The sequence below is a fragment of the Pseudomonas fluorescens genome, from assembly GCF_040448305.1.
GTDB classification, from domain to species: Bacteria; Pseudomonadota; Gammaproteobacteria; order Pseudomonadales; family Pseudomonadaceae; genus Aquipseudomonas; species Aquipseudomonas fluorescens_BH.
In genome coordinates this window covers 517,799-1,440,544 of sequence record NZ_CP148752.1, presented here as the reverse complement: position 1 = coordinate 1,440,544, position 922,746 = coordinate 517,799, and the positions used below count along the sequence as shown (strand labels likewise).

Here is a 922,746-nt window from a genome sequence, read left to right as displayed (position 1 = left end):
GTTCAAGCGCTTCAACTATCGCCACGTCAGCTCCCTGGCCGAACATGAGTACGGGCAGATGCACTTCCACATCAACGACGTGCTGCACAGCGATCGCCAGTGCTACCTCCACGCGGCGAAAAAAATCGACGTGCCGGTGCTGTTCCTCAACGGCGAATGGGACGAATACACCGCCGCCGACGACGCCCGATTGTTCGCCGGCCACGTGCAACACAGCACGTTCAGCACCCTTCAGGCCACCGGCCACTTTCTCGACATGGAGCACAAAGCCGCCTGCCGAGACAGCCGCAACGCACTGATGGGCTTCCTGAAACCAGCGCAACACGAAAGCCGACCGCGTTACCACAACGTCCAGGAACACCATGCATTGGCAAGCTGAAGTAGCGTCATCGCGAGCAAGCCCCGCCCTGCTGCGTTAAACGCATTCTGCAGGCGCGAGGCTTGCCCGCGATCGACCGTCATGCGGTCCGGGCTTTTTGTCACATCTGCGTTAAACCCGCTCCACGTAAAGAAAAACTTCAAATCCGCGGCCGTATCTGGTACAAAGTCACCGCTCTGAGCGGGTGTCGTATAATGGCATTACTCCAGCTTCCCAAGCTGATAACGAGGGTTCGATTCCCTTCACCCGCTCCAATCGAATTTTGATCTCACGTCAGGGTGGTTTTGACGGGGGATGTAGAGACAGAAAAAACCGGCCTTGATGGCCGGTTTTTTTGTGTCCGCAATTTGATGGCGTCGGATTTGTGGATAGCTTGGTCGGTCACTTTCCGGTGATCGGTGAGTACATTCTTTCGCGGCTGTAGCGACTACTCTGAAAACTATTAACGTTTTTCTCCAAAAATACGAATTCAGTATCAAATTTCATCCAGCATTAGTATTTTTCCACCAGCGAAATTATCGTTTCGCCACAATACGGACGTTCTGTTAACGCTTTTCCTGTCTCCATAAAGGATTTCGTCAATGCAAGTCGGTTTCCAGACCCTCGCGAACCGTTACAACATCGCATTGGCACAGCCTCTGCGCGTACAGTCGATGATTGGCACCGTACGTGTCAGCCGTGAAAGCGCCGGAAACGTGGAGAACAGGTATCCGCCACGCTACCGCCCTGCAGACGATTTCGCAGGGCATTTCGAGTTCGGTCTCAAATACGAAGAGATTCATCTCGAGTTCTTTGCTCGCCTGTTTGCGGCCATAGGCCCGCAACCTGTTGAAGACTGGTGTCGACGAGAGCCTTTTGGCCAGTATGCCCGTCGCACAGGATTCCTCTACGAATGGCTGACAGGAGAACGTCTGGAGGTGCCTGATGTGACCAATGGCGCCTATGTTGATGTACTTTCACCACAAAATTACCTGACTCGTCGCGAGTCGTTGCGAACGCGACGCTGGCGAATCAATAACAATCTGCCGGGAACACCCGACTTCTGCCCCTTGGTTCGTCGTACCGAGCCAGTGCGGGAGGCCTTGCAATTCGATCTGCGTGCGGCATTGGATGAGTTGGATCAAGCCTTTGGTTCCGACATCCTGATGCGAACGGCCAGTTGGCTGACGTTCAAGGAATCGCGCGCGAGCTTTCTCATCGAAAAGGAAGCCGACCAGGCCGATCGCATCCAGCGGTTTGCGCATGTCATTGCCCAGCACTGCGGCCATATAGATGCCCCATTGAGCAACGACACCCTTCGATCCCTGCAAGCCGGCATTCTGGGCCACGATGCCATCGGACTAGGCTTGCGACGCTCCCCTGTCTTCGTGGGACAAGCCACAATGCGCGAAGACATCGTGCATTACATTGCCCCGCACTTTGAAGAACTTACCCCGCTACTGGAAGGCCTCAACGAATTCGAGGTCGCAACGCGTGGTGCCGAGTCAGTGGCACGTGCCGCGGTGCTTGCATTCGGCTTCGTGTACATCCATCCCATGCGTGACGGCAACGGCCGGATTCATCGCTTCCTGATCAACGACACCTTGATCCGGGACAAGGCAGTGCCCGACGGAGTGATTCTGCCCGTGTCAGCCACGATCACCAGTTCTATCGATTTCAGGGCCGGCTACGATCGTACGCTTGAAGTATTCTCACGACCGTTCATGCGCCGTTACGCGGCAGCCTATCGGTTTGGCGAACTGGTGACCTACGAGGACGGGACGCTTAGCAATTTCAACTTCGATGAATACGTAGACGCAAGCTTTGCCTGGCGGTACCCAGACCTGACCGAGCACGTTCTCTACACCGCACGCGTTGTCGAACATACGATTCGTACGGAGATGGCAGATGAGGCCAGAGTACTGGTGATCTTTCAGCGAGCGCAGGAACAACTCAAAGAAGTGATCGAAATGCCGGATCAGGATGCCAATCGCATCATCCGCTCGATCAAGGAAAACGGTTGGAAGGTCTCCGGTAAGCTGAAAAAAGGGTACCCAATACTTGAAGATGAGCGCACGGCGCAACGTGTTGTGGATGCAGTGCATTCTGCGTTTGAGGATCGATTGATGGGGGCCGGTGAAGAGTGATCTCCGGTAGAACTGGATAGCGTACATCTGCAGCTCAGGAGAAAGCGGGTCCGGGTGACCGGTTTTTTTGTGCGCGGGATCTGGTGATGCGCCTGCCAACGCTAGCGTTAATGCCCTACTTTTAAGGGCCCAGCAGGGATCAACGCTAGAAAAAGCAACGTCCTACACGACACTGGGAAATGTCCGTAGACTTGCGCATTGCTGTGCCTTTGTCATGAGACCTATAGTCCGACCGCGCCCAAATGGCGTATCGGGTTTGGCGACTCGATGGCAAAGCATAGAAACCTCCGAGTTATCTCGGAGCGTTTCTGAACGCACTTGGCTACCTGTTTATGGTGGCTGTGCGTGGGAGACCTATGGGTCTGCCGGTTTGCCTTGTCCCGGTTCGCCAACCTGCGTACAGCTGCCACCCTTTGTTTGGCGACACTGAGTGGTAGTTCACCTCAATTCAAGGAATCACTCATGAAAGAGTTCATGGCTTTAACCAGCAACGCCGACGATCTACCCTCGCTGTTCGTCAACACTACCCAACCCCTGCACTCCCTGCTCAGCACCGCCAGCTACAGAATTCGCGCCGTGACGCAGCTTCTTGAAAACCTCGCGATGCGCGGGGACCTGACCTCTGACTCAGTTGTACTCAGTGACTTTGCGTTGCTGTGCTGTGTGCCCTTGCGTGACGGTTGCGATGTACTGGATGTGATCGCTCGCCGAATGGACGCAGAACCGTCCTGACGTCAAATCGGCCAAACGCGGCCAGTTAAGAGATAGCGTGGTCGATAGTGGCGAGGGAGCTTGTCACCACCCAGACGCTCATATCTTTTGCGTATAGATCACCGCAAGCGAGTAAAGAAGCCGTAGAGCTGCGTTGAGCCCGGCAATTGATCCCTTATTCTCCCGGCTCACCCTTCGCCCCGAGATCAACATGCACAATTCAGAGTTGGGAATCATGATCATTTCATTGATCGGGTTGTTCGGCTTTGCCTCGTTTGCCTTTGAGTACTTGAGTGCCCGGCGCTCAAAAAAGAACAAGCCACAGTAATTTTTCCAAGCGGTAAAAAAGGGACAGTCGACGCTCATCAACTGTCCCTTTTTCGCGTCAGCGGGTCGCGACGATAAACAGTCGCGGAAACGGCAGCAGCACGGACCCATCGGCCAAGGCCGGATACGCCCGCTCAATAGCAGCCTGATACTGCTTCAGATACTGAGCCCGCTCCGCCTCATCCAGCGGATCGAGAAACGGCCGCAAGCCACTGCCCCTGAACCACTCCACCACGCCAGACGCGCCACCTGCCAGCGGATGGTGGTAAGTGGTGCGCCACACATCGACGCGGGTGCAACAGGCTTTGAGTATCGAATAGTAGCCACTGGCATCGGCCATTTCCGTCCGTTGCCCAGCGGCGCCCGCCAGTTTGCCGACCCATGGGCCATCAGCGGCGACTTCACGCATCAAACGGTGCGAGTGTTCATTCAGGTTGTCAGGCATCTGGACGGCCAGGCTGCCACCCGGCGCCAGTTTGCTAATGAGCGAGGGTAGCAACGTGGCGTGATCGGGCAGCCACTGCAACACCGCGTTGGCGAAAATCACATCGAACGGGCCGCTGTCATTCCAGGTGTCGATGTCAGCAACATCGAACTGCACCTGCGGCAAGCGCTTGCGAGCGGCATCGATCATGTCACTGGAACTGTCCAGCCCACGCACCCTGGCATCGGCAAAACGCTCCACCAGCAACTCGGTAGAGTTGCCGGGCCCACAACCGATATCGATGGCCGAACGCACGTCCCCGGCGGGGATGGCCGCCAGCAGGTCACGGGCGGGACGGGTGCGTTCATCTTCAAAAGCGACGTATTGTTTGGCGGACCAACTCATTGCGTTCTCCTGTCGGTGTGTTGTCCTCGGGCCGCTACGATACCGCGGCGAGCACCGCTAAATGTTTCAGAGAATCACCCTTTCGGTCACGTCGAATTTTCATTCACAACCCCAAGCCACATCTGGATCAGTGCGGAAAAGAAAAACGGCGCGTGAGTGAAGTCCCGCGCCGTTTGTGTTCAAACCTTCAGGTCAACGACTGGCCTGCAACGCCTTGGCCATTTGCAGATGATTTTGCAATTTGGGCAGGGTTTCTTCGGCGAACGCCTTGATTTCCGGCACGTCGGTGGTCTGCGCTTCCTGCTGCAACTGATCGATGGCTTCCTGGGTGGTCTTCACCTGACTGGCGGCATAGGCCTCATCGAAAGTCGCCCCATCCATGACTTGTGGCATCAAGGCTTTGGCCTTTTCGACAATTTCTTCGCGCGGGGCGACCGGTAAATCCAGTTTCCTGGCGATTTTCGCCAGGTGCTGGTTCGCAGTGGTGCGGTCATTGATGACAATAATGGTGTAGTCCTTGACCTCTTTGGACTCGGCTTTCTGGTGCGCCAGACGACTCGCTTCGATATCGGCGATCCCTTTTGCCGAGGCCTCGTCGATGAATTCGGCGGGCGACTGGGCAAAGGTGCTGCTGGCAAACAGGCCCAGTAACGTGGCAAAACTGGCATTACATAATCGGGTGGCCATCCGGTTCATGGTCGCGCCCTCCTTGAAAAGTTCAAACGGGAGCTTTCGCCCCCGCCTCTCAATCAAAACCACCTGCATCCTTTAGCGGGATTTCTGACCGCCCTTGCGACCCATGTCGGGTTTCGCCGGGTCTTTATCGACGGTCGTAGTGGTGGTTTTCCCACCCTTGCGACCGGCTTCAGAGGCCTTCGTTCGATCGTTAGTGAAGTTTCCCGAGTTCGAGTTTCTTGAATTAGGCATGATTCTCTTCCTCTTGGTGATGATCGCGGCGAGCTGTAGCCCCCATAGAATCTGAAGTTGCGCGTCCCAAAAGGTTTAGAAAATTACGTGGATACCACGACGAACGGTGCCCGGGTTTTCAGACCAGTCGCAGGTGATGCTCGCGTTTGGCGCAGTACATTGCCTCGTCGGCATGCCGGAACAATTGCTTCTCTTCGGTGCCGTGATCGGGGTATCGGGCGACGCCGATACTTGGCTGGATGTTCACGCTGTGCCCGTCCAGGCGCAGGGGCTGGACCAGGACCTGACGGATTTTCTCGACCACGATGTCGGTATCGCCCGCAGCGCGAATGCTGTGCAGCAACACCACGAACTCATCGCCGCCGATGCGTGCCACGGTGTCGGTTTCCCGCACACAGCCCTTGAGCCGGTTGGCCACCGCTTGCAGCAGCATGTCGCCGACCGCGTGGCCATGGGTGTCATTGACGTGCTTGAAGCGGTCGAGGTCGACGTACAACAGCGCCATGCGCCCGCGGTTCTCCCGGGCCACTTGCAGTGATGCCTTGAGCCGGTCGCGCAGCAGTTCACGGTTGGGTAACTGGGTCAGTTGGTCGTACTGGGCCATGTATTGCAGGCGGGCATGCAGTTGCTTGCGCTCGATAGCGGTTGCGACCTGGGCGCAGACGTATTGCAGCAGTTCCATGTCTTGCTCGGTGTAGTGCTCGCCGCCCGGAATGCTTTTGACGATCAACGCGCCGATGGTGCCGTTTTGCGAGTTCAGCGGCACACCCAGCCAACACGGAGCGTTCTGCTCGGTCAACAGCACTTCGAAGCCGGCAGGAGGTGTGCACTGGTCCGGGGTCAACAGGATCGGCTGTCCCGTGCGAATCACCTCGGTGCACAAGCGCCCGGTCATGGTTCCGGGCTGTTCGGGCCGTGGCTCGTGGTCATCGACGTGATAAGGGAAATTCAGCTGCGCGCAGTGCTCGTCGTACAGCGCCACGGAAAAATTCAGTGCTGGCAGCCATTCGCCGATGATCATGTGGATGCGTTTGAACAACGCCAGCAGATCCTCTGCCGCATGGGCCGCCTCGGAAATCGCATACAACGCTGCCTGCCGGGATTCGGCCTGCTTGCGTTCGGTGATGTCGCGGGCTACCGCGATGCGCAACTGATCGTCCTCGGACCAACGCGCCGACCAGAGGATGTGCACCACGCGGCCATCCTTGCGCAAGTAACGGTTTTCGAAGTTGAGCTTGGGTTCGCCGCCCATGATTTCCCGGGCGGCGTCGAGGGTGCGCTGGCGATCGGCCGGGTGCACCATGTCGATCATCGGCTGGCCGATCATCTCATCGGCGCTGTAGCCGAAAATGCGCTCGCACGCCGCACTGACAAAGACGAAGCGGCCCTGTTTATCCACCGCACAGACGGCGTCCAGCAACAGATCGATATAGCTCGCCAGCGGCGCGGAGTTTCGGTTTTCCATGGTTCAGCGTGGGTGTCCTGATAATGCAGCGCTTATCAATCATCCCTGCCCTGTCGGCCTTGCATCCTTGTGATCATATTCAAGCCTTGCTCGGCATCAGCCCCGGCAACGCATGGACCAGCGCGTTGATGGCGAAACCGATGAACATCACCCCGCACAACCGGGTGATTGCCAGTTCATGACGCTGGTACAAGCTGCGCACTCGCCGCGCACCGACAACGCCAATGAGAATAGCGTAGGCGAGCAACCCGCCGACGAAACTCAGGGCGATCAGCGTCGGCAGCATTGACCAGTTGAGCAGTTCCGCGCGGCTCGACAACAGCGCCGTGAACGTCGCCACCGCCACCGGATAAGCCTTGGGATTGGTCAAACCAAACAGAATGCCGTGCCAGAACGGCTGCCGCGCCGGGCCCTGCGGCGCATCAGCGCTGCTGCGCCGGGCGCGCACCGCACGCCAGCCGAGCCAGAACAGGTACAGGCCGCTGAGCACACCGAGCACGTCGAACGCGGTACTGCCGATCTCCCGCGCACCGACAATCGCGATCAGCGCCGTACTGCACCAGATCACATCACCGAGCAAATGCCCGCACAGAAACCCCGCCCCGGCCCGTCGCCCATGGGCCGCGCCAATGCCGAACACCGCCAGCACACCCGGCCCCGGGGTGATGCCGTAGATAAAACCCGAGGCAAGCACGGCCATTAGCAACGATGGGGTCATGGGAAGCCCTTTTGAACGGTTTGGTGAATGGTCGCCAGTCTATATCAGGTCATTGCCTGTCGACTGAAACATCTCGACAGACGAACGGGCTGGCCCCGCCTCACTGATGACGGTGTAGTATGTTGTATTACAAACCACTACATCGAGACCACCATGTCAGTTATGTCCCTGCGCATACCAGACGAAATCGCCGATACCCTCGCGAGTCTTTCCAAAGCAACGGGCCGCAGCAAATCATTTCTGGCCGTGGATGCGCTGCGTGAATACCTGGCCCGTGAAGCGTGGCAAATCGAGGAAATTCAGAAAGCCTTGAAAGAAGCCGATGAAGGTGACTTCGCGACACAAGAAGAAGTGAACGCAATGGCTGACAAGTGGACGGCGAATGCGCGTTGAGTGGTTGCGTACGGCGTTAAAGAATCTGGATGACGAAGCCGCGTACATCGCCATCGAAAATCCAGAAGCTGCAGCAGATTTTGTCCAGGCGATTCTCGCCAGTGTTGATCACCTTGCCCGATTTCCAGCGACGGGTCGTGAAGGACGCTTACCCGGTACCCGGGAATGGGTCATGCCTGATCGGCCCTATTTGATTCCCTACCGGGTTCGCCAAGGTCGGCTTCAGGTACTACGAATTTTTCATACGCGTCGCCTGCCACCGTCCAATTGGTAAAGGCCATTTTAGAAAAACCTCTAGCGTTCGATCCCCTCCCCAATCCTGCGATTCAACCAGTTCAACGCCTGATCCCCACCCCGCCGTTTATGCCACGACAACACAAAGGTGAACGACGGAATGTGAAACGGCGGTGGCACGACAACCAATGAGGACTCATCGATATCGCGTAAGCCGCGCGACGCAACGGTGAGGATCAGGTCGGTGCCGCTGATGAATTCCGGGGCCACGCGCCAGTGCGGCAGGCTGATGGCGACACGCCGGCGTTCGCGCATGGCAGTAAGCGCGCGCTCGATCTCCGGGGTGCCGCTGCCGCGCATCTCCAGCAGGACGTGAGGGCGATCCAGATAAGTGGGCAGGTCGAGCACACCATCGGCGGGCAGGGTTTTGCGGTCCACCAGGCAGGCATAGTGCTCTTCGAACAGCGGCGTGCTGCGCAATTCGTTGGGCATTTCCGGGAACACACCGGCGGCGACATCAATGTCACCGTTGAGCACCCCTTCGAGCATGCTTTCACGGCTGCCATGACTGATTTGCAGGTCAATGCCCGGCGCTTCGCGGCGCAACGTCCGGATCAGTCCCGGCAAGACAATGGCGGCGCCGTAGTCGGACATCGCCAGGCGGAAGGTGCGCCGGGTGGTCGCGGGATCGAAGGCGTTCGGCGCCAGCAGCGCTTGCACCTGGGCCAGGGCTTCGGCCAGCGGCGCCACCAGTTCCAGCGCTCGCGGAGTTGGTACAAGGCCGGCACCAGCGCGCACCAGCAGCGGATCGCCGAGCAGGTCACGCAATCGCGCCAGCGCATGACTGACCGCTGGCTGGCTCAAGTGCAGACGCTCGGCCGCCCGGGTCACGTGTTGCTCGCTGAGCAAGGCGTCGAGCATCACCAGCAAGTTGAGGTCGATACGTCGAAGATCATTCATCTGCTGCATGTTCTAGATAACAAAACGGAATTTAAATCTGCGCGACGAATACCCTACAGTCCAGCAAAACCTGTTGGAGATCGATCATGAGTACGTTGCATTGGGCCGGTCTGATGGGGCTGGCGATGATCGCCGGGGCAGTGGTGCCGTTTCAGAGTGCGATCAACGTCAACCTCGGGCGCGGGTTGGGTCATCCGTTGTGGGCGACGCTCGCCTCGTTGCTGGTGAGCGTTATCGTGCTATTGCCGATCATCGTTGCGATGCGTTTGCCGTTGCCGTCACTGGCATTCATCAGCAAGGCGCCGCTTTGGATGTGGGCCGGTGGCGCTTTTGGGGTGATCTTTATTTCCCTGGCATTGGTGCTGCTGCCCAAGCTGGGTGCCGCGGGGTTCATGGCATTGGCGCTGGCGGGGCAAGTGGTGGCGTCGTTATTGCTGGATCACTACGGCTGGTTTGGGTTGGTGGAGCGACAGGTCACCTTGCCCAAGGTGTTTGGGGTGGCGCTGTTGATGGCGGGGGTGGTGTTGATTCAGTTTTTTGATGCACCGGCCAAGGGGTTGGCGACGGCGGGTTGAGGGGAAAACCGACAGTCAGATGTCGGCTGTCGGTCAGTCATCGCGAGCAGGCTCGCTCCCACATTGGATCTGTGATCGACACAAATTCCCCTGTGGGAGCGAGCCTGCTCGCGAAAGCGATTTATCTGACACCGCAGCAATCAAGCCTTGTCCAAAGTCCGCAACTTCTGCGGCAACCCCCACAGCAACAGCGCCACCGCAATCAGCGCACACACACCAATGACATACAGCGCCGGTGTGGTGCTGCCGGTCAGGTCCTTGATCCGGCCGACCATCACCGGGCTGACGATGCCGCCGAACTGGCCCAGGGTGTTGATCACCGCGATCCCACCGGCAGCGCCCGCGCCAGCACCGGCCAGCAGTTTCGGCGGCAGGGTCCAGAAGCTCGGGATGGAGGCGATGATCCCGGCACCGAGCAGGCCCAACGCGACAATCAGGAAGGTCGTGTGGTTGGCGAAGATCCCCGCGCAAAAGAACCCTACCGCACCAACCGCCACCAGACCGGCGACAAACTTGCGTCGCTCGCCAGTAGCATCGGACAGGCGTCCGATCACCACCATGCTGATGGCACCGCAGATATAAGGGATGGCTGTCAGCAAGCCGATCATCACCGGACTCTCGGTCCCTGCGCTGCGGATCAGTTGCGGCGCCCAGAAATTCAAGCCGTAGGACGCCACCTGAATCAGGAAATAGATCAGGCCCAAGGTCAGGAAGCCCGGAATCCGCAGCGCGGCGAGCAGCGAGCCACCGCTCTTGTGCGGCTCATGCTGGGCGATGCGGCTGGCCAGCAGGGTCTTCTCCGAGGACGTCAGCCAATGGGCGTCTTCGATGCGGTCCTTGAGCAAAGTCAGCACCAGCAAACCGAGGCCGATGCACGGCACGCCACCGAGCAGGAACAGCCAGTGCCAGCCACGCATTTGCAGCACACCGTCGAGGTGTTGCAGCACCAGGCCCGAGAACGGCGCGCCCACCAGGCCGGCGAACGCCGACGCCAGGAACAGCATCGAGGTGATGCGCCCGCGATAGTGCTGCGGGAACCACAGGGTCAGGTAATACAGCACGCCCGGGGCAAAACCCGCCTCCATCGCACCGATCACGAAGCGCAGCACATAGAACTGCCATTCGCTGTTGACGAACACCATGGCCGCCGTGGCCAGGCCCCAGGACATCATGATCCGGGCGATCCAGCGCCGGGCGCCGACCTTGTACAGCATCATGTTACTCGGCACTTCGAAAATCACATAGCCGACCACGAACAACCCGGCACCGAGGCCGTAAGCGGTGTCGCTCAGGCTCAGGTCGGCCTGCAGTTGAAACTTGGCGAAGCTGATGTTGATGCGGTCGAAAAAGGCGAACAGGTAGCAGACCATGATCAGCGGCATCAGACGCCAGGCGACTTTGCTGACCAGGGCTTTTTCTTCGTCGTGGCTAACGGCCGGGCTCGCGCCGGCCTCCAGTGCATTAAGGCTCATTGCGTTTCTCCAGGCGGACTTCCCGTGGGTGTCCGATTGTTTTTGTTGTCTGGTTGAGTAGCTCAGCGGTAGTGCTTTTACTGTGGGAGCGAGCTTGCTCGCGATGACTGAGTCACATCCAACATTGATGTTGACTGACCCACCGCTATCGCGAGCAAGCTCGCTCCCACAGGGTTCCGTGTTTGGTCAGGAAGGTACGGGATGCAGATCGCAATTGCGTCCAGCCTTGGCCAGTTGCCCCGGTACTTCATGGCCGAGCAGCTCCGGCAGTCCTCGGGACAGTTTCAGTAGCAGCGGCAAATCGATGCCGGTATGAATGCCGACTTCATCGCACAGGTTCACCAGATCCTCGGTGCAGATGTTTCCCGAGGCCCCCGGTGCAAACGGGCAACCACCGAGCCCGCCGAGTGCGGCGTCGAAGCGGCGGGCACCGGCCTCGTAAGCGGCCAGTACGTTGCATAAACCAAGGCCACGGGTGTTGTGAAAATGCAGGGTCAGGTCCGCTGGCGACACCCGCTGCAACACCCGCCGCACCAGCCGGTCGACCTGACGCGGATTGGCCATGCCCGTGGTGTCGGCCAGGGTGATGCCCTGGATGCCGAGTTCCTGATAGGCCTCGACGATTTGCACCACGCGGTCCTCATCGATCTTGCCTTCGAACGGGCAGCCGAAGGTGGTGGCGATGCTGGCGTTGAGTTGCACGGGACTGTCGCCAACGAACTGCACAATCTCGCCGAACGCGGCCAATGAATCTTCACAGCGCATGCGCATGTTCGCCAGGTTGTGGGTCTGGCTGGCGGACATCACCAGGTTCAGCTCATCGGCACGGCATGCCAGCGCCCGTTGCGCGCCTTTGAGGTTGGGGATCAACGCGACGTAGATCACCCCCGGTTGCCGGGTGATGCCCTTGAACACCAGCTCGCCATCGCGCAGTGCCGGAATGGCCTTGGGCGACACGAACGAACCGGCTTCGATGCGGCTGAATCCGGCCTGCGACAATTGATCGATCAGAGCAATCTTGTCGTGGGTTTCAACCCAGGTCGGCTCGATTTGCAAACCGTCGCGCGGGGACACTTCCTGCACGATCAGGCTGTCGGAATAATCGCTGATCATTGCACCACTCCTTCGACTTTCAGGCGTTCGATGTCCATCGCGGTCAGGCCCAGTTGCGCGAGGATGCCGTCGGTGTGCTGCCCCAAACCGGGGCCGGACCAGTTCACGCCGCCGGGGGTTTCCGAGAGTTTCGGCACGATGCCCGGCATCTTCACCGTGGCACCACCGGGCAGCTCGGCACTGAGCAGCATGTCCCGCGCCTGATAGTGCGGATCGGCGACGATGTCGGCCACCGAGTAGATGCGCCCGGCCGGGACTTCGGCGGCTTCCAGGGCGATCAGTACCTCGTCGATGGGCAGGCTGCTGGTCCAGTGGGTGATGGCGGCGTCGAGCAGATTACTCTTGGCTGCACGCCCGTCGTTGTGGGCGAACTCAGGAGCCTCCGTCAGATCGGCGCGGCCGATGGTTTGCATCAGACGCTTGTAGATCGGATCGCTGTTGCCGGCAATCACCACGTAGGCGCCGTCGGCGGTCAGGTAAGTGTTGGACGGCGCGATGCCCGGCAAGGCGCCACCGCTGCGTTCACGCACATGACCAAGCATGTCGTATTCCGGCACCAGGCTTTCCATGACGTTGAACACGCTTTCGGCCAGGGACACATCAACGATTTGCCCGCCGCCCTGCCCGGTCTTGACTCTTAGCAGCGACATCAGCGCGCCGATCACCGCGTGCAGCGACGCCAGGGAATCGCCGAGGCTCACGCCGACCCGCGCCGGTGGCGAACCGGGGGTGCCGGTGGTGTAGCGAATCCCGCCCATGGCTTCGCCTATGGCACCGAAACCCGGGCGATCACGGTACGGACCGGTCTGGCCGTAACCGGAAATCCGCACCAGCGTCAGGTTGGGATTGAGCGCGTGCAACACGTCCCAACCCAGGCCGAGTTTCTCCAGGGCGCCGGGGCGCAGATTCTCGATCAGCACATCGGCGCTGGTCGCCAGTTGCTTGACCAGTTCGATGCCTTCCGGGGATTTGAGGTTCAGCGCCAGGGACTTCTTGTTGCGCGATTGCAGGTACCACCACAGCGAGGTGCCTTCGTGCAGCTTGCGCCATTTGCGCAGGGGATCGCCCTGGCCCATGGCTTCGATCTTGATCACCTCGGCGCCGAACTCGGCCAGCATGCGCGCCGCAAACGGCGCGGCGATCAGCGTGCCGATCTCGATCACTTTGATCGCACTCAAGGGGGCAGTCATCGCGGGGTACCTCTTGTTCTTGGAATATGTGCCAAGGCTAGAGGACAGGGGGCTCGGGAATCCAACCTTCAGTTGGCAACGGGCGTTCGCGAAATGCGAACGCTCTGGAAGCTTGTTGCGACCTCAGGTCAGTCATCGCGAGCAAGCTCGCTCCCACAGGGATCTTCAGCGCACCACAGAGCCATTGTGGGAGCGAGCTTGCTCGCGATGAGGCCGGCCCAATCAACACAACAAGATCAGGTACCCCCTCGCAAATGCTCAAACAACATCCGGCTCACCGGCGACAATAACGCCTCATCGCGCACCACCAGAATCAACGCCCGATCCGACCACTCGTCCGTCAACGGCACCGCGTGCAACCCCAGCGCCCGGCCAAACAGTTCATAGGCGCGCTGCGGAAGGATGCCAATCCCCATGTTGGCCTGGACCATGCGGCACATGGCATCGAACCCTGGCACATGAATGCGCACCCGCAACACCTTGCCGGCCTCACGGGCTGCGGCGTGGGTACGCATGTTGATCGAACTGGCCGCATGCAACCCAACGTAATCACTGCCCAGCGTATCGGCGAACGCCACGCTCGACCGGCTCGCCAATGGATGGTGCGGCGGCATCAACACCACCAGTTTGTCCTGGCGATACAGCACGCTGTGCAGGCCCTTGATGTCACTGTCGATGGAACAGATCCCGAGGTCGGCCACCCCGTCGAGCACGCCCTGAATCACCCCGGCGCTGGGGCGTTCTTCGAGGTCGGTCTTGACCTGTGGGTGACGCTCGGAAAAATCCCGCAGGTCCTCGGGCAAAAACTGAATGATCGCCGACAGGTTGGCGAGCATCCGCACATAGCCGCGCACACCGTGGCTGTGCTCGCCCAGTTCAAGCCCCATTTTCTCGACGTTGAACAACATCTGCCGGGCATGGTGCAGCAGGGTTTCACCGGCCGGCGTCAGGGACATGCCCTTGGCCTGGCGCACGAACAGGCTGATGCCCAGCGCCTCCTCCAGCTCCATCAAGCGCTTGCTCGCCGCCGAGACTGCAATCGCTTCGCGCGAGGCGGCACGGGTCAGTGTGCCTTCTTCATGCACGGCGACGAACAGTTGCAGGGTGATCAGGTCGAGACGGCGGATCAGGCTTTTTTGCAGCATCGGGTACTCGGCGAAGTCGGCTCAGGCGAAACCGCAGCATAGCGTTCTTCGCCCGCGTCGTGCCGTGGTCCGGGCACCGGTCGTGATAAAGTCGCCGCCCACAGACCTTTTGCCGTGAGACGAAGACCGCAATGACCGATTTCCAGGATGTCGATGCTCAACTTGAAGACTGGAACGCCTTGCGCAGCACCACTTCGTTCAGTGGTTTGCTGGTGGGCAACGGCGCCAGTCGCGCGGTGTGGGACGATTTCGGCTACGAGTCGCTGTTCGAAAACGCCCGCACCGTTGAAGAAAAACCCCTGAGCCCGTCCGAGCTGAGTGTGTTCGATGCGATGCAGACCCGCAGTTTCGAGCAGGTACTGAGCGCCTTGAAAACCACCAGCCGGGTCAACAAGGCCCTGGCGGTCAGCTCCGCCGCCCCGCGCAATCGCTACTACGCGATCAAGGAAGCGCTGATCAACACCGTGCATGCGGTGCATATCCCGTGGCGGCTGGTGGTGCCCTCGACACTGGTTACCATCAATCAGGAACTGGCCAGTTACCGCACGGTGTTCACCACCAATTACGACTTGCTCAACTACTGGGCGGTGCAACACCAGCCTGAGGCGATCACCGATCTGTTTCAGGGCGCCGAGCCCGGTTTCGACCTGAGCGACACGGCCACCGATAAAACCCGTTTGCTGTACCTGCACGGCGGTCTGCATCTGGTGCGCAACCAGGACGGTACGGCGCGCAAGCTGATGTCGACCGAGGGCACGTTGCTGGGCAGTTTCGCCATCAACAACACGATCAAGACCCTCGACGACGTGCCGCTGTTCGTCAACGAAGGGCCGAGTGCGGACAAGCTCAAGACCATTCGCAGTTCGGACTACCTGTCGTTCTGCTACGAGCAACTACTCGGTCACGGCCAGGCGCTGTGCATCTTCGGCCATGCGTTGGGGGAGCAGGACAGCCACATCATCCACGCCTTGCGCCTGGCGAAACCGCAGGTGCTGGCGATCTCGATTTACCCGCGCAGCAAGGCCTTCATCCAGCATCAGAAGCGGCATTACGCGAAGGTGTTTGAGGGGACGGGGGTTGAGTTGCGGTTTTTTGACTCCAAGAGCCATGCGTTGGGTGGCACGAAGTTATCTGTTCCAGTCGAAGTTTAGTACTGGCCGATCTGACGCTTTCGCGAGCAAGCCCGCTCCCACAGGTGACCGAGTTCCTTCAGATAAAATGCGGTCGAATGTGGGAGCGAGCTTGCTCCCACAGGGATTTGTGTTGGCTTTGAAAGCTGTACTCAAAGCACCGGCAACGTCTTGTCCTTGACCACCTTGGACGAGCCGTTGGCCTTCACGCTGGCAATGCCTTTCTCCATGGCGGCATCAGAGGAATAGGCCTCGCTGCTGCCGATGATCTCGTGGTTGCCTGCCTTGAGGTTGAAATACGGGTGGCCATCCTTGGTGGTTTTCTTCTCGTAACGCTCATCCAGCGGGCTGTTGGCCTGGACCGAGGCGATGCCTTTGTCGGCGGCGGCGTGGGTGGTGTACAGCTCGCTGGTCAGAATGGTCTCGGCGTTGGCCGCCTTGAGGACAAACCTGAACTGGCCATTGCTGCTTTTGCTCACTTCATACCATCCGGACATGCTCTTTCTCCTTGGCGATTGAGAGGTTGTGCGCTTCACAGTAAAGACCAGCCTGGTGTTTCTGTCGCCTGTACCGGCCCCATCGCGGGCAAGCCCGCTCCCACAGGTTCAGCGTAATCCCTGTGGGAGCGGGCTTGCTCCGGGCGGCGTTCCGACGAACGGGTAGACGCAGTTTTGACTACTTCACCACTGCCCGCACCACCGACAATTCCGGCGCCGACGTCCGCCGCTGGCTCAGGTACCGCGTACAACTCACCCGCAGAAACGACGCGAAATTGACCACCTCGCCGCGATAGTCCATCACCTCTTCATACAGCTTGGCGATCAACTGATTGGTGGTCATGCCATCGACCTCGGCGATTTCGCTGAGGATGTCCCAGAATTGATTCTCCAGCCGCAGGGTGGTGACCACCCCGCAGATGCGCAGCGAGCGGGAGCGCGATTCGTAGAGAATCGGGTCGGCTTTGACGTACAGCTCGCACATGGACCTATCCCTCGTTACAGCGTGATTTTGGTGCCCAGCAACTCCAGGAAACCGGCCAGCCAGTTCGGGTGCGCAGGCCAGGCCGGCGCCGTGGCCAGATTGCCCTGGACATGGCCGTCCGTCACCGGAATATCGATATACGTACCGCCCGCCAGTCGCACTTCCGGAGCACAGGCCGGATAGGCGCTGCATTCACGACCTTCGAGAACACCCGCGGCCGCCAGCAACTGCGCACCATGGCACACGGCAGCGATCGGCTTGCCGGCCTTGTCGAATGCGCGCACCAGTTCCAGGACTTTTTCGTTCAGGCGCAGGTACTCCGGCGCACGGCCGCCCGGAATCAGCACGGCGTCATAATCGGCTGCGTCGACCTTGGCGAAATCGAAGTTCAGGGCAAACAGGTGACCGGGTTTTTCACTGTAGGTCTGGTCGCCCTCGAAGTCATGGATCGCCGTGCGCACGGTCTGGCCGGCGGCTTTGTCCGGGCAAACGGCGTGTACCGTGTGGCCGACCATCTGCAGCGCCTGGAACGGCACCATCACTTCATAGTCTTCGACGTAATCACCAACCAGCATCAGAATTTTTTTCGCAGCCATGGGGAGGACTCCTCTGGAAGTGGGCTTGCAGGAGTATTCAAGGTAGTCCCATTGCGCAGGTGTGGGTAATAACCAGCTACTACCGTGTAATCGTTCTTCGCGAGCAGGCTCGCTCCCACAAGGACGACACAATCCCTGTGGGAGCGAGCCTGCTCGCGAAGAGGCCCGCAAACTGTACGGATAAGTCTGTGCCTAGCTGTAACAGCGGACAACCCACGGTTTATGGCTATATGAAGCCCTACCCCATTTCCCAATATTCCGGTTGCCATCATGTCCTCGCGCGAAAACACCGGCATGGCCCTGGGCCTGCTCGGCGTTGTGATTTTCAGCCTCACCCTGCCCTTCACGCGGATCGTCGTGCAGGAACTCCACCCGCTGCTCAACGGCCTGGGCCGGGCATTGTTTGCGGCGGTTCCGGCGGCGTTGCTGTTGCTGTGGCGCCGGGAAAAATGGCCAACCTGGAAACAGGTAAAAGGCCTGACGCTGGTGATGGCCGGGGTGATCCTCGGTTTCCCGGTATTGTCGGCCTGGGCCATGCAAACCTTGCCGGCGTCCCACGGTGCGCTGGTCAACGGTTTACAGCCGCTGTGCGTGGCGCTGTACGCCGCGTGGTTGTCCCATGAACGGCCTTCGAAAGCCTTCTGGGCCTGCGCCGCATTGGGCAGTGCGTTGGTGCTCGGTTATGCACTGATCAGCGGTGCCGGCAGTATCCAGGCCGGTGACTTGCTGATGCTCGGCGCCATTGCAGTGGGCGGATTGGGCTACGCCGAGGGAGGCCGACTGGCCAGGGAGATGGGCGGCTGGCAGGTGATCTGCTGGGCGCTGGTGCTGTCGACGCCGCTGCTGATCGGCCCGGTGGTGTATCTGGCGCTGCAGCATCAGGGCGAGATTTCCGCCAAGACCTGGTGGGCCTTCGGTTATGTCTCGCTATTTTCACAGTTCATCGGCTTCTTCGCCTGGTACGCCGGGCTGGCCATGGGCGGCATTGCCCGGGTCAGTCAGATCCAGTTGCTGCAGATCTTCTTCACCATCGCCTTCTCGGCGCTGTTCTTCGGTGAACATGTGGAGCCGATTACCTGGCTGTTTGCGGGCGGGGTGATCGTGACGGTGATGCTGGGACGCAAGACAGCGATCAAACCAAGTGTGGGAGCGAGCCTGCTCGCGAAGGGGTCGTCACATCCAACATAGGTGTTGAATGTCGGTCCGCAATCGCGAGCAAGCTCGCTCCCACAGAGGGTCAGCTCAAATAACCGTCAGCGCGCAGCAACGTTTCCAGGCAATGCTCGCTGATGCGATAGAAATCCTTCAGCTCCTGAATCTTCGCCAGCAACTGGGCCGGGTCCACCGGCTCGGCGCGTTTGACCGCCAGGATCATCTTGTTCTTGTTGGTGTGGTCCAGTGAGATGAACTCGAACACCTTGGTCTCATAGCCACAGGCTTCGAGGAATAACGCGCGCAAACTGTCGGTGACCATCTCCGCCTGCTGGCCCAGGTGCAAGCCGTATTGCAGCATCGGCTTGAGCAGTGCCGGGCTCTGGATTTGCAGGCGGATCTGTTTGTGGCAGCACGGCGAGCACATGATGATCGCCGCGCCGGAACGGATGCCGGTGTGGATCGCATAGTCGGTGGCGATGTCGCAGGCATGCAGGGCGATCATCACGTCCAGCTCGCTCGGCGCCACGCTGCGCACGTCACCGCACTTGAACACCAGGCCGGGGTGTTCAAGCCTGGCAGCCGCGGTGTTGCACAGGGTGACCATGTCTTCACGCAGTTCGACACCGGTCACTTCGCCTTCGGCCTTCAAGGTGTTGCGCAGGTAATCGTGGATGGCGAAGGTCAGGTAGCCCTTGCCCGAACCGAAGTCCGCCACACGCACCGGTTTGTCCAGCGCCAGGGGTGACGACGTCAGCGCATGGCTGAACACTTCGATGAACTTGTTGATCTGCTTCCACTTGCGCGACATCGCCGGGATCAGTTCATGCTGCTTGTTGGTCACACCCAGGTCGGCGAGAAACGGCCGGCTCAGGTCAAGAAAACGGTTTTTCTCACGGTTATGCTCGGCCGATGGCACTTCGCGCAATTGCTGAGGTTGGCTCTTGAACAGTGATGACTTGCCCTTTTTGCTGTATTCGAGCTGGGCTTCGTCAGTCAACGACAACAAATGCGCATTTTTGAACGACGCCGGCAGCAGCCCGGCAATACTCGCCACGCCGTCGGCCAGCGGCAGGTTCTTGGTGATATCGCGGGTCTTGTAGCGGTAGACAAAAGACAGGCAAGGCTGCGCCTTGACCGTCACCGGTTTGATGATGATTCGCTGCAGGTCCGTTTCATCGCCCACGTACTTGGCCAGCACCAGTTTGATGAACGCATTGTGCTCGAGGCTGGTTTGCAGCAGGTCGATGAACTGAGCGTGATGATCCGGCGCGAGGCTGGCGGGAGTGGCGGTGACGGACATGGAAAAACGGCCTCAGGCGATGCAAATCGGAGAATGCCGGTATTTTAAGGGGGACGAGGACTTTGGGCACGGGGTTATTTTGCGGCAGGTCCCAGTCATGCAGCCCAGGACCTCAATACAAGCGTTGAAACCTCAGGGTTCCACCAGGCGAAGCCTGCGGTTATTCGGTGAGTTAATGATGTGTTTGACGATCAGCCCCACTGGCACTGCCCAGGTCAGGCCATTGGCAGGGTCAGTCACCACGGCGACCGTTTCGGAACTGGCATCGATGTCCAGGCGCCGCCGGTCGTTGCACGACTTGAGTACGCCATAGGCACGGCTGACCAGCCTTTCCGCCAGGTGCATCGGCACATCCATATTCTGCAGATGCTTCACCGCTCGACAAAACAGGATCTGATCATCGATCCCCCCTTCACTTTCATGACGCCCCAGAAACGCCTGGGCTATCGCCAATAGCTCCTCATTCAGACCTGCATTTTCATCGGTAATCTTCATGCTCACGTCTCCTGCGGCACTTCTGTCGTGGCAGGACTGACTGCAACGGGCCGGGCGGCACGACGCAAATCGGGCCCGGCACAAGGCAAGCGCACGGCCGGATTGGGCATGCCACTGGGCGAAAGTTCATGGGTCATTTCAAATTCGGCACGAACGGACCAGCCGCAAGCTTCCGACGTGCATTGCAGATACGCCACCCGCAGGAAAATATGCCGGCCTTCGCTGGTGCGGATGCGCATCCTGCTCAAGCAGTGCGGGCACACCATTTTATAAGTACTCATGCTCGATTCCCGACGGTCATTGGGTGGCAATCAACCTGATCAAACGCAATACTGCTTGAGGCGTTCATCGTGGCGCTGCGGACTTGCGAACAGAGTCTGCCAGACATAAGGAAGTGCATCGGGCAGATGCGTAATGGGTTCGAGCCATGCTCGTAGGAAATCACCCTGATACCATTAAGAAGTTTCGACATCGTATTCTTCTGACTCATCTTTGATGATTGATTACTTATTATGAAAAAAAATACTCATTACGCACAAATTAGGCACTCAAAAAGCATATGTCAAAAGGAAGAGGCTCAAATTGCGTAGCAAAAAATCACAAGCCGTTTTGGCTCGACTAAAGCAAGTTACTGGCACAAAAACCGATGCTTCTTTATCTTCCGCGCTACAGATCAGCCCGCAGACACTTAGTAGCTGGAAAGGCCGCGATAGCACGCCATACTCATTATGCGTAGAAATCGCACAAGCGCGGGGAATCTCCCTTGACTGGTTGCTGCTGGGTGAAGGGCCGGTCCTGAGACAAACAGTTACTGATTCTTCGGAGGCTGATCAGGCAAGCACAACACGGGAAGACACCATTCTCGCGCTCTGGCGGTTGCTCGACGAAGCTGATCGCTGCGCCATACAAAACGCACTCGAGGAAAAGCAACGACTGCGTGATATGGAACTCAGACTTTCCGAAATGGCCTCTATTCTTGCAACACTTAAAACCTCAACTGAAACTTGATGACATATGTCATCAGAAGTTTCATTGCTTCAAGACGTGCCACGGGCAACAGGTATAAATGCGCTGATAACACGCCAGCCTGTACCCACACCAGGGCAAGCCTTTGACGAACCATCATTTTCGCCCTCTCAGGTGTCGAATGATTTCGCCGATACCGGCGCTATCGATCCATTGCATGAGCTTGATGCTGATAGGAATAACGACCAGTGCGCAAAGAAAGGCTGTCACGCCTCCTGTCAGAAAAGGCGCCAGCGGATGTGCGACAGGTGTAAAGAGGTAACCGACTCCTGCAGACAGCAACCAGGAACCAATGCGCTGCCAGGCCTTGAAGTCAGTGCGAGTGGTCGTGACCAGCCACGCTCCGAGCATTGCACCGAACAGTGCCTCGCCATCAACGACTGGCAGCGTTGCAATCCCCATTCCCAACATGAGCCCACTGATACCGTTGTAGGTCGAATCAGTCAGGCTCATGCGCACCTCGCGCAACGACCGAGTCCACGATGATCGCTCCCGACTCGATGGCCTTGAGCAAGGCGGAACTGCGCGAACTGACAGCGAACTTTCGGCGAATATTGGCGAAGTGAAAATTGACGGTAGATTCCGCGCAATTCTCGATCCTGGCGATTTCCCAGGAAGTCTTGCCCTTGAAACACCACATCAGGATTTGAGTTTCTTTCGCCGTCAGCTTCGCCGTTGGCGTACTTCCCTCTCCGTCAGGAACTACCCGTGCCAAAGAGTCATTCGATTGTTGGGTTGACATAAGAATCCCTCTTCGCGGGAACGCCCGTCGCTGGGCGTCCACTGATTAGAGAGAAATACTGATGGCAAGGCCGAACCCGGACAATTAACGGGAGTTGTAGCGACGCGCGCTACATAACGCGATGAAAAGTCTTAGCCGAGCACCACCAACCGGTTCGGCAATTCATTGCGCACATGGGTCACCGGCACATGCACCTTGAGCAGCTCGCCACAGGCTTCGACGCAGCTGACAAACCCTTGCAGCGTCTGCCCCTGCTTTACCTGCTGAGTGAACGTGGCGACGATCGCGTCCCAGTTCTTGTTGTCCAGGCGACTGGAAATCCCTTCATCCACCAGGATCTCCACGTAACGCTCAGCTTCGGAAACGAAAATCAGCACGCCGGTGCTGCCCTCGGTGTGGTGCAGGTTCTGCTCCAGAAACTGCCGGCGCGCCAGGTTCGAGGCACGCCAGTGGCGCACCGAGCGCGGGATCAGATGGGTGGTGACTTTCGGCAGACGGAACACCAGGCACAGCACGATGAAGATGGCCCATTGCACCAGCAGCAGGCTGTGCAGGGTCAGCCAACCTGTGAAGTAATGCACGATGCCCGGTACCAGCAGCGCCAGCAGACTGGCCCACAGCAACGGGATGTACGCATAGTCGTCGGCGCGGGCCGCGAGTACGGTCACCAGTTCTGCGTCGGTCTCGCGCTCGACCCGGGCAATGGCCTCGGCCACTTTGCGTTGTTCGTGTTCAGTCAGTAATGCCATGTCGTGAAGTGCCTGCTCGTTTTTATTATCACCAGCCGCCGGACGAACCGCCCCCGCCGAAACTGCCCCCGCCGCCGCTGAAGCCTCCCCCTCCACCGCCGCCGCCAAACCCACCACCGCCAAAGCCGCCCCCGGATCCACCGGAGCCGCCCCGGCCGGAGGGAAGGATACCGAGCATCTGGGACACAAAAACAGTCAGGATGAACAACATCACCAAAAACACGAACAAACCGGGATGTCGCGCGATGAAATCGTCCCCCGGATCACCTCTGGATTCATACGCCGTGGAGGGTTCGTCCAAGGGATTGCCGCCCAGCACCACCAGCATTGCTGCCACGCCGTCACTGATGCCTTTACTGAAATTGCCGGTCTTGAACGCCGGGGTGATGACCTGGTTGATGATCACCGAACTCTGGGCATCGGTCAGGCGATCCTCCAGGCCGTAACCGACTTCGATACGCAACCGGCGCTCGTCCCGGGCGATGATCAGCAAGGCGCCGTTGTTCTTGTCCTTCTGCCCGATGCCCCAGTGGCGGCCGAGTTGGTAACCGAAGTCGGCGATGTCGGTGCCTTGCAAATCCGGCAAAGTCACGACCACAAGCTGCTCGCCGGTGGCTTGCTCATGGGCCTGAAGTTGTTGGGTGAGCTGCTGGCGCACCGATGGCTCGATCATCTGCGCGTTGTCGACCACCCGCCCGGTCAGCGCCGGGAAGCTCAGCTCGGCCTGGGCCGTGATCGCCACCACCCACAACAACAGCAGCAGGCCTGTTTTCAGGACGCGCATTGGCAACCTCTTGCGTGGTGACGCCGATGACCGCTGTTCAGAATTTGACCTCTGGGGCCTTTTCCGACCCCGGTGTGGCTTCGAAGGTCTCGCGCACCGGCAGGTCGCTGTACATCACGGTGTGCCACAGGCGACCGGGGAACGTGCGGATCTCGGTGTTGTACTTCTGCACCGCGAGGATGAAATCGCGCCGGGCCACGCTGATGCGGTTCTCGGTGCCTTCCAGTTGCGACTGCAAGGCGAGAAAGTTCTGGTTGGCCTTCAGGTCCGGATACCGCTCGGAGACCACCATCAATCGGCTCAAGGCGCCGCTGAGCTGGTCCTGGGCCTGTTGGTACTGCTTGAGCTTTTCCGGGTTGTCGAGGGTCGAGGCATCCACCTGGATCGACGTGGCCTTGGCCCGGGCCTCGATGACGGCGGTCAGGGTTTCCTTCTCGTGGGCCGCATAGCCCTTGACGGTTTCCACCAGGTTGGGAATCAGGTCGGCGCGCCGCTGATACTGGTTCTGCACCTGGCCCCAGGCGGCCTTGGCCTGTTCATCGAGGGTGGGGATGTTGTTGATGCCGCAGGCGGTCAGCAACGTAGCCAGCACCAGCAGCGTGGCGACCTGCAGGCGCGAACGGTAGGTTGGACTTACATTCATCAGGCTGACGCTCCCTTGTACATTTCATGAAAAAACCGACCGTGAAACCTACTGAGCCGGCTCTTGGGGCATAATCGCCCGCGCCTCTGGATTGCAACGGGCCGATGGGCTAAAAAGAGGCCCTGCGCGAAAACGCATCCGCCATCTGGCTGTGGTTTTTCGGCTCTGGTCTTTTGAGCCGGCACCCGAACAACAATAGACGCTCCCTAAATTTTGGCTGGCCGGCGTGTGCATCGCCGTTTGGGCCCTTGAGAAAACTATTCATGAAGAAGCTGTGTTTGCTGGGCCTGTTCGTCAGCCTGGCCAGTCATAACGTATTGGCCGCCACGACGCCCGCACCCCTGGAGAACAAGGAAGCCTTCGTCAGCAACCTGATGAAGCAAATGACCCTCGATGAGAAAATCGGCCAGCTGCGCCTGATCAGCATCGGCCCGGAAATGCCGCGCGAAATGATCCGCAAGGAAATCGCGGCAGGCAACATCGGCGGTACGTTCAACTCGATCACCCGCCCGGAAAACCGCCCGATGCAGGACGCGGCCATGCGCAGCCGCCTGAAGATCCCGATGTTCTTCGCCTACGACGTGATCCACGGCCACCGCACCATTTTCCCGATCCCGCTGGCCCTGGCCTCGAGCTGGGACATGGACGCCATCGGCCTGTCCGGGCGCATTGCCGCCAAGGAAGCCGCGGCTGACAGCCTCGACATCACCTTCGCGCCGATGGTCGACATCTCCCGCGACCCGCGCTGGGGCCGCACCTCCGAAGGCTTCGGCGAAGACACCTACCTGGTGTCGCGCATTGCCGGCGTGATGGTCAAGGCGTTCCAGGGCACGGGGGCGAACGCAGCCGACAGCATCATGGCCAGCGTCAAGCACTTCGCCCTGTACGGCGCGGTCGAAGGTGGCCGCGACTACAACGTGGTCGACATGAGCCCGATCAAGATGTACCAGGACTACCTGCCACCGTACCGCGCCGCCATCGATGCCGGCGCTGGCGGGGTCATGGTCGCGCTGAACTCGATCAACGGCGTGCCGGCCACCGCCAACACCTGGCTGATGAACGACCTGCTGCGCAAGGAGTGGGGCTTCAAGGGCCTGGCGGTCAGCGACCACGGGGCGATTTTCGAGTTGATCAAGCACGGCGTCGCCGCCGACGGTCGCGAAGCGGCGAAGCTGGCGATCAAGGCCGGTATCCACATGAGCATGAACGACACCCTGTACGGCAAAGAGCTGCCAGGGCTGCTGAAGGCCGGCGAGATCCAGCAGAGCGACATCGACAACGCCGTGCGTGCGGTACTGGGCGCCAAGTACGACATGGGTCTGTTCAAGGACCCGTACCTGCGCATCGGCAAGGCCGAGGATGATCCGGTCGACACCTACGCCGACAGCCGCCTGCACCGTGCCGAGGCCCGTGATGTGGCGCGTCGCAGCATGGTGCTGCTGAAAAACCGCAACGAAACCCTGCCACTGAAGAAAACCGCGAAAATCGCCCTGGTCGGGCCGCTGGCCAAGGCACCCATCGACATGATGGGCAGCTGGGCGGCCGCCGGTAAGCCGGCACAATCTGTGACCCTGTTCGATGGCATGACCAACGCCCTGGGTGACAAATCGACTCTGATCTACGCCCGTGGCGCCAACATCACCAGCGACAAGAACATCCTCGGCTACCTGAACTTCCTCAACTTCGACGCCCCGGAAGTGGTGGATGACCCGCGTCCGGCGAATGTGCTGATCGACGAAGCGGTGAAAGCGGCCAAGGATGCTGATGTGGTCGTTGCCGCCGTCGGCGAATCCCGTGGCATGTCCCACGAATCGTCGAGCCGCACCGACTTGAACATCCCGGAAAACCAGCGCGAGCTGATCCGTGCCCTGAAAGCCACCGGCAAACCGCTGGTACTGGTGTTGATGAACGGCCGTCCACTGACGATCCTCGAAGAGAAGGAACAGGCTGACGCGATCCTGGAAACCTGGTTCACCGGCACCGAGGGCGGCAACGCCATCGCCGACGTGCTGTTCGGCGACTACAACCCGTCGGGCAAACTGCCGATCAGCATCCCGCGCTCGGTAGGCCAGATTCCGACCTACTACAACCACCTGACCATTGGCCGGCCGTTCACTCCGGGCAAGCCGGGCAACTACACCTCGCAGTACTTCGATGACACTACAGGTCCCCTGTACCCGTTCGGCTATGGCCTGAGCTACACCGAGTTCAGCCTGAGCGACATGGCCCTGTCGTCGACCACACTGAACAAGACCGGCAAGCTCGACGCCAGCGTCACGGTGAAAAACACCGGCAAGCGCGACGGCGAAACCGTGGTGCAGTTGTACATCCAGGACGTGGCAGGCTCGATGATCCGCCCGATCAAGGAACTGAAGAACTTCCAGAAAGTAATGGTCAAGGCTGGCGAGCAGAAAGCCGTGCACTTCACCATCACTGAGGACGACCTGAAGTTCTACAACACCCAGCTCAAGTACGCGGCGGAGCCGGGCAAGTTCAACGTGCAGATCGGCCTGGATTCAGAGGACGTGACGCAGCAGAGTTTTGAGTTGCTGTAATCCCGTTACACCGCAGTAACCCTGTGGGAGCGAGCCTGCTCGCGAAGACGGTGTGCCAGTCAACGATGACGTCGACTGGCAGACCGCATTCGCGAGCAGGCTCGCTCCCACAGTGGTTTCAGGGTGTTTGAAAGTTTGCGTTCAACCCCGTCGATCCAGCAGATTCACCACCAGCCGATCCACCCATCCCCACACTCGCTGTTTGACCCGCCGCCACAGTGGCCGACGCTTCCATTCTTCCAGACTGACTTGCTCACTCAACCCGAAGTCCCGTTCGAAACTCGCGGCTACCGCTCGGGTCAATCCGGGGTCCAGTGCTTCCAGGTTGGCTTCCAGGTTGAAGCGCAGGTTCCAGTGATCGAAGTTGCACGAGCCGATGCTCACCCAGTCATCGATCAGGACCATTTTCAGGTGCAGGAAACACGGCTGGTATTCGTAAATCGTCACCCCGGCCCTGAGCAGTCGCGGGTAGTAGCGATGGCCGGCATAGCGCACGGATGGGTGATCGGTACGGGGGCCGGTCAGCAGCAACCGCACATCGACGCCCCGGGCAGCCGCCCGGCGCAGGGAGCGACGGACTTTCCAGGTCGGCAAAAAGTACGGCGTGGCCAGCCAGATCCGTCGCTGACCGCTGTTCAGGGCTCGCACCAGCGACTGCAGAATGTCCCGGTGTTGACGGGCGTCGGCATACGCTACCCGCCCCATGCCCTCGCCTATCGACGGCACCCGTGGCAGGCGCGGCAAACCGAAATGCGAGGCCGATCGCCAGGCACGTCGATGGCGGTTGGCAATCCACTGACGATCGAACAGCAGTTGCCAGTCGAGCACCAGTGGGCCGGTGATTTCCACCATCACTTCGTGCCATTCGCTGACGTCTTCGCCCGGTGTCCAGAACTCATCAGTGACACCGGTGCCGCCGACCACGGCCAGGCTCTGGTCCACCAGTAACAGCTTGCGGTGATCGCGGTAGAAGTTGCCGACCCAGCGCCGCCAGCTCAGCCGGTTGTAGAAACGCAGTTCCACCCCGGCAGCCATCAGCCGCTGGCGCAAGGTCAGGGTAAAAGCGAGGCTGCCGTAATCATCGAACAGGCAGCGTACCCGCACACCGCGCTCGGCGGCCTGCACCAAGGCCTGAACCATGGCTTCGGCGCAAGCGCCCGCCTCCACCAGGTACAGCTCCAGTTCGACCTGTTCTTCAGCCCGGGCAATCGCCACCAGCATGCGCGGGAAAAACTGCGGACCATCGACCAGCAGTTCGAAGTGGTTGCCTTCACGCCATGGAAAAATCGCTCCGGCCATGTCAGCGTGCCGTGAAAATCAGCACCGCACTCACCGGTACTGAAAGACTGATCGCCGACAAACCGGCCAGTTTGCGCAACGAATCCAGGCCGGGAGCCAAATCGAAATCTTCGGCGTTGATCACCAGCGGTTCGAGGGTCACCACCTGAAAGCGTCGATCATCGAGACGGGTCGCCAGCAGTTCGGCGTGGTACTCGTGTTGCTTGCCGTGCAGGTCGACAGTCAGCGGCAGGCGCAACTCCAGCTGTGCGCCGGGAGCGAGGTCGTTGATCGGGCGCAGATCGATTTTCGTGGTGATCAAGGCGTCGGGAAACCGGTCGATCTGGAACAGTTCCTTGCGCATGCGCTCATCGCGCAACGGGATGCCGCTGTTGATCGACTCCAGTTCGACTTCGACCTGCGCCAGCCCCTCGGGGTCGACCTTGCCGTGCAACACCAGAAAGCGCTGCACTTCAGAGACATTGGCATTCTTGGTGCTGACGAACGACAGGCGTGAGGATTCGCCATCCAGGTACCAATCGGCGCGGGCCGACAACGCGGCGCCGGCCAGCAGCAGGAACGTGAGGGTTTGGAAGGTGGAGCGCTTGAACATAGAGACTCGTGGGGCAGATAAACCTGTGCTGAACCTTAACTGGCCTTCAGCGCATTGCAAGCCGTCTATTACTCCAAACCTGCCTTTGTGGCGAGGGAGCTTGCTCCCGTTCGGCTGCGAAGCAGACGCAAAGCCAGCCTCCCCGGTGTATCGGACTTACTTGGTTGCAGCTTTCAGCACTGCTTCGCAGCGCAACGGGGGCAAGCCCCCTCGCCACAAAAGCCTTGTCCTCACCCACGAATCTATTCGTGTTCAAGGCTGCAAGCGACAGCCCTGGTGCTCGCCGATCCACACCGCGCTGTTGCTGCGCCCCATGCCACTGACCGTGACGCGCTTGCCGGCCGGGTCATCGATAAAGCCGCTGGCGGGCAGCCACTGTTTCACATAACCCTGGCAGTACTCGGCGTCGTTGTTCATCACGTAGCGGCACGAACAGTATTCCTTGGCGGTGTAGGCGCTGATGATGTCGGGGAACGCCAACAGCGCCACCCGCTCGTGCCAGACCCAGCCGAGCAAGGCGATCAGCAGGATCAGCAACAGGGAACTGACTGGTCGACGGCGAATGAAACTGCTCATGGCTGCACCTTCCCGGCAAAGGCCTTGAGCGCAAACTGGAGCAACTCGTTGTGCCGGTAACTGCCGTCGCGGTCATCGCCATAGCGCACGATCACCAGTTGTTCACTGGGGATCACGTACATCGCCTGGCCCCAATGGCCCAACGCGGCGAAGGTATCGGCGGGGGCATCGGGCCAGGGTCGTGCGGCGCCCTCTACGGCTCGATTGAGCCACCACTGACCGCCGGGGACGGCATCGTCTTGATCGGCGTGATAGTGAGCGAACGGCTCGCGGTTGAACGCCACCCAGTCCTTGGGCAGCAGTTGCTTGTCTGCCCAGCGACCCTCGCGGGCCATCAACAGACCGACCCGGGCCAGATCCCGTGCGGTGAGGTAGGCATAGGACGAAGCAACGAAAGTGCCCGTGGCATCGGTTTCCCAAACGGCATGGCGAATGCCCAGCGGTTCGAAAAGTGCAGTCCACGGATAGTCGGGATAGCGGCTGGGACCGACGATGGTTTTTAATGCGGCGGACAACAGGTTGCTGTCACCGCTGGAGTAGCGAAATGCCTGGCCGGGCGCTGCGTACTCCGCATGGGCCGCGGTGAACGCGGCCATGTCGTGGTGACCGCGGGTGTAGAGCATGACCACCACCGAAGACTTCAGCGGTGCGTATTCATAGTCCTCTTGCCAATCCAGGCCCGAGGCCCAGTGCAGTAGGTCGGCCATGGTCATGTCGGGGTATTTTTGCAGGGGCGGATAAAACTTCGCCACAGGGTCGCCGAGTTTGAACAGCCCTTCGCCGTAGGCCACACCGAGGACCGTAGCCATCAGGCTCTTGCTGATCGACCAGGTCAGGTGCGGCGTCTCGGCCGTCGTCGGACCGGCGTAGCGTTCGTAGATCAACTGGCCGTCGCGGATCACCAACAAGGCATCGGTGCGGATGCCCTGACGAGTAGTGTCATCGCGGGATGGAAAGGCGTAGGCCTCCAAGGCTTGAAGCGCTGGGCCAGCGGGCGTCGGGGCGGTCGACCATTGCTCGGCGGGCCAGTTTTCGGCCCGGGCCGTGAGGCTGAGCAACAGCAGGAAAATCAGGGACAAGCCTTTGGGCATGGCGGGGGCTCGGAGATTGAACCTGCTGAGCCTAGTCGAGGTTGATGACAGTTCCTGGATTTGTGTTGCTGTTGAGGCCGTCTTCGCGAGCAGGCTCGCTCCCACAGGGGAATGCATTTCAAATGTGGGAGCGAGCCTGCTCGCGAAGGGGCCAGTCAATCCAGCGAAGATCCGGAAAGTGCCTTGGCCAACCTCTTCCCCCGAGCCCCCGCCGCCAACTCCATCACCGCCTGATCCCGCTGCCACATCGTCGCCCACTCTGGAGGCCCTCCAGCCAGCGCCTCATTCACCTCAGCCTTGAGCCCATCGAACTGTGCAAACAACCCGCCAAGCAACACATGCCCGGCCGGATGGGTCGGTGGCTGGCGGCTGGTTTCCGCGCACCCCGCCAATACCCCCAGCAACCGAAGTTGCAAGCCTTGCGGCCAATCGCATTCCTGACCGACGCCATACAACCACGCCGTCATGGCGCTCAGCACATAAATGTCTTCCAGCGTGCGGAACGGTTTGACATACGCATCCCAACCATCCCCCGCCAGCAATTCGCACAGCGCGTTATCCAGAAACAAACGGCCATGGCTGATGTCCGGCATCAACGGGATCGGCGCCAGTTTTTCCACCCGCACACCCGGCTCATCGCGATAGATCACCGCCAGGCTCAAGCGTGGATCGGCGCCGGGATCCTCGCTGCGCGCCGCCACCAGCAGCCAGTCGGCGGCATGACCGGCGGTGACGAAATCCTTGCGTCCGCTCAGGCGCAAACCGCTCAGTCGGGTTTGCATGTCGGCCGGGCGCAGGCTGCGCTGTTCGGTGGCACACAGCGCGCCCAGGCTCAGTGGCGCGCTCGGCCAGAGCATGCGCAAGGCCGCCTGATACCCCACCAGGAACGCCAGCCCCGGCGTCGCCATCAACCGCCCGCCAAGCACCGCCAATTCAAACGGCGCGACCGTGCCCAACTGCTGCAACAAAGTCGCGAAACCTTCGGCCAGATCCGGGTTGGCGGGCAAGCGATCACGGCGGTTCAACAGGGTTTGCCAGGGCATAAGAGGCTCCTCGAGGGCTGTCATATAAGCATCACCAAAGCTTAATGGCGATGACACCGGGGCTACATAGCCTGACTTTGCACAACACGGCTAGACAAAGAAAGTCGATTCGCTGTAGCCCAAAGACGGGTGAGCAGCCCGCACGGAGATTCGTCATGACTCAGATCGCCCGCATCAGCGACACCGGCAACGAACGCCGCCTGCAAGCCGAACGCCTGGTGGGTGCCGAGGCTTTGCAGGAAGCCCAGGCCTTGCGCTTCAACGTGTTCAGCGGCGAATTCAACGCCAGACTCAAGGGTGCTGAACTGGGTCTGGACATGGACGACTACGACGTTCACTGCGCCCACATCGGCGTGCGTGACTTGAATACCGGCCGTCTGGTGGCAACCACCCGTTTGCTCGATCACACGGCGGCCAGCAGCCTGGGCAAGTTCTACAGCGAAGAAGAATTCAGCCTCCACGGCCTGGTGCACCTGCAAGGCCCGATCCTGGAAATCGGTCGCACCTGCGTCGACCCGGCCTACCGCAATGGCGGCACCATCGCCGTGCTCTGGGGCGAACTGGCGGAAGTCCTGAACCAGGGCGGCTACAGCTACCTGATGGGGTGCGCGAGCATTCCGATGCAGGATGGCGGCGTGCAGGCCCACGCGATCATGCAGCGTCTGCGCGAACGCTACCTGTGCACCGAACATCTGCGCGCCGAGCCGAAAAACCCTCTGCCAAGCCTGGACATCCCGTCGAACGTGATTGCCGAAATGCCACCGCTGCTCAAGGCCTACATGCGCCTGGGCGCGAAGATCTGCGGCGAGCCATGCTGGGACGAAGACTTCCAGGTCGCCGATGTGTTCATCCTGCTCAAACGCGACGAACTCTGCCCGCGTTACGCCAAACACTTCAAGGCGGCTGTGTAATGAGCCGGTTGCGGGTGTACGCGCGAATCGCGCGAGTGCTGGTGGTGGTGACGCTGGGCCTGGGCATGGCCAGCGTGTTCGGGGTGTTCGAGCGCCTGGGCATGGCCCATTCGATGGCGCGCCGTCAGCGCTGGTCGCGGTTTTTCATGGCCCGCCTGAGCAACGCCCTGCCCTTTGATGTGACCGTGCACGGCGAGCTGCCGAAGACGCCGATGCTCTGGGTCAGCAACCACGTGTCCTGGACCGACATCCCGCTGCTGGGCATGCTCACGCCGCTGTCGTTCCTGTCCAAGGCCGAAGTGCGCACCTGGCCAGTAGCGGGTTGGTTGGCGGCCAAGGCCGGCAGCCTGTTTATCCGCCGTGGTTCGGGTGACAGCCAGTTGATCCGCAAGCAGATGACCCGTCACCTGGAACAGGCACACCCCCTGCTGATGTTCCCGGAAGGCACCACCACCGATGGCCGTTCGCTGCGTACTTTCCATGGCCGCCTGCTATCCGCCGCCATCGATTCCGAAGTGGCCATGCAGCCGGTGGCGATACGTTATGTGCGTGACGGCGAACCTTGCGCGCTGGCGCCGTTCATTGGCGACGATGACTTGCTGTCGCATCTGATGCGGTTGTTTGCCAATGACCGTGGCGGTGTGGAGATTCATCTGCTCAAGCCGATCGCTTGCGAAGGTCGGGAGCGCGCGGCATTGGCGTTCGAGGCGCAGCAGGCGGTGCAGAAGGTGTTGTTTGGTGCTGTCGTTGAACCTCAGCGGGCACCGATGCGCCCTGCCATTGCGGCATAAAAACACCCCCCTGTAGGAGCGAGCCTGCTCGCGATAGCGGATTAACATTCAACGATGATGCTGAATGACAGACCGCAATCGCGAGCAGGCTCGCTCCTACAGTGGTTTTATGCTGTTGGATAGTTCCGGGCAAAATCCTGTAGCTGCGGATAGAACAACCGAAAGTCCTCGCTCAACGGTTCATACAACCGCCGCAACTCCTGCATCGCCGCCGCCAGCTCTTCCGGCCGGGTCAGGCGTCGCGAGATCCCGCGCAATACCTGCTCCAGCACTTCGAACTCCTGATACGACCCCAACCAGTCATTGGCCACCATGTACGGCGCAATCTTCGCCAGCCGCTCCGGCAGTTGTCGTTCGCTGGACAGCACGCGGTACACGTCTGAAGTGAACAGCTCCAGCGGTCGATCGGCGTACAGCGTCCAGTCACGAGCCAGGCAATGGTCGAAAAACACGTCGAGCACGATCCCCGCGTAGCGACGCCGGGTCAGGGAAAAACGCGACAGCGCGACGTCCACCTGCGGATGGCGATCGGTGAACACGTCGATGCTGCGGTGCAACTGGATAGCCCCCTCGATTTCCGGTGCGAACTGCCCTTGCAGCCGTCCCTTGACGAAATCGCCATACAGACTGCCGAGCAATTGGCCGGGACGCTGGCCACCGAGGTGAAGATGTGCGAGATAGTTCATGGGCGCAGCTTAGCACTGCCCTCTTGTCTTGTTACACTCAACATATCGTTATAACTCGATATACCGAAATGTGAGCTGGTCAGAGCCAAATCATATTTGTATATCGCGAAATACCGATTTAAAGTTCGCCTCATCGCGATATAGCGTTTTAAACATCACGAGCCCACATCATGACCATTAATCTCGACGAAATAATAAAAGCCCTGGCACACCCAGTACGGCGAGAAATCCTGCACTGGCTCAAGGACCCGACCGTCGAATTTCCCGACCAGTCCCACAGTAACGAGCACGGCGTTTGCGCCGGGCAGATCGATCAACGTTGCGGCCTGTCGCAGTCCACGGTGTCCGCACACCTGGCGACCCTGCAACGCGCCGGCCTGATCAGCAGCCGCAAAGTCGGCCAGTGGCATTTTTTCAAACGCAACGAGGAAACCATTCAGGAGTTCCTCAAAACCTTCAGTAAAGAGCTCTGACCCTGTGGGGGCGTTCTCAATTGGTTTTCACACAGCACCGGGAAAACCAATTGAGAACGCCCCCCACGTCAGTCGGCCGACAAGGAATTAAACAATGCCCCTCTCGCTACTCATCCTGGCCTTGAGCGCCTTCGCCATCGGCACCACCGAGTTCGTCATCATGGGCCTGCTGCCCAACGTGGCGGCTGACCTCGGTGTATCGATTCCCGGTGCCGGCTGGCTGGTGACCGGTTACGCCCTGGGCGTGGCCATCGGCGCGCCGTTCATGGCGCTGGCCACCGCCAGACTGCCGCGCAAGGCAGCCCTGGTGGCGTTGATGGGCATCTTCATTGTCGGCAACGTGCTCTGCGCAGTGGCCGGCGACTACAACGTGCTGATGTTCGCCCGTGTGGTCACCGCCCTGTGCCATGGCGCCTTCTTCGGTATCGGTTCAGTGGTAGCCGCCGGCCTGGTGCCTGCGAACAAACGCGCTTCGGCCGTGGCCCTGATGTTCACCGGCCTGACCCTGGCCAACGTACTCGGCGTACCGCTGGGCACCGCCCTCGGTCAGGAAGCCGGCTGGCGTTCGACCTTCTGGGCCGTGACCGCGATCGGTGTGATCGCGCTGATTGGCTTGATCCGCTTCCTGCCGGCCAAGCGTGATGAAGAAAAACTCGACATGCGCGCCGAACTGGCCGCGCTCAAGGGCGGCGGCATCTGGCTGTCCCTGAGCATGACCGCGCTGTTCGCCGCCTCAGTGTTCACCCTGTTCACCTACGTCGCGCCACTGCTGGGCGAAGTCACCGGCGTCTCGCCCCGTGGCGTGACCTGGACCCTGATGCTCATCGGCCTGGGCCTGACGGTCGGCAACATCATCGGCGGCAAGCTGGCCGACAAAGGCATGGCCGCGACGCTGATCGGCGTGTTCATCACCATGGCCGTGGTGTCCACCGTGCTGACCTGGACCAGCGTCGCGCTGATTCCGACCGAAATCACCCTGTTCCTCTGGGCCACCGCGTGCTTCGCCGCCGTGCCGGCGCTGCAAGTGAACGTGGTGACCTTCGGCAAGGCCGCACCGAACCTGGTGTCGACCCTGAACATCGGCGCTTTCAACATCGGCAACGCCCTGGGTGCCTGGGTCGGCGGCAGCGTGATTGCCCACGGCTTCGGCCTGACCAGCGTGCCCCTCGCGGCAGCCGTACTGGCGGTACTCGCCCTGCTGGTGACCCTGATTACTTTCCGTCAGAGCGGCAATCCCGATCTGGCCCCAGCTACCAACTGATCAACCATTACCTCACGAGGGTTGCTTTAAATGACGACTATTTTCGATCCGATCAAACTGGGCGACCTCGAGTTGGCCAACCGCATCATCATGGCGCCACTGACCCGCTGCCGCGCCGACGAAGGTCGCGTGCCCAACGCGCTGATGGCCGAGTACTACGTGCAACGTGCCTCCGCCGGCCTGATCCTCAGCGAAGCCACCTCGGTGACGCCGATGGGCGTCGGCTACCCGGACACCCCGGGCATCTGGTCCAACGATCAGGTGCGTGGCTGGTCCAACGTGACCAAGGCTATCCATGGCGCGGGCGGCAAGATCTTCCTGCAACTGTGGCATGTGGGTCGCATTTCCCACGGTTTGTACCTGAACGATGAAGCCCCGGTCGCCCCGAGCGCCATCCAGCCCAAGGGTCACGTCAGCCTGGTGCGTCCGCTGGCCGACTTCCCGGTGCCGCGCGCCCTGGAAACCGCTGAAATCGCCGACATCATCGACGCTTACCGCGTCGGTGCCGAAAACGCCAAGGCCGCTGGCTTCGACGGTGTGGAAATCCATGCCGCCAACGGTTACCTGCTCGACCAGTTCCTGCAAAGCAGCACCAACCAGCGCACCGACAACTACGGCGGCTCCCAGGAAAACCGTGCCCGCCTGCTGCTGGAAGTGACTGACGCGGCGATCGAAATCTGGGGTGCCGGTCGTGTGGGCGTGCACCTGTCGCCACGCGCCGACTTGCATGACATGGGCGACGACAACCTGGCCGAGACCTTCACCTACGTCGCTCGCGAACTGGGCAAGCGTGGCATTGCCTTCATCTGCTCGCGGGAGAAAGAAGGTGCCGACAGCCTCGGCCCACAACTCAAGGAAGCCTTCGGCGGCCCTTACATTGCCAACGAGCGTTTCACCAAAGACAGCGCCAACGCGTTGCTCGCCAGCGGCAAGGCCGATGCAGTCGCCTTCGGCGTACCTTTCATTGCCAACCCTGACCTGCCAGCACGCTTGCAGGCTGACGCGCCGCTGAACGACGCGCGTCCGGAACTGTTCTACGCCAAGGGCCCGGTCGGTTACATCGACTACCCGACGCTGTAATCAGTAACGGCTGAAACGCAAAAGCCCCGACTCGAAAGAGCCGGGGCTTTTTAGTATCTGGACGCATTAACACTATCCACTGTAGGAGCGAGCCTGCTCGCGATGAGGGCGGTACATTCAACATTGATGTAACTGACCCACCGCCATCGCGAGCAGGCTCGCTCCTACAGGGGAAATATGTGGGCTTCTCAAAGACTCGACACAAATTCCCTACAAATTACTGAGCTTGCTACCTGTCAACCTGCCGAGTGTAAGTATATAAAAGCACCCCATTGTCGAAGGGCGCGTGAAGAACTGTTCATCTTCGGCTTCAACGGTTGACACACAAGACGCCGATTACGCATTTTGCTTTATTTGCGCAGGCTGGGGCTAAAGCGCAACAGATCCAGCCCGGTATCGACCCAACGCTCGGCTTCGGCGTGCAATTCAAAACTGTCAGGGGTCAGCAACCACTGGTACAGGATGCCATCAATATAAGCATGCAAGCTGATCGCTGCGCGGGCGGTGTCGAGGTTTTCCGGCAACTGGCCACGATTCACGGCATTACTCAGGGCCAGGCCGATCCGCACATTGCATTCGAGGCTGGCTGACACCCGTTGTTGGCGCAGGTCGCACATTTCATCGGTGAATTCGCACTTATGAAAAAGAATCTCGTTAATGCGTCGGGTTTTCGGGTCCAGCGCAATCTGATGAAACAAATGAATCAAAAGTTTGCGCATGCAGCCCAGGGGATCGAGTTCGTCTTCGCTCTCGCTGGCCTTGGCCATTTCTTCCAGCGGCTCATGCAGGGTGTCGAGCATGGCCTGCACCAGATCCGCCTTGTTGCTGAAATGCCAGTAAATGGCCCCGCGAGTGACGCCGGCCAGGGTCGCGATGTCCGCCAGGGTCGTGCGCGCCACGCCTCGCTCGTAAAAGGCCTTTTCGGCCGCCACGAGTATTTGCGCGCGGGTTTCCTGGGCTTCCTCTTTGGTACGACGGACCATGGCAGTACAACCTCAATCAGGGTGCTTCAGCGATGCCTGAACATCAGCTGAATAAAAGTGGGGCGAACGTTCTGGGGGTTCGTCCCCGGCCTACAATTTCAACCTTTCAACGGCTTGTGTAACGACGGTGATACGCAGCTTGGGTCTTTACAAACAACCATGTACGTAAGTATATTCCTTAGCAAGCTACTTATCCACTCGGCAAACAAATTTCAACCTTCCACCTTTCTGGTGCGCTCCTTGCGCGCCTGACCCGAGGATTTTCATGCAATTCAAGCCAGCTGTTACCGCTCTGGTCGCCGCCGTCGCCCTGGCATCGCTACTCAGCGGATGCAAAAAGGAAGAGGCAGCACCGGTCGCCCCACCCCCTCAGGTCGGCGTCGTGACTCTGCAACCGCAAGCTTTCACCCTGACATCCGATCTGCCCGGCCGTACCAGTGCGTTCCGCATTGCCGAAGTCCGCCCGCAGGTCAACGGCATCATTCTCAAGCGCCTGTTCAAGGAAGGCAGTGACGTCAAGGCTGGCCAGCAGCTCTATCAGATCGACCCGTCGATCTATGAAGCAACGCTCGCCAGCGCCGAAGCCAACCTGCGTTCGACCAAGTCGATTTCCGACCGCTACAAGCAACTGGTCGACGAACAAGCCGTAAGCCGTCAGGAATACGACACTGCCGTGGCCAACCGCCTGCAATCGGAAGCCGCGTTGCAAACTGCACAGATCAACGTGCGCTACACCAAGGTCTATGCCCCGCTGACCGGCCGCATCGGCCGCTCCTCGGTGACTGAAGGCGCGCTGGTCAGCAATGCCCAGGTCGACGCGATGGCGGTGATCCAGCAAATCGACCCGATCTACGTCGACGTGACGCAGTCCTCGGTCGAGCTGTTGCAACTGCGCCGTGAGCTGGAAAGCGGTCGCCTGCAAAAAGCCGGTGATAACGCAGCCTCGGTCAAGCTGACCCTCGAAGACGGCAGCGAGTACAAGCTGGACGGCAAGCTGGAGTTCTCCGAAATCTCGGTTGACCAGACCACCGGTTCCGTCACCCTGCGCGCCATTTTCCCGAACCCTGATCACACCCTGCTGCCAGGCATGTTCGTGCACGCCAAGTTGCTGGCCGGTGTGAACAGCGCGGCGATCCTGGCCCCGCAGCAAGGTGTGACCCGCGACCTCAAAGGGACGCCGACCGCACTGGTTGTCGGCCCGGACAACAAGGTCGAACTGCGTCAACTCAAGGCCAACCGCACCGTCGGTAACCAATGGCTGATCGAAGATGGTCTGAAGGCCGGCGATCGCCTGATCACCGAAGGTCTGCAATTCGTCAAACCTGGCGTCGAAGTCAAGGCCAGTGAAGCGACCAACGTAGCCGCAAAGAACCCGGCCCCCGCCCAGGCAGCTAATAAAGCCTCCGGCGGCAAAGGGGAGTAAACCATGTCGAAATTTTTTATCGACCGTCCGATTTTCGCCTGGGTAATTGCCCTGGTGATCATGTTGGTCGGGGCACTATCGATCCTCCGGTTGCCGATCAACCAGTACCCGAGCATTGCACCTCCAGCGATCGCCATCTCCGTGGCCTACCCGGGTGCTTCGGCACAAACGGTTCAGGACACCGTGGTTCAGGTGATCGAGCAACAGCTCAACGGTATCGACAACCTGCGTTATGTCTCGTCGGAAAGTAACTCCGACGGCACCATGACCATTACCGCGACCTTCGAGCAAGGCACCAACTCCGACACCGCGCAGGTTCAGGTCCAGAACAAGCTGAACCTGGCCACCCCGCTGCTGCCGCAAGAAGTGCAACAGCAAGGTATCCGCGTCACAAAGGCGGTGAAGAACTTCCTGTTGGTGATCGGCGTGGTGTCGCGTGACGGCAGCATGACCAAGGACGACCTGTCCAACTACATCGTGTCGAACATGCAGGACCCGATCTCGCGGACCGCCGGTGTCGGCGACTTCCAGGTGTTCGGTTCCCAGTACGCCATGCGTATCTGGCTCGACCCGGCCAAGTTGAACAACTACAACCTGACCCCGATCGACGTCAAAACCGCCATCGCTGCGCAAAACGTCCAGGTGTCGTCCGGCCAGCTCGGCGGCCTGCCTGCCCTGCCCGACACCCAGTTGAACGCGACGATCATCGGCAAGACCCGCCTGCAGACCGCGGAGCAATTCGACAAGATCCTGCTCAAGGTCAACAAGGACGGTTCCCAGGTTCGCCTCAAAGATGTCGCCGAAGTTGGTCTGGGTGGCGAGAACTACAGCATCAACGCCCAGTTCAACGGCGCCCCGGCTTCCGGTCTGGCGGTGAAACTGGCCACCGGTGCCAACGCTCTCGATACCGCCAAGGCCCTGCGCACGACCATCGACAGCCTCAAGCCGTTCTTCCCTGAAGGGATGGAAGTGGTGTTCCCGTATGACACCACTCCGGTAGTAACGGAATCGATCAAGGGCGTGGTTCACACCCTGGTCGAAGCGGTCGCGCTGGTGTTCCTGGTGATGTTCCTGTTCCTGCAGAACTTCCGCGCCACCATCATCACCACGATGACCGTGCCGGTGGTATTGCTCGGTACGTTCGGCATCCTCGCGGCCGCCGGCTTCAGCATCAACACCCTGACCATGTTCGGCATGGTGCTGGCCATCGGCTTGCTGGTGGACGACGCCATCGTCGTGGTGGAAAACGTCGAACGGGTGATGAGCGAAGAAGGCCTGTCACCCAAGGAAGCCACCAAGAAGTCCATGGGCCAGATCCAGGGCGCACTGGTCGGTATCGCCCTGGTGCTGTCGGCGGTTCTGCTGCCAATGGCGTTCTTCAGCGGTTCCACCGGTGTGATCTACAAGCAGTTCTCGATCACCATCGTCTCGGCCATGGCCCTGTCGGTACTGGTCGCGCTGATCTTCACCCCGGCGCTTTGCGCCACCATGCTCAAGCCGATCCCGAAAGGCGAGCACGGCGTACCCAAGCGCGGTTTCTTTGGCTGGTTCAACCGCAATTTCGACCGCGGCGTTCGCAGCTACGAACGCGGTGTCGGCAATATCCTGCAGCGCAAGATCCCGTATCTGCTAGCGTACCTGCTGATCGTGGTTGGCATGATCTGGCTGTTCACCCGCATTCCAACGGCGTTCCTGCCGGAAGAAGACCAGGGTGTACTGTTCGCCCAGGTGCAGACCCCGGCCGGCTCGACGTCCCAGCGCACCCAGGTGGTCGTCGACGAAATGCGCGAATTCCTGCTGCGTCCGGGCAAGGATGGCGGCGAAGGCGACGCGGTGAACTCGGTGTTTACCGTGACCGGCTTCAACTTCGCCGGTCGTGGCCAAAGTTCGGGTATGGCGTTCATCATGCTGCGTCCGTGGGACGAACGTAACGCCGACAACAACGTGTTCAAGGTGGCGGCCCGTGCCCAGCAGCACTTCTTCACCTTCCGCGATGCCATGGTGTTCGCCTTCGCACCACCGGCGGTACTGGAACTGGGTAACGCCACCGGTTTCGACGTGTTCCTGCAGGACCGTGCCGGTATCGGCCATGAAAAACTGATGGAAGCGCGCAACCAGTTCCTCGGCATGGCCGCACAAAGCAAGATTCTGGCTCAGGTGCGTCCGAACGGCCTGAACGACGAACCGCAATACCAGCTGGAAATCGATGACGAGAAGGCCAGTGCCCTGGGCATTACCATCGCCGACATCAACAACACCCTGTCGATTGCCCTGGGCAGTAGCTACGTCAACGACTTCATCGACCGTGGTCGGGTGAAGAAGGTTTACGTGCAAGGCCAGCCAGGCGCTCGAATGGGCCCTGAAGACCTGCAGAAGTGGTACGTGCGCAATAGCGTCGGCACCATGGTTCCGTTCTCCGCATTCGCCAAGGGCGAGTGGATTTACGGTTCGCCGAAACTGGCCCGTTACAACGGCGTGGAAGCGATGGAAATCCTCGGTGCCCCGGCGCCAGGCTATTCCACCGGTGAAGCCATGCTCGAAGTCGAAGCCATCGCCAAGAAACTGCCGGCCGGTGTCGGTATTTCCTGGACCGGCCTGTCGTACGAAGAACGTCTGTCCGGTTCGCAAGCGCCAGCGCTGTACGCCCTGTCGCTGCTGATGGTGTTCCTGTGTCTGGCGGCGTTGTATGAAAGCTGGTCGATTCCGATCGCGGTGATGTTGGTGGTACCGCTGGGGATCATCGGTGCACTGATGGCCACCAGCCTGCGTGGTTTGTCCAACGACGTGTACTTCCAGGTAGGCTTGTTGACGACTATCGGTCTGGCGGCGAAAAACGCCATTCTGATTGTCGAATTTGCCAAGGAACTGCATGAACAAGGGCGTAGCCTGCGCGATGCGGCGATCGAGGCGTCCCGCATGCGTCTGCGACCGATCATCATGACCTCGCTCGCCTTCGTCCTCGGTGTGGTACCACTGGCGATATCCACCGGTGCAGGTTCGGGTAGCCAACATGCAATCGGTACCGGCGTGATCGGCGGTATGATCACGGCCACTGTGCTGGCGATCTTCTGGGTCCCGCTGTTCTTCGTCACCGTGTCGTCCATTGGCCAGCGTAAAATCGCCGACCAGGATGATGCTACTGAAACTCCTAAAGAGGCTGGCTAATGAGCAAGTCGCTACTCTCCCTGGCAGTCGCCGCCTTTGTGCTCGGTGGCTGCTCGCTGATACCTGATTATCAGCAGCCCGAAGCGCCGGTAGCGGGCCAGTACCCGCAGGGCCTGGCGTACTCGCCGGCCCAGGCACCGGCGCAAGCGGCTGCCGAGCAGGGCTGGAAGCAGTTTTTCCATGACCCGGCGCTGCAACAGCTGATCCAGGTGGCCCTGGAAAACAACCGTGACCTGCGTGTCGCGGCCCTGAACATCGATGCGTTTGCGGCTCAGTACCGCATCTCCCGTGCCGATCTGTTCCCGGCCGTCTCGGCCAACGGCACCGGCAGCCGTCAGCGGCTTCCGGCTGACGCTTCACAGACCGGCGAAGCCGGCATCACCAGTTCCTACTCGGCAACTGTTGGCATCAGCGCCTACGAACTCGACCTGTTCGGTCGGGTTCGCAGCCTGAACGAAGAAGCGTTGCAGAAGTACTTCGCCACTGAAGAAGGCCGCCGCAGCACGCAGATCAGCCTGGTGGCCAGTGTGGCCAATGCCTACCTGACCTGGCAGGCCGACAAGGAACTGTACAAGCTGACCCAGGACACCCTGGCCGCCTTCGAGGAGAGCTACAAGCTCACCGCCCGCAGCAACGAAGTCGGGGTCGCCTCGGCCCTGGACCTGGCGCAGTCGCGCACCTCGGTGGAAAACGCCCGTGCGCAACTGGCCAAGTACACCCGCCAGGTCGCCCAGGACGAGAACAGCCTGGTGCTGCTGCTCGGCACCGGTATCCCGGCCAACCTGCAAGCGGCCAAACCGCTTGACGACGACCTGCTGAGCGACGTTCCGCCTGGCCTGCCGTCGGACCTGCTGCATCGTCGTCCGGACATCCTTCAGGCCGAGTACAACCTGAAGGCTGCCAACGCCAACATCGGCGCGGCGCGGGCGGCGTTCTTCCCGAGCATCAGCCTCACGGCCAATGCGGGCACCCTGAGTCCGGACCTGTCCGGTCTGTTCAAGGGTGGTTCGGGCACCTGGTTGTTCCAGCCGCAGATCAACCTGCCGATCTTCAACGCCGGCAGCCTGCGCGCCAGTCTGGATTACTCGAAAATCCAGAAAGACATCGGCGTGGCGAACTACGAGAAGTCCATTCAAACGGCCTTCCAGGAAGTCGCCGACGGCCTGGCCGCCCGCCAGACCTACGTCCAGCAGTTGCAGGCACAGAAAGATTTCGTCAGTGCCAACCAGGACTACTACCGCCTGGCCGAGCGTCGCTACCGCATCGGTGTCGACAGCAACCTGACCTTCCTCGACGCCCAGCGTCAGCTGTTCAGTGCGCAACAGGTGCTGATCACAGACCGTCTGGCGCAACTGATCAGCCAGGTCAACCTGTACAAGGCCCTGGGTGGTGGCTGGAACGAACAGACGGCGAAGAACGAGCCATTGAAAGAAGAAGCGCCGAAGATGAAGTATTTCTGATAGTGCAGTGAAAACACGAAGCCCACCGATTGGTGGGCTTTTTGTTGGCTTCCTGAAAAGTTGTCTCGTCAGTTATGGCCCCATCGCGAGCAAGCTCGCTCCCACAGGTAACCGAGTTCTTACAGATAGAATGCAGTCGAATGTGGGAGCGAGCCTGCTCGCGATAAGGCCAGTGCAGTCAACACAAAACCCCAATCAATGTTACGTTCGATAATCGCCCAAAACCCGCTTTTTACGATTGAACCATCCAGTACATTCCCCGCACCATCCGAACCACAAAACCAATAACAACAGGTTCGACACCATGCCCCTGCGCCCTGCCCTCTCCGGCTGACCTGCTTCGTTTTGTGCTGATTTCGAATATTCGTCTGCAACCCCGGGTTGCGGCATCACCCCGCTTCATCCCCAAGAATTAGAGAGACCCGAGCTCATGACGTCTTCCACCGCGCAGTATTTCGTTCCCAGCCTGATCGCCGCCGCCCTGGCCAGTGCCGCCCTGCCCGCCTACGCCGAAGAGTCGGGTTTTGTCGAAGGGGCCAAGGTCAACCTGAACCTGCGCAACTTCTACATCAACCGCAACTTCACCAACCCGACCAAAGCCCAGGGCAAGGCTGAAGAGTGGACGCAGAGTTTCATCCTCGACGCCAAGTCCGGCTTCACCCAGGGCACCGTCGGGTTCGGCATGGATGTGCTCGGTTTGTATTCGGTGAAGCTCGACGGCGGCAAAGGCACCGGCGGTACGCAACTGCTGCCGCTGGATCATGACGGTCGCCCGGCGGATAACTTCGGGCGCACCAACGTCGCGTTCAAGGCCAAGCTGTCGCAGACCGAAGTGAAAGTCGGCGAGTGGATGCCGGTGCTGCCAATCCTGCGTTCGGACGACGGTCGTTCGCTGCCGCAAACCTTCCGTGGCGGCCAGATCACCTCGAAGGAAATCAATGGCCTGACGCTCTACGGCGGCCAGTTCCGCCAGAACAGCCCACGGGACGACAGCAGCATGAACGACATGTCGATGACCGGCAAAGCCGCGTTCACCTCCGACCGTTTCAACTTCCAGGGCGGCGAGTACGTGTTCAACGACAAGCGCACCCAGGTCGGTCTGTGGAACGCCGAGCTCAAGGACATCTACAGCCAGCAATTCATCAACCTGACCCACAACCAGCCGATCGGCGACTGGACCCTGGGCGCCAACCTGGGTTTCTTCTACGGCAAGGATGACGGCAGCGCCCGGGCCGGCGAGTTGGACAACAAGACCATGTACGGCTTGTTTTCGGCCAAGCACGGCGGCAACACGTTCTACGTCGGCCTGCAAAAACTCACTGGTGACAATGCCTGGATGCGGGTCAACGGCACCAGCGGCGGCACCCTGGCCAACGACAGCTACAACTCCAGCTACGACAATGCCCGGGAGAAATCCTGGCAAGTGCGCCACGACTACAACTTCGCCGCCGTGGGCGTACCGGGCTTGACCCTGATGAACCGCTACATCAGCGGTGACAATGTGCACACCGGCACTATCACCGACGGCAAGGAATGGGGACGGGAATCGGAACTGGGCTACACCGTGCAGAGCGGTGCGCTGAAAGACCTGAACCTGAAATGGCGCAACTCGACCATGCGCCGGGATTACAGCAATAACGAGTTCGATGAGAACCGGTTGATCATCAGCTATCCGATCAGCCTGTTGTAACTCTCACCACCGCCATCGCGAGCAAGCTCGCTCCCACATTGGTCCGCGTTCGCCTTAGCGACTCGGTCAACTGTGGGAGCGAGCTTGCTCGCGATGAGGTCAGTACAGGCACCGCCAATCGCTGGAGTTACCCCCGCGACTCAACCCCCAACTCATCCCACACTGACTCGGCCAGGTGGAACGTCGCATTGGCCGCCGGAATCCCGCAGTAGATTGCGCTCTGCATGATCACTTCCTTGATCTCGCCACGGCTGACGCCGTTGTTGGCGGCGGCGCGCAAGTGCAGTTTGAGTTCGCCCTCGCGGTTCATGCCGATCAGCATGGCGATGGTGATCAGGCTGCGGGTATGACGCGGCAGGCCCGGGCGGGTCCAGATGTCGCCCCAGGCGTGGCGGGTGATCATCTCCTGAAACTCCGAGTTGAACTCGGTCAGGGCGTTCAGGCTGCGGTCGACGTGGGCGTCGCCAAGGACCGCGCGACGGACTTCCATGCCCTCGTCGTAACGTTGTTTCTCATCCACTGCAATACCCTCAATCAGCCGACAGAAACGCCAGCACGCGCTCGCTGAACGCATTGCCAGCCTGGACGTTGGACAAATGCGCTGCGTAGAACTCGGCGTATTCGGCCCCGCGCACATGCTCTTGAATGAAATGCCCACCGGACGGTGGCGTCACCGCATCTTCGCTACCGGCAATCACCAGCAACGGCACCTTGATCGCAGACAACTGTTCACGGAAATCGGCATCGCGCACCGCCGCGCAGTTGGCCGCATAACCTTCGGGCGAAGTAGCCGCGAGCATGTCGGTAATCTGCTTGGCTGCCGCCGGGTTGGCTTCGGAGAAGTCCGGGGTGAACCAGCGGGCAATCGACGCATCGCGCAGGGCAACCATGGCCGCCTGACCATCACGCAGCACCGTTTCGATGCGCGGGTTCCACACCGACGGATCGCCGATTTTCGCTGCGGTGTTGCACACGATCAGCTTGTTCAGGCGCTCACCGGCATTGATGCCCAGCCACTGGCCGATCAACCCGCCCATGGACAATCCGCAGAAATGCGCGCGTTCGATGTGCAACGCATCCAGCAGCGCCAGCACGTCGCGGCCCAGTTGCTCGATGCTGTACGGGCCAGGCGTCACCAGCGATTGGCCGTGACCACGGGTGTCGAAACGCAGCACGCGAAAATGCTCGGTGAACGCAGGGATCTGCGCGTCCCACATGTGCAGGTCCGTGCCCAGGGAGTTGGACAGCACCAGCACCGGCGCATCGACCGGTCCATCGAGTTGGTAATGCAGTTCGCCCTCGGCGAGTTGTACAAAAGCCACAGCAAGTCTCCTTCAGGCAGTCAATGCAGAATGTTCAGCCACCGCCCTCTCGACCCAGGTTTTGGCCTGACCGAGATAGTGGGCGGGGTCCAGCAGATGATCGAGTTCAGCCGCCGACAGTTCGGCGGTCACTTGCGGTTCGTCGCCGAGGACTGCACGCAGGTGACGTTGTTCGGCCACGGCGCGTTTGCAGCATTGTTCGAGCAGATGGTGCGCAGTATCGCGCCCAACCCGTTGCGCGAGGACGATGCTCACCGCTTCGGCGAGCACCAGGCCCTGGGTCAAATCGAGGTTGCGCGCCATGCGCTCGGCATCCACTTCCAGTCCTTGGGCAATCAACAGCGCTTGCTGCAGGCTGCCGGACACCAGGCAGCAAATTTCCGGCAGGGTTTCCCACTCGGCATGCCACAGGCCGAGGCTGCGTTCGTGTTCCTGGGGCATAGCGCTGAACAGCGTAGAGAGCAAACCGGGTACGCGAGTCGCCGCGCCGATCAACACCGCCGCGCCCACCGGATTGCGTTTGTGCGGCATGGTCGAGGAACCGCCCTTGCCCGGCGCCGAGGGTTCGAACACTTCGGCGGCCTCGGTTTGCATCAACAGGCTGATATCGCGCCCGAGTTTGCCGAGGCTGCCGGCGATCAGGCCGAGCACGGCGCCGAACTCCACCACGCGATCACGCTGGGTATGCCATGGCTGATCGGGCAAGGTCAGTTGCAGTTCTTCAGCCAGCGCCTGGGCAATCGGCATGGCCTGTTCGCCAAGGGCTGCAAGGGTTCCGGACGCACCGCCGAATTGCAGCACCAGCAGGCGCGGCTTGAGTTCGGCCAAGCGTTGGCGATTGCGGGTCACCGCCCCCAGCCAGCCGGCGATTTTCATGCCGAGGGTGACCGGCGTCGCATGCTGCAGCCAGGTGCGTCCGGCCAATGGCGTGGTCGCGTAGCGCCGGGCCTGGGACGCGAGGGTCTGCCCCAGTTGTGCCAGGTCGCTCTCGATCAGTTCCAGTGCGCGGCGCAGTTGCAGCACCAGGCCGCTGTCCATCACGTCCTGGCTGGTCGCGCCCAGATGCACATAGCGTTCGGCTTCGGTGGCAGCGATCTGTTTGCCCAGCGCCTTGACCAACGGAATCGCCGAGTTACCGGCCGTGGCAATCGCCTCGCCCAACGCCGCAAAGTCGTAAAGCCCGGCGCTGCAAGCCGCTTCAATCGGCGCGACAGCACTCGACGGAATCATCCCGACCCGCGCTTCGGCCCGGGCCAGTGCCGCTTCGAAATCGAGCATGGCCTGGACCCGGCCCTGATCGCAGAACACCTCACGCATATCGCGGGTAGTGAAATAGGCATCGAACAATTGATTGCCCGGTCGCTGGTTCATAAACAATTCCTGAAGGCGCGGGCCTTTGCAGCCCACGCGTGAAGATCAAAGGTCTTGCTGCAGATACTTCGCCTGTTTCGGCAGGCGCAGGCTGAACAGGAACGCCACCGCCATCATCACCGTGACGTACCAGTAGAAGGAGTTTTCCATGCCCACGGCCTTGAGACTCAAGGCCACATACTCCGCCGAGCCACCGAAGATCGCATTCGCCACCGCATACGCCAGGCCAACGCCCAAGGCACGTACTTGCGGCGGGAACATTTCGGCTTTTACCAAACCGCTGATCGAGGTGTAGAAACTGACGATCACCAGCGCCAGGGTAATCAACACAAAGGCCAGGAACGGACTTGTCACGCTTTTCAGGCTCAACAGGATCGGCACAGTGAACAGCGTGCCGAGGGCGCCGAACCAGAGCATCGAGTTACGCCGGCCGATCCTGTCGGAGAGCATGCCGAAAATCGGTTGCATGCACATATAGAGGAACAGCGCGCCGGTCATGATGTAGCTGGCGGTCTTGGCCGGCATGCCGGCGGTGTTCACCAGGTACTTCTGCATGTAAGTGGTGAAGGTGTAGAAAATCAGCGAGCCACCGGCGGTGTATCCGAGCACGGTGATGAACGCGGCTTTATGGTCGCGAAACAACGCGCGGATACTGCCGGCGTCCTTGTTTTCGCGCATTTCCTTGCTGGTGGTTTCTTTCAGCGAACGACGCAGATACAGCGAAACCAGCGCCGCCATGGCACCCACCACGAAGGGAATCCGCCAGCCGTAGGCACGCAGGTCATCTTCGGTGAGGAACTGTTGCAGGATCACCACCAGCGACACCGCGAGCAACTGGCCGCCGATCAGGGTCACGTACTGGAACGAGGCGAAGAAACCGCGCTGGCCCTTGAGCGCCACTTCACTCATATAGGTCGCGGTAGTGCCGTACTCGCCGCCCACCGACAAGCCTTGCAGCAAACGGGCGAACAGCAACAGGATCGGCGCCCAGACCCCGATGCTGTTGTAGGTCGGCAGGCAGGCGATCAGCAGCGAGCCGAAACACATCATCAGAATCGAGATCAACATCGAATTCTTGCGTCCGTGCTTGTCCGCCAAGCGCCCGAAAATCCAGCCACCAATCGGCCGCATCAGGAACCCGGCGGCGAACACGCCAGCAGTGTTGACCAGCTGCACGGTGGGGTTATCAGACGGAAAAAACGCCGGTGCGAAATAGATCGCACAGAAGGCGTAGACGTAGAAGTCGAACCATTCGACCAGGTTGCCGGACGAGGCACCGACAATGGCGAAGATCCGCTTGCTGCGTTCTTCGCTCGTATAAAGGGCTATAGGCGCTGCGGGTGTTGTCATTATTTTTTCACTCAATGGGGACAGAGAGAGTCTAGACACACTTTGCAACACTCCCGTTCCGCAGATACATCAGCAATACATTTCCCCTGTGGGAGCGAGCCTGCTCGCGAAGGCGTCGTATCAGTCGATATCAATGTTGTCTGATACACCGCTTTCGCGAGCAGGCTCGCTCCCACAGTTTTTTGCGGTCTTCAGTTAATAGTCGAAGAACACCGTCTCGGCATCGGTGCCCTGCAGAATCACGTTCCACTGGTACACGCCCGACGCATCCTGCTTGGCCAGCAGCGTACTGCGGCGCTCGGCCGGCACGCACTCCAGCAACGGATCATTCACGTTCGCCGCCTCGCCATCAAAGTAAATCCGCGTCAGCAAGTGCTTGACCAGGCCACGGGCAAACACCAGCACCACCAGGTGCGGTGCCTGGGTCGTGCCTTTGAGCCCCTCGACCGTGCCCGGCTTGATGGTGGTGAAACGGAAACGCCCTTCGGCATCCACCGGCACCCGGCCAAAACCTTCGAAGTTCGCGTCCAGGGGTTTGTCCTGGTCGTCTTCCGGGTGATCGTACTTGCCAGCGGCGTTGGCCTGCCAGACTTCCAGCATCGCGTCGTTGACGATGTCGCCATTGCCGTCGACCACTTGCCCGGTGATCGCCACGCGCTCGCCCAGGGTTTGTTCGACGGTCAGGTTTTCGCGGTTCAGCCAGGTCAGGCCGATGTGGTAGTACGGCCCGACGGTGTGGGACGTGGTCGCAGTCAGCGTCATCTTATTTCTCCATCGGCGTGGCGTCGCGGCCGCGCAAAACGATGTCCCAGCGATAACCGAGGGCATAGGAAGGGATGGTTTTTTCCAGATCGAACGTGGCGATCAAGCGCTCTTTGGCACTGGTATCGGGCACGCAGTTGTAGATCGGGTCGTACGCCAGCAACGGGTCGCCCGGGAAATACATCTGCGTCACGAGGCGCGTCAGGATGCTCGGCCCGAACAGCGAGAAATGGATATGCGCCGGGCGCCAGGCGTTGTGGTGGTTGCCCCACGGATAGGCGCCGGGCTTGATGGTCTGGAACTGATACCAGCCATCGGCGTCGGTCACGGTGCGGCCGGTGCCGGTGAAGTTCGGGTCCAGCGGTGCGTCGTGCAGGTCCCGGGCATGGGCGTAGCGACCGGCGGCGTTGGCCTGCCAGATCTCCACCAGAATCCCCGGCACCGGCAGACCGTTTTCATCCAGCACGCGGCCGTGGATGATGATGCGCTCACCCTGTGGCTGCCCCTCGTGCTGGGCGGTCAGGTCGCTGTCCTTTTCGTTGACGCGCTCGGCGCCGATGGTCGGACCGGTAATTTCCGACAACGAATGAGGCAGGAACACCAACGGTTTCGACGGCGAGCGCAGGTTGGTGGATTGATAGGCCGGGTGCAGGTATTCCGGCTGAGTGCCCGCCTGCGGGCGACGGTAACCAGGCTTGTCAGTCATGAAGCATTCCTCAGTTCTTATAAGTCTTCAGAGCGCGTCAGACGCGCTCGATCGCCAGGGCCAGACCCTGACCGACACCGACGCACATGGTCGCCAGACCTTTCTTGCCAGCGGTTTTTTCCAACTGATGCAACGCGGTCAACACCAGCCGCGCGCCGCTCATGCCCAACGGATGACCCAAGGCAATCGCGCCACCGTTCGGGTTGACCTGGGCCGCGTCGTCCGCGATTCCCAGTTCACGCAGCACCGCCAAACCTTGGCTGGCGAAGGCTTCGTTGAGTTCGATCACGTCGAAATCGCTGACCGCCACACCGAGGCGTTCGATCAGTTTACGCACCGCCGGCACCGGGCCAATGCCCATCACCCGCGGGGCGACACCGGCGCTGGCCATGCCCAGCACTTTGGCGCGGGCAGTCAGGCCGTGTTTCTTCACCGCTTCGGCCGAGGCCAGGATCAACGCGGCGGCGCCGTCGTTCACACCCGAAGCATTGCCGGCGGTTACGGTTTTGTCGGGGCCGTTGACCGGTTTGAGCTTGGTCAGGGCTTCCAGGGTGGTGTCGGCGCGAGGATGCTCGTCCTGGCTGACCACGGTTTCACCCTTCTTGTGGGCTATGCGCACTTCAACGATTTCTTCGGCGAAGAACCCGGCAGCTTGCGCGGCGGCCGTGCGTTGTTGACTGCGCAGGGCGAACGCGTCCTGATCGGCGCGGGACACCTTGTAATCGTCGGCCACGTTGTCCGCGGTCTGCGGCATCGCATCCACACCGTACTGGGCTTTCATCAACGGGTTGATGAAACGCCAGCCGATGGTGGTGTCTTCGAGCTTCATGTTGCGCGAAAACGCGGCATCGGCCTTGCCCATCACGAACGGTGCGCGGGACATCGACTCGACGCCACCGGCAATCGCCAGCTCCATCTCGCCGCTGGCGATAGCGCGGAACGCGGTGCCGATGGCATCCATGCCCGAAGCGCAGAGGCGGTTGAGGGTCACGCCGGGAATGGTTTCCGGCAGGCCGGCCAGCAACAGTGCCATACGCGCGACGTTGCGGTTGTCTTCACCGGCCTGGTTGGCGCAGCCGAGGAACACCTCGTCCACGGCGTTCCAGTCCACCGATGGGTTGCGCTCCATCAAGGCCTTGATTGGCACGGCAGCCAGGTCGTCGGCACGCACCGACGACAGGCCACCGCCGAAACGGCCGATGGGGGTACGAATCGCGTCGCAGATATAAACGTCACGCATCACGCTTCTCCGGGGGCTTGGCCGTGTGCCGCGGCGGTGCGGGCTTCGAGGTCGCGCAGCGCGGTCAGTTCGACTTCAGTCGGTTCAGCAGTTTGCTCGACATGGTCGGCAAAGCGAATCGCCCAACCGGTGGCAGTAACCACTTGCTCGCGGGTCACGCCCGGGTGCAGTGCGGTGACCACGAATTCGTGGGTGCCTTCCTCCGGTTCCATGATGCACAGGTCGGTGATGATCCCCACCGGACCGGCGCCTGGCAGGCCGAGACGCTTGCGCGAATCGCCGCCCTCGCCGTGGCCGACCGAGGTAATGAAATCGAGTTTATCGACAAAGGAGCGCGACGACTGCTTGAGGATGATCAACACGCTCTTGGCGGAACCGGCAATCTCCGGTGCGCCACCGGCACCCGGCAGACGGACTTTCGGCGCGTGGTAATCACCGACCACAGTGGTGTTGATATTGCCGAAACGGTCGACCTGCGCCGCGCCGAGGAAGCCGACGTCAATGCGCCCGCCCTGCAGCCAGTAACGGAAAATCTCGCCGGTCGGGACCACGGTGTCGGCGGTTTCCGCCAACTCACCGTCACCGATCGACAGCGGCAATACGCTTGGCTTGGCACCGATCGGGCCCGATTCGTAGATCAGGACGACATCAGGCGAGGAAGTCAGGCGCGCCAGGTTGGCCGCTTTCGACGGCAGGCCGATACCGACGAAGCACACCGAGCCATTCTTCAGACGGCGAGCGGCGGCGACGGTCATCATTTCATTGGTGGTGTAAGTCATTACTTCGCCTCCGAAGCGGCGGCCAGTTTGGCCTGGAACTCGCTGAAGTCAGCGCTGCCGTGGATGTATTCGTTGATCCACGCGGTGAAGGTTTCACGGTCGCGGGCAATCGGGTCCCAGGCCTGGTAGAAGCGGTTGTCGCGCTCGTTGTAACCATGGGCGTAGGACGGATGCGCGCCGCCAGGTACGTGGCAAACCGCGCTCAAGGCCCAGGTTGGCAATACACAGGAGTTCATCGGCGCATTGAGGTCGTCGACGATTTCCTCAACGGTGACGATGCAGCGTTTGGCGGCCAGTGCAGCTTCTTTCTGCACGCCGAGGATGCCCCAGAGCAGCACGTTGCCCTTGCGGTCGGCTTTCTGCGCGTGAATCACGGTAATGTCCGGACGCACCGAAGGCACGGCGGCCAACACTTCGCCGGTGAACGGGCAAGTGACGGATTTGATCAGCGGGTTGACCTTCGGCAAGTCGGAACCGGCGTAGGCACGCAGTACCGCGAATGGCAGGCCGGAAGCGCCAGCGACGTAGGCATTGGCCAGGTCGGCATGGCTGTGTTCTTCGATTTCCAGTGCATGCGGCCACTGTTTCTCCACAGCATCACGCAGGCGATGCAGGGAGCCGACACCCGGGTTACCACCCCAGGAGAAAATCAGCTTGCGGGCACAACCGGCACCGATCAACTGGTCGTAGATCAGGTCAGGGGTCATCCGCACCAAGGTCAGGTCTTTCTTGCCCTGGCGAATGATTTCGTGACCCGCCGCCGTCGGGATCAGGTGAGTAAAGCCTTCGAGCGCGACCGTATCGCCGTCGTTTACGAATTGCTTCACCGCGTCGTGCAGCGAAAGGATTTCAGCCATTGGGGCAGGCTCCCGTTTATTGTTAACCGACAGTGGAAGAAGGCGCCGATGCGCAGCGCCGGAATGACTGAAGATTAAGCCCGTGCAAAACGCCAAACAATCCGATAATCGACTAAGCGTTCGATTATCGAACATATTGTTGCTTGGCTACCGATCCCCAAAAGCTTCGCGAGCAGGCTCGCTCCCACAGAGGAATGCGATCACCGGTGGGAGCGAGCCTGCTCGCGAAGAGGCCCGCACATTCACTAAGGAATCTGGCTGGTGGCCTCAGGTCGCATCCGCATGACTGACCATGCCCTTGATCACCACCGCCGTGGTTGCCAGCGCCGCCGGAATCACCAGCGCCGTCAGCACTTGCTCGAAGTTCCAGCCCAGCCCAAGCAATGTCGCGCCCATCCACGCCCCGAGGATGGCGCCGAAACGGCCGATCCCGAGCATCCATGACACACCGGTAGCACGCCCTTGAGTGGGATAGAACCGCGCCGCCAGTGACGGCATTGCCGATTGCGCACCGTTGACACACATCCCGGCCACCAGCACCAGGGTCGCCAGGATTGTGATGTTGCCCAGGCTCTGCCCTACCGCGTAGGCAAACACCCCGGCCAGCAAGTAGAAAGTGCCGATGACCTTGTGCGGATTGAACCGGTCCATTGCCCAGCCCACGCCCACCGCACTCAGCACGCCACCAAACTGGAACAGCGCGCCGATGAAGGCGGCTTGCTCCATGCTCGCGCCACTGTCACGCATCAGGGTCGGCAGCCAACTGGTCAGCAGATAAACGATCACCAGGCCCATGAAGTAGGTCAGCCACAACAACAAAGTGCCGGTGCTGTAGGTGCCGGAGAAGATCACCGCAAACACATTGCGCGCCTTCACGGTCTTCTGTTCCGGCACGCTGAAACTGGATGCCTGGGCCACCACTGTCGGGTCAATCGGCGCCAGTGCCTTGCGCACTTTGTCCGTACCGCGGTTGCGCACCACCAGGTAACGCGCCGACTCCGGCAGCCAGAACAGCAAAACGACGGCGAGGATCAGCGGCAGAACTCCACCGATCAATAGCAGGCTGTGCCAGCCAAAGGCCGGAATGAGCTTGGCCGAGATAAATCCGCCGCCGGCCATGCCGAGGTTGAAACCGCAGAACATGCTGGTCACCAGCAGGGACTTCTTGCGCTCCGGGGTGTACTCCGACAGCAGCGTGGTGGCGTTCGGCATGCCGGCGCCGAGCCCCAGGCCGGTCAGGAAGCGCAACACCAGCAACTGATCGACATTGCTGCTGTAGGCCGAGGCCAGGCTGAAGGCGCCGAACAACAGCACCGCACCGACCAGTACGACTTTTCGCCCGAAGCGGTCAGCCAACGGGCCCGAGCCCAGTGCGCCGAAGACCATGCCGATCAGCGCCGCACTCATCACCGGACCAAGGCTGGCGCGGTCGATACCCCAGTCCTGGGACAGGGCCGGGGCGATGAAACCCATGGCTGCGGTGTCGAGGCCATCGAGGAAGACAATCAGGAAACACAGGATCACCACGCGCCACTGGTAGCGCGAAATGGGTTGGGCATTGATGAAGGACTGCACGTCGAGGCAGTTACCTACAGCAGACTGGGGCTGGTTCATTATTTTTATTCCACGGATCGCAGTCGAACGGTGTCAGCAGACGCTGACGAAGCCGCGACAGTAATGATCCGCAGGAAACAGCGTCAATTCGATAAACGCAACTCTGTGCGTTTATCGAACAGCTTAGGCAAACAGCTGGGCACTGAGGTCGCGGCTGGCGCTCAACAAACCGGGCAGGAAACGCTGTTCAAGTTCATTGCGGCTGACCCGCCCCGCATGGGTGCTGACGTTGAGGGCCGCAACTACCTGCCCGGAAGCGTCGTACACCGGGACGGCAATCGAACGCAGCCCTTGCTCGAGTTCCTGGTCGACGATGCACCAGCCTTGCAGTCGTACTTCTTGCAGGCATTCGAGCAATGCCTCGGGGGTGTGAATCGTGCGGCTGGTCTTGGCTTGCAATTCGGCGTGGTCGAGGTATTCGCCCAGCGACGTGTCATCCAGCGCGGCCAGCAGAATCCGCCCCATCGACGTGCAATAGGCCGGCAAGCGCCCGCCCACCGACAGGTCCACCGAAATCAGCCGCTGCGTGGTCGCAGAGCGGGCGATGTACAAAATGTCATCACCTTCCAGCGTGGCCATGTTGCAGGCCTCGTGCAGTTGCTCGCTCATGCGGTCCAGGTAAGGTTGGGCGGAAACCGCCAGTGGCGTCGATGACACGTAGGCATGGCCGAGGGTCAGCACTTTGGGTAGCAACGAATAGGTGCGGCCGTCGGTGGTGGCGTAGCCGAGTTTGATCAGGGTGTGCAGGCAACGGCGCACGGCGGCGCGGGGAATTTCCGTGCGGTGGCTGATCTGGGCGATGGTCAGGTGCCGCTTGCGCTCCTGGAACGCTTGCACCACGGCCAGGCCACGGGCCAGGGACGTCATGAAATCCGGGTCGCCGGTCAGTGCCTGGATCCGTTTGGCCGGTGAAGCAACGATGGGCGGAGCTACTGAAGCGAAGGAATTGCGCATTTGATCGTTCATACAAGGTCCTTTTACCCACTCGGATCAGCGACTATTACAAAGGGCCAGCGCCTGACGCTCAAGCCCGGCCTGCCAACTCCGTGCGATTATCGAACGCTCGACCGATAATCGCAATCCACCGGATAAATCGCCCGATCCGCCGGTGTCCGGATTTTCGCTGACTCGCGACCCTCATGTTTACCTCGACTCGACACAGGACTTAATGGGGCAATCCAATTACCGTAACTTGCCCGACTTAATGGTGTCAGAAAGGCACCGCAGCGATGTGGTATCCGTCGACGTTCTAGTTAATCGCAAAGTATCGAGCAACAAAACGGTCACACACCAGGATCCACTTTTAACTCTTTGGAGATAGTGTTCTTCAAATCGGCCGCTATAATACAATTCAGTAGCGCTTCGGTTTTTTACTTGCCGAACCCGCTGCCCGGCAATGCGATGTTCCATCGCCGTTGCCCGTTGCAAGCGCCAGATCCGCATTGCACAGCCTTGCCAGTGCGCTTGCTGAAACAGGAAACTGAAGCTACGTCAGCTGTTTATCTCTGGTGCCGTGGCCGCCTGTGACATGGAAGTATTGATCACGTCGTTGCCAAAAAACGATGCCTTGACGGGCATTGCCCATTCGACGAACGTGATCGATCGATTTGATGCAGCGCGTTTTCACCAGAATTTATCCCAACTCAAACAGGTAGCACTGTGACGAAAGACGAACTGCGCGCGGAACTAGAGCGCCAGGAACAACGTTACAAGGAAGTTTACGGCGGAGAAGTCACCACTTACGCCGCTCAACCCGAACCGGAACGCAAACCCTGGCGTAAACGCGCCACCGTTCAGGATCAGGTTTTCCAGCAAGAACTTCAAAAAATGGAAAAGGAACTCAAAGCCGAAGAGCCGTGACTGCTTTGGCCTGATCCTTACAAAGGCCTGCCTCTGCACCCGTTAAAAGCGGGATGTATTGATGTTGCCTTGCGTGCCCGCTATGAGCGGGCAGCGGCCATTACCGTCGTTGAATCAGGCAGATTTCCGGTATCTGACCTATTTCTCAGATTTTTCGCACAACCGTTCAAGCCCCTCTTACCGGGTCGTGAAGGTTTTGTGACAGCGTATTTTTTCAATAAAATCAATAACTTAAAAAACTCAGCAAAACCCTGGGTTTTCCGGTGCTGCGGCAAAGAAATTCGTTGAAGAATGTTACCGATGAGCAGCTAGTGCATTGATTAGCAGTCTTTTCTGGCATAATCGCGCCCCCTTATGACCGGGTCAGAAAACCTTCATGATCGATTTATTCAGCGGACTGGATGCTTGGGTGCTTGTGAGCCTCTTGCTCGCCCTGGCCTTTGTCCTCGCATTCGAGTTCATCAACGGCTTTCATGACACCGCTAACGCGGTGGCGACCGTTATCTACACCAAAGCCATGCCGCCTCATCTGGCGGTGTTCTTCTCCGGTGTGTTCAACTTCCTCGGCGTGCTGCTGGGCGGGGTCGGCGTGGCGTATGCCATCGTCCACCTGCTGCCGGTAGAACTGCTGATCAATGTGAACACCGGTCACGGACTGGCCATGGTGTTCTCGTTGCTAGCCGCCGCCATTACCTGGAACCTGGGCACCTGGTACTTCGGTATTCCCGCGTCCAGTTCCCACACGCTGATCGGTTCGATCCTCGGTGTGGGCCTGGCGAACGCCTTGATCAACGACATACCGTTGGCCGATGGCGTGAACTGGCAGAAGGCGATCGATATCGCCATGTCGCTTGTGTTCTCGCCGATGGCCGGTTTCCTGATCGCCGCGCTGATCCTGATCGGCCTTAAATGGTGGCGCCCGCTGTCGAAGATGCACAAGACGCCGGAACAGCGCCGCAAGATCGACGACAAGAAACACCCGCCGTTCTGGAATCGCCTGGTACTGGTGATCTCGGCCATGGCCGTGAGTTTCGTGCACGGTTCCAACGATGGCCAGAAAGGTATCGGCCTGATCATGCTGGTCCTGATCGGTATCGTGCCGGCGCAGTTCGTCCTCGACCTGAACAGCACGACCTACCAGATCGAGCGGACTCGCGACGCCACGTTGCACCTGAGCCAGTTCTACCAGCGTAATTCCGAAACACTGGGCGAGTTCCTGGCCCTGGGCAAGAGCCTGGATGGCGATCTGCCGGAGAAATTCCGTTGCAACCCGCAACAGACCGAACCGACCATCACCGCCCTGCTCGGCACCCTCAAGGGTGTAGCCGACTACCACTCGCTGCCGTCGGAAAGCCGCATCGAAGTACGTCGCTACCTGCTCTGCCTGGACGACACGGCGAAGAAAGTCAGCAAGCTGCCAACGCTCGCCCCCCGTGAAAAGGCTGACCTGGACAAGCTGCGCAAGGACCTGACCACCACCACCGAATACGCTCCGTTCTGGGTGATCCTGGCGGTTGCACTGGCCTTGGGCCTGGGCACCATGGTCGGCTGGAAGCGCGTGGTACTGACCATTGGCGAGAAGATCGGCAAGCAAGGCATGACCTACTCCCAAGGCATGTCGGCGCAGATCACCACCGCCAGCCTGATCGGCATGGCGAACATCTTCAGCCTGCCGGTTTCCACCACCCACGTGCTGTCCTCGGGCGTGGCGGGCACCATGGTCGCCAACAAAAGCGGCCTGCAGAGCGGCACCGTCAGAACCATCCTGCTGGCCTGGGTATTGACCCTGCCAGCCACCGTGACCCTGTCGGCCGGGTTGTTCTGGCTGGCATCTAAGGCACTTGGCAGCTGATAAGCAGCCAAACCAGAAAAGGCGCGCTCCGCAAGGAACGCGCCTTTTTTATTGCTGCCATCTACCAAACACTTAAGTCTCCTGTGGGAGCGAGCCCGCTCGCGAAAGCGGTATTTCAGTTGGCATTGATGTTGAATGTCACACAGCATTCGCGAGCAGGCTCGCTCCCACAGTGGCTCTATGCACTCCGGTAGATTTTCAAAGGCAAAAAAAAGGGCAACCGAAGTTGCCCAAAATGCCTTGCGTGCTCATTACATCCAGAAAGAACTACGGTTATTTCCGCTTGTGCGAATCCTTCCAGATAAAAAGTCCGAACCCTGCAAAAAATACAAACATGAGGCTGACAGTCAGCACTCCGGCGATCACCACGTTGTCGAAAAACATGACGCGTCTCCTGTACTTGCCCTGTTGCGATAGGGCTAAGTTAACCAAACGGGCAGGAGAGAATATTGACCGGGATCAATGTCGCCCGAGACTGGGCAAGAGGAAGGGAAAAATTTGACCCGCATCAATGAATGCGGGGGATTTCAGCGCTTTTTCGGTTTGTTTTTCGGCTTTTTCCCGGACTTGCCCAACGGCATGGCCTGCTCGAACGCCTGGCGAACTTCATTGAGTCGCTTGTCATTGAGGTCATGAACACGCTTGGCGCGTTCAGCATTGAGGTCAATCAGTTTGTCGTCTTGGCTCATGGCGGTCAGTGCATCGCTTGAAATGAGTTTAAGCCGTCGTAGCGTTCGGCAACCCTGCGCCAATAATGCGGCCTGACGGCCGCGCTGACCAGCCTGTGCTCAAATCTCGATATCGACCCACAGCCCCTGCCGCGGCTGATCTTCCATCAGCGGCGCCACCGGCACGGTGTTGTCGGCATTGAGTTCATCCCCGGGAATCGCCAGGTGAGCCTCGGGATCATTGTCGGCTTCACGGCGGCGTCGTTCCTGCTCCTGCCTGCGGCGCTGCTCCTCGCGCAGCACCAGCCCGTCCTCTTCAGGATTGCGCTTTTGCAGGTCGATGGTGCTTTCACTGGAGCTTTCCTGCACCGGCACCACCGGTGGAATGTCCGGACGCTGGCGGATCGGGTCGGTCTGTGAAGTGATCGGCACGGCACTCAGGGGGAGCATCGGTGGCAGCATGGTTTTCAGTCTCCTGTCAGCAGGCTGTCGGCTGCGGGGATGGCGTCTTGAGCCATCGGTCGCAAACTGTGACTCATTTGGCACTCATTAGTGCACCGGGCGGCGCGTCATGCACAGGTGGGCTAACGTATGACTGTGAGTTTTTCTGAGAGTCCTTTGGCCCTGAAGCCCTCATTCCGTTAAGATAGCCCGCTTTTTCAGGTGGGAGTCAGGCAGCATGGCGCAGCAGTATCAACCGGGGCAACGCTGGATCAGTGACAGCGAAGCCGAGCTGGGTTTAGGCACCGTTCTGGCACAGGACGGCCGCTTGTTGACCGTGCTCTATCCGGCCACTGGCGACACTCGCCAGTACGCGCTAAGGAATGCGCCCCTCACCCGTGTGCGGTTTTCGCCGGGTGACTCCATCACTCACTTCGAAGGCTGGAAGCTGACCGTCCGCGAAGTCGATGACGTTGATGGCCTGCTGGTTTACCACGGCCTCAACGGGCATAACGAAGTGGTCACCCTGCCGGAAACCCAACTGTCGAACTTCATTCAGTTCCGCCTGGCCAGCGACCGTCTGTTCGCCGGCCAGATCGACCCGCTGGCCTGGTTCTCCCTGCGTTATCACACACTGGAACACACCAGCCGTCAGTTGCAGTCCTCTCTGTGGGGCCTGGGCGGCGTGCGTGCGCAACCCATCGCGCACCAGTTGCACATTGCCCGCGAAGTCGCCGACCGCATCGCGCCACGGGTTCTGCTGGCCGACGAAGTGGGCCTGGGCAAAACCATCGAAGCCGGCCTGGTGATCCATCGCCAATTGCTTTCGGGCCGCGCCAACCGCGTGCTGATCCTGGTTCCGGAAAACCTGCAGCACCAGTGGCTGGTAGAGATGCGCCGCCGCTTCAACCTGCAGGTCGCACTGTTCGACGAAGAACGCTTCATCGAAAGCGATGCCAGCAACCCCTTCGAAGACACCCAACTCGCGCTGGTCGCGCTTGAGTGGCTGGTGGACGACGAGAAAGCCCAGGACGCGCTGTTCGCGGCAGGCTGGGACTTGCTGGTGGTCGACGAAGCTCACCACCTGGTATGGCACGAAGATCAGGTCAGCCCTGAGTATTCCCTGGTCGAGCAACTCGCCGAAACCATTCCCGGCGTGCTGCTGTTGACCGCCACCCCGGAACAACTGGGCCAGGACAGCCACTTCGCCCGTCTGCGTCTGCTCGACCCGAACCGCTTCCACGACCTGCAGGCCTTCCGTGCCGAGAGCGAAAACTATCGCCCGGTGGCTGAAGCCGTTCAGGAGTTGCTGGACAAGGGACGCCTGTCGCCGCAAGCCCACAAGACCATCCACGGATTCCTCGGCAACGAAGGCGAAGCCCTGCTGGCCGCCGTCAACGATGGCGACACCGAAGCCAGCGCGCGCCTCGTGCGTGAATTACTCGACCGCCACGGCACCGGCCGCGTGCTGTTCCGTAACACCCGCGCCGCCGTGCAGGGTTTCCCGGAGCGTAAGCTGCACCCGTACCCACTGCCATGCCCGGACGAATACCTCGAACTGCCGTTGGGCGATCACGCCGAACTGTACCCGGAAGTCAGCTTCCAGGCCCAACCGGACGCCAGCGAAGAAGAACGCTGGTGGAAGTTCGACCCACGCGTCGAGTGGCTGATCGATCAACTGAAGATGCTCAAGCGCACCAAAGTGCTGGTGATCTGCGCCCACGCCGAAACCGCCATGGACCTGGAAGACGCCCTGCGCGTGCGTTCCGGCATCCCGGCCACGGTGTTCCACGAGGGCATGAACATCCTCGAGCGTGACCGCGCCGCCGCCTACTTCGCCGACGAAGAATTTGGTGCGCAGGTGTTGATCTGCTCGGAAATCGGCAGTGAAGGTCGCAACTTCCAGTTCTCCCATCACCTGGTGCTGTTCGACCTGCCGTCCCACCCGGACCTGCTGGAACAACGTATCGGTCGTCTGGACCGGATTGGCCAGAAGCACATCATCGAACTGCATGTGCCGTACCTGGAAACCAGCCCGCAAGAGCGCCTGTTCCAGTGGTACCACGAAGCGCTGAACGCATTCCTCAACACCTGCCCGACCGGCAACGCCTTGCAGCACCAGTTCGGCCCGCGCCTGCTGCCGCTGCTCGAAGAGGCTGACGATGGCGAGTGGCAAGCGCTGATCGACGAAGCCCGCACCGAACGTGAGCGTCTGGAAGCCGAGCTGCACACCGGTCGCGACCGTCTGCTGGAGCTCAACTCCGGCGGCGCGGGCGAAGGCGATGCGCTGGTGGAAGATATCCTTGAGCAAGACGACCAGTTCGCCCTGCCGATCTACATGGAAACCCTGTTCGACGCCTTCGGCATCGACAGCGAAGACCATTCGGAAAACGCGCTGATCCTCAAGCCGAGCGAAAAAATGCTCGACGCCAGTTTCCCGCTGGGCGACGACGAAGGCGTGACCATCACTTACGACCGTAACCAGGCGCTGTCTCGCGAAGACATGCAGTTCATCACCTGGGAGCACCCGATGGTCCAGGGCGGCATGGATCTGGTGCTGTCCGGCTCCATGGGCAACACCGCCGTGGCGCTGATCAAGAACAAGGCGCTGAAGCCGGGCACCGTGTTGCTGGAACTGTTGTATGTCAGTGAAGTGGTTGCCCCACGCTCACTGCAACTGGGGCGCTACCTGCCACCGGCCGCCCTGCGCTGCCTGCTCGATACCAACGGCAACGACCTGTCGGCCCGCGTGTCGTTCGAAACCTTGAACGATCAGCTCGAAAGCGTGCCGCGTGCCAGCGCCAACAAGTTCATCCAGGCCCAGCGTGACCAACTGACGCCACGGATCAATGCCGGTGAAGCGAAGATCCTGCCGCGCCACACTGAGCGTGTCGCCGAGGCGCAGCGCCGCCTGGCCGCCGATACCGAGGAAGAACTGGCGCGCCTTACCGCGTTGCAAGCGGTCAACCCGACCGTGCGCGACAGTGAACTGGTAGCCCTGCGCAATCAACGCGAACAAGGCCTGGCCATGCTCGACAAGGCTGCGCTGCGACTGGAAGCGATTCGGGTGTTGGTGGCGGGTTAACAACCCTCCCCCACCGCTATAAAAAGAAGGCCCGCAGTGATGCGGGCCTTTTTTGTTTACTTCAATTTCAGTAGTGCTGCTGATGGCCTCATCGCGAGCAAGCTCGCTCCCACAGGTTTAGTGTTGACCACATAACCTGTGAACAACACTAACCACTGTGGGAGCGAGCTTGCTCGCGATGGCGGTTAGGCAGTCACTGCAGAACTATCAGGCTCAACAACCACCACCAACCCTTCCTTCATCCGCTTGGCATCGCGCACGAAACACCGCGAAGCCAGGAACAGAAACACTACGGTGAACAACAGCGCCACCGGAATCAGGTACATCGCGTCATGCAGGCCGACCGCTTTAAACGCCTCAGTCATCTGTTGCGCACCCGCCGCGAGCATCGCCGTGTGGGCAAAGTGATCTGACAAGGCCCCGACCACCACCGGCCCCAGGCCACCGCCCAACAGGTACAGCCCGGCAAAGAACAGCGCCATCGCCGTTGCCCGCAACCGCGGCTCGACCACATCCTGAATCGCCGTGTACACGCAGGTATAGAAGTTGTAGGCGAACAACCAACCCAGGCTAAACGCCGCAACAAACACACCGATCTCGATTCGCCCGGAATGCAGCGCCCACGCGGTGCAGACCGTCGAAATCACCAGGCTGAAGGCCGCAAACAACAGCCGCCCGTTGGCGACCCGTTGGTGAATCTTGTCTGCGATCCAGCCACCGAGGGTCAGGCCGACCAACCCGGTCACGCCAACAATAACCCCGGTGGCGACCGCCGCTTCTTGCAACGGCATCAGGAAATACCGTTGCAGCATCGGCACCAGAAACGAGTTGCAGGCATAGGTGGCGAAGTTGAAACACAGGCCGGCCATCACCAGCCACAGGAAGGTCGGCACGGCCAACACACGACGGATCGGCCGATCGATCTTTTCCTGCGAAACCTGAACGCTCTCCGCGGCGCCGCGCTTCGGTTCCTTGATGAAAAACATGAAGATCGCCAGGATCAGCCCGGGCACCGCGGCGATAAAGAACGGCGCTCGCCAGCTATCGAAGGCCTTGACCATCGCGCCGATGGTGAAGAACGCCAGCAACAGTCCCAATGGCAGCCCCAGCATGAAGATCCCCATGGCCCGCGCCCGGCGGTGAGCCGGAAACAAGTCGCCGATCAGCGAGTTGGCGGCTGGCGCGTAACTGGCCTCGCCGATGCCGACGCCCATGCGCACGATCAGGAAGCTCCAGAAACTGCCCACCATGCCGTTGACGGCGGTCAACCCGCTCCACACCGCCAATCCCCAACCCATCAGCTTGCTGCGCGAGCCGGTATCGGCCATGCGCCCCAGCGGCAAGCCGGCAATGGCGTAGACGATGGTGAATGCCGTCCCGATGATCCCCAACTGGAAATCACTGAGGTGCCACTCCATGCGAATGGGCTCGATGATGATGGCCGGGATGGTGCGGTCGAAAAAATTGAACAGGTTGGCCAGGAACAACAGGAACAGGATGCGCCAGGCATTGGCCGCTTGGGTCGAGTTCTGCATGGGTCCGTCTCTTTTATTGTTTTTGGGGCGTCACTGCCCCCGGACTTTGCAATCTAGACACGGCGGCCGCACCTGTCTTTCATTATTCGCCAGGCTGATACCTGCCCATGGCGCACAGCCTGCTCCCACAGGATCGCAGCTTTCGCAGGGCGGGTATTTCGCAGCCCGTCCGGTCGATGAAAAATACCTTTGAGCCCCCCTTCCCAAGCCGTTGGCGAAGCCTAGAATAGCGGCCTTGTTTCCCCCCTGTGTCTCCACTCCTCCTTAGATAATCGCCCATGTCCGAAGCCAGTCCGTGTCTGAATTGCGGTGCCTGCTGTTCTCATTTTCGCGTGTCATTTTTCTGGGGTGAATGCGCCTCGTCCGGAGGGACGGTACCCGATGAGCTTGTCGAACAGATCAGCCCCAGTCGGGTCGCGATGCTCGGCACCGGCTGCAAACCCGTGCGTTGCACCAGCCTGGTGGGAGACGTGGGCAGTACGGTGCAGTGCTCGATTTACGAAAAACGCTCCAGCACCTGCCGGGAATTCGAGGCTTCCTGGGTCGATGGCCTGGCCAATCCCGATTGCGACGCGGCCCGTGCCGCTTTCGGCTTGCCGGCCTTGCAACCCGCCTTCGAGACGCCTCAGAAGCAAATCGCCTGAGTAATAGCGCCAATCGATGACTTCGGCACCGGCGACTCATCCCTGCTGAGCCGGCCGGTGCCACTGGCCGAGTTGCATCCGGTGCTGAACGAAATCAACCAGCGCCAGCACGCCTACACCGTCACGACGCTGAGCCTGGCTCACGGTACATCTGCACTAATGTAGACGGGTCCTTTTCAAGGAAACCCTGACTCCCATGCAGGCGCATCAATTGCGCGGCCAGACCGCTGATCGGTGTCGCCGAGCCTTGTTCACGGGAAAACTTCACCGCTGTGTCCAGATCCTTGAGCAACGTGCGTACGTGCCACTTGACCGGCTCGAATCGGTTTTCCGCCATCTGCGGGGCGAGGATCTGCAACGGCTTCGAATCGGCAAAGCCGCCGGCCAGCGCTTCGGCGATCAGGCTGGCATCAACCCCGGAACGCTCCGCCAGCGCGACCACTTCGGCAATCACCAATGCATTGCAAGCGACGATCATCTGATTGCACGCCTTGGTCACCTGCCCTGCCCCGACGCCGCCCATGTGTGTCACACGCTGCCCCAGGTTCAACAGCACAGGCCGGACCCGCTCCAGATCCTGTACGTCACCGCCGACCATGATCGCCAGGCTTCCAGCTTCGGCACCGACCACGCCACCGGATACCGGCGTGTCGAGCCAACCCATGCCGGTTTTACCAGCAAGTTCTGCGGCCATTTCCCGCGTGGCATTGGGCTCCAGGCTGGAGAAATCCACCAGCAGCTGGCCTTTTTTTGCTCCCTCCACAATGCCTGCAGGACCAAACACCACCTCGCGTACCACCGACGTATCCGCCAGGCACAGCATCACCACGTCAGCGTGCTGACACAGTTCGGCCGGGCTGGCGACCTGGCGCGCGCCCGCCTCCACCAGCGGCTTGCACTTGTCCGGATTGCGATTCCATACCGCCAGCGGATAACCCGCGGCCAGCAGGCGCCGGCACATCGGCAGCCCCATCAGGCCGATCCCGGCAAACCCTAGCGAAGGTAGCGTTGACATCATTTTGCCTCTTCTTGATTAAAGATCACCGAATATTGGCCGATTCATCATGACTTAGGAAAGGATTCCCCCCCGAGCAATGCTCAGGCCAGAGACCAAGGCATGGTCCAGGTACGCGCTGAAAAAAGACGCGATTGTATTCCGTGACGGTTCGACGACAGCGAGTCGGCCAACCAATCAGCCCAGGTAGATGGCGAACCATGACTTCTAAAAACAACCCGGCCACTGCGGTAAACGATCTGACGTTGAGCCCCGCGGCCAACAGCCCGTCATCACCGAAGCCATTGATCCAATCCCGTCCGTTGGCGACCCAGCAATACCTGTACTTCACCGAAACCAACACCGACCGCATCCTCGACAACCTCGACGGCCTGCGCGACATGGTGTTCCCGCGCGCACCACACCTGGAAGGCGACAGCGAACAGCACAGCGATCAGGAATTCCCGTCGGTATGCCTGATCGGCCTGGGCCGCTGCGGCTCGAACATTGCGCTGGACGTGGCGGAGCTGGTGTACAACGCCCGCAAGTTCTACCTCAACGAATTCAACAACGAAGATCGCCTGTCGCCGGACAAGCGTTTTGCCGAAAAGGGCTACAGCCCGGCCCAGTGGATCCGCAACAACCTGCGCCTGGGCCAGAACAAAAACACCAAGCCGGTGTTTCTGGTCGAGCCGCTGGTGATGCTCGGCGACCTGGACAAGGACATCGCCGGACGCATCCGCTTCTCGCGCAAGGGCGAAAAAAGCGGCTTCCTGCGCGACTACAGCAAGATGAAAATCATGGACCTGTCGGAAGTCCACGCCGGTGGCGCCGGCAACGCGCCGATCCTCGGCCAGTACCTGGCCAAGATCATCCTGAACAAGGACACCCAGCGTTTCTCCAGCCCTGACTGGAAAATGATTCACTCGTACCTGATCGACAGCTGCGGCATCAAGGCCAACCAGTCGCGCCTGTACTTCTCGATCTTCAGTGCTGGCGGCGGTACCGGTTCGGGCATGGCCTCGGAGTTCGGCCTGGCCCAGCAGCACTCGTACATGAACAAGACGTTCGACACCAAACCGATGGACGAGCACGACAGCAAGAGCGGCCACTCCTTCGTCTTCGAACCGATCTTCACCAGTGGCATCTGCGTACTGCCGAACATTTCCGATCACCGCAGTGAAATGTCCGAGGCGTTGCACATCAACGCCGGCCGCCTGCTGTGCAAATACCTGTCGGAAGAGTGGGACTTCTCCTACAACTTCGCCAACGAAGACAGCAGCGAAGCCAGCGTCATGGGCCGCATCCGCCCATGGAACGCGATGATGCTGATCTCCAACGACATCATGCGTTACGCCGAAGAGAACGATGACGGTAATATCCAGAACATTGATGTCAATGCCATGGAAAAGCATGCCAACCAATACATCTCGCAGCAGATCTTCAACATTCTGACGGCCCAGGCGGTGACCACCGACTACGACCAGAACTATTTCCGTCGCGCCGGCATCGACATCGGCGAAACCATCCGCCTGGACGCCAACGACCTGTTCATGAGCCTGGCTGGCCCGGTGGCGATTGCCTACGCCGAGTCCGTGGTGCCGGAAACCCCAGCGCCGAGCAGCGACAAATTCAAGGTGTTCGAGAAAGAGCCGCAGCGCCTGAACATCGACGACCTGTTCTTCCGTTCGATCGACCTGCCGCACTTCAACAAGGTCACCCAGGCCATCGAAGGCATCAGCCTGTTGCCGATCGAATCCAAGCGCTATCGCGCGTCGCTGGAGCAGTACAAGAACTCGGGTTACGACGCGGCGGCCCTGCACGACCTGCACTTCTTCAAGAATTGCTCGTCGGTGGTGTCGATCGTTTCGTTGCCGAAGGACTACAAGCTGTCCTACATGGACCTGAACCGGTTGAAGACCCACCTCAACAGCCTGTTCCCCAACACCACGCTCAAGCGCTACGCGCTGGTGATCGGTGCCTCGGCCAACCTGTCGCTGACCACCCTGATCGCCAAGAGTCCGTGCCTGTCGGACGACTTCCTGACGCTGATCGTGGCGTTCATCAAGCGCTGCTTTGCGAAGTCGGCATACCGTTTCGACGAGACCCTGGACAACTCGATCCTGGACTTCATCGTCCAGGAGGAATTCGACGAAGGCCGCATCGACGACTTGCTCAACGAATTCGAGAACCCGGCGAAGATCCTCGATACCAACTGGTACGCGATCAAGCCGATGTACGAGAAGAAGTACCGTGAGCTGATCAACGACAAGGAAAAATTTGTCTCGATCAACGACATCCGCCTGTCGCGCGATTGTGTGAAGAAATCGATCAAGTACCTGCGCGAGATCTACCGTCACCGCATTGGCAAGACCAAGGTTATTTCGCTGAATAACCATACGGGCAAGACCGCCCACTAAGCGTCGCTCCCATTCGCGAGCAAGCCCGCTCCCACATTCGACTGCATTCCTTCTGGAAGAACACGGTTAAATGTGGGAGCGGGCTTGCTCCGGGCGGCGATCCGACGAAGGCGGCCCCACAATCACCGCAATTCAACATCCAGAAACAATTGAGCAGACGTTCAGTTGCTCTCTCAACTGTTCCCGTTACGTTTACGTCACCGTGAAGCTGTGGCCTTTCTCTACGGCAACCTGCCATCACGCTACTCGGCTACACACTTTTCCTGCGCAAAGGAACGCACCAATCAGGTGCAACCATTAAGCTTGCGTCCTTTCCTGGACCAGAATCCACGGCGAAACAACCACTGCCCACAACTGCGGATCACGCTCGAAAAGATCCAGCGCCCGTGTTTCAGACAGCTTGGCGAGCTTGTCAGCGGCCAGCCAGGCAGCCACTTTCTCCCCTTCATCCTGGGCCACGGCCTCGGCGGCGGCGATCAAATCCAGGCCGGGATCGACCCACAATAGGGCACCCTTGGCGAAGAACGGCTCCAGCTCTTTCCATGTAATAGATGCGGTTTCACCAAGCAGCTTGGCATAGAGGGTGCTAGGTTCTTGATTCATGGGACTGTCCGGAAAAGAAATCGACGCGAATGATAACGTCGGTGGCCTGGCAGAAAAACCCGGATGCAATTGAGTGACCGAAATGAAAAGCGCAGGAAAGCCAGGGAATGCACTGAATCCGGCTATAAGCCCCTCAACACCCCGCCGCAATTCTGTCTTTTACTTTCAATAAAGCGACACTTGCAGGTTTTGTCCCCCGGCGCCGCCTTCCCAGGCTGACAATCGGCGCTCTACACTGTACCGGTACAGTTGCCGAGGGGCTTTTCCGGGGAATGTCGCAGATATCTGACCCGGTTCTGCTGCTTTCGGCGCCAGGACTATAAAAACTACAACAGTAAGAGTGGAGCACTATGACTAAGGCTACTAAGCAGATTTCCAAACTGTTTGCCGCTATGGTTCTGGCCGGGGTTGCCAGCCATTCGTTCGCAGCTGACACCATCAAGATCGGCATCGCCGGCCCTAAAACCGGCCCTGTAGCCCAATACGGCGACATGCAGTTCAGTGGCGCCAAAATGGCCATCGAACAGATCAACGCCAAAGGCGGCGTAGACGGCAAGCAACTCGTAGCCGTTGAATACGATGACGCCTGTGATCCAAAACAAGCGGTAGCGGTCGCGAACAAGGTCGTCAACGACGGCGTCAAGTTCGTAGTCGGTCACCTGTGCTCCAGCTCCACTCAACCGGCTTCGGACATCTACGAAGACGAAGGCGTGATCATGATCACCCCGGCTGCCACCAGCCCGGACATCACCGCCCGTGGTTACAAAATGGTATTCCGCACCATCGGTCTGGACAGCGCCCAAGGCCCTGCCGCCGGTAACTACATCGCCGATTTCGTAAAGCCGAAAATCGTTGCCGTCCTGCACGACAAACAGCAATACGGTGAAGGCATCGCCAGCGCCGTGAAGAAAACCCTGGAAGGCAAAGGCGTCAAGGTTGCCGTGTTCGAAGGCATCAACGCCGGCGACAAGGACTTCTCGTCGATGATCGCCAAGCTCAAGCAAGCCAACGTCGACTTCGTCTACTACGGCGGCTACCACCCGGAGCTGGGTCTGATCCTGCGTCAATCCCAGGAAAAAGGCCTGAAAGCCAAGTTCATGGGTCCGGAAGGCGTGGGTAACGACTCCATTTCGCAGATCGCCAAGGACGCTTCCGAAGGCCTGCTGGTGACCCTGCCGAAATCCTTCGACCAGGATCCGGCCAACGTTGCCCTGGCTGATGCGTTCAAAGCCAAGAAAGAAGATCCAAGCGGTCCGTTCGTGTTCCCGGCCTACTCGGCTGTGACCGTGATCGCCGACGGCATCAAGGCTGCCAAGTCCGAAGACACTGCCAAAGTGGCTGAAGCCATCCACGCCGGCACCTTCAAGACGCCTACCGGCGACCTGAGCTTCGACGAGAAAGGCGACCTGAAAGACTTCAAATTCGTGGTTTACGAGTGGCACTTCGGCAAACCAAAAACTGAAGCCAAGCCTCAGTAAGGCGTTGCCTGACTGACTGCCAATAAAGCCCACGGCGTGCCGTGGGCTTTATTTTACGAACGTATTGGGCCGCGCTGGCGTGATCCGCCAGTCTCCCCACCTGAAAATCTCAAAACCGTCATCAGCGGTTCGCTGGCAAACCCCGAATTCGAAGTGGATGCAGATCCACGGGGCTCGGGCGGGAAAATGACTCCACCAGTGAAATGCGTATCAGGTTTTTAGGAGCGCTGTAATGCCTGACATCTATCACTTCTTCCAACAGCTGGTTAATGGTCTGACCATTGGCAGCACGTATGCCCTGATCGCCATCGGCTATACGATGGTTTACGGCATCATTGGAATGATCAACTTCGCCCACGGCGAGGTATACATGATTGGCTCCTACGTGGCGTTCATCGCCATCGCCGGGCTGGCCATGCTGGGACTCGACAGTGTTCCGCTGTTGATGACCGCCGCTTTCCTGGCGACCATCGTCGTCACCAGTGCCTACGGTTACAGCATCGAACGGATCGCCTACCGCCCCCTGCGCGGCAGCAACCGTCTGATCCCGCTGATTTCCGCCATCGGCATGTCGATCTTCCTGCAGAACACCGTTCTGCTGGCGCAAGACTCCAAGGACAAATCCATCTCCAACCTGATTCCGGGCAACTTTGCCTTTGGGCCAGGTGGTGCACATGAAGTGCTGATTTCCTACATGCAAATCGTGGTGTTCGTGGTGACCTTTGTCGCCATGCTCGGCCTGACGCTGTTCATCTCCCGTTCTCGCCTGGGTCGCGCCTGCCGCGCCTGTGCCGAAGACATCAAGATGGCCAACCTGCTGGGTATCAACACCAACAACATCATTGCCCTGACCTTCGTCGTCGGTGCCGCACTGGCGGCCATCGCGGCCGTGTTGCTGAGCATGCAATACGGCGTGATCAACCCGAACGCCGGTTTCCTGGTCGGCCTCAAGGCCTTCACCGCCGCGGTACTGGGTGGTATCGGCAGCATCCCCGGCGCCATGCTCGGCGGGATCGTGCTGGGGGTGGCGGAAGCCTTTGGTGCCGATATTTTCGGCGACCAGTACAAGGACGTCGTGGCGTTCGGTCTATTGGTTCTGGTGTTGTTGTTCCGGCCAACCGGCCTGTTGGGCCGTCCGGAGGTTGAGAAAGTATGACTAGGAATCTTAAACAGGCATTGTTCAGTGCCTTGCTGGTGTGGGCCGTCGCCTACCCGGTACTGGGTCTGAAGTTGACCATCGTCGGCATCAACCTCGAAGTTCATGGCACCAGCGACGCCACCCTGATCACCATCGCCGTGTGCTCGGTGCTGATGTTCCTGCGCGTACTGTTCGACCAGCAAATCAGCTCGGCCTGGCGTTCCTCGCCGAGCATGCCGCTGATTCCGGCCAAGGCCAGCAACTTCCTGACCCTGCCGACCACCCAGCGCTGGATCATCATCGCGCTGATCGCCGGCGCGCTGGTCTGGCCGTTCTTCGGTTCCCGCGGGGCGGTGGATATCGCGACGCTGGTGTTGATCTACGTGATGCTCGGCCTCGGCCTGAACATCGTGGTCGGCCTGGCCGGTCTGCTCGACCTCGGTTACGTCGGCTTCTATGCCGTCGGCGCCTACAGTTATGCCCTGCTGTCGCATTACTACGGCCTGAGCTTCTGGATCTGCCTGCCGATCGCCGGGATGATGGCGGCCACTTTCGGCTTCCTGCTCGGTTTCCCGGTACTGCGCCTGCGCGGTGACTACCTGGCGATCGTGACCCTGGGCTTCGGTGAAATCATCCGTCTGTTCCTGCGTAACCTGACCGACATCACCGGCGGCCCGAACGGCATCAGCAACATCGAGAAGCCGACGTTCTTCGGCCTGACCTTCGAACGTAAAGCCGCTGAAGGCCTGCAGACGTTCCACGAGTACTTCGGCCTGGAATACAACTCGATCAACAAGGTGATTTTCCTTTACCTGGTCGCATTGTTCCTGGCGCTGTTCGCACTGTTCGTCATCAATCGCTTGCTGCGCATGCCCCTGGGTCGTGCCTGGGAAGCGCTGCGTGAAGATGAAATCGCCTGCCGTGCGTTGGGTCTGAACCCGACGATCATCAAGCTTTCAGCCTTCACCCTGGGCGCCTGCTTCGCCGGTTTCGCCGGCAGTTTCTTCGCTGCGCGTCAGGGCCTGGTGACACCGGAGTCCTTCACCTTCATCGAGTCGGCGACCATCCTCGCCATCGTTGTGTTGGGTGGCATGGGCTCGCAACTGGGTGTCGTGCTCGCCGCCACAGTGATGATCCTGTTGCCGGAAATGATGCGTGAGTTCAGTGAGTACCGCATGTTGATGTTCGGCGCCTTGATGGTGCTGATGATGATCTGGCGTCCTCAAGGTCTGCTGCCCATGCAACGCCCTCACATGGAGCTGCGCAAATGAGCCGCGAGATCCTGAAAGTAGAAAATTTGAGCATGCGCTTCGGCGGCTTGCTGGCGGTCAATGGCGTAGCCCTGAGCGTGAAGGAAAAACAGGTCGTGGCACTGATCGGCCCCAACGGCGCCGGCAAGACCACCGTGTTCAACTGCCTGACCGGCTTCTACAAGCCGAGCGGCGGCAGCATCCTGCTCGATGGCGAATCGATTGAGGGCCTGCCCGGCCACAAGATCGCCCTCAAGGGCGTGGTGCGTACCTTCCAGAACGTGCGGCTGTTCAAGGACATGACCGCGGTCGAGAACCTCTTGATCGCCCAGCACCGTCACCTGAACACCAACTTCCTGTCCGGCCTGTTCAAGACCCCGGCGTTCCGCAAAAGCGAACGCGAGGCCATGGACTTTGCCGAGTTCTGGCTGGAAAAGGTCAACCTCAAGGAGTTCGCCAACCGTCCGGCCGGCACCCTGGCCTACGGTCAGCAACGTCGCCTGGAAATCGCCCGCTGCATGATGACCCGCCCGCGGATCCTCATGCTCGACGAACCGGCCGCCGGCCTGAACCCGAAGGAAACCGAAGACCTCAAGGCGCTGATCAGCGTGCTGCGTGAAGAGCACAACGTGACGGTGCTGCTGATCGAACACGACATGAAACTGGTCATGAGCATTTCCGACCACATCGTCGTGATCAACCAGGGCACGCCCCTGGCCAACGGTACGCCGGAACAGATCCGCGACAATCCTGAAGTGATCAAAGCCTACCTGGGGGAAGCGTAAATGCTGCAGTTCGAAAACGTTTCCACCTTCTACGGCAAGATCCAGGCCCTGCACAGCGTCAACGTCGAAGTCCGCCAGGGCGAAATCGTGACCCTGATCGGTGCCAACGGTGCCGGCAAGTCCACGCTGCTGATGACGCTTTGCGGTTCGCCGCGCGCCCACAGCGGCAGCATCCGCTACATGGGTGAGGAACTGGTCGGCCAGGACTCCTCGCAGATCATGCGCAAGAGCATTGCCGTGGTACCGGAAGGTCGCCGGGTGTTTTCCCGCCTGACCGTGGAAGAAAACCTGTCCATGGGTGGCTTCTTCACCGCCAAGGGCGATTATCAGGAACAGATGGACAAGGTTCTCGGACTTTTCCCACGCCTGAAAGAACGCTTCAGCCAGCGTGGCGGCACCATGTCCGGCGGCGAACAGCAAATGCTCGCCATCGGCCGTGCGCTGATGAGCAAGCCCAAGCTGCTGCTGCTTGACGAGCCTTCCCTGGGCCTGGCACCGATCATCATCCAGCAGATATTCGACATCATCGAACAGCTGCGCAAGGACGGTGTGACCGTGTTCCTGGTCGAGCAGAACGCCAACCAGGCGCTGAAGATCGCTGACCGAGCCTACGTTCTGGAGAACGGCCGGGTGGTGATGCAAGGCACCGGTGAAGCACTGCTGACCGACCCGAAAGTGCGCGAAGCGTACCTCGGTGGTTGAGCCATTGCGGTAAACAAAAAAACGGCCTTTGCGGGCCGTTTTTTTATATCTGCCACAACCTCGCTAACAATGAAGATCCATTGTGGGAGCGAGCCTGCTCGCGAAAGCGGTGTGTCTGCCAACAAAGATGTTGAATGATAAACCGTCTTCGCGAGCAGGCTCGCTCCCACAGGGTCTATACGGTGTCAGATGCTTTTGTCACAGCCGATCCAACGCCTCCCCACTACGCTTGAACCACCCGATCAAATAATCCGCCAGTACCTGCGTACGCTTGGGCAAACCGCCCTGATACGGATGCACCAGGTACATCGGCATGCTGCGGGTCTGATAGTCGCGCAGCAGCCATCGCAAACGCCCGTCGGCCAGTTCTGTTGGCAAACAGTAGGACGGCAGGCGCGCAATACCGGCGCCGACCAGTGCGGCTTTCTTCAACAGGTTGTAGTGGTTGCTGGCGAACGGCCCCGACACCCGCACCCGCAACAACTCGTGCTGCTGGTGATACAGCCATTCTTCGCGACCGCTGTAATGGCTGTTGAGCAGGCAGCGATGCTCGGCCAGCGCCTGGGGTGTTTGCGGTTCACCATATTGCTCCAGATAGGCCGGGCTGGCACAGGTCAGCTCTTGCCACGCCAGCAGTGGGCGCGCCACCAGTCGCTGGTCAATGGCCACGTCGGAACGAATTGCCAGATCGAAGCCGTCGCGAGACAGTTCGCGGTAGCTGTTGTTGAGCTCCAGTTCGATCTGTACCTGGGGATACTTGGCGGAGAACTCCAGCAACAGGCCATCGAAGAAGGTTTCCCCGAGCGACACCGGTACCGTCATCCGCACCGGGCCGGCCATGTCGTCCTTCAGACGCGCCAGGGCCTGGCGCGCCCGCTCGACTTGCACCACCAGCGCCTGGGCCTGTGGCAACAACGCAGCACCGGCCGCGGTCAGGCTCAAGCGGCGGGTGGTACGTTGCAACAACACCACGGAAAACTGCGCTTCCAACTGGCTGATGCGCTTGGACAGCTGGCCTTTGCTGCAACCGAGCTGCTGCGCCGCCAGGGTGAAACTTCCCGCTTCGATCAGTACGGCGAACGCGGCCAGGTCATCCATCTCGCTCATGGATTGTTTCCATTTGAAAACCAAAGGTTGCCTATTAGTGCGCTTATCTGAAGAAAAAACCACCCTAAACTGATACCTCGTTCAACCCACAACGAGGATCAGCCTCCATGAAAATTCTTTTGATCGGCGCAAACGGCACCATCGGTTCGGCAGTCGACAAGGAACTGTCGCAACGCCACGAAATCATCCGCATCGGCCGCACCAGCGGCGACTTTCAGGTGGACATCAGTGACAGCGCCTCGATTCGCAAACTGTTCGGGCAGACCGGCAAATTCGATGCACTGGTGTGTGCCGCTGGCAACGTGACCTTCGCACCGCTCAACGAAATGACCGAAGAGAGCTTTGCCCTGGGCCTGAAAGACAAGCTCATGGGCCAGGTCAATTTGCTGCTGATCGGCCGCGAGTTCGCCAATGACCGCGCATCGTTCACCTTCACCACCGGCGTGCTCAGTCACGATCCGATCTACAGCGGTGCCTCGGCAGCACTGGTCAACGGTGCACTGGACAGCTTCGTCCGGGCCGCCGCCATCGAACTGCCGCGCGGCTTGCGCGTGAACTCGATCAGCCCGAACGTCCTCGTCGAAGCCATGGGCAAATACGCGCCGTACTTCCGTGGCTTCAAGCCGGTTCCCGCGGCAGATGTGGCTTTGGCCTACGCCAAAAGCGTGGAAGGCCTGCAAACAGGTCAGACCTTTCACATCTGAAGATAAAAAATCGCAACCTGCATCAGCGCCAATACAACGTGGAGACGATAACGAGTTGTGATGAACGGTCAGGCTGAGTAACGTGGCGACACTTGTCAGGAGACCCCAAGATGCGTGTTGCCCGTTCCTTAGTCCTCGTTGCCCTGCTTCCGCTGTTCGCCGCTTGCCAGTTGTTCGAGGGTGAGCGGCAGAATGCCTCCCATGTCGGCCAGACACGCATGCAAGGCCAGTTGACCGCGGCGGAGGGCAAACTGCTGTTCCAGCCGTGCAACCAGGCAAACCGCTACGTGGTCAACGACACGGGCGGTACCAGCGTTCTGCAGCAGGCCGCAAACCTGGCGGACAAGCAGGGCAAGCTGTTTGCCGACGTGCGCGGGCGGGTTGTGGCAGGCAGCGGTGGTGACGGCCGGCTCGATCTGGAGCAGTTGTACCGCGTCGAGCGCTCGAGCAACGCGTGCGAGGATCCGAATTTCAAGCTGCTGATCCTGCGCGCCGCCGGCCACACTCCGCAGTGGAGCGTGAAAGTCAGCGGCAAAGGCATGGTCCTCGACCGGGCTGGCCAGCCGCCGTTGGCCGTGCCTTACGTCGAGGAGCAACTGGGCGATGGCCGTTTCAACCTCAGCACCGAAGCCAACAACCAGCACATCGAACTGTGGGTTGCGCCGCAACGTTGCGTCGACAGCAGCACCGGCAGCATCCAGCACATGAGCGCCGAACTGCGCATCGACGGTCAGGTACAGCGCGGCTGCGGGTATTTCGGCGGATCGCGCGACGACTGATCGTTTAAGCCTCACGGGCCTGCGCCTTTGAGGCTTATAATCGCGGGCTTCAAACGCCCTGGCGCAGTTGTGCGCCCCGCGAACCGGATCCCGCCATGTTACGAATCACCGAACTCAAGTTGCCGATCGACCATCCCGAAGAAGACCTGCGCCCTGCCATCGTGCAGCGCTTAGGGCTTGCCAGCGATGACCTGCTCGATTTCACCTTGTTCAAGCGCAGCTACGATGCGCGCAAAAAGTCCTCCGAACTGTGCTTCATCTACACCATCGACCTTGAAGTTCGCGATGAGGCGGCGGTGCTGCACAAGTTCGCCGATGACCGTAACGTCAGCGTGGCGCCGGATGTCAGCTACAAAGCGGTAGGCCAGGCGCCGGTCGATTTGAGTGCGCGTCCGATCGTCGTCGGCTTCGGTCCGTGCGGGATTTTCGCCGGGCTGCTGCTGGCGCAAATGGGCTTCAAGCCGATCATCCTCGAACGCGGCACCGAAGTACGCCAGCGCACCAAGGACACCTGGGGCCTGTGGCGCAAAAGCGTGCTCAACCCGGAATCCAACGTGCAGTTCGGTGAAGGCGGCGCGGGGACATTCTCCGACGGCAAGCTCTACAGCCAGATCAAGGACCCGAAATTCCTCGGCCGTAAAGTCCTGCACGAATTCGTCAAGGCCGGTGCCCCGGAAGAAATCCTCTACGTCAGCAAGCCGCACATCGGTACGTTCCGCCTGACCGGCGTGGTGGAAAACATGCGTGAGCAGATTCGCGCCCTGGGTGGTGAAGTGCGCTTCCAGCAGCGTGTCACCGACGTATTGATCGAGGACGGCCAACTGGTCGGCGTCGAGCTCAACGGCGGCGAGCAGATCCACTCCAGACACGTGATCCTCGCCCTCGGCCACAGTGCCCGCGACACCTTCCGCATGCTCCACGGCCGTGGCGTGTTCATGGAGGCCAAGCCGTTCTCGGTGGGTTTCCGCATCGAACACCCACAGTCGCTGATCGACCGTGCGCGCCTGGGCAAGTACGCCGGCCACCCGAAACTGGGCGCCGCCGACTACAAACTGGTGCACCACGCCAAGAACGGCCGCTCGGTCTACAGCTTCTGCATGTGCCCGGGCGGCACCGTGGTGGCCGCGACTTCCGAGCCGAACCGCGTGGTTACCAATGGCATGAGCCAGTACTCGCGTAACGAGCGCAATGCCAACTCCGGCATCGTCGTCGGCATCACCCCGGAAGTCGATTATCCGGGCGGCCCGCTGGCCGGTATCGAGTTGCAGGAACGCCTGGAATCCCACGCATTCGTGCTGGGCGGCAGTAACTACGAAGCCCCGGCGCAACTGGTCGGCGATTTTATCGCGGGCAAACCGTCCACCGAACTGGGCAGCGTCGAGCCGTCCTACAAGCCGGGCGTTGCCCTGGGTGATCTGGCGCTGGCGCTGCCGGCGTTCGCCATCGAAGCGATTCGCGAAGCCCTGCCGGCGTTCGAGAAGCAGATTCGTGGTTACTCGCTGCACGACGCGGTGTTGACCGGGATCGAGACCCGCACCTCCTCGCCGCTGCGCATTACCCGTAACGAGTCGTTGCAGAGCATGAACGTGAAGGGCTTGTTCCCGGCCGGTGAAGGTGCCGGTTATGCGGGCGGGATTCTGTCGGCGGGTGTTGACGGGATTCGCATTGCCGAGGCTGTGGCTCGGGATATCCTCGGTATCGAGGCCTGATACACACCATCTGAAACAATACAAAACCCTGTGGGAGCGAGCCTGCTCGCGATAGCGGTAAATCAGTCAGCATATGTGTTGAATGTTATGCCGCCATCGTCGGAACGCCGCCCGGAGCAGGCTCGCTCCCACATTAGTACTCAGTGTCTGAAAAATCTCAGATATTGGCGCGCAGTACCGACGCCGGCAACGGCTCACCCCGCTCCACCGTCGCCGCCACCGCAGCCATCAAACCACTCAGCTCATACCCCTGAGCCTTGAGCCAGTCCTGATCGTAATAGGTCGTGGCATAGCGCTCGCCGCTGTCACACAGAATCGCCACCATCGACCCCGTCTCCCCCGCCGCCTTCATGTGCTGGGCGGCCATCAGTGCGCCGATCAGGTTGGTCCCGCTCGACCCGCCCACATGCCGTCCCAGACGCTCCGCCAGGTAGTGCATGGCCGCCAGTGACAAGGCATCCGGCACCTTGACCATCGCGTCGATCACTTTGGGCAGAAACGACGCTTCCACGCGCGGCCGGCCAATGCCTTCGATCCGCGAGCCGTGGTCCAGTCGCAGGCTGGCATCGCCGGTCTGGTAGTAATCGAAGAACACCGAACGCTCGGCATCGGCACACAGCACGCGGGTGCCATGCTGGCGATAACGCACGTATCGGCCCAGGGTGGCCGTGGTGCCGCCGGTACCGGGGCTGGAAATCAGCCAGCTCGGCTCGGGGTGCTGCTCGAAACGCATCTGCTGAAAGATCGACTCGGCAATGTTGTTGTTTGCCCGCCAGTCGGTGGCGCGCTCGGCGTAGGTGAACTGGTCAATGAAGTGCCCGTCGTGTTCGCGAGCCAGACGCTCGGACTCGGCGTAGATCTGGGTCGGATCGTCTACCAGGTGGCTTTGGCCACCATAGAAGGCAATTTGCGCGATCTTTTCCTTGGACGTGGTCGCTGGCATCACCGCAATGAATGGCAAGCCCAGCATGCGCGCGAAGTACGCTTCGGAAATCGCCGTCGAACCGCTGGAGGCTTCAATGACCGGCGCGCCGGGTTTGAGCCAGCCGTTACACAGCGCATAAAGGAACAGCGAACGGGCCAGACGGTGCTTGAGACTGCCCGTGGGGTGGCTGGATTCATCCTTGAAGTACAACTCGATGCCCGGAAAACCTGGCAGCGGCAAGGGGATCAAGTGGGTGTCGGCGCTGCGCTGGAAATCGGCTTCGATGATCCGGATCGCTTCGCGGGACCACTGTCGATTGTCGCTCATGATGGTTTTCTCGTTGAATCGGGCAGGAGTCGGCCTTTAACAAGGCTCATCCAACAAGCTTAGGAAAAAACCTGCATCCAGCACAGGTACAGCTGAGATCCAATACGCCCGGCAACTGCTAGGCTCAGGTCGGTGCTGGCGGATCACTCTGTAACGACATATAACAAAAAAGAATATAACTTTTGTTTTAACAACTAACAGTACTTGTTAGGGTGTAACACCTTTTGAATTCACAGATGGAGAGCGACCTTGCCTCTGCGTAGCACTTTCACGCGTTTCTTTCAGTTGGAAGCTGCCAGCGGTCTGTTACTGATCGCCGCTGCCGTTCTGGCTCTGATTATCAACAACTCGCCGCTGTCGTGGCTGTACAACGGCCTGCTGGACACCCCCGTGGTGGCGCAGATCGGCGCGCTGAAAATCGCCAAGCCGTTGCTGCTGTGGATCAACGACGGCCTGATGGCGCTGTTCTTCCTGCTGATCGGCCTGGAAGTGAAGCGCGAAGTCCTCGACGGCCAGTTGTCCAAACCGTCGCAAATCGTCCTGCCCGGTGCCGCAGCCATTGGTGGCATGGTGGTGCCCGCGCTGATCTACTGGTACCTCAATCGCGACACGCCACCGGCCCTAAACGGCTGGGCAATCCCGACCGCCACCGACATCGCCTTCGCCCTTGGCGTGCTGGCGCTGCTGGGCAAACGGGTTCCGGTATCGCTGAAACTGTTCCTGATGACCCTGGCGATCATCGACGACCTCGGCGCGATCATCATCATTGCGATCTTCTATTCCGGCGCGTTGTCGACCCTGTCCCTGGCGCTGGCCGCGACCTGTATTGCGGCGCTGATCGGGATGAACCGGCTTGGCGTGGTCAAGCTCGGGCCGTACATGATCATTGGCTTGATCCTCTGGGTCTGCGTGCTCAAGAGCGGTGTCCACGCAACGCTGGCCGGCGTGACCCTGGCATTCTGCATTCCGCTGCGCACGAAAAATGCCGAGCCTTCGCCATTGCTGACCCTGGAACACGCCCTGCATCCGTGGGTCGCCTACGGCATCCTGCCGCTGTTCGCCTTTGCCAATGCCGGCCTGTCCCTGAGCGGTGTCACCGTCGAAAGCTTCACTCACCACGTCCCCATGGGCATCGCCATCGGGCTGCTGCTGGGCAAGACTGTCGGAGTCTTCGGCCTGACCTGGCTGGCCGTGAAAACCGGTATCGCCGCCCTGCCCCAAGGCGCCAATTGGGGCCAGATACTGGGCGTGGCGATTCTCTGCGGCATTGGTTTCACGATGAGTCTGTTTGTCGGCTCGCTGGCCTTTGAGCCGGGCGTGAGTGATTTCGCCGGGATGGACCGCATGGGGATCTTGACCGGTTCGATTCTGGCCGCGCTGATCGGTTATGTGGTGACGGCGATGGCGAGCCGCAAGAGCATCGCGCTGGCCTCCTGATAAACCGCGATAACGCCTGGCGCCAATCAGGACTCGCCTGAGCTGAAAAACAAAAAACCCGATCAGTCACCTGATCGGGTTTTTTGTTTATCCGGTGTTTGCGCTTAGTGCGAAACGCGGCTGGTGCCACCCACACTGGAGATGCGCACACGCTCGCCAACACGGAACACTTCGTTCGGCTGAACTTCCTGAACGTAGGCGCGCATGCTGCCATCGTCTTCGCGTACGGTGATTTCCACGCCCTGGGTGCGGGTCAGGCCTTCTTCAGCGGCCGAACCGAGCAGACCGCCGGCCACGGCACCAATGACGGCAGCGACGACGCTGCCTTTGCCGCCACCAATGGTGCTGCCGCCAACGCCGCCGACCACTGCGCCTGCAGCGCCGCCGATCGGGGTTTTGGTGCCTTCGATTTTCACCGGACGCAATGCTTCGATGGTGCCCATGCGAACCGTCTGCACCCGACGCGCCTCGTCACGGGAATAGGAGTCACCGGTCAGGCTCGATTGGCAACCAGTGAGCAACATCGCCATCGTGGAAAAGGAAGCAACCAGCAGAACAGACTTACGCATAGCATCAACTCCAAAAAAACAGATATCCATTAAACTCCGCAGCTTGACGCCTGTCACGGCACAGCCCGGGTAAAATTGGTTTGATTCAGGCTCCGTTAAGGCGCCTCCACGAACTCACACAGTAGCGGCAAATTCGCAAAGCTGCCCCACTGGCCAAGGATTTCAATGGACTACTTTATCATCGTCGTCACGACTGTTGCCGGTTTGTACTTCCACTGGTGGCTGTACGTACGGATCAAACGCTGGATGGACCGCGACCTGGCGCTAGCGCTGGCGGGCAAGGACGAGCAGAAAAAAGCCTTCATGCTCGAACAATTGGCGAGTGCTCAGGCGCAGAAGATCAAGCGTCGAGACCTGCCGAAGTGGCTGGAGGCCGCTGCGGCAGGCTATCCCGGTCGGTAGACTGCTCAGGGTGCCAGACGTTCAAGAATCCAGTCGGCGCCCTGCTGGCGGTAATTGAGGCGGTCGTGCAGGCGGCTTGGGCGGCCCTGCCAGAATTCGATGCGGTCCGGCAGCAGGCGATAACCGCCCCAGTGTTCCGGGCAATGCGGCTGGGTGTCGGTGAAACGTTGCTCGGTATCCTTGAGCAGCGCTTCGAGCTCGCTACGATCGGCGATCACCTGGCTCTGCGGCGACGCCCAGGCTCCCAGGCGGCTGCCCAGCGGACGGACCTGATAATAGGCGTCGGATTCCTCAGGCGTGACCTTCACCACCCGCCCTTCAATACGCACTTGGCGCTCCAGCGCCGGCCAGAAAAACGTCATGGCCGCGAACGGATTCGCGGCCAGATGCTGGCCCTTGGCGCTTTCGTAGTTGGTGAAAAAGGTGAAGCCCAGTTCGTCCAGGCCCTTGAGCAACAGAATGCGACAGTGCGGCCGACCGTCCTGGTCAACGGTGGCCAGGGTCATGGCGTTGGCTTCCACCGGCACCTGTTCGGTTTTCACCGCGTCGGCGAACCACTGGTGGAACAGCGCAAACGGCTCGGCCGGGGCTTGTACCTCGGTCAGGCCATCACGGGTGTAGTCACGACGCATATCAGCCAGGCCCTGGGTCATGGCGCATTCCTTTTGGTTAACGAATCACTGCTTTGCAGTATCGGTGGCGGCGACTTTCTTGTCAGCCGTGGAGGCTTTGGCTGGCGTGGTTTTCTTCACCGGCGTTGCAGTTTTCGCAGGTGCTTTCTTGGCCGGAGATTTTTTCGCCGCGGCTTTTTTCGTCGCTGGAACAGCAGCCTTTTTAGTCGCCGGGGCCGGTGTCACAGGCTTGGCTACCGGTTTGGCGTCAGCGGCAGCGACCAAGGCCACAGGCGCCGGAGCCGGCATGTTGTACTTGCTCAGCAGCGCGACCATGGTGTTTTGCGGGGTCACCAGCAGTTCCACACGACGGTTCAGTGCACGCCCTTGCACGCTGTCGTTGGCTGCACGCGGCGCATCACCGCCCAGGCCGCGCAGCATCAAGCGATCACGCTGCAAACCGCTGAGACGGAAAATCGCCGCAACGGACTGGGCACGCTCCTGGCTCAGTTTGACGTTGGCAGGCGCAGCGCCGGACGTATCGCTGTGGCCGAGGATCAACACAGCAGTCTTTGGATCGGCTTCAAGGATTTTCGCAACGCGGGTAAACGGACCGAGCGTAACCGGCAGCAGCATGGCCGGACGATCAGGGTTGAACGAGCCTTCGACCGGCGCAGTCACCACCAGCACGTTTTCGCGGCGCTCGAGTTGCATGTTGCTGCCCTTGACCGCCTCGCGCAGTCGCGGTTCGTAATCGTCAAGCCAGGCCTGGGTGACTTTCGGGTCTGGCATCGGCACAACCTTGGCGGTGCTCTGCTCGCTACCGCCGAACGGCCACCACCACTTGCTGGCGCTATCGGCTTCGGCCTTGGCCACCGCAACGGGTTTGACTACCGGTTTAACCTCCGACTTGGCCACGGGCTTGCCGGCACTGTCGGCGGAACCGAACGGCCAGTACCAGTGGCTGCCGCTTTCAGTCTTGGCGACAGGTGCCGTCGCGTCTTTCTGTGGAGTCTGTGCGCAACCGGTAATAGCGAAGCACAGGGCCAAGGCGAGGGTTTTATTGGATGACATTGGATATCCACAAAAATGAAGTCAAAAAAATCAGGCCACATTGGCCGGTAGAAGCAGATGTTTTGAAACTGGAAAGGCTAACGGGTTCCAACCCTGGAACTCGATAGTCGTTTTTACAGACAAGTGGCCAGAACCCGCACCAGCTTTTGCGCGCGCGGGTCCATCAAGACGTACGGCCCCAGGGTATTTGTCACAAATCCGAAAGCTACATCGTGCTCCGGGTCGGCAAAACCGATGGAGCCGCCGGCACCCGGATGACCAAACGCCCGCGGGCCAAGGCCGAAGGTGGCATTGGCAACGTCCGGTTGATCGAGCATGCAGCCCAGGCCGAAACGGGTCCGGGTCAGTAAGGTCTTGTCCTCGCCGAGGCTGTGCTCGCGAGTCAATTCATCGAGCATTTCGCTTTCCAGCAAGCTGCCGTCGAGCAGGCCGGCGTAGAACCCGGCCAGGCTGCGGGCGTTGCCATGGCCATTGGCGGCCGGTTGTTGCATGCGTCGCCACTCGGGTTTGTTGGTGCTGGTCATGATCGACGGCGGGTTAGTGAACGCCCGGGTCGTCATGGCCGTTGGCTCGCGCATGGTCACTTGCAGCAGGCGCTGGGCGGCGGCATCGCCGACATTGCCCTTGCCCCGCGCAATGTGGGCCACGCGATGGAACTCTTCGTCGGCCAGGCCGACATGGAAGTCCAGGCCCAACGGTTTGGCGACCCGCGCGACGATGGATTCACCCGGCCCACGACCGTCGGCACGGCGCAGCAATTCGCCGACCAGCCAGCCATAGGTGATCGCCGCGTAACCGTGGCCTTCGCCCAGTGTCCACCACGGTGTTTCGGCGGCCAGGGCGTCGACCATGGTTTGCCAGTCGTAAAGGGCTTCGGGGGCCAGCAGCTCGCGCAATGCCGGAAGACCGGCCTGATGGCAAAGCAGTTGGCGCAGGGTGACGGACGCTTTGCCGGCAGCGGCAAATTCGGGCCAGTAGCGCGCAACCGGGGCATCCAGTTGCAGCTTGCCTTCGGCCACCAGTTGCAGCGCGGTGACGGCGGTAAAGGTCTTGGTGCAGGAGAACAGGTTGGCGATGGTATCGCTGTGCCAGGCCTCGGCCCCGTCCTTGTCGGCAGTGCCGGCCCACAGATCGACGACGGTTTCGCCGCCGACCTGGATGCACAACGCTGCGCCACGCTCCTGGGGATCGTCGAACAGCGCCGCGAACGCCTCTCGCACCGCTTCGAACTTAAGCTCGTAATGACCCTGAATCTGCACCCGCAACTCCCCGGATTAACGCTCTACAAAGTGGTCGGCATTGTTCCAGCCCTTGAGGGTTTTGGGAACAGGGTTGGGCTGGATGGTTGCCTTGCCACCAAGCTTTTGTGGCGAGGGGTTTCAGGGATTAATGGCCTTTGCCGGAATGCCCACCGGCGCCCTTCCCCGGCCCCTTGCCAGCCTCGGCCTTGCGGCCGCCCTCGGCGTCGTGGCTGGCTTTGTCGGCGGCGGCCGCAGCCTTCTCGGCCTCTTTGCCCAGTTGCTCGACTGTCGCCAGGTTGCTCTTGCGCACGCTGTCGACAAAACCCTGGAACGGCAGATCAGTGATGCCTACCAACCCGAAGTGACCGTTTTCACCGTCAAGCAAGCGCCCGGTGACCGGTTGATCGAGGTACTGGAACCAATGCACGCCGACAATCGACGGCTCGCTCAATGCCTGTTTGAGGAAGTTGGCGTACGCCGGACCGCGGTCCTCTTCCTTCGCCAATGGCGTGACGCCGCCCCAGAACGGGCCACGATCAGCCGAGCCGAAATTGAACTCGGTGATCAACACCGGTTTATCGAGACTGCGCAGTTTGGCGAAGTCGTAACCATCCTGGGGTTGCAGGGTGTACATGTTGAAGCTCAACACGTCGCAGTACTGGGCGCAGGACTCCACGGCTTCCGGCGTGCTGATCGCGAATCGGCCGCCGAGCAGCAACTGGTTCGGCGCGTGCCACTTGAGTGAGTCGGAGATGGTCTTGAAGTAAGTGTCGGCAAAGACCTTCTGGAAGTATTTGAAGTCGGCTTCGATTTCCGGATGCTCGGCGCTCGGCAACGGCGGTACGAACCCCGGATCTTCCATCAACTCCCAGGCTGGCAGATCAATGCCCCAGGCTTTCGACAGGCCGGCCTGATTGCGGTACTTGTCACGCAGCTGCTTGAGGAATGCGCGCTTGGCCGGCACGTCGGTGGTCATTTTCAAGGTGCCGTAGGCCAAGGCATAACGAGCTTTCGGGTCGTCGCCGGGACCGGTCCAGGCCAGTTCGTTGTCGGCGTAGTAACCGATCAGCCATGGATCGTCACGATGGTCGCGGGCAGCAATCGCCACTGCACGCTCGGTGGCCATGGCGAAACGCGGGTCGAACGGGTCGGGCATGCCGCCCCACCAGTCGGTGCCGGTGCTGATGCTGGCGTAGTCGCCGACGATCGACAGCGGCAAGGTGTAAGGCACGCGATCGGCATTGCCCAGTACGGGGGCGCTCCAGTTGCCAATGGTGTTGAAGCCCCAGGCCTGCAAGCGATCAAGGGAGTGACTGGCCCAGCGCTGCTCGTCGAACGCGGCTTTGCAGGGTTCTACAGGTGTTGGCGTTGCTGCTTTTGCCTCAGTTTTGGCCGCTTCGGCGACACCGGATTCGGCAGTCGCAGGCACGACCGGTTGCTCGGCAGCTTTTTCCGCCGTTGCTTCAACCGCATCGGCCTTGCTGTCGCTCCTCGAGTCACAAGGGTTGCCATGAAGGCGCTGCAAGTTGGCGCCGTAGAAATCGTACCAGCGACCTGCACTGTACCCACGCCCCTGATCGGCGCCGTTGCCGCCACGGTTGTCGCCTTCGCCGTAGTGGCTGGCGAGTGCGTCATCTGCTTTGGGCAGGGATTCGAACATCCATTCGCGACCGGCAACGTAGGTCTGGTTGACATCCGGAGCCACGGTATTGACCCCCAGGGAATAAAACGGGTGCCCCTCGGGCGTCACCAGATACCAGCGACCGTCACGTTTTTCGGTTCGGAAAAAACCACTGGCCTTGAACGACGGGCCTTTGGCTAACCCGCCGAACTTATCCAGAGAAGACTTCTGACGTTCGGCCAGCCAGGTTTTCAGTTGCTGCTGCTCCTTGCTGGCGGCGCTTTTCAATTGTTCGTCACTGCTTACTTTTTCCGGCCACTTGTCCCGGGTCGACTGGCCGTAAGCATCCACCAACCCGCCATACACGGCTTGGGTGACCGACTCGCCGTCCTGCACACCAAAACGCTCCAGCAGGATGCTTTGTGCGGCTTTGGGCTGGTCCATCGACAAGCTCACCGATACCACCTGGCTGCGATCCAGTTCACCAGCGCTGCTGGCCACAAACACACGCTGCCCCTCAACGGTCATCGGCATCGGCGGACCAGCCTTCATGCCCTGGCTCAGCGGTGATGTCGCTTGCAAAGGCACCAACAGGGTTTGCGCAGGCCCCGCCGGCAGATCGACGCGGCTGACCAGTGTCTTGCCGTCGTTGCTCTGGATGGTCACGTACAGGGTCAAGGCCCAGTTCATCGCGCTCTGGATCCGCAGGCTCATGACGCCCGACTGCGACCAGTCCCAGGAACCTGTTTGCGGGGTCAGGCGCAAAGTCGGCCGGGCAACCGGGTTGAACGTCACCCGGCGCAGCACTTCGCCCTCGGGGGTTTGCTCGGCGTTGGATTGCGGCAGGCTGGCGTCCTGAGTCGCCACCTGGACCACGTCGGCGGGGCGCACAAAGTTGAACAGCGTCTGCTGGCTGGCGGGGGCGGCCAACAGCGGTGTTGCGAACAGCAGGGCAAAAACAGCAGGCAACGAACGGCAAATCATGAGAACGAAATTCTCCCTAACGACCTTCAGTGGGCCAGTGGAAAAGCGATGGCAGAGAGATAGACAACGCGGTGGGCAAAACTGCCCACCGGTGCTTCAGGAAATTTCTCGACGGAACGGCGGTAACGCGTTGAGGATGGCTTTGCCATAGCGCTGGGTCACCAGGCGCCGGTCGAGCAAGGTGATGGTGCCGCGGTCTTCTTCGGTGCGCAGCAAGCGACCGCAGGCCTGGACCAGCTTCAGCGAGGCGTCCGGCACGGAGATTTCCATGAACGGATTGCCGCCCCGGGCTTCGATCCATTCGGCCAGCGCCGCTTCGACCGGATCATCGGGCACCGAGAATGGAATCTTGGCAATGACCACGTGCTCGCAATAGGCACCGGGCAAGTCGACCCCTTCGGCGAAGCTCGCCAGGCCGAACAACACGCTGGAATCCCCGCCATCGACTCGCGCCTTGTGCTTGTTGAGGGTTTCCTGTTTCGACAGGTTGCCCTGGATGAACACTTGCTTGCGCCAGTCGCGGTCGAGGCCGTCGAACACGTCCTGCATCTGTTTACGCGAGGAAAACAGCACCAGCGTGCCCCGCGAGCCTTCGACCAATTCAGGCAAGTCACGAATGATCGCGGCGGTATGCGCCGCTGCATCACGGGGATCGGCGTTCAGGTTCGGCACCCGCAACACACCGGCGTCAGCGTGATGGAAGGGGCTCGGCACCACCGCTGTCACAGCTTTTTTAGGCAGGCCGGCGCGCATGCGAAAGCGGTCGAAGGTGCCGAGGGCCGTCAAGGTCGCCGACGTCACCAGGCAGCCATACGCCACGTTCCACAGATTGCGGCGAAGCATTTCCGCCGCAAGGATCGGGCTTGCGTTGACCTCGATGTCGAACAGCGAACCGCTTTCGGCCAGGGTCAGCCAGCGGGCCATGGGCGGGTTGTCTTCCGGGTCTTCGACGGTGAAGGCGGTCCACAACTCCCAGTTGCCGGAGGAACGCGACAACAGGCTGCCGAACAGCGGATACCACTCTTCGGCCTGGTTGCTGGCGATGCCAATGTTGACCTCGCCGTCCATGCCTTCCTTGAGCAGTTCGGTCAGGCGGGTGAACAGATCGGTCAGCCGTGCGAAGCCTTTTTTCAGTTCGATGCCCATTTCACGCATGTGCTCGGGAATCACCCCGCCGACGAATCGGTGACGCGGGCGCTCGCGGCCTTCGACGTCTTCGCCGGGTTTGAAATCGGCAATCTGCTCGCACGCGGTGAACATGAACTGCTGCTGGGTCTTGATCTCCCGCGCCAGCTCCGGCACCTGCTCGATCAACTTGCCCAGGTCCCCCGGCAGCGGGTGCTGGGCCAGCAGTTTGGTGAGGTTCTTGGCGGTGGTTTCCAGCCAGTCGGCGGTGGAGCGCAGGCGCGTGTAATGGGCGAAGTGGCCGATGGCCTTGTCCGGCAGGTGATGGCCTTCGTCGAACACGTAGATGGTATCGCGCGGATCGGGCAGAACCGCGCCGCCGCCCAAGGCCAGGTCGGCCAGCACCATGTCGTGGTTGGTGACGATCACGTCGACCTTGCCCATGCCTTCGCGGGCCTTGTAGAAGGCGCACTGGCCGAAGTTCGGGCAATGACGGTTGGTGCACTGGCTGTGGTCGGTGGTCAGGCGCGCCCAGTCGGCGTCTTCCAGGGCGGTTGACCAACTGTCGCGGTCGCCGTCCCACTTATTGCCGGCGAGTTTTTCGATCATGCTGGTGAACAGCTTCTGGCTGGCCTCGTCGACCTCGATCTTGAAGCCTTCCTCTTCGAACAGCTGCGCGGTGGCGGTTTGCGCGTGACCTTCCTGCAACAGCATGTCGAGCTTGGACAGGCACATGTAGCGCCCGCGCCCCTTGGCCAGGGCGAAGCTGAAATTCAGCCCGCTGTTGCGCATCAAGTCGGGCAAGTCCTTGTAGACGATCTGCTCTTGCAGGGCCACGGTCGCGGTGGCGATCACCAGGCGCTTGCCGGCAGCCTTGGCGGTCGGGATCGCGGCCAGGCTGTAAGCCACGGTCTTGCCAGTACCAGTGCCGGCTTCCACCGCAACTATCGCGGGGTCGCCACTGCGCCGGCCTTCGTCGTCGGTGTCGATATCACCCAGGACCTTGGCAACTTCGGCGATCATCAGGCGTTGGCCGTAGCGCGGCTTGAGGCTTTTGGCTTCGAGAAAACGCGAGTAGGCGCCCTGGATCGTGGTTTTGAGTTCAGTGCTGATCATGGATTGTCGGGCGCAAAAAACGCTGGATAAATTTTCAGTGGTTCGGTTCGGCCGCTATCATACCCCGCTAATTAATCCCGCGCAGAACGGAGTAACCCAATGACACCTTTTAGCCTCATTTATAGCCTGCATGTACTGGCGGCCCTGGTCTGGGTCGGCGGCATGTTTTTCGCCTGGATGGTCCTGCGCCCCGCCGCGATCAAGGCACTTGAAGGCCCAGCCCGGCTGAAGTTATGGATAGAAGTGTTTCAAGGTTTTTTCCGCTGGGTCTGGGTGGCGGTGGTGCTGTTGCCGGTCAGCGGTGTGGGCATGCTGCACATGCATTTCAATGGTTTTGAAGCCGCGCCGCGTTATGTGCAGGTGATGATGGGCCTGTATGTGGTGATGACCGCGCTGTTTATCCGCATTCAGGCGCTGATGCTGCCGGAACTGCGCACCGCGGTGGCCGAGCAGGATTGGCCAGCCGGGGCCGCGATACTGGGGCGGATCCGCCGGTTGGTGGGAATCAATCTGCTGGTGGGGTTGGCGGTGGTGGCGATTGCTGCGGCTCGGCCGATGTTTTGAAGCAAATGTAGCCGGAGGGGCTCTCGGTGATGCTTACATCCGCTGCACTGTCACCGAACCCGCCGCGCCTTCTGGACCAGGCTGACCATCGGCCCCGGGTTTACCGCTCTTGCCGCCATCGGTCTTGTAAACCAGGCAGCCCTTGGCTTTGCCACCCGCGCCCGGTTTGCCGCCTGGGCCAGCCAGGCCACCGGCACCGCCAGCCACCTGAACCTTGATCCGGTCTGCCGGGAAGTCGTGCGGCACTGCCAGTTTGACCAGCGCCCCCGGTGCTCCCGGTTGACCATTGCTGCCATCACTACCATCGGCACCGCGCCCCGCCTGACCCCAGGTGCAGCCCGGTTCCTGGCCGTTGGCCCCATCAAGACCAACGAACCCCGGCGCACCCGCACCACCGCGAGCATCAACGATCAATTGCGCTGCGTTCATTGTCTTGATCTGCAAATCAAGGTTGCGCCCGGATCGAGCAGCCTTCTGGTAAGTCCCGGGGGCGCCACGGGAGGTGATCTGGCTGCCTTCGGACAAATCAGCGCGACGGACCTTCAGAGCCAGCGCCTGTTCCCCCGGCACGATGGCGATGCGCGCTTCACGCCCCAGATGCAATTCACCCACGGTGACTTCGGTGACGTTCGAAGGAATCAGCAAGGTGCCGTAATCGGCCACTTCCAGGCGTTCCAGTTGCAGGGTGCTGGCGGTGTTGGGCAAGCGCATTAGCGAGTTGGGTTCGACACTCACCACCTGTGCGCTGGCCAATGGGCTGATGAGTGCGGCGAGCAGACAGAGTTTACGCATGGGAAGCCTTCGAAGCGGTGGGGGCTGGAATGGTTTGCAGGTGGAATACGCCAAAAATGACGATCCTCAGGCGGTCAAGCCAGGGATGTGCACGACCTCGAAGGCTGCGATAGCACAGCAACGCTTCCAGAAGATGAATGCCCCCCAACAGGCCGCCGGCCATGTTGACCAACGGGTGCAGCGGAAAGACGAACGGTGTGAGCAGATTGACCAGCACTACCGACCAGAACAGCAAGGTCAGTAACCGCCCCAGCCCCCATAAGACTTTCATACGCGCCCCCAATGAGAATTATTGTTTGCGCGCACAGTAACGGCTTCCACGCGGGATAAGCCAGAGGGCAACGGAAAAATCTTCATGGAGGCCGCCAAACGGCCGTCGCAGCGCTCACAACTGTCGCCCGACGGCTCTATCTCTTGGCTCAGCGGTTTATATGCAGGTCCACGCGACGGTTTTTCGCACGGCCTTCTTCTGTTTCGTTGTCGGCAATCGGTTGGCTTTCGCCCTTGCCTTCACTGGTGACTTTGTTCGGCGCCACACCCTGGCTCAACAGGTATTCCGCCACGCTGCTGGCACGCCGCTCCGACAAGGCCTGGTTATAGGCATCCGAACCGACGCTGTCGGTATGACCGACCACCTTGATGCTGACCACATCGGCATCCTCGAACTTGCTCATCAACGCATCCAGTTGACTCTTCGCCGTCGGGGTCAGCTCGGATTGATTGAAGACAAACAGTACATCGCTCAGAGTAATGACTTCGGATTGCGCAGGTTCGGCCTGGACGCTGTCCGGATACTGCGGCACCAGGCAACCGCGATGGTCGACCGGGGTATTGGCAGGGGTTTCAGGGCAACGGTCGCGTCGGTCGAAAACGCCGTCGCCGTCTTCGTCGCCATCCAGGGCATAGCAGATCAAGCCGCCGGACAAGATACCGAGCGCCGCCCCACCCGCGGCCCAACCGCCACTCTCGATTGCGCCCAGACCACCACCGACCAGGCCGCCGATGAGGCTGCAAATTGGCCAGGTGCGTTGATTGAGGGGGGCAGTGCCATCGCTGTGGGTCGCGCAACCGGTCAACAGGCTGCCAATTAGCAGAACCGGCAAGACGGTCCTTGTGAGAACGATCATATTGAAAGCTCCTGTGTACCGGCCAATACCGGTTACACAGGAGTAAAGACCCGCATCCGCGACTGCACAAGGCGCGGATGCGAGGGGGCTTAACGCTGGATTTTGATTTCGGTACGACGGTTCTGTGCACGACCGTCAGCGGTTTTGTTGTCAGCAACCGGCTGGCTTTCACCGGCACCGACAACCGACACGAAGTTGCTGCGAGGTACGCCTTGCTCGATGAGGTATTCAACCACCGAGTGGGCGCGTTTATCCGAGAGTTTCTGGTTGTAGGTGTCGCTGCCAACGCTGTCGGTATGGCCGGTTACGGTCAGTTGAGCAGTCGGGGCTTCGGCTTTCAGGCGAGTGGCAATCTTGTCGAGTACCTGTTTGTCGGACGAGGTAAGTGTGGCTTTATCAAACTGGAAGTGAACATCGCGGATGACGATGGTTTCCTCCTGGACCACAACCACCTCTTCGACCACAGGCGCTGGTGGTGGGCAACCGTTGGCATCGACCTGAACACCTTTAGGCGTGCCAGGGCACTTGTCGCGACTATCCAGTACACCATCGCCGTCTTCGTCGCCATCACCGTGCACCCAGCAATAAGCCGCTGCCGTACCGCCGACGAGTAGAGCACCATACCCTGCCCATGCCGAGCTTTCGGTCGCACCGAGGCCCGCCCCCACAACGCCACCAACCGCCGCACAGGTCGGCCAGTCGGTTTTCTGCAAACCTGCGCAACCAGTCAAGACACTGGTTAGCAGAACCAAGGGTAATGCTGTCCGAACTATGCTCATCTAGTTTTCTCCTGAGGGATCGGCTTAGAACCGATTCAGGTAGTAAAGACCCGAGTTTTAAACTCCGCCAGCAATAGGCCACGCTGTTTAGTCGCGTATTAACGGTAGCTTGGCGCTTTTGTCACCAGGGCGCTCTAGGCCCAAACGTTCGGGCAGGCTAGTCTTGGCAGATCTGATTGAGGATCTTCGATGATTGCAGGTATTTCTTCACGCACGCCACAACAGGCACTGGCCGCGTTACTCGACCGATATGCCCCCGCGCGCCTGTTGTTGATCGGCGCCAGCGAGTTCCCGGCACTGGAAGCTTTCAAACTCGCCCACCCGGAAAGCTGCGTCGCTTTCGCTGCCCCCGGACCGTTGCCCGCCGAGCTGGCGGCCCGCCGTTTCGACCTGGCCCTGGTGGTCGATTGCCTGGAGCATTTGCCCAAGCGCGACGGCCTGAACCTGCTGGGCGGCATCCGCAACCTCAACGCCAGCCGCATCGCGGTGCTGGCGGATCTGCCGGCCTGTGGCTGGCAGGAAACGGACTTTTTCTCCCTGGCCCTGCAAGCCAGTGAACGCTTTCAACGGGACGAACAGGTCCTGACCCTGTTCACCTACGATCTGCTTGAATACAAACAAGTCCCCGACTGGCTCAATTCGCGCTTCTGGGCCAATCCGGAAAACTTCGGGAAATACTGGTGGTGATGCAATGAGTACATCCATTTGCCCATGCGGCAGCGGCACCCTGCTCGACGCCTGCTGCGGTCACTACCATGCCGGACACCCGGCACCATGTGCGGAAGCCTTGATGCGCTCGCGCTACAGCGCCTATGTGCTGGGGTTGATCGACTATCTGGTGGCCACCACTCTGCCCGCCCAACAGGCCGGCCTCGACCGTCAATCGATTAGCGACTGGAGCACGCAAAGCACATGGCTGGGCCTTGAGGTGGAAAGCTCCGAAGTGCTGGGCGGCCAGCCTGAACACGCTTTCGTGACCTTCACTGCGCGCTGGCACGACAGCAATGGCGAACACAGTCATCGAGAGCGCTCATCGTTCGTACAGAACACCGGGCGCTGGTATTTCATCGACCCCACCGTGCAACTCAAACTCGGGCGCAATGACGCCTGCCCGTGTGCCAGTGGGCAGAAGTTCAAAAAGTGTTGTGCGGGATACTTCAGCAGTTAGGGCATGCATAGACTGCCCGCCATGCAGGAGCTGTCGAAGGCTGCGATCCTTTGGGTCTAGACTAGGGCTCAAGGGAGAAACACCACGATGATCCTCCGCCGCTGCGCACTCTGCCTGCTCACGCTGTTCCTGACACTGGGACTCGGTGGCTGTGCATCGTGGTTCGGCGACGACTTGCCGGACCCCGAGGTCCATCTGGTGAAGATCGAGGTGGTCAGCGCCAAACTGCTGGAACAGAAATTCCTCCTGCACTTTCGCATCGACAACCCCAACGACAGCGACCTGACGGTGCGCAGTCTGGAGTACCGCGTTCACCTGGGTGACATACTGCTGGCCGACGGCGAGTACGAACACTGGTTCACCATCGGCCCCAGGCACAGCGCTTACTTAAAGGTGCCAATCCGCACCAACCTGTGGTCCAAGGTCCGTGAAATGGCCAAACTGCTGAAAAAATCCGATCAGCCCATTCCCTATCGTCTGGAAGGTGAACTGGAAACCGGTATATTCATCGCCCACTACGTGCACCTGACGCGCAATGGCGTGATAATCGCCGCCGATTTAATTCCGGAGCAACACCGATGACCCAGCAACCCCATGTCCACGGCCCTGACTGCAACCACGATCATGATCATGACCATCACCACCATGATCACGACCACGGCCATGTCCACGGTCCGAACTGCGGCCACGCTCACCAGGAACCGGTGCGCAACGCCCTGAAAGACGTCGGCCGCAACGATCCGTGCCCATGCGGCAACGGCAAGAAATTCAAGAAGTGCCACGGCGCTTGATGCTTCGGGCGAAGGCTTGCTTCGCCTGTTGAATCGCCTTCGCGAGCAGGCTCGCTCCCACATTTAAACTGCGCCAGACAACTGTCCTGTGAATGCAGATCCCTTGTGGGAGCGAGCCTGCTCGCGATTGCATTATCACATTCAACATAGAGGTCGACAGACCTGACGCCATCGTCGGAACGCCGCCCGGAGCAAGCTCGCTCCCACAGGCACTTAGTCGGCTGACAGAATTTGTGCACTGCTGACCACCGTCGCATACTCACCATGCAAATTCCCCAGCGACATCGCATGCACCTCTTCGGCGCTATGGGCATGGCCGAAAAAATCAGCCTTGTCGAAGGTAAAGCACGCATCCTCGGCCACCCACGTATCAAACCCCAGGTTGCCCGCGGTACGCGCCGTGGATTCCACCGAGTTGTGCGTCGCGACACCCACGATGATCAACTGCCCGATTCCCGCCTCGCGCAACTGCGCCTCCAGCCCGGTTGAACAAAACGCATCCGGCACCTGCTTCTGGATCAAGCGTTCACCGGCCATTGGCTGAAACCGTTCCTGAAACTCCACCCCCGACTGCTGCGGCCAGAACACTGAGTCTTCCGAGCGGGACAGGTGCTGCACATGGATCACCGGCCGGGCGGTGCGCCGCCAATGGCTGAGCAACTCCAGCATGCGCTCTTCAGCCTGAGGGTTATTCCTGCGGCCGAGCCTGGGGTGAAGGATGCCTTTTTGTTGATCGATGATGATCAGTGCCGCGTTTGCCTTGAGCTCCATGCCGACTTTTCTCCAGGATTGTTGAGCGTGTCGCACTTCAACATCCCCCATTGCGACTGGCAAGACTGCGATCTTTCCGGTTTATCAGACAAATCCTGAAATAACCTTGTACCCCGCTTGCGCGGCCACCTCCCGCTCACTAACGTAGCGCCTTTATTTCGCGCCGCCTCTACCCCCGCAGGAGCTTTGCCATGGCCTCGCCAGCCCTTACTCATTTTCTACCCCGGTTCGGCGTTGCCGCAGCAGTGGCCGGTGTCTTGAGCCTGACCGGTTGTCAGAACTTCAACGCCCAGGACACCCTCCCGCCAACCTCCGGCGTACAACCGCTCAAGGGCCTGGCGCAGAGCGTTTCGGTGCGTCGCAATGCCATGGGCATGTCGCTGATCGAAAGCAACAGCTTCCACGACGCGCTGTTCACCCTCGGATACGTGCATGCCAGCGACCGCATCACGCAGATGGCCACCCAGCGCCTGCTGGCCCAGGGCCGTTTGGCCGAGATGCACGGCGCCGAACTGCTGGATGCCGACCGTTACATGCGGGCGGTCAACCTGAAGAAAAGTGCAGGCGAGTTGTACAAGGCTTCTTCGCCGCGCCTCAAGCGTTTCTTCGAAGTCTATGCGCGCGGGGTCAACGCCTACCTGTTCCGCTACCGCGACAAACTGCCGGCGGATCTGGCAGCCACCGGCTACAAGCCTGAGTACTGGCAGCCGGAAGATTCGGCGCTGATTTTCTGCCTGTTGAACTTCAGCCAGTCGACCAACCTGCCGGAAGAAATTTCCTCGCTGGTACTGGCCCAGACCGTTACCACCGACAAACTGGCGTGGCTGACGCCGTCGGCTCCCGACGAAAAACTGCCGGCCGCCGAAAGCGAAAAACTGCAAGGCCTCAAACTCAACGGGCAAGTACCGGGGCTGGCCGAACTCAGTAAGGCCACTGGCCAACTGTCGGACCTCAACCTGCTGGGCGCCACCTCGTCGAACAACTGGGCCATCGCCCCGCAACGCAGCCGCAGTGGCAAAAGCCTGCTGGCCAGTGACAGTCACGGCCCGCTGGGCGTGCCTTCGCTGTTCAGCTACGTGCAGATTCGCACGCCGAAATATCAGGCGTCCGGCGTGACCATCGCGGGCCTGCCGATGGTGCTTGGCGGCTTCAACGGCAAGGTGGCGTGGAGCATGACGTCCGTGATGGGCGACAACCAGGACCTGTTCCTGGAGAAGATCAAGCGCCAGGGCAGCGGGCTTACCTACGAAAACGCCGGGAAGTGGCAGCCGGCGATCGTGCGCAACGAAACCTATTTCGTCAAAGGCCAGCGGTCGATTCGCGAAGCGGTGTACGAAACCCGCCATGGCCCGCTGCTCAACAGCGCCCAGGGCACCACGCTGGCCAATGGTTTCGGCCTGGCCTTGCAGACGCCGAACTTCACCGACGACAAGACCCTGGACGCGTTCTTCGACCTGTCCCGCGCCCAGACCGTCGAGAAAGCTTCGGATGCCAGCCGCGAAATCCGCGCCATTGCGCTGAACCTGGTGTTCGCCGATGCCAGCCACATCGGCTGGCAAGTCACCGGTCGTTACCCGAACCGCCGAGAAGGCGAAGGCCTGCTGCCCTCGCCGGGCTGGGAAGGTAGATACGATTGGGACGGTTACGCCGACCCGATGCTGCACCCGTACGACCAGGACCCGGCCCAGGGCTGGCTCGGCACCGCCAACCAGCGGGTCATTCCCCATGGCTACGGCATGCAGTTGTCCAACTCCTGGGCAGCTCCGGAGCGTGGCGAGCGCCTGGCCGAACTGGCCGGCGCAGGCAAACACGACAGCCGCAGCCTGATCGCCATGCAATACGACCAGACCACCACTTTCGCTGCCAAGCTGAAGAAAATGTTCGAAGCGCCGGGCATGGCCCAGCCGCTCAAACAAGCCATGGACGCCTTGCCGGCGGCCGATCGCGCCAAGGCACACGAAGCCTACAGCCGCTTGATGGCGTTCGACGGCAAGCTCGGCCCGACCTCCACCGATGCGGCTATCTACGAACTGTTCCTGCAGGAAAGCACCCGGCAGATCTTCCTCGACGAACTGGGCACGCAAAGCAGCCCGGCGTGGAAAGCCTTTGTCGCCGACGGCAAGCTGTCCTACGCGGCCCAGGCCGATCATTTACTCGGGCGTGAGGACAGCCCGTTCTGGGATGACGTGCGCACCGCACAGAAAGAAGACAAACCGGCGATCCTCGCTCGCAGCCTCGCCGCCGCGATCAGTGCCGGCGACAGCCAGTTGGGCGGCGATCACAAAGCCTGGCAGTGGGGCAAACTGCATCGCTATGAATGGAAAAACAGCAGCGGCCAGACCGTACGCGGACCGCTGCCGGCCGGTGGCGATCACACCACGCTCAACACCGCCGCCTTCGCCTGGGGCCAGGACTTCAACACCACGCTGGCGCCAGCGATGCGCTTTTTCGTCGACTTCGGCCAGTCCGAACCGCTGATGGCGCAGAACGGCACCGGTCAATCCGGCAACCCGGCCAGCCCGAATTACCTCAACAGCATCGAACCGTGGCTCAAGGGCCAGTACATGAGCCTGCCGATGCAGCCGCAGAACTTCGACAACGCCTATGGCAAGGCGCGGTTGACGCTGACTCCAGGAAAGTAACCCAGCCCTTTACTCGCTCGCGATGGCGCAAGGACAAGTCGACGAGGTAGAGAGCCTGGTGACCCTGCTCAGTCAAACCGTTTTTTGTGGCGAGATGATTTGGTGCACCCATTTCCCTGCGCCCGTTTTCGTGCATAAATCTGTCTCCGGCCATTTCCAAGCACCTTTTAAAACGCTTGTTCGGCACTCTGGTTCGGAAATTGCTACTTTCAACAGGTCTTACGCTTTCCAGTAACAATAATTCTGCGCCACAAGCGCTCATATTGGTTTTTAGGGATTGAATAATGAAAAAAGCATTGCTGACCCTTTCTGCACTGGCGTTGTGCATGGCTGCTGGCTCCGCCATGGCGAAGGAGTACAAAGAACTGCGTTTCGGCGTTGACCCTTCCTACGCACCGTTCGAGTCGAAAGCGGCCGATGGCAGCCTGGTAGGCTTTGACATCGATCTGGGGAACGCGATCTGCGCCGAGCTGAAGGTCAAGTGCAAGTGGGTCGAAAGTGACTTCGATGGCATGATTCCGGGCCTGAAAGCCAATAAATTCGACGGTGTGATCTCGTCGATGACCGTTACCCCGGCCCGTGAAAAAGTCATCGACTTCTCCAGCGAGTTGTTCTCCGGTCCAACCGCCTACGTGTTCAAGAAAGGCTCCGGCCTGACCGAGGACGTCGCTTCGCTGAAGGGCAAAACCGTAGGCTACGAGCAAGGCACCATCCAGGAAGCCTACGCCAAAGCCGTTCTCGACAAGGCCGGCGTGAAAACCCAGGCCTATCAGAATCAGGATCAGGTGTATTCCGACCTGACTTCCGGCCGTCTCGACGCAGCGATCCAAGACATGCTGCAAGCCGAACTGGGCTTCTTGAAGTCACCAAAAGGTGAAGGCTACGAAGTCAGCAAGCCCGTCGACAGCGAACTGCTGCCTGCCAAAACAGCGGTCGGTATTAAGAAAGGTAACACCGAGCTGAAAGCACTTTTGGATAAAGGTATCAAAGCGTTACACGATGATGGCACCTACGCCACCATTCAGAAGAAACACTTTGGCGATCTGAATCTGTACAGCGGCAAATAATGCCCGGCGCCCATCTCTCGATGGGCGCTTTTTTCATCCGATCAGGTTGCTGATTTATGTTCGAAACCTTATTAGAAAATCTGGGGCTCTCTGCCTTCAGCCTCAAGGGCTTCGGTCCGCTGCTGATGCAAGGCACCTGGATGACGATCCAGTTGTCGGCGTTGTCGCTGTTGCTGGCCGTGTTGCTCGGGCTGCTCGGCGCCAGTGCCAAGTTGTCAAAAGTCAAACTGATGCGCGTGCCTGCCCAGCTCTACACCACACTCATTCGCGGCGTTCCGGACCTGGTCCTGATGCTGCTGATCTTCTACAGCCTGCAAACCTGGCTGACCTCGTTTACCGATTACATGGAATGGGAATACATCGAGATCAACCCGTTCAGCGCCGGGGTCATCACCCTTGGCTTCATCTACGGTGCGTATTTCACTGAAACCTTCCGTGGCGCGATTCTCTCGGTCCCAAGGGGTCAGGTCGAAGCGGCCACCGCCTATGGTCTCAAGCGCGGCCAGCGTTTCTGGATCGTGGTGTTCCCGCAGATGATGCGTTATGCCCTGCCGGGTATCGGTAACAACTGGATGGTGATGCTCAAGGCCACGGCCCTGGTGTCGATCATCGGCCTCGCCGACCTGGTCAAGGCTGCCCAGGACGCCGGTAAAAGTACCTATCAGCTGTTTTATTTCCTGGTGCTTGCCGCGCTGATCTACCTGGTGATCACCAGCGCGTCCAACGTCATCCTGCGCTGGCTCGAACGTCGTTACTCCGCCGGGACCCGGGAGGCCGTACGATGATCGAACTCCTGCAGGAATACTGGAAACCCTTCCTCTATAGCGACGGCAGCAACATCACCGGCCTGGCCATGACCATGTGGCTGCTCAGCGCGTCGATCTTCATCGGTTTCATCGTGTCGATCCCGCTGTCCATCGCCCGTGTATCGCCGCACTTCTACATCCGTTGGCCGGTGCAGTTCTATACCTACCTGTTCCGTGGTACGCCGCTCTATATCCAGCTGCTGATCTGTTACACCGGGATCTACAGCCTGGCCGCCATTCGGGCCCAGCCAGTACTGGACGCATTCTTTCGCGATGCGATGAACTGCACGATCCTGGCATTCGCCCTGAACACCTGCGCCTACACCACGGAGATCTTCGCCGGGGCCATTCGCAGCATGAACCACGGTGAAGTCGAAGCGGCCAAGGCTTACGGCCTGACCGGCTGGAAGCTGTATGCCTACGTGATCATGCCATCGGCATTGCGTCGCTCGTTGCCGTACTACAGCAACGAAGTGATTCTGATGCTGCACTCGACCACCGTGGCCTTCACCGCGACCATCCCGGACGTACTCAAAGTTGCTCGGGACGCCAACTCGGCGACCTTCCTGACCTTCCAGTCGTTCGGCATCGCCGCGCTGATCTACCTGACCGTCACTTTTGCGCTGGTCGGTCTGTTCCGCCTCGCCGAACGCCGATGGCTGGCCTTCCTCGGGCCGACCCACTAGCACTCAACCTGCTTCAGGAAACAACAGATGCGCCACCTGAAACATGACCTGCTGGCCCCGCTGCCGGGGACCGCACGACAGATCCACAGTTTTCACTTCGGCCCTCAACCGGCCAACGGCAAGATCTACATCCAGGCCTCCCTGCACGCCGACGAAATGCCCGGCATGCTGGTGGCCTGGCACCTCAAGCAGCGCCTGGCGGAGCTGGAAGCCGCCGGACGCCTGCGCAGCGAAATCGTGCTGGTGCCCATCGCCAACCCGGTGGGCCTGGAACAGGTGCTGATGGATGTGCCGCTGGGCCGCTACGAGCTGGAAAGCGGCCAGAACTTCAACCGCTGGTTCGTCGACCTCAGTGAGGAAGTCGGCAACGTGATAGAGGGCAAGCTCGGTGACGATCCGCAGCACAACCTGCAACTTATCCGCAGCAGCCTGCGCGATGCGCTGGCCCGGCAGAGCGCCGCCACCCAATTGCAATCCCAGCGCCTGACCCTGCAACGGTTGGCCTGCGACGCCGATATGGTGCTCGACCTGCATTGCGATTTCGAAGCGGTCGCTCACCTCTACACCACGCCGGATGCCTGGCCGCAGGTCGAGCCGCTGGCCCGTTATATCGGCGCCGAAGCCAGCCTGCTGGCAACCGATTCCGGCGGTCAGTCGTTCGACGAATGCTTCACCCTGCTCTGGTGGCAGTTGAAGGAGCGCTTCGGCGAGCACTTCGACATTCCGCCGGGCAGTTTTTCGGTGACCGTCGAATTGCGCGGTCAGGGCGACGTCAATCACCCGCTGGCGAGCCTCGATTGCCAGGCACTGATCGATTACCTGATCCATTTCGGCGCGATCGCCGGCGAACCCGCGCCCATGCCTGACCTGCCCTATCCGGCGACACCGCTGGCCGGTGTAGAACCGGTGGCCACGCCCGTCGGCGGCCTGCTGGTGTTCACCGCGCGGCCGGGCCAGTACCTGGAAGCCGGGCAACTGATCGCCGAGATCATTGATCCGATCAACGATCGCGTCACCCCCGTTCACTGCTCCGCCGCCGGGTTGATGTACGCCCGTTCGCTGCGCCGCATGGCCACTGCCGGCATGGTGATCGCCCACGTCGCGGGCACCGAAGCCTATCGCAGCGGCTATCTACTTTCGCCTTGAGGATGCACGCCCCATGTACAAATTGACCATCGAAGGCCTGCATAAAAGCTACGGCGACCATGAAGTTCTCAAAGGTGTTTCGCTCAAGGCCAAGACCGGCGACGTCATCAGCCTGATCGGCGCCAGCGGCTCGGGTAAAAGCACCTTTCTGCGCTGCATCAACTTCCTGGAACAACCCAACGACGGCGCCATGAGCCTCGACGGGCAGAACATCCGCATGATCAAGGATCGTCACGGCATGCACGTGGCCGACGCCGATGAACTGCAGCGGATTCGCACCCGCCTGGCCATGGTGTTCCAGCACTTCAACCTGTGGAGCCACATGACGGTGCTGGAAAACATCACCATGGCCCCGCGCCGGGTGCTGGGCTGCGACAGGAAAGAAGCCGAGGACCGCGCCCGGCGCTACCTCGACAAGGTGGGGCTGGCGTCCCGTGTGGCGGACCAATACCCGGCCTTCCTGTCCGGCGGTCAGCAACAGCGGGTAGCGATTGCCCGCGCACTGGCCATGGAGCCGGAAGTCATGTTGTTCGACGAACCGACCTCGGCGCTGGACCCGGAACTGGTGGGTGAAGTGCTCAAGGTGATCCAGGGCCTGGCCGAAGAAGGCCGGACCATGATCATGGTGACCCATGAAATGAGCTTCGCCCGCAAAGTGTCGAGCCAGGTGCTGTTTCTGCACCAGGGCCTGGTTGAGGAAGAAGGCGCGCCGGAAGAGGTGCTGGGCAATCCGAAAAGCGAGCGGTTGAAGCAGTTCCTGAGTGGCAACCTGAAATAGCCGCCGGGAGGAGAAGTGGAAGCCGGGTTGCCGGCTTCCAACATCAGTCAACCGCTATGCCGCCGCCTCGTTTTCCAGCCTGAAACTGCCATTTTCCACTTGCAGACCATTAGCGTCCGTCCCACTGAAGCGCCCGGCAAACTGCGCGTCACCTCCCACCGTCAACTCGAGCGTTCCTGGGTAAAGCTCTGCCTCCGAGTTGCCGATCACATGGATGACCATGGGAGATCCCTCGTTGAGCCCCAGGCTGAAGCTGCCACTCTGGATGCTCATCGGCAAGTACACGTAGAACGCAGTCCCCTGACCGTTATCCGCCTCAATGCAATGAATGTCTGACCGCTGATAGAAATCGAGTCCATCCGTTACGCGAAACTGCATGGAGCCGTCTGTCGTGATTACATCGGCACTCAAATGTCCCGATCGATTTGCGCTCATCTGAATGTTCCTTTTCATATTCGAAGTTAACTGCCTGACGCCCTCTGCTAACGGCCCAAGGGCACGCAGCTCCTGAATAGAACCACAGCCGTGCCCGTCAGTTGGTTTCCACGACAGACACAGTTACTTCCGAATATGTGCAGGCTGATTGATTGCACGCCTGCTTGCTGAAGACGACAACCGCAGTTCACCGGCCATGGGTAGCGGAAATCGAAAATCAGACAACAGGCGCAGGCGGCGGCTCATCCGGCAGCGTAGGCTCGCCCGGTTCATTAGGCTGTTCGTTCGGGGTATCAGGATCAGGCTGGCCGGGGATACCCCCTGCCATGCTGACGGGCGGATGTGCCAACAAGGACCAGGCCAGAATGCCAACCTGATTGGGTTCAAGCCTTGCCAGTTCGGCACTGATTCGCGGATCGATCTTCATTCGGCACTCCTGAGCGATGACCCGACCCGCCTTGCGCGGATCGGAACAGTACACCCCATAGAGTGTACGCCCGCTCAGGAATTCCCGGCATTTGCCGGACGGTTGACTCAGGTGCGCGGCAGGGTCACGCCACGCTGGCCCTGATACTTGCCACCACGGTCCTTGTAGGACACTTCACATTCTTCGTCAGACTCAAGGAACAGCATCTGCGCCACGCCTTCGTTCGCGTAGATTTTCGCCGGCAGATTGGTAGTGTTGGAGAACTCCAGGGTCACGTGACCTTCCCACTCAGGCTCGAGCGGCGTGACGTTGACGATGATGCCGCAGCGCGCGTAGGTGCTTTTACCCAGGCAAATGGTCAATACATTACGCGGAATGCGGAAATATTCGACGGTGCTGGCCAGGGCGAAGGAGTTCGGCGGAATGATGCACACGTCGCTGTGGATGTCGACGAAGCTGCCGGCATCGAAGTTCTTCGGGTCGACGATGGCCGAATTGATGTTGGTGAACACCTTGAAATGATTGGTGCAACGCACATCGTAGCCGTAGCTCGACACCCCGTAGGAGATCACACGGCTATCGTCGCTGCCGCGCATCTGGCGCTCGACGAAAGGCTCGATCATGCCGTGTTCCTGCGCCATGCGGCGAATCCACTTGTCCGATTTGATGCTCATGGCGGGTGTCCTGAATAGCGAGGTCGAAAAATTCTGTCCGGCATCTTACCGGTCGCGCCGCCGGGTTCAAAGTCCGCGGTGCAATTCTCGCCGAACAGGCTGGAATTACCTGCGCTGGCGACGAACCGTCACACCGCCGATCCTTAAAACAGAGAAACCTTCGCAAGAAGCATTGGCACGTTCAGGAAAAAGGGTTAAGGTGGCGTCACTGTGCTGCTTGTGTCACTGAGAATCTCTACACGATATGTTGAATTTCGATCCAACCATCTACAAGAATTTTTCCTGCTCTTTGCACTCAGTCTCGGCCAGGGTTCTTCCTGAGTCGCAGTTATCTTTGTTCAAGGAGTTACACCATGTCTAATCGCCAAACCGGTACCGTTAAGTGGTTCAACGATGAAAAAGGCTTCGGCTTCATCACTCCACAATCCGGTGACGACCTGTTCGTTCACTTCAAAGCTATCCAATCCGACGGCTTCAAAAGCCTGAAAGAAGGCCAACAGGTTTCTTTCATCGCTACCCGCGGTCAGAAAGGCATGCAAGCTGAAGAAGTTCAAGTTATCTAACTTGTACTTGCTTTAGTAAAAAGCCTCGCCCTCAACAGCGGGGCTTTTTTGTGGGCGAGTGTTTTGTCCACGCAAAAAAAGATCGCCGCCTTCGACAGCTCCTGCAGTATCAACCCGGGAGCTGTCGAAGGCGGCGATCTTTTGATGCTCTTACCAGGTCACGCCAAACCCTGCGGTGTAGCGTGTCTTGTCCAGATCCGAATCGTCGGTGCCGCTGATGATGTCGCGCTCCGCCTTCAGGTTCAGGGAAGCCCAGTCAGTCACCTTGTAGCGCAACCCCATCTCGGCATCGAGTGCGTAGTCGGCCACACCCGACAGCGGCTTGCCGACCTCACCATTGGTGAAGAACTCGACACGCTTGCCAACCAGGTAGCGGTTGTAGTCCCACTTCATGGCCAGGGCGTAGAAATTGTCCTTGCTGCCATCGGAGAATTCATAGTCCGTGCGGTTGATCAGCGAGCCAAGGGAGAACGCCCCGAGTTCGTTATCCCAGAACTGATAGCCGGGACCGGTACCGACGGTGCGTTGCCGGGAAAGGTCTTCGACCTTGTCGCGCTTGTAGACCAGGCGCCCCTGCCAAAACCATTGGTCGGTCAGGAATCGGTCGATGGAGTACTCCGCCCGCCAGTTGTCCGTGGTCACCACTTCGTCCTGGAACTCACGGTTGTATTCACCTTCAGCGGTGTGCCGCCAGCGACCGTGTCGCGCACTGGTCTTGAAATCGATGCCGTAGTCATCGGTGTCGTTTTCCGCCCGCTGGTAATCCAGCGCGACATCGACGTTGCCTTTCCACACCAGATCCTCGACCACCGGTTTTGGCTTGAGAATCTGCTGGATGCTTGCCAGCTCGACCGTCTTCGGTACCTCGCCGTTGGCCAACGTGACCTTGCCGGCGTCCGCCGCTTTCAGCGACTTGGCTCTCTCGCCACTGTAGGCATCCTGCTTGACCAGCAACTCCTGATCACTGTCCAGGGTCTTGACCTGCTTCCAGTCGATCGTCACCGCACCGGCGTACTCGGTCTGGATCAGCAGCTTGCCGCCATCGAACAGCGTGATCTTGCCGCTCAGTTTGTCACCGTTCTTCAACCACACGGTATCGGCCAGCAAGGGAGAGGATGCGCCAAAGACGGCGAGACACAGCAGGGATCTGGACAACATAAACAAAATACAGGCTCAGGCTTGCGAGAAAAGTCGGCATTATCCGTAGGAACAAGGCGCTGACAAGGACTGACCCGACTATTTCTGTTGAGTTCATTTCTCAACTTCCTGCGCAGGAATTACTCTACAGATGGTAAAGCAAACCTCTTCAGGACTGACGGACGTGACCGATCCAACCGATGAATCCGAGAGCGCAGCGCAAATCCGACGCACGGCGCTGTATTTGACACTCGCCCAAGTACCGGAGGGCAAAGTCGTCAGCTACGGCCAACTGGCCGAGCTTGCAGGACTGGGTCGCGCCGCCCGCTGGGTAGGCCGCACCCTCAGTCAGTTGCCGAGCGACAGCAAATTGCCCTGGCATCGCGTTCTGGGTGCAAACGGGCGTATCAGCCTGCCGGTGGGCAGTCCTTCGGGTGATGAGCAGCGCGCACGATTACGCATGGAAGGCATCAGTATCCTGAATAATCGTGTTGATATTCAGCGCCATGGCTGGCGTCCGGTAGAGCACAGCGGTTAGAGTGCGCGCTTTGTTTCCGTATTTCTTGAGGCAGACTCCAGCCCATGCCCCGTAAAACCTGGCGCGCCGCGCTCGCCGCTTATGCCAGCCCTTCGACACTCGTGCTGTTGCTGCTTGGTTTCGCCGCCGGCCTGCCCTACATGCTGGTGTTTTCGACGCTTTCGGTCTGGCTGCGTGAAGCCGGCGTGGCGCGTGAAACCATTGGCTATGCAAGCCTGATTGGCCTGGCGTATGCCTTCAAATGGGTCTGGTCACCCTTGCTTGACCAATGGCGACTGCCATTGCTCGGCAAGCTCGGTCGACGACGATCCTGGCTCGTGCTGTCCCAGGCACTGGTCATCCTTGGCCTGATCGGGATGGGTTTCTGCGACCCGCAAAAGCATTTGTCCTGGCTGATCGCCATTGCCGTCGTCGTCGCTTTCGCATCAGCGACGCAGGACATCGCGGTAGACGCCTATCGCCTGGAAATCGCCGAAGACAACCGCCAGGCCGCACTCGCCGCCAGTTACATGTCCGGTTACCGGGTCGCTGCGCTGCTGGCTACTGCAGGCGCGCTGTACTTCGCCGAAGGCTTTGGCTCCACCGGCTTCAACTACAAGCATTCGGCCTGGGCCGGCACTTACATCCTGTTCGGAGTGCTGATGGTCCCGGCACTGCTGACCTCCATGTTCATGCGCGAACCACCGGTGCCATTGCGCACGCAACTGCAGGCCGGTCGTTACAGCTTCGTGCATCAATTGGCGTCGGTCTTCGTGCTGATCGTGTTGCTGGTTTCGGTACCGGCGATGTTCACCCAGTTCTACAACACCGACTTCGCCAGCGTGCTGTTCCAGGGCGTGAGCCTGCTTGACCTGCTGCTCGAAGACCGCGCCTTCCTGCGCGCGATCCTCTACACCACCCTCACCGCCCTGTGCCTTTCGGCCATGGGCCGCCGTGGCCTGGCGCCAGTGCTGACGCCGGTAAACGACTTCATCCTGCGATACCGCTGGCAAGCGCTGCTGCTGCTCGGCTTGATCGCCACCTATCGGATGTCCGATACGGTCATGGGTGTGATGGCCAACGTGTTCTACATCGACCAGGGCTTCACCAAGGACCAGATCGCCAGCGTCAGTAAAATCTTCGGCCTGATCATGACACTGGTCGGCGCCGGCATGGGCGGCCTGCTGATCGTGCGTTTCGGTATCCTGCCGATCCTGTTCATCGGCGGTATCGCATCCGCGGCGACCAACATCCTGTTCCTGATGCTCGCCGACATGGGCCCCAACCTGAACATGCTGGTGCTGACCATCTCCCTGGACAACTTCAGTTCAGGCCTGGCGACCTCGGCCTTCGTGGCCTACCTGTCGAGCCTGACCAACCTCAAGTTCTCCGCCACCCAATACGCCCTGCTCAGCTCGATCATGCTGTTGCTGCCACGCCTGATCGGCGGCTACTCCGGGGTCATGGTGGAAAAATTCGGTTACCACGACTTCTTCCTGATTACCGCCCTGCTGGGCGTCCCGACCCTGCTGTTGATCGCCTTGCACTGGTTCCAGGAGAACCGCCGCGCAGGCCCGACACCGACACCGGAACCGGTGCAGACCCCGGTCGCCGAAGAATCGTAGGCTCTTTACGCAGGAAGAATCGCAGAGGGCCGAGTAAATCGCGCCCTCCTGCCACACCACCGACCGCATGCCTGTACGCCAGCGGAACTCGCCCGTACAATGCTCCGTCATTTCTCGTCATCAGCAATCGATAACGGCCAACCATGCGCACCAGTCAATTTTTGCTCGCCACACAAAAAGAAACGCCTTCCGACGCGGTCGTGATCAGCCACCAGCTGATGCTGCGCGCCGGCATGATCCGCAAACTCGCCTCGGGCCTGTACACCTGGCTGCCGATGGGCTTGCGGGTAATGCGCAAGGTCGAAGCCGTCGTTCGTGAAGAAATGAACGCCGCCGGCTCTCTCGAAGTGTTGATGCCGAGCACGCAACCGGCTGAGCTGTGGCAGGAATCCGGGCGCTGGGAAGAGTACGGCCCTGAATTGCTGCGCTTCAAGGATCGCCACGGTCGCGACTTCTGCGCAGGCCCGACCCACGAAGAAGTCATCACCGATCTGATGCGCAACGAGTTGAGCAGCTACAAGCAGCTGCCGATCAACCTGTACCAGATCCAGACCAAATTCCGTGACGAAATCCGCCCACGCTTCGGCTTGATGCGCGGCCGCGAATTCATCATGAAGGACGCCTACTCGTTCCACGCTGACCAGGCTTCGCTGCAGGTCACCTACGACCGCATGCACCAGGCTTACTGCAACGTGTTCACTCGCCTGGGCCTGAAGTTCCGCCCTGTTGAAGCCGACAACGGCTCCATCGGCGGCGCCGGTTCCCATGAGTTCCACGTGCTGGCCGAGTCCGGTGAAGACGATATCGTTTTCAGCAACGGCTCCGACTACGCCGCCAACATCGAAAAAGCCGAAGCTGTGCCGCGCGAAACCTCGCGCGCCGCTGCGACCGAAGAGCTGCGCCTGGTCGACACGCCGAACGCCAAGACCATCGCGCAACTGGTTGAAGGCTTCAACCTGCCGATCGAGAAGACCATCAAGACCCTCGTGGTGCACGCAGAAGAGAAAGGCAAGCTGATTGCCCTGATCATCCGTGGCGACCATGAGCTGAACGAAATCAAGGCCGCCAACCAGCCAGGCGTTGCCAGCCCTCTGGTCATGGCTTCGGAAAGCGAGCTGCGCGACGCCATTGGTGCCGGTGCCGGTTCCCTCGGCCCGCTGAACCTGCCGCTGCCGATCATCATCGACCGCTCGGTCGAGCTGATGAGCGACTTCGGCATCGGTGCCAACATCGATGACAAACACTACTTCGGCGTGAACTGGGAACGCGACCTGCCTGTTCCGACCGTTGCCGACCTGCGCAACGTCGTAGCCGGCGACCCGAGCCCGGACGGCAAGGGCACCCTGGAAATCAAGCGCGGCATCGAAGTCGGGCACATCTTCCAGCTGGGCAACAAGTACAGCAAAGCGATGAAGTGCGAAGTGCTGGGCGAGAACGGCAAGCCGGTCACCCTGGAAATGGGTTGCTACGGCATCGGTGTGTCCCGCGTGGTGGCGGCTGCCATCGAGCAGAACAACGACGAAAACGGGATCATCTGGAGCGACACCCTCGCGCCGTTCCAGATTGCCCTGGTGCCACTGCGCTACGAAACCGAACAGGTTCGTGAAGCCACCGACAAGCTGTACGCGGAACTCACCGCTGCCGGCTTCGAAGTGCTGCTGGACGACCGCGACAAGAAAACCAGCCCGGGCATCAAGTTCGCGGACATGGAGCTGATCGGCATTCCACACCGGATCGTGGTCAGCGACCGCGGCCTGGCCGAAGGCAACCTGGAATACAAGAGCCGTACCGAGGCCGACGCACAAGCGCTGCCGGTCGCCGACGTGCTGTCGTTCCTTCAGGCCCGCATCCGCCGCTGATACCAGATATAGAGACGTCATGTTCAAGCGAAACACCTTAGGCCTCGGTGGTGCCGCCTTGTGCGGCGCACTGCTGGTCAGCGGCTGTGCCAACCACATGTCGCAACGCAGCGAGCAAGAGGAGCGGATCGAGCGCAAATTGCTCGATCACAGCCTGCAGATCGATGTCGGTGAGCCCAAGGTGCTTGAGCTGCCGCAACGGCGGGTGAAAATTCTCGAGCAGAAGACTTTCGAAGTCACCGAGTACGAAGTCACGCGTCATTACGATCGCTATACGCCGTACCAACCCTGGCGGGAGATTTACGAAATCCCACTGGGCGCGGTAGCCGTGGTGGCGGGTGTCGGTGCCAACGTGGTCAATGTGTTCGCCCTCGGCAATCTGCCGGACAGCGTGACCAAGGACTGGCTGAGCTACGGTTTCGCCGGGCTCAACCCGTTCATGAACGTGCAGTCCCACGGCCGCGCGCAGCAAAACCTGGCCGCAATTGGTGAGGTCCAGCGCGACAAACGCACGGAGTACTCAAGCCTGCCCTGGAGCGAGCGCCCGGTCGAGGTCAAGGCCGGCAAGGAAACCTTCGAACTGACCACCGACAAAAACGGCGTATTGCGCCTGAATCTGTTGGACAACCCGTTCGCCGAACATGACATCAATCATCTGAGCCGGTTGCTGATCCGTGTTGAGGATGCCAAGGGCAACGTGCACAACGATTCCACCCTGGCCATCAGCAGCAACTTACGCAGCAAGCTCTATGAAGCCCACGGGTTGATTTATGACGATCTCGAAGGCGACGAAGTCAATCAGTGGGTCCACCGGGTCAAACGCCTGTCGGAGCTGGGTCTTGAAGAAGAAGCCAGCGAACTGGAACAGAGCCTGATCGAACTGACGCGCAATGATCCCGAATTGCAAACGGAATTCCTGAAGTCGCTGGCCCAGAATGGCGAGCGACTGGTGGCGAATCCGGGGCTGAACTAAAAGCCAAAAGCTTCGCGAGCAGGCTCGCTCCCACACTGGATTTGTGAACACCTCAAATCCCCTGTGGGAGCGAGCTTGCTCGCGATGGCGCCCTCACATTCACCACCCAACTACCGCTCAAACAACTCCATCTGCTCGAACCCGCCCCGCAAGTCTTCCAGCCGCACGCCGACCCCCAACAACCGCACCGGTTTACCGCCGCGATTGAAAGCCTGGGTCAGCATCAACTGATAACTCCCCAGATCCCGCCCTGCCCCGGCCTGCTCCAATGTAGTCTGGGTGAAGTCGTGGAACTTCACTTTGACGAATGGCTTGCCCGGACGATAACTGCTGTCGATTCGCGCCATACGGCCAGCCAGGGTCTCCAACAACTCGGGCAATTTATCCAGGCAGCTCTTGAGGTCCGGCAGGTCAACGTCGTAGGTATTTTCAACACTGATCGACTGACGACGACTGTCGTTGTGCACCACACGGTCATCGATCCCACGGGCCAGGCTCCAGAGTCGCTCGCCAAAGCTGCCGAATTCACGCACCAGCGCCAACTTGTCCCACTCGCGCAACTGCAGGCAATCGGTGATACCCAGCCTGCCGAGCTTGTCAGCGGTGACTTTGCCGACCCCGTGCAATTTGCTCACGGGCAAACCGCTGACAAAGTCCTCGACCTGGTCCGGAGTAATGACGAACAGGCCATTGGGCTTTTTCCAGTCACTGGCGATCTTGGCCAGAAACTTGTTCGGCGCCACGCCCGCCGACACGGTGATATGCAACTGGTTGGAGACCCGGCGCCGGATGTCCTGGGCGATGCGCGTTGCGCTACCACCGAAATGCGCACTGTCCGACACATCGAGGTACGCCTCATCGAGCGAGAGCGGCTCGATGATCTCGGTGTAATCGCGAAAGATCGTGTGAATTTCCCTGGACGCTTCTCTATAGGCATCCATGCGTGGCTTGACGATGGTCAAGTCCGGGCACAGCTTCAAGGCATGCCCGGAGGACATCGCCGAACGCACCCCATACGCTCGCGCCTCATAATTGCAGGTGGCGATCACCCCGCGCCGGTCCGCCGACCCACCTACCGCCAGTGGCTTACCGGCCAGGCGTGGGTCGTCGCGCATCTCGATGGCTGCATAGAAGCAGTCACAATCGACGTGGATGATCTTGCGTTGGGTCATAGCAAAGCCGTGTTCATGGCAAAGAAAAGGCGTCATGGCGTGCCGGACAAACAGTATCTCACTGACACCTGTATATAGCACCAGTAGTCTGAATGTTCTTTTCCATTCGTAGGAAGAGTCGATTGTGAATTTATTTTTTCAATCGAAAAATTACTTCCAATAGACGCGCAGGCCTTGTCCTACCTGCCTCACAGACCGGTCGACCACCCCTTTTGAACGCTAACCAATTGAACAGGAAGAGGTTTTATCGGAATTGGAGGTTGACACCCGAGCGCATCTCTATAGAATGAGCCACACAGACGCGGGATGGAGCAGTCTGGTAGCTCGTCGGGCTCATAACCCGAAGGTCGTCGGTTCAAATCCGGCTCCCGCAACCAAACATCAAAAAAGGCTACTCGAAAGAGTGGCCTTTTTTGTGCGCGCTCGTTTTGTAGCACCGAACGCCAAACAAGACCTGGACACTCAACGAAACCGAAACCGGAAATCGTTCTGATTCCGAAACTTAGGCCATTCATGCGACCGCTTGCCGCGATTCAACATTTATTTGACCTGCTTCAGGATTAACGGTTGACACCCCGGCGTATCTCTATAGAATGCCGCCACACAGACGCGGGATGGAGCAGTCTGGTAGCTCGTCGGGCTCATAACCCGAAGGTCGTCGGTTCAAATCCGGCTCCCGCAACCAAACATCAAAAAAGGCTACTCGAAAGAGTGGCCTTTTTTGTATCTGTTGAAAAAGTCCTTTCGCAACAATGACCTGCCACTGTGTAGCAAGCCGTTAGGGGAGCCCCCATGCGCCAGGGTCAGACTATGCTCTATTGCACGCTGAAGCCTTCACGACTGATGACGCGCCGTCTCCATTGCCCGGTGATAGGCGTTGATATTTGTGATTATTTTTTTCTACAGGGATTGGTAACTTGGCTGGATACCTCCATCCTGTCGCGCACAATCCAAGAGGTGATTGATGCGCGCCAACTCGTCTGATTCACAAGACACTGTCACAGCAACACAACCGATCAATGCCGAGCGCCTGCGCCTGCTTGATCGATTGAGCAAATACCGTCAACCCATTGGCCTGGCGGTCACCCTGCTGTTGTTCGCGATCGCGCTGATTGCCTGTCACCACCTGTTGAGCGAACTCGACCTTTACGCGCTGCACGACTCGATCCTCGAAGTTCCGAAACCCGCCTTGATGGGCGCACTGGCCGCAACCGTGGTGGGCTTCATCATTCTGCTCGGCTACGAATGGTCCGCCAGCCGCTATGCCGGGGTGAGCCTGGCACCGCGCGAGTTGGCGCTGGGTGGTTTCACGGCCTTTGCCATCGGCAACGCCATTGGTCTTTCAATGTTGTCGGGCGGTTCGGTCCGCTATCGCCTCTATGCCCGTCATGGCCTGGGAGCGGCTGAAGTCGCCCGCATGACGTTGTTCGCCAGCCTCTCGCTGGGTTGCGCCCTGCCGCCGCTGGCCGCCCTGGCGACGCTCAGCGACCTGCCAGCCGCCTCCGTCGCCCTGGGGCTCTCCGAGACGTTGCTGGGCGTGGTGGCGAGCGCCGTGCTCGTGCTGTTTGCGATGCTGGCCATCGGCATCTACCGTCGTCGGCTGCCGGAACAGCCTTACCCGGACAACCTGCTGGTCAGGGTCGGTCGCCGCACCTTGCGTCTACCCGGGCGTCGCCTGACGTTCCTGCAATTGATCATCACCGCCCTCGACGTAGCAGCCGCCGCGACCGTGCTCTATCTGCTGCTGCCGGAAGCACCACCCTTCGGTGCGTTCCTGTTGGTTTACCTGTTGGCTCTGGCCGCCGGTGTGCTCAGCCATGTGCCGGGCGGCGTCGGGGTGTTCGAGGCGATTTTGCTGGCGGCGTTTTCCGACACCCTCGGCGCTGCGCCACTGGCGGCCGCCCTGCTGCTCTATCGCTTGATCTACGTGGTCCTGCCCTTGCTGGTGGCCTGCCTGCTATTGCTGATCAACGAAGGCCAGCGCCTGTTCCAGACACGCCAGACGTTGCGCGCGGCCTCAGGCCTGGCGGCCCCGATACTGGCACTGCTGGTATTCCTGTCCGGTGTTGTCCTGCTGTTCTCCGGCGCCACCCCGGAAATCGATACCCGCCTGGAACACATCGGTTTCCTGATCCCCCATCGACTGGTCGATGCTTCGCACTTTGGCGCCAGCCTGGTCGGCGTTCTTTGCCTGTTGCTGGCCCAGGGGTTGCGTCGCCGGCTGTCGGCCGCGTGGATGCTGACCACCATTCTGTTGCTGGTCGGTGCCCTGCTCTCACTGCTCAAAGGCTTCGACTGGGAAGAAGCCAGCCTGATGGTGCTGACGGCGAGTCTGCTCGGGGTATTCCGCCGCTCGTTCTATCGCCCCAGCCGCCTGACTGAAGTACCGTTCTCGCCGCTGTACCTGGTGGCCAGCCTGTGCGTGCTCGGTGCATCGATCTGGCTGCTGCTGTTCGCCTATCAGGACGTTCCGTACAGCCACCAACTCTGGTGGCAGTTCACCCTCGACGCCGATGCCCCTCGCGGCCTGCGTTCGCTGCTCGGTGCCGCTGTGCTGCTGGTGGTGGTATCGCTGACCTGGCTGCTGCGCACCGCGCGGCCGGTCATTCACCTGCCGACGCCCGACGAACTGGAGCGCGCCAGCAAGATCCTCATGGCATCGGCCCAACCGGATGGCGGCCTGGCCCTGACCGGTGACAAGGCGCTGCTGTTTCACCCCAATGACGAAGCCTTCCTGATGTACGCCCGTCGCGGTCGCAGCCTGGTGGCGTTGTATGACCCGATCGGCCCTGGCCAGCAACGGGCGGAAATGATCTGGCAGTTCCGCGACCTGTGCGACATCCACCACGCCCGTCCCGTGTTCTATCAAGTGCGCGCAGAGAACCTGCCGTACTACATGGACATCGGCCTGACTGCGATCAAGCTCGGTGAAGAAGCCCGGGTCGACCTCAAGCGTTTTGATCTCGAAGCCAAGGGCAAAGAGATGAAGGACCTGCGCTACACCTGGAACCGTGGCACCCGTGACGGCCTGTCCCTGGAAATCCATGAACCGGGCCACGCGCCGATGGATGAACTCAAGGTGATTTCCGATGCCTGGCTGACCGGCAAGAACGTCCGGGAGAAAGGCTTCTCGCTGGGCCGCTTCAGCGATGAGTACCTCAAGCATTTTCGCATCGCGGTGATTCGTTTCGAAGGACGCCCGGTGGCGTTCGCCAACCTGCTCGAGACCTTCGGCCATGACCTGGCCAGCCTCGACCTGATGCGCGCGCATCCGGACGCCCCGAAGCTGACCATGGAGTTCATGATGGTCGGCCTGATTCAACATTATAAAAACCATGGATACGCGCGTTTCAGCCTGGGCATGGTGCCGTTGTCGGGGTTGCAACCCCGCCGCGGCGCACCTTTGACCCAGCGCCTGGGCTCGATGGTATTCCGCCGTGGTGAGCAGCTGTACAACTTCCAGGGCTTGCGCCGCTTCAAAGACAAGTTCCAGCCTGATTGGGAACCCCGTTATATGGCCGTGCCCGCCGGACTTGATCCGCTGGTTGCGCTGGCCGACACTGCCGCCCTGATCGCGGGCGGCTTGACCGGATTGGTGAAACGCTGATGATTCAACGCTCCTTGCGGTATGTATTGGGTACGCTGGTGATAGTGGCCCTGATTTTCGGTGGCGGTTACTGGTACCTGAAACGCCCGGCACCGGAACCGACCCTCGAATTGCTGACTCCAGCCGATGGTGCGGCGATGGCCCGTGTCATCCCCGGCACCTCGCCGCGCGCCCAGGTGCTGGTGGCGGTCAACGAAGACCAGAAACTCAGCGACAAGCAATTGATGACCCTGAGCCGCAGTGCTTCGGCGCAGATTGTCCAGGTGATCCTGCCCAAGGACTGCCTGCTGCAAAGCCGCGCCCTGCAATCGGGCCTGCGGGAACTGAAAGGCCCGGCGACGCTGGTCAGCGGCATCGGCCCTGGCGCCGTGCTGGCCTGGCGCTGGTTGTCCGAGCAGAAGGATGACAAGGCCCAGGCCGTCTCGGTCGACCTGGCACTGGAGAAACCCGGCGGCTGCACTCACCTGCTGCCGAAAAGCGCCGCCCATGGCCACTGGCTAGTGGCGTGGAACGACAACCCGGACGACACCAGTGCCGGCTTCGTGCGTGATCAACCGAACGCCGAAACCAGCATCAGCGACTACGACATCAACCTGCCGCAAGTGCTGAACAACGAACTGCGCAAGATCCTCGTCGGCGGCGACAAAGCTGCTGGAGGCCTGCAGATCCCGGTGGTCGAAGTGCCAGCGGGTCAGGCCAGCGACACCGTGACCCTGTTCCTGTCCGGTGACGGCGGCTGGCGCGACCTCGACCGCGACGTGGCGGGCGAGATGGCCAAGATCGGCTACCCGGTGGTCGGCATCGACACCCTGCGCTACTACTGGCAGCACAAGAGCCCGGAGCAAAGCGCGCTGGACCTGGCCGAATTGATGCAACACTACCGGCAGCAATGGGGCACCAAGCGCTTCATCCTGACCGGTTACTCGTTCGGCGCCGACGTACTGCCGGCGATCTACAACCGTCTGGCCGAGTCGGAGCAGCAACGCGTCGACGCCATTATCCTCCTGGCCTTCGCCCGCACCGGCAGCTTCGAGATCGAAGTCGAAGGCTGGCTCGGCAACGCCGGCAAGGAAGCCGCCACCGGCCCGGAAATGGCCAAGCTGCCAGCCGCCAAAGTGGTGTGCATCTACGGCGAAGAAGAAACCGACGAGAGTGGCTGCACCGACAAGACGGCGGTGGGCGAAGCCATCAAGCTGCCTGGCGGCCACCACTTCGACGAGAACTACCCGGCGCTGGCCAAGCGTCTGGTGGATGTGATCGAGAAGCGGCAGGCGAAGGAAACGGCTGCTCAGGAATGATCCGGACCCACTGAACAAAAGCCCTCGCTACTTCACGGTAGCGGGGGCTTTTTCATTCTTGCGTGCACCACACATCCCCTGTGGGAGCGAGCCTGCTCGCGATAGCAGTCTTTCAGGCACCTTAAATGCTGAATGTCAGTCCGCCTTCGCGAGCAGGCTCGCTCCCACAAGGGATCGCCACCGGCCTCAGAATTTGCATTGAGCACAAAAAAGCCCCCGCTGCCGCAATGGCAACGGGGGCTTTTTGTGGGTCGCTTACATCTCCACCTGCGTCCCCAACTCAATCACCCGGTTCAGCGGCAGATTGAAGAAACGCAAATTGCCGTTGGCGTTCTGCAACATGAACGCAAACAGCGCCTCACGCCAACGGGACATGCCTTCGAGCTTGGAGGCGATGACCGTTTCGCGGCTGAGGAAGTACGTGGTGCGCATCGGGCTGAAGTCCAGTTCATCGAGATGACACAGCTTCAGCGCTTTCGGTACGTCCGGCTCGTCGGTAAAGCCGAAGTGCAGGATCACCCGGAAGAAACCTTCGCCATAGGCATCGACCTCGAACCGTCGTGTTGGCGGCACCCGCGGGATGTCTTCGTACACCACCGTCAGCAGAACCACTTGCTCGTGCAGTACCTGGTTATGCAGCAGGTTGTGCAACAGCGCGTGGGGTACGGCATCCGGCCGCGCCGTCAGGAACACGGCAGTGCCCTGAACTCGATGGGGTGGTTGTACGGCAATGCTGCTGATGAAGATCGGCAGCGGCAATCCACCCTCATCGATACGTTCGACCAGCAACTGCTTGCCGCGTTTCCAGGTGGTCATCAGCACAAACAGCGCGAAACCGGCGATGACCGGGAATGCACCGCCCTGAACGATTTTCGGCACGTTGGCGGCGAAGTACACACCGTCTACCAACAGGAAACCCAACAGGATCGGCACCACAAGGACCGGAGGCCACTTCCACAGCAGCAGGATCACCGCGGACACCAGAATGCTGGTCATCAGCATGGTCCCGGTCACCGCCACACCGTAGGCCGAGGCCAGGGCTCCGGAGGATTCGAAGCCCAGCACCAGCAGCACCACGCCGACCATCAGCGCCCAGTTCACCGCGCCGATGTAGATCTGGCCCTGTTCGGCGCTGGAGGTGTGCTGGATGTGCATGCGCGGAATGTACCCAAGCTGGATCGCCTGACGGGTCAGGGAGAACGCACCGGAAATCACCGCTTGCGAGGCAATCACCGTCGCCAGGGTCGACAGCCCCACCAGCGGGATCAACGCCCAACTTGGCGCCAACAGATAGAAGGGGTTGCGGGCAGCTTCCGGGTCGCCCAGCAGCAAAGCACCCTGGCCAAAATAATTCAGCACCAGCGCCGGCAGCACGAGGATGAACCAGGCACGAGCGATTGGCTTGCGGCCGAAGTGGCCCATGTCCGCGTACAGCGCCTCGGCACCGGTCAGCGCGAGCACCACGGCGCCGAGAATCGACACACCCATGCCCGGATGGACCACGAAGAAACGTACACCCCACACAGGGTTCATCGCTTGCAGGACTTCCGGATGCTGGCTGATGCCATAGACGCCCAACGCACCCAGCACGAGGAACCAGGTGACCATGATCGGCCCGAACAGAATGCCGATGCGCGCCGTGCCGTGACGCTGGATCAGAAACAGCGCGACCAGCACCACCACCGACAGCGGCACGACCCAATGGTCGATACCTTCGAAGGCCAGCCCCAGGCCTTCAATCGCCGACAGCACGGAAATCGCCGGGGTAATCATGCTGTCGCCATAGAATAACGCCGCGCCGATCAGTCCGCAGACCACCAGCAACGTACGCAATTTGGCGTGCCCCGCCGCCGCCCGCCGGGCCAGTGCGGTCAAGGCCATGATCCCGCCTTCCCCCTGGTTGTCGGCGCGCAGCACAAACATCATGTACTTGATCGACACGACCCAGATCAGCGACCAGAAAATGAGTGCCAGGATCCCCAGCACACCGTCATGGTTGACCGGCACGCCATAGCCGCCGGAAAACACTTCCTTGAGGGTGTACAACGGACTGGTGCCGATATCGCCATAAACAACCCCGACTGCCGCGACCAGCATGCCAATTGGCTTCACCGCCGAATGTTCGGCACCGGCAGCCTGACTACTTGCCTGACCCATCCACCACTCCTGATTCTCAGACCCGGGCTTCTTTGAAAGAAGCACTATGCTTTGTCGTGCAGCATGCGCTGTTTTACTTCACGTTACAGACGTTTTGTTGACAGTAAAAAATCAGTAAAGCGTAACGGCGCGAAGCATAGCGCAGCACTCGTCGTATTTCCCTGCATAAAGCTGGTCAAGTGAACGACTCATCGCTAGAATTGCGCACTTTTTGATCAGAGGCGCAGTTCAAGCGCCCGTCCGTCGGTTTTGCCCTGCCCGGCAAGCGGCGTCACAAAATACCGAGGTTAGACATGTCCACCACTCCTGCGCCGGCCAATCCAAAGGTTGGCTTCGTATCCCTGGGTTGTCCCAAAGCACTGGTCGACTCCGAGCGCATCCTTACCCAGCTGCGCATGGAAGGCTATGACGTCGTGTCCACCTATCAGGACGCCGATGTTGTAGTGGTCAATACCTGCGGCTTCATCGATTCGGCCAAGGCCGAGTCCCTGGAAGTGATCGGCGAAGCCATCAAGGAAAACGGCAAGGTCATCGTGACCGGCTGCATGGGCGTCGAAGAAGGCAACATTCGCAACGTACACCCGAGTGTGCTGGCCGTGACCGGTCCGCAGCAGTACGAGCAAGTGGTCAACGCCGTGCACGAAGTCGTGCCGCCACGCAAGGACCACAACCCGCTGATCGACCTGGTGCCGCCACAAGGCATCAAGCTGACCCCGCGCCACTACGCCTACCTGAAGATTTCCGAAGGCTGCAACCACAGCTGCAGCTTCTGCATCATCCCGTCGATGCGCGGCAAACTGGTCAGCCGTCCGGTGGGCGACGTGCTCGACGAGGCCCAGCGCCTGGTCAAGTCCGGCGTCAAAGAGCTGTTGGTGATCTCCCAGGACACCAGCGCCTATGGCGTCGACGTAAAATACCGCACCGGTTTCTGGAACGGCGCGCCGGTGAAAACCCGCATGACCGAACTCTGCGAAGCCCTGAGCACCCTCGGCGTCTGGGTTCGTCTGCACTACGTTTACCCGTACCCGCACGTTGACGAGCTGATCCCGCTGATGGCCGCTGGCAAGATCCTGCCGTACCTGGACATCCCGTTCCAGCACGCCAGCCCGAAAGTGCTGAAGTCGATGAAACGCCCGGCCTTCGAAGACAAGACCCTGGCACGGATCAAGAACTGGCGCGAAATCTGCCCGGACCTGATCATCCGTTCGACCTTCATCGTCGGCTTCCCCGGCGAGACCGAAGAAGACTTTCAGTACCTGCTGAACTGGCTGACCGAAGCCCAGCTCGACCGCGTCGGCTGCTTCCAGTACTCGCCGGTAGAAGGCGCGCCGGCCAATGACCTGGACCTGGAAGTCGTCCCGGACGACGTCAAGCAAGACCGTTGGGAGCGCTTCATGGCGCACCAGCAGGCCATCAGCTCGGCGCGCCTGCAAATGCGCATCGGCCGTGAGATCGAAGTGCTGGTCGATGAAGTCGACGAGCAAGGCGCGGTGGGCCGCTGCTTCTTCGATGCCCCGGAAATCGACGGCAACGTATTCATCGACAACGGCAGCAACCTCAAGCCGGGCGACAAGGTCTGGTGCAAAGTGACCGACGCCGACGAATACGATCTGTGGGCTGAACAGATCTAACGTAAAAAATACGAAAAGCCCCGCTCTCTTGACGAGATGCGGGGCTTTTTTACGGCTATTGTTTGAGGTTGAAAGGATTCCTATCAACCACTGCAAAAGGGGCAGACGGGCATGCGTCAGCATTCGGTCATCCACACGCCGAAACTCGGCGACTACGAAGAACTGACCCGGGTCTGGGAGGCCTCGGTACGTGCCACCCACGACTTTCTGCCAGACAGCTACATCGAACTGCTGAAAAACCTGGTGCTGACCCGCTACCTCGACTCGGTGATGCTGATCTGCACCAAGGATTCGAACCAACGCATCACCGGGTTCGCCGGTGTCGCGGCCGGCAAGATCGAAATGCTCTTCATCGACCCCGACCATCGCGGCCAGGGCTTGGGCAAGAAGTTGTTGCGCTATGCGCTGGAACACCTGAACGCCGACGAACTGGACGTCAACGAACAAAACCCGCAAGCCCTCGGCTTTTACTTCAAGCAGGGCTTCGAGGTCATCGGTCGCTCGGAAGTCGATGGCATGGGGCAGCCGTATCCGTTGTTGCACATGCGTATGCGCCAGAACCACAAACTTTCACATCACGGCTGACACAACACAGATCAAATGTGGGAGCGGGCTTGCTCCGGGCGGCGTTCCGACGAAGGCGGTGTGCCAGCCAACATACATGTTGAGGCTGATGGCCCTTTCGCGAGCAAGCCCGCTCCCACAAAAAGCCTCACGGCGTAAATGGAACCGGGATTAACCGGCGCCAGGCAGGTACAATGCCCACCCCCTTTTTGTTACGGCCCTGACATGACTGACCCGATTCGTCTCTCCAAACGCCTCATCGAACTCGTCGGCTGTTCCCGTCGGGAGGCTGAGCTGTTCATCGAGGGCGGCTGGGTCACCGTCGACGGTGTGGTCATCGACGAGCCGCAATTCAAGGTCGACACCCAGAAAGTCGAGCTTGATCCCGAAGCCAAGGCCACCGCTCCGGAACCGGTGACCCTGCTGCTCAATGTGCCCGCCGGCATGGACGCAGACACCGCCATGGCCACCCTCGGCGCCGAAACCCTGAGCGAAGAACACCGCTACGGCAAGCGACCGTTGCGCGGGCACTTCCTGCGCCTGACCGCCAGCACCGACCTGCAGGCCAACGCCAGCGGTCTGCTGGTGTTCACCCAGGACTGGAAAATCCTGCGCAAACTCACCGCCGACTCCAACAAGATCGAACAAGAGTATGTGGTCGAGGTTGAAGGCGAGATGGTGGCTCACGGCCTGAACCGCCTGAACCACGGCCTGACCTACAAGGGCAAGGAGTTGCCGGCGGTCAAGGCCAGCTGGCAGAACGAGAACCGCCTGCGCTTTGCCATGAAGAACCCGCAACCGGGCATCATCGCCCTGCTCTGCCAGGCGGTCGGCCTCAAGGTCATCGCCATCCGTCGCATCCGCATCGGCGGCGTGTCCATCGGCAAAGTGCCGCTGGGGCAATGGCGCTACCTGTCCGGCAAAGAGAAGTTCTAAGACTTTTCTCGCCGCCACACATTTCGGCGCCGCGCCTGGCCGCGACGCCCACAGCTGAATATCAGGACTGCACACATGATTCATAACGACGTACTGCGCAGCGTGCGCTACATGCTCGACATCAGCGACAAGAAAGTCATCGAGATCATCAAGCTCGGCGGCATGAACGTGACCCTGCCCGACCTGCTGACCTACCTCGACAAGAAAGAGGAAGACGAGGAAGGTTTCGTACGCTGCCCGGACGAAGTCATGGCGCACTTCCTCGACGGCCTGGTGATCTTCAAGCGCGGCAAGGACGAAAGCCGTCCGCCGCAGCCGATCGAAGTGCCGGTGACCAACAACATCATCCTGAAAAAACTGCGGGTGGCGTTCGAGCTCAAAGAAGACGACATGCACGCGATCCTCAAGGCTGCCGAGTTCCCGGTGTCCAAGCCTGAACTGAGCGCACTGTTCCGCAAATTCGGCCACACCAACTATCGCCCTTGCGGTGACCAGCTGCTGCGCAACTTCCTCAAGGGCCTGACCCTGCGCGTTCGCCCGCAATAAACGCCCGCTGGCCTTGAACTGCACGCATGCAGTTCAAGGCCGGGCCATATGGCCCCTCATTCCGCGCAAAAATAGTGGCTCCGCTTCTGGCGGCTGACGACTAGGGTGTAAAGACCTCAGTTCTCAGGATTCGCCATGCACCCCTACTTTTCCCTGCAAGGCCGCACCGCCCTGGTGACCGGCGGCACCCGTGGTATCGGCAAGATGATCGCCAAGGCCTACGTCGAGGCGGGCGCCACCGTGTACGTCTGCGCCCGCGACGTCGAAGCCTGCCAGCAAACCGCTGACGAACTCGGTGCACTTGGCCGCTGCCGCGCCATCGCGGCGAACCTCGCCACCGAAGAGGGCGTCCTGCAACTGGCCACCCGCCTGGGCGAGCAGATCACTCATCTGGACATTCTGGTGAACAATGCCGGCACCACTTGGGGCGCGCCACTTGAAAGCTACCCGATCAAGGGCTGGGAGAAGGTCATGCAGCTCAACGTGACCTCCGTGTTCAACTGCATCCAGCAATTCCTGCCCCTGCTGCGCAAGGCCGGTTCCGAAGCGAATCCGGCGCGGATCATCAACATTGGATCGGTGGCCGGGATTTCCTCCTTCGGCGAGCAGGCGTATGCCTACGGACCGAGCAAGGCTGCATTGCACCAACTGTCGAGGATTCTGGCGCGCGAACTGGTCAGCCAGCACATTAACGTCAATGTGATCGCCCCGGGGCGCTTTCCGAGCAAGATGACCCAGCACATTGGCAATGATGAACAGGCGCTGGCGCAGGATACGGCGTTGATCCCGATGAAGCGTTGGGGCCGCGAGGAAGAGATGGCGGCGCTGGCGATCAGTCTGGCAAGTACCGCGGGTGCCTACATGACCGGGAATATCATTCCGCTGGATGGCGGGTTCAGCCTCTAGATCAGCGGTGCGGCCATCGCGAGCAGGCTCGCTCCCACAGGGGATTTGTGGTGGACAGGAAACAGATGAGCACCCCCGAATCAATGTGGGAGCGAGCCTGCTCGCGATGACGGACTGATAGGCGCCACCGGGCCAGAGGCCGTGTGGGTTATCATGCCTGCCTTAATCCCGCCTCGACCCCAAACCATGACCTACAGCGTTTCCCCCATCGGCTTCGTGCGCTCCTGCTTCAAGGAAAAATTCGCCATTCCGCGCCAACCGCAACTGGCCCCGGCCGCCCGTGGCGTGCTGGAACTGGTGGCACCGTTCGATCAAGGGGACGCGGTGCAGGGCCTGGAGCAGGTCAGCCACGTGTGGCTGCTGTTCCTGTTCCACCAGGCACTGGAAGAAAAGCCTCGCTTGAAGGTCCGCCCTCCTCGCCTCGGCGGCAACAAGTCCATGGGCGTGTTCGCCACCCGCGCCACCCACCGCCCCAATGGCATCGGGCAGTCGGTGGTGAAACTGGACAAGGTCGAAGCCGGCCGGCTTTGGATCTCGGGCATCGATCTGCTGGATGGCACGCCGATTCTCGATATCAAACCCTACGTGCCCTACGCCGACATCATCGACACCGCCGCCAACAGCATCGCCAGCGCTGCGCCGCAGTTGATCCCCGTGCAGTGGACAGACACAGCGCTGCAACAGGCTCACGAGCATGCCCAGCGCCTTGCAGAGCCTTTGGTTGAGTTGATCGAGCAATGCCTGGCGCAAGATCCACGCCCGGCCTATCAAACGCCTGCACCCGAGCGGGAGTACGGCGCGCAGTTCTGGGATGTCGATGTGCGCTGGCACTATCCGACACCAGAGCTGATCCGCATCCTGGAAGTCATTCCCGCAATAAGCTGAACGACAGAAACAACTGCGGGAAAGCAGAGCCGTTGAGCGGCTGCTTACTTCTCGACGAACGCACGCTCGATCAGGTAATCACCTGGTTCGCGCATCCGCGGCGAAACCTTCAGGCCGAAGCTGTTCAGCACTTCGCTGGTCTCGTCGAGCATGCTCGGGCTGCCGCACAGCATGGCGCGGTCGTCCTGCGGGTTGATCGGTGGCAGACCGATGTCGCTGAACAGCTTGCCGCTGCGCATCAGGTCGGTCAGGCGACCTTCGTTCTCGAACGGCTCACGGGTCACGGTCGGGTAGTAGATCAGCTTGTCACGCAGCGAGTCGCCGAAGAATTCGTTCTGCGGCAGGTGCTCGGTGATGAACTCGCGGTAAGCGACTTCGTTGACGTAACGCACGCCGTGGCACAGGATCACTTTTTCGAAACGCTCGTAGGTTTCCGGGTCCTGGATGACGCTCATGAACGGCGCCAGGCCGGTACCGGTGCTGAGCAGGTACAAATGTTTGCCAGGCTTCAGGTCATCCAGTACCAGCGTGCCGGTAGGCTTCTTGCTGATGATGATCTCGTCGCCTTCCTTCAGATGCTGCAACTGCGAAGTCAGCGGACCATCAGGCACCTTGATGCTGAAGAACTCGAGATGCTCTTCCCAGTTCGGGCTGGCAATCGAGTAAGCGCGCATAAGCGGGCGGCCGTTGGGCTGTTGCAGGCCGATCATCACGAACTGACCGTTCTCGAAGCGCAGGCCCGGATCACGGGTGCACTTGAAGCTGAACAGAGTGTCGTTCCAGTGGTGAACACTGAGGACACGCTCGTGGTTCATGTTGCTCATGTACGTGGGACTCCTGGAGATTAGGTCTGCGCTAGCTCATTAGGACAAGCGCTGCGGCGCGCAATTGCATCGCATTCTAATAGCGACGACAATATCTGTTAACTGGATTATTAAGATAAGGGTTATCGGTTATATCGATATGCGATTTACTCTTCGTCAACTACAAGTCTTCGTCGCCGTCGCCCAGCAGGAAAGCGTATCCCGTGCTGCGGGCCTGCTCAACCTCTCGCAATCGGCGGCGAGCACCTCGATCACCGAACTGGAGCGCCAGTGCAGCTGCCAGTTGTTCGACCGTGCCGGCAAACGGTTGAGCCTGAACGCCCTCGGTAAACAACTGTTGCCGCAAGCGGTCGCCCTGCTGGACCAGGCCAAGGAAATCGAGGACCTGCTCAATGGAAAGTCCGGTTTCGGCTCGCTGGCCGTGGGCGCGACCCTGACCATCGGCAATTACCTGGCCACGTTGTTGATCGGCAGCTTCATGCAGCGCCACCCGGAAAGCCAGGTGAAGCTGCATGTGCAGAACACTGCCAATATCGTGCAACAAGTGGCCCACTATGAAATTGATCTGGGTCTAATCGAAGGCGACTGCAGCCACCCGGACATCGAAGTGCAAAGCTGGGTCGAGGACGAACTGGTGGTGTTTTGCGCCCCTCAGCATCCGTTGGCCAAGCGCGGCACGGCCACCATGGACGAGTTGAGCCACGAAGCCTGGATCTTGCGCGAACAGGGCTCAGGCACGCGGCTGACCTTCGATCAAGCCATGCGCCATCACCGCACCTCGTTAAACATCCGCCTCGAGCTTGAGCACACCGAAGCGATCAAACGCGCGGTGGAATCAGGTTTGGGGATCGGCTGCATTTCCAGGCTGGCTTTGCGCGACGCATTCCGCCGCGGCAGCCTGGTGCCTGTCGAAACGCCGGATCTGGATCTGGCGCGACAGTTCTATTTCATCTGGCATAAACAGAAATATCAGACCTCGGCGATGCGCGAGTTCCTCGATCTGTGCCGCGCCTTCACCGCCGGGGTCCAGCGCAGCGACGAGATCGTGCTGCCGACGATCGCCTAGAGCAGAATCACCGCCCACACCAGGGCAATCATGCTCAATGCCACGGCCTGGGCGGCACTGCCCATGTCCTTGGCATTCTTGGACAGCGGGTGCCGCTCAAGGGAAATGCGGTCGATGGCCGCTTCCACGGCCGAGTTGAGCAACTCGACGATCAACGCCAACAGGCATACCGCGATCAACAACGCCCGTTCGACCCGACTGACATTCAGGAAGAACGACAAAGGAATCAGGATGACGTTGAGCAACACCAATTGCCGAAAGGCGGCTTCACCGGTGAAGGCTGCACGCAGACCGTCCAGCGAATAACCGGAAGCATTGAGAATACGTTTCAGGCCGGTCTGGCCTTTGAAAGGTGACATAGAGTGGGCAACTGGCAAAAAAGAAGTGGGAAAGCTAGTTCAACCAAAGTCAAAAAAGCGTGAATTTGCCAGCCTTCAATGGCTGGAAATTGACTCAAGTTGTTGCAGGAGCAGCGCGGCCTGGGTCCGGGTCCGCACATTCAGTTTACGGAAAATCGCGGTCACGTGCGCCTTGATAGTTGCCTCGGAAACGCTGAGCTCGTAGGCGATCTGCTTGTTCAGCAAGCCTTCGCAGACCATGGTCAGCACCCGAAATTGCTGCGGCGTCAGACTGGCAAGGCCTTCGCTGGCCGCCTTGGCCTCATCCGAGACGCTGACCGCTTCGAACGCCTGCGGCGGCCAGAACACGTCGCCATCGAGAACCGCACTCACGGCCTTCTGAATCACACTCAAGTCGCTGGATTTGGGAATGAAGCCACTGGCGCCGAACTCACGAGACTTGACCATGATGGTCGGCTCTTCCTGGGCCGAGACCATGACCACCGGAATCTGCGGGTACTGCCCGCGCAGCAGGACCAGCCCGGAAAAACCGTAGGCCCCCGGCATGTTCAGGTCCAGCAGTACCAGATCCCAATCGGACTTTTCCGTCAGGCGCACTTCCAGTTCGGCGATGCTCGCCACTTCCACCAGGCGGACATCCGGGCCAAGGCCCAGGGTCAGCGCTTGATGCAAGGCACTACGAAAAAGTGGGTGGTCATCGGCAATCAGGATTTCGTATGTGGCCATTTTTCAAATGATCCTGTTTTTCATGGGACGCCCGATGCATTCGGACCTCGCCAAAGCAAGTCAAGACACAGCCACGGAGCTGCATTGACAAGGCACGCTCAACGCAAAAAACGGCGTTGAAAATTACGGCCGCACCCTAATCGGCGCCAAGCATGCCCAGCGAAACCGGGGTGGTCAAGCAGCATGGCCGGTACACTTTATTGCAGTATGCGCGACAATCAGTCCATCAATGGGACGACCGACCGGACATAGGGCATCAACTCGGCGTGCGCCGGGGTCGAAACGTTCATGTCCAACTGGTGTTTGGCGTCGAGGTAATGCTGGCTGAACACATCAAAGTAGGCATCCAGCGCCGATGCTGCGGCGACATCGCCTGCAAGGTCGAGGCACAGCGCCGCCACTTCCGCCGTACACAGATGCTCGCTGCGGGTCGAGCGGCGCAACCGGTAGCGGGAGAGTTTCTCTGGCAGCAGGCTGAGGATCGGCAGTCGGTCGAAATAGGGGCTCTTGCGAAAGATCTTTCGTGCTTCGGTCCAGGTCGCATCCAACAGAATGAACAACGGGCGCTTCGTGCCATCGACGTCCACGCTGTTTGTCACGCGCTCGGGCTCGACGTACTCACCCGGAAACACCAGGTAAGGCTGCCATTGCGGGTCGGACAACAGCGCCAGCAACATCGGATCGATCTCGGTACGGGACCAGATGAAGGCATGGTTGTCAGGCACCACGTCGGCGATCAGCCAACCGGTGTTGCTCGGTTTGAACACTTCCTTGTTGGTCATGATCAGGCACACGCCAGAGCGGGTAGCGACCTGCGGACGCCATGCGCACAGGCAATGGCTCTCGATCACCCGGCAGTCACGGCAGCGCGGCGCGCGCCAGCCGCGGGCCTGAATCGGCTTGATGCCCTCCTCCTCGCGCTGATCGCGCAAGCGGGCTACGGCGTTCAAGGCAAAGCGCGCTGGGGTATGACTCATGGCGGGCAATGCCCACAGAGAAGGGAAATCGACACGAAAAACACTCGACAGGGTAAAAAGTGCCAGCAGTTTACCAGAGCGCCCGGCGCAAGCCTGTACCGTCCAGCCTGCCTCCCCTATAATTCGCCGCCACTGAACGCACAGTCACGTGACGGGTCCAACCCCCCATCACTGAACCAGGAGAGTTTCATGCTGCGCCTTATCGTTCCTACCGCGGCCATTTTGCTGGCGTCGTCCTTCAACGCTCAGGCTGCGTCCTTGAAAGACACGGAACTGAGCAAAATGCTGCAAAACGTCGCCACCCAGAGCAGCGTCGGCACTCCACGAGCGATCAACGAAGACATACTCGATCAAGGCTACACCGTTGAAGGCAAACAGCTGATCAACCATCTGAGCGTGCAGAGCAGCCACGCCGACAAGATGCGTGCAGACCCGAAAGCCGTGTACTTCCAGTTGGGAGCTTCTGTCTGCAGGAACGAAGGGTTTCGCAAGCTGATGGCCAAGGGTGCGATCATGCGTTACGACTTCACCGAGGTGAAGACCAACCGCCCGGTCGGCTCCGCGAGCTTCCAGGAATCGGATTGCCTGCAACCGGCGAAGAAGAAAAAGTAATCACCGGGTATTGGCGCGTCGTTGTTCATCTTCGGCGCGCAACTCCGCCAGCAGCGCCTGCAAGTAATGCGAACGACGTTCGCCACCGCGCAAACGTCGGCAGCACTCCTCTTCGAGACTTAACTGATGGGTCTCGGCTGATGCCTTCAGCAATCGATACAGTTGCGTATCGATTTCCAGAACGACTCTGGTCATGGTTTCCCGCCTCCCTGCACTTCACTCATGTTTGAGCGATAAATCCTTGAACCGCTTGTACCGTGCGCCCTGCCGTTGACGCAAAGCTGTCGTGTGACACCTGTAACTTAGTAAATCAGAGTGCCGCACATGCGACGTACGTTCAGACGAGCGGTGAAAGCACCTTGCAAATCGTCAATAAGCGGTTGCCAGGAAAGACTTTGTGGCGCAATGATCAAGACAGCGCAATTCACTGTGAAGGTCTAGATTTCAGGGTATCCACGTTCACTTTTTCAGGCTGGGAAGGGGCTGGCCGTCGCTTGTCGTGTTGTGCGAACGTTTCTTTCATCCAAGGGAAAACAGAGCCTGTTTGGATGATCCGATACCTTTCGGGTCAAGTAGATCGCCCAGGCATGGGCCTGGGCAGACAGCGACACATGAAGTGTCGTGGCACCGACGTACGTTGTCGGGCCGAGGGTTCTGTGCAGAAGGAGAAGTTGAATGCCTTACCAACCGAATGACCTCCTGAGCCGTCATTTTGAAGAAAGCGGCCATGACCTCATCAGCAAGGTCGAAGAACAGCTCAAGCTGATTTCACCCAACAGCCCGAACACCCCGATCTACCGCGACATGATCCTGACCGTGCTGCGCATGGCCCAGGAAGACCACAACCGCTGGAATGCCAAAATCACCCTGCAAGCCCTGCGCGAACTGGAACAGGCTTTCCGCGTACTCGAACAATTCAAGGGGCGGCGCAAGGTCACTGTTTTCGGCTCGGCCCGTACCCCCATGGAACATCCGCTCTACAGCATGGCCCGGGAACTCGGCGCCGCTCTGACGCGCTCGGACATGATGGTCATTACCGGCGCCGGTGGCGGCATCATGGCCGCCGCCCATGAGGGCGCCGGCCTGACACACAGCCTGGGTTTCAACATCACCCTGCCCTTCGAACAGCATGCCAACCCTACTGTCGACGGCACGACCAACCTGCTGCCCTTCCACTTTTTCTTCACCCGCAAGCTGTTCTTCGTCAAGGAAGCCGACGCCCTGGTGCTGTGCCCGGGTGGCTTCGGTACGCTGGATGAAGCGCTGGAAGTGCTGACGTTGATCCAGACCGGCAAGAGTCCATTGGTGCCCGTGGTACTGCTCGACGCGCCGGGCGGCAAATTCTGGCAAGGCGCACTGGACTTCATTCACCAGCAGCTGGAGGAAAACCACTACATCCTGCCCACTGACATGAAGCTGGTAAAACTGGTCTACAGCGTCGAAGAAGCGGTGGAGCACATCAACCAGTTCTACAGCAACTTCCACTCCAGTCGCTGGCTCAAGCATCAGTTCCTGATGCGCATGAATCACACACTCAGCGACCACGCACTCGAACACATGCAGGAGGCTTTCGCCGACCTGTGCCTGAGTGATCATTTCCATCAGCACACTTACAACACCGAGGAACACAACGAAGCCGAATTCAGCCATCTGGCGCGGCTGGTCTTCAACTTCAACGCCCGCAATCATGGCCGCCTGCGCGAGCTTGTGGACTACATCAACCTGCCGGAAAACTGGGCACAATCAAAACCCCAGGTACAACAACGCACCCGGGAGCCGTCAAAGGTTTCGTGAGGCATAAAAAAACGGCCCGCTATCGAAATAGCGGGCCGTTTCAGTTCAATCGTCCATCCCTCGACCGCTGAACAGGCGGTTGATCATTTCCATGGAGTATCCCCGATACGCCAGGAACCTGCCTTGTTTGGCTCGGTCCCGGGCGTCTGCCGGCAATTGCCCGGAGAACTTGCGCCGCCAGGTATCGATCAATTGCTCCTGCCAGTCGATTCCGCTCTCACGCAGGGCGAGTTCAATATCGGTGCGCTGCAGGCCACGCTGGCCCAACTCTTCACGAATGCGTAAAGGGCCATAACCGGAACGGGCGCGGTAGGAAACGAAACTTTCGAGGTAACGGGTTTCGGACAACAACCCCTCTTCCGTCAACCGGTCGAGTGCTGTTTCGATCATTTCGGGGATGGCGCCGCGCTGACGCAGTTTACGCGTCAGCTCGACACGACCGTGCTCGCGCCGTGCGAGCAGGTCCATTGCGGATCGCCGCACCGCGACGAGTGTATCGAGTACGGCGGTCATTGCTTCGATCAGATATCAGCGTCAGCCAGATCGTCTTCGGTCTCTTTGACCGCAGAAGCTTTGGCGTCTGCTACCGACGAAGGGGACAGCAGCTTGTCACGCAGTTGCTTCTCCAGCTTTGTCGCGACGTCCGGGTTGTCTGCCAGGAACTTGGCCGAGTTGGCCTTGCCCTGACCGATCTTGGTGCCTTCATAGGCATACCAGGCACCGGACTTCTCAACGAAACCGTGCAGAACACCCAAGTCGATCATCTCACCGTTGAGGTAGATGCCCTTGCCGTAAAGAATCTGGAACTCGGCCTGGCGGAACGGCGAAGCTACCTTGTTCTTCACAACCTTGACGCGGGTTTCGCTACCGACGACTTCATCACCATCTTTCACCGCGCCGGTACGACGGATGTCCAGACGAACCGATGCGTAGAACTTCAGTGCGTTACCACCGGTGGTGGTTTCCGGGCTACCGAACATCACGCCGATTTTCATGCGGATCTGGTTGATGAAGATCACCAGGCAGTTGGCGTTTTTGATGTTACCGGTGATTTTACGCAGCGCCTGGGACATCAGACGGGCTTGCAGGCCCACGTGCATGTCACCCATTTCGCCTTCGATTTCAGCCTTTGGCACCAGGGCGGCCACGGAGTCGACGATGATCACGTCAACCGCGTTGGAGCGCACCAGCATGTCGGTGATTTCCAGGGCCTGCTCGCCGGTGTCCGGCTGGGAAACCAGCAGGTCGTCGACGTTGACGCCCAGCTTGCCGGCGTACTCAGGGTCAAGGGCGTGTTCGGCGTCGACGAATGCGCAAGTCGCGCCGGCTTTTTGAGCCTGGGCGATCACGGACAAGGTCAGCGTGGTTTTACCGGAAGATTCAGGACCGTAGATTTCAACAATACGGCCTTTTGGCAGACCGCCGATGCCGAGAGCAATGTCCAGACCCAGAGAGCCAGTGGAGATGGCCGGGATCGCCTGACGGTCCTGATCGCCCATACGCATTACGGCACCCTTGCCGAATTGACGTTCGATCTGACCCAGGGCCGCAGCCAAGGCTTTCTTCTTGTTGTCGTCCATTAAAGTCCTCACGTAATCAATAAGGCCTGACGGCCAACACCTGTATAAGTAGCCAGTATTATTCCACAGCGATTCCGGATCGCCTACCCCTGATTTGAGATTTCTGCCGCGGCATACCGCAGCAGCCCCTCTAGCGCGGCCTTCACCGTTTGTCGGCGGACGTCGTCGCGATTACCCGGGAAGTGCTGCCGCTCGCAGAACACCTGATCTCCGACGCCCCAGGCCAGCCACACCGTGCCAACCGGCTTGTTCGCCGTTCCACCATCCGGACCGGCGATGCCACTGACCGCCACGGAGAAATACGCGCTGTTTTTCTTCTGCGCCCCCCGGACCATGGCCTCGACCACCTCGCGGCTGACCGCGCCCACGGTGGTGAACAACTCCACCGGGACATCCAGTTGCAGGGTTTTCTGCCGGTTGGAGTAGGTGACATAACCGGCCTCGAACCAGGCCGAACTCCCGGGGATACGGGTGATTGCCTCGGCGATGCCTCCGCCGGTGCAGGACTCCGCCGTGGTGACGTGGGCATTGAGAACCTGCAGGCGTCTGCCGAGTTCGGCGGCGAGTTGGGTGATTTCGTTCACGGTCATCTCCTGATCGGGCGGGATGAGGTTAACCGTACACGAGCAGACCGCACTTGCAAGCTACAGGACCGATCAAAATGTAAGGAATCAGAGGCTCTGGAAAAGGCCTGTCGGGGAATCAATCTTCCACGTCACCGGACGGAGCATGACCGATACCCATGCGCTTGGCCGCCCAACGCTCATACAGCCCTAAAACGACGTCTGTCCCGGCCATCGCCGTTAAACAACCACCCGCACAAGCTGCCCAAATGGAAACATTGGCGGCGTGCAGCAGCATGATGACCGAGGCGCCGCAGATCATGCTGGAGCCAGACCGCAGGCTCAGGCGCCGGATAAGGGGCCAGCCACGAACGCCCTCTTTATCGGCACGCCACATTTCACCGGTAACGCCACCGAGTACTGGCAGGCTGATGACCAGCCAAAGAGGCATGTCAAGCAACGCATATTGCTCAGCGGTCATTTCATGCCTCCTTGAGTGAACGGTCATTCCGTATTCTTGAATAGATAGGCAAATAGATTATGCATCAATGCATATTCAGTCAATGCATTAACGCATCAAAAAGATGAACCAATGTTTTCAGCACACGAAAAAAACCCGCTCGGGAAGTGCGGGTTTTATCTGAACGCAGGGGTGTTAGCGGGCGTACATACCCCACCAGAAGACATGACCGAGGATAACAATCGGCTCCTCCTGGATTTCCTGAAAGGTGTAATCTTCGTCCGGATGCTCGTCGCGATTGAAGCTGCGCAAGCGAATCCCGGTCGGCAGGCGATACAGCTGTTTCACCCGCAATTGGCCGTTGTGATTGATTGCATAAAGGTCGCCGTCAACGATATCGCCAATGCCGCACTTGCCGGCATTGACCCCGACCGTGGCGCCATCGCGCAGTACCGGCAACATGCTGTTGCCCCGCACTGTCACGCATTTGGCCTGGTCGAACTGCACGCCGTTATGGCGCAGGCTTCGTTTGCCGAAGCGCAGGCTAGAGCGTTCGCTCTCCTCGATGACGAATCTTCCTGATCCCGCGGCCAATTCAACCTCGCGAAGAAAGGGGACCGACACCTCGTCGTCATCGACAGGGGTATCGTCGTCCCACAGACTTATATCCTTGAGTTCCGAATGCACAGGAGCGCGCCCGGCATTAGCGGCAGACGCGACGTCCGCGCGACCTCGCAACTGGTCGGTGCTCACGGAAAAATAGTCGGCAATTTTCGAAATGTGCCTATCCGAAGGATCGACGATTTTCCCGCTGAGAATGCGCGAGAGCGTGGATTGAGGCACGCCGGTGCGACGGTGAAGCTCCGTGGGGGAGATCCCGTGCTGATCGAGCAATGCTCTTAATACGGTAGATACGTTGCGTTTTTGCATAATGCGCATAGTGCTTGCTCTTCCCGAAGAAGACAATGCCGATTTGCATAACCCATGCATATCCAGATTTTAAATGGCAAAGGAGTCACCCGGCCGTGATGCCTGCGTCGGGTAGACCGCCCATGGTAACCTTGCGCCCATCGCGGAAAAGCCCGGCCGTTGCCCCGCTTTTGCCCCATCTCTTTCAACGAGCTTCCTGACAATCCGATGAATAAAGCCGTCTCCGACCTGTCCTCCCACACCCCGATGATGCAGCAGTACTGGCGCCTGAAAAACCAGCACCCGGACCAGCTGATGTTCTACCGCATGGGCGACTTCTACGAGATCTTCTATGAAGACGCGAAGAAGGCCGCCAAGTTGCTGGACATCACCCTGACGGCCCGAGGGCAATCGGCTGGCCAGGCGATTCCGATGTGCGGGATTCCATACCACGCCGCCGAGGGTTACCTGGCAAAGCTGGTGAAGCTTGGCGAATCGGTGGTGATCTGCGAGCAGGTCGGCGACCCGGCCACCAGCAAAGGGCCGGTGGAGCGGCAGGTGGTGCGCATCATCACGCCGGGGACGGTGAGTGACGAGGCGCTGCTCGACGAGCGTCGGGACAACCTGATCGCCGCCGTCCTGGGCGATGAGCGCCTGTTCGGCCTGGCGGTGCTGGACATCACCAGCGGCAACTTCAGCGTGCTGGAAATCAAGGGTTGGGAAAACCTGCTGGCGGAGTTGGAGCGGGTCAACCCGGTAGAACTGCTGATTCCGGATGACTGGCCCAAGGACTTGCCGGCGGAAAAACGCCGTGGTGTGCGTCGTCGTGCGCCGTGGGATTTCGAGCGCGATTCGGCGCTCAAAAGCCTGTGCCAGCAATTCTCGACCCAGGATCTCAAAGGCTTTGGCTGCGAAAACCTGACCCTGGCCATCGGCGCCGCCGGTTGCCTGCTGGCCTACGCTAAAGAAACCCAGCGCACCGCCCTGCCTCATTTGCGCAGCCTGCGTCATGAGCGCCTGGACGACACCGTGGTGCTCGATGGCGCCAGCCGTCGTAACCTGGAGCTCGACACCAACCTGGCCGGCGGCCGCGACAACACCCTGCAATCGGTGGTGGACCGCTGCCAAACTGCCATGGGCAGCCGCCTGCTGACTCGCTGGCTGAATCGCCCGTTGCGCGATTTGACGGTGCTGTTGGCGCGTCAGACCTCGATTACCTGCCTGCTCGACGGTTACCGCTTCGAAAGGCTGCAACCGCAGCTCAAGGAAATCGGTGACATCGAACGGATTCTTGCGCGGATCGGCCTGCGCAATGCCCGCCCCCGCGACCTCGCCCGTTTGCGTGACGCCCTCGGCGCACTGCCCGAACTGCAAGTGGCAATGACGGAGCTCGAAGCCCCGCACCTCCAGCAACTCGCCACCATCACCAGCACCTACCCGGAACTGGCGGCCCTTCTGGAAAAAGCCATCATCGACAATCCGCCCGCAGTCATTCGTGACGGCGGCGTGCTGAAAACCGGCTACGACAGCGAACTCGACGATCTGCAGTCGCTCAGCGAAAACGCCGGGCAATTCCTGATCGACCTCGAGGCACGGGAAAAGGCCCGCACCGGCCTGTCGCACCTGAAGGTCGGTTACAACCGCATCCACGGTTATTTCATCGAGCTGCCAAGCAAGCAGGCGGAATCGGCACCGGCCGACTACATTCGCCGCCAGACGCTCAAAGGCGCCGAGCGTTTCATTACGCCGGAACTCAAGGCGTTCGAAGACAAGGCACTGTCAGCCAAGAGCCGCGCTCTGGCCCGCGAGAAGATGCTGTACGAAGCGCTGCTCGAAGACCTGATCAGCCAGCTGCCACCGCTGCAGGACACCGCCGGTGCTCTGGCCGAGCTGGACGTCTTGAGCAACCTGGCCGAACGCGCGCTGAACCTCGACCTGAACTGCCCGCGCTTCGTCAGTGAACCGTGCATGCGCATCACCCAGGGTCGCCACCCGGTGGTCGAACAAGTGCTGACCACACCGTTCGTGGCCAACGACCTGAGCCTGGACGATAACACCCGCATGCTGGTGATCACCGGTCCGAACATGGGCGGTAAATCCACCTACATGCGTCAGACCGCCTTGATCGTGCTCCTGGCACACATCGGCAGCTTCGTACCGGCAGCCAGTTGCGAATTGTCGCTGGTCGACCGCATCTTCACCCGGATCGGCTCCAGTGATGACCTGGCCGGCGGGCGCTCGACCTTCATGGTGGAAATGAGCGAAACCGCGAACATCCTGCACAACGCCACCGAGCGCAGCCTGGTGCTGATGGACGAAGTCGGACGCGGCACCAGCACCTTCGACGGTCTGTCCCTGGCATGGGCGGCGGCCGAGCGCCTGGCGCATCTGCGTGCCTACACGCTGTTCGCCACCCACTACTTTGAACTGACCGTCCTGCCGGAAGCCCAGCCGCTGGTGGCCAACGTGCATCTCAATGCCACCGAGCACAACGAGCGCATCGTGTTCCTGCACCACGTGCTGCCCGGGCCGGCCAGCCAGAGTTATGGCCTGGCCGTTGCGCAGCTGGCAGGCGTACCGAGCGAGGTCATCACCCGTGCTCGCGAGCATTTGAGCCGCCTGGAAGACACCGCCCTGCCCCATGAAACACCGGCACCGGCCAAAGGCAAACCGGCCGCACCGCTGCAAAGCGACCTGTTTGCCAGCCTGCCGCACCCGGTGCTGGATGACCTGGCCAAGCTCGATCTGGACGACATGACGCCACGTCGTGCTCTCGAAATGCTCTATACACTAAAGACACGGATCTAACGCAGCGGCTTGCAAGCTGTTAGAATCTCGCGCGGTTTGGGATGCTGCTGGCTAATAGCCTGGCCAGCAGACTATCGCTCCCGAACCTGGCGACCCCTACGAGAAGGGGCGCAGCAAGCCGCGCCTGAGGAGAAAATTAGAAATGACCTTCGTCGTCACCGACAACTGCATCAAGTGCAAGTACACCGACTGCGTAGAAGTCTGTCCGGTGGACTGCTTTTACGAAGGCCCGAATTTCCTGGTGATTCACCCGGATGAGTGCATCGATTGCGCGCTGTGCGAACCTGAATGCCCTGCCGTGGCTATCTTCTCCGAGGATGAGGTTCCGGCCGGCATGGAAAACTTCATCGAGCTGAACGCTGAGTTGGCCGATATCTGGCCAAACATCACCGAGAAGAAAGATTCGATGCCCGACGCTGAAGAGTGGGATGGCAAGAAAGGCAAGATCGCAGACCTCGAACGCTGATTACCCCCGCGTTCGCGAAAAAGGCCCCACAAGGGCCTTTTTGCTTTTCTGCAGGCAAAAAAAAGGGGCGGTTTGACCCGCCCACATTTTTTCCCTATTCCCTGTGTTCCTTTTCATCGTCCTGATGAATCGCGTCCTGCGATATCCATTTCCCTCATCCATGAAGGACGTGTCTGTCCGTCGACACAACCTGAATACTAGACCTTTCCCCGACTGGATCAATCGCCCTTTGGCGCGAAACCCAACTGTCACACGTCATTAATAATAAAAAATATCTATATAAATCAAAAATATAGAGACAATCGGCGCTCAGCATGGACGACTGCCAGAGTGTAAAAATAACGAACACTTACGCAAGAGTAAGCCAAGGCTTACAGCAGGAAACCAAAATCCCGAGGGGATTCGGCCTCCTGGCCAGGCAATAAAAAACCCCGAGCCAGTCGGGGTTTTTCATGCCATCGCAGTGAGCGCCTTATTGGAACAGCGACTCGCTCGACAGACCATTTTTTTCCAGGATCTCGCGCAGTCGCTTCAAGCCTTCCACCTGAATCTGTCTGACTCGTTCCCGGGTCAGGCCGATTTCCAGGCCTACGTCTTCAAGGGTGCTGCTTTCATGACCGCGCAGGCCGAAGCGGCGTACAACCACTTCGCGTTGCTTGTCGGTCAGTTCCGAGAGCCATTGATCGATGCTCTGGGACAGGTCGTCGTCCTGCAACAGTTCACATGGATCGGTTGGACGGTCGTCAGTCAGGGTATCCAGTAGGGTTTTATCCGAATCCGGACCCAGCGAGACGTCGACCGAAGAAACCCGTTCGTTAAGGCCGAGCATACGCTTGACCTCTCCCACCGGTTTTTCCAGCAGGTTGGCGATTTCTTCGGGAGAGGGTTCATGGTCGAGTTTTTGCGTCAGCTCCCGCGCAGCCCGCAGGTACACATTCAGCTCTTTGACCACATGGATCGGTAGCCGGATGGTCCGGGTCTGATTCATGATTGCGCGTTCGATGGTCTGGCGAATCCACCAGGTCGCATAGGTCGAGAAGCGGAAACCGCGTTCCGGATCGAACTTCTCCACCGCCCGGATCAAGCCGAGGTTGCCCTCTTCGATCAGGTCCAGCAGCGACAGCCCACGATTGACGTAACGCCGGGCGATTTTCACCACCAGCCGCAGGTTACTTTCAATCATGCGTTTACGCCCGGCAGGATCGCCACTTTGCGACAGGCGCGCAAAATGAACTTCTTCTTCGGGTGACAGCAGGGGGGAGAAACCAATTTCATTGAGATACAGCTGCGTGGCATCAAGTGCCCGCGTGTAGTCAATGTACTTGTGTTGTTTCAACGATGCGGAGTGTTTGGATTTGGCACGAACGGAAGGTGGAGCCGCCCCTTCATCATTCGACATCGAATCCGTATCGATGCTGCTCTCCATCAGGAGAACCTCATCGTCGATGTCAAACTCCGGCACTTCTTTACTGAGAGCCATTGTTATAGTCCTTTGGTGAGTTCGACCTCAAGCTCAAGCGGCGCCTTCATCCCTGGCAACGCTGGAGCCTGTCCCCTCTACGCGACGGAACAGGCTGGTAAGCGATCAACGACGTGGCAGGAATTGCAGCGGATCTACAGGTTTACCCTGGCGGCGAATTTCAAAATGCAGTTTCACCCGGTCTGTACCCGTTGACCCCATTTCGGCAATTGTCTGTCCGACTTTGACCTGCTGCCCCTCCCGAACCAACAGCCTGCGGTTATGTCCGTAGGCACTGACGTAAGTTTCGCTGTGTTTGATGATCACTAATTCGCCGTAGCCCCTTAAGCCACTCCCGGCGTACACCACCGTCCCATCAGACGCAGCTAAAACAGGCTGTCCCAAATCTCCGGCGATATCAATTCCTTTATTCAAACTACCGTTTGAAGAGAATTTCCCGATCAGAATGCCATTAGATGGCCATCCCCAGCCCGTCGGGGCTGGCCCGGGAGGGGGCAACGGAGCGGGTGCTGGCTTATTGGCGACGGACGGTAAAACCGTCGTTGTGCTGGTGGTCGCACCGTTTACCGGACGACGGATGACCGTGGTTTTACTCGACGACGAAGGTGTTGAACTGGACGAGCTGACCACCGCCGTCGACGTTGAATCGGTACGACCATCAAAGCGAATCGTCTGACCTGGACGGATGGTGTAAGGCGCAGCAATGTTGTTACGCGCAGCCAGGGCCTTGTAGTCCCAGCCGTAACGGAAGGCGATGGAGAACAGGGTGTCCTTGGGCCGAACGACGTATTGTCCGGTGGTTACGGCTGGACGCTGGGCCGCGGCATTGTTGCGGTCCAGGACACGAACATCGCTGGATTTGTTGCTGGAACAACCGACCAGCAAGGTGCTCAAGACAAGGCCAGTCACCAGGCGCTGAAAGCTCGTTTTACTCATACGCTGCGCAATGACTGTGAGACTCACCCGCCGCTCCCTCTGTGGTGGCTGAAAATGTGAAATACCGGAGTCCGGCAATGAACTGTCGCAAGTATAACGAGCCGTGCACGCTTTACCTTTAATGTGGCGAATCGGTGTCGCGCACACGTTTGCTGCCTGACGATGAATCCCGTTCAACCGAACGATGCCGCTGTAAGACAAAGGCAATCGAAGAGAATTCAGCGTGTCGAAACAAATGCTCAGGCCAGTGGCCCATTGAGCAATGGCACGAAGCGCACCGCCCCCAGAACATGCCTGGAAAAACCTTGTTCCTCGCGGATGATCAGCATCAATTGCTGGACTTCGCCGGCCCCGACAGGGATCACCATCCGGCCTCCCGGTGCCAACTGATCAAGCAGAGCCTGGGGCACATCGGTGGCCACTGCGGTGACGATAATCCCGTTGTACGGCGCCAGTGCCGGCCAGCCTTCCCAGCCGTCGCCCCAGCGGAACACCACGTTGCGCAGGTTCAGCTCGACCAGACGTTCCTTTGCCCGATCCTGCAGAACCTTGATGCGCTCGACCGAGAACACACGCTCGACCAGTTGCGACAGTACCGCCGTCTGATAACCCGACCCGGTGCCGATCTCCAGCACCTTGTCGAGGGGACCGGCTTCCAGCAGCAGCTCGCTCATGCGCGCCACCATATAAGGCTGGGAGATGGTCTGGTTGTTACCAATCGGCAGTGCCGTGTCTTCATAGGCACGGTGCGCCAGCGCTTCGTCGACGAACAGGTGGCGCGGGGTCCGGCGAATGACCTCCAGCACCCTGGCGTTGGAGATACCTTCTTCGTACAGGCGCTGGATCAGCCGCTCCCGGGTTCGCTGGGAGGTCATGCCGATGCCGCGACGCAGCATATCGTCTTGTTCGCGACCCATCAGCGCAGCCCCTCCAGCCAGCCGTCCAGACTTCTGAAGGCATCATTGAAGGTGCGATCCAGTTGCAGCGGCGTGATCGAAACATAACCCTGCATCACTGCATGGAAATCGGTACCCGGGCCACCGTCTTCGGCATCCCCGGCCGCAGCGATCCAGTAACCGGACTTGCCCCGCGGATCCACCACTTTCATCGGTGCCGCGGCCCGGGCGCGATGGCCCAGGCGGGTCAGCTGGATACCGCGGATGCGGTCCAGCGGCAAATTGGGAATGTTCACGTTCAGTACCGTACGCGGTGGCAGATCCAGGTCAGCATGGGCTTCAACCAGTTTGCGCGCGAAATAGGCAGCTGTGGGAAGGTTATCTACCTGGCGTGAGACCAGCGAAAAGGCAAACGAGGGGTGTTTCAGGAAACGCCCCTCGAGGGCCGCCGCCACCGTGCCGGAATACAGGACATCGTCCCCCAGGTTCGCGCCCAGGTTGATCCCTGAAACCACCATGTCCGCTTCGCGCTCCAGCAGGCCGTTGAGGCCCAGGTGCACACAATCGGTGGGCGTGCCGTTGAGGCTGATAAAGCCGTTGGCCAGGGTTTGCGGGTGCAACGGACGGTCGAGCGTCAGCGAACTGCTGGCGCCGCTTTTGTCCTGGTCCGGGGCGATAACCACGCATTCGGTGTAATCCGCCAGCGCAGCATAAAGCGCGGCGAGACCGGGTGCGGTTACCCCATCGTCGTTAGAAATCAGAATACGCATGGGCTGTCCGTCTGCCCCACCGGCACCAGATCAACAAGCTCACGCACCAATACGGTGGCGAAGCATCCGGCCGGCAGGATGAATTCCAGTTGCAGAATGTCAGGCTCGGGATAATGCCACGTCAGCCCGCCAATGGGCAGCCGCAGGATGCGACGTTCGTGGCTCATACCGGCGTTGATCAACCAGTCACGCAAATCCGCTTCGCGTGCGGCGATGGCCTGCTCCAGTTCATGGACAACGCCCGTGGCCGGCGAGTCACCTTCGCCCCACTGCGGACCGGTCGGGTGCAGATCGAGAATCGCCAGGCGCGGGTCACTGCACTCGGCTTCGCCTGCCGGGAAAAAGCTGCGGCTGTCGGTGAACGCCAGCAGATCGCCCACCTGGGCACGCTGCCAGGTGCCATCGGCGACACGCGCGGCCAGCACCTGATTGAACAGAAAACTGCGCGCCGTGGAGAGCAGACGCGAGCGCACGTTGCGCTGCTCCGGCAAGGCCTTGCGCGCGGCCCAGGCGCGAGCATCGACGACGTTGCCGCCATCATGGCCGAAACGCTGGGCGCCGAAATAATTGGGGATGCCTTGTTTGGCAATCAGTTGCAGACGCTCTTCAAGCGCGGCCTTGTCGCCGACGAATTGCGTCAGGCGCAACGTAAAACCGTTGGCCGAGTGGGCACCGCGTTGCAATTTGCGTTTGTGGCGGGCGGTCTTGAGGATCTTCAGCGTATCGTTTTGCGCGGCCGACAGATCAGGGTCGGCCTTGCCCGGCAATTGCACGCTGAACCACTGGCGAGTCAACGCCTGACGGTCCTTGAGCCCGGCATAACTGACGGTGCGCAAAGGCACGCCGGCAGCCTTGGCAATCCGCCGCGCCGCTTCTTCTGTGTTCAAACCACGTTTTTCCACCCAGATCCACAGGTGTTCGCCTTCGCCACTGAGGGGAATGTCGAGGACTTCGTCGACCTGGAAATCTTCCGCAATGGCTTTCAGTACCGCTGTACCGAGGGGCTCACCATAGGCCCGCGGGCCGAGCAGTTGCAGTTCGTTCATGCGCGCAGCAACAAGGCAACGGAGTGCACGGCAATGCCTTCTTCGCGACCGACAAAGCCGAGCTTTTCGGTGGTGGTAGCTTTCACGTTCACTTGATCCAACTCTACTTGAAGATCCGCGGCAATCAGCGCGCGCATCGATTCGATATGCGGGGCCATTTTCGGCGCTTGGGCGACGATGGTGTTATCGACGTTGCCGACTTTCCAGCCTTTGGCATGGACCAGTGTGACGACGTGACGCAACAGCGCACGGCTGTCGGCGCCCTTGAACTGCGGGTCGGTATCCGGGAAATGCTTGCCGATGTCGCCCAGCGCCGCGGCGCCGAGCAAGGCATCGCTCAAGGCGTGCAAGAGGACGTCACCGTCAGAGTGAGCGAGCAGCCCGAAGCTGTGTGCAATGCGCACGCCGCCCAGAGTGATGAAATCGCCTTCAGCGAAACGGTGCACATCATAGCCGTGGCCAATACGCATAAAAAAACGCCCCGATTTTTGTCAGGGCGTGATTCTACCTGCATTAGGCACCTAGAGCATGCGCGTGATGCCGTAAGTGCTCATCGATGAAACTGGCGATGAAGAAATAGCTGTGGTCATAGCCCGGTTGCAGGCGCAACGTCAGCGGGTGACCCGCCAGTTTGGCCGCCTGCTGCAGGGCTTCCGGCTTGAGCTGGTTGGCGAGGAAATCGTCGCGATCACCCTGGTCGACCAACAGCGGCAACTTTTCATCGGCCTCGGCAATCAACGCGCAGGCATCCCATTCGCGCCATTTCGAACGGTCCTCTCCCAGATAGCGGGAAAACGCTTTCTGCCCCCACGGGCAATCCATCGGATTGTTGATCGGCGAGAACGCCGACACCGACAGATAGCGCCCCGGATTGCGCAATGCGCAGACCAGCGCACCATGGCCGCCCATGGAATGGCCACTGATACCGCGCTTGTCCGACGCCGGGAAATGGGCTTCGACCAATGTCGGCAATTCCTGCACGACATAGTCATGCATCCGATAGTGGCGCGACCAAGGCTCCTGGGTGGCATTCAGGTAAAACCCGGCGCCGAGGCCGAAGTCCCAGGCGCCATCCGGATCGCCCGGCACATCAGGACCGCGAGGGCTGGTGTCCGGTGCGACGATGATCAACCCCAACTCGGCGGCCATGCGCATGGCACCAGCCTTTTGCATGAAGTTCTCGTCGGTGCAGGTCAGGCCGGACAACCAGTACAACACCGGCAGCTTGCCACCCTGCTCCGCCTGCGGCGGCAGGTAGACGGCGAACACCATGTCGCAGCCGAGCACTTCCGAGCGATGGCGATAGCGTTTGTGCCAGCCGCCGAAGCTTTTCTGGCAGGAGATATTTTCCAGGCTCATGGCGGACCTCAGAAATGGATGACGGAGCGGATGCTTTTTCCTTCATGCATCAGGTCAAACGCCTTGTTGATATCTTCCAGGCCCATGGTGTGGGTGATGAAGGTATCCAGCGGAATCTCACCGGTCTCGGCCATCTCCACATAGCTCGGCAACTCGGTACGGCCACGCACGCCGCCGAACGCCGAACCCCGCCAGACGCGGCCGGTGACCAACTGGAACGGACGGGTCGAGATTTCCTGACCGGCACCGGCAACGCCGATGATGACCGACTCGCCCCAGCCCTTGTGGCAGCACTCCAGCGCCGCGCGCATCAGTTGCACGTTGCCGATGCACTCGAAGGAAAAATCCACGCCGCCATCGGTCATGTCGACGATAACTTCCTGGATCGGACGATCGAAGTCTTTCGGGTTCACGCAGTCGGTTGCGCCCAACTGTTTGGCGATTTCGAATTTCGCCGGGTTGATGTCGATGGCGATGATGCGGGCAGCCTTGGCTTTGACAGCGCCAATGACAGCCGACAGACCGATGCCGCCGAGGCCGAAAATGGCCACGGTGTCACCCGGCTTCACCTTGGCGGTGTTGAGTACCGCGCCGATGCCGGTGGTGACACCGCAACCCAGCAGGCAGACCTTTTCCAGTGGCGCTTCCTTGGCGATTTTCGCCACGGAAATCTCCGGAAGCACGGTGTACTCGGAGAAGGTGGAAGTACCCATGTAGTGGAAAATCGTTTCGCCCTTGTAGGAAAAACGCGAAGTACCGTCGGGCATCAAGCCTTTGCCCTGGGTCGCGCGAATCGCCTGGCAGAGGTTGGTTTTACCCGACAGGCAGAATTTGCACTGACGGCATTCCGGGGTGTACAGCGGGATCACATGATCGCCCACCGCAACGGAGGTCACGCCCTCGCCAATGGCCTCGACAATCGCGCCACCTTCATGACCGAGAATCGACGGGAAGATGCCTTCCGGATCTGCGCCGGACAACGTGTAGGCATCGGTATGGCAAACACCGGAGGCCACCACGCGCAGCAATACTTCACCGGCCTTGGGCATGGCGACATCGACTTCAACGATTTCGAGGGGCTTCTTGGCCTCGAAGGCAACGGCGGCGCGCGACTTGATCATGGTGATTCTCCGGTGAATTTAAACGAGACAGGGAGTGTAATACATGGCTCAACGATGAATAATCGATGCAAATGCAAAATATTATTGCTGCACAGGGATAATCATTGATGTCCGAAAATCGCTGGGAAGGGATCGACGAGTTTGTCGCGGTTGCCGAATGCAGCCAGTTCACCGCTGCTGCGCAACGCCTGGGGGTTTCTTCTTCCCATATCAGTCGACAAATTGTACGCCTGGAAGAGCGTTTGCAGACTCGTTTGCTCTACCGCAGTACCCGTCGGGTCACGCTGACCGAGGCCGGGCAAACCTTCCTGCAACATTGCCAGCGTTTGCAGGATGGTCGCGAAGAAGCGCTGCGCGCGGTCGGCGACCTGACCAGCGAACCCAAGGGCATGCTGCGTATGACCTGCGCCGTGGCTTACGGCGAACGGTTCATCGTGCCGCTGGTGACCCGCTTCATGGGGCTGTATCCGCAACTGCGCATCGACATCGAACTGAGCAATCGCCAGCTTGACCTCGTGCACGAAGGCCTGGATCTGGCGATTCGCCTCGGGCGCTTGCAGGATTCACGGCTAGTCGCCACCCGCCTCGCGCCGCGGCGTATGTTTCTCTGTGCATCGCCTTCCTACCTTGAACGCTACGGTCGCCCGCACAGCCTGTCGGAGCTGAGCCGCCACAACTGCCTAATCGGCAGTTCGGACCTCTGGCAACTGGAACAGAACGGGAGGGAGTTTTCGCAGAGGGTGCAGGGAAACTGGCGCTGCAACAGTGGGCAAGCGGTGCTGGATGCTGCGCTACAAGGTGTAGGGCTGTGTCAGTTGCCGGACTATTACGTGCTGGAGCATTTGAATAGCGGTGCGTTGATTTCGTTGCTGGAGGCGCATCAACCGCCGAATACCGCCGTTTGGGCGTTGTATCCGCAGCAAAGGCATTTGTCGCCGAAGGTGCGCAAGCTGGTGGATTTTTTAAAAGAGGGATTAGCTGAAAGGCCGGAATACCGAAGCTAGCTGGCGTGTCAACAAGTTGCCGGTTGTCTGTACTACCCCAATCGCGAGCAGGCTCGCTCCCACAGGGTTTGCCGGCGCTCACAAGATTTGTGTTCGCCACCGCCCAATGTGGGAGCGAGCCTGCTCGCGATTGGGGGCAGCACAAAACCAATGTCAATCAGTGACGATTGGCCCAACGCTGTCTCAACCATTCAAGGTCTTCAGGACGCGTAACCTTGAGGTTGTCGGACCGCCCTTCGATCAGGCGCGGTGCCGAACCGGCCCACTCCATCGCCGAGGCTTCGTCGGTAATAACGGCATCGGCCACCAGACTGTCAGCCAAAGCCCGATGCAGCGCCCCAAGGCGAAACATCTGCGGCGTGTAGGCCTGCCAGATCACGCTGCGATCCACGGTTTCGACCACGCGACCGTGTTTGTCGACCCGCTTGAGCGTATCCCGCGCCGGAACCGCCAGCAATCCGCCGACAGGATCGTCAGCCAGCTCAGCCAGCAGCTTGTCCAGATCGTCACGACTGAGGTTCGGCCGTGCGGCATCGTGAACCAGTACCCAATCCTCATCGTCGGCGCCCTGCGCATGCAAGTGCAGCAACGCATTGAGCACCGACCCGGAACGTTCGGCGCCGCCCTCGACCCGGGCAATACGCGGATCACTGGCACACGCCAGGTTCGGCCAATAAGGATCATCTACAGCAAGACTGACCACCAACCCTTTCAGGCATGGATGATCAAGGAAACAGCCAAGGCTGTGTTCGAGAATAGTGCGCCCGCCCAGTTGCAGGTACTGCTTGGGACGGTCCGCGGCCATACGGGCACCGACGCCCGCGGCAGGAATCACGGCCCAGAAGGCCGGTAACGAATTAATCATTGGGCCAACTGGTAAAGGGTTTCACCGTCCTTGACCATGCCCAACTCATGGCGAGCCCGTTCTTCAACGGTCTCCATGCCCTTTTTCAATTCACTGACTTCGGCGTCCATCACCCGATTGCGTTCCAGCAATGCCTGGTTCTCAGCCTGCTGATCCGCAATCTGCTGAGTCAACTCGGCCACTTGCGCCAGGCTGCCATTACCCACCCACAGGCGGTACTGCAGGCCAGCCAGCAGCAGGAGCAAGACGAGGAACAACCAATTGGGACTGCGCATCGAATATCAGGTATCCAGTGAAAAAAGACAGCCATGCCAAAACGTGAAGCTTCTGATAGCACGAAGCCTGGAAGAACCAGGCTTGTGCATATAAGGCATCAGATTAGTGGCAAAAACGTCGCTATAGCGATTTTTTCGACACAATCCGGTGTCTTTTTACCAGTTACCGCTTAACCGCGGAACTCGCTGCGACCGTTGTACTTGGCTTTGCCGTTCAACTGCTCTTCGATACGCAGCAGTTGGTTGTACTTGGAAACGCGGTCGGAACGGCACAGGGAGCCGGTCTTGATCTGGCCAGCCGAGGTGCCCACGGCCAGGTCGGCAATGGTCGAGTCTTCGGTTTCGCCGGAGCGGTGCGAGATCACGGCAGTGTAACCAGCAGCCTTGGCCATCTGGATGGCTTCCAGGGTTTCGGTCAGGGTACCGATCTGGTTGAACTTGATCAGGATCGAGTTGGCGATCTTCTTGTCGATGCCTTCTTTCAGGATCTTGGTGTTGGTCACGAACAGGTCGTCGCCTACCAGTTGGGTCTTCTCGCCGATCTTGTCGGTGAGGATCTTCCAGCCAGCCCAGTCGGACTCGTCCAGGCCATCTTCGATGGAGATGATCGGGTAACGCTCGGTCAGACCTTTCAGGTAATCAGCGAAACCTTCAGCGGTGAACACCTGGCCTTCGCCGGACAGGTTGTACTTGCCGTCTTCGTAGAATTCGCTGGCCGCGCAGTCCAGGGCCAGGGTCACGTCGGTGCCCAGCTTGTAACCGGCGTTGGCCACGGCTTCGGAGATCACTTTCAAAGCGTCTTCGTTGGACGCCAGGTTCGGTGCGAAACCACCTTCGTCACCCACGGCAGTGCTCAGGCCACGGGCCTTCAGTACAGCCTTGAGGTGGTGGAAAATCTCGGTGCCCATGCGCAGACCTTCCGAGAAAGACTTGGCGCCAACCGGCTGGACCATGAATTCCTGGATGTCGACGTTGTTATCGGCGTGCTCGCCGCCGTTGATGATGTTCATCATCGGAACCGGCATCGAGTAGACACCCGGGGTGCCGTTCAGGTTGGCGATATGAGCGTACAGCGGCAGGTCCTGGTCCTGTGCTGCTGCCTTGGCCGCGGCCAGGGAAACGGCGAGGATCGCGTTGGCGCCCAGGGAACCTTTGTTTTCAGTACCGTCGAGCTTGATCATTGCCAGATCGAGCGCTTTCTGGTCGCTTGGGTCCATGCCTTTCAACAGGTCGCGGATCGGACCGTTGATGTTGGCTACGGCCTTCAGGACGCCCTTGCCCAGGTAACGGCTCTTGTCGCCATCACGCAGCTCGAGCGCTTCACGCGAGCCAGTGGAAGCACCGGACGGCGCGCAGGCACTGCCGATGATGCCGTTGTCGAGAAGCACGTCCGCTTCCACGGTGGGATTGCCACGGGAGTCGAGAACTTCACGACCTTTGATGTCGACGATTTTAGCCATTGTTGTAAACACTCCAAAGTTGACGAAAACGACGCAGCTGTAGGAAATCTTTGATCGTCGGCAAGTGGGTGCAGCGGGCAGTCTTGCAGACGACAAGGCTCAGGCCCGAGGGCCCGAGCGTTAAATCGTGCGGTACTTTACCGGAGAATTGAGGATTACGCGGTTTCTACCGTCGGAAAACTCTTCACCAGTTCGTCCAAAGCCTTGAGCTGGGCCAGGAATGGCTCCAGTTTGTCCAGGCGCAAGGCGCAAGGACCGTCGCATTTGGCGTTGTCCGGATCCGGGTGAGCTTCGAGGAACAAGCCAGCCAGGGACTGGCTCATGCCGGCTTTTGCCAGATCGAGGACCTGGGCGCGACGACCGCCGGCGGAATCGGAGCGACCACCAGGCATTTGCAGCGCGTGGGTCACGTCGAAGAACACCGGGTATTCGAACTGCTTCATGATGCCGAAGCCGAGCATGTCGACGACCAGGTTGTTGTAGCCGAAGCTCGAACCACGTTCGCAGAGGATCAACTGATCGTTACCCGCTTCCACGCACTTGTTCAGGATGTGCTTCATTTCCTGAGGGGCGAGGAACTGGGCTTTCTTGATGTTGATCACAGCGCCCGTTTTGGCCATCGCGACCACGAGGTCGGTCTGGCGCGACAGGAAGGCTGGCAACTGGATGATGTCGCAGACTTCAGCGACGACCGCGGCCTGATCAGGCTCGTGGACGTCGGTGATGATCGGCACGCCGAAGGCTTGCTTGATGTCCTGGAAGATGCGCATGCCTTCTTCCAGGCCAGGACCACGATAGGAGGTCACAGAAGAGCGGTTGGCCTTGTCGAAACTGGCCTTGAACACGTAAGGGATACCGAGCTTTTCGGTGACCTTCACATACTCTTCGCAAACCTGCATGGCCATGTCACGACTTTCCAGCACGTTCATGCCGCCGAACAGCACCATGGGTTTGTCGTTGGCAATCTCGATGTCGCCGACGCGGATGATCTTCTGTGCCATCGGGGTTACGCCTTCTTCTGGTGTTGAACCAACGCTGCCTTGACGAAACCGCTGAACAGCGGGTGACCGTCGCGTGGCGTCGAGGTGAACTCAGGGTGGAACTGGCAAGCGACGAACCATGGGTGATCCGGAGCTTCAACCACTTCAACCAGTGCGCCATCACCGGAACGACCGGAGATTTTCAAACCGGCTTCCATGATTTGCGGCAGCAGGTTGTTGTTCACTTCGTAGCGATGACGATGACGCTCGACAATCACGTCCTTGCCGTAGCAACCGTGTACCAGGGAACCCGGCTCCAGCAGGCAATCCTGCGCACCCAGGCGCATGGTGCCGCCCAGATCGGAGGTTTCGGTACGGGTTTCGACAGCGCCGGTGGCATCTTCCCACTCGGTGATCAGGCCCACGACCGGGTGACCGCTTGCACGATCGAACTCGGTGGAGTTGGCGTCTTTCCAGCCCATCACGTTACGTGCGAACTCGATAACGGCCACTTGCATGCCCAGGCAGATACCCAGGTATGGAACCTTGTTTTCGCGAGCGTATTGAACGGCAGTGATCTTGCCTTCAACGCCACGCAGACCGAAGCCGCCAGGTACCAGGATGGCATCGACGCCTTCCAGCAGCGCGGTGCCCTGGTTCTCGATGTCTTCGGAATCGATGTAGCGCAGGTTGACCTTGGTACGGTTGCTGATGCCGGCGTGACTCATCGCTTCGATCAGCGACTTGTAGGCGTCCAGCAGTTCCATGTACTTGCCGACCATGGCGATGGTGACTTCGTGCTCAGGATTGAGCTTGGCGTCGACCACGGCTTCCCACTCGGACAGATCGGCACCGCCGCATTGCAGGCCGAAACGCTCGACGACGAAATCGTCCAGGCCCTGGGAGTGCAAGATGCCCGGGATCTTGTAGATGGTGTCGGCGTCTTCCAGCGCGATCACCGCACGTTCTTCAACGTTGGTGAACTGCGCGATCTTGCGACGCGACGACACATCGATCGGGTGGTCGGAGCGGCAGACCAGCACGTCTGGTTGCAGGCCGATGGAACGCAGTTCCTTCACCGAGTGCTGGGTTGGCTTGGTCTTGGTTTCGCCGGCAGTGGCGATGTACGGCACCAGTGTCAGGTGCATCAGCATCGCGCGTTTGGCGCCGACTTCGAAACGCAGCTGGCGGATGGCCTCGAGGAACGGTTGCGACTCGATGTCACCCACGGTGCCACCGATCTCGACCATTGCCACGTCAGCGTCACCGGCACCCTTGATGATGCGGCGCTTGATTTCGTCGGTGATGTGCGGGATCACCTGGATGGTTGCACCCAGGTAGTCACCACGGCGCTCCTTGCGCAGGACGTGTTCGTAGACACGGCCAGTGGTGAAGTTGTTGTTCTGGGTCATGGTCGTGCGGATGAACCGCTCGTAGTGGCCCAGGTCCAGGTCGGTCTCGGCGCCGTCGTGAGTGACGAACACTTCACCGTGCTGGAACGGGCTCATGGTGCCCGGGTCGACGTTGATGTACGGGTCCAGCTTCAGCATGGTGACCTTAAGTCCCCGCGCCTCCAGGATGGCCGCCAATGATGCCGATGCAATGCCTTTCCCCAATGAAGAAACAACACCGCCCGTGACGAATATGTAGCGCGTCATGAAAAACCCTAGAAGTCTGCGTTAAAGCGGTCCGAGCCGCCGGGGAAAGCGAAGGAAGGCCGAAGCCCCCGATCACCTGCATTAATCACAGTGCACCTTTCGAAAAAACCGCCGCGTTGGGACAGACCGGAAAATGAAACACCGGTTCGTTGCTCGCTACACATTTTTTGGAATCGCCCAGCAAAGACTGCTTGGTAATCGGCAACTCCTGCAATTCAGGCGAATCCACAGAAGTTGTATCAAGAAGGGAGCGTAGTCTACCGGAAAGCCCCTTTCAGCTCAAACCTTGATCTTCGTTCAGTGGCTGCCAATGCAAATGCCAGTCGCCGAGCGCACCACCATCGAGCCCTTTGAGGTTCGCTACCGCCAGCAATTGCCCGTCTTTGTAGAGCAGCGGCAATCTGCCGCGTACGAAGGACGGTACAGCGCTTTCATTGAGCAAACGTTTCAGGTCCCGATGGCCGCGGCCTGGCAATGCCATGACCTCTCCCCCTTCACGATAGCGGATATGCAGCGGGCCATCGAGGATTTGGCCGGTGACACTCAGTACACCGTTATCCGGCAATATCAGCGGCGATGCTGGACTTTGCCACGCTCCAGCAGAAGGCACAGTGCGCAGCCAGCAACCGGACAGCCACCAGATGCGTCCGCCTGCACGGTGCAGTTCGCCATCGGCCAGCCGCCACACCGGGCAGGCATCGCCGGTAGCGTCGCGCAAATCCTCCCAACCCGACCAATGGTCAGTGTCCGGCAGGCGGGTGAGCGGTTCGAGCCAATGACTCAAGGCATTGCGCTGCCGGGCATCAGACAATTGCGCAAGCGGCGCCAGTTCAAGGGATCGCAAGCCCAGCCAGGCAAACTCACTGGCAGAGCTGGCCTCACGCAAATCCATGTCCGCCAGTTCTTCGAGCAGCCCCTGCGCTTCAGTCAAATGCGCCGCGCTGCGGGCCATGGTTGCCACCGCTTGCGGCCAGCGCTGGATCAGCACGGGCATGACTTGATGCCGCAGGTAATTGCGCGAGTACTGCCGATCCTGGTTCGAGGGATCTTCGATCCAGCCCAAGCCATGTGCACTGGCATAAGCCTCCAGTTCAGCCCGCGTGACATCAAGCAATGGCCGCAGCAGATGCCCCTTGCCCAACGGGCGCTGACGCGGCATCCCGGACAATCCGCGCACGCCCGCTCCGCGCAACAAGCGAAACAACAGGGTTTCCGCCTGATCGTCGCGGTGCTGGGCAGTCAGCAGCACTTCGTTGGCCTGAACGGTTTCAGTGAAGGCGTGATACCGCGCATCCCGAGCTGCACGTTCAAGGCTCGCGCCCGGTTGCACCTGCACGCGAACCACTTGCAGCGGAACGCCCAGCGCAGCGCACACGGCACGACAATGTTCCGGCCACGCATCGGCCACGGCTTGAAGGCCATGATGGACATGGATGGCGTTGAGCGCCGGCAGGGATTCGGTTTTTGCGAGGTGTGCAAGAAGGTGCAGCAGGACGGTAGAGTCCAGGCCGCCGGAGAAGGCGATGTGCCAGGTCGCAGCATTGCGCCACGAGACCAGGTTCTGCAGGAGTCTGGCTGACAGATCAACATTGGACCGACTCATATCCGCCACCTTGCGCAAATCAAATGTGGGAGCGAGCTTGCTCGCGATTGCGATCTAACATTCAACATATCTGTTGGCAGTTACACCGCTATCGCGAGCAAGCTCGCTCCCACAGGGGTATTGCGTGGTCGATTACAGACCGTAGCTCATCAGTCGATCGTAGCGGCGCTTGAGCAGCGCATCGTTATCGAACTTCTTCAGCATCGCCAGTTGCGAGCGCAGCTCGGCGCGGATCGATGCGGCTGCGGTGGCCGGGTCGCGGTGCGCGCCGCCCAGTGGCTCGCCAATCACCTTGTCCACGATGCCCAGACCTTTGAGGCGCTCGGCGGTGATGCCCATCGCTTCTGCGGCATCCGGTGCCTTCTCGGCGGTTTTCCACAGAATCGAAGCACAACCTTCCGGCGAGATCACCGCGTAGGTCGAGTATTGCAGCATGTTCAACTGATCGCAGACACCGATCGCCAATGCACCACCGGAACCACCCTCACCGATCACGGTGGCGATGATTGGGGTTTTCAGGCGGGCCATGACACGCAGGTTCCAGGCAATCGCTTCGCTCTGGTTACGCTCTTCAGCGTCGATGCCAGGGTAAGCGCCCGGGGTGTCGATGAAGGTCAGGATCGGCATTTTGAAACGTTCGGCCATTTCCATCAGGCGGCAAGCCTTGCGGTAGCCTTCCGGACGCGGCATGCCGAAGTTGCGGCGAACCTTCTCGCGCACTTCACGGCCTTTCTGGTGACCGATGATCATCACCGGCTTGTCGTCCAGACGGGCAATACCGCCAACGATGGCAGCGTCGTCGGAGAAGTGACGGTCACCGTGCAGTTCGTCGAACTCGGTGAAGATGTGTTCGATGTAGTCCAGGGTATACGGACGTTTCGGGTGACGCGCCAGACGTGCGATCTGCCAGCTGGTCAGCTTGCCGAAAATGTCTTCGGTCAGCGTTTTGCTCTTGTCCTGCAGGCGGGAGATCTCATCGCCGATATTCAGCGAATTGTCATTACCGACCAAGCGCAACTCTTCGATCTTGGCTTGCAGGTCGGCGATCGGCTGTTCGAAATCTAGAAAATTCGGGTTCATAGGCGTCCGTCTTGGGTCGAGTCCCAAGGGTTCTTGGGCCGGCCGGTTGTCTATTCGCGCCCTACCTTAAGGGACAGGCGCGTTGAGGTCGAGATTAAAAATTCAGGTCAAGGTCAGGGCAATCTGATAGCACTGACCGTCAACGGTATTGGAGGAAGACGTTGTCTCGCCCGAACTGGTCACGCAGGGCTTGAATCAACGCATCCGCCGGATCGATTCGCCAGCCTTCGCCGAACTGCAACAAGGCCTTCGCATCGGGGCTGGTGTAGTCCATGGTGATCGGGCACGCGCCGCGGTGACGCTTCAACAGTTCACCCAGCCAGCGTAGCTGATCGCCCTTGAGGTCCTTGGCATGCAACTTCAGGCGCAGGCTCTCGGCCAGGTTGGTGCGCGCATCCTCCATGCTCATCACCCGCTTGACCCGCAACTTCAGGCCACCGGAGAAGTCGTCGTTGCTGACCTCGCCTTCGACCACCACCATCGCGTCGGTCTGCAACAACGACTGCGCGGAATGGAACGCCTCGGAAAACAGTGAGGCCTCGATCCGTCCGGAGCGGTCGTCGAGGGTGATAAACCCCATCTTGTCGCCCTTTTTGTTCTTCATCACCCGCAAGGCGATGATCATCCCGGCAACGGTCTGGGTATCGCGCGCCGGCTTCAGGTCGATGATGCGCTGACGGGCGAAGCGACGGATTTCACCTTCGTATTCGTCGATCGGGTGACCGGTCAGGTACAGGCCGAGGGTATCTTTTTCCCCTTTCAGGCGCTCCTTGAGGGTCAGCTCCTTGGCCTTGCGGTGATTGGCGTAGACGTCGGCGTCCTCTTCGACAAACAGACCGCCAAACAGGTCGGAGTGACCGCTGTCCTGGGTGCGCGCGGTCTGTTCGGCCGCCTTGATCGCTTCTTCCATGGCCGTCAGCAGCACCGCGCGATTGCGGTCGATGTTGGCCTGGTAGGCTTTCTGCTCATCGTGGAAATACGGCCCGAGGCGATCCAGGGCACCGCTGCGGATCAAACCGTCGAGGGTGCGCTTGTTGATACGCTTGAGGTCGACCCGGGCGCAGAAATCGAACAGGTCCTTGAACGGACCGGTCAGACGCGCTTCGGTGATCGCCTCGACCGGGCCTTCGCCCACGCCCTTGATGGCACCGAGGCCGTAAATGATCCGGCCTTCGTCGTTCACCGTGAACTTGAATTCGGAGGTGTTTACGTCCGGCGCGTCGAGACGCAGCTTCATGGTCCGCACTTCTTCGATCAAGGTCACGACCTTGTCGGTGTTGTGCATATCCGCCGAGAGTACCGCGGCCATGAACGGCGCCGGGTAGTGCGCCTTCAGCCACGCGGTCTGGTACGACACCAGGCCATAGGCGGCGGAGTGGGATTTGTTGAAGCCGTAACCGGCGAATTTTTCTACCAGGTCGAAGATGTTACCGGCGAGGTCCGCATCGATGTTGTTGGTGGCGCAACCTTCAATGAAGCCACCACGCTGCTTGGCCATTTCCTCGGGTTTTTTCTTACCCATGGCTCGACGCAGCATGTCCGCACCACCGAGGGTGTAACCGGCCATGACCTGGGCAATCTGCATCACCTGTTCCTGATACAGGATGATGCCGTAAGTCGGTGCCAGTACCGGCTTGAGGCCTTCGTACTGGTAGTCCGAGTGCGGATACGCCAGCTCGGCGCGGCCGTGCTTACGGTTGATGAAGTCGTCCACCATGCCCGATTGCAGCGGGCCCGGACGGAACAGTGCCACCAGTGCGATCAAGTCTTCCAGGCAGTCGGGCTTGAGCTTTTTGATCAGCTCCTTCATGCCCCGGGATTCGAGCTGGAACACGGCCGTGGTTTCGGCTTTTTGCAGCAAGGTGTAGGTCGGCTTGTCATCCAGCGGGATGAACGCGATATCCAGCGGTGGTTCGTTGACCTTGGCGCGGTCACGGTTGATGGTTTTCAGCGCCCAGTCGATGATCGTCAGGGTCCGCAGACCCAGGAAGTCAAACTTCACAAGGCCAGCCGCCTCGACGTCATCCTTGTCGAACTGGGTTACCAGGCCATCACCGGCTTCGTCGCAATAGATCGGCGAGAAGTCGGTCAGCTTGGTCGGCGCGATCACCACACCACCGGCGTGCTTGCCGACGTTACGCACAACGCCTTCGAGCTTGCGGGCCATCTCCCAGATTTCCGCGGCCTCTTCATCGACCTTGATGAAGTCGCGCAGGATCTCTTCCTGCTCGTAGGCCTTTTCCAGGGTCATGCCGACTTCGAACGGAATCATCTTCGACAGACGATCCGCCAGGCCATAGGACTTGCCTTGCACCCGCGCCACGTCGCGGACCACGGCCTTTGCCGCCATGGAACCGAAGGTGATGATCTGGCTTACCGCGTTGCGGCCGTACTTCTCGGCTACGTAGTCGATTACCCGGTCACGACCGTCCATGCAGAAGTCGACGTCGAAGTCGGGCATGGATACCCGTTCCGGGTTGAGGAATCGTTCGAACAGCAGGTCATATTCCAGCGGATCGAGGTCGGTGATCTTCTGTACGTAGGCCACCAGCGATCCGGCACCCGATCCACGGCCAGGGCCCACGGGTACACCGTTGCTCTTGGCCCACTGGATAAAGTCCATCACGATCAGGAAGTAACCGGGGAACCCCATCTGGATGATGATATCCAGCTCGAAATTCAACCGGTCGACATAGACCTGACGCTTGGCCTCGTAGTCTTCGGTGGTGTCTTTGGGCAGCAGTACACTAAGCCGCTCCTCCAGACCGTCGAAGGACACCTTGCGGAAGTACTCGTCGATGGTCATGCCATCGGGGATCGGGAAGTTGGGCAGGAAGTGCGTGCCCAGCTTCACTTCGATGTTGCAGCGCTTGGCAATCTCGACGGTGTTTTCCAGCGCCTCGGGAATGTCGCTGAACAGCTCGGCCATTTCCTCGGCGCTTTTGAGGTACTGCTGGTCGCTGTAATTCTTCGAACGCCGCGGATCGTCGAGGGCGCGGCCCTCGCCGATGCAAACGCGGGTTTCGTGGGCGGCGAAGTCTTCCTGCTTGATGAAGCGCACATCGTTGGTCGCCACCAGCGGCGCACCGAGCTTCTCGGCCAGGGCCACGGCGCCGTGCAGTTGTTCTTCATCGTTGGGGCGGTTGGTGCGCTGGATTTCCAGATAGAAACGATCCGGAAACACTTCCATCCATTCGCGGGCCAGGGTTTCGGCCTCGGCGGAGTTTCCGCTGAGCATGGCCTGGCCGATCTCGCCTTCCTTGGCCGCCGACAGCATGATCAAGCCCGAGTTGGCTTCAGCAACCCATTCGCGTTCGATGATGACCGCACCATTGCGCTGACCGTCGATGAAGCCGCGTGAAATCAGTTCGGTAAGGTTTCGATAGCCTTCGGCGTTCATCACCAGCAGGCTGATCCGGCTCAGCGGGTTGTCCGGATCCTTGTTCGACAGCCACAGGTCGGCACCGCAGATCGGCTTGATCCCGGCACCCATGGCGTTTTTATAGAATTTGACCAGGGAACACATGTTGTTCTGGTCGGTGACCGCTACGGCAGGCATGTTCATGCCGACCAGGGTCTTGACCAGCGGTTTGATCCGCACCAGACCGTCGACCAGGGAGTATTCAGTGTGCAGGCGTAGGTGAACGAATGAAGCCGGCATAGTGATCCTGCGTTAAGTCATGAAAACAACAAGGCCCGGATTGTACCGGGCCTTGGTAAAAAAAATCAGCCTTGCGACTAGCTCTCTATAACGATTTCCAACGCTTCATACGCCATCCGGACTGGAGCAAACGAACGTCGGTGAATAGGCGTAGGCCCCAAACGTGCGAGGGCTTCCAGATGAACGGGTGTCGGGTAGCCTTTATGCCCGCCGATGCCGTAACCCGGATAGATCAATTCGAAAGCGGCCATTTCACGATCACGGCTGACCTTGGCCAGAATCGATGCGGCGGCGATGGCTGGAACCTTGCTATCACCCTTGACCACGGCCTCGGAGCGCATCGGCAGCTTCGGGCAGCGGTTGCCGTCGATCATCGCCAGCTTCGGCTGGACATGCAGCCCGGCGACCGCGCGCTGCATGGCCAGCATGGTGGCGTGCAGGATATTCAGCTCGTCGATTTCTTCGACTTCGGCGCGCGCGATGCACCAGCTCAGGGCTTTTTCGCAGATTTCGTCGTAGAGCTTTTCGCGGCGGGCTTCGGTGAGTTTCTTCGAGTCGTTCAGGCCAAGGATCGGGCGGTTCGGATCAAGGATCACTGCCGCCGTCACTACCGCACCACAGAGCGGGCCGCGACCGACTTCATCGACGCCGGCAACCAACTCTTCGATTTCAGCGACCAAGGTAAAATCCAGCCCCATCTGCATATTCGTTTTACTCATTTTACTTGGCCGATCAGGTTCAGCACTGCGTCAGCAGCCTGGTTGGAGGCATCCAGACGCAGGGTCCGGTGAATCTCGTCAAAACCGCGGGTCTGCTCTTCCCCACCCTCGATCAGCGGTGACAAGGTCTGGGCCAGCGCTTCGACCGTGGCATCGTCCTGCAACAACTCGGGCACCAACAGACGCTGGGCCAACAGGTTCGGCAACGAGATGTAGGGGCTTTTCACCATGCGCTTGAGAATCCAGAACGTCAGCGGCGCCAGGCGATAGGCGACCACCATCGGTCGCTTGTACAGCAGCGCTTCAAGCGTTGCAGTGCCGGAGGCAATCAACACCGCATCGCTCGCGGCCAGGGCCAGATGGGATTTGCCATCGAGCAAGGTCAGTGGCAAATCGCGACCGGCCAGCAATGCTTCGATCTGGGTCCGGCGTTGAGGACTGGCGCAAGGCATGACAAATCGCACACCCGGACGCATTGCCCGCAGGCGCTGCGCTGTATCGAGAAACAAAGCACCGAGCCGGCCAACTTCACCGCCACGGCTGCCAGGCATCAACGCCACCAGCGGCCCGTCGGGCAAACCGAGTTCGGCCCGCGCAGCAGCACGATCGGCTTCGAGTGGAATGGCATCGGCCAGGGTATGGCCGACGAACCGCACCGGCACGCCTTTCTCTTCGTAGAATCTGGCTTCGAACGGGAACAGCGTGAGCATCAGGTCGCAGCCTTCGCGAATCTTCAGCACGCGTTTCTGCCGCCAGGCCCAGACCGACGGGCTGACGTAATGCACGGTCTTGATCCCGGCCTGGCGCAGCTTAAGTTCGATATTGAGGTTGAAGTCCGGTGCGTCGATACCGATGAACACATCGGGTTTCGCCTCGATCAGGTCGGCGACCAGTTTTTTGCGCCGAGCCAGCAACTCGCGCAACCGGCCCAGCACTTCCACCAGGCCCATGACGGACAGACGCTCCATCGGGAAATACGAGGTCAGGCCTTCAGCCTGCATCAACGGACCACCGACACCGATGAACTCGACAGCAGGGTGACGAGCCTTGAGCGCGCGCATGAGACCCGCACCCAGAATGTCACCGGAAGCCTCACCCGCTACCAGCGCAATACGCAGATTGGCCATGATTAGCGGGTGATGCCGCGGGTCGAAGACTGGATGGAGTCGCGGAACACCGCTACTTCCGGGAACTGCGCAGAAGGCTCGGCCAGTTCGACGAGCGCCTGTTCCACGGTCAGGCCCTGGCGGTACACCACCTTGTAGGCACGACGTAGCGCGTGGATCGCATCTTCGCTGAAACCCCGACGGCGCATGCCCTCGAAGTTCATGCTACGGGCTTCGGCAGGGTTACCGAACACCGTGACATACGCAGGAACATCCTTGCCGATCGCCGTACCCATGCCTGAAAAGCTGTGGGCACCAATGTGGCAATACTGGTGAACCAGGGTAAAACCGGAGAGGATTGCCCAGTCTTCCACATGCACATGGCCCGCCAGAGCGGTGTTGTTCACCAGGATGCAGTGGTTGCCGATAACGCTGTCGTGGCCGATGTGGGCATACGCCATGATCAGGTTGTGATCGCCCAGGGTCGTTTCCGAACGATCCTGGATGGTGCCACGGTGAATCGTCACGCCTTCACGGATGACGTTGTGATCACCAATCACCAGGCGGGTTTCCTCGCCCTTGTACTTCAGGTCAGGCGTGTCTTCACCCACCGAGGAAAACTGGTAGATGCGATTGTGCTTACCGATTCGGGTCGGGCCCTTGAGAATCACGTGCGGCCCGATGACTGTCCCCTCGCCGATTTCCACACCTGCGCCGACGATCGACCATGGGCCGACCTCGACGCCGTCAGCCAGAACGGCTGTCGGATCGATGATTGCGCGAGGGTCAATCAAACTCATAGTTTGCGTTCCGCACAGATGATTTCAGCCGAGCAGACCGGCTTGCCATCGACCGAAGCCTGGCATTCGAATTTCCAGATCTGACGCTTGCAGCTGATGAACTTGGCTTCAAGGATCAGCTGATCACCCGGCAATACCGGCTGGCGGAAGCGCAGCTTGTCGGAACCGACGAAGTAATAGAGGGTGCCGTCGGCCGGTTTCACGTCGAGCATTTTGAAACCAAGGATCCCGGCAGCCTGAGCCATTGCCTCAATGATCAATACGCCCGGCATGATTGGATGCGCAGGGAAGTGACCATTGAAGAACGGTTCGTTGATGCTGACATTCTTGTAGGCACGAATGCGCTTGCCTTCAACATCCAGCTCCACTACCCGGTCCACCAGCAGGAACGGGTAACGGTGAGGCAGGTATTCGCGAATCTCGTTGATGTCCATCATTTCGGGGGGAAGCCTATGTAAAGATTGGGAGCGCGCGACTGACGCGCACTCCTCTAGCAAATCAAGGAGGCAGTCTAGCGGCTGTGCACACTTGATATGGAAATGGTATCAGCCATCTGATGAAGCATTACCGTCAGGGGTCACTTCCCCTGCCTGCTTTTCCAGCTGTCGCAGACGTCGCGCGATGTCATCGAGCTGACGAATACGTGCCGCGCTTTTGCGCCACTCGGCTGCCGGCTGCATGGCCGTACCGGAAGAATAGGCGCCTGGCTCGGTAATCGAGTGGGTCACCATGGTCATCCCGGTAATGAAAACGTTGTCACAAATGTCGATGTGTCCCACCAGCCCTACACCACCGGCGAGCATGCAATGCTTGCCGATTTTGGTACTGCCGGAGATCCCGACACACGCCGCCATGGCGGTGTGATCGCCCACCTGAACGTTGTGGGCAATCTGAATCTGGTTATCGAGCTTCACGCCGTTACCGATGACCGTATCGGCCAACGCACCGCGATCTATAGCCGTGTTCACGCCGATTTCAACATCATCGCCGATCAGCACACCACCGATCTGGGCGATTTTCTGCCAGATACCTTTTTCATTGGCAAAGCCGAAGCCTTCACCGCCGAGCACTGCACCCGACTGAATGACAACCCGTTTGCCGACGCGGACGTCGTGATACAAGGTCACCCGCGGTGCGAGCCAGCCACCCTCACCCACCACGCTGCGAGCGCCAATGAAGCAATGCGCGCCGACAGTCGTACCGGCTGCAACCTGCGCACCGCTTTCGATCACCACAAAAGCGCCGATACTCGCCGCTGGATCGACAACCGCATCCGCCGCGATCACCGCCGTCGGATGAATCCCGGCTGCCGCCTTGGGCTTGGGATCGAACAGGTGAGAAACACGCGCGTAGGCTGCGTACGGATCCGGCACCACCAGCACATCCCCGCAATGACCCTCGGCGTCAGCGGCCTTGAGCAACAGGGCTGCAGCCTGACTGCCTGCCAGGTACTTGCGGTATTGGGGGTTTGCGAGAAAGCTCAACTGAGCTGGGCCAGCCTCCTGCAAGGTGGCTAGCCCAGTAATTGCTTTCTCGGGGTCGCCACGTAGCGTGGCGCCGAGGAACTCGGCCAGCTGGCCGAGCTTAATGGTCACGGTCATGGGTTACTTCAGCTGATTCATGCGCTCGATAACCTGGCGAGTGATGTCGTACTGAGGCTTGACATCAATCACTGCGCCACGCTCGAAGACCAGGTCAAAAGCACCTTTCTTGATGACTTCTTCCACAGCGCTGTCCAGTTTCGGCTTGAGCTGCTTCAGCATTTCACGGTCGGCAACGGCTTTGGCTTCGTTCAGCTCCTTGGACTGGAACTGGAAGTCACGGGCCTTTTGCTTGAATTCAAGCTCCAGACGCTCGCGCTCGCCCTGCTGCATTTTGTCGCCACCGGCCATCAGGCGATCCTGAATGCCCTTGGCGCTGGTTTCCAGTGACTTGAGCTTGGTCAGCTGAGGACCGAACTTCTTCTCGGCATCCACGGCGTATTTCTTGGCCGCGTCGGACTCCAGCAGAGCCATCTGATAGTTCAGAACAGCAATTTTCATGTCGGCGAACGCCGGACCTGCTACCAGTACGGTTGCCAGGAGAACCAATTGAGTCAACTTACGCACGATGCACTCCTACAAAATCCATTGTCGTTATCTTGGGTCAGACGCTTAGAACGTCTGGCCGAGAGAGAATTGGAACACTTGAGTTTCAGCGTCATCCGGTTTCTTGACTGGCATGGCCAGGGCGAAACTCAGAGGCCCCAGTGCGGTGACCCAGGTCACACCCACACCGACGGAACTGGCCAGGTTGCTCAGACTGACATCGTTACACTGCGTATTGGACTTCGACGCAGGGTTGGTATTGGTCGTCTGCTCGCACTTGGAGTCGAATACGTTACCCACATCCCAGAATACCGAGGTACGCAGGGATCGTTGATCCTTGATGAACGGCAGCGGGAACAGAATCTCTGCACCACCCTGGATCAGGACGTTACCACCGAACGGCAGTGGATCCTGGTCCGGGTCAGCAAGAGTACCCGGGTTGCCCGTTTCGAGTGCGCCGCGGCTCGGAGTACTACGCGGCCCCAGTGTACTGTCCTTGAAGCCACGAACCGAGTTGAAACCACCAGCATAGTAGTTTTCATAGAATGGCAAGCCTTCGGTCGAACCGTAGCCATCGCCATAACCCAATTCGGTGTGCAGGCGCATGGTGTAGTTTTCGCTCAGCGGCTGGAACAACTGACCACGGTAATCGAGTTTGAAGAACGACAAGTCACTACCCGGCACGGTGACTTCCGCCGTCAAGCTTTGAGAGTGACCACGAGTCGCCAAAACGCCTTTGTTCAGGGTGGACTCGGACCAACCGGCCGAAGCCTTGAAGTTCAGGTACTTGTCGCCTTCCTGGTTAACGAAGTCGAAGATCTCGTCGACTGTGTAAACGCCAGTCTTGATCGTGTCCTGTTGCGCATTCAGGCCGAAGGTCAGACGCGAAGTCTCGCTGATTGGATAACCGACACTCACACCGGCACCCAGGCTGTCCACGGCGTAGCTGGCGACGTCGGTATCGAGCTCATCGTAGTCAGTCGTGCGGTAGAACGCGTTGTAACCCAGGCTCACGCCGTCGGCGGTCCAGTAGGGGTCTACAAAGCCGAAGTTATAACGGGTCTGGTATTCACTTTTGGTCAAGCCGACGCTGACCTTGTTACCGGTACCCAGGAAGTTGTTCTGGGTGATCGAACCACCGAGGATCAGGCCGGCGCTCTGGGCGAAACCGACGCTGGCGGTAATCGAACCGGAGGCTTGTTCTTCAACGCTGTAGTTGACGTCCACCTGGTCATCGACACCTGGCACGGCCGGGGTCTCGACGTTGACTTCCTTGAAGAAGCCCAGACGTTCCAGACGGGTCTTGGATTGGTCGATCAGGTAGGTCGAAGCCCAGCCGCCTTCCATCTGACGCATTTCACGACGCAACACTTCGTCTTCGGACTTGGTGTTGCCACGGAAATTGATGCGGTTCACGTATGCACGCTTGCCCGGATCGACCGCGAACAGGATGTCTACGGTGTGATCTTCATCGTGCGGTTGAGGCACGCCGTTGACGTTGGCGAAGGTATAACCTTCGTTACCCAGGCGACGGGTGATCAGCTCGGAAGTCGTGGTCATCAGCTTGCGCGAGAACACCTGGCCTTTTTGCACCAGCAGCAGGGACTTGACCTGGTCTTCAGGGACTTTCAGGTCACCACTGAGCTTGACGTCACGAACGGTGTACTTCTCGCCTTCGTTGACGTTGACGGTGATGTAGACGTGCTTCTTGTCTGGCGTAATGGAGACCTGGGTCGAAGCGATATCCATGTTGATATAGCCACGGTCCAGGTAGTAGGAACGCAGGCGTTCCAGGTCACCGGACAGTTTTTCACGGGCGTACTTGTCGTCGTTCTTGAAGAACGACAACCAGTTGGTGGTCTTGAGTTCGAACAGGTCGATCAGGTCTTCATCGGGAAAGACCGTGTTGCCCACTACGTTGATGTGCTGGATAGCCGCAACGGTACCTTCGTTGATATTGACCTTCAGGCCGACGCGGTTACGCGGCTGTGGCACCACTTCGGTGTCGACGGTAGCCGAGTAGCGACCCTGGGCGACGTACTGGCGCTGCAGTTCATTACGCACGCCTTCAAGGGTGGCACGCTGGAAGATCTCGCCTTCGGCCAGACCGGATTGCTTGAGGCCTTTCATCAGGTCTTCGGTAGAGATCGCCTTGTTACCTTCGATCTCGATACTGGCGACCGACGGGCGCTCGACTACAGTGATGACCAGGACGTTGCCATCACGGCCCAGCTGGATATCTTGAAAGAAACCGGTTTTGAACAACGCACGAGTGGATTCCACCAGACGGCGATCATCCGCCTGTTCACCGACGTTCAACGGCAAAGCACCAAAGACGCTACCCGCGGAGACCCGCTGGAGGCCATTGACGCGAATATCAGAGATAGTGAAGGACTCGGCGTGAACTTCGGCGATCATCAATACGGTGAGAACCGCAGTTAGCAGCAGACGTTTCATGAAGTCCTTTCTTATTCCAACTGGCAATAAACAAACTGCCGCAAAATGCGGCAGATTCGCAATTCAGCGAAGCGTTACAGTCGACCCAGATCATTGACCAAAGCAAGCAACATCACCCCGATCACCAAACTGATACCGATCTGTATCCCCCAACCTTGCACCCGATCTGACAAGGGACGACCACGCGCCCACTCGATCAGATAAAACAACAAATGCCCCCCATCCAGTACCGGAATGGGCAACAAATTCAGAACGCCCAGGCTAATACTCAGATAAGCAAGGAAATTCAGGAAATCAGCAACACCCGACTGGGCCGAAGCGCCCGCCACTTTAGCAATGGTTATCGGTCCACTCAAGTTTTTTACCGAGAGCTCACCGAACAACATTTTCTTCAGTGAATCAAGGGTCAGTACGCTCATGGTCCAGGTGCGTCGAGCCCCCTCGCCAATCGCTGCCAACGGCCCGTAACTGACTTCGCGGATCATCTCCGGCGGCCAATCGACAGCCTTCACCCCCGCCCCCAGGTATCCGCTGGGTGACTTGCGCTCGCCGCGAGCGGCCAGCGTCACCGGGACGTCGATTTGAGCACCGTCGCGCTCAACCCGCAGCATGATTTTGGTATCAGGATGCATACGGACGGTATCGACGACCTGCTGCCAGTCATCCAGCGTACGACCATCGAGCGCCAGCAACCGGTCACCGGTCTTCAGGCCGGCAGCCTGAGCCGGCCCCTTTGGATCGAGTTCGGCCAGGACAGGCGGCAATGCCGGACGCCACGGACGAATCCCCAATGAATGGATAGGGTCAGGCTCGTCAGCCCCTTTGAGCCATTTGTCCAGCGCAAGTTCACGAGGAGAATCGGCCGTGGAGCCTTGCTCGCGAACCAATATCTGCAACGAACCGCTTTCGCCCAGGCGACGAATCAGTTGCAGATTCACCGCTGCCCAGCCGGAAGTCGCCTCGCCATCAATGGCCACGATTTCCTGGCCGGAGCTCAATCCCGCCCTGGCCGCGATACTGCCAGACTCGACAGCCCCGATGACCGGACGCACCTGCTCGCTGCCAAGCATTGCCAATGCCCAGAAAAACACAAATGCCAGCAGGAAGTTGGCTATCGGCCCTGCCGCTACGATGGCAACGCGCTGACGAACGGATTTGCGATTGAAGGCCTGGTCGAGCTGATCGAGTGGTACTTCACCCTCGCGCTCATCGAGCATTTTGACGTAGCCGCCCAACGGGATCGCCGCGACGACGAATTCGGTACCTTGCTTGTCGTGCCAGCGCAGCAAAGGCGTACCGAAGCCTACGGAGAAGCGCAGCACTTTGACCCCACAGCGACGCGCGACCCAAAAATGGCCGAACTCGTGGAAGGTAACCAGCACACCCAGAGCGACCAGGGTACCGACAATCATATAGAGCGCGCTCATCTACTTTCTCCGCATTCCTATCCGCTGCTGCCTGTGTCAACTATCCGCAGCATTTACCGCCCGTGACGGCTCAACCATTGTCCGGCCAGCAATCGCGCCTTCGCGTCTGCCGTGAACACTGCATCGAGGTCATCCACTGCCACTACGGGCTCCAGATTCAGTACTTCCTCGATGATACTCGCGATTTCCGGGTAACGAACCCGTTCGTCGAGAAATGCCGCCACCGCCACTTCGTTCGCCGCGTTGAGCATGGCCGGCGCACTGTTACCCGCCTCGGCCGCCTGACGGGCCAGACGCAGGCATGGGAAACGCTCTTCATCGGGCGCCTGGAAATCCAGGCGCGCAATGGCGAACAGATCCAGCGGTGCAACACCCGAATCAATCCGCTCAGGCCAGGCCAGGGCATTGGCGATGGGCGTGCGCATGTCCGGATTACCCAGCTGCGCCAGAACAGAACCATCGACGTAGTCGACCAGCGAATGAATCACGCTTTGCGGGTGAATCACCACCTCGACCTGGGATGGCTTGGCGTCGAACAGCCAGCAGGCTTCGATCAACTCAAGCCCCTTGTTCATCATGCTGGCCGAGTCAACGGAGATTTTTCGCCCCATGGACCAGTTCGGGTGAGCACACGCCTGATCGGGAGAAACATGCGCCAGTTCAGCCATTGGCGTCTGGCGGAACGGTCCACCGGAGGCCGTCAGCAAAATCCGACGTACGCCGACCGCCTCAAGGCCACGGGCATAATCGAGCGGCATGCACTGGAAAATCGCGTTGTGCTCGCTATCGATCGGCAGCAACACCGAACCGCTCTTGCGCACCGCCTGCATGAACAACGCACCGGACATGACCAGCGCTTCTTTATTGGCCAGGAGAATCTTCTTGCCAGCCTCGACCGCCGCCAATGTCGGGCGCAATCCCGCCGCACCGACGATGGCCGCCATGACCGTCTCGACTTCCGGATCGGAAGCGACCTGACACAAACCCTCCTCACCCACCAGAACACGGGTCGAAAGTCCCGCCGCGCGCAAATCATCCTGCAAGGTACGGGCAGCCGCGACCTCAGGCACCACGGCAAATCGCGGGACATGCCGCACGCACAACGCCAGCAATTCACTCAAGCGAGTGAAGCCACTCAAGGCAAAGACCTGATAACGGTCAGGATGACGAGCGATGACATCGAGCGTACTCAGGCCAATCGAGCCGGTCGCACCCAGAACGGTAATCTGTTGCGGGCGGCTCATGGCGCCGCCATCCACAGCAACACGGCAAACACCGGAATCGCTGCCGTCAGGCTGTCGATACGATCCAGCACGCCGCCGTGACCCGGAAGCAGATTACTGCTGTCCTTGATCCCGGATTGACGCTTGAACATGCTTTCAGTGAGATCGCCCACCACCGAGACAAACACGATAAGCGCAGCGCCGATCAGCCCTTTGAGCAGCTCGGCCACCGTCCAGTCGCGTACCAGAGCAACGATTGTGGTAATCACCAGGCTCAGCGCCAGACCACCGTAAACGCCTTCCCAGCTTTTGCCCGGACTGACCTGTGGTGCGAGCTTGCGCTTGCCGAAGGCCCGACCGGAAAAGTACGCACCGATATCGGCACCCCAGACCAACACCATCACCGCCATGATCAGCCAGTTACCCAGCGGGTATTGCTTGATCTGCACCAGGCCTTGCCAGGCCGGCAGGAGAATCAACAGGCCGATCACCAACTTGGTCGCCGCATTGGACCAATGCTCGCTCGAACGCGGATAGGTCAACACCAGATACGTCGCCACCGCCCACCACAGCACCGAAGCGCCCAACACCCAAGGCGCGAGGCCGGGCAGGATGTACATGACGAACAGCACCAAAGCGACCACAGCGGCATAACCGACGCGGAACGCCTGATCGGCGAAACCCGCCAGGCGCGCCCATTCCCAGGCACCCAGGGTTACGACCAGCCCGATGAACAGTGCAAAGCCGGAACCTTCAAGCAGGAAAAACCCGCACAGGGCAATCGGCAGCAGGATCAGTGCGGTGATGATTCGTTGTTTAAGCATTAAACCCGGGCTCCAGCCTCGACCTGCTCGCTCGTTTTACCGAAGCGGCGCTGGCGGGAAGCAAAATCGGCCAGCGCATTGCGCATGGCATCGTGTTTGAAGTCCGGCCAGAACAGGTCGGAGAAATACAACTCGGCATAGGCAAGTTGCCAGAGCAGGAAGTTGCTGATGCGGTGCTCACCACCGGTACGGATACACAAGTCCGGCAACGGCAGGTCGCCTGTGACCAGGCAGGTCTGCAGCAGACCAGGCGTGATGTCCTCCGGACGCAAGTGTCCGGCCTGAACTTCTCGCGCCAGTCGTTGCGCAGCTTGCGCGATATCCCACTGACCGCCGTAATTGGCAGCGATCTGCAGCACAAAACGATTGGCGCCAACCGTCATGGCCTCTGCTTCACGCATGGCGGCCTGCAGCTCGGGATGAAAACGCGAGCGGTCACCAATGATGCGCAGGCTGATGTTGTTGTCGTTGAGGCGCTTGGCCTCACGACGTAGCGCCCTGAAGAACAGATCCATCAAAGCGCTGACCTCATCGGCCGGACGTTGCCAGTTCTCGCTGGAAAAGGCGAACAAGGTCAGCACTTCGACCTTGGCCTCGGCACAAACCTCGATGACCGCACGCACCGCATCCACGCCCGCTTTATGCCCGGCGACACCCGGCATAAAGCGTTTTTTCGCCCAGCGATTGTTACCATCCATGATGATCGCGACATGGCGCGGCACCGCGGACGGTGCAGTCTGCTTTGTCTTATCCATGAAAACGCGACCCTTATACGGCCATCAGGTCTTTTTCTTTCTGCGCCAGATCCGCGTCGATTTTAGCCACGAACTTCTTGGTCAGATCGTCAATCTCGCCAGTCGCACGACGCTCTTCGTCTTCGCTGATCTCTTTTTCCTTCACCAGATCCTTGAGCTGGCTGTTGGCATCACGACGGATGTTGCGCACGGCAACACGGGCATCTTCAGCGACGTCACGAGCCTGCTTGGTGAAACCCTTGCGGGTTTCTTCGGTCAGGGCAGGCATGGAGATCAACAGCAGCTCGCCGAGGTTGGTCGGGTTCAGGTTCAGACCCGCGCTACCGATCGCCTTGTCGACGGCACCCAGCATGTTGCGTTCGAAAGCAACGACTTGCAGGGTACGGGCGTCCTTGACGGTGATGTTGGCCACTTGCTTGATCGGGGTGTCGGAACCGTAGTACGGCACCATCACGCCTTCCAGGATGCTCGGGTGCGCCTGGCCGGTACGAATGCGGCCGAAGTTGTGCGCCAGCGACTCCACGGACTTCTGCATGCGCTCTTGAGCGTCTTTCTTGATTTCGTTGATCATTGTTGGCCTTCCTCGATCAGGGTTCCTTCAGCGCCGCCATGCACGATGTTCAGCAGGGCGCCGGGCTTGTTCATGTTAAATACGCGTAGCGGCATCTTGTGGTCGCGGCACAGGCAAATGGCCGTCAGATCCATCACACCCAGCTTGCGATCCAGCACTTCATCGTAGGTCAGATGATCGAACTTCTCGGCATGCGGGTCTTTGAACGGGTCAGCGGTGTAGACGCCATCGACCTTGGTCGCCTTGAGCACGACATCGGCATCGATTTCGATTGCACGCAGGCAGGCAGCCGAATCCGTCGTAAAGAACGGGTTGCCGGTACCGGCCGCGAAAATCACCACGTCCTTGGAGTTCAAGTGACGCATGGCCTTGCGACGATCGTAGTGATCGGTCACACCAACCATGGAAATAGCGGACATCACGATGGCCGAGATGTTGGCACGTTCCAGCGCGTCGCGCATTGCCAGGGCGTTCATCACAGTGGCCAGCATGCCCATGTGGTCACCGGTAACCCGATCCATGCCCGCCGCGCTGAGCGCCGCGCCGCGGAACAGGTTGCCACCACCGATGACCAGACCGACCTGAACACCGATGCCGACCAGTTGGCCAACTTCCAATGCCATGCGATCCAGAACTTTCGGGTCGATCCCGAACTCTTCCGAGCCCATCAGGGCCTCGCCGCTAAGCTTGAGTAGAATGCGTTTATAGCGAGCCTGATAACCACTGCCCTGCTGAGCCATTGCGAATCTCTCCTGCGGCGTATTTTAAAAATTCTTTGCGAGCTGTTTACAGCTGGCGCTCACTCTAGCTTGGCGCTGCTTCAGCGCCATCGGAACATGGCTTTGTAAGCCAGTTCCAAAAGGAAACCAAATAAAAATTGGTGCCCCATCTGAAAAGAGGCTGCGCGCGTGAGCGGGCAGCCTCTTCTGGGCGACAGTTAAAAAACCGTCTTATTGCTTGGCGGCAGCCAGCTGGGCAGCAACTTCTTCTGCGAAGTTGTCCACTGGCTTCTCGATGCCTTCGCCTACTTTGAAGTAAGTGAAGGAAACGATTTCAGCGCCGGCTTTCTTGGCCAGTTCGCCGACCTTGATTTCAGGGTTCTTGACGAAAGCCTGCTCAACCAGGCTGGCTTCGGCCAGGAACTTGCTGATACGGCCTTTGACCATGTTTTCAACGATGTTTTCCGGCTTGCCGGCGATCTTGTCAGCGTTCAGCGTCAGGAACACGCCTTTCTCGCGCTCGATCGCTTCAGCGGAAACTTCCGATGGCAGCAGGAATTCAGGATTGGTAGCCGCTACGTGCATAGCGATGTCCTTGGCCAGCTCGACACTGCCGCCTTTCAGGACAACTGCAACACCGATCTTGTTGCCGTGCAGGTAGCCACCGACAACGTCACCCTCAACGCGTGCCAGACGACGGATGTTGACGTTTTCGCCAACCTTGCCGACCAGTACCAGGCGAGCAGTTTCTTGAGCTTCGATCAGCGGAGCAACATCAGTCAACTTGTCGGCGAACGCTTTTTCAACGCTTGCTGCAACAAATTCCTTGAAGTCGTCCTGCAGGGCCAGGAAGTCGGTCTGCGAGTTCACTTCCAGCAGAACGGCGGACTTACCGTCTTCCTTCAGAGCGATAGCGCCTTCAGCGGCAACGTTGCCGGCCTTCTTGGCAGCCTTGATGGCGCCCGAAGCGCGCATGTCATCAATGGCTTTCTCGATGTCGCCGCCAGCCTTGGTCAAGGCCTTTTTGCAGTCCATCATGCCTTCGCCAGTACGCTCGCGCAGTTCTTTGACCAACGCTGCAGTAATCTCTGCCATTTCAAAATCCTCTTGGATAGGTTTTCAACCATTCCACCCGATCGAACGGGCGATCAATTCTTCCCCAACCACCCTTGTTAGCTGCCGCACGTTACAGATAGAGCGGTGGGCGCCGACAAATGGTTTTCGAGGTGGCAAAAAGGGGGCCAAGCCCCCTTTTTGCTTACTGAGTCAACGCCAGGGCGTCAATTACTCAGCTGCAGCCTGAGTTTCTTCAGCTGCGAACTCTACGGTGCCGCCGGCAACGTTGTTGCGACCGCGGATTACAGCGTCAGCCATCGAACCCATGTACAGCTGGATAGCGCGGATTGCGTCATCGTTGCCTGGGATGATGTAGTCAACGCCTTCCGGGCTGCTGTTGGTATCGACTACGCCGATAACCGGGATGCCCAGCTTGTTGGCTTCGGTGATCGCGATGCGCTCGTGATCAACGTCGATAACGAACAGAGCGTCTGGCAGACCGCCCATGTCCTTGATACCACCCAGGGAACGATCCAGCTTTTCCAGGTCACGAGTGCGCATCAGCGCTTCTTTCTTGGTCAGCTTGGCGAAAGTACCGTCTTCGGCTTGAACTTCAAGGTCACGCAGACGCTTGATGGAAGCACGGATGGTTTTGAAGTTGGTCAGCATGCCGCCCAACCAGCGGTGATCGACGTACGGCGAACCGCAACGTGCTGCTTCTTCAGCAACGATCTTGCCAGCGGAACGCTTGGTGCCGACGAACAGAATCTTGTTTTTGCCCTGGGCCAGACGTTCTACGAAAGTCAGAGCTTCGTTGAACATTGGCAGGGTTTTTTCAAGGTTGATGATGTGGATCTTGTTACGCGCGCCGAAAATGTACTTACCCATTTTCGGGTTCCAGTAACGGGTCTGGTGACCGAAGTGCACACCGGCCTTCAGCATATCGCGCATGTTGACTTGGGACATGATAGTTCCTTAATAAGTCGGGTTTGGCCTCCACGTATCCCAATGACCAACCAGCAGCATCAGCTGAAGGCACCCAGGTCATCGTGTCGACACGTGTGTGGATTTAGGCTTTACGGGACATCCCCGGAAAGCGGCGCATTTTATATCACAAGGCAGGGCAAAACGGAACCCGGATTCTGAAATCCTGGCGAGTGCTTTGCTCCATCCCTTGGAATCCGCCAAGAATGCACCATTCTATAGAGAGAAGCGATGCACACAGGCGCAGATTTGCGCTGATCGTCTGGTAGAATCGCATTTTTCAGGGCCGCGAAGTTCGATCGCGCAATGCCCTTTCCGTTTAGTAAGCGCCGTCGGGCGCAGAGAGAGCCTGTATGACCGTCACCCTCAAAACCCCCGAGGATATCGCCAAAATGCGTATCGCCGGCAAACTGGCCGCCGATGTGCTGGAAATGATTGCCGAATATGTCAAGCCGGGCGTTACCACCGATCAACTGAACCAGACCTGCCACGACTACATCGTCAATGAGCAGAAAGCCATCCCTGCCCCGCTCAACTACAAGGGCTATCCGAAGTCGATCTGCACGTCGATCAACCACGTGGTCTGTCACGGCATCCCGAACGACAAGCCGCTCAAAGATGGCGATACCCTGAACATCGACGTCACCGTCATCAAGGACGGCTACCACGGCGACACCAGCCGCATGTTCCACGTCGGCAACGTGCCGGTCTGGGCCGAGCGCCTGTCCCAGGTGACCCAGGAATGCATGTACAAGGCGATTGAAATCGTCAAACCCGGCTGCCGCCTGGGCGACATCGGCGAAATCATTCAGAAGCACGCGGAAAAGAACGGATTTTCGGTGGTTCGCGAATTCTGCGGTCATGGTATCGGCAAGGTGTTCCACGAAGAGCCGCAGATCCTGCACTACGGCCGTGCTGGCACCGGCATGGAACTCAAGGCCGGCATGACCTTCACCATCGAGCCGATGATCAACCAGGGCCGTGCCGACACCAAGGTACTGGGCGACGGCTGGACCGCGATCACCAAGGACCGCAAGCTCTCGGCACAGTGGGAACACACCCTGCTGGTGACTGAAACCGGTTACGAGATCTTCACCCTGCGCGGCGATGACACCATCCCTCGCGTTTCGGCCTGATCCCGACACCGAACCTCGCCTATAGAAAGGAAAGCCAATCGATGCCGCAGGTGGATCCCGAACTCTTCGACCGAGGCCAGTTCCAGGCTGAACTGGCCCTGAAGGCAAGCCCGATCGCGGCCTTCAAGAAGGCGATCCGCCAGGCCCGCGAGGTGCTCGACACGCGCTTTCGCAACGGCCGGGACATTCGCCGGCTGATCGAGGATCGTGCCTGGTTCGTCGATAACATCCTGCAAAAGGCCTGGGAGCAGTTCAGCTGGAGCGAGGACGCCGACATCGCGCTGGTCGCGGTCGGCGGCTACGGCCGTGGCGAATTGCACCCTTATTCCGATATCGACTTGCTGATCCTGCTGGACAGTGCCGACCACGAGGTTTTCCGCGATTCCATCGAGCGTTTTCTGACGCTGCTGTGGGACATCGGCCTGGAGGTCGGTCAGAGCGTTCGCTCGGTCGACGAATGCGCCGTCGAGGCCCGCGCCGACCTGACGGTCGTCACCAACCTGATGGAAAGCCGCACCATCGCCGGCCCCGAGCATCTGCGCCAGCGCATGCTGGACGTCACCAGCACCGGGCACATGTGGCCGAGCAAGGACTTCTTCCTGGCCAAGCGCGCCGAACAAAAGGCCCGCCACCACAAGTACAACGACACCGAATACAACCTGGAACCCAACGTCAAAGGTTCACCCGGCGGCCTGCGGGATATCCAGACGATTCTGTGGGTGGCCCGTCGCGAGTACGGCACCCTGAACCTGCGGGCACTGGCTGGCGAAGGATTCCTGGTCGAGAGTGAAAACGCCCTGCTCGCCTCCTCCCAGGAGTTCCTGTGGAAGGTTCGCTATGCCCTGCACATGCTGGCTGGCCGCTCCGAAGACCGCCTGCTGTTCGATCACCAGCGCACCATTGCCGGGCTGCTGGGCTTCAAAGGCGACGACGCCAAGCAAGCCATCGAAAACTTCATGCAGCAATATTACCGGGTGGTCATGAGCATCGCCCAGCTCAGCGACCTGATCATCCAGCACTTCGAGGAAGTCATCCTCGCACCGGAAGACGAAGCGCCATCGCAGCCAATCAACTCGCGCTTCCAGTTGCATGACGGCTACATTGAGGCACGCAACGACAATGTCTTCCGCCGCACCCCGTTCGCCATGCTCGAAATCTTCGTGCTGATGGCACAGCAGCCGGAAATCAAAGGCGTTCGTGCCGACACCATCCGTTTGCTGCGGGAACACCGTCACCTGATCGACGACGACTTCCGCAACGACATTCGCAATACCAGCCTGTTTATCGAATTGTTCAAATGCAAGATCGGCATCCACCGCAACCTGCGGCGAATGAACCGTTACGGCATTCTTGGGCGTTATCTGCCCGAATTCGGTTTCATCGTCGGGCAGATGCAGCACGACCTGTTCCACATCTATACGGTCGATGCCCACACCCTGAACCTGATCAAACACCTGCGTAAGTTGCAGTACACCCAGGTGTCGGAAAAATTCCCGCTGGCCAGCAAGCTCATGGGCAAGCTGCCCAAACCCGAGCTGATTTACATGGCCGGCCTGTACCACGACATCGGCAAAGGCCGGCATGGCGATCACTCGGACATCGGCGCGGTCGATGCCGAGGCGTTTTGCCAGCGCCATCAGCTGCCAGTGTGGGACAGCCGCCTGATCGTGTGGCTGGTGCAAAACCACCTGGTGATGTCGACCACCGCCCAGCGCAAGGACTTGTCCGACCCGCAGGTGATCCATGATTTCGCCCAGATCGTCGGTGACGAAACCCGCCTCGACTACCTGTATGTGCTGACCGTCTCCGACATCAACGCGACCAACCCGACCCTGTGGAACTCCTGGCGCGCCAGCCTGCTGCGCCAGCTCTACACCGAGACCAAGCGCGCCCTGCGTCGCGGCCTGGAAAACCCGGTGGATCGCGAAGAGCAGATCCGCCAGACCCAGAGCGCCGCCCTGGATATCCTGGTGCGCGGCGGCACCGACCCGGACGATGTCGAGCAACTGTGGGCGCAGTTGGGTGATGACTATTTCCTGCGCCACACCGCCGGCGACGTCGCCTGGCACAGTGACGCGATCCTCCAGCAACCGGTCGACGGCGGGCCACTGGTGCTGATCAAGGAAACCACCCAGCGTGAGTTCGAAGGTGGTACGCAGATCTTCATCTATGCCCCGGACCAGCACGACTTCTTTGCCGTGACCGTGGCCGCGATGGACCAGCTCAACCTGAACATTCACGACGCCCGGGTCATCACCTCCAGCAGCCAGTTCACCCTCGACACCTATATCGTGCTCGACACTGACGGCGACTCGATTGGCGATAATCCGGCGCGGGTCAAACAGATCCGCGACGGCCTGACCGAAGCCCTGCGCAACCCGGACGACTACCCGACCATCATCCAGCGCCGAGTGCCACGTCAACTCAAGCATTTCGCCTTTGCGCCACAGGTGACGATCCACAACGATGCCCAGCGCCCGGTGACGGTGCTGGAACTCACGGCGCCCGATCGCCCGGGCCTGCTGGCGCGGATTGGCACGATATTCCTGGAGTTCGATCTGTCGCTGCAGAACGCCAAGATCGCCACCCTCGGCGAGCGCGTGGAAGACGTGTTCTTCATCACCGACGCCAATAATCAGCCGTTGTCCGACCCGCTGCTGTGCAGCCGCCTGCAGGATGCGATCGTCGAACAACTGAGCGTCAACCAGGAACCCGATATCAAACTGTCGCGCATCAGCATCTGAACTAAACAATTTTCCCCTGTGGGAGCGGGCTTGCTCGCGAAAGCGGTGTGTCAGTAAACACACACTTCACTGATACACCGCTTTCGCGAGCAAGTCGGATCGCCGCACCGCCGCTCCCACATTGAACGAGGCCACCATGAACAACGCTCTGTCCCAGCTCCAGCCCTACCCGTTCGAGAAACTCCGCGCCCTGCTCGGCAGCGTGACGCCAAACCCGGACAAGCGCCCGATCGCGCTGTCCATCGGCGAGCCGAAACACCGTTCGCCAAGCTTTGTCGCCGAGGCCCTGGCCAGCAATCTGGAAAAAATGGCGGTGTACCCGACCACACTCGGTATCCCGGAGCTGCGTGAAGCCATCGCGGCATGGTGCGAGCGTCGCTTCGACGTCCCCAAGGGCTGGATCGACCCGGCGCGCAACGTGCTGCCGGTCAACGGTACCCGCGAGGCGCTGTTCGCCTTCACCCAGACCGTGGTCAACCGTGGCGATGACGCGCTGGTGGTCAGCCCGAACCCGTTCTACCAGATCTACGAAGGCGCCGCGTTCCTCGCCGGGGCCAAGCCGCATTACCTGCCATGCCTGGACGAAAACGGCTTCAACCCGGATTTCGACGCCGTGTCGCCGGACATCTGGAAACGCTGCCAGATCCTGTTCCTGTGCTCGCCAGGCAACCCGACCGGCGCATTGATTCCAGTGGAAACCCTGAAAAAGCTGATCGCCCTGGCCGACGAATATGACTTCGTGATTGCGGCCGATGAGTGCTACAGCGAGCTGTACTTCGACGAACAAACCCCGCCGCCGGGCCTGCTCAGCGCTTGCGTGGAACTGGGTCGCAAGGACTTCAAGCGCTGCGTGGTGTTCCACAGCCTGTCCAAGCGTTCGAACTTGCCAGGCCTGCGTTCAGGTTTTGTTGCCGGTGACGCCGACATCCTCAAGGGCTTCCTGCTCTACCGTACCTACCACGGCTGCGCGATGCCGGTTCAAACCCAGCTGGCCAGCGTTGCTGCGTGGAATGACGAAGTGCACGTTCGCGCCAACCGGGCGCTGTATCGAGAGAAATTTGATGCGGTGCTGGAAATCCTCAGCCCGGTCATGGACGTACAGCGGCCGGATGGCAGCTTCTACCTGTGGCCGAACGTGGCCGGTGACGACGCAGCGTTCTGCCGCGACCTGTTCGAACAAGAGCACGTGACGGTGGTGCCGGGCTCTTACCTGTCCCGCGATGTTGACGGTTTGAATCCAGGCGCGGGTCGAGTACGCATGGCACTGGTTGCGCCATTATCCGAGTGCGTTGAAGCGGCAGAACGTATTCGCGACTTCATCACTCGCCGCAACTGACACTAATAAGGCCTGTACTGTGCAACGCAGTACAGGCCGCCCACCGGCAACAACATCTAACAAGCAGCAACTTTACAGCGTGGCTTTCATTTAAATATTCTCCAACTCCAAACCAATTTATTGATCAAATTAAAACTTCGAGAAGGCGAGTGATAACACCACACTCAAAATCTTGAAAAGTCATATCAAAAAATCTTTACACCCCAATAATGAGCAAATAAAAAACCAACAAACCGGTTTTTCATCAAACCACAACCGATAAAAGACATGGACCTCCCCCTATGAAAAATGGAATTTGCAGCATCGTTAAAAGCATTGATCCCGTTGCCTCTTATGAGGCCGCAATCAATGAGCGCAGCGACAATGTAAAACGCAGCAACTCCAGACGCACGAAAAGAAGCGTTGCTTTCCATACGCGTTTTTGGGAGCCCGGGCGCACCCTGAAAATTTCGACATATGACACGGACCAAAAAACCGTCGACATCGTAAAAAACATTGCCAGCCAATGGCTAGAGCACGCCAACTTAAAATTTGAATTCATACCAGGTGCGACAGGTGATATTCGCTTGAAGATCGAGGAAAGTGAAGACCGGATTTCTTATTCCTTGCTCGGCACAGACTCTTTGAAATACCTCCCTGAAGAACCAACCATGCGCATAAGTTTATCCCTGGAAGACGACGAATTCGAAGGAACTGTCCTGCATGAATTTGGTCACGCACTGGGACTTCATCATGAACACCAGCATCCAGACGCAACCATTCCATGGGATTTGGATAAAATCTACGACTGGTATGAAAAAGAATACAACTTTGACCGCAAGAGTGTTGATACCGATGTCCTGCCGCTTCCTTACTATTCAAATGTCACCTACAGTGATTACGACCCCCTATCAATTATGCATTACGAGATAGATGGCGAAGTCACCATAGACAACTGGAAGCAAGCTAGAAATCGTACATTGAGCGAAAAAGACAAGGAGACAATTCGCAAGATTTACCCTCATAAAACTATATTCACGATATTTTCAGAACTACTTAACCATCTGAAAGCGCCATTGACCGGCAATTCTCGCTAGAACGTAAGGTTTTCAAACTACCGCTTTCAGATCCAGTTCGTCTCAGCAACTCCTCGGTATACACCGCTATACAACAATGAAAAAAATCCAGTAGTGTTTAATTACTTAACCACCCCAAGCTTCGCCTCACTCAGATCCAGTTCCCCCAACACCTCACGCAACACGTCATCACCAATCTGGTGATGACGACTGAGGCTATACAACTCCAGGCGTTGCGCCCGCAGCGCCTTCAAGCGCAAGCGCCGTTCCAGCAAGTCCATCTGAAACGCCAAGGCCTGGGCTTCAGCGGAATCGTTGAACACCTCCAATTGATGCCGATACTCGGACATGATCCGCGCCTTGAGCTCGGCGGCCAGCGCGGATTGGGCGGCGTCCTGTGGGTTGACCTCTTCTGTCTCAAGCGCATGAATGGCCGCCTCGGCGGTTTTGCGCCAGGCGTCGCGCACTTCGTTGCGCCGCTTGTCGTCCGGGCTGGCTTCGATGCCACGCAACAAAAGTGGCAGCGCGATGCAGGCCGCAATCAACGACAGCAGAATCACCCCGGCGGCGATGAATATCAGCAGGTCGCGCTCGGGAAACGCACCGCCCCCCCATGAGCATCGGCACCGACATCACACCCGCCAGCGTCACGGCCCCGCGCACGCCGCCGACGGTCAACAACCAGCAGGATCGCGCCGTCGGTACCTGGGTCACTTCACCCTTGCCGCGCAAGCGCCGCAGCAGTACCGACAACCCGCAACGGGTTTACCTATGAAGGTAAGAAAAACTAACGCGACGTTGAACGCGAACTCCAGCAATGACCAGACGCTACGGTTGAGCAAGCGTGTGTTGGTCTGGCGCGGCAGCAGGTCGAGCCAGCTCTGCATCATTCCCGCCGCAACTGCCGAGAGGATGCCCGACACTTCCATGCGCTCGGCCAGCACGTAGGCCGCAAACGGCAGCAGCAACATGAACACCACATGCGTCGCCGGATCATCCCAGCCCCGCGCGATCATCCACGCCCGCAGACGGCCGACCAGCCAGCTCAAGGCCACCCCGACCGCCAGACCACCGACCGCGACCAGCACAAAGGTCAGGCTGGCATTGGCCAGCGAAAACACGCCGGTCACCGCCGCCAGGGCAAACTTGAACGTCACCAGGCCCGAGGCGTCGTTCATCAGCGCCTCGCCCTGCAAGATGTGCATCAACGGCAACGGCAGCGGTACCACCCGTCCGATCAGGCGCGAAACGCCGACCAGCATCAACAGGATCAGGACGGTGTAGGCGGTTTGCATAAAGCGTGATTCCCGAACAATCGACAGCATCGAAGTGCCATATTAGCCGCTTAGACTACCGGTGGCCCTTGCACCTATGTCGCACCCGGACCGCGCCAATCCCTGTGGGAGCGAGCTCGCTCCCACAGGTTTTGCGTTTTAACCCAATGCCCATGGCATAATCCGTCACCTTTATATTTACGGCACCTGCAAGGGGGGCAATTCCTTGACCGTTTCAAGCAAAACGTTGCACCTTTTCGGCATCAAAGCCTGCGACACCATGAAAAAGGCGCGCACCTGGCTCGATGAACACGCTGCCAGCTATGACTTTCATGATTACAAAGCGGTCGGAATCGACCGTGAACACCTGACCCAATGGTGCAACGAGCACGGCTGGGAAGTGGTGTTGAACCGTGCAGGCACGACCTTTCGCAAGCTCGACGACGAACGCAAAGCCGATCTCGACCAGACGAAAGCCATCGAACTGATGCTCGCACAACCCTCGATGATCAAGCGCCCGGTGCTCGATCTCGGTGACCGAACCCTGATTGGCTTCAAGCCAAATATCTACGCGGCCGCGCTCAAGTAAGCAGCCCGTTCAATTTTGTTAGAGGTATACACATGTCCACTACCCTGTTCAGCCTGGCCTTCGGCGTCGGCACTCAAAACCGTCAAGGCGCATGGCTGGAAGTGTTCTACGCCGCCCCGGTACTCAAGCCATCGGCTGAAATCCTCGCCGCTATCGCACCGATCCTGGGCTATACCGAAGGCAATCAGGCCATCGCGTTCAGCACCGCCCAGGCCTCGCAACTGGCTGAAGCGCTGAAAAGCGTCGACGCTGCCCAGGCAGCCCTGCTGACCCGCCTGGCCGAGAGCCACAAGCCGCTGGTTGCCACCTTGCTGGCTGAAGACGCCCAGTTGTCGTCCACCCCTGAGGCCTACCTCAAGCTGCACCTGCTGAGCCATCGCCTGGTCAAGCCCCACGGCCTGAACCTGGCCGGGATCTTCCCGCTGCTGCCAAACGTGGCCTGGACCAGCCAGGGCGCGGTCGACCTGAGCGAACTGGCCGAACTGCAACTCGAAGCCCGTCTGCGCGGCGAGCTGCTGGAAGTGTTCTCGGTGGACAAGTTCCCGAAAATGACCGACTACGTGGTTCCGGCTGGCGTGCGTATCGCTGACGCTGCGCGTCTGCGACTGGGTGCTTACGTGGGCGAAGGCACCACCGTGATGCACGAAGGTTTCATCAACTTCAACGCCGGCACCGAAGGCCCGGGCATGATCGAAGGCCGCGTATCCGCTGGCGTCTTCGTCGGCAAGGGTTCGGACCTGGGCGGCGGCTGCTCGACCATGGGCACCCTGTCGGGTGGCGGCAACATTGTGATCAAGGTCGGCGAAGGCTGCCTGATCGGCGCCAACGCCGGTATCGGTATCCCGTTGGGCGACCGCAACACCGTCGAGTCGGGCCTGTACGTGACCGCTGGCACCAAAGTTGCGCTGCTGGACGAAAACAATCAGCTGGTCAAAGTGGTCAAGGCCCGTGAACTGGCCGGCCAGCCGGACCTGCTGTTCCGTCGCAATTCGGAGACCGGTGCCGTGGAATGCAAAACCCACAAATCGGCCATCGAACTGAACGAAGCGCTGCACGCTCACAACTAAGCGTTACACGATCACCTGTGTAGGAGCGAGCAAGCTCGCTCCTACATGGGTACGGCGTACCCTCACCAGGGCCCGATAGCATGATGATTCTCTCTCCCTGGCGTGCCGATTTTCCGGCCATCGCCGCCCTGCAACGGCAAGACCAGACCTATCTGGACAACGCCGCCACCACGCAAAAACCTCAAGCCCTGCTCGATGCCCTGGCGCACTACTACGCCAACGGCGCGGCCAACGTGCATCGGGCGCAGCATTTGCCCGGCGCCCACGCCACCCAGGCGTTCGAGGACAGCCGCCGCAAAGTCGCGCAATGGCTCAATGCTGGCGATTGCGGGCAGATCATCTTTACCCACGGCGCGACGTCCGCGCTGAATCTCCTGGCCTACGGCCTGGAACATCTTTTCAATCCGGGCGACGAAATTGTCATCAGCGCCCTGGAGCATCACGCCAACCTGCTGCCGTGGCAGCAACTGGCGCACCGTCGCGACCTGAAACTGGTGATCCTGCCGCTGGATGCCGACGGCGTGATCGACCTTGAAGCCGCCACCGGCTTGATCGGCCCACGCACGCGTCTGTTGGCCGTCAGTCAACTGTCCAACGTGATTGGCGCGTGGCAGCCGCTGCCTGAATTACTGGCACTGGCCAAGGCGCACAATGCCCTGACCGTGATCGACGGCGCCCAGGGCGTGGTCCATGGCCGCCACGACGTGCAAGCGCTGGGCTGCGACTTTTATGTATTCTCCAGCCACAAGCTCTACGGCCCCGATGGTCTGGGCGTATTGTTTGGCCGCAATGAAGCGCTGCAGAAGCTGCGGCCGTGGCAGTTCGGCGGCGAAATGGTGCTCGATGCCAATTACCACGACGCACGCTTTCGCCCGGCACCGCTGGGTTTCGAGGCAGGGACGCCGCCGATTGCCAGTGTGATCGGCCTGGGAGCGACCCTGGATTACCTCGCCGGGCTCGATCATGACGCCGTGTCCCTCCATGAAGCGGCGCTGCATGCCTGTCTGCTCAAGGGCCTGGAAGCGCGCAACGGCATTCGCCTGCTGGGCAAGCCACAAGTGGCACTGGTCAGTTTCACCGTCGAGGGTGTGCATAACTCCGATCTTGCGCATTTGCTGACCGAACAAGGGATCGCGGTGCGTGCCGGCCATCACTGCGCCATGCCGCTGCTCAAGCGCTTCGAACTGGCCGGGGCGATTCGGGTGTCGTTGGCGCTGTACAACGATTCCGAAGACCTGGAGCGGTTCTTTGAAGCCCTGGATCAGGCGCTGGAGCTATTGCGATGAACCTGCCTGCCGATGCCGTGACGGCACTCGAGACCTTTCAGAAAGCAGCCGGCTGGGAGCAACGCGCCCGCCTGCTGATGCAATGGGGCGAGCGCCTGCCGACCTTGAGTGATGCGCAGATGTGCGATGCCAACCGGGTGCACGGCTGTGAAAGCCAGGTGTGGCTGATGGGTGAGTTGCGCGATGGCCATTGGCGATTCAGCGCCAATAGCGACGCGCGGTTGATTCGCGGGTTGGTGGCGTTGCTGCTGGCGCGGGTCAACGGGTTGTCCGCGGCTGAGCTGCAACAGGTGGATTTGCCGGACTGGTTCAATCAGCTTGGACTGGGGCGGCAGTTGTCCGAGTCTCGTAGCAATGGTTTGAATGCAGTGCTACAGCGGATGCGGGAGTTGGCTCAATAAAGGGGCTGCTTCGCAGCCCATCGCGAGCAGGCTCGCTCCTACAGGATCACCGAAATCCCTGTGGGAGCGAGCCTGCTCGCGATGGGGCCATCAGCCTTACAGATCAGGCCTGCGACTTGACCCGATCCGCCGGCCGCCGCACACCCGCCACGATCTTGTCCACAGCCTTGGTCGCCGCGACCATGCCGAACGTCGCCGTCACCATCATCACTGCGCCAAACCCGCCGGCACAGTCGAGCTTCACCCCATCACCGACAAAACTCTTCTGCAGGCAAATGCTGCCATCCGGTTTCGGGTAGCGCAGTTGCTCGGTGGAAAACACGCACGGCACGCTGTAATGGCGAGTCACGGTGCGTGAGAAGCCGTAGTCGCGGCGCAGTGTGGAGCGCACTTTCGACGCCAACGGATCGTTGAACGTGCGATTGAGGTCGCAGACCTGGATCAACGTCGGGTCAATCTGCCCGCCCGCGCCGCCGGTGGTGATGATCTGGATCTTGCGCCGCTTGCACCAGGCGATCAGCGCGGCCTTGGCGTTGACGCTGTCGATGCAGTCGATCACGCAGTCGATGTTCGGTGTGATGTACTCGGCCATGGTGTCGCGGGTGACGAAGTCAGGCACCGCGTGCACCGTGCAGTCCGGATTGATCCCGCGCAGACGCTCGGCCATCACCTCGACCTTGGGCTTGCCCACCGTGCTGTCCAGCGCATGCAGTTGACGGTTGACGTTGCTGACGCAGACGTCATCCAGGTCGAACAGCGAAATCTCGCCCACGCCACAACGGGCCATGGCTTCCGCCGCCCAGGAACCGACACCACCGACGCCGACGATCGCCACATGGGCAGCCCGCAGTCGCTCCAGCCCTTCGATGCCATACAAGCGGGCGATGCCGGCAAACCGCGGATCTTCTGTACTCATGACCATTACCTAAAAAACCGGCGCGTATTATACGGCCAGACGGTAACAAGTCCTACACAGAGCGGCGACATAGCCTACAAATCGATGGCGATAAGCCCTACACCAGAAATGACAGAACTTTAGCGAATACAGATTGCCCAACGTCCGGCATTTCCCTGTCCGCTGTACGGTCAGAGAACCGCCGGTGTAGGATGCGCGCCCTTTACGGCCGCCGACCGTCCCCTCGTTCCACAGCCTTTGGAACCCGAAATAGCTATGTCATCGCGTAAATTTGGACTCAACCTGGTCGTGGTGCTCGCCATCGCTGCCTTGTTTACCGGCTTCTGGGCGCTGATCAACCGCCCGGTCACCGCCCCCAACTGGCCTGAACAGATCTCCGGCTTCTCGTACTCGCCATTCCAGCAGGGCCAGTTCCCGCAGAAAGACCAGTACCCGACCGACGATCAAATGCGTCGCGACCTGGAGATCATGAGCAAGCTGACGGACAACATCCGCATCTACTCGGTCGATGGCACCCTGCAAAACATCCCGAAACTGGCGGAAGAGTTCGGCTTGCGGGTGACCCTGGGGATCTGGATCAGTCCGGACCAGGAACGCAACGAACGGGAAATTACCCGCGCCATTGAAATCGCCAATGCCTCGCGTAGCGTGGTTCGTGTGGTGGTCGGCAACGAGGCCATTTACCGCAAGGAAATCACCGCCCAGGAACTCAGCGTCATGCTCGATCGCGTGCGTGCTGCCGTGAAAGTGCCGGTGACCACGTCCGAACAGTGGCACGTCTGGGAAGAACACCCGGAACTGGCCAGGCACGTCGACCTGATCGCCGCGCACATCCTGCCTTACTGGGAGTTCGTCCCGATGGACAAGGCCGGGCAGTTCGTCCTCGACCGCGCCCGCGACCTGAAAAAGATGTTCCCGAAAAAACCACTGCTGCTGTCCGAGGTGGGCTGGCCGAGCAACGGCCGCATGCGCGGTGGCGCCGATGCCTCCCCGGCGGACCAGGCGATCTACCTGCGAACCCTGGTCAACAAGCTCAACCGCCAGGGTTTCAACTACTTCGTGATCGAAGCGTTCGACCAGCCGTGGAAAGCCAGCGACGAAGGTTCCGTCGGCGCCTATTGGGGCGTGTTCAACGCCGCGCGCCAGCAGAAGTTCAACTTCGAAGGCCCGGTGGTAGCGATTCCGCAATGGCGCGTGTTGGCCATTGGTTCGGTGGTATTGGCGCTGTTGTCGCTGACCCTGCTGATGATCGACGGCTCGGCCCTGCGCCAGCGTGGCCGTACCTTCCTGACCTTCATTGCGTTCCTGTGCGGTTCGGTGCTGGTGTGGATCGGTTACGACTACAGCCAGCAATACAGCACCTGGTTCAGCCTGACGGTGGGCTTCTTGCTCGCCCTCGGTGCACTCGGGGTGTTTATCGTGCTGCTGACCGAAGCCCATGAACTGGCCGAAGCGGTGTGGGTGCACAAGCGCCGGCGCGAGTTCCTGCCGGTGGAAGGCGATTCCAGCTACCGGCCGAAAGTGTCGATTCACGTGCCCTGCTACAACGAGCCGCCGGAGATGGTCAAACAGACCCTCAACGCCCTGGCCAACCTCGACTATCCGGACTTCGAAGTCCTGATCATCGACAACAACACCAAGGACCCGGCGGTCTGGGAACCGGTGCGCGATTATTGCGAAACCCTCGGCCCGCGCTTCAAGTTCTTCCACGTGGCACCGCTGGCCGGCTTCAAGGGCGGCGCGCTGAACTACCTGATCCCGCACACCGCCAAGGATGCCGAAGTGATCGCGGTGATCGACTCCGATTACTGCGTGCACCCGAACTGGCTCAAGCACATGGTGCCGCACTTCGCCGACCCGAAAATCGCCGTGGTGCAGTCGCCGCAGGATTACCGCGACCAGAACGAAAGCACCTTCAAGAAGCTCTGCTACGCGGAATACAAGGGTTTCTTCCACATCGGCATGGTGACCCGCAACGACCGCGACGCGATCATCCAGCACGGCACCATGACCATGACCCGTCGCTCGGTGCTCGAAGAACTGGGCTGGGCCGACTGGTGCATCTGTGAGGACGCCGAACTGGGTCTGCGGGTATTCGAAAAAGGCCTGTCGGCGGCGTATTACCACACCAGCTACGGCAAAGGCCTGATGCCCGATACCTTTATCGACTTCAAGAAACAGCGTTTCCGCTGGGCCTACGGCGCGATTCAGATCATCAAGCGCCACACCGCCAGCCTGCTGCGCGGCAAGGACACCGAGCTGACCCGTGGCCAGCGTTACCACTTCCTCGCTGGCTGGTTGCCGTGGGTGGCGGACGGCATGAACATCTTCTTCACCGTTGGCGCGCTGTTGTGGTCGGCGGCGATGATCATCGTGCCGCAACGGGTCGATCCGCCGCTGCTGATTTTCGCAATCCCGCCATTGGCGCTGTTCGTGTTCAAGGTCGCCAAGATCATCTTCCTCTACCGTCGTGCGGTCGGAGTGAACCTGAAGGACGCCTTCTGCGCGGCGCTGGCCGGTCTGGCGTTGTCCCACACCATTGCCAAAGCGGTGCTGTACGGCTTCTTCACCAGCAGCATTCCGTTCTTCCGCACGCCGAAGAATGCCGATAACCATGGCTTCTGGGTGGCGATTTCGGAAGCCCGGGAAGAGATGTTCATCATGTTGCTGTTGTGGGGCGCTGCCTTGGGGATCTTCCTGGTGAACGGCATGCCGAGCAACGACATGCGCTTCTGGGTGACCATGCTGCTGGTGCAGTCGCTGCCGTACCTGGCGGCGTTGATCATGGCGTTCCTGTCGTCGCTGCCGAAACCGACCGCCGAGCCTGAAACGGCACCTGTCGTCTAAATCTCTGCGGATGCACTAAACGGCGGCCAATGGTCGCCGTTTTGCTTTAAGATAAGCGCCATTTTGCGGGGCTTGGCTTAAGGGTCAGACCCAATACCTGTGGGAGCGAGCCTGCTCGCGATGAGGCCGTCACATTCAACCATTATGTTGACAGTGACATTGCTATCGCGAGCAGGCTCGCTCCCACATTTACAGCTTCCGGAGTTTTCCATGACGGCCCACGCCGACCTTTCGCCGACCCTCCAACTCGCCATCGACCTGATCCGCCGTCCGTCCGTGACGCCGATCGACGCCGATTGCCAGAAGCAGATGATGCAGCGCCTGGGCGATGCCGGTTTCACCCTGGAACCGATGCGCATCGAAGATGTGGATAACTTCTGGGCCACCCATGGCCAGGACGACGGTCCGGTGCTGTGCTTCGCCGGCCACACCGACGTGGTCCCGACCGGCCCGGTGACGGCCTGGCAGATCGAACCGTTCAACGCACTGATCGACGAACACGGCATGCTCTGCGGCCGTGGCGCCGCCGACATGAAAGGCAGCCTCGCTGCCATGACCGTCGCCTCCGAGCGTTTTGTCGCCGACTACCCGAATCACAAGGGAAAAGTCGCGTTCCTGATCACCAGCGACGAAGAAGGCCCGGCGCACCACGGCACCAAGGCCGTGGTCGAACGCCTCGCCGCGCGCAAGGAACGTCTGGACTGGTGCATCGTCGGCGAACCGTCGAGCACCACCCTGGTGGGTGACGTGGTCAAGAACGGCCGTCGCGGCTCCCTTGGCGCCAAGCTGACCGTACACGGTGTGCAAGGCCACGTGGCCTACCCGCACCTGGCCAAGAACCCGATCCACCTCGCTGCCCCGGCCCTGGCCGAACTGGCTGCCGAGCACTGGGATCACGGTAACGATTTCTTCCCGCCGACCAGTTTCCAGATCTCCAACGTCAATTCCGGCACCGGCGCGACCAACGTGATCCCGGGTGACCTGGTGGCGGTGTTCAACTTCCGCTTCTCCACCGAGTCCACCGTCGAAGGCCTGCAAAAGCGCGTCACCAACATTCTCGACAAGCATGGCCTGGACTGGCACATCGACTGGGCACTGTCCGGCCTGCCGTTCCTCACCGAACCGGGCGCGCTGCTCGACGCGGTGTCGGCGAGCATCAAGGACATCACCGGTCGCGAAACAAAAGCGTCCACCAGCGGTGGTACCTCCGATGGCCGCTTCATCGCGACCATGGGTACCCAAGTGGTTGAGCTGGGCCCGGTCAACGCGACCATCCACCAGGTCAACGAACGCGTGCTGGCCGCCGATCTCGACGTGCTGACCGAGATCTACTACCAGACCCTGATCAAGTTGCTCGCCTGATGCTTGCGTGCCCGATCTGCAGTGAGCCGCTGAATGCGGTGGACAACGGCGTGGCCTGCCCCGCCGGGCATCGTTTCGACCGCGCGCGCCAGGGTTACTTGAACCTGCTGCCGGTGCAGCACAAGAACAGCCGCGACCCTGGGGATAACCAGGCGATGGTCGAAGCCCGCCGCGACTTTTTGAATGCCGGGCACTACGCCCCGGTGGCCAAGCGTCTGGCGGAGCTGGCCGCTGGTTACGCACCACAGCACTGGCTGGACATCGGTTGTGGCGAGGGTTACTACACCGCGCAAATCGCCGAAGCCCTGCCGGATGCCGAAGGTTATGCCCTGGACATCTCCCGCGAAGCGGTCAAACGCGCCTGCAAACGCAACCCGCAGCTCACCTGGTTGATCGCCAGCATGGCGCGAGTTCCACTGGCGCCAGGCAGCTGTCAGTTCCTCGCCAGTGTCTTCAGCCCCCTGGATTGGGAAGAAGCCAAGCGCCTGCTCAGCCCCGGCGGCGGCCTGATGAAGGTCGGGCCGACCAGCGGCCATCTGATGGAACTGCGTGAGCGGCTGTACGACGAAGTGCGCGAGTACATTGACGACAAGCATCTGGACCTGGTGCCGGAAGGCATGGTGCTGGCGCACAGCGAGACGCTGACGTTCAAGCTGACGCTGGACAAGCCGCAGGACCGCGCCAACCTGCTGGCGATGACGCCCCATGGCTGGCGTGCCAGTGCCGAGCGCCGGACAGCGGTTATCGAACAGGCCGAGTCGTTCGAGACCACCGTATCAATGCGCTACGATTATTTCGTTCTTCAATAACTTTTGGTTCCGGGCGAGTGCCCGGGGCCGGCTAAATCCGCGAATGGATTTTTCAGACCCGCAGTGAGGACATCCATGCGCCAACCCGATATCGAGATTTACCTGAAAGACGCCGACGTCGACCACAAGGCCATTTCCGCCTGGCTCGGTGCGGCATTGGGCCCGTGCACCGATTGGGTCCAGAAGGGCCAGACCTACAAGTGCAAGGCCGGCAACGTGCCAGTGACCTGGCTGCCAAAAGCCGTCGGCAAGTGGAACAGCCTGTACCTGGAAAGCGACCAGACCCCGTGGGACGACGACATCGCCTGCGCCCGCGCCGCGTTTGCCGCGCTGAACGTGGAAGTGCGTTGCGCACCGGGCACCTGGGTCGAGGAAGAAGGTGAAGAGACCGCCGATCGCTGGATTCGTATCAGCGTCGATGGTGAAGAAGAGATCACCTGGAAAACAGCTTAACAACTGATTTGGGTATGCCTCAAATGGCCTGCCCAAAGAAGGTCCACTGTGGGAGCGAGCCTGCTCGCGAATGCGGTATGTCAGTCGATATCAATGTTGACTGATACACCGCATTCGCGAGCAGGCTCGCTCCCACAGTGGTTTTGTGTGATTACAGACCTACAACATCCTCAGCCTGCAACCCCTTCTGCCCTTCCACCACCGCGTATTCAACCTGCTGGCCCTCGGCCAGTGAACGGTGGCCTTCACCGCGAATCGCGCGGTAGTGCACGAATACGTCCACCCCGTCCTCGCGCTGAATGAAGCCGTAGCCCTTGGCGTCGTTGAACCACTTCACGTTGCCGGTTTCGCGTGTTGCCATTTGTTCATACTCCCTTTTTATTATTGGTCGGGCTTTTCGCAGGAAAGCCTCGGGAACGTCTATCTGCGTGCGACGTCCCTTCAAGGGTACGGACAGCAGACGGCCGAGTATATGACAGGCAGCGAAACTCTCAACTCAAGTTTACTTACCCGCTTTTTTGCCGATTTTCGACGAATCCGGCACACTATCGGCCTCCCGAGCAAACGCTCGGTTTTATTCACTCACGCAGAAGCCGTATGACCCGCTCCCCGTTCCGCCGTCTTGTGTTTGGCACCCTGCGCCGACTGTTGTACCTCTGGGTTCGCTCCGAGACGATCAACCAGTCGTCGTTCACCCTCAACCTCGACCGCAGTCGTCCGGTGTTCTACGTCCTGCAAAACCCTTCGCTGACCGACCTCGCCGTGGTCGACACCGAGTGCAGCAAGGCCGGCCTGCCACGCCCGGTGCTGCCGGTGTCGGTGGGCAACCTGCTGGAACCTGCCGCGTTCTTCTACCTGACTCCCGATCCTGACTGGCTCGGCCGCCAGGACAAGCGTGGCGCGCCACCGACACTGACCCGCCTGGTCAGCGCCCTGAGCCAGAACGCCGCCGAAGACGCGCAGATCATTCCGGTCAGCGTGTTCTGGGGCCAGTCGCCGGACAGCGAAAACAGCCCGTGGAAACTCCTGTTCGCCGACAGCTGGGCGGTTACCGGGCGCCTGCGTCGCTTGCTGAGCGTCATCGTACTGGGACGCAAGACCCGCGTGCAGTTCTCCGCGCCGATCCACCTGCGCGAACTGATCGAGCACGACAAGGGCCACGAGCGCACCGTGCGCATGGCCCAGCGCATCCTGCGGGTGCATTTCCGCAACCTGAAGGCCGCGGTGATCGGCCCGGACATTTCCCACCGCCGCAACCTGGTCAAAGGCCTGCTGAACCAGCCGCAGGTCAAACAAGCGATCCTCGACGAAGCCGAGCGCGAGAACATCTCGCCGGAGAAAGCCAAAGCCCAGGCGCTGCGCTACGGTAACGAAATCGCCTCGGACTACACCTACACTGCGATCCGTTTTATGGAAGTGGTGCTGAGCTGGTTCTGGAACAAGATCTACGACGGCATCAAGGTCAACCACATCGAGGGCGTGCAGAAGGTCGCCCAGGGTCACGAAGTAATCTACGTGCCGTGCCACCGCAGCCACATCGACTATCTGCTGCTGTCCTATCTACTGTTCCGCAACGGCCTGACCCCTCCGCACATTGCCGCGGGCATCAACCTGAACATGCCCGTGATCGGCGGCCTGCTGCGTCGCGGCGGCGCGTTTTTCATGCGCCGCACGTTCAAGGGCAACCTGCTGTACACCTCGGTGTTCAACGAATACCTGCACACCCTGTTCACCAAGGGTTTCCCGGTGGAATATTTCGTCGAGGGTGGCCGCTCGCGCACCGGGCGCATGCTGCAACCGAAGACCGGGATGCTGGCGATCACCCTGCGCAGCTTCCTGCGCTCATCACGCATGCCCATCGTGTTCGTGCCGGTGTACATCGGCTACGAGCGCGTATTGGAAGGTCGAACCTATCTTGGCGAGTTGCGCGGTGCGGCCAAGAAGAAAGAGTCGATCTTCGATATTTTCAAAGTCATCGGCGCGCTCAAACAGCGCTTCGGCCAGGTGGCGGTGAACTTCGGCGAGCCGATCAAACTGGCGGAATTCCTCGACGGCGAACAGCCGGACTGGCGCCAACAGGAACTCGGCCCGCAGTTCAGACCCGCCTGGCTCAACGAAACCACCAATCGTCTTGGCGAGAAAGTCGCCCGGCATCTGAACGAAGCGGCGGCGATCAACCCGGTCAACCTGGTGGCACTGGCGCTGCTGTCGACCACCCGACTAGCGCTGGATGACCGGGCTATGGCGCGGGTGCTGGACCTGTACCTGGCGCTGCTGCGCAAGGTGCCGTACTCGCCGCACACCACCCTGCCGGAAGGCGATGGCCGGGCGCTGATCGAGCACGTGAAGGACATGGACCTTCTATCCGAGCAGAGCGATGCGTTGGGCAAGATCCTGTATCTGGGCGAGCAGAATGCGGTCCTGATGACCTACTACCGCAACAACGTGCTGCACATCTTCGCACTGCCGGCGTTGCTGGCGAGCTTCTTCCAGAGCGCCTCGCGCATGAGCCGCGAACAGATCCTGCGCTACACCCGCGCGCTGTACCCGTACCTGCAAGCGGAGCTGTTCATTCGCTGGTCGCTGGACGAACTGGATGCGGTGATCGATCAATGGCTGGAGGCGTTCGTCGAGCAAGGCCTGCTGCGTTTCGAAAACGACGTGTACCTGCGTCCGGCGCCAAGCTCGCGGCATTTCGTGCTGCTGACCTTGCTGTCGAAAAGCATCGCCCAGACTTTGCAGCGCTTCTACATGACCGTGTCCCTGCTGCTCAACAGTGGCCAGAACAGCATCAGCGCCGAAGAGCTGGAGGACTTGTGCACGGTCATGGCCCAGCGCCTGTCGATCCTGCATGGCCTGAACGCCCCGGAATTCTTCGACAAGAGCCTGTTCCGCCACTTCATCCAGACCATGCTCGACCTCGACGTGCTCAAACGTGATGAAGCGGGCAAGCTGAGCTATCACGAACTGCTCGGTGAACTGGCCGAAGGCGCGGCCAAGCGCGTATTGCCAGCGGAGATTCGTTTGTCGATTCGGCAGGTGGCGTTGCATCGTAGTGAAGATGCCGCCGACCAAGCCACCCCACCTGTACAAAGCGTCTAGATTGATCAGGGCGCCAATCGGTTCTGGCGCCCTCGATACGGAGATTCACCGATGAAAAAACTGCCCCTGATCGCAGCCGCCGTCCTACTGACAGCCTGCCAGCACCCGACACCGGCGCCCAAGGCCTCCCTTGATGGCGAAGTCTTCTACCTGCAACGCATCGCCCTGCCACCGACGGCGATCCTGAGCGTCAGCCTGCAGGACATTTCACTCGCCGATGCTCCGGCGAAAGTCATCGACGAACAGCGCGGCCAGGTCAAAGGCCAGGTGCCCCTGGCCTTCCATCTCAGCTACGACCCGCTGAAGGTAGAGCCCAACCACCGTTACTCGGTCAGCGCGCGCATTGAAGTCGACGGCAAACTGATGTTCATCACCACCGAGAATCATCCCGTGCGCCTGGACGGCACCGATCCACAACCGCTGAAGGTCCGCGTCGACCCAGCCCGCTACTAAGTGTCTTTTTCGAAAAAGGAAGTTGCCATGTTCCGCCCTACCCTCCGCTTTGCCGGCCTGTGCGCTGGCTTGATGATCTGTGCCAACGCCCTGGCGCTGTCCCTCACTGACCTGTCGCAGAAAGACGCCACCGGCGGGCTCAAGGACGCACTGACCCAAGGCGCGCAACTGGCCGTCAAACAACTCGGCACCCCGGGTGGTTTCAGCAACGACCCGGACGTGAAAATCGAACTGCCGGGCAAGCTGGGCAAGGTCGCGAGCAAGATGAAACAGTTCGGCATGGGTGACCAGGTCGATGAACTGGAAGCCAGCATGAACAAAGCGGCCGAAACCGCCGTGACCCAGGCCCAGCCAATCCTCGTCGATGCCGTGAAGAAAATGACCGTGGAAGATGCCAAGGGCATCCTCAGCGGCGGCAACGACTCGGCCACTCAGTACCTGAACAAGACCAGCCGCGAACAGATCCGTGCCAGGTTCCTGCCCATCGTCAAGCAAGCCACTGACAAGGTTGGCCTGGCCCAGCAGTACAACTCGTTCGCCGGACAAGCGGCGACCATGGGCGTAGTGGATGCGAAGAATGCCAACGTCGAAAACTACGTCACCGAGCAGGCGTTGAATGGCTTGTTCGAGATGATCGGCAAACAGGAAGAAACCATCCGCCAGAACCCGGCGGCTGCGGCGACCAGTTTGGCGAAGAAGGTGTTTGGCACGCTCTGAGCCGCGATACAAAACCTGTGGGAGCAGGCTTGCTCCCACAAAGGTTCAGACCACTGATACGGGCCTTAGAAAGAACACCCACTCGCGCCCCATCTTGCGTTTCTCGAACAGCTTCAACGCGACCAGCCCATTTAGCGTGGCTGATGCTGTGTTGTAGGAACAACCCAGATTCTCCTTCACATTGACCGCCGTGAACTCCTTGGCCATTCCGCTTCTGGCCACTTGAAACAACGCCCGCTGTTTTTCGGTGAGCTGGTCGAGAAAACCACTTTCACGCAACCAGCAATCAAATTGCTGCGCATCGTCCAGACTTTTCCGATACGTCCCGGTAAAACTGCCCACAGCCCGCAACACCACCGAACACTGGAAATCGATGAAGTACGTCAGATCCAGGTCATCCGCCTCGGTATTCAAATACGACCGCCCGTACTTCAACGGCGCATTGCGCAACAAAACACTGATGGCGATGTAGCGAAATGCCGAGAAGTCATTTTTGAACATGAACCAGTAAAACAACGCGCGCGCTACCCGACCGTTACCGTCGCGAAAGGGATGCTCGTAACCCAAGACAAAATGCAGCGCGATGGCTTTGATCAATGGATGAAGGTAGTCCGCTTGATGAGGGTTGTTGTGGGGTTGGTTGATCCACTTGGCCAGCACCTGCAAACGTGACACGAGCCCAGTTGCAGGCGGTGGCGAATGCACGGTATTGCCCTCGCCATCCTGGACGACGACGTCATCGTTGACCCTGAACGCTCCTGGCGAGTACTGCGAATCGTCGATTCCCTCGACGCCAACTCGATGCATGGCTGCAATCAGTTCAACGCTCAGTGGCTCGTAACGCTGCTCCCAGGCGAAGTTCATCATCTTGAAGTTACCGATGACCATTCGCTCATCCGGCGTGCGCGGCGAACGATGGCGCTTAAGCATGTCCTTGGCCACCCGCGTCGTGGTGGCCGCACCTTCGAGCTGGCTGCTACTGATGGCCTCGTCTTCGATCAGATCATTGAGCAAATAGCTGAAATGAGCACGCTCGCCGATCTGGCCGGTCATGTATTCCAGCACTGCGGTTGTCGCCTGACGATCCACTACGGAAATGGCTTTTTGCGCCTGCGGCGTCAGCATGAATTTCAGCCAGCACGCCGGTTCACCCAATGGCAAAAGGTTCGAATACTGTGCAGTCCGCGCTTTCTTGACCAAGGCCCAGCACAGGTTCGAATCCAGTCCAGGTGCCCAGCGGTAGCGCAATGAATCGAACGGCAGGTAACGCCCCTGATCGTCCAAAGGCTTGAGCAAAGCGAGGTATTGCGAAAGGCGTTCCTTATGGGGCGATCGCAACAGCCGATCAAACACCGGATCGGACCGCCCCCTCAAAGTGGGTGGATTTTTCATGGGGCTGTCTCAAACATGCGTGGAACTGGGTCCTGAGTACAACACCTGAGCTTTTAGCCTCAATATCAGACGGGTCCGAGATCAATGTAGGAACAATGAAGGCCCGCTGGTTGGTACAGGTTCAGCGGGCTTCTTCCCTTGGCTATTGCTGCGGATCCAGCTGATCGAGGACGCGGTTCACTGATAGCTGCGCCAGAACAATCATCTGCTGAATGCCGAGTGCAAGATTGCAGGTTGGGCCGCTCAGGATGGACGACAGTTCGGTTGCCATCACATTCGCTGAGGCAAGGGTTTCGTAGGCATGGACTAGGAGAGTTTCGGAATTGACACCTGGGCGGATAGTGAAAATTGGGCAGGGGCGGTATGAAGTTCTCGTTTGTTTTTCGGATTCGGCGGCAGAGTAATCAGGACTGTCTTTGATCATTTTGCGAAGCTCCCAAAGTAGGCGCCTAACGACTATTCGCGGGCTTGCAGTCCCGGCCGCTGAATTGGCAGCGACGGTCAAAGGCTAGAGACCGTGCTTCCGACAGGCAACCTGAAAGTCTTGTGGGAATGGTCTGAATGTTTGATTGGACGATAAACACTTTTGACTGATAAGCCGCCATCGCGAGCAAGCTCGCTCCCACAGAAAAGCAAAAGCACAGCAGCACACACCACCGCGTCGCTCTTCACCACTCATCAGGCCGAGCGTTAGCTCGCCTGCAGCTTTTGATCTTGATCCACCCGCCCCCTCGGAAGGCTGAGCGGAGGTGTTCATCCGGGGATTGGCGCGCAGCGCCGTTCGACGCAGTCGAACTCATTGCATGTAGGTCGAAGCGAAGCCGACCGGAGGGCAATGCCCCCGGATGAATACCGGAGCGAAGGGACGCCGAGCCTTAGCGAGGGGCCGGACGTTCGGGGCGAGCGCTTTTTTTGCTTACTTTTTTTGAGGCGCTTGTTAAAAAAAGTGAGTCGCCGTAAGGGCGAAACCGCCAGTGGCCGTTACCGCAGGAATGGATATGTACACCATCCATAAGCACTTGGTCGGCCCGAAGGCCGCCAAGGTCAAACCATCAAACCGACTCTTTGCGAACCCGAAACCAGGCGGCATAGAGGGCAGGCAAAAACAGCAGCGTCAACGCAGTGGCCACAATCAACCCCCCCATGATCGCCACCGCCATCGGCCCGAAAAACACACTGCGCGACAACGGAATCATCGCCAACACCGCCGCCATCGCCGTCAGCACAATCGGCCGGAACCGCCGCACCGTCGCCTCGATGATCGCCTGCCAAGGCTTCAAACCCGCCGCGATATCCTGCTCGATCTGATCCACCAGAATCACCGAGTTACGCATGATCATCCCCGACAACGCGATGGTCCCCAGCATGGCCACGAAACCGAACGGCTGGCGAAACACCAACAGAAACAGCGTCACCCCGATCAACCCCAGCGGCGCCGTCAGGAACACCATCGCCGTGCGCGAAAAACTTCGCAGCTGCAGCATCAGCAAGGTCAACACCACCACGATGAACAACGGCACCCCGGCCTTCACCGAGTTCTGTCCGCGCGCCGAGTCTTCCACCGTGCCACCGACATCCAGCAAGTAGCCATCCGGCAATTCAGCGCGGATCGAATCGAGGGTCGGCATGATCTGCTGCACCAGCGTCGCCGGTTGCTCCTTGCCATAGATGTCAGCGCGAACGGTCACGTTGGGCAGGCGGTTGCGGTGCCAGATGATGCCCTCTTCGAAGCCGTACTCCAGGGTCGCGATCTGCGACAGCGCGACACTGCGACCATTATCGGTCGGCACCGCCAGGCTCGGCAGCAATGACAGCTCGGTGCGCTCATGCAAGGTGCCGCGCAACAGGATCTCGATCAACTCGTTGTCTTCACGGTACTGGCTGACACTGGAACCGGTCAGGGAGCTTTGCAGGAACCTCGACAGGTTCGCCGTGCTCACGCCCAGCGCCCGCGCGCGGTCCTGATCGATGTTCAGGTAGACAACCTTGCTCGGCTCCTCCCAATCCAGGTGGACGTTGACCACATGCGGGTTCTCGCGAACCTTGGCTGCGACTTTGCGCGCCAGCGCCCGCACTTCCTCGATGTGCTCCCCGGTCACGCGGAACTGCACCGGATAGCCAACCGGCGGACCGTTTTCCAGGCGCGTGACCCGCGAACGCAGCACCGGGAATTGCTCGTTGAGGGTTGCGATCAACCAGGTTCGCAGGGTTTCCCGTTCTTCGATGGTTTTCGCCAGGACGACAAACTGGGCGAAGCTCGCCGCCGGCAGCTGTTGATCCAGCGGTAGGTAGAAACGCGGCGAACCGGTACCGACATAGGCCACGTAATTGTCGATCCCGGCCTTGTCCTTGAGCAGCGCTTCGAGGCGCTTGACCTCGTCGGCGGTGTTGCTCAGCGAAGCGCCTTCGGCCAGTTTCAGATCGACCATCAACTCCAGGCGACCCGATGCCGGGAAGAACTGCTGCGGCACAAAGCGGAACAGCACGATGGAGCCAATGAACAACAGCACGGTCGCCAGGATCACGGTTTTGCGCCAGCGCACGCACCACTCCACCAGACGCCGGACGCGCTGATAAAACGGCGTGGCATACGGATCGGGCTGGCCGGCACCGTGTTTGGCGGCATGAATCTTCGCCAGGTCCGGCAGGAGTTTTTCCCCGAGGTACGGCACGAACACCACCGCGGCCACCCACGACGCCAATAGCGCGATGGTAACCACCTCGAAGATCGAACGGGTGTATTCGCCAGTGCCCGATTGCGCCGTGGCAATCGGCAGGAAGCCGGCCGCGGTGATCAGCGTACCGGTGAGCATCGGGAACGCGGTACTGGTCCAGGCATAACTCGCCGCTTTGACCCGGTCGAAGCCCTGCTCCATTTTGATCGCCATCATTTCCACGGCGATGATCGCGTCGTCCACCAGCAAGCCCAGTGCCAGTACCAGCGCGCCGAGGGAGATCTTGTGCAGGCCGATGCCGAGGTAATACATGCAGGCGAACGTCATCGCCAGCACCAGCGGAATCGCCAGGGCCACCACCATGCCGGTGCGCACGCCGAGGGAGAAGAAGCTCACCAGCAACACAATGGCCAGCGCCTCGACCAGCACTTGCACGAACTCGCCAACACCGGTTTTCACCGCAGCCGGTTGGTCGGAAACCTTGCGCAGCTCCATACCGGCCGGGAGGTTTTTCTGGATGCGGGCGAACTCGATTTCCAGCGCCTTGCCCAGTACCAGAATGTCACCGCCGTCCTTCATCGCCACCGCGAGGCCGATGGCGTCCTGCGCCATGAAGCGCATGCGCGGCGCCGGTGGATCGTTGAAACCACGGCGCACGTCGGCCACGTCGGAGATGCGGAAGGTGCGATCACCGACGCGGATCGGGAAGTTCTTGATCTCGTCGACCGTCTGAAAATTCCCCGTCACCCGTAGCTGCAATCGCTCGCTGCTGGTTTCGAAGAAACCTGCCGTGGACACCGCGTTCTGTTCTTCAAGGGCTTGCTGGACGACAGCCAGCGGCAAGCCGAGGGTGGCGAGCTTGACGTTGGAGAGCTCGATCCAGACTTTCTCGTCCTGCAACCCCAGCAGTTCGACCTTGCCCACATCCTTGACCCGTTGCAGCTGGATCTGGATGCGGTCGGCGTAGTCCTTGAGCACGGCGTAGTCGAAACCCTCGCCGGTCAGGGCGTAGATATTGCCGAACGTGGTGCCGAATTCATCGTTGAAGAACGGCCCCTGAATCCCCGGCGGCAGGGTATGACGGATGTCGCTGATCTTCTTGCGCACCTGATACCAGAGCTCCGGGATCTCCACCGAGTGCATGGAGTCGCGCGCAATGAACGTCACCTGGGATTCGCCGGGGCGGGAGAACGACACGATGCGGTCATATTCGCCGGTTTCCATCAGCTTCTTTTCGATGCGTTCGGTGACCTGGCGCGAGACTTCCTCGGCGGTCGCTCCCGGCCAGTTGGTGCGAATCACCATGGCCTTGAAGGTGAACGGCGGATCCTCGCTCTGGCCGAGCTTGGTGTAGGAAAGTGCGCCGACGATGGCCAGCAACAGCATCAGGAACAGGACGATCTGGCGATTACGCAGCGCCCATTCGGAAACGTTGAAGCGCATCGGGGCTTACTCCTTGTCCGCCAGATTGACCACGCGATTGGAGCGATCCACCGGGCGCACCTGCTGCCCTTCGAGAAGCACATGAACACCGGCGGCCACCACCCAGTCGCTGGCGTTGAGCCCTTCTAGCACCGGTACGGTTTTCTCGCCAAAGGCACCGACGCGCACCGGGGCCTTTTTCAAGGTGTTATTGGCGCTGACGACCCAGACATAGGTCACGCCGTTTTCCGCCGTCAGCGCAGACAGCGGAACGGACAGTGGAACCACGTCGGCGGCCTGCACAAACACTCGGGCGCTCTGGCCCAGTTCGACAGGAACCTTGCCGGAACTGAAGGCAATGCGGGCCGCGAAGGTGCGCGATTTCGGATCAGCCGACGGCGACAGCTCACGGATACGCCCTTCGAATCGCTGATCGGGCTGGGTCCAGAGTTCCACCGACACCGGCTCACCGACCTTGAAGCGACCGAAGTTCTGCTCCGGCAGGCTGATCAAGACTTCACGCTCGCCATCGGTTGCCAGTGTGAACACCGTTTGCCCGGCGGCCACGACTTGCCCGACTTCCACCAGACGCTTGGCCACGACGCCGTCCTGCGGCGCACGCAACACGGCGTAGCTGGCCTGGTTATTGGAAACGTTGAATTCGGCTTTGATTTGCTTGAGGCGCGCCTCACCGGAGCGGTAGAGGTTTTCCGCGTTGTCGTATTGCGAACGACTGACCAGTTGGCGCTCCATCAGGGTCTTGTAGCGATCACGCTCGGAACGCACCAGGTTCAGATTGGCTTCGGCGGCTGCAACCTGGGCCCGGGTGGCCTCCAGTTGCAGGCGCACGTCCTGGGGGTCGAGCTCCGCCAAGGGTTGATCGGCCTTGACCCGCTGCCCCTCTTCGACCAGTCGTCGGCTGACTTTGCCGCCGATACGGAACGCCAGGTCCGGCTCATACCGCGCGCGAACTTCACCGGGATAGCTTTCCATGGCCTGCGCCGAAGGCTCTGGCTGGACCACCATGGCCGGGCGCACGCTGACCTGCGGTGCCTCTTCGTGACCACACGCAGACAATAAAAAAGCCAGGGTGACTGGCAACGCGAGGGGCAAGGCATAGCGGAACATGGTGAAGGACCTTTCGCTAATGGTGCTTTAAATAATTATACTGAGCAGTATGTTATTAATAGCAAACTCACCAGTCCAGTAATAAAAAAGAATATGCCAAACAATCTTTCAGCACCCAATGGCCCAGGCAGACCCAAGGACATGGTCAAGCGCCAGGCGATTCTCGATGCGGCCAAAGCGCTGTTTCTGAGTAAGGGTTATGCCAATACCAGCATGGATGCCGTCGCGGCCGAGGCCGGTGTGTCGAAGCTGACGGTCTATAGCCACTTCAACGACAAGGAGACGCTGTTCTCCTCTGCGGTGATGGCCAAGTGCGAGGAACAGTTGCCACCGCTGTTCTTCGAGTTGCCGGAAGGTGTGGCCGTGGAAACCGTGCTGCTGAATATCGCGCGCGGTTTTCACCAGCTGATCAACAGTGATGAATCGGTGAACCTGCACCGCTTGATGATGACCTTGGGCAGCCAGGACCCTAAGCTGTCGCAGATATTCTTCGAAGCCGGGCCGGAGCGCATGCTGCATGGCATGGAGCGCCTGCTGAGCAAGATCGATGAAAGTGGCGTGCTGCGCATCGACAAGCCGCACAACGCGGCCGAGCACTTCTTCTGCCTGCTCAAGGGCGCCGGGAATTTCCGTTTGCTGTACGGCTGCGGCGAGCCTCTGGTTGGCGAAGAGGCGGAGAGCCATGTGCGGGAAGTGGTGGGGTTGTTTATGCGGGCTTATCGGCCTGAGTGAGCCTGATGGATTTGTAATGTCTGGACTAAAGCTTTCGCGAGCAGGCTCGCTCCCACAAGGATTTCACCGTACCTGTGGGAGCGAGCCTGCTCGCGAATGGGGGCGACTCGGTCTTAAGGCTTCAAAGCCTTCTTCGGATAAATGTCATACCGACTGGACTTGCCATCCAGCGCATGACTCGGCTTCGGCCCTTCGATGCACGGCGCCTTGCGCGGACGCTTGACCACCACCCGATGGCTGGCCAAAGCCAACGCGGCCTCAAGCAATGCCGGCGCATCCGGGTCATCGCCCACCAGCGGCCGGAACAGGCGCATTTCCTTCTTCACCAGCGCGGTTTTCTCGCGGTGCGGGAACATCGGGTCAAGGTAGATCACCTGCGGCGGTTCGCCTTCCCAATTGCGCATGACCTCGATCGAATTTCCTTTGAGCAAGCGCATGCGCGCCACGATCGGTGCCACGTCGAAATCTTCCGCGCCACGGGCCAGGCCATCCTCGAGCAAGGCACCAATCAACGGCTGACGCTCGATCAGGCTCATCTCGCAACCAAGGCTGGCCAGCACGAACGCGTCCTTGCCCAGCCCCGCCGTGGCGTCCAGTACCCGCGGGCGCACGCCTTGGGCGACGCCAACAGCCTTGGCGATCATCTGTCCGCTGCCACCACCATACAACCGGCGATGGGCCGCACCGCCCTCGACGAAGTCCACCCGCACCGGCCCCGGCGCATCCGGCCCCAGCTGTTGCAATTGCAAGCCCATGTCACCCACCTGCAAGGCAAATTCGCCGTCCGCCACTTGCATTGGCAAGCCCAGGCGCTCAGCCCATTGCTCGGCTTGTGGCTCGAAAGCCGCGTCGAGGGCCTGGACATGGATGCGGCAGGCCGCAGGTTGATCAATCATCGGAAAACACGCTCAAAAAATTAATGATCGGCAAAAACTGCCGATAACAAAACTATCGAGCATTTTGCCAGAGCTGAGCGTCGACCGAGAGAAATGTCAGACATTCAACCCACAATCACAGGTTTTATCTCGCCCTACGGCGACTACAACCTGCGAAACACCCAGGCACTGAGCGGCGTCAGCCACATCTGGCAGGATTTCTTTGCCCGGGCGCTGGCCGAACAGTCGGGTGAAGTGCTGCCGCAATCGCTGAATTTCCCACCGGTCGATCTCGAAAGCCCTGTTGAACCGACCGTCGGCAGCGAGCTGCTGGAGCACATCGTGTCCCAGCGCGAATGCGAGGTGAAAGACAATGTAATCCGCCCGCCCGAGCCGCTGTTCCTGCCGATTGCCGAATTCGAAATGGACCTGGCCGACAAACCACGCCCACCGTTCCCGGCGGATGAAATCGTCGCCCAGCAAAAACAGCAGGACTTCGAAAGCGGCTGGGTTCGCCCGATCGTGCTGAAAGCCGGTCAGCCGGTATACGAAGCAGGCCCTGCCCCGCAACCGCGCCCGCTGCACCTGCCCATCGCCGAGTTCGAACTCGACCTGCTCGACAAGCCGTTCCCGCCGTTCTCGCCGCAAGAACGGGTGGAGCAGCAGAAACAACTCGATTTCGACAATGGCTGGGCGCGCCCGATCATCTTGCAGAACCTGCGCATCGCCGCCTGATCCTCAGCCGCGCCCTCTTCCCTCAGCCTTTGAAAAACTGATTGGCCTTCTGGTACGGCATCGACCGGGACGTGAAATCGAACGTACCTGACGTCTGGATTTCTTCGGCGGCGCGAAAGAATTCGCCATAGGCCGCCAATGCCAGCGCCGAACCGACGCTGATGCGTTTGACGCCCATCTCACCCAACTGTGCGACCGTCAGCTTCAAGCCGCCCGACATCAACACATTCACCGGTTTTGGCGCCACGGCGCGCACCACCGCCAGCACATCCTCGGCGCTGCGCAAGCCGGGTGCGTAGAGCACATCGGCACCGGCCTCGGCGAATGCCTGCAAGCGGCGGATGGTGTCGGCCAGATCGGGATTGCCGTGCAGGAAGTTTTCCGCCCGGGCAGTCAACGTAAAGTGGAACGGCAAGCTACGAGCGGCAGCCACAGCGGCTTCGATGCGCGCCACGGCATGTTCGAAACAGTAGATCGGACCTTCTTCGCGGCCAGTGGCATCTTCGATCGAACCACCGATGGCTCCAGCCTCTGCCGCACGCAAAATACTTTTGGCGCAATCGGCCGGGTTGTCGGCAAAGCCGTTTTCCAGGTCCACGGCAACCGGCAGGTCGGTGGCGGCGACAATCGCCTGAACGTTCATCAGGGTGTCGTCGAGGGTCAATCCGCCATCGGCACGGCCCTGGGAAAAGGCATAACCGGCGCTGGTGGTCGCCAGCGCCTCAAAGCCGAGGCTGGCGAGCATTTTCGCTGAACCTGCATCCCACGGATTGGGAATCACAAAAGCCCCGGGGCGTTCATGAAGGGCTTTGAACGCCTGGGCTCGAAGGGTTTGCGCATCCATTGGGCAGGCTCCTGAAGAGGGGAAAGAATCCGCCTCAGAGCAGGCCAAGTTGCTCGGCGACGGGCTCTCTGTATAGCTCAGGCAGCGCCGGCAAGCCAGGCAAACGCAGCATCAGCCTGGCGTGAAAACGCTGCGCCAGTTTCGCGGCCAGCAGGTTGTCGGCGGTGTGCAGGAAGATGTACGGCGTGCGACCTTCTTCGATCCATAACGCGATTTTCTCGACCCATGGCTCCAGGAACGTATCGTTGGCCTCAAGCGTCGGATGACCGATAAAACGCACCTGCGGGAATTGCGTGAATGCCGCGGGGCGCGGTGGCACCCGGGGTTTCTTCGATTGGGCATGAAGCACCGAAGGCTCGGTCGAGGTGCAACTGAACAGCGCCCGGGGATCGAGACAGATGCGTTCGACTCCGCGATCCAGCAGCAGGCGGTTGAGCATTCGCTCGCTGTCACCCTTGGCGAAAAACTCGTCATGCCGCACTTCAACGGCCAGCGGTCGCTGCAGGGCATCGATAAATCCGGCCAGCTCAGGCAAACGTTGGGGCGTGAAGCTTTTCGACAGCTGTAACCACAGTGGCGACACCCGCTCACCGAGAGGGCTGAGCAACTGAGTGAAGGTCTCGGCGGCGGTCAGCTGCTCGCGCAGGTCACCGCCGTGGCTGATCTCGCCGGGAAACTTGGCGGTGAAGCGAAAGTGTTCGGGCATGGTGTCGGCCCAGCGCTGCACGGTGCTGGCAGCCGGGCTCGCGTAGAAGGTCGTGTTGCCTTCTACGGCATTGAATACTTGGGAATAGAGATCAAGAAAATCGGCGGGTTTGGCGTCCGGCGGATACAGGTAGTCGCGCCAGGCGTTTTCGCTCCAGGACGGGCATCCGAGGTAATACGGCAGCAACATCAGATGTACAGGTCGAGACCCAGCACATCCGCTTCCCAATCGACGAAACCGGCGGTGCTCAGGTAGCTGGCCAGGGCTGTCGCCACGCTTTTGCTCATGGCACGGTGGTAAATCATGTCTTGCTGACGGGCGGGAAGATTGCTCAATTTTTGCGCAGAGGCTTTGGCGGCGCGGGCAGCCAGTTGCTCTTCAGTCGGAAATTCCAGCTCGCCTTCGATATCAATGGCGTCGTCTTCCACCACACGGCCTTTGCGAGGCTTGCGCTTGATGGGGTAGGACTGAGAGGAAACGCCGTCTATACGCATAGGTGCATACTCGGAATCAGTGATGGCAGTTTAGTGGCGCATTACCCACTTCGCAAACCGCCGAGTGATAACTAGAACACATAAAAGGCAAAAGGTTTAAAAGCTGAGGTTAGAAACTGATGATTGGTGAAAACCGGTAGATCGCATCGCGAGCAGGCTCGCTCCCACAGGGATTTGCGCTGAACCTGTGGGAGCGAGCCTGCTCGCGATTGGACCGACTCGGTCCTGAATACTATCGAGCTTTAGGCGTCGCCACTTTATCGCGCAGATAAACCGGCTGCGCCTCATCGGCCACGATCGCCTCGCCGCGTTCCCAGGCAAACCGCGCCAAAGTCAGCAAGTCTTGCGCATGGGGCAACATGCCCGCATCCTGCCCGCTCAGGCTGACGGCGATACGCTCGCCATAACCCCAACCGGTGCCTGCGCCGAACCATTCGCCACTGGCATCGGCCGGCAATGCAGCGGACTCCGGCGGCAGTACCGCTTCCGCACCCATCAGGCGCATTTCCCCGGCCGTTTCGCGGTAGCAACCCCAATACACTTCATCCATGCGCGCATCGATGGCGGCGGCGACCTGAGTGGCGCCATGTTCGCGCAGCGCACGTTGCGCCAGTACGGCCAGGTTCGACACCGGCAACACCGGGCGATCCAAGGCAAACGCCAGGCCTTGCACCACACCAATGGCGATGCGCACGCCGGTGAAGGCGCCCGGGCCACGGCCGAACGCAATGGCATCGACCGCTTGCAGCGTGGTCCCGGCATCGGCCAGCAATTGCTTGATCATCGGCAACAGCTTCTGCGCGTGCAGGCGCGGGATCACCTCGTAATGGCTCGTGACCTTGCCGTCATGCAGCAAGGCAACGGAGCAAGCTTCGGTCGCGGTGTCCAGGGCCAGCAAGGTGCTCATCGATGTATCCACAAGAGAGATCAGAAAAAAGTGCGTCAGTATAAACAACTACGGCCCGCAAGCGGGCCGTGGATGATGCAGCGGATCAGGTTTTTCAGCTCAGGGCTGCAAGCACCTTGGCGGTGATCGCTTCAACCGAACCGACGCCTTCGATGTGGCTGTACTGCGGCTTGCCATTGGCAGCCGACAGCTTCTGGTAGAAATCCACCAGCGGCTTGGTCTGGGAGTGGTAGACCGACAGGCGATGACGCACGGTTTCTTCGGTGTCGTCCTTGCGCTGCACCAGCTCTTCACCGGTGACGTCGTCTTTACCGGCCACTTTCGGCGGGTTGTAGACGATGTGGTACACGCGGCCGCTGGCCTCGTGAACACGGCGACCGGCGATACGCTGGACGATCTCTTCGTCTTCAACGGCGATTTCCACCACTGCATCCAGCTCGACGCCGGCCGTCACCAGGGCTTCAGCCTGGGGAATGGTGCGCGGGAAGCCGTCGAACAGGAAACCGTTGGCGCAGTCGGACTGGGCGATGCGGTCCTTGACCAGTGCGATGATCAGGTCATCGGACACCAGGCCGCCGGCATCCATGATGCTCTTGGCCTTGATGCCCAACTCGGTGCCGGCCTTGACCGCTGCACGCAACATGTCGCCGGTGGAGATTTGCGGAATGCCGAATTTTTCGGTGATGAACTTAGCCTGAGTACCTTTACCGGCCCCGGGAGCTCCCAGCAGAATGACGCGCATCGATGTGCTCCTCAATTTTTATATGGATAACGTCAGATTCGCCTCGTGGGGCCAATCTCAAAAATAGGGTCGTGACCGCCCAAACGGTCAAAGGCTGCTCAAGATACACAGCAGGCTGCGCCCACACAAGACGCCAAAAGTCGGAGAAACCGCTGCCTCTTGCGACCATTGCGCACAGTTTCCCAAGTCGCAACCCCATCATTAACTGTCGCCTGACAGCACTTTTCCACCCGTCAAACGGCGGCATCCGGCTCACCTGCCGGATGCCTGACCCCAGGGCAAAAACCTTAGCCGGTGTTACGCAAACCGGCGGCAATCCCCGCCACAGACACCAGCAAGGCCTGTTCTACCGGGCTGCCCTGCGCCACGTCCTGCACTCTTGAACGGGCCAGCAACTCTGCCTGCAATAGATGAAGCGGGTCGAGGTAGGTGTTGCGCAAGCGGATGAACTCAAGGGTCGCTGGGCTATGTGCCAGCAGCTGCGACTGCCCGGTCAGGCCGAGAACGATGGTGCACGCCTGCGACAATAGGTCGCGTAAGTGCGCACCCAATGGCAACAGATTCGGCTCCACCAGACGCTCATCGTAGGACTGTGCAATGTCGGCATCGGCCTTGGCCAGGACCATTTCCAGCATGTCGATGCGGGTGCGGAAGAACGGCCACTGCTCACGCATTTGCCCCAGCAGTTCACCTTCGCCACGCTCCAGTGCCTTGCTCAGGGCCGCTTCCCAACCCAGCCAGGCCGGCAGCATCAGGCGCGTCTGGGTCCAGCCGAAGATCCACGGAATCGCCCGCAGGCTTTCGATCCCCCCGGCCCGGCGCTTGGCCGGACGACTGCCCAGCGGCAAGCGACCGAGTTCCTGCTCCGGTGTCGACTGGCGGAAATACTCCACGAACTGCGGGTTTTCCCGCACCACGGCACGGTAGGCGCTGACACCGTCTGCGGCCAACTCGTCCATCAAATGGCGCCACTCGGGCGTAGGTGGCGGTGGAGGCAGCAAGGTCGCCTCCAGCACGGCGGCCAGGTACAGATTGAGGTTTTGTTCGGCGATGTCCGGCAGGCCAAACTTGAATCGAATCATTTCGCCCTGTTCGGTAGTACGAAAACGCCCCGCCACCGAACCCGGTGGCTGCGACAGGATCGCCGCGTGGGCCGGGCCGCCGCCTCGCCCGACAGTGCCGCCGCGACCGTGGAACAACAGCAGTTCGACGTCGTGCGAACGGCAGATATCCACCAATCGCTCTTGCGCCCGGTACTGCGCCCAGGCCGCCGCGGTGGTGCCGGCGTCCTTGGCCGAGTCGGAGTAGCCGATCATCACTTCCTGCGGCCCTTGCAGGCGCGCGCGATAGCCCGGCAACAGCAGCAGCTTCTCGATCACCGGACCCGCGTTGTCGAGGTCGGCCAGGGTTTCGAACAGCGGCACCACGCGCATCGGCCGCAACACGCCGGACTCTTTGAGCAGCAACTGCACGGCGAGTACATCGGAAGCCGCACCGGCCATGGAAATCACATAGGAACCGAGGGATGCCGACGGCGCAGCGGCGATTTCCCAGCAGGTCGCCAGCACCTCGGCGGTGTCGGCGGAGGGTTTGAAGTACGTCGGCAACAAGGGTCGACGATTGCTCAATTCGCGCATCAGGAAGGCGATGCGCTCTTCCTCGCTCCAGTCCTCGTAGCGACCCAGGCCGAGGTAGTCGGTGATTTCGGTCATCGCCGCGGTGTGACGCGACGAGTCCTGGCGTACATCCAGACGAACCAGGAACAGACCGAATGTCACTGCCCGACGCAGGCAATCAAGCAACGGCCCGTCGGCGATCACGCCCATGCCGCACTCGTGCAAGGAGCGATAGCAAAGCTCCAGTGGATCGAGCAGTTCGCGGTTGTCTTGCAGCACATCGGCGGGTGCCGACGCTGGCGTCGACAAGGCGGCATGTGCCCAGTTACGCGTTGCCCGCAGGCGTTCGCGCAGCTGTTTGAGCACTGCCCGGTAAGGTTCGGCGCTGTCTCCTGCCTTGGCCTTCAACTCATCGCTGGCCTGCTGCATCGACAGCTCAGCGGCCAGGCGATCGACATCGCGCAGGTACAAATCGGCCGCCATCCAGCGCGCCAACAGTAAAACCTCTCGGGTAACCGCCGCCGTCACGTTCGGGTTGCCGTCGCGGTCGCCGCCCATCCACGAGGCAAAGCGAATCGGTGCCGCCTCCAGTGGCAGGCGCAGGCCGGTGGCAGCGTGCAGGGCCTGATCGGCCTTGCGCAGATAATTGGGAATGGCCTGCCACAGCGAATGCTCGATCACCGCGAAACCCCACTTGGCTTCGTCCACCGGTGTCGGACGCGTGCGGCGGATTTCCTCGGTGTGCCAGGCTTCGGCGATCAGGCGTTGCAAGGTGGTCTTGATCTGCTCGCGCTCGGTACTGGTCAGGTCACGGTGATCCTGAGCCGCCAGTTGCGCGGCGATGGCGTCGTACTTCTGGATCAGCGTGCGGCGTGCAACTTCGGTGGGGTGCGCGGTCAATACCAGCTCGATCTCCAGCCGGCCCAGTTGCCGGGCCAGCGCGTCGGCGCCATGCCCCTCGGCGCATAGGCGCGCGAGCAACTCCGGCAACACCCGGGCTTCGAACGGCGGCGCCTGGGATTCCTCGCGGCGGTGAATCAACTGATACTGTTCGGCGATGTTGGCCAGGTTGAGAAACTGGTTGAACGCCCGCGCCACCGGCAGCAACTCGTCTTCGCTCAGCTGGTTGAGGCTGGCGCTGAGTTCGGCGTCCATGGAGCCGCGCCGGTCAGCCTTGGCGCCCTTGCGGATCTGCTCGATCTTGTCGAGAAAACCGTCGCCATATTGCTCACGAATGGTGTTGCCCAACAGCTCACCCAACAGGTGAACGTCCTCGCGCAAGCGTGCATCAATATCGGTCATCAGCAGGTCTCCAGCAAAAAATCCGGGCGGCTAAGAACCTAGAGAGTGCCGCCCCAGACCGGTTCTTACAAGCAAGACGACGAAGGGACTGTAAACCTTGCCTGTTGAGGCTAGTCTGAACGGTAAGCCGTACAACGCTTGTCGCCGGCCAATGCCGGACACTCACTCTGCCTGCCACGAGCGGGAGCGCAATGAGGTCAATATGAAAATCCGCGAGCTTGCCCACCACTGGGAAGAAAACGCCAAGGGTCGCCTGACCGACACCGGCTACTCGATTCATCTGGACGTGGAGTCTGCCGCACGCCTGGCCGCGCTCGTCGAGATGTACCCCAAGCGGCATCCCGAAGAACTGCTCGGCGATCTGCTCGGCGCCGCACTGGAAGAGCTGGAAAGAAGCTTCCCGTACGTCAAAGGCACGACCGTGGTCGCCACCGATGAAGAAGGCGATCCGCTGTACGAAGACATCGGGCCGACCCCGCGCTTTCTGGCGCTGTCCCGTCGGCATTTGCATGATTTGTCGATGCCTGACGACAAACAGAAACACTGACTTTCCGCAGAACCTGTGGGAGCGGGCTTGCTCGCGAAAGGGGTTTAACATTCGATATCTACGTTGACTGATACACCGTTTTCGCGAGCAAGCCCGCTCCCACATTGGCCTGTATTTCACTTCGAAAATTGCGCTTCTCCGGACCTGTAAAAGGCCCGGCATAGCGCTTCGCGTCCTGTAAATCCCCGTCTTAGAGCCCTGTCCATTCGATCACGGCTTTTTCAATAGCTGACTAAATTCTCTGAACTTTCAAAAAAAGCCTCGGGTCAACCCAAGTAACCACGCCTGGGACGAGCGTTTCAAAAAAACCCGCAATTGATGGTTTCAGCGCCTTGCCCAGGGTGGACTTCGACGTTTTTCAGGAACTGGCCCAATGGAGTTGAAGACCATGAAAACCCGAACCGGAACCCCCTCATTTACCTGTTCACAAAGCCTGAAACTGGCGGCGCTGGCCCTGGGCAGCTGCCTGGTCCTGGCCGGCTGCGCCGGTAACCCGCCGACCGAGCAGTACGCTGTCACCCAATCGGCCGTCAACGACGCCGTGAGCGCCGGCGGCACCGAGTTTGCCGCCGTGGAAATGAAGTCGGCCCAGGACAAGCTCAAGCAAGCCGAAATCGCCATGCACGACAAGAAATACGACCAGGCCCGGATGCTCGCCGAACAGGCCGAATGGGACGCTCGCGTGGCCGAGCGCAAAGCCCAGGCGATGAAGGCCGAACAATCAGTGAAGGACGCTCAGAAAGGCGTCCAGGAAATGCGCCAGGAAAGCCAGCGCACCGTTCAGTAAGCGGCGCGGCGCCACGCATTCCCACTCGACTAAAAGGACGAAATCATGAAACGTAAACAACTGATGATCCCTGCCCTGCTGGCTGTCACCGTAGCCTTGGCAGCCTGTTCCACTCCACCGAACGCCAACCTCGTACAGGCCCGCAGCAACTACACCGGCCTGCAAGCCGATCCGCAGGCCAGTAAAGTCGCTGCGCTGGAAACCAAGGAGGCCAGCGACTATCTGGATTTGGCCGATAAGGCCTACAGGGACAAGGAGGACACGGCCAAGGTTGACCAGCTTGCCTATCTGACCAACCAGCGTGTCGAAGTGGCCAAGCAGACCATTGCCCTGCGCACCGCCGAGGCCAGTCTGAAAGATGCCTCGGCGCAACGGGCTCAGGCGCGCCTCGACGCCCGGGACCAGCAGATAAAACAGTTGAAGGACAGCCTCAACGCCAGGCAGACCGATCGCGGGACGCTGGTGACCTTCGGTGATGTGCTGTTCGCCACCGACAAGGCCGAACTGAAACCCAACGGCCTGGCGGACATCAACAAACTGGCGCAGTACCTCCAGGAAAACCCCGAGCGCAAAGTGATTGTCGAGGGCTATACCGACAGCACCGGTACGGCGTCGCACAACCAGTCGCTGTCGGAACGTCGCGCAGGCTCCGTGCGTGCGGCACTGGTGAAGATGGGCGTTGATCCGGCGCGTATCGTCGCCCAGGGTTACGGCAAGGAGTATCCGGTGGCGGATAACAGCAGTACCTCGGGCCGGGCGATGAACCGTCGGGTGGAGGTGACCATTTCCAATGACAGTCAGCCGGTGATGCCGCGTTCGGCGGTGAGTTCATACACTCAATAAGTCGACATCACACAAAAACCTGTGGGAGCCAGCCTGCTGGCGATAGCGGTGTATCAGTCAACATCAATGTTGAATGCACAATCGCTATCGCCAGCAGGCTGGCTCCCACATTGGTTCTGTGTTGCCTGTGAGAATCGGATTACTGCTCCAGCTTCTGCGGCGTCTCCTGCCCCATGCAGCGCACGGCTTTTTTCTTGCTGTCGACCAGCACGCCGGTCAGGCCTTTCTGCTCCATGTCGAACAGCACCAGCACGCCATCGATGCACTGCGCCACTTGGGCGGCCGGTTCCAGGGAGACTTTGTAGTCTTCACCCGGCACGGTCTTGAGCATGGTGAATTCGTTGAGCAGCAACGCATCCTCAGGCTTGGCGAAGTGCAGGTAGCCGTACCACCACAGGGCACCGACGGTGCCGAGGATGCTGCAGATACCGGTGATGATCAGCGGGATGGCGTTGCGTTCTTCACTCATTGCGGGTTCTCTGGTGGTTCATTTTCTGAATTCGGGGGTGCCGGGTAATTGGGAATCTCACCCAGGCGGCGCAGGCCGTTGAAATGTTGCGGGTCATCGAGATAACGCAGCATGACTTTGCGCCAGACCGGGTCGGCGAACGTCTGCACGTGACCGCCACGGGTCAGTTGCAGCACCCGTGGCGGCGGCGCAGCTTGATACAGTCGGATGCCGTTGGAAAGAGGCACGATCGGATCGTCGATGCTGTGGTAGATCAGTTTCGGCACGTCCTTGAGTTGCGCCATGGAGTTGATCGCACTGTCGCCGTCCGGTACCAGCCACGACAACGGAACCTGCACCGGCCAGGTCAACCATGATGTACTCAAGGCAAACTGACCGATGCTTCGGTAACTGGCGGGCACACCGTCGAGGACAATAGCCTTCAGTTGTTTCTGCCGTTCCGGGTGCCGGACCAGGTAATGCACGGCCATCGAGCCACCGAGGCTCTGGCCGAGCAGGATCAGCGGCTTGCCTTTGACCTCCGGCGCCTGGTCGAGCCATTTGAAGGCCGCGTCGATGTCCTGATAGATCGCCGGCAGGCTGGGTTCGCCTTCGGAAAGGCCATAACCGCGATAGTCCACAAGCAACACCTGGTAACCATTTTTCGGCAACCAAAAGCTCCCGCCGAGGTGCATGGGCAGGTTTCCGCCGTTGCCGTGCAGGTGCAGCACCGTGCCTTTGACCTCGACACCCTTCTTCGCCGGCAGCCACCAGGCGTTCAGCTTGAGGCCATCGGCGGTATTCAAGGTGACGGTGCGGTATTCGAGCCCGGCTTTTTCCGGGGTGAACAACTGGCCGGGTTCGGGGTAGAACAGCAGTGAACTGCAACCGTTCAAGGCCAGGAAAAGGCAGAGGATGCCGAGGATTCTCATCCGTTGAAACCTCGCGAAAACATGGATTGGAACACAATCTCCTGTGGGAGCGAGCTTGCTCGCGATAGCGGTAGTTCAGTCAACATCCAGGTTGAATGTTACGCCGCCATCGCGAGCAAGCTCGCTCCCACATTGGGTCCGTGTGAACCTCAGAGGATGTTGGAGTAATCCGCCTCTATCCGGTCCAGACTCAGGTGGTTGAGGAAGTTGGAGAAGCACATCCACGCCGACAGCGCGTTCATGTCGCGGAACTGTTCGGGCAGGTACTTGGGCGGCACCACCAGGCCTTCGTCCACCAACTGGCGCAAGGTACGCATGTCTTCCAGGGTGGTCTTGCCGCAGAACAACAGCGGTATCTGCTCCAGCTTGCCTTTACGCACGGCCAGTTGAATGTAGTTGTAAATCATGATGAAGCCCTTGAGGTAGGACAAGTCTTTGGTAAATGGCAGACCTGTCGGCACCGAGCCGCGGAAAACGCGACTGGCGTTGCTGTAGCTCTCTGGCATTTCAAAGCCTTGCTCACGGAAGAACTCGAACACCTGCAGGAAGTCGGCACCCTCCTCCACCATGTGGATGGCGCGGGTGCGGTTGGTCAGTTTGCGCAGGCGGCTCGGGTAAGAGGCGAAGGTGATGATTTCCATCAGGATCGCCAGGCCTTCCTGGGTCACCGTCGACGAGGGCGGCCCCTTGGAGAGGAAGGTGCAGATCGGCTGGTTCAGGCCGTTGAGGGTGGTGCCGACATGCACCAGCCCTTCATGAACTTCCAGCGCCCGCACGTCGCGGTCGTTGAACATCGCGTCGGAGCGGATCTTGATGTAGTCGGCGCCGGCCGCCGCATCGGCGACGATGCCGTCGGACTCGAACACCCGGATGGTTTCCTCGGCTTCGCCAAAAACCTTGTTCAAGCGATGCTGGAGCATGTCGACCGCATCCTTGGCAGTCAGGGTCTTCGGCTCATCCTTGAGGTCGCCACGGCCATCGATGTTATTCAGGTATTCGGACAACATCATGCCCAGGTCGGACAGTGTCGGGTCACCTGCGTGGAACGCGTCGGACGCGGCGCCGTACAACTCCTGGGAAATCAGGCCGAAATCCTCGGTGCCGCGCGCTTCGAGCATGCGCACCACCATGCGGTATTCCTTGCACATGCGGCGCATGATCTGGCCGACCGGGTTGAACTGGCCGAGCTGGCGGGTGATGTCGCGCTCGATGTTCTGGAACTCCAGCTTCACTTTGCTGGAGTCGAACGCCAGCGGCCGGTTGAGGTAGTAGTTGCGGTCCACCGCCGGCATTTCCTTGCCCTTGGCCTTGAGGAAACCCTTACGAATGTTGTCGTCCCATTTGACCGCATCGAGGACGCGGATCGGCGTCTGCGCCAACACGATGCGATCGGACAAAATGCGTATCGACTGTTGGTAATCGTCCACGCGAAACTCCTGTAGAAACCTGTTTGTGCTGCTTATTTGGCTTTGGCCTGACGCTGGTAGCGTACGGCTTCGACGAACACATCGGAATTGGCCGGGTCGTCGAGGTAGGCAGCGACTTGATCCACGTGGCTGTCGATCAATACGCCATCGCCGTCGTCAGTCTGAAACGCTTCGCCGCTCAGGGCGTTTTGCTTCAGCGCCTGGTTGATCTGTTCGAGGTCGAGGTTGTACAGCACCAGTTCACGCTGGTCGGTCAGCTCGAAGCCGCCGATGATGAAATGCCCGCCGAACTGCGCCGGCACCTTCGCTGACAGGTACCAACGGTTGCCATGACGCGACACGGTGAAGGGGTAGGCTTCACGCTCCTTGGGATTGGCCTTGAAGTAGCTGACGGCCTGGTAGCGATTGTCGCCGATGCGGGTCAACTCCAGATTGACGGGCTCGCCCCAGGCGCTGGTGCTGGTCCACCTGCCGAGCAACCCTTTGGGCGCGGGCTCGCTCGTGGGCAGCGGCTCCTTGAAGGTCACCAGACAGCCACTGAGCAGCAGGAACGACAAGGCGATCACAACGACACGCCAGGCTTTCATTCAATACTCCCTATGAACATACACCGCCCTCGGATGAACACCGCCCTTCTGTGGGAGCGAGCCTGCTCGCGAAAGCGGAGTGTCAGGCAACAGAGATGTTGAATGTCAGACCGTATTCGCGAGCAGGCTCGCTCCCACAGGGGTAGCCTCCAGTCAGGAGGGCCTACACTGACGCCAGCACCAGGTGCATGTAGCGCGTCAGGATGCCGAGCATTTCCTCTTCGGCGGCAGGCTCGTCTACGTTGAGCAGGCCCTGATATTCCATCCGGCCGATAATCGCCGTCAACACCTTGGCATCCTGATGCGGCTCGCGCGAGCCCAACACCTGGAACAGCTGGCAAGAGCCCTGCAACAGGATTTGCTGATGCGAGCGCACCAGTTCGGCCAGGCGCGGGTTGAGCAATGCCTCCTGACGGAACGCCTGCTCGGCCATCAAATGTTCGCGACGATTGACCAGTTGCCGGTGAACGTAATCGGTCATCAGCCGTGCAATGTCGTCCGCCAGTTTCGAGCGCGCCTGCGGGCTGCCATCGCCCCTGTCGATCATGTCGCGCAGCAGGCCCTCGTTGTTCACCCAAAGCTTGCCCATGTACGCCGCACTGCGTTCCACGTATTGGGCGAAGGTATCGGTGAGCAGGTCATCGATATCCTTGAAATAGTAAGTGGTCGCCGACAACGGCACTTGCGCCTCGGCGGCCACCGCACGGTGCCGTACGGCCCGTACACCGTCACGCACGACAATGCGCATCGCGGCGTCCAGGATTTCCTGTCGTCGCTGTTCGCTGCCCTGTCGGCTGGCCTTGCGGCCCTGGTACTGAACACTTTCAGCGACCGCAGTGGCGACACCCGCTGCACCTTCTTGAGCTATTGCACGAATCACGACAGGTATTTCCTCTCAGATGAAAGTAACAAGTTGATACGTTTGTACCAGACAGGCAATAAAAAGCCGCCTCAAAGGCGGCTTTTTATTTGAAACACTTACGCTTGCGGCCGCATGTGCGGGAACAGGATCACGTCGCGGATCGACGGAGAGTTGGTCAGCAGCATCACCAGACGGTCGATACCGATGCCTTCACCCGCCGTTGGCGGCATGCCGTACTCCAGCGCACGAACGAAGTCGGCGTCGTAGTGCATGGCTTCGTCGTCGCCGGCGTCCTTGTCGGCCACCTGGGCCATGAAGCGCTCGGCCTGGTCTTCCGCGTCGTTCAACTCGGAGTAGGCGTTGGCGATTTCACGACCACCGATGAACAGCTCGAAACGGTCGGTGACGTTCGGGTTGTCGTCGTTGCGACGGGCCAGCGGCGACACTTCGAACGGGTACTGGGTAATGAAGTGCGGCTGTTCCAGCTTGTGCTCGACCAGCTCTTCGAAAATCATCACCTGCAGTTTGCCCAGACCTTCGAAGCCCAGCACCTTGGCGCCGGCCTTCTTGGCGATGGCGCGAGCCTTGTCGATGTCGTTCAGGTCATCGGCGGTCAGTTCAGGGTTGTACTTGAGGATCGAGTCGAACACCGACAGACGCACGAACGGCTCGCCGAAGTGGAACACCTTGTCGCCGTACGGCACGTCGGTGCTGCCCAGAACCAGCTGCGCCAGCTCGCGGAACAGTTCTTCGGTCAGGTCCATGTTGTCTTCGTAGTCGGCGTAGGCCTGGTAGAACTCCAACATGGTGAATTCAGGGTTGTGACGAGTCGAAACGCCTTCGTTACGGAAGTTGCGGTTGATCTCGAACACTTTCTCGAACCCGCCAACAACAAGGCGCTTGAGGTACAGCTCCGGCGCGATACGCAGGAACATGCCCATGTCCAGCGCATTGTGGTGGGTTTCGAACGGCTTGGCTGCCGCGCCGCCCGGGATGGTCTGCAGCATCGGCGTTTCCACTTCCAGGAAATCACGCTGCATCAGGAAGCTGCGGATGTGGGCGATGACTTGCGAACGCACGCGGAAAGTCTGGCGCACGTCTTCGTTGACGATCAGGTCGACGTAGCGCTGGCGGTAGCGCTGTTCGGTGTCGGTCAGGCCGTGGTGCTTGTCCGGCAGCGGGCGCAGGGATTTGGTCAGCAGGCGCACGTTGGTCATTTCAACGTACAGGTCGCCCTTGCCGGAACGGGCCAGGGTGCCTTCGGCGGCAATGATGTCGCCCATGTCCCAGGTTTTCACCGCAGCCAGGGTTTCTTCGGACAGGGTCTTGCGGTTGACGTAGACCTGGATGCGCCCGGTCATGTCCTGGATCACCATGAACGAACCACGGTTGAGCATGATGCGACCGGCAACCTTGACCGGGATCGCAGCCTCTGCCAGCTCTTCCTTGGTCTTGTCCGCGTACTGTTTCTGCAGTTGTTCGCAGTAGTTTTCGCGGCGGAAGTCGTTCGGGAAGGCATTGCCCTTGGCGCGCTCGGCAGCAAGCTTTTCCTTGCGCAGGGCGATCAGGGAGTTTTCTTCCTGTTGCAGGGCTTGCGGGTCGAGTTCTAGGTCGCTCATGTCTTTAAATATTCCATCTGGTTCGTTTTCCCCGGCCTGCGGCCGGGGATCGCCGGCAAGCCGGCTCCTACAGGGGATCGCGGTGTGTCAGTAACTTACAGCCCGGACTTCAGGCTCGCTTCCAGGTATTCGTCGATATCGCCGTCGAGTACCTTGTCGCAGTCGCTGCGTTCGATGTTGGTGCGCAGATCCTTGATCCGCGAGGCATCGAGCACGTACGAACGGATCTGATGACCCCAGCCGATATCGGACTTGGTGTCTTCCAGCGCCTGGGACGCCGCGTTGCGCTTCTGTATTTCCTGCTCGTACAACCTGGCCCGCAGCATTTTCATGGCGGTGTCTTTGTTGGCGTGCTGGGACCGTTCGTTCTGGCAACTGACCACGGTGTTGGTCGGTACGTGGGTGATACGTACGGCCGAGTCGGTGGTGTTTACGTGCTGACCACCGGCACCGGAGGAGCGATAGGTGTCGATCCGCAAGTCTGCCGGGTTGATTTCGATTTCCACCTTGTCATCGATCTCTGGCGAGACGAACACTGCAGAGAACGAGGTGTGGCGACGGTTGCCGGAGTCGAACGGGCTCTTGCGCACCAGACGGTGCACGCCGATCTCGGTCCGCAACCAGCCAAACGCGTATTCGCCCTTGATGTGCACGGTGGCGCCCTTGATCCCGGCGACTTCACCGGCAGACAGCTCCATGATGGTCGCGTCGAAACCGCGTTTGTCGGCCCAGCGCAGGTACATGCGCAACAGGATGTTGGCCCAGTCCTGGGCTTCGGTGCCGCCGGAACCGGCCTGGATGTCCAGATAGGCGTTGTTCGGGTCCATTTCATGGCTGAACATGCGTCGGAATTCCAGCTTCGCCAGATTTTCCTCGAGACGGGCCAGCTCGGCGACGACATCGCTCACTGCGCCTTCGTCGTTTTCTTCGACGGCCATGTCCAGCAGGTCGCGGCAATCGGCCAGACCGGCGTTCAATTCGTCCAGGGTATCGACGATCTGCGCCAGCGCAGCGCGCTCGCGGCCCAGTTCCTGGGCGTATTCAGGTTTGTTCCAGACACTCGGATCTTCAAGCTCGCGATTGACTTCGGTCAGACGCTCATGCTTTTGATCGTAGTCAAAGATACCCCCGAATAGTTTCGGAGCGCTCGGACAGGTCCTTGATGGTGTTCAGGATCGGGTTGATTTCCATGACGGGCAGCACTCGTTGGCGAACTTTTGAAAGCCGGCGAGTATACCGGGAAACGGCTTGAAACGGCAGTCCGCTTGGCTGAAAAGGGACTGTAGGAGCGAGCTTGCTCGCGAAAAAGCCAAAAGCACCGCTGGGCATCTGGCTCTACGCGTTATCGTTCACGACCATCGCGAGCGAGCTCGCTCCTACAGGTTTCGATGCGCTTACCCGATCCCCACCTGATTACGCCCATTGTTCTTCGCCGAATACAGCCCCTTGTCCGCCGCCGAGATCAATTCGCGGCAATTGCTGCCCGCTGTCGGCGTCATGGTCGACAGGCCGATACTGATGGTCAGGCTCGACCCTTCGCTCGGTGAAATGTGCGGGACCTTCAGGGCTTCCACGGTCATGCGCAGCTTTTCCGCCACCAGCCGCGCGCCGCCCTGGGAGGTATTGGGCAGTACCAGGGCAAACTCTTCGCCGCCGTAGCGGGCCGGCAGGTCCGAGGGCCGGGCGCTGGCATCCTTGATCGCCGCGGCGACCTTGCGCAGGGCTTCATCACCTTCAAGGTGGCCGAAGGTGTCGTTGTAGGTCTTGAAGTAATCCACGTCGATCATCAACAACGACAACTGGTTCTGCTCACGCAGCGAACGGCGCCACTCCAGCTCCATGTATTCATCGAAGTGCCGGCGGTTCGACAACCCCGTCAGGCCATCGGAGTTCATCAGGCGTTGCAGCACCAGGTTGGTGTCGAGCAGTTGCTGCTGGCTGACCCGCAACGCACGGTACGCTGCGTCCCGTTGCAGCAGGGTCATGTAGGAGCGCGAGTGATAGCGGATGCGCGCGACCAGTTCGATGTTGTCCGGCAGCTTGACCAGATAATCGTTGGCCCCGGCCGCAAAGGCCGCGCTCTTGATCAGCGGGTCTTCCTTGGTCGACAGGACAATGATCGGAATGTCCTTGGTCGCCGGGTGATTGCGGTATTCACGCACCAGGCTCAGGCCATCAAGACCGGGCATCACCAGATCCTGCAGGATCACCGTCGGCTTGATGCGCACCGCGTGGGCGATGGCCTGGTGCGGGTCGGCGCAGAAGTGGAAATCGATATTCTCTTCGTTCGACAGGCCGCGGCGCACGGCTTCGCCGATCATGGCCTGATCGTCCACCAGCAACACCATGGCGGCGTTTTCGTCGGTCTTGAAGTCGTCGAGCTGTAATTCAGTCATGTGCGGTCACCTGAGTACTACCTGAGCCAGGAATGAGGGAAAAGGTGCTCATTTGGCGAAAATCTCCAGCAATCGTGGTGCTATCTTGTCCAGCGGGCGAATCTCCACGGCAGCATTGATGGCCGCGGCCGCCTTCGGCATGCCGTACACCGCACTGCTGCTTTGGTCTTGTGCGATGGTCAGGTAGCCCTGTTCGCGCATGAGTTTAAGCCCCTGGGCGCCATCACGTCCCATGCCGGTGAGCAAAACCCCCACGGCGTCACCGCTCCAGTAACTGGCCACGCTCTCGAAGAACACATCGATGGAGGGCCGGTAGATCTCGTTGACCGGTTCGGCGGTGTAGGCCAGCGTGCCGTTTTTCAGCAAGCGAATATGATGATTGGTGCCGGCCAGCAACACCGCGCCGCTTTGCGGCGGTTCGCCTTCCTGGGCCAGCCGCACGTCGAGGCCGCTGGCGCTGCCGAGCCACTCGGCCATGCCGGCGGCAAACACCTGGTCAACGTGCTGCACCAGCACGATGGCCGGAGAGAAATCACGCGGCAGTCCCTTGAGCAAGACTTCCAGCGCTGCGGGCCCACCGGCGGATGAGCCAATGGCGATCAGGCTCTGACGAGAGCCCGAACTGCGCAACGGTACCGGCGCCGGGCGCGGGCGGTTGCCCTTGTCGCCGATCAGCCAGACGATATTCAGGATCTTGCGCAACAACGGCGCGGCCGCTTCCTGGGCATTGCCGGCGCCGAGGGCCGGGGTGTCGACCACGTCCAGCGCACCGTGACCCATGGCCTCGAACACCCGGTGCACGTTCTGCTGGCGATCCACGGTGACGATGACGATGGCACAGGGGGTCTCGGCCATGATCCGCCGCGTGGCCTCGACGCCGTCCATCACCGGCATGATCAGGTCCATCAGAATCAGGTCCGGCGTGTCCAGCGCGCACTGGCGCACCGCCTCGGCACCATTGCCGGCGACCCAGACCACCTCGTGGGCCGGCTCGAATGCCAAGGCGCGGCGCAGGGCCTCCACCGCCATGGGCATGTCATTGACGATTGCGATCCTCATGCTCGTGCTCCTCCGATGAGCTCGACCACTGCATCGAGCAAGGCGTCGTCATGGAAACTGGCCTTGGCTAGATAATAGTCGGCCCCGGCATCCAGTCCACGGCGCCGGTCCTCTTCACGATCCTTGTAGGACACCACCATCACCGGCAGCGATTGCAGGCGATTATCCCGACGCAGCAGCGTGACCAGTTCGATGCCATCCATGCGCGGCATATCAATGTCGGTGATCAGCAGGTCGAAATCCTCCGAACGCAGCGCGTTCCAGCCGTCCATGCCGTCCACCGCAACCGCCACGTCGTAGCCGCGATTGAGCAACAGCTTGCGCTGCAACTCTCGCACGGTCAGAGAATCATCCACCACCAGAATGCGTTTGCGGGCCGCCTCGACCACCTGATTGCTGTGACGGGCAATGCGCTCCAGGCGACCTGTGTTGAGCAGCTTCTCCACTGAACGCAGCATGTCTTCGACATCGACGATCAGCACCACCGAGCCGTCGTCGAGCAGGGCCCCGGCGGAAATGTCCTGCACCTTGCCCAGACGCTCATCCAGCGGCAGCACCACCAATGTCCGCTCACCTATAAACCGTTCCACCGCCACCCCGTAGATGGCATCGCGCTCGCGAATCACCACGACTTTCAGGGTTTGCCCGCTGTTCTGGCTGGCCGGACGTTGCAGCAACTGACTGGCTGCCACCAGGCCGACATGCCGGCCTTCGTGCCAGAAATGCTGGCGGCCTTCGACCTGCACGATATCCGCCGGCTCCAGGTCGCACATGCGCTCGATATGGGCCAACGGGAAGGCATAGGCTTCGTCGCCGACGTCCACCACGAGGCTGCGCACCACCGACAGGGTCAGCGGTACCTCAAGGTGGAAACGACTGCCCTCGCCTGCCGCCTGCTCCAGCACCACCGCGCCGCGCAACTGCCGGACCATGTGCTGCACTGCATCCAGGCCGACGCCGCGACCGGACACCTCGGTGACCGTGTCGCGCAGACTGAAACCGGGCAGGAACAGGAACGTCAGCAACTCCTCTTCACTCAACTGAGCAGCGGTTTGCGCGGGCGACAAACTTCGTTCAACGATGCTTCGGCGGAGCTTTTCCAGATCCACGCCGTTGCCGTCATCGCTCAATTCGAGCACCAGCAAACCGGCCTGATGAGAAGCGCGCAGGCGAATCAAACCTTCAGCCGGCTTGCCGGCCAGCAGGCGTTGTTCCGGGGTTTCGATGCCGTGGTCGACCGCATTGCGTAACAGGTGAGTCAGCGGTGCTTCGAGCTTTTCCAGTACGTCGCGATCGACCTGGGTTTTTTCGCCTTCAATTTCCAGCCGCACCTGTTTGCCCAGATCGCGCCCCAGATCCCGGACCATCCGCACCTGCCCGGTCAGCACATCGGCAAACGGCCGCATGCGACAGGCCAGCGCCGTGTCGTACAACACCTGTGCCCGCTGGCTGGCATGCCAGGCGAACTCATCGAGTTCGGCGTTCTTTTCCATGAGCAGTTGCTGGGATTGCGCGAGCAATCGCCGCGCATCCTCAAGGGTCTCCTGAGCTTCCAGGCTCAAGGCGTGATCCTTGAGATGCACATTGAGATTCTCCAGTGCGCGCAGGCTGTTGCTCTGCATGCGTTTGAGTCGCTGCATGGTCGCAAGGTGCGGTTTGAGCCGCAGGGTTTCCACCAGGGATTTGCTCGACAGATCGAGCAGGCTGTTCAGCCGCTCGGCGGTGACACGCAGCACACGTTCGCCGTTTTCGGTGGTGCGTTTGGTCTTGCTCGGGGCTGGTGCCGGTGGCGGTTCGATGGCAGGCACCGGCGGCTCGACCTTGGGCACGGGTGCCTCGAGTTGTAGCTCGGCCATCACCGGTGCAGCAGCCGCAATCAGGAACGCCGCCGGGTCTAGCAACCCCGCCATCAATACCACATAGGCGTCGATGTCCGCGGCCCCCGGCGTGCTGTTCGGCGTGGCGATGCGCATCAGCAAATCAGTGCCTTGCAGCAACGCATCGATGTGCTCGGGGCGCAGCAACAGGCGGCCTTCCTGGGCACTGACCAGGCAATCTTCCATCACATGGGCAACGCTGACCCCGGCATCGACGCCAACGATCCGCGCCGCCCCCTTGAGCGAGTGCGCCGCACGCATGCACGATTCAAGTTGATCGGCCTGGGTCGGATCGCGCTCAAGCGCCAGCAGGCCGGCGCTCAAGACCTGGGTCTGGGCTTCGGCCTCCAGGCTGAACAGCTCCAGCAAAGAGGCGTCGCGCATTTGCTCGGGGGTCATGTGAGGCTCCGGGACACGGCGGACAGCAGCTGTTCTTCATCCAGCCAACGCAGGCTGCGACCTTTGAATTGCAACACGCCACGGGTGTATTTGGCGCTGACCTGAGCACCCGAGCGCGACGCGGCATCGAGGATGCGCTCATCGATGGCATGAATCCCGTCGACCTCGTCCACCGGCACCACCACCGGCCCGCCATCGGCGGCGATGATCAACATGCGTGGCATGACCCGCGCGCCGGGTGCCACGTTGCTGGTGCCGTCGAGGCCGAGCAGCTCCACCAGCGACAGGCAGGCGACCAACGCACCGCGCACATTCGCCACACCGAGCAAGGCCCGGGAGCGTTGATGCGGCAAAGAGTGAATCGCTTGCAGCGGCGCTACCTCTACCAGACTACGGGTCGCGAGCCCCAGCCACTCCTCCCCCAAACGGAACATCAACAGCGAGCGGGTTTTCACCTCGCTCTCGACCGCGACGGACGCTGGCCCGCGATCTTCCTGCTGCAATGCATAGCGATCGAGCAAGCGTGTGGCGGCCGCGGAATACACCGTACAATTGCGGCAATGAATATGTTCGCTGAGCAGCGGGCAGGACTTGTCGCCGTGGATACCGATGCGGTTCCAGCAATCGTCGATGGCCTGGGCATCCCGGGTGACGCTAAAGGTGTCGGCGGCGATCATCGTTTACGCTCACTGTCGGCGGCGCGTGCGCTGCGGGCGGCACGTTCCTGCAATCGTCTGGCTCCCATCGCGTCGCCCTGGGCCTGCAGCAACCCGGCCAGGTGCATCAACGCCTCAGGATGCTGCGGTTCGAGGTACAACGCCTTGCGGTAAAAACCCTGGGCTTCAAGGGTATTGCCGGCCACATCGCTGAGCAGTCCCAACCAATAAAAGACTTGAGCCACCGGCTCATGGCTGCACAAGTAACTTTCACACGCCGCTCGTGCATCGGCGCTTTTGCCTTCATCGGCCAGCACGGCGATATTGGCCAGCAGCGCGGCAGTGTCGGTACCTGAGATTGCAGGCGCAGCCTGCAGCGGCGCAACCCGGGCAAACGGACGGCTGCGCACTGGCGCAGGCGGTGGATTGCGCAGCGGTTGCGGCACTGGCAATGGCGCTGGAACGAATGCCGGCAAGGGTTCAGGGTCCGGCATCCCTTGCCGGCTGAACGCGAAGGACTGTGCGATACCGATCGAGCGCATCCCCAAACGCCCCAGCAGACTGCCTTCGGCCGGCCCGATAAACAGCACGCCGTCAACGTGGGTCAGGCACTTGAGCACTTCGAAGACTTGCTTCTGGGTCGGCTGGTCGAAATAGATCAGCAGGTTGCGACAAAACACGAAATCGAAGGGCGGCTCACCGGCCAGCAAAGCCGGATCCAGCAAGTTGCCGACCTGCAGGCGCACTTGCTCAAGCACGCGCTGATCGAGGCGATAGCTCTCGCCTTCAGCAATGAAATGACGGTCGCGAAACGTAATGTCGTCACCCCGAAAGGAATTCTTGCCGTACAACGCCCCCCGGGCTTTTTCCACTGACAACGGGCTGACGTCCAGGCCGTCGACCTTGAACTGGTGTGGTTTGAGCCCGGCATCGAGCAACGCCATGGCGATCGAGTACGGTTCTTCGCCAGTGGAGCATGGCAGGCTGAGAATCCGTAGTGCGCGCAGGCTGTTGATCTCGGACAGACGCTTGCTCGCCAGTTTCGCCAGGGTGACGAAGGACTCCGGATAGCGGAAGAACCAGGTTTCCGGAACGATCACCGCTTCGATCAACGCCTGCTGCTCGTCCCGCGAGCCCTGCAAGGTTCGCCAATATTCATCGGCCGAGGGTACTTGCGCAGCGATGCAGCGCTGGCGCACCGCTCGCTCGATGATCGCCGGCCCTACCGAGGTCACGTCGAGTCCGATGGTTTCCTTGAGGAAGTCGAAAAAACGCTGGTCGCTGTTCATGGCCGCTCCTGCAGCAGCGCCGGATCCATTGGCGGCGAGGGGAACAACAATGCGCGCACCTGATCGTCCAGCAGATCGCCGACGCGTACCCATTGCAGTAAACCCTGCTCGTCCTTGCGCACCGGCCCGAGGTAAGGCGTCTGGCGATTGTCCAGGCCGTAGGGCTGAAAATCCGCCGGATCGCAGCGCAAGGTGTCAGTCGCCTGTTCCAGAATCAGCCCGAGCAGCTGCGACTCGGCGGATTCATCCGGGTGATAGTTGACCAGCACCAGTCGCGTGCTGGTACGGGCCTGTGCAGGCGTACCAAAGGTCAGTGCGCTCAAGTCGATCACCGGCACCACGGTGCCCCGATAGGCGAACACCCCGGCGACCCAGGCGGGGGCATGGGCAATGGGCTTCAAGGGCAGGCGCGGCAACACTTCAGCCACTTCGATAGCCTTCAAGGCATAGCGCTCGTTGCCGATGCGAAACACCAGAAACAATGCATGTAGCGCCTGCGTCACGACAGAGCGTTTGGCCGTGATTTCGCTCATCAGACTTTGAATCGCGAAACGCCGCTGCGCAGCCCGACGGCCACCTGGCTCAGCTCATCGATGGCGAAACTGGCCTGGCGTAAAGACTCGACCGTCTGGCTGCTGGCATCGCCCAACTGCACCAGCGCATGGTTGATCTGCTCGGCACCGGTGGCCTGGGCCTGCATGCCTTCGTTGACCATCAACACCCGCGGCGCCAACGCCTGAACCTGATGGATGATCTGCGACAACTGCTCGCCGATTTGCTGCACCTCGGACATGCCGCGGCGCACTTCTTCAGAGAACTTGTCCATGCCCATCACCCCGGCCGATACCGCCGACTGGATCTCGCGCACCATCTGCTCGATGTCGTAGGTGGCCACCGCCGTCTGGTCCGCCAGACGCCGCACTTCGGTGGCGACCACGGCAAAACCGCGTCCGTACTCACCGGCCTTTTCGGCCTCGATGGCGGCGTTGAGCGACAACAGGTTGGTCTGGTCGGCAACCTTGACGATGGTCACCACCACCTGATTGATGTTGCCGGCCTTCTCGTTGAGGATCGCCAGCTTGGCGTTGACCAGATCGGCCGCGCCCATCACCGAGTGCATGGTTTCCTCCATGCGCGCCAGGCCCTGTTGTCCGGAGCCGGCGGCCACTGAAGCCTGATCGGCGGCGGTGGAGACCTCGGTCATGGTGCGCACCAGATCCCGGGAAGTGGCGGCGATCTCACGGGAGGTCGCGCCGATTTCCGTGGTGGTGGCGGCAGTTTCGGTGGCGGTGGCTTGTTGCTGCTTGGATGTCGCGGCGATCTCGGTCACCGACGTAGTCACCTGCACCGACGACCGCTGGGCCTGGGACACCAGAGAAGTGAGCTCGGTCATCATGTCGTTGAAACCGGTCTCTACCGCGCCGAATTCGTCCTTGCGCTCCAGATTCAGGCGGCTGCTGAGGTCGCCAGTGCGCATGATTTCGAGGATTCTCACGATGCGGTTCATCGGCGCCATGATCGCGCGCATCAACAAAAGACCACACAACCCGGCACTAATGACTGCGACCAGCAACGAAATGACCATGATCAGCTTCGCCATCGCTACCGATGAAATGATCGAGTCAGTGGCCGCCTCAGCCGCCTCCCTGTTGAACTCAATGAGTTCATCCAGCTGTTTGCGGCCGGCAGCCCATGCCGGGGTCATCTGTTCGGCGAGGATGCGACGGGCCTGTTCGAAGTCCTTTTGCTGGTAGGCATCGAGTACCTCTTCGAGCAGCTTGTCATATTGATCGTGCAGCTTTTCAAACTCCTCGAACCTTGCCAGATCATCTTTCTGGAAGATGGTACCGTGGTAGCTGGCCATCGCGCGTTCCAGCCGTGCCTCAATACCCTGGTACATATCCTTGTCAGCCTGGGTCATGCCTCGACCGCCCCCCAGCCCGATCAGTTGCTGGGTCAGCACGTAATCATCGACCCAGGCACCGCGAATCAGGGAGCTGTAGTGAATCCCGGGAACACTGTCCGAGCGCACAACGTTCTCACTGGACTCAATCGACAGTAAACGGGAATACGACACGACGACCATCAGCAACATGATGGCGATAATTACCGCAAAGCTCGCCAAAATGCGTTGGCGTAACGTCCAGTTCTTCACAGTCAATCCTCGGGCCTGATTCGAAATGCGGGGAGTATAGCTGAGGGCGGTGTTTCATTTATAAGACGGTTGCGCGCCACTTCTCATCCCGTTGAAAAAAGGCGGGATGGGCTCTGGAGCGGGACTGTCCGCTAATGAAGGGGATGGGTGCCAGGGGTGATTGGGTAGAAAGGGGCCGTGGAATGGCCATTGGGGCGGTGGTGTGGCTGAAAACGCCATCGCGAGCAGGCTCGCTCCCACATTGAATCTCTGGCGTACGCAGAATCTGTGATCACTGAAGACCTGATGTGGGAGCGAGCCTGCTCGCGAATGCAGTCTGACGGTTTACAGGGAAGCCTGGCGAACCTGCTTCTCCAGCTCGGCTTTCAACCCCGGCTCCAGCTTGAGCTGGCGCGCCAGTTCGTCGAGATAGGCCTTCTCCATGAAGTTTTCCTCGTCCACCATCATCACGCTGGCGATGTACATCTCGGCGGCGATTTCCGGAGAACGGGCGGCGCGGGCGACATCGCTCGGGTCCAGCGGCTTGTTGAGCTCGGCGTGCAGCCAGTGTTGCAGCTCCTGGTCGCTGTCGAGCCGGGTGAACTCGCCTTCGATCAAGGCACGCTCGCGCTCATCGACATGACCGTCAGCCTTGGCCGCGGCCACCAGCGCCTTGAGAATCGCCTGACTGTGCAGCTCGACTTGCGCAGCCGGCACGCGGTCCAGGGTTTGCGGCTCCGTACCGGCTGCACCGCCCTGCTGCGCCTGCCAGTTACCATAGGCTTTATAGGCCAGCACGCCCAACGCGGCGAGACCGCCGTAGACCGCGACCTTGCCCCCGACTTTACGGGCCTTTTTGCTGCCGAGCAGCAAGCCCATGGCGCCTGCCGCCAATGCCCCGCCACTCGCGCCGGAGAGCAAGCTGCCGAGGGCACCGTTGCCACCGCTCGCGCCCTTTTGCTGTGAGCTGCCGGCCTTGTTCTGCAACAGGTCCTGGCCGGACTTGAGTAGTTGATCGAGCAATCCACGGGTGTTCATTTACCGCCTCCACAAGACGTTTAACCTGAAACCAAGACCACCAGCCTAAAACGAAAGTGCCCACGTCCCGTGGGCGAGAGTGCTTCCAGATGTTGCATTGCCTCAATGCCCGCGCTACCGCTTGCACCTGACTATCAGAAAAAACGATATACACTCTCGCCAATCGATAAAAACAGCCCACCGGGTGCTTTCCCATGATGACCTTGCGTCAGATCCGTCACTTCATCGCCGTGGCCGAGACCGGCTCGATTTCGGCCGCCGCGCAAACCGCGTTCATTTCCCAATCGACCCTGACCCTGGCGATCCAGCAACTGGAAGAGGAAATCGGCGTCAGCCTGTTTAGCCGCCACGCCAAGGGCATGACCCTGACCCACCAGGGGCATCAATTCCTGCGTCAGGCGCACTTGATCCTGGCCACGGTGGATAACGCCAAGCGCAGCCTGCAACAGAGCACCGACCAGGTCGCCGGGCAACTGATCGTCGGCGTGACCAGCCTGGTGGCCGGTTATTACCTGGCGGATCTGCTCACCCGCTTCCAGCGCGCCTACCCCAACGTGGAAATCCGCGTGATGGAAGATGAGCGCCCGTACATCGAGCATTTGCTGGTCAGCGGCGAGATCGATGTCGGCGTGCTGATCCTCTCCAACCTCGAGGACCGCCACGCCCTGCAGACCGAAGTGCTGACCCACTCGCCTCACCGGCTATGGCTGCCGGCCCAGCACCCGTTGCTGGAACACGACAGCATCAACCTCGCCGACGTGGCCCGCGAGCCATTGATTCAACTGAACGTCGATGAAATGGACCGAAACGCCCAACGCATGTGGTCGGCAGCCTCCTTGCAACCGCGCATCACCCTGCGCACGGCCTCGACCGAAGCGGTGCGAAGCCTGGTGGCCGCCGGATTGGGCGTGTCGATCCAGCCTGACATGACCTATCGCCCGTGGTCACTGGAGGGCGACATCATCGAAGCACGGCCGATTGCCGACCTCAGCCAGACCCTCGATGTCGGCCTGGCCTGGCGCCGCGGCACCGCGCGACCGGCGCTGGTGGACCCGTTTCTCACGGTCGCCCGCGAACAACCCCACGGCGGGCGCAAGCCATCTATTTAATCGAACGCCACCTTCAGTATTTAGTATTTGTTGTCCTCGGGTCCGCGAACTAGTCTTGTTGCATCCAATAAAGACGGCCGGGCCCCAGTCACAGGGAGCGCTGCCATGTCTACACAAGAAGCCACACAAAAAACGAGAACCCGAAAAATGGCTGGCGCGCAGACCCCGTTGTTCACCGCCCTGTTGATCGACGGTGAACTGGTCGCCGGGCAAGGCTTTGTCGAGCCGATCCTCAACCCGGCCACCGGCGAAGTCCTGACGCAGATCGCCGAAGCCAGCACCGAGCAAGTCGAAGCGGCCATCCTCGCCGCCCACCGTGCCTTTGCCGGTTGGTCACGGACCACGCCACAACAACGTTCGAACCTGTTGCTGGAGATCGCCAACGCCATCGAAAAAAACGCCGACCTGCTGGCCCGCCTCGAATCCATGAACTGCGGCAAGCCGTTGCATCTGGCCCGTCAGGATGACCTCAATGCCACGGTCGACGTATTCCGCTTCTTCGCCGGTGCCGTGCGATGCCAGACCGGCCAGCTCAGCGGCGAATACCTGCCGGGCTACACCAGCATGGTCCGGCGCGATCCTATCGGGGTCGTGGCGTCGATTGCGCCGTGGAACTACCCGATCATGATGGCCGCGTGGAAAATCGCCCCGGCCCTGGCCGCCGGCAACACCCTGGTGTTCAAGCCATCGGAACACACGCCTCTTTCGATCCTGGCCCTGGCCCCGGCGCTGGCCGAGATCCTGCCACGGGGTGTGATCAACATCGTTTGCGGTGGCGGCGAAGGGGTCGGCAGCCATTTGGTCAGCCATCCGAAGATCCGCATGGTGTCGCTGACCGGCGATATCGTCACCGGCCAGAAGATTCTCCAGGCTGCATCGAAAACACTCAAACGCACCCACCTCGAACTCGGCGGCAAGGCCCCCGTGATCGTCTGCAACGATGCCGACATTCAGGCCGTGGTCGAAGGTGTGCGCACTTACGGCTATTACAACGCCGGCCAGGATTGCACCGCCGCTTGCCGCATTTATGCCCAGGTGGGGATACATGACCGTCTGGTGGCCGAGCTCGGCGCAGCCGTCAGCAGCCTGCGCTTCGCCGGCAAACGCGACGCCGACAACGAAATCGGCCCGCTGATCAGCACCCGCCAGCGCGACCGCGTGGCCAGTTTTGTCGAGCGTGCCCTCGGCCAGCCGCACATCGAGCGGGTGACCGGCGCAGCGGTGCATTCCGGTGCCGGCTTCTATTATCAGCCGACCCTGCTCGCCGGCTGCAAGCAAAGTGACGAGATCGTCCAGCGCGAAGTGTTCGGGCCGGTGGTCACCGTGACCCGCTTCGATGAACTCGAACAAGCGGTGGACTGGGCCAACGATTCGGAATACGGCCTGGCCTCGTCGGTCTGGACCCAGAACCTCGACAAGGCCATGCAGGTCGCGGCGCGCTTGCAGTACGGCTGCACCTGGATCAACAGCCACTTCATGCTGGTCAGCGAAATGCCCCATGGCGGCCTGAAACGTTCGGGCTACGGCAAAGACCTGTCCAGCGATTCGCTTCAGGACTACAGCGTGGTGCGGCACATCATGGCCCGCCATGGCGAGCATCTCTGACTACGCTAATAACAAGCCGCCAACGGCATGCTTCACCACGTTCACAACTGCCCCGACCATAATTTAAAGAAGAGGGAATTCCCATGTTCGTGCACAAGACCGCACTGCTCAGTGCAATCACCACCGCGCTGCTGGCCAGTGCCAGTGTCCAGGCCGCCGAGCCGCTCAAAGCTGTCGGGGCGGGCGAAGGCCAACTGGATATTGTGGCCTGGCCCGGCTACATCGAACGTGGCGAGAGTGACAAGGCCTACGACTGGGTGACCGGTTTCGAGAAGGAGACCGGCTGCAAGGTCAACGTCAAGACCGCTGCCACCTCCGATGAAATGGTCAGCCTGATGGCCAAGGGCGGCTACGACCTGGTCACGGCGTCCGGCGACGCCTCCCTGCGCCTGATCGTCGGCAAGCGTGTGCAGCCGATCAACACCGCGTTGATCCCGAACTGGAAGAACCTCGACCCACGCCTGAAAGATGCGCCGTGGTACGTGGTCAACAATCAGACCTACGGCGCCCCCTATCAGTGGGGCCCGAACGTGCTGATGTACAACACCAACGTGTTCAAGACCGCGCCCACCAGCTGGGGCGTGCTGTTCAAGGCGGAAAACCTGCCGGACGGCAAGCCGAACAAGGGCCGCGTGCAGGCCTATGACGGCCCGATCTACATCGCCGATGCGGCGCTGTACCTGAAGACCGCCAAACCGGAACTGGGCATCCAGAGTCCGTACGAACTGACCGAAACCCAGTACAAGGCCGTGCTCGACCTGTTGCGCGCCCAGCAGCCGTTGATCCACCGCTACTGGCACGACACCACCGTGCAAATGAGTGACTTCAAGAACGAAGGCGTGGTCGCCTCAGGTGCCTGGCCGTATCAGGTCAACGGCCTGATGAACGAGAAGCAGCCAATCGCCTCGACCATCCCGAAAGAAGGCGCCACCGGTTGGGCCGACACCACCATGTTGCATGCCGAGGCCAAGCACCCGAACTGCGCCTACAAGTGGATGGACTGGTCGCTGCAACCGAAAGTCCAGGGTGACGTAGCGGCCTGGTTCGGCTCGTTGCCAGCGGTTCCGGCGGCGTGCAAGGAGAGCGAACTGCTTGGCGCCGAAGGCTGCAAGACCAACGGTTTCGACCAGTTCGACAAGATCGCCTTCTGGAAAACCCCGCAGGCTGAAGGCGGCAAGTTCGTGCCGTACAGCCGCTGGACCCAGGATTACATCGCGATCATGGGCGGCCGCTAAAAGTCATTCCGGTAGCTACTGCGCGTCGACCAGCCGCGCCCGGGCAGTGCTCGCCTCCTCACGTACTGACGTACGCTCCGGGGGCTGCGCGCTGGCCGGACACGGCTAATCGCCGCTCGCTACGCTCCCGAAACGACTTTATGTGATCGACGCTTTTCAAGAAGCAAAGCTGATTTTCGAATTACTGTTTTTTCAGAAGTCCAGGCAAGGCCGCTGCGACGGTCTTCGCCTTTTTGGAGCACCGCACCATGACGCTTGCAGTCCAGTTCACCAACGTCTCCCGTCTATTCGGCGAAGTGAAAGCCGTAGACCGGGTTTCCATCGACATCCAGGACGGCGAGTTCTTTTCCATGCTGGGGCCTTCCGGCTCTGGCAAAACCACCTGTTTGCGCCTGATCGCCGGCTTTGAACAACCGAGCGCAGGCTCCATCCGTATTCATGGCGAAGAGGCCGCCGGCCTGCCGCCGTACCAGCGCGACGTGAACACCGTGTTCCAGGATTACGCGCTGTTCCCGCACATGAACGTTCGCGACAACGTCGCTTACGGCTTGAAAGTCAAAGGCATCGGCAAGGCCGAACGCCTCAAGCGCGCCGAGGAATCCCTGGAGATGGTCGCCCTCGGCGGCTACGGCGAGCGCAAGCCGGTGCAGCTCTCCGGCGGTCAGCGCCAGCGTGTGGCCCTGGCCCGCGCCTTGGTCAACCGTCCACGGGTGCTGCTGCTCGACGAACCCCTCGGCGCCCTCGACCTGAAGCTGCGCGAGCAAATGCAGGGCGAGCTGAAAAAGCTGCAACGTCAGCTCGGCATCACCTTCATCTTCGTCACCCACGACCAGACCGAAGCGCTATCGATGTCCGACCGCGTGGCCGTGTTCAACAAAGGCCGCATTGAACAGGTCGACAGCCCGCGCAACCTGTACATGAAGCCGGCCACCACCTTCGTGGCGGAATTCGTTGGCACCTCCAACGTGATTCGCGGCGAGCTGGCCTGGCAGCTCAGCGGCAATCCGCAGCCGTTCTCGATTCGCCCGGAACACGTGCGTTTCGCCGAAGGACCGCTGGCCAGCCACGAGATCGAAGTCAGCGGTTTGCTCCACGACATCCAGTACCAGGGCAGCGCCACCCGTTATGAGTTGAAACTGGAAAACGGCCAGACCCTGAACATCAGCCAGGCCAACAATCAGTGGATCGACAGCAGCACGCAACACCAGACCGGGCAGCGCCTCAGCGCACGCTGGGCGCGGGAAGCAATGGTCCAGTTGCACGACACCCTTGCAGGCGGGGTGTGAGATGAGCACCTTGGCTATTTCTCAATCCTCGTCAGGCGGCTCGCCGTTGCGCAGGTTTTCCAACCTGTTGTATCGCCGGCCGAACCTGTACCTGTCGATGTTGCTGGTGCCGCCGTTGTTGTGGTTCGGCGCGATCTACCTGGGCTCGTTGCTGACGTTGCTGTGGCAAGGCTTCTACACCTTCGACGACTTCACCATGGCGGTCACTCCCGACCTGACCCTGGCGAACTTCACCGCGCTGTTCCAGCCGTCGAACTTCGACATCATCCTGCGCACCCTGGGCATGGCGGTTGTGGTGTCCATCGCCAGTGCCATTGTCGCGTTCCCGATTGCCTACTACATGGCGCGCTACACCACCGGCAAGACCAAGGCGTTTTTCTACATCGCGGTGATGATGCCGATGTGGGCCAGTTACATCGTCAAGGCCTACGCCTGGACGCTGCTGCTGGCCAAGGGCGGCGTGGCGCAGTGGTTCGTGCAGCATTTGGGGCTGGAGCCGGTCCTGCAGTTCGTGCTGGGCATTCCGGGCGTCGGCGGCAGTACCTTGTCGACCTCGCACCTGGGGCGTTTCATGGTGTTCGTCTACATCTGGCTGCCGTTCATGATCCTGCCGATCCAGGCCTCGCTGGAACGCCTGCCACCCTCGCTGTTGCAAGCCTCCGCCGACCTCGGCGCCAAGCCGCGCCAGACCTTCATGCAAGTGACTCTGCCGCTGTCGATCCCGGGCATTGCAGCAGGCTCCATCTTCACCTTCTCGCTGACCCTGGGCGACTTCATCGTGCCGCAACTGGTCGGCCCGCCCGGCTACTTCGTCGGCAGCATGGTGTACGCCCAGCAAGGCGCGATCGGCAACATGCCGATGGCCGCCGCCTTCACCCTGGTGCCGATCGTGCTGATCGCCATCTACCTGTCCATCGTCAAACGACTGGGGGCCTTCGATGCACTCTGAGAAAGCTTCTATAGGTCTGCGCATTGCAGCCTGGGGCGGGTTGCTGTTCTTGCACTTCCCGATCCTGATCATCTTCCTGTACGCCTTCAACACCGAGGACGCGGCGTTCAGCTTTCCGCCCAAGGGTTTCACTTGGAAGTGGATCGGCGTGGCGTTCTCTCGGCCGGACGTGCTCGAAGCGATCAAGCTGTCGTTGCAGATCGCCTCGATTGCCACCCTGATCGCCATGGTCCTTGGCACACTGGCGTCCGCCGCGCTGTACCGCCGGGACTTCTTCGGCAAGCAAGGCATCTCGCTGATGCTGATCCTGCCGATTGCCCTGCCGGGGATCATCACCGGGATCGCGCTGCTGGCGACCTTCAAGACATTGGGAATCGAGCCGGGGATGTTCACCATCATCGTCGGCCACGCGACCTTCTGCGTGGTGATCGTCTACAACAACGTCATCGCCCGCTTGCGCCGCACCTCCCACAGTTTGATCGAAGCCTCGATGGACCTCGGCGCCGATGGCTGGCAGACCTTCCGCTACATCATCCTGCCGAACCTCGGCTCGGCGTTGCTGGCCGGCGGCATGCTGGCGTTTGCCCTGTCGTTCGACGAAATCATCGTCACCACCTTCACCGCCGGCCATGAACGCACCCTGCCGCTGTGGCTGCTCAACCAGCTCAGCCGCCCACGGGACGTGCCGGTGACCAACGTCGTGGCGATGCTGGTGATGATCGTGACCATGTTGCCGATTCTCGGCGCCTATTACCTGACGCGGGGTGGTGAGAGCGTTGCGGGTAGTGGCGGTAAGTAACCGAATAACTGGAGGAACCCGATCCCCTGTAGGAGCGAGCTTGCTCGCGATGATCTCAAACACACCGCGCTTAACCAGACTGAACGCGTCATCGTTCACGTCCATCGCGAGCAGGCTCGCTCCTACAGGGGGCCAGGTTTCAGCAGAAAAATAAAAGTGTTAGTGAGGACAAAGCCATGCAAACCAAACTCTTGATCAACGGCCAACTGCTCGACGGCGAAGGCCCCGCCCAACCCGTATTCAACCCGGCGCTGGGCTGTGTGCTGGTGGAAATCAACGAAGCCAGCGCAGCCCAGGTCGATGCCGCCGTACGCGCCGCCGACGCCGCGTTCGACAGCTGGTCGCATACCCCGCCGAAAGCGCGCTCGCTGCTGCTGCTCAAACTGGCCGATGCCATCGAAGCCCATGGCGAAGAGCTGGCCAAACTGGAATCGGACAACTGCGGCAAGCCCTACAGCGCCGCGCTGAACGACGAGATCCCGGCGATTGCCGACGTGTTCCGTTTCTTCGCCGGCGCCAGCCGCTGCATGAGCGGTTCGGCCGGTGGCGAGTACCTGCCGGGGCACACCTCGATGATCCGCCGCGACCCAGTGGGCGTGATCGCTTCCATCGCGCCGTGGAACTACCCGCTGATGATGGTCGCCTGGAAAATCGCCCCGGCCCTGGCCGCCGGTAACACCGTGGTGCTCAAGCCGTCGGAACAAACCCCGCTGACCGCCCTGCGCCTGGCCGAACTGGCGTCGGACATTTTCCCGGCCGGTGTACTCAACCTGGTGTTCGGCCGTGGTCCTACCGTCGGTAGCCCATTGGTCACCCACCCGAAAGTGCGCATGGTGTCGCTGACCGGTTCGATTGCCACCGGCTCGAACATCATTTCCAGCACCGCCGACAGCGTCAAACGCATGCACATGGAGTTGGGCGGCAAAGCCCCGGTGATCATCTTCGACGACGCCGACATCGACGCCGCCGTCGAAGGCATCCGCACCTTCGGTTTCTACAACGCCGGGCAAGACTGCACCGCCGCCTGCCGCATCTATGCCCAGGCAGGCATCTACGACAAGTTCGTGGAGAAACTCGGCGCGGCGGTCAGCAGCATCAAGTACGGCTTACAGGATGATCCGTCGACCGAACTCGGCCCGCTGATCACCGCGCAACACCGCGACCGCGTTGCCGGTTTCGTCGAGCGCGCCATCGCCCAGCCGCACATTCGTTTGATCACTGGCGGCAAGGCTGTCGAGGGCAACGGCTACTTCTTCGAACCGACGGTACTGGCCGATGCGCAGCAGGACGACGAAATCGTGCGCCGTGAAGTGTTCGGGCCGGTGGTCTCGGTGACTAAATTCAGCGACGAAGCGCAAGTGCTGGGCTGGGCCAACGATTCGGACTACGGCCTGGCCTCCTCCGTGTGGACCGCCGACGTCGGCCGCGCCCATCGCCTGTCGGCTCGTCTGCAGTACGGCTGCACCTGGGTGAATACGCACTTCATGCTGGTCAGCGAAATGCCCCACGGCGGTCAGAAACTGTCCGGCTATGGCAAGGATATGTCCATGTACGGACTCGAGGACTACACCGTTGTGCGGCATGTGATGTTCAAGCATTAAAAGCATCGCCAGCAGGCTGGCTCCCACATTAGTTTGGAATGCATTTCCCTGTGGGAGCCAGCCTGCTGGCGATTGCGTCACCCCGGGTTCAAGGTAGAAACCAGCACTAAGCACCATCAGGAATTCAAAACAATAACCACCGATCCGGGCGGCGCGCCCATAGCCCCGTCACGGTTTCGGACATCCGAAATCTGCCGATTTTCCGGAGCAATCACACATGAGTGCATCACCCGATATCTCTGCAGCCCTTGCCGACAGCGATGCCGAGCAACTGCGCAAACTCGGTTACACCTCCAACTTCAACCGCAGCATGAGCCTGTGGGAAAACTTCGCCCTGGGCTTCACCTACCTGTCCCCGGTCGTCGGGGTCTATACCCTGTTCGGCCTGTGCCTGGCCGCAGGCGGGCCACCAATGTTCTGGGCCTATTTGCTGGTCGGTTGCGGCCAGTTGCTGGTGTGCCTGATCTTCGGCGAAGTGGTTTCGCAGTTCCCGATTTCCGGCGGTGTGTACCCGTGGGCTCGCCGCTTGGTGGGCAAGCGCTGGGCGTGGATGGTCGGCTGGATCTACTCCATCGCATTGTGCGTGACCATCGCGGCGGTTGCCGTGGGTGCCGGTCCGTACCTCGCCGCCATGATGGGCTTTGAACCGAGCAACAACACCAACATCATCATCGCCCTGTTCCTGACGCTGTTCGCCACCCTGGTCAACCTCAGCGGCACCAAGGTACTGGCGCGGATCGCCATGTTCGGCTTCCTCTGCGAACTGGTGGGCGCGGTGATCGTCGGCGTTTACCTGCTGATTTTCGAGCGTCATCAACCCATCAGCGTGTTGTTCAACACCTTCGATATCAGCGTCGACGGCTCGTACCTGCCAGCCTTCCTCACCGCGTCGCTGGCGGGGATGTTCCTGTACTACGGCTTCGAGGCCTGCGGCGATGTGGCCGAAGAAACCCCGAACCCGAGCAAGAAAATCCCGGTGGCCATGCGCATGACCATCTACATCGGCGGCATCGCGGCGATGTTCGCCTGCCTGGCGCTGATCCTCGCCGTACCGGACATGCAAGCGGTGATCAACGGCACCGACAAGGACCCGGTCACCACCATCCTCAGCAACGCGTTTGGTCCGGTGGGTTCGAAAGTAGTGATGGGTGTGGTGATGATTTCCTTCATCTCCTGCGTGATCAGCCTGCAAGCGGCGGCCAGTCGTCTGCTGTATTCCTACGCCCGTGATGAAATGGTCATCGGCAGCCGACTACTGAAGAAGATTTCCCCTACGACTCAGGTTCCAGTTGCCGCGCTGTTCGTGTCCGGTGTCCTGCCGGCACTGATCATCATCCTCGGCTTCTTCCTGCAAGACGCGGTCGCCACCATCGTCAGCTTCGCGGCAATCGGCATCTACCTGGCGTTCCAGATGATCGTGCTCGCGGCCCTGTACGCCCGCATGAAGGGCTGGAAACCGAACGGCAAATTCACCCTCGGCGCTTGGGGCTGGGCGGTGAACATCGGCGCGCTGGTCTATGGTGTCGGCGCCATCATCAACATGGCCTGGCCACGCACCCCGGATGCCGCGTGGTACATCAACTACGCGATGGTGTTGAGTACCGCCATCGTGATTGGTCTAGGTTTGCTCTACATGTGGATCGCCAAGCCGTATGACCACGGTACGGCGCCTGCGGGGGATGCGTGGAAGGTTAGTCGGTAACGGGGATTTACCCGGCGCCAAAGGTGGCGCCGGGTCGTCAACAATATTTGAAGAAAAGAATACTAAAGCGACAGTTCTGTCTGATCATGCTTCAGCAAAGATATGCGATCGAACAGTTTAATTTTTTCATTTGCTTTATGCTTGGCGTGATCAGACATGGACGCGATTAACTCTTCAAGTTGGCTCACACTACCAACCACTTTAAAGACCTTTTCATCATCAACAAAAACAAGAGATTTTTTATTTCGCGACAACAACTCAATCACATTACTAAGTGTTCCAGTGCTCTTTGCATCCCATATCATCAATCCGTAGTCAGCCGCCTCGGCCATCACAACATCTTTTGCGGTAAAAAAGGCTCGCGATCCTTTGGAGTGCTTGCTTTCCACTGTTCTGGCCGGCCATTTCCCCAAGTTGTTTCGTGGGGCCATACCACTGCAATAAATGGTAGTTTTTGATCGAGACAAGCTCAGGAGATACTCTTGAATAGAGGTGTCAGCACCACCGGCGTCGCCAACCACGACCTCAAACTCAGACGCAACAATATTATCGATACGCTCTTTAACCTTCGGATCAAGGCATTTGATATTGATAGAGCCTGCAATAAATACAGTTGTCATTTAGATCACTTCCAAGTTAGTGCCACCACGTAAATGCTCCGCACCTTTTGACACTTACGTAAAGCTGTACAGGCTGCCTCCATTGATGCACCACTATCAAACAAATCATCAACAACCAAAGCGTTCCAGCAGCCAGCGTTGATAATCACATCATTCACACTAAAACCATCTCCAATAGCAGCAACCTTTTCAGCTTTGGAGTGCAAATCCTTGAGCGATTGTCCGGTAATGGCCTTTCGGAGTAAATCCGAAAATACCGGTTTCCCTACAATACGCCCCAACTCAACTGCAACCTCGGTAACCGGTTGTCGTCGGCGAACATTCGAGGCTGGCATAGGAACGACGAATCCCACTTGATCCAGCTTCGGAAAAACATTCGTTGCCACGGCTTGAGCAAGTGGCCCCACTTGATTCCAATCCTTCTGGTATTTGAGCTGGTAGGTCGCCTCTCCTACCTCAGTACGATGATTATCGAAGCATGGATTTCCGCGCTCATCGTTTCCGAGAAAGGTACTACTTATCATGTGCTTGTCCAGCACCCATCCCTGATCCCAGGGACCGCTTATCTGTTTGAGGGATACTTTCAAGGCACTCTCCATTTTGCACCGTCTGATGAGCGCAAAAAATAATGGAAAAAACGCGCTTGAAGTCCCTTGCTCCTGTACCTCACGCAAAAACAGGAAATTCCTACAGATGCAGCCTTCCTGAAAAACCCTCGATTCCTACAACAAGCGTCGCCAGAGTAGACTTGGTGCCGCGAGCGCCTGACCGATAGGCTTTGCTCCGTCGCTGCCAAATCAGCGCCCCGGAGTCGAAGCCGGAACAAGTCAAAACGGTGCTCGTGTGCCCCCATAGAACTGTGGCTGTTTTATGCCTTCAGTTCTGCATTATGGCGGGCCGTGTGGCGCGGGCCTTCCGGCTTCCGTTTTGATTGGAAGTGTCCCGACTTCGAACGCCACTCGGTCCGCCACCCAACCTGTCGAAGGGTTGGTGGTGACTTTCCAAACCAAAACGGAAATCACGCCATGCCAATGCATCCTCAAAGCTCGCCTCTTCCCTATTTTGATCCCACCGTCTTCACCCGCCACAACCGCTTCCTCCACGCCTTTATGCAAGACAACCAAGCCTGGTTCTGTGTTCAGGACCTTGGGCGCCTGATGGGCAAACCCCTGAATGAACGGCTCACCCTGAAACTCGACCCCGACCAACGTCGCAGCGTCTGGCTGCGCAAGGACGGCAAAACGGTCGAAGCCCTGATGGTCAGCGAATCAGGCATGTACGCCTTGCTGGTTCACCACTTCGTCCCGGAAAACCGCAACCTGCGCCAGTGGTTGAGCAACGACGTCATACCCTCGCTGCGTGATGCGAAATCAGCGTCTGTGGAAAACCTGCCAAGCCTGAGTTCCTTGAATTGGGCCGGAATCTCGGTGCCCTTGCTGCATTACCAACATCACGCCTGGATCAAGTGGCGAGACATGCCTGAGTTGATGCAGGTGCAGCGCCCCTATCCGGTTGCGGGCACCTGCCGCTGAGTCTTGAGCCCTTAATGAAAACGGGGCGGACGCTACCGTCTGCCCCGTTTGCCGTATGAGCACGGCCTCGCCGCTTCAGGAGAGGCGTGAAAGGTGAGTCGATAACAGCGCTCGCCCCTATGCCAGTGGACAATCTGCTTACAAGGCAATCACTCGCAACATTTCCCCTCCGTCCACTGCAGTATCACTGGCTAGAGTGTCTTTTACTCAGCACGTGGTGAGGGTTGACGAACATCACGGTACAACCTAGGGTGTTTACGTGGTTTACAGCGTATACACATTGAGGAAAGCCGTCATGGCCTCGCCCGTTCTATCTTTTCGCGTCGAAGAGCTTCTGGCTCAACAACTGGATCAATTGGCAGCAGCCACTGATCGCGATCGTCAATATCACCTAAAGCGAGCACTGGTTCGATATGTGGAAGCTGAGTCTTGGCATCTGCAAGCCATCAGCGAGGGTATAGCCGATGCCGATGCTGGGAAACTCACCGATCTGGACGCCGTGAAGGCTAAGTGGGAAAAACGTGCCGAACGTAGTACTGACTGAAAAAGCGGAAAGCGACCTCGACAATATCCACGAACACTACCGAGAGACCGCAGGCGCAGACGCCGCCATGAAGATCATCTCGACGATTTTGCAGTCCTTCAAACAACTGGAAGTGTTTCCTGGCTCAGGCAGACCTTCCGTCATGCCAGATGTACGAGAACTGGTTCTTGATCGTTATCCCTTCATTGCTCCTTACCGATTTTCTCAAGGAAAAATTCAAGTTTTGCGAGTGCTCCATCAGCGAATGGAGCGCTCGCAAGATTGGTAGAAAGCACTCAGCCGCGACTACCTTGCCGCGACTGAATACCCGCCTTCTTCAAAACCTCGAAACACTCCTCATCGCATCCACCAGATACCTCATCGCGATCCTGTCGCTCTCCGACAGTTCCCGATAGCGTTCCACCAGTTTCATTTCCTCGCTATTGAGCCGGCGTCTTCGACGCCCCAGGGCCAGACACGGAAAGATTCCCAACATTTCGGTGATGCCTTGTACTTTCGACATGGACGATGTCCTTCTCTAGACGTCAAAGAAACTGCAAAAAACCGCATCGCCCTATCCCTTTTTCAGCAGCCGCTGGGTGCCCGCTGAACCGCACCGGTCCGAAGGGCATAAACCGGTCATGTGCACAGAATAGAAATATTCCGGGCGCTGAAAAGCGGTTTTTAGAGTAATTAGTCGAAAAAAGCAGAAATGCCCTGTAAATCAGAAACCCCTGTCGGAATTGTTTCCCGACATGTCTTGTTTCATTGCTGAGACGGCGCAGTGCCATCAATCAATTTTGCTCTTCAATCGAACGGTTTAAGCTGTCGGGCATCTGTGTAAAAGTCCGTTGTGTTTGGCCGAAGGCATGTCCGAACCGATATTTCTGATCCAGCACGTGCCAGGAACGGCGCGGGATTGTTCACGACAGGTTGTATTTATGCACCGCAGGAACTTGCTCAAAGCCTCCATGGCCATCGCGGCCTACACCGGTTTGTCCGCCACGGGCCTGTTGGCCGCCAAGGCCTGGGCCGCCGGCGGTGGCACCGCTGACGGCGAAGCCACCGCGTTCGATTTCGAGGCGCTGAAGCTCCAGGCCAAACAGCTCGCCAGCAATCGCTACCAGGACACCAAGCAACAGTTGCCGCCGACCCTGGCGACCATGACGCCGCAGAACTTCAATGCGATCCGCTACGACGGCAATCATTCGTTGTGGAAAGAGCTCAAGGGCCAGCTGGACGTGCAGTTCTTCCACGTCGGCATGGGGTTCAAGCAGCCGGTGCGCATGTACAGCGTCGATCCGAAAACCCGGATGGCCCGCGAGGTGCATTTCCGCCCATCGCTGTTCAACTATGAAAACACCACGGTCGACACCGCACAGCTCAAGGGTGACCTGGGTTTCTCCGGCTTCAAGCTGTTCAAGGCCCCGGAACTGGACAAGCACGATGTCGTGTCCTTCCTCGGCGCCAGTTACTTCCGTGCGGTGGACGCCACCGGCCAGTACGGTTTGTCGGCCCGCGGGCTGGCGATCGACACCTACGCCAAGAAGCGTGAAGAATTCCCTGACTTCACCAAGTTCTGGTTCGAGACACCGAACAAGGACAGCACCCGCTTCGTGGTCTACGCCCTGCTCGACTCGCCGAGCGCCACCGGTGCCTACCGCTTCGATATCGACTGCCAGGCCGAGCGCGTGGTGATGGAGATCGACGCCCACGTCAACGCACGGACCGCCATCGACCAGTTGGGCATCGCGCCGATGACCAGCATGTTCAGTTGCGGCACCCACGAACGCCGGATGTGCGACACCATTCACCCGCAAATCCACGACTCCGACCGCCTGGCCATGTGGCGCGGTAACGGCGAGTGGATCTGCCGCCCGCTGAACAACCCGGCGACCCTGCAATTCAATGCCTTTGCCGATACCGACCCGAAGGGCTTCGGCCTGGTGCAGACCGACCACGAGTTCGCCAGCTATCAGGACACGGTCGACTGGTACAGCCGCCGCCCGAGCCTGTGGGTCGAACCGACCACCGCGTGGGGCGAAGGCTCGGTCGATCTGCTGGAGATCCCGACCACCGGCGAAACCATGGACAACATCGTCGCCTTCTGGACGCCGAAGAAACCGGTAGCTGCGGGGGATTCGTTGAACTACGGCTACAAGCTGTACTGGAGCGCATTGCCGCCAGTCGGAACGCCGTTGGCACGGGTCAACGCGACCCGTTCGGGCATGGGCGGCTTCACCGAAGGCTGGGCGCCAGGCGAGCATTACCCGCCAGTCTGGGCCCGTCGTTTTGCCGTGGACTTTACCGGCGGCGGCCTGGACCGCTTGCCTGAAGGCGCGGGCATCGAGCCGGTGGTCACTTGCTCGAACGGCGAGGTCAAGGATTTCAGCGTGCTCAAGCTCGACGACATCAAGGGCTACCGCATCCTGTTTGACTGGTACCCGACCAATGACAGCGTCGAGCCTGTCGAGCTGCGCCTGTTCATCCGCACCAACGACCGCACGCTGAGTGAAACCTGGTTGTACCAGTACTTCCCGCCGGCTCCCGACAAGCGCAAGTACACCTGATGATCGGGTAGCACCCTGCCACCATTCGGTTTTCCGAACGCGACCTGCGGGTCGGTTCGGTTAACCGGATCACCTCAGTGAAATCTCAACGCAAAAAATATTTAATTCCCTTATAAATCAACGTCTTGATCAATTCACACTGGTCTGGCACGAGTCATGCTCTACACTTCTTCGACGAATGTCCTTTGCGCCGACTCATCGTAGCGCTCAGGTGTTTTGCAGCACAAAAGGGCCGGTGAACTGGCTCCATAAAAAAAACAATGTCGAGGAAAATTTGATGCGCATCGTTCCCCATATCCTGGGCGCAGCCATTGCTGCCGCTCTGATCAGCACGCCAGTTTTCGCCGCCGAACTCACCGGCACCCTGAAGAAGATCAAAGACTCCGGCACCATCACCCTGGGCCATCGCGACGCTTCCATTCCGTTTTCCTACATTGCAGACGCTTCCGGCAAACCGGTCGGCTACTCCCACGACATCCAGTTGAAAGTCGTCGAAGCCATCAAAAAAGACCTGGACATGCCGAACCTCCAGGTCAAATACAACCTGGTGACTTCGCAAACCCGCATCCCGCTGGTGCAGAACGGCACCGTGGACCTCGAGTGCGGTTCCACCACCAACAACGTCGAGCGTCAGCAGCAAGTTGACTTCTCCGTTGGCATCTTCGAAATCGGTACTCGCTTGCTGTCCAAGGCAGACTCCAAGTACAAGGATTTCGACGATCTGAAAGGCAAGAACGTCGTGACCACCGCCGGCACCACGTCCGAGCGCATCCTCAAGGCGATGAACGCCGACAAGCAGATGGGCATGAACGTCATCTCCGCCAAAGACCACGGCGAGTCGTTCCAGATGCTGGAAACCGGCCGTGCAGTGGCCTTCATGATGGATGACGCCCTGCTGGCTGGTGAAGCTGCCAAGGCCAAGAAGGCCAGTGATTGGGCCGTAACCGGCACTCCACAGTCCTACGAAATCTACGGCTGCATGGTGCGCAAAGGCGACGAGCCGTTCAAAAAGGCTGTGGATGACGCCATCAAGGCCACCTACGCATCGGGCGAGATCAACAAGATCTACGAAAAGTGGTTCATGCAACCAATCCCGCCAAAAGGCCTGAACCTGAACTTCCCGATGAGCGAAGAACTCAAGGCCCTGATCGCCAAACCGACTGATAAAGCGGCTGACGACAAGAAGTCCTGATTTCTGACTAACCTTATCTCCTGAGAGGGCCCTCGCCCTTTCAGGAGGTGGTCACTTCCTGCTGGCATTTCTGGAAACACTCGAACCGGTGGCTGTCGAGCCGAGCGCGTGTGCCTGACTCTCAAGGTCAGGCGGGAACGGAGCTTCCCCCAAGCGGGCACTTGTACATCGATTGAACTGAGGGGAGACCCTAATGAATTACAACTGGGACTGGGGCGTGTTCTTCAAGTCCACCGGCGTGGGCAGCGAGACCTATTTCGACTGGTACGTGTCCGGTCTGGCCTGGACCATCGGTATCGCCATCGCGGCCTGGATCATCGCCCTGACACTGGGCTCGATCCTGGGCGTCATGCGTACCGTGCCGAACCGCATCGTATCGGGCATCGCCACCTGCTACGTCGAACTCTTCCGTAACGTGCCGCTGCTGGTTCAGCTGTTCATCTGGTACTTCCTGGTACCCGACCTGCTGCCGGCGGACCTGCAAGAGTGGTACAAGCAGGATCTGAACCCGACCACCTCGGCCTTCCTCAGCGTCGTCGTGTGCCTGGGCCTGTTCACCACCGCCCGGGTTTGCGAACAGGTGCGCACCGGTATCCAGGCCCTGCCAAAAGGCCAGGAATCCGCGGCCCGCGCCATGGGTTTCAAACTGCCGCAGATCTACTGGAACGTGCTGCTGCCACAGGCCTACCGGATCATCATTCCGCCGCTCACCTCGGAATTCTTGAACGTCTTCAAGAACACCTCCGTGGCCTCGCTGATCGGCTTGATGGAATTGCTCGCGCAGACCAAACAGACCGCCGAGTTCTCCGCCAACCTGTTCGAAGCCTTTACCCTGGCAACGCTGATCTACTTCACCCTGAACATGAGCCTGATGTTGCTGATGCGCATGGTCGAGAAGAAAGTCGCCGTACCGGGCCTGATCTCCGTAGGGGGTAAATGATGGAATTCGACTTCTCGGGCATCATCCCGTCCCTGCCGGGCCTGTGGAACGGCATGATCATGACCCTCAAGCTGATGGCCATGGGCGTGGTCGGCGGGATCATCCTCGGCACCCTCCTGGCGTTGATGCGTCTGTCCCACAGCAAGTTGCTGTCGAACATCGCCGGCGCGTACGTCAACTATTTCCGCTCGATCCCGTTGCTGCTGGTGATCACCTGGTTCTACCTGGCGGTGCCGTTCGTGCTGCGCTGGATCACCGGCGAAGACACGCCGATCGGCGCGTTCGCCTCGTGCATCGTGGCCTTCATGATGTTCGAAGCGGCGTACTTCTGCGAAATCGTCCGCGCCGGTGTGCAGTCGATTCCCAAGGGTCAAATGGGCGCCGCCCAGGCCCTTGGCATGAGCTATGGCCAGATGATGCGCCTGATCATCCTGCCGCAAGCGTTCCGCAAGATGACGCCGCTGTTGCTGCAACAGAGCATCATCCTGTTTCAGGACACCTCGCTGGTCTACGCCGTCGGCCTGGTGGACTTCCTCAATGCTTCGCGCGCCAGTGGCGACATCATTGGCCGCTCCAATGAGTTCCTGATTTTCGCGGGTCTCGTGTACTTCATCATCAGCTTTGCCGCCTCGCAGCTGGTCAAGCGTCTGCAAAAAAGGTTCGCCGTATGATCTCTATCAAAAGCATCAACAAGTGGTATGGGGACTTCCAGGTACTGACTGATTGCAGCACCGAGGTCAAAAAAGGCGAAGTGATCGTGGTGTGCGGGCCATCCGGTTCCGGCAAGTCGACCCTGATCAAGTGCGTCAACGCCCTGGAACCGTTCCAGAAAGGCGACATCGTGGTCGACGGCACCTCCATCGCCGACCCGAAGACCAACCTGCCGAAACTGCGTTCCCGCGTGGGCATGGTGTTCCAGCACTTCGAGCTGTTCCCGCACCTGACCATCACCGAAAACCTGACCATCGCGCAGATCAAGGTCTTGGGCCGCAGCAAGGAAGAAGCCACCAAGAAAGGCCTGCAACTGCTCGAACGCGTCGGTCTCTCGGCCCATGCCCACAAGCACCCGGGCCAACTGTCCGGCGGTCAGCAACAGCGTGTGGCGATTGCCCGTGCGCTGGCGATGGACCCGATCGTCATGCTGTTCGACGAACCAACCTCCGCGCTGGACCCGGAAATGGTCAACGAAGTGCTCGACGTGATGGTGCAACTGGCCCACGAAGGCATGACCATGATGTGCGTGACCCACGAAATGGGCTTCGCCCGTAAAGTGGCGGACCGCGTGATTTTCATGGACCAGGGCAAGATCATCGAAGACTGCAAGAAAGAAGAGTTCTTCGGCGACATCAACGCCCGCGCCGAGCGTACGCAGCACTTCCTCAACAAGATTCTGCAGCACTAAAAGCACCGGGCAATAGCCCGAAGCCGTACCGATCTCCTGTGGGAGCGAGCCTGCTCGCGATGAGGCCCTGACAGTCAACATTGATGTTGAATGTCAGTCCGCTATCGCGAGCAGGCTCGCTCCTACAGGGGGCCGCGGTGGTGGCTTGCAGATTTGTGTTGTGGTTGACCCAAGGCATCTGTGATGAAATGCGACCCCAATCTTTATCGCGCAGCAATGCCATCACTCGCCGTGAAACCCCGTCTGGTTCGTCATTTGTTCCTGCCGCCGCTGATCATCGCCATGATGATCGGCCTGGGCTGTATCGGCTTCTGGATCAGTGAGCACTACGGCATTCGCAGCCTTGGCGAAAACGGCCAGCGTCAGCTGGAACTGCACGCCCGTGCCGTCGAAAGCGAAATCAGCAAATACACCTACCTGCCCAGCCTGCTGGAACTCGAAACCAGCGTTCCGCAGTTGCTGGCCGACCCGACTCCGGAACACCGGCAGACGGTCAACGATTACCTCGAAGGCCTGAACCGGCGCAGCCGCAGTCGGGCCATCTACGTGATGGACACCACCGGTCGCGTCATGGCCACCAGCAACTGGCGCGATGTCGACAGTTACCTGGGTGAAGACCTGTCCTTTCGCGCCTATTTCCAGAACGCCGTGCGCGGTCAGCCGGGGCGCTTCTACGGCATCGGCAGCACCAACGGCGAACCCGGTTACTACCTGGCCCATGGCCTGGAAGAACACGGCAAGATCATCGGCGTCGCGGTGGTCAAGGTCCGCCTGGAAGCCATGGAAGAACGCTGGCAACGGGCACGCCTGGAAGCCTTCGTCAGCGACGAAAACGGCATCATCATTCTGTCCAGCGATCCGGCGCGGCGCTTGAAATCGGTGGTGCCGCTGAGCGAAGAAACCAAGGAAAAACTCGCCCGCAGCCTGCAGTACTACTGGTTCCCGCTCAACGAATTGCAGCCGCTGGCCCGGGAAACCCTGTCCGAAGGCGTGGAAAAACTCACGTTCCCGGCCAACAGCGAACTGGTGTCCGACGATGAAAACATCAGCTACCTGGCGCAAACCCGGCCGCTCGGCGATACGCCGTGGAACTTCACCCTGCTCACGCCGCTTCAGGACTTGCGCCGCGAAGCGATCAACCAGGGGATCCTGGTGGCCGTGGCGTTTGCCCTCCTGGCGTTCCTTTTGATCGCCTGGAACGAGCGACGCAAGGTGATCGCCACCCGCCTCGCGGCCCGGGAAGCCTTGCAGGAAGCCAACAATCAGCTGGAGCGTCGGATTACCGAACGCACCACCGACCTGCGCGCCAGCAACGAACGGCTCAAGGGCCAGATCCGCGAACGCCGGCAGGCCGAAGAGACCTTGCGCCGCGCCCAGGATGAATTGGTACAGGCAGGAAAACTCGCGGCCATCGGCCAGATGTCCACCAGCATCGCCCACGAACTGAACCAGCCGCTGGCGGCGCTGCGCACCTTGTCCGGCAATACCGTGCGCTTCCTCGAACGCGGCCAGCTCGACGTGGCCAGCACCAACCTCAAGACCATCAACGAACTGATCGACCGCATGGGCCGGATCACTGCCAGCCTGCGCTCGTTCGCCCGGCGCGGTGACGACAAGGGCCAGGCCTGCCTCGGCAAAGGCGTGGACGCGGCCTTGCAATTGCTCGGCGGCCGGGTGGAAAACATCCAGCTGCAACTGCACCGCGATTTCACCGATGTGCAGGTGCAGATCGACCAGACCCGCCTGGAGCAGATTCTGGTCAACCTGATCGGCAACGCCCTCGACGCCATGCAAGCGCAGCCGCAACCCGAGCTGTGGCTCGAAGGCGAAGCGTTCGATGGCAAATATCGCCTGCGGGTGCGTGACAACGGCCACGGCATCGACGCCGAAGCGCGCAAGCACCTGTTCGAACCGTTCTTCACCACCAAACCCGGCGAACAGGGCCTGGGCCTCGGCCTGACCCTTTCCGCCAGCCTCGCCGCCGCCACCGGCGGTCACCTGGGTGTCGAGCACCCGGCCAGCGGTGGTACCGCATTCGTCCTCAGTTTACCGTTGGTAAGCCCCACTCCCGCCGAGCCAATATGAACAACGACCTTAGTGTATTGATCGTCGAAGACGACCCCCATGTGCTGCTCGGCTGCCAACAGGCGCTGACCCTGGAAGACATTCCCTGCATTGGCGTGGGTAGCGCCGAAGAAGCCCTGGAGCGGGTCGGCGACAACTTCGCCGGCATCGTCGTCAGCGACATTCGCCTGCCGGGCATCGATGGCCTGGAACTGCTGACACGACTCAAGGAGCGTGATCGCAGCTTGCCGGTGGTGTTGATTACCGGCCACGGCGACATTTCCATGGCCGTCGGCGCGATGCAGAAAGGCGCCTACGACTTCATGGAGAAACCCTTCTCCCCCGAACGCCTGGTGGACGTCGCCCGCCGCGCCCTGGAGCAACGCAGCCTGGCGCGAGAAGTCTCGTCGTTGCGTCGGCAACTGGCCGAGCGCGACTCCCTCGAAGGGCGGATCATCGGTCGCTCGCCGGCCATGCAGAACCTGCGGGAACTGATCGCCAACGTTGCCGATACCTCGGCCAACGTGCTGATCGAAGGCGAGACCGGCACCGGCAAGGAATTGGTTGCGCGCTGCCTGCATGATTTCAGTCGGCGACACACCAAGCAGTTCGTCGCGCTGAACTGCGGCGGCCTGCCGGAAAACCTGTTCGAAAGTGAAATTTTCGGCCACGAAGCCAACGCCTTTACCGGCGCCGGCAAACGGCGGATCGGCAAGATCGAACACGCCGACGGCGGCACGCTGTTCCTCGACGAAGTGGAAAGCATGCCCCTGCCCTTGCAGATCAAACTGCTGCGGGTGTTGCAGGAACGCACCCTCGAACGCCTCGGATCGAACCAGAGCGTAGCGGTGGATTGCCGGGTGATCGCGGCGACCAAATCCGACCTCGTCGAGTCAAGCAAGGCCGGCGAGTTCCGCAGCGACCTGTATTACCGCCTCAACGTGGTGACCCTGGAACTGCCGCCGCTGCGCGAGCGCCGCGAGGACATCCTGCAACTGTTCGAACACTTTTTGCAGCTGTCATCCCTGCGCTTCGACCGCACGGTGCCGGAATTGGACAACCAGACCGTTTCGAACCTGATGAGCCACGACTGGCCGGGTAACGTGCGTGAACTGCGCAACGTTGCCGAGCGCTTTGCCCTGGGCCTGCCGGCGTTCAAGAAAACCGGTGCCGGCGGCGGTAATCAGGGCCTGGCCTTTGCCGAAGCGGTGGAAGCCTTCGAGCGCAACCTGCTCAGCGATGCCTTGCAACGCAGCGGCGGCAACCTGACCCAGGCCAGCCAGGAACTGGGCATGGCCAAGACCACGCTGTTCGACAAGGTAAAGAAGTACGGGTTGAGCCACTGATGGACCATGCATTCTCCTGTGGGAGCGAGCCTGCTCGCGATAGCGCCGGATCAGTCGATATCATCGCTGGCTGAAACACCGCTTTCGCGAGCAGGCTCGCTCCTACAGGTGATCGGGGGTTAGAGGAGGTTGCGATCGGCCACAGGCTCGATCTGCGCCCAATGTGAAGTGTCTTCACGGTGCTCGCGCAAATACGGCAACACCGCCCCCAGCAACGGCGCCTTGAACGCCTCCTGGAAGCGATGGGCCAAGCCCGGAATCAAGACCAACTGACTGCCGCGCAGATGCGCCGCCAGATGCACCCCGTGCATCACCGGCAGCAGCGGGTCGGCCGTGCCATGCACCACCAGCGCCGGCACCCGCAACTGATTGAGCAGGGTCACCCGGCTCGGTTCGGCGAGAATGGCCATGATCTGGCGTTTCACGCCCTCGGGATTGAACGCCCGGTCATAGGACAGCGCCGCCTGATGCAACAGCGACTGGCGATCGTCGGTGACCATCGGGCTGCCCAGCGCCGCCAGCAAGTCGGCCTGTTGCTCCAGGGCCACTTCGCGGTTCGGTGCGCCGCGCCGGGCCAACAACTGCACCAGCGCCGCACTCGGTGCCGGCAAGCCTTCGGCACCGGAGGTGGTCATGATCAGGGTCAGGCTCTCGATCCGTTGCGGTGCCATGGCCGCCATGTGCTGGGCGATCATCCCGCCCATGCTGGCGCCCAACACGTGGAATTGATCGATGTGCAAGGCGTCCATCAGTCCCAGGCCATCGTCGGCCATGTCGGTCAGCGAGTACGGTGACGACACTGGCAAACCGAGTTTGTAACGCAACACTTCGAAGGTCAGGTTGGCTTCGGCCGGTGTTTGCCGCCAGGTCGACAGACCAACATCGCGATTGTCATAGCGGATCACCCTGAATCCCTGCTGGCACAGGGCGACCACCACCTCATCCGGCCAGTGAATCAATTGCCCGCCCAGGCCCATCACCAGCAGCAATGCCGGATCCGACGCACGGCCGATGCTCTGGTACGCCAGGCTTACCTGGGCCAGATCCACCCGTTCGGTCGGAACATTGACGTCACAACGCGAAGCCGCCAGGGACGGCAGGCCGAACAACAGCGCGGCCAACAATACGATTCGTGAAAAGAATGAAGCACCCATGAAAAAACACCAAAACGCAGAACCCCAGTAGAGCGCGAGTCTGATGAAGTTTGTTCAAGCGCGCTGCCACAGTTCCATGACAGTTTGATGAAGAGTGCCGGGCGGTCATCCGGTGTCAAATTCAGCCTCGCGATAACTATGTACCACCCGACCGTTTGGCGACTGCCTCCTAATGCCCGTCCCGCCGGCACGGTCCGGCCTTCTGGAGATTCATCGTCATGGTTGACGAAACCACACCCCTAACGGCCGATTTCGGCCTTGCCTTCCCTTTGCCCGCGAACCCGGATCAGGGTCTGACCCTGAGCGCCTCGGAACGCTGGAACGAATGCTGTGAGCAGTGGCGGGCACTTATGGCGCAAAACCCGCAGTCGCCGCTCGCCGGCACTTGGTGGAATGCCCGTGCGCGCGGTACGGATCAGTCGCGCAAGGCACAGGCAAACCGCTTGTACCGCCAGCATTTCGAGGCGTCGAGCCAATGGGCTTTTGCCCAGGGCATCCTGGATACCGAGCAGGTCCAGACATTGCAGGCGATCATCGACCCGCCCGCGCAGACAGCAACGCCTGCCACTCCAAAGATTTACGTCGAGCAAATGCAGTTCAAGGATGACAAAGACCTGTCAATCGAACTATCGGGCGCCTTGGTCATCACCCGGGACACGAAGCAACCGGTCGCTCAGTTGCTGTACTTGCCTTCCCTGCCATCCGCCTGGATGACCTTTGAGAACCGTGTCGATATGGAAAGCTGGCTGTTCGAACATCAGCCGCAGATGTTCGACCAACCCCGGCTACCGACAGGCACCCTCAGGGTTTATTACACAGAGCTTGAGCGCAGCGTGCTGCAGACCAGCGCTGAATCCTTGTGGGCACGATTGCCTGTCACCCCTGCCGATCGGCCGCGTAACGAATTGATCCTGGCCTTGCCCGCCACCTTGCCGGACGCGGATACCAACGAAGACGATGTCCTGTTCGGCCAGTTAAGCCCCGATATTCCACTGGGCATCCGTCGCCAGGCACTGGAGCAACAGCGCACGGCACTGGATGCCTTGTTGGGCGAGAACTTTCAGGGCGACCACACTGACCCGCGCCTGCAACGTCTGCAACGGCAAATGGATGCCCTCACCGCGACCGAGCAGGCCAGCACCACCGCCGCAACCGCGCTGCTGAACACCGACAGTGCGCAAAAAATGCTGGAACTGCGCCACAAAAACCGCCCGCACTACGCAACCCTTTACCAGGCGCGCCTGGACGGTCTGCGTGCCGAAGCTGAACTGCAACTGAGCCTGAACCAGATCAACACTGAAGAGCATCAGTGGCTCACTCGTGTGCTGGATGCCCCCGATCAAGCCCCAGCGGCCGATCTGGTGGTCGCACGCCTGGTGCTGTCGGCGACGGACACCGAAGGCGATACCCACCGCACGCAAACCGAGGAACTGGATGGTGTCCTGCTGTTTACCAAGGCCTCGGCGTTGCTGCCGGACTCGACCGACAGCCTGTTGCTCTACTGGCCCGGGCGCTTCGGTGGTTTGCAGCGTTTCAGCTCTCGACAGGCACTGGAACAGACCTTGTTCAAACGTCCGGCCAACGACAACACCCTGGCCCTGCACGTCTTGCCGCTGAACGGCCCGCCGTTTGAATACGCCTTGCAGACCCAGCTTCACAGCTGTGAACAACAGGCTGCCCGGATCATGGCGACCAATCCTGTGCCGTCTCATGCCAGCCAACGCGCGGCAGAGCTGGAAAAGCTGCGCGAACAGACCCTTGCCTGCCTGACCGTTCCCCAGTCCGCCGCCCGGGAGTTGGTGTACGCGCACATCCTCGAACAAAACCGCAGCAGTGCGCTGGCCGCCCAATTGCCGTCGTGGCATGGCGAACTCTCCGCCGTGCAGCGTGACCGACTCAAGGTGTCGTTCAAGTCCTACATCGCTGCGATGAAGCGCTCCCACGAGTGGCTGGAACGCGAGCTGCCACCTCGGGAAGCCTTCAGCAAGAAAGCTGTCGACGCCCGATTACGCCAGGACTTCGACCTCACTCAACAGGTGGAGGTGCTGCTCGACGTTCCCGATTCCACCACTTGGCGCAAAGTCGTCATGGAAGGCGCCGCGCCAGGCACCCCCCAGCAAAATGTACTGGTCGCCAGCGAGCAGCGCAGCAAGCTGTCTCTCGGCGACCTGGCGCTGAGCAACATCGATCAGGAAATGTGGTGGCGACTGTCGCTGATGCAGGTCGAGGTCAGCGGTGCCGACGCCGTACAACGGCAGAAAGTGAAAAGCGGCATCACTACGTCCTGGCTGCGCAAGCTGGTCACCGAGCTGGATGTGGCCGGGAAATATGAAACGCTGATCCGCGAGACCTTTCTCGGCTCCTCGACGGCATCGACGTTCAACAATGAATACCGGCACGAATGCCTGAGTGAACCCTGGCGCCTGATGCTGCGTTTGCAAGGCGAGTTCGCCGTGCTCGCCAAAGACATCAATGCCGATGGCCAACAGGTCCTGGACATCGCCATCGATGCCAACAGCCGTGAAGGCTTTAGCGCCAATGGCAAACGCATCGAACTGCTGCCGGCACACCTCACGGTGGGCGGCAAGGACACCCATGGGCAGGGGCCGACCACGCTGTCCGGCGTCACCTTTATCGTGGAGCAAATCAGTGGTCTGACCCTGCTTTATCTGCCCGACAGTCCCGACGGGGTTTTTCTGCGCCAGTTCGACAGCCTTGAGCAGGCGCGGCTGCGCTTGTTCAACGATTGCCTGCGCAGCTCGATGGTCAGCTACCTGGCCGACCGTGCCTTGAAGGGCGATGTCGCCCACCACGTCAGCCGGATCAACCAGGCCCGGTTGAAAAACTTCGACGGGCTGATCGGCGTCGGCACGGCCTGGCCATCCAGCACATCCCTGGCGGCGCATCTGCTGAATGTGCACATGGGCCGTTTGCTGGAAGCCCATCGGGCAACATCGCGCTCCAATGATGCGTTGTATCTGGAGCAAGTCGCTTTGAAGTCCGGCGCCATGTTCAACTACCTGAAAATGGCCCTGGGCATGCTGCCCTTCGTCGGTACGGCCATCGCCCTGTACGACGCCTGGAACAGCGCCAACCTAGCGGTGGCGGCCTTCCTGCGCGGCGATGTCGGCCATGGCCTGGCCGAGGTGGAGGCGGTGCTGTTGTCGCTGATCGACGCGGTCATGGACATTCTCCCCGGTGCCAGTGCCGCGCCCGCTGCCGCCCGCGCCGCCACGCGCAGTCGTCAGTGGCGGGCGCTGGGCAAAAGTCCGGGGGCCTTGCAGGTATCGACGCCACGCCAGGCACGGCGTGCCCTGGAACGCTTCAAGGGTTATGAACATGAAAAACCGCTTTCCCTCTCGGGCCTGCAACCGGGCACCGAGGGCCTTTATCGCAATGTGTATCGCCACGCCGACGGCGACTTCATGCTCAGCCAGGGCCGTATCTACCGCATCGAACTGGCGGGCAATCCGCCGCGCTGGCGCTTGAGCGGCACCAGCACGCGGACCTACAAACAGCCGATCGCCCTGGATGAATCCGGCCACTGGAACACCCACTACGCGGTATACGGCACCGTGATCGAAGGCGGCGGCGTGGGAGGTGGCGCGGCGCTTGGGCACATGGCCGATGGATTGGACCCACTCTGGCCGGTCGCCATTCGCCGCTGGCTGCCACGCTGGTGGACCGATCGTGCCTTGCGTCGGCAGTTGACCCTGAACAACACCGTCGACGCCAATATCCGTCGCCTCAAATCTCAAACCAGAAACACCGACTCCTTACTGAAGAGCTACTCCAAGCCTGAAGGTACTCAGCGTCCGCCTCTCGCGACTGTCGACCGTGCCTTTCTGGAAGATATCGAAGCCGCGCAGACCCTGTACCTGACTTTGGGCGAGTTGAAAGTGTTAAGCCATGGCAACAAGCGCGCCTTGATCAACAGAGACCAAAATACTTGCGCCGCGACTGTCTTTTACCGTCAGAACCACCGGATCGCCCTCTCCATGGAACGCCTGAATGAGTACAACGCAAGGATCGATCAGTTGGTCGATCGTTCGGGCGCAACGCCTAACACCAATACCTCCACACACTTGAAACTGCTGGCCGAGCGCAAGGAGGCCCGAATGGACTTTATCAAAGAGTTTGACCAGCAACACCAAGCTGTCGAAGACGCCAGACAATGGGTCCGTCGAATCACTCACTCCCCGCAAAAAGAGGAGGCGGCCAAGACCATGCAGCTTCTAAACGACACGCACAGTGACTCGACTTACCGTTACTTGAGGACGGCGTATGTCCTGGAGACCATCCCCCATTTTGAAGCCGTTGACGACCTTACGTGGCTTTACTTCCATGTGCGATTGAAACAATCCCGTGAAAAGGTCGGGCGTGTCCTATTCACCCAATATCAACTACCACAAGTCCGTTCCAATATCGGCCAGCGCAACCGCGTTTTCGAAGAATGCCTGACCACTTACCGCGAGTTCCGCCGCCAGCTTGGCGCTTGGACGCTAGGCTATCCGCAACACCTGGATATGGAACAAGTCCGTGCGTTTCTAGACGACCTCGACCAGATGGAAGCGCTCGCCCGCCATGCCATCGGAAATCGATCTGCAGCCCCACCTCCGACAAAAAGCACCGGAAAACAACTGTTCGAGACTGAAGACAACCGATTGCTGATTGGCGAACCCAGTACCGATGTCGTGACTCGGCAACAGCGCTTCACCATCGAAGATGTCGATGGCCGTACGGAAACCTGGCTGCCCCGCTCCAACGGTAAATATCACCTCAGTGAACCAGCTGTCTCCACGCAACCGGTATTGCCGACCGATGTCAGGCCGCTGCTGACAGAGGCCGGAAAAAGGCTGGGGGTCGCGGACGCCTATACCAACAAAGTCAAAGGCTATGCGCAGCAAAACATGCTGCCGGTCGACCTTGAGCACATGATGAGCAGCGAGGCCACGGAGTTGACCATGCGTGCCCGGGAGATCGAACGCTTGTCCCCCGCCGAGGCCGTGGCGCTGCAATTGCGCAATCGGGCGGATGAGATGTTGCGCACGGGGCGCACCCTGCGCATCGATCAAAGCATGAACAGCAAAACCCCGACAGAAGGTTATCTGGACTATCTGCTTGAACAGCAAGTGGTGGACATCCGCAAGGAAGGCGGTTTGCGCGACCTGGGCAAACGCCCGGACGGACGACGGGATTTCCTCCAGGAATACGAGGTGCGCAACCTGCGCAGCGAACCGGCGCAAACCCTGTGGTACGCGCACTTTCACTACACCTCGGCCAAGCCGCAATTCAGCGACTTCGTCAAAGGCCATCTGAAACTGCCGGAACAACGCAACCTGGGCCTGCAATGGCAGAAGGACGTGGCCGCCAGTGGCGGTACGGTCGAGGCGATCTGGCGCGGCGACATCGGCAAACCGCTGGGCAACAAACACTTTTCCATGCTGTAACGTAACAACGGCGGGGCACGCAATGTGCTCCGCCGTGCTTGTGGTCGACAGCGGCATCAACATGAGACAAACTCAACCTTTTCGATTTATCGACAAGTTTTCCTCATGGAGCCCCCGGTGCTTGAAATCCGTCACCTCAAGACCCTGCACGCCTTGCGCGAAGCCGACAGCCTGGTGGATGCGGCCGATCGCCTGCACCTGACCCAATCGGCCCTTTCCCATCAGTTCAAGGAACTGGAGGAGCGTATGGGCATGCCGCTGTTCGTGCGCAAGACCAAACCGGTGCGCTTCACCAGCGCCGGTTTGCGCCTGCTGCAACTGGCCGACGCCACCCTGCCGCTGCTGCGCGCCGCCGAGCGCGACATCAGTCGCCTGGCCGGTGGCACCGCCGGTCGTCTGCACATGGCCATCGAATGCCACAGTTGCTTCCAGTGGCTGATGCCGACCATCGACCAGTTCCGCGACGCCTGGCCGGAAGTCGAACTGGACCTGGCCTCGGGGTTCTCCTTCGCCCCGCTACCGGCCCTGGCCCGTGGCGACCTGGACCTGGTGGTGACCTCCGATCCGGTGGACCTGGCCGGGATCACCTATGTACCGCTGTTCACTTATGAAGCGATGCTCGCGGTGGCCAACCAGCACCGCCTGGCCAGCAAGGCCTATATCGTCCCCGAAGACTTGCTCCCGGAAACCTTGATCACCTACCCGGTGGAACGGGACCGGCTGGACATCTTCACCCGCTTCCTCGAACCCGCCGACATCGAACCGGCCCAGGTCCGCACCTCGGAACTGACGGTGATGATGATGCAACTGGTGGCCAGCGGTCGCGGCGTGTGCGGCATGCCCCATTGGGCACTGCATGAATACAGTTCGCGAGGCTATGTGAAAGCCAAGCGGCTGGGTGAGAAAGGCTTGTTCGCCACGCTGTATGCGGCGATCCGCGCCGACATGCTCGATGCGCCGTACATGCGTGACTTCTTGCTGACGGCCAAGGACACGTCGTTTTCGACGCTGGATGGTGTTAGCGCTGTTCGATAGAGCAACAAAAATCCCTGTAGGAGTGAGCCTGCTCGCGATAGCGGTCTGACATTCAATATCTGCATTGACTGACACGCCGCCATCGCGAGCAGGCTCGCTCCTACAGGGATCTTGGTGATCCTTAGAGCTCGCGCCACATATGGATCTTGTCGAAGTAATCCTCTTCCACCCGCACGGCCATCCGTTCCAGTCCGAACTGGATGAAACCGCAGCGTTGGTAGAGGTTGAATGCGGCATCGTTGCCGGCGGTGACGGTCAACTGGATCAGGCGCAAACCCGCGTGGGTCTGCGCCTCGGCCAATGCCGCCTGAACCAGTTGATAACCGAGCCCGCGCTGGCGGACCTTGGCGGTCACGTACATGCCAAACAGCGTCACCTTGTGCCGGGCCTTTTCCCGAGGCTCGAACGCAAGGCCGACGATGCCGGCCAACCGACCTTCTTCGAACGCCCCGAGCACCACGTCCAGCTTGCCGGTCAGGCGCGACTCCCACCAGCTCAGCGGCATCACCGCCCGCTCACGCACGCTCGAGGTGAAGGCCTGCGGGTGCAGGTCGTAGGCTTCGAGCATCAGCGCCCGGTAGTCCAGGGCATGGCTGGCATCCAGTCGTTCGATCCACATCCTCAAGCCATCCGTTTTTGCTCAAGCATCAGCCGCAGCGCCAGCGCCGACAACACGAAGCCCATGAAATAGCGCTGCATCGCCAGCCAGGTCGGATTGTTGACGAACCACGAGGCGATGCCCGCGGCAAACATGGCGATCAGCAGGTTGACGCAGAAACTGACGCTGATCTGGGTCAGGCCGAGGATGATGCTCTGGCTGAACACCGAACCGTGCTCCGGCGTGATGAACTGCGGAAACACCGACAGATAGAACACCGCGATTTTCGGGTTCAAGGCACTGGTCAGAAAGCCCATGGTGATCAGCTTGCGCGACGAATCCGGGGGCAACTGCTGCGCCTCGAACGGTGAGCGCGCACCGGGTTTGATCGCCTGCCAGGCCAGCCACAACAGGTACAGCGCACCGGCCCACTTCAACACCTCATAGGCCATTGGCACCGCCAGGAACACCGCGGTCAAACCGGCGGCCGCGGCAAACAAGTGCACGAAGAATCCAGCAACCACCCCAAGCAACGAGATCACCCCGGCCTTGCGACCCTGGCAGATCGAACGGGAGATCAGGTAGATCATGTTCGGCCCAGGCGTCAGTACCATCAGCAACGCGGCAGCGGCAAAAATCAGCAGGTCTTGAAGCGGGATCATGGGCGAGGTCCTTTGCGTGATGATCAGGCGATCGCGATCAGCGATGCTCGATAAAACGGCAGGATCAGGTCCCGTGTCAATGGCGCCAGGCTGATACCGCCATCGCTGGACGGGTCGATCCAGATCACTTCTTCGATTTCCGCCGCAGGCGTCACGTCGACATCGATGTGCAGCTGAAAAATCTCGGCGTGTACGACAAAGCCCGGCTCGTTGGCGGCCGGTGCCGAGAAGTGACCGAGGTAAACGGCCTGCACCGGGTCGATGTCCAGACCCAGCTCTTCTTCCAGCTCCCGGGCCAGCGCATGAACCGGCAATTCGTGGGGCTCGATCTTGCCACCCGGCTGCATGAACGCCGTGGTGCCGCGCTTGCGCACCAGCAACGTGCGGCCGTCAGGGCCGATCAATAAGGCAGCGGCAATGCGGATAGTCCCGGAGGCTTGCATGGAGTACGTCGACATAAACAGAAGGCCCTTGACTCAAAAGCGGCAAGGATCACATGTCCGCCCTGTAGGAGCGAGCTTGCTCGCGAAAACGCGTAAAACCAGATGCCCATCGGCGCCCTCAGGTTTATCGCGAGCAAGCTCGCTCCTACAGTTTCCTTTATGCAGCTTCCTGGAAATCCATCTCCGGCGGCTGTCGACGGAAACCGCCGGTCAACACCGCCAGGTACACCACGCCAATCGCCAGCCAGCTCAGGCCCAGGTAAATCGCCAGGTGATCGAGGCTGACCATCAGCCACAGATCCGCCACCAGACCGATGAACGGGAACAGCAGGAACAGTACGAATTCGCGCGGGCCTTTTTTCTCGCCACCGATCCAGTAATGGAAGATCACCGACAGGTTGACCAGGCTGAACGCCAGGAACGCGCCGAAATTGATGAACGAGGTCGAGGTGGTGACGTCCAGTTTCAGCGCCAGCAACGCCACCACCGCGCACAGCAGGATGCTGTTGATCGGCGTGCCGAAGCGTTCGTGCAAGGTGCCGAAAAACGACTTCGGCAGCACGCCGTCGCGGCCCATGGCGTACAGCAGCCGCGAACCGCTGGCCTGGGCCGACAGGCCCGAGGCGAACTGGCCGACGATCAGGCCGATCAGGAAGATCGAGACGAACAGGTCGCCACCGATGTTGCGGGCAATTTCATAGGCCGCCGAGTCGACGCTGTCGAACTGGAACGACGGATGGGCAATCTGCACGAAGTACGACACGCCGACGAAAATCAGCCCGCCGATCAGGGTGATCAGCATGATCGCCCGGGGAATGGTGCGGCGTGGATCACGGGTTTCTTCGGTCAGGGTGCTGACCGCGTCGAAGCCCAGGAACGAGTAACAGGCGATGGCCGCGCCGCTCATGATCAGCGGCATCTGCATGTCGCCATTGAAGAATGGCTTGATCGACCACAACGGCGTGCTCGCATCGCCACCGACGTAATGCACGCACAGCGCGACGAAGGCGATCAGCACCAGGAACTGCACCAGCATCAGCAAGGCGTTGATACCGTTGGCCAGTTTCAGGCCGACGATGTTGATCGCGCTGGTGATGCCGATGAACGCCAGTACCCAGACCCACTGCGGCACCGCCGGGAATGCGGAGTTGAGGTAGGCCGCGCCGATCAGCCAGATCGCCATGGGCAGGAACAGGTAATCGAGCAGCACCGCCCAACCGGCGATGAACCCGAGTTTCGGGCTGATGGCCTTGCGCACATAGCTGTAGGCCGAGCCGGCCACCGGGAACGCCGCGGCCATGCGCCCGTAGCTCATGGCGGTGAAGAACATCGCCACCAGCGCCGCGAGGTACGCGGCCGGCACCATGCCGGCGGTGGATTGAGCGAGGATGCCAAAAGTGCCGAGCACAATGATCGGCGTCATGTAGGCGATGCCAAACAGCACCACCGACCCCAGTGACAGGGTGCGTTGCAAACGAGCCATGAGCGACTACTCCGGATTTTATTGGATTTATGGCAGAGCCGAGTTCGGCGCAAGTTACGGGTGTTGCGTTGTTGTTTTTGGTCAGGCAGGTGTGTCGTCTGGGAGGGCCTCATCGCGAGCAGGCTCGCTCCCACAATGGGTCTTCGGTGAATACAAATTTTGTGAACGACTGATATCAAATGTGGGAGCGAGCCTGCTCGCGATGGCGCCAGCCCAGCCAGCACAGAACCCGGATCAGTTCGAAGGAATCAGCAGCTCCCGCAGCCCCCCCGCCTGCTCAATCACCTCCCCCGGCAACCTCAGCCGCTGATCATCCAGATAGCGATAATCCTGGCGCGCCGCCTTCAGCAGGTTCAGGTCCAGTTCGACCGCAAACTGCCCTTCCTCGCGTCCGGCTTCGAACAACAAGGTGCCCAGCGGATCGACCAATGCGCTGCCGCCGGCAAACAGCAATCCACCGTCACCCTCTTCCACCCGGTTGACCATCAGCGCAAACGCCTGGTTTTCCTGGGCGCGGGCCATGATCGCGGTGCGGTGGGTCGGGCCGTAGGGGTCCATGTTGCCGTTGGTGACGATAAACAGCTCGGCCCCCAGTTGCGCCAGGGCGCGGGCGCTTTCGGGGAATTCGATGTCGTAGCAAATCAGCAGGCCCACGCGCACGCCGTTCCACAGGCAGGTGGCGTAGCGATCGCCCGCCTCGTAGACACCGCGATCCGAGGCCCACAAGTGAGTCTTGCGGTATTTCAGCGCGATGCCTTCAGGAGTGATCAGCAGCGTGGTGTTGTAGAAACGGCCGTTATCGTTCTCGGCCATGCCAATGGCCACGGCAATATTGCGCTCGCGGGCGGCGGCGATTACCGCGCTGACGGACGGGCCGTCCAGCGCCTCGGCCACCTCGGCCACGGACTCGGCCGAAGGGAAACCCATCAAGTGGCCTTCGGGGAACAGGATCAGCTGCGTATCGGCTGCGCACGCAGCCATCGCCGCCAGGGTGCGTTCGAGGTTGTAAGCCGTGTCGTTATCACGGCCTGCCAATTGGGCGAGTTCGACCTTCATGGGTATTCCTTGTCATGGGCCGGGCGGCAGAAAGATTGCCCGGTCGGTGTCTGTGCGCCAGTATGCGCAGCAAGCAACCGGGCGGGGAATTACGCCGCTGGGGTAACACGATAGGGGTAGATGCATGACACTCTCGTTGGACGACATCGCCTGGCACCGCTCGGTGGGGCAACTGATCGACGCCCTGGACAAGCCCAATTTCTGGACCCAGCTTGTACGCCTGCTGGACCAGTACGTGCCCTTCGACAGCTGGGTGGCGCTGCTTTTCAGTGCCGATCAGCGCCCCCAGGTGTTCGCCGAATGCCCCGGCGAAGACGGCAGCCCTGACCAGTTGTTCCAGGATTACCTGCGCGGCCTGTACCTGCTCGACCCCTTCTACATCGCCTGCCGCGAGCAGTCGCGCACCGGGCTGTATCGCCTGTCGGAAGTGGCCCCGGAGCACTTCGAGCTGACCGAGTATTACCAGCGCTACTTTCGTCTGAATGTGGTGGCCGACGAAATCCAGTTCAATTGCCAGCTCGAAGGCGACCGCACGCTGTGCCTTTCACTGGGCAGTACCCAGCGCTTCAGCGGCCAGCAGATCGCCTTGCTGTCGTTGATCCAGCCGTGGGTGCTCGGCCTGTTGCGCCAGCGTCTACCCTATGAAATCAACGAAGTCGTGGCCCTGGTCCCCGCACCGCCGCAAGCTGATTGGCGGGTACAACTGGAGGCCTCGGTGCAGCAGCTCAAAGGCGCGCAGTTGACGGCTCGGGAGCTGGATGTCGGGCGTTTGATGCTCAGCGGTTGCTCCAGTAAAGAAATCGCCCGTAAGCTGGAAATCTCGGTCGAAACCGTGAAAGTCCACAAGAAACACATGTACAGCAAGCTGGGGATCAAATCCCAGTCCGAGCTGTTTTCGATTTTTCTCCAGGCACAAAATGCCTGAATGACCTGTGGAGCACTTTGCTTTTATGTGGGAGCGAGCTTGCTCGCGATAGCGGTGGTTCAGTCACTATCAATACTGAATGAAAGACCGCCATCGCGAGCAGGCTCGCTCCCACAGTGTTTTGTGTTTAGCCAAATTTATTGAGTCCGAACCCAAGGAAACCGTATGAGCCTGTCACTCCTGAGCCGCTACGCCTTCTTTGCCGTCTGCGTGATCTTCACCCTCGCCAGCCTGCCTTTTCTTGACTATGACTGGCTCTGGTCGATCACCACCGTCACCGCTGTCCTCAGCCTGATCGGCCTGTTCGATCTGCTGCAAAGCCCACACGCGGTGCGCCGCAATTACCCGATTCTCGGCAATATCCGCTACCTGGTGGAAGGCATCCGCCCGGAAATCCGCCAGTACCTGCTCGAATCCGACAGCGACGCCCTGCCCTTCTCCCGGGCCCAGCGCTCGCTGGTCTATTCCCGGGCCAAGAATGAAACCGCCGACAAACCCTTCGGCACGCTGATTGACGTGTACCAGTCGGGTTTCGAATTCATCGGCCACTCCATGCGTCCGGCGCCGTTGAGCGACCCGAGCAGTTTCCGGGTGACGGTCGGCGGCCCACAGTGCACCCAGCCCTATTCGGCGTCGGTGTTCAATATCTCGGCCATGAGTTTCGGCTCCCTCAGCGCCAACGCCATCCGCGCGTTGAACCAGGGTGCCAGGCTCGGCAACTTCGCCCATGACACCGGCGAAGGCAGCATCAGCCCCTATCACCGGGAAAACGGTGGCGACCTGACCTGGGAACTGGGCAGCGGCTACTTCGGCTGCCGCACCAGCGACGGCCATTTCGACCCGGAACGCTTTGCGGCACAAGCCCGGACGCCACAGGTGCGGATGATCGAAATCAAGATGAGCCAGGGCGCCAAGCCCGGCCACGGCGGCATCCTGCCCAAGCACAAGGTCACCCGGGAAATCGCCGAAACCCGCGGCATCCTGATGGGCGAGGACTGCGTGTCACCGTCGCGCCACACTGCGTTTTCCACGCCGATCGAAATGATGCATTTCATCGCACAACTGCGTGAGCTGTCCGGCGGTAAACCGGTGGGCTTCAAGTTCTGCCTCGGCCATCCGTGGGAGTTCATGGGCATTGCCAAGGCCATGCTGGAAACGGGCATCCTCCCGGACTTCATCGTGGTGGACGGCAAGGAAGGCGGCACCGGCGCCGCGCCCGTGGAATTCACCGACCACATCGGCGTGCCGATGCGCGAAGGCCTGCTGTTCGTGCACAACACCCTGGTGGGCTTGAACCTGCGGGACAAGATCAAGCTCGGCGCCAGCGGCAAGATCGTCAGCGCCTTCGACATCGCCAGCGTGCTGGCCATCGGTGCCGACTGGGCCAACTCCGCGCGCGGCTTCATGTTCGCCATCGGCTGCATCCAGTCGCAGAGCTGCCACACCAACAAATGCCCGACCGGCGTCGCCACCCAGGACACCCTGCGCCAGCGCGCGCTGGTGGTGCCGGACAAGGCCCAGCGCGTGTTCAATTTCCACCGCAACACCCTCAAGGCCCTGGCGGAAATGCTCGCCGCCGCCGGCCTCGAACATCCGTCGCAACTGTCGGCCAAGCACCTGGTGCGACGCATGTCGGCAACCGAGATCAAGCTGTTCTCGCAGCTGCACGTATTCCTCAAACCGGGGGAGTTGCTGACCGGCGAAGTGAACGGCGAGTTCTACTCGCGGATGTGGCAGATGGCCCGGGCCGACAGTTTCGAGCCCCATGACATAGCGGCGGCATGACCTCGCCACCCCGATCAAAACCGCGTGTCACCAACGCAGTGTTTTGCTCGGGGTCGGTTCCTTCATCACGATAAAACCGTAATCACCGATCAGGTAAATCCGGTAGAACTGTCTGTCCACCAGCGCCGGATAACCCTGAAAACCGACCCGTGTCGCGTTGCGCCGTTCCCGCTCCGCCACCACGTTGGTGATCCCGGCTTTCGGCAGATTCTCGGCCAGCATGTAAAAGTCGGTATTGAGCAGGTAGTGCAGCACCGGCAACTGCTTGAATGAGCCTGCCGCCGCCACTAACCAATAGTCGGAATAACTCACCGAGATGTAGATCCTCTTGGCCTCGCGCAGCGACTGATGGCTGGCGATGTCGTACGCAAGACCGGCCAGCGCCGTGGACGCAAAGGTTTTCTGCACCGTCAGCACCCGGCCATGGGCGAACGACAGCGACAACATGGCCAGCAGAGGAATCATCAACAGCAGTGGCAGGCGCTCATGAATCGACGCCAGCGCCAGATGCCCCAGGTAGAACAGCAATACCAGCAGCACGGCGAAGCCCATCAAGGTGCGGGCGCCTTCGTTGAAGTCGCGGAAAATCAGCGCGACACCGGACACCAGCAGCGTCACCAAGGGCAATGTCAGCAAGCACATCAGGCCGATCAACAGCTTCTTCGGCCCGCCTTCCTGACGCGCCGCTACGTTCAATCCCAACCGCACCGCCCCGGCTATCGCAAGCAACAGCAACCCGCCGAACACCCAGAGCCATCCGCCATGGAACAACAGCACGACTTTTTCCAGGACCCGGGCAATGTTGATCTGGATCTGCAATGAGGGATGCGCCGTCCAATCGAGCAGCAATGTGCGATTCGAGTCCATGAACAGATAAGCACTAACGCTGTAGATCAACCCGCCGAGGATGACCTGGGCGGCTTTCCAGCCCAGCAGGTCACGCCATGGAACCGGGGCCGTTTTATCGTTGGCAGCCCTGAGCAACTCCAGGCAACACAGGCCCAGGAACACATTCAGGCTGACCTGATACAACCCCAGCGCCAGTGCAATCAGGAACGCCGGCACCAGCCATTGCACGCTGCGCCACGGGTGACGAAAGGTGATGGCGTAGATCACCGCCACCAGGCTCAGGGCCGTGGTGGGACCGTCGTATTGATAGGACAGGTTCTGCAGGAAGAACGGGCTGTACCAGAGCGGCAACAGCACCAGGCAACAAGCGACGCTTGGCTTGTGAAAGTAATGGAACGTCAGGCTGGTCAGCGCCGACGCCATGGCCAGCGTGGCGATCAACAAGGGCAAGGGAAAGATGTTTGGCGCGGCATGGCTGAAGGTCAGCGCGTTGTAGAACAGCTGGGTGAAGAGTCGGCCCTGCTCGGCCCAGGCCATGCCCGCCGACAGCGAACGCCAGTTGTCATCGATGTAGGGATAATCCGCGAGGATCAACGGCAGGACATACACCAGGGTGGCGAACAGAAAAAACCGCCAGACCTGATGCCGACTGAGCTCGCGAACGAAGAAGTCGCTGAACCGGCCCATGCTAACGCCTGCCCCGGTCTTTACCGCCGACGATGTCTTTGATCACATAGCGCGGCCGGTGCTTGGCCTCGATGTAGATGCGACCGATGTACTCGCCGAGGATGCCGATGCCGATCAGTTGCACGCCGCCGAGAAACAGGATGGCGGTCATCAGCGACGGATAACCGGGGACGCTGTTGCCGAAGAAAACCTTGTCCAGCACCATGTACACCGCATAGAGCACCGCGAAAATCGAAATGCCGCCACCGACGTAAGTCCACAAGCGCAGCGGCACGGTACTGAACGAGGTCACGCCTTCCAGTGCCAGGTTCCACAGCTTCCAGACATTGAACTTGCTGCTCCCCACCACCCTTCCTGGCCGCTCGAACTCCACCACCACGGTGTTGAACCCGGCCCACGACAACACACCTTTCATGAACAACTGGTGCTCGGGCAGGGACCGGATCACGTCGACCACCTTACGATCCATCAGCCGAAAGTCCCCGACGTTTTCCTCGATGCGGGTGTAGGCGATGCGATTGAGCACATGGTAGAAAATCGACGCGCTGTGGCGCCTGAGGTAGCCGTCGGCGGCCCGGTTGCGACGTTTGGCGAGGACCACGTCGGCACCCTTTTGCCACTGCTCGATCAACAACGGAATGACGTTGATCGGGTCCTGCAGGTCGACATCCATGGGAATCACGGCATCGCCGCTGGCGTGCTCCAGGCCGGCAAACAGTGCCGGTTCCTTGCCGAAGTTGCGCGAGAAATTGATCAGCATGACCTGATCGTCCGCCTGCGCCAGTGCCGCAGCCTGTTCGGCCGTGCGGTCGGAGCTGCCATCGTTGATGAACACGATCTCGACTTCGGTGCCGCCCAGCTTCAACTCCCGTCGCACCGCCTGATAAAACAGGTTGATTGACTGCTCTTCGTTGAACACCGGGACAATGAGCGAGATTTTCATCGATCACGCTCGCGAAACACCACGTATTTGGAATACAGGAAACCGAACACCAGGCTCAACGCCGAAAACAGGGCCACGGTGAACAAACCGTGCAATCGCCAGGCGTCGCCCAGATGGCCGACACCCAGGCTCAATGCCCCCATGCCAAAAAGAAACAGTAGATAACCTGCGACCGTGGCACTGGCGGCGAAGGTAAATTGCGCGTTCATATAGAAGGAAAACGACGCAGCCACGCAGAAGGCCGCCAGGTTGCTGATCGCCTGGCTGAGGCCGGCCGCCACGCTCAGCAGGAAAAAGATCTGCCAGTGAATCAGGGTGTTGGCGACCCCGATCACCGTGTAACTGGACAGCCCTTTCCACAACAGTCTCATGGGAGGCTCCCGTTTCAAGAACGTTGCACTCATTAAATTTTGAGCCTGTCTACTGTCAGAAATCGCAGGTTGACGGACCTTTCTGACCAGCGGTTGAGCCTTGGGGTAACGCCCGAGACATCCGGTAATATCCCGACTTTGCAATTGCCCACGAATCAGTCCACCCTGCGCGCCGCCAATTGGGCGCGTGGCCTTTGCGCCCGCGGCCAATCCCATTTTCACCCGCTGTTACGAGTTTGCTGTCATGACGTTAGCACGCGATCACCGGATCGACTTTTTTCGTGGTCTGGCACTGATCTTCATCTTTTGGGATCACGTGCCCCACAACCCCTTGGGGCAAATCACCCTGCGTAACTTCGGTTTCAGCGATGCGGCCGAGGTTTTCGTGTTTCTGGCCGGTTACGCGGCCGTACTGGCGTACGGCAAAGTCCTGGCGCGCGAAGGTTTTCTGATCGCCTGCGTGAAAATCCTGCGCCGGGCGTGGGTGCTCTACGTGGTGCATATCTTTCTGCTGGCGATGCTGATGGGCATTGTGTTTTTCGCCAACAGCCACGTGGAAACACGGGATCTGGTGGAAGAAATGGGCATGCATCACTTCATCAGCAACCCGCAGCAGGCCTTGATCGATGAACTGCTGTTGCGCTTCAAGCCGAACCTGATGGACCCGTTGCCGCTGTACATCGTGCTGTTGGCGGGCTTGCCCCTGGTGCTGCCGATTCTGGTGCGCAAGGCCTGGGTGGTGGTCGCGATGTCATTGACGCTGTACCTGATGGTGCCGCTGGCTGGCTGGAACCTGGCGGCCATCAAGGACGGCGTGTGGTATTTCAACCCGGTCGCCTGGCAGTTGCTGTTCGTGCTCGGCGGTGCCGCTGCGATTCACAGCCAGCGCCCGCGCTTGCCCGAGACGCGCCCATTGGTTCGCCAGCCGTTGTTTGTCGGTGCGGCGTTGTATGTCGTGGTCGCCGGTGTGTTGACCGTGCTGTGGCGTTGGCCGGACATACACGATGCCGTGGTGCCGGCGAACCTGCAAAACGTCCTGTACCCCATCAGCAAGACCGACCTGTCCCCCGTGCGCCTGCTGCATTTCCTCGCACTGGCCTACGTCACGGCGAAATTGATTCCCGACAGCGGATGGACGCAAAACTGGCTCGCGCAGCAAAGTTGCCGCATGGGCCGTTTCTCGCTGGAAATTTTCTGTCTGGGCGTGCTGCTGGCGCCATTGGCGGACATGGTCAATGCGTTGACCGACGACGCTGTTGCCATGCAGGTCTTCACGGCGCTGGTGGGTGCCGGGTTGATGGCGCTGCTGGCGGCGTGGCTTGAGTTCAACAAGCGGTTGAACCAGACAATCAAAAGATCCCAGCCTGCGGCAGCTCCTACAGAATCAGACCGCATTCCCCTGTAGGAGCTGCCGCAGGCTGCGATCTTTTGCTCTTCAAAACCAAAAAGCCCCGATCCTTTCGACCGGGGCTTTTGTCTTTCAGGCGTTACAACTTACGAAACCGAACGCACCGCACCCTGCGAAACATTGGTCGGTTGCAGCTTGAACATGTAGAACAGCACCGTCAGCAGCACCAGGAACGCAGGGCCCACATACAGCGCCACGCGGGTGTCCGGGAAGTACGCCATCAGGCCGACCACCAGCACCAGGAACGCCAGCGCCAGGTAGGAGCTGACCGGGTACAGCCACATGCGGTATTTCAGGCCGGCCGCTTCGCTGGCGCTCAGGCCTTTGCGGAATTTCAATTGGGCCAGCAGGATCATCGCCCAGGTCCAGATCGCGCCGAAGGTGGCAATCGCCGTTACCCAGACAAACACCTTTTCCGGCACCAGATAGTTGAGCAATACGCCCAACAGCAACGCACCAATCGACAGCAGCAATGCACGACGCGGTACGCCGTTGTTCGAGGTCTTGGCAAAGCCGGCCGGGGCCTGGCCGTTCTGCGCCAGGCTGTAGAGCATGCGCCCGGTACTGAAGATGCCGCCGTTGCAGGACGACAACGCCGCGGTGATCACCACGAAGTTGATGATGCCCGCCGCGGTCTTGATGCCCAGCCGCTCGAAAGTCATCACGAACGGACTGCCCTGGGTGCCGATTTCGTTCCACGGGTAGATCGACAGGATCACGAACAACGCGCCGACGTAGAACAGCAGAATCCGCCAGAACACCGAGCCGATGGCATTGGGGATGGTCTTTTGCGGGTTCTTCGCTTCACCGGCGGTCAGACCGATCATCTCCACGCCGAGGTAGGCGAACATCACCATTTGCAGCGACATCAGCACGCCAGTTATGCCGTTGGGCATGAAGCCACCGTGGGTCCACAGGTTGGAAATCCCCAGGGCCACGCCGTCGTTGCCGAAACCGAAGGCGATGATGCCGATGCCGCCGAACACCATCGCAATGATGGTGACGATCTTGATCAGGGCAAACCAGAACTCGAATTCACCGAAGGCCTTGACCGCGATCAGGTTGATCGAGCCCATGCTGATCAACGCAGCGAGCGCCCAGATCCAGCGCGGTACATCGGGGAACCAGATGCCCATGTAGACCGCCACGGCAGTGATTTCCGCGACGCAGGTCACCAGCCACAGGAACCAGTAGTTCCAGCCGGTCAGGAAGCCCGCCAGCGGGCCGAGGTAGTCTTGGGCGTAACGGCTGAACGAGCCAGCGACCGGATTGTGCACGGCCATCTCGCCGAGGGCGCGCATGATCACCAGGATTGCCAGACCGCCGATGATGTAAGACAGCATGATGGCCGGACCGGCCATTTCGATGGCCTTGGCCGAGCCCAGGAACAGGCCGACGCCGATACAGGCACCGAGTGCCATCAGGCGAATATGCCGCTCGCCGAGTTCACGTTTAAGCGGACCGCCCTGAGCGGTCTCGCCGTTGGGCTGGTGATTGCCTACGGGCATAAGGGGCACCTCATCTTGTTGTTGGATATGACCACCGAGCATTGAAGCCACCGACCGATAGGCCAATGGCTTCGTGTAACCGGGCCTGCTTTGTAAGCAGAACCGTCCTGTAGGACAAAACCTGCAAGATCAGCGGGTCGTGCAGTATAAAAAGCTGGTGACAGAGATATTCACTCTATAAATCACAAAATTCAGCCATAAATCCCGGCAAAAACCCGACTTGCGGAGGGGCATCACCTAGATCATGTAGGAATTTTCGCTATTTAAAGGGCGCGGAGTATTGCACAGCATTGGTGCATCGTCATGCCCCTACGAAAGCCGTACTCAGTTTCGAAATGGCTCTATTGCGGCCATTACAGGCAACTGCCGCGTTCCCCCCGTGCCAATTGGAGCGAGGGGGATGTTGGATTGCCGAAGTGCCCGTTTGACTGCGAAACTGCCCCCTTGATCAGATCCCCCCCGTTGCGTCAGACCCACTGCAAATACCGGACTCTCGATCACAGGAGGCAAGCCCTCCTCATCACAAGTGCTTCAATCAGCCTGATTATCGGTGCGTCCGTGCATCATTTTGCCTTTCACATTTTTTTTCACCCTCGCCAACCACCGTCTAAGCTTCAGTGAAGTCCGATCAATCTGCGTGAATGGATCAGTCGACTATGGGCGCTTTGTGGCAAACCGATTCGAGTAAAACCGTGGTTCCGAATGAATGTGAGGATGAAGCGCCTATTCCTGAAAAACCCCGTCGCTCCAGGCACGGATGGGGAGCGTTCTGGCTATTGCTGTTGATAATCGCGGTTGTCGTGGGGCTTGCCGCCGCGAGGGAGATGCGTACCTCGAAGTTCCAGGCCCAGGAAGTCAGCAAATACGCCGCGTCCCTGAACTATGAGCTCAAACCCGGCCCCAGCGATGCGATTCGCTATCCGGGGGAAGGTCCGTTCGATCGGCGCCTGGGCTACAGCTCGCTGGACGAGTTCCTGCCGCGCCTGATCAAGCGCGATTTCGTCGTCGAGGCGCAAACCCGCTTTTCCCCGGCGCTGTTGAAGTACAGCGACAAGGGCCTGTTCGTGCCTTATGCCGAGAAAATCCAGGCCGGACTGTCAATCACCGATTGCCGTGCAGCGCCGCTGTACCAGTACAACTATCCACAGCAGCTCTATTCAACCTTTGCCTCGATCCCTCCGGTGGTGGTCAACAGCCTGCTGTTCATTGAGAACCGCTTCCTGCTCGACCCCAAGCAACCGCTGGCCAACCCGGCGGTGGACTGGCCGCGATTCGGCATGGCGGCGTGGTCCCAGTTGGCCAAGATGTTGCACGTGCCTGGCCAATCCGCCGGTGGCAGTACCCTGGCCACGCAACTGGAGAAGTACCGACATTCCCCCGATGGCTTGACGATCAACAGCGCGGAAAAAATTCGCCAGATGATTTCCGCTACCGTACGCGCCTATCAGGCCGGTCCCCAAACCCTCGAAACCCGGCAGAACGTGGTTCGCGATTACCTCAACAGCGTGCCGCTGTCGGCCGTACCGGGCCATGGTGAAGTGCATGGCATGGCTGAAGGGTTGCGCGTGTGGTACGGCTCCGACTTCAATCAGGCCAACGAAGCTCTTGCCAGCACCGCGACGGATCCAAAAACCATCGCGGAAAAAGGCCTGGCCCTGCGTGAGATGCTGTCGTTGATGATTGCCCAGCGCCGCCCGTCGCATTACCTGACCAAGGGTCATGATGAACTGGCCGACCTCACCGACAGCCATATTCGCTTGCTGGCACAAAACAATGTAATCGATGCTCAGCTCGCCGCAGCAGCTCTGGCCAGCAAAGTGACCTACCGCGACTGGGCCACCCAGCCGACCATTCAACCGATCGAAACCAACAAGGGCATCAGCGTGGCACGCAGCCGTCTGGCCGGCATGCTCAACCGTCCGCTGTATGACCTCGACCGCCTTGACCTCTCCGCCACCAGCACCCTGCAAGGCAAGTTGCAAAGCGAGGCCACCGAGTACCTGAAAAAACTCGCCGACCCTGAGTTTGCCACGCAAATCGGCCTGATCGGCGAACGCCTCCTGACCACCACCAGCACCACCCAGGTACGCTACAGCTTCACCTTGTTCGAACTGACCCCGGACGGCTCGCGGGTTCGGGTACAGACCGACAGCACCGACCAGCCATTCGACATCAACGAAGGCAGCAAACTGGAACTGGGCTCCACCGCGAAAATGCGCGTGCTGACCACCTACCTGCAAATCATCGCCGAGCTGCACGACAAATACGCCGGCATGGCCGTCCCGGAACTGAAGAAAGTCGACGTACCGGACCAGGACCGCCTGAGCCGCTGGGCGGTCGATTACCTGATCGAGAACAAGGACCGCGACCTGAAAAAAATGCTCGGCGCAGCCCTGGACCGCAAATACTCCGCCAGCCCCGGCGAGGCGTTTTTCACCGGTGGCGGCCTGCACGTGTTCAACAACTTCCGCAAGGAAGACAACGGCCGGATACCGCCCCTGCGCGACGCCCTGCGCGAGTCGATCAACCTGCCGTTCATTCGCCTGATGCGTGACCTGGTGCGCTACACCACCTACTCCGGCCCGAACAGCAGTGCCGAACTGCTCAAGGACGACCGCGACCCGCGGCGCCAGGAATACCTGGCCGAATTCGCCGACCGCGAGGGCACTTCGTTCCTGCTCAAGTTCTGGAAGAAGTACAAGAACAAGGACACCCAGGACCGGCTCGAAACCTTCCTCGACAGCATGCGGCCAACCCCGATCCGCATGGCCGCTGTGCACCGCTACCTGCTGCCACAGGCCAGTCAGGAAAGCTTCAACGCCTTCGTGCGCTCGCACCTCACCGGCGCCAAGCTCACGGAAAAACTCACTGACGAGCGTCTCGTGCGGCTCTACGAGGCCTACGGTCCCGGCTCCTACGACCTGCCGGACCAGGGCTTCATCGCCAAGGTTCACCCGCTGGACCTATGGCTGATTGGCTACCTGCTCAATCACCCCGACGCCAAGTGGGGCGACATCGTCAAAGCCAGCCAGTTCGAGCGCCAGGAGGTCTATAGCTGGCTGTTCAAAAGCCGGCACAAGGGCGCCCGCGACAGTCGCATCCGCACCATGCTGGAGATCGAAGCGTTCCTCGACATCCACCAGCGCTGGCAGAAAGTCGGCTATCCGTTCGACCACCTGGTGCCGTCGCTGGCCACCGCCATCGGCAGCTCTGGCGACCGTCCGGCGGCCCTGGCCGAGCTGATCGGCACCATCCTCAACGATGGCGTGCGCATGCCGACCCTGCGCATCGACAGCCTGCATTTCGCCGCGAACACCCCCTTTGAAACCCAACTGATCAATGACCCCGACGTCGGCAAACGGGTGATGCCATCCGAGGTGGCGACCGCCATGCGCGAAGCCCTTTCACAGGTGGTGGATGCCGGTACGGCCAAACGCGTGGCCGGCAGTTTCAAACTGCCGGATGGCAGCCCGCTGGCCATGGGCGGCAAGACCGGTACCGGTGACAACCGCATCGAGGCCGTCGGTTCCGGCGGACGGATCCTGAGTTCGAAATCGCTCAACCGCACGGCCACCTTCGTGTTCTACATCGGCGATACCCACTTCGGCACCCTGACCGCGTTCGTGCCGGGCCGCTCGGCGGAAAGCTTCACCTTCACCTCGGCGTTGCCGGTGCAGGTACTCAAGGGCATGGCACCGATTCTGACGCCGTACCTGCAACCGGGCACCCACACGATGTGCCAACCAACCGCGGCCACCGAGGCAACCGTCCGCCGCTAGGCATGGATCGACAGATACGCCTGCGTGGCGGTAACTATGTATTTTTAACTCCTGGATTTTGCGGGGATCAAGGCGCAACAGACGTCTTTATCAACCTGTTTTTGCGCTTTTTTTGGGGCTGCCGCCTACCTAGACTGTTCGATCCATCCATGATCAACGGACGATCAGGCCATGCACCACCCACATCGAATTTCAGACTCGCTCGCCAACGACCTGGCGGATCAAAGCATTCATTTCGACCTGGTCAGGAAGACCATCCCTTCCTGGCTCTCAGAAGCTTCACTGTCTCGTATCACTGCGCTGAAGACTGACCGCGTGAGCATTCCCGACTGGCAGGCGAACGCTGCACAAGCGCTACAGGAACGCTTGAAACATGGCATCAAGCTTGGCTGGTATGCGCAAAACGGTGTCGACCGGGCCCTGAGCGAACTGCAGGATGTTTACGCCTTCGCCAAACCCTTGTTGCAACAGGCACTGAAGGACCGTTTCGGCGTTGAAGAGGACGTCGAAGAGATCTGGTTGCGGCTGTATGCACCGGCAAAAACGTCATGGTGGGTGCATAACTTTTCCGGCGGGACCACCAGTCGTACCGTCTCACTGCTGGATGCCGCCCTGCACAACTTTTCCCGTGACGAGGCGTTCACCCAGGACTCGGAGTTCATCACCCGCCCCGACGGACGTGGGCATTTCGGCGTCGTGCAGCTCAAGCACAAACTGAGCATCGAGCAGTTCAAATCGTTGTGCCGTGAACTGGATATTGGTGCGCAATATCAAAACCACCTGAGCGAATTCCTGCTGCCGCACAACCGCGTGGCCAGCAACGTCCTGCGCCACAAAGTCACTCTCAGCCACAAGACTGCGCTCAACATCGCGGCGCATATGGCACTGATGAAAAACGACATCGAGCAGGACGCCTTCGACGTGGTGCAGGGTCTGCTCGATGACCGCAAAGACCTGCGCTGGGGCGGCCGCTCCGTCGACTGCTACAACTTGTCGATGATGGACATTCGCCTGACCGGCATCGTCCTGATCACCCCTGAAGCAAACACTGCGGCCAGCCCGGTTCCCGTGATCGCGTATGTTCCCCATGACCCGCAGCACCCGCTCAAGCAGTACCCGTCGTCGCTAGAATTCATGGCCGAACTGACGCGCCAGTTGCGCGATGCCAGTGCCCCCAAGAGCTACCAACAATTCTTCAGCCAGTTCGTGCCCCATCAGCAGCGCGGACATTTCTTTGCCGGGCTGAACGACCGACTGAGCAAGGTCAAATGGCAACCGGCTACGCCCGGTTCCAACCTGCCGAGCTGGCGGGAAACGCCTGTGGATAACCCCAACCTGCAATTTGGCCTGTCGAGCGTCAGGATCGATCGGGAAACCGTTTTCAAAGGCGATCTATGGGGTTACTTCCACCGGCAAAAAATCAACAAGGTGCTCAACGACGCACAGGACATCGCGATTTCCACCGAGTACGCCGACCGCATGGCCCGCTGGGCCTGGTGGGATAACCTGGAAAAAATGCTCTCGGACATACTCAGCGCCGCACTGCTGGTGGTCACGCCGCTGGTGCCCGGCATGGGCGAGTTGATGCTGGCGTACACCGCGTATCAACTGACCAATGAAGTGGTCGAGGGCATTGTCGACCTGGCCGAAGGTCGCCTGGCAGAGGCCGGTGAGCAAACCATCGGTGTGCTGGAAAGCATCGTCCAGTTGGGCGCATTTGCGGCGGGTGGCGCAATCGGTAATGTGGCGCGAGCGAAACTCTCGCCGTTTTTCGAAAGCCTGAAACCGGTGCAGTTGGCAAACGGTGAGACACGCCTGTGGAACCCTGATCTCAGCCCTTATCAACGAGCCGACGTGGTTTTGCCGGCGGATGCACAGCCTGATGGACAGGGTATTCACCTGCATCACGGCCGGCGAATTTTGCGCCTGAACAATCAACACTTCGAGGTGCTGGACGACCCGGTTACCGGGCAACAGCGCATCCGCCATCCGCAGCGGTTCGATGCCTATGCACCGACTCTGCGACACAACGGTCAGGGTGCCTGGGTCTGCGAAACGGAGAATCCGCGGAGCTGGGAAGGTACGACACTGATGCGCCGCCTGGGCCACACCACCGATGCTTTCAGCGACACGCAACTGGAGCAGATCCGTCAGATCAGCGGTACTGAAGAGGCCGCGCTGCGCAGGATGCACATCGAGCACGCCCCTCCACCGCCCTTGCTGACCGACACCTTGCAACGTCTGGGGGCACCGGTGAATCCGCCTGCCGCGTTGTCCTCCGAAATGGCCGCACTTTTCAGCGATTTTCCCGAACTGCCTGAAACCGTCGCGGAAAAAATCTTCGCCGGCGCCACCCAGTCGGAACGCCAGCAGATGACCCGGCACAAGCGCCTGCCCTTGCGTCTGAGAAGCCAGGCCCGGGAGCTTCAGTTCGAGACCCAGGCGGTCCGCGCCGCCCACGGCCTGTACGACGACGCGTTGGTCAGCGGCGATACCGAACGCCTGGTGCTGGGCACCTTGCGGATGCAAACCGATACCTTCGGCAACCTGCGAATCGAAATCCGCCAGGGCGCCCTCGATGGCGAACTGCGATGCAGCGCCGGGCCGGAAGATGCAGCCCAGGTGCGATTGATGATTCGCGACGAATCCGGAAAGTATGAAGTGCGTGACGCCGAAGATCAGCAGATCCATGCGGCCGATGATTTTCTTCCAGCCTTGCTCCAGGCCATGGGCAGGGATGGGATCAGAGCGGTGGGATATCAACCGGGCGATACCGAGTTCTTCAAGCAGTGGATCATCGCCAAGACCGAGACACCGAGCGAGCGCCGATCGGTTCTGGCCACGCCACCGATTCGTACTGTGGCCGAGCACGAGACCGTGCTGTTGGTACGTGGTGCCGGTACCAGCAGGTCCGGTCAAACGCTGCACGAACGGATTCACGACCTGCATCCACACTTCAGCGACAACGAGGTCGACATCTTTGCCCAGGCCCTGATCGAAAAGGGCGAACCGATGAAGCTTTTGGAGGAACAGGAAAAGGATCTCGACGAACTACGCAAAACTGTCGAACTCTGGGAGCACCAATCCGCCGGGCTGGATGCCGATAATCCGATGCCGCTACGCGGCACGCGCCTGCACATTGCCGAGAGCCTGCTCAAGTGTTTCGAGCGAAAAAACAGTGAACTCGGCAACCGTGCCAATCCGGATGGCTATGCGCTGGATCTATCGCGGGAGCTTTCGCCCGTGGACCTGGAAGCTTCATGGCCGAAACGACCGGAGCTGAAAAAATATCTGGATAAAGTCACGGTACTGAAACTCGACAACACGCGTTTTATGGCAACGCCGGATGGCTTGCTGCAAGACTTCCTCAATCTGCGCCAACTCAGCGCCAGACGTTGCGAGCTCAAGACGCTGCCCGACAGGATCGGGGCCATGCACCGGCTGGAACGCCTGCAGTTGAGCGACAATGCCATGGTGCTTGATGCCGGCGCAGTACTGCGTCTCAAACCATTGACCTACCTGGAAATACTCAAGCTCGACAACAACCCCTTGGCAATGGCGCCGGATATCGGTCGCATGCCAAGGCTCAAACTTGTGGCCTTGAAAAACACCGGCCTGACCACCTGGCCCACAGGCACCCTGGCCAAAACCCGACCAAGGGGGTTTCTCCTGGACCTGCGGGACAATCCCCTCAGCGTCATTCCCGAGGTGGTGCCCGGCAGGCCGGAAGCCTGGGTCATTGCGCGCACCCGACTCAACGTCGGTGATCTGTCGGAGATGAACCAACTGCAATACCAGGAGACTCGTCGCTCAGTGGGATTGCCGCCCGAACCTCTGGTGATTTCTCACCCGACAGTATTCGACGGCACTGCGGATGATTGGGCCGACGTGCCCGGGTTGGGGATAGAAAGGATCGGCACTTTAAGAGAACTGACCGAGGAACCTAGGTCCCTTGAGTTCATCGAAGTGGTGCTCAAACAGGGAAGATCGGCGGATTTTGCCGCTGCTGGCCCAACTCGCCGGCAATTGGAGCAGCGCATCGCGCGCATGATCGATGCCGTGTACATCGACACTCAGCTGCGCGAGCAGCTCTACACCATGGCCATCGCCCCTGTCGATTGCGCCGATGCCGGTGCGCAGTTATTCAACAACATGGGCATTCGCGTGCTCGCCTCCGAGGCCTATTCGTACTCCACCGACCCGGCGCAGCTTGAGCAAAAACTGGTGACCCTGGCCAAAGGCGCCGCGCGCCTGGAACTGGTCAACGAGGTGGCCCGGGCCGATGTCGCCAGTCGTGGCGGCAACCCGGACGAAGTCGAAGTCTATCTGGCCTACCAGACCGGCCTCGCCTCGCGGTTGAACCTGCCATGGCAATCCAAAGGCATGCTGTATCGGCCGGTGTCCGGCGTCACTGACGAGATGATTGATCAGGCCTACGACACCGTTCTGGCCCTCGGCGAAGGCGACGGTCTGGTCAACGCCATGCTCGAACAGGAGTTCTGGGAGAGCTATCTGCGGGACACTTGGCCGATACAGATCGAATCCAACAAACAACTGTACCTGAAGAAGTACGAAGCGCTCGAAACGCTGCGCGCCACGCAGCTTGAATGGCTCGAGTCGACCTCGGACATCCAGCGCGCCGAACTGCGCAGGCGGCTCCGGACACTCATGAATGATCTGCCGGCGCCCGATACTGTGGTGTTTGCTGATGAACCCATCAGCGAAGCGCAATTCGACAGGATGCTCACCGACCTCGGTGACAGCGAAAAAGAGCTGGCCAGACGCTTGACCCGAGAGGCCCTGCGTAAAGCCGGACAATGACCATCCCAGCCTGACCCACAGGCGGCCTGACGGCTGGCAACAGCGTCAGGCCGCCTGCTTGCCATTGATACTCAGCCCGTCAGACTTCCGAATCCCAGATCACCGTGACACGACCGGTGTACGGGCTCGCGATGTTGGGCTGTTGCAGCATCCACTCCACCTCATACTCCGGCACCTCGAAGTGCAGAACGCCGGGTGCCCTGTCCACATAGAAACCGGGTTGGAATATTTGCGCGCCTTCGGGTCCCCACTTGAGTCGCTGATGCTTGACCGGTTGACCGGACAAATCCGTCAAGCCATTGGGCAGGCTCACGCTGACCCGCAGTTCGACCGGTCGCCTGCCGATTGCATCCTTGATCACGCAATCATAAGTACTCCATCGCTCACACTCGAAATACATTTTGAAACGCGACGACGCTGAAATATGGAAAGTCTGGTCACGGAACAATCGCACCGGTTTGCGTCCCGCGTGCAACCAGCTTTGCCAGCCGCCCGCCGGGACCAGTTGGAGTTTTTCGCCACCGGGAGGAATGTCGACCTTGAGGGTGTGTTGCACATCGAGGTTGAAGTCCAGGGTCAATGCCGAATCGGTCGGCAACAGGACATCGCCGAAATCGAAATCGCCATTGGGTCCGACGCTATAGGTGAGCGAACCGGTATATTGCCCTGAAGCCATGCCCAAGGGATTGGGAGTCTCCAGTTCGTAGCCGAAATCCAGGTAATCGAAACGCAACCAGGGGACGTTGAATTTTGCCTGTTTTGCACAGGCGCCCACCGTGGGCGTTCTCCAGAAAAAATCATAGTAATAAGTGCCGTAAAATCCATAACCGCTGTTTTGGCACGGTGACGGCGCGTACACCCAACTCGAGCCCCACAATCGATTGTGCGCAATCTGGTAGTCATCGGCGCCCCCCACCAGCTCCTTCACATCATCCGTCACGGCCCGCGAGCCAATGCCGGCGATACGCACCCTGACCTTCTGAGGGTCACCGGTGGTTTCGTGATGCACCGTCAGTTCGCGCCATTGCGCCGGGACTTTCAACATTGCCCCTTGCCTGGGGGAAGAATGGTTGGCCGGGATCGGCACACGGGAATTGAATTGAATCGGCACCTGCAGGCTGAAAAACTGATTCGCCTCACATTGCTGCGGGTATTTCGCGCAATAGCCGCTGGGCGGCGTGGTATTGGTGAACTTGTTGAGGTGCGGACGCGCCGAGTCCGGCTTGAATAACGCGGTGATCGTAGCCACCTGAGCCTCGACCGGGCTTGCTGCTGCACAAGCAAGCAAAGCGCCCGCCAACCAACAAAAAGGGCGTGAAACGAAAGAACGCGAGACGTTCATATGAACTCCATCAGTCTGTTTCACGTCAAGGCGCGGCAGCGGTGAATATCAACTGGACATTGCCGTAGTAATGGCCCGGCTTGTAACCGCCAGCGGGCACTTTCGGCTGGATCTCCAGCGGGAAGCGTCCACCCGCCATGGCCTGCGCCACAGGCACCACTTCTTGCGGTCGTGGGTCATGACTCAATTCCTTGCCGTTGAAGCTGACGCGCAAATAGATGTTCTGGTCGTCGCGCCCGTTGGACAAGTAAGGCTCGGCCTCCAGCCGCGCCTCGATCGCACTGGTGTCGTGCTTGACGTCGAAATTCTTGCGCAGCCCCTCCAGCGTTTTTGTGTGAATGTTCCATGGCAATATCTGTTCGCGATGTATCCAGTTCGTCTCGGCAGGTATCACGTAAAACCCCAGGGTCGGGATATCCACCGACACCTCGAATGTGCGTTCTTCCCGCGCGGCAAACGCAAGGGAACTCACCAGTGCCATAACACCTGCGCATATGGCGACGGCCAATTGCTTGATCATGTCTGCTACCTGCTACGTCAAAAAATGCCGCGAGCGCGCCAGGGCGACTCGCCTCTGCGGTGTTATTGGCTGGCAATGCGCAGCGTTTTCTTCGACGCGCCCTCGACCAGATTGAAGCGATACTCGCGTCCGGGTTTCTTTTCGAACTCGAAGGTTTTGCCCGCCAGAATGTGATGCTTGGTGACCGGCTCGCACTCGCTTTCATTCTTCAGCGAACAGTTTCGGAACTCATCGATCAGCACCACGGTGTTGCCATTGTTGCGCAGTAGGTAAACACCGGCGCCGTCGTCGATTACAGTGTCGAAGCGACTGTTTTTCGGCCGCACGAAAAACACCGTGCCAAACCCGGTCATCACGTTGACGCCCGCCGACAGGTTCTCTTTGTAGGCGTCCCGTTCTTCAGCCGACACGGCGAACTCATCTTCCTTTTCCGGCACCACCGGCACGAAACGCACGCGAAAATACCGCTCGGTGTCCCGCGAGCCCATGACCAGCAGGCGCGTACCCTGCATGCCCTTGGCCGGCACGATCAGGCGCGCAGGGCTGGCCATCAAGCCATCCCGGCCACTGCCGTCCGCCTGGGTCTTGACCGGAATTTCACGATGGCTGCCATCGGCGTCGTAAACGATTTCCAGGATGTTGACCTTGACGAACGCCGTGCTGTCGCCACTGTTGAACACGCGCTTGAGGTAGGTGCTCTTGTCGCTGTCCAGATAGTCGTAAACCGTTCCAACATTGATCTGCGGGCCGGCATTGGCCATGCAGGAAAAAACCACGCAACACATCCACATCATCAAATACTTCATTGCTTCTGACCTCGACCGTTCAAGACAACGCTGCTTGGGGACATTTCATTCGTGCGCACTAAACCTCCGAATCCCAGATCACAACGACAGTGCCGGAGTAATGTTTGGGCGTGGTTGGCGCGAGTACGATTTCAATCGCATCCTTGTGCAGCTCAAAGTGCAGCGTCCCGTTTTGTCGATCGACGTACTGACTGGGCTGGAACACGACGCCATATTCCTCTCCGACCTTCAAGGCTTGCTGCCTGACGGGATTGCCACTGCTGTCCATCAACCCCGCGGGCAAACTGACACTCACCACGATGGGAACGAAGATGTTGTTGCCGTCATTTATGTAGCAACTGGTTCCTGGGCCGAACTGACAATCCAGGAACATCTTGAAACGCGACGATGCCGAGATGTGGAAGGTCTGGTCACGGAATATCCGCACAGGCTTGCGCCCCGAGTGCAACCAGTTTTGCCAGCCGCCTTGCGCAATCATCTGGATTTTTTCGCCACCGGGGGGAATGTCGACTTTGAGGGTGTGCTGAACATCAAGGGTAAAGTTGATGGTCAGGCTGTCATCGCTGGGCAGCATGATGTCGCCCATATCAAAATCGCGCCCAGGCCCGACGCCGTAGGTGTAGCCGCCAACATACCGCCCGGTGGACATTTCCAGGGGGTTCGGCGTGCGAAGCTCATAACCGATCTGCAACATGTCATAACGCAGGCTTTCAATTCGGTAAGCCGCCGTCGGTGCGCAGAGGCTGCCCAGCGGTGTCAGCCAGAAGAATGATCGCCAGTCAGGTTCGACATACATGCCGCCGGTAAAAGCGCAGGGTCCAGGAGGAAAGGTCCAGTTGTAGCCTCCCCACAGCATCTGGTGTGCGTTCGAATTATTCACCGGCGCGCCTTCACCAATAATGTTTTGGACCCTGTCCGGCAGGTAATACCTCGCGCCAATCGATGCGATGCGCACCTGCAACGTCGACTGTTCGCCGGTCTCTTGATGAGTAACCAGCAAAGGTCTCCAGTCCGTTGGTGGCCGGAACATCGCTCCCTTGCGCATATCACTGTGACTGGCTTCGATCGGTGCAATGGAGCTGAAGTCGATTGGCACCAAAATACTGAAAATCGACAACCCCTCACAAAACGTCGGGTAGGAGGCGCAGTGCCCGGTAAAGGGCGTTGTATTGGTGAATTCGTTACGCATGGGATTGCTCGGATCAGGCTTGAACATTGCCGTTACCTCGATGGACGCAGCCCCTGCCGACATTGAAAACACCAGAGATTGCAGTATCGCGGCGAAACCCAACGACACCCGCTGAACAACGTTGCAAGTCTTCATATTCAATTGCCTCGCGAAAAATGAATCCTTCATGGTCAACTGGCCTTCTCGTCAGGCTGACCAACACCGGCCAACGTATCCGGCGAACAACGCAGATCACCGATCATCAGCACGTTGTTTTCACTGCGGTGCTGATCGACGTCGAGTCGGAACTGGCACAGCAACTGGTCGGCATAACGCACTTCCAGGGTGGGTGAGCCGGCATTCATTTCCATCGAGAAGAAGCCATCGACTTCGCTGACCCCGCGGCTGGCGTGATTGATCACGTGGTGCCCCTTGAGCGGCCGCCCTTGCGGATCGACCAGCCGACCGAGCACGGTCAGGGTTTTCATCACCCGCACCTTGCGGTACTCCACGCCGCCCTTGTTCAGGTGATAGCGGGTACGTGCCGGCTCGATGCTCGCCGCCGGCACATGGTTGCCTTCAAAGTCGAAGCTCACCGAGCTGTTTTTGTAAGCCGTGAGCGGGATGAAATTGCGCCCCGGACGCAAGGCTGCGCTGCCGCCACTGAGGTCGTCGGCGCGCAAGGCGATGCCATCGATGTCGGACTCGACGTCGACGATCATCCCCGCCCCGCGTCCCTGATGCTGGCTGGTCAAGGCCATGCGCCGGGCACCAACCACCAGCGTGCTGTCCAGGTTCAGGCCGCCGGTGAAGTTGTCGTTGAACGACGAGCGCTGGATAAAGCCATCGCCGTTGATCGCGTCGGTACGAAAGTTCGCCAGGCTCGAAAGACCGACACCATAGGTATCGCTGAGCGCCGTCACCGAGACGCTTTGCAGCACGTGCTCTTGCAGGTCCTTGCGGTAACCGAGCGAGCCATTGTTGTCACGGCTGCCATCGCGGGCCGTGCGGCTGCCGATGCTGCCGGAAATCTGCTGCCCCGGACCGCCCAACGCCATGTTGATGCTCAGGTCGACGCCACGATTGCGCGCATCACCGCTGCTGAAACTGCCCGGACGATCAAACAGCGACAACCGCCAGTTGGCGTCGCTGCCGAACAACACGGTGCGTTGTGTCCAGCCCAGATCGGCGCCCACGCCTTCGACGTTGCCCTCGCTGTGAGACACCCGCGCGTTGAACGAACTTTTACGGCTGATCCGGTGATTGAGCGCCAGCGATGAATTGCTGGTCTCCCCGGTGAACACGTTGCGCTGACGCACGCGAGTGCCGTCGGGCAAGGTGTCGTAGGTGTTGGTGGTGTCGAGCCAACTGCGGTTGTGGCTGATCACCAGACTGCCGGCGCCATAGTTGTACAGGCCTTGCAAGTCGGCGCCGGTGCCGTGGTCTTCGGTCTGGTACAGGTTGGCGTAGAGACTGACGCTGTTGCCCAGGGTCCAGTCGATGGAACTGCCGTATTGCAGCGTTTCCCGCACCTGCCGGGCCGACAGCCCGAGAATCACCCGTGGATGCAGCAAGTAGTTGATCGCCGCGCCGACGGTGGCATCACCACTGGCCTGTTGATCCCAGTTGCTGAGCAATTTGCTTTCCTGCCCGGCAAATAGGTTGTAGCGCCAGCGCTCATCAAAGTTGCGCCAGTTACTTGGTTTGTAAATCAGCTCCTGAGTGGTCGAGGTGATTTGACCATCCTCGATCAGTCGCACTTCCACTTCATAGATACCGCCCGGCAACGGACGGGTGTCGAGGGTTTGCAAACCGGCCGGGACTGACTGGGTGTTGATCAGCAGGCCGTCACGATAGATTTCCACGGAGCCTTGCCGGTTGGCCGTGACATAAACCGGGTACACGCTGGGTTTCGGGCTGTCGATCGCCAGGCTGTCGGAACTGCCATACATCACTCCCACGGCGGTATCGGGGCTGGAGCCGAACGAACGGGGCTGACGCGTCAGGCCTTCGGAGTTGGGGGTGAAGTAACCCAGGCGAAAAAAACGCCCTTCCAGTTCGCGCTGGCTATAGAGCTCATGCACCGCGTGATAGGTCTTGTCGTCCGGACCGCCCAGACGAGACAGTTGCATGTTGAATGTCTGGGTCCAGTTGCCCAGGCTGCCGCTGGCCTCCAGGCCGAAACGGCCGCCCAGGTCCTGGTCCTGGCCACCATTGAGATTGAGCTGGTTACGCACCATCAGGCCGCTACTGCCGCCTTCCGGTTGCTCGTAATATCGCTTGGCTTCGCTGTCGCGCTCGGCATTTTCGGTGACGATCGACAGCAATGAATTTTCCAGGTTGTAGTGCACCGCCAGCATCTGTTCCGGGCATTGTCCGCTGCAGGCGCCCAGCGTCACGCCAGGTTTGAGGATATCGGCCCAGGTCTCGCGCTCACTTGCACTGAAGCGGCTTTCGCTGGTGTCGGTGAAGTCGAGCAACGTCACCCGGTCATCGCGGGACAACACGATCATCGACTCGCCGAGGGGTTGTTGATCGAGCTCGACCCGAACCGCCAACGGTACATCGAAGAAATGCTCCTCGAACTCGGCCGGCAGGCCCTTGGCCTGTGCCAGCAAACTTCGCGGCGTGTTATCAATGGAGGTGGGCGCCGCAAATGCGCTGCTACATAACAGCAGCGCAAGCGCCGCCGCGATGGGCGTCATCGGGAACATGAACAAATACTCTGATTACAAAGAAGTCAAAACACGGCCGACAAACCGGAAAGTTTGCCGACCGGGTACGTTACTTGGAACAAGTAAGCGTTTTAACGTCGAATGCCTTAATTAAACAGAAGGTTCAACGACCAGCATGACTACACCGGTGTAGTCGCCGGCATCCGGTTTGCCGCTATTAACTGCACTGATTTTGAACGGTGCACGATAACGAGTATTGGATTCAGTATCTCCAACGACCTCCTGCGAAGTGGTGGTCAGCGTCTTGCCATTGAGTTCGACTTTCAAATCGATGGTTTGGCTACCGGCAATCAGCTTTGGAACGCCTTCGAGCCGCGCGTTGACCTTGCCGGCGGTATGCAGGACGTCAAAATGCCCGTCGACGGTTTTCATGGCGTCGATACCTGGGTTGTAACTCATGTCCTGGTCCTTGTTGACCAGGTCGGAATCAACCGGTACCGCGTAGAAGTCGTCGGAAGGAACATGGGCGATCAGGCTGATGGAGTGCTTGGCTTCAGTGGCGGCAAACGCCATCGAAGAGGTCAGTGTCAGAACGGCCAGGGGAGCAGCAAACGCAATTTTCTTGAACATCTTTCAGTACCTGTCATTAAAAAGGATAAGCGCTGAAAGTTCATGATGAACAGAACCGTCACGAGCAGCCATTTGCCCAGCTGAACTTTCAACGCCGAGAGATGATCGAGAAATTTATCTTGAAAGTAAGCAGGCAAGTTCCTGAAAGTGCGTAGCCAAAGTGCTATGACCGTAGAAAGAAAAAACCGGAAATAACTATAAATTCAATGTTTGGCTGTAAGAGACAGACTACAAACAGCGTTCTAACCGCCATGACCTGCGAGATATTAACAAAGTAGCTTCTGTAAGACTAATACCACACTCCCCGTAAACAATGGACCAAAACAACAGATTAGAGAGTTAACACTAATTTTGGCATTTGCACCTGCTCTGCTGACCCTTATTTTTTGTGATTTGAAGATGATTTCCAGTCCGCTGCCGGGAGTGGCCGCTGGTCGGGAGGTCTTGTCTTCCCGTAAAGATATATCTTAAGTTGTATCTAAACACGACGAGAGAACGCAAATATGAGAGACCATCATTCCCCCCACCGTGAGCATGGCGATGGCCGTGACAGCTTCGAGAAACGCCCCGCCCGCGAACGCGGCGGCCGCGGGCCCCGGGTGTTTGCCCCCGGCGATCTGAAGTTGTTGCTGCCGGCATTGATTGCCGAACAGCCGTGCCATGGCTACGACCTGATCCGCCAGATCGAAGGCATGTTCGAGGGTGCCTACTGCCCCAGCCCCGGCGTGATCTACCCGACCCTGACGTTCCTGGAAGAAAGCGAACTGATCCTGGGCGACGCCGAAGGTGGAAAAAAACGCTACACCATCACCGATGCCGGACGTCTATTCCTGCAAGAGCAAGCTGTTGCACTGGATGGCGTGCGCATGCGCATCGACGTCAGCAAGCGTTCGCTGCGCGGCCATGATCGCCCGGCGGAAATCCATGAGGCTGTGCATAACCTGCGCCACGCCCTGCAAATGCACCATGGGCGCTGGAGCCCGGACGAAATCCTGCGGGTACGTGACCTGCTCAACAACACCGCCAAAGCCATCGTCGACGGCCCCGCCGTTCAACCCGTTCAGGAGAACGCCGAATGACTGAAGTGATCAGCACCATTCACCGTGTCATGCACGAAATCAAACGCCGTCGCCTGGAAGTGTTGCGCGTGGTCAACCTGACCCCGCGCATGCGCCGGATTACCTTGGGCGGGCCTGAACTGGCAGGTTTCGTCAGCCTGGGCACGGACGATCACGTCAAACTGTTGTTCCCGCAGAACGCCGAGCAAGCGGCGGCGCTGGAAACCCTGGTGCTGGGCGCCGGCAAGGACAACGGTCCGCTGCCTGAAATGCGCGACTACACCCCGCGCCGCTACGACCTCGATACCCTGGAGCTGGACATCGATTTTGTATTGCACGGCGACGGCCCGGCCTCGACTTGGGCGGAGCAGGCCCAACCCGGGCAGTTCCTGCACATCGGCGGGCCACGGGGCTCGATGATCGTGCCCGACATTTTCGACAGCTATTTGCTGATCGGCGACGAAACCGCCCTGCCCGCCATCGCCCGGCGCCTCGAAGGCCTGGCGGCCAACCGCCGTGCGCTGGTGATCGTCGAAGTGGAAAACGGCAAGGAGCAGCAGGTGCTGCACAGTGCGGCCGAGGTCAATGTGATCTGGGTGTTGCGCGAAGGTGGCAAGGACAATCTGCTGACCACCGTGCGCCAGATCCAGGTGCCAGCCGGCAGCCTGTACGCGTGGGTGGCGACCGAGAGCAAAGTGTCGCGGCAGATTCGTCGGGTGTTGCTCGATGAGCATGGGCTGGATGAGCAGTTCGTCAAGGCGGTTGGGTACTGGAAATTGGGGGACAGCGGCGAGGAGTGACCTGCTCGCGGGCCTCTTCGCGAGCAGGCTCGCTCCCACAAAGGGCGGATGTACGCAGTCCAATGTGGGAGCGAGCCTGCTCGCGATGGCGGCGCCTCAGACACTACAAACGCTGACTCTTGGTACGAGACCCAAGCCACCGATCCAGCCCGATCACCAGCAACGCAATCACCACAAACCCCGCCAACAACCCGCCGGCATTGATGAACACCTGTGGATAACCGAGTTTGTCCACATCCACGAAGGGATACGGGTAAACCGCCAGCAGATGCCCGCGCAACAGCGCATAGGCGAAATACAGCAGCGGATAAATCACCCACAGCGCGATATGCCACACGCGCAATGTGCCCTTGGGCACACAACGCCACCAATACCCCAGGAACAGCAACGGCATGATGTCGTGCAACAGCTCATCGGCCAGCCATTGCCAGCCCTCGGGATGCCACAAGTGGCGCAGCAGCAGATTGTAGGCGAGGCTCACCACGGCGATGCTCACGGCAATCGCACTGCTAACCCAAGGCTGCAGGAACCAGCGGCGCGCGGCTGACTCGCGGGATGTCCATTCACAGGTCAGCACGGTCGCCACCAGGGTGTTGCTCAGCACGGTGAAATAGCTGAAAAAACTCATCAGCCCGCCGATCAGGCTGGCGCCCAGCGTCCAGCGTGAATGGAGAATCAGGTACATCTGGATGCTCAATCCCGCCCAGCCGAGCATGGCGGCCACGGCCACAAAATGACGGCGTAACGCAGACGGGTTGACCATGTTCAAAGCGGTCGTTTGGTGCGCATCAACTTCACATACAGGCGTTCGACCTTCTCCCGCGCCCACGGGGTTTTACGCAGGAATGTCAGGCTCGACTTGATGCTCGGGTCGCTCTTGAAGCAGCGGATATCGATGCGCTCGGCCAGCCCCGACCACTCGTAGTGTTCAACCAGTGCGTTGAGGATCTGTTCCAGCGTCACGCCATGCAACGGATCGGTGTTGTGTTCGGTCATGCCGGGCCTTTGAGCAGAGAGGGAATTGGAAGCCGCGCACCTTACGTTAAATGTAGGTGAAACGGAAAAGATCGCAGCCTGCGGCAGCTCCTACATTGGAATACGTATCCTGTAGGAGCTGCCGCAGGCTGCGATCTTTTGTCACTGTTACCAAATCCGAAACGATGCATGTCAGCAAAAGCACTTTCTCTATTTGTAACAGATCATTATCCTTGCACCCCGCTGCCTGCTGAAACGCTTCTGCTTTCACTTCACGCCTGCTGCTTTCCGTTTATTCCCCAGAAAAAGATCAAGAACTCCGTCTCTATGCCTGACTTTAAATCTTTGCGAGACAGCGCTGTCTTTGCAACTGCTGCCCATCGAAACCTCCTGCCCCTGATCGGCGGCCTTACCGCGCTGGGCCTGGCCTCCTGCGTTCAGGCGGCGCCTGCTTTCGATAGCGATTCACCGTGGATGCTCGGTGACTGGAATGGCACTCGCACAGAACTCGCGGAAAAAGGCTACGACTTCAAAGTCGATTACACCGGTGAAATGGGCAGCAATCTGCACGGCGGCTACGACCATGACCGCACGGCCCGCTACAGCGACCAGTTCGGCCTGGGCACCCACCTGGACTTGCAGAAAATCCTCGGCTGGGACGACGCCGAGTTCCAGTTGACCATCACCGAACGCAACGGCAACAACATCAGCAACGACCGCATCAACGACCCGCGTGTCGGCGGCTTCACCTCGGCCCAGGAAGTCTGGGGCCGCGGCCAGACCTGGCGCCTGACGCAGATGTGGTATCAGCAGAAATTTCTCGATGAAAAGCTCGACATCAAGGTCGGCCGATTCGGCGAAGGCGAAGACTTCAACAGCTTCCCCTGCGACTTCCAGAACCTGGCGTTCTGCGGCTCCCAGGTCGGCAACTGGGCGGGCGACATCTGGTACAACTGGCCGGTCAGCCAGTGGGCGATGCGGGTCAAATATCACCTGACGCCAGAGCTTTATGCACAGGTCGGCGCGTACGAGCAGAACCCGTCGAACCTTGACCGCGACAACGGCTTCAAGCTCAGCGGCAGCGGCACCCAGGGCGCGGTCCTGCCGGTGGAGCTGGTGTGGACGCCGAAACTCAATGACCTGCCGGGTGAATACCGCGCCGGTTACTACTACAGCAGCGCCAGCGCCACCGACGTCTACAAGGACAGCAATGGCCAACCTGCCGCCCTGACTGGCGAAGCCTACCGCAGCGTGTCGAGCAAGCACGGCGTATGGCTGGGCCTTCAGCAGCAAGTCACCAGCGTCGCCAGCGACCACTCCCGCGGCCTGAGCCTGTTCGCCAACGGCACGATGCACGACAAGAAGACCAACGCCATCGACAACTACGTCCAGGCCGGCCTCGTCTACAAAGGCCTGCTCGACGCGCGCGCCCGGGACGACATCGGTTTCGCCATGGCCCGCGTCCACGTCAACCCGGCCTTTCGCAAGAATGCCGAGGCGACCAACCAGGCCAACGCCGTATTCGACTACGACAATCCGTCCTACCTGCCGCCCCAGGACACCGAATACAGCGCCGAACTTTATTACGGCGTGCACGTGACCAACTGGCTGACCGTGCGCCCGAACCTGCAATACATCCGCCACCCCGGTGGTGTGGACGAGGTCGATGACGCGCTGATCGGCGGGATCAAGGTCCAGTCCTCGTTCTAAAAAACACCACAAACCCCCTGTAGGAGCGAGCCTGCTCGCGATGGACGTCAACGATAACGCTGCGAACCTGATACCCCGCGCCGTTCTCGTGTTTTTCGCGAGCAGGCTCGCTCCTACAAGGATATGTGTCAACTGAATCGATTTATCTGAACCATGCCCGCACAAGATCGTCATCTACAGTGAACTTGCGCAGGACTACTTGAAACGTCACGGAGAATCACACTATGAGCACTGATAGTGCCTTGAGTCGAAGCCGTCTATTGCCGACCCTGCTCGGCATTCTGCTTCTACTGATGGGCCTGGCCATGCTGGCCGGGGGGATCAAGCTGAGCATGCTCGGCGGCTCGCTGTATTACCTGCTGGCCGGTATCGGCATTGCACTGAGCGGCGTCCTGCTGATCGCCGCCCGCCGCGCGGCGCTGGGCCTGTACGCACTGGTGCTGTTCGCCAGCACCCTGTGGGCGCTGTGGGAAGTTGGCCTGGACTGGTGGCAACTGGTGCCGCGTCTGGCGCTGTGGTTCGCCCTCGGTGTGGTGATGCTGCTGCCGTGGTTGCGTCGTCCATTGCTGATCAACGGCCCTGCCCCCATGGGCACTGGCGCCTTGAGCGTGGCCGTGGTCCTGGCCGGTGTCACCGCCGTCGCCAGCCTGTTCACCCATCCGGGCGAGACCCTCGGCGAGTTGGGTCGTGACTCGGCTGACATGAGCAGCACTGCGCCACAAATGCCTGACGGAGACTGGCAGGCCTATGGCCGCAGCGAATTCGGTGACCGCTATTCGCCACTCAAGCAGATCACCCCGGCTAACGTCGGCAAGCTGCAAGAAGCCTGGCGTATCCAGACCGGCGATCTGCCAACCGCCGATGACCCGGTGGAACTGACCAACGAAAACACCCCGCTCAAGGCCAACGGCATGCTCTATGCCTGCACCGCCCATAGCAGGGTGCTGGCGCTGGACCCGGACACCGGCAAGGAACTGTGGCGTTTCGACCCGCAGATCAAGAGCCCGGTGGGCTTCAAGGGTTTCGCCCACATGACCTGCCGTGGCGTGTCGTACTACGACGAAACGGCCTACGCCAAGTCTGAAAACGCTGCCTCCGCAGTGATTTCCGAGGCCGGCAAAGCCGTCGCCCAGGCCTGCCCGCGTCGTCTGTACCTGCCAACCGCCGATGCACGCCTGATCGCACTCAACGCCGACACCGGCAAGGTCTGCGAAGGTTTCGGTAAAAACGGTGTGGTTGACCTGACTCAAGGCATCGGGCCGTTCACCCCCGGTGGCTACTACTCCACCTCGCCGGCAGCGATCACCCGTGACCTGGTGATCATGGGCGGCCACGTCACCGACAACGAGTCGACCAACGAGCCATCCGGCGTGATCCGTGCCTTTGACGTACACGACGGTCATCTGGTGTGGAACTGGGACAGCAACAATCCCGACGCGACCGAACCGCTGCCAGAGGGCGAACACTACAGCCGCAACTCGGCCAACATGTGGTCGCTGGCCAGCGTCGACGAAAAACTCGGCATGGTCTACCTGCCACTGGGCAACCAGACCCCTGACCAGTGGGGCGCAGACCGTACCCCGGGCGCCGAGAAGTTCAGTGCCGGCATGGTCGCGCTGGACCTGGCCACCGGCAAGGTGCGCTGGAACTACCAGTTCACTCACCACGACCTGTGGGACATGGACGTCGGCAGCCAGCCAACCCTGCTCGACATGAAAACCGCCGACGGCGTGAAACCTGCGCTGATCGCCCCGACCAAACAGGGCAGCCTGTACGTCCTCGACCGTCGCGACGGCACGCCAATCATCCCGATCCGCGAAATTCCCGTGCCGCAAGGCGCGGTGAAAGGTGACCACACTGCTGCGACCCAGGCTCGTTCGGACCTGAACCTGCTGGCCCCGGAACTGACCGAAAAAACCATGTGGGGCGCCAGCCCGTTCGACCAGATGCTGTGCCGCATCCAGTTCAAGGAACTGCGCTACGAAGGCCAGTACACCCCGCCGTCGGAACAGGGCAGCCTGATCTATCCGGGTAACGTCGGCGTCTTCAACTGGGGCGGAGTTTCGGTCGATCCGGTTCGCCAGATGCTGTTCACCAGCCCGAACTACATGGCCTTCGTTTCGAAAATGGTGCCTCGTGCCGAAGTCGCAGCCGACAGCAAGCGCGAAAGCGAAACCGCGGGCGTGCAACCGAACACCGGCGCACCTTACGCGGTGATCATGCACCCGTTCATGTCGCCGTTCGGCGTACCGTGCCAGGCTCCGGCCTGGGGCTACGTCGCGGGCATCGACCTGACCACAAGCAAAGTCGTGTGGAAACGCAAGAACGGCACCAGCCGCGACAGCTCGCCATTGCCTATCGGCCTGCCACTCGGCGTGCCAAGCATGGGCGGCTCGATGGTCACCGCCGGCGGCGTTGGCTTCCTCAGCGGCACGCTGGATCAATACCTGCGCGCTTATGACGTCAACGCCGGCAACGAGCTTTGGAAATCGCGCCTGCCGGCTGGCGGTCAGGCTACGCCGATGACCTACACCGGCAAGGACGGCAAGCAGTACGTGCTGTTGGTCGTCGGTGGCCACGGGTCACTGGGCACCAAGATGGGTGACTATGTGATTGCGTACAAACTGTCCGAGTAAGTTTTAGCGGCAGTCAAAACAAAGGCGACGCCCGTGAGGACGTCGCCTTTTTTGTGGCCACTGATTTCAAAACACCACATGACCACTGTGGGAGCGAGCTTGCTCGCGATAGCGGTCTGACAGTCACTTCAAAGGTGTCTGTCCTTACCTCATCGCGAGCAAGCTCGCTCCCACAGGGGATAGTGTCGCCGCAAAATCCAGCTAACCTGTCTCTGCGCTGAACACACCTGCGAAACACCGCGTCGCAGAAAATGACCGTTGAAACCACCGCCAACCTGCCCCATCTAAGACCCATACCCATTGCGCAGGTGCCCTCATGAGCGACCAGCAGGAATTCCCCGAAGCCCCAAGCGAATACGCCGACCCGGAAAACGCCCCACAGCACAAACCTGGCAAAGGCCTGGCCCTGCCTGGCCAGAACCTGCCGGACAAGGTCTACATCATCCCGATTCACAATCGCCCGTTCTTCCCGGCCCAGGTGCTGCCGGTTATCGTCAACGAAGAGCCGTGGGCCGAGACCCTGGACCTGGTGGCCAAGTCCGAACACCATTCCCTGGCCCTGTTCTACATGGACAGCCCCCAGGAAGACCCGCGCCACTTCGACACCTCGGCCCTGCCGCTCTACGGCACGCTGGTCAAGGTGCACCATGCCAGCCGCGAGAACGGCAAACTGCAGTTCGTCGCCCAGGGTCTGACCCGCGTACGCCTCAAGACCTGGCTCAAGCATCACCGCCCGCCGTACCTGGTGGAAGTCGAATATCCGCACCAGCCCACCGAGCCGACCGACGAGGTCAAGGCCTACGGCATGGCGCTGATCAATGCGATCAAGGAACTGCTGCCGCTCAACCCGCTGTACAGCGAAGAGCTGAAGAACTACCTCAACCGCTTCAGCCCCAACGATCCGTCGCCGCTGACCGATTTCGCCGCCGCGCTCACCTCGGCCACCGGTAGTGAGCTGCAGGAAATCCTCGACTGCGTGCCGATGCTCAAGCGCATGGAAAAAGTCCTGCCGATGCTGCGCAAGGAAGTCGAAGTCGCGCGCCTGCAAAAAGAGATTTCCGCCGAAGTTAACCGCAAGATCGGCGAGCATCAGCGCGAGTTCTTCCTCAAGGAGCAACTCAAGGTCATCCAGCAGGAGCTGGGCCTGACCAAGGACGACCGCAGTGCCGACCTCGAACAGTTCGAACAGCGGCTGGAGGGCAAAGTCCTGCCAGCACAGGTGCAGAAGCGCCTCGAAGAGGAAATGAACAAGCTGTCGATCCTCGAAACCGGCTCGCCGGAATATGCGGTCACCCGCAATTACATCGACTGGGCGACCTCAGTGCCGTGGGGCGTGTACGGCGAGGACAAACTCGACCTCAAGCACGCGCGCAAGGTGCTGGACAAACACCACGCCGGCCTCGACGACATCAAGGACCGCATCCTCGAATTCCTCGCTGTCGGTGCCTATAAAGGCGAAATCAGCGGCTCCATCGTGCTGCTGGTGGGACCGCCGGGCGTGGGCAAGACCAGCGTCGGCAAATCCATCGCCGAAACCCTGGGCCGCCCGTTCTACCGCTTCAGCCTCGGCGGCATGCGCGACGAAGCCGAGATCAAGGGCCACCGCCGCACCTACATCGGCGCGCAGCCGGGCAAACTGGTGCAGGCGTTGAAAGACGTCGAAGTGATGAACCCGGTGATCATGCTCGACGAGATCGACAAGATGGGCCAAAGCTACCAGGGCGACCCGGCCTCGGCGTTGCTGGAAACCCTCGACCCGGAGCAGAACGTCGAATTCCTCGACCACTATCTCGACCTGCGGATGGACCTGTCGAAAGTGTTGTTCGTGTGCACCGCCAACACTTTGGATTCGATCCCCAGCCCGTTGCTGGACCGGATGGAAGTGATTCGCCTGTCGGGCTATATCACCGAAGAAAAAGTCGCCATCGCCAAGCGTCACCTGTGGCCCAAGCAGCTTGAGAAAGCCGGTGTGTCGAAAGGCAGCCTGAGCATCAGCGACAGCGCGCTCAAGGCGTTGGTTGACGGTTACGCCCGTGAAGCCGGCGTGCGCCAGCTGGAAAAAAACCTCGGCAAACTGGTGCGCAAAGCGGTGATGAAACTGCTCGACGAGCCGAAGGCTGTGATCAAGCTCGGCCCGAAAGACCTCGAAACGTCCCTCGGCAAACCAGTGTTCCGCAACGAGCAGGTGCTGTCGGGTGTCGGCGTGATCACCGGCCTTGCCTGGACCAGCATGGGCGGCGCGACCCTGCCGATCGAAGCCACGCGCATCCACACCCTCAACCGTGGGTTCAAGCTCACTGGCCAGCTGGGTGACGTGATGAAAGAGTCGGCGGAAATCGCCTACAGCTACGTCAGTTCGCACCTGAAATCCTATGGCGGCGATCCGAAGTTCTTCGACGAGGCCTTCGTCCACCTGCACGTACCGGAAGGCGCCACGCCGAAAGACGGCCCGAGCGCCGGCGTGACCATGGCCAGTGCCCTGCTTTCGCTGGCGCGCAATCAGCCACCGAAAAAAGGCGTGGCCATGACCGGCGAACTGACGTTGACCGGGCATGTACTGCCGATTGGCGGAGTGCGGGAAAAAGTGATTGCGGCGCGGCGGCAGAAGATTTTCGAACTGATTCTGCCGGAGGCGAATCAGGGCAATTTCGAGGAGCTGCCGGAGTATCTGAAGGAAGGCATTACCGTGCACTTTGCCAAGAAGTTTGCAGATGTGGCGAAGGTGTTGTTCTGATGCTCTTGTAGCGCCTGTACTGCCGTCTTCGCGGGCAAACCCGCTCCCACAGGAAATTGAGTCGCTCACAAAACGTGTGTGCACCCTCAATCCCTGTGTGCGAGCCTGCTCGCGATAGCGATCTTTCAGTCACTTACTTTTCGACCGATAAATTGCTATCGCGAGCAGGCCCGCTCCCACATTGGATCTCATCGACTCAAGTACCGAATCCGACTGGAAATCTGCGGCGCGTGCTTGCACCATGAACGTCTCCCGAAAGCTCTGGAAATCCCATGCCCGACGACATCCACTTCTACGAACCCGCCAACGGCCACGGCCTGCCCCACGATCCGTTCAACGCCATCGTCGGCCCGCGCCCCATCGGCTGGATCTCTTCACAGGATGCCGAGGGCCGCTTGAACCTGGCGCCCTACAGCTTCTTCAACGCCTTCAACTACATTCCGCCGATCATTGGTTTTTCCAGCGTCGGGCGCAAAGACAGCCTGAACAACATCGAGCAAACCGGCGAGTTCGCCTGGAACCTGGCCACCCGGCCGCTGGCCGAGCAGATGAACGAGAGCAGCGCCATGGTCAAACCTGAGGTCAACGAGTTCGAACTGGCTGGGCTGACGACCGCAGCATCGAAGGTCATTCAGGTGCCACGGGTGGCCGAGAGCCCGGTGTCCTTCGAGTGCAAGGTCACGCAGATCATTCAGCTGCAACGGGCGGACGGCAATGTAGTGCCGAGCTGGCTGATTCTCGGCGAAGTGGTCGCCGTGCATATCGCCAAATGGCTGTTGAAGGATGGGGTATACGACACCGCCGCGGCAGAACCGATTCTGCGCGGCGGTGGGCCAGCGGATTATTTCCAGCTGGGGCCTGAGGCCTTGTTCAAGATGTACCGCCCGGGGCGGTGAAGTGACTACCAGAGCAGGTCGGCGTCTTCTTTGACGTCCTTGAGGTGGGTCAGCTCTTTGGCCGCTGCCAGGTCGGCGTCATGGGCGGTCTTGAAGATCTGCCCTTCCAGCACTTTGTGAAAACGCGGGGCGCCGGCACCACCCAGCGCTTTGACGGCGATAGCGGCGTGATAACCACCCTCGCCCGGTACTACAGCGGAAACAGCTTCGAAGTGATCAAAGGCTTTACGTGCCATGTCGCGCATCCTGGCTGGTTGAGAATGCCGTCATTAAACCCTCAACCGGCCAGTTTGTGTACCGCCGCTGCGGACTGACCGAGGGCCTGCGCCGCCGAGACATCCTTGAAGGTGTGGAAATCCAGGCTGTTGACCACCAGCTCCTGCACCAGCTCGGCAAAAATCTCCATCGCCGGCGTGCTGAAGTACGCGGTCATGGCCTGTTGATTGCTCCAGAAACCGGACACCAGCCACAGTTCCGGGTCGCACTGCGAATGCTGCAAGGCAAAGCTCAGGCAGCCTGGCGCTGCGCGGGACGGTTCGATCAGGGCGCTGAGGCGCACACCGAGTTCCGCCGAGCGCCCGGCGCGCGCTCGAACGAAGGCCATATGACTGACGGGGATCTGCGTGGACATGTTCAACCCTCCCGGGGAGTCGCGTGGCAGCCGGGGGACGGGCTGCGACAGGATCAAAGGTTAAGGGCCGCGACGCCTGTCTCGTTAGTCGATTCCTGCCGGCGCGTTGCACAATCCTGCGAAACTGCATCGCCAGCCTGTAACAAGCTGTAAAACCCTGTCACGGTTCTGCCATACGAGTTTCAAGCAAGTTCTTGCGGCACAAGGCTCTAGTGGCTACACCGCCGGTCGCCACCAGGCAGAATCAGGCAAGCATCTGGCAGGATGTGTCTACCGCTGCCGCTTGCACAAACTTATGCTCAGCACCACTCCCTTCATGCCTTGCCGAGGATGCCGCGCATGTCGTCGCTCGATCACTTTCAAGCCCCGCTGGACACCGACATGGAAAAGCAACGCGCGGAACTGGCGGCCATCATCCGCCGCAACACCGCCGAAGATGGCAGTTATGCCACGGCCATCGGCTCGCTGTTCATGTCCCGTCACAGCCAGAACCACGAATTCGCCCCGGTGCTCGCGCAGCCAGCACTGTGCATCATGGCCCAGGGGCGCAAGGAAGTTCAGCTGGCCAACGAGTACTTCAACTACGACCCGTTGAACTACCTGGTGGTCTCGGTCTCGATGCCACTGAGCGGGCGCGTGGTGAATGTCTCGGCCGAGGAACCGATCCTGGCCTTGCGCCTGGACATCGACCCGACGGAAATCACCGCACTGATCGCCGACGCCGGTCCCCTCGGCGTGCCCACCCGGCCGGCCGGGCGCGGGCTGTATGTCGAAAAACTCGACACCGCGATGCTCGACGCCGTGCTGCGCCTGGCACGGTTACTGGACACGCCCAAAGACATCGCCATGCTCGCACCGCTGATTCGCCGGGAGATCCTCTATCGCCTGTTGCGCAGCAAACAGGGGCATCGGCTGTACGAAATCGCCATCGCCAACAGTCAGAGCCATCGCATCAGCCAGGCGATCAAATGGCTCAATGGCAATTTTGAACAGCCGTTGCGCATTGATGATCTGGCCAAGGAAGTGAACCTGAGCGTGTCGACGCTGCATCACCGTTTCAAGGCGATGACGGCGATGAGTCCGTTGCAGTATCAGAAGCAGTTGCGCCTGCAGGAAGCGCGGCGGTTGATGCTGGCCGAAGGACTGGAGGCTTCGGCGGCGGGGTATCGGGTCGGGTATGAAAGCCCTTCGCAGTTCAGCCGGGAGTACAGCCGGTTGTTCGGGGCGCCGCCGTTAAGGGATCTGGCGCGGTTGCGGTTATCGGTTTGAGCTTGTTTCTTTGCAAGCAGTACCTGCCTCATCGCGAGCAAGCTCGCTCCCACATTGGATCTCCTGTGAACACAATACTTGTGAACACTTCAGATCTACTGTGGGAGCGAGCTTGCTCGCGATGAGGCCAGCACAAACAGCATCAAATCCGGATCAGGCACCAAGTACCCGGCAAGCCTCCACCGGCAAGGTCACCGAAACCGGGTGACCAACGCTCAAGCCAAAGCCCTGGCAAGGCGTGCTCAGCGCGGTAAACGAAACCCCGGAACACTCCACCGTGGTCTCGATGGTCGCGCCGATATCGCGTACGAACGTCACCTTGCCCAGCAAGCGGTTGCCCGCGGTCGCCTGCGGAGCCGACAGTTGCAGGTCTTCCGGGCGAATCAGCATCTTCACCTTTTCACCGGCCACAATGCTGCTGCAGATCGGCACTTGCAGCGCATCGCCGCCCGGCAAGCTGACCTTGCCGTTACCCAGCACCGTGGCCGGGAAGATGTTGCCCGAGCCAATGAAGTCCGCGACGAACTCGTTGGCCGGATGGCGGTAGATCTCGATCGGCGTGCCCACCTGCTGCACCTTGTGCTCACCCAATACGACCACGATATCGGCCATGGTCATGGCCTCGCGCTGGTCGTGGGTCACCATGATGGTGGTGATGTTCAGGCGTTGTTGCAGCTGACGGATTTCCACCTGCATCGACTCGCGCAGCTTGGCGTCCAGTGCCGACAGCGGTTCATCGAGCAGGAGGATTTTCGGGTGCGAGGCAATCGCCCGGGCAATCGCCACGCGCTGGCGTTGGCCGCCGGACAGCTTGGCCACCGGACGATTGATCATCGCTTGCAGCTGGATCAGCTCCAGCAATTCCACCACCCGCGCCTGCTGGTCAGCCTTGCTGACCCCGCGCAGCTTCAGCGGATAGGCGATGTTCTCCCCGACCGTCATGTGCGGGAACAGCGCCAGGGACTGGAACACCATGCCGAAGTTGCGCAGGTGCGCCGGGGTGTTGCCAATGTCTTCGCCGTCCAGGCGGATCTCGCCGCCGGTCAGGGTTTCAAGGCCGGCGATCATGCGCAGCAAGGTGGTCTTGCCGCAGCCCGAAGGGCCGAGGAAACACACCAGTTTGCCCTCGGGCAAATGCAAGTTCACATCCGTTACCGCGCAGGCCGAGCCGTAATGTTTCTCGACGTTTTCCAGAATCAGACCAGACATGTGAATCACCTCAAGAAATCAGAACGAAACGCCACCTTCACCGACCAGCTTCTCCAGCGCCCAGATCAGGACGAAGTCGATCAGCACGATCAGTACGGCAAACGAAAATACGGTTGGGTCGAGCGAAGACACGGTGCGGCTGTACATCCAGATCGGCACGGTCATGACGTCGATGGTGTAGAGGAAATAGGTCACGGTGAATTCGTTGAACGAGACGATGAACGCCAGCAGCATGCCCGCCAGGATTCCCGACTTCATCAACGGCACCACCACATCGACAATCGCCCGCAGCGGTGAAGCACCGAGCATTTGCGCAGCCTCCTCGACTTCGCTGCCGATGGAGAGCATCGCCGCCGTGCAGTTCTTCACCACGAACGGCAACGCGAGGATCACGTGGGCAATCACCAGGCGCGAGGTGGTCATGTGGAACGGCAGGCTGTCGAACACCAGCAGCAATGCCAGCCCCAACACCACCATCGGGAACACCAGCGGCAACGACATCAGTTGCAGCGCCACGGCCTTGCCGCGGAACTCGCAACGAGTCAACGCGTAGGCCGCTGGCACCGCAATGATCGTGGCGAAGATCATGGTCAGGCACGACACCAGCAGGCTGGTGCTCATGGCCTGGCCGAGGCTCAGGACGTCGCTGGCGTCCGGCGACACGAAGGTGTGCCAGGCGGCCTTGTACCATTGCAGGCTGTAGCTGCTCGGCGGGAAGTCGAGGTTCGACGCGCCGCTGAACGACATCACGATCATGGTCAGGATCGGCAACACCGCCAGCAACAGGATGAAGCCCGAGAGGATGCCGGCAAACTTGCCGGTATCACCCGGCAACAACTGGCGCTTCTTGATCAGGGTACTCATTGCGAAGCCTCCAGCATGCGGCGACGGCGGCCAGTGATGTATTCGGACAGGGTCATGATCGCGAGGGTGGTGACGATCAGCACCACACCGGCAGCGGACGCGGCGGGCCAGTTCATCAGCGGAGCGATCTGGTCATGCACCATCACCGCCAGCATCGGCACGCGCCGGCCACCGAGCAGCAAGGGCACCACGAAACTGCTGGCGTTGTAGGCAAACACCAGGGTCGCACCGGTAATGATCCCCGGCAGACTCATCGGCAATACCACCTGGCGGAACACCTGGAAGCGACTGGCGCCCAGGGTGGCGGCAGCTTCTTCGTAGCTGCGGGCGACGCCGCGCATGGCGCTGGCAATCGGCAACACGGCCAGCGGGAAGGCGGTTTGCACCAGGCCCATCAACACGCCGTTCTGGTTGTACAACAGCATGATCGGGCGCTTGATCAGGCCCAGGCCCATCAGTGCCTGGTTGAGCATGCCACCTGGGCCGAGGATCACCAGCCAGCCGTAGCTTTGCAGCAACAGGTTGACCAGTAATGGCAGCAACACCGCCGCAAGGAAGATCCGGCGCACGAACGGCGAGGTCAGGCGCGACATGGTGTAGGCCACCGGGATCGCCAGAATCACTGCGATCACCGCGCTGATCAGCGCCAGGCGCAGGGTCAGCATCAGCGACTTGAGGTAATAGGGTTCCAGCAACTGGGCGTAACTGGCCAGGCTGAACCCGGACCATTCCGCGCCCTTGGTGCCCACGCTCATGCGCAGTACCAGGAGGCTCGCGGCGATCAGTACGCCAAGAAACAGCATCGACGGCGTGAGGAAAAGCCAGGCGCGCGCGGTCGGCGAAACACCCCGACTCGGGCGCGACTCAGCGGCGCTGACCGAATGGGTCAAAGGTTGGTGTTCCATAGCAAAGGGTCTCGTCAATGGAAAGCAGCTGACAGACACAAGACTTCCAGACGCATCAGCCCCCTTGTGGGAGCGAGCCTGCTCGCGAAAGCGGTGTGTCAGTCACATCAATACTGAATGTGCTGACGCATTCGCGAGCAGGCTCGCTCCCACAGGGGATCTTCAGTGTTTGAAGACCCTGTGTACGTCACTCGATCAGGAAGAAAAGATTTCCGTGTAACGACGAATCCATTGGTCATGCACGCTGGCCAGGAAGGCGTTGTCGTGCATGATCGCCTTCTCGGCAATCTGCTCCGGCGTGAGGATGTACGGGCTCTTGCGTGCTTCGGCGGAGATGATCGCCTTGGCGTTGACCGGGCCGTTGTAGATGTCTTCAGCCATCTTGCCCTGCACCAGCGGGTCCAGGGAGTGGTTGATGAAGGCGTAGGCCATGTCGGTATCGCCCGGACGGTTCTTCGGCATCACCGAGAGCATCAGGTCGGTGTAGAAACCTTCCTTCATGCCGAACGTGGCGCCCAGGCCGTAGGCCGGATCGCGGATCTGTTTCGGGAAGAAGGCCGGTGCGTACAGGCCGCCCATGTCCAGGGAACCGGTGCGGAACAGTTCGGCGATCTGGTTCGGGTTTTCACCCAGGGTCACCACACGATCTTTCAGCTCGGCGAGTTTCTTGAAGCCAGGCTCGATGTTGTGTTCGTCACCACCGGCCAGTTTGGCGGCGATGATGATCAGGTCCATGGCCTCGGTCCAGTTTGGCGGCGGCAGGAAGATGTTCGGCGCCGCGTCGGCATCCCACAGGGAGGCGTAGCTGGTTGGAGCCTCTTTCTGGGTGCGGGTGCTGTAGACCAGGCTGTTGCACCACAGCAGGTAACCGATGCCGTGGCCATTGGCGCCGGTGCGGTATTTCTCCGGTACATCGACGAGGTTGGGAATGCGGTTGAGGTCGGGTTTTTCCAGCAGGTTGGCGGCGGCCAGACCTTCGGCACCGACGCCTGCCAGGGTGATGATGTCGTACTGCGGACGATCACCACCGGCCTTGAGCTTGGCGACCATTTCCGAGGTACTGCCGGTGCGGTCAGCGATGACCTTGCAGCCGTACTTGTCTTCGAACGTCGCGGCGATGTTGCGCAGTGCAGCCAGGCCGGTGTCATCCGACCAGGTCAGCAAACGCAAGGTCTTGCCGGCAAAACGTGTGTCGCTGGCATTGGCCTTGATGAACGGCATGCTCATGGCTGCCGCTGCAACCGAGGCTACGCCCACGGTCTTGATGAATTGACGTCTGTTCAGATCATGCTCGCCCATTACGGACTCCCTTTGTTTTTGTAGGTATAAGGCAGGTCGAAACTGTTGCATCCGCGCGACCGGACCAGCGTTATCTCCCGTATTTTCGGGGGTTTGGCTGAGCCAGCGGGTTCATCCTGAGGTCGTGTAAAACACCTGACTATCGATAAAAACTCATTGAAGCCATGACGCCAGCGCATGCCTCATGTAGGAGCGAGCCTGCTCGCGAATGACGCATGAACGACGCGGGCTGTCTGACTCCCCGCGTTATCGTTGACGTCCATCGCGAGCAGGCTCGCTCCTACAGGAGAGTGCCTTCAGACGGCCCGGATCACGTGTTTGATTTCCTGGAAAGCCTGCAAGCCCCACGGCCCCAATTCGCGGCCGATGCTGCTCTGCTTGTAGCCACCCCAGGCGGTCTGCGGGAAGATCACCTGCGGCGCGTTGATCCACACAAGCCCCGCCTGTAAAGCGTTGGCGACGCGGTCAGCGGTCTGTGCATTGCGCGTCACCACACTGGCGACCAGGCCAAACTGACTGTCGTTGGCCAGGGCAATCGCCTCGGCTTCAGAGGCGAAACGGCGCACGCAGATCACCGGGCCAAAAATCTCTTCACACCACAGCGCACTGTCGAGGGGCACTTCGGTGAACACCGTCGGCTGCAAAAAATATCCGCGCGGCAGGTCGGCCGGGCGATTGCCACCGCAAACCAGCTTAGCGCCGGCACTCAAACCGCGATCGATGTGACCGAGCACGCGCTGGTATTGCGCCTGATTGACCAGGGCGCCCATTTCCACGTTCGGGTCGAACGGGTCGGCCACGCGAATGGCTTCTGCACGAGCTTTCACTCGGCTCAAGAATTCATCGGCCAGTTCATCGGCGACCAGCACGCGGCTGGTGGCGGAGCACATCTGCCCGGCGTTGAAGAAACCACCGCCACAGGCCACTTCCACCGCCAGGTCGATATCGGCATCGGCCAGCACCAGCAGCGAGGATTTGCCGCCCAGTTCCAGGCTCACGCCCTTGACGGTTTCAGCCGCTCGTTGCATGACCTGCACGCCGACCGCATTGCTGCCGGTGAAGGAAATTTTCGCGATGCGCGAGTCTGCCGACAGGGGCGCGCCAACGGCCAGGCCAGTGCCGCACACCAGGTTGAACACGCCCGCAGGCAACCCGGCTTCAGCGATGATCGCCGCCAGTTCCAGCTCCGGCAGCGGCGTCACTTCCGAAGGCTTGAGCACCACGCAGCAACCGGCGGCCAGGGCCGGGGCGAGTTTCCACGCGGTGGTGACCATCGGGAAATTCCACGGCACGATCAGGCCGACCACACCGCAGGGCTCGCGGCGCAGGCGAGCGCTGAAGTCGTCGGTCGACAGCTCTATCGCGCTGTCCTGTTTTGCGTCCAGCCCTTCGGCCAGACCGGCGTAATACTCGAACGTGGCGATCACGTCATCGACGTCGATCGCGGCTTCGAATTGCGGCTTGCCGTTGTTGCTCGACTGCAAGTGCATCAGTTTTTCACGGTTGGCCTGCACGCCCACAGCGATTTTGCGCAGGATCGCGCCGCGCTCGGCGCCCGTGGTTTTCGACCAGTCGGCGAACGCCTGGGTCGCCGCGCTCACCGCTTGATCAACCGCGCGTTCATCGCCGCCATTCACGGTGGTCAACAGGGCTTCGGTCGCCGGGTTGATCACCCGCAGGTGTTCGTTACCAGCCGACCATTGGCCGTTGATGTACAGGCCATCCAGGGTCGTAGGGAAAGTCATTTCGACACCGCCTGCATCCACTGGGTCTGGTCGATTTCAATCAGGGTCGGGCCCTGGCGATCGGTAGCGATACGCAATGCGCCACGCAGTTGCTCGACACTGCTGACCGCTTCGGCGGCGCAACCCAATGCCTTGGCCACACCGATGAAGTCCGGGGTGTAGATGTCCACGCCTACCGGCTCGATGGCGCGGTTGACCATGTATTTCTTGATCTCTTCGTAGCCCTGGTTATTCCACAGCAGCACGATCACCGGGGTGCGCGCTTCAACGGCGCTGGCCAGTTCCGGCAGGGTGAACTGCAGGCCACCGTCGCCGATCAGGCACACCACCGGAGGACGCGCGCCACCTTCGACGCGGCCACCCAGCCAGGCGCCAATCGCCGCCGGCAAGGCGTAGCCGAGGGTGCCGTAACCGGTGGACGAGTTGAACCAGCGACGCGGACGCTCCGGGTTGAACGTCAGGTTGCCGGTGTACACCGGTTGGGTCGAATCGCCGACGAATACCGCGTTCGGCAATTCCTGCAGAACGGTTTCGAGGAAACGGGTCTGGGCCAGGGTCGGTGCGTCCCAGGTCGCGGACAGGTCTTCACGCAAACGGGCGGCACGCACCTGGCCCCAATCGTTGCTGCGCTCGGCCAGGGATTTGTGCGACAGGGCACTGAGCAAAGCCTGGGCGGCGTTGCGCGAGTCGGCCACCAATGCCACGTGCGGCGGGTAGTTGCGCACGGTCTGGTCCGGGTCGATATCGACGCGCAGCAACTTGCCAGGAATTTCGAAGCCACCGGCGAAGGTCACGTCGTAGTCGGTCTCGGCCAGTTCGGTGCCGATGGCCAGGACCACGTCGGCCTCGGCGACCAGCGCACGGGTGGCGACCAGGCTCTGGGTCGAACCGATCAGCAACGGGTGACCGGAGGCGAGCATGCCCTTGGCATTGATGGTCAGGGCGACCGGCGCGTCCAGCAGTTCGGCCAGTTCAGTCAGCTCGACGGCCGCGTCGATGGCCCCGCCACCGGCGAGAATCAGCGGACGCTTGGCGTCGGCCAACAATTCAGTCATGCGCGAAACAGCGCTCGGCGAAGCACCGGCACGGTCGATATTGACCGGCAGGCTGCTGAGCAGGTCATCGGCTTCTTCGACCAATACGTCCAATGGAATTTCGATGTGCACCGGACGCGGACGGCCGGCCTGGAACAGTGCAAAGGCGCGAGCCAGCACGCCCGGCAATTCCGACGCCGACATCAGGGTGTGGGAGAACGCCGCGACACCGGCGCACAGTGCGCCCTGGTTCGGCAGCTCATGCAGCTTGCCGCGACCGCCGCCCAACTGGCTGCGCGATTGCACGCTGGAGATCACCAGCATCGGGATCGAATCGGCATAGGCCTGGCCCATGGCGGTGGTGATGTTGGTCATGCCAGGGCCGGTGATGATGAAGCACACACCCGGTTTGCCGCTGGTGCGGGCGTAGCCGTCGGCCATGAAGCCGGCGCCCTGTTCGTGGCGTGGCGTGACGTGGTTGATGCTCGAACGGGCCAGCCCGCGATACAGCTCCACGGTATGCACCCCCGGAATGCCGAACACCTGCTCGACCCCGTAGTTTTCGAGTAACTTGACCAATACTTCGCCGCACGTCGCCATGTCTTTGCCCTTTTTGTTCGTTTGAGACGCCGGGCATGCGCTGTGTTTATGATGGATTCGCAGGCCCGGGAATGGCCTCATTGGAACGGGCGACAGGTAGCCGCAACAATGGATAAAAAGTCATACTAGCCATGTCCTCACGTCATACCTTGGATCCCAATGAAACGACTGCCTCCCCTGCCGGCGCTGCACACTTTTCTGATTACCGCGCAGTGCTGCAATTTCACCCGGGCCGCCGAACAGCTGCACATCACCCAAGGCGCGGTGAGTCGGCAGATCGCCGGGCTGGAAGATCATCTGGGTTATGAGCTGTTCATCCGCCTGGCCCGAGGCCTGGACCTGACAGCCGAGGGACGGGAATGGCTGCCACGGGTCCAGCAGATTTTCGGCCTGATCGACGAGGCCGTTGAACAGATCGGCGAGAAGCGCGAAACCCTGCAACTGAAGGCACCAACCTGCGTCATGCGCTGGTTGCTGCCGCGTCTGTTGCAATGGCAAAGGGAGCGCCCGGACGTGCCGGTGGAACTGACCACCACGGTCAAGCACGGCGTGGATTTTCATCGCGAGCAATTCGATGCAGCGGTGATGTACGGTGCACCGCCAGACGATTCATTGATGTCGCAAAAACTCTTCGACGAACAACTCACGCCTGTGTGTTCCAGACCGATGCTCGAAGGCCCCATGCCCCTGCAGACACCGGCGGATCTGCAACAACACCTGTTGCTGCACCCGACCCGCGACGAGCGGGACTGGAAGGCCTGGTTGAAAGCCGCGGATGTGCATTTGACCAATGTCGGCAAGGGCCAGCATTTCGAAACACTGGACCTGGCGATGTCGATGGCGTCCCAGGGAACGGGGGTGGCGATTGGCGACTGGTCGCTGATCGGCGATGACCTGAATGCCGGGCGGCTGGTCATGCCTTTCGAATTGAAGGTGACAACGGGGCTGGCGTATTACCTGGTATTCCCCGAAAAACCCGGGCCTTCGCCGAAGTTGATGGAATTGATGGGCTGGTTGGTGGAGCAGGCGCAGTCGCGGTAAAACCGTATAACTCTGATGCTCCACCCTGTAGGAGTGAGCCTGCTCGCGATGACGGCTTCACATTCGAAATCAATGTTGACTGCTCCGCCGCTATCGCGAGCAGGCTCGCTCCTACAGGTGATCATTGAACTCAGTACCCGACAGTAAACCGCTGCCGCGAATGCTTCGGCGCTTCCACTTCGTCGAGCATCGCAATCGCGTAGTCGGCAAAGGTAATCCAGCTGCGCCCTGCGCTGCTCACCAGCAAATCATCCTGACCGAGGCGAAATTTCCCGCTGCGATCGCCCTCGACAAATTCGGCCGATGGCGACAGGAAGGTCCAGTCCAGATCCCGCTCTTCACGCAAGATTGCGAGGAATTCGGCACCGGCACTGGCCTCTGCCTTGTAAGCCTCAGGGAAACCTTCGCTATCGATCACTCGAGTGCCATCGGGCAATAGCAGCGAACCCGCCCCGCCCACCACCAGCAGACGTTTGACCCCAGCTTTTTTCACCGGGTCAACGACTGCGTTGGCAGGCAGCGTGGCGAAGTGCGCCGCGCTGATGACCACGTCATGGCCCGCAATTGCAGCTTGCAACGCAGCGGCATCAAGGGCATCGACGGCCTTGCCGGCCACACCTTCACGCGGGTCGATTTTCGACGTATCACGGGCGATGGCGGTAACGCTGTGACCGCGGCGCAGGGCTTCTTCCAGCAGTTGGCTACCGGCACGACCGGTGGCACCGATGATTGCGATTTTGCTCATGACGTTCTCCAGTGGGTTGAGCTTCTTGGATTTCAGTTGAGGCGGGTTACCACTTCATCTCGCCCTTGGCGACCTTGGCGCTCAGTTCCAGGGAGCTTTCATCACCCAGGGTCGGGAAGCGTTTTTTCATCGCCGCGATCAGCGCGGCGGAATCCTTGGCCTTGGCGGTTTCTTCGTCGAAAGCCTTGATGTAAGCGGCGGTGAACTGCACGGCGGCCAGGGAGCGATCGCTCTCGCCGAGGTAATGACCCGGCACCACGGTCTGCGGTTTCAGGGTTTCAATGGAATGCAGCGTAGCCAACCAATCGGCATGGGACTGTGGCGTTTGCGTGTCCGCCATCCACACGTGGATGTTTTGCGCCACCACGACACCACCCACGACTGCCTTGATCGACGGAATCCACACAAAGCTGCGATCCGGCTGCGGGCCCTCAAGACCCACCACCTGCAACTTCTGCCCTTCAAGGATCAGGCTGTCACCCTTGAGCACACCAGGCACGATGGTTTTGGCCGGCACGTCGGCACCCATTTTCGGGCCCCAGATCGCCAGTTTGCCGTCGACGGTTCGCTTGATGTGGTCGACGGTCGGCTGCGAGGCGAGGACCTTGGCCTTGGGGAACGCGGCCGTCAGGGTATCGAGGCCGAAGTAGTAATCCGGATCGCCATGGCTGATGTAGATGGTGGTCAGTTGCTTGCCGCTAGCGCGGATTTTTTCCACCACCTGTTCGGCCTGGGACTTGCCGAATTGCGCATCCACCAGGATCGCTTCTTTCTCACCACTGACCAGCACCGAGGTCACCGGGAAGATGGCTTTTTCGCCGGGGTTGTAGACATCCAGCGTCAGGGTCGAGGCGGCTGCATGGGCGGCGAAACCGAGGGCGACTCCTACCAGTAAAATGCGCTTTAAAGTGGTGAAACCGATCATCTGTTGCTCCGTATTACAATGGCTGTCGTGGTCCCTTGTAGGAGCGAGCTTGCTCGCGATGGACTCAAAGACGCCGCGTTTAACCGGTAACCCGCGTTATCGTTAACGTCCATCGCGAGCAAGCTCGCTCCTACAGAGGAACAGAGCTTAGTTGCCTGACTCAGTACAAAAAATGCGATGCTTGAACATAGTTTGTTTCTGAAAGCGGGCAAATCATGGATCGTCTTCAAGCAATGCGCGTGTTCGTCACGGTGGTCGACCTCGGCAGCCAGTCGGCCGCCGCCGATCATCTGGAGCTGTCACGGCCGGTGGTATCGCGGTATCTGGCGGAACTGGAGGACTGGATCGGCGCGCGCCTGATGCATCGCACCACACGCAAGTTGAGCCTCACCGCCGCCGGCAACGAGATCCTGCCCCGCTGTCGGCAGATGCTCGATTTGTCCACGGACATGCAGGCCGCCGTCAGCGAACCGGATGACGCGCCGCGCGGCCTGCTGCGGATCAGCGCCAGCACCTCCTTCGGCCAGGCGCAACTGGCCGATGCCATGGCCGCCTATGTCCGACGCTACCCCGGCGTCAGCATCGACATGCAGATGCTCGACCGCACCGTGAACCTGGTGGATGAGCGCATCGACCTGGCGATCCGCACCAGCAACGACCTGGACCCGAACCTGATCGCCCGCCGCCTGACGGTTTGCCGCTCGGTGATCTGCGCGTCCCCCGCTTACTTGCGCGAGCACCCGGCGCCGCAACGGGTCGAGGACCTGAGCCTGCACAATTGCCTGACCCACTCCTACTTCGGCAAAAGCCTGTGGCATTTCGAACAGGACGGCGAGCAGGTTTCTGTACCGGTGCAGGGCAACATCAGCGCCAACGAGGCCAGCACGCTGCTGCGCGCAACGATCGCCGGCGCCGGGGTGGCGATGCTGCCCACGTACCAGGCCGGCGTGCACCTCCACAGCGGCGAATTGATTCGCCTGCTGCCGACGGCCGAACCCCGGCAAATGAACGTGTATGCGGTGTATGCCTCACGCAAGCACATGCCGGCGGCGTTGCGCACCTTGCTGGATTTTCTGGTGCTTAGATTTCCGGAAGAACCGGCGTGGGATATCGGCCTGTAACCGGATCGAAAATGTGGGAGCGAGCCTGCTCGCGATAGCGGTGGATCATTCAAAAAGGGTTGCTGACTGACACGACGCCATCGCGAGCAGGCTCGCTCCCACAGGGGTGATCAGTGTTCTGAATACCGCGCTATTGCTGGCAACTCAATGGCGCTGACCTATGCTCAAAGTAATACCGACAGGTATTCGTTCAGAGGTCAACGCCATGAACATCAGAACAAGAAGATACCTCGCGATTTTCATCACCTGTGCGGTCACACTCGGGCTGTATGGCGCTGCGGCCTGGCGCGTCGAGCAGTTGCGCAATCTGCCCCGTGAAGCCGCGAGCTGCAACTTCGAGCGCTGCATCCCCCACAACGCTACCTTCAACACCCTCCGGTAACGAAGGGGGTCAGGCTTCGTTGTCCTGATCGGCCTTCAAGCGGTCACGAAATGCTTTGGGCGAAATCCCCACTCGACGCCGGAACAGGCGCGTGAAGTTGGTCGGATCGGAAAACCCCAACACGTCGGACATTTCATAAATGGTCATGCTGGTGTAGGTCAGCAAACGCTTGGCCTCCAGCAATTGCCGTTCGTGCATGATCTGCAACGCCGGTTGCCCCGCCAGCTCACGGCAGGTGCCATTGAGGTGGGATACGGAAATCCCCAGCCGGTGCGCCAGGTCCTCGACCTTGACGTGCTGGCGATAGGTCTCTTCCACCAGCTGAATAAACCCGTTGAGGTATTCCCGGGCCCGCTGCGGTCGCGCCATGGCGGTGCGTCGCTGGATCACCTGGCGGCTGACCCACACCACGATCACGCTGACCAGTGAATGCATGAGCATTTCCCGCGCCGGTTGATGGCTAGTGTATTCGTTCTGCAAGGCACTGAACAGGCTGTTGAGGTACTCGGCGTCCTTGCCTGCCGGGTAGCTTTCGGACTGGGCCAGGGCATTGACCGATTGCCCCAACTGCATCTGCAGGTGGGCGATCAGCGGCGCGGCCAGGGTCACGACAAACCCTTCCACGTCCTCGGAAAAGCGAAAGCCGTGCACCGACAGCGGTGGCAGGATCTGGATCGCCGGCTCCACCAGTTGCGTTCGCTTGCCTTCGATTTCAAGCTCTGCCTGACCTTTGAATACGAAGAGCAACTGGCACAAGTCAGCATGGCGGTGCGGTTTGATTTCCCAATGATGTTCGCGACTGCGTTTGGAAATGGTTTCACAGTGCAGCAAGTCCGGGGTCGGCCAATCCAGGCTTTCACCGTAGAGCTTGAACACTGGAATCGAAGGCAGGTCAGGCTTGTTCATCACTTCAATCCAGGCCTCGGAGTAGATGGCGGGCGATAATCGCACCGATTGGCAGAATGTACAGCTATCGGCTCAGTTTTCACCTTCAATTGACAGACCCGCAAGGGAAAAATGCAAGCACTCGATCCATAAAAATCATTCACCGGCCCTGGTCGCGTGAAGCTTGCGAGTCATAAGAACAATGAAAACGCTGAAAACCCAAGTCGCCATCATTGGCGCCGGCCCTTCTGGCTTGTTGCTCGGCCAATTGCTGCACAATGCCGGAATCGACACCCTCATTCTCGAACGTCAGACCCCGGACTATGTACTCGGTCGAATCCGCGCCGGCGTGCTTGAACAAGGCATGGTAGAGCTGTTGCGTCAGGCTGGCGTGAGTCAGCGCATGGACGCCGAGGGACTGGTGCATGGCGGCTTCGAACTGGCCCTCGACGGACGCCAGGTACACATCGATCTGCACGCCCTGACGGGTGGCAAGACCGTGATGATCTACGGCCAGACCGAAGTCACCCGCGACCTGATGGCCGCTCGTCGGGAGGCTGGCGCGCAGACGATTTATCAAGCCGACAACGTCGTTCCCCACGGCATGAAAACCGACGAAGCGTTTGTCACTTTTGAGAAGGACGGCGAGCTGTATCGTCTCGATTGCAACTACATCGCCGGTTGCGACGGCTTCCATGGAGTGGCGCGGCAATCGATTCCCGCCGACAGCCTGAAAGTATTCGAACGGATCTATCCGTTCGGCTGGCTCGGGATCCTGGCCGATACCCCGCCGGTCCACGAAGAGCTGGTCTACGCCCGCCATGAGCGCGGTTTTGCCCTGTGCAGCATGCGCTCGCCGACACGCACCCGTTATTACCTGCAAGTACCCACCAGCGATCATGTGGATAACTGGTCGGATCAACGCTTCTGGGACGAACTCAAGTCGCGACTGCCACAACAGTTGGCGGACAAACTGGTAACGGGTCCATCCATCGAAAAAAGCATCGCGCCACTGCGCAGCTTCGTCGTCGAACCGATGCAATACGGGCGCATGTTCCTGGTCGGCGATGCCGCGCACATTGTCCCGCCCACTGGCGCCAAGGGCCTGAACCTGGCGGCCAGTGACGTCAGTACGCTGTTCAATATCCTGCTCAAGGTTTACCGCGAAGATCGCCTTGATCTGCTGGAGAAATATTCGGAAATCTGCCTGCGTCGGGTGTGGAAGGCCGAGCGGTTTTCCTGGTGGATGACCTCGATGCTGCACCGTTTCGACGACCACGATGCGTTCAGCCAGCGCATTGCCGAATCGGAGCTGGAGTATTTTGTCGGCTCCGAAGCGGGTCGAAAAACCATTGCAGAAAACTATGTCGGGCTTCCTTATGAGGCTATCGAATAGCTTCCTACCGACTTACACTGGCGAGCATCCCCGCTCGCCTTGCCACTTGCGGGTCAATCACTGCCCGCAGGTTTTCCCGTGACCAATCTCCACCAGCCTGAAACGCCTAAACCAGCGATCCGCAGCGTGCTGATCGCCCTGATGCTGGCGATCTTTCTCGGGGCGCTGGACCAGACCATCGTCGCCGTTTCGATGCCGGCCATTTCCGCGCAATTCAAGGACGTCAGCCTGCTGGCCTGGGTGATTTCCGGCTACATGGTGGCCATGACCGTGGCGGTGCCAATCTACGGCAAACTGGGCGACCTGTACGGGCGGCGCAAGCTGATGCTGTTTGGCATGGGCCTGTTCACCCTGGCGTCGGTGTTCTGCGGCATGGCCCAGAGCATGGAGCAACTGGTGCTGGCGCGGATCCTCCAGGGCATCGGCGCCGGCGGAATGATCTCGGTGAGCCAGGCGATCATCGGTGACATCGTGCCGCCACGGGAGCGCGGTCGTTACCAGGGCTATTTCAGCAGCATGTATGCCGTGGCCAGCGTGGCCGGCCCGGTGCTTGGCGGCTACATGACCGAATACCTGTCCTGGCGCTGGGTGTTCCTGATCAACCTGCCGCTGGGCCTGGGTGCCTGGCTGGTGGCCCATCGCACGCTGGTGGGCCTGCCGATTCCGCAACGCAAACCGATCATCGATTACCTGGGCACCGTGCTGATGATCATCGGGCTGACGGCGTTGTTACTGGGCATAACGCAGGTCGGTCAGGGCCATTCGTGGCGCAGTGCCGAAGTGTTGGCGCTGCTGGCTAGTGCAGTGCTGGTGCTGGGGCTGTTTGTCGTCCACGAGCGGCGGGCACGGGAGCCGTTGCTGCCCATGCATCTGTTCGCCAACCGCAACGCGATCCTGTGTTGGTGCACGATTTTCTTCACCAGTTTCCAGGCCATCTCGCTGATCGTATTGATGCCGCTGCGCTTTCAGAGCGTCACCGGCGCCGGTGCCGACAGCGCCGCCCTGCACCTGCTGCCGCTGGCCATGGGTTTGCCGATCGGCGCGTATTTCGCCGGCCGCCGCACCTCGGTGACCGGGCGCTACAAACCGATGATCCTTGCCGGTGCAGCGCTGATGCCTGTCTCGATTATCGGCATGGCATTCAGCCCGCCGCAGGCGTTCGTCTTGAGCAGTCTGTTCATGCTTCTCTGCGGGATTGCCTCCGGCATGCAGTTCCCGACGTCATTGGTCGGCACGCAGAACTCGGTGGAGCAGCGAGACATCGGCGTGGCCACCAGCACCACCAATCTGTTCCGTTCGCTGGGTGGTGCCGTGGGTGTGGCGTTGATGTCGGCGCTGCTGTTGGCGTTGTTGCAGGATTCGAGTTTCGCGCACCTGGCCAGTTCGTCACTGATTGCCGAAGGCAGTTCGGGGAATGTGTTGCTGGACGGGTTGAATGCCGCGCCGGGTGATGCGCAGAACGCCTTGCGTGCCGAATTGTTGCTGACGTTCCGGCATCTGCTGACGGTCAGCGCCGCCGTTTCACTGCTGGGGCTGGCGGCGGCGATTGCCATGCCGAACATGTTGTTGCGCGGGCGCGAGGACAAGGTTCGCTAGATAGACCGAGTCGCCCGCCTTCGCGAGCAGGCTCGCTCCCACAGGTTCTCTGGCGTACACAAACTCTGCAATCACTGGAGATCCAATGTGGGAGCGAGCCTGCTCGCGATAGCGGTCTCACAGCCACTACCATTCAAGGGCTGTAATACCCGACCGCCACCAGAAAATGCCCGACCTTCTTCAGGTAGGCATGTTTGTTCTCGACCTTGCCGGTCACCGGGTTTTTCCAGCGATATTCGTATTCGCCATCATCCTGCTGGGCCATCAATGCCAGAATCGGCTCGCCCACCGGTTTGCCTTCCGGGTCCAGGATCTTGCTGAAGTCGGTATTGATCAGCCGCAGGTTGGTGCCGTGGGCCACGTAACGCTGGGTGTCCAGGTCGACGACAAATACGTACAGGTCATCCTGCAGGTAGCCGCCCTTGAGGGAATTGATCGCCGTCAGGGTGCCCTTTTCGTCTTTGGCCAGATCGGTTGCCGCTTTATTCAGCAAGGCCATGGCCTGTTCGGCGGAGGCCCGTGGCAGGTAATAACCGACCGCCAGAATCCGCTGGCCGATGCGCTGGTAGTAGACATGCTTGCGCTCGACCTTGCCGTCGCTCCAGTTCTGCCAGCGATATTCCGCCTGCTGAATGCCATTGCCTTCCGGCACTTTCAGGGCGTCCTTGAAGGTTTTCTGCAAATCCGGCCCGAGCACTTGCGACACGTCCCGGTCAATCAGCGCCGACGACGGCCCGCCGCTGGCAAGCATCACGCCCTTGGTGTCGAGCACAAAGACATATCGGTCCTTGTCGACAAACTCACCCTGGCGGCTGAACGCAGCAAAGGCCTTGTCGCCATTCTCGTGGTAGTAAGCCAGGGCTTTTTCCAGCAGAGCGATGGCCGCCTTGCTGTCGTCCTTTTCCGTCCCGGCGGCTTGCACCTGGCCCAGGTACAGCAAAAACATGCCGCACAGCAAGGCGAACCTATGCAGTAACCCCATTGCGCATCCCTCGTTCCCGGTGGTGTTTCAAGAGCGTAGACGGCAATGGGATTTGTATGGATCCTTCTGATGTTCCTGTAGCGGTCAATTACTGCCGCGCGCGCAGTTGCTGTTGAAGGTTCTGGATCTGCGCCTGAAGGGTATTGATGTTGCGGGTGACCTGACTGCGGAAGGCATCGAACTCGGCAGTGTTGGTCGAACCCTGCGCGGCGGCCGGGCGATTGTCCTGTTCGCTTTTGAGCACAATCATGTCTTGCTCAAGACGTTCGATGGCAGCGCTCGGGTTGCCTTGCTTTTTCAGCGAGACAATATCGGCGCCCAGGCTTTTCAGCTGTGCATCGAGTTTTTCAGCGTCGGACGGGGCACTTTTCAGGGCGGCCAATTCAGCGCTCAAGGCTTTGACCTGGGCCTGCAACTGCGTATTGGCCGTCTGATGTTCGGTGTCCTGGGCAGTCAACTGCACCAGACGCTTGTCCAGTTCGCTGGTTTGCGCGGTCATCTGTGCCAGTCGCTTGTCCAGGTCCGAGGCCTGGCCGGCAACACCTTGCTGTTGGGCGCTCTGGTCCTGGAGCTTGCTTTCCAGCTGGCGGATTTGCAGTTTCAAGGCCTCGCTGTCAGTGGTGACGTTGGTCTGGCTGGCAACAACCTTTCCGGAAATATCCTGCAAGCGCCCTGCCGCTTCCTCACTGATCCGCGCGAAGCTTTCCTGGGTCGCCACCAGTTGCTGTTCCATCAGGGAGATCTGCTGGAAGCTCCACCAGGCCAGGCCCGCGAACGCAAAGATCAGCGCCCCGACCAACGCCCACAGGGGGCCGGTGCTCGCCGCCTTGACCTTCACCACCGGCGCCGTGCGCGAATGCACGACCGTGCGGGCAGTGGGCGGAAAATCGTCGTCGAGAACGTCTGCACGCAAGCTCGGTACATCGTCGAAGTCGTCGTTGGCATCGTTACGCATGGACATTGAATCAACCTTAGTGAAACAAATGATGGCTTTATGCCGCGCAGTATAAACCCCACAGCCGTAACCATTGACCCTGAAGTCCCGTATCCGGTTCAGTAAGGGGTCGTTGTCCTGACATCATCGAATAGCCTGAGCCTTCCACCAGCCACAGAATTCATCGAGGGCCGTCCAGAGGCTGACCTTGGGATCGTAATCCAGATAATGCCGGGCGCGGCTGATGTCCAGGGTGAAATTTTTGTTCATGACCTGCATGCCCAGACGCGACAGCGTCGGTTCGGGACGCCCCGGCCACAACTTGCACACCCCTTCGTTGAGCGCCGCCACACTGTAGGCCAGGCCGTAGGAACGGTAGCGGGTTACCTGTGGGACTTCCATGTTGCGCATGACGTAATTGACTACGTCCCACAGGGGAATCGGCGTGCCGTTGCTGATGTTGTAAGCCTTGCCCAGCGCAGAACCGCTGGCGAGCAAACTGCTGAGCAACGCTTCGTTGAGGTTTTGCACGCTGGTGAAATCAACTTTGTTCAGACCGTTGCCGATGATTGCCAGGCGCCCCTTGCGCTGCATGTTCAACAGGCGCGGGAAGATGCTCATGTCGCCGGCCCCGGTGACGAAACGCGGGCGCAGGGCCAGGGTTTCGAGGCCGAACTCCTGGGCGCCGAAGACTTTTTGTTCGGCCAGGTACTTGGTAGCGGCGAAAGGGTGCTTGAAGCGCTTGGGCACCTGTTCTTCGGTCAGACCCAGGTGATCGCGACCATCGAAGTAGATCGACGGCGACGACAAATGCACCAGCCGCCGAACCCGTTGCTTCAGGCAGGCTTCGACCACGTTCTCGGTGACCTGGACGTTGCCCTGATGGAAGTCCTGATAACGTCCCCACAAACCGACTGCGCCGGCGCAATGCACCACGGTCTCGACGTCCGAACACAGCTCGCGCGCCAGTTCCGGGTCGCTCAAGTCGCCCGGGATGAACTCGGCTCCGCGGCGTACCAGATGCTCCACACTCTCGGCCCGGCGACCGTTGACCCGCACGTCCAGGCCCTGCTCCAGGGCAAAACGCGCAAAGCGCCCGCCGATGAAGCCGCTTGCGCCGGTAACCAGAATCTTCATGAATTGCTCCGAATATTTCGTTTTGCGTATTACGTGAGGTCTTGACGCTGCGCGTCAGTCCAAGGGCACCAGCCATTGCTTCGATGCGCTGACCAATTGATCGGTGAGCAGCCCCAGCAACTGACCGCCATTACGCCAATGATGCCAGTACAGCGGCACATCGATCGGCTTATCTGGCAGCAGCTCCTGCAATACGCCCCTTTGCAGTTGCTCGCGTACCTGCAGTTCCGGGACCAGCCCCCAGCCCAGCCCGGCTTCCGTCAGACGAATGAAACCTTCGGAGGACGGGCACAAATGGTGTTCGAAACCGCCCTCGACGCCCAGGGACGCAAGGTAGCGATGCTGCAGGAAGTCGTCCGGACCAAACACCAGCGCCGGGGTCCGGGACAACTGATCGGCGCGTACGCCCTGCGGAAAATGCCGGGCAATAAAGGCGGGGCTGGCCAGCGCACGGTAACGCATGGCCCCCAGCAACACGCTGCGCGCACCCGCCACAGGGCGCTCGCTGGCGCAGACGCAGGCCGCCACTTCACCGGCGCGCATGCGCTTGAGGCCGACGGTCTGGTCTTCGACCACCAGATCCATCAGCAGATGCTGTTCCGCGCAAAACTCGCCCACCGCCTGCGCCCACCAGGTGGCCAGGCTGTCCGCGTTCAGGGCGATCCGCAGGCGTTCCGGCAGGCCCTCTTCATCCAGCGCCGGCACCAGGCTTTGCAGATCCCGTTCAAGCAATCGCACCTGCTGCACATGGTTGAGCAACCGCCGACCGATTTCCGTCGGCGTTGGCGGCGTGGCCCGCACCAGCACCGGTTGGCCAACCCGCGCTTCCAGCAGCTTGATGCGCTGGGAGATCGCCGATTGCGACAAGCCCAGCACCTGGGCCGCCCGTTCAAAACCGGCCTGTTCGACCACGGCGGCCAGGGCAGAAAGCAATTTATAGTCGAACATCAGTTTTCCTAATGAGCGATCAGCAAGATTGGTTTTTCTTATACAGCCTTCACAAGGACAATGACCAGCATGAACTCTTGAACAAGGATCACCCACATGGCTGGCGAAACTTCATTGGCAACGCTGCTGCGCAGCATGAGCCCGCAGCTCAACGCTGGCGAATACGTGTTCTGCACTTTGCGCGACGGCAAGTTGCCTACGGATCTGGAAATTGTCGGCAGCTTTCGCGAGCAGGAAGGCCTGACCGTGATTCTCGAACGTTCCCGTGCCGTAAAGGCCGGGTTCAGCTTCGACTACATCGCCGCCTGGATCACCTTGAACGTACATTCAGCCCTCGAAGCGGTCGGCCTGACCGCCGCATTCGCCACGGCGCTTGGCCAGGCAGGAATCAGCTGCAACGTGATTGCCGGCTACTACCACGACCATCTGTTTGTCGGCCAGGCCGACGCCGACCGTGCCCTGCAAGTGCTGCGGGATCTGGCAGCCAACGCGGAGTAAAAAATCATGTGGCAAAGTTATGTGAACGGCCTGTTGGTGGCCTTCGGCCTGATCATGGCGATCGGCACCCAGAATGCGTTTGTCCTGGCGCAAAGCCTGCGGCGTGAACATCACCTGCCGGTGGCGGCGCTCTGCGTGGCCTGCGACGCCCTGTTGGTGGCTGCCGGGGTATTTGGCCTGGCGACGGTGCTGGCGCAGAACCCGACGCTGCTGGCCATTGCCCGCTGGGGCGGCGCAGCGTTCCTGTTGTGGTACGGCAGCCAGGCACTGCGCCGGGCCTTTTCGAAGCAGAGCCTTGAGCAGGGCGAAAACCAGACCGTACGCTCGCTGCGGGCAGTCATGCTCAGCGCGCTGGCGGTGACCTTGCTCAATCCGCACGTCTATCTGGACACCGTTTTGCTGATCGGCTCCCTGGGCGCTCAACAAACCGAGCCCGGCGCTTATGTAGTCGGCGCGGCCAGTGCCTCGCTGTTGTGGTTTTTCACCTTGGCCCTTGGTGCGGCATGGCTGGCACCGTGGCTCGCCCGCCCGAGCACCTGGCGAATTCTCGATCTGTTGGTGGCGGTGATGATGTTTGCCGTAGCGCTGCAACTGATCGCGGCCAGCTGATTGGCGGAACCTCTATTCCACACAGTTGTTGCGTGGTTATGCCGCCCCCCCGGTGCTATGATCCGACTCCCTGCGCCGCAAAGAGTACAAACTCCCCGGCGCTTGTCTGGCCGCCCGTGATCGGCCTTGCGCTCACCGCAACTGACCTGATTAGGAGAATCATCATGGCTTTCGAATTGCCGCCACTGCCGTACGCACACGATGCCCTGCAGCCGCACATCTCCAAGGAAACCCTGGAGTTCCACCACGACAAGCACCACAACACCTACGTCGTGAACCTGAACAACTTGGTGCCAGGCACCGAGTTCGAAGGCAAGACCCTGGAAGAAATCGTCAAGACTTCCTCGGGCGGTATCTTCAACAACGCCGCTCAGGTCTGGAACCACACTTTCTACTGGAACTGCCTGGCGCCAAACGCCGGCGGTCAACCAACCGGCGCTCTGGCTGAAGCCATCAACGCGGCTTTCGGTTCGTTCGACAAGTTCAAGGAAGAGTTCAGCAAGACGTCCATCGGCACCTTCGGTTCCGGTTGGGGCTGGCTGGTGAAAAAGGCTGACGGTTCCCTGGCCCTGGCCAGCACCATCGGCGCCGGCAACCCGCTGACCAACGGCGACACCCCGCTGCTGACCTGCGACGTCTGGGAGCACGCTTACTACATCGACTACCGCAACCTGCGTCCGAAGTATGTCGAAGCGTTCTGGAACCTGGTCAACTGGAAGTTCGTGGCTGAGCAGTTCGAAGGCAAAACCTTCACCGCTTAAGCTCGACGCCAGTCAAAAAAACCCGGCTTTTTAGCCGGGTTTTTTTATGGAAGAAGTATGAGCAAAGGAACGGTGGTGATTGTCCCGCCGTCTTCGCGAGCAGGCTCGCTCCCACAGGTCACCACCGAGCCAGTGGGAGCGAGCCTGCTTGCGAAGAACGATAACGCGTTCAGCCTGCCAACTACTGTGGATCGACGTTATCCAACGCACGATTCACCGCCAGCTCCGCCAGCATGATGATCTGCGCAATGGCCAACGCCGTATTGCGCTGAGGGCCGGTCAGGAAGGTGGCGAAATCACTCGCCATGACGTTGGCCGAAGCCAATGACTCACAAGCGTGGGCCAGCAGGGATTCGGTATCCATATCCGGGACGATCATGAACATGGTGTTGGGGGTGTAGGGTTTGGCTGTATTTAAGGGCGGATCGGGGATTAATTTATCCACTGAAATATTCCTATGCGGTGGGTGCCACCCATTGCCGTTCTCACACGGCAAAGAGGTGGCAGCTATGTGCGAGGTGAGAAACCGGTCATAGGCACCCGGCCAGACAAAAGTCTGCCCGCACACAGCCGCCATAACGCATTTACAGACAGCGGATAAGCTGGCGGCAATTATGCGGATACTGGCACTGGATGACTATGACTCGCCGGGTTCTCACACCCGATCGCTGAGTTTTCAGCGACCCTCAGAGGCTATTGAGTCCGCTTCCGACGGGCAACCTGAAAACTGCGTGGGAAACTTCTGGCGGTTTCCTACACCGCGTCAACCCGCAAAAACGTAACGCGGAGTTTCTCTGGCAGCGTTCCCACGCGGGAGCGTGGGAACAATCAGCTTAGAGACGTGGGAGATTGGTCGGCTGTCAGGCCGCCATCGCAGGCAAGCCAGCTCCCACAGGGATCGGGGACATCTGCAAGAAATTGGTCGGCTGTCAGGCCTGGTTCTTCATGCGTACGCATTTCCCCGTAGGAGCTGTCGAGTGCAACGAGGCTGCGATCTTTTGGCTTTATTACTGAATTACTGACAAACAAGATCAAAAGATCGCAGCCTTCGGCAGCTCCTACGGAGTAATACATCCGCGAAATCAGGTCGGCTATCAGGCCGCCTGAGCGAGCAACCCAGGACAATTTCCCATGATGAAACAAGTCTTGCCCCCCTTGCCCCAACGCCGCGGACGACTAACATCAAACAAAAGGAAAATATCTCCACCCCGCCCCTCAAGTTGAAGGACTCGACAACCGACACAGTGCTAATAGGCTAACTCGTCAAGACAACTGCAAATCGGCCAAGCTGAAGGCAAAATCCCCCAAGGGTGATAGTCCCTTTGACTGCCATCACGGGATTGCCAATACTCATGGCAACTTGATGCTACCCGCACGGAACAAGGAATAACCCTTTGAAGCTGGAACTCAAGAACAGCTTGTCGGTGAAGTTACTCCGGGTCGTGCTCCTGTCGGCATTGATCGTCGGCGTGGTCTTGAGCTGCGCGCAGATTGTGTTCGATGCCTATAAAACACGCCAGGCCGTCGCCAGCGATGCCGAACGCATCCTCGACATGTTTCGCGACCCCTCGACCCAGGCCGTCTATAGCCTGGACCGGGAAATGGGCATGCAGGTGATCGAGGGCCTGTTTCAGGACGCCGCCGTGCGCAAGGCCTCCATCGGCCATCCCAACGAAGCCATGCTCGCGCAAAAATCCCGAGAGTTGCAGCACTCCAACAGTCGCTGGCTGACCGACCTGATTCTTGGCAAGGAACGCACCTTCACCACCCAGCTGGTCGGTCGCGGGCCCTACAGCGAGTATTACGGCGACCTGAGCATCACCCTCGATACCGCCACCTACGGCCAAGAGTTCATTGTCAGCTCGGTGATCATCTTCATTTCCGGCGTACTGCGCGCGCTCGCCATGGGGCTGGTGTTGTATCTGGTCTACCACTGGCTGCTGACCAAGCCGCTGTCGCGGATCATCGAGCACCTCACGGAAATCAATCCGGATCGCCCCAGCGAACACAAGATTCCGCTGCTCAAGGGGCACGAGAATAACGAACTGGGCATCTGGATCAACACCGCCAACCAGTTGCTCGAATCCATCGAACGCAATACCCATCTGCGCCACGAAGCGGAAAACAGCCTGGTGCGCATGTCCCAGTACGATTTCCTGACGGGGCTGCCGAACCGCCAGCAATTGCAGCAGCAACTGGACAAGATCCTCATCGATGCCGGCAAATTGCAGCGCCGGGTCGCCGTGTTGTGTGTCGGCCTGGATGACTTCAAGGGCATCAACGAGCAGTTCAGCTATCAGACCGGCGACCAGTTGTTGCTGGCCTTGGCCGATCGCCTGCGCGGTCATAGCGGGCGCCTGGGCGCCCTCGCCCGCCTAGGTGGCGACCAGTTCGCCCTGGTCCAGGCCGACATCGAACAGCCCTACGAAGCCGCCGAGCTGGCGCAAAGCATTCTCGATGATCTGGAAGCGGCGTTTGCCCTTGACCATCAGGAGATCCGCCTGCGCGCCACCATCGGCATCACCCTGTTTCCCGAGGACGGCAACAGCACCGAAAAGTTGCTGCAAAAGGCCGAGCAGACCATGACGCTGGCCAAGACCCGTTCGCGCAACCGCTATCAGTTCTATATCGCCAGCGTCGACACCGAAATGCGCCGCCGCCGCGAGCTGGAAAAAGACCTGCGCGATGCGTTGATCCGCAATCAGTTCTACCTCGTCTACCAGCCGCAGATCAGCTATCGCGACAACCGTGTGGTGGGTGTCGAAGCCCTGATTCGCTGGCAACACCCCGAGCACGGTATGGTGCCGCCAGACCTGTTCATCCCCCTGGCCGAACAGAACGGCACCATCATTGCCATCGGCGAATGGGTGCTGGACCAGGCCTGCAAACAACTGCGCGAGTGGCATGACCAGGGCTTCTCCGACCTGCGCATGGCGGTGAACCTGTCTACGGTTCAACTGCACCACGCCGAACTGCCACGGGTGGTCAACAACCTGCTGCAGATGTATCGCCTGCCGCCGCGCAGCCTGGAACTGGAAGTCACCGAAACCGGCCTGATGGAAGACATCAGCACCGCGGCCCAGCACTTGCTCAGCCTGCGCCGCTCCGGCGCGCTGATCGCCATCGACGACTTCGGAACCGGCTATTCGTCCTTGAGTTATCTCAAGAGCCTGCCGCTGGACAAGATCAAGATCGACAAGAGCTTCGTTCAGGACCTGCTCGATGACGACGACGATGCGACCATCGTTCGCGCCATCATCCAGCTGGGCAAGAGCCTGGGCATGCAGGTGATTGCCGAGGGCGTGGAAACCGCCGAGCAAGAGGCCTACATCATTTCCGAAGGCTGCCACGAAGGTCAGGGCTATCACTACAGCAAGCCGTTGCCGGCACGGGAACTGGGCCTATACCTGAAGCAAGCCCAACGCAGCAACGCCGCTATTTTGTAAATCCCTGTAGGAGCGAGCCTGCTCGCGATGAACCTGAGAGCAATACGCTCATTCAGAATGAACGCGTCATCGTTCACGTCCATCGCGAGCAGGCTCGCTCCCACAGTGAATAAGAAATATTTACAGGTACAACCCTTTACACATAATGCGAAAGATTTGCATTATGTCGCAGTTTTGCGTGCGCATAGCACGACACCACCCCTAACGAAGCAGGATGTTCGCCATGATTCGTATGCCTCTGGCTACCGCCAGTCTGTTGGCCATCGCTATTTCCCTCGCCGGTTGTGGCGAAGGTAAAGACCAGGAAAAAGCTGCCGCGCCAGCTGCCAGCACTGCCGCTGCCCCGGCTGCTCCAGCCGCTGCGCCTGCCGCTGCCGGTAAAGTCGACGAAGCCGCCGCCAAAGCCGTTGTCGCCCATTACGCCGACATCGTTTTCGCCGTTTACAGCGATGCCGAATCCACCGCGAAGACCCTGCAAACCGCCGTAGACGCCTTCCTCGCCAAGCCGAACGCCGACACCCTGAAAGCCGCCAAGGCTGCCTGGGTTGCCGCTCGCGTGCCTTACCTGCAGAGCGAAGTGTTCCGCTTCGGTAACACCATCGTTGACGACTGGGAAGGTCAGCTGAACGCCTGGCCGCTGGACGAAGGCCTGATCGACTACGTCGACAAATCCTACGAACACGCCCTGGGCAACCCGGGCGCCACTGCCAACATCATCGCCAACACTAAAGTGCAGATCGGCGAAGACAAGGTCGATGTCAAAGACATCACCCCGGAAAAACTCGCCAGCCTGAACGAGCTGGGCGGTTCCGAGGCCAACGTCGCCACCGGCTACCACGCCATCGAATTCCTGCTCTGGGGCCAGGACCTGAACGGCACCGGCCCTGGCGCCGGCAACCGTCCGGCTTCGGACTACCTGGAAGGCAAAGGCGCTACCGGCGGCCACAACGATCGTCGTCGTGCCTACCTGAAGTCCGTGACTCAGCTGCTGGTCAGCGACCTGGAAGAAATGGTCGGCAACTGGAAGCCGAACGTGGCCGACAACTACCGCGCCACCCTGGAAGCGGAACCGGCTGAAACCGGCCTGCGCAAAATGCTGTTCGGCATGGGCAGCCTGTCCCTCGGCGAACTGGCGGGCGAGCGCATGAAGGTTTCCCTGGAAGCCAACTCCCCGGAAGACGAACAGGATTGCTTCAGCGACAACACCCACAACTCGCACTTCTACGATGCCAAGGGCATTCGTAACGTGTACCTGGGCGAATACACCCGTGTTGATGGCACCAAAATGACCGGCGCCAGCCTGTCGTCCCTGGTGGCCAAAGCCGACCCGGCTGCCGACACCGCGCTCAAAGACGACCTGGCCGCCACTGAAGCCAAGCTTCAGGTCATGGTCGACCATGCCAACAAGGGTGAGCACTACGACCAATTGATCGCTGCCGGCAACACCGCGGGCAATCAGATCGTCCGTGACGCCATCGCTTCCCTGGTCAAGCAGACCGGTTCGATCGAAGCCGCCGCTGGCAAACTGGGCATCAACGACCTGAACCCGGACAACGCTGATCACGAATTCTGATCAATGCTGGCTGAGTGAGTAATAAGGCGACCTTCGGGTCGCCTTTTTTGTCGGCCATAACACAAACAACTGTAGGAGCGAGCCTGCTCGCGATGGGGCCATGTCAGTCGACATCAGTTTTGGATGACACATTGCAATCGCGAGCAGGCTCGCTCCTACAGGGGATTATGGGCAAGCCAAATTACCTGTCCCACATCAAGCAAACGATAATTCCTCTTATTCAAATTCCCATCCCCTGTTAGACTTTGCGCCCTTGTTTTGCTCGTCTTGCAGGATGTCTGATGCCCTCGCTGCCTCTTCGCTTGTCCGCACTGTTTCTGGCCCTGGGCCTGAGTGCCTGCGATGACGCCCCGAAATTCACCCAGGCCGAGCCTGGTGAAGCCCGCTCCGGCGGCAGTGCGACGGTGCGCAAGACCGATCAGAACGCGTTTTCCATGCCCTCGGCGAACCTGCCGCCGTCACGGCGCGTGGATTTCAGTGTCGGCAACAGTTTCATCCGCAGCCCTTGGGTGATCGCCCCGTCGACGACGACCGCTCGCGATGGCCTCGGTCCACTGTTCAACACCAATGCCTGCCAGGGCTGCCACATCAAGGACGGCCGCGGCCATCCGCCGACTCCCGACGATGTGAACGCCGTGTCGATGCTGGTACGACTGTCGATTCCCGACGCCCCGGTGTATGCCAAGGTCATCGAACAGCTCGGTGTAGTGCCGGAGCCCGTCTACGGCGGTCAGTTCCAGGACATGGCCGTACCCGGCGTGGCCCCCGAAGGCAAAGTGCGGGTCGATTACACCGCCGTGCCGGTTCGCTTCAAGGACGGCACCGAAGTCGAGTTGCGCAAACCGAGCCTGAACATCACCCAGCTGGGCTACGGCCCGATGCACCCCGACACCCGTTTCTCGGCCCGCGTGGCGCCGCCGATGATTGGCCTGGGCTTGCTCGAAGCGATCCCCGACGAAGCAATCCTGGCCAACGCCGAGGCACAGGCCAAGGCGAACAACGGCATCAGCGGACGCCCGAACCGGGTCTGGGATGACGCCCAACAGAAGACCGTTCTGGGACGATTTGGCTGGAAAGCCGGACAACCGAATCTCAATCAACAGAATGTCCACGCGTTTTCGGGTGATATGGGACTCACGACCAGCCTAAGACCCGTTGATGACTGCACGGACGCGCAAACGGCTTGCAAACAGGCACCCAGTGGCAATGGCCCCAACGGCGAGCCGGAAGTCAGCGACAACATCCTGCGCCTGGTGCTGTTCTACAGCCGAAACCTCGCCGTACCGGCCCGTCGTGACGTCAGCGCACCTGAAGTGCTGGCCGGCAAGACCCTGTTTTATCAGGCCGGTTGCCAGTCCTGTCACACACCGAAATACACCACCGCCGCCAACGCCGCCGAACCTGAACTGGCCAATCAAGTGATTCGCCCGTACAGCGATCTGCTGTTGCATGACATGGGCGACGGCCTGGCCGACAACCGTACCGAGTTCCAGGCCAGCGGCCGCCAATGGCGTACCCCGCCGTTGTGGGGCATAGGCCTGACACAGGCGGTCAGCGGCCACACCCAGTTCCTGCACGACGGCCGCGCCCGCAACCTGCTCGAAGCCGTGCTCTGGCATGGCGGCGAGGCAAAAGCGGCGCAGCAACAGGTTTTGTCTTTCAATGCCGAGCAACGCGCTGCGTTGCTGGCGTTCCTGAATTCCCTTTAACACGCATTCCATTCGCGGGAGCCCGACATGTTCCGTCCCAAACTGTTGTTCACCAGCCTTGTCGCACTTGCCTTGGGCGCCTGCTCGCCCCAGGACCCGCAAGCGGTCACGTCGGCGGCCATTGCCAAGTCGGTGATCCTGCCGACCTACACCCGCTGGGTTGAAGCCGATCGTCAATTAGCGGTCAGCGCCCTCGCCTACTGCGAAGGCAAGGAAAACCTGGAAACTGCCCGTGCCGACTTCCTGCATGCGCAAAAAGCCTGGGCCGAGCTGCAACCATTGCTGATCGGGCCGCTGGCCGAAGGCAACCGTTCGTGGCAAGTGCAGTTCTGGCCGGACAAGAAAAACCTGGTCGGCCGTCAGGTCGAGCAACTGGTCACCGCCCAGCCGCAAATCGATGCCGCCGCCCTGGCCAAGTCCAGCGTTGTGGTACAGGGCCTCTCGGCCTACGAATACATTCTGTTCGACAGCAAGCCTGACGTGGCCAACGCTGAGCAGAAGAGCAAATACTGCCCGCTGCTGATCGCCATCGGCGAACGCCAGAAGCAATTGGCCGAAGAGATTCTGCAAACCTGGAACAACACCGACGGCATGCTCGCGCAAATGAGCAAATTCCCGAACCAGCGCTATGCGGACTCCCACGAAGCGATCGCCGATCTGCTACGCGTGCAAGTCACCGCCATCGACACCCTGAAGAAAAAACTCGGCACGCCAATGGGCCGCCAGAGCAAGGGCGTGCCGCAACCGTTCCAGGCCGATGCATGGCGCAGCCAGGCGTCCCTGACCAGCCTCGAAGCCAGCCTCGCGGCCGCCAGGACAGTCTGGGAAGGTGTGGATAACAAAGGCCTGCGCAGCCTGTTGCCGAGCGAGCAGAAGCCGTTGGCCGACAAGATCGATGCGGCCTATGCCGCCTCGCTGAAACTGTTTGCTGGCAACCAGCGCTCGCTGACCGACATGCTCAATGACGATGCCGGCCGCCAGCAACTCAACGAGCTGTATGACAGCCTCAACGTCGTCCATCGCCTGCACGAGGCTGATCTGGCCAAGGCACTGGGCATCCAGCTGGGCTTCAACGCCAACGACGGTGACTGATGAGGGCCAGTTCCATGCTGCGACGCCAGGTTCTGACATTAGGTAGTTTGCTGCTGGGTGCAGTGACGCTGGGCGGCTGGACGCTGTTCAAGCAAAAGGACAGGAGTCCGTTATTGCTTTCGGCGCGGGACGATACCGACGGCCAGCATTACGCCGTCGGTTATCGGCTCGATGGCACCCAGGTGTTCGCCACCCGGGTCGGCCAGCGTTGCCACGACATCGTCAACCACCCGACACTGCCGATTGCGCTGTTCGTCGCTCGCCGTCCGGGTACCGAGAGCTACCTGATCGACCTGCGCGACGGCGCGCTCCTGCAAACCGTGGTGTCACAGCCGAACCGGCACTTCTACGGACACGCGGTCATTCACCACAGCGGCGATTGGCTGTACGCCACCGAAAACGACACCACCGATCCGGGTCGCGGCCTGCTCGGCGTGTATAAGTTCGAAGGCGAACGGCTGGTGCACAGCGGTGAGATTTCCACCCACGGCCTCGGTCCGCACCAGGTGTCGTGGATGCCCGATGGCGAAACCCTGGTGGTGGCCAACGGCGGGATTCGCACCGAGGCCGAAAGCCGGGTGGAGATGAACCTCAACGCCATGGAACCGAGCCTGGTCCTGATGCACCGCGACGGCACCCTGCTGAGCAAGGAAACCCTCGCCCAACAGATGAACAGCGTGCGCCATCTGGCCATCGCCAGCGACGGCACCATCGTCGCCAGCCAGCAGTTCATGGGCGCGGCCCACGAGTCGTCGGAGTTGCTGGCGATCAAGCGACCCGGTCAGCCCTTCGTCGCGTTCCCGGTGCCCGAGCACCAGTTGCAGGCCATGGGGCACTACACCGCCAGCGTCGCGGTACACAGCGACCTGCGCCTGGTGGCGTTGACCGCACCGCGGGGCAACCGTTTTTTCATCTGGGACCTGGACAGCGGTGAAGTACGCCTGGACGCGCCACTGCCCGATTGCGCCGGGGTCGGCGCCGTGGCCGATGGTTTTGTCGTGACCTCGGGCCAGGGACGCTGCCGCTACTACGACTGCCGCCAGACAAACCTTGTTGCAAAACCGCTGGAGCTACCCGCAGGGCTCTGGGACAACCATCTGCATCTGATGGCCTGAATCATTGAAAAAGTCGCCGCTTTGGGCCGCGCCTGCATCGGGATGACGTACACCCCGCAGGCGCGACCCGAGGCGGCGAATCTTTTCAGGCTTTCACCTCTCTAATACCTCGCAACCTGTAAAAACAGCAGTTGGATTACCCTCTACACTCCCGGTAATGTGCCCCCACTGTCTCACCTGATTTTCTCCAAGGAACTGGATATGCTGCGTCGCCGCATGCTGATCATGTTGGGTGTTGTTCTACTGATTGTGCTGGTCCTGGCCGCGTACAAAGCCTTCTCGATCTACACGATGGTTCAAGGCTTCTCTGTGCCCAGACCGGCCGTCAGCGTTGCCGTGGCCACCGCCACCGAGCGCCCATGGCAAGCCCGCCTGCCTACCGTTGGCACGCTCAAGGCATTGCAGGGCGTGGACCTGAGCCTGGAGACCGATGGTACCGTCATCGATTTGCAGTTCGAGTCAGGGCAAAAGGTCAAGGCCGGTCAACCACTCCTGCGCCTCGACAGCGCCGTGGAAAGTGCCCTGCTGGAAACTGCTCAGGCCGACCTCGGGCTGGCACAGCTCGATTACGGTCGCGGCAGCCAACTGGTCGGCAGCCAGGCCATTTCCAAAGGCGAGTTCGACCGACTTTCGGCGGTGCTGAAAAAGAGCAAGGCCACGGTCAATCAACTCAAGGCTGCGCTCGGCAAAAAAAGCATCGTCGCGCCCTTCAGCGGCACCATCGGCATTCGTCAGGTGGACGTCGGCGACTATGTGGCCAGTGGCACCATGATCGCCACCCTGCAAGACCTCAGTAGCCTGTATGTCGACTTTTTCGTGCCCGAGCAGTCGGTGCCGAAGATTGCGCTCGGCCAGCCAGTGCGGGTCATTGTCGCGGCGTATCCGACCCGGGAGTACCCCGGCACCATCAGTGCAATCAACCCTAAAGTCGAGAACAGCACCCGTAACGTGCAGGTCCGCGCCACCCTCGCCAACCCCGATGGCAAGTTGATCCCAGGCATGTTCGCCAGCCTCCAGGTGCTCCTGCCCGACCCGCAGCCGCGCATCGTGGTGCCGGAAAGCGCTATTACCTACACGCTCTACGGCAACTCGGTGTATGTGGCCGTACCAAAGAAGGCCGAGGATGGCAGCCTGGTAAAGGACGACAAGGGCCAACCGGTGCTGATCGCCGAACGGCGTTTTGTCGAGACCGGCGAACGCCGCGATGGGCAAGTGATGATCACCAAAGGCGTGCAGAGCGGCGAGAAAGTGGTAACCGCCGGTCAGCTCAAACTGGATAACGGCTCACGCGTTGCCATCAGCGACGACAAGACCCTGGCCGGGCAGAACAGCCCGCCACGCGCGGACTGATCAAGGAATCCCCATGGCTTTTACCGACCCGTTCATCCGCCGTCCGGTTCTCGCTACGGTGGTCAGCCTGTTGATCGTGCTCCTGGGCTTCCAGGCCTGGAGCAAGCTGCCGCTGCGCCAGTACCCGCAAATGGAAAACGCCCTGATCACGGTGACGACCGCCTACCCCGGGGCCAACGCCGAGACCATCCAGGGCTATATCACCCAGCCGATGCAGCAAAGCCTGGCCAGCGCCGAGGGCATCGACTACATGACCTCGGTCAGTCGCCAGAACTTCTCGGTGATCTCGATCTACGCGCGCGTCGGCGCCAACAGCGACCGTCTGTTTACCGAACTGCTGGCCAAGGCCAACGAGGTCAAGAGCCAGCTGCCCCAGGACGCTGAAGACCCGGTGCTGAGCAAAGAATCTGCCGATGCGTCAGTGCTGATGTACATGAGCTTCTTCAGCAAGGAATTGAGCAACCCGCAGATTACCGATTACTTGTCGCGGGTGATCCAGCCGAAACTGGCGACCTTGCCCGGCATGGCCGAAGCCGAGATCCTCGGTAACCAGGTCTTTGCCATGCGCTTGTGGCTGGACCCGATGAAGCTGGCGGGTTTCGGCCTCAGTGCCAGCGATGTGACCAACGCGGTGCGCCAGTACAACTTCCTCTCTGCCGCCGGCGAGGTGAAGGGCGAATACGTGGTCACCAGCATCAACGCCAATACCGAACTCAAGTCCGCCGAAGCCTTCGGGGCGATTCCGCTCAAGGTCGATGGCGACAGCCGTGTGCTGCTGCGCGATGTGGCGCGTGTGGAAATGGGGGCGGAAAACTACGACACCATCAGCTCGTTCGGTGGCACCCCTTCGGTGTACATCGGCATCAAGGGGACGCCCGGCGCCAACCCGCTGGAAGTGATCAAGGAAGTGCGCAAGATCATGCCGGACCTGGAGGCCCAGCTACCGCCGAACCTGAAAGGTGAAATCGCCTACGACGCCACCCTGTTCATCCAGGCCTCGATCGACGAAGTGGTGAAAACCCTGTTCGAAGCGGTGCTGATCGTGATCGTGGTGGTGTTCCTGTTCCTTGGTGCCCTGCGCTCGGTGGTGATCCCGGTGGTGACCATCCCCCTGTCGATGATCGGCGTGATGTTCTTCATGCAGATGATGGGGTACTCGATCAACCTGCTCACCCTGCTGGCGATGGTATTGGCCATCGGCCTGGTGGTGGATGACGCCATCGTGGTGGTGGAAAACATTCACCGTCACATCGAGGAAGGCAAGACACCGCTCGAGGCTGCCATTGAGGGCGCACGGGAAATCGCCATGCCGGTGGTTTCGATGACCATCACCCTGGCGGCGGTGTACGCACCGATCGGTTTCCTGACCGGCCTGACCGGGGCGCTGTTCAAGGAGTTCGCCCTGACCCTGGCTGGCGCGGTGGTGATTTCCGGCATCGTTGCCCTGACCCTGTCGCCAATGATGTGCGCGTTTCTGCTGCGTCACGACGAGAATCCCAGTGGCCTGGCCCATCGCCTGGACATGATTTTCGAAAGCCTCAAGCGCCGCTACCAGAGCCTGCTTCATGGCACCCTCAACACCCGGCCGGTGGTGCTGGTGTTCGCCGTGATCGTGTTGTGCCTTATTCCGGTCCTTCTCAGTTTCACCAAATCGGAACTGGCGCCGGATGAGGACCAGGGCATCATTTTCATGATAGCCAACGCCCCGCAACCGACCAACCTCGACTACCTGAACACCTACACCGACGAGTTCGTCTCGATCTTCAAGGCGTTTCCCGAGTACTACTCGTCATTCCAGATCAACGGTTTCAACGGCGTGCAATCGGGCATCGGCGGTTTCCTGCTCAAGCCATGGGACGATCGCAGTCGCACGCAAATGGCGATCCTGCCCGAGGTGCAGGCCAAACTGGAAAAGATCCCGGGGCTGCAGATTTTCGGCTTCAACCTGCCGTCACTGCCGGGCACCGGCGAAGGCGTGCCGTTCCAGTTCGTCATCAACTCCGCCAACGATTACGAATTGCTGCTGCAGGTGGTCGACCGGGTAAAAAAACGTGCGAAGGAATCCGGCAAGTTCGCGTTTGTCCACGTTGACCTGGCCTTCGACAAGCCGGAAGTGGTGGTGGATATCGACCGCGCCAAAGCCGCGCAGATGGGGGTTTCCATGCAGGATCTGGGGGGAACCCTGGCGACCCTGCTGGGTGAAGGCGAGATCAACCGATTCACCATTGAAGGTCGCAGCTACAAGGTCATTGCCCAGGTCGAGCGGCCGTTCCGCGACAATCCGGACTGGCTGAACAATTACTACGTGAAAAACACCAAGGGCGAACTGTTGGCGTTGTCGACCCTGATCACCGTCACCGACCGCGCTCGACCGCGACAGCTGAACCAGTTCCAGCAACTCAACTCGGCCATCCTGTCCGGCGTGCCGCTGGTGAGCATGGGGGAAGCCATCGACCTCGTGCGCCAGATCGCCCGGGAAGAGGCACCCGCCGGCTTTGCCTTCGACTACGCAGGCGCATCGAGGCAGTACGTTCAGGAAGGCAGTGCCCTGTGGGTCACCTTTGCCCTGGCACTGGCGATCATTTTCCTTGTGCTGGCGGCCCAGTTCGAAAGCTTCCGCGACCCGCTGGTGATCCTGGTCACCGTGCCGTTGTCTATCTGCGGCGCATTGATTCCGCTGTTCCTGGGCTGGTCGAGCATGAACATCTATACCCAGGTTGGGCTGGTGACGTTGATCGGGCTGATCAGCAAGCACGGCATTCTGATCGTCGAGTTCGCCAACCAGCTACGCAAGGACAAGGGCCTGACAGCGCGGGAAGCGGTGGAGGAAGCGGCGGCCATCCGCTTGCGTCCGGTCTTGATGACCACCGCGGCAATGGTGTTCGGCATGGTGCCATTGATCATCGCCACCGGTGCTGGCGCGGTCAGCCGGTTCGACATCGGTACGGTCATCGCAACGGGCATGTCGATCGGGACGTTGTTCACCCTGTTTGTGTTGCCTTGCGTCTACACGCTTCTGGCTAAACCGGATAAACCTCAAGAACACCCATAACCTTGTGGGAGCGGGCTTGCTCGCGAATGCGGCTCAACATTCAACAAGGATGTTGCCTGACACACCGCTTTCGCGAGCAAGCCCGCTCCCACACAGGTCAGCGTTGAAACCTGGATCACGGAAAAAAAAAGGCCTCGCATCAGCGAGGCCTTTCATTTTGGCTTCAATCGGTTCAACTCTGCGGCCTCAATCCCTGAGAAAGACCGAACATGAACAACAATAAGTCATGATCGGGTCGGGTGGCCACGGATGCCTTTGCAACCCGTGGTAATGGACAATGTTCTTCTGCGCTTATCGAGCTGAGAACCTGGGGGCGTGGTTGCTCCCAGGTTGCCATCGCGATCGATGCAACTGCCAAGGCTCCTACCAGAAACAGACCTCGTGCAATTTCGAGTTTCATCGCTATAAAACCTTGATAGCGCTGCCAAACGCCGTCTCATAAAAATAGATGAGCTTTTTCCAGTCTGCGTCGCTGAACGACGAGTGGCGACGCAACTGCTTCAAGTCATGGACAGCTGCGCGATTGGCCGTCAAACGCTTTCGGCATTTCTCCAGATCGATCAGGGCCACTTCGACCTTGGCCGTCTCGCCCTCACCGGTCACGCGAACAAATACGTGCTTGTCGTAAAGGCAACCGTGCTGCCAGCGGCCCTTGTGCATGCGAGCCAGGTTTTCAGCCAGGTCCTTGAGCACTCGTTCGTTTATGGCTTCACCATGACGCTCGCGACCGCCGCCGGCGTACCAGCGATCGATTTCCTCGAAGCCGTCGAGTGACTTGGTGACCAGCAAGGCACGCCACTTATGTACAGGATCGCGCTGTGCGCCACAGAAAACGATTTGCGGAACCCGTACGCCAAGCTCGGTCACACCGATGAACGCAGCATGCTCGCGCATAACCGTAGGCCGCCCGAAAGGGTGCTGCAAGCTACGATGGATATGCCCGGTCTGGCGCTTGACGTAAAGCAGCTGACCATCACTGCCCATCAGGCGTTGAACGCCGCTTTCCCCGCCGCGACGGACGTTGGGTTCTTCCACCCATTCACCGCGCTGATTCCAAAAGTAATCGAAGCGGTCCTGGGGAGCGACTTCCGTTTCTGCTGCATACTGCACTGCCATCCTGTTACCTCTTGCGTAATACGTAAACTCGCCACATGGCATAGAGCGGTAAAAAGTCCAGTTGTTCCTGGATGCGGAAACCCGCCTGCTCAAATTCCTTCTCTACGGTAGCGGCCGGTAACACAAACCGGTTTTGGTAACCTTCCTGCCCACGGGTTTTCTCCGAACGCTTGCGTTTCCAGGCCTTGAAATTGCCATCGACCCACAGCGAAAGGATCACGCTGTCACGGCAAACGCGCTCGAATTCACGCAAAATAGCCATGCGATGCTCGGCTTCACCGATGTGGTGGAGCAAGCGCATGCAAAAAATGCTGTCGACGGCGTTGTCCGGCAAGGCGATGTCGAATGCAGACGTGTGCAAGGGTTGTACCCGTTTCACCACCTCGACAGGTTGCGCCTGGATTGCGATCTTCAGCATCGACTGCGAGTTATCGGCACCGATGATCACGCGGTTGGATTTTTCCGCCAACAAGGGCCAGAAACGCCCTGCACCGCACGGCAAATCAAGGACCAGACCAGGCTCGCCAACCAGAGCCAGCGCCTTGCGCGCCAGTTGTTCGTCACGCCAATGGGACAATCGACGGCCGAGACCTTCCTGGTGTTTGCGCAAATAGCGTTGTGCGTGTTGATCGTCGTACTTTTCGGAAAAATCGAGTTTGATCGGGCCGCCCATCATCAGGTCTCCTGAACTTCTGATAGCAACTACCTTAGGTTTCGTGGTGTCGGTGACTGGTCATCCATTTGTGAAAATATCGTTATGGGAAACCCGGAAGTATTACAGGGCTTTACGGAATTGACAGGTTTTGCTGGACGCCTGACTCAACAGATCAAGCTCGGGACAGCTCCACCTGAAAACGGCAGCCACTGGGTTCCATCGTAGTCAGGCTGACATTCCAGCCCTGGTTTTCACAGATCCGCTGCACCAGTGAAAGCCCCAGGCCCAAGCCTTCCCCGCGTTTTTCAGTGCCCCGAACGAAGGGTTCGAACATCGCCTCGCGTTTTTCCTCGGGAATGCCCACACCGCTGTCTTCGACCAGAAATCCCGTGCCCGTCAGGCTCAGGCGGATGAAGCCCCGTTCGGTGTAATGCACGGCGTTGCGCAGCAAGTTACCCATCACCGCGTGCAAGAGCGTGGCATTGTAGCCATTGGCCTCGGGGTTGCCCGGCTCGAAAATCAGCTTTAACCCTTTGCTTTCAATGGGCTCGCGCCACAGAGAGACCTGGCCCTCGGCTACCTGGCCCAGGGACTGCTGCGGCGACATGCTGGCGTTTTCGCGCTGGGCGCGGGCCAGCATCAGGAAGGTTTGCACCAGCTCACGCATTTCTTCACACGCCCGGGCGATGCGCTCGACCTGGGCGCGACCGCGCTGATCGAGACCGGGGTTTTCCAGCAACAACTCGCAGGAACTGGCCAGGATCATCAGGGGTGTACGCAATTCGTGACTGACGTCGCTGGTGAATAACCGCTCGCGGGTCAGGGCCTGACGCAAGCGCCCGAGGGTCGCGTCGAAGGCCACGGCCAGTTCGCCCACTTCGTCGGCGGCATAGTCCGGCGCCAAGGGGGGGGCCAAACCCAACAGCTGATCGCGATGGCGTACCTGGCGGGCCAGCCGCACCACCGGCGCCATGACCTTGCGTGCCAGCACCCAGCCGAGAAACACCGCCAGTGCCAGGCTCAGCACGAAACCCACCAGCACCACGGCAAACAGCACCCGCTCACGCTCTTCAAAGTCGCTCTGATCCTGCAACAGCACGTAACGTCGGCCGTCGACGATTTCGACCATGGCGTGGTACGACAGGTTTTCACGGAACACTTCGTGGAAACCCGGCTCCAGGTGCCGCAAATCCTTGGGCAACCTGAAATCGCCTGGCCCGTTGCTGAAGTAGAACAATTGGTCCGGTTCGGGGCGATGGCTCCAGTCCGTGACATTGTCCATCAGCAACAGACGCTGTAAATCGCCGCCCAGACCGGCCGAAATCAGTTTTTCCTCCACCAGGTGCACGGTCGCCACGATGCCCATGGCAAAGGCACCCGCCACCAGTGCGCTCATCAGCGCAAAGGCAATGATGATGCGTTGAGCAAGGCTCTGCTTAAACTCCATCACGGCCCTCGGCCAGGCGATACCCCACACCGTGCACGGTTTGCAGCAATGGCTTGGCGAACGGCTTGTCGATCACCTGGCGCAGTTGGTGGACATGGCTGCGCAGGCTGTCGCTGTCCGGGCAGTCATCACCCCAGAGCGCTTCTTCAAGAATTTCACGGCGCAACACATGAGGGCTTTTCTGCATTAGCACGGCCAGCAACTTCAGGCCGACCGGATTGAGTTTCAGCAACCGGCCTTCGCGAGTGACTTCCAGTGTGTCGAGGTCGTAGCTCAGGTCGCCGACCTGCAAGGTCCGCCGCCCGCCGCCCTGGGTTCGGCGCATGACCGCTTCGATACGCGCTGCCAGTTCCGACAGGGCGAACGGTTTGATCAGGTAGTCATCGGCGCCGGACTTGAAGCCTTGCAGACGATCATCCAGTTGATCGCGGGCCGTGAGCATGATCACCGGCGTTTCGCGACGGGCATCCTCGCGCAGGCGTTTGCACAGGGTGTAGCCATCGATGCCCGGCAGCATGATATCGAGCACGATCAAATCGTAGTGCTCGGTGGCCGCCAGATGCAGACCAGACAGACCATCCTGAGCGCAGTCCACGGTATAGCCTTTGAGCCCCAGGTAATCGGCCAGGTTGGCCAGGATATCGCGGTTGTCTTCAACCAATAGAATTCGCATGGGTATCTCTCCGTCCACAGTAACGGCCGTCGTGGCCCGCGCAGCTTAAGGCGAAGTCCAGCTCACGGCTAGGACTGAGTGAAGCGCAAAAGCGTGGAAATTGACCGGTTACAGCCTTAACGAGTTTTTCACCAGCGATTCACACGCTGGCGACAGAATCGGGTTCAAACTCTGCGCGGCTGCGCATTTGAGAACATTTCACTGATCAAGGAACTAGCATGGTTTCGACCCTTGCCCGCCCTGCCCCTCGTCCGCTCAATTTCCGGATGTGCCTTGGAGTCCCCGCCGTAGCTGCGATCATTCTGGTATTGCTCGAATTGACCAGTCTGGACATGGACCTGGCCAAGCTGTTTTACGACCCGGTCGCCGGGGAATTCATCGGGCGCCACAGTTACTTCCTCGAGGACATCCTGCACGATCGCGCCAAGCAAGTGGTCATTGCCTTCTCGGTGTTTGCCATCCTCGGCTTCATCGCTTCGCTCTTCATGGCCAGGCTCAAACCGCTCAAGCGCGAACTGGGCTGTCTGGTGTTGTCCCTGGGCCTGGCGACTTCCTTTGTCACGCCCATGAAAGCAGTGACCGCGGTGCAATGCCCATGGAGCCTCGAGCAATTCGGTGGTCACGAGACCTACAGCGAACTGTTGAGCCCTCGCCCGCACACCGAAAAACCGGGGCGTTGCTGGCCCGGCGGCCATGCGGCCACCGGTTTCACCCTGTTTGCCCTGTTTTTCGTACTGCGTGACCGTCGCCCGCGCATGGCTCGCGCAGCGTTTGTCTTCGCCTTTGCCCTCGGGTCGGCGTTCTCCATCGGGCGGATGATGCAGGGCGCGCACTTCTTCTCGCACAACCTGTGGACGGCGGTGTTTTGCTGGCTGATCTGTTTGGGGTCGTATTACTGGATTCTGTATCGGCCGGCTGTGAAGTCTGAAACTGAGGCTAATGCTGAACCTATCGGCGTCTGATCCGGCCCCATCGCGAGCAGGCTCGCTTGGGGGTTCCCCCCAAACATAGAATCTCCCACAGGATTTCGCAGTTCCCTGTAGGAGCGAGCCTGCTCGCGATGACGGAGTGTCAGTCAACAGGTTCGTTGACAGTAAAACCGCTATCGCGAGCAGGCTCGCTCCTACCCGGGATTGATGTGTCCATCAAAGTCCGGGCAATAAAAAACCCCGCCTGTTTTCGCAGGCGGGGTTTTTTCATACAGGGGTAAGGCTGGCTTACATCATGCCGCCCATGCCGCCCATACCGCCCATGTCTGGCATACCGCCGCCAGCACCGCCGTCTTTCTTCGGTGCATCAGCAACAGCGGCTTCGGTGGTCAGGATCAGACCGCCGATCGACGATGCAGCTTGCAGCGCGGAACGGGTGACCTTGGTTGGGTCCAGGATGCCCATTTCGATCATGTCGCCGTACTCGCCAGTCGCAGCGTTGTAACCGAAGTTACCTTTGCCGTTCTTGACTTCGTTGACCACAACGCTTGGCTCGTCACCGCTGTTGGCAGCGATCTGACGCAGCGGTGCTTCGATGGCACGACGCAGAACGGCGATACCCACGTCCTGGTCGGCGTTGTCGCCTTTCAGGTCGAGGATTGCTTCCAGAGCGCGGATCAGCGCAACGCCACCGCCAGGTACCACGCCTTCTTCAACGGCTGCACGGGTTGCGTGCAGGGCGTCTTCAACGCGGGCTTTCTTCTCTTTCATTTCTACTTCGGAACCAGCGCCAACCTTGATCACTGCAACGCCGCCGGACAGCTTGGCCAGACGCTCTTGCAGTTTTTCACGGTCGTAGTCCGAGGAAGTTTCGGCAACCTGAGCACGGATCTGAGCAATGCGGGACTCGATGTCGCCTGCTACGCCAGCACCGTCAACGATGATGGTGTTTTCCTTGGAGATGGTCACGCGCTTGGCGCTGCCCAGGTTTTCCAGGGTGGCTGCTTCCAGGCTCAGGCCGATCTCTTCGGAGATAACGGTACCGCCGGTCAGAACGGCGATGTCCTGCAGCATGGCCTTGCGGCGGTCGCCGAAGCCTGGAGCCTTGACGGCTGCGACTTTAACGATGCCACGCATGTTGTTCACGACCAGAGTCGCCAGGGCTTCGCCTTCAACGTCTTCGGAAACGATCAGCAGTGGACGGCCGGCTTTGGCAACGGCTTCCAGCACTGGCAGCATTTCGCGGATGTTCGAGATCTTTTTGTCGACCAGCAGAACCAGCGGGTTGTCCAGCTCGGCAACCATGGTTTCCGGCTTGTTGACGAAGTACGGGGACAGGTAGCCACGGTCGAACTGCATGCCTTCTACAACCGACAGTTCGTTTTCCAGGCCAGTGCCTTCTTCAACGGTGATCACGCCTTCTTTACCGACTTTTTCCATGGCTTCGGCAATGATGTCGCCGATGGAGTTGTCGGAGTTGGCAGAGATGGTACCTACCTGAGCGATTGCCTTGGTGTCAGCGCATGGCTTGGACAGGTTTTTCAGCTCTTTGACGATGGCGATGGTCGCCTTGTCGATGCCGCGCTTCAGATCCATCGGGTTCATGCCGGCAGCGACGGCTTTCAGGCCTTCGTTGACGATCGACTGAGCCAGAACGGTAGCGGTGGTAGTACCGTCACCAGCGTCATCGTTGGCACGGGAGGCAACGTCTTTGACCAGCTGCGCGCCCATGTTTTCGAAACGGTCTTCGAGTTCGATTTCTTTGGCGACGGAAACGCCGTCCTTGGTGATGGTCGGAGCGCCGAAGCTCTTCTCGATGATCACGTTACGGCCTTTCGGGCCCAGGGTCGCTTTTACCGCGTCAGCCAGGACGTTGACGCCTTTGAGCATTTTCTTGCGGGCGGAATCGCCAAACAGAACTTCTTTAGCAGCCATGATCGATATTCCTTAAATACTTTGTAGTAGCGGGAAAATGAGCGGGAAATCAGCCTTCGATAACAGCGAGGATTTCGTTCTCGCTCATTACCAGCAGGTCTTCGCCGTCGATTTTCACAGTGTTGCTGCCGGAGTAAGGACCGAACACAACCTTGTCGCCCACTTTCACGGACAGTGCACGCACTTCACCGCTTTCCAGTGCTTTGCCTGGGCCTACAGCGAGGATTTCGCCGCTGTTGGCTTTTTCAGCAGCCGAACCTGGCAGGACGATACCGCCAGCGGTTTTCTTTTCTTCTTCGCTGCGACGGATGACGACGCGGTCATGCAGAGGACGAAGCTTCATTGTCGATCTCTCCTAATTGTGGTTTTCATCGGCCGGTGTAGTCCCGGCGGGTTTAACAAAGGCCGGCGGTGCCGGTTGCGGTTCGTCAAGCGAACCGCGGAAGTCTGTCTGGCGTGATCGCCAGAAACCTTGCGGTGACCGTTACATAAGGGCGCATAAGCTTATTACAAGGGCTGGGATCGAAAAATTTTCAGTTCGCTGCCCCGCAAACGAACACGGCACCCGAAGGTGCCGTGTCGATGTGTGTGTTACTTGGTATCGCGGTGTTCGAACTCGCCTTCGATCACGTTGGGCTCGCGGCCCAGCGGCTCGCGAGGTGCCGGGCCGCCACGGGCCTGGAGGTCATCGGCGAACGCTCGCTGACGCATCGCCTGCTCTTCGGCGCGCTGGCGCATTTTATTGGCCAACAGACGACGACTGAACGGCAGCAGCATGAACAGACCGATCACATCGCTGATGAAACCCGGAAGAATCAGCAGGCCACCGGCCAATGCCAGCATCAGGCCTTCGAGCATGGTCTGGGCCGGCAGTTCGCCGCGGCTCAGGCTTTCACGGGCACGCAGGGCCGTGGCCAGGCCGGCGATGCGCAGCACGAACACGCCGAACATCGAGCCGAGAATGATCAGCAGCAAGGCCGGGAAAAACCCGATGGACCCTGCCACCTTGACGAATACGAACAGCTCCAACACCGGGAACAGCAGAAAGAGCAACAAAAAAGGGCGCATCAAATGGTTCCTCAACGCAAGAATGCCTTGCCAGTTCACCTTAGATGACGTCACCGTTTCGTGAATTCAAGCGTCGGCCACTTCATTTTTCGGCCAATGCTCGGCGTGAGCCAGAGAAACCAAGGCTTCGCGGACTTGTGTCGGCGTATTACAAGGCACTTGAAACGGCAACCAGTACAGGCTTTGACCGATACGCAGGTGCATGCCTTCGGTATCGATACCGACCATTTGCGCCGGCACGTTTTTCGGCAGCCCGGCCAGATCGACGTAATGAGCGATGGCCTTGGCGTGATCGGCGTTCATGTGCTCGACCATGCTCACTTCGGCCTTGCCGGCGAACGGGTTGGCCAGGGTCAGGTCGTTGACCCAATGAATCGCGCCAAAACCGCCGATGTAACGGTGGCGTACAGGCTCAAGCACCCAGAAATCGAAATCGTGGGCCCGGTGATAACCCTGCGACTCCGGGAAGTAGCGATAGTAACGCTCGGAAGCAGCGTCAATGGCGGCTTCGTCTTCGAGCTGCTGCGCCTCAGCCAGGTAAGTCAGTCGACCAACGGCTTGAACATCTTCGGCGCCACGTTCGCCGACAAAGAGCGAGCATTTAGGGTCTTTTTGCAGATTATGAGTGTGCTGGGCGATGCGGCTGATCAGGATCAGCGGCCGGCCCAGCTCGTCCAGGCAGTACGGAACCACGGAGCCGAACGGAAAACCGGGCATCGATTTGGAGTGCGTCGAGAGCACCCCACGGTATTCCTTGAGGAGCAATTCTCGTGCATGCTTAGCCGCCTCAACGCTCAATTTATGACTCCTTATATAGAATCCGTCAGAAAAACGGACGAGCTGCTGGTGGAAAGTCCCAGCACGCCATCGGGGCAGTTCTCATGTGCAGCCAAGCCAGGTCAGGCGCAGATCGAGAGGCTCTCTAAAGGAAACCACTCAGACCTGCTACCGGGGCATGCGAATGCAACTCACTGACAAAGTAATCATTATCACTGGCGGTTGCCAGGGTTTAGGCCGCTCCATGGCCGAGTATTTCGCAGGCCTGGGCGCGAAGCTGGCGCTGGTGGACCTGAACCAGGAAAAACTCGACGACGCCGTCGCGGCCTGCAAGGCCCAGGGTGTCGAGGCCCGCGCCTACCTGTGCAACGTGGCCAACGAAGAGCAAGTGACCCACATGGTTGCCCAGGTCGCTGAAGACTTCGGCGCGATCCATGGCTTGATCAACAATGCCGGGATCCTGCGTGACGGGCTGTTGCTCAAGGTCAAGGATGGAGAAATGACCAAGATGAGCCTGGCCCAGTGGCAGGCCGTCATCGACGTCAACCTGACCGGCGTGTTCCTGTGCACCCGTGAAGTCGCGGCGAAAATGGTCGAGCTGAACAACAGCGGCGCAATCATCAATATCTCGTCGATTTCCCGCGCCGGCAACGTCGGTCAGACCAACTACTCCGCCGCCAAGGCCGGTGTTGCTGCGGCGACCGTGACCTGGGCCAAGGAACTGGCGCGCTACGGCATTCGCGTCGCAGGCATTGCACCGGGCTTCATCGAAACCGAAATGACCCTGGGCATGAAGCCTGAAGCGCTGGAGAAGATGACCGCCGGGATCCCGCTCAAGCGCATGGGCAGGCCTGAAGAAATCGCCCATTCGGCGGCTTACATCTTTGAGAACGACTACTACACCGGTCGGATTCTGGAGATGGATGGCGGGTTGCGGATTTAAAGCCCCCACAAAACAACTGTAGGAGCGAGCCTGCTCGCGAAGGTGTGTCAGGCACCGCGGTGTCGACTGATACACCATCGCGAGCAGGCTCGCTCCTACAGGGATTCGTATTTCAGCTTATTAGTCGTCGCTGACGCTGATATTCGGCATCGCCGGCGTCAACGCTTCCTGCAATACGATCCGCGCGCCAACGTGACGGGCCAGTTCCTGGTAAACCAGGGCAATCGGGCTGTCCGGCTCGGCGATCACAGTTGGTTTTCCGCCATCGGCCTGTTCGCGGATGGCCATCGCCAGCGGCAGCGAAGCCAGCAGCTCGACGCCATACTGGTTGGCCAGCTTCACGCCTCCGCCTTCACCGAACAGATGCTCGGCATGTCCGCAGTTGGAGCAGATGTGCACGGCCATGTTTTCCACCACGCCCAGCACCGGAATGTTGACCTTGCGGAACATTTCCACACCCTTGCGCGCGTCCAGCAATGCCAGGTCCTGCGGGGTGGTCACGATGACCGCACCGGCCACTGGCACTTTCTGCGCCAGGGTCAGCTGGATGTCACCGGTGCCTGGCGGCATGTCGATGACCAGGTAATCCAGGTCGCCCCAAGCGGTTTGGGTCACCAGTTGCAGCAAGGCGCCGGAGACCATCGGCCCGCGCCAGACCATCGGCGTGTTGTCATCGGTGAGGAAGGCCATGGACATCACTTCGACGCCGTGGGACTTGAGCGGTACAAACCACTTCTGATCCTTGACCTCGGGGCGGGTGCGCTCGGGGATGCCGAACATGATGCCCTGGCTCGGGCCGTAGATGTCCGCATCGAGAATCCCGACCTTGGCGCCCTCGCGGGCCAGGGCCAGGGCCAGGTTGGCCGCCGTGGTGGATTTGCCCACGCCGCCCTTGCCGGACGCCACGGCCACCACGTTTTTCACGTTCGCCAGGCCCGGAATCTGCGCCTGAGCCTTGTGCGCAGCGATCACACTGGTGATTTCGACCTTGGCACTTGCCACGCCATCCAGCCCCTGAATGGCCATTTCCAGCATCTGCGCCCAGCCACTCTTGAACAGCCCGGCGGCGTAACCCAGTTCAAGCTGAACGCTGACACGCTCGCCCTGGATCTCGATGTTGCGCACGCACCCGGCGCTGACCGGGTCCTGGTTCAGGTAAGGGTCGGTGTATTGGCGAAGGACGGCTTCCACCGCTGCGCGATTGACGGCGCTCATGGGCAACTCCGAAAACAGGACTGGAAAAGATGATGGGTATCGTACCTGTTCTAAGCGTTCGGCGGGATGTTGAACCTTCACCTGTTACTCATCCAATGAAACAGGCTCACAGGGTGAAAAATATGCGCCGGCGCTTTATAGTGGCCGACCTCCGTTTCATCAAGTAGCCGAGCCCCATGTCCGAGCCACGCAAGATCCTCGTCACCAGCGCCCTGCCCTATGCCAATGGTTCGATCCACCTTGGCCATATGCTGGAATACATCCAGACCGATATGTGGGTGCGCTTCCAGAAGCACCGCGGCAATCAATGCATTTATGTCTGCGCCGACGACGCCCACGGTTCGGCGATCATGCTGCGCGCGGAAAAGGAAGGCATCACCCCGGAACAACTGATCGCCAATGTCCAGGCTGAACACAGCGCCGACTTTGCCGAGTTCCTGGTGGACTTCGACAACTTCCACTCCACTCACGCCGAAGAAAACCGTGAGCTGTCAAGCCAGATCTACCTGAAACTGCGTGACGCCGGGCACATCGCCACGCGCTCGATCACCCAGTATTTCGACCCGGAAAAGAAAATGTTCCTGGCCGACCGCTTCATCAAGGGCACCTGCCCGAAATGCGGCACCGAAGACCAGTACGGCGACAACTGCGAAAAATGCGGCGCGACCTACGCACCGACCGACCTGAAGGATCCGAAGTCGGCAATCTCCGGCGCCACCCCGGTGCTCAAGGATTCCCAGCACTTCTTCTTCAAGCTGCCAGACTTCCAGCAAATGCTGCAAACCTGGACCCGCAGCGGCACCCTGCAAGACGCCGTGGCCAACAAGATCGCCGAATGGCTGGATGCCGGCCTGCAACAGTGGGACATCTCCCGCGATGCGCCGTACTTCGGTTTTGAAATCCCCGACGAGCCGGGCAAATACTTCTACGTCTGGCTGGATGCACCGATCGGCTACATGGCCAGCTTCAAGAACCTGTGCAACCGCACGCCGGAGCTGGACTTCGACGCGTTCTGGGGCAAGGACTCCACCGCCGAGCTGTACCACTTCATCGGCAAGGACATCGTCAACTTCCACGCCCTGTTCTGGCCAGCCATGCTCGAAGGCGCCGGCTACCGCAAGCCGACCGGGATCAACGTGCACGGCTACCTGACCGTCAACGGCCAGAAAATGTCCAAGTCCCGTGGCACCTTCATCAAGGCCCGCACTTACCTGGACCACCTGTCGCCGGAATACCTGCGTTACTACTACGCGGCCAAGCTGGGCCGCGGCGTCGACGACCTCGACCTGAACCTCGAAGACTTCGTGCAGAAGGTCAACTCCGACCTGGTGGGCAAGGTCGTCAACATCGCCAGTCGTTGCGCCGGCTTCATCAACAAGGGCAATGCCGGTGTGATGGTCGACACCAACGCCGCGCCTGAGCTGACCGAAGCCTTCCTGGCCGCCGCGCCAGGCATTGCCGACGCCTATGAAGCCCGCGACTTCGCCCGCGCCATGCGCGAGATCATGGGCCTGGCGGACCGCGCCAACGCCTGGATCGCCGACAAGGCACCGTGGTCGCTGAACAAACAGGAAGGCAAGCAGGATGAAGTCCAGGCTATCTGCGCCACTGGCGTCAACCTGTTCCGCCAACTGGTGATTTTCCTCAAACCGGTGCTGCCGCTGCTGGCCGCTGACGCCGAGGCGTTCCTGAACGTCGCGCCGCTGACCTGGAACGACCACGCGACCTTGCTCAGCAACCACCAGTTGAACGAGTTCAAGCCGTTGATGACCCGTATCGACCCGGTCAAGGTGCAAGCCATGACCGACGCCTCGAAAGAAGACCTGACCGCCAGCCAGACCGACACCGGCGCAGCCGCACCTGCCGGCAATGGCGAACTGGCCAAGGATCCGCTGTCGCCGGAAATCGAGTTCGACACCTTTGCCGCCGTCGACCTGCGTGTCGCCCTGATCGTCAAGGCCGAACACGTGGAAGGCGCCGACAAGCTGCTGCGCCTGACCCTGGACATCGGTGACGAGCAACGCAACGTGTTCTCCGGGATCAAGAGCGCTTATCCGGACCCGTCCAAGCTCGATGGTCGCCTGACCATGATGATTGCCAACCTCAAGCCACGGAAAATGAAGTTCGGCATCTCCGAAGGCATGGTGATGGCGGCCGGCCCTGGCGGTGAAGAGATCTACCTGCTCAGCCCTGACAGCGGCGCCAAGCCGGGCCAGCGCATCAAGTAAGGTCTGCGGCAAATCGATCCCACAGTCGTGCCTGGCGCGACTGTGGGATTTTCATGTCTGGCCCACCCTCCCGCCTTGCCGGATAATGCCTAAGCTCCTGTAGGAGCGAGCTTGCTCGCGATGGTCGTCAACGATAATGCGTGCCCACAGGTTGAACGCGGCGCTCCTGAGTCCATCGCGAGCGAGCTCGCTCCTACAAAAACTACCGTTCTTGCCGGCACGATCATGACCGAAGCACTTCTTACGCTTATCAGCACCGCCCTGATCAACAACCTCGTGTTGCACTGGCCGTTGGCCGTCGATCCGCTGTTGGCCGGTCAGCGCCGTCAGGTCCATGCCTTGGGCATTGCGACGACATGTCTGATGCTGGTCGTGGGCATGCTCGGCTACGCGCTCTATCAATGGCTGCTGGTGCCGCTGCAATTGACGACGCTGCGTCTGTTTGTGTTTCTGCCATTGAGCGTGCTGCTGATCAGCCCACTGCTGAAGTTGCTGGCGCGGTTGTTTTCGGCACTGCCGTTCGAAGGCCTCTGGCCATTGCTGCTGGGCAATGCCGGCGTGCTCGGCGTGGCCTTGCTCAATGCTCAGGAAGACAAGGGCTTCTTTCACGCCACAGCCTTGAGCCTCGGTGCTGGGCTGGGCTTTTGGCTGGTGTTGAGCTTGTTCACTGATTTGCGTGAACGCACGGCCGACAACGATGTTCCCCTGCCCTTTCGCGGCTTGCCGATCGACCTGATTGGCGCCGGCCTGATCGCAGTGGCCTTTCTCGGATTCAGCGGACTGATCAAAACATGAGTCTGATTCAACTCATCGACGCACTCTTGCCGCAAACCCAATGCGGCAAGTGCGGCCACCCCGGGTGCAAGCCGTACGCCGAAGGCATCGCCAATGGCGAGCCGATCAACAAGTGTCCGCCAGGCGGCAACGAAACCATTAATGCCTTGGCCGAGCTGCTGAAGGTGCCGGTGCTGGAGCTGGACATCACTCGCGGCTCGGCACCTGCGCAGATCGCCTATATCCGCGAAGCCGAGTGTATTGGTTGCACCAAGTGCATTCAGGCCTGCCCGGTCGATGCCATCGTCGGCGCGGCCAAACTGATGCACACGGTGATCATCGATGAGTGCACCGGTTGCGACCTCTGCGTGGCACCGTGTCCGGTGGACTGCATCGAAATGCGCCCACTGCTGCCGAACACGGTACTGCCCGTTGTCGGAGGCCTGGCCCTCACACCGCAGGCGCGGCAGGCCCGCACCCTCAAGCGCGATCACGCACGGCGCCGCTTCGAACAACGCAATGCCCGCTTGCAGCGTGAGGAGCAACAGAAAATCACCGAGCGACAGGCAAGGCAGCGAGCCGTGCAACCTGCCGCGGTGACAGGCGACCCGGTGCAGGCGGCCCTCGAACGCGTCCGCGCACAGAAAACCGCCAATGCCGATGCCGCGCTGAAAAAGGCCAAGATCGATGTGGCGATGAGTCGGGCACAGTTGCACAAATCGCTGAAGGCCTTCGGGCATCCGCCGACCTTCGAGCAGCAATCGCAGTTGATCGTCCTGCAACAACAGTTCGAAGCCGCCGAACAAAACCTGGCGCAACTGGAAAGCGTCGCCCCATCGGCCCCTGCACCGACAGTCGCAGCTGTGTCGTCAAATGATGCCGATCTGAAACGGGCCAAGATCCAGTTGGCCATGCGCCGCGCCGAACTCAAGAAGGCTCAGGCCAACGAAGCATCGGCGGAGCAAATCGAAGCCCTGGAGCGCGCACTCGGTGAAGCCGAACGCCTGGTGGACGCCCATGCCAGCCCTTGAAGCGGTTGATGATCGCCTGCAACAGGCGATGAAACTGGTGCTGTTGGCCACGCTGCCGGGAGTGCTGGTGGCGTTCTGGCTGTACGGCTGGGGCGTGTTGATCAATCTGGTTCTGGCGGCGGCTGCCGCGTTGGCCGTCGAGGCCGCCATCGTGCAATGGCGCAAGCGACCGCCGGGGCCAACCTTGAGTGACGGCAGCGCGTTGGTCAGTGCCACGTTGCTCGCTCTGGCGCTGCCGCCTTACTGCCCATGGTGGCTGACCCTCAGTGCTGCCGCTTTTGCGATGGTGTTTGGCAAGCACTTGTATGGCGGTGTCGGCTCGAATCCCTTCAACCCGGCGATGCTCGGTTTGGCTCTGGTGCTGGTGACCTTTCCCCAACCAATGACCCATTGGCCGTCATCCCATGGCATGGATCTGCTGAGCGGCTTGCAGCAAGTGTTCGGTGCCGGCCATGCGCCTGATGCCTGGGTGCAGGCCACGGCACTGGACAGTCTGCGGATCAACAAAAGCCTGACCATGGATGAACTGTTTGCCGGCAACCCGGCATTCGGTCACTTTGGCGGCCGGGGGGTGGAATGGCTGAACCTGGCCTTTTTGGCGGGTGGAATGTTTCTCCTGCAACGAAGGGTGATCAGCTGGCATGCACCGGTCGGCATGCTGGCCAGTCTGTTCATCATCAGCCTGCTGTGCTGGAACGGTTCGGGTTCCGACTCCCATGGCTCGCCGTTGTTTCATCTGCTGACCGGCGCGACCATGCTGGGAGCGTTCTTCATCATCACCGAACCGGTGTCCGGCGCCAGAAACCCTGGCGCGCGGCTGCTGTTCGGCGCTGGCGTGGGGCTTCTGACTTATCTGATTCGTACCTGGGGTGGCTACCCGGACGGCATCGCCTTCGCCGTGCTGTTGATGAACCTGTGCGTGCCGGCGCTGGAGCGGTTCGTGGCGGCCAGGCAACAGCCGGAGGCGCCATGAACCGGACATCAAGCATCGCGTTTGTGGTGCTTTTGGCCGCACTGGGCCTTGGCGTGACGTACTTCGTGCAGCTCGGCAGCGCGCCACGCATTGCAGCCGAACAGCGCCTGATCGACAGCCGTCATCTGCTGGACCTGGTCGCGCCAGACAGCTACGACAATCAACCACTCGAACACCCTATAAAGATTGAAGCAACCGCACTGGCCAACAGCACCTTGCTGGGTGGTTTTCTGGCGACCCGGGTCGATCAACCCGTCGCGGTGTTGCTGCGCAGTCAAACCCTTGGCTACGCCGGTGCCATCGACCTGTTGATCGCTGTCGACGCCAACGGCAGATTGCTGGGCGTCAAAACCCTCAAACAGTCGGAAACACCAGGACTGGGGGCACGGATCGCCGACTGGCCCAATACCTGGCTCCAGGTTTTTTCCGGCAAGTCTCGAACAGACCCCGTTGACAGCGGCTGGGCACTGAAAAAGGATCAGGGACAGTTCGATCAGATCGCAGGCGCGACCATCACCTCGAGAGCGGTGATCAATGCCGTCCACGATGCCTTGCACTACTTCGATGAACACCGGCAACAACTGCTCGGAATCCCTGCCCATGGATAACTCATCGACCCTGCGCAACGCCTTGATGCTGACGCCGCTGATCGGCGCCACCCACTCGCTGATGGCCGCACTTGGCCTGTGCCTGATGTTCATGGTGGTGACCCAGTTTTTCAGCCTGGCCATGGGCGCCCTGCGGTCCCGACTGGTCCCGGCGACCCGCTTGCTGGCCAGCATCCTGTTGGCGGCCACACTCACCAGTTGCGCGGAACTCATGGCACAAGTCTGGTCGCTGCAATGGCAGCAGCATCTGGGGTTTTATGGCGCCCTGATCGCCTTGCAATGCGTCGTACTGGAGCACACCGGGTTCTTTCAGAACGGTTGGCGCCAACGCCTGCGACTCAATGGCCTGTTCGCCACGCTGATGATTGCGCTGGGCCTGCTGCGCGAACTCTTCGGCAACGGAACACTTGGAAACCATCTATCGTGGCCGATCGGCGCAACGCCAACTGACTGGCAAGGCTGGGTGCTGGTGGCTGATGGCGGTCTGCGCCTGGCCACGTTGGTCCCTGGCGGGTTCATACTGCTCGGACTGCTGATCGCCGCCTGGCAGGCTTGGCGCCCCGCACCCACACATTGATTGCCTTCGAGGAAACGCACCGCCCATGAATGCCGCAAAACGTCTGGAAATATTCCGCAGACTGCACGAGGACAACCCGGAACCAAAGACCGAGCTGGCCTATTCCTCAGCGTTCGAATTGCTGATTGCCGTGATTCTCTCGGCGCAGTCGACCGATGTCGGCGTCAACAAGGCCACAGCCAGGCTGTTCCCGGTCGCCAACACACCGGCGGCGATCCATGCCCTGGGTGTCGAAGGACTGTCGGAGTACATCAAGACCATCGGTCTGTACAACAGCAAAGCGAAAAACGTGATCGAAACCTGCCGCTTGCTGGTCGAGCGTCACGCCGGTGAAGTGCCACAAACCCGCGAAGAGCTGGAAGCACTGCCCGGCGTCGGCCGCAAAACCGCCAATGTGGTACTCAATACTGCATTCCGTCAGCTGACCATGGCCGTCGACACGCATATTTTCAGGGTCAGCAACCGCACCGGCATTGCTCCCGGCAAGAATGTGGTGGAAGTCGAGAAAAAACTGATGAAATTCGTGCCCAGGGAGTACCTGCTCGACTCCCATCACTGGCTGATCCTTCACGGCCGCTATGTTTGCCTGGCCCGCAAGCCCCGATGCGGGAGCTGCCGGATCGAGGACTTGTGCGAATACAAGCACAAAACCTCCGACGATTGAGGCGCTATTAGGTTTATTGAATTATCGATTGAAAAAATCTTTTTTACCCGCCGGGAGATTGTCGATATAAGGAGCGCCAAAGGCCTTCTTAGCCTGGAGCAACTAAATGAGTACTGGCAAAGAGCAACTGGACGTAGAAGACGACTTCACCACCGCCGAAACCGATGACGCTGAGCCGGTGGTTGAAGTAGCGAAAACCAATCTGAGCAAACGCCGCACCATCGATAACCTGCTGGAGGAGCGCCGACTGCAAAAGCAATTGGCCGATTACGATTTTGACTTATGACACCTGAAAGCCTCCCGAAACGGAGGCTTTTTTCTAAGTGCCATACTCCGGAAGACGCCCCTTGTCGCGCAGTTACGTCATCACACCAGACCATTGCGTTGTGCCAGCTCGATCAGATCGACCAGAGACCGCGCATTTAGCTTGAGCAACAGGCGGGTCTTGTAAGTACTGACTGTTTTATTGCTGAGAAACATTCCATCGGCAATCTCTTTATTGGTCTTTCCTCGGGCCAACTGTTGCAGAACCATCATTTCCCGTCCCGACAAGCGATCAACCATATCGGCCTCACTGGCATTCCCCAAACTGCAACGCACGGTATGCAAGGCTTGGTTAGGAAAGTAACTGTAGCCTGACAACACCGCCTTTATTGCACTGAGCAACTCCGTCAGGTCTTGTTGTTTGCAGACATAACCAGCTGCACCGGATTGCATGCAACGCATCGAAAAATGCCCCGGCGCCTGGGAAGTCAAAATCAGCACTTTCATAGGCATTGAGGTCGAAGACAAACGCGCGATGACTTCCAACCCGTCCAGCTTCGGAATCCCGATATCCAGAATGACAATATCCGGCATAAGTTCACGGGCTAGTTGCAGTGCGTCCACACCATTATCGGTTTCTGCAATAACTTCGTAGCCATGACGCTCCATTAGCATACGTACCGCAAGACGAATGACGGGGTGATCATCCACGATCAGCACTTTATTCATGGGCAAGTCCAATTTTCGCTGTTCGAATTTTTAGAGCCCGCACAATAGCCTAGTCGTTTCACCCATGGCATGTCGCCCCTCCCAGCCACCCACACCAAGAGACATCCCCTACAAACAACACGGATTCCTCCTACAAAAATCCCTCGAACGGAATGAATTGAAAACTGTATCAGCGTCAGTGTGTCGCACTTTCCAGCCGTCACCTCAATCGTTTACGACCAAAATTATCCGAGAGCCAGCCTGAACGGTCGCGCCCTGACAAACATAAACCTCTACCCCTCCGCTAAAACGTAACTGATATTTACGCACTAAACATTCACACCAGAAATATCACACACCAAGCATCCAATTACTCTTACAGCAAATAATATTTTTTGAGCAATCATTAAAACACCACCAACGCTGCAAAAATCGAAGAGCAACACAACAAACAAATAAAAGCACTTATCAAAACCAACAAGCAATAAAACTCACTACAATAATTACCACACACAACCAACCTCATAAACCATTCGAGAAAAGACAATCCAGCATGAGTACAGAACATGATAAAAAAACGAATCACCAACCCAATGACAATTATCGCGATATTCGCAGCACTCTCTGAAACTTCGGCAGCCGTTTCTCTACCCTTCCTCGACCAAGAGGAAAGAGAACTCTACGTCTGGTTTCTGATCAGCTTTCCGTTTTATTTACTTTTGCTTTTTTTCGCGACACTCAACTTCAACTACAAATCCCTTTATGCGCCCTCCGACTTTGAAAAGGGAAAACACTTCATGAAGGTCATGGATGATGCTGGGCGGCCGGAAAAAAAAGCGTCCGGGAAGTCGTCTGAGAATCCCGCTCTGGAAACGTCAACGAATGACCGGCAGTCAGCTCGAACGCCCTGCGGCGCACAGGACCCGCCAACCGAGATTGGTCTGCAAACCACTGTCTCTGTTCAACATCAGCTTCGGTTACCGGAACTTATAAAAGACCTGTACATCGTTGATGCACGCTGGATGAGCAAGGAGGTCGAGTTTGGAGCGCTGCTGGAAAACCTCCAGAGGCCACGGGAAAAGACGGCGTACGTGATTCTGTTTGTCACTTGTGCCGTTTCGGAGATTTTACTGAAAACCAGTGCGCTTAAACATTCAAAGCAGGCCAGCAAGCGCAGTGCCGCCTTTTATGTTGCCTACAATCTGGACTCGCACAGGTTGTCGGTCATTGATCAGGCCGGGCAACCGGCGAACAACAACGTGTAGTACAGGTCAGACCATCGAGAAGGAGAAAATCAGGAAATCATCAGTGCAAACGAAAACACCCGACAACGTAGTAACTGGCGTCACACCCCGTTTTCAGGTACCTGACCTCGTCGAGGACGAGGTCAGGTATCCATCACGATTTCAAAGGTCTCAGAACAGCTTCCGGCCTTTGTTCGCCGCAATGCGCATGCGCAGGGCGTTGAGCTTGATGAAGCCCGCTGCATCCGCCTGGTTGTACGCGCCGCCATCTTCTTCGAAGGTAGCGATGTTGGCGTCGAACAGCGAGTCGTCGGACTTGCGCCCAGTGACGATCACATTGCCCTTGTACAGTTTCAGGCGCACAACGCCGTTCACGTTGACCTGGGACGCATCGATCATCTGTTGCAGCATCAGACGCTCAGGGCTCCACCAGTAACCGGTGTAGATCAGGCTGGCGTACTTGGGCATCAGCTCGTCCTTGAGGTGAGCCACTTCGCGGTCCAGGGTGATCGACTCGATCGCACGGTGGGCACGCAGCATGATGGTGCCGCCAGGGGTTTCGTAGCAGCCACGGGACTTCATGCCCACATAACGGTTCTCGACGATGTCGAGACGGCCGATACCGTGTTCGCCACCGATACGGTTCAGGGTCGCCAGCACGGTAGCCGGGGTCATTTCGACGCCGTCCAGTGCGACGATATCGCCGTTGCGGTAGGTCAGTTCCAGGTATTGCGCTTTATCTGGAGCCTTCTCCGGGGAGACGGTCCATTTCCACATGTCTTCTTCGTGCTCGGTCCAGGTGTCTTCCAGCACGCCGCCTTCATAGGAGATGTGCAGCAGGTTGGCATCCATCGAGTACGGGGATTTTTTCTTGCCGTGACGCTCGATCGGGATGTTGTGCTTTTCAGCATAATCCATCAGCTTTTCACGGGAGAGCAGGTCCCATTCGCGCCACGGAGCAATCACTTTCACGCCTGGCTTCAACGCGTAGGCGCCCAGTTCGAAACGAACCTGGTCGTTGCCCTTGCCGGTGGCACCGTGGGAAATGGCGTCAGCGCCGGTTTCGTTGGCGATTTCGATCAAGCGCTTGGCGATCAACGGACGAGCGATGGAAGTACCCAGCAGGTACTCGCCTTCGTAAACGGTGTTGGCGCGGAACATCGGGAAAACGAAATCGCGCACGAATTCTTCGCGCAAGTCGTCGATGTAGATCTCTTTCACGCCCATGGCCTGTGCCTTGGCGCGTGCAGGTTCGACCTCTTCGCCCTGACCCAGGTCAGCGGTGAAGGTCACGACTTCACAGTTATAAGTATCCTGCAGCCACTTGAGGATCACCGAAGTGTCCAGGCCGCCGGAATACGCCAGAACGACCTTGTTTACGTCCGCCATGCCATCACTCCACGGGGTTCTACGGAAAGCCGTCAAGTCTACCGCTCATGCAGGATAATTTACAGAGGCGCGACAGCTTATGACGACGAAGCGACAGATTCTGTCGAGGGCGCGACGATTACAGCCGAGTCAGGAAGTGGCCGTAGTGGCCGCTTTCGTCACTTGCGGGGCGACTTGTTCCGCTGGGGCTCCGCGCTCCAGGCGCACCGCAACTCGACGGTTCTTCGCGCGGTTGGCGTTGTTGGTGTTAGGCGCCAACGGATAACGCTCGCCATGGAAACGCACGGTGATTTGCGACTCCTGGATGCCGTTGGCCTTGAAGAACTCCAGCACTGCCAGGGCTCGGCGCCGCGACAGGTCGCGGTTGGTCAGACGGTTGCCGCTGTTGTCGGAGTGACCGTCGAGTTCGATGTGATTGACCGTCGGATCGGCCTTCATGTACTCCAGCATCACCTGCAGTTTGGTTTGTGCGGCGCTGTCGAGTTCGATTCCGCCGCCGGGGAAGCCGATTTCGGATTGCTTCACCTGTTCGAAATTCTGTGGCAACAGTTTCGCCACACAACCCTGGTAGTCGGCAAACGCCTTGGTGAACCTGACCGGCAACAAGCGTACTTCCGACACCCGCCCATCCCCCGAGGAATGTCGAACCACCGGACTGCGACCGTCCATCAGTCCGCTGATCAGGCGTCCGGCCTGAACCTGTGAACTGTTGAACAATACGTTGCCGCTGCCGATTCTCACTGTGCCCAGGTTGATATCGTCACGCCCCGGTTGCCACGGCGCGGCAGCGGCCAGCAGCGTCGCCGAGCCACCGCCAATCATCGGGCTGTAGGTTTTCAGACGAAACGTCGCCTGCTCGCCGGCACGACGCACGAACTCGCCCGAACCGAAGTCGGTAATCGGCTGAGTCAGGCGGCATTCGAATTTGTCACCCTCGACCGTCCACTCAATGCTCTCCAGACGGGTCTGGAAAGTGAGCGCCATCGCGGGAAGGCTGGCAAACACACTGAGCAAGGCTAAAAAACGCTGGCGCACGGGAGGCTCCACTGGCTTCTACAACAAAAAGACCGACACACACATGTTTACGGCATACCTGTTGGATATCGGAAGCTTCCTGCAAAACTTGATAGCGAGTGCCTGCAAGAGTCTTTTCCGGTAGCATTCCCTTGAGTTTGACCCGCCTGGAATCCCCTCATGTCCGACCGCCTGACCCTGCTGCGTCCCGACGACTGGCATATTCATCTTCGCGATGGTGCCGTGTTGACCAATACCGTCGCGGATGTCGCGCGCACCTTTGGCCGCGCCATCATCATGCCCAACCTGGTTCCACCGGTGCGCAACGCGGCCGAAGCCGACGGCTATCGCCAGCGGATTCTCGCTGCCCGCCCGGCCGGCAGCCTGTTCGAGCCACTGATGGTCCTGTACCTGACCGACCGCACCCAGCCCGAAGAAATTCGCGAGGCCAAGGCCAGCGGATTCATTCACGCCGCCAAGCTGTACCCGGCCGGCGCGACTACCAACTCGGACTCTGGCGTCACCAGCATCGACAAGATCTTCCCTGCACTCGAGGCCATGGCCGAAGTCGGGATGCCGTTGTTGGTCCACGGTGAAGTCACCCGGGGCGATGTCGATGTGTTCGATCGCGAAAAAATCTTCATCGACGAGCACATGCGTCGTGTGGTCGAACGTTTCCCGACCCTCAAAGTGGTCTTCGAACACATCACCACCACGGACGCCGTGCAGTTCGTCAACTCGGCTTCGGCCAACGTCGGCGCGACCATCACCGCGCACCACCTGCTGTACAACCGCAACCACATGCTGGTGGGCGGGATTCGGCCGCACTTCTATTGCCTGCCGATCCTCAAGCGCAATACCCACCAGGAAGCCCTGCTCGACGCCGCCACCAGCGGCAACGAGAAGTTCTTCCTCGGCACAGACTCGGCGCCCCACGCCCAGCACGCCAAGGAAGCGGCCTGCGGTTGCGCCGGTTGCTACACCGCCTATGCGGCCATCGAGATGTATGCCGAAGCCTTCGAACAGCGCAACGCGCTGGACAAACTCGAAGCCTTCGCCAGCCTCAACGGCCCCAGGTTCTATGGTCTGCCGGCGAACACCGATAGCATCACCCTGGTCCGCGAAGAGTGGACCGCCCCGACCAGCCTGCCATTTGGCGAGCTGACCGTTATTCCGCTGCGCGCCGGTGAAAAACTGCGCTGGCGCCTGCTGGAGGAACACGCGTGAGTGAAAACCATTTCGACGACGAACTGGAAGGCAACGGCGGCGGAGGTGGCCCTCGTCATCCAATGGCGGCAAGGTTCCGTGGTTACCTGCCGGTTGTCGTCGACGTAGAAACCGGTGGCTTCAATTCGGCCACCGACGCCCTTCTGGAAATCGCCGCGACCACCATCGCCATGGATGAAAAGGGTTTTGTTTACCCGGATCACACCTACTTCTTCCGTGTCGAGCCGTTTGAAGGCGCGAACATCGAAGCCGCTGCCCTGGAATTCACCGGGATCAAACTCGATCACCCGCTGCGCATGGCCGTGAGTGAAGAGTCGGCCCTGAACGATATCTTCCGCGGCGTGCGCAAGGCCCTCAAGGCCAATGGTTGCAAACGGGCGATCCTGGTCGGGCATAACAGCAGCTTCGACCTGGGCTTCCTCAATGCCGCGGTTGCGCGGCTGGACATGAAGCGCAATCCGTTCCACCCGTTCTCCAGTTTCGATACCGCAACGCTCGCCGGCCTCGCTTACGGCCAGACCGTGCTGGCCAAGGCGTGCCAGGCAGCAGACATCGACTTCGACGGTCGTGAGGCTCACTCGGCTCGCTATGACACCGAGAAGACGGCCGAGCTGTTCTGCGGCATCGTCAATCGCTGGAAACAGATGGGTGGCTGGGAAGACTTCAACGACTGAGTGCACTCTCGAATCAATGTGGGAGCGAGCTTGCTCGCGAAAGCGGTGTGTCATTCAACAAAAATGCTGGCTGACACTCCCTCTTCGCGAGCAAGCCCGCTCCCATGTTTCCCATCCGATGAAATCGTCGACCTGTACAGCCATCGCCGGGAAGAGCGCATTTATCCCCGGGCAATCAGGCTCAAACCCCCGAAGTATCCGATCAAAAACAAAAATGCCAGTCAGCTTAACTGACTGGCATTACCCCGCAGGGTGCATCTTTTTCATCCAGCGTCAGCAGATCACTGAGCCGCCTGATTCTCCGACAAAATCAACTTGCCTTCCTTATCCACCGGAATCTGGTTGCCTGGATCACGATCCATGCGCACTTTGCCTTCCTTGCCGTCCAGCGAATACCGCACGTCGTAACCTACAACCTTGTCACTGATGTCGTTGACCGTGTTACAGCGGGTCTGGGTGGTGGTGTAGGTGTCACGCTCTTGCATGCCTTCCTGCACCTTGTTGCCGGCGTAACCACCACCGACAGCACCTGCGACCGTGGCGATCTTCTTACCGGTGCCGCCACCGATCTGGTTACCCAGCAAACCACCTGCCAATGCACCGACCACCGTACCGGCGATCTGATGTTGATCTTTCACCGGCGCCTGCCGGGTGACCGCTACATCCTTGCATACTTCACGTGGAGTCTTGATTTGTGTCTTGACCGGCTCAACGGCGAGTACTTGCGCGTACTCCGGGCCGCTTTTAACCAGGCTGTAGGTGGCCACAGCACCCCCGGCAGTTACACCGACAGCACCCAGTACAGCACCAACCAGCATCGACTTGTTCACATGAACCTCCTGGACCATCACATGCGGAACGTGTCCGCGCTTCTCCCTGCCTTGGAGCACAAAAAAAGGCGCGAGTTCAACTCGCGCCTTTTTCGGACTACATCGCTTAAAGACTTTGCCTTCAAGGACGGTCGTCGACTTCCTTCTCGGTATTGGCCGGAGGAATCAGGTCTTCCGTGCTCAGGTTCAGCCAGATCAGCACCACGTTCGCGATGTAGATCGACGAGTAAGTACCCGCCAGAACACCGATGAACAGGGCGATGGAGAAGCCGAACAGGTTGTCGCCACCGAAGAACAGCAGGGCCGCGATCGCCAGCAAGGTGGAGATCGAAGTCGCCATGGTCCGCAGCAGGGTTTGCGTGGTCGAGATGTTGATGTTCTCGATCAGGCTGGCCTTGCGCAGTACACGGAAGTTCTCACGAACCCGGTCGAATACCACGATGGTGTCGTTGAGCGAGTAACCGATGATCGCCAGTACCGCTGCCAGCACCGTCAGGTCGAAGGTGATCTGGAAGAACGACAGGATACCGATGGTCACGATCACGTCGTGGATCAGGGAAACGATTGCACCGACCGCAAACTTCCACTGAAAGCGGAAAGCCAGGTAGATCAGGATCCCGCCCAGCGCCATCAGCATGCCGAGGCCGCCCTGGTCGCGCAGCTCTTCACCCACCTGCGGGCCGACGAACTCGACACGCTTGACCGTCGCCGGATTATCGCCACCGACCTTCTGCAAGGCTTCGGCTACCTGGTGACCCAGTTGCGGGTCTTCGCCAGGCATGCGCACCAGCAGGTCGGTGGTTGCACCGAAGTTCTGCACGACCGCATCGTTATAACCGGCGCTCACCAGCTGCTCACGCACCTTGGAGACGTCAGCCGGACGCTCGTAGGTCAGCTCGATGAGCGTACCGCCGGTGAAGTCCAGGCCCCAGTTCATGCCCTTATGGAAGACACTGAATATTGCCAGTGCGGTAAGGAACAATGTGACGCCGAACGCGAAGTTGCGAACGCCCATGAAGTTGATTGTACGTAACATGGCAGCCCCTTAAATCCACAACTTCTTGAAGTCACGACCGCCGAAGATCAGGTTGACCATCGCGCGGGTCACCATGATGGCCGTGAACATCGAGGTAAAGATCCCGAGGGACATGGTCACTGCGAAGCCCTTGACCGGACCTGTGCCCATGGCAAAGAGGATGCCGCCGACCAGCAAGGTGGTCAGGTTGGCGTCGAGAATCGCGGTGAATGCCCGGCCGAAGCCTTCGTTGATTGCACGCTGCACGGTCATGCCGGCGGCGATCTCTTCACGGATCCGCGAGAAGATCAGCACGTTGGCGTCGACCGCCATACCCATGGTCAACACGATACCGGCGATACCCGGCAGGGTCAGCGTTGCACCCAGCAGCGACATCAAGGCCAGCAGCATCACCATGTTCACCGTCAGCGCGACGGTGGCGATGAGGCCGAAGAAGCGGTAGATGGCCATGATGAACAGCGAGACGAACAGCATGCCCCACAGCGATGCATCGATACCCTTGGTGATGTTGTCGGCACCCAGGCTCGGGCCAATGGTGCGTTCTTCAGCGAAGTACATCGGCGCCGCCAGACCACCGGCACGCAGCAGCAGCGCCAGTTCGGACGATTCGCCCTGGCCGTTCAGGCCGGTGATGCGGAACTGCGCGCCCAGCGGCGACTGAATGGTCGCCAGGCTGATGATCTTCTTCTCTTCCTTGAACGTCTGCACCGGCACGTCTTTCTCGACGCCGTTGACCACTTGCTTGACGTAAGTGGTAACCGGACGCTGCTCGATGAAGATCACCGCCATGCTGCGACCGACGTTCGAACGGGTCGCACGGTTCATCAGCTCGCCGCCGTGACCGTCCAGACGAATGTTCACTTCCGGAGTGCCCTGCTCACCGAAACCGGCCTTGGCGTCAGTCACCTGGTCACCGGTGATGATCAGGCCACGCTCGATCAGTGCCGGAGGACGGTTGCCCTCACGGAACTCGAAGGATTCGGAAGTGGCTTTCGAAGCACCAGGCTCAGCGGCCAGACGGAACTCGAGGTTGGCCGTCTTGCCGAGGATACGCTTGGCTTCGGCGGTGTCCTGCACGCCCGGCAGCTCAACCACGATGCGGTTGGCGCCCTGACGCTGGACGATCGGTTCGGCAACACCCAGCTCGTTGACGCGGTTACGTACCGTGGTCAAGTTCTGCTTGATGGAGTATTCGCGGATTTCCGCCAGCTTGGCCGGGGTCATCGCCAGACGCAGCACCGGTTGACCATTGAGGTCGGCCGGAACAATGTCGAAATCGTTGAAGTTCTTGCGAATGATCGAACGGGCCTGTTCGCGGGTCGCTTCATCAGAGAAGCCCAGCTGAATGGCACCATCGAGTTGCGGCAGGCTGCGATAGCGCAGTTTCTCTTTACGCAACAGACTCTTGACGTCGCCTTCGTAGACTTTCAGGCGCGCGTCGAGGGCTTTGTCCATGTCCACTTCCAGCAGGAAGTGCACACCACCGGACAAGTCCAGACCCAGCTTCATCGGGTGCGCAGCGAGGTTGCGCAGCCATTGCGGGGTGGTTTGTGCCAGGTTCAGTGCAACGACGTAGTCATCACCCAATGCCTTGCGCACGACGTCTTTGGCCGGCAGCTGGTCTTCAGCCTTGGTCAGGCGAATCAGCCCACCCTTGCCGCCCTCTGCCAGCGTGGCAGCCTTGACGTTGATCCCGGATTCCTTGAGCGCAGCGCTCACACGATCCAGATCAGCCTGATTGACCTGCAGCGCAGTGCTTGCACCGCTGACCTGAATGGCCGGGTCATCAGGATAAAGATTGGGAGCGGAATAAATCAGACCGATCGCTAGCACCGCCAGGATCAGAATGTATTTCCACAGAGGATATTTGTTCAGCATCACGCCGCCCGTTTATGACGCGGGGCGCCTTGCGCGCCCCGTCGATTGAAAATGAAGATGAAACTTAGATCGCTTTGAGCGTGCCTTTTGGCAGCGTGGCGGCGATGGCGCCTTTCTGGAACTTCATTTCGACGGTGTCGGAAACTTCCAGAACGACGAAATCGTCGGCCACTTTAGTGATCTTGCCGGCGATGCCGCCGGTGGTCACAACTTCGTCGCCTTTCTGCAGGCTGCTCAGCAGGTTTTTCTGCTCTTTGGCGCGCTTGGCCTGTGGACGCCAGATCATCAGGTAGAAGATGACCAGGAAACCGACCAGGAAAATCCACTCGAAACCGCCGCCCATTGGGCCGGCAGCAGGTGCAGCGGCGTCAGCCATGGCATTAGAGATAAAAAAGCTCATTTAGCACTCCAGTTGCAAATGTTGAATCTTGGGGTCAGTAAACTCAGTCCAAAGGCGGCACGGGAAGCCCGCGTTTGGCGTAGAAGGCATCGACAAAGGCGGCCAATGTACCCTGTTGAATAGCCTCGCGCAAACCAGCCATAAGCACTTGATAATGGCGCAAGTTATGGATGGTATTGAGCATGCTTCCCAGCATTTCGCCGCACTTGTCCAGGTGATGCAGATAAGCGCGGGAGAAGTTCTGGCAGGTATAGCAATCGCAGGTCGGATCGAGCGGCGAATCATCATGGCGATGGAACGCGTTACGGATCTTCAGCACGCCGGTATCAATGAACAGATGCCCGTTGCGGGCATTACGGGTTGGCATCACGCAATCGAACATGTCCACACCGCGGCGCACACCCTCAACCAGATCTTCCGGTTTGCCAACGCCCATAAGGTAACGAGGTTTGTCAGCCGGCATCATGCCCGGCAGGTAATCCAGCACCTTGATCATTTCGTGCTTCGGCTCGCCCACCGACAGACCGCCGATGGCCAGGCCGTCGAAGCCGATCTGGTCGAGGCCTTCCAGGGAGCGCATGCGCAGGTCCTGGTGCATGCCGCCCTGAACGATGCCGAACAGCGCTGCGGTGTTGTCGCCATGGGCTTCTTTCGAACGCTTGGCCCAACGCAGGGACAACTCCATGGAAATACGGGCGACGTCTTCGTCCGCCGGGTACGGCGTGCATTCGTCGAAAATCATCACGATGTCGGAGCCCAGGTCACGCTGGACCTGCATCGACTCTTCCGGGCCCATGAACACCTTGGCGCCGTCGACCGGAGAAGCGAAAGTCACGCCCTCCTCCTTGATCTTGCGCATGGCGCCCAGGCTGAACACCTGGAAACCACCGGAGTCGGTCAAAATCGGGCCTTTCCACTGCATGAAATCGTGCAGGTCGCCGTGCTTCTTGATCACTTCCGTGCCCGGGCGCAGCCACAGGTGGAAGGTGTTGCCCAGAATGATTTCAGCGCCAGTCGCCTCGATATCCCGTGGCAGCATGCCCTTGACCGTGCCGTAGGTGCCCACCGGCATGAAGGCCGGGGTCTCGACGGTACCGCGCGGGAAGGTCAAACGACCGCGACGAGCCTTGCCATCAGTGGCCAGCAGCTCGAAAGACATACGACAGGTGCGACTCATACTGTTTCCTCTGGGCCCGATTCTTTAGGGGCAGTCGGCGCAGGATTACGCGTGATGAACATCGCATCACCGTAGCTGAAAAAGCGGTAACCGTTGTCCACGGCAGCCTTGTAGGCGGCCATGGTTTCGGGATAACCGGCGAACGCCGAAACCAGCATCAACAGCGTGGATTCGGGCAAATGGAAGTTGGTGACCAGGGCATCGACCACATGAAACGGCCGGCCAGGGTAGATGAAAATGTCTGTATCGCCGCTGAACGGCTTGAGCACGCCATCGCGGGCGGCGCTTTCCAGGGAACGCACACTGGTAGTCCCCACCGCCACCACACGACCACCGCGAGCGCGGCAGGCGGCAACGGCATCGACCACGTCCTGGCCGACTTCCAGCCATTCGCTGTGCATGTGGTGGTCTTCGAGCTTCTCCACCCGCACCGGCTGGAACGTGCCGGCACCGACGTGCAGGGTCACGAACGCGGTCTCGACGCCCTTGGCGGCAATCGCCTCCATCAGCACCTGATCGAAATGCAGCCCCGCCGTCGGCGCCGCCACCGCGCCCAAACGCTCGGCGTAGACAGTCTGGTAACGCTCGCGGTCGGCGCCTTCATCCGGGCGGTCTATATAAGGAGGCAGCGGCATGTGCCCGACACGGTCGAGCAGCGGCAACACCTCCTCAGCGAACCCCAGCTCGAACAACGCATCGTGCCGTGCCAGCATCTCGGCCTCACCACCGCCGTCGATGAGAATCTTCGACCCAGGCTTGGGCGACTTGCTGGAACGCACATGGGCCAGCACGCGATGACTGTCGAGCACCCGCTCCACCAGGATTTCCAGCTTGCCGCCGGAAGCCTTCTGGCCAAACAGCCGCGCCGGAATCACCCGGGTATTGTTGAACACCATCAAATCGCCGGGGCGCAAATGCTCCAGCAAATCAGTGAATTGACGGTGTGCCAGGGCGCCGCTGACCCCATCCAGGGTCAACAGGCGACTATTGCGACGCTCGGCCAAAGGGTGGCGGGCGATCAGCGAATCAGGGAGCTCGAAGGTAAAGTCAGCAACGCGCATGATGGGGTGTCGTCTAGCAGGGCCGGGAAGTCTAGCGGAAATATCAAAAATTCTCCATGTACCTGATTGACCAGCGGTTATCTCATCTCTATACTTCGCCGCCATTGAGCCCTGATGGCGGAATTGGTAGACGCGGCGGATTCAAAATCCGTTTTCGAAAGGAGTGGGAGTTCGAGTCTCCCTCGGGGCACCATTTGCAGTACATAGACGACTACCAGCGTCTACGCAACACCCCTAGAGCCCGCTAACTGCGGGCTTTTTGGTCTCTGGGGTTCCACCCCCATCTCTTGCAAGCCAGCCTCTTTTTGGTACATTTTCTGTACAGATTCCAGTTCGAGAACCGGAGGTGTACAGCCATGCCCCTCACCGCCTTGCAAGTCAAAGCGTCCAAGCCTACCGACAAGCAATACACATTGGGTGATAGTTCGGGTCTTGCCCTTTTGGTTCAGCCGAACGGGCGCAAGTACTGGCATTTCCGCTATACGTACCTTGGTCGGCCGGCGCGGGTGTCGCTTGGTGTCTATCCGAGCATCTCCTTGCAGGAGGCTCGTGAACGGGCTGCTGAATGCCGGAAGCTGCTCAAGGACGACATCAACCCTGGCGCCAAGCGGCGGGATGACAAGCAGCAGCAACGGGAGGCTGGGCTCAACACCTTCAGGCGAGCTACGGAGTACTGGTATCAGTTCAAGGCCGACTCCGGCCGCAGCCATGCGACGCTAAAGAAGATTCGCGACTACCTCGACAAGGATCTGCTACCGGCACTCGGCGAGATGCAGTTGGAGCACATCACTCGCGCCGACTGCGCGAAGTTGCAGGCCAGCATCGAAAAGCGTGGGGCGTTCAATGTGGCAGACAAGGCTCGGACCTGGCTCAAGCAGATTTTCAGTCAGGCGATTGCGCGGGGGTTGTGCGAACACAATCCGGCTTCAGAACTTCATGCCATCGCGTTGGTGCCGCCTCCCCCTGAGCACTATCCGCATTTGCGTGAAAGCGAGCTGCCGGAATTTCTTCAGGCGCTGAGTAAGACCACCAGCAGGTTGCCGTCGAGGATTGCTTCGTGGATGGCAATACTGACGGCGAGCCGACCCGGCATGGTTCGGTATGCGACGTGGGATGAAATCGATTTTGAAGAAGGGACGTGGACCATACCAGCTGAACGCATGAAGATGCGCCGGGACTATGTCAGCCCCCTGCCCCATCAACTGATAGCGATGCTGATCAAGCTGCACCAATGCACTGGGCGCAGCCGCTACCTGTTTCCGGGTAGTGGTGAGAAACGGCCCGTCATCAGCGAGAACACGATCAATCTGGTGTTTGCCAAGATTGGCTACAAAGGGCGGATGGTGAGCCATGGCGTTCGCCACACCGCGAGCACGCTGCTGCGCGAACATGGGTGGCTGAAGGATCATGTTGAAAGCCAACTGGCGCATGTCGAGGGTGGCATTGCTGGGGAGTACAACCAAGCGCTGTACCTGACACAACGGCGGATCATGATGCAGTGGTATGCCGATTATCTCGATGCGCTCAGGGTTGGGATTACGGCGAGCCTGCGGGATCAGTTTGATACGCGGGTTAATCAGTTTCTGTCGCGCAAGTCTTCGGAGCTTCTCGGGGTCAACGCGGTCGATGGCGGCATCAGCGCCTTGGAAGATGAGCGTGGCGCATTCCAGCGCTAACACGCCAGTGAAATCTCCACAGCGTTGCCTTCCACGCGGGCCCTTCCAAGCAGGGCGGCAAAGCCGCCCTGCTTGGAAGGGCCTCACTTGAAAAACCTAAAAATCAGTGTAACCGTCTTCTAGAAACCACGGATTTCCATAGACGGCTTATGCCATTCGCAGCCGCAGAATTCTCGAAAAGTCGAGCCTTGACCCTGTCTATCGGCGAGCGTAGAAAAGATCGTGCAAGTGCTGTCGTTGACAGCAACCCAGGTAGCCAGAACCTTTAAGGCTACGCCACACCGTGGTGGTTCTCCCAAAGTGTGATTAGCGTCCGGCGGCTCGCACGGTCACAGCGATGTGATGGATGCCTACTTTTACCAGTGTGCCCACTGCGGCAACTCATCCCCCTTCATAGCTGCCCTGCAGCAACCAATCCGCTTGGCCACTCCCGTGCGCCAACCTGCGCCCGTCTCTTTCCCCCAGAAAGAGACGGGCGCTCCAACCGCTGCTGCAGCCCAACTCGTACAGGGCTTTGCGGCATTCCCCTTCGTGACAATTGGCGTGACAAACACCGAAGTCACCAGCAATAGCGATGCAGATGAAGGTGCCGCAGCCCAGGGAATGGACTGCACCTGACTGACAGTCAGGCATGCCCCGGTCATCGAATCACTGCCTTCACCCGACTCAGGATCTCGCGGCGCCGGTCTCGTCAGCCAGCGCAGCCTCCACCCGCCCACTTCCTCGGAAGTGTTCAGGAGGCCAGATCATGAGATGCCCAAGCTCCCGGTCGTAAGGAGTCGCCAGTCCCGCGTTAGTGGACAACCCTCACAGGTCGCAGGGGCCTTGATCCCTGATAACACTCAGCATTCATGGCGGGATGACGTGGGGAAGGTTTTAAAGGTTTGGCTTCGAGAGGAGTTTGATCATGGCATTGGTCGGTAGACGGGACGGGCGGAACTTTGGCTATGGACGGCAACTGAGTTATGCCGGGCCACAGGCGCTACGTGATCTGTTTGGCGGCGGGCATTACGGGACGGTCAAAGCGTACAGTGATCGCTGGCAGGCGTTTGTGCGCTGGTGTCGGTCGGAGGATGGGCCAGGGTTTAACGATGCTCGGCAGATTGCCCGGCGGACTTTGCTCGATTACGCCAGATATCTGCGGCAGCAAGTTGAACAAGGTGAACTCGCCATCGCCACCGCGCAAAACCGATTGTCCAGCGTGAACCGAACCATGGCCGCGCTTCGCGGTGATCTGAATGTGAAAGTACCGAGCCCGAGCAAGGCACTAGGAATGCAGCGCACCAGCGTTCGTTGCTCAGTGCCGCAAGGCCAAGATCGCGAACACGTGAAACGGATCGTCGACGTGCTTTGCGAACACCAGCAGCCGCGCGCCGCGGCCATCGTGCAGTTGGCGCGAGCCACTGGCATGCGCTTGCGCGAGGCCATTTTGGCCGACCTTCCCCGCCTAAAACGTGAAGCCGAACACTACGACAAAATCAACATCCAGGACGGCAACAAAGGTGGCCGCGGCGGCGCAACCGCGCCTCGTTGGATCACGGTGGATGACCATATTCGCGAAGCGCTCAGGTACGCCGAACAGGTCTCACCCGACGGTAGCCGCAACCTGCTGGCACCGAACGAGAGCTACCTCGATTTCCAACGGGAAATCGTCCGCCCCGCCCGAGATATCCTCCATACGCACGACCTCAAAGGCTTCCACGAACTGCGTGCGGCTTATGCGTGCGAACGCTATGAGCAGATCACCCATCACCTGGCACCCATTAACGGGGGCAGATGCAGGCGCCTCGATCCACGCCTTGATCGAGAGGCACGCTTACAAATCAGCTATGAGCTGGGACATGGTCGAATCGACGTGGTATCGGCGTATATCGGTGGTCGGGTATGAATAAACCATTCGATATGGAGATCTTCTTGGCTGGGGTGCTGACTGGAGCACATGCCACACGCGAACGTCACATCCGCCAGGCCAAGACTATTCAAGCAGCCATTTCTGAACGCTGGAACCGAGATAATCCATGGACATGGCAAAGAAAACATCTCGTTTGGTTTTTGAACGACCACATGAACTCAAACTCGAAATCGACGCGCTACTACTACCTGCTGACTACAAACCTGATCACTCTGCGCCTAGGAAAATCCTGGAACTTTCCACGCTAGCCGAATGCCAGCAACTGCGCGCTCTGTATCCCTCACCGGCAGATTGAGCCAGCCAACGATTTGATTGGGACTAGGGCGGACCCCTTGAGCTCCTGAACCGAACCTCTGTTGTTTGATAACCTCTATGTTTTACTGATGGACTGAGGGTTGTAGCTCGAGGCTACAGGCTTCACCTGAGACGTAGAGGCTGAAGGCGGTGATAGACACTAGTCTGGTGGCGAAGCTAAGGGCTGAGAATGCAAGATTGGTTGCCTTGCTGGATGCTCATGGCATCGAATGGCGCCCGCCTGCTGAGCCAGTCAAAATAGCGATTGTCCAAGCAGAGCAATCACAGCAACTCGATACTGAAGGAAAGCTTACCCTATTCCGAAGCTTGTTTCGTGGCAGGACGGACGTTTATCCCATCCGCTGGGAAAGCAAGGCAGGCAAATCAGGATACGCACCCGCTTGCGCAAACGAATGGAGGCCTGGCGTTTGTGAGAAGCCCCGAATTAAATGTGGCGACTGCGGTAACCGCCAGCTGCTTCCGCTGACCGATGAGGTGGTCTATCGCCATCTGGCGGGCGAAGTGGTCGCTGGTATCTACCCCCTACTCTCTGATGACACTTGTTATTTTTTGGCGGTCGACTTCGATGAGGCCGAATGGCGTGATGATTCCAAAGCTTTTGTGCAGTCATGCCATGAGCTGAACGTCCCGGTGGCGCTGGAAATATCGCGCTCAGGCCAAGGGGCTCATGGCTGGATTTTCTTTGAGCGTAATGTTCCTGCCTGCGATGCGCGCCGCCTCGGTGCCGCAATCATCAGTCATGCCTGTGAGCGCACCCGGCAGTTGGCGCTCAGCTCCTATGATCGACTGTTTCCAAACCAGGACTATATGCCCAAAGGCGGCTTTGGAAATCTCATCGCGCTCCCTTTACAAAAGCGCGCCAGGGCCCAAAACAATAGCGTTTTTGTAGACGACTCGCTTGAGCCTCATCCTGATCAATGGGCCTTCCTGGCATCGATTCAGCGCATGAGTCCAGAAGATATCCAGCCCGTTATTATCCAGGCGATGGGTAATCGGGACCCTCTAGGGGTCGCCTATGTCGATGACGAAGGTGATGCAGAACCCTGGAAAGATCGTGAATCGAGAACACGTAAATTGACATGCCCGTTGCCTGCTGCTGTCAACATCACGCTGGCTAACTTAATTTACTTTGAAAAGTCGGAATTGCCACAGCCATTGGCAAACCAGCTTGTCCGGCTCGCGGCCTTTCAAAATCCCGAGTTCTACAAAGCTCAGGCCATGCGCATGTCAGTGTGGAACAAGCCAAGGATTATCGGCTGCGCCCAGAACTTCCCCAAACATATTGCGTTACCACGTGGCTGTTTGGATGCTGCGCTGGAGCTTTTAGAGGAAAACGGGGTTACCCCTATTCTTAAAGACGAACGCTTCGCGGGCACCCCCATCGACGTGAGCTTTCTCGGGACCCTGCGTTCTGACCAAGAGGCTGCTGTCAGCGCAATGCTAAGTCATGACGCCGGTATCCTCTGCGCACCGACAGCTTTCGGTAAAACGGTGAGTGCTGCTGCGTTGATTGCCGCACGTGGCATTAACACGTTGGTGCTTGTGCATCGGACGGAGCTGTTAAGGCAGTGGCAAGAGCGCTTGCAGGCGTTCTTGGGAGTCGGGAATGGTGTCGTTGGTACTCTTGGGGGCGGAAAAGCGAAGCTTACAGGCATCATCGACATTGCCGTAATGCAGTCGTTATCGCGAAAAGGCGAGATCAGCGATCAGGTAAAAAACTACGGCCAGATCATCGTTGATGAGTGTCATCACCTATCAGCAGTGTCATTCGAGGCACTACTGAGGAGCGCGACCGCGCGGTACGTACTGGGACTCACAGCAACCCCAGTGCGCCGAGATGGGCAGCAGCCCATTATTTTCATGCAGTGCGGACCGATCCGACATTCTGCGCCTCGACCAGCGAGTGCGCCCCATGACCTATCTGTCGTGCCTCGATTGCTGCCCAAACCAATAGTGGTCCCCGACGGCTTTGGGATTCAGGACATTTTTCGGCGTCTAGCCGACGACTCTGAGCGGACAGCCAAAATCGTCTCGGAGATTGAGCTGGCGTACAACGAGGGTAGAAAAATTCTAGTGCTAACGGAGCGGACGGAACATGTGGATGCCCTTGAATTAGAATTGAAGCAGCGCGTGCATAACCTGTTCACGCTTCATGGGCGAGTGCCTAAGAAACAGCGCATTTCCCGTATGCATGAGCTTGAGTCCCTTCCCCCTGATGCTCCACGAGTGCTGTTGGCAACAGGAAAACTAGTAGGTGAAGGCTTCGATCATCCGCCGTTGGACACGCTGGTGCTGGCAATGCCCATCTCATGGAAGGGAATCCTTCAGCAATATGCGGGACGGTTGCATCGATCGCATGCCGATAAGGTCGACGTGCGAGTGATCGACTTCGTTGACGGGGGTAATGTCGCACTGCTGAGGATGTGGGATAAGCGCCAGGCGGGTTACAAAGCGATGGGCTACCGTATGGCTGATTCCATGGTCACCATGGACCTACTCTAACGTGGTTGACGGTCAACCTCCGTACCAGTCTCAGGATGCTTTTTTCGAGGACAAACAAAACCCCTATCTGTATGCGCAGATAGGGGTTTCGGAATTTAATCTTGACGATGACCTACTCTCACATGGGGAAACCCCACACTACCATCGGCGATGCATCGTTTCACTGCTGAGTTCGGGATGGGATCAGGTGGTTCCAACGCTCTATGGTCGTCAAGAAATTCGGGTACTGAGTCGTGGCCGGTTGGCCGCGCTTCAGCAAATTGGGTATGTGACAGTTTTCGGTGTTTTGTAAGATTCGAACTTTCGGTTCTTTCGTCTTCACACACCGCAATCTGATGCTCTTTCGAGTAGTCAAATTGCTTGGGTGTTATATGGTCAAGCCTCACGGGCAATTAGTATTGGTTAGCTCAACGCCTCACAGCGCTTACACACCCAACCTATCAACGTCGTAGTCTTCGACGGCCCTTCAGGGGACTCAAGGTCCCAGTGAGATCTCATCTTGAGGCAAGTTTCCCGCTTAGATGCTTTCAGCGGTTATCTTTTCCGAACATAGCTACCCGGCAATGCCACTGGCGTGACAACCGGAACACCAGAGGTTCGTCCACTCCGGTCCTCTCGTACTAGGAGCAGCCCCTCTCAAATCTCAAACGTCCACGGCAGATAGGGACCGAACTGTCTCACGACGTTCTAAACCCAGCTCGCGTACCACTTTAAATGGCGAACAGCCATACCCTTGGGACCGGCTTCAGCCCCAGGATGTGATGAGCCGACATCGAGGTGCCAAACACCGCCGTCGATATGAACTCTTGGGCGGTATCAGCCTGTTATCCCCGGAGTACCTTTTATCCGTTGAGCGATGGCCCTTCCATACAGAACCACCGGATCACTAAGACCTACTTTCGTACCTGCTCGACGTGTCTGTCTCGCAGTCAAGCGCGCTTTTGCCTTTATACTCTACGACCGATTTCCGACCGGTCTGAGCGCACCTTCGTACTCCTCCGTTACTCTTTAGGAGGAGACCGCCCCAGTCAAACTACCCACCATACACTGTCCTCGATCCGGATAACGGACCTGAGTTAGAACCTCAAAGTTGCCAGGGTGGTATTTCAAGGTTGGCTCCACGCGAACTGGCGTCCACGCTTCAAAGCCTCCCACCTATCCTACACAAGCAAATTCAAAGTCCAGTGCAAAGCTATAGTAAAGGTTCACGGGGTCTTTCCGTCTAGCCGCGGATACACTGCATCTTCACAGCGATTTCAATTTCACTGAGTCTCGGGTGGAGACAGCGCCGCCATCGTTACGCCATTCGTGCAGGTCGGAACTTACCCGACAAGGAATTTCGCTACCTTAGGACCGTTATAGTTACGGCCGCCGTTTACCGGGGCTTCGATCAAGAGCTTCGCGTTAGCTAACCCCATCAATTAACCTTCCGGCACCGGGCAGGCGTCACACCCTATACGTCCACTTTCGTGTTTGCAGAGTGCTGTGTTTTTAATAAACAGTCGCAGCGGCCTGGTATCTTCGACCGGCGTGGGCTTACGCAGTAAATGCTTCACCCTCACCGGCGCACCTTCTCCCGAAGTTACGGTGCCATTTTGCCTAGTTCCTTCACCCGAGTTCTCTCAAGCGCCTTGGTATTCTCTACCCAACCACCTGTGTCGGTTTGGGGTACGGTTCCTGGTTACCTGAAGCTTAGAAGCTTTTCTTGGAAGCATGGCATCAACCACTTCGTCACCCAAAGGGTAACTCGTCATCAGCTCTCGGCCTTGAAATCCCGGATTTACCTAAGATTCCAGCCTACCACCTTAAACTTGGACAACCAACGCCAAGCCGGCCTAGCCTTCTCCGTCCCTCCATCGCAATAACCAGAAGTACAGGAATATTAACCTGTTTTCCATCGACTACGCTTTTCAGCCTCGCCTTAGGGACCGACTAACCCTGCGTCGATTAACGTTGCGCAGGAAACCTTGGTCTTTCGGCGTGGGTGTTTTTCACACCCATTGTCGTTACTCATGTCAGCATTCGCACTTCTGATACCTCCAGCAAGCTTCTCAACTCACCTTCACAGGCTTACAGAACGCTCCTCTACCGCATCACCTAAGTGATACCCGTAGCTTCGGTGTATGGTTTGAGCCCCGTTACATCTTCCGCGCAGGCCGACTCGACTAGTGAGCTATTACGCTTTCTTTAAAGGGTGGCTGCTTCTAAGCCAACCTCCTAGCTGTCTAAGCCTTCCCACATCGTTTCCCACTTAACCATAACTTTGGGACCTTAGCTGACGGTCTGGGTTGTTTCCCTTTTCACGACGGACGTTAGCACCCGCCGTGTGTCTCCCATGCTCGGCACTTGTAGGTATTCGGAGTTTGCATCGGTTTGGTAAGTCGGGATGACCCCCTAGCCGAAACAGTGCTCTACCCCCTACAGTGATACATGAGGCGCTACCTAAATAGCTTTCGAGGAGAACCAGCTATCTCCGAGCTTGATTAGCCTTTCACTCCGATCCACAGGTCATCCGCTAACTTTTCAACGGTAGTCGGTTCGGTCCTCCAGTCAGTGTTACCTAACCTTCAACCTGCCCATGGATAGATCGCCCGGTTTCGGGTCTATTCCCAGCGACTAGACGCCCTATTAAGACTCGCTTTCGCTACGCCTCCCCTATTCGGTTAAGCTCGCCACTGAAAATAAGTCGCTGACCCATTATACAAAAGGTACGCAGTCACCCAACAAAGTGGGCTCCCACTGCTTGTACGCATACGGTTTCAGGATCTATTTCACTCCCCTCTCCGGGGTTCTTTTCGCCTTTCCCTCACGGTACTAGTTCACTATCGGTCAGTCAGTAGTATTTAGCCTTGGAGGATGGTCCCCCCATATTCAGACAAAGTTTCTCGTGCTCCGTCCTACTCGATTTCATGACCAAGAGATTTTCGCGTACAGGGCTATCACCCACTATGGCCGCACTTTCCAGAGCGTTCCGCTAATCTCAAAGCCACTTAAGGGCTAGTCCCCGTTCGCTCGCCACTACTAAGGGAATCTCGGTTGATTTCTTTTCCTCAGGGTACTTAGATGTTTCAGTTCCCCTGGTTCGCCTCTTGCACCTATGTATTCAGTACAAGATAACCATCTTATGATGGCTGGGTTCCCCCATTCAGACATCTCCGGATCAAAGTCTGTTTGCCGACTCCCCGAAGCTTTTCGCAGGCTACCACGTCTTTCATCGCCTCTGACTGCCAAGGCATCCACCGTATGCGCTTCTTCACTTGACCATATAACCCCAAGCAATCTGGTTATACTATGAAGACGACATTCGCCGAAAATTCGATTGAGCTCCTAAGAGCAACTCACAAATTTTACCTTAGCCTGATCCGTTACCAGTGAAAGTAACGTTCAGTCTATCTTTCTATCACATACCCAAATTTTTAAAGAACGATCTAATCAAAAGACTAGAAATCAATATTCACCTTGGAATATTCATTTCTAAACTCTCAAACGCTTCGAAGCAGTTAATGGTGGAGCCAAACGGGATCGAACCGTTGACCTCCTGCGTGCAAGGCAGGCGCTCTCCCAGCTGAGCTATGGCCCCATACAAAATTGGTGGGTCTGGGCAGATTCGAACTGCCGACCTCACCCTTATCAGGGGTGCGCTCTAACCAACTGAGCTACAGACCCAATTTCGAGCGCGTAACTGTTAGCTTGGAGCTATCAGCTTGGAGCTTAAAGCTGCTTCTATCGTCTTCTTCAATGAATCAAGCAATTCGTGTGGGAACTTATGGAGCAGCTGAGTCGTCGATTAAGGAGGTGATCCAGCCGCAGGTTCCCCTACGGCTACCTTGTTACGACTTCACCCCAGTCATGAATCACACCGTGGTAACCGTCCTCCCGAAGGTTAGACTAGCTACTTCTGGTGCAACCCACTCCCATGGTGTGACGGGCGGTGTGTACAAGGCCCGGGAACGTATTCACCGCGACATTCTGATTCGCGATTACTAGCGATTCCGACTTCACGCAGTCGAGTTGCAGACTGCGATCCGGACTACGATCGGTTTTGTGGGATTAGCTCCACCTCGCGGCTTGGCAACCCTCTGTACCGACCATTGTAGCACGTGTGTAGCCCAGGCCGTAAGGGCCATGATGACTTGACGTCATCCCCACCTTCCTCCGGTTTGTCACCGGCAGTCTCCTTAGAGTGCCCACCATGACGTGCTGGTAACTAAGGACAAGGGTTGCGCTCGTTACGGGACTTAACCCAACATCTCACGACACGAGCTGACGACAGCCATGCAGCACCTGTCTCAATGTTCCCGAAGGCACCAATCCATCTCTGGAAAGTTCATTGGATGTCAAGGCCTGGTAAGGTTCTTCGCGTTGCTTCGAATTAAACCACATGCTCCACCGCTTGTGCGGGCCCCCGTCAATTCATTTGAGTTTTAACCTTGCGGCCGTACTCCCCAGGCGGTCAACTTAATGCGTTAGCTGCGCCACTAAGAGCTCAAGGCTCCCAACGGCTAGTTGACATCGTTTACGGCGTGGACTACCAGGGTATCTAATCCTGTTTGCTCCCCACGCTTTCGCACCTCAGTGTCAGTATCAGTCCAGGTGGTCGCCTTCGCCACTGGTGTTCCTTCCTATATCTACGCATTTCACCGCTACACAGGAAATTCCACCACCCTCTACCATACTCTAGCTTGTCAGTTTTGAATGCAGTTCCCAGGTTGAGCCCGGGGCTTTCACATCCAACTTAACAAACCACCTACGCGCGCTTTACGCCCAGTAATTCCGATTAACGCTTGCACCCTCTGTATTACCGCGGCTGCTGGCACAGAGTTAGCCGGTGCTTATTCTGTCGGTAACGTCAAAACACTAACGTATTAGGTTAATGCCCTTCCTCCCAACTTAAAGTGCTTTACAATCCGAAGACCTTCTTCACACACGCGGCATGGCTGGATCAGGCTTTCGCCCATTGTCCAATATTCCCCACTGCTGCCTCCCGTAGGAGTCTGGACCGTGTCTCAGTTCCAGTGTGACTGATCATCCTCTCAGACCAGTTACGGATCGTCGCCTTGGTGAGCCATTACCTCACCAACTAGCTAATCCGACCTAGGCTCATCTGATAGCGCAAGGCCCGAAGGTCCCCTGCTTTCTCCCGTAGGACGTATGCGGTATTAGCGTTCCTTTCGAAACGTTGTCCCCCACTACCAGGCAGATTCCTAGGCATTACTCACCCGTCCGCCGCTGAATCCAGGAGCAAGCTCCTGTCATCCGCTCGACTTGCATGTGTTAGGCCTGCCGCCAGCGTTCAATCTGAGCCATGATCAAACTCTTCAGTTCAAACATCTTTGGGTTTTGAGAAAACCCTAAACTTGGCTCAGCAATCGTTGGTTACATCTTTGATTTCTCGCGGAGTAACTTGTGATGCTGATAATCTGTTGACTAGCAGTCTGACTCCACAAGCACCCACACGAATTGCTTGATTCAGTTGTTAAAGAGCGGTTGGTTAAGATCTTTCGTCTCAACCGAGGCGTGCACTCTACAGCAAACCCCTTTAAGCAGCACCCTTAAAAGCTTCTGATTTTAATAATAAAATCAACTACTTAAGCCAAAACCAGCATCAAGCTGCTCGTTAGCGGGAGGCGAATACTACAGCATTAAAATACGTGGTCAACCCCTGTCTAGAAATTCTTTTCCCTTACCAAAGAGCCTAGGTTGCCACTATGAAAACTTCCAAGGTCTGTACAAAACATCAGGGCAGCAGAGTACCCAGACCACGTCGTCACTAAGTCGCCCCTTATTTCGTAGACGCTGACTGACCGCTTTTGGCTGTGGATTGCCGCCTGTCGCGACAGGCTGAAAACGACCCAGGCTGTGTAAAAACGCAGACGCCGTTTTGAAGTCCTCGCTTCTACGTTGAATCTGCAAACGTCCGGTTAGTTAGCAGACCTGGATTTTGCGTAGGTGCGTGCTTTTCGCGCCGATTTTCATTGCCGCGTCTGCCTTAAAATGTTTTTACACAGCCTCGCCCCATAGCTGTCACTCGCCAGCGGCAGCTGTCGACCGATTCTGTTGAAAAAGTCCGAGCGGATTGACTCAACCTACACTGAGTTTGAAAAGCGTCCGATTTACGCGTTGCTCGTGCTCCTAGCAGGGCGAGAGTATTGCAGTGAATCGCTCCAGCCCTACCACTTATGCCTGAGTCGTTAATCATGGAGGACGTCACTACCATGCCCTCGGATGATGTACCTGCTGTTCAACATATAGTGCAGCGCAAACTCGGACGCTGTCTGTTGCGCTTGCAACAATACGAACGGCAGCTGAAAGCCATTGTCGCGCATGGTGAGCTGAGCGGTCCTGCGGATCGGCTGCCTATCATCCGTGAGCAGAAGGTCGCACGTGCCCAGAACAAGACGATGGGCACGTTGATGAGGATGTTGACCGAAAGCTTTCTGTCCCCGCCGCCCCCAAATGAAGAAGAGTCACAGACGGAAGCCGATCTCGGTGACCAGATCTGGCTCAGGTATCGATACCAGTTGGAAATGACAGCCGAGAACTATGAGGCAATGAAGGCCGACCTCAAGGAGCTGGTTGACCTGCGCAATAAAGTGGTTCACCACTTTATTGAGCGTTTCGATCTCTGGTCTGAATCAGGCTGCCAGGCGGCGGTTGGTTTTCTGGAGGAAAGCTACGAAACCATCAATCGGCATTGCCTAAATCTGCAATCCTGGGCCAAACACATGAGTGAGGCACGAGCTAAACTGGCTTCGCTTATGCAGAGCCAGGCATTTGAAGATGCGCTCGTCGACGGTATCAGGGAGGACAGTTCAGTCTTTTGGCCTGGCAATGGGATATGCCGCTGTTTACGTGAAGCAGAAAACAAACTTGCCGAAGATGGCTGGACTCGACTGGAAGCAGCCATCTGCTGGATTGGTGGTACCTATCCAGAGCAGACGCCCAAGCGCTACGGTTGCAAAAGCTGGAGGCATGCCCTGTACGAATCACGGCAGTTCGAAATACGAAAATCCCAAGCTGATAACGAACCTACTGCCGTCTGGTATCGCAGCAAGGTCAGTTGAATGGGAAACTGAATCCTCCCTCCTTTTGTAAGCGCGCTGAGTGACTGCTCCTAGCCGACATCTGCCTGTCACTACCGTCAGCTTTGGGTCCAGGCTGTGTAAAAACGCAGACACTGTCTTGAAGTCTGTGTCGCTACGTAAAATCTGCCAATGATTGGTGTATCAGCGGGGACCTGAAATTTGTGTAGGAACGCGATTTTCGTTCTGGTTCTGACTGTCAAACCTGCTCTAAACCGTTTTTACACAGCCTCGGTCGTTTTCTGCCTGTCATGACAGACATGTTTGGGTCGACAGTTGCCTATAGCGGCAGGCCAGACTCCACCGAACCCGATTGCTTTGTTGACAGCAATGACTCACACAACATGCATCTCGTCGGAAATCAGAAAGGCGAAATCTGGAATCTTCCATCCACCAAGTTCCATTGATATAAATCACTCAAATTTACACTTTTCCGTATATTAAAAAGTGTACATGTGCTTTTATAGATATTAATCAAATGCTTAACCTATTCTTCGAGTCCCCCTCGGGCTACTTGAAAAAGAGTCCTGCTTAGCAGGACCTTTTTTGTGCCTGCAAGAAGGTTGGCTACTCACTTTGCCCCCGATTAAGCCGACACAACAAGACCTCCTTCCACGAAACCGCTGCAGGAGTGCCAAGCGACTCAGAAATTTCAGCCAGGAGGTTTTCTCTGCCAATTAGGCCAAGCTGGCATTGGACTCTGTAGAAGGTTGCAGCATGGCAGTCCGCACGATACCCTCCCACCGTCGCTGCAAATTCAGCGACCGGGCTTGGTAACCCGAGGTAAATCACTGCGCAACAGTGCCATGCGTTCGCAGGCGCTTTTTTTTCGCCTGCGATCTGCGTTATGGCGGCTGTGCGTGGGACGTCTTCGGACGTGCCGGTTTCCTTGATTTCCCGGTTTACCAACCTGCGCACAGCTGCCACCCATTCGCTTGGTAACGAATGCGGCTGCTCTTCAAATTAAGGAGCTTCACAATGCGCAGTATCAATCCGTTTGAAATTTGGCTTTCCCCTCTACGCAATTCCCAATCGCGTAACACCCTCCCCCATTGCCTCTCCATCCTCGGAGGTGGCCAATGACCGAACAACCTGAACTCAAAACCATCGGCCTGACACCTGCGATCTACTGTGCGGATCAAGCGCTGTTTCATGTCACTCGCGGCGTTCCTCTTGGCGATGCGTTGTCCATGGCCTCCGATTTTCTGTTCCTGGCCAAGACACTCACTGAAGATGCTGCTTATGCCAGAGATACTGATCGTCACGCCTGGGCTGCGCATTATTTGACTTCGATGAGCAAGGCATTGGTGGATGATGCGGTGAAGGTGCTGATGCGGGATCGGGCTTGTGCGCCGGCATCTGCGCAGGCGACGTCGAGGTCTGCGGGATAGTGGTCGGGACTGTCGTGTAGCTGCTGTCATGGACGTCAGGCATGACGCGTTGGAAGGCGGGTTTGGTTGGGGGGAGCGAGGGTATTCAGCGGGAATGTGGATGCCTTGCGTTTTTCGCGAGCAAGCTCGCTCCTACAGGGTGGGTGGTCTCACGGAAGTGGGGTGTTGGCCGGAGTTTTGAACAGCGCCGGTTTACGCAACTACAACCCAATGGCTATTGGACCGACCATCCGAATAACCTCAGGATTTGTACAGCTGACTAAAATTCAGTGGGGGATCTTTTCAACGAGCCCTTACAAGGCGGGAGGTTTTACGATGAAAGTCGTAACTTCGCTGGCGTTGATGGTAGCGGCAGGTTGGATCTCCGTGGTTGGTGCAGCTCCGAAGCAAATCGTTGCCGTTCCCTTGAACGCAACTACTTACAATGCCGGGCATATCGCTCAGGCCACTCTGACCCCCTTGAGCAGCAGTGAGACGGCGCTCTCGTTGTTTGTCGGTGGTGTACCCAATGGCACTGCAATTCCGGCGCACTTGTATACCTATATCTACTCGGGAAGCTGCGCCAGGCACGAGCCCAAGCCGGCCTATTCACTCAATCGCATCGTGGCCGACAACTTCAACGAGCAGGCGGGCATCCAACTCTGGAAGAGCGTGCCTCTGGCTTATGACTCGCTGCGGTCCGGCGGATACGCGCTGGTGATGCGGACAAGCCCGGCCGATGGGAATCCCAATATTTTCTGTGGTGAGCTTGGTTAAGGGTTTTCCCCGCTTCCATGCATAGCGTGGGAGCGGGGGAATATCCCTCTCAGGTTGTTTGCAGTATGACGGTGGTCATTCAACAGCAGATGTTGGTTGCCTTGCGTTTTTCGCGAGCAGGCTCGCTCCTACAGTAGGGGGTTGGGTTTCCGTTCTGGGTTTTGTGGTGGCTGGGCTGGCGCTTTCGCGGGCAAGCCCGCTCCTACAGGGATTGGGGTTGTCTTGTGGGTATTGTTGGCCACGGAGTTCGGGGCTTTTGATTGCTTGGGTGCGACGTAAATGCTGGGGATTCGGTTTTGGATTTCCGGCCTCCGGGTGCTTCCGGTGGGCTTGATCGTCACCTTTTCCACAGGCAATCCGCTGTGCATAACTCCAGCAACCTCCCCTCTGGCACGGCGCCTCCCCCCTCATTCTTCTAGACTCAATACAAGGTCGTAGACAGAACCAAACACGTCGCTCTGGTGCGGCCGAATCAAGGGCCGCGTGGCAATCTGGCTTTTATGCCCCTATTGAGGCGCGGCGAAGACCGTGCCGGGCACAACAAGATGCCCGCTCAGGGTGCCCTGGCCGACGGTCTGTAGATGCCACGATACCGTGACGTGGTGTGAATGCCGCAGCCGACACTTTCGGACAACCGACGACCGCCTGGTTTGTCCGTGACCGTGAGGATTGCTGAATGCCTGATGAGATGTTGCACCTGCCTGTGGTCAACAGTCTGCTGGAGCGCCATAAGGGCACCCCGGGTGCGCTGTTGCCCATTCTTCATGATATTCAGGAGCGCATCGGTTACGTCCCCGATGTCGCCGTCCCCGAGATTGCCCATGCCCTCAACCTGAGCCAGGCCGAGGTTCGCGGGGTGATCAGTTTTTACCATGACTTCCGTACCACGCCGCCCGCACGGCATATCCTGCGTCTGTGCCGGGCCGAGTCGTGCCAGAGCCGTGGCGCCGAGCAGCTTGCCGCGCAGTTGCGCGAGCGTCTGCAACTGGACGATCACGGCAGTAGCGCCGATGGCAGCATCAGTTTGCGGCCGGTGTATTGCCTTGGTGCGTGTGCCTGTTCGCCCGCGCTGGAGCTGGATGGCCGGGTGCATGCGCGGCTCAGTGCCGAGCGGCTGGATGCATTGCTCGATGCTTGCCGGGAGGATGCGTGATGCCGACTTTCTATCTGCCCGGTGATTCGGTGGCCCGTGCCGTGGGTGCCGAAGAGGTTGTGGTAGCCCTTATCACCCACGCCCGGGGACGCGTTGCGCCCCTGGAGATACAACGCACCAGTTCGCGTGGCCTGTACTGGCTGGAGCCGCTGCTGGAAGTGGACAGCCCGCAGGGCCGTCTCGGCTTCGGCCCGATGACCGCGGACGATGTGCCATCTGTGCTCGAAGCGCTCAAAGGCGAGCCGTCTTCTCATCCATTGGCCTTGGGCCTGGTGGAAGAGTTGCCTTATCTGAAGACTCAACAACGACTGCTGTTCGCCCGCGCCGGCATCACTCGTCCGCTGTACCTCGATGATTACCTGGATCATGGCGGTTTCGAGGGTTTGAAAAGAGCCATCGCCATTGGTGGCGAACAGACCGCAACTGAGGTGTTCGATTCGGGCCTGCGTGGCCGTGGCGGTGCGGCCTTCCCTGCCGGGATCAAATGGCGCACGGTGCGCGCGACCGAAGCTGCGCAAAAGTACATTGTGTGCAACGCCGACGAGGGCGACTCCGGCACTTTCGCCGACCGCATGTTGATGGAAGGCGACCCCTTCCTGCTGATCGAAGGCATGGCCATTGCCGGCCTGTGCGTCGGCGCCACCTACGGCTACATCTACGTGCGCTCGGAATATCCGGATGCCGTGATCATCCTGCGCAACGCGATTCAGATTGCCCGGTCGAACGGTTACCTGGGCGCCGATGTCGGCGGCAGTGGCCAGGCCTTCGATATGGAAGTACGCGTCGGTGCCGGTGCTTACATCTGCGGTGAAGAAACAGCGCTATTGGACTCCCTCGAAGGCAAGCGCGGGATCGTTCGCGCCAAGCCGCCGATTCCGGCGTTGCAGGGGTTGTTCGGCTTGCCGACGCTGGTGCACAACGTGCTGACTTTGGCCTCGGTGCCGCTGATTCTGGCCAAGGGCGCGCAGTTTTATCGCGATTACGGCATGGGCCGTTCCCTCGGCACGATGCCCTTCCAACTGGCGGGCAATGTGCGTCGTGGCGGTCTAGTGGAACGGGCCTTTGGCCTGACCCTGCGGGAGCTGGTGGAAGACTACGGTGGCGGTACCGCCAGCGGCCGGCCGCTGAAGGCTGCGCAGGTCGGTGGCCCGCTCGGTGCCTGGGTTCCGCCTTCGCAATTCGACACGCCGCTGGATTACGAAGCCTTTATGGCCATCGGCGCGATGCTCGGTCACGGGGGTGTGGTGGTGGCTGACGACACCTTGGACATGGCCCGCATGGCGCGCTTCGCCATGCAGTTCTGCGCCGAGGAATCCTGCGGCAAATGCACCCCGTGCCGCATCGGTTCGACCCGTGGCGTCGAGGTGATCGACCGTCTGCTGGCGGCACCCGACCAGAACAGTCGCGACGCGCAGGTGATCATCCTCAAGGACCTGTGCGACACCCTGCAATACGGTTCGCTGTGCGCGTTGGGCGGCATGACGTCTTATCCCGTGGCCAGCGCCCTCAAGCACTTCCCCGCTGACTTCGGTCTGCAAGCCTCGGAGGCCGAACAATGATCACTCTCTTCGACCCGAAAACCGATATCGATCTGGGCACGCCGGCCCGCGACAGCCAGGTGCAAGTCACCCTGAACATCGACGGCCGCAGCATCAGCGTGCCCGAAGGCACCTCGGTGATGCGCGCCGCCGCGCTGCTGGGCACCACCATCCCCAAACTCTGTGCCACCGACAGCCTGGAAGCCTTCGGCTCCTGCCGCATGTGCCTGGTGGAGATCGACGGCATGCGCGGTTATCCGGCGTCCTGCACCACGCCGGTCAGCGAAGGCATGAGTGTGCACACCCAGACGCCCAAGCTCGCTACCCTGCGGCGCAATGTCATGGAGCTGTACATTTCCGATCACCCGCTGGACTGCCTGACCTGCTCGGCCAACGGCAACTGCGAGCTGCAAACCGTGGCCGGCCAGGTTGGCCTGCGGGAAGTGCGCTACGGCTATGAAGGTGACAACCATCTGGCCGACGTGAAGGACACTTCCAACCCCTACTTCGACTACGACCCGAGCAAGTGCATCGTCTGCAACCGCTGCGTGCGCGCCTGCGAAGAAACCCAGGGCACCTTTGCCCTGACCATTACCGGGCGCGGTTTCGAGTCCAGGGTGGCCGCTGCCGGTGGCGAGAATTTCCTCGACTCCGAATGCGTGTCCTGCGGCGCCTGTGTGCAGGCCTGCCCCACCGCGACCCTTATGGAAAAAAGCGTGGTCGAACTGGGCCAGCCCGAGCGCAGCGTGATCACCACTTGCGCCTATTGTGGCGTGGGCTGTTCGTTCCGTGCCGAGATGAAAGGCGACCAACTGGTGCGCATGGTTCCGGACAAGAACGGCCAGGCCAACCACGGCCACTCCTGCGTCAAGGGGCGCTTCGCCTGGGGCTACGCCACCCACCCGGACCGCATCACCAAACCGATGATCCGCAAAAACATCAGCGACCCTTGGCAGGAAGTCAGCTGGGATGAAGCGGTGACTTACGCCGCCAGCGAATTCCGTCGGCTGCAGCAAAAATATGGCCGAGATTCCATCGGTGGCATCACCTCCAGCCGCTGCACCAACGAAGAAACCTATCTGGTGCAAAAACTGGTGCGCGCCGCCTTCGGCAACAACAACGTCGACACCTGTGCGCGGGTCTGCCACTCGCCGACCGGCTATGGCTTGAAGCAAACGCTTGGCGAGTCCGCCGGCACCCAGAGTTTCGACTCGGTGATGCAGGCCGACGTGATCCTGGTGATGGGCGCCAACCCCAGCGACGCCCACCCGGTGTTCGCCTCCCAGCTCAAACGCCGTCTGCGTGAAGGCGCGCGGCTGATCGTCATCGACCCACGACGCATTGATCTGGTGGATACGGTGCATGCCCGCGCCGAGTATCACCTGGCCCTGCGCCCCGGTACCAACGTCGCCATGCTCAACGCCTTGGCTCATGTGATTGTCACTGAAGGACTGCTCAACCAGGCCTTTATCGACGCCCGTTGCGAGGGTAGCGATTTCGCGATCTGGAGTGAGTTCGTCAGCCGTGCGGAAAACTCGCCGGAAGCCCTTGGCCCTGTCTGCGGCGTACCCGCTGCCGACATCCGTGCCGCTGCGCGCCTGTATGCCACCGGTGGCAATGCGGCGATCTACTACGGCTTGGGCGTCACCGAGCACAGCCAGGGTAGCACCTCGGTGATGGGCATTGCCAACCTGGCCATGGCCACCGGCAACATCGGCCGCGAAGGCGTGGGTGTGAACCCGCTGCGGGGGCAGAACAACGTTCAGGGCTCCTGTGACATGGGCTCTTTCCCCCACGAGTTACCCGGTTACCGGCACATCTCCAACGAGGTGGTACGGGCGCAGTTCGAACAGGCGTGGAACGTCACCCTGCAACCTGATCCTGGCCTACGCATCCCCAACATGTTCGAGTCGGCCCTGGCCGGCAGCTTCAAGGGCCTGTATTGCCAGGGCGAAGACATCGCCCAGAGCGATCCGAATACCCAGCACGTCACCGCGGCCCTGTCGGCCATGGAGTGCGTGGTGGTGCAGGATATTTTCCTCAACGAAACCGCCAAGTTCGCCCATGTGTTCCTGCCGGGCAGTTCGTTCCTGGAAAAGGACGGCACCTTCACCAACGCCGAGCGACGCATCTCCCGGGTACGCAAGGTCATGGACCCACTGGGTGGCAAGGCCGATTGGGAAGGCACCGTGGCCCTGGCCAATGCCCTCGGTTACCCGATGAATTACCAACATCCATCGCAAATCATGGATGAAATCGCCAGCCTGACGCCGACCTTCACCAACGTCAGCTACGCCGAACTGGACCGCCACGGCAGCCTGCAATGGCCGTGCAACGCCGAGGCACCGGACGGCACGCCGACCATGCACATCGAAGAGTTTGTGCGCGGCAAGGGGCGCTTCATGCTCACCGGCTACGTGCCCACCGAGGAGAAGGTCAACGCTCGCTATCCGCTGCTGCTGACCACTGGGCGCATCCTCAGCCAGTACAACGTCGGCGCTCAGACCCGGCGTACCGACAACGTTGCCTGGCATGACGAAGATCGCCTGGAAATCCACCCGACCGACGCCGAGAGCCGTGGCATCAACGAGGGTGACTGGGTCGGCATCGGCAGCCGCGCCGGCCAGACCGTGCTGCGTGCGCGGATCACCGAACGGGTCGCACCCGGCGTGGTGTACACCACCTTCCACTTCCCGGAATCGGGGGCCAACGTCATCACCACCGACAACTCCGACTGGGCCACCAACTGTCCGGAGTACAAGGTCACCGCCGTCGAAGTCAGCCGCGTTTATCACCCTTCGGAGTGGCAGAAGCGCTTTCAGGAATTCAGTGATGAACAACATCGCCTGCTGAAAGAACGTCGGCACACCGAGAAAGCCGAGGTGCGTAAATGAGCACGGACAACCTGATCAAGATGGCCAACCAGATCGCCCAGTACTTCGCCAGCCAGCCGGACCAGCAACAGGCGGTGCTCAGCGTGCGCAATCATATGCAGATGTATTGGGCGCCGAGTATGCGCAAGGAGTTGCTGGCCTGGCAGACGGAGCATCAGGGGGCGGACTTGCACCCGCTGGTGCAGGCGGCGGTGACCGGGGCGGGCTGGGAGGCTTAGCCTGCTGGCTGAAAACTGTAGGAGCGAGCCTGCTCGCGATGGCGGCTTAACATTCAGCATTTTTGCTGGCTGAAGTACCGCAATCGCGAGCAGGCTCGCTCCTACAGGGGGTTTGTGTTGTGGTTGGGATTTGCCCTACTCCTCACCCTTCCGCGCCGCCGACACGGTCACTTCAATCGCCCGGACGCTGATCGCCGCGAATGTCGCGGTCATCAGCACGCCGTTGAAACCCAGCAGGATCGCCAGCACTCGCGAGACACCCAGCTTGGGCACTAGTTCTCCGTAGCCGATGGTCAGCCCCGTCACGAAGGCGAAGTAGACACCGTCATCAGGACTCCATCCTTCCAGTTGGGCGATGATGAGGCCAATCGCAACAATCACCAACAGCAGTACCGAGAAGATCGGCCACACCACTTTGAAATAGAACCAGACGGCTTTGTAGAACTCTTTGCGGACGTTTGATGCACGGGCGAGGTTCATGTCGTGGGCTTCCTGGGGTTTGACTGGCCGGCAGTTGGATGCACGGCGGTTCAATACCCCGTTCAGCTTGGCACAAGCGCTGAAAACTGCGACCGACGGGGCGTTATCTCGGTCGAGGACTATGACAAAGATGACGCCCCGCAAACTATCCAGAAACCGCCTGGCACCGGTGATTTTCTGTAGGAGCGAGCCTGCTCGCGAAGGTCGTTAACGATAACGCGTGTGTTCCTGGTTAAACGTAGCGCTCTCCAGTCCATCGCGAGCAGGCTCGCTCCTACAACAACAGTGGCAAATTTACCCCTCAGTTCGCTTCAGTTTCCCGAATCAGCTTCTTGTTGATCTTGCCGACGCTGGTCTTGGGGATTTCGGTCACGAACTTGAACTGCTTGGGGATCGCCCATTTGTTGATGCGCCCGCCGTCGACGAAGGCTTGCAAATGAACCTCCAGAATCTTGCGGTCGAGGTATTGCCCCGGTTCGCAGACGACCATGGCCATCGGGCGTTCACCCCATTGTTCGTCGGCAATGCCCACCACGGCGACGGACATCACGCCCGGGTGTTCGCTGATCAGGCTCTCCAGTTCCAGGGAGCTGATCCACTCGCCGCCGGTCTTGATCACGTCCTTGATGCGGTCCTTGATTTCCACGCCGCCCAATGGGTCGATCGAGGCCATGTCGCCGGTGTGCAGCCAGCCGTTGTGCCACAGCTCCGCGCCTTTGTCCGGGGCTTTCAGATAACCCTGGGTCAGCCACGGCGCGCGCACCACGATCTCGCCCAGGGACTCGCCGTCATGGGCCACATCGTTGCCCTCGGCGTCGATGATCTTCAGGTCGACCAACGGCACCGGCGTGCCGGTCTTGATGCGGATCGGCAGTTGCGCTTCGGCGGACAGCTGCAGGTCTTCATCGCGCAGGTACGTCAGGCACAGCAACGGACAGGTCTCGGACATGCCGTAGCCGGCGTGCACCACCATGCCTTTGGCATTGGCTTCGCTGGCCACGCCCAGGGTCAGCGCGCTGCCGCCCAGGAGCATTTTCCAGCCGTCGAAACGGGTCGCCTTGCCTTCTTCACAGTTGAGGATCATCTGCAAAATGGTCGGCACGCAGTGGGAGAAGGTCACCTTCTCTTCGCGATATAGCTTGACCAGGCTGTTGGGCTCGTAGCGGCCAGGGTAGACCTGCTTGATGCCCATCAGCGTCGCGACGTACGGCACGCCCCAGGCATGCACATGGAACATCGGCGTGATCGGCATGTACACGTCGTCGGAGCGCAACAGTGGCTGGCCCTGATAAACGCCCAGGGTGCCGACGGCATTCAGGGTGTGCAGCACCAACTGGCGGTGGCTGAAGTACACGCCTTTCGGGTCGCCGGTGGTGCCGGTGGTGTAGAACAGCGTGGCGACCGAGTTCTCGTCGAAATCGGGGAAGTCGTACTGGTCCAGGGCCAGGGACAGCAGGTGCTCGTATTCGCCCAGCACTGGCAGCGAGGTCGTGGTCGCCTCGTCGTCGGTGAGCTGCAGGTAGCCTTTTACGGTTTCCAGCCGACCGTGGATCTGCTCGACCAAGGGCAGGAAATCATCATGCACCAGCACCAGGTCATCCTCGGCGTGGTTCATGGTGAACAGTACCTGCTCCGGCGACAGGCGAATGTTCACCGTGTGCAGCACCGCGCCGATCATCGGCACGGCGAAGAAGCATTCCAGGTAGCGGTGGCTGTCCCAATCGAGCAGGGCCACGGTGTCACCGGCCTTGACCCCGGCCACCGTCAGCGCATTGGCCAGGCGGCGAATACGCTTGTTGAGGGTCTCGTAGCTGTAGCGCAGCTTGTCGGCGTAGACGATTTCCCGGCCCGGCTGGTAGCGCACGCCGGACAGCAGCAATTGCTTGATCAGCAAGGGATAGGCATAAGCGCCGTCGGCGGGCGGAATTATTTTTGTCGCCATCATGATTAAGGTTCCTTGTCCTTTCGATCAGAACTGATCGGCTTGCAGCTCGTAGAGGCAGTCGCTGCCGGCCTTGGCCGATGCGCTCAACGAGTGGATACGCGGCAGCAACCGGGCGAAGTAGAAACGCGCGGTGGCCAGTTTGCTGGTGTAGAAAGCGTCCTCGGCATCGCCGCTCATGACGGCCTTGGCCATGCGTGCCCACATGTAGGCGTACGCGGTGTAGCCGAACACGTGCAGGTACTCGACCGAGGCCGCGCCGATTTCGTTCGGGTTGTTTTGGGCCCGGTCGAGCAGCCACGCGGTCAGGTCGTCGAGGGTGTCGACGGCGGCGTTCAACGGTTGGGTGAACTCGCCGAGGTCCGCGCCAGCACTGGCGGTGAAGTTGCGGATTTCCGAAGCGAACAAGCGGTAGAGCGCCCCGCCGCTACCGACGATCTTGCGTCCGGCCAGGTCCAGGGACTGGATGCCGTTGGTGCCTTCGTAGATCTGGGTGATGCGCACATCGCGCACCAGTTGCTCCTGGCCCCACTCACGGATGTAGCCGTGGCCGCCGAAGACCTGCTGGCCGTGGAGGGTGGTTTCCAAGCCCATGTCGGTGAGGAAGGCCTTGGCCACCGGGGTCAGCAGCGATACCAGGTCCTGCGCGCGCTGGCGTGTCGGGGCGTCGTCGCTGTACTTGGCGATGTCCAGTTGCAGGGCCACGTAGCTGGAGAACGCACGGCCGCCTTCGTTCAAGGCTTTCATGGTCAACAGCATGCGGCGCACGTCCGGGTGCACGATGATCGGGTCGGCCGCCTTGTCCTTGTGCTGCGCGCCGGTCGGTGCGCGGCTTTGCAGACGGTCACGGGCGTAGGCGACAGCGTTCTGGTACGAACGCTCGCCCTGCGCCAGGCCCTGGATGCCCACGCCCAGACGCTCGTAGTTCATCATGGTGAACATCGCCGCCAGGCCTTTGTTCGGTGCGTCGACAATCCAGCCGGTGGCGCCGTCGAAGTTCATCACGCAGGTGGCGGAGGCCTTGATGCCCATCTTGTGTTCGATGGAGCCGCAGGACAGCGCGTTGTTTTCACCCAGCGAGCCGTCGGCGTTGACCAGCACTTTCGGCACCAGGAACAGCGAGATGCCTTTCGGTCCGGCCGGTGCATCCGGCAGGCGCGCCAGTACCAGATGGATGATGTTCTCGGTCAGGTCGTGCTCGCCACCGGTGATGAAAATCTTGCTGCCGCTGATGGTGTAACTGCCATCGGCCTGGGGTTCGGCCTTGGTGCGGATCAGACCGAGGTCGGTACCGGAATGGGCTTCGGTCAGGCACATCGAACCGGTCCAGGTGCCGGCGTACATGTTCGGCAAATAGGTGGCTTTCAGTTCTTCGCTGGCGTGGGCCTTGATCGACAGGCAGGCGCCGGCGGTCAGCATCGGGTACAGGCCGAACGACAGGCTGGCCGCGTTGACCATCTCTTCGACCTGCGCCGAAATCGCCTTGGGCATGCCCATGCCGCCGTACTGCGGATCACCGCCGACACCCACCCAACCGCCTTCGGCGAAGGCTTGGTAGGCCTGGGCAAAACCGTCCGGGGCGGTGACCGCGCCGTCATTCCAGGTGCAGCCCTGTTCGTCGCTGGCGCGGTTCAGTGGCGCAATCACTTCGGCGCTGATCTTGCCGGCCTCTTCAAGAATGGCGGCGGCGGTCTCTTCATCGATCACGTCGGCCAGGCCGGGCAATTGTGCCCAGAGCCGGGACACCTGGAAAACCTCGTTGAGGACGAAGCGCATGTCGCGCAGGGGAGCGTTGTAATCAGACATCTTGGCTTACTCGGAAGTGGTCACGGCATGCGGCATGCCGGGACGTTCAGTGGATTCAGTGGTTTCGGTTGCCGCGACAGCACCGGGCTGCGGGGCCCGTTCGCGCAGCAGGAAGTAGGACAGGGCCGGAATCAGGATCAGCGCGCCGAGCATGTTCCACAGGAACATGAAGGTCAGCAGGATGCCCATGTCGGCCTGGAACTTGATCGGCGACCAGACCCAGCACACCACGCCCGCGGCGAGGGTGATGCCCACCAGCCCGACCACGCGGCCGGTGAAGGACACGGCGTTGCGGTAGGCCTCGGACAGCGGCAAGCCCTGGCGCTGGAAGTGCAACTGCACGCTGAGCAGGTACAAGGCGTAGTCCACGCCGATGCCCACGCCGAGGGCGATCACCGGCAGGGTCGCGACTTTCACGCCGATGCCCATGGCCACCATCAAGGCTTCGCAGAGGATCGAGGTCAGCACCAGCGGCAACAGGGCCACCAGCGTGGCGCGCCAGCTGCGGAAGGTGATCAGGCAGAACAGCGTCACCGCCGCATACACGTACAGCAGCATGGTGCGGTTGGCTTCGCGCACCACGATGTTGGTCGCGGCCTCGATCCCGGCGGTGCCGGCGGCGAGCAGGAACTGGCGATCCGCGGTGCTGTTGTCCTTGGCGAACTGCTCGGCAATCGCCACCACCGCGTCCAGGGTTTCGGCCTTGTGATCCTTGAGGAAGGTGATCACCGGCATCAGCGAGCAGTCGGTGTTGAACAGCTCCGGCGAGTTGACCGAGGCTTGCTGGGCGGCGTAGTTGAGCACGTCCTGGTTGCGCTGGATGCTGTTGAGCTTGGGGTTGCCTTCGTAGGTGCCGGCGGTGATCTGGCGTACTGCGTTGACCAAGGACGCGGTCGCCTGCACGCCCGGATACTGTTGCAGTTCCCAGGCCAGGCGGTCGGCGAGGACCAGGGTCTTGTAGTTCAGGCAGCCTTCCGGCGCGGTCTTGATCATCACCGCGAACAGGTCGCTGGACAGCGCGTAATGCTGGGTGATGTAGGCGTTGTCGCGGTTGTAGCGCGAGTCGGCGCGCAGCTCCGGCGCCCCGCTGTCGAGGTCGCCGATCTTCAGGTTCAGGCTGACCATGAAACCGCCGATGCCCATCAACACCGCGACCAGAACGGCGCCGGTGGCCCACTTGGCGGTGGTGAAGCGATCGAGCGCGTCCCACAGTTTGCCGAAGCCTTTGTGCTTCTCGGCGCGGTTGTCGATCTTCAGTGCACGCTCGGCGGCTTTCGCGCCGACACCGACGTAGGACAGCGCCACCGGCATCAGCAGCAACGAGGTGAAGATCAGTACCGCGACACCGATGCTGGCGGTGATCGCCAGGTCCTGGATCACCGGGATGTCGATCAGCATCAGCACGGCAAAGCCCACGGCATCGGCCAGCAACGCGGTGACGCCGGCAATGAACAGACGGCGGAAGGTGTAGCGCGCAGCGATCAGCTTATGGGTGCCACGGGCGATGTCCTGCATGATGCCGTTCATCTTCTGCGCGGCGTGGGACACACCGATGGCGAAGATCAAAAACGGCACCAGCACCGAGTACGGATCGATGGCGTAGCCGAGCCAGGCGACAATGCCCAGTTGCCAGACCACCGCGATCAGCGAGCAGCCGACCACCAGCAGGGTGCTGCGCACGCAACGGGTGTAGGCGTAGATGATGATCAGCGAGGTGACCACGGCCAGGCCGAAGAACATCATCACCTGGATCAGGCCGTCGATCAGGTCGCCCATCAGCTTGGCGAAGCCGATCACCCGGACCTTGTACTGGCCGGTGCCTTCGACCCCGGATTGACGCGCCGCGCTGTCGCCGGCGTATTCGATCTTGTCGCGCAACTGCTCTTCGAGCATCTGCGAGAACGCGTGGTAGTTGATGCGCTGGCCACCGGCGGCGGCTTTGTCCATCAGCGGCACGATCAGCATGGTCGACTTGAAGTCGCTGGCCACCAGGCTGCCCACCAGACCGGCGCGGGAGATGTTCTGGCGCAACTGTTCAATGTCGGAAGGCGAGCCCTGATAACTGTCGGGCATCACCGGGCCACCCTGGAAACCGTCCTCGGTGACTTCGGTCCAGCGCACCGCCGGGCTCCACAGCGACTTCATCCACGCGCGGTCGACGCCTTCGGTGAGGAACAGCTGGTCGTTGACCTGCTTGAGTACGTCGAGGTATTGCGGATCGAAAATATCGCCCTGGGTGTTCTCGACCACCACCCGCACCGAGTTGCCCAGACCGCGCAACGAGTGGCGGTTTTCCAGGAAGTTCTGGATATACGGTTGGCTCTGCGGAATCATTTTTTCGAAGCTGGGGCGCAACTCCAGGCGAGTCACCGCCATGAAGCCCAGCACCACGGTGGCGAGCGCCATCAGCAGCATGAACAGCGGGCGGTAGTTGAATACCAGCTGTTCGAGGAGGTTGCCGGAGCGCTGGTCGAAATCCCGCAGCTCGCGGATCACCGGCATGGCGTCTTGTTTGATATTGCCCATGTCTGGGTTCTCGCTCTTAGGGTTCGAGGGCTGGATCGGCGGACAGCGTCCGGGCGCCACGGCTGCCCGCTACCACCAACGCGCCAGCGGCGGACTCGGTGGCACCGGCGACCGGGGTCGGTGCCGGTTGCCGCACCAGATGCAACTGCGCGCCCGTCCCTTGGCTGACCAGCATCTGCCCGCCCTGGGTGAACAGGCGGTAATTGCCACGGGCATCGATCAGGCCGGCGGTGATGCTGACGTGCAGGCCGCTGTCCAGCGCAGTCCAGCGCTGGCCGCCGTCGGTGCTGCGCAACACGTTGCCGCGCAGACCGTAGATCAGCACTTCGCCAGGCTTGCCGAGCACGCCGAAGAAGCTGCCTTGATAAGGCGTCGGCACGGCAGTGAAGCGTTGGGCGCTGTCGTCCCACTTGAGCAGCAGGCCTTGCTCGCCGGCGATGTACACACTGTCGCCGGTGGAGGCGATGGCGTTGAGGTGGAAACCCTGGGGGTTGTCGGTGCGGTCCTGGAATGGCGTCCAGGTCAGGCCACCGTCGTCGGTGCGCAGGATCAGGTTGAACACGCCGACCACGTAGCCGGTCTTGTCGTTGGCGAACCACACGTCGAGCAGCGGTTTGTCCGCGCCCTGCTCGGCTAGTCGTTGGCCTTCCATAGCCAACTGGGGCCATTGCTCATTGCCCGGTTCGGCGCTGGCCAGCGCCGTGTAATGCTTGACCAGCAAGGCGCCGATCTGACGACCGTCGAGCTGCTTGTGCCAGGTCGCGCCGGCGTCGCTGCTGTGCAGCACTACGCCGTCATTACCCACCGCCCAGCCTTGGGTGGCGGTCGGAAAACTCACCGCCGTGAGGTCGGCACTGGCCGGTACGGCGGCCTGTTGCCAATGCTTGCCCGAATCATCGGAAAACAGAATATGGCCACGCTGGCCGACGGTAATCACCCGCCCACCGGCGCGGGTCATGCCGGACAACGGGCTGCTGATGGCCAAGGCACTAACCCTGGCGGGCAGGTCCAGCACATCGACGTAATCGGCCGCCTGGGTGATGCCCTGCGACAGGCAAAGCACAACGCCAAAGGCCAGCTGCAACATATTATTTTTATACGAACACATACTGCGTCCTCTTCGGAAAACCGCGCCACATCTCGCGCTGTGCAGCTCATGCCGTTGTAGGAGCGAGCCTGCTCGCGATGGTCGTGAACGATTACGCGTGCTGTCTGGATGCCCGCGTCGCCCTCTGGTCCATCGCGAGCAGGCTCGCTCCTACAGTGGATCGTGCGGTTGGCTTAGCGAATACCGGCGCCGGCCAGGGATTCCGAAGACCACTGGGCCTTGGAGAGCGGCTCGATGTACTTGATGCCGCCGTAAGGGCCGACTACACCGTTGATGTTGTACGAACCGCCGACCAGGTCGTAGATCATGAACGGCGTGGAGTCCGGAACCTGCTTGTCGTAGCTCTGGCTCAGGAAGGCGAAGGAACCGCGATAGAGCTGACCACGGGCGTCATATTGATCCGAGGCCAAAGCGGTCCAGCTGTCTTCGTCGAGGTAGAAGCGGCGCTTCTGGTAGATGTGACGGGCACCGGCCTTGAGGTTGCCTTCCACGACCCAGACGCGGTGTTTTTCCCAACGCACGAAGTCCGGTGACAGGTGATTGGCAGTGGTCAGCGACTTCGGATCCTGGACGTAGGTCAGCTTGTAGGTGTTGTAAGGCACGATCATTTCCTGCTTGCCCACCAGCTTCCAGTCGTAGCGATCCAGTGCACCGTTGAACACGAACACGTCATCGTAGGTGCCCGCACCGGCGGTACCCGGGTTAGGCGTGTCGTAGGCCAGGCTCGGCGCCAGCTTGACTCGACGCTGCCCCGGCAAGTACTGCCAGGCGCGACGCGGTTGCTGCAACGGGTTGGCGGCGTCCTTGAGCATGATCGCCTCACCGGCCCGGCGCGCAGGGCCGGTGTACGCCAGCTTCATCTGGTAGTACACGTCGGCGCTGCTGATCGGCTGCGAGAGGTTTTCATAGATCGGGTAGGAGATGTTCGCTTGCCCGGTGGTTGCCAGGCTTGGCACACCGGCGGAGTCAACGTTCCAGGAGTCGTACTTGGAGCTGATGCTGACGCCTTGGTAGCGCAACAGGAAGTTCCACATCGCTTCGTTGCCCGACTGCGGAATCGGGAACGGAATGCCCGGCAGCACGTTGTCGATGGCCAGGCCACCTTCCAGGGACTTGGCGCCGCTGGCGTTCTTCACGCCGTTATCGAGAATCGCTTGAGGCAGCGACACGGTGCGGTGCGTCGGGAACACGTCGACACGGAACGTCGGGAAACGCTTGGCCAGCTCTACCGTGGTCGCCGTGAGCAGGCCCTTGTACTGATCGACGTTCTTGCCGTCGATCACCAGTACCGGCTTTTCACTGGCAAACGGATCCGGGCGCATGCTGTCGCCGGCTTTGAAGCTGGCCGGTGCGGTGGTCAAGCCACCGTTGTAGGCAGGAATGGAACCATCAGCGTTCCCGGCTTTTTCAGCCCCTACCTGAGTCAGGCTGGTGCCGAGCTTGGCAGCTTCCTGAGTTGAAACAGCAGCCTGTGCCTGAGCGGCGAAGACCATGGCCAAGGACGCGGCCAACACGGTTTTTACAAATTTCATCTTGTTATTCTCCTGCTTGCATTGAGCAAATCAGTGGTGAATCAGAATGTAGTTTTCATCGTCAGGTACACGGCGCCACGGTCCTCAGTCGTGGCACCACCGCCGGAGAAGGACGAGTAGCCGCCGGCGTAACAGGCGTAGTTTTCGTTGCCGCTGAAGGCGTTCGGGGTGGAGCCGTCACCGCCGGTCGGGCCGGTACTCACACCGCTGGTGTTGCACTTGTCGGTTTGGCCAAAGGAGTCCACGTACTTCAGGTCGACAAAGTATTTGTTGTACACAACGGCACCGACGCCAACGGCATAGTTACCGGTGTCCTTGGCACCGCCACCGGAGACCGGCGACACACCGTCGAGACCGACGTTGACCGACATCGGCGCGTTGAGGTCGACACCCGGGAATACCTGGTACCAGGTCGGTGTGAAGTTGACTGCCAGACCCCAGTTGTCACGGGTCGGCGCGTCGATGCCGCGATAGCTGCTCTTGCCTTTGTAGAGCGCCTCGTTTTCGCTATCGAGCTTGAGCAGGTTGCTGTAGTACAGCTCGGCCAGCACGGTTGCCTGATCGAACACCGGCGTTTTCGGCAGGGTCATCAGACCGTTGAGCGTCCAGTGCAGGGTGTCACCGGTGGCGCTCATGCTGTCGCCACGGCTTGGGGTGTCATAGACCACACCGGTGGCGTCCGTACGCGCTGGCAGCAGGCCAAGACCTTGACCCAGGCCCAGCGGGCTGCGGGTACTGACGATCGCCGGGATACTGGCCAGCGGCATGTTGTGACGAACGTTCAGGTCCGAACCCACGCTGATTCCACCCACGTCCTTGGACAGGCTCAAGCCAAGGATCTTGATGTTGTCGGCATAGGCCAGTTGATAGGTGGCGGTGTCCAGCGAATTGAGGGTGTTGATTACCGCAGGCACTTGCCCTGCCGGACGGGTGCCGTTCGGGTTCGCCGAGGTAATGCCCCTGGCGTCCAGAAAGGCTTGCGGCAGGATTTCCGAGGTTTCGCGGTAGTAAACGCCGAGGGTGCCATCGAGCCAGGCCGGCGACCATTTGGCCATGACGCCCCAGTCGCCGCTGTCATGCGGGGTCAGGTCCTTGCCACGACGCACATTGGTCAAGGCGTTGCACGGCGCCAGGCCACAACCCAGCGGGCTGCCCGGGACCACGCCGTTGGTGTTGCCCAACAGGAACGATTGCGCGCCGAAGCCGACCAGGTCGGAACCACCGTAGTAGGTGCCCGCTTCCGGCAGACGCGCGGCATCCCAATTGAGGAAATACTGGGCACCCACGGTCAGCTCGGGATTGATGGTGAACGACATCGACAACTGGTTACGCGGAACGAACAGTTCCTTGGCTTCGGTACCCGGCGACGCGGCAAGCTTGGCCAGGTCGAGGCCGGATTGGCCATAGCTCACCGAGTGCACCGGGTTGAGAATGGTCTCGCCCCAGAACACGTTGTGCTGACCGGCCTTGGCGCTGAACATCGACTCCTCGCCCACTTCGGTGCTGTAGAACACGAAGGCATCGAGGATTTCGCCCGAAGGACCGCTGTAGTAGCGCTGGGCATAGTTGCTCAGGTGCGGGCTGCCATTGCCGACGTTGTCACGGGTGACCCCGGCCAGGCGCGGGTCGTTGGCAATCAGGCCCGAACGCGCATCGTTGCCGTTGACGAACGGGTTGGAATTGGAGCCGGTGTTGTCATAGGCCTTGTCGTACCAGCTGGCGGCGCTGACGCGAAAGCCCATGGCGTTCTTGTAGACCACGTCCATTTCGGTCAACAGGTCGATACGGTTGGTGATGTTGGTACCGGCCTTGCGGAAGTTGTAGTCGCCGTCGTTGTTGTTCGGCGTTGCCAACATGCGTTTGTCGGCGCTTTCGGTGCGCACACCGTAGTTGTACTTGATGGTGTTATCCACGCGTACGTTCCAGTCCGGATTCCCCGTCTCGATCTCGGCCGCATGGGCCACCGGTACGGTTGCCGCAAGAATGGCTGAGGCCAGCAAGGTGCAGCGTGGAGCGGTGAAGCCGTGACTCTTATTGTTGTGCATTGCGTTGTCTCCGCCTTTTTGTATTTGTTTTAAGCGCAGCCGCCCTCGCACAAACCTCTTCGGGTTTGCGTTTAAGGAATGAGGGCAAATGCCGGTTGGCGTACTGCCAGTCCAGCTCCTTGTACTAGCGATCCAGCTCCAGGATGAGTGCTTCAGCTTGCTGCCAGTGGCCAAATCCTGCGGCCGGATTGAGATGGCCGACATCGCCCAGATTGAGCAATTCGGCGCCCCAGCCTTCTGCCATGCGGGTGACCGCTGGAAGACTGGCCAAGTGATCGTTGGTGCTGCCGGCCACGATGCTGCGAAATGGGAGCGGGCCTTGTGGCAGAGGATTCCAGCCCTGGTTACGCAGGGTTTCGGAAGATGGATAGTTTGACGGCCAGACCGCATCGAGGTCCGGTGGCGCGGCCAGCAAAGCGCCCTTGATCGGACGGCTGTAGTGCGCCGCCCAGTGCGCGACCATCAGCACGCCAGCGCTGTGGGCCACCAGAATCACGGGGCCGTCGATCTGTTCGAGTTCGTGTTGAATCGCCCGCACACGGGCCATGCAATCGAGCTTGTCGGTCTCCAGCGGCGCAACACTGCGCACGTTGCTCAGCCTGGCGGCAAGCAATGTTTGCCAATGTTCGGCCACGTGCTCGCGCAGACCCGGAACGATCAGAATGGTGGCGGCAGTTTGCAGTTTGTCCACGGTCAGCACCTTCGCTTTCTCGATAACTCGACTGGCTGTTTTCGCCAGAGGCTTTTTGTAGGGTCGACATTAAAGAGCGCCCACCCGAAGCGCTTTACATTGGACGTCAGGCACTTTTCTTTTGATGACAAATTGTAGGACACCAGGACAGCGCGACCGCCGGTCGAAAAATCCCGCAGGTTGGCGCAAGGTCACTGTAATCAACGGATGAGCGCTGATGGCTCCATGCAGCGTAGAGGATCGGTGACCGGACAGCATGAAATCCATCAACGACATGACAACTGTTCAACTGTTGATACGCTGGATATAGTCGCCACGCTCACGCCAACCGCCATCGGCCCAGGGAAGACTTTGCATGACCAAGCTTGTTCGCGCCGCCGTCTTGACCAACTACCTGGAGGTCACCCAGTACCTGGGTTTCAACCCGCGCGACGTGCTGGCCGCTGTCGGCCTGAGCAGGGCCCAACTGCAAGCCCCTGAACACCGTATCCAGATCGATGCCGCCGTGCGTTTGCTGGAAGACTCGGCCACCGCCAGCGGCTGCCAGACCTTCGGCCTGAGCATGGCCGAGTCGCGCCAGCTCTCGGACTTCGGCGTGGTCAGCCTGCTGCTCAGCCACCAGCGCACCCTGCGCGATGCCTTGCAGGTCGTGGTGGATTATCGGCACCTGATGAATGATTCGCTGGCGATCTTCATTGAAGAGGCCGGCAAGATGGTGATCATTCGCGAAGAGGTGGTCACCGAATCGCCGATGCCCAGCCGCCAAGCCACGGAGCTGGCCATCGGCGTGATGTTCCGGCTGTGCTCGGCCTTGCTGGGCTCACACTGGCACCCCTACAGCGTCAACTTCATGCACCAGCCACCGGACAACCTGCACCTGCACCGCCGGCTGTTCGGCTGCAACCTGGAGTTCGGCAGCGAATTCAACGGCATCGTCTGCCCTGACGTCAGCCTCGACGTGACCAACCCCAACGCCGACCCGGCCATGGCCCGCTACGCCCAGAGCTACCTCGATTCGCTGCAGAACCACGAAGGCGCCTCGATGCTGTTCGAGGTGCGCAAGGCCATCTACCTGCTGCTGCCCATGGGCCGCGCCACCATCGAACAGGTCGCCCAGAGCCAGGGCATGAACGTGCGCACCCTGCAACGCCGCCTCAAGGACGATGGCTGTGCGTTCAACGACGTGATCAATGACGTGCGCCGCGATCTGGTGCTGCGCTACCTGGATAATCCGAATTATCCGCTGAGCCGCATTGCCGACATGCTTGGCTACTCGATGGCGAGTTCGTTTACGCGGTGGTTTATCAGCCAGTTTGGGATGCCGCCGGCTTCATGGCGTGCGCAAAAACAATCCACAGCAAAACCTGTCGCAGGCCCGAAAGATCTCTGAGTCGACCGCACAAAAAAAACGGCGACTGCTGGTACAGTCGCCGCGAAAGACCGGTGCTTGTAGCACCGGTCTGGAGCCCCACGGCATGAGGAGTCAACGCCGTGCAGCCCTGCCATAAAACGTAAGGGTGGTGACGCGTTCAGAGCCCCCAGCGCAGCAACAAGAGCACCAGCACGACCAGGAACACCGTCTCCCCGACCATCAGCAGAATCGGCTTGATCCCGACCGCCGCCAGCTCCTTGAGCCGGGTCTTCATGCCCAGGGCACTGATGGAAATCACCAGGCACCAGCGCGACAGTTCGTTGACCGATCCTTGCACCGCAGGCGCAATCCATCCGGTGCTGTTGATGCAGGCCAGAATCAGAAAGCCGACGGCGAACCACGGTAGCAGCGGCGGGCGCTTGCCGGTCGGGTCGGCGCCTTGCATGCGGGTGATCATCGCCGCAGTGACGATCACCGGCAGCAGCATGGCAACGCGCATCAGCTTGACCACCGTGGCTGTGTCGCCGGTCTCGGTCGACATGCTGTAGCCGGCGCCGACCACCTGGGCCACGTCGTGGATCGTGGCGCCGAGGAACACGCCCGCCACCTGCGGCGACAACTGCAGCCAGTTGGCGATCATCGGATAGACAATCATCGCCAGCGTCGACAGCGCCGACACGCCAATGACCGTGAACAGTGTCGCCCGTTCTTTCTGCGGATGGTTCGGCAGCGCCGCTGCCAATGCCAAGGCCGCCGAGGCGCCACAGATGGCCGTCGCGCCGCCGGTGAGCATGCCGAACAGGCGCTGGAAGCCCAGGGCCTTGGCGGCGATCACAGACACGCTGATGGTCACCACCACCAGGATCACCACCAGGGCTATCGGCTTCCAGCCCAGCGCCGCCATTTGTTCCAGGGTAATGCGCATGCCCAGCAGCGCCACGCCGATGCGCAGCACGGTGCGGGCGGTGAACTCGATACCGGCCTTGCAGGGGCCGTCATCGGCAAGAAAATTCAGGGCCATGCCCAGCAACAAGGCAAACAGCATGACCGGCGCACCGTAGTGCTCGGACAGAAACGACGCGGCGGCCGCGACAATCAGACTGACGATAAGCCCCGGTGCCAGTTCGCGCGTGCGAGTGTGGATACGGGTGAGAGCAATGGCGCTCATGGCGCGTTCTCCTCGGATGCGATGACGATAAACGCCTGGCCGTCGATGATCTCGACCGGGTAGTTGGTGACTTTGACCAGGGTGGAATTGAGCATGTAGCCGCTGCGTAAATCGAAGCGCAGGCCATGGGCGCAGCATTGAATCACCCGCCCCTCAAGACGCCCGCCACACAACGAGGCGCCCTGATGCGGGCAGCTGTCGTCGATGGCAAACAGCTGCCCGTCGACGTTGAACAACGCCAGGCTTTTGTCTTCGAACTCGTACAACGCCCGGCCACCGGCCTGCGGGTGCTTGCCGGCTGGCACGGGAATGCGCCGGGTCATGCTGGCTGCCGCTCGTGCTCACTTTCCTTGAGGGCTTCGTTCATGGCCGCGAGCAGCGCCTGGGCAGGTTGGGCGCCGATCACCGTCATGCGGTTGTCGAACTTGAAGCTCGGCACGCCACTGGTCGCGCCGGGAGATCCTTCAAACGGCGTGGCATCACCCTTCAGGCAATCGAGCACCCCGTCCGGGGCGACGCCGCAGGAGCGGGCAATGGCAAGCAAGGTCTCACGGCAACCGAGGTTTTCGCGTCTCAGGAAATAAGCGGCGAACAGTCGTTCGAGCAACATTTCACGCTGGCTGGCATTGCCCAGTGCGCTGGCACGCTCGAACAAACGATGGGCGTCGGCGGTGTTGGGCATCGTCGCGATGCGGGTCAAGTCGATGGCCAGCCCGACTGCCGAAGCAGCCTGCTGGACCTGGGCTTGGCGCATGGCCACGGCGTCGGCATTGCCCAGGCGCTTGCGGTAGAAATCGGCGAAGGGTTCACCTTCTACCGGTATCTGAGGCAACAGCTGCACGCCATGCCACGCCGTGGTGATCTGCACATCCGGGTGGCGACTGCGAAACTGCACCTGTGCATGCTCCAGTTGGCGTTTGCCGATCAGGCACCAGGGGCAGATAAAATCGAAAAACACATCAATACGTAAACGACGACTCACAACTTCACCTCTATCCCGGCTTCACTGACAGGGTCAGGCACGCTCTGACCCTGAAGGCGGGCAATATCTTTGTGGTAATGACACTTGGCATAAAAGAACACCGCCGCCGCCGCGAGGCTGACCAGTGGCACCAGTTGAAACGCGGCATGCAGACCGATGAGGTCCGACACCCGGCCGGTGATGAACGGCCCGGGCGCCAGCCCCAGCATGTTGTTGGCCAGGGTCAGCGTGGCGAAGGCGGTGCCATGGACCGAGTAATGGGTCAGGTTGGCAACCATCGCGCCAGCGGGGCCGGTGGTGCCAGCGGCAATCAGCATGCCCAGGCAGATCAGCACCAGCTGCAAAGGCCCCGCCGATAGCGCGAACGCCGCCGACAGCAACAGGCAGCTGCCCAGGCAAAAAGCGATGGCCAGGCTGACCTTGCGCTCCGGCGAGTTGCGACACAGCCGATCGCTGAGCATGCCGCACAGGATCATCCCGGCACCGCTGCACAGGACGATGATCGCGGCCAAGCCGCCCGCCTTGCCCGTTGGCATGTCGTAGTAGCGATTGAGGTAGCTCGGTATCCACACTATCACCGTGCCGCCGACGAACAGCTGCAAGCCGCTGCCGATGTAGGTTGCCACCACCGAACGGCTGGACCACAACGTAGACAACGGACGCTTGACCGCTGCCACCTTGTTCGCCAACTGGGCTGCACGCTTGGGCGCAATGCGCGCTTCCTTGACGATGAGCGGATAAAGCATCGCCAGCACCAGGCCAAACAACGACATGCCGGCGAACGACCAGCGCCAGCCCAGCTTGGCGGCAATCGCACCGCCCAAAGCCATGCCCAACACCGAACCGAACATCCCGCCAGCCATGAAGGCGCTGGCCAGGGTGGCGCGCATGTGTTTGGGGAACACTGAAATCACCACGGCGATGCCCACGCTGCCGTAGGCGGCTTCGCCGACGCCGACCATGAATCGCGCAATGAACATCTGCTGGTAGTCCTGAGCCAACGCGCAACCCAGGGTCGCCACGCTCCACAGGAAAGCCATCAGCGCCAGGCTCTTGACCCGGCCGAAACGGTCCGCCAGCAACGACAGGGGAAACGTCAGCAGGCCGACCATCAGGGCAACGATGCCGCTGAGCAGACCCAGCTGTCCGTCGCTCAACGCCCACTCACTCTTGAGCAGCGGGAATACCGCGTTCAGTACCTGACGCGACATGTAATCGGAAATCAACAGGCCGAACGTCAGTGCAAAGACGATCCAGGCATATTGGCGCGCAACGCCGACGCAACCTGCGTCGTCATCGTCGGCGGCGATTGGGTGAAAGGCCATGCAGCCTCCTCAAAGCTTTGTTTTATTGTTGTTATCAAGCGTTTGCAGTGCGGTGGACGAGAGGTCACGGCCTCTCGTCCCCGACTACAGGTCAGCCGCGTTGCGGCACACCTTTCTGCCCAGCCTTGCGGTTGGGGGCCATGCCGTTGGCCAACAGGGTTTCCTCGATGGTTTCGTACTGCACGCCGATGCGGTAAATCTCGCGGGCTTCTTTGCCGGTGGCGATTTCACGGCCCAGTTCATGGGCGATGCGCACGGTTTGCTGGATCTGTGCCACCGAGCCGAAACGGTCGCCCTTGTGATCAATGATAGTGTCTTCATTGCCCACACGCGGGTGCATGCCCATGGCCATCGACATGGTGTTGAACGGCATGACGTTTTTCAGCAGCGACTCGGAGGTCAGGGTACAACCGTCCGGCGCGCGGTGGATGAAGTTGAAGAAGTTGAACGGGTTCGGGCCATCGAAACCGCCGCCGATGCCGATCCAGGTCAGGTTCAGCGGGCCCTTGTAGATGCCCCTGCGCACCAGGCGCTCGAGGGTTTCCATGGCGTGCATGCCGGTCAACTGGAAGTGCGGCTGGATGCCGTTGTCCATCAGGCGCTTGAGGTGCTCGGCAACCCAGGCCGGGCCTGCCGGTACGGTCATCTCGCTGTAGGCAGCCTGGGTCATCGGGTTGGCCAGGGAGGTGCCTTCCAGGTATTCCGGATACAGCAGCTCCATGATGTTCATCTGGGTGGTGTTGATCGCCACCGTGACCTGATCCGGTTTCGGCGTCAGCTCGGCCAGCATGTGGCGGGTGTCGTCGGACAGCCACTTGGCCGCTTCGCCATCGCTTTCCGGGGCGAAGGAAATCGAGCCGCCGACCTGGATGATCATGTCTGGCACGGCTTCACGCACACCGGCGATCAGCTCGTTGAATTTCGACAGGCGCTTGGAGCCCTTGCCGTCCAGTTCGCGCACATGCAGGTGCAGCACGGTGGCGCCGGCTTCATAGCATTCGACCGCTTTCTGGACTTGCTCATCCATGGTCAACGGGATGTCTTCCGGGAAGTCTTCAGGCATCCATTCCGGGCCGTACGGGGCCACGGTGATGACCACCTTTTCCATGTTTTCGGGGTGCAGGGAATCGTCGAAGAATTGCATGGCTGCTCCAGTTCTTATTTCAGTTCTTATGATTGTTCCGCCCACCCGGGGTCGTGCCGGGCAGACGTGTTTACGAGTGCGAATGCTGCGAGTGCGGATGCAGGTGACGTTCGATCAGAACGTCTTGTCGCCGATAATCCCGGCACGCTCCATCTTGCGATGGCACGGCGGGTAATCCATGACGGCGTAATGCTGGGTACTGCGGTTGTCCCAGATGGCGATGCTGTTGGGCTTCCAGCGCCAGCGCACCTGATACTCGGGGATGTACGCCTGGCTGATCAGGTAACGCAGCAACTCGCCGGCGCCGGGGTTGGCGTCCTGGCCGAAGCGCACCCGCTCAGGGGTGTGGTAGTTGCTGAAATGGGTGGTGAAGGCGTTGACGAACAGCACCTTCTCGCCGGTTTCCGGATGGGTGCGCACCACCGGGTGCTCGGCGTCCGGGTACATCGCCTTGAGCGCCAGGCGTTTTTCGATCGGCATGGCGGCACCGAAGCTCGCTTCGATGCTGTGGCGGGCACGCAGGTCGGCGATCTTGACCTTTACGTCTTCCGGCAAGTTCGCATAGGCCTGGACCATGTTGGTCCACATGGTGTCGCCGCCCACTGGCGGGCATTCCACGCAACGCAGCACGCAGCCCATTGGCGGCGCTTCGCGCCAGGTAGCGTCGGTGTGCCAGGCGTTTTCGTAGCGGTCCATCGGCTGGTCCGGATTCTTGTAGATCCGCACCAACCCGGGATGATCAGGATCACTGCCGGCCACCGGATGATCCTCCAGCTCGCCGAAGCGTCGGGCGAAGGCCACGTGCTCGGCGCGGGTGATGTCCTGGTCACGCAGGAACACCACGCGGTGCTTGAGCAGCTGAGCACGAATCTCGGCAAACAGACCGTCGTCATGCACCGCGTCGGCCAGGTTGACGCCGATCAGTTCGGCGCCAATGCTGCAGGTCAATTGTTCGACTTTCATGGCTGGCTGCTCCTTAAATGACGAAAATCGACGAACCGGTAGTCTTGCGAGATTCAAGGTCGCGATGGGCCTGCACGGCATCCTGCAAGGCGTAGTGCTGGTTGATCTCGATCTTGATCCGGCCGCTGCCGACATGGTCGAACAACTCACCGGCCAGCGCGGCTTTTTCCGCAGGGTCGCTGATGTAGTTGGCCAGGGCCGGACGGGTCAGGTACAGCGAACCTTTCATCGCCAGCATCACCGGGTCAAACGCCGGGATCGGACCGGACGCGGTCCCCACGCAGACCATCAGGCCACGGGGTTTGAGCGAATTCAGGGAGCCTTCGAAGGTGTTTTTGCCAACACTGTCGAACACCACGTTGACGCCCACGCCATCGGTCAGTTCGCGAACGCGAGCGGCGACATCTTCATGGCTGTAATTGATTGTATGGTCGCAACCGTGAGCCCGGGCGATTTCCGCCTTTTGCTCGGTCGAAACCGTGCCGATCACGTTCAGGCCCAGCAGTTTGGCCCACTGCGAAACGATCAGCCCGACACCGCCAGCGGCGGCATGCAACAGGATGCTGTCGCCCGGTTTGAAGTCGTAGATGCGGCGCATCAGGTACGAGGACGTCAAACCGCGCATGGTCATCGCGGCAGCGGTCTCGAAGCTGATGGTTTCCGGCAGCTTGATCAGCGGCGCGGCCGGGATCAGGCGCTCGGTGCTGTAGGCGCCGAGGGTGTTGAGGAAACCGGTGTAGGTGACGCGATCACCGACCTCGACGTTGGTGACCCCTTCACCAACGGCCTGGACTACGCCAGAGGCCTCGACGCCCATGCCGTTGGGCATCGGAATCGGGTAGGTGCCGTTGCGGAAGTAGGTGTCGGCATAGTTCAGGCCAACCGCCACATGACGAAGGCGAACCTGACCCGGACCGGGTTCGCCGACTTCGACGTCCTCATAACGTAGAACTTCGGGACCACCGGTTTCGTAGAAGCGTACGGCTTTGGCCATTTTTCTTATTCTCCAATCTGCAATATGGGCGTGTTGCATTGAATTGCGCTGATTGGACTGTAGGACGAGGCCTGTCGGGACGCTTCTCATCAGACGACAATGGCTTTTCATTTGGTGACAGGCAGAAACGGGATCGTCTAGCCGGTCCCACCGCCACCTGCGCTATCATCGCCCGCTTCCACGCCCCAAGAGTCTTGAACCCGGATGTCCGACACGCTGCCACTGCCCGACGATCACCAAGCCCTGCCGCCAGTCCTGGCCGGCCCGCTGTTGCGGCGTCTGGAACCCACGCGGCTGGTGCTGTGGCTGGTGGGTTCCCGGGCGCTGGCGCTGACCTTGCGCTTGCAGGGCGTCGGCGATATCCGTCTCGATGCCGGGCAATGCACGGTGATTGCAGTGGGTGCTCATGCCTTTGTGCACTTGATCGATGTGCAACTCGATGGCGCCCTGCCCTGCGATGAATCGATCGACTATGACCTGCTGATCGATGGCACAGAACAAGGCATCGCTGACTGGGCGCCGCACCTGCTGTATGGCGACGCCCGTTGCCCGAACTTCGTCCTGCGCGCACGGGTCGACCAGTTGCTGCACGGCTCTTGCCGTAAGCCTCATCACCCGGCGACAGACGGCTTGCTGTGCGTCGACCGGTTGCTGGCGCAGGAACACGCCGCCAAGGACCGCCCGGCACTGCTGATGATGACGGGCGATCAGGTCTACGCCGACGATGTCGCGGGGCCGATGTTGCGGGCGATTCACGCCTTGATCGAGCGCCTGGGCCTGTTCGGGGAACACCTCGAAGGCGCGGTGGTCAGCGACAGCGCCAGGCTCTACGAGCATCCGGCCAGTTACTACCACCGCGCGGATCTGCTGCCGGCACTGCAAAGCAATGAAACCCTGCGCGAGCGATTTTTCGGTGGCGCGCGCAAGCCGATTTTCACCAGCAGCAGTGCCGACAACCACCTGGTGACCTTCGCCGAAGTGATGGCCATGTACGTGCTGGTCTGGTCGCCAGTGCCCTGGACCCTGATCGCGCCCCAGGCACCGACACTGACGCCGGAAAGACTCAAGCGCTATGCCCTTGAACAGACGCGCATCGATGCCTTCAAGGCAGGCCTTGGCAACGTCGCGCGGGCGCTGGCGCATCTGCCGACGCTGATGATTTTCGACGACCACGACATCACCGATGACTGGAACCTTTCCGCGCAATGGGAGGAAACGGCCTACGGCCATCCGTTCTCCCGGCGCATCATCGGCAACGCGTTGCTGGCGTATATGTTGTGCCAGGGCTGGGGCAACAATCCGGATGCTTTCGCCGCTGTGCTGGGTAAGGCCGGCGCGTTGAGCGACAGCGCACGCGATCGTCATCTCGACAGCATGGTTCAGGATGACTTGATCAGTGATTTGCTGAAGTTTCAGCACTGGCATTACGTGCTGCCGACCACCCCGGCCATGGTGGTGATCGACACCCGCACCCGACGCTGGCGCAGCGAAATGAACCTCAAGCAGCCTTCCGGCTTGCTCGACTGGGAAGCCCTGAGCGAACTGCAACAGGAACTGCTGGACCACCCGAGTGCGATCATCGTTTCGCCGGCGCCGATCTTCGGCGTCAAGCTGATTGAAACCGTGCAGCGGGTATTCAGCTGGTGCGGTTTTCCTCTGCTGGTGGACGCGGAAAACTGGATGGCCCATCGCGGTGCGGCGCAGGTGATCCTGAATATTTTCCGGCACTCGCGCACGCCGGGTAACTACGTGGTGCTGTCGGGCGATGTGCACTATTCCTTCGTCTACGAAGTGCTGATCCGCCACCGCAAGGCCGGGCCACGCATCTGGCAGATCACCAGCAGCGGCATCAAGAATGAATTCCCCATCACCCTGCTCGAGTGGTTCGACCGCCTCAACCGCTGGCTGTACTCGCCACGCTCACCGTTGAACTGGCTGACCAAACGTCGACGCATGCGCATCGTGCCTCACGTGCCGGAACACGCCGAAGCCGGTGAGCGGCTATGGAATTCGGCGGGGATCGGGCAGGTGTTCTTTAATGAAAAAGGTCAGCCGCAGGACATTTTTCAGCACAACTCCAATGGCTCGCCGAAGACCCGGATGGTGGCGCCCGAAAGCGGCGAGTGATCACAAAAAACTGTGTGCGAGCTTGCTCCGGGCGGCGTACCGACGATTGCAATCTGTCAGTCACTTTAGTGGTGACTGCCACACCGTCATCGCGAGCAAGCTCGCTCCCACAATTGATCGGAGTCGCTCATGGACCTCACCCGAACCCTGATCATTGGTAATTCCGGTTCCGGCAAGAGCTGGCTGGCGCAGCGGCTGGCCGAACAAATGTGTGTGCCCTGGACCGATCTCGACCGGATTCACTGGCTGTCCGACGAACACAGCATCCCCCGCCCCCGAAATGAAGCGCTGGGTATGGCGCACGGGGCGGCAAGTGAAGAGCGCTGGGTGATCGAAGGGGGTTACGGCTGGATCGTCAGCGAAATCCTCCACCGCGCCACGGCGTTGATCTGGCTGTGTATTGATGACGTTGATTGCGTCGCCAACATTCGCCGGCGGGAAGCAAAGGATGACGAACGACTGGTGGCATTGCTTGAGTGGGCGGGCAGCTATCGCACCCGTGACGACTCAAGTGGTTTTTCTGCGCATCAGCGACTGTTTGAAGGGTTTACCGGTCCCAGGATTCAACTGATGGATCGGAAAGAAATCACCGACTTCGCTTCAGAAGTAGGAACAATACCCATCAGTTAAGGCACAAAACCTGTGGGAGCGAGCTTGCTCGCGATGGCGTAATGTCAGCCAACAACGATGTTGACTGTGCAATCGTCATCGCGAGCAAGCTCGCTCCCACAGGTATTGCGATGCTCAACGAGCGTATTTCAAGCCTCTTTCACCACGCTGCTCACCCCTCTGACAATCATCTCCACCTCCCGCTCATCAATGGTCAGCGGCGGTAGCAGGCGGATGGTCTTGCCCCGCGTGACGTTGATCAGCAAGCCGTGATCCCGGGCGGCAATCAGGCTCAGGTCGCGGATCGGTTGCTTGAGTTCGATGCCGATCATCAGGCCCTGGCCGCGGATTTGCGAGACGTTCGGGTTGCCTGCCAGTTCTGTGCGCAATCTTTCGAGCAGGCGCGTCCCCTGAAGCCGGGCGTTTTCCCGCAGCCCTTGTTCTTCAACGATATCCAGCACGGTGCAACCAACCCGGCAGGCCAGCGGATTACCGCCGAAGGTGCTGCCGTGGCTGCCCGGCGTGAAGAGTTCGGCCGCCTTGCCACGGGCCAGGCAAGCGCCGATGGGCACGCCGTTGCCCAGGCCTTTGGCCAGGGTCATGACGTCCGGGACGATACCTTCGTGCTGGAACGCGAACCACTGACCGGTGCGGCCGATGCCGGTCTGGATTTCATCGAGCATCAATAGCCATGAGCGCCGGTTGCACAGTTCGCGCACGACCTTGAGATAGCCCGGTGGCGCCAGTTGCACGCCGCTTTCGCCCTGGATCGGCTCCATCAGGATCGCCACGATCCGCGAGCCAAAGGCCTGTTGCACCTTATCCAGCGCGTCGAGGTCGCCGAACGGCACTTTGACGAAATCCCCCGGCAGCTTGTTGAAACCCAGGCGCACCGCCGGGCCATCGCTGGCCGACAAGGTGCCGAGGGTGCGGCCATGGAACGCGTTCTCCATGACCACCACCAGCGGCTGCTCGATGCCCTTGTGCCAGCCATGCAGCCGGGCGATTTTCAGTGCGGTTTCGTTGGCTTCGGCCCCGGAGTTGTTGAAGAACGCCCGGTCCATGCCCGCCAGCCGCGTCAGTTTCTGCGCCAGCCGCTGTTGCCAGTCGATGCTGTAGAGGTTCGAGGTGTGCAGCAGCAACCCGGCCTGTTCAACGATGGCGGCAACGATTTTCGGGTGGGAGTGGCCGACATTGGTCACCGCCACACCCGCGACCGCGTCCAGGTATTCGCGACCGGCCTGATCCCACAGGCGAGTACCCAGGCCCTTATTGAAACTCAAGGCCAAGGGTTGGTAAGTGCTCATCAGGCAGGCGGCGGTCATGACATCAAGCTCCAGCAAGGGTCGGTGTTTTTGCAGTATGGTTAGCCACCCGAGCTGGATAAACGCCGAAAAACTTCAATCATTTAAAAGCAGAGCTTGATAATGGATCTGTTCCACGCAATGACCGTCTACGTGAAAGTGGTGGAGACCGGCAGCATGACCGCCGCCGCTTTGCAGTGCGAAATGTCCACGACCATGGTCGGCAATCACCTCAAGGCCCTGGAGCGACGGCTGGGTGTGCGCCTGCTCAACCGCACGACGCGGCGCCAGCGGCTGACCGAGTTCGGCGCCGCGTATTACCAGCGCTGCCTGGAAGTGTTGGGGTTGGTGGCCGACTCCGAGCGCTTGGCCGAGCAGGCGTTGGACGAACCGAGCGGCATCTTGCGCATCACCGCGCCTTTGACCTTCGGTACCGAACGCCTGGCGCCGGCACTGAGTGAGTTCAGCCGGCAAAACCCGCGGGTGAAGCTCGACGTAGTACTGACCAACCGACGCCCGGATCTGCTGGAAAACGGCCTCGATGTGGCGTTTCGCCTCGGTGCGCTTGAGCCCTCCAACCTGATCGCCCGCCCGCTGATCGACTACACCCTGACCATGTGCGCCTCGCCGGAATATCTCGCCCGCCGGGGCACGCCACAGACACCTGAAGACCTGCGACACCACGACTGCCTGTCCTTTGCCTATCCGGCCGGGGATGACTGGCAATCGGTGCAAAAGGAATGGCGCCTGGCCGGTCCCGATGGCGAAGTCAGCGTCGGGGTCGGCGGGCCGATGCTGATCAACAGTTCGGCGGGGTTGCATCAAGCGGCGCGGACCGGTATGGGCATCGTGATGATGCCCGACGCCCTGGTCGAACAGGACCTCAAGGACGGAAAGCTGTTGGCCCTGATGCCCGATTACTGTCCGCCCAGCCGGCCGATGCACCTGGTCTATGCCCAGGATCGCCACCGTTTGCCGAAACTGCGGCGCTTCGTCGAATTCGCCGTACAGCGGTGGGGCAAGCACCCGTCGGCCAAATAGGCCACGCGCTGGCTGACGAGTCAGTGGCAGGGTTGTCCCCTTCGTTCACCTCCCCGCCTTCACCAGCACCGGCTGTTCCTGATAACGATTCGGGTACAGCTGCTTCAACTGTGCGACCTTCGGCAAATCGTTGATCACGATGTACGGATAGGTCGGATGCTCGGTCAGGAAGTCCTGATGTTCCTCCTCCGCCGGGTAGAAACCGTTGAAGGTTTCCAGCTTGGTGACGATCGGCTTGTCGAAGGCATGGGCGGCGTCGAGCTGGGCGATGTAGGCCTGTGCGACCCGCTGCTGCTCAGTACTTTTGGTAAAGATCGCCGAGCGATATTGAGTACCGGTATCCGGTCCCTGACGGTTGAGTTCGGTCGGGTTGTGCGCCACCGAAAAGTAGATCTGCAGCAAGGTGCCGTAGCTGACCTGAGTGGGATCGAAGGTCACTTCGACCGATTCCGCATGGCCGGTATTGCCATTGCTGACGCGCTCGTATTGTGCGGTATTAGCCGCTCCGCCCGCGTAGCCGGAGACGGCGTTCTTCACGCCTTTGACATGCTGGAACACCCCTTGAACGCCCCAGAAGCAGCCACCGGCGAACACCGCGGTTTCGCTGCGGGCCTGGGTGGTTTCGTCGAGGGCGGGCGGTGGAAGGATTACCCCCTCTTCGGCGCCACCGAAGGAGAAGGCCGAGCATTGGCTGATGATGCCGGCAGCCGCCAGCCCCAGCAGGGTACGGCGCCAGGTAAAGAGAGTTTTCATGGGGCGAACTCCTGAAGCGTTGATAGTTATCAGCCGAAGGTGAAGGCGTAAGCCGACGCACCCGGGTCAAGAAACTCGATACTGAAGGTCCGGTCGGTCACGCCGCCGTTCTGGCGCACCAGTTGATACAAGCGCTGGTCGGTCACGGTGCCGCTGCCATCGGGGGCCACGTCCATGCCGTGGTCATCACCCGGCGCGTTGCCGTCGATCAGCACCTTGAAGCGCACCGGCTTGCCATCGGCGCCGGGGCCGAGCACCAAATGCAAATCACGGGCGTGGAAGCGATAGACGATGCGACTGGCCGGTGCGCTGGCGGTGGCCCGCTCCGGACCGACATGCCACTGGCCTCCCAGGCTCCAGTCGTTGAGGGCTAGATGTGCCGGCGGGTTGTAGGCCGCGACCTTGTCTGGCACCAGCGCGGTTTCCGGTACGAAATGCTCGGCACGCTGGTAGCCGACATAGGTTTCCGGCGACTGCACGGCGTCGTTGTCCGGGGCCATTTGCACGCCGTCGGCCTTGGCGCTGATCAGCCCGTCGGCGACCTTGGCCGCACCCGCCTCGCGCAGCAATTGCTGGATGACTCGCTCCGATTCGGCGTACTTGCCTTCGCCGAAGTGGTGATAACGAATGCGTCCTTGTGCGTCGGCAAAGTAATGCGCCGGCCAATACTCGTTGTTGAAGGCGCGCCAGATCTTGAACTCGTTGTCGATGGCCACCGGGTAGTTGATGCCCAGGTCTTTCATGGCCTTGGTGACGTTGCCGACGTCACGCTCGAAGGCAAACTCCGGCGCATGCACACCGATCACCACCAGGCCCTGATCGCGATACTTCTCGGCCCAGGCCTTCACATAGGGCAGCGAACGCAGGCAGTTGATGCAGGAGTAGGTCCAGAAATCCACCAGCACGACCTTGCCCTTCAAGGCCTGGGCATCGAGGGGTGGCGAGTTGAGCCATTGCATGGCGCCATCCAGAGGCGGCAGGTTGCCTTCGACCGGCAAGGTGCCCGGGGATTTATCGGCCACTTGCGCCGCGCCCCCGGAGGTCGTGTTTTGCGCCATCATCGCCCCACTGTCACGCGGTGACTTGCCGCTCAGTTTTTCCACCAGCGCTTGCTCGATACCACCGGTCGACGCCGTGGAGAGCCGCGCCAGAACCCCCGTATCCAGGCCCAGGGCAATCGCCGCCACACCGGCCAGCATCGCCACGCCCAGGCCGCGACGCAGCCATTCGCCTGCGCCAATCGAGCGCTTCATCGCGGTGAAGACTTTGCCGCCCAGCAACAAGGCCAGCGCTAGGGACGTGGCGGCACCGGCGGCATACGCCAGCAGCAAAAAGGTGGTTTGAATGCTGGCGCCTTGCAGCGCCGCACCGGTCAGCAGCAGACCGAGAATCGGCCCGGCACACGGCGCCCACAGCAGGCCGGTGGCCACGCCGATCAGCAACGAAGCACCGGGACGTGGCCGCGCATCGGCGCCCGCCGCTTCCGACAAACGACTGCCCGCCGCCACCAACGGCCGGGTCAGGCGTTCAGCCAATTGCGGCAGCAGCAACGTCAGACCGAACAACGCCACGAACACCAGCGCCAGCCAGCGCCCGTACTGGTTGAGCTGCACCACCCAGCCACCGCCCACCGCCGCCAACGTGGCGACCAGCGCGAAGGTCAGCGCCATCCCCACCAGCAGCGGCAACCCGCTTTTGACGAAGGGTTGCCCGGTGCGGGCGAAGACAAACGGCAACACCGGCAGAATGCACGGGCTGACAATCGTCAGCACACCACCGAGATAAGCGAGGACCAGCAGCCACATGGCGATTACCTGCAAAAAGTGAGTGGAGGGGAATCACACCGTCCTGGGCACGAATTTCAGCGCCAGGCCGTTCATGCAGTAGCGCAGGCCGGTGGGTTTCGGGCCGTCGTCGAAGACATGCCCCAGATGCCCGCCGCAGCGCCGGCAATGAACCTCTTCGCGGACCATGCCGAACGCACGGTCCTGGCGGGTCGCCACGGCCTTGTCTAGCGGTGCCCAGAAACTCGGCCAACCGGTGCGGCTGTCGAACTTGGTCGCCGAGGAAAACAGCGGCAGCTCGCAACCGGCACAGACAAAGGTGCCATCGCGGTGCTCGTTGTTCAGGGGGCTGCTGTAGGCGCGTTCGGTGCCCTCTTCGCGAAGGATGTCGTACTGCTCGTCACTGAGGATCGCGTGCCATTCGCTGTCGCTGTGGATCACTTCGAACTCCTCGGCCGCGCTGGCCTCGCTGATCAATGCAGTGCCTGTGGAAAACTTCGGCAACAGGCCGATTGCCAGGGCCGTCATCCCCAGCCCGCCGCTCGCGACAAGAAATTGCCGTCTTGAAAACATGCTCGCCTCCAAAAAATCCAAGGGTGTTTCATGGAACACAGCCTAGGCTTTGGGTGATCGCCAAATCCTCACGGGAAGTTAAACAATTCGTGATAACTCAGACCCCGAAAAACCCGCACAATGCGTCTGCCCGAACTGTAGGAGCGAGCCTGCTCGCGATGGTGGTTCAGACACAGTGGTGTCGACTGACACTCCATCGCGAGCAGGCTCGCTCCTACAGGGGCATTGCGCATCATGCGTGCATCGCACTGAAGGATTGAGCTGTATGGAACAGACCAAACGCGTCCTGGTGGTCGAGGACGATATGCACATCGCAGACCTGATCTGCCTGCATCTTCGCGATGAGCAGTTCGAGGTGGTGCACAGCGCCGATGGCGATGAAGGCATGCGCCTGCTGCAGCAAGGCAACTGGGACGCACTGGTCCTCGACCTGATGCTGCCCGGTGTCGACGGCCTGGAAATCTGCCGCCGCGCCCGCGCCATGGCCCGCTACACGCCGATCATCATCACCAGCGCGCGCTCCAGCGAAGTGCACCGGATTCTCGGCCTGGAACTGGGTGCCGACGACTATCTGGCCAAGCCCTTTTCCATGCTCGAGCTGGTGGCCCGGGTCAAAGCGCTGCTGCGTCGGGTCGATGCCATGGCGCGCAACCTGAAGATGGACGCCGGCAGCCTGCTCACCGACGGCCTGGCCATCGACCCGATCACCCGCGAAGTGTCCCTCGACGGACGGCGCCTGGACCTCACGCCCCGGGAGTTCGACTTGCTGTATTTCTTCGCCCGCCAGCCCGGCAAGGTGTTTTCGCGCATGGACCTGCTCAATGCCGTGTGGGGCTACAGCCATGAAGGCTACGAGCACACGGTCAACACCCACATCAACCGCCTGCGCGCCAAGATCGAGGCCGACCCGGCGCAACCGGTGCGCATCCTCACGGTCTGGGGCCGCGGCTACAAATTCGCCACCGGTGAGGAGCCGCAGCCATGAGGCTGACCCTGACGCAACGCCTGTCCCTGGTGTTCGCCGTGCTGCTGCTGGTGTGTTGCGGCACGTCGGCGTGGTTGCAGGTGCGCTCCAACCAGATGCATGAGCAGGAAGTGGTGCAAGGGTTGTCCCGGGACCTGGCGCAGCACATCGCCAGTGACACGGTGCTGATGGACACCCAGGGCTTGATGCCCAATGCCGTGCGTGACCTGTTCAGCAAACTGATGCAGGTCAACCCGAGCGTCGAGGTGTACCTGTTGGACACCGAGGGCAAGATTGTCGGCAGCGCCGCGCCCGAGGGCCGGATCCGTCGCGAACGGATAGACCTGGCGCCGATCCAGCGCCTGTTGCGGGGCGATGCCCTGCCGATTCTCGGCGACGATCCGCGCAGCGTCGATGCGCGCAAGGTGTTCAGCGCTGCGCCACTGAAGGTCGACGGCAAGCCGGCCGGTTATCTCTACGTGGTGTTGCTCGGTGAGGATCACGATCGCCTGGCCGAACGCGGTGCGACCAGCGCGGCGCTCAACACTGCGTTGCTGTCCATCGGCCTGGTGGCGCTGCTGTGCCTGATTGCCGGTCTGACGGCGTTTGCCCTGATTACCCGGCCATTGCGCCGCTTGACCGAAACTGTCAGCCAGTTCGACATCGATGGCGTGCCGGTCACACCGGCCCTGCCCGTCGCAGTGGAAAAAGCCGCCAGCCACGATGAAATCGCCGTGCTCGATGCGGCGTTCCGACAGATGCAGACCCGCCTGGGCGAGCAATGGCGCTCGTTGACTCGCCAGGATCAGGAGCGCCGCGAACTGGTGGCGAATATCTCCCACGACTTGCGCACGCCGCTGGCCTCGTTGCACGGCTATCTGGAAACCCTGTCGCTCAAGGACGCCACGCTGTCCCCTGCCGACCGCCGTCGTTATCTGGGCATCGCCCTGGACCAGAGCCGCAAGGTGGGCGGTCTGGCGCAGTCGCTGCTGGAACTGGTGCGGCTGGAACACGGCTTCGTGCAGCCGGTGCTGGAACGTTTTTCCCTGACCGATCTGGCCCAGGACATCTTCCAGAAATTCGAACTCACCGCCGAAGCGCGCAAAGTCGAACTCAAGGCCACCTTCGCGCCGAATGCCTCGGCGGCCTGCGCGGACCTCGGCTTGATCGAGCGGGTGCTGACCAACCTGTTCGACAACGCCCTGCGCCATACCCCGGCCGGTGGCGAGGTTGAACTGGGCCTGCGCCCGCAAGGCTCATTCATCGAAGTCACGGTCAGCGATACCGGCCCCGGCATCGCCCCGGAACTGCGCGAAGGGTTGTTCCTGCGCCCGTTCAATATCGGCGGCGCACGGCGTGATGGCGGGTTGGGGCTGCGGATCGTGCATCGCATACTGCAATTGCACGGGCGCGAGATTCAGTTGATCGATGTGCCGGGGCGCGGGGCGACGTTCCGGTTTTCGTTGCCGATCGATGAGGAAACGGCGACTGCGTTGGCGGTGCGGTCGATGAACCTCAATACACCGCGGCAGGCCTGACAGACCGCGGCGTCTGCTTTCGCGAGCATTCGAGCGTCGACCGGCTGCTCCTACAGGGGAGCAAAAAAATGACCAGCCGCCTGTTGATCCGTGACAACGCCGCCCCGGTCCAATAGATTAGGCGACCTGAAAAAGCCCCCGGGCTTTCTCGCCCCAATTCAAGTTATAGAAGTAGTGAAATTTCAATGTCCGATTCCAATACCGCTGAAACCGTAGTCACCTTGTCGTCCAAAGCGGAATACGAAAACTCCATCAATCTTTCACAACACGTGTCCCAGGCCAAGACCATCAGCGAGATGGTGCTGGACGCTTTCCAGTCCACCCGCGAAAGCGACCAGATCCGCGAACTGCGTGCCGCCATCCGCCAGGCTCACGACAGCTTCGACGATGACAAAGCCTACGAACTGATGGGCCAGCTCAAGCAACTCAAGGACGCCGAGGCCGCCGACATCGCCGCCCTCGAAGACCTGAGCAGCAAATTCCCGATCAGCCGCATCCTGTCCAGCTTCAAGGACGACCCGGCGTTCCAGGAAATCGTCTACGGCCTGGCCCTGAAGGTGCTGAACCAGACCCACCAGGCCATCAGCAACCCAAGCGGCGGTAAAAGCAAAGCCGCCAAGGCCAAGAAAGAAGTCGAAGTGTTCACCATCAGCAAGGACGGCATGAGCGTCACCTTGCCGCTGCGCACTCCGCGCTCGCGCCTGAACATCGACCGTGAAGCCTTGGAATTCCTCGGTTTCACCTTCGTTGGTGAAGGCGAGGAAGCAGAGCTGGAAAGCGAGACGTTCCTGGACAACAGCGGCGCCGAGCAAGCGGTCAACCGCAAGAACATCATCACCGCCCTGCAGCAGCAGACCGCGTTCGATGGGTACAGCATCGCTGCGCAGTAAGGCGCCCCACCCTGATCTGTGGTGAGAAGACTGCCTGTGGCGAGCGAGCTTGCTCGCGCTGGGCTGCAAAGCGGCCCCAAACAATCTGACAACACTTGCTGATTTTTGTGAGTGCTCCGCACTCAAGCGGGAGCAAGCTCCCTCGCCACAGATACTTCACAGCCCCACTCAAGAGCCCCGCCATCTGAGCGGGGCTTTTTATTGCCCGTGATTCGGGCAAAACCGCGATTACTCTTCCAGTATCGACGCAGAACACCACTTCCCTTCACCCATGAGCACCACGGGTCCGCCTGCGGGGAGCGTCAACTCACTTTCCAGCCCAGACCTCAGTGGTGCAACTGCCGAGGTCATCATGAACACGCCCCCCTTGTATCGCCAGTTGGCCAACCACTACCTGGACGCTATCCGCAGCGGCACCCTGAAAACCGGTGAACGCCTGCCCTCGATCCGGTTGATGATGGAGAAACACGCCGTCAGCCTGTCGACCGCCGTGCAGGTGTGCCGGGAACTGGAAGACTGCGGTGTGCTGGAGGCCCGTCCGCGCTCCGGCAACTACATTCGCCAGCCCGACACCCTGCCCAGGTCCGCCCCGATTGCCCTGGCGCCAGCGCTGGATACCCGCGCGTATGTCGGCATTCATGAACAAGTCTGCGCGGTGCTCAAGGCCAGTCAGCGCGCAACGATCAAGGTCAACTTCGCCAGCGCCTACTGCGCGCCTGAGCTTTATCCGCTCAAGACCCTGCAAGACAACATGATCAAGTCGCTGCGCTACAACGCCTGCCTGCTCGGCACCGCGGGCGGCGCCTGCGGCAACAGCGCATTGCGCAACATCCTGGCCCGGCGGGCACTGGCCAGCAAGACCCACCTGGCCCCCGAGCGGATCGTGATCACCAACGGTGCCACCGAAGCGATCAACCTGGCCTTGCGTGCGGTCACCCGCCCCGGCGACACCGTGGCCGTGGAGTCGCCGACCTTCTACGGTCTGCTGCAAATTCTCGAAAGCCTGAACCTGCGCGTGCTGGAAGTCCCGGCCTCGGCCCACACCGGGCTCAATCTGCAGGCCCTGCAACGGCTGCTGCAAGGCCCCGAACGGGTCAAGGCGCTGATCGTCATTCCCAACCTGCAAAACCCGCTGGGCAGCATCATGCCCGACGCCAACAAGGCGCGGCTGGTGAAACTGTGCGCCGAGCACAACACCGTGCTGATCGAGGACGACACCTACGGCGACCTGGTGGACACCGAGCAGCCGCTGTCCACGCTCAAACATTGGGATAGCACCGACAACGTGATCTATTGCGCCTCGCTGAACAAAACCCTGGCACCGGGCATGCGCCTGGGCTGGATCAGCGCCGGCAAATGGCACGACCGCGTGGAGATGCTCAAGCATGCGCAGTCGCGGGGGTGCGAGGCGTTATCGCAACTGGCGGCCAGCGAATTCATGCGTACACCGTCCTACGAGCGTTACCTGCGGCGGTTGAGGAAAACCCTGACCCAGCAACGTCAACAGATGAGCGAGGCGATTACTCGCTACTTCCCCCTCGGCACCCGCGTGAACAATCCCCAGGGCGGCACGTTGTTATGGGTTGAACTGCCTCGCCGGCATTCGTCCATCGCGTTTTTTCACGAGGCGCTGAAGGTCGGCATCCAGATTTCCCCTGGGGATATCTTTTCCAATGCCAGGCGCTTCGATCACTTTGTGCGCATTGGCTGTGGCGCGCCGTATTCGCCGCGGATTGATGAAGCCGTGCTGACCTTGGGCCGCTTGCTCCAACATCAGGGTTGACCGCGATTCTGTAGGAGTGAGCCTGCTCGCGATAGCGGTGGATCAGACACATCAATGTTGAATATGCCGCCGTCTTCGCGAGCAGGCTCGCTCCTACAAGGGATTTTCGGTGAACACAACATCGGTGAACGACAGCTATCAACTGTGGGAGCGAGCCTGCTCGCGATGGCGGTGTATCTGTCACATCAATGTTGGATGTGCCGCCGTCTTCGCGAGCAGGCTCGCTCCCACAGGGGGTTGTGGTCAGTTCGGAGGTTGGTGCAGGCAAATGATATGTGGGTCGTCATTCCAGTGCGGGAAACGCTCGGCGATCAGCGGGTCGTGGCCGGGGATGACGTGGTCTTCGCTGTCGGCCAGGCGGTCGATCTCGGTGAAGGCTTCGAGGGTTTTCGCCAGGTCATCGAGAATCGGGAACGGACTGCGCTGACGAATGTTGACCCACAAATGCGCGGCATCCGAGGCCAGCACAATCCAGCCGCGCCCGGTATTGACCCGCACCACCTGGCTGCCCGGCGTATGCCCGCCAACCGGGTGCAAGGTCACGCCGGGAGCTACCTCGACAACACCGTTGTGCAAACGCATCCGCCCTTCGAACAACGGTGGCAGCGCCGACATCACGTCCTCGACTTCGTAGGTTTTGTTCACCGTGGGATGGGCCATTTTCGGCCCGGTGCAGAAACGCAGTTCCGCTTCCTGCAGATGCACGGTCGCTTTCGGGAACAGCCCGAGGTTGCCGGCATGATCCCAGTGCAAATGGGTCAGGATCAGGTGCTCGATCTGCGCCGGATCGATCTCCAGTTGCCGCAGGGATTCTTCCGGCAGGCGATACATCTGGCGATTGCGCCGCTCCGCCGTGGCCGGTTGGAAACAGGTGTCGACCACGATCACCTGCTGCTCGTTGCGGATGACCCAGAAGTAGTAGTCCAGCGGCATCGGCGCATTCGGATCACCGCAGCAGGCGTCGTAGAGAAAGTTCTCCCTGGCGGTGCGCTGGGCGTTTGCGCCGACACGAATAGCGAACACTTCGTACACAGGAGCAGACATGGACACCTCCGGGTTCAGGCGACCGCCGTGGTTTTGAGGGTCGGACGGAAGTCAAAATCGATCTGGTCGCTGATGCCCAGATCCTGTGCCAGCTTATGCAGGCCACTGTAGTCGCGCATGATGGTCGCGTTCTTGTTGCTCTCGCGGGTGTCGGCAATGATCAGCGCCGCATCCTCGACCCCGAGCTGCGTCAGAATCGCCTCCCACATCGAGTAGTCCTGAGCGATAAAAGCACTCAGCGCCACCGACAGGTTGCGTGCGAAAAATTCCCGCTGGATGGGCTGCATGTTCGCGTACATGACCTTGGACACTTCGGCCAGCACCTTGCTGTGGGCGTACTCGTCACGGTTGTGCAGCTCGGCCACCCTGCGGTTCTGTGGCTGGATGGTCTGGTCGTCCGCCAGCAAGTCCAGGTAGGCGTTGACGCTGATCTCGGCCACCACCGCAAAGGTGATCGCCGCCAGATCCCGCTGCCATTGCTCGGGCAGTGCTTCACGCTGGGCTTTAAGGCGCAGGTACGTGACGGACGGTGGCAAGTCCAGATCCTGATCCAGCGCCCGGTCCACCTTGGTCCGCTCGATGGCGCGCAGGTGCATCAGCGTGTGGTAGTGCTCGTCGATCAGGGTCTGTTGCATGGCCTCGCGAAAGTGCCAGTCATCCTTGCCCAGGTACTGATTGGCGATGACACTCAGCGCCGGATTGACCACATGTTCCTCGGCGGTGACGGTGCGCAGGTTGTAGCCGATCCAGCCCCAGGTCACCACGCTGCTCTTGAGTTCGTCGCTCAAGGCCTGGAATTTCGGATGATGGAAGAACGGCACCATGCACTCCGGGTAATCCGGGCGCGCCGGGTCGAACTCTTCATTGACCTGAGCCCTGTCCGGCGAACACACGGTGGCGCGCTTGGTCCAGGCCTGGTTGAGCCGCACGATCAGTTGATGATCGACCTGGGCGATCTCGATTGCTGTCTGCATGACGCGATACCTGTAAGACGCGTACCCGCCGAGGGGTACGCCAAAAGAATGAAAGGCGCCGGAAAAATCAGGCCAGCCAATAGCGGGTCAGGTTGCGCGCCGGGTCAGTGTAACGACTGCGGGCGTGGATCATTCGCCAGTTGTCCCAAATCAGCAGGCATCCGTCGGGAATCAGCACCGGAACGTTGTGCTCGACGAAGTACGCTTCGCCGAGCACGGCAAACCTGGCCAGCGGCGAGGTGCTGTTGGCGACCAGCGATTGCTGCAGGGCCTCCTTGGACGGGTTCACGTCGCCGTAGTGAAACTGGTTGTAGCTGAAGCGGAAAATATCCCCGTCTTCCGTAGGCGTGAGGATGTATTCCTTGACCCGCCGCTGTCCCGGCTCGCCGGGTTTGGCGGTGGCGACAAATTCTACCGGCGTGTCATCCAGCCACTCCCGCAGTTGCCGTTCGCTGTGTTCGAGGGACTTGAGAAATTCGTAACCGTCCACCAATCCGGTGTGCCCGCCACCGCACGTGGCCTGTTTATGGCAATGCAACGCCAGATAGCGTGGCGGCGGGCCGTACACCGGCGCTTCAGTGTGCGGGCCGATGCCGTTCATGCTCTGGGAATACGGCAAGTCTTCGTAACCCGGCTTGCGGGTAATGGGAAAGGCCATCTGGCCGTTGAACTGCGGAATGATCGGGCCGAATTCGCACAAGGTGCCTACGACATCATCGGCAAATTCGTCGGGGGTCAGCACTGTCCAGCCCAACGTCGACAGTTCTTCATGACGATGGCCGAGCGAAATGCAAGGTTGAGACGCAACAATCCCTTGGTCTGACATGGTGAGATTCCTGGCGGGTTATCCGGCGTTGACGGTTGAGGTGTACGCGGCGATGAAGTCGCGGCAGGCGTCACCCGGTCGATAGTGCTGCTCATCGATGCACTGCACCGGGGTGATTTCGGCGGCGGTGCCGGTGAGAAAACACTCATCGAAGTCGCCAAGCTCTGTAGGCAAAATCGTGCGTTCGACCACCTGGTAATCCAGCGCCTTGGCCAGCTCGATCACGGTCTGGCGGGTGATGCCGTTGAGGAAGCAATCCGCTGTCGGGGTCTGCAGCGTCCGGCCTTTGGCGAAGAACACATTGGCGCTGGTGGCTTCGGCAACGTGACCGCGCCAGTCGAGCATCAGCGCATCGTGGTAACCCGTATTCTCGGCGTCGTGCTTGCTCAGCGTGGCGATCTGGTAATGCCCGGAGGCCTTGGCTTCGAACGGGCTGCTGTTCGGTGGTGGGCGGCGCCAGGTCGCGGTTTTCAAGCGGATGCCGGCCATGCGCGCGGCCGGGTCGAAATAGCTCGGCCACTGCCAGCACGCGATGGCCACGTGCACACGGTTGAAACGCGCCGAGGTGGAAATCATCTCGCTGCCGCGCCAGGCCACCGGGCGCAGATAACCGTCGACGACCTGGTTGCGTTGCAGCAGTTCGTGGCTGGCCGCCTCCAGTTCAGCCAGCTCAAAGGGGATGGCAAAGTCCATCAGGTGCGCCGAGCGATACAAGCGCTCGCTGTGTTCGCGCAGCTTGAAGATCCTGCCGTTGTAGACCCGCTCGCCTTCATACACGGTGCTCGCGTAATGCAGGCCATGGGTCAGCACATGCAACTGCGCCCGGGACCACTCGACGAACTCGCCGTCGAGCCAGATAACGCCCTCGCGCTGATCAAACGGGATACTGCTCATATCCATATCTCCCCATTGTTCATGAAATTTCCTACGCCGTTTCCAGCAACACCGGTATCAATTCCGGCACGGCGGTGAGCTCGGTCTGAAAGAAGAACGCACGCTCGCCGAAGGCCGGTTGCAGGTCGTCAAACCAGGTCACCTGCGGATCGAAGCGCGCGTAGAACGTGCGCAATACCCATTGCGGATTGCGTGCCTGGAGGAACTGCAAGACAAAGACCCTTTCCCCGGCGACGGTCTCGATGCCGTTGATCAACACCTTGCCGTAGAAGGTGCTCATGGACGGCCCGCGCACCGTACGCGCCAGCCCCGACACCGTGCGGTACGCCGCCTGGAAGATCTCGAAGGCCCGGGCCAGCGGCATTGCGAAGTAGTGGCTGGGGCCGGTGTCGCGTTCGACGAACATGTAATAAGGCACCGCCCCGAGCCGCACACCTTCGGTCCACAGCGCGGCCCAATCCGCGGGGTTTTCGTTGATGTGGCGGATCAGCGGCGCCTGCATGCGTACCGTCGCCCCCGTCGAGCGAATGCGCTCGATGGCCTGGCGGGCGATGGCCTGGCGGATCTCCACCGGGTGGTTGTAGTGGCCCATGATCGACAGGTTTTTCCCCGCCGCGACGATGCGCTGGAACAGCTCCAGCAGCTCAGGCGCATCCTTGTCGCTGACAAAACGCTGCGGCCAGTACGCCACGGACTTGGTGCCGATGCGGATGTTCTTCAGGTGTGGCAACTCCAGCAGCGGCTCGATGTAACCGGCCAGGGAGCGGGTGTTCATGATCATCGGGTCGCCGCCGGTAATCAGCACGTCGGTCACTTCGGTGTGCACCCTCAGGTAACTGACCAGCTCCTGGGACTCACGGGCGTTGAACTTGAGTTCTTCCTCGCCGATGAACTGCGCCCAGCGGAAACAGAAGGTGCAGTACGCGTGACAGGTCTGGCCGGCGCCGGGGAAAAACAGCACGGTCTCGCGGTACTTGTGCTGGATGCCCGGCAGGACTTTGCCATTGAGGGTGACACCGTTGTGGGTCAACTGCCCGGCCGGATGCGGGTTCATGCGCCGCCAGATCGCCTCGATCCGACGCTTGATCGCCGCGCTGTCATCCTGCTCGATCAGTTGTTTGAGCGAGGCATATTCCTCTATCAGCAACATGTCCTTGTGGGGAAAGGTCATGCGGAAAATGGGATCGTCCGGAATGTTGTTCCAGTCGATCAATGTGCCCAACACGTATTCGTTGGTGCGAAACGGCATGACCCTGGCCACCACGGTCATGGCCTCCTGCAACGCCGGCGTCAGCTTGTGCCAGTACGGTGAGTCGCGGATGGTGCGTGAGTTATAGGGTTTGTAGCGTTCGTGCTCCGACAGTCCTTGCATGGCCGCGCTCCTGGTGATTGCCCTGAGTGTTGTTACGCGATGGCCGGCGCTTTGCGCTCTATGTCCATCCACGCCCGGACGCTGTCGCGATCCCACTGGCGGCGCACATACGCCGCGAGCCGTGCCGGCACCGGATCGCCGTTGGCAACCAGTCGGTTGAGCATGATTGCAAGGTCGGTGTCGGCAATGCTCCAGTCGCCGAACAGATGCTCGGCGCCCTCTTCCAGCAAATGCCCGGCGACGAAGAACAGGCGCTCGACGGCAGCTTGTGCCTCGTCGGACAGCGCGGTGTTTTTCTTGCCGAAGTACACCAGGTCGAACGGGCGCTCCTTGCGCACCACCAGCAAGTCACTGCGCAACCAGGCCTGCAATTGACGGGCACGGGCGCGCTGCTGGAGGTCCTGCGGGTAGAGTTTTTTATGCCCCGGGGAGAGTTCATCGAGGTATTCGGCAATCGCCGATGATTCCGCCAAGGCAAAATCGTCGTGAACTAACGTTGGAATTTTGCAAGTCAGCGAAAGATCGCGATAACTCGCCAGATAGTTTTCGCGCGCTTTTAGATCAACAGTAACAAGTTCAAATGAAAGTTGCTTCTCCTTGAGCGCCACAAAAGCAGACATCGCAAAAGCGCTGACATGATCGGCGCCGACATACAGTTTTAGCTTCCTGTTTTCCATAGAACACTCCATTCACTGACTGCAGGGATCAACGTGCATTGGAAGTGATCGTAGTTAGTTGCATTAAGGCTGAATAGATACAGAATTTGTCCGTTTCAATCGATACAGAAAGTTGTTTTCCACAGATGGATACGCAGCCAAAACCCCGGCAATAACGCTGCAAAAGGCGATAACGGGGCAGGTCTGAAAAACAAAAAAGGGAGCCGACGAAGGTGGGCTCCCTAGGTTTATGCGGTGGGAAATTACGGCTGGGTGGTGATCAGGCCATGGCTGTCGGCGAAGTTCGAAAGCAGTGCCATTTGCGGCATGTTGCTCATGTTCAGCATCGCCAAAGGCTCGTGTCTGCTGGTGTTGACGAAGCCGTGCTTGGTCCAGGCCGGCACCAGCAGCACGTCGCCATTGCTGACGTTGACCCCGTCGGCATCGCCGAGGGTCAACACACCGCTGCCGCACTGGATGACAAACAGATGCCACCAGGAATGGGCATGGCCATTGAGCGTCACACCGGGGTTCAGCCATTGCATGGCGATCGCCATGCCAGGCGTCACTTCACAGCCTTCAATGCTCTTGTCGTGAGCCAATGCGACAATATCAACGTCGCTGGCTTCAAGGGTCTGACGCATGCCCGCCAGTTCAGTGCCTTTCCATACCTTGGGACTTGGCGTTCGATGGTGCAGGCTCTGACGAAAGTCCTTATATGAAAAAAACGCACCTTGAAAGTTATCCATTCGCACGTCCTTTCTTTTTATTTCCCATACTTTATCGCTAAACCTTAAGTTAACGGTTCAGCACTGTAAAGTCGGGAAAGAACTTACAAAACCGAGGGGCGCAAGGCGGCGATCATGTCCACTTCTATCGCGGCATTCTTGGGTAACTGATAAACACCCACCGTGGTGCGGGTATGTTTACCGGCATCGCCCAGCACATGGCTGAACACATCCGAGGCGCCGTTGGCCACCTCGCTCAAATCGACAAAATCCGCCGTGGACTTCACATAGACCGTTACCCGGATCAATGACTTGATCTTGTCCAGCGAACCAATGGCATCGACGATCAACGCCAGCCCGCGCATCGCGCTGATGCTGGCGGCCGCTTGCGCATCGGCCAAGCTGAGGTCCAGCCCGACGCGGCCGGGGTAATGGATCTTGCCGTTCATGCGCGGTACCAGACCGCTGATGTACAACTCATCGTGATGGCGGATCAGCGGTGCGTAATGCCCGCCTGCGGTGTTTTCGCCGTAGATGTCATAACCAAACTCTTTGGCCAGGGCGATGAAGCGTTCATCGCAGGTCATGTGCTGGATCATTGATCGAACCCTCTTAATCAGTAATGCAAAAAACGGGTGCTTGCGGGCTCAGCACACGGCGCGGGTGGCCGGTGCCAGGCAAGTCACCTCAATGCGTGACTCAATCGCCTCGGCCAGACGCAACAGGTCGTTGCTCAGTTGCCCGTAGTGTTCGTTGAACAACACGATGTGGCCGATGAATGAGAAGTTGTCCTTGATCTGCGCGCTGACCGAGTCACCGACACGCTTGGCGTACTGGCCCTCCACCAGGTCGATACGCAGGGCGCGGGCGAGGGCCTCGATGTCAGGCATCGCGCGCAAGATGCCGCCGGCCGGCGCCCTGAGCAGACGAATGCCGCAGTAGCCGCGGGCCACTGGCTCGTGCTGTTCGGTCTGGCCTTCCACCGCCCAGCGCACCCAGCGTTCCCACGGATCGAAATTGACGAAGGCGCGTTTGGCCAGGTCCCAGATATGCATGCCACCGGGGCGCATGTTGGTTTCCACGGCCGAGGTCAGGTTGTCGCTGCGCAGGAACACTTCGTTGTGCCAGGCCCCATTGTCCCGGGACACCAGGCCCGCCATATGCCGACCGGCTGCCATCAAACGCGCCTGTACCTCAGCCGCAAGCGGTGCGGGCACGACTTGCTGGATCTCTGCGCGGTAGGCGCCTTCGGTGGTGGTTTTTTCAGTCACCCAGGTGCTGCCGGCCACGCAGTCCCAACTGTATTCGCGGGCGTTCTGCACCAGTTCTTCAAGAACGATGCCGCCTTCGCGGTAAGGCTTCAGGGCGAGCCAGGCATCCTCGCATTCCGAAGGGTGATGGATGACACGACAGCCCCGGCTCGCGCCTTCGCAGGCCGGCTTGATGAAGGCTTTTCCGCCCAGTTCGACGACGCGCTGGCGCAGTTCCGACAGGCTTGCGACCCGCGCGGAAAACACCGGCCGGTATTCTTCGGGGGCGGTGCTGGCCGCCGCTTCGAGTTGGCGGAAGATCTGCTTGTCCAGGCCCGCCCGCGCTTCGCCTGGGGTAATGCCCGGCAGGTCGAAATGACTGGCCAGCGCCGCACCGAGCAGCACGCCGCGATCGGAGAACGGCAGTACGCCGATCAGCTTCCAGCTGTCGGCATTCAGGCACCCCACCACCAGTTCAAGGGACGCCGCCACATCGTCTTCGGCCAGTGAAGTGCTGCAGACGTGATCGGCCACCTGGTCGTCATCGGGCTGAATCTTCTCGACCAGCAGGATGAGCCTGGCGTTGTAGAGCGACTTGCACAGCTCGCGCAGTTTCTGGATGTCGTGCACCCGATTACCGTTGTAACCGACCACTACTACGCATGAAGTCGTATTCATAATGCCCCCGACCTGCAAGGTGAAATCCGCAACGGCGATGACTCAGTCATGCAACGACGCATTGGATTTACGGTTGAGCCAATACCAGGCCAGGATCCCTGCGGCACCGATGGCGGCCAGCACCAGCGCGTTGTACGGCGCCGGTACCACCCGCATGATCAACACGGTCAGACCGGCCCCCACCCCCAGGGACACTTCCTTGACGAACATGTTGTTCTGCTTGACCGAGAAGTAATCGAGGTAGCTGAAGGCGCATTCGGCGATGGACAGCAGCGCCACCCAGACCAGCGCCCCGGCGAGGGTTTCGACGTGGAACGCGGCAGGCGAAGACAGCACCGCAAAGCCGCCGACGATGATCGCGATCACCGCCACGACCTTGAAGCGCCCGGTGCGCTCGATCAGCTTCATCACCGGCACCTGGGCGAAGACCACCACGGCGCTGTTGAGGATCAGCATCAGGCCGTACCAGGCCGGCAGCTCGCCGGTCTTGAGCAGGATCGCCTGTGGCAGGATCGAGAACACCCCGAACAGCTTGATGCCCATGATGATCCCGGCGATCACCCAGGGCAGTTTGTTGCCCCAGTTGCTGCCGGCCTGACTGGCTGGGCGGGCTACCAGCGGTTCGGAGGTGAAGGTCGCGCCGAGGGCGATCGGCAGGCACAGCAACACGAACGCCGCCGCACCGAGGAAAAACATCGTAGGCGTGAGAAGAGGCGACAGCAGGATCAAACCGGCCACCAGGCTGCCCATGTTCATGGCCACGCGGTTGTAGGCCGCGCCTTCCTTGGTCTGGGCCGCTTCGCTCTTGATCAGGTAACCGGCAATGGCGATGCCGTAGGCAAACAGCGCGGCAGCAAACATCACCATGCCTTGATTACTGGTCAGCGCCAGCAACACCAGGCCAAGGCCGGCACACAGCAGCGTGACGCTCAGGGAACGTCGGCCAAGCACCAGTAAAGTCAGGGGCAACAGCAACAACAAGGCGCGATATCCAAGGGCCAGGATGCTGTTGGTGGCCGTGTCGAGCCAAACGTTGGCCTTGCCCAGCACCGCGAACAGCGAGACGGCGGTGATGATCCGGATCGTGAATAACCGCAGGTTAATGACCGGTTTAGCCACCGCGACCGTTGTTTCGACACTCATGCAACACCTCAGGAACCGGGTGAATGCCCGCCGACAAAGGCTGACATTCAGAAAAGTCTGTAAGGGCATGGTAGAGAGAGAGGCTTGTCCTGATCAGTGCAAGTTCGTATAGAATCCAACGAACTTTACTGCCGGAGAGACCAGTAAAATGCAGGTTCAACGTGCAGTCATTGCCGCCATTGAATTCCAGCCCGGCGTGCCGCTGGTGCAGCAGATCGTCGATCAACTGACCCAGGCGATCAGCACCGGCGGCCTGCCCCACGGCGCCAAGCTGCCGCCGATTCGCGAACTCTCCGACTTGATGAACGTGGGCAAGTCCACGGTGGTCGATGCGCTGGACCGCATGCGGGCCAAGGGGCTGGTGGTGTCTCGCCAGGGCTCCGGGCATTACGTGCATCGCTCCGAAGCGGCGCTGAAAAGTGGCACCGGCCCGGACCTGCAACCCCAGGACACCCTCAGCGTGATTCGTCGCGCCTTGCTGCTGGACAACGGCACGCTGCGCCCCGGCTGCGGCTTTCTGCCGACCTCATGGCTACCCGCCGAAGAATTGCAGAAAGCCGTGCGCAGTACCCTGCGAGCAACGTCGTTGCGCATGGGCGAGTACGGCGTGGCCGGCGGTTACCTGCCGTTGCGCCAGGCCCTGCGGGTGAAACTGGCGACCTTCGGCATCGAAGCGCCGGTGGACCAGATCATCACCACCGCCAACACCATGCAGGCCATCGACCTGCTGATGCGCCTGCTGGTCAAACCCGGCGACACCGTGCTGCTCGATGACCCCTGCTACTTCAACATGCACGCCAACCTGGCGCTGCACGGGGCCAAAGTCATCACCATCGCCCGGGATTGCGACGGCATGGACCTCGACGCCTTCGAGCAACTGTTGATCGCCCACAAACCCGTGCTGTACATGACCAACAGCACACTGCATAACCCCACCGGCCACTCGTTCACCCCGGCCCAGGTCTACCGCTTGCTGGAACTGAGCCACCGCCATGGCTTGCACATCGTCGAAGACGATCTGTACTGCGACATCCAGCAACGCCGCACCCCGCGCCTGGCGGCCAGCGGGCTGGACAACGTGAGTTATGTGTCGGGCTTCTCCAAGACCCTGACCGCCAACAGCCGCGTCAGCTACACCGTACTGTCACCGCAACTGGCGGCACGCATGGTCGCCCTGAAAATGGCCTGCGGCGGGGTGACGTCGGAACTGGCAGAGCAGATTACCTGCACCATGCTCAGCGATGGCAGCTATGCCAAACATGCGCGGCGCACGGTGGATCGGTTGTATGAATCCAATAGTCGTGTGGCGGGTTGGCTTGCACAGGCTGGGTGTTCGCTTTCCTCGTTGCCCGGCGAAGGCGTGTTTATCTGGGCACGGTTGCCGGACGGCTTGCATGCCGAGAACCTGGCTCGCCAGGGGTTGGAGAACAATATGGTATTGGCGCCGGGCACCTTGCTGAGCAAAGGGCCGGATGCCAGCCAGTTCCTGCGATTCAATGTGGCCCACAGCGACAGCTTGCAGGTGCGGGAGCGGTTTTTCCGGTTGCTGGACACACAAGGTAAATAACTGACAGTCACCGATCCTGTGGGAGCGAGCCTGCTCGCGAAAAGGCCGTCACAGCCAATATCCATATCGCCTGACACACCGCCTTCGCGAGCAGGCTCGCTCCCACAGGGGACCAGCGTCGTGCCCGGTATCCGCGATGACCACTAACCATTGTGGGAGCGAGCCTGCTCGCGATGAGGCCGTCACATCCAGCATCAATATTGCCTGACACACCGCCTTCGCGAGCAAGCCCGCTCCCACAGGGATTGCGGTGTCCAATGAGATCCTCGGCCACCAGATCGCTACGATTGCCGAGCTCATCCTTGCCGGCTAACTTCGCCCGGTCGCTGCCAATTCAGCGACCGGGCCTGAGAACCCGGGTAAGATGCCACGCAGCTACGCCCCACGATTGTTGGCGTTTTTCTACGCCTGAATTTTCGTGTTATGGCGGCTGTGTGTGGGAGACCTTAGGGTCTGCCGGGTCCTGCATCTCCGGTTTCTCAGCCTGCGCACAGCTGCCACCCATTTGCCTGAGAACGAACGGGACAGCTTCACTTATGCAGGAGTTACAAATGAACGCTATCGATCCGTCTGCTACACCAGTCATGCCCCTCCACCTCCCAACCAACAAGAGGTGAAGCCCAATGACCAATCCCCAAGACCTCAAAACCATCGGCCTCACCCCGTTCTCCTACCACGCCAACGAACCCCTGTTCCGCATCAACGCCGGTGTCCCGGTGATCGAAGCCCTCTACCACGCCTCCGACCTGCTCCACCTCGCCAAATTGCTCGCCTCAGACGCCGCCATGGTTCGCGACTCCGACCGACACGCTTGGGCCTCACATTTTTTGCAGGACATGAGCAAGGCAATCATCGATGACGTGGTGAAGGTACTCGACGCCCCGTGTAACAACCGCGCGTAAATGAAAAAGCCCCACCGTTCTCTCGAAAGGAGGGGCTTTTGCGCTGCAGGCCGTTTCAACTTTTGAACCAAACGATACAACCTCTTCGCTGCAACCAGAGCTCAGGAAAACATGGCGCGCTGCTCAGCTTCGTAATGCCGGGTCTGAAAAGGCATGAGGGCTTGAGCTTTTAGGCCGAGGCCCTCACTCAACCCCCAAGAGACAGCGAGTTCATCACGGCGTCGACGCAGTGGCGTGATGGTTTGTAGCATCACGGCTTGCACGGAAGTCGAATGTGCAAAAAGCTCGAGGACATTGAGAGTTTCCGACACCCGGAGATCGGACAAGCAAGTAAATCGAGTGAATCGTTCAAGCAGATAGCCAGCGCGCCGAACCTCCACGTCGTCAGTGTGCCGAGTCAAAAAAGCGGTTACCTCGCTTTCAAGATTTGAGTCCGAGTACCAGACAGCTTTGGCGGCGCTCACGAGAGCAGCGTCATCCGCTTGATTCAAAGGTCTTTTTACCAGCGTGTCCAGGGCGGATGAGAGGACGTGGCCGCTATGGGGCTTCGTCATCTGTGCTCTCCAGATAATCATGCAAAATATTAGTGAGAACGGAGATTGGTGGCTCCTCAATATGAACGTGTTCTTGCGTACCAATATCAGTGGTCCGCACGTCTTCCACCGCATTGCGACGCATGACTTCGCGTTGAGCGCTCATTTCTTCAACGCCCTGGATCAACTCGTCAAATAGGTTACGTTCTCTCATTCAGCCCCACTTTCCTGTCATCGAAGACGAATACGTTGCCGCTGTCTTTTGCCTCAACGATCTATCAATTGACGAGAGAGACCTTACCCGAGCAACGCAGGTGCTGGCGTTAGGACGTTTCCTAAATGCCATGTTCCGTTTTCCTCAATGACTCATGACACAGGGGTTGCGCCGAACCCGTTTGGCCAGACGACTATGGTTCGTGCCTGAAACACCGCGTCGCTGCCATCGCGAGCAGGCTCGCTCCCACAGGTGATCGGGGTTGCATTCAACATTGGCGGCAACCCGGTCCAGCAGAAAGCCCCCAACAAAAAGCCCCGCTCTTCTCTCGAAGGCGGGGCTTTTCAATTCAGCATCCGACGCTTAAGGCGCGTACGTCAGCAACAACTCCGCCGGCACTTTGAAGTCCAGGGACATCATCACGCTCAACGCGGTAATGGTGAAGATCGAGAACACGAACAGCTTGCGTGCCCAGACCGTGTCATCCACTGCCTTGTAGCCGGTCCAGGCCATGTACAGCCAGTACATGCCCATGGCTGCGGCGACGGCGAGGTAGCTCATGCCGGCGTAGCCGCTGAAGGTCAGCATCAAGGTCGCCACGAGGAAGGCCAGGATGTAGATCAGGATGTGCTTCTTGGCCACCTGGATGCCGCGCTTCACTGGCAGCACCGGAATCGATGCGGCCAGGTAATCGTTGAAGCGGAAGATCGCGATGGCGTAGGAATGCGGCATCTGCCACAGGCTGAACATCACCAGCAGGGTCAGTGCGGCCATGTCGAAGGTGTTGCTGACTGCGACATAACCGATCACTGGCGGCATGGCGCCCGACAGACTGCCCACCAGCGTACCGTGAACCGACTTGCGCTTGAGGTACAGGCTGTAGAAGCCGACGTAGATCACGAAGCCGATCACCGCGAACAAGGCGGCCAACGGGTTGGCCACCTTGTACAACAGCGCAACGCCGGCGACACCCAGGACGGTCGCATAGATCAGGGCCAGCTTCAGGGAGATGAGGCCCTGGACCAGTACCCGGTTCTTGGTGCGTTCCATCTTGATGTCGATGTCGCGGTCGATGCAGTTGTTGAACACGCAACCGGAGGCAACCACCAGGGACGTGCCGATCATGGCGGCCAGGAAAATGGCCAGATCGACATGCCCTTTGGAGGCCAGGAAAAATCCGCCTGCCACAGAAAGCACGTTACCGAAAATGATCCCCGGTTTGGTGATTTGGATAAAGTGCTTGAGGGACATGCGGACTTACCTCACTTCGCCATCATGAACGTGTGGATGCTGAACATGATCCACAGCGACAGGCCAACCAGCAGGACGATCACGATCGCGGCGAAGACAAACGCAATCACGTTGTTTCGCTGCGCGGCCGAACGGTCCAGGTGCAGGAAGTACACCAGGTGCACCAGTACCTGGACGATCGCGAACGCCAGGACGATCAACAGGGTGATCGACTTCGGCAGCGTCGGGTACATCACCAGACCGAATGGAATGACGGTCAGGATCACCGACAGGATGAAGCCGATGGCGTACGACTTGTAGCTGCCGTGACCGGCGTCGTCGTGGCCATGGTGGGAATGAGCTGGGTTAGCCATTTACATAGTCCCCATCAGATAAACAACGGTGAATACGCAGATCCAGACGACGTCCAGGAAGTGCCAGAACAGGCTCAGGCAGCTCAGACGGGTCTTGTTGGTCGAGGTCAGGCCATGCTTGTTGACCTGATACATCATGATCGCCATCCAGATCAGACCGCTGGTCACGTGCAGACCGTGGGTACCGACCAGGGTGAAGAACCCGGACAGGAAGCCGGAACGGCTAGGGCCGTAGCCTTCGGAGATCAAGATGTGGAACTCGTTGATCTCCATGCCGATGAAGCCCAGGCCGAACAGGAAGGTCATGGCCAACCAGCCCAGGACCTGCTTCTTGTTGCCCCGGTAGAACGCCAGCATGGCGAAGCCGTAGGTGATCGAACTGAACAACAGCAGAGCGGTTTCGCCCAGCACGTATGGCAGTTCGAAGATGTCGTGACCCGACGGGCCACCCGCTACGTTGTTAACCAGTACCGCGTACACCGCGAAGATCGACGCAAACAGAATGCAGTCGGTCATCAGGTAGAGCCAGAAACCGTATACGGTCATCTCGCCCGAGTCGTGGTGGTGGTCATCGTGCCCATGGTCACCATGGGCGTGTCCAGCATTGGTCACTAAATTCGACATGGTTTAAGCCTGTTCCAACGAGGTTTCAACACGGGTGGCGGTGGCCGGGACTTTCCCTGCCGCTACCAGACGCTTGTGCTGCTCGGCTTCGATGCGCTCGATCACGTCGACCGGCACCATATAGCCTTGATCATCACGGGCCGCGTGGATCACGAAGTAGATCACGGTGCCGGCCAGGCTAGCGATTGCCAGCCACCAGATGTGCCAGATCATCGCGAAACCGAACACGGTCAACAGCGCGCCCATGACCACACCGGTGGCGGTGTTGTTAGGCATGTGGATCGGCTGGTACTTGGCCGGAGCCTTGTACGCGGTGCCGTTTTCCTTGGCTTCGGTGAACGGGTCGATGCAGTCGGCTTTCGGCAGCACGGCGAAGTTGTAGAACGGAGGTGGCGACGAGGTCGACCATTCCAGGGTGTGTGCATTCCACGGGTCGCCGTGTTCGCACATGTTTTCCGGCTTGTTGCGGTCACGCACGCTGACGTACAGCTGGATCAGCTGGCAAGCGATACCCACGGCGATCATCACCGCACCGAACATGGCGACGTACAGGTACGGCACCCACTCAGGGTTGGTGGTGGCGTTCAGGCGACGGGTCATGCCCATGAAGCCCAGAGCGTAGAGCGGCATGAATGCGACGAAGAAGCCCGAGATCCAGAACCAGAACGCTGCCTTACCCCAGCCTTCGTGCAGCTTGAAGCCGAACGCTTTAGGGAAGTAGAACGCGAAACCGGCGATGTAACCGAATACCGCACCGCCGATGATCACGTTGTGGAAGTGCGCGATCACGAACAGGCTGTTGTGCAGTACGAAGTCGGCACCCGGGATGGCCAGCAGTACGCCGGTCATGCCGCCAATGGCGAAGGTCACCATGAAGCCCAGGGTCCACAGCACCTGGCTGGTGAAACGCAGACGGCCCTGGTAGATGGTGAACAGCCAGTTGAACAGCTTTACACCCGTCGGGATGGAAATCAGCATCGTCGCCAGACCGAAGAAGGCGTTGACGCTGGCACCCGAACCCATGGTGAAGAAGTGGTGCAGCCAAACCATGAAGCCCAGGATCGAGATTGCGCCCGATGCGTAGACCATCGAGTGGTGGCCGAACAGTTTCTTGCCGGTGAAGGTCGAGATGACTTCGGAGAAGATACCGAACGCTGGCAGGATCAGGATGTACACCTCAGGGTGACCCCACGCCCAGAACAGGTTCACGTACATCATCGGATTGCCACCAAGTTCATTGGTGAAAATGTGGAAATCCATGTAACGGTCAAGCGTCAGCAGTGCCAGGGTAGCGGTCAGGATCGGGAACGAAGCCACGATCAGGACGTTGGCCCAGGTGCAGGTCCAGGTGAAGATCGGCATGTCCATCAGCTTCATGCCAGGGGTACGCATTTTCAGCACGGTGGCCAGGAAGTTGACCCCCGTCAGCGTTGTCCCCAGACCCGATAGCTGTAGCGCCCAGATGTAGTAGTCCATCCCCACGCCAGGGCTGTATTGCAGGCCCGACAGCGGCGGATAGGCAACCCAGCCGGTCTTGGCGAATTCGCCGACGCCCAGGGACAGGTTGATCAGCACTACGCCGGAAACCAGCAGCCAGAAGCTCAGGGAGTTCAGGAACGGGTAGGCAACGTCACGCGCGCCGATCTGCAGCGGCACTGCAAGGTTCATCAGGCCGGTGAAGAATGGCATCGCCATGAAGATGATCATGATCACACCGTGGGCGGTGAAGATCTGGTCATAGTGTTCAGGTGGCAGGTAGCCAGGCGAACCCTCGGTGGCCATGGCCAGCTGGGTACGCATCATGATGGCGTCGGCAAAGCCGCGCAGCAGCATGACCATGGCGACGATGATGTACATCACGCCGATTTTCTTGTGGTCGACCGACGTCAGCCACTCGGTCCACAGGTAGGTCCACTTCTTGAAGTAAGTGATACCCGCGAACAGTGCCAGACCGCCGAGCGCGATCATGGCGATGGTCACCATTACGATCGGCTCGTGGAACGGGACCGCTTCCCAACTTAATTTACCAAACATCGTTTACTCCTCTGCCCCGGCAGCTGAATGCGCGTTCATGTCCATTCCTTGCGTAGCGGCCACTTCTTTCTCTTCTTTCTCGTGCTTCACTTTCGGACCCGGTTTCATGCCTTCGTACTTGTCGACGATGGTCTGGAACAGGTTCGGCGTCACCGAGGAGTAGAGCTCGACTGGGTTGTTCTGGCTCTGCTTGGCAAGGGCTGCGTATTCAGCTTGTTCAAGCTGTTTAGGTGCCTTTTTGACTTCGCTTACCCAGGCGTCGAAATCTTCCTGGGAAGTGGCGATCGCCTTGAATTTCATACCGGTGAAACCTGCGCCGCTGTAGTTGGCGGAGATACCGTCCATTTCAGCGTTTTCGTTGGCGATCAGGTGCAGCTTGGTCTGCATGCCCGCCATCGCGTAGATCTGGCCGCCCAGCGCAGGGATGAAGAACGAGTTCATCACGGCGTCAGAAGTGATCTTGAAGTTGATCGGGGTGTGCGCCGGGAACACGATCTTGTTGACCGTGGCGATGCCTTGTTCCGGGTAGATGAACAGCCACTTCCAGTCCAGCGCCACCACTTCAATGGTGATCGGCTTGACGTCGGATTCCAGCGGCTTGTACGGGTCAAGGGCGTGGGTCGACTTGTAGGTGACGTAACCCAGGGCAATGATGATCAGCACCGGAACAGCCCACACCGCGATCTCGATCTTGGTGGAGTGGTTCCATTTCGGGGTGTAGGTGGCATTGGTGTTGGACGCGCGGTATTTCCAGGCGAACAGGAAGGTCATGACGATGACCGGAACCACGACCAACAGCATCAGCAGCGTTGCGGTGATGATCAGGTTTCGCTCGTCCAGACCAACCTGGCCCTTGGGATTGAGCAAGGTCATGTTGCAGCCTGACAGCAACAACGTGCCGATCAGCGGCAATAAGCCTAGTAGTCTGGGGTACCTGTTTTTACTCATCTCACGACCTCTAAAGCAGCTTGCGCAATGCAGTTGGGTTTTGATCGCCAACACTTCACCCTGCCAAGGGTTGGCATTTTTCTTGGATTGAATAAGGGCATGCCCGTCGTGCGTCAGACGCTGTACGACAAATCCCGGGCCTGCGGTGAGTTCTTATTCGAATACGTGGTCAAAGGCCTTGTTACAGACCAATTCCATTTGGTGCGGGTAGTTGGAGGCTCCGACACCTGGGCATCGCATGAAGCCACCAGACCTCTCGACACCCTGTTTCTGCTCACCCCTGATTAAGATTTGAGCAGTGCCGGGAATTCAGTGCGGGCGATTGTAGATATGTAGCGTTTTATAAACCATGTCTCATCCCGAAATAATTTTTATCCGAACCGGCAACAATCATTACCCGTTTTCGCAAAAGTGGCGCATCTTATCGAAATTCATTCTCAACAAAAACACCAAAATAAGTAGGTCTTCCACCCACGGTTCAGACAGTATCGAGTCCCTCCTCTGTGCCCTTGACCTTGCCCAAGGCCCGATATGACGGGGGCTCCGGCCATTCGCCAGAGCCTGTTAAAACTGCCTGTTCGTGCCCGTAATGGAAAAAACCGCAAGCCTGCAAAACAACCCGATTTCGTTACGTTTCCATGTACCAATCGGGCCTCCTCGAACGCCCTGAGACGCCGACTCTGTGACAACATGTCGCACATGTGTCGCACCCTTGATTGCCGCCCGTCACGGTCTTTTTACCCGGCCTCTGAAATGCGCTGCGCAAGACAAAAAAAGCCCCGGCCCTCTCTTCGAGGACCGGGGCTTTTTTGTCCGACAATGCGTGGCGGCAGATGACCTCAGCGCAGCGCTTTGCGGTTACGCGAGGTCAGCAGCGGCACCAGCACCACGATCAGCACGAAGGCGACCAGCGCCCACTGCGCCAGTGACAGGCCGAGGATCGGCGGGTATGGCGTGGAGCAGAAACCGTCGACCTGGAAACCCAGCGGGAAGATCTTCGCCAGCGGCAAGTCATCGACAATCGGTTGCAGCACATCGATGCCACAGCTGACCGCCGGATAGAACTGCGTATAGACGTGATGCCCGGCAACGCCTGCACCTGCCACGGCACAGATCACCACCAGGGCTTCAAACACCGTGATGCTGCGACGGCTGCGCATGGCCGCGCCGATGAAGGCGAAGATCGCGATCAGCAGCAACGCGTAACGTTGCAGGATGCACAGCGGGCAAGGGGCCTCGCCCAGAACAATTTGCATGTACAGCGCGCCGCCGATCAGCGCCAGGCAAATGATGCCCAACAACACCAGGTAGCGCCGTTCACGCCCCAACCGCATGGATTCATCGCTCATCGCGTTTCCCTTCAAAATATCGATTACCCGCCAGTCTACACGCTGGCCCGGACCTTTGAGAGCCTGGAGCATGTGAGGGGGATTCGGGGGGGAATAGACGATAAGGCGGTTAAGAAGGGATTAACTTTCCAGCTTTTTTTCATTTCAGAACCGAGGTGAAGCAATCGCGGGCAAGCCCGCTCCCACAGGATTTGCGTCGATCCAGATTGATGTGAACGACACAAAACCTGTGGGAGCGTGGCTTGCCCGCGATGAAGGCGACGCGGTGAGCCTGCTGCCCCACCGCGCCAACCCCTTACTCCAGCGCCGCTGCCGGCCCGAAGAACTCATAACGGCTTTGCTTCTCCGGCACACCCAGTGCCTTGAGGTGGCGCTTGATGGACGCCATGAAACCTTTCGGCCCCAGGAAGTAAACATCCAGGTCACGCTGCTCCGGCAGCCATGCATGCAACTGCTGCTGGCTCAACAAACCGACCTTGTGCGCCGCCGGGCTCACGCCGTCGTCCTCGGAATAGCAATAAAAGCGCTTGAGTTGCGGGTGACGCTCAGCCAGGCCGTCGATCCAGTCGCGGAAGGCATGGACGCTACCGTTGCGCGCGCAGTGGATGAAATGCACCGGCCGCTGGGTCTCCAGCGCCGCTTCGAGCATCGCCAGGGTCGGGGTAATGCCGACGCCGCCACTGATCAGCACCAGTGGTTTGTCGCTGGCGGTCAGGATGAACTCGCCCGATGGCGGGAACAACTGGATGCTGGCGCCGACATGCAATTGGTCATGCAGGTAGTTGGAAGCGCGGCCACCGGTTTCACGCTTGACGCTGATGCGGTACTGGCCTTTGTTCGCCAGCGCCGACAGCGAGTAGTTACGACGGATCTCTTCACCGTCGAGGATCAGTTTCATGCCGATGTACTGGCCGGGCTCTGCCTCCAGGATCGGGCCTTTGTCCGCGGGTTCGAAGTAGAACGAGGTGATCTCGGCGCTCTCCTCGACCTTGTCCACCACGATGAATTCCCGCGCCCCGCGCCAGCCGCCCGGTGCCTGTTCTTTCTGGTCGTAGATGCTGGCTTCGGCACCGATCAGGATGTCTGCCAGTTGCCCGTAGGCCGCACCCCAGGCCGCGATCACTTCCGGGGTGGCAATCTCTTCACCCAGCACTTCGGCGATGGCCCGCAGCAGGCAGCTGCCGACAATCGGGTAGTGCTCCGGCAAAATCTGCAGGGCCACGTGCTTGTTGATGATTTTGGCCACCAGGTCACCCAACTGGTCGAGCTGGTCGATATGGCGCGCATACATCAATACGCCGTTGGCCAACGCACGCGGCTGATCACCGCTGGACTGGTGGGCCTGGTTGAACAGCGGGCGGACTTCCGGGTATTCGGAGAGCATCATGCGGTAGAAGTGCGTAATCAGCGCCTCACCACCGCTTTCGAGCAGCGGCACGGTGGATTTGACGATGGCACGGTCTTGAGCGCTCAGCATAAGGTGACTCCTGGTCTTCTTGGGTTGCTAACGGATTACCCTATGCTTATCAGTTTCCATGCCAACTATTTAATCGTTAAAAATCAATAAGTTAAAAACATAATAGTCATTTAGACACTGCCTGACTTATAGTCATACCGACTACACGGAGTCACTATGACTGCAAAATCCCTGCTCACCGCCCTGCTACCCCTGGTCTCCGACCTGTCCCGCGAACTGCCCGAGGGCGAGCGTTATCGCCGCCTGCTGGAAGCCATGCGCGCCCTGCTCCCGTGCGACGCCGCCGCCCTGCTGCGCCTCGATGGTGAATGGCTGGTGCCGCTGGCCGTCGACGGCTTGAGTACCGATACCCTCGGTCGACGCTTCAAGGTCAGCGAACACCCGCGTTTCGAAGCGCTGCTCAGCGGCCCCGGCCCGACCCGTTTCGCTGCCGATAGCGACTTGCCCGACCCCTATGACGGCCTGGTCGATGGCCTGGATGATCATCTGGAAGTCCACGACTGCATGGGTTGCCCATTGTTCATCGACGAGCGCCCATGGGGCCTGCTGACCCTCGATGCTCTCGACCCGGAGCGCTTCGAACCGATCGAACTGGATGCCCTGCAAGCCTTCGCCAGCCTCGCGGCCGCCACGGTCAACGCCGCCGAACGCATCGAGCGTTTGAACAACCGGGTCGAAGATGAACATCAACGCGCCGAGGTCTACCGCCAGGCCAGCGGCCAGCAGAATCGCGAGATGATTGGCCAGAGCAAGGCCCACAAGCGTCTGGTCGAAGAAATCAGCCTGGTGGGCGGCAGCGACCTGACCGTGTTGATCATCGGCGAAACCGGGGTCGGCAAGGAGTTGGTGGCCCAGGCCATCCATGCCGCCTCACCCCGCGCCGACAAACCGATCATCAGCCTCAACTGCGCCGCGTTGCCCGACACATTGGTGGAAAGCGAGTTGTTCGGCCATGTCCGCGGCGCCTTCACCGGGGCGATGAACGACCGCCGCGGCAAGTTCGAACTGGCCAATGGCGGCACGCTGTTTCTCGATGAGGTCGGTGAGTTGTCGCTGACCGTGCAGGCCAAGTTGCTGCGGGTGCTGCAGAGCGGTCAACTGCAGCGACTGGGCTCGGACCAGGAGCATCAGGTCGACGTGCGCCTGATCGCGGCGACCAACCGCGACCTCGCCGAAGAAGTGCGCAGCGGCCGTTACCGCGCCGACTTCTACCATCGCCTCAGCGTTTATCCGCTGCTGGTGCCGGCCCTGCGCGATCGCGGGCGTGATGTGCTGCTGCTCAGCGGTTACTTCCTGGAGCAGAACCGCTCGCGCATGGGCCTCAACAGCCTGCGCCTGAACAGCGACGCCCAGGCCGCGCTGTTGGCCTACGACTGGCCCGGCAACGTGCGCGAGCTTGAACACTTGATCGGCCGCAGCGCCTTGAAAGCCCTGGGCAATTGCAAGGAGCGGCCAAAGATTCTCAGTTTGAGCGCCGCCGACCTGGACTTGCCCAATGCCAGCGTTGAAGCCGCCGCCGAGCAACCCGTCGCCACCATCACGCAAGCGCTGACCGGCGATTTGCGCGAGGCCACCGAGCGTTATCAGCGCCTATTGATAGGTGCCTGCCTGGAGCGGCACAACAACAATTGGGCAAGCGCGGCCCGTGAGCTAGGCCTGGATCGGGCGAATCTGGGGCGGATGGCTAAAAGGCTCGGCATGAAGTGATGACCCCATCGCGAGCAAGCTCGCTCCCACAGGATGTGTGAACGACGACGATCTAATGTGGGAGCGAGCTTGCTCGCGATGGCGTCTTACTGTTCACCACAATTGTTAAAGCCTGCTCCAAACAAGTCGATAACCCGGCATCGAAGTCATTGGCGATCCCGGGATTGCCCGTCACCTTTTTCCAGAGAAGGTTCCTATGTCCTCCACCAAAGCCCGCGCAGACTCACTTTCGCTTCTGCTGTTTACCTTGCGCAGCGGCAAGCTGATGGCGATCAACCTGCTCAAGGTCAGTGAAATCATTCCCTGCCCGCCGTTGACCAAACTGCCGGAGTCGCACCCCCACGTCAAAGGCATCGCCACCCTGCGCGGCGCCTCGCTGTCGGTGATCGACCTCAGCCGTGCCATTGGCGAGCGTCCGCTGGAAGACCCGAACGGCGGCTGCCTGATCGTCACCGACGTCAGCCGCTCCAAGCAGGGCCTGCACGTGCAGGCCGTGAGCAAGATCGTCCATTGCCTGACCACCGACATCCGCCCTCCACCCTTCGGCTCCGGTGGATTGCGTGCCTACATCACCGGCGTGACGTCGGTCGATGGCACCTTGGTGCAAGTGCTGGACATTGAAAAAGTCATCCACGGCATCGCCCCGGCGCAAATCGAGATGGCGCCAACCGAACTGAGCATGGAAGACGCCGAACTGCTCGGCAACGCGCGCATCCTGGTGGTCGATGACAGCCAGGTCGCCTTGCAGCAATCGGTGCACACCCTGCGCAACCTTGGCCTGCAATGCCATACCGCCCGCAGCGCCAGGGAAGCCATCGACTGCCTGCTGGACCTGCAAGGCACCGCGCAGCAGATCAACCTGATCGTCTCGGACATCGAGATGTCGGAGATGGATGGCTACGCCTTCACCCGCACCCTGCGGGAAACCCCGGATTTCGCGCATCTTTACGTACTGCTGCACACCTCACTGGACAGTGCGATGAACGCCGAGAAAGCACGACTGGCGGGGGCGAACGCGGTGCTGACCAAATTCTCTTCGCCGGAATTGACCCAGTGTCTGATCACCGCGGCCAAGGCTGTCGCCGAACAGGGTTATTGAGTGTTGAACGAAGAATTCTGCTGGCTGATGCGGCGCGACCTCTCTGTCGTCGTGCCGGCCCCCGATTGGCCAACCGGCCTGCAATTGAGCGAGTACCGGCCCGAACTGGGCGCCGCCGTACACCGGTTGATGGAGTTCGGTTATCTCGACGGCGGTGGTCGCGTAGCTGCGCTGGACATGTGGCAACGGCAGTTCGAATCCGATCCGGAATATGACCCGGTCCTGTGCTTCATTGCCCTGGATGCCGAAGAAGTGGTGGGCGTTTGCCAGTGCTGGACCAGTGCCTATATCAAGAACCTGGTGGTACATCCGCGGTTTCAGGGCCGGGGATTGGGGCGTGCGCTGTTGTTGCAGGCGTTCAAGGTGTTCCAGCAGCGGCGTGAAGGTTTCGTAGACCTGAAGGTACGTGAAGACAACCTTCGGGCGCGGCGCTTGTATGAAAGCGTCGGGATGCGTGCGGTCCGCCGGGAGCCGGTTCCGCTCTGACACGACGCCATCGCGAGCAGGCTCGCTCCCACAGGGTTATTTGTCGAACACAGATGTTGTGTACGACATCAATCACTGTGGGAGCGAGCTTGCTCGCGATGGGGCCAGCAAAGTCTCCATCAAACTTTCAGGCATACTCCTGCCTTGGTCATTCAGCCCAAGGAAGCCTGAACCATGAAAGCTGCGCCCCTGATTCTCCTCTGCCTCATCGCCATCGGCACCAAAGCCCACGCCTCCAGCCCCGACGCTTGGGCCACCTACGAAAAAACCGTACTCGCCAGCTGCATCAAGGCCAGTGGCCTGAAGGACAGCAAACCGGTCGGCAACGCCGCGCAGTTCGATGACCGGGTCGGCTACACCGCGCTCCTGCTCCAGGGCCAGTACCCGCAAAAGCACATGAAAGGCGCACAAGGCACCGAGTTGTGCCTGTACAACAAAAAGAGCAAAACCGCGTACGTCGCCGAATGGGACTCCATCCGCCCGGCCGGCAAGGCAAACTGAGTGGCGCATAATTTGCTTCGATAGCGGCTTTTGCGGCGACATTCTGTCGCCGTGTCATGCCCTGTGATGCGAACGAACGCTCGATGAATACAACGTTTTCCTGTGTAGGCTGCGGCAAATGCTGCAATGACCACCATGTGCCCCTGACCCTGAGCGAAGCCCGGATGTGGGCAGCCGACGGTGGTCAGGTGATCGTGCTGGTGGAAGCGTTTCTGGGTAATGGCCTGGGTCTGCCGGTGCAACAACGGGAACACGCTGAACGCCGTTCGGCAGCGGTACGCAGCGGTGAATCCGCGGCGTACGTGGCCATCACTTTCGCCGCCTACAATGTCGGCCCCTGCCGAAATCTTGACGAAGACAACCGCTGCCGCATCTACGAACGCCGGCCGTTGGTGTGCCGTATCTATCCGATGGAAATAAATCCGCACATACCTCTGAACACCGCTGTGAAGGAATGTCCGCCTGAGTCGTGGGAAAAAGGACCGGATCTGATTGTCGGTGGTGAGTTGGTCGACCGGGAATTGTCGGAACTGATCCAGCGCTCCCGTCAGGCGGATCGTGATGACATTCTGATGAAGGACGCGGTTTGTGCGTTGCTGAGGATTCGCACGACGGCCCTGAAGGGCGACGGCTTTACCGCTTATCTTCCGGATATGGCGGAGTTCGCCGCGATCATCGACGACCTGGCCGGGCAAACGTTGCCGCAGTGGGGCAGCGAATGGCGGTTTCATGTGTCGGGGGATGATATTGCGGAGCAAGTGCTGGCCGCCGGTGCGCAAGTGGCGGCGGATGCGCCGGTAAACTACTCGTTTATTTCGTTGCGGGCGGATTGATCCGGGATTTGAGGTGTCTGTTCCGGCCTCATCGCGAGCAGGCTCGCTCCCACAGGATAATGCATTCTTTCATGAGAATGCGATCAAATGTGGGAGCGAGCCTGCTCGCGATGAGGCCAGGTCAAACGCCGCAGCTTGAAGGCCTAGCGCTTACCCATCGACCGCCGAGTCCCCGGTGGCGCCATGCCCGGCGTCTTGGTGTGGCCATTCTTGGCGCCGTTCTTGTACCACGGCTGGTTGGAGCCCTTGGCGGCCGCCAGATCACCCGGCTTGAACGGGAACTTGAAGGCCGGGATTTCGGCTTTGGTTTCGCTGTCGGCGCTGGAGTCGACGCTGTCTGGCAGCTCTGCCTGTGCGTCGCTCAGGGCGTCGGCGACCGGCGGTTGTTTCGGGGAAGTCATGAAAGCTCCGGGTGGTGCATGAAGTGTCGGGCCCGGTGAGCGAGCCGCATGCCACAGTATAAGAAGTGCCGCAGTATAAGAAGTGCCGCAGTATAACTGGATGACGCCCTGCAAGCTGCAAGCTTGCAACGACCGCTGAGCGACTCGCACAAATCCCGTGAAGAATGTTAGCGTGCTCATCATTCTTCACCGCCCGACGAGCCCGCCCCCCATGAAAAAAACTGTCCTGGCATTCAGCCGCGTCACCCCGCAAATGGTCGAACGCCTGCAACAGGATTTCGACGTCATCGTGCCGAATCCGAAAAACGGCGACATCAACGCCCAGTTCAACGAAGCCCTGCCCCATGCCCACGGCCTGATCGGCGTCGGTCGCAAACTCGGTCGTGCGCAGCTGGAGTACGCCGCCAGCCTGGAAGTGGTGTCCAGCGTCTCGGTGGGCTACGACAACTATGACCTGGCCTACTTCAACGAACGCGGGATCATGCTGACCAACACGCCGGATGTGCTCACCGAAAGCACCGCCGACCTGGCGTTTGCCCTGTTGATGAGCAGCGCGCGCCGCGTCGCCGAACTGGATGCCTGGACCAAGGCCGGACAATGGCAAGCCACTGTCGGTGCGCAGCTGTTCGGTTGCGATGTGCATGGCAAGACGTTGGGCATTGTCGGCATGGGCAATATCGGTGCGGCCATCGCCCGACGCGGTCGCCTGGGGTTCAACATGCCGGTCATCTACAGCGGCAACAGCCGCAAGACCGGGCTGGAACAGGAACTCGGCGCACAGTACCGCAGCCTCGATCAATTGCTGTCCGAAGCTGATTTCGTGTGCCTGGTGGTACCGCTCAGCGAGAAGACCAAACACCTCATCAGCCATCGCGAGCTGGCGCTGATGAAGCCGGGCGCGATACTGGTGAACATCTCCCGTGGCCCGGTGGTGGACGAGCCGGCGCTGATCGAAGCGCTGCAAAACAACCGCATTCGTGGTGCCGGGCTGGACGTGTACGAAAAAGAACCGCTGGCCGAGTCACCACTGTTCCAGCTGAAAAACGCCGTGACCTTGCCGCACATCGGCTCGGCCACCCATGAAACCCGCGATGCAATGGCCAACCGTGCCCTGGCCAACTTGCGCAGCGCCCTGTTGGGCGAGCGACCGCAGGACCTGGTCAACCCGCAAGTCTGGAAGGGTTAACGCAAAACAGGCAGGTGTAACAAGCGCCTGCCTGTTTAATACAAAAAAACTCACTTTCCTTATTAAACAACTTTCTGAATACACACCCTGCAACTCAGTCAGCAGCCAAACAACAAAACCACGCGATAGACTCTCCTTGTTTACCTTGGCACTACGGGATCAACAACGGAGATCACCAACTTGAACCCATTCACAACAAGTCAAGTCATTCGACTCAGCAAAGTCATACTAATGTTGTTCATTAGTCTCTTTGGATTGCTAATGCTATATAACAACTTCATGGATTACTCGACAAATTATCAATACATTAGCCACATCCTGAGCATGGACACCACCAATGATCAGAACAAATACAGACACAGAGCTATTACTTCCACCATACTTCACCACCGCATTTACTGGCTGATCATTACACTTGAAGTGATCTACACCCTATGCTGCCTACTCGGAACCTATTACCTTTACAAAAACATCAACTCCAGCCCCGAACAATTTCACGAAGCTAAAAAACCTGCACTAATCGGATTATTGACTGCCATTTTTCTTTATTACGTCGGCTTTCAAACAATCGGTACCGAATGGTTCAACATGGATGAGTCGAAAACCTGGAACTACAATGACAGGGCTGGACACATCGTTGATTTCATCTTTCCGCTATTGATATACGTCGCGATGAAAATCGAGCGCTGAGTCACTCAGCACTGCCTCAGGCCAGCTTGCCGTTGCCCAGCACTTGCGGCATTTTCGGTTTGCGAAACACCAGTACGTTACCCAACATCACCAATACCAGCCCCAACAGTGCCGGCACCGTCCATTGATAGCCCTCGACGAACGCTGACACGTTGAGCGCCACCACCGGGAACAGCACCGTGCAGTACGCAGCCCGCTCAGGCCCCATGCGGCCGACCAGAGTCAAGTAAGCGGTGAAACCGATCACCGATCCCGGAATCACCAGGTACAACAGTGACCCGATGTAACGCGCGCTCATTTCCATGTCGAAGGGAATGCCTTTGACCAGGCACCACACCGTGAGCATCGCCGCCCCGTAAGCCATGCCCCAGGCATTGGTGGTCAGCGGCTTGAGACCGACCTTCTGTTGCAGGCTCGAAAGCATGTTGCCCGCCGAGAAACACAAGGTACCGCACAGGGCCAGACCGAGACCGAGCAAGGTTTCCGGGCTGGCGGTATGCCCGGCCAGCTCCGGCCAGAACAGCAGGCCCAGCCCAAGCAGGCCCAACGCGCCGCCCATCAATACGTTGCGAGCGATTTTCTGACCGAAAAACACTCGCGCATTGAGGGCATTCCACAGGGTGGCGGTAGAAAACACCACGGCCACCAGACCGCTGGGGATCCATTGGCTCGCGGTGAGGAAGCACATGAAGTTGACGCAGAACAGGCACAGCCCCTGAGCCAGGCAGATCAGGTGCCCGCGACGGTTCATCACTTGCAGGCGCCGGCTGAGCAGCAGGATCACGAACAGCACCAGCGCGGCGAGGCCGAAGCGATAGACGATCGACACGGGAATGGCCACCACGCCCAGTTGCCATTTCAAGGCAATCCAGGTGGTGCCCCAGATCAGCACGGTCAGCAGGTACAAAGAAAGGTTCATGACTAAGGCTCCTCGATAGGAGCCCAGTGTCCGGCGCTACGCCCTGGCTCACTTGCATAAACTTGCGCTTTTGTCTGGCGGCAGGCTGGCAGGCACGCGTCTACGGAGTAGGATGCAAGGCGTTGGATGCAGGTGTTAGAGAGCAACGATCATGGCGGCACTGGATACCCTACAAGTCTTTCAAGCCCTCAACCGCTCGCCCAATGCTCGCCTGGAGCACAGCGCCGAGCTCGGTGACGGCTTGTCTGCAGCCTTGTGGAGCAATCACCACGATGCCCAGGAATACGAAGCGCCCAGCCACCACACGTTGTCCTGTTACATCGCCGGCGGCACCGGCACCTTTCGCCGCGACCAGCCCGACAACAAGGGTGGCCCGGACAAACTGTGCATCCTCCCGGCCGATCACCAGTCAGGCTGGGTGATCAATGGCGATATTCGCCTGGCACACCTGTATTTCAGCCCCGAACAATTTGCCCTCGGCTGCGTCACCCTGCTCGATCGCGAACCACGGGAAATGCAACTGCGCGAGCAGACCTTTCTTGATGATCCGCAGCAGGCGCTGCGCTTTCGGCAGTTGATCACCTTGAACTGGGACGAGCCGGGCGAGCGCCTGCTCACCAGCAGCTTGGCTCACGAACTGCTCAGCCATGCCCTGCTCAGCCAAGTGAATGTGCGTCAGGGCCTGCGCCTTAAAGGCGGGTTGGCCGCGCATCAGCGTCGTCATCTGGCGGAGTTCATCGACAGCCACCTGGACGAGGCCATCAGCCTGGGTCAATTGGCGGCGCTGTGCGCGTTGTCGGAATACCATTTCGCGCGGATGTTCCGCGAAAGCTTCGGCTTGCCACCCCACCAGTACGTGCTGGCGCGGCGCCTTGACCGGGCGCGGGAGTTGCTGCGTACGACCTCGCAGCCACTGGGGGAGATTGCACTGGCTTGCGGCTTCTCCAGTGCCAGCCATTTCACCAACCGCTTTCGCCAGACACTTGGCGGGACGCCCGGTGAGTATCGGCAGGCGTTTTTGCGCTAGATCCGGGATTTTCGGCGCCTTTCAGGGCGCCATCGCGAGCAGGCTCGCTCCCACAAGGTTTGGCGGTGCTCACCTGTTTTTTGATCACCTTATTCCCCTGTGGGAGCGAGCCTGCTCGCGAAGAACGATGACGCGGTCTGTCGTCAGAACTCCAGCGTGCTGGACAACGAAATCTGCCGCGAATCCCCCATCGAAACAAAGAACCGACTCGCCGCCGAGGTGTAGTAGGTGCGGTCGAACAGGTTCTTCACGTTGAGCTGAAACTTGACCTTCTGCCCTTCGACTTTGGTGTCGTAGGTGGCGAACGCATCGGCCACGGTGTAGCTCGGCAGGTCGAAATCGTTCACCGCGTTGCCCGCGCGCTCGCCCACATAACGCGCCCCGGCGCCGACACGCAGCTGATCACCGCCAATGACGCTGCCGAAGTCATAGACGGCCGACAACGAGCCGCTGTTCTTCGCCACGTTTTGCAGTTGATTGCCTTGGTAAACCGGGTCTTCGGTGACCTCGGCATCGGTGTAGGCGTAGCTGCCGATCATGCTCCAGCGATCGCTGAGCTGACCGCTCAAATCCACTTCCAGGCCACGGGAACGCACTTCACCGGCGGCACTGTAAATCGTGGTCGGGCCTTCGGCGTTGGCCACCAGCACGTTGCGTTTCTTGATGTCGAACAGCGCGATGTTGCCGGTGACGCGGCCCGGCAGATCGAGCTTGGCACCCAGCTCCCAGGACTTGGCTTCCTCCGGTGCGATGCCGCCGTCAAGCACGGTACTGCTGCCGCTCAGGGGCGCGATGGTCGAGTTGGGTTTGAACGACTCGGTGTAGCTGCCATAGAACGACAAGGCATCGGTGTATTTGTACACAAGGCCCGCGCGCGGTACCCATTTCTGCCCGTTGCTGTCGGTGTTGGCGTGGAATGGCACGCCTTTGCCGGCGTACTGGTCGTAGGCTTGGAAACGCGCGCCAGCCACCAGAATCCACTTATCAGTGAGGTGGATGGAATCCTGCAGGAAGACCGAATCGCTGCGCAGTTCATCGGTCTGCGCGCTGTCGGCCGCACTGACGGTGGTGCCCGCCACTTCCCGACCATAGACCGGATTGACGTAACTGAATGTGGTCAGGCTTTTCTGGCGGATCAGGTCTTCGCGATAAATCTTGCGGTATTCGTCATCGACGCCGAACAGCAGGTCGTGCTGCATGCCGAGCACATTCACATTGCCTTCGAGGCTGGCGGTGGTGAAACGATCGGTGCTGATCGCATTCTGGGTGCCGTCCATGCTGCGGGTCAGGGTGCCCTTTTTGGTGTCGATGGCGGTCACGCGCACCTGGCTGGCGTCGTAGGTTTCGCGGTTCCAGCTGTAGCCGAAATGGGCTTTCCAGTTGTCGTTGAGTTCGTGATCGGCCTCGAAGTGATAGAGGTCCGAGCGCCCTTCCATGTTGTTGAACGGCTCGTCGAGACGCTCGTTGCGCGAGATGTCCAGCGGATGGTTGGTGCGTGGATCGATCAGCGTGCCACGGTCGAATGGTGTGAGGAATTCGCGGTGTTCATAGGAGAACAGCACGCTGGTGCTTTCGCCGTACCAGGCCAGCGACGGCGCGATCAGGCTCTCGCGATGCACACCGAAGTTGCGCCAGTAATCTTCGTCTTCGTAGTCCAGCACCATGCGGTAGGCCAACCCGGAATCGCCGAGGGCACCAGTGCTGTCGAGACCGCCGCCGCTGCCGTTCTTGCCGTCGCCATAGCTCGAGCCGCGCGCGGTCAGTGCGTTGTACTGCTCAAGCTCAGGCTTCTTGCTGACCATGTTGACCACGCCGCCCGGATCCTGAATGCCATAGAGCAACGAGGCCGGCCCTTTGAGCACTTCGACCCGGTCCACGCTGGCGTTGAGGCCACGCCCCTGCACGATCGGCATGCCGTCGCGCATGATCGAGCCGTTACGGTTGTCGCCAAAGCCGCGGACCATCACTGAGTCCTGGGTGCTGCCCAAAGTGTTGGCCTGGGTGATGCCGCTGACATTGGCCAGGGCGTCATCGAGATTGCGCGGCGCCTGGTCGCGGATGACCTGGGCCGGGACGACGTTGATCGTCTGCGGGATGTCCTGAATCGGGGCCGAGGAGCGCATCACCGAAGAGGTCGGTGGCGGCTGGTAGCTCATGGAGTCATCCATCGACGAGGTGATGGTGGTTGCGCCCAGGTTCAACGCACCTTCAGTCGTCCGTGGCTCCAGTGCAATGGTGTGGCCGTCGGTGCGACGGAAGGTCAAACCCGAACCGGTGAGCAGTCGTTGCAGGGCCTGTTCGGCGCTCATCTGGCCATTAATGGCCGGCGCATTGAGACCATACGGCGCTTCATCGGTGTAGACCACGCTGATGCCGGTCACCCGGCTGAAATCACTCAGGGCCTGGGGCATCGGTTTGGCGGCCAGCGCGAAGTTGAATTGCCCACGCGACTGGCTACTACCCACCTCTGCGGCCAGCGCCACGCTCAGCGGCAACAACGCCAATGCCGAAAAGCTCAACGCAGACACACCCAACCATTGTTTGACCGACCCCGATTTTGCCCTGGACTTCATGACTCATGACCTGTGTAGAACCGCAACGGATGCGAATGACTCGCAGTTTCAGTCACTACACGGATGGCAATCGGGTTTACCTCAGCAAAAATTTGAAAATATTTTTATTCAGGGTGATGTGGTGTTTGAACTGGCCCCTTCGCGAGCAGGCTCGCTCCCACAGGGTTATGTGTTGCCCCAATTTGGAGGCCGACTCAAAACCTGTGGGAGCGAGCCTGCTCGCGAAGAGGTCAGTCGCCTCAACGCAAAATAATCAGCTGCCCCAAAACCTGATGCTGCTCAAACCCCAACACCCCCTGCAACGAACTCAACACCGCCTGCGGGTTCCTGCTCGGAAAGCTGCCACTGACCCGACGCGTCGCCAGTTCATCGTTGAGTATCACGATCCGACCGGGGTAATAGCGCGCCAAATCCTGCACCACATCCGCCAACGTCGCCTTGTAGTAATTGAGCCAGCCCTGGCGCCATGCCAACTGCGCTTCGCTGTCCACCGCGTGGAGTGTTTGCGCCGAGCCTTCGCCGTAGGCCACTTGCTGGCCGGCAGTGAGAATTTGCTGCTCGGCGTTCTGGTCCGCTGTCACGCCAACCCGTCCCGACAGCACCGTGACCTGTGCACCGTGGGGCTGCAAACGGACTTCGAACTGCGTACCCAGAACCCGCGCCTGCCCTTTCTCGGCGTCCACCACAAATGGCTCGCCGGTGTGGGTGACGCTGAAAAAACCGGCGCCGCGACGCAGTTGCACATGCCGCTCACCGCGACTGAAATCCACGGCGATGGCGCTGTCGGCATCCAGTGTCACCTGCGACTGATCGGCCAAGGTGACGGTGCGGATTTCCCCCGGTGCCGAGACGTAATCCGCCCCCAGGTCATCCATCCAGCGCATCGGCTTCAAACCTGTGCCGAGACTGATCATCAACAGCAGGCACGCGGCCATCGCCAGCGCACCGGACCAGCGCCCGACCGTGCTGCGCCGCGGTTTGTCCATGGCGTTGAGATAGCCCTGCAAGGCAAAAGCGTCTTCCTTGGCGAGCGTGCGCGCCGGCCCTTCGCTCAACTCCCACAAGACCTGCACCTGGGCATACGCCTCGGCATGGGCGGGGTCGGCCTGCAACCATTGGCTGAACGTCGCTTGGTCAGCGCTGCTGGGTTGGTCATGCAACAGGCTCAGCCAGGCCAGCGCGGCCTGCTCCTGCGCGGGCGTCGGGGTAACGCGTTCGAAGTGGTTCACGGTGCTTTCCCTGGCGTGCGCGTTTCGGGTTCCCGAAGGCTGGCCTTACAGGCTTCGAGGGCGCGCATCATATGTTTTTCCACGGCACTTTGGGACAAGCCCATGGCCTTGGCGATCTCGGCGTATTTGCGACCGTGAATGCGATTGAGCAAGAAGATCTGCCGCGTGCGCTCCGGCAAGGCGCGCAACGCGGCTTCGACGTGGCGCAAATCGTTGCCCGCCTCCAGCGCCGCTTGCGGTCCACAGCCATGGCTGTCCGGTGGCTCCACCATCAAGCCTTCGCTGGCCCGGACCCGCGTGCCTTCACTGCGCAAGTGGTCGATGGCGATGTTGCCGGCGCAGCGCAACAGGTAGGTGCTGAGCTCCTCGACTTGCACCAGCGGCCGCCGCCAGAAACGCAGGAACAAATCCTGTACCAGGTCGGCCGCCGTCGCCCGGCAACCGACGCGCCGACTCACCAGCGCTTCCATTTGCGAACGCTGGGAGAGAAACACCTGGAGAAAATGCGCACGGTCTCCGCGCTGTTGATCACCCTCGATATCGCGGGGTTCGGGGGGGAGAGTGATCATCGATTCAACACTGCGCAAACACGGCAATCGGACTGGCCAGCAGGCTCAGCCCGGCCAGAGACAAGGCCAGACGCGGACGGTAGGGAATCAGCAAAACCAGCAACAATGCACTGAGCATCAACAGGCCGAACCACTGAACCAGGCCCAATCCCCAGCCTGCCGCCACCACTGCCGCCCACAACGACAGACTCAGCGAAAGCCAGCCAAGCAGTTTCAGGCCCAGACGCCGACGCTGTGTCGGTTTATGCCCCAGCAGTTCGGCGTGATGCCGGTCCATCGATAAACACAGCGCGGCAAAACCGGCATAACAAAGCAACGCGGCGAGCAACATTCAGTTCGCCTCCCGTTCGAGCGCCATCGATCGCGGGCGTTTTGTGCCGACGGCTTGAGCCATTTCCGAGCTGCGTATTTTCCAGGCTGCCCAGGCGAAAAACAGGCCGCTGACCAGGCATGCCAGATCGAACCCGGCCATGGCCCAATCGCTCTGCGCCAGCGACACCCCCAGGTGATACTGTGTCGTCAGGGCGTTCAACAGCGGCACTGCACCAAACAGCAACGCCGCCAACGCCAGTTGCTCGACCCAGGCCGCCCGGCCTCGGCGGAGCATGGCGTGCAGCAGGCTCAAGCCCCAGACGATGAAGAAGCCGTTGACCTCCCAATCCGAGCGTCCGGTCATGGTCACCGGCAACAATCGATTGGCCCAGAAGAACGCCGCCACCGCGAGCATCAGCCCCGACATGCTGGCGATGTTCAGCACCTCCACCAGCCTTAGCTCGAAAGGCATCACAGCGCTTTTGGCATGCTTGAGTTGACGTTTGCCGAGCCAGATCACCAGCCCGGTACCGATCATGGCCGTACCGGCCAGACCACACATGAAGTACATCCAGCGCAACACCGGGCTGGCGAAATGGCCCATGTGCAGACCGAAGAACCCGCCGGCGATTGCAACAGGCAACGAGCGCTCCAGCATCGCCTCCAGCTGCTTACCCGTTACGCCATTGAAGGACACGGTGCGGCCGAAATCGTGGCCCACACGGTCGGCCCCGTCGAACTGCATCACCACCGAAGCATTGGCGTCGCCGGGGTGGTTCACCGTCACCTCGGCAATCCGGCCACTTGGCCGAAGTCGGTTTGCCTGCTCCAGCAACGGCGCCAAAGGCATCAACAGACCGGAACTGCCGACGGCTGACGGGACTTCGGACTCGGGAATCGCCTCTCGATAAAACGTCTGGGCATCGCCCTTGTACCTGGCCTCAATCCCTGCCGGCATTACCATCATCATGAACATCACCAGACTGCTGTAGGTGATCATCAAGTGAAACGGCAACACCAGCACGCCCACCACGTAGTGCCCGTCGAGCCAGGAACGCCGCCCCTTGCGCGGGCGGAAGGTGAAGAAGTCCTTGAAGATTTTCTTGTGGGTGATGATGCCGCTGATCAGTGCCACAAACATCAACATGGCAGCGACAGTCGCCAACCAGCGCCCCCACGGATAGGGCATTTGCAACTCGAAGTGGAAGCGATAGAAGAACTCGCCGCCCATCGTCTCGCGGGGGTGCACTTCGGTGCCGGTTAGCGGGTCGAGCAATTGTTCGCGGTGTTGGCCGGGCTTGTCCGCTGCCGGTTCCCAGTGCACTGATAAACCCGGCCGCCGGGCGCTGGGCAACTCGATCAACCAACGTGAGGCGCCTGCGGCGTGTTGCTCAAGATAGTGTTGAGCCACGGTCAAACTGGTTTCGGCGGACACGGAACGAACCGGGATCTCCGGCTGCATCCAGTGGCTGGTTTCACTTTTGAAATAGGCCAGCGTGCCAGTCAGGAAAATCGCAAACAGCAACCAGCCGAAAATCAGCCCGGCCCAGGTGTGCAACCAGGCCATCGCCTGGCGAAAGCCCTCTTTCATGAACGACCCACCCCGTACGCCAACCCGAGCACCGCTGCCAGCATCAAACCCGGCACCATCACGCCGAACCAGGCTCGCCACGCACTGCCGCAGGCAAAGCACCAGATAACGGCCAGCAAGTACACCAGAAACGAGGTCATCATCCCGATCACCACCGCTTCAGCGCGACTGACAGGCAGCCAAAGGCTGAGGCTGACACCGGCCAGCGCCGCGACGAGGTAACCGCCAAATACGGCAGCGAGCACCCGCGACGCGACCGCCAATCGGTAGGAAACGGGAAGTGTGCGGGGTTTGGCGTTCATGTTTCGACCTGGAAACCGGATGAGGCCACGACAGCGTCAGGGGGCCGGCAAGGACGCAATATTAATGATAAATATTCTCATACGCAAAGGGAGCGGATGAATCCCTCTATTACCCCGGTTGGTTGCGGCGCAAACCCGGCTGTCTCCACAGCGCATGCCAATCGCCATGGGATCCAAAAGCCGCCCAAAACAAAACGGGCCTGCAATGCAGGCCCGTTTTCATGGGAAGGTAAAAAAGTGAATCAGGTGTCAGCCGTTAAGCGCTGCCTGTTCGTTCTCAAGAAACTCTTCTTCCAGCAGCTGGTCGGCATGGGCGCCACTCTCGATGGGCACCACATTGGCTCGTTTGCCGCGTAATTTGCCGAACATATGCTCCAGCGCATGTTCAAGTTTGGTGGCCGCTCCGTCGATCGCCTGCTCCATGGTGGAGGCTTTATGGGTGACGGAAACCGGTTGATGGCCTTTTGGCCGCGCCTCCAGTTGGCAGCGCATGTCGTGGGGACCCGGCTTGTCGCCGTTCTCGTCCCGCAGGTGAACCTCGACTCGTGTCAGGTCCTCTTCGTAGCGTTCGAGCGTGCTCTCAATGGTCGTACGTACCCACTCCTCCAGTCGTTTACTGCCTTGAATATGGTTATCGCTATTGACTTGGATTTGCATAGTTCATCCCTTATTTCAGCTAGCTCGCGAGAGGCCGGTCAGCTAAGCCCTTGGGCGTCATCACCGTGACCTCTTACTTACACAATCGGTCTGTACGCTGAACAATTCAACCCCCTAAAAAAGATAAATTTTCAATCGCAAAAAAAGCCGGACAACCGGTAAAAGCGCTGTTAAGGTCGGGAGTTGGGTCGCCCTGCTCTTACGTAATAATTGCTCACATTTGCCGCTCCCCCAACGGGTGCAGGCTGCGAAAAGCACCCGCCTCCTCCACCAACCAATCGTGCACCGCGCGCACACCCGGATGGCTCAACGCCCCCGGTGCGTAAAGCAGCATGTAGCGCTTGTGATTGGGCACCGCCAGGCCAAACGGCACGATCAAAGCACCACGCTCCAACTCATCATTGAGCAAGGTACGACGCGCAATCGCCACGCCCATGCCGGCGATGGCCGCTTCGATGGTCAAGTGATTGCGATTGAAGGTATGGCCACGTCGCACATCCGCGCCCTCGAAGCCGATGGCATTGAGGTAAAACTCCCATTCCGCGTACTCATAGCTGCCGCGCCAGGCGGTGATGTCGTGCAGCAAGGGAAAGTGCATCAGGTCTGCCGGACCGTGCAGCGGCGGACGACCACGCAACAGGCTCGGCGCGCACACCGGAAAAATCTGTTCATCCAGCAAGGCTGTGGATAACAGGCCCGGATAGCTGCCGTCGTTCAGGTCGATCGCCAGGTCGAAGTCACCTTCATGCAACGGCACGCTGCTGTCCTCGGCCACCAGGCGCAACTGGATGTCCGGAAAGCGCTGCTGCAAACGCGGCAGGCGCGGCGTCAGCCATTTGCTCAGGAACGACGGAATCGAACGCACTCGCAGAATCCCGCTGATCATGCCCGCATCCAGTCGTCGCAATTCCGCGTCGATGCTGCCAAAGGCCTCGTTGACGGTAATGGCCAGGCGCTGGCCCTCAGCGCTCAGCTCCACCCCGCGGGCGCGGCGATGAAACAGGCGAAAGCCCAGGCGTTCTTCCAGCTGGCGGATCTGCTGGCTGACCGCCCCCGGTGTGATGTGCAGTTCTTCGGCGCATCGGGTGAACGACAGGTGCCGCGCGGCACAGGCAAACACGTTCAGCCAGACATACGTCTGGGCGTGTAATTGACGGCTCATCGTTTAGTCCTGCTAAAGGATGTCTTAGGAATTTTCGTTGGTCACGCAGGACCGTGACAGGCAGTATCGCCCAAATTGCGCTTGTCCTACAGAAATGGCAGCGATTTCCCTTCCATTGCATGTACAGGCTTTAGCATGGCTATCAGTGTTTTCGATCTATTCAAAGTCGGCATCGGTCCTTCCAGTTCTCATACCGTCGGTCCGATGCGCGCTGCCGCAACCTTTGCCCAAGCACTGGTCGATCACGGTTTTCTGGCTGAAGTGCGACGCGTGGAAGTCCGCCTTTACGGCTCTCTTTCGGCGACCGGCGTCGGCCACGCAACGGACCGCGCCTGCGTCATGGGCCTGATGGGCGAATGGCCCGACCGCATCGATCCAACCACCATCGACAGCCGCATTCACACCCTGCGCGAAACCGGCAAACTGTGTCTGGCAGGCATAACGGAAATTGCCTTCGACTGGCAACGCGATCTCCTGCTGCTAAACGAGAGCCTGCCCTACCACCCCAACGCCATGTCCCTGACAGCCTTCGGTGAAACCGGCGAACTGTTCGAGCAGACCTACTACTCGGTGGGCGGTGGTTTCATCATCGAAGCGGCCGAAGCCGAATCCGGGATCGCACCAGCTGGCGATGTGGTGCTGCCTTACGACTTCTCCAGCGCAGCCGAACTGCTCAAGCTCTGCAACGAACACGGGCTGCGGGTGAGCGAACTGATGATGGCCAACGAACGGGCCTGGCGCAGTGACGCAGACATTCGCCAGGGCCTGTTGCATATCTGGTCGGTGATGCGCGAATGCGTCGAACAGGGCTTGCGCCACGAAGGCATCTTGCCCGGCGGTCTGAATGTGCCGCGTCGAGCGGCGAAACTGCATCGCAGCCTGCAGGAAATCGGCAAGCCGAATGTCATTACGTCCACCTTGTCGGCAATGGAATGGGTCAACCTGTACGCCCTTGCCGTGAACGAAGAAAACGCCGCCGGCGGGCGCATGGTCACGGCACCGACCAACGGCGCGGCGGGGATCATTCCGGCGGTGCTGCACTACTACATGAAATTCAATGCCGATGCGTCTGACGACGACGTGGTCGCGTTTTTCCTGGGCGCAGCTGCCGTCGGCATCCTGTGCAAGAAAAACGCTTCGATCTCCGGGGCCGAAGTCGGTTGTCAGGGTGAAGTCGGCTCCGCCTGCGCCATGGCCGCCGCAGGCCTGGCAGAGGTGCTTGGCGCCACCCCGGAGCAGCTGGAAAATGCCGCCGAAATCGGCCTGGAACACAACCTCGGCCTCACCTGTGATCCGGTCGGCGGACTGGTGCAAGTGCCGTGCATCGAGCGCAACGCTATCGCCGCAGTGAAAGCCATCAACGCCACGCAAATGGCCCTGCGCGGCGACGGCAAACACTTCATTTCCCTGGACCGGGTGATCCGCACCATGCGCGACACCGGCGCCGACATGCACGACAAGTACAAAGAGACATCACGGGGCGGACTGGCGGTGAACTGGGTGGAATGCTGATCGCTTTGGAGGCACGTCGAGGTTAATTGCCCTGAAACGTGCAGAAAACGCGGCCCCTGTAGGAGCGAGCTTACTCGCGAAAAACCCTCAGGCGCCGCGAACCATCTGGTTTGACGCGTTATCGTTCACGACCATCGCGAGCAGGCTCGCTCCTACAGAACGTATTTTTTGTCCGACGATTTTTCCGGCATGAGCCTTGCTACTTCCCTGCTGGAACAATGATGGCGAGATGGCCGGTGGTCAGGCATTGCGAACCAACCCGATCACGGCCGGTCAACAACTGCACGTTCAATCAGGCGGTGACGCATCATGGACAACCCTTTCCAGCTCATTACCGATGCCTTTGCAGCGGATTACCAGATCAACCTGAGCATTCAGGGCCTGGATGGCAGCATCATGCTGACCCTGTCCAACAGTGGCCGCGTGGTGGCCAAGCGCATGATCAGCGCCGAACAACGCAATGACCCCGAGCGCCTGAAACGACTGGTGCAAAGCATTCAGTTCGGCATTGCCATCGAACAGGGCCACAGTGCCGTGGCCATCCTCGAATCCATGACCGATGGCGGCACGCACAGCCTGCCGCCACCAGCCAATGGCCGTCCCCGACCCGCCATGGGGCTTTAAAGCTCGCCCTTTTCTACTTCCGGATGTTCACTGGAGCCCGCACCTGACTTGCGGTGTGGGTTCTCGATCTTCACCGAAGGAAATTGCGACGACGCGTAACGCACCACCAGAATCGCAAACGCCAACAGCAGAATCCCGCCGCACAGGTAGATGATCCCCAGGTCCGGCGGGTTGTGGTGCGAAACGTTGGAAATCAGCAACCGCGTCAGCGCGGTGATCGCCACGTAGATCAGGAAGCGCACGGGCATGTGGTTGGTCTTGAAATAAATCCCGACCATCGCCCCCAGTTCCAGGTAGATGAACAGCAGCAAGATGTCATCGATCTTGATGTGCCCCTCTTCGATCATCCCGAGAAATTCCATCACCGCCGCCCACGCGGTCACCGCACCAATGGCGAACAGCGCCAGGTAGTGAAAGGTTTCAACGAACAGATTGCCCAGGGACTCGGCCAGTTCATGCACGTTCTGCCGCAGTTTTTCGGCCCAGTTGATTTTCACGATGCTGCTTCCTTAGGTCGATTCGACCGGATGATGCGGGTTGGACGTGACGGTTTTTCTGCATGCAGAAAAAAGGCCAGCCCATGATGGCGAGCCTCTCTGGATCACGCGCCGTGGCGTTTGGTCGCACCCGTGCAGCACCTCGCCTGACAAATGCCGAAACCGGTCTACATTGAAAAGCCACTATCCAAAAGACAGGGTTTCGCTTATCCTTTCGCTGTATATAGATACAGTAGTCGAAATCGACAACCAATGTGAAGGCATGTGAGGTGGTGAATGGCCGTCGAAGTGGTATACCGCAGCAGCCGAGATCTGGAGCGCTTGTTCATGGATAAAGCCGAAGCTGACCGTCATGACAAAATGCTCGAACTGGCCGAATTGCTGGCTGAAGTGTTGCAAAAAGCCGTTCCGTCCCTGACCGAGCAGCAAGTGGAAGAAGCCGGGATTTATATGGCGAAAAATCGCGACGTGTTCGCCAAGGCGTTCAAGAGCCAGCCGGACGCCCTGTCCGAATTGCTCAGCGCACCGGTTGAAGTCGCACAACCTGTTGCAGCGGTCGAGGTCGTTGAGCCCGCTGAGCCGGTCACCCCGGCCAAGCCTGCCAAGGCCCCCAAAGCCGCCAAGTAAGCAAAGCCCGAATTGAACAGGCCCTGAGTCGAATGACCCAGGGCCTTTTTCATGCCTGTGGATAACGCATGCCCTATTCAGCGGTACAACACCTTCTCCGCCAACTCGTCGGCCACCCGTGCAGGGGAGCGTTTTTCCGCCTGGGCGTGGGCGAACACTTCGGTCAGGCGCGAGCTGATTTTCGACAGGTGTGCGGTGATGGTCGACAGCTCTTCGCCGCGGTGCTTGAGCGACACGTAAATCAGCCCACCGGCGTTGATCACGTAATCCGGCGCATACAGGATACCGCGGCGTTCCAGTTGGTCGGCGACATCCAGATGCGTCAGCTGATTGTTCGCTGAACCGGCCACCGCTGAGCAGCGCAATTGCGAGACGGTATGGCTGTTGAGCACACCGCCAAGCCCGCAAGGCGCGAGGATATCGCAAGGTGTGCTGAGCAGCGCTTCATTGGCAATCGGGTGCGCCCCCAGTTGCTCCATGGCCAGTTGCACCTTGCCGTGATCGATGTCGCTGACCAGCAGTTCGGCACCGGCAGCGTGCAACTGTTCTGCCAATGCATACCCGACATTGCCCAGGCCCTGGATGGCCACGCGCAGACCTTCGAGGTTGTCGCTGCCCAGCCGGGCCATGGCGGTGCTGCGGATGCCGGTGAACACGCCCATCGCCGCGTGTGGCGCGGGGTCGCCCGCCGAGGTGGTGCTGGTGACGTGCTGGGTTTGCTGGGCGATGCAATCCATGTCCGCCACTGAAGTGCCGCTGTCGATGGCGGTGATGTAGCGGCCTTCGAGCTGTTCGATACAGCGTCCAAAGGCTTCGAACAGCGCCGCACGGTTTTCCACATGGGCCGGGCGCACGATCACCGCCACGCCGCCGCCCTGGGCCAGGCCGGCCAGCGCTGCCTTGTAGCTCATGCCTTGGGCAAGGCGCACAGCATCCTCGACCGCCGATTCGTCATTGGGGTAGGCAAGGTAACGACAACCACCCAGGGCAGGCCCCAGCCGGCTGTTATGAATGGCAATGACCGCCTTCAACCCGGTGACCGAGTCAACGCTCAGATGCAGCGATTCAAGGCGAGTGCTTTGCATGAGAGCGAACATCGTAAGGCTCCCGAATCACTTCTTGTAGTCGCCAGTATAGGCTTGCGCCCAAAAATTGCAGAAGCGCACCGGAATAAGAACGGCCCCAATGCAGGCTTTCGGAAATAACCTGTGATCGCCCTTGTGCGGCACTGGACGAATGCCGGAGAGGGGGCTAAAACGAGGCATTGCCCGGAGATTTTGATGACCCCGCGCCAATCGTTCTTCGCCTGCCTGCAACGTTCACCGCCCGCGCTGTTCGAGGCGGCACTGTGGATTGCAGCCGAGCACGACAGCGAGGTGGAGCCGCAAGCGCTGTTGGCCGATTTCCAGGTGTTGCAACAACGGGTCAGCGGCGGCTTGCCGATGCTGCCGGTCAGTGAACTGGCCCAGCCGCTGCTGCGCCGCATGAACGACCTTGGCTATGCCCAGGACGACTTCACACCCTTGCGCCCGCAAGTGGCACTGCTTGATAAGGTTCTGGAGCGCCGACGAGGGCAACCCTTGACGCTGGGGCTGATTGCGCTGGAGTTGGCCAGGGGCCTGGAGATTCCCATGGTCGGGGTCAACTTCCCCGGGCATTTCCTGCTGCGGGTGCCGGGCGCCGATCATTTGCTCGACCCCTGCGGCGGCCGTCGCCTTTACCCGAACGATTGTCGGGAACTGCTGCACCGCCAGTTTGGCCCGAACATGAAGCTCAGCGCCGAGCACCTGGTAACCGCCGAGCCGCTGCAGATGCTGCAACGGCTGTCGCGCAACCTGCGCCAGTTGTACCTGTCCCACGACGATGTCATCAATGCCCTGATCGACGCCGAGCGCGTCCTGGAACTGGGCAATGCCACTGCCGCCGACTATCTGGCCCGGGCCAGCCTGTACCAACGGCTGGACTGCCCGAACGCCGAGCGTTTTGACCTGGAGCATGCGCTGCTGCTCAGCGACGACCCGATCCAGCGAATTCGCCTGACGGAACGGCTGGGGCATTTGCCGCCCAATTCCATCGTTCACTGATCAAAAATCATTGTGGGAGCGAGCCTGCTCGCGAAGAGGGAGTGTCAGTCAAATCAATGTGACTGACATACCGCTATCGCGAGCAGGCTCGCTCCCACATTGGAACGGTGTGAGGCTTCAAGGCGTGTCTGGCTGATTCGCCGGATGCGCCTTGATGAACGCCGGGTGCGTCGCCGCCAGTGCCGCCACTCGCCGGATTCGCGGATAAGCCTCAAGAGAAACATTGAAACGCTCGGCCGCGTACAGCTGCGGGATCAGGTAGACGTCCGCCAGCCCAGGCTCTGGGCCGAAGCAGTAACCGTCATCACCGATCAACTGCTCCACCGTGGCCAGGCCCTGGCCGATCCAGTGGCCGATCCACTCCACCACCTGTGTTTCATCATGGCCCGACTGGCGCAGCCGATTGAGCACGCTGACGTTGTGCAGCGGGTGCACATCGCAGCCAATCACAGCCGCCACGCCGCGCTCGTGAGCGCGGGCAGCCAGGTCCCCGGACAGCAGTGGCACCTGTGGATAACGTTCCTCCAGGTACTCGATGATCGCGGGAGACTGGATCAGCAATTCGCCTTCATCGGTGCGCAAGGCCGGCACGCGGCCCTGCGGGTTGATGCCCAGATAAGGCGGCTGTCGATGCTCACCACCCTGCGGTGCGATCAGGTTGACCGGCAAGGATTGATAATCCAGGCCCTTGAGCGCCAACGCGATACGCACCCGGTACGAAGACGTCGAACGGTAGTAGGTATAGAGTTCCATGCCCCGCTCCTGTTAGCGCGCCGGCAGCACTTTGCCGCGGCATTCGCCGAAACCGATGGAAGCGAAACCGTCGTGGCGGCAACGGCCGCGAAGGATGATTTCGTCACCGTCCTCAAGGAATTTACGCACCTCGCCCGAAGCCAGTTCGATCGGCTTTTTACCGCCCTCGGTAATTTCCAGCAGGCTGCCAAACTGACCGTTCTCCGGCCCCGACAACGTGCCCGAGCCGAACAAGTCACCGGCCTGCAATTGGCAACCATTGACGCTGTGGTGCGCGACCATTTGCGCCACGGTCCAGTACATGTGCCCGGTGTTGCTCAGGGTCAGGCGGTGGGCTGGCAGGTTCTGTTCGCGCATGGCCTCGGTGAGCAGCAGCACTTCCAGTTCGATGTCGAATGCACCACCGGCCTGATCGCGCTTGTCGAGCAGGTACGGCAGCGGCTGCGGATCACCTTGGGGACGCGCTGGCTGGGCACGACGGAACGGCTCCAGCGCTTCGGCAGTGACCACCCACGGGGAGATGCTGGTGATGAAGCTTTTCGACAGGAACGGCCCCAGCGGCTGGTATTCCCAGGCCTGGATGTCCCGTGCCGACCAGTCGTTGAGCAGGCAGAAACCGGCGATGTGATCGGCGGCGTCACCAATGGCAATCGAGTCGCCCATGTCGTTGCCCTGGCCGATCCAGATGCCCAGTTCCAGTTCATAGTCCAGGCGCGCGCAAGGGCCGAATGTCGGTTCGCTCTGACCGGCTGGCAAGGTCTGGCCTTTCGGGCGGCGCACATCGGTACCGGACGGGCGAATCGTCGACGCACGACCGTGATAGCCGATGGGCACGTACTTGTAGTTCGGCAGCAGCGGGTTGTCGGGACGGAACAGCTTGCCAACGTTCTGCGCGTGCTCGATGCCGACGTAGAAGTCGGTGTAATCGTTGATTTTCGCTGGCAGGTGCATCTCGCAATCTGCCGCCAGTGGCAGCAGTTTTGCGCCCTGGGCTTCGATCTTGCCGTGCAGGGTGCTGCCCTCGGCGAACAGTTCCAGCAAACGCTCGCGCAACGCGACGCGAGCCTCGCGGCCCAGTTCGAAGAACGCATTCAGCTGACCGCCACGGGTGGCCTCGACGGCAGCCTTCGCGGCGCCATCGAACAATCCGGCCTCAAGGGCCGCTTGCAGATCAAAGATATGCTCGCCAATGGCCACGCCACTGCGCGGTGCCGAGCCGTTGAGGCTGAACACGCCCAGTGGCAGGTTTTGCAGGGGGAAATCCGCGTGGCCGTTGGCCGAAGCAACCCAGCTGCGAGTGATGGAAGTCTGCGTCATGGGTTATCTCCGGGTCGGGTCGAAAGTGGCGGGCAGCGTAGCCCAGCAGGCGTCGTAAGTGTTTTGCAGTTGCGGGCAATCGAGGGCGAAACGGCTTGGGCGCAACACCTGGCTGGTCTCGAACATGAACGCCATGGTGTTGTCGATTTTCGCCGGTTTGAGGTCAGCGTTGATCGCTTTGGTGCAAGTCTCTCCGTCGGGACCGTGGGCGCTCATGCAGCTGTGCAACGAAGCACCGCCGGGCACAAAGCCTTCGGCCTTGGCGTCGTATTCGCCCTGGATCAAACCCATGAATTCGTTCATCAGGTTGCGATGGAACCAAGGTGGACGGAAGGTTTTCTCGGCCACCATCCAGCGCGGCGGAAAGATCACGAAGTCGAGGTTGGCCAGGCCATGAACGCTGGTCGGCGAGGTCAGCACGGTGAAGATCGACGGATCGGGGTGATCGAAACTGACGGTGCCAATGGTGTTGAAACGGCGCAGGTCATATTTGTACGGCACGTTGTTGCCGTGCCAGGCAACCACGTTGAGCGGCGAATGATTGAGCTCGCAGGCCCACAACTGGCCGAGGAACTTCTGCACCAGCGTGGTGGGTTGTTGCAGGTTTTCGTAGGCCGCCACCGGGGTCAGGAAGTCCCGCGGATTGGCCAGGCCATTGCTGCCAATCGGCCCCAGGTCCGGCAGACGCAGCGGCGCACCATGGTTTTCGGCGACATAACCGCGGGCTTGCGGGTCGAGCAGTTCGATGCGGAATTTAAGGCCGCGAGGCAGTACGGCAATTTCCAGCGGCTCCAGTTCAAGCACGCCCAGTTCGCTGGCAATGCGCAGGCGCCCCAGTTCAGGCACCAGCAACATCTCGCCGTCAGCATTGAAGAACACGCGCTCCATGGAACGGTTGGCGCGGTAGTTGTAGATGCTGATCCCGGCCGGTTTTTCTGCGCCCGAGTTGGCGGCCATGCTCACCAGACCGTCGATGAAATCGGTCGGCTCGGCGGGAATTTCCAGCGGATTCCAGCGCAGGCGGTTGGGGGTCACGTCACCCAGCGGGCCGCCGGCCAGTTGCCGGTCCAGTTTGACGAATGCCGGATGATTGGCCGACGGCTGAATGCGGTACATCCAGGTTCGCCGCGCCTCGCTGCGCGCCATGGTGAATGCCGTGCCGGAGAACAGTTCGGTGTAGAGGCCGTACGGGGCTTTTTGCGGGGAGTTCTGGCCGACAGGCAGTGCGTCGGGTAACGCTTCGCTGCTGAATTCGTTGCCGAAGCCTGACAGGTAGGCCAGCGCTGGCGTCGTTGAATCGGGGTTCATGGAGCCTCCTGAACAGGGAGTCGACAGTGGCCGCTCGCTCTATTGCAGAGGTCGAGGCACGTCCGGGTTGTTTTTATCGTAATTTGATTACGCATAACGTAATTTGATTGGTATTGACCGTCAAGCTATAAAGACGCCCATTCGTCCCGGGAGCCCAGCCACCATGGAAAAAACCAGCGACAACAACGGTAAACAGAAAGTCCGCTCGGCCGAGGTTGGCACCGACATCCTCAAGGCTCTGGCCGAGTTGTCGCCTTCGACTTCGCTGTCGCGCCTGGCCGAACACGTGCAGATGCCGGCGAGCAAGGTTCACCGCTATTTGCAGGCCTTGATCGCCAGCGGATTCGCCGAACAGAACACCGCCACCAACCATTACGGCCTGGGCCGCGAAGCCTTGCGCGTAGGGTTGGCGGCACTCAACAGTATGGACGTGCTGAAAGTCGCCGCCCTGCCTCTGGCCGAATTGCGCGATGACTTGAATGAAACCTGTTTTCTGGCGGTGTGGGGCAATCAGGGCGCGACCGTGGTGCATATCGAACCGGCGGTGCGTGCGGTGACGGTGGTGACACAACTGGGCTCGGTGTTGCCATTGCTCAGTTCTTCGACGGGACTGGTGTTTGGCGCCTACCTGCCGAAACGCGAAACCGAGGATCTGCGCGTGCAGGAATTACAGTCCCAGGCAGCCCACGCGCTGGCAGACGATCAGGCCTATGCGGCCCAGTGCGAACAAATCCGCGCACGCGGTTTGCACCATGTACATGGTTTGCTGCTGCCAGGGGTGGATGCCTTGTCGGCACCGGTGTTCAACGCGATGGGCAGAGTGGTTGCCGTGCTGACGGTGGTGGGGCCGACATCGTTGTTCCATGCCGATGAAAACGGTCCGGCGGCGCAGCGTCTGTTATCCGCCAGTCATTCGGTCAGTTGGCGCATGGGTTTTGAACCCGCCGCATCCGCAACCTGATTGCGGCAGCTGTGCCAACCAAGGGGTTGGCACAACTACTTTGATAGAACCACCAATCAGCTCAGTAAATCCCGGGCAATTGCTGCACCCATTTCATTGAGTTCATCAAGCTTCACACCATCGAAACGATACTTCTGGTCAAACGTGTACGGCTCGGAAAAGATCCCCAAATTCTCACTGGCGAATTTTGGAATTTCACCACCCTGCAACTTGAGAAAAAATGCCGAGACCAGTGATTGAGAGTAAATAACCGTCGAATCGTCAGCCGACGCAACTGCATTTATATATACCTTATCGACATCAATACCGCGACCACTGAGCCTTGCGTGCAGTTTGGCCCGCACCAGCTCCTTTGTCAGTTGTTCCATGACTTAAAACTCCATAATTGAATGGGCTACGAAAGTCCCTGAGTATCAGATCAGGAAATCCGGAGCAATTCCGATCACCAGGTCACTAATATCCTTGATCGTGAGTTGCGGATGCAAATCAGATTCCCGGGAACTGTAGGCGATCGAATAAACGCCCTGTCCTTCACCGTAATAGTAAGGAATTTCATTATGCTGAAAATAAGCAAAGACATCTTCAGCCAGACTTCGGGACTGAAATATCTTTCGCCCGTCCGCTTCCATCACAAAACTGGTCAAGTACACGTTATCAATATTGATTTCCGGGATCTGATACTTTAACGCTGTGTGGACCTGCTCGATACCAGAAACCTTGATCGAGCGCTTTGAAAGGTTGATTGAGGGCGCATCGGTCAACCAACGGACGATATCCATTACTATTCTTTCAAACTCTAGCAGGTCCAGCCCATTAAGCTGATGCTCCGGTTCGAAAGAATACCGCCGATTGAAGATTCCATTGATAGCCTGGACATAATTAGGCAGTGTCTCTTTCTCAACCCACTCCAGCGTCTCATCGAATAACGTCCTGGACTCGCTGACGTCAGTGCCAACAATATCAACCCGCGTATTCAGATAGGTCTTGAACGGATTGACCCCGAGTTTCCCCAGGCGTTCAGCCAACAGCACCTTGACGGCGAAATCCGCACGAATACGCTTCAATAGCACAATCTTACTGTTAGAAAAAAAACTCTCACTCATACAGACTTCCTGTCACGTTAAATAGCCGAGCATCCTGCTCGACCTGTCGACCATTATACTGACAATACAACTAATTGCTTATTTGTCAGCGCCGATAAGCATACTAATCGACACAGTTATTTATGCACGCGACAGTATGTTTTAATTCATTTCCAAACGAAAAACCAACAACTACCAACTCTGCATTATCAACCCCAACTTCTTCGCCATGGCAACTGCTTGTGTACGCCGTTCCACACCCAACTTGCTGTGAATGCGCCGGGCATGGGTTTTAACCGTATGCAACGAAATGAACAGCTGCTCGGCAATTTGCTGATTGGAATTACCCTGGGCAATCAAGCCGAGCACTTCCAGCTCCCGACAACTCAGCAGGCTGGCATCCACGACCAGCGTGGTCACCGTCTCCTCGCCTTGTAAACGACAGATCAGATTCGGCTGGCGCAAGTTCAAATCACGCAATGCCTGTTGCCCCTGACAACGCTTCACCAGCGCCAGACCGGCCTCCAGTGCCGAGTGAGCCATGTCCGGCTCGCCCGTCAGGTCCGCCACTTCGCAGATCGCCAGTTGCAACTCCGTTTCCAGCGCCTGCATGGCGTGTTGTTGCGCGTGCTCGAGTAACGCCTTGAGCCGATCCAATGGACGTTGCGCCAGTTGCAAATGAGTCTCGGCCAGCACCAACTGGTATTCGATACGCGCAATCAGCTGCAGAGTGGCTGGCGGTGCCTGGCGCGCGTGGGCCCCACGGTAATGACGCAAGACCCGGGTCAGCGCTTCCCGGGCCAACTCCGGGCGCCCTTGTTGCAGCCAGAAATGACTGCTGATTTGCAGCAGCACGCCGCGATACACCGTATCGGGGATCTGCCGTTGCTGCATCAGCCGTTCGGCCTCGCGCAGACGATCAAACGCATGAGCGTAGTCGCGTTGATTGGCCGCCAGTTGCGCCTGTCCGAGAAACCCGTACAACACGTGCTTGTCCTGACTGTGCAGGCAGTCATCGAGACCTGCCTGGAAACATTCACCGGCCAATTCATCCTGACCCTGGCACAAGGCCAACCGCCCACGCCGCAGTGCGATTCGTCCCAGCAGCGGCGTCGGTCGATCAGCCTGCCGTCCGAGCATTTCATGGATGTCGGCCAGCAAATGGCTTGCTCGCCGCGGTGCACCACGCTGCTCCAGCAGCTGCGCATGATCGAGTTCGAGCAAGCCTTCAAACAACAACGAGCCTTGTGCCCGCGCCAGGCACAGTGCGTCACGATTGAAGGCCTGGGCGGCATCGAGGTCGGCGTTGAGTAGCGCTTGCTGGGTCAACCCGGACAGACACAACAACCGCGCGGACCACGCCTCGGCCGCCAGATCGTCCAGCGCCTCGATAAAATGCGCCCGTGCCGCCGGCAGGCGTCCCTGCAAATGCAACAACCAACCCTGTTGCGCCTGCCAACGCGCCAGCAGTTGCCGTTGCAAGGATGCCGTCGGTTGTGGGGCAAATCGCGACAGCTGCCCAATGCAGGCAGCCGCCTGCTCGAAACGCCCGGCAAACAGCAACGCTGCGGTAATCAACCCCACCCTTTGCGGAGTGCCCAGGGTCAACTGTTCACCCAGCTGCTCGTGCAGCTTGAGTAACCAGCTGACGTTCTGACGCTTGAACAGATGCTCAAAACTGAAATGCTGCAACAGGCTGACTGCAACTTCGAACTCCTGCGCCAACAGAGCCTGCTCGAAGGCGCCCTGCCAGTCTTCTTCGGCGCTGAACCATTGGCACGCGCGGCGATGCCAGGATCGCCCGGCCGGGGTCGGCTCTTCACGCATCTCCCGGGCCAGTGGCTCGAAGATCCGCAACCACTCGACGGAGTCTTCCCAGGGTTCAATGAAGCAGCCCATTTCCTGCAACGCGTGCAGCCACTGCGCGCCCTCACCCGTACCGAAAAGATGCTCGCACAAGCTGGCGTTGAAGCGTGGCAGATGAACCAACACCTGCCAGACCTCAACCAACTCCGGGGGCAAGGTGTTGAACAACTCGTGTTGCAGATAATCGAGCAATGTTGCCGAACGCCCCTGCTCACCCGACCACGGACAACCATTGAGCAATGCGATCCGCACGCCAGCGCACCATCCTGCGCTGCGCTCAACGACCCTTTTGGCGGCTTGTGCCGCCAGGGTCGGCTCGATATGACCGAGCAATTGCCCGACCTCGTCCTCGGTAAACGCCAGCGCCCGGCCTTCGCACTCGTACAACTCATCATCGAGCAGCAGCCGTGGCCAGTTGCAGGGTGGTCGTCGACGGGAACTCAGCCACCAGGTCAGCGCCGGGCTGGCGACGGCCAACAGGCGATCGAGCATCCGGTCGAGTTCCGGATTGGGTGCTCGGCAGTAATCATCGATAAACAGCCAGGTCGGCGCCTGTAATCGGGCCAGATGTGCCAGCAGCCCGGGCTCATCCGTCGAGGGCAGACCCAGCGCTTGCGTCAGGCTCAACAAAAAATCGGCTGCACTCAGCGACTCCCCCGCCAGCGGCAGCCAACAGACCCGAGCGTGCTCCGGCGCCCGCAGCAGGCATTCGGTGAGCAATGCGCTCTTGCCACTACCGGCCGGTGCGCAAAGCAACTTCACCCGCGCGGTCGAGACCAGCATGGGGTCAATCAGCCGCTCGCGGAACAGATGATGGGACGACAGTCGGGGCAGGAAGCCAGGGTGGTCCAGACAGTGCGTCATTGCAGTCATTGTGGTGCGCCTTTTTTATAATTCTGGCGCCACCCTAGCCCCCTCCCGAACGCTTGTTGAAGAAGTATTCAACACACTGATCGACCGCTATAAAAAAGGTGACCGCAAAGTCACCTTCTTGTGTAGGAGCCTGTAGGAAACCTACCGAACCCCTGTGCTACGCAAGGCTGCTGGCGTGTAGTCCCCCGCTTTTGCTTCGATGTTGAATTCGAAGCTGCGCTTCTCTTCGTTCTTCATTCCCAAGGCGATATAGCGGCCGGCGATCAGGTCATACAGCGCTTCGACGGTGTAGGCCGGCACTTGGTGATCGTAGTAGAACTGGGCATGCCCTTCGGCGACGCGCCAGAGCTGGCCACGCCCGTCGTAGTGGTCGGCCAGAGCCACTTGCCAGCTGTCTTCGTCGATGTACATGTGGCGCTTGGCGTACACATGCCGCTCGCTTGGCTTGACCGTGGCGACGACTTCCCAGACCCGGTGCAACTCATAGCGGGTCAGGTCCTGATTGATGTGCCCGGCTTTGATCACATCGGTGTACTTGAGGTCTGGCGAGTCGAGCTTGTAGCTGTTGTAGGGGATGTACATCTCCTTCTTGCCGATCAGTTTCCAGTCGTAGCGATCCGGCGCGCCGGAAAACATGTCGAAGTTGTCGGTGGTGCGCAGGCCGTCGGATGAGGTGCCGACGCCGTCATAAGCGACCTGTGGCGCACGCCGTACCCGGCGTTGGCCTGCGTTGTAGATCCAGGCCTTGCGCGACTCCTTGACCTGGTCGAGGGTCTCGTGAACCAGCAACACGTTGCCCGCCAGCCGCGCCGGGGCGGTCACTTCCTGCTTGAAGTAGTTGAGGACGTTATCGTCGCTGCCCGGTTTCAGATCACCGAGCAACGACGGCACGGCGACCTCGTCCTTGAAACGGATCACGGTGAAGTCGCCATTGGACTGCGGTGTCGCCTGGGTGATGGTGCGGCGCAGATTGCCGCCGTGATAACGCGTGACGTGGTTCCAGATCACTTCTACGCCATTCTTCGGAATCGGGAACGCGTAGTAGCGATTGCCGGTGAAGTTGGCCAGGCCGTTACCGTCGTTGATCGGTGTTACGTTCAGTGCGCTGCGTTTGGCCGACTCATAGATTTCTGCCGGTAACGCCACGGTGCGGTGGCTCGGATAGACCGGAATCTTGTAAGTCTCGGGATAGCGTTTGAACATCGCGATCTGGCCGTCGGAGAGTTTGTCCTTGTACTTGTCGACGGTCGCTGCGGTGATCACGAACAACGGCTTTTCGCTGGCGAACGGGTCGGCCAGGAAACCTTTGCTGTCCACCGCTCCAGCGTTTTTCGGGATGCCGCCAGTCCAGGCCGGAATCGAGCCATCGGCATTACCGACCTTCTCGGCACCGAGTGGGGTCAGGCTGGTGCCGAGCTTGTTGGCTTCTTCCGGCGACACCGCGGCCATCACGTTGGCGGCCAGCAGACTCAGGGCCAGAACGGTGCCCAATTGCAGAATCATCTTGCGCATTGAATTCATCCTTTTCAGCCAGATCAGAAGTTCACACCAAAGCTCAACGCCACGAAGTCACGGTCGGTGAGGACGTTGTAGTCCCCGCCGAAAAAGTCGGTGTAACTGAGGCTCGCGGTATAGGTGTTGCGATAGTCCGCATCGACACCGAGGCTGACGGCCTTGGCGCCTTCGTTGAACAGACCGTTGGGGCCATAGCCTGCGACGTCGTGGGACCACGAAAGGTTGGGCCTGACGTTGATCCCGGCGATGAGGTTGTTGTAGTCGAGGATGGCCCGGCCGCGATAACCCCATGAAGTGGAGGTCACGAAGCCGTCGGTATCGCCGCCGAAACCATACTGGCCATACACCGAGTCGCGGCCGTAGCGCAGTTTGGTGCGAGGCTCCAGTCCACCGACCCGAACCACCGCCGCCTCGCCCACCAGGGTCAGGCGATCCGCACCTGCGACCTGATCGATGAAGTGCGTCAGGGTGCTCTGGATCTGCGTCACTTCCTTGCGGCGATAACCTTTGTTATCAGCCCCGGGTGAAGTGGCAATGGGCGATGCCGCACCGCCTGCGATCGGATTGAGCATGGCCAGGGTCAGGTCATTGGTGTTGACCTGCACCGGGAGGTTGGGGCGGTAGCTGATTTCCCCGCTCCACGCGGTGCCGGTGGATAAGGTGGTGGAGAAGCTCGCGCCGTAGAGGCGGATGTCCTCCGGGTATTCGAGGTAATACTGGCCGCGACCGAGCATCACACTTTGGGCCAGGCCCGAACCGCTGCCGGGCGCGATACGGTTGGCAGTGGCAACGATCCCCGGAATGCTCGCCAGCGTACTGAGGCCGGCGGTAGTGGTCCCGACATTCGGTGAACGGCTGTGATAGTTCATGAAGTACAGGCCGTACTCGGTGTCGTCCCCCAGCCAGCGCAACGCCGTACCCCACTGCCCGGAATCCCGGGCATCGCGGTCGCCACCACGGGGAACGATCACCCCCTCCTTGCTGACCTCGAAGCCCTGGCCAAAGGCAGCCGCAATCGGCTGCAAGGGTGCAATGGCCGGGTTGGCGACGGTGTAGCCCTTGTTGCAACCGTCCGCCACCACATCGACACCAAAGAAAGTGCCGCAGTTATCGACGACCGTCTGGTCCCACTCCAGTTGATAGAAGCCTTCCACGGTCAACTTCTCCGTCAGGCCCTGGGAGGCGAACAGCATGTTGACCGGGATCAGCCCCTCCTTGATCTCGGCGCCAGGACGACGGAACGCGGACACGTCGACCGGATTAATGCTGTTGATCGAGTTGCCGATGAAGGTGCTCTCGCCCCAACTGACCACCTGCTTGCCGGCGCGCAAAGTGCCCGGCAAATCGGCGAGGGAATAGTTGTGATAAACGAAGGCGTCGAGAATTTGCCCGCCTGAAGACTTGGCGCCTTCTTTGCGATTGTGATCGCTGATGTCCTTGAACGGGCGGCTTTCATCCTTCAGTTCAAAGTCGTACCAATACTTGCCACGCACGAACACACCGGTGTCGCCGTACTTCAGTTCGAGGTCATGAATCCCCTTGAAGATCTTCGAGAAGGTTTCGCCCTTCTTGAAGTTCAGTCGCCCGTCGTCACCGGTCGAAGACTGGCCGGAACCGCCATTGACGGTGCCCACCAGGGCGTCATCCGCATCACGCATGCCCCAGCTCGCGCCGACCGACAGCGAGGAGTCGAACGTCCCCTCGATTTCCCCGATGTTGAACGAAATGGCCTGTGCCTGGGCACAGCAACCCAAGGCGACCGCAGCCGCCAGTGCCTGCGGTGTGAAGATGGCGCGCATTGTTGTTTTTGTCATGCGTCTTCCCCGGTGAGTGACAGAAGGCCTCACCCTACTGCCGGGCATCGGGGTCGATAAGCGCACCAAGGAGGTATTCGTGGTGTACCTCTTAAGGATGACTGGCACAGGGTCATCAACCAGACGACGAGCACCCGAATACTGACTGTTGCCGGGGCTGCAACAGTGCATGTCCGTAATTGGTATTTTTCCTACGACAGCAAGGGCTTATTCTTGCCTCGCTGTCACAGCAAACCACCGCAAGGCACGATGTACCGGTCTGCACCGTGACTGAAAGATTTCAGATGAATTGAGGAATCGGTTCATCGCCCCGTGTTCACTGACGTTGATTTGTAGCTCCTGATCCAACGTCTTACCTTGGCCGCTGCGTTTGCAGCGGCCTTTTTTATGGGCGATGGTTTTTGATGAGTCACTGCTGCCAGTCGGTAACCCTGACCATCCAGGCAAAACTTCGCATGTCTACATTTCTTACAGAAATGGACTACAGGCATAAGTAAACACCAATAGCACTCAAGCCATTAAGTTGAACAGCAAGCCGGCGAACGACTTCTATCGTCGTCCGACTTCAAACTTACCTATTGCGAGTGCAACTATGAAACCCATCAACTACAGCCATTATCGCTCAACCAGAAGCTTCAACAGTCGAGTACGCTTTCTGGTTCTTCACTACACGGCCGCTAACTTTTCAAGCTCTGTCAGTGCTCTGACCGGCCCGAATGTCAGCGCGCACTATCTGATTCCGGATATTACTGACCCCAGTTACCTGAGTGCCGGTTATACCGTGCAGGAAGTTTTCAACCTGGTGGATGAAACCCATCGCGCGTGGCACGCGGGCGTCAGTCAGTGGGGTAACCGCAGCAGTCTGAATGACACGTCCATCGGCATTGAAGTCGTCAATCTGGCGACTGACAATAAAGGTGAATTCACCTTCCCGCCGTATCACCCCGAGCAGATTACTGTGATTGAACAACTGGCGCTGAACATCCTCAAGCGCTACCCGGACATCACACCGACGCAGGTTTTGGGCCACTCCGATATTTCGATCGGCCGCAAAAGTGACCCGGGGCCGATGTTTCCCTGGCAGGCGCTGTACTTGAAAGGCGTCGGCGCCTGGTTCGATGAAACCACTCGGGACGAGTATCTGCGCCAATACAACACTTCGGGCATTCCAGTCCGATGCGAATTACTGGGGCTGTTCAAAACCTATGGATACGATGTTTCGGGCGCGTCCACGGAAGGCGGTTTTCAACAGTTGGTGCGGGCATTCCAGATGCATTTTCGCCCGGATAACTTCGATGGAAAAATGGACGCACAAACCGCCGCCAATCTGAAGGCGCTGGTAGTCAAATACTTTCCCCGCTGATCATTGGCAAACGGCTTCCAGCCGACAAATGCAACAACCGGCAAGGTCAGTCAATGCGACCTTGCCGGCGCTATCAGAGCGTATATTTATGTAAATTCCCCATCATTTCCTTCAGCGCTTCGATGTTGTCTTTCGGATGCGCCGCGCCTTCGAAATCACAGATCTGCTGCCAGTGCGCCGCCACGTCTTCCGGGGAGAAACCTGTCCGTGGATCGAACCCGGCACCGAGGCTGCGCTCCCAGCGGACCTTGCCCATCCAACCGCCGCCGACTTCGAACAGACCGGAGGTTTCCTCGCAGTTCTCGCTGGCCAGGTACACCACCAGCGGGCTGACCAGTTCGGGCTTGAGCTGTTCGAAGACTTGCGGCGGGATCAGGCCTTCGGTCATGCGCGTGCCGCCGGTGGGGGCGATGGCGTTGACCAGGATGTTGTTCTTGCGGCCTTCGATGGCCAGGGTGCGGGTCAGGCCATAGAGACCGAGCTTGGCCATGCCGTAGTTGGACTGGCCGAAGTTGCCATAGATGCCCGAGGTCGACGCGGTGAAAATCACCCGGCCGTAGTTTTGCTCGCGCATGTGTGGCCAGGCGGCGCGGGTGACTTTGTAGGCACCTTCGACGTGGACGCGGTAAACCAGGTCCCAGTCGGCGTCATCCATTTTGTGGAAGGTCTTGTCACGCAGGATCCCGGCGTTGTTGACCACCACGTCGACGCGACCGAAGACGTCCAGGGCGTGCTGGACCAGTTTGTCACCGTCAGTGACCGAGTCGTGGTTGGCCTCGGCGATGCCACCAGCCTCGCGAATGTCCGCCACCACGCGGTCGGCGGCCGAGGCGTTGGCGCCTTCGCCCTGAGTCGAGCCGCCAAGATCGTTGACCAGCACCCTGGCGCCCTGTTTGGCGAACAGCAGTGCATGCGCCCGTCCCAGGCCGCCACCAGCTCCGGTAATGATCACGACTTTATCTTCGAAGCGCACAGACTCATTCATGGGGGACTCCAGCAGGCCAAGGGACAGTGAGTCCGAGTTTCAGGCACGGCGCAGCGGGTCACAATGAACACCGGGGAGGCTGAATGGTGGGCGATAAGGCTGGGGGATGATTGATTGAGAAAATGGACACGAAACCCTGTGGCGAGGGATCGCTTGCTTACTCAGGAACACGCCAGCTTGCGCGGCGGCAACAACAGTTGATCGCGAAACGCCAGGTAGTGCTTGAGCACCTCGCAGGGCGCCTCGATCTGTGGGTAGTGGCCAATGTCGGGCAACACCACCGTGTCCGCCTCCGGGATCAGCTCCCGGTAACGCTCGACCATGTGCACGCCGGAGACCGGATCAACCCCGCCATCGATCACTCGCAGCGGCACTTCACCGCGTTGCATCGCGCTCACCCAGCGGTTGCGCCAGACGCGTCGCTCCGGGATGTAGGCGATCAATTTGTGCATGATCCGTGGCCCGCGATGGCTTTCGACCAAGCTCCAGAAATCATCCATCTGGCTTTCACTGGGACGGGTTTGCGGACCGAAAATCCGCCGAAAGCTTCTCACCAGGCCATCACGGCTGAAGGCGCGGCCAATCATCCAGCCCAACGGGCTGAGCAAGAGTTTTTGCATCAGTAGCGGGTGGTGGGTTTCCGGAAACAACCCGCCGTTGAGAAACACGCAACTGGCCAGCTCCACCCGCGACTCGTAATGCCGGGCCAGCAGTTCCTGAGCCACGCTGTCGCCGTAATCGTGGGCGAGCAGGTGCACTGGCTGCTCCACATTCAGGTGTTCAAGCAGTGCCTGTTGCAGATCCGCTTGCTCCAGCAGGGTGTATTCATGATTCGCCGGTTTGGCCGAATCGCCAAAGCCCAGCATGTCGCAAGCGATCACGCGAAAGCGCTGGGCCAATGGCTGCCACAGGTAATGCCAGTCCCAACTGGCGGACGGAAAGCCGTGAATGAGCAGCAGTGGCTCCCCCTGCCCTGCTGTCCAGTAACGGATGCTCTGGTCACGAAAAATAAACGTCTGGCTGCGCTTGCGCCAGACACACAGTGGGATCTCGGCGAGTGCCATTAGAGTTTATAACCCGGGTCCAGTTTATCGAGTTTACGCAGCAGCGCCGGCCAGGCCAGCGCTCCGCCCATTCCTTGAGCACTTCTGGTGACACCCGCGATCATGGCTTTGGCGCCGGCCAGAATCTGCGGTTCGATAGCGATCAGTTCAGCGGCACCGTTTTGCGCCATGACCTGAATGTCGCAGGCACGCTGAAAGGTGAACATCATCAGGAACGTATCGGCGATGCTGCTGCCGCAGGTCAGCAGACCGTGGTTATGCAACATCAGGAAATTGTTTTCACCGAGGTCGGCCTGCAGTCGCACTTTCTCTTCATGGTTGAGCGCCACGCCTTCGTAGGCGTGATAGGCCAGGCTGGAATGCACGAACAACGACTGTTGGCTGATCGGCAGAACGCCCTGCTTCTGTGCCGACACCGCAACCCCCGAAGCCGTGTGAGTGTGGAGCACGCAGACGACATCGTGACGGACTTCATGCACGGCGCTGTGGATGGTGTAACCCGCCGGATTGATCTCGTAAGGACTGTCCATCAGCTTATTACCGGCCTGATCCACCTTGACCAGGCTCGACGCGGTCATTTCGTGAAACATCAACCCGAACGGGTTGATCAGGAAATCTTCGGTGCCGGGCACCTTGGCGGAGATATGGGTGAAGATCAGGTCATCCCAGCCATATTGGGCGACCAGGCGATAACAGGCCGCCAGGTCGACGCGGGTCTGCCACTCGGCAACACTGACCTGGTCTTTGACACTGTGTGGCGATTGGACGGGAGCGACAGTCACGGCAAGGAGCCTCGGTGTTTTTATGATGGAGTGTTTCCAATGATTACCGAGTCTAGTCAGCCCTTGAGGTTCGTGTAGTTGCATTCGCAGCCAGCTTGGTGGCCCTGCGAGTCAGTCGTCCTGTTGCCCTGGATCCATGTCGAATGACCGGCGTCAGCAAGGGTCTGACAGGCAGTTTTTACCGCACTGTCAGCCCCCTGACTGGCATGGATGCCGGGGTAACGATCAGGCGCGCAATGCGCTGATCAGGTCCGCCAGCCAAGGCTCGGCGTCCGTTTCGGGGGTCACGGTTTCGCTGGCATCCAGACGCAACATCGGCAGTACTTCGCGAATGCCCAGTTCACCGAACAATTCGCGCATCTGCTCGCCGCCGCCACAAAAAGTATCGCCATAACTCGCATCGCCCAATCCGATCACTGCACCTGGCAAACCGCGCCAAGCCGCTGGCAATTGCTCACGAATGCTCGAATACAGCGGTTGCAGGTTGTCCGGCAGCTCACCCATGCCGGTGGTCGACGTCACCGCCAGAAAGGCTTCGGGGCCAAACGCCTGGACATCGGCGAGGGTCGCACGCGGGTTGTGCCAGGTTTCGAAACCGGCGGCTTTCAACAGGCTGGCGGCGTGGCGGGCAACTTCTTCGGCCGTGCCGTACACCGAGCCGGAAATGATGGCGACTTTCATCAATCTGATCCTGAATCCGAGTAAAAGACCCGGATATTAACAGCACGGTCGTGATTGTTCTTTTAGAATGCAATCGAAAATCAATCAGGAAAGGATACTCCGATGATTAATGCACAGCTGCTGCAAATGGTAATCAACGCCTCCAACGACGGTATCGTGATTGCCGAAAAGGAAGGCGATCAGGACAAAATCCTCATTTACGTCAACCCCGCGTTCGAACGCCTCACGGGGTACTCCAGCGAAGAAATCCTCTATCAGGATTGCCGCTTCCTGCAGTCGGGGGATCGCGACCAGGAAGCCCTGCCGCTGATTCGCGACGCCTTGAACGGTGAAGGATGCTGCCGGGAAATACTGCGCAACTACCGCAAGGACGGCACACCGTTCTGGAACGAGCTGTCCCTTTCCACGGTGAAAAATCCAGCGGACGGGCAAACCTATTTTGTCGGCGTGCAGAAAGACGTCACCGTGCAGGTCAAGGCGCAACAGCGCGTGGCCCAGTTGGAGGGGCAGTTGGCTGAACTCCAGGCCGAGCTTGCTGCGCTCAAGGCGACGAACGGTAAAAACAAAGTTCGGAATTAATGGTCAGTAACTACAATCACCAATGACTTTGTAACCCTATCTTTCGAGCTGGCCATGCAACGCGAAGCGCTCCTGACCCAGGATGAACTGGATTTCATCCAGGCCATGCAACACAACCCGCAACTCAATGTGCGGGACGCGACGTCGAGTCTGCTCGTCAACGGTGGGTCGCAAATCCGTGACCTGCTCACCCGCCTGGCGGCCCATGAGCAGGTCACCATTCAAGCCAGTTTCGAAAACCAGCAAATGACCTTTCCCCTACACCTGGTGGAAGACGAGTTTCATGCGCTGCATTTGCGCCTCGGTGTGCCGAGCATCTATGAAGACGGGCCGATGGCCCGGCCTTGGCGCCTGGTACTGGACGAACCGGTAGCGCTGGAAAACGCCAAGGGTCAACCCGGCACCCTGTGGGTACACGAAGTGTCGTGCAAAGGGGTTCTGCTGGAGGTTCGCAACAAGACCAAGCCACCGAAGCATTTCGCCTTGTGGTTCAGCCCGTCAGGCTATGAGCGGATTGCCTTGCGTGGCACTTTCGAGAAAGAAAACGAACAGGGTTTCTTTGCCTATCAGCTGAGCCAGAACGATACGGATGAAACCGAGCGTCTGCGCCAGTTCATCCTGCAACAGCATCGTTTGACTCATCCAGCGCTGCATCTCTGAACTTCAAGTATCCAGATTACCCGCCAGGAACTGCTTCAGACGCTGGCTCATGACCTCCCCTGCATTGCCCAGGCAACCGATCGATGACCCGGCCAGGCTCTCCTGTGCCAGGTCGCAAGCATCGCCGGCCAACAACAATCGACACTCCAGACTCATGGCCAGGCGATTCAAGCGCCGTGGCAACTCGGCAGTCGGCGCATGATTGGAAAACAGCACCAACGCCAACGGCTTGATCCTTTCACACGTCAGCGCCAGTTCCTCGAACGGCTGGCCCATGTTCAGCACGCGAACGGCCACTGGCCCGGAACTCAGGAACAGGGCGGCGACCAGCAGTTCCAGCTCCCGGCACTGGCCTACCAGGGCACTGATGACTACACGACGCGGCTGTTTGTCGCGCAGCAACAACAGACGCTGCACCACCCGGGAACGCAGAAAACCATCCAGGAACAGCCACTCGCTGGTTCCACCGAACTGGACCTGGCGTTGCAACAACTGCTTCCAGACAGGGATCAGAATGTCCTGGAACACCACCGGCAGGGAGTAACTGGAAAAGATTTGCCCGTAGACCTGCTCCAGCCGAATGTCGTCAAAACTACTGACCGCAGCAAGAACCTGTTGCTGCCATTGCGCGTAATCGGCTTCCACGAGATTGCTGGGGATGATGTGGGACAGCGCCTGGAGCGGCTCGGTCCTGGCCAGGATCTTGCCGATCCTGCTGACCGCAACACCGCGCTCGATCCAGCCGAGAATGCTACGGACACGCTCAATATCGGACATCGAATACAGGCGATGCCCGCTATCGGTGCGTGTTGGAACAATCAGGCCGTATCGTCGTTCCCAGGCTCGAAGCGTGACCGGGTTGACACCTGTCAGTCGCGCCACCTCGCGAATGGGGAAGAGTTCTTCCTGTTCGAGAGCGACGGCCTGCGTGGAGCCTGAAGCGACGTCTGTAAGTATGGGCATCCTGTTGAAACATCCCTGTATCGTCCGAGCGTTATTCTAACGCCCCTGCCCCGTAAAGTTTCCGTAAAAAATCGATGCCGCGAATGAGCGGATAAACGTCACAGACGTCACGGGCAGAATCAGGAATAATCCTTGCTTGTTTCGAGTCGCAGCCCACCACCCCGGCGCTGTGCCTGGCGAAGTTCCTATCCGGAGCGACGCAAATGCCTTACGGAGATACACAATGTCTACCCCTCCCGTCACGCTGATGGTTGCGCGCCGCGTTGCCAATGGACGTTACCAGGACCTGATTTCCTGGCTTCGCGAAGGCGAACAACTGGCCACCGATTTTCCCGGTTATCTCGGTTCCGGTGTGCTCGCTCCACCGCCCGAGGACGACGAATTCCAGATCATTTTCCGCTTCGCCGATGAGCAGACCCTGCACGCCTGGGAGCATTCGGCCTCGCGCACTGCCTGGCTGGCACGCGGCAGCGACCTGTTCGCCCACCCGACCGAACATCGGGTCAGCGGCATCGAGGGTTGGTTCGGTGCCGTCGGTCAACGCCCGCCGCGCTGGAAACAGGCTGTGGCGATCTGGCTGGCGTTCTTTCCGGTCTCACTGCTGTTCAACTTTGTGCTGGGTCCGCTGATGAGTGACATGAGCCTGCTGCCGCGGGTATTCATCAGCACACTGTGCCTGACGCCGCTGATGGTTTACTTGTTCATTCCGTTGTCGACCCGTTTGCTGGCCAATTGGCTTATCAGTGCGCCAACGCGACCGCTGCCCGCAGAACCCACCGTCCAAAATCGCTGATCCCCCCTGTGGGAGCGGGCTTGCTCGCGAAGGCCATGTATCAGTCAATATTTTTACTGTCTGACACCACGCTTTCGCGAGCAAGCCCGCTCCCACACAGGCCCGTTTTTGCACAATAGGTATAGCGCTCCCGTCGCTGGTATAGTTTTGCTCTCACCGCGATGCGAGCCGTTCATGACTTCTTCCGCAGCCCCTATTCTCATTACCGGCGCCGGCCAGCGTGTCGGCCTGCACTGCGCCCGGCGATTGCTGGAAGATGGCCATCGCGTGATTTTCAGCTACCGCAGCGAGCGTCCCGGCGTACAGGCCCTGCGTGATCTGGGGGCCACCGCGGTGTTCGCGGACTTCTCCAGTGAAACCGGGATCCTCGCCTTCATCAGCGAACTGAAAACCCACACCGACTGTTTGCGGGCGATTGTCCACAATGCCTCCGAATGGCTCGCCGAAACGCCGGACACCGATGCAGCAGCATTCACCCGCATGTTCAGCGTGCACATGCTGGCGCCCTATCTGATCAACCTGCATTGCGCCGACCTGCTGCAACGCTCAAGCCCCGCCGACATCGTGCACATCAGCGATGACGTGACCCGCAAGGGTAGCAGCAAACACATCGGCTATTGCGCCAGCAAAGCCGGGCTCGACAGCCTGACCCTGTCCTTCGCCGCCAGGTACGCGCCGGCCATCAAGGTCAACGGGATCGCGCCAGCCCTGCTACTGTTCAACCCTGAAGACGACGCGGCCTACCGCGCCAAGGTGCTGGCCAAATCCGCACTGGGCATCGAGCCCGGCTGCGAAGTGATCTACCAGAGCCTGCGCTATCTGCTCGACAACCCTTATGTCACCGGCACCACCCTGACCGTCAATGGCGGAAGGCACATCAAATAAGTGTCCCGCGAGGATTTTCCATGACGTTATCCCTGCCCCAGAATTACCGAGAGATCCTTATCGGCCTCGGCGAAAACCCCGACCGCGAGGGCTTGCTCGATACGCCGACGCGCGCAGCCAAAGCCATGCAGTACCTTTGCCATGGTTACGAACAAAGTGTCGAAGAGATCGTCAATGGCGCGCTGTTCGCCTCCGACAACGATGAAATGGTGATCGTCGACAACATCGAGCTGTACTCGCTTTGCGAACACCACATCCTGCCCTTCATCGGCAAGGCGCATGTGGCTTATATTCCAACCGGCAAGGTGCTGGGCCTGTCAAAAATCGCGCGGCTGGTGGACATGTTCGCCCGGCGCCTGCAGATCCAGGAAAACCTCACCCGGCAAATCGCCGACGCGGTGCAGCAAGTGACCGGCGCGGCAGGCGTCGCGGTGGTCATCGAGGCACAGCACATGTGCATGATGATGCGCGGCGTCGAGAAACAGAATTCGACCATGAACACCTCGGTGATGCTCGGCGCCTTCCGCGAGTCGAGCAACACCCGCCAGGAGTTCCTGCAATTGATTGGACGGAGCAAGTAGCAATGCCACAACTTCAGCCAGGCATGGCACGCATCCGGGTCAAAGACCTGGGCCTGCGTACCTTCATCGGCATCAATGAGGATGAAATCCTCAACAAGCAGGATGTGCTGATCAACCTCACCATTCTGTACGCAGCCCAGGAAGCGGTACGGGACAACGACATCGATCACGCGTTGAACTACCGGACCATTACCAAGGCGATCATCGCCCATGTGGAAGGCAACCGCTTTGCGCTGCTCGAACGCCTGACCCAGGAAATTCTCGACCTGGTGATGGCCAACGCATCGGTGCTATACGCCGAGGTCGAGGTCGACAAGCCCCACGCACTGCGATTCGCCGAGTCGGTGTCGATAACACTCGCGGCAAGCCGCTGAGCTTCAAGCCGCAAGCTTCAAGCGGTAAGCTACAGGTCACCGAACATCCATCTTGCAGCTTGAGGCTTGCCGCTTGAAGCTGACTCGCAGAGACCGCCATGACCGATCAACAACGCCTGGAACTCGAAGCCGCCGCCTTTCGCCGGCTGGTGGCCCATCTGGACAGCCGCAAGGATGTGCAGAACATCGACCTGATGAACCTCTCGGGTTTTTGCCGCAACTGCCTGTCCAAGTGGTACAAGGCGGCGGCCGACGACCGCCAGATCGAGGTCAGCCTCGACGAAGCCCGCGAAGTGGTTTACGGCATGCCGTACTCCGAATGGAAAGCCCAATATCAGCAAGAAGCCAGCGCCGACCAGCAAGCGGCGTTCGCCAAAGGAAAACCCAATGAGTGATTTGAACACCCTGCGCGCCAGCCTCAAGACCGGCGAACACGCCTTCGCCGACACCCTGGCCTTCATCGCCGCCGGTTACGACTACCAGCCTCAGGCCTTCAACAACGGTGGCGTGGAAAACGCGGCCGGGCAGAACGAAGGTTCGTGCAAGACCCTGGGTCTGGCGCTGCTCGAAGGCTTGAGCGATGAAGAAGCCCTGCTGGCTTTCGGCGAGCATTACCGTTCGGTTGTTGCCACGCCAGAAGGCAGCGATCACGGCAATATCCGCGCGTTGATTGCCCATGGCCTGGCCGGTGTGAAATTCGCTCAGCAGCCGCTGACGCGCCGCTGATTTAAATTGTAGGAGCGAGCCAGCTCGCGAAAAACCCAAGAGCACTGCTGGGCCTCTGGTTTACGCGTAATCGTTCACCACCATCGCGAGCAGTCGTGCGTCGACCGGCTGCTCCTACAGGTTCTGCGTTCACGGCGCGGAACTGATCAGAAACACATCCTGACTTTTAAGATTGACCCGGCAACTTTATTTCGTTTGCCCCCTACCACCGCTCACGGCTTAGATAAAAAGAAGTCCTCCTTCTTCCGAGCCGGTCATTCATGCGCAGCGAAACCATCAGCCAGTCGATCAACATCGTTCACCCTGTCACGCTCAGCCACGGCAAAAACGCCGAGGTCTGGGACACCGATGGCAAACGCTACATCGACTTTGTCGGTGGTATCGGCGTGCTGAACCTCGGCCATTGCCATCCGCGCATCGTCGAGGCCATTCGCGAACAAGCCACCCGGCTGACCCACTACGCGTTCAACGCTGCACCTCATGGGCCTTACCTCGAACTGATGGATCGCCTCAGTGCGTTCATGCCAGTGAATTACCCGGTCAGCGGCATGCTCACCAACAGCGGCGCGGAAGCGGCGGAAAACGCGCTGAAGATCGTTCGTGGCGCCACCGGCCGCAGCGCGGTCATTGCCTTCGACGGCGCTTTCCACGGTCGCACACTGGCCACCCTCAACCTCAACGGCAAAGTCGCGCCCTACAAACAGAAAGTCTGCGTGCTGCCGGGGCCGGTGTTTCACCTGCCCTTCCCCAGCCAGGACAACGGCGTCACCTGTGCCGAGGCTCTCAAAGCCATGGAGCGCCTGTTCAGCGTCGAGATTGATGTCGAAGACGTCGCCTGTTTTATCGTCGAACCGGTGCAGGGCGAAGCGGGCTTCCTGGCCATGGAGGTCGAGTTCGCCCAAGCGCTGCGCAAGTTCTGCGACGACAAGGGCATTGTGCTGATCGCCGATGAAATCCAGTCCGGTTTCGGCCGTACCGGCCAGCGCTTCGCATTCTCGCGGCTGGGCATCGAGCCGGACCTGATCCTGCTCGGCAAAAGCATCGCCGGCGGCGTGCCGCTGGGTGCGGTGGTCGGGCGCAAGCCGCTGCTCGACAATTTGCCCAAGGGCGGACTCGGTGGCACTTACTCCGGCAATCCCATCGCCTGCGCAGCGGCACTGGCAACCCTCGACGAAATGACCGATGCCAACCTGCATGCCTGGGGCACACAGCAGGAAGAAGCGATTGTCGGCCGCCATGCAACCTGGCGTGCGAACAACCTGACGCCGTATCTGGGCCGCCTGACCGGCGTCGGCGCCATGCGTGGCATAGAGTTGATCAACGCCGATGGCTCGCCCGCACCGGCACAATTGACCCAACTGCTGGCCCTGGCGCGGGATGCGGGTCTGCTGTTGATGCCCAGTGGCAAATCGCGGCACATCATCCGGCTGCTGGCGCCGTTGACCATTGAGGCTGCGGTGCTGGAGGAAGGGCTGGATATTCTTGAGGCGTGCCTGGCAAAACTGACCTGAACACTATCCCACAAGGGCTACACCACATTATTGGTGTGCACAAAAAACCGGCCGAAGCCGGTTTTTCATTTCGACGAAAGCAGAATCAAGCGTTCTGCAGATCGTCGAGGTAACGCTCGGCATCCAGTGCCGCCATGCAACCGGCGCCAGCGGAGGTGATGGCCTGACGGTACACGTGGTCAGCCACGTCACCGGCGGCGAAGATACCTTCGAGGTTGGTGGCAGTGGCGTTGCCTTCACGGCCGCCCTGCACAACCAGGTAGCCGTCTTTCAGGGTCAGTTGGCCTTCGAACAACGAAGTGTTCGGGGTGTGGCCGATGGCGATGAACACGCCGTCGACTTTCACTTCGTCGAAGCTGCCGTCGTTGTTCTTCAGGCGGGCACCGGTCACGCCCATGTTGTCGCCCAGCACTTCGTCCAGGGTCGCGTTCAGTTTCAGCTCGATCTTGCCTTCGGCAACACGGGCGTTCAGCTTGTCGATCAGGATCTTCTCGGCGCGGAAGGTTTCGCGACGGTGGATCAGGGTCACCTTGCTGGCGATGTTGGCCAGGTACAGGGCTTCTTCAACAGCGGTGTTGCCGCCGCCGACCACAGCCACAGGCTTGTTGCGATAGAAGAAACCGTCGCAGGTCGCGCAGGCCGAAACGCCTTTGCCCATGAACGTTTCTTCGGACGGCAGGCCCAGGTAACGAGCGCTGGCGCCGGTGGCGATGATCAGGGCATCGCAGGTGTAAGTCGCGCTGTCGCCGGTCAGGGTGTACGGCTTGGCAGCGAAGTCGACGGCATTGATGTGATCGAACACGATCTCGGTTTCAAAGCGCTCGGCGTGCTCGCGCATCCGCTCCATCAGCGCCGGGCCGGTCAGGCCGTGGACGTCACCCGGCCAGTTGTCGACTTCGGTGGTGGTGGTCAGTTGACCGCCGGCCTGCATGCCGGTGATCAGCAGTGGCTTGAGGTTGGCACGGGCGGCATAGACCGCAGCGCTGTAACCGGCAGGGCCGGAACCGAGAATAATCACTCGCGAATGACGGACTTCAGACATGACCTGCTCCTGTTGACCGGCCCGGAATACCTGGCGCGGAACGCCGGATTGCCGGCTGGAATAAAAAAGAACGGTTGAAAGCACTTGGGGAAGGCTTGAACCCGACCGTCCTGTAAAAAGATTGGGTGCAGCGTATCGAGGGGGCGAAGATTAAGGAAATACGGTTTAACAATCCAGCTCATAGGTGGTCTCTATGCCATCTGACCGACGATATCGACGTCTTTGTTACAGTGAATGTCGATACCGCCACCGCGCTTTCGCCTGTGAAGCAAAGCCGGTAAGGTCGGCGCGTTTTCCCTCTGCTTGGAGCCTCTTATGCCCGCCCCTGTTCTGTCCGGCCCGCAATACCTGCGCGAAGGCCTCAAGCTGGTGCTGAGCCCCAGCCTGCGTTTGTTTGTGCTGTTGCCGCTGGCAATCAACCTGGTGCTGTTCGTCGGATTGATCTACCTGGCCGGCCATCAATTCAGCCTGTGGGTCGACACCTTGATGCCGTCCCTGCCCGACTGGCTGAGTTTTCTCAACTACATCCTCTGGCCGCTGTTCGTGGTACTGGTGGTGTTGATGGTGTTCTTCAGCTTCACCATGCTCGCCAACGTCATTGCCGCGCCGTTCAACGGCTTCCTCGCGGAGAAAGTCGAAGTGGTGGTGCGCGGCACCGATGACTTCCCGGCCTTCAGCTGGGGCGAGCTGATTGCCATGATCCCGCGCACCCTGGCCCGGGAGATGCGCAAGCTCGGCTACTTTCTGCCCCGGGCCATCGGGCTGTTCATCCTCTCGTTCATCCCGGTGGTGAACATCATCGCCGCACCGCTGTGGCTGTTGTTCGGGGTGTGGATGATGGCGATCCAGTACATCGACTACCCGGCGGACAACCACAAGCTGGGCTGGAACGAGATGCTCGCCTGGCTGCGGCAGAAGCGCTGGCAGAGCATGAGCTTCGGCGGCAGCGTGTACCTGGTGCTGCTGATCCCGGTGGTGAACATCCTGATGATGCCGGCGGCGGTGGCCGGGGCGACGCTGTTCTGGGTGCGCGAGCGGGGCGCGGAGAACCTGGTGACCCAGCGCTAAGTCACAAATCCATCATCCTGACGTCACACTGACGACATGGCCCCGGTCGACACTGGGGTCATGACGACAGCTCTGCATATCACCCTGATCACCGAAACCTTCCCACCGGAAATCAACGGCGTGGCCAATACCCTTGGTCGCTTGTGCGACGGTTTGCGCGCGCGCGGGCATCAAGTGGAACTGGTGCGACCGCGTCAGAGCTGCGACCAGCAGCTGGGCAGCGACGATGAATTGCTGCTGTGCCGCGGCTGGCCACTACCGGGCTATCCCGGCCTGCAATGGGGTCAGTCGTCGATGCACAAACTGCTGCGGCGCTGGACGCGTCACCGCCCGGATGTGCTCTACATCGCCACCGAGGGCCCACTGGGTCTCTCTGCGTTGCGTGCGGCACGGCGATTGGGGATTTCCGTGGTCAGCGGCTTCCACACCAATTTCCAGCAGTACTCCAACCAGTACGGGTTTGGTTTGCTCACGCGCCTGCTGACTCACTACCTGCGCTGGTTCCATAACCGTTCGACCATGACCCTGGTGCCCAGCATCAGCCAGCGCCTGGAACTGGAGCGACGTCAGTTCGAGCGACTAGCGTTGCTGTCCCGAGGGGTCGACAGCGAATTGTTTCACCCGGCCAAACGCTTGAATGCCCTGCGCGAGCAATGGGGACTGGCCGAGGCAGACATCGCCGTCATTCATGTCGGCCGCCTGGCTCCGGAAAAGAATCTCGGCCTGCTCAAGCGCACCTTCAATACCCTCAAGGCGAGTTATCCCCAGCGCACGCTGAAACTGATCGTGGTCGGCGATGGCCCGCAGCGCCAGGAACTGGAAAACGATATGCCCGAGGCGATTTTCTGCGGCACCCAACGGGGTGAAGCCCTGGCGTGTCACTATGCCTCGGGCGACGTGTTTCTGTTTCCGAGCCTGACTGAAACCTTCGGCAATGTGGTGCTTGAAGCACTCGCTTCGGGGCTCGGCGTGGTCGCCTACGACCAGGCGGCAGCCGCCCAGCATATTCGTCATGGCTACAACGGCGTACTGGCGATGCCGGGGGACGAAGAAGCGTTCTGTGATGCAGCAGCATGGCTGCTGGAGGAAAGGGAAGCCTTGCGCAATGTGAGGCTCAATGCGCGCCAGCACGCCAGTCGCCAGGGTTGGGCGGCGATTATCGAGCAGTTCGAAGGGCAGTTGCGCGGGGCGTGTGCCGGGGAGATGGTGGTGCCAAATGCACCGATTGCTCCCTGAGTTTTTGGTGATTTGAAGTCCGCCATCGCGAGCAGGCTCGCTCCCACAAGGGATCCATGTCATGCACAGATCCAGTGTGGGAGCGAGCCTGCTCGCGATAGCGTCAGTCCAGTCGCCGCTTAAACCAACGTCATCAACGCCTCACGGCTGAACGGCAGAATGTCTTCCTCACGGCCGTCGCGCACTTTCTGCGCCCAGTCCGGGTCCACCAGCAAGGCACGGCCGACCGCCACCAGGTCGAACTCATCGTTGTTCAGGCGCTCCAGCAGTTTTTCCAGGCTGGCCGGTTGCGCGACCTTGTCGGTGTTGACCATGAATTGCAGGAACTCGCCGTCCAGGCCGACGCTGCCCACGGTGATGGTCGGTTTGCCAGTGAGTTGGCGGGTCCAGCCGGCCAGGTTCAGCTCGGAACCGTCGAACTCCGGCTCCCAGAAGCGGCGGGTCGAGCAGTGGAAAATATCCACGCCCGCGTCGGCCAACGGCTTGAGGAACTCGCCCAAGGCTTCCGGGGTTTGCACCAGACGCGCGGTGTAGTCCTGTTGCTTCCACTGGGAGAAACGGAAAATGATCGGGAAACCTTCACCGACCGCGGCTCGCACGGCCTGAATCAATTCAATGGCGAAGCGCGAACGGTTGGCCAGGCTGCCGCCGTATTCGTCGGTACGCTGGTTGCTGCCTTCCCAGAAGAACTGGTCCACCAGATAACCGTGGGCACCGTGGATTTCCACGCCGTCCATGCCGATGCTCTGGGCATCCTTGGCGGCCTGGGCGAACGCGGCGATTACGTCCTGGATGTCTTGTTTGGTCATGCCATGCACCACGACCTGACCTTCCTTCACTTTTTCCGACGGGCCATAACCCGGCACGCTGGCGTCCGGCTCGGTGCCAATACGGCGCACGCTGCCCACATGCCACAACTGCGGAACGATCTTGCCGCCTTCGGCGTGAACGGCGTCGACGACTTTCTTCCAGCCGGCCAGGGCCGCTTCACCGTAGAAATGCGGAACGTTCGGATAGCCGTTGGACGCCTTGTGACCGACGGTGGTGCCTTCGGTGATGATCAGGCCGACGCCCGCAGCGGCGCGACGACGGTAGTATTCGATCACTTTGGAATTAGGCACGCCGCCCGGGGAAAAGGAGCGGGTCATCGGCGCCATGACGACGCGGGTCGGCAGTTCGAGGGTGCCGAGGTGGAACGGTTTGAACAGGGCTTTGACGGGCATGGGACGCTCCACGGGAAGTAATTTTATGACGGCGATAATATGGAGAGTCCACCGCATTGAACAGCATTATTGATTTTGGTGATTAAGAACTAAAAGGTACGAAATACTGTAGGAGCGAGCTTGCTCGCGATGAGCCAGAGAATGCCGCGCCGTATCAGGCTTACAGCGTTATCGTTGGCGACCATCGCGAGCAGGCTCGCTCCTACAGGGGGAGATATCAGCTCAGCGCTTTTTCAATCGCGTGAACGATGGTCGGATCATCCGGCGCCGTACGCGGCGAGAACCGAGCCAGTACACGGCCGTCCTTGCCCAGCAGGAACTTCTCGAAGTTCCAGGTGATGTCGCCGGGAAATTCCGCGCCCTCGCCCGCCAGCAAGCGGTACAACTGATGACGGTCATGCCCGTTGACTTCCAGTTTGCTGGACAACGGAAAGGTCACGCCATAGTTGAGGCTGCAGAAGTCCTTGATCTCTTGTTCGGTCCCCGGTTCCTGCCCGGCAAACTGGTTGCACGGCAAGCCCAGCACGCTGAAGCCTTTGCCCTTGTATTGCTGATAGAGGTTTTCCAGCGCCGCGTACTGCGGGGTCAAGCCGCATTTGGAGGCGACGTTGACCACCAGTACGACTTGGCCCTTGAAAGGCGCCAGAGGTAGCTCCTGTCCATCCAGGGCTGTCAATTTAAGGTCGTGAAAAGCACTCATGGCGTACTCCAGATTCCCGTGTTCTTCTCGAAACAGCCACTTGGCGGTGTCGTCAGGGACAGCCGCAGACTAAAAAGGCGCCCACAGGGCGCCTCTCCAGTTATCTGAGCTTAGCGCAGAAATCAGTGGTGATGGCCACCTTCGCCATGGACGTGACCATGAGCGATTTCTTCCTGGCTGGCGTCACGGATGTCGATGATCTTGACCTGGAAATTCAGGCGCTGACCGGCCAACGGGTGGTTGCCGTCAACGGTGACGTCGTCGCCGTCCAGATCACGGATGGTCACGATCTGCATCTGGCCGTCCGGAGCGGAAGCGTGGAACTGCATGCCCACTTCCAGCTCGTCGACGCCTTCGAACATGCTGCGGCTCAGTGTGCTGACCAGTTCGGCAGCGTATTCGCCGTAAGCGTCTTCCGGTTCAACGGCTACGGTCAGCTCGTCGCCGACAGTCTTGCCTTCCAGAGCCTTTTCCAGGCCCGGGATGATGTTGCCTGCGCCTTGCAGGTAGACCAGCGGCGCGCCGCCGGCGGAGCTGTCGATGACCTCACCAGCGTCGTTGGTCAGGGTATAGTCGATGGAGACAGCCTTATTGGCGGCGATCAGCATGGGGCGAGACCTTTTGCATAAGAAGATTGAAAGGCCAAGTTTAGCGAAGCAATCGTCCGAAAGCGAACACAACCCGGACAGACGGGATTCGACGATCACAGGCTTCCACCAGGACGAGGACGGCCACTGGGTGGCCGAGCTTTCCTGCGGCCACACCCAACACCTGCGGCACCAACCGCCATGGCAATCACGTGCCTGGGTCATGGACCCTGCGCAGCGCCAGGAAAAAATAGGCCAACCCTTTGATTGTGGTTGGTGCGCACAAGGCTCGGTTAGCGATAACCTTGGCGACTGAATTTCGGTAGACGACCAGCTATAGGTCATCGCCTTTGCAATGCACCTTTAGAGAATCCGCATGCAAACTTTTTTTATCGCGCCCACCGATTTTGGTGTGGGTCTGACCTCCATCAGCCTCGGGCTGGTGCGTACCCTTGAGCGCGCCGGGCTCAAGGTCGGTTTTTTCAAGCCGATTGCCCAGCCGCACCCGGGCGATACGGGCCCGGAACGTTCCACCGAACTGGTGGCGCGTACCCACGGCTTGAAACCGCCCCAGCCCTTGGGCCTGGCCCATGTCGAGCGCATGCTCGGCGACGGTCAGCTCGATGAGTTGCTCGAAGAAATCATCGCCCTTTATCAGCAGGCGGCCGTCGGCAAGGACGTGCTGATCGTCGAAGGCATGGTGCCGACCCGCAGCGCCAGTTATGCCGCGCGGGTCAACCTGCACCTGGCCAAGAGCCTCGACGCCGAGGTGATCCTGGTCTCGGCACCGGAAAACGAAGTGCTGACCGAACTCTCAGGTCGCGTCGAGTTGCAGGCGCAATTGTTCGGTGGCCCGAAAGACCCGAAAGTCCTCGGCGTGATCCTCAACAAGGTCAAGACCGAGGAGAGCATGGAGGCCTTCGCCACGCGCCTGAAGGAACATTCGCCGTTGCTGCGCAGTGGTGATTTCCGCTTGCTCGGCTGCATTCCGTTCCAGCCGGAACTGAACGCCCCGCGCACCCGCGACGTCGCCGACCTGATGGGCGCGCAAGTGCTCAACGCCGGTGATTACGAAACCCGGCGCATGACCAAGATCATCATTTGCGCCCGCACCATGCGCAACACCGTGGAGTTGCTCAAGCCCGGCGTGCTGGTGGTGACCCCCGGCGATCGCGACGACATCATCCTCGCCGTCAGCCTCGCGGCCCTGAACGGCGTGCCGCTGGCTGGCCTGCTGCTAACCAGCGACACCCTGCCCGACCCACGCATCATGGACCTGTGCCGCGGCGCCCTGCAGGCCGGGTTGCCGGTGCTGTCGGTGAGTACCGGCTCCTATGACACCGCCAACCTGCTCAATGGCCTGAACAAGGAAATCCCCATCGACGACCGCGAGCGCGCCGAAATCATCACCGATTTCATCGCCGGCCATCTCGATGCCAACTGGCTGCACCAGCGCTGCGGTACGCCACGGGAAATGCGCCTGTCGCCAGCGGTGTTCCGCTATCAATTGATCCAGCGCGCCCAGGCGGCCAACAAGCGCATCGTGCTGCCCGAAGGCAGCGAGCCGCTGACCGTGCAGGCTGCCGCGATCTGCCAGGCCCGCGGCATCGCTCGCTGTGTGTTGCTGGCCAAGCCCGAGGACGTGCAAGCCGTCGCCCGCGCCCAAGGCATCGAGCTGCCGCCAGGCCTGGAAATCATCGACCCGGACTTGATCCGCGAGCGCTACGTCGAGCCAATGGTCGCGCTGCGCAAAAGCAAAAGCCTCAACGCGCCGATGGCCGAGCAACAACTGGAAGACACCGTGGTGATCGGCACCATGATGCTGGCCCTGGATGAAGTCGACGGCCTCGTGTCGGGCGTGATCAACACCACCGCCAACACCATCCGCCCTGCTCTGCAACTGATCAAAACCGCGCCGGGCTGCACCCTGGTGTCGTCGGTGTTCTTCATGCTGTTCCCGGAAGAGGTACTGGTCTACGGCGACTGCGTGATGAACCCGCACCCAAGCGCCAGCGAACTGGCCGAGATCGCCCTGCAAAGCGCTGATTCGGCCGCCGCATTCGGCATCACGCCACGGGTGGCGATGATCAGCTACTCCAGCGGCGAGTCGGACAGCGGCGAAGAGGTCGAGAAGGTCCGCGAGGCGACGTTGCTCGCGCACGAACAACAGCACTCACTGCTGATCGACGGCCCCTTGCAGTACGACGCCGCCGCCAACGAAAGCGTGGCCCGGCAACTGGCGCCGAACAGTCAGGTGGCCGGTCGTGCCACGGTGTACGTGTTCCCCGACCTCAACACCGGCAATACCACGCACAAAGCCGTACAGCGCAGCGCCGACTGCGTCAGCCTCGGGCCGATGCTGCAAGGGCTGCGCAAACCGGTGAACGATTTGCCGCGCGGCGCGCAGGTCGATGACATCGTCTACACCATCGCGTTGACCGCGATTCAAGCTGCCAACCGACCTATGGATGTGTAAATGCTGGACTTCCTACCTGCTCCGCTGCGAGGCGTGATCGCCTCGCTGCTGTTGACGCTGAACACGATTTTGCTCTGCTCGTTCCTGTTCTGCGTGGCGCTCGTCAAGGTATTGCCGTTCGCCTTCACCCAGCGCCTCTCGGGCTGGCTGATGAGCCATACCCACGAAGCCTGGATCAGCATCAACAAAGGCTGGATGAACCTGGTACGCCGCACGCGCTGGCGCATCAGCGGCCTGCAAGGCCTCGACTATCAGCATTCGTACCTGATCACCAGCAACCACCAGAGCTGGGTCGACATCCTGGTGCTGCAATACGTGCTCAACCGGCGCATTCAGCCGTTGAAGTTCTTTCTCAAGCAGGAGCTGATCTGGGTCCCGGTGATCGGTCTGGCCTGGTGGGCGCTGGGCTTTCCGTTCATGAAGCGCTACTCCAAGGCCTATCTGGAAAAGCATCCGGAGAAGAAAGGCAAGGACCTGGAAACCACCCGCAAGACCTGTGCGAAATTTCGCGACAACCCGGTGGGTATTTTCAACTTCGTCGAAGGCACGCGCTTCACCGAGGGCAAGCACAAGCAACAGCAGTCACCCTTCAAGTACTTGCTCAAGGCCAAGGCAGGCGGCATTGCCTTTGTGCTGGATGCGATGGGCGAGCAGCTTGAATCCCTGGTCAACGTGACCATCCACTACCCCGCCGGGCGTCCGGGCTTCTGGGATTTGCTGTGCGGGAATGTGGCGGACGTGGTGGTGCACTTCGAAGAGCTGAAGATTCCGCCGCAATTCATTGGCAAGAACTATGACCAGGATGGCGAATACCGCCTGCAGTTTCAGGGCTGGATCAACCAGTTGTGGCAAGACAAGGATGCGTTGCTGGAACAGATGCATCGGGAATTCCCGAACCGACACTGACCTCCTGTGGGAGCCAGCCTGCTGGCGATCGCGGATTCACATTCAGCAGATCTGTTGACTGAATCACCGCAATCGCTAGCAGGCTAGCTCCCACAGTGATCGAGTAAATCTCAATAAAAAACCCGCCGATGATCGCTCATCGGCGGGTTTTTCATTTTTCGGCTAAGGCTTAGATCGCACCACGCTCACGCAGCAGACCCAGCACTTGCTTCACGCCTTCTTCCAGCGAAACGGAGCTCAGTTCCAAGCGATGAAGCTGACGATTACCCACACACCAGCGCACTCTTAAGTTCAGCCTGACTCGGGCTTGTCGCTTAAGACTGTCGAATATCCAGTTGGTTTTTACTGAAAATCTGAAGACAAAAATCAGGAACAGACAACTTATATATGGGTTTCGCTACACATAACCATCACTTCCCCCAGTACAGCATCCATACTCATCACCGCTGTCATCAGAGCCATCATTAATCTCAAGCGGCCCGATAGTTACAACTGGGATAACATCAGGAGGAGGAGCCGGTAAAACAGGAGATATTGGTATATATACCCCTCCACCGCCAATATTTTCATCGAAAACAGGTACCGCTGAGGGCTGTAGCTCTCCGGTTTCAGATATCCAATTACAGGAAAGCATCTGATTGCCGTAGACATCCCTCAAAGTGTTTTTGTGGACAATTTGCATATCCGGCGCACATACATAGTCAAGGTAGCTTTCCAACCCTTTATCGCTGAAGAAATTTTTTGCATTTGTCGCAATAGCACCAACCACTTCTGAATTATAAATCGAATATATACCGGTGCCGATAGCTACAACACTTAAGGTAGCAACAACCGAAAATGGCGCAGCTAGCAAAACAGCCATGGTTGCAATCACCCCTGCAACATTACCAACTAGACTGACAACGTCACCCGCCTTAATTTCGCGTCCATCTCTGAAGTCGACCCCTATTTTTAGAAAAGTTATCGTGCCGGCGACCATATTGACCGGCATATTTACAATCGGAACATAAGGACCTGCTAATTTTGTCACCGACGTAACACTCGCTATCACAGCACCGGTTTGCACCGACTGATTCAGCAACACCATCCCAGTTCCGTTGACTAAAAACTGATCTGATACTGCAGTCGCCCCCGAGCCAATAGTTACACCATCATTGACGACAGCTACAAATATTTCAGCTTTCCCGGCCATATATTACTCCTTAATCACAGTTTTGAACGCAAGCGTCATCCTTACCTGATCACACTTTACTGAAGGCGATCTCGCCGCATGTGGAACTCGTCCATCAAAAATCACCACACGCCGCGATTTTGGAAGTACTGATTTAATAATTTTTTCTTTTTTGTCATCGTAGAATACGAGCTCACCTCCCCAGGACGTTGGCCAGTGCTCATTACAAAACACGATCACTGTCATCCCTGGATGCGTCTTGTTATCCCGATGTATGATCGTGTCTTGCCCAAATGTTTGCCCATTTGCATAAACACCTAATAACGTGATTTTGAAATCATGTAATATTGATAACCTTTCCCAGAAGCCGACAAGAAAACGCCAAGATTCACTTCTGCCTAATTCGTCTAAACATGATTTCCGATCCGGCCGACCTTTACCCGCAATAAAAACATGCCAACAAGGCCTAACAAATGGAAGCTCCTCATAATTTGGCCAGTTGTATCTCCAAACGGCGCCCTTGAGTTGAACATTTATGCATTCCTCTTCCCCTTGAGTTAAAAAATCGTCAATTACAAATATCTCATCATCAATCTTATTTATTTTCACAAGCCATCCTTTTCGCTGCACATCTATTCCAAACACCAGTCAAAAAAACAATATAAAGGAAATACAACGATGAAATAAACAACAAAGAAAGCACAAAGTAATTATCGATATTAACTGAGCTAGCCCAGCGCAATATATCTTGACGACTTATCAACAACCCATAATCTTCATCATATACTCCCCAAACAAATTTTTTACTTTGGTCAGCATCTACTGCCACCCACAACCTTCTTGGCTTATCAAAGTCCGTGTACATAACATCACGATTCGAAGCCTCAATTATATATTTGTAAGCAGCGTCATCAGCTCCAACCCTCAGATACAAAAAAGATGTTGTCTTTGAAGCTTGCGAATGCCCCCTATATACAAAAGCATCTTTCATAACTAACTTATCAGGAACCGGAGGAACTTCTATCAACCTACTATAAATATAAAGAGAAAAAACAAGATACAACAACAGAACAATTACACAGAAAATGATCTCAAAAGCACTAGAAACATAACCAACCGGAACTGGAAAAATTTTATTTCGCACACCTTGATCCTCAAGCGAAGGCTTACTTTTTAAGCAACCACCGACTTCCTTGCAATTGCTCGACTTGATACAACCTGCGCAAAAACACATCTACCCTGTTGCAAACACTATTCTCATTCACAAAACAATAAAACTTCATAACTTCCGACTTTCTTGTAGTCCATTTCCGGTCAAGGATTCTGACTATTCCTTCTGACTTTAGATTTTCAGAGGCTTCCTGGTTCTGGGATCTGCTATGTGGATACGTGAAAGACGTGGTGGCGCATTTTCAGCAACTGAACATTCCGCTGCAGTTCATCGGCAAGAATTACGACCAGGACGGTGAATACCGCCTGCAATTTCAGGGTTGGATCAATCAGCTGTGGCAAGACAAGGATGCGTTGCTTGCGCAGATGCATCGCGAGTATCCAGCGAAGTATTGAGGTGCCAGCGAAGGCGTTTTCAAGAACACAAAAAAACCCGCCGATGATCACTCATCGGCGGGTTTTTCATTTGCGGCTAAAGCTTAGATCGCACCACGCTCACGCAGCAGACCCAGCACTTGCTTGACGCTTTCCTCCAGCGAAACGGACTGGGTGTCGATCACCAGATCGGCATCCAGCGGCACGTCGTATGGGAAGGACTCGCCCGGGATGTTATCCCCGGCCGCCGCGTACAGGCCTTGCGGATCACGCTCGGCGCAGACTGTCGGCGAAGCCTGGACGTAGACCGTCAGCAGACGCTCCTTGCCGATCAGTTCCCGGGCCTGTTCACGACCTTCAGCACTCGGGGCAACGAACGCTGCGAGGGTCAGCAGACCGGCTTCGTTGAACTGACGCGCAACGTGCGCGGCACGACGCCAGTTCTCGGTACGCCCGGCGCGATCCTGTGGCAGACCTTTGTTCAGGTCGTGACGCAGGTTCTGGCCATCGAGTACGAACACCGCACGGCCAAGGTCGAACAACTTGCGTTCAACCGCATACGCCAGGGTGCTTTTGCCCGCGCCCGACAGGCCGCTGAACAACACGGTGGCCGGTTGCTGGCCGAAGCGCTGCGCGCGTTCTTCGGTGGCGACGTGGGCCAGTTTGCCGTGGTGCGTGCTGGTGCCATGGGCCAACGGCTGGGCGACGATCATGCCCGCGCCAACGGTGCCGTTGGTCAAGCGGTCGATGATGATGAAGGCGCCGGTGGTGCGGTTGCTGTCGTAACCGTCGAGGGCAATCGGCGCATCGAGCGCGATCTTGACCTTGCCGATTTCGTTCAGTTGCAACGCGCTGGCCGGACCTTCTTCCAGGGTGTTCACGTCGACCTTGTTGACGATGCTGGCGATGGAGCCCGGCACGTAACTGGTGGCGCGTTTGATGTCGTATTTCTTGCCCGGCAGCATCGGCTCTTCAGCCATCCACACCAGCATGGCTTCGAAGCTGTCGGTCACCGGCGGCACGTTGTCGGCGTGAACCAACAGATCGCCACGGGAGATATCGATTTCGTCTTCCATGGTCAGCGTGACTGCCTGACCAGGACCTGCGTGCTCCAGTTCACCTTCGAAGGTGACGATGGATTTCACGCGGCTGCTCTTGCCCGACGGCAGCACCACGACTTCGTCGCCTTTCTTGACGATGCCGCTGGCCAGCGTACCGGCGAAGCCACGGAAGTTCAGGTTCGGACGGTTGACGTACTGCACCGGGAAACGCAGGTCGGTGAAGTTGCGATCGCCCGCCACTTCCACGGTCTCGAGGATTTCCATCAGCGACTGGCCGGTGTACCACGGCGAACGCTCGGACTTGTTCACCACGTTGTCGCCCTTCAAAGCCGACATCGGCACGAAGTGCATCGTGGTGGGCTTCATCTTCAAGCCTTCGGCGAACTGCAGGTAATCGGCCTTGATCGACTCGAACACGCCCTGGTCGAAGTCCTTGAGGTCCATCTTGTTGATGGCCACAACGATGTGCTTGATGCCCAGCAGCGAGGCGATGAAGCTGTGGCGACGGGTCTGGGTCTGCACGCCGTAACGGGCGTCGACCAGGATGATCGCCAAGTCACAGGTGGAAGCACCGGTGGCCATGTTGCGGGTGTACTGCTCATGGCCAGGGGTGTCGGCGATGATGAATTTGCGCTTGGCGGTAGAGAAGTAGCGGTACGCAACATCGATGGTGATGCCTTGCTCACGCTCGGCCTGCAGGCCGTCGACCAGCAGCGCCAGGTCGATGTCTTCACCGGTGGTGCCGACTTTTTTCGAGTCGCGGGTAATGGCTTCCAGGTGATCTTCGTAGATCATCTTGGAGTCGTGCAGCAGGCGCCCGATCAGGGTGCTCTTGCCGTCGTCGACGTTACCGCAGGTCAGAAAGCGCAGCAGCTCTTTACGTTCGTGCTGGCCCAGGTAGGCGAGGATGTCCTCGCTGATCAAATCAGATACGTGCGACATGACAACCCCTTAGAAATAACCCTGACGTTTTTTGTCTTCCATCGAGCCTGCGCCATCGTGGTCGATGACACGGCCCTGGCGCTCGGAAGTTCGCGTCAGGAGCATTTCCTGAATGATGTCCGTGAGGCTTTCGGCCTCGGACTCCACCGCGCCCGTCAACGGGTAGCAACCAAGGGTACGGAAACGCACTTTCTTTTTGACGATGCGCGCTTTGTCTTCATCGCTCAGGTGCTCGAGGATGCGCTCGTCGTCGATCATGATCAGCGTGCCGTTCTTCTCGATGACTTCACGCTCGGCGGCGAAGTACAGCGGAACGATCGGGATGCCTTCAAGGTAGATGTACTGCCAGATGTCCAGCTCGGTCCAGTTCGACAGTGGGAAGACGCGGATCGACTCGCCCTTGTTGACCTTGCCGTTGTAGACGTTCCACAGTTCGGGGCGCTGGTTTTTCGGATCCCAGCGGTGCTTGCTGTCGCGGAACGAGTACACACGCTCTTTCGCGCGGGATTTCTCTTCATCGCGACGGGCGCCGCCGAATGCTGCGTCGAAACCATACTTGTCGAGTGCCTGCTTCAGGCCCTCGGTCTTCATGATGTCGGTGTGCTTGGCGCTGCCGTGGGTGAACGGGTTGATGTCCTGCGCCACGCCGTCCGGGTTGACGTGGGTGATCAGGTCGAGGCCCAGCTCGGCGACCATCTTGTCGCGGAAGCTGTACATCTCCTTGAATTTCCAGCGAGTGTCGACGTGCATCACCGGAAACGGCAGCTTGCCCGGGAAGAACGCCTTGCGTGCCAGATGCAGCATCACGGCGGAATCTTTACCGATGGAGTACAGCATCACCGGGTTATCGAACTCGGCGGCCACCTCGCGGATGATGTGGATGCTTTCCGCCTCCAGCTGTTTCAGATGCGTCAGTTTGTCGACCATGGCTACTCACGAAAACTTTCTTATGAACGGCCAGCGGGCCGTGTTCGAGCGGGGATCCTAGCACAGCGACCTCTTCTAATCAGGACGCCAACTAGATCGAAAGAGCATATGAATATGCCCCCGCGTTTGGGCCAAACGCACCCCCTGTAGGAGCGAGCCTGCTCGCGATGGTCGTCAACGATAACGCTGGGAGCCTGACACCCCGCGGTGTTCTCGGGTTCATCGCGAGCAGGCTCGCTCCTACAGGGATGGCGTTTCAGATCGGATTCGGACAATCGATGAAGATGTGTTCCAACGCAAAGCGCCGCGCCAGATAATCCCCCAGCGCCTGAACGCCGTAGCGCTCGGTCGCATGGTGACCGGCGGCAATGAAGCTGATGTCGTTTTCCCGGGCGCTGTGGAAGGTTTGCTCGGAAGCCTCGCCGCTGAGGTACAGATCGACGCCGGCCAGAATGGCCTGATCGATGTAACCCTGGCCACCACCGGTGCACCAGCCGATACGGCGGACCATGGCGCTGCCTTCGATCAACAGCGGCTCACGCCCCATCACTTCCTGGACGCGGCGGGCGAAATCCCGGGGCATCATCGGCTCATTCAGCGAGCCGACCAGGCCGACGATCTTCAGATTGTCCGGGTCCAGCGGACCTTCGACGGTGATGTCGAGTTGCCGCGCGAGCTGCACGTTATTGCCGACGTCCGGGTGCAGGTCCAGCGGCAGGTGATAGGACAACAGGCTGATATCGTGCTTGAGCAGGGTCTTCAAGCGGCGCTGTTTCATGCCGGTGATGCACGGGTTCTCGCCTTTCCAGAAGTAGCCATGATGCACCAGCACCAGGTCGGCACTGGCCTCCACGGCCGCATCGAGCAAGGCCTGGCTGGCGGTGACACCACTGACAATGCGCATCACTTGCGGACGGCCTTCGACTTGCAAGCCGTTGGGGCAGTAATCGGCGATTTTGGCGCTGTTGAGGTAACGGTCGGCTTCTTCGACCAGGGTGCTCAGGGCGACGGCCATGAAAGACTCCTAAATATCCCGTTCAGAGGCGCGTGCGGCCTCGTATAATGCGCGTCATTATGAGCGGTCTCATACCGCCTGCAACTCTCTCAGGAACTGCTTAATGCTCAAGGCGCTGCGTTTTTCCGGCTGGCCGCTGTTGGCCGGCGTGCTTGTCGCTCTTTTGATAATCCAGCGTTACCCGCAGTGGGTCGGGCTCCCGAGCCTCGACGTGAATCTGCAACAAGCGCCACAAACCACCAGCATGCAGCAGGGCCCGGTGTCTTATGCCGAAGCGGTATCCACCGCGGCGCCGTCGGTGGTGAACCTGTACACCACCAAAGTCATCAACAAACCCAATCATCCGTTGTTCGAAGATCCGCAGTTCCGTCGCTTCTTCGGCGACAATTCGCCCAAGCAGAAACGCATGGAGTCGAGCCTCGGTTCCGGCGTGATCATGAGCCCGGAAGGCTACATCCTGACCAACAACCACGTGACCAGCGGCGCCGACCAGATCGTGGTAGCGCTCAAGGACGGCCGGGAAACCCTGGCGCGGGTGATCGGCAGCGACCCGGAGACTGACCTCGCGGTTCTGAAAATCGACCTGAAGAACCTGCCATCGATCACCGTGGGGCGCTCCGACAACATCCGCATCGGCGACGTCGCGCTGGCCATCGGCAACCCGTTCGGCGTCGGCCAGACCGTGACCATGGGCATCATCAGCGCCACCGGGCGCAACCAACTGGGCCTGAACAACTACGAAGACTTCATCCAGACCGATGCGGCGATCAACCCGGGCAACTCAGGCGGTGCGCTGGTGGATGCCATCGGCAACCTGACCGGCATCAACACGGCGATCTTTTCCAAGTCCGGGGGCTCCCAGGGCATTGGTTTCGCGATCCCGGTGAAGCTGGCGATGGAAGTGATGAAGTCGATCATCGAGCACGGCCAGGTGATTCGTGGCTGGCTGGGTATCGAAGTGCAGCCGCTGACCCAGGAGCTGGCCGAGTCGTTCGGCTTGTCCGGGCGCCCTGGCATTGTCGTGGCGGGGATTTTCCGCGATGGTCCGGCACAGAAGGCCGGCCTGCAACTGGGTGATGTGATTCTTGCCATCGATGGCGAACCGGCCGGTGATGGCCGTCGCTCGATGAATCAGGTGGCGCGGATCAAGCCGACCGACAAGGTCGCGATCCAGGTGATGCGCAACGGCAAGGAGCTCAAGCTGACGGCAGAAGTCGGCCTGCGTCCACCGCCGGCTCCGGTCAAGGACGCAGAAGAAAAGTAAGCTGTAGCCAAAACCAATGTGGGAGCGAGCCTGCTCGCGATGGCGATTTAACAGTCAACAAAGATGTTGAGTGTTATGGCCTTATCGCGAGCAGGCTCGCTCCCACAGGTTTTGAGGGTGGTTTAGAGGTCGCCGAGGCCGTCGATCAGCGCCTGGTTCTGCTCTGGCGTGCCGATGGAGATCCGCAGGAACTGGGCAATCCGCTCCTGCTTGAAGTGCCGAACGATCACGCCTTGCTCGCGCAGCTTCGCCGCAAGCCCCGCCGCATCGTGCCGGGGGTGACGGGCGAAAATGAAGTTCGCCGCCGATGGCAGCACTTCAAAACCCTTCTCCTCTAGCTGTGCAACGACCTTCTCGCGATTCTCGATCACCAACCGGCAGGTCTTGTCGAAATACTCGCGATCGTCGAACGCGGCGGCAGCGCCGACATTCGCCATGCGATCCAGCGGATAGGAGTTGAAGCTGTTCTTGATCCGCTCCAGCGCCTCGATCAGGTCGGGATGGCCGACCGCCAGGCCTACCCGCAGACCGGCCAGGGAACGGGACTTGGACAGGGTCTGGGTCACCAGCAGGTTTGGATAACGATCGACCAGGGAGATTGCCGTCTCGCCGCCGAAATCGATGTAGGCTTCGTCGACCACCACCACCGAATCCGGGCTGGCCTTGAGAATCTGCTCCACCGCTTCCAGCGCCAACAGGCAACCGGTCGGCGCATTCGGGTTAGGGAAGATGATCCCGCCGTTCGGTTTGGCGTAGTCCGCCGGGTTGATCTGGAACTGCTCGTCCAGCGGCACCGCGTCGAACTTGATGCCGTACAACCCGCAGTAGACCGGGTAGAAGCTGTAGCTGATGTCCGGGAACAGCAGCGGCTGATCGTGTTGCAACAAACCGTGGAAGATGTGCGCCAGCACTTCATCGGAACCGTTGCCGAGGAACACCTGATTGCCTTGCACGCCGTAGTACCTGGCAACGGCTTGCTTGAGCAGGTCGCTGTTCGGGTCCGGGTACAGACGCAGATTGTCATTGAGTTCGGTTTGCATCGCCGCGAGGGCTTTTGGCGATGGGCCGTACGGGTTTTCGTTGGTGTTTAGCTTGACCAGTTTGGTCAGCTTGGGTTGTTCGCCCGGCACGTAAGGCACCAGATCCTTGACGAACGGGCTCCAGAATTTACTCATGTTCATTTCACCTGCTTGTCGTCAACGATGCGGTATTCGGCGCTGCGGGCATGGGCGGTCAGCGACTCGCCACGGGCCAGCACGGAAGCGGTTTTGCCCAACTCGGAAGCACCCTGTTCGGAACAGAAAATGATCGACGAGCGTTTCTGGAAGTCGTACACACCCAGTGGCGAGGAGAACCGGGCAGTGCCGGAAGTCGGCAACACGTGGTTCGGGCCTGCGCAATAGTCGCCCAGGGCTTCGGAGGTGTGACGCCCCATGAAGATCGCACCGGCGTGGCGGATTTGCGGCAGCCAGGCTTGTGGATCGGCAACGGACAATTCGAGGTGCTCCGGCGCGATGCGGTTGGCCACTTCGATGGCTTGCTCCATGTCACGCACCTTGATCAGTGCACCACGGCCATTGATCGAGGTCTCGATGATCGCGGCGCGCTCCATGGTCGGCATCAGCTTGGCGATGCTGGCGGCGACCTTGTCGAGGAACTCGGCGTCGGGGCAGACCAGAATCGCCTGGGCGTCTTCGTCGTGCTCGGCCTGGGAGAACAGGTCCATGGCGATCCAGTCCGGATCGGTCTGGCCGTCGCACACCACGAGGATCTCGGAGGGCCCGGCGATCATGTCGATACCAACCTGGCCAAACACGTGGCGCTTGGCGGTGGCGACATAGATGTTGCCCGGGCCGACCACTTTATCGACCTTCGGCACGCTTTCGGTGCCGTAAGCCAATGCAGCAACGGCTTGAGCGCCACCGATGGTGAACACACGGTCGACGCCGGCGATGCAGGCAGCAGCCAGCACAAGTTCGTTGATTTCACCGCGCGGGGTCGGCACCACCATGACCACTTCGGTGACGCCGGCGACCTTGGCCGGAATCGCGTTCATCAACACCGACGACGGGTACGACGCCTTGCCGCCCGGTACGTACAGGCCGGCGCGGTCCAGCGGCGTGACTTTCTGGCCCAGCACGGTGCCGTCGGCCTCGGTGTAGCTCCAGGAGTCCTGCTTCTGTTTTTCGTGGTAGCTGCGCACACGGGCGGCGGCGACTTCCAGGGCTTCGCGCTGAGGCACGGAGATGCGGGTGAGCGCCAGCTCCAGACGCTCGCGCGGCAGGATCAGGTCGGCCATGGACTTCACGTCCAGGCCGTCGAACTGCCGGGTAAAGTCCACCAGTGCCGCGTCGCCACGCTCACGCACGGCCTTGATGATGTCCAGCACCCGCTGATTGACCGAGTCGTCAGACACACTTTCCCAGCTCAGCAGATGATCCAGATGATGCGCGAAATCCGGGTCAGCAGCGTTGAGTCGGCGAATTGCAGTCGGTGCGGTCATAGCGAGAGCCTCATAGGAATGGCAAAAACTCAGGCGCCCTAACTTAGCAGTCGTTTCCGCTTGGGCACCTGAGAATTCTGGCTATGAGGCGGATAGACGGGCGCGACTTAACGTCGCGCGGGTGAATCAGCCGCGGTGTCGAGACTCCACTGCCTTGCGCAGGGTGTCGATCAACGCCTGGATACGGGCGTGCTGCATCTTCATCGAAGCTTTGTTGACGATCAGCCGGGAGCTGATGGCAGCAATGAAATCCTGTGGCTCCAGGCCGTTGGCCCGCAGTGTGTTACCGGTGTCGACCACGTCGATGATCTTGTCGGCAAGGCCGATCAGCGGTGCCAGCTCCATCGAGCCGTACAGCTTGATGATGTCGACCTGACGACCCTGCTCAGCGTAGTAACGCTTGGCAACGTTGACGAACTTGGTGGCGATGCGCAGGCGACCCTTGGGCTCGACCGCGCCAACCTTGCCGGCAGTCATCAACTTGCACTGGGCAATTTGCAGGTCCAGTGGCTCGTACAGGCCCTGGCCGCCATATTCCATCAGCACATCTTTACCGGCAACACCGAGGTCGGCGGCACCATGTTCGACATAGGTCGGCACATCGGTGGCACGCACGATCAGCAGGCGTACATCTTCCTGGGTCGTGGGAATGATCAGCTTGCGGCTCTTGTCCGGATTCTCGGTCGGCACGATGCCCGCTTCAGCCAGAAGCGGCAGGGTGTCGTCAAGGATGCGGCCCTTGGACAGTGCGATGGTCAACATGGGAAACGTCAGTCCTTATCAAGGTACTCATGCCCGGTCGCAAATGGCGCCGGACACACATCGAGCCGGAAACCGGCTCGACTTGAAACAAAACCAATGGGCACGTCCCTGTGCCCCATCTGTAACAACTAGCCCGGAACGCGGCGGATCTTGGCGCCCAGCATCTGCAGTTTTTCTTCGATGCACTCGTAGCCACGGTCTATGTGGTAGATGCGGTCGATCAGGGTGTCGCCTTCGGCGATCAGCGCCGAGATCACCAGGCTGGCCGAAGCACGCAGGTCGGTCGCCATCACTGGCGCGCCCTTGAGTTTTTCGGTGCCGGTAACGATGGCGGTATTGCCTTCGACCTGGATCTTGGCGCCCATGCGGTGCAGCTCGTAGACGTGCATGAAGCGGTTTTCGAAGATCGTCTCGATCACAGCACCGGTGCCTTCGGCAATGGCGTTGAGGGAGATGAACTGCGCCTGCATGTCAGTCGGGAACGCCGGGTACGGAGCGGTCCGCACGTTGACAGCTTTCGGACGCTTACCGTGCATGTTCAGCTCGATCCAGTCTTCGCCGCAGGTAATTTCGGCACCGGACTCACGGAGCTTTTCCAGAACGGCTTCGAGGATGGTCGGATCGGTGTCCTTGACCTTCACGCGGCCGCCGGTCACGGCAGCGGCAACCAGGTAGGTACCGGTTTCGATACGGTCTGGCATCACTTTGTAAGTGGTGGTGTGCAGACGCTCGACGCCATCGATGGTGATGGTGTCGGTACCGGCGCCGGAAACCTTGGCACCCATGGCGTTCAGGAAGTTCGCCAGGTCGACCACTTCAGGCTCGCGCGCGGCGTTAGCCAGGACGCTGCGGCCTTTGGCCAGCGCTGCGGCCATCATGATGTTTTCGGTACCGGTCACACTGACGGTGTCGAAGAAGAAGTGCGCACCGCGCAGGCCGCCTTCAGGCGCCTTGGCCTTGATGTAGCCGCCTTCGACGTCGATGACTGCGCCCATGGCTTCCAGGCCACGGATGTGCAGGTCAACCGGACGCGAACCGATGGCGCAACCGCCAGGCAAGGCGACTTCGGCTTCACCGAAACGGGCAACCATCGGGCCCAGTACCAGAATCGACGCACGCATGGTTTTAACCAGTTCGTACGGTGCGACCAGGGTCTTGATGGTGCGCGGGTCGATTTCGACGGCGAGTTTCTCGTCGATCACCGGCTCAATGCCCATGCGGCCGAACAGCTCGATCATGGTGGTGATGTCGTGCAGGTGCGGCAGGTTGGCCACGGTCACCGGGCCATCGCACAGCAAGGTGGCAGCCAGGATCGGCAGGGCAGAGTTCTTTGCCCCGGAGATGCGGATTTCGCCGTCAAGACGAGCACCGCCAGTAATAATCAATTTATCCATAAGAATCTCGACGCCCTTGGGCTCAGGTGCGCTCGGCCCAGGCCGCGCTGCTGAAAAATTTCATAGTGACCGCATGGATGCTGCCATCGGTGATCCACGGGTTCAAATGGGCATAGATCTGCTGCTGACGCTTCACCGGGCTCAACGCCGCCAGTTCATCGCTAATCACGTTCAGCTGGAAATTGCAGCCTTCGCCCTCGACTTCTACTTTCGTTCCGGGCAGCTTTCCTTCTAGGAAGCTCTTCACTTCTACGGCCTGCATGCTCAACCTCAATCGGCGCCCTGTGCGCGCGGGTCGGACATCATACAAAAAAGCCCCGCGCCTGCGAACCCCGCCAAGCAGGACTCGGACGGGGGGCTTTTTTATAGATGCGTGTCAGGGGTGCGCCAACAGCTCGGTCATCTCGCTGACCTGAGCGATTTCACGCATGTCTTCCGGCATCCCGTGGATGCTCAGGGCCTTGCCGGCCGCCTGCGCATCGCGGATAAAGCACAGCAACAACGACAAACCAACACTGCTGGACTTGGTCACCGCCGAGCAATCGACCACCAGCGCCGCAGCCTTGCTGGCCTTGATCAGCGCCTTGCCCTGCTCGCGCAGGCCAGGGCCGGTGCGGTAATCCAGCACGCCACTGAGTCGCAGCTCGCCTGCTTCGTCCATCTGGACTGCCGACTCACTCATTGGGCTGACTGCTCTGGTTTCTTGTCGGTGGCTTCCTTGGCCTTGGCGACTTCCCCGGCCCAACCATTGATGGTCTTGTCCAGGTCGTTGCCATTGCGCTGCATCGCATCGGCGAACTGATCGCGGAACAGCTTGCCGATGTTGATGCCGTTGATGATGACGTTACGCAGTTTCCACTCGCCGTTGATCTTTTCCAGCGTGTAGGACACTGGATAGATCGCGCCGCTGCTGCCCTTGACGGTCATGCCGACACTGGTACGGTCGCCCGATTCGTCTTTGGCCGGATCAACGGTGATGCCCTGGTTGTTGTACTCCAGCAAGGCATTGCCATAGAACTGGAACAGACCCTTCTTGAAGTTTTCTTCGAAGGTCTTCATCTGCGCAGGCGTAGCTTTCTTCGAGTATTTGACCGTCATGATGCTCTTGGAAATACCCTCGGCATCCACAACCGGCCCGACGATGGTGTTCAGCGCCGCATAAAAGTCTTGCGGATCCTGCTTGTACTTTTCTTTATTGGCCGCCAGATCGGCCAGCATCCGATTAGTGGTGTCCTGTACCAGATCGTGCGCCGAAGGCGCCGCCACGGCGTTGGCTACCAGCGGCAGCGCCGCGAGCAGTACCAAAAGGCCACGTCGCAAGGTAGAGATCATTTAACAGTTCCTCATTTAGCTTCTTTGCTAACGGTATTGAGCAGGAATTTACCGATCAGGTCTTCGAGCACCAACGATGACTGCGTGTCATGGATGGTTCCACCATCCTTGAGCAGGGTGTCTTCCCCGCCCACGCTGAGACCGATGTACTTCTCGCCCAACAGGCCAGCGGTCAGAATAGATGCAGTAGAGTCCGCAGGCAGATTATCGATGCGTTTTTCCAGCTGCATGGTCACCCGACCGGTGAAACTGTCGCGATCCAGATCGATGGCCGTGACCTTGCCGATGGTCACACCGGCCATGGTCACCTTTGCTCTGACCGTCAAACCGGCGATATTGTCGAAGTAGGCGTAAAGTTTATATGTGTCGGTGCTCGGAGTCGGAGACAGGCCACTGACCCGCAACGCCAACAAGAGCAAAGCCAGGATGCCAGCCAGCAAGAAAAGGCCGACACCGATTTCCAGGGTGCGGTTTTGCATCAGAAATCTCCAAACATCAAGGCGGTCAGAATAAAGTCCAGGCCGAGCACTGCCAACGAGGCATACACAACGGTCTTGGTAGTGGCACGACTGATCCCCTCGGAAGTGGGTTCGCAGTCATAGCCTTGGAATACGGCGATCCAGGTCACGACAAAGGCAAAGACGATGCTTTTGATGATCCCGTTGAGCACATCGTCCGCGAAGGTCACGCTGTTCTGCATGTTCGACCAGTAGGAGCCTTCATAGACCCCCAGCCAGTCAACCGCCACCCACGAGCCGCCCCAGATACCCACCACGCTGAAAATCATCGCCAGCACCGGCAGGGAAATGAAACCGGCCCACAAGCGTGGCGCGATGATGTACTTGAGCGGGTCGACCCCGATCATTTCCAGGCTGGACAACTGCTCGGTGGACTTCATGTTGCCGATTTCGGCGGTCAACGCCGAACCTGCGCGCCCGGCGAACAGCAAGGCGGTCACCACCGGCCCCAGTTCACGCAGCAGCGTCAGCGCCACCATCTGCCCGACGGCCTGTTCTGAACCATAGCTGGAAAGAATGTTGAAGCCTTGCAGCGCCAGCACCATGCCGATGAATACCCCGGAGACCACGATGATCACCAGGGACATCACGCCCACCGAGTGCAACTGCTTGACCAGCAGCCCGAAACCGCCACCGATTCCGCCCCGGCCAAGCAAGGAATGGAACAGGAACAGGCTCGAACGCCCGAACACCGCCAACACATCGATGCCGGCCTGGCCGAAGCGGCGAACGCGTTCTACCAATGAAATTCTGCGCATCAGCGCTTCCCCAGAAGATCTGCGCGGTAATCCGTCGCTGGAAAGTGGTACGGAACCGGGCCGTCGGGTTCACCGGTCATGAACTGACGAATGCGCGGCTCATCCGAGTTCATCAACTCGTCCGGCGTGCCCTGCCCCAATACCTGACCATCGCCCACCACATAAATATAATCGGCAATGCTCGCGGTCTCGGCCAGGTCGTGGGATACCACGATGCTGGTGATGCCCAGCGCATCGTTGAGCAAACGAATCAGACGCACCAGAACGCCCATTGCGATGGGGTCCTGGCCGACAAAGGGCTCGTCGTACATGAGGATCTGTGGATCGAGCGCGATCGCCCGGGCCAGCGCGACACGGCGCTTCATGCCGCCGGAAAGCTCGTCGGGCATCAGTTCGATGGCACCGCGCAAGCCCACGGCCTGCAGCTTGAGCAGGACGATGTCGCGGATCATTTCGTCCGGCAGTTGCGTGTGAACCCGCAGCGGAAAAGCGACGTTCTCGAAGACATCGAGGTCGGTAAACAGTGCACCGCTCTGAAACAGTACGCCCATATGCTTGCGCGCATCGAACAGATCGCTGCGCGACAGTTTTGGCAGGTTCTGACCGTTGACCCAGACTTCGCCCTTGGTGGGCCGCAACTGGGCGCCCATCAGACGCAAGAGCGTGGTCTTGCCACACCCGGAAGGCCCCATGATGCCGGTGACCTTGCCGCGTGGGATACGGATATCGACATTATTGAAAATGCTGCGCGCACCGCGCTTGAAGGACAGTCCCTTCAGCTCGACCGCGTAGGCGTTATCGGCACTCATCTAAACTCCTTGCGATGCAGCCTCTCACTCGGACGCCTGACTTTCTCACGAAAGCACATACCTCCCGGGCAGGCCGAACTGGCGGCGAACTATATCACTGCAAAGGCTGCGCCCCCAAGGCCAAAGCCAGGACATGTTCAACTGTATGACAGGTTGAAAGCCCCGTTTAGAAGGTTTCCGGCAACAAGGATGACAATGCGCGACGAACTAGCGTGAGGGATTCGATCATAACCGCTATAATCGCCGCCTTTTCATCAGGCTATACGATTTCTGACATGAGCCAATCCAGCGACCTGATTCAATCAGCACAACGCACCATCCGCCTCGAGGTAGAAGCCGTGCAAGGCCTGCTACCCCATATCGACGCAGATTTCGTACGCGCTTGCGAGATGATTCTGGCCAGCAAAGGCCGCGTGGTCGTGGTCGGCATGGGCAAGTCGGGGCACATCGGCAACAAGATTGCCGCGACCCTGGCCAGCACCGGCACCACGGCATTTTTTGTGCACCCGGCTGAAGCCAGCCACGGTGACATGGGCATGATTACCCGTGACGACATCATTCTGGCGCTCTCGAACTCCGGCTCCACCAATGAAATCGTGACCCTGCTGCCACTGATCAAACGCCTGGGCATTCAATTGATCAGTGTGACCGGCAATCCTGACTCCGCGCTGGCCAAGGCCGCCGAGGTCAACCTGAATGTTCACGTCGAACACGAAGCCTGCCCGTTGAACCTGGCACCCACCTCGTCGACCACCGCCGCCCTGGTCATGGGCGACGCCCTGGCCGTCGCGCTGCTGGAAGCCCGTGGCTTTACCGCCGAAGACTTCGCCTTTTCCCATCCCGGCGGCGCCCTGGGCCGACGCCTGCTGCTGAAAGTGGAAAATGTCATGCACGCAGGCCAGGAACTGCCGCAGGTGCAGCGCGGCACCCTGCTCAAGGACGCGCTAATGGAAATGACCCGCAAAGGCCTGGGCATGACCGTGATCCTGGAAGCCGATGGAAAGCTGGCCGGGATCTTTACCGACGGTGACTTGCGCCGCACGCTGGACCGTAGCATCGACATCCATAGCGCTACAATCGACCAGGTCATGACTGCACATGGCAAGACTGCCCGCGCCGAGATGCTCGCCGCCGAAGCGCTGAAAATCATGGAAGATCATAAAATCAACGCGCTGGTCGTGGTCGACCGTGAAGACCGCCCGGTCGGCGCCTTGAACATGCACGACTTGCTGCGTGCAGGAGTAATGTAATGAGTGCGGACCTGTTGCAACGCGGCAAACAGATCAAACTGGCAGTGTTCGATGTCGATGGCGTGCTGACCGACGGGCGCCTGTACTTCCTCGAAGACGGCAGCGAATTCAAGACCTTCAACACACTCGACGGCCAGGGTATCAAGATGCTGATGGCCGCTGGCGTGCAGACGGCCATCATCAGTGGCCGCAAGACCCCGGTGGTCGAGCGACGGGCCAAAAACCTCGGCATCCCGCATCTGTATCAGGGGCGCGAAGACAAACTGGTGGTACTCGATGAGCTACTGGCCCAACTCAACCTGAGCTATGAGCAGGTGGCCTACCTCGGCGATGACCTGCCGGACCTGCCGGTGATTCGCCGCGTCGGCCTGGGCATGGCGGTGGCCAATGCCGCCAGCTTCGTGCGTGAACACGCTCACGGCATCACCCTCGCCCGTGGCGGCGAAGGTGCCGCTCGCGAATTCTGCGAATTGATCCTGCGCGCCCAGGACCGCCTCGATGCGGCCAATGCGGCGTACCTGTGAGCCCACTATGCTGAGCAAAAAGTTTCGCAACACCCTGATGTTCAGTTGCATCGCGGCGATATTCGCCGCGGTTGGCTACTGGAACATCAGCCCGGAACGCTTCCTCGACAAGCCGGTAACGCCGGTCGATGAAAGCGCGATCGACTATTACGCCATCAACGCCCACAGCGTGCAGTACCTGCCGGACGGCAAGCTGCAATATGATCTGGTGTCCGACAAGGTCGAGCACCTGAAAGCGACCGAGGTGACATTGTTGACCAACCCCGACCTGAATGTGTTCCGCGGCACTGAATTCCCGTGGCACGTCCAGAGCCTGCGCGGCGAGGTCAACCCTGATGGCACACAGGTCGAACTGATCGATGACGTGCGCATCACGCGCTTTGACGAGAAAAACCGTAAAACCCTGATCACCAGCACCCGCATGACCGTGTTCCCGCAGCAGCAATATGCGCAGACCGAGCAAGACGTTAGAATCGACGGCGCTGGCGGTGTATCGACTGGCAAGGGAATGAAGGCGTATTTGAAAGAAAGCAGGATACACCTGCTATCGAACGTAAGAGGACAGTATGAGGCTCGTTAAAACCCTCCCGATTTTGCTCAGTCTGGGCGCAGCACTGGGAAGCGTGAGCGCCTGGGCTCTGCCGGAAGATCAACAGCAGCCTATCCGCATTCAGGCCGACGATGCCCAACTGGACGACAAGCAAGGTATTGCTACCTATAAGGGTGACGTGATCATCACCCAAGGCTCGATGAAGGTGACAGGCAACACCGTTACCATTACCCGCACCCCGGCTGGCGACATCGACGTAGTGACCTCGGTGGGCAACCTGGCGTACTTCGAGCAATTGCAAACAGCTGGCGATACCAAGCCTGTTCAGGGCTGGGGCGTGACGATCCAGTATCACGCCGCGCAAAATCGCGTCGTACTGATCGACAAGGCCAAAGTTGTCGACAAGGACAACAACGTCACCCAAGGCGAGAAAATTGTCTACGACACGGACAAGAAGCTCGCCAGCGCCGGTCGCGCCACAGGCAGCAAGGTCACCGAGGCGCGCCCGCGCATCGACATGGTGATCCAGCCGAAGAAGAAAACCGACGAGCAAAAGGCCCAGTAATGGCAACTCTGAAAGCTCAGCATCTGGCCAAGAGCTACAAGAGCCGCCAGGTCGTGCGCGACGTCAGCCTGTCCATCGACAGCGGTCAGATTGTCGGCCTGCTTGGCCCGAACGGCGCCGGCAAGACCACCTGCTTCTACATGATTGTCGGCCTGGTACAGGCCGACCAGGGCCGCGTCCTGATCGATGACCTGGACGTCAGCCACCAGCCGATGCATGGCCGCGCAAAGGCCGGTATCGGCTACTTGCCGCAGGAAGCATCGATCTTCCGCAAACTGTCGGTGGCCGACAACATCATGGCCATCCTCGAGACCCGCAAGGAGCTCGACAAGGCCGGTCGTCGCAAAGAGCTGGAAAGCCTGTTGCAGGAATTTCACATCAGCCACATCCGCGACAACCTCGGCATGAGCCTGTCCGGTGGTGAGCGCCGCCGCGTTGAAATCGCCCGCGCCCTGGCCACCAACCCGAAATTCATCCTCCTCGACGAACCCTTCGCCGGCGTGGACCCGATTTCGGTCGGTGACATCAAGCAGATCATTCACCACCTCAAGGCCAAAGGCATTGGCGTGCTGATCACGGACCACAACGTTCGTGAAACCCTGGATATCTGTGAAACCGCCTATATCGTCAATGACGGTCAACTGATCGCTGAAGGCGACGCTGAAACCATCCTGGCCAACGACCTGGTGAAGGAAGTGTACCTGGGCCACGAATTCCGCCTGTAAGACACCGAGGTGCCAGAGCAGTCGACGGGCGCTTGTCTCGATAAAAAATCAACTCTTTTTTATTGTTACAGCGCTCCAGGCAAACCCGACGCTTCAAAGATGTTCAGGAGCCAGCCGGAGCAACCTGTCAACAAAACTTTGCAGCTTTTATTGTTACAGCGCTCTAGGCAAACCCTTCAGTTTCAGGCATATAATTTGCTTATGTTTGGCGCCCCGGCGCCCTGTAGTGGATGGCGCATGTGCGCCGGCGAATAAGGTGTTAAGCCCCTGCCATGAAACCATCGCTAGTCTTGAGAATGGGCCAGCAGCTGACGATGACACCGCAGCTGCAACAGGCCATCCGCCTGCTCCAATTGTCGACCCTGGACCTGCAACAGGAAATCCAGGAGGCCCTGGAGTCCAATCCGATGCTCGAACGCCAGGAAGAAGGCGACGACTTCGACAATTCCGACCCCTTGGCCGACAACGCCGAACAAAAGCCCAACACTGACATCCAGGAGCCCTCCTACCAGGAAAGCGCCCCGACGGTTGATAACCTCGATGAAGGTGACTGGAACGAGCGCATCCCCAACGAACTCCCCGTCGACACCGCGTGGGAGGACGTTTACCAGACCAGCGCCAGCAGCCTGCCCAGCAGTGACGACGACGAGTGGGACTTCACCACCCGCACCTCGGCCGGCGAAAGCCTGCAGAGCCACTTGCTGTGGCAGCTGAACCTGGCCCCGATGTCCGATACCGATCGCCTGATCGCCGTGACCCTGATCGACTGCATCAACAATCAGGGCTACCTGGACGAAACCCTCGAGGAAATCCTCGAAGCCTTCGACCCGGAACTGGACATCGAACTGGACGAAATCGAAGCCGTCCTGCACCGCATCCAGCAGTTCGAGCCCGCCGGCATCGGCGCCCGCAACCTGGGTGAATGCCTGTTGCTGCAATTGCGTCAGTTGCCAGCCAAGACACCTTGGCTGGCCGAGGCCAAGCGCCTGGTCACCGATTACATCGACCTGCTTGGCAGCCGCGACTACAGCCAGTTGATGCGCCGCATGAAGCTCAAGGAAGATGAACTGCGCCAGGTCATCGAACTGGTCCAGAGCCTCAACCCGCGCCCGGGCTCGCAGATCGAGTCCACCGAAGCCGAGTACGTCGTTCCTGACGTTATCGTGCGCAAGGACAACGAGCGCTGGCTGGTGGAGCTGAATCAGGAGTCGGTGCCACGTCTGCGGGTCAACGCCCAGTACGCCGGTTTCGTGCGCCGCGCCGACACCAGCGCCGACAACACCTTCATGCGCAATCAGTTGCAGGAGGCCCGCTGGTTTATCAAGAGCCTGCAAAGCCGCAATGAAACCCTGATGAAGGTTGCCACCCAGATCGTCGAGCATCAACGCGGCTTTCTGGAGTACGGCGACGAAGCCATGAAGCCGCTGGTCCTGCATGACATCGCCGAAGCGGTCGGCATGCATGAATCGACGATTTCACGGGTGACCACCCAGAAGTTCATGCACACCCCCCGGGGCATTTATGAACTGAAGTACTTTTTCTCCAGTCACGTAAGCACCTCCGAAGGCGGCGAATGCTCGTCCACGGCGATCCGGGCAATCATCAAAAAACTGGTTGCCGCGGAAAATCAGAAAAAGCCGTTGAGTGACAGCAAGATCGCTGGTTTACTGGAGGCACAAGGCATTCAGGTGGCTCGCCGCACCGTCGCCAAGTACCGCGAATCCCTCGGGATCGCGCCTTCGAGCGAACGCAAGCGGTTGATGTAGAGCCACGCCACAGCGTTCCAGTGGTAGATCATCTGATCTACCGCTTTATGCACTGGCAACGAAGGAGAAGCTGTATGCAAGTCAACATCAGTGGACACCAACTGGAAGTGACCGAACCTCTTCGCACCTACATCGGCGAAAAACTCGAACGATTGGAGCGACATTTCGACAAGATCACTAATGTGCAGGTCACGATGACCGTCGAAAAACTGAAGCAGAAAATCGAAGCCACGCTGCATATTCCCGGGAATGAAGTGGTCGCAAACGCGGAACATACCGATATGTACGCCGCGATCGACGCACTCACCGACAAGCTGGATAAACAACTCAAAAAACATAAGGAAAAGACCCAGAGCCTCCTCCAGGGCGCAACCGGTCGTTAACACTCCCTACCCATGATCCGACTTGAAAGTATCCTGACCCCCGGCCGTTCCCTGGTGAACGTGCCGGGAGGCAGTAAAAAGAAAGCCCTCGAACAAATTGCCAATCTGATCGCCCGCGAAGTGCCGGCCCTGGAGATGCAAGATGTCTTCGAGGCACTGATTGCCCGTGAAAAACTCGGCTCCACCGGGTTTGGCAATGGCATCGCCATTCCACATTGCCGTCTCAAGGGCTGTGTTTCGCCCATCAGTGCATTGATGCACCTGGACGCCCCTATCGATTTCGACGCCATCGATGGTGCGCCGGTTGACCTGCTGTTCGTGCTGCTGGTCCCGGAAGCCGCCACCGATGCGCACCTTGAGCTGCTGCGACAGATCGCCAGCATGCTCGACCGCAAGGAAGTTCGCGAAAAGCTGCGTAGTGCTGCAAGCAACGAAGCCCTGTATCAGGTTGTCCTGGACGAGCAAAACGGTCAGTAATCATGCGCTTGATCATCGTCAGTGGCCGTTCCGGCTCAGGTAAAAGTACCGCCCTCAACGTTCTTGAGGACAACGGCTACTACTGCATCGACAACCTGCCTGCCGGCCTGCTGCCGGAGTTGGCCGAACGCGCCTTGGTTCATACCGAGCTGTTACAGCCGCTGGTCGCCGTTTCCATTGACGCGCGCAACCTGCCCAGCCACCTGTCACGCTTCCCCGACCTGCTCGAGGAAGTCCGTGCCCGCCACATCCAGTGCGATGTGCTGTACCTGGACGCCGACGAAGAAACCCTGCTCAAGCGCTTCTCGGAAACCCGCCGACGTCACCCCCTGACCAATGCCAACCGTTCGCTGGCCGAAGCCATCAGCGTCGAGAGCGACCTGCTCGGGCCGATTGCCGACCTCGCCGATCTCAAGATCAACACCACCAGCCTGAACCTGTACCAGCTGCGCGACGCCATCAAACTGCGCCTGCTGAATCAGCCAGAGCCGGGCACTGCGTTCCTGGTGGAGTCCTTCGGGTTCAAGCGTGGTATGCCGGTGGACGCCGACCTGGTGTTCGATGTGCGCTGCCTGCCCAACCCTTACTGGAAACCGGAATTGCGCGAGCAGTCCGGGCTCGATCAACCGGTTGCCGACTATCTGGCGGCACAACCGGATGTCGAAGAGATGTTCCAGGACATTTCCACATACCTGCTAAAGTGGCTGCCGCGTTTTGCCGCCAGCAACCGCGCCTATGTCACCATTGCCATTGGCTGCACTGGCGGACATCACCGTTCCGTCTACCTGACCGAGCGTCTGGGGCAGGCGCTGCAAAAATCACTGAAGAACGTCCAGGTTCGCCACCGCGACCTCAGCTAAAGGATTCACACCGCGATGCCTGCTCTGGAAATCGAAATCATCAACAAGCTGGGCCTGCATGCTCGCGCTTCTGCAAAATTCGTTGGGGTGGCGGGTCAGTTCCCGTGCCAGATCCGGGCCGGTCGTACACCAGAGTCCATGGTCGATGGCAAAAGCATCATGGCGATGATGATGCTGGCCGCCGGCAAAGGCACCACGATTCACTTGAGCACCGAAGGCGAGCAGGAACAGGAAGCGCTGAACGCGCTGGTGGCGTTGATCAACAACTTCTTCGACGAAGGCGAATAACACTACGACGGGTGAGCTTTTGTGGCGAGGGGGCTTTGCCACAAATCAAGCCAGCGCTGTATCCATCACCATCATCAAACAGAACCCCATCAGCAGCCCGAGGCTGGCAAGCTTGTCATGACCATTGCGGCGCGACTCGGGAATGATTTCATGGGTCACCACCAGCAACATCGCCCCCGCCGCCAGTGCCAACCCCAAAGGCAGCAGCAGTTCGGCCAGGCTCACCAGCCACGCGCATAGCAGTGCGAACACAGGTTCGACCAACCCAGATGCGGCACCGATCAGGAACGCCTTGATCCTGGACATCCCTGCCCCGGCCAGTACCAAAGCGATGACCAACCCTTCCGGCACATCTTGCAAGGCAATGCCAATGGCGAGACTGTCGGCGTCAGGCATTCCACCACCGGCCGAAACACCCACAGCCATGCCTTCCGGGATGTTGTGGGCGATGATCGCAAACACAAACAACCAGATCCGCGGAGGAATGACCGGTCGCTCCAGCGTGCCGACCAGCATGTCCGGACTGGCCCCGGAGACCTTCCGATCCACCAGGAACAACCCGAATGCGCCGAGCATAATGCCGAAGCTGATCAGCCCACTGGACGCCCAGGGTGACAGGCCAAGCCCTTCGGCGGCAGAGATGCCCGGAACGATCAGCGAAAATGCCGTCGCCGCGAGCATCACGCCAGCGCCAAACCCAAGCAAAGTGTCGCTGAGCATCTGTGGCATCCGCCGAATCACCAACACCGGCACCGCGCCCAGCGCGGTACCCAAGGCGCAGATCGCACCGCCCTGCAGTGCACGTAGCAACTTCGGCTCAAGGTCGAGCCATGCCAGCCCATGGGCAACCAATAGGCTCATACCCGCCAGCAGTAACAGCGATCCAAACGCGTAACGAAACATCCGTCCACTTCCGATCGCCAGTGTTTCAGTGCCCATAGCCCTGCCTTGGATTGTTTTTATAAAAGACTTAAACCAGTGCGGTCTGATAGCGCGCAGCGACTTGCGGCCAATTGATCACGTTGTAGAACGCGCTGATGTATTCCGGACGACGGTTCTGATAACGCAGGTAATAGGCGTGTTCCCAGACGTCGAGGCCCAGAATCGGGGTATTGCCGTTCATTAGCGGACTGTCCTGGTTACCGCTGCTTTCCACCACCAGGGTCTGTTGCGGGGTCACGCTCAGCCAGGCCCAGCCACTGCCGAAGCGGGTCAATGCAGCCTTGGTAAAGGCTTCCTTGAAGCTGTCGAGGCCGCCCAGTTGTTCATCGATGGCCTTGGCCAGCGCACCTTCGGGCTCGCCACCACCGCCGGGCGTCATGACTTCCCAGAACAGCGAATGGTTGGCGTGGCCGCCCCCTTGGTTGATCACCGCCGCACGCAGTTTTTCCGGCAGTTGTTGGACGGCAGACACCAGTTTCTCCACGGGCCACTCGGCATACTCGGTACCCTCGACGGCCGCGTTGAGGTTGTTGATATAAGTCTGGTGATGCCTGGTGTAGTGGATCTCCATGGTCTGCGCATCGATGTGCGGTTCCAGGGCGTCGTAGGCGTACGGCAAGGCAGGCAAGGTAAAAGCCATGTTCAATGGACTCCATAATGATGAGGCGCAGGCGAAGCGACATCGATGTGCAGCAGTCGATGGGTACGCGGGTACTCACCGTGCTCACTGATGAAATTCAGCAGCTCAACGTAGGTCTTGCTGCTCTGGCGCAACGCCGCTTCACGCAATGCTTGTGGTAGCCGCGGGTCCTGCATGGTCTGCAACAGCCGTTGGTGGATGGCACATAGGTATTCGGCGCTCTCCTCCGGCTGGTTCAGACGCAGGTGCAGGTCCGCCAGGTTGTGATGGGAAATCACGCAGGCCGCCACCGCTTCGTCGGCATCCGCCCAGCGCTCGAACAGCACCTGGGCCAGGGCCAGTGCCTGCAGGTACGCCTCGCGGGCATCGACTAATTCGCCCAGCATGAAAAAGCGATTGGCTCTTTCGATCGTGCGTTTCCAGTGCTCCATGGTGCGCCTCCAAAGCGGTAACGGGGCTTACACGCCGCCCGCGGTGAGTTTTTCCGGGTTGAGCAATTCTTCCAGCTGGCTGCGCGACAGCTCGGTGTGTTCCAGCGCGACGTCAATCACCGGCCGACCTTGCTGATAGGCCTTTTTGGCAATCTCGGCAGCTTTCTGGTAACCGATGATCGGGTTGAGCGCGGTGACCAGAATCGGGTTGCGTGACAGCGCTTCCTTGATTCGGCCTTCGTTGACCTTGAAGCTGGCGATGGCCTTGTCTGCCAGCAGACGGCTGGAATTGGCCAGCAACTCGATACTGCTCAGCAGGTTCTGGGCGATGATCGGCAGCATCACGTTCAGTTCGAAATTGCCCGACTGACCGGCGATGGTGATCACACTGTCGTTGCCGATGACCTGAGCCGCGACCATCGCGGTGGCCTCCGGAATCACCGGATTGACCTTGCCCGGCATGATCGAGGAGCCCGGTTGCAAGGCTTCGAGTTCGATCTCGCCAAGGCCGGCCAGCGGGCCGGAGTTCATCCAGCGCAGGTCATTGGCGATTTTCATCAGCGACACGGCGGTGGCCTTTAGCTGTCCGGAGACTGCAACGGCAGTGTCCTGAGAGCCGATCAGCGCGAACAGATCCTTGCCTGGCTGGAACTCAACCCGAGTCAATTTGCTTAGCTGCTGGCTGAAACGTGCCGCGAACTCGGGGTGCGCATTGACACCCGTACCCACCGCCGTGCCGCCCTGGGCCAGGGATTGCAGGCTTGGCTGCAAGTCTCGCAGATGGCCGATGTTGGCCTTGAGCTGCTGCGCCCAACCATTGAGCACCTGGCTCATGCGCACTGGCATGGCGTCCATCAGGTGCGTGCGCCCGGTCTTGACGTGGTGATGAACTTGCCCGGCCTTGTGCTCGATGACCTGTACCAGATGCGTCAGCGCCGGCAGCAACTGCTCATGCAACGCCAGCGCGGCACTGACGTGAATCGTGGTCGGGATGATGTCGTTGCTGCTTTGCCCGCAGTTGACGTGATCGTTGGGGTTCACCGCCTCGCCGAGCAAGCGACTGGCCAGCGTGGCGATCACTTCATTGGCGTTCATGTTGGAGCTGGTACCGGAACCGGTCTGGAAGATATCCACCGGAAAATGCTGCATGAAATCGCCTTCGAGCAGCCCTTGGGCCGCGTCGACGATGGCTTTGCCCTGGGCTTCGCTGATCTGCCTGAGTTCGACGTTGGCGCGGGCGGCCGCTGCCTTGGCGAGGATCAGCGCGCGAATGAACTGAACCGGCATCGGTTTGCCGCTGATCGGGAAGTTATCCACCGCACGCTGAGTCTGTGCGCCGTAGAGGGCGTCCACCGGGACCTGAAGCTCGCCCATGCTGTCGCGCTCAATACGTGTCTTGTTCATCAGAAAGTCCTTGCACCAGTTCAGTAAGAGGAATCGAGGGCTGCAACTCGCAGGTAGCCAGTTGCCAGGTGTAGCTCTGCCAGCGCTTGAGGCGGCATTTGCACAACGAAAGGCGTTCGAGGTCGCGCAACGGGCGCCAGGCCTGGTCGAGACAGTAGGTGCGCCAGTGCCACGGCAGCGCGACATCGGCGGCGGTATCGAGCAACAAACGGAAGGAGGTTTCGGCGACGGTCCAGGGTGAGGTGGCCGTGCAACACGCCAGATACCGGCCTTCGGCCAGGTAGTGGTCGATCAGGCGAGGCTCGTCGGGGTTCATCGCGCAACGGATCTGGCGACTCATCCAGCGCCAGCTTTCGAGGTACGGCTGCTCGTGCAAGGCAGAACTCATGATCCGGGGTTCACTCGGTAATGAGATTTATTATTAAATGATAATGAGAAACAAAACAAGGTTGTAAGGGCAAGTTACCTCCCACAGGGGATCTGTGTTGTAGCCAATAAAAAAGGCGCGCCACCCAATGGGTGGCGCGCCTTTTTGTATTGCTGCCGGGCTTTAGCTACCCGCCACCGTCATCCGCTCGATCAGCACCGAACCGGTGCGAATGTTGCTGCGCAACTCAAGATCGTTACCCACGGCAACGATCTGCTTGAACATGTCACGCATGTTGCCGGCAATGGTCACTTCCTGCACCGCGAACTGGATTTCGCCGTTCTCGACCCAGTAACCCGCCGCGCCCCGGGAATAATCACCGGTCACCATGTTCAGGCCTTGGCCCATCAACTCGGTCACCAGCAATCCGCGGCCCATGCGGCGCAGCAAGGCGGCCTGGTCTTCATCGCCATGGGTGACGAACAGGTTGTGCACGCCCCCGGCATTGGCGGTGCTCGGCATGCCGAGCTTGCGACCGGAGTAGGTGCCGAGGATGTACGACACCAACTCACCTTTTTCGACGAACGGTTTGGCATAGGTTGCCAAACCATCACCATCGAACGCTGCGCTGCCCAATGCCCGCATCAGATGCGGACGCTCGTCGATGGTCAGCCACTCCGGAAACAGCTTCTGACCGAGAGTACCTTCAAGGAACGACGACTTGCGATACAGGCTGCCGCCGGAAATCGCCGACAGGAAACTGCCGAACAGTCCTCCAGCCAACTCGGCGGAAAACAGCACCGGCACCTCGCAAGTCGGCACCGGACGCGCGCCCAGACGACTCGCCGCCCGTTGCGCAGCGCGCTGGCCGATGCTGACCGGGTCGGCCAGCAGATTGCCCTGGCGGTTCACGTCGTACCAGTAATCGCGCTGCATCTGGCCATCGGCCTCGGCGATCATCACGCAGCTCAGGCTGTGGCGAGTCGACGCGTAACCGCCGATAAACCCGTGGCTATTGCCATAAACGCGGCAGCCCTGATGGGTGCTGAGGGTGGTACCGTCGGCGTTCTTGATCCGGCTGTCGGCGGCTAACGCCGCGGCTTCACAGGCCAGGGCCTGTTCGATGGCTTGTTCCGGTGTGATGTCCCATTGGTGGAACAGGTCGAAATCCTGAATATCCCGCGCCATCAGCGCGGCATCCGCCAGGCCCGAGGCTTCATCTTCAGAGGTGTGCTTGGCGATGGCCAGTGCTGCGGCAACTGTCTCGCGGATAGCTTCCGGACCGCTGGCCGAGGTGCTGGCGGAGCCTTTGCGCTGGCCGACGTACAAGGTGATGCCGAAACCCTGATCACGGTTGAATTCAACGGTTTCGACTTCACGCTGGCGCACCGTGGTCGACAAACCCTGCTCCAGTGACACCGCCACTTCACAGGCACTGGCGCCCTGGCGTTTGGCTTCAGCGATGATCTGCTCGACTTGTTCCTGCAGTGCCGGCAACGCTTGTGGGCCGACGCTTTCAACTGCACTCATGCTGTTCTCCACTCAAATTCTGCTTTCGGTAACGGTCATCGAGCGACCGGGCCGGACAAGCGGCCCCCGACTGGTTATCATGGCGGCGTTTCTTTGCGGACGGCCACCATGGTTGATTCTTACGACGACTCCCTCGATACGGGAGAAAAAAGCAAATCCCAGGTTAAACGCGAGCTGCATGCTCTGGTTGACCTTGGCGAGCGCCTTACAACACTCAAGCCTGACTTGCTGGCAAAACTGCCCTTGACCGACGGAATGCGTCGGGCTCTGGCCGATGCGCCCAAGCACACCGCGAACATCGCGCGTAAACGGCACCTTCAATTCATCGGCAAACTGATGCGCGATCAGGACACTGCCGCCATTCTGGTTCTGCTCGATCAACTCGATGCCTCCACTCGCCAATACAACGAACGCTTCCATAACCTGGAGCGCTGGCGCGATCGTCTGATCGCCGGCGACGATGCCGTTCTGGAAAAATTCGTCGTCGACTACCCGGACGCGGACCGCCAGCAATTGCGCTCCCTGATCCGTCAGGCCCAGCATGAGGTTGCGCAAAACAAGCCTCCTGCTTCCAGCCGTAAAATCTTCAAGTACATCCGTGAGCTGGACGAGACTCAACGCGGTCTGCGTTAATTCTCGAATCGGGTGAGCTGCCTCGCAGCTCACCCGCAGCCTCACTTCTTACGAACCCGTGCCACCCACGGTGATCGCATCAATCTTCAGCGTTGGCTGGCCGACACCCACCGGCACCGACTGCCCATCCTTGCCGCACGTGCCCACGCCGCTGTCCAGCGACAGATCATTACCAACCATCGACACCTTGCTCATGGCTTCCGGCCCGTTGCCGATCAGGGTCGCACCCTTGACCGGAGCGGTGATCTTGCCGTCCTCGATCAGGTACGCCTCACTGGTGGAGAACACGAACTTGCCGCTGGTGATGTCCACCTGACCGCCACCCAGGTTGGCGCAGTAGATACCGCGTTTCACCGAAGCGATGATTTCCGCCGGATCGCTTTCGCCAGCAAGCATGTAGGTGTTGGTCATGCGCGGCATCGGCAGGTGCGCGTAGGATTCGCGACGACCGTTACCGGTGCGAGCCACGCCCATCAGTCGCGCGTTGAGCTTGTCCTGCATGTAGCCTTTGAGCACGCCGTTTTCGATCAGCGTGGTGCACTCGGTCGGCGTGCCTTCGTCATCGACGCTCAACGAGCCACGGCGACCGGCCAGGGTACCGTCATCGACAATGGTGCAAAGCTTCGACGCAACCATCTCACCCATGCGCCCGCTGTAGGCCGAACTGCCCTTGCGGTTGAAGTCGCCTTCCAGACCATGACCGACGGCTTCGTGCAGCAGCACGCCCGACCAACCGGAACCGAGCACCACCGGCAAGGTACCGGCCGGTGCCGGAATGGCTTCAAGGTTGACCAGCGCCTGGCGCAACGCTTCACGGGCATAGCCCATGGCGCGGTCTTCGGCGAGGAAATAGCGGTAATCGGTCCGACCGCCACCGCCATGACCGCCGCGCTCGCGGCGACCGTTCTGCTCGACGATCACACTGACGTTGAAACGCACCAGCGGTCGCACGTCTGCCGCCAGACCACCATCGGTGGATGCCACCAGAATCCGTTCCCAGACACCGGCCATGCTCACGGTGACTTGCTGGATGCGAGGGTCGAGGGCGCGGGTCGCGGCATCAATTCGCTTGAGCAAATCGACTTTCTCGGCACGGGTCAGCACTTCCAGGGGATTGTCCGGCGCATACAACTGCGCGACATCCTGGCTGGTGAATGCCTGTACGGTGCCGTGCTGCCCGGCCCGGGAAATCGAACGGGCGGCCCGCGCCGCCGCGCCCAGGGCTTCCAGGGTGATGGCATTGCTGTAGGCAAAACCGGTTTTTTCGCCCGATTGCGCGCGCACGCCCACACCTTGGTCAAGGTTGAAGCTGCCTTCTTTGACGATGCCGTCTTCCAGCGCCCAGGACTCGGAGATCTGCCCCTGGAAATACAGGTCGGCCGCATCGATGCCCGGCCCGGCCAGATCGCCGAGCACACCTTGCAGGCTCTCGATCGTGACGCCACCGGGCGCCAGGAGGTGTTCACTGACTGAGGACAACAACTCGCTCATATGCTTTACGCCTTAAATTCGTCGTTCTGATGCAGGTCGCTGGGCGCCCTGCGAGAAAAAGCGCCGGTGACTGGACACCGGCATCCGCGCCCGGATGGACGCCTGTTCGCTGCTGTCGCGTTCGGCCAGCAGCACGGCCTCGCCTTGATCCTGTTGCGCCAGCACACGCCCCCACGGGTCGACGATGGCGGCATGTCCAAAGGTTTCCCGCGGTCCCGGGTGCGTCCCGCCCTGGGCAGCCGCGAGCACGTAACATTGCGTCTCAATGGCTCGCGCACGAATCAGCACATCCCAATGCGCCGCACCGGTCACTGCCGTGAAGGCCGAGGGGGCGGTAATAAGTTCCGCGCCGGCCGCGCGCAGTTCGCTGTACAGCTCGGGAAAGCGCAAGTCATAGCAGACCGTCAGGCCAACCCGGCCGACGGGCGTGTCCGCCACAACCACCCCGCTGCCATAAGCATAGTCATCGGATTCACGATAACGGCCACGATTGTCCGCCACGTCCACATCGAACAAGTGCAGCTTGTCGTAGCGCGCCACCGTTTCGCCCTGGTCATCGACCAGCAACGAACAGGCATGCACTTTGGCCGTCGGCTGATCCACCGGCGGCAACGGCAATGTGCCAGCCACAATCCATAACTTGAGGTCGCGTGCGGTCTGTTTCAACCAGGGCAGGATCGGGCCTTCGCCCAGTGCTTCGGCGCGCCCGATGTCGGCAATGTCGCGCCGGCCCATGGCGGCGAAGTTTTCCGGCAATACCGCGAGCTTCGCGCCGCCGGTGGCCGCCTGTTCGAGCAGGCGACGGGCCTGGGCCAGATTGGCCAGCACATCGCTCTGGCTGACCATTTGAATCACCGCTACAGACATGGCGCACTCCTGGAATCGTATGCGGCCATGCTACTCCATAGGCTTGCCGAGTGCCTTTTCAAAAGGATCTCAAAAAGCCTTGTCGAAGGTGATTTTCGGTTCTTTCCACGACCCCTGGACGCTGTACTTCACACTGGCGAAACGGGAAACGCGGTCACCGATCAGCTTATCGATCAGGAATAGCGCCCCGCCGACCGCGGGTGCACCGACGATCAGTGCGGCGATCGGCAAGTTATTGGTCACTGGCAAGGTCACCAGCAGTTTCGCATCGATCTGATCGGCCACCATGTTCAGGGTGCCGTCGAGTTCGATGGTGCTCGACGGGCCGGTCAGCCGAATCGGCTCACGGGTGACATACACCCCATTGGTCCCAACCAGCAGCCCCTTGACCCGGTCATAACTCAGGCCTTTGCCGAACAGGTCGGAGAAGTCCAGGCGCAAGCGCCGGCCGATGGAGTTGAAGTTGAGCAAACCAAATACCCGCAACGCCTGGGCACTGCCTTCGACCTCGACGAACTGGCCCTGATTGAGCGTTGCATCGAGCGAGCCGGAGAAGCGTTTGGTCGCCACCCAGGCTGGCGAGCCGGGCCAGCGGCCATCGACATCCATATGAAAGTCCTGGCTGGTGACGCTCGGCGCAAACCCCCAGCCCTTGAGCACATCGGCGAGGTTCTTGCCGCTGATACGGCCCTTGTACCAGCTGTTGCTGGCACCCGGCACGCCTTCCCAACCTCCGCTGCCCACCAACAGCATGCCCTTGAGGCCCAGGTCCAGGGAGTTGAACACGATGCCCTTGGGCGTAGGACGAATCTTCAGCGACCAGCCCCCCACGAGATCCTGGCCCTGGAATAGCTGATTGATGATGATGTCCATCGCGGGGATTTTCGTCGGGTCCACCGACGCCAGTGGATCCGGCGAGTTTTCATCGGCCAGCACGGTCGGGTCCGGTGCAGGCAGGCGCACGGCTTGCAGATTGACCGTGATTGGCGTGGCCTTCGAATCGGGAAGGCTGGCACTGCCCTTGATCTGCTGGCTGTCGAGCTGCAGCGCCCAGGCGGAAGGCTTGCGCGCCAACTGGATCGACGCCTGATCGAGCGTGGTACCGATACCACTGAGCTTGCCCACCTTGAAATCCGCGCCGCTGAGCAATTGCTTGGCGCTGCCGCCGGGGTCTTGCCCGGCGTATTTATCCACCAGATCCTTCCACGGGCCAACGTCCAGCTCCGACAGCACGCCCCTTATCCGCAGGCCTTTGGTGCCAGGCAACACGGCCTCGCCGCCACCGAGGAACAAGTCTCCGCGACCGTCGGCGAAATTGCTGGCCGGGGCCACAAACGTGAAACTCGCCAGGTCCCCGTAGTTGGCCCAATAGCGCCGCTCGTCGCCCTGCAAGGTCATGCGGAACGTCGTGTCGCGCCCTGCATCGGCGGTCATGCCGAACGGTGCAGGCAAATCGACGGCCGCGCCCTTGAGGTTGGAATTGACCATCAATTGGCTGTCTGCGCCGTCCAGGGTCAGTTGCAGTTGATACGGAATCACACCGCTCACCGGCAGAGGCTGGGTCACCTTCAGCCAGTCGGTCAGTTTCTTGACCTCGACCTGGCCCGACGCAGTCACCCGGGTATTGAGTTTGCCCGGGCGGCCATCGGCAAAAATCTGTGCGGTGACCGGCTTGTCGAACGCCCGTGCGCTGATGTTGTGCCCGCTCAGGCCTTTGGCGCTGTCGAAACGGAAATCACCTTTGAGCTGGGTCAGTTCCAGTACAGGTTCGGCCAGTTTCAAGCGTGCCTTGGCCGTCTTGAAGTCGACGAGAATCTTCGGCTCCTCGCCTTTTGCCAACGGAATATCCAACTTCAGCTTGCCTTGCAGGTCTCCCTCGCCTTCCCAGCCGGCAAAGGTTGCCCCGGTGCCTATCGGCGCTTCCTGGAGGATTTTCAGGCCATCGCCCAAACCGCCGGCAAATCCGCCATCAAGGAACAAATGAACGTTTTGCCCCGCCGGTACATGGGGAATGTTGACGTAGATATCGCTGACCTGCGTGTCGAGCAACTGGCCCTTGCTGGCCAGAATCCGCACACCACTGTCTTCGACAAACACATCACCGCTGACCTTGCTGACGTGGGGCCAGCCCGGCTGGAAGGCCAGTTCGGCATCGTGAACCTTGAAGTACAGGCTGATGCTGCGATCCACATCCGCGGCACCGTGACTGAGCGACCCTTGATACTGGAAGAACCCTTGGTCCACCGCGCCCTTGAGAATCGCCGTGCGCAGCCATTCATCCAGCGCCGGGCTGAGGACCGTCGGCAAGTACTTGGCGGTGTAGCGACCGTCACCGTCCACCAGGCCGACCCGCAGGTCCATGTAGTCTTCCTGGGTGGGATCGAAATGCAGGCGAATCAGGAAGTCGCCGGCGATCTTGCCTTCCTCGCCCAGCACTTTCAGGTACGGCGCGATCAGGGTGAAACTTTCTTTATCGAGCTTCCAGGTCAGCCGTGCATTGGCCTGAATGTACTGCCATGGCTTGGCGAAAATCGGGTCCAGGTGCAGCATGAAATCCTTGCTGTCCATGCGCAGTTCGCCGTGCCCCAGGTCACCACTGATACTACCGCTGACGTTTCGCGCCGCCGGCGCACCGTGATAGGCATCGAAGCCTACCTGGTCGAGGTTGGCGGCAAAGCCGAACTTGCTGTCGTCGGTGGCATTCGGGCGGAAGTCGACCAGCACGTTACGCAGGCCACCCGTGACTTTGAGCCGCTCGACGACCGTGGCAAAACCTTCTGGCAACGGCGCAAGGGCATTGAGCAGCGGCGTGAGCGGGGTCAGGTCGACGCGGTCGGCTTGCAGATGCCACAGTTCTTCGGTCTTGTCGGTGGCCGCGCTTTGCTTGAGCTGCAAATGCGTTTCCCAGCGGGTCTCGCCGAGGTTCATCGCCAGGGAATCGAGAGTCACTGACGCGCCTTCGGCATTGCGCTGGAAGTATCCATTGAGCGCCAGGTTATTGATCTGGATCGGCTTGCGCTCGGCGTAGGCACCCTTGAGTTGTGGCGCGTTCAAGCGCACCGCAGCACTTTGCAAGGTGCCTTTGCCCCAAGTCACCCACAGCTCGCCACCGGCCTTGATCTCGGAAAAATTCCACTGTTGGGTCAGACGTTCAGGCAACCATTTCGACCAGTCGCTTTGCGGCAGGCTCAGGTAGACCTCGGCTTCACCGTCCTGCCATTGGCTGGCACGAATGCGGGTACGCAGACTCATGGCCACCGGCTGCCCGTCAGGCAGGGTCAGCCGTGCGTCGAGCCGCTGCCGCGACACCCCGGTTTTCAGATTAAGGCCGACATAAGTCAGGGTCAGCGGCGACTCGCCAAACGGCTGCAAGGTCACTTGGCTGTCGAGCACCGACAGTTGCTGAAGCATCTGCATCCGATTGAGCAGTTGCTCCGGATCGGTGGGCTGGTCCTGGCGCACCGGCAAACCTTCCAGCGCCCACTGACCGTCCTCACCTTGCTTGAGGTTGATCTTCAGGCCGCTGAGTTCCAGATGAGCAATGCGTACCTGTCGCGCCAGAAGACTGCCCCAAAGGTCCGGCACCGCACGCACCTGATCCAGATGCAAGGCGTTGGCACCCTCGCCGACGGTCACATCGCGGGCCATCAATATCGGCGCGAAACCACTCCAGTTGCCTTCCAGCTCGCCGATCTGCAACGGCATGCCCAAGGCATCGCTGGCTTTGGTTTCGATGTCGGCACGGTACTCGGCGACTAACGGCGTCAGCTCCCGGCCCAGGCTGACGTAGAGCGCCATCAACACCAAAACCAACGCGCACAGGCCCAGACCCCAGCGGGTCAGTGCGGCCAAAATGCGTGTAAGACGGTCCATGTCAGGTGGCCCCCATGGCAAAAGTTTTGCAAAAAGCTGAGGCCAGCCGTTCAGGAAAAGTTAAAACGCAGCGACTCAGAGCAACACCACGTCGTATTGTTCCTGGGAATACATGGTTTCTACCTGGAACCGGATAGTGCGCCCGATAAACCCTTCCAGTTCGGCAACGTTGCCCGACTCTTCGTCCAGCAGACGGTCGACAACTTTCTGGTTCGCCAATACACGATAGCCTTCCGCCTGATAGGCGCGAGCCTCACGCAGGATTTCGCGGAAGATTTCGTAGCAAACGGTTTCCGGGGTCTTGAGCTTGCCGCGCCCCTGACAGGCGTTGCATGGCTCGCACAACACTTGTTCAAGGCTTTCGCGGGTGCGCTTGCGGGTCATCTGCACCAGGCCCAACTCGGTGATACCGATGATGTTGGTCTTGGCGTGATCGCGCTCCAGTTGCTTTTCGAGCGTGCGCAACACCTGGCGCTGGTGTTCTTCATCTTCCATGTCGATGAAGTCGATGATGATGATTCCGCCGAGGTTGCGCAGGCGCAATTGGCGGGCGATGGCCGTCGCGGCCTCGAGGTTGGTCTTGAAGATGGTTTCTTCGAGATTACGATGGCCGACGAACGCTCCGGTGTTGACGTCGATGGTGCTCATGGCTTCCGCCGGGTCGACCACCAGATAACCGCCAGACTTGAGCGGGACCTTGCGCTCGAGAGCCTTCTGGATTTCGTCCTCGACGCCATACAGGTCGAAAATCGGTCGCTCGCCCGGGTAATGCTCCAGGCGGTCGGCAATCTCGGGCATCAATTCGGCGACGAATTGCGTGGTCTTCTGGAAGGTTTCCCGGGAGTCGATGCGGATTTTCTCGATTTTCGGGCTTACCAGGTCACGCAGGGTGCGCAGCGCCAAACCGAGGTCTTCGTAGATCACACTGGGCGCGCTGATGGTTTTGATCTGGGCGCTGATCTGATCCCAGAGCCTTCGCAGGTAGCGGATGTCCATGAGGATTTCATCGGCGCCAGCACCTTCGGCTGCCGTGCGCAGGATGAAACCGCCGGCTTCCTTGATCCCTTCCTTGGCCACGCAATCGGTGACCACTTGCTTGAGGCGTTCGCGCTCAGCTTCGTCTTCGATTTTCAGGGAAATGCCGACGTGAGCGGTGCGCGGCATGTACACCAGGTAACGCGAAGGGATCGACAACTGGGTGGTCAGGCGTGCGCCCTTCGAACCGATCGGGTCCTTGGTCACTTGCACCACCAGGCTCTGGCCTTCGTGCACCAGCGCACTGATGCTCTCGACCGCCGGGCCTTCGCGCAGGGAAATTTCCGATGCATGAATGAACGCGGCACGGTCCAGGCCGATATCGACGAATGCCGCCTGCATTCCCGGCAATACCCGCACGACTTTGCCTTTATAGATGTTGCCGACGATCCCGCGCTTTTGCGTACGCTCGACATGGACCTCTTGCAGGACACCGTTTTCGACCACCGCCACGCGCGACTCCATCGGCGTGATGTTGATCAGGATCTCTTCACTCATGGCAGGGTCTCGTTCAGGCATGTTCACGATAATGGCCGCATCTGTTCAGGAAGACGCTTAAAGCGCGTTCCGGGGTTGCCAACAGGGTATGCCGAAATGGCCGAGCAGTTCCGCGGTTTCGCAAAGCGGTAGTCCGACCACCGCTGAATAACTTCCATTGAGCCCGGCGACAAACACCGCACCCAGTCCTTGAATGCCATAACCGCCCGCCTTGTCCTGTGGTTCACCGCTGGCCCAGTAGGCCACGGCTTCTTCACGACTGATATCCCGAAAACGCACGCGACTGGTGACAACCCGGGACTCGCAACGTTCGCCATCGAGCACGGCAATCGCGGTCAGGACCTCATGTTCACACCCTGACAACATCATCAGCATGGCGCACGCATCCGCTTGATCAACCGGTTTGCCGAGAATTTTTCCATCGAGCACCACGGCGGTATCGGCGCCGAGCACGCAGAACGGTTCGTCAGACACGACGCCGCCGCGCCCGGCCTCGGCCTTGCCGCGCGCCAGGCGCTCGACGTAGGCCGATGGGGATTCTTGAGCTATAGGGGTTTCATCGATGTCCGCACTGACGGCGCAGAACGGAACGCCGATCTGCGTGAGCAGTTCACGTCGACGCGGCGAACCAGAGGCGAGGTACAACCGTTTCATCAAGACCTCTCCCTGTCCAATGCCTGAGCGAATTAATTGATTTTGTAGCGTCGACGCAGTCCGCGCAAACCGAAACTGATCCAGGGCCAGAGCAGCGCACTGACCAGTGCCGGCAGCACCAGCGCCAGCGTCGGCTGACGATTGCCGGTCAAGGCACTGAGCCACAGTTGTACAAGCTGGGCGAGGCCAAAGATCACCAGGATCACCAGGCTCTGCTGCCACATCGGGAACATCCGCAGGCGTTGCTGCAGCGCCAGCACCAGATAGGTGATGAGCGTCAGGATCAAGGCATTCTGACCCAGCAAGGTACCGTAGAGCACGTCTTCAGCCAGCCCCAGGCAAAACGCCGTCACCATCCCGACGGTCTGCGGCAGGTTCAACGCCCAGAATGCCAGCAACAAGGCCAGCCACAACGGGCGCAGGATTTCCATGAACTGCGGCAGAGGCGAAACGCTCAACAGCAGGCCGACGGCAAACGTCAGCCAGACTATCCAGCCGTTTCGGGATGCTTTTACACCGCCCATTATTCTCTCCCCACTGGAGTGGCCGGCGCGGAGACTGGCGGTTTGGCGGCAGGCTTCGCGGCAGCGGGTTGCGCCGCCGGCGGTTTAGCCGCCGCAGGATGCGAGGCCGCGGGCTTGGCTGGCGTGGTGGCTGGTTTGGCTGGTGCGGTGGCCGCAGGCGCCGCCGTGGCAGGAATCACCGGTGCGGCGGCCGGTGCAGCGGGGACCGCGGGGCTGACCAGTTTCGGAACCGTCGCCGGAATGGTCGGCCCACCACCCTGTGCATCCAGGCTTTCCTGAGCCTGTGCGGCGTCGTTGGCGCGCTCTTCGGCAGTCCGGTTGTCGCTGAACACCAGCAGCAGGTAACGGCTACGGTTCAAGGCGGCGGTCGGAATGGCGCGGACAATGGCAAACGGCTGGCCGGAATCGTGAATCACTTCCTTGACCGTCGCCACCGGGTAACCGGCCGGGAAACGCTGACCGAGACCGGAGCTGACCAGCAAGTCGCCTTCCTTGATATCGGCGGTATCGGCCACATGCCGCAACTCGAGACGCTCCGGGTTGCCGGTGCCACTGGCGATCGCCCGCAAACCGTTACGGTTCACCTGCACCGGAATGCTGTGGGTGGTATCGGTCAGCAGCAAGACACGGGAGGTGTAGGGCATCAACTCGACCACCTGGCCCATCAGGCCACGGGCATCGAGTACCGGCTGACCGAGGACCACGCCGTCGCGCTCACCTTTATTGATGATGATGCGATGGGTGAAAGGGTTGGGGTCCATACCGATCAACTCGGCCACTTCGACCTTCTCGTTGACCAGTGCCGAAGAGTTGAGCAATTCGCGCAGCCGAACGTTCTGCTCGGTCAGGGCGGCAAGCTTCTGCATGCGCCCCTGCAACAGCAGGTTCTCGGTCTTGAGTTTTTCGTTTTCGGCGACGAGTTCGGTCCGGCTGCCAAACTGACTGGCAACGCCTTCCCACAGTCGTCCGGGCAGGTCGGTGATCCAGTAAGCGTCCATCAGCACCAGCGACATCTGGCTGCGTGCAGGCTTGAGCAGACTGAAACGGGCATCGACCACCATCAGCGCGACCGATAGCACGACCAGCACCAACAGGCGCACGCCCAGTGAAGGGCCCTTGGTGAAAAGCGGTTTAATAAGCCGCTCCTCCCAAGCAAATGTTCTGTTTATTCATACGGCAGCAATCCGGCCTGGATGCAGACTGACAGAAGATAAACGCGAACAGGCAGCACTGCAAAGTGCCGCCTGCGCGCTCAACAGCATAGAGGCAATCCGGCGACTTATTCGCTGGAAAGCAGGTCCATGGTGTGTTTATCCATCATTTCCAATGCACGGCCACCGCCGCGAGCAACGCAGGTCAGCGGGTCTTCGGCAACGATCACCGGCAGACCGGTTTCCTGGGCCAGCAATTTGTCCAAGTCACGCAGCAAGGCGCCACCACCGGTCAGTACCAGACCGCGCTCGGCGATGTCGGAAGCCAGTTCCGGCGGCGATTGCTCCAGGGCGCTTTTCACGGCCTGAACGATGGTAGCCAGGGACTCTTGCAGAGCTTCCAGCACTTCGTTGGAGTTCAGGGTGAATGCGCGTGGAACGCCTTCGGCCAGGTTGCGACCGCGAACGTCGACTTCGCGAACTTCGCCGCCCGGGTAGGCAGTGCCGATTTCCTGTTTGATGCGCTCGGCGGTGGACTCACCGATCAGGCTGCCGTAGTTGCGACGCACGTAAGTGATGATCGCTTCGTCGAAGCGGTCGCCGCCAACGCGCACGGATTCGGCGTAAACCACACCGTTCAGGGAGATCAGCGCGATTTCGGTGGTACCGCCACCGATATCCACGACCATCGAACCGCGAGCTTCTTCAACCGGCAGGCCGGCACCGATCGCAGCAGCCATTGGCTCTTCGATCAGGAACACTTCACGGGCACCGGCACCGAGTGCCGATTCACGAATGGCACGACGCTCAACCTGGGTGGATTTGCACGGAACGCAGATCAACACGCGAGGGCTAGGCTGCAGGAAGCTGTTTTCGTGAACCTTGTTGATAAAATACTGCAGCATTTTTTCGCAAACGCTGAAGTCGGCGATCACACCGTCCTTCATCGGACGAATGGCAGCAATGTTGCCCGGCGTACGGCCCAGCATGCGCTTGGCTTCGGTGCCGACAGCAACGACACTTTTCTGGTTACCGTGTGTCCGAATGGCCACAACCGATGGCTCATTCAGGACAATACCGCGCTCGCGCACGTAAATAAGGGTGTTGGCAGTGCCCAGGTCAATGGAGAGATCGCTGGAAAACATGCCACGCAGTTTCTTGAACATGGGAAAGGGACCCTAGGCAACGCGTGGGTAAAAAAGTGCGGCAAACTCTAACAACGACAGGGATTTTGGGCAAGGCGCCAATATGTTAAATTGGCCGCTTTTCTGTGCACCAAGCCCCACAATCGCGGCCTTATGACCGTAGAAGTGCGGTAGTGTTCCGACAATCTAACACACGGACGCCGTCCGTTTTGTTTTCCACTGGAGAATCCCAATGGCGCTTGAACGCTCCGACGTGGAAAAAATCGCTCATCTGGCCTGCCTAGGCCTCAATGATGCCGATCTTCCACACATCACTTCGGCCCTCAACAGCATTCTCGGGCTGGTCGACGAAATGCAAGCGGTCAATACCGACGGTATCGAACCGCTGGCCCACCCACTGGAAGCCAGCCAGCGCCTGCGCGCAGACGTCGTGACCGAGACCAATCACCGCGAGGCCTACCAGTCCATCGCACCAGCGGTCGAAAACGGCCTGTACCTGGTTCCGAAAGTCATCGACTAATAGGGAAAGAGCCTGCAATGCATCAATTGACTCTAGCCGAGATCGCCCGCGGACTCGCCGATAAAAAGTTTTCCTCCGAAGAGCTGACCAAGGTCCTGCTGGCGCGTATCGCCCAGCTCGATCCGCAGCTCAACAGTTTCATCAGCCTCACCGAGGACCTGGCGCTCACGCAGGCGAAAGCCGCTGACGCCCGCCGGGCCAATGGTGAGAGCGGCGCCCTGCTCGGCGCGCCGATCGCCCACAAAGACCTGTTCTGCACCCAGGGCATTCGCACCAGCTGCGGCTCGAAGATGCTCGACAACTTCAAGGCACCATACGACGCCACTGTCGTCGCCAAGCTGGCCGCTGCCGGGGCCGTGACCCTGGGCAAGACCAACATGGACGAATTCGCCATGGGTTCGGCCAACGAGTCGAGCTACTACGGCGCGGTGAAAAACCCGTGGAACCTGGAACACGTTCCGGGCGGTTCGTCCGGTGGCTCCGCGGCGGCGGTTGCCGCTCGTCTGTTGCCGGCAGCCACCGGTACCGACACTGGCGGTTCCATTCGTCAGCCCGCGGCCCTGACCAACCTCACCGGCCTGAAACCGACCTACGGTCGTGTTTCGCGCTGGGGGATGATCGCCTATGCGTCCAGCCTCGATCAGGGCGGCCCATTGGCGCGCACTGCCGAAGACTGCGCGATTTTGTTGCAAGGCATGGCCGGTTTCGACCCGCAGGACTCCACCAGCATCGATGAGCCCGTGCCTGATTACAGCGCCAGCCTCAACGGTTCGCTGCAGGGCCTGCGCATCGGCGTACCTAAAGAGTATTTCAGTGCTGGTCTCGACCCGCGCATCGCCGACCTGATTATGGCCAGCGTTGAAGAGCTGAAAAAGCTCGGCGCCGTGGTCAAGGAAATCAGCCTGCCGAACATGCAGCATGCGATCCCTGCGTACTATGTGATCGCCCCGGCGGAAGCCTCTTCCAACCTGTCGCGTTTCGACGGCGTGCGCTTCGGCTATCGCTGCGAAGACCCGAAAAACCTGGAAGACCTGTACAAACGTTCCCGTGGCGAAGGTTTCGGCCCGGAAGTACAGCGCCGGATCATGGTCGGTGCCTACGCGCTGTCGGCCGGTTACTACGATGCCTATTACCTGAAGGCGCAGAAGATCCGTCGCTTGATCAAGAACGACTTCATGGCAGCCTTCAATGAGGTCGACATCATCCTCGGCCCAACCACGCCGAACCCGGCCTGGAAGCTTGGCGCCAAGAACAGCGACCCGGTCGCTGCGTACCTGGAAGACGTCTACACCATCACCGCCAACCTCGCGGGTCTGCCGGGCTTGTCGATGCCGGCCGGTTTTGTCGACGGCCTGCCAGTCGGCGTGCAGCTGCTCGCTCCGTATTTCCAGGAAGGTCGCCTGTTGAACGTTGCCCACCAGTATCAGCTCAACACTGACTGGCACACCCGCACCCCAACCGGCTTCTGAGGAGACACACATGCAATGGGAAGTCGTGATCGGGCTGGAGATTCACACCCAGCTCACCACCCGGTCGAAAATCTTTTCCGGTAGTTCCACCACCTTCGGCTCCGAGCCGAACACCCAGGCAAGCCTGGTAGACCTGGGCATGCCCGGCGTGCTGCCGGTGCTGAACCAGGAAGCGGTGCGCATGGCGGTGATGTTCGGTCTGGCGATTGACGCCGAGATCGGCCAGCACAACGTGTTCGCGCGTAAAAACTACTTCTACCCGGACCTGCCCAAGGGCTACCAGATCAGCCAGATGGAGTTGCCGATCGTCGGCAAGGGCCACCTGGACATCGCCCTCGAAGACGGCACGGTCAAACGGGTCGGCATCACTCGCGCGCACCTGGAAGAAGACGCCGGCAAGAGCCTGCACGAAGAATTCAGCAGCGCCACCGGCATCGACCTGAACCGTGCCGGCACGCCGCTGCTGGAAATCGTTTCCGAACCGGACATGCGCAGCGCCAAGGAAGCCGTGGCTTACGTCAAGGCGATCCACGCGCTGGTGCGTTACTTAGGGATTTGCGACGGCAACATGGCCGAAGGCTCGCTGCGTTGCGACTGCAACGTATCGATCCGCCCGAAAGGCCAGGTCGAATTCGGCACCCGCTGCGAAATCAAGAACGTCAACTCATTCCGTTTCATCGAGAAGGCGATCAACAGCGAAATCCAGCGTCAGATCGAATTGATCGAAGACGGCGGAAAAGTGATCCAGCAGACCCGCCTGTACGATCCGAACAAGGACGAAACTCGTCCGATGCGCAGCAAAGAGGAAGCCAACGACTACCGTTACTTCCCCGATCCGGACCTGCTGCCGGTGGTCATCGAGAACTCGTTCCTCGACGACGTGCGCGCCACCCTGCCGGAATTGCCACCGCAGAAGCGCGAGCGCTTCCAGGAGCAGTTCGGTCTGTCGGTCTATGACGCCAGCGTGCTGGCCACCAGCCGCGAGCAAGCCGATTACTTCGAGAAAGTCGCGAGCATCGGCGGCGACGCCAAACTGGCGGCGAACTGGGTGATGGTCGAGTTGGGCAGCCTGCTCAACAAGCAAGGCCTGGACATCGAAGAGTCGCCAGTTTCCGCAGAGCTTCTGGGCGGCATGCTGTTGCGTATCAAGGACAACACCATCTCCGGCAAGATCGCCAAGGTAGTGTTTGAAGCGATGGCCAACGGCGAAGGCAGCGCGGACGAGATCATCGACAAGCGCGGCCTCAAGCAAGTGACCGACACCGGCGCCATTTCGGCGGTGCTGGACGAAATGCTCGCGGCCAACGCCGAGCAGGTCGAACAATACCGCGCGGCAGACGAAGCCAAGCGCGGCAAGATGTTCGGTTTCTTCGTCGGTCAGGCCATGAAAGCCTCCAAAGGCAAGGCCAACCCGCAACAGGTCAACGAACTGCTCAAAAGCAAGCTCGAAGGCTGATGAGGATGGAGCCAGCTCTAAAATCTGGCTCCATTCCCTGTGGGAACGAGCCTGCTCGCGATGGCGGTCCGGCACTCAACGATGAGTTGACTGTCAGAACGCTATCGCGAGCAGGCTCGCTCCCACAATTGTTTCGGGATAACCTTGAATGAAACGTCTATTCGGCGCCTGCGCCCTCCTCTCGCTCCTGGCCGGTTGCGCCAGCACCGACACCGTCGATCCGCATGGCTACGACAAAACCGGTGTGGCTTCGTACTACGGCGCCAAACACCAAGGCAAACGCACCGCCAACGGCGAGCGTTTCAACATGAATTCCATGACCGCCGCCCATCGCCAGCTACCCTTCGGTACACGGGTGAAGGTCACCAATCTGAATAACGACAAATCCTGCGTGGTACGCATCAATGATCGCGGGCCGCACACCCGTGGCCGCCTGATCGACCTGTCCAAGGAAGCCGCCGAGCGCCTGGGCATGCTGCGCAGCGGCACCGCGCGGGTTCGCGTGCAAGCCCTCGACGACTGACCGATGGAGCCCCGACCATTTTCGGACTAGCCGATTTACCCCTGATCAGCGTGATCGAATTGCTCAGCGGATTGTTCCTGCTGATTGTCGGCGCCGAATTGATGGTGCGCGCCGCCGTACGCATCGCCGCGCGATTGCACGTACGACCGCTGATCATCGGCCTGACCATCGTCGCCCTCGGCAGCAGCGCACCGCAGATGGCGGTCAGCCTGCAAGCGACCCTGGCGCACAATGCCGACATCGCCGTCGGCAGTGTGATCGGCAGCAGCATTTTCAACATCCTCGTCACCCTCGGGTTGTCCGCGCTGATCATTCCTTTGCGGGTTTCCCGGCAATTGGTGCGCCTGGATATTCCGTTGATGATCGGCGCCAGCCTGCTGGTGTTCGTACTCGCCTGGAATGAAGAACTGACCCGTGCCGACGGCGTGATGTTGCTTGCGGCTCTGGCAATTTACCTCGGCTTGTTGCTGCGCCAGTCACGGCATTCGGGTCGGCCGGTATCGAGCCATGACCACCACGGCGAGGCGCCATGGCTGAGCAGCCTGCTGATGATCGTCGCCGGCCTGGCGATGCTGGTGTACGCCGGGCACTTGCTGCTGGGGGCAGCCGTTGCGGTCGCCACCGATCTTGGATTGTCGGAACGGATCATCGGCCTGACCATCGTCGCCGTCAGCACCTCACTGCCGGAGCTCGCCACTTCGTTGATCGCTGCTATACGCGGCGAGCGAGACATTGCCGTGGGCAACGTGATTGGCAGCAACCTGTTCAACCTCCTGGGTGTGCTCGGTTTTACCGCGCTGGTGGCGCCGTCGCCGCTGTCGGTATCGCCCAACGCCCTGGATTTCGACCTGCCGGTGATGCTCGGCGTCGCGGTGCTGTGCCTGCCGCTGTTCTACACCGGCTACCGGGTGACCCGCGCCGAAGGCCTGCTGTTTCTGGGTTTGTACCTGGCGTATGGGCTGCACGTGGTGTCGTTCACCACCGGCATGCCACTGGCCGGCAAGCTGGAACACTTGATGCTGTTTTTCGTCCTGCCGGCGCTGGTGGCGTTTTTGCTGTTCACGTCACTACGCGCCTGGCGTCGCCAACACCATAAAAAGGAAGTCCCATGACCGAGAATAAAAAACCCGGCGTTGAAGTCCGCCGCCAAGTGATGGGCGACGCCTTCGTCGACCGCGCACTGGGCAATGCCACCGAATTCACCCAGCCGCTGCAGGATTTCGTCAACGAACACGCCTGGGGCGGTGTGTGGAATCGCGAAGGCCTGCCACTGAAGACCCGCAGCCTGATCACCCTCGCCGCCCTGACGGCCCTCAAGTGCCCGCAGGAATTGAAAGGTCATGTACGCGGTGCACTGAACAACGGCTGCACTGTGGATGAGATTCGCGAGGCGTTGCTGCATTGTGCGGTGTATGCCGGTGTGCCGGCGGCGATTGATGCATTTCGGGCGGCGCAGGAAGTGATCGACAGTTACCAGAAGCCAGAGTGACTGATCTGACGCTTTCGCGAGCAGGTCGGATCGCCGCACCGTCGCTCCCACAGGGGAATGCATTCCAAATGCGGGAGCGAGCCTGCTCGCGAATGGTTCTAAAGAACACTGCTTGAGTCAGGCTAGATCCACCCGCCCCACTGCAAAAAGAAAATCCCGATATTGGTGGTGACCGCCGCCATCAGCGTGGTGATCACGATAATCGCAGCCGCCAGTTCGTGATTGCCATCCGCTGCCCGGGCCATGACGAAACTGGCAGCGGCAGTCGGGCTACCGAAGTACAGAAACAGAATCCCCAACTCCGCCCCGCGAAAACCCCACAACCACGCCCCCAGCGTCGCCAACACCGGCAAGCCGATCATCTTCACCAGGCTTGAACTCAGCGCCATGTTGCCGCTTTTGCGCAGTGTGGCCAGCGACAGCGTGCCGCCGATGCAGATCAGCGCCAGTGGCAAGGTGGTTTGCGCCAGGTACTGGCCGGAGGTTTCCAGCCAGCCCGGCAAGCCGATCTTGAAATAGGCGAAGGGTGCAGCCGCGATCACGCTGATGATCAGCGGATTGCTGAACACGCTTTTGCAGATGCTCCACGGATCGGACTTGATCACCGGGCTGTACACCGCCAGCACAATGGTCGAAAGGGTGTTGTAGAACAGGATCACCAGCGCCGCCAGGATCGCCCCGAGGGAAATCCCGTAGTCGCCGTACATGCTTGCCGCCAGCGCCAGGCCGATGACCCCGTTGTTACCGCGAAAGGCACCCTGGGTGTAGATCCCCCGATCTTCCCGCGGGCACTTCCAGATCGCCCAGCCCCAGGCGATGGCAAAACACGCCAGGGTCGCGAGGGAGAAATAGATCAGTAGCGCCGGCTGCAGCGCCGCGTGCAGGTCGGCATGCAGGATGCCCAGAAACAGCAACGCCGGCATGGTGACGTTGAACACCAGGGCCGACGCGGTGTGGATAAAGTTGTCGTTGATCCAGTCGATGCGCTTGAGCAGCACCCCCAGAAACAGCATGGCAAACACCGGCGCGGTGATGTTCAGGGTTTCGAGGAAAATTGCCAGCATGCCGGGGGTAACCTTGGGGTGGGTGTCGTTAGTTAGCTAATGATAAGCCACTGGACACATCGGCGCCTGCTGGATCGCTATCGCGAGCAGGCTCGCTCCCACATTTGTCCAGTGTCGAACACAAAATCCGTGTACGAAAAAGATCCACTGTAGGAGCGAGCCTGCTCGCGATGAACGATAACGCGGTCTTAAGTAATCGGCGCCGGATTGAACAGGGTGATGTCGTTGTGCAGCTTGTGCTGCTCGGCCCAGGTCTGTTTCTTGCCGCTGGCCACGTCCAGGTAGTAGTGGAACAACTCCCAGCCCAGCTCCTCGATCGATGCACGGCCGGTGGCAATGCGCCCGGCATCGATGTCGATCAGGTCCGGCCAGCGTTGCGCCAGTTCGGTCCGGGTCGACACCTTCACCACCGGCGCCATGGCCAACCCGTAAGGCGTGCCGCGACCGGTGGTGAACACATGCAGATTCATCCCCGCCGCCAACTGCAAGGTCCCGCAGACAAAGTCGCTGGCCGGGGTCGCGCAGAAGATCAGGCCCTTGCGCTTGAAACGCTCGCCAGGGCCAAGCACGCCATTGATCGCACTGCTGCCGGACTTGACGATCGATCCCAGGGATTTCTCGACAATGTTCGACAACCCGCCCTTCTTGTTGCCCGGCGTGGTGTTGGCACTGCGATCCGCCTCGCCCTTGGCCAGGTAGCGGTCGTACCAGTCCATTTCCCGCACCAGTTCCCGGGCGACGTCCTGGTTTTCCGCACGGGAGGTCAGCAGATAAATGGCATCGCGCACTTCAGTCACTTCGGAAAACATCACCGTCGCACCGGCCCGCAGCAGCAGGTCCGAGGCATAACCGAGCGCCGGGTTGGCGGTGATGCCGGAGAACGCATCACTGCCGCCGCATTGCATGCCCAGGATCAGCTCGGACGCCGGCACGGTTTCCCGGCGGCGTTGATCGAGCTTCTTCAAGCGCGTCTCGGCCAGTTCCATGATCTGCTCGATCATCTCGCTGAAGCCGTGGCTGGAGTCCTGCAAGCGATACAGCCAAGGCTCGCTGAGATCCACCGAGCTGTCGTTGTCGTGCATCACCTGCCCGGCCTGCAATTTCTCGCAGCCCAGGCTGATCACCAAGGCTTCGCCACCCAGGTTCGGGTTGCGTGCCAGGTTGCGCACGGTGCGGATCGGGATGTACGCGTCGGTGGCGGTGATCGCCACGCCACAGCCGTAGCTGTGGGTCAGTGCCACCACGTCATCGACATGCGGGTACTTGGGCAGCAACTCATCCTTGATGCGCTTGACCGCATGATCCAGCACCCCGGTCACGCACTGCACGGTGGTAGTGATGCCCAGAATGTTGCGCGTACCGACGGTGCCGTCGGCGTTGCGATAACCCTCGAAAGTGAAGCCTTCCAGCGGTGCCTGCGCGGCCGGCACGTCGGTGGACAGCGGCAGGCTGTCCAGCGGTGGCGCGGTCGGCATGCGCAGTTGATCTTCCTTGACCCAACTGCCGCGGGGAATCGGCTGCAAGGCATAGCCAATGACCTGGCCGTAACGAATCACCTGGCCACCCTCTGGAATATCTTCCAGGGTGACCTTGTGGCTCTGTGGCACGAAGCCCACGGTGACCAGGCCGTCCGAAAACTCGGTGCCGGCCGGTACACCCTGATCATTAACCACGATCACCACGTTGTCCCGCTCGTGAAGGCGGATGTAGCGCGGCGAGTCGGCATGTTCAATCAACTGCATGACGCCGCTCCTCAGGAATGCGCTTGAGACAATTTGCCAGGGGCTTCAGAACCGTTCGCTGGTGGCTCTTTGAGCACCACGCGCTTGATCGGGCCCACGATCACCAGATAGCTGAACACCGCGACCAAAGCGTTGCAACCGACGAACACCAGCGCCCATTTGAACGACCCGGTGGAGCTAATGATGTAGCCGATCACGATCGGGGTGGTGATCGACGCAATGTTACCGAAGGTGTTGAACAGGCCACCGCTCAGACCGGCGATCTGCTTCGGCGAGGTGTCGGACACCACCGCCCAGCCCAATGCGCCTACGCCTTTACCGAAGAACGCCAGGGCCATGAAGCCGACGACCATCCATTCTACGTCGACGTAGTTGCACGCCACGATGCTGCTGGAAACCAGCAGCCCAGCGATGATCGGCGCCTTGCGGGCGAAGGTCAGGGAATGGCCTTTGCGCAGCAGATAATCGGAAATCACCCCGCCGAGCACACCACCGATGAAGCCGCAGATCGCCGGCAAGGACGCGATGAAACCGGCCTTGAGAATGGTCATGCCGCGTTCCTGCACCAGGTACACCGGGAACCAGGTCAGGAAGAAGTAGGTGATGCCGTTGATGCAGTACTGGCCCAGATACACGCCGAGCATCATGCGATTGGTCAGCAGCTGGCGGATGTAGTCCCATTTCGGACCGTCGGTCTTTTTGCCTTTGCCCTTGTCCTGGTCCATGTCGACCATGCCGCCGTTGTCGGCGATGTGCTTGAACTCGGCCTCGTTGATCATCGGGTGCTGGCGCGGGCTGTAGATCACTTTCAGCCAGATCCCGGAGAAGATGATGCCGATCACGCCCATGACGATGAACACGTGCTGCCAGCCGAAGCTGTAGACGATCCAGCCCATCAGCGGTGCGAACAACACAGTGGCGAAGTACTGCGCCGAGTTGAAGATCGCCGAGGCAGTGCCGCGTTCAGCGGTCGGGAACCAGGCCGCCACGATACGTGCGTTACCCGGGAAGGATGGCGCCTCAGCCAGGCCCACCAAAAAGCGCAGCATGAACAGCGCGACCACGGCGGTGGACATGCCGAACTCGCCGACATAACCCTGCAGCACGGTGAACAGCGACCAGGTAAAGATGCTCAGTGCATAGATTTTTTTCGAGCCGAAACGGTCCAGCAGCCAGCCACCGGGAATTTGCCCGGCCACGTAGGCCCAACCGAATGCGGAGAAGATGTAGCCGAGGGTAACGGCGTCGATGCCGAGGTCTTTTTGCAGGCTGGAGCCGGCGATTGCGATGGTAGCCCGGTCGGCGTAATTGATCGTGGTCACGAGGAAAAGCATGAGCAGGATCAAATAGCGGACGTGAGTCGGCTTCTGAGTCGATTGCATGTAGATGTACTCCCACAAATTATTTTTATGCGCGGGTGAATCTGTAGTTGCTCTCTGTAGGAGCGAGCCTGCTCGCGATGGTGGTCAACGATGACGCGGGGCATCAGGTTTACCGCCGCGACCTCAAGACCATCGCGAGCAAGGCTCGCTCCTACAGGGATGTTGCGTTACGAACCGATGTAAGAGGTCTTCACGACCGTGTAGAACTCTTGCGCATAGCGACCTTGCTCACGTGATCCATAGGATGAACCTTTACGCCCACCGAACGGAACGTGGTAATCCACACCGGCGGTCGGCAGGTTGACCATCACCATCCCGGCCTGGGAGTGGCGCTTGAAGTGGTTGGCGTACTTCAAGGACGTGGTAGCGATGCCCGCCGACAGCCCGAACTCGGTGTCGTTGGCCATGGCCAGCGCGGCTTCGTAATCGGCGACGCGGACGATGTTGGCCACCGGGCCGAAGATCTCTTCCTGGCTGATGCGCATCGAAGCTTCGCTGTCGGCAAACAGGGTTGGCGCGAGGAAGTAGCCCTCGGTGTCGCACGTCACCAGACCACCGCCGCTGACCAGACGCGCACCTTCGGACTGGCCGATGTCGATGTACTTCATGTCCTGTTCAAGCTGGGCCTGGGAAACCACCGGACCAATGTCGGTGCCGGCTTTCAGCGCGTGACCGACCTTGATCGACTTCATGCGCTCGGCCATGGCTTCGACGAACCGGTCGTGGATGCCAGCGGTGACGATAAAGCGGCTGGAAGCGGTGCAACGCTGGCCAGTGGAGTAGAACGCGCTCTGTACCGACAACTCGACTGCTTGCTTGAGGTCGGCGTCGTCAAGAATGATCTGCGGGTTCTTGCCACCCATTTCCAACTGGACCTTGGCCTGGCGCGATACGCAGCTGACGGCGATCTGACGACCCACGCCCACGGAACCTGTGAAGCTGATGCCATCGACTTTCGGGCTGTGGACCAGCGCATCGCCAACCACGCGACCGCTGCCCATCACCAGGTTGAACACACCGGCCGGGAAGCCTGCGCGGGAGATGATTTCGGCCAAGGCCCAGGCGCAACCCGGAACCAGGTCCGCGGGTTTCAGCACGACGCAGTTGCCGTAGGCCAGGGCCGGGGCGATTTTCCATGCCGGGATGGCGATCGGGAAGTTCCACGGGGTGATCAGACCGACCACGCCCAAGGCTTCGCGAGTGACTTCAACGTTGACGCCCGGACGCACCGACGGCAGGTAGTCGCCGGACAGGCGCAAGCATTCACCGGCGAAGAACTTGAAGATATTGCCGGCGCGGGTCACTTCGCCGATGGCTTCAGGCAGGGTCTTGCCCTCTTCCCGGGCCAGCAGGGTGCCGAGTTCTTCGCGACGGGCGAGGATTTCAGTACCGACTTTGTCCAGGGAATCGTGACGCGCCTGAATGCCGGAAGTGGACCAGGCCGGGAACGCAGCACGGGCGGCGTCGATGGCGGCGTGGACCTGAGCCAGGTCAGCCTTGGCGTAGTCGCCGATGGCGTCGCTCAGTTCGGACGGGTTGATGTTGGTCGAATAGTCGCCACCGGCAACCCATTCACCGTTGATGTAGTTATCGAAACGCTTTGAATCAGCCACAGAAATCTCTCCTCACGCAAAAAGCCGCTGATTGCTCAGCGGCCCTGGTTTATCGGGTGTTACTGGGCGCCCTGCTTGTCGATCAGCGCGGCGAGCATTTCGTACTCTTCGCCGGTCAGGTCGGTCAGCGGTGCACGCACAGGACCTGCGTCGTAGCCGGCAATTTTTGCCCCGGCCTTGACGATGCTCACGGCATAGCCGGCCTTGCGGTTACGGATGTCCAGGTACGGCAGGAAGAAGTCGTCGATGATCTTGCCGACGGTGGCGTGATCTTCACGAGCGATCGCGTGGTAGAAGTCCATCGCGGTTTTCGGAATGAAGTTGAACACCGCCGAGGAGTAGACCGGTACGCCCAGCGCCTTGTAGGCCGCGGCGTAGACTTCGGCGGTCGGCAAGCCACCCAGGTAGCTGAAGCGATCACCGAGGCGGCGACGGATCGACACCATCAACTCGATATCACCCAGGCCATCCTTGTAGCCGATCAGGTTCGGGCAGCGCTCGGCCAGACGTTCCAGCAGCGGCGCGGTCAGGCGGCAGACGTTACGGTTGTAGACCACCACGCCGATGTTGACCGATTTGCACACAGCCTCAACGTGGGCGGCAACGCCGTCCTGGCTGGCTTCGGTCAGGTAGTGCGGCAGCAGCAACAGGCCCTTGGCGCCCAGACGCTCGGCTTCCTGAGCGTATTCGATGGCCTGGCGGGTCGAACCGCCCACACCGGCCAGGATTGGCACGCTGGTGGCGCAGGTGTCGACCGCAGTCTTGATGATTTCCGAATATTCGCTGGCCGCCAGAGAGAAGAACTCACCGGTGCCGCCCGCGGCGAACAGCGCCGAGGCGCCGTATGGGGCCAGCCATTCCAGACGCTTGATATAGCCAGCGCGGTTGAAGTCGCCCTGCGCATTGAAATCGGTAACCGGGAAAGACAGCAGACCGGAAGAGAGGATGGACTTCAGTTCTTGTGGATTCATTATTCGAACACCCTGGATTGCGAGGTTGTGTGTATGTGAGAAAACCATTCAGCCAGCGCTGAAGTTGTAGGTCATCGTACAACTTAAAATACAACCGTCAACTGCATTTCATCGCCACAGAGGAAAATTGTTCGACAAAAAAGGCTAAGACCAAAGTTTTAGAGGGGTTCAGCAGAGGGAGGAGAGTTGCGAGCGCCGTGATAAACGGTTGCTTGAGAGATACGTTGTCGGAAGATTTGGGATAAATACGGGTTTTGTTTTATGGCTTATGGCCCTATCGCGAGCAGGCTCGCTCCCACAGGGGGCTGGTGCATGATCTCAATTTTGTGATCGACACAAGACACTGTGGGAGCGAGCCTGCTCGCGATAGCGGTAGTTCAGACGATGAATGACACGGACAGATTACTTACCCGCGCTGCGCCTCAGCCTCTTCATGGGCATGACGCAACCGCTCACGGCTGTTGGTCAGGTGCAAACGCATGGCGGCCCGCGCCGCATCGGAATCCTGACGGGCAATGGCGTCGTAGATTTCCTCATGCTCACGACCCAGGCGACTCATGTAGTGCTGCTGGTCGTCATGAGCCAGGCGCGCGGAGTTCAGCCGTGTGCGTGGAATGATGCTGGTGCCCAGGTGGGTCATGATGTCGGTGAAATAGCGGTTGCCGGTGGACAGCGCGATTTCAAGGTGGAAGGCGAAGTCCGAAGCCACGGCGTCACTGGCGTGAGCGGCGCTTTCATTCAACGCATCGAGGGCAGCGCGCATGTTGGCCAACTGTTCCGGACTGCGACGTTGCGCCGCCAGCCCGGCGGACTCCACTTCCAGGCTGATGCGCAGCTCCAGGATCGCCAGCACATCCCGCAGGGTCACCACAGTCGCCGGGTCGATACGGAAACCGCTCGGGCTCGGCGTGTCGAGCACGAAGGTACCGATACCGTGGCGGGTTTCCACTTGCCCTGCCGCCTGCAAACGGGAAATCGCCTCGCGCACCACCGTGCGGCTGACACCATGGGCATCCATGATGGCCGACTCGGTGGGCAACTTGTCGCCACGCTTGAGATGACCGTCGCGGATCTGCTCGGACAGCACCGTCACCAGTTCCTGAGCGAGGCTGCGGCGCTTGCGTGGGAGGCGTGGTGCGTCGTTCGGGTTTTCCATGGTGAACATCTGTCTCGAAAAATTCGGCGGCTGAAAGCGCATCATAGCGCAACGCAGTTGTACGATCACCTTGTAGGAGCGAGCCTGCTCGCGATAGCGGTACGACATTCAATATTTAAATGTCTGACACTCCGCATCGCGAGCAGGCTCGCTCCCACAGGGATCCAAGGTCTTCAGGCGGTCACAGCCTGGTCCACAAGATGGCCATTCTCGATACGAATGTGCCGCGGATGGAAGCGCTTCAGGCTGCTGCGATGGCCGACGCTGACGATGCTCAGCCCCGGCAACTCATCGATCAGCGCCTGATACAGCGTGGCCTCGTCTTCTTCGTCCATCGCCGAGGTGGCTTCGTCCATGTACAGCCATTGCGGTGCATAAAGCAGCGCACGGGCAAAGGCCAGGCGCTGCTGCTCACCCGGCGACAACATGCGCTGCCAGTGGTTGGCTTCGTCGAGACGGGCAATCAGGTGCGGCAAGCGGCAGGTTTCCAGCACCTGCGCGTAGCGCTCGTTCGGATAGGTATCGCCCGGCTGTGGATAACTCAGGACATCACGCAGGGTGCCAATCGGCAAATACGGTTTTTGCGGCAGGAACAGGTAGCGCGCCGATGGCAGGCGAATACTGCCGTGGCCGGTCGGCCACAGATGTCCCATCGCCCGCAGCAGGGTCGACTTGCCGCTGCCGGAACGACCGCTGAGCATCACACGCTCGCCCTCCTTCACGGTCATGTCGGCGTTGGTCAGCAGGTGACGACCTTCAGCCAGGTCGAGGCCGAGGTTGTGCACCTTCAGCATCGAGCCCGAATTCTGTACGTCGATGGCCGGCGCACGCTCTTCGTTGTCACGCATGGCCTGATGGAAACTCAGCAGACGATCGCAGGTGGCGCGCCAGGAAGCGAGGCTCTGGTACGCACTGATAAACCAGCTGAAGCTTTCCTGCACATTGCCGAATGCCGAGCTGATTTGCATCAGTTCGCCCAGTTCGATCTTGCCGGAAAGGTAACGCGGCGCGGCAACCATGAAGGGGAAGATGATGGCGGCCTGACTGTAACCGGCGGTGAAGAACGTCAGGCGCTTGGACACTTTCATGATGTCCCAGAAGTTATGCCAGACCATCCCGAAGCGGCTGCTCAACCGACGATTTTCGTTCGGCTCGCCGTTGTACAACGCGATGCTTTCGGCATTCTCGCGAATTCGCACCATGGAGAAACGCAGGTCGGCTTCGAAGCGTTGTTGCTGGTTGTTCAGGCCGATCAGGCGACGACCGATCAAATGCGTCAACCAACTGCCGACCACTGCGTAAACCAGTACGCACCAGAACATGTAGCCGGGAATGGTGATGCCGAATACTTCAATGCTGCCCGACACCCCCCACAGAATGATCGAGAACGACACCAGGCTGACGATATTGCGCAGCAGCCCGATACCCAGCTCAAGGGTGTTGGAGGTGAAGCTGTTGAGGTCTTCGGAAATCCGCTGGTCAGGGTTATCGGTGTAACCGCCCTGCTCCAGCTGGTAGTAGTTTTTGTCACCCAGCCAGCGGGTGAAATGCTTTTCGGTGAGCCATGCTCGCCAGCGGATCGTCAGCATCTGCGTCAGGTACAGTCGGTACACCGCGCCGATGATCGCCACCGCCGCAATCGCGCAGAAGTACAGGATCAGTTGCCAGAACGCGGCCTCGTCCTTCTTTTGCAGGGCGTTGTAGAAGTCCTTGTACCAGGTGTTGAACCACACCGAGATCCCCACGCTGATCAGCGACAGCGCAATCACCGCGATCAACAGTGTCCAGGCCTTGACCTTCTCTTCACTACGCCAGTAAGGCGTGATCATCGCCCACACTTTGCGAAAAAACTGCCCGCGCACGGCGTCGTTGACCGCGGAATACTCAGCGTTCTGATTCATGGATAAGGCTCGATAGAGAAAAGAACACACACGAACCGATCATAGATGATCGGTTCGATTTATCGCGAGATACGGCCTGCATTCGTTCGGCGCAGGTTCAGCGGCGAACGGGACGCTTCTGCAGTTTGCGCTGCAGGGTGCGGCGGTGCATGCCCAGGGCACGGGCCGTGGCGGAGATGTTGCCTTCGTGCTCGGTCAGCACGCGCTGGATGTGCTCCCACTGCAGGCGGTCCACGGACATCGGGTTTTCCGGCACCAGGCTGTCGAGGTCGGCGTGTTCGGAAAGCAGCGCCGCCAACACGTCGTCGGCGTCCGCCGGTTTGCACAGGTAGTTGCAGGCACCGCGCTTGATCGCCTCGACGGCGGTGGCGATGCTCGAATAGCCGGTGAGGATCACCACGCGCATTTCCGGGTCCATTTCCAGCAACTTGGGCAGCAGCACCAGGCCGGAGTCGCCGTCCATCTTCAGGTCCAGGGCGGCGTAATCCGGCAGATCGGCCTTGGCCAGCTCCAGGCCTTCCTCGGCGGAACCGGCAGTGCTGACGCGAAAACCGCGGCGAGCCATGGCGCGGGCCATAACGCGGGTGAATGTGGCGTCGTCATCGACCAGCAACAAATGCGGCAGTTCTTCGCCTTCGACTTGGATCTCTTCACTCATGTTCGTCTCCTCGGGCGACACGGGGCAGGCGCAGCTCGGTGAGCGTGCCACCTTCCTCATGACTGTAGAGTTTCACTGAGCCGCCGGCGCGTGTCACGCTGGCCTTGCTCAAAAACAGGCCCAGGCCGAAGCCTTTGCCCTTGGTGGTAAAAAACGGCTTGCCGATTTGCTCGGCGATGGCCAGCGGCACACCGGCGCCATGGTCACGGATGCTGATGGTGAGGTTTTCCCAATCCCAGTCCAGCGTCACTTGCAGCCCTTCGGGGCAGGCATCGGCAGCGTTGTTCAACAGGTTCAGCAAAGCCTGGGTCAGATCCGGCGGCGGCGCCATGCGGGGGACCGGGCCCTGGCCGAGGCGCTGGAAGCGATAACTGGCTTCCGGGCGCATCAGGTGCCAGCGATTGAGGGCTTCATCGAGCCAATCGGTGACGTCCTGCATCTCCACCGCCAACCGACGATTGGCCTCGGCGGCGCGCACCAGTTGCTGCAAGGTTTGCTTGCACAGCTTGACCTGATCCTGCAGCACGCTCAGGTCGTCCTGCAACATCGGATCATGGTGGTCCTGACGCATTTCCTTGAGTAGCACACTCATGGTTGCCAGCGGCGTGCCCAGCTCATGGGCCGCACCGGCGGCCTGGGTGGCGACGGCCAGCAGTTGCTCATCGCGCAGGCCTTCTTCGCGACGAATGGCGCGCAACTCTTCCTGGCGACGCAGCTCTTCGGCCATGCGCGCGGCGAAGAAGGTGATCACTGCGGCGGCAAGGGCGAAGCTCAACCACATCCCGTACACCTGCAGGTTTTCACGAGCGATCGGGAAGGTTTGCAGCGGGTAGAACTGCGCCAGCAACAGCGTGTACATCGTCAGCGCGATACCCGACAGGATCACCGAATAACGCCATGGCAACGTCACGGCGGCAATGGTCAGCGGCACCAGGTAATAAGAGACGAAGGGGTTGGTCGAGCCGCCGGAGAAATACAGCAAGGCACTGTGGATAAACAGGTCACAGGCCAGTTGCACGGCGTATTCGAGCTCGGTCACCGGCCACGAGGTGCGCAGGCGAATCGCCGTGAACACGCACAGCAGCATTGAACATGCGAGCGTCGCCGCCAGTTGAAACCAGGGCAGTGGCAGCAATTCGAGCCAGTAGGCCAGGCCAACGGAACCGGCCTGGGCGGCCAGCACCAACGTGCGGATGAACGTCAGCCGCCAGAGGTTCTGGCGAGTGGCGGAAGTGATTTGAACGGGGGCGAGCATGAGCTCTCCTGATGAGCGCTCCAGGCGGATCGCAGGGAGTATAACCAAGCGCGGGGGCTGACAGGCAAAAGTGCGGCAAACGGCCACACGTAGGAGCGAGCTTGCTCGCGATGGTCGCCAACGATGACGCAGGTATCCTGACACCCCGTCGCGCATTCGGGTTTCTCGCGAGCAAGCTCGCTTCTACAAGAAGCTGTGGCGATCTGTATAGAAGTTGTAACTGTGCGAACCGGAGCATAAAAGCTAGAGTCTGATGGTTTCACGCAGGCCCGGACCATACCCCTGCGCACCTTTCAAGGAGCCTTCATGCACACATTCCGCCGCAGCGCCGCCCTCCTCGCCCTGGGCGTTGGCACCGTCGCCAGCCTACCGGCCATGGCCGCCGACGAGCTGCATTACAACCAGATTTCCCTGCGCGCCGAAGTCAGTCAGGAAGTGGCCCGCGACCTGATGATCGTGACCCTCTACACCGAAGAACAGAACAGCGACCCGGCTAAACTCGCCGCCGACGTCAGCACCACCATGAACAAGGCGCTGGCCCGGGCCAAGCAAGTCAAGGACATCACCCTGCGCCAGGGCAGCCGCAACAGCTACCCGATCTACGACACCAAGGGCCAGAAAATCACCGGCTGGCGCGAGCGCGCCGAATTGCGCCTGGAAAGCTCGGACTTCGCCGCGCTGTCGAAGCTGACCGGCGAACTGCTCACCGACCTGAAAATGGGCGGCATGGACTTCGCCATCGCCACCCCGACCCGCAAGGCCAGCGAAGACGCCCTACTCAAGGACGCCGTGACCGCCTTCAAGGCCCGCGCCCAGCTTGCGACTGATGCTCTGGGCGGCAAGAGCTACAAAATCGTCAACCTGAACCTCAACAGCAACGGTTATCCACAGCCTTACCTGCGCGCGCCGATGATGATGAAAGCCGCCGCCATGGACAGCGCACCGGTGACGCCGGATGTCGAGGCCGGCACCAGCCAGGTCAGCATGACCGCGGATGGTTCGATTGAAGTGCTGATGCCTTGAATCGATAGCCCCTGAACAAAAAACGGCGATCACTCAGATGATCGCCTTTTTTTTGGGCAGCTTTCAGGCATGAGCTATAACTGGAGAGTCCACCGGGAAAAGCCGGCAGTTGCACCGGGTGCAACTGAGTTCGATTGGCACTATCGGCGCAACAATAACCACTCTTATTCACGCCATACCCACCCCACAAAACGGGGTATGAATAAGTAACACCTCGCCCCACCCGGGAGCAACCAAGCTTCCTGGCGCACCACCAAAGTGCGCCAATTGCACCGTAAAAACACCGCGCAAACGGTCAAATGCGTCAGGAATTACACAAATGCGACATTAAGGTACGTTCGTGCCACCGTTTAAGGCTTGTAGCCACTCTGGATCTTGCATTGGGTATGGCCCCTGCATAAGTATCCGCAGGCACGACTCACGAGGTCGTCCTCTAATTCCAAAAATGACAACAAATCATGAGGCCACCATGCTTAAACACGCGGTCATTCCGTTCTTAGTTGGCGCAAGCTTGTTAGCCAGCGCACCGTTCGCCCAAGCAGCGACTAACCTGGTGTTCTGCTCCGAAGGGAGCCCGGCCGGTTTCGATCCAGGTCAATACACCACCGGAACCGACTTCGACGCCTCTGCAGAAACCATGTTCAACCGCCTCACCCAGTTCGAACGCGGCGGCACCGCCGTGGTTCCTGGGCTGGCGACCAAGTGGGACGTTTCCGATGACGGCCTGACTTACACCTTCCACCTGCGTGAAGGCGTCAAGTTCCATACCACGCCGTATTTCAAGCCAACTCGTGAGTTCAACGCCGACGACGTGCTGTTCACCTTTAATCGCATGATTAACAAGGATGACCCGTTCCGCAAAGCGTACCCGACCGAATTCCCGTACTTCACCGACATGGGGATGGATACCAACATCACCAAGATCGATAAAGTCGACGACCACACGGTCAAGTTCACCCTCAAAGACGTTGATGCCGCGTTCATCCAGAACATGGCCATGAGTTTCGCCTCGATCCAGTCCGCCGAGTACGCTGCCCAGCTGCTCAAGGAAGGCAAGACTGCCGACATCAACCAGAAGCCGATCGGCACCGGCCCGTTCGTGTTCAAGAGCTACCAGAAAGACTCCAACATCCGCTACACCGGGAACAAGGACTACTGGAAGCCTGACGACGTGAAGATCGACAACCTGATCTTCGCCATCACCACCGACCCGTCGGTACGTATCCAGAAGCTGAAGAAGAACGAGTGCCAGGTCACCCTGTTCCCTCGTCCGGCTGACCTGAAGGCGCTGAAGGAAGACAAGGACCTGAAACTGCCTGACCAGGCCGGTTTCAACCTGGGCTACATCGCCTACAACGTGATGCCCAAGGTCAAGGGTCAAACCGATGCGAACCCGCTGGCTGACCTGAAGGTGCGTCAGGCAATGGACATGGCGGTCAACAAGCAACAGATCATCGACTCCGTGTACCAGGGCGCCGGCCAACTGGCCGTCAACGCCATGCCGCCGACCCAGTGGTCCTACGACACCACCATCAAGGATGCGCCGTACAACCCTGAGAAAGCCAAGGAGCTGCTCAAGGAAGCCGGCGTCAAAGATGGCACCGAGATCGTTCTGTGGGCGATGCCGGTACAGCGCCCATACAACCCGAACGCCAAGCTGATGGCAGAAATGCTGCAGTCCGACTGGTCCAAGATCGGCCTCAAGGTCAAGATCCAGAGCTACGAGTGGGGCGAGTACATCAAGCGCTCCAAAGGTGGCGAGAACCAGGCGATGCTGATTGGCTGGAGCGGTGACAATGGTGATCCGGACAACTGGCTGAACGTGCTGTTCGGCTGCGACTCGCTGGAAGGCAACAACTTCTCCAAATGGTGCGACAAGAAGTTTGACGACATCGTCAAGCAAGCCAAGCGCACTTCAGACCAAAGCAAGCGCACCGAGCTCTACAAACAAGCGCAACACGTCCTCAAAGATGCTGTGCCTATGACACCTATCGCTCACTCGACGGTGTTCCAACCCATGCGCGCCAACGTGCAGGACTTCAAGATCAGCCCATTTGGCTTGAACTCCTTCTACGGCGTCAGCGTCAGCAAATAAGGTTTTGCAACGGCGACGTTTCTGACGTCGCCGTTGCTTTATCTACCGAGAAAGCAGGAATTCGCCTACATCCAAATCCGCAGCTGACTACAGCATCGGGGGAGGACGCGTCGCCATTTCCTACGAGTCTTTAGGACTCTACGCATTTACTGCCGGACCCGTGGCTCATACCGTCGGGATCCGACCAGTGCATGCGTGGGTCATCGGTTACTGCTGTGTGCATGGCTTGAAATCAGTGATGCCTCTACGTCCGCGCACGGGACGGCGGCTCATTGACAACACTTTGAGAGAAAAGGAAGCGTTATGCGCCATACCCTGGTTTTATCCGCATTGCTGGGCACCGGCCTGTTGGCCGCCACTTCCATCAGCCAGGCCGCCAACAACAGCCTGGTGTTCTGCTCCGAAGGCAGCCCCGCCGGTTTCGACACGGCGCAGTACACCACTGCGACCGACAACGACGCCGCCGAGCCGCTGTACAACCGGTTGGCCGAGTTTGAAAAAGGCGCGACCAACGTCGTACCGGGCTTGGCCACGAGCTGGGATATTTCCGAAGACGGCCTCAAATACACGTTTCACCTGCGCGAAGGGGTGAAGTTTCATACCACCAAGTACTTCACGCCGACCCGCGATTTCAACGCCGATGACGTGCTGTTCACGTTCAATCGCATGCTCGATCCGCAGCAACCTTTCCGTAAGGCTTATCCGACAGAGTTTCCGTACTTCAACGGCATGAGCCTGAACAAGAATATCGCCAAGGTCGAAAAGACCGGGCCGCTGACCGTGGTCTTTACGCTCAACAGCGTGGACGCCGCGTTCATCCAGAACATCGCCATGAGCTTCGCCGCCATCCTTTCGGCCGAATACGCCGACAAGCTGCTGGCCGAGGGCAAGCCGAGCGACATCAACCAGAAGCCGATCGGCACCGGGCCGTTCGTGTTCAAGAGCTACCAGAAAGACTCAAACATCCGTTACACCGGCAACCAGCATTACTGGGACCCGAGCCGGGTCAAGCTCGACAACCTGATTTTCGCCATCAACACCGACGCCTCGGTACGCGTGCAGAAACTCAAGGCCGGCGAGTGCCAGATCACCCTGCACCCGCGCCCTGCCGATGTGACCGCGCTGAAGAACGACCCGGCCCTGCAACTGATCGAGAAGCCTGGTTTCAACCTCGGCTACATCGCCTACAACGTGCGCCACAAACCCTTCGACCAACTCGAAGTGCGCCAGGCGCTGGACATGGCGGTGAACAAGCAAGGCATTCTCAATGCCGTCTACCAGGGTGCGGGGCAACTGGCGGTCAATGCCATGCCGCCGACCCAATGGTCCTACGACGACACGATCAAGGACGCCGCCTACAACCCGGAAAAAGCCAAGGAATTGCTCAAGGCTGCCGGCGTCAAGGAAGGCACTGAAATCACCCTCTGGGCCATGCCGGTCCAGCGTCCGTACAACCCCAACGCCAAGTTGATGGCCGAGATGCTCCAGGCTGACTGGGCGAAGATCGGCCTCAAGGTCAAGATCGTCAGCTATGAGTGGGGCGAGTACATCAAGCGCACCAAAAATGGCGAACACGACATCAGCCTGATTGGCTGGACCGGTGACAACGGGGACCCGGACAACTGGCTGGGCACGCTCTACAGCTGCGACGCCATTGGCGGTAACAACTACTCGATGTGGTGTGATCCGGCTTACGACAAGCTGATCAAGCAGGCCAAGGTCGTCACCGACCGCGACCAGCGCACTCTGCTCTACAAACAGGCGCAGCAGTACCTCAAGCAGCAAGTGCCGATCACGCCAGTCGCCCACTCAACGGTCAACCAGCCGCTGAGCGCCAAAATCGAAGGGTTCAAGGTGAGCCCGTTCGGTCGCAACGTTTTCTCGGGTGTCAGCATAGAAAAATAACCGATTAGCCAGAAATGCCGGGGGGCGGATTTTCCGCCCTCGCGCAGACGCTTTGCCGTCTTTTGCCAATTTGGCTTACAGCAAACGTTTGCGATGCCGTGAATGAGTTCTAAACCAATAGCCGGATCACAAAAAAAGACCGGCATAAAAAAAGAAAGTAAGGAGCTTTACCCATGAAACTGAGCAGCACCGCGTTATTGGCCTTGGCCATAAGCAGCGTAACCGCCACGGCTTACGCAGAAACCCAAAGCCAGGCTTTCACCCCGGTTACCGTGAACGAGAAAAGCGCCCAAAGCGAAGCCACCGGCTTTGTCGAAGGCCAGTCGATCACCGGCACCACGCGTAACTGGTACGCCAACGAGCAACTGCAACGCGGCGCCAAGTTCGCCTACAAGAAGGACGGCGTTTCGACCCCGACCGATCGCCGGATCAACTGGGTCCAGGGCACCATCCTCAAGTACAACTCGGGCTTCACCGAAGGCACTGTCGGTTTCAGCACTGAAATCGCCGCCTACAACGCCGTTTCCCTGGACCGGGACCGCAAAGACCTGGCATCCAACAACGGTGGCGCACCGGGCACTCGTCCAGGCGCGGGCAACAACCGTACCCTGACCAAAGAAGGCGGCGACGCTCAAGGCCAGTGGAGCAAACTGGGCCTGGCCAACGTCAAGGCCCGTGTCTCCAACAGCACCCTGACCGCCGGCCGCATGAACTTCAGCAGCCCGATGGTCGACGTGATCGGTAACCGTGCACTGCCTTCGAGCTTCCAGGGCGTGGCCCTCCACAGCGAAGAGCTGAACAATCTGGCCTTCGACCTGGCCACCTTCGACCGCAACTCACCGCGTACCGAAGAAAGCCAGCGCAAATTCCGCACCGAATACGCCAACGGCATCGTCGAAACCGACCACGTTCACACCGGCGGTATCACCTACACCCCATTTGCCAGCCTGACCACCAGCCTCTGGGCGACCCAGGCTGAAGACATCTGGAACCAGTACTACTTCGGCGCCTCTCACGTACTGGGCGACAGCCAGGTACTGAGCCTGACCACCGGCCTGAACTACTACAAAACCAAGGAAACCGGTAAAGCCCTGATCGGCGATATCGACAACGACACCTACTCGCTGTCGTTCGGCCTGACCCACCAGGCCCACACCCTGACCCTCTCGTACCAGGAAGTGAACGGTAACGAGTACTTCGACTACCTGCACGAAACCAACGGCATCTACCTGGCCAACTCCCTGCTGTCGGACTTCAACGGCCCGAACGAAAAATCGTTCCAGGTTGCCTACGGTCTGAACATGGCCGAATACGGCGTGCCAGGCCTGAAGTTCAACATCTACCAGGCTCGCGGCTGGGGTATCGACGGTACTCACTACACCGGCAACGGCGGCGTGGCAGGCAAGGGTTACGACGGCATCCAGTCCCAGGATGGCGAACACCACTATGAATACGGCATCGGCGCGACCTACGCGGTGCAGAGCGGCCCGCTCAAGGCCACCACGATCCGCGGCACCTACACCGCTCACCGTGCCAGCGAAAACCAGGCTGACGGCAGCATCAACGAGTTCCGTCTCGTGACCACGGTTCCGTTCAACATCCTGTAATGCACGTGCCGAACGGCTGATTCAATGACGAATCGGCCGTTCGGCTTTTGTCCTTTAACTGATTGCAGAGGGTTCTTGATGAAAATGCTTCCCCTACGTGCGGCCATCGCGGCCGCGTTGCTCAGTGTCGCTGTCGGCGTTTCGGCCAAACCCCTGGTGGTTTGCACGGAAGCCAGCCCCGAAGGCTTCGACATGGTCCAGTACACGACTGCAGTCACCGCCGATGCCGTGGCCGAAACCATCTTCAATCGCCTGGCAGACTTCAAGCCCGGTACCACCGACGTGATTCCGGCACTGGCCGACTCCTGGGACATCAGCGAAGACGGCCTGAGCTACACGTTCCATCTGCGTAAAGGCGTCAAGTTCCACACCACCGACTACTTCAAGCCGACCCGTGACATGAATGCCGACGACGTGGTCTGGAGTTTCCAGCGTCAGCTGGACCCGAATCATCCGTGGCACAAACTGTCGAGCGTGGGCTTCCCGTACTTTGAAAGCATGGGCTTCAAGGAACTGCTCAAGAGCGTCGATAAAGTCGACGACAACACGGTCAAGTTCACCCTGACCCGTCGCGAAGCGCCGTTCCTGGCCGACATCGCCATGGCCTTCTCTTCGATCTACTCCGCCGAGTACGCCGACCAGCTGCTCAAGGCGAACAAGACCGCCGACCTCAACAACAAGCCAGTCGGCACCGGCCCGTTCGTCTTCCAGCGCTACAACAAGGACGCCCAGGTTCGCTTCAAGGCCAACCCGGACTACTTCCGTGGCAAGCCGCCGGCCGAGGCGCTGATCCTGGCCATCGCCACCGACAACAACGTACGCCTGCAAAAGCTCAAGGCCAACGAGTGCCAGGTCGCTCTGTATCCGAAGCCGGATGACATTCCGAGCATCAAGAAAGACGACAAGCTGAAAGTCGATGAACTCAACGCGATGACCGTTTCCTACGTCGCCATGAACACCACGCACAAGTACATGAGCGATGTGCGGGTGCGTAAAGCCATCGACATCGCCTTCGACAAAGAGGCGTACGTCAATGCGTTGTTCGGCAAGGGCAATGCGACCGCAGCGGTCAACCCGTTCCCGGACACCCTGCTGGGCTACAACCACAGCCTGAAGAACCCGCCCCGCGATCTGGACAAGGCTCGCGCCCTGCTCAAGGAAGCCGGCGTACCGGAAGGCACCACCTTCACCCTGTTCACCCGCAACGGTGGCGGTCCGACCAACCCTAACCCGATGCTCGGCGCGCAGATGATGCAAGCCGACCTGGCCAAGGTCGGGATCAAGATCGACATCCGCGTGATGGAATGGGGCGAAATGCTCAAGCGCGCGAAAAACGGCGAGCACGATATGGTTTCCGCCGGATGGGCGGGCGATAACGGCGACCCGGATAACTTCCTGACGCCTATGCTCAGTTGTGAAGCGGCCAAGAACGGCGAAAACTACGCACGCTGGTGTAATGACAAGTTCCAGGCCCTGATCGATCAGGCCCGGGAAAAAACCGACCCGGCCGAGCGTGCAGCCCTGTACGAGCAGGCGCAGGTTATTTTCAACCAGGACCAGCCGTGGATCAGCATGGCGCACACTAGAATGTTCACCGCAATGCGCAACAACGTAGAGGGCTATCACATTAGCCCCCTCACCACGAATAACTTCGCCACCACCCAGGTGAAGTAATAAGAAAACTCCCGGCATTCCTGACCCAGGCATGCCGGGCACGCCTAACCGGCTGATGAGGTACAACACACGATGTTTAGTTTTATTGCCCGCCGACTGGGGTTGTTGATCCCCACGTTCTTCGGCATCACCCTGCTGACTTTCGCGTTGATTCGCATGATCCCGGGCGACCCCGTAGAAGTCATGATGGGAGAACGTAGGGTCGATCCCGAAATGCACGCTCAGGCAATGGAACGCCTAGGTCTGAACAAACCCCTGTATGCCCAGTACCTGGATTACATCGGCAAGCTGGCCCACGGCGATCTCGGGGAATCCCTGCGTACCCGTGAAAGCGTGTGGAGCGAGTTCACCTCCCTGTTCCCCGCGACCCTGGAACTGTCCATGGCCGCCCTGTTATTCGCTGGCATCCTGGGCCTTCTGGCCGGGGTGATCGCGGCACTCAAGCGAGGGTCCCTGTTCGACCACGGGGTGATGGGCGTCTCCCTGGCGGGATACTCGATGCCGATCTTCTGGTGGGGCCTGATCCTGATCATGTTCTTCTCGGTGAGCCTTGGCTGGACCCCGGTTTCCGGGCGGATCGACCTGCTGTACGACATCGAGCCACGCACCGGCTTCATGCTGATCGACACGCTGCTGGCCGATGACGTCGGCGCGTTCCTGGATGCCCTGCATCACCTGATCCTGCCGGCCATCGTGCTGGGTACCATCCCGCTGGCGGTGATCGCGCGGATGACCCGCTCCTCGATGCTCGAAGTGCTGCGTGAAGATTACATTCGCACCGCCAAGGCCAAGGGCCTGTCGCCGTCGCGCGTGGTGTTCGTGCACGGTCTGCGTAACGCGCTGATTCCGGTACTGACGGTGGTCGGCCTGCAAGTCGGCACCCTTCTGGCCGGTGCGGTCCTGACCGAAACCATCTTCTCGTGGCCGGGCATCGGCAAATGGCTGATCGAAGCCATTGGCGCCCGGGATTACCCCGTCGTGCAAAACGGCATCCTGTTAATCGCCTGCCTGGTGATTGTGGTCAACTTCGTAGTGGACATCCTCTACGGCTTTGCCAACCCACGCATCCGTCATCAGCGCTGAGATCATGAACATGACCACTCCAATTCCATCGGTAGCAGTCGATCAAAGCCTGCTGTACCCGTCACCGTACAAAGAATTCTGGCAAGCGTTCTCCAAGAACAAAGGTGCCGTCGCCGGCTTGATGTTCATGCTGCTGGTGATTTTCTGCGCCATATTCGCCCCGTGGGTTGCCCCCCATGACCCGAGCGAGCAGTACCGCGATTTCCTGCTGACCCCGCCGGCCTGGCTGGAAGGTGGGCAACTGCAATTCCTGCTCGGCACCGACGAACTGGGCCGCGACCTGCTGTCGCGCCTGATCAATGGTTCGCGCCTGTCGCTGATGATCGGTTTGTCGTCGGTGGTGATGTCGCTGATTCCGGGCATCCTGCTGGGCCTGCTCGCCGGGTTCTTCCCGCGCGTGCTCGGCCCGACCATCATGCGCCTGATGGACATCATGCTGGCCCTGCCGTCCCTGCTGCTGGCCGTGGCGATCGTCGCCATCCTCGGCCCTGGCCTGATCAACACCGTGATCGCCATCGCCGTGGTGTCCCTGCCGTCCTACGTTCGTCTGACCCGCGCCGCGGTGATGGGCGAGCTGAACCGCGACTACGTGACCGCCGCACGCCTGGCCGGTGCCGGCCTGCCGCGCCTGATGTTCGTCACCGTGCTGCCTAACTGCATGGCGCCGCTGATCGTTCAGGCCACCCTGAGCTTCTCCTCGGCGATCCTCGATGCCGCCGCACTGGGCTTCCTCGGCCTTGGCGTACAACCGCCAACCCCTGAGTGGGGCACCATGCTGGCTTCGGCTCGCGACTACATCGAACGCGCCTGGTGGGTGGTGAGCCTGCCTGGTTTGACCATTTTGCTCAGCGTGCTGGCAATCAACTTGATGGGTGACGGCCTGCGCGACGCGCTGGACCCGAAACTCAAGAACGCCGCCTGAGGAGATTCCCATGTCACTGCTAGAAATCAAGAATCTCAACGTCCGCTTCGGCGACAAGAACGCCACGCCAGTGGTCGATGGCCTCGACCTGCAAGTGGACAAGGGCGAAGTGCTGGCCATCGTTGGCGAATCAGGTTCCGGCAAGTCCGTGACCATGATGGCGCTGATGGGCCTGATCGAGCATCCGGGGATCGTCACCGCTGACGCCCTGAATTTCGACGGCAAGAACATGCTCAAGCTCAACAATCGCCAGCGTCGACAGATCGTCGGTAAAGACCTGTCCATGGTCTTCCAGGATCCGATGACCGCGCTGAACCCGAGCTACACCGTCGGCTTCCAGATCGAAGAAGTGCTACGCCTGCACCTGAAAATGTCCGGCAAGGCTGCCCGCAAGCGCGCCATCGAACTGCTTGAAAAAGTCGAGATCCCGGGTGCCGCCAGCCGTATGGACGCCTACCCGCATCAACTGTCCGGCGGTATGAGCCAGCGTGTCGCGATTGCCATGGCGATTGCCGGTGAACCGAAACTGCTGATCGCCGACGAACCGACCACCGCACTGGACGTAACCATCCAGGCGCAGATCATGGACCTGCTGCTGGCGTTGCAGAAAGAGCAGAACATGGGCCTGGTGCTGATCACCCACGACCTCGCCGTCGTGGCCGAAACCGCCCAGCGCGTGTGCGTGATGTACGCAGGCCAGGCGGTCGAAGTCGGTCAGGTGCCGCAACTGTTCGACATCCCGGCACACCCGTACAGCGAAGCGCTGCTCAAGGCGATTCCGGAACACAGCCTGGGTGCCTCGCGCCTGTCGACCCTGCCGGGCATCGTTCCCGGTCGCTACGACCGTCCGCAGGGTTGCCTGCTGTCGCCGCGCTGCCCGTACGTGAAAGACAACTGCCGTCAACAACGTCCGGCCCTTGACCAGAAAAGCAACAGCCTCGCTCGCTGCTTCTACCCGCTGAACCAGGAGGTGGCGTAATGGCCGTCGTTCTTACCGCCCGCGACCTGACCCGTCACTACGAGGTGTCCCGAGGCCTGTTCAAGGGTCACGCCACCGTGCGCGCCCTCAACGGCGTGTCGTTCGAACTGGAAGCCGGCAAGACCCTCGCTGTCGTGGGCGAGTCGGGTTGTGGCAAGTCCACCCTGGCCCGCGCCCTGACCCTGATCGAAGAGCCGTCCTCCGGCTCCTTGAAAATCGCCGGGCAGGAAGTTGCCGGCGCCGACAAGGCCCAGCGCAAGCAACTGCGCAAAGACGTGCAGATGGTGTTCCAGAGCCCGTACGCCTCGTTGAACCCACGGCAGAAAGTCGGTGATCAGTTGGCCGAGCCGTTGCTGATCAACACCAACCTCAGCGCTTCCGAACGCCGCGAAAAAGTCCAGGCGATGATGAAGCAGGTGGGCTTGCGTCCCGAGCACTATCAGCGTTATCCGCACATGTTCTCCGGCGGTCAGCGCCAGCGGATCGCCCTGGCGCGGGCGATGATGCTGCAACCGAAAGTGCTGGTGGCGGACGAACCGACCTCGGCGCTGGACGTGTCGATTCAGGCGCAGGTGCTCAACCTGTTCATGGATTTGCAGCAAGAGTTCAACACCGCCTACGTGTTCATCTCCCACAACCTGGCGGTGGTACGTCACGTTGCCGACCACGTGATGGTGATGTACCTCGGTCGCCCGGTGGAAATGGGCACGAAAGAGGACATTTACTCCCGCCCTCTGCACCCCTACACCCAGGCGCTGCTGTCGGCAACGCCAGCCATCCACCCGGATCCGAACAAGCCGAAAATCAAGATCGTCGGCGAACTGCCCAACCCGCTGAACCCGCCGTCCGGCTGCGCCTTCCACAAGCGCTGCCCGTACGCCACCGAGCGTTGCAGCAAGGAAGAGCCGGCCCTGCGCCTGCTCGCCGGCCGCCAGGTGGCTTGCCACTACGCCGAGCAATTCCTCGACGGCGCGGCATAAAAAACTGTAGGAGCTAGCCTGCTGGCGATAGCGGCATACCAGTCAACATTTCTGTTTACTGGCACACCGCAATCGCTAGCAGGCTAGCTCCCACAGGGATTGAGTAGCTCAAGTAGTCAAGCGTTAACCCGACCCCTTCCGCCTCGATTGCGCATCACTCAGGTAGAAGGGGTTTTCTTTTGCCTGCAATAGAGCGACTACGTCTGGCTGTCGCCCTCTTCCTCATCGGAGTCCGGCTCGTCGGTGGTCGAGTCATCGTCGTTGTCCGCACCACCCTGCCCCTGATCCCCCGGTTCCGATTCGGACTTGGCGATCATCAACCCCGCGTAACCCGCCTGCCCGCTCGAAGCCTGCTCCCCATGATCGATACACTCGGCCCACGCCATCGAAGTTCCAAGCGAGAGCATCACCATTACCTTCAACAGCAGTAAAACGCGAAACAACCTGTTCATAGCCGATTCCTTCCTTTCGTTGAGTGCCTGTCTGGCGCTGAGTCAAATCTAGTTCCGATCAGCCGGGTTCTCCAGATTGGATGCTATCGAGTGGGGGAAAATGCAGAGGGTTGGGAGATTGGTTTGGAATAGGGGTTATTCACAATTCAACTAACACCGAAGCACCCTGTAGGAGCGAGCCTGCTCGCGATGACGGACCTGCAGCCATCATTAATGTCGACTGACAGATCGCTATCGCGAGCAAGCTCGCTCCCACAGGGATCCATCGTCAATCATGGAAATGTGGACAACAAAAAAAAACCCGCAGCTCGCGCAACGGGTTTTTTGGTAAAGCAATTCAGCGCTTAGTGATGCTCACGCGTAGCACGGAATTTCACGTCCGGCCAGCGTTCTTCCATCAGGGCCAGGTTGACCCGCGTAGGCGCGAGGTAGGTCAGGTGACCACCGCCGTCCAGTGCCAGGTTTTCCACAGCCTTGTTGGAGAATTCCTCGAGCTTCTTCTTGTCGCTGCATTCGATCCAGCGCGCCGAGTAAACAGTGATCGGCTCGTAGGAGCACTCGACCTTGTATTCCTCTTTCAAGCGGCTGGCGACCACATCGAACTGCAGCACACCGACGGCGCCGAGAATGATGTCGTTGCTGCGCTCCGGGAAGAACACCTGGGTCGCGCCTTCTTCGGCCAGCTGTTGCAGGCCCTGACGCAGTTGCTTGGATTTCAGCGGATCTTTCAAACGCACGCGGCGGAACAGTTCCGGGGCGAAGTGCGGGATGCCGGTGAAGCCCAGGACTTCGCCTTCGCTGAAGGTGTCGCCGATCTGGATGGTGCCGTGGTTGTGCAGGCCGATGATGTCGCCGGCAAACGCTTCTTCCAGTTGCTCACGCTCGGAGGAGAAGAAGGTCAGCGCGTCGCCGATCCGCACGTCCTTGCCGGTGCGCACGTGGCGCATCTTCATGCCTTTTTCGTACTTGCCGGAGCAGATACGCATGAAGGCGATGCGGTCGCGGTGTTTCGGGTCCATGTTCGCCTGGATCTTGAAGATGAAGCCCGAGAACTTCTCTTCCACCGGCTCCACGGTACGCTCGTTGGCCACGCGGGCCAGCGGGCGTGGTGCCCAGTCCACAACGGCGTCGAGGACGTGGTCGACACCAAAGTTGCCCAGTGCCGTACCGAAGAACACCGGGGTCAATTGACCGTCGAGGAACTCCTGCTGGTTGAACTCGTGACAGGCGCCCTGCACCAGTTCCAGCTGTTCGATGAAACGCTCGTACTCGTCACCCAGGTGGGCGCGGGCTTCATCGGAGTCGAGCTTCTCGATGATCTTGGTTTCGGTGCGCTCGTGGCCGTGACCGGCGGTGTACACGATGATGTAGTCATCGGCGAGGTGATACACGCCTTTGAAGTCACGGTAGCAACCAATCGGCCAGGTGATCGGCGCCGCCTTGATCTTGAGGACGGCTTCGATTTCGTCGAGCAGTTCGATCGGGTCGCGAATGTCACGGTCGAGTTTGTTGATGAAGCTGACGATCGGCGTGTCACGCAGACGGCAGACGTCCATCAGGGCGATGGTCCGAGGCTCTACACCTTTACCGCCGTCGAGGACCATCAACGCCGAGTCCACCGCCGTCAGGGTGCGGTAGGTATCTTCGGAGAAGTCTTCGTGGCCCGGGGTGTCGAGCAGGTTGATCATGTGTTCGCGATACGGGAACTGCATGACCGACGTGGTAATGGAGATACCACGCTGCTTTTCCATTTCCATCCAGTCGGAGGTGGCATGGCGATCGGATTTACGAGATTTCACCGTACCGGCCACCGCAATCGCCTTGCCCATCAGCAAGAGCTTCTCGGTGATGGTGGTCTTACCGGCATCGGGGTGGGAAATAATGGCGAAAGTGCGGCGTTTCGCGACTTCGGCGGCCTGTTTGGTCATGGGAAATCGCCTGGCAGGTGATTCAAAAAAGGGCGCAGATTATAGCCCAAGTTGATCCAAGAACCGAACCGTTGAGCACATTAGGGGTGGCCAAATGCTGCCGCAGATGGGAACCTTTTAAAGCACGGAGACGTCCACTCCCCCGTTACGACCACTCGTCGGGGGCCTGAAACACCTGCAAATCGGCCTGACGAGGCTGTGCTCATGGCTCGATAGCCGTGCGCCTACCCTCTGTAGGAGCGAGCTCGCTCGCGATGGACGTCAACGATAACGCTGGGTACCTGAATGTACGCGTTGTCTGGACATTCTTCGCGAGCAAGCTCGCTCCTACAGTGGAATGCGCTCGGCATGAGCTGCTTATCGCGATCATTTTTTCGGCAGCCAGGAATGGCGTTGCCACACGAAAAAGTGTTCGCCGACTGAAAAAAGGAGTCCGCCTGTGGCTATCCACTATGGCAAAGGGCTGATAGGAGGCGCGCTGGTATTCGCCCTTCTGGCCCTGCTGATCCAATGGATCGGCATCAACACGATCGAACACTACCGCGACGATTTGTTGTTTTACCTGCAAGCTCATCTGGTTCTCGTCCTCGCTTCCATGCTGGCCGCCCTTGTCGTGGGCATCCCCGCCGGCATCCTCCTCAGCCGCCCGTCCATGGTCGGCCGCGCCGAACGCTTCATGCAGTTCTTCAACATTGGCAACACCGTTCCGCCCCTGGCCGTCCTGGCCATCGCCCTCGGTATCCTAGGCATCGGCAGCGGCCCGGCCATCTTCGCCCTGTTCCTCGCCTCCTTGCTGCCGATCGTGCGCAACACCTACGAAGGCCTGAAAAACGTTCAGGGTTCGCTCAAGGAAGCCGCCGTCGGCATCGGCATGACCCCGCGCCAGGTGCTGTGGAAAGTCGAATTGCCCAATGCGGTGCCGATCATCATCGGTGGTGTGCGCGTGGCATTGGCGATCAATGTCGGGACGGCGCCGTTGGCGTTCCTGATCGGTGCCAACAGTCTCGGCAGCCTGATCTTCCCCGGCATCGCCCTGAACAATCAGCCGCAATTGCTGCTCGGCGCTGCCTGCACCGCCCTGCTGGCCTTGTTGCTCGACGGCCTGGTGACACTCGCCAGCCGCCTCTGGCTCGAACGCGGCTTGCGCCCGTCTTAAGCCCCGGCAAAGGAATCGTCATGAAAACATCAAGCTTTTTACTAGGCTGCGTCCTGCTGTTCGCAGGATTTGCCCAAGCCGCTGACAAACCCTTGATCCGCATTGGCGCCCGGGTGTTTACCGAACAAACCCTGCTGGCGGAGATCACCGCCCAATACCTGCGAACCAAAGGCTACGACGCCCAGGTCACCGGCGGTTTGGGCAGCAACCTGGCCCGCAGTGCCCAGGAAAGCGGGCAACTGGACATGGTCTGGGAGTACACCGGCGTATCGCTGGTTTCCTACAACCACGTCACGGAAAAACTCGATAGCCAGCAGTCATTGGCGCGGGTCACCGAGCTGGACGCGAAGAAAGGCCTGACCTGGCTCTCGCCGTCGAAGTTCAGCAACACCTACGCGCTGGCGCTGCCGGCGAACATCGCTGCCGAGTACCCGCAGGTCAACACCATCAGTGACCTCAATCGCACGTTGCGCGCCGAAGCCAAGGACAATCCGCTGGTGGCGCTGGACACCGAGTTTGCCAACCGCTCCGACGGTCTGGCCGGCATGGTCAAGCTCTACGACATGGACCTGACCCGTAAAAACATCCGGCAGATGGACGCCGGCCTCGTCTACACCGCCCTGCGCAATGGCCAGGTATTTGCGGGCCTGGTCTACACCACTGACGGACGCTTGAGCGCGTTCAAGCTCAAGTTGCTGGAAGACGACAAGCACTACTTCCCCGACTACACCGCCGCGCCGGTGGTTCGTCAGGCCTACCTCGATGCGCACCCGCAGTTGGCCGCCCAGCTCAAGCCACTGGCTGACCTGTTCGACGACGAAACCATGCGCCAGCTCAACGCGCGGGTCGATGTCGATCACCAAAGCCCGTCATCCGTTGCCGCAGATTTTCTGCGTCAGCATCCGTTGAACTGAGGAGCAGACGTTATGGATTTTCTCAACGCCTTTTCCCATCTCGACTGGGCACAAGTGCTTCATTTGACCTGGCAGCACATCACGCTGGTCGGTGTCGCCGTGACCCTGGCGATTGTGGTTGGTGTGCCGCTGGGCATCCTGATGACACGTTTCCCGAGCCTCGCCGGGCCTTTGCAAGCCAGCGCCACCGTGTTGCTGACCGTCCCGTCAATTGCCCTGTTCGGCCTGCTGCTGCCGTTCTATTCAAAGTTCGGTCAGGGCCTCGGCCCTATGCCGGCGATCACCGCCGTATTCCTGTACTCGCTGCTACCGATCATGCGTAACACCTACCTGGCCCTGACCAGCGTCGAACCGGGCATTCGCGAAGCCGCGCGCGGCATCGGCATGACCTTCGGCCAGCGCCTGCGCATGGTCGAACTGCCCATCGCCGTGCCGGTGATCCTCGCCGGTGTGCGCACCGCCGTGGTGATGAACATCGGCGTCATGACCATCGCCGCCACCATCGGCGCCGGCGGCTTGGGCGTGCTCATCCTCGCTTCCATCAGCCGCAGCGACATGTCGATGCTGATAGTCGGCGCTGTGCTGGTCAGTGTGCTGGCCATCTTCGCCGACCTGCTTCTGCAATGGCTGCAACGTTCGCTGACTCCAAAAGGACTCCTGAAATGATCGAACTTCAAAACCTCAGCAAGACCTTCCAAAGCAACGGCAAAGATGTGAAAGCCGTGGACTCGGTAAGCCTGACCGTCAATGAAGGTGAAATCTGCGTGTTCCTCGGGCCATCGGGTTGCGGCAAAAGCACCACGTTGAAAATGATCAACCGCCTGATCAAACCGACCTCGGGCAAGATCCTGATCAATGGCGAAGACACCACAGGCCTCGACGAAGTGACGCTGCGCCGCAACATCGGCTACGTGATCCAGCAGATTGGTTTGTTCCCGAACATGACCATCGAGGAGAACATTGTGGTGGTGCCGAAACTGCTCGGCTGGGACAAGCAGAAATGCCACGACCGCGCCCGCGAGTTGATGAGCATGATCAAGCTTGAACCCAAGCAATACCTGCATCGTTATCCACGGGAATTGTCCGGTGGCCAACAACAGCGGATCGGCGTGATTCGCGCACTGGCCGCCGATGCGCCGCTGCTGCTGATGGACGAACCGTTCGGCGCGGTCGACCCGATCAACCGCGAGATGATCCAGAACGAATTCTTCGAGATGCAGCGGGCGCTGAACAAGACCGTGATCATGGTCAGCCATGACATCGACGAAGCCATCAAGCTCGGTGACAAGATTGCGATCTTCCGCGCCGGCAAACTGTTGCAGATCGATCACCCGGACACGCTACTCGCGCATCCGGCGGATGAATTCGTCAGCAACTTCGTCGGCCAGGACAGCACGCTCAAACGCCTGTTGCTGGTGAAGGCCGAAGACGCGGCGGACAACGCGCCTTCCGTCAGCCCGCAAACCCCGGTGGCCGAAGCGCTGGAGTTGATGGACGAGCATGACCGACGCTACGTGGTGGTCACCTGCGCCGAGAATAAAGCCCTGGGTTATGTACGCCGTCGTGACCTGCACCGTCAGACCGGCACCTGCGCGCAGTACCAACGCGAGTTCAATGCCACGGCCGCGTACGACGAGCATTTGCGCATCCTGCTGTCGCGCATGTACGAGTTCAATCGTGCGTGGCTGCCGGTGATGGATGCCGAGCGGGTGTTCCTTGGCGAGGTCACTCAGGAGTCGATTGCAGCTTACTTGAGCTCAGGTCGCTCCCGCGGCGCCAAGACCAGTATTGTTTCACCGGCTGAAGTAGCACTCACTTGATAGATTATCTTTCATAGTCCATTTCGCTTGGCCCATCACCACTTCAAGAGGAAAAACGGAGATAGGGCCATGTGCTGGTGCTATGTAAATTCGCAATCGTTAACAAACGAATATTAAAGACTGTCAAAAGTGATAGGTCCGCTATTGTCTGGAAAAAGTTCTACTCAATCGGGAGCACAGCGACACGCTCTCACAAATAAACTTACCAGGTTATAGAGGTCACCCATGAAAACCATCGATTCGACATCACCTGCCACACCGACACCCGAGACCAGCTCCGTGGAGCAAAAGGTCATGGCTGGTCCACCCACACAAATCATCATAGGAGGCCTGGCAGACCCGCAGCTTGTCAAAAAAGGGGGAAACTTCAAACTGGTGATCGCGGCAAAACTCGTCGATAAAGACGGCAGGGAAATTACAGGCGTTACCTCCGTGTGGACAACGACTACAGCTGGCGCCACTATCAATCGAGGTCCTGGAAACATGAACGGGACATTCACGTTAAACAATGTGCAACAAAACACCATTATTCAATTTACCGTTACCACACAGCAGTACCCAGCCATTCGCAAGAGCGTAAGCCTTAGGCTTAACGTCTATTGATCGGCGACCGTTCCCGTATTTCGTCGGTCAAACAGTGTCGCCCTGATCGACCTTGCTCCTGTTCGGGAGCGCAGCAGCCGTAGTCGCCTGACAGCTCATATGGCTCGGTAAAAATGCAAAACCTGTGGGAGCGAGCTTGCTCGCGATGGCATTTTCACAGCCAACAACGTCGTTGACTGACATTACGCTATCGCGAGCAAGCTCGCTCCCACAGTTCTGTGCGATTTTTTAGTGATTCGCAGGCCGGAAAAAAATATCAACAGCACCGCCTGCAAAAGCCATCCATAAATACCTTGTGAAATAGCCAAATCCCCTCTCAGCTTAACTTCTGGCAGCCAACGTCGCCGATATTGACGCCATCGTAGTTATCAGGGAGTTTGTGCACAAAAGCGTCGAACGTGCAGGTATGTTTAACACTTCAAAATTCTTCGGGAACATCCGACTGTCATCTGAGTCGGTTACAAAGAGTGATGCTCGTAACGTGCGTCAGAAGAGTGCAAAAACGCGACATTTTTTGTTGATCTCAAGCCCCTCACGCCCTAAAGTTCGCGCCGAACGTCCATGCTGGAAACGATCCATCCGGCTCAAGTACTGACGACGAGACAGCAAGGCCAAGGGAAAGCTGCACTTCCCATGGCCTTTTTGCTTTCGGCGACATGCCTTGGGAAGTAGGCGAACCAAAGTGGGGATACGGAGGACGTTCATTTGCACCCATTGATTACTAACGTTTGCCAGTAGGAGCTCCCAGGTATGTCGATCCAGGTCGAAGACTATTTCGCGCGCGAAACCTTTCAGAAAATGAAGGCGTTCGCCGACAAGCAGGAAACCCCGTTCGTGGTGATCGACACCGCGATGATCAGCAAGGCCTATGACGACCTGCGCGCCGGTTTCGAATTCGCCAAGGTCTACTACGCGGTCAAGGCCAACCCGGCTGTCGAGATCATCGACCTGCTCAAAGAGAAAGGCTCGAGCTTCGACATCGCCTCGATCTACGAGCTGGACAAAGTGCTCGATCGCGGCGTCAGCGCCGACCAGATCAGCTACGGCAACACCATCAAGAAGTCCAAGGACATCCGCTACTTCTACGAGAAGGGCGTGCGTCTGTTTGCCACCGACTCCGAAGCCGACCTGCGCAACATCGCCAAGGCCGCACCGGGTTCGAAAGTCTACGTACGTATCCTGACCGAAGGCTCGACCACCGCCGACTGGCCACTGTCGCGCAAATTCGGCTGCCAGACCGACATGGCCATGGACCTGTTGATCCTCGCTCGCGACCTGGGCCTGGTGCCTTACGGCATCTCCTTCCACGTCGGCTCGCAGCAGCGCGACATCAGCGTCTGGGACGCAGCGATCGCCAAGGTCAAAGTGATCTTCGAGCGTTTGAAAGAAGAAGACGGCATCCACCTGAAGCTGATCAACATGGGCGGCGGCTTCCCGGCCAACTACATCACCCGCACCAACAGCCTGGAAACCTACGCCGAAGAAATCATTCGCTTCCTGAAGGAAGACTTCGGTGACGACCTGCCGGAAATCATCCTCGAGCCAGGCCGTTCGCTGATCGCCAACGCCGGCATCCTGGTCAGCGAAGTGGTGCTGGTCGCACGTAAATCCCGTACCGCGGTAGAGCGTTGGGTGTACACGGATGTGGGCAAGTTCTCCGGCCTGATCGAAACCATGGACGAAGCCATCAAGTTCCCGATCTGGACCGAGAAGAAAGGCGAGATGGAAGAAGTGGTCATCGCCGGTCCTACCTGCGACAGCGCCGACATCATGTACGAAAACTACAAGTACGGCCTGCCGCTGAACCTGGCCATTGGTGATCGCCTGTACTGGCTGTCGACCGGTGCGTACACCACCAGCTACAGCGCTGTTGAGTTCAATGGTTTCCCGCCGCTGAAGTCCTTCTACGTTTAAATCCTGCCTGCTGTACAAAAAAGGCCTGTGAGTAATCACAGGCCTTTTTTTGTTTCTACCATCTCCTCTTGAAAGCGATTTCAAAGCGACTTCACAACACATTAAGTTTCGATATCAAAAATCTGTACCTTGTCCAATAGAAACAGCAAAGTGCAGAGTTTCACTTCCTACCCGACACACACTGAAATTCTTCCAGACTTAACTTTAGCCACAACCACCATTACTTTTTCATCGGCAACAACAAGGACCTCCATGACGAAAAAACATAAAAGGGATTTTCATGTTAGCCATTCAAGAACAGACCATTACCGCCGAAGAACTTAACTCACTGACATCGGATTTCATGGGGGCCGTTTCCGGCACCCTCAAAGGTGTCGAGCGTAAGCAAGGACTATTGATTACAAATGACGACATCAGAAAAATCAGGCGCTACGTCAATTCCGGACTGGAACTACCCATCGAAATTGAGGAAATAGAACAGATACACAAGTACGACCAACTGAATATCGCCGGACTTAAATCTGCCGATATGCAAGCCTTGTTCAAATCCATGAGAGAACACGCTAAAACCTGGTCACCGCTGGAATCCAACATGAAGAAAGTTGGTACGGACCTTCATGTATTTGCCGACAATTTCACTTCAAGCAGTCAATCCATCATCGACTACTTGGAGGGACTACCCAGCTGCAACAGTGGAATCGGAAAAATCGGTAGCCTGACCCCAGAGGAAATCGAAAATCTGCCAGAAATTCAGTTAACCGGAGATGAGAAACAAAAAATCCCGGCTTTATTGGCATTGGTTGACGAGCTCAAAACAGTTATTACCGAACACAGTGCAAGCACACAGACCACCAAAGCTCAGATCACCGAATTCAAACATGAAATCAGCAATTCGCTGAAGCCGGCGCTGGGTTTAAAAATAACCCTTTGCAATAGCCATAACTTCAACGTAGAAATACAACTGCTCAATGACCGTCTCGACACCCTCAATCAGCGTATCAACGAAAAACTTGCGGAAATCGAAGAATACTCCGAGAGCAAATGGTGGGGACTCTTCGGTGGCGCAGTCGGCTTTCTCGTTACCTCTACAATCTATGGAGCCAAGGCCAAAAAGGCTCGAAATGAACTGGATGGGCTAACGAGTGAACGACGTGAAATCGAAACAAAGATTGCAACCATCAGTGCAGCCTTTGCGTCGTTGCGGGCATTCGAAACCAACCTCCTGGACCTGCAAATCAGGGTTGAAGATGCGGCTGGCAGCTCATCGAACCTCGACATTCTCTGGGGATTGATAGCGGGTTATGTCGACTCTTCCAGCAAAAGGCTCGATGGCATTACCAATGCCATGTTCCTGGTGTCTTTTGTCGCAAGACTAAAAGGGATGATGAGCAACTGGTTAAATATAAAAGAGCAGGCGGGCGTTTTATTGGCTGCCTTTAACAACGTCACCCGCAACGCCTGACACTCCGCAAATGCAAACTTACACACCGACCATTTATCTTCCTTTTTAAAGACAGGACAATCATGACCGTACATACACTAGGTACCTCATTTCAATACCCCGCACCCGACATGAAAAAAATCAAGGATAACAGGGAAGCACTCAATTATAAAATCCGCACATTGAGCACCATTTACTTACCCGTACTCGGGGAACAATTAAAGTCGCTACAAGAAGAAATAAACTCAACCGACGAGCAGGCGCTCAGCACCTTGACCCTGATCCCCACGGTACTACCCATTGAAGAAATCCAATACTTTCATACCACCATTGAAAACCTGAAACCAGGAACACCCACACCAGAACAGCAGGAGGCGATAGACAGCTTTTACAAAGAGATTAAAACATTAATTGAGAGCGGGACATCCGAAACATTAAAGCTTTTGAATGCATTGAACAACAACCTGACAAATCTGAAAGCGGTGACACTCAGCGACAACCAGTATCGGATCAAGGAACTGGAAACCTCTATCAGCAACGCCACTCCATGTATCCCAGAAGAAGAAGGTGCAATAGCACGACTGGTAAAAAATGAATCAGAACTTACCGCGGCGATAAAACTCATTGAAGCGACAGACACCTTCTCGGTCATCAAGGAATTTCTTCTAACCGCTGAAAAACTCGCCGGTCTCAACCTGTCCGCCCCTCAAGTCGAACTTGTCAAGGCAGGTATTGCCGCCGCCGGCAAGATCCTCAATTTAATCAGTGACAGAATAAAATATGATGACCTGATCCAGGCCAGAAGCGAGATCCAAAAACGACTGGATGACCGCCGCCGCAATCTGGCTCGCATCAATCAAGATATACAAACCCTACAGAATCATAAAAATCAGTTGGAGGAATTTCAATCCGTACAAACACCCAGAGAATCCTATACGCAAGAATTGAGCATTCTCGCCGACGCCATTAATAAATTCCTGAAGATTACCAAATATGACAGGGCCGAAGATCTCGACTCGGTTGTTAAACGCTTCATCGAACAATCAGATATTTTCATGGAGCATTTGAATTCGCTGCACGGGCAATGGAAGAGCTAAACCGGTTTCAATCCGGTTGCTTGCGGCAACTTCGATTGATGCGAGCGAAAAACTGAACAGTGCCTTTTCGCTCGCCTCAATGACTGTCAAACCCACATGCTCATACCAGCGCCCGATTTTGCAATTGCACGGCGCGCTGTTGAAAGCGCGGTGCCAATGCCCGCAGATCAGGGTGAGGAGCGTGTAGCAGTGCCTGGCCGCTGACACGCAGGAAGTTCAGGCTCCCTGCCGCCAAGGCCTTGTGCAACCACACCAAGGCCTCTTCGATTTTCCCGTCCTGCGCCAGAACAGCCGCATAGCTGAATTGGCCACGAAAATCTCCTCCCTCGGCAGAACGTCGATACCACTCGAAAGCGGCATCCGGGTCGGCCTGACAAAATCGGCCTTCCTCCAGATAGCGCCCCAGCAGGTTCATCGACTTCGCATGGCCAAGGTCCGCCGCACGCCGATACCAGCTCAGCGCCCGCGCCTGATCCTCGGTCACACCGCGTCCGGTCGCCAACAGGTTGGCGTAGTTGTACATCGCCCAGTCCAGACCACCGTCTGCGGCACTCCGGTAATGACGCACGGCCACCGAAGCATCAGCAACACAACCCCAACCCTGTTCATGACAACGACCGAGCATGTTGCGCGCCATCAGGTGCCCCTGGCGCGCGGCGATGTCGAACCAGCTCAGCGCCAGCGGTTGGTCCTGCGCGATGCCCTGCCCGTCGAGCAGAATCTGCCCGAGCAAGGCCTGGGCCTCGATCTCACCTTCACGTGCGGCGATCAGGATGGCCTGGGCCGCGCGGGCCGGGCTTTCGTCGAGCATCGCGCGCAGGCGCTCACCGTCGAGCATTTCCTCGCGGCGTAAACGAAAGTCCGCCACTTACACCTCGACCCAGCGACGCAACAGGTTGTGATACGTGCCGGTGAGGCGGATCAGCGATGGATGATCGGGCACATCGCGGGTCAGTTGCTGAATCGCCCCATCCATCTCGAAAAGCAGCGCCCGCTGGCTGTCCTCGCGCACCAGGCTTTGCGTCCAGAAAAACGAGGCGAGTCGCGTTCCGCGCGTCACCGCGTTGACCTTGTGCAGGCTGGTGCCGGGGTACAGCACCATGTCGCCAGCGGGCAGCTTCACCCGTTGGGTGCCAAAGGTGTCCTGGATTTCCAGCTCGCCGCCGTCGTAATCCTCGGGCTCGCTGAAGAACAGCGTGGCGGACAAATCCGTGCGTACCCGCTCGATGCCGCCTTTGGGCTGACGCACCGCATTGTCGATATGGAAGTCGAAACTGCCACCGGCGGTGTAACAGTTCACTAACGGAGGAAAGACTTTGTGCGGCAGTGCAGCCGACATGAACAGCGGGTTTTTCCACAGCCGCTCCAGCATCGCCGCGCCGATTTCCTTGGCCAGCGGATGCCCTTCAGGCAACTGCAAGTTGTGCTTGGCCTTGGCCGACTGGTAGCCGGCGGTGATCTTGCCATCGGCCCAATCGGCTTGTTCCAGAGCCTCGCGAATGCGCTGCACCTCGTCTTTTTCAAACAGGCCGGGAATGTGCAGCAGCATGACAAAGGCACCTGAAACCAAAGGGATGCCAATGGTATTGATTCTTATTGCCTGTGTAAAACACATCTGACGAATGAGTCAGCAGAAACCGTAAGGTTAAATTGTAAAGATTGTAAATTCAGTGCGAATAGTAATGTTTCGCAATTGTTACGAATACCTATTTACCCTATATTCCGCGGCCTCAAATCCTTGGGGAGGGGAATTCAAATGTCGCGTCAACAACCACAAGTACCGGTCAGTTCACCACGTCTGCTCGCATCCGCCATCGGCATGGCGATTACTGCCGGCTCTGCGGGCCACATGGTTTTCGCGGCGGAAAAAACCGACGAAAAAGCACCGGACAAAGTGATTTCGCTGGGTGCCACCGCCATCACCGGCGAAGCCCAGGACGAGACAACCTATAACGTCGAGAAAGCCTCCTCACCCAAGTACACCGCGCCGCTGATCGACACGCCGCGCTCGGTAACCGTCATTCCGCAACAGGTTCTCAAAGACACCGGCGCCCTCAACATGCAGGACGCATTGCGTACTGTTCCAGGCATCACCTTCGGTGCCGGTGAAGGTGGCAACCCGCAAGGCGACCGTCCGTTCATCCGTGGCTTCGACGCCCAGGGCGACACTTACCTGGACGGCGTACGCGATACCGGCTCCCAGAGCCGCGAAATCTTCGCCGTTGAATCGATCGAAGTCAGCAAAGGCCCGAACTCCGCCATTGGCGGTCGTGGCGCTGCGGGCGGCAGCATCAACCTGGTCAGCAAGAAAGCGCACCTGGGCGATTCGCTCGACGGTGGTTTCACCTGGGGCTCCGACCAGACCCAGCGCTACACCTTCGACGGCAACTACCAGTTCACCGACACCGCCGCTGGCCGTCTGAACCTACTGAGCCACGAGAGCAACGTCGCCGGGCGTGACAGCGTCGACTACGACCGCTGGGGTGTTGCACCGTCCCTGGCTTTCGGCCTGGGTACGGACACTCGCGTCAACCTCGACTACTACCACCTCGAAAGCAACGACACGCCGGATTCGGGCATCCCTTACTCCATCCCGGCCGCAGGCTCGGCGGCCCGTACCAAGTCCAATCCGGACAAACCCAATGACGGCGGCGACAGCAGCAACTTCTATGGCCTGACCGATCGCGACTTCCGCAAGACCCGCACCGACACCGCGACCATCGCCGTCGAGCACGACCTGAGCGACGCGCTGACCGTCAAGAACACCCTGCGCCACGGCAACAGCATGCAGGACTATATCCTGACCCAGCCGGACGACAGCAAGGGCAACGTCAACAACGGCAGCGTCTGGCGCCGGGTCAACACCCGCGTCAGCAATACCGAAACGACCACCAACCAGACCGACCTGTTTGGTGACGTCTACATCGCCGGGTTCAAAAACAGCTTCGCCACCGGTATCGAGTTGAGCCGCGAGGAAAGCCAGAAGTCTTCGTACACCGTCAACACCGATACCACGCCAAGAACCGCTGCGGTGACCAATACCTGCAATCCGGCGCAGATCGGTGAGCCAAGCGGCTACAACTGCACCTCGCTGTCCAACCCGACCCCGAACGACCCATGGAACGGTTCGGTTGCCCGCAACTACGCCGGCACCGACACCACGGGTAAAACCTACGCACTTTACGTGTTCGACACCCTGACGTTATCCGAGCAGTGGCTGGTGAACATGGGGCTGCGTTACGACCATTTCGACACCGACTACAAGACCTACAACGCCGCAGGCACCACGACTTCCAAGGGCGATGACGTCAGCGAGTTCGTCACCGGTCAGTTTGGTGTGGTCTACAAACCAGCCGAAAACGGCAGCATCTATGCGTCCTACGCGACGTCCGCGACTCCACCGGGCTCTACGCTCGGTGAGGGCCAGGACGGCAACCCGCTGGGCGGTACGCCGGATCGCAGCGGCAACCTGCTGAGCAGCGACATGGAGCCGGAAACCACCAAGAACTACGAAATCGGCACCAAGTGGGATCTGCTGAACAATCGTCTGTCGCTGACCGCAGACATCTTCCGCACCGAGAAAGAAAACGCTCGTGTGCAAACCAACACCACGACGTACGAAAACGTCGGCAAAACCCGCGTTCAAGGTGTCGAACTGTCGGCCACCGGCAAGCTCACCGACAAATGGCAGGTCTTCGCCGGTTACGCCTACATGGACAGCGAGCAAGTCGATGGCGGCGACATGCCAGCAAACAAAGCCAACGATGGCAACGAACTGCCTAACACGCCGAAAAACAGCGCCAGCCTGTGGACGACCTATCAGGTCACGCCAAGGCTGACCATCGGTGGCGGTGCGTTCTATGTCGATGACGTGTTCGGCAGTGCCGCCAACACCACCATGGTCGATTCCTACGTTCGTTACGACGCAATGGCAGCCTACAAGCTGAGCAAAAACGTCGACCTGCAACTGAACGTGCAGAACCTGACCGACGAAACCTACTACGACAAGGCGCTCTCGAACCACTTCGCCAACCAGGCGGCCGGCCGTACCGCTTTGCTGAGCACCAACTTCCACTTCTGATTGCCACTTACACTGCAATCCCTGTGGGAGAGGGTGAAGGCTGAAATCAGACCAGGCCCCGTTCATACCGTGAACGGGGCTTTTGTGTGTAAAAAAGAATGCTTCTCGACAACCCCACGGCATAATGCGCGCCGTGATGAATCAACTTGAACGAACAAGGCGAGCGACGTGTTGAAGAAAACCCTGTTCCAGTTGCACTGGTTTTTCGGCATCAGCGCCGGGCTGGTCCTGGCCCTGATGGGCATCACCGGGGCGGCGGTGTCGTTTCAGGATGAAATCCTGAGCACACTCAACCCTTCTGTATTGCAGGTTGAAAAACAGGTCGCCGGTGTGCTGCCGCCCGCCGAACTGGTGGAGCGAATCGAAGCCGCGTCGGGCAAAAAAGTCTCGATGCTCACGGTGGAAACCGACAGCGGCAACGCCGCCAAAGTGTGGTTCACCCCGCCGCCGGGTGAACGCCGTGGCGAGATGCGCTACTTCGACCCGTACACCGCCGAGTTCCTCGGCGATGCCTCCGGCCAGGGCTTCTTCGGCCTGATGCTGCAATTGCACCGCTTCCTCGCCATGGGCGACACGGGTCGGCAGATCACCGGCGCGTGCACGCTGATCCTGGTGTTCTTCTGCCTGTCCGGCCTGTACCTGCGCTGGCCTCGCCAGTGGAGAAGCTGGCGCGCCTGGCTGACCCTGGACTGGAAGAAAAAGGGTCGCAGCTTCAACTGGGACCTGCACTCGGTGGCCGGCACCTGGTGCCTGTTGTTTTACCTCCTGGCGGCACTGACCGGTTTGTCCTGGTCCTACGAGTGGTACAACAAAGGCCTGACCCGCTTGCTCTCCGACTCACCACAGAGCGGACGCGGGCCTGCGCCGAGCGGTCCGGCACCGACGGCCGATTACGCGGCGATGTGGAGCAGCATCTACAGTGCGGCCGGTCCGCTACTCAGTTCCTATAACGTGCGCATGCCGCCAGTGGCCGGCCAACCAGCGACCGTGTACTTCCTGCTGAAAAATTCGCCTCACGACCGCGCCCTGAACCAGATCACCCTCGATCCGGCCACCGGCGTGGTCAAGCGCGTTGATCGCTACAGCGACAAGAGCCTCAAGGCGCAACTGCTGACCAGCATCTATGCGCTGCACGTCGGCAGTTACTTCGGCATCGTCGGGCGCATCCTCCTGACCATCACCTCGCTCACCATGCCGCTGTTCTTCATCACCGGCTGGATGCTGTACCTGGATCGTCGGCGCAAAAAACGCCAGATCAAGGATGCGCGCAAAGACCTCGTGCAAACCGCCAGCGATGCGCCGGCGTGGCTGATCGGCTTTGCCAGCCAAAGTGGTTTTGCCGAGCAACTGGCGTGGCAAACCGCCGGGCAATTGCAGGCCGCAGGCTTGCCGGTAAAAGTGCAACCGTTGGCGGACGTCAGCGAGCAGGACTTGCATGAATCGGACAATGCCTTGTTCGTCGTCAGCACCTTCGGCGACGGCGAAGCACCGGACAGCGCCCGCGGTTTCGAGCGCAAGGTACTGGGCCGGGCACCGAGCCTGGGACGCCTGAATTACGCGGTCCTGGGACTGGGCGACCGGCAGTACCAACACTTCTGCGGTTTCGCCAAACGCCTGCACGCCTGGCTGGGCGAACATGGCGCAAAGACCCTGTTCGCCCCCGTGGAGGTCGACAGCGGAGACCCTTACGCCTTGCGTCACTGGCAACAGCAACTGGGCCTGTTGACCGGCCAGGCCCCCGTGGATACCTGGCAAGCGCCCAGCTACGACAACTGGACCCTGCTGCGTCGTGAACTGCTCAACCCGGACAGCAGTGGTTCGCCGGTGTACTTGTTGGGCCTCAAGCCTCCTTCCACCAGCAGCTGGCTGGCGGGCGACCTGGTGGAAGTGATGCCGCGCAATTGCCCGTGGGCCATCGAGCACTTCCTCGACGGCATGGGGATCCACGGTGAAACCAAGGTGCAACTCAACGGTCTGGAAGAAACCCTCGAACAGGCCCTGGCCAGCCGCCAGTTGCCGGAGAACCGCGCCCACCTGGTCGGCCTGCACGCCCAAGCGCTGGCAGAGGCCCTCGTGCCGTTGGCCATGCGCGAGTATTCCATTGCGTCGATCCCGGCCGATGGCGTGCTGGAATTGATCGTGCGTCAGGAAGTACACGCCGACGGCAACCTCGGCGTCGGCTCCGGCTGGCTGACCGAACACGCGCCTGTGGGCAGCTCCATCAACCTGCGCGTGCGGCGCAACAGTGGTTTCCATCTGCCGGCCCAACCGGTGCCGATGATCCTGCTGGGCAATGGCACGGGGCTGGCCGGGTTGCGCAGCCTGCTCAAGGCACGGATTGCCGACGGTCAGCAACGCCACTGGCTGCTGTTTGGCGAGCGTCATCGCGAGCACGACTACCTGTGTCGAAAGGAGCTGGAGGAGTGGCTGATCAATGGTGATCTGGCGCGCCTGGACCTGGCGTTTTCCCGCGACCAGGCCGAAAAGATTTACGTACAGGATCGCCTGCGTGAATCGGCAGCCGAGCTCAAGAAGTGGCTGGCGGAAGGTGCCGTGATCTACATCTGCGGCAGCCTTCAAGGCATGGCTTCGGGCGTGGACCAGGTACTCAACGAGGTGCTGGGCGCCGACGAAGTGGAGCGCCTGATCGAACAGGGCCGCTACCGCCGCGACGTTTACTGATTCACTGAGTTCCCTGTGGGAGCGAGCCTGCTCGCGATGACGGTTTTACATTCAACAAATCTGTTGGCTGTCAGACCGCTATCGCGAGCAAGCTCGCTCCCACAGTGACTCGGGTGTCCATCAAACCGGCTGCAACTTGCGCTCGAATACAGACACCCCATCCAGATCCCGCAACACCACGCTCAACTCCCCGCTCTGCCCATCGATGTTCACCTCGCCAAAAAACTGAAACCCGGCAAACGGCGAGACGTTCTGCGCTGACGGCGCCTTTTCGAACACCACTTCAGGACCAAAGGTTTTATCCAGCGAGTTCGATCCGAAGCTACCCGCATTCAGCGGTCCGGCGACGAACTCCCAGAACGGTTCGAAATCCTGGAACGCCGCCCGATCCGGATGGTAATGATGGGCCGCGCAGTAATGCACATCCGCCGTCAGGAACAGGAAATTGCGCACCTGCTGCGCCCGCAGGAAACCGAGCAGTTCGGCGATTTCCAGTTCGCGCCCCTGGGCCGAGCCGGGGTCACCGTTGGCCACGGCCTCCCAGCGCGCGACACCGGGACTGACTTCACCATCGGGCACGCCGAGACCAATGGGCATGTCGGCGGCGATGACTTTCCATTGCGCCTTCGAGGCCTGCATTTCGCGCTTGAGCCAGTCCAATTGCTCACGCCCGAGGAAGGGTTTTTCAGCGCCCAGATTGTCATCGTTGGCCCCGCGATAACTGCGCATGTCCAGCACGAAAACATCGAGCAGCGGCCCGTAGCCCAGCTTGCGATAGATCCGCCCGCCGCCATCGCCGCTCTGCAAACGCATCGGCGCGTATTCGAGCCAGGCCTGGCGTGCGCGGCCCACCAGGCTGTGGATATCCTTGTCCTGGTAACGCGCATCCAGCTGCTTGCCCGGCGACCAGTTGTTCACCACTTCGTGGTCGTCCCACTGCCAGATCTGCGGGACCTCGGCGTTGAAGCGACGGATGTTTTCGTCCATCAGGTTGTAGCGATAGTTGCCGCGATACTCATCGAGGGTCTCGGCGACTTTGCTCTTGGCCTCAGTGGTGATGTTGCGCCACACCCGGCCGCCTTCCGTGGTGAGCTGCGCCGGGATCGGGCCGTCGGCGTAGATGGTGTCGCCGCTGTGGATAAAAAAGTCTGGCAGACGCAGGCGCATTGCTTCGTAGATGCGCATGCCGCCAATGTCCGGGTTGACGCCGAAGCCCTGACCGACGGTGTCGCCACTCCAGACGAAACGGATGTCACGGCGGGCCTGCGGCACGCTGCGCAAGTGACCGAACCAGGGCTCGCTGGCGACACCGCTCTGGGCGTCCTCGAACTGCACGCGATAGAAAATCGCCTGGTCGGCGGGCAGCCCGGTAAGTTCGACCCGGGCAGTGAAATCGGTGCGTGCATCGGCCAGGGGCGAGACGAATCGCCGAGGGTTGGGAAACAGGCTGCGGGTGTCCCACTCCACCACCATCCGCGCGGGGCGGTCGCTGCGGCTCCAGATGATCGCCCGGTCGCCCAGCAGGTCGCCGGACTGCACGCCGTCGGTGAGTTGCGGCCGATCCTTGACCGAAGCGATCACCGCCGGCGCCAGCCCCGGCAACAACAGCCCGGCGCCAACCGCTTGCATGACACGACGGCGCCCGAGGTTGAAATCGCTCATGGTGTTCTCCCTGAAAAAGGAAAAACTAAAGCATGGCCCTATGACCCTGGCATGACATAGACCTTCCCAGCGCTGAAGATCCCTGTGGGAGCGAGCTTGCTCGCGATGGCGGTCGTTCAGCCAACAAATTTGTTGAGTGTGAATCCGTCATCGCGAGCAAGCTCGCTCCCACAGGGGGCAAGGGCAAGGGCAAGTGTCAGGCGGTGACGGGCTCTGCCGCCAACTCCACCGTCTCCGGCCGCTTGACTAGCGCATACACCACCGCCGTCAACAGGCTCCCCGCCACAATCGCCAACAAGTAAAGCAGCGCATGGTTGATCGCATTCGGGATCGCCAGCACGAACAACCCACCGTGGGGCGCCATCAATTTGCAGCCGAAATACATCGACAGCGCACCGGTCAGCGCACCGCCGGCGATGCTCGCCGGAATCACCCGCAACGGGTCCTTGGCGGCAAACGGAATCGCCCCTTCGGAGATGAAGCACAGCCCCAGCACCAAGGCGGCTTTACCGGCTTCGCGTTCGGTCTGGGCGAACTTGCGTCGGGCAATGAACGTGGCGATGCCAAGGCCGATCGGCGGCACCATGCCGGCCGCCATGGTCGCCGCCATCGGCGCGTAACTCTGCGACGCCAGCAACCCCACCGAGAACGCATAGGCCGCCTTGTTGATCGGCCCGCCGAGGTCAACGCACATCATGCCGCCCAGCAACACACCCAGCAGAATCGCGTTGGTGGTGCCCATGCTGTCGAGGAAATGCGTAAGCCCGGCAAGCATCTCGGCGACCGGCTTACCGACCACGTAGATCATCACCAGACCGGTGAACAGACTCGCCAGCAGCGGGATGATCAGGATCGGCTTGAGCGCCTCAAGACTTTGCGGCAATCGCGCATATCGGTTGATCGCCTTGGCCGCGTAACCGGCAAGAAAACCGGCAATGATCCCGCCGATGAAACCGGCGCCCAGGGTGCTCGCCAGCATGCCACCGATCATCCCCGGCGCGAGGCCCGGACGGTCGGCAATGGAATAGGCGATATAACCCGCCAACAGCGGCACCATCAGCTTGAACGCAGTGTCGCCGCCGATCTGCATCAACGCCGCCGCCAGCGTGCCCTCTTCCTTGAATGCGGTGATGCCGAACACGAACGACAAGGCGATCATCAAGCCACCGGCCACCACCATCGGCAACATGAAGGACACGCCGGTCAGCAGGTGTTTATAGACGCCCGTCTTCTCCTGCTTGGCCGTTGTCTTGGCAGTGTTCGATGCGCTTTCCTGCTGGCCTTCGGCCAAGGCTTTTTTCAAGGTCGCCTCGGCTTGCTTGAGGGCAATGCCGGTGCCGCAGCGATAGATTTTCTTGCCGGCGAAACGCTCGGTGGGGACTTCGATATCGGCCGCCAGCAGCACCACATCGGCCTCGGCAATCGCTTGGGCGCTCAACGGATTGCGCGCACCGACCGAGCCCTGGGTTTCCACCTGCAGGTCATAGCCCAGGCGCTTGGCCGCTTGCTGCAAGGCCTCGGCAGCCATGAACGTGTGAGCGACACCCGTCGGGCAGGCGGTGACGGCCACCAGTCGCGGCGCGTTCTGGACAGCCGCCACAGGTTCGACGACGGCTTCGGTAGCGACGTAGACCTGTGCCTCCTGCGCTCCTCGCCGCAGCACGGCTTCCACGTCCTGCAGGGCCTGAGCCGGGGTACTCTGGAACAGCCGCTTGCCGACAAACCGCGACATGTCCACGGGCGCGCTGGTCACCAGCAGCACCCACTCGGCTGCGTCGAGGGTGGCCGCCGACAGTTGTTTTTCGGGATGCGCGACATCGGTGACTTCGACACTGGTGCTCCAGCCCTGGCGCTGGGCCGCGGCGTCGAGCAACCGTGCACACAGCACACTGGTGACCATGCCGTTCGGGCAGGCCGTAACGATGGCTAACTTCATGACAAACCCTCTTATTGTTCTGTCAGGGGACGCACGCGTACACCCTGTTCGAGCTGCGCCAGTTGCGCTGCATCGCCAATGCCGAATCCGATCTGGGTCACTGCCATCGCGGCAATCGCCGTGGCGGTGCGCAAGGTCTGCTCCGGCGTATCAGCACTGAGCAAACCGTGGAGCATCCCCGCCAGCAACGAATCACCCGCACCCACCGTGCTGGCGACGCTGACCCTGGGTGGCGTGGCATGCAGTGCCGAGCCGACGCTGAACCAGTTCACGCCTTCGGCACCGTGGGAAATCACCACATGCTCGATGCCTTGGGCGTGCAAGCGCTCCGCCGCTGTGGCCTGGGCGCTGACCGACAAGACCTCGCAGCCCAGCACCTCGGCCAGCTCTTCAGTGTTGGGTTTGATCAGCCACGGCCCCGCTTTGAGCGCTGCACGCAACGCCTCGCCGCTGGTGTCGAGGGCGACGTTCAGCCCCAGGTTCTTCAAGCGCAAGATCAATGCCTGCAACCATTGCGCGCTGACGCCCAACGGCAAGCTTCCAGCGACAACCACCGCATCGTGGCCCGGGGCAATCTGCTCCAGTCTATCGATCAAGGCCTGCTGCGCCGCTTCGCTGACCTGCGGCCCCGGCCCGTTGATGTCGGTGATGCGGCCGTCGCTTTCCGCCAGTTTGATATTGCTGCGGGTCTCGCCCGGAACACGGATGAAGGCATCGACAAAACCGCGTTTGGCGAACAATGTTTCGAACGCTTGCAGGTTGTCTTCGCCGAGAAAGCCACTGACGGTCAGCTGATGCCCGAGGTCCGCCAGCACTTGCGCCACGTTCACGCCTTTGCCGGCGGCGTGGGTGTGCATCACATCGCTGCGGTTGACTTGGCCGGCTTCAAGGCGCGGCAACTGGACGGTCAGGTCCAGCGCCGGGTTGAGGGTCAGGGTAAGAATCCGGGCCATTACAGGGCCTCCACTAATGCGCGCACTTCATTGGCGCTGCCCACGGCCAGGGCTTGGCGGGCAAGGGTTTGAGTCTGAGTGAAGCCCAGTTCGCGAATCCGCGCCTTGACTTCGGCAATGCTGCGCGCCCCGACGCTGAGCTCATCCACCCCGAGGCCGATCAGCACCGGCACCGCCAGCGGGTCGGCCGCCAGCTCGCCGCATACACCGACCCATTTGCCGTGGGCATGGGCCGCGCGCACGGTGATGTCGATCAGTTGTAGCACCGCCGGATGCAAACCATCGGCCTGGGCCGACAGCGTTGGATGGCCACGGTCGATGGCCAGGGTGTATTGGGTCAGGTCGTTGGTACCGACGCTGAAAAAGTCGACCTCTTTGGCCAGTACCGGCGCCAGCAATGCCGCCGATGGCACTTCGATCATGATCCCCAGTTGCAGGTCGGCGACCGGGATTTCCACACGCAGGCGCTCGGTCATGTCACGGGCCTGGCGCCACTCGTCGACGCTGCCCACCATCGGGAACATGATCCGCAGCGGTCGGTTGTCGGCAGCCCGCAGCAAGGCGCGCAGTTGCGCTTCCATGATCTGCGGGCGCTGCAAGGTCAGGCGAATGCCGCGCACGCCAAGGAAGGGGTTTTCTTCCTTCGCAATCGGCCAGTACGGCAGCGGTTTGTCGCCACCGACATCGAGGGTACGCACCACCAGCGGCCGCCCGGCCAGACCGTCGAGGACGCGGCGGTACTCGACTTCCTGGGTCGCTTCGTCGGGCGCTTGCGGGTGGGCCATGAAAATCAATTCGGTGCGCAACAGGCCAATACCTTCGGCGCCCTGCTCCACCGCGCCGGTCACCCCAGCGCTTTCACCAATGTTGGCAAACACTTCGACGGCGTGGCCATCGGTGGTCAGCGCGGGTTGATGGCGCAGTTCAGCTGCCGCCTTCAAGCGTTGCTCGCGGGTATCGCGTTCGGCCGTGGCGCGTTGCAAGGTCGCCGCGTCAGCGTCCACATGCAGGCGACCCCGCTGGCCATCGAGCAGCAACGGCGTGCCCGGCGCCAGCAGCAACACGCCAGGGCCGGCGCCGACCAGTGCCGGAATGCCCAGGGCGCGGGCGACAATCGCACTATGCGCCGTAGCGCCACCCCGGGCGGTGAGAATCCCCGCCACGCGAGCCGGGTCGAGACGCGCGACGTCGGACGGGCCGACCTCGTCCATCACCAGAATGTACGGTTGATCCGGTTCGCTCGGGGTTTCGATGCCACTGAGTTGCATCAACACCCGACGCCCAATATCACGCAAGTCGGCCGCACGTTCGGCGAGCAAGGCATCCTGCAATGCCTCCTGCTGTCGGGCCGCCGCTTCAATTACGGCCATCCACGCCGCTTCGGCGCTTTCACCCTGCTTGAGGCGTGTATCGACCTCATCGGTCAGTTCCGGGTCGTCGAGCATCTCTTGGTGGGTGATGAAGATTTCGCGGATGGCTTTGCTCTTGCTGCGCTCGATCAGGCCCTGGATGTCACGGCGTACCTGCGCCAGAGCTTGCTGGAGACGCTCACGCTCGATGGCGGCGGACTCGCCGCGCAACGGGTAATCGATGGTTTGCAGCACTTGAATATGCGCCGGGCCGATGGCGATCCCCGGGGCGGCGGCAATCGCCTGGACCACGCTGCCGGATATCGGGGCGAGGACCACTTCGGCCAAATCGGCAACGACTTCGCGCACCTGGCTTACCGGCGGCAGCGGTTCGACTTCTTCACCAAGACCTTCTTCGATGGCGGCCAACAAGGCCGGCAACGCATCAGCCGCGATGCCCGGTTCGGCAATGATTTCCAGGACCTGCCCACGACGGGCGCCGAGGCTGAGCAACTTGCTCAAGCTCTTTACCGACACCGCGCTGTCGTGGCCATCGACGATCCGCACGCGGATGTCTCCTTCAAAACTCTTTGCCAGTTGCGCGAGGATTTTCGCCGGCCGCGCATGCAAACCGTGGGCGTTGGCCAACGCAATTCGCGCGCTGGGCCAGTCGGCGGGCACTTCACCACCGAGCACTTCGAGGACTTTGCGACTGCTGGTGGCGCGCCCCAACTCATGGCCACGCCCTTCGATCAACAACGCGCACAGGCGTTCGAGCAGGGCTTGATGGGCCTCACCGAGGCTGGCCAGGCAGAACAATCCATTGAGCGGCTGGCCGAGATAGCGCAGCGGTCTGTCCGGGGTGACAAACGCGAGGCCCGGACGCTTCACCGTCTGCTCGCTGTGCAACCACCACAGGCCATCGCCCAGGGGCAGCGCTTCAACTTGCTGCAGCACGGCGGAGAAACCGTTGCTCACGCAGTCGGCCTGCCGCAACAAACGGGCGCCGCGCCAGACCAGCTCTTCGAAATCTTCGGCCGCCACACCGAGGCCGATCATCTGCGCATCCAGTGCCAGCTCCTGCGGCGCGCCTTGCAGCAACTTCAGCAAGGCTTCGGCGGAACCGGCGCGACGCAGGGCCTGGCCCAGGTCAGTCTCGCCGAGGGCGCGAGTGAGCAATTGCAACAGGCGCAGATGCTCATCGGATTTGGCGGCGATACCGATCGCCAGGTAAACGATATGACCATCTCCCCAGTCCACGCCATCGGGGAACTGCATCAGGCGCACACCGGTGGTGAACACCAGTTCGCGGGTTTCGGGCGTACCGTGGGGGATGGCAATACCTTGACCGAGAAAGGTCGAGCCCTGGGCTTCCCGCGCCTGCAATCCGGCGAGATACCCCTCGGCGACCAGGCCGTCGGCGACCAGATGCCGGGCGAGCAATTGCAGCGCTGCGGACTTATCCACAGCCGATTGGCCCATGGAAATCTGCTCTACAGTGAGCTCGAGCATGCTTTCTCCTTTTTGGCGCCTTCGGGCACCAGGTATTGTTTTGAATGAGTCAGCTTAGGCGCTTGGTCATCGCTTTTGGCGGTTTCACGGCAGAACCGGCCAAAGGCGCCTAAAACGTAGAAAATACGCTTGCTGAAACGTTTAATCTAGATCAATTGGCACGTTACTCGATATTGGCCCATCCTTGAAGTCCAACTTGTCGGATACGTTGCGACAATGGTCGCCTGCCTTAATCGGTTAGGATTGACGAAAATGTCGAGGCAATCTCGAAAAAACAAGGAAACAGCGGGTTGAAACTCAGTGATATCGCCCAGTTGGCCGGTGTGTCCGTCACCACCGCCAGCTATGTCATCAATGGCAAGGCCGAACAACAGCGCATCAGCAGCGCTACCGTCGAACGCGTGCGCGCGGTCGTCGAACAACATGGCTTCACGCCTAACCCACAGGCCGCCGGTTTGCGCAGCCGGCACACCCGCACATTGGGGTTCATTTTGCCGGATCTGGAAAACCCCAGTTACGCGCGAATCGCCAAGTTGCTGGAGCAAGGTGCGCGGGCCCGGGGTTATCAGTTGCTGATCGCCAGTTCCGACGATGCGCCGGACAGCGAACGGCAATTGCTGCAACTGTTCCGCGCCCGGCGCTGCGACGCACTGATCGTTGCCAGCTGCCTGCCGGCCGGCGACGACAGTTATCGCCAATTGCAGGCCAAGGGCATTCCGATCATCGCCATCGACCGGGTCATGGAACCCGAACATTTCTGCTCGGTAATCAGTGACGACCGCGAAGCCAGCCTGCAACTGACCCGCAGCCTGCTCGTTCCCTTGCCCAAACAGATCGCGCTGATCGGCGCCCGACCGGAGCTGAGCATCAGCCAGGAACGTTGCGCCGGCTTCAAAGAAGCGCTCGCCGGGTTCAACGGTGAGGTGCTGATCGAAGAAGGCGAGTCCTTCAGCCGCGAGTGCGGCAAACAATTGATGGAAGAGTTGCTGCAGCGCCTGGGCCATTTGCCCGATGCCCTGGTGACCACATCCTACGTGCTGCTTCAGGGCGTGTTCGACGCGCTGCACGACTTCCCGCTGAAAAACCGCCCGCTGCGCCTCGGCACTTTCGGCGACACCCAGCTGCTGGACTTCCTGCCCCTGCCGGTCAACGCCATGGCCCAACAACACCAGTTGATCGCCGACAAGGCCCTCGCGCTGGCCCTGGCCGCCATCGAGCAATCGGATTACCGGCCCGGCGTGCAGGCCATCGCGCGCACGTTCAAGCAGCGTATTCGCCAGGACTGAACCGTGGAGCTGATCGACACCCACACCCATCTGGATTTTCCGGACTTCGACGTCGACCGTCAGGCGCTGCTGGCCGAAAGCCGCGCCCTCGGGGTGCGGCGGATCGTGGTGCTGGGGGTTTATCAGGCCAATTGGCAGCGGGTCTGGGAGCTGGTGCAGAGTGATCCAGACCTGCACGCTGCGTTCGGTTTGCATCCGGTGTATCTGGACGATCATCGCCTTGAAGACTTGAGCGAACTCGGCGATTGGCTGACCCGCCTGGCCGGCCATCGGCAACTGTGCGCAGTCGGCGAGATCGGTCTGGACTACTTCATCGAAACCCTGGACCGCGACCGCCAGCAGGCGTTGTTCGAGGCGCAATTGCAATTGGCGGCGGATTTCGCGCTTCCGGCATTAATCCATGTGCGGCGCAGCCATGCGGCGGTGATTTCCACGCTCAAACGCTTTCGCCTGAAACGGGCCGGCATCATCCACGCCTTCGCCGGCAGCAAGGAAGAAGCCCGGGAATACATCAAGCTGGGTTTCAAACTCGGCCTCGGCGGCGCCGCGACCTGGCCGCAGGCGCTGCGCATGCATCGCGTGCTCGGCGAACTGCCACTGGATTCTGTGGTGCTGGAAACCGACTCGCCGGACATGGCGCCCGCCATGTTCCCCGGCCAGCGCAACAGCCCGGCACACTTGCCGGCGATCTGCGCGGCACTGGCCGACATCATGGCGATCAGCCCTGAGCAATTGGCCGCGGCCAGCACGGCCAATGCCTGCAAGTTGTTTAACTGGTGAATCAAATTCTGTGGGAGCGAGCCTGCTCGCGAAGACGGCGGCACATCCAATACTGACGTGACTGACAAACCGCTTTCGTCGGATCGTCGCCCGGAGCAGGCTCGCTCCCACAGGTGGTATCAGGCGACCGCTACACCCGGAATGCGCTGATCAGCTGCTTCAACTCCACGACCTGGGCCGACAACGCCCGGCTGGCATCTTCGGTCTGATGCGCACCTTCAGCGGTACGCTCGCCGGCGCGATTGATCTCGACGATGTTCTGGTCGATGTCGTGGGCCACGGCGGTTTGCTGCTCCACGGCAGCGGCAATCTGCTGGTTCTGGTCGACGATCATGCCGACCGCTCCCAGGATATTTTCCAGCGCCCGCTGGACCTTCTCCGACTGCCCGACCGTGCCGCTGGCCATTTCATGGCTGGTGCCCATGGCCTTGACCGCCGCGCCGACACCGCCATGGAGCCTGGCGATCATCTGCTCGATCTCTTCGGTCGATTGCTGGGTTCGTTTGGCCAGGGTCCGGACTTCGTCAGCTACCACGGCGAAACCACGGCCCTGCTCACCGGCCCGTGCTGCCTCGATGGCGGCATTGAGCGCCAGCAGGTTAGTCTGCTCGGCGATGCTCTTGATCACTTCGAGCACGCGGCTGATGGACTGGCTGTCGCTGGCCAGTTGGTTGATCACCAGTACCGATTGAGCGATCTCGCTGGCCAGCGCGGCAATGCTGCCTTGCTGCGACTCCACCAGACTGCGGCCACTGATGGTCTCATCGTTGACGCTGTGGGCACTGCTCACCGCCGCGGCGGCACTGCGCGCCACTTCCTGGGAAGTGGCCGACATCTGGTTCATGGCCGTGGCCACTTGTTCGATCTGCGTACGCTGCCCGGCGACGGCCTGATTGCTTTGCGCGGAAACGTTTTCCACTTGCCCGGCCTGACGCTCGACTTCGCTGACGGTCTGCCCCACTCGCTCGATCAGGTCATGGATCTTTTTCACAGTGCCGTTGAACACCTCGCCCAACTCCCCCAGCTCATCGCGGCTGTGGGCGCTGAAGGTCACGGTCATGTCGCCGGCCGCCACCTTGTCCATCACCGCCCCCAGGCGCTTGAGCGTGGTGCGGGTCGAAGCGTAGAACGCGCCGTAGAGATAAAAGATCAACACAAACACGACTGACAGCGCCACGGCCTGCAAGACCATGTGTGTACGGTTCTGTTCCAGGCGTTGCTGCAACTGCGGGCCCAGATACTTCAGGGTCGCTTCGTTGAGTTGGTAAGTCTGGTCCATCAGGACGCTGACTTGATCGTAAAAGCCCTGCCACGGCGCATCGAGGGTATCGGCCATGACCACTTGTTCTTCGAACAGCTCGCTGGCTTTCTTCAAGGATGCCCGGCTGCTATCGGCCTGAGCGGCCAGGTTATCGCGTGCGGCTTTGCTGGAACCCAAGGCATCCTGCAACTTCAGGCCATACTCGGCCTGGAGCTTTTCAAGCTGCGCCAGCAACTCATCGAAACGGGTACTCGAAGCCGAGTTGATGAACCCCTGCCCCAACGAATAAGACCCCATTGCCCGACCTTCGCCCAGGATCTGGGTGACCCGTGGCGTGACGAGGGTGACAAGCTCGCTCAACTGGCGCATGTCGCTCTGGTTGTCGCGACTGAGACCGGACTGACTGGTGATGAGCTGGCTGAAAATCTGTGCGCTGCCCACCAGCTTGCCGATCAAGGCACTTTTGCTTTGCAGGGAGTTTTCCGTTTGCTGGGCCTTGAACGCGGCGATCATTTCATCGCGTTTGCCATCAAACACCGCGACCTGCTCCGGGTCGCTGGTCATCGCCGTCAGCCCTTGCAGGCGAGTCAGAATATTCTGCTCGAGGGCACTGATCTTCGATTCGACATTGCCGGCCTTGCCGGATTGGCCGAGGCTGACATTGATCTGCACCAGGTTGTTCAGGGTTTCCAGATCGCGCCGTAACGTCAGGCTGCTGCCCAACAGGTCGAGACTTTGCAGTTCGATGCGCGTGCCCTGGAATTCGCGGTAGGAGTCACGCACCAGATAGAAGTTGGTCACCAGCATCGGCACCAGGAACAGTACGCTGATCAGGCTGAACTTCATGCCGAAGCTCAGGCGGTTCATCAGTGCGACAGCGGGATAGAGCAAGCTCTTCACTGGATGTCTCCCTTCGATTTCTTATTTTTTTTATTGGCAGGCGCAGACAGAAAGCAGATGGCCACTATTCGGCGCAATCTCTGTATAACTTAAATCGGCAGGAGGCTTTGTAACTTAAGGTTAACGACAGGGCGAAGCACTTCGCACTAGTGATCGCCCTGTGGCTAAGGAGCTTGCTCTGAATGCAGCGTTAATGCAGGACCGTCCACAACGCAAAACCGGCATACCAGAGCACCGCGGCACGCAGCAGCAGCGCCCAGATGCGGTCCAGATTGTTGATACCTTCCACACCGGTCACCGGCGCCGGAATTTCACCGGCCACCAGCCCGACTTTCACGATCAATTGCGCGGCGCTGATGTTCCAGTTCAGCAGCTCATGCAGCATGACCCGACTGACCGCGACAAAATTGCCGACCAACGCCAGGCTCGCCGCCAGCAGACGCACCGGCAACCAGTCGAAGGCGTGACGCAGTTGCCCGGCGCGCTCGACCACAGCCGGGTTTTTCCCGTGTTCTTCGGCCAGCGCCAGCAACCGATAACTCAGCGCCGCGACCGGACCCAACAGGAAGTACCACAAAATCACCGCGAAAAAGCTCTGGTAGGCCTCCCACAACAAATGTCCTTCGACCTGTTCCAGCAGCTGCTCGCCACTGTCTGCGCAGATATCCAGATCGCGCTGGGCGACATGGGCCGCGGCCTGCAGGTCCTCCCGACGCCAGGCATCGCGGAACGGCCCGAGATCGCCCAGCAGATCACCGCGCCCCAGGCTGTAGATCACCACCAGCAAATGGATCGGCAACGCCAGCAACCCGTAGGCCACCGGTTCGATGACCAGCAGCAGCAAACCCAGCAACGCCACTGGCAACAAGACCATTACCGACAACACCAGCCATGGCCGGCCAGAAAATCGCGGGCTGGCCTCAAGCTTGTTCAGCTCGTGTATCCAGCCGCTGTCCCGCTGAACCCGATGACGCAAGGCCGAGAACTTCTCGATCCACACCGCCAACAGCAACACCAGAAAACTCATCGTCCTTCCTCTTGTGCCAGGGCGGCACGATAGCGTGCCCAGTCGAACGCCGGCCCTGGATCGGTTTTGCGCCCCGGAGCAATGTCGCTGTGCCCGCAGATGCGCTCTGTAGTGATCGCCGTGAACGCCTGCTGCAACTGGCGGGTCAGGGCTGTCAATGCGCTGTACTGCGCATCGGTGAACGGCAGATCATCCGTGCCTTCGAGCTCGATGCCCACGGAAAAATCGTTACAGGTTTCCCGCCCCTCGAAGCTCGAGACACCCGCATGCCACGCACGCTCAAGACATGAAACAAACTGGGTGACGGTACCGTCACGCTCGATCAGAAAGTGCGCCGACACCCGCAAATCCGCGATCCCTTCAAAATAGGGGTGTTCGGTGACATCCAGACGATTCTGGAAAAATTCCTGCACCTTGCCGGTGGCGAACTGCGCCGGCGGCAGGCTGATGTTGTGGATCACCAGCAGGGAAACTTCGCCTGTGGGGCGCGCATTGAAGTTGGGTGAGGGGCAGACATGCACACCCTGAATCCAACCGCTCGCGGGGTCCAACTGCATACATATTCCTTCAACGGCGACTGTGTTGGCACAGTATGCCGCGATAATCCCCCGGGGCGCGATCCCTTGCCGCGTTTGAGGCGCTGGAGGTTGCCGATCTCAAACAGGTGTTTGTTCGGAATCGACGGTCAACGCCGACAACGGCAGGGATTCGACCAAATGCAGGCGCCAGCACCAACGTAACGCTCTGATGCCTTGGGTTGGTCCGTGCCATGGCCCTATAATCGAGCCACTTTGTTTGTGGAGTCCGTTATGCCGAATCTACGTCTCGCCGATCTGACCGCCGAAATCGAAGCCAACGTGCGCCGTGCGTTGCGTGAAGACATCGGCAGCGGCGACATCACCGCGCAGTTGATACCGGCCGAACGCCTGGCCAAAGCGACCATCATTACCCGTGACGCGGCCGTCATCAGCGGCACCGCCTGGGTGGATACCGTGTTTAGGCAACTGGACCCACGGGTAGCGGTGCACTGGCAGGTTGCCGATGGTGAACGGGTGACGCCCAATCAGGTGCTGTTCCACCTCGAAGGCCCTGCGCGCTCGCTGCTGACCGGCGAACGCAGCGCCCTGAACTTCCTGCAATTGCTCTCCGGCGTGGCGACCCGCGCGCAATACCTGGCGGACTTCGTGGCCGAGACTCAGGTCAAGCTGCTCGACACCCGCAAAACCTTGCCGGGGCTGCGCCTGGCGCAAAAGTACGCCGTGACCTGCGGCAGTTGCCACAACCACCGCATCGGCCTGTATGACGCCTTCCTGATCAAGGAAAACCATATCGCCGCCAGTGGCGGCATCGCGCAGGCCATCGCCGCCGCGCACAAGATCGCGCCGGGCAAACCGGTCGAGATTGAAGTGGAAAGCCTGGATGAACTCAAAGAAGCGCTGGCGGCCGGTGCCGACATCATCATGCTCGACGAACTGAGCCTGGACGACATGCGCGAAGCCGTGCGCCTGAATGCCGGTAAAGCCAAACTGGAGGCCAGCGGCGGGATCAACGAAAGCACGTTGCTGCCGATTGCACAGACCGGGGTGGATTACATTTCGATCGGTGCGATGACCAAGGATGTGAAGGCGGTCGATCTGTCGATGCGCTTGAGTCTCTGATCACACGTATGTGAGTTGCCGAAACTGTAGGAGCGAGCTTGCTCGCGATGTTCCCGAGAGCGCCATGTTTAACCAGTAAACAAGCGTTATCGTTAACGACCATCGCGAGCAGGCTCGCTCCTACATGAGTGTCAAACCACCAGATTGTTCATCTCGCAGTACTCTTCCCACTCGACACCTAGCACCTCGGCCGCTTCTTTATGCAGCTTCAGGCGTTCTGTCTCGTACTCTTCCGGTGTCGAGGTGTACTTGAGGCTCAACTCCCACGGCTGCAAGCCCTGGGCTTCGGCTTCATCCTCGAACGCCCACTGAATCTGGTCCTTCTGATCATCGGCACTCAGGTCCTTGATCTCTTCCATCAGATCCGGCACATCCAGCACGTACTTTTTCAGTGCTTCTTCGTGTCTGGCTTCTTGGGTCAATTCTTTTATTGTCATGTCGTTCTCGTTGATCGGGGGAATGGAAGATGGATCTGGATCATCAAGGATCTCTCTGACGCAAAAAACCGTATGAAGCACGGCTTGTCTGGCCTTCAGAACCATTCGGGATCATCTGAAAACAGGGTATCACTGGTGCCCGAGACAGGAATCGAACCTGCGACCTTCGCGTTACGAGTGCGCTGCTCTACCGGCTGAGCTACACGGGCGGTGGGCTAAACCTAGCACTGACTTCAGGGGCAGGCAACTTCCGCAACGTCTCAATTTCCTGCAGACAAAAAAATGCCCCACAGCTTTCACTGCGGGGCATTTTCTACAACGTTGAAGCGGTCAGGCGTGAGGCGTAATTAAACGCCCGAAGCCTTGGCTGCTGCCACATCTTTGATGGACAGCTTGATACGGCCGCGGTTGTCCACGTCCAGTACCAGTACTTCCACTTCCTGGCCTTCTTTCAGGATGTCGGTCACTTTCTCAACGCGAGCGTCGCTCAGCATGGAGATGTGAACCAGACCGTCCTTGCCCGGCAGGATGTTGACGAATGCGCCGAAGTCGACGATGCGCTCAACCTTACCGACGTAGATCTTGCCGATCTCGGCTTCAGCGGTGATGCCCAGAACGCGCTGACGAGCAGCTTCTGCCGCTTCCTTGGTTTCGCCGAAGATCTTGATCGAACCGTCGTCTTCGATGTCGATCGAAGCCTTGGTTTCTTCACAGATCGCACGAATGGTCGCGCCGCCTTTACCGATGACATCACGGATTTTGTCGGTGTCGATTTTCATCGCGATCATGGTCGGAGCGTTGGCCGACAGTTCGGTACGCGACTGGCCAATGATCTGGTTCATCTGGCCGAGGATGTTCAGGCGCGCTTCCAGGGCTTGGCCCAGAGCGATCTCCATGATTTCTTCGGTGATGCCCTTGATCTTGATGTCCATCTGCAGCGCGGTGACGCCTTTGGCGGTACCGGCTACCTTGAAGTCCATGTCGCCCAGGTGGTCTTCGTCACCCAGGATGTCGGTCAGGACGGCGAATTTCTCGCCTTCTTTAACCAGACCCATGGCGATACCGGCAACCGGCGCCTTCATCGGCACACCAGCATCCATCAGGGCCAGGGAGGCGCCGCAAACGGAAGCCATCGAGCTCGAACCGTTGGATTCGGTGATTTCCGAAACAACGCGGATGGTGTACGGGAACACGTCGGCGGCAGGCAGCATGGCCGAAACCGAACGACGGGCCAGACGGCCGTGACCGATTTCACGACGACCAGCGCCACCCATGCGACCACACTCGCCTACCGAGAACGGTGGGAAGTTGTAGTGCAGCATGAACGGGTCTTTCTTCTCGCCTTCCAGGGTGTCGAGCAGCTGTGCATCACGGGCAGTACCCAGAGTTGCAACGACCAGAGCCTGGGTTTCGCCACGGGTGAACAGAGCCGAACCGTGGGTTTTTGGCAGAACGCCGACTTCGATGTTCAACGGACGGACAGTCTTGGTGTCGCGACCGTCGATACGTGGCTTGCCGTTAACGATGTTTTCGCGAACGGTGCGGTATTCGATTTCGCCGAAAGCCGCTTTGACTTCGCTGGAAGAAGGCTGGCCTTCTTCACCGGACAGCTTGGCAACGACCTGGTCCTTCAACTCGCCCAGGCGAGCGTAACGGTCGGCCTTGACGGTGATGGTGTAGGCCTGGGAGATCGCTTCGCCGAACTCGGCACGGATAGCGCCCAGCAGTTCGGTGGCTTCTGGCGCAGGAGCCCAGGTCCAGGTTGGCTTGGCAGCTTCAGCGGCCAGTTCTTTAACAGCGTTGATCACAACCTGGAACTCGTCGTGAGCAAACAGTACCGCGCCCAGCATCTGGTCTTCGGTCAGCTCTTTGGCTTCCGATTCAACCATCAGCACAGCGTCCGAAGTACCGGCAACGACCATGTCCAGGCTCGAAGCAGCTTGCTGCTCGTAGGTCGGGTTCAGCAGGTAGCCGGTGCTTTCGTGGAACGCAACGCGGGCAGCGCCGATCGGGCCATCAAAAGGAATCCCGGAGATAGCCAGGGCAGCCGAGGTACCGATCATCGCAGCGATGTCCGGATCGGTCTTCTTGCTGGTGGAAACGACGGTGCAGACAACCTGCACTTCGTTCATGAAGCCTTCCGGGAACAGCGGACGGATCGGACGGTCGATCAGTCGGGAAGTCAGGGTTTCTTTCTCGGAAGGACGGCCTTCACGCTTGAAGAAACCGCCAGGGATCTTACCGGCAGCGTAAGTCTTTTCCTGGTAGTGAACAGACAGAGGGAAGAAGCCCTTGCCTGGATCGGCTTGTTTTGCACCGACTACGGTCACCAATACGCTGACGTCGTCGTCAACGGTGACCAATACTGCGCCGGAGGCCTGACGGGCGATACGGCCAGTCTCGAGGGTAACGGTCGACTGACCGAACTGGAATTTTTTGATTACCGGGTTCACGGTGTCCTACCTTCATTGTGGCTCTTGGGGAACTGGTTTCTTGCGAAATTCTTGGGCAACGCCGGGAGTCGGCCCGACTGGTTTGTCCAGGTGTAACTCAGGTAAAGCAGGTATCCAGATAAAACTTGAGGCTGGGAGCCTGCCATGCGCCGGCGGGAAACCCGCTGGTGCACGACAGACAACCAACCTCTAGCGCAATCGCTTATTAGCGACGCAGACCCAGGCGACCGATCAGAGTCTGATAGCGACCCAGATCCTTGCCTTTCAGGTAGTCCAGCAGCTTACGACGCTGGTTAACCATGCGGATCAGACCACGACGGGAGTGGTGGTCTTTACCGTTGGCCTTGAAGTGACCTTGCAGTTTGTTGATGTTGGCGGTCAGCAGTGCAACTTGCACTTCTGGCGAACCGGTGTCACCAACAGCTTGCTGGTAGTCAGCTACGATTTGAGCTTTTTCTTGAACGTCGAGAGCCATGAGGCAATCCTTTTATCAGGAAACTGTTTCAGAAAAACAGTTTCAACAGGCCAGGGACAAATCCCTGTATCTAAAAATGAGTAGTGACCGTGCCTGTTAACAGCCACCCTCGTCCGGTCATTCTGACCGAATCAGTCGACGTGGCGCGATGCGCCCGTCTTCGCTCACTTCACCGATACCGATGAAGCGACCATTGTGATCCTGTACCCGCACCATGCCGAACTTCGGAGCATCCGGGGCACGTACCGGCTGGCCGTTGAGCCAGTAGAACGCGCTCGCTTCCGAGAACTGCAGCAGAGGCCAATCCAGCAGGCCGCTGTCCGATGGCATCAGGAAGCGATCGACCGCTTCGTTGCCGCCTTCGGCATGTACCGCTTCGAGCTCTTCGAGGGTAACTGTCTGCGCCAGGGTGAATGGCCCGGCCTGGGTACGTCGCAGTTCTGCAACGTAAGCGCCACAACCGAGTTGCTCACCAATATCCTCCACCAGGGTGCGGATATAGGTGCCTTTAGTGCAATCCACCGCCAGCCGCGCAGTATCACCTTCGAAGGCCAGCAATTCCAAGCGCGTAATAGTAACAGAACGCGGTTCGCGCTCCACTACTTCGCCTGCACGAGCCAGCTTGTACAGCGGCTGGCCATCGCGCTTGAGTGCCGAGTACATCGGCGGTATCTGACTGATTTGCCCACGAAATTTTGGCAGTACAGCCTCGATATCGGGGCGACCAACGGTCACCGGGCGCTCCTGCAAAACTTCACCTTCGGCATCCGCCGTGGTGGTGGTCTTGCCCAGTTGCGCCAGGGTTTCATAACCCTTGTCGGAATCGAGCAAGTATTGCGAGAACTTGGTGGCCTCACCGAAGCACAACGGCAACACGCCGGTGGCCAAGGGATCGAGACTGCCGGTGTGCCCGGCCTTCTCGGCATTGAGCAACCAGCGAACCTTCTGCAAGGCCGCGTTGGAGGTGAACCCCAGCGGCTTGTCGAGCAGGATGATGCCACTGACGTTACGACGGATACGTTTGACCTGAGCCACCGATTACTCCTTGGTGTCTTCGGCTTCTGCCACAACCGGATGCTGATTGTCTTCAGCCACTGCGCGCTCGATCAATGCCGACAGATGCGCACCACGCACGACGCTTTCGTCGTAGTGGAAGTGCAGCTGAGGAACGCTACGCAGCTTCATCTCGCGAGCCAACTGCATGCGCAGGAAACCGGCGGCGGAGTTCAGCACCTTGATGCTTTGTGCGATTTCTTCGGCGCTGTCCTGCCCCATCACAGTGATGAAAATCTTGGCGTGACCGACGTCACGGCTGACTTCCACTGCGGTAATGGTGACCAGGCCGACGCGCGGGTCTTTGACTTCACGACGGATCAGTTGTGCCAGCTCGCGCTGCATCTGATCGCCGATACGCTGGGTACGGCTATATTCTTTTGCCATGTCTTGTTACCTGTAACTGCCCCACGGTGAAACCCGTGTGGTCTGAAAGCGGCAAACGCCCGGCCTGACAGAAGCCAGACCGGGCGTTGCGTTTAGAGTCCGGGTGACGAACTACGCATTTGCATGCGGCGGCCCATCACGGCTCTTGAAGTGCGCGAGTTAGAGGCTGCGAGCAACCTGCACCTTCTCGAAGACTTCGATCTTGTCACCGACCTTGACGTCGTTGTAGCTCTTCACGCCGATACCGCATTCCATGCCGGCACGTACTTCGGAAGCGTCATCCTTGAAGCGGCGCAGGGATTCCAGCTCGCCTTCGAAGATAACGATGTCTTCACGCAGTACACGGATTGGACGGTTACGGTGCACAACACCTTCGATAACCATGCAACCGGCGATCGCGCCAAACTTCGGCGAACGGAACACGTCACGCACTTCGGCGATGCCCAGGATGTTCTCGCGAACATCGCTGCCTAGCATACCGGTCAGGGCTTTCTTGACGTCTTCGATGATGTCGTAGATCACGTTGTAGTAACGCATATCCAGACCTTCCTGCTCGACGATCTTGCGCGCGCCGGCATCGGCACGCACGTTGAAGCCGAACAGTACAGCGTTGGAGGCCAGTGCCAGGTTGGCGTCGGATTCGGTGATACCACCGACACCGCCACCCACTACACGCACTTGCACTTCGTCGTTACCCAGGCCGTTCAAGGCACCGTTCAACGCTTCCAACGAGCCACGGACGTCGGATTTGAGGACGATGTTGAGCGTCTTCTTCTCTTCCTGGCCCATGTTTTCGAAGATGTTTTCCAGCTTGCCGGCGTGAGCGCGAGCCAGCTTGACTTCGCGGAACTTGCCTTGACGGAACAGAGCCACTTCACGGGCTTTCTTCTCGTCGGCAACCACGCTCATCTCGTCGCCAGCATCCGGAGTACCGTCCAGGCCGAGGATCTCGACAGGGATGGCCGGACCGGCTTCCTTGATTGACTTGCCGTTCTCGTCGAGCATGGCGCGAACGCGACCATAGTTCGAACCGACCAGGACCATGTCGCCCTGACGCAGGGTACCGTCTTGAACCAGAACGGTAGCCACCGGACCACGGCCCTTGTCGAGACGGGATTCAACCACGACGCCACGGCCAGGAGCCGATGGAGTTGCAGTCAGTTCCAGAACTTCGGCTTGCAGCAGTACCGCTTCGAGCAGTTCGTCGACGCCAGTACCCATCTTCGCCGAGACCGGTACGAACGGAGTGTCACCACCCCACTCTTCCGACGTCACGCCGTGAACCGACAGTTCGCTACGGATGCGATCGAGATCGGCGCCCGGCTTGTCGATCTTGTTCACCGCCACGACCAGCGGAACACCCGCAGCCTTGGCATGCTGAACAGCTTCAATGGTCTGCGGCATCACGCCGTCGTCCGCTGCAACCACCAGGATCACGATATCGGTCGCCTTGGCACCACGGGCACGCATTGCGGTAAACGCAGCGTGACCTGGGGTGTCGAGGAACGTCACCATGCCACGGTCGGTTTCAACGTGGTACGCGCCGATGTGCTGGGTGATACCACCGGCTTCGCCAGCAGCTACCTTGGCACGACGGATATAGTCGAGCAGGGAAGTCTTACCGTGGTCAACGTGGCCCATTACGGTCACGACTGGTGCACGGGAAACTGCCTCGCCTTCAAACTTCAGGGACTCGGCCAGGGAATCTTCCAGGGCGGTGTCGCTGACCAGGGTCACTTTGTGGCCCAGCTCTTCAGCCACCAGCTGGGCAGTTTCCTGATCCAGTACCTGGTTGATGGTCGCTGGAGTACCCAGTTTGAACATGAACTTGATGATTTCAGCAGCCTTCACCGACATCTGCTGGGCGAGGTCGCCAACAGTGATGGTTTCGCCGATCTTCACTTCGCGCACGACAGGGCCGGTTGGGCTCTGGAAACCGTGGGCGTTGCGCTTCTTCAGCTTGGCCTTGCCGCGACCACCACGACGGAAGCCATCGCTTTCTTCGTCGGTAGTACGTGGGGCAACGCGTGGAGCCGGTGCCTTTTCCTTGACCGAAGCACGATGCGGAGCGTTTTTGCGCTCGCCATCGCCGCTACCGCGACGATTGCTGTCGTCGGCACGTGGCTTGTCCGGACGACGCTGTTCGTCACGCTTGCGGGTATCGGCCGCAGGAGCCGGAGCAGCCGCCACAACCGGTGCGCTTTCGCGAACTGGCTCGGCCACCACAGCAGACGCTGCAACAGGTACGGCTTGAGCGGTCGGCGCAGCAGGCTGGCGACGCGCGTCTTCTTCGGCGCGACGCTTGGCTTCTTCTTCAGCCTTCTGACGAGCAGCATTTTCTACTGCGCGTCGTTCATCCAGTTCACGCTTGCGCTCGGCTTCGATTTCTTCCGGGCTGCGCTGTACGAAGACTTTCTTCTTGCGTACTTCAACGCTGATGCTTTTGCTGCCAGCAACACGCAGGGTGCTGGTGGTTTTACGCTGCAGCGTAATCTTGCGTGGTTCTTCCACTTTCGCCTTGTGGCTGCTTTTCAAGTGAGTCAGCAACGATTGCTTCTCACTGTCAGTCACATGTTCTTCGGCGGCGGTGTGCGGCAGACCTGCCTCACGCATCTGCTGCAACAGGCGCTCTACCGGTGTTTTGACCTCATCGGCCAGTTGTTTCACCGTGACTTGCGTCATGCATTTCTCTCCTCAGGCCGCGCCTAATTACTCGAACCAGTGGGCTCGGGCGGCCATGATCAACTTGCCGGCACGATCATCGTCAATGCCGTCGATGTCGAGCAGGTCGTCAATAGACTGCTCGGCCAGGTCTTCGCGGGTAATTACGCCGCGCACCGCCAGTTCCATCGCCAAATCCTTGTCCATACCCTCAAGCGAGAGCAGGTCTTCGGCCGGATGGGCGTCTGCCAGCTTTTCCTCAGTAGCGATGGCTTTGGTCAACAAGCGATCCTTGGCACGAGCGCGAAGCTCGTTGACGGTATCTTCGTCAAAGCCGTCGATGTTGAGCATTTCTTCCAACGGTACGTAGGCAATCTCTTCCAGGCTGGTGAAGCCTTCGTCCACCAGCACCTGTGCCAGATCTTCGTCGACTTCCAGCTCGTCGATGAAGTTGCGCAGGATGTCGCCGGTTTCCGCTTGCTGTTTAGCCTGGATGTCCGATTCGGTCATCACGTTCAGGGTCCAGCCAGTCAACTGGCTAGCCAGACGCACGTTCTGACCACCGCGACCGATGGCCTGAGCCAGATTGTCTGCGCCAACGGCGATGTCCATTGCGTGGGCATCTTCGTCAACGATAATTGCCGCAACCTCGGCCGGGGACATGGCGTTGATCACGAACTGAGCCGGGTTGTCGTCCCACAGAACGATATCAACACGCTCACCGCCCAACTCACCCGACACTGCCTGGACGCGCGAACCGCGCATACCAATGCAAGCGCCCTGCGGGTCAATGCGTTTGTCCTTGGAGCGAACAGCGATCTTGGCGCGCGAACCCGGATCACGGGACGCAGCCATCACTTCGATCAGGCCTTCGGCAATTTCCGGCACTTCGATGCGGAACAACTCGATCAGCATTTCCGGCGCGGTGCGCGACAGGATCAACTGCGGGCCGCGGTTCTCGGTGCGGATTTCCTTGAGCAGCGCACGCAGACGCACGCCAACCCGGAAAGTTTCGCGAGAAATGATGTCTTCGCGGGCCAGCAACGCTTCAGCGTTGTTGCCCAGATCAACGATCACGTTGTCGCGGGTGACTTTTTTCACGGTGCCGGAGATGATTTCACCCAGGCGCTCGCGGTAAGCGTCAACAACCTGAGCGCGCTCGGCTTCGCGAACTTTCTGCACAATGACTTGCTTGGCAGTCTGTGCAGCAATGCGGCCGAACTCGATGGACTCGATTTTCTCTTCTACGACATCACCGACCTTGGCGCCAGGATGCGTTTCGGCAACCTTGCTCGGCCAGGTTTCGATGGCCGGATCGTCCAGGTCTGCTTCTTCGACGACCGTCCAGCGACGGAATGTCTCGTATGCACCCGTGTGGCGATTGATTTCCACACGCAGATCAACTTCGTCTTCGAAACGCTTTTTGGTAGCAGTGGCCAGAGCCAGCTCCAGCGCTTCAAAAATAACGTTTGCCGGTACGCCCTTTTCATTGGATACCGACTCAACAACCAGCAGTACTTCTTTGCTCATCGTACGCCTCGCCTTTCGCAAGCCATTGGATCCGCGGGATCCGCAGTATCTGGCACGCCTCAGTCAAAACTGGGAATAATGTTGGCCTTGTCGATCATATCGATCGGCAACAGGAACTCATGGTCTTCTACCTGCACCACGACATCCTGCTCTTCTACGCCGCGCAGAAGGCCCTGAAAGTTGCGTCGTCCTTCAAAAGGCGAGCGCAGCTTGATCTTCACTTGTTCACCGGCAAATTTTGCAAACTGCTCAAGAGTGAACAGCGGGCGTTCCATGCCAGGCGAGGAAACTTCAAGGGTGTATTCAACGGAGATTGGATCTTCAACATCCAGCACACCGCTGATCTGACGGCTGACGATGGCGCAATCGTCCACCAGCACGCCGCCTTCTTTATCGATATAAACGCGCAACATCGAGTGACGACCCTGAGCCGAAAACTCGATACCCCAGCATTCATAGCCTAGGGCCACGACCACCGGGGCCAGCAAGGCCTGCAACTCTTCTAGCTTGCTCGACACCTGAACCCCCTAGTGCATGTATGTGCATGCTATGCAAAATAAAAAAATGGGCGAAACGCCCATCCTTGAAACGCCGTCGAACAGCGGCGTTGAAAGTGTCCAGCTAACAAAAAGCCCCTTAAAAGGGGCTCCTTAAACTGGTTGCGGGGGCCGGATTTGAACCGACGACCTTCGGGTTATGAGCCCGACGAGCTACCAGACTGCTCCACCCCGCGACAAAGCTGGGGCGGAAGTATACGACCGATCCCCTACAGGGTCAATGTAACCTTCCACCTGCAAGAAAGCCCGCAACAGCGGGCTCTCCTGACTAATTGGTACCGAGAAGGGGACTCGAACCCCTACACCCTATGGGCACAACCACCTCAAGGTTGCGTGTCTACCAATTCCACCACCTCGGCAATACTACGTTTGAAACTCTTCTTACTTCTGCTCTTGAGCTGGAGGTACGTCAGTCGCTGGAGTAGCCGACTTTTGCTCTTGAAGCACCGGGACATCATCAGAAGCCGGTTGTTGCTTTGGAACTTCCAGTACCGCTGGATTTGGGAGACCTACTTGAGTCAGCTGTTCAGCCTTCTCTTTAGCAAAGTAACCTAACCCCAAGCTGGTTATGAAAAAACCTGCGGCAAGTATAGCAGTAAACTTACTAAGAAAGGTAGAGGAACCTTGGCTTCCGAACACAGTATTTGAAGCACCTGCTCCGAAAGACGCGCCAGCATCCGCACCTTTACCCTGCTGCAGCAAAACCAGAGCTACTACGCCCAATGCACCCAGCAGATGAAAAACGACTACGACTGTTTCCAGCATTTTTTCAGTTTCCCGCGGCGCGACAAATCGCACCGAACTCATCTGCATTCAGGGAAGCCCCACCAATCAGGCCCCCATCGATATCCGGCATGCCGAACAGTTCGACCGCATTGGCCGCCTTCACGCTGCCGCCGTATAGAAGCCGCACACCTTGCGCGACTTCAGAATTCTCTGCCGCCAACTGGGCGCGAATGGCTGCGTGCACATCCTGCGCCTGTTGTGGCGTTGCAGTCAGCCCGGTGCCAATGGCCCAGACCGGCTCGTAAGCGATCACCGCCTTGGCAAAGGCACCGACACCCAGCTCCTCAATGATACTGCCCAGCTGACGCGAGACAACCTCAAGAGTCTTTCCGGCTTCACGCTGCTCAAGGGTTTCCCCTATGCACAACACCGGAATCAAGCCACATGCCTGTGCCGCTGCGAACTTGCGGATCAGCATTCCGTCCTGCTCGCCCATGATCTGGCGGCGTTCGGAGTGCCCGACAAGCACCAGGGAACAACCTGCATCCACCAACTGACTCGGTGCAACTTCACCGGTCAACGCACCTTGTCCGGATTCCACCGCAGAATTCTGCGCGCCGACCGAAATCGACTTTCCTTCCAGACCATCAATCACTTGATTGATATGCAGGCAAGGCGGGAATACCGCAACATCAACATCGCTCGGCAAGGCCAAGTCACGAAGGCCGTTGATCAGCTCAGCGACGCTGGCGCGGGTACCGTGCATCTTCCAGTTACCAGCTACCATAGGGCGACGCATGCTGTACCTCGTCGGTCAAAGTGGGCGCAGATGTTACCCAACACAATCAAGGCTGGCAAGCCGAATTCAGGCAGAAACTTCAGTAACCAGTTTTGCCAGCTCTTCGGCATAGCCACGAACCTGCGTTTCGTCTTCGCCTTCGACCATCACACGCACCAGTGGTTCGGTTCCGGACTTGCGCAACAGCACACGCCCCCGGCCTGCCATGGCCTTGGTCACACGTTCGCTGGCTTCCTTGACCGACGGATGGTCGAGCGGGCTTGCGCCGCCACCGAAACGCACATTGATCAGCACCTGAGGGCACTTGCGCAGCGCCTGACGCGCCTCAGCCAAACCTTGCCCACGGGCTTTCAACGCCTTCAGCACCTGCAACGCGGCGATAATCGCATCACCAGTGGTGGTGTAATTGAAGCAAACGATATGACCCGAATTTTCGCCACCGACCAGCCAGTTGCGCTCCAGCAGATCAGCAATCACATAACGATCACCAACATTGGCGCGGACAAATGGAATCGCCAGGTCGGCCAAGGCCAACTCCAACCCCAGGTTGCTCATCAGTGTACCGACTACACCACCTTGCAGCTTGTCTCGCTCATGCAGGTCGCGAGCAATGATGAACAGCAACTCATCACCATCGACGATCGCCCCCGTGTGATCCACCATCAACACCCGGTCGCCATCACCATCGAAGGCGATACCCAGATCGGCGTGTTCAGCCAGCACAGCGGCCTGCAGTTGCCCCATATGGGTCGAGCCGCAGTTGTCATTGATATTCAAACCGTTGGGCTGCGCGGACAAGACCACGACTTCGGCACCCAACTCACGAAACACGCTCGGCGCCACTTTGTAGGTCGCACCATGGGCGCAGTCGATCACAATCTTGAGGCCGGTAAAGCTGGTACCGGTCGGCACACTGCTCTTGCAGAATTCGATATACCGACCCGACGCGTCATTGATTCGCGACACCTTGCCGATCTTGCTCGACTCAACCACAGTCATTGGGGTATCGAGCAGCTCTTCGATCATGTGTTCGACTTCATCCGGCAGCTTGGTGCCATTGCCGGAGAAGAACTTGATGCCATTGTCATCATGCGGATTGTGCGACGCACTGATCACGATGCCAGCTTCGGCATGAAAGGTACGCGTCAGGTAGGCAATCGCCGGGGTCGGCATAGGCCCAAGGAGCATCACATCAGCACCTGCCGACGTCAGCCCTGCTTCAAGCGCAGACTCGAACATGTAACCGGAGATCCGGGTGTCCTTACCTACCAATACCTTGCAGGCGCCCATCTTGCGGAACGCCATACCTGCAGCCCAGCCGAGCTTGAGCATGAAATCAGGAGTAATCGGGTATTCACCGACACGCCCACGAATACCATCGGTGCCAAAATATTTTTTGCTCATAAGTGCTCCATCATTCTTATTCGGCTGATTCCACTGCGGCAATCATCCGCACCACATCCATTGTTTCGGCTACATCATGGACGCGCAATATACGCGCACCCTTCACTGAAGCCAGCGCCGCGAGCGCCAAACCACCATACAGTCGGTCCCCCACCGGACGATTCAACGCCTGGCCGATCATGCTCTTGCGCGAAACCCCGACCAACAGGGGTCGCCCCAAGGCATGCAGGGCTTCCATATGTCTGAACAAACTCAGATTGTGCTGCAAGGTTTTGGCGAAGCCAAAGCCGGGGTCAAGAATGATCCGCTCAGCCGCAATTCCCACCAATGAACACTGATGCATGCGCTCGGCGAGAAACTCACCGACTTCCCTTGTAACGTCGTGATACTGCGGATTGTCCTGCATATCGCCTGGCTCTCCAAGCATATGCATCAGGCAAACCGGTAACCCGGTGGCTGCCGCAGCATCCAGGGCGCCATCGCGACGCAACGAACGCACGTCATTGATCAACCCGGCACCCAGGCGCGCAGTTTCACGCATGACCGCTGGTGTGGAGGTGTCGACCGAGATGATGACGTCCAGTTCGCGACTGATGCGCTCGACAATGGGCGCTACGCGCTCCAACTCTTCCAGTGGCGACACCGCCCTGGCACCAGGACGGGTAGATTCGCCACCGACATCGATCAGCGTCGCGCCGGCCGCCACCATGGCCTCAGCGTGGCGCATGGCCGCGTCGAGCTGGCTGTATTGGCCACCATCGGAGAAAGAATCAGGAGTGACATTGAGAATACCCATGACATGCGTCTGGGCCAAATCAAGAACCCGGTTGCCGCAAGGCAACCGGGTCGAGGACTGAACAGAAGTCATTTCAAACCTTATACGTCAGCAGCAGGACCGCCGATCGGTGTTTCCGGACGCTCATCCTGCACCACCGGCGGGGTGCCGGAAGTACCCGTGCCACCCGACCAGTCGCGCGGCTCACGAGGCGGACGACCCGCCATGATGTCGTCGATCTGCTCGGCATCGATCGTTTCGTACTTCATCAAGGCATCGGCCATCGCATCGAGCTTGTCACGGTTGTCCGTAAGAATCTGCTTCGCCGTGCCGTAGCACTGATCGATGATGCTGCGCACTTCGGAGTCGATCAGCTTGGCTGTCTCACCAGAGAAGCTTGCACTCTGACCGCCACCGCCGCGACCGAGGAACACTTCACCCTCCTCTTCGGCGTACATCAACGGACCGAGTTTTTCCGAAAGACCCCACTTGGTCACCATGTTCCGCGCAATCTGGCTGGCGCGCATGATGTCGTTGGAGGCACCGGTGGTCACGCCATCGAAGCCAAGGGTCATTTCTTCAGCGATACGACCGCCGTACAGCGAGCAGATCTGGCTGATCAATGCACGCTTGGACAGGCTGTAACGATCTTCTTCCGGCAGGAACATGGTCACACCCAGCGCACGACCGCGCGGGATGATCGACACCTTGTACACCGGATCATGCTCAGGCACGACACGCCCCACGATGGCGTGGCCCGCTTCGTGATAAGCCGTGTTCTGCTTTTCTTTCTCGGACATGACCATGGACTTGCGCTCAGCGCCCATCATGATCTTGTCTTTGGCCAGTTCGAACTCTTTCATCTCGACGATGCGCTTGCCGGCACGGGCAGCGAACAACGATGCCTCGTTCACCAGGTTGGCCAGGTCAGCACCGGAGAAGCCTGGAGTACCACGAGCAATCACGCCCGGGGCAACGTCGTCGCCCATCGGCACTTTGCGCATGTGAACCTTGAGAATCTGTTCGCGACCACGGATGTCCGGCAGACCGACCACAACCTGACGGTCGAAACGGCCCGGACGCAGCAGCGCAGGGTCCAGTACGTCGGGACGGTTGGTTGCGGCAATCACGATGATGCCGTCATTCATTTCAAAGCCGTCCATCTCGACCAGCAACTGGTTGAGCGTCTGCTCGCGCTCGTCGTGACCACCACCCATGCCAGCACCACGATGGCGACCGACCGCATCGATTTCGTCGATGAAGATGATGCATGGAGCGTGTTTCTTGGCCTGTTCGAACATATCGCGAACACGACTGGCACCCACACCGACGAACATCTCGACGAAGTCGGAACCGGAAATGGTGAAGAACGGCACTTTGGCTTCGCCGGCAATCGCCTTGGCAATCAAGGTTTTACCAGTACCAGGAGGACCGACCATCAGCACGCCACGAGGAATGCGACCGCCCAAACGCTGGAACTTGCCCGGATCACGCAGGAACTCGACCAGCTCGCCAACTTCTTCCTTGGCTTCGTCGCAACCGGCAACGTCAGCCAAAGTGGTTTTGACCTGATCTTCGGAGAGCAGGCGTGCCTTGCTCTTGCCGAAGCTCATCGGCCCGCCCTTGCCACCGGCACCGCCCTGCATCTGCCGCATGAAGAACATGAACACGGCGATGATCACGAGGATCGGGAAGCTGGCGACCAGAAGCTGAGTCCAGATGGATTGCTGTTCAGGCTGCTTGCCTTCGACCACGACGTGGTTATCCACCAGGTCGCCGATCAGGCCGTTGTCCTGGATCGCCGGGCGAATGGTCTTGAAGCTGTCGCCATCGTTGCGCTTGCCGGTAATCACGTAGCCATCAACCGCCACGCGTTCGACCTTGCCATCCTTGACCTGCTGGATGAAGTCGGAATAGTTGAGGGTCTGCGGCTCGTTAGGGCTGGAGAAGTTGTTCATCACCGTCACCAGGACAGCCGCGATGATCAACCACAGGATCAGATTCTTTGCCATATCGTTCAATTAACTACCCTCTGAAGCAAGCTCCGCTACTGGCGCGCGCTTCGCATGATATTCACCGGCCTAACTTACTACATTACCTACAACTTGGCAGGCGCCGTCTGTAACCCTTTGTGAAACACTTCCTACACAATATTCGCTAATTCTGACAAGGCGTAATACAAAAATCCTATCGCCCCGATCGAAAATTCACTCAACCCTCACTGCGCCCGCGGAAACCGCGCCCTAGCAGGTACTGCTCGCGAGAACGGTCGCGCGACGAGTTCGGCTTGCGCATCTGCACCTTCTCGAACTGCTGGCGAACGCTCTTGTGGAACTCGTCGAAGCCTTCGCCCTGGAAAATCTTGATCAAAAAATCACCACCGGGCTTGAGCACCCGGGTCGAGAGATCCAGTGCCAACTCGCACAGGAACATCGCTCGCGGCATGTCTACGGCCGGTAATCCACTCATATTGGGGGCCATATCGGAAATCACAAGGTCTACTTCCTTATTTCCGACGGCATTGAGGATCTGAGCCAGCACCGCATCCTCGGTAAAGTCGCCTTGAATGAAGGTCACGTCCGGGATGCTGTCCATTTCCAGAATGTCAGAAGCGATCAGTGTGCCCTGCCCACCAATCAGACGACTGGTCACCTGGGACCACCCACCGGGGGCCGCACCCAGGTCGATTACGCTCATGCCCGGGCGGATCAGACGGTCCTTTTCCTGGATCTCCAGCAGTTTGTAGCTGGCGCGGGAACGGTACCCGTCTTTTTGTGCCATTTTGACGAATGGGTCGTTGAAATGTTCTTTCAGCCAGTTAAGGCTTGTCTTGGAACGGGCCACGGGCCACCTCGAAAATAAAACGGGTCGTGATTAACTGGGCGGTCCCGGACTCGCTCGGGTAAACTGGCCGCCGCTTTTTACAAGATCAGACGCAGGGGTCAGATTATGCCGCTCACTCAAGAGCAGAAGAAACAGTACAAATCCATTGGCCACCATCTGAAACCGGTTCTGATTGTGGCAGACAATGGTTTGACTGAAGGTGTGTTAGCCGAACTCGAACGCGCATTGGCGGATCACGAGCTGATCAAGATCAAGCTCAATATCCTCGATCGCGAATCGCGCCTGGCGTCCATTGCAGAGCTCTGCAAGGTCGGCAAAGCGGATCTGGTCCAGGTCATCGGCAAGATGGCATTGATCTACCGCAAGAACTTCAGCGTCAACAAGCAGCTGTCGAACGTCCATCGCTTCAAGTGATTGCAAGGGTCAAGGGTGTGCTTCGCGCACCCTGCCACTCCATCCCGGCACCGGCTGCAACACCAGCACCAGCCCGGAAAAGCCCAGGACAAGATAGCTGAACGCCTGCCAACGATCGGCATCCGGCCAGCCGAAACGCACCGCGAAGTACATCGCGCACGCATACAGCGCCATCAACAGCAGTTGCCCGCGAATATCCCGCCATAGACTGACAAGGCCCTCGGCCTTAACCAGCACCAAAGCCTGAAAAATCACACACGCCGTAGCGAATCCCACTACCAACGTATTGAGCGTGCCTGCGATTTCATCGATCAGCAGCGGCGCCAGGCCAATTCGTCCCAGCACCGGCAACAGACCGATTTGCAACAACCACAAGCCGCCGACCCACAACATCTGGGTCAGCTGCCAAAGCATGGCGCCCGCACGAAACGGGCGCCGGCCTTCAGACGTGGCGAACTTCGACAATCTCGTACTCGATAACGCCACCAGGCGTTTTCACGGCGACCACATCACCCTCTTCCTTGGCAATCAAGGCGCGGGCCAGTGGCGAACCGACAGAGATTTTGCCCAGTTTGAAGTCAGCCTCGTCCTCACCCACGATGTGATAGGTGACGCGCTCGTCAGTTTCGACGTTGGCGATTTCAACAGTGGTGCCGAAAATCACTTTGCCAGTATGAGGAATGGTCGTGACATCAATGATGACCTGATTCTGAATCCGGCCCTCGATGTCACGAATCCGCGCCTCAACCATACCCTGCTGCTCACGGGCAGCGTGGTATTCGGCGTTTTCCTTCAAGTCACCCAACTCGCGGGCCGTACCGATGTCCTGGCTGAGCTTCGGACGAACGACCTTGGTCAGGTGAGTGTGCTCTTCTTCCAGGGCGCGAGCGCCCTGAACGGTCATGGGGTACTTCGTTATGCTCATGCCTTCAATCCTGCGTGTAGATCCTGCAAGCGGCGCACGGTCTTCTCGGGACCGAACTTCAGCGCTTCACAGATGGCTTCGCCAGCAGCAATGGTGGTGGTGCAGTAAATCTTGTGCTGCAGGGCATTACGACGAATGGAGTACGAATCAGCGATCGACTGACGACCTTCGGTGGTGTTGATGATCAGTGTGACTTCGTCATTCTTGATCATGTCGACCACGTGCGGACGACCTTCGGTCACCTTGTTCACACGGCGCACTTTCAGGCCAGCAGCCTCGATCAGCTTGGCAGTACCGGCAGTGGCGACCACTTCGAAGCCCAAGTTGATCAGATCACGGGCCACACCCGCAACCAGTGGCTTGTCGTCGTCACGTACGCTGATGAACGCAGTACCGCCGGTCGGCAGCACTTCGCTGGCACCCATCTGGGCCTTGGCGAACGCTTCACCGAAGGTATCACCCACACCCATCACTTCACCGGTCGACTTCATCTCTGGGCCGAGGATCGGGTCAACGCCAGGGAATTTGGCGAACGGGAACACCGCCTCTTTCACGCTGTAGAAGTTCGGAATGATTTCCTTGGTGAAGCCAATTTCCTTCAGAGTCTTACCAGCCATGACGCGAGCCGCGATCATTGCCAGGGAAACACCGATGCACTTGGACACGAACGGCACGGTACGGGAAGCACGCGGATTGACTTCGATGACGTAGATGTCGTCGCCTTGCAGCGCCAACTGCACGTTCATCAGGCCGATCACGCCCAGTTCCAGGGCCATTTTCTTGACCTGTTCGCGCATCTCGTCCTGGATGTGCGCCGGCAGCGAGTACGGCGGCAGCGAGCACGCGGAGTCACCGGAGTGAACGCCAGCCTGTTCGATGTGCTGCATGATCGCGCCGATTACCACGTCCTTGCCGTCGCAGACCGCATCCACGTCCATTTCGATGGCGCAGTTGAGGAAGTGGTCCAGCAGCACCGGGCTGTCGTTGGACACTTGAACCGCTTCGCGCAGGTAGCGCTTGAGTTCTTCTTCTTCGTAGACGATTTCCATCGCACGACCGCCCAGTACATAGGACGGACGCACCACCAGCGGGTAACCGATCTTGCTGGCGGCACGAATCGCTTCGTCTTCGCTGCGCACGGTGGCGTTTGGCGGCTGACGCAGGTTCAGGCGCTGGACCATCTGCTGGAAGCGCTCACGGTCTTCGGCACGGTCGATGGCGTCAGGGCTGGTACCAATGATCGGCACGCCGGCGGCTTCCAGGGCACGCGCCAGTTTCAGCGGGGTCTGGCCGCCGTACTGGACGATCACGCCTTTTGGCTTCTCGACGCGGACGATTTCCAGCACGTCTTCCAGGGTCACTGGTTCGAAGTACAGGCGATCGGAAGTGTCGTAGTCGGTGGAAACGGTTTCCGGGTTGCAGTTGACCATGATGGTCTCGTATCCGTCATCGCGCAGGGCCAGTGCCGCGTGTACGCAGCAGTAGTCGAACTCGATGCCCTGGCCGATGCGGTTAGGACCGCCACCCAGAATCATGATCTTGTCGCGACCCGATGGCGCTGCTTCGCATTCTTCCTCGTACGTCGAGTAGAGGTAGGCAGTATCGGTGGCGAACTCGGCAGCGCAGGTGTCGACGCGCTTGTAGACCGGGAAGATTTCCAGCTTGTGACGGTGAGCGCGCAGGCTCTTCTCGGTCACACCCAGCAGCTTGGCCAGGCGCATATCGGAGAAGCCCTTGCGCTTGAGGCGGAACATCAGGTCGCGGTCGATGCTGGTCAGACCCAGGGTCTTGACCTTCTCTTCTTCCTTGATCAGGTCTTCCATCTGCACCAGGAACCAAGGGTCGATCATGGTCATGCCGAAGATGTCTTCGACGGTCATGCCGGCGCGCATTGCGTCCGCCACGTACCAGATACGCTCGGCGCCCGGCACGGTCAATTCGCGCTTGAGTACGCTCATGCTTTCCGGGTTGGCCAGATCAACCTTCTCGTCCAGACCGCAAACGCCCACTTCCAGGCCGCGCAGGGCTTTCTGCAGGGATTCCTGGAAGGTGCGGCCGATGGCCATGACTTCACCCACCGACTTCATCTGAGTGGTCAGGCGCGCGTCAGCCTTGGGGAACTTCTCGAAAGCGAAGCGTGGCAGCTTGGTCACGACGTAGTCGATGGACGGCTCGAAGGACGCCGGGGTCTTGCCGCCGGTGATGTCGTTCGACAGCTCGTCGAGGGTGTAACCCACGGCCAGCTTGGCCGCGACCTTGGCGATCGGGAAGCCGGTGGCTTTCGAAGCCAGTGCCGAGGAACGCGATACACGCGGGTTCATCTCGATCACGACCATGCGGCCGGTGTTCGGGCAGATACCGAACTGAACGTTGGAACCGCCGGTTTCCACGCCGATCTCGCGCAGTACCGCCAGGGAGGCGTTACGCAGGATCTGGTATTCCTTGTCGGTCAGGGTCTGTGCCGGAGCCACGGTGATCGAGTCACCGGTGTGCACGCCCATCGGGTCGAAGTTTTCGATGGAGCAGACGATGATGCAGTTGTCCTTTTTATCGCGGACAACCTCCATTTCGTATTCTTTCCAGCCGATCAGCGATTCGTCGATCAGCAGCTCTTTGGTCGGCGACAGGTCCAGACCACGGGCGCAGATTTCTTCGAACTCTTCGCGGTTGTAAGCGATACCGCCACCGGTGCCGCCCATGGTGAAGGACGGACGGATGATGCACGGGAAGCCGAGCTTCTCGAGGACCGCATTGGCCTCTTCCATGCTGTGGGCGATACCGGAACGCGGGCACGCCAGGCCGATGGACTTCATCGCCTTGTCGAAACGCGAACGGTCTTCAGCCTTGTCGATGGTGTCGGCGTTGGCACCGATCATCTCTACGCCGAACTTCTCCAGAACGCCTTCGCGCTCCAGGTCCAGGGCGCAGTTCAGGGCGGTCTGGCCACCCATGGTCGGCAGCAGCGCGTCCGGACGCTCTTTCTCGATGATCTTGGCAACGGTCTGCCACTTGATCGGCTCGATGTAGGTGGCGTCGGCCATGGCCGGGTCGGTCATGATGGTGGCCGGGTTGGAGTTCACCAGGATGACGCGGTAACCCTCTTCGCGCAGGGCTTTGCAGGCCTGGGCGCCGGAGTAGTCGAATTCGCAGGCCTGGCCGATCACGATCGGGCCAGCACCAAGAATCAGGATGCTTTTAATGTCTGTACGTTTTGGCATGGGTTTGTCACTCAAATCCGCAGGTCAGTCGGCAAGCCGTCTTGTTCAATCTCTGAAGCCTTGAGGGGGCCGCCAGTACGGGGCCACCCTCAAGCTTTGCTACATCAGGGCGAGCGATCAGCGTCGCTTGGCCATCTCGGTGATGAAGCGATCGAACAATGGCGCTACGTCGTTCGGGCCAGGGCTGGCTTCCGGGTGACCCTGGAAGCTGAAGGCGCTCTTGTCGGTACGCTCGATACCTTGCAGGGTGCCGTCGAACAGCGATTTGTGGATCGCGCGAACGTTGGCCGGCAGGGTCGCTTCGTCTACGGCAAAACCGTGGTTCTGGCTGGTGATCATCACCACGCCGCTGTCCAGGTCCTGGACGGGGTGGTTGGCACCGTGGTGGCCGTGACCCATTTTCAGGGTCTTGGCGCCGGAGGCCAGGGCCAGCAGTTGGTGACCGAGGCAGATACCGAAGACCGGAATCTCGGTTTCCAGCACATCCTTGATCGCCTGGATCGCGTAGTCGCAAGGCTCCGGATCACCAGGGCCGTTGGACAGGAACACGCCGTCCGGCTTCAGTGCCAGCACATCGGCAGCAGGCGTTTGTGCAGGCACGACGGTCACGCGGCAACCGCGCTCGACCAGCATGCGCAGGATGTTCACCTTGACGCCGTAGTCGTAGGCAACCACGTGGTATGGCAGCTCAGAGGCTTCGATGGTTGCGTGGCTGTCGGTTTTCAGATCCCAGACAGTCGAGCGCCACTCGTAGCTTTCCTTGGTGCTGACAACTTTCGCCAGGTCCATGCCCTTGAGGCCAGGGAAACCCTGGGCGGCGGCGATGGCGGCGGCTTCGGAAATGTTGTCACCGGCCATGATGCAGCCGTTCTGCGCGCCTTTTTCACGCAGGATGCGCGTCAGGCGGCGGGTGTCGATACCGGCGATGGCCACAACATTGTTGGCCTTCAGGTAGTCGGACAGGGACATCGTGTTACGCCAGTTGCTCGCCACCAGTGGCAGGTCACGGATGACCAGGCCGGCAGACCAGACGCGGTTGGACTCGGCGTCCTCCGGCGTGGTGCCGGTGTTGCCGATGTGCGGGTAAGTCAGGGTAACGATCTGTTGGGCGTAGGAAGGATCGGTAAGGATTTCCTGATAGCCGGTCATTGCGGTGTTGAACACCACCTCACCAACGGTTTGACCGTCGGCTCCAATGGCTTCGCCGCGAAAAATGCTGCCATCAGCAAGGGCGAGTATGGCTGGCTTAGTCAAGAAGACCTCCCGTAAATAAAGCCTGAAAGGGCGATCGCAGGTTGTAAAAAAGCGGAGTGACGTATGGACACGTCACCCCGCTTCTTCACTGAATTATTCTGCGCGCTTTTAGTGGACACACTAAAGCTGTAGCTTACAGAAAAAGGCCTTTTTGGTCTACCGCCAATGAGCCTAAAAGGCTGGAGAATGCGACAGGACGTCGCTTGGCGGAACAAAACCGGGCTCAAACGCGGTGCGCGAGCCCGATTTCGGGTGCATCTTAACGCAGATCGAGCACGTCTTGCATGTCGTAAAGGCCAGGCTCGCGCCCGTCCAGCCACAATGCAGCACGTACCGCGCCCTTGGCGAAGGTCATGCGACTGGACGCCTTGTGGGTGATCTCGACACGCTCGCCGTCGGCGGCGAACAGCACGGTGTGGTCACCGACGATATCGCCGGCACGCACAGTGGCAAAACCAATGGTCTCGCGATCACGAGCACCGGTCTGGCCCTCACGGCCATACACCGCCACCTTCTTCAGATCACGACCCAACGCATCGGCAATCACCTCACCCATGCGCACGGCAGTGCCGGACGGCGCATCGACTTTGTGCCGATGGTGAGCCTCGGTGATTTCGATATCGACATCGTCGCCCAATACGCGAGCCGCCGTGTCGAGCAACTTCAGGCACAGGTTGACCCCGACACTGAAGTTGGCCGCGAAGACAATCGGAATGTCCTTGCCCGCTTCCGCCAGCAACTGCTTTTCTTCAACGCTGAAACCGGTGGTACCGATGATCATGGCCTTGCCGTGCTTACGGCAGAAAGCCAGGTTCTTCAGGGTCACCGTCGGGTGCGTGAAGTCGATCAGCACGTCGAACTCGTCGACCACCCGATCCAGATCACCGGACAGAGGAACGCCGATTCGACCCAGCGCAGCCAGCTCACCGGCATCCGCGCCGACCAGCGTGCTGTCGGGACGATCCACCGCCGCCGTCAGACCAGCGCCCGGGGTTTGCTGCACGGCTTCAATCAGGGTCTTGCCCATGCGCCCGGCGGCGCCCATCACTGCAATACGTCGCATGCCTGCCTCCTTACAAATCGCCGAAGAAGCGCTTCACGCCTTCGAACCAACCGGTGGTTTTTGGCGAATGGCTGTTGTCATCCGCCAGCGAACTACGGAATTCCTCTAGCATTTCACGCTGGCGACGGCTCAGGTTGACCGGAGTCTCGACCGCCACGCGGCACATCAAGTCACCAGCACCACCGCCACGCACAGGCGCGACACCCTTGCCACGCACACGGAACTGCTTGCCGGTCTGGGTCCCCTCAGGGATCTTCAGCTTGACCCGACCATCGAGGGTCGGAATCTCCAGCTCGCCACCCAGCGCCGCATCGACGAAGCTGATCGGCACTTCGCAGAACAAATGCTTGCCGTCGCGCTGGAAAATCGAGTGCTCGCGCACGTTGATCACCACGTACAGGTCGCCAGTCGGCCCACCCTGGGCACCCGCCTCGCCTTCGCCGGACAGACGAATGCGGTCACCGGTATCGACACCGGCCGGCACTTTCACCGACAGGGTCTTGTACTCTTCGACACGACCTTCGCCGTGGCAGGAATCGCACGGATCGGAAATGATCTTGCCCTGGCCATGGCAGCGCGGGCAGGTTTGCTGCACCGAGAAGAAGCCTTGCTGCATGCGCACCTGGCCGATACCGCCGCAAGTCGGGCAGGTCACCGGCGCAGAACCTTTCTTGGCCCCGGAGCCGTCGCAAGGCTTGCAGTTGACCAGCGTCGGAACGCGGATATTCACGGTCGTACCGCGCACCGCCTCTTCGAGGTCCAGTTCCAGGGTGTAGCGCAAGTCACTGCCGCGCTGCGCGCCACCACGGGAACCACCGCGACCGCCACCGAAGAAGTCACTGAAGACATCGCCAAAGATGTCGGAGAAGTTCTGGCCGCCGAAACCGGCACCGCCGCCACCCATGCTCGGGTCGACACCGGCATGGCCGTACTGGTCGTACGCTGCGCGCTTGCTGGAATCGGACAGCACTTCGTAGGCCTCGTTGGCCTCCTTGAACATCTCTTCCGAAGCCTTGTCATCGGGATTACGGTCCGGGTGGTGCTTCATCGCCAGGCGACGGTAAGCCTTCTTCAGGTCCGCTTCGCTTGAGCCACGCTCAACACCCAACACTTCGTAATAGTCACGCTTTGCCATAAGTCTTTGCACTCTTGAGGACGTCCGACAAAACCCTCCTGAGTTTGCCGAACTCGTTGAGCCCCAATACAGGCCCGGACCCAACTCACGTCGATTCAACGATCCTGGTCTTTGATTCTTGTGGTACTTGTGGCGCGAAAAGCAGGAGCATTTCCGGCCATACCACCAACATCCGAACGTTGTCGCATGCTGTAAAAATTCGCGTATTCCAGATACGCCAACGCGGGAGCAAGCTCCCGCGCGGCGACATCCTACCAGTCACCGCCTGAAGGCAGTCAACCGGCCGACCAACAACTTACTTGTGGTCTTTGACTTCTTCGAACTCGGCGTCGACAACGTCGTCAGCCTTTTCCGCCTTGTCGTCGTGCGGTGCTGCACCTTCAGCAGGCTGAGCCTGTTCGGCGTACATCTTTTGCGCCACTGGAGCGGAGACTTTCGACAGCTCTTCAACCTTGGCGTCGATAGCGGCCTTGTCGTCGCCTTTAACAGCGGCTTCCAGGGCTACTACGGCAGCTTCGATTGCAGTCTTCTCTTCAGCGCTCACTTTGTCGCCAGCATCAGCGACCATTTTGCGCGTCGAGTGAACCAGTGCATCACCCTGGTTACGGGCAGCGGCCAGCTCTTCGAACTTGCGGTCTTCCTCGGCGTTGGCCTCGGCATCACGCACCATACGCTCGATCTCTTCGTCGGACAGACCGGAGTTGGCCTTGATCACGATCGACTGAGTCTTGCCCGTGGCCTTGTCCTTGGCACCTACGTGCAGGATGCCGTTGGCGTCGATGTCGAAGGTCACTTCGATTTGTGGCACGCCACGTGGTGCTGGTGGAATCTCGGCCAGATCGAACTTGCCCAGGGACTTGTTCTGCGCCGCTTGCTTACGCTCACCTTGCAGTACGTGAATGGTCACGGCGCCCTGGTTGTCGTCGGCAGTCGAGAACACTTGCGATTTCTTGGTAGGAATCGTGGTGTTTTTCTCGATCAGCGCAGTCATCACGCCGCCCATGGTTTCGATACCCAGGGTCAGCGGGCTGACGTCGAGCAGCAGAACGTCTTTCACGTCACCGGCCAGTACCGCGCCCTGGATGGCAGCACCCATGGCAACCGCTTCGTCCGGGTTCACGTCTTTACGAGCTTCTTTACCGAAGAACTCGGTCACCAGTTTCTGAACCAGTGGCATACGGGTCTGACCGCCGACCAGGATCACGTCGTTGATCGCGCCAACGTCGATACCGGAGTCTTTCAGCGCAATGCGGCAAGGCTCGATGGTACGTTGAACCAGGTCTTCAACCAGCGCTTCAAGCTTGGCGCGGGAGATCTTCACGTTCAGGTGCTTAGGACCGGTGGCGTCTGCAGTGATGTACGGCAGGTTCACGTCGGTCGACTGAGCGGAAGACAGCTCGATCTTGGCTTTTTCAGCGGCTTCTTTCAGGCGCTGCATGGCCAGCGGGTCGCCCTTGAGGTTCATGCCGCTTTCTTTCTTGAATTCGTCGACGAGGTAGTCGATCAGACGAATGTCAAAGTCTTCACCGCCCAGGAACGTGTCACCGTTGGTGGCCAGTACTTCGAACTGGTGCTCGCCATCGACTTCAGCGATCTCGATCACAGAAACGTCGAAAGTACCGCCGCCCAGGTCGTAAACGATCACGGTGTGATCGCCCTTGGCCTTGTCCATACCGTAAGCCAGAGCAGCTGCGGTTGGTTCGTTGATGATACGTTTTACGTCCAGGCCGGCGATGCGGCCGGCGTCTTTGGTCGCCTGACGTTGGCTGTCGTTGAAGTAGGCCGGAACGGTGATCACCGCTTCAGTCACGGTTTCGCCGAGGTAGTCTTCGGCGGTCTTCTTCATCTTTTTCAGGATTTCAGCCGAGATTTGTGGCGGTGCCATTTTCTGGCCGTTCACTTCAACCCAGGCGTCGCTGTTGTCAGCCTTGACGATCTTGTAAGGGACCATCTGGATGTCTTTCTGCACAACTTCTTCGTCGAAACGACGACCGATCAGACGCTTCACCGCATACAGGGTGTTATGCGGATTGGTCACAGCCTGACGCTTGGCCGACTGGCCAACCAGGATTTCGCCATCGTTGGCGTAAGCGATGATCGACGGCGTGGTACGCGCGCCTTCAGCGTTTTCAATAACTTTTGCCTTGCCGTTTTCCAGCACGGAGACGCAGGAGTTGGTAGTCCCCAGGTCGATACCGATAATTTTGCCCATGTTCACTCTCCCGAAACTTTGGATTTGGTTGCCGCAGCAGTGGTGGCTAACTGCGGTAGCACTTAAACGCTTGACTTATAAATGGGGGCCTTGCGGCGGATTTCAAGCCTGCTCGTCAATCGAAGGCGAAACCGGCGCAGGCGCCTTGCTGACCACGACCATCGCCGGGCGCAGTAGGCGACCATTGAGCTGATAGCCCTTCTGGAACACCTTCAGAACGCTGTTCGGCTCGACATCGGCGCTTTCCTGCATGGCCATTGCCTGATGGTGAACGGCGTTGAACGGTTCGCCATGGGGATCGATCGCTTCAAGCTGATAACGCTTGAGAGTGTCCTGGAACATTTTCAGGGTTAGCTCGATGCCTTCGCGCATCGGACGGATGCTTTCGTCGTCCGGGCTGGACAGTTCCAGGCCGCGCTCCAGGCTGTCGACGATCGGCAGCAGGTCGCTGGCGAATTTTTCCAGCGCGAACTTGTGAGCCTTCTCCACATCCTGCTCGGCGCGACGGCGGACGTTCTGCAGATCGGCGGCTACACGCAAAGCCTGATCCTGAGCGCCTGCCAGTTGCTCTTCGAGCACTTGTACACGAGCCGCCAGGTCATCACCCGAAGCCTCGGGCGCCTGGTTGGCGTCTGGGTTTTGCGTATCCACTGTCTGTTCGTCAGCCATAGATTTCTCCTTTCAATTTCGTCCGCGAGCTCAACTCGCGCTTCTGCCCAGCTATATGGGGCCGCAAAATCCGGCTTCAAGGGGCGCCGACGATTAACCCTACAAAAAACAACTGCTTTGTCATTCCCGGTCGCGATAAGGCTTTCGTCGGACCGAGCGAATCGAGCTAACGAGGGGCATTGTCAGCCAGAAACAAAACACTGTATAAATAACCAGACCTAACACCTGGGAGCGGCCCATATGCTGGTGCACCTGTCCGTACACAACTACGCCATCGTTGAACATCTCGATCTCGAACTCGATCGCGGGATGAGCGTGATCACCGGGGAAACCGGCGCGGGCAAGTCGATCATGCTCGACGCGCTGGGCCTGACCCTGGGCGATCGCGCCGACAGCGGCGTGGTCCGCCCCGGCGCCGACAAGGCCGACATCCTGGCCACCTTCGATCTGGCCGACATTCCGGAAGCCAGCGCCTGGCTGGCCGAACGCGACCTCGAAAACGACGGCCCGTGCATCCTGCGCCGGGTCATCACATCCGAAGGACGTTCGCGTGGTTACATCAACGGCACGCCCTGCCCGCTTGGCGACCTCAAGGCGCTGGGCGAGCTGCTGATCGACATTCACAGCCAGCACGAACACCAATCTCTGCTCAAGACCGATACCCACCGTCGCCTACTCGATGAATATGCCGGCGCGACCGATCTGGCCCGCCAGGTTCACCTCGCCGCCCAACGCTGGCGCCAGACCCGCCTGGAACTGGAGCGACTCTCCAACTCCGGCGATGAGCAACGCGCCCGCCATCAATTGCTCAGTTACCAACTCGAAGAACTGGAAAACCTTGGCCTTGGCGACAACGAACTGGAGCAGCTAGAGCAGGAACACAAGAACCTGACCAACGCCGAGACCTTGCTCGGGATCTGCCGGCAAGTCGTCGAGCAATGCAGTGAAAGTGATTCAGGAAATGTCCTGAACGCCCTCACCGCCAGCCTCAACCGCCTGTCGAGCGTGAACAGCTCGATCGGTGCGCTGGGCGAAGCCAGCAGCTTGTTGACCAGTGCACAGATCCAGGTTGAAGAGGCCGTAGGTGAACTGAACCGCTTCCTCGACAACTTCGACGCCGATCCGTCGCGCCTTCAGTACCTCGAAGAGCGCCTCGACGCGATCTACACCCTGGCGCGCAAACACCGCATCCAGCCGACCGTAGTCGCCGAGATGCAGCAGAAGCTGCTGGATGAAATCGAAACCCTCAACGCCAATGACGAATCCATTGAGCGGCTGAGCGATGAACTGTCTTCATACGCTCGCCATTATCAGGAAAAGGCTCGGGAGCTGAGCGATCTGCGTCATCAAGCCTCAAGCAGCCTGGCCAGCGCCGTGGAACAGGAAATCCAGCGTCTGGGCATGCCTGGTGGGCGCTTCACCATCGAACTGCGTCCAAATAGCAGCGACGAACTGCTGCCTAACGGACTTGAACAGGTTGAACTGCTGGTCAGCGCCAACCCGGGCCAACCATTAAAAGCGTTGGCAAAAGTCGCATCCGGAGGTGAACTGTCGCGGATCAGCCTGGCGATCCAGGTGATCACCGCGCAGACATCTCGCGTTCCCACTCTGGTGTTTGACGAAGTGGACGTTGGTATCGGTGGTCCGACTGCAGAAATCGTCGGCCAACTGTTGCGTCGACTCGGAGAACGCGGACAGGTACTGACCGTGACCCACTTGCCGCAAGTGGCGGCGCAAGGTCATCAGCATCTATTTGTGCATAAAGTGCGCGGCGAAGATGCCACCCGCACGGCCGTTTCCAAATTGAGCAAAAACGACCGCGTCGAAGAAGTCGCACGGATGCTGGGCGGCATCGACCTCACCAAGGAATCCCTGGCGCACGCCAGGAAAATGGTGGTGGCCGCAAAAGCCTGAATAAATAAAGGCAGAAAGCACGAAGGCGACCCTGGGGTCGCCTTCGTTCGTTTCGCGAACCTCAAGTTCGCGCGACATGCTTACTTTTTCTTGCGCACGTACAGCACCAGATTGTGATCAACCATCTCGAAGCCATACTTGTCGACGATTGCTTTCTGAAGCCGCTCGATTTCTTCGTCGAAGAATTCGATCACTTCGCTGGTTTCGACGTTGACCATATGGTCGTGATGCTTTCCGTCGTCCAGTTCGAAGACCGCATGGCCTCCGTCGAAGTTGTGCCGCACCACAAGGCCAGCTGCCTCGAACTGGGTCAGGACACGGTAAACCGTGGCCAGACCGACGTCCTCACCAGCCTCCATAAGGGCCTTGTAGACATCCTCGGCACTCATGTGGCGCTGCTCGGCGGAATCGAGCATTTGCAGAATTTTGACCCGTGGCAGGGTCACTTTGAGGCCGGCTTTGCGTAGTTCGCTATTTTCAACCATGGTCAGCTTTCTCGCGATGCTGCTTCGCAGCTTCTCTTAATGCGGGTATGATCGGCGTTTACGTTGTCCCAGCCAAGATAGTGGAAGTCGCCCACCGATGCAAAACACCAAGCTCTTGCTAACCAGTTTCACCTTTGTGGGACTGCTCGCACTCGCCGGTTGTTCATTCCCCGGGGTTTACAAAATCGACATCCAGCAGGGCAATGTCGTCACGCAGGACATGATAGACCAGTTACGCCCGGGAATGACCCGTAAGCAAGTACGGTTTATCATGGGCAACCCTCTGCTGACTGACACGTTCCATGCCGATCGCTGGGATTATCTGTACAGCCTGCAACCGGGCGGCGGTGAACGCCAACAGGAACGCATTAGCGTTATCTTCAACCCAAATGATCAGCTTGTCAGCCTCTCTGGTGATTTCATGCCAGGCGTGAGCCGTGACGAAGCCATTCTCGGCAAGGACAGCGGCACGACAGTGGCCGCCCCGGCAGAAAACGTCGAGAAACCAAAACCGGAGAAGCCGGTCAAGCCAGGTTCGTTGCTGGATCAGATCCAGAAGGACGTCGACGGTGTAGAAGCCGTTCCGGTCCCGACGCCGCAACCGCTGGAAACCTCGCCGCAATAATTTGCGACACAATAAAAAGCCCGGCTTGCCCGGGCTTTTTATTGTCTGGCGTTCAAGCCACTCACTGATTCCGCGCTTTGGCCTCGGCAGCTTTCGCCGCGCGCAGTCGGCGCACCTCTTTCGGATCGGCCAGCAGTGGTCGATAAATCTCGATACGATCCCCTGCCTGGACAGACCGACGCTCTGGATCGGCCACAACCTTGCCGAAGATCCCCACAGGACAATGGGTCAGATCCAGCTCCGGAAACTCTTCAGCCACGGCCGACCTGAGCAAGGCCGCCCGCACGGTCGTTCCGACAGGCACGGCCACTGTCAGCAGCACCTGACGGTCTACGGCCGCGTAGACCACCTCAACTTCAATCATGACCTCAACCATGTATCTGCTTGGCGCGCTGGCAGAACGCATCCACCAAAGTGTTCGCAGCCTGATTGAACAGTGGCCCCAAGGTGGCACGAACCAGTGGCCCGGCATAATCGAACGACAGATCGAGGCTGATCTTGCAGGCCTTCTCGCCCAGCGGCTTGAATACCCACACGCCATGCAACTGATTGAACGGGCCTTCCTCAAGGTTCATTTCGATCGATTGACCGGGAACCAGGGTATTGCGCGTCACGAAATGCTGACTGAGGCCACCCTTCGCCACGCCAACGCTCGCCCGCATATGCTCAGGTGAGCTCTCCAGGACTTCGGCCGACGAGCACCACGGCAGAAACTCCGGATAGCGCGCCACGTCGTTGACCAGGTCATACAGCGCTTGCGCCGGGTACGGCAGCAAGGCCGAACGTGAAATGTGTGTCGTCATGTCAGCGTCACTTCCACAGCTGGGCGGCAAACACTACGAGAATGCCGATGGGCGCCACATAGCGCATCAAGAACAAGGACAGGCCAAACAGCGCAGGGTTGCGGGTCGACAACTCGTCGCGCACCGCTTCACGCCCCATGATCCAGCCCGCAAACACCACGAAACACAAACCGCCAAGGGGCAACATGAGTCGCGAGGTGAAGAAATCGATCACACCGAAGAAGTCGAGACCACCGGTTGCTCCCCATTGGTAGAGGTGGAACATCCCGCCTTCGTTCACGAAGAACTTGGCCTCTTTCCAGATATTGAAGGAGAACACCGTGCCCAGACCGACAAACCAGCAGCTGAAAGCCAGCCAGAAGGTGACCCAGGCACGACTCACTTTAGTGCGCTCGACCAGGTAGGCCACCATCGGCTCAAGCAGGGAAATCGCCGAACTCCAGGCAGCGACCGCCACCAGCACGAAGAACACCACACCCATCAATTGCCCGAACGCCACGTTACCGAAGGCAAACGGCAGGCTGACGAACATCAGCCCCGGCCCCTCACTCGGATTCAGGCCCGCTGCGAACACAATCGGAAACAATGCCAGGCCGGCCACCAGGGAAACGAAGGTGTCGAGCAGCGCCACGCCGACAACCGTCCCTGAGATCGACGAGTTCTTTGGCATGTAAGCACCGTAGATCATGATCGAGCCGACGCCCACGCTCAGGGAAAAGAACGCATGCCCCATCGCGGGCAGCAAGCCGTCCAGGACCTTTTCCGGGTGGAAGTCGAACATGAAATGTACGCCCTCCATGAAATGCCCGGTGGTCATGCTGTAGCCCAACAACACAAGAATCATCACGAACAGCAGCGGCATCATGATGCGCAAACTGCGCTCAAGCCCGGCAACCACGCCCTTGGCGATCACCACCGCGGACAACAGCATGAAAATCGTGTGCCAAAGTGTCAGGCGCCAGGGATCGGCGATCACATTGCCGAAGTAAGCCCCCACCTGATCCGGCGTCGCGCCCTGGAAGTCGCCACGCCCCATGTCGATGATGTAATCCAGCGACCAGCCGCCGACCACACTGTAGAAAGACAGGATCAGCAATGCCGTGATCATCCCGGCAAATGCGCCCCAGGACCATTTGGCCGAGTGCCCCGCCTCGACCGCCAGTATCTTCAAGGCATTGGCCGGGCTCTGCCGGGCACGCCGGCCGATCAGGGTTTCCGCCAGCATGACCGGCACCCCGATCAGCGCGATGCAGGCCAGGAACATCAGCACGAAGGCGCCGCCGCCATAGACGCCGACCATGTACGGGAATTTCCAGATACTACCCAGCCCCACGGCCGAACCGGTCGCGGCGAGTATGAAGACCCAGCGGCTAGCCCAACTGCCGTGGACAGAAACCTTGTCTGTCGACATCGTTATCACGCCCAAGCGTTCAAAAAAGAGGCCGCATTGTCCGGGATTCAATCAACCTGCTCAAGCACGTAGCAACACCGTAGCCGACTCGCGTGCAACTCCCTATAATGCCGCCCCTATGGCTAAACAGAAGAAACACCCAACAGGGACCATCGCGCAAAATAAAAAGGCGCGACACGATTACTTCATCGAACATCGGTTCGAGGCTGGTCTGGTCCTGGCCGGCTGGGAAGTAAAAAGTCTGCGGGCAAGCAAGCTGCAGCTGGTTGACAGCTACGTGCTGCTCAAGGATGGCGAAGCCTGGCTGCTCGGCAGCCACATTACGCCCCTGACGACCGCCAGTACCCACGTCATCGCGGATCCGGTGCGCACCCGTAAATTGCTGCTCAACCGGCGCGAGCTGGAAAAGCTGGCCGCGGCCGTGCAGCAAAAGGGCTACGCCTGCGTGTGCCTGTCCTGGTACTGGAGCAAGCACATGGTCAAGTGCGAAATTGCCCTGGGCAAGGGCAAGAAGGAATACGACAAGCGCGATACCGAACGCGAACGCGATGCCGGTCGCGAGTTGCAGCGTGCGGTACGCAACAAGGGCAAGGAAGACTGACTCTTTCGCCTTGAGGCCCCTTCGCGGGCAAGCCCGCTCCCACAAGATCCGTGGATGCCGATGTTATGCGGCAGACCTGGAACCTGTGGGAGCGAGCTTGCTCGCGATGGCGACCGCATAAACGATACACATCCGACTGACTACATCCCCTTGCGCCGCTCCGCCCGGGCCATGCGCTGCACTTCCTGACGCACTTCTTCCAGCACCTCCTGCACATACAAAATGTGCCGGCTGGAAACTTCCCGCGCCTGCTCCGCCCGCCCTTCGATAATCGCCTGATACAACTCCCGGTGCTGCGTGATCAGCATGTCGCGGGTTTCAGTGCGCTGCTTGTACATGCCACCGATGTTGGTCACCACGTTGCGCTTGAGCAGGTCGAACAGCCCGCGAATGGTGTGCAGCAACACGGCATTGTGGCTGGCCTCGGCGATCGCCAGGTGAAACCTTGCGTCCGCCGCACCCTCTTCGGCACGACTCACCTCTTCGTGACGCGAATAGCAGTCCTGCAATTCGTTGAATGCCGCGGTCAGCCGCTCGCGATCCACCTCTGTGGCACGCAGCGCCGCGTAGTAGGCGCAAGACGCTTCCAGCGTATGGCGAAACTCCAGCAGATCGCGTTGCGCCTCGGGATTACTTTCCAGCAGATGCAACAAGGGATCACTGAAGGTGCTACCCAGTGATTCCACCACATAGTTGCCACCGCCCTGGCGGCTGACCAGCAGGCCCTTGGCGGTCAGCTTCTGAATGGCTTCGCGCAACGAAGGGCGTGACACGCCAAATTGCTCGGCCAGCGCGCGCTCGGCCGGCAAGCGCTCACCCGCTTTCAGCGTACCCTCGAGGATCATGCCCTCAAGCTGCTCGACAATATCGTCAGACAAACGGCGCTGACGAATCTGATCAAACCCCATAACTCGATTACTCCACGATCCGACGGCTCGCCGGGGCTCTATTCTGGCCTATCGGCGCCGCGCCAGCACCTGCCACAACGCATTTGGTCATACCAGGCAGACGACCTGCGCACTTCGCATAAGACAAAAGTTTTAGGGCGGCAAATTGACACACCGCCTACAAGGCTTTTACCCTAGCCAACAGCGATTGTAAATTGGTCTTACCAATTATCCAAGAACGCTGATCAGTGCCTGACCAACAACAATTAGGGGCCACCCCATATGCAAACCTGGCAACAGCTCTATACCCCGCTCGGCAGCCTCGGCCTGTCCGCACTCGCCGCCGTCATCCCCATCGTGTTTTTCTTCCTGGCTTTGGCCGTGTTCCGCCTCAAAGGACATGTGGCCGGCAGCATCACCCTGGCTTTGTCGATTCTGGTGGCGATCTTCGCTTTCCAGATGCCGGTCGACATGGCGTTCGCCGCCGCAGGGTATGGCTTCGCTTATGGCCTGTGGCCGATTGCCTGGATCATCGTGGCAGCGGTGTTCCTCTACAAACTGACGGTCAAGAGCGGGCAGTTTGAAGTCATCCGCAGTTCGGTCCTGTCGATCACCGATGACCAGCGCCTGCAGGTCCTGCTGATCGGTTTCTGCTTCGGCGCCTTCCTCGAAGGTGCAGCCGGTTTTGGTGCACCGGTGGCGATTACCGCTGCTCTGCTGGTAGGACTTGGCTTCAACCCGCTGTACGCCGCTGGCTTGTGCCTGATCGCCAACACCGCGCCGGTGGCCTTCGGCGCCTTGGGCATTCCGATCATTGTGGCCGGCCAAGTCACCGGCATCGACGCGTTCAAGATCGGCGCCATGACCGGCCGCCAACTGCCGCTGCTGTCGCTGTTCGTGCCGTTCTGGCTGGTGTTCATGATGGACGGCCTGCGCGGCGTGCGGGAAACCTGGCCGGCAGCCCTGGTGGCCGGTTTGAGCTTTGCCGTGACCCAGTACTTCACCTCGAACTTCATCGGCCCGGAACTGCCGGACATCACCTCGGCCCTGGCCAGCTTGATTTCCCTGACCCTGTTCCTGAAAGTCTGGCAACCAAAACGCGCCGCCGGCCAACACATCGTCGGCGCTGTCTCGGCCTCCGTGGTGAGCGCCAGCGTCGGTGGTTTCGGCCAGAAACGCACTACCGTAGCTTCGCCTTACAGCCTTGGGGAAATCTTCAAGGCCTGGTCACCGTTCCTGATCCTGACCGTACTGGTCACCATCTGGACCCTGAAACCGTTCAAGGCGATGTTCGCCGCCGGCGGCTCGATGTACAGCTGGGTGTTCAACTTCGCCATCCCGCACCTGGATCAAATGGTGATCAAGGTCGCACCGATCGTGGTCGCGCCAACCGCCCTTCCGGCAGTGTTCAAACTGGACCCGATTTCCGCCACCGGCACGGCGATTTTCTTCTCGGCCCTGATCTCCATGCTGGTGCTGAAGATCAACCTCAAAACTGGTCTGACCACTTTTAAAGAGACTTTCTACGAACTGCGCTGGCCGATCCTGTCCATCGGTATGGTGCTGGCCTTCGCCTTCGTCACCAACTACTCGGGCATGTCCTCGACCATGGCCCTGGTATTGGCAGGCACCGGCGCGGCCTTCCCGTTCTTCTCGCCGTTCCTCGGCTGGCTGGGCGTGTTCCTCACCGGTTCCGATACCTCGTCCAACGCCCTGTTCAGTTCGCTGCAAGCGACCACCGCGCACCAGATCGGTGTCAACGACACCCTGCTGGTGGCTGCTAATACCAGCGGCGGTGTGACCGGCAAGATGATCTCGCCACAATCGATCGCGGTGGCCTGCGCCGCAACCGGCCTGGTGGGCAAAGAATCGGATCTGTTCCGCTTCACCCTCAAGCACAGCCTATTCTTTGCAACGATTGTCGGCTTGATCACGTTGGCCCAGGCCTACTGGTTCACCGGCATGCTGGTGCACTAAGGGCTACAAGCAACACGATAAAAACCGACGCCGGGCCACGCCCCCGGCGTCCGCTATTCACACCCCGGTCTGTAAGGCTGCTGAAAGCTTCCGGCTCTATATTCAGCAGCCTCAACAGACGAATAACCGGGACCACCCGGAGACCGCCTGATGAGCGAGCTTTTTTACAACGCCGTGCCGAATGCGACCCGTGTCGCCCCGCCACTGCCCGAGCCTCGGCAGTACCCCAGCGAGAAACCGTCACGGGTCTACCTGTTCGGGACCTGCGTGGTCGATTTGTTCTACCCGCAAGCCGGGATGGATGCGATCCACCTGCTGGAGCGCGAAGGCATTCGTGTCGAATACCCGCAAGGGCAAAGCTGCTGCGGCCAACCGGCCTACACCTCGGGTTACACCGAACAGGCACGGACCGTGGCGCGCTCACAACTGGCGCTGTTTGCCGGCGACTATCCGGTGGTGGTGCCGTCGGGTTCTTGCGCGGGCATGCTGCGCGAACATTACGCCGACTTGTTCAAGGACGAGCCGGACACGTTGAAACAGGTTCAGGCGCTGGCGGCCAGAACCTACGAACTGGCCGAGTTCCTGTTGTTTGTCTGCAAGGTGCAGCTCAAGGACAGCGGCGAGCCCGTAAAAGTGGCGCTGCACACCTCGTGCTCGGCACGCCGCGAGATGAACACCCACCTGCACGGCCGCGAATTATTGGCGCAGTTGAGCAACGTGGAACGGGTCAACCACGACCACGAAAGCGAATGCTGTGGCTTCGGCGGGACATTCAGCGTCCGTATGCCAGACATTTCCGGCGCGATGGTGGCTGACAAGACCCGGGCACTGAAGGAGTCCGGCGCGCACAAGGTGTTGAGTGCCGACTGCGGCTGTTTGATGAACATCAACGGCTCACTGGAAAAACAGCAGGAAGCGTTACGCGGTCAGCATCTGGCCAGCTTCCTCTGGCAGCGTACCGGAGGTGCCCGATGAGCACTTCCACGATTATTCCTACGGTTGCCGTAGAAGAAGATTTCCGCACCCGCGCCCACAACGCGCTGGGTGACGCGCAATTGCGAGGCAACTTTCGCAAGGCGATGGATTCACTGATGACCAAACGGGCAGCGGCGTTCAGCGATGCCCATGAAAGAGAACACTTGCGTGCGCTGGGCAATGCTGTCCGCGCCCGCGCGTTGTCCAAGTTGCCCGAGCTGCTCGAACAACTGGAACAGAACCTGACCCGCAACGGTGTGACAGTGCACTGGGCGGAAACGGTGGACGAAGCCAATGGCATCGTCCTCTCGATCATCCGCGCTCACGAGGGGCGGCAAGTGATCAAGGGCAAATCGATGGTCAGCGAAGAGATGGAGATGAACCATGTCCTCGCTGAACAGGGCATTGAATGCCTGGAATCGGACATGGGCGAGTACATCGTCCAGCTCGACCACGAGAAGCCTTCACACATAATCATGCCGGCAATCCACAAGAATGCCGGTCAGGTCGCGTCCTTGTTCCACGACAAACTTGGCGTGGAATACACCAAGGACGTTGACCAACTCATTCAGATCGGCCGCAGAGTCCTGCGGCAGAAATTCTTCGAAGCGGACATCGGCGTCTCCGGCGTCAACTTCGCCGTGGCCGAAACCGGCACCCTGTTGCTGGTGGAAAACGAAGGCAACGGGCGCATGACCACCACGGTGCCGCCGGTGCACATTGCCGTCACCGGCATCGAGAAAGTCGTCGAGAACCTGCGCGACGTGGTGCCGTTGCTGTCATTGCTGACCCGCTCGGCCCTGGGCATTCCGATCACCACCTACGTCAACATGATCTCCGGCCCGCGCAAGGAACATGAACTCGACGGCCCGCAGGAAGTGCACCTGGTACTGCTCGATAACGGCCGCAGCCAGGCCTTTGCCGACAGCGAATTGCGCCAGACCCTGAACTGCATTCGCTGCGGCGCCTGTATGAATCATTGCCCGGTCTACACCCGAATCGGCGGCCATGCCTATGGGGAGGTTTACCCCGGCCCTATCGGAAAAATCATCACCCCGCACATGGTCGGCCTAGCGAAAGTCCCGGATCACCCGAGTGCTTCTTCGCTGTGCGGCGCCTGCGGTGAAGTCTGCCCGGTGAAAATCCCGATCCCTGCTTTGCTACGGCGCCTGCGGGAAGAAAATGTCAAGGCCCCGGACAGCCCCCATCAAGTGATGCGCGGCCAGGGCAGCAAGTATTCGCGCAAGGAGCGGTTCATCTGGAACGCCTGGGCGAAGCTCAACAGCTCGCCGACGCTGTATCGCCTGTTCGGTTTCTTCGCCACCCGTTTGCGCGCACTCACGCCGAGCAACGTCGGCCCGTGGACGCAAAACCACAGCGCACCAAAACCCGCCGCCCGCTCACTGCATGACATGGCCCGCGAGCATTTGGCCAAACAGGGAGACCGCTGATGAGCGCCAAGCAAAATATCCTCGCCAAGTTGCGTAAAAGTCTGACAGGCACCACTCCGGTGGCCGACAACTTTGATGTCGATCTGGTGACCCAGCCTTACACCTACGCGCCGGAGCAGCGCATTGCGCAACTGCGCAAATTGATGGAAGCGGTGCACACGGAAATTCATCTGACGTCCGGCGAAGAGTGGCCGACGCTACTCGTGCAATTGCTGCGGGACCGCCAGTTGCCGAGTCTGCTGATCGCACCGACGACCCCCCACGGTCAACGGATCGCGCAGCACTGGGCGAATAATCCCGGTCTGCCAATGCTCAAGGCCTACGACCGTCCGGTTGAAGAATGGAAAGCCGAGTTGTTCAACGACACCCCGGCGAGCCTGACCACCACCCTCGGCGCCATCGCTGCCACGGGCAGTCTGATTCTCTGGCCAACCCGGGAAGAACCGCGTTTGATGAGTCTTGTGCCACCCGTGCATTTTGCCCTGCTCAAGGACAGCGACATCCGCGACAACTTCTATCAAGTGCAGCAAGAATTCGAATGGGCCCAGGGTATGCCGACCAATGCGTTGCTGGTATCCGGCCCGTCGAAAACAGCCGATATCGAGCAGGTTCTCGCCTACGGCGCACACGGTCCGAAGGACCTGGTGGTGCTGATCCTGGAGGACCAATGAGTCTACCGGCCGCTTTCCTGCGTGATGTGCAGCAACTGATTCCCCAGGTGCGACGTTTCGACGACCCGTTATCGACCCTCGCCTTCGGCACCGACGCAAGTTTCTACCGATTGATTCCAAAACTGGTGATACGCGTCGAGTCCGAAGATGAAGTGGTGGCCCTGCTGAAACTCGCCCAGCGCGATCAGGTCCCAGTGACCTTCCGCGCGGCCGGCACCAGCCTGTCCGGCCAGGCCATCAGCGACTCGGTGCTGATCGTGCTGGGGGATAACTGGAACGGTCGCGAGATTCGCGGCCAAGGCACGCAAATCCGCCTGCAACCGGGGGTGATCGGTGCTCAGGCCAACGCCTGGTTGGCACCGTTCGGACGCAAGATCGGCCCGGACCCGGCCTCGATCAACGCCTGCAAGATCGGCGGCATCGTCGCCAACAATGCCAGCGGCATGTGCTGCGGCACGGCGCAAAACACCTATCACACCCTGGCCGGGATTCGCTTGGTCCTGGCTGACGGCAGCCGTCTCGATACCGAAGACGCTGCCAGTGTTGCAGTCTTTCGCCAGAGTCACGCCACGCTGCTGGAGCGTCTGGCGACATTGGGCCGCGAGACCCGCGCAAACGCCGAACTGGCTGCAAAAATTCGCCACAAATACCGTCTGAAAAATACCACCGGCCTGTCGCTCAATGCCCTGGTGGATTTCGACGAGCCTGTGGATATCTTGAGCCACTTGCTGGTGGGCTCCGAGGGCACGCTCGGGTTCATCAGTGCCGTGACCTACGACACCGTGATCGACCACCCGAATAAAGCCTCGGCGTTGATCGTTTTCCCGGACGTGGAAACCTGTTGCAACGCAGTGACAGTGCTGAAAAGCCAACCGGTGTCGGCCGTGGAATTGCTGGACCGGCGCAGCCTGCGCTCGGTGCAGGACAAACCCGGCATGCCCGCTTTCGTACAGCATTTGTCGAATAATGCCTGTGCGCTGTTGATCGAATCCCGCGCGGCGTCGTCCACCTTGCTGCACGAGCAACTGGCGCAGATCATGGTGTCGCTGAAGACGTTCCCTGTGGAAAAGCAGGTCGACTTCACCGAAGACCCGCAGGAAAACGCCCGTCTCTGGGCCATCCGCAAAGACACTTTCCCGGCCGTCGGCGCGGTGCGCAAGACCGGCACCACGGTGATCATCGAAGACGTCACCTTCCCGGTCGAACAGCTGGCCATCGGCGTCAACCGCCTGATCGAACTGTTCGACAAACATCACTACGACGAAGCGATCCTTTTCGGACACGCCCTGGAAGGCAATCTGCATTTCGTCTTCACCCAAGGCTTCAACAGCCCGGAAGAAGTCGCACGCTATCAGGCGTTCATGGACGACGTGGCGCAACTGGTGGCGGTGGAGTTCGGCGGTTCGCTGAAAGCCGAACACGGCACCGGGCGCAACATGGCGCCGTTCGTCGAGCTGGAATGGGGCAGCGATGCCTACCAGCTGATGTGGCAACTCAAACGACTGCTCGACCCCAACGGCATTCTCAATCCGGACGTGGTGCTCAGCGAAGATCCACAGATCCACCTCAAGCACCTCAAGCCCTTGCCCGCTGCTGACGAGATTGTGGACAAGTGCATCGAGTGCGGCTTCTGCGAACCGGTCTGCCCGTCGAAAGGACTGACCCTGAGCCCGCGTCAGCGCATCGTGATCTGGCGCGACATTCAGGCGAAGAAACGCGCAGGCATCGATACGTCCGACCTCGAAGCCGCTTACGACTATCAAGGCATCGATACCTGCGCCGCGACCGGCCTCTGTGCACAACGTTGCCCTGTAGGCATCAACACCGGCGAACTGGTGAAAAAGCTGCGTAGCCGGAAGGCGACGCATACGAAAACCGCCAACTGGCTTGAAGGAAATTTCGCCACGGCACTGCAAGGTGCACGATTCAGCCTGCACGTGGCCAATGGCGCGCGGATGTTGCTGGGCACACCAAGATTGGCGAAGTTGTCGGCAACGTTAACGCGCCTGTCCAAGGGCCAGGTCCCACAGTGGACCAACGCGATGCCGCAACCGGAAAAAGCCATTCGCTTCAGTCCGGCGGTGACCGACGCGCGCCCGCGTGTGGTCTATCTGGCTGCCTGTGTATCCCGCGTCATGGGCCCGGCGGCGGGCGACACGGAGCAAATGTCGCTGCACGACAAGACCCGTGGCCTGCTGGAAAAGGCCGGTTATCAAGTGGTGTTCCCGGACAATCTGGACAGCCTTTGCTGCGGTCAGCCATTCGCCTCCAAAGGCTATGCCGAACAAGCGGAGCACAAACGACAGGAACTGATCGGCGCCCTGCTCCACGCCAGCCGTGGCGGGCTCGACCCGATCTACTGCGACACCAGCCCCTGCACCTTGCGCCTGGTTCAAGACCTCGGCGAAGTTCGTCTGGACCTGTACGACCCGGTGCGCTTCATCCGCACGCACTTGATGGATCGCCTGGACTTCACGCCTCAGGAAGCCCCCATCGCCGTGCATGTAACCTGCAGCACCCAGCACCTCGGGGAAAGCCAGGCGCTGATCGACCTGGCGCGCAAATGCAGCAAAACCGTGGTGATTCCCGAAGGCATTCACTGCTGCGGCTTTGCTGGTGACAAGGGTTTCACCACCCCGGAACTGAACGCCCATTCGCTGCGCACGCTCAAAGACGCGGTGCAACAGTGCAGCGAGGGGATTTCCACCAGCCGCACCTGTGAGATCGGCCTGACGCAACATGGCGGCATTGACTACCACGGACTAGTCTATCTGGTGGACCGCGTTACCCAGGCTAGGGTGCCCTGATAGCAGGATCTAAAGGAAGGCGCATAAAGGTGCCCTTCGTTAACGCTTCTTGTCGGAATCGACAGCTCTACAGCAGAAAAAAGAACCCTGATGTGCCGCCGCAGTCCACTGATCAAGTCCCGCTAATGCGGGACCTTCCCAAAACTCGGTAGACCGATTTGATGGCCAGCAATGCTGGCCCTTCAGTTCAAGGAGAAACACATGAATCGTTCTGTGCTGTTAGGTTTGTTCGTTGCTGCTTCCATCATGGCTTCCACTTCGTTTGCGGCCGAAAAAGACCTATGCGCGGTCAACCTGCAAACCATCGAAAACGGCAAGGCACAGATTCCTCCGGAAATGACTGACCAGGTAAAAGCCTCCGTCGAGCAAGCCAAAGCCGACCAGGCAAAAGGCACCAAGGAAGGCATTGATGATTGCGTCGCCGAGACCAACGACATCATCAAGGCCGTCAGCGACTCGAAAAAAGGCGGGAAGTAACCCGGTTCACGGCCAACCTTCGGGTTGGCCTTGCGGGCCGCGTTGGCGTACATCAACAACGGAGTACTGGCAGCCGAGAATTCAAGGCCCGGTTGCACCCGCTATGAAGCAAACCAAAACCCGCCAGTTGCGGGTTTTGTTGCTTCTGGGCTCTGGAAATGTGTCCCCCCATCGCTGGAAAAGCTCGACACATTGTCTGAAAAAACCGAATTCTTGCGTTGAATCGTAGTCTTTGAGGTAGGCCCCGTCAGATCGCGGCTGATTTTTCGGGCTCGGCTTGGCCGTCCGCTCATACGGCAGCACCGAGACCCTCAGCTCAAGGAGATCCCCATGAAACGCACCACACTCGCAGGCCTGTTCATTGCTGCTGCCATGCTGGCCTCTCCTGTATTTGCTGCGGACAACAACCTTTGTACGAGCAAGTTGCAAGAGCTCAAAGGCAAAGTGAATGCGTTGCCGGCGACCTCCACAAACACCTCAATGGAGATCAAAAGGCTGATGTCCAGCGCCGAAGCCTCACAAGCCTCCGGAGACGACAAAAAATGCGTCACCGAGGCCACCCAGGCATTGGCACTCGCTGACAGTCAGAGCAACCAGCCAAACCCATGATCTGTGGTGGTCAACCTTCGGGTTGGCCTTCCGGGGCGCGTTGGCGTACACTACTCAGGCTTGTTGCTCACTTTGATTCACAGAGCACCAGGCTCGGGGCCGTTTAGGATTCGACGCCGGTTGCGAAACTTTAGGTGCATGCCGAGTTGGTAACAGAACTCGTAAATCCACTGTTGCAACTTCCTATAGTTGCCAATGACGAAACCTACGGGGAATACGCTCTCGCTGCGTAAGCAGCCTTAGCCCTTCCCTCCTGGTACCTTCGGGTCCAGCAATCATCAGGGGATGTCTGTAAACCCAAAGTGATTGTCATATAGAACAGAATCGCCGTGCAGTACGTTGTGGACGAAGCGGCTAAAACTTACACAACTCGCCCAAAGCACCCTGCCCGTCGGGTCGCTGAGGGTTAACTTAATAGACACGGCTACGCATGTAGTACCGACAGCGGAGTACTGGCGGACGGGGGTTCAAATCCCCCCGGCTCCACCACTTCAACGAAAAAAGACGCCCAAGGGGCGTCTTTTTTTGTGCCTGAAATCCACCCGCCTCTCAGACCGCCAACTCAAGGCTGTCAAACCAAAAGACAAGGATTAAATCCTCATCGATGGTGAGCCTCTCCAGACCGCGTACTGGCGGCGGCCGAGGATGAGGTTGCCGGCGTTACTCATGGTTAATCAACCGTTTTCGCCAGGCCCCGACACCGATGCATCCAACGCGGCGACTAATTGCAATAACCGAGGGTCGCGACGCTGCGCAGGATCAACCGCACCAGCATGGTCTGGCGGGTCACCCCGGTCTTGGAGAAAGTCGAACGCAGGTGTGCCCGTGAGGTGTTGCGGCTGATGCCCAGTTCTTCGGAGGCTTCGTCCAGGGTCAGGCCGTTGGCCAGCAGCATGGCCAGCTGGGTTTCGGCCGGGGTGAAGTCGAACAGGGCGCGGACAATCTCTTGCGGTGCACTGGATTGCTGTTCCGGGTCGCTGATGAAAATCACCACCGCTGGGCACTGTTTGCCTTCGCTCCAGTCTGACAACGGTACCGAGCGCACGATGATGCCCAGGTCCGCGCGGCCCGAAGGGCGTTGCACGCGCAGGGCTTCGACCACCGAGGGGTTGCTGCTTTTTTGCGAGAGCAGCGACTGTTTCACCAGGCGGCGGAACTCCTGGGTGTCACGCGCGGTACCGATCTGCAGGCCATCGTTGACCAGCTTGATACCGTCTTTTTCCTGGATCAGGCGGTCGGCCACCTGGTTGGTCCGCAGCACTTTGCCGGCTTCGTCGAGAATGATCGTGCCAACCGCCATCTGATCTACCGCGCCGGCATAGAGGTTGCGCTCGGTTTCGATTTGGTTCAACCGCATATGGATCTCGATCGACCGTTCCAGGTGCGGAATGAACTGCGCCAACAGGGCCTTTTCATCATTGTTGAAGGCCCTGTCGTCTCGACCGCGGCTGATGCGGATGCGGCACTGAGCGCCATCGGCAGTGTTGATGTCGGCGCCGAGGATATGGAACACGTCCAGCGGTTCGAGGAAATTCTTGCAGAACTCTGAGTTTTGCCAGTCGTCGTCGGAGACGAATTCGGCCAGGGTGACGACCTGGCGGTTGGGCAGGTCGACAAAGGGGTCGAGGGTGAAAAAGTGCTGGTTATAGGAGGCCGTGATTTCGGCTGAGGAGCCAGTGGTGTGAATCATCAGGCCAGTGTCGTGTTGACTCGGTGGGCGCAGGATGAAGGTGACGAATTTGCTTTGCAGATACACATTGAGCCGGTTGAGGAAGGTCGTCCAGGGGATGTTCTCCAGCGGTCCTTGATAGAGATTGCCGACGAACTCGCTGAACGTCTCGAGGCTGAGGCTCTGCATGGACAATCCTTTTATATTTATTAGTGTTGGAGATGGTCGAGAATAGGTGCCCTCGTCGATTGAGCGCAACACCCGGATCTATAGTCTGAAAGGAGGTGGGCCTACCTGCGAGATCGTGTAACTTTGCGTCCTGCGAAGCGCACCGGCCGGCCGGTGAGTTTACTTGTACGATCCACCCTATGGCCGATGTTAAACTGCGATTCGTTTCGTACCATTGGTCGACTCAAAAGATTGGTGTGATGACCCAGCAAGTCAGGAAAATCGAACGTTTGACACTGAAAAGCGTCGTCACGCGAGCAAAGCTCGTGTCAATTGCCGAACGGCTGTTCGCCGAGCGCGGTATCGAAGGGGTGTCGTTAAGCGACATCAACAAAGCCGCCGGGCAGCGGAACAAGAACGCCACGAATTACCACTTCGGCAGCAAGGACGGCTTGCTGCAGGCCATCCTCGACAAGCATGAGCCTGGTATTGCCAGCCGGCGCAACGCATTGCTCGATGAACTGGAGAAGCGAGGTAATCCTTCGGTAAGAGACGTGGTCCGCGCGCTGATGTATCCGGTGGCCGACAAGATGTTCGATCCCAACGGAGGGAAGGACTTTATCCGTCTGGATGCCCAACTGGTGGCGGTGCATACGCTCTCCGTACAGAACCTGCGCGCTTCCACGCTCAATCTGGGTCAGGTGGATCGGTTGAGGCGGGCGCTGCTCGGGGTCCTCCAGGACCTGCCGGAGTCCGTGGCCCAGCAGCGCCTGCACTTGGCGGCAGTATTGCTCCTCCATGGGCTCGCCGATCACTCTCGCATGCTTGATGCGAGCGATAAGAAGACCTTGGTGATGGACACCGAGTTGTTCATCAAGAACATCGAAGACTGCCTGGTGGCACTGCTGGCGAGCCCCATGTCGCCCGAAACTGTCTCCCTTCTTTCCCGCCTTGACGTACCCGAACAGGTTCCAGCCCACGTTTACAGCTTGCCCTCATGAGGCAGCTGTAAACATTGCATGGGTAATGACTGCTACCTGGAGAGGCTCGTTTCGAACTCGCGTGTAAAACGGTCGACTTCCGATTCGGGCAGATGATTGATACCTCCCGCCAGTTTCCTGCCACCGCCGGTGTCAAAGGTGCGGCAGAAGTCAGCCGCAGCCACCGGACTATGTCCGGGAGTGCGCACGCTTACGGTGAACCCACCTTGCCTTTTGGGCGACAGGATACCGAGCGCGCGATCTGGCTGTGCCTGCATGAGCTCGTTGGCCAGGGTTCCAATCGCCCGCCGCGCCCATGGAACGTCAGGCAACATCAGCAGCATCGCGCCGGGTATCTGGCGTGTCGGTGTAAGCCGGCGAGCCAGATCCATGTCCTCCTCATAGCCTGCCGCCAGCCGCGCGTAGGCGTCCGAGCCTGTGACGAACTCCAGCGGGTCGGCGAACGGCTGCATCAGGTTCGACAGTTCGGCCGGATCGAAATGCAGATCGGCAACGGTCTCGCCATAAGCGTTGTAGTTGAGATAGAGGCCGAGCCGCTCCAGGGTCCTGACCGCTCCAGCGCCTATGCCTTGCGCCTTGGCCATGGCGCAGCCCACTTCAGGCAGGCTGTCGCCGTATGCCGCAGCAATCGCCCATACACGATGGCGACCGCCAAGATAGCGGTCGACCAGGATGCTGGTGCAGACGTCGGCAGCCTCGTCGATATAAGGCTCGAAGCGCCCATGCCGAGGCATCTCCCCTGCGTGATGATGATCGAAGTAGCGCACCGAAGCGCCCGCCTCAAGCAGGCGAAGCAGATCGGTACGATTCTGATCGAGGGAGATGTCGAGTGCAGTGATGGTATCCCCCTCGCACGCTTCGATACGCCGCAGTAACTGAATGTCGCGTTTGACTCCGGTCAGCAGCTCCGCGCTGGCGAACTCGTCAGGCGCGGCAAGCCGCAGTTGTTGCAACGCACACAGTCCATCGGCATCCCCATTGAATGCAACGTAGCGATTCATAGGGCCTCGCGAGCGACAAGATGGCTGACGATCAGTTCGGCTGCTTCCTCGGGAGAGCAAGCGGTGGTGTCGATGCGAATTTCCGGGTTTTCCGGCGGCTCGTAGGGGGAATCGATGCCGGTGAAATTCGTCAGTTCGCCACGGCGAGCCTTCTTGTAGAGGCCTTTTGGATCCCTCTGTTCGGCCACGCTGATCGGCGTGTCGACGAACACCTCGAAGAACTCGCCCTGCTCCACCAGCTCGCGCGACATTCTGCGTTCAGATCGGAATGGTGAGATGAAGGACACCAGAACGATCTGCCCCGCATCGACCATCAACTTGGCGACTTCACCTACGCGCCTGATGTTCTCGACCCGGTCGGCTTCGGAGAAACCGAGATCCTTGTTGAGGCCGTGGCGCACGTTGTCACCATCAAGCAGATAGGTATGTTTGCCCAATGCATGCAGTTTCTTCTCGACGAGGTTCGCGATCGTGGACTTGCCGGCACCCGACAACCCTGTGAACCAGAGTACGCAAGGCTTCTGCCCCTTGAGGGTGGCGTGCGCCTGTTTGTTAACGTCAATCGCCTGCCAGTGGATGTTCTGCGAGCGACGCAAGGCAAAGTGCAGGAGTCCGGCGCCGACCGTATTGTTGGTCAGGCGGTCAATCATGATGAAACCGCCGGTATCGCGATTTTCCTTGTAGGGATCAAATGCGATTGGCTGATCAAAGCTCAGGTTGCAGACGCCGATTTCATTCAGGTCCAGTGTCTTGGCGGCGAGGTGCTCGAGCGTATTGACGTTGACCTTGTATTTCGGTGTCGCGCTGGTGGCCGTCACGGTCTTGGTGCCGATCTTCAACAGATAGGGGCGGCCCGGCAGCATCGGCTCATCGCTCATCCAGACGATCGTCGCCTCGAACTGGTCTGCCACCCTGGCCGGTGCATCGATCGTCGCGAGAATGTCGCCCCGGCTGATATCGATCTCGTCCTCGAGCGTAATCGTGATCGACTGGCCAGAGACGGCTTCCTCAAGGTCACCCTCGCGCGTCACGATACGCGCGACCCGGCTTTCCTTCCCCGACGGCAAGACACGGAGGCGATTGCCGCGCTTGACGCTGCCGCCGACAACGATCCCGGCATAGCCGCGGAAGTCGAGGTTCGGTCGGTTGACCCACTGCACCGGCATGCGAAACGGCCCGGACTGATCCGCAGCATCCTCGACCTGCACCGTCTCAAGGTATCCCATCAGTGTCGGCCCCTGGTACCAAGGGGTGTTCGCGCTCGGCTCGGTGATATTGTCGCCCTTCAGGGCTGACATCGGGATGGTGACGATATTCTGCAGGCTAATCTGGCTGGCGAAAGCGCGATAGTCCGCGTCTATCTTGTCGTAGATCTCTTTCGAGTAACCCACCATATCCAGTTTGTTGATGGCCAGCACGACATGGCGAATGCCAATCAGCGACACCAGATAGCTGTGTCGCCGCGTCTGGGTCAGCACCCCTTTGCGCCCGTCGATCAGAATGATGGCGACATCCGCTGTCGAGGCTCCGGTGACCATGTTGCGCGTATATTGCTCGTGGCCCGGTGTATCGGCCACGATGAACTTGCGCTTGTCGGTCGAGAAGAAGCGATAGGCAACATCGATGGTGATGCCTTGTTCACGCTCGGCGGAAAGTCCGTCGACCAGTAGTGCGAAATCCAGGTCGCCACCTTGCGTTCCCACCTTCTTTGAATCCGCTTCCAGCTGGCTCAACTGGTCTTCGAAGAGCATCTTCGACTCGTAGAGCAGGCGCCCGATGAGCGTGCTTTTTCCATCGTCGACGCTGCCGCAGGTGATGAAACGCAGCAGGCTCTTGTTCTCGTGGGATTTCAAATATTGCTCGATGTCTTCGGAAATCAAATCGGATACGTGTGCCATTAGAAATACCCCTCCTGTTTCTTTTTCTCCATCGAGCCCGCGGAGTCGTGATCAATCAGGCGACCCTGGCGCTCGGACGTCCTGGCCAGAAGCATTTCCTGAATAATGGCCGTCAAGGAGTCGGCCTCGCTCTCGATTGCGCCGGTCAGCGGGTAGCAACCCAGCGTGCGGAAACGCACTTTCCTGATCTCGGGAACCTCGCCGTCGTTCAGTGGCATGCGCTCGTCATCGACCATGATGAGCGTGCCGTCGCGCTCCACCACCGGTCGCTCTTTCGCCAGGTAAAGCGGCACGATCGGAATGTCGTTCAGATAGATGTATTGCCAGATGTCGAGCTCGGTCCAGTTGGACAGGGGAAACACCCGGATGCTTTCGCCCTTGTGCTTTCGGGCGTTATACATCCGCCACAGTTCGGGGCGTTGCAGCTTGGGATCCCAGCGGTGCTGCTCGGAGCGGATCGAGAATATTCGCTCCTTGGCCCGCGACTTCTCTTCGTCCCGCCGTGCGCCGCCAAAGGCCGCATCGAAACCGTGCTTGTCCAGCGCTTGCTTCAATCCCTCGGTTTTCCAGATGTCGGTGTGTATGGCCGAACCATGGGAAAAGGGGCTGATGCCCTTTTCCAGCCCCTCGGGATTGATATGGACGAGCAGGTCGAAGTCGTGCTTTTTCGCCATGGCGTCGCGGAACTGAATCATCTCGCGGAACTTCCAGGTCGTGTCGACGTGCAGCAATGGGAACGGCAGTTTTCCCGGGTGGAACGCCTTCAGGGCCAGGTGCAGCATCACTGCACTGTCCTTACCGACGGAGTAGAGCATTACCGGGTTCTCACACTCAGCGACCACTTCTCGCATGATGTGAATGCTCTCGGCCTCAAGACGCTGCAAGTGCGTCAGCATGTGTTTCCTCCTTCCTCTGCGCTGGGTCGGGATGCCACCGAGAATCCGATGCCCGGCCCAGTCACTCGAGGTGCGATTGCGTGTGGACGTTTATCGCCCACCTCTTTTTTAAGCCTTGTTACTTAAACTGGCTTTAAAGGTAGATCTCGCAATTGCACGGATCATCGTCCGTTTAGACTATTCACAGTTCGAACGCTTTTAATACTATCGCCTTATCTTGAACCGCCAGTCGGTCGGGGCGATAGCTGCTGCTCCTGATCGACTGGCTCATTGCGCCGCAGCAATCAGGTGTACCTATTGGAGGCAACGCCCCATGAACACTCAACAGGCCGACTGGCCGAACCTTCAGTTTGACTACAACAATTGCCATGTCCTGGTGACCGGTGGCACCAGCGGCATCGGGGCCGGCATCGCCGCTGCGTACCAAGCAGCAGGTGCGCAGGTGACGATCACCGGCACCCGGCCCTGCGCCGCCGATTACGACATTGACCTCGACGGCTACCGCTACTTGCAGCTCGACATCGAGAACGCAGACAACATTTCTGCCGTTGCAGCAGCGCTGCCGCGCCTGGACATCCTCGTCAACAACGCCGGCTTTGCGCTGCCAAGCTGTGGCCTGGACGAGTACGAACCGGACGTTTTCGAACGCGCGGTGCGCATGCACCTCGTTGGTGGCTATCGCATGGCGCATGGCTGCGCAGACAAACTCCTGCAAAGCACGCTGCCAGGCGGCCCTTCGATCATCGGCATTGCATCAATGAGCTCGTTCTTCGGGATCGATGTGGTGCCCGGCTATGGCGCGGCAAAGACTGGCGTCGTCGGGCTGACCCGGGCACTGGCGGTCCATTGGGGCGGACGCATTCGCGTCAACGCGGTCGCGGCGGGGCTTACCGCAAGCCGCATGACGGCGACGACTGTCGCCAATCCGCAGTGGTCCGCGCCCACGCTTGCACGCACGCCGGCAGCACGGCTTGGGGTGCCGCAGGACATCGCCGGTCCAGTCCTTTTCCTGACGAGCGCCGCTGCCGGCTGGATCACGGGACAGACACTGCCTGTCGATGGCGGTTTCACGGTCGCCGGCTGAGTCCGGCGTCGGCCCTTCCCGTACTGCCTGTCGCCAACACCTCTCCTCACACTTATGGAGCAGCGCATGAAACCTGACATCATCCGTATCACAGACCTGGGCGCCCCCGAGCTGACCGAGCGGCAGCGTCGAGCGATCGCGGGCGTCCCCCCCGTGGAAATGCGCGAGGAGGCCGTCCTGGCAGCCGCATGCCAGCGCACGGGGCTTTCCGACTTCGGTTCGGACGACTTCCGCGAACGGCTGCGAGTCTGGCTGAAGAGTTTTGACGAGGACACGGAGCTCGGCCCCCTGGGCCGCGCGGGGATGTTCGGCGATGCTGTGCGCTACGCATCTTCGCGCCTGCGCTTCGAAGATCTGGTGAAGCGACACCCGGAAATCAACGACGTCGCGATTGATCGGCCGATCATCGTCGCCGGCCTTCCCCGCTCAGGCACGACCCACCTGGTCAACATCCTGGCAGCCGATCCGCGACTGCGTTCGATGCCGCTTTGGGAAGCGATGGAGCCGATTCCTGCGCCGCAAGACCAAACATCAAACGGGGAAGATCCGCGTATCGTTCGTACCCGCCAGGCCTGGGGCGAATTCGAAGCCATATTGCCGTTCATGCCGGCGATGCACGAAATGTCCCCCACCCACGTGCATGAAGACATCGAACTGCAAGGCCTGGACTTCTCGTCCTATCTGCCGGAATGGCAGTCTCGCCCGTGTCGCTGGCGCGACTACTACTACAGCCACGATCAGACGCCGCACTACCGTTATGGTCGCCGAGTCCTGCAGGCGCTCACCTGGCTCCAGGGCCCGAACCGATGGGTGATGAAATCGCCACCGCACATGGAAAACCTGCGGCCGCTGGTGACGACCTATCCCGACGCCACGCTCGTCATCACCCATCGCGACCCCGTAGCCGTGCTCCAGTCCGCCATCACCATGATCGCCTATGGCGACCGCATCCGCCGCCATACCCTCGACGTAAAGGCGTTGGCGCGCTATTGGACAGATCGAGTGGAACATCTGCTGCGCGCCTGCGTTCGGGACCGGGACAGTGTTCCCGCCGGCCAATCGCTCGATGTGCTCTTCGACGACTACATGGCCGACCAACAGACGGTGATCGAACGCATCTATGCCATGGCCGGCCTGCCACTGACCGCCGACGCCAAGACGCGGATCCAGGCCTATCTGAACGCCAATCCACGGGGCAAGCATGGTCGCGTCGTCTATGACCTGAAAGGCGATTTCGGGGTTGATGTTGCCGCTTTGCGCGAGCGATTCGGCTTTTACTATGAGCGCTTCTCGGTCAGGCCAGAGCGCATCGAAGGAGAGCGGCCATGACCGATCAAGCTATGGAACGCCTGTTGTCCGGCCGCGCGTGGGACGACTTCTGCGAAACCGTTCGCCAGGCCGGCCACAGGGTCAATGCTTTCGGCGCCGAGGCCGATACCCTCGACCGCGCCGAATGGTATCGATTCATGACCCGGCTCATGCGCAACGGGTTCGAACGCTACCTGGAGAACTGCGAGCCAGAACGGCCGCGCCTGCGCGATGCGCCCTGGCGCCAGTCCATCAACTTCCAGTCTCCCGATCAGGATCATCTGCTTGCCGAGTTCGTCGACGGTAGTCATGACTATGTCATTCGTGGCCATCGTGGCGGGCTGCCGTACTTCGTCATTGCCTCATGGCGCGCGCCACAACCGCGCCATCCCGGCGCTCAGGACTGGGCAACGCGTGGCGTATCCGGTCTTGACGAATTCGATCCCGCTGCGCTGCAGACCACCGGCTTCATCTCCTCACGCCAGGTGAAGTTCGATGCGCAGGGCAACTTCGAGATCGTGGTCAGCCAGAACAAACCCGCAGACGGGCGCGACTGGCTGTCGATCTCACCGGACTGCGTCGGTCTCCTGGTGCGCACGCTCTACCATGATCGCGCGAATACCGCGCCGCCTCACTTCACTATCGAACGGATCGATAGCCCGCAACCGCGACCCGTCACCGCCGCCGAAATAAGCGATGCGCTCGCCAAGGCGGGTCAGATGGTACTTGGCTATTGCGAGCTGGTGCGCAGCTGGTGGCAGGACAATCTCAGCCAGCGGCCAAACCGCATCCGCTTCGACCGCGCGGTGTACCTGTCCAATGGCGGCGTGCCGGACCGACACCACGGCTTCGGTACATGGGAGTGTGCTGGCGACGAGGCGCTGGTTATCGATTTCCTGCCCTCAGCCTGTGATTACTGGATATTCCAGCTCTGTTCGATCTGGCAAGAGAACCTCGACAACTACGAGGACGGTGGCGGTTGTGTGCAGAAGTACAAGGCCAGCTATCGCCACGACGGCTCGGTGCGCGTCATCGTTGCGCAAGGCCAGCCCGGCATCGCCGGCAATTGGGTCCAGTCCTTCGGCCATGTCCATGGCGGCATGAGTTTGCGCCTGATTGGCACACAGGGCGAGCCGCCGCAGGTAACGCTGCGCCGTATTGCGCTCGCCGTGCTGCAAGAACGTGGTGAAGAGGCACTTGAAGACATCGTGCCGATCATCAGTGGCGAGGTGGCGCAATGAGCGTGCTGTCGCAACACATGGCCGAGCTCGGCGAAATGGCACGGCACTGCATCGTGGCGCTCGATCATGTCCTGCATGGAGGCGATCTCTGATGACCCATCCCATAGGTGCCGCCGTGGTCGGCACCGGCTTCGGCCTTTTTACCCATGTCCGTGCGTTGCGCGAGGCCGGCTTCGAGGTGCGCGCCATCGTCGGCCGAGACCGTGCCCGCACCATCGCCCGCGCCGCGCCACTGGGTATCCCACTGGCGACCGATAGTCTGGCCCAGGTGCTGGCTGATCCGGCGATACAGCTCGTTACGGTGGCAACGCCCCCGCACGCACACTATGCACCGGTGATGGCCGCGATCGCCGCCGGGCGGCATGTCGTGTGCGAAAAGCCCTTTGCCCGCGACGCCGCCGAAGCGGTGCAGATGCGCGAAGCCGCGACAAAGGCAGGTGTTCATCACCTGCTCGGCGCCGAATTCCGCTTCGACAGCGCGCAGGCGTTGCTGCGGCGCGTCGTTCAGTCGGGTCTGATCGGCACACCGCGCCATTTCCTGCGCATCTACCATCAACCGGGCCTGCAGGACTCGACAAGCAAGCTCAGCGACTGGTGGGAGGACGCTGACCAGGGCGGCGGTTTCCTTGGCGCATTCGGCTCGCACATGATCGATCAGGTCGAATACATGTTCGGCCCCATCGCTCGTGTCAGCGGCATGCTGCAGACGCTGGCGCCCGGGCGCCCCACCATGACAGCCGACGATTGCTACACCGTGCAGTTCGAAACGGACAGCGGTGTTGCCGGGTCAATCATCGCCGCGCTGGCCGCGCCGGGGCCGCTGGTGATGGCCACCAAAGTGGTGGGCAGCGCAGGCGGCGCGTGGATTCAGAGCGGCGCGACGTTTGGTGACCCCGAAGAAGTCTGGGTGAGCGACACCGATGGTGTGCGGCGCATCGAGATGCCCGCGGATCTGGTCAACGCAATGCCGACAGCTTTTCCCGTCGCCGAGCTGATCCAGACCGAGCAGGACCGCTGGCACACCATGGGCTTCGATGTTGCGCCCTATGCGCGCCTGTTCGCCGAGATGCGCACGCGGATCGAAAATCGCGCACCCGCGATCCCCGAGCGTGCCGCCACATTCAACGACGCTGCGCGAGGCCAACAGGTGCTCGACGCCATTCGACTGTCGGCGCGCAAGCGCGCCTGGATCACAATCTGAAATGAAGGACTCTGCTATGACGAAATTGATGCTTCATGCAACGGTTCACGGACCTGACGATATTCGTGTCGAACAGGTACTGCGCCCCAGTGCCGGGCCGGACGATATTGTGGTCAAGGTCGTGGTCTGCGGTATCTGCGGCTCTGACCTCGGTTATGCGCGCGCCGGTGGCCTGCCGATGGGGGGCGATGGTCCCTTATCGCTCGGGCATGAGTTCTCGGGCGTGATCGAGGAGGTGGGCGCGCGAGTGACTGCGCTGCGCAAAGGCCAGCGCGTAGTGGTCAACCCGACGACGCCTGCGAACATGATCGGCTCCGGAGGCCCTGGGGCCTTCGCCTCGCACATTCTCGTGCGCAATGTCATGGCCGAGTCGTCGGTCTACCCCATTCCCGACACCCTGGACTTCGAAACCGCTGCACTGGTCGAGCCGCTCGCCGTCGCGCTGCACGGCGTCAACCGGTCGCGTGCCGGCGCTGGTAGCAAAGTAGTCGTTTTCGGCGCGGGTCCCATCGGGCTCGGTGTCGTGGCAATGCTCCGTTTGCGCGGCGTCGCGGACATCATCGCCGTCGATCGCGTGGACTCACGTCTGGAACGTGCGCGCGCACTCGGTGCAAACGCCACGTTCAATCCCGACAATTGCGATCTCTGGGCTGAAATCGGCAAGCGCCATGGCGCTGGCACGCTCTACGGGATGCCAGTGGTGGATTCCGACGAATTCATCGAGGTGTCGGGCGCCGCTCCGGTCATTCCCCAAATCATTGCGCGCGCACGTTTCGGGGCACATCTGACGGTGGTGGCGGTGCATCACGCACCGGTCGCCATGGATTTGGCGATGGCGCTGGGCAAGGAGATGGAAGTGACCACCGCCATGGCCTATCCCACCGAGTTTGGCGAGGTGCTGGAGATCCTCGCCGCAGGCCGGATCGACACCACCGCGCTGATTAGTCATCGCTACGCCTTCGAAGACTTCGAGCAAGCCTTCGCTACCGCCGCGCGTGCAGATGAATCGGCCAAGGTATTGGTGACGTTCGGATGCACAATGGGTATCGGATGACCTTGAAGCAGATGGGCGGCGCATTTCGATGATGTCCGCCCTGGATCGAAGTGGACATCCAACAACATCCACCAGCGCTCGAAATCCCGAACCGCTTAACCGACGCGTGGAAGGATTGACCTGTTGTCAGGCGCAACCAGGACTCACGCTAACGATCAGTACTTGATGTCCCGGGCTGTACGACGGGTATCCTGCTTGGTGCTGCGCTTGTCCTGGCGACATTCCACGTTGCTCTTGTCACTGCCCTTTCTGCATTCATCCTTGGTTTGCCGGGCAGTAGAGCGCCCTTCCTGCCTGGTATCGCGAGCTTCCCGCCGTTGTTCACCCTGCTCGGTCGCGTAGACGGGTAGCGTCACCCACTGCACGCCGGCGGCGATGAGCAGCGTCGCCAGGGCTTTCAAGTAGTGCTTGCGAATCATGATTTTTCTCCAATGCCATACCGCTCAGTCGCTTCGTTCGCGCCCCCAGGAATTCAGCGAAAACGTGAGTTACATCGTACGCTCACAACTCACAAAAGCACTTTGTGGTACGTGAAATCTGACGATAGGGTCACTTAGGCAGCCGCGCTAGGCTGTTATGTGCATGCTTGCAATATGGGCATCGGTAACGACTAAGCTTTGCAGCTGCCCGCCCGCGAAGAGGCCAGCGAGACCTCCAGAATATTTTGCATCCACGGTCGCCCCTATCACTGCCATCCCCTCGGAGAAGCCCATGCGCCAAGCCCTCCTGATCATCGACGTACAACCCGGCTTCGACCCGCCGCAGTGGCTGATCGACGGTATCCAGAAGCTGATCGGCACCCTGCCCAGTGTCGCCACGGTCGAGCGCCATGACGAATCCATAACCCCCTTCGAAAAACAGCTCGGCTGGCACCCCGCACCGGACGATGACAGCCTGATCCCGGCCGACCGCATTTTTATCAAGCACGGCTACGCGCCCACACCGGAAACCATCGACTACCTTAGAAGCCTCAACGTCGAACGCGTGCTGGTGTGCGGCCTGCAGACCGAGACCTGCTGCCTGGCGGCGGGGTTTGCGCTGTTTGATGCGGGTTTGCAGCCGACGTTGATCACGGATTTGACGGTGGGGTCATCGCTGGACCGGACGGGCAGGTTGGGGGTCAGGCTTTGGGAGCATCATTTCAAGCACACGGTGAGTTCCAAGCAACTTTGATCTGCAATTAGCACCACATCATTGAGCCAATCAACCGACGTTAAGCAAGGCCAAAACTCACTTCTAGGAAATTTCCCTCAAGCCGTGTCCCCCTCATGGACTGGAGCTTGATATGCGGCCATGTACGCTGACTTTTCTATCGAATTCACCGCCTCTGCTGTTTCACCTTTGATGCGCTTCAAACCAAAGGAATGAACGATGACTCCTGCCGAACTGCTCATGCAAGAACAAGCCATGTCCTTCGCTAGATTGCACAAGAAAACCATAGCCAAGCGCCGAACCGATCGAGCGCTATACCCTCCTGAGCAAGATCCTGTATCAGTGTTCATGGCCGGCTCACCTGGAGCAGGAAAGACAGAAGCTTCAATCGCCCTGGTGAACCTGTTTGCTGATACAGCGATTCTGAGGATTGACCCTGATGAGCTTCGTAGTGAATTTTCCGACTACGCGGGAGGAAACGCCTGGATCTTCCAAAACGGGGTGTCAATTTTGGTCGAGAAAATTCTGGATTGCGCTTTCGACCAGAGGCAATCATTTGTGCTGGATGGAACATTTTCCAACATCGATGTAGCACGAAAAAATGTGGAGCGCTCTTTGCGCAAGGGCCGGTTCGTGCAGATTCTTTACGTCTACCAAAATCCGCTCCTTGCATGGGAATTCGTCAAAGCCCGTGAAGAACTCGAAGGGCGACGAATCCGACCAGAGCATTTCATCGACCAGTATTTCGCAGCGCGTGACGTGGTAAATACTCTTAAGTTAGAGTACGGGAGCGACGTTCATGTGGATCTGCTGATCAAGCACATAGACAATTCGGGACGTCTTTACAAAGCTGGGGTCGATAAAATTGACTACCATATCCCTGAGCAATACACGCGGGCTGATTTAATGGCCAGGCTCGGGTTAGGATCAGGAGTACATCAATGATTTCGATCAAGCTAGGCCTGTCCAAGGGCGCCAAAAGCTCCTTTGCTGACTTTATTCGCAACGCCAAGTCGGAACAGAAAAAGCGTGTCTATAGCGAAGTGTTGACCGAAGCTACGAAGCAGCAAAACCTTGTGATGATGGAAGTCGAAGCGAAACGAAGCTAACTGACCGCGCCAAGATGAAGCCCGACAAATTGTCGGGCTTTTTCGTTGTGTTCTTTGAATATTAAATGGACGGTCTCATTGAGGTCGTCCAACTCCAGAGCCGCGATCATCAAGCACGCAGCCGCTTAACCCCAACCCCTACCAATATCCCCAACACAATCGACACCAACGGCACCGCTCCCACCCAGGTCAGCGTCGGAAACACCAACAAAATCTGTGAGTCATTGCCACCGAGCATCATCGACGCACCGGTGCCCATCAACACGCCCGCGAGCAAATGCCTGCCCGCTGTCATCGCGGCAAACCGCTGATAGTTGAAGGTGCGGCGATGCAAGGTGTAACAGAGCATGCCCAGCATCAGCATGGCAAACACCGTCACACGCTGGGTGGTCAATGATGTGTCGCCCGGGCCCCAGAACCTTTGCGAGAGATCGTAGAAGAATACGCTGGGCGTCCACAGCGGTTCGAAGGTGTAGAGGGCACTGGTCAAAGCCCCCAGGAGCAGGCTCGACAGCACCAGGTGTCTGTCGCCGTGAATCCGGATCAGGAACAGCAAAATCAGCAACACGATGCCAATGACCAGCCAGTAATGACGGCTGGTGATCATCGGCATTTGCAGCGCCCGGTGTTCGGGCAGCATGTTCAGGTGATGCCACAGCACGATGCCCAGCACCCAACCGAGGATGGTGAAGACCTTGTTGAGGTTGCCGCTGGCGAGCTTGGTGAGGGTGCCGACGCTGCATCCGTCGTTGAGCACCGAGGCGAGGCCGAACAACAAACCGCCACCGACCAGTGACAGATAACCAACTTCAGGGATGAACAGCGGCTGACTGACGCCAGACAAGGCGTAGAGCGGTGCGAGCAACAGGCCGAACAGACCGCAACTGACCAGCGACACGAACAGGGTCGGCCGACGTTTGAGCAGCAGCCCCATGGCATTGACCAGGCACATGCCCATGCGCTGAGAGACCCAGCCAATGAGGAACGCCAGCAGCAGCGAAATCAGCAATGAAAACAAGGGCCTCCCTGTTTCCGGGTGGTGGCATCAAGTCGATGCCTGACAGACAGATTAGTCGCTGGGCAAACACTTCGGACGAACCACTCAATCCGCAATCGCCCTGCACCCCCTGTCGAATAGGCCTTGGGCAATGTCGACCGCGGCCCGATACCAGATGAATTTTTCTTCACCCCACGCCTCCGTCACTGCCTGTACATTGCACTGGCTCATTCAAGAAACTACGGTTTGCCCGCCCTCCCGCGGGCTTTTTTTTGTCTGCGAATTCGCAATCCGAGACTCACTGAAGGTTTCCTCGGGCAACAAAAAAACCGCAACCCTTTCGAGATGCGGTTTTTGCGGTTCAACGCCAACTCAATTCACAGGTTGAGTCTGAGCCGTCGGCACCGGTTGTTGCGCTCTGGAGAGCACCGGCTGTTCCAGCCTCGCTCGCCCGTAAAACGCCAGCGCCGTCAGCAAACACGCCAGCCACACGAAGATCCCGGCCCAGAAGGTGTGGGACATGTAGTGCCACCCTTGCAATACCCGTGTGGTGCCATAGATGAAACCGAGGGTCAGAGAGCCGTACATGATCGCTTTCGAATAGCGCCAGCGATAACGGCGAGCCACGAAGTACAACGCCAGCATGGTGAAACCGCCCGACGCATGTCCGCCCGGCCAGCAGCGCCCCTCGCCGGCAACTTTCAGCAGTTCGAAATTTTCATACCACTCAATGTGCTCCATCTTGCCGCCGTACTGGGTCGTCTCGATCGGGCAATACACACTGGTGTGGCCCTTGAGATAGTGAATCACCCCGGTGCTGATGGAGAACGCGAACACCACGTAGAGAAAGTCGCGACGATGCCGGGTGGCAAAGCGCAACACCGGTGCGACTTTGATTTTTTCCAGGAAAGCGATGATTTTCGCGTGCTTTTCAGCCTTCAGGCGCGGCCAGAGAAACGACAGCAAGGCACCGATAATCGCAATTTCACCGGTCCAGTTCGGAATGATCCGCGCCCATTTATGGGTGATTTTTTCGAACAGATGGACCTGGTCCAACGGGTACGTCTGCGTCACCGGATCAAAAAAGTAATTGTTGAAGGCGATGTCGATGCTGGTCATGTCGAACATCAGGAACACCGCGACCGCGCAAGCCAGCGGAATACCGAAATTCACCCAGTAAAAGCGGGAAGCGGTCTGCATGCTCAGTCCTGATTCGAAGGGATGGTTAAATTCAACGGGGCGTCACGGTCGGCCAATCCGAGGCTTCGATAAAGCCAAGCATGCGCGGAGTGTGCGGCGTTTCGGCTGAGATAAACAAAGAGGCCCCGTAACCCAGGGTCGAAGTTGGCAAATGGAGGTCTTTTTCCAGTTGGTCCATGCATTCGCTGTGGGTCACCAGAATCAGGTTGCGCCCGGCCACCTTGTGCGCCAACGCGTCGCGCAGCATGGTGCCCTTGCAACTGATCAACCAGTCTTCGCCCGTGCCGACCTTGTTGAACATGAAGCTGGCGGTCTGCGCCGTACGCAGAATCGGGCTGTTGTAGATATCAGCCTTGTCCAGGCCCAGGTTCTGGAAGTGCGCACCGACACCCATGGCGACACGGCGCGAGCGCTCGGTAATGCCATCGTTGCCAACCAGGCAAGGCGCCGAGGAGTGATCGCAGCGCTCGACGTGGCGCACCAGCACGATGACGTCGCCCTTGGCCCACCCGGTCATCAACGCCTGTGCACCGGGCACATTGCCGTGAGCCAGGTCCGCAACGGCGGCAGGTCGCAGCAAGAACACCGTCAACGGGATCACCAGCAACGCCGAGGCCAACACCACCGCAGCGTTGCGATAACGGGCGAAGCGGCTCAGATCGATCGAGCGTTTTATCCCGAAAAGACTCAGTCTTAATTCCACATCAAGCCGCCTCGCCGGCACGCACTACCTCATTAGATCCCGGCAGGTTAAAGAAAGGCGCGTCGGTGACTGGTGAAACGCATGTGAAAAAAAGCTTAAAAGCGCTGTAAAAATTTTGTTACAGAATCCGTTCGGAAAAATCCTTTCAGCTCCCGGGATTGCTGCCGATACATCCTGCTTACACAGCTTGGCGGCTTCCAAAAAAAACAATCTTCCAGCCAACCGACGATAAAGAAGTACCAAGTTCCTGGAGGAATGAGATGAATAGCTGGTTCGGCAACATCAGCGTGAACCTGAAACTGGGCCTGGGGTTTGGCCTGGTCCTGGCACTGACCTGCGTCCTGGCCCTGACCGGCTGGACCAGCCTGGGCGGGCTGATCGACCGCAGCAACTGGATGAGCGACATCACCCAGCTCAACGCCGGCCTGACCAAGCTGCGCGTGGTTCGCCTGCAATACATGCTGACCAACGGCGACGAAACCGCCGCGCAAAGCGTGCAAAACACCCTCGACGCCTTCTCTGCCCAGCAGCAAGCCCTGCTGGCGAAGTTCAAGAGCCCGGAAAACCTCAAACTGCTGCGAGAGCAAGGCGCCGTCATCGACGCCTACAAGACGTCCCTGGGCAAGATGCGCAGCGCCTATCGCGCCGGCAACAGCGCCCGCGACGCCATGAGTGCCAACGCCGAAACCGCCAACACGCTGATCAATGACATCAATACCCGTGTGCAGCAAATGCCGTTGAGCGACCAGCGCTTCGAACAGTTCCAGGCCATCACCGCGGCCAAGGAAGCGTTCCTGCTGGCCCGCTACGAAGTGCGCGGCTACACCGCCAGTACCAATGCCGAGACCGAGCAAAAAGCTGTCGGCCAATTGGACGCTGCCATCGCCAGCCTGAAACCGCTGAACGTGCATTTCGCCGACTCCCAACAAGACGCCCTGCGTCAGCTGGAAACCGCGTTGGGCAACTACCGCAGCGCCTTGCAGGCCTACAAGGCCGCCAGCAATGACGCGGTGCAAGCGCGCCAGGAAATGACCGACCAGGGCGCCGCCATCGTGTCCCAGAGCGATCAGCTGTACCAGATCCAGCTCGACCGCCGTGACGCCGAAAGCGCCCGGGCGCGCACTCTGCAGCTGATCAGCACGTTGCTGGCCTTACTGGTGGGCGTCATTGCCGCCGTGGTCATCACTCGCCAGATCACCCGGCCATTGCGCGAAACCCTGGCGGTGGTCGATCGCATCGCCAGCGGTGATCTGTCCCACAACGTGCTGGTCACCCGTCGCGACGAACTCGGCGTGTTGCAGCAAGGCATCGCTCGCATGGGCGTGACCCTGCGCGACTTGATCAGCGGCATCCGCGACGGCGTGACCCAGATCGCCAGCGCCGCTGAAGAGCTGTCGGCCGTGACCGAGCAGACCAGCGCCGGGGTCAACAGTCAGAAAGTCGAGACCGATCAGGTCGCCACCGCCATGCACGAGATGACCGCCACGGTGCAGGAAGTCGCGCGCAACGCTGAAGAAGCCTCGCAAGCTGCTGCGGCGGCCGACGGCGAAGCCCGTGAAGGGGACAAAGTGGTCAATGAAGCCATCGCCCAGATCGAGCGCCTGGCCAGTGAGGTGGTGCGCTCCACCGAAGCCATGAGCGTACTGCAACGGGAAAGCGACAAGATCGGCAGCGTCATGGACGTGATCAAGGCCGTGGCCGAGCAGACCAACCTGCTGGCACTCAATGCCGCCATCGAAGCAGCTCGCGCCGGTGAAGCCGGTCGTGGTTTTGCGGTGGTGGCCGACGAGGTCCGCGGCCTGGCCCAGCGTACGCAGAAATCCACCGAGGAAATCGAAGGCCTGGTGGCCGGCCTGCAGAACGGCACGCAACAAGTGTCGGCGGTGATGAACAACAGTCGCGTCCTCACCGACAGCAGCGTGGCCCTGACCCGCAAGGCCGGCGAGTCACTGGAGAACATTACCCGCACGGTGTCCAACATCCAGTCGATGAACCAGCAGATCGCCGCCGCTGCCGAACAGCAAAGCGCCGTGGCCGAAGAGATCAGCCGCAGCATCGTCAACGTGCGCGACGTGTCTGAACAGACTGCTGCGGCGAGCGATGAGACCGCCAAGTCCAGCATTGAACTGGCGCGGCTGGGTGGTCAATTGCAGCAGATGGTGAGCCACTTCCGCGTCTGACATTCGCCTTGCCGTGAATGAAAGATCCCTTCGCGAGCAGGCTCGCTCCCACAGGTAAGGTGTCGAACACAGATTCTGTGAACGACCCAAAACCCTGTGGGAGCGAGCTTGCTCGCGATTGCATTCTGGATGACTGCGAAGATGCTCACGCCTCCCAAGGATTGATGACCTCAATCCCGGGAAACCCGAAATCTCGAACATTGCGGGTGGCTATAGCAGCCCCATGGCTTCGGCAAATGGCAGCAATTTGCGCATCGGCCATTGAAACCGCACGCCCATTGGCTTCAGCACCTGCCGTCAGCGTTGCGTACTCAACAGCGGCATGAGCATCGAACGGCAAAATGCGTCCGGCAAAGTCCTCTTCGAACATGGCCATGGCATGGGCTTCAAGTTTCTGTTTGCGCTTGCCAGAAGGCAGGCGTGCGATGCCGTGGAGTATTTCCGCCACCGTTACCGCACTGACTGCCAGATCCATCGATGGCTGTGCATCAACCCAGGCAAGCACCCGGGTTTCAGGCTCGACTCGCATAAACTCTGAAAGAACGTTGGTATCGAGCACGATCATTCAGAAAAATCCACCGCCGTCGCTTTCTCTGAACGCTCTGGCAGATCAAGCTCGACTCCGCCCAGAGCGCTGAATCGGTTGCGGATCCTGCTTCCAAGTCCACCGGCGCGATCAACAGTCGCCAAGGCCCGGCCCAGAATCAGGCGAGCCTCCTCTTCCATCGAATGTCCGTTATGAGCCGCCGTGATGCGCAGCTGCTCTTTGAGCTTCTCATCAAGGTTTCTAATTGTGATGCTGGCCATGATGCCTCCTGCAATCAATGAAATCATTGATTGCAGGCTAGCACATCCTGGCAAACCAAAACCCGGCTATCTTCCGAATGGCCAATATCACCGCGTCCCACGCTGGCGCAATGCCGACGGCATGAAGTACGCGTCTTCCGGCACCGGCTGGGCGAAGTCCACTGTGGCCGGCTCTTCGTTGTCCAGGTTCTGCACGTAGTAACGACGCGCCTGCAAGTCATGGAATACGTCCAGAGCACTCCAGGTGGTGGGCAGGTCGTAGAAGTTTTTCAGGTAGGCCATCGACACCCGCCACAACTCCCCTCGCCCGTCATATTGATCCACCAATGCGGCGCCCCAACTGTCCTCGTCGAGAAACAGCACGCGCTTGGAATAGATATGCCGCGCGCCCGGCTTAAGCGTGCCTTCGACCACCCAGACCCGATGCAGCTCATAACGGGTGAATTGCGGGTTGAGGTGGCCCGGTATGAGCAACTGCTCGTACTTCACCTCAGGGCTGCCGACTTTGTAATTGTTATAGGGAATGTAGACCTCTTGCTTGCCCTTGAGCTTCCAGTCGTAGCGGTCTGGCGAGCCGTTGAACATGTCCGTATCGTCCGCCGTGCGCAGGCCGTCGGATGAGGCGATCGGGGTGTCATACGCGAGGTTCGGCGCCCGGCGCACACGGCGTTGACCCGCGTCGTAGACCCAGGCCTGACGCGGGTCCTTGAGCTGGTCCAGGGTCTCGTGAACCAGTGCCGCACCGCCCGCCAGCCGGGCCGGGCTCTTCACGAATGCCAGGTAGTAGAACAGGATGTTTTTCAGGTCGGCAAACTGCCCGCCCGGGCGGTAATAGTTGAAGAGCCCTTCCTGCTGCGAGGTCACGAGCGCGAAGCTGCCGTTGCGTTGCACCGGCGCTTCGGAGGCACGACGGACCACATAGATGCCGCGATAACGAGTGATGTGGTTCGACAGCACCTCGATGCCATCCTTGGGCACCGGGAACGGCACACCGCCATAGGCATCGGCAAAACCGGTCCCGCCATCGATCAGCTTGGCCGAGGTCGCATTTTTCAAGGTGTTGTCATACAGCCACTGCGGCGCCGAGCCCGACCGGCGAGAGGGATAGACCGGCATCTGGAAAGTGTCGGGGTAGCTGTTGAACAGTGCGATCTGACCCGGGCTGAGGTGGGCCTTGTACTGTTCAAGGTTGACCTTGGTGATGGTGAACAGCGGCTTGTCCGCCGCATAGGGGTCCAGGTGATGCTGGCCGGGTTTGTAGCCCGCCGGCGCCTGGGTGATACCGCCGTTCCACGCCGGAATGGTCCCGGCCGCGTTGCCGGCACGCTCGGCCCCCATCGGCGTCAGCGTGGTCTTCAATTGCTCGGCTTGCTGGGGCGTGACCGCGGCGAGTGCGCTGCTGGCGGCCAGGCTCAGGAACAGCGCCAGCGTGGTCTTGGTCAGTCGTGAAGTGTGAAACATGATCGTTCTCCGAAATAAAGGCCGCAGGTCTGCAACACACAGCAGATCTCCTGTGGGAGCGAGCCTGCTCGCGAAAGCGGTATGTCAGGCGGCATCTGTATTGGCTGTGCGGCCCTCTTCGCGAGCAGGCTCGCTCCCACAGGGGCTACACCCGTGTTCTGGGTAATCAAAGGAAGTACTTGAGGTTGAAGCCAACGTTGTCGCGGTCACGCAGGCCGTTGTCCTGGCCTCCACCGTAGAACTCGGTGTATTGCAGCTCGGCCTCCAGCTTGTTCTGGTAGTTGGCCTTGACCCCCAGGGTGTAGGCCTTGCGACCCTCGATGACGTTGCCTGCCTGGTAGCTGTTGCCCTCGAAGTCATCCTTGTAGACGACATAAGGCGAGACGTTGACCCCGGCATACACGTCGTTCCAGGTGCCGTTGAGCATCGCGGTGTAGCTGTAGGAATTGCGGTTGACCTGGTCGCTGCGCTCGCCGCCGGACACATAGGAAAAGTTACCGGTGCCAGCGTAGTAACGAGTACTGCCGTCATACGCGGTGTATTGCAGGCTGCTGCCGCGCAGGTGCTCGGACGCCAGTTCGAACACGCCGAACATCGAGTCGAATGACAGGCTCGGGCCAAAGTTGTAAATCGTGCCCATGGACGCGTTGAACGCTTCCACCCGCTCGGCGTTATTGATCTGGCTGTCGAGCGTGACCTGCTGCCCGCCGATGTTGATGGTCTGGCCACCTGCCGCTGCGGCGGCGCCGTTGGCCAGGTCGCCGATCAGGTCGTTGGTGGCGGCAACCCCGATGGGCAGGTTCGGCCGATAAGCCACCTCACCGAACACCGACGCCTGGCCCAGGGTGGTGTTGAAGCTGAAGCCGTACATGCGGATGTCTTCGGCGTAGCGCCGATGCGCCTGGATATTGCCCAGCACATCCACGGTCGCCAGGCCGTTGGCCAGTTGCCCCGCCTGACTGCCGGCGACACCGGCCAACAGGTTGGTCAGGGCGTTCATGTCGATGCCCTTGTACCCACCCAGATCGGCGGAAATGGTCGGCTCCTTGGCGTGGTAGTTGACCATGTACAACCCGAACTCGGTGCTGTTGAGCTCTTCTACGATGTAGCGAAAAGCGAAGCCGAACTGGCCGTCGTTGCGCGCGTTGAAATCCTTGCCGACCGTGGCCACCTTGACGGTGTTGCCAAAGGCCGGGGTGACCCCGTTGGCGTACAGGCCGGTGGTGCTCAGGGCCTGGTTGAGCAGTGGGTTGTTGCCCAGCGCGCTGTACAGATCGATCACGTTGCCGAAGCCAGGCACCGGGGTGTCCAGCGCGGTACCGCTGAAGTTGTTGTAGGCAGTGTTGCCGCCGTCGGCGAACAGATCCGTCTGCGAGTAGAACGTGCCGACCGGGTCGATGCGGGTTTCCTTCCAGTTCGTCTGGTAAAAGCTTTCCATGGTCAGGCTGTCGGTCAGGCCGATGTTGAAGCTCAGCGCTTCCACCGGTACCAGCACTTCCTTGACTTCCGCCCCGGGCAGACGGTACTTGGCCGCATCCACCGGGTTGGTGGTGTTGATCCCGCCTCGGTAGAAAATCCCCTCGCCCCAGTTGAACACCTGGCGCCCTATACGTGCCGTGAGCGGCATCTGCGCGACGTCCCAGTTGCCATAGAGATACGCGTCGAGCATCTCCACCCGGCTGCCGGCGATATCGCGGGTCTGGTCCGTGAAGTGGTCGTCCTGCGGGAAACTCTGACTGGGTTGCGACGGGTTGTTGTTGCGGTAGTAATCGTTGCGCTTGTCCATCAGTTGCGTGTCATAGAACGCGGTGCCGCGCACGAACATCCCGTAGTTCTGATAGTTGGCCTCGAGCTCCGAGGTGATCTTGTACACCTCGGAAACCAGCCCGGTGTCGAAGTTGCGATTGCCGTCGTTGGTGTTGACGTCATCGTTGTTCTTGTCCCGGCCCTGGACCCGCCACAAGCGGCCATAAGACAAGGTACTGTCGAATGAACCGGTGATCTGGTTGTCCAGCACGCTGAACTCCTTGGCCTGCACGCCGTCGACCGCGCACAGTTGCAGCAGCCCTGCCAGGCCCACGCCGGGAAGCGCCGCGCCAGACAGGCGAAATCGAGTGCTCATGATCCGTTCCTCTTTCCCTGGTTTTATTGTTTTTGTGTTCTGACACTGTTGTTGCGATGGCTATGGCGCCAATCCCGCACGGGTATAACTCCGGCTGTGGGCGCCGAAATGCCCCAGCAGTTTGAACAGCTGCTGGTTAAGTGCCAGATGGTCGAACTCTTCGCGCTGCAGCTGATTACCGTTGCTGAAATCGCTGGTGATCGGTGCCGTGTCCAGCCACTGGCCGATGGCTTCATCAAACGCCGCGGACTCGTCGACGGACTCGGCACTCACCACTTCGCGCAGGTAGTCCACCGAGTACGGCGGATAACGGGCGTCCTGTGCAGAGTCGGTATAAGCGTCGAGCATCGGGTGTGCCTGGCCGGCGCGCAGCAGGCGACGAAGCCAGGTCGACTGATACTTCTCCACTTCCATGTGCCGGGTGGCGACCCGTTCGATGGCCGCATGTTTGTCCGCATCGAAGCCGGCCAAGGCCTTGCCTTCCAGCACCAGCAGGCTCGCCAGTTCGACACCGGGCAGCGGCTTGGCGTGATAAGGCTGGGTCATGTCCTGAACGTGGTGCAGGCCCCAACCGAGAAATCGATAACCCCAATATGGATGGCCAGTGGCAAACGCCAGTCGCGCCAACCCCATGTACTGGTAGGCGCGCCAGTCCGGCCAACTGCGCTGAAGAAATCCGGCAGCGGCATACACCACCGGGCTTTCATGGAAGAAGCCCATATGAAAGGGCGCCTGTGAGCTGTACTGAAACCGCGCGTCACCGAAAGGCTGCGGGCCGAAGCCGTACAACGCGCCGACTTCGCCGGGGTTGTCGCTGAACAGGTTGATGTCGTGGCCGTAATCCGGCTCATCGGCGGCGCTGGCCAACACGGCCAAGGCTGCGACCTGTTCGTGGTCAGGCACAACGATGAAGCGCTGGCGATTCCACGGTGAGAGCGTCTGCGCCACCATGACTTGTTCGGCCTTGAGGTGTTCACGCTCGGGCAGATCCTTGCCCGGCATCGGCTGGATGACCATCGCCAGATGAATCCCGGGATTGATGCGCAGTGCGGTGAGGAAGTCGTGGCGCAGATTGTCCCCGGGCACGGCTGGCAATCGCAGGTTGTCGGGGCGCGGCGGGTATTGGTTGAAGTGCTCGCGGGCGAAGCTTTCCTGCTCATCGAGCAGCGCACTCACGGCCTGGTATTGCTGCGAAAGAAACTGTTCCAGCGGCTCGACTTCGACCTGCGGTGCATCACGCAACGTCGGCAAATCCTGCAACGCCAGGTAGCTGCCCACCGTATGGTTCGACCAGCCCCAGGCTGTGGGGGCCGTTGCACAAAGCAGCAACAGGAGGAATTTCAGCTTCATTGCCTGGTTCTTATTGGATGTGCCGTGGGGGTTGAGCCTAACAACCGACCCTGCCCCTGACACTGTCCGATCTCACCAGAAAAGTTCTCCGATAGCGCCACGCCAGGTGGCATGAAAACACCACCGATCATTGTGGGAGCGAGCCTGCTCGCGAAGACGGCAGCACAGTCAACAGTGATGTGACCGACACTCCGCTTTCGCGAGCAGGCTCGCTCCCACAGTAGATTTGAGGTGTTCTTTCAGGCGGGGTAACCGGTGATTTTGCGGATGCTCTGGTACAACGGCTTGAGCTGTCGATACATGCGCAGGTAGACCTCTTTGTACAGTCGCTCATAGATCTGCTGCGCCTCGGGTTGCGGCATGAATACCGCACCGACCCGCGTCATGGCGGCCATCGCCGTGGGGAAATCCGCGTGCAGCCCCAGCCCCACCGCGCAGCAAATGGCCGCGCCCAGGCCGGACGCTTCGTAGACATGCGGACGCTCGGCCGGCAGGCCGAAAATGTTCGCCGTGAGTTGCATCGCAGCATCACTCTGGGAGCCACCACCGGCGACGCGCAAGCGCGTGATGGAGACCCTCGAACGTTTCTCGATCTTCTCCATGCCCTGACGCAAGGCATACGCCAGACCTTCGAGGATCGCCCGGTAAATGTGCGCGCGGGTATGCACGTCGCCGAAGCCGATCATCGCGCCCTTGGCTTCCACACCCGGATCGCGGATACCGGGCGACCAGTAGGGTTGCAGCATCAACCCCATGGAGCCCGGCGGCACCGCGTCGACCAGCGCATCGAAGAGTTGCTCGGGCTCCACGCCCTGGGCTTTGGCCTGCTGCATTTCCCGCAGGCCGAACTCGTTCTTGAACCAGCTGACCATCCAGTAGCCGCGATAAATCATTACCTCGCAGTTGTATTGATCCGGCACCGCGGACGGGTAAGGCGGAATCAACGGGACGATTTCCAGGTAGCGCGACCGGGTGCTGGTGATCGTCGCCGTGGTGCCGTAGGAAAGGCACACGGTGCCTGCGTCGACGACGCCGGAACCCACGACTTCGCAGGCCTTGTCGGCACCCGCGGCGATCAGCGGCAGCCCCTCGGGAATGCCAGTGTGGCGGCTGGCCTCGGCGCTGATGTAGCCGAGGGTTTCACCGGGCTTGTGCAGGCTCGGCAGTTGCTCGGGGCGCACCGCCAGCGCCTGCCATTTCCAGTCGGCGGGTGCGGCCCAGCGCAAGCGCTTGAAGTCGAACGGCAGGTAACCGACGCAACAGCCCACCGAATCGACAAAGCGCCCGCAAAGGCGATGGGTGAGAAACCCCGAGAGCAGCAAAAACTTGTCGGTCGCCGCCCAGACTTCAGGCTGATTGCGGGCGATCCAGTTGGCCTCGGCCTGGGCGCGAAAGTAGTTCACCGTGGCTTGCGCGCCGACCAGTTTGAACAGCCAGCCCCATGGTCCCTTGATGCCGCCTTCGACTTCGGCCTGGCGCTGATCGAGCCACAGGATCGCCGGGCGCAGCGCCTTGCCCTGGGCATCGACGTTGATCACGGTACCGCGCTGGGTGGTCAGGGATACACCGGCAATCTGTGAGCGATCGATGCCGGTTTGCTGCCACAACTGCTGGCAGGCCTCACCCAGTTTTGCCCAGTAATACTCCGGGTCCTGCTCGGCCCAGCCGGGTTGAGTCGAGTAATAGGCCTGCAACTCGACCTTGCCTTTGCCCAGCAGATTGCCCTGCAGGTCGAAGAGCAGCGCGCGCACGCTCTGGGTGCCATTGTCGATGGCCAACAGGTAACGCTTGTTCGGGTGGTTATCCATGGAGCTCTCTTCAATGGGCATCAATGCGCGGCATCCGGCAAACCATGATGGCGTTGCCACAACGCCCGATAACGCTGTAATTCCTGCTGCCAATGCTCATCGTCCCAACCCAGTCGCGGTTGGCAGAGTTGGCGAATGGCAGCGAAATACTCCTCGCCACCGCGCGGCAGCAACAGGCCAAGGCGGGTTCGGCGCAGCAGCAGGTCATCCAGGTGCAGGACCATTTCCCCATCGCAGGCAACGGCCAGTTCCGCCCACAAGGTGTCAGTGCCGCCGACGCTGTCGTGGCCCAGTTCGGTGATCAGTTGCGCCAGCCTCGGCAGGTCACGGCCATGTCGCCCGGCCAGGCGCCGCCACCGGTTGGCGCTCAGTCCCGGTATCGCCAGCGGCGGCACGGCGGCGAACACCGGCGCAGCGTCATCATTGAAGGGGCGCTCGAGCATGCTCGCGCAGGCCTTGAGCACTTCGATCGCCTGCGGGCGAAAGGTGGTCAGCTTGCCGCCGGCCAGAGTCACGCAACCAGGCTCCTGCCACAGCACATGTTCACGGGTTTCATTCGACGGTTTGTCTTGATGCTCACCCGCCGCGCCGCCCACCACCGGGCGCACTCCCGACCACGTCGACAGCACATCGGCTGCGACCACCTCGGCCTGGGGGAACTGCTGGCTGCAAGCCGCCAGCAGATAGTCGAGTTCATCAAAGCTGATGCTCGCGCTCTGGTCCAGATCGCCGTGATGATCGAGATCCGTGGTGCCGACCACCGTGGCACCCTCCCAAGGGAAAACGAACACTGGTCGACGGTCGCGCTCGTGCAGGAAGGTGAAGGCTTGCGCCACTGGCAGGCGCCAGCCCGGCAACAACAGATGACTGCCACGCAACGGGCGCAACTGGCGAGGGGCATCGGGCAGGCGCAAGCGCTCGGCCCACGCGCCGGTTGCCACCGCCAGCACAGCACAACGCAATGTCAGTGATCCGCCGCCCTCGCAGTCTTCGACCTGAACCCCGCAAACGCGCCCCTCTTCACGCAGCAATTGCTGCACGCGCATGCCGTTGAGCACCAGGGCACCGTCGGCCCGGGCCTCGCCCAATACGCGCATCACCAGACGGGCATCATCGGTCAGCGCGTCGACAAAACAGGTGCCGCCCAGCAGGTCATCTTCCTTCACCCCAGGCGCCAGATAACGCAGTTGTTGCGCGTCATGGAAGTGATGGCTGCGCCGCCCGGCCAAGGCGTCATAGATGGACAGCAAACCACCCAGCACCCGAGGTCCGGGAAAACCACCACGGTAATGCGGCATCATGAAACTCATCGGCTCCACCAGCCCCGGCGCTTCGTCGAGCAGGCGCTGGCGTTCGCGGACCGAATCACGGGTCAGGCGCCACTGGCCCTTGGCGATGTAGCGCAAGCCGCCATGAACCATTTTCGAGGAGCGGCTGGAGGTACCCCAGGCGAAATCGCGCTGCTCCAGTAGCAGGCAGCGCCAGCCACGGCGCGCGGCTTCGCGCAGGATGCCGGCGCCGCTGATGCCGCCGCCGATGACGATCAGGTCCCAGGATTCCTCCGCCAGCGTCGGCAGCACCCGCTGTCGCCACGCCGCGTTCCAGTCCAGGCTCATGGCCGTCACTCCTGCAACAGCGTGCCAGGGTTCAGTCGCCCGGCCGGATCAAAATGCCGACTCAGTGCCTGCAGGGCTTCCATCGCCAGCGCGCCCTTCTCCCGCCGCAGGTACGGCGCGTGATCCTTGCCCACGCCATGCTGGTGACTGATGGTGCCGTGGTTGTCGACGATGGTCTGGCTGGCCGCCTGCTTGAGTGCCTGCCAGCGCGCCAGGGTGGCGGGGTAGTCCGCCGCCGGGCGAAACACATAGGTGGTGTAGATGCTCGATCCTTCACCATAGACATGGGAAAGGTGGGTGAAGACATGCACCCGCTCGCCTTCGGCAGCCAAGGCGTCGCGCAGGCTGTTTTCGATCAGCGTGAGCAGGTTGTCGACGTTGCTCCAGTCGGTGGCCGTTTCCAGGGTGTCCACCACGTAACCGGCGTTCCACAGGTTTTCGCGCAGGTAGGGAAAACGAAAACGGTTCTGCGCCCACTTCTTGCCGAGCAAGGTGCCGGTAAACACCCCGCCGAACGCCTTGAGATGCTGCCGGGCCTGACGCAGGGACAGCGCATTTTGCCGACGATTGCCGGTCACGCCGAACGTCAGCAGGCATTTGCCCGCACCGGCGCCGCGCAGGGCCAGGTACTTTTCAAGCCAGGCGATCTGCTGCGGGTGACCGGCCAGCGCCAGCTGGGTTTCGGTTTCCACCGCGTTGGACAGGCGCAGCATCGACAGCGGCACGCGCGCCTGGGCCAACTGGCGGATGGCTTGCAACGCCTTGGGCCAATCGGGCAGAAACACCCCATAGAAACGTTCATCGGCAGGCAGTGCGCTGACCCGCACCTTCACTTCGGAAATGATCCCGAAACGGCCCTCACAGCCCAACACCACTTCGCGCAGATCGGGCCCGGCCGCCGAGGCGGGAAAGGAGGCAATTTCCAAAGGTCCGGCAAAGGTTTCCAGGGTCCCGCCGGCGAACAGTTGCTCGATCCGCCCATAGCGCAGCGACTGCTGGCCACTGGAACGACTGGCAACCCAACCACCCAGGGTCGACAGCTCCCACGACTGCGGGAAATGCCCCAGGGTGTAACCACGGGCGCGCAACTGACTTTCCACCTGCGGTCCGCTGGTGCCAGGGCCGAAGGTGGCCAGCAGGCTCTCTTCGTCGAGGTCCAGCAGGCGATTCATGCGGGCCAGGGAAACCGTCACAACCGGCCGCGCGGAACTCGGCGGGTTGATGTGACCGGCCACCGAAGTGCCGCCGCCATAAGGAATCAGGCACAGGTCCTGTTCATGGGCGAGCAGCAGTAACCGGCGAATCTGTTCAGCGCTCACGGGATAGGCCACGGCATCGGGATAATTTCCCAGCGCGCCTTCACGCAACGCCAGCCAGTCCGGCAGGCTCTGGCCGCGAGCATGCAGCAAACGATCATGGGCATCGACGCTGTACAAGAAGTGTTGCTGCAACCGCGACGGAGGTACGCGGGCCAATGCCGTCTCCAGCGTCGCATCGGGCAGCGCTCGACCGTCACCCACCCGCCGGGCGAGAAAACTCGCGCCCTGGGCCGGCAGTTCGACCACCGTGGTTGCATCTCCCCAGCCGTTCCAGCGTCGCATGCGTGTGTCCTTTTGCGGTTCTGATCAGTGATATTTCAGGCCCCCATACTAGTCAGCCGCCCGAAAGTGTCACGGTCGCATCCGGCCAGTTCGAGTAGCCAATTGAGTCAAACGTCGCGCAGGCGTCAGCCATTTACTTTAGCCGTGGTTTCAAATTACCTTTCAGTGCATTCATCCGCGCACGCGGGCCTTGATCAAAGGAAACGATCATGCAATCCCTGGGCTTCACTTCAGTTCCGCCGCTGCTCAAATACCTGCGTCATGCCGAACAACTGGGCATGGCCATCGAGCCTGCGTTGGCGGCTGCCGGGTTGCAGGCACAGCAGTTGAGTGACAACAGCCTGCGGTTGCCGGGTGAAGCCCATGAACGGCTGCTCGATTATTTCTGCGAGCACTCGGGCGATGCGTTGTTCGGTCTCAACGCCGCGCGTTTCGTGTTGCCCAACTCCTGGAGCGTGCTGGGCTACATCACCATGAACTGCGCGACACTGGGCGACGCCATGAGCCGCATCATGCCGTTCGAGAAGCTGGTGGGAGACATGGGCGTCAGCCGCGCCGAGGTGCAAGGCTGCGAGGTGCACCTGATCTGGACATGCCGCCATCAGCGCCCGCGAATTCGCCGGCACCTGGTGGAAAACGTGCTCGGTTCCTGGCTGCAATACGCGCGCTGGATCGCCGACACGCAAATGTCGCCGGCCGCCGTCTGGCTGGAACATGCCTGTCCGGCCGACACAACGCTTGCACAGTACGAGCAGTTCTTCGACTGCCCGGTACTGTTCGACCAACCCTATTCGGCGCTGATTGTCCCGTTGCCGTATTTGCAGTTGCCATTGCGCCAGGCCGATGCGCAATTGCTGCGCACGCTGGAAGAACATGCCCAGGGATTGATGGCCACACTGGAGGACGCATCGCTGGAACAGCGGGTCAAAAGCATCCTGCGAAAGTTGCTCAAGGAAGGCCTGCCACGCAAGGAGCAGGTGGCCGAGCATCTCGCGGTGTCAGTGCGCACGCTGCAACGCCAGCTGCATCTGGCCGGAACGTCGTACCAGCAGATCCTCGATGACCTGCGCCAGGAGCTGGCCGAGCATTACCTGCTCAACAGCACCCTGCCGATTCAGGACATCGCCCAGTACCTGGGTTTCACTGAACCCCGCTCGTTTCACCGCACGTTCAAAAGCCGGCGCGGGATGCCGCCCGGCGAGTTTCGCCAAACCCACCGGGTTTGACGCAGTCCTCGAAACTCACTGAAAACCCGTGCGCAAATCCCCTTCCCGGGCCAGGAACCGCCCTTCCCTGCGCCCGTTGGCCTGGCCATCGCGGTAGCTCAACACACCGTTGACCCATACGCCCTCGATGCCTTGCGCCGCCCGTTGCGGATCGTTGAAATCGGCGACATCGCGGATGGTTGCCGGATCGAACAACACCAGGTCGGCCCAATGGCCTTCGCGGATCTCACCGCGCCCCTTCAAACCGAAGCGTGCCGCCGACAGCCCGGTCATTTTGTGCACGGCGGTGTGCAGCGGAAACAGTCCCACGTCGCGACTGAAATGTCCGAGCACCCGAGGGAATGCGCCCCACAGGCGTGGGTGCGGAAACGGGTCTTCCGGCAGGCCGTCGGAGCCGACCATCGACAGCGGGTGCGCGAGGATTCTGCGGACATCCGCCTCATCCATTCCGTAGTACACCGCACCAGCCGGTTGCAGTTGGCGAGCAGCATCCAGCAGCGACACATTCCATTCGGCGGCAATGTCCATCAGGTCGCGGCCGCCCATTTCCGGGTGCGGGGTCGACCAGGTGATGGTGATGCGATGGGCATCGGTCACTTGCTTGAGGTCCAGGGTCGAAGAGCTCGCGGCGTATGGATAACAGTCGCAACCCACCGGGTGGGTTTTCGCCGCCTGTTCCAGGGACGCCAGCAGCTGTGGACTACGCCCCCAGTTACCGGCGCCAGCGCATTTGAGGTGGGAAATGATCACCGGGCTTTGCGCATGGCGGCCGATCTTGAACGCCTCGTCCATGGCCTCCAGCACCGGTTCGAATTCGCTGCGCAAATGGGTGGTGTAGACCGCCCCGAACGCTGTCAACTCTTCGGTCAGTTGCATCACTTCATCGGTGGATGCCGAGAAGGCGCTGGCATAGGCAAGGCCGGTGGACAGGCCCAAGGCGCCGGCCTCAAGGCTTTCGCGCAATTGCTCGCGCATCGCACTGATTTCGTCCGCTGTGGCGGTACGGAACAGGTCATCCAGATGATTGCTGCGCAACGCCGTGTGGCCGACCAGCGCGGCAACGTTCAGCGTGGTGTTCGCCGCTTCCACCGCCGCGCGGTAGTCGCGAAAGGTCGGATAAACGAACGCAGCGGCCGTGCCCAACAGGTTCATCGGGTCCGGTGGATCGCCGCGCAAACTCACCGGCGATGCACTGATCCCGCAGTTGCCGACGATGACCGTGGTCACGCCCTGGCTGAGCTTGGGCAGCATCTGCGGCTGACGAATCACCACGGTGTCGTCATGGGTGTGCACGTCGATGAAACCCGGCGCCAGCACATGACCCTGCGCGTCGATTTCCTCGCCGGCGTGGGCATCGCGCAAGTCGCCGATACGCTCGATGCGCCCGTTGAGAATGGCCACGTCGGCGGGGTATCCGGGGCTGTTGCTGCCATCGATGATCAGGGCGTTGCGAATCAGCGTGTCGTACTGCATGTCAGTCTCCCAGCGGCAAGTGATCGTCGCCGCCGCGGTATTCGTCGAGGGCGAGTTTGATCCGCCGCAGACGTTCTTGATTGTCTTCAGGATTGGCCAACGCCAGTTCGGTGGCGAGCACATCGATGGCCAGCAGCATGCCGTAGCGCGCTGCCGTGGGTTTGTAGATGAACGAGGTTTCGGCACTTTGCAGCGGCAGGACGATGTCGGCCAGTTGCGCCAGCGGAGAATCGGCCCGGGTGATTGCCAGAATGCGTGCGCCGTAGTTGCGCGCCAGTTCCACCGTTTCAATCAGCTCCGGGGTGATCCCGGTCAACGAGCAGACAATCACCACCTGTTCGGCACTGAGGCTGGCGGCGGTGACACGCATCATCACTGCATCGTGGCACACCGCAATCGGATAGCCGAGGCGCACCAGGCGCACCTGCAGTTCATCGCTGCACAGGGTCGAACAGCCGCCCATGCCGAAGGCGTGAATCATCCGCGCCTTGCCCAGCAGTTTCACCGCATCGGCGAAACGCGACTCATCGAACGCGGCCAGGTGCTGGCGCAAGGTCGACTCGATGTCACTCACGATCTGCCCGTAGAACGCCGACTGCTCAGGCGTGCCCGCCGGATCGAGAAACCGGCTGCCGACGCCGCTGGCCTGGGCCAGTTGCAAACGCAAGTCACGCAGGTCCTTGCAACCGACCGTACGGGCGAACCGCGACAGCGTGGCGCTGCTGACCTCTGCCCGCAGTGCCAGTTCATCGAGGCTGGCGGAGGCGGCAAATCCTACATCGTCGAGCATCAGGCGGGCGATGCGTCCTTCACCGGCGCTGAAGGAGTCCTGACGGGCGCGGATCTGGTAGAGGATGTCCATGGCGGGCGGCTCCGGTTAAATCAGGTAAGAAAGACCAACGGTCAACGCGAAAGCAACGAGCGAGATCAGTGTCTCAAGCACGGTCCAGGTCTTGAAGGTCTGAGTCACTGTCATGTTGAAGTATTCCTTGATCAACCAGAAGCCGCCGTCGTTGACGTGGGAAAAGATTACCGACCCGGCCCCGGTCGCCAGCACCAGCAGTTCCGGATGGGGATAACCCAGACCAATGGCCACCGGCGCGACTACGCCTGAAGCGGTGGTCATGGCCACGGTGGCAGAACCGGTGGCGATGCGCATCAGCGCGGCGAACAGCCAGCCCATCAACAACGGCGACAAATGAAATTCGTGGGCCAGGCCAACGATCTGGTCGGTGACGCCGGCGTCCACCAGAATCCGGTTCAAGCCACCGCCGGCACCCACCAGCAGCGTGATGCTCGCGGTCGGCGCCAGGCATTCGTTGGTGAACTTGAGGATCGATTCACGGTTGAAACCCTGGGCCAGGCCGAGGGTCCAGAAGCTCAGCAATGTGGCCAGCAACAGCGCGATCACCGAGTTGCCGATGAACAGCAGGAACTGGTTGAAACCTGTGCCCGGTGTGGAAATCAGGTTAGCCCAGCCGCCAATCAGCATCAGCACCACCGGCAACAGGATGGTCGCCATGGTGATGCCGAACCCCGGCAGGCTGTCGCGCGGTTCACGCTCAAGAAACTGGCGTTCCAGCGGGTTTTCCGCCGGCAACTGAATGCGCGGCACAATGAATTTGGCGTACAGGGGACCGGCGATGATCGCGGTCGGAATGCCGATCAGGATCGCGTACATCAACGTCTGCCCCACAGACGCCTGATACACCTGCACTGCCAGCATCGCCGCCGGGTGCGGCGGCACCAGCGCATGCACCACCGAAAGCCCGGCGACCATCGGCAAGCCGACCATCAGGATCGAGACGCCCACGCGCCGCGCCACGGTAAAGGCAATCGGCACCAGCAAGACGAAACCGACTTCGAAGAACAGCGGCAGCCCCACCAGAAACGCGATGGTCACCATCGCCCAATGCGCGTTCTTCTCGCCAAAGCGGTCGATCAAGGTCCGCGCCACCTGCTCGGCGCCGCCGGACTCGGCCATCATCTTGCCAAGCATGGTGCCCAGCGCCACCACCAGTGCGATGTGCCCCAGGGTCTTGCCGACACCCGCCTCGTACGCCCCCACCACACCGGACGGCGGCATGCCGGCGACCAGCGCCAGGCCGATGGAAATCAGGGTGATGACAATGAACGGGTTGAGTCGGTAACGGGCGATCAGAACGATCAGTGCAATGATGGCGATGGCGGCATACACCAGCAGCCAATAGCCGAAGGACAGGGTCATGCGGTACTCCTCGAGAGGGTCACGTCGAAATATTTGTGAAACTCTTAAAACATTTCGGCAGGTGATTTTCAAACGAGGTGAAAGTAATTTTCGTGCAGAGGTAAGGGGTGTCGCACAGAGGTATGAGTTGTCGCAAATAATGAAAATCAGGCAGGCGGATTTTCATCGCGCCTGCCTGTTTGATTTCAGTCGTGCTGCATCCGGGCACGCTTGAGCAATTTCTTGCAGCGCTCGGACAAATGCAGCACCCGCAGGTGCTTGCCGGCTTTGTTATAGCGCTCGCGCAAGGTACCCAGTGCGGCGATGGCCGAGTAGTCGACAAAACTCAGGTGCTGGCAATCGAGTGTCACTTGCGCCGGGTCATTGGCCGGATCGAACTGATTGAGGAAGGGTGTGGTCGAGGCGAAGAACAGCGTGCCATGCACCCGGTACAGCTTGCTGCCGTCAGTCTCCAGATGACTGTCGGCGTATAGCTGCCGGGCCTGCTGCCAGGCAAAGTTCAGCGCCGCGATGATGATCCCGCAGAGCACCGCGATGGCCAGATCGGTGAAAACGGTAATCACCGTCACGGCGATGATCACCAGAGCATCGTTCAGCGGGACCTTGTTCATCACCCGCAGCGAGGCCCAGGCGAAGGTCTGTTGCGCCACCACGAACATCACCCCGACCAACGCGGCCAATGGAATGCGCTCGATCAGCGGCGACAGAAACAGGATGAACAACAGGATCGACACCCCGGCCACCATCCCGGACAAGCGCCCGCGCCCGCCGGAACTGAGGTTGATCATAGTCTGGCCGATCATCGCGCAACCGCCCATGCCGCCGAACGCACCGGACACCACATTCGCCGCCCCCAGCGCCACGCACTCCCGATCCGGGTAGCCACGGCTTTCGGTGATTTCGTCGGTGAGGTTCAGGGTCAACAGGGTTTCCAGCAACCCGACCAGCGCCATCAGGATCGCGTAGGGCGCGATGATGCGCAGGGTGTCCAGGTTCCATGGAATGTCCGGCAGGGTCAGGCTCGGCAAGCCACCGGCGATGTGCGCCAGGTCGCCCAGGGTGCGGGTCGGCAAGCCAAGCAGATACACCGCCAGGCCCACGCCGAGAATCGCCACCAGCGCTGGCGGCACCGTACGGGTCAGACGCGGCAACACGTAGACAACGGCCATGGTCACCGCGACCAGCCCGATCATCATGTACAGCGGCGTACCGCTCAACCAGGCCTCCCCGCTCTTGAAGTGCTCCAGTTGCGCCAGGGCAATGATGATCGCCAGGCCGTTGACGAAGCCGAGCATCACCGGGTGCGGCACCATGCGCACCAGTTTGCCGAGCTTGAGCAGCCCGAACGCCATCATGATCAGCCCGCCCATCAATACCGTGGCCAGCAGATACTGCACGCCGTGTTGCACCACCAGCGCGACGATCACCACGGCCATCGAGCCGGCCGCGCCGGAGACCATGCCCGGTCGCCCGCCGAACAGCGCGGTCAGGGTGCAGATGATGAACGCGCCATAGAGGCCCATCAACGGGTTGAGATGGGCCACCAGCGCGAACGCGATGCACTCGGGCAACAGGGCGAAGGAAGTGGTAAGCCCGGCCAGGACATCGGCGCGTAGACGTTTTGCTTTCATGGGGGGGACCGCACACAGGGAGAGACTGGAAAAGAGTGTGCGGATGTTACGGAAATGCAGTCAGACCGACCAGTTGTTGTGCCTGCGCAAACGCCATCGCGAGCAAGCTCGCTCCCACAAGGGATCTGCGTCGAACACAAAATCTGTGCCCTATGGAGATCAAATGTGGGAGCGAGCTCGCTCGCGATAGCCGCCACTCGGTCTGAAGCGAACTCACACCATATCGTCGCGAATCCACTCGACCACCGACGTGCGCTTCGGCACCCAGCTCAACAATTCCCGCGCATGCTTGCCACGCACCCGGCTGTTGGAGCCCAAACCATAGTTGGCCATTTCATAGCCCCACTCGGCTTCCGCGTCCTTGAGCGCCCAGTCCTGCGGCTCGCCCAGGTTCAGCGCCTGGGCCATGGCGGTGGTCATGTCGATGAACGACGCTTCACCGCTTTCGACGAAGTAGAAGGTGCCAGGTACGTTTTCAGTCAGCGCCAGCAGGTACAGCGCCACCACGTCCTCGATGTGCACATTGGACCAGATGTTCTGGCCTGGGCCGACATGGCGCACCACACCGCTTTTGCGTGCCTGTTTGAGCAGGCGCGGCAGTTGCACGCTGTCACGATGGACGCCCAGGCTGTGGCCGTAGATCAGGGTGTTGCAGATCACGGCCGAGTTCACCCCGTCCATGGCCGCCGCCAGGATCAGGTTGTCGATTGCCACGCGCGCTGCCTTGTCGACTGTCGGTTTCGGCAGGTTGTCTTCGAAGTAGATGACATCACTGGATTTACCACCCGAGGCATCACCGACGATGCTCGAACCGCTGGTGTGCAGGAACACTTTGCCGGAACCGCGCAAGGTATCGAGCAAGGCTTCCACCGCGCCACGATGATCGCTGCTGGCGGCGTTGATCACAGCGTCCGCAGCAAGCGCCTGATCGGCCAACAGGGCGCAGTCGTCCAGCGTACCAATTACCGGGGTGATGCCCAGTGCACGCAGTTCATCGGCTTGTTCGGCGCTGCGCACCAGACCGGTGACGTTGTGGCCAGCCTGGACCAGGCCCGTGGCGATGGAACCGCCGATAAAACCGGCGGCACCGGTAACGAATACATTCATGGAGAAACTCCCTGCGTGGAAAAGTGATGCAAGGAGTATCCGGCAGCGATCCTTGAGGAAAAATCCCTGCCGGCCCAATTCACTTTTGCGCAGGAATCACGAATCAGCCCTTGAAATCTGCGCTCGCATAATCCGCCAACTTGCCCTGGATAAAGTCCAGGAAGCATTGAATCCGCAGGGCCAGTTGCGAGTTGCGGTAGTACACCGCGTTGATCGGCTGGCGATATCCGCTGTTGAACTCGGCCAGCAACACTTTTAAGCGTCCGGCACGAATGTCCTCGATGGTCATGAAATGCGACAGGCTTGCAATGCCTTGGCCGTCCAGTGCGAGATGGCGGATGGTCTCGCCGCTGGAGGCGCTGATCGATGCCTGGATCGGCCAGCGATCGCCATGCACGTAACGCAGTGGCCATTGGTTGAGGCCTTCGTTCTGGGTGAACCCCAGCAGCGTATGGTGGGCCAGGTCAGCCACCGCTTGCGGTGTGCCGTGCTTTTCCAGGTAGGCCGGGCTGGCGACGATGTGCAGCGGGCTGCAACCCAGGGAACGGGCATGCAGCGTCGAGTCGGTCAGGGTGCCGATGCGGATGGCGATATCGGTGCTCTGTTCCAGCAGGTCGATGATCAAGTCGTTGCTGTTGAGTTCGAGCTGGATGTCGGGGTAGAGCCTGCGGAATTCATCGATGTAGGGCACGATGGCGTGCAGCATGAAAGGCGATGCCGCGTTGATCCGCAGCCGCCCGGACGGTGTTTGCTGGCGTGAGGACAAGCGCTCTTCGAGCTCGTCCATCTGATCGAGAATGCGCTTGGCGTGTTCGAAGAAGTACTTGCCCTCTTCGGTCAGGTCCATGCGCCGCGTGGTGCGATTGATCAACGTGGTGTCGAGCTTGGCCTCCAGCCGCGACAGCGTACGACTGACCGCCGAAGGCGTTTGCCCGACCTGCTCGGCCGCCGCGGAAATCGACCCGCATTCAATCACGCAGACGAAAACCTGCAATTCATCGGATCTGGCTTTCACGTGTGTCCTCGTTTGCGAATCGGCGCTGCGATCTTCCTGGCCGTTGCATCGGATAGTAGCCGAGCGTCATGCCTTGAGGCCAAACACCTCAGCCAAATGCTGCTCATAGCGCGCCACATCACCTTCAATGTTCGGCCGCTTCATCACGTCCACGCACAGGAACGTCGGCAAACCGGTCATGCCCAGGAACTCGTTGGCCTTGTGGAACGGGAAGTACACCGCGTCCACGCCTTTGGCCTCGAAGAAGTCGGTCGGGTCGTCGAAGGCTTGCTGTGGGGCGTTCCAGGTCAGCGACAGCATGTACTGCTTGCCGTGAATCAGACCGCCGCTGCCGTACTTCTGCGACGCGTCCGAACGGGTGCGACCGTCGCTGGCATAGAGGCTGCCATGGCCTTCGGTGAAGACTTCATCGATGTACTTTTTCACGGTCCACGGCGCGCCCATCCACCAGCCGGGCATCTGGTAGATGATCACGTCAGCCCAGAGGTACTTGGCCACTTCTTCAGCGATGTCGTAGCCCTCGTCGATGAACGTGGTTTTCACATCCATGCCGCCGCGATCCAGCACGCTCAACGCGGCTTCATGCAAGGTGGCGTTGTAGCGGCCGTCGGAGTGTGCAAATTTTTTGCCGCCATTGAGCAATAGGACTTTTTTCATGGGAGGTCTCGGGAATCGGATGGCGGCAGAGTATCGATCGACCTCGCGCGGAGTAAGCGTCGATTTGGCAAAATTCATTTGACCTACAAGCACGAATCGATAGGCGATTGTTGCCTTAGACTGGCGCCAGTTCTGACTTGAGGAGAGATGTAGATGAGTGAAATCCAGGGATTCATCCTGCACGCCAAGACCCGCCCGGAAAAATCCGACGCCTTCGAAACGTTTTTCAGCGGCTACGTGCAAGCGAGCCGGGCCGAACCCGGTTGCATCGAATACCACATGTTGCGCGACAAACAGGACCCGACCCTGTTCATTTTCTACGAGATCTGGCAATCCCAGGCCCACCTCGACGTGCACTCGAACCTGCCGCACATGAAGCAGTTCCTCGAACAGCGCGATGAATACCTGGAACGGGACTTCGAGATCCGCGCCATCGACATGATCAGCCCGTCGTCCGCTAGCCGCTGATCAGCAAGTGGCCGCCGAGCACACCCAGGCCAACGAAGAACACGCGCTTGAACCACTGGGCGCTGATCCGCTGGCGCAGCGATTGCCCCAACCACATGCCGAGCATCGCCGGGATCAGCGCCAGCAGCGATGCGCTCAACTCGCCCCCGCCAAGCGCGCCGCGCCATAGCAAGCCACCGGCCAGGGCCAGGGTCGAGACGGTGAACGACAGGCCCAGCGCCTGCACCAGTTCGTCCTTGCTCAAACCCAGCGCTTGCAGATAAGGCACCGCCGGAATCACGAACACGCCGGTGGCCGAAGTGATGACGCCGGTCAGCACGCCGCACAGCGGACCGAGCCAGCGTTCGCTGCGCCGCCCCACGCGCACAGTCGGCAGGAACAAACCGCTCAGCGCATACAGCAACAACGCCGCCCCCAACCCCCGCACCACCCAATGACCACCGCTCATGCCTATCCACAGCGTGCCCGCCCCGGTGCCGATGAAAATCGCCAGCAACATCGGCCACAGCCGTTTGACCAGCCCCGACAGATGCCCGCCGAATGCCAGTTGCCAGACGTTGGTCAGGGTCGCCGGAATGATCAGCAGCGCCGCAGCCTGTGTCGGCGCCATAGCCAGACCGAGCAGGCCCATGGCGACGGTCGGCAAGCCGAGGCCGATCACGCCCTTGATCATGCCGGCCAGCACAAAGGTGCCAATGACCAGCATTGAAAGGGCTAATCCGAGGTTCTGATAAAACGCCGAGAGTGTATTCATGGGGCCATGGTGAGCCCGCGGGGGTTGATTGAAAATCTGCCATATACTGAGGCTGCCTCTTGCCTTGACAGAGGCTGAGTATTTCGCTGAAACGACTGGCCTCTTCGCGAGCAGGCTCGCTCCCACAGTGGTTATGTGTTGTTCACAAATCCCCTGTGGGAGCGAGCTTGCTCGCGATGGCGGCCTCCCAGACAACACACATCCAGAGGTTGCTGCAATGCACTTCGACCTGACCGACCTGCGCCTGTACCTGAACATCCTCGATACCGGCAACATCACCGCCGGCGCCGCGCGCAGTCATTTGTCCCTCGCGGCGGCCAGTGCGCGCATCCGTGCCATGGAGGCGTCGCTGGGCGTCGAGTTTCTTCAGCGCAATCGTCGTGGGGTCAGCCCGACGCCGGCCGGCAATGCCCTGGCCCGACACGCCCGGGTCCTGCTGCAACAGGCCGAACGCCTGCAACAGGAACTGGCCGAATACGCCCAGGGCGTCAAAGGCCAGGTACGGCTGCTGTGCAACACCACGGCGATCACCGAGTACCTGCCAGAGCTGCTCGCGGATTTCCTGCACAGCCATCCCAACCTCGACATCGACCTGCAGGAACTGCCCAGCACCCGCATCACCCACGCCTTGCGCCAGGGGGCGGCGGACCTCGGCATCGTGTCCGACGCGGCGGACACCGATGACTTGCAGACCCAAGCGTTCCGCGATGATCCGCTGGTGCTGATCATGCCCCGGGAACATCCCTTGGCACAGGCGACCTCAGTGAGCTTCACCGACACGCTGCATCACGACTACGTCAGCCTGAATGCCAACAGCGCCTTGGCGGTGTACCTGGAAGAGCAGGCACTGCACGCCGGCCTGCGCATGCAGATTCGCATCCGCGCCGATGGCTTCGATGGCGTGATGCGCATGGTCGCCCGCGGGGCGGGGCTGGCAATCGTACCGCTGGCCGCGGTCGAACGCAGGTCAGGTGGACTGTCCTTCAAAAGCCTCGCCCTGCAAGAACCCTGGGGCCAACGCAAACTGTTGCTCTGTGCCCGGGACTTCGCTGCATTACCTGGCTATGCCAAGGCTCTGCTGCACGCCTTGACTCTCCCCTGAGGGGCAGACTTTATCCTTGAGGTTTGATCTTCAAGGACAGCGATGATGGGTAAACGAATACTGGTGATCCTCGGGCATCCGTCCAGCAATAGCTTCTGCGCCGCCCTTGCCGAGCGTTACACACAGTCGGCAATGCACGCCGGGCATGAGGTGCGGCAGTTATTTCTGGGCAGCATGGACTTTGACCCGGTGCTGCGTGAAGGCTATCAACAGGTCCAGCCGCTGGAAGCCGACTTGCGTAACGCCCAGGCCGATATCCTCTGGGCCGAACAGCTGACGCTGGTTTATCCGATCTGGTGGGGTGGCGTACCGGCCTTGCTCAAGGGCTTTTTCGACCGAGTGTTCTTGCCGGGTTTTGCCTTCAAATATCGCCAGGGCAAAGCCTTCCCCGACAAACTCCTGCGCGGCCGAACCGCCCACCTGCTGGTGACCATGGACACACCGCCCTGGTACTACCGATGGATCTACCGTATGCCCGGCTTGCATCAGGTCCGCAAAACCACACTGGAATTCTGTGGCATCAAGCCAACCCGAACCCTCACCTTCGGGCCAATTCTGGGCGCCAGCGCAGACCGGCATGCGGCCTGGTTACGCCAAGCCGAAGCTATCGCCAGCGCTTGAGTCGGTCGATAATGCGCCGAGCTTTATCCTCGGAGAAAAGGACCTTCCCATGTACATCGGCCAAGCCGCGCAGCGTTCCGGCACCACTGTCAAAAGCATCCGTCACTACGAGTCGATTGGCCTGCTGCCTGCCGCTCGCCGTCAGGGCAAGTACCGCATCTATGACCAGCACAGCGTCGACCTGCTGATGTTCATCAAATGTGCCCAGCAGTTGGGTTTCAGACTCAAGGAATTGCAGCCGATCTTCGCCGGACATCAGGGCCCGCAGCTGCCATGGGAACGGGCACACCAGGTTCTCGCCAGCAAAAAACAGGAAATCGCCGAGCGCATAGCGGCGCTGTCGCAACAGCACTCGCAATTGGTCGAGTTCGAGAACAGCCTCGAACAATCCAGGCTCGACTGTCCGCTGAACCGTAATTGAGGAACGTGCGTTTCTGGACAGCTCAGTGTCGACCACAGACAACTGATGGCTGGATAGGCGCTATAGGGTGCGACTTCAGTTCTTGAGCCCACTGCCCGGAGTCATCATGACCGCACCGATTACCGTTCTTCGCGACACCCACCCGCTGCCCGTGCTCGACGCCTGCAAATGGGAAAAACTAGAAGGCGACCCGCATACCGTCAACCTCAATGCCTACACCAGTGAAGACGGCAGCAAGATCATGGGCACCTGGATCTGCACGCCGGGCAAGTGGTACGTGGAATACGTGAAGTGGGAGTACTGCCATTTCCAGGAAGGCTACTGCGTCATCACCCCGGAAGGCATGGCACCGATCCACCTGCGCGCCGGCGACATTTTCGTCGTTGAGCCGGGGATGAAAGGCACCTGGGAAGTGGTGGAAACCGTGCGCAAATATTTCGTGTTTGCCTGATACAAAAAAACCGGGGGATCACCCGACGTGATCTCCCGGTAAATAGTTCTTTGCCACACGCAGAACCCTGTGGGAGCGAGCCTGCTCGCGATGGCGATGTATCAGGCGACATTGATGTTGTCTGACCCACCGCTATCGCGAGCAGGCTCGCTCCTACAGTTTTATTGCGGTTTGCGATAGCCGTTGATAATCGCCGAGAAGTCCTGTCCCCCCTCCCCACGCAAACTCATCGCCTGATACAACTGCTGGGCCACCGCGCCGAGTACCACCGGCTGGTGCGCCTGACGCGCCGCCTCGGTCGCCAACCCCAGATCCTTGAGCATCAGTTCGGCACCGAAACCACCGGTGTAACCGCGCGACGCTGGCGCCGTTTCAACGATGCCCGGCCATGGGTTGTACATCTCCGAACTCCAGCAACGCCCGGTGGAGCTGTTGATGATGCCCGCCAGCACCTTGGTGTCGATGCCCAGGGCATCGCCCAGCGCCATGGCTTCGCTGACACCGACCATGGAAATTCCCAGCAGCAGGTTGTTGCAGATTTTAGCGATTTGCCCGGTGCCGACCTCACCACAATGGACGATGTTGCGGCCCATCTGCGCCAGTACCGGTTGCAGGGTGGCGAACAGTTCGGGGGTGGCGCCGACCATGAAGGTCAGCGTCCCGGCGGCTGCACCACCGGTGCCACCAGAGACCGGTGCATCGGCCATGGCCACGCCCTGTTTGGCAGCGGCGTCGGCTACGTCCCGCGCGGTCTGCGGATCGATGGTGCTGCAATCCACGGCCGGCACACCTTTGCCGATACCGGCGAGCACGCCGTCTTCACCCAGCCACACGCTGCGCACATGCACCGCGGCAGGCAGCATGGTGATGACCAGTTCCGCGCCCTCTGCCGCTTCACGGGCCGAGGCGCTGATGCTGCCGCCCAATTGCTCCAGCTCCGCCAGCACGGCTTTGTTCAGGTCCACAAGACGCAGCGCATGGCCGGCCTTGATCAGGTTGCGCGCCATCGGCGCGCCCATGTTGCCCAGACCGATAAAAGCGATTTTCATGTCCGGCTCCTCAACGCAAATTGATGGTGGTGTTCACACCGTCGTTGACGCTGTCGTCATCGAACCAGCGACTGGTGACGGTCTTGGTCTGAGTGTAGAACTGCACCACTTGCTTGCCGTACGGGCCGAGGTCGCCGAGCTTGGAACCGCGCGAACCGGTGAAGCTGAAGAACGGCACCGGCACCGGAATCGGGATGTTGATACCGACCTGGCCGACGTCGATTTCGTTCTGGAATTTACGTGCCGCCGCGCCGCTCTGGGTGAACAGGCCCGTGCCGTTGCCGAACGGGTTGGCGTTGACCAGGGCGATGGCCTCGTCGAGCGTATTGACTTCCAGCACCACCAGCACCGGACCGAAGATTTCCTGGGTGTAGATCTGCATGTCGGTGGTCACGCCGGAGAACAGGGTCGGACCGACAAAGTTGCCCTTCTCGTAACCCGGAACCGAGATCTCGCGACCGTCCAGCTCCAATTTCGCGCCTTCCTTGATGCCGCTTTCGATCAGGTCGAGAATCCGTGCCTTGGCCTTTTTCGAGATCACCGGGCCGACATCGGTGCCCGGCTCGCTGCCGGCATTGACCTTGAGTTTCTGCGCCAGCGCCTTCAGATCTGGCAGCCACTGCTTGGCCGCACCCACCAGCACCACCACCGAGGTGGCCATGCAACGTTGACCGGCAGCGCCGAAACCAGCACCCACCAATGCATTCAGCGCTTGTTCGCGATTGGCATCCGGCAGCACCACGGCGTGGTTCTTCGCGCCCATCATCGATTGCACGCGCTTGCCGTGTTTACCGGCCAGGTCATAGACATGAGTACCGACGGCGGTTGAACCGACGAAGGAGACCGCCTTGATATCCTTGTGAGTGCAGAGCCCGTCCACCACGTCCTTGCCGCCATGCACGACGTTGAGTACGCCGGCCGGAATACCCGCTTCAATCGCCAGCTCCACCAGGAGCATGGTCGACATCGGGTCCTGTTCGGACGGCTTGAGCACGAAGGTGTTGCCGCAGGCGATGGCCATCGGGAACATCCACAGCGGAATCATCGCCGGGAAGTTGAACGGGGTAATGCCGGCGCACACGCCGATTGGCTGGCGCAGGGTGTAGGTATCGACGCCACCGGCGACGTTTTCAGCGAACTCGCCCATTTGCAGGCTGCCGATGGAGCAGGCGTGCTCGACCACTTCCAGCCCACGGAAAATATCGCCTTCGGCGTCGGCAATGGTCTTGCCCTGCTCTGCACTCAGGACCGCGGCGATGCGCTTGGAGTGTTCGCGAATCAGCGCCTGGAGCTTGAGCATGATGCGCATCCGCGCGCCGATGGGCGTCAGCTTCCAGGTCTGGAAGGCGCGATGGGCCGCACTGATGGCCGCGTCGACTTCTTCGGCGGTGGCAAACGGCACTTTGGCCAGCACTTGCTGGGTCGCCGGGTTGATGATGTCGTGCCATTCGGTGGTCTTGGATTCGACCCACTCGCCGTCGATCAACAGTTTGACCTTTTGCACGGTGGTGTCATTGGGCGTGAGCGATACGTTCATGTGGGTCTCCGGAAGTTGTTTTTATCTAGGAGCCAAGACGAAAAGTTCGCCTTGAGATGAGGCGTGTGCCGCGAATTGGTTAACGGACTGTTTTTGGAGTATAGATGTGCAAACTTCTAATATGAACGCACATAAAAACCGGTCCAACATGCAAAAAAACATCACCTCCCTCGGCTCGCTGAACTGGGATGACCTCAAGTTTTTCCTTGAAGTCGCCCGCACCCGCAAGGCCAGCACCGCGGCCAAGCGCCTGGCGGTGGACTACACCACGGTGTCGCGGCGCATCAGTTCCCTGGAAACGGCGTTGGGCACATTGCTGTTCGAGAAATCCCGGACCAACGGCTTTGTCCTGACCGCCGAAGGCCAGCGGTTGATGGGGTATGCCGAGTCGATCGAAAGTACCTTGCACATGGCGTGCGAGCAGGTTTCCGGGTCTGGCGTGGCACTATCGGGTCACGTGCGCATGGGCTGCACCGAAGGCTTCGGCAGCTTTTTCATCACGCCGCAGCTGAGCCACTTCGTCGACACCTACCCGGCGATCTCGGTGGACATCCTGCCGCTGCCGCACTTCATCAGCCTGTCCAAACGCGAGGCCGACATCGTCATCGCCCTGGAGCGTCCGGAGCATGGCCCGTACGTCTGCTGCAAACTGTGCGACTACCGATTGCAGCTGTACGCGACCCAGGATTATCTGGACAACCACCCGCCGATCCGCAAACCAGCCGATTTGGCCAAACATTCGTTTATCAGTTACGTCGACGACCTGGCGTTCAGCTCGGAGCTGTTGTACCTGGCCAACGTATTGCCCGGCGCCAGTGCCAACCTGCGCAGCACCAGCGTGATCGCGCAGTTCGTGGCGGCGCAGCAAGGACGCTCATTGGCGATCCTGCCGTGCTTCCTCGCCACTCAGGACCCGCGCCTGCTGCCGGTGCTGCCGCAGGAAATCAACATCACCCGACAGTTCTGGATGTACTGCCGCGAAGACCTGCGCAAGCTCAAGCGGATCACCCTGTTGTGGGATTACATCCGCGAGGTCACCGAGCAGAATCAGGGTCTGCTGATGGGCGAAAGCCGGGAGATGCTGTTTGCCGATTACTGACCTTTCAGCCTGTCGGCTCGCTGGCTTCCTTTAGCTCCAGCATCAGCCCGCTCAAGCGTTTGACCCGGCGTTTCACCGCCTCTTCAAACACGCCTGCACGCGACTCGATCAAGGTGAACCAGTCCTTGGCCCGGGTAATGCCGGTGTAGATCAACTCCTTGGTGAGCACCGGGTTCAAGGCATCGGGAAGAATCAACGCGGTATGTGCGAACTCCGAGCCCTGGGATTTATGCACGGTCATGGCGTACACGGTTTCGACATCATTCAGGCGACTGGGCAGGACAAATCGCACACCACCCTGGCCATCATTGCGTGGGAACGCCACACGCAGAACCTGCCTTCCAGTCCCGTGGCCTTCCTGTTCCGGGAGCTTGAGGGCAATGCCGATATCGCCGTTCATCAACCCCAGCCCGTAATCGTTGCGGGTCATCAGGACAGGGCGACCTTCGTACCACTGCTGGTCGCTGTCGATCAGGCGCGCCCTGAGCAATGCCTCCGTCACCCGCTGGTTCAAACCCTCCACACCCCACGGTCCCTTGCGCACGGCACATAACAACTGGAACGCGTCGAAGGCCTGCAGCACTTGTCGAGCCCAATCAATCCAGCGCGAATCTTCCAGCGGGCTGTCCAGTGGCGGCCGCTGATTGCGCAGCACGCTCAGGTAATGTCGATAACCCTGCGGGCCCTCACCATGGCCGTCGAGAAGCAAGCGTTCCAGGGCCCGATCCTGCTCCCCCTTGAGAGCCAGGCAATACACATCGTCATGGCTGCGCGCAGACAACAACTTGCGGGCTTCTTCGGGTTGCTGCTGGTTGACCCAGCGAGCCAGTTGGCCAATGCCGCTGCCTTCACCGAATCGCCGGGAATGGCGCAACATCACGACCTGTTGGGCCAATGGATGAGTGCCCTGCGCGTCCTCCTGCAAGCCGCTGGCCTGCAGGTTTTCGCCACTGACGGCTTCCAGCCACTGGCGTGTCTGCGGGCTGTACCAGCCAGCCTCCGCATCGCGACACAGATCCCCCAGTACCGCACCGGCTTCTACCGAAGCCAATTGATCCTTGTCACCCAACAGCACGAGGCGCGCATGGGCCGGCAAGGCGTCGAGCAGGTTGGCCATCATTTCCAGGTCGATCATCGAGGCCTCGTCCACCACCAACACATCCAGCGGCAGGCGATTGCCCGCGTGATGGCGGAAATGACGAGTCCCGGGCCGGCTGCCGAGCAGGCGGTGAACGGTGGTGACGTCGGAGGGGATTTTGTCTCGTATGTCTTGGGCGACCTTCAAGGTCCGGACTTGCTGGCTGATGGATTCCGTCAGACGCGCCGCGGCCTTGCCGGTCGGTGCGGCGAGACGAATGCGCAGGGGCATGCCGGCCTCGACCGCAGGCGCCTGGAGCAACGCCAGCAAGCGCACGACGGTGGTGGTCTTGCCGGTTCCCGGCCCCCCTGTCACGATGCTGAAGGCGCTGCGGGTCGCCAGCGCGCAGGCCAGCTTCTGCCAGTCGATCACCTCACCGGAGCGGGCAGGACCAAACAAACCGGTGAGGCGCTGGAGCAAGTCGCTCGGCGTGGATTCGTGTTGCGTCAGACGCTCGCGCAATGAAAGGTCGATCCGCCGCTCGTACGCCCAATAGCGACGCAGGTACAAGCGTTTGCCCGATAGAACCAAAGGCCGGTCGCGCACGTTGTCACGACTGTCAGCGGCCAGTGCGACCAGATTGCTGGCGGCCAGCACCTTGCACCAATGAGCACCGTCCAGCGATCCCAGCAACTGCGAGGGCAACAGCATCGCGCCGCCCTGCACGTCACCTTCGGGTGGCAGCGACAGGGCGAAGTCCGGTTCTTTCAACGTTTCGAACAGATCCAGGCAGACATGCCCGTGGCCCAACTGGTGGCTGGTCAGCGCGGCTGCCAGCAACACCAGCGGATCATCCTCTGGGGCCAGCTCATGCAGAAACGCCACAAAGGCTTTGTCCAGCGCGCGCAACCAGCCACGCTCGACCCAACGCGTGAGCAACAACAGCAAGTCGTCGGCACGGCTCAGTGGTGCCAGATCGGCCAGGCTTTCGGCTGCCAGCGATGTGGGCAACAAATCGGCGAATGTGCGACTCATAACAGTACTCCCTGTTCCCAGGCGGGCTCGGCCTTGGGCTCTGGCTTGCCCTGGAACAGCCTGTCCAGACGTTCGATCAGTTCTCTTGGCGGGCGGGCGAAAAACACACCCTGGCTGGCCGCGCGCGTACCGCGCAAAAACAGGTACAAGGCACCGCCGACATGCCGGTCGTAGTCGTAATCGGCGAGCCGTGCCTTGAGCTGGCGGTGCAGGGCCAACAGGTACAACACGTATTGCAGGTCATAACGGTTGTCGAGAATCGACTGTTCCATGGCCTGTGCGGTGTAGGCCGCATCATCGACACCGAGCCAGTTGGATTTGTAGTCCGCAACGTAGTAGCGGCCGTCATGCTCGAACGTCAGGTCGATGAAGCCCTTGAACATGCCATTGAGCAACACAGGTTCCGCGGCCACCCGGGCCACGCCGTTATGGGTGTATTGGCACACCAGCGCATCGAGCTTGAGCACATCGACCTTATGGCTGGCGAACCAGAACTCCATCTCGACCTGATACTGCGTCAACTGGCTGAACATCACCGGTGCCTGACCGCCGCCCAGCTGCAACGGCGACTTGAGCAGATGCTGCAGCCAGTCACTCAAGGTGCTGATCCAGCCCTCCCAGCCTCGACGGTTGCAGCGACGGGCAATGGCGTCGATCACCTCTTGTGGTGCCGCAGCAAAACCCTCACCTCCCGCCCATTCGAGCAAACCATGGAGGAAGGTGCCGGGGTTCGGGCCGCGCGGGAAGCGATGGATATCGCCGCCACCGGTCACCACTTCCCTGGGGGCCTGCGGGTCGAGGCGTTCGTCATCGAACAGTTTTTGCGCCTGCGGGCTCTCCGGTGCCTCGTCGGTGCCGACACTCAGGGTATCGCCAATGCGCAGCGCGCTGTAGGAAGCGATCCACCAGTTTTCACTGGCCTTGCGTTTCGGAACCAGCGGAACCAGCAGCGCCGCGTCATTTTGCGGTGGTCGGTAATGCTCTGCAGTCGCTTCAGGCATCTCGGCATACGCCAGCGCCGGGCAGTCCTGTTGCAGGTCCCGCAACCAAAGCTGCAACGCCGGGGACTCGGCCAAAGGCGCACCACCGCCCAGCAGATAACCCAATGCCGACAGATGCAGCACCGAGCCATTGTTGTTGCCGCGCTTGAGGTCGGCCACCCCCAGCCAGCAGGCGTGTTGCGCCCGGGTCAGGGCGACATAGAGCAAGCGCAGATCCTCGGCCAGACGCTCATCGTCAGCCAGGGCAATCAACTCTGTCGTCGGCTTCAACGTAACCTGGGCATTGCCGGATTCATCGTGGTAGTGCAACGGCAGACGGCTGCCATCCACCGGTTTCGCCGAGCAAATGAACGGCAGGAACACCAAGGGGTATTCCAGGCCTTTGGACTTGTGAATGGTCACGACCTTGACCAATTGCTCATCACTTTCCAGACGCAGGATCTGCTCTTCGCCAGCCTGCCCGGACAACGCCAGATGCTCGGACAAATGCCGGATCAGGGCTTGCTCGCCATCGAGTTCGGCGGCGGCTTGTTGCAGCAGTTCGAAAAGGTGCAGAAGGTTGGTCAAGACGCGCTCGCCGTCACTGCGCGCGATCAACGCCTGGGGCAGGCGGAAGTCGTGCAGCAAGCGTCGCAGCATCGGCAGTACGCCCTGTTTGCGCCAGACTTCGCGATAGCCACGGAACTGCATGACCCGGGATTCCCAGGCCAACTCGTCCTGATTCAGCCGCTCCAGTTCAGTCAGCGACAGGTTCAACGTGATGCTGGCCAACGCGGCCCGCAGCGGTCGCTCGACATCCGGCTCGGCGCAGGCCTTGAGCCAGGTCAGCACGTCATGCGCCTCCTGGGCGGCGAATACCGAGTCCTTGTCCGACAGGTAAACACTGCGCACGCCCCGTGCAGCCAGTTCGGCACGAACCGCCTGCGCTTCCTTGCCGTCGCGCACCAGGATGGCGATGTCCGCCGGCAGCAAGCCCCTGAAGGCTTTGCCGTCCTGGGTGAACCCCGCTTGCCCCTGCTGTCCGCCATTGAGCAATGCCGTGATTTCACTGGCGCAGGCAGCCGCCAGTTGTTGCCGGTACACCGCACCGGACAACGGCTGTTCGGCAGGCAAGTGCCAGATGTTCAAGGCTTGGATTGCCTGGTCATTGATGCGCAAGACTTCTTTGCGGCCCTGGGAGGCCACCGGCGTGAACGGAACCGGGTTGTCGCCATTCTTCTGCCGGAAGAGGAAAGCGCCGCGTCCTGACTCCCGGGCTTCGGCGCGCTCGAACACATGGTTCACTGCGTTGACCATGCCGTGGCTCGAGCGGAAGTTGGTGCCCAGGGTGTGCAGGCGGCCGGTGGTGGCTTGGCGGGCGCGCAGGTAGGTATGGATGTCGGCGCCGCGAAAAGCGTAGATCGCCTGTTTCGGGTCGCCGATCAGGAACAGACCGCACTCGGGGCTGTTCTCTTCAATGCGGTAGATGCTCTCGAAGATCCGGTATTGCACCGGGTCGGTGTCCTGGAACTCATCGATCAGGGCGACCGGAAACTGTTCACGAATCAGGGTTGCCAGTCGCTCACCGCCATCGGACTGCAAGGCCGCATCAAGGCGCAGCAGCATGTCGTCGAAACCCATTTCCGCGCGGCGGCGCTTCTCTTCTTCGAATCGTGCCCCGACCCAGCGGGCCGCATGTTGCAGTACGGCGGCGTCAGGTGTCGGCAACCCATCGAGGCAGGCCTTGAGGCCGGCCATCGCATCGAGCCCCGGATGTCGAGGCGCCTCACCTTTCCAGGCTTCGGCCATGCCATCCGGGGTCAGGCGAGTGAAACCGGTGCCGATATCCAGTTGTTCAAGGGATTCGTCTTCGGCCCAGGCTTTGATCTTTTCGAACCAGGGCTCGAAATAGCGAGCCTGCATCTTGCGACCGTCGACACTCTTGCTGGCAACGCCCTGGTGGCAGATGGAAAGCAACTCGTCAGCCCAACGGAGCCAGGGCTGCTTGAGTTCGATCAGGGCCACCCGTCGTTCTTGCAGGCATTGCGAAATCACTTCGGCGGGCTCTTTCCCTTCAAGGGTATCCCGCTCGCTGGCGAACAGCGCACGAATCCGCGGCAGCAGCGCCGCCGGCCCGCCCCAATTGCTGCGCACCCAATTCAAGGCGTCACCTTGCATCGGGTAACAGAACAGTCGCCAGTAATCGCGCAGGACTTCCCCCAGCAAATCGCTGTGGTCAGTTTCCAGGGTCTGGGTAAACAGGCTGCCGCTGTCGAATGCGTGCTCGCGTAACATGCGCTGGCACCAACTGTGGATGGTCGACACCGCCGCCTCGTCCATCCACTGGGCGGCGATATCCAGGCGGTTTGCGCATCCGGGCCATTGCTCGGGCAAGTACTGGTCACGCAACTCGGCAATCAGGCTGTCGGGGGCCGGTGTTTCATCGCGGAAATATCGTGCCGCCTCGGCGAGCCGCGTGCGAATGCGTTCGCGCAGCTCTTTGGTCGCGGCGTCGGTGAAGGTCACGACGAGGATCTGCGGTGGCAACAGCTCGCGTCCGAAACCACTGTCCTCCGCGCCATTGCCAAGCACCAGACGCAGGTACAACGCGGAAATGGTGAACGTCTTGCCGGTGCCGGCGCTGGCTTCGATCAGTTGACTGCCACGCAGCGGGAATGCCAGGGCCAGAGGTGTCTTCGTGCTCATCAGCGCGACTCCTCGCTGGACAGTGAACGCCAGGGTGCTTCAAGAAGCGGGCGATAGAGCGCGTCACACCACTGGGGGAACGTCTCGTCGGCGACCAAGGCATCGTAATCGGCGAATTGGCGCGCGAGTGCCGGGCTTTCGCGACGCTCTCCGTCCGTTGTCTGCCCATCCCCTTCATAGGCCTTGCGCGCAGCGGCCTCGGCTTTGACCGGGTCGGTTTGCCCCAGCCACGCGAAGGCTGTCTTGACCGCGATCGGCAGAGGCTGGCGCATACCCGACTGCCATGCCATCAACAGATCACCGAGAATTTTCCGCGCCGTGGACTCGTCCAGCGGACCGAGCAACAGGCTGTCGTCGCTGGCCACCAGTGCGGTGGTCAGCGGCATGCCACTGGCACAAGCCATCAGATGATTGCCCCACGGGCGTGTCAGTCGATGCCATTTGCGCGACTTGATCGAGCCGATACTGTTGGGGATCGTTGTGATAGACAACAAACCGCCATCAGCACGCTGATGCAGGCCGCTGAGCCAGCCCTCGATGTGCAGGCCCTGCAGTTCAAGACTGACGGGCAACGCGCTGCTGAGGGGTGTTGGCCACAACGCCAGGAGCTGTTGGTGGCGTTGCAGCAAGTCAGGCAATGGCTCGATCAACTCCCGTTGCAGGCACTCACCGAATCCGGCCATGGGCAGCAGACCGCTGTTCTGCAAACGTTTCGCCTGACCCTCCAATGCCTGTCCGGAATTTCCCGGATCTGCCAGCGCCGCTTCGAGCAAACGGTCGCTAAGGCCGTAACGCTGCAATGCATCCAGGACAAAAGGCTCTTCATCGGCCAATGGCACTTCAGCCGCCTCGAAGAAGACTTTCAGTCGCTGGCTGAAAAAGTGCCGTACCGGATTGCGCAGGAAATCCTGCACCTGACCGAGACTCAGTGGTTCGTCCTGAACGTGGGGCCCGAGCACTTCGGCGCTTGCCTGTTGCTCTGCCGCCTGATGAAGCACCTGCCATTCGCTGGCGTAGCTGAACGACTCATCCCCGTCGTGAAAGTAGCGAGCACTGAAGGGTTGCAACGGGTGTTCCCGGGTCATGGCTTCCAGCAGATCCTCGTCGCCTTGCAGCAATCGCCAACCGCTGGCCAAGTGATCACGCAACTGGCCGATCAGTACCGACGCAGGCCGCTCGCTGTTATCGCGGATGCTGCGGCCCACCCAACTGATATAGAGCTGGTCCCTTGCCGACAACAGGGCTTCCAGTAGCAGGTAGCGGTCATCTTCGCGCCGGGAGCGGTCACCCGGACGGTAATCGCTGCCCATCAGATCGAAATCCAGCGGCGGTTGCGCGCGCGGATAATCGCCGTCATTCATGCCCAGCAGGCACACCAGTTTGAACGGGATGGCACGCATGGGCATCAAGGTGCAGAAGTTGACCGCACCGGCCAGAAAACGTTGGGACAAACGGCACTGATCCAGACCTGCAAGCCAGGCTTCACGGACGACGGTCAGCGGCAACTCGTCCTGCAACCCGACGGATTCGCAGGTCTCGAGCCAGGTCTCACGCAGCTCTTCGAGTTGGGCCAGCAAGTAGTCATCGTGTTCGTTACCGGCAAGGAAGAACAACTGCACCAACGCCTGCAAGCGCAAGCCCCATTGCCCCGGCGAGGCCGGCTGGGAGAGTTCGTGGTGAGCCACTTCCAGCGCGTCCAGCAACGCAACCAGTGGACCGATGAGCGCAGCGTCCAGACCACCGATCTCGTCGTAGGGTTCGATACCCGCATAAGCATCGGCGCCGCCAACGGCATAACCGAGCAGCATCCGTCGCAAGCCGAAACGCCAGCTGTTTTGCTCCAGCTCATTGGGTAGCCCGAGCCCGGCACGTTGTTCGGCATTCATGCCCCAGCGAATGCCGGCACCTTCGATCCAGCGGTGCAGCGTCGGCAGGTCACGCTCCTCGACAGCAAAACGGGCGCGCAGCGCCGGGACGTCCAGCAGGTCGAGAATTTCACTGACGGGGAATCGGCTGTCAGGCAGCTTGAGCAGGTGCTCCACAGCAATCAGCAATGGATCGCGACCACGCTGGCCCTGGTCTGCCAGGGTAAACGGAATGAAGCGCGGGTCCTGGCGGTCAAGCTGACCAAACACGGCACGAATATGCGGGGCGTAGCTGTCGATGTCCGGGACCATCACGATGATGTCCCGGGGCCGCAGTGTCGGGGCGGCGCTGAAGCGCGCGAGCAGTTGATCGTGGAGGATCTCGACTTCTCGCTGGGCGCTGTGGGCGATGTGAAAACGGATCGATTCGTCCTGCTCAAGATCGATAGCGGGCCAACGCTCCCGAGTCTCGTTGAGGGGACGCAACTCGAGGATGTCGTCCTGCAACTGGTTGAGCACATTCAGCGGCTGACCGTCACTGAACAGGTCGATGCGCCCGTCGCGGAATGCCGAACGATAGCTGTTGGGATCGTCATAACTGTCGAGCAGGTTGATGTAGTCCCGCCCCTGCTTGCCCCATGCAGCCAGCAGCGGGTGAGCATGCTGGTGGAGGGTTTGCGGATCGATCACTACCGGCATGCCGCTCTTGCGGGCCTGACGCTTGTATTGATGCCGCAACAGGTCTTTATCGGCGACGATGTCCGCCCAATGGTGACGACACGGGTTATGGACGCACAGCAGGACCTGGCTGAATCGTGCCAGTCCCGCCAGTGCTTCCAGGGCTTGAGCAGGCAGGGAAGAAATCCCGAAAACGATCACTCGCGAGGGCAATCCCTTGGGGGCTGTTTCGAGATTGTTGATACGTTCGACAAATCGCTGATGGACACCGGCACGGCTTTGCGCCATGCCTTCTACTCCCACATCCAGCAAGAGTGCACGCCATAACTCTGCCTGCCAGCAATTGGCCGGGGTCAGGGGTTTGGCTTCGCCCCTGGCGTTTCTTGTTTGATGGCGACCTTGCGCCCAGTCTTCGAGCCAGTCGGCTCGGTACACCTGGTATTGGTCGAACAGATCCGCCAGACGCTCAGCCAGTTGATAGCGTTTGCGCAGGTCGGTGTCATGGGTCAGGAATCGCTGCAGCGGCTCGAAGTGCGGTTGGTTGATCAACTGCGGCAGCAGGCGCATCAGGCGCCAGGTCAGCGGGGCTTTATCAAGCAGGGACTTGACCGGAATTTCGTCGCGGCCAAGGACCATGCGATAGAGCTGCCACATGAAGCTGCCGGGCAACTGCACGTCGATGGCGGCAGCGATGCCGCAGCCGCCCATGTCGTCTTCTTCAGAATCTTCCGCCAGTGCCAGCTTCAGCCATTGGGCAATGCCATTGCTTTGCACCAACGCGATTTCATTCTCCAGGGGAGCCAGCGGGTAGCGTCGCATCCAGCTGACCACCAGGCTGCGCAACTCGTCCAGGCGGTTGCCGTGAACCACCATGAATCCAGCGCTGAGAGGTGTTGCGTCCGGCATAGTGGCGTCCCTGGAAATGCAAAATCGAAGGACGACTTTAACATCTGTAGGAGCGAGCATGCTCGCGATGGTCGTCAACGATGACGCTGGCTGCCTGGTGCCGCGCGGTGCCTTGGCGCTTTTCGCGAGCATGCTCGCTCCTACAGTGCGCAGCGTTCGAGGTGTAAATAGGCCAAAAAAACAAAACCCCTACCTGCATACGCAGATAGGGGTTTCGGAATTTAATCTTGACGATGACCTACTCTCACATGGGGAAACCCCACACTACCATCGGCGATGCATCGTTTCACTGCTGAGTTCGGGATGGGATCAGGTGGTTCCAACGCTCTATGGTCGTCAAGAAATTCGGGTACTGAGTCGTGGCCGGTTGGCCGCGCTTCAGCAAATTGGGTATGTGACAGTTTTCGGTGTTTTGTAAGATTCGAACTTTCGGTTCTTTCGTCTTCACACACCGCAATCTGATGCTCTTTCGAGTAGTCAAATTGCTTGGGTGTTATATGGTCAAGCCTCACGGGCAATTAGTATTGGTTAGCTCAACGCCTCACAGCGCTTACACACCCAACCTATCAACGTCGTAGTCTTCGACGGCCCTTCAGGGGACTCAAGGTCCCAGTGAGATCTCATCTTGAGGCAAGTTTCCCGCTTAGATGCTTTCAGCGGTTATCTTTTCCGAACATAGCTACCCGGCAATGCCACTGGCGTGACAACCGGAACACCAGAGGTTCGTCCACTCCGGTCCTCTCGTACTAGGAGCAGCCCCTCTCAAATCTCAAACGTCCACGGCAGATAGGGACCGAACTGTCTCACGACGTTCTAAACCCAGCTCGCGTACCACTTTAAATGGCGAACAGCCATACCCTTGGGACCGGCTTCAGCCCCAGGATGTGATGAGCCGACATCGAGGTGCCAAACACCGCCGTCGATATGAACTCTTGGGCGGTATCAGCCTGTTATCCCCGGAGTACCTTTTATCCGTTGAGCGATGGCCCTTCCATACAGAACCACCGGATCACTAAGACCTACTTTCGTACCTGCTCGACGTGTCTGTCTCGCAGTCAAGCGCGCTTTTGCCTTTATACTCTACGACCGATTTCCGACCGGTCTGAGCGCACCTTCGTACTCCTCCGTTACTCTTTAGGAGGAGACCGCCCCAGTCAAACTACCCACCATACACTGTCCTCGATCCGGATAACGGACCTGAGTTAGAACCTCAAAGTTGCCAGGGTGGTATTTCAAGGTTGGCTCCACGCGAACTGGCGTCCACGCTTCAAAGCCTCCCACCTATCCTACACAAGCAAATTCAAAGTCCAGTGCAAAGCTATAGTAAAGGTTCACGGGGTCTTTCCGTCTAGCCGCGGATACACTGCATCTTCACAGCGATTTCAATTTCACTGAGTCTCGGGTGGAGACAGCGCCGCCATCGTTACGCCATTCGTGCAGGTCGGAACTTACCCGACAAGGAATTTCGCTACCTTAGGACCGTTATAGTTACGGCCGCCGTTTACCGGGGCTTCGATCAAGAGCTTCGCGTTAGCTAACCCCATCAATTAACCTTCCGGCACCGGGCAGGCGTCACACCCTATACGTCCACTTTCGTGTTTGCAGAGTGCTGTGTTTTTAATAAACAGTCGCAGCGGCCTGGTATCTTCGACCGGCGTGGGCTTACGGAGCAAGTCCTTCACCCTCACCGGCGCACCTTCTCCCGAAGTTACGGTGCCATTTTGCCTAGTTCCTTCACCCGAGTTCTCTCAAGCGCCTTGGTATTCTCTACCCAACCACCTGTGTCGGTTTGGGGTACGGTTCCTGGTTACCTGAAGCTTAGAAGCTTTTCTTGGAAGCATGGCATCAACCACTTCGTCACCCAAAGGGTAACTCGTCATCAGCTCTCGGCCTTGAAATCCCGGATTTACCTAAGATTCCAGCCTACCACCTTAAACTTGGACAACCAACGCCAAGCTGGCCTAGCCTTCTCCGTCCCTCCATCGCAATAACCAGAAGTACAGGAATATTAACCTGTTTTCCATCGACTACGCTTTTCAGCCTCGCCTTAGGGACCGACTAACCCTGCGTCGATTAACGTTGCGCAGGAAACCTTGGTCTTTCGGCGTGGGTGTTTTTCACACCCATTGTCGTTACTCATGTCAGCATTCGCACTTCTGATACCTCCAGCAAGCTTCTCAACTCACCTTCACAGGCTTACAGAACGCTCCTCTACCGCATCACCTAAGTGATACCCGTAGCTTCGGTGTATGGTTTGAGCCCCGTTACATCTTCCGCGCAGGCCGACTCGACTAGTGAGCTATTACGCTTTCTTTAAAGGGTGGCTGCTTCTAAGCCAACCTCCTAGCTGTCTAAGCCTTCCCACATCGTTTCCCACTTAACCATAACTTTGGGACCTTAGCTGACGGTCTGGGTTGTTTCCCTTTTCACGACGGACGTTAGCACCCGCCGTGTGTCTCCCATGCTCGGCACTTGTAGGTATTCGGAGTTTGCATCGGTTTGGTAAGTCGGGATGACCCCCTAGCCGAAACAGTGCTCTACCCCCTACAGTGATACATGAGGCGCTACCTAAATAGCTTTCGAGGAGAACCAGCTATCTCCGAGCTTGATTAGCCTTTCACTCCGATCCACAGGTCATCCGCTAACTTTTCAACGGTAGTCGGTTCGGTCCTCCAGTCAGTGTTACCTAACCTTCAACCTGCCCATGGATAGATCGCCCGGTTTCGGGTCTATTCCCAGCGACTAGACGCCCTATTAAGACTCGCTTTCGCTACGCCTCCCCTATTCGGTTAAGCTCGCCACTGAAAATAAGTCGCTGACCCATTATACAAAAGGTACGCAGTCACCCAACAAAGTGGGCTCCCACTGCTTGTACGCATACGGTTTCAGGATCTATTTCACTCCCCTCTCCGGGGTTCTTTTCGCCTTTCCCTCACGGTACTAGTTCACTATCGGTCAGTCAGTAGTATTTAGCCTTGGAGGATGGTCCCCCCATATTCAGACAAAGTTTCTCGTGCTCCGTCCTACTCGATTTCATGACCAAGAGATTTTCGCGTACAGGGCTATCACCCACTATGGCCGCACTTTCCAGAGCGTTCCGCTAATCTCAAAGCCACTTAAGGGCTAGTCCCCGTTCGCTCGCCACTACTAAGGGAATCTCGGTTGATTTCTTTTCCTCAGGGTACTTAGATGTTTCAGTTCCCCTGGTTCGCCTCTTGCACCTATGTATTCAGTACAAGATAACCATCTTATGATGGCTGGGTTCCCCCATTCAGACATCTCCGGATCAAAGTCTGTTTGCCGACTCCCCGAAGCTTTTCGCAGGCTACCACGTCTTTCATCGCCTCTGACTGCCAAGGCATCCACCGTATGCGCTTCTTCACTTGACCATATAACCCCAAGCAATCTGGTTATACTATGAAGACGACATTCGCCGAAAATTCGATTGAGCTCCTAAGAGCAACTCACAAATTTTACCTTAGCCTGATCCGTTACCAGTGAAAGTAACGTTCAGTCTATCTTTCTATCACATACCCAAATTTTTAAAGAACGATCTAATCAAAAGACTAGAAATCAATATTCACCTTGGAATATTCATTTCTAAACTCTCAAACGCTTCGAAGCAGTTAATGGTGGAGCCAAACGGGATCGAACCGTTGACCTCCTGCGTGCAAGGCAGGCGCTCTCCCAGCTGAGCTATGGCCCCATACAAAATTGGTGGGTCTGGGCAGATTCGAACTGCCGACCTCACCCTTATCAGGGGTGCGCTCTAACCAACTGAGCTACAGACCCAATTTCGAGCGCGTAACTGTTAGCTTGGAGCTATCAGCTTGGAGCTTAAAGCTGCTTCTATCGTCTTCTTCAATGAATCAAGCAATTCGTGTGGGAACTTATGGAGCAGCTGAGTCGTCGATTAAGGAGGTGATCCAGCCGCAGGTTCCCCTACGGCTACCTTGTTACGACTTCACCCCAGTCATGAATCACACCGTGGTAACCGTCCTCCCGAAGGTTAGACTAGCTACTTCTGGTGCAACCCACTCCCATGGTGTGACGGGCGGTGTGTACAAGGCCCGGGAACGTATTCACCGCGACATTCTGATTCGCGATTACTAGCGATTCCGACTTCACGCAGTCGAGTTGCAGACTGCGATCCGGACTACGATCGGTTTTGTGGGATTAGCTCCACCTCGCGGCTTGGCAACCCTCTGTACCGACCATTGTAGCACGTGTGTAGCCCAGGCCGTAAGGGCCATGATGACTTGACGTCATCCCCACCTTCCTCCGGTTTGTCACCGGCAGTCTCCTTAGAGTGCCCACCATGACGTGCTGGTAACTAAGGACAAGGGTTGCGCTCGTTACGGGACTTAACCCAACATCTCACGACACGAGCTGACGACAGCCATGCAGCACCTGTCTCAATGTTCCCGAAGGCACCAATCCATCTCTGGAAAGTTCATTGGATGTCAAGGCCTGGTAAGGTTCTTCGCGTTGCTTCGAATTAAACCACATGCTCCACCGCTTGTGCGGGCCCCCGTCAATTCATTTGAGTTTTAACCTTGCGGCCGTACTCCCCAGGCGGTCAACTTAATGCGTTAGCTGCGCCACTAAGAGCTCAAGGCTCCCAACGGCTAGTTGACATCGTTTACGGCGTGGACTACCAGGGTATCTAATCCTGTTTGCTCCCCACGCTTTCGCACCTCAGTGTCAGTATCAGTCCAGGTGGTCGCCTTCGCCACTGGTGTTCCTTCCTATATCTACGCATTTCACCGCTACACAGGAAATTCCACCACCCTCTACCATACTCTAGCTTGTCAGTTTTGAATGCAGTTCCCAGGTTGAGCCCGGGGCTTTCACATCCAACTTAACAAACCACCTACGCGCGCTTTACGCCCAGTAATTCCGATTAACGCTTGCACCCTCTGTATTACCGCGGCTGCTGGCACAGAGTTAGCCGGTGCTTATTCTGTCGGTAACGTCAAAACACTAACGTATTAGGTTAATGCCCTTCCTCCCAACTTAAAGTGCTTTACAATCCGAAGACCTTCTTCACACACGCGGCATGGCTGGATCAGGCTTTCGCCCATTGTCCAATATTCCCCACTGCTGCCTCCCGTAGGAGTCTGGACCGTGTCTCAGTTCCAGTGTGACTGATCATCCTCTCAGACCAGTTACGGATCGTCGCCTTGGTGAGCCATTACCTCACCAACTAGCTAATCCGACCTAGGCTCATCTGATAGCGCAAGGCCCGAAGGTCCCCTGCTTTCTCCCGTAGGACGTATGCGGTATTAGCGTTCCTTTCGAAACGTTGTCCCCCACTACCAGGCAGATTCCTAGGCATTACTCACCCGTCCGCCGCTGAATCCAGGAGCAAGCTCCTGTCATCCGCTCGACTTGCATGTGTTAGGCCTGCCGCCAGCGTTCAATCTGAGCCATGATCAAACTCTTCAGTTCAAACATCTTTGGGTTTTGAGAAAACCCTAAACTTGGCTCAGCAATCGTTGGTTACATCTTTGATTTCTCGCGGAGTAACTTGTGATGCTGATAATCTGTTGACTAGCAGTCTGACTCCACAAGCACCCACACGAATTGCTTGATTCAGTTGTTAAAGAGCGGTTGGTTAAGATCTTTCGTCTCAACCGAGGCGCGCATTCTACAGCAGCCTCATTTGCTGTCAAGTGGTATTTTTCAGAAGTTTTCAAAGTTTCCTTTGTAACTTCAACCACTTGCGCTTCAGATCTCTCATCAGCGGGAGGCGAATTCTACAGCGTTACACGCTGCTGTCAACACCTCTTTTTCAACTCCTTTCGGCTTCGATGAACTGAAGCAACCTGCTGCCGAAACCTGCGTAACTCTTTGTTTACCAAGGAGTTTTCCGTTTCGACTGCGCCGGAAGTGGGGCGAATTATAGACACCTGGAATCTGCCGTCAACAGCTATTTTCACAATTCTGTCATATAGGGCAAAAAAGCCCCGAAAACAAAAGGCCGACCCAATGGGTCGGCCTTCTGTGCCCTTCTACTTACAAGCTAGGGAACGCGAACTGCGAAGCTTCATGGCTCGCACGCTGCGGCCAGCGCTGGGTGATGGCTTTGCGGCGAGTATAGAAACGCACGCCATCCGGGCCATAGGCGTGCAGGTCGCCGAACAGCGAACGCTTCCAGCCGCCAAAGCTGTGATAAGCCACCGGCACCGGCAGCGGTACGTTGACACCGACCATGCCGACTTCGATCTCGTCGCAGAACAACCGCGCCGCTTCGCCGTCACGGGTGAAGATGCAGGTGCCGTTGCCATATTCGTGATCGTTGATCAGCTGCATGGCTTCTTCGAGGCTATTGACCCGAACAACGCACAGCACCGGCCCGAAGATCTCTTCTTTATAGATGCGCATTTCTGGCGTGACGTTGTCGAACAGGCAACCACCCAAGAAGAAGCCTTCCTCGTGACCAGCGACGGTCAGGCCACGGCCATCCACCACCAGTGTCGCGCCGGCGGCTACGCCGTCTTCTACATAACCGCTGACCTTGTCGCGTGCCTGGCCAGTCACCAGTGGGCCCATGTCCAGGCCGCAGTTGGTACCGGCACCGATTTTCAGCGCCTTGATTTGCGGAACCAGTTTGGCCACCAGTGCATCGGCCACCTGGTCACCCACGCACACCGCTACCGAGATCGCCATGCAACGCTCGCCGCAAGAACCGTAGGCCGCGCCCATCAGTGCGCTGACGGCGTTGTCCAGGTCTGCATCCGGCATCAGCACGGCATGGTTCTTCGCACCACCCAAGGCCTGAACACGCTTGCCGCGCTTGGTGCCTTCGGAATAGATGTATTCGGCAATCGGCGTCGAACCAACGAAGCTCAGCGCTTTGACTTCCGGCGCTTCGATCAATGCGTCCACCGCAGTCTTGTCACCGTGCACCACGCTCAGTACGCCTTTAGGCAGACCAGCCTCCAGCAGCAACTGTGCAATCAACAGCGTCGAGCTCGGGTCACGCTCGGATGGCTTGAGGATAAAGCAGTTGCCGCAGACAATCGCCAGCGGGTACATCCACAATGGCACCATGGCCGGGAAGTTGAACGGCGTGATACCGGCAACCACGCCCAGCGGCTGGAAGTCCGACCAGGCATCGATGTTCGGGCCGACGTTACGGCTGTACTCGCCCTTGAGGATTTCCGGGGCCGCGCAAGCGAACTCGACGTTCTCGATACCGCGCTTCAATTCACCGGCAGCATCTTCCAGGGTCTTGCCGTGCTCTTCGCTGATCAATTGCGAGATGCGAGCTTCGTTCTGCTCCAGCAGTTGCTTGAAGCGGAACATCACTTGGGCACGCTTGGCCGGCGGCGTGTTGCGCCAGGCCGGAAATGCAGCCTTGGCCGCGTCGATAGCGCTCTGGATGGTTTCGCGGGTCGCCAGCGGCAACTTGTGGATAGCCTGGCCGGTAGACGGGTTGAACACATCGACCGCGCGACCGTTCTCGGTCACCAGTTCGCCATTGATCAAATGCGGAATAACGCTCATGGAAGCTCCTGAAAAGTTGTCCACAGGCACCCGTTCCCAAGCGCCCGTTGTTTATAGGTATATAGAAGGAGAAATCAGTCGATCTTGCTCAGCACTTCGCCGACCGCGTCGAACAGGCGATCCAGGTCCTGCGGCTTGCTGTTGAAGGTTGGGCCGAACTGCAGGGTGTCGCCGCCGAAGCGTACGTAGAACCCGGCTTTCCACAGCGCCATGCCGGCTTCGAACGGACGCACGATGGCGTCGCCGTCACGTGGCGCGATCTGGATCGCGCCGGCCAGGCCGAAGTTGCGGATGTCGATGATGTTCTTGGTGCCTTTGAGGCCGTGCAGCGCATTTTCGAAATGCGGTGCGACTTCGGCCACGCTCTGCACCAGGTTTTCCTTTTGCAGCAGGTCGAGTGCGGCAAGACCCGCGGCGCAAGCCACCGGGTGCGCGGAATAGGTGTAGCCGTGAGGGAATTCCACCGCGTATTCAGGCGTCGGCTGATTCATGAAGGTCTGGTAGATCTCGGAGCTGGCAATCACCGCGCCCATCGGGATCGCACCGTTGGTGACTTGCTTGGCGATGCACATCAGGTCCGGGGTCACGCCGAAGGTGGTGGCGCCGAACATGGTACCGGTACGGCCAAAACCGGTGATCACTTCGTCGAACACCAGCAGGATGTTGTGCTGGTCGCAGATTTCACGCAGACGCTTGAGGTAACCCTGTGGTGGAACCAGCACGCCAGCGGAACCGGCCAATGGCTCGACGAAGACCGCCGCGATGTTCGACGCATCGTGCAGTTCGATCAGCTTCAGCAGTTCGTCAGCCAGGGCAATACCGCCCTGCTCCGGCATGCCACGGGAGTAAGCGTTGCTTGCCAGCAAAGTGTGCGGCAGATGGTCGACGTCCATCATCGCCTGACCGAACAGCTTGCGGTTTCCATTCACGCCGCCAAGGCTGGTGCCGGCGATGTTCACACCGTGGTAGCCACGGGCGCGGCCGATCATTTTGGTCTTGGTCGACTGGCCTTTCAGACGCCAGTAAGCACGAACCATCTTCACGGCGGTGTCAGCACACTCGGAGCCCGAGTCAGTGAAGAACACGTGGTTCAGGTTGCCCGGGGTCAGGTCGGTGATTTTCTCGGCCAGTTGAAACGACAGCGGGTGGCCGTACTGGAAAGCTGGCGAGTAATCGAGAGTGCCCAGTTGCTTGGCGACCGCTTCCTGGATTTCCTTGCGAGTGTGCCCGGCGCCACAGGTCCACAGACCGGACAGCGAGTCATATACCTTGCGACCCTTGTCGTCGATCAGCCAGCTGCCTTCGGCGCCAACGATCAGGCGTGGGTCGCGCTGGAAGTTGCGGTTGGCGGTGTAAGGCATCCAGTGAGCATCGAGCTTGAGCTGGCTGGCCAGGGAAGTCGGGGCGTTTTCAGGCTGGTTCATGGGCGAAACCTCGCAAGGCAATAAGCGGCGTAAGGATTGAAAACCGTTGTTGCAGCTAAATTGCCACGGGGATAAAGTCTGTGAAACCCAACTCTTCTAATGTTCAGTCAGCCAATTACTAAACTTTGAGTAACCCGCATGAGCACTCGCCGTCCCGATCCGCTGGCCCAGGTCAGCGACTTTGATATCCGCCTGCTGAGGATCTTTCGCAGCGTGGTGGAATCCGGCGGCTTCTCCGCAGCGGAAACCGTGCTGGGCATCGGTCGCTCGGCGATCAGCCAGCAGATGAGCGATCTGGAGCAGCGCCTCGGCCTGCGCCTGTGCCAACGGGGACGTGCCGGGTTTTCCCTGACCGAAGAAGGCCGTGAGGTCTATCAATCGGCCTTGCAACTGCTAAGTGCACTGGAAAGCTTCCGTACCGAGGTCAACGGCCTGCACCAGCACTTGCGCGGCGAATTGATCATTGGTTTGACGGACAACCTGGTCACCCTGCCCCACATGCGCATCACCCATGCCCTCGCACAACTGAAAGAACGCGGCCCGGATGTGCAGATCCAGATCCGCATGATCGCGCCCAATGAAGTCGAACAAGGCGTGCTCGACGGTCGCCTGCACGTCGGCGTGGTGCCGCAGGCCAGCGCACTGTCGGGGCTGGAGTATCAACCGCTGTATAGCGAACGTTCGCTGTTGTACTGCGCGGTAGGTCACCCGCTGTTTTATGTCGACGACAAGCAACTGGACGACGAACGCCTGAACAGTCAAGACGCCATCGCACCCACCTTCCGTTTGCCGGCGGAGATCCAGGCTCACTATCAAGCGCTCAATTGCACCGCCAGTGCCTCGGACCGTGAAGGCATGGCGTTCCTGATCCTGACCGGGCGCTACATCGGTTATCTGCCGGATCACTACGCGAGTCTTTGGGTGCAGCAGGGGCGGTTGCGCGCGTTGAAAGCCAGAACGCGCTTCTATGACCTGAGCCTGGCGTCGGTCACCCGCAAGGGGCGTCGACCTCATCTGGTGCTGGAAAGCTTTCTGGAGAGTCTCGCGGCGACGCGTTGAATTGCATAATTGAAGAAGTCCTGTGGGAGCGAGCCTGCTCGCGAAAGCGGTGTGTCAGCTGCATTGGTATCGACTGATGCTCCGTCTTCGCGAGCAGGCTCGCTCCCACAGTAGATTGGTTTTTCCCCAAAGACTTGTCTGTAGCCTGCGGGTACGCTATCAACGCACTGGCCGCACCCACTCACCTTCTCGGAAGTGCCTATGACCTTTGAAGTCCCTGCCCACGGCGGAAAACCCGTCAGCCGCATTCGTCAGAAAAACGAAGAGACCATCATCAAAGCCGCCGAAGACGAGTTCGCCCGTCACGGGTACAAAGGCACGAGCATGAACACCATCGCCCAGAATGCCGGGCTGCCCAAGGCGAACCTGCATTACTACTTCACCAACAAGCTCGGTTTGTACGTGGCGGTGTTGAGCAACATCATCGAGTTGTGGGACAGCACCTTCAACACCCTCACCGCCGAGGATGACCCGACCGAAGCCTTGACCCGCTACATCCGCGCAAAAATGGAGTTCTCCCGACGCCAGCCGCAAGCCTCGCGGATATTTGCCATGGAAGTCATCAGCGGCGGTGAATGCCTGACCGAGTACTTCAACCAGGATTATCGCGCCTGGTTCCAGGGCCGTGCGGGCGTGTTCCAGGCGTGGATCGACGCCGGTAAAATGGACCCGGTCGATCCGGTGCACCTGATCTTCCTGTTGTGGGGCAGCACCCAGCACTACGCCGACTTCGCCACGCAGATCTGCCGCGTCACCGGGCGCTCCAGGTTGACCAAGCAAGACATGGAAGACGCCGGGGACAACCTGATCCGCATCATTCTCAAAGGCTGCGGCCTGAAACCTGCCATCTAAGCACTTATGCCATTTACCCTCAGCGGTTTTTGCGAATACCGCGAAGAGATTCGCAAGAGCCGCTTCATTACCTTCGCCGCGCCGATCTCCAGCCCGGCCGAGGCCCAGGCGTTCATTGAACAGCACAGCGACTTGAATGCCTCGCACAACTGCTGGGCCTGGAAACTCGGCGATCAATATCGCAGCACCGATGATGGCGAGCCCGGCGGTACGGCCGGCCGGCCGATTCTGGCGGCGATCGAGGCGCAGGATTGCGATCAGGTCGCGGTGCTGGTGATTCGCTGGTATGGCGGCATCCAACTGGGCACCGGGGGGCTCGCCCGGGCCTATGGCGGGGGTGCAAACAAATGCCTGCAAACGGCGCCGAAGATCGAGCTGATCAGCCGGGTGCCGCTGCGTTGCGCGTGCGGATTTGCCGAGTTGGCCCTGGTCAAGCTGCGGGTGGCAGAGGCAGGGGGATTGGTTGTGGATGAAAGCTTCACCGCCAATGGTGTCGAGTTGCAGTTGGCCGTGGGCGCTGCACAGATCGACACCTTGCAGTCACAGCTGGCCGATTTGAGCCGCGGACGTATTTTGTTGCAGCGCTAAAAGCGCTTCAGTTCAGGCTGCGATTTTTTGGGGCACGCCGCTTTTTCACTTATTCCATATTTGCCCACATCTGCTGTGCACCCGCCTGTGGATAACCTGAGCACATACCGCTGTAACCCTTCTGTCATGCGGCTTTGCGGTCTTTGCTCAATTTTCGTCCAATCTGCCATCAAGCACATCAAATTCAAATAAAAACAAACAGTTACAACGGTTTATCGCCTTTAGAAGAAAGCCACTCAGTGCTTATGCCCGTGCTCTGAGCTTGCACACAAATACTGTGGAGCAATCTGTGGATAACCCGTTCATGGCCGCCTCGGCGCCCTGCACGGTATGGCTTGTGGTCGATTGCTCATTTTTTGAGCAAAAGCGCACGAGCAAAATCGGGGCTTGATTTGCACCCTTGCCCCCATGTGGTGCCGGGCTGCGCGTGGCACATTTGAAAGCTGTGTACTCAACGCCTCTGCTCGCAGGGCTTCGAGGTTTTCCTGACCTAGTGGCCAGAAAATTGCTTTATCCACAGGCACAAGTCCAACAGCACCGAGCCTGTCATGCCCAATCACGCTTCAATCCCCGACCCGGTTCCGCGCCTGCAACTGCGCAGAATCACAAAACGCTACCCCGGTTGCCTGGCCAACGATGCCATCGACCTGACCATTGCCCCTGGCGAGATCCATGCGCTGCTCGGCGAAAACGGCGCAGGCAAAAGCACGCTGATGAAGATCATCTACGGCGTGACCCACGCCGATTCCGGCGAAGTGATCTGGCAAGGTCAGCGGATGAGCCTGCGCAACCCGGCCCAGGCCCGGGGTTTGGGAATCGGCATGGTGTTCCAGCATTTCTCGCTGTTCGAAACCCTGAGCGTGGCGCAGAACATCGCCCTGGCCATGGGTGCGGCGGCAGGCACACCCAAACAGCTTGAGCCGAAGATTCGCGAGGTGTCCCGGCGCTACGGCATGGCGCTGGAACCTGAGCGACTTGTCCACAGCCTGTCGATCGGTGAACGGCAACGGGTGGAAATCATTCGCTGCCTGATGCAGGACATCCGCCTGTTGATTCTCGATGAGCCAACTTCGGTGCTGACGCCGCAAGAGGCCGACGACTTGTTCGTCACCCTGCGCCGGCTCGCCGCCGAAGGCTGCAGCATTTTGTTCATCAGCCACAAGCTTGGGGAAGTGCGTGCGTTGTGCCACAGCGCGACGGTACTGCGCGGCGGACGGGTGGCCGGGCATTGCCTGCCGGCGGAGTGTACGGATCAGCAGTTGGCGCGGTTGATGGTCGGTGAAGCCACGGAGTTGATCACCGATTATCCAAAGGTGACTGGCGCTGCGACGTTCCTCAGTGTGAATGGCTTGTCCTGGCACAACCCCGACCCGTTCGGTTGCTCGCTCAAGGACATCGACCTTGAAGTGCGTGGCGGTGAAATTGTCGGCATCGCCGGTGTCGCCGGCAATGGCCAGGATGAGTTGCTGGCCTTGCTCAGCGGCGAAGAACTGTTGCCCCGCAACGCCAGCGCGACGATCCGATTTGGCAAGGAGCCAGTCGCCCATTTGCGTCCCGATGCACGCCGCCAACTCGGCCTGGCGTTCGTTCCCGCCGAACGCCTGGGTCATGGTGCGGTGCCGGAGCTGAGCCTGGCGGACAACGCGCTGCTGACCGCTTTCCAGCAGGGACTGGTGAGTAACGGCCTGATCCAGCGCGGCAAAGTCGAAGCACTGGCCGAGGAAATCATCCGCCGTTTCGGGGTCAAGACACCCGATAGCCAGGCGCAGGCCCGCAGCCTGTCCGGAGGCAATTTGCAGAAATTCATCCTTGGCCGGGAAATCCTTCAGCGACCGAAACTGCTGGTCGCCGCACACCCGACCTGGGGTGTGGACGTCGGTGCCGCCGCCGCCATACATCGCGCGTTGATTGCCTTGCGCGATGCTGGCGCGGCGATCCTGGTGATCTCCGAAGACCTCGACGAACTGTTCCAGATCAGCGACCGCCTCGGCGCCCTGTGCGGCGGTCGACTGTCCGCGCTCCACGCCACAGTCGACACGCGCCTGAGCGATGTCGGCGGCTGGATGGCCGGCCAGTTCGGTGCCCCTCAATCACTCGCATCCGCCTCGCGTTAACGGAGTGTCACATGCTGCTTTCTCTTGAACCCCGGGGCCAGCAATCGCGCCTGATGCTGTGGTGCTCGCCGTTGCTGGCGGCTGCACTGACCCTGGGCTGTGGATCCTTGTTGTTTATCGCGCTCGGGCACGACCCGCTGCTAACCTTGCACACCTTGCTGATCGCGCCGGTCAGCGACCTGTATGGCGTCTCCGAATTGTTGGTCAAAGCCCTGCCGATTCTGCTCTGCGCATTGGGCCTGGCGGTCGCCTATCAGGCGCGCATCTGGAACATCGGTGCCGAAGGTCAACTGCTGCTCGGTGCGTTGGCCGGCAGTGCGCTGGCGGTGAACATCATCGATATGCAAAGCCGCTGGGCGCTGGTGCTGATCTTGCTTACCGGCACCTTGGCCGGAGCTGCGTGGGCCGGGCTGACGGCGTGGTTGCGCACGCGTTTCAACGCCAATGAGATCCTCACCAGCATTATGCTCAACTACATCGCCCTGAACCTTTTGCTGTATTGCGTGCACGGCCCACTGAAAGATCCGGAAGGTTTCAATTTTCCGCAATCGGCGATGTTCGGTGACGCCAGCCGCTTGCCGCTGCTCATGGAGGATGGCCGGGGCCACGCCGGGGTTTACTTCGCCCTGCTCGCGCTGGTGACCGTGTGGGTGTTGTTGCAAAAAAGCTTTGTCGGTTTCCAGATCAAAGTGCTCGGGCTGGACAAGCGTGCCGCCGGTTTCGTCGGCTTTCGCGAGAAGCGCCTGATCTGGCTCGCGCTGTTGATCAGCGGCGGTCTGGCGGGACTGGCCGGTGTGTGCGAAGTCACCGGCCCCATCGGCCAGTTGGTGCCGCAGGTCTCGCCGGGCTACGGCTATGCGGCGATCACCGTGGCATTTCTCGGCCGCCTGAATCCTGTCGGCATCCTGTTTTCCAGCCTGTTGATGGCGCTGCTGTACATCGGCGGCGAAAGCGCACAAATGAGCCTGAATCTGCCGCAAGCGATCACCCAATTGTTCCAGGGCATGATGCTGTTTTTCCTGCTGGCCAGTGATGTGCTGATTCTCTACCGACCGCGCTTGAACCTGCGCTGGCCCCGTCGCGCACAAGCCACCGCCGTACAAGCAGGAGCGTTGTGATGGATATCGATCTGCTGAGCAATATTTTCTACGCCATGGTCCGCTGCGGTACGCCGTTGCTGCTGGTGGCGCTGGGGGAACTGATCTGCGAGAAAAGCGGCGTCCTCAACCTCGGCCAGGAAGGCATGATGCTGTTTGGCTCGGTGATCGGTTTCATCGTCGCGTTCAACACCGGCCACCTGTGGCTCGGCGTGTTGCTGGCGATGCTCGCCGGGATGCTGTTGTCGTCGCTGTTCGCCCTGGTGGCACTGGTGTTCAACGCCAATCAGGTGGCCACCGGTCTGGCCCTGACGATTTTCGGCGTGGGCCTGTCGACCTTTGTCGGGGCGGCGTGGGTCGGCAAGCCGCTGGCGGGGTTCGAGCCGATGGCGATTCCATATTTGAGCGAGATCCCGCTGATCGGGCGGATGCTGTTTGCCCAGGACCTGTTGGTGTATTTGTCGTTCGCGCTGTTTGCACTGGCGGCCTGGGTAATTCTGAAAAGCCGCGTCGGGCTGATCATTCAGGCGGTCGGGGAAAACCCGGATGCGGCCAGCGCCATGGGCTTGCCGGTGTTGGCTGTGCGCACGCTGGCGGTGTTGTTCGGCGGTGCGATGGCTGGGTTGGCCGGGGCTTATCTGTCCCTGGCCTACACACCGATGTGGGCGGAGAACATGAGTGCCGGGCGCGGCTGGATTGCCCTGGCGCTGGTGGTGTTCGCCAGTTGGCGGGTGTGGCGCCTGCTGCTTGGCGCGTACCTGTTCGGGCTCGCCAGCATCCTGCACCTGGTGGCGCAGGGGTTAGGGCTGGCGATTCCGTCGAGTCTGCTGGCGATGTTGCCGTATGTCGCGACCATTGTGGTGCTGGTGTTGCTGTCACGGGATGCGCAGCGCACACGGTTGTATGCGCCGGTGTCGTTGGGGCAGCCGTGGCAGGCTGGGCATTAGTGGTTGTCTGGGCGGGCCTCTTCGCGAGCAGGCTCGCTCCCACAATGATCCGGGGTTGGCTCAATATTAGTGTTCGACACAGCCACCCTGTGGGAGCGAGCCTGCTCGCGAAAGCGTCCGAACAGGCAACACCTGAGCAATGCCCCACGCCAATTCAAACACCAGAAAAACCACCAGCAGCGAACTCGCGCCATGGATCAGAGCATATGCCTGCCAGGCCGAGAACAGAAACCTGGCCACGGCGTCATACCGCCCATAAACCTGCTGCGGATCACGAATCCGCAGCACCGACCATATGCAGACAATCGACCCCAGCAGATTCGCCATCAGCATGTGCACCGGTTCGAACGGTGGCAGCTCACCGGGCAAACTCAACGCCTGACTCACCCCCGTCAAAACCCCATGCAACGCCGCAAAACTCCACGGCGTGACAAACGCGACCGTCACAATCAGGTCATACCAGGCACTGCCTTGCACCAACCGGCGATATTGCGCTGTAGTCCACATCGACATTGCTCCATCAATTCAGGGAGCAACAAGGCTAAAGCCTGGAGTATGCTCCAGGGTCAAGCCCTCTCGAGACGTCATGATGCGCATCGGTGAATTAGCCCAGGCCAGCGCCGTCAGCCGCGACACGCTGCGCTTTTACGAGCAGCGCGGGTTGATTGCGGCGCAACGCAGCGCCAACGGGTATCGCGACTATCCGCCAGACATGGTGCAACTGGTGCAGTACATCAAGACCGCTCAACGACTGGGCTTTACCCTCGGCGAGATCGGCGACAGCGTCGCTACAATCTGGCAATCGCCCGATCCGGACAGCGCCGTCACGCAACTGCTGCAAGACAAACTCAAACTGATCGAAGCCCGCATGGCCGAACTCGGCGCGCTGCGCGACGAGTTGCAACAACGGCTCGGGCAACAGTGTCCATTGAATCCACGATCCTGAACTTTCAAGGAAGCCACTCATGTCCAAGGCAAAAACCGCACTCATCATCGGCGCCTCCCGGGGGCTTGGCCTCGGGCTGGTGAAAACCCTGCTGGCCGATGGCTGGCAAGTCACCGCCACCGTGCGCGATCCGCAAAAAGCCGAAGCCTTGCAGGCCCTGGGCAATGTGCGGATCGAAAAGCTCGACATGGACGATCAGCCGGCGGTGTCCGCCCTGAGCCAACAACTCAAGGGTGATGTGTTTGACCTGTTGTTCGTCAATGCCGGGGTCAAGGGGCCGGATGTCCAGACGCCGAACGGCGGCGCGACAATGGCCGAAGTCGGTCAGCTGTTTTTCACCAACGCCGTGGCGCCGATCAACCTGGCCCAGCGTTTTGTCGAGCAACTGCGCCCGGACACCGGCGTGCTGGCCTTCATGAGTTCGGTGCTGGGCAGCGTGACCATGCCCGATGCGCCAGAACTTGCACTGTACAAGGCCAGCAAGGCGGCACTGAATTCCATGACCAGCAGCTTCGTCACTCAGTTGGGCGAAACCGGGCTCACCGTGCTGTCGCTGCACCCGGGCTGGGTGAAAACCGACATGGGTGGTGAAGGCGCGGACATCGACGTGGAAACCAGCACCCGTGGCCTGATCGATCAAGTGAATGCGTATGTCGGCAAGGGCGGGCATCACTTCATCAACTACCGGGGTGAAACCATTCCCTGGTAACACCCCATAACCTGTGGGAGCGAGCCTGCTCGCGATGGCGGTGTATCAGGCACAGATGTTGTCGACTGACACTCCGTCATCGCGAGCAGGCTCGCTCCCACAGGGTTACTCTTCGTCTGGTCGGGTTGGGCTTGCCCGCCAGAGCGTTTTGATCGACACTGCGCACCTCGCCTCCCCGGCGAACCTGGATCAGCAGACAGGGCAACACTGAGCTGGCAACCCTGAACCCAACTTTCAGAGGAGCCGGCCAACATGCCTGCGACCCGTACCTGGTTAAAAAATCCCCTCGCCATTTTCACCTCCAACGGTCTCGATGCCCGTGGCGGTCTGGTGCTGCAAGACGGTTTGATCGTCGAAGTACTCGGCGCCGGTCAACAACCGTCCGCACCGTGCAATGAAGTGTTCGATGCCCGCGAGCATGTGATCCTGCCGGGCCTGATCAACACCCATCACCACTTCTATCAAACCCTGACCCGCGCCTGGGCGCCGGTGGTCAACCAGCCGCTGTTCCCGTGGCTGAAAACCCTGTACCCGGTCTGGGCACGCCTGACCCCGGAAAAACTCGCCCTCGCCACCAAAGTCGCGTTGGCTGAATTGCTGCTGTCCGGTTGCACCACCGCGGCTGACCATCACTACCTGTTCCCGGAAGGTCTGGAAAACGCGATCGACGTGCAGGTCGAGAGCGTTCGCGAGCTGGGCATGCGCGCCATGCTCACCCGCGGTTCCATGAGCCTCGGTGAAAAGGACGGTGGCCTGCCGCCGCAACAGACCGTGCAGGAAGGCGAAGTGATCCTCGCCGACAGCCAGCGGCTGATCGCCGAATACCACGAACGCGGTGACGGCGCGCAAATCCAGATCGCCCTGGCACCTTGCTCGCCGTTCTCGGTGACACCGGAAATCATGTCGGCCAGTGCCGAACTGGCTAACAAACTCGACGTGCGCCTGCACACCCACCTGGCAGAAACCCTCGACGAAGAAGATTTCTGCCTGCAACGCTTCGGCCTGCGCACCGTGGACTATCTGGACAGTGTTGGCTGGCTTGGTCCGCGTACCTGGCTGGCCCATGGCATCCATTTCAACCCGGATGAAATCGCCCGCCTCGGCGCCGCCGGCACCGGCATTTGCCATTGCCCGAGTTCGAACATGCGCCTGGCCTCGGGCATCTGCCCGACCATCGAGTTGACCGATGCCGGTGCCTTGCTTGGTTTGGGCGTGGACGGTTCGGCGTCCAACGATGCCTCGAACATGATGCTCGAAGCGCGTCAGGCGTTGTACATCCAACGCCTGCGCTACGGCGCCGAGAAGATCACCCCGGAGCGCGTGTTGGGTTGGGCGACCAAGGGTTCGGCGAGCCTGCTGGGCCGTACCGATATCGGCGAATTGGCGGTGGGCAAGCAGGCTGACCTGGCGATGTTCAAACTGGATGAACTGCGCTTCTCCGGCAGTCATGATCCGATCTCGGCGTTGCTGCTATGCGGTGCTGATCGCGCGGATCGAGTGATGGTCGGCGGCAAGTGGCGGGTGATAGACGGGCAGGTCGAAGGGCTGGATCTGAAGGGGTTGATTGCTGATCACAGCCAGGCGGCTCGGCAGTTGATCGCCGGGACCTGATACAACACCGATTAAAACTGTGGGAGCGGGCTTGCTCCGGGCGGCGTTCCGACGAAGGGGTTGTGTCAGTCGATATTTATGTGACTGACACAACCCCCTCGCGAGCAAGACCGCTCCCACATTGGTTTTGTGAAGGGTCATGGCCATCTGGATTGGCGCACCAGTGGATGGCAGTTGTGCAAGGACATGCACTGTTATCGGACTTCAAGAACCTGTCGCGAGCCTGCTCGCGATAGCATCACCGCGGATTCATGTTTTGTTGTCTTGTTGGTCAGCAATTTGCATTGCCCTGTGCAAGCCAGAGAGCCCAGCCAACCACACAACAAAATGGAGTTCCAATTCATGCACAACCGTCCGTTGAAGAAGCTGCTTTGCGCCGTTGCGGCGGCCATCGGTTTGAGCGCCAGCCTGACCGCCGCAGCCGCCGATCCGCTGAAAGTCGGCTTCGTCTATATCGGTCCGATCGGTGACCACGGCTGGACGTATCAGCATGAACAGGGGCGCAAGGAACTCGCGGAAAAATTCGGCTCGCAGATCACCACCAACTACGTGGAAAACGTCCCCGAAGGCGCCGACGCCGAGCGGGTGATCCGCAACATGGCCAAGGACAAGTACGACCTGATCTTCACCACCTCCTTCGGCTACATGAACCCGACGGTGAAAGTTGCCAAACAGTTTCCCAAGGTGACCTTCGAACACGCCACCGGCTACAAGCAGGACAAGAACCTCGGCACTTACCTGGCGCGCACGTATGAGGGCCGCTACGTCGGCGGCTTCCTCGCGGCGAAGATGACCAAGACCAAGAAGGTCGGCTACGTCGCCTCGTTCCCGATCCCGGAAGTGATCCGCGACATCAACGCTATCCAGCTGGCCCTGAACAAGTACAACCCCGGCACCGAGATCAAGGTGGTGTGGGTCAACTCCTGGTTCGACCCGGGCAAGGAAGCCGATGCCGCCAACGCGCTGATCGACCAGGGCGTGGACGTGGTGTTCCAGCACACCGACAGCCCCGCGCCGATCCAGGCCGCCGAACGTCGCGGCGTGTACGCCGTGGGCTACGCTTCGGACATGGCGCACTTCGGACCGAAAGCGGTACTGACCTCCATCGTCAACGATTGGGGCCCGCACTACGTTCAGGCAACCCAAAGCGTGATCGACCATGACTGGAAGCCCCAGGACTACTGGGGCGGTTTGAAGGAAGGCACCGTTGAGCTGCCGATCAGCGACCTGGTGCCGGCGTCGGTGAAGAGCGAAGCCGAGCAGCTCATCGCCGACATCAAGAGCGGTGCGCTGCAACTGTTCACCGGGCCGATCAAGGATCAGGCCGGGGTCGAGAAAATTCCGGCGGGCGTGAGCGCGACCACGGCGGAACTGGCGTCGATGAATTACTACGTGGAAGGCATGAAGGCCGAGATTCCGAAGTAACGTTTTAACCACAACACAAAATCCTGTGGGAGCGGGCTTGCTCGCGAAAGCGTCATCTCAGTCGATGTATATGTCGCCTGACACACCGCTTTCGCGAGCAAGCCCGCTCCCACATTGGATCTTCAGCGTTCTTAAGGACTGCGCATGAACAGCCTCCCCATCATCGACATCACCCCGCTCTACAGCGCCGACCAAATCGCCTGGCAAACTGTCGCCAATCAAATCGACCTCGCCTGCCGTGAGTGGGGCTTTTTCTACATCAAGGGCCACCCGATCAGCACTGCGCGAATCGACGAGCTGCTCGATCACGCCAAGCGCTTCTTCGCCCAACCCACCGCCGAAAAGCTCAAGATCGACATCACTCAAACCCGTCACCATCGCGGCTACGGCGCCATTGCCACCGAGCAATTGGACCCAAGCAAACCCAGCGACCTCAAAGAAACCTTCGACATGGGCCTGCACCTGCCGGCCGAGCACCCTGACGTACTGGCGGAAAAACCCTTGCGCGGCCCCAATCGCCATCCGTCCATGACCGGCTGGGAAGCGTTGATGGAACAGCACTACGTCGACATGCAAGCCCTCGCGCAAACGCTGTTACGGGCCATGACCATCGCGCTGGGAATTAAGCGCGATTTCTTCGACACACGCTTCAATGACCCGGTCAGCGTACTGCGGATGATCCATTACCCGCCGCGCCACACCGCCAGTTCCGAAGAGCAACAAGGTGCCGGGGCGCACACCGACTACGGCTGCATCACCCTGCTCTATCAGGACGCCGCCGGTGGCTTGCAGGTACGCAACGTCAAAGGCGAATGGATCGACGCGCCGCCGATCGAAGGTACGTTCGTGGTCAACCTCGGCGACATGATGGCGCGCTGGAGCAATGACCGTTACCTGTCGACGCCGCACCGGGTGATCAGCCCGCTCGGCGTGGATCGTTATTCGATGCCGTTCTTCGCCGAGCCGCACCCGGATACCCGCATCGAATGCCTGCCCGGCTGTCAGGACGCATTGCACCCGGCGAAATACCCGCTCACCACCTGCGCCGAGTTCCTGCTCTCGCGCTTCGCCGATACCTACGCTTACCGACGGGAACTGGAAGCGGTGTGATGAACCGCCTGGTCAGGTTTTACCAATTGTTGCGGCAACCCTCTGTAGAATGGCGACCATTGCACCTGATGAGAAAAGAATTATGTACGACTGGCTGAACGCCCTGCCCAAGGCAGAGTTGCACCTGCACCTGGAAGGCTCGCTGGAACCCGAGCTGTTGTTCGCCCTGGCCGAGCGCAACAAGATTGCCTTGCCATGGAACGACGTCGAAACCTTGCGCAAGGCGTATGCCTTCAACAACCTGCAGGAGTTCCTCGACCTGTATTACCGGGGTGCCGATGTGCTGCGCACGTCCCAGGATTTCTATGACCTGACCTGGGCGTACCTGCTGCGCTGCAAAGAGCAGAACGTGATTCACACCGAACCGTTCTTCGACCCGCAGACCCACACCGACCGTGGCATCCCGTTCGAGGTGGTGCTCAACGGCATCGCCGCCGCGCTGAAGGATGGCGAGCAGCAACTGGGCATCACCAGTGGTTTGATCCTGAGCTTCCTGCGCCATCTGAGCGAAGACCAGGCACAGAAAACCCTCGACCAGGCGTTGCCGTTCCGCGATGCGTTCGTCGCCGTGGGCCTGGACAGTTCCGAGATGGGGCACCCGCCAAGCAAGTTCCAGCGCGTGTTCGATCGCGCCCGTCACGAAGGCTTCCTGACCGTCGCCCACGCCGGTGAAGAAGGCCCGCCCGAGTACATCTGGGAAGCCATCGACCTGCTGAAAATCCAGCGCATCGACCATGGTGTGCGCGCCATCGAAGACGAGCGCCTGATGCAGCGAATCATCGACGAGCAGATCCCGCTGACCGTATGCCCGTTGTCGAACACCAAGCTTTGCGTGTTCGATCACATGTCCCAGCACAACATTCTCGACATGCTGGAGCGCGGCGTAAAAGTGACCGTGAACTCCGACGACCCGGCGTACTTCGGTGGCTATGTCACCGAGAACTTCCATGCGCTGCACACCCACTTGGGCATGACCCAGGATCAGGCCAAACGCCTGGCGCAGAACAGCCTCGATGCGCGGTTGGTGAAGCCCTAAAGTCAAACGCAAATCCTTGTAGGAGCTGGCTTGCCAGCGATAAGGCCATCACCTCCAATGTTGATGCTGGTTGGGAGGCCGCCATCGCCGGCAAGCCGGCTCCTACAGCGCCATTTCCAACTCGGTTTCCTGGGCAAAGCGATGAATTTCGCGCTGCCCGGAGGCAGTCACCTGTAAGGCTCGGGAATCGTTGGGCAGGCTCAGCCACCCCGACTGCATGAACAGCTGCAACAGTGCCGCGCCTAGCGAGCCGCCCAAGTGCGGGCGTCTTTCGCTCCAGTCAGGGCACGCGCAGGCAACCCTGCCGTTGTGATGGGCCAGCGCCTGGATGAATACGCCCCGTGCCGCCAACTCCGTCGCGCCCTTGAGCGTGACCGTGACCCGCTGATCAAAGTGTTCGATCCAGCCTGCCTCCAGCAGTCGCTGATACAGATCGGCGGACAGGGTGCCCCCCAAGTGATCGTCGCACAGTCGGGCACTCAGCAATGACGAACGCACCGCCCGGGGTTTGGCGAGAGGCACATTACGCTTGAATACGTCCGGAATATCCTGGGGTGCGCTGGCGAAGGTCGCGCTGGCCAGTGCTTCGATTGCCGCCCCGACCTCGGGCGCGGCCAGGCGGAAGAAGCGTTTGCGGCCGCGGTTTTCAACCCTCAGCAGACCTCCGGCGGACAAACGTCCCAGGTGTGCACTGGCCGAAGACGGTGACAGGCTGGCCAGCAATGCCAACTCTTCGGTTGTTCGCGCCGAACCATCCATCAAGGCCCACATCATTGCGCTGCGCTTTGGGTCAGCCAGCAATGTGGCGATCTGGCTGATGCAAGGTGCATGTTCCATGTATTCACTCCCTGTTGAATCGATTCGTCTACTGCCCAGAGAAATCTTGACCAGTAATGTGTCGTCGGCCAATCCGTGGAAACTGCCATAAGCCCGGCAACGCCTTGCTCACTCATTAGCGCTGCCTGGCCGATGCTGCGAAGGCCAGAAGGTTGACCGTGCAGCCGGGCCGACTCGTACGTGGACCCGCCATTGGGGGATCGACGCTACGTATATGATGAGGGCGTTAGTATATTCGGGTTGGTCGGCGGATCCTTTCCTCCGCCCGGCGTAGGTGGTGATCGTTCCTGAGGGAAATTTCTCTTTTTTTGGGCGACTAATGATCGATTTCCGCAAAACCTGGAAATTGACTGCTCAAAAGGGCGCATCGTCTGGCAAGCATTTGACGCAACAGGTTCACCGGCTTACTCAATTGTGCGCGATGGGCGCACAGCAGATTCAACGGTGCGCGCTCACAGAGCAGCTCTGGCATCAGCACCTTCAAGCGGCCGGCCAGTACATCGGCGGCCACATCGAGCCAGGACTTGTAAGCGATCCCGGCTCCTGCCACGGCCCAAAGGCGCACGACATCGGCATCGTCACTGAAACGATCGCCGCTGACGGTCAGGCTGACTTCGCGTTTGCCATCGTGAAAACTCCAGTGATCGTGGACCCGGCTGCCGAGCATGTACAACAGGCAATTGTGCTGTGCCAGTTGCTCCAGATGCCGCGGCTCGCCATGCCGGGCCAGATAGCCGGGAGCGGCGCACAGCACCCGGCGGTTCTGCGGGGCGATGGGCAGCGCCACCAGGCTGGAGTCCTCCGGCTCACCGTAGCGCAGGGCAATGTCTACCGGTTGACGAAACAGATCGGCGATGCGGTCCCCCAGCAGCAGGCGCACGGTGAGTTTCGGATGCTCGCGTTGAAACTCGTCGAGCCAGGGCAGCAGCAGGTTGCGGCCAAAGTCCGATGGCGCCGACAGTTGCAGCACCCCGCTGACCTGGTCCTGACCACTGGCCAGCAATCGCCGGCCCTCGTCAAGATTGCTCAGGGCCGCGCGGGCGTATTTGAGAAAGCCCTCGCCTTCGGCGGTCAGGCGCAGGCTGCGGGTCGAACGGGCCAACAATCGGGCGCCGAGTTGCTGTTCGATGCGCTTGAGCGCCGCACTGGCCACGGCCGCCGACATGTCCATGCCCCGCGCGGCGGCGGACAGACTGCCAAGGTCCGCCGCCCGGACAAACAACTGCAAGTCATCGAAACGCAGCATCAGAGCACCGATTATCAAAAAAATATTGAAAGAGACTGCTCTTTTAGCCGGTTTTATCTTCAGGAGAAATAGCCAATCATCTGCCTCATCGAATCTATTCTTTATTAGTGTTCCGGAGCCGCCCATGAAAGCCATTGCCTACTACGCCTCGTTGCCGATCAGTGACGACAAGGCTCTGCAAGACATCGAATTGCCGGACCCGGTTGCCGGTCCCCGCGACTTGCTGGTGGAAGTCAAAGCCATCTCGGTCAACCCGGTAGACACCAAGGTGCGCCAGAACGTCCAGCCCGAAGGTGGTGCGGCCAAGGTGTTGGGTTGGGATGTGGCCGGTGTGGTCAAGGCGGTGGGCAGTGAGGTGACACTGTTCCAGGCCGGCGACAAGGTGTATTACGCCGGCTCCATCGCGCGTGCGGGCGGCAACAGCGAGTTGCATGTGGTGGACGAGCGCATCGTCGGCCACATGCCAAAGACCCTGGGTTTCGCCGAGGCCGCTGCCCTGCCGCTCACCGCGATCACGGCGTGGGAGCTGTTGTTCGAGCGCCTGCAAGTGCGCGAAGGTAAAACCGACGAAGGCCAGAGCCTGTTGATCGTCGGCGCGGCGGGTGGCGTGGGCTCGATGCTTACGCAGCTCGCTCACCAACTGACGGCCCTGAAAGTCATCGGCAGCGCTTCGCGTGCGCAGACCCAAAGCTGGGTGAAGGAACTGGGCGCCGATCTGGTGATCGACCATAGTCAGCCACTGAGCGAAGCACTCAAACGTGCCGGCGTGGATCAAGTCACCCACGTTGCCAGCCTGACGCAAACCGACCAGCACCTGGACCAATTGGTCGAGGCATTGGCACCCCAAGGCAAACTGGCGCTGATCGATGATCGATGATCCCAAGTCGCTGGACGTGACCAAGCTCAAACGCAAGAGCCTGTCACTGCACTGGGAGTTCATGTACACCCGTTCGCTGTTTGAAACCGCGGACATGATCGAGCAGCACAACCTGCTCAATCGCGTCGCCTGGCTGATCGATGCCGGGACCCTGAAAACCACGGTGGGCGAACACTTCGGCACAATCAATGCGGCCAACTTACGCCGTGCCCATGCCCTGCTGGAGAGTGGCAAAGCCAAGGGCAAGATTGTGCTGGAAGGGTTCTGAAGCGCTGAAAAAAACCGCCGCTGATTTCATCGCCTTCTGCTGTTTTCCGACTGCGACCGGGCAATCCCGGTCGCAGACAGCCTCTGTGGGCACCCTCGAAAACCGTGTTTTTTTTAGTTACAAACCGTCAGTCAGACAGTTGATCCTTGTCACAATGGTGAGCGTATACGGGACTACAATCGAATCTCCTGCGAGGTATTCTTTTGCGTAACGTCTTTTACGAGAGGTGATCAGCTATGAAGATCCTGATAAAAGAACTGGCAAAATCCCAGTGGCAAGTCCGCCTTGACCAACATGCTGTGACGTTCCGCAGCGAAGCAGAAGCTCGCGCTTTCACGCGTACCCTTGAAGCCCGTATCCAGGCCCCTCACCAGATTCCCGTCCTCCTTGCGCAGCGTGCAGCCGGCTGACTCCGGCCTCAAACCTGGGCTTGCGCCAGCGCCCGGGCATTTTGCAAACGCCGGGTGAGCACCGCTGCGCTCACCACCAGAATTCCACACAGGCTGATGACCATGGCCATCGGCACGGCGCTGCCGTCGTGCAGCACGCCCACCAGCGCAGAGGCGCCGGCAGCCACGCTGAATTGCAGACAACCGAGCAGCGCCGACGCGCTGCCGGCCCGTGCGCCCTGCCCGTTCATCGCACAAGCCGCCGCGTTGGGGCTGATGCAACCGAGGCTGGCGATACAGATGAACAATGGAATCAGCAGCGGCCACAGTTGTGCCGGGTGCAGAGAGCTGACAGCGAGCAGGGCCAAGCCGGCCGCCAGATAGACCCACACCGCGCGCGCCAGCAAGAACGTCGGGCCACGCTTGGCCAGTAACCGCGCGTTGACCTGCGCCACCAGAATGAAGCCCGCCGCATTGATGCCGAACAGCCAGCCGAAATGCTCGGCCGCAACGCCGTAGAGCTTGATGATGATGAAGGGTGAACCGGCGATGTAGGCAAACATCCCGGCGATGGCGATGCCCCCGGTCAAGGCATGGCCAAGAAATATCGGGTCGGCCAGCAATCGGCCGTACTGGCGCAGCGCACCCGACAGCGGTTGACGCGGCATGTGGGCCGGCATGCTTTCCGGCAATCCCGTCGCAACCGCCAGCCCCGCCAGCGCACTGAAACCGGTCAAGGCCAGGAAGATCGACTGCCAGCCTGTGGTGTTGACCAACAACCCACCCAGCAATGGCGCGAGAATGGGGGCAAGCCCCATCACCAGCATCAGCTGCGAAAAGACTTTCGCCGACCCCACCGCATCACACTTGTCGCTGACCACCGCCCGGGAAATCACCATCCCCGCGCAGCCGCCCAACGCCTGGACGAAACGCGCGCCGATCAGCCATTCCAGGTTCGGCGCATAGGCGCACGCCACGGATGCTGCGGTGAACAGGCCGACACCGATGAGCAATGGAATGCGTCGCCCGAAACGATCCGCCACCGGGCCATAGGCCAACTGACCGATGGACAAGCCGAGGAAGTACACCGCCAACGTCATCTGAACGTGATTTTCGTCCGTCCCGAAAGCCAGAGCCATGGCCGGGAAGGCCGGCAAGTAGAAATCGATCGCCAGCGGACCGAAAGCGCTCAAGGCGCCAAGAATCAGAATGGTACGAAAGTTCATCAGGCATCCAGTGGGGCAGTAGTCGGCAGCCCGACAGTCTAGCCGCGCATGGACGCCTTGAACATTCCGGTAGCTCGCTAACTATCAAATTCAGGCCAGTTTGACGCCGTAGCCCTCTTCGCTGATCGCCTCGATCACTTGCTGGGCGGTCAGCGCACTTTCGACACCGACCTCCCTGGCCGCCAGATCGACCCGCACACTGGCTGCGGGGTCTTTGGCCTGGACCGCCTGAGTGATGGCCTTGACGCAGTGGCCACAAGACATGCCTTCAACGTTGAACACTTGCATGGGATGACTCCTTTTCCGAGGGTTGAACCCAGTTTCGAGCTTGCCACCATGGCAAGGTCAAGTTCTGACGTTAACTGCCGGGCTGGCAATCGGTGCGACGCTCGGCCAAGCTGCGTCCATCAATGACTCGAACTCAGGAGATTCAGCCATGCGCTGGTCAGTTTTCAGCCTGTTTGGCTTTCTCAGCCTTTTCGCCATCGTGCCTTCGGTCAATGCTGCCGGTCAGGATTATGGCGTGCTGATCATTTCCCGCGAGCGCCTGGAAGTCGCGACCAGCTGCGAGATCGGTGTGTACATCCAGGATCAACTGGCAGCGCGTCTGTTTCAAGAACAGAGCACCTCGTTCAACCTGCCGCCGGGCATTGTATCGCTACGCCTGAAACTGCTGCCGGGCCAGGTCCCGGGTTGCAATCCGGGCATGCTCGCGCCGGGTTCGCAGGATATCCAGCTCAAGGCCGGGGATGTGCTCAAGTACCGGATCGCGATGACGCAGGAAGGGATGTACCTGAAACGCGCCGGTCTCGGCTACTGATACCTGTCACCCCCTGTGGGAGCGAGCTTGCTCGCGATGAGGCCATCAGCGTCAACATCTTTGTTGACTGATACACCGCCATCGCGAGCAAGCTCGCTCCCACAGGGGATCACAGCCAGGCACAGGCCCCGGGCACTCCCACATCAGATTGGCACTTGACCTTGCCAGCATGGCAAGGTTGATCCTGTGGTCATCTACTACAGGGAGTGCGACCGATGTCCGAATCCACCACGTTCGACCTGCCGATTGCCGGCATGACCTGCGCCAGTTGCGCCGGGCGGGTTGAGCGCGCCTTGAGCAAAGTCATTGGCGCCAGTGCCGTCAGCGTCAACCTCGCTACTGAACAGGCGCGGGTCCAGGCACCCAGCAACAGCCTGCCGGCCCTGATGGATGCCGTGGTCAAGGCCGGCTATAGCGTGCCGCAGCAGAGCCTGGAATTGAGCATCGACGGCATGACCTGCGCATCCTGCGTCGGTCGCGTCGAACGTGCGCTGGGCAAGGTTGCCGGAGTGAAAAGTGTCAGCGTCAACCTGGCCAACGAACGCGCCCACCTTGAACTGCTCGGCCAGATCGACCCGCAAACCTTGATCACCGCGGTGGCCAAGGCTGGCTACAGCGCCACCGTATGGGAAGCCGAACACCCGACAACCGATAATCAGCAACAGCGCCTGCATCGCGAACGCCTGGCCTTGATCATCGCCATTGCCCTCGCCTTGCCGCTGGTATTGCCGATGCTGCTGCAGCCATTCGGCGTGCACTGGATGCTCCCGGCCTGGGTGCAATTCGCCTTGGCCACGCCGGTGCAATTCATCTTCGGCGCACGGTTTTACGTCGCCGCCTGGAAAGCCGTGCGCGCCGGAGCCGGCAACATGGACCTGCTGGTCGCCCTGGGCACCAGCGCCGGGTATGGCTTGAGCCTGTACGAATGGGCCACCGCCGCCGGGCGCATGCCGCATCTGTATTTCGAAGCCTCGGCGGTGGTGATTGCCCTGGTGCTGCTGGGCAAGTACCTGGAAAGCCGCGCCAAGCGCCAGACCGCCAGCGCCATCCGTGCCCTCGAAGCCTTGCGCCCGGAACGGGCGATCCGGGTGATCGATGGCCACGAGCAAGACGTCGCCATCAGCGCCCTGCGCCTCAATGACCTGGTGATGGTCAAACCCGGCGAACGCTTCCCGGTGGACGGCGAAGTGGTTGAAGGCCAGAGCCATGCCGACGAAGCCCTGATCAGCGGCGAGAGCCTGCCGGTGCCCAAGCAGCCCGGCGACAAAGTCACCGGTGGCGCGATCAACGGTGAAGGCCGGTTGCTGGTGCGTACCCAGGCCCTCGGTGCGGAAACCGTGCTGGCGCGGATCATCCGCTTGGTGGAAGACGCCCAGGCCGCAAAAGCGCCGATCCAGAAACTGGTGGATAAAGTCAGCCAGGTGTTCGTGCCCACCGTGCTGCTGATTGCCCTGGCCACCCTGATCGGTTGGTGGCTGTATGGCGCGCCGATGGAAACCGCGCTGATCAACGCCGTGGCGGTGCTGGTGATCGCCTGCCCGTGCGCCCTGGGCCTGGCCACGCCGACGGCGATCATGGCCGGCACCGGCGTGGCGGCACGGTACGGGATTCTGATCAAGGACGCCGAAGCACTGGAGCGTGCCCATGAAGTCAGCGCGGTAGTGTTCGACAAGACCGGCACCCTGACCTCCGGCACCCCGCGCATTGCCCATCTGAGTGCCATCGACGGTAATGAGGCGAACCTGCTGCAATTGGCCGGCGCCCTGCAACGCGGCAGTGAGCATCCGCTGGCCAAGGCTGTTCTGGATGCCTGTACCGAGCGTGGATTGAAGGTGGCCGATGTCAGCGAGAGCCAGTCCCTGACCGGCCGTGGCATCGCCGGCAGCCTCGAAGGGCGTTACCTGGCGCTGGGTAATCGGCGTCTGCTGGAGGACAGCGGCTTGAACGCCGGGCCGTTGACCGACTCGGCGACCGCATGGGAAAGCGAAGGCCGGACCTTGTCCTGGCTGATCGAACAGTCCCCAGAACCACAGGTGCTGGGCCTGTTCGCCTTTGGTGACACCCTCAAGCCCGGCGCGCTGCAAGCGGTGCAACAACTCAGCGCAAGGAACATCAGCAGCCACCTGCTGACCGGCGACAATCGCGGCAGCGCCAAGGTGGTCGCCGAGGCGCTGGGCATCCACGATGTGCATGCCGAAGTGCTGCCGGCAGACAAAGCTGCCACGGTCGCCGCACTGAAACAAACCGGTGTGGTGGCGATGGTCGGCGACGGCATCAACGACGCCCCGGCACTGGCCGCCGCCGACATCGGCATCGCCATGGGGGGCGGCACCGACGTCGCCATGCACGCGGCCGGCATCACCCTGATGCGCGGCGATCCGCGACTGGTACCGGCCGCGCTGGAGATCAGCCGCAAGACCTACGCCAAGATTCGGCAGAACCTGTTCTGGGCCTTCGTCTATAACCTGATCGGCATTCCGCTGGCGGCGTTCGGCTTCCTCAATCCAGTGCTGGCCGGTGCGGCGATGGCGTTGTCGAGCGTCAGCGTGGTGAGCAATGCGCTACTGTTGAAAACCTGGAAACCCAAGGACCTGGAGGACAACCGATGAACATCGGCCAAGCGGCCCGCCACAGCGGCCTGAGCGCAAAGATGATCCGTTATTACGAATCCATCGGCCTGCTCAAGGCGGCCCATCGCACCGACAGCGGTTACCGGGTATACGGCGATGACGACCTGCACACCCTGGCGTTCATCAAGCGCTCGCGGGACCTGGGGTTTTCCCTGGAAGAAGTCGGCAAGTTGCTGACCCTCTGGCAAGACCGCCAACGCGCCAGCGCCGATGTGAAAGCCCTGGCCCGCCAGCACATCGATGAGTTGAACCAGAAGATCCGCGAACTCGGCCAGTTGCGCGACACCTTGCAGGACCTGGTTGAGCACTGCCAGGGCGATCATCGGCCGGATTGCCCGATTCTGAAGAATCTGGAGTCGGGGTGTTGTGCCACTCCGACTCAAGCCTGATCCCTGTGGGAGCGAGCCTGCTCGCGAAAGCGGTGTATCTGTCACCTTGATGTCGGATGTACCGACGTCTTCGCGAGCAGGCTCGCTCCCACACTGGATTTGTGTTGCGCACAAAAAACCCGGCCAAAGCCGGGTTTTTCTTTAACCGATCACTGCATCCACGGTGGAGGCGGTTCTTCGGTCTTGCCCGGCGGAGCATCGTCCGCCGCGCGTACGGCTTGCTTGCGCTCTTCATCCAGGCGCGCGGCCTCGATCTCGCGCATGATTCCGCCCACGTCGGCCAACTCTTCCGTGTCGGCGAACTCGCCGGTCAGGACACTGGCCGGGTGCAAGGTGCCGGCCTCGTACAAGGCCCACATTTCCTTGGCGTACTTGGTCTTCTTCAACTCCGGCGCAAACCGCCCGAAGTAGGACGCCATGTTGCCCACATCCCGCTCCAGCATGCTGAACGCGTGGTTGTTGCCCGCCGCGTCCACCGCCTGCGGCAGGTCGATGATGACCGGGCCGGTCGGCGTCAGCAGCACGTTGAACTCGGACAAGTCGCCGTGCACCAGACCGGTACACAGCATCAGCACGATCTGGGAAATCAGATACGCGTGATACTCCCGGGCCTGGTCCGGTTCCAGCACCACATCGTTCAGGCGTGGCGCGGCATCACCGTACTCGTCGGCCACCAGTTCCATGAGCAGCACGCCTTCGAGGAAGTCGAACGGCTTGGGTACCCGCACACCGGCATTGGCCAGACGGAACAGCGCCGCCACTTCGGCGTTCTGCCAGGCGTCCTCGGTTTCCTTGCGGCCAAACTTGGAGCCCTTGGCCATCGCACGGGCCTGACGGCTGTTGCGTACCTTGCGGCCTTCCTGGTACTCGGCCGCCTGACGGAAACTGCGTTTATTCGCCTCCTTGTAGACCTTCGCGCAACGCAACTCGTTGCCGCAGCGCACCACATAAACAGCTGCTTCTTTACCACTCATGAGTGGGCGCAGCACCTCGTCGACCAGACCGTCCTCGATCAGGGGTTCAATGCGTTTTGGAGTCTTCATCAGCTTTTATTGTGGGTCCTTTATTACCAAACACGCGAAAGTCATTCGTTATACGGCAATCCACTCACCGGGGGGAGGGGTTGCCGACTTATGAACATTGCAGAAGCACACAATGTGCCGATTTCATCAAGTAAAACCGACGACCGCCATGGTCGTTCCAGATCATAGCCGAGCCTGCGTCACTTGTTGTGCAGGGGCATTGAGAGCAATTGCGACAGAAGCTGACACCACAGCTCATGCCTTCCGTAGGATTTTTCCCAACAGACCTCAATTTCCTCCAACAACAGCCGAAGCCTTAAGTGACAAAGTGATTTGTCCGACAATCGCTCCCCCAATAATAGCGATGCCGCACTCAAGGACCCGGGTTGACCAAGAACGTTTACGGCTGCCAATAAAACCGCGAGTCATCTGCACTGCGTGGGCCTACAAGAAAATCTGGAGCGCGGATGAACATCAAACAGAAGTTGACCTGGGCGTTTGCAATCATCGCCTGCCTGCCCGTGGTGCTGGTCGCCACCCTCGTTGTGCTGAACCTGCGCAGTGATGCCAGGGACGAATTCATCGACGGCAGTGCCCGCGAGATTCGTCAGGTCAGCAACGCCATGCAGTTGTTCTTTGACGGCATCAGCCAGAACGTCGATTACCTGGCCAAGCAACCACTGATCCGAAACTCCGACGACAGCCTCAAGACCTACATGAGCGCCAACGCCGAGAGCATTCCCCAGGGCGAGACGGACAAAAAAGTCTTCACCCTGCTCCAGGACTTGGGCAACAGCCACCCGGCCTACGCCTATGCCATCCTCGGCACGGCGGCGGGCGGCTACGTGTCGTGGCCGGATGATCCGAAGCTGAATAACTACGACCCGCGCCAGCGCCCCTGGTACAAGGCGGCCCAGGCCAAACCGGGCAAGCCGTTCCGCACCGAGGCCTACTACTGGGCCCAGGACGACGCGACCTACGTCAGCACCGTGCGCACCATCGACAACAAGCTGGGTACCAACGGCGGTGTGGTCAGCATCGATGTGACGCTCAAGCAGCTCACCGAAATCGTCAAACAGATCAAGCTCGGTGAAACCGGCTACCTGATGCTGCTGGAAAACACCGGCATGGTCCTGGTGGACCCGAAACAACCGGAACACAACTTCAAACCGCTGAACAGCCTGGGCGACGGCTACGCGCAACTGGCCAAGGCCGGCAAGGGTCTGGTGGAAGTGGAGTTGAACGGCGAGCACTACATGGCCAACGTCTGGCCGTCGGAGCAACTGGGCTGGACCTTCATCGGCCTGATCAAACAGGACGACGTGATGAGCTCCGCGACCCAGCTGACCTGGTTGATCGCCATCATCGCCGCTGTTCTGGCCGTCATCTTCGCCGTCGTCGGCGCCAGTTTTGCCAGCCTCATCGTGCGCCCGATCCGCAGCGTGGCCAGCGGCCTGGAAGGCATCGCCCAAGGCGAAGGCGACCTGACCCAGAACCTGCAAATCCGTGGCAACGATGAAACCGCGCAACTGGCCAACTGGTTCAACCAGTTCCTGACCGCGATTCGCAACCTGATCCAGAACATCGGCGGCGCGGCGGGCAAGATCCTCGCCACGTCCAAGAGTTCGACCCAGGTCTCCAGCGACATGGCCGAAGCCGCCGGACGCCAGCGCGAAGCGGTGGACATGGTCTCCACGGCGTTCCACGAAATGGTCGCCACCGCCAACGAAGTCGCGCGCTCTTGCAGCCAGGCGGCGGAGTCTGCCGACAGTGGCCAGCGCCAGGCGCGCGAAGGTCAGCAGCAGATCGATGCGGCGGTGAACAGTGTTGATCGCCTGAGCCAGGAAATCGAACAGTCGGCCCAGTCGATGCAACAGCTCGAACGCGACAGCAACGACATTCAGTCGATCCTGGGGACCATCCGCTCGATCGCCGAACAGACCAACCTGCTGGCGCTGAACGCCGCGATCGAAGCGGCCCGGGCCGGTGAACAGGGACGCGGCTTTGCCGTGGTGGCCGACGAAGTGCGGGCCCTGGCCAAGCGCACGGCCGACTCCACGGCGGAAATCGACGGACTGCTGGGCAACCTGGCCAAACGCACCAGCCAGGTGACCCAACAGATGCACGCCAGCCTGGAAGTGTCCCAGCAATCGGTGACGCGCATCGGCGAGGCGCGCAACAGCTTCGGGCAGATCCGCGAGTCGGTGGACGTGATCCGCGACATGAACACCCAGATCGCCACGGCGGCGGAACAACAGCATCAGGTGGCCGAAGACATCAACCGGCACATCAGCCAGATCCATGGCGATGCGCAGTTGGTGGCGGAACTGGCCAACTCGGCGCGCCTCGATTCCCAGAGCCTGGCCGGGTTATCCAATGAGCTGGACGGGTTGGTGCGCAGGTTCCGTACCTGATTCACAACCTCACCACTAAACCCTGTGGGAGCGAGCCTGCTCGCGATGAGGCCATCAGCTTCAACATCCATGTTGACTGATATGCCGCCATCGCGAGCAGGCTCGCTCCTACAGTTGTTTTTGCCTAGCGCTCGATGATTGCGGTCACGCCTTGCCCCCCCGCCGCGCAGATCGAAATCAGTCCCCGCCCCTTGCCCGCCCCATCCAGCAACTTCGCCAAATTGGCGACGATGCGCCCGCCCGTGGCGGCAAACGGATGCCCCGCCGCCAATGAGCTGCCCTTGACGTTGAGCTTGCTGCGGTCGATCGAGCCCAGAGGCGCATCGAGCCCGAGACGGGTTTTGCAGTACTCGGGATCTTCCCAGGCCTTCAAGGTGCACAGCACTTGCGCGGCGAAGGCTTCGTGGATTTCGTAGTAGTCGAAGTCCTGCAAGGTCAGGCCATTGCGCGCCAGCAAACGCGGCACGGCGTAGACCGGTGCCATCAACAAGCCTTCGGCGCCGTTGACGAAATCCACCGCCGCCGCCTCGCCGTCACGCCAGTAGGCCAGGATCGGTAACCCGCGTGCCTTGGCCCATTCCTCGCTGCCCAGCAACACCAGTGACGCACCATCGGTCAGCGGTGTGGAGTTGCCTGCGGTCAGGGTGCCCTTGGCGCTTTTCTCATAGGCCGGTTTGAGCGCGGCGAGCTTTTCCAGCGTGGAGTCCGCACGCAGGTTGTTGTCGCGGGTCAGGCCGAGGAACGGCGTCATCAGGTCGTTGTGCCAACCCTCGGCGTAGGACGCGGCCAGTTTCTGATGGCTTTCCAGCGCTAATTGATCCTGTGCTTCGCGAGGGATGTTCCAGGTCTGGGCCATCAGCTCGCAATGCTGGCCCATGGACAACCCGGTACGCGGCTCGCCGTTGCGCGGGAATTCGGGAATCAGATGTTTGGGACGCAATTGCAGGAAGTTTTTCAGTTTGTCGCCGGTGGTTTTCGCGCGGTTGGCTTGCAGGAGGATTTTGCGCAGGCCCTCGCTGACACTGATCGGCGCATCCGAGGTGGTATCCACGCCACCGGCGATGCCGCAGTCGATTTGCCCCAGGGCAATCTTGTTCGCCACCAGCAACGCCGCCTCCAGCCCGGTGCCGCACGCCTGCTGGATGTCATAGGCCGGAGTGGCGGGCGACAGTCGCGACCCCAGTACGCACTCGCGTGTGAGGTTCATGTCCCGCGACAACTTGAGCACCGCCCCGGCGACCACTTCGCCGATGCGCTGGCCGTGCAGGTTGTAACGTTCGATCAGGCCCTCGAGGGCGGCGGTGAGCATCACCTGGTTACTGGCCGTGGCGTAGGGGCCGTTGGAGCGGGCGAAGGGAATTCGGTTACCGCCGATGATCGCGACGCGGCGCAGTTGGGTCATGAAGAGCTCCTGACAAAAGACCTGATGTAAACACTAACCCCTGTGGGAGCGAGCCTGCTCGCGAAGAGATCAGCACATGCAACATCGATGTTGGCTGATACACCGCCATCGCGAGCAAGCTCGCTCCTACAATGTAACCAAGCGTAGGCCTTATCTCGTGTATCGAACGACTGATCGCCATTCATGGTCCACACTTTGATCCCCAGCTTTCGGAGCGCGTTCCATGTCTGACCGCTATATCGACTTCGCCAATTCGTCCATCGGCCATCGCCTGGTCGGCGCCCTGGGGTTGCCGGCGCCGAGCAGACTGGAGCGCTGGCAAGCGGGCCGGTTGCGCCCCGTGGAAGGCGCGCTGCTGATCGGCGGCGGGCCGTTGGCCGAACATGTCAGCGCCTTCGCCAACCGCCTGACCGACGCGATCTACAGCTACGGCACCGAGCCGTCGATGGCCACGGCCTGGATTCCCGGCCACGGACCGAAACTCAAGGCCGTGGTGTTCGACGCCAGCGACCTGCTGCACACCGATCAGCTCAAGCAACTGCGCGAGTTTTTCCAGCCACTGATGAAGAACCTCGAACACTGTGCGCATCTGGTGATTTTCGGACGCGATCCGCAAACCCTGCGCGACCCGTTCGCTGCCAGTGCCCAGCGTGCCCTGGAAGGTTTCAGCCGTTCCCTGGCCAAGGAATTGCGCAGCGGTGGCACCCTGCAATTGATCTACGTCGGCGAAGGGGCCGAGTCGCAACTGGAAGGCCCGCTGCGATTTTTCCTCTCGCCCAAAAGCGCCTTCGTGTCCGGGCAGGTCATTCGTTTGAATCCGTGCTCGACGCCAGTCACCGACTGGACACGCCCGCTCGCCGGGCGCAAGGCACTGGTCACCGGCGCAGCACGCGGTATCGGTGCCGCCATCGCCGAAACCCTGGCTCGTGATGGTGCCGACGTCATCCTGCTCGACGTGCCCCCGGCCAAAACCGATCTCGAAGCCCTCGCCGCGCGCCTCGGCGGGCGCAGCATCACCCTCGACATCTGCACCGAAGACGCCGCCGCGCAGTTGGTCGAACAGTTGCCCAACGGCCTCGACATCGTAGTGCACAACGCCGGCATCACCCGGGATAAAACCCTGGCCAACATGACCCCGGAATTCTGGGACGCGGTGCTGGCGGTCAACCTCAACGCGCCGCAAGTGCTGACCAAAGCCCTGCTCGACAGCGGCACCCTGCACGACAACGGCCGGGTGATCCTGCTGGCGTCCATCAGCGGCATCGCCGGCAATCGCGGGCAAACCAATTACGCGGCGAGCAAGGCCGGGCTCATTGGCCTCGCGCAAGCCTGGGCGCCGCTGCTCCACGAGCGCGGCATCAGCATCAACGCCGTGGCGCCGGGCTTCATCGAAACGCAGATGACCGCGCACATCCCCTTCGGCCTGCGCGAAGCCGGACGCCGCATGAGCTCCCTCGGCCAGGGCGGCCTGCCGCAGGACGTCGCCGAAGCCGTGGCCTGGCTCGCGCAACCGGGCACCGGCGCGTTCACCGGGCAAGCGTTGCGCGTGTGTGGGCAAAACGCTCTGGGGGCTTAGGCATGATCACTGACTGGCACACACTCAACCGTGAACCCAGCCTGACGGGGTTGTACGCACGCGCGGCGACACGGCGAAAAATCACCGGCAGCCGCCTGCCCGATTCGGGTTTGCGTTGCTGGGTCGAAGTCGATCCCAAGCGCTTGGCGGCCTATCGCAAGGTCTGTGGTTTCGCCGACAACGGCCTGCTGCCACCAACCTACCCGCACATCCTCGGGTTTGCCTTGCAGATGCAGTTGCTCACGGCCAGGGACTTCCCCTTCCCGCTGCTGGGCCTGATTCACCTGAGCAATCGCATTCGCGTGCTGCGCCCCATGGGCGGGGTGAGTCGGGTGCGCGTCAGCGTGCAAGTGCAGAACCTGCAACCCCACGCCAAAGGCACAACGTTCGATTTGCTGACCACACTCGACGATCAGTTGGGGCCGTTGTGGGAAGCAGAAAGCCGGATGCTCTGTCGCGGCGTCAAACTCGAGGGCGAACCGCTCGAAGAGAACCTGGAATCGAGCCTGGCCCTGAGCGAAGTCGAGCACTGGAAAGCGCCCTCGGACATCGGCCGGCAATACGCCAAGGTGTCCGGCGACTACAACCCGATTCACCTCATCGCGGCCAGCGCCCGGCTCTTCGGTTTCCCGACCGCCATCGCCCATGGCCTGTGGAACAAGGCGCGCACGGTGGCTGCGCTGGCCGGGCATCTGCCTGTGGCGAATGTCGAGATCGCGGTGCAGTTCAAGAAGCCGGTACGGTTGCCCAGTGAAGTGACGTCGCTGGCCAGTGCGCCAGGGCCGAGCGGGGATTTTCAGTTGGTGGGTGCCCAGGATCTGGAGCATATGGTCGGGCACTGGCGGCCAGTTGCCTGATCCTGATCTGTGGCGAGGGAGCTTGCTCCCTCGCCACAAAAGCTGCGTGGTCAGTCTTGCGGATCGAGATTGTCCAACGCCCGGTTCACCGCCAGCTCACCCAGCATGATCACCTGCGCAATCCCCAGCATCGTATTGCGCTGCGAGCCTTCCAGAAACCCCGCGAAATCACTCGCCATCACACTCGCCGACGCCAGTGATTCACAAGCGTGGGCCAGCAGGGTTTCGGTGTCGATGCCAGGGGCAATGACGAACATCGTGCTGGGTTTGTGGGTGACAGGTTGCCTGGGTGGATTGAGGTAGTGATCGAGGGCGCGGTCGGCGGCTTCGTGGAGTTTGTTTGAGTGGGGGGATTGATAGGGGGAAACGTCGTCGGTTTCGGGGGGATTTGGGGTGGGTTTGATCATCGTTGCACCTCTGGGATGAAATGGAGCCACGTCCAAATTGCCGCGAAGCAATTTGGGGTGGCAGCTGTACGCGGGTTCGCGGACCGATCCCAGAGGCAGCTCGGCATACCCGAAGGTATCCCGCGCACAGTCGCCATGACACAGAACGACAGACACAAGAAAGTGTTGTTGTTAGGTGGAGCGATTATGCCTTAGGAATCGAGCCGCGACGCCCGGACGCTGAACTTTCAGCGACAGACAAAGGCTAGAGATCGCGCTTCCGACGGACAACCTGAAAAACGTGTCGGAGGTTTCCTCGGGATTTGATGAAAACTACACAGGATTGGTTGGCTGTCAGGGCGTCATCGCGAGCAGGCTCGCTCCTACAGTTGGGTTGGGTACATCTGGGAGAAATTGGCTTGCTGTCAGGCCGCCTTCGCGGGCAAGCCCGCTCCCACAGGTACTCAGTACATCCACAAGATATTGGTCGGCCGGTAGGCCGCCATCGCGAGCAGGCTCGCTCCTACAGAAGAGCAAAGGCAGAGCGGCGTACACCCACGCTTCTAACCACTCAACAGGCCGAGCGTTAGCTCGCCTGCAGCTCTTGATCTTGATCCACCCGCCCCCTCGGCAGGCTGAGTGGAGGTGTTCATCCGGGGATGGGCGCGCAGCGCCGTTCGACGCAGTCGAACTCATTGCATGTAGGTCGCGCGAAGCCGACCGGAGGGCAATGCCCCCGGATGAATGCCGGAGCGAAGGAACCCCGAGCCTTGGCGAGGGGCCGGACGTTCGGGGCGAGCGTTTTTTTGCTTACTTTTTTTAGGCGCTTGTAAAAAAAGTGAGTCGCCGTCAGGGCGAAACCGCCAGCCGCCGTTACCGCAGCAATGGATATGTACACCATCCAAAAAAACCCCTGTGGGAGCACAGGGGTTGAGACGCCAGCTGATTCTAGGACGCGTGCGGTGGATAGTTGGCCAATATCCGCGTGACCGTTTCCCAGATCGCATCGCGACGATCCGTCGGGTTCGGCGTGCGGCTGAGTATCTGCTCGTCACTGCCGCGCCACACCAGTTTGCCGTCCTTGCCATCGAGCAGATCGATCTGGATGGTCGCCACTTTGTAGCTGACATTGCGGGTTTCGTTGTACATCGGTGCGCCGTAGTAGCCATACCACGGGTTACCCCAGCCGCCGCCGTAATTGGTGGTCACCTGTTGCTGCCGCTCTTCGACAATCAGGTAGGTCTGCACATTCAAGTCACCCTTGGCACCTGCGGCGGCCGGACGCAGACCGCGCTGATCCAGTTGATCGGCAACCGCCTGACGGATGCGCTGTTCGGTCAGGTCGCTCTTGATTCGAGGATCATCGGGACGGTATTGCAGGGCAGGTTCTTTCCAGGTCCAGCTGCGATAGGCAGCAAAGTCGCGGCTGGCGTCGAAGTCATGATTGACCTGGTTGGCGGCGCAGGCACTGAGCAGCGCGGCCACTGCCAGTAAAACAAAACGGCGGAACATGATGAGTCTCCGGTTGAAGGCATGATCCTGCGGAATGCTTCTTATTCTACAAGAAGCTAACTAGGAGGATACGCCGACATTGCCTTTTCCACAGCCTCCCGTATGGCATCGGCGCGCTCGCTTTCGCTGCCCCGGTTGCCGGTTTCAGCGCTGGAGCTCCACACCGGCTGACCGCTTTTGGCGTCAAACATGTCCACCTGAACCACTACGACCTGTTCCTGATAGGTACGGATGATAGGCACTGTGGCGTATCCGCCATATCCAGGGCCGTAGCCGTTGTAGCCGCCATAACCGCCGCCGTAATAGTCGTCCTGAACCTGACGCAAGCGGGTTTCCATCCGCAGGTCGGCGCTGACAAACAGGTCCGCTGGACGATTGTCATGCAGCGGACGCAAACCCCGCTGATCCAGCGCATTGCTGACCGCTTCGGCGATCTGCGCCGAGTCGGCCCAGGCGGTGCCCGGTGGCAGATGCCCATTGAGCCACGCCCAACTGCGGTAGCGTCCATAGTCACGGGGTGCCGCCGGGTAAGCGCTGCGGTCAAAGATGTTGGCAGCCTGGGGCGGCGCCGGTGGCAAAGGATTCGAGGTGGCGACATAAGGGTTGCTGCCCTGACAGGCAGCCAGCCCCAGGCAGAACACCAGTACACCTGAATGACTTTTCATTGCGTGCTCCGATCAGACAGGCCGACAGATCCAGTGCAAGTAACGCCCAAGCCCGGCAAAGCTCGGATGACGACGGTGGGCCAGCTCCATTTCCAGCAGGTCCGCCAGCTCGACGCGGGCCTGGAATTCCACCGGCATGTAATCGTGGAAAACCCGCACGCCACTCTGGGTTTCGACCCGCCACAGACCTTCAAGTTGCGCCGCCAGCTCGCGCGGATCAAGGGGCTGTTGGGGGGTCAGGCTCTGCTTTTCGCCGGCCATGTCGTTCTTGCGCATCTTGCGGAAATGGCCCTTGAGCAAGTTGCGATAAATCAGCGCGTCGCGGTTGTAGAACGCCAGGGACAGCCAGCCGTCCGCCTTGGTCAGTTGATGCAGCACCGGCAGGATGGCGTGGGGTTCGGCCAGCCATTCCAGCACGGCGTGGCACAGCACCAGGTCGTAAGGTTCGGTGAGCTGCCCCAACAGTTCCTGCCAGGGTGCCTGAATGAACGTGGCGCTCTGCCCGGCTTCGGCAAAGCGCTGGCGGGCGCCTTCGAGCATCGGCTCGGCAGGCTCGGCGAGGGTCACCTGATGGCCGCGCTGGGCCAGCCACAACGACATGTGGCCAAGGCCGGCACCGATGTCCAGCACACGCAGCGGCCGGTCGGGCAAGATTTCGGCCAGATCGGCCTGCAACACCGCCAGACGGATCGCCCCTTTGGCACCGCCGTAGATTTTTTCGGCGAACCGGGTCGCCAGTTGATCGAAATGACGGTCGCTCATCAGCTGAACCTCCGTTCGCTGTCCGCCAGTTTGCTGCGCACTACGGCTTCCATGTCCAGACCCAGCTCGCTGCACAACAGCAACAGGTAAAGCACGATGTCACCGACTTCCTGCCCGGCGTGGGCGAGTTTGTCCGCCGGCAACTGGCGTGACTGGTCTTCGGTCAGCCATTGGAAAATTTCCACCAGCTCGGACATTTCCACGCTCGCGGCCATGGCCAGGTTTTTCGGGCTGTGAAATTGCCGCCAGTCATTGCGGTCACGGATGGCGTGCAGGCGTTCGGTCAGTTCAACAAGGTTCATCGGGCTCTCCTGAAGGCGTATAGCTTCGGGGGGATCACAGGTGAAGGCAAGGGGCAGAAGATGCATGCTCATCTGTGCAACCCTCTATGCTTGTGGGAACTCGGCAGCATGATCGACAGCCCAAGACTCAATTCTCTTTAATCAGGACGTTCACTCCATGCAGGTAGAAGGTTTTTCCGAATGGCTCGGCCAGGTACTCGGCTCGATCATCCGCTTCATCGTTGATGCCCTCAGCGGGCTGTTCAATCTGTTGAGCAACGCCAGCAGCAATTTTGTCGAAGGCCTGTCCCAGGCGCTGGGCATGGATACCTCGGTCGTCAGCATCGTGACCTTGATCCTCGGGCTGATCCTGCTGTGGTCGGCGATCCGCGCCTTTCTCAATGCGTCGTTCATCATGGGTTTCATCTGGTTGGTGCTGGGGCTGTGGTTGCTGAGCTGGATCATCCACTGATACCACCGAACTCCTGTGGGAGCGGGCTTGCTCCGGGCGGCGTTCCGACGAAGACGGCATGTCAGTCGAATCATTATTGACTGGACGACCGCTTTCGCGAGCAAGTCGGATCGCCGCACCGCCGCTCCCACAATTGATCGCGGTTTGCTCTAGATGTGCCGCTACAATGCCTGCTCCCAAGGAGCCTGCATGTCCAACCTGACCGCCGACTGGCGCGACCGCCCTACCCATCGCCGGGTCTGGTCGCTCGCTGCGCCGATGATTCTCTCGAACATTTCCGTACCGCTGGTGGCATTGGTCGACAGCACCGTCATCGGTCACCTGCCCCACGCCCATCAACTCGCTGCCGTCGCGGTCGGGGCCAGTCTGTACACCTTCCTCGCCTGGGCCATGGGCTTTCTGCGCATGGGCTCCACCGGGTTCGCCGCCCAGGCGGCCGGGCGCGGGGATGGTGCGGCCTTGCGGCAGATTCTGTTGCAAGGCCTGTTGCTCGCCATCGGCCTGGCCGTGGTGTTGGGGGCGGTGGGCGTACCATTGAGCGGGGTCGCGTTGCACTTCATGCAACCGTCGGCGGAGCTCGATCAACTGACCCGCGAGTTCTTCCACACCCGCCTGTTCGGCCTGCCGGCGGCGCTCGCCAGTTATGCACTGGTCGGCTGGTTTCTCGGCAACCAGAATGCCCGGGCGCCGCTGGCGATTTTGCTGAGCACCAACCTGGTCAACATTGCCCTGAACCTGTGGTTCGTCCTCGGCCTGGAATGGGGTGTGGTCGGTGCGGCCCGGGCCTCGGTGATTGCCGAATGGACCGGTGCACTGATCGGCTTGCTGATGACCCGCAAAGCCTTGCGCGCCTACCCCGGGCATATCGTCTGGGCGGCATTGGCGCTGTGGCAGAGTTGGCGGCCATTGCTGGCGGTCAACCGCGACATCTTCATCCGCAGCCTGGCGCTGCAGTCGGTGTTCTTCCTGATCACGGTGCAAGGCGCACGGCTGGGCGACGCCACGGTCGCGGCCAATGCCCTGCTGCTCAATGGCCTGCTGCTGACCGCCCACGCCCTCGATGGCCTGGCCCACGCCGTCGAGGCCCTGTGCGGACATGCGCTTGGCGCACGTGACCGCGATGCCCTGCGCCGTTCATTGGTGGTGGCCGGTGGCTGGTCGTTGCTGGCAAGCCTGGGCTTTGCCGCGTTGTTTCTGTTCGCCGGGCATCTGTTCATCGAGATGCAGACCGACATTCAGAGTGTGCGTGACACCGCGTTCATCTACCTGCCCTATCTCGCCGTACTGCCGCTGATTGCCGTCTGGAGTTACCTGCTCGACGGCCTGTTCATCGGCGCCACCCGCGCCCGGGAAATGCGCAACGGCATGCTGCTGACCGTGGCGCTGGTGCTGCCCTTCGGCTGGGCACTGCAAGGCGGGGGCAACCATGGCCTATGGATAACCTTTCTGTTGTTCATGCTGCTGCGCAGTCTGACCCTCGGCATGATCGCCTGGCGCCTGCGCCGTAACGATGGCTGGTTCGCCGGCGGCATTCACTGATCGGGCGCGGCCCCGGCAATATTCGACCTCATGGCCAGGGGCGATCGTTCTGCCACAGGCGACGCAGGCTATCGAGTCGTTCCTGTTGAGTCCCGCTCGGCAGCGGCTGCACGGGAACGGCATCGGGATACTGCAGGCGTAGCCATATCCAGCCATCGAGCACCGGGCGCTCGCTGAAACCCAGCACCAGCCCTTCCTGCACATAGGTCCACAGACGGGGAAAATCGACACCGGTGGATCGGTTCCAGCGCCAGGCATGCTGTTCGAGCAGGCAGGTTTGCAATTTCCCCTGCTGCACTGCGCTGAGGCTTTCCTCGACTGCCAACGGACTGACCGCCAACCCCGGGTTGGACAAGCGCTGCCAGCCTTCACCCCCCATCGCACGGTCGGCCCAACTACCGCCGAACCAGCGTAACTGGTGGATAGGCCCTAGCCAGCGACTCAGTTCAACGGCGTCGCAGGCATCGAAAAAATAGCTGGCCGTGGTTGGGTTGTAGTAACTCAAAAGGGCCCGGTGCAGGCCAAGCGTGACCGTAAGCATGCGCCGCAGATGCACCAGCAACGACGCAGCGCCGGCCTCGCTGGCCATCAGCAATCCGGGCCAGCGTTGTCCGTCGACGATGCATAAATCGGCCAGTGCCGGGCAGGTGCGCAGATCGACCAGGACCGGTCCCTGTTCATGCAGCGCATGCCACTCCGTACCTTCGAACAGCCCGAACCATCGGGCCTGGGCAAACATCTGCCGAAGTGTGACACCCGCCTGCGGCGTGCCCGGCACGTCCAGCAACAGCCACTGCGGGGGTGCCTCGGGCGTGCGTGTGGCGATCATGCTCCAGAGCTCTGGCCAAGCTGCGTCGCCATACGACAGGCGCACAAAGCCTGCGCGCAATGGTTGAAGCTGCCGCCACCGGGTAGCAGGCACAACACCAGTAATGGCTCTCCCGAGCGCAACCATTGCTCCAGCCCCTCATCATGGGCGCAGATGGGCTGTGGGGTGTCAGCGTCCGTCACCTCGATCGTTGCCGGTGCATGCAGCACCCCGGTTATCTGCGGTTGATCGGGGTCGCCCTCGATAAAACTCACCACCAGCTCGGTTCCTTCGCGCAATGGCGAGAACGTCGAGGCCTGCAACTGCCTGGCCAGGGGCAGCCAGCAATGACTGGGCGTCGCCCCTTCGCCCTGATAAAGCCAGTCGAATTGCACCGGCACCGGCCTTGCCGGGTCGGGGCCTGGTTCATCGACCTCGACGACCCACGCCCGTTGCAGGCTATGCATCTGTGGTTTGACCGTCGCACAGGGCGGCTCGATGGGTGCCGGCCACTGCAGGGCACGGGCCTGATTGTGGTAAGGCGTCGTCGTATCCTGGCTGCCCCAATGCTCAACGCGGGTCAGCAGCCAGAGCCGATTGCAATCGGCAACCGGATGACCAGACAACGGCATCAACCGACCGCTGCGCAGGGTCGCCAGATCCGTCCGGCATTCGGCGCTCTGCACCGCTGTCCCACCGCGGTGCTGACGTTCGAACTGCCGCACCGCCGGCCGTTCGCCCTCGCTGCGCAATACCGCAGGTTCGCCGGTTGGAAAATGCTGCTGGTCATCCCCAAACACCACACAGTGCCCGCGGGCCCGGTGTTCGAAGTGGTAGTGAAGCCGTTCCTGGGCGCACAGTCGCTGGAGAAATTGCAGGTCTGACTCTCGATATTGCGTGCAAAAGTCCCGGGGCGGGTATTCGCCGCTCAGCTCCAGGCGTCGATCCTTGCCGGTAATACCGTGCTCCTTGAGCACCTGGTCAAGGATTTGCGGCACGGAACGGGCGCTGAAGATTCGCTGGCTGAAGCGCTGGGCCAGGCAAGCCAGTCTTGGCCCCAGGCGCACCTGGCAGAGTCGGGGTCCCGAGACATGATCACGCTGGACGAGCTCATGCAGTTGTCCATGCACGAGGCATCCGGCTGGCCCGAAATGCAGGGAGGCCGGGCGGTACAGCAAACTGGCAAGGTCAAGCACCGGGTCATCGATCAGCAGTTCCAGGTCGAACACGAACGGCTCGCTGATGGCTTCACTGCCGGTAAAGGCCAAGACCTCGAAGGGGTCGGGAAGACCCGCTACATCCAGACGAAATGGAGGCTCGTTGACTGGATCGAACATCGGCGATTCTCTACAGGAGGGGCGGCCGGGGATTCTCGCTGAGAGACATGGCCGAGTAGAGTGCCGAAGTACAACTTAGGAAATGACCTACGCGAAAAGAAGACCACATCGCCTGGATAGCCCGGCCTGAGGGTCATTTCGCTTGAAAAAAAAGAAGCGCCGCACCAGGTCATCTGAGTTTTCCGCAACGTACGGAGAATTTTCAGACAACCTGATGTGCGCGGCGCCTTACCTCAAGAAGACAGGTAAGACGAACGGGTCAGCCCCAGACGCAAGGCATCGAGGAACTGCGTGCGCTCGGTGGCGCTGATGCGGGCACTGGCGCACTTGTCGCGGTAGTGGGTCATCAGCTCTTCCGGGGACAAGTGCACGTAGCGCAGCATGTCTTCGATGGTGTCGTGGGTTTCGATACCGGCGTGGTACACGCTGCCGTCGGCGTTCTGGTAGATGTTCACCGAGTCGGTGTCACCGAACAGGTTGTGCATGTCGCCAAGAATTTCCTGGTAGGCACCGACCAGGAACACACCCAGCAAGTAGTCCTCACCTTCTTTCAACGCGTGCACCGGCAAGCTGGTCTCGATGCTCTGCTCGTCGACATACTGGTTGATCTTGCCGTCGGAGTCACAGGTCAGGTCTTGCAGTACCGCGCGACGCAGCGGTTCTTCGTCGAGACGGTGCAGCGGGATGATCGGCAGGACCTGGTCGATGGCCCAGGTGTCCGGCAGGCTCTGGAACACCGAGAAGTTGCAGATGTATTTGTCGGCCAGCTTGTCGTTGAGTTCGTCCAGCACCTGACGGTGGGAACGCTGACGCGCCTTCAACGAGTTGTGCAGGCGACGGCACACGGCGAAGTAGCACTGCTCGGCCAGGGCTTTCTCGGCCAGGGTCAGCTTGCCGTCGGCGTACTGGGAGGCAACATCACTCATGTAGTGCGTGGCGCGCCAGTAGGTCTCGGTGACCATCTCGATGTCGGTCGGACCCAGCAGGTCCACCAGCCACTGCACGGTTTCCGGCAGCGCTTCCTTGTTCTCGATCTGCGGCACGTCGTCGTTGTGTTTCTCGACGTCGGTCACCTGGATCACCAGCATGGCGTGGTGCGCCGTCAGGGAACGGCCGCTTTCGGAGAAGATGTTCGGGTGCGGCAGGCTCTGCGCATCGCAGAATTCCTTGAGCATCCCGACCACGACGCCGGCGTAGTCGTCCATGTCGTAGTTGATCGAACTGGCGTTACGCGAGTGTGTGCCGTCGTAGTCCACGCCCAGGCCACCGCCGACGTCGATGTGATCGACCGGCAGGCCGAGGTTACGCAACTCGCCGTAGTAGCGGATCGCTTCCTTGAAGCCGTGCTGGTAGTCAGCGAGGTTGGCGATCTGCGAACCCATGTGGAAGTGCAGCAGGCGGATGCCCTGGTCCAGGCCCGCCGCACGGAAACGCTCGACCACCGACAGCAGTTGCGCCGCCGACAGGCCGAACTTGGATTTCTCGCCGCCGGTGTCCGCCCACTTGCTCGAGGCCAGGGACGACAGGCGCACGCGCAGGCCGACCTGAGGCTTGACCTTCAGCGAGTTGGCTTCTTCGATCACCAGGCCGACTTCGGATTCTTTCTCTATCACGATGAACACGTTGTGACCGAGCTTCTGGCCCATCAGCGCCAGGCGGATGAACTCGCGGTCCTTGTAACCGTTGCAAACGATGGTGCCGCCCTTCGGCGCCAGTGCCAGCACGGCCAGCAGTTCAGGCTTGGAGCCGGCTTCCAGGCCGATGGAAACGTTCTGGGTGGCGATGATGTTCTCGATCACCGCTTCCTGCTGGTTGACCTTGATCGGGTACAGTGCGGTGTACTTGCTCTGGTATTCCAGACGCTCGATGTTCGAATCGAAGGCACCGGTCAGCTGACGCACGCGGTCTTGCAGGATGTCCGGGAAACGGACCAGCAACGGCAAGGACAGGCCGCTTTTACGCAGCTGGTCGACTTGCTCGTACAGGTCGATAGGCGAGCTGCTCGGACCGTTCGGACGAACTTCGACGCGACCGGCGTCATTGATCGCGAAATACCCGGCCCCCCAATGGCGAATCCCGTAAACACTGCGGCTGTCCGCAACTGTCCATTGGCTGCCATCGTCTTTGCGTGTGCGTCGTACGGACATCGAAGTCCCCTATAAAGAAGTCATAGTGCGTCGCCTGGGTTCAGGCCGGCGCAGTCTAAAGAATGAAAATGACGGTTCGTCAACGAGGCAATAGACCCCGCCGACCGCAGTGAGTTTAGATACCGGTCATGAACAGGCTCTGTGAAAACCATGTAGACGATGCCGGACCTGAATGTCATCAGGACCGGATCAAGCCGAGGGTGGTTTTCACAGAGGCTGCTAGCCGCCGGACTTCTTCGCTTTGAAACCGAGCTTGATCAGTTCTGCCAAGAGTAGCTCGACATGATCGCCCTGGATTTCGATGACACCGTCTTTCAGCGCCCCACCGGTACCGCAACGTTTCTTCAACGTCGTGGCCAGATCCTTGAGCGCGTCTTCAGCCAACGGCACGCCGGTGATGGTGGTCACCGTCTTGCCGCCACGGCCCTTGCTTTCGCGACGCACGCGCGCGATGCCGTCGCCGGCCGGGATAACGGTCTGTTTGCAGATGCAGGCGTCCACCGGTTTACTGCATTCCGGGCAATGACGACCTGCGTCGGTGGAAAATACCAGGCCGCCCAGGGCGGCGAAGGATGCGGCTTTTTTGGCCACCGGCAATCCTCTTCGGAGGACAAAGACTGGTCGCAGCACTTGGGAAGTGCTATCGACCGCGAAGCCCCACTCAGGCAGGGGCAGCGCTACTGAAACGGTACAACCCTTGTAGGAGCGAGCTTGCTCGCGAAAAACCCACGGACAACACGTGCTGTCTGATACCGCGCGTTATCGTTGACGTCCATCGCGAGCAAGCTCGCTCCTACAGGACAAGCAATACCGGTTCAGTTTAAAAAGGTCGCGCAGTGTAACGGCAAAAACGCCGATTGCTAAGAGCCAATCGGCGCCAATTTATAGCTGTTTTGCGACGTTGCTTTGTTGAGCCTTCAGATAGCGCTTCAACGCCGCCAGTGAGTCCGGGCAATAAGGCTTTTGCTCGATTTCCAGCATGACCTGATCGATGGGAATAAAGCGCGCTTCGAGCACCTCTTCCGGTTGCAGGATCAACGGGCCGTCCCACACCGCCGAGAACGCCGAACACCAAAGGCGATTGCCGGTGTCCTCGAAGAAAAAGTGGTCATGGGCGGTCAGTTCCACACCACTCACTCCCAGTTCTTCCTCCAGTTCCCTGGCCGCCGATTCGGCGTAGGTTTCACTGGCGAGCACCATGCCGCCCGCCGCCACGTCCCAGAAACCGGGATAGATCGCCTTGCTCAGCGTGCGTCGATGCACGCACAGTTCGCCAGTGGAGTTGAACAACATGATGTAGGTACCGCGCCCGATCAGCCCGCGCTCGCGCAAATCGGAACGGACCAGAGCGCCGAGCAGGTTGTCCTGCTCGTCGACCCAGGCGATCTGTTCGGCATCGGAGGCCGCACGGTGCGCGGCTTCTCGCATTCCATCGACAGAGTTATCAACCATGACTCAGCCCTGATTGAGCAATTGACGCAAATCGATCACTGCCGCGTTGGCCCGGGAAATGTAGTTGGCCATGACCAGCGAGTGGTTGGCCAGTACGCCGAAGCCACTGCCATTGAGGATCATCGGGCTCCACACCGGCTCCTGCGACGCTTCCAGCTCACGAATGATCTGGCGCACGCTGACCGTAGCGTTCTTCTTGGCCAGCACATCGGCAAAGTCCACTTCAATGGCGCGCAGCAAGTGCGACAGAGCCCAGGCCTGGCCGCGAGCCTCGTAGAACACGTTGTCGATCTGCAGCCATGGCGTTTCGACGATTTCTTCATCGACTTGCGGCGCCACACCCGGTGCCACCACCTCGGTCTTCAACGCAGTGTTGAGCTTGACCCGGCCGACACTGGCCGACAGCCGTTGCGACAGCGAACCCAGACGAGTGCCGACGTCACCCAGCCAGTTGTTCAGGTTGTCGGCGCGGGCATAGAACAACGCGCTTTTCTGGTTCGGATCGGACAGGCGCGCCTGATAGCGGCTCAGGGAATTGATGCCTTCCTGGTACTCGGACTCACTGGACGGCAGCACCCAGCTCTTGTTGTCGAAGTTGAAACGCGGCTCGGCCTTGGCCAGGTCGGCGTCTTCGGCGGACTGCGACTGCGAACGGGCGAAGTCTTTACGCAGTGCCCGGCTCAGGTCGCGAACCTGCACCAGCACGCCATATTCCCAGCTCGGCATGTTGTCCATCCACAGACCTGGCGGGAATCGGTCGTTGGAAATATAGCCGCCCGGCTTGGTCAGCAAGGTGCCGGCGACGGTCTTGAGGGTTTCCACCGTGGTGTAGCCGACGACCATCTGCTTGCCTTCTTTCTCGGCCGCCAGTTGCGCGGTTTGCTGGACCGGAAACAGTGCCGGCTCCTGGCTCCAGTACCAGCCCAGGACACTCGCCACCAACAGGTAGATGCCCAGCAGAGTGGCCAGCGCCCGGCTGAACAACAGACCGCCCAGATAACTGCGGGTCTCCGACTTCGGTTCAGCGGCACGTTCAGGCGCACTGCCTGTGCGGTTCTTCCAGTCCAGCATGGCGATTTCCTTTCAAGCTCTTGAGGTCAACGGTTCGACCACAACCATACAACAACGTGCCTTGGCCCGGCACCCGCCATTGCACCGATGCGGAAAATTACCGGGCTCGCGGATGAAAAGTGTTCCTGCCCACCCGACGACGCTGCGGTCCTCCCCCCCCTACTAATGGTTTGGATTGCCACACTAAGGGGATCCCCGACACTCCGAAATCCAAAAAACCGGGCCGATCGGCACTGGCAAAAAATCATGAATGGCCTAAATTCAGTCACTCGCCCATTCCCGCCTCACACCCACCAAGTGCCCTGATTCAAGCACTTCCCCCCCGCACACCACGACTTCAACGACTCGAATCAGACCACCAGGTCACAAACTGAATGAAGTCGCATTGCAGATTATTGACGTACAGCACTCATGCAATGGAAAAGTGGTGCTAGCATAGAGCCACCACTCGACCTCAGCGTGCACCCTAACTAGTAGTCAGGTTATGACCGAGCCAGAAGACCCCAGCCGCGAGCGCCTCAAGCACCACTTTGCCCAGCGGGTAATTCATCAGGCTCGTCAGATTCTTGAGATATGGCAGCGCCTGCAACGCAGTGAGTGGTCTACCGCCGACCTTTCGGAACTGAGCGAGGCCAATCTGCGCCTGCTGCGTTTCGCCGAGCGTTTCGAGCAACCGGAACACACGCAACTGGCACGCCATATCGGTCAGTCCCTGGAGGCGGTCGACGCCAATCGCGGACGCCTGAGCAGCGGCCTGATCACCGACCTCAATCGCTTGATGCAGCGCCTGTCACGTACCGGCCTGCGCCATGGCGACCAACTCGATCAAACCTTCCTGCCACCGCTGCGCAAGCCCATCTACGTGATGTTGCAGGATCACGACCGCGCCGAGCGCCTGGCCAAGCAACTGGAATTCTTCGGCCTCAGCGCCCAGTCCCTGGACAGCGTAGATGCGTTTCGCTCATCAATGGTCGAGCGCTTGCCGGCGGCGATTGTCATGGACGTGGATTTCAGTGGCGCCGGTGTCGGCCTGAAACTGGCCGCCGAAGCCCAGGAAGGCCTGGACCATCGCTTGCCGCTGCTGTTCTTCAGCCTGCACGAAACCGACACCCCGACCCGCCTGGCCGCCGTGCGTGCCGGTGGCCAGGAGTTCCTCACCGGCACCCTCGATGCGTCGAGCCTGCTGGAGAAGATCGAAGTCCTGACCTGCGTTGCCCAGTACGAGCCTTATAAAGTGCTGATCATCGACGACTCCCGCGCCCAGGCCTTGCACACCGAACGCCTGCTCAACAGCGCCGGGATCGTCACCCGGACCTTGATCGAGCCGATCCAGGCCATGGCCGAACTGGCGGATTTCCAGCCGGACCTGATCATCCTCGACATGTACATGCCGGCCTGCACCGGTACGGAACTGGCCAAGGTCATTCGCCATAACGACCGTTACGTCAGCGTGCCGATCATTTACCTGTCGGCCGAAGACGACCTGGACAAGCAGCTCGACGCCATGAGCGAGGGCGGCGATGACTTCCTGACCAAACCGATCAAGCCCCGGCACCTGATCACCACCGTGCGCAACCGCGCGGCGCGGGCACGCAACCTCAAGGCACGGATGGTCCGCGACAGCCTCACCGGGTTGTACAACCACACGCATATCCTGCAATTGCTCGAAGACTGCTCGTTCCGCGCCCGTCGCGAAAGCAAGCCGCTGAGCTTTGCCATGCTCGACATCGACCATTTCAAACGGGTCAATGACAGCCACGGCCACCCCATGGGCGACCGGGTGATCAAGAGCCTGGCGCTGTTCCTCAAGCAGCGGTTGCGCAAGACCGACTTCATCGGTCGATACGGCGGCGAAGAGTTCGCCATTGTCATGCCGGACACCGACCTCGAAGCGGCCTGGAACGTACTGGATGAAATTCGTCAGCGCTTTGCCGAAATCCACTACCCCGCCCAGCCGCAGGATCTGTGGTGCACCTTCAGCGCCGGGGTGGTCGAGCTGTGCGAAGACTCTGACAGTCTGTTGATGGCCAGTCAGGCAGACGAGGCGCTGTATCGTGCCAAAGGTGCCGGACGCAACCGCGTCCAGGCGGCACTGGCATCAAAGCAAAGTGCCACTTTTTCATCTCAATCGACCCATTCGGTCATAACCCTGTAACAGAAACGCAATAACTTCAGGCACTTACCATTTCTGCCGTTGGTAGTCCGTAATGCGCCTGAAGCTGCTGACCAATCTTAATACCCTCCTTCTGGTGGCCGTGTGCGTGGCCCTCGGCGCCACGCTGTGGTGGTCGCAGAAAGCCCTTGAGCGTCCGTATCTATTAATGGAGCGCTACCTGGGCCTGTCGCAGCAGTTTCAGAATGAAGTCGCCCGCAGCGTCGAGGGTTACCTGGGCAGCGGCGATGCGCTGCGCCTGAGCAGTGCCGCCCAAGGCATCGACAGCCTGCAAAAAGAACTCGGCGAATTGCCACCAGCTCTGGCCGAGACGCTGCGCCCCAGCCTGTCGAACCTTGAAGAATTCAGCAAAACCGACCTGCTGGCCGCCGGCAAACTGGCAGGTGATCCGCAGGCCTTGCTGCTGCAGGCCGAGCGCGAACTGGGTGCCAGTCTCGATCAACTCAGCCAGTACGCCAGTGGCAATGCGGCCTACCTGACGCCGCTGCTCAGCGCATCGCAGCACTTGGGTAAATTGTCCCTGGCCCGGGACAAACTGGTCAGCAGCGGTCGCAGTGAACTGGCCGCCGATGTCGAACGCGAAGTGGCCAATATCCGTGCCCAGGCAGAGAAACTCGACGCCCTGCCATTGCTGGGCGTGACCGCCAGCAGCGAGTCGAACACCGATGATTTCGCCTCGATGATGGGCCTTGAGAACAAGGAAAAAACCGTCGCCGAAGATGCCGGCGTCGGCCTCAAGCGCGAGCTCAACAGCCTGCTCACCCGCTACCCGGCCGAGCTCTCGCGCACTCGCGATCAAATCCGCAAACGCGCCGACCTCAGCGCGGCGACCCACCTGAAAATCGCCGACGTGCAACAGGCCATTGCCGGGCTGGAACCGGTGGTGCGCGCCCAGCACGGGCAGATCCAGGCTGAAGTGCGGCTGATGCAAGGCGTGATGATCGGGTTGATTCTGTTGATCGCCCTGCTGATCGACACCCTGCAGCGCAAACTGGCACGGACCCTGACCAACCTCGCCCCGGCCCTCTCGACCTGGGCCGAAGGCGACTTCAGCCGCGACATTCAACTGGGCAATACCAACCGCGAATTGCATGACATTGAAGCTTCGCTCAACCGCTTGCGCGCTTATCTGGTGGACTTGGTGGGGACCATTCGCCGCAATGCCGAACAGGTGGCCGGCAGCAGCCGCACCCTGGCCGACCTGAGCAACGACCTGCATGACGGTGCCGAGCATCAGGCCGGCGACACGGCACTGATCCGCGACTCCCTCAGCGAACTGGAGGCGACCATTCAACAAGTCGCCGGCGATGCCAGTCAGGCCGCCGACGCCAGCCGCCACGCCGGCCTGGCCGTGGAGCACGGACAGAAAGTCATCGGCCTGAGCCTCACCGGCCTGCATGCGCTGGTGGATGAGGTGCAAGGCAATGCGCAAATGATCGAACACCTGGCCGAAGAGTCGGCCACCATCGGCGGCGTGTTGACGGTGATCCGCTCGATTGCCGACCAGACCAACCTGCTGGCCTTGAACGCCGCCATCGAGGCGGCCCGGGCCGGGGAAATGGGCCGAGGCTTTGCGGTGGTAGCCGAAGAGGTGCGCTCACTGGCGCAACGTACGGCCGGGGCCACGGCAGAAATCCAGACGCTGATCGCAGGGCTGCAAACCGCCGCGCGGCAATCGGTGGAAGGCATGCGCGCCCAGGTCGAACACGCCGAAGCCACGGCCAGCCAGGCCCAGGCCGCTGACGGCGCACTGGATAAAATCGTCGGCGCGATCCAGACCATTTCCGACACGGCAGTACGCATCGCCGATGTCACCGCCCAGCAGAGCGGCGCTGTCAGCGAAATCCGTGACCACAGTGAGCGGATTCACCAGTTGGGTGGGGATAACTTGCTGCGTATTGGCGAAGGGCGTGAGCAAGGGGAGAACTTGCTGGTGCTGGGTGGGCGATTGCACACGGCCGTTCAGGCTTTCCGCGTCTAACAGACCGCCATCGCGAGCAGGCTCGCTCCCACATTTGATTTGTGCACGGCGCAGATCCCCTGTGGGAGCGAGCCTGCTCGCGATGGCGTCAGAACAAACACCTCAGACTCCCCTCCTGCATACCACGCCGCCGTCCGCTATCATCCCCCCAATTCCGATACGCGAGATCGTCATGCGCCGTTTGCTCTGCCTGCTGTTTTTAGTGTTCGCCCTGCCGGCCAGCGCCACTGGCTTGCTGGAGAACCGACCCAGCTCAAGCCTGGGCTCGATCAACAACAGCGCCGATTTCCTGCCGGTACGCGAAGCTTTCCGGCTGAGCCTGGTAGACAGTACGCCGCAATCGATCAAGCTGCGTTTCGTCGCCACCGAAGGTTATTACCTCTACCGCCACCGCTTTCAATTTCGCGCCGAGCCGGCCGATGTTGTCCTGGGGGCGGCGAAACTGCCCGACGGTCAGAAAAAGCACGATGAATACTTCGGCGATGTCGAGGTCTATCACGGCATTCTCGACGTCGAGTTGCCGCGCACCGACCAACGCGCCTTCACCCTGGTCGTGACCTATCAGGGATGTGCCGACAAAGGCCTGTGTTATCCACCGGAAACCGAGCGCATGAGCATCGATGGCAGCGGCGCTCCGGCCACGGTTTATCCATGGAGCTGGCGCGAACTGGCGTTGTTTTTCCTCGCGGGCCTGGGTCTGACGTTCACGCCATGCGTGCTGCCCATGTTGCCGATCCTGTCTGGTGTGGTACTGCGCGGTCAGATCGGTGGTTGGCGCGGTTTCAATCTGTCACTGGCCTATGTGCTGCCGATGGCCGCCTGCTTTGCCCTGCTCGGAGCCCTGATGGGCCTGTTCGGTGCCCAGCTCAATCTACAGGCGCGACTGCAATCGGCCTGGGTGCTGGTGCCGTTCGCGATGTTTTTCGCTGTGTTTGCCTTGGCGATGTTTGGCGTCTTCGAACTCAAGTTGCCACATGCCATCAGCAGTCGCCTGGACCACATCGCCGGTCGCACCAAAGGCGGGTCACTGTGGGGCGCCGCAGTGTTGGGCGTGGTCTCCAGTTTGCTGGTTTCACCCTGTGTTTCGGCGCCATTGGCCGGGGCGCTGCTGTACATCAGCGCCAGTGGCGATGCGCTGGGCGGCGGCTTGAAACTGTTCATGCTCGGCCTCGGCATGGGCGCACCGCTGTTGCTGGTGGCCACCGGTGGCGCAGCCTGGCTGCCAAAAAGCGGTCCGTGGCTGGTCTACGTGAAAAACGCGATTGGCGTGTTGTTGCTCGGGCTGGCCATCGGCCTGCTTGGCCGCGTCTTGCCGGGTCAGGTCACCTTGCTGCTGATCGGTTTGCTGGCCGGCGGTGTCGGTTTGTTCATGGGGGCGCTGGAGTTCGTCTATAAACCGCCGCGCAAACGCCTGGGCCAATTGCTCGGCATGTTTTTGCTGTTTTATGCACTGGCCTGCTGGTACGGCGCCTTCAGCGGCCAGACCGACCCGCTCAACCCGATTGGCCAGCCCCGTATCGTTGACAGCAACGGACAAGCGCAAAACACCAGCACCTGGCAAACCCTCAGCACGCCGGCCGAACTGGATCGCGCACTCGCCGACGCACGATCATCCGGCACACCGCTGCTGCTCGACTGGTACGCCGACTGGTGCATCAGCTGCAAAGTCATCGAGCGTGAGGTGCTGGACGACCCTATCGTCATCGAACGCCTCAAGGGTTACCGGCTGATCCGCTTCGACATCACCGCCAGCAACGCCGAGCAACGCGCCCTGCTCGACCGTTACCAGTTGTTCGGCCCACCGGCCCTGATGTTTTTCGGCAAGGACGGCGTCGAACGCGCCGATGTGCGAGTGATCGGCGAGATCAACGCCAAGGACTTCGCCGAACGTGTAACCAGGGCGAATGACCAAATTTAATCAAGCAGTCATATATTTCGCGCAAACATCGGTCATCGTGCTGGCTATTGCAGAGAACTGGACAGTCACAAAGGCTTTGCGGCATAGTCGCCGGGTTCTGACAATTGCTCACAGATAACATAGGAACCGCCGATGGCGACGCTACTCGTTCTGCACGGACCCAACCTGAATTTGCTCGGCACCCGCGAACCGGGCACTTACGGCTCCACGACGCTGGCGCAGATCAACCAGGACCTGGAACGCCGTGCCCGCGAAGCCGGTCACCATTTGCTGCACCTGCAAAGCAACGCCGAGTACGAATTGATCGACCGCATCCACGCTGCCCGCAGTGAAGGCGTGGACTTCATTCTGATCAACCCAGCAGCTTTTACACATACAAGTGTCGCATTACGTGACGCGCTGCTGGCGGTGAGCATCCCATTCATCGAAGTGCATTTGTCTAACGTGCACAAACGCGAACCTTTCCGCCATCACTCTTACTTCTCCGACGTAGCGGTGGGAGTGATCTGCGGCCTTGGCGCCAGCGGTTATCGACTGGCCCTGGAGGCCGCCCTGGAACAGCTTGAACAACAAGTTAACCGCCCCTGACCGACCCTTGGGAGTTGATGATTCATGGATATCCGTAAAGTTAAGAAACTGATCGAATTGCTGGAAGAGTCCGGCATCGACGAGCTCGAGATCAAGGAAGGCGAAGAGTCCGTACGCATCAGCCGTCACAGCAAGACCCCGGCTCAGCAGTACTACGCGCCAGCTCCAATGCATGCTCCAGCCCCCGCGCCTGTCGCTGCCGCCGCTCCGGCTGCCGCTGCCGCACCTGTTGCTGCCGCCGCTCCAGCACTGAACGGCACCGTTGCCCGTTCGCCGATGGTCGGTACTTTCTATCGCAAGTCTTCGCCAACCTCGCCGTCCTTCGTAGAAGTCGGCCAGACCGTGAAGAAAGGCGACACCCTGTGCATCGTTGAAGCCATGAAGATGATGAACCACATCGAAGCTGAAACCAGCGGTGTGATCGAATCCATCCTCGTCGAAGACGGCCAGCCGGTTGAGTACGACCAACCGCTGTTCACCATCGTTTGAACCGCGGAGAGCCTTTGATGACTGCGAAGTTGGAAAAAGTTCTGATCGCCAACCGCGGTGAGATCGCCCTGCGGATCCTGCGCGCCTGCAAAGAGATGGGCATCAAGACCGTCGCCGTTTACTCCAAGGCTGACAAGGAACTGATGCACCTGGGCCTGGCAGACGAATCCGTCTGCATCGGTCCGGCATCGGCCGCCCACTCCTACCTGCACATTCCGGCAATCATTGCCGCGGCCGAAGTGACTGGCGCCACCGCCATTCACCCGGGCTACGGCTTCCTTGCGGAAAACGCCGACTTCGCCGAACAGGTCGAGAACTCCGGCTTCGCGTTCATTGGCCCGAAAGCCGAAACCATTCGCCTGATGGGCGACAAGGTATCGGCCAAGCACGCCATGATCGCTGCCGGCGTACCGACTGTTCCGGGTTCTGACGGCCCGCTGCCGGAAGACGAAGAAACCGCTCTGCGCATTGGTCGCGAAGTTGGTTACCCGGTGATCATCAAGGCCGCTGGCGGCGGCGGTGGTCGCGGCATGCGCGTTGTGCATAAAGAAGAAGACCTGATCTCCTTCGCGAAACTGACCCGTACCGAAGCGGGCGCTGCGTTCGGCAACCCGATGGTCTACCTGGAAAAATTCCTGACCAACCCACGTCACGTGGAAGTCCAGGTGCTTTCCGATGGCCAGGGCCACGCTATCCATCTGGGCGACCGCGACTGCTCGCTGCAACGCCGTCACCAGAAGGTTCTCGAAGAAGCGCCGGCACCGGGCATCGACGAGAACGCACGCGAGGAAGTCCTCGCCCGCTGCGTCAAGGCGTGCATCGACATCGGCTACCGTGGCGCAGGCACTTTCGAGTTCCTGTACGAGAACGGTCGCTTCTACTTCATCGAGATGAACACTCGTGTCCAGGTAGAGCACCCGGTTTCGGAAATGGTCACCGGCATCGACATCGTCAAGGAGATGCTCAGCATCGCCGCCGGCAACAAGCTGTCGTTCACCCAGGATGACGTGGTCATCCGCGGTCACGCGCTGGAATGCCGGATCAACGCCGAAGACCCGAAAACCTTCATGCCGAGCCCGGGCACGGTCAAGCATTTCCACGCACCAGGCGGCAACGGCGTTCGCGTCGACTCGCACCTGTACAGTGGTTATGCCGTTCCGCCGAACTACGATTCGTTGATCGGCAAGCTGATCACTTACGGGGCAACCCGCGACGAAGCCATGGCGCGTATGCGCAATGCGCTGGACGAAATCGTGGTCGACGGGATCAAGACCAACATCCCGCTGCACCGCGACCTGACCCGCGACGAAGGCTTCTGCAAAGGGGGCGTGAACATTCACTACCTCGAGCACAAGCTGGCTGGCGAGAAGCACTAAGCTTCGACCCGATCAACAAAGCCGCCTTCGGGCGGCTTTGTTGTATCTGGACATTTCATCCAACTGAACACCGCCCCTGTGGGAGCGAGCTTGCTCGCGATAGCGGTGTATCAGTCAACGCCGATACTGGATGTACCGGCCCCATCGCGAGCAAGCTCGCTCCCACAGGGTTTCGGGCTTAACCGGAAGTCGCGACAGCCCCAGGTCAACCCACTCCCACAAAACCCGCTCTCTCGCGTAAACTTGCGCCCTTCTCGCAGCCCGCTAGGCTGCAATCAATATTTTTCAAAGGTGCCCGCCATGCCTTGGCTGCAAGTACGTCTCGCCATCAGCCCAGAACAAGCCGAAACCTATGAAGACGCTTTCCTTGAAGTGGGCGCCGTGTCGGTGACCTTCATGGACGCCGAAGATCAGCCGATCTTCGAGCCGGAACTCAACACCACGCCACTGTGGTCTCACACGCACCTGCTGGCCCTGTTCGAAGGTGGCACCGAGCCAGGCCCGGTACTGGCCCATCTGGAGCTGCTGACCGGCAGCCCGCTGCCTGAACACCACAGCGAAGTGATCGAAGACCAGGACTGGGAACGCAGCTGGATGGACAATTTCCAGCCAATGCGCTTCGGCCAGCGCCTGTGGATCGTGCCGAGCTGGCACGCCGCGCCGGAACCTGACGCAGTGAATCTGCTGCTAGACCCGGGCCTGGCGTTCGGCACCGGCACCCACCCGACCACCGCGCTGTGCCTGGAATGGCTCGACGGCCAGGACCTGAAGGACTGCAACGTGCTGGACTTTGGCTGCGGCTCGGGGATTCTGGCGATTGCCGCCCTGCTGCTGGGCGCGAAAGAAGCGGTCGGCACCGATATCGACGTGCAGGCACTGGAAGCCTCGCGCGACAATGCCGGACGCAACAACATTGCCGATGAGCTCTTCCCGCTGTATCTGCCGCAAGACTTGCCACAGGTTCAGGCTGACGTGCTGGTGGCCAACATTCTTGCCGGCCCGCTGGTCTCCCTGGCGCCGCAGTTGTCCGGTCTGGTCAAGTCCGGCGGTCGCCTGGCGCTGTCGGGCATCCTCGCCGAGCAAGGCGATGAAGTCGCTGCGGCCTATGCCAAAGACTTCGATCTGGACCCGATCGCCAATCGCGATGGCTGGGTGCGCATCACTGGCCGTCGGCGCTAGAATGAGCGCCTGCATAATCCGGATCGCCGCATGACCGATAGCTTCGTCACTCAGTGCCCGCATTGCCAAACCAGCTTCCGCGTCAGCCATGCCCAGTTGAGCGTGGCGCGCGGGGTGGTTCGTTGCGGCTCCTGCCTGCAGGTGTTCAATGCCGCCAGGCAGTTGCTTGAGCAGGCCGGCAAGGAATCACCGGTCGCGACGCCGCTCCCGCCTGTGCAGCCTGCGGAGCCCCTCGATCCAACGCCACCGCGCGCCATCAGCCAAAAGCAATGGAGCGCGACCGAACTGGACCTGGACAGTCTCGACCTCGACGAAGAGCTCGCCCGGCTCGAACAGCGGGAAATCCAGCCCACCACCGAGTTCGGCCGCCATCGCGACGACTCGCTGAGTGCCCGTCGCGATAGCACCGGGCAGGACGACGAGGGGCCGTGGTCCGACAGCCTGTTCAGTGCGTCGGCGGCCGATCGTGCGCCAGTCGACGAACCACTCGATAGCCTTGAAGCGCCAGAGCCGACACCTGAACCGAGCAAAGCCTCGCGCACCGAACCTTCGCTGTCCCTGGAACCGGTTGATCTCGACGACGAGCAGCAACCACCCCAGCTGCGCCTGAACGACCCGCTCGATGCACCGCTGAGCCACGAACGCCTGTCGGCCGCCGACGAGAGCGAAATCGACGACGACCTGCCCTCGATCGAACCGCTGCGCAAGCGACGCGAACGCAGCGAACCGGGCGTGCGCGCCGAGATGCTGCAAGACCTGACCGACGATCCGCTGCAACTGGACTGGCAAAAACGCCGCTCGCCCTGGGGGCGGCGGCTGTTGTGGTTGCTGCTGGTGCTGATTGCCGCTGGCGCCCTCGCCGGCCAGTACATCGCCTACCATTTCGACGAATTGGCGCGACAGGATCAATATCGCCCGTGGTTCCAGCAACTGTGCCCGCAAATCGGCTGCACCGTGCCCTCCAAGGTCGACATCGCGAAAATCAAGAGCAGCAACCTGGTGGTGCGCAGCCATCCCGAGTTCAATGGCGCCCTGGTAGTCGATGCGATCATCTATAACCGCGCGCCCTTCTCCCAGCCCTTCCCGCTGCTGGAACTGCGCTTCGCCGACCTCAATGGCCACCTGATCGCCAGTCGCCGCTTCAAACCCGGCGAGTACCTCAATGGCGATCTCGAAGGCATGGCGGAAATGCCTCCGCAAACGCCGATCCACATTGCCCTGGACATTCTCGACCCTGGTGCCAAGGCCGTGAACTACAGTTTGAGCTTTCACTCTCCGGAGTGAAACGCTTCATCGTTCCGGGATTAACGTCGGTTTTCTGACTCCCCCTGGCCAACCAAACCACGGGTAATAACAGAATAACTGTTCAGATTTTGTTCAATTCAGCCTTTATCCAGTCATCGAGAGCGGGTATCATGCCAACCCTTTTTCGAACTCTCATGATCCGGCCCCACAACAGGGAAGTCCTATGTCGGCGGTACGCATCGGCCCATACACATTACATAACAGCTTGATTCTCGCCCCCATGGCGGGAGTCACCGACCAGCCCTTTCGTCAGCTGTGCAAGCGCTTGGGCGCGGGCCTGGTCGTCTCGGAAATGGTCACCAGCGACATGAGTTTGTGGAACACCCGCAAATCGCGCATGCGCATGATCCACGAAGGCGATCCCGAGCCACGCTCGGTACAGATCGCCGGTGGTGATGCGCAGATGCTGGCGGACGCGGCCCGGGCCAACGTCGAGCTGGGCGCACAGATTATTGATATCAACATGGGTTGTCCGGCGAAGAAGGTCTGCAACAAGGCCGCCGGTTCCGCCCTGTTGAAGGATGAAGCATTGGTCACCGAGATCCTGCAGGCCGTCGTGGCTGCGGTCGATGTGCCGGTGACCCTGAAGATCCGGACCGGCTGGGACCGGGACAACAAGAACGGCCTGACGGTGGCGAAGATCGCCGAACAGGCAGGCATTACGGCGCTGGCGGTGCATGGCCGCACCCGAGCCGACCTGTACACCGGTGAAGCCGAGTACGACACCATTGCCGCGATCAAGCAGGCGGTGTCGATTCCGGTCTTCGCCAATGGCGATATCGATTCGCCGGAAAAGGCCCGATACGTGCTCGACGCGACCGGTGCCGATGGCCTGTTGATTGGCCGGGCTGCCCAGGGGCGGCCATGGATTTTTCGCGAGATCGACCATTTCCTGCGTACCGGCGAGAAACTCCCGGCGCTGGAACTGATCGAGGTGGAACGCATTCTGCTAGAGCATCTGGCCGCCCTGCACGCCTTCTATGGCGATGTCATGGGTGTGCGCATTGCTCGAAAGCATGTGGGCTGGTATCTCGCAACCCTGCCGGGCGCCAGGGAGTTTCGCGCCCACTTCAATCGTTTGGATGGTACGGATACACAATGCGCCAACGTTCGGGCGTTTTTCGCCGAGCGTTACAAGAGCCTGACAGGGGACGGAGAGTGGGTGGCCGCATGACGATGATGACCGAGACTTTAGTGAGTGGAACAACACCCGTGAGCGACAACGTAAATTTGAAACAGCACCTCAATACGCCAAGCGAAGAAGGCCAGACCCTTCGCGGGAGTGTCGAGAAGGCGCTGCACAATTATTTCGCCCACCTTGAGGGCGCTGCCGTCACGGATGTGTACAACCTGGTGCTCTCCGAAGTCGAGGCTCCCCTGCTCGAGTGCGTGATGAATTACGTCAAGGGCAACCAGACCAAGGCCAGCGAGATGCTCGGGCTGAACCGGGGCACGCTGCGCAAGAAACTCAAGCAGTACGATTTGCTGTAAGCATTCAATCAAACCAGAAAGGCGCCCGCGTAAAACCGGTCGCCTTTTTTGCTGACTTCCTTTGCTTTTGATGGAAATTGAGATGACCGACCAGACTACCCGCCTGCCGATCCGCCGCGCCTTGATCAGCGTTTCCGACAAGACCGGGATCCTCGAATTCGCCAAGGAGCTTGAAGCCCTCGGCGTCGAGATCCTCTCCACCGGCGGAACGTTCAAGCTGCTGCAGGACAACGGCGTTGCCGCAGTGGAAGTCGCTGATTACACCGGCTTTGCGGAAATGATGGACGGCCGGGTGAAGACCCTGCACCCGAAAATCCACGGCGGGATCCTCGGTCGTCGCGGTATCGACGACGCCATCATGAACGAGCACGGCATCAAGCCGATCGACCTGGTAGCGGTCAACCTGTACCCGTTCGAAGCCACCATCAGCAAGCCAGGCTGCGACCTGCCGACCGCCATCGAGAACATCGACATCGGCGGCCCGACCATGGTTCGTTCGGCAGCGAAAAACCATAAAGACGTGGCCATCGTGGTCAACGCCGGCGATTACGCCAGCGTCCTGGAAAGCCTCAAGGCCGGTGGCCTGACCTACGCCCAGCGTTTCGACCTGATGCTCAAGGCCTTCGAGCACACCGCCGCCTACGACGGCATGATCGCCAACTACATGGGCACCGTGAACCAGGCAGCCGAAACCCTCTCGACCTCCGGCCGCAGCGAGTTCCCGCGCACCTTCAACAGCCAGTTCATCAAGGCCCAGGAAATGCGCTACGGCGAGAACCCGCACCAGAGCGCGGCGTTCTATGTTGAAGCCAAGCCTGCCGAAGTCGGCATCGCCACCGCGACCCAACTGCAAGGCAAGGAACTGTCGTACAACAACGTGGCCGACACCGACGCCGCGCTGGAATGCGTGAAGAGCTTCGTCAAGCCGGCTTGCGTAATCGTCAAGCACGCCAACCCGTGCGGCGTGGCTGTCAGCCCTGATGCCGAAGGCGGCATCCGTCAGGCCTACGAACTGGCCTACGCTACCGACACTGAATCGGCGTTCGGCGGCATCATCGCCTTCAACCGTGAACTGGACGCCGAGACCGCCAAGGCCATCGTCGAACGTCAGTTCGTCGAAGTGATTATCGCTCCATCGGTCAGCGAAGAAGCCCGCGCCATCGTCGCCGCCAAAGCCAACGTACGCCTGCTGGCCTGCGGCGAGTGGTCGGCTGACCGCGCGGCGGCCTGGGACTACAAGCGCGTCAACGGTGGCCTGCTGGTACAGAGCCGCGACATCGGCATGATCGGCGCCGATGACCTGAAAGTGGTGACCAAGCGTGCACCGTCCGAACAGGAAATCCACGACCTGATCTTCGCCTGGAAAGTCGCCAAGTACGTCAAGTCCAACGCCATCGTCTACGCCAAGAATCGCCAGACCATCGGTGTCGGCGCCGGCCAGATGAGCCGCGTGAACTCCGCGCGAATTGCTGCAATCAAGGCAGAACATGCTGGATTGCAGGTAGCCGGTTCGGTGATGGCTTCCGACGCATTCTTCCCGTTCCGCGACGGTCTGGACAATGCGGCCAAGGCGGGCGTGACTGCCGTGATCCAACCAGGCGGCTCGATGCGTGATGCCGAAGTGATTGCTGCTGCCGACGAAGCCGGCATCGCGATGGTGTTCACCGGCATGCGCCACTTCCGTCACTAATACGGCAACGGTCGCACTGACGCCGGCATCTGCTGCGTTGGAGCCCACCTCGATGATGCTCATTGCCAAAAGGCAACTCCGCTCATCGAGGTGGGCTCCGCCTTGCATCTACCGGCGTCATTGCAACCTCCTAGGGCGTAAAGCGCTTTAGGTTCTAAAACAGAATTAGCGTCATCCGAGGTTTTTGAAATGAATGTTTTGATCATTGGCAGCGGTGGCCGTGAACACGCCCTGGCCTGGAAAGTGGCTCAGGATCCGCGCGTGCAGAAGGTGTTCGTGGCTCCGGGCAACGCCGGTACCGCCATCGAAGCCAAGTGCGAGAACGTCGCCATCGACGTACTGGCGCTTGAGCAACTGGCAGACTTTGCCGAGAAAAACGTTTCCCTGACCATCGTTGGCCCTGAAGTGCCGCTGGTTGCCGGTGTTGTGGATCTGTTCCGTAGCCGTGGCCTGGATTGCTTCGGTCCGACCGCTGGCGCCGCACAGCTGGAAGGTTCGAAAGCCTTCACCAAGGACTTCCTGGCTCGCCACAAGATCCCGACTGCCGACTACCAGAACTTCACCGAAATCGAGCCGGCCCTGGCCTACCTGCGTGAAAAAGGCGCTCCGATCGTGATCAAGGCCGACGGCCTGGCCGCGGGTAAAGGCGTGATCGTCGCCATGACCCTGGCCGAAGCCGAAGACGCCGTGCGCGACATGCTGGCGGGCAATGCCTTCGGCGATGCGGGTTCGCGTGTAGTCATCGAAGAGTTCCTGGACGGCGAAGAAGCCAGCTTCATCGTCATGGTCGACGGCAAGAACGTGCTGCCGATGGCCACCAGCCAGGACCACAAACGCGTCGGCGACGGCGACACCGGTCCAAACACCGGCGGCATGGGTGCTTACTCCCCGGCGCCAGTGGTCACCGCCGAGGTGCACAAGCGCGTCATGGACCTGGTGATCTGGCCGACCGTGCGCGGCATGGCCGAGGAAGGCAACGTCTACACTGGTTTCCTGTACGCTGGTCTGATGATCGACAAGGCTGGTAACCCAAAAGTCATCGAGTTCAACTGCCGCTTCGGCGACCCTGAGACCCAACCGGTGATGCTGCGCCTGCAGTCGAGCCTGGTGCTGCTGGTGGAAGCCGCCCTGGCCCAAGCGCTGGACAAGGTCGAAGCACAATGGGATCCACGCCCGAGCGTCGGCATCGTGCTGGCCGCTGGCGGCTATCCTGGTGACTACGCCAAGGGCGTGGCCATCAATGGCCTGGATGCAGCAGCAGCACTGGAAGGCAAAGTCTTCCACGCCGGTACTGCGCTCAAGGACGGTCAAGTCGTAACGGCCGGTGGTCGGGTGCTTTGCGCCACGGCCATGGGCGCCAGCGTCGACGCTGCACAGCAGCAGGCTTACAAACTGGCGGCATCGATTGACTGGGAAGGCTGTTTCTATCGCAAGGACATTGGCTACCGTGCCATTGCCCGCGAGCGTGGCGAAAATCAGGAATAAGGTAAACACCGCGCCAGGCAATGAACACGGTTTATTGCCTGGCTGTTCCGGCGTCGCGCATCGTTATATTCTGGCATCAACCTAACGAAGGGATTTCGCCGTGCGCTGGCTCAGGATTGCCATAAGCTTGACTGTCACTTTGCTGACCTTGCTCTGCATGCTACCGGCCCAGGCCACGCAAGGCAGTGGCTGGGCGGTATTGCTCGACGAACAGGGCGACCTGCAACTGAGCGACATCCGTTCCGCACGTTACACCAATCAATTCAGCCCCATCGAACTCGACCGCATTACCGCGGCCGAACCCGATGGCGCGCTATGGTTGCGATTCAGGCTCGCACCGGGCAAACACGAACAGTTGCTGCGGGTGTTCGCGCCTGACCTGCGCCAGTTCAACATGTACGTACTGGACGGCGACAAGCTGATCGATCAATCCAGCACGGGCAACGAACAGCCGCAATCCGAGCGACCATTGCCCAGCAGCGACTTCATGCTGGCTCTGCCGCAAAGCGACAACCCCCTCGACGTTTACCTGCGGCTGGCCTCCGATCACCAGTTACGACCCTATATCACCCTGCAATCGGCGATCCTCGCGGCTGCCAACCAGATCCAGACGCTGATCTATGGCCTGCTGTTCGGTTGCATCGCCATGTTGATCCTGCACAATCTCATCCGCTACACCTACACCCGCTCGCACAGTGCCCTCTGGTTGGCGACGTGCGAAGGGCTGTTGATGCTCAGCCTGCTGTTGTTGCTGAACCTCGCCGGTCCCTGGCTACCGGACTGGCATGCACTGCAAACGCCGGGGGCTTACCTGGCATTGTTAATGACTGCGCCCTGCGGCCTGATGCTTGCCCATCGTTTCTTCTCCCCGCTCGGGCCGCATCCGCTGAATCGGTTGCTGCTCGGCGAGGTCCTGCTCATCACCGCCTGCGGCCTGATGCTGCTGTTCGTCAATACCTTGCCGCTGAACTTCATTACCTATGGCCTGGTGGCCCTGGCAGGCCTGACCATGCTGTTCATCAGCGCCTATCACTGGCAAAAAGGTTATCGCCCGGCTCGCCTCTTCGTGGCGGCCATGGTGGTGTTCAACCTCGGGACACTGGTCATCCTGCCGGCGCTGTTGGGGCTGACCCTGATCGAACCCCATGGCCTGCTCACCACCTTGCTGCTGGTCATCTGCATCAGCGGCCTGCTGATGAGCATTGCATTGAGCGAGCGCCAACGCCGCATCACCGAAGACCGTTTCAGCATCAGTCGTGACCTGGCGGCCAGCAACGCCGAGATCAACGCCAAGGCAGAGTTCCTGGCGAAGATCAGCCATGAAATCCGCACCCCGATGAACGGTGTCCTCGGCATGACCGAGCTGCTGCTGGGCACGCCGCTTTCGGTCAAGCAACGCGACTATGTGCAGACGATCCACAGCGCTGGCAACGAGCTGCTGACACTGATCAACGAAATTCTCGACATCTCCAGACTCGAGTCCGGGCAGATCGAGCTGGACGATGTGCAGTTCGACCTCAACGCGCTGATCGAAGACTGCCTGAACATCTTCCGCGCCAAGGCCGAGCAGCAAAACGTCGAGTTGATCAGCTTCATCCAGCCGCAAGTGCCGCGGGTGATCAGCGGTGACCCCACACGCCTGCGCCAGACGCTGTTGAGCCTGCTTGAAAACGCCCTGAAAAAAACCGATGAGGGCGAAATCCTGATCGTCGTGGCGCTCGACGAGCGCAACACCAAGCCACGCCTGCGTATCGCCGTGCAGGACAGCGGCGAGCCCATGAACGCCGAAGAACGCGACGCCCTGATGCACGCAGAACTGCACAGCCGGCATTTCCTTTCGGCCACCCACCTGGGCGGCAACCTGGGGCTGGTGATTGCCCGCCAGCTGATCCGCTTGATGCAGGGAGAATTCGGGATCAAGAGTGGCAGCAACCAGGGCAGCACCCTGTGGCTGACCCTGCCGCTGGACCCGGATCGCCTCGAACACCCGACCTCCGACCTCGACGGCCCGCTGCAAGGTGCGCGGGTATTGGTGGTGGACGATAATGAAACCTGTCGCAAGGTGCTGGTGCAGCAATGCAGCGCCTGGGGCCTGAATGTCAGCGCCGCGCCTTCCGGCAAGGAGGCGCTCGCACTGCTGCGCACCAAGGCTCATTTGCGCGATTACTTCGATGTGGTCCTGCTGGACCAGAACATGCCCGGCATGACCGGCATGCAACTGGCGGCCAAGATCAAGGAAGACCCGAGCCTGAACCATGACATCCTGCTGATCATGCTCACAGGCATCAGCAACGCACCGAGCAAGATCATCGCGCGCAACTCCGGGATCAAGCGCATCCTCGCCAAACCGGTGGCCGGCTACACCCTCAAGACCACACTGGCCGACGAACTGACCCAACGCAACAACGGTCTCGTCGCCACCCACCCAGTGCAAAGCGATCCGGCCCTGCCGGTCAAGGTCCCCTGCGACTTCCGCATTCTGGTGGCCGAAGACAACAGCATTTCGACCAAGGTGATCCGCGGCATGCTGAGCAAGCTCAACCTGCAACCGGATACCGCCTGCAACGGCGAAGAAGCCTTGCAGGCGATGAAGGCCCAACGCTACGACCTGGTGCTGATGGACTGCGAAATGCCCATCCTCGATGGCTTTTCGGCTACCCAGCAGCTGCGCGCCTGGGAAGTCGGCAACCAGCGGGTTCGCACCCCTGTGGTGGCGTTGACCGCCCATATCCTTGCCGAACACAAAGAGCGTGCGCGCCAGGCCGGCATGGACGGACACATGGCCAAGCCGGTGGAACTGTCGCAGTTGCGCGAACTGATCGAGCATTGGGTCGCCCAGCGTGACCAGCAGAATCGCGCAACGACCCAAACGTCCTGAGCCGACAGACTTCGCAACCCCTGATAGACTCCCACTCGAATTCCCTCGCCAGTGAGCCCGGCACCATGCTCCATGTGTTGTTCAGCGTTTATCTGAAGATGCTGGTGCTCTACAGCCCATTCTTCGTGTTGTCCTGCTTCATCAGTCTGACCCGTGGTTATTCGCGCAAGGAGCAGCGTCGGCTGGCCTGGAAAGTAGCGGTCGCTACCCTGGTCTCCAGTGTTCTGTTGTACTTGTTCGGCCGAGTGATTTTCACTGTCTTCGGCATTACCGTGGATGCCTTTCGCATCGGCGCCGGCAGTGTCCTGTTCATCTCCGCACTAGGGATGGCGCAAGGTAAATCGGCGGTACAGACCGACAACGTGCAGCAGGATGTGACCATCGTCCCGCTGACCATTCCGCTGACGGTCGGCCCCGGCACCATCGGCGCCCTGCTGGTGATGGGCGTGAGCCAGCCGCACTGGGACGACAAGCTCACGGCCATTGTCAGTATTGCCCTGGCCAGTTTTACAGTGGGGGTGGTGCTGTTTTTGTCCGGTCGTATCGAGCGCATTCTTGGCGACCAGGGGCTGCAGATCGTCAGCCGCTTGATGGGGTTGTTCGTGTGTGCACTGGCGGCGCAGATCATCTTCACCGGGGTGAAGGGTTATCTGGTGCCTTAAAGCACGTTTACCCAACTCCAAAAACAAGGCCCTGTGTGTCAATCACAGGGCCTTGTTTTTTATTGCGTGCAAAGCTTTCAATCAGGACTGGAGTTTGCGCACGAACACCTTGTTCGAATAAGCCTCGATTTTCTCGTGAACCCGTTTACGGTAGTTTTCAAACGCCCGTCGGTCGAACACAAACACCCCGCCATCGGGAATGATCTCCAGCACTCGATCGAACTCGCTCCACAGGAAAAAGTCGCTTTCCATCACGGTCGCGCTGTAGCGCAAGCCAAGCAGGCAGACGACCACTTCACCCGAGGCGAGCCGCTCGCAAGGCGCGCACTTGAGGATACCCGAGCCGCCATTGGCAACATTGCTGCGAAAGAAATCCCAGGCAAACTCATCCAGCCGCAACGCCTTAAAGGTGTCCTCGAAGAGCTGGCCCAGGCGCTCCACGCCCAAGCGACCCATCACACTGTAACTGGCGCTGAGCAATTGACGGACACTCGTGACCAGGATCGGATCGGTCGGAACGATGGTCTTGAGCGAGTATCCCGCCTTGAGCAATCGCCCTTGAAAATAATCGAACCAGATTTTCTTCGAGACCTTGCCCGGATACTTTTCGTTAGCGGCCAACTCTGCGTACAGCAAACAGTCCTGTATATCCTGTTGATCTTGCGGACTCACACCTTGTGTAAAAGACAACAGACAGCCACCCACTACGGTGGCATTGACAGTTGCAGACATATTTACCACTCACAGTCAGCGCTTGAAACCGGCATTACCGATAAAAAGCCAGCCTCACTGCCCTGTTAATTGTTTGAAAAGGCCATCGGCAAACTGGTCGTTATACTCGTATATCGTATTCTTCTTTCGCTCGAATGCACGCCGATTAAACTCGCGCACACCCGCTCCCTGAAAAATCTGCACCCCTTGGGTCTTGTAAGTCACGAATAAGAAGTTGCCGTTGTATTCCTTGTCCACCAAGTCCAGGCCGCCCATCAACATGGACATGCCACCGCCTGGCGTCGTAATGCAAGGCACAGCCTTGAAGCTGATGACGTCGTTTTTCTTGCTGCCGGCATCGACAATCTTCAGTGCGTCCTTATCGCCCTTAAGCTTGCTGAAACCCGATGCCACCAGGTTCAGGACGCTGCTTGCTCCACCAGAAACAACGGTCTCAAGCACTTGCAAAATCGCTTCATTCATCGTGATGGTGAGCTGTTTGCTGACGTATTTCTTGTAGGTGTAGCTTTGCGTCACCCAGCCCAGCGACAACAATGCCTCGTTGTACATCCGGTAGCGTTCTTCGTTGCTGGCTCCCTGGGGCAGTCGATTCCGGACCACTGCTTCGGCAAACTGCTGGCACTCCAGCGCAGCCTGCCTGTCGTCCTCCGAAAGCGCCTGTTCGAAGACCACCAGCGAGGGCCCTACTACCGAAGTCCCTACACCTTGCGCCGACGAATCACTCGATGCCGTCTCCAGGATCGAGGTGGAACGCTTGGTCCGCCGCCCTGGCGCGACGTTTTGCAGTTCTGCCGCAATGCCTTCGAAGTACTTATCCTGCATCGCATCATCAAATGCCATTTGAGTAACTGGCTGAATACTTATATCGCTCATTTAAATCTCCATTTAATTAACTTGCCACTCCATGCGACAACCTCAAACTAAAACAAAACACCGCCCCATTCAAAACAAAAACACTTAAAACTTATTTCAAATAGCAAGCATCAAAAAACCCACGACAACTTTCATTGACCGTGGGCTAATCGTTAGTTTGTATTTTTTGAAACAGCGGCCCGGAAAACCAGGCCGCTACAACTCAGGATACTGGTTTACTGCCATACCAGCGTGGCGTGTAGACCCACTCCCCGCCGCCAGTGCGTGGAAAAACGCAGGTCAGGGATGAACCGATCAACACCATGGTGCGCATGTCGACCTGATCCGGGGTCAACTGGCCAAGGGTGGTGACCCGCAGCGTCTGCCCCGGACGCCCGATATCACGCCCCAGCACCACGGGAGTCTCAGGCTCGCGGTGCCGGGTGACGATGTCCAGCGCCTGGCCCAATTGCCATGGCCGCGAACGCGAGATCGGGTTGTAGAAGGCCAGGGCCAGATCGGCTTGCGCGGCCAGGTCCAGGCGTTTCTCGATGATTGCCCAAGGCTTGAGGTTATCCGACAGCGACAGCACGCAGAAGTCATGACCCAGCGGTGCACCAGCCTGGGCGGCCGTCGCCAGCGAGGCGGAAACCCCCGGCAGAATCTCGAGATCAACGTTATGCCAATGGGCGTCGCTGGATTCATGCAACGCTTCCAGCACCGCCGCTGCCATGGCGAACACCCCCGGATCCCCCGAAGAAACCACCACCACCGAACGCCCTTGGGCCGCCAGTTCGAAAGCGTGACGGGCGCGCTGCATCTCTTCGCGGTTGTCCGTGCAATGCAGCACCTGATCGGCGCGAAACGGCCCGGCCATGCGCACGTAGGTTTCGTAGCCCAATACATCGTTGGCGCGGGCCAGTTCAGCCTTCACGGCCGGCACCATCAGCTCGGCAGCACCCGGCCCGAGGCCGATCACCGCCAGGCGTCCGCGAGGGCGGCCGATCTGCAACGGGTCCAGCGGCTGCTCTGCCACCGCAATGGCGACGGTGTCGCTACCAAGCATGGAAACGGGCTGGGCTATCGCAGTACGCAGACGTTCGCCAAGCGCCTTCTCCGCGTGACCAAAGCGCAACGGCACGCCCAATTCAAGCGCAGCTTCGCGCAACGCCGCGCTGGCCATTTCGGTATCGGCCGCCAACAGACAGGCCAGCGACTGCACGGCAATTTTTGCCTGATGCAATGCGTCGCGCACCGCCTGCGCGATGTTCTCCACGCCGGCATCCACAGCGACCACCACATTGCGCGGGTAGATCAACAATTCGTTGGCCGCGGGTGTCCGTTCGACATGACCGACATGCACCGCCAGTCGAGCCTGCGCATCTTCGGGCAACTGCGCCTGCGCCAGCCACGGAGCCTCACCCTCGATGCGCACGGTTTCGCCGGCGAGCAAATCGGAAACGAACCGCTTGCCCAGTTCCAGATCGCCAAGGGCATAACCGCTGGGCGGGTTGAGCAGGCACGTGCCGAAACGCAACTCGCCGCTGGTGGTGATCGCCGCAGCGACTTCAAGCACGGCGGCAATCTCCCGCGCCATCACATTCACCCCACCGAGACCGCCCAATAGTGGAACCACGGCACTGCCGTCTTCAGCCACCGCCAATACCGGTGGCTCGGCGCCCTTTTCCAGCAACAGGGGCGCCAGCGTGCGGATCACGATCCCCGCCGCGCACAGGGCAATGATCGGTGTGCCCTGTTGATAGAGCTCGCGCAGGGTCGCGCCGAATTCGTGATAGGCCCGATCCGCGCCTTCGACCCGTTCGGCCAGGCCATGGATAAGGGCTTCGGGGTACACCTGCTGAATGCTGCGTGCGGTAGCGAGGCTGCCATTGCCGAGAATGACAATCGCCGGAACTGGACGGGTCATCAGCCTTGCCACCTTTCACCGGGAACGATGATCAGCGAGAAATACGGCGAGGACATCGGCTCGACCTGATCCAGCGGCACGATCTTCTGATTGGCCATGGTTGCGCGCTCGACGTACAACGCACGTTCGGCCAGGCCGAGTTCCTCCAGCACCTGGCGAACCTTGGGAAAGTTGCGCCCCAGTTTCATGATGACGGCCGCATCGGCATCGGCCAGGCGACGCTTGAGTTCGTCGTGCGGCAGCACACCGGACAAAACCGACAGACTCTGATTGCGATACACCAGCGGCGCACCGAGCACCGAGGCGCCGCCGAGCATCGAGCACACGCCCGGCACGACTTCGGCCTGATAACGCTCGGCGAGCCGGTCGTGCAGGTACATGTAGGAGCCGTAGAAGAACGGATCGCCCTCGCAGATCACCGCCACGTCGCGACCGGCATCGAGATGCGTCGCCAGTTCTGTGGCGGCGTCATCGTAGAAGTCGCTGATCACTTGCTCGTAGGATAACGGCGCCGGCAACGCCTCGGTGGTCACTGGATATACCAGCGGCAACAGATTCTGCGCTTCCTGCAGATGCGCTTCGATGATGCCGAAGGCGTTGCCTTTCTTGCCCTTGGCCACGAAATACGCCACCACCGGCGACTCGCGCAGCAAACGCAGAGCCTTGATGGTAATCAGTTCCGGATCACCGGGGCCGACGCCGAGGCCGATCAAACGTCCAGGTTGCTGCATCATTCGATCTCCGTGGCGAGGGCATTGACGGCAGCGGCGGCCATGGCGCTACCGCCCAGGCGACCCTGCATGATGACAAAAGGCACGCCACGGCTGTCGGCCGCCAGCGCTGCCTTGGATTCGGCGGCGCCGACGAAGCCCACCGGGAAGCCGAGGATCAGCGCCGGTTTTAGCGCACCGGCGTCGAGCATTTCTAGCAAGTAAAACAGTGCCGTCGGGGCGTTGCCGATGACCACCACGCTGCCTTCGAGGTGCGGACGCCACAGTTCCAGCGCAGCGGCTGAGCGGGTGTTACCCAATTCACGAGCCAGTTCCGGAACACTCTCGTCGCGCAAGGTGCAGATCACCGGATTGTTCGCCGGCAACCGCGCGCGGGTAACGCCTTCGGAGACCATCCGCGCATCGCACAGAATCGGCGCGCCGGCCGCCAGCGCATCACGCCCGGCCTTGCCCGCCCCTTCGGAAAACTGCAAACCGTCGATGGCCTCGACCATGCCGCAGGCGTGAATCACACGGACCGCGAGTTTCTCCAGATCGCCTGGGATTCGCTCGAGGTTGGCCTCGGCGCGAATGATCGCGAAAGAGTTGCGATAGATCTCCTGACCGTCGCGGATGTAATCAAGCATCAAGGGGGCTCCGTGAGCGGGCGTCGAGCAGGGCCGCGACCGCTTCAATAGTAAGGTTGCGTGCGTGAAGCGCGCCGAATCCCGGCTGCGCTGCATCGCGAAAATAGAGATCGTAGTGACCTTGGGCGACGGCCAGTAATGTGACGGGCGCCGTATGCGCGGCGGCGCAGGAACGCGGGCAACCGCTCAGGTGCATGTTCGGCGCCGGTCCATGGCGGTGCAGCAGCGCGGCCAGTTGCAGGGCATCGCCCTTGGTCTCGGCCAATCCCTTGGCGCAACCGCTGGAACCGGTGCAGGCGATCAACCGGGACAATGGCTGACCGGCTTCACAGGACAAGCCCAGACGTTGCAAACGCCGTATGACTTCGGCGGCGTTTTCCATGCGGACATTGGGCAGCAGCAGGCTTTGCCAGGGTGTGAAGCGCAGACTGGCATCACCGAACTCGCGCGCCAGTTGTGCCACCCCCCGCAGCATCGCCGGATCGAGCCGCCCCAGCGGCGGGACGGCTCCCACATAGACAACACCGGACTCGGCCTGGGGATGGGCACCCAGGTGCAAATCACTGGAACCCGAAACCCGCTGCCAACCGACAACAGCTTGCAGCGGCACTCGCTCGGCCAGTCGAAGCACAATGCCCTCGATCGGGCACTCGGCCAACAAATGGCGCATCCGCGTCTGCTCGGGGCGCGCCAGTTCAAGGAACAACTCAAGGACCGCGACCACCAGCGCGTGCCCGTCAGCCAGTGCAACCGAACCGGCGGGGCTGTCCGTCGGGCATCCCGCCAGACCGAACGCCAGCCGTTGCTCGCCGTCTTGTTCAAACGCCGAGAGCCACAGGTCATGGGGATGCTCGAGCATCGTCAGGTCTTCGCCACCATCGAGTTGCACGGCGAACTTGGCACTGAGGTCGTGGAACGCTTCCTGGCTTTGCAGTGTGGCGAGAATCTGTCCGGCCAGCGGGCGAGTGTCGAACAGCATGCGCCGATCGATCCCGGCGCCGGGGCTGAGCATCAGGTTGCGCACATCGTCGCCAGCCGCCGTGCGCGGCCCCAGATCGGCGGCCAGCAGGCTATCGATCAACGCCGCTTGCTCATCGCCAATGCCACGGATCTGCAGATTGGCCCGGTTGGTCGCCTCGATCGCCCCGCTGGCGTAACGCTCGGCCGCAGACGCTACGGCGTCGCCCTGGTCGCTGCTGATCGAACCACCGTCCAACTTGATCCGGCAGATGCCGCCATCCAGCGCCGGGACAATACGCAGCAACCCCGGACAGGCCGAGGGGCGTAAGGCAGCGGACAGTGGACGTTCGTTCAAGGCGGACCCGTTCAGGTGGCGAGGCAGTTCACGGCGAAAGAGCGCGGTATTATGCCTGCTTTACTTCGCTGCATGAAAAGACTCCGGTCGGGAAGACAAGGCAGTCAGCTCAAGGAACCCGCGCTATCATGCCGCCCAACAACGTTGAACGCGTGATTGAGGAATGGCATGACACCCTGGCTGACGGTAGTAGGCATCGGCGAAGACGGTTTCAAGGGCCTGGGCAAGAACGCCCGGCATGCGTTGTTGCGCGCCGCGAAAATCTTCGGCGGCCAGCGGCATCTGGACTTGCTCCCGCCGTGCATACGCGGCGAGCGCCAGCCGTGGCCGAGCCCCTTCTGCCTTGAATCGCTGCTGTCGCACCGTGGCGAACCCGTTTGCGTCCTGGCCAGTGGCGATCCGATGTTTTTCGGCGTCGGCGCCAGCCTCGCCCGGCAACTCCCCGCGGCCGAGATGCTGACACTTCCCGCGCCGTCCTCCTGCTCACTGGCCGCGGCGCGAATGGGCTGGCCCTTGCAGGATGTGGTCACGTTGTCGGTGGTTGCCCGCCCCGTCGCCGCACTCAACGCGCAATTGTCCAGTGGCGTGCGCTTGCTGGTGTTGAGCAACGACGGCCGCAGCCCCGCCGCCATCGCTGCACTGTTGCGCGAACGTGGCTTCGGTCCGAGCCGAATAACCGTGCTCGAACATTTGGGCGGTGAAGCCGAACGTCGCATCGATGGCACCGCCAGCGACTGGGCCGATCCTGTGATCGCCGACCTGAACCTGATCGCCATCGAGTGCATCGCCGAGCCGAACACGCTGCGCCTGTCGCGACTGGCCGGTCTGCCGGACTCGGCGTTCCAGCACGACGGCCAATTGACCAAACGCGATGTACGCGCCATCACCCTCGCGCGCCTGGCCCCGGTCCCTGGCGAACTGTTGTGGGACGTCGGCGCCGGCAGTGGCTCGATCGGCATCGAATGGATGCGCGCCCACCCCGGTTGCCGCGCACTGGCCATCGAGGCGGATGCGGGCCGACAAGCGTTGATCGAACATAACCGCGATGCCCTCGGCGTTCCCGGCCTGCAACTGGTTCGCGGCAGCGCGCCACAGGCATTGGCCGGACTGGAGCGGCCGGATGCGATATTCATTGGCGGCGGTGTCACCCGCGAAGGCGTGCTCGATACCTGTTGGGCCGAACTCAAACCCGGTGGCCGGCTGATTGCCAACGCAGTCACCCTGCAAAGTGAAATGACCCTGATGGCCTGGCGCGAGCAACACGGCGGGGAGTTGACCCGCATTCATATCGCCCAGGTACAACCGCTGGGCGACTTCGACACCTGGCGCCAGGCCTTGCCGATTACCTTGCTGGACGTGACGAAACCCTTCGATGCGTGACGAAACCGCCGAACAACCCGCCCCCCTGCGCAGTGGCCTGACCACCGGCAGTTGCGCCACGGCCACCAGCCTCGCCGCCGCGCGTCTGCTGCTGGATGGCACATCGACCGATGCGGTGGAAATCGTGTTGCCCAAGGGCAAACAAGTGCAGATGCGCCTGGAGTTCTGCCGCCTCACCGAGGACGGCGCCGAAGCGGGAACCCTCAAAGACGCCGGTGACGATCCGGACGTGACCCACGGTGCCCTGCTCTACTCCCAGGTGCGCCTGAGCAGCGAACCGGGGACTCGCTTCAAGGCCGGTCGCGGCGTCGGCACCGTGACCCGGCCCGGGCTGGTGCTGGGTGTCGGCGAGCCCGCGATCAACCCGGTGCCGCGCAAAATGATCAGCGAACACTTGGCCCGACTGGCCGACGAACTCGGCTACAGCGGCGGCTTCGAGGTCACGGTCAATGTCGAGAACGGCGAGGCACTGGCACTGAAAACCATGAACCCGCGCCTGGGCATTCTTGGCGGCCTGTCGATCCTCGGCACCAGTGGCATCGTCCGGCCGTTTTCCTGTGCGGCCTACATCGCCTCGATCCACCAGGGCATCGACGTGGCGAAAACCAACGGTTACCTGCACATCGCCGCCTGCACCGGCAACGCCAGTGAAGACACCATGCGCCGGGTCTACAATCTGCCGGAAATCGCCCTGATCGAAATGGGCGACTTCGTTGGCGCCGTGCTCAAGCACCTGCGCAAAGTACCCGTGGATAAACTCAGCCTGTGCGGTGGTTTTGGCAAGATCAGCAAACTGGCGGCCGGGCACATGGATTTGCACAGTCGCCATTCGAGCATTGACCTGCCGCAACTGGCGCTGTGGGCGGCGCAGGTCGGCGCCGATGCGGCGCTGCAGCAGAATATTCGCGAGGCCAACACCAGCCAGCAGGCACTGGCCATGGCCGCCGCAGCCGGGGTCGCCCTGGGTGATGCAGTCTGTCACCACGCCCTGGACTTTGCCCGTAGCGTGGTGCCGGCGCAGGTTCAGGTGGAAGTCTTCGCCATCGATCGCCAGGGCGGAATCGTTGGCCATGCAGGAGCATTTCAATGAAGCGCATCCTGTTGCTCGGCGGCGTGACCGAAGCCATGGCCATTGCCCGCACGCTGGGACCGCAACATATCTACAGCCTGGCCGGTGTCGGTCGGGTGCCGACGGATCTGCAATGCCGGGTTCGCGTCGGCGGCTACGGTGGTGCCGAGGGTCTGGCGCAATTTATTCGCGATGAAGGCATCGATCTGCTGCTCGACGCCACTCACCCCTACGCCGCCCAAATCAGCCAGAACGCCGCGACCGCCGCGCGCTTGAGCGGCATTCCCTGCTGGGCGTTACGGCGTCCGGCCTGGCAAGCCCAGGCGGGTGATGACTGGCGGGAAGTCAGCGATTGGGCCGGACTGATCGAAGCCCTGAAGCCCTTCCGTCGCCCGCTGTTCACCCTCGGTCGCGAGCCCCTGCAACACCTGGACGAAATTCCTGCGGAGCAATTCTGGACCCTGCGCGCACTGGATGTGTACCCGGGCAACGAGCGCTGCGAAGTGATCGGCGCACGGGGACCCTTCCTGATCGACGATGAACGTGGGTTGTTCGAACGGCGAAACATCGACGTGCTGATCAGCAAGAACAGCGGCAGCACGGCGACCGAGCCGAAGCTGGAAGTGGCGCGTGAGCGTGGTGTGCCGGTGATCGTATTGAAACGGCCGGTGTTGCCGGGGGTTGATTGGGAGTTCCTGACGCCTGAGGAAACACTTGGCGCATTGTCGATCTTCGTTCATTAGGTCAGGATTATCGGCTTGCATGATAAGTAACCTATTTGTTACCGTCAGGGCCGCCTGTGATCACACTCGAAGAATACGTACAGGAAAACGAAACCAGCCCCTTTGGTCGCTGGTTTTCCAACTTGAATGCGCAGGCCGCGCTTAAGGTATCCACCGCGTTACTGCGCCTTGAGTTAGGAAACACATCAAACATCAAGTGGTTCGACGGGCTTGGCGAGTACCGGATAAATTGGGGCCCGGGCTATAGAATCTATCTCGTTCAAGAAGGGAAACACCTGATCATCCTTTTTGGTGGCGGTGACAAGTCCACACAAAAAACTGACATCAAGCAGGCGAAAGTACTGATAGCCGAGTTTCGATCCCGAAAAAAGACCGAACGACACCGGAGATAACGTCATGGCGCTCACCCGAAGCTACAAACACACCATTGCCGAGCGTGCCCAACGTGATCCCGAGTTCGCCCAGGCACTGTTGGATGAGGCTGCTACTCTGTTTCTTAACGGCGAACCCGAATTGGCGCGGATCATCCTGCGCGACCTCATCAACGCCACCGTTGGTTTTGAAGAACTCGCAAAGGAAACGGCAAAGCCCAGCAAAAGCCTCCATCGAATGTTGTCCGCCAAAGGCAACCCAAGCATGGACAACCTGGCTGCAATATTCGCCGTAATTCGCGCTACGCTTGGAGTAGAAATACAAGTACATGCGGTACGTGCGCACTGAGCTGACGTCTTTTTGCTGCGACACCAAACCGCACACCGCCTTTTTACTTATCGGCCCTGATCAGGCTAAATAGCCCGCGCCTGATCGCCCACCCAAGCGGATTTTCTCCCATGTCCCGACAACGGCTCGCAATTGCCTGGATAGCCTGCTTCGCAGTGCTGTTCAACATGCTCGCCATGCCGATGTCCGGAGCGATGGTGCAAACGGCTAATTCACCTGCCGAACAGTTGTTGTGGGGCAGTTTTTGCAGCGCCAGTGGCACCAGGATAGTGGCGATTTCCATCGGGGACCTTGAACAGAAAGCCCCGCAAAACGACGATCATTCCAACATGCAGCATTGCTGGTGCTGCTCGGGTTCCGCGCCATTGGTGGTGTTGCCGGGGCATTCGCCACAGCTGTATTTCGCGCTCTTCGAATCCAACCGAAGCCTGCCCGCCACCTCCCTCGAAAGCCCCTCGCCGCGCCAGCAATGGCCGAGTCTCAACCCCCGTGCGTCCCCTCTGGTGTGATTTTTTCTCGCAATTGACTGCGTTTTAAATCGTTCCGGAGAACTGCCATGTTGAACAAACTCATCGTTCTGGCTGCGTTGCTGCTGCCTGCCTGCTTTGCCAATGCCCACGAATACAAGGTTGGCACACTGGAAATCGCTCATCCGTGGTCCCAGGAGTTGCCGTCCAATGCGCCCACCGTTGCGGCGTATTTCGTGATCAACAATCAAGGCAAGACCGCCGACCGCCTGCTCAGCGTCGACACCCCAATTGCGGGCGAAGCGCAATTGCATGAGCACGTGATGCAAGGTGACATGATGAAAATGCAGCACGTACCGAGCGTGGAAGTGCCCGCCGGTGGCGAGGTCACTTTCGCGCCCATGGCCTATCATGTGATGTTGCTGAACCTCAAGGACCGCAGCCTGCTCACTGACGGCAAGCGCTTCCCCATGACGCTGCACTTCGAGAAGTCCGGTGACGTGACGGTCGAAGTCGCGGTGCAGAAGCAGGCGCCGGACGCCATGCAAGAACACAAGCACGCGCAATAACCTCCTGCGCTGAATACGCCCATGCGCCCGCTTAGCGCCAGGTCATCCAGGTCACGCAATCAGGCATTGAGCCTGACACGCGGCAGCTGGATCAGCCTGTTCGCCATGCTGATGATCTTTATCGGTCCACTGATTTCTCAGTCGATGCCGATGGATTCGCGCGCCATGTCGATGACCATGCCTGCGGGTATGAGCATGGACATGTCGGCGATGGAGCATGCCGACCATGCCACGCAAGCCACGCAAGCCACCGCCGAGCATTGCCCGCCAGCCCCCGGGCACCATGTGCTATGGGAAAAGTGCGGCTATTGCAGCCTGCTGTTCAATTGCCCGGCGCTGACCGGTGGCGTGTCTTTCGCCAACTTCGTCATCCCGCCCGTCAATACCTTCACCACACCCTCTGCGCGCCAGGGCCATGCCCGGCAAACCTTCTTCCCCGGCGCCCGTACCCGCGCCCCGCCCATCGTCGCGTAAACACTCACTTCTGATTTCGCACGGTCCGCAAGACAGCCAACGCTCACTCCCACATGGATTGTGCAGGCTGCCGGCCGTGTCGTTTACGACTGTTCGATGGAAATTGTCATGTCCAGGTTTTCCGCTGTCCCGTGCTTGAGCCCTGCCCAAGCCTCTTTTGCCCTGAACGAATCCAGCGCTCGTTTCAGGCACACCACCGCGATCCTGTGCGGTGCTTTGCTGGCGCCTTCTGCGCTGGCCGATGAACACTCCGGTCACACTGAAGAACTGAGCCCGACAGTGATTACCGCCGTTGCGCCCAGTTCTCCATTGACCATCGTCACCAATCCCAAGGACCCGCGCCAACCGGTGCCGGCCAGCGATGGCGCCGATTACCTGAAAACCATCCCCGGCTTTGCCATGGTGCGCAACGGCGGCACCAATGGTGACCCGGTGCTGCGCGGCATGTTCGGTTCGCGGCTGAACATCCTCACCAACGGCGGCATGATGCTCGGTGCCTGCCCGGGCCGGATGGACGCCCCGACTTCCTACATCTCGCCGGAAACCTACGACAAACTCACCGTAATCAAGGGCCCGCAAACCGTGCTGTGGGGACCGGGTTCCTCGGCTGGCACTATCCTGTTCGACCGCGAGCCGGAGCACTTCGGCGAACTCGGCACACGGGTCAACGCCAGCGTGCTGGCCGGCTCCTACGGCCGCTTCGACAAACTGGTGGACGCCGCAGCCGGCGGTCAGTCGGGTTACGTGCGGGTCATCGGCAACACCGCGCACTCCGACGACTACCAGGACGGCAACAACGACACCGTGGCGTCGCGCTATGACAAATGGAACGGCGACGTGGCCGTCGGCTGGACGCCGAATGCCGACACCTTGCTGGAGCTGACCGCCGGCCGTGGCGATGGTGAAGCCCGCTACGCCGGGCGCGGCATGGACGGTTCGCAGTTCCTGCGTGAAAGCCTCGGCCTGCGGTTCGAGCAGTCCAATATCGGCGAGGTGCTGGACAAGGTCGAAGCGCAGATCTACTACAACTACGCCGACCACGTGATGGACAACTACACCCTGCGCACGCCGTCCGGTACCGGGATGATGGCCGGCCCCATGGCCTCCAACGTCGACCGCCGCACCCTCGGCGCCCGGGTCAAGGCCACCTGGCGCTGGGCTGATGTGCAGCTGATCAGCGGTATCGACGCGCAGACCAACGAACATCGCCAGCGCGGCGCCATGGGCGTCGACACCTACAAGAACCTGCCCTACACCAAGGATGCCGACTTCCATAACTACGGTGTGTTCGGCGAACTGACCTGGTACGCCGCCGACCGTGACCGCCTGATCAGCGGCGCACGCCTGGACCGCGCCTCGGCCAAGGATTTTCGGCAGACCATCGGCTCGGGCATGATGACCCGCCCGAATCCGACCGCCGATGACACCCGCGCCGATACCCTGCCGAGCGGTTTCATCCGCTACGAGCATGACCTGGCCGACAGCCCGACCACCTTGTATGCCGGCCTCGGTCACACCCAGCGGTTCCCGGATTACTGGGAGCTGTTTTCACCCAAGTCCGGCCCCGCCGGTTCGGTGAATGCCTTCGATTCGATCAAGCCGGAAAAAACCACCCAGCTCGATTTCGGCCTGCAATACAAAACCGAATCCCTCGAAGCCTGGGCCTCGGCTTACATCGGGCAGGTGCACGATTACATCCTGTTCAACTACACCCCGACAATGATGGGTACGACCTCGCAAGCCGAAAACATCGACGCGCGAATCATGGGCGGTGAACTGGGGGCCGCTTACGACTTCACCGACAACTGGAAAGCCGACGCGACCCTGGCCTACGCCTGGGGCAAGAACAGCAGCGATGGCAGTGCATTGCCGCAGATGCCGCCGCTGGATGCCCGTTTCGGCCTGACCTACAGCGAAGACAACTGGAGCGCCGGCGCACTGTGGAGAGTGGTCGCCGCGCAAAACCGCATCGACCAGAACAAGGGCAACGTGGTCGGCAAGGACTTCGACAAGACGCCGGGCTTCGGCGTGTTCTCCCTCAACGGTGCCTATCGGATCAACAACAACTGGAAGGTCAGCAGCGGCGTCGACAACCTGTTCGGCAAGGCTTACGCCGAGCACTTGAACCTGGCCGGCAACGCCGGTTTCGGCTACCCGGCCAATGACCCGCAAGCCATCAAGGAGCCGGGGCGAACGCTCTGGACCAAGGTGGACATGAGTTTCTAAAAGCTTCGCGAGCAGGCTCGCTCCTACAGGGGAGCGAGCCTGCTCGCGGTCGGTTGCGCAGCAACCGCAAAACAAACAACTAAAAGATCCAGCCAAGCGGAGCACACGTGATGAAACAGCCCAAAGTGAATTTCTACAACCTGGCCTGGCGCTGGCATTTCTATGCCGGATTGTTCGTTGCGCCATTCATGGTGATGCTGGCCCTGACCGGCACCCTCTACCTGTTCAAACCGCAGCTCGACTCGCTGATGTACAGCAGCCTGCTCAACGTCCCGGCCGGTCATCACACCGTTCCGGCCGACGACCTGCTGACACGGGTGAAAACAGCTTATCCACAAGGCCAGGTCACCCAATACCTGCCACCGGTCAACGCCGAGCGCAGCGCGCAGTTTGTCGTGCTCAACGATGACAAGGAGCTGAACGTTTTCGTCGATCCGTACCACGGCGACATCCTCGGCGAGCAAGACGCCAAGAAGAACCTGCAAGCCATCGCCCGGTCGATTCACGGCGAGTTGATGATCGGCACCGTTGGCGATCGGCTGATCGAACTGGCCGCCGGTTGGGGCGTGGTGCTGGTGGTGTCCGGCATCTTCCTGTGGTGGCCGCGCGGTCAGGCGGCAGGCATCTTGTGGCCACGCCTGAACAGTCGTGGTCGCGTATTGTGGCGCGACCTGCACGCGGTCACCGGGTTCTGGGGCGCGTCCCTGCTGCTGGTGATGCTGCTCAGCGGCATGACCTGGACCGGCTTCTGGGGCAAGCAGTACGCCGAAGTGTGGAACGTGTTCCCGGCAGCCATGTGGGATGACGTGCCGAAGTCCGACGTCGAGGCGCGCAGCCTCAACACCGCCACCCGCCAGACCGTGCCGTGGGCCATGGAAAACACGCCAATGCCGATGTCCGGCGACCATGCCGAGCACATGACCCACGACGGCGCAGCGGCCGGCCCGGCCTCGCCGATGATTCGCCTGCAAGACGTACAAAACATCGCCAGAGAGCGCAAGGTCGAACCGGGTTACAGCATCACCCTGCCGACCACTGCAACCGGCGTGTTCACCATCGCCCTGTTCGCCGACGACCCGCGCAATGACGCCACGCTGCACATCGATCAGTACACCGGCAAGGTCCTGGCCGATGTACGTTTCGAGCAGTACGGCACCGTCGCCCGCGCCACGGAAATCGGCGTGATGCTGCACGAAGGCAAGATGTTCGGCGTGTTCAACCAGATCGTCGTGTTGCTGATCTGCCTGATGATTTTGCTCAGCGCGGTCAGCGGCGTGGTGATCTGGTGGAAGCGCCGTCCGCAAGGAAAACTTGGCGTGCCGCCGCTGCGCCACGACCTGCCGAAATGGAAAACCGCGATGGTGATCATGTTCGCCCTGGCGGTGGCCTTCCCGTTGGTGGGCGCTTCGCTGGTGGCGGTGTGGGTGCTGGATCGTGTGCTGCTGTCGCGCTTCACCCGGCAGACTGAGAGCGCCTCATCTTCATCATGAAACAGGCGAGATGCGCGGGATCGATAGCACTGTAGACTTCCCGCACTTTTCGTCGCTGCCCTATCGCGAGCAGGCTCGCTCCCACATTTGATCGTGTTCCAATGTGGGAGCGAGCCTGCTCGCGATGGCGTCATCCGCCGCTCCAGAAACTTCAAGAACAACTGCATGACCTCGCTGAACCTCACAAACCTCACCTGGTCCCCACTGGGTCACGGCCATTGCCATCATCAATTCCAGCTGCGTGACGCCTCGCTACACGTGGCCGCCGGTGAGTTCGTCGGACTGATCGGCCCCAACGGCAGCGGCAAGACCAGCCTGTTGCGATGTGCCTGGCGCTTCAACAAACCGGAAAGCGGCGAGGTCAGACTCGATCACCAGAACGTCTGGAAACAATCCTCGCGCTGGTGCGCGCAACGCATCGCCGTTGTGTTGCAGGAATTCCCTGATGCCTTCGGCCTGACCGTCGAGGAAGTGGTCGCCATGGGCCGCACCCCGCATAAAGGCTTGTTCGATGGCGACACCTTTGAAGACCGCGACCTGATCAATCAGGCCCTGGAATCCGTCGGCCTCAAGGGCTTCGAAGACCACGGGTTCGTCACTCTCTCCGGTGGTGAAAAACAGCGAGTCATCCTCGCCCGCGCCCTGGCCCAGCAACCACAATTGTTGATCCTCGACGAGCCGACCAACCACCTCGACCCGCGTTACCAGCTTGAGCTTTTGCAGTTGGTCACGCGCTTGAACATCGGCACCCTGGCAAGCATCCACGACCTCAATCTGGCGGCGGCTTTTTGTGATCGGCTGTACGTGATCAATCATGGTCGTATCGTCGCCAGCGGCACGCCAAAAGAAGTCCTGACGGCTGCGCTGCTGCGCAATGTGTTCGGCGTCGAAGCACTGATCGATGAACACCCACTGCACGGCTACCCACGAATCACCTGGATAACCCAACCATGACTTTGCGTTCCCTGCTGCGCTGCTGCCTCCCTCTCGTGATGCTGCTGGGCTGCGCCCAGGCATTGGCCGAAGCCACCCGTTACCCGCTGACAATCAAAAGCTGCAACCGCGAAGTGACTTTCAAGCAGGCACCACAACACGCCCTCAGCCACGACATCAACATGACCCAGATGATGCTCGCCCTCGGCCTCAAACCGCAGATGGCCGGTTACAGCGGCATCAGTGGCTGGAAGGCCGTGACGCCCGAGATGCAGGGTATTCTCGAAGGCCTGCCGGAACTGGCGGCCAAGTACCCGTCGGTGGAAACCCTGCTCAATGCCAACGTCGATTTCTTCTTCGCCGGCTGGGACTACGGCATGCGTATCGGCGGCGATCTCACGCCACAAACCCTGCAACCGCTGGGCATCAATGTGTACGAGCTGAGCGAATCCTGCGCCTTCGTGATGAAGCGCCCGCCGGCCAGCCTCGAAGACACCTACAACGATCTGCGCAACCTCGGCAGAATCTTCGACGTGCAGGACCGCGCCAATGCCCTGATCGCCGACATGCAGGCGCAAGTCGCGAATATTCGCAAAGACCTGCCCACGGAAAAACCGCGGGTCTTCCTGTACGACAGCGGCGAAGACCGCGCCATGACTTCGGGCCGCCTGGGCATGCCGCAAGCGCTTATCGACGCCGCTGGCGGACGCAATGTCCTGGAGGATGTCGACGCGAGCTGGACCCGGGTCAATTGGGAAACCGTGGTCGAGCGCAACCCGCAGGTGATCGTGATTGTCGACTACAGCGAAATCACTGCCGAACAGAAGATTCAATTCCTGCTGAGCAACAAGGCCCTGCAATCGGTGGACGCGATCAAGCACCAGCGCTTCATCGTCATCCCTTACGTGCAGGCCACGCCGGGGATCGATAACGTGCTGGCGGTCGCCACCCTGGCCAAGGGTTTCCACGGCGAATGATCAACCGTCGCTACGCCCTGTTGCTGATCGCCCTCGGTACCCTGTTGCTGGTGTCGTGCGTGGTGTCCCTGGGTTTCGGCCCGGCACGGGTGCCGCTGGATGTGGTGTGGCGCATCCTGTTGCACAAACTGTTCGGTTTCGGTGTGCCGGACTGGAACCCTGGACAAGAGCATATCGTCTGGCTGATCCGCGTCCCGCGCATGCTACTTGGCGCGTTGGTGGGCGCCGGCCTGGCGTTGATCGGCGCGGTGCTGCAAGCGGTCACGCGCAACCCGTTGGCTGACCCTCATCTACTCGGTGTGACTTCCGGTGCGACCTTGGGCGCAGTCATCGTGGTGCTGCATGTCGGTGAAATCGTTGGCCTGCTGACCTTGCCGATCGCGGCATTTATCGGTGCATTGCTGAGCATGCTGGTGGTGCTGATGATCGCCAGTCGCCAGGGTCGCCTCGACAGTGACCGCTTGCTGCTGTGTGGCGTGGCGGTGTCGTTCGTGATGATGGCGATTGCCAATTTGCTGCTGTTCATGGGCGACCATCGAGCCAGTTCGGCGGTGATGTTCTGGATGCTCGGCGGGCTCGGGTTGGCACGCTGGGAGCTGCTGGCGGTGCCGACAGCCTGTGTGTTGCTCGGGCTGATGTTACTGCTGGGCATGGCGCGACCGCTGAATGCACTGATGACCGGTGAGCAGACGGCGGTGACCCTGGGCCTGAATGCACGCACCGTACGCCTGCGAGTGTTTCTGATTGCGTCATTGATGACCGGGGTGCTGGTGTCGATCAGCGGCTCGATCGGTTTTGTCGGGCTGATGGTGCCGCACATTGCACGGCGCCTGGTCGGCGCTGAACACCGAAGATTGTTGCCGGTGTGCGTGTTGCTCGGCAGCGTTTTTCTGGTTTGGGTCGACGTCGCCGCCCGGACACTGATCGCCCCCGAAGACTTGCCCATCGGTGTTGCCACAGCAGCAATTGGCGGGTTGTTCTTCATCGGCTTGATGCGCCGCCGCTAACAACTTGTTTACTCAGACAGGTAACTTATTCCAAGCCGCTCTCGCGTTGAAAAACATTGTCTCAAGTTAACCATGAACAACTTTACGAACAAATTTACACTCCGACCCGCGAGCGAACAAGTAACTGACTCCCGCACACTTTGATAAAGATAACTCCTACAACTTAACCGACATAATTCCTACAAAAGCGGAAAGAGGTAAAGATGTTCAAAAAGATTGTCACAACCTTCGCGTTCATTTCGGCCCCTGTATGGGCAGCCCCCCTCCCATTCAACGGTCCTGATTACAGCGGGCAGTACGCATGTACCGGCGTGGACAGCCACATTGGCGAATTCAGCGGCGTCATCCAAATGAAACTAAACGCCGAACAAAGCAGCGGCGAGTATAGCGCCTACAACTTTACGTTGATCCTGCCCGACCAGTCCCACTATGACGGGTTCGCCGCCGCCAACCTTAACTCCCTCGCCATGTACTTTGCCCACACGGATCCAGCGCTTAAAGACTACGGAGTTGGCATTGCAAAAATCACTTCAACCCCTGAAGGAGAAGTGTCCTTCAGCAAATACTATTACGGTCCAGAGTACGAAGGTGGTGGACATGGTTTTGAAACCTGCATTAAAAGCTGAGTTGATGCGCCGCTGACCTTGTGGGAGCGGGCTTGCTCGCGATCGCGGTCTTTCAGTCAATGCAGATGTTGTCTGACCCGGCGTTTTCGCGAGCAAGCCCGCTCCCATAATTGATCGATGCTACCCGCCCCAATCTGGCGCAACTCTGCGCACCAACGCGCCAGACGCGATCCTTCATGGTGCGACATCAAACCGCTCAACCGCTCTAAAACGACATTTCCCTGCCTTTTGCCGACCGGGCACAGCCCTTGCAAAACACACCTTCAGTAGTCCGCATCTGCCAACCAAGAAAACTCATAAGTTCATGGAGATCGCACAATGAAGCGTCGCAGTTTGATCAAGGCTTTCACACTCTCGGCAAGCATCGCCGCGATGGGCATGACCTGGACTGTCCAGGCCGCCGAGACCATCAAGGTCGGTATTCTGCATTCGTTGTCCGGAACCATGGCGATCTCCGAAACGTCGTTGAAAGACATGGCGCTGATGACCATCGACGAGATCAACGCCAAGGGTGGCGTAAACGGCAAGATGCTGGAGCCGGTAGTGGTCGACCCGGCCTCGAACTGGCCGCTGTTCGCCGAGAAGGGTCGTCAGTTGCTGACCCAGGACAAGGTCGCCGTGGTGTTCGGTTGCTGGACTTCCGTGTCGCGCAAATCGGTACTGCCGGTGTTCGAAGAACTCAACGGCCTGCTGTTCTACCCGGTGCAATACGAAGGCGAAGAAATGTCGCCGAACGTGTTCTACACCGGCGCGGCGCCGAACCAGCAGGCGATCCCTGCCGTTGAATACCTGATGAGTGAAGAAGGCGGCAGCGCCAAGCGCTACTTCCTGCTCGGCACCGACTACGTCTACCCGCGCACCACCAACAAGATCCTGCGTTCGTTCCTGCACTCCAAAGGCGTGGCCGACAAGGACATCGAAGAGGTCTATACCCCGTTCGGTCACAGCGACTACCAGACCATCGTCGCCAACATCAAGAAGTTCTCGGCCGGTGGCAAGACGGCGGTTATCTCCACCGTCAACGGCGACTCCAACGTGCCCTTCTATAAAGAACTGGCGAACCAGGGCCTGAAAGCCACCGACGTTCCGGTCGTGGCGTTCTCGGTCGGCGAAGAAGAACTGCGCGGCATCGACACCAAGCCACTGGTGGGCAACCTGGCGGCGTGGAACTACTTCGAATCCGTGGAGAACCCGGCGAACAAGAAATTCGTCGATGACTGGAAAGCCTACGCCAAGAAACACAACCTGCCGGGCGCCGACAAGGCGGTGACCAACGACCCGATGGAAGCCACTTACGTCGGTATCCACATGTGGGCGCAAGCGGCGGAAAAAGCCAAGTCCACCGACGTCGACAAAGTCCGCGAAGCCCTGGCCGGCCAGACCTTTGCCGCGCCCTCCGGTTACACGCTGACCATGGACAAGACCAATCACCACCTGCACAAGCCGGTGATGATCGGCGAGATCCAGGCCGACGGTCAGTTCAACGTGGTGTGGCAGACCGAAGGCCCGATCCGCGCCCAGCCGTGGAGCCCGTTCATCCCGGGCAACGACAAGAAGCCGGAGTATGCGGTGAAGAGCAACTGAGCCATTGGGTGTCGGGCCCAAGCATTCGGGCCTGACACAAATCCCTGTGGGAGCGAGCCTGCTCGCGATGACGGCGGCACATTCAACATTTCTGTGACTGAACAACCGCTATCGCGAGCAGGCTCGCTCCCACAATGTCCGCGTCAAGGCGACTATCTATGCCCACCGCCCTTTATCGTCTCATCTTCGCCATCGCATTTTTACTGCCGGTGGCCGTCCACGCCGGTGACACCGAAGATTTCGTCGCCGTCAATCCCGTGCAGCAAGCCCGGCTGCTGGAAGCCTGGGCGGCGCAGCCCGATCCGGCCCGTATCGAATTGATCAACGCCCTGCAACAAGGCGAGTTGACCGTCGACGGCCAGCCGAAAACCCTGCGTCTTAACAACCGCCTGCGGGGTCTGATCGACACCGCGTTGGCCAGTCATCAATTGCTCGCCGCCGACGCCAAACTCCGTCTGAGTGCTGCGCAGCAACTACAGAAAAGTGCCAAGCCGGCGCAGTTGAAATTCCTCGACCAGCAGTTGGCGGGCGAAAAGGACGAAGGCGTTCACGCCGCCCTCAGTCTGGCCCTGGCGAATCTGCAGCTGGTGGATGCCGACCCGGCTGTACGGCTGGCCGCTGTGCGCTTGCTCGGCGAAACCGGCGACCCGCTGGCCCGCACCCGCCTCGAAGGTTTGCTCGAACCTGGCGTTGAGGCCGATGCCAATGTACGCACGGCTGCCGAAACCAGCCTCGCTCAAGTCAAACGCAAACTGCTGGTCGGCGAGCTCCTGGGGCAGGCCTTCAGTGGCATGTCATTGGGTTCGATTCTGCTGCTCGCCGCCCTGGGGCTTGCAATCACCTTCGGCCTGCTCGGCGTGATCAACATGGCCCACGGCGAGATGCTGATGCTCGGCGCCTACTCGACCTATGTGGTGCAACTGATGTTCCAGCGCTTCGCGCCGCAGGCTATCGAGTTCTATCCACTGATCGCGCTGCCCGTGGCGTTTTTCGTCACCGCAGCCATCGGCATGGCGCTGGAGCGCACGGTGATTCGCCACCTCTACGGCCGTCCGCTGGAAACCCTGCTCGCCACCTGGGGCATCAGCCTGATGCTGATTCAACTGGTTCGCCTGGTGTTCGGCGCCCAGAACGTCGAAGTGGCCAATCCGGCGTGGCTGTCGGGCGGCATTCAAGTGCTGCCGAACCTGGTGCTGCCGTACAACCGCATCGTCATCATTGCCTTTGCGCTGTTTGTGGTGGTGCTGACCTGGCTGCTGCTGAACAGGACTCGCCTCGGCCTGAATGTTCGCGCCGTCACCCAGAACCGCAACATGGCCGCCTGCTGCGGCGTACCCACCGGGCGCGTGGACATGCTCGCCTTCGGCCTCGGCTCGGGCATCGCCGGCCTCGGTGGCGTGGCCCTGAGCCAGATCGGCAACGTCGGCCCGGACCTCGGCCAGAGCTACATCATCGACTCGTTCCTGGTGGTGGTGCTCGGCGGTGTCGGTCAGTTGGCCGGTAGCGTGCTGGCGGCGTTCGGCCTGGGGATCGCCAACAAGATTCTCGAACCGCAGATCGGTGCCGTGCTCGGCAAGATCCTCATCCTCGCGCTGATCATTCTGTTCATCCAGAAGCGTCCGCAAGGCCTCTTCGCACTCAAAGGACGGGTGATCGACTGATGAACCAGCCCCTGCTCGTTACCGCGACCCAAAAAGCCGGCCCCAAAGTCTCGATTGCCGTCGGTGCAGTGATCCTCGTTGTGCTGTTGGCGTTACCGCTGCTGTCGCTGTTATCGCCGGACAGCATGCTGCACGTTTCGGCTTACACACTGACGCTGGTGGGCAAGATTCTTTGCTACGCCATCGTCGCCCTGGCGCTGGATCTGGTGTGGGGTTACGCCGGCCTGCTGTCCCTCGGCCACGGCCTGTTCTTCGCCCTCGGCGGCTATGCCATGGGCATGTACCTGATGCGCCAGGCTTCGGGTGATGGCTTGCCGGCGTTCATGACCTTCCTGTCGTGGACCGAAATGCCGTGGTTCTGGACCGGCACCAGCAGCTTCATCTGGACCCTGTGCCTGGTGGTTTTGGCGCCGGGGTTGCTGGCGTTGGTGTTCGGCTTCTTCGCCTTCCGCTCGCGGATCAAGGGCGTGTATTTCTCGATCATGACCCAGGCCCTGACCTTCGCCGGGATGCTCCTGTTCTTCCGCAACGAAACCGGCTTCGGCGGCAACAACGGCTTCACCAATTTCCGCACGATTCTTGGCTTCGGCATCACTGAGCCAGGCACCCGCGCGGTGCTATTTTTCGCCACGGTGCTGTTGCTGGTGGTGAGCCTGTACATCGGCTGGCGCCTGGCACAAAGCAAGTTCGGCCGGGTCCTGACCGCGCTACGCGATGCGGAGAACCGCCTGATGTTCTGCGGCTACGATCCGCGCGGTTTCAAGTTGTTCGTGTGGGTGTTGAGCGCGGTGTTGTGCGGCCTCGCCGGTGCGTTGTACGTGCCGCAAGTGGGGATCATCAACCCGAGTGAAATGTCGCCAACCAACTCCATCGAAGCGGCAGTCTGGGTGGCACTGGGTGGGCGTGGCACCTTGATCGGTCCGTTGCTCGGCGCCGGCGTGGTCAACGGCATGAAGAGCTGGTTCACCGTCGCGTTCCCCGAGTACTGGCTGTTCTTCCTCGGCGCGCTGTTCATCGTCGTGACCCTGTATTTGCCCAAGGGCGTGATCGGTCTGTTGAAGAAAAGAGGTGAGCAATGAGAGTCACTGCAACCGCTGAATTCATGCTCGAACCAGCGTTTTTTCCTGTGGAGCCCAACAAGGACGCCGGCAGCAGCCGCGATGCCATCGGCCTTGGCCAACGCGTCGGGCCAGGTCTGAACACCCGCCACGGCACCATCCTGACCCTGGAAGACATCAGTGTCAGCTTCGACGGCTTCCGCGCGCTGAATAATCTGAACCTGTACATCGGCGTCGGTGAACTGCGCTGCATCATCGGCCCCAACGGCGCGGGCAAGACCACGCTGATGGACGTGATCACCGGCAAAACCCGCCCCAGTCACGGCAAGGCCTGGTTCGGCGAAACCCTGGACCTGACGCAAATGAGCGAAGTGCAGATCGCCCAGGCCGGCATCGGTCGCAAGTTCCAGAAACCCACGGTGTTCGAAGCCTTGAGCGTGTTCGAGAACCTGGAGTTGGCGCAGAAGACCGACAAGTCGGTGTGGGCCAGTTTGCGCGCTCGCTTGAATGGCGAACAAAAAGACCGCATCGCCGAAGTGCTGGAGACCATTCGCCTGACCTCATCGGTCAATCGACCCGCCGGTTTGCTGTCCCACGGTCAGAAGCAGTTCCTGGAGATCGGCATGTTGCTGATGCAGGACCCGCAATTGCTGCTGCTCGATGAGCCGGTGGCGGGCATGACCGACGCTGAAACCGAATTCACCGCCGAGCTGTTCAAGAGCCTGGCCGGCAAGCACTCGCTGATGGTGGTGGAACACGACATGGGCTTCGTCGGCTCGATTGCCGACCACGTCACGGTGTTGCATCAGGGCAGCGTGTTGGCCGAAGGGTCGCTGGAGCAGGTACAGGACAACGAGCGGGTGATCGAGGTTTATCTCGGTCGCTAAACCTGCAAATACATCCCCCTGTAGGAGCGAGCCTGCTCGCGAAAGCGGTGCATCAGTCACCAACGATGTTGAGTGTGCCGACGCCATCGCGAGCAGGCTCGCTCCTACAGGGGATTTGAGGAGTATTCGAGAATGCTGCAAGTCGAAAAGCTGCACCAGTACTACGGCGGAAGCCACATCCTGCGCGGCCTTACGTTTGACGTGAAGGTCGGCGAAGTCACCTGCCTGCTCGGCCGAAACGGCGTGGGCAAGACCACCCTGCTCAAATGCCTAATGGGCCTGCTGCCAGCCAAGGAAGGCGCCGTGAACTGGGAAGGCAAACCGATCACCGCCTTCAAGCCGCACCAGCGTGTGCACGCCGGAATCGCCTACGTGCCGCAAGGCCGGGAGATCTTCGGCCGCCTGACCGTGGAAGAAAACCTGCTGATGGGCCTGTCGCGCTTTCCCGGCAGCGAAGCGAAGGAAGTGCCAGCGTTCATCTACGAGCTGTTCCCGGTGCTGCTGCAAATGAAGCAACGCCGGGGTGGCGACTTGTCCGGTGGCCAGCAACAACAACTGGCCATCGGCCGCGCGCTGGCCAGTCGCCCTCGCCTGCTGATCCTCGACGAACCCACCGAAGGCATCCAGCCGTCGGTGATCAAGGAGATCGGTGCCGTGATCAAAAAACTCGCGGCCCGGGGCGACATGGCCATTCTACTGGTCGAGCAGTTCTACGATTTCGCCGCCGAACTGGCCGATCAATACCTGGTGATGTCCCGGGGCGAAATCGTGCAACAGGGTCGCGGCGTGAATATGGAGGTCGAAGGCGTGCGCGGGCTGGTTACGATCTGAGCAGTGAACTGTCAGCGCTCATTCAGAAACCGGGGTGATGCGGTTTGACCCTGCATAGGGCAGCCATTCAGAACCCACCACGCCGCCAACATCCCAGAGCGGGCTGCTTTTTTCGACCGTCAGTACGCCCGTTACTGCAACACACAAGACAAAATCCTTAGCGCTCAGATGTCCACCCAGCAAGAGCTTATCGATGTTGACGCCCATCGCCCCTTCGGTCTTGATAACCCAGGCTTCGGCCTCAGAAAACGTGCTGTGGTACTTCAGCAATGCACCGTCCGGGGTCTGGCGGAACACCGAATAACCCAAGGAGGTGTCCACCAACCCTGATCCCCGAGCCTGCAGAACACTGAACACCAATGACTGGGGTGAGAAAAATTGCTGATACAGGTCAGCCTCTTTTTCCGGTAGTGGCGTCGCCAGCAACTCTGGCCCCAGGTACACACCTGCCAACGTCTGATTATCTGGTAACAAAAAGCCGTCTGGCATGGCAGGAAATACCTGCTCGATTGCCAACAGTCCATCAGGCCGATTGAGCGGCAATGTCGCGATGTATTCGTCACGGTCGCGACGCTTGAGGATAAAACCCACACGCTGATGTCCCGGTGTCGCTGGCACACGAATCAAGGCATCGTTCAACGCCGAGGCCGGGTCTTCAAAAACGCCCGTAAAAAACGGCTGGAGTTTGGGAGGCCCGGGTATGACCGGTTGGTAGGGAGTCCATTCAGCAGTGATCGGGCCACGCAGCCCACCCCACAGGGTGCCTGGCTCCAGGACACGCATGTGACCGATGACCGCGATCCTTCTGACCATGTCTTCGGGTCTGTGGCCCATTCGGAATACAGGACTGTAGGCTGAGTCCGGTGGATTAATGGAATAAGCCACCAGAGAACCGGAAGGACCTGAAACATAACTATGTTTAAAAAAGTCCCTTTGTTTGAATGCGCCATGGACATCAGGCATCGAAGGCAGCGCGTTGAACAACTTGACCTGATCATCGTTGAAGGATGGGTTCGCCCTGGCAATCCTCCCGGAAATGTCCGGATGGCTATGCCATTGGCCAACACACAGGTATCCGGCTGGTTGGCTGATTGTGTCGGTCTGTCGGTTGTAACTGAGCAAACTCTCCATATCAAATGAAGTTGCCTCACCCTGGATAGGTGTTGTCGCGACAAACTTGCCGTCCGGGCGCTGCAAGATAAGTGCACCGTACTCTCCGCCACTCACGCGTTCATGCTGGTGAGTCCAATACGCTGCATCGTCCTCGCAGATGAAGGGCTGGCTCACGGGTGGCAACACCGGCGCGGCCGAAGTTGGTTGTTCATTTGGTATTTTTGCAAGCTCCTCAAGCAATTTGCGTGCATTTTCACGATCTATATCGGTGGTCATCAATAAACTCCAAGACGTTCAGTCGCCCCGCGGAAGGAGGGAGCGTACGCCTGGATACTGAGTTTTCTGGGGGCACGGATGGCGGTACATATGTATGTCTCAATAGGCGCGACGCACCAATTTATTGCACCGCATTTCATGATGAGCCCCCTGTTGGTGCATCAGCACAATCAATAGTCGCCTCCTGCCTGCAAATCCTTGCGGCACAGCCTTTGCTACTATCATGACGACCTCACGATAAGCACTGACTATGACTCTTCCCGCATCTGGTGCCTTGTTTACCCCCAGTTGGCACGCCGAACTGGAGCTGGGCTACGCCCGATTCGACAACACCACTCGCCCGGTCCAGCGTCGACACAAAGGTCCGTTGCGGGTGCAAAAACACCTGTATGCCGAAGGGCCAGAAGTCTGCCAGCACATCATCGTCCACCCACCCGGCGGCATTGCCGGCGGTGATCGGCTGGACATCTCGGCCAGCGTCGAGCGCGATGCCTGGGCACAAATCACCAGCCCCGGCGCAGCCAAGTGGTATCGCGCCGCCGGCCCCGCCTATCAGCAGCTGAAGTTGAAGGTGGCGGCCGGTGCGACACTGGAATGGCTGCCCCAGGAGACGATCATTTTCAGCGCTGCCCAGGCGGAACTCAGTACCTCCATCGACCTTGAAGGCGACGCGCGGTTGTTCTACTGGGACGTCGTCGCCCTGGGCCGTCCGGCCAGCGGCGAGCGTTTTGACCTTGGGCACTTCCAGGCGCAACTGGATATCCGCCGCGACGGCCAGTTGCTCTGGCATGAACGCCAGCGCATTGTCGGGGCGGACGGTTTGCTGGATTCGCCCATCGGGCTGGATGGGCAACCGGTGTTTGCGACGTTGCTGGTGACGGGTGAGATCGACAGCGAACTGCTGGAAACCTGCCGCTCGCTACCCAACGACGTGCGCGGAGATCTGACGCAGTTGCCGGGATTGCTGGTAGCACGGTGTCTGGCCAGTGAAGCACTCGTGGCGCGCGGCTGGTTGATTGATTTGTGGCGATTGCTTAGGCCTGCGTTGCTTGGCCGCGAAGCAATACCTCCAAGAATATGGAACACCTGAATTGCTTTTCTGTGGGAGCGAGCTTGCTCGCGATAGCGGTGTGTCAGACGCCATTAATATTGATTGTGCCGACGCCATCGCGAGCAAGCTCGCTCCCACAGGGGATTTGTATTCACAGATCCAACACCTTTAACTGCCGAATACGGATTGCAACAATGGACCTGACCCCACGCGAAAAAGACAAGCTGCTGATCTTCACCGCCGGCCTGGTGGCCGAGCGGCGTTTGGCTCGCGGCGTGAAACTCAATTACCCGGAGGCCATGGCCTACATTTCCGCAGCCCTGCTTGAAGGCGCCCGCGACGGCCGGACCGTGGCCGACCTGATGCACCTGGGCACCACCCTGCTGACCCGCGAACAAGTGATGCAAGGCATCCCGGAAATGATCCCGGAAATCCAGGTCGAGGCCACGTTCCCCGACGGCACCAAACTGGTCACCGTCCACCAACCCATCGCCTGAGGCCGCGCCATGACTTACCACATCCGCGATGCCGTGCCTGCCGATCTGCCAGCCATCCGCGACATCTACAACGACGCGGTGCTCAACACCACGGCGATCTGGAACGAGCAAGCGGTCGACCTCGGCAACCGCCAGGCCTGGTTCAACGCCCGGCAATCCCAGGCTTATCCGATCCTGGTGATCGTCGATGCCGACAACACGGTGCTCGGGTACGCCTCGTTCGGCGACTGGCGACCCTTCGACGGTTTCCGCCACACCGTCGAGCACTCGGTCTATGTGCGCAGCGACCAGCGCGGCAACGGCCTCGGTCCACAACTGATGGGCGCGCTGATCGAACGCGCCAAAGACTGCGGCAAGCACGTGATGGTCGCCGCCATCGAAAGCGGTAACGCTGCCTCCATTCGCTTGCATGAGCGCATCGGCTTTATCACCACCGGGCAAATGCCTCAGGTCGGCACCAAATTCGGCCGCTGGCTGGACCTGACTTTCATGCAACTGACCCTCAATTCTGGCGCGCAACCACCCGCCGCCAACAAGGAGTGATCGCCCATGAATCCCGCCCAACTGCGACGCGTCAACGTTGAAAGTTTTGCGCATTATCGTCAGGGCCTGATCGACCTGCTGCTCGATGCCGTCGGTTATGGCGCCAGTGTCGGCTTCATGGCCGACCTCAATGCGACCCAGGCCCACGCCTACTTCGACGAGGTCCAGGACAACCTGAACAAGGGCAATGTGTTGCTGTGGGTGGTGGTCAAGGACGAGCAGGTACAGGCCAGCGTACAGCTGGGTCTGTGCCAGAAAGCCAACGGCCTGAACCGCGCCGAAGTGCAGAAGCTGCTGGTGCGCGAACATGCGCGGCGTCGCGGTCTGGGCCAGCAATTAATGAGTGCTCTGGAAGCGGCTGCCCTGCAGCAAAAGCGCGGCATGCTTTACCTCGACACCGAAGCCGGTTCGCCCGCCGAGGACTTCTACCAATCGCTGGGCTATACCCGCGCCGGTGAAATCCCCGACTACGCCTGCGATCCGAGCGGTCGCTACAAGCCGACCGCCCTGTACTACAAGATTCTCCAAGGAGCCCATTGATGATTCCCGGTGAATACCAGATCCAGTCCGGCGAGATCGAACTCAACGTTGGTCGGCGCACGATCAGCCTGAAAGTGGCCAACAGTGGTGATCGACCAATCCAGGTCGGCTCGCACTACCACTTTTTCGAAACCAACGACGCCCTGACGTTCGACCGCGCCGCCAGCCGCGGCATGCGTCTGAACATCCCCGCTGGCACGGCGGTGCGCTTCGAGCCGGGGCAGAGCCGCGAGGTGGAGTTGGTGGATTTGGCGGGGCATCGTCGGGTGTTCGGCTTTGCCGGGCGGATCATGGGTGACCTCTGATTAATGCGTTGTCAGCACCGGCCCCATCGCGAGCAGGCTCGCTCCCACATTGGAATGCGGTCAACTGTGGGAGCGAGCCTGCTCGCGATTGTGAGCGCAGCGAACGATTTCAAATTCAATTGAATTTCAAGGCGAACGAATGAAGATTTCCCGTCAAGCCTACGCCGACATGTTCGGCCCCACTGTCGGTGACAAGGTGCGCCTGGCCGATACCGAGTTGTGGATCGAAGTGGAACAGGACTTCACCACCTACGGCGAAGAAGTGAAATTCGGGGGCGGCAAAGTCATCCGTGACGGCCAGGGTCAGAGCCAGTTGCTGGCCGCCGAAGTGGTCGACACCCTGATCACCAATGCGCTGATCATCGACCACTGGGGCATCGTCAAGGCCGACGTCGGTCTCAAGGACGGGCGCATCGCGGCGATCGGCAAGGCCGGCAACCCGGACATCCAGCCCAACGTCAACATCGCCATCGGCGCCAGCACCGAAGTCATCGCAGGTGAAGGCATGATTCTCACCGCCGGCGGCATCGACACCCACATCCACTTCATCTGCCCACAGCAGATCGAAGAGGCATTGATGAGCGGCGTCACCACCATGATCGGTGGCGGCACCGGGCCGGCCACCGGCACCAATGCGACCACATGCACCTCCGGGCCGTGGCACCTGGCGCGCATGCTCCAGGCCGCCGATGCCTTCCCGATGAACATCGGCCTGACCGGCAAGGGTAACGCCAGCCTGCCGGAGCCTTTGATCGAACAGGTCAAGGCCGGTGCCATCGGCCTCAAGTTGCATGAGGACTGGGGCACCACGCCGGCGAGCATCGACAACTGCCTGAGCGTGGCCGACCGTTTCGACGTGCAGGTGGCAATCCACACCGATACCCTCAACGAATCCGGCTTCGTCGAAACCACCCTAGCCGCCTTCAAGGGCCGCACCATTCACACCTATCACACCGAAGGTGCCGGTGGCGGTCACGCGCCGGACATCATCAAGGCCTGCGGTTTGGCCAACGTGCTGCCCAGCTCCACCAACCCGACCCGGCCGTTCACCCGCAACACCATTGATGAACACCTCGACATGCTGATGGTCTGCCACCACCTCGACCCGAGCATTGCCGAGGATGTGGCCTTCGCCGAAAGCCGCATCCGCCGCGAGACGATTGCCGCCGAAGACATCCTCCACGACCTCGGTGCGTTCTCGATGATCAGCTCCGACAGTCAGGCCATGGGGCGGGTCGGCGAGGTCATCACCCGCACCTGGCAGACCGCCGACAAAATGAAAAAACAACGCGGGCCGCTGCCCGGCGATGGTCAAGGCAACGACAACTTCCGCGCCAAACGCTACATCGCCAAATACACCATCAATCCGGCGATCACCCACGGCATCAGCCATGAAGTGGGTTCGGTCGAAGTGGGAAAGTGGGCAGACCTGGTGCTCTGGCGCCCGGCGTTTTTCGGCGTGAAGCCGACGCTGATTCTCAAGGGCGGTGCCATTGCGGCCAGCCTGATGGGTGACGCCAATGCCTCGATTCCGACGCCACAACCGGTGCATTACCGCCCGATGTTCGCCAGCTTCGGCGGCTCGCTACATGCCACCAGCATGACCTTCATCAGCCAGGCGGCGCACGATGCAGGCTTGCCCAAAGCGCTAGGTTTGAAGAAAAAAATCGCTGTGGTCAAAGGCTGCCGTGACGTGCAGAAAACCGACCTTATCCACAACGATTACCTGCCGAACATCGACGTCGACCCACAGACTTATCAGGTCAAGGCCGACGGCGTGTTGCTGTGGTGTGAACCGGCGCAAACCTTGCCGATGGCCCAGCGTTACTTCCTGTTCTGAGCCTTCAATTGCCCCACAAGAAAAGGCCTCGCACATTGCGTGTCGAGGCCTTTGTCGTTTCCGTGGTTACTGAGTGGACTCTATCCGCAGTCGGTCCAGTTTGGCCCGTTTCATCGCCTCACGAGTCAGGGTCTTCAGCTGTTGCGTGATCTGCTTGTCGATGTCTTCCAGGATCTGTACATACGCATCGTCGGTCATGAGTTGGCCCTCCGGGAAGTCGCTTTCACTTTTGCCAAGCTCGCCGCAAAACGCCTTGATTTGCGCCTCGATTTGAGCCTTTTCCGCTGCCGTAAGCCGCGCGCCTTCAGCCCTGCGCTGCAACGCCTCCTGCAAGTCAAAGGCAAAGTCGATCTTGCGCTTCAAACCATTCAATTCCTCGCGGTAAGTGGACTCCAGCCAATCTCGCCAAAGCGGTTGCTCGAAGATCCGGTCGATCAGCAGGTCACCTTCCTCCAGCGCCTTGATCCGCTGGAACGCTGCCTCGATCATCTCTTTACTCACCTTGGCGATCTTGCGGAACTGCATGCCCCGCGCCTGCCATGGCAAATCCAGGCGCTCGGCCAGATCAGTCATGTAAGCCAGGTGCACTTCCACTTCATCGATAGTGCCGGTCACTTCGCCATCGGCGTCGTAGCGGCGGAACCGCTCTCCCTTCGCCAACCGTTCAGACACCCGTTGGCGGGCAATGGCACCGAGCTCATCGAGCCGGGACTTGCCCAGGGCCAGTTCCAGCAACTGTGTTTCGATCAAGTCCGAACGCTCCAGGGCGTAAGCTTCGTGGACCAACACCTGCACGCCCATGGCATTGAACAACTGTGTGCCGCCATCCACGCATTCGGTGGGGGTTGCCGCCTCGTTGAACAGCCTGATGCGCAGTTCACTGTCGCTGGCCATGACTTCGAGCATGCGCCAGACCTTGGTCGTTAGTTCCGTCTGATAGGCGCCGCCAGCCTTGAAGTCGGCGGATTGGGTAAGCTTGCGGATTTCGTTGAAGAACGGCACTGAATCGAATTCATCCTCGACCGCGCTCCAGAATTTCTGTTTTAAATGCCATTGCCGCTCGGTCATGCCCGACGCCCAGTCCTTGCTATCGAATACGCCACGGGGCGGATAAGGACGCTCCGGGTCCATACCGACCGACTCGATGTAAGACTTGAGGATCTCGAGATTCTCTGGCGAGATCCAGTGCGGGGACCGACTGATCACGGTACGCGCCAATAGCACTGCGCGAAATGAACCGGGCGCGACCTCGGGTATCCGGCTGATCGGGTTATTGCTCAGATCAAGACGGAAACTGCGCAGCCGCGGTTGCGAAAACAGCCCGACAGGCCAGCTGTCCAGCCCCGTTTCGCCCAGCGATAGCACCTGCAAATAGGGCATTAGGCTGATGTTCGGAATGAGCCTCAGCGGGTTGCCCTTCAAGTGCAGGAACATCATGCGCGTCAGATTCTTCAGGCGATCGACGGCCAATGCATCCAGTTCAATATTATTGCCGTCAAGAAACAGATGAGTGAGATGAGGCATGTCCTTCACCGCCTGCGGCAGCGCCGTCAGCAGATTGTCTTGCAGATTCAGATAGCGCACCTGGTGAAACGAGTCGAGGAATGACATGTGCTCGTCGCGCAACCGGCCACCGCACAGGCTCAACTCGGTGACATGATCGAAGTTGGCCTCCAGTTTCGGCAGGGTATCCAGAAGCTCGCTCAACTTTGGAATGTTCTCGATCTTCAAGGACTGCGGGTGCTGCACACCCACCGCTTCCATACCTTCGGGCCCGGTGCGCTGCCAGCATTGCCTGAGTGCTTTGTAGATATTGTTTCGCGCATGCCACTCCGCCACGCCTGCCGGGCTAAAACGAAAGGACTCCGTCGGCAAGTTCATCCAGCGGCGCATGTCGCGGTTCAACTGATTGAACTCGGCCTCCAGCACCGCCAGGTGCTCATGCACGGTGCGCTCGCCATCATTGAGTTCCAAAAGCAGTGTCTCGATTTCCGCCGGGGTAAAGCCCGGATATAGAGCGTGGGCTCGCCGCCGCAACCCCATGCCGTGCGGAGCTTGCCGGGCGTAACCGGGCATGCCGCCACGCAGGCGCATGCCCTCTGGGTCGTACGCCGGCTTGAAATTCGGGTTGTCCCGCAGGATCGGCTCAAATACATAACGATCCAATGGACGGGCTTTAATTGCCTGCTCAAGTCGCGTCGCCTCGTTGATGCCAAAACCCAGGGCGGTTCGTTGCGTGTCGGGCAAGGCGTGCAGCACCGCGGCATAAAGATTGTCCTTGCCGTGCAGATGTTGATCGCTGTCGTCCCTCGCTTCGTATTTGCCATCCTCATCCAGGATCAGCACTTTGCGGATCGGCGCGTCGACGGGGCCGAGACTGTCGGTCAGCGTTCCTTCGAATGAATATTCACGAATCTCCAGTCGCAGGTCTGCCGGCCAGCCCGGCAGAGCTGCCAGTGAATGCAGCTCCAGGCGCGCAGTATCGGCGTTGTGCAAGGTGTCGAGGTACAGGCCTTCATAGGCTCGCGTTACCCGCAATTGCTCGGCGGCCTTCCGGGCTTGTTCAGCCAGGCGCAGCGGCACGCGTTTTTTTTCGTTCAGGTGTTGCACGTCAGAGGGATGCGCTTCACCCAGCAGTTCTTGCGCCTGGCTTATCGAGATATCTGCAAAGTCGCCCTTGAGCAGGTTTACCAACGAATCGTCTGAACGGGTCCGTCGCTTGTACAACAGGTCGAACAGCTGGCTTTTACGCTGACTCACCTGCCCCGCCCATTGATCGCGCAATGCTTCGGTACGCTTCTGCGCATCACCTGCAAACCATTCGCCAAGCAGTTCGCGAAGCGCTTGTTCATCCAGGAACCCGACCACACGTTCAGGTAGCGCCCCTGCGAGCAGATCGGACCAGGTCATCTGCAACGTATCGGCGGGCACCGCATCGGCGTAACCATCCTTGATCGCGCTGCCTGTCAGGCCAGGTCCCTCGAAGACCTCGATGGCCTTGTCACCGGGCCAGCCGTGCATTTCGGTCATCGACCGCACCGCGTAATCGGCCCACTCAGCGCCGATTCGATTGGCCTGAATCAGTTCCGCACAGGCGCCGGCATCGGCATGGGCCTTGAAACGCTCGAGGGTATCGGTCAGCAGCGCGGGCGGTGTTTCGTGTTCGACGTGAAGCCTTCGCAGGGCATTTTCGTGCACGCCACTGGCGGTCAGAATCTGTTCGAGTGTTTCATCGGAGAGCCCGTCTACAGAAGCACCGAGACGCCTGAGCAATAACCGTTTATCCCATTCAAGCGGTTGGTCGAGTTCGGTTTTCCAGCTACCGGCACCGTTATGCTCCAGCAGCGGCTGATAGGTATCGGCACGGGTCGGGTGCTCCAAACGGTGCTCGCCCGTAACCGGGTCTTGCTTGACCCCATAGCATTTGTCGTCGATCCGCAGCAGATCCTGATCCTGATGCCGGTACAGCCCCTTATCGCTGGCCTGTGCCCCGTCAGGCAGAGCAACCGTTTGTTCATAGGGACCGAGGTCCGGATTCCATAAGCGCGCCTTGCCGCCAACCTCCACCGGCTTGAGGCCTTCGACAAACGGTGAAACCTTGATCGGCGTGACACCCGCGCCCGGGAGCACGTGTCCGGCCCCCATGAGCGCGAGTTGCGCGAAGTTGATCAAGACCCCGTTGAAGTAGGCAGAGGCTTCTTCTTTGTCACCCTTGCTCCAGTCCTCGATGCCTTCGACCACCTCGGCGAGCATTTGCGCGACCATGATGCCGAGCATGGCTTCGCCCAGCCCGGGCACCAACATGGCGGCAAAATTGAACACGTTCCAGCCGATTGACAGGTAACTGGTCAGGCGCTTGAAGCGTGCGTTGGCATCCTCGTCGTCGGTCGGGACGGCAATCAGTCGGGCATCGGCAATGGCCTTGTCACGGCGTGCCAAAAACAGTGCCTCCCAAAGATCACCCGCAATCTGATTGGTGATGGGTTCTGCATTGGGATTTTCAACCGCCGTTTCACGCCACCACGGCCTCATGTCGAGCGGTTCGCGCTCATGCCAGGTGAAGGTCGTGAGACGCTCGTTGACCCGGGTGAAAAACTTCCCTTTGTCCTGTTGCGCGACGAAACGGCTGAAAAAGGATTGGTAGTCGGTATTTCTCAGCTGACCCAACAGCTCCTTCATGAACGCGGTCAGCGACGGGTACTCCTTCAAGGGATGGTCGGGATCATCCGGCACATAGGCGATCAATGGGCCGGACAAACGGCTTTGTTGTTGTATGTCGTCCCGGCGCATCAACTCTTCGCTCACGCCCTGAGCGCCATTGGCCAGGAACGCCTGCAACAACTTGAACTGTTCGTAGGCTTTGTCGGGCAACACCGGCAGTCGCTGTGACCACTCACTCCAGAACCTCAATGATTCGGGGGTCAGCTCATCAATCAATTGCTTGATTTTCGAGGGTTCACTCACCGCACTGAAAAGCACGATGCCAGACAATCTGAAACCCATCAGCGACAAACGATGGCAATGCAACGGTTGCTCATACAGCGTGACGCTGGCCTGGCTGTCACGCACCTTTCTCAGCTGGCCGTAGGCATGACTGGTGATGTCGCCCTTCAACAGAGCAATCAGTGCCGCTACATCGAAGGCGGCCTTTTCACTGGCCACCGAGTTCTGTTGCAAGGTTTGCCGAGCTTCAGGGGTATCAGGCTGCAAGACAGACTTGATGTACCGTTGGTATTGGCCGCCGATGTCGAGACTTCGGCACAACGCTGCAAACGCCGGGAGGGTGATGGCCGGCTCAAGGCTTAGGCTGCCCCTGCTGTCCTTGCGGTAAATGCCGGAGCTATTACGCAATTCGCCCTCGGCGGTTTCGTCCTCTTCAAAGTTGTGCAGTGCCGCTTCCAGCAACGTGGATTGGCGGACGCGACTGGCCCCGGTATCGATGCCGAAAATGATGGTGCTCGGCACCTCGAGCTGCACGGTGAGTTCGTTGAAGTTCTCGACCGTAGTGAATTTTGACTGCAATGCCGTTTTGAGCAGCGGTTCGGCGAAGGCATTGATGTCGTGCTTCAGGTCGCCCCGGGTCTGGTCCAGTACGTCTTGCAAACGCCAACGTTCATCAATCACCTGCTTGAGGTACTGCCGGTCAATCTCGCGCGCGCCGCTATACCACTCGGGCATTTGCGGCTCGAGCGCCAGCAGGGACTTCAACCTCTCCACCGGCGCATTCTTGATGGCGCCGGGGATCACGTCGTTTGCACGACGGTAATGTATCCCGTAACTATCGATGGACACTGCGTCCGGTATTTTCTGTGAGTTGCTTCCATGCAAATCAGACACTTTTGAATCACCTTGATGACAGGAAAAGAACCACCAGCTTATTCACCTGCACCTGAAACAAAAGTCCAAATAGCTGCTTGACCGCCCCCCTGAAATGGCTCCGTGGGATCGAAAATCAGGGAGCCAAAAACATATATCTACCGCCATCGGCATGTCCGCCTGTGCCTCTGCATGAGCGGGCGTGTTTTTTTCGGCAAAGGGACTACTATTCGACTCGCTGCCTCCGGTTCATGCTCAGGTAACTGCCATGCGTCTTTCCGAGTTCATCGTGTTACACGCTGATCGCATCGTCGATGAGTGGGAACTGTTTGCCAAAACCATCACCCCGGCAGCCGAAACCATGGACCGCGTTGCCTTGCGCGACCATGCCCGGTCGATCCTGCTGGCCGCGGCCCGGGACATGTGCAAACCCCAGACTCCTGCCGAACAAGCGGCCAAGGCGCGTGGCGAAGGACCGGAGAAAACCCCCAGCCTCGACGAGGCCGGCGCCAGCCACGGCGAACTGCGCCATACATTGGGTTTTGATCTGGTGCAGATGACCAGTGAATTCCGTCATTTGCGCGCCTGTGTCATCCGCCTTTGGGTCAACAGCCTGCAATCGCCTGACCTGGCCTACTTCCAGGACATGATCCGTTTCAACGAAGCCATCGACGAAGCCCTCGCCGAGTCCACGGCCACGTATGCCGAGCAGGTCAATCGTTCGCGGGACATTTTTCTGGCGATCCTCGGCCATGACCTGCGCGCGCCCCTGCAGGCGGTGAGCATGTCCACCGAGATACTGCTGCGCAAAGCCGCGCTCGAAGGTGATGCGCTCAAGTGCGCGGTCAATATCCTGCGCAGTACCGGGCACCTCGCGGTGATGGTCGGGGACTTGCTGGAACTGGTGCGCAGCCGCCTGGGCAAGCGCCTGCCGATCGAGCCGGCGCCCATGGACCTGGCCGAAGCGGCGCGTGAAGCCATTGCCCGGGCCTGCGCCAGTCAACCGGAATGCAATCCGACCCTGGATGTACAGGGTGACACCCGCGGCAACTGGGACCCACGCCGACTCGATCAGATGCTGCAAAACCTGATCGGCAATGCCTTGCAGCATGGCTCAAGCAAACGCGAGGTGACGCTGTGCCTCGAGGGCGAGGCCGACAGCGTCCGACTGACGGTGCACAACGACGGAGCCCCGATCCCCTCCGATGCGATCCCGACGATTTTCGATCCGCTGGTGCGCAGTGCCAGCGAAGAACTCGGCGAGCCTACTACCAGCCTTGGGTTGGGGTTGTTTATCGTCAAGGAAGTGGTCGATGCTCATGAGGGGACGATTGGAGTCAGCTCCAGCGAGATTGATGGCACGACGTTTACCGTGGTGTTGCCCAGGAAGGTGTGATGGCGCAAGACCGCGTTATCGTTCTTCGCGAGCAGGCTCGCTCCCACAGGGGATTTTGATCACGGCACAAACCAATGTGGGAGCGAGCCTGCTCGCGATAGCGTCCGAACGGACAGCAAAGAAATACCTGAACGCCTACTCCACCACCAACCGCCCCAATCGCTGCTTGAGCATGCGGTTCTCGGCCCGCAGTTGCTGGACTTCTTCTAACAGGTCCAGCGCCAGGGCGACGCCTTCCCATTCCAGGTCAAGGTCGCGCCGCAGCTTGGCGGCGCGCTTGGCCAGGGTCAGCTCGTAGTCGTTGAAAACCCAGTCCTTGGGCTGAGCACCCTGAGGTTCGAGGATGCCGTGCTCGACGATTTCGATCACGTAGACGTCCGACAGCCCGGCCGCCTCACAGAATTCTGCCATGTCCAGTTGAACGATCAGGGGACTGCTCATAGTCAGTGACTCCTTGGTTCTAAGGGATCAAAAATGCTCTCGCGGGTCGAACGCGGCTTTTTTCGCCAGCTCCTGCCACAGGGCCTTGATGTCATCGTCGGATTTCTTCGGCATCACGGCCTTCAACTGCACGAACAGGTAACCACGCTCACCGGCCTTGTTCATCAGGCCATGGCCCTTGGCACGCATGCGCTGGCCGTTCTGGCTGCCGGCCGGGACCTTGAGGTTGATCTTGCCCGTCAGGGTCGGCACGGCGACTTCAGCGCCCAGCGCCAGCTCCCACGGTGCCAGTGGCAAGGTGATGATCAGGTTCTCGCCTTCGACGTCGAATTTCGGGTGCGGTGCAAAACGGATCGTCAGGTACAGGTCGCCATTGGCCCCGCCACCGACACCCGGAGCGCCCTGCCCCTTGAGGCGAATGCGCTCGCCATCGCTCACACCGGCCGGAATCTTCACGTTCAGGCTTTTGCTGGTGTTGCTCACATGCTGGCCAGCCGCGTTGTACTGCGGCACCTGGAAGGTGACCTTCTTCGATTCGGTCGACAGTGTTTCCTCAAGAAAAACCCCAAGTTCCATTTCCACGTCTTGCCCTCGACGTCCGGTACTGCGACGCGATTGTCCACCATCAAAGCCTGGCCCACGGTTGCCGAAGATCGAACTGAAGAAGTCCGAGAAATCGCCCGTGTCCTGGCCACCGCCACCGAAACCGCCACGGCTTTGCCAGCCTGGTGGTCCCTGGAACGGTTGGCCATGCTGGCCATAGCGGCGCAAATCATCGTACTCGGCGCGCTTGTCGGCGCTTTTCAGTGCTTCATAAGCTTCCGAGGCGTCCTTGAACCGGGACTCTGCGTCCTTTTCCTTGCTGACGTCGGGGTGGTATTTACGCGCAAGCTTGCGATAGGCGGCCTTGATCGCCTTGTCGTCTGCGGTCGGTTCCACACCGAGAATCTTGTAATAGTCTTTGAAGTCCATCGCGGGAATCACCATCCGTTATCAAATCGCGTCACGGGCCACAGCATGCGCTTGTTTGCAGCCATTGGTCTGACCGATCTCAAGTTTGTGACCGGGCGGCGCGGCAGAAGTTTATCGGCAGCCGGCGGGGCTTCTTGCAAGCACTCCCGCGGTTGTCCGGTTGATGCAGGGTAGTTTGGGGGTGATGGTTCGTCTTTCAAGGATCATCAGGCGAGATTTAGCAGATAACCGGCCTTCGAATCTGGCGCGCTCTGACATACACTGCGCGGCCGTTTTTTAACCGGAACCTGAAAGACATGAACAACGCATCTCCAGCCCGTGCCTTGGGTATCGACTTTGGCACGTCCAACTCCACTGTCGGCTGGCTGCGCCCCGGCGTGGAAACGCTGATCGCGCTGGAGGACGACAAGATCACTCTGCCGTCAGTGGTCTTCTTCAATATCGAAGAGCGCCGCCCGGTGTACGGCCGGCTGGCGCTGCACGAGTACCTGGAAGGCTACGAAGGCCGCCTGATGCGCTCGCTCAAGAGCCTGCTGGGTTCCAAGCTGATCAAGCACGACACCAGCGTCCTGGGCACGGCGATGCCGTTCAAGGACCTGCTCGGGCTGTTCATCGGCCAGCTCAAGAGCCGCGCCGAAGCGGCCGCCGGTCGGGAATTCGAAGAAGTGGTGCTGGGTCGTCCGGTGTTTTTTGTCGACGATGACCCGATGGCCGACAAGGAAGCCGAAGACACCCTGGTCGACGTGGCACGCAAGATCGGCTTCAAGGAAGTCTCGTTCCAGTACGAGCCGATTGCCGCTGCGTTCGACTACGAGTCGACCATCGAGAAAGAAGAGCTGGTACTGATCGTCGACATCGGCGGTGGTACATCCGACTTCTCGCTGGTGCGCCTGTCGCCGGAGCGTCGGGGCGTGGATAACCGCCACGAGGACATCCTCGCCACTGGCGGTGTGCACATCGGCGGAACCGACTTTGACAAACAGCTCAGCCTGCAAGGCCTGATGCCGCTGTTCGGCTACGGCAGCCGCATGAAGAGCGGCGCCTACATGCCGACCAGTCACCACATGAACCTGGCGACCTGGCACACCATCAACTCGGTGTACTCGCAGAAATCGCAACTGGCCCTGGGCAGCATGCGCTACGACATTGAAGACACCGGCGGTATCGACCGTCTGTTCAAGCTGATCGAACAGCGCGCCGGGCACTGGCTGGCGATGGAAGTGGAAGAAACCAAGATCCAGCTGACCCACGCCGAGAATCGCCACGTGCCGCTGGACCGCATCGAAGCCGGTTTGAGTGTGGAGCTGAGCCGGGCTCTGTTCGAGTCGGCCATCGACAACCTGCTTGAACGCGTGCGCAACAGCGTCACCCAACTGCTGGCAGACGCCGATGTGCGGGTCGATCAGGTCGATACGGTGTTCTTCACCGGTGGTTCGAGCGGGATTCCGGCGCTGCGCAACAGCGTTTCGGCGATGCTGCCGAATGCTCGGCATGTGGAAGGGAATATCTTTGGCAGTATCGGTAGCGGTCTGGCGATCGAGGCGGCAAAGCGCTACGGCTCGATGGACTGATCCAAAACCGAGGCGCCTCCATCGCGAGCAGGCTCGCTCCCACATTGACCTGCGAACACAGGACTATTGTGGGAGCGAGCCTGCTCGCGATGGGGGTCTGCCAGACAACAGATGTCTACCTGATCAAACCATCCCCACCTGCTTCAACTCGCTCTTCAGGTACGCATAATAAATCGGCCCCGCCACCACCCCCGGCAGGCCGAACGCGGCCTCGAACACCAGCATCGCCAGCAGCAACTCCCACGACTTGGCACTGATCTGCCCGCCGACGATGCGCGCGTTGAGGAAGTATTCGAGCTTGTGGATAACAATCAGGTAACCCAGCGCCGCCACAGCGACCCAGATCGACAACGACAAACCGACGATGGTAATCAGGGTGTTCGACATCAGGTTGCCGATCACTGGCAACAGGCCGAGCAGGAACGTCAGCACGATCAGGGTTTTGGTCAGCGGCAGCTTGATACCGAACATCGGCAGCACCACCGCCAGGAAAATCCCGGTGAAGACAGTGTTGAGCAGGGAAATCTTGATCTGGGCGAACACGATGTTGCGAAACGCCTGGACCAGCAGGCTCAGGCGTTCGAACAGCGCCGCAGCCAACGGTTTGCGCTTGGTCAGGTCCGGCACACGCTGCAAGGCAATGATCGCACCCAGCACCATGCCGATCAGCAAGGTCACGAACATGTGCGCCGCGTCCTTGCCCACCAGTTGCAAATCACTGAGGTGTTTGCTGACCCACTCGCCAATCGCCACGCGGAACTCCGCAGCACTGGCCGGCAGGTAGGCGTCGATGAACGGTGGCAATTGCCCGCGTGCGCGGTCGACCACCCCCATGAACTTGTCGAGGGAAGCACCGGGGTTTTCCGCCTCGTGCAGCAGGAAGCTGAAGGCACCGGCAAAGATCAGCGACAGCACGCTGACAATCAGAGTCCCCAGCAACGCCACCGCCAGCCAGCGCGCGCGCCGGCCTTCGATCAGCCGTTGCAGTTGCGGGGTGAGCATGTTGACCAGTTCGAACACCAGCAACCCGGCGAGCAGGCTGGGCAGCAATCGCAGTGGCAGGACCAGCAGCAGCCCACCAAAAATGATGACCCAGCTGATGACCAGCAAGACTTGACGCTGAGAAAACGTTGGCATACAGCCTCAAAAACGAACGGCGTAAAAAGGATTGGCAGTCTGCCAGCGATCCGGTGCGAGCACTAGGGATTGTGTGGGGCGACCTTAGTGGGGTGGTCAGGATTTTTTGCAGTGCCTTTTGCGACCTCTTCGCGAGCAGGCTCGCTCCCACCTTTGTCCTGTGTGCTCAGTCCCACTGTGGGAGCGAGCCTGCTCGCGATGGGGTCCTCACAGCTCCCACATTTTTCAGCCCTGTGTTTATTACTTCTTCAGGCACTCACTCATGAACACCTTGCGCTCATCACCCTTGAGGGCTTTGGTGGCGGCGTCGGCGTTGCAGGTCTTCATCTTTTCTTGCTGTGGGGTCAGGACCTTAGCGGCATCGTTTGCCGGCGGAGTCGCCTTCAGGCAGGTGCTCATGAAGACTTTGCGCTCGTCGCCCTTGAGACTTTTAGCCGTAGCGTCGGCATTGCAGGTAGTCATCTTTTCCTGTTGGGCTGTAGCAGCAAAGCCTTGGGAACAGAGCAGCAAACCGATCATCAACAAAGGGACACGCATCATCTTCATGGTGTTTTCTCCTGGTCGCCACACCGAAGGGCGCGGCCTTGTACTGGAGTGTAGACAACCCCTGTTACACCTTCCTGTTCTCCAGATGGCTGCGCCGATACTGCTCCGGCGTACACCCGGCCTGGCGCTGGAACATCGCGATAAACGCCGAGCCGGTGCTGTAGCCCATGTCGAAGGCGATTTCCTGAATGCTGCGCGGGCTATCCAGCGCTTCGATCGCCGCCAGAAAACGCAGGCGCTGGCGCCACTCACCGAAACTCATGCCCAGTTCCCGCACGAACTGCCGCGCCAGGGTGCGCTCACTGACATGGATGCGTGCAGCCCATACCGACAGGGGCCGGTTATCCCCAGGCTCGCCCTGCAACGCTTCGAGAATCCCGAGCAATCCGGGGCTGCTGGCATAGGGCAGGTAGCACTCGTGCACCGGGGCCTGTTGCAGCTGGTCCACCAATACCTGGGCCAGACGCTGATCGGCGGCCTGTTCGGGGATTTTCACGTCCCGGGCGGCGAAGTCCTTGAGGATGGCCTTGAGAATGTCGCTGATGGCCAGGGTGCAGGCTCGCGGCGGCAGTTCGGCGCAGACCTTGGGTGCCAGGCACACCGCGCGGTAGTTGACCGGTTGGTGGCTGTAGAAACTGTGCTCGATCTGCGGCGGTACCCAAACCGCGTATTGCGGTGGCGACATGAAACGGCTGCCCTCGACGTCCATGTGCAGCACGCCGTGGGCGGCGTATTCCAGCGTCCCCCAGGGATGTCGATGGGGCGCAGCGTATTCGTGGGCGTCGAAATCGGCATAGCGGAAGTACACCGCCGATGGCAGTTCGCTGAAATCCAGCAGGTCGATGTGTTTACTGCTCATGCTGTCCGTCATCAGGGGCCGGTTGTCTGGATCGAAGTATAGGCTTGCATCCAGACAAGCGGATAATTGCCCTTCATTAACGTTCTGGTTTTTCCCGATGCAATACGCTTATCCCCTGCTGGCCATTTTTATCTGGGCCGGCAACACCGTGATCACCAAAATGTCGGCCGGGGCGATCTTCCCCGCCGAGATCGGTTTCTACCGCTGGCTGCTGGCCGGGTTGCTGTTCACGCCCTTCATGCTCAAACCGGTGCTCGCCCATTGGCCGCTGATCCGCCCGAAACTGGGCAAGATCTTTGTCCTCGGTGTTCTCGGCATGGCGGTCTATCAAAGCCTGGCGTACTTCGCCGCGAGCCTGACCTCGGCCACCAACATGGGCATCATCCTGTCGCTGATGCCGCTGATGTCGCTCGCCATGGCGATCATCAGCCTCGGCCAGCGCCTGACCATGGGTGCCTTGGCCGGTGCGGTGCTGTCATTCGCCGGTGTCCTGGTGGTGGTGTCGTCCGGCAGCCTTGGTGCATTGCTCGAACACGGGGTCAACCTGGGTGACGCGATGATGCTGATCGCCACCCTGGCCTACGCGGTCTACAGCACCCTGTTGAAAAAATGGCAACTGAAACTGCCGCCGCTGGTGCTCCTGTATTTGCAGGTGCTGGTGGCCGTGGTGGTGCTGTTTCCGTTGTTCCTCGCCTCACCGAAAGTCGGCCCGACCCTGCAAAACATTCCACTGGTGCTGTACGCCTGCCTGCTGGCTTCGATGGTCGCGCCGCTGGCGTGGATGCAGGCCGTGGTGCGTTTGGGGCCGAGCCGGACCACGCAGTTTTTCAATTTGCTGCCGTTGATTACCGCATTGATTGCGGCGGTGGTGCTGCATGAGCAACTGGCGCTGTATCACCTGGTGGGCGGGGTGTTGACCTTGGGTGGGGTGATTGTTTCCGAGCGGTGGACGACGGTGTTGAGTCGCACCTAGCTTTTTGTGGCGGTCTAGACGCCTGCCGCCGCCAACCGCGCCGCATGCTCGACAAACAACCGGATCGGCTCGGCCCCCTTGCCCACCAGCCCCAGCGACTGGTTGACGATATCGAAGTGATCCAGCGGATATTCGTCACCAATCACCGTGCCCAGGTGCGAGCTGTAGCGCCCGACCAAGCCGTCGCAATGCCCGGCTTCGCGGACGAAGGCTTTAGCGAACAGCCGACAACTGCGGTTGGTACCGTCCAGCAGATTGCGCCCGCGATCGGTAATGCCCGGTTGCAAGGTGCCAGACCAGGAGTAATAACGCACGCCATTGACCTCCTCCGGCCCGTGACCACCCCAGGTTTCAGGCAAGCCCTGTGGATAACGCTGGTTGAACAGCGCCACCCCAGCGCTGGTGAGGGCGTGATGGGACGCATGGATATCCACCGGCAACTTCGGCCCGCGGTAACCGGTATCCAGCCACCCCATCAGCACCCCGACCATCCGCAGCAAAAAGCTCAGCACACGACCACGTACGCTGTCATGGGGATAATGCTCGTGCAGGTAATCGGCGAGTTCCGAGCCGTGGTTCGGCCCCGCCACCGAGGTCACCGATGCCACCAGGTCCGGGCGTTTGGCCGCTGCATAACGGGCGGTCAGCGAGCCCTGGCTATGGCCGATCAGGTTGACCTTGGCGGCCCCGGTTTCCCGCAGGATTTCGTCGATACGCACAAGCAATTGCTCGCCGCGCACTTCGTTCGAATTAAGCGGTGAGACCTGCACGGCAAACACCACCGCACCACCCCGGCGCAACGCCTCGACGATCCCGTACCAGTACGGATAAAGCACCAAACGGATGAACCCGAGCATTCCCGGGACCAACACCAGCGGGTAGCGCGGGGCAGAACCTTGCGACATGGGCGGACATCCTTGTGGTCGGGCGGTGACGCAAGGCGGGATGCAAGACATCCGCCAAGCTACACCTGCGAAGATGACAACTCGACGACAAGTCTATGTCATCCGCCCTACTTCAACCCCGCCACACCTGCCACGATCAGCCCGACCGAGACCAGCTTGATCACGGTCAGGCTTTCACCCAGCAACGCGAAACCGAGAAACACCGTGCCCAGCGAACCGATGGCGGTCCAGATCGGGTACGCGATGCTCACCGGCAACTCGCGCATGGCCAGGGTCAGGAAGTAGATCCCGCCCACAGCGGCCACCACGGTGACCAGCGAAGGCCAGAGCCGGGTGAAGCCCTCGGCGTACTTCATGCCCATGGCGAAGGTGACTTCGAACCCGGCGGCGACCAGCAGAAACAGCCAGGCCATCTAGAACTCCCCGGCCAGCGCCAACAAGCGCTGCTCAGCCTCGGCGGCAGAGATTTCAAAGCTGCGCTCGGCGGACTCTTCGCCCTCGGCAGCCACCACGGTGACGTCCGTGATGCCGATGAATCCGAGCACCGTGCGCAGTAGCGTATCGGCATGGTTCATGGCTTCCAGCTCGCCTCCCGGGCCAAAACCGAAGCCGCCACGGCTGGTGATGATCAGGGCTTTTTTGCCCTGCACCAAGGATTGGTACTGGGCTACGCCATTGTCCAGGGTGTGATCGAAGGTCAACCCTACTCGCACGATCTGATCGATCCAGGCCTTGAGGCCGCTGGGTACGCTGAAGTTGTGCATCGGCGTGGAAATCAGCAACACATCATGGCCAAGCAGTTCGCCGACCAATTCGTCGCTGAGCGCAAGGTCGGCCTGCATCGACAGTGGCCGAGCGTCAGGCTCGGGGTAAAACGCGGCGGCCACGAATGCCTCGTTGACCGGCGGAATCAGCGCTCGACCGACTTCGCGTCGGGTCAACTGTGAGTGTGGATGACGGGCCTGCCAGGCCGACAGAAACACTTCGGCCAAACGCCGGGAGTGCGAACGGTCACCACGGGGGCTGGCGTGAACAGCAAGAATTCTACTCATCTGTCTCTCCTCAGGGCTAAACTCAAACGGCTTGTGGCTTGCAGCTTGAAGCTCACAGCTGCTCTCATTCAAATGAGTAGAAATCAGTCTGGATGAATCCATTTCATCCATGGAGTGTTCAATGTTTGCCACGTTGCCCTTGACCGCCCTGCGGGCCTTTGAATCCGCCTCACGCCTGTTGAGCTTCAAGGCCGCCGCCGAAGAACTGTCCGTCACCCCGACGGCGGTGTCCCACCAGATCCGCTCCCTGGAGAGCTGGCTCGGCGTGCCATTGTTCGAGCGCCTGCCACGCCGGGTGCGCCTGACCGAATGCGGCGAACGGCTGTTCCAGAGCCTGCACGGGGCTTTTCTGGAAGTCGCGCAAAGCGTCGATACCCTGCGCCCGCAACGCAGCGGCGCCAGCCTGACGGTCTCCACCACCGCTGCCTTCGCCGCGCTGTGGCTGGTGCCACGGCTGGGACGCTTCTACGCCCGGCACCCGAACATCAACGTGCGCCTCGATACCCACTGCGAAGTCATCGATCTGCATCAGGACGCCAGTGTCGATCTGGTGCTGCGCTACAGCCTCGACGATTACCCCAACCTGTATGGGTTGTGCCTGTTCGACGAATCCTTCGGCGTCTACGGTTCGCCCGAACAAGTGACCCTGGCGTCGAGTCGCGCCCCAACACTGATCAGCGTGCGTTGGCACAACTCCAAACTCTATGCCCACGGCTGGGAGGCCTGGTGCGCGCAATCCGGCGAAACCTGGTTGAGCGACCGACCAGCGGTGCGCGAATACGACGAAGAGCATTACGCCCTGCAAGCGGCAATTGCCGGGCAAGGTCTGGTGTTGGCAAGCAATATCCTGGTGTCGGAAAGCGTGGCCAGTGGTCTGCTGTTGCCGTACCGGGGAGAAATCCAGGTCGATGGCGCCGGCTACAGCGCACTGTGCGTGCCGGGACGCGAACGTCATCCACCGGTTCGGGCGTTTTTTGCGTGGCTGCGTGAAGAGGCGTTGGTGTCGGGACATGCTTTGGCATAAGCAACCAAATGCAGTGCCTGCAAAACCGCCATCGCGAGCAGGCTCCCACATTGGTCCTGCATGCACAGATCCCCTGTAGGAGCGAGCCTGCTCCGGGCGGCGCTCCGACGATGGGGCCGTCACTGGCACCCGATTACTTGGCTGACTTGACGGTGACAGGCGCCTTGCCCGCCTTCATCTGCTCCAGCAACGGCGCGCACTGGTTCGTCTCGCCGCCGCTTGGCGCCACCAGCGCCAGCAACCCTGCCGCCGGTGCGGCGATCACGCCCAGCGCCACCATCCCGGCTCCGCGCAACATCAGCGGCACGGCCTTGACCCCGGCATCGGGCTTGATGAATTTGCCGCGCACATACAGCGGCGAGCGTAATGAAATCAGGCGCCAGCCCTTGGATTCCGGGGTGATGGTCAGGTCCAGTTGCTCGGTCGCCATGTTCGCCGTGCCATCGATGTAAACAATGGCGTTCTCGGTGTCGAACACAAACAAGCGGGTACTCGCCAGGCCGGACTGGATGCCGAAGTCGGCGGCGGCGCAGTTGATCTTCACTTCCTTGTCGCCAAAGATCTTGCCAACCACGTAGTTGCCGACGTTCAGACCTGCCAGTTCCATCAATTCGCGACTGATGGCGCCATCGTTGATCAGCATTTTCAGATTGCCATTGGCGCTGCCCAGCAGTTTGGCCACCGAATTGCCGCGCCCGCTGAGATCAGCGTCGCCGTTGATTTCACCGAAACTGGTTTTCATCGGCTCAAAGCCTGGGAACAACTGCTTGAGCTTGAAGCCTCGCGCCGTGAGTCTGGCCTGGCCTTCCAGTGGATCGGTGTGGCCGTTCAGGCGAATCTGCGCATCCAGCTTGCCGCCGGCCACGCCGAAGCGCAGTGGCTCGAGGCTGAGCACGCCATCGGTGAGCACCAGATGGGTATAGAGGTCGTTGAACGGCAGTTTTTCGCTGTGCACGATGCGCTTGCCGGTGAACTCGACATCGGCGTCCATATCACGCCAGCGATCGGTCTTGAACTCTTCGACCGGCAGCACTTTGTCCGCTGGTTGTTTGCTGTCACCGCCTCGGGCCTTCTGTTGTGCGTTGGAGTCGGCACCAATCAGCGGCGCCAGGTCAGCGAACAGCAATTGATTGGACAACAGCGAGCCGCTGAGTTTTGGCCGTGGCTGGCTGGCCACGTAAGTCAGATTGCCGTGGATGTCGCTTTCGCCGATCTTGCCGTTGAATTCTTCATAGCGGAACACCGCGCCACCCGCCTCGTGCAACCTGGCGAGCAGGTGGCCGTCAGTGGCATAGAGTGGTGTATCCGGCAGGATCACGCCGGTCAGCGGGTAGAGGTTGCCCAGGCTGGTGCCAGCCAGTTTCAGGCGCAGGTCCAGGGCGCCGAGATTCAGCGGATCGGTCAGGGTGCCGGCCAGTTCAACGCTCGTATCGGCAATTTTCACCTGTGCCTGGAGCGGAAACGGCCGTGCCGCATCCTGCAGCGCCAACAGCCCGCCAATCTTGCCCTGACCCGCGAGTTTCTGGCCGTGGTACTGGCCGTTGACCTTGAGCGCGAACGCATAATCCTGGGGGGACGAGCCCTTTTCCTGAGCGGCTTTCGCCGCTTTGTCGCCGACGATATCGCTGAACGGAATCGGTTTGCCCAATGGATCGATCAGCACGTCGAGTTGAGTCTTCAGGTTCTGGTCGTCGAGGGTGACGCGGCCCTTATCAAAGCCGATCGCGCCGATATCCACCACCCAGCTCGAAGGCTCGGCGTTCGGGTCTTGCGGGTCGAATTTGAAAGTCCAGTTGGCGCGCCCGTCAGCCAGGCGTTGCAGTTGGGCATTCGGCTCGGTGAGATCGATACGCGGGATCACTACCCGCTGCGCCAGCAATGCCAGGGGTGAAATACGCAGTTCCACCCGCTTGAGGGTGACCATCTGCGGTTGTTTCGACCAGTCAGGATTGCCCAGGCTCAAGTCTTCGGCCACCACATGAGGCCACGGTACCCAGGCGCGCCAGCCGCCTTCATCAGGCTCGGGCTGCCAGACCACCGACAGATTGCCGTTGATGGCGAAAGCGCGGTGCAGCTCTTCGGAAACTTTGGCGTTGAGCGGCGCTTTGATCCGGTTCCAGTCGAAGAACACGATGATCAGAACCAGCACCATCAACAAGGTAAGAAAAGTGGAAAGGGTCCAGACAAACGTTTTTTGAGTGCGCGTCATTGCACAGGGCTCCTGATACGACTGAGCGCCCCGACTGCGACGCACATGTGAAACGGTGAGCCGCAAGCGACCCGCCATGAAATCTACGACTGATAAAAAACCGGCAGGTTTAATCGATAGACCGATTTCGCCGAATCCGCCCAGTCCAATACTGACCAGCCAGTCGACCGGCGTTACCGGCCCTGCACTTTTACACGTCAAAGGTGGGTCGAAAATACCCACTTCGGTGCAAGACTGCTCGCCGGAAACGCCCGGCCTAGAGCCTCCGCAGCAAACAATCAATTCCGTTGATTATTACCATTGCGTTTATGAACTTTCATATCGACTTATCGAGAGTAGCATTGCTCTCGTACCCACTTATTCGCACCCCCACGGAGCAAAACAATCATGAAACGCCAACTACTGCTTAGCCTTACACTCTCGATGCTGGCCAGCACTGCTTTTGCCCTGCCAGCGGCTGACCAGGCCACTCCACAAGTGAAACAGAACCACTCGGTGTTCAGCCAGACCGTCGCCGCCGATGGCTCCGACCGTACCCCACAAGGCCAGACCCTTGCCGAAGGTGGTAATGATCGCCTGAAAGAAAAAGGCCTGATCACTCAGGATGGCTCGGACCGCACCCCACAAGGCCAGACCCTCGCCGCAGATGGTTCGGATCGTACTCCACAAGGCCAAACCCTGGCTGCTGATGGCTCCGACCGTACTCCACAAGGCCAAACCCTCGCTGCTGATGGTTCCGACCGTACTCCACAAGGCCAGACCCTCGCCGCCGACGGTTCGGATCGCACTCCACAAGGTCAAACCCTCGCTGAAGGCGGTGGTGACCGTGTAATCGAACGCAACAGCGACCTGAGCTAAGCCTCATGGCCGCCTTGAGAAAAAGCCCAATCACCGGATTGGGCTTTTGACTTTTCAGCAGTCCACTTGATAGATGCCGCACTTCCCCGCTTGATCCCCCCACAGTCGTTCGACGCCGGCAAAGCCGATTTGCTAGAGTGCGCCGCGTCCCAGTCCAGAAAACGCCCTTGCGATGCTGCCCCGCGCCGAACAGAAACAACAAACCCGTAACGCCCTGATGGACGCTGCCCGGTGCCTGATGGATGGCGGCCGAGGATTCGGCAGCCTGAGCCTGCGCGAAGTCGCGAAAACCGCCGGGATCGTACCGACCGGTTTCTACCGCCATTTTGCCGACATGGATGAATTGGGCCTGGTGCTGGTCAGCGAAGTCGGCCAGACATTCCGCGAAACCATTCGCCTGGTACGACACAACGAATTCGTGATGGGCGGCATCATCGATGCCTCGGTACGGATCTTTCTCGACGTGGTCAGCGCCAACCGTTCGCAGTTCCTGTTTCTCGCCCGCGAGCAATACGGCGGTTCGCTGCCGGTGCGCCAGGCCATCGGCCGTTTGCGTGAAGACATCAGCTCGGACCTGGCGGCGGATTTGTCACTGATGCCGAAACTGCAGCATCTGAACATCGCCAGCCTGAGCGTCATGGCGGACCTGATCGTCAAAAGCGTGTTCGCCACCCTGCCAGACATCATTGACCCACCAGCCGACGCCTTGCCTGAACACCTGACGCCCCAGGCGAAAATCACCCAGCAACTGCGGTTTATCTTTATCGGACTCAAGCATTGGCAAGGGCTTGGCAGCACCGAGTAATGCCCTCGTTTCAGACTGCCCCCGAACCCTGTGGGAGCGAGCCTGCTCGCTCCCACATTGAACCGCGCCGCTTCAACTTGGTGCGCAAATCAAAAACAACGCACCAACTTCAACCAAAAAACTCACTCCATCGATACCAATCCCACGTCTCCTTCAGCCATTTCCTACGCATCATGTCGATTGGCAAGCCCCTTGCTCTAGCCTGAGCATTGCCCATTGCTGGAAGCCTTCCGATGCTGGTGATTCATCGCAGAATCGACCCTCAACCCGTTTGGGCCGCCGAACTGCACCTGACGTTCGAAGCCCGCAGCAAAAGCCGTTTGCGCTGTTTCAGTGCCGAAGGCGAAGACGTCGGGTTGTTTTTGCAGCGCGGCCAGCCGCCGTTGCATGACGGCGAATGCCTGCAAGCCGAAGACGGGCGAATCGTCCGCGTTTGCGCCCGCCCCGAACAATTGCTGCACGTCACTTGCGCCAATGCTTTTGAACTGACCCGCGCGGCCTATCACCTGGGCAACCGCCATGTCGCCCTGCAAGTCGGCAACGGCTGGTTGCGCCTGCTCGACGATTACGTGCTCAAGGCCATGCTCGAACAACTCGGTGCCGTTGCCGTGAACATCGAGGCGCCGTTCCAGCCGGAACATGGCGCCTACGGCGGTGGTCATCACCACTCGCGCCACGGTGATGAAGACTTCAACTACGCGCCGAAACTGCACCAGTTCGGCGTACGCACATGAACCCGGCCTGGGCGCTGTTGCGCCTGGCCAGTCCGCAATTGCCGATTGGCGGCTACAGCTACTCCCAAGGGCTGGAAATGGCTGTGGATAACGGCCGCGTTCACGACCCCGACAGCGCCCGACGCTGGATCAGCGATCAGTTGCTTTTGAATCTGGCACGCTTCGAAGCACCCTTGCTGCTCGCCCATTGCGTGGCCGCCAGCGAGGAAAACTGGGACGAATTGCTACAAAGCTGTGAAGAGCATCGCGCCAGTCGCGAAACCCGCGAGCTGCATCAGGAGAGCCGGCAGATGGGCTACTCGTTGCAGCAATTGCTCAATGGCTTGCCGGAACTCGACGCGCCGGCCCGTGCCTTCCTCGAACAACGCAGTGAGCCACATCTGGCCCTGGGTTGGGCCTTGGCCGCGCGCGCCTGGCACATCAGCCCGCAGGACGCTCTGGCCGCGTGGCTCTGGAGCTGGTTGGAAAACCAGTTGGCAGTGCTGATGAAGACCCTGCCCCTCGGTCAGCAAGCTGCCCAACGCCTGACTAGCGAACTGCTGCCGCTGCTTCAACAAGCTCAACAGAACGCCACCCGAATCGATCCCGATCATTACGGCAGCGCCGCTTTCGGCCTGTCCCTGGCGTGCATGGCCCACGAGCGCCAGTACAGCCGTCTGTTCCGTTCCTAGGGCCTTTAATTTTGGAGAATCACATGAACGCACACCCCCTGCGCGTCGGCATCGGCGGCCCGGTCGGCTCCGGCAAAACCGCCCTGACCCTGGCCCTGTGCCTGGCCCTGCGCGAGCGTTACAACCTGGCCGTCGTGACCAACGATATCTACACCCGCGAAGACGCCGATTTTCTGGTGCGCAACGAAGCCCTGGCACCGGAGCGCATCATCGGCGTGGAAACCGGTGGCTGCCCGCACACGGCCATCCGCGAAGACGCCTCGATCAACCTCGAAGCCGTGGATCAACTCAATCGCCGCTTTCCGGGGCTGGACCTGATTCTCGTGGAGTCCGGGGGCGACAACCTCTCCGCGACCTTCAGCCCGGAACTGTCCGACCTGACGATCTACGTGATCGACGTCTCGGCCGGCGACAAGCTGCCGCGCAAGGGTGGGCCGGGAATCTGCAAATCCGACCTGTTGGTGATCAACAAGATCGACCTCGCGCCGCTGGTCGGTGCCTCGCTGACGATGATGGACAGCGACACAAAACGCATGCGCAACGGCAAGCCGTTTGTGTTCAGCAATCAGAAAACCGGCCTGGGTCTGGAAGAGATCATCGCCTTCATCGAACGCCAGGGTTTGCTGACCGCGGCCTGATCACGACTTATCAACAAGGAAGCTTATCCATGACACTCAAACGCATTCTCGGCGCCCTGGCCCTGCTGCTGGCCCCGACCCTCGCCTTCGCCCATCCGGGGCATGGTGACAACGGCTTGATCGCCGGTATCAGCCATCCACTGGGCGGCCTCGATCACTTGCTGGCGATGCTGGCGGTCGGTTTGTGGGCGGCACAGCAGCAAGGCGCCGCACGCTGGGCGCTGCCGTGCGCCTTTGTCGGCACTATGTTGATTGGCGGGCTGTTGGGTTTTGAAGGATTGAACCTGCCGGCACTGGAGAGCGGGATTGCTGCTTCCGTGTTGGCCTTGGGGCTGGCGGTTGCCTTGGCGGTGCGTCCTCCGTTGGTGATGGCGGTGGGTGCGACGGCGTTGTTTGCACTGTTTCATGGTGTCGCGCACGGGCTGGAACTGCCGGACATGTCGAGTCCATGGACCTATGCCGCTGGTTTCGTAGCGGCCACAGCAGCATTGCATGCAGCAGGTTATGCGCTGGTGCGGGTGTTGCCGCAGACCGCAGCGCCTCTGGTGCGACTGGCGGGCGCAGCTTCGGCGGCGACCGGGGTATGGTTGTTGGCGGGTTGATTTTTTGATGCCTGTGATGGCCCCATCGCGAGCAGGCTCGCTCCCACAATGGAACTGTATGCACAGGACTAATGTGGGAGCGAGCCTGCTCGCGATGACGGCCTGACAGACACCACCCCTCTCAGGCCTGCTAACATGTCGCGCAATCGCCCCTGCCGTGACGACGCCAGCCAATGCCGCCTGTTTCCCGCTCCGCCTCCCAGCCTGAACTGACCGCCCTGTTCGCCTCGGTGCAACAGCACTTCCTGAACGTCATCGTGCCGCTTTGGCAAGGTCCGGGCTGGAATGCCGACATGGCGTTGCCCTACGAGGCGCTGGATGCCGAACACCAACCGCTGCCACCGCAACGCTACCGGGCCATGGCCTGTGCGCGGCAGTTGTATCTGTTTGCCAGCCTGATCGGTCAGGTGCCGGGCGCCGAAGAGCGTGCCGCCGCGTTGTTCCGCTCGTTGCAGCGGCACTTCCACGATGCCGAGCACGGTGGCTGGTTCTACAGTGTCGATGCGCAAGGTGCGCCGCTGGATCAGCGCAAGGACCTCTACACCCACGCCTTCATCCTGTTCGCCTGCGCCCATTACTGGAACAAGGTCCGCGAGCCGCTGGTGGAGTCGGTGCTCAATGCCTCGCTGGAAGTGATTGCGCAGCGTTTCGCCACGGACGACGGTCTGTACGAAGCCACGCTCGAGCGCGACTGGGCATCGCTGGACAGCGGCCCTTTGCAAAATCCGCTGATGCACCTGGCCGAAGCATTCCTTGCCACCCTGTCGGTGCGTGAAGACCTCGAAGTGCAACAGGCGCTCGTCGAGTTATGCACAGCCATGCACGCGCGCTTTATCGATCCGCAGCACGGCGTGTTGATGGAAAAGCCGTTGGGATCTGTGGATAACTGGTTTGAACCGGGGCACCAGTTCGAGTGGTATTTCCTGCTGGAATCCTCGGCGCTGTTGCGTAATTCGACGCTGCATGCCGATCTGGAGCGGGCCTTCGCCTTTACCGAGCAAGTGGGTGTCGATCAGCAGACTGGCGCCGTGCGGGCAATGCTCGACTTCGCAGCGGATCACGGCGTCCGGGACGCCACACAGCGTATCTGGGCCCAGGCCGAGTACCTGCGCGCATTGACGCTGCGGCGGGACAGCGAGGCCGTCGTGCTGCGCCAATTGCAGGCATTGCAGCAACGCTCGCTACACGAGGGAGGTTGGTTTGAGTGCCGTGACGAGCACGGTGAAGTCAGCCGGCGCGACATGCCGTCGACCACGCCCTATCACCTGGCAACCTGTTATCGCGGGTTGGCGGAATATCTCGCCACAAGGTGAAATCCAATCACTCAGTCCACTTGCGATCCCCGGTAAAGCTGATGGTCAGCCATCGCGCTGCATCCGGCTTACCGAGCTTCGCGGAAATCTCCTCGCGCAAACTGTCCAGTTGCCCCACACCGTCCAGCCAGTAATCCTTCGGCAATACGATGTGAATCTCGATAAAACAGGCCCTGCCGTGTTTCTGCACGTAGGAAATGTAATCGTCGAAACCATGCTCGACCTTCGCCACCTCCATCACCTGACGCACCTTGTCGTCCAGTTGATCCGGGACGATCCCCAATACATCGCGCAAGGCCGGTCCGAGGATTTTGAACGCCGGGGGCAGCATGCCCAGGGCCAGCAGAATCAGGATCATCGGGTCGACATACACCGCCCACTTGTCGTAACCCTGAGTCTTGAGCAGCAGCGCGATCAGGAAACTCACCAGCAGTCCCGCCGACAGCATCGCGTCCACCAGCCAACTGATGTTGTCGAACTGGATCAGCGATGATTTGAGTGTGCGATTGCGATGGCGGACGTAGAAGAAGTAAATGAGCTCAACGACGGTGAACACCGCCGCGTAGAGGATCACCAGACCGAGTTCGACCTCGCGGCCTCCATTGATGATGCCGAACACACCGTTGAGAAACGCATAAACGGCTACCAGGAATATGAAACAGCCTTCGATCACCAGCACCATGGGTTCCAGGTGCCAGGAACCGAACTGGAAGCGCTGGTTGCTTTCCTTGGCGATCAACCGAGCGGTGATCAGCATCAGGACCTTGATGAAGGCCGCGATCAACGAAAAGAAGCCATCGAACAGGATGGATTGGGCGCCCGAAACAAAACCGGTGATGATCCCGGCGAATGTCACGGCGAGCATCAGGAAGGTCGATTGTTTGAGCAGCGACTGCTCGCCTCGATTACTCACTTGATCTCCTCTAATACCTCTAGACCGCCGGGTGTGGCGGGTTGCTTGAGGGAGGAGTCTAGCTGATGTCCGGTTTTGTCTGGCCCGGCCCCATCGCGAGCAGGCTCGCTCCCACAGGTTTAACGCGATCCATGTGGGAGCGAGCCTGCTCGCGATTGGCCGTTACGCGGTCTTAAGACTTGCGCTCGATAGCAAACCCGGCCCAGGTCTGGCTGACCGGCATCAGCTCCAGGCTGTTGATATTGATATGCGCCGGCGCATTGAGCACCCAGAAGATGGTCTCGGCGATGTCCTGCGGCTGAATTGGCTCGGCGCCGGCGTAAGTGGCGTTGTAGCGCTCCTGGTCACCGGCAAAACGCACCAGCGAGAACTCGCTCTCGCACAAGCCCGGCTCGATGTTGCTGACCCGTACGCCCGTGCCTTGCAGGTCGCAGCGCAGGTTCACGGAGAATTGTTTGACGAACGCCTTGGTCGCGCCATACACGTGGCTGCCCGGGTACGGGTAGTTGCCGGCGATGGACCCCAGGTTGACGATACCGGCACCACGACCGTGGGCGATCAGGCGCGGCAACAGCAAGCGGGTGCTGTACATCAGGCCTTTGACGTTGGTATCGACCATGGTGTCCCAGTCGTCGAGGTCGCACTTGGGTGCCGGATCAACCCCCAGGGCCAGCCCGGCGTTGTTGATCAACCCGCGCAGTTTGGCAAAGGATGGCGGCAGATTGGCAATCGCCTCCTCCATGGCCTTGCGATCACGCACATCGAGCACCAGACCATGAACTTCGGTCTGCTTCGACAGCTCAGCGCACAGCGCATTGAGGCGCTCCTCACGACGGCCAGTCAGCACCAGTTTCCAGCCGGCCTCAGCAAAACGACGGGCACAGGCTTCACCAAAACCGGAGGTCGCGCCGGTAATAAACAGGGTGTTGGACATCGTGTTCTCCTTGCTTCGGCTGATCGCCAGCCATTGGAATAGAAAATCAGCAGGCAGCATGCCCGGCCTTGTTCACAGCGGCAACCACCGTTCAAACTGTTCAAAAAACGCTCAACTCCGGCAAGCCCTTGACCAGCGTGGCCTACAGCCATGTGCGCGCACGTTATCCACAGGCCGGTCCACAGTCTCTGGAGGCAAGTGGAAAAGCTGCAAGCCGCTATCCACAAGGCTTTGCGCGGGATTTTGAAACTTTTTTGCTTGACCCTCAACCGCCTGCTGTGTAGCTCTTGGCCATTTTCATGACTGACGGGTCAAACCGACGATGGCGCCAAGCCAGTAACCACGGCCTTCAGCGGGGTCTTTCCAGAGTTTAGTCACAGACTTATCCACAGGCTTGTCCACGCCGATTTCACGCATTTGCGCCCCGAACAAAAAGGTTGACAAAGCGGCCTGCAAGCTGCGCAAAAACACCTGATCAAAAAACAACCACACCCCTGCAAGCCACGGTTTCAAAGGCCTCCAGCCAGCTACTCCCACGTTATTCACAGCCGGTTCCACAGCAAATGGGGACAAGTCAAAACTGTGACAAAACAACTATTTGCAGCGGCTTTATGTCGCGCTTTACGAGCTTGGGAATATTGTTTTCCACAATTCTCTTGAGGCATGCCAAAAACCCTGTGGGAGCGAGCTTGCTCGCGATGACCGGGGCACAGTTTGCATCGTGGTGACTGACGCACCGCTATCGCGAGCAAGCTCGCTCCCACAGGGTTTAGTGATGTTTGGGAGATGTAAAAAAGCCCCGGCGATTGCGCGCCGGGGCTTGTGCATAACAAAGCAGACTCAGTGCCCGCCGAGATAGGCGTTACGCACATCCTCGTTGACCAACAACTCCTTGCCGGTGCCGGTCATGCGAATTTCGCCGTTGACCATCACATACGCCCGGTCCGACAACCGCAGGGCGTGGTTGGCGTTCTGCTCCACCAGGAAGATGGTCATGCCGGTCTTGGCCAGTTCCCGCAGGGTGGCGAAGATCTGCTTCACCACAATCGGCGCCAGGCCCAGGCTCGGCTCATCCAGCAGCAACAACTTGGGCCGGCTCATCAGGGCCCGGGCGATGGCGAGCATTTGCTGCTCGCCGCCAGACATGGTCATCGCCCGCTGGGTACGCCGCTCTTCGAGCCGCGGGAACAGCTCGAACATGCGTTGCATGTCCTCCTTGGCGTACTTGTCACCGATAGGGATAGTGCCCATCAGCAGGTTCTCCTCGACGGTCATGTCGGGGAACACCCGCCGCCCTTCCGGCGATTGCGCGATGCCGTTGGAGGCGATGTAGTGGGACGACTTGTGGGTAATATCCACGCCCTGATAAAGGATCTGCCCGTCGGCTGCCCGTGGCTGGCCGAAGATCGACATCAGCAGCGTCGACTTGCCGGCACCGTTGGAGCCGATCAGGCTGACGGTTTCGCCTTCGTTGATGTGCAGCGAGACGCCTTTAAGGGCCTGGATCGGTCCGTAAAACACATCCAGTTCCTTGAGTTCGAGGATGGGTTGGCTCATAGCACCACTTCCTCTTCATCGGCGCCCAGGTAGGCCGCAATCACTTTCGGATCGTTACGAATCGCATCGGGTCCGCCCTCGGCGATGACGATGCCGTGGTCCAGCACCACGATGTGGTCGGAAATACTCATAACCATGCCCATGTCGTGTTCGATCAGCACCACGGTCAGATCGTGCTCGTCGCGCAGCAGCCGGATCATCGCGCTCAGCGCTTCGGTTTCCTGAGGGTTGAGGCCGGCGGCCGGTTCGTCGAGGCAGATGATCTGCGGACGGGTGCACATGGCGCGGGCGATTTCCAGGCGGCGCTGCTGGCCGTAGGACAGTTCACCGGCCAGGCGGTTGGCGCAATCCACCAGATCCACCACTTCCAGCCAGTAGAACGCGTGGTCCAGCGCATCGCTCTCGGCCTTGCGATAGCCCTTGGTATTGAGGATGCCGGCCAGCATGCTGCGGTTGACCCACATGTGCTGGGCCACCAGCAGGTTTTCCAGCACCGACATTTCCTTGAACAGGCGAATGTTCTGGAAGGTCCGCGCCAGGCCTGCACGATTCACCAGGTGGGTGCCGCCGAACGCCTTGTAGAACAGCCGACTGGCGAAGGATTTCGGCGAAACGAAATCGGTAGGTTTGAACGACTCACCCAGCAACTTGATGACGTTGGTCTGTTGCCCACGAATGTTGAGTTCGATCTTGCCGCCGGAGGCTTTGTAGAACCCGGTCAGGCAGTTGAACACCGTGGTTTTGCCGGCGCCGTTAGGTCCGATCAAGGCGAAGATCGAGTTGCGGTGCACTTTCAGGCTGACATCGCTCAACGCCTTGATGCCGCCGAAGTGCATCATCAGCTTTTCGACACTGAGTACGACTTCGCTCATGGCGCTACTCCTTTACGCGGGGTCACACCGGTACGGCTGATCCGAATCAGGCCGCGCGGTCGCCAGATCATCATCAACACCATCAGAATGCCAAACAGCAGCACGCGATACTCGGCAAAGCCACGCAGCAGCTCCGGGGCGACGGTCAGCACGAAGGCGGCAATCACCACGCCTATGGTCGAGCCCATGCCACCCAGTACCACGATGGCGAGGATCAGCGCCGATTCGAAGAAGGTGAACGAGGTCGGGTTGACGAAGCCCTGGTAGGTGGCGAAGAACACCCCGGCCAGACCGGCCGTCGAGGCACCGATGGTGAACGCCGAGAGCTTGACCAGCACGTGGTTCAGGCCCATGGAGCGGCAGGCGATTTCGTCTTCGCGCAGGGCTTCCCAGGCGCGGCCGACCGGCATGCGGGTCAGGCGGTCCTTGATGTACAGCACGGCCAGGACCACCAGGAACAACACGACGTAGATGAAGTAGTACTTCACGTCAGGGTTGTAGGCGATGCCGAAGAACTCATGGAACGGCACTCCGCCCTCTTTCGCCCTTTTTCCGAACTCGATGCCGAAGAAGGTTGGCAACGGCGCTGCCATGCCGTTCGGGCCGCCAGTCAGCGACAACCAGTTGTTGAGGATCAGACGGATGATTTCACCGAAACCCAGGGTCACGATCGCCAGATAGTCGCCATGCAGGCGCAACACCGGGAAGCCGAGGATGCAACCGGCCAGGCCGGCGGTAATCGCCGCCAGCGGCAACACCGTCCAGAAGCCCAATCCAAGATATTGATAACCGAGCGCCAGGCCGTAGGCACCGATGGCGTAGAACGCCACGTAACCGAGGTCGAGCAGGCCGGCCAGGCCGACCACGATGTTCAGCCCCAGCCCCAGCAGCACGTAGATCAGCCCGAGGATGACCACGCCCAACAGGTAGGAGTTGGAGAAAAACGGGAACACCACGGCGATGACGATCATCAGCGGGATGATCCAGCGCAACCGCGATTTGTAATCGGGTGCCAGTACATGCACCCCGGAGCCAGTGCTTTCAAAACCTTCGAGGACTCTCAGGCCCTTGGGGGTTTGCAGGAACATGCTCAGGGCAAAACGACCGGCCATGACGATAGCGACAATCCACGCCACACGAGTGGTTTCCAGGTTGAAGCCATAGCCATCGAGAACGACGCCGACGATCGGCCCGAACACGATCAGGGCAATGAGGCCGGCAAGAATCGCGTCAACCAGACTTTTTTTGATATCAATGGTTTTTTTAGTGGTTGAAGACATCGCTTACACCTTCGACACAAGAGGACGGCCGAGCAGGCCTTGAGGCCGAAAGACCAGAACGAGGACCAGCAACGAGAAGCTGAAAACGTCTTTGTAGTCCGAGTTCACCAGACCGGAAAACAGCGACTCGGAAATCCCGAGAATGATCCCGCCGAGCATCGCGCCGGGCAGTGAGCCAATCCCGCCAAGTACCGCGGCGGTGAATGCCTTGATCCCGATGATGAAGCCGGCATAGAAGTCGAATGTGCCGTAGTTCATGGTGATCAGCACGCCGGCCAGGGCCGCCATCGCTGCACCGATGATGAACACGTAGGAAATCACCCGATCGGTGTTGATCCCCAGGATCGAAGCCATCTTGCGGTCTTGCTGGGTTGCACGGCACATGCGGCCGAGCTTGGTGTACTTGATGATGTAGGTCAGCGCAGCCATCCCGACGAACGCTGCGATCAGAATGAAGACCTTGGTGTAGGTCAACTGAACGAAACCGGTACCGATATCAACGCGCCAGGCACCCGAGAGCAAAGTCGGAACGCCTTGTTGCTTCGCGCCCTGGGAGATCTGTGCGTAGTTTTGCAGGATCAGGGAGATACCGATCGCACTGATCAACGGTGCGAGTCGGGTGGAGTTGCGCAGGGGCTTGTAGGCGACGCGCTCGATGACCCAGCCATACACCGCCGTGACGACGATGGTGAAGATCAGTGTGCCAAGCATCAGCAGCGGGAAGGATTCGATACCGAAGTAAGCCAGCAGAGCCAGACTGATTGCCGCGAGGTAAGCGGAAATCATGTAAACCTCGCCGTGGGCGAAGTTGATCATGCCGATGATGCCATAGACCATTGTGTAGCCGATGGCGATCAGGCCATAGACCGACCCGAGGGTCAGGCCGTTGACCAGTTGCTGCAGGAAAATACCATCCATAACGCAATCTCACGCAATGAGAACCTGCACATGTGGCTGTGCGGTTCCTCTAAGGAAAATACAGATATACGTCGGAGCAATGTCAGCCACGATCAGCCGACACACCACCGCTCCCTGTAGGAGCGAGCCTGCTCGCGATTGCGGTTTAACATTCAACGAATGAGTTGCCTGTCAGTCCGTCATCGCGAGCTGGCTCGCTCCTACAGGGGAACTGTGGAGTCAGCTGATCGGGTCAGCCCTTACTTCTGTTTTTCCAGCTGGTGGTACTTGCCATCCTTGTCCCACTGGTAAACCACGTAGTCGGAGATTTTCAGGTCGCCCTTGCTGTCCCAGGTCTTCTCGCCCATGACGGTCTTGACCGGGTTCTTCTTCAGCCATGCAGCCGCTTCTTCGCCCTTGTTGGACTTGGCGCCGTTGAAGGCTGCTGCCAGGGTCTGGACCGAAGCGTAGGCGTACAGGGTGTAGCCTTCAGGCTCGGTACCGGCCTTGCGGAAGGCGTCTACCACGGTCTTGCTGTCTGGCAGCATGCGTGGGTCGGCACCGAAGGTCATCAGCACGCCGTCAACGAATTGCGGACCGCCAGCGGTGGTCACCAGTTCGTCGGTCACGATGCCATCGTCGGACATGAACTTGACGTCTTTCAGGCCTTGTTCACGCAGTTGACGCACCAGAGGACCGGCTTCCGGGTGCAGGCCACCAAAGTAGACGACGTCAGCGCCGGCGCCGCGGATTTTGGTCACGATGGTGCTGAAGTCTTTCTCGCCACGGGTCAGGCCTTCATACAGCACAGGCGTTACGCCGCGCTTGACCAGTTGAGCCTTGGTGGCATCCGCCAGGCCCTGGCCGTAGGTGTCCTTGTCGTGCAGCACGACAACTTTCTTGCCCTTGAGCACGTCGACGATGTAGTCGCCGGCCACGATGCCTTGCTGGTCGTCACGCCCGCACATACGGAACATGGCGCTCAGGCCACGCTCGGTCACAGCCGGGTTGGTGGAGCCTGGAGTGATGGCGATGATGCCCGCTTCGTCGTAGATCTCGGAGGCCGGGATGGTCGACGAGGAGCAGAAGTGACCGACCACGCCGGCGACTTTCTGGTTGGTCAGGTCTTTGGCGACCGTCACAGCCTGTTTCGGTTCGCAGGCGTCATCGCCCTTGACCAGTACGATTTTTTCCCCATTAACCCCGCCCGCCGCGTTGACCGCATCGGCCGCCGCCTGTGCACCCTTCATGTACTGCTCGCCAAATGCCGCGTTGGCGCCTGTCATTGGTCCCGCTACGCCGATCTTGATGTCAGCCTGAGCAAACGCAGAAACACCCAGCGCAGTTGCCACTGCGAGGGCCAGAAAGCCTTTCTTGTAAAACGTCTGGGACATGAGGTGGTGCTCCATGGTTTTTTTAATTGGCACTGCGACTTCACTGAATGCTCAGAGCAAGGGCCGTGCCATCGGTTTTTTATTCTGAAAAAAGTCGCTGCTGTCTTGTTATTTCGACTGTTTCGGTCCCATTTTCATTGGGCGTGCAACCGTCTAAACCGCGGAAGGTAAAACCATTATTTTTTTGAGGCGCAACCCGCCTGCGCCATCATTGCAACCGCGGCTTTAAACGACGTGCAACCAGCCTGTAACAACGTGCGTCACCGAAGTGCACACCGCTGGTGCGGGACTGCTACAACCCGCACCACTACAGGCTAGCTGCAGATCGAAAAAGCGCCGCTTCCCACTGCAAAAATCAACCTTCAGATCACGATCCGCAGGCACTGGCCTGCGTGATACAGCGAGAATCCCGCCTCATACAGACAGCTACGCAACCCCACCCCGGTCAGTGGCTGCATGGGAGCAAAGGGAATCGGAAGCGCTTGAGGATTTCCGTTACACAGGTAATCGGCAAAGGCTTTGCCGACCACTGTTCCCGTGGTCACGCCCCGGCCGTTGTAACCGGTGACTGCCACTAAACCGGGCGCCGGTTCGAACAGACGCATCAAATGATCGGGGGTGAAGGCGATGCAACCGGTCCAGGTGCACTCCCATTCCACCGGTTTCAGGTAAGGGAAGTAATGTTGCTGCACCCGGTCGGCCCAGGCTTTGAGAAACCAGGCCGGTTTCTGATTACCATTACCCAGGCTGCCAAGCAGCAGGCGACCGTCTTTGTCGCGACGGATACTGCTGAGCACCTGCCGGGTGTCCCAGGACCCTTGGCCACCGGGCAGAATTTGCCGGGCGGCCTCTTCGGTCAGCGGGGCCGAGGCCACCTGATAGTAATAACCCGGGAAGAAATTGCGCCGCAGTTCCGTCCAGTCGCCCTCGGTGTAGGCATTGGAGGCAATCACCACCTTCTCGGCCATGACCGAGCCCTGGGCAGTCTGTACTGACCAGCGCTGACCCTGACGTTCGAGTCGGGTGACCGGGGAATGATCGAATAATTGACCACCGAGGCCGATGGCCGCTTTGGCCAGCCCTGTGGTGTAGGCCATCGGGTTGAGCGTGCCGGCGCGGCGATCGAGCAGCGCGGCGGCGATCTTTTTCGTGCCGGTGGCTTGTTCGCAGGCCTGGCCGGTGAGCAGCTCTACCGGCGCACCGCGTCGCTTCCATTGTTCTTCACGACTGCGCAAGTCGGCTTCGCCACGGGCGTTGTGCGCCATGTGCAGCGTGCCTTCGCGACGCAACTGGCAATCGATGTTGTACTTGTCCACAAGGCTGAACACTAGGGAAGGCGCCGCCCCCAGCATGCGGTTGAGCTGGCTGCCGACTGCCTCGCCAAACCCGGCTTCGATCTCGTCCGGGGGAATCCACATCCCGGCGTTGACCAGCCCGACGTTGCGCCCCGAACCACCATGGCCGGCGCGGTGAGCCTCCAGCACACAAACGGTCTTGCCTTGCTCCAGCAGATGCACCGCCGCCGACAAACCGGTAAACCCGGCGCCGATGACGCAGACATCCACCGAGACCTCACCCTTGAGGGCCGAATTGTCCGGCCTTTGCGGCGTCAGTTTTTCCCACAGACACTCTTCGCGTAACGGCATTGCCAGACTCCAGGCAGAAACCTAACCAACACACCATTTACCTGTGGGAGCGGGCTTGCCCGCGATAGCGTCAGCACCTGCAACATCTAAGTGACTGAAAGATTGCTATCGCGGGCAAGCCCGCTCCCACAGTGATCTTCATGGGTTCAAAGGATGCATTTAGTCAAACGTAATACCCTGCGCCAACGGCAACTCCAGCGAATAGTTCACGGTGTTGGTCTGGCGTCGCATGTAGCCGCGCCATGCATCGGAGCCGGACTCGCGGCCGCCGCCGGTTTCTTTCTCACCACCGAACGCGCCGCCGATTTCCGCGCCGCTCGGGCCGATGTTGACGTTGGCGATGCCGCAGTCGCTGCCTACCGCCGACATGAACTGCTCGGCTTCACGCACGTCGGTGGTGAAGATGCACGAGGACAGGCCTTGCGGCACGGCGTTGTTCAGGCGCAGGGCTTCCTGGAAATCGCTGTAGCCAACCACGTACAGGATCGGGGCGAAGGTTTCGTGGCAGACCACATCGCTCTGCTCCGGCATTTCGACGATGGCTGGCGACACGTAGTAGGCATTCGGGAACTTGTCTTGCAGCTGACGCTCACCGCCAAACACCCGGCCGCCTTCGCTCAAAGCCTGCTCCAGCGCATCCTGCATGTTGTCGAAGCTTTGCTTGTCGATCAGCGGGCCAATCAGGTTGCCTTCCAGCGGATGGCCGATACGCACTTTCGAGTACGCAGCTTTCAGGCGGGTGACGATTTCTTCTTTCACCGACTCATGGGCGATCAGGCGACGCAGAGTGGTGCAACGCTGACCGGCGGTGCCGACGGCGCTGAACAGGATCGCGCGAACGGCCATGTCCAGGTCGGCGCTTGGGCCGAGGATCATTGCGTTGTTGCCGCCCAGCTCCAGAATGCTACGGGCGAAGCGCGCGGCGATTTTCGGCGCCACTTCACGGCCCATGCGGGTGCTGCCGGTGGCGCTGACCAGCGCAACACGCGGATCTTCGACCAAGGCTTCGCCGGCATCGCGACCGCCAATAATCACCTGGCTCAGGTGCGGTGGCGCATCGCTGAAGTTCTTCAGCACGCGATCGAACAGCGCCTGGCAAGCCAGTGCGGTCAGTGGCGTCTTTTCCGACGGTTTCCAGATCACCGGGTTGCCGCAGACCAGCGCCAGCGTGGCGTTCCAGGCCCAGACCGCGACCGGGAAGTTGAACGCACTGATCACGCCAACGACGCCCAGCGGATGCCAGGTTTCGCGCATGTGGTGGCCAGGACGCTCGGAGGCGATAGTCAAACCGTACAGCTGACGGGACAGGCCGACGGCGAAGTCGCAGATGTCGATCATTTCCTGAACTTCACCCAGGCCTTCCTGGGTGATCTTGCCAGCTTCCCAGGACACCAGCTCGCCGAGGTCGGCCTTGTATTCCCGCAGGATGTCACCCAGTTGTCGCACCAGTTCGCCACGGCGCGGTGCCGGAACCTTGCGCCACAGTTCGAACGCATGATCTGCGCGACTGATGTGCTGCTCGACTTCAGCGGCGCCTTCCCAGTTCACGGCGGCGATCCTGCTGCCATCGATCGGCGAATGCACCGGCACTTTGCCGTTCTGGTACAGGGCCGGGTTCACACCTAGACGATCAAGCAATGCGGCAACCATGGGTCACTCCTCAAGCAAAAGACAGAACACGTGCAGCCGGAAATTCACGGCTGATCAGACCTGTAGTTTTAGCTGCCCGGAGGTTACTCAACAAACGACGATTAAGAGAGATATCATTCCGTTTATTCATGCTGTGCATTGCTGGCAATAAAGAGACAAGAACCAAGGACCGCCCATGCTGAATAAACGCTACTTGCCATCGATCGCTGCGTTGCAGTGTTTCGAAGCCGTGACCCGGCATTTGAGCTTTACCCGGGCCGCCGAAGAGTTGAACCTGACCCAAAGCGCCGTGAGCAAACAGGTCGCGCAACTCGAAGAGCTGCTGCAGCACCTGCTGTTTCGCCGGGTGCGCCGCCGCCTGCAGATGACACCGGCCGGCGACCTGTACCTGGTTGAAGTGCGAAAAATCCTCACGCAGGTCGAGATGTCGACCCATTACCTGCGTTCCTACGGTGGCGAAACAGAAGTCCTGCGCGTCTCGACGCCTCCTACCTTCGGTGCGCGCTGGCTGGTGCCGCGCCTGAAAGGCTGGCGCCTGCGTCATCCGTCGATTCACCTGGACCTGTGCAGCGAGCAGGAAGCCGACGATCTGCAGCAAGGGCGCAGCGACCTGGCGTTCTATTTCGGCCAGGGCTCGCGGCCCGGCTCCGAATGCCTGAAGCTGTTCGGCGAAGAGCTGGTGCCAGTGTGCGCCCCGGGCAGCCTGCCGGACACGCCGTTCACCGATCCGACGCAACTGACTGACCTGGTCCTGCTGCAAAACGCCTCCCGCCCCCAGGCCTGGCATGACTGGTTCGACCATCAGGGCTACCACACCGAGCACAGCTACCACGGCCCGCGCTTCGAAACCTTTTATATGTGCATCCGCGCCGCCCAGGTTGGCTGCGGCGTGGCGTTGTTGCCGCGTTTTCTGGTGGAAGAGGAACTGGCTGACGGCAAGCTGGTCATTCCCTGGCAGCATGCAATGCCCAGCACGGACGCCTATTACCTTGCATACCCGGAGCATTCGGCGGAAGTGCCCAAGGTACGGGACTTTGTGAAGTGGATGCTGGAGCAGATCGATAGCCCGGATGCTCCACAACACTGAGCCCTGGCGCATTCCTTGTGGGAGCGAGCCTGCTCGCGAAGGCGTCGGCACATCCAGCATCAATGTGACTGACAGACCGCATTCGCGAGCAGGCTCGCTCCCACAGGGGAATTGCTGCGGTCTAAAAATCGCTGGCAATTCATATCCCTGATATGCGCCACTAGCGCCATTGTTCAATACCGCTGCAACGCTGGAGATTCCCGTTATGAGCGAGAGTGTGTTTGCCGATCGCATCGTGCAGAACCTGCTCGACACCGACTTCTACAAACTGACGATGATGCAGGCGGTGCTGCACAACTACCCGAACGTCGAAGTCGAATGGGAGTTTCGTTGCCGTAACAGCGAGGACTTGCGCCCGTACCTGGCGGAAATCCGCTTCCAGATCGAGCGCCTGGCCGAACTGAGCCTGAGTGCCGACCAGTTGAGCTTTCTGGAACGCATCAGCTTCCTGAAGCCGGACTTCCTGCGTTTTCTCGGGTTGTTTCGCTTCAACCTGCGCTACATCCACACCGGCCTCGAAAACGGTGAGCTGTTTATCCGCCTGCGGGGCCCCTGGCTGCATGTGATCCTGTTCGAAGTGCCGCTGTTGGCCCTGGTCAGCGAGGTGCGCAACCGCTATCGCTACCGCGAAGTCGTGCTGGAGCAGGCCCGTGAGCAGCTCTACCGCAAGTTCGACTGGCTGAGCGCCAACGCCAGCAGTGATGAATTGTCCGAATTGCAGGTGGCCGATTTCGGCACGCGCCGTCGCTTCTCGTATCGGGTGCAGGAAGAAGTGGTGAATGTGCTCAAGCACGATTTCCCCGGACGCTTCGTCGGCACCAGCAACGTGCACCTGTCCCGGGAACTGGACATGAAACCCCTGGGTACCATGGCCCACGAATGGATCATGGCGCACCAGCAACTCGGCCCGCGGCTGATCGACAGCCAGATCGCCGCACTCGATTGCTGGGTCCGTGAATACCGTGGCCTGCTGGGGATTGCCCTGACCGACTGCATCACCATGGATGCTTTCCTCGGCGATTTCGATCTGTTTTTCGCCAAGCTTTTCGACGGTTTGCGCCACGACTCGGGCGATCCGGTGGTCTGGGCGGAAAAAGCCATCGCCCACTATCACAAGCTCGGCATCGACCCGATGAGCAAGACGCTGACCTTCTCCGATAGCCTGACATTGCCCAGGACCCTGGAGATATTCCGGGCGCTGCGCGGTCGGATCAATGTCAGCTTCGGCATCGGTACCAACCTGACCTGTGATATTCCGGGTGTCGAACCGATGAGCATCGTGCTTAAAATGACCGCCTGCAACGGCCAGCCGGTGGCGAAGATCTCCGACGAGCCAGGCAAGACGCACTGCAAAGACCCGAATTTCGTCGCTTACCTGCGACACGTTTTCCAGGTTCCTGCCGCCCTTTCAAGTACATCAAGCAAGGAGTGAATTCATGCAAGCCGTACAGCGTGAGATTGCTGAACAGCTCAAGGTCCAGCCGCCATTCGCCGACGAAGCCGCCCTTGAGGCCGAAGTCGCCCGGCGGGTGACCTTCATTCAGGACTGCCTGGTCAATTCCGGGCTCAAGACCCTGGTGCTGGGCATCAGTGGCGGCGTCGATTCCCTGACCGCCGGCCTGCTGGCCCAACGTGCAATGCGTGAATTGCGCCAACGTACAGGCGAAGACAGCTACAAGTTCATTGCCGTGCGCCTGCCCTACGAAACCCAGTTCGATGAGCACGACGCCCAGGCTTCGGTGGATTTCATCAAGCCGGACGAGCGCCACACCGTGAACATCGGCCCGGCGGTCAAATCCCTGGCCAATGAAGTGGCAGCCTTCGAAGGCAAACATGCGGTGTCTGTGGACTTCGTGCTCGGCAACACCAAGGCGCGCATGCGCATGGTCGCCCAGTACACCATCGCCGGCGCGGCCAATGGCCTGGTGATCGGCACCGATCACGCGGCGGAAGCGGTGATGGGTTTCTTCACCAAGTTCGGTGACGGCGCCTGCGACCTGGCGCCACTGAGTGGCCTGGTGAAAAACCAGGTCCGCGCCATCGCCCGCAGCTTCGGCGCGCCGGAGTCGCTGGTGGAGAAAGTCCCGACCGCTGACCTTGAGGATCTGTCGCCGGGCAAACCGGACGAAGCCTCCCACGGCGTGACCTACGCCGAGATCGACGCGTTCCTGCACGGCGAGCCGGTGCGTGAAGAGGCGTTCAAGATCATTGTGGATACCTACAACAAGACCCATCACAAGCGGGTAATGCCGTTTGCGCCTTGATTGGTGACTGAATGAAAAAGCCCGCTGAGGAGTGATCCTCAGCGGGCTTTTCTTTGGCCAACACATTTATTGATGCAGATGGCCCATTCGCGAGCAGGCTCGCTCCCACAATTAGACCGCGATCAAATGTGGGAGCGAGCCTGCTCGCGAAGAACGATGACGCGGTGTGCCTGATTACTTCAGGGTCACAGTGCCTTTCATCATCGAGATGTGGCCTGGGAACGAGCAGAAGAACCCGTACTTTTCACCGGCCGCGAGCTTGGACACATCGAAGGTCACCGAGTCGGTTTCCTTGGCGCCGATGATCTTGGTGTGGGCGATCACGCGGGCGTCGCCTTCTTTCAGGTAGTTCTTGTCGATGCCGGCGCTCAGGCCGTCGGTGGCGATCGGCTGCATGTCGGCTTCTTTACTCAGCACCCAGTTATGGCCCATGACGTTCTTCGGCAAGCTGCCGGAGTGCTTGAGTTCCACGGTAAACGTCTTGCAGCTCTTGTCGATTTCAATGGCCTTCGTGTCGAAAGACATCTGGTCGGTGGAGTCGACGGTGACTTTGCACTCTGCAGCCATCAATTGGCTGCTGGCCAGTGTCAACAGGGATACCGCAACAAGTTTGGCAAACATGGTGAATCTCCAAGGCAGGGTTAACGAAATCGCGAATGAACAGAAGACTGCCTGAAAACTTCGCAAGTTCATATGACTTGAATCAAAAATTGTATACAACTTTCGGGCTATGACGCTGATGCAAATTATCTACCGGCCAAGTGTCTGGCCCGGGCCTATCATCTGGCCGTCCCCCTTCAAATGGAACGTCTGTCATGTCGATCAACAGCCTGTTGTGCAGTTTGCTGGCCGCCTACGCTTGCGGCGCCAGCGGTACGTACGAAACCCCGGAACACCAAGTCTAGCCCTTGGAGTGCCGTGCGCCTGCCTTTACTCTGTGGCCCTGATCGACCATGGAGCAAGGCATGTCTTTAACATCCGTTTGTGTATTTTGTGGTGCCAGCACCGGCACCAACCCCGCTTACCGCGAAGCAGCCGTGGCCCTTGGCCGGGCGTTGGCCGAGCGCAAGCTGACCCTGGTGTATGGCGGTGGCGCCGTGGGCCTGATGGGCATCGTCGCCGATGCGGCCCTGGCGGCCGGCGGTGAAGTGATCGGCATCATCCCGCAAAGCCTCAAGGATAAGGAGATCGGCCACAGCGGCCTGACTCGCCTGGAAGTCGTCGATGGCATGCACGCGCGCAAGGCGCGGATGGCCGAGCTCAGCGATGCCTTTATCGCGCTGCCCGGCGGCCTTGGCACCCTCGAAGAACTGTTCGAAGTCTGGACCTGGGGCCAGCTCGGCTATCACGGCAAACCGCTGGGTTTGTTGGAAGTGAACGGTTTCTACAGCAAATTGACGTCTTTTCTCGATCATATCGTCGGCGAAGGCTTCGTTCGCGGGCAGCACCGTGACATGCTGCAAGTGAGCGAATCACCGCAAACCCTGCTCGATGCTCTGGATGCCTGGCAACCGTCCATAGCGCCAAAATGGGCCGAGCAAAAACCCAGCTAACGGCTTGGCACCGATACAGGGCAGAATATGCGCCGCTCAACCTCACCTTCGACCCCAGAGGATCGCCCATGGCCAAACCTAATTATTCCTTCGCCAAACGTCAGAGAGACTTGGCCAAGGAGCAGAAGAAAGAGGAAAAGCTTCAGCGCAAGAAAGCTACAGCTGAAGAAGCGGCACTGAACCCTGAGGGTGAAGTGGCGGCAGAAGACGATGTTGATGCACCGAAAGACTCGGCGCCCGACGCCTGAGAACCTCCGGGCCGGTTGATCTGATCAGGCCCACAGGATCTGTGTCCAGGGTTGGCAGCTTTGCTGCCGACCCTCACAGGCCAATCGAATGACTCCAAAACACCGCAATTCCCTGTGGGAGCGGGCTTGCTCGCGAAAGCGGTTTCACATCCAAAAATGATGTTCCTGACACTCCGTCTTCGCGAGCAAGCCCGCTCCCACATTTGATCGTTGTTAATCCAGTGGCATCACGGTGACGCGCACTTCCGGATCATGGTTCCCGCCCCCCAAAATCACCCCCCGCAACGGCGACACATCGGAAAAATCCCGGCCCCAGGCCAGGGTGATGTGCTCCAGCGCCGGTTGCACATTGTTGGTTGGATCGAAATCCACCCACCCCAGCACCGGACAAAACACCGAGACCCAGGCGTGGGATGCATCGGCACCAATCAGCCGTGGCTGGCCCGGCGGTGGCTGGGTCAGCAGGTAGCCGCTGATGTAGCGCGCCGCCAACCCCCTGGAACGTACGCAGGCGAGCATCAGGTGGGCAAAGTCCTGGCAGACCCCGCGTCGGCGCTCCAGCACCTCTACCAGCGGTGTAGCCACCTGGGTCGCTTCGGCATCGAAGGTGAACTCGCTGAAGATTTTCTCCATCAGCGCCTGCACGCCGAGCAACAACGCTCGACCCGGCGGAAAACAGCTTTGCGAAAACTCGACGAAATTTTTCTTCAAATGCACATACGGCGACTCAAACCGGTATCGGCAGGCTTCGAGCAATTCAGGTGACAGCGGTTGGCTGCTGTAGGTCAGCGCACTACGTGTGTCTTCCCACGCGAGTGACAGATTGAAGTCCAACGCAGGTCGGGGCAGCACTTCTATGGTCAGGCTGGCATTGACCAGCAACTCATCGTGGGGACGCTCGAACGCCAGCCGGGTCAGCGGATTACCGAACACATCCAGTTCATCGCGACGCGAGGTCGGCTCGGGGCTGATCTGCAATTGCTGGTCGGTACAGCGCTGCCAAGCGCAAGGCCGCGGCCACAAATGCGCCAGTTGCTGGGCCAGGGACACCGGGCTGTCGTAGTGATAATGGGTGTCGTGGAAAATCTGGTAATGAGCACTCATCAGACGGACACCGTGCGCTGGCTGACATCATCGACATGGGCGAAATGCCGTAGCGCCAGGCGATCGGAAACTTGCCCGCTGGCGTCGGCGATCTCTTGCAGCAGCGCGGCCAGCCCCTCGATGGCAGCGCGAACACTCGCGTCGCCGAACAGCGGGTTTTCCAGGCAGCCCAGATCGAATCGCGCCAGACGCTCGACCAATTGCGGCAGCGCTGCTTCGCGCGGCACGCCAAAGTCATCGTTGAGGCGTTTGAGGGTGCGGGTCACCAGTTTCAACTGGAACAACACGGCGTGAGGGTTCTGCTCGTCGAGCAATAGCAGGTCGAGCACCGGGATCAGTTGCGCCACCGCCAGGTATCGAGAACGGTAAGTGATGCTGCTGTTGCCCAGTTCCAGCAGCCATTCCAGCCCGGCCTGGTCGAAAGCCCCGGCGCCCCGCAGGAACGCCGCCAGGCTGCCGCTGAGAAACTGCAGGCGCTCGATCCGCCGGCCAATCATCAGGAAACGCCAGCCTTCGTCCCGGGTCATGTCGTCCAGGGCAAAGCCGGACAACGCCGCCAGGGACATCACCAGACGGTTGAGGAAATCCAGCAACTCGCCGAAATCCGGCTCCTCGGTTTCCAGCTCCATGGCTTCGCGCTGCAACTCCACCAGCGCCTGCCAGTTTTCCCGCGAGAGCTTGCCGCGCACCTGCGAAGCGGCCCACTGCAAGCGCTGCAGGTTGGAACGCAGGCTGAACGGCCAATCATCGCCGAGCAACGCCGCCAACAGGCGCTCCGGCAACTCGCCCTCCTCGGGCAGCAGCATCAGCCGTTCGCCGAGATCCACCGCGGCCTGTAGGGCTTGCGGGTCGTCGCCGTCGACATAGCGCGCCAGCATGATGCGCAACAAACGGGCACTGTCGTCGCAACGCTCGCAGTAACGACCGAACCAGAACAGGTTCTCCACCACCCGCGACGGCAGGTACGGATCGCGCCGCACCAGATCATGCACACCGATGTTGCGCTGGGCCTTCCATTGTTCGCCGCTGGGCGCACGCTCTCCCAGCACCCAGGTGTCCTTGCTGGCGCCACCGCGTTGCATCGACACCACTTCGGCATCGGCTTGGGCGGCGACCCGGGTCAAGCCGCCGGGCAAAACCCGATAACCCTCACGGCTGGCCACCGCATACACGCGCATGCCGATCGCACGGGGTTGCAGTTGACCATCTTCGGCTTGCCAGATCGGCGCCTGGGACAATTGTGCGAGTTCTTGCGCCACATAGGCGTATGGCCGAGCCTGCATGCGCTCGGCGAGCTCATGGCGCTGTTTTTCACTCAAATCACGACCAAATACCGGCGTAAAGCTCTGGGACGGAAACGCCGGCTTGATCAGCAACTCCGGCAGTTTCTCCAGGGCCTGGGCCAAAACCGGCGCTTCGCCACACCACCAAGTCGCGATGGACGGCAGGATCAGCTCTTCGCCAAACAGGAATTGATTGATCCTCGGCAGAAAACCCAACAAGCCCGGCGATTCCAGCACACCGCTGCCGAGGGCGTTGGCCACCAGCACCCGCCCCTGCCGCACCGCTTCCAGCAGGCCCGGCACGCCGAGGGCTGAGTCAGTACGCAGCTCCAGCGGGTCGCAGAAATCATCGTCGAGCCGACGCATGATCGCGTGGACCCGACGCAGGCCACTCAGGGTTTTCAAGTAAACCGTGGCGTCGCGCACCGTCAGGTCGCCGCCCTCCACCAGCGGATAACCGAGCTGGCGAGCCAGATACAGATGTTCAAAATAGCTTTCGTTGAAACGCCCCGGTGTCAGCAGCACCACCAACGGCGCGTCCCCGCCACTCGGGGCCTGACGGGCCAAGGTTTCCTGCAAGGTGCGGAAGAACCCGGCCAGGTGCTGCACTTTCAGATCGCGGTACAACTCGGGAAAGGCCCGGGACACAATCGTGCGGTTTTCCAGTGCATACCCGGCTCCCGAAGGCGCCTGGGTACGATCCGCCGTCACCCACCAGCGGCCATCGGGCGTGCGCGCCAGATCCACGGCATAAAGATGCAGAAAGGCTCCGTCAGGCGGGCTGATGCCCTGACAGGGCCAAAGGAAGTTGTTGTGACCGAACACCAGCTCGGCGGGCAAAAGACCTTCGGCAATCAGCCGTTGCGGACCGTAAAGGTCAGCCAGCACGGCATTGAGCAATCGCGCCCGCTGAGCGATACCGGCCGACAACTGTTGCCACTCATCAGCCGCGATGACATGGGGCAGCAGGTCCAGCTCCCATGGCCGGTCCGCGCCCTTGGGGTCGGCATAGACGTTATAGGTAACGCCGTTTTCCTGAATCTGCCGGGTCAGCAGGGCCTGACGCTGCACCAGTTGTGCCGGCGTGCTGCGTTGCAACTGTTCGAACAGCCGGCGCCAGTGCGGGCGCACGGCGCCACTGTCGTCGAGCAGTTCGTGATAGGTGCCCGCTGTCAGCGGGTAGCGGTCTAGCAGGTCAGGCATGGAAAGCTCGGCAGACAGCAATGAAGGGGCAGACTAACGCAGGCTCGTGACGCCCGGATATACGAAAAATCCGAGCGTCGCGGACGGTTTAGAAACGTCGCAAATCGAGTGTCATCGGCAGCTCGTCGCTGATTTCCAGATTGGGTACAGGAAGTTTCCCTGGCGTGTGTCCGATGCGGAAGAAGCGCGCCATTCGCCGGCTCTCCGCTTCATTGGCGTTCACCGGCAAGCTGTCGTAGTTGCGCCCGCCCGGATGGGCGACGTGGTACTGACAACCGCCCAGCGAGCGCTGCATCCAGGTGTCGAGCAGGTCGAACACCAGCGGCGCGTGGACCGGGATGGTCGGTTGCAGGCAGTTAGCCGGTTGCCAGGCACGAAATCTCACGCCAGCGACGAATTCGCCTATACGCCCAGTGGGCTGCAATGGCACCGGAATGCCGTTGCAGGTCAGCAGATAACGCTGGGGCGGCAAGCCGCTGAGCTTGACCTGCAAACGCTCAAGCGACGAATCCACGTAACGCACCGTACCGCCCATGGCGCCCTCTTCGCCCAGCACGTGCCAGGGCTCGAGCGCCTGGCGCAACTCCAGCGCAATGCCACTGACGGTGTAGTCGCCAACCTTGGGGAAACGGAACTCCAGATGCGCGGCGAACCATTCGGCCCGCACCGGATAACCGGCGGCGTTGAGGTCGACGATGACATCGGCGAAGTCTTGCTCGATAAAGTGCGGCAACAGGAAACGATCGTGCAGCTCCGTGCCCCAGCGCGCCAGTTTCGGCGGTGCATAGGGCTCGCGCCAGAACCGCGCGACCAGCGCCCGCAGCAACAATTGTTGCGCCAGGCTCATGCGCGCATGGGGCGGCATTTCGAACGCACGCAACTCCAGTAATCCGAGGCGCCCGGTGGCACCGTCCGGCGAATAGAGCTTGTCGATGCAGAACTCGGCGCGGTGGGTGTTGCCGGTCACATCGATCAGCAGATTGCGCAGCAGTCGATCCACCAGCCATGGCGGACATTCTTCACCCGCTTCAGGCATCTGCGCGAAAGCGATCTCCAGTTCGTACAAGGCATCGTTGCGCGCTTCGTCGACCCGCGGCGCCTGGGACGTCGGACCAATGAACAATCCGGAAAACAGGTAGGACAAGGACGGATGGTTATGCCAGTAGCTGATCAGGCTACGCAGCAGATCCGGGCGACGCAGAAACGGTGAGTCCCCCGGTGTTGCGCCACCCAGCACGAAATGGTTACCGCCGCCCGTGCCGGTATGCCGGCCGTCGATCATGAATTTCTCGGTGGTCAGCCGGGTCTGGCGCGCTTCTTCGTAGAGGAATTCGGTGCGCTCGACCAATTCATCCCAGGTCGCGGACGGCTGCACGTTGACCTCGATCACCCCCGGATCCGGGGTGATGCGGAAGTTGCTCAGACGTGGATCGCTCGGCGGCTCATAGCCCTCCAGCAACACCGGGCACATCAGCTCCTGCGCGGTGGCTTCGATGGCAGCGACCAGTTCGAGGTAATCCTCGACCCGCTCCAGCGGCGGCATGAACAGATACAACCGGCCTTCCCGCGCCTCGGCGCAGAAGGCGGTACGGGTCAGCCAGTCGGCGGATTCGTCGATCTTCGGTGCGCGCTCTTGTACCTCGGCAGCTTCGCTTTGGCTTTGCAGTTGCGCGGTGTCGGGCAGCGGCGGGAAGTCTTGATTCGGGTCCTGCGGATGGATGAACGGATATTCCGCCGTTTTCACCCAAGGCTGCGAACCCAGCGGCAAGCGATAACCCAGCGGCGAGTCTCCCGGCACCAGTCGGCAGTGCTCGTCGCGCAGATACCAGCGGCCGCTCTGCCATTGGTCGCCCTTGGCGTTGCGCGCCAGCGGCAGGACCTGGCCGATGACCTTGTCCAAACCTTGACTGAAAACCTTGCGCAGGCGCTCACGCTCCAAAGGCTCTTCCAGACGCGAGTCTTCGGCGCTGACGTTTTGCGGCAGCATTCCTTCGCGCCAGAGGTAATAGAAATTGTCTTCGTAGGCTGGGAACACAAAGCGTGTCGGAATCTTCAGGCGTTCGGCGACACTCGCCAGAAAACGCCCGGCCAGCGCTCCGTCGGCACCATAGTCTTCCTGCTCGTCGGCGATCAGCGCGCTGTTGTGCCAGATCGGCACGCCGTCACGGCGCCAGTAGCAATTGAGCGACCAGCGCGGCAGTTGCTCGCCGGGGTACCACTTGCCCTGCCCGAAATGCACCAGCCCCTGGGGCGCGTAGTGCTTGCGCATGCGCTGGAACAGTTCGGCGGACAACCGCCGTTTATCCGGCCCCAGTGCCGCGGTATTCCACTCGGCGCCGTCCGGGTCATCAATGGACACAAAGGTCGGCTCGCCGCCCATGGTCAGGCGCACATCACCCTCCAGCAAGTCGGCATCGATCTGCCGGCCCAGTGACTGGATCGCCAGCCACTGGTCGTCGGTGTAGGGCTTGGTGACCCGTGGTGCCTCCCAAATCCTCTCCACGGACATTTCGTGGCTGAACTCGCACTCGCAGGGTTCAACCAGGCCACTGATCGGCGCCGCAGAGGACGGATCGGGACTACAGGCCAACGGAATGTGTCCTTCACCGGCAAACAGCCCGGAGGTCGCATCCAGGCCGATCCAGCCGGCGCCGGGCAGGTACACCTCGCACCAGGCGTGCAGGTCGGTGAAATCCACTTCGGTGCCGGACGGACCGTCGAGACTTTTGACGTCGGCGGTCAGCTGGATCAGGTAGCCCGACACAAAACGCGCCGCCAGCCCCAGGTTGCGCAGCAGTTGCACCAGCAACCAAGCGGAGTCGCGGCACGACCCGGAGGCCTGCTCGAGGGTGTGTTCAGGTGTTTGTACGCCGGGCTCCATGCGGATCAGGTAATCGATGTCTTCGCTCAAACGCTGGTTGAGTGCGACGAGAAAGTCCACGGCGGGCAACGGTGTACGGTCGATGCCGTCCAGGTAGGCCTTGAACTTCGGCGTCAGGGGAAGGGTTTCCAGGTACGGCGCCAGCTCCTTGCGCTCATCCGCGGCATAGGCGAAGGGGATCTTTTCCGCGTAGGGTTCGAGGAAGAAGTCGAACGGATTGAAGATCGCCATTTCTGCCAGCAGATCGACCTCGATTCGCAACTCCTCGGTTTTCTCCGGGAACACCAGCCGCGCCAGGTAATTGCCCTGAGGGTCCTGCTGCCAGTTGATGAAGTGCTGTTCGGGGGAAACTTTCAACGCATAGGACAGAATCCGCGTGCGGCTGTGGGCGGCGGGACGCAGGCGAACGATCTGCGGGCCGAGCTCGACAGCGCGGTCATAGCGGTAATGCGTGATGTGGTGCAATGCGACATGAATCGACACGGCGTGCCTCCTGCGAGCCTTAAGCGTATGGGAAAGCGCGCAAGACTTATGCCATCCAGCAGTGCTGGCGCTTTCTTTGATTGCTTGAGGCAGTACAGCACCAAAATCGGGCGATGCAGGAAAATGGTTTGGCGTAGGTGCACGTAAATGTGGCGACCAACCAAAAATTGGTTGGTAGTTCCGGCCTCTTCGCAAGCAGGCTCGCTCCTACAGGGGGAATGCATTTCATTGTAGGAGTGAGCCTGCTCGCGATGAGGCCAGCAGCTCCAGTACATTTTTCAAGCCTTGAATGCAGAACGCCAACCCGAAGGTTGGCGTTCTGTTCAGCTCAAGCGCGGCTTAGCGCGGCACGACCGGTTTGCGGGTCGGCTTTGGTCCCTTGCCTTTGGCCGCGTCCTTGCGCTCCTTGGCCGCCTGCTGGTTGCGGGCGAACGCCGCAGCCTTGGCCTGTTCGCGCTTGTCCCACGGGTTGCCGCCATCGCTGGCACGCGGCGGCAGGCCGGTATGCTGGGTCAGGATCTTGGTGGTCTTTTCCCCTGCAACCTTGTGGCTGCCGGCCGGCGTCGAATTCTTGCGACGGGCGCTCTGATAGCTGTCAGTCGACGGCTGGTGCAAAGGAATCAACTGGTTCTTGCCCGGCCCGATCAGGTCGGCGCGGCCCATGCGGGTCAGTGCCTCACGCAGCATCGGCCAGCCTTTCGGGTCGTGATAACGCAAGAACGCCTTGTGCAGACGACGCTGCTCTTCGCTCTTGACGATGGTCACCGCGTCACTCTTGTAGGTGACCTTGCGCAGCGGGTTCTTGCCCGAGTGGTACATCGCGGTGGCGGTGGCCATCGGCGACGGGTAGAACGCCTGCACCTGGTCGGCACGGAAGCCGTTACCCTTGAGCCACAGGGCCAGGTTCATCATGTCTTCATCGGTGGTGCCCGGGTGGGCGGCGATGAAGTACGGAATCAGGTACTGCTCCTTGCCCGCTTCCTTGGAGTACTTCTCGAACATGCGCTTGAACTTGTCATAGCTGCCGATGCCCGGTTTCATCATCTGGTTGAGCGGACCTTCCTCGGTGTGTTCCGGGGCGATCTTCAGGTAACCACCGACGTGGTGGGTCACCAACTCTTTAACGTACTCCGGTGACTCGACCGCCAGGTCATAGCGCAGGCCGGAAGCGATCAGGATCTTCTTCACGCCCGGCAACTCACGGGCGCTGCGGTACAGCTGGATCAGCGCCGAGTGGTCAGTGTTCAGGTTCGGACAGATACCAGGGAACACGCACGATGGCTTGCGGCACGCGGATTCGATTTCCGGGCTCTTGCAGGCGATGCGGTACATGTTCGCAGTCGGGCCGCCGAGGTCGGAGATCACGCCGGTAAAGCCCGGGACCTTGTCACGAATCTCTTCGATTTCGCGAATGATCGACTCGTGGGAACGGTTCTGGATGATCCGGCCTTCGTGCTCGGTGATCGAGCAGAAGGTGCAGCCGCCGAAGCAGCCACGCATGATATTCACCGAGAAGCGGATCATGTCGTAGGCCGGGATCTTCTCCTTGCCATACGCCGGGTGCGGAATGCGCGCATAAGGCATGCCGAACACGTAGTCCATTTCTTCGGTGGTCATCGGAATCGGTGGCGGGTTGAACCAGACGTCGACTTCGCCGTGCTTCTGCACCAGCGCACGGGCGTTGCCCGGGTTGGTTTCCAGGTGCAATACGCGGTTGGCGTGGGCATAAAGCACCGCATCGCCACGGACTTTTTCAACCGACGGCAAGCGGATCACGGTCTTGTCGCGGGTCATGCGCGGGCTGGCCAGGATCTGTACGACCTTGGCTTCCTGCGGATCCTCGACCGGCCCCTTTTCCTGCTCGATGGCGCAGGCCTGGGTGTCCTGGGTATTCACGTACGGGTTGATGATCTTGTCGATCTTGCCCGGACGGTCGATGCGTGTGGAGTCGACTTCATACCAGTCTTTCGGCGTGTCACGACGAATGAACGCGGTGCCGCGCACGTCGGTGATGTCTTCGATCTTGTGACCGAACGACAGACGCTGGGCGACTTCAACGATTGCTCGCTCGGCGTTGCCATAAAGCAGGATGTCGGCGCAGGCGTCGATCAGGATCGAATTGCGGACACGGTCTTGCCAGTAATCGTAATGCGCGATGCGGCGCAGGGATGCTTCGATACCGCCGAGTACGATCGGCACGTGCTTGTAGGCTTCCTTGCAGCGCTGGCTGTAGACCAGGCTGGCGCGGTCCGGCCGCTTGCCGGCCAGGCCACCCGGCGTATAGGCATCGTCGGAACGGATTTTCTTGTCCGCGGTGTAGCGGTTGATCATCGAGTCCATGTTGCCGGCCGCGACACCGAAGAACAGGTTCGGCTCGCCGAGCTTCATGAAATCGTCTTTGGACTGCCAGTTTGGCTGGGCAATGATCCCGACGCGGAAGCCCTGGGACTCCAGCAGCCGGCCGATGATCGCCATGCCGAACGACGGGTGATCGACGTAGGCATCACCGGTGACGATGATGATGTCGCAGGAATCCCAGCCGAGCTGATCCATCTCCTCCCTGCTCATGGGCAGGAACGGCGCTGGCCCGAAACATTCGGCCCAGTACTTGGGATAGTCAAATAACGGCTTGGCTGCTTGCATGTCGATAACCGGTGTTGGCTTTCATTGAATTTCGCGGGCGCGGAATATAGCACAAATTTTGACCAATTCCGACGGCTATGGTCGGAAATTGGTGGAACCCCATTCGCGAGCAGGCTCGCTCCCACAGGTTCAATGCAATTCCTGTGGGAGCGAGCCTGCTCGCGAAGAGGCCCGCACAGTCGCTACAACTTACTCGTCGTCGTCGAAGTTATAGCTACCCGGCGCCAGGTTCTCGAAGCGAGTGTACTTGCCGATGAACGCCAGGCGGATAAAGCCGATCGGCCCGTTCCGCTGCTTGCCGATGATGATTTCGGCGATGCCTTTGTGCTCGGTTTCCGGGTGATACACCTCGTCGCGGTAAACGAACATGATCACGTCGGCGTCCTGCTCGATCGCTCCGGATTCCCGGAGGTCGGAGTTGATCGGCCGTTTGTTCGGCCGCTGCTCGAGGGAGCGGTTGAGCTGGGACAGCGCCACCACCGGGCAGTTGAACTCCTTGGCCAAGGCTTTCAAGGAACGCGAGATTTCAGAAATCTCGTTGGTTCGGTTGTCGCCGCCGGAACCTGGAATCTGCATCAACTGAAGGTAGTCGATCATGATCAGGCCGATCTCACCGTGCTCACGCGCCAGACGCCGGGTGCGCGCACGCATTTCCGACGGGCTGATACCGGCGGTGTCGTCGATGAACAGCTTGCGGTCATTGAGCAGGTTCACCGCCGAGGTCAGGCGCGGCCAGTCGTCATCTTCCAACTGACCGGAACGCACCTTGGTCTGATCGATCCGACCGAGGGACGACAGCATACGCATGATCAGCGATTCGCCTGGCATCTCGAGGGAATACACCAGAACAGCCTTGTCGCTACGCAGTACGGCGTTTTCCACCAGGTTCATCGCGAAGGTGGTTTTACCCATCGACGGACGACCGGCGACGATGATCAAGTCAGCCGGCTGCAGGCCGCTGGTCTTTTCATCAAGGTCGGTGTAGCCAGTGGACAGGCCGGTAATGGCGTTGTCAGTGTTGAACAGCGTGTCGATGCGATCGATGGCCTTGGTCAGCAAATCATTCACACCCACCGGGCCACCGGTTTTCGGCCGGGCCTCGGCAATCGCGAAGATCTGGCGTTCCGCTTCGTCGAGGATCTCCTCGGCAGTGCGACCTTCCGGGTTGAAGGCGCTGTCGGCGATCTCGGTGCTGATGCCGATCAGTTGGCGCAACGTCGCGCGCTGACGGACGATCTGCGCATAAGCCTTGATGTTGGCGACGGACGGCGTGTTTTTCGCCAGTTCGCCAAGGTAACCGAGGCCACCCACCTGAGACGTCTGACCTTCCTTGTCCAGTTGTTCGGCAAGGGTCACGACGTCAATCGGGGAGTTCTGATCGGCCAGTTTGGCGATCGCACGGAAGATCAGGCGGTGGTCATGTCGATAGAAATCGCCGTCGGAGACTTGATCGAGCACACGCTCCCATGCGTTGTTGTCCAGCATCAGACCACCGAGTACAGCCTGTTCGGCTTCGATGGAATGCGGCGGCACTTTCAGCGCGGCGGTTTGCAGATCGTATTGCTCAGGAGCGGAGATATCGTTCATGGCCACTTGAAATTGGAGGAATCAGAAAGACAAAGGGCACGACCTGTAAACAGGATCGTGCCCGATGTTACCGGCAAGCACCCGAGGGTGCCAGCCGACAAGTGCTGCTTAAGCTGCTACCACGACAACGCGTACGGTGGCTTCAACTTCGGCGTGCAGGTGCACGGCTACGTCGAATTCGCCTACGTTGCGGATGGTGCCGTTCGGCAGACGAACTTCGCTCTTCTGCACTTCAACGCCGGAGGCGGTCAGTGCGTCAGCGATGTCGTGAGTACCGATCGAACCGAACAGCTTGCCTTCGTCGCCAGCGGTGGCAGTGATGGTCACTTCCAGCTCGGCCAGTTGGGCAGCGCGGCTTTCAGCCGACGATTTACGATCTGCTGCTGCTTTTTCCAGCTCAGCACGACGCTCTTCGAACGCAGCCAGGTTGGCTGGGGTCGCAGCGGTAGCTTTGCCGTAAGGCAGCAGGTAGTTACGACCGTAACCAGCCTTAACGTTCACTTTGTCACCCAGGTTGCCCAGGTTGGTGACTTTTTCCAGAAGGATCAGTTGCATGTGAAAATCCTCTTAACTTTTAACCTTCACCGTTCGCGTTATCGGCATCTTTCGGTGCCGAACGACCGCGAAAATCAATCAGGCTGTCGACGATGGCCAGGACCACCAGCAACGGATAGATCAGTTGCATGAACAGCAACAGCGTCACGTACAACCCCACCAGCCAGAACCTGGCCAGTCGCTTCTGCGCCACCAGCCCGTGAATCAGGGCCAGCCCGGCGAACACCAGCGGTACACTGCACAACGGCGTCAACATGGCCATCTGAGGACCGATGTTCGGCCCCAGAAGCATGCACGCCAGCAGCAACATCGCCGGCAACAGCGGGATGCGGATGGCGCGAAACTCGCGACCAAAACCGCCCGGGTTGTACAACAACGCCTGCCAGTAGCGCCCGACAAGCAGGCTCAGCAAGCTGACGATTTGCAACAACGCCGCAATCAGGCCGGTCAGGACCGGTGCAATCAGGGACGCGAAACGCGCTTGTTCGTCTACCGACAACTTCTGGTAGACATCACCGAGTAGCGACGGCATGACTTTGATCAAAGCCTGCGCCAGCATCTCGATCTGGGGAGCAAAAGCTGTCCCCAACACCACTGAAAACACCACTCCCATCGCTATGCTGACCAGCAGCACGCGGTTCCAGGACTCGCTTGCGCGCAAAACCAACGCAAGGCTCGCAGACCCCAGCAGCACCAGAAGTGCCCGTGGGTCGTCGGAGTAAAGCCACCAGGCCAATGCCGGCAGCAGTCCCAGAGCAAGAACGCCCAGGGCGTCCCTCAATCCGCGCCGCAAGAGCACAAGGCATCCGGCGGCAGCACCCAACCAATACAACAACGGCATCGCCGCGCATCCAGCCACTACCAGAGTGGCCTGCACACGGCCGCGCATGATGAACTCAGCTATGGCCCGCATGCATTCAATCCTTTGCTACGTGTCGACTGCCCGGTCTCAGCGGCCGTGGCTGTCGGTGTAGGCCAGCAGGGCCAGGAAGCGGGCGCGCTTGATAGCGGTGGCCAGCTGACGCTGATAACGAGCTTTGGTACCGGTGATGCGGCTTGGAACGATTTTGCCGGTCTCGGATACGTAGGCTTTCAGAGTGTTGAGATCTTTGTAATCGATCTCTTTCACGTCTTCAGCGGTGAAGCGGCAGAATTTACGACGACGGAAGAAACGTGCCATGTAATTGGCTCCTTAAAAGGTCCGTGGATTACTCGTCAGCGTTATCGCTGTTGTCGCTGTCATCACTATCAGCGCTTTCAGCGCCTTCGTGCTCAGGACGGTCGCGACGCTCACGGCGCTCACTGCGGTTTTCTTCAGCCTTGAGCATCTCGGACTGGCCGGTAACGGCTTCGTCGCGACGGATGACCAGGTTACGGATCACTGCATCGTTGTAGCGGAAGTTGTCTTCCAGCTCGGCCAGGGCCTTGCCAGTGCACTCAACGTTCAGCATCACGTAGTGAGCCTTGTGAACATTGTTGATTGCGTAGGCCAGTTGACGACGGCCCCAATCTTCCAGACGGTGGATTTTGCCGCCGTCTTCTTCGATCAGCTTGGTGTAACGCTCAACCATGCCGCCGACTTGCTCGCTTTGATCCGGGTGGACCAAAAAGATGATTTCGTAATGACGCATGAATGCTCCTTACGGGTTGTAGCCTGCCGCTCAAAAGCGGTCAGACAAGGAGTGAATGACACTTATGGACTTGCGGACGCTAGACACGTTGGTGCCTGCCATCACAGCAAGGGGCGCAATTGTAGAGAAGGGGCGAGGGAGGCGCAAGGTAATTGGTGATTATTTGAACAGCCACCAACTCATGCCACACCACACAACACTGTGGGAGCGGGCTTGCTCGCGAATGCGGTACGACATTCAACATCTTTGCTGAATGTTACTCCGCTTTCGCGAGCAAGCCCGCTCCCACAGGGACTGCAACTGGATCAGGACTTCTTGGCAGCAGCCTTGGCTTTGACACTGCGCTGACGCTGCGCTTCGAACAGGCATACACCCGTCGCTACGGAAACGTTGAGACTGCTGACGCTACCGGCCATCGGCAGGTTCACCAGGTAGTCGCAATGCTCGCGGGTCAGGCGACGCATGCCCTTGCCTTCGGCGCCCATGATCAGGATGGTCGGGCCGGTCAGGTCCTGGTCATACAGGCTGACCTCAGCTTCACCGGCCGTACCGACAACCCACAAGCCGCGCTGCTGGAGTTTCTCCAAGGTGCGCGCCAGGTTGGTCACGGCAACCAGCGGAATCACTTCCGCCGCACCGCAGGCGATTTTTCGTACAACCGGAGTCAGGGTCGCTGACTTGTCCTTCGGCACGATCACTGCTAGCGCACCCGCCGCATCGGCGGAACGCAGGCAGGCGCCGAGGTTGTGCGGATCGGTCACGCCATCGAGCACCAGCAACAACGGCGCGCCGTCGGTGCGATCGAGCAGCTCGTCGAGCATCGCCTCGCCCCAGACCTGGCTCGGACTCACGTCCGCGACCACACCCTGGTGCACGCCTTCAACCCAGGCGTCCATTTCGCGGCGCTCGGCCTGGCCGACCTGGACCCGGTTTTCGTTGGCCAGCTCGATCAGCGTCTGGACCCGAGGGTCATTGCGACCTTCGGCCAACCAGATCTGCTTGACGCGTTTCGGGTGGTGACGCAACAACGCTTCTACAGCATGTACGCCGTAGATCTTTTCCAACTGACTCATGGCTTGGCCTTAGGTTTACGCGCCCCGCCACTCTTGGCTGGAGCCGAGCCCGCTTTTGGCGGACCTTTACGATGCTTGCTCGGTTTGGCTGGCTTGCCGCCGACGGCCTTGTCAGGCGTCGACCGACTGGTCTTTCCCCCAGACGCCGCTTTACCGCCGCTTTTCGCACCGGCGAGCAACGCCTGTTTCATTTCACGACTTTTGCGCACTTCGGCGTTCTTCGCCGCTGCATCGCTCGGGCGATAGGCTTCTACAGCCTTTTCCTTGGCAGGACGACGACCGGTTTTCGCCGGGGCCGGTTCTGCTTCGACTTTCGCTGCAGGTGCTGCGCTTTCGGTGCCGCGTTTTTTACGGCCGATCGGCGCGCTGATGGTTTTTTCGGCCATCTCGAAGTCGATCTTGCGTTCGTCGAGGTCGACGCGCATGACCCGCACGTCCACGGTGTCGCCCAAGCGGAAGCTACGACCGGTACGCTCACCGGCCAGGCGGTGGTGCACAGGATCGAAGTGGTAGTAATCGCCCGGCAGCGCGGTGACGTGCACCAGGCCTTCGACGTAGATATCGGTCAGCTCGACGAACAGACCAAAACCGGTCACGGCAGTGATCACACCCGGGAACGATTCGCCCACGCGATCTTTCATGAACTCGCACTTGAGCCAGTTCACCACGTCGCGGGTCGCTTCGTCGGCACGGCGCTCGCTCATCGAGCACTGCTCGCCGAGTTGCTCCAGGGCCGCTTCGTCGTACGGATAGATGCGTGCTTTCGGAATGGTCATCGCACCTGCGCGGCGAACGTGCGGGGTGTTCTGCTTCGAATGGATCACACTGCGAATCGCCCGGTGCGTGAGCAAGTCCGGGTAGCGGCGGATCGGCGAAGTGAAGTGGGTGTACGCCTCGTAATTCAGGCCGAAGTGGCCCTGGTTGTCGGCGCTGTACACCGCCTGGCTCAACGAACGCAGCATGACGGTCTGGATCAGGTGGAAATCCGGACGATCCTTGATACCGGCCAGCAGTGCCTGGTAATCCTTCGGCGACGGACCGTCCTTGCCTTTGTGCAGGGACAGGCCGAGCTCGCCGAGGAACGCGCGCAGCTTTTCCAGACGCTCCGGTGGCGGGCCATCGTGAACGCGGTACAGCGCAGGGATTTCGTGCTTTTTCAGGAATTCGGCGGTGGCCACGTTGGCCGCCAGCATGCATTCCTCGATCAGCTTGTGCGCATCGTTGCGCACGGTCGGACGAATTTCGGCGATCTTGCGCTCGGTACCGAAAATGATCCGGGTTTCCTGAGTTTCGAAATCGATCGCGCCACGTACGTGACGGGCCGCCAGCAACACCTTGTACAGCGAGTACAGCTGCTTGAGGTGCGGCACCACATCGGTGTACTCGCCACGCAACTTGCGAGCTTCGGTGGCTTTCGGCGTTTCCAGCATGGCACTGACCTTGTTATAGGTCAGACGCGCATGGGAGTGGATGACCGCTTCGTAGAAGCAGTAGTCGGTCATTTCGCCGGATTTGGAGATGGTCATCTCGCAAACCATGGCCAGGCGATCGACTTGCGGGTTAAGCGAGCACAAACCGTTGGACAGCTGCTCAGGCAGCATCGGAATCACGCGCTCGGGGAAGTACACCGAGTTGCCGCGAACCTGCGCTTCGGCATCCAGCGCCGAACCGAGCTTCACGTAGCTGGATACGTCGGCGATCGCCACGTACAGCTTCCAGCCGCCCGAGAACAGGCGCAGCTTGCCCGGACGGGCTTCGCAGAAGACCGCATCGTCGAAGTCGCGGGCATCTTCGCCGTCGATGGTGACGAACGGCAAATGGCGCAAGTCGATGCGCTTCTCTTTGTCTTTCTCTTCGACTTCCGGCTTGAGCTTGCCGGCTTCCTTGAGCACGGCGTCAGGCCAGACGTGAGGAATGTCGTAGGTGCGCAGGGCGACATCGATTTCCATGCCCGGCGCCATGTAGTTGCCCACGACTTCAACCACGTCCCCTTGCGGCTGGAAGCGTGGCGTCGGCCAGTGAGTGATCTTCACTTCGACGAACTGACCGATCTGCGCGTTGGCGTTACGACCCGGGGTCACCAGCACTTCCTGCTGGATCTTCGGATTGTCGGCAACCACGAAACCGATGCCGCCCTCTTCGAAGTAGCGGCCGACGATGGTTTCGTGAGCGCGGGAAACCACTTCGACGATCATGCCTTCGCGACGACCACGACGGTCCAGGCCGGATACCCGGGCCAGGGCACGGTCACCATCGAACACCAGGCGCATCTGCGCCGGGCTCATGAACAGGTCGTCACTGCCGTCGTCCGGCACCAGGAAGCCGAAGCCGTCGCGGTGACCGCTGATGCGACCCAGGATCAGATCAAGCTTGTCCACCGGCGCATAAGTGCCGCGACGGGTATAGATGAGTTGAGCATCGCGCTCCATGGCGCGCAGGCGGCGGCGCAGGGCTTCGATCTGGTCTTCTGTGGTCAGACCAAACTCTTCGACCAGTTGCTCGCGGTTAGCAGGCGAACCTCGATCAGCAAGATGCTGAAGGATCAATTCGCGGCTAGGAATAGGGTTTTCATATTTTTCCGCTTCACGAGCGGCCTCGGGATCGAGGGACTGCCAATCGGCCATTAGAGAGTTTTCACCTTGTCTATATGCGGGTTAGTTTGGCATAGGCGTAATGAAACGGGAAATTTCAGGCTAAGACGACCCATCTAAAGCCCTGTATCGACACCGCAAAGCTGTTTTGAAGACCGCTGGCGAAATTTTCCAGGTTTTTTTGATGTCGGGGGTTTACAGTTAAAAAGACGCTCCGTATAGTGCGCGCCATCGACGACGGACAACGTTGCCGATACTGCCCAGATGGTGAAATTGGTAGACACGCCAGCTTCAGGTGCTGGTGACCGCAAGGTCGTGGAAGTTCGAGTCTTCTTCTGGGCACCAATTTCGAGCTTGAGATTAGTTCAATTTCAAAGCTCACACAAAAACCCGCGAAAGCGGGTTTTTGCATTTTTGACCACTGGTTTATTATTTTTAGAATCAGGGGTTTACAGATCAGAATGCTCTCCGTATAGTGCGCCACATCAACAGCGGCAACGCTTGCGATGAATGCCCAGATGGTGAAATTGGTAGACACGCCAGCTTCAGGTGCTGGTGACCGCAAGGTCGTGGAAGTTCGAGTCTTCTTCTGGGCACCAATTCAAATTCAAGGTTACGACCTTGGATTTCACAAAAACCCGCGAAAGCGGGTTTTTGCGTTTCTGGCCTCCGAAAAACACCCCACCCTCTTCTGTAGGAGCGAGCTTGCTCGCGATGCACTCGAGAACAGCACTTGTTCTCAGACAGAACGCGCCATCGTTCACGCCCATCGCGAGCAAGCTCGCTCCTACAGGAATCAGCGTCCGCATTTGAGAAACAATATCGTTTATCATTGTTACAAGTTTTTGCAATGTGACAGTGAGGAACCCTGCGAATGATGTTTCGAAATACCCTGCGCCGCGGCCTGATCACCACCCTCCTCGGCCTGGCACTCGCCACTCCCCTCACCCAAGCCGCCGACCCGGTTGCCCTGACCCTCTACAACGGCCAACACAAAGAAGTCGGCGACGCGGTCGCCAAAGCCTTCGAAGCCAAGACCGGCATCCACGTCAATGTGCGTAAAGGCAGCAGCAACCAGCTCGCCAGCCAGATCGTCGAAGAAGGCGATCGCTCTCCCGCCGACGTGATCTACACCGAAGAATCACCACCCCTGAACAAACTCGGCGAGCAAGGCCTGCTGGCCAAGACGGATGACGCCACGCTGGCCGTTCTGCCCAAGGAATACGTCGCCGGCAACGGCACCTGGATTGGCGTGACCGCCCGGGTGCGCGTCGTTGCGTTCAACCCCAAGCTGATCGATGAAAAAGACCTGCCGACCTCGGTGATGGAATTCTCCGATCCGAAATGGCAAGGCAAGGTCGGTTTCGTTCCTACCAGCGGCGCTTTCCAGGAACAAGCGGTGGCGATCATCAAGATCCACGGCATGGATGCAGCCGAAGAATGGCTGACCGGTCTGCGCGCATTCGGCAAGATCTACAGCAACAACATGGTTGCATTGAAAGCGGTGGAAAATGGCGAAGTCGCCACCGTACTGGTCAACAACTACTACTGGTTCGCCTTGCAACGGGAAAAGGGTCAGCTCGATTCCAAGCTGCATTACTTTACTGGCGGCGACGTCGGCGGACTCATCACGGTTTCCAGTGCTGCGGTGCTCAAATCCAGCAAACACCCCAAGGAAGCCCAGCAATTGCTCGCCTACATGGCCAGCGAGGAAGGCCAGCGAGTGATCACCCAGACCACCGCCGAATACCCGCTGCACAAAGGCATGGAATCTGATCGCGGGCTCAAGCCGTTCAGCGAACTGGAAGCACCAAAAGTCACGCCTGCCGACCTCGGCAACGCCGAAGAAGCGCTGGACCTGGAACGTGACGTTGGCCTGAATTGATGGGCGCCTCACTGTCCGCACATCACGCGTACGCACCACGGCGCAAGCGGCCGTCTATCTGGCTGGTACTACCCGTGTTGCTGCTGGTGGCGCTCAGCCTCCTGCCGCTGCTGTATGTCGGCCTGAAAGCCTGGCAGGCGGGCTGGGCAGAAGCACTGCATTTGCTATGGCGACCTTATGTGTTCGGCTTGCTACGCAACACACTCGCATTGATGATTGGCGTCACCGTGGTTTGCGGGGTAATCGGATTGTCGCTCGCCTGGTTGCTGGAGCGCAGCAATCTGCCGGGCCGTCGATTGTGGGGCGTAATCCTCTGCTTGCCGTTCGCCGTTCCGGCATTTGTCAGCAGCTTCACCTGGGTTTCCCTCAGCGCTCATTTCGAGGGACTTGGCGGGGCTATCCTGGTGATGAGCCTGTCCAAATACCCGCTGATTTTCCTACCCGTAGCGGCAACGCTGCGCAACCTTGACCCATCCCTCGAAGAGTCCGCGCGCACGCTGGGGCAGAATCGTTGGGGCGTATTTTTCAAGGTCACCCTGCCCCTGCTCTGGCCTTCGCTGCTGGCAGGTTCGCTGCTGATTGCGCTTCATATGCTGGTGGAGTTCGGCGCCTTGTCGATCATCGGCCTGCAAACCTTCACCACGGCGATCTATCAACAGTTCGAACTGGAGTTCAGCAATGCCAACGCGGCGATGCTCTCCGCCGTACTGCTGATGTTGTGCCTGGCGCTGCTGTGGCTGGAGCTGCGCGTGCGCGGCAAGGGTCGACACGTGCGCACCGGCCAGGGTGCGGCGCGACGCGCGGAACAGGTTCAACTGGGACATTGGGCTGTGGCAGGACAACTTTATTGCCTGCTGCTGGCAATCATTGGCAGCGGGATTCCGCTCGGCATGCTGGCCTACTGGCTGGCGGTGGGATCATCGGCAGCCTTTCCCGTGGCGGCAATCGGCGAAGCATTGATGTCATCCCTCGCACTGTCGCTGGGTGGCGCTGCACTGTGCCTGGTGCTGGCAGTGCCGGTCGGTCTGCTGGTCGTGCGCTACAAAGGCCAACTGGCGATCTGGGCCGAGCGCCTGCCGTATCTGCTGCATGCGCTGCCGGGGCTGGTCATTGCCCTGACCCTGGTGTATTTCGCCCTGCACTACGTGCCAATGCTTTACCAGACTTCGGCATTGCTGCTGATCGCCTACGCCCTGCTGTTTCTGCCGCTGGCCCAGGCGCCGATCCGCACCGCCTTGAACAAGGCGGCGCCGCAACTTGAGGAGGCAGCTCGCACGCTGGGAGCCTCGTCATTCAGTGCTTTCTGCCGAGTGACACTGCCGATTATTTTCCCGGCGCTGGGCGCAGCTTTTGCCCTGGTGTTCCTGGATGCGATGAAGGAACTGACGGCGACCTTGCTGCTGAGCCCTACCGGGCTGAACACCCTGGCGACGGAAGTCTGGGCGCATACGGCGAATGTGGAATTTGCGGCAGCGGCGCCTTATGCGGCGTTGTTGATACTGGTATCGGGGTTGCCGGTCTATTTGCTGACGACCCGGATGTATCTGAGTCGTTAAGACCGCCATCGCGAGCAAGCTCGCTCCCACATTTGATCTGAGGCGCCCACAATTTTTGTGTCCGCCAACCATCACTGTGGGAGCGAGCTTGCTCGCGATGAGGCCATCCCTGACAAAACACTAAGCCCTGAACTGCCCCAGGCTCGCCTTCAGCTGCGCCGCCAGACCATCGAGCACCTTGCCGCTCGCCGTGGTCTCCACGACAGCTTGCGCCGCTTTCTCGGCCTGGGCGTGAATGGTCTGGACCCGCCCTCGCACTGCCTGCGCGCCCTGCGCCTGATGCGCCGCCGCCTGGGTTGCCAGACCGATCGCCGCATGCACTTGCTCGACGGACGCCTGCACCGACTGCTGCAACCGCGCACTGTCGCGCAGCACCAGCAAACCCTCACTGGCCTGACGCCCGGCCTGACCAATCGCCGCCACCGCTTCACGCGCGCCTTGCTGCAACGCCACGATGTGCGCCTGAATATCGCCGGTGGAGCTCTGCGTCTTGCTCGCCAGCGCCCGCACCTCATCGGCAACCACCGCAAACCCGCGCCCGGTCTCGCCGGCACGCGCCGCTTCAATCGCCGCGTTCAACGCCAGCAGGTTGGTCTGCTCGGCGATGCCGTGAATCACCGTCAGTACCACCTCGATCTGCTCACTTTGCTGCGCCAGACGCTCGATGACTTGCGCCCCGGTGTTGACCTGACCCGCCAGCTCCTCGATCAGGCTGCCGACTTTCGCCGAGGTCCGGGTGTTTTCGTCAGTAGCCTGACGAATGTCCACCACCTGCTTCAGCGCCGCCTGCATGGCGTGGCTTTCCGACTGCGCCTCATCAGCCATTTGCGACAGCGCACGCAAACTCTCCGCCACCTCGTCGCGCTGCATGCCAGCCGCGGCATCCGCACCGGCGTTGCGTAAGGTCATGGCGCCGATCTCCACTCCGGTACGCTGGGCCACATCGCCCGCCTCGCGCACGATCGGCTGCAACTTATCCACAAAACGATTGACCGCCGAGGCCATGTCGCCGATTTCATCTTTACTATTGATCTGCACACGCTTGGTCAGATCGCCCTCGCCCGCCGCCAGGTCATCCATGGCAACGATCAGCATTTTCAGGCGATTGACCACCCGGCGACCGAGCACCACCGCCAACAACAGCAGGACACCGAAACCCACCACCGCCAGACACACGCCAATGCGCCAGCGCAATGTCGCAGCAGCTTCCTGCACGGTGCTGGTGGTATTGGCCTTCATTTCAGCCGCGGTGGACTGCGCCGACTGCAGGCGCGAGCGCATGGCCGTGGCGCTGTCGGCGGCCGCGCCCTTGAGGCTGTCGCCCACCAGTTGATCGCTGCTGGCGATCAACGCCGAGAAACGCTTGTCGAGGGCCGCCAGATCAGTCTCCACCGAAGCCGTCGAGACCCCCATCAGGACCCTGCCGATTTCTACGCCGTTAGGATTGATCGGGGCCTCGATGTAGAACACCGAAGGATCGTTTTTCGCCGCATCCAGCACCTTGTCCAGCGCACGCTCGCCCTGGCCCTTTTCCAGCAGCGCCTTGTTGATCGGGTTTTCCCGGTTGAGGTAGCGCGTCAGGTGCTGGCCGGTGGCGTCGTCATAGACCACGAACAGCACGTTGGGATTGCGCTGGGCCCGGCGGGCGAACTCGGAAAGTGTCGGAACGTCGTTGTCCCACATGGCGCGGGGCGCGACGGAAGCCAGAAGCTGCGCCATGTCGCTGGCGGAGTCCTTCAGGTCCTTCTCCAGGGTCGAACGCAATTGCGCCTGCTCCTGCTCAAGACGCGAGGACAAACCGGCCGTGAGGCGCTGACGCGTACTGGTGGAGAGGCTGTCGAGGCTCGACGTGACTTCGCGCCCAGCCTGTTCAAGCTCAGCGGATAGCTTTTGACTGTCAGCACCCAGGCGCTGGCCCAAGTCGGCTTCCAGTGCGGTCACCGTGCTCCGGGTCAGAGCGACAGCTACCAGCACCTGCACCAAAAGGGCGATACCAAGGGTAACGAACACGGGCCGCAACAAACGGCTCTGTAACAATGAGAGAACGGCCGACACTTGATATCCCTCTGCAAAAGCGCCATTAAATTGATGGCACGCCAAAAGTGACGTTTTAGGCAAAGCCAAAAGCAAAGGTCATGCCGTCCAACAGGCATAAACGACAAAGGCCCCAATTAAGGGGCCTTTGTGTTTTACATCAACGACTTATCAAGCAAACGGATGGCGCAGAACGATGGTTTCGTTGCGGTCCGGACCCGTCGAAATAATGTCGATCGGCGCGCCGATCAGCTCTTCGACGCGTTTGATGTAAGCACGGGCGTTAGCTGGCAGCTCTTCCAGGGTTTTGGCACCCACGGTCGACTCGGTCCAGCCCGGCACTTCTTCGTACACCGGCTGCAGGCCCACATAGCTGTCAGCATCAGTCGGGGCAACGGCCTTGCCTTCTGCATCTTTGTAGCCGACGCAGATGTTGATGGTTTCCAGACCGTCGAGCACGTCCAGCTTGGTCAGGCAGATGCCCGAGATGCTGTTCACATCGATAGCGCGACGCAGGATAACAGCGTCGAACCAGCCACAACGACGAGCACGGCCGGTCGTCGCGCCGAACTCGTGACCTTGTTTAGCCAGGTGCGCACCGACTTCGTCGAACAGCTCAGTCGGGAATGGACCCGAACCCACACGCGTGGTGTAAGCCTTGGTGATGCCCAGGATGTAGTCCAGGAACATAGGACCAACACCCGAACCGGTAGCAACGCCACCAGCGGTGGTGTTGGAGCTGGTCACGTACGGGTAGGTACCGTGGTCGATGTCCAGCAGGGAGCCTTGGGCACCTTCGAACATGATGTCTTTGCCAGCGCGACGCAGGTCGTGCAGCTCGGCAGTCACGTCCAGCATCAGCGGCTTGAGCAGCTCAGCGTATTCTTTGCATTCGGCCAGGGTCTTGTCGAATTCGATGGCTGGCTCTTTGTAGTAACCCACCAACATGAAGTTGTGGTAATCCACCAGTTCACGCAGCTTGTCTTCAAAGCGCGGCATGTTGAGCAGGTCGCCCACACGCAGGCCACGACGTGCAACCTTGTCTTCGTAGGCCGGGCCGATGCCGCGACCGGTGGTGCCGATCTTCAGCTCGCCACGGGCCTTTTCACGGGCCTGGTCCAGCGCAACGTGGAAGGACAGGATCAGCGGGCAGGACGGGCTGATACGCAGGCGCTCGCGCACCGGTACGCCTTTTTCTTCCAGCTTGGTGATCTCGCGCAGCAGGGCGTCAGGTGCAACCACCACGCCGTTGCCGATCAGGCACTGCACGCCTTCGCGCAGCACGCCCGACGGGATCAGGTGCAAGACAGTCTTCTCACCGTCGATCACCAGGGTGTGGCCAGCGTTGTGGCCACCTTGGTAACGCACTACGGCGGCAGCATGTTCGGTCAGCAGATCAACGATCTTGCCTTTGCCCTCATCACCCCATTGGGTGCCCAGGACTACGACATTCTTACCCATAACACTTGTCCTCATTCGCGCAAACTTGGTGCCGGCGGCAGCCGGCGGGAAAACTCAAGAAGCCAGTGGCGATACTTGCCAAAGCCCGTTCTGCTGAATCAATTGCCGGTCGCAGTCCGCTTCACGGGCGGCGGCCAAAGGCTGTCCAGGCAAGGCCTGAACGACACGCTGACCCTCACTGCGCAACTGGCAAACCTGCTGCCAGAGTGCCGCATCCGTACTGTCAGGCATCCAGATACCGCCAGACGGTAGCTCGATCTCAGCACGCCCCAGGGTCACCAGGGTTTTCAAATCGGTGGAAAAGCCGGTCGCCGGACGGGCGCGACCGAAGTCGGCGCCGATGTCGTCGTAACGACCGCCCTGGGCAATGGACTGGCCAACACCCGGTACGAACACGGCGAACACCACACCGGTGTGGTAGTGGTAACCGCGCAACTCGCCCAGGTCGAAATACAGCGGCAGCTCAGGGAAACGCACGGACAGCCGCTCGGCAATCGCCAGCAAGTCGTCCAGCGCTGCCAGAACAGGGGCCGGCGCCTTGGCCAGACGCTCGCGGGCCGCGGCCAGCACTTCTCGACCGCCACACAGGTCGACCAACGCACGCAGCATGCCCGACAGATCGGCAGGCAAGCCTTCGGTCAAGGTAATGACCTCGTCGATGGCCTTACGTTGCAAGGCATCGAACAACTGCTGCTCGACTTCACCGGACAAACCGGCGGCGCGGGCCAGGCCACGGTAGATACCGACATGACCGAGGTCCATGTGCACATCCGGCACATCGGCCAGTTGCAGCATGACCAGCATCAGGCTGATGACTTCGACGTCGCTGCTCGGACTGCCGTCGCCGTACAACTCGGCACCCAGTTGAATCGGGCTGCGCGAGGACGACAAGGCGCGAGGCTGAGCGTGCAGGACACTACCGGCATAACACAGGCGGCTTGGGCCTTCACGACGCAGAGTGTGCGCATCGATGCGCGCCACTTGCGGCGTGATGTCGGCACGGAAGCCCATCTGACGGCCCGATTGCGGGTCGATGACCTTGAAGGTGCGCAGATCCAGGTCCTGGCCCGCGCCGGTCAGCAGGGATTCCAGGTACTCGATATGGGGAGTCACGACAAACTCGTAACCCCAGCTCTGGAACAGATCCAACACCTGACGACGCGCGACTTCAATACGCGCAGCTTCCGGTGGCAGTACTTCTTCGATGCCATCTGGCAGAAGCCAGCGGTCTACCGTTGCCATTACGCCTTCCCCTATCTCCGGGCGACCAGCCTGTCGGCGAGCCTTGAGTGAAGCAGAAAATGATCGGCTTGCGCACAAACCACGCGCATGAGCGACGGAGCGAAAAGCCCTTCTACCGGCTTCGCCAACCACTTTCCTCGAAAAACTGTCGAGCCAATCGGCCCGGCATCTGCTTTAAAACAGCAATCAAACATGCAGACGCAAAAAAGCCGGGAATTTCCCGGCTGCCGCATCATACACACGTTTTCCCAAAGGATCACCCCGCCAGAGGTTTTAGCCGCCCGGCGGGGGATAAATCAGGTCAACGCCGTATCAAGGCTTGGCTTTTTCCAGGTAGTGGAAGAAGTCGCTGCTTGGGTCGAGGACCAAGACGTCGGATTTGTTCGCGAAGCTTTCACGGTAGGCGCGCAGGCTACGGTAGAACGCGTAGAACTCCTGGTCCTGACCGTAGGCCTTGGAGTAGATCGCAGCAGCCTGGGCATCACCGTCACCGCGAACCTCTTCGGATTCACGATAGGCTTCAGCCAACAGCACGCGGCGTTGACGATCGGCGTCGGCACGGATGCCTTCGGCCAGCTCGTTACCCTTGGCGCGGTGCTCGCGAGCTTCACGCTCACGCTCGGTGCTCATACGTTCGAACACGCTGCGGTTCACTTCTTTCGGCAGGTCGATGGTCTTGACCCGAACATCGACCACTTCGATGCCCAGCTCTTTCTCGGCCATCTTGTTCAGCGAAGCCGTGATATCCGCCATCAGCGCATCACGCTCACCCGACACCACTTCGTGCAGGGTGCGCTTACCAAACTGGTCACGCAGGCCCGATTCCAGACGACGGGACAGACGCTCGTCGGCGATCTGCTTGAGGCCGGAAGTCGCGGTGTAGTAACGCTCTGCGTCCTTCACGCGCCACTTGGCGTAGGCATCGACCATCACGGCTTTCTTTTCCAGCGTCAGGAAGCGTTGTGTCGGTGCATCCAGCGTCATCAGGCGTGCGTCGAATTTACGCACCTGGTTAACGTAAGGCACTTTCACATGCAGGCCTGGCTGAACATCGGTCTGGACCACGCGGCCGAACTGCAGCAACACCGCACGCTCGGTCTGAGCCACGATGTAGAAGCAGTTCCAGGCAGCGATCGCCACGACGACGCCAACAATAAGGGCGATCAGCGATTTATTGCTCATCAGCGACTCTCCCTGGTACGTGCTTGCTGTTGCTGCAGATCTGCTGCCGCACGCGCATTCGCTTCATTGCTGGTGGCTGCCGCGCCGGTCACCGGAGTGCTGGTGCTGCGACCACTTTCGACCATCTTGTCCAGCGGCAGGTACAGCAGGTTGTTCTGGCCGTTCTTGTTGCCGGTCACGAGAACCTTGCTGGTGTTGGTGAAGACTTCCTGCATGGTGTCCAGGTACAGACGCTGGCGGGTGACTTCAGGAGCCTTGCGGTACTCGGCGACCAGTTTGGTGAAGCGATCGGCCTCACCCTTGGCGCGCGAAACGGTCTCGTCACGGTAACCATTGGCATCCTCAAGGATGCGCTGGGCCTGACCACGGGCTTCCGGCACGACGCCGTTGGCATAGGTTTCGGCCTGGTTGCGCGAACGCTGCTCGTCTTCCCGGGCACGGATCACGTCATCGAAGGCTTCCTGCACTTCACGCGGTGCCGCTGCGCTCTGTACGTTGACCTGGGTGACGGTGATACCGGTGCGATAGGTGTCCATGAAGCGTTGCAGACGCTCCTTGATCTCGCTGGCCATCAACTCACGACCTTCGGTCAGTACCTGGTCCATCGCGGTGGAGCCCACCACATGGCGCAAGGCGCTGTCGGTCGCGTGCTGCAGGCTGATTTCCGGCTGATCGACGCTCAGCACGAAATCCTGCAGGTTGCTGATCTTGTACTGCACGGTCAGCGGCACTTCGACGATGTTCTCGTCTTCAGTCAGCATCTGGCCCTGCTTGGTGTAGGCACGCTCGCGCGTGACGTTCTCCATGTACTTCTTGTCGATCGGCGGGAAGTAGATGTTCAGGCCCGGACCCACGGTTTCGTAGTACTTGCCGAAGCGCAGCACTACAGCTTGCTCCTGCTCGTCGACGACATAAACAGCGCTGTACAGCCAAACGGCGGCCAGCACGACCAGACCGATGCCGAGCAGGCCGCCAAAGCCGCCACTCTTGCCCGGACCACCGCCGTCGTCGCCACCACGTTTCTTACCGCCACCGAATAAACCGTTCAGGCTTTCCTGCAGCTTTCGGAAGGCCTCGTCGAGATCCGGTGGTCCCTTGCGGTCGCCGTTGTTACGACGCTTGCCACCCCAAGGATCCTGATTATTCGAGTTGCCACCCGGCTCATTCCAAGCCATAGCGCTCTCCATCTGATAAAGCAAAGACGCACCCACGGCGCGCCGACCAATGCTACAGAATGCCTGTCACCGCGGCACAACCGCTTTCTCAGGCTTTTATTGCAAAGTGTGTTGCTCGATGAATTCCATCGGTTGCAAACCTTCGCGGCTCACCAGCCGATTCAATTCGGCTCGTGGCAAACGAACGGCCAGTAAACTGATGCCTTCATCGTCGTGTTCTTCTTTCTGTACCGCACCGAGTTCGAAAAACTGCGCACGCAGTCGAGCAAATCGGTTCGGCAAGCGCAAGGTGCCAACAAACAACTCATCGCCAAGCAACTCGGCCACGGCCTGTTTGAGCAGGTCCAGACCCGTACCATCTTTCGCCGAAAGCCAGACCCGCTGCGGTTTGCCATCGGCATCGCGCTGGATCTGCGGTTCCACGCCCTCGAGCAAATCGAGTTTGTTATAGACCTCCAGGATCGGCAAGTCTTGAGCGCCGATCTCTCCGAGCACCACCATGACCTGTTCAATCTGGGCCATGCGCTCGGGTTCATGGGAGTCGATCACGTGCAGCAACAGGTCAGAGTTGCTCGACTCTTCGAGCGTAGCCCGAAATGCCTCGACCAGCTTGTGCGGCAAGTGGCGAATGAAGCCCACAGTGTCCGCCAGCACGATCGGCCCCAGGTCATCGAGCTCGAGTCGGCGCAAGGTCGGGTCGAGGGTGGCGAACAACTGGTCAGCCGCGAACACGTCGGAATCGGTTACCGAGTTGAACAGCGTCGATTTGCCGGCGTTGGTATAACCCACCAGTGAAACCGTCGGAATGTCAGCCCGTTTGCGGCCGCGGCGCGATTGCTCACGCTGGCTGCGGACCTTTTCCAGGCGTCCCTTGATCTGCCGCAGGCGAACCCGCAACAGACGCCGGTCGGTTTCCAGCTGGGTTTCACCCGGACCGCGCAGGCCGATACCGCCTTTCTGCCGTTCAAGGTGAGTCCAGCCGCGAACCAGCCGCGTACTCATGTGCTCAAGCTGGGCCAGTTCGACCTGGAGCTTGCCTTCATGGGTGCGGGCGCGTTGAGCGAAGATATCGAGAATCAAACCCGTGCGGTCGATCACGCGACACTCGAAAATACGTTCGAGGTTACGTTCCTGACTGGGCGTGAGGATGTGATTGAAAATCACCAGATCGACCTGTTCGGCCTGGACCAGGTCGCGCAATTCTTCGACCTTGCCGCTGCTGATCAGGGTTTTGGCGGTTGGCCGATGACGCGGCACGTTAAAAAACGCGACGGTCTCGGCGCCAGCCGAAATAGCCAACTCCTGAAACTCCTGCGGATCTTCGCGCGCCTCAGGGTCCTGTCCATCCAAGTGAACGAGAATGGCTCGCTCACCACCACCGTGGCGCTCAAAGAACAAAGGAGACTCCTATCAGGCGTTACCTGGCTCAGCGTCACCTGCTTCGGATTCGGTTGCGCTAGGCAGACGAATTGGACGAACCGGCACCACTGTAGAGATCGCGTGTTTGTAAACCATCTGGCTGACGGTGTTTTTCAGCAGGATAACGAACTGGTCGAAAGACTCGATCGTGCCTTGCAGTTTGATACCGTTGACCAGGTAGATGGACACCCCAACTTTCTCTTTACGTAAAGTATTCAAGTAAGGGTCTTGTAGCGAATGCCCTTTTGACATGTGCCGCACTCCTTTAAGGATTCAATATAAAAAATAGGTAATCAGATGGCTTTGGCCGCCACACCCCCAAGGATAGACGGCAATTGCAAGGACTCAGCTCAATATGGAGATGGTCCCAAGGTATTTCAAGGCGCGCGGCAGATTGTCGCAATCCAGACTGTCCAGCCAATGCAGATCAGTCCAACTGCGCAGCCAGGTGAACTGGCGTTTCGCCAATTGGCGCGTGGCAATGATTCCACGCTCCTGCATCTCGGCTGACGTCAGCTTGCCATCCAGGTAGTCCCAGACTTGGCGGTAGCCTACTGCACGTATAGACGGCAACCCGGTATGCAGGTCACCTCTATTACGCAGGGCTACGACCTCGTCAATGAATCCCTGTTCCAACATTAAAGTGAATCTTTGTTTAATTCGCTCGTGCAGTACCTGGCGATTTGCCGGAGCAATGGCCAAGTTCGCGACAGTATAGGGCAATTGTTGCAGTCCCGAAGCGGCTGCTTCAGTACTTTGCACAGATTGTTGCAAACGCAGGGCGGTCATGCTTTGACCGCTGACACGATAAACTTCCAGTGCTCGACTCAATCGCTGAGGATCGTTCGGATGTATTCGCGCTGCGGACTCCGGATCGATCACCGCCAATTGTTCGTGCAAGGCTTGCCAGCCAAGGCGCGCAGCCTCTTCTTCGATTTGCGCGCGGACCTCGGGATCGGCGGCCGGCATATCCGCCAGACCTTCGACCAAAGCCTTGTAATAGAGCATGGTGCCGCCCACCAGCAGCGGAATTTTTCCGCGCGCGGTGATATCGGCCATGGCTTCCAGGGCATCACGGCGGAAATCCGCGGCCGAATAGCTCTCGGCCGGGTCGAGAATATCGATCAGACGATGCGGGTATTGCGCCAGCAGCTCTTTGGAAGGCTTGGCGGTGCCGATGTCCATGCCACGGTAGACCAGCGCCGAATCGACGCTGATCAACTCGCAAGGCAGGACCTTGGTGAGTTCGATGGCCAGGTCGGTCTTGCCGGCGGCGGTCGGGCCCATCAGGAAAATCGCAGGTGGGAACTGGCTCATCAACGACCGCGCAAGAACAGTTTGTCCAGATCGTCCAGGCCCAGTTGGGTCCAGGTCGGTCGGCCATGGTTGCATTGACCGCTGCGCTCGGTGTTTTCCATGTCACGCAGCAGACCGTTCATTTCCGGCAAGGCCAAACGCCGATTCGCACGAACCGCGCCGTGGCAGGCCATGGTCCCGAGCAACTCGTTCAGGTGCGCCTGAATGCGGTCGCTGGTGCCGAACTCCATCAGATCAGCCAGGACGTCGGCGACCAGACGGTTGGCTTCGGCCTGCTTGAGCAGCGCCGGAATCTGCCGGATCGCCAGGGTTTCCGGGCCCAGGCGCTGCAATTCAAAGCCCAGGCGCTGGAACCAGGCGACATGTTCCTCGGCGCAATCGGCTTCACGCTGACTGACGGCCAGGGACTCCGGCACCAGCAACGGCTGGCCGCTCAGGCCCTCGCTGGCCATCGCCACCTTCAAACGCTCATACATGATCCGCTCGTGGGCGGCATGCATATCCACCAGAACCAGGCCCTGAGCGTTTTCCGAAAGAATGTAGATGCCCTTGAGTTGTGCCAGCGCATAACCCAGCGGCGGGATGTCGTCCTGCCCGGCCGGGAGCGCGACGGCATTGGCCTCGGGCAGCGGCGCAAAAAACTCGCGATAGGCGGCCTGCGCTTCGGCGACAGGTGCACCGGACTGCGGACGCGGCGTGTATTGATACTGATAACCCGCGCCAGCTCCCGAGCCCGCCGGCGTATTGAACGACGGCTGAGCCTGAGGCTGTTCCAGCAGTGCATTGGCGGCCAGGCGCATTTCGCCCTGGGGCCCGAACTCACCGGCTTCAAGGCCGGTAGGCCGGACGATGGCCGTCGCAACCGGCGCCGCCAGTTGATCGTCGGGGCGCACATCGCCCAAGGCGCGGTGCAAGGTGCCGTAGAGGAAATCGTGAACCATGCGCCCCTCACGGAAGCGCACTTCGTGCTTGGTCGGGTGCACGTTGACGTCCACACCGGTAGGATCGACTTCGAAAAACAGCACGAAAGTCGGGTGCCGACCGTTGAACAGCACGTCGCGATAGGCCTGGCGCACCGCGTGGGCCACCAGTTTGTCGCGCACGGCGCGGCCATTGACGAAGAAATACTGCAAATCGGCCTGGCTGCGGTTGAAGGTCGGCAGACCGACCCAGCCCCATAGATGCAGGCCGTTGCGCTCGATCTCGATCGGCAGCGCTTGCTCGAGGAAACCCGGTCCACAGATCGCCGCCACGCGCCGGGCACGGGCCGCATCATCATGGGCCTCGTGCAGACTGAGGATGGTCTTGCCATTGTGGCGCAGATGGAACGCCACATCGAAGCGCGCCAAAGCCAGGCGTCTGATCACTTCTTGCAGGTGATCGAATTCGGTTTTTTCGGTCTTGAGAAACTTGCGTCGCGCCGGCGTGTTGAAAAACAGGTCGCGCACTTCAACTGAAGTGCCCACCGGGTGGGCCGCTGGCTGCACACGGGGCGCCATGTCCCGCCCCTCAGTCTCGACCTGCCAGGCCTGATCGGCGTCGCGGGTACGGGAGGTCAGGGTCAGGCGCGCGACGGAGCTGATCGATGCCAAGGCCTCGCCGCGAAACCCCAGGCTCATGACCTGCTCGAGGTCTTCCAGGTTGCGGATCTTGCTGGTGGCGTGACGGGCCAGGGCCAAAGGCAGGTCATCAGCGGAAATGCCGCTGCCATCGTCGCGTACCCTCAGCAGCTTGACGCCGCCCTGCTCCACATCGACGTCGATGCGTTTGGCGCCGGAGTCGAGGCTGTTTTCCAGCAGCTCCTTGATCACCGAAGCCGGACGTTCGACCACCTCACCCGCCGCAATCTGGTTCGCCAGTCGCGGGCTGAGCAACTCGATTCGAGCACTACTGTTCACGACCTGATTCATTCTTTGGCCGCCAGTTCAGTGCCCGGAATCGTCAGGTGCTGACCGATCTTGAGCTCATCGCTCGACAGGCTGTTGGCGCTACGCAGGGTCGCGGGCGATACCTGATAGCGCACGGCGATCATCGCCAGGGTCTCGCCCGGGTTGACGCGGTGATCACGTGGCCCCTGCACAATCTTGCCGGAGTCGCGCAGCCAGGCAATATAAGTGCCCGGTGGCGGGTTCTGCTGGAAGAACTGGCGCACGCCGCTGCTGATCGAACGCGCCAGCGCCTGCTGGTGGCTCGACGCGGCAAGCTTCGAGGCTTCGTTGGCGTTGGAGATAAACCCGGTTTCCACCAGGATCGATGGAATATCCGGTGACTTCAGCACCATGAACCCGGCCTGCTCGACCCGTTGCTTGTGCAGCGGTGTCACCCGGCCGATGTTGCTCAGCACCTTCTGGCCAACGTTCAGGCTGGATGTCAGGGATGCCGTCATCGACAGGTCAAGCAGTACGCCGGCGAGCATGCGGTCCTTGTCATCGAGGCTGACGTTGCCGGCACCACCGATCAGGTCGGAACGGTTTTCGCTGTCGGCCAGCCAGCGGGCGGTCTCGGAAGTCGCGCCGCGATCGGACAGGGCAAATACCGATGCACCGAAAGCAGCAGCCGAAGGCGCGGCGTCGGCGTGGATCGAGACGAACAGGTCGGCGCCTTTCTTGCGGGCGATTTCGGTACGGCCGCGCAGTGGAATGAAATAGTCGCCAGTGCGGGTCAGTTCGGCGCGGAAGCCTTTCATGCCGTTGACCTGACGTTGGGTTTCGCGGGCAATCTGCAGCACCACGTCTTTCTCGCGCTGGCCTCGGGAGCCGGAAGCCCCCGGGTCTTCGCCACCGTGACCGGCGTCGATCACCACAATGATGTCGCGTTTGCCGGCCGGGGCTGGCGGCAATTTGATTGCAGGTTCCGTCGGCGTGACCGGTACGGCAGGCACCGTGGCGACCGACGGTGTCGGCGCTGGCGGAGGCGCGGCGTCTGCGGCGTTATCGAACAGATCGACCACCAACCGGTTGCCGTACTGGGCGTTCGGTGCCAGGGAGAAGCTTTTCGGCGTCACGGCCTTTTTCAGGTCGATGACCACCCGCAGGTCGGTCGGCGTGCGCTGAGCCGAGCGCATGGCGGTAATCGGGGTGTTCGAGGTGTTGACGTTGAGCGGCGCACCGAGGGTCGCGCCATTGATGTCGATGACCAGGCGATCCGGTGCCGTCAGGGTAAAGACGCTGTGTTGCACCGGGCCGGTCAGGTCAAACACCAGTCGCGTGTTGTCCGGTGCCCGCCACAGACGAACACTGTTGACCTTCGAATCGGCCACAGCGTCGACGGTCACCGCCAAAAACAACACCCCTACGGCAGCCACCAACGCGCGAAAGCGCATACCTAACCCCATCATCTATTTGGATTCCAATGCCAAAGCGGCACACCAGGCCTCGCCACGCGAGCCCTGGGATAAAATTTTCAGCGAACGCCCGCTGTCTTGCGGGCTAATGGTAATGGTCAGGTCAGGCTTTGGCAAAAAGCCTGCACCTTTATCGGGCCATTCGATCAGACACAGGGCATCGTCTTCGAAGTAGTCGCGGATACCGAGGAACTCTAGCTCTTCCGGATCGACCAGACGGTACAAATCGAAATGGAAGGCGCGAATGTCGCCTATCTCGTAGGGCTCAACCAGGGTGAAGGTCGGGCTTTTGACTGCCCCGACATGCCCAAAGCCGCGGATGATGCCTCGGGACAACGTGGTTTTGCCCATCCCCAGGTTGCCCTCAAGGAAGATCAGGCCATGGCCTTGGGTGATTCGGGCAATGCGTGCGCCAAAGTCGCTCATGGCCTGTTCATCGGCCAGGTACAGGGTTACTTCAGACACGGTGCTTGCTCCTCCAACAACTGACGAATGGCTGGGATCAGATCACTGGCCGCCAGCCCACGGCCCAATTTTCCTTGTTGCTCGCCGGCATTGGCGTGCAGCCAGACCGCCAGGCAGGCCGCGTCGAATGGCTCCATGCCCTGGGCCAGCAATGCGCCGACCAGTCCGGCCAGTACATCGCCCAAACCAGCGGTGGCCATGGCCGGGTGCCCCTGATGACACAGCGCCAGGCGCCCATCAGGATGGGCGATCAGGCTGCCGGCACCTTTCAGGACGACGACAGCTGTATATTTTTTACTCAAGGCATGGGCTGCTGCGGGACGGTCAGACTGAACGTCGGCAGTGCTCACCCCAAGCAAACGTGCTGCTTCGCCCGGATGCGGAGTGATCACGCAATTGCCGGGCAAACTCACACGCTCCTCGGCCAACATGTTCAGCGCATCGGCGTCCCAGACTTGCGGCAGCGGCGCGTTGGCGGCGGCGGACAACAAGCTGCGCCCCCAGCCAGCCTGCCCCAGCCCCGGACCGACAACCAACACGGAAACTTTTTGCAGCATAACCATCAGCTGATTGGCCGACGAAGTGCCCAGCACCATCGCCTCGGGGATCCGCGCCAGCGCGGCGGACACATGTTCGCTGCGAGTCGCCACCGACACCATGCCTGCCCCGCTGCGCAGCGCACTTTGCGCGCTCAGCAGGATCGCGCCGCCCAACCCACGGTCGCCACCGATCAGCAACACATGGCCGAATTTACCTTTGTGGGAAGCCTGTGCCCGCGCCGTTGGACGCGGCAGATTAGCAGCGGTCAGGCGACGGGCGGTGAAAGCAGCGCCGTCTATCAGCTGTGGGTCAGCGTGCAAGTCGTTGAACAGCAGTTCACCGACCACATTGGCCGCCTCGCCGGTGAACAACCCCACCTTCAAGCCAATGAACGTGACCGTCAGGTCGGCATGCACGGCACGACCAAGGATGCGCCCCGTATCAGCGCACAACCCTGACGGAATATCCACCGCAGCAACCCGCAGTCTGCTGGCATTGATCGCGGCGATGGCGCTGGCATAAGGCTCACGCACATCGCCGCTCAGACCGGTGCCAAGCAAAGCATCCAGCACAATGCCGCGCAATCCGGATTGTGCGGTCCAGGGCTCGATGAGCACGTTTTCAGACACCGCCTCGGCATGGGCTAACGCCGCATCGCCCTGCAAGCGCTGCGGATCCCCCACTGCCAGCACCCGCACCGACCAACCGGCACGCTGGGCCAATACGGCTACCAGATACCCGTCCCCGGCATTGTTGCCATGACCGGCCAGCACGCTCAGTTCGTTCGCTGTCGGCCATTGCCGCACCAGCGCCCGCCACGTCGCCCGCGCCGCGCGCTGCATCAATTCGAAGCCCGCTGTGCCGGCGGCGATCAGGCTCGCGTCGAGTGCTCGCACCTGGGCGGTGCTGTACAGCACGTCGGGTAATTCATCTTTAGTGTGCGGCATGCGTCTTCGGGCTCCGATGTCTGGCAGAATTATACGCACCTCAGCTCCGGTTTCTCTCGCCTCATGCCCGCTATTACCACAGACCTGCCTGCCCTCGCCCAATCCATCAAGGACTGGGGCCGCGAGCTGGGCTTCCAGCAAGTCGGCATCAGCGGCCTCGACCTGGCCGAGCATGAGCAGCACCTGGAACGCTGGCTCGAAGCCGGCTACCACGGCGAAATGGACTACATGGGCGCCCACGGCAGCAAGCGCTCGCACCCCGAAGAGCTGGTGCCGGGCACTTTGCGCGTGGTGTCCCTACGCATGGATTACCTGTCCGGCGACACGCAGATGGCAAAAATGCTCGCCCAACCGGAAAAAGCCTACGTCTCGCGTTATGCCCTGGGTCGCGATTACCACAAGCTGATCCGCAAACGCGTGCAACAACTGGCGGAAAAAATTCAGGCCGAGATCGGACCGTTCGGCTTCCGCGCTTTTGTCGACAGTGCCCCGGTGCTGGAAAAAGCCATCGCCGAACAGGCGGGTCTTGGATGGATCGGCAAAAATACCCTGGTCTTGAATCGCAAGGCAGGCAGTTATTTCTTCCTCGCCGAACTGTTCGTCGATTTGCCGCTGCCGGTCGACCCGCCCCACGCTACCGAACACTGCGGACGGTGCAGCGCCTGTCTCGACATCTGCCCGACCAACGCCTTCGTCGGCCCCTATGTGCTGGATGCCCGACGCTGCATTTCCTACCTGACCATCGAACTCAAAGGCGCCATCCCTGAAGACCTGCGGCCACTGATCGGCAATCGCGTGTTTGGTTGCGATGACTGCCAGATCGTCTGCCCGTGGAACCGCTTCGCCCGCCCGTCCGGTGAAAGCGACTTCAAGCCGCGGCACAATCTGGACAATGCCGGGCTGGCAGAACTGTTCATGTGGGATGAAGAGAAATTCCTCAGCAGCACCGAAGGCTCGCCGCTGCGCCGGACCGGTTACGAAAACTGGTTGCGCAACCTGGCGGTGGGGTTGGGCAATGCACCTTCAACGATTCCGGTGCTGGAAGCGCTGAAGGCGCGACGGCAGCATCCTTCGGAACTGGTGCGTGAGCATGTCGAATGGGCGCTGCGGCAACACGCCGAGCGTCAGGCTTCGTCGTTGTAGACGAACTTGGGCATTTCCCAATGAAAACGGATCGCCAGCAAGCGCAGCAGAAAACCGCCGAACAAGGTGATCAGAATCGATTGTTCACCGGGTAATTGCAGGTAGATGCAGAGCATGTAGCACCACGCTGCCGCAAACGAGACGCTGGCATAGAGCTCACGCCGGAATATCAGCGGAATATCGTTGCAGAAGATGTCCCGCAGGATACCGCCGAAGACACCGGTGATCACGCCACTGACCGATGCCACCAACATGCCATGGCCCATTTCCAGGGCGGTGATGCAGCCGATCAGGGTAAATGCCACCAGCCCCATGGCATCGAGCACCAGGAACAGTGAGCGCAGATGCCGCATCCAGCGCGCCGTGAACACCGTAATCATTGCGGCGACAGACGTCAGCACCAGGTATTCCGGGTGTTTGACCCAGGTCAGCGGGTAATGCCCAAGCAATACGTCGCGCACCGAACCGCCACCCAGCGCCGTGACACAAGCGATCAACACCACACCGAACCAGTCCATGCCACGACGACCGGCAGACAGGGCGCCGGTCATGGCTTCGGTGGTGATGGCGATCAGGTAGAGCATCAGCAGCATGGGGCGATCCTTGCAGAAAAGGCGCGCAGTCTACTCAGTTCATCCAGGCACCAAAAGAGGGCATCAGAGAATCGACCCAACCATCTATGGTGACTGAACTGACGCCATCGTCGGAACGCCGCCCGGAGCAAGCTCGCTCCCACAGGGGCGGCGCTGTACCTGTGGGAGCGAGCTTGCTCGCGATGGGGCCGGAACGGACGAGCGTGAATTAGAACTTGATGAAATGCTTGCGGTAGTGCTGCAACTCAGCGATCGATTCACGGATATCGTCGAGCGCCAGGTGGGTGCTGCCCTTCTTGAAGCTGTCACGCACATCCGGTGCCCAGCGCGCGGCCAGCTCTTTGAGCGTGGACACGTCGAGGTTGCGGTAGTGGAAATAGCTTTCCAAAGATTTCATGTGGGTATAAAGGAAGCGACGGTCCTGGCAGATGCTGTTGCCGCAGATCGGCGACTTGCCCTTCGGCACCCACTTTTCCAGGAAGGCGATGGTTTCGGCTTCGGCTTCGGCCATGCTGATGCGGCTGTCGCGAACCCGCTGGGTCAGCCCGGAACCGCCGTGCTGACGGGTGTTCCACTCGTCCATCCCGGCGAGGATTTCGTCGCTGTGGTGAATGGCGATCACCGGGCCTTCGGCCAAGGTGTTCAAGTCACTGTCGGTGACGATGGTGGCCATTTCGATGATGACGTCGGTGTCCGGGTTCAGACCGGTCATTTCCAGGTCGATCCAGATCAGGTTCTGTGGGTTTTGCATGTTCGGCTCCTAGGCAATGCTGCGCAGTTTAGCCTAGGCCGGTAGCCGGGCGTGCTAAACTCGCGGCCGTTTTACCTAATCGCTACATTCTTGATACGGAACACCCATGGCCAAACGCCAACTCAATCGTCGTCAAAACTGGCGCATCGAAAAGATTCAGGGCGAACGCGCTGCCCGCGCCGCCAAACGCGAGTCCTCGGCCGTCGAGGCGCTTGAGGGCGGCGATCTGGGCCCGGAACAGCACGGCCTGGTGATCGCGCACTTCGGCGTGCAGGTCGAAGTCGAGGCCCGTGACGGCGAACTGGCCGGCCAGGTGTTCCGTTGCCACCTGCGCGCCAACCTGCCGGCGCTGGTGACCGGCGATCAGGTGGTCTGGCGTGCCGGCAACCAGGGTATCGGCGTGATCGTGGCGCAACTGCCGCGCAATACAGAGCTGTGCCGCCCGGACAGCCGTGGTCAGCTCAAGCCTGTTGCGGCCAACGTCGACATGATCGTCATCGTGTTTGCACCGCTGCCCGAGCCTCACGCCAACCTGATCGACCGCTATCTGGTGGCGGCCGAGCATGCGGGCATCAAGCCGCTGTTGCTGCTGAACAAGTTCGACCTGATCGACGAAAACAACGCGCCTGCGCTGAATGCCTTGCTCGCCGTATACCGCACCCTCGGCTACCCGGTGCTGGAAGTGTCGGCGCACCACGGCAACGGTATGGAGCAGTTGCAGAAGCAACTCGACGGACGCATCAGCGTGTTCGTCGGCCAGTCCGGTGTCGGCAAGTCGTCGCTGGTCAACAGCCTGCTGCCGGAAGTCGAAACCCGTGTCGGCCCGCTGTCCGAGCTGTCCGGCCAGGGCACCCACACCACCACCACCGCGCGGTTGTTCCACTTCCCCGGCGGCGGTGAGTTGATCGACTCCCCGGGTATCCGCGAATTCGGCCTGGGCCACGTCAGCCGTGCCGATGTCGAAGCCGGTTTCATCGAGTTCAACGACCTGCTCGGCACCTGCCGCTTCCGTGACTGCAAGCATGATCGCGAACCCGGCTGCGCCCTGCTCAAGGCCCTTGAAGACGGCCGCGTGCAGCAGCAGCGGATGAACAGCTACCGCTCGATCATCGCCAGCCTGCCGGAAAACGGCTACTAAACAGACATGCCGACCGGCCTGCCTTCAGCGGGCGGCCGGCGGCTGGATCTTCCCCTGCTTAAACATCAGACCTTTCTGTAAGACACCCGCACCGGCGCTTGTAGGGCATTTCTCTTTAAGTCACATCCCCTTGTAGCCGCCAGTCAATAGCCTAGTTTCAGACCCTCTTCGCACTCCAGCGACACCGAGGGACACCCATGCAAACCTACCACCTGTTCATCAGCCACTCGTGGAACTACCCCGACGCCCACGACAATCTCGTGCGCCTGCTCAACGCCAAGCCCGGTTTCACCTACAAGAACTTTTCGGTGCCACCGGACAACCCGATTGTCGGCGCGAAAACCGACAAACAACTTGAGGAGGCCATTGAAAACAAGATCCGCCCGTGTTCGGCGGTATTGATCATGGCCGGGATGTACTCCACCTACAGCAAGTGGATCAACAAGGAAATCGAGATCGCCCAGCGCATGGGCAAGGTGATCATTGCGATCAAGCCGTTCGGTGCCGAGCGCATTTCCACGGTGGTACGTGACGCGGCACATGCCGAATGTGCGTGGAACACCAACAGCATCATCGATGCGATTCGCCAGCACACGGCGGTGTAACCATGCGCAAGGGACTGTTTATCGGCATCAACGACTACACCCATGTATCGCGCCTGAGCGGTTGCAGCAATGACGCCATGGCCATGGCCTCTGTGCTGAAGACCGACGCCAATGGCGATCCGAACTTCAAGAACATCGTACTGACCTCCGCCGAGGACTACCTGGGCCGGGAAAAACTCGAAGACCAGATCCGCGAGCTGTTTGCCGGGGACTGCAATGTCGCGCTGCTGTATTTCGCCGGCCACGGCAGCTTCGACACCGACACCGACGAAGGCATGTTGATCCCGCAGGATTACAAGAGCGCCAAGGACGGGATTCGCCTCAGCGACATTCTCAACTGGGCGAGCAAGGCCACCAGGATCAAGAACAAAGTGATCATTCTTGATTGTTGCCAGAGCGGCTCGGCCGGCGAACTGCGCGCCTTGCGCAGTGAAGGCAGCGTGGTCGGCGAAGGCATGACCATCCTGACCGCCTGCAAAAAGGAAGAGCCGGCGATGGAGGGCGTGCAGCACGGCGTGTTCACCGGATTGTTGCTCCAGGCCCTGCACGGTGGAGCCGCGAACATCCTGGGCAAGATCACCCCCGGCAGCCTGTATTCGTTTGTCGACAATGCCCTCGACGCCTGGGAACAGCGTCCGGTGTTCAAGACCAACGTCTCGCAGTTCATTTCCCTGCGCGAAGTGTCGCCGCTGATCCCCAAGGAAATCCTGCGCAAACTCCCCGAATGGTTTGCCGAAGCGGAGTCGGTGTACCCCCTCGCCCCCAGCTTTGAGCCCACCGAACCCGAGTTCAACCCGGAACACGGCGAAGTCTTCGCCCAACTGCAAAAGTGCAACCGCCACAGCCTGGTCGAACCGGTGGACGCCGAACACATGTACTACGCCGCCATCCACTCCACCGGCTGCCGCCTCACCGCCCTCGGCGCCTATTACCGCGAACTCGCGATCAAGGGACATTTCTGATGCCAGTGTTTATCAGCTACCGCCACATGGATCGCGCCCACGCGGTCAAAATCAACGGGCGCCTGATCCAGGCCAATATCAAGACCTACCTCGACGTACTGGATATCGAATCCCAGACCACCGATGACATCACCGGGGTGATCACCCGCAACATCAGCGAATGCACACACCTGCTGGCGGTGGTGTCAGAGAAAACCGCGCTGTCCTGGTGGGTGCCGTTCGAAATCGGCGAGGCGACCATCACCAACCGACGCATATGCTCGTTCAAGACCGGCCCGACCGAACTGCCGCTGTACCTCGATAAATGGCCGAAGCTGACCAGCGACCGGGACATCGAGTTCTTTATTGATGCCTATCGAAACGAATCGACACTCAAGCGCTCGATGTCGCTGGAATCGGTGACGGGTAGCGAGTCGGTGCGCAGCGTCAACAAGTCCAATGCGGATCGTTTTCACGCCGATCTCAAGTCCCGAGTCATCCGCGGCTTTTAACGTAGAAAACGCCGACAAAAAAGCCGACATCGCTGTCGGCTTTTTTGTGGGTCATGCAGACCAATCAATCGACACCCGAGGGAATCGATTCACTATTGCCAACTCAGTTAGTCTGGTAAGACTCAAACTCAACCATCGGTTGAATCATCTGCAGGAAGTTTGGTCGCCTGTTTCGCAAGATTTTTCTCTTCGGATTTCACGCGACGTTCAAGCTTTCTTATGTCCTCTTCAGCTGGAAGCTCCTCGGGTTTGATGCCGCGCTGTTCCAACATATCTCGGACGCTCAAATTATTCTGGACATGCTCCTTGGCAATCGCCGGCTCGCCTTGCAAGTCCACCTGTAGCACGTTGTGATTAGTTATCTCATTAGCCAGATTTTTGGCAGCAATAGTCAGCGTCGGTAAAAAATCAGCCAATGGACGGCTCTTAACGATGCCATACGTGTCCTTCATCGCCTGCGTGGTCTTGCCGCCGAACAATGCTGCATCTCCTCGGGAGCGTATACGGGCAAATCCTTCATCATCTACACCACGCTCGTAGATATTCTGCGATAGCTCTTTCTCCGACTCACGCAACCGATCTCGAGCATCGAAGCGGGCTTGTAAGCGCATTCGGTCCTCGATCAACTCTTGCTTGCGCGTTTGGAGCGCGAAGTAACTCTGAGCAAATGCGATCTGTTGTTTACGCGGGTCTCCATTTTGGGCAATCAAGTAACAGGCATAACGAGTGAGCATGAAATCTTCGACAGGACGCTGACCACCTTTGCCCACCTCGATCATTTTCGTGACGTCACGAAAATGATCGGAAACCTCCACACCTGTAGCTTCACAAGAGGCTATGGCACGCCTGATGGCGGTCAAAAAATTATCCCAGCGTGCGTAACCCAAGGGGGCTTGCAACTCGCGAGCGAACCAGAATTCGATGCTTTCATCAGGCACACGATGTACCAGCGCGTCGAAACGCTGTTGCAGCAGTGGTAGTGATTGATTGTCCATGGCAAATCCCGGGGCAGTCAGAGGGCGTCGATCTCGAAAGCTTTGTGACAGTAAATATCTGTCTGATAGTGAAGGGCAGATTTCCGACCGCATAGCCTCAAATGTGTGACAAAAAAGCCGCGAACATTGCGGCTTTCCTATTTTCAGCGTGCGGTCTTTTCTAGCTTCCAGCCCAGCGCATCCAACGCGTCACAGCCCTCCTGTATCAGTATGTGCGCAGCATTGGCGAAATGTTCCAAATCGTGACCCTCAGCATCTTTTACGCACAGGCAGGTGACGCTGTTGAGCAGGTTGCGTGCGGCCTTGATTCGGTGGGTGGCGGTTTCAAGAAGATCGGAAGCTCGAGCTTCAGTGTCGATGTACAGCGTGCTCCCGACGCTGAAGTTGCTTTGGAGCGGGTGGAATTGGGACATGGTTTGAATTCCGTCTGAAAGATGAAACTCCCACCCTTTTCGCGGCTAATCGAATGGGGGTGGCAGCTGTACGCGGGTTAGCCGACCGGTCAGAGGAACCCGGCACACCCGAAGGCGTCCCACGCACAGCCACCATAGACATATGTCAGGCAGCAAAAAGCGCCGCGATTATACGGGCGCTTGTGCATTCCTCTCAAACGACCGGCTAAAGTCGATCACCGATTCGTCGGCGACAGGCGAACTGTACCGAGGCCCCAAGCGAAGTAAAACCCGGTTTACGGGTCTCAGACCCGTCCTACACAATTCTCAGACCAAACCTCATTCCTTGAGTTTTCTCGCAATGCAGCGGATCTGAATTCATTCTTACAAGCACAAAAAAGCCGACATCGCTGTCGGCTTTTTTGTCGGTCACTGCTTGGGCGGTTCAGCCGGTTTCGGTGCTTGGTCGTCGAACAGGTTCAAACGCTCACGCAGTTCATGAGCCGGCAGAGGCTCCTTGTCCGCCGGCAACGCATTCGGGTCGACCGGTGCAGCCGGTGCGGCTCCCGGAGCAGCCGAACCTTGCGGCGCATCAACAACAGGCTCCGCACCTTGCGATCCTTCGATTGCACGCTGGGCTTTCTTGGTCAGCACCACGATGTCGATACGGCGGTTAACCGGGTTGAACGGATGCTCGCGATCGAACAGGGCCGACGAGGCATAACCGACCACACGCGCCACCTGTGCATCCGGATAGCTGCCCGCCACCAGCGCCCGCCGAGCGGCGTTGGCACGGTTGGCCGAAAGCTCCCAGTTACCGAAGTCACCGGTGCCGGTGTACGGCTTGGCATCGGTGTGGCCGCTGATGCTGATCTTGTTCGGCACCGCCTTGATGGTGTCGGCCATGGCCAGCAGGATGTCTTCGAAATATGGCTTCAAGCGGGCAGAGCCTGAGTCGAACATCGGGCGGTTTTCCGCGTCCATGATCTGGATACGCAGGCCGTCCGGGGTGATTTCGAACAGGATCTGATCCTTGAACTTCTGCAGCTGCGGGTTTTCTTCGACCTTGTTCTGCAGCTCTTGCAGCAACAGCTCGAGGCGTTCTTTTTCGACCTGCTCGGCCATGCCTTCGACCTGGTCGGTATCGATGGTGACCTTGTCCGGTTGTGGCTGGGACTTCACCTCGGGGTTGAGGGTGTTTTCCGGCGCCAGGGTCGGCGTGCCGCCCAGATCGATGATGTACGGCGTGCCGCTTTCGGAAAAGCCGATCGGGTCCTTGAAGTAACCGGCGATGGCAATCTTCTGTTCCGGCGTGGCGGTGGACAGCAGCCACAACACCAGGAAGAACGCCATCATCGCCGTGGCGAAGTCGGCGAAGGCGATTTTCCACGCGCCCCCGTGATGCCCGCCAGCAATGCGCTTAACGCGCTTGATAATAATCGGCTGATTATTTTCCATGACTTAGCGACCGCGAACCGCTTGTTCCAGCTCGGCGAAGCTTGGACGGTGCGCCGGGTACAGGACCTTGCGCCCGAACTCCACGGCCAGCGATGGCGGCATGCCGGAAGCCGAAGCCACCAGCGAGGCCTTGATGGCTTCGTAGACGTTCAGTTCTTCCTTGGCATCGTGGGCCAGGGAATGGGCCAGCGGGCCGAAGAAGCCGTAGGCGGCGAGAATACCGAAGAAGGTACCCACCAGTGCCGCACCCACGTGCAGGCCAATGGACTTCTGATCGCCCTCACCCAGCGAAGCCATGGTCACCACGATCCCCAGTACCGCCGCGACGATACCGAAACCGGGCATGGCGTCGGCAATGCCGTTGACCGCATGGGATGGGTGTTCCAGGTCTTCCTTGAGGCTGAACAGTTCCATGTCGAACAAGCCTTCCAGCTCGTGCGGGGCCATGTTGCCGGAGGACATGATTCGCAGGTAATCGCAGATGAACGCGGTCATGCGTTCGTCCTTGAGAACGGTCGGGTACTTGGCGAAGATCGGGCTCGCGGCAGCATCCTCGATGTCGCCTTCGATGGCCATCATGCCTTCGCGGCGGCTCTTGTTGAGGATCTCGTAGATCAGGCCCAGCACTTCCAGATAGAAGCCGTGGTTGAAACGCGAACTGAACATGCTCAGGGACTTCTTGAGCACGTGCATCGTCATGTAGCCGGGGTTGGCCTGCAGGAAGGCGCCGAGGGCCGCGCCGCCGATGATCATGACCTCGAAAGGCTGAATCAGGGCGGCAATCTTGCCGTGGGAAAGCACGTATCCGCCGAGCACGCTCGCGAATACGACGATGATGCCGATAATTTTAGCCATAGGTTAGGAGAGCACTTACTGAGTCGGGTTCAAGGTCATATTCGGAAGTAAAAAATCTCTTCTTCTCCTTATCGGCAAAACTGCGCCAGACTATAGCCAGTTCAGGCGAAAAACTGATTTGACCCCATCCGGGCACAGGTAATGTTGACAATGATCGCCTCCCACCATGGTTAACGAAACGAACGTTCCAACCCCGAAACCGACCACTCTCGAAGGCTGGGTCAAGCTTCTCGATGGCGTACGCCTGCCGGTTCCGCAAGCCAGCCACGACCGGGTCTGCAAGGCCATCGGCGACAATCGCAGCTCGCTGCGCGACATCGCTGACTTGATGCAAGGCAGTCCGGCCCTGGCCTTGAGCGTGATTCGCGAAGCCAACCGGCATACCCATGGCAGCATGACCGAGCCTGCGGAAAACCTTGAGATTGCGATCAACCGTCTCGGCTTGAAGCGCACTGAAGAACTGCTCGCGCGCCTGCCCACCGCCCCCCAGTCCGAGATTCCCAAAGCCCTGCGTCAGTTGCAGATGATCAGCCAGCACGCCACGCAACAGGCCAACGGCTTTTTTGCCAGTCGCCTGGCGCGCCTGTGGCAGGACATCCACTGGGGCAGCCTGCTGTTTCTTTCGCCCCTGTGGCCGCTGGCGCTGACCCATCCAGAACTGCTCGAAGACTGGGAGCTACGGGTCATCCATAAAGGTGAGTCGGCACGCAAAGTCGAACAACAACTGTTTGGTGTGCGCCTGCTGGACATCGGCCAGGCACTGGTGGAGATCTGGCGCTTGCCGATCTGGGTGCAGCAGGGCTATCGACTGTTGCTCACTGAACAGCGGGAACTGGTGAAAGTCCTGCGTATCGCCCGAGACAGCGAGCATCCACTGCGCCAGCAGAACCGCCTCGATGACGATCCGACCCTGCGCCGCTGGCTCAATCAGCCGGCCAATACGGTGTTGCTGGCCAACGGGCTGGCGCTGTCGGCGCAACACGCCTGGGACGGCCCGCACAGTGAGCGCTGGCAGTACCTGACCAGCCTTTACCTGCAAATGCCGATGGACGAGTTGCAGCAACAGTTGCACCAGCAAGCCGCCAACAGCGCTCGCCAACATGCCATGCCCGACCTCTGGCACCCCGCCGAGTCGCTGATCTGGCCGTGGGGCATGAACCGTGTCCACGCAGGCTTGCTGCCGGCAGCGGCACCCACCGCCGAAGACTTGGCGAAGTGGCGCAAGCAATGCGCCGAACTGCTGGTCGAGCCGAGTCGCTTCACCAACGCCATGCACTTGACCATCGCCGCCCGGGACGCCCTCGTGGCCTGCGGCATGCGTCGGGTGATGATCCTGATGGCCGACCGCACCCACGCCAACCTGCGCGTGCACCAGACGGCCGGCCTGCCGAAGGAGGCGGCCGGGTTGAACTTCGTGGTCAGCCAGAGCAACGTGTTGCAACGCCTGCTCGCGCAGCAGGCCCAGGTGCGCCTGACGCCCGCCAACAACGCGCAATTCTCGGCCCTGCTACCCAACAACCTGCGCTCGCAGTTCAGCGGCGAACACCTGCTGCTGCGTTCGCTGGTCAACAATGGCCGGGTGATCATGATCGTCGTGGCGGATCAAGGCGGCGGGCCGTTTTCGGAAATTTCCGTACAGGCCTTCGGCAAAACCGCACAGTGCATCGAAAAAGCCCTGCACAGCTTTAGCCACCGTGGCCAATAAGCTGCGTTACAATCCTCCCTTTTGTGCTCTGGAGACCTCACATGTCTGACTTCTCTGGCTTGCCGCTGGTGATCGAGCCGAGCGACTTGCTCCCTCGCCTCGACGCCCGCGAACTGATTCTGGTGGACTTGACCAGTCCCGCCCGCTACGCCGAAGGGCACATTCCCGGCGCGCGCTTTGTCGATCCGAAGCGCACGCAGCTCGGCCAGGCCCCCGCCCCGGGGCTGATGCCCCCGCAGGCAGCACTCGAAACGCTGTTTGGTGAGCTGGGACACAACCCCGACGCGGTCTACGTGGTGTATGACGACGAAGGCGGCGGTTGGGCCGGGCGCTTCATCTGGCTGCTGGATGTCATCGGTCACAGCAAGTACCACTATGTCGACGGCGGCCTGACGGCCTGGCTGGCGGAAGGCTTGCCCATGTCGATCCAGATCCCGCCACCCGTGGGCGGCCCGGTTCCACTGACCTTGCACGACGAACCCACCGCCACTCGCGAATACCTGCAAAGCCGTCTCGGCGCCGCCGACCTGGCAATCTGGGATGCGCGCGGGCCGCTGGAGTACTCCGGTGAGAAAGTCCTGGCAGCCAAGGGCGGGCACATTCCCGGCGCGGTCAATTTCGAATGGACCGCCGGCATGGATCGGGCACGCCAACTGCGCATCCGCACCGACATGCCGCAGATCCTCGAACAACTCGGGATCAGCAAAGACAAAGAAGTGATTACCCACTGCCAGACTCACCATCGTTCTGGCTTCACCTATCTGGTGGCCAAGGCTCTCGGTTATCCGCGGGTCAAAGGCTACGCCGGCTCCTGGGGCGAATGGGGCAACCATCCCGATACCCCGGTAGAAATTTAAGATTTTTAAGGACCGTTAATGAACAAGCGTCTGTTTCTCCTCGGCCAGTACCTGCTGCCCCACAACTTGCTCTCGCGACTGGCCGGCTGCATCGCCGAATGCCGCGTCCGCTGGTTCAAGAATGCCTTTACCGCCTGGTTCGCCAAGCGTTATCAGGTGGACATGTCCTTGGCGCTGGTCGAAGACCTGACCGCCTACGAGCACTTCAACGCGTTCTTCACCCGTGCGCTGAAAGACGGTGCCCGTCCGCTGGACGAAACCCCGGGCGCGATCCTCAGCCCGGCCGACGGCGCGATCAGCCAGCTCGGCCCGATCGAGCACGGCCGCGTGTTCCAGGCCAAGGGCCACAGCTTCAGCGTGCTGGAACTGTTGGGTGGCGATGCGGCAAACGCTGCGCCGTTCATGGGTGGCGACTTCGCGACCATCTACCTGTCGCCGAAGGACTATCACCGCGTGCACATGCCGCTGGCCGGCACCCTGCGCGAGATGGTCTACATCCCGGGTCGTCTGTTCTCGGTCAACCAGACCACCGCTGAAAATGTTCCGGAACTGTTCGCCCGCAACGAGCGTGTGGCGTGCATTTTCGACACCGAGCGCGGGCCGATGGCCGTGGTGCTGGTGGGCGCGATGATCGTGGCGTCGATTGAAACCGTCTGGGCCGGTCTGGTTACGCCGCCGAAACGCGAGCTGAAAACCTTCCGCTACGACGAAGCCTCCCGCGCGCCGATCCATCTGGAAAAAGGTGCGGAACTGGGTCGCTTCAAGCTGGGTTCGACCGCTGTCGTGCTGTTCGGGCCGGATCAAGTGAAGTGGGCTGAAGAAATGACCGCCGGTACAGCGGTGCAGATGGGTCAGGGCATGGGCTTGCCGAAGGCCTGACCTGTATAGAGATCAAACTGTGGGAGCGAGCCTGCTCGCGAAAGCGGTGCATCAGTCAACATGGATGTTGAATGTGATGACCCCTTCGCGAGCAGGCTCGCTCCCACATTGCTTTACAGCTGGCCGTCGCGATCGCGGAAGCCCAGCAGATACAGCACGCCATCCAGACCCAGGGTAGAGATCGCCTGCTTGGCCGACTGTTTCACCAGTGGCTTGGCACGGAACGCCACGCCCAACCCGGCAATCGCCAGCATCGGCAAGTCATTCGCACCGTCACCGACCGCAATGGTCTGCTCCAGGCGCAAACCTTCCTTGTGTGCCAGTTCCTTCAGCAAATCCGCCTTGCGCTGCGCATCGACAATCGGCTCGACCGCCACGCCGGTGACTTTGCCGTCGACCACTTCCAGCTCGTTTGCAAATACGTAGTCGATACCCAGCTTGGCCTGCAATTGCTTGGCGAAGTAAGTGAAGCCGCCCGACAGAATCGCAGTCTTGTAGCCCAGGCGCTTGAGTTCGGCGAACAGGGTTTCGGCGCCTTCGGTCAGGCGCAACGAGGCGCCGATGGAATCCAGCACATTGACGTCCAGACCTTTGAGCAAGGCCAGGCGCTCCTTGAAGCTGGCGCGGAAATCCAGTTCACCGGCCATCGCCCGCTCGGTGATTTCCGAGACCTTGTCACCCACGCCAGCCGCCTTGGCCAGTTCGTCGATCACTTCGGCTTCGATCAGCGTTGAGTCCATGTCAAACACCGCCAGGCGACGGTTGCGACGGAACAGCGAATCTTCCTGGAAGGCGATGTCGACGTTCAGTTCCTGGGCGACGCTGAGGAATTCGGCACGCAACGCCTGCGGATCAGCCGCTTCGCCGCGCACGGAAAACTCGATGCAGCCCTTGCCCTTGTCGGCCGGGGTGTCCAGCGGCATGCGCCCGGACAGACGATCGATGTGATCAATGTTCAGGCCATATTTAGCGGTGATCGAGCTCACGGCCTGCAACTGCCCGGCTGTCACCTTGCGGGTCAACAGGGTCACGATGTGGCGCTTTTTGCCCTGGTTGCCGACCCACTGCTGGTAATCCACTTCGGACACCGGAGTGAAACGCACCTGTTGATCGAGCTCATATCCCTTGAACAGGATGTCCTTGAGCACAGACTTGCCTTGCTCGGTGTCGGGAATTTCAACCAGGATGCCGAACGACAAGGTGTCGTGGATCACCGCCTGACCGATGTCGAGAATGTTCACACCACCCTGGGCCAGAACGCCGGTAATGGCCGCAGTCAGACCCGGACGGTCGACTCCCGTGATGTTTATCAGGACGATTTCGCGCAAGGCGCACCCCCGCAGGTGGAAAAAAACCGCATTCTACCCACTTTCAGTGACCATCGGGCACCGTGAGCGCTTTGACGGCCTAGGGCCTGTCGCTATACTGCGCGTCAACTTCACGGACAAAAGAGCCGAGCTCAAGTGAACCGGCCCACGCCAGTAAAAACCGATAACTTCTTCCTGCTGATCTTCCGGGCACTGCGCCACCGCCGTGTACCGATTGCATTGCGCATTGCCAGCCATAACGTGATCCTGGTCGCCCTGGCCCTGGTCATCTATGCCGGTGTGATGGGCCTGCAGTTCAAGCAGGCCATGCACGAGCAGGCGGATGCGCTGGGCGAAAGCCTGACCACGCAGACGGCCACCTCGGCCACCGAGCTGTTGGTGTCCAACGACATCCTCAGCCTCAACGTGCTGCTCAATAACCTGACCAAGAACAAGCTGGTGGCCCACGCCGCCATCTACAGTCCGGACAACCGCATCCTTGCCGAATCCGGCCAGCGTCCCAAGCATGGCCTGCTGGGCGAAGCCGAGGGCATGTACCAGAGCAAGATCACTTTCCAGGACGTGACCGCCGGGCAATTGCGCATCAGCCTGGACATGGACCAGTTCCAGCAGCCGATGACCATCAGCCTGCAAAGCATGGGCATTCTGAGCGCCATCCTGCTGGCCCTGTCCCTGGCCCTGAGCCTGCGCATGGGGCGCTATCTCTCAACGCCACTGCTGCAATTGCGGGTGTGGCTGCGCAATATCGATGAATACACCCCGGCCACCGACCGCCAGGACGAAATCGGCGACCTGGCGCGTCAGCTCCACGCCAACTTCGCCCCGGAGCCCGCCCCTGTGCCGGAACCGGAACCGGAATTCGACGACATGGATGACGAGGCCGACCCGGCCTTCGAAGTCCGTAACCTGCGCGACCCGAGTTTCGACGAGAGCCGCCCGGTAGCGGCACTCAAGCCAGCGCCACGGCAGATCGTCAGCACCGTCGAAGACGACGAAGATGAAGACCCGTTCGCCGATCTGCGCGACGAGTCGCTGGACAGCACCCCACAACCGGTGGTTCGCAAGGCCACGCCGAGCGTGCCGCAACACAGCGCGGTGCTGGCAGTGCAGCTGGGCTCCCAGGAGCAACTGCGACGCCTGCCGCGGGCGCGTCTTGAAGAACTGCTCGAACGCTATCGCGATTGCCTCGATCAGGCCGCATCGCTGTATCAAGGCGAAGTGGAGACCTTGAACGATGGCAGCACGCTGATGCTGTTCCACACCGAAGACAGCGGCGACGACTACCTGACCAACGCCATTTGCTGTGGCGAGCTGCTGCGGGCCCTGGGTCACCAGTTGCAGATCGAAGTCGCGGACAGCGGCATCACCCTGCAATTGCAGCTGGGCCTGACCCTGGGCGACGAACTGTTCGGCCTGAGCCAGATCGACCTGCTGCTGACCGACCCCGCCCAGGACGCCCTGGCCCTGTCGCAGCACAGCCGCAACCTGCTGCTGGTGGAGCGCAAGATCAGCGACGACAGCTTGATTCGTCAGCGCGCACGGATCCGCCCGATTGCCAGCCCTGAAGGTGCATGCTGCGTGGAACGATTGATGGAGCCGTATCCATCGATGCTGGAACGGCAATTGGCGCGGATGCACGAGCGTCGGGCTTAAGCCACAGGCCCCGATGTGAAGAAGCCCGCAGATGAGTGATCGTCTGCGGGCTTTTTTGTGGCCTGTTCTGGCCTCATCGCGAGCAAGCTCGCTCCCACAGGGGATCGTCAGTGAACCCCCTCCTGTGGGCTGTCCGGATCAATTGTGGGAGCGAGCTTGCTCGCGATGAGGCCGGAACTGACGCTAAAGATCTCCAGCCCGCAGAAACAACAAAGCCCGCATCAATGCGGGCTTTGTTTCAAATCCATCCAGGGTCAGAAGCGGAACACTTCCATATCCGTACGAATAGGCGCGGCCATCGGGATCTTCGGCTGCTTTTCCTGTTCTACCGCAGGTGCTGCCGCCTTGGCTGCCGGCTTGCGCGGGACGTCGGCGATCGGCGGCTGATTGGCCAGCGGCTTGAGCGCCACCGACAGTTGCTCGGCCAGGCGTTGCAGCAATACGCCCTGCGCTTGGACCTGAGCCGCCGTGCTACCGGCATGCTGTTCCTGCAAATGGATGATGCGGTTGTCGCGGACCTGCCCGCGACGGTCGATCAGGCGCCATTGTGCGTCGAGGATCGCCGGTTGTTTTTCACCCGAATCCAGGCGCGTGATGGTCAGCAGTACCTGAACGTCCGGGGTGAAGCCCACTGTCGCCGGGGCCAGCACTACGCGCTGGCTGTCCAGACGACCTGCGACCTGACGCAGCAGCAACTGATCGATATCCGACGAAAGGCTGCCAGCCCAACGACCGTCGGTCGAGGCTTGCAGGCTGCCATCCGGCTGACGCTGCAACAGGGTTTCGCGTTGCAGGTAGTCAGCCACGATGACCGGCCCCAACAATACCGCCATGCCCGCGTTCTGTGCGGGCTGAACCGGACTACCAGCGTCCAGCTGATACAGCGACACCGGTTGGTGAACGCTGCAACCCGCCAGGCCAAGAACGCCGGCGAGCAAAAGAATAAAAGGAAGGCGCAGAGCAGTCATCGTCCCATCCAGGTGATCGCAAAAAGGCTGATCACAGTGAAAATACTCAATAAATATGAAGAACGCGCGGCAGTGCCGGCGCTTGAAAGGCCATATCATCCGTGAATATGCGTTCCGACTCCAGCGCAAAGCGCCGAACTACGGGTTAAATCGTAGATCGGCGCTTCTAAGTCGCCTAATTGAGGTTTTCGACGAGCAGCGCATCGACCCTCTGGAAGCCACGCGGCAACTTATTGCCACGACGGCCACGTTCACCCTTGTAGTGTTCGAGGTCGTCCGCTTTCAGTGACAAGGTACGTTTCCCGGCCTGCAACACCAGCGTTGCACCGTCCGGCAATACGGCGATGTCCGTCACATACTCTTCACGACTGGCCACTCGCTCACCGGGAATCCCGATGATCTTGTTGCCTTTGCCCTTTCCTAATTGTGGCAGGTCGCTGATTTTGAAGATCAGCAGGCGACCTTCGGTCGTCACCGACGCCAGCCAGTTCTGTTCACGATCGGCCACAGGGCGCGGCAGCATGACCTTGGCGTTGTTCGGCAGGCTCAACAAGGCCTTGCCCGCCTTGTTCTTGGCCTGCAAGTCTTCACCCTTGACCACGAAGCCGTAGCCGGCGTCGGAGGCGATCACGTACAGCGCATCGTCTTCCGGCATCAGCACGCATTCGAAACTCGCTCCCGGCGGAGGCGTCAGACGGCCGGTCAGCGGCTCGCCCTGGCCACGGGCCGACGGCAAGGTGTGGGCAGCCACCGAATAACTGCGGCCGGTGGAGTCGATAAACACGGCAAACTGGTTGGAGCGCCCGGCTGCCAGCGCCTTGAAACCGTCCCCGGCCTTGTAGGAAAGCCCGGTGGCGTCGATTTCGTGGCCTTTGGCGGAGCGAATCCAGCCTTTTTCCGACAGCACCACCGTCACTTTCTCGTTCGGCAGCAGATCGTGCTCGGTCAGGGCCTTGGCTTCGGCGCGCTCGACAATCGGCGAACGACGGTCATCACCGTAGGTTTCAGCGTCCTTGATCAGTTCGCTGCGCACCAGTTTTTTCAACTTGGCTTCGCTGCTCAGCAGGGCTTGCAGCTTGGCTTGTTCCTTGAGCAGTTCATCCTGCTCGGCACGCAGCTTCATTTCTTCCAGTCGCGCCAACTGACGCAAACGGGTGTCGAGGATGTAGTCGGCCTGGATTTCGCTCAGGGCGAAACGCTCGATCAGCGCGGCTTTCGGATGCTCCTCGGTACGGATGATGTGGATCACTTCATCCAGGTTGAGGTAGGCAATCAACAAACCGTCCAACAGGTGCAGGCGACGCTCGACCTTGTCGAGGCGGAATTGCAGGCGACGACGCACGGTCTGCACCCGGAACTCCAGCCATTCGACCAGCAGCGCCCGCAGGTTCTTCAGCTGCGGCTTGCCGTCCAGGCCGATGATGTTGATGTTGACCCGGTAGCTCGACTCCAGCTCGGTGCTGGCGAACAGATGCTGCATCAGCGCATCGTGGTCGAAGTTTTTCCGCGCCCCCGGAATAATCACGATCCGGCACGGGTTTTCGTGGTCGGATTCGTCACGCAGATCGGCAATTTGCGGCGCCTTGGACGGCTTGGCCTGCATCATCGCGGCGATCTGCTCCAGCACCTTGGCACCCGAGACCTGATGCGGCAGCGCGGTGACGATGATGTCGCCGTCTTCAATGTGATACACGGCGCGCATGCGCACCGAACCGCGACCGGTTTCATAGATTTTCAGCAGGTCGGCGCGCGGGGTGATGATTTCCGCTTCGGTCGGGTAGTCCGGGCCCTGGATGTGCTCACAGAGCTGTTCGACCGTGGCCTTGGGCTCGTCGAGCAAACGCACGCACGCCGTGGCGACTTCCCGCAGGTTGTGCGGCGGAACGTCGGTGGCCATGCCCACGGCGATACCGGTGGTGCCGTTGAGCAGAATGTTCGGCAGACGGGCCGGCAAGACCAGCGGTTCGTCGAGGGTACCGTCGAAGTTCGGACCCCAGTCCGCCGTGCCCTGGCCCAGCTCGCTGAGCAGCACTTCGGAATAACGCGACAGCCGCGCTTCGGTGTAACGCATGGCGGCGAAGGACTTGGGATCATCCGGCGCACCCCAGTTGCCCTGGCCGTCGACCAGCGTGTAGCGATAGCTGAACGGTTGGGCCATCAGCACCATGGCTTCGTAGCAGGCCGAGTCGCCGTGAGGGTGGAACTTGCCGAGCACGTCACCGACGGTACGCGCCGATTTCTTGTGCTTGGAATCGGCGTCCAACCCCAACTCGCTCATCGCATAAATGATGCGGCGCTGTACCGGTTTCAAGCCGTCGCCGATATGCGGCAAGGCACGGTCCATGATCACGTACATGGAGTAGTTGAGGTAGGCATTTTCGGTGAAGTCAGCCAGCGAGCGGCGTTCTACACCGTCCAGGCTGAGATCAAGGGAGTCGCTCATGCGGGCCTCATCGGTTCGTTGTCTGGCGCAGCAGCATGGTGCCACCGCGCTGGGTAAATTCAAGTTTGTTCAGTGCGCTCATGCCGAGCAACACCTGATCGCCATGCAACCCCGGGGCCACCAGTGCGCGTACATCCCGCAGCACGATGTCGCCCAGTTGCAGGCGTTCGATACGGGTGCGATAGCCCTGGCTCAGGCCATTGGCCGTGCTCAGGGTCACGCCGAATCCTTCTTCGAGCTTCAAGCGCTTGGCCAGGCCCGCCGGAATCGACACATCGGTCGCACCGGTATCGAGCATGAAGTCCACCGGCTGGCCGTTGATCTGGCCGCTGGCGACGAAATGCCCCTGCACATTGCTCACCAGTTTCACCTCGATGAAACCTTCGCCCTGCTCCGAGCTAACCACCACATTCGGATTTTGCTGACGCGCTTCCCACTGGCCGAAAAACCGTGTGGCCAGAAACAACGCCGCACACCAGGCCAGCACCATGAACACCCGACCGATGCGCTGCCCCGGGCGTTGTTGTCTCATGACCTGGCACTCCAGCCACCTTCCGGTGCAGCGAAGCGCCAGACCACCGGACGGACTTCGCCATCGGCGCGCGCGCCAAAGTTATTGTCAACACCGATCCAGGCGCCATCGGCATCCACGATCAACGCTTCTTCCAGCCCGTAATTCTGTGAATAACGACGGTTTTCCTGCAACAACTCGGCAGCGTACGACCAGCAGCGCTCGACCTTGGCCGTCTGCGCATCCCGGCGGCAGATCTGGTAGGCGTTGCGTTCAAGGGTGAACAGCTTGCCGTTGAACAGCGACAGGTCAGAGAAATCCCGCGGGGCAGCCTTGGCATGGGGAAACTGCTCGGGTTGCATTTCCATGCCTGCCTCGCTCAGCAGCACGCAGCCACCGTCGCAATCCCACAGGGTCTGTTTGCGCTTGATCATCAGTAGTCCCCGGCCTTGCCGCTCGGCGGCGAACCACATCTGATCGCCTGCCAAATTGACCGCCAGCCCTTCGAACAACGCATTGAACTGCAACAGCAGGCCTCGGGCCCGGGCCTCGCGAACCAGCATCGGCGAGATTTTCAGCCAGGTGGCGGGCCCCGTTGGTGGCACTTGCAAGACAGCGGCATGGCCCTCGCTGCCGATGTAGCGATTGCCGGCGCCGTCGCAGGTGATGCCTTCGAAGTCCAGATCACCGCCACGCACGAACGAAGCCCCCCAGACGCGAGATTTCAGCCCCCAGGGCAAACCGCTGTCAGGCACCGGCGGTACGTCGATGTGCACCGTTTGTGCCTGCCACACGGATTCGCGGGTATCGAGGCGGTAGATCTGATCATCGTCGCGGTCGGAAACTGCCCACAGGTCATTGCCGCACTGCGCCAGCCCGGACAGGTTGCCACCGCGCATGCCGTCGACGACATGCCCGGACAACACGCGCAGCTGTGGCGCCGGCTCGGCAGATACCGTAATCGACGTCAGCAGCAACCCACAGGCCAGGGCAAAGCCCAGACGCATCAGCCCAGCACCTCGGCCAGGTTGCCCTTGGACTCCAGCCAGGTCTTGCGGTCACCGGCGCGTTTCTTCGCCAGCAGCATGTCCATCATTTCCGAGGTAGCTTCGAAGTCTTCCAGGGTCAACTGCACCAGACGCCGGGTGTTCGGGTCCATGGTGGTCTCGCGCAGCTGTGGCGGGTTCATTTCGCCCAGCCCCTTGAATCGGGTGACTTGCGGCTTGCCGCGCTTCTTCTCGGCCACCAGGCGATCGAGGATGCCATCGCGTTCGGCTTCATCGAGGGCGTAGTAGATCTCTTTGCCCAGGTCGATGCGGTACAACGGCGGCATCGCGACGTAGACGTGACCGGCATCCACCAACGGGCGGAAATGCTGGACGAACAAGGCGCAGAGCAAGGTTGCGATGTGCAGACCGTCGGAGTCGGCGTCGGCGAGGATGCAGATCTTGCCGTAGCGCAGCTGGCTCATGTCCGCCGCACCCGGATCGACGCCGATGGCCACGGCGATGTTGTGCACTTCCTGGCTGGCCAGCACTTCGCTGCCGTCGACTTCCCAGGTATTCAGGATCTTGCCGCGCAACGGCAGGATCGCCTGGAATTCCTTGTCCCGCGCCTGCTTGGCCGAGCCGCCGGCGGAATCACCTTCCACCAGGAACAGCTCGGAACGCATCGGGTCCTGCCCGGCACAGTCGGCCAGTTTGCCTGGTAGCGCCGGGCCTTGGGTAATGCGTTTGCGCTCGACCTTCTTGCTGGCCTTGAGGCGACGGCCGGCGTTGTTGATCGCCAGTTCCGCCAGCAGCATGCCGGTTTCCGGGTTGGCATTGAGCCACAGGCTGAACGCATCCTTGACCACACCGGAGACGAACGCCGCCGCTTCACGGGAAGACAGCCGCTCCTTGGTCTGGCCGGAGAATTGCGGTTCCTGCATCTTCATCGACAGCACGAAGGCGATGCGTTCCCAGACGTCTTCCGGCGCCAGCTTAACGCCGCGCGGCAACAGGCTGCGGAACTCGCAGAACTCGCGCATCGCATCGAGCAGGCCCTGACGCAGACCGTTGACGTGGGTGCCGCCCTGGGCGGTCGGGATCAGGTTGACGTAGCTTTCCTGGACCGCGTCGCCACCTTCGGGCAGCCACAGCAGCGCCCAATCCACGGCTTCCTTGTTACCGGCAAAAGCGCCGCAGAATGGTTCGTTCGGCAGGCGCTCGAATTCGCTGACCGCATCCACCAAGTAGGAACGCAGACCGTCTTCGTAATGCCATTCGACTTTCTCGCCGGTGGCCTTGTCTTCAAAGCTGACCAGCAGCCCCGGGCACAACACGGCCTTGGCCTTGAGTACGTGCTTGAGGCGGCTGATGGAGAATTTCGGGGAGTCGAAGTATTTCGGATCCGGCGCGAAGAACACGCTGGTGCCGGTGTTGCGCTTGCCGACCGTACCGACGACTTCCAGCTCGGTGGCCTTGTAGCCATCCTTGAAGGTCATCTGGTATTCGTTGCCGTCACGCTTTACACGCACCCGCACTTCGGTGGACAAGGCGTTGACCACGGAAATACCCACCCCGTGCAGACCGCCGGAGAACTGGTAGTTCTTGTTGGAAAACTTGCCACCGGCATGCAGCTTGGTGAGGATCAACTCAACGCCCGAAACACCTTCCTCGGGGTGAATGTCCACCGGCATGCCACGGCCGTCGTCGCTGACTTCCACGGAATGGTCGGCATGCAGGATCACCTGTACCGATGTGGCATGCCCGGCCAAGGCTTCGTCGACACTGTTGTCGATGACTTCCTGGGCAAGGTGGTTCGGCCGACTGGTGTCGGTGTACATGCCGGGGCGTTTGCGCACCGGGTCGAGGCCCGAGAGGACTTCGATGGCGTCTGCGTTATAAGAGCTAGCGCTGGGAGTGGCCATGGGGTCTCGTCGTCAGTGTTCGGTGAAAAAAGAATTCATGGGGCTATCGCTCACAATGCGGTGAAATCGATTGCCTGATACAAATCGGCGCCGATGCCGGCAAAACTCAACATGGCCGGCAGTTGCGTGGCAAAACCCTGGAAACTGTGGTCGCCGCCGGCCTGGATACGCAAGGCGCATGCCCGGTAATACTGCTGGGCGAGGCGATAGTCCAGCGTTTCGTCAGCTGTCTGCAACCATACCTGATAACGCTGCGGATCCTGGGGCGCCGGTACTTCCAGTTCGGCCAGGGCCGTCACGTGGTCATGGGTCATTTCCCAGGTCTCTTCGGTATACAGGTTTTTCTGAGTCCCCAGAAAGCCGTCGAACATCCGGTGCGGGCTGACGGCAGGGTTGATCAACAGGGCTTTCAAGCCAAGGCGCTCGGCCAAGTGAGTGGCATAGTAGCCGCCGAGCGAGCTGCCGACCAGCAGTGGCCGCCCCAGCTCGGCAATCGCCTGCTCCAGCTGCTCGATAGCCTGGCGCGGGTGATGATGCAATGCCGGAACGCGCAAGTGTTCGCTCAGACCCAGACGGTCCATCACCTCGATCAACTGACAGGCCTTCTTCGATAACGGCGAGCTGTTGAAGCCGTGGATATAAAGGATCGAACCGGACATTTGAGCTCCCTGTGCGTCGGCTAAAGAGGCGGAGTTTACAGGGTGCCGGGGGAATCGGGGATATCAACAAAATTCAAGTTGCCTGTCCGGACGCCATCGCGAGCAGGCTCGCTCCCACAGGGGATGTGTGAACTACGCAGGTCCAGTGTGGGAGCGAGCCTGCTCGCGATGGGCGCGACCCGGTTTACCTGAAAAGTGAACAGTCAGTAGCCGTTGGAACCGTAATCCACAGTGAAATCGAACCCGATCACCCGCTCCACCCCGGTTTCCAGCCGCCCGTCGGGCAGCAGTCGCAACCAGCGATAGCCCGGTGCCTGTTCCCCGACCTTGAAATCCTCGCTGCCGGGCTCGAACTGGATGCAGGTCGAGGGCGAGGCAATCAACCGCACGCCATTGCGCATCTGGTCGATTTCCTGGTGCACATGCCCCCACAACACCGCGCGCACCTGTTCGAAACGGTCCAGCACGGCGAACAGCGCCTCGGGATTGCGCAAGCCAATCGGTTCCATCCATGCACAACCGATGGACACCGGGTGATGGTGGAAGCACACCAGATGATGGCGTTCCGGCGCTTCGCTCAACGCGCGGGCGAGCAACTGCAACTGTTCATCTTCCAAATAACCTGGCACCGAGCCCGGCACCGCCGAATCGAGCAGTGTGACCCGCCAGTTGCCGATATCCACCACCGGTTCGAGCAAAGCGCTCTGCACCGCCGCCTCGGCCATGATCCGCGGCTCATCGTGATTGCCGGGAATCCAGCGCGCCGGCGCATCGAGCTGGCGTGTCATGTCGCGAAACTGCTGGTAGGACTCCAGCGTCCCGTCCTGGGACAGATCACCTGTGGCCAGGATCAAGTCAATCCGCGGCTGTTGCGCGCGCACCAGCTCGATGACCTTTTGCAGGCTGTCGCGGGTATTCATGCCCAGCAACGCGCCGTCCGCTTCGGCAAACAGGTGGCTGTCGGAGAGTTGCACCAGCAACGCCGGATCGGCGGTGGTCAATGTGGATACGCTCGGCAAGGCGTTCTCCCAGGGCGTGATCACGGGGATGGGTAAGTGCCGCAATTATGCTAGGGGACGATCGAAAGAGGAAATCTGTGAACCTGACGCAGTTCACAACTGCGCTTCACAACTAACGTACTACTTCGTACTCATGCCCCAGCGCCAGGCAATGGCTCAGCCATTCGCCCAGAAACATGTTCAGCTGGGCCTTTTCGTCCGGCTGGTGCATCGAGGCATTCGGGTAAGGATAGATGCCGCGAAAGCGTCGTGCATGTTCGGCGCTGACCACTTCGGCCATGCGTGCGTCGTGATAGACCTGCACTTCCAGTTGCGGCACCGGCAGCCAGGGCAGGCTGTGTTCCTGACGCACTTGCAGGGTCGTGGTGTAAGGACAGGTCAGCAGCACTTCCAGCGCCAGCACGCCGAGCATCTGGTCGCCATGGGTCACGGCGATGCGCCGCGCGGCGGGTTCGCTGCGCATGTCCGGCAGCAGTCGCATCAGGCGCGCGTAGTTCGCCTCGCAGGATGCTTGCAGCCCCACCAGGTCCACCCGATAGCGATCGCGCAGCTTGTTTACGACCATAACCCCCTCACTTCAACGCGGTTCAAAGCCAGCCATTGCAAGGCAATGATGCTCGCCGCGTTGGCAATACGCCCGTCGCGCACGGCTTGCAGGGCATCTTCGAAAGCCCAGACCGTGACGCGAATATCTTCTGCCTCTTCCTCCAGCCCATGCAGGCCGCCAACCCCGGTAGTGTCGCAACGCCCCAGGTACAGATGCACGAACTCGTTGCTGCCGCCCGGCGATGGAAAGTATTTGGTCATCGGCCAGAGCGCCCCGATTACCAGCCCAGCTTCCTCCTGCGCCTCGCGGTGAGCAACTGCTTCCGGCACTTCATCCTTGTCGATCAGACCAGCGACCAGTTCGATCAGCCACGGATTGTCGGTCTTGTCCATGGCGCCGACGCGAAACTGCTCGATCAGCACCACTTCATCGCGTTGTGGATCGTAAGGCAGCATGCATACCGCGTCATGGCGAACGAACACTTCACGATTGATCTCGCGGCTCATGCCCCCGGCGAACAATTCGTGGCGCAAGTGCACGCGTTCGAGTTTGTAGAAGCCCTCGTAGCACTTTTCGCGCCGCACGATATCAACGGCGGTCGGAATGGCGTTGGCAAAATCCGTCATGACTATCCTCTTTTACTGCAAATCCTGTTCGAGGCTGCTTTTTTTCCTGGGCCTCGACTTCGCGCCATCCTAACGCGCCCGTGATGTTTGATGCAGCCCCTTTCCCGTCAGCGGGATGGACGGTGAGGGCGAAACCCACTCTAATTAGCTTAGTGGCGAACTGACTGCCCCGTTGATAGTCGAAGCGGGTAACTTTTTGCCTTCCCTTGTTTCAGAAAGGACGCTCATGTCGCTTTTCAAAATTGCTTCCGTGGCCGCTATCGCCCTGACCCTGGGCGCTTGCGCGAGCCTGTTCCAGCCCAATTACCGGGCGCCGCTGGAAACCACCCGCGACGCCTCCGAGCAACTCAAGCCCGGTTGCAGCAACCCGGATTGCCCTCTGGTCAACATCGACACCCTGCACTTCCCGGACGAGCCGGCACTGGACGGCATCATCGAAAAGCGCCTACTGCAGATGACCCGCACCTCGCCCGACGCGCCGGTTGCCCCGACCCTGGCGGCCTATCGCGAAGAGTTTTTGCGCACCGCCGGCCCGCGCTTCAGCAGCTATCTGCAGGCAAAGGTACGTGAGCAGCATGACGGCTTGGTGATCGTCGAATTGTCCAGCTATCTGGACACCGGCGGTGCCCATGGCACCCCAGGTCGGGGTTTCATCAACTATTCACGCCAGCAGCATAAAGTGCTGACGCTGTCGGACATGCTGGTGCCAGGGCAGGAAGACGCGTTCTGGAAAGCCGCGCAGGTGGCACACAACAGCTGGTTGATCAGCACCAAGCTCGATCAGGAACCGGAGTTCGTGAAGAGCTGGCCGTTCCAGAAAACCCAGAACGTGGCGCTGACCTACGGCGGGGTGATCCTCAAGTACGAAACCAGCACCATCGCGCCTTACGCGCTGGGCCATGTCGAACTGAAGATCCCCTACCCTCGCCTGAACGGCATCATCAAGCCCGAACTGTTTCCCGGCCGTAACTGAAGGCCCGGCCCAGCACTAGCTGGAGCAACCCTGCCACTACCAGTGCTGGCAGGGTGGCGCCGACATCCGGATACAGGTTGGCCAACAAGTGATAGGTGCTGACCCCGCCCAGCCAGGCGAGCAGCGCCGGCCAGCGCAATGCGGCCGAGGCCACCTGGGCGCTACGCTTGCGCAGGATGAAGTGATCCACCAGTACCACGCCGAACAACGGCGCAAACACCGAACCGATCAGCAGCAGGAAGTTCTGGTACTGGGCCAACGGCGCCAGCAAGGCAATCAGCGTGCAGATGACGCCGATGGCCAGGGCCAGGTGCTCGACTTTGGCGCGCAACAGAATCCCGCTGGACACCGCTGCCGAGTGAATATCGGCAAAGGCGTTTTCCGATTCATCCAGAAGAATCAGCAGCAGCGGAATCCCCAGGCCGGCGCCGGCCAGCGCCAGCAGCAAGGCATTGACTTCACCGCTCGGCGCGAACGCCAGGGTGTAGGCCACGCCCAGGCTCATCAGCCAGAAATTACCGATAAAGAAACCGATGGCGGTGCCACCGAAGACGTTTTTCGCCCGCTTGCCGAAGCGCGAGTAGTCAGCGATCAGCGGCAACCACGACAGCGGCATGGCAATGGCGATGTCGAAACCCACGGCGAACGGCATCGAACCGTCACCGGCCTGGGCCCACAACGCGGCCAGGTCAGCCTTGGCGAACAGGTTCCAGGTCAGCCAGATGCACGCGGCCAGCAGCAGCCAGATACCCCATTTGCGCAGGATCTTCCGCACGAACGTTAATGGACCGCTAACGGCCAACAAGGTCGCCAGTGCGCCGAAAAACAGCGTCCACAGCACGGGATTGGACAGCAGGCTGCCTTCGCTGAAGGCCTTCGCGCCCAGCAGGCTGGCGGCATCGCGCATGACGATGATTTCAAACGAACCCCAGCCGATCAGTTGCAGCAGGTTCAGCACCGCCGGCAGGCTCGCGCCTCTGGCACCGAGGCTGAGCTTGAGCGCGGCCATCGACGATAGGCCAGTGTCACTGCCAATCACGCCGACCGCCGCCAGCAGCAGAACGCCAACCAGCGTGCCGAGAAAAATCGCCAGCAACGAACCGGACAGGCCCAGGCCTGGCGCGAGCAATGCACCGGTCTGCAACACCATCAGGCCGATGCCGAGGGAAAACCACAGGGAAAACAGATCGCGGCCGCCGAAGACACGTTTGTCGCTCGGCACCGCGATATCGGGGGAATAAGTGCTGGGTTGAATGCTCAAGGGTGTTATCTCAGAGGGACATTTTTTGTTGTGTTGATCGCTATCGCCAGCAGGCTGGCTCCCACAGGGGACTTGTGAACACCACAAATCCAGTGTGGGAGCCAGCCTGCTGGCGATGGGGCCCTTTCAGGCCCCACCTTTTCAGGTCAGATCAAACCTTCTTGTACAGCTGACTGCCTTCCTGTTTGAACCGCTCGGCCTGGTCCGCCAATCCCTGGGCGACTTCGGCGTCGACGGTTTCGATGCGCTGGTTGGCCGCGTATTCACGAACTTCCTGAGTGATCTTCATCGAGCAGAATTTCGGCCCGCACATCGAGCAGAAGTGCGCGACCTTGGCCGAATCCTTCGGCAGGGTTTCATCGTGATACGAACGCGCGGTGTCCGGATCGAGGCCCAGGTTGAACTGGTCTTCCCAGCGGAATTCGAAACGCGCCTTGCTCAAGGCATTGTCGCGGATCTGTGCGCCCGGGTGCCCCTTCGCCAGATCGGCGGCGTGCGCGGCGATCTTGTAGGTGATGATCCCGGTCTTCACGTCATCCTTGTTCGGCAGGCCCAGGTGTTCCTTCGGCGTCACGTAGCAGAGCATGGCGCAGCCGAACCAGCCGATCATCGCCGCACCGATACCGGAGGTGATGTGGTCGTAGCCCGGCGCGATGTCGGTGGTCAGCGGGCCGAGGGTGTAGAACGGCGCCTCGTCGCAGCACTCCAGCTGCTTGTCCATGTTCTCTTTGATCAACTGCATCGGCACGTGGCCCGGGCCTTCGATCATGCACTGCACGTCGTGTTTCCAGGCGATCTTGGTCAGCTCGCCGAGGGTCTCCAGTTCGCCGAACTGCGCTTCGTCGTTGGCGTCGGCAATCGACCCCGGACGCAGGCCATCGCCCAGCGAGAAGCTGACGTCGTAGGCCTTCATGATTTCGCAGATGTCTTCGAAATGGGTGTAGAGGAAGTTCTCTTTGTGGTGCGCCAGGCACCACTTGGCCATGATCGAACCGCCGCGGGAGACGATGCCGGTCACGCGCTTGGCGGTCATCGGCACGTAGCGCAACAGCACACCGGCGTGGATGGTGAAGTAGTCGACGCCCTGCTCGGCCTGCTCGATCAGCGTGTCGCGGAACAGCTCCCAGGTCAGGTCTTCGGCCGCGCCGCCGACTTTTTCCAGGGCCTGGTAGATCGGCACCGTACCGATCGGCACCGGCGAGTTACGGATGATCCACTCGCGGGTTTCGTGGATGTGCTTGCCGGTGGACAGGTCCATGACCGTGTCCGAACCCCAGCGAATGCCCCAGGTCAGTTTCGCCACTTCTTCTTCGATGGACGAACCCAAAGCGCTGTTGCCGATGTTGCCGTTGATCTTCACCAGGAAGTTACGGCCGATGATCATCGGTTCCAGTTCGGTGTGGTTGATGTTGGCCGGAATGATCGCGCGGCCACGGGCGATTTCGTCACGGACGAATTCAGGGGTGATGATTTTCGGCACGCTGGCGCCGAAGCTGTGGCCGGCGTGTTGCTGGTCCAGCAGGCCGGCGGCGCGGGCCACTTCCAGCTTCATGTTTTCGCGGATGGCGACGTATTCCATCTCGGCGGTGATGATGCCTTGGCGCGCGTAGTGCATCTGGCTGACGTTGGCACCCGGCTTGGCGCGGCGCGGGTTGTTGACGTGGGCAAAGCGCAGCTTGGTCAGCTCCGGATCGGCAAGGCGCTCCTGGCCGAAATTCGAGCTCAGGCCGCTCAGGCGCTCGGTGTCGCCACGGGATTCGATCCACGGCGAACGCACGTCGGCCAGGCCTTTGCGCACATCGATGATGACATTGGGGTCGGTGTACGGGCCCGAGGTGTCATACACCACTACCGGTGCGTTGACCTCGCCGCCGAAGTCGGTCGGCGTTACGTCCAGGCTGATTTCGCGCATCGGCACGAGGATGTCCGGGCGAGTGCCCTGAACATAGATTTTTTGCGAGCGGGTAAACGGTTGAACCGATTGCTGATCGACCTTGGCCGAGTCACTCAGGTTGGTGGCGTTTTTTGCTTTTGTAGTCATCACGGGTTCTCCAGACACACATCCAGGCAGTGGATTTTTGTCGGAGCGAACCTGTAAACGAATGGACGCACGGGCGCTGGGAAAACCAGCTGTGCTGTGCTCAGTGCTCGAGGGGTGTTCGATTGTCGAACAACATCCCGGACGAAGCACAAGAGGACTCGCCGGGTGACGAGAAATCTTGTTCCCTACGCAGGCGCTAACCTGATCAGGTTCAACGGGATCCGAAATTATTCGATCTCAGCCTCATAGCAAGGCACCCCGACAAGAACCCGGCCAGTCTAGACACAACTGGCAAAGAACGCCAACCCCACTGCAAAGACCATGATGAATGGCGTTATTACACGCAGTATCAGGATTGTTGCCGCCCCAATGCACAACTACACTCGCTACGCTGAGCCGGCATTGACGCTGTCAAAGCGGGGCCTTAGCCTTGGCGCTCAAATTACCTCTGTAATATCAATTCTAGGGATCGTCTATGCTGCGCAAACTCTCACTGGCCCTTGCCGTGTCTTGTGCGTCCAACGGAATGGCCTGGGCAGCAGATGTGCCCTTATCGGCCAAGACGGACCTGGTCAGCGTTTATCAGGAAGCCGTCAACAACAACGCCGACCTGGCGGCTGCCATCGCCCAATACGGCGCGCAAAAAGAAGTCGTACCCCAGGCCCGTGCCGGGCTGCTGCCGAACCTCTCGGGCGGCGCCAATATTTCCGAGGTGCGTACGTCGCTCGATCAACCTTCGGGCACGACCAACCGCGATGCTCATTCGTACCAGGCCACCCTGGCGCAACCTTTGTTCCGCGCCGATCGCTGGTTCCAGTTCCAGGCCGCCAAGGAAGTCAACGAACAGGCCGCCCTGCAACTCTCGGCGACCGAGCAAAACCTGATCCTGCAAACCGCTGACAGCTATTTCAACGTGCTGCGCACCCAGGACAACCTGGCCTCGACCAAGGCCGAAGAAGCGGCGTTCAAACGCCAGCTCGATCAATCCAACGAGCGCTTCGATGTCGGCCTCTCGGACAAGACCGACGTATTGAACTCACAAGCCAGCTACGACACCGCACGCGCCAACCGCATCGTTGCGCAACGCCAGGTGGACGACGCCTTTGAAGCATTGATCACCCTGACCAACCGCCAGTACAACTCGATCTGGGGCATCAGCCATAACTTGCCGATCCTGCCGCCAGTACCGAACGACGCCAAGGCCTGGGTCGAAACCGCGGGCAGGCAGAACCTCAATCTGTTGGCCAGCAACTATGCCGTCAGCGCCGCCGAGCAAACCCTCAAGCAGCGCAGGTCCGGGCACTTGCCAACGGTAGACGCGGTCGCCAAGTACGAGAAGGGCGACAACGACGCACTGGGCTTCAGCAACCCGAATAACCTGCCGCAGGCGTACGGTGGCAACGTCGACCAAACGACCTTGGGCCTGCAACTGAACATCCCGATCTACAGCGGTGGCCTGATCAACTCCCAGGTGCGTCAGTCCTATGCACAGCTGGACCAGACCGAGCAGCAACGCGAATCCCTGCGCCGGCAGATCGTGGAAAACACCCGCGACCTGCACCGCGCGGTGAACACCGATGTCGAGCAGGTACAGGCGCGCAAGCAATCGATCATCTCCAACCAGAGCGCGGTGGAAGCGACTGAAATCGGCTATCAGGTGGGTACGCGAAACATCGTCGACGTGCTGGACGCGCAGCGCTCGCTATACACCTCGGTGCGCGACTACAACAACACCCGCTACGACTACATCCTCGACAACCTGCGCTTGAAGCAACAGGCCGGCACGTTGAATCCGGGGGATCTGCAAGTGCTGGCACGCTGGCTCAACCCGAACTACAACCCGGACAAGGATTTCCTGCCACCGGATCTGGCCAAGGCGGCAGAGGAGCAGTTGAAAGCGCGACCTGATCAGTAAAAGCAAAAGCTTCGCGAGCAGGCTCGCTCCCACAGTGATTCGAGTGTGGGAGCGAGCCTGCTCGCGAATGAATACAACTCGGTCTTAACGGTCGATCAACCGCCCCAACCCGTCCAGCAAGCGCTGCAATGCACCCTGATTGGCGCGCATCACGTTCAACCCGGCCTCTGCCATGCGCTGCGCATCTCGCGGCAGTTCGAACAGCCGCTGCACCGCCACCGCCAGCCCTTCAGCATCCTCCACCTCCTGCAACGCCCCGGCACTGCGCAACTGCGCGGCGATTTCGAGGAAGTTGAAAAGATGCGGACCGCTCAACACCGGTTTGGCGAGAGCCGCCGGCTCCAGCAGGTTATGCCCGCCATTCGGCACCAGGCTGCCGCCGACGAATGCACTGTCAGCCAGGGCGTAGAGAAACAGCAACTCGCCCATGGTGTCGCCCAGCAGCACTGAAGTATTCGCGCTGACCGCATCGCCACTGGAACGCCGGACCGTGGCAAACCCTTGTTGCTGGCACAGCCCGTACACCGAATTGAAACGTTCCGGATGACGCGGTACCAGAATCAGCAAGGCATCGGGATGACTGACCAACAACTGGCGATGGGCCGCCAGCACCACCTCGTCTTCGCCGTCATGGGTACTGGCCGCGATCCACACCGGTCGTTCCAGCGCCTGCCATTGCCCGCGCAGCTCAACGGCGCGCTCCAGCAGTTGCGGGTCGATGGTCAGGTCGAACTTGATCGAACCGGTCACTTCGACGGTTTCCGTCCGCGCGCCCAAGTCGCGCAAGCGCTGGGCCTCGGCTTCGGTCTGCACCGCAAACAGGCTCATCTCAGCCAGCATTGGCTGGGTCAGCTTGGGGAACCGGCCGTATCCCCTGGCCGAACGCTCGGACAGTCGCGCATTGGCCAACGCCACGGGGATCCTGCGTTTGGCGCATTGATGGATATGGTTGGGCCACAGCTCGGTTTCCATGATCACCGCCAGTTTCGGCTGGACCCGATCAAGGAAGCGCCGGGCAGCGCAAGGCAAGTCATAGGGCAGATAACAGTGCTGGATGCGTGGCTCATTGGCGAACAGTGCATGGATGCGTTCCGAACCGGTCGGGGTCATGCAGGTCACAGTGATCGGCAGATCCGGATAACGCGCCAGCAAGGCTCGAATCATCGGTGCGGCCGCAATGCTTTCGCCCACCGACACGGCGTGCACCCAGATGCCGTCCGGTTTCATCGCTGGCATCCCGCAGGAAAAGCGCTCACCGATGCGCTTGGCATACGCCGGCGCCTTGCGCGCGCGCAACCAAAGCCGAATCGCTACCAATGGCAGCCCCAGATAAAACAGCGCGGTGTAGAGAGTTCTATTCATGGCGGCGGAGTTTATCGGCTTTTTTCACCAATCGCCTGCAAGTGCACGGCAAAACGTTCGGCGAGCCAGCGCGCGGCCGGACCGAGCGGTTCATCCCGGCGCCATACCAGCTCCACCACCAGGGCCGGCGGGGTCCATTCGCTGACCAGTTCGACCATCTGGTTCTGATAGGTCGGGTACTGCACCACGTGGCGTGGCAACCAGGCCCAGCCGAGGCCACGCACCAGCCATTCGGCCATCACATAGAAGCTGTCGGCGCGCCACACCTGCGGGCTGGCGGGATCACTGCCGGGATAAATGCTCGACTCCGTGGACATCAGCAGCTGCCGATGTTGCGCCAGTTGTTGGCCATCCACTGCGCCTTTGCGCGCCAACGGATGATCCTTGCCGCACACCGTGACCATTTCCACGCTGCCCAGTACCCGCCGCTCAAGTGCCTCGGGAATCTGATCGTGAAAGAACAGCAGCCCCAGATCGGCACGCCGCTCCACCAGCTTGCGCGCGACATCGCCTTGGGCGGCGCTGGTCAGTTGCACTTCAAGGCTGGGGAATTTTTCCGCCAGGGCCTCGAAGCTTTCGATGATCGGCTGATAAGGCATCGCTTCATCCTGCGCCACACGCAGTCGCGCTTCTTGCCCGCGCATCATCGCCAGCGCGCGGCCGTTGAGTCGTTCGCACTGGCGCAACACCTCTCGCGCTTCGTCCAGCAAAGCCGTGCCGGCTTCAGTGAGTTTCGGCTGACGGCCGCTGCTGCGGTCGAACAGGCTGACGCCCAGGTCTTCTTCCAGTAGCGCTATCGAACTGCTGACCGCCGACTGCGCCTTGCGCTGACCGCGCGCCACGGCAGAAAACGAACGCTGCTCCGCTACGCTGACAAACAACCGCAACTGTTCCAGATTCCATTGCATGCTCATGGCTCAACCCATCTCCCAAACAGATAGGTAATGACTTTACCGCATCTGGCGAATCTCTAGAATGCCGACCTCAGAGAGCAACACTTCACACGAGGATTGACCCATGACCGCCTACTACTACCTGGCCATTGCCATCTGCGCCGAAGTGATTGCCACTGTTTCGATGAAAGCGGTCAAAGGCCTCAGCACCCCACTGCCACTGGTGCTGGTCATCGTCGGTTACGGCATTGCCTTCTGGATGCTGACCCTGGTGGTGCGCAGCGTTCCGGTGGGCGTGGCGTACGCCGTGTGGGCCGGCATGGGGATCGTGATGGTCAGCGTCGCGGCACTGTTTATCTATGGGCAGAAGCTGGACGTGCCGGCGATGCTGGGGATGGCGTTGATTGTGCTGGGTGTTGTGGTCATCCAGCTCTTCTCCAAAACTGCGGGGCATTAAGTCCGAAGCACATTTCACTGTGGGAGCGAGCCTGCTCGCGAAGGCGGTGTATCAGTCGACACTGATATCGACTGACACGCCCTCATCGCGAGCAGGCTCGCTCCCACAGGTTTTGTGTTCACCTCTTGATCCAGTAAATCCCCTCCACTTCGAGTCTGTATACTGCGCCCTCGTCTTGAACACAGAGGTCGCCGAATGCCATCCGTTATTTCCACCGACGTTCTGATTGTCGGCGCTGGTGTCGCCGGCCTCTGGCTGAATGCGCGCCTGCGGCGCCAGGGTTTTTCGACCGTGCTGGTGGAAAGTGCCAGCCTCGGCGGCGGGCAGAGTGTGAAGTCCCAGGGCATCATCCACGGCGGCGCCAAATACGCGCTGCATGGCGCCCTGACCGGGGCCTCGGAAGCCATCGCCGACATGCCGCGCCGCTGGCGTGAAGCTCTGGCCGGTAACGGCGAGCTGGACCTGTCCGGCGTGCGCCTGCTGTCCGAAGCCCATTACCTCTGGTCCCCCGGCACCCTCGCCGGCAACCTCACCAGTTTCTTTGCCAGCAAAGCCGTGCGTGGTCGCGTCGATCAGGTCAAGGGCGAGCAATTGCCGCCGGCCCTGCAAGACAAGCGCTTCAAGGGCAAGGTCTATCGCCTGGCGGAACTGGTGGTCGACGTGCCGAGCCTGATCCAGCGCCTGGCCGATCTGGCCGGAGATGGCTTGCTCGCTGGGCAGAAGATCGAGCCCCTGCTCGAAGGCGGCGTGCTGATCGGCCTGAAGGTGGACGAACGCGAGATCCGTGCCCAGCGCATCGTCCTGAGCGCCGGCGTCGGAACCGCGGCATTGCTTGAAACGCTGGGGCTGAGCCAGCCCGCCATGCAGCGCCGCCCGTTGCACATGATCATCGCCAAGGGACCAAGCCTCAAACCGCTGTACGCCCACTGCCTGGGTGGTGGCACCAAACCGCGTATCACTGTGACCACGCACCCGGCGGCAGATGGTCAATGGGTCTGGTACCTGGGCGGCGATATCGCGGAATCCGAAGGCGTGACCCGTGAGCCCGTCGAGCAGATCGCCACCGCACAGAAAGAACTCGGCCAATTGCTGCCATGGATCGACCTGAGTACGGTGCAATGGGCGACCTTGCGCGTGGATCGCGCCGAACCGCTGCAATCAGGCCTGACCCGTCCCGACAACGCCTTTGTGGCCGAGGAAGGCCGACTGCTGGTGGGCTGGCCGACCAAGCTCGCCCTGGCGCCGGACTTCGCCGACCGCGTGATCGCCAGCCTGACCCGCGACGGTATCCAGCCAAGCCACCCGGCAGCACTGCCTGAACTGCCGAAGCCGCCGATGGGCGTACCTGCCTGGGAGCAACTGCTGCCATGAGCCAACCGACCCTGCACGACTTGCATCGCCCGCTGGGCAGCACTGGCCTGCTGGTTTCCCCCCTGGGCCTGGGCACCGTGAAACTGGGCCGCGACCAAGGGGTGAAGTACCCCAACGGCTTCCAGATTCCCGATGACGATGAAGCGCGCATGCTGCTCAAACTCGCCCGCGACCTGGGCATCAACCTGATCGACACCGCACCGGCCTATGGTCGCAGCGAAGAACGCCTCGGCCCGTTGCTGCGCGGTCAGCGTCAGGATTGGGTGATTGTCAGCAAGGTCGGCGAAGAGTTTGCCGACGGCCAGTCTCGTCACGATTTCAGCGCCGCACACACACGTATGTCGGTGGAACGCAGCCTGCAACGCCTGGAAACGGACTTCATCGACCTGGTGCTGGTGCACTCCGATGGTAACGACCTGGCAATCCTCAATGACTGCGAAGTCTACGACACCCTCGCCGAACTCAAGGCCGAAGGCAAGATTCGCGGTTTCGGGTTTTCCGGCAAAACCGTCGACGGTGGCTTGAAGGCGCTGGAGCAAGGCGACTGCGCGATGGTCACCTACAATCTCAACGAACAAAACGAGAAGGCCGTCATTGACTATGCTGCTGCACACGGCAAAGCCATTCTGGTCAAAAAAGCCCTCGCCAGTGGTCATGTCTGCCTGAGTCCGGGCGTGGATCCGGTGCGCGCCAGTTTCGAGTTGTTGTTTGAACATCCGGGTGTTGCCAGTGCTATTGTCGGGACCATCAATCCGCTGCACCTCGCCCACAATGTCGCGACCGTTGCCCAGGTCCTACGTAGCCACTGACGCCGCCCACGCGGCCTTAAGCAGGAGCCGACATGTCGCGTACGCTCATCAGAAAGAACCCGAGCAACTTCAAGACCCTGCCGTTATTCGTCGAAGCGACCCCCGAAGGCCTGGCTTATCAGAGCGTCGGCAGGCCGCTGAATTTCTCCCAGACCCTGCAACGTCGTCGACCGGTGACGGTCGGCAACAGCGAACGGTTTGCCCTGGAGCTGGCCAACCTCGGGGTTTCGGTGCGCCTGACCCTGCATTGGCAGAATCGCGACTATTGGGTGCTGGTACGCCAACGCCGGCAGGACCGTGGCGATGTGGTGCTCAAGCTGATCTCCGGGTACGTGCCGGCCCATGAACTGAACCTACCCTTGCACACGGCGATCCAAGAGATAGCCGAAGAATGCCTGCTGGAAACCCCGGAAGGCTGGCTCGGTGGGCGGTTCAACGACACCTGGCTGCCAGCGCCCTACTCGGCCGCCCTGCATTACCGTGAAGCCCTGCCGTTTCGCCTGTCGCCACTGTCCGGCTCGGCGCGGCCGGTACGTTGCGCCAACCTGATGCTGATAGAGCGTCCGCGGGCTTACGTGCATTTGCCAACGGCGTCGCTGCAACTGATTTACGACTTGCGCCTGGACGTTCCCAAGGAAGCCAAATCCCTGAGCCTGTTCCATGTCGATGAAAGACTCGAAGGCGATCAACTCGTCGCCCGCCTCGACCGCAAGCGACCCGATCTGTACTTGATGCCCTTGCAGGACGGCCATCCGATGGCTGAGCTGTACACCTTGAAAAAGGATCAGCTATACCCCGCCAGCACACGCGGACTGTACCTGGCCGAGAGTTTTGCCCGACAGGAAGGCTGGCTGGTTCGTGATGAACGAATTCGCTGGAAGGACTGGGTGAGACAGCAGGGTCTGACCCCGCCGGTGAAGGATTCAGGGTTGGCGCGGTTGCGCGGGAAGGCCAAATTGCTGCTGAAGAAAATCGTGCCGCGTAAAAAGGTAAGCTCTTAAACGCAAAAAATCGCAGCCTGCGTACTCCATGTAGGAGCTGCCGCAGGCTGCGATCTTTTGATTTTACGATCCCCAGGCTACCGGAAAAGATCGCAGGCTACGCCAGCTCCTACGACTTGCGGATCTTCTCGACAATCGCGGTGGTGGAGCTGTTCTCCACCAGCCCCAGCACTTTCACGGTACCGCCATAGGCCGTCACGATGTCCGCGCCGACCACCTGGTCGATCCCGTAGTCGCCGCCCTTGACCAGCACGTCCGGCTTGACCGCGCTCAGCAGGTTTTCCGGAGTGCCTTCCGAGAAACTGATGACCCAGTCCACCGCACCCAGACCGGCCAGTACAGCCATGCGCCGGTCGACACTATTGATCGGACGGCCCGGCCCTTTCAGGCGGCTGACCGAGGCATCGTCGTTGATTGCGACGATCAGGCGATCGCCCTGGGCCCGCGCCTGTTCCAGATAGGTCACGTGACCGGCGTGCAGGATGTCGAAGCAACCGTTGGTGAACACGATCCGCTCGTTGTGCGCGCGGGCATCATCGACCGCCAGCAACAGCTGCTCAAGGCCCAGCACACCGCGCTCGGAACCCTCCTCGCGCTGAATCGCACGACGCAGTTCCGGTGCACTGATGGCCGCCGTACCGAGCTTCCCGACCACGATGCCCGCCGCCAGGTTGGCCAGGGCCACCGCGTGTGGCAGTTCTTCGCCAGCGGCAATCGCGGCCGCCAGGGTGGAAATCACCGTATCGCCGGCACCGGTCACGTCGAACACTTCACGGGCACGGGCCGGCAAGTGCAGCGCCGGATGATCCGGGCGCAGCAAGGTCATGCCGTGCTCGCCACGGGTCACCAGCAAGGCACCGAGGTCCAGGTCGTGCATCAGCTGCGCACCCTTGCTCACCAACTCGTGCTCATCGGCGCAACCACCGACGATGGTTTCGAATTCGTTGAGGTTTGGCGTGATCAGGCTCGCACCGCGGTAGATCGAGAAATCCTTGCCCTTGGGATCGGCCAGCACCGGAATGCCACGGGCACGGGCGGCCTGGATCAGCGCCTGATGGTTTTTCAGCGCGCCTTTGCCGTAGTCGGACAGCACCAGCACCTTGATGCCTTCGAGCAACTCATCGACCTGCGCGGTCAGCGCCAACGCGTCGGTGGCGAAGGGTTCTTCGAAGTCGATGCGCAGCAATTGCTGGTGACGGCTCATGACCCGCAGCTTGACGATGGTCGGCTGGTGCGCAATGCGCTGGAAGATGGCCCGCACGCCGGCGCCCTTGAGGCTGTTGACCAGGCTGTTGGCGGCTTCATCGTCGCCGGTGACACCGACCAGCGAGGCCGGAGCCCCCAGGGCGGCAATGTTCAAGGCAACGTTGGCAGCACCGCCCGGGCGGTCTTCGATGTGATCGACCTTGACTACCGGCACCGGTGCCTCAGGAGAAATCCGTGAGGTACCACCATGCCAGTAACGGTCGAGCATGACATCGCCGACTACCAAGACAGGGGCTTGATCGAATCGCGGCATGGACAACTTCATGGTGCAACCCACATACAGAATGAACAGGGGCGCGATATTAACACAGGGTTGGTGTCAGCTTGTGCGGTGGCTGCAACCGGATGATTCGCCGGGGTTTATTGCTCATTTTTTGAGCAGCAGATCCGCCAGACGACGACACGCATCGCTCATTTCCATCGCTTGCATATCGATGCGAAAGGGCGAGCCAGGCTCGCCCTTTCGGGGTCAGGCGATGTCTTCGGCCGGGGCGTCGAGGCCCATCGCGTTGAGGCGCGAGTAGTAGCCGTTTTGCGCCAGCAGTTGTTCATGGGTGCCGCGCTCGACGATTTTCCCCTGATCCATGACCAGGATCAGGTCGGCCTTTTCGATGGTCGACAGGCGGTGAGCGATCACCAGCGTGGTACGACCTTTCATGACCTGATCCAGGGCTGCCTGGATATGCCGCTCGGACTCGGTATCGAGTGCCGAAGTCGCCTCATCGAGAATCAGCAGCGGAGCATTCTTCAACAGTGCCCGGGCAATCGCCAGGCGCTGGCGCTGGCCACCGGACAGCAGCACGCCGTTTTCCCCAACCTGGGTGTCCAGGCCTTCGGGCAATTGGGCAATGAAGTCCATCGCGTAGGCATCTTTGGCCGCCTTTTCAATGTCTTCGCGGGGTGCGCCGGCCAAGTCGCCGTAAGCGATGTTGTTGGCCACGGTGTCGCTGAACAGGGTCACGTGCTGGGTCACCTGGGCGATGTGTTTGCGCAGGTTCAACAGCTTGTACTGTTCCACTTCGACGCCATCGATGAGGATTTCGCCCTTGTCGTGGTGATAGAAACGCGGAATCAGGTTGGCCAGGGTCGACTTGCCGCTGCCCGAACGTCCCACCAGCGCCACCATTTGCCCGGGCTCGACCGAGAAACTGATGTCATTGAGCACCTGACGCTCGGTGTCAGGGTAGGTAAAGCTGAGGTTGCGCACGTCCAGGCGACCGCTGACGACATCACGCTCGACGGTGCCGGTATCGACTTCAGGCTGGACATCCAGTTGTTCGAAGATACTTTCAGCGCCGGCCACACCTTTCTGGATGGTCGAGCTGACTTCGGACAGCTGGCGAATCGGCTTGGGCAGCAGACCGGCCAGGGTGATGTAGGCCACCATGTCGCCGGCGGACGCGTCGCCCCGCAGGAACAGCACCAGGAACATCAGCACAGCCATGGCGGTGTAGATCACCAGTTGCAGCAGCGGCGTGTAGATGGCGCCGGTGCGGGTCATGCGCAATTGCTTGTCGGTGTTGCCCTGGCTGGCATCGAAGAAACGTTTCTCTTCGTATTTTTCACCGCCGAAGCTGCGCACCACGCGATAGCCCTGGATCGTTTCGGACGCCACATGCGTCACGTCCCCCATGGCCAGCTGGATTTTCTTGCTCTGCTTGCGGAATTTCTTGCTGGCCGTGCGCACCATGAGGGCGATCAGCGGCAGGATGGCGACCATGACCAGCGTCAGACGCCAGTTCATGTACAACAGCGAGGCAAACAGGAAGATCACCGTCATGCCTTCACGGATTACGACCTTGATCGCATCTGTTGCCGCCCCCGTGACCATGGTCACGTTGAAGGTGATACGTGAAATCAGGTGCCCCGAGTTATGCTTGTCGAAATACCGGTTTGGCAGCACCAGCAGGTTGTTGAACAACTGGACCCGCAAGTCATGGACCAGACCCAGGGAAACCTTGGCCAGGAAGTAGTTGCCCAGGTACGACCCCAACCCCTGCCACGCGGCGATGAGGATGATCAACAATGGCACCGCTTGCAGCAGTTGCAGATCCCGCAGGTAGGGCACGGTTGGAAACAGCACCGCTTCAGGGTTGGATAGACCGTCGACGAAGTACTTGAGGATGTAGCCCAGCATTGGCTGCGTCGAAGCGAAAATCAGAAAACCGACGATGCTGATCAGGAACAGGCTGATGTACGGCCGGACATAGCCGAGCAGGCGGAAGTAGATTTTCAAGCTCGATGGGCTTGCGCAGAGACTGGAGTCGGTCATATCACGCGAATGTCGATGAAAAGGACGCTGACTTTACCACAGCTTCCCCAGGGTTCTGGCAATCGCATACAGTCTGTGTATTGTGGCGCGTCAAATAGCCACCAGATGTCCCTGCCTTGTTATGGTCGCTCAATTCAGGAATAAGTTACTCAGCATGCAATTAAACGCTTTGAACAGCACGTCCAATAGAATCTTCGATTTCATTTGTCTGTGGATCCTTCCGCTCGGTTATTTATTGCTGCTTTGCGCGCTGTTTTTCCTGCCGGGGCGCAGTGTGCTTCACAAGCTTTACTATGGTCTGTTCAGCATACCGGCACTGATTGCACTGTGCCTGCGACCGCAGCTCAGCAAAGAACTGCTGCACGAACCGATCGTCATCGCAGCTCTGTTGTTTGTGGCGTGGGCACTGCTCAGCCTGTGCTGGGGGCCGGGCGACGACATCGAACCTGGTCATTTCAAACCGTCATTGCATACCCTGATGCTGTTCGTTGGCTGCTACCTGCTGGTGCGCTATCGCAGCGAAATCATCCAGCCCCTGCTGTTCTGCGCCGCGACGGTGGCGCTGGTCGTCTCTACCTACAACCTGTACAGGTTCGACCAGTTCTACCAACCGGAAATGCGTCTGATCGGTGTGGGCGCTTTCGACAATCCACTGCTCAGTTCCCACCTATTCGGCTTCTTCTGTACCTACTGGCTGAGCCTGAGCATGACCTGCAGGCGACGCCAGATACTTTGGTTGAGCATACCGGCGATGGCGATCATGTTCGCCACAGTGCTGGCCACCGGTTCCAGGACCCCACTGGTTGCACTGACGCTGGCTGCGCTATGGCTGTGTTTCATCTGCTGGAATCGACGCTCGGTCTTCATGCTTGGCACCATGTTCATCGCCGGTACGGCGACTTTCGCGTTGTTTGCGGACAAGATCATCGAAAGAGGCAGTTCCTTCCGCATCGAGCTCTGGCAATTGACCCTGGGCAGGATCGCTGAGCACCCATGGATCGGGCACGGCTACAACGCCAGACTGACCCTGGACCCCGGTGCCGGCTACAGCCTTCAGGAACCCCATAGCTTTGCCCTGGGCGTGCTCTACTACGTTGGCATTATCGGTCTGCTGCCATGGCTGTTCTTCCTCGCGTGGAGCTTCATCAGTAGCTGGCGCCATCGCGTGCAACCGCTGTTTGTCATTGCCTCAGCCTGGCTGGCCTTCGGTATCGGCGCAGGCCTGACGGAAGGTGGCGGGATCATCTCTCGCCCCAAGGAGCACTGGTTCCTGCTGTGGATCCCCTTGGCGCTGATTGCCGCATTGAGCATCAATCAACGGGCCCGGCGCCTGCTGGACACGCCGATCAAAACCGCGACACCTAGCGCCCTGCAACAGCTGACTGCCGATGCCCGGATCATCGAAGAGGATGGTCTGGGCCCCAAAGTCCTGCGCCTGAGCGATGGCAGCTTTCTCAAGCTGTTCCGCCGCCGCCGCTGGTATACCTCGGGAAGTTTCACGCCCTATTCCGATCGCTTTGCCATCAACAGCGTGCAACTGCGCAACATGGGCATCCCGACACCGCACATCCTCGACCTCTACCGGTTCGAAGACGGCAGCACCGCTGTGCACTACTCTCCGTTGCCGGGCAACACGCTGCGCCAGATCCTGCAAGGCATCACCGCCCCGGCGGTGCGCCAGGCACTGGTGGAGCGCTTCGGCAAATTCATGGCTCAACTGCATCAGCAAGGGGTCTACTTCCGCTCCCTGCACCTGGGCAATGTGCTGGTGCTGGAGGACGGCGAGTTCGGCCTGATCGATCTGGCCGACCTGCGAACTTACCCTTCATCATTGAGCCCTTCCCTGCGTCGGCGTAATCTGCGCCACATGCAGCGCTACGCAGAAGATCGGCGCTGGCTGTTCGAGGATCACTTCGAAGCGCTGCTGCAAGGATACGCCGCGGCGGCTTCGAAAGCCGACGTGGATAATTTGCACAGGCACGTGCTGGCCGGGAGTCCTCCAGCCCAGGCTCACTGATGATAGAAACCAACCCGCTTATCGCGATGACGGCCTACCGGCTCGCCATCGCGATCGCTGCGCAGCATGCCGAGACTCACTCGGCAGTTGGAGCATTCCGGTGAAAGCCGCTTTGCGGGCATCGACGGCTTACGCGAGTATCTGGCTTTCGGCGTGTTCGTGTACTACTCGATCATTACCTGGATCTTTCTGCAAACCGGCGTTGGCTCAGTCTTTCTCCAGCCGTGAGAAATACATCCGGCCCAACCCACGCCAGGTTTTCTTGTTCCAGGCCTTGAACGGAATCTGCGCCAGCAACTCCCGCGCCAGCTTGCGATCACGGTTGGCGGTCTTGAGGAACATGGAATTGAGAAACTTGTAGCGCACCTCGTCATACAGCGGGTGATCGCTGAAGAGCGCGTAGGTGCGCAGGATGCTGTCGATCATGAAGCGGTGGTTCTTGTAGGAGTTGGTGGCGTGCTTGCGATAACGCGCCATCAACACGCCCAGACCGTCGATGAAGTAACCGGCATGGGTCACCTTCAGCTCGATCAGCAAGTCTTCCAGGCGAATGGTCGGGTCGAAACCGCCCACCTTCTCCAGTGCTTCGCGACGGATCATCAGGGTGGGAGCCGGAGGATAGGGCTTGCGCTCCAGGAACATGTCATCGAAGTCCAGGCGACGGAACGGCACATCCCGGCGCTGGCGCTTCTCCGGGTAGAGGTTGCCGTCGGCATCGATCAGCTCGATGTTACCCGCGCAAATGCCGACCTCGGGCTTGCCGTCCATATGCGCGACCTGGGTGGCGATTCGCTCCGGCAGCATGATGTCATCCGAACCGAATGGCACGATCAGGCTGCCCTTGGCCCGGGCAATCGCACCGTTGAGGGTGTTAGTCAGCCCCTGGTTTTCCTGGACCCGGAAGTCGAAACCATGGATGGCCTGCAACGCCTTGATCCGCTCGACGCTGTCATCTTTCGAGCCATCGTCGACCACCAGCAACTCAATATTCTGGTAGGTCTGGTTGAGGACGCTGAGAATGCTTTCCTCGATGTAAGCGGCGTGGTTGTACGACGCGATAATGACCGTGACGATGGGTTGCGCGTCGTTCATGGCTGTTCCTTGCGGGCCTGTTCCAGGCCGGAGTCGATCAGATTGAGGTATTCGCGACGGAACTCCTCGATGTCATGGTGTTGCTGCAAATAACGGAAGGACTGCTCGCCCTTGGCCTTGAGCTCGTCATCCGACAACCCGAGGTAAGTGTCCAGCGCCGCCTGCAGCGTCGGCACATCCTTCGGCGTAATCGCCAGGCCGCCGGCCCCCTCGATGAGCGGCAACATGGCCGGCACGTTCGAGGCGATCACCGGCAAATGCCCGCTCATGCCTTCGAGCAGCGCCAGCCCGAGACCTTCGGCCAAAGAAGGCATGGTCCAGATATCGAAAGCGCGAATGTACTGCAGGGCAATTTCCTTGAACCCCAGCAAATGGGCGCGACCGCTGAGGCCGAGGCGGTCGATTTCCGCCGCCAGACGCGACTCCTCGCGGCCGGCACCGATGATCGCCAGCTGGGTATTGGGGTATTTGTCCTTGAGTGCGGCGAAGGCCTGCAGCAAATAGATATGACCCTTGACCGGCACCAGTCGCCCCAACGCACCGATCAGCCGCACCGATGGATCGATGCCCAACAGTTCACGGGCCTTTTCACGACTGTGTTGCAGACCTTCGGCTTGCTCGATGTCGATGGCATTGGTGATGGCGTAGGTGTTCTGGTCGGTGAAGCCGCAGTCACAGTCCAGCAGATACTGTTTCACCGCTGGCGACACACCAACGAAGCGCCAGTGACGATCGATCAGGCGCTGGGTCTGGCGGCGCCGGTAAAAACGGTCGTACTCGCCAAAGCCGTGGGAAATACCGATGCACAACGGCACTTTCAACCAGCGGTTGAGCGCCAGCATCATGTTCACCGGCTTGAAGCGGTTGCAGATCACCACATCGAATTTTTCCCGACGGCAGAACTTGTACAGCTGCCACATGGCCCGCAGGCGCATGCCCTTGAGGGACTTGTCGGAAAATTCGAAGTACACCGAACGGTCGGCTCGGCTCACCGCTTCGCCCGGCCCGGGTTTGCCGCGCAAAAACGCAGCGGTCACTTCATAGCGATCACTGGGCAGGGCCTTGACGATTTGCTCCGCGAGGTCGGCGAAATCATGGGCTTTGACGTTGTAGTCAGGCTGCAGTTGCAGGACCTTTGACCGCTGACTCATAACTCTCCCCGCTGAGAAACGTTGCCTGGTGTGTGCTTGAGGGACCACAAAAGCTCGTGGCGCCGGACTGCCTTGCGAAAGAATTCGTTCTCGCCATAGGTGGGCGGCAACCGGCCGGCCAACACGCGTTGTATCAACCGACGCAAGCGACGCTTGAACGGCATCGCCGGCTGCAGGTCGTGCATCATGCCCAACGCCATGGCCTTGTCTCGCTGTTGCTCCAGCGGCAAGGGCAGGCAATAAGGCTGCATCGGTTGGGCCGGATCGAAGGCAGGCGGCAAGGCGATGCCATCACCGGTATCGCCCATCGGCCAGCGGTCGTTGTCGTGCAGGTGGTTGGCATAGCCCAATAGCGTGGTCGGCTGCCAGTCCAGGCCTTGCAAGGCTTCGAGGACTGCTGCCTGGGCGCAGATATGATCGGGATGCGGATCCAGGGTCGGATGCGGCAGGACGATAACTTCGGGTCGGGCCAGCAGCAGCAACTCACGCAGATCCGCCAGCAGGTTGTTCCAGGTCGGCGCGCCATCGGCATCACCGGGCAGCGCGAAAGGATTCAACTGACGGAACAACCGGGTGTCGCTCAGGTCAGCTTCCCGCGATCCCGCCGCCACCGCAGGCGCGGCCTGCATGCTCGCCAGTTGCAGGCAGAAATAACCCAGCTGTACGCAACGGGCCTCGGGGACACCGGCCCAACGTGGCACCGCGATGCTGTCCCAGGTACGCAGACGGCCTTTCAAGCGGGCTGCATCGACCTTGTTCAGGCCCATCTGCCGATAGTGTTCGGCTTCGATTTCGCCCGCTGTCAGCGTGACGATCCAGGTTTCGTCGGCCTGGCTGTACAAACCGTAGGCCGCCAGCTCGGCGTCATCGGCGTGGGGTGCGATAACCATCACCCGCTGACGCCGGTAATCCGGATGTTCCAGCGCCCACAGCACAGGCTCACCGAACACCCGACAGAAACGCCCGCGCAAGCGCAGGTCACCACGGGACAGCGCCTGAGCCTGACCACTGAGATTGAGGTAACGCAGGCCGTTTACGCCCCGTTCGAAGGTTTGTCGGTCCGGGTTTTCGCCCCCTGCCAACTCGACCACCGGATCGAAAAAACGACCCAGCCAGGTGCTTTTTACCCGCAGGGCCAGCACCAGCGTCGCGTCGTCGACCAGCATCACGCCCTCGTCCAGCCGCAACTGTTCACCGTTCAGGTGCACCTTGGGCTGGGGCGTGTAGGGGGGAAAGCTGTACTGGTAATCGTCTTTCGGTGAGTAGAACAGATGGT

At 60.0% G+C, this 922,746-nt stretch carries 817 protein-coding genes, 13 tRNA genes, 6 rRNA genes, 1 other RNA gene, 7 pseudogenes and 1 riboswitch (2 of these 845 only partly in view); of the genes and pseudogenes, 368 read left to right on the top strand and 476 right to left on the bottom strand.

Annotated features, from left to right (window positions below; genetic code table 11):
• From WHX55_RS06505 to WHX55_RS06490, 4 genes are all read left to right on the top strand, one after another.
• Positions 1-379, top strand: partial view of an alpha/beta hydrolase gene (locus WHX55_RS06505; protein WP_008019397.1) — the final stretch only. It extends 506 nt beyond the left edge of the window; only the last 379 of its 885 coding nucleotides appear in the window; its start codon lies off the left edge, out of view; the stop codon is at positions 377-379.
• Between the two features lie 180 nt (positions 380-559).
• A tRNA-Gly gene (locus tag WHX55_RS06500) sits at positions 560-633 on the top strand.
• Positions 634-960: 327 nt separating this feature from the next.
• The gene (locus WHX55_RS06495) at positions 961-2,505 is read left to right on the top strand and encodes a Fic family protein (RefSeq protein WP_150756260.1); all 1,545 of its coding nucleotides are present in this window, start codon (positions 961-963) and stop codon (positions 2,503-2,505) included.
• Between the two features lie 462 nt (positions 2,506-2,967).
• Positions 2,968-3,237 (top strand): short-chain dehydrogenase, encoded by a 270-nt coding sequence (locus tag WHX55_RS06490; protein ID WP_150756261.1) that lies wholly within the window; start codon positions 2,968-2,970, stop codon positions 3,235-3,237.
• Between the two features lie 78 nt (positions 3,238-3,315).
• On the opposite strand, the gene WHX55_RS06485 is transcribed toward WHX55_RS06490, so the two are convergent.
• From WHX55_RS06485 to WHX55_RS06460, 6 genes are all read right to left on the bottom strand, one after another.
• Positions 3,316-3,582, bottom strand: coding sequence for a hypothetical protein (locus tag WHX55_RS06485; protein ID WP_191633671.1), 267 nt, complete (start codon positions 3,580-3,582; stop codon positions 3,316-3,318).
• Positions 3,583-3,601: 19 nt separating this feature from the next.
• Positions 3,602-4,372, bottom strand: coding sequence for a trans-aconitate 2-methyltransferase (tam, locus tag WHX55_RS06480; RefSeq protein ID WP_353742259.1), 771 nt, complete (start codon positions 4,370-4,372; stop codon positions 3,602-3,604).
• Positions 4,373-4,564: 192 nt separating this feature from the next.
• Positions 4,565-5,068 (bottom strand): DUF4142 domain-containing protein, encoded by a 504-nt coding sequence (locus WHX55_RS06475; protein ID WP_150756263.1) that lies wholly within the window; start codon positions 5,066-5,068, stop codon positions 4,565-4,567.
• Between the two features lie 72 nt (positions 5,069-5,140).
• Positions 5,141-5,299 (bottom strand): KGG domain-containing protein, encoded by a 159-nt coding sequence (locus tag WHX55_RS06470; protein ID WP_150727559.1) that lies wholly within the window; start codon positions 5,297-5,299, stop codon positions 5,141-5,143.
• A 118-nt stretch (positions 5,300-5,417) separates the two neighbouring features.
• Positions 5,418-6,764 carry a GGDEF domain-containing protein gene (locus WHX55_RS06465; RefSeq protein WP_150727560.1) on the bottom strand — a complete coding sequence of 449 codons (1,347 nt, stop codon included), beginning with the start codon at positions 6,762-6,764 and terminating at the stop codon, positions 5,418-5,420.
• A gap of 79 nt (positions 6,765-6,843) precedes the next feature.
• The gene (locus tag WHX55_RS06460) at positions 6,844-7,482 is read right to left on the bottom strand and encodes a LysE family translocator (RefSeq protein ID WP_150756264.1); all 639 of its coding nucleotides are present in this window, start codon (positions 7,480-7,482) and stop codon (positions 6,844-6,846) included.
• A gap of 153 nt (positions 7,483-7,635) precedes the next feature.
• On the opposite strand from WHX55_RS06460, the gene WHX55_RS06455 reads away from it, so the two are divergent.
• Together WHX55_RS06455 and WHX55_RS06450 are read left to right on the top strand one after the other, a co-directional pair.
• The gene (locus WHX55_RS06455; protein ID WP_150727562.1) at positions 7,636-7,875 is read left to right on the top strand and encodes a ribbon-helix-helix protein, CopG family; all 240 of its coding nucleotides are present in this window, start codon (positions 7,636-7,638) and stop codon (positions 7,873-7,875) included.
• Entirely contained in the window at positions 7,865-8,149 is a 285-nt protein-coding gene (locus tag WHX55_RS06450; RefSeq protein ID WP_116262211.1) for a type II toxin-antitoxin system RelE/ParE family toxin, read from the top strand. The genes WHX55_RS06455 and WHX55_RS06450 overlap by 11 nt, the downstream gene beginning before the upstream one ends.
• A 20-nt stretch (positions 8,150-8,169) precedes the next feature.
• Here WHX55_RS06450 and WHX55_RS06445 read toward each other — a convergent pair whose 3' ends face one another.
• Positions 8,170-9,078: a LysR family transcriptional regulator gene (locus WHX55_RS06445; RefSeq protein ID WP_353742258.1), complete on the bottom strand. Its 909-nt coding sequence runs from the start codon at positions 9,076-9,078 to the stop codon at positions 8,170-8,172.
• A 77-nt stretch (positions 9,079-9,155) separates the two neighbouring features.
• On the opposite strand from WHX55_RS06445, the gene WHX55_RS06440 reads away from it, so the two are divergent.
• A complete protein-coding gene (locus WHX55_RS06440) occupies positions 9,156-9,644 on the top strand; it encodes a DMT family transporter (protein WP_151215088.1) in 489 nt (162 codons plus the stop codon).
• Positions 9,645-9,784: 140 nt separating this feature from the next.
• On the opposite strand, the gene WHX55_RS06435 is transcribed toward WHX55_RS06440, so the two are convergent.
• From WHX55_RS06435 to WHX55_RS06420, 4 genes are all read right to left on the bottom strand, one after another.
• The gene (locus tag WHX55_RS06435) at positions 9,785-11,116 is read right to left on the bottom strand and encodes an MFS transporter (RefSeq protein WP_150756267.1); all 1,332 of its coding nucleotides are present in this window, start codon (positions 11,114-11,116) and stop codon (positions 9,785-9,787) included.
• A 186-nt stretch (positions 11,117-11,302) separates the two neighbouring features.
• A complete protein-coding gene (locus tag WHX55_RS06430; RefSeq protein ID WP_353742257.1) occupies positions 11,303-12,229 on the bottom strand; it encodes a hydroxymethylglutaryl-CoA lyase in 927 nt (308 codons plus the stop codon).
• On the bottom strand, positions 12,226-13,419 hold the full coding sequence (locus tag WHX55_RS06425) for a CaiB/BaiF CoA-transferase family protein (RefSeq protein WP_353742256.1): 1,194 nt from the start codon (positions 13,417-13,419) through the stop codon (positions 12,226-12,228). The genes WHX55_RS06430 and WHX55_RS06425 overlap by 4 nt, the downstream gene beginning before the upstream one ends.
• Positions 13,420-13,655: 236 nt before the next feature.
• On the bottom strand, positions 13,656-14,564 hold the full coding sequence (locus WHX55_RS06420) for a LysR family transcriptional regulator (protein WP_353742255.1): 909 nt from the start codon (positions 14,562-14,564) through the stop codon (positions 13,656-13,658).
• Between the two features lie 131 nt (positions 14,565-14,695).
• Here WHX55_RS06420 and WHX55_RS06415 point away from each other — a divergent pair, with 131 nt between their 5' ends.
• Positions 14,696-15,715, top strand: a complete 1,020-nt coding sequence (locus WHX55_RS06415) for a DUF4917 family protein (protein WP_353742254.1) — start codon at positions 14,696-14,698, stop codon at positions 15,713-15,715.
• 131 nt (positions 15,716-15,846) lie between these two features.
• On the opposite strand, the gene WHX55_RS06410 is transcribed toward WHX55_RS06415, so the two are convergent.
• The 3 genes from WHX55_RS06410 to WHX55_RS06400 all read right to left on the bottom strand — a co-directional run bounded on the left by WHX55_RS06410 (position 15,847) and on the right by WHX55_RS06400 (position 17,271).
• Positions 15,847-16,191 carry a YegP family protein gene (locus WHX55_RS06410; RefSeq protein WP_353742253.1) on the bottom strand — a complete coding sequence of 115 codons (345 nt, stop codon included), beginning with the start codon at positions 16,189-16,191 and terminating at the stop codon, positions 15,847-15,849.
• 178 nt (positions 16,192-16,369) lie between these two features.
• On the bottom strand, positions 16,370-16,675 hold the full coding sequence (locus WHX55_RS06405; protein ID WP_008051823.1) for a ribbon-helix-helix domain-containing protein: 306 nt from the start codon (positions 16,673-16,675) through the stop codon (positions 16,370-16,372).
• A gap of 14 nt (positions 16,676-16,689) precedes the next feature.
• Positions 16,690-17,271, bottom strand: a complete 582-nt coding sequence (locus tag WHX55_RS06400) for a DJ-1/PfpI family protein (protein WP_150754114.1) — start codon at positions 17,269-17,271, stop codon at positions 16,690-16,692.
• Positions 17,272-17,541: 270 nt separating this feature from the next.
• Here WHX55_RS06400 and WHX55_RS06395 point away from each other — a divergent pair, with 270 nt between their 5' ends.
• A complete protein-coding gene (locus tag WHX55_RS06395) occupies positions 17,542-18,459 on the top strand; it encodes a DMT family transporter (protein WP_353742252.1) in 918 nt (305 codons plus the stop codon).
• A gap of 49 nt (positions 18,460-18,508) precedes the next feature.
• Here WHX55_RS06395 and WHX55_RS06390 read toward each other — a convergent pair whose 3' ends face one another.
• The 3 genes from WHX55_RS06390 to WHX55_RS06380 form a co-directional block, all read right to left on the bottom strand.
• Entirely contained in the window at positions 18,509-19,726 is a 1,218-nt protein-coding gene (locus WHX55_RS06390; RefSeq protein ID WP_353742251.1) for an SAM-dependent methyltransferase, read from the bottom strand.
• Positions 19,727-19,858: 132 nt separating this feature from the next.
• Entirely contained in the window at positions 19,859-20,221 is a 363-nt protein-coding gene (locus WHX55_RS06385; protein ID WP_150727574.1) for a hypothetical protein, read from the bottom strand.
• 2 nt (positions 20,222-20,223) lie between these two features.
• Positions 20,224-20,502 carry an ogr/Delta-like zinc finger family protein gene (locus WHX55_RS06380; RefSeq protein WP_150727575.1) on the bottom strand — a complete coding sequence of 93 codons (279 nt, stop codon included), beginning with the start codon at positions 20,500-20,502 and terminating at the stop codon, positions 20,224-20,226.
• A gap of 301 nt (positions 20,503-20,803) precedes the next feature.
• Here WHX55_RS06380 and WHX55_RS06375 point away from each other — a divergent pair, with 301 nt between their 5' ends.
• Entirely contained in the window at positions 20,804-21,229 is a 426-nt protein-coding gene (locus tag WHX55_RS06375) for a helix-turn-helix domain-containing protein (protein ID WP_353742250.1), read from the top strand.
• A gap of 114 nt (positions 21,230-21,343) precedes the next feature.
• Here the strand turns inward: WHX55_RS06375 and WHX55_RS06370 are convergent, their stop codons facing one another.
• The 5 genes from WHX55_RS06370 to WHX55_RS06350 form a co-directional block, all read right to left on the bottom strand.
• Positions 21,344-21,700: a putative holin gene (locus WHX55_RS06370; protein ID WP_150727576.1), complete on the bottom strand. Its 357-nt coding sequence runs from the start codon at positions 21,698-21,700 to the stop codon at positions 21,344-21,346.
• Entirely contained in the window at positions 21,687-21,989 is a 303-nt protein-coding gene (locus WHX55_RS06365; protein ID WP_150727577.1) for a helix-turn-helix domain-containing protein, read from the bottom strand. Before WHX55_RS06365 ends, WHX55_RS06370 begins: the two co-directional genes overlap by 14 nt.
• Before the next feature lie 131 nt (positions 21,990-22,120).
• The gene (locus WHX55_RS06360) at positions 22,121-22,738 is read right to left on the bottom strand and encodes a TPM domain-containing protein (RefSeq protein WP_150727578.1); all 618 of its coding nucleotides are present in this window, start codon (positions 22,736-22,738) and stop codon (positions 22,121-22,123) included.
• A gap of 28 nt (positions 22,739-22,766) precedes the next feature.
• A complete protein-coding gene (locus WHX55_RS06355; protein ID WP_353742249.1) occupies positions 22,767-23,522 on the bottom strand; it encodes a TPM domain-containing protein in 756 nt (251 codons plus the stop codon).
• 37 nt (positions 23,523-23,559) lie between these two features.
• On the bottom strand, positions 23,560-24,165 hold the full coding sequence (locus WHX55_RS06350; protein ID WP_150754120.1) for a LemA family protein: 606 nt from the start codon (positions 24,163-24,165) through the stop codon (positions 23,560-23,562).
• 263 nt (positions 24,166-24,428) lie between these two features.
• Between WHX55_RS06350 and bglX the strand changes: the two genes are divergently transcribed.
• Entirely contained in the window at positions 24,429-26,720 is a 2,292-nt protein-coding gene (gene bglX / locus WHX55_RS06345; protein WP_353742248.1) for a beta-glucosidase BglX, read from the top strand.
• Between the two features lie 141 nt (positions 26,721-26,861).
• On the opposite strand, the gene WHX55_RS06340 is transcribed toward bglX, so the two are convergent.
• The 5 genes from WHX55_RS06340 to WHX55_RS06320 all read right to left on the bottom strand — a co-directional run bounded on the left by WHX55_RS06340 (position 26,862) and on the right by WHX55_RS06320 (position 31,321).
• A complete protein-coding gene (locus WHX55_RS06340) occupies positions 26,862-28,019 on the bottom strand; it encodes a phosphatidylserine/phosphatidylglycerophosphate/cardiolipin synthase family protein (protein WP_150757351.1) in 1,158 nt (385 codons plus the stop codon).
• Between the two features lies 1 nt (position 28,020).
• Positions 28,021-28,611: a YceI family protein gene (locus WHX55_RS06335; RefSeq protein WP_150727583.1), complete on the bottom strand. Its 591-nt coding sequence runs from the start codon at positions 28,609-28,611 to the stop codon at positions 28,021-28,023.
• A 252-nt stretch (positions 28,612-28,863) separates the two neighbouring features.
• Positions 28,864-29,187, bottom strand: coding sequence for an amidase (locus WHX55_RS06330; protein ID WP_353742247.1), 324 nt, complete (start codon positions 29,185-29,187; stop codon positions 28,864-28,866).
• Positions 29,184-30,278, bottom strand: coding sequence for a serine hydrolase (locus tag WHX55_RS06325; RefSeq protein WP_353742246.1), 1,095 nt, complete (start codon positions 30,276-30,278; stop codon positions 29,184-29,186). The genes WHX55_RS06330 and WHX55_RS06325 overlap by 4 nt, the downstream gene beginning before the upstream one ends.
• 155 nt (positions 30,279-30,433) lie before the next feature.
• A complete protein-coding gene (locus WHX55_RS06320) occupies positions 30,434-31,321 on the bottom strand; it encodes an acyl-CoA dehydrogenase family protein (protein WP_150757348.1) in 888 nt (295 codons plus the stop codon).
• Positions 31,322-31,476: 155 nt separating this feature from the next.
• On the opposite strand from WHX55_RS06320, the gene olsB reads away from it, so the two are divergent.
• Positions 31,477-32,232 carry an L-ornithine N(alpha)-acyltransferase gene (olsB, locus tag WHX55_RS06315; RefSeq protein ID WP_057400777.1) on the top strand — a complete coding sequence of 252 codons (756 nt, stop codon included), beginning with the start codon at positions 31,477-31,479 and terminating at the stop codon, positions 32,230-32,232.
• Complete coding sequence (locus WHX55_RS06310) at positions 32,232-33,023, top strand: lysophospholipid acyltransferase family protein (RefSeq protein ID WP_150754126.1); 792 nt, start codon at positions 32,232-32,234, stop codon at positions 33,021-33,023. Before olsB ends, WHX55_RS06310 begins: the two co-directional genes overlap by 1 nt.
• A 107-nt stretch (positions 33,024-33,130) precedes the next feature.
• On the opposite strand, the gene WHX55_RS06305 is transcribed toward WHX55_RS06310, so the two are convergent.
• A complete protein-coding gene (locus WHX55_RS06305) occupies positions 33,131-33,709 on the bottom strand; it encodes an ACP phosphodiesterase (RefSeq protein WP_150754127.1) in 579 nt (192 codons plus the stop codon).
• 170 nt (positions 33,710-33,879) lie between these two features.
• Here WHX55_RS06305 and WHX55_RS06300 point away from each other — a divergent pair, with 170 nt between their 5' ends.
• From WHX55_RS06300 to WHX55_RS06290, 3 genes are all read left to right on the top strand, one after another.
• Positions 33,880-34,182 (top strand): metalloregulator ArsR/SmtB family transcription factor, encoded by a 303-nt coding sequence (locus WHX55_RS06300; protein ID WP_007983055.1) that lies wholly within the window; start codon positions 33,880-33,882, stop codon positions 34,180-34,182.
• A gap of 94 nt (positions 34,183-34,276) precedes the next feature.
• Positions 34,277-35,443, top strand: a complete 1,167-nt coding sequence (locus WHX55_RS06295) for an MFS transporter (protein ID WP_353742245.1) — start codon at positions 34,277-34,279, stop codon at positions 35,441-35,443.
• A gap of 30 nt (positions 35,444-35,473) precedes the next feature.
• A complete protein-coding gene (locus WHX55_RS06290; protein ID WP_353742244.1) occupies positions 35,474-36,523 on the top strand; it encodes an alkene reductase in 1,050 nt (349 codons plus the stop codon).
• A gap of 350 nt (positions 36,524-36,873) precedes the next feature.
• On the opposite strand, the gene emhR is transcribed toward WHX55_RS06290, so the two are convergent.
• Positions 36,874-37,506, bottom strand: a complete 633-nt coding sequence (emhR, locus tag WHX55_RS06285; RefSeq protein ID WP_150754131.1) for an efflux system transcriptional repressor EmhR — start codon at positions 37,504-37,506, stop codon at positions 36,874-36,876.
• A gap of 265 nt (positions 37,507-37,771) precedes the next feature.
• Between emhR and WHX55_RS06280 the strand changes: the two genes are divergently transcribed.
• The 4 genes from WHX55_RS06280 (at position 37,772) to WHX55_RS06265 (ending at position 45,244) form a co-directional block, all read left to right on the top strand.
• Positions 37,772-38,929, top strand: a complete 1,158-nt coding sequence (locus WHX55_RS06280; RefSeq protein WP_150754132.1) for an efflux RND transporter periplasmic adaptor subunit — start codon at positions 37,772-37,774, stop codon at positions 38,927-38,929.
• 3 nt (positions 38,930-38,932) lie between these two features.
• Entirely contained in the window at positions 38,933-42,094 is a 3,162-nt protein-coding gene (gene emhB / locus WHX55_RS06275; protein ID WP_150757342.1) for an efflux RND transporter permease subunit EmhB, read from the top strand.
• Positions 42,094-43,554, top strand: coding sequence for an efflux RND transporter outer membrane subunit EmhC (emhC, locus tag WHX55_RS06270; protein ID WP_353742243.1), 1,461 nt, complete (start codon positions 42,094-42,096; stop codon positions 43,552-43,554). The genes emhB and emhC overlap by 1 nt, the downstream gene beginning before the upstream one ends.
• Before the next feature lie 430 nt (positions 43,555-43,984).
• Entirely contained in the window at positions 43,985-45,244 is a 1,260-nt protein-coding gene (locus WHX55_RS06265; RefSeq protein ID WP_150754135.1) for an OprD family porin, read from the top strand.
• Positions 45,245-45,371: 127 nt separating this feature from the next.
• Here the strand turns inward: WHX55_RS06265 and pcaC are convergent, their stop codons facing one another.
• The 11 genes from pcaC to pcaR form a co-directional block, all read right to left on the bottom strand.
• Complete coding sequence (gene pcaC / locus WHX55_RS06260; protein ID WP_223459348.1) at positions 45,372-45,764, bottom strand: 4-carboxymuconolactone decarboxylase; 393 nt, start codon at positions 45,762-45,764, stop codon at positions 45,372-45,374.
• Positions 45,765-45,774: 10 nt separating this feature from the next.
• Positions 45,775-46,566 carry a 3-oxoadipate enol-lactonase gene (pcaD, locus tag WHX55_RS06255; protein WP_150754137.1) on the bottom strand — a complete coding sequence of 264 codons (792 nt, stop codon included), beginning with the start codon at positions 46,564-46,566 and terminating at the stop codon, positions 45,775-45,777.
• 12 nt (positions 46,567-46,578) lie between these two features.
• Positions 46,579-47,937 carry a 3-carboxy-cis,cis-muconate cycloisomerase gene (locus WHX55_RS06250; protein ID WP_353742242.1) on the bottom strand — a complete coding sequence of 453 codons (1,359 nt, stop codon included), beginning with the start codon at positions 47,935-47,937 and terminating at the stop codon, positions 46,579-46,581.
• A 45-nt stretch (positions 47,938-47,982) separates the two neighbouring features.
• Positions 47,983-49,287: an MFS family transporter gene (locus tag WHX55_RS06245; protein WP_150754139.1), complete on the bottom strand. Its 1,305-nt coding sequence runs from the start codon at positions 49,285-49,287 to the stop codon at positions 47,983-47,985.
• A gap of 195 nt (positions 49,288-49,482) precedes the next feature.
• The gene (pcaG, locus tag WHX55_RS06240; protein ID WP_353742241.1) at positions 49,483-50,049 is read right to left on the bottom strand and encodes a protocatechuate 3,4-dioxygenase subunit alpha; all 567 of its coding nucleotides are present in this window, start codon (positions 50,047-50,049) and stop codon (positions 49,483-49,485) included.
• A 1-nt stretch (position 50,050) separates the two neighbouring features.
• Positions 50,051-50,755, bottom strand: a complete 705-nt coding sequence (pcaH, locus tag WHX55_RS06235; protein ID WP_150727601.1) for a protocatechuate 3,4-dioxygenase subunit beta — start codon at positions 50,753-50,755, stop codon at positions 50,051-50,053.
• 37 nt (positions 50,756-50,792) lie between these two features.
• Positions 50,793-51,998, bottom strand: a complete 1,206-nt coding sequence (gene pcaF, locus WHX55_RS06230) for a 3-oxoadipyl-CoA thiolase (protein ID WP_353742240.1) — start codon at positions 51,996-51,998, stop codon at positions 50,793-50,795.
• On the bottom strand, positions 51,995-52,774 hold the full coding sequence (locus WHX55_RS06225) for a CoA-transferase subunit beta (RefSeq protein WP_150757335.1): 780 nt from the start codon (positions 52,772-52,774) through the stop codon (positions 51,995-51,997). The genes pcaF and WHX55_RS06225 overlap by 4 nt, the downstream gene beginning before the upstream one ends.
• Positions 52,774-53,631 (bottom strand): CoA transferase subunit A, encoded by an 858-nt coding sequence (locus WHX55_RS06220; protein ID WP_008054173.1) that lies wholly within the window; start codon positions 53,629-53,631, stop codon positions 52,774-52,776. The genes WHX55_RS06225 and WHX55_RS06220 overlap by 1 nt, the downstream gene beginning before the upstream one ends.
• Positions 53,632-53,898: 267 nt before the next feature.
• Complete coding sequence (locus tag WHX55_RS06215) at positions 53,899-55,245, bottom strand: MFS transporter (RefSeq protein WP_353742239.1); 1,347 nt, start codon at positions 55,243-55,245, stop codon at positions 53,899-53,901.
• Between the two features lie 123 nt (positions 55,246-55,368).
• Positions 55,369-56,211 (bottom strand): pca regulon transcriptional regulator PcaR, encoded by an 843-nt coding sequence (gene pcaR / locus WHX55_RS06210; protein WP_008054175.1) that lies wholly within the window; start codon positions 56,209-56,211, stop codon positions 55,369-55,371.
• A gap of 693 nt (positions 56,212-56,904) precedes the next feature.
• On the opposite strand from pcaR, the gene WHX55_RS06205 reads away from it, so the two are divergent.
• Entirely contained in the window at positions 56,905-57,105 is a 201-nt protein-coding gene (locus tag WHX55_RS06205) for a hypothetical protein (protein WP_007986337.1), read from the top strand.
• A 376-nt stretch (positions 57,106-57,481) separates the two neighbouring features.
• Complete coding sequence (locus tag WHX55_RS06200) at positions 57,482-58,957, top strand: inorganic phosphate transporter (RefSeq protein ID WP_150754143.1); 1,476 nt, start codon at positions 57,482-57,484, stop codon at positions 58,955-58,957.
• A 273-nt stretch (positions 58,958-59,230) separates the two neighbouring features.
• Here the strand turns inward: WHX55_RS06200 and ccoM are convergent, their stop codons facing one another.
• The 3 genes from ccoM to WHX55_RS06185 all read right to left on the bottom strand — a co-directional run bounded on the left by ccoM (position 59,231) and on the right by WHX55_RS06185 (position 60,087).
• Entirely contained in the window at positions 59,231-59,341 is a 111-nt protein-coding gene (gene ccoM, locus WHX55_RS06195; protein ID WP_007976669.1) for a cytochrome c oxidase subunit CcoM, read from the bottom strand.
• Between the two features lie 143 nt (positions 59,342-59,484).
• A complete protein-coding gene (locus tag WHX55_RS06190; protein ID WP_191624892.1) occupies positions 59,485-59,646 on the bottom strand; it encodes a hypothetical protein in 162 nt (53 codons plus the stop codon).
• A gap of 99 nt (positions 59,647-59,745) precedes the next feature.
• Entirely contained in the window at positions 59,746-60,087 is a 342-nt protein-coding gene (locus WHX55_RS06185) for a hypothetical protein (RefSeq protein WP_007998360.1), read from the bottom strand.
• A 217-nt stretch (positions 60,088-60,304) separates the two neighbouring features.
• Here WHX55_RS06185 and rapA point away from each other — a divergent pair, with 217 nt between their 5' ends.
• Complete coding sequence (rapA, locus tag WHX55_RS06180) at positions 60,305-63,151, top strand: RNA polymerase-associated protein RapA (protein ID WP_150727606.1); 2,847 nt, start codon at positions 60,305-60,307, stop codon at positions 63,149-63,151.
• 185 nt (positions 63,152-63,336) lie between these two features.
• Here the strand turns inward: rapA and WHX55_RS06175 are convergent, their stop codons facing one another.
• On the bottom strand, positions 63,337-64,686 hold the full coding sequence (locus tag WHX55_RS06175; RefSeq protein ID WP_353742238.1) for an MFS transporter: 1,350 nt from the start codon (positions 64,684-64,686) through the stop codon (positions 63,337-63,339).
• Positions 64,687-64,964: 278 nt separating this feature from the next.
• On the opposite strand from WHX55_RS06175, the gene WHX55_RS06170 reads away from it, so the two are divergent.
• The gene (locus tag WHX55_RS06170) at positions 64,965-65,330 is read left to right on the top strand and encodes a YkgJ family cysteine cluster protein (RefSeq protein ID WP_150754146.1); all 366 of its coding nucleotides are present in this window, start codon (positions 64,965-64,967) and stop codon (positions 65,328-65,330) included.
• Between the two features lie 121 nt (positions 65,331-65,451).
• Here the strand turns inward: WHX55_RS06170 and WHX55_RS06165 are convergent, their stop codons facing one another.
• Positions 65,452-66,348, bottom strand: a complete 897-nt coding sequence (locus WHX55_RS06165) for an NAD(P)-dependent oxidoreductase (RefSeq protein WP_150754147.1) — start codon at positions 66,346-66,348, stop codon at positions 65,452-65,454.
• Between the two features lie 197 nt (positions 66,349-66,545).
• On the opposite strand from WHX55_RS06165, the gene WHX55_RS06160 reads away from it, so the two are divergent.
• On the top strand, positions 66,546-68,744 hold the full coding sequence (locus tag WHX55_RS06160; RefSeq protein WP_353742237.1) for a hypothetical protein: 2,199 nt from the start codon (positions 66,546-66,548) through the stop codon (positions 68,742-68,744).
• Between the two features lie 297 nt (positions 68,745-69,041).
• Here the strand turns inward: WHX55_RS06160 and WHX55_RS06155 are convergent, their stop codons facing one another.
• Positions 69,042-69,347 carry a DUF2288 domain-containing protein gene (locus tag WHX55_RS06155; protein ID WP_150727612.1) on the bottom strand — a complete coding sequence of 102 codons (306 nt, stop codon included), beginning with the start codon at positions 69,345-69,347 and terminating at the stop codon, positions 69,042-69,044.
• Between the two features lie 350 nt (positions 69,348-69,697).
• On the opposite strand from WHX55_RS06155, the gene WHX55_RS06150 reads away from it, so the two are divergent.
• The 5 genes from WHX55_RS06150 (at position 69,698) to WHX55_RS06130 (ending at position 74,700) form a co-directional block, all read left to right on the top strand.
• Positions 69,698-70,825, top strand: coding sequence for a branched-chain amino acid ABC transporter substrate-binding protein (locus tag WHX55_RS06150; RefSeq protein ID WP_150754150.1), 1,128 nt, complete (start codon positions 69,698-69,700; stop codon positions 70,823-70,825).
• Between the two features lie 232 nt (positions 70,826-71,057).
• Positions 71,058-71,981, top strand: a complete 924-nt coding sequence (gene livH / locus WHX55_RS06145) for a high-affinity branched-chain amino acid ABC transporter permease LivH (RefSeq protein WP_150727614.1) — start codon at positions 71,058-71,060, stop codon at positions 71,979-71,981.
• Positions 71,978-73,234, top strand: a complete 1,257-nt coding sequence (locus WHX55_RS06140; protein WP_150727615.1) for a high-affinity branched-chain amino acid ABC transporter permease LivM — start codon at positions 71,978-71,980, stop codon at positions 73,232-73,234. The genes livH and WHX55_RS06140 overlap by 4 nt, the downstream gene beginning before the upstream one ends.
• Entirely contained in the window at positions 73,231-73,998 is a 768-nt protein-coding gene (gene livG / locus WHX55_RS06135) for a high-affinity branched-chain amino acid ABC transporter ATP-binding protein LivG (protein ID WP_150727616.1), read from the top strand. The genes WHX55_RS06140 and livG overlap by 4 nt, the downstream gene beginning before the upstream one ends.
• Positions 73,999-74,700 (top strand): ABC transporter ATP-binding protein, encoded by a 702-nt coding sequence (locus WHX55_RS06130; protein WP_034146751.1) that lies wholly within the window; start codon positions 73,999-74,001, stop codon positions 74,698-74,700.
• 198 nt (positions 74,701-74,898) lie between these two features.
• On the opposite strand, the gene WHX55_RS06125 is transcribed toward WHX55_RS06130, so the two are convergent.
• Positions 74,899-75,807, bottom strand: coding sequence for a LysR family transcriptional regulator (locus tag WHX55_RS06125; protein ID WP_150754151.1), 909 nt, complete (start codon positions 75,805-75,807; stop codon positions 74,899-74,901).
• Positions 75,808-75,914: 107 nt separating this feature from the next.
• Between WHX55_RS06125 and WHX55_RS06120 the strand changes: the two genes are divergently transcribed.
• The 3 genes from WHX55_RS06120 (at position 75,915) to WHX55_RS06110 (ending at position 78,999) form a co-directional block, all read left to right on the top strand.
• Positions 75,915-76,511, top strand: coding sequence for a short chain dehydrogenase (locus WHX55_RS06120; RefSeq protein WP_353742236.1), 597 nt, complete (start codon positions 75,915-75,917; stop codon positions 76,509-76,511).
• Between the two features lie 110 nt (positions 76,512-76,621).
• Positions 76,622-77,290 carry a hypothetical protein gene (locus tag WHX55_RS06115; RefSeq protein WP_353742235.1) on the top strand — a complete coding sequence of 223 codons (669 nt, stop codon included), beginning with the start codon at positions 76,622-76,624 and terminating at the stop codon, positions 77,288-77,290.
• A 95-nt stretch (positions 77,291-77,385) separates the two neighbouring features.
• A complete protein-coding gene (locus WHX55_RS06110; protein ID WP_353742234.1) occupies positions 77,386-78,999 on the top strand; it encodes an NAD(P)/FAD-dependent oxidoreductase in 1,614 nt (537 codons plus the stop codon).
• A 157-nt stretch (positions 79,000-79,156) separates the two neighbouring features.
• Here the strand turns inward: WHX55_RS06110 and WHX55_RS06105 are convergent, their stop codons facing one another.
• Positions 79,157-80,254 carry a PLP-dependent cysteine synthase family protein gene (locus WHX55_RS06105; protein ID WP_191624897.1) on the bottom strand — a complete coding sequence of 366 codons (1,098 nt, stop codon included), beginning with the start codon at positions 80,252-80,254 and terminating at the stop codon, positions 79,157-79,159.
• Positions 80,255-80,500: 246 nt separating this feature from the next.
• Between WHX55_RS06105 and nhaA the strand changes: the two genes are divergently transcribed.
• Entirely contained in the window at positions 80,501-81,688 is a 1,188-nt protein-coding gene (nhaA, locus tag WHX55_RS06100; RefSeq protein WP_353742233.1) for a Na+/H+ antiporter NhaA, read from the top strand.
• A gap of 104 nt (positions 81,689-81,792) precedes the next feature.
• Here the strand turns inward: nhaA and WHX55_RS06095 are convergent, their stop codons facing one another.
• A complete protein-coding gene (locus WHX55_RS06095) occupies positions 81,793-82,257 on the bottom strand; it encodes a glycine zipper 2TM domain-containing protein (RefSeq protein WP_150727622.1) in 465 nt (154 codons plus the stop codon).
• 165 nt (positions 82,258-82,422) lie between these two features.
• Between WHX55_RS06095 and WHX55_RS06090 the strand changes: the two genes are divergently transcribed.
• The gene (locus WHX55_RS06090; RefSeq protein ID WP_116262154.1) at positions 82,423-82,659 is read left to right on the top strand and encodes a hypothetical protein; all 237 of its coding nucleotides are present in this window, start codon (positions 82,423-82,425) and stop codon (positions 82,657-82,659) included.
• A gap of 5 nt (positions 82,660-82,664) precedes the next feature.
• On the opposite strand, the gene pdxH is transcribed toward WHX55_RS06090, so the two are convergent.
• The 5 genes from pdxH to dinG all read right to left on the bottom strand — a co-directional run bounded on the left by pdxH (position 82,665) and on the right by dinG (position 90,431).
• Positions 82,665-83,312 carry a pyridoxamine 5'-phosphate oxidase gene (gene pdxH / locus WHX55_RS06085; protein WP_353742232.1) on the bottom strand — a complete coding sequence of 216 codons (648 nt, stop codon included), beginning with the start codon at positions 83,310-83,312 and terminating at the stop codon, positions 82,665-82,667.
• Between the two features lie 24 nt (positions 83,313-83,336).
• Positions 83,337-84,344, bottom strand: a complete 1,008-nt coding sequence (locus tag WHX55_RS06080) for an OmpA family protein (RefSeq protein ID WP_353742231.1) — start codon at positions 84,342-84,344, stop codon at positions 83,337-83,339.
• Positions 84,345-84,457: 113 nt separating this feature from the next.
• Complete coding sequence (locus WHX55_RS06075; protein ID WP_353742230.1) at positions 84,458-85,603, bottom strand: serine hydrolase domain-containing protein; 1,146 nt, start codon at positions 85,601-85,603, stop codon at positions 84,458-84,460.
• Between the two features lie 127 nt (positions 85,604-85,730).
• Complete coding sequence (locus tag WHX55_RS06070; protein ID WP_353742229.1) at positions 85,731-88,190, bottom strand: beta-galactosidase; 2,460 nt, start codon at positions 88,188-88,190, stop codon at positions 85,731-85,733.
• A 96-nt stretch (positions 88,191-88,286) separates the two neighbouring features.
• Positions 88,287-90,431, bottom strand: a complete 2,145-nt coding sequence (dinG, locus tag WHX55_RS06065; protein WP_007992389.1) for an ATP-dependent DNA helicase DinG — start codon at positions 90,429-90,431, stop codon at positions 88,287-88,289.
• Between the two features lie 99 nt (positions 90,432-90,530).
• Between dinG and WHX55_RS06060 the strand changes: the two genes are divergently transcribed.
• Positions 90,531-90,995, top strand: coding sequence for a CopD family protein (locus tag WHX55_RS06060; protein ID WP_150754160.1), 465 nt, complete (start codon positions 90,531-90,533; stop codon positions 90,993-90,995).
• Between the two features lie 33 nt (positions 90,996-91,028).
• Here WHX55_RS06060 and WHX55_RS06055 read toward each other — a convergent pair whose 3' ends face one another.
• The 4 genes from WHX55_RS06055 to WHX55_RS06040 all read right to left on the bottom strand — a co-directional run bounded on the left by WHX55_RS06055 (position 91,029) and on the right by WHX55_RS06040 (position 93,693).
• On the bottom strand, positions 91,029-91,787 hold the full coding sequence (locus WHX55_RS06055) for a collagen-like protein (RefSeq protein ID WP_150757325.1): 759 nt from the start codon (positions 91,785-91,787) through the stop codon (positions 91,029-91,031).
• Entirely contained in the window at positions 91,780-92,058 is a 279-nt protein-coding gene (locus WHX55_RS06050; RefSeq protein WP_150757324.1) for a DUF1145 domain-containing protein, read from the bottom strand. The genes WHX55_RS06055 and WHX55_RS06050 overlap by 8 nt, the downstream gene beginning before the upstream one ends.
• A 148-nt stretch (positions 92,059-92,206) precedes the next feature.
• On the bottom strand, positions 92,207-92,914 hold the full coding sequence (locus tag WHX55_RS06045) for an OmpA family protein (RefSeq protein WP_150754163.1): 708 nt from the start codon (positions 92,912-92,914) through the stop codon (positions 92,207-92,209).
• A gap of 89 nt (positions 92,915-93,003) precedes the next feature.
• Entirely contained in the window at positions 93,004-93,693 is a 690-nt protein-coding gene (locus tag WHX55_RS06040; protein WP_150727632.1) for an OmpA family protein, read from the bottom strand.
• Positions 93,694-93,882: 189 nt separating this feature from the next.
• Here WHX55_RS06040 and WHX55_RS06035 point away from each other — a divergent pair, with 189 nt between their 5' ends.
• From WHX55_RS06035 to WHX55_RS06020, 4 genes are all read left to right on the top strand, one after another.
• Positions 93,883-94,380, top strand: coding sequence for a DUF6231 family protein (locus WHX55_RS06035; RefSeq protein WP_150727633.1), 498 nt, complete (start codon positions 93,883-93,885; stop codon positions 94,378-94,380).
• A gap of 4 nt (positions 94,381-94,384) precedes the next feature.
• Entirely contained in the window at positions 94,385-94,861 is a 477-nt protein-coding gene (locus WHX55_RS06030; protein ID WP_150757323.1) for a YchJ family protein, read from the top strand.
• 87 nt (positions 94,862-94,948) lie between these two features.
• Complete coding sequence (locus tag WHX55_RS06025) at positions 94,949-95,443, top strand: LEA type 2 family protein (RefSeq protein ID WP_150727635.1); 495 nt, start codon at positions 94,949-94,951, stop codon at positions 95,441-95,443.
• Positions 95,440-95,652, top strand: coding sequence for an SEC-C metal-binding domain-containing protein (locus tag WHX55_RS06020; RefSeq protein ID WP_015093814.1), 213 nt, complete (start codon positions 95,440-95,442; stop codon positions 95,650-95,652). Before WHX55_RS06025 ends, WHX55_RS06020 begins: the two co-directional genes overlap by 4 nt.
• A 213-nt stretch (positions 95,653-95,865) precedes the next feature.
• Here the strand turns inward: WHX55_RS06020 and WHX55_RS06015 are convergent, their stop codons facing one another.
• The gene (locus tag WHX55_RS06015; RefSeq protein ID WP_150754167.1) at positions 95,866-96,423 is read right to left on the bottom strand and encodes a cysteine hydrolase family protein; all 558 of its coding nucleotides are present in this window, start codon (positions 96,421-96,423) and stop codon (positions 95,866-95,868) included.
• A gap of 191 nt (positions 96,424-96,614) precedes the next feature.
• Here WHX55_RS06015 and WHX55_RS06010 point away from each other — a divergent pair, with 191 nt between their 5' ends.
• The 6 genes from WHX55_RS06010 (at position 96,615) to WHX55_RS05985 (ending at position 103,548) form a co-directional block, all read left to right on the top strand.
• Positions 96,615-99,065, top strand: coding sequence for a penicillin acylase family protein (locus WHX55_RS06010; RefSeq protein WP_353742228.1), 2,451 nt, complete (start codon positions 96,615-96,617; stop codon positions 99,063-99,065).
• A 284-nt stretch (positions 99,066-99,349) separates the two neighbouring features.
• A complete protein-coding gene (locus tag WHX55_RS06005; protein WP_057716127.1) occupies positions 99,350-100,132 on the top strand; it encodes a transporter substrate-binding domain-containing protein in 783 nt (260 codons plus the stop codon).
• A gap of 56 nt (positions 100,133-100,188) precedes the next feature.
• Entirely contained in the window at positions 100,189-100,917 is a 729-nt protein-coding gene (locus WHX55_RS06000) for an ABC transporter permease (protein WP_150754169.1), read from the top strand.
• A complete protein-coding gene (locus tag WHX55_RS05995) occupies positions 100,914-101,624 on the top strand; it encodes an ABC transporter permease (RefSeq protein WP_150754170.1) in 711 nt (236 codons plus the stop codon). Before WHX55_RS06000 ends, WHX55_RS05995 begins: the two co-directional genes overlap by 4 nt.
• Positions 101,625-101,651: 27 nt before the next feature.
• On the top strand, positions 101,652-102,770 hold the full coding sequence (locus tag WHX55_RS05990) for a succinylglutamate desuccinylase/aspartoacylase family protein (protein ID WP_150754171.1): 1,119 nt from the start codon (positions 101,652-101,654) through the stop codon (positions 102,768-102,770).
• 13 nt (positions 102,771-102,783) lie between these two features.
• Positions 102,784-103,548 (top strand): ATP-binding cassette domain-containing protein, encoded by a 765-nt coding sequence (locus WHX55_RS05985; protein WP_150727640.1) that lies wholly within the window; start codon positions 102,784-102,786, stop codon positions 103,546-103,548.
• Positions 103,549-103,602: 54 nt separating this feature from the next.
• On the opposite strand, the gene WHX55_RS05980 is transcribed toward WHX55_RS05985, so the two are convergent.
• The 3 genes from WHX55_RS05980 to dcd form a co-directional block, all read right to left on the bottom strand.
• Entirely contained in the window at positions 103,603-103,983 is a 381-nt protein-coding gene (locus WHX55_RS05980; protein WP_353742227.1) for a hypothetical protein, read from the bottom strand.
• Positions 103,984-104,200: 217 nt separating this feature from the next.
• Entirely contained in the window at positions 104,201-104,410 is a 210-nt protein-coding gene (locus WHX55_RS05975; RefSeq protein WP_150727641.1) for a hypothetical protein, read from the bottom strand.
• A gap of 107 nt (positions 104,411-104,517) precedes the next feature.
• Positions 104,518-105,084 carry a dCTP deaminase gene (gene dcd / locus WHX55_RS05970; RefSeq protein WP_007940589.1) on the bottom strand — a complete coding sequence of 189 codons (567 nt, stop codon included), beginning with the start codon at positions 105,082-105,084 and terminating at the stop codon, positions 104,518-104,520.
• 353 nt (positions 105,085-105,437) lie between these two features.
• Between dcd and WHX55_RS05965 the strand changes: the two genes are divergently transcribed.
• Positions 105,438-105,647, top strand: a complete 210-nt coding sequence (locus WHX55_RS05965; protein ID WP_002554837.1) for a cold-shock protein — start codon at positions 105,438-105,440, stop codon at positions 105,645-105,647.
• 150 nt (positions 105,648-105,797) lie between these two features.
• On the opposite strand, the gene WHX55_RS05960 is transcribed toward WHX55_RS05965, so the two are convergent.
• Positions 105,798-106,805: a DUF481 domain-containing protein gene (locus tag WHX55_RS05960; RefSeq protein WP_150757319.1), complete on the bottom strand. Its 1,008-nt coding sequence runs from the start codon at positions 106,803-106,805 to the stop codon at positions 105,798-105,800.
• A 163-nt stretch (positions 106,806-106,968) separates the two neighbouring features.
• Here WHX55_RS05960 and WHX55_RS05955 point away from each other — a divergent pair, with 163 nt between their 5' ends.
• From WHX55_RS05955 to WHX55_RS05940, 4 genes are all read left to right on the top strand, one after another.
• Positions 106,969-107,322: an MGMT family protein gene (locus WHX55_RS05955; protein ID WP_150727643.1), complete on the top strand. Its 354-nt coding sequence runs from the start codon at positions 106,969-106,971 to the stop codon at positions 107,320-107,322.
• Positions 107,323-107,366: 44 nt separating this feature from the next.
• Positions 107,367-108,926, top strand: coding sequence for an AmpG family muropeptide MFS transporter (locus WHX55_RS05950; RefSeq protein ID WP_150727644.1), 1,560 nt, complete (start codon positions 107,367-107,369; stop codon positions 108,924-108,926).
• 143 nt (positions 108,927-109,069) lie between these two features.
• Positions 109,070-110,785: a proline--tRNA ligase gene (locus tag WHX55_RS05945; protein WP_353742226.1), complete on the top strand. Its 1,716-nt coding sequence runs from the start codon at positions 109,070-109,072 to the stop codon at positions 110,783-110,785.
• Positions 110,786-110,804: 19 nt separating this feature from the next.
• The gene (locus tag WHX55_RS05940) at positions 110,805-111,758 is read left to right on the top strand and encodes a hypothetical protein (protein ID WP_150754175.1); all 954 of its coding nucleotides are present in this window, start codon (positions 110,805-110,807) and stop codon (positions 111,756-111,758) included.
• Positions 111,759-111,868: 110 nt separating this feature from the next.
• Here WHX55_RS05940 and dinB read toward each other — a convergent pair whose 3' ends face one another.
• Positions 111,869-112,930 carry a DNA polymerase IV gene (gene dinB, locus WHX55_RS05935; protein WP_150727647.1) on the bottom strand — a complete coding sequence of 354 codons (1,062 nt, stop codon included), beginning with the start codon at positions 112,928-112,930 and terminating at the stop codon, positions 111,869-111,871.
• A gap of 300 nt (positions 112,931-113,230) precedes the next feature.
• Here dinB and WHX55_RS05930 point away from each other — a divergent pair.
• The 5 genes from WHX55_RS05930 (at position 113,231) to WHX55_RS05910 (ending at position 117,835) form a co-directional block, all read left to right on the top strand.
• Positions 113,231-113,307: transfer RNA gene (locus WHX55_RS05930), tRNA-Met, on the top strand.
• Between the two features lie 231 nt (positions 113,308-113,538).
• Positions 113,539-113,615: transfer RNA gene (locus WHX55_RS05925), tRNA-Met, on the top strand.
• A 107-nt stretch (positions 113,616-113,722) separates the two neighbouring features.
• Complete coding sequence (locus tag WHX55_RS05920; RefSeq protein ID WP_150754176.1) at positions 113,723-113,914, top strand: hypothetical protein; 192 nt, start codon at positions 113,723-113,725, stop codon at positions 113,912-113,914.
• Positions 113,895-116,537 (top strand): bifunctional lysylphosphatidylglycerol flippase/synthetase MprF, encoded by a 2,643-nt coding sequence (gene mprF / locus WHX55_RS05915; protein WP_353742225.1) that lies wholly within the window; start codon positions 113,895-113,897, stop codon positions 116,535-116,537. The genes WHX55_RS05920 and mprF overlap by 20 nt, the downstream gene beginning before the upstream one ends.
• On the top strand, positions 116,537-117,835 hold the full coding sequence (locus tag WHX55_RS05910; protein ID WP_353742224.1) for an AcvB/VirJ family lysyl-phosphatidylglycerol hydrolase: 1,299 nt from the start codon (positions 116,537-116,539) through the stop codon (positions 117,833-117,835). The genes mprF and WHX55_RS05910 overlap by 1 nt, the downstream gene beginning before the upstream one ends.
• Before the next feature lie 255 nt (positions 117,836-118,090).
• On the opposite strand, the gene WHX55_RS05905 is transcribed toward WHX55_RS05910, so the two are convergent.
• Positions 118,091-119,992 (bottom strand): potassium transporter Kup, encoded by a 1,902-nt coding sequence (locus tag WHX55_RS05905; RefSeq protein WP_150757314.1) that lies wholly within the window; start codon positions 119,990-119,992, stop codon positions 118,091-118,093.
• Between the two features lie 293 nt (positions 119,993-120,285).
• Here WHX55_RS05905 and rimO point away from each other — a divergent pair, with 293 nt between their 5' ends.
• The 6 genes from rimO to tsaA all read left to right on the top strand — a co-directional run bounded on the left by rimO (position 120,286) and on the right by tsaA (position 125,460).
• Positions 120,286-121,623, top strand: coding sequence for a 30S ribosomal protein S12 methylthiotransferase RimO (gene rimO / locus WHX55_RS05900; RefSeq protein ID WP_150727651.1), 1,338 nt, complete (start codon positions 120,286-120,288; stop codon positions 121,621-121,623).
• Between the two features lie 111 nt (positions 121,624-121,734).
• Entirely contained in the window at positions 121,735-122,208 is a 474-nt protein-coding gene (locus WHX55_RS05895) for a GNAT family N-acetyltransferase (protein ID WP_353742223.1), read from the top strand.
• A 204-nt stretch (positions 122,209-122,412) separates the two neighbouring features.
• Positions 122,413-123,123, top strand: coding sequence for an rRNA pseudouridine synthase (locus WHX55_RS05890; protein ID WP_150727653.1), 711 nt, complete (start codon positions 122,413-122,415; stop codon positions 123,121-123,123).
• 75 nt (positions 123,124-123,198) lie between these two features.
• Positions 123,199-123,669: a DUF1456 family protein gene (locus tag WHX55_RS05885; RefSeq protein WP_108216691.1), complete on the top strand. Its 471-nt coding sequence runs from the start codon at positions 123,199-123,201 to the stop codon at positions 123,667-123,669.
• 135 nt (positions 123,670-123,804) lie between these two features.
• The gene (locus WHX55_RS05880; protein ID WP_057716145.1) at positions 123,805-124,575 is read left to right on the top strand and encodes an SDR family oxidoreductase; all 771 of its coding nucleotides are present in this window, start codon (positions 123,805-123,807) and stop codon (positions 124,573-124,575) included.
• Between the two features lie 186 nt (positions 124,576-124,761).
• Entirely contained in the window at positions 124,762-125,460 is a 699-nt protein-coding gene (gene tsaA / locus WHX55_RS05875) for a tRNA (N6-threonylcarbamoyladenosine(37)-N6)-methyltransferase TrmO (RefSeq protein ID WP_150754182.1), read from the top strand.
• Positions 125,461-125,504: 44 nt separating this feature from the next.
• Here the strand turns inward: tsaA and fpr are convergent, their stop codons facing one another.
• On the bottom strand, positions 125,505-126,284 hold the full coding sequence (fpr, locus tag WHX55_RS05870; protein ID WP_150727656.1) for a ferredoxin-NADP reductase: 780 nt from the start codon (positions 126,282-126,284) through the stop codon (positions 125,505-125,507).
• 139 nt (positions 126,285-126,423) lie between these two features.
• Here fpr and WHX55_RS05865 point away from each other — a divergent pair, with 139 nt between their 5' ends.
• Positions 126,424-127,350 carry a LysR family transcriptional regulator gene (locus tag WHX55_RS05865; RefSeq protein ID WP_046041182.1) on the top strand — a complete coding sequence of 309 codons (927 nt, stop codon included), beginning with the start codon at positions 126,424-126,426 and terminating at the stop codon, positions 127,348-127,350.
• On the opposite strand, the gene WHX55_RS05860 is transcribed toward WHX55_RS05865, so the two are convergent.
• From WHX55_RS05860 to WHX55_RS05850, 3 genes are all read right to left on the bottom strand, one after another.
• On the bottom strand, positions 127,347-127,709 hold the full coding sequence (locus WHX55_RS05860) for a diacylglycerol kinase (RefSeq protein WP_150754183.1): 363 nt from the start codon (positions 127,707-127,709) through the stop codon (positions 127,347-127,349). The two genes, WHX55_RS05865 and WHX55_RS05860, sit on opposite strands and share 4 nt — an antisense overlap.
• A 75-nt stretch (positions 127,710-127,784) precedes the next feature.
• Positions 127,785-128,435, bottom strand: a complete 651-nt coding sequence (erdR, locus tag WHX55_RS05855) for a response regulator transcription factor ErdR (protein ID WP_150727658.1) — start codon at positions 128,433-128,435, stop codon at positions 127,785-127,787.
• Positions 128,436-128,653: 218 nt separating this feature from the next.
• Positions 128,654-129,412 (bottom strand): tRNA-uridine aminocarboxypropyltransferase, encoded by a 759-nt coding sequence (locus WHX55_RS05850; RefSeq protein WP_150754185.1) that lies wholly within the window; start codon positions 129,410-129,412, stop codon positions 128,654-128,656.
• Positions 129,413-129,601: 189 nt separating this feature from the next.
• On the opposite strand from WHX55_RS05850, the gene WHX55_RS05845 reads away from it, so the two are divergent.
• Complete coding sequence (locus WHX55_RS05845; protein ID WP_150727660.1) at positions 129,602-130,024, top strand: quorum-sensing-regulated virulence factor family protein; 423 nt, start codon at positions 129,602-129,604, stop codon at positions 130,022-130,024.
• On the opposite strand, the gene WHX55_RS05840 is transcribed toward WHX55_RS05845, so the two are convergent.
• Positions 130,025-130,219, bottom strand: coding sequence for a hypothetical protein (locus tag WHX55_RS05840; protein ID WP_150754186.1), 195 nt, complete (start codon positions 130,217-130,219; stop codon positions 130,025-130,027). It abuts the gene before it with no gap.
• A 480-nt stretch (positions 130,220-130,699) separates the two neighbouring features.
• Here WHX55_RS05840 and WHX55_RS05835 point away from each other — a divergent pair, with 480 nt between their 5' ends.
• Positions 130,700-131,818: a TIGR00730 family Rossman fold protein gene (locus WHX55_RS05835; RefSeq protein WP_150727662.1), complete on the top strand. Its 1,119-nt coding sequence runs from the start codon at positions 130,700-130,702 to the stop codon at positions 131,816-131,818.
• Positions 131,819-131,863: 45 nt separating this feature from the next.
• Here the strand turns inward: WHX55_RS05835 and recX are convergent, their stop codons facing one another.
• The 5 genes from recX to WHX55_RS05810 all read right to left on the bottom strand — a co-directional run bounded on the left by recX (position 131,864) and on the right by WHX55_RS05810 (position 135,351).
• Positions 131,864-132,331: a recombination regulator RecX gene (gene recX / locus WHX55_RS05830; protein WP_353742222.1), complete on the bottom strand. Its 468-nt coding sequence runs from the start codon at positions 132,329-132,331 to the stop codon at positions 131,864-131,866.
• 8 nt (positions 132,332-132,339) lie between these two features.
• Complete coding sequence (gene recA / locus WHX55_RS05825; RefSeq protein WP_353742221.1) at positions 132,340-133,398, bottom strand: recombinase RecA; 1,059 nt, start codon at positions 133,396-133,398, stop codon at positions 132,340-132,342.
• An 83-nt stretch (positions 133,399-133,481) separates the two neighbouring features.
• On the bottom strand, positions 133,482-133,982 hold the full coding sequence (locus tag WHX55_RS05820) for a CinA family protein (protein ID WP_056722269.1): 501 nt from the start codon (positions 133,980-133,982) through the stop codon (positions 133,482-133,484).
• A gap of 118 nt (positions 133,983-134,100) precedes the next feature.
• Positions 134,101-134,442, bottom strand: coding sequence for a phage holin family protein (locus WHX55_RS05815; protein ID WP_150727665.1), 342 nt, complete (start codon positions 134,440-134,442; stop codon positions 134,101-134,103).
• A 174-nt stretch (positions 134,443-134,616) separates the two neighbouring features.
• On the bottom strand, positions 134,617-135,351 hold the full coding sequence (locus WHX55_RS05810) for an XRE family transcriptional regulator (RefSeq protein ID WP_150757397.1): 735 nt from the start codon (positions 135,349-135,351) through the stop codon (positions 134,617-134,619).
• Between the two features lie 207 nt (positions 135,352-135,558).
• Here WHX55_RS05810 and mutS point away from each other — a divergent pair, with 207 nt between their 5' ends.
• Together mutS and fdxA are read left to right on the top strand one after the other, a co-directional pair.
• Positions 135,559-138,138 carry a DNA mismatch repair protein MutS gene (gene mutS, locus WHX55_RS05805; protein ID WP_353742220.1) on the top strand — a complete coding sequence of 860 codons (2,580 nt, stop codon included), beginning with the start codon at positions 135,559-135,561 and terminating at the stop codon, positions 138,136-138,138.
• A gap of 142 nt (positions 138,139-138,280) precedes the next feature.
• A complete protein-coding gene (fdxA, locus tag WHX55_RS05800; protein WP_150727667.1) occupies positions 138,281-138,604 on the top strand; it encodes a ferredoxin FdxA in 324 nt (107 codons plus the stop codon).
• Between the two features lie 472 nt (positions 138,605-139,076).
• On the opposite strand, the gene rpoS is transcribed toward fdxA, so the two are convergent.
• From rpoS to WHX55_RS05760, 8 genes are all read right to left on the bottom strand, one after another.
• Positions 139,077-140,084 (bottom strand): RNA polymerase sigma factor RpoS, encoded by a 1,008-nt coding sequence (rpoS, locus tag WHX55_RS05795; RefSeq protein WP_007990225.1) that lies wholly within the window; start codon positions 140,082-140,084, stop codon positions 139,077-139,079.
• Between the two features lie 105 nt (positions 140,085-140,189).
• On the bottom strand, positions 140,190-141,047 hold the full coding sequence (locus WHX55_RS05790; protein ID WP_150727668.1) for a peptidoglycan DD-metalloendopeptidase family protein: 858 nt from the start codon (positions 141,045-141,047) through the stop codon (positions 140,190-140,192).
• Positions 141,048-141,259: 212 nt separating this feature from the next.
• Positions 141,260-141,895 carry a protein-L-isoaspartate(D-aspartate) O-methyltransferase gene (locus tag WHX55_RS05785; RefSeq protein WP_172435346.1) on the bottom strand — a complete coding sequence of 212 codons (636 nt, stop codon included), beginning with the start codon at positions 141,893-141,895 and terminating at the stop codon, positions 141,260-141,262.
• A gap of 41 nt (positions 141,896-141,936) precedes the next feature.
• Positions 141,937-142,686, bottom strand: a complete 750-nt coding sequence (gene surE, locus WHX55_RS05780) for a 5'/3'-nucleotidase SurE (RefSeq protein ID WP_150727669.1) — start codon at positions 142,684-142,686, stop codon at positions 141,937-141,939.
• A complete protein-coding gene (gene truD / locus WHX55_RS05775) occupies positions 142,674-143,732 on the bottom strand; it encodes a tRNA pseudouridine(13) synthase TruD (protein ID WP_150754190.1) in 1,059 nt (352 codons plus the stop codon). Before truD ends, surE begins: the two co-directional genes overlap by 13 nt.
• Positions 143,729-144,202 (bottom strand): 2-C-methyl-D-erythritol 2,4-cyclodiphosphate synthase, encoded by a 474-nt coding sequence (gene ispF / locus WHX55_RS05770; RefSeq protein WP_353742219.1) that lies wholly within the window; start codon positions 144,200-144,202, stop codon positions 143,729-143,731. The genes truD and ispF overlap by 4 nt, the downstream gene beginning before the upstream one ends.
• Positions 144,203-144,245: 43 nt before the next feature.
• Entirely contained in the window at positions 144,246-145,091 is an 846-nt protein-coding gene (gene fghA / locus WHX55_RS05765) for an S-formylglutathione hydrolase (RefSeq protein WP_150727672.1), read from the bottom strand.
• A gap of 8 nt (positions 145,092-145,099) precedes the next feature.
• Entirely contained in the window at positions 145,100-146,212 is a 1,113-nt protein-coding gene (locus WHX55_RS05760; RefSeq protein ID WP_015093777.1) for an S-(hydroxymethyl)glutathione dehydrogenase/class III alcohol dehydrogenase, read from the bottom strand.
• A gap of 107 nt (positions 146,213-146,319) precedes the next feature.
• Between WHX55_RS05760 and WHX55_RS05755 the strand changes: the two genes are divergently transcribed.
• A complete protein-coding gene (locus tag WHX55_RS05755) occupies positions 146,320-147,216 on the top strand; it encodes a LysR substrate-binding domain-containing protein (protein ID WP_150727674.1) in 897 nt (298 codons plus the stop codon).
• A 157-nt stretch (positions 147,217-147,373) separates the two neighbouring features.
• Here WHX55_RS05755 and ispD read toward each other — a convergent pair whose 3' ends face one another.
• The 23 genes from ispD to rpsB form a co-directional block, all read right to left on the bottom strand.
• Positions 147,374-148,081 (bottom strand): 2-C-methyl-D-erythritol 4-phosphate cytidylyltransferase, encoded by a 708-nt coding sequence (ispD, locus tag WHX55_RS05750; protein ID WP_150727675.1) that lies wholly within the window; start codon positions 148,079-148,081, stop codon positions 147,374-147,376.
• Positions 148,078-148,356, bottom strand: a complete 279-nt coding sequence (gene ftsB, locus WHX55_RS05745; RefSeq protein WP_007996937.1) for a cell division protein FtsB — start codon at positions 148,354-148,356, stop codon at positions 148,078-148,080. The genes ispD and ftsB overlap by 4 nt, the downstream gene beginning before the upstream one ends.
• A gap of 170 nt (positions 148,357-148,526) precedes the next feature.
• Positions 148,527-149,816: a phosphopyruvate hydratase gene (gene eno / locus WHX55_RS05740; protein ID WP_056720952.1), complete on the bottom strand. Its 1,290-nt coding sequence runs from the start codon at positions 149,814-149,816 to the stop codon at positions 148,527-148,529.
• Between the two features lie 155 nt (positions 149,817-149,971).
• On the bottom strand, positions 149,972-150,817 hold the full coding sequence (kdsA, locus tag WHX55_RS05735; protein WP_056720954.1) for a 3-deoxy-8-phosphooctulonate synthase: 846 nt from the start codon (positions 150,815-150,817) through the stop codon (positions 149,972-149,974).
• Positions 150,818-150,822: 5 nt separating this feature from the next.
• Positions 150,823-152,454, bottom strand: coding sequence for a CTP synthase (locus tag WHX55_RS05730; protein ID WP_150727676.1), 1,632 nt, complete (start codon positions 152,452-152,454; stop codon positions 150,823-150,825).
• A 274-nt stretch (positions 152,455-152,728) separates the two neighbouring features.
• Positions 152,729-154,057, bottom strand: a complete 1,329-nt coding sequence (gene tilS / locus WHX55_RS05725) for a tRNA lysidine(34) synthetase TilS (RefSeq protein WP_353742218.1) — start codon at positions 154,055-154,057, stop codon at positions 152,729-152,731.
• 132 nt (positions 154,058-154,189) lie between these two features.
• Positions 154,190-155,137: an acetyl-CoA carboxylase carboxyltransferase subunit alpha gene (locus WHX55_RS05720; RefSeq protein ID WP_353742217.1), complete on the bottom strand. Its 948-nt coding sequence runs from the start codon at positions 155,135-155,137 to the stop codon at positions 154,190-154,192.
• A 139-nt stretch (positions 155,138-155,276) separates the two neighbouring features.
• Entirely contained in the window at positions 155,277-158,798 is a 3,522-nt protein-coding gene (gene dnaE, locus WHX55_RS05715; RefSeq protein WP_353742216.1) for a DNA polymerase III subunit alpha, read from the bottom strand.
• Positions 158,799-158,875: 77 nt separating this feature from the next.
• Positions 158,876-159,502, bottom strand: a complete 627-nt coding sequence (gene rnhB / locus WHX55_RS05710; protein WP_353743025.1) for a ribonuclease HII — start codon at positions 159,500-159,502, stop codon at positions 158,876-158,878.
• 11 nt (positions 159,503-159,513) lie between these two features.
• Positions 159,514-160,644, bottom strand: coding sequence for a lipid-A-disaccharide synthase (lpxB, locus tag WHX55_RS05705; protein ID WP_353742215.1), 1,131 nt, complete (start codon positions 160,642-160,644; stop codon positions 159,514-159,516).
• A 2-nt stretch (positions 160,645-160,646) separates the two neighbouring features.
• Positions 160,647-161,423 carry an acyl-ACP--UDP-N-acetylglucosamine O-acyltransferase gene (lpxA, locus tag WHX55_RS05700; protein ID WP_046041139.1) on the bottom strand — a complete coding sequence of 259 codons (777 nt, stop codon included), beginning with the start codon at positions 161,421-161,423 and terminating at the stop codon, positions 160,647-160,649.
• Positions 161,420-161,860, bottom strand: coding sequence for a 3-hydroxyacyl-ACP dehydratase FabZ (gene fabZ / locus WHX55_RS05695; RefSeq protein WP_007978374.1), 441 nt, complete (start codon positions 161,858-161,860; stop codon positions 161,420-161,422). Before fabZ ends, lpxA begins: the two co-directional genes overlap by 4 nt.
• A gap of 108 nt (positions 161,861-161,968) precedes the next feature.
• Positions 161,969-163,024: a UDP-3-O-(3-hydroxymyristoyl)glucosamine N-acyltransferase gene (gene lpxD, locus WHX55_RS05690; protein ID WP_150727681.1), complete on the bottom strand. Its 1,056-nt coding sequence runs from the start codon at positions 163,022-163,024 to the stop codon at positions 161,969-161,971.
• 3 nt (positions 163,025-163,027) lie between these two features.
• Positions 163,028-163,531 carry an OmpH family outer membrane protein gene (locus WHX55_RS05685; RefSeq protein WP_150727682.1) on the bottom strand — a complete coding sequence of 168 codons (504 nt, stop codon included), beginning with the start codon at positions 163,529-163,531 and terminating at the stop codon, positions 163,028-163,030.
• Positions 163,532-163,576: 45 nt separating this feature from the next.
• On the bottom strand, positions 163,577-165,967 hold the full coding sequence (gene bamA / locus WHX55_RS05680) for an outer membrane protein assembly factor BamA (RefSeq protein WP_150754195.1): 2,391 nt from the start codon (positions 165,965-165,967) through the stop codon (positions 163,577-163,579).
• Between the two features lie 74 nt (positions 165,968-166,041).
• On the bottom strand, positions 166,042-167,394 hold the full coding sequence (gene rseP, locus WHX55_RS05675) for a sigma E protease regulator RseP (protein ID WP_150754196.1): 1,353 nt from the start codon (positions 167,392-167,394) through the stop codon (positions 166,042-166,044).
• Between the two features lie 53 nt (positions 167,395-167,447).
• Positions 167,448-168,638 (bottom strand): 1-deoxy-D-xylulose-5-phosphate reductoisomerase, encoded by a 1,191-nt coding sequence (ispC, locus tag WHX55_RS05670; RefSeq protein ID WP_150727685.1) that lies wholly within the window; start codon positions 168,636-168,638, stop codon positions 167,448-167,450.
• The gene (locus WHX55_RS05665) at positions 168,635-169,441 is read right to left on the bottom strand and encodes a phosphatidate cytidylyltransferase (RefSeq protein ID WP_353742214.1); all 807 of its coding nucleotides are present in this window, start codon (positions 169,439-169,441) and stop codon (positions 168,635-168,637) included. The genes ispC and WHX55_RS05665 overlap by 4 nt, the downstream gene beginning before the upstream one ends.
• Complete coding sequence (uppS, locus tag WHX55_RS05660; protein ID WP_150727687.1) at positions 169,441-170,196, bottom strand: polyprenyl diphosphate synthase; 756 nt, start codon at positions 170,194-170,196, stop codon at positions 169,441-169,443. The genes WHX55_RS05665 and uppS overlap by 1 nt, the downstream gene beginning before the upstream one ends.
• Before the next feature lie 13 nt (positions 170,197-170,209).
• Positions 170,210-170,767: a ribosome recycling factor gene (frr, locus tag WHX55_RS05655; RefSeq protein WP_008000041.1), complete on the bottom strand. Its 558-nt coding sequence runs from the start codon at positions 170,765-170,767 to the stop codon at positions 170,210-170,212.
• Positions 170,764-171,507 (bottom strand): UMP kinase, encoded by a 744-nt coding sequence (pyrH, locus tag WHX55_RS05650; protein ID WP_095077480.1) that lies wholly within the window; start codon positions 171,505-171,507, stop codon positions 170,764-170,766. The genes frr and pyrH overlap by 4 nt, the downstream gene beginning before the upstream one ends.
• A gap of 210 nt (positions 171,508-171,717) precedes the next feature.
• Positions 171,718-172,581 carry a translation elongation factor Ts gene (gene tsf, locus WHX55_RS05645; RefSeq protein ID WP_108216655.1) on the bottom strand — a complete coding sequence of 288 codons (864 nt, stop codon included), beginning with the start codon at positions 172,579-172,581 and terminating at the stop codon, positions 171,718-171,720.
• A 189-nt stretch (positions 172,582-172,770) separates the two neighbouring features.
• Positions 172,771-173,508, bottom strand: a complete 738-nt coding sequence (gene rpsB, locus WHX55_RS05640) for a 30S ribosomal protein S2 (protein ID WP_008052780.1) — start codon at positions 173,506-173,508, stop codon at positions 172,771-172,773.
• Positions 173,509-173,879: 371 nt separating this feature from the next.
• On the opposite strand from rpsB, the gene map reads away from it, so the two are divergent.
• From map to WHX55_RS05620, 4 genes are all read left to right on the top strand, one after another.
• On the top strand, positions 173,880-174,662 hold the full coding sequence (gene map, locus WHX55_RS05635; protein ID WP_353742213.1) for a type I methionyl aminopeptidase: 783 nt from the start codon (positions 173,880-173,882) through the stop codon (positions 174,660-174,662).
• A 41-nt stretch (positions 174,663-174,703) separates the two neighbouring features.
• On the top strand, positions 174,704-177,406 hold the full coding sequence (locus tag WHX55_RS05630; RefSeq protein WP_353742212.1) for a [protein-PII] uridylyltransferase: 2,703 nt from the start codon (positions 174,704-174,706) through the stop codon (positions 177,404-177,406).
• 136 nt (positions 177,407-177,542) lie between these two features.
• Positions 177,543-178,742 (top strand): succinyldiaminopimelate transaminase, encoded by a 1,200-nt coding sequence (gene dapC, locus WHX55_RS05625; protein WP_353742211.1) that lies wholly within the window; start codon positions 177,543-177,545, stop codon positions 178,740-178,742.
• 281 nt (positions 178,743-179,023) lie between these two features.
• Positions 179,024-179,818 carry a M12 family metallopeptidase gene (locus tag WHX55_RS05620; protein ID WP_353742210.1) on the top strand — a complete coding sequence of 265 codons (795 nt, stop codon included), beginning with the start codon at positions 179,024-179,026 and terminating at the stop codon, positions 179,816-179,818.
• 101 nt (positions 179,819-179,919) lie between these two features.
• Here the strand turns inward: WHX55_RS05620 and WHX55_RS05615 are convergent, their stop codons facing one another.
• Together WHX55_RS05615 and WHX55_RS05610 are read right to left on the bottom strand one after the other, a co-directional pair.
• Complete coding sequence (locus tag WHX55_RS05615; RefSeq protein WP_353742209.1) at positions 179,920-180,357, bottom strand: hypothetical protein; 438 nt, start codon at positions 180,355-180,357, stop codon at positions 179,920-179,922.
• A gap of 219 nt (positions 180,358-180,576) precedes the next feature.
• Positions 180,577-181,005 (bottom strand): annotated as a pseudogene (locus WHX55_RS05610) (cation:proton antiporter); the annotation flags it as partial.
• Positions 181,006-181,351: 346 nt separating this feature from the next.
• On the opposite strand from WHX55_RS05610, the gene WHX55_RS05605 reads away from it, so the two are divergent.
• From WHX55_RS05605 to WHX55_RS05590, 4 genes are all read left to right on the top strand, one after another.
• Complete coding sequence (locus tag WHX55_RS05605; RefSeq protein WP_353743024.1) at positions 181,352-181,660, top strand: arsenate reductase; 309 nt, start codon at positions 181,352-181,354, stop codon at positions 181,658-181,660.
• Between the two features lie 32 nt (positions 181,661-181,692).
• Positions 181,693-182,727 carry a 2,3,4,5-tetrahydropyridine-2,6-dicarboxylate N-succinyltransferase gene (gene dapD / locus WHX55_RS05600; RefSeq protein ID WP_150757296.1) on the top strand — a complete coding sequence of 345 codons (1,035 nt, stop codon included), beginning with the start codon at positions 181,693-181,695 and terminating at the stop codon, positions 182,725-182,727.
• Between the two features lie 80 nt (positions 182,728-182,807).
• The gene (locus WHX55_RS05595) at positions 182,808-184,013 is read left to right on the top strand and encodes a cysteine desulfurase (RefSeq protein WP_150757295.1); all 1,206 of its coding nucleotides are present in this window, start codon (positions 182,808-182,810) and stop codon (positions 184,011-184,013) included.
• Positions 184,010-184,414 carry a SufE family protein gene (locus tag WHX55_RS05590; RefSeq protein ID WP_353742208.1) on the top strand — a complete coding sequence of 135 codons (405 nt, stop codon included), beginning with the start codon at positions 184,010-184,012 and terminating at the stop codon, positions 184,412-184,414. Before WHX55_RS05595 ends, WHX55_RS05590 begins: the two co-directional genes overlap by 4 nt.
• 103 nt (positions 184,415-184,517) lie before the next feature.
• Here WHX55_RS05590 and tcdA read toward each other — a convergent pair whose 3' ends face one another.
• Positions 184,518-185,336, bottom strand: a complete 819-nt coding sequence (gene tcdA / locus WHX55_RS05585) for a tRNA cyclic N6-threonylcarbamoyladenosine(37) synthase TcdA (RefSeq protein ID WP_353742207.1) — start codon at positions 185,334-185,336, stop codon at positions 184,518-184,520.
• A 249-nt stretch (positions 185,337-185,585) separates the two neighbouring features.
• Between tcdA and WHX55_RS05580 the strand changes: the two genes are divergently transcribed.
• From WHX55_RS05580 to WHX55_RS05565, 4 genes are all read left to right on the top strand, one after another.
• A complete protein-coding gene (locus WHX55_RS05580; RefSeq protein ID WP_150754208.1) occupies positions 185,586-188,177 on the top strand; it encodes a glycosyltransferase in 2,592 nt (863 codons plus the stop codon).
• 210 nt (positions 188,178-188,387) lie between these two features.
• The gene (dapE, locus tag WHX55_RS05575) at positions 188,388-189,539 is read left to right on the top strand and encodes a succinyl-diaminopimelate desuccinylase (protein ID WP_353742206.1); all 1,152 of its coding nucleotides are present in this window, start codon (positions 188,388-188,390) and stop codon (positions 189,537-189,539) included.
• Positions 189,539-190,348 (top strand): putative RNA methyltransferase, encoded by an 810-nt coding sequence (locus tag WHX55_RS05570; RefSeq protein WP_150754210.1) that lies wholly within the window; start codon positions 189,539-189,541, stop codon positions 190,346-190,348. The genes dapE and WHX55_RS05570 overlap by 1 nt, the downstream gene beginning before the upstream one ends.
• A 75-nt stretch (positions 190,349-190,423) precedes the next feature.
• Positions 190,424-190,801: a hypothetical protein gene (locus WHX55_RS05565; protein ID WP_008052800.1), complete on the top strand. Its 378-nt coding sequence runs from the start codon at positions 190,424-190,426 to the stop codon at positions 190,799-190,801.
• Positions 190,802-190,952: 151 nt separating this feature from the next.
• Here WHX55_RS05565 and WHX55_RS05560 read toward each other — a convergent pair whose 3' ends face one another.
• The gene (locus WHX55_RS05560; protein ID WP_053159625.1) at positions 190,953-191,162 is read right to left on the bottom strand and encodes a cold-shock protein; all 210 of its coding nucleotides are present in this window, start codon (positions 191,160-191,162) and stop codon (positions 190,953-190,955) included.
• Positions 191,163-191,398: 236 nt separating this feature from the next.
• Between WHX55_RS05560 and plsB the strand changes: the two genes are divergently transcribed.
• From plsB to WHX55_RS05545, 3 genes are read left to right on the top strand one after another with little or no spacing between them, the layout of a single operon-like run.
• Positions 191,399-193,903 (top strand): glycerol-3-phosphate 1-O-acyltransferase PlsB, encoded by a 2,505-nt coding sequence (gene plsB, locus WHX55_RS05555; protein ID WP_353742205.1) that lies wholly within the window; start codon positions 191,399-191,401, stop codon positions 193,901-193,903.
• A 51-nt stretch (positions 193,904-193,954) separates the two neighbouring features.
• Complete coding sequence (locus tag WHX55_RS05550; protein WP_150727752.1) at positions 193,955-194,356, top strand: YbaY family lipoprotein; 402 nt, start codon at positions 193,955-193,957, stop codon at positions 194,354-194,356.
• Between the two features lie 27 nt (positions 194,357-194,383).
• Positions 194,384-195,073 (top strand): DUF4197 domain-containing protein, encoded by a 690-nt coding sequence (locus WHX55_RS05545; RefSeq protein ID WP_353742204.1) that lies wholly within the window; start codon positions 194,384-194,386, stop codon positions 195,071-195,073.
• 45 nt (positions 195,074-195,118) lie between these two features.
• On the opposite strand, the gene WHX55_RS05540 is transcribed toward WHX55_RS05545, so the two are convergent.
• From WHX55_RS05540 to WHX55_RS05525, 4 genes are all read right to left on the bottom strand, one after another.
• Positions 195,119-196,465: a Fic family protein gene (locus WHX55_RS05540; RefSeq protein ID WP_353742203.1), complete on the bottom strand. Its 1,347-nt coding sequence runs from the start codon at positions 196,463-196,465 to the stop codon at positions 195,119-195,121.
• Positions 196,466-196,607: 142 nt separating this feature from the next.
• A complete protein-coding gene (locus WHX55_RS05535; protein ID WP_353742202.1) occupies positions 196,608-196,889 on the bottom strand; it encodes a DUF6124 family protein in 282 nt (93 codons plus the stop codon).
• Positions 196,890-197,517: 628 nt separating this feature from the next.
• Positions 197,518-200,583 (bottom strand): efflux RND transporter permease subunit, encoded by a 3,066-nt coding sequence (locus tag WHX55_RS05530; RefSeq protein ID WP_150757290.1) that lies wholly within the window; start codon positions 200,581-200,583, stop codon positions 197,518-197,520.
• Positions 200,584-200,589: 6 nt separating this feature from the next.
• Positions 200,590-201,690 (bottom strand): efflux RND transporter periplasmic adaptor subunit, encoded by a 1,101-nt coding sequence (locus WHX55_RS05525; protein WP_150754215.1) that lies wholly within the window; start codon positions 201,688-201,690, stop codon positions 200,590-200,592.
• A gap of 93 nt (positions 201,691-201,783) precedes the next feature.
• On the opposite strand from WHX55_RS05525, the gene WHX55_RS05520 reads away from it, so the two are divergent.
• The gene (locus WHX55_RS05520; RefSeq protein ID WP_150728250.1) at positions 201,784-202,422 is read left to right on the top strand and encodes a TetR/AcrR family transcriptional regulator; all 639 of its coding nucleotides are present in this window, start codon (positions 201,784-201,786) and stop codon (positions 202,420-202,422) included.
• A 113-nt stretch (positions 202,423-202,535) separates the two neighbouring features.
• On the opposite strand, the gene WHX55_RS05515 is transcribed toward WHX55_RS05520, so the two are convergent.
• Positions 202,536-203,315 carry a class I SAM-dependent methyltransferase gene (locus WHX55_RS05515; RefSeq protein WP_174245535.1) on the bottom strand — a complete coding sequence of 260 codons (780 nt, stop codon included), beginning with the start codon at positions 203,313-203,315 and terminating at the stop codon, positions 202,536-202,538.
• A gap of 96 nt (positions 203,316-203,411) precedes the next feature.
• On the opposite strand from WHX55_RS05515, the gene WHX55_RS05510 reads away from it, so the two are divergent.
• Entirely contained in the window at positions 203,412-204,032 is a 621-nt protein-coding gene (locus WHX55_RS05510; RefSeq protein WP_150754217.1) for an energy transducer TonB, read from the top strand.
• A gap of 22 nt (positions 204,033-204,054) precedes the next feature.
• On the opposite strand, the gene WHX55_RS05505 is transcribed toward WHX55_RS05510, so the two are convergent.
• The 6 genes from WHX55_RS05505 to ppc form a co-directional block, all read right to left on the bottom strand.
• Complete coding sequence (locus WHX55_RS05505; RefSeq protein ID WP_150754218.1) at positions 204,055-204,876, bottom strand: isocitrate lyase/phosphoenolpyruvate mutase family protein; 822 nt, start codon at positions 204,874-204,876, stop codon at positions 204,055-204,057.
• 34 nt (positions 204,877-204,910) lie between these two features.
• Complete coding sequence (locus tag WHX55_RS05500; RefSeq protein WP_150757289.1) at positions 204,911-205,771, bottom strand: DUF72 domain-containing protein; 861 nt, start codon at positions 205,769-205,771, stop codon at positions 204,911-204,913.
• The gene (locus WHX55_RS05495; protein WP_057716196.1) at positions 205,771-206,076 is read right to left on the bottom strand and encodes a hypothetical protein; all 306 of its coding nucleotides are present in this window, start codon (positions 206,074-206,076) and stop codon (positions 205,771-205,773) included. The genes WHX55_RS05500 and WHX55_RS05495 overlap by 1 nt, the downstream gene beginning before the upstream one ends.
• A gap of 232 nt (positions 206,077-206,308) precedes the next feature.
• Positions 206,309-206,983, bottom strand: coding sequence for a tRNA (adenosine(37)-N6)-threonylcarbamoyltransferase complex dimerization subunit type 1 TsaB (tsaB, locus tag WHX55_RS05490; RefSeq protein WP_353742201.1), 675 nt, complete (start codon positions 206,981-206,983; stop codon positions 206,309-206,311).
• Between the two features lie 94 nt (positions 206,984-207,077).
• Positions 207,078-207,725, bottom strand: a complete 648-nt coding sequence (gene adk / locus WHX55_RS05485) for an adenylate kinase (protein ID WP_150728245.1) — start codon at positions 207,723-207,725, stop codon at positions 207,078-207,080.
• Between the two features lie 287 nt (positions 207,726-208,012).
• A complete protein-coding gene (gene ppc, locus WHX55_RS05480) occupies positions 208,013-210,643 on the bottom strand; it encodes a phosphoenolpyruvate carboxylase (protein WP_353742200.1) in 2,631 nt (876 codons plus the stop codon).
• Positions 210,644-210,845: 202 nt separating this feature from the next.
• Between ppc and WHX55_RS05475 the strand changes: the two genes are divergently transcribed.
• From WHX55_RS05475 to WHX55_RS05465, 3 genes are all read left to right on the top strand, one after another.
• The gene (locus tag WHX55_RS05475) at positions 210,846-211,190 is read left to right on the top strand and encodes a pilin assembly protein (protein ID WP_353742199.1); all 345 of its coding nucleotides are present in this window, start codon (positions 210,846-210,848) and stop codon (positions 211,188-211,190) included.
• A gap of 373 nt (positions 211,191-211,563) precedes the next feature.
• Complete coding sequence (locus WHX55_RS05470) at positions 211,564-211,977, top strand: DUF4398 domain-containing protein (RefSeq protein WP_150728242.1); 414 nt, start codon at positions 211,564-211,566, stop codon at positions 211,975-211,977.
• Between the two features lie 45 nt (positions 211,978-212,022).
• Positions 212,023-212,820, top strand: a complete 798-nt coding sequence (locus WHX55_RS05465) for an OmpA family protein (RefSeq protein ID WP_150754223.1) — start codon at positions 212,023-212,025, stop codon at positions 212,818-212,820.
• Between the two features lie 139 nt (positions 212,821-212,959).
• Here the strand turns inward: WHX55_RS05465 and WHX55_RS05460 are convergent, their stop codons facing one another.
• The 15 genes from WHX55_RS05460 to WHX55_RS05390 all read right to left on the bottom strand — a co-directional run bounded on the left by WHX55_RS05460 (position 212,960) and on the right by WHX55_RS05390 (position 229,543).
• Positions 212,960-213,289, bottom strand: a complete 330-nt coding sequence (locus WHX55_RS05460; protein WP_046041078.1) for a hypothetical protein — start codon at positions 213,287-213,289, stop codon at positions 212,960-212,962.
• Complete coding sequence (locus tag WHX55_RS05455) at positions 213,286-214,200, bottom strand: alpha/beta hydrolase (protein ID WP_353742198.1); 915 nt, start codon at positions 214,198-214,200, stop codon at positions 213,286-213,288. Before WHX55_RS05455 ends, WHX55_RS05460 begins: the two co-directional genes overlap by 4 nt.
• A gap of 149 nt (positions 214,201-214,349) precedes the next feature.
• Positions 214,350-215,627, bottom strand: coding sequence for a flavohemoglobin expression-modulating QEGLA motif protein (locus WHX55_RS05450; protein ID WP_150757285.1), 1,278 nt, complete (start codon positions 215,625-215,627; stop codon positions 214,350-214,352).
• A 32-nt stretch (positions 215,628-215,659) separates the two neighbouring features.
• On the bottom strand, positions 215,660-216,214 hold the full coding sequence (locus WHX55_RS05445) for a hypothetical protein (RefSeq protein ID WP_353742197.1): 555 nt from the start codon (positions 216,212-216,214) through the stop codon (positions 215,660-215,662).
• A gap of 163 nt (positions 216,215-216,377) precedes the next feature.
• Positions 216,378-217,094, bottom strand: coding sequence for a TetR family transcriptional regulator (locus WHX55_RS05440; protein WP_150728237.1), 717 nt, complete (start codon positions 217,092-217,094; stop codon positions 216,378-216,380).
• A gap of 98 nt (positions 217,095-217,192) precedes the next feature.
• Positions 217,193-218,695: a lysine--tRNA ligase gene (lysS, locus tag WHX55_RS05435; protein ID WP_150717887.1), complete on the bottom strand. Its 1,503-nt coding sequence runs from the start codon at positions 218,693-218,695 to the stop codon at positions 217,193-217,195.
• A gap of 95 nt (positions 218,696-218,790) precedes the next feature.
• A protein-coding gene (prfB, locus tag WHX55_RS05430; protein WP_353742196.1) for a peptide chain release factor 2 occupies positions 218,791-219,886 on the bottom strand; the annotation gives its coding sequence in 2 pieces (ribosomal slippage) (positions 218,791-219,813 and positions 219,815-219,886; 1,095 coding nt in all).
• A gap of 203 nt (positions 219,887-220,089) precedes the next feature.
• On the bottom strand, positions 220,090-221,091 hold the full coding sequence (locus WHX55_RS05425; protein ID WP_150754230.1) for a PleD family two-component system response regulator: 1,002 nt from the start codon (positions 221,089-221,091) through the stop codon (positions 220,090-220,092).
• A 48-nt stretch (positions 221,092-221,139) separates the two neighbouring features.
• A complete protein-coding gene (locus tag WHX55_RS05420; RefSeq protein ID WP_150728234.1) occupies positions 221,140-222,150 on the bottom strand; it encodes a chemotaxis response regulator protein-glutamate methylesterase in 1,011 nt (336 codons plus the stop codon).
• Complete coding sequence (locus WHX55_RS05415) at positions 222,147-224,426, bottom strand: hybrid sensor histidine kinase/response regulator (RefSeq protein WP_151214907.1); 2,280 nt, start codon at positions 224,424-224,426, stop codon at positions 222,147-222,149. Before WHX55_RS05415 ends, WHX55_RS05420 begins: the two co-directional genes overlap by 4 nt.
• Positions 224,423-225,103 (bottom strand): chemotaxis protein CheW, encoded by a 681-nt coding sequence (locus WHX55_RS05410; RefSeq protein WP_353742195.1) that lies wholly within the window; start codon positions 225,101-225,103, stop codon positions 224,423-224,425. The genes WHX55_RS05415 and WHX55_RS05410 overlap by 4 nt, the downstream gene beginning before the upstream one ends.
• Positions 225,100-226,371, bottom strand: a complete 1,272-nt coding sequence (locus WHX55_RS05405) for a CheR family methyltransferase (RefSeq protein ID WP_353742194.1) — start codon at positions 226,369-226,371, stop codon at positions 225,100-225,102. The genes WHX55_RS05410 and WHX55_RS05405 overlap by 4 nt, the downstream gene beginning before the upstream one ends.
• On the bottom strand, positions 226,368-226,904 hold the full coding sequence (locus WHX55_RS05400) for a chemotaxis protein CheW (RefSeq protein WP_150728230.1): 537 nt from the start codon (positions 226,902-226,904) through the stop codon (positions 226,368-226,370). Before WHX55_RS05400 ends, WHX55_RS05405 begins: the two co-directional genes overlap by 4 nt.
• The gene (locus WHX55_RS05395; RefSeq protein ID WP_353742193.1) at positions 226,904-228,526 is read right to left on the bottom strand and encodes a methyl-accepting chemotaxis protein; all 1,623 of its coding nucleotides are present in this window, start codon (positions 228,524-228,526) and stop codon (positions 226,904-226,906) included. The genes WHX55_RS05400 and WHX55_RS05395 overlap by 1 nt, the downstream gene beginning before the upstream one ends.
• 324 nt (positions 228,527-228,850) lie before the next feature.
• On the bottom strand, positions 228,851-229,543 hold the full coding sequence (locus WHX55_RS05390) for a tellurite resistance TerB family protein (RefSeq protein WP_095943124.1): 693 nt from the start codon (positions 229,541-229,543) through the stop codon (positions 228,851-228,853).
• Positions 229,544-229,737: 194 nt separating this feature from the next.
• On the opposite strand from WHX55_RS05390, the gene WHX55_RS05385 reads away from it, so the two are divergent.
• The 8 genes from WHX55_RS05385 (at position 229,738) to WHX55_RS05350 (ending at position 239,829) form a co-directional block, all read left to right on the top strand.
• Complete coding sequence (locus tag WHX55_RS05385; RefSeq protein ID WP_007975056.1) at positions 229,738-230,652, top strand: LysR family transcriptional regulator; 915 nt, start codon at positions 229,738-229,740, stop codon at positions 230,650-230,652.
• A gap of 105 nt (positions 230,653-230,757) precedes the next feature.
• Complete coding sequence (locus WHX55_RS05380) at positions 230,758-232,257, top strand: gamma-aminobutyraldehyde dehydrogenase (protein ID WP_150754236.1); 1,500 nt, start codon at positions 230,758-230,760, stop codon at positions 232,255-232,257.
• A gap of 83 nt (positions 232,258-232,340) precedes the next feature.
• A complete protein-coding gene (gene ydcS, locus WHX55_RS05375) occupies positions 232,341-233,492 on the top strand; it encodes a putative ABC transporter substrate-binding protein YdcS (RefSeq protein WP_353742192.1) in 1,152 nt (383 codons plus the stop codon).
• A 248-nt stretch (positions 233,493-233,740) separates the two neighbouring features.
• Positions 233,741-234,778 (top strand): ABC transporter ATP-binding protein, encoded by a 1,038-nt coding sequence (locus WHX55_RS05370; protein ID WP_353742191.1) that lies wholly within the window; start codon positions 233,741-233,743, stop codon positions 234,776-234,778.
• 1 nt (position 234,779) lies between these two features.
• Positions 234,780-235,727, top strand: coding sequence for an ABC transporter permease (locus tag WHX55_RS05365; RefSeq protein WP_353742190.1), 948 nt, complete (start codon positions 234,780-234,782; stop codon positions 235,725-235,727).
• Positions 235,717-236,526: an ABC transporter permease gene (locus WHX55_RS05360; RefSeq protein WP_353742189.1), complete on the top strand. Its 810-nt coding sequence runs from the start codon at positions 235,717-235,719 to the stop codon at positions 236,524-236,526. Before WHX55_RS05365 ends, WHX55_RS05360 begins: the two co-directional genes overlap by 11 nt.
• A 176-nt stretch (positions 236,527-236,702) precedes the next feature.
• The gene (locus WHX55_RS05355) at positions 236,703-238,127 is read left to right on the top strand and encodes a gamma-aminobutyraldehyde dehydrogenase (protein ID WP_150754241.1); all 1,425 of its coding nucleotides are present in this window, start codon (positions 236,703-236,705) and stop codon (positions 238,125-238,127) included.
• Positions 238,128-238,344: 217 nt separating this feature from the next.
• Positions 238,345-239,829 carry an amino acid permease gene (locus WHX55_RS05350; RefSeq protein WP_353742188.1) on the top strand — a complete coding sequence of 495 codons (1,485 nt, stop codon included), beginning with the start codon at positions 238,345-238,347 and terminating at the stop codon, positions 239,827-239,829.
• A gap of 62 nt (positions 239,830-239,891) precedes the next feature.
• On the opposite strand, the gene WHX55_RS05345 is transcribed toward WHX55_RS05350, so the two are convergent.
• Together WHX55_RS05345 and WHX55_RS05340 are read right to left on the bottom strand one after the other, a co-directional pair.
• On the bottom strand, positions 239,892-240,449 hold the full coding sequence (locus WHX55_RS05345) for a hypothetical protein (protein WP_150754243.1): 558 nt from the start codon (positions 240,447-240,449) through the stop codon (positions 239,892-239,894).
• Between the two features lie 5 nt (positions 240,450-240,454).
• Positions 240,455-241,036 carry a ComF family protein gene (locus WHX55_RS05340; RefSeq protein ID WP_353742187.1) on the bottom strand — a complete coding sequence of 194 codons (582 nt, stop codon included), beginning with the start codon at positions 241,034-241,036 and terminating at the stop codon, positions 240,455-240,457.
• A 438-nt stretch (positions 241,037-241,474) separates the two neighbouring features.
• Here WHX55_RS05340 and WHX55_RS05335 point away from each other — a divergent pair, with 438 nt between their 5' ends.
• From WHX55_RS05335 to WHX55_RS05325, 3 genes are all read left to right on the top strand, one after another.
• On the top strand, positions 241,475-241,981 hold the full coding sequence (locus WHX55_RS05335) for a Bro-N domain-containing protein (RefSeq protein ID WP_353742186.1): 507 nt from the start codon (positions 241,475-241,477) through the stop codon (positions 241,979-241,981).
• Positions 241,982-242,276: 295 nt separating this feature from the next.
• Positions 242,277-242,525: a ribbon-helix-helix protein, CopG family gene (locus WHX55_RS05330; protein WP_150728218.1), complete on the top strand. Its 249-nt coding sequence runs from the start codon at positions 242,277-242,279 to the stop codon at positions 242,523-242,525.
• Positions 242,503-242,793 carry a type II toxin-antitoxin system RelE/ParE family toxin gene (locus tag WHX55_RS05325; RefSeq protein WP_218430119.1) on the top strand — a complete coding sequence of 97 codons (291 nt, stop codon included), beginning with the start codon at positions 242,503-242,505 and terminating at the stop codon, positions 242,791-242,793. Before WHX55_RS05330 ends, WHX55_RS05325 begins: the two co-directional genes overlap by 23 nt.
• A gap of 48 nt (positions 242,794-242,841) precedes the next feature.
• Here WHX55_RS05325 and WHX55_RS05320 read toward each other — a convergent pair whose 3' ends face one another.
• Positions 242,842-243,027, bottom strand: coding sequence for a hypothetical protein (locus WHX55_RS05320; protein WP_046041279.1), 186 nt, complete (start codon positions 243,025-243,027; stop codon positions 242,842-242,844).
• Between the two features lie 418 nt (positions 243,028-243,445).
• Between WHX55_RS05320 and WHX55_RS05315 the strand changes: the two genes are divergently transcribed.
• From WHX55_RS05315 to WHX55_RS05285, 7 genes are all read left to right on the top strand, one after another.
• Positions 243,446-245,074 carry a glucan biosynthesis protein D gene (locus tag WHX55_RS05315; protein WP_150754248.1) on the top strand — a complete coding sequence of 543 codons (1,629 nt, stop codon included), beginning with the start codon at positions 243,446-243,448 and terminating at the stop codon, positions 245,072-245,074.
• A gap of 277 nt (positions 245,075-245,351) precedes the next feature.
• Positions 245,352-246,266, top strand: coding sequence for a glutamate/aspartate ABC transporter substrate-binding protein (locus WHX55_RS05310; protein ID WP_150728093.1), 915 nt, complete (start codon positions 245,352-245,354; stop codon positions 246,264-246,266).
• Between the two features lie 193 nt (positions 246,267-246,459).
• Complete coding sequence (locus WHX55_RS05305; RefSeq protein WP_056721091.1) at positions 246,460-247,206, top strand: amino acid ABC transporter permease; 747 nt, start codon at positions 246,460-246,462, stop codon at positions 247,204-247,206.
• A complete protein-coding gene (locus WHX55_RS05300) occupies positions 247,206-247,877 on the top strand; it encodes an ABC transporter permease subunit (protein WP_353743023.1) in 672 nt (223 codons plus the stop codon). Before WHX55_RS05305 ends, WHX55_RS05300 begins: the two co-directional genes overlap by 1 nt.
• The gene (locus WHX55_RS05295; RefSeq protein WP_057716227.1) at positions 247,874-248,608 is read left to right on the top strand and encodes an amino acid ABC transporter ATP-binding protein; all 735 of its coding nucleotides are present in this window, start codon (positions 247,874-247,876) and stop codon (positions 248,606-248,608) included. The genes WHX55_RS05300 and WHX55_RS05295 overlap by 4 nt, the downstream gene beginning before the upstream one ends.
• Positions 248,609-248,791: 183 nt before the next feature.
• The gene (locus WHX55_RS05290; RefSeq protein WP_150754250.1) at positions 248,792-250,693 is read left to right on the top strand and encodes a sensor histidine kinase; all 1,902 of its coding nucleotides are present in this window, start codon (positions 248,792-248,794) and stop codon (positions 250,691-250,693) included.
• A 44-nt stretch (positions 250,694-250,737) separates the two neighbouring features.
• The gene (locus tag WHX55_RS05285) at positions 250,738-252,018 is read left to right on the top strand and encodes a sigma-54 dependent transcriptional regulator (protein WP_353743022.1); all 1,281 of its coding nucleotides are present in this window, start codon (positions 250,738-250,740) and stop codon (positions 252,016-252,018) included.
• Between the two features lie 119 nt (positions 252,019-252,137).
• On the opposite strand, the gene WHX55_RS05280 is transcribed toward WHX55_RS05285, so the two are convergent.
• Complete coding sequence (locus WHX55_RS05280) at positions 252,138-253,172, bottom strand: alpha/beta hydrolase (RefSeq protein WP_150757269.1); 1,035 nt, start codon at positions 253,170-253,172, stop codon at positions 252,138-252,140.
• Between the two features lie 218 nt (positions 253,173-253,390).
• Between WHX55_RS05280 and WHX55_RS05275 the strand changes: the two genes are divergently transcribed.
• Together WHX55_RS05275 and metR are read left to right on the top strand one after the other, a co-directional pair.
• Positions 253,391-258,622 carry a DUF6543 domain-containing protein gene (locus WHX55_RS05275; RefSeq protein WP_353742185.1) on the top strand — a complete coding sequence of 1,744 codons (5,232 nt, stop codon included), beginning with the start codon at positions 253,391-253,393 and terminating at the stop codon, positions 258,620-258,622.
• 117 nt (positions 258,623-258,739) lie between these two features.
• On the top strand, positions 258,740-259,657 hold the full coding sequence (gene metR / locus WHX55_RS05270) for a transcriptional regulator MetR (RefSeq protein ID WP_007985733.1): 918 nt from the start codon (positions 258,740-258,742) through the stop codon (positions 259,655-259,657).
• Positions 259,658-259,778: 121 nt separating this feature from the next.
• Here the strand turns inward: metR and WHX55_RS05265 are convergent, their stop codons facing one another.
• The 5 genes from WHX55_RS05265 to WHX55_RS05245 all read right to left on the bottom strand — a co-directional run bounded on the left by WHX55_RS05265 (position 259,779) and on the right by WHX55_RS05245 (position 263,899).
• Positions 259,779-260,276, bottom strand: a complete 498-nt coding sequence (locus tag WHX55_RS05265) for a GNAT family N-acetyltransferase (RefSeq protein ID WP_353742184.1) — start codon at positions 260,274-260,276, stop codon at positions 259,779-259,781.
• Between the two features lie 2 nt (positions 260,277-260,278).
• The gene (locus tag WHX55_RS05260; RefSeq protein WP_150728087.1) at positions 260,279-260,917 is read right to left on the bottom strand and encodes a LysE family translocator; all 639 of its coding nucleotides are present in this window, start codon (positions 260,915-260,917) and stop codon (positions 260,279-260,281) included.
• 23 nt (positions 260,918-260,940) lie between these two features.
• Positions 260,941-261,375, bottom strand: coding sequence for an NUDIX domain-containing protein (locus tag WHX55_RS05255; RefSeq protein WP_151214904.1), 435 nt, complete (start codon positions 261,373-261,375; stop codon positions 260,941-260,943).
• A gap of 142 nt (positions 261,376-261,517) precedes the next feature.
• Positions 261,518-262,843: an APC family permease gene (locus tag WHX55_RS05250; RefSeq protein ID WP_150757265.1), complete on the bottom strand. Its 1,326-nt coding sequence runs from the start codon at positions 262,841-262,843 to the stop codon at positions 261,518-261,520.
• 234 nt (positions 262,844-263,077) lie between these two features.
• Positions 263,078-263,899 (bottom strand): carbon-nitrogen hydrolase family protein, encoded by an 822-nt coding sequence (locus WHX55_RS05245; protein ID WP_150754256.1) that lies wholly within the window; start codon positions 263,897-263,899, stop codon positions 263,078-263,080.
• A 124-nt stretch (positions 263,900-264,023) separates the two neighbouring features.
• Here WHX55_RS05245 and WHX55_RS05240 point away from each other — a divergent pair, with 124 nt between their 5' ends.
• Together WHX55_RS05240 and WHX55_RS05235 are read left to right on the top strand one after the other, a co-directional pair.
• Positions 264,024-264,824, top strand: coding sequence for a LuxR C-terminal-related transcriptional regulator (locus tag WHX55_RS05240; protein WP_150757263.1), 801 nt, complete (start codon positions 264,024-264,026; stop codon positions 264,822-264,824).
• A gap of 165 nt (positions 264,825-264,989) precedes the next feature.
• Positions 264,990-266,609 carry an FMN-binding glutamate synthase family protein gene (locus WHX55_RS05235; RefSeq protein WP_353742183.1) on the top strand — a complete coding sequence of 540 codons (1,620 nt, stop codon included), beginning with the start codon at positions 264,990-264,992 and terminating at the stop codon, positions 266,607-266,609.
• 27 nt (positions 266,610-266,636) lie between these two features.
• On the opposite strand, the gene WHX55_RS05230 is transcribed toward WHX55_RS05235, so the two are convergent.
• The 3 genes from WHX55_RS05230 to WHX55_RS05220 are packed head-to-tail and all read right to left on the bottom strand — an operon-like array spanning position 266,637 to position 269,459.
• On the bottom strand, positions 266,637-268,145 hold the full coding sequence (locus WHX55_RS05230; RefSeq protein ID WP_353742182.1) for a glucosyltransferase domain-containing protein: 1,509 nt from the start codon (positions 268,143-268,145) through the stop codon (positions 266,637-266,639).
• Between the two features lies 1 nt (position 268,146).
• Entirely contained in the window at positions 268,147-269,088 is a 942-nt protein-coding gene (locus WHX55_RS05225; protein ID WP_150728081.1) for a glycosyltransferase family 2 protein, read from the bottom strand.
• Positions 269,085-269,459: a GtrA family protein gene (locus tag WHX55_RS05220; protein ID WP_150757260.1), complete on the bottom strand. Its 375-nt coding sequence runs from the start codon at positions 269,457-269,459 to the stop codon at positions 269,085-269,087. The genes WHX55_RS05225 and WHX55_RS05220 overlap by 4 nt, the downstream gene beginning before the upstream one ends.
• 244 nt (positions 269,460-269,703) lie before the next feature.
• Here WHX55_RS05220 and WHX55_RS05215 point away from each other — a divergent pair, with 244 nt between their 5' ends.
• Positions 269,704-270,864, top strand: a complete 1,161-nt coding sequence (locus WHX55_RS05215; protein ID WP_353742181.1) for an OpgC domain-containing protein — start codon at positions 269,704-269,706, stop codon at positions 270,862-270,864.
• Positions 270,865-270,953: 89 nt separating this feature from the next.
• Here WHX55_RS05215 and WHX55_RS05210 read toward each other — a convergent pair whose 3' ends face one another.
• On the bottom strand, positions 270,954-272,375 hold the full coding sequence (locus WHX55_RS05210; RefSeq protein WP_353742180.1) for an amino acid permease: 1,422 nt from the start codon (positions 272,373-272,375) through the stop codon (positions 270,954-270,956).
• Between the two features lie 656 nt (positions 272,376-273,031).
• Between WHX55_RS05210 and WHX55_RS05205 the strand changes: the two genes are divergently transcribed.
• Positions 273,032-276,154 (top strand): transglycosylase domain-containing protein, encoded by a 3,123-nt coding sequence (locus WHX55_RS05205; protein ID WP_353742179.1) that lies wholly within the window; start codon positions 273,032-273,034, stop codon positions 276,152-276,154.
• Positions 276,155-276,325: 171 nt separating this feature from the next.
• Positions 276,326-280,975, top strand: coding sequence for a DUF6543 domain-containing protein (locus tag WHX55_RS05200; protein ID WP_353742178.1), 4,650 nt, complete (start codon positions 276,326-276,328; stop codon positions 280,973-280,975).
• A 79-nt stretch (positions 280,976-281,054) separates the two neighbouring features.
• Here the strand turns inward: WHX55_RS05200 and WHX55_RS05195 are convergent, their stop codons facing one another.
• The 6 genes from WHX55_RS05195 to WHX55_RS05170 all read right to left on the bottom strand — a co-directional run bounded on the left by WHX55_RS05195 (position 281,055) and on the right by WHX55_RS05170 (position 288,116).
• A complete protein-coding gene (locus tag WHX55_RS05195) occupies positions 281,055-282,317 on the bottom strand; it encodes a hypothetical protein (protein WP_353742177.1) in 1,263 nt (420 codons plus the stop codon).
• Positions 282,318-282,342: 25 nt separating this feature from the next.
• On the bottom strand, positions 282,343-282,837 hold the full coding sequence (locus WHX55_RS05190; protein ID WP_150728074.1) for a CS1 type fimbrial major subunit: 495 nt from the start codon (positions 282,835-282,837) through the stop codon (positions 282,343-282,345).
• A gap of 62 nt (positions 282,838-282,899) precedes the next feature.
• The gene (locus WHX55_RS05185; RefSeq protein ID WP_224789733.1) at positions 282,900-283,631 is read right to left on the bottom strand and encodes a molecular chaperone; all 732 of its coding nucleotides are present in this window, start codon (positions 283,629-283,631) and stop codon (positions 282,900-282,902) included.
• A gap of 70 nt (positions 283,632-283,701) precedes the next feature.
• Positions 283,702-285,000, bottom strand: a complete 1,299-nt coding sequence (locus tag WHX55_RS05180; protein ID WP_353742176.1) for a hypothetical protein — start codon at positions 284,998-285,000, stop codon at positions 283,702-283,704.
• Between the two features lie 2 nt (positions 285,001-285,002).
• Complete coding sequence (locus tag WHX55_RS05175; RefSeq protein WP_353742175.1) at positions 285,003-287,525, bottom strand: CS1-pili formation C-terminal domain-containing protein; 2,523 nt, start codon at positions 287,523-287,525, stop codon at positions 285,003-285,005.
• A gap of 111 nt (positions 287,526-287,636) precedes the next feature.
• Positions 287,637-288,116, bottom strand: coding sequence for a CS1 type fimbrial major subunit (locus WHX55_RS05170; RefSeq protein ID WP_150728071.1), 480 nt, complete (start codon positions 288,114-288,116; stop codon positions 287,637-287,639).
• A 503-nt stretch (positions 288,117-288,619) separates the two neighbouring features.
• Between WHX55_RS05170 and WHX55_RS05165 the strand changes: the two genes are divergently transcribed.
• Both WHX55_RS05165 and WHX55_RS05160 read left to right on the top strand, forming a co-directional pair.
• Positions 288,620-289,195, top strand: coding sequence for a PadR family transcriptional regulator (locus tag WHX55_RS05165; RefSeq protein ID WP_353742174.1), 576 nt, complete (start codon positions 288,620-288,622; stop codon positions 289,193-289,195).
• Positions 289,192-289,974, top strand: a complete 783-nt coding sequence (locus WHX55_RS05160) for a siderophore-interacting protein (RefSeq protein WP_353742173.1) — start codon at positions 289,192-289,194, stop codon at positions 289,972-289,974. Before WHX55_RS05165 ends, WHX55_RS05160 begins: the two co-directional genes overlap by 4 nt.
• 103 nt (positions 289,975-290,077) lie before the next feature.
• Here the strand turns inward: WHX55_RS05160 and WHX55_RS05155 are convergent, their stop codons facing one another.
• The 3 genes from WHX55_RS05155 to WHX55_RS05145 are packed head-to-tail and all read right to left on the bottom strand — an operon-like array spanning position 290,078 to position 291,220.
• Positions 290,078-290,737, bottom strand: coding sequence for a Pr6Pr family membrane protein (locus WHX55_RS05155; protein WP_353742172.1), 660 nt, complete (start codon positions 290,735-290,737; stop codon positions 290,078-290,080).
• Positions 290,738-290,739: 2 nt separating this feature from the next.
• Positions 290,740-290,970, bottom strand: coding sequence for a VF530 family protein (locus tag WHX55_RS05150; protein ID WP_007985772.1), 231 nt, complete (start codon positions 290,968-290,970; stop codon positions 290,740-290,742).
• A gap of 46 nt (positions 290,971-291,016) precedes the next feature.
• Entirely contained in the window at positions 291,017-291,220 is a 204-nt protein-coding gene (locus WHX55_RS05145) for a hypothetical protein (protein WP_150728067.1), read from the bottom strand.
• A gap of 56 nt (positions 291,221-291,276) precedes the next feature.
• Between WHX55_RS05145 and WHX55_RS05140 the strand changes: the two genes are divergently transcribed.
• The 4 genes from WHX55_RS05140 to WHX55_RS05125 all read left to right on the top strand — a co-directional run bounded on the left by WHX55_RS05140 (position 291,277) and on the right by WHX55_RS05125 (position 298,925).
• Positions 291,277-292,659 (top strand): carbohydrate porin, encoded by a 1,383-nt coding sequence (locus tag WHX55_RS05140; RefSeq protein WP_353742171.1) that lies wholly within the window; start codon positions 291,277-291,279, stop codon positions 292,657-292,659.
• 224 nt (positions 292,660-292,883) lie between these two features.
• On the top strand, positions 292,884-295,295 hold the full coding sequence (locus WHX55_RS05135) for a glucose/quinate/shikimate family membrane-bound PQQ-dependent dehydrogenase (protein ID WP_353742170.1): 2,412 nt from the start codon (positions 292,884-292,886) through the stop codon (positions 295,293-295,295).
• A gap of 316 nt (positions 295,296-295,611) precedes the next feature.
• Positions 295,612-298,029, top strand: a complete 2,418-nt coding sequence (gene lon, locus WHX55_RS05130; protein WP_353742169.1) for an endopeptidase La — start codon at positions 295,612-295,614, stop codon at positions 298,027-298,029.
• A gap of 272 nt (positions 298,030-298,301) precedes the next feature.
• Positions 298,302-298,925, top strand: coding sequence for a flavin reductase family protein (locus WHX55_RS05125; protein ID WP_353742168.1), 624 nt, complete (start codon positions 298,302-298,304; stop codon positions 298,923-298,925).
• A gap of 5 nt (positions 298,926-298,930) precedes the next feature.
• Here the strand turns inward: WHX55_RS05125 and WHX55_RS05120 are convergent, their stop codons facing one another.
• Both WHX55_RS05120 and WHX55_RS05115 read right to left on the bottom strand, forming a co-directional pair.
• On the bottom strand, positions 298,931-299,161 hold the full coding sequence (locus tag WHX55_RS05120; protein ID WP_056726096.1) for a hypothetical protein: 231 nt from the start codon (positions 299,159-299,161) through the stop codon (positions 298,931-298,933).
• A gap of 41 nt (positions 299,162-299,202) precedes the next feature.
• Positions 299,203-299,556: an antibiotic biosynthesis monooxygenase family protein gene (locus WHX55_RS05115; protein WP_150728062.1), complete on the bottom strand. Its 354-nt coding sequence runs from the start codon at positions 299,554-299,556 to the stop codon at positions 299,203-299,205.
• 339 nt (positions 299,557-299,895) lie between these two features.
• Here WHX55_RS05115 and WHX55_RS05110 point away from each other — a divergent pair, with 339 nt between their 5' ends.
• Entirely contained in the window at positions 299,896-300,825 is a 930-nt protein-coding gene (locus WHX55_RS05110; protein WP_353742167.1) for an AraC family transcriptional regulator, read from the top strand.
• A gap of 153 nt (positions 300,826-300,978) precedes the next feature.
• On the opposite strand, the gene WHX55_RS05105 is transcribed toward WHX55_RS05110, so the two are convergent.
• The 6 genes from WHX55_RS05105 to WHX55_RS05080 form a co-directional block, all read right to left on the bottom strand.
• The gene (locus tag WHX55_RS05105; RefSeq protein ID WP_150757246.1) at positions 300,979-302,034 is read right to left on the bottom strand and encodes an ABC transporter ATP-binding protein; all 1,056 of its coding nucleotides are present in this window, start codon (positions 302,032-302,034) and stop codon (positions 300,979-300,981) included.
• A gap of 18 nt (positions 302,035-302,052) precedes the next feature.
• Complete coding sequence (locus WHX55_RS05100; RefSeq protein WP_056726099.1) at positions 302,053-302,898, bottom strand: ABC transporter permease; 846 nt, start codon at positions 302,896-302,898, stop codon at positions 302,053-302,055.
• The gene (locus WHX55_RS05095; protein WP_095942818.1) at positions 302,895-303,803 is read right to left on the bottom strand and encodes an ABC transporter permease; all 909 of its coding nucleotides are present in this window, start codon (positions 303,801-303,803) and stop codon (positions 302,895-302,897) included. The genes WHX55_RS05100 and WHX55_RS05095 overlap by 4 nt, the downstream gene beginning before the upstream one ends.
• Before the next feature lie 195 nt (positions 303,804-303,998).
• Positions 303,999-305,102 (bottom strand): extracellular solute-binding protein, encoded by a 1,104-nt coding sequence (locus WHX55_RS05090; protein ID WP_095057092.1) that lies wholly within the window; start codon positions 305,100-305,102, stop codon positions 303,999-304,001.
• Positions 305,103-305,398: 296 nt separating this feature from the next.
• Positions 305,399-306,847, bottom strand: coding sequence for an aldehyde dehydrogenase family protein (locus WHX55_RS05085; RefSeq protein ID WP_353742166.1), 1,449 nt, complete (start codon positions 306,845-306,847; stop codon positions 305,399-305,401).
• On the bottom strand, positions 306,844-308,481 hold the full coding sequence (locus WHX55_RS05080; RefSeq protein ID WP_353742165.1) for a 5-guanidino-2-oxopentanoate decarboxylase: 1,638 nt from the start codon (positions 308,479-308,481) through the stop codon (positions 306,844-306,846). The genes WHX55_RS05085 and WHX55_RS05080 overlap by 4 nt, the downstream gene beginning before the upstream one ends.
• 159 nt (positions 308,482-308,640) lie before the next feature.
• Here WHX55_RS05080 and WHX55_RS05075 point away from each other — a divergent pair, with 159 nt between their 5' ends.
• Positions 308,641-309,522, top strand: coding sequence for a LysR substrate-binding domain-containing protein (locus WHX55_RS05075; RefSeq protein ID WP_353742164.1), 882 nt, complete (start codon positions 308,641-308,643; stop codon positions 309,520-309,522).
• Positions 309,523-309,652: 130 nt separating this feature from the next.
• Here the strand turns inward: WHX55_RS05075 and WHX55_RS05070 are convergent, their stop codons facing one another.
• Both WHX55_RS05070 and WHX55_RS05065 read right to left on the bottom strand, forming a co-directional pair.
• The gene (locus WHX55_RS05070) at positions 309,653-310,267 is read right to left on the bottom strand and encodes an NAD(P)-dependent oxidoreductase (protein WP_353742163.1); all 615 of its coding nucleotides are present in this window, start codon (positions 310,265-310,267) and stop codon (positions 309,653-309,655) included.
• A gap of 46 nt (positions 310,268-310,313) precedes the next feature.
• The gene (locus tag WHX55_RS05065) at positions 310,314-311,192 is read right to left on the bottom strand and encodes an MBL fold metallo-hydrolase (protein ID WP_353742162.1); all 879 of its coding nucleotides are present in this window, start codon (positions 311,190-311,192) and stop codon (positions 310,314-310,316) included.
• 215 nt (positions 311,193-311,407) lie between these two features.
• On the opposite strand from WHX55_RS05065, the gene WHX55_RS05060 reads away from it, so the two are divergent.
• Positions 311,408-312,313, top strand: coding sequence for a LysR family transcriptional regulator (locus tag WHX55_RS05060; RefSeq protein ID WP_353742161.1), 906 nt, complete (start codon positions 311,408-311,410; stop codon positions 312,311-312,313).
• Between the two features lie 205 nt (positions 312,314-312,518).
• Positions 312,519-312,695: a hypothetical protein gene (locus WHX55_RS05055; RefSeq protein ID WP_191624890.1), complete on the top strand. Its 177-nt coding sequence runs from the start codon at positions 312,519-312,521 to the stop codon at positions 312,693-312,695.
• Between the two features lie 9 nt (positions 312,696-312,704).
• Here WHX55_RS05055 and WHX55_RS05050 read toward each other — a convergent pair whose 3' ends face one another.
• The gene (locus tag WHX55_RS05050) at positions 312,705-313,601 is read right to left on the bottom strand and encodes a helix-turn-helix domain-containing protein (protein WP_090457497.1); all 897 of its coding nucleotides are present in this window, start codon (positions 313,599-313,601) and stop codon (positions 312,705-312,707) included.
• A gap of 181 nt (positions 313,602-313,782) precedes the next feature.
• Here WHX55_RS05050 and pobA point away from each other — a divergent pair, with 181 nt between their 5' ends.
• Together pobA and WHX55_RS05040 are read left to right on the top strand one after the other, a co-directional pair.
• Entirely contained in the window at positions 313,783-314,976 is a 1,194-nt protein-coding gene (pobA, locus tag WHX55_RS05045) for a 4-hydroxybenzoate 3-monooxygenase (RefSeq protein ID WP_150754831.1), read from the top strand.
• 78 nt (positions 314,977-315,054) lie between these two features.
• The gene (locus tag WHX55_RS05040; protein ID WP_150754832.1) at positions 315,055-316,572 is read left to right on the top strand and encodes an MDR family MFS transporter; all 1,518 of its coding nucleotides are present in this window, start codon (positions 315,055-315,057) and stop codon (positions 316,570-316,572) included.
• A 133-nt stretch (positions 316,573-316,705) separates the two neighbouring features.
• Here WHX55_RS05040 and WHX55_RS05035 read toward each other — a convergent pair whose 3' ends face one another.
• The 4 genes from WHX55_RS05035 to WHX55_RS05020 all read right to left on the bottom strand — a co-directional run bounded on the left by WHX55_RS05035 (position 316,706) and on the right by WHX55_RS05020 (position 320,573).
• Positions 316,706-317,554: a cache domain-containing protein gene (locus WHX55_RS05035; protein ID WP_150754833.1), complete on the bottom strand. Its 849-nt coding sequence runs from the start codon at positions 317,552-317,554 to the stop codon at positions 316,706-316,708.
• Positions 317,555-317,642: 88 nt separating this feature from the next.
• Positions 317,643-318,515 (bottom strand): ATPase, encoded by an 873-nt coding sequence (locus WHX55_RS05030; protein WP_150754834.1) that lies wholly within the window; start codon positions 318,513-318,515, stop codon positions 317,643-317,645.
• 117 nt (positions 318,516-318,632) lie between these two features.
• On the bottom strand, positions 318,633-319,625 hold the full coding sequence (locus WHX55_RS05025; protein WP_150754835.1) for an NAD(P)-dependent oxidoreductase: 993 nt from the start codon (positions 319,623-319,625) through the stop codon (positions 318,633-318,635).
• A 54-nt stretch (positions 319,626-319,679) separates the two neighbouring features.
• Positions 319,680-320,573, bottom strand: coding sequence for a LysR family transcriptional regulator ArgP (locus WHX55_RS05020; protein ID WP_150754836.1), 894 nt, complete (start codon positions 320,571-320,573; stop codon positions 319,680-319,682).
• 96 nt (positions 320,574-320,669) lie between these two features.
• On the opposite strand from WHX55_RS05020, the gene WHX55_RS05015 reads away from it, so the two are divergent.
• From WHX55_RS05015 to WHX55_RS05005, 3 genes are all read left to right on the top strand, one after another.
• A complete protein-coding gene (locus WHX55_RS05015) occupies positions 320,670-321,071 on the top strand; it encodes an ACT domain-containing protein (RefSeq protein ID WP_150754837.1) in 402 nt (133 codons plus the stop codon).
• A 6-nt stretch (positions 321,072-321,077) separates the two neighbouring features.
• Positions 321,078-321,680, top strand: coding sequence for a LysE/ArgO family amino acid transporter (locus WHX55_RS05010; protein ID WP_353742160.1), 603 nt, complete (start codon positions 321,078-321,080; stop codon positions 321,678-321,680).
• A 164-nt stretch (positions 321,681-321,844) separates the two neighbouring features.
• The gene (locus WHX55_RS05005; RefSeq protein WP_008022038.1) at positions 321,845-322,441 is read left to right on the top strand and encodes a Fe-Mn family superoxide dismutase; all 597 of its coding nucleotides are present in this window, start codon (positions 321,845-321,847) and stop codon (positions 322,439-322,441) included.
• A gap of 181 nt (positions 322,442-322,622) precedes the next feature.
• Here WHX55_RS05005 and WHX55_RS05000 read toward each other — a convergent pair whose 3' ends face one another.
• Complete coding sequence (locus WHX55_RS05000) at positions 322,623-322,892, bottom strand: DUF6124 family protein (protein ID WP_224789051.1); 270 nt, start codon at positions 322,890-322,892, stop codon at positions 322,623-322,625.
• A gap of 943 nt (positions 322,893-323,835) precedes the next feature.
• Here WHX55_RS05000 and WHX55_RS04995 point away from each other — a divergent pair.
• The 7 genes from WHX55_RS04995 (at position 323,836) to WHX55_RS04965 (ending at position 335,778) form a co-directional block, all read left to right on the top strand.
• A complete protein-coding gene (locus WHX55_RS04995; RefSeq protein WP_353742159.1) occupies positions 323,836-325,887 on the top strand; it encodes an EAL domain-containing protein in 2,052 nt (683 codons plus the stop codon).
• A gap of 223 nt (positions 325,888-326,110) precedes the next feature.
• Complete coding sequence (locus WHX55_RS04990; RefSeq protein ID WP_353742158.1) at positions 326,111-327,460, top strand: imelysin family protein; 1,350 nt, start codon at positions 326,111-326,113, stop codon at positions 327,458-327,460.
• Positions 327,461-327,741: 281 nt separating this feature from the next.
• Entirely contained in the window at positions 327,742-329,169 is a 1,428-nt protein-coding gene (locus tag WHX55_RS04985; RefSeq protein ID WP_353742157.1) for a di-heme oxidoredictase family protein, read from the top strand.
• Positions 329,170-329,196: 27 nt separating this feature from the next.
• Complete coding sequence (locus WHX55_RS04980) at positions 329,197-330,261, top strand: imelysin family protein (RefSeq protein WP_150754842.1); 1,065 nt, start codon at positions 329,197-329,199, stop codon at positions 330,259-330,261.
• Positions 330,262-330,275: 14 nt separating this feature from the next.
• Positions 330,276-331,376 (top strand): DUF1513 domain-containing protein, encoded by a 1,101-nt coding sequence (locus tag WHX55_RS04975; RefSeq protein WP_150754843.1) that lies wholly within the window; start codon positions 330,276-330,278, stop codon positions 331,374-331,376.
• A 201-nt stretch (positions 331,377-331,577) separates the two neighbouring features.
• Positions 331,578-332,726, top strand: a complete 1,149-nt coding sequence (locus WHX55_RS04970; RefSeq protein WP_150728311.1) for an efflux RND transporter periplasmic adaptor subunit — start codon at positions 331,578-331,580, stop codon at positions 332,724-332,726.
• Positions 332,727-332,739: 13 nt separating this feature from the next.
• Positions 332,740-335,778, top strand: coding sequence for a multidrug efflux RND transporter permease subunit (locus WHX55_RS04965; protein ID WP_150754844.1), 3,039 nt, complete (start codon positions 332,740-332,742; stop codon positions 335,776-335,778).
• Positions 335,779-335,950: 172 nt separating this feature from the next.
• Here WHX55_RS04965 and WHX55_RS04960 read toward each other — a convergent pair whose 3' ends face one another.
• From WHX55_RS04960 to colR, 5 genes are all read right to left on the bottom strand, one after another.
• Positions 335,951-336,178: a hypothetical protein gene (locus tag WHX55_RS04960; RefSeq protein WP_015096670.1), complete on the bottom strand. Its 228-nt coding sequence runs from the start codon at positions 336,176-336,178 to the stop codon at positions 335,951-335,953.
• A 2-nt stretch (positions 336,179-336,180) separates the two neighbouring features.
• Positions 336,181-336,894 carry a lipopolysaccharide kinase InaA family protein gene (locus WHX55_RS04955; protein WP_353742156.1) on the bottom strand — a complete coding sequence of 238 codons (714 nt, stop codon included), beginning with the start codon at positions 336,892-336,894 and terminating at the stop codon, positions 336,181-336,183.
• 4 nt (positions 336,895-336,898) lie between these two features.
• Positions 336,899-337,567: a class I SAM-dependent methyltransferase gene (locus WHX55_RS04950; RefSeq protein ID WP_353743021.1), complete on the bottom strand. Its 669-nt coding sequence runs from the start codon at positions 337,565-337,567 to the stop codon at positions 336,899-336,901.
• Between the two features lie 154 nt (positions 337,568-337,721).
• Positions 337,722-338,996 (bottom strand): HAMP domain-containing sensor histidine kinase, encoded by a 1,275-nt coding sequence (locus WHX55_RS04945; protein ID WP_150728308.1) that lies wholly within the window; start codon positions 338,994-338,996, stop codon positions 337,722-337,724.
• The gene (colR, locus tag WHX55_RS04940) at positions 338,986-339,669 is read right to left on the bottom strand and encodes a two-component system response regulator ColR (RefSeq protein WP_007985839.1); all 684 of its coding nucleotides are present in this window, start codon (positions 339,667-339,669) and stop codon (positions 338,986-338,988) included. Before colR ends, WHX55_RS04945 begins: the two co-directional genes overlap by 11 nt.
• Positions 339,670-339,887: 218 nt before the next feature.
• Here colR and WHX55_RS04935 point away from each other — a divergent pair, with 218 nt between their 5' ends.
• Positions 339,888-340,631, top strand: a complete 744-nt coding sequence (locus WHX55_RS04935) for a phosphatase PAP2 family protein (RefSeq protein ID WP_353742155.1) — start codon at positions 339,888-339,890, stop codon at positions 340,629-340,631.
• Between the two features lie 255 nt (positions 340,632-340,886).
• Here the strand turns inward: WHX55_RS04935 and groL are convergent, their stop codons facing one another.
• The 4 genes from groL to WHX55_RS04915 all read right to left on the bottom strand — a co-directional run bounded on the left by groL (position 340,887) and on the right by WHX55_RS04915 (position 344,399).
• Positions 340,887-342,533, bottom strand: a complete 1,647-nt coding sequence (groL, locus tag WHX55_RS04930; RefSeq protein ID WP_150728305.1) for a chaperonin GroEL — start codon at positions 342,531-342,533, stop codon at positions 340,887-340,889.
• Between the two features lie 49 nt (positions 342,534-342,582).
• Positions 342,583-342,876, bottom strand: coding sequence for a co-chaperone GroES (locus WHX55_RS04925; RefSeq protein WP_056726128.1), 294 nt, complete (start codon positions 342,874-342,876; stop codon positions 342,583-342,585).
• Between the two features lie 248 nt (positions 342,877-343,124).
• Positions 343,125-343,601 (bottom strand): FxsA family protein, encoded by a 477-nt coding sequence (locus tag WHX55_RS04920; RefSeq protein ID WP_008053539.1) that lies wholly within the window; start codon positions 343,599-343,601, stop codon positions 343,125-343,127.
• A 66-nt stretch (positions 343,602-343,667) separates the two neighbouring features.
• A complete protein-coding gene (locus WHX55_RS04915) occupies positions 343,668-344,399 on the bottom strand; it encodes a HugZ family protein (protein WP_353742154.1) in 732 nt (243 codons plus the stop codon).
• Positions 344,400-344,562: 163 nt separating this feature from the next.
• On the opposite strand from WHX55_RS04915, the gene WHX55_RS04910 reads away from it, so the two are divergent.
• Positions 344,563-345,321, top strand: coding sequence for an SDR family oxidoreductase (locus tag WHX55_RS04910; protein WP_150728303.1), 759 nt, complete (start codon positions 344,563-344,565; stop codon positions 345,319-345,321).
• Positions 345,322-345,441: 120 nt separating this feature from the next.
• Here WHX55_RS04910 and apbC read toward each other — a convergent pair whose 3' ends face one another.
• On the bottom strand, positions 345,442-346,536 hold the full coding sequence (gene apbC / locus WHX55_RS04905; protein WP_353742153.1) for an iron-sulfur cluster carrier protein ApbC: 1,095 nt from the start codon (positions 346,534-346,536) through the stop codon (positions 345,442-345,444).
• A gap of 176 nt (positions 346,537-346,712) precedes the next feature.
• Here apbC and metG point away from each other — a divergent pair, with 176 nt between their 5' ends.
• From metG to WHX55_RS04865, 8 genes are all read left to right on the top strand, one after another.
• Positions 346,713-348,764 carry a methionine--tRNA ligase gene (gene metG / locus WHX55_RS04900; RefSeq protein WP_150728301.1) on the top strand — a complete coding sequence of 684 codons (2,052 nt, stop codon included), beginning with the start codon at positions 346,713-346,715 and terminating at the stop codon, positions 348,762-348,764.
• Positions 348,765-348,989: 225 nt separating this feature from the next.
• Entirely contained in the window at positions 348,990-349,559 is a 570-nt protein-coding gene (locus tag WHX55_RS04895; RefSeq protein WP_353742152.1) for an Rnf-Nqr domain containing protein, read from the top strand.
• A complete protein-coding gene (gene rsxB, locus WHX55_RS04890) occupies positions 349,556-350,569 on the top strand; it encodes an electron transport complex subunit RsxB (protein ID WP_150754851.1) in 1,014 nt (337 codons plus the stop codon). The genes WHX55_RS04895 and rsxB overlap by 4 nt, the downstream gene beginning before the upstream one ends.
• Positions 350,556-351,542, top strand: a complete 987-nt coding sequence (locus tag WHX55_RS04885) for an RnfABCDGE type electron transport complex subunit D (protein ID WP_150754852.1) — start codon at positions 350,556-350,558, stop codon at positions 351,540-351,542. The genes rsxB and WHX55_RS04885 overlap by 14 nt, the downstream gene beginning before the upstream one ends.
• Positions 351,539-352,150, top strand: coding sequence for an RnfABCDGE type electron transport complex subunit G (locus tag WHX55_RS04880; RefSeq protein WP_353742151.1), 612 nt, complete (start codon positions 351,539-351,541; stop codon positions 352,148-352,150). Before WHX55_RS04885 ends, WHX55_RS04880 begins: the two co-directional genes overlap by 4 nt.
• Positions 352,143-352,727: an Rnf-Nqr domain containing protein gene (locus tag WHX55_RS04875; RefSeq protein ID WP_353742150.1), complete on the top strand. Its 585-nt coding sequence runs from the start codon at positions 352,143-352,145 to the stop codon at positions 352,725-352,727. Before WHX55_RS04880 ends, WHX55_RS04875 begins: the two co-directional genes overlap by 8 nt.
• A gap of 25 nt (positions 352,728-352,752) precedes the next feature.
• Complete coding sequence (nth, locus tag WHX55_RS04870) at positions 352,753-353,391, top strand: endonuclease III (RefSeq protein WP_150728295.1); 639 nt, start codon at positions 352,753-352,755, stop codon at positions 353,389-353,391.
• Between the two features lie 106 nt (positions 353,392-353,497).
• On the top strand, positions 353,498-353,677 hold the full coding sequence (locus WHX55_RS04865; RefSeq protein WP_007972325.1) for a hypothetical protein: 180 nt from the start codon (positions 353,498-353,500) through the stop codon (positions 353,675-353,677).
• Between the two features lie 80 nt (positions 353,678-353,757).
• Here WHX55_RS04865 and WHX55_RS04860 read toward each other — a convergent pair whose 3' ends face one another.
• The gene (locus WHX55_RS04860; protein ID WP_008053528.1) at positions 353,758-354,384 is read right to left on the bottom strand and encodes a response regulator transcription factor; all 627 of its coding nucleotides are present in this window, start codon (positions 354,382-354,384) and stop codon (positions 353,758-353,760) included.
• A gap of 545 nt (positions 354,385-354,929) precedes the next feature.
• On the opposite strand from WHX55_RS04860, the gene WHX55_RS04855 reads away from it, so the two are divergent.
• Complete coding sequence (locus WHX55_RS04855; protein WP_353742149.1) at positions 354,930-355,628, top strand: hypothetical protein; 699 nt, start codon at positions 354,930-354,932, stop codon at positions 355,626-355,628.
• A gap of 150 nt (positions 355,629-355,778) precedes the next feature.
• Here WHX55_RS04855 and WHX55_RS04850 read toward each other — a convergent pair whose 3' ends face one another.
• Together WHX55_RS04850 and WHX55_RS04845 are read right to left on the bottom strand one after the other, a co-directional pair.
• A complete protein-coding gene (locus tag WHX55_RS04850; RefSeq protein WP_150728293.1) occupies positions 355,779-356,996 on the bottom strand; it encodes an argininosuccinate synthase in 1,218 nt (405 codons plus the stop codon).
• A 129-nt stretch (positions 356,997-357,125) separates the two neighbouring features.
• Complete coding sequence (locus WHX55_RS04845) at positions 357,126-358,031, bottom strand: OmpA family protein (protein ID WP_353742148.1); 906 nt, start codon at positions 358,029-358,031, stop codon at positions 357,126-357,128.
• A 159-nt stretch (positions 358,032-358,190) separates the two neighbouring features.
• On the opposite strand from WHX55_RS04845, the gene pyrC reads away from it, so the two are divergent.
• The gene (gene pyrC / locus WHX55_RS04840; RefSeq protein ID WP_353742147.1) at positions 358,191-359,237 is read left to right on the top strand and encodes a dihydroorotase; all 1,047 of its coding nucleotides are present in this window, start codon (positions 358,191-358,193) and stop codon (positions 359,235-359,237) included.
• The gene (gene rnt / locus WHX55_RS04835; protein WP_150728290.1) at positions 359,234-359,911 is read left to right on the top strand and encodes a ribonuclease T; all 678 of its coding nucleotides are present in this window, start codon (positions 359,234-359,236) and stop codon (positions 359,909-359,911) included. The genes pyrC and rnt overlap by 4 nt, the downstream gene beginning before the upstream one ends.
• A gap of 281 nt (positions 359,912-360,192) precedes the next feature.
• Here the strand turns inward: rnt and WHX55_RS04830 are convergent, their stop codons facing one another.
• From WHX55_RS04830 to queA, 6 genes are all read right to left on the bottom strand, one after another.
• The gene (locus WHX55_RS04830; RefSeq protein WP_150728289.1) at positions 360,193-360,741 is read right to left on the bottom strand and encodes a glycine zipper 2TM domain-containing protein; all 549 of its coding nucleotides are present in this window, start codon (positions 360,739-360,741) and stop codon (positions 360,193-360,195) included.
• 121 nt (positions 360,742-360,862) lie between these two features.
• Positions 360,863-361,777: a protein translocase subunit SecF gene (secF, locus tag WHX55_RS04825; RefSeq protein WP_150728288.1), complete on the bottom strand. Its 915-nt coding sequence runs from the start codon at positions 361,775-361,777 to the stop codon at positions 360,863-360,865.
• A 9-nt stretch (positions 361,778-361,786) separates the two neighbouring features.
• Entirely contained in the window at positions 361,787-363,655 is a 1,869-nt protein-coding gene (gene secD / locus WHX55_RS04820) for a protein translocase subunit SecD (protein WP_150728287.1), read from the bottom strand.
• 64 nt (positions 363,656-363,719) lie between these two features.
• Complete coding sequence (gene yajC, locus WHX55_RS04815; RefSeq protein ID WP_007982729.1) at positions 363,720-364,055, bottom strand: preprotein translocase subunit YajC; 336 nt, start codon at positions 364,053-364,055, stop codon at positions 363,720-363,722.
• A 43-nt stretch (positions 364,056-364,098) separates the two neighbouring features.
• Positions 364,099-365,214: a tRNA guanosine(34) transglycosylase Tgt gene (tgt, locus tag WHX55_RS04810; RefSeq protein WP_191624894.1), complete on the bottom strand. Its 1,116-nt coding sequence runs from the start codon at positions 365,212-365,214 to the stop codon at positions 364,099-364,101.
• A 14-nt stretch (positions 365,215-365,228) separates the two neighbouring features.
• Positions 365,229-366,293 carry a tRNA preQ1(34) S-adenosylmethionine ribosyltransferase-isomerase QueA gene (gene queA / locus WHX55_RS04805; RefSeq protein WP_056721282.1) on the bottom strand — a complete coding sequence of 355 codons (1,065 nt, stop codon included), beginning with the start codon at positions 366,291-366,293 and terminating at the stop codon, positions 365,229-365,231.
• A gap of 108 nt (positions 366,294-366,401) precedes the next feature.
• On the opposite strand from queA, the gene WHX55_RS04800 reads away from it, so the two are divergent.
• The 5 genes from WHX55_RS04800 (at position 366,402) to WHX55_RS04780 (ending at position 372,698) form a co-directional block, all read left to right on the top strand.
• Positions 366,402-366,486: transfer RNA gene (locus tag WHX55_RS04800), tRNA-Leu, on the top strand.
• A 163-nt stretch (positions 366,487-366,649) separates the two neighbouring features.
• On the top strand, positions 366,650-367,969 hold the full coding sequence (locus WHX55_RS04795) for an integrase arm-type DNA-binding domain-containing protein (RefSeq protein WP_057398557.1): 1,320 nt from the start codon (positions 366,650-366,652) through the stop codon (positions 367,967-367,969).
• 907 nt (positions 367,970-368,876) lie between these two features.
• On the top strand, positions 368,877-369,857 hold the full coding sequence (locus tag WHX55_RS04790) for an integrase domain-containing protein (RefSeq protein ID WP_169909503.1): 981 nt from the start codon (positions 368,877-368,879) through the stop codon (positions 369,855-369,857).
• Positions 369,854-370,129: a hypothetical protein gene (locus WHX55_RS04785; RefSeq protein ID WP_169909505.1), complete on the top strand. Its 276-nt coding sequence runs from the start codon at positions 369,854-369,856 to the stop codon at positions 370,127-370,129. Before WHX55_RS04790 ends, WHX55_RS04785 begins: the two co-directional genes overlap by 4 nt.
• Positions 370,130-370,325: 196 nt before the next feature.
• On the top strand, positions 370,326-372,698 hold the full coding sequence (locus WHX55_RS04780; RefSeq protein WP_353742146.1) for a DEAD/DEAH box helicase family protein: 2,373 nt from the start codon (positions 370,326-370,328) through the stop codon (positions 372,696-372,698).
• A 99-nt stretch (positions 372,699-372,797) separates the two neighbouring features.
• On the opposite strand, the gene rrf (WHX55_RS04775) is transcribed toward WHX55_RS04780, so the two are convergent.
• From rrf (WHX55_RS04775) to WHX55_RS04755, 5 genes are all read right to left on the bottom strand, one after another.
• Positions 372,798-372,913: ribosomal RNA gene (rrf, locus tag WHX55_RS04775) — 5S ribosomal RNA — on the bottom strand.
• 156 nt (positions 372,914-373,069) lie between these two features.
• Positions 373,070-375,961: ribosomal RNA gene (locus tag WHX55_RS04770) — 23S ribosomal RNA — on the bottom strand.
• 241 nt (positions 375,962-376,202) lie between these two features.
• A tRNA-Ala gene (locus tag WHX55_RS04765) sits at positions 376,203-376,278 on the bottom strand.
• A gap of 9 nt (positions 376,279-376,287) precedes the next feature.
• Positions 376,288-376,364, bottom strand: a tRNA-Ile gene (locus WHX55_RS04760).
• 122 nt (positions 376,365-376,486) lie between these two features.
• A 16S ribosomal RNA gene (locus tag WHX55_RS04755) occupies positions 376,487-378,023 on the bottom strand.
• The 16S, 23S and 5S rRNA genes sit together here with 2 tRNA genes alongside, the layout of an rRNA operon.
• Before the next feature lie 890 nt (positions 378,024-378,913).
• Here WHX55_RS04755 and WHX55_RS04750 point away from each other — a divergent pair.
• From WHX55_RS04750 to WHX55_RS04720, 7 genes are all read left to right on the top strand, one after another.
• Positions 378,914-379,762 carry an OST-HTH/LOTUS domain-containing protein gene (locus tag WHX55_RS04750; protein ID WP_353742145.1) on the top strand — a complete coding sequence of 283 codons (849 nt, stop codon included), beginning with the start codon at positions 378,914-378,916 and terminating at the stop codon, positions 379,760-379,762.
• Positions 379,763-380,859: 1,097 nt separating this feature from the next.
• Positions 380,860-381,171: a DUF3077 domain-containing protein gene (locus WHX55_RS04745; protein WP_353742144.1), complete on the top strand. Its 312-nt coding sequence runs from the start codon at positions 380,860-380,862 to the stop codon at positions 381,169-381,171.
• A gap of 315 nt (positions 381,172-381,486) precedes the next feature.
• Positions 381,487-381,927: a hypothetical protein gene (locus WHX55_RS04740; protein ID WP_353742143.1), complete on the top strand. Its 441-nt coding sequence runs from the start codon at positions 381,487-381,489 to the stop codon at positions 381,925-381,927.
• A 676-nt stretch (positions 381,928-382,603) separates the two neighbouring features.
• A complete protein-coding gene (locus WHX55_RS04735) occupies positions 382,604-383,080 on the top strand; it encodes a formate dehydrogenase subunit gamma (RefSeq protein ID WP_353742142.1) in 477 nt (158 codons plus the stop codon).
• Positions 383,080-384,639 carry an NADH-ubiquinone oxidoreductase-F iron-sulfur binding region domain-containing protein gene (locus tag WHX55_RS04730; protein WP_353742141.1) on the top strand — a complete coding sequence of 520 codons (1,560 nt, stop codon included), beginning with the start codon at positions 383,080-383,082 and terminating at the stop codon, positions 384,637-384,639. Before WHX55_RS04735 ends, WHX55_RS04730 begins: the two co-directional genes overlap by 1 nt.
• Positions 384,636-387,512 carry a formate dehydrogenase subunit alpha gene (gene fdhF, locus WHX55_RS04725; protein WP_150759702.1) on the top strand — a complete coding sequence of 959 codons (2,877 nt, stop codon included), beginning with the start codon at positions 384,636-384,638 and terminating at the stop codon, positions 387,510-387,512. Before WHX55_RS04730 ends, fdhF begins: the two co-directional genes overlap by 4 nt.
• Complete coding sequence (locus WHX55_RS04720; protein WP_046040259.1) at positions 387,509-387,730, top strand: formate dehydrogenase subunit delta; 222 nt, start codon at positions 387,509-387,511, stop codon at positions 387,728-387,730. The genes fdhF and WHX55_RS04720 overlap by 4 nt, the downstream gene beginning before the upstream one ends.
• A gap of 135 nt (positions 387,731-387,865) precedes the next feature.
• Here the strand turns inward: WHX55_RS04720 and WHX55_RS04715 are convergent, their stop codons facing one another.
• From WHX55_RS04715 to WHX55_RS04680, 8 genes are all read right to left on the bottom strand, one after another.
• Complete coding sequence (locus WHX55_RS04715) at positions 387,866-388,210, bottom strand: potassium channel family protein (protein WP_353742140.1); 345 nt, start codon at positions 388,208-388,210, stop codon at positions 387,866-387,868.
• A 301-nt stretch (positions 388,211-388,511) separates the two neighbouring features.
• Positions 388,512-390,155: a fatty acid--CoA ligase gene (locus WHX55_RS04710; RefSeq protein ID WP_353742139.1), complete on the bottom strand. Its 1,644-nt coding sequence runs from the start codon at positions 390,153-390,155 to the stop codon at positions 388,512-388,514.
• 24 nt (positions 390,156-390,179) lie between these two features.
• Positions 390,180-391,958 carry an acyl-CoA dehydrogenase C-terminal domain-containing protein gene (locus WHX55_RS04705; protein ID WP_353742138.1) on the bottom strand — a complete coding sequence of 593 codons (1,779 nt, stop codon included), beginning with the start codon at positions 391,956-391,958 and terminating at the stop codon, positions 390,180-390,182.
• A gap of 6 nt (positions 391,959-391,964) precedes the next feature.
• Positions 391,965-394,484 (bottom strand): MMPL family transporter, encoded by a 2,520-nt coding sequence (locus WHX55_RS04700; RefSeq protein ID WP_353742137.1) that lies wholly within the window; start codon positions 394,482-394,484, stop codon positions 391,965-391,967.
• Between the two features lie 16 nt (positions 394,485-394,500).
• Complete coding sequence (locus WHX55_RS04695) at positions 394,501-395,592, bottom strand: YCF48-related protein (protein ID WP_353742136.1); 1,092 nt, start codon at positions 395,590-395,592, stop codon at positions 394,501-394,503.
• Positions 395,593-395,765: 173 nt separating this feature from the next.
• Positions 395,766-397,124, bottom strand: a complete 1,359-nt coding sequence (locus WHX55_RS04690; protein ID WP_150754897.1) for a DUF1329 domain-containing protein — start codon at positions 397,122-397,124, stop codon at positions 395,766-395,768.
• A gap of 41 nt (positions 397,125-397,165) precedes the next feature.
• Complete coding sequence (locus tag WHX55_RS04685; RefSeq protein ID WP_353742135.1) at positions 397,166-399,169, bottom strand: DUF1302 domain-containing protein; 2,004 nt, start codon at positions 399,167-399,169, stop codon at positions 397,166-397,168.
• 124 nt (positions 399,170-399,293) lie between these two features.
• Positions 399,294-399,860 carry an alpha/beta hydrolase gene (locus tag WHX55_RS04680; RefSeq protein WP_150757966.1) on the bottom strand — a complete coding sequence of 189 codons (567 nt, stop codon included), beginning with the start codon at positions 399,858-399,860 and terminating at the stop codon, positions 399,294-399,296.
• Positions 399,861-400,215: 355 nt separating this feature from the next.
• On the opposite strand from WHX55_RS04680, the gene WHX55_RS04675 reads away from it, so the two are divergent.
• Positions 400,216-401,250: an AraC family transcriptional regulator gene (locus WHX55_RS04675; RefSeq protein WP_150754899.1), complete on the top strand. Its 1,035-nt coding sequence runs from the start codon at positions 400,216-400,218 to the stop codon at positions 401,248-401,250.
• Between the two features lie 139 nt (positions 401,251-401,389).
• Here WHX55_RS04675 and WHX55_RS04670 read toward each other — a convergent pair whose 3' ends face one another.
• From WHX55_RS04670 to WHX55_RS04640, 7 genes are all read right to left on the bottom strand, one after another.
• A complete protein-coding gene (locus tag WHX55_RS04670; protein ID WP_150727332.1) occupies positions 401,390-402,400 on the bottom strand; it encodes a putative sulfate exporter family transporter in 1,011 nt (336 codons plus the stop codon).
• A complete protein-coding gene (locus WHX55_RS04665; protein WP_150727333.1) occupies positions 402,397-402,723 on the bottom strand; it encodes a Rieske 2Fe-2S domain-containing protein in 327 nt (108 codons plus the stop codon). Before WHX55_RS04665 ends, WHX55_RS04670 begins: the two co-directional genes overlap by 4 nt.
• Positions 402,720-403,382: a DsbA family protein gene (locus tag WHX55_RS04660; RefSeq protein WP_150754902.1), complete on the bottom strand. Its 663-nt coding sequence runs from the start codon at positions 403,380-403,382 to the stop codon at positions 402,720-402,722. Before WHX55_RS04660 ends, WHX55_RS04665 begins: the two co-directional genes overlap by 4 nt.
• Positions 403,379-404,707: an MFS transporter gene (locus tag WHX55_RS04655; RefSeq protein WP_150727335.1), complete on the bottom strand. Its 1,329-nt coding sequence runs from the start codon at positions 404,705-404,707 to the stop codon at positions 403,379-403,381. The genes WHX55_RS04660 and WHX55_RS04655 overlap by 4 nt, the downstream gene beginning before the upstream one ends.
• A gap of 91 nt (positions 404,708-404,798) precedes the next feature.
• The gene (locus WHX55_RS04650; RefSeq protein WP_150727336.1) at positions 404,799-405,851 is read right to left on the bottom strand and encodes a 3-keto-5-aminohexanoate cleavage protein; all 1,053 of its coding nucleotides are present in this window, start codon (positions 405,849-405,851) and stop codon (positions 404,799-404,801) included.
• Between the two features lie 114 nt (positions 405,852-405,965).
• Positions 405,966-406,814 (bottom strand): TauD/TfdA family dioxygenase, encoded by an 849-nt coding sequence (locus WHX55_RS04645; protein ID WP_007979208.1) that lies wholly within the window; start codon positions 406,812-406,814, stop codon positions 405,966-405,968.
• 13 nt (positions 406,815-406,827) lie between these two features.
• Positions 406,828-407,808 (bottom strand): quinone oxidoreductase, encoded by a 981-nt coding sequence (locus tag WHX55_RS04640; protein ID WP_150754905.1) that lies wholly within the window; start codon positions 407,806-407,808, stop codon positions 406,828-406,830.
• Positions 407,809-408,012: 204 nt separating this feature from the next.
• Here WHX55_RS04640 and WHX55_RS04635 point away from each other — a divergent pair, with 204 nt between their 5' ends.
• Positions 408,013-409,935 carry an alkaline phosphatase D family protein gene (locus WHX55_RS04635; RefSeq protein ID WP_353742134.1) on the top strand — a complete coding sequence of 641 codons (1,923 nt, stop codon included), beginning with the start codon at positions 408,013-408,015 and terminating at the stop codon, positions 409,933-409,935.
• A gap of 129 nt (positions 409,936-410,064) precedes the next feature.
• The gene (locus WHX55_RS04630) at positions 410,065-410,565 is read left to right on the top strand and encodes an adenylate kinase (RefSeq protein ID WP_353742133.1); all 501 of its coding nucleotides are present in this window, start codon (positions 410,065-410,067) and stop codon (positions 410,563-410,565) included.
• Between the two features lie 128 nt (positions 410,566-410,693).
• Here WHX55_RS04630 and WHX55_RS04625 read toward each other — a convergent pair whose 3' ends face one another.
• Positions 410,694-411,869, bottom strand: a complete 1,176-nt coding sequence (locus tag WHX55_RS04625) for an aspartate aminotransferase family protein (protein WP_353742132.1) — start codon at positions 411,867-411,869, stop codon at positions 410,694-410,696.
• Positions 411,870-411,971: 102 nt separating this feature from the next.
• Here WHX55_RS04625 and WHX55_RS04620 point away from each other — a divergent pair, with 102 nt between their 5' ends.
• On the top strand, positions 411,972-412,889 hold the full coding sequence (locus tag WHX55_RS04620; RefSeq protein WP_353742131.1) for a LysR family transcriptional regulator: 918 nt from the start codon (positions 411,972-411,974) through the stop codon (positions 412,887-412,889).
• Between the two features lie 45 nt (positions 412,890-412,934).
• Here WHX55_RS04620 and msrA read toward each other — a convergent pair whose 3' ends face one another.
• Genes msrA through msrB form a run of 3 tightly spaced genes read right to left on the bottom strand, consistent with a single transcriptional unit; the run spans position 412,935 to position 415,999 of the window.
• Entirely contained in the window at positions 412,935-413,642 is a 708-nt protein-coding gene (gene msrA, locus WHX55_RS04615; protein WP_353742130.1) for a peptide-methionine (S)-S-oxide reductase MsrA, read from the bottom strand.
• Positions 413,643-413,671: 29 nt separating this feature from the next.
• Positions 413,672-415,447: a cytochrome c biogenesis protein DipZ gene (locus WHX55_RS04610; RefSeq protein WP_353742129.1), complete on the bottom strand. Its 1,776-nt coding sequence runs from the start codon at positions 415,445-415,447 to the stop codon at positions 413,672-413,674.
• 33 nt (positions 415,448-415,480) lie between these two features.
• Positions 415,481-415,999 carry a peptide-methionine (R)-S-oxide reductase MsrB gene (gene msrB / locus WHX55_RS04605; RefSeq protein WP_353742128.1) on the bottom strand — a complete coding sequence of 173 codons (519 nt, stop codon included), beginning with the start codon at positions 415,997-415,999 and terminating at the stop codon, positions 415,481-415,483.
• A 265-nt stretch (positions 416,000-416,264) separates the two neighbouring features.
• Here msrB and WHX55_RS04600 point away from each other — a divergent pair, with 265 nt between their 5' ends.
• From WHX55_RS04600 to WHX55_RS04585, 4 genes are all read left to right on the top strand, one after another.
• Positions 416,265-416,984 carry a response regulator transcription factor gene (locus WHX55_RS04600; RefSeq protein ID WP_008000098.1) on the top strand — a complete coding sequence of 240 codons (720 nt, stop codon included), beginning with the start codon at positions 416,265-416,267 and terminating at the stop codon, positions 416,982-416,984.
• Entirely contained in the window at positions 416,981-418,501 is a 1,521-nt protein-coding gene (locus WHX55_RS04595) for a HAMP domain-containing sensor histidine kinase (protein WP_353742127.1), read from the top strand. Before WHX55_RS04600 ends, WHX55_RS04595 begins: the two co-directional genes overlap by 4 nt.
• Before the next feature lie 185 nt (positions 418,502-418,686).
• Positions 418,687-419,391: a hypothetical protein gene (locus WHX55_RS04590; protein WP_150757977.1), complete on the top strand. Its 705-nt coding sequence runs from the start codon at positions 418,687-418,689 to the stop codon at positions 419,389-419,391.
• Between the two features lie 352 nt (positions 419,392-419,743).
• Entirely contained in the window at positions 419,744-421,174 is a 1,431-nt protein-coding gene (locus WHX55_RS04585; RefSeq protein WP_353742126.1) for a PLP-dependent aminotransferase family protein, read from the top strand.
• A 243-nt stretch (positions 421,175-421,417) separates the two neighbouring features.
• Here the strand turns inward: WHX55_RS04585 and WHX55_RS04580 are convergent, their stop codons facing one another.
• From WHX55_RS04580 to WHX55_RS04535, 10 genes are all read right to left on the bottom strand, one after another.
• Complete coding sequence (locus WHX55_RS04580) at positions 421,418-422,218, bottom strand: N-acyl homoserine lactonase family protein (RefSeq protein ID WP_353742125.1); 801 nt, start codon at positions 422,216-422,218, stop codon at positions 421,418-421,420.
• A 14-nt stretch (positions 422,219-422,232) separates the two neighbouring features.
• The gene (locus WHX55_RS04575; protein WP_353742124.1) at positions 422,233-423,192 is read right to left on the bottom strand and encodes a diiron oxygenase; all 960 of its coding nucleotides are present in this window, start codon (positions 423,190-423,192) and stop codon (positions 422,233-422,235) included.
• Positions 423,193-423,259: 67 nt separating this feature from the next.
• Positions 423,260-424,018 (bottom strand): TauD/TfdA family dioxygenase, encoded by a 759-nt coding sequence (locus tag WHX55_RS04570; RefSeq protein WP_353742123.1) that lies wholly within the window; start codon positions 424,016-424,018, stop codon positions 423,260-423,262.
• Between the two features lie 18 nt (positions 424,019-424,036).
• A complete protein-coding gene (locus tag WHX55_RS04565; protein WP_353742122.1) occupies positions 424,037-424,912 on the bottom strand; it encodes a branched-chain amino acid aminotransferase in 876 nt (291 codons plus the stop codon).
• A 31-nt stretch (positions 424,913-424,943) separates the two neighbouring features.
• Positions 424,944-426,284, bottom strand: coding sequence for a lysine 2,3-aminomutase (locus tag WHX55_RS04560; RefSeq protein ID WP_353742121.1), 1,341 nt, complete (start codon positions 426,282-426,284; stop codon positions 424,944-424,946).
• A gap of 32 nt (positions 426,285-426,316) precedes the next feature.
• Positions 426,317-426,961, bottom strand: a complete 645-nt coding sequence (gene yfcF / locus WHX55_RS04555; protein ID WP_150758058.1) for a glutathione transferase — start codon at positions 426,959-426,961, stop codon at positions 426,317-426,319.
• A gap of 242 nt (positions 426,962-427,203) precedes the next feature.
• Positions 427,204-427,689 carry a cupin domain-containing protein gene (locus WHX55_RS04550; RefSeq protein ID WP_353742120.1) on the bottom strand — a complete coding sequence of 162 codons (486 nt, stop codon included), beginning with the start codon at positions 427,687-427,689 and terminating at the stop codon, positions 427,204-427,206.
• Between the two features lie 83 nt (positions 427,690-427,772).
• The gene (locus tag WHX55_RS04545; protein ID WP_150727357.1) at positions 427,773-428,267 is read right to left on the bottom strand and encodes a RidA family protein; all 495 of its coding nucleotides are present in this window, start codon (positions 428,265-428,267) and stop codon (positions 427,773-427,775) included.
• Between the two features lie 48 nt (positions 428,268-428,315).
• The gene (locus tag WHX55_RS04540; protein WP_353742119.1) at positions 428,316-429,596 is read right to left on the bottom strand and encodes a biotin carboxylase; all 1,281 of its coding nucleotides are present in this window, start codon (positions 429,594-429,596) and stop codon (positions 428,316-428,318) included.
• Positions 429,597-429,638: 42 nt separating this feature from the next.
• Complete coding sequence (locus WHX55_RS04535; RefSeq protein ID WP_353742118.1) at positions 429,639-430,739, bottom strand: hypothetical protein; 1,101 nt, start codon at positions 430,737-430,739, stop codon at positions 429,639-429,641.
• Between the two features lie 148 nt (positions 430,740-430,887).
• Here WHX55_RS04535 and WHX55_RS04530 point away from each other — a divergent pair, with 148 nt between their 5' ends.
• Entirely contained in the window at positions 430,888-432,306 is a 1,419-nt protein-coding gene (locus tag WHX55_RS04530; protein WP_353742117.1) for a PLP-dependent aminotransferase family protein, read from the top strand.
• 623 nt (positions 432,307-432,929) lie between these two features.
• Positions 432,930-433,208, top strand: coding sequence for a DUF3077 domain-containing protein (locus tag WHX55_RS04525; RefSeq protein ID WP_015093561.1), 279 nt, complete (start codon positions 432,930-432,932; stop codon positions 433,206-433,208).
• 101 nt (positions 433,209-433,309) lie between these two features.
• Here the strand turns inward: WHX55_RS04525 and WHX55_RS04520 are convergent, their stop codons facing one another.
• The 7 genes from WHX55_RS04520 to cyoA all read right to left on the bottom strand — a co-directional run bounded on the left by WHX55_RS04520 (position 433,310) and on the right by cyoA (position 439,165).
• Positions 433,310-433,762, bottom strand: a complete 453-nt coding sequence (locus WHX55_RS04520; RefSeq protein ID WP_150754928.1) for a hypothetical protein — start codon at positions 433,760-433,762, stop codon at positions 433,310-433,312.
• The gene (locus WHX55_RS04515; protein ID WP_150754929.1) at positions 433,746-433,955 is read right to left on the bottom strand and encodes a hypothetical protein; all 210 of its coding nucleotides are present in this window, start codon (positions 433,953-433,955) and stop codon (positions 433,746-433,748) included. Before WHX55_RS04515 ends, WHX55_RS04520 begins: the two co-directional genes overlap by 17 nt.
• A 363-nt stretch (positions 433,956-434,318) precedes the next feature.
• A complete protein-coding gene (cyoE, locus tag WHX55_RS04510; protein WP_150754930.1) occupies positions 434,319-435,206 on the bottom strand; it encodes a heme o synthase in 888 nt (295 codons plus the stop codon).
• An 11-nt stretch (positions 435,207-435,217) separates the two neighbouring features.
• Positions 435,218-435,559, bottom strand: coding sequence for a cytochrome o ubiquinol oxidase subunit IV (gene cyoD / locus WHX55_RS04505; protein WP_030128696.1), 342 nt, complete (start codon positions 435,557-435,559; stop codon positions 435,218-435,220).
• Positions 435,560-436,183, bottom strand: a complete 624-nt coding sequence (locus WHX55_RS04500; protein ID WP_150727363.1) for a cytochrome o ubiquinol oxidase subunit III — start codon at positions 436,181-436,183, stop codon at positions 435,560-435,562. It lies immediately after the preceding gene.
• A 3-nt stretch (positions 436,184-436,186) separates the two neighbouring features.
• A complete protein-coding gene (gene cyoB / locus WHX55_RS04495) occupies positions 436,187-438,217 on the bottom strand; it encodes a cytochrome o ubiquinol oxidase subunit I (RefSeq protein WP_150727364.1) in 2,031 nt (676 codons plus the stop codon).
• A 3-nt stretch (positions 438,218-438,220) separates the two neighbouring features.
• Complete coding sequence (gene cyoA / locus WHX55_RS04490) at positions 438,221-439,165, bottom strand: ubiquinol oxidase subunit II (RefSeq protein ID WP_150672162.1); 945 nt, start codon at positions 439,163-439,165, stop codon at positions 438,221-438,223.
• A gap of 27 nt (positions 439,166-439,192) precedes the next feature.
• On the opposite strand from cyoA, the gene WHX55_RS04485 reads away from it, so the two are divergent.
• Complete coding sequence (locus tag WHX55_RS04485) at positions 439,193-439,453, top strand: hypothetical protein (RefSeq protein ID WP_150754932.1); 261 nt, start codon at positions 439,193-439,195, stop codon at positions 439,451-439,453.
• A 551-nt stretch (positions 439,454-440,004) separates the two neighbouring features.
• Here the strand turns inward: WHX55_RS04485 and WHX55_RS04480 are convergent.
• Both WHX55_RS04480 and hmpA read right to left on the bottom strand, forming a co-directional pair.
• Positions 440,005-440,514, bottom strand: a complete 510-nt coding sequence (locus WHX55_RS04480) for a disulfide bond formation protein B (RefSeq protein WP_150727367.1) — start codon at positions 440,512-440,514, stop codon at positions 440,005-440,007.
• A gap of 295 nt (positions 440,515-440,809) precedes the next feature.
• Positions 440,810-441,991: an NO-inducible flavohemoprotein gene (gene hmpA, locus WHX55_RS04475; RefSeq protein WP_150727368.1), complete on the bottom strand. Its 1,182-nt coding sequence runs from the start codon at positions 441,989-441,991 to the stop codon at positions 440,810-440,812.
• Positions 441,992-442,147: 156 nt separating this feature from the next.
• On the opposite strand from hmpA, the gene norR reads away from it, so the two are divergent.
• From norR to WHX55_RS04450, 5 genes are all read left to right on the top strand, one after another.
• On the top strand, positions 442,148-443,698 hold the full coding sequence (gene norR, locus WHX55_RS04470; protein ID WP_353742116.1) for a nitric oxide reductase transcriptional regulator NorR: 1,551 nt from the start codon (positions 442,148-442,150) through the stop codon (positions 443,696-443,698).
• A gap of 196 nt (positions 443,699-443,894) precedes the next feature.
• Positions 443,895-444,797 (top strand): chemotaxis protein, encoded by a 903-nt coding sequence (locus tag WHX55_RS04465; protein WP_150727370.1) that lies wholly within the window; start codon positions 443,895-443,897, stop codon positions 444,795-444,797.
• 27 nt (positions 444,798-444,824) lie between these two features.
• Entirely contained in the window at positions 444,825-445,283 is a 459-nt protein-coding gene (locus tag WHX55_RS04460; RefSeq protein WP_150758059.1) for a GNAT family N-acetyltransferase, read from the top strand.
• Positions 445,284-445,457: 174 nt separating this feature from the next.
• Positions 445,458-445,784: a hypothetical protein gene (locus WHX55_RS04455; protein ID WP_353742115.1), complete on the top strand. Its 327-nt coding sequence runs from the start codon at positions 445,458-445,460 to the stop codon at positions 445,782-445,784.
• Between the two features lie 83 nt (positions 445,785-445,867).
• Positions 445,868-446,617 (top strand): YkgJ family cysteine cluster protein, encoded by a 750-nt coding sequence (locus WHX55_RS04450; protein ID WP_353742114.1) that lies wholly within the window; start codon positions 445,868-445,870, stop codon positions 446,615-446,617.
• Between the two features lie 143 nt (positions 446,618-446,760).
• Here WHX55_RS04450 and WHX55_RS04445 read toward each other — a convergent pair whose 3' ends face one another.
• A complete protein-coding gene (locus WHX55_RS04445; RefSeq protein ID WP_150727373.1) occupies positions 446,761-447,018 on the bottom strand; it encodes a hypothetical protein in 258 nt (85 codons plus the stop codon).
• 211 nt (positions 447,019-447,229) lie between these two features.
• On the opposite strand from WHX55_RS04445, the gene WHX55_RS04440 reads away from it, so the two are divergent.
• Together WHX55_RS04440 and WHX55_RS04435 are read left to right on the top strand one after the other, a co-directional pair.
• Positions 447,230-448,204: a D-glycerate dehydrogenase gene (locus tag WHX55_RS04440; protein WP_353742113.1), complete on the top strand. Its 975-nt coding sequence runs from the start codon at positions 447,230-447,232 to the stop codon at positions 448,202-448,204.
• A 180-nt stretch (positions 448,205-448,384) separates the two neighbouring features.
• The gene (locus WHX55_RS04435) at positions 448,385-448,894 is read left to right on the top strand and encodes a DUF2165 domain-containing protein (RefSeq protein ID WP_150754424.1); all 510 of its coding nucleotides are present in this window, start codon (positions 448,385-448,387) and stop codon (positions 448,892-448,894) included.
• Positions 448,895-448,910: 16 nt separating this feature from the next.
• On the opposite strand, the gene WHX55_RS04430 is transcribed toward WHX55_RS04435, so the two are convergent.
• On the bottom strand, positions 448,911-449,813 hold the full coding sequence (locus WHX55_RS04430) for a DMT family transporter (protein ID WP_150754423.1): 903 nt from the start codon (positions 449,811-449,813) through the stop codon (positions 448,911-448,913).
• A 151-nt stretch (positions 449,814-449,964) separates the two neighbouring features.
• Here WHX55_RS04430 and WHX55_RS04425 point away from each other — a divergent pair, with 151 nt between their 5' ends.
• Positions 449,965-450,840, top strand: a complete 876-nt coding sequence (locus tag WHX55_RS04425; protein ID WP_150754422.1) for an AraC family transcriptional regulator — start codon at positions 449,965-449,967, stop codon at positions 450,838-450,840.
• Between the two features lie 143 nt (positions 450,841-450,983).
• On the opposite strand, the gene WHX55_RS04420 is transcribed toward WHX55_RS04425, so the two are convergent.
• From WHX55_RS04420 to WHX55_RS04385, 8 genes are all read right to left on the bottom strand, one after another.
• Positions 450,984-453,413, bottom strand: a complete 2,430-nt coding sequence (locus tag WHX55_RS04420) for a TonB-dependent receptor (protein ID WP_151214265.1) — start codon at positions 453,411-453,413, stop codon at positions 450,984-450,986.
• 239 nt (positions 453,414-453,652) lie between these two features.
• The gene (locus WHX55_RS04415) at positions 453,653-454,642 is read right to left on the bottom strand and encodes a FecR family protein (RefSeq protein WP_150754420.1); all 990 of its coding nucleotides are present in this window, start codon (positions 454,640-454,642) and stop codon (positions 453,653-453,655) included.
• Positions 454,639-455,211, bottom strand: a complete 573-nt coding sequence (locus WHX55_RS04410; protein ID WP_150754419.1) for an RNA polymerase sigma factor — start codon at positions 455,209-455,211, stop codon at positions 454,639-454,641. Before WHX55_RS04410 ends, WHX55_RS04415 begins: the two co-directional genes overlap by 4 nt.
• Before the next feature lie 4 nt (positions 455,212-455,215).
• Positions 455,216-455,542, bottom strand: coding sequence for a DUF3325 domain-containing protein (locus tag WHX55_RS04405; RefSeq protein ID WP_150727381.1), 327 nt, complete (start codon positions 455,540-455,542; stop codon positions 455,216-455,218).
• The gene (locus WHX55_RS04400; RefSeq protein ID WP_150754418.1) at positions 455,543-457,114 is read right to left on the bottom strand and encodes a PepSY-associated TM helix domain-containing protein; all 1,572 of its coding nucleotides are present in this window, start codon (positions 457,112-457,114) and stop codon (positions 455,543-455,545) included.
• Entirely contained in the window at positions 457,111-457,416 is a 306-nt protein-coding gene (locus tag WHX55_RS04395; protein WP_150754417.1) for a DUF3649 domain-containing protein, read from the bottom strand. The genes WHX55_RS04400 and WHX55_RS04395 overlap by 4 nt, the downstream gene beginning before the upstream one ends.
• Before the next feature lie 249 nt (positions 457,417-457,665).
• Complete coding sequence (locus tag WHX55_RS04390; RefSeq protein ID WP_007970346.1) at positions 457,666-458,073, bottom strand: HPF/RaiA family ribosome-associated protein; 408 nt, start codon at positions 458,071-458,073, stop codon at positions 457,666-457,668.
• A 214-nt stretch (positions 458,074-458,287) separates the two neighbouring features.
• Positions 458,288-459,235 carry a LysR substrate-binding domain-containing protein gene (locus tag WHX55_RS04385; RefSeq protein WP_008046773.1) on the bottom strand — a complete coding sequence of 316 codons (948 nt, stop codon included), beginning with the start codon at positions 459,233-459,235 and terminating at the stop codon, positions 458,288-458,290.
• Positions 459,236-459,370: 135 nt separating this feature from the next.
• Between WHX55_RS04385 and WHX55_RS04380 the strand changes: the two genes are divergently transcribed.
• Both WHX55_RS04380 and WHX55_RS04375 read left to right on the top strand, forming a co-directional pair.
• Positions 459,371-460,747, top strand: coding sequence for an L-serine ammonia-lyase (locus WHX55_RS04380; RefSeq protein WP_353742112.1), 1,377 nt, complete (start codon positions 459,371-459,373; stop codon positions 460,745-460,747).
• Positions 460,748-461,056: 309 nt separating this feature from the next.
• Complete coding sequence (locus WHX55_RS04375; RefSeq protein ID WP_150754415.1) at positions 461,057-461,371, top strand: DUF3509 domain-containing protein; 315 nt, start codon at positions 461,057-461,059, stop codon at positions 461,369-461,371.
• On the opposite strand, the gene WHX55_RS04370 is transcribed toward WHX55_RS04375, so the two are convergent.
• Entirely contained in the window at positions 461,368-461,868 is a 501-nt protein-coding gene (locus WHX55_RS04370) for a phosphate-starvation-inducible PsiE family protein (protein ID WP_150718070.1), read from the bottom strand. The two genes, WHX55_RS04375 and WHX55_RS04370, sit on opposite strands and share 4 nt — an antisense overlap.
• Before the next feature lie 276 nt (positions 461,869-462,144).
• Between WHX55_RS04370 and WHX55_RS04365 the strand changes: the two are divergent.
• A pseudogene (locus WHX55_RS04365) lies at positions 462,145-462,384 on the top strand (YebG family protein); the annotation flags it as partial.
• 188 nt (positions 462,385-462,572) lie between these two features.
• Here the strand turns inward: WHX55_RS04365 and WHX55_RS04360 are convergent.
• Positions 462,573-463,592, bottom strand: a complete 1,020-nt coding sequence (locus tag WHX55_RS04360) for a Glu/Leu/Phe/Val dehydrogenase dimerization domain-containing protein (protein ID WP_150727387.1) — start codon at positions 463,590-463,592, stop codon at positions 462,573-462,575.
• Between the two features lie 183 nt (positions 463,593-463,775).
• On the opposite strand from WHX55_RS04360, the gene WHX55_RS04355 reads away from it, so the two are divergent.
• Positions 463,776-464,579 (top strand): transglutaminase family protein, encoded by an 804-nt coding sequence (locus tag WHX55_RS04355; RefSeq protein WP_150727388.1) that lies wholly within the window; start codon positions 463,776-463,778, stop codon positions 464,577-464,579.
• A gap of 117 nt (positions 464,580-464,696) precedes the next feature.
• Here WHX55_RS04355 and maiA read toward each other — a convergent pair whose 3' ends face one another.
• Genes maiA through hmgA form a run of 3 tightly spaced genes read right to left on the bottom strand, consistent with a single transcriptional unit; the run spans position 464,697 to position 467,957 of the window.
• Positions 464,697-465,332 carry a maleylacetoacetate isomerase gene (gene maiA / locus WHX55_RS04350; protein WP_150754413.1) on the bottom strand — a complete coding sequence of 212 codons (636 nt, stop codon included), beginning with the start codon at positions 465,330-465,332 and terminating at the stop codon, positions 464,697-464,699.
• A 12-nt stretch (positions 465,333-465,344) separates the two neighbouring features.
• Positions 465,345-466,649, bottom strand: coding sequence for a fumarylacetoacetase (gene fahA, locus WHX55_RS04345; RefSeq protein WP_353742111.1), 1,305 nt, complete (start codon positions 466,647-466,649; stop codon positions 465,345-465,347).
• 3 nt (positions 466,650-466,652) lie between these two features.
• Positions 466,653-467,957: a homogentisate 1,2-dioxygenase gene (hmgA, locus tag WHX55_RS04340; RefSeq protein ID WP_150754411.1), complete on the bottom strand. Its 1,305-nt coding sequence runs from the start codon at positions 467,955-467,957 to the stop codon at positions 466,653-466,655.
• Between the two features lie 163 nt (positions 467,958-468,120).
• Here hmgA and WHX55_RS04335 point away from each other — a divergent pair, with 163 nt between their 5' ends.
• Entirely contained in the window at positions 468,121-468,918 is a 798-nt protein-coding gene (locus WHX55_RS04335; protein ID WP_150754410.1) for an IclR family transcriptional regulator, read from the top strand.
• 56 nt (positions 468,919-468,974) lie between these two features.
• Here the strand turns inward: WHX55_RS04335 and WHX55_RS04330 are convergent, their stop codons facing one another.
• From WHX55_RS04330 to WHX55_RS04310, 5 genes are all read right to left on the bottom strand, one after another.
• Positions 468,975-469,286, bottom strand: a complete 312-nt coding sequence (locus tag WHX55_RS04330; protein ID WP_150754409.1) for a hypothetical protein — start codon at positions 469,284-469,286, stop codon at positions 468,975-468,977.
• A 45-nt stretch (positions 469,287-469,331) separates the two neighbouring features.
• Positions 469,332-470,021 (bottom strand): hypothetical protein, encoded by a 690-nt coding sequence (locus WHX55_RS04325; RefSeq protein WP_150754408.1) that lies wholly within the window; start codon positions 470,019-470,021, stop codon positions 469,332-469,334.
• 171 nt (positions 470,022-470,192) lie between these two features.
• The gene (locus WHX55_RS04320; protein ID WP_150754407.1) at positions 470,193-472,739 is read right to left on the bottom strand and encodes a LuxR C-terminal-related transcriptional regulator; all 2,547 of its coding nucleotides are present in this window, start codon (positions 472,737-472,739) and stop codon (positions 470,193-470,195) included.
• Positions 472,740-472,880: 141 nt separating this feature from the next.
• Positions 472,881-474,251, bottom strand: a complete 1,371-nt coding sequence (locus tag WHX55_RS04315; protein WP_150754406.1) for a DUF1329 domain-containing protein — start codon at positions 474,249-474,251, stop codon at positions 472,881-472,883.
• Positions 474,252-474,274: 23 nt separating this feature from the next.
• Positions 474,275-476,068, bottom strand: coding sequence for a DUF1302 domain-containing protein (locus tag WHX55_RS04310; protein WP_150754405.1), 1,794 nt, complete (start codon positions 476,066-476,068; stop codon positions 474,275-474,277).
• Positions 476,069-476,660: 592 nt separating this feature from the next.
• On the opposite strand from WHX55_RS04310, the gene WHX55_RS04305 reads away from it, so the two are divergent.
• Positions 476,661-477,431, top strand: a complete 771-nt coding sequence (locus WHX55_RS04305) for an N-acetylmuramoyl-L-alanine amidase (protein ID WP_150754404.1) — start codon at positions 476,661-476,663, stop codon at positions 477,429-477,431.
• A 73-nt stretch (positions 477,432-477,504) separates the two neighbouring features.
• On the opposite strand, the gene WHX55_RS04300 is transcribed toward WHX55_RS04305, so the two are convergent.
• The 4 genes from WHX55_RS04300 to WHX55_RS04285 form a co-directional block, all read right to left on the bottom strand.
• Entirely contained in the window at positions 477,505-478,416 is a 912-nt protein-coding gene (locus WHX55_RS04300) for an SDR family oxidoreductase (protein ID WP_150754403.1), read from the bottom strand.
• Between the two features lie 161 nt (positions 478,417-478,577).
• Positions 478,578-479,480, bottom strand: a complete 903-nt coding sequence (locus WHX55_RS04295; protein WP_353742110.1) for an alpha/beta hydrolase — start codon at positions 479,478-479,480, stop codon at positions 478,578-478,580.
• The gene (locus tag WHX55_RS04290) at positions 479,480-480,262 is read right to left on the bottom strand and encodes a class II aldolase/adducin family protein (protein WP_150754402.1); all 783 of its coding nucleotides are present in this window, start codon (positions 480,260-480,262) and stop codon (positions 479,480-479,482) included. The genes WHX55_RS04295 and WHX55_RS04290 overlap by 1 nt, the downstream gene beginning before the upstream one ends.
• A gap of 225 nt (positions 480,263-480,487) precedes the next feature.
• Positions 480,488-480,943, bottom strand: coding sequence for a flavodoxin (locus WHX55_RS04285; protein WP_150727402.1), 456 nt, complete (start codon positions 480,941-480,943; stop codon positions 480,488-480,490).
• A 102-nt stretch (positions 480,944-481,045) separates the two neighbouring features.
• Between WHX55_RS04285 and WHX55_RS04280 the strand changes: the two genes are divergently transcribed.
• Positions 481,046-481,522: a PAS domain-containing protein gene (locus WHX55_RS04280; protein WP_150754401.1), complete on the top strand. Its 477-nt coding sequence runs from the start codon at positions 481,046-481,048 to the stop codon at positions 481,520-481,522.
• Positions 481,523-481,576: 54 nt separating this feature from the next.
• Positions 481,577-482,182 carry a hypothetical protein gene (locus tag WHX55_RS04275; protein ID WP_150754400.1) on the top strand — a complete coding sequence of 202 codons (606 nt, stop codon included), beginning with the start codon at positions 481,577-481,579 and terminating at the stop codon, positions 482,180-482,182.
• A 3-nt stretch (positions 482,183-482,185) separates the two neighbouring features.
• On the opposite strand, the gene WHX55_RS04270 is transcribed toward WHX55_RS04275, so the two are convergent.
• The gene (locus WHX55_RS04270) at positions 482,186-483,145 is read right to left on the bottom strand and encodes a MerR family transcriptional regulator (protein ID WP_150754399.1); all 960 of its coding nucleotides are present in this window, start codon (positions 483,143-483,145) and stop codon (positions 482,186-482,188) included.
• A gap of 223 nt (positions 483,146-483,368) precedes the next feature.
• Here WHX55_RS04270 and WHX55_RS04265 point away from each other — a divergent pair, with 223 nt between their 5' ends.
• The 7 genes from WHX55_RS04265 (at position 483,369) to WHX55_RS04235 (ending at position 488,015) form a co-directional block, all read left to right on the top strand.
• Positions 483,369-483,938 carry an antibiotic biosynthesis monooxygenase gene (locus WHX55_RS04265; RefSeq protein ID WP_150754398.1) on the top strand — a complete coding sequence of 190 codons (570 nt, stop codon included), beginning with the start codon at positions 483,369-483,371 and terminating at the stop codon, positions 483,936-483,938.
• Positions 483,939-484,112: 174 nt separating this feature from the next.
• Positions 484,113-484,823 carry a dihydromonapterin reductase gene (gene folM, locus WHX55_RS04260; protein ID WP_150727407.1) on the top strand — a complete coding sequence of 237 codons (711 nt, stop codon included), beginning with the start codon at positions 484,113-484,115 and terminating at the stop codon, positions 484,821-484,823.
• 20 nt (positions 484,824-484,843) lie between these two features.
• On the top strand, positions 484,844-485,404 hold the full coding sequence (gene folE / locus WHX55_RS04255; protein WP_008046221.1) for a GTP cyclohydrolase I FolE: 561 nt from the start codon (positions 484,844-484,846) through the stop codon (positions 485,402-485,404).
• Positions 485,405-485,406: 2 nt separating this feature from the next.
• Positions 485,407-485,778 (top strand): dihydroneopterin triphosphate 2'-epimerase, encoded by a 372-nt coding sequence (gene folX, locus WHX55_RS04250; protein ID WP_056728405.1) that lies wholly within the window; start codon positions 485,407-485,409, stop codon positions 485,776-485,778.
• A gap of 98 nt (positions 485,779-485,876) precedes the next feature.
• Entirely contained in the window at positions 485,877-486,173 is a 297-nt protein-coding gene (locus WHX55_RS04245; RefSeq protein ID WP_150754397.1) for a DUF1244 domain-containing protein, read from the top strand.
• On the top strand, positions 486,166-486,504 hold the full coding sequence (locus WHX55_RS04240; protein ID WP_056728404.1) for a HopJ type III effector protein: 339 nt from the start codon (positions 486,166-486,168) through the stop codon (positions 486,502-486,504). The genes WHX55_RS04245 and WHX55_RS04240 overlap by 8 nt, the downstream gene beginning before the upstream one ends.
• 260 nt (positions 486,505-486,764) lie before the next feature.
• Complete coding sequence (locus tag WHX55_RS04235; RefSeq protein WP_150754396.1) at positions 486,765-488,015, top strand: aspartate aminotransferase family protein; 1,251 nt, start codon at positions 486,765-486,767, stop codon at positions 488,013-488,015.
• Positions 488,016-488,100: 85 nt separating this feature from the next.
• Here WHX55_RS04235 and trxB read toward each other — a convergent pair whose 3' ends face one another.
• Complete coding sequence (gene trxB / locus WHX55_RS04230; protein WP_150727410.1) at positions 488,101-489,057, bottom strand: thioredoxin-disulfide reductase; 957 nt, start codon at positions 489,055-489,057, stop codon at positions 488,101-488,103.
• Positions 489,058-489,372: 315 nt separating this feature from the next.
• Between trxB and cysZ the strand changes: the two genes are divergently transcribed.
• On the top strand, positions 489,373-490,125 hold the full coding sequence (gene cysZ, locus WHX55_RS04225; protein WP_150727411.1) for a sulfate transporter CysZ: 753 nt from the start codon (positions 489,373-489,375) through the stop codon (positions 490,123-490,125).
• A 36-nt stretch (positions 490,126-490,161) separates the two neighbouring features.
• Positions 490,162-491,361 carry a glycosyltransferase family 1 protein gene (locus WHX55_RS04220; protein WP_353742109.1) on the top strand — a complete coding sequence of 400 codons (1,200 nt, stop codon included), beginning with the start codon at positions 490,162-490,164 and terminating at the stop codon, positions 491,359-491,361.
• A gap of 119 nt (positions 491,362-491,480) precedes the next feature.
• Here WHX55_RS04220 and WHX55_RS04215 read toward each other — a convergent pair whose 3' ends face one another.
• From WHX55_RS04215 to WHX55_RS04205, 3 genes are all read right to left on the bottom strand, one after another.
• Positions 491,481-492,584 (bottom strand): NADH:flavin oxidoreductase, encoded by a 1,104-nt coding sequence (locus tag WHX55_RS04215; RefSeq protein WP_150727413.1) that lies wholly within the window; start codon positions 492,582-492,584, stop codon positions 491,481-491,483.
• Positions 492,585-492,801: 217 nt separating this feature from the next.
• Positions 492,802-493,284: a glutathione peroxidase gene (locus WHX55_RS04210; protein ID WP_008046206.1), complete on the bottom strand. Its 483-nt coding sequence runs from the start codon at positions 493,282-493,284 to the stop codon at positions 492,802-492,804.
• Between the two features lie 122 nt (positions 493,285-493,406).
• Positions 493,407-493,892: a peptidylprolyl isomerase gene (locus WHX55_RS04205; protein WP_008150718.1), complete on the bottom strand. Its 486-nt coding sequence runs from the start codon at positions 493,890-493,892 to the stop codon at positions 493,407-493,409.
• Here WHX55_RS04205 and WHX55_RS04200 point away from each other — a divergent pair.
• The 3 genes from WHX55_RS04200 to WHX55_RS04190 are packed head-to-tail and all read left to right on the top strand — an operon-like array spanning position 493,861 to position 497,253.
• Positions 493,861-494,187 (top strand): DUF3565 domain-containing protein, encoded by a 327-nt coding sequence (locus WHX55_RS04200; protein ID WP_150754392.1) that lies wholly within the window; start codon positions 493,861-493,863, stop codon positions 494,185-494,187. The genes WHX55_RS04205 and WHX55_RS04200 overlap by 32 nt on opposite strands.
• A gap of 60 nt (positions 494,188-494,247) precedes the next feature.
• Complete coding sequence (pta, locus tag WHX55_RS04195) at positions 494,248-496,347, top strand: phosphate acetyltransferase (protein WP_150754391.1); 2,100 nt, start codon at positions 494,248-494,250, stop codon at positions 496,345-496,347.
• Complete coding sequence (locus WHX55_RS04190; protein WP_150754390.1) at positions 496,348-497,253, top strand: acyltransferase; 906 nt, start codon at positions 496,348-496,350, stop codon at positions 497,251-497,253.
• A gap of 397 nt (positions 497,254-497,650) precedes the next feature.
• On the opposite strand, the gene WHX55_RS04185 is transcribed toward WHX55_RS04190, so the two are convergent.
• Genes WHX55_RS04185 through WHX55_RS04175 form a run of 3 tightly spaced genes read right to left on the bottom strand, consistent with a single transcriptional unit; the run spans position 497,651 to position 499,568 of the window.
• Entirely contained in the window at positions 497,651-498,445 is a 795-nt protein-coding gene (locus WHX55_RS04185) for a hypothetical protein (protein ID WP_150754389.1), read from the bottom strand.
• Positions 498,446-498,448: 3 nt separating this feature from the next.
• Complete coding sequence (locus tag WHX55_RS04180; protein WP_150754388.1) at positions 498,449-499,033, bottom strand: 2OG-Fe(II) oxygenase; 585 nt, start codon at positions 499,031-499,033, stop codon at positions 498,449-498,451.
• Positions 499,020-499,568, bottom strand: a complete 549-nt coding sequence (locus WHX55_RS04175; RefSeq protein ID WP_150758017.1) for a hypothetical protein — start codon at positions 499,566-499,568, stop codon at positions 499,020-499,022. The genes WHX55_RS04180 and WHX55_RS04175 overlap by 14 nt, the downstream gene beginning before the upstream one ends.
• Positions 499,569-499,789: 221 nt before the next feature.
• Here WHX55_RS04175 and WHX55_RS04170 point away from each other — a divergent pair.
• Positions 499,790-499,990, top strand: a pseudogene (locus WHX55_RS04170) (acyltransferase); the annotation flags it as partial.
• 83 nt (positions 499,991-500,073) lie between these two features.
• Here the strand turns inward: WHX55_RS04170 and cysN (WHX55_RS04165) are convergent.
• The 3 genes from cysN (WHX55_RS04165) to WHX55_RS04155 form a co-directional block, all read right to left on the bottom strand.
• Complete coding sequence (gene cysN, locus WHX55_RS04165; protein WP_150754386.1) at positions 500,074-501,972, bottom strand: sulfate adenylyltransferase subunit CysN; 1,899 nt, start codon at positions 501,970-501,972, stop codon at positions 500,074-500,076.
• A 9-nt stretch (positions 501,973-501,981) separates the two neighbouring features.
• Positions 501,982-502,899, bottom strand: a complete 918-nt coding sequence (gene cysD, locus WHX55_RS04160; protein ID WP_008046199.1) for a sulfate adenylyltransferase subunit CysD — start codon at positions 502,897-502,899, stop codon at positions 501,982-501,984.
• A 256-nt stretch (positions 502,900-503,155) separates the two neighbouring features.
• The gene (locus WHX55_RS04155) at positions 503,156-503,914 is read right to left on the bottom strand and encodes a Nif3-like dinuclear metal center hexameric protein (RefSeq protein ID WP_150727418.1); all 759 of its coding nucleotides are present in this window, start codon (positions 503,912-503,914) and stop codon (positions 503,156-503,158) included.
• A gap of 103 nt (positions 503,915-504,017) precedes the next feature.
• Here WHX55_RS04155 and algW point away from each other — a divergent pair, with 103 nt between their 5' ends.
• Entirely contained in the window at positions 504,018-505,178 is a 1,161-nt protein-coding gene (algW, locus tag WHX55_RS04150; protein ID WP_150727419.1) for a Do family serine endopeptidase AlgW, read from the top strand.
• A 122-nt stretch (positions 505,179-505,300) separates the two neighbouring features.
• Here the strand turns inward: algW and hisC are convergent, their stop codons facing one another.
• The 10 genes from hisC to WHX55_RS04100 all read right to left on the bottom strand — a co-directional run bounded on the left by hisC (position 505,301) and on the right by WHX55_RS04100 (position 513,254).
• Positions 505,301-506,353, bottom strand: a complete 1,053-nt coding sequence (gene hisC / locus WHX55_RS04145; protein WP_150758018.1) for a histidinol-phosphate transaminase — start codon at positions 506,351-506,353, stop codon at positions 505,301-505,303.
• 2 nt (positions 506,354-506,355) lie between these two features.
• A complete protein-coding gene (gene hisD, locus WHX55_RS04140) occupies positions 506,356-507,681 on the bottom strand; it encodes a histidinol dehydrogenase (protein WP_150754382.1) in 1,326 nt (441 codons plus the stop codon).
• A 126-nt stretch (positions 507,682-507,807) separates the two neighbouring features.
• A complete protein-coding gene (gene hisG, locus WHX55_RS04135) occupies positions 507,808-508,443 on the bottom strand; it encodes an ATP phosphoribosyltransferase (RefSeq protein ID WP_008018703.1) in 636 nt (211 codons plus the stop codon).
• A gap of 128 nt (positions 508,444-508,571) precedes the next feature.
• Complete coding sequence (gene murA, locus WHX55_RS04130) at positions 508,572-509,837, bottom strand: UDP-N-acetylglucosamine 1-carboxyvinyltransferase (RefSeq protein ID WP_102702535.1); 1,266 nt, start codon at positions 509,835-509,837, stop codon at positions 508,572-508,574.
• A gap of 22 nt (positions 509,838-509,859) precedes the next feature.
• Entirely contained in the window at positions 509,860-510,099 is a 240-nt protein-coding gene (locus tag WHX55_RS04125; RefSeq protein WP_008054378.1) for a BolA family protein, read from the bottom strand.
• Between the two features lie 114 nt (positions 510,100-510,213).
• A complete protein-coding gene (locus tag WHX55_RS04120) occupies positions 510,214-510,519 on the bottom strand; it encodes an STAS domain-containing protein (RefSeq protein ID WP_150727423.1) in 306 nt (101 codons plus the stop codon).
• Entirely contained in the window at positions 510,516-511,169 is a 654-nt protein-coding gene (locus tag WHX55_RS04115) for an ABC transporter substrate-binding protein (RefSeq protein WP_150727424.1), read from the bottom strand. Before WHX55_RS04115 ends, WHX55_RS04120 begins: the two co-directional genes overlap by 4 nt.
• Positions 511,170-511,180: 11 nt before the next feature.
• Complete coding sequence (mlaD, locus tag WHX55_RS04110) at positions 511,181-511,648, bottom strand: outer membrane lipid asymmetry maintenance protein MlaD (protein ID WP_150727425.1); 468 nt, start codon at positions 511,646-511,648, stop codon at positions 511,181-511,183.
• The gene (gene mlaE, locus WHX55_RS04105) at positions 511,648-512,445 is read right to left on the bottom strand and encodes a lipid asymmetry maintenance ABC transporter permease subunit MlaE (protein WP_150727426.1); all 798 of its coding nucleotides are present in this window, start codon (positions 512,443-512,445) and stop codon (positions 511,648-511,650) included. Before mlaE ends, mlaD begins: the two co-directional genes overlap by 1 nt.
• Entirely contained in the window at positions 512,445-513,254 is an 810-nt protein-coding gene (locus tag WHX55_RS04100; protein WP_007986707.1) for an ATP-binding cassette domain-containing protein, read from the bottom strand. Before WHX55_RS04100 ends, mlaE begins: the two co-directional genes overlap by 1 nt.
• 275 nt (positions 513,255-513,529) lie before the next feature.
• Here WHX55_RS04100 and WHX55_RS04095 point away from each other — a divergent pair, with 275 nt between their 5' ends.
• From WHX55_RS04095 to WHX55_RS04050, 10 genes are all read left to right on the top strand, one after another.
• Positions 513,530-514,504, top strand: a complete 975-nt coding sequence (locus WHX55_RS04095) for a KpsF/GutQ family sugar-phosphate isomerase (RefSeq protein WP_007986704.1) — start codon at positions 513,530-513,532, stop codon at positions 514,502-514,504.
• Positions 514,504-515,028: an HAD family hydrolase gene (locus tag WHX55_RS04090; RefSeq protein ID WP_008018712.1), complete on the top strand. Its 525-nt coding sequence runs from the start codon at positions 514,504-514,506 to the stop codon at positions 515,026-515,028. Before WHX55_RS04095 ends, WHX55_RS04090 begins: the two co-directional genes overlap by 1 nt.
• Positions 515,029-515,035: 7 nt before the next feature.
• Entirely contained in the window at positions 515,036-515,608 is a 573-nt protein-coding gene (lptC, locus tag WHX55_RS04085) for an LPS export ABC transporter periplasmic protein LptC (RefSeq protein ID WP_150727429.1), read from the top strand.
• Complete coding sequence (gene lptA, locus WHX55_RS04080; RefSeq protein ID WP_150754380.1) at positions 515,595-516,143, top strand: lipopolysaccharide transport periplasmic protein LptA; 549 nt, start codon at positions 515,595-515,597, stop codon at positions 516,141-516,143. Before lptC ends, lptA begins: the two co-directional genes overlap by 14 nt.
• The gene (gene lptB / locus WHX55_RS04075; RefSeq protein WP_008054366.1) at positions 516,143-516,868 is read left to right on the top strand and encodes an LPS export ABC transporter ATP-binding protein; all 726 of its coding nucleotides are present in this window, start codon (positions 516,143-516,145) and stop codon (positions 516,866-516,868) included. The genes lptA and lptB overlap by 1 nt, the downstream gene beginning before the upstream one ends.
• A 272-nt stretch (positions 516,869-517,140) precedes the next feature.
• The gene (locus tag WHX55_RS04070; protein WP_150727431.1) at positions 517,141-518,634 is read left to right on the top strand and encodes an RNA polymerase factor sigma-54; all 1,494 of its coding nucleotides are present in this window, start codon (positions 517,141-517,143) and stop codon (positions 518,632-518,634) included.
• A 74-nt stretch (positions 518,635-518,708) separates the two neighbouring features.
• Complete coding sequence (gene raiA / locus WHX55_RS04065) at positions 518,709-519,017, top strand: ribosome-associated translation inhibitor RaiA (protein ID WP_007941242.1); 309 nt, start codon at positions 518,709-518,711, stop codon at positions 519,015-519,017.
• A gap of 12 nt (positions 519,018-519,029) precedes the next feature.
• Entirely contained in the window at positions 519,030-519,494 is a 465-nt protein-coding gene (ptsN, locus tag WHX55_RS04060) for a PTS IIA-like nitrogen regulatory protein PtsN (protein WP_008046148.1), read from the top strand.
• Between the two features lie 2 nt (positions 519,495-519,496).
• Positions 519,497-520,354 carry an RNase adapter RapZ gene (gene rapZ / locus WHX55_RS04055; RefSeq protein ID WP_150727432.1) on the top strand — a complete coding sequence of 286 codons (858 nt, stop codon included), beginning with the start codon at positions 519,497-519,499 and terminating at the stop codon, positions 520,352-520,354.
• Between the two features lie 15 nt (positions 520,355-520,369).
• Complete coding sequence (locus WHX55_RS04050; RefSeq protein WP_046040042.1) at positions 520,370-520,642, top strand: HPr family phosphocarrier protein; 273 nt, start codon at positions 520,370-520,372, stop codon at positions 520,640-520,642.
• A gap of 45 nt (positions 520,643-520,687) precedes the next feature.
• On the opposite strand, the gene WHX55_RS04045 is transcribed toward WHX55_RS04050, so the two are convergent.
• The 6 genes from WHX55_RS04045 to pmbA all read right to left on the bottom strand — a co-directional run bounded on the left by WHX55_RS04045 (position 520,688) and on the right by pmbA (position 525,956).
• Positions 520,688-521,581: a ZIP family metal transporter gene (locus WHX55_RS04045; protein WP_353742108.1), complete on the bottom strand. Its 894-nt coding sequence runs from the start codon at positions 521,579-521,581 to the stop codon at positions 520,688-520,690.
• Between the two features lie 31 nt (positions 521,582-521,612).
• Positions 521,613-522,224 carry a superoxide dismutase gene (locus WHX55_RS04040; RefSeq protein WP_150758023.1) on the bottom strand — a complete coding sequence of 204 codons (612 nt, stop codon included), beginning with the start codon at positions 522,222-522,224 and terminating at the stop codon, positions 521,613-521,615.
• Positions 522,225-522,226: 2 nt separating this feature from the next.
• Positions 522,227-522,655, bottom strand: a complete 429-nt coding sequence (locus tag WHX55_RS04035) for a hypothetical protein (RefSeq protein ID WP_150758024.1) — start codon at positions 522,653-522,655, stop codon at positions 522,227-522,229.
• Positions 522,656-522,682: 27 nt separating this feature from the next.
• Positions 522,683-524,059, bottom strand: coding sequence for a class II fumarate hydratase (locus tag WHX55_RS04030; protein WP_353742107.1), 1,377 nt, complete (start codon positions 524,057-524,059; stop codon positions 522,683-522,685).
• Positions 524,040-524,447, bottom strand: coding sequence for a FagA protein (locus WHX55_RS04025; RefSeq protein ID WP_150754377.1), 408 nt, complete (start codon positions 524,445-524,447; stop codon positions 524,040-524,042). The genes WHX55_RS04030 and WHX55_RS04025 overlap by 20 nt, the downstream gene beginning before the upstream one ends.
• Before the next feature lie 162 nt (positions 524,448-524,609).
• Complete coding sequence (gene pmbA / locus WHX55_RS04020; RefSeq protein ID WP_353742106.1) at positions 524,610-525,956, bottom strand: metalloprotease PmbA; 1,347 nt, start codon at positions 525,954-525,956, stop codon at positions 524,610-524,612.
• Positions 525,957-526,064: 108 nt separating this feature from the next.
• Between pmbA and yjgA the strand changes: the two genes are divergently transcribed.
• On the top strand, positions 526,065-526,589 hold the full coding sequence (yjgA, locus tag WHX55_RS04015; protein WP_056728351.1) for a ribosome biogenesis factor YjgA: 525 nt from the start codon (positions 526,065-526,067) through the stop codon (positions 526,587-526,589).
• A 48-nt stretch (positions 526,590-526,637) separates the two neighbouring features.
• Here yjgA and tldD read toward each other — a convergent pair whose 3' ends face one another.
• The 8 genes from tldD to mreB form a co-directional block, all read right to left on the bottom strand.
• Positions 526,638-528,080, bottom strand: coding sequence for a metalloprotease TldD (gene tldD, locus WHX55_RS04010; RefSeq protein ID WP_150727439.1), 1,443 nt, complete (start codon positions 528,078-528,080; stop codon positions 526,638-526,640).
• Positions 528,081-528,092: 12 nt separating this feature from the next.
• A complete protein-coding gene (locus WHX55_RS04005) occupies positions 528,093-528,947 on the bottom strand; it encodes a carbon-nitrogen hydrolase family protein (protein WP_150727440.1) in 855 nt (284 codons plus the stop codon).
• A 69-nt stretch (positions 528,948-529,016) separates the two neighbouring features.
• Positions 529,017-532,820, bottom strand: coding sequence for a YhdP family protein (locus tag WHX55_RS04000; RefSeq protein WP_353742105.1), 3,804 nt, complete (start codon positions 532,818-532,820; stop codon positions 529,017-529,019).
• Positions 532,821-532,895: 75 nt separating this feature from the next.
• Complete coding sequence (gene rng, locus WHX55_RS03995) at positions 532,896-534,353, bottom strand: ribonuclease G (protein WP_007970246.1); 1,458 nt, start codon at positions 534,351-534,353, stop codon at positions 532,896-532,898.
• Positions 534,354-534,410: 57 nt separating this feature from the next.
• Positions 534,411-535,007: a Maf family protein gene (locus WHX55_RS03990; protein WP_353742104.1), complete on the bottom strand. Its 597-nt coding sequence runs from the start codon at positions 535,005-535,007 to the stop codon at positions 534,411-534,413.
• 32 nt (positions 535,008-535,039) lie between these two features.
• Positions 535,040-535,531: a rod shape-determining protein MreD gene (gene mreD, locus WHX55_RS03985; RefSeq protein ID WP_007970244.1), complete on the bottom strand. Its 492-nt coding sequence runs from the start codon at positions 535,529-535,531 to the stop codon at positions 535,040-535,042.
• On the bottom strand, positions 535,531-536,631 hold the full coding sequence (gene mreC / locus WHX55_RS03980; protein WP_353742103.1) for a rod shape-determining protein MreC: 1,101 nt from the start codon (positions 536,629-536,631) through the stop codon (positions 535,531-535,533). Before mreC ends, mreD begins: the two co-directional genes overlap by 1 nt.
• Positions 536,632-536,810: 179 nt before the next feature.
• Positions 536,811-537,848, bottom strand: a complete 1,038-nt coding sequence (gene mreB / locus WHX55_RS03975) for a rod shape-determining protein MreB (protein ID WP_002555108.1) — start codon at positions 537,846-537,848, stop codon at positions 536,811-536,813.
• A gap of 211 nt (positions 537,849-538,059) precedes the next feature.
• On the opposite strand from mreB, the gene gatC reads away from it, so the two are divergent.
• From gatC to WHX55_RS03945, 6 genes are all read left to right on the top strand, one after another.
• Positions 538,060-538,347: an Asp-tRNA(Asn)/Glu-tRNA(Gln) amidotransferase subunit GatC gene (gene gatC, locus WHX55_RS03970; RefSeq protein WP_007901429.1), complete on the top strand. Its 288-nt coding sequence runs from the start codon at positions 538,060-538,062 to the stop codon at positions 538,345-538,347.
• A gap of 17 nt (positions 538,348-538,364) precedes the next feature.
• Positions 538,365-539,816: an Asp-tRNA(Asn)/Glu-tRNA(Gln) amidotransferase subunit GatA gene (gene gatA / locus WHX55_RS03965; protein WP_150754372.1), complete on the top strand. Its 1,452-nt coding sequence runs from the start codon at positions 538,365-538,367 to the stop codon at positions 539,814-539,816.
• Positions 539,817-539,826: 10 nt separating this feature from the next.
• Positions 539,827-541,272, top strand: a complete 1,446-nt coding sequence (gene gatB / locus WHX55_RS03960) for an Asp-tRNA(Asn)/Glu-tRNA(Gln) amidotransferase subunit GatB (protein ID WP_353742102.1) — start codon at positions 539,827-539,829, stop codon at positions 541,270-541,272.
• Positions 541,273-541,420: 148 nt separating this feature from the next.
• Entirely contained in the window at positions 541,421-541,795 is a 375-nt protein-coding gene (locus WHX55_RS03955; RefSeq protein WP_095944250.1) for a septal ring lytic transglycosylase RlpA family protein, read from the top strand.
• A 50-nt stretch (positions 541,796-541,845) separates the two neighbouring features.
• A complete protein-coding gene (locus WHX55_RS03950; protein WP_150754371.1) occupies positions 541,846-542,907 on the top strand; it encodes a calcium/sodium antiporter in 1,062 nt (353 codons plus the stop codon).
• Positions 542,904-543,284, top strand: a complete 381-nt coding sequence (locus tag WHX55_RS03945; RefSeq protein WP_046040018.1) for a carboxymuconolactone decarboxylase family protein — start codon at positions 542,904-542,906, stop codon at positions 543,282-543,284. The genes WHX55_RS03950 and WHX55_RS03945 overlap by 4 nt, the downstream gene beginning before the upstream one ends.
• 122 nt (positions 543,285-543,406) lie before the next feature.
• Here WHX55_RS03945 and WHX55_RS03940 read toward each other — a convergent pair whose 3' ends face one another.
• From WHX55_RS03940 to WHX55_RS03900, 9 genes are all read right to left on the bottom strand, one after another.
• Positions 543,407-544,348 carry an AEC family transporter gene (locus WHX55_RS03940; protein WP_150754370.1) on the bottom strand — a complete coding sequence of 314 codons (942 nt, stop codon included), beginning with the start codon at positions 544,346-544,348 and terminating at the stop codon, positions 543,407-543,409.
• Between the two features lie 188 nt (positions 544,349-544,536).
• Entirely contained in the window at positions 544,537-546,090 is a 1,554-nt protein-coding gene (garD, locus tag WHX55_RS03935; protein WP_150754369.1) for a galactarate dehydratase, read from the bottom strand.
• A gap of 11 nt (positions 546,091-546,101) precedes the next feature.
• Positions 546,102-547,472, bottom strand: coding sequence for an MFS transporter (locus WHX55_RS03930; RefSeq protein WP_150754368.1), 1,371 nt, complete (start codon positions 547,470-547,472; stop codon positions 546,102-546,104).
• A gap of 167 nt (positions 547,473-547,639) precedes the next feature.
• Positions 547,640-549,085 (bottom strand): aldehyde dehydrogenase family protein, encoded by a 1,446-nt coding sequence (locus tag WHX55_RS03925; protein WP_150727451.1) that lies wholly within the window; start codon positions 549,083-549,085, stop codon positions 547,640-547,642.
• Positions 549,086-549,144: 59 nt separating this feature from the next.
• Complete coding sequence (gene kdgD / locus WHX55_RS03920; RefSeq protein WP_007976489.1) at positions 549,145-550,056, bottom strand: 5-dehydro-4-deoxyglucarate dehydratase; 912 nt, start codon at positions 550,054-550,056, stop codon at positions 549,145-549,147.
• A gap of 406 nt (positions 550,057-550,462) precedes the next feature.
• Positions 550,463-551,212 (bottom strand): FadR/GntR family transcriptional regulator, encoded by a 750-nt coding sequence (locus WHX55_RS03915; RefSeq protein WP_191624930.1) that lies wholly within the window; start codon positions 551,210-551,212, stop codon positions 550,463-550,465.
• A 173-nt stretch (positions 551,213-551,385) separates the two neighbouring features.
• A complete protein-coding gene (locus tag WHX55_RS03910) occupies positions 551,386-553,113 on the bottom strand; it encodes an ABC transporter ATP-binding protein/permease (protein WP_353742101.1) in 1,728 nt (575 codons plus the stop codon).
• Positions 553,114-553,210: 97 nt separating this feature from the next.
• The gene (locus WHX55_RS03905) at positions 553,211-553,771 is read right to left on the bottom strand and encodes a response regulator transcription factor (RefSeq protein WP_007973041.1); all 561 of its coding nucleotides are present in this window, start codon (positions 553,769-553,771) and stop codon (positions 553,211-553,213) included.
• Positions 553,764-555,026, bottom strand: a complete 1,263-nt coding sequence (locus WHX55_RS03900; RefSeq protein WP_150727455.1) for an ATP-binding protein — start codon at positions 555,024-555,026, stop codon at positions 553,764-553,766. Before WHX55_RS03900 ends, WHX55_RS03905 begins: the two co-directional genes overlap by 8 nt.
• A gap of 306 nt (positions 555,027-555,332) precedes the next feature.
• On the opposite strand from WHX55_RS03900, the gene WHX55_RS03895 reads away from it, so the two are divergent.
• The 9 genes from WHX55_RS03895 to WHX55_RS03855 all read left to right on the top strand — a co-directional run bounded on the left by WHX55_RS03895 (position 555,333) and on the right by WHX55_RS03855 (position 567,294).
• Positions 555,333-556,049, top strand: coding sequence for an SIMPL domain-containing protein (locus WHX55_RS03895; protein WP_353742100.1), 717 nt, complete (start codon positions 555,333-555,335; stop codon positions 556,047-556,049).
• Between the two features lie 469 nt (positions 556,050-556,518).
• On the top strand, positions 556,519-558,144 hold the full coding sequence (locus WHX55_RS03890) for an ABC transporter substrate-binding protein (protein WP_150727457.1): 1,626 nt from the start codon (positions 556,519-556,521) through the stop codon (positions 558,142-558,144).
• A 303-nt stretch (positions 558,145-558,447) separates the two neighbouring features.
• Complete coding sequence (locus WHX55_RS03885) at positions 558,448-560,049, top strand: ABC transporter substrate-binding protein (RefSeq protein WP_353742099.1); 1,602 nt, start codon at positions 558,448-558,450, stop codon at positions 560,047-560,049.
• Between the two features lie 173 nt (positions 560,050-560,222).
• Positions 560,223-561,656 carry an OprD family porin gene (locus WHX55_RS03880; protein WP_353742098.1) on the top strand — a complete coding sequence of 478 codons (1,434 nt, stop codon included), beginning with the start codon at positions 560,223-560,225 and terminating at the stop codon, positions 561,654-561,656.
• Positions 561,657-561,734: 78 nt separating this feature from the next.
• Positions 561,735-563,330 (top strand): ABC transporter substrate-binding protein, encoded by a 1,596-nt coding sequence (locus WHX55_RS03875; protein WP_150754361.1) that lies wholly within the window; start codon positions 561,735-561,737, stop codon positions 563,328-563,330.
• 72 nt (positions 563,331-563,402) lie between these two features.
• Complete coding sequence (locus tag WHX55_RS03870; protein ID WP_150727461.1) at positions 563,403-564,413, top strand: ABC transporter permease subunit; 1,011 nt, start codon at positions 563,403-563,405, stop codon at positions 564,411-564,413.
• A 10-nt stretch (positions 564,414-564,423) separates the two neighbouring features.
• The gene (locus WHX55_RS03865; RefSeq protein WP_150727462.1) at positions 564,424-565,335 is read left to right on the top strand and encodes an ABC transporter permease subunit; all 912 of its coding nucleotides are present in this window, start codon (positions 564,424-564,426) and stop codon (positions 565,333-565,335) included.
• A 10-nt stretch (positions 565,336-565,345) separates the two neighbouring features.
• Positions 565,346-566,314 (top strand): oligopeptide/dipeptide ABC transporter ATP-binding protein, encoded by a 969-nt coding sequence (locus WHX55_RS03860; protein WP_057716450.1) that lies wholly within the window; start codon positions 565,346-565,348, stop codon positions 566,312-566,314.
• Complete coding sequence (locus WHX55_RS03855) at positions 566,314-567,294, top strand: peptide ABC transporter ATP-binding protein (protein ID WP_150754359.1); 981 nt, start codon at positions 566,314-566,316, stop codon at positions 567,292-567,294. The genes WHX55_RS03860 and WHX55_RS03855 overlap by 1 nt, the downstream gene beginning before the upstream one ends.
• Before the next feature lie 197 nt (positions 567,295-567,491).
• Here the strand turns inward: WHX55_RS03855 and WHX55_RS03850 are convergent, their stop codons facing one another.
• Together WHX55_RS03850 and WHX55_RS03845 are read right to left on the bottom strand one after the other, a co-directional pair.
• Positions 567,492-567,746, bottom strand: coding sequence for a hypothetical protein (locus WHX55_RS03850; protein WP_150727463.1), 255 nt, complete (start codon positions 567,744-567,746; stop codon positions 567,492-567,494).
• Positions 567,747-568,090: 344 nt separating this feature from the next.
• Positions 568,091-569,674: a peptide chain release factor 3 gene (locus tag WHX55_RS03845; RefSeq protein WP_060541686.1), complete on the bottom strand. Its 1,584-nt coding sequence runs from the start codon at positions 569,672-569,674 to the stop codon at positions 568,091-568,093.
• Between the two features lie 439 nt (positions 569,675-570,113).
• Between WHX55_RS03845 and WHX55_RS03840 the strand changes: the two genes are divergently transcribed.
• The 8 genes from WHX55_RS03840 (at position 570,114) to WHX55_RS03805 (ending at position 578,619) form a co-directional block, all read left to right on the top strand.
• Positions 570,114-570,830, top strand: a complete 717-nt coding sequence (locus WHX55_RS03840) for an ABC transporter permease (RefSeq protein ID WP_223501413.1) — start codon at positions 570,114-570,116, stop codon at positions 570,828-570,830.
• Positions 570,831-570,850: 20 nt separating this feature from the next.
• Positions 570,851-571,744 (top strand): glycine betaine ABC transporter substrate-binding protein, encoded by an 894-nt coding sequence (locus WHX55_RS03835; protein ID WP_150727467.1) that lies wholly within the window; start codon positions 570,851-570,853, stop codon positions 571,742-571,744.
• 12 nt (positions 571,745-571,756) lie between these two features.
• Positions 571,757-572,410 carry an ABC transporter permease gene (locus WHX55_RS03830; protein WP_353742097.1) on the top strand — a complete coding sequence of 218 codons (654 nt, stop codon included), beginning with the start codon at positions 571,757-571,759 and terminating at the stop codon, positions 572,408-572,410.
• Positions 572,407-573,564, top strand: coding sequence for an ABC transporter ATP-binding protein (locus WHX55_RS03825; RefSeq protein WP_150754356.1), 1,158 nt, complete (start codon positions 572,407-572,409; stop codon positions 573,562-573,564). The genes WHX55_RS03830 and WHX55_RS03825 overlap by 4 nt, the downstream gene beginning before the upstream one ends.
• Positions 573,565-573,789: 225 nt before the next feature.
• Positions 573,790-574,167 carry a hypothetical protein gene (locus WHX55_RS03820; protein WP_150754355.1) on the top strand — a complete coding sequence of 126 codons (378 nt, stop codon included), beginning with the start codon at positions 573,790-573,792 and terminating at the stop codon, positions 574,165-574,167.
• Between the two features lie 750 nt (positions 574,168-574,917).
• A complete protein-coding gene (locus WHX55_RS03815) occupies positions 574,918-576,081 on the top strand; it encodes a type III PLP-dependent enzyme (protein ID WP_353742096.1) in 1,164 nt (387 codons plus the stop codon).
• Positions 576,082-576,361: 280 nt separating this feature from the next.
• Entirely contained in the window at positions 576,362-577,543 is a 1,182-nt protein-coding gene (locus WHX55_RS03810; RefSeq protein WP_353742095.1) for an alpha-xenorhabdolysin family binary toxin subunit A, read from the top strand.
• 62 nt (positions 577,544-577,605) lie between these two features.
• Complete coding sequence (locus WHX55_RS03805) at positions 577,606-578,619, top strand: alpha-xenorhabdolysin family binary toxin subunit B (RefSeq protein WP_353742094.1); 1,014 nt, start codon at positions 577,606-577,608, stop codon at positions 578,617-578,619.
• 100 nt (positions 578,620-578,719) lie between these two features.
• On the opposite strand, the gene WHX55_RS03800 is transcribed toward WHX55_RS03805, so the two are convergent.
• A complete protein-coding gene (locus WHX55_RS03800) occupies positions 578,720-579,487 on the bottom strand; it encodes a tetratricopeptide repeat protein (protein ID WP_353742093.1) in 768 nt (255 codons plus the stop codon).
• Positions 579,488-580,168 (bottom strand): Fe2+-dependent dioxygenase, encoded by a 681-nt coding sequence (locus tag WHX55_RS03795; protein ID WP_353742092.1) that lies wholly within the window; start codon positions 580,166-580,168, stop codon positions 579,488-579,490.
• 207 nt (positions 580,169-580,375) lie between these two features.
• On the opposite strand from WHX55_RS03795, the gene WHX55_RS03790 reads away from it, so the two are divergent.
• Positions 580,376-582,700, top strand: coding sequence for a TonB-dependent siderophore receptor (locus tag WHX55_RS03790; RefSeq protein ID WP_353742091.1), 2,325 nt, complete (start codon positions 580,376-580,378; stop codon positions 582,698-582,700).
• A 168-nt stretch (positions 582,701-582,868) separates the two neighbouring features.
• Positions 582,869-585,382 (top strand): sulfite reductase flavoprotein subunit alpha, encoded by a 2,514-nt coding sequence (locus tag WHX55_RS03785; protein ID WP_353742090.1) that lies wholly within the window; start codon positions 582,869-582,871, stop codon positions 585,380-585,382.
• A 120-nt stretch (positions 585,383-585,502) separates the two neighbouring features.
• Here WHX55_RS03785 and WHX55_RS03780 read toward each other — a convergent pair whose 3' ends face one another.
• The 4 genes from WHX55_RS03780 to ptsP all read right to left on the bottom strand — a co-directional run bounded on the left by WHX55_RS03780 (position 585,503) and on the right by ptsP (position 592,794).
• The gene (locus WHX55_RS03780) at positions 585,503-587,044 is read right to left on the bottom strand and encodes an alkaline phosphatase D family protein (RefSeq protein ID WP_353742089.1); all 1,542 of its coding nucleotides are present in this window, start codon (positions 587,042-587,044) and stop codon (positions 585,503-585,505) included.
• A gap of 196 nt (positions 587,045-587,240) precedes the next feature.
• Positions 587,241-588,980, bottom strand: coding sequence for a PTS fructose-like transporter subunit IIB (locus WHX55_RS03775; RefSeq protein ID WP_353742088.1), 1,740 nt, complete (start codon positions 588,978-588,980; stop codon positions 587,241-587,243).
• An 11-nt stretch (positions 588,981-588,991) separates the two neighbouring features.
• A complete protein-coding gene (gene pfkB / locus WHX55_RS03770) occupies positions 588,992-589,933 on the bottom strand; it encodes a 1-phosphofructokinase (protein WP_353742087.1) in 942 nt (313 codons plus the stop codon).
• Positions 589,933-592,794, bottom strand: a complete 2,862-nt coding sequence (gene ptsP, locus WHX55_RS03765; RefSeq protein WP_353742086.1) for a phosphoenolpyruvate--protein phosphotransferase — start codon at positions 592,792-592,794, stop codon at positions 589,933-589,935. Before ptsP ends, pfkB begins: the two co-directional genes overlap by 1 nt.
• Before the next feature lie 290 nt (positions 592,795-593,084).
• Here ptsP and cra point away from each other — a divergent pair, with 290 nt between their 5' ends.
• Positions 593,085-594,080 carry a catabolite repressor/activator gene (gene cra / locus WHX55_RS03760; RefSeq protein WP_150754345.1) on the top strand — a complete coding sequence of 332 codons (996 nt, stop codon included), beginning with the start codon at positions 593,085-593,087 and terminating at the stop codon, positions 594,078-594,080.
• Positions 594,081-594,083: 3 nt separating this feature from the next.
• Positions 594,084-594,860 carry a TatD family hydrolase gene (locus tag WHX55_RS03755; RefSeq protein ID WP_150754344.1) on the top strand — a complete coding sequence of 259 codons (777 nt, stop codon included), beginning with the start codon at positions 594,084-594,086 and terminating at the stop codon, positions 594,858-594,860.
• Between the two features lie 130 nt (positions 594,861-594,990).
• Here WHX55_RS03755 and WHX55_RS03750 read toward each other — a convergent pair whose 3' ends face one another.
• From WHX55_RS03750 to ampD, 3 genes are all read right to left on the bottom strand, one after another.
• Entirely contained in the window at positions 594,991-597,021 is a 2,031-nt protein-coding gene (locus tag WHX55_RS03750; RefSeq protein WP_353742085.1) for a methyl-accepting chemotaxis protein, read from the bottom strand.
• Between the two features lie 190 nt (positions 597,022-597,211).
• Positions 597,212-598,048, bottom strand: coding sequence for a regulatory signaling modulator protein AmpE (ampE, locus tag WHX55_RS03745; RefSeq protein WP_353742084.1), 837 nt, complete (start codon positions 598,046-598,048; stop codon positions 597,212-597,214).
• Entirely contained in the window at positions 598,045-598,605 is a 561-nt protein-coding gene (ampD, locus tag WHX55_RS03740; protein WP_150727484.1) for a 1,6-anhydro-N-acetylmuramyl-L-alanine amidase AmpD, read from the bottom strand. Before ampD ends, ampE begins: the two co-directional genes overlap by 4 nt.
• A gap of 252 nt (positions 598,606-598,857) precedes the next feature.
• Here ampD and nadC point away from each other — a divergent pair, with 252 nt between their 5' ends.
• Positions 598,858-599,706, top strand: coding sequence for a carboxylating nicotinate-nucleotide diphosphorylase (gene nadC / locus WHX55_RS03735; protein ID WP_150727485.1), 849 nt, complete (start codon positions 598,858-598,860; stop codon positions 599,704-599,706).
• Between the two features lie 131 nt (positions 599,707-599,837).
• On the opposite strand, the gene WHX55_RS03730 is transcribed toward nadC, so the two are convergent.
• From WHX55_RS03730 to rlmE, 17 genes are all read right to left on the bottom strand, one after another.
• Positions 599,838-600,143 carry a DUF6388 family protein gene (locus WHX55_RS03730; RefSeq protein WP_223448135.1) on the bottom strand — a complete coding sequence of 102 codons (306 nt, stop codon included), beginning with the start codon at positions 600,141-600,143 and terminating at the stop codon, positions 599,838-599,840.
• Between the two features lie 133 nt (positions 600,144-600,276).
• Positions 600,277-600,352, bottom strand: a tRNA-Thr gene (locus WHX55_RS03725).
• Positions 600,353-600,490: 138 nt separating this feature from the next.
• The gene (gene pnp, locus WHX55_RS03720) at positions 600,491-602,596 is read right to left on the bottom strand and encodes a polyribonucleotide nucleotidyltransferase (protein WP_007915263.1); all 2,106 of its coding nucleotides are present in this window, start codon (positions 602,594-602,596) and stop codon (positions 600,491-600,493) included.
• Positions 602,597-602,801: 205 nt separating this feature from the next.
• On the bottom strand, positions 602,802-603,071 hold the full coding sequence (rpsO, locus tag WHX55_RS03715; RefSeq protein WP_015093441.1) for a 30S ribosomal protein S15: 270 nt from the start codon (positions 603,069-603,071) through the stop codon (positions 602,802-602,804).
• 117 nt (positions 603,072-603,188) lie between these two features.
• On the bottom strand, positions 603,189-604,106 hold the full coding sequence (truB, locus tag WHX55_RS03710; RefSeq protein WP_056728245.1) for a tRNA pseudouridine(55) synthase TruB: 918 nt from the start codon (positions 604,104-604,106) through the stop codon (positions 603,189-603,191).
• A gap of 3 nt (positions 604,107-604,109) precedes the next feature.
• A complete protein-coding gene (gene rbfA / locus WHX55_RS03705) occupies positions 604,110-604,511 on the bottom strand; it encodes a 30S ribosome-binding factor RbfA (protein ID WP_103394097.1) in 402 nt (133 codons plus the stop codon).
• 159 nt (positions 604,512-604,670) lie between these two features.
• A complete protein-coding gene (gene infB / locus WHX55_RS03700; protein ID WP_353742083.1) occupies positions 604,671-607,193 on the bottom strand; it encodes a translation initiation factor IF-2 in 2,523 nt (840 codons plus the stop codon).
• Positions 607,194-607,220: 27 nt separating this feature from the next.
• Positions 607,221-608,702, bottom strand: coding sequence for a transcription termination factor NusA (gene nusA, locus WHX55_RS03695; RefSeq protein WP_008057419.1), 1,482 nt, complete (start codon positions 608,700-608,702; stop codon positions 607,221-607,223).
• A 59-nt stretch (positions 608,703-608,761) separates the two neighbouring features.
• Positions 608,762-609,220 carry a ribosome maturation factor RimP gene (gene rimP / locus WHX55_RS03690; protein ID WP_007973115.1) on the bottom strand — a complete coding sequence of 153 codons (459 nt, stop codon included), beginning with the start codon at positions 609,218-609,220 and terminating at the stop codon, positions 608,762-608,764.
• A 138-nt stretch (positions 609,221-609,358) separates the two neighbouring features.
• A tRNA-Met gene (locus WHX55_RS03685) sits at positions 609,359-609,435 on the bottom strand.
• Positions 609,436-609,532: 97 nt separating this feature from the next.
• Positions 609,533-609,618 (bottom strand) — tRNA-Leu (locus WHX55_RS03680).
• Between the two features lie 22 nt (positions 609,619-609,640).
• Positions 609,641-610,024, bottom strand: a complete 384-nt coding sequence (secG, locus tag WHX55_RS03675) for a preprotein translocase subunit SecG (RefSeq protein ID WP_150727488.1) — start codon at positions 610,022-610,024, stop codon at positions 609,641-609,643.
• 4 nt (positions 610,025-610,028) lie between these two features.
• Positions 610,029-610,784, bottom strand: a complete 756-nt coding sequence (tpiA, locus tag WHX55_RS03670) for a triose-phosphate isomerase (protein WP_150727489.1) — start codon at positions 610,782-610,784, stop codon at positions 610,029-610,031.
• A gap of 66 nt (positions 610,785-610,850) precedes the next feature.
• Complete coding sequence (glmM, locus tag WHX55_RS03665) at positions 610,851-612,188, bottom strand: phosphoglucosamine mutase (RefSeq protein WP_150727490.1); 1,338 nt, start codon at positions 612,186-612,188, stop codon at positions 610,851-610,853.
• A gap of 16 nt (positions 612,189-612,204) precedes the next feature.
• Entirely contained in the window at positions 612,205-613,056 is an 852-nt protein-coding gene (folP, locus tag WHX55_RS03660) for a dihydropteroate synthase (RefSeq protein WP_150754340.1), read from the bottom strand.
• A gap of 8 nt (positions 613,057-613,064) precedes the next feature.
• Positions 613,065-614,975, bottom strand: coding sequence for an ATP-dependent zinc metalloprotease FtsH (gene ftsH, locus WHX55_RS03655; protein WP_150754339.1), 1,911 nt, complete (start codon positions 614,973-614,975; stop codon positions 613,065-613,067).
• Positions 614,976-615,174: 199 nt separating this feature from the next.
• A complete protein-coding gene (gene rlmE / locus WHX55_RS03650; protein WP_353742082.1) occupies positions 615,175-615,807 on the bottom strand; it encodes a 23S rRNA (uridine(2552)-2'-O)-methyltransferase RlmE in 633 nt (210 codons plus the stop codon).
• 105 nt (positions 615,808-615,912) lie between these two features.
• Here rlmE and WHX55_RS03645 point away from each other — a divergent pair, with 105 nt between their 5' ends.
• On the top strand, positions 615,913-616,221 hold the full coding sequence (locus WHX55_RS03645; protein ID WP_007942889.1) for a YhbY family RNA-binding protein: 309 nt from the start codon (positions 615,913-615,915) through the stop codon (positions 616,219-616,221).
• A gap of 9 nt (positions 616,222-616,230) precedes the next feature.
• Here the strand turns inward: WHX55_RS03645 and WHX55_RS03640 are convergent, their stop codons facing one another.
• The 8 genes from WHX55_RS03640 to grpE all read right to left on the bottom strand — a co-directional run bounded on the left by WHX55_RS03640 (position 616,231) and on the right by grpE (position 626,697).
• Positions 616,231-616,635 (bottom strand): MFS transporter, encoded by a 405-nt coding sequence (locus WHX55_RS03640; RefSeq protein ID WP_150727522.1) that lies wholly within the window; start codon positions 616,633-616,635, stop codon positions 616,231-616,233.
• Between the two features lie 28 nt (positions 616,636-616,663).
• Positions 616,664-617,140 (bottom strand): transcription elongation factor GreA, encoded by a 477-nt coding sequence (gene greA, locus WHX55_RS03635; RefSeq protein ID WP_046038757.1) that lies wholly within the window; start codon positions 617,138-617,140, stop codon positions 616,664-616,666.
• Positions 617,141-617,142: 2 nt separating this feature from the next.
• Entirely contained in the window at positions 617,143-620,364 is a 3,222-nt protein-coding gene (carB, locus tag WHX55_RS03630) for a carbamoyl-phosphate synthase large subunit (protein WP_095942405.1), read from the bottom strand.
• A gap of 117 nt (positions 620,365-620,481) precedes the next feature.
• Positions 620,482-621,618, bottom strand: a complete 1,137-nt coding sequence (gene carA, locus WHX55_RS03625) for a glutamine-hydrolyzing carbamoyl-phosphate synthase small subunit (RefSeq protein ID WP_046038697.1) — start codon at positions 621,616-621,618, stop codon at positions 620,482-620,484.
• Positions 621,619-621,877: 259 nt separating this feature from the next.
• Complete coding sequence (gene dapB, locus WHX55_RS03620; RefSeq protein ID WP_057716481.1) at positions 621,878-622,681, bottom strand: 4-hydroxy-tetrahydrodipicolinate reductase; 804 nt, start codon at positions 622,679-622,681, stop codon at positions 621,878-621,880.
• A gap of 10 nt (positions 622,682-622,691) precedes the next feature.
• Positions 622,692-623,816, bottom strand: a complete 1,125-nt coding sequence (gene dnaJ, locus WHX55_RS03615) for a molecular chaperone DnaJ (protein WP_057716482.1) — start codon at positions 623,814-623,816, stop codon at positions 622,692-622,694.
• A gap of 295 nt (positions 623,817-624,111) precedes the next feature.
• Positions 624,112-626,028, bottom strand: a complete 1,917-nt coding sequence (dnaK, locus tag WHX55_RS03610; protein WP_150727494.1) for a molecular chaperone DnaK — start codon at positions 626,026-626,028, stop codon at positions 624,112-624,114.
• Positions 626,029-626,130: 102 nt separating this feature from the next.
• A complete protein-coding gene (gene grpE / locus WHX55_RS03605; RefSeq protein ID WP_046038692.1) occupies positions 626,131-626,697 on the bottom strand; it encodes a nucleotide exchange factor GrpE in 567 nt (188 codons plus the stop codon).
• A 240-nt stretch (positions 626,698-626,937) separates the two neighbouring features.
• On the opposite strand from grpE, the gene recN reads away from it, so the two are divergent.
• Positions 626,938-628,611, top strand: a complete 1,674-nt coding sequence (gene recN, locus WHX55_RS03600) for a DNA repair protein RecN (protein WP_353742081.1) — start codon at positions 626,938-626,940, stop codon at positions 628,609-628,611.
• An 80-nt stretch (positions 628,612-628,691) separates the two neighbouring features.
• Here the strand turns inward: recN and fur are convergent, their stop codons facing one another.
• Positions 628,692-629,096, bottom strand: a complete 405-nt coding sequence (gene fur / locus WHX55_RS03595; RefSeq protein WP_003197684.1) for a ferric iron uptake transcriptional regulator — start codon at positions 629,094-629,096, stop codon at positions 628,692-628,694.
• 97 nt (positions 629,097-629,193) lie between these two features.
• Between fur and WHX55_RS03590 the strand changes: the two genes are divergently transcribed.
• Entirely contained in the window at positions 629,194-629,721 is a 528-nt protein-coding gene (locus tag WHX55_RS03590; protein WP_150727496.1) for an outer membrane protein assembly factor BamE, read from the top strand.
• Positions 629,722-629,782: 61 nt separating this feature from the next.
• On the opposite strand, the gene WHX55_RS03585 is transcribed toward WHX55_RS03590, so the two are convergent.
• The 3 genes from WHX55_RS03585 to WHX55_RS03575 are packed head-to-tail and all read right to left on the bottom strand — an operon-like array spanning position 629,783 to position 631,935.
• Positions 629,783-630,097 (bottom strand): RnfH family protein, encoded by a 315-nt coding sequence (locus WHX55_RS03585; protein ID WP_150727497.1) that lies wholly within the window; start codon positions 630,095-630,097, stop codon positions 629,783-629,785.
• The gene (locus tag WHX55_RS03580; protein WP_103394085.1) at positions 630,090-630,524 is read right to left on the bottom strand and encodes a type II toxin-antitoxin system RatA family toxin; all 435 of its coding nucleotides are present in this window, start codon (positions 630,522-630,524) and stop codon (positions 630,090-630,092) included. Before WHX55_RS03580 ends, WHX55_RS03585 begins: the two co-directional genes overlap by 8 nt.
• Positions 630,525-630,531: 7 nt before the next feature.
• On the bottom strand, positions 630,532-631,935 hold the full coding sequence (locus tag WHX55_RS03575) for a sodium-dependent transporter (protein ID WP_150727498.1): 1,404 nt from the start codon (positions 631,933-631,935) through the stop codon (positions 630,532-630,534).
• 118 nt (positions 631,936-632,053) lie between these two features.
• On the opposite strand from WHX55_RS03575, the gene smpB reads away from it, so the two are divergent.
• Entirely contained in the window at positions 632,054-632,536 is a 483-nt protein-coding gene (gene smpB / locus WHX55_RS03570) for an SsrA-binding protein SmpB (RefSeq protein WP_008057382.1), read from the top strand.
• 140 nt (positions 632,537-632,676) lie between these two features.
• On the opposite strand, the gene WHX55_RS03565 is transcribed toward smpB, so the two are convergent.
• Positions 632,677-633,444, bottom strand: a complete 768-nt coding sequence (locus tag WHX55_RS03565) for an FCD domain-containing protein (protein ID WP_150754333.1) — start codon at positions 633,442-633,444, stop codon at positions 632,677-632,679.
• A gap of 261 nt (positions 633,445-633,705) precedes the next feature.
• Between WHX55_RS03565 and WHX55_RS03560 the strand changes: the two genes are divergently transcribed.
• The 8 genes from WHX55_RS03560 (at position 633,706) to ssrA (ending at position 642,879) form a co-directional block, all read left to right on the top strand.
• On the top strand, positions 633,706-635,400 hold the full coding sequence (locus WHX55_RS03560; RefSeq protein WP_151214255.1) for a lactate permease LctP family transporter: 1,695 nt from the start codon (positions 633,706-633,708) through the stop codon (positions 635,398-635,400).
• Positions 635,401-635,550: 150 nt separating this feature from the next.
• Positions 635,551-636,375: a (Fe-S)-binding protein gene (locus tag WHX55_RS03555; RefSeq protein WP_353742080.1), complete on the top strand. Its 825-nt coding sequence runs from the start codon at positions 635,551-635,553 to the stop codon at positions 636,373-636,375.
• Positions 636,372-637,826 carry a LutB/LldF family L-lactate oxidation iron-sulfur protein gene (locus WHX55_RS03550; protein WP_150727501.1) on the top strand — a complete coding sequence of 485 codons (1,455 nt, stop codon included), beginning with the start codon at positions 636,372-636,374 and terminating at the stop codon, positions 637,824-637,826. Before WHX55_RS03555 ends, WHX55_RS03550 begins: the two co-directional genes overlap by 4 nt.
• Positions 637,826-638,497 carry a lactate utilization protein C gene (locus WHX55_RS03545; protein ID WP_353742079.1) on the top strand — a complete coding sequence of 224 codons (672 nt, stop codon included), beginning with the start codon at positions 637,826-637,828 and terminating at the stop codon, positions 638,495-638,497. The genes WHX55_RS03550 and WHX55_RS03545 overlap by 1 nt, the downstream gene beginning before the upstream one ends.
• Positions 638,494-641,304 carry an FAD-binding and (Fe-S)-binding domain-containing protein gene (locus WHX55_RS03540; RefSeq protein ID WP_353742078.1) on the top strand — a complete coding sequence of 937 codons (2,811 nt, stop codon included), beginning with the start codon at positions 638,494-638,496 and terminating at the stop codon, positions 641,302-641,304. The genes WHX55_RS03545 and WHX55_RS03540 overlap by 4 nt, the downstream gene beginning before the upstream one ends.
• A gap of 201 nt (positions 641,305-641,505) precedes the next feature.
• Entirely contained in the window at positions 641,506-641,781 is a 276-nt protein-coding gene (locus tag WHX55_RS03535) for a hypothetical protein (protein WP_151214250.1), read from the top strand.
• A gap of 330 nt (positions 641,782-642,111) precedes the next feature.
• Positions 642,112-642,390, top strand: coding sequence for a hypothetical protein (locus WHX55_RS03530; protein ID WP_150754327.1), 279 nt, complete (start codon positions 642,112-642,114; stop codon positions 642,388-642,390).
• 95 nt (positions 642,391-642,485) lie between these two features.
• Positions 642,486-642,879: a transfer-messenger RNA gene (gene ssrA / locus WHX55_RS03525) on the top strand.
• Between the two features lie 232 nt (positions 642,880-643,111).
• On the opposite strand, the gene WHX55_RS03520 is transcribed toward ssrA, so the two are convergent.
• Entirely contained in the window at positions 643,112-644,248 is a 1,137-nt protein-coding gene (locus tag WHX55_RS03520; RefSeq protein ID WP_150754318.1) for a LuxR C-terminal-related transcriptional regulator, read from the bottom strand.
• Positions 644,249-644,487: 239 nt separating this feature from the next.
• Between WHX55_RS03520 and WHX55_RS03515 the strand changes: the two genes are divergently transcribed.
• On the top strand, positions 644,488-645,228 hold the full coding sequence (locus WHX55_RS03515) for a TetR/AcrR family transcriptional regulator (RefSeq protein ID WP_191624931.1): 741 nt from the start codon (positions 644,488-644,490) through the stop codon (positions 645,226-645,228).
• A 32-nt stretch (positions 645,229-645,260) separates the two neighbouring features.
• On the opposite strand, the gene WHX55_RS03510 is transcribed toward WHX55_RS03515, so the two are convergent.
• From WHX55_RS03510 to cysD (WHX55_RS03500), 3 genes are read right to left on the bottom strand one after another with little or no spacing between them, the layout of a single operon-like run.
• Complete coding sequence (locus WHX55_RS03510; RefSeq protein ID WP_150758036.1) at positions 645,261-646,229, bottom strand: acetyltransferase; 969 nt, start codon at positions 646,227-646,229, stop codon at positions 645,261-645,263.
• The gene (gene cysN, locus WHX55_RS03505) at positions 646,226-648,127 is read right to left on the bottom strand and encodes a sulfate adenylyltransferase subunit CysN (RefSeq protein WP_150754315.1); all 1,902 of its coding nucleotides are present in this window, start codon (positions 648,125-648,127) and stop codon (positions 646,226-646,228) included. The genes WHX55_RS03510 and cysN (WHX55_RS03505) overlap by 4 nt, the downstream gene beginning before the upstream one ends.
• Positions 648,127-649,023, bottom strand: a complete 897-nt coding sequence (cysD, locus tag WHX55_RS03500) for a sulfate adenylyltransferase subunit CysD (RefSeq protein ID WP_151214238.1) — start codon at positions 649,021-649,023, stop codon at positions 648,127-648,129. Before cysD (WHX55_RS03500) ends, cysN (WHX55_RS03505) begins: the two co-directional genes overlap by 1 nt.
• A 313-nt stretch (positions 649,024-649,336) precedes the next feature.
• On the opposite strand from cysD (WHX55_RS03500), the gene WHX55_RS03495 reads away from it, so the two are divergent.
• The 5 genes from WHX55_RS03495 to WHX55_RS03475 all read left to right on the top strand — a co-directional run bounded on the left by WHX55_RS03495 (position 649,337) and on the right by WHX55_RS03475 (position 654,911).
• Positions 649,337-650,107 (top strand): SDR family oxidoreductase, encoded by a 771-nt coding sequence (locus WHX55_RS03495; RefSeq protein WP_151214237.1) that lies wholly within the window; start codon positions 649,337-649,339, stop codon positions 650,105-650,107.
• 66 nt (positions 650,108-650,173) lie between these two features.
• A complete protein-coding gene (locus WHX55_RS03490) occupies positions 650,174-651,436 on the top strand; it encodes a sulfotransferase (RefSeq protein ID WP_353742077.1) in 1,263 nt (420 codons plus the stop codon).
• Positions 651,433-652,656 (top strand): hypothetical protein, encoded by a 1,224-nt coding sequence (locus WHX55_RS03485; RefSeq protein ID WP_353742076.1) that lies wholly within the window; start codon positions 651,433-651,435, stop codon positions 652,654-652,656. Before WHX55_RS03490 ends, WHX55_RS03485 begins: the two co-directional genes overlap by 4 nt.
• A gap of 91 nt (positions 652,657-652,747) precedes the next feature.
• Entirely contained in the window at positions 652,748-653,857 is a 1,110-nt protein-coding gene (locus WHX55_RS03480; protein ID WP_353742075.1) for a Gfo/Idh/MocA family oxidoreductase, read from the top strand.
• A gap of 16 nt (positions 653,858-653,873) precedes the next feature.
• Positions 653,874-654,911, top strand: coding sequence for an alcohol dehydrogenase catalytic domain-containing protein (locus WHX55_RS03475; protein WP_353742074.1), 1,038 nt, complete (start codon positions 653,874-653,876; stop codon positions 654,909-654,911).
• A 155-nt stretch (positions 654,912-655,066) separates the two neighbouring features.
• Here WHX55_RS03475 and WHX55_RS03470 read toward each other — a convergent pair whose 3' ends face one another.
• A complete protein-coding gene (locus WHX55_RS03470; RefSeq protein ID WP_095942453.1) occupies positions 655,067-655,330 on the bottom strand; it encodes a hypothetical protein in 264 nt (87 codons plus the stop codon).
• Positions 655,331-655,622: 292 nt separating this feature from the next.
• Between WHX55_RS03470 and WHX55_RS03465 the strand changes: the two genes are divergently transcribed.
• The 3 genes from WHX55_RS03465 (at position 655,623) to WHX55_RS03455 (ending at position 657,172) form a co-directional block, all read left to right on the top strand.
• Entirely contained in the window at positions 655,623-656,084 is a 462-nt protein-coding gene (locus tag WHX55_RS03465) for a cysteine hydrolase family protein (protein ID WP_353742073.1), read from the top strand.
• Positions 656,085-656,282: 198 nt separating this feature from the next.
• On the top strand, positions 656,283-657,008 hold the full coding sequence (locus tag WHX55_RS03460) for a zeta toxin family protein (RefSeq protein ID WP_353742072.1): 726 nt from the start codon (positions 656,283-656,285) through the stop codon (positions 657,006-657,008).
• The gene (locus tag WHX55_RS03455) at positions 657,005-657,172 is read left to right on the top strand and encodes a hypothetical protein (RefSeq protein WP_353742071.1); all 168 of its coding nucleotides are present in this window, start codon (positions 657,005-657,007) and stop codon (positions 657,170-657,172) included. The genes WHX55_RS03460 and WHX55_RS03455 overlap by 4 nt, the downstream gene beginning before the upstream one ends.
• Before the next feature lie 109 nt (positions 657,173-657,281).
• Here WHX55_RS03455 and WHX55_RS03450 read toward each other — a convergent pair whose 3' ends face one another.
• The 3 genes from WHX55_RS03450 to WHX55_RS03440 form a co-directional block, all read right to left on the bottom strand.
• Positions 657,282-658,190, bottom strand: a complete 909-nt coding sequence (locus WHX55_RS03450; RefSeq protein WP_353742070.1) for a YeeE/YedE thiosulfate transporter family protein — start codon at positions 658,188-658,190, stop codon at positions 657,282-657,284.
• 351 nt (positions 658,191-658,541) lie between these two features.
• Positions 658,542-659,369: a phosphatase PAP2 family protein gene (locus tag WHX55_RS03445; protein WP_353742069.1), complete on the bottom strand. Its 828-nt coding sequence runs from the start codon at positions 659,367-659,369 to the stop codon at positions 658,542-658,544.
• A gap of 31 nt (positions 659,370-659,400) precedes the next feature.
• Positions 659,401-660,072: a histidine phosphatase family protein gene (locus tag WHX55_RS03440; RefSeq protein WP_150758040.1), complete on the bottom strand. Its 672-nt coding sequence runs from the start codon at positions 660,070-660,072 to the stop codon at positions 659,401-659,403.
• A gap of 260 nt (positions 660,073-660,332) precedes the next feature.
• Here WHX55_RS03440 and WHX55_RS03435 point away from each other — a divergent pair, with 260 nt between their 5' ends.
• A complete protein-coding gene (locus tag WHX55_RS03435) occupies positions 660,333-662,252 on the top strand; it encodes a methyl-accepting chemotaxis protein (protein WP_353742068.1) in 1,920 nt (639 codons plus the stop codon).
• 145 nt (positions 662,253-662,397) lie between these two features.
• Here the strand turns inward: WHX55_RS03435 and WHX55_RS03430 are convergent, their stop codons facing one another.
• The 8 genes from WHX55_RS03430 to WHX55_RS03395 form a co-directional block, all read right to left on the bottom strand.
• Positions 662,398-662,817 (bottom strand): type II toxin-antitoxin system VapC family toxin, encoded by a 420-nt coding sequence (locus tag WHX55_RS03430; RefSeq protein ID WP_353742067.1) that lies wholly within the window; start codon positions 662,815-662,817, stop codon positions 662,398-662,400.
• On the bottom strand, positions 662,814-663,059 hold the full coding sequence (locus WHX55_RS03425) for a plasmid stabilization protein (protein WP_046038645.1): 246 nt from the start codon (positions 663,057-663,059) through the stop codon (positions 662,814-662,816). The genes WHX55_RS03430 and WHX55_RS03425 overlap by 4 nt, the downstream gene beginning before the upstream one ends.
• 87 nt (positions 663,060-663,146) lie before the next feature.
• Complete coding sequence (locus tag WHX55_RS03420; RefSeq protein WP_353742066.1) at positions 663,147-664,520, bottom strand: DUF1329 domain-containing protein; 1,374 nt, start codon at positions 664,518-664,520, stop codon at positions 663,147-663,149.
• 166 nt (positions 664,521-664,686) lie between these two features.
• Positions 664,687-666,642, bottom strand: coding sequence for a DUF1302 domain-containing protein (locus WHX55_RS03415; RefSeq protein ID WP_353742065.1), 1,956 nt, complete (start codon positions 666,640-666,642; stop codon positions 664,687-664,689).
• 60 nt (positions 666,643-666,702) lie between these two features.
• Positions 666,703-667,992 carry a phospholipase gene (locus WHX55_RS03410; RefSeq protein WP_353742064.1) on the bottom strand — a complete coding sequence of 430 codons (1,290 nt, stop codon included), beginning with the start codon at positions 667,990-667,992 and terminating at the stop codon, positions 666,703-666,705.
• 239 nt (positions 667,993-668,231) lie between these two features.
• Positions 668,232-669,800 carry an FGGY-family carbohydrate kinase gene (locus WHX55_RS03405; protein WP_353742063.1) on the bottom strand — a complete coding sequence of 523 codons (1,569 nt, stop codon included), beginning with the start codon at positions 669,798-669,800 and terminating at the stop codon, positions 668,232-668,234.
• 20 nt (positions 669,801-669,820) lie between these two features.
• Positions 669,821-671,416 carry a glycerol-3-phosphate dehydrogenase/oxidase gene (locus tag WHX55_RS03400; protein WP_353742062.1) on the bottom strand — a complete coding sequence of 532 codons (1,596 nt, stop codon included), beginning with the start codon at positions 671,414-671,416 and terminating at the stop codon, positions 669,821-669,823.
• 5 nt (positions 671,417-671,421) lie between these two features.
• On the bottom strand, positions 671,422-673,017 hold the full coding sequence (locus WHX55_RS03395) for an FAD-binding oxidoreductase (RefSeq protein WP_353742061.1): 1,596 nt from the start codon (positions 673,015-673,017) through the stop codon (positions 671,422-671,424).
• 209 nt (positions 673,018-673,226) lie between these two features.
• On the opposite strand from WHX55_RS03395, the gene WHX55_RS03390 reads away from it, so the two are divergent.
• A complete protein-coding gene (locus WHX55_RS03390; protein WP_353742060.1) occupies positions 673,227-674,243 on the top strand; it encodes an AraC family transcriptional regulator in 1,017 nt (338 codons plus the stop codon).
• 15 nt (positions 674,244-674,258) lie between these two features.
• On the opposite strand, the gene WHX55_RS03385 is transcribed toward WHX55_RS03390, so the two are convergent.
• From WHX55_RS03385 to WHX55_RS03355, 7 genes are all read right to left on the bottom strand, one after another.
• Positions 674,259-675,716: a D-aminoacylase gene (locus WHX55_RS03385; protein ID WP_353742059.1), complete on the bottom strand. Its 1,458-nt coding sequence runs from the start codon at positions 675,714-675,716 to the stop codon at positions 674,259-674,261.
• A gap of 1 nt (position 675,717) precedes the next feature.
• Complete coding sequence (locus WHX55_RS03380) at positions 675,718-676,578, bottom strand: MurR/RpiR family transcriptional regulator (RefSeq protein ID WP_150758046.1); 861 nt, start codon at positions 676,576-676,578, stop codon at positions 675,718-675,720.
• A gap of 15 nt (positions 676,579-676,593) precedes the next feature.
• Complete coding sequence (locus tag WHX55_RS03375; protein WP_353742058.1) at positions 676,594-677,943, bottom strand: gluconate:H+ symporter; 1,350 nt, start codon at positions 677,941-677,943, stop codon at positions 676,594-676,596.
• 185 nt (positions 677,944-678,128) lie between these two features.
• A complete protein-coding gene (locus tag WHX55_RS03370; protein WP_353742057.1) occupies positions 678,129-679,574 on the bottom strand; it encodes a SulP family inorganic anion transporter in 1,446 nt (481 codons plus the stop codon).
• A 213-nt stretch (positions 679,575-679,787) separates the two neighbouring features.
• Positions 679,788-680,681: an NAD-dependent epimerase/dehydratase family protein gene (locus WHX55_RS03365; protein WP_353742056.1), complete on the bottom strand. Its 894-nt coding sequence runs from the start codon at positions 680,679-680,681 to the stop codon at positions 679,788-679,790.
• Positions 680,682-680,784: 103 nt separating this feature from the next.
• A complete protein-coding gene (locus WHX55_RS03360; RefSeq protein WP_150754292.1) occupies positions 680,785-681,696 on the bottom strand; it encodes a LysR family transcriptional regulator in 912 nt (303 codons plus the stop codon).
• Between the two features lie 66 nt (positions 681,697-681,762).
• Complete coding sequence (locus WHX55_RS03355) at positions 681,763-682,353, bottom strand: NAD(P)H-dependent oxidoreductase (protein ID WP_353742055.1); 591 nt, start codon at positions 682,351-682,353, stop codon at positions 681,763-681,765.
• Between the two features lie 153 nt (positions 682,354-682,506).
• On the opposite strand from WHX55_RS03355, the gene WHX55_RS03350 reads away from it, so the two are divergent.
• Positions 682,507-682,821, top strand: a complete 315-nt coding sequence (locus WHX55_RS03350) for a putative quinol monooxygenase (protein WP_150754290.1) — start codon at positions 682,507-682,509, stop codon at positions 682,819-682,821.
• Here WHX55_RS03350 and WHX55_RS03345 read toward each other — a convergent pair.
• Complete coding sequence (locus WHX55_RS03345; protein ID WP_150754289.1) at positions 682,811-683,575, bottom strand: sulfite exporter TauE/SafE family protein; 765 nt, start codon at positions 683,573-683,575, stop codon at positions 682,811-682,813. The two genes, WHX55_RS03350 and WHX55_RS03345, sit on opposite strands and share 11 nt — an antisense overlap.
• Before the next feature lie 217 nt (positions 683,576-683,792).
• On the opposite strand from WHX55_RS03345, the gene WHX55_RS03340 reads away from it, so the two are divergent.
• From WHX55_RS03340 to WHX55_RS03325, 4 genes are all read left to right on the top strand, one after another.
• Positions 683,793-684,677 (top strand): LysR family transcriptional regulator, encoded by an 885-nt coding sequence (locus tag WHX55_RS03340; protein ID WP_353742054.1) that lies wholly within the window; start codon positions 683,793-683,795, stop codon positions 684,675-684,677.
• A 42-nt stretch (positions 684,678-684,719) separates the two neighbouring features.
• Complete coding sequence (locus WHX55_RS03335) at positions 684,720-685,298, top strand: NAD(P)H-dependent oxidoreductase (RefSeq protein WP_353742053.1); 579 nt, start codon at positions 684,720-684,722, stop codon at positions 685,296-685,298.
• Between the two features lie 49 nt (positions 685,299-685,347).
• Complete coding sequence (locus tag WHX55_RS03330; protein ID WP_353742052.1) at positions 685,348-685,719, top strand: MerR family transcriptional regulator; 372 nt, start codon at positions 685,348-685,350, stop codon at positions 685,717-685,719.
• Between the two features lie 106 nt (positions 685,720-685,825).
• Entirely contained in the window at positions 685,826-686,170 is a 345-nt protein-coding gene (locus tag WHX55_RS03325; protein WP_028624747.1) for a cupin domain-containing protein, read from the top strand.
• A gap of 161 nt (positions 686,171-686,331) precedes the next feature.
• Here the strand turns inward: WHX55_RS03325 and mmsB are convergent, their stop codons facing one another.
• Positions 686,332-687,219, bottom strand: a complete 888-nt coding sequence (gene mmsB / locus WHX55_RS03320) for a 3-hydroxyisobutyrate dehydrogenase (protein ID WP_353742051.1) — start codon at positions 687,217-687,219, stop codon at positions 686,332-686,334.
• A 10-nt stretch (positions 687,220-687,229) separates the two neighbouring features.
• On the bottom strand, positions 687,230-688,756 hold the full coding sequence (locus WHX55_RS03315; RefSeq protein ID WP_150754285.1) for a CoA-acylating methylmalonate-semialdehyde dehydrogenase: 1,527 nt from the start codon (positions 688,754-688,756) through the stop codon (positions 687,230-687,232).
• A gap of 148 nt (positions 688,757-688,904) precedes the next feature.
• Between WHX55_RS03315 and WHX55_RS03310 the strand changes: the two genes are divergently transcribed.
• A complete protein-coding gene (locus WHX55_RS03310; protein ID WP_150754284.1) occupies positions 688,905-689,855 on the top strand; it encodes a LysR family transcriptional regulator in 951 nt (316 codons plus the stop codon).
• 4 nt (positions 689,856-689,859) lie between these two features.
• Here the strand turns inward: WHX55_RS03310 and recD are convergent, their stop codons facing one another.
• The 10 genes from recD to WHX55_RS03260 all read right to left on the bottom strand — a co-directional run bounded on the left by recD (position 689,860) and on the right by WHX55_RS03260 (position 708,039).
• A complete protein-coding gene (gene recD / locus WHX55_RS03305; RefSeq protein WP_353742050.1) occupies positions 689,860-691,968 on the bottom strand; it encodes an exodeoxyribonuclease V subunit alpha in 2,109 nt (702 codons plus the stop codon).
• Complete coding sequence (gene recB, locus WHX55_RS03300) at positions 691,965-695,654, bottom strand: exodeoxyribonuclease V subunit beta (RefSeq protein ID WP_353742049.1); 3,690 nt, start codon at positions 695,652-695,654, stop codon at positions 691,965-691,967. The genes recD and recB overlap by 4 nt, the downstream gene beginning before the upstream one ends.
• The gene (gene recC / locus WHX55_RS03295; RefSeq protein ID WP_353742048.1) at positions 695,654-699,103 is read right to left on the bottom strand and encodes an exodeoxyribonuclease V subunit gamma; all 3,450 of its coding nucleotides are present in this window, start codon (positions 699,101-699,103) and stop codon (positions 695,654-695,656) included. Before recC ends, recB begins: the two co-directional genes overlap by 1 nt.
• Before the next feature lie 225 nt (positions 699,104-699,328).
• Positions 699,329-699,444 (bottom strand): 5S ribosomal RNA (gene rrf, locus WHX55_RS03290).
• A gap of 156 nt (positions 699,445-699,600) precedes the next feature.
• Positions 699,601-702,492 (bottom strand): 23S ribosomal RNA (locus WHX55_RS03285).
• Between the two features lie 241 nt (positions 702,493-702,733).
• Positions 702,734-702,809, bottom strand: a tRNA-Ala gene (locus WHX55_RS03280).
• A gap of 9 nt (positions 702,810-702,818) precedes the next feature.
• Positions 702,819-702,895 (bottom strand) — tRNA-Ile (locus WHX55_RS03275).
• Between the two features lie 122 nt (positions 702,896-703,017).
• Positions 703,018-704,554: ribosomal RNA gene (locus tag WHX55_RS03270) — 16S ribosomal RNA — on the bottom strand.
• Positions 704,555-705,121: 567 nt separating this feature from the next.
• Positions 705,122-706,615: a CoA-acylating methylmalonate-semialdehyde dehydrogenase gene (locus WHX55_RS03265; protein WP_056725206.1), complete on the bottom strand. Its 1,494-nt coding sequence runs from the start codon at positions 706,613-706,615 to the stop codon at positions 705,122-705,124.
• 74 nt (positions 706,616-706,689) lie between these two features.
• Positions 706,690-708,039, bottom strand: coding sequence for an aspartate aminotransferase family protein (locus tag WHX55_RS03260; RefSeq protein ID WP_150727764.1), 1,350 nt, complete (start codon positions 708,037-708,039; stop codon positions 706,690-706,692).
• 138 nt (positions 708,040-708,177) lie between these two features.
• Between WHX55_RS03260 and WHX55_RS03255 the strand changes: the two genes are divergently transcribed.
• From WHX55_RS03255 to WHX55_RS03230, 6 genes are all read left to right on the top strand, one after another.
• Positions 708,178-709,098 (top strand): LysR family transcriptional regulator, encoded by a 921-nt coding sequence (locus WHX55_RS03255; protein ID WP_150756660.1) that lies wholly within the window; start codon positions 708,178-708,180, stop codon positions 709,096-709,098.
• 201 nt (positions 709,099-709,299) lie between these two features.
• A complete protein-coding gene (locus tag WHX55_RS03250; RefSeq protein WP_353742047.1) occupies positions 709,300-709,950 on the top strand; it encodes a TetR/AcrR family transcriptional regulator in 651 nt (216 codons plus the stop codon).
• A gap of 6 nt (positions 709,951-709,956) precedes the next feature.
• Positions 709,957-710,538, top strand: a complete 582-nt coding sequence (locus tag WHX55_RS03245; RefSeq protein WP_353742046.1) for a YigZ family protein — start codon at positions 709,957-709,959, stop codon at positions 710,536-710,538.
• Positions 710,539-711,086: 548 nt separating this feature from the next.
• Positions 711,087-712,652: an ABC transporter ATP-binding protein gene (locus WHX55_RS03240; protein WP_353742045.1), complete on the top strand. Its 1,566-nt coding sequence runs from the start codon at positions 711,087-711,089 to the stop codon at positions 712,650-712,652.
• 11 nt (positions 712,653-712,663) lie between these two features.
• Entirely contained in the window at positions 712,664-713,770 is a 1,107-nt protein-coding gene (locus WHX55_RS03235; protein WP_353742044.1) for an ABC transporter permease, read from the top strand.
• A complete protein-coding gene (locus tag WHX55_RS03230; protein ID WP_353742043.1) occupies positions 713,770-714,696 on the top strand; it encodes an ABC transporter permease in 927 nt (308 codons plus the stop codon). The genes WHX55_RS03235 and WHX55_RS03230 overlap by 1 nt, the downstream gene beginning before the upstream one ends.
• A 66-nt stretch (positions 714,697-714,762) precedes the next feature.
• Here the strand turns inward: WHX55_RS03230 and WHX55_RS03225 are convergent, their stop codons facing one another.
• Positions 714,763-715,203 (bottom strand): hypothetical protein, encoded by a 441-nt coding sequence (locus WHX55_RS03225; RefSeq protein WP_353742042.1) that lies wholly within the window; start codon positions 715,201-715,203, stop codon positions 714,763-714,765.
• 82 nt (positions 715,204-715,285) lie between these two features.
• Between WHX55_RS03225 and WHX55_RS03220 the strand changes: the two genes are divergently transcribed.
• Together WHX55_RS03220 and WHX55_RS03215 are read left to right on the top strand one after the other, a co-directional pair.
• Entirely contained in the window at positions 715,286-715,642 is a 357-nt protein-coding gene (locus WHX55_RS03220; protein ID WP_353743020.1) for a MerR family transcriptional regulator, read from the top strand.
• 19 nt (positions 715,643-715,661) lie between these two features.
• Positions 715,662-716,351, top strand: a complete 690-nt coding sequence (locus tag WHX55_RS03215; RefSeq protein ID WP_353742041.1) for an SDR family oxidoreductase — start codon at positions 715,662-715,664, stop codon at positions 716,349-716,351.
• Positions 716,352-716,353: 2 nt separating this feature from the next.
• Here WHX55_RS03215 and WHX55_RS03210 read toward each other — a convergent pair.
• Positions 716,354-716,452: pseudogene (locus WHX55_RS03210) on the bottom strand (metal ABC transporter ATP-binding protein); the annotation flags it as partial.
• Positions 716,453-716,603: 151 nt separating this feature from the next.
• Here WHX55_RS03210 and WHX55_RS03205 point away from each other — a divergent pair.
• From WHX55_RS03205 to WHX55_RS03185, 5 genes and pseudogenes are all read left to right on the top strand, one after another.
• Positions 716,604-717,962 carry an 8-oxoguanine deaminase gene (locus tag WHX55_RS03205; RefSeq protein WP_353742040.1) on the top strand — a complete coding sequence of 453 codons (1,359 nt, stop codon included), beginning with the start codon at positions 716,604-716,606 and terminating at the stop codon, positions 717,960-717,962.
• A 342-nt stretch (positions 717,963-718,304) separates the two neighbouring features.
• On the top strand, positions 718,305-719,387 hold the full coding sequence (locus WHX55_RS03200) for a BMP family ABC transporter substrate-binding protein (RefSeq protein ID WP_353742039.1): 1,083 nt from the start codon (positions 718,305-718,307) through the stop codon (positions 719,385-719,387).
• A 25-nt stretch (positions 719,388-719,412) separates the two neighbouring features.
• Positions 719,413-719,499, top strand: a pseudogene (locus WHX55_RS03195) (metal ABC transporter ATP-binding protein); the annotation flags it as partial.
• Positions 719,500-719,531: 32 nt separating this feature from the next.
• Positions 719,532-720,497, top strand: a complete 966-nt coding sequence (locus WHX55_RS03190; RefSeq protein ID WP_353742038.1) for a 2-oxoglutarate and iron-dependent oxygenase domain-containing protein — start codon at positions 719,532-719,534, stop codon at positions 720,495-720,497.
• Between the two features lie 82 nt (positions 720,498-720,579).
• A complete protein-coding gene (locus tag WHX55_RS03185) occupies positions 720,580-721,533 on the top strand; it encodes an adenosine deaminase (protein WP_150727777.1) in 954 nt (317 codons plus the stop codon).
• 102 nt (positions 721,534-721,635) lie between these two features.
• On the opposite strand, the gene WHX55_RS03180 is transcribed toward WHX55_RS03185, so the two are convergent.
• Together WHX55_RS03180 and WHX55_RS03175 are read right to left on the bottom strand one after the other, a co-directional pair.
• Positions 721,636-722,370 (bottom strand): helix-turn-helix transcriptional regulator, encoded by a 735-nt coding sequence (locus WHX55_RS03180; RefSeq protein ID WP_150756627.1) that lies wholly within the window; start codon positions 722,368-722,370, stop codon positions 721,636-721,638.
• A gap of 316 nt (positions 722,371-722,686) precedes the next feature.
• Positions 722,687-723,616 carry a LysR family transcriptional regulator gene (locus WHX55_RS03175; RefSeq protein WP_353742037.1) on the bottom strand — a complete coding sequence of 310 codons (930 nt, stop codon included), beginning with the start codon at positions 723,614-723,616 and terminating at the stop codon, positions 722,687-722,689.
• 124 nt (positions 723,617-723,740) lie between these two features.
• Between WHX55_RS03175 and WHX55_RS03170 the strand changes: the two are divergent.
• A pseudogene (locus WHX55_RS03170) lies at positions 723,741-724,761 on the top strand (zinc-binding alcohol dehydrogenase family protein).
• Between the two features lie 236 nt (positions 724,762-724,997).
• On the top strand, positions 724,998-725,171 hold the full coding sequence (locus tag WHX55_RS03165; RefSeq protein ID WP_008050343.1) for a hypothetical protein: 174 nt from the start codon (positions 724,998-725,000) through the stop codon (positions 725,169-725,171).
• A gap of 8 nt (positions 725,172-725,179) precedes the next feature.
• Here WHX55_RS03165 and WHX55_RS03160 read toward each other — a convergent pair whose 3' ends face one another.
• Both WHX55_RS03160 and WHX55_RS03155 read right to left on the bottom strand, forming a co-directional pair.
• Positions 725,180-726,376, bottom strand: coding sequence for a multidrug effflux MFS transporter (locus WHX55_RS03160; protein ID WP_150727781.1), 1,197 nt, complete (start codon positions 726,374-726,376; stop codon positions 725,180-725,182).
• 90 nt (positions 726,377-726,466) lie between these two features.
• Entirely contained in the window at positions 726,467-726,664 is a 198-nt protein-coding gene (locus tag WHX55_RS03155) for a cation transporter (protein ID WP_150727782.1), read from the bottom strand.
• A 148-nt stretch (positions 726,665-726,812) separates the two neighbouring features.
• On the opposite strand from WHX55_RS03155, the gene WHX55_RS03150 reads away from it, so the two are divergent.
• From WHX55_RS03150 to cueR, 3 genes are all read left to right on the top strand, one after another.
• Positions 726,813-727,196 carry a hypothetical protein gene (locus tag WHX55_RS03150; RefSeq protein WP_353742036.1) on the top strand — a complete coding sequence of 128 codons (384 nt, stop codon included), beginning with the start codon at positions 726,813-726,815 and terminating at the stop codon, positions 727,194-727,196.
• Between the two features lie 215 nt (positions 727,197-727,411).
• The gene (locus WHX55_RS03145; RefSeq protein WP_353742035.1) at positions 727,412-729,805 is read left to right on the top strand and encodes a heavy metal translocating P-type ATPase; all 2,394 of its coding nucleotides are present in this window, start codon (positions 727,412-727,414) and stop codon (positions 729,803-729,805) included.
• Positions 729,802-730,215, top strand: coding sequence for a Cu(I)-responsive transcriptional regulator (cueR, locus tag WHX55_RS03140; RefSeq protein ID WP_150727785.1), 414 nt, complete (start codon positions 729,802-729,804; stop codon positions 730,213-730,215). The genes WHX55_RS03145 and cueR overlap by 4 nt, the downstream gene beginning before the upstream one ends.
• 149 nt (positions 730,216-730,364) lie before the next feature.
• Here the strand turns inward: cueR and WHX55_RS03135 are convergent, their stop codons facing one another.
• Complete coding sequence (locus WHX55_RS03135) at positions 730,365-731,258, bottom strand: PA4780 family RIO1-like protein kinase (protein ID WP_150727786.1); 894 nt, start codon at positions 731,256-731,258, stop codon at positions 730,365-730,367.
• A gap of 446 nt (positions 731,259-731,704) precedes the next feature.
• Between WHX55_RS03135 and WHX55_RS03130 the strand changes: the two genes are divergently transcribed.
• Positions 731,705-733,651, top strand: a complete 1,947-nt coding sequence (locus WHX55_RS03130; RefSeq protein ID WP_353742034.1) for a methyl-accepting chemotaxis protein — start codon at positions 731,705-731,707, stop codon at positions 733,649-733,651.
• Between the two features lie 124 nt (positions 733,652-733,775).
• On the opposite strand, the gene WHX55_RS03125 is transcribed toward WHX55_RS03130, so the two are convergent.
• Entirely contained in the window at positions 733,776-735,053 is a 1,278-nt protein-coding gene (locus WHX55_RS03125; protein ID WP_353742033.1) for an acetyl-CoA C-acetyltransferase, read from the bottom strand.
• Between the two features lie 223 nt (positions 735,054-735,276).
• Here WHX55_RS03125 and WHX55_RS03120 point away from each other — a divergent pair, with 223 nt between their 5' ends.
• Positions 735,277-736,629 (top strand): 3-oxoacyl-ACP reductase, encoded by a 1,353-nt coding sequence (locus WHX55_RS03120; RefSeq protein ID WP_353742032.1) that lies wholly within the window; start codon positions 735,277-735,279, stop codon positions 736,627-736,629.
• 2 nt (positions 736,630-736,631) lie between these two features.
• Positions 736,632-737,486, top strand: coding sequence for a MaoC/PaaZ C-terminal domain-containing protein (locus WHX55_RS03115; protein ID WP_353742031.1), 855 nt, complete (start codon positions 736,632-736,634; stop codon positions 737,484-737,486).
• Between the two features lie 50 nt (positions 737,487-737,536).
• On the opposite strand, the gene WHX55_RS03110 is transcribed toward WHX55_RS03115, so the two are convergent.
• The 5 genes from WHX55_RS03110 to WHX55_RS03090 form a co-directional block, all read right to left on the bottom strand.
• Entirely contained in the window at positions 737,537-737,893 is a 357-nt protein-coding gene (locus WHX55_RS03110) for a DUF6124 family protein (RefSeq protein WP_353742030.1), read from the bottom strand.
• A 927-nt stretch (positions 737,894-738,820) separates the two neighbouring features.
• A complete protein-coding gene (locus WHX55_RS03105) occupies positions 738,821-739,384 on the bottom strand; it encodes a DUF4136 domain-containing protein (protein WP_057712146.1) in 564 nt (187 codons plus the stop codon).
• A gap of 56 nt (positions 739,385-739,440) precedes the next feature.
• Positions 739,441-740,049 (bottom strand): DUF4136 domain-containing protein, encoded by a 609-nt coding sequence (locus WHX55_RS03100; protein ID WP_353742029.1) that lies wholly within the window; start codon positions 740,047-740,049, stop codon positions 739,441-739,443.
• Positions 740,050-740,061: 12 nt separating this feature from the next.
• Positions 740,062-740,811: a methyltransferase domain-containing protein gene (locus tag WHX55_RS03095; RefSeq protein WP_353742028.1), complete on the bottom strand. Its 750-nt coding sequence runs from the start codon at positions 740,809-740,811 to the stop codon at positions 740,062-740,064.
• On the bottom strand, positions 740,811-741,113 hold the full coding sequence (locus tag WHX55_RS03090) for a MazG-like family protein (RefSeq protein WP_007971343.1): 303 nt from the start codon (positions 741,111-741,113) through the stop codon (positions 740,811-740,813). The genes WHX55_RS03095 and WHX55_RS03090 overlap by 1 nt, the downstream gene beginning before the upstream one ends.
• A 157-nt stretch (positions 741,114-741,270) precedes the next feature.
• On the opposite strand from WHX55_RS03090, the gene WHX55_RS03085 reads away from it, so the two are divergent.
• Together WHX55_RS03085 and WHX55_RS03080 are read left to right on the top strand one after the other, a co-directional pair.
• Positions 741,271-741,564: a hypothetical protein gene (locus WHX55_RS03085; RefSeq protein ID WP_150727796.1), complete on the top strand. Its 294-nt coding sequence runs from the start codon at positions 741,271-741,273 to the stop codon at positions 741,562-741,564.
• Between the two features lie 189 nt (positions 741,565-741,753).
• A complete protein-coding gene (locus WHX55_RS03080; protein ID WP_353742027.1) occupies positions 741,754-743,103 on the top strand; it encodes an MATE family efflux transporter in 1,350 nt (449 codons plus the stop codon).
• A gap of 28 nt (positions 743,104-743,131) precedes the next feature.
• Here the strand turns inward: WHX55_RS03080 and WHX55_RS03075 are convergent, their stop codons facing one another.
• The 6 genes from WHX55_RS03075 to WHX55_RS03050 all read right to left on the bottom strand — a co-directional run bounded on the left by WHX55_RS03075 (position 743,132) and on the right by WHX55_RS03050 (position 749,918).
• Positions 743,132-743,932, bottom strand: coding sequence for a DUF4123 domain-containing protein (locus WHX55_RS03075; protein WP_353742026.1), 801 nt, complete (start codon positions 743,930-743,932; stop codon positions 743,132-743,134).
• On the bottom strand, positions 743,929-745,248 hold the full coding sequence (locus tag WHX55_RS03070) for a contractile injection system protein, VgrG/Pvc8 family (protein WP_353742025.1): 1,320 nt from the start codon (positions 745,246-745,248) through the stop codon (positions 743,929-743,931). Before WHX55_RS03070 ends, WHX55_RS03075 begins: the two co-directional genes overlap by 4 nt.
• 233 nt (positions 745,249-745,481) lie before the next feature.
• Positions 745,482-747,395 (bottom strand): arginine decarboxylase, encoded by a 1,914-nt coding sequence (speA, locus tag WHX55_RS03065; RefSeq protein ID WP_056725278.1) that lies wholly within the window; start codon positions 747,393-747,395, stop codon positions 745,482-745,484.
• A gap of 219 nt (positions 747,396-747,614) precedes the next feature.
• The gene (locus WHX55_RS03060; RefSeq protein WP_008053936.1) at positions 747,615-747,986 is read right to left on the bottom strand and encodes a translation initiation factor Sui1; all 372 of its coding nucleotides are present in this window, start codon (positions 747,984-747,986) and stop codon (positions 747,615-747,617) included.
• A 291-nt stretch (positions 747,987-748,277) separates the two neighbouring features.
• Positions 748,278-748,847, bottom strand: coding sequence for an NUDIX hydrolase (locus WHX55_RS03055; RefSeq protein WP_353742024.1), 570 nt, complete (start codon positions 748,845-748,847; stop codon positions 748,278-748,280).
• A gap of 3 nt (positions 748,848-748,850) precedes the next feature.
• On the bottom strand, positions 748,851-749,918 hold the full coding sequence (locus WHX55_RS03050) for a DUF2333 family protein (RefSeq protein WP_108230350.1): 1,068 nt from the start codon (positions 749,916-749,918) through the stop codon (positions 748,851-748,853).
• A 484-nt stretch (positions 749,919-750,402) separates the two neighbouring features.
• On the opposite strand from WHX55_RS03050, the gene gcbA reads away from it, so the two are divergent.
• From gcbA to WHX55_RS02980, 14 genes are all read left to right on the top strand, one after another.
• Positions 750,403-752,073, top strand: coding sequence for a diguanylate cyclase GcbA (gcbA, locus tag WHX55_RS03045; RefSeq protein ID WP_150755880.1), 1,671 nt, complete (start codon positions 750,403-750,405; stop codon positions 752,071-752,073).
• A gap of 52 nt (positions 752,074-752,125) precedes the next feature.
• Positions 752,126-754,072, top strand: a complete 1,947-nt coding sequence (locus WHX55_RS03040; RefSeq protein ID WP_353742023.1) for a methyl-accepting chemotaxis protein — start codon at positions 752,126-752,128, stop codon at positions 754,070-754,072.
• A gap of 172 nt (positions 754,073-754,244) precedes the next feature.
• Entirely contained in the window at positions 754,245-755,990 is a 1,746-nt protein-coding gene (locus WHX55_RS03035; protein ID WP_353742022.1) for a protein-disulfide reductase DsbD, read from the top strand.
• A gap of 132 nt (positions 755,991-756,122) precedes the next feature.
• Entirely contained in the window at positions 756,123-756,578 is a 456-nt protein-coding gene (gene aroQ / locus WHX55_RS03030; protein ID WP_150727804.1) for a type II 3-dehydroquinate dehydratase, read from the top strand.
• Between the two features lie 24 nt (positions 756,579-756,602).
• Positions 756,603-757,067 (top strand): acetyl-CoA carboxylase biotin carboxyl carrier protein, encoded by a 465-nt coding sequence (gene accB / locus WHX55_RS03025; RefSeq protein ID WP_150727805.1) that lies wholly within the window; start codon positions 756,603-756,605, stop codon positions 757,065-757,067.
• Positions 757,068-757,084: 17 nt separating this feature from the next.
• Complete coding sequence (accC, locus tag WHX55_RS03020) at positions 757,085-758,443, top strand: acetyl-CoA carboxylase biotin carboxylase subunit (RefSeq protein WP_150727806.1); 1,359 nt, start codon at positions 757,085-757,087, stop codon at positions 758,441-758,443.
• Between the two features lie 300 nt (positions 758,444-758,743).
• On the top strand, positions 758,744-759,622 hold the full coding sequence (gene prmA, locus WHX55_RS03015) for a 50S ribosomal protein L11 methyltransferase (protein ID WP_353742021.1): 879 nt from the start codon (positions 758,744-758,746) through the stop codon (positions 759,620-759,622).
• 30 nt (positions 759,623-759,652) lie between these two features.
• Positions 759,653-760,906 (top strand): DUF3426 domain-containing protein, encoded by a 1,254-nt coding sequence (locus tag WHX55_RS03010; RefSeq protein WP_150727808.1) that lies wholly within the window; start codon positions 759,653-759,655, stop codon positions 760,904-760,906.
• Positions 760,907-761,090: 184 nt separating this feature from the next.
• Positions 761,091-762,101 (top strand): tRNA dihydrouridine synthase DusB, encoded by a 1,011-nt coding sequence (gene dusB, locus WHX55_RS03005; protein WP_150727809.1) that lies wholly within the window; start codon positions 761,091-761,093, stop codon positions 762,099-762,101.
• A complete protein-coding gene (gene fis, locus WHX55_RS03000; RefSeq protein WP_015093301.1) occupies positions 762,098-762,418 on the top strand; it encodes a DNA-binding transcriptional regulator Fis in 321 nt (106 codons plus the stop codon). The genes dusB and fis overlap by 4 nt, the downstream gene beginning before the upstream one ends.
• Positions 762,419-762,500: 82 nt before the next feature.
• A complete protein-coding gene (gene purH, locus WHX55_RS02995; RefSeq protein ID WP_353742020.1) occupies positions 762,501-764,108 on the top strand; it encodes a bifunctional phosphoribosylaminoimidazolecarboxamide formyltransferase/IMP cyclohydrolase in 1,608 nt (535 codons plus the stop codon).
• 189 nt (positions 764,109-764,297) lie between these two features.
• The gene (gene purD, locus WHX55_RS02990) at positions 764,298-765,593 is read left to right on the top strand and encodes a phosphoribosylamine--glycine ligase (RefSeq protein ID WP_095944207.1); all 1,296 of its coding nucleotides are present in this window, start codon (positions 764,298-764,300) and stop codon (positions 765,591-765,593) included.
• A gap of 100 nt (positions 765,594-765,693) precedes the next feature.
• Entirely contained in the window at positions 765,694-768,471 is a 2,778-nt protein-coding gene (locus WHX55_RS02985) for a response regulator (RefSeq protein WP_353742019.1), read from the top strand.
• A gap of 65 nt (positions 768,472-768,536) precedes the next feature.
• The gene (locus WHX55_RS02980) at positions 768,537-769,133 is read left to right on the top strand and encodes a MarC family protein (RefSeq protein ID WP_150755873.1); all 597 of its coding nucleotides are present in this window, start codon (positions 768,537-768,539) and stop codon (positions 769,131-769,133) included.
• Between the two features lie 81 nt (positions 769,134-769,214).
• On the opposite strand, the gene WHX55_RS02975 is transcribed toward WHX55_RS02980, so the two are convergent.
• From WHX55_RS02975 to cobG, 6 genes are all read right to left on the bottom strand, one after another.
• Positions 769,215-769,754: a hypothetical protein gene (locus tag WHX55_RS02975; RefSeq protein WP_353742018.1), complete on the bottom strand. Its 540-nt coding sequence runs from the start codon at positions 769,752-769,754 to the stop codon at positions 769,215-769,217.
• Positions 769,755-769,919: 165 nt separating this feature from the next.
• Positions 769,920-770,738, bottom strand: a complete 819-nt coding sequence (locus WHX55_RS02970; RefSeq protein WP_353742017.1) for a hypothetical protein — start codon at positions 770,736-770,738, stop codon at positions 769,920-769,922.
• A 202-nt stretch (positions 770,739-770,940) separates the two neighbouring features.
• The gene (gene cobJ, locus WHX55_RS02965; protein WP_353742016.1) at positions 770,941-772,644 is read right to left on the bottom strand and encodes a precorrin-3B C(17)-methyltransferase; all 1,704 of its coding nucleotides are present in this window, start codon (positions 772,642-772,644) and stop codon (positions 770,941-770,943) included.
• Positions 772,644-773,375: a precorrin-2 C(20)-methyltransferase gene (locus tag WHX55_RS02960; RefSeq protein ID WP_353743019.1), complete on the bottom strand. Its 732-nt coding sequence runs from the start codon at positions 773,373-773,375 to the stop codon at positions 772,644-772,646. Before WHX55_RS02960 ends, cobJ begins: the two co-directional genes overlap by 1 nt.
• Positions 773,375-774,001 carry a precorrin-8X methylmutase gene (locus WHX55_RS02955; RefSeq protein WP_353742015.1) on the bottom strand — a complete coding sequence of 209 codons (627 nt, stop codon included), beginning with the start codon at positions 773,999-774,001 and terminating at the stop codon, positions 773,375-773,377. The genes WHX55_RS02960 and WHX55_RS02955 overlap by 1 nt, the downstream gene beginning before the upstream one ends.
• The gene (cobG, locus tag WHX55_RS02950; RefSeq protein WP_353742014.1) at positions 773,994-775,316 is read right to left on the bottom strand and encodes a precorrin-3B synthase; all 1,323 of its coding nucleotides are present in this window, start codon (positions 775,314-775,316) and stop codon (positions 773,994-773,996) included. The genes WHX55_RS02955 and cobG overlap by 8 nt, the downstream gene beginning before the upstream one ends.
• A gap of 168 nt (positions 775,317-775,484) precedes the next feature.
• On the opposite strand from cobG, the gene cbiE reads away from it, so the two are divergent.
• From cbiE to urtE, 19 genes are all read left to right on the top strand, one after another.
• Positions 775,485-776,696, top strand: coding sequence for a precorrin-6y C5,15-methyltransferase (decarboxylating) subunit CbiE (gene cbiE, locus WHX55_RS02945; protein WP_353742013.1), 1,212 nt, complete (start codon positions 775,485-775,487; stop codon positions 776,694-776,696).
• Positions 776,689-777,786, top strand: coding sequence for a cobalt-precorrin-5B (C(1))-methyltransferase (locus tag WHX55_RS02940; RefSeq protein WP_353742012.1), 1,098 nt, complete (start codon positions 776,689-776,691; stop codon positions 777,784-777,786). The genes cbiE and WHX55_RS02940 overlap by 8 nt, the downstream gene beginning before the upstream one ends.
• The gene (locus WHX55_RS02935) at positions 777,783-778,508 is read left to right on the top strand and encodes a cobalt-precorrin-6A reductase (RefSeq protein WP_150755866.1); all 726 of its coding nucleotides are present in this window, start codon (positions 777,783-777,785) and stop codon (positions 778,506-778,508) included. The genes WHX55_RS02940 and WHX55_RS02935 overlap by 4 nt, the downstream gene beginning before the upstream one ends.
• A 56-nt stretch (positions 778,509-778,564) precedes the next feature.
• Entirely contained in the window at positions 778,565-778,900 is a 336-nt protein-coding gene (locus WHX55_RS02930; RefSeq protein WP_150727821.1) for a type II toxin-antitoxin system RelE/ParE family toxin, read from the top strand.
• A gap of 4 nt (positions 778,901-778,904) precedes the next feature.
• On the top strand, positions 778,905-779,228 hold the full coding sequence (locus WHX55_RS02925) for a transcriptional regulator (RefSeq protein ID WP_150727822.1): 324 nt from the start codon (positions 778,905-778,907) through the stop codon (positions 779,226-779,228).
• Positions 779,229-779,338: 110 nt separating this feature from the next.
• Positions 779,339-779,737 (top strand): DUF2946 domain-containing protein, encoded by a 399-nt coding sequence (locus WHX55_RS02920; RefSeq protein ID WP_353742011.1) that lies wholly within the window; start codon positions 779,339-779,341, stop codon positions 779,735-779,737.
• Positions 779,738-779,784: 47 nt separating this feature from the next.
• On the top strand, positions 779,785-780,264 hold the full coding sequence (locus tag WHX55_RS02915; RefSeq protein ID WP_353742010.1) for a copper chaperone PCu(A)C: 480 nt from the start codon (positions 779,785-779,787) through the stop codon (positions 780,262-780,264).
• Positions 780,265-780,285: 21 nt separating this feature from the next.
• The gene (locus WHX55_RS02910; protein WP_353742009.1) at positions 780,286-780,738 is read left to right on the top strand and encodes a DUF2946 domain-containing protein; all 453 of its coding nucleotides are present in this window, start codon (positions 780,286-780,288) and stop codon (positions 780,736-780,738) included.
• 108 nt (positions 780,739-780,846) lie between these two features.
• Positions 780,847-782,964, top strand: coding sequence for a TonB-dependent copper receptor (locus WHX55_RS02905; protein ID WP_353742008.1), 2,118 nt, complete (start codon positions 780,847-780,849; stop codon positions 782,962-782,964).
• A gap of 110 nt (positions 782,965-783,074) precedes the next feature.
• Positions 783,075-784,454 carry a PepSY domain-containing protein gene (locus WHX55_RS02900; RefSeq protein WP_150755861.1) on the top strand — a complete coding sequence of 460 codons (1,380 nt, stop codon included), beginning with the start codon at positions 783,075-783,077 and terminating at the stop codon, positions 784,452-784,454.
• A 165-nt stretch (positions 784,455-784,619) separates the two neighbouring features.
• Positions 784,620-785,408 (top strand): ABC transporter ATP-binding protein, encoded by a 789-nt coding sequence (locus WHX55_RS02895; protein ID WP_150755860.1) that lies wholly within the window; start codon positions 784,620-784,622, stop codon positions 785,406-785,408.
• Positions 785,405-786,364 (top strand): ABC transporter substrate-binding protein, encoded by a 960-nt coding sequence (locus WHX55_RS02890; protein ID WP_150755859.1) that lies wholly within the window; start codon positions 785,405-785,407, stop codon positions 786,362-786,364. The genes WHX55_RS02895 and WHX55_RS02890 overlap by 4 nt, the downstream gene beginning before the upstream one ends.
• Positions 786,361-787,371 carry an iron ABC transporter permease gene (locus WHX55_RS02885; protein WP_353742007.1) on the top strand — a complete coding sequence of 337 codons (1,011 nt, stop codon included), beginning with the start codon at positions 786,361-786,363 and terminating at the stop codon, positions 787,369-787,371. Before WHX55_RS02890 ends, WHX55_RS02885 begins: the two co-directional genes overlap by 4 nt.
• Positions 787,372-787,574: 203 nt before the next feature.
• Positions 787,575-787,997, top strand: a complete 423-nt coding sequence (locus WHX55_RS02880) for a hypothetical protein (protein ID WP_150755857.1) — start codon at positions 787,575-787,577, stop codon at positions 787,995-787,997.
• Between the two features lie 318 nt (positions 787,998-788,315).
• Complete coding sequence (gene urtA / locus WHX55_RS02875; protein WP_150755856.1) at positions 788,316-789,581, top strand: urea ABC transporter substrate-binding protein; 1,266 nt, start codon at positions 788,316-788,318, stop codon at positions 789,579-789,581.
• 158 nt (positions 789,582-789,739) lie between these two features.
• Complete coding sequence (urtB, locus tag WHX55_RS02870; protein WP_353742006.1) at positions 789,740-791,242, top strand: urea ABC transporter permease subunit UrtB; 1,503 nt, start codon at positions 789,740-789,742, stop codon at positions 791,240-791,242.
• Positions 791,242-792,321 carry an urea ABC transporter permease subunit UrtC gene (gene urtC, locus WHX55_RS02865; RefSeq protein WP_353742005.1) on the top strand — a complete coding sequence of 360 codons (1,080 nt, stop codon included), beginning with the start codon at positions 791,242-791,244 and terminating at the stop codon, positions 792,319-792,321. The genes urtB and urtC overlap by 1 nt, the downstream gene beginning before the upstream one ends.
• Positions 792,318-793,187: an urea ABC transporter ATP-binding protein UrtD gene (gene urtD, locus WHX55_RS02860; protein WP_150727834.1), complete on the top strand. Its 870-nt coding sequence runs from the start codon at positions 792,318-792,320 to the stop codon at positions 793,185-793,187. Before urtC ends, urtD begins: the two co-directional genes overlap by 4 nt.
• Before the next feature lie 132 nt (positions 793,188-793,319).
• Positions 793,320-794,018, top strand: coding sequence for an urea ABC transporter ATP-binding subunit UrtE (gene urtE, locus WHX55_RS02855; protein WP_150727835.1), 699 nt, complete (start codon positions 793,320-793,322; stop codon positions 794,016-794,018).
• Positions 794,019-794,036: 18 nt separating this feature from the next.
• Here the strand turns inward: urtE and WHX55_RS02850 are convergent, their stop codons facing one another.
• Entirely contained in the window at positions 794,037-795,407 is a 1,371-nt protein-coding gene (locus WHX55_RS02850; protein ID WP_353742004.1) for a DUF4329 domain-containing protein, read from the bottom strand.
• Between the two features lie 250 nt (positions 795,408-795,657).
• Between WHX55_RS02850 and WHX55_RS02845 the strand changes: the two genes are divergently transcribed.
• The 6 genes from WHX55_RS02845 to ureC all read left to right on the top strand — a co-directional run bounded on the left by WHX55_RS02845 (position 795,658) and on the right by ureC (position 800,183).
• A complete protein-coding gene (locus WHX55_RS02845; protein ID WP_150755852.1) occupies positions 795,658-796,497 on the top strand; it encodes an urease accessory protein UreD in 840 nt (279 codons plus the stop codon).
• 155 nt (positions 796,498-796,652) lie between these two features.
• Complete coding sequence (locus WHX55_RS02840) at positions 796,653-796,955, top strand: urease subunit gamma (RefSeq protein WP_095944230.1); 303 nt, start codon at positions 796,653-796,655, stop codon at positions 796,953-796,955.
• Between the two features lie 9 nt (positions 796,956-796,964).
• Positions 796,965-797,498 (top strand): N-acetyltransferase family protein, encoded by a 534-nt coding sequence (locus WHX55_RS02835; protein ID WP_353742003.1) that lies wholly within the window; start codon positions 796,965-796,967, stop codon positions 797,496-797,498.
• A 6-nt stretch (positions 797,499-797,504) separates the two neighbouring features.
• Complete coding sequence (locus WHX55_RS02830; RefSeq protein ID WP_353742002.1) at positions 797,505-798,038, top strand: GNAT family N-acetyltransferase; 534 nt, start codon at positions 797,505-797,507, stop codon at positions 798,036-798,038.
• Entirely contained in the window at positions 798,038-798,343 is a 306-nt protein-coding gene (locus WHX55_RS02825; RefSeq protein WP_150755850.1) for an urease subunit beta, read from the top strand. Before WHX55_RS02830 ends, WHX55_RS02825 begins: the two co-directional genes overlap by 1 nt.
• A gap of 139 nt (positions 798,344-798,482) precedes the next feature.
• On the top strand, positions 798,483-800,183 hold the full coding sequence (gene ureC / locus WHX55_RS02820) for an urease subunit alpha (protein ID WP_353742001.1): 1,701 nt from the start codon (positions 798,483-798,485) through the stop codon (positions 800,181-800,183).
• A 66-nt stretch (positions 800,184-800,249) separates the two neighbouring features.
• On the opposite strand, the gene WHX55_RS02815 is transcribed toward ureC, so the two are convergent.
• On the bottom strand, positions 800,250-805,520 hold the full coding sequence (locus tag WHX55_RS02815; protein ID WP_353742000.1) for a DUF6543 domain-containing protein: 5,271 nt from the start codon (positions 805,518-805,520) through the stop codon (positions 800,250-800,252).
• Positions 805,521-805,767: 247 nt separating this feature from the next.
• Between WHX55_RS02815 and WHX55_RS02810 the strand changes: the two genes are divergently transcribed.
• On the top strand, positions 805,768-806,895 hold the full coding sequence (locus WHX55_RS02810) for a HAMP domain-containing sensor histidine kinase (RefSeq protein ID WP_150727841.1): 1,128 nt from the start codon (positions 805,768-805,770) through the stop codon (positions 806,893-806,895).
• Positions 806,896-807,030: 135 nt separating this feature from the next.
• On the opposite strand, the gene WHX55_RS02805 is transcribed toward WHX55_RS02810, so the two are convergent.
• Complete coding sequence (locus tag WHX55_RS02805; protein ID WP_056725368.1) at positions 807,031-807,336, bottom strand: chaperone modulator CbpM; 306 nt, start codon at positions 807,334-807,336, stop codon at positions 807,031-807,033.
• A gap of 27 nt (positions 807,337-807,363) precedes the next feature.
• Positions 807,364-808,308 carry a DnaJ C-terminal domain-containing protein gene (locus WHX55_RS02800; protein ID WP_150727842.1) on the bottom strand — a complete coding sequence of 315 codons (945 nt, stop codon included), beginning with the start codon at positions 808,306-808,308 and terminating at the stop codon, positions 807,364-807,366.
• 296 nt (positions 808,309-808,604) lie between these two features.
• Between WHX55_RS02800 and WHX55_RS02795 the strand changes: the two genes are divergently transcribed.
• Entirely contained in the window at positions 808,605-809,879 is a 1,275-nt protein-coding gene (locus tag WHX55_RS02795) for an Hsp70 family protein (RefSeq protein WP_353741999.1), read from the top strand.
• Between the two features lie 123 nt (positions 809,880-810,002).
• On the opposite strand, the gene WHX55_RS02790 is transcribed toward WHX55_RS02795, so the two are convergent.
• The 3 genes from WHX55_RS02790 to WHX55_RS02780 all read right to left on the bottom strand — a co-directional run bounded on the left by WHX55_RS02790 (position 810,003) and on the right by WHX55_RS02780 (position 812,421).
• Positions 810,003-811,016 carry a hypothetical protein gene (locus WHX55_RS02790; RefSeq protein WP_150727843.1) on the bottom strand — a complete coding sequence of 338 codons (1,014 nt, stop codon included), beginning with the start codon at positions 811,014-811,016 and terminating at the stop codon, positions 810,003-810,005.
• A gap of 240 nt (positions 811,017-811,256) precedes the next feature.
• Positions 811,257-811,562, bottom strand: coding sequence for a PsiF family protein (locus tag WHX55_RS02785; RefSeq protein WP_353741998.1), 306 nt, complete (start codon positions 811,560-811,562; stop codon positions 811,257-811,259).
• A 64-nt stretch (positions 811,563-811,626) separates the two neighbouring features.
• Positions 811,627-812,421, bottom strand: a complete 795-nt coding sequence (locus WHX55_RS02780; RefSeq protein ID WP_353741997.1) for a helix-turn-helix transcriptional regulator — start codon at positions 812,419-812,421, stop codon at positions 811,627-811,629.
• 97 nt (positions 812,422-812,518) lie between these two features.
• Here WHX55_RS02780 and WHX55_RS02775 point away from each other — a divergent pair, with 97 nt between their 5' ends.
• A complete protein-coding gene (locus WHX55_RS02775) occupies positions 812,519-813,394 on the top strand; it encodes a DMT family transporter (RefSeq protein ID WP_353741996.1) in 876 nt (291 codons plus the stop codon).
• 14 nt (positions 813,395-813,408) lie between these two features.
• Here WHX55_RS02775 and WHX55_RS02770 read toward each other — a convergent pair whose 3' ends face one another.
• The 3 genes from WHX55_RS02770 to WHX55_RS02760 all read right to left on the bottom strand — a co-directional run bounded on the left by WHX55_RS02770 (position 813,409) and on the right by WHX55_RS02760 (position 815,351).
• On the bottom strand, positions 813,409-814,299 hold the full coding sequence (locus tag WHX55_RS02770) for a triacylglycerol lipase (RefSeq protein ID WP_353741995.1): 891 nt from the start codon (positions 814,297-814,299) through the stop codon (positions 813,409-813,411).
• Between the two features lie 107 nt (positions 814,300-814,406).
• Complete coding sequence (locus tag WHX55_RS02765) at positions 814,407-814,712, bottom strand: multidrug efflux SMR transporter (RefSeq protein WP_353741994.1); 306 nt, start codon at positions 814,710-814,712, stop codon at positions 814,407-814,409.
• Positions 814,713-815,351, bottom strand: coding sequence for an NAD(P)H-dependent oxidoreductase (locus WHX55_RS02760; protein ID WP_353741993.1), 639 nt, complete (start codon positions 815,349-815,351; stop codon positions 814,713-814,715).
• Positions 815,352-815,460: 109 nt separating this feature from the next.
• On the opposite strand from WHX55_RS02760, the gene WHX55_RS02755 reads away from it, so the two are divergent.
• Positions 815,461-816,375 (top strand): LysR substrate-binding domain-containing protein, encoded by a 915-nt coding sequence (locus WHX55_RS02755; RefSeq protein WP_353741992.1) that lies wholly within the window; start codon positions 815,461-815,463, stop codon positions 816,373-816,375.
• A gap of 133 nt (positions 816,376-816,508) precedes the next feature.
• On the opposite strand, the gene WHX55_RS02750 is transcribed toward WHX55_RS02755, so the two are convergent.
• Positions 816,509-818,584, bottom strand: a complete 2,076-nt coding sequence (locus tag WHX55_RS02750) for an AsmA family protein (protein ID WP_353741991.1) — start codon at positions 818,582-818,584, stop codon at positions 816,509-816,511.
• Between the two features lie 387 nt (positions 818,585-818,971).
• Between WHX55_RS02750 and WHX55_RS02745 the strand changes: the two genes are divergently transcribed.
• The 7 genes from WHX55_RS02745 (at position 818,972) to WHX55_RS02715 (ending at position 824,205) form a co-directional block, all read left to right on the top strand.
• Positions 818,972-819,442: a hypothetical protein gene (locus WHX55_RS02745; RefSeq protein ID WP_150727852.1), complete on the top strand. Its 471-nt coding sequence runs from the start codon at positions 818,972-818,974 to the stop codon at positions 819,440-819,442.
• Between the two features lie 172 nt (positions 819,443-819,614).
• Entirely contained in the window at positions 819,615-820,247 is a 633-nt protein-coding gene (locus tag WHX55_RS02740) for a TetR family transcriptional regulator (protein WP_150727853.1), read from the top strand.
• Positions 820,248-820,480: 233 nt separating this feature from the next.
• Complete coding sequence (gene ureE / locus WHX55_RS02735) at positions 820,481-820,981, top strand: urease accessory protein UreE (RefSeq protein WP_150727854.1); 501 nt, start codon at positions 820,481-820,483, stop codon at positions 820,979-820,981.
• A complete protein-coding gene (locus tag WHX55_RS02730; protein WP_150755834.1) occupies positions 820,978-821,652 on the top strand; it encodes an urease accessory protein UreF in 675 nt (224 codons plus the stop codon). Before ureE ends, WHX55_RS02730 begins: the two co-directional genes overlap by 4 nt.
• A gap of 23 nt (positions 821,653-821,675) precedes the next feature.
• A complete protein-coding gene (ureG, locus tag WHX55_RS02725) occupies positions 821,676-822,290 on the top strand; it encodes an urease accessory protein UreG (RefSeq protein WP_150756733.1) in 615 nt (204 codons plus the stop codon).
• Between the two features lie 29 nt (positions 822,291-822,319).
• Positions 822,320-822,892, top strand: coding sequence for a HupE/UreJ family protein (locus WHX55_RS02720; RefSeq protein ID WP_150756734.1), 573 nt, complete (start codon positions 822,320-822,322; stop codon positions 822,890-822,892).
• A gap of 173 nt (positions 822,893-823,065) precedes the next feature.
• Positions 823,066-824,205, top strand: coding sequence for an AGE family epimerase/isomerase (locus WHX55_RS02715; protein ID WP_353741990.1), 1,140 nt, complete (start codon positions 823,066-823,068; stop codon positions 824,203-824,205).
• A 7-nt stretch (positions 824,206-824,212) separates the two neighbouring features.
• Here WHX55_RS02715 and WHX55_RS02710 read toward each other — a convergent pair whose 3' ends face one another.
• The 10 genes from WHX55_RS02710 to WHX55_RS02665 all read right to left on the bottom strand — a co-directional run bounded on the left by WHX55_RS02710 (position 824,213) and on the right by WHX55_RS02665 (position 835,348).
• Complete coding sequence (locus tag WHX55_RS02710; RefSeq protein ID WP_095945438.1) at positions 824,213-825,118, bottom strand: cation transporter; 906 nt, start codon at positions 825,116-825,118, stop codon at positions 824,213-824,215.
• Between the two features lie 172 nt (positions 825,119-825,290).
• Complete coding sequence (locus tag WHX55_RS02705; protein ID WP_056725413.1) at positions 825,291-826,052, bottom strand: SDR family oxidoreductase; 762 nt, start codon at positions 826,050-826,052, stop codon at positions 825,291-825,293.
• Between the two features lie 297 nt (positions 826,053-826,349).
• Positions 826,350-826,598: a hypothetical protein gene (locus WHX55_RS02700; protein WP_150755831.1), complete on the bottom strand. Its 249-nt coding sequence runs from the start codon at positions 826,596-826,598 to the stop codon at positions 826,350-826,352.
• A gap of 294 nt (positions 826,599-826,892) precedes the next feature.
• Positions 826,893-827,609 (bottom strand): ABC transporter ATP-binding protein, encoded by a 717-nt coding sequence (locus WHX55_RS02695; protein ID WP_056725416.1) that lies wholly within the window; start codon positions 827,607-827,609, stop codon positions 826,893-826,895.
• Entirely contained in the window at positions 827,606-828,481 is an 876-nt protein-coding gene (locus WHX55_RS02690; protein WP_150755830.1) for an ATP-binding cassette domain-containing protein, read from the bottom strand. Before WHX55_RS02690 ends, WHX55_RS02695 begins: the two co-directional genes overlap by 4 nt.
• Positions 828,478-829,761 (bottom strand): high-affinity branched-chain amino acid ABC transporter permease LivM, encoded by a 1,284-nt coding sequence (gene livM, locus WHX55_RS02685; protein ID WP_353741989.1) that lies wholly within the window; start codon positions 829,759-829,761, stop codon positions 828,478-828,480. Before livM ends, WHX55_RS02690 begins: the two co-directional genes overlap by 4 nt.
• A 3-nt stretch (positions 829,762-829,764) precedes the next feature.
• A complete protein-coding gene (locus WHX55_RS02680; protein WP_150727864.1) occupies positions 829,765-830,679 on the bottom strand; it encodes a branched-chain amino acid ABC transporter permease LivH in 915 nt (304 codons plus the stop codon).
• A 239-nt stretch (positions 830,680-830,918) separates the two neighbouring features.
• Positions 830,919-832,052, bottom strand: a complete 1,134-nt coding sequence (locus WHX55_RS02675) for an ABC transporter substrate-binding protein (RefSeq protein ID WP_053153757.1) — start codon at positions 832,050-832,052, stop codon at positions 830,919-830,921.
• A 362-nt stretch (positions 832,053-832,414) separates the two neighbouring features.
• Positions 832,415-833,698, bottom strand: a complete 1,284-nt coding sequence (locus WHX55_RS02670; protein WP_353741988.1) for an FAD-binding oxidoreductase — start codon at positions 833,696-833,698, stop codon at positions 832,415-832,417.
• A gap of 159 nt (positions 833,699-833,857) precedes the next feature.
• Entirely contained in the window at positions 833,858-835,348 is a 1,491-nt protein-coding gene (locus tag WHX55_RS02665; protein ID WP_353741987.1) for an aldehyde dehydrogenase family protein, read from the bottom strand.
• A 175-nt stretch (positions 835,349-835,523) separates the two neighbouring features.
• On the opposite strand from WHX55_RS02665, the gene WHX55_RS02660 reads away from it, so the two are divergent.
• From WHX55_RS02660 to nadE, 3 genes are all read left to right on the top strand, one after another.
• The gene (locus WHX55_RS02660; RefSeq protein ID WP_150727867.1) at positions 835,524-836,435 is read left to right on the top strand and encodes a LysR family transcriptional regulator; all 912 of its coding nucleotides are present in this window, start codon (positions 835,524-835,526) and stop codon (positions 836,433-836,435) included.
• 205 nt (positions 836,436-836,640) lie between these two features.
• Positions 836,641-837,867, top strand: coding sequence for a nicotinate phosphoribosyltransferase (gene pncB, locus WHX55_RS02655; protein ID WP_353741986.1), 1,227 nt, complete (start codon positions 836,641-836,643; stop codon positions 837,865-837,867).
• A gap of 4 nt (positions 837,868-837,871) precedes the next feature.
• The gene (gene nadE, locus WHX55_RS02650) at positions 837,872-838,699 is read left to right on the top strand and encodes an ammonia-dependent NAD(+) synthetase (protein WP_353741985.1); all 828 of its coding nucleotides are present in this window, start codon (positions 837,872-837,874) and stop codon (positions 838,697-838,699) included.
• A 174-nt stretch (positions 838,700-838,873) separates the two neighbouring features.
• Here the strand turns inward: nadE and azu are convergent, their stop codons facing one another.
• The gene (azu, locus tag WHX55_RS02645; protein WP_015093240.1) at positions 838,874-839,320 is read right to left on the bottom strand and encodes an azurin; all 447 of its coding nucleotides are present in this window, start codon (positions 839,318-839,320) and stop codon (positions 838,874-838,876) included.
• Positions 839,321-839,664: 344 nt separating this feature from the next.
• Between azu and WHX55_RS02640 the strand changes: the two genes are divergently transcribed.
• Complete coding sequence (locus WHX55_RS02640) at positions 839,665-840,252, top strand: TIGR00730 family Rossman fold protein (RefSeq protein WP_057397746.1); 588 nt, start codon at positions 839,665-839,667, stop codon at positions 840,250-840,252.
• Between the two features lie 68 nt (positions 840,253-840,320).
• Entirely contained in the window at positions 840,321-840,500 is a 180-nt protein-coding gene (locus WHX55_RS02635; RefSeq protein ID WP_007973286.1) for a hypothetical protein, read from the top strand.
• A 213-nt stretch (positions 840,501-840,713) separates the two neighbouring features.
• Here WHX55_RS02635 and WHX55_RS02630 read toward each other — a convergent pair whose 3' ends face one another.
• The 11 genes from WHX55_RS02630 to rnr form a co-directional block, all read right to left on the bottom strand.
• Positions 840,714-841,604 (bottom strand): transglutaminase family protein, encoded by an 891-nt coding sequence (locus WHX55_RS02630; protein ID WP_150755822.1) that lies wholly within the window; start codon positions 841,602-841,604, stop codon positions 840,714-840,716.
• Positions 841,604-844,090: a circularly permuted type 2 ATP-grasp protein gene (locus tag WHX55_RS02625; protein WP_150756738.1), complete on the bottom strand. Its 2,487-nt coding sequence runs from the start codon at positions 844,088-844,090 to the stop codon at positions 841,604-841,606. The genes WHX55_RS02630 and WHX55_RS02625 overlap by 1 nt, the downstream gene beginning before the upstream one ends.
• A gap of 88 nt (positions 844,091-844,178) precedes the next feature.
• On the bottom strand, positions 844,179-847,454 hold the full coding sequence (locus WHX55_RS02620; RefSeq protein ID WP_353741984.1) for a transglutaminase family protein: 3,276 nt from the start codon (positions 847,452-847,454) through the stop codon (positions 844,179-844,181).
• Positions 847,455-847,793: 339 nt separating this feature from the next.
• A complete protein-coding gene (locus WHX55_RS02615) occupies positions 847,794-850,097 on the bottom strand; it encodes a YgiQ family radical SAM protein (protein WP_150727873.1) in 2,304 nt (767 codons plus the stop codon).
• Between the two features lie 189 nt (positions 850,098-850,286).
• The gene (dnaB, locus tag WHX55_RS02610; RefSeq protein WP_095056358.1) at positions 850,287-851,684 is read right to left on the bottom strand and encodes a replicative DNA helicase; all 1,398 of its coding nucleotides are present in this window, start codon (positions 851,682-851,684) and stop codon (positions 850,287-850,289) included.
• A gap of 108 nt (positions 851,685-851,792) precedes the next feature.
• Entirely contained in the window at positions 851,793-852,239 is a 447-nt protein-coding gene (gene rplI, locus WHX55_RS02605; protein ID WP_034149636.1) for a 50S ribosomal protein L9, read from the bottom strand.
• Between the two features lie 19 nt (positions 852,240-852,258).
• Positions 852,259-853,152 (bottom strand): hypothetical protein, encoded by an 894-nt coding sequence (locus WHX55_RS02600; protein ID WP_150727874.1) that lies wholly within the window; start codon positions 853,150-853,152, stop codon positions 852,259-852,261.
• A gap of 36 nt (positions 853,153-853,188) precedes the next feature.
• Positions 853,189-853,419, bottom strand: coding sequence for a 30S ribosomal protein S18 (rpsR, locus tag WHX55_RS02595; RefSeq protein WP_002551829.1), 231 nt, complete (start codon positions 853,417-853,419; stop codon positions 853,189-853,191).
• A gap of 28 nt (positions 853,420-853,447) precedes the next feature.
• A complete protein-coding gene (gene rpsF, locus WHX55_RS02590) occupies positions 853,448-853,870 on the bottom strand; it encodes a 30S ribosomal protein S6 (RefSeq protein ID WP_008048087.1) in 423 nt (140 codons plus the stop codon).
• Between the two features lie 305 nt (positions 853,871-854,175).
• Positions 854,176-854,943, bottom strand: a complete 768-nt coding sequence (gene rlmB, locus WHX55_RS02585; protein ID WP_007973273.1) for a 23S rRNA (guanosine(2251)-2'-O)-methyltransferase RlmB — start codon at positions 854,941-854,943, stop codon at positions 854,176-854,178.
• Positions 854,940-857,567: a ribonuclease R gene (rnr, locus tag WHX55_RS02580; protein WP_353741983.1), complete on the bottom strand. Its 2,628-nt coding sequence runs from the start codon at positions 857,565-857,567 to the stop codon at positions 854,940-854,942. The genes rlmB and rnr overlap by 4 nt, the downstream gene beginning before the upstream one ends.
• A gap of 225 nt (positions 857,568-857,792) precedes the next feature.
• On the opposite strand from rnr, the gene WHX55_RS02575 reads away from it, so the two are divergent.
• From WHX55_RS02575 to WHX55_RS02560, 4 genes are all read left to right on the top strand, one after another.
• Positions 857,793-857,879: transfer RNA gene (locus tag WHX55_RS02575), tRNA-Leu, on the top strand.
• Positions 857,880-858,046: 167 nt separating this feature from the next.
• Positions 858,047-858,133, top strand: a tRNA-Leu gene (locus WHX55_RS02570).
• A 275-nt stretch (positions 858,134-858,408) separates the two neighbouring features.
• Positions 858,409-859,419, top strand: coding sequence for an extracellular solute-binding protein (locus WHX55_RS02565; protein ID WP_150754816.1), 1,011 nt, complete (start codon positions 858,409-858,411; stop codon positions 859,417-859,419).
• Complete coding sequence (locus tag WHX55_RS02560) at positions 859,419-860,975, top strand: iron ABC transporter permease (RefSeq protein ID WP_150754815.1); 1,557 nt, start codon at positions 859,419-859,421, stop codon at positions 860,973-860,975. The genes WHX55_RS02565 and WHX55_RS02560 overlap by 1 nt, the downstream gene beginning before the upstream one ends.
• A 120-nt stretch (positions 860,976-861,095) precedes the next feature.
• Here WHX55_RS02560 and WHX55_RS02555 read toward each other — a convergent pair whose 3' ends face one another.
• The 12 genes from WHX55_RS02555 to WHX55_RS02500 form a co-directional block, all read right to left on the bottom strand.
• Positions 861,096-863,030, bottom strand: a complete 1,935-nt coding sequence (locus tag WHX55_RS02555) for a methyl-accepting chemotaxis protein (protein ID WP_150754814.1) — start codon at positions 863,028-863,030, stop codon at positions 861,096-861,098.
• Between the two features lie 150 nt (positions 863,031-863,180).
• Positions 863,181-864,470: an adenylosuccinate synthase gene (locus WHX55_RS02550; RefSeq protein ID WP_046039830.1), complete on the bottom strand. Its 1,290-nt coding sequence runs from the start codon at positions 864,468-864,470 to the stop codon at positions 863,181-863,183.
• Positions 864,471-864,524: 54 nt separating this feature from the next.
• Entirely contained in the window at positions 864,525-865,712 is a 1,188-nt protein-coding gene (locus WHX55_RS02545; protein WP_353741982.1) for an ATP phosphoribosyltransferase regulatory subunit, read from the bottom strand.
• A gap of 312 nt (positions 865,713-866,024) precedes the next feature.
• Positions 866,025-866,894 carry a protease modulator HflC gene (hflC, locus tag WHX55_RS02540; protein ID WP_056725458.1) on the bottom strand — a complete coding sequence of 290 codons (870 nt, stop codon included), beginning with the start codon at positions 866,892-866,894 and terminating at the stop codon, positions 866,025-866,027.
• Entirely contained in the window at positions 866,894-868,069 is a 1,176-nt protein-coding gene (gene hflK / locus WHX55_RS02535; protein ID WP_150727880.1) for an FtsH protease activity modulator HflK, read from the bottom strand. The genes hflC and hflK overlap by 1 nt, the downstream gene beginning before the upstream one ends.
• Positions 868,070-868,165: 96 nt before the next feature.
• Positions 868,166-869,467 (bottom strand): ribosome rescue GTPase HflX, encoded by a 1,302-nt coding sequence (hflX, locus tag WHX55_RS02530; RefSeq protein ID WP_057712241.1) that lies wholly within the window; start codon positions 869,465-869,467, stop codon positions 868,166-868,168.
• A gap of 12 nt (positions 869,468-869,479) precedes the next feature.
• The gene (gene hfq, locus WHX55_RS02525) at positions 869,480-869,740 is read right to left on the bottom strand and encodes an RNA chaperone Hfq (protein WP_007902656.1); all 261 of its coding nucleotides are present in this window, start codon (positions 869,738-869,740) and stop codon (positions 869,480-869,482) included.
• 93 nt (positions 869,741-869,833) lie between these two features.
• Complete coding sequence (miaA, locus tag WHX55_RS02520; RefSeq protein ID WP_095943165.1) at positions 869,834-870,805, bottom strand: tRNA (adenosine(37)-N6)-dimethylallyltransferase MiaA; 972 nt, start codon at positions 870,803-870,805, stop codon at positions 869,834-869,836.
• Positions 870,805-872,703, bottom strand: a complete 1,899-nt coding sequence (gene mutL, locus WHX55_RS02515; RefSeq protein WP_353741981.1) for a DNA mismatch repair endonuclease MutL — start codon at positions 872,701-872,703, stop codon at positions 870,805-870,807. Before mutL ends, miaA begins: the two co-directional genes overlap by 1 nt.
• A gap of 8 nt (positions 872,704-872,711) precedes the next feature.
• Positions 872,712-874,139 (bottom strand): N-acetylmuramoyl-L-alanine amidase, encoded by a 1,428-nt coding sequence (locus tag WHX55_RS02510; RefSeq protein ID WP_224789022.1) that lies wholly within the window; start codon positions 874,137-874,139, stop codon positions 872,712-872,714.
• Positions 874,140-874,142: 3 nt separating this feature from the next.
• The gene (gene tsaE, locus WHX55_RS02505) at positions 874,143-874,613 is read right to left on the bottom strand and encodes a tRNA (adenosine(37)-N6)-threonylcarbamoyltransferase complex ATPase subunit type 1 TsaE (protein ID WP_150727883.1); all 471 of its coding nucleotides are present in this window, start codon (positions 874,611-874,613) and stop codon (positions 874,143-874,145) included.
• Positions 874,601-876,100 carry an NAD(P)H-hydrate dehydratase gene (locus WHX55_RS02500; RefSeq protein ID WP_353741980.1) on the bottom strand — a complete coding sequence of 500 codons (1,500 nt, stop codon included), beginning with the start codon at positions 876,098-876,100 and terminating at the stop codon, positions 874,601-874,603. The genes tsaE and WHX55_RS02500 overlap by 13 nt, the downstream gene beginning before the upstream one ends.
• A 63-nt stretch (positions 876,101-876,163) precedes the next feature.
• Between WHX55_RS02500 and queG the strand changes: the two genes are divergently transcribed.
• On the top strand, positions 876,164-877,243 hold the full coding sequence (gene queG, locus WHX55_RS02495; protein ID WP_150727885.1) for a tRNA epoxyqueuosine(34) reductase QueG: 1,080 nt from the start codon (positions 876,164-876,166) through the stop codon (positions 877,241-877,243).
• Here queG and WHX55_RS02490 read toward each other — a convergent pair.
• The gene (locus tag WHX55_RS02490) at positions 877,225-877,836 is read right to left on the bottom strand and encodes a trimeric intracellular cation channel family protein (RefSeq protein WP_150754811.1); all 612 of its coding nucleotides are present in this window, start codon (positions 877,834-877,836) and stop codon (positions 877,225-877,227) included. The genes queG and WHX55_RS02490 overlap by 19 nt on opposite strands.
• Before the next feature lie 208 nt (positions 877,837-878,044).
• Positions 878,045-878,587, bottom strand: coding sequence for an oligoribonuclease (gene orn, locus WHX55_RS02485; RefSeq protein WP_007995036.1), 543 nt, complete (start codon positions 878,585-878,587; stop codon positions 878,045-878,047).
• A gap of 106 nt (positions 878,588-878,693) precedes the next feature.
• On the opposite strand from orn, the gene rsgA reads away from it, so the two are divergent.
• The 4 genes from rsgA (at position 878,694) to WHX55_RS02465 (ending at position 881,783) form a co-directional block, all read left to right on the top strand.
• Positions 878,694-879,725, top strand: a complete 1,032-nt coding sequence (rsgA, locus tag WHX55_RS02480; RefSeq protein WP_150727887.1) for a small ribosomal subunit biogenesis GTPase RsgA — start codon at positions 878,694-878,696, stop codon at positions 879,723-879,725.
• 197 nt (positions 879,726-879,922) lie between these two features.
• Positions 879,923-880,330, top strand: coding sequence for a TIR domain-containing protein (locus WHX55_RS02475; protein WP_150727888.1), 408 nt, complete (start codon positions 879,923-879,925; stop codon positions 880,328-880,330).
• Between the two features lie 2 nt (positions 880,331-880,332).
• Positions 880,333-881,292: a caspase family protein gene (locus WHX55_RS02470; RefSeq protein ID WP_353741979.1), complete on the top strand. Its 960-nt coding sequence runs from the start codon at positions 880,333-880,335 to the stop codon at positions 881,290-881,292.
• Positions 881,292-881,783 (top strand): toll/interleukin-1 receptor domain-containing protein, encoded by a 492-nt coding sequence (locus WHX55_RS02465; protein WP_353741978.1) that lies wholly within the window; start codon positions 881,292-881,294, stop codon positions 881,781-881,783. Before WHX55_RS02470 ends, WHX55_RS02465 begins: the two co-directional genes overlap by 1 nt.
• A 128-nt stretch (positions 881,784-881,911) precedes the next feature.
• On the opposite strand, the gene dinD is transcribed toward WHX55_RS02465, so the two are convergent.
• From dinD to motA, 4 genes are all read right to left on the bottom strand, one after another.
• Positions 881,912-882,778, bottom strand: a complete 867-nt coding sequence (gene dinD, locus WHX55_RS02460) for a DNA damage-inducible protein D (protein WP_150727891.1) — start codon at positions 882,776-882,778, stop codon at positions 881,912-881,914.
• 143 nt (positions 882,779-882,921) lie between these two features.
• The gene (locus tag WHX55_RS02455; RefSeq protein ID WP_150727892.1) at positions 882,922-883,191 is read right to left on the bottom strand and encodes a hypothetical protein; all 270 of its coding nucleotides are present in this window, start codon (positions 883,189-883,191) and stop codon (positions 882,922-882,924) included.
• A gap of 408 nt (positions 883,192-883,599) precedes the next feature.
• On the bottom strand, positions 883,600-884,628 hold the full coding sequence (motB, locus tag WHX55_RS02450) for a flagellar motor protein MotB (protein WP_353741977.1): 1,029 nt from the start codon (positions 884,626-884,628) through the stop codon (positions 883,600-883,602).
• Positions 884,629-884,631: 3 nt separating this feature from the next.
• Entirely contained in the window at positions 884,632-885,483 is an 852-nt protein-coding gene (gene motA, locus WHX55_RS02445) for a flagellar motor stator protein MotA (RefSeq protein ID WP_008048039.1), read from the bottom strand.
• A 166-nt stretch (positions 885,484-885,649) separates the two neighbouring features.
• On the opposite strand from motA, the gene WHX55_RS02440 reads away from it, so the two are divergent.
• From WHX55_RS02440 to asd, 3 genes are read left to right on the top strand one after another with little or no spacing between them, the layout of a single operon-like run.
• Positions 885,650-887,188 (top strand): HDOD domain-containing protein, encoded by a 1,539-nt coding sequence (locus WHX55_RS02440; protein WP_353741976.1) that lies wholly within the window; start codon positions 885,650-885,652, stop codon positions 887,186-887,188.
• Between the two features lie 41 nt (positions 887,189-887,229).
• Positions 887,230-888,045, top strand: coding sequence for a thiosulfate sulfurtransferase (gene rhdA, locus WHX55_RS02435; RefSeq protein ID WP_353741975.1), 816 nt, complete (start codon positions 887,230-887,232; stop codon positions 888,043-888,045).
• Positions 888,046-888,063: 18 nt separating this feature from the next.
• Positions 888,064-888,924 (top strand): archaetidylserine decarboxylase, encoded by an 861-nt coding sequence (gene asd / locus WHX55_RS02430; RefSeq protein WP_150754805.1) that lies wholly within the window; start codon positions 888,064-888,066, stop codon positions 888,922-888,924.
• A gap of 113 nt (positions 888,925-889,037) precedes the next feature.
• Here asd and serB read toward each other — a convergent pair whose 3' ends face one another.
• Entirely contained in the window at positions 889,038-890,252 is a 1,215-nt protein-coding gene (gene serB, locus WHX55_RS02425; protein WP_046039796.1) for a phosphoserine phosphatase SerB, read from the bottom strand.
• A gap of 135 nt (positions 890,253-890,387) precedes the next feature.
• Here serB and WHX55_RS02420 point away from each other — a divergent pair, with 135 nt between their 5' ends.
• A complete protein-coding gene (locus tag WHX55_RS02420; RefSeq protein WP_150756751.1) occupies positions 890,388-891,905 on the top strand; it encodes an AhpA/YtjB family protein in 1,518 nt (505 codons plus the stop codon).
• A 254-nt stretch (positions 891,906-892,159) separates the two neighbouring features.
• Here the strand turns inward: WHX55_RS02420 and WHX55_RS02415 are convergent, their stop codons facing one another.
• From WHX55_RS02415 to WHX55_RS02375, 9 genes are all read right to left on the bottom strand, one after another.
• On the bottom strand, positions 892,160-892,873 hold the full coding sequence (locus WHX55_RS02415) for an ABC-type transport auxiliary lipoprotein family protein (protein ID WP_150754804.1): 714 nt from the start codon (positions 892,871-892,873) through the stop codon (positions 892,160-892,162).
• A 175-nt stretch (positions 892,874-893,048) separates the two neighbouring features.
• Positions 893,049-895,316, bottom strand: coding sequence for a DNA topoisomerase IV subunit A (gene parC, locus WHX55_RS02410; RefSeq protein ID WP_150754803.1), 2,268 nt, complete (start codon positions 895,314-895,316; stop codon positions 893,049-893,051).
• 7 nt (positions 895,317-895,323) lie between these two features.
• Complete coding sequence (locus WHX55_RS02405) at positions 895,324-895,848, bottom strand: TIGR02281 family clan AA aspartic protease (RefSeq protein ID WP_150754802.1); 525 nt, start codon at positions 895,846-895,848, stop codon at positions 895,324-895,326.
• Positions 895,845-896,834: an esterase-like activity of phytase family protein gene (locus WHX55_RS02400; RefSeq protein ID WP_150754801.1), complete on the bottom strand. Its 990-nt coding sequence runs from the start codon at positions 896,832-896,834 to the stop codon at positions 895,845-895,847. Before WHX55_RS02400 ends, WHX55_RS02405 begins: the two co-directional genes overlap by 4 nt.
• Entirely contained in the window at positions 896,834-898,738 is a 1,905-nt protein-coding gene (gene parE, locus WHX55_RS02395) for a DNA topoisomerase IV subunit B (RefSeq protein ID WP_150754800.1), read from the bottom strand. The genes WHX55_RS02400 and parE overlap by 1 nt, the downstream gene beginning before the upstream one ends.
• Before the next feature lie 50 nt (positions 898,739-898,788).
• Entirely contained in the window at positions 898,789-899,397 is a 609-nt protein-coding gene (locus WHX55_RS02390) for a YqiA/YcfP family alpha/beta fold hydrolase (RefSeq protein ID WP_150727903.1), read from the bottom strand.
• 203 nt (positions 899,398-899,600) lie between these two features.
• Positions 899,601-900,416, bottom strand: coding sequence for a 3',5'-cyclic-AMP phosphodiesterase (gene cpdA, locus WHX55_RS02385; RefSeq protein WP_150727904.1), 816 nt, complete (start codon positions 900,414-900,416; stop codon positions 899,601-899,603).
• 112 nt (positions 900,417-900,528) lie between these two features.
• Positions 900,529-900,981 (bottom strand): DUF1249 domain-containing protein, encoded by a 453-nt coding sequence (locus WHX55_RS02380; protein ID WP_007977461.1) that lies wholly within the window; start codon positions 900,979-900,981, stop codon positions 900,529-900,531.
• Positions 900,972-901,589: an NUDIX domain-containing protein gene (locus WHX55_RS02375; RefSeq protein ID WP_150727905.1), complete on the bottom strand. Its 618-nt coding sequence runs from the start codon at positions 901,587-901,589 to the stop codon at positions 900,972-900,974. Before WHX55_RS02375 ends, WHX55_RS02380 begins: the two co-directional genes overlap by 10 nt.
• A 226-nt stretch (positions 901,590-901,815) precedes the next feature.
• On the opposite strand from WHX55_RS02375, the gene WHX55_RS02370 reads away from it, so the two are divergent.
• Positions 901,816-902,562: an RsiV family protein gene (locus WHX55_RS02370; protein WP_150727906.1), complete on the top strand. Its 747-nt coding sequence runs from the start codon at positions 901,816-901,818 to the stop codon at positions 902,560-902,562.
• On the opposite strand, the gene cytX is transcribed toward WHX55_RS02370, so the two are convergent.
• Together cytX and thiC are read right to left on the bottom strand one after the other, a co-directional pair.
• Positions 902,531-903,823: a putative hydroxymethylpyrimidine transporter CytX gene (gene cytX / locus WHX55_RS02365; protein WP_353741974.1), complete on the bottom strand. Its 1,293-nt coding sequence runs from the start codon at positions 903,821-903,823 to the stop codon at positions 902,531-902,533. The two genes, WHX55_RS02370 and cytX, sit on opposite strands and share 32 nt — an antisense overlap.
• Positions 903,824-903,974: 151 nt before the next feature.
• Positions 903,975-905,864, bottom strand: a complete 1,890-nt coding sequence (gene thiC, locus WHX55_RS02360) for a phosphomethylpyrimidine synthase ThiC (RefSeq protein ID WP_150754796.1) — start codon at positions 905,862-905,864, stop codon at positions 903,975-903,977.
• A gap of 165 nt (positions 905,865-906,029) precedes the next feature.
• Positions 906,030-906,135: riboswitch (TPP riboswitch) on the bottom strand.
• A 204-nt stretch (positions 906,136-906,339) separates the two neighbouring features.
• Here thiC and WHX55_RS02355 point away from each other — a divergent pair.
• Positions 906,340-907,779 (top strand): TolC family outer membrane protein, encoded by a 1,440-nt coding sequence (locus tag WHX55_RS02355; protein ID WP_150727909.1) that lies wholly within the window; start codon positions 906,340-906,342, stop codon positions 907,777-907,779.
• 84 nt (positions 907,780-907,863) lie between these two features.
• Here WHX55_RS02355 and waaA read toward each other — a convergent pair whose 3' ends face one another.
• Positions 907,864-909,141, bottom strand: coding sequence for a lipid IV(A) 3-deoxy-D-manno-octulosonic acid transferase (waaA, locus tag WHX55_RS02350; RefSeq protein ID WP_150754795.1), 1,278 nt, complete (start codon positions 909,139-909,141; stop codon positions 907,864-907,866).
• A gap of 11 nt (positions 909,142-909,152) precedes the next feature.
• Positions 909,153-910,055 (bottom strand): LysR family transcriptional regulator, encoded by a 903-nt coding sequence (locus WHX55_RS02345; RefSeq protein WP_191624861.1) that lies wholly within the window; start codon positions 910,053-910,055, stop codon positions 909,153-909,155.
• Between the two features lie 103 nt (positions 910,056-910,158).
• Here WHX55_RS02345 and WHX55_RS02340 point away from each other — a divergent pair, with 103 nt between their 5' ends.
• The 4 genes from WHX55_RS02340 to WHX55_RS02325 all read left to right on the top strand — a co-directional run bounded on the left by WHX55_RS02340 (position 910,159) and on the right by WHX55_RS02325 (position 913,672).
• Positions 910,159-910,491 (top strand): multidrug efflux SMR transporter, encoded by a 333-nt coding sequence (locus tag WHX55_RS02340; RefSeq protein ID WP_126048879.1) that lies wholly within the window; start codon positions 910,159-910,161, stop codon positions 910,489-910,491.
• A 195-nt stretch (positions 910,492-910,686) separates the two neighbouring features.
• Complete coding sequence (locus tag WHX55_RS02335) at positions 910,687-911,862, top strand: FAD-dependent oxidoreductase (RefSeq protein ID WP_353741973.1); 1,176 nt, start codon at positions 910,687-910,689, stop codon at positions 911,860-911,862.
• Entirely contained in the window at positions 911,859-912,671 is an 813-nt protein-coding gene (locus WHX55_RS02330; RefSeq protein WP_353741972.1) for an aldo/keto reductase, read from the top strand. Before WHX55_RS02335 ends, WHX55_RS02330 begins: the two co-directional genes overlap by 4 nt.
• A 32-nt stretch (positions 912,672-912,703) precedes the next feature.
• Complete coding sequence (locus WHX55_RS02325) at positions 912,704-913,672, top strand: metal ABC transporter ATPase (protein ID WP_353741971.1); 969 nt, start codon at positions 912,704-912,706, stop codon at positions 913,670-913,672.
• Positions 913,673-913,781: 109 nt separating this feature from the next.
• Here the strand turns inward: WHX55_RS02325 and hldE are convergent, their stop codons facing one another.
• Positions 913,782-915,203 (bottom strand): bifunctional D-glycero-beta-D-manno-heptose-7-phosphate kinase/D-glycero-beta-D-manno-heptose 1-phosphate adenylyltransferase HldE, encoded by a 1,422-nt coding sequence (hldE, locus tag WHX55_RS02320; protein WP_150727916.1) that lies wholly within the window; start codon positions 915,201-915,203, stop codon positions 913,782-913,784.
• A gap of 204 nt (positions 915,204-915,407) precedes the next feature.
• The gene (gene msbA, locus WHX55_RS02315; RefSeq protein WP_150754792.1) at positions 915,408-917,210 is read right to left on the bottom strand and encodes a lipid A export permease/ATP-binding protein MsbA; all 1,803 of its coding nucleotides are present in this window, start codon (positions 917,208-917,210) and stop codon (positions 915,408-915,410) included.
• Positions 917,211-917,364: 154 nt separating this feature from the next.
• Here msbA and WHX55_RS02310 point away from each other — a divergent pair, with 154 nt between their 5' ends.
• Together WHX55_RS02310 and WHX55_RS02305 are read left to right on the top strand one after the other, a co-directional pair.
• Entirely contained in the window at positions 917,365-919,227 is a 1,863-nt protein-coding gene (locus tag WHX55_RS02310) for an O-antigen ligase family protein (RefSeq protein ID WP_353741970.1), read from the top strand.
• Positions 919,227-919,431 (top strand): annotated as a pseudogene (locus tag WHX55_RS02305) (acyltransferase); the annotation flags it as partial. The gene WHX55_RS02310 and the pseudogene WHX55_RS02305, both read left to right, overlap by 1 nt.
• Positions 919,432-919,434: 3 nt before the next feature.
• On the opposite strand, the gene WHX55_RS02300 reads toward WHX55_RS02305, so the two are convergent.
• The 3 genes in view from WHX55_RS02300 to WHX55_RS02290 are tightly spaced (each overlapping or abutting the next) and all read right to left on the bottom strand, a layout consistent with a single transcriptional unit that may run on beyond the window.
• The gene (locus tag WHX55_RS02300) at positions 919,435-920,319 is read right to left on the bottom strand and encodes a glycosyltransferase (RefSeq protein WP_223447547.1); all 885 of its coding nucleotides are present in this window, start codon (positions 920,317-920,319) and stop codon (positions 919,435-919,437) included.
• Complete coding sequence (locus WHX55_RS02295; protein WP_353741969.1) at positions 920,316-921,470, bottom strand: glycosyltransferase family 4 protein; 1,155 nt, start codon at positions 921,468-921,470, stop codon at positions 920,316-920,318. Before WHX55_RS02295 ends, WHX55_RS02300 begins: the two co-directional genes overlap by 4 nt.
• Positions 921,467-922,746, bottom strand: the 3' portion of a protein-coding gene (locus tag WHX55_RS02290; protein WP_353741968.1) for a PIG-L family deacetylase. It continues 163 nt past the right edge of the window; 1,280 of the gene's 1,443 nt are visible here — the last part of the coding sequence; its start codon lies off the right edge, out of view; it ends in the stop codon at positions 921,467-921,469. The genes WHX55_RS02295 and WHX55_RS02290 overlap by 4 nt, the downstream gene beginning before the upstream one ends.

Excerpts from the sequence above, each read along its gene's own strand:
- WHX55_RS06495 (WP_150756260.1), top strand. The coding sequence starts at position 961 with ATGCAAGTCGGTTTCCAGACCCTCGCGAACCGTTACAACATCGCATTG.
- WHX55_RS06490 (WP_150756261.1), top strand. The coding sequence starts at position 2,968 with ATGAAAGAGTTCATGGCTTTAACCAGCAACGCCGACGATCTACCCTCG.
- WHX55_RS06485 (WP_191633671.1), bottom strand. The coding sequence starts at position 3,582 with ATGAGCGTCGACTGTCCCTTTTTTACCGCTTGGAAAAATTACTGTGGC.
- tam (WP_353742259.1), bottom strand. The coding sequence starts at position 4,372 with ATGAGTTGGTCCGCCAAACAATACGTCGCTTTTGAAGATGAACGCACC.
- WHX55_RS06475 (WP_150756263.1), bottom strand. The coding sequence starts at position 5,068 with ATGAACCGGATGGCCACCCGATTATGTAATGCCAGTTTTGCCACGTTA.
- WHX55_RS06470 (WP_150727559.1), bottom strand. The coding sequence starts at position 5,299 with ATGCCTAATTCAAGAAACTCGAACTCGGGAAACTTCACTAACGATCGA.
- WHX55_RS06465 (WP_150727560.1), bottom strand. The coding sequence starts at position 6,764 with ATGGAAAACCGAAACTCCGCGCCGCTGGCGAGCTATATCGATCTGTTG.
- WHX55_RS06460 (WP_150756264.1), bottom strand. The coding sequence starts at position 7,482 with ATGACCCCATCGTTGCTAATGGCCGTGCTTGCCTCGGGTTTTATCTAC.
- WHX55_RS06455 (WP_150727562.1), top strand. The coding sequence starts at position 7,636 with ATGTCAGTTATGTCCCTGCGCATACCAGACGAAATCGCCGATACCCTC.
- WHX55_RS06450 (WP_116262211.1), top strand. The coding sequence starts at position 7,865 with ATGCGCGTTGAGTGGTTGCGTACGGCGTTAAAGAATCTGGATGACGAA.
- WHX55_RS06445 (WP_353742258.1), bottom strand. The coding sequence starts at position 9,078 with ATGCAGCAGATGAATGATCTTCGACGTATCGACCTCAACTTGCTGGTG.
- WHX55_RS06440 (WP_151215088.1), top strand. The coding sequence starts at position 9,156 with ATGAGTACGTTGCATTGGGCCGGTCTGATGGGGCTGGCGATGATCGCC.
- WHX55_RS06435 (WP_150756267.1), bottom strand. The coding sequence starts at position 11,116 with ATGAGCCTTAATGCACTGGAGGCCGGCGCGAGCCCGGCCGTTAGCCAC.
- WHX55_RS06430 (WP_353742257.1), bottom strand. The coding sequence starts at position 12,229 with ATGATCAGCGATTATTCCGACAGCCTGATCGTGCAGGAAGTGTCCCCG.
- WHX55_RS06425 (WP_353742256.1), bottom strand. The coding sequence starts at position 13,419 with ATGACTGCCCCCTTGAGTGCGATCAAAGTGATCGAGATCGGCACGCTG.
- WHX55_RS06420 (WP_353742255.1), bottom strand. The coding sequence starts at position 14,564 with ATGCTGCAAAAAAGCCTGATCCGCCGTCTCGACCTGATCACCCTGCAA.
- WHX55_RS06415 (WP_353742254.1), top strand. The coding sequence starts at position 14,696 with ATGACCGATTTCCAGGATGTCGATGCTCAACTTGAAGACTGGAACGCC.
- WHX55_RS06410 (WP_353742253.1), bottom strand. The coding sequence starts at position 16,191 with ATGTCCGGATGGTATGAAGTGAGCAAAAGCAGCAATGGCCAGTTCAGG.
- WHX55_RS06405 (WP_008051823.1), bottom strand. The coding sequence starts at position 16,675 with ATGTGCGAGCTGTACGTCAAAGCCGACCCGATTCTCTACGAATCGCGC.
- WHX55_RS06400 (WP_150754114.1), bottom strand. The coding sequence starts at position 17,271 with ATGGCTGCGAAAAAAATTCTGATGCTGGTTGGTGATTACGTCGAAGAC.
- WHX55_RS06395 (WP_353742252.1), top strand. The coding sequence starts at position 17,542 with ATGTCCTCGCGCGAAAACACCGGCATGGCCCTGGGCCTGCTCGGCGTT.
- WHX55_RS06390 (WP_353742251.1), bottom strand. The coding sequence starts at position 19,726 with ATGTCCGTCACCGCCACTCCCGCCAGCCTCGCGCCGGATCATCACGCT.
- WHX55_RS06385 (WP_150727574.1), bottom strand. The coding sequence starts at position 20,221 with ATGAAGATTACCGATGAAAATGCAGGTCTGAATGAGGAGCTATTGGCG.
- WHX55_RS06380 (WP_150727575.1), bottom strand. The coding sequence starts at position 20,502 with ATGAGTACTTATAAAATGGTGTGCCCGCACTGCTTGAGCAGGATGCGC.
- WHX55_RS06370 (WP_150727576.1), bottom strand. The coding sequence starts at position 21,700 with ATGAGCCTGACTGATTCGACCTACAACGGTATCAGTGGGCTCATGTTG.
- WHX55_RS06365 (WP_150727577.1), bottom strand. The coding sequence starts at position 21,989 with ATGTCAACCCAACAATCGAATGACTCTTTGGCACGGGTAGTTCCTGAC.
- WHX55_RS06360 (WP_150727578.1), bottom strand. The coding sequence starts at position 22,738 with ATGGCATTACTGACTGAACACGAACAACGCAAAGTGGCCGAGGCCATT.
- WHX55_RS06355 (WP_353742249.1), bottom strand. The coding sequence starts at position 23,522 with ATGCGCGTCCTGAAAACAGGCCTGCTGCTGTTGTTGTGGGTGGTGGCG.
- WHX55_RS06350 (WP_150754120.1), bottom strand. The coding sequence starts at position 24,165 with ATGAATGTAAGTCCAACCTACCGTTCGCGCCTGCAGGTCGCCACGCTG.
- bglX (WP_353742248.1), top strand. The coding sequence starts at position 24,429 with ATGAAGAAGCTGTGTTTGCTGGGCCTGTTCGTCAGCCTGGCCAGTCAT.
- WHX55_RS06340 (WP_150757351.1), bottom strand. The coding sequence starts at position 28,019 with ATGGCCGGAGCGATTTTTCCATGGCGTGAAGGCAACCACTTCGAACTG.
- WHX55_RS06335 (WP_150727583.1), bottom strand. The coding sequence starts at position 28,611 with ATGTTCAAGCGCTCCACCTTCCAAACCCTCACGTTCCTGCTGCTGGCC.
- WHX55_RS06330 (WP_353742247.1), bottom strand. The coding sequence starts at position 29,187 with ATGAGCAGTTTCATTCGCCGTCGACCAGTCAGTTCCCTGTTGCTGATC.
- WHX55_RS06325 (WP_353742246.1), bottom strand. The coding sequence starts at position 30,278 with ATGCCCAAAGGCTTGTCCCTGATTTTCCTGCTGTTGCTCAGCCTCACG.
- WHX55_RS06320 (WP_150757348.1), bottom strand. The coding sequence starts at position 31,321 with ATGCCCTGGCAAACCCTGTTGAACCGCCGTGATCGCTTGCCCGCCAAC.
- olsB (WP_057400777.1), top strand. The coding sequence starts at position 31,477 with ATGACTCAGATCGCCCGCATCAGCGACACCGGCAACGAACGCCGCCTG.
- WHX55_RS06310 (WP_150754126.1), top strand. The coding sequence starts at position 32,232 with ATGAGCCGGTTGCGGGTGTACGCGCGAATCGCGCGAGTGCTGGTGGTG.
- WHX55_RS06305 (WP_150754127.1), bottom strand. The coding sequence starts at position 33,709 with ATGAACTATCTCGCACATCTTCACCTCGGTGGCCAGCGTCCCGGCCAA.
- WHX55_RS06300 (WP_007983055.1), top strand. The coding sequence starts at position 33,880 with ATGACCATTAATCTCGACGAAATAATAAAAGCCCTGGCACACCCAGTA.
- WHX55_RS06295 (WP_353742245.1), top strand. The coding sequence starts at position 34,277 with ATGCCCCTCTCGCTACTCATCCTGGCCTTGAGCGCCTTCGCCATCGGC.
- WHX55_RS06290 (WP_353742244.1), top strand. The coding sequence starts at position 35,474 with ATGACGACTATTTTCGATCCGATCAAACTGGGCGACCTCGAGTTGGCC.
- emhR (WP_150754131.1), bottom strand. The coding sequence starts at position 37,506 with ATGGTCCGTCGTACCAAAGAGGAAGCCCAGGAAACCCGCGCGCAAATA.
- WHX55_RS06280 (WP_150754132.1), top strand. The coding sequence starts at position 37,772 with ATGCAATTCAAGCCAGCTGTTACCGCTCTGGTCGCCGCCGTCGCCCTG.
- emhB (WP_150757342.1), top strand. The coding sequence starts at position 38,933 with ATGTCGAAATTTTTTATCGACCGTCCGATTTTCGCCTGGGTAATTGCC.
- emhC (WP_353742243.1), top strand. The coding sequence starts at position 42,094 with ATGAGCAAGTCGCTACTCTCCCTGGCAGTCGCCGCCTTTGTGCTCGGT.
- WHX55_RS06265 (WP_150754135.1), top strand. The coding sequence starts at position 43,985 with ATGACGTCTTCCACCGCGCAGTATTTCGTTCCCAGCCTGATCGCCGCC.
- WHX55_RS06250 (WP_353742242.1), bottom strand. The coding sequence starts at position 47,937 with ATGAACCAGCGACCGGGCAATCAATTGTTCGATGCCTATTTCACTACC.
- WHX55_RS06245 (WP_150754139.1), bottom strand. The coding sequence starts at position 49,287 with ATGACAACACCCGCAGCGCCTATAGCCCTTTATACGAGCGAAGAACGC.
- pcaG (WP_353742241.1), bottom strand. The coding sequence starts at position 50,049 with ATGACGCTGACTGCGACCACGTCCCACACCGTCGGGCCGTACTACCAC.
- pcaH (WP_150727601.1), bottom strand. The coding sequence starts at position 50,755 with ATGACTGACAAGCCTGGTTACCGTCGCCCGCAGGCGGGCACTCAGCCG.
- WHX55_RS06225 (WP_150757335.1), bottom strand. The coding sequence starts at position 52,774 with ATGACTTACACCACCAATGAAATGATGACCGTCGCCGCCGCTCGCCGT.
- WHX55_RS06220 (WP_008054173.1), bottom strand. The coding sequence starts at position 53,631 with ATGGCTGAAATCCTTTCGCTGCACGACGCGGTGAAGCAATTCGTAAAC.
- WHX55_RS06215 (WP_353742239.1), bottom strand. The coding sequence starts at position 55,245 with ATGAACCAGCCCCAGTCTGCTGTAGGTAACTGCCTCGACGTGCAGTCC.
- pcaR (WP_008054175.1), bottom strand. The coding sequence starts at position 56,211 with ATGAACGATCAAATGCGCAATTCCTTCGCTTCAGTAGCTCCGCCCATC.
- WHX55_RS06200 (WP_150754143.1), top strand. The coding sequence starts at position 57,482 with ATGATCGATTTATTCAGCGGACTGGATGCTTGGGTGCTTGTGAGCCTC.
- ccoM (WP_007976669.1), bottom strand. The coding sequence starts at position 59,341 with ATGTTTTTCGACAACGTGGTGATCGCCGGAGTGCTGACTGTCAGCCTC.
- WHX55_RS06190 (WP_191624892.1), bottom strand. The coding sequence starts at position 59,646 with ATGAGCCAAGACGACAAACTGATTGACCTCAATGCTGAACGCGCCAAG.
- WHX55_RS06185 (WP_007998360.1), bottom strand. The coding sequence starts at position 60,087 with ATGCTGCCACCGATGCTCCCCCTGAGTGCCGTGCCGATCACTTCACAG.
- rapA (WP_150727606.1), top strand. The coding sequence starts at position 60,305 with ATGGCGCAGCAGTATCAACCGGGGCAACGCTGGATCAGTGACAGCGAA.
- WHX55_RS06175 (WP_353742238.1), bottom strand. The coding sequence starts at position 64,686 with ATGCAGAACTCGACCCAAGCGGCCAATGCCTGGCGCATCCTGTTCCTG.
- WHX55_RS06170 (WP_150754146.1), top strand. The coding sequence starts at position 64,965 with ATGTCCGAAGCCAGTCCGTGTCTGAATTGCGGTGCCTGCTGTTCTCAT.
- WHX55_RS06165 (WP_150754147.1), bottom strand. The coding sequence starts at position 66,348 with ATGATGTCAACGCTACCTTCGCTAGGGTTTGCCGGGATCGGCCTGATG.
- WHX55_RS06160 (WP_353742237.1), top strand. The coding sequence starts at position 66,546 with ATGACTTCTAAAAACAACCCGGCCACTGCGGTAAACGATCTGACGTTG.
- WHX55_RS06155 (WP_150727612.1), bottom strand. The coding sequence starts at position 69,347 with ATGAATCAAGAACCTAGCACCCTCTATGCCAAGCTGCTTGGTGAAACC.
- WHX55_RS06150 (WP_150754150.1), top strand. The coding sequence starts at position 69,698 with ATGACTAAGGCTACTAAGCAGATTTCCAAACTGTTTGCCGCTATGGTT.
- livH (WP_150727614.1), top strand. The coding sequence starts at position 71,058 with ATGCCTGACATCTATCACTTCTTCCAACAGCTGGTTAATGGTCTGACC.
- WHX55_RS06140 (WP_150727615.1), top strand. The coding sequence starts at position 71,978 with ATGACTAGGAATCTTAAACAGGCATTGTTCAGTGCCTTGCTGGTGTGG.
- livG (WP_150727616.1), top strand. The coding sequence starts at position 73,231 with ATGAGCCGCGAGATCCTGAAAGTAGAAAATTTGAGCATGCGCTTCGGC.
- WHX55_RS06130 (WP_034146751.1), top strand. The coding sequence starts at position 73,999 with ATGCTGCAGTTCGAAAACGTTTCCACCTTCTACGGCAAGATCCAGGCC.
- WHX55_RS06125 (WP_150754151.1), bottom strand. The coding sequence starts at position 75,807 with ATGAGCGAGATGGATGACCTGGCCGCGTTCGCCGTACTGATCGAAGCG.
- WHX55_RS06120 (WP_353742236.1), top strand. The coding sequence starts at position 75,915 with ATGAAAATTCTTTTGATCGGCGCAAACGGCACCATCGGTTCGGCAGTC.
- WHX55_RS06115 (WP_353742235.1), top strand. The coding sequence starts at position 76,622 with ATGCGTGTTGCCCGTTCCTTAGTCCTCGTTGCCCTGCTTCCGCTGTTC.
- WHX55_RS06110 (WP_353742234.1), top strand. The coding sequence starts at position 77,386 with ATGTTACGAATCACCGAACTCAAGTTGCCGATCGACCATCCCGAAGAA.
- WHX55_RS06095 (WP_150727622.1), bottom strand. The coding sequence starts at position 82,257 with ATGCGTAAGTCTGTTCTGCTGGTTGCTTCCTTTTCCACGATGGCGATG.
- WHX55_RS06090 (WP_116262154.1), top strand. The coding sequence starts at position 82,423 with ATGGACTACTTTATCATCGTCGTCACGACTGTTGCCGGTTTGTACTTC.
- pdxH (WP_353742232.1), bottom strand. The coding sequence starts at position 83,312 with ATGACCCAGGGCCTGGCTGATATGCGTCGTGACTACACCCGTGATGGC.
- WHX55_RS06080 (WP_353742231.1), bottom strand. The coding sequence starts at position 84,344 with ATGTCATCCAATAAAACCCTCGCCTTGGCCCTGTGCTTCGCTATTACC.
- WHX55_RS06070 (WP_353742229.1), bottom strand. The coding sequence starts at position 88,190 with ATGATTTGCCGTTCGTTGCCTGCTGTTTTTGCCCTGCTGTTCGCAACA.
- dinG (WP_007992389.1), bottom strand. The coding sequence starts at position 90,431 with ATGATCAGCACTGAACTCAAAACCACGATCCAGGGCGCCTACTCGCGT.
- WHX55_RS06060 (WP_150754160.1), top strand. The coding sequence starts at position 90,531 with ATGACACCTTTTAGCCTCATTTATAGCCTGCATGTACTGGCGGCCCTG.
- WHX55_RS06055 (WP_150757325.1), bottom strand. The coding sequence starts at position 91,787 with ATGCGTAAACTCTGTCTGCTCGCCGCACTCATCAGCCCATTGGCCAGC.
- WHX55_RS06050 (WP_150757324.1), bottom strand. The coding sequence starts at position 92,058 with ATGAAAGTCTTATGGGGGCTGGGGCGGTTACTGACCTTGCTGTTCTGG.
- WHX55_RS06045 (WP_150754163.1), bottom strand. The coding sequence starts at position 92,914 with ATGATCGTTCTCACAAGGACCGTCTTGCCGGTTCTGCTAATTGGCAGC.
- WHX55_RS06040 (WP_150727632.1), bottom strand. The coding sequence starts at position 93,693 with ATGAGCATAGTTCGGACAGCATTACCCTTGGTTCTGCTAACCAGTGTC.
- WHX55_RS06035 (WP_150727633.1), top strand. The coding sequence starts at position 93,883 with ATGATTGCAGGTATTTCTTCACGCACGCCACAACAGGCACTGGCCGCG.
- WHX55_RS06030 (WP_150757323.1), top strand. The coding sequence starts at position 94,385 with ATGAGTACATCCATTTGCCCATGCGGCAGCGGCACCCTGCTCGACGCC.
- WHX55_RS06025 (WP_150727635.1), top strand. The coding sequence starts at position 94,949 with ATGATCCTCCGCCGCTGCGCACTCTGCCTGCTCACGCTGTTCCTGACA.
- WHX55_RS06020 (WP_015093814.1), top strand. The coding sequence starts at position 95,440 with ATGACCCAGCAACCCCATGTCCACGGCCCTGACTGCAACCACGATCAT.
- WHX55_RS06015 (WP_150754167.1), bottom strand. The coding sequence starts at position 96,423 with ATGGAGCTCAAGGCAAACGCGGCACTGATCATCATCGATCAACAAAAA.
- WHX55_RS06010 (WP_353742228.1), top strand. The coding sequence starts at position 96,615 with ATGGCCTCGCCAGCCCTTACTCATTTTCTACCCCGGTTCGGCGTTGCC.
- WHX55_RS06005 (WP_057716127.1), top strand. The coding sequence starts at position 99,350 with ATGAAAAAAGCATTGCTGACCCTTTCTGCACTGGCGTTGTGCATGGCT.
- WHX55_RS06000 (WP_150754169.1), top strand. The coding sequence starts at position 100,189 with ATGTTCGAAACCTTATTAGAAAATCTGGGGCTCTCTGCCTTCAGCCTC.
- WHX55_RS05995 (WP_150754170.1), top strand. The coding sequence starts at position 100,914 with ATGATCGAACTCCTGCAGGAATACTGGAAACCCTTCCTCTATAGCGAC.
- WHX55_RS05990 (WP_150754171.1), top strand. The coding sequence starts at position 101,652 with ATGCGCCACCTGAAACATGACCTGCTGGCCCCGCTGCCGGGGACCGCA.
- WHX55_RS05985 (WP_150727640.1), top strand. The coding sequence starts at position 102,784 with ATGTACAAATTGACCATCGAAGGCCTGCATAAAAGCTACGGCGACCAT.
- WHX55_RS05980 (WP_353742227.1), bottom strand. The coding sequence starts at position 103,983 with ATGAGCGCAAATCGATCGGGACATTTGAGTGCCGATGTAATCACGACA.
- WHX55_RS05975 (WP_150727641.1), bottom strand. The coding sequence starts at position 104,410 with ATGAAGATCGATCCGCGAATCAGTGCCGAACTGGCAAGGCTTGAACCC.
- dcd (WP_007940589.1), bottom strand. The coding sequence starts at position 105,084 with ATGAGCATCAAATCGGACAAGTGGATTCGCCGCATGGCGCAGGAACAC.
- WHX55_RS05965 (WP_002554837.1), top strand. The coding sequence starts at position 105,438 with ATGTCTAATCGCCAAACCGGTACCGTTAAGTGGTTCAACGATGAAAAA.
- WHX55_RS05960 (WP_150757319.1), bottom strand. The coding sequence starts at position 106,805 with ATGTTGTCCAGATCCCTGCTGTGTCTCGCCGTCTTTGGCGCATCCTCT.
- WHX55_RS05950 (WP_150727644.1), top strand. The coding sequence starts at position 107,367 with ATGCCCCGTAAAACCTGGCGCGCCGCGCTCGCCGCTTATGCCAGCCCT.
- WHX55_RS05945 (WP_353742226.1), top strand. The coding sequence starts at position 109,070 with ATGCGCACCAGTCAATTTTTGCTCGCCACACAAAAAGAAACGCCTTCC.
- WHX55_RS05940 (WP_150754175.1), top strand. The coding sequence starts at position 110,805 with ATGTTCAAGCGAAACACCTTAGGCCTCGGTGGTGCCGCCTTGTGCGGC.
- dinB (WP_150727647.1), bottom strand. The coding sequence starts at position 112,930 with ATGACCCAACGCAAGATCATCCACGTCGATTGTGACTGCTTCTATGCA.
- WHX55_RS05920 (WP_150754176.1), top strand. The coding sequence starts at position 113,723 with ATGCGCCAGGGTCAGACTATGCTCTATTGCACGCTGAAGCCTTCACGA.
- mprF (WP_353742225.1), top strand. The coding sequence starts at position 113,895 with ATGCGCGCCAACTCGTCTGATTCACAAGACACTGTCACAGCAACACAA.
- WHX55_RS05910 (WP_353742224.1), top strand. The coding sequence starts at position 116,537 with ATGATTCAACGCTCCTTGCGGTATGTATTGGGTACGCTGGTGATAGTG.
- WHX55_RS05905 (WP_150757314.1), bottom strand. The coding sequence starts at position 119,992 with ATGGGTCAGGCAAGTAGTCAGGCTGCCGGTGCCGAACATTCGGCGGTG.
- rimO (WP_150727651.1), top strand. The coding sequence starts at position 120,286 with ATGTCCACCACTCCTGCGCCGGCCAATCCAAAGGTTGGCTTCGTATCC.
- WHX55_RS05895 (WP_353742223.1), top strand. The coding sequence starts at position 121,735 with ATGCGTCAGCATTCGGTCATCCACACGCCGAAACTCGGCGACTACGAA.
- WHX55_RS05890 (WP_150727653.1), top strand. The coding sequence starts at position 122,413 with ATGACTGACCCGATTCGTCTCTCCAAACGCCTCATCGAACTCGTCGGC.
- WHX55_RS05885 (WP_108216691.1), top strand. The coding sequence starts at position 123,199 with ATGATTCATAACGACGTACTGCGCAGCGTGCGCTACATGCTCGACATC.
- WHX55_RS05880 (WP_057716145.1), top strand. The coding sequence starts at position 123,805 with ATGCACCCCTACTTTTCCCTGCAAGGCCGCACCGCCCTGGTGACCGGC.
- tsaA (WP_150754182.1), top strand. The coding sequence starts at position 124,762 with ATGACCTACAGCGTTTCCCCCATCGGCTTCGTGCGCTCCTGCTTCAAG.
- fpr (WP_150727656.1), bottom strand. The coding sequence starts at position 126,284 with ATGAGCAACATGAACCACGAGCGTGTCCTCAGTGTTCACCACTGGAAC.
- WHX55_RS05865 (WP_046041182.1), top strand. The coding sequence starts at position 126,424 with ATGCGATTTACTCTTCGTCAACTACAAGTCTTCGTCGCCGTCGCCCAG.
- WHX55_RS05860 (WP_150754183.1), bottom strand. The coding sequence starts at position 127,709 with ATGTCACCTTTCAAAGGCCAGACCGGCCTGAAACGTATTCTCAATGCT.
- erdR (WP_150727658.1), bottom strand. The coding sequence starts at position 128,435 with ATGGCCACATACGAAATCCTGATTGCCGATGACCACCCACTTTTTCGT.
- WHX55_RS05850 (WP_150754185.1), bottom strand. The coding sequence starts at position 129,412 with ATGAGTCATACCCCAGCGCGCTTTGCCTTGAACGCCGTAGCCCGCTTG.
- WHX55_RS05845 (WP_150727660.1), top strand. The coding sequence starts at position 129,602 with ATGCTGCGCCTTATCGTTCCTACCGCGGCCATTTTGCTGGCGTCGTCC.
- WHX55_RS05840 (WP_150754186.1), bottom strand. The coding sequence starts at position 130,219 with ATGACCAGAGTCGTTCTGGAAATCGATACGCAACTGTATCGATTGCTG.
- WHX55_RS05835 (WP_150727662.1), top strand. The coding sequence starts at position 130,700 with ATGCCTTACCAACCGAATGACCTCCTGAGCCGTCATTTTGAAGAAAGC.
- recX (WP_353742222.1), bottom strand. The coding sequence starts at position 132,331 with ATGACCGCCGTACTCGATACACTCGTCGCGGTGCGGCGATCCGCAATG.
- recA (WP_353742221.1), bottom strand. The coding sequence starts at position 133,398 with ATGGACGACAACAAGAAGAAAGCCTTGGCTGCGGCCCTGGGTCAGATC.
- WHX55_RS05815 (WP_150727665.1), bottom strand. The coding sequence starts at position 134,442 with ATGACCGCTGAGCAATATGCGTTGCTTGACATGCCTCTTTGGCTGGTC.
- WHX55_RS05810 (WP_150757397.1), bottom strand. The coding sequence starts at position 135,351 with ATGCAAAAACGCAACGTATCTACCGTATTAAGAGCATTGCTCGATCAG.
- mutS (WP_353742220.1), top strand. The coding sequence starts at position 135,559 with ATGAATAAAGCCGTCTCCGACCTGTCCTCCCACACCCCGATGATGCAG.
- fdxA (WP_150727667.1), top strand. The coding sequence starts at position 138,281 with ATGACCTTCGTCGTCACCGACAACTGCATCAAGTGCAAGTACACCGAC.
- rpoS (WP_007990225.1), bottom strand. The coding sequence starts at position 140,084 with ATGGCTCTCAGTAAAGAAGTGCCGGAGTTTGACATCGACGATGAGGTT.
- WHX55_RS05785 (WP_172435346.1), bottom strand. The coding sequence starts at position 141,895 with ATGACCTCCCAGCGAACCCGGGAGCGGCTGATCCAGCGCCTGTACGAA.
- surE (WP_150727669.1), bottom strand. The coding sequence starts at position 142,686 with ATGCGTATTCTGATTTCTAACGACGATGGGGTAACCGCACCCGGTCTC.
- truD (WP_150754190.1), bottom strand. The coding sequence starts at position 143,732 with ATGAACGAACTGCAACTGCTCGGCCCGCGGGCCTATGGTGAGCCCCTC.
- ispF (WP_353742219.1), bottom strand. The coding sequence starts at position 144,202 with ATGCGTATTGGCCACGGCTATGATGTGCACCGTTTCGCTGAAGGCGAT.
- fghA (WP_150727672.1), bottom strand. The coding sequence starts at position 145,091 with ATGAGCCTGGAAAATATCTCCTGCCAGAAAAGCTTCGGCGGCTGGCAC.
- WHX55_RS05760 (WP_015093777.1), bottom strand. The coding sequence starts at position 146,212 with ATGATCAAGTCGCGCGCCGCCGTTGCCTTCGAGGCCAAGAAGCCCCTC.
- WHX55_RS05755 (WP_150727674.1), top strand. The coding sequence starts at position 146,320 with ATGTCCGAAAATCGCTGGGAAGGGATCGACGAGTTTGTCGCGGTTGCC.
- ispD (WP_150727675.1), bottom strand. The coding sequence starts at position 148,081 with ATGATTAATTCGTTACCGGCCTTCTGGGCCGTGATTCCTGCCGCGGGC.
- ftsB (WP_007996937.1), bottom strand. The coding sequence starts at position 148,356 with ATGCGCAGTCCCAATTGGTTGTTCCTCGTCTTGCTCCTGCTGCTGGCT.
- eno (WP_056720952.1), bottom strand. The coding sequence starts at position 149,816 with ATGGCTAAAATCGTCGACATCAAAGGTCGTGAAGTTCTCGACTCCCGT.
- kdsA (WP_056720954.1), bottom strand. The coding sequence starts at position 150,817 with ATGGCACAGAAGATCATCCGCGTCGGCGACATCGAGATTGCCAACGAC.
- WHX55_RS05730 (WP_150727676.1), bottom strand. The coding sequence starts at position 152,454 with ATGACGCGCTACATATTCGTCACGGGCGGTGTTGTTTCTTCATTGGGG.
- tilS (WP_353742218.1), bottom strand. The coding sequence starts at position 154,057 with ATGAGTCGGTCCAATGTTGATCTGTCAGCCAGACTCCTGCAGAACCTG.
- WHX55_RS05720 (WP_353742217.1), bottom strand. The coding sequence starts at position 155,137 with ATGAACCCGAATTTTCTAGATTTCGAACAGCCGATCGCCGACCTGCAA.
- dnaE (WP_353742216.1), bottom strand. The coding sequence starts at position 158,798 with ATGCCGGCTTCATTCGTTCACCTACGCCTGCACACTGAATACTCCCTG.
- rnhB (WP_353743025.1), bottom strand. The coding sequence starts at position 159,502 with ATGCAGATGGGGCTGGATTTTACCTTGGTCGCTGAAATCGAAGAGTTG.
- lpxB (WP_353742215.1), bottom strand. The coding sequence starts at position 160,644 with ATGGCCAATCTGCGTATTGCGCTGGTAGCGGGTGAGGCTTCCGGTGAC.
- lpxA (WP_046041139.1), bottom strand. The coding sequence starts at position 161,423 with ATGAGTTTGATTGACCCTCGCGCAATCATCGATCCGACAGCCGTTCTG.
- fabZ (WP_007978374.1), bottom strand. The coding sequence starts at position 161,860 with ATGATGGACATCAACGAGATTCGCGAATACCTGCCTCACCGTTACCCG.
- lpxD (WP_150727681.1), bottom strand. The coding sequence starts at position 163,024 with ATGACCGTGACCATTAAGCTCGGCCAGCTGGCCGAGTTCCTCGGCGCC.
- bamA (WP_150754195.1), bottom strand. The coding sequence starts at position 165,967 with ATGAAACGTCTGCTGCTAACTGCGGTTCTCACCGTATTGATGATCGCC.
- rseP (WP_150754196.1), bottom strand. The coding sequence starts at position 167,394 with ATGAGCGCGCTCTATATGATTGTCGGTACCCTGGTCGCTCTGGGTGTG.
- ispC (WP_150727685.1), bottom strand. The coding sequence starts at position 168,638 with ATGAGCCGCCCGCAACAGATTACCGTTCTGGGTGCGACCGGCTCGATT.
- WHX55_RS05665 (WP_353742214.1), bottom strand. The coding sequence starts at position 169,441 with ATGCTTAAACAACGAATCATCACCGCACTGATCCTGCTGCCGATTGCC.
- uppS (WP_150727687.1), bottom strand. The coding sequence starts at position 170,196 with ATGGATAAGACAAAGCAGACTGCACCGTCCGCGGTGCCGCGCCATGTC.
- frr (WP_008000041.1), bottom strand. The coding sequence starts at position 170,767 with ATGATCAACGAAATCAAGAAAGACGCTCAAGAGCGCATGCAGAAGTCC.
- pyrH (WP_095077480.1), bottom strand. The coding sequence starts at position 171,507 with ATGGCTCAGCAGGGCAGTGGTTATCAGGCTCGCTATAAACGCATTCTA.
- tsf (WP_108216655.1), bottom strand. The coding sequence starts at position 172,581 with ATGGCAGAGATTACTGCAGCGTTGGTCAAAGAACTGCGCGAGCGTACT.
- rpsB (WP_008052780.1), bottom strand. The coding sequence starts at position 173,508 with ATGTCCCAAGTCAACATGCGCGATATGCTGAAGGCCGGTGTGCACTTC.
- map (WP_353742213.1), top strand. The coding sequence starts at position 173,880 with ATGACCGTCACCCTCAAAACCCCCGAGGATATCGCCAAAATGCGTATC.
- WHX55_RS05630 (WP_353742212.1), top strand. The coding sequence starts at position 174,704 with ATGCCGCAGGTGGATCCCGAACTCTTCGACCGAGGCCAGTTCCAGGCT.
- dapC (WP_353742211.1), top strand. The coding sequence starts at position 177,543 with ATGAACAACGCTCTGTCCCAGCTCCAGCCCTACCCGTTCGAGAAACTC.
- WHX55_RS05620 (WP_353742210.1), top strand. The coding sequence starts at position 179,024 with ATGAAAAATGGAATTTGCAGCATCGTTAAAAGCATTGATCCCGTTGCC.
- WHX55_RS05605 (WP_353743024.1), top strand. The coding sequence starts at position 181,352 with ATGAAAAAGGCGCGCACCTGGCTCGATGAACACGCTGCCAGCTATGAC.
- dapD (WP_150757296.1), top strand. The coding sequence starts at position 181,693 with ATGTCCACTACCCTGTTCAGCCTGGCCTTCGGCGTCGGCACTCAAAAC.
- WHX55_RS05595 (WP_150757295.1), top strand. The coding sequence starts at position 182,808 with ATGATGATTCTCTCTCCCTGGCGTGCCGATTTTCCGGCCATCGCCGCC.
- WHX55_RS05590 (WP_353742208.1), top strand. The coding sequence starts at position 184,010 with ATGAACCTGCCTGCCGATGCCGTGACGGCACTCGAGACCTTTCAGAAA.
- tcdA (WP_353742207.1), bottom strand. The coding sequence starts at position 185,336 with ATGGTCATGAGTACAGAAGATCCGCGGTTTGCCGGCATCGCCCGCTTG.
- WHX55_RS05580 (WP_150754208.1), top strand. The coding sequence starts at position 185,586 with ATGTCATCGCGTAAATTTGGACTCAACCTGGTCGTGGTGCTCGCCATC.
- dapE (WP_353742206.1), top strand. The coding sequence starts at position 188,388 with ATGACGGCCCACGCCGACCTTTCGCCGACCCTCCAACTCGCCATCGAC.
- WHX55_RS05570 (WP_150754210.1), top strand. The coding sequence starts at position 189,539 with ATGCTTGCGTGCCCGATCTGCAGTGAGCCGCTGAATGCGGTGGACAAC.
- WHX55_RS05565 (WP_008052800.1), top strand. The coding sequence starts at position 190,424 with ATGCGCCAACCCGATATCGAGATTTACCTGAAAGACGCCGACGTCGAC.
- WHX55_RS05560 (WP_053159625.1), bottom strand. The coding sequence starts at position 191,162 with ATGGCAACACGCGAAACCGGCAACGTGAAGTGGTTCAACGACGCCAAG.
- plsB (WP_353742205.1), top strand. The coding sequence starts at position 191,399 with ATGACCCGCTCCCCGTTCCGCCGTCTTGTGTTTGGCACCCTGCGCCGA.
- WHX55_RS05550 (WP_150727752.1), top strand. The coding sequence starts at position 193,955 with ATGAAAAAACTGCCCCTGATCGCAGCCGCCGTCCTACTGACAGCCTGC.
- WHX55_RS05545 (WP_353742204.1), top strand. The coding sequence starts at position 194,384 with ATGTTCCGCCCTACCCTCCGCTTTGCCGGCCTGTGCGCTGGCTTGATG.
- WHX55_RS05540 (WP_353742203.1), bottom strand. The coding sequence starts at position 196,465 with ATGAAAAATCCACCCACTTTGAGGGGGCGGTCCGATCCGGTGTTTGAT.
- WHX55_RS05535 (WP_353742202.1), bottom strand. The coding sequence starts at position 196,889 with ATGATCAAAGACAGTCCTGATTACTCTGCCGCCGAATCCGAAAAACAA.
- WHX55_RS05530 (WP_150757290.1), bottom strand. The coding sequence starts at position 200,583 with ATGCGCTTCAACGTTTCCGAATGGGCGCTGCGTAATCGCCAGATCGTC.
- WHX55_RS05525 (WP_150754215.1), bottom strand. The coding sequence starts at position 201,690 with ATGTTCCGCTATGCCTTGCCCCTCGCGTTGCCAGTCACCCTGGCTTTT.
- WHX55_RS05520 (WP_150728250.1), top strand. The coding sequence starts at position 201,784 with ATGCCAAACAATCTTTCAGCACCCAATGGCCCAGGCAGACCCAAGGAC.
- WHX55_RS05510 (WP_150754217.1), top strand. The coding sequence starts at position 203,412 with ATGTCAGACATTCAACCCACAATCACAGGTTTTATCTCGCCCTACGGC.
- WHX55_RS05505 (WP_150754218.1), bottom strand. The coding sequence starts at position 204,876 with ATGGATGCGCAAACCCTTCGAGCCCAGGCGTTCAAAGCCCTTCATGAA.
- WHX55_RS05500 (WP_150757289.1), bottom strand. The coding sequence starts at position 205,771 with ATGTTGCTGCCGTATTACCTCGGATGCCCGTCCTGGAGCGAAAACGCC.
- WHX55_RS05495 (WP_057716196.1), bottom strand. The coding sequence starts at position 206,076 with ATGCGTATAGACGGCGTTTCCTCTCAGTCCTACCCCATCAAGCGCAAG.
- tsaB (WP_353742201.1), bottom strand. The coding sequence starts at position 206,983 with ATGAGCACCTTGCTGGCCCTGGACACCGCGACCGAAGCTTGCTCCGTT.
- adk (WP_150728245.1), bottom strand. The coding sequence starts at position 207,725 with ATGCGCGTCATTCTGCTGGGAGCTCCCGGGGCCGGTAAAGGTACTCAG.
- ppc (WP_353742200.1), bottom strand. The coding sequence starts at position 210,643 with ATGACCGATATTGATGCACGCTTGCGCGAGGACGTTCACCTGTTGGGT.
- WHX55_RS05475 (WP_353742199.1), top strand. The coding sequence starts at position 210,846 with ATGAAAATCCGCGAGCTTGCCCACCACTGGGAAGAAAACGCCAAGGGT.
- WHX55_RS05470 (WP_150728242.1), top strand. The coding sequence starts at position 211,564 with ATGGAGTTGAAGACCATGAAAACCCGAACCGGAACCCCCTCATTTACC.
- WHX55_RS05465 (WP_150754223.1), top strand. The coding sequence starts at position 212,023 with ATGAAACGTAAACAACTGATGATCCCTGCCCTGCTGGCTGTCACCGTA.
- WHX55_RS05460 (WP_046041078.1), bottom strand. The coding sequence starts at position 213,289 with ATGAGTGAAGAACGCAACGCCATCCCGCTGATCATCACCGGTATCTGC.
- WHX55_RS05455 (WP_353742198.1), bottom strand. The coding sequence starts at position 214,200 with ATGAGAATCCTCGGCATCCTCTGCCTTTTCCTGGCCTTGAACGGTTGC.
- WHX55_RS05445 (WP_353742197.1), bottom strand. The coding sequence starts at position 216,214 with ATGAAAGCCTGGCGTGTCGTTGTGATCGCCTTGTCGTTCCTGCTGCTC.
- lysS (WP_150717887.1), bottom strand. The coding sequence starts at position 218,695 with ATGAGCGACCTAGAACTCGACCCGCAAGCCCTGCAACAGGAAGAAAAC.
- WHX55_RS05425 (WP_150754230.1), bottom strand. The coding sequence starts at position 221,091 with ATGACTGAATTACAGCTCGACGACTTCAAGACCGACGAAAACGCCGCC.
- WHX55_RS05420 (WP_150728234.1), bottom strand. The coding sequence starts at position 222,150 with ATGAGGATCGCAATCGTCAATGACATGCCCATGGCGGTGGAGGCCCTG.
- WHX55_RS05415 (WP_151214907.1), bottom strand. The coding sequence starts at position 224,426 with ATGACCCCCGAGCAAATGCGCGACGCCTCTTTGCTGGAGCTGTTCAGC.
- WHX55_RS05410 (WP_353742195.1), bottom strand. The coding sequence starts at position 225,103 with ATGATCGCCGCCGACACCTTTAGCGTCACCCGGGATGCCCAGGCCATC.
- WHX55_RS05405 (WP_353742194.1), bottom strand. The coding sequence starts at position 226,371 with ATGAACAGCGACCAGCGTTTTTTCGACTTCCTCAAGGAAACCATCGGA.
- WHX55_RS05400 (WP_150728230.1), bottom strand. The coding sequence starts at position 226,904 with ATGAGCGAAATCACGGCCAAACGCTCTGTCGTGACGCAGGCGCTACAT.
- WHX55_RS05390 (WP_095943124.1), bottom strand. The coding sequence starts at position 229,543 with ATGAACACCCGTGGATTGCTCGATCAACTACTCAAGTCCGGCCAGGAC.
- WHX55_RS05385 (WP_007975056.1), top strand. The coding sequence starts at position 229,738 with ATGATGACCTTGCGTCAGATCCGTCACTTCATCGCCGTGGCCGAGACC.
- WHX55_RS05380 (WP_150754236.1), top strand. The coding sequence starts at position 230,758 with ATGTCTACACAAGAAGCCACACAAAAAACGAGAACCCGAAAAATGGCT.
- ydcS (WP_353742192.1), top strand. The coding sequence starts at position 232,341 with ATGTTCGTGCACAAGACCGCACTGCTCAGTGCAATCACCACCGCGCTG.
- WHX55_RS05370 (WP_353742191.1), top strand. The coding sequence starts at position 233,741 with ATGACGCTTGCAGTCCAGTTCACCAACGTCTCCCGTCTATTCGGCGAA.
- WHX55_RS05365 (WP_353742190.1), top strand. The coding sequence starts at position 234,780 with ATGAGCACCTTGGCTATTTCTCAATCCTCGTCAGGCGGCTCGCCGTTG.
- WHX55_RS05360 (WP_353742189.1), top strand. The coding sequence starts at position 235,717 with ATGCACTCTGAGAAAGCTTCTATAGGTCTGCGCATTGCAGCCTGGGGC.
- WHX55_RS05355 (WP_150754241.1), top strand. The coding sequence starts at position 236,703 with ATGCAAACCAAACTCTTGATCAACGGCCAACTGCTCGACGGCGAAGGC.
- WHX55_RS05350 (WP_353742188.1), top strand. The coding sequence starts at position 238,345 with ATGAGTGCATCACCCGATATCTCTGCAGCCCTTGCCGACAGCGATGCC.
- WHX55_RS05345 (WP_150754243.1), bottom strand. The coding sequence starts at position 240,449 with ATGACAACTGTATTTATTGCAGGCTCTATCAATATCAAATGCCTTGAT.
- WHX55_RS05335 (WP_353742186.1), top strand. The coding sequence starts at position 241,475 with ATGCCAATGCATCCTCAAAGCTCGCCTCTTCCCTATTTTGATCCCACC.
- WHX55_RS05330 (WP_150728218.1), top strand. The coding sequence starts at position 242,277 with ATGGCCTCGCCCGTTCTATCTTTTCGCGTCGAAGAGCTTCTGGCTCAA.
- WHX55_RS05320 (WP_046041279.1), bottom strand. The coding sequence starts at position 243,027 with ATGTCGAAAGTACAAGGCATCACCGAAATGTTGGGAATCTTTCCGTGT.
- WHX55_RS05315 (WP_150754248.1), top strand. The coding sequence starts at position 243,446 with ATGCACCGCAGGAACTTGCTCAAAGCCTCCATGGCCATCGCGGCCTAC.
- WHX55_RS05310 (WP_150728093.1), top strand. The coding sequence starts at position 245,352 with ATGCGCATCGTTCCCCATATCCTGGGCGCAGCCATTGCTGCCGCTCTG.
- WHX55_RS05305 (WP_056721091.1), top strand. The coding sequence starts at position 246,460 with ATGAATTACAACTGGGACTGGGGCGTGTTCTTCAAGTCCACCGGCGTG.
- WHX55_RS05300 (WP_353743023.1), top strand. The coding sequence starts at position 247,206 with ATGGAATTCGACTTCTCGGGCATCATCCCGTCCCTGCCGGGCCTGTGG.
- WHX55_RS05295 (WP_057716227.1), top strand. The coding sequence starts at position 247,874 with ATGATCTCTATCAAAAGCATCAACAAGTGGTATGGGGACTTCCAGGTA.
- WHX55_RS05290 (WP_150754250.1), top strand. The coding sequence starts at position 248,792 with ATGAAATGCGACCCCAATCTTTATCGCGCAGCAATGCCATCACTCGCC.
- WHX55_RS05280 (WP_150757269.1), bottom strand. The coding sequence starts at position 253,172 with ATGGGTGCTTCATTCTTTTCACGAATCGTATTGTTGGCCGCGCTGTTG.
- WHX55_RS05275 (WP_353742185.1), top strand. The coding sequence starts at position 253,391 with ATGGTTGACGAAACCACACCCCTAACGGCCGATTTCGGCCTTGCCTTC.
- WHX55_RS05265 (WP_353742184.1), bottom strand. The coding sequence starts at position 260,276 with ATGTGGATCGAACGACTGGATGCCAGCCATGCCCTGGACTACCGGGCG.
- WHX55_RS05260 (WP_150728087.1), bottom strand. The coding sequence starts at position 260,917 with ATGATCCCGCTTCAAGACCTGCTGATTTTTGCCGCTGCCGCGTTGCTG.
- WHX55_RS05255 (WP_151214904.1), bottom strand. The coding sequence starts at position 261,375 with ATGTCGACGTACTCCATGCAAGCCTCCGGGACTATCCGCATTGCCGCT.
- WHX55_RS05250 (WP_150757265.1), bottom strand. The coding sequence starts at position 262,843 with ATGGCTCGTTTGCAACGCACCCTGTCACTGGGGTCGGTGGTGCTGTTT.
- WHX55_RS05245 (WP_150754256.1), bottom strand. The coding sequence starts at position 263,899 with ATGAAGGTCGAACTCGCCCAATTGGCAGGCCGTGATAACGACACGGCT.
- WHX55_RS05240 (WP_150757263.1), top strand. The coding sequence starts at position 264,024 with ATGACACTCTCGTTGGACGACATCGCCTGGCACCGCTCGGTGGGGCAA.
- WHX55_RS05235 (WP_353742183.1), top strand. The coding sequence starts at position 264,990 with ATGAGCCTGTCACTCCTGAGCCGCTACGCCTTCTTTGCCGTCTGCGTG.
- WHX55_RS05230 (WP_353742182.1), bottom strand. The coding sequence starts at position 268,145 with ATGGGCCGGTTCAGCGACTTCTTCGTTCGCGAGCTCAGTCGGCATCAG.
- WHX55_RS05225 (WP_150728081.1), bottom strand. The coding sequence starts at position 269,088 with ATGAAAATCTCGCTCATTGTCCCGGTGTTCAACGAAGAGCAGTCAATC.
- WHX55_RS05220 (WP_150757260.1), bottom strand. The coding sequence starts at position 269,459 with ATGAGACTGTTGTGGAAAGGGCTGTCCAGTTACACGGTGATCGGGGTC.
- WHX55_RS05215 (WP_353742181.1), top strand. The coding sequence starts at position 269,704 with ATGACGTTAGCACGCGATCACCGGATCGACTTTTTTCGTGGTCTGGCA.
- WHX55_RS05210 (WP_353742180.1), bottom strand. The coding sequence starts at position 272,375 with ATGCCCGTAGGCAATCACCAGCCCAACGGCGAGACCGCTCAGGGCGGT.
- WHX55_RS05205 (WP_353742179.1), top strand. The coding sequence starts at position 273,032 with ATGGGCGCTTTGTGGCAAACCGATTCGAGTAAAACCGTGGTTCCGAAT.
- WHX55_RS05200 (WP_353742178.1), top strand. The coding sequence starts at position 276,326 with ATGCACCACCCACATCGAATTTCAGACTCGCTCGCCAACGACCTGGCG.
- WHX55_RS05195 (WP_353742177.1), bottom strand. The coding sequence starts at position 282,317 with ATGAACGTCTCGCGTTCTTTCGTTTCACGCCCTTTTTGTTGGTTGGCG.
- WHX55_RS05190 (WP_150728074.1), bottom strand. The coding sequence starts at position 282,837 with ATGATCAAGCAATTGGCCGTCGCCATATGCGCAGGTGTTATGGCACTG.
- WHX55_RS05185 (WP_224789733.1), bottom strand. The coding sequence starts at position 283,631 with ATGATGTGGATGTGTTGCGTGGTTTTTTCCTGCATGGCCAATGCCGGC.
- WHX55_RS05180 (WP_353742176.1), bottom strand. The coding sequence starts at position 285,000 with ATGAAGGATTCATTTTTCGCGAGGCAATTGAATATGAAGACTTGCAAC.
- WHX55_RS05175 (WP_353742175.1), bottom strand. The coding sequence starts at position 287,525 with ATGTTCCCGATGACGCCCATCGCGGCGGCGCTTGCGCTGCTGTTATGT.
- WHX55_RS05170 (WP_150728071.1), bottom strand. The coding sequence starts at position 288,116 with ATGTTCAAGAAAATTGCGTTTGCTGCTCCCCTGGCCGTTCTGACACTG.
- WHX55_RS05165 (WP_353742174.1), top strand. The coding sequence starts at position 288,620 with ATGAGAGACCATCATTCCCCCCACCGTGAGCATGGCGATGGCCGTGAC.
- WHX55_RS05160 (WP_353742173.1), top strand. The coding sequence starts at position 289,192 with ATGACTGAAGTGATCAGCACCATTCACCGTGTCATGCACGAAATCAAA.
- WHX55_RS05155 (WP_353742172.1), bottom strand. The coding sequence starts at position 290,737 with ATGGTCAACCCGTCTGCGTTACGCCGTCATTTTGTGGCCGTGGCCGCC.
- WHX55_RS05150 (WP_007985772.1), bottom strand. The coding sequence starts at position 290,970 with ATGACCGAACACAACACCGATCCGTTGCATGGCGTGACGCTGGAACAG.
- WHX55_RS05140 (WP_353742171.1), top strand. The coding sequence starts at position 291,277 with ATGCCTGACTTTAAATCTTTGCGAGACAGCGCTGTCTTTGCAACTGCT.
- WHX55_RS05135 (WP_353742170.1), top strand. The coding sequence starts at position 292,884 with ATGAGCACTGATAGTGCCTTGAGTCGAAGCCGTCTATTGCCGACCCTG.
- lon (WP_353742169.1), top strand. The coding sequence starts at position 295,612 with ATGAGCGACCAGCAGGAATTCCCCGAAGCCCCAAGCGAATACGCCGAC.
- WHX55_RS05125 (WP_353742168.1), top strand. The coding sequence starts at position 298,302 with ATGCCCGACGACATCCACTTCTACGAACCCGCCAACGGCCACGGCCTG.
- WHX55_RS05120 (WP_056726096.1), bottom strand. The coding sequence starts at position 299,161 with ATGGCACGTAAAGCCTTTGATCACTTCGAAGCTGTTTCCGCTGTAGTA.
- WHX55_RS05115 (WP_150728062.1), bottom strand. The coding sequence starts at position 299,556 with ATGTCCACGCAGATCCCCGTCAGTCATATGGCCTTCGTTCGAGCGCGC.
- WHX55_RS05110 (WP_353742167.1), top strand. The coding sequence starts at position 299,896 with ATGTCGTCGCTCGATCACTTTCAAGCCCCGCTGGACACCGACATGGAA.
- WHX55_RS05105 (WP_150757246.1), bottom strand. The coding sequence starts at position 302,034 with ATGTCTGGTCTGATTCTGGAAAACGTCGAGAAACATTACGGCTCGGCC.
- WHX55_RS05100 (WP_056726099.1), bottom strand. The coding sequence starts at position 302,898 with ATGAGTACCCTGATCAAGAAGCGCCAGTTGTTGCCGGGTGATACCGGC.
- WHX55_RS05095 (WP_095942818.1), bottom strand. The coding sequence starts at position 303,803 with ATGGAACACCAACCTTTGACCCATTCGGTCAGCGCCGCTGAGTCGCGC.
- WHX55_RS05090 (WP_095057092.1), bottom strand. The coding sequence starts at position 305,102 with ATGGGCGAGCATGATCTGAACAGACGTCAATTCATCAAGACCGTGGGC.
- WHX55_RS05085 (WP_353742166.1), bottom strand. The coding sequence starts at position 306,847 with ATGACTTTCCCTACGACCCTGGATGGCCTGTACATCAACGGCCAATGG.
- WHX55_RS05080 (WP_353742165.1), bottom strand. The coding sequence starts at position 308,481 with ATGGCGACGTGCGGCGAAGTATTGGTCAAGTTACTCGAAAACTACGGG.
- WHX55_RS05075 (WP_353742164.1), top strand. The coding sequence starts at position 308,641 with ATGAAACGACTGCCTCCCCTGCCGGCGCTGCACACTTTTCTGATTACC.
- WHX55_RS05070 (WP_353742163.1), bottom strand. The coding sequence starts at position 310,267 with ATGAGCAAAATCGCAATCATCGGTGCCACCGGTCGTGCCGGTAGCCAA.
- WHX55_RS05065 (WP_353742162.1), bottom strand. The coding sequence starts at position 311,192 with ATGATCGGTTTCACCACTTTAAAGCGCATTTTACTGGTAGGAGTCGCC.
- WHX55_RS05060 (WP_353742161.1), top strand. The coding sequence starts at position 311,408 with ATGGATCGTCTTCAAGCAATGCGCGTGTTCGTCACGGTGGTCGACCTC.
- WHX55_RS05055 (WP_191624890.1), top strand. The coding sequence starts at position 312,519 with ATGAACATCAGAACAAGAAGATACCTCGCGATTTTCATCACCTGTGCG.
- WHX55_RS05050 (WP_090457497.1), bottom strand. The coding sequence starts at position 313,601 with ATGAACAAGCCTGACCTGCCTTCGATTCCAGTGTTCAAGCTCTACGGT.
- pobA (WP_150754831.1), top strand. The coding sequence starts at position 313,783 with ATGAAAACGCTGAAAACCCAAGTCGCCATCATTGGCGCCGGCCCTTCT.
- WHX55_RS05035 (WP_150754833.1), bottom strand. The coding sequence starts at position 317,554 with ATGGGGTTACTGCATAGGTTCGCCTTGCTGTGCGGCATGTTTTTGCTG.
- WHX55_RS05030 (WP_150754834.1), bottom strand. The coding sequence starts at position 318,515 with ATGTCCATGCGTAACGATGCCAACGACGACTTCGACGATGTACCGAGC.
- WHX55_RS05025 (WP_150754835.1), bottom strand. The coding sequence starts at position 319,625 with ATGAAGATTCTGGTTACCGGCGCAAGCGGCTTCATCGGCGGGCGCTTT.
- WHX55_RS05020 (WP_150754836.1), bottom strand. The coding sequence starts at position 320,573 with ATGTTCGACTATAAATTGCTTTCTGCCCTGGCCGCCGTGGTCGAACAG.
- WHX55_RS05015 (WP_150754837.1), top strand. The coding sequence starts at position 320,670 with ATGGCTGGCGAAACTTCATTGGCAACGCTGCTGCGCAGCATGAGCCCG.
- WHX55_RS05010 (WP_353742160.1), top strand. The coding sequence starts at position 321,078 with ATGTGGCAAAGTTATGTGAACGGCCTGTTGGTGGCCTTCGGCCTGATC.
- WHX55_RS05005 (WP_008022038.1), top strand. The coding sequence starts at position 321,845 with ATGGCTTTCGAATTGCCGCCACTGCCGTACGCACACGATGCCCTGCAG.
- WHX55_RS04990 (WP_353742158.1), top strand. The coding sequence starts at position 326,111 with ATGATTCGTATGCCTCTGGCTACCGCCAGTCTGTTGGCCATCGCTATT.
- WHX55_RS04985 (WP_353742157.1), top strand. The coding sequence starts at position 327,742 with ATGCCCTCGCTGCCTCTTCGCTTGTCCGCACTGTTTCTGGCCCTGGGC.
- WHX55_RS04980 (WP_150754842.1), top strand. The coding sequence starts at position 329,197 with ATGTTCCGTCCCAAACTGTTGTTCACCAGCCTTGTCGCACTTGCCTTG.
- WHX55_RS04975 (WP_150754843.1), top strand. The coding sequence starts at position 330,276 with ATGCTGCGACGCCAGGTTCTGACATTAGGTAGTTTGCTGCTGGGTGCA.
- WHX55_RS04970 (WP_150728311.1), top strand. The coding sequence starts at position 331,578 with ATGCTGCGTCGCCGCATGCTGATCATGTTGGGTGTTGTTCTACTGATT.
- WHX55_RS04965 (WP_150754844.1), top strand. The coding sequence starts at position 332,740 with ATGGCTTTTACCGACCCGTTCATCCGCCGTCCGGTTCTCGCTACGGTG.
- WHX55_RS04960 (WP_015096670.1), bottom strand. The coding sequence starts at position 336,178 with ATGAAACTCGAAATTGCACGAGGTCTGTTTCTGGTAGGAGCCTTGGCA.
- WHX55_RS04955 (WP_353742156.1), bottom strand. The coding sequence starts at position 336,894 with ATGGCAGTGCAGTATGCAGCAGAAACGGAAGTCGCTCCCCAGGACCGC.
- WHX55_RS04950 (WP_353743021.1), bottom strand. The coding sequence starts at position 337,567 with ATGGGCGGCCCGATCAAACTCGATTTTTCCGAAAAGTACGACGATCAA.
- WHX55_RS04945 (WP_150728308.1), bottom strand. The coding sequence starts at position 338,996 with ATGGAGTTTAAGCAGAGCCTTGCTCAACGCATCATCATTGCCTTTGCG.
- colR (WP_007985839.1), bottom strand. The coding sequence starts at position 339,669 with ATGCGAATTCTATTGGTTGAAGACAACCGCGATATCCTGGCCAACCTG.
- WHX55_RS04935 (WP_353742155.1), top strand. The coding sequence starts at position 339,888 with ATGGTTTCGACCCTTGCCCGCCCTGCCCCTCGTCCGCTCAATTTCCGG.
- groL (WP_150728305.1), bottom strand. The coding sequence starts at position 342,533 with ATGGCTGCTAAAGAAGTTCTGTTTGGCGATTCCGCCCGCAAGAAAATG.
- WHX55_RS04925 (WP_056726128.1), bottom strand. The coding sequence starts at position 342,876 with ATGAAGCTTCGTCCTCTGCATGACCGCGTCGTCATCCGTCGCAGCGAA.
- WHX55_RS04920 (WP_008053539.1), bottom strand. The coding sequence starts at position 343,601 with ATGCGCCCTTTTTTGTTGCTCTTTCTGCTGTTCCCGGTGTTGGAGCTG.
- WHX55_RS04910 (WP_150728303.1), top strand. The coding sequence starts at position 344,563 with ATGCAACTCACTGACAAAGTAATCATTATCACTGGCGGTTGCCAGGGT.
- apbC (WP_353742153.1), bottom strand. The coding sequence starts at position 346,536 with ATGAGCGCCGTCAATCGCGCAGCGGTGGAAGCCGTCCTTCGCCAATAC.
- metG (WP_150728301.1), top strand. The coding sequence starts at position 346,713 with ATGTCCGAGCCACGCAAGATCCTCGTCACCAGCGCCCTGCCCTATGCC.
- WHX55_RS04895 (WP_353742152.1), top strand. The coding sequence starts at position 348,990 with ATGACCGAAGCACTTCTTACGCTTATCAGCACCGCCCTGATCAACAAC.
- rsxB (WP_150754851.1), top strand. The coding sequence starts at position 349,556 with ATGAGTCTGATTCAACTCATCGACGCACTCTTGCCGCAAACCCAATGC.
- WHX55_RS04885 (WP_150754852.1), top strand. The coding sequence starts at position 350,556 with ATGCCAGCCCTTGAAGCGGTTGATGATCGCCTGCAACAGGCGATGAAA.
- WHX55_RS04880 (WP_353742151.1), top strand. The coding sequence starts at position 351,539 with ATGAACCGGACATCAAGCATCGCGTTTGTGGTGCTTTTGGCCGCACTG.
- WHX55_RS04875 (WP_353742150.1), top strand. The coding sequence starts at position 352,143 with ATGGATAACTCATCGACCCTGCGCAACGCCTTGATGCTGACGCCGCTG.
- nth (WP_150728295.1), top strand. The coding sequence starts at position 352,753 with ATGAATGCCGCAAAACGTCTGGAAATATTCCGCAGACTGCACGAGGAC.
- WHX55_RS04865 (WP_007972325.1), top strand. The coding sequence starts at position 353,498 with ATGAGTACTGGCAAAGAGCAACTGGACGTAGAAGACGACTTCACCACC.
- WHX55_RS04860 (WP_008053528.1), bottom strand. The coding sequence starts at position 354,384 with ATGAATAAAGTGCTGATCGTGGATGATCACCCCGTCATTCGTCTTGCG.
- WHX55_RS04855 (WP_353742149.1), top strand. The coding sequence starts at position 354,930 with ATGATAAAAAAACGAATCACCAACCCAATGACAATTATCGCGATATTC.
- WHX55_RS04850 (WP_150728293.1), bottom strand. The coding sequence starts at position 356,996 with ATGGCGGACGTAAACAAGGTCGTTCTGGCGTATTCCGGCGGCCTGGAC.
- pyrC (WP_353742147.1), top strand. The coding sequence starts at position 358,191 with ATGTCCGACCGCCTGACCCTGCTGCGTCCCGACGACTGGCATATTCAT.
- secF (WP_150728288.1), bottom strand. The coding sequence starts at position 361,777 with ATGTTACGTACAATCAACTTCATGGGCGTTCGCAACTTCGCGTTCGGC.
- secD (WP_150728287.1), bottom strand. The coding sequence starts at position 363,655 with ATGCTGAACAAATATCCTCTGTGGAAATACATTCTGATCCTGGCGGTG.
- yajC (WP_007982729.1), bottom strand. The coding sequence starts at position 364,055 with ATGAGCTTTTTTATCTCTAATGCCATGGCTGACGCCGCTGCACCTGCT.
- tgt (WP_191624894.1), bottom strand. The coding sequence starts at position 365,214 with ATGTCTTTCGAGCTGCTGGCCACTGATGGCAAGGCTCGTCGCGGTCGT.
- queA (WP_056721282.1), bottom strand. The coding sequence starts at position 366,293 with ATGCGCGTTGCTGACTTTACCTTCGAGCTCCCTGATTCGCTGATCGCC.
- WHX55_RS04795 (WP_057398557.1), top strand. The coding sequence starts at position 366,650 with ATGCCCCTCACCGCCTTGCAAGTCAAAGCGTCCAAGCCTACCGACAAG.
- WHX55_RS04790 (WP_169909503.1), top strand. The coding sequence starts at position 368,877 with ATGGCATTGGTCGGTAGACGGGACGGGCGGAACTTTGGCTATGGACGG.
- WHX55_RS04785 (WP_169909505.1), top strand. The coding sequence starts at position 369,854 with ATGAATAAACCATTCGATATGGAGATCTTCTTGGCTGGGGTGCTGACT.
- WHX55_RS04750 (WP_353742145.1), top strand. The coding sequence starts at position 378,914 with ATGCCCTCGGATGATGTACCTGCTGTTCAACATATAGTGCAGCGCAAA.
- WHX55_RS04745 (WP_353742144.1), top strand. The coding sequence starts at position 380,860 with ATGACCGAACAACCTGAACTCAAAACCATCGGCCTGACACCTGCGATC.
- WHX55_RS04740 (WP_353742143.1), top strand. The coding sequence starts at position 381,487 with ATGAAAGTCGTAACTTCGCTGGCGTTGATGGTAGCGGCAGGTTGGATC.
- WHX55_RS04735 (WP_353742142.1), top strand. The coding sequence starts at position 382,604 with ATGCCTGATGAGATGTTGCACCTGCCTGTGGTCAACAGTCTGCTGGAG.
- WHX55_RS04730 (WP_353742141.1), top strand. The coding sequence starts at position 383,080 with ATGCCGACTTTCTATCTGCCCGGTGATTCGGTGGCCCGTGCCGTGGGT.
- fdhF (WP_150759702.1), top strand. The coding sequence starts at position 384,636 with ATGATCACTCTCTTCGACCCGAAAACCGATATCGATCTGGGCACGCCG.
- WHX55_RS04720 (WP_046040259.1), top strand. The coding sequence starts at position 387,509 with ATGAGCACGGACAACCTGATCAAGATGGCCAACCAGATCGCCCAGTAC.
- WHX55_RS04715 (WP_353742140.1), bottom strand. The coding sequence starts at position 388,210 with ATGAACCTCGCCCGTGCATCAAACGTCCGCAAAGAGTTCTACAAAGCC.
- WHX55_RS04710 (WP_353742139.1), bottom strand. The coding sequence starts at position 390,155 with ATGATGGCGACAAAAATAATTCCGCCCGCCGACGGCGCTTATGCCTAT.
- WHX55_RS04705 (WP_353742138.1), bottom strand. The coding sequence starts at position 391,958 with ATGTCTGATTACAACGCTCCCCTGCGCGACATGCGCTTCGTCCTCAAC.
- WHX55_RS04700 (WP_353742137.1), bottom strand. The coding sequence starts at position 394,484 with ATGGGCAATATCAAACAAGACGCCATGCCGGTGATCCGCGAGCTGCGG.
- WHX55_RS04695 (WP_353742136.1), bottom strand. The coding sequence starts at position 395,592 with ATGTGTTCGTATAAAAATAATATGTTGCAGCTGGCCTTTGGCGTTGTG.
- WHX55_RS04690 (WP_150754897.1), bottom strand. The coding sequence starts at position 397,124 with ATGAAATTTGTAAAAACCGTGTTGGCCGCGTCCTTGGCCATGGTCTTC.
- WHX55_RS04685 (WP_353742135.1), bottom strand. The coding sequence starts at position 399,169 with ATGCACAACAATAAGAGTCACGGCTTCACCGCTCCACGCTGCACCTTG.
- WHX55_RS04675 (WP_150754899.1), top strand. The coding sequence starts at position 400,216 with ATGACCAAGCTTGTTCGCGCCGCCGTCTTGACCAACTACCTGGAGGTC.
- WHX55_RS04670 (WP_150727332.1), bottom strand. The coding sequence starts at position 402,400 with ATGAGCGCCATTGCTCTCACCCGTATCCACACTCGCACGCGCGAACTG.
- WHX55_RS04665 (WP_150727333.1), bottom strand. The coding sequence starts at position 402,723 with ATGACCCGGCGCATTCCCGTGCCAGCCGGCAAGCACCCGCAGGCCGGT.
- WHX55_RS04655 (WP_150727335.1), bottom strand. The coding sequence starts at position 404,707 with ATGGCCTTTCACCCAATCGCCGCCGACGATGACGACGCAGGTTGCGTC.
- WHX55_RS04650 (WP_150727336.1), bottom strand. The coding sequence starts at position 405,851 with ATGCAATTCTTCGACGATTCCCTGCACCCCGAAAACATGGAAAAGGTG.
- WHX55_RS04645 (WP_007979208.1), bottom strand. The coding sequence starts at position 406,814 with ATGAAAGTCGAACAATTGACCTGCAGCATTGGCGCCGAACTGATCGGC.
- WHX55_RS04640 (WP_150754905.1), bottom strand. The coding sequence starts at position 407,808 with ATGGCCAAAGCCGTACGCTTCTACGAAACCGGTGGTCCCGAAGTTCTA.
- WHX55_RS04635 (WP_353742134.1), top strand. The coding sequence starts at position 408,013 with ATGTCCGACACGCTGCCACTGCCCGACGATCACCAAGCCCTGCCGCCA.
- WHX55_RS04630 (WP_353742133.1), top strand. The coding sequence starts at position 410,065 with ATGGACCTCACCCGAACCCTGATCATTGGTAATTCCGGTTCCGGCAAG.
- WHX55_RS04625 (WP_353742132.1), bottom strand. The coding sequence starts at position 411,869 with ATGACCGCCGCCTGCCTGATGAGCACTTACCAACCCTTGGCCTTGAGT.
- WHX55_RS04620 (WP_353742131.1), top strand. The coding sequence starts at position 411,972 with ATGGATCTGTTCCACGCAATGACCGTCTACGTGAAAGTGGTGGAGACC.
- msrA (WP_353742130.1), bottom strand. The coding sequence starts at position 413,642 with ATGAAAACTCTCTTTACCTGGCGCCGTACCCTGCTGGGGCTGGCGGCT.
- WHX55_RS04610 (WP_353742129.1), bottom strand. The coding sequence starts at position 415,447 with ATGTGGCTGCTGGTCCTCGCTTATCTCGGTGGTGTGCTGACGATTGTC.
- msrB (WP_353742128.1), bottom strand. The coding sequence starts at position 415,999 with ATGTTTTCAAGACGGCAATTTCTTGTCGCGAGCGGCGGGCTGGGGATG.
- WHX55_RS04600 (WP_008000098.1), top strand. The coding sequence starts at position 416,265 with ATGGAACAGACCAAACGCGTCCTGGTGGTCGAGGACGATATGCACATC.
- WHX55_RS04595 (WP_353742127.1), top strand. The coding sequence starts at position 416,981 with ATGAGGCTGACCCTGACGCAACGCCTGTCCCTGGTGTTCGCCGTGCTG.
- WHX55_RS04590 (WP_150757977.1), top strand. The coding sequence starts at position 418,687 with ATGTCCGATTCCAATACCGCTGAAACCGTAGTCACCTTGTCGTCCAAA.
- WHX55_RS04585 (WP_353742126.1), top strand. The coding sequence starts at position 419,744 with ATGAACACGCCCCCCTTGTATCGCCAGTTGGCCAACCACTACCTGGAC.
- WHX55_RS04580 (WP_353742125.1), bottom strand. The coding sequence starts at position 422,218 with ATGTCTGCTCCTGTGTACGAAGTGTTCGCTATTCGTGTCGGCGCAAAC.
- WHX55_RS04575 (WP_353742124.1), bottom strand. The coding sequence starts at position 423,192 with ATGCAGACAGCAATCGAGATCGCCCAGGTCGATCATCAACTGATCGTG.
- WHX55_RS04570 (WP_353742123.1), bottom strand. The coding sequence starts at position 424,018 with ATGTCAGACCAAGGGATTGTTGCGTCTCAACCTTGCATTTCGCTCGGC.
- WHX55_RS04565 (WP_353742122.1), bottom strand. The coding sequence starts at position 424,912 with ATGAGCAGTATCCCGTTTGATCAGCGCGAGGGCGTTATCTGGCTCGAC.
- WHX55_RS04560 (WP_353742121.1), bottom strand. The coding sequence starts at position 426,284 with ATGCAAGGACTGTCGGAGCACGAACGCTACAAACCCTATAACTCACGC.
- yfcF (WP_150758058.1), bottom strand. The coding sequence starts at position 426,961 with ATGGAAAACAGGAAGCTAAAACTGTATGTCGGCGCCGATCATGTCAGC.
- WHX55_RS04550 (WP_353742120.1), bottom strand. The coding sequence starts at position 427,689 with ATGGATAACTTTCAAGGTGCGTTTTTTTCATATAAGGACTTTCGTCAG.
- WHX55_RS04545 (WP_150727357.1), bottom strand. The coding sequence starts at position 428,267 with ATGATCCAGCACATGACCTGCGATGAACGCTTCATCGCCCTGGCCAAA.
- WHX55_RS04540 (WP_353742119.1), bottom strand. The coding sequence starts at position 429,596 with ATGAATACGACTTCATGCGTAGTAGTGGTCGGTTACAACGGTAATCGG.
- WHX55_RS04535 (WP_353742118.1), bottom strand. The coding sequence starts at position 430,739 with ATGAGTGTCGAAACAACGGTCGCGGTGGCTAAACCGGTCATTAACCTG.
- WHX55_RS04530 (WP_353742117.1), top strand. The coding sequence starts at position 430,888 with ATGCAGGTTCAACGTGCAGTCATTGCCGCCATTGAATTCCAGCCCGGC.
- WHX55_RS04525 (WP_015093561.1), top strand. The coding sequence starts at position 432,930 with ATGACCAATCCCCAAGACCTCAAAACCATCGGCCTCACCCCGTTCTCC.
- WHX55_RS04520 (WP_150754928.1), bottom strand. The coding sequence starts at position 433,762 with ATGACGAAGCCCCATAGCGGCCACGTCCTCTCATCCGCCCTGGACACG.
- WHX55_RS04515 (WP_150754929.1), bottom strand. The coding sequence starts at position 433,955 with ATGAGAGAACGTAACCTATTTGACGAGTTGATCCAGGGCGTTGAAGAA.
- cyoE (WP_150754930.1), bottom strand. The coding sequence starts at position 435,206 with ATGTCCCTCAAGCACTTTATCCAAATCACCAAACCGGGGATCATTTTC.
- cyoD (WP_030128696.1), bottom strand. The coding sequence starts at position 435,559 with ATGGCTAACCCAGCTCATTCCCACCATGGCCACGACGACGCCGGTCAC.
- WHX55_RS04500 (WP_150727363.1), bottom strand. The coding sequence starts at position 436,183 with ATGTCGAATTTAGTGACCAATGCTGGACACGCCCATGGTGACCATGGG.
- cyoB (WP_150727364.1), bottom strand. The coding sequence starts at position 438,217 with ATGTTTGGTAAATTAAGTTGGGAAGCGGTCCCGTTCCACGAGCCGATC.
- cyoA (WP_150672162.1), bottom strand. The coding sequence starts at position 439,165 with ATGAGTAAAAACAGGTACCCCAGACTACTAGGCTTATTGCCGCTGATC.
- WHX55_RS04485 (WP_150754932.1), top strand. The coding sequence starts at position 439,193 with ATGCAGTTGGGTTTTGATCGCCAACACTTCACCCTGCCAAGGGTTGGC.
- WHX55_RS04480 (WP_150727367.1), bottom strand. The coding sequence starts at position 440,514 with ATGAGCGATGAATCCATGCGGTTGGGGCGTGAACGGCGCTACCTGGTG.
- hmpA (WP_150727368.1), bottom strand. The coding sequence starts at position 441,991 with ATGCTGAGCGCTCAAGACCGTGCCATCGTCAAATCCACCGTGCCGCTG.
- norR (WP_353742116.1), top strand. The coding sequence starts at position 442,148 with ATGACTGCAAAATCCCTGCTCACCGCCCTGCTACCCCTGGTCTCCGAC.
- WHX55_RS04465 (WP_150727370.1), top strand. The coding sequence starts at position 443,895 with ATGTCCTCCACCAAAGCCCGCGCAGACTCACTTTCGCTTCTGCTGTTT.
- WHX55_RS04460 (WP_150758059.1), top strand. The coding sequence starts at position 444,825 with ATGCGGCGCGACCTCTCTGTCGTCGTGCCGGCCCCCGATTGGCCAACC.
- WHX55_RS04455 (WP_353742115.1), top strand. The coding sequence starts at position 445,458 with ATGAAAGCTGCGCCCCTGATTCTCCTCTGCCTCATCGCCATCGGCACC.
- WHX55_RS04450 (WP_353742114.1), top strand. The coding sequence starts at position 445,868 with ATGAATACAACGTTTTCCTGTGTAGGCTGCGGCAAATGCTGCAATGAC.
- WHX55_RS04445 (WP_150727373.1), bottom strand. The coding sequence starts at position 447,018 with ATGACTTCCCCGAAACAACCGCCGGTCGCCGACGCCCTGAGCGACGCA.
- WHX55_RS04440 (WP_353742113.1), top strand. The coding sequence starts at position 447,230 with ATGAAAAAAACTGTCCTGGCATTCAGCCGCGTCACCCCGCAAATGGTC.
- WHX55_RS04430 (WP_150754423.1), bottom strand. The coding sequence starts at position 449,813 with ATGAACCTTTCTTTGTACCTGCTGACCGTGCTGATCTGGGGCACCACC.
- WHX55_RS04425 (WP_150754422.1), top strand. The coding sequence starts at position 449,965 with ATGGCGGCACTGGATACCCTACAAGTCTTTCAAGCCCTCAACCGCTCG.
- WHX55_RS04420 (WP_151214265.1), bottom strand. The coding sequence starts at position 453,413 with ATGAAGTCCAGGGCAAAATCGGGGTCGGTCAAACAATGGTTGGGTGTG.
- WHX55_RS04410 (WP_150754419.1), bottom strand. The coding sequence starts at position 455,211 with ATGATCACTCTCCCCCCCGAACCCCGCGATATCGAGGGTGATCAACAG.
- WHX55_RS04405 (WP_150727381.1), bottom strand. The coding sequence starts at position 455,542 with ATGTTGCTCGCCGCGTTGCTTTGTTATGCCGGTTTTGCCGCGCTGTGT.
- WHX55_RS04400 (WP_150754418.1), bottom strand. The coding sequence starts at position 457,114 with ATGAAAGAGGGCTTTCGCCAGGCGATGGCCTGGTTGCACACCTGGGCC.
- WHX55_RS04395 (WP_150754417.1), bottom strand. The coding sequence starts at position 457,416 with ATGAACGCCAAACCCCGCACACTTCCCGTTTCCTACCGATTGGCGGTC.
- WHX55_RS04390 (WP_007970346.1), bottom strand. The coding sequence starts at position 458,073 with ATGCAAATCCAAGTCAATAGCGATAACCATATTCAAGGCAGTAAACGA.
- WHX55_RS04385 (WP_008046773.1), bottom strand. The coding sequence starts at position 459,235 with ATGAGCCGTCAATTACACGCCCAGACGTATGTCTGGCTGAACGTGTTT.
- WHX55_RS04380 (WP_353742112.1), top strand. The coding sequence starts at position 459,371 with ATGGCTATCAGTGTTTTCGATCTATTCAAAGTCGGCATCGGTCCTTCC.
- WHX55_RS04375 (WP_150754415.1), top strand. The coding sequence starts at position 461,057 with ATGGACAACCCTTTCCAGCTCATTACCGATGCCTTTGCAGCGGATTAC.
- WHX55_RS04360 (WP_150727387.1), bottom strand. The coding sequence starts at position 463,592 with ATGTTCGCTCTCATGCAAAGCACTCGCCTTGAATCGCTGCATCTGAGC.
- WHX55_RS04355 (WP_150727388.1), top strand. The coding sequence starts at position 463,776 with ATGACCCCGCGCCAATCGTTCTTCGCCTGCCTGCAACGTTCACCGCCC.
- maiA (WP_150754413.1), bottom strand. The coding sequence starts at position 465,332 with ATGGAACTCTATACCTACTACCGTTCGACGTCTTCGTACCGGGTGCGT.
- fahA (WP_353742111.1), bottom strand. The coding sequence starts at position 466,649 with ATGACGCAGACTTCCATCACTCGCAGCTGGGTTGCTTCGGCCAACGGC.
- hmgA (WP_150754411.1), bottom strand. The coding sequence starts at position 467,957 with ATGAACCCCGATTCAACGACGCCAGCGCTGGCCTACCTGTCAGGCTTC.
- WHX55_RS04335 (WP_150754410.1), top strand. The coding sequence starts at position 468,121 with ATGGAAAAAACCAGCGACAACAACGGTAAACAGAAAGTCCGCTCGGCC.
- WHX55_RS04330 (WP_150754409.1), bottom strand. The coding sequence starts at position 469,286 with ATGGAACAACTGACAAAGGAGCTGGTGCGGGCCAAACTGCACGCAAGG.
- WHX55_RS04325 (WP_150754408.1), bottom strand. The coding sequence starts at position 470,021 with ATGAGTGAGAGTTTTTTTTCTAACAGTAAGATTGTGCTATTGAAGCGT.
- WHX55_RS04320 (WP_150754407.1), bottom strand. The coding sequence starts at position 472,739 with ATGACTGCAATGACGCACTGTCTGGACCACCCTGGCTTCCTGCCCCGA.
- WHX55_RS04315 (WP_150754406.1), bottom strand. The coding sequence starts at position 474,251 with ATGCGCAAGATGATTCTGCAATTGGGCACCGTTCTGGCCCTGAGTCTG.
- WHX55_RS04310 (WP_150754405.1), bottom strand. The coding sequence starts at position 476,068 with ATGACAAAAACAACAATGCGCGCCATCTTCACACCGCAGGCACTGGCG.
- WHX55_RS04305 (WP_150754404.1), top strand. The coding sequence starts at position 476,661 with ATGAAACCCATCAACTACAGCCATTATCGCTCAACCAGAAGCTTCAAC.
- WHX55_RS04300 (WP_150754403.1), bottom strand. The coding sequence starts at position 478,416 with ATGAATGAGTCTGTGCGCTTCGAAGATAAAGTCGTGATCATTACCGGA.
- WHX55_RS04295 (WP_353742110.1), bottom strand. The coding sequence starts at position 479,480 with ATGGCACTCGCCGAGATCCCACTGTGTGTCTGGCGCAAGCGCAGCCAG.
- WHX55_RS04285 (WP_150727402.1), bottom strand. The coding sequence starts at position 480,943 with ATGAAAGTCGCCATCATTTCCGGCTCGGTGTACGGCACGGCCGAAGAA.
- WHX55_RS04280 (WP_150754401.1), top strand. The coding sequence starts at position 481,046 with ATGATTAATGCACAGCTGCTGCAAATGGTAATCAACGCCTCCAACGAC.
- WHX55_RS04275 (WP_150754400.1), top strand. The coding sequence starts at position 481,577 with ATGCAACGCGAAGCGCTCCTGACCCAGGATGAACTGGATTTCATCCAG.
- WHX55_RS04270 (WP_150754399.1), bottom strand. The coding sequence starts at position 483,145 with ATGCCCATACTTACAGACGTCGCTTCAGGCTCCACGCAGGCCGTCGCT.
- WHX55_RS04265 (WP_150754398.1), top strand. The coding sequence starts at position 483,369 with ATGTCTACCCCTCCCGTCACGCTGATGGTTGCGCGCCGCGTTGCCAAT.
- folM (WP_150727407.1), top strand. The coding sequence starts at position 484,113 with ATGACTTCTTCCGCAGCCCCTATTCTCATTACCGGCGCCGGCCAGCGT.
- folE (WP_008046221.1), top strand. The coding sequence starts at position 484,844 with ATGACGTTATCCCTGCCCCAGAATTACCGAGAGATCCTTATCGGCCTC.
- folX (WP_056728405.1), top strand. The coding sequence starts at position 485,407 with ATGCCACAACTTCAGCCAGGCATGGCACGCATCCGGGTCAAAGACCTG.
- WHX55_RS04245 (WP_150754397.1), top strand. The coding sequence starts at position 485,877 with ATGACCGATCAACAACGCCTGGAACTCGAAGCCGCCGCCTTTCGCCGG.
- WHX55_RS04240 (WP_056728404.1), top strand. The coding sequence starts at position 486,166 with ATGAGTGATTTGAACACCCTGCGCGCCAGCCTCAAGACCGGCGAACAC.
- WHX55_RS04235 (WP_150754396.1), top strand. The coding sequence starts at position 486,765 with ATGCGCAGCGAAACCATCAGCCAGTCGATCAACATCGTTCACCCTGTC.
- trxB (WP_150727410.1), bottom strand. The coding sequence starts at position 489,057 with ATGTCTGAAGTCCGTCATTCGCGAGTGATTATTCTCGGTTCCGGCCCT.
- cysZ (WP_150727411.1), top strand. The coding sequence starts at position 489,373 with ATGCCCGCCCCTGTTCTGTCCGGCCCGCAATACCTGCGCGAAGGCCTC.
- WHX55_RS04220 (WP_353742109.1), top strand. The coding sequence starts at position 490,162 with ATGGCCCCGGTCGACACTGGGGTCATGACGACAGCTCTGCATATCACC.
- WHX55_RS04215 (WP_150727413.1), bottom strand. The coding sequence starts at position 492,584 with ATGCCCGTCAAAGCCCTGTTCAAACCGTTCCACCTCGGCACCCTCGAA.
- WHX55_RS04210 (WP_008046206.1), bottom strand. The coding sequence starts at position 493,284 with ATGAGTGCTTTTCACGACCTTAAATTGACAGCCCTGGATGGACAGGAG.
- WHX55_RS04200 (WP_150754392.1), top strand. The coding sequence starts at position 493,861 with ATGGAGACAGCCTTATTGGCGGCGATCAGCATGGGGCGAGACCTTTTG.
- WHX55_RS04205 (WP_008150718.1), bottom strand. The coding sequence starts at position 493,892 with ATGCTGATCGCCGCCAATAAGGCTGTCTCCATCGACTATACCCTGACC.
- pta (WP_150754391.1), top strand. The coding sequence starts at position 494,248 with ATGCAAACTTTTTTTATCGCGCCCACCGATTTTGGTGTGGGTCTGACC.
- WHX55_RS04190 (WP_150754390.1), top strand. The coding sequence starts at position 496,348 with ATGCTGGACTTCCTACCTGCTCCGCTGCGAGGCGTGATCGCCTCGCTG.
- WHX55_RS04185 (WP_150754389.1), bottom strand. The coding sequence starts at position 498,445 with ATGGCCGGGAAAGCTGAAATATTTGTAGCTGTCGTCAATGATGGTGTA.
- cysN (WP_150754386.1), bottom strand. The coding sequence starts at position 501,972 with ATGTCGCACGTATCTGATTTGATCAGCGAGGACATCCTCGCCTACCTG.
- cysD (WP_008046199.1), bottom strand. The coding sequence starts at position 502,899 with ATGGTCGACAAACTGACGCATCTGAAACAGCTGGAGGCGGAAAGCATC.
- WHX55_RS04155 (WP_150727418.1), bottom strand. The coding sequence starts at position 503,914 with ATGGCCGTCGCCCTGAGCACCCTGGTCGAAGAAGCCGACCGTTACCTC.
- algW (WP_150727419.1), top strand. The coding sequence starts at position 504,018 with ATGCTCAAGGCGCTGCGTTTTTCCGGCTGGCCGCTGTTGGCCGGCGTG.
- hisC (WP_150758018.1), bottom strand. The coding sequence starts at position 506,353 with ATGAGTAAATTCTGGAGCCCGTTCGTCAAGGATCTGGTGCCTTACGTG.
- hisD (WP_150754382.1), bottom strand. The coding sequence starts at position 507,681 with ATGACCGCACCGACTGCAATTCGCCGACTCAACGCTGCTGACCCGGAT.
- hisG (WP_008018703.1), bottom strand. The coding sequence starts at position 508,443 with ATGTTGACCATCGCACTGTCCAAGGGCCGCATCCTTGACGACACCCTG.
- murA (WP_102702535.1), bottom strand. The coding sequence starts at position 509,837 with ATGGATAAATTGATTATTACTGGCGGTGCTCGTCTTGACGGCGAAATC.
- WHX55_RS04125 (WP_008054378.1), bottom strand. The coding sequence starts at position 510,099 with ATGCAGGCCGTAGAAGTGAAGAGCTTCCTAGAAGGAAAGCTGCCCGGA.
- WHX55_RS04120 (WP_150727423.1), bottom strand. The coding sequence starts at position 510,519 with ATGAGTGAGTCGGCAGTCCAGATGGACGAAGCAGGCGAGCTGCGACTC.
- WHX55_RS04115 (WP_150727424.1), bottom strand. The coding sequence starts at position 511,169 with ATGATCTCTACCTTGCGACGTGGCCTTTTGGTACTGCTCGCGGCGCTG.
- mlaD (WP_150727425.1), bottom strand. The coding sequence starts at position 511,648 with ATGCAAAACCGCACCCTGGAAATCGGTGTCGGCCTTTTCTTGCTGGCT.
- mlaE (WP_150727426.1), bottom strand. The coding sequence starts at position 512,445 with ATGCGCAGAATTTCATTGGTAGAACGCGTTCGCCGCTTCGGCCAGGCC.
- WHX55_RS04100 (WP_007986707.1), bottom strand. The coding sequence starts at position 513,254 with ATGAGTGCCGATAACGCCTACGCGGTCGAGCTGAAGGGACTGTCCTTC.
- WHX55_RS04095 (WP_007986704.1), top strand. The coding sequence starts at position 513,530 with ATGAGCCAATCCAGCGACCTGATTCAATCAGCACAACGCACCATCCGC.
- WHX55_RS04090 (WP_008018712.1), top strand. The coding sequence starts at position 514,504 with ATGAGTGCGGACCTGTTGCAACGCGGCAAACAGATCAAACTGGCAGTG.
- lptC (WP_150727429.1), top strand. The coding sequence starts at position 515,036 with ATGCTGAGCAAAAAGTTTCGCAACACCCTGATGTTCAGTTGCATCGCG.
- lptA (WP_150754380.1), top strand. The coding sequence starts at position 515,595 with ATGAGGCTCGTTAAAACCCTCCCGATTTTGCTCAGTCTGGGCGCAGCA.
- lptB (WP_008054366.1), top strand. The coding sequence starts at position 516,143 with ATGGCAACTCTGAAAGCTCAGCATCTGGCCAAGAGCTACAAGAGCCGC.
- WHX55_RS04070 (WP_150727431.1), top strand. The coding sequence starts at position 517,141 with ATGAAACCATCGCTAGTCTTGAGAATGGGCCAGCAGCTGACGATGACA.
- raiA (WP_007941242.1), top strand. The coding sequence starts at position 518,709 with ATGCAAGTCAACATCAGTGGACACCAACTGGAAGTGACCGAACCTCTT.
- ptsN (WP_008046148.1), top strand. The coding sequence starts at position 519,030 with ATGATCCGACTTGAAAGTATCCTGACCCCCGGCCGTTCCCTGGTGAAC.
- rapZ (WP_150727432.1), top strand. The coding sequence starts at position 519,497 with ATGCGCTTGATCATCGTCAGTGGCCGTTCCGGCTCAGGTAAAAGTACC.
- WHX55_RS04050 (WP_046040042.1), top strand. The coding sequence starts at position 520,370 with ATGCCTGCTCTGGAAATCGAAATCATCAACAAGCTGGGCCTGCATGCT.
- WHX55_RS04045 (WP_353742108.1), bottom strand. The coding sequence starts at position 521,581 with ATGGGCACTGAAACACTGGCGATCGGAAGTGGACGGATGTTTCGTTAC.
- WHX55_RS04040 (WP_150758023.1), bottom strand. The coding sequence starts at position 522,224 with ATGGCTTTTACCTTGCCTGCCTTGCCGTACGCCTACGACGCCCTGGAA.
- WHX55_RS04035 (WP_150758024.1), bottom strand. The coding sequence starts at position 522,655 with ATGGAGCACTGGAAACGCACGATCGAAAGAGCCAATCGCTTTTTCATG.
- WHX55_RS04030 (WP_353742107.1), bottom strand. The coding sequence starts at position 524,059 with ATGAACAAGACACGTATTGAGCGCGACAGCATGGGCGAGCTTCAGGTC.
- WHX55_RS04025 (WP_150754377.1), bottom strand. The coding sequence starts at position 524,447 with ATGAGTTCTGCCTTGCACGAGCAGCCGTACCTCGAAAGCTGGCGCTGG.
- pmbA (WP_353742106.1), bottom strand. The coding sequence starts at position 525,956 with ATGAGTGCAGTTGAAAGCGTCGGCCCACAAGCGTTGCCGGCACTGCAG.
- yjgA (WP_056728351.1), top strand. The coding sequence starts at position 526,065 with ATGGTTGATTCTTACGACGACTCCCTCGATACGGGAGAAAAAAGCAAA.
- tldD (WP_150727439.1), bottom strand. The coding sequence starts at position 528,080 with ATGAGCGAGTTGTTGTCCTCAGTCAGTGAACACCTCCTGGCGCCCGGT.
- WHX55_RS04005 (WP_150727440.1), bottom strand. The coding sequence starts at position 528,947 with ATGTCTGTAGCGGTGATTCAAATGGTCAGCCAGAGCGATGTGCTGGCC.
- WHX55_RS04000 (WP_353742105.1), bottom strand. The coding sequence starts at position 532,820 with ATGGACCGTCTTACACGCATTTTGGCCGCACTGACCCGCTGGGGTCTG.
- rng (WP_007970246.1), bottom strand. The coding sequence starts at position 534,353 with ATGAGTGAAGAGATCCTGATCAACATCACGCCGATGGAGTCGCGCGTG.
- WHX55_RS03990 (WP_353742104.1), bottom strand. The coding sequence starts at position 535,007 with ATGAAACGGTTGTACCTCGCCTCTGGTTCGCCGCGTCGACGTGAACTG.
- mreD (WP_007970244.1), bottom strand. The coding sequence starts at position 535,531 with ATGGGCGGTGTAAAAGCATCCCGAAACGGCTGGATAGTCTGGCTGACG.
- mreB (WP_002555108.1), bottom strand. The coding sequence starts at position 537,848 with ATGTTCAAGAAACTGCGTGGCATGTTTTCCAGCGATCTCTCCATTGAC.
- gatC (WP_007901429.1), top strand. The coding sequence starts at position 538,060 with ATGGCGCTTGAACGCTCCGACGTGGAAAAAATCGCTCATCTGGCCTGC.
- gatA (WP_150754372.1), top strand. The coding sequence starts at position 538,365 with ATGCATCAATTGACTCTAGCCGAGATCGCCCGCGGACTCGCCGATAAA.
- gatB (WP_353742102.1), top strand. The coding sequence starts at position 539,827 with ATGCAATGGGAAGTCGTGATCGGGCTGGAGATTCACACCCAGCTCACC.
- WHX55_RS03955 (WP_095944250.1), top strand. The coding sequence starts at position 541,421 with ATGAAACGTCTATTCGGCGCCTGCGCCCTCCTCTCGCTCCTGGCCGGT.
- WHX55_RS03945 (WP_046040018.1), top strand. The coding sequence starts at position 542,904 with ATGACCGAGAATAAAAAACCCGGCGTTGAAGTCCGCCGCCAAGTGATG.
- WHX55_RS03940 (WP_150754370.1), bottom strand. The coding sequence starts at position 544,348 with ATGCTGGCAATTTTCCTCGAAACCCTGAACATCACCGCGCCGGTGTTT.
- garD (WP_150754369.1), bottom strand. The coding sequence starts at position 546,090 with ATGCAGTTGATTGAACATGCCGACTCGCCGCGCTACATCCGCCTTCAC.
- WHX55_RS03930 (WP_150754368.1), bottom strand. The coding sequence starts at position 547,472 with ATGCAATCGACTCAGAAGCCGACTCACGTCCGCTATTTGATCCTGCTC.
- kdgD (WP_007976489.1), bottom strand. The coding sequence starts at position 550,056 with ATGAATCCACAAGAACTGAAGTCCATCCTCTCTTCCGGTCTGCTGTCT.
- WHX55_RS03915 (WP_191624930.1), bottom strand. The coding sequence starts at position 551,212 with ATGGAAAACCCGAACGACGCACCACGCCTCCCACGCAAGCGCCGCAGC.
- WHX55_RS03910 (WP_353742101.1), bottom strand. The coding sequence starts at position 553,113 with ATGAATCAGAACGCTGAGTATTCCGCGGTCAACGACGCCGTGCGCGGG.
- WHX55_RS03905 (WP_007973041.1), bottom strand. The coding sequence starts at position 553,771 with ATGAGTGAAGAGATCCAAGTCGAAGGCGAAGAACTGCCGCATTTGTTG.
- WHX55_RS03900 (WP_150727455.1), bottom strand. The coding sequence starts at position 555,026 with ATGCTCGCCCCCGTTCAAATCACTTCCGCCACTCGCCAGAACCTCTGG.
- WHX55_RS03895 (WP_353742100.1), top strand. The coding sequence starts at position 555,333 with ATGCACACATTCCGCCGCAGCGCCGCCCTCCTCGCCCTGGGCGTTGGC.
- WHX55_RS03890 (WP_150727457.1), top strand. The coding sequence starts at position 556,519 with ATGCTTAAACACGCGGTCATTCCGTTCTTAGTTGGCGCAAGCTTGTTA.
- WHX55_RS03885 (WP_353742099.1), top strand. The coding sequence starts at position 558,448 with ATGCGCCATACCCTGGTTTTATCCGCATTGCTGGGCACCGGCCTGTTG.
- WHX55_RS03880 (WP_353742098.1), top strand. The coding sequence starts at position 560,223 with ATGAAACTGAGCAGCACCGCGTTATTGGCCTTGGCCATAAGCAGCGTA.
- WHX55_RS03875 (WP_150754361.1), top strand. The coding sequence starts at position 561,735 with ATGAAAATGCTTCCCCTACGTGCGGCCATCGCGGCCGCGTTGCTCAGT.
- WHX55_RS03870 (WP_150727461.1), top strand. The coding sequence starts at position 563,403 with ATGTTTAGTTTTATTGCCCGCCGACTGGGGTTGTTGATCCCCACGTTC.
- WHX55_RS03865 (WP_150727462.1), top strand. The coding sequence starts at position 564,424 with ATGACCACTCCAATTCCATCGGTAGCAGTCGATCAAAGCCTGCTGTAC.
- WHX55_RS03860 (WP_057716450.1), top strand. The coding sequence starts at position 565,346 with ATGTCACTGCTAGAAATCAAGAATCTCAACGTCCGCTTCGGCGACAAG.
- WHX55_RS03855 (WP_150754359.1), top strand. The coding sequence starts at position 566,314 with ATGGCCGTCGTTCTTACCGCCCGCGACCTGACCCGTCACTACGAGGTG.
- WHX55_RS03850 (WP_150727463.1), bottom strand. The coding sequence starts at position 567,746 with ATGAACAGGTTGTTTCGCGTTTTACTGCTGTTGAAGGTAATGGTGATG.
- WHX55_RS03845 (WP_060541686.1), bottom strand. The coding sequence starts at position 569,674 with ATGACCAAACAGGCCGCCGAAGTCGCGAAACGCCGCACTTTCGCCATT.
- WHX55_RS03835 (WP_150727467.1), top strand. The coding sequence starts at position 570,851 with ATGAAAACATCAAGCTTTTTACTAGGCTGCGTCCTGCTGTTCGCAGGA.
- WHX55_RS03830 (WP_353742097.1), top strand. The coding sequence starts at position 571,757 with ATGGATTTTCTCAACGCCTTTTCCCATCTCGACTGGGCACAAGTGCTT.
- WHX55_RS03825 (WP_150754356.1), top strand. The coding sequence starts at position 572,407 with ATGATCGAACTTCAAAACCTCAGCAAGACCTTCCAAAGCAACGGCAAA.
- WHX55_RS03820 (WP_150754355.1), top strand. The coding sequence starts at position 573,790 with ATGAAAACCATCGATTCGACATCACCTGCCACACCGACACCCGAGACC.
- WHX55_RS03815 (WP_353742096.1), top strand. The coding sequence starts at position 574,918 with ATGTCGATCCAGGTCGAAGACTATTTCGCGCGCGAAACCTTTCAGAAA.
- WHX55_RS03810 (WP_353742095.1), top strand. The coding sequence starts at position 576,362 with ATGTTAGCCATTCAAGAACAGACCATTACCGCCGAAGAACTTAACTCA.
- WHX55_RS03805 (WP_353742094.1), top strand. The coding sequence starts at position 577,606 with ATGACCGTACATACACTAGGTACCTCATTTCAATACCCCGCACCCGAC.
- WHX55_RS03795 (WP_353742092.1), bottom strand. The coding sequence starts at position 580,168 with ATGCTGCTGCACATTCCCGGCCTGTTTGAAAAAGACGAGGTGCAGCGC.
- WHX55_RS03790 (WP_353742091.1), top strand. The coding sequence starts at position 580,376 with ATGTCGCGTCAACAACCACAAGTACCGGTCAGTTCACCACGTCTGCTC.
- WHX55_RS03780 (WP_353742089.1), bottom strand. The coding sequence starts at position 587,044 with ATGAGCGATTTCAACCTCGGGCGCCGTCGTGTCATGCAAGCGGTTGGC.
- WHX55_RS03775 (WP_353742088.1), bottom strand. The coding sequence starts at position 588,980 with ATGAAGTTAGCCATCGTTACGGCCTGCCCGAACGGCATGGTCACCAGT.
- pfkB (WP_353742087.1), bottom strand. The coding sequence starts at position 589,933 with ATGGCCCGGATTCTTACCCTGACCCTCAACCCGGCGCTGGACCTGACC.
- ptsP (WP_353742086.1), bottom strand. The coding sequence starts at position 592,794 with ATGCTCGAGCTCACTGTAGAGCAGATTTCCATGGGCCAATCGGCTGTG.
- ampE (WP_353742084.1), bottom strand. The coding sequence starts at position 598,048 with ATGAGTTTTCTGGTGTTGCTGTTGGCGGTGTGGATCGAGAAGTTCTCG.
- ampD (WP_150727484.1), bottom strand. The coding sequence starts at position 598,605 with ATGCAGTTGGACCCCGCGAGCGGTTGGATTCAGGGTGTGCATGTCTGC.
- nadC (WP_150727485.1), top strand. The coding sequence starts at position 598,858 with ATGCCGAATCTACGTCTCGCCGATCTGACCGCCGAAATCGAAGCCAAC.
- WHX55_RS03730 (WP_223448135.1), bottom strand. The coding sequence starts at position 600,143 with ATGACAATAAAAGAATTGACCCAAGAAGCCAGACACGAAGAAGCACTG.
- rpsO (WP_015093441.1), bottom strand. The coding sequence starts at position 603,071 with ATGGCTCTCGACGTTCAAGAAAAAGCTCAAATCGTAGCTGACTACCAG.
- rbfA (WP_103394097.1), bottom strand. The coding sequence starts at position 604,511 with ATGGCAAAAGAATATAGCCGTACCCAGCGTATCGGCGATCAGATGCAG.
- infB (WP_353742083.1), bottom strand. The coding sequence starts at position 607,193 with ATGACGCAAGTCACGGTGAAACAACTGGCCGATGAGGTCAAAACACCG.
- nusA (WP_008057419.1), bottom strand. The coding sequence starts at position 608,702 with ATGAGCAAAGAAGTACTGCTGGTTGTTGAGTCGGTATCCAATGAAAAG.
- secG (WP_150727488.1), bottom strand. The coding sequence starts at position 610,024 with ATGCTGGAAACAGTCGTAGTCGTTTTTCATCTGCTGGGTGCATTGGGC.
- tpiA (WP_150727489.1), bottom strand. The coding sequence starts at position 610,784 with ATGCGTCGCCCTATGGTAGCTGGTAACTGGAAGATGCACGGTACCCGC.
- glmM (WP_150727490.1), bottom strand. The coding sequence starts at position 612,188 with ATGAGCAAAAAATATTTTGGCACCGATGGTATTCGTGGGCGTGTCGGT.
- folP (WP_150754340.1), bottom strand. The coding sequence starts at position 613,056 with ATGACTTCTGTTCAGTCCTCGACCCGGTTGCCTTGCGGCAACCGGGTT.
- ftsH (WP_150754339.1), bottom strand. The coding sequence starts at position 614,975 with ATGGCAAAGAATCTGATCCTGTGGTTGATCATCGCGGCTGTCCTGGTG.
- WHX55_RS03645 (WP_007942889.1), top strand. The coding sequence starts at position 615,913 with ATGCCGCTCACTCAAGAGCAGAAGAAACAGTACAAATCCATTGGCCAC.
- WHX55_RS03640 (WP_150727522.1), bottom strand. The coding sequence starts at position 616,635 with ATGCTTTGGCAGCTGACCCAGATGTTGTGGGTCGGCGGCTTGTGGTTG.
- carB (WP_095942405.1), bottom strand. The coding sequence starts at position 620,364 with ATGCCAAAACGTACAGACATTAAAAGCATCCTGATTCTTGGTGCTGGC.
- dapB (WP_057716481.1), bottom strand. The coding sequence starts at position 622,681 with ATGCGACGTATTGCAGTGATGGGCGCCGCCGGGCGCATGGGCAAGACC.
- dnaJ (WP_057716482.1), bottom strand. The coding sequence starts at position 623,816 with ATGGCAAAGCGTGACTATTACGAAGTGTTGGGTGTTGAGCGTGGCTCA.
- dnaK (WP_150727494.1), bottom strand. The coding sequence starts at position 626,028 with ATGGGCAAAATTATCGGTATCGACCTGGGGACTACCAACTCCTGCGTC.
- grpE (WP_046038692.1), bottom strand. The coding sequence starts at position 626,697 with ATGGCTGACGAACAGACAGTGGATACGCAAAACCCAGACGCCAACCAG.
- recN (WP_353742081.1), top strand. The coding sequence starts at position 626,938 with ATGCTGGTGCACCTGTCCGTACACAACTACGCCATCGTTGAACATCTC.
- fur (WP_003197684.1), bottom strand. The coding sequence starts at position 629,096 with ATGGTTGAAAATAGCGAACTACGCAAAGCCGGCCTCAAAGTGACCCTG.
- WHX55_RS03590 (WP_150727496.1), top strand. The coding sequence starts at position 629,194 with ATGCAAAACACCAAGCTCTTGCTAACCAGTTTCACCTTTGTGGGACTG.
- WHX55_RS03585 (WP_150727497.1), bottom strand. The coding sequence starts at position 630,097 with ATGGTTGAGGTCATGATTGAAGTTGAGGTGGTCTACGCGGCCGTAGAC.
- WHX55_RS03580 (WP_103394085.1), bottom strand. The coding sequence starts at position 630,524 with ATGACGACACACATTTCACGTTCGGCCTTGCTGCCGTACCCGGCGCAA.
- WHX55_RS03575 (WP_150727498.1), bottom strand. The coding sequence starts at position 631,935 with ATGTCGACAGACAAGGTTTCTGTCCACGGCAGTTGGGCTAGCCGCTGG.
- smpB (WP_008057382.1), top strand. The coding sequence starts at position 632,054 with ATGGCTAAACAGAAGAAACACCCAACAGGGACCATCGCGCAAAATAAA.
- WHX55_RS03565 (WP_150754333.1), bottom strand. The coding sequence starts at position 633,444 with ATGGGGTTTGATCAGATTCGTCAGCGCCGTTTGTCTGACGATATTGTC.
- WHX55_RS03560 (WP_151214255.1), top strand. The coding sequence starts at position 633,706 with ATGCAAACCTGGCAACAGCTCTATACCCCGCTCGGCAGCCTCGGCCTG.
- WHX55_RS03555 (WP_353742080.1), top strand. The coding sequence starts at position 635,551 with ATGAGCGAGCTTTTTTACAACGCCGTGCCGAATGCGACCCGTGTCGCC.
- WHX55_RS03550 (WP_150727501.1), top strand. The coding sequence starts at position 636,372 with ATGAGCACTTCCACGATTATTCCTACGGTTGCCGTAGAAGAAGATTTC.
- WHX55_RS03545 (WP_353742079.1), top strand. The coding sequence starts at position 637,826 with ATGAGCGCCAAGCAAAATATCCTCGCCAAGTTGCGTAAAAGTCTGACA.
- WHX55_RS03540 (WP_353742078.1), top strand. The coding sequence starts at position 638,494 with ATGAGTCTACCGGCCGCTTTCCTGCGTGATGTGCAGCAACTGATTCCC.
- WHX55_RS03535 (WP_151214250.1), top strand. The coding sequence starts at position 641,506 with ATGAATCGTTCTGTGCTGTTAGGTTTGTTCGTTGCTGCTTCCATCATG.
- WHX55_RS03530 (WP_150754327.1), top strand. The coding sequence starts at position 642,112 with ATGAAACGCACCACACTCGCAGGCCTGTTCATTGCTGCTGCCATGCTG.
- WHX55_RS03520 (WP_150754318.1), bottom strand. The coding sequence starts at position 644,248 with ATGCAGAGCCTCAGCCTCGAGACGTTCAGCGAGTTCGTCGGCAATCTC.
- WHX55_RS03515 (WP_191624931.1), top strand. The coding sequence starts at position 644,488 with ATGACCCAGCAAGTCAGGAAAATCGAACGTTTGACACTGAAAAGCGTC.
- WHX55_RS03510 (WP_150758036.1), bottom strand. The coding sequence starts at position 646,229 with ATGAATCGCTACGTTGCATTCAATGGGGATGCCGATGGACTGTGTGCG.
- cysN (WP_150754315.1), bottom strand. The coding sequence starts at position 648,127 with ATGGCACACGTATCCGATTTGATTTCCGAAGACATCGAGCAATATTTG.
- cysD (WP_151214238.1), bottom strand. The coding sequence starts at position 649,023 with ATGCTGACGCACTTGCAGCGTCTTGAGGCCGAGAGCATTCACATCATG.
- WHX55_RS03495 (WP_151214237.1), top strand. The coding sequence starts at position 649,337 with ATGAACACTCAACAGGCCGACTGGCCGAACCTTCAGTTTGACTACAAC.
- WHX55_RS03490 (WP_353742077.1), top strand. The coding sequence starts at position 650,174 with ATGAAACCTGACATCATCCGTATCACAGACCTGGGCGCCCCCGAGCTG.
- WHX55_RS03485 (WP_353742076.1), top strand. The coding sequence starts at position 651,433 with ATGACCGATCAAGCTATGGAACGCCTGTTGTCCGGCCGCGCGTGGGAC.
- WHX55_RS03480 (WP_353742075.1), top strand. The coding sequence starts at position 652,748 with ATGACCCATCCCATAGGTGCCGCCGTGGTCGGCACCGGCTTCGGCCTT.
- WHX55_RS03475 (WP_353742074.1), top strand. The coding sequence starts at position 653,874 with ATGACGAAATTGATGCTTCATGCAACGGTTCACGGACCTGACGATATT.
- WHX55_RS03470 (WP_095942453.1), bottom strand. The coding sequence starts at position 655,330 with ATGATTCGCAAGCACTACTTGAAAGCCCTGGCGACGCTGCTCATCGCC.
- WHX55_RS03465 (WP_353742073.1), top strand. The coding sequence starts at position 655,623 with ATGCGCCAAGCCCTCCTGATCATCGACGTACAACCCGGCTTCGACCCG.
- WHX55_RS03460 (WP_353742072.1), top strand. The coding sequence starts at position 656,283 with ATGACTCCTGCCGAACTGCTCATGCAAGAACAAGCCATGTCCTTCGCT.
- WHX55_RS03455 (WP_353742071.1), top strand. The coding sequence starts at position 657,005 with ATGATTTCGATCAAGCTAGGCCTGTCCAAGGGCGCCAAAAGCTCCTTT.
- WHX55_RS03445 (WP_353742069.1), bottom strand. The coding sequence starts at position 659,369 with ATGCAGACCGCTTCCCGCTTTTACTGGGTGAATTTCGGTATTCCGCTG.
- WHX55_RS03435 (WP_353742068.1), top strand. The coding sequence starts at position 660,333 with ATGAATAGCTGGTTCGGCAACATCAGCGTGAACCTGAAACTGGGCCTG.
- WHX55_RS03430 (WP_353742067.1), bottom strand. The coding sequence starts at position 662,817 with ATGATCGTGCTCGATACCAACGTTCTTTCAGAGTTTATGCGAGTCGAG.
- WHX55_RS03425 (WP_046038645.1), bottom strand. The coding sequence starts at position 663,059 with ATGGCCAGCATCACAATTAGAAACCTTGATGAGAAGCTCAAAGAGCAG.
- WHX55_RS03420 (WP_353742066.1), bottom strand. The coding sequence starts at position 664,520 with ATGTTTCACACTTCACGACTGACCAAGACCACGCTGGCGCTGTTCCTG.
- WHX55_RS03415 (WP_353742065.1), bottom strand. The coding sequence starts at position 666,642 with ATGAGCACTCGATTTCGCCTGTCTGGCGCGGCGCTTCCCGGCGTGGGC.
- WHX55_RS03410 (WP_353742064.1), bottom strand. The coding sequence starts at position 667,992 with ATGAAGCTGAAATTCCTCCTGTTGCTGCTTTGTGCAACGGCCCCCACA.
- WHX55_RS03405 (WP_353742063.1), bottom strand. The coding sequence starts at position 669,800 with ATGGATAACCACCCGAACAAGCGTTACCTGTTGGCCATCGACAATGGC.
- WHX55_RS03400 (WP_353742062.1), bottom strand. The coding sequence starts at position 671,416 with ATGAGCCTGGACTGGAACGCGGCGTGGCGACAGCGGGTGCTGCCGACG.
- WHX55_RS03395 (WP_353742061.1), bottom strand. The coding sequence starts at position 673,017 with ATGCGACGCTGGAACGGCTGGGGAGATGCAACCACGGTGGTCGAACTG.
- WHX55_RS03390 (WP_353742060.1), top strand. The coding sequence starts at position 673,227 with ATGCAATCCCTGGGCTTCACTTCAGTTCCGCCGCTGCTCAAATACCTG.
- WHX55_RS03385 (WP_353742059.1), bottom strand. The coding sequence starts at position 675,716 with ATGCAGTACGACACGCTGATTCGCAACGCCCTGATCATCGATGGCAGC.
- WHX55_RS03380 (WP_150758046.1), bottom strand. The coding sequence starts at position 676,578 with ATGGACATCCTCTACCAGATCCGCGCCCGTCAGGACTCCTTCAGCGCC.
- WHX55_RS03375 (WP_353742058.1), bottom strand. The coding sequence starts at position 677,943 with ATGACCCTGTCCTTCGGCTATTGGCTGCTGGTGTATGCCGCCATCGCC.
- WHX55_RS03370 (WP_353742057.1), bottom strand. The coding sequence starts at position 679,574 with ATGAAAGCAAAACGTCTACGCGCCGATGTCCTGGCCGGGCTTACCACT.
- WHX55_RS03365 (WP_353742056.1), bottom strand. The coding sequence starts at position 680,681 with ATGAATGTATTCGTTACCGGTGCCGCCGGTTTTATCGGCGGTTCCATC.
- WHX55_RS03355 (WP_353742055.1), bottom strand. The coding sequence starts at position 682,353 with ATGAAAAAAGTCCTATTGCTCAATGGCGGCAAAAAATTTGCACACTCC.
- WHX55_RS03350 (WP_150754290.1), top strand. The coding sequence starts at position 682,507 with ATGAGTGAAATCCAGGGATTCATCCTGCACGCCAAGACCCGCCCGGAA.
- WHX55_RS03345 (WP_150754289.1), bottom strand. The coding sequence starts at position 683,575 with ATGAATACACTCTCGGCGTTTTATCAGAACCTCGGATTAGCCCTTTCA.
- WHX55_RS03340 (WP_353742054.1), top strand. The coding sequence starts at position 683,793 with ATGCACTTCGACCTGACCGACCTGCGCCTGTACCTGAACATCCTCGAT.
- WHX55_RS03335 (WP_353742053.1), top strand. The coding sequence starts at position 684,720 with ATGATGGGTAAACGAATACTGGTGATCCTCGGGCATCCGTCCAGCAAT.
- WHX55_RS03330 (WP_353742052.1), top strand. The coding sequence starts at position 685,348 with ATGTACATCGGCCAAGCCGCGCAGCGTTCCGGCACCACTGTCAAAAGC.
- WHX55_RS03325 (WP_028624747.1), top strand. The coding sequence starts at position 685,826 with ATGACCGCACCGATTACCGTTCTTCGCGACACCCACCCGCTGCCCGTG.
- mmsB (WP_353742051.1), bottom strand. The coding sequence starts at position 687,219 with ATGAAAATCGCTTTTATCGGTCTGGGCAACATGGGCGCGCCGATGGCG.
- WHX55_RS03315 (WP_150754285.1), bottom strand. The coding sequence starts at position 688,756 with ATGAACGTATCGCTCACGCCCAATGACACCACCGTGCAAAAGGTCAAA.
- WHX55_RS03310 (WP_150754284.1), top strand. The coding sequence starts at position 688,905 with ATGCAAAAAAACATCACCTCCCTCGGCTCGCTGAACTGGGATGACCTC.
- recD (WP_353742050.1), bottom strand. The coding sequence starts at position 691,968 with ATGAGTCGCACATTCGCCGATTTGTTGCCCACATCGCTGGCAGCCGAA.
- recB (WP_353742049.1), bottom strand. The coding sequence starts at position 695,654 with ATGAGCACGAAGACACCTCTGGCCCTGGCATTCCCGCTGCGTGGCAGT.
- recC (WP_353742048.1), bottom strand. The coding sequence starts at position 699,103 with ATGCCGGACGCAACACCTCTCAGCGCTGGATTCATGGTGGTTCACGGC.
- WHX55_RS03265 (WP_056725206.1), bottom strand. The coding sequence starts at position 706,615 with ATGAGCGTTATTCCGCATTTGATCAATGGCGAACTGGTGACCGAGAAC.
- WHX55_RS03260 (WP_150727764.1), bottom strand. The coding sequence starts at position 708,039 with ATGAACCAGCCTGAAAACGCCCCGACTTCCCTGGCCAGCCAGCTCAAG.
- WHX55_RS03255 (WP_150756660.1), top strand. The coding sequence starts at position 708,178 with ATGAGCACTCGCCGTCCCGATCCGCTGGCCCAGGTCAGCGACTTTGAT.
- WHX55_RS03250 (WP_353742047.1), top strand. The coding sequence starts at position 709,300 with ATGACCTTTGAAGTCCCTGCCCACGGCGGAAAACCCGTCAGCCGCATT.
- WHX55_RS03245 (WP_353742046.1), top strand. The coding sequence starts at position 709,957 with ATGCCATTTACCCTCAGCGGTTTTTGCGAATACCGCGAAGAGATTCGC.
- WHX55_RS03240 (WP_353742045.1), top strand. The coding sequence starts at position 711,087 with ATGCCCAATCACGCTTCAATCCCCGACCCGGTTCCGCGCCTGCAACTG.
- WHX55_RS03235 (WP_353742044.1), top strand. The coding sequence starts at position 712,664 with ATGCTGCTTTCTCTTGAACCCCGGGGCCAGCAATCGCGCCTGATGCTG.
- WHX55_RS03230 (WP_353742043.1), top strand. The coding sequence starts at position 713,770 with ATGGATATCGATCTGCTGAGCAATATTTTCTACGCCATGGTCCGCTGC.
- WHX55_RS03225 (WP_353742042.1), bottom strand. The coding sequence starts at position 715,203 with ATGTGGACTACAGCGCAATATCGCCGGTTGGTGCAAGGCAGTGCCTGG.
- WHX55_RS03220 (WP_353743020.1), top strand. The coding sequence starts at position 715,286 with ATGCGCATCGGTGAATTAGCCCAGGCCAGCGCCGTCAGCCGCGACACG.
- WHX55_RS03215 (WP_353742041.1), top strand. The coding sequence starts at position 715,662 with ATGTCCAAGGCAAAAACCGCACTCATCATCGGCGCCTCCCGGGGGCTT.
- WHX55_RS03205 (WP_353742040.1), top strand. The coding sequence starts at position 716,604 with ATGCCTGCGACCCGTACCTGGTTAAAAAATCCCCTCGCCATTTTCACC.
- WHX55_RS03200 (WP_353742039.1), top strand. The coding sequence starts at position 718,305 with ATGCACAACCGTCCGTTGAAGAAGCTGCTTTGCGCCGTTGCGGCGGCC.
- WHX55_RS03190 (WP_353742038.1), top strand. The coding sequence starts at position 719,532 with ATGAACAGCCTCCCCATCATCGACATCACCCCGCTCTACAGCGCCGAC.
- WHX55_RS03185 (WP_150727777.1), top strand. The coding sequence starts at position 720,580 with ATGTACGACTGGCTGAACGCCCTGCCCAAGGCAGAGTTGCACCTGCAC.
- WHX55_RS03180 (WP_150756627.1), bottom strand. The coding sequence starts at position 722,370 with ATGGAACATGCACCTTGCATCAGCCAGATCGCCACATTGCTGGCTGAC.
- WHX55_RS03175 (WP_353742037.1), bottom strand. The coding sequence starts at position 723,616 with ATGCTGCGTTTCGATGACTTGCAGTTGTTTGTCCGGGCGGCGGACCTT.
- WHX55_RS03165 (WP_008050343.1), top strand. The coding sequence starts at position 724,998 with ATGAAGATCCTGATAAAAGAACTGGCAAAATCCCAGTGGCAAGTCCGC.
- WHX55_RS03160 (WP_150727781.1), bottom strand. The coding sequence starts at position 726,376 with ATGAACTTTCGTACCATTCTGATTCTTGGCGCCTTGAGCGCTTTCGGT.
- WHX55_RS03155 (WP_150727782.1), bottom strand. The coding sequence starts at position 726,664 with ATGCAAGTGTTCAACGTTGAAGGCATGTCTTGTGGCCACTGCGTCAAG.
- WHX55_RS03150 (WP_353742036.1), top strand. The coding sequence starts at position 726,813 with ATGCGCTGGTCAGTTTTCAGCCTGTTTGGCTTTCTCAGCCTTTTCGCC.
- WHX55_RS03145 (WP_353742035.1), top strand. The coding sequence starts at position 727,412 with ATGTCCGAATCCACCACGTTCGACCTGCCGATTGCCGGCATGACCTGC.
- cueR (WP_150727785.1), top strand. The coding sequence starts at position 729,802 with ATGAACATCGGCCAAGCGGCCCGCCACAGCGGCCTGAGCGCAAAGATG.
- WHX55_RS03135 (WP_150727786.1), bottom strand. The coding sequence starts at position 731,258 with ATGAAGACTCCAAAACGCATTGAACCCCTGATCGAGGACGGTCTGGTC.
- WHX55_RS03130 (WP_353742034.1), top strand. The coding sequence starts at position 731,705 with ATGAACATCAAACAGAAGTTGACCTGGGCGTTTGCAATCATCGCCTGC.
- WHX55_RS03125 (WP_353742033.1), bottom strand. The coding sequence starts at position 735,053 with ATGACCCAACTGCGCCGCGTCGCGATCATCGGCGGTAACCGAATTCCC.
- WHX55_RS03120 (WP_353742032.1), top strand. The coding sequence starts at position 735,277 with ATGTCTGACCGCTATATCGACTTCGCCAATTCGTCCATCGGCCATCGC.
- WHX55_RS03115 (WP_353742031.1), top strand. The coding sequence starts at position 736,632 with ATGATCACTGACTGGCACACACTCAACCGTGAACCCAGCCTGACGGGG.
- WHX55_RS03110 (WP_353742030.1), bottom strand. The coding sequence starts at position 737,893 with ATGATCAAACCCACCCCAAATCCCCCCGAAACCGACGACGTTTCCCCC.
- WHX55_RS03105 (WP_057712146.1), bottom strand. The coding sequence starts at position 739,384 with ATGTTCCGCCGTTTTGTTTTACTGGCAGTGGCCGCGCTGCTCAGTGCC.
- WHX55_RS03100 (WP_353742029.1), bottom strand. The coding sequence starts at position 740,049 with ATGAAAAGTCATTCAGGTGTACTGGTGTTCTGCCTGGGGCTGGCTGCC.
- WHX55_RS03095 (WP_353742028.1), bottom strand. The coding sequence starts at position 740,811 with ATGAGCGACCGTCATTTCGATCAACTGGCGACCCGGTTCGCCGAAAAA.
- WHX55_RS03090 (WP_007971343.1), bottom strand. The coding sequence starts at position 741,113 with ATGAACCTTGTTGAACTGACCGAACGCCTGCACGCCATCCGTGACCGC.
- WHX55_RS03085 (WP_150727796.1), top strand. The coding sequence starts at position 741,271 with ATGCAGGTAGAAGGTTTTTCCGAATGGCTCGGCCAGGTACTCGGCTCG.
- WHX55_RS03080 (WP_353742027.1), top strand. The coding sequence starts at position 741,754 with ATGTCCAACCTGACCGCCGACTGGCGCGACCGCCCTACCCATCGCCGG.
- WHX55_RS03075 (WP_353742026.1), bottom strand. The coding sequence starts at position 743,932 with ATGATCGCCACACGCACGCCCGAGGCACCCCCGCAGTGGCTGTTGCTG.
- WHX55_RS03070 (WP_353742025.1), bottom strand. The coding sequence starts at position 745,248 with ATGTTCGATCCAGTCAACGAGCCTCCATTTCGTCTGGATGTAGCGGGT.
- speA (WP_056725278.1), bottom strand. The coding sequence starts at position 747,395 with ATGTCCGTACGACGCACACGCAAAGACGATGGCAGCCAATGGACAGTT.
- WHX55_RS03055 (WP_353742024.1), bottom strand. The coding sequence starts at position 748,847 with ATGGTTGATAACTCTGTCGATGGAATGCGAGAAGCCGCGCACCGTGCG.
- WHX55_RS03050 (WP_108230350.1), bottom strand. The coding sequence starts at position 749,918 with ATGCTGGACTGGAAGAACCGCACAGGCAGTGCGCCTGAACGTGCCGCT.
- gcbA (WP_150755880.1), top strand. The coding sequence starts at position 750,403 with ATGACCGAGCCAGAAGACCCCAGCCGCGAGCGCCTCAAGCACCACTTT.
- WHX55_RS03040 (WP_353742023.1), top strand. The coding sequence starts at position 752,126 with ATGCGCCTGAAGCTGCTGACCAATCTTAATACCCTCCTTCTGGTGGCC.
- WHX55_RS03035 (WP_353742022.1), top strand. The coding sequence starts at position 754,245 with ATGCGCCGTTTGCTCTGCCTGCTGTTTTTAGTGTTCGCCCTGCCGGCC.
- aroQ (WP_150727804.1), top strand. The coding sequence starts at position 756,123 with ATGGCGACGCTACTCGTTCTGCACGGACCCAACCTGAATTTGCTCGGC.
- accB (WP_150727805.1), top strand. The coding sequence starts at position 756,603 with ATGGATATCCGTAAAGTTAAGAAACTGATCGAATTGCTGGAAGAGTCC.
- accC (WP_150727806.1), top strand. The coding sequence starts at position 757,085 with ATGACTGCGAAGTTGGAAAAAGTTCTGATCGCCAACCGCGGTGAGATC.
- prmA (WP_353742021.1), top strand. The coding sequence starts at position 758,744 with ATGCCTTGGCTGCAAGTACGTCTCGCCATCAGCCCAGAACAAGCCGAA.
- WHX55_RS03010 (WP_150727808.1), top strand. The coding sequence starts at position 759,653 with ATGACCGATAGCTTCGTCACTCAGTGCCCGCATTGCCAAACCAGCTTC.
- dusB (WP_150727809.1), top strand. The coding sequence starts at position 761,091 with ATGTCGGCGGTACGCATCGGCCCATACACATTACATAACAGCTTGATT.
- fis (WP_015093301.1), top strand. The coding sequence starts at position 762,098 with ATGACGATGATGACCGAGACTTTAGTGAGTGGAACAACACCCGTGAGC.
- purH (WP_353742020.1), top strand. The coding sequence starts at position 762,501 with ATGACCGACCAGACTACCCGCCTGCCGATCCGCCGCGCCTTGATCAGC.
- purD (WP_095944207.1), top strand. The coding sequence starts at position 764,298 with ATGAATGTTTTGATCATTGGCAGCGGTGGCCGTGAACACGCCCTGGCC.
- WHX55_RS02980 (WP_150755873.1), top strand. The coding sequence starts at position 768,537 with ATGCTCCATGTGTTGTTCAGCGTTTATCTGAAGATGCTGGTGCTCTAC.
- WHX55_RS02970 (WP_353742017.1), bottom strand. The coding sequence starts at position 770,738 with ATGAGCGATATAAGTATTCAGCCAGTTACTCAAATGGCATTTGATGAT.
- cobJ (WP_353742016.1), bottom strand. The coding sequence starts at position 772,644 with ATGACCCGTCCAGTTCCGGCGATTGTCATTCTCGGCAATGGCAGCCTC.
- WHX55_RS02960 (WP_353743019.1), bottom strand. The coding sequence starts at position 773,375 with ATGCAGCAACCTGGACGTTTGATCGGCCTCGGCGTCGGCCCCGGTGAT.
- WHX55_RS02955 (WP_353742015.1), bottom strand. The coding sequence starts at position 774,001 with ATGCTTGATTACATCCGCGACGGTCAGGAGATCTATCGCAACTCTTTC.
- cbiE (WP_353742013.1), top strand. The coding sequence starts at position 775,485 with ATGACACCCTGGCTGACGGTAGTAGGCATCGGCGAAGACGGTTTCAAG.
- WHX55_RS02940 (WP_353742012.1), top strand. The coding sequence starts at position 776,689 with ATGCGTGACGAAACCGCCGAACAACCCGCCCCCCTGCGCAGTGGCCTG.
- WHX55_RS02935 (WP_150755866.1), top strand. The coding sequence starts at position 777,783 with ATGAAGCGCATCCTGTTGCTCGGCGGCGTGACCGAAGCCATGGCCATT.
- WHX55_RS02925 (WP_150727822.1), top strand. The coding sequence starts at position 778,905 with ATGGCGCTCACCCGAAGCTACAAACACACCATTGCCGAGCGTGCCCAA.
- WHX55_RS02920 (WP_353742011.1), top strand. The coding sequence starts at position 779,339 with ATGTCCCGACAACGGCTCGCAATTGCCTGGATAGCCTGCTTCGCAGTG.
- WHX55_RS02915 (WP_353742010.1), top strand. The coding sequence starts at position 779,785 with ATGTTGAACAAACTCATCGTTCTGGCTGCGTTGCTGCTGCCTGCCTGC.
- WHX55_RS02910 (WP_353742009.1), top strand. The coding sequence starts at position 780,286 with ATGCGCCCGCTTAGCGCCAGGTCATCCAGGTCACGCAATCAGGCATTG.
- WHX55_RS02905 (WP_353742008.1), top strand. The coding sequence starts at position 780,847 with ATGTCCAGGTTTTCCGCTGTCCCGTGCTTGAGCCCTGCCCAAGCCTCT.
- WHX55_RS02900 (WP_150755861.1), top strand. The coding sequence starts at position 783,075 with ATGAAACAGCCCAAAGTGAATTTCTACAACCTGGCCTGGCGCTGGCAT.
- WHX55_RS02895 (WP_150755860.1), top strand. The coding sequence starts at position 784,620 with ATGACCTCGCTGAACCTCACAAACCTCACCTGGTCCCCACTGGGTCAC.
- WHX55_RS02890 (WP_150755859.1), top strand. The coding sequence starts at position 785,405 with ATGACTTTGCGTTCCCTGCTGCGCTGCTGCCTCCCTCTCGTGATGCTG.
- WHX55_RS02885 (WP_353742007.1), top strand. The coding sequence starts at position 786,361 with ATGATCAACCGTCGCTACGCCCTGTTGCTGATCGCCCTCGGTACCCTG.
- WHX55_RS02880 (WP_150755857.1), top strand. The coding sequence starts at position 787,575 with ATGTTCAAAAAGATTGTCACAACCTTCGCGTTCATTTCGGCCCCTGTA.
- urtA (WP_150755856.1), top strand. The coding sequence starts at position 788,316 with ATGAAGCGTCGCAGTTTGATCAAGGCTTTCACACTCTCGGCAAGCATC.
- urtB (WP_353742006.1), top strand. The coding sequence starts at position 789,740 with ATGCCCACCGCCCTTTATCGTCTCATCTTCGCCATCGCATTTTTACTG.
- urtC (WP_353742005.1), top strand. The coding sequence starts at position 791,242 with ATGAACCAGCCCCTGCTCGTTACCGCGACCCAAAAAGCCGGCCCCAAA.
- urtD (WP_150727834.1), top strand. The coding sequence starts at position 792,318 with ATGAGAGTCACTGCAACCGCTGAATTCATGCTCGAACCAGCGTTTTTT.
- urtE (WP_150727835.1), top strand. The coding sequence starts at position 793,320 with ATGCTGCAAGTCGAAAAGCTGCACCAGTACTACGGCGGAAGCCACATC.
- WHX55_RS02850 (WP_353742004.1), bottom strand. The coding sequence starts at position 795,407 with ATGACCACCGATATAGATCGTGAAAATGCACGCAAATTGCTTGAGGAG.
- WHX55_RS02845 (WP_150755852.1), top strand. The coding sequence starts at position 795,658 with ATGACTCTTCCCGCATCTGGTGCCTTGTTTACCCCCAGTTGGCACGCC.
- WHX55_RS02840 (WP_095944230.1), top strand. The coding sequence starts at position 796,653 with ATGGACCTGACCCCACGCGAAAAAGACAAGCTGCTGATCTTCACCGCC.
- WHX55_RS02835 (WP_353742003.1), top strand. The coding sequence starts at position 796,965 with ATGACTTACCACATCCGCGATGCCGTGCCTGCCGATCTGCCAGCCATC.
- WHX55_RS02830 (WP_353742002.1), top strand. The coding sequence starts at position 797,505 with ATGAATCCCGCCCAACTGCGACGCGTCAACGTTGAAAGTTTTGCGCAT.
- WHX55_RS02825 (WP_150755850.1), top strand. The coding sequence starts at position 798,038 with ATGATTCCCGGTGAATACCAGATCCAGTCCGGCGAGATCGAACTCAAC.
- ureC (WP_353742001.1), top strand. The coding sequence starts at position 798,483 with ATGAAGATTTCCCGTCAAGCCTACGCCGACATGTTCGGCCCCACTGTC.
- WHX55_RS02810 (WP_150727841.1), top strand. The coding sequence starts at position 805,768 with ATGCGTCTTTCCGAGTTCATCGTGTTACACGCTGATCGCATCGTCGAT.
- WHX55_RS02805 (WP_056725368.1), bottom strand. The coding sequence starts at position 807,336 with ATGAGCAGTCCCCTGATCGTTCAACTGGACATGGCAGAATTCTGTGAG.
- WHX55_RS02800 (WP_150727842.1), bottom strand. The coding sequence starts at position 808,308 with ATGGACTTCAAAGACTATTACAAGATTCTCGGTGTGGAACCGACCGCA.
- WHX55_RS02795 (WP_353741999.1), top strand. The coding sequence starts at position 808,605 with ATGAACAACGCATCTCCAGCCCGTGCCTTGGGTATCGACTTTGGCACG.
- WHX55_RS02790 (WP_150727843.1), bottom strand. The coding sequence starts at position 811,016 with ATGCCAACGTTTTCTCAGCGTCAAGTCTTGCTGGTCATCAGCTGGGTC.
- WHX55_RS02785 (WP_353741998.1), bottom strand. The coding sequence starts at position 811,562 with ATGAAGATGATGCGTGTCCCTTTGTTGATGATCGGTTTGCTGCTCTGT.
- WHX55_RS02780 (WP_353741997.1), bottom strand. The coding sequence starts at position 812,421 with ATGAGCAGTAAACACATCGACCTGCTGGATTTCAGCGAACTGCCATCG.
- WHX55_RS02775 (WP_353741996.1), top strand. The coding sequence starts at position 812,519 with ATGCAATACGCTTATCCCCTGCTGGCCATTTTTATCTGGGCCGGCAAC.
- WHX55_RS02770 (WP_353741995.1), bottom strand. The coding sequence starts at position 814,299 with ATGTCGCAAGGTTCTGCCCCGCGCTACCCGCTGGTGTTGGTCCCGGGA.
- WHX55_RS02765 (WP_353741994.1), bottom strand. The coding sequence starts at position 814,712 with ATGGCCTGGCTGTTTCTGCTGGTCGCCGCCGGGTTCGAAGTCACCTTC.
- WHX55_RS02760 (WP_353741993.1), bottom strand. The coding sequence starts at position 815,351 with ATGAGTAGAATTCTTGCTGTTCACGCCAGCCCCCGTGGTGACCGTTCG.
- WHX55_RS02755 (WP_353741992.1), top strand. The coding sequence starts at position 815,461 with ATGGAGTGTTCAATGTTTGCCACGTTGCCCTTGACCGCCCTGCGGGCC.
- WHX55_RS02750 (WP_353741991.1), bottom strand. The coding sequence starts at position 818,584 with ATGACGCGCACTCAAAAAACGTTTGTCTGGACCCTTTCCACTTTTCTT.
- WHX55_RS02745 (WP_150727852.1), top strand. The coding sequence starts at position 818,972 with ATGAAACGCCAACTACTGCTTAGCCTTACACTCTCGATGCTGGCCAGC.
- WHX55_RS02740 (WP_150727853.1), top strand. The coding sequence starts at position 819,615 with ATGCTGCCCCGCGCCGAACAGAAACAACAAACCCGTAACGCCCTGATG.
- ureE (WP_150727854.1), top strand. The coding sequence starts at position 820,481 with ATGCTGGTGATTCATCGCAGAATCGACCCTCAACCCGTTTGGGCCGCC.
- WHX55_RS02730 (WP_150755834.1), top strand. The coding sequence starts at position 820,978 with ATGAACCCGGCCTGGGCGCTGTTGCGCCTGGCCAGTCCGCAATTGCCG.
- ureG (WP_150756733.1), top strand. The coding sequence starts at position 821,676 with ATGAACGCACACCCCCTGCGCGTCGGCATCGGCGGCCCGGTCGGCTCC.
- WHX55_RS02720 (WP_150756734.1), top strand. The coding sequence starts at position 822,320 with ATGACACTCAAACGCATTCTCGGCGCCCTGGCCCTGCTGCTGGCCCCG.
- WHX55_RS02715 (WP_353741990.1), top strand. The coding sequence starts at position 823,066 with ATGCCGCCTGTTTCCCGCTCCGCCTCCCAGCCTGAACTGACCGCCCTG.
- WHX55_RS02705 (WP_056725413.1), bottom strand. The coding sequence starts at position 826,052 with ATGTCCAACACCCTGTTTATTACCGGCGCGACCTCCGGTTTTGGTGAA.
- WHX55_RS02695 (WP_056725416.1), bottom strand. The coding sequence starts at position 827,609 with ATGAGCCAACCCATCCTCGAACTCAAGGAACTGGATGTGTTTTACGGA.
- WHX55_RS02690 (WP_150755830.1), bottom strand. The coding sequence starts at position 828,481 with ATGAGCGAAGTCGTACTCAGTGTCGAAAAGCTGATGATGCACTTCGGC.
- livM (WP_353741989.1), bottom strand. The coding sequence starts at position 829,761 with ATGTCTTCAACCACTAAAAAAACCATTGATATCAAAAAAAGTCTGGTT.
- WHX55_RS02680 (WP_150727864.1), bottom strand. The coding sequence starts at position 830,679 with ATGGATGGTATTTTCCTGCAGCAACTGGTCAACGGCCTGACCCTCGGG.
- WHX55_RS02675 (WP_053153757.1), bottom strand. The coding sequence starts at position 832,052 with ATGTCCCAGACGTTTTACAAGAAAGGCTTTCTGGCCCTCGCAGTGGCA.
- WHX55_RS02670 (WP_353741988.1), bottom strand. The coding sequence starts at position 833,698 with ATGCCGTTACGCGAAGAGTGTCTGTGGGAAAAACTGACGCCGCAAAGG.
- WHX55_RS02665 (WP_353741987.1), bottom strand. The coding sequence starts at position 835,348 with ATGGTTGCCGCATTGCTTGATCGTCTAGGTGTGAACCCGGCCCTGTAC.
- WHX55_RS02660 (WP_150727867.1), top strand. The coding sequence starts at position 835,524 with ATGCTGAATAAACGCTACTTGCCATCGATCGCTGCGTTGCAGTGTTTC.
- pncB (WP_353741986.1), top strand. The coding sequence starts at position 836,641 with ATGAGCGAGAGTGTGTTTGCCGATCGCATCGTGCAGAACCTGCTCGAC.
- nadE (WP_353741985.1), top strand. The coding sequence starts at position 837,872 with ATGCAAGCCGTACAGCGTGAGATTGCTGAACAGCTCAAGGTCCAGCCG.
- azu (WP_015093240.1), bottom strand. The coding sequence starts at position 839,320 with ATGTTTGCCAAACTTGTTGCGGTATCCCTGTTGACACTGGCCAGCAGC.
- WHX55_RS02640 (WP_057397746.1), top strand. The coding sequence starts at position 839,665 with ATGTCTTTAACATCCGTTTGTGTATTTTGTGGTGCCAGCACCGGCACC.
- WHX55_RS02635 (WP_007973286.1), top strand. The coding sequence starts at position 840,321 with ATGGCCAAACCTAATTATTCCTTCGCCAAACGTCAGAGAGACTTGGCC.
- WHX55_RS02630 (WP_150755822.1), bottom strand. The coding sequence starts at position 841,604 with ATGAGTGCTCATTACCAGATTTTCCACGACACCCATTATCACTACGAC.
- WHX55_RS02625 (WP_150756738.1), bottom strand. The coding sequence starts at position 844,090 with ATGCCTGACCTGCTAGACCGCTACCCGCTGACAGCGGGCACCTATCAC.
- WHX55_RS02615 (WP_150727873.1), bottom strand. The coding sequence starts at position 850,097 with ATGCAAGCAGCCAAGCCGTTATTTGACTATCCCAAGTACTGGGCCGAA.
- dnaB (WP_095056358.1), bottom strand. The coding sequence starts at position 851,684 with ATGAACGATATCTCCGCTCCTGAGCAATACGATCTGCAAACCGCCGCG.
- rplI (WP_034149636.1), bottom strand. The coding sequence starts at position 852,239 with ATGCAACTGATCCTTCTGGAAAAAGTCACCAACCTGGGCAACCTGGGT.
- WHX55_RS02600 (WP_150727874.1), bottom strand. The coding sequence starts at position 853,152 with ATGCGGGCCATAGCTGAGTTCATCATGCGCGGCCGTGTGCAGGCCACT.
- rpsR (WP_002551829.1), bottom strand. The coding sequence starts at position 853,419 with ATGGCACGTTTCTTCCGTCGTCGTAAATTCTGCCGCTTCACCGCTGAA.
- rpsF (WP_008048087.1), bottom strand. The coding sequence starts at position 853,870 with ATGCGTCATTACGAAATCATCTTTTTGGTCCACCCGGATCAAAGCGAG.
- rlmB (WP_007973273.1), bottom strand. The coding sequence starts at position 854,943 with ATGAGTCAGTTGGAAAAGATCTACGGCGTACATGCTGTAGAAGCGTTG.
- rnr (WP_353741983.1), bottom strand. The coding sequence starts at position 857,567 with ATGGCCGATTGGCAGTCCCTCGATCCCGAGGCCGCTCGTGAAGCGGAA.
- WHX55_RS02565 (WP_150754816.1), top strand. The coding sequence starts at position 858,409 with ATGATGTTTCGAAATACCCTGCGCCGCGGCCTGATCACCACCCTCCTC.
- WHX55_RS02560 (WP_150754815.1), top strand. The coding sequence starts at position 859,419 with ATGGGCGCCTCACTGTCCGCACATCACGCGTACGCACCACGGCGCAAG.
- WHX55_RS02550 (WP_046039830.1), bottom strand. The coding sequence starts at position 864,470 with ATGGGTAAGAATGTCGTAGTCCTGGGCACCCAATGGGGTGATGAGGGC.
- WHX55_RS02545 (WP_353741982.1), bottom strand. The coding sequence starts at position 865,712 with ATGGCAACGGTAGACCGCTGGCTTCTGCCAGATGGCATCGAAGAAGTA.
- hflC (WP_056725458.1), bottom strand. The coding sequence starts at position 866,894 with ATGAGCAATAAATCGCTGATCGCCCTTATTGTTGGCGTCGTCGTGGCG.
- hflK (WP_150727880.1), bottom strand. The coding sequence starts at position 868,069 with ATGGCTTGGAATGAGCCGGGTGGCAACTCGAATAATCAGGATCCTTGG.
- hfq (WP_007902656.1), bottom strand. The coding sequence starts at position 869,740 with ATGTCAAAAGGGCATTCGCTACAAGACCCTTACTTGAATACTTTACGT.
- miaA (WP_095943165.1), bottom strand. The coding sequence starts at position 870,805 with ATGAGCCAGTTCCCACCTGCGATTTTCCTGATGGGCCCGACCGCCGCC.
- WHX55_RS02510 (WP_224789022.1), bottom strand. The coding sequence starts at position 874,139 with ATGGGGTTAGGTATGCGCTTTCGCGCGTTGGTGGCTGCCGTAGGGGTG.
- WHX55_RS02500 (WP_353741980.1), bottom strand. The coding sequence starts at position 876,100 with ATGCCGCACACTAAAGATGAATTACCCGACGTGCTGTACAGCACCGCC.
- queG (WP_150727885.1), top strand. The coding sequence starts at position 876,164 with ATGCCCGCTATTACCACAGACCTGCCTGCCCTCGCCCAATCCATCAAG.
- WHX55_RS02490 (WP_150754811.1), bottom strand. The coding sequence starts at position 877,836 with ATGCTGCTGATGCTCTACCTGATCGCCATCACCACCGAAGCCATGACC.
- orn (WP_007995036.1), bottom strand. The coding sequence starts at position 878,587 with ATGCAAAACCCACAGAACCTGATCTGGATCGACCTGGAAATGACCGGT.
- rsgA (WP_150727887.1), top strand. The coding sequence starts at position 878,694 with ATGGCCAAACGCCAACTCAATCGTCGTCAAAACTGGCGCATCGAAAAG.
- WHX55_RS02475 (WP_150727888.1), top strand. The coding sequence starts at position 879,923 with ATGCAAACCTACCACCTGTTCATCAGCCACTCGTGGAACTACCCCGAC.
- WHX55_RS02470 (WP_353741979.1), top strand. The coding sequence starts at position 880,333 with ATGCGCAAGGGACTGTTTATCGGCATCAACGACTACACCCATGTATCG.
- WHX55_RS02465 (WP_353741978.1), top strand. The coding sequence starts at position 881,292 with ATGCCAGTGTTTATCAGCTACCGCCACATGGATCGCGCCCACGCGGTC.
- dinD (WP_150727891.1), bottom strand. The coding sequence starts at position 882,778 with ATGGACAATCAATCACTACCACTGCTGCAACAGCGTTTCGACGCGCTG.
- WHX55_RS02455 (WP_150727892.1), bottom strand. The coding sequence starts at position 883,191 with ATGTCCCAATTCCACCCGCTCCAAAGCAACTTCAGCGTCGGGAGCACG.
- motB (WP_353741977.1), bottom strand. The coding sequence starts at position 884,628 with ATGGAAAATAATCAGCCGATTATTATCAAGCGCGTTAAGCGCATTGCT.
- motA (WP_008048039.1), bottom strand. The coding sequence starts at position 885,483 with ATGGCTAAAATTATCGGCATCATCGTCGTATTCGCGAGCGTGCTCGGC.
- WHX55_RS02440 (WP_353741976.1), top strand. The coding sequence starts at position 885,650 with ATGGTTAACGAAACGAACGTTCCAACCCCGAAACCGACCACTCTCGAA.
- rhdA (WP_353741975.1), top strand. The coding sequence starts at position 887,230 with ATGTCTGACTTCTCTGGCTTGCCGCTGGTGATCGAGCCGAGCGACTTG.
- asd (WP_150754805.1), top strand. The coding sequence starts at position 888,064 with ATGAACAAGCGTCTGTTTCTCCTCGGCCAGTACCTGCTGCCCCACAAC.
- WHX55_RS02415 (WP_150754804.1), bottom strand. The coding sequence starts at position 892,873 with ATGACTGCTCTGCGCCTTCCTTTTATTCTTTTGCTCGCCGGCGTTCTT.
- parC (WP_150754803.1), bottom strand. The coding sequence starts at position 895,316 with ATGAGCGACTCCCTTGATCTCAGCCTGGACGGTGTAGAACGCCGCTCG.
- WHX55_RS02405 (WP_150754802.1), bottom strand. The coding sequence starts at position 895,848 with ATGAGACAACAACGCCCGGGGCAGCGCATCGGTCGGGTGTTCATGGTG.
- WHX55_RS02400 (WP_150754801.1), bottom strand. The coding sequence starts at position 896,834 with ATGCGTCTGGGCTTTGCCCTGGCCTGTGGGTTGCTGCTGACGTCGATT.
- parE (WP_150754800.1), bottom strand. The coding sequence starts at position 898,738 with ATGGCCACTCCCAGCGCTAGCTCTTATAACGCAGACGCCATCGAAGTC.
- WHX55_RS02390 (WP_150727903.1), bottom strand. The coding sequence starts at position 899,397 with ATGTCCGGTTCGATCCTTTATATCCACGGCTTCAACAGCTCGCCGTTA.
- WHX55_RS02380 (WP_007977461.1), bottom strand. The coding sequence starts at position 900,981 with ATGGTCGTAAACAAGCTGCGCGATCGCTATCGGGTGGACCTGGTGGGG.
- WHX55_RS02375 (WP_150727905.1), bottom strand. The coding sequence starts at position 901,589 with ATGACGGATTTTGCCAACGCCATTCCGACCGCCGTTGATATCGTGCGG.
- WHX55_RS02370 (WP_150727906.1), top strand. The coding sequence starts at position 901,816 with ATGTCGCTTTTCAAAATTGCTTCCGTGGCCGCTATCGCCCTGACCCTG.
- thiC (WP_150754796.1), bottom strand. The coding sequence starts at position 905,864 with ATGACTACAAAAGCAAAAAACGCCACCAACCTGAGTGACTCGGCCAAG.
- WHX55_RS02355 (WP_150727909.1), top strand. The coding sequence starts at position 906,340 with ATGCTGCGCAAACTCTCACTGGCCCTTGCCGTGTCTTGTGCGTCCAAC.
- waaA (WP_150754795.1), bottom strand. The coding sequence starts at position 909,141 with ATGAATAGAACTCTCTACACCGCGCTGTTTTATCTGGGGCTGCCATTG.
- WHX55_RS02345 (WP_191624861.1), bottom strand. The coding sequence starts at position 910,055 with ATGAGCATGCAATGGAATCTGGAACAGTTGCGGTTGTTTGTCAGCGTA.
- WHX55_RS02340 (WP_126048879.1), top strand. The coding sequence starts at position 910,159 with ATGACCGCCTACTACTACCTGGCCATTGCCATCTGCGCCGAAGTGATT.
- WHX55_RS02335 (WP_353741973.1), top strand. The coding sequence starts at position 910,687 with ATGCCATCCGTTATTTCCACCGACGTTCTGATTGTCGGCGCTGGTGTC.
- WHX55_RS02330 (WP_353741972.1), top strand. The coding sequence starts at position 911,859 with ATGAGCCAACCGACCCTGCACGACTTGCATCGCCCGCTGGGCAGCACT.
- WHX55_RS02325 (WP_353741971.1), top strand. The coding sequence starts at position 912,704 with ATGTCGCGTACGCTCATCAGAAAGAACCCGAGCAACTTCAAGACCCTG.
- hldE (WP_150727916.1), bottom strand. The coding sequence starts at position 915,203 with ATGAAGTTGTCCATGCCGCGATTCGATCAAGCCCCTGTCTTGGTAGTC.
- msbA (WP_150754792.1), bottom strand. The coding sequence starts at position 917,210 with ATGACCGACTCCAGTCTCTGCGCAAGCCCATCGAGCTTGAAAATCTAC.
- WHX55_RS02310 (WP_353741970.1), top strand. The coding sequence starts at position 917,365 with ATGCAATTAAACGCTTTGAACAGCACGTCCAATAGAATCTTCGATTTC.
- WHX55_RS02300 (WP_223447547.1), bottom strand. The coding sequence starts at position 920,319 with ATGAACGACGCGCAACCCATCGTCACGGTCATTATCGCGTCGTACAAC.
- WHX55_RS02295 (WP_353741969.1), bottom strand. The coding sequence starts at position 921,470 with ATGAGTCAGCGGTCAAAGGTCCTGCAACTGCAGCCTGACTACAACGTC.